Origin of the sequence: Pseudomonas sp. FP2338 (assembly GCF_030687515.1) — a bacterium.
Classification (GTDB): Bacteria; Pseudomonadota; Gammaproteobacteria; order Pseudomonadales; family Pseudomonadaceae; genus Aquipseudomonas; species Aquipseudomonas salomonii.
In genome coordinates this window covers 5165737-6079039 of record NZ_CP117436.1, presented here as the reverse complement: position 1 = coordinate 6079039, position 913303 = coordinate 5165737, and the positions used below count along the sequence as shown (strand labels likewise).

At 59.5% G+C, this 913303-nt stretch carries 826 protein-coding genes, 12 tRNA genes, 9 rRNA genes, 1 other RNA gene, 7 pseudogenes and 1 riboswitch (2 of these 856 running past the window's edge); of the genes and pseudogenes, 499 read left to right on the top strand and 356 right to left on the bottom strand.

All coding sequences use genetic code 11. The features are described from left to right. The 3 genes from PSH96_RS27635 to PSH96_RS27625 all read right to left on the bottom strand — a co-directional run. Positions 1-1491 carry the 5' portion of a GMC family oxidoreductase gene (locus PSH96_RS27635; RefSeq protein WP_305456408.1) on the bottom strand. Its footprint begins 105 nt before the window's first position, so 1491 of the gene's 1596 nt are visible here — the first part of the coding sequence; the start codon lies at positions 1489-1491; its stop codon lies beyond the left edge, outside the window. A gap of 87 nt (positions 1492-1578) precedes the next feature. Then, positions 1579-2124 (bottom strand): twin-arginine translocation pathway signal protein, encoded by a 546-nt coding sequence (locus PSH96_RS27630; RefSeq protein ID WP_305456407.1) that lies wholly within the window; start codon positions 2122-2124, stop codon positions 1579-1581. Positions 2125-2152: 28 nt separating this feature from the next. Next, a complete protein-coding gene (locus PSH96_RS27625; RefSeq protein WP_305456405.1) occupies positions 2153-3580 on the bottom strand; it encodes a coniferyl aldehyde dehydrogenase in 1428 nt (475 codons plus the stop codon). Between the two features lie 146 nt (positions 3581-3726). On the opposite strand from PSH96_RS27625, the gene PSH96_RS27620 reads away from it, so the two are divergent. Further along, entirely contained in the window at positions 3727-4398 is a 672-nt protein-coding gene (locus tag PSH96_RS27620) for a TetR/AcrR family transcriptional regulator (RefSeq protein WP_106575697.1), read from the top strand. A gap of 33 nt (positions 4399-4431) precedes the next feature. Then, positions 4432-5286, top strand: a complete 855-nt coding sequence (locus PSH96_RS27615; RefSeq protein ID WP_305456403.1) for a sulfurtransferase — start codon at positions 4432-4434, stop codon at positions 5284-5286. A gap of 118 nt (positions 5287-5404) precedes the next feature. Here the strand turns inward: PSH96_RS27615 and PSH96_RS27610 are convergent, their stop codons facing one another. The 4 genes from PSH96_RS27610 to PSH96_RS27595 all read right to left on the bottom strand — a co-directional run bounded on the left by PSH96_RS27610 (position 5405) and on the right by PSH96_RS27595 (position 10026). Further along, positions 5405-6400, bottom strand: a complete 996-nt coding sequence (locus tag PSH96_RS27610) for a hydrolase (protein ID WP_305456401.1) — start codon at positions 6398-6400, stop codon at positions 5405-5407. A gap of 170 nt (positions 6401-6570) precedes the next feature. Beyond that, complete coding sequence (gene rsmD / locus PSH96_RS27605; protein ID WP_138813451.1) at positions 6571-7188, bottom strand: 16S rRNA (guanine(966)-N(2))-methyltransferase RsmD; 618 nt, start codon at positions 7186-7188, stop codon at positions 6571-6573. Continuing rightward, the gene (locus PSH96_RS27600) at positions 7188-8678 is read right to left on the bottom strand and encodes a pitrilysin family protein (protein ID WP_305456399.1); all 1491 of its coding nucleotides are present in this window, start codon (positions 8676-8678) and stop codon (positions 7188-7190) included. Before PSH96_RS27600 ends, rsmD begins: the two co-directional genes overlap by 1 nt. Continuing rightward, the gene (locus PSH96_RS27595; protein ID WP_065912227.1) at positions 8671-10026 is read right to left on the bottom strand and encodes a pitrilysin family protein; all 1356 of its coding nucleotides are present in this window, start codon (positions 10024-10026) and stop codon (positions 8671-8673) included. The genes PSH96_RS27600 and PSH96_RS27595 overlap by 8 nt, the downstream gene beginning before the upstream one ends. 338 nt (positions 10027-10364) lie before the next feature. Here PSH96_RS27595 and ftsY point away from each other — a divergent pair, with 338 nt between their 5' ends. The 4 genes from ftsY to rpoH all read left to right on the top strand — a co-directional run bounded on the left by ftsY (position 10365) and on the right by rpoH (position 14436). Continuing rightward, positions 10365-11765: a signal recognition particle-docking protein FtsY gene (gene ftsY / locus PSH96_RS27590; RefSeq protein ID WP_305456398.1), complete on the top strand. Its 1401-nt coding sequence runs from the start codon at positions 10365-10367 to the stop codon at positions 11763-11765. Next, positions 11762-12433, top strand: coding sequence for a cell division ATP-binding protein FtsE (ftsE, locus tag PSH96_RS27585; RefSeq protein ID WP_003213784.1), 672 nt, complete (start codon positions 11762-11764; stop codon positions 12431-12433). Before ftsY ends, ftsE begins: the two co-directional genes overlap by 4 nt. Continuing rightward, a complete protein-coding gene (ftsX, locus tag PSH96_RS27580) occupies positions 12430-13452 on the top strand; it encodes a permease-like cell division protein FtsX (protein ID WP_305456396.1) in 1023 nt (340 codons plus the stop codon). Before ftsE ends, ftsX begins: the two co-directional genes overlap by 4 nt. 129 nt (positions 13453-13581) lie before the next feature. Further along, a complete protein-coding gene (gene rpoH / locus PSH96_RS27575; protein WP_017139465.1) occupies positions 13582-14436 on the top strand; it encodes an RNA polymerase sigma factor RpoH in 855 nt (284 codons plus the stop codon). A 195-nt stretch (positions 14437-14631) separates the two neighbouring features. On the opposite strand, the gene mtgA is transcribed toward rpoH, so the two are convergent. Further along, positions 14632-15354 (bottom strand): monofunctional biosynthetic peptidoglycan transglycosylase, encoded by a 723-nt coding sequence (mtgA, locus tag PSH96_RS27570; protein ID WP_305456394.1) that lies wholly within the window; start codon positions 15352-15354, stop codon positions 14632-14634. 74 nt (positions 15355-15428) lie between these two features. On the opposite strand from mtgA, the gene PSH96_RS27565 reads away from it, so the two are divergent. The 4 genes from PSH96_RS27565 to trmB all read left to right on the top strand — a co-directional run bounded on the left by PSH96_RS27565 (position 15429) and on the right by trmB (position 17673). Next, positions 15429-15806: a DUF423 domain-containing protein gene (locus PSH96_RS27565; protein WP_305456392.1), complete on the top strand. Its 378-nt coding sequence runs from the start codon at positions 15429-15431 to the stop codon at positions 15804-15806. 71 nt (positions 15807-15877) lie between these two features. Then, positions 15878-16078, top strand: a complete 201-nt coding sequence (gene thiS / locus PSH96_RS27560; protein ID WP_305456390.1) for a sulfur carrier protein ThiS — start codon at positions 15878-15880, stop codon at positions 16076-16078. Positions 16079-16143: 65 nt separating this feature from the next. Then, a complete protein-coding gene (locus PSH96_RS27555; protein WP_105521099.1) occupies positions 16144-16938 on the top strand; it encodes a thiazole synthase in 795 nt (264 codons plus the stop codon). Between the two features lie 9 nt (positions 16939-16947). After that, positions 16948-17673: a tRNA (guanosine(46)-N7)-methyltransferase TrmB gene (gene trmB / locus PSH96_RS27550; protein WP_305456386.1), complete on the top strand. Its 726-nt coding sequence runs from the start codon at positions 16948-16950 to the stop codon at positions 17671-17673. A gap of 138 nt (positions 17674-17811) precedes the next feature. On the opposite strand, the gene PSH96_RS27545 is transcribed toward trmB, so the two are convergent. The 9 genes from PSH96_RS27545 to PSH96_RS27505 form a co-directional block, all read right to left on the bottom strand. Continuing rightward, complete coding sequence (locus tag PSH96_RS27545; RefSeq protein WP_056857690.1) at positions 17812-18135, bottom strand: DUF3392 domain-containing protein; 324 nt, start codon at positions 18133-18135, stop codon at positions 17812-17814. A gap of 18 nt (positions 18136-18153) precedes the next feature. Continuing rightward, on the bottom strand, positions 18154-19356 hold the full coding sequence (hemW, locus tag PSH96_RS27540) for a radical SAM family heme chaperone HemW (protein WP_305456383.1): 1203 nt from the start codon (positions 19354-19356) through the stop codon (positions 18154-18156). Next, entirely contained in the window at positions 19353-19946 is a 594-nt protein-coding gene (gene rdgB, locus PSH96_RS27535) for an RdgB/HAM1 family non-canonical purine NTP pyrophosphatase (protein WP_305456381.1), read from the bottom strand. Before rdgB ends, hemW begins: the two co-directional genes overlap by 4 nt. After that, positions 19943-20380 carry a DUF4426 domain-containing protein gene (locus tag PSH96_RS27530; RefSeq protein WP_017139456.1) on the bottom strand — a complete coding sequence of 146 codons (438 nt, stop codon included), beginning with the start codon at positions 20378-20380 and terminating at the stop codon, positions 19943-19945. The genes rdgB and PSH96_RS27530 overlap by 4 nt, the downstream gene beginning before the upstream one ends. Before the next feature lie 21 nt (positions 20381-20401). Next, entirely contained in the window at positions 20402-21022 is a 621-nt protein-coding gene (metW, locus tag PSH96_RS27525) for a methionine biosynthesis protein MetW (protein ID WP_016972957.1), read from the bottom strand. 7 nt (positions 21023-21029) lie between these two features. Continuing rightward, positions 21030-22169, bottom strand: coding sequence for a homoserine O-acetyltransferase (locus PSH96_RS27520; protein WP_305456379.1), 1140 nt, complete (start codon positions 22167-22169; stop codon positions 21030-21032). A gap of 194 nt (positions 22170-22363) precedes the next feature. Beyond that, complete coding sequence (locus PSH96_RS27515) at positions 22364-22951, bottom strand: YggT family protein (protein WP_305456377.1); 588 nt, start codon at positions 22949-22951, stop codon at positions 22364-22366. 25 nt (positions 22952-22976) lie between these two features. Next, positions 22977-23795: a pyrroline-5-carboxylate reductase gene (proC, locus tag PSH96_RS27510; RefSeq protein ID WP_305456375.1), complete on the bottom strand. Its 819-nt coding sequence runs from the start codon at positions 23793-23795 to the stop codon at positions 22977-22979. Positions 23796-23828: 33 nt separating this feature from the next. Further along, positions 23829-24515, bottom strand: a complete 687-nt coding sequence (locus PSH96_RS27505) for a YggS family pyridoxal phosphate-dependent enzyme (protein WP_305456373.1) — start codon at positions 24513-24515, stop codon at positions 23829-23831. A 57-nt stretch (positions 24516-24572) separates the two neighbouring features. Between PSH96_RS27505 and PSH96_RS27500 the strand changes: the two genes are divergently transcribed. Beyond that, a complete protein-coding gene (locus PSH96_RS27500) occupies positions 24573-25607 on the top strand; it encodes a type IV pilus twitching motility protein PilT (RefSeq protein WP_305456371.1) in 1035 nt (344 codons plus the stop codon). 146 nt (positions 25608-25753) lie between these two features. Here the strand turns inward: PSH96_RS27500 and PSH96_RS27495 are convergent, their stop codons facing one another. After that, positions 25754-26392: a C40 family peptidase gene (locus tag PSH96_RS27495; protein WP_305456369.1), complete on the bottom strand. Its 639-nt coding sequence runs from the start codon at positions 26390-26392 to the stop codon at positions 25754-25756. Between the two features lie 249 nt (positions 26393-26641). Here PSH96_RS27495 and PSH96_RS27490 point away from each other — a divergent pair, with 249 nt between their 5' ends. Then, positions 26642-27070, top strand: coding sequence for a TM2 domain-containing protein (locus PSH96_RS27490; RefSeq protein WP_138813465.1), 429 nt, complete (start codon positions 26642-26644; stop codon positions 27068-27070). A gap of 155 nt (positions 27071-27225) precedes the next feature. Here PSH96_RS27490 and PSH96_RS27485 read toward each other — a convergent pair whose 3' ends face one another. The 7 genes from PSH96_RS27485 to gshB all read right to left on the bottom strand — a co-directional run bounded on the left by PSH96_RS27485 (position 27226) and on the right by gshB (position 33265). Next, the gene (locus tag PSH96_RS27485; RefSeq protein WP_138813466.1) at positions 27226-28497 is read right to left on the bottom strand and encodes a dihydroorotase; all 1272 of its coding nucleotides are present in this window, start codon (positions 28495-28497) and stop codon (positions 27226-27228) included. Further along, positions 28494-29498 (bottom strand): aspartate carbamoyltransferase catalytic subunit, encoded by a 1005-nt coding sequence (locus PSH96_RS27480; protein ID WP_056857699.1) that lies wholly within the window; start codon positions 29496-29498, stop codon positions 28494-28496. The genes PSH96_RS27485 and PSH96_RS27480 overlap by 4 nt, the downstream gene beginning before the upstream one ends. 24 nt (positions 29499-29522) lie before the next feature. Continuing rightward, the gene (gene pyrR, locus PSH96_RS27475) at positions 29523-30029 is read right to left on the bottom strand and encodes a bifunctional pyr operon transcriptional regulator/uracil phosphoribosyltransferase PyrR (protein ID WP_056857700.1); all 507 of its coding nucleotides are present in this window, start codon (positions 30027-30029) and stop codon (positions 29523-29525) included. An 82-nt stretch (positions 30030-30111) separates the two neighbouring features. Continuing rightward, on the bottom strand, positions 30112-30549 hold the full coding sequence (gene ruvX / locus PSH96_RS27470) for a Holliday junction resolvase RuvX (protein WP_003213744.1): 438 nt from the start codon (positions 30547-30549) through the stop codon (positions 30112-30114). Then, the gene (locus tag PSH96_RS27465; RefSeq protein WP_017139445.1) at positions 30549-31118 is read right to left on the bottom strand and encodes a YqgE/AlgH family protein; all 570 of its coding nucleotides are present in this window, start codon (positions 31116-31118) and stop codon (positions 30549-30551) included. The genes ruvX and PSH96_RS27465 overlap by 1 nt, the downstream gene beginning before the upstream one ends. A gap of 210 nt (positions 31119-31328) precedes the next feature. Then, a complete protein-coding gene (locus tag PSH96_RS27460) occupies positions 31329-32234 on the bottom strand; it encodes an energy transducer TonB (protein ID WP_305456364.1) in 906 nt (301 codons plus the stop codon). A gap of 77 nt (positions 32235-32311) precedes the next feature. Next, positions 32312-33265: a glutathione synthase gene (gshB, locus tag PSH96_RS27455; RefSeq protein WP_056857702.1), complete on the bottom strand. Its 954-nt coding sequence runs from the start codon at positions 33263-33265 to the stop codon at positions 32312-32314. Between the two features lie 239 nt (positions 33266-33504). Between gshB and pilG the strand changes: the two genes are divergently transcribed. The 6 genes from pilG to PSH96_RS27425 all read left to right on the top strand — a co-directional run bounded on the left by pilG (position 33505) and on the right by PSH96_RS27425 (position 43352). Then, on the top strand, positions 33505-33912 hold the full coding sequence (gene pilG, locus PSH96_RS27450; RefSeq protein WP_010564379.1) for a twitching motility response regulator PilG: 408 nt from the start codon (positions 33505-33507) through the stop codon (positions 33910-33912). Between the two features lie 46 nt (positions 33913-33958). After that, on the top strand, positions 33959-34324 hold the full coding sequence (gene pilH / locus PSH96_RS27445; RefSeq protein ID WP_017139442.1) for a twitching motility response regulator PilH: 366 nt from the start codon (positions 33959-33961) through the stop codon (positions 34322-34324). A 12-nt stretch (positions 34325-34336) separates the two neighbouring features. Then, entirely contained in the window at positions 34337-34861 is a 525-nt protein-coding gene (locus tag PSH96_RS27440; RefSeq protein ID WP_305456361.1) for a chemotaxis protein CheW, read from the top strand. Then, the gene (locus tag PSH96_RS27435) at positions 34858-36909 is read left to right on the top strand and encodes a methyl-accepting chemotaxis protein (RefSeq protein WP_305456359.1); all 2052 of its coding nucleotides are present in this window, start codon (positions 34858-34860) and stop codon (positions 36907-36909) included. Before PSH96_RS27440 ends, PSH96_RS27435 begins: the two co-directional genes overlap by 4 nt. A gap of 160 nt (positions 36910-37069) precedes the next feature. After that, positions 37070-42904, top strand: coding sequence for an Hpt domain-containing protein (locus PSH96_RS27430; protein WP_305456357.1), 5835 nt, complete (start codon positions 37070-37072; stop codon positions 42902-42904). Beyond that, positions 42897-43352: a chemotaxis protein CheW gene (locus tag PSH96_RS27425; protein WP_065912199.1), complete on the top strand. Its 456-nt coding sequence runs from the start codon at positions 42897-42899 to the stop codon at positions 43350-43352. Before PSH96_RS27430 ends, PSH96_RS27425 begins: the two co-directional genes overlap by 8 nt. Before the next feature lie 135 nt (positions 43353-43487). Here the strand turns inward: PSH96_RS27425 and PSH96_RS27420 are convergent, their stop codons facing one another. Both PSH96_RS27420 and PSH96_RS27415 read right to left on the bottom strand, forming a co-directional pair. Continuing rightward, positions 43488-43775, bottom strand: coding sequence for a HigA family addiction module antitoxin (locus PSH96_RS27420; protein WP_020301914.1), 288 nt, complete (start codon positions 43773-43775; stop codon positions 43488-43490). A 14-nt stretch (positions 43776-43789) separates the two neighbouring features. Next, entirely contained in the window at positions 43790-44068 is a 279-nt protein-coding gene (locus tag PSH96_RS27415; protein WP_305456354.1) for a type II toxin-antitoxin system RelE/ParE family toxin, read from the bottom strand. Positions 44069-44444: 376 nt separating this feature from the next. On the opposite strand from PSH96_RS27415, the gene PSH96_RS27410 reads away from it, so the two are divergent. From PSH96_RS27410 to madM, 12 genes are all read left to right on the top strand, one after another. Next, positions 44445-44672, top strand: coding sequence for a DUF6124 family protein (locus tag PSH96_RS27410; RefSeq protein WP_305456352.1), 228 nt, complete (start codon positions 44445-44447; stop codon positions 44670-44672). 154 nt (positions 44673-44826) lie between these two features. Continuing rightward, positions 44827-45456 carry a nucleotidyltransferase domain-containing protein gene (locus PSH96_RS27405; RefSeq protein WP_305456350.1) on the top strand — a complete coding sequence of 210 codons (630 nt, stop codon included), beginning with the start codon at positions 44827-44829 and terminating at the stop codon, positions 45454-45456. Continuing rightward, entirely contained in the window at positions 45419-45853 is a 435-nt protein-coding gene (locus PSH96_RS27400; protein WP_305456349.1) for a hypothetical protein, read from the top strand. Before PSH96_RS27405 ends, PSH96_RS27400 begins: the two co-directional genes overlap by 38 nt. Positions 45854-46113: 260 nt before the next feature. Further along, on the top strand, positions 46114-47784 hold the full coding sequence (gene mdcA / locus PSH96_RS27395; protein WP_305456347.1) for a malonate decarboxylase subunit alpha: 1671 nt from the start codon (positions 46114-46116) through the stop codon (positions 47782-47784). Continuing rightward, entirely contained in the window at positions 47785-48618 is an 834-nt protein-coding gene (locus tag PSH96_RS27390) for a triphosphoribosyl-dephospho-CoA synthase (protein ID WP_305456346.1), read from the top strand. It begins immediately after the preceding gene. Then, a complete protein-coding gene (locus tag PSH96_RS27385; RefSeq protein ID WP_056857713.1) occupies positions 48618-48917 on the top strand; it encodes a malonate decarboxylase subunit delta in 300 nt (99 codons plus the stop codon). Before PSH96_RS27390 ends, PSH96_RS27385 begins: the two co-directional genes overlap by 1 nt. Then, positions 48910-49752 carry a biotin-independent malonate decarboxylase subunit beta gene (locus PSH96_RS27380; RefSeq protein WP_305456345.1) on the top strand — a complete coding sequence of 281 codons (843 nt, stop codon included), beginning with the start codon at positions 48910-48912 and terminating at the stop codon, positions 49750-49752. Before PSH96_RS27385 ends, PSH96_RS27380 begins: the two co-directional genes overlap by 8 nt. Next, a complete protein-coding gene (gene mdcE / locus PSH96_RS27375; protein WP_305456343.1) occupies positions 49749-50519 on the top strand; it encodes a biotin-independent malonate decarboxylase subunit gamma in 771 nt (256 codons plus the stop codon). The genes PSH96_RS27380 and mdcE overlap by 4 nt, the downstream gene beginning before the upstream one ends. Then, on the top strand, positions 50513-51109 hold the full coding sequence (locus PSH96_RS27370; RefSeq protein ID WP_305456342.1) for a malonate decarboxylase holo-ACP synthase: 597 nt from the start codon (positions 50513-50515) through the stop codon (positions 51107-51109). The genes mdcE and PSH96_RS27370 overlap by 7 nt, the downstream gene beginning before the upstream one ends. Continuing rightward, positions 51106-52005: a malonate decarboxylase subunit epsilon gene (mdcH, locus tag PSH96_RS27365; protein ID WP_305456341.1), complete on the top strand. Its 900-nt coding sequence runs from the start codon at positions 51106-51108 to the stop codon at positions 52003-52005. The genes PSH96_RS27370 and mdcH overlap by 4 nt, the downstream gene beginning before the upstream one ends. A gap of 67 nt (positions 52006-52072) precedes the next feature. After that, the gene (gene madL / locus PSH96_RS27360; RefSeq protein ID WP_099488469.1) at positions 52073-52465 is read left to right on the top strand and encodes a malonate transporter subunit MadL; all 393 of its coding nucleotides are present in this window, start codon (positions 52073-52075) and stop codon (positions 52463-52465) included. Between the two features lie 5 nt (positions 52466-52470). Next, complete coding sequence (gene madM / locus PSH96_RS27355; RefSeq protein ID WP_056857769.1) at positions 52471-53235, top strand: malonate transporter subunit MadM; 765 nt, start codon at positions 52471-52473, stop codon at positions 53233-53235. Positions 53236-53341: 106 nt separating this feature from the next. Here madM and PSH96_RS27350 read toward each other — a convergent pair whose 3' ends face one another. Together PSH96_RS27350 and PSH96_RS27345 are read right to left on the bottom strand one after the other, a co-directional pair. Continuing rightward, positions 53342-54262: a LysR substrate-binding domain-containing protein gene (locus tag PSH96_RS27350; protein WP_305456338.1), complete on the bottom strand. Its 921-nt coding sequence runs from the start codon at positions 54260-54262 to the stop codon at positions 53342-53344. 37 nt (positions 54263-54299) lie between these two features. Continuing rightward, positions 54300-54452 carry a hypothetical protein gene (locus tag PSH96_RS27345; RefSeq protein WP_305456336.1) on the bottom strand — a complete coding sequence of 51 codons (153 nt, stop codon included), beginning with the start codon at positions 54450-54452 and terminating at the stop codon, positions 54300-54302. A 338-nt stretch (positions 54453-54790) separates the two neighbouring features. Here PSH96_RS27345 and PSH96_RS27340 point away from each other — a divergent pair, with 338 nt between their 5' ends. Then, the gene (locus PSH96_RS27340; protein WP_017139425.1) at positions 54791-55408 is read left to right on the top strand and encodes a hemolysin III family protein; all 618 of its coding nucleotides are present in this window, start codon (positions 54791-54793) and stop codon (positions 55406-55408) included. 123 nt (positions 55409-55531) lie between these two features. Here the strand turns inward: PSH96_RS27340 and PSH96_RS27335 are convergent, their stop codons facing one another. Then, positions 55532-56434 (bottom strand): LysR family transcriptional regulator, encoded by a 903-nt coding sequence (locus tag PSH96_RS27335; protein ID WP_305456333.1) that lies wholly within the window; start codon positions 56432-56434, stop codon positions 55532-55534. Positions 56435-56542: 108 nt separating this feature from the next. On the opposite strand from PSH96_RS27335, the gene PSH96_RS27330 reads away from it, so the two are divergent. The 3 genes from PSH96_RS27330 to PSH96_RS27320 are packed head-to-tail and all read left to right on the top strand — an operon-like array spanning position 56543 to position 59072. Next, positions 56543-57784 carry a D-amino acid dehydrogenase gene (locus tag PSH96_RS27330; RefSeq protein WP_305456331.1) on the top strand — a complete coding sequence of 414 codons (1242 nt, stop codon included), beginning with the start codon at positions 56543-56545 and terminating at the stop codon, positions 57782-57784. 10 nt (positions 57785-57794) lie between these two features. Further along, a complete protein-coding gene (locus PSH96_RS27325) occupies positions 57795-58145 on the top strand; it encodes a RidA family protein (RefSeq protein ID WP_017139422.1) in 351 nt (116 codons plus the stop codon). 24 nt (positions 58146-58169) lie between these two features. Then, a complete protein-coding gene (locus PSH96_RS27320) occupies positions 58170-59072 on the top strand; it encodes a transporter substrate-binding domain-containing protein (protein WP_305456329.1) in 903 nt (300 codons plus the stop codon). Positions 59073-59202: 130 nt separating this feature from the next. Here PSH96_RS27320 and PSH96_RS27315 read toward each other — a convergent pair whose 3' ends face one another. Further along, positions 59203-59922 carry a 16S rRNA (uracil(1498)-N(3))-methyltransferase gene (locus tag PSH96_RS27315; RefSeq protein ID WP_305456327.1) on the bottom strand — a complete coding sequence of 240 codons (720 nt, stop codon included), beginning with the start codon at positions 59920-59922 and terminating at the stop codon, positions 59203-59205. 129 nt (positions 59923-60051) lie between these two features. Continuing rightward, positions 60052-61458 carry an adenosylmethionine--8-amino-7-oxononanoate transaminase gene (locus tag PSH96_RS27310; protein ID WP_305456326.1) on the bottom strand — a complete coding sequence of 469 codons (1407 nt, stop codon included), beginning with the start codon at positions 61456-61458 and terminating at the stop codon, positions 60052-60054. A gap of 273 nt (positions 61459-61731) precedes the next feature. Here PSH96_RS27310 and PSH96_RS27305 point away from each other — a divergent pair, with 273 nt between their 5' ends. Beyond that, positions 61732-62283 (top strand): cytochrome b, encoded by a 552-nt coding sequence (locus tag PSH96_RS27305; RefSeq protein ID WP_305456324.1) that lies wholly within the window; start codon positions 61732-61734, stop codon positions 62281-62283. Between the two features lie 32 nt (positions 62284-62315). Continuing rightward, positions 62316-62894 carry a YceI family protein gene (locus PSH96_RS27300; RefSeq protein WP_305456322.1) on the top strand — a complete coding sequence of 193 codons (579 nt, stop codon included), beginning with the start codon at positions 62316-62318 and terminating at the stop codon, positions 62892-62894. 61 nt (positions 62895-62955) lie between these two features. On the opposite strand, the gene PSH96_RS27295 is transcribed toward PSH96_RS27300, so the two are convergent. Then, a complete protein-coding gene (locus tag PSH96_RS27295; protein ID WP_305456320.1) occupies positions 62956-63840 on the bottom strand; it encodes a LysR substrate-binding domain-containing protein in 885 nt (294 codons plus the stop codon). 127 nt (positions 63841-63967) lie between these two features. Here PSH96_RS27295 and PSH96_RS27290 point away from each other — a divergent pair, with 127 nt between their 5' ends. Continuing rightward, positions 63968-64342 (top strand): nuclear transport factor 2 family protein, encoded by a 375-nt coding sequence (locus tag PSH96_RS27290; RefSeq protein ID WP_305456318.1) that lies wholly within the window; start codon positions 63968-63970, stop codon positions 64340-64342. Positions 64343-64403: 61 nt separating this feature from the next. Here the strand turns inward: PSH96_RS27290 and PSH96_RS27285 are convergent, their stop codons facing one another. From PSH96_RS27285 to ahcY, 4 genes are all read right to left on the bottom strand, one after another. Beyond that, positions 64404-66296 carry a DEAD/DEAH box helicase gene (locus tag PSH96_RS27285; protein ID WP_305456316.1) on the bottom strand — a complete coding sequence of 631 codons (1893 nt, stop codon included), beginning with the start codon at positions 66294-66296 and terminating at the stop codon, positions 64404-64406. Positions 66297-66518: 222 nt separating this feature from the next. Next, positions 66519-67310 carry an ABC transporter substrate-binding protein gene (locus tag PSH96_RS27280; protein WP_305456315.1) on the bottom strand — a complete coding sequence of 264 codons (792 nt, stop codon included), beginning with the start codon at positions 67308-67310 and terminating at the stop codon, positions 66519-66521. Between the two features lie 129 nt (positions 67311-67439). Beyond that, positions 67440-68285, bottom strand: coding sequence for a methylenetetrahydrofolate reductase [NAD(P)H] (gene metF, locus PSH96_RS27275; RefSeq protein WP_058420740.1), 846 nt, complete (start codon positions 68283-68285; stop codon positions 67440-67442). A 206-nt stretch (positions 68286-68491) separates the two neighbouring features. Beyond that, positions 68492-69901, bottom strand: a complete 1410-nt coding sequence (gene ahcY, locus PSH96_RS27270; RefSeq protein WP_064454507.1) for an adenosylhomocysteinase — start codon at positions 69899-69901, stop codon at positions 68492-68494. 21 nt (positions 69902-69922) lie between these two features. After that, positions 69923-70028: riboswitch (S-adenosyl-L-homocysteine riboswitch) on the bottom strand. A gap of 198 nt (positions 70029-70226) precedes the next feature. Between ahcY and PSH96_RS27265 the strand changes: the two genes are divergently transcribed. The 4 genes from PSH96_RS27265 to PSH96_RS27250 all read left to right on the top strand — a co-directional run bounded on the left by PSH96_RS27265 (position 70227) and on the right by PSH96_RS27250 (position 75511). Continuing rightward, the gene (locus tag PSH96_RS27265) at positions 70227-70619 is read left to right on the top strand and encodes an acyl-CoA thioesterase (protein WP_016977737.1); all 393 of its coding nucleotides are present in this window, start codon (positions 70227-70229) and stop codon (positions 70617-70619) included. Between the two features lie 99 nt (positions 70620-70718). After that, positions 70719-72626: a patatin-like phospholipase family protein gene (locus PSH96_RS27260; RefSeq protein ID WP_305456314.1), complete on the top strand. Its 1908-nt coding sequence runs from the start codon at positions 70719-70721 to the stop codon at positions 72624-72626. A gap of 71 nt (positions 72627-72697) precedes the next feature. After that, complete coding sequence (locus tag PSH96_RS27255) at positions 72698-73582, top strand: formate/nitrite transporter family protein (protein WP_305456313.1); 885 nt, start codon at positions 72698-72700, stop codon at positions 73580-73582. A gap of 66 nt (positions 73583-73648) precedes the next feature. Next, positions 73649-75511, top strand: a complete 1863-nt coding sequence (locus PSH96_RS27250) for a DUF3857 domain-containing transglutaminase family protein (RefSeq protein WP_305456312.1) — start codon at positions 73649-73651, stop codon at positions 75509-75511. 42 nt (positions 75512-75553) lie between these two features. Here PSH96_RS27250 and PSH96_RS27245 read toward each other — a convergent pair whose 3' ends face one another. Beyond that, positions 75554-76813, bottom strand: a complete 1260-nt coding sequence (locus PSH96_RS27245; protein WP_305456311.1) for a sodium:proton antiporter — start codon at positions 76811-76813, stop codon at positions 75554-75556. A 192-nt stretch (positions 76814-77005) separates the two neighbouring features. Here PSH96_RS27245 and PSH96_RS27240 point away from each other — a divergent pair, with 192 nt between their 5' ends. Continuing rightward, positions 77006-77392 carry an MAPEG family protein gene (locus PSH96_RS27240; RefSeq protein WP_305456310.1) on the top strand — a complete coding sequence of 129 codons (387 nt, stop codon included), beginning with the start codon at positions 77006-77008 and terminating at the stop codon, positions 77390-77392. Between the two features lie 72 nt (positions 77393-77464). On the opposite strand, the gene PSH96_RS27235 is transcribed toward PSH96_RS27240, so the two are convergent. Next, positions 77465-78652 carry a murein transglycosylase A gene (locus tag PSH96_RS27235; RefSeq protein WP_305456309.1) on the bottom strand — a complete coding sequence of 396 codons (1188 nt, stop codon included), beginning with the start codon at positions 78650-78652 and terminating at the stop codon, positions 77465-77467. 129 nt (positions 78653-78781) lie between these two features. On the opposite strand from PSH96_RS27235, the gene PSH96_RS27230 reads away from it, so the two are divergent. Beyond that, positions 78782-79231, top strand: a complete 450-nt coding sequence (locus tag PSH96_RS27230) for a cytochrome c (protein ID WP_056857735.1) — start codon at positions 78782-78784, stop codon at positions 79229-79231. 6 nt (positions 79232-79237) lie between these two features. Here the strand turns inward: PSH96_RS27230 and PSH96_RS27225 are convergent, their stop codons facing one another. The 4 genes from PSH96_RS27225 to PSH96_RS27210 form a co-directional block, all read right to left on the bottom strand. Next, positions 79238-79633, bottom strand: coding sequence for a DUF1090 domain-containing protein (locus PSH96_RS27225; RefSeq protein WP_305456308.1), 396 nt, complete (start codon positions 79631-79633; stop codon positions 79238-79240). 68 nt (positions 79634-79701) lie between these two features. Then, on the bottom strand, positions 79702-81363 hold the full coding sequence (gene ligB / locus PSH96_RS27220; protein ID WP_305456307.1) for an NAD-dependent DNA ligase LigB: 1662 nt from the start codon (positions 81361-81363) through the stop codon (positions 79702-79704). A 340-nt stretch (positions 81364-81703) separates the two neighbouring features. After that, on the bottom strand, positions 81704-82894 hold the full coding sequence (metK, locus tag PSH96_RS27215; RefSeq protein WP_099550362.1) for a methionine adenosyltransferase: 1191 nt from the start codon (positions 82892-82894) through the stop codon (positions 81704-81706). 19 nt (positions 82895-82913) lie between these two features. Further along, a complete protein-coding gene (locus PSH96_RS27210) occupies positions 82914-83909 on the bottom strand; it encodes a metalloregulator ArsR/SmtB family transcription factor (protein WP_065929477.1) in 996 nt (331 codons plus the stop codon). A gap of 260 nt (positions 83910-84169) precedes the next feature. Between PSH96_RS27210 and tkt the strand changes: the two genes are divergently transcribed. The 8 genes from tkt to PSH96_RS27170 all read left to right on the top strand — a co-directional run bounded on the left by tkt (position 84170) and on the right by PSH96_RS27170 (position 92217). After that, the gene (gene tkt, locus PSH96_RS27205) at positions 84170-86167 is read left to right on the top strand and encodes a transketolase (RefSeq protein WP_305456306.1); all 1998 of its coding nucleotides are present in this window, start codon (positions 84170-84172) and stop codon (positions 86165-86167) included. Between the two features lie 210 nt (positions 86168-86377). Then, the gene (gene epd / locus PSH96_RS27200; RefSeq protein WP_305456305.1) at positions 86378-87433 is read left to right on the top strand and encodes an erythrose-4-phosphate dehydrogenase; all 1056 of its coding nucleotides are present in this window, start codon (positions 86378-86380) and stop codon (positions 87431-87433) included. Between the two features lie 17 nt (positions 87434-87450). After that, on the top strand, positions 87451-88614 hold the full coding sequence (locus PSH96_RS27195) for a phosphoglycerate kinase (protein WP_305456304.1): 1164 nt from the start codon (positions 87451-87453) through the stop codon (positions 88612-88614). 29 nt (positions 88615-88643) lie between these two features. Further along, entirely contained in the window at positions 88644-88871 is a 228-nt protein-coding gene (locus tag PSH96_RS27190; RefSeq protein WP_305456303.1) for a hypothetical protein, read from the top strand. A 62-nt stretch (positions 88872-88933) separates the two neighbouring features. Continuing rightward, complete coding sequence (locus PSH96_RS27185) at positions 88934-89269, top strand: MliC family protein (RefSeq protein ID WP_305456302.1); 336 nt, start codon at positions 88934-88936, stop codon at positions 89267-89269. Between the two features lie 228 nt (positions 89270-89497). After that, the gene (gene fba / locus PSH96_RS27180; protein WP_003177554.1) at positions 89498-90562 is read left to right on the top strand and encodes a class II fructose-bisphosphate aldolase; all 1065 of its coding nucleotides are present in this window, start codon (positions 89498-89500) and stop codon (positions 90560-90562) included. Between the two features lie 127 nt (positions 90563-90689). Continuing rightward, positions 90690-90953 carry a helix-turn-helix transcriptional regulator gene (locus PSH96_RS27175; protein WP_244657743.1) on the top strand — a complete coding sequence of 88 codons (264 nt, stop codon included), beginning with the start codon at positions 90690-90692 and terminating at the stop codon, positions 90951-90953. Then, positions 90946-92217 carry a type II toxin-antitoxin system HipA family toxin gene (locus tag PSH96_RS27170; protein ID WP_305456300.1) on the top strand — a complete coding sequence of 424 codons (1272 nt, stop codon included), beginning with the start codon at positions 90946-90948 and terminating at the stop codon, positions 92215-92217. The genes PSH96_RS27175 and PSH96_RS27170 overlap by 8 nt, the downstream gene beginning before the upstream one ends. Before the next feature lie 53 nt (positions 92218-92270). Here the strand turns inward: PSH96_RS27170 and PSH96_RS27165 are convergent, their stop codons facing one another. Continuing rightward, the gene (locus tag PSH96_RS27165; RefSeq protein ID WP_017139393.1) at positions 92271-92558 is read right to left on the bottom strand and encodes a hypothetical protein; all 288 of its coding nucleotides are present in this window, start codon (positions 92556-92558) and stop codon (positions 92271-92273) included. A gap of 835 nt (positions 92559-93393) precedes the next feature. Here PSH96_RS27165 and PSH96_RS27160 point away from each other — a divergent pair. Next, positions 93394-93789, top strand: a complete 396-nt coding sequence (locus tag PSH96_RS27160) for a hypothetical protein (protein WP_305456299.1) — start codon at positions 93394-93396, stop codon at positions 93787-93789. Between the two features lie 43 nt (positions 93790-93832). On the opposite strand, the gene PSH96_RS27155 is transcribed toward PSH96_RS27160, so the two are convergent. Then, positions 93833-94498 carry a polysaccharide lyase family 7 protein gene (locus PSH96_RS27155; protein ID WP_056857748.1) on the bottom strand — a complete coding sequence of 222 codons (666 nt, stop codon included), beginning with the start codon at positions 94496-94498 and terminating at the stop codon, positions 93833-93835. 310 nt (positions 94499-94808) lie between these two features. On the opposite strand from PSH96_RS27155, the gene PSH96_RS27150 reads away from it, so the two are divergent. From PSH96_RS27150 to PSH96_RS27140, 3 genes are read left to right on the top strand one after another with little or no spacing between them, the layout of a single operon-like run. Continuing rightward, a complete protein-coding gene (locus tag PSH96_RS27150; RefSeq protein WP_305456298.1) occupies positions 94809-96914 on the top strand; it encodes a bifunctional diguanylate cyclase/phosphodiesterase in 2106 nt (701 codons plus the stop codon). Positions 96915-96957: 43 nt separating this feature from the next. Next, positions 96958-97458 carry a M48 family metallopeptidase gene (locus PSH96_RS27145; RefSeq protein ID WP_017139389.1) on the top strand — a complete coding sequence of 167 codons (501 nt, stop codon included), beginning with the start codon at positions 96958-96960 and terminating at the stop codon, positions 97456-97458. Between the two features lie 19 nt (positions 97459-97477). Further along, the gene (locus PSH96_RS27140) at positions 97478-97774 is read left to right on the top strand and encodes a helix-turn-helix domain-containing protein (protein ID WP_236370270.1); all 297 of its coding nucleotides are present in this window, start codon (positions 97478-97480) and stop codon (positions 97772-97774) included. Between the two features lie 104 nt (positions 97775-97878). Here PSH96_RS27140 and PSH96_RS27135 read toward each other — a convergent pair whose 3' ends face one another. Continuing rightward, a complete protein-coding gene (locus PSH96_RS27135) occupies positions 97879-98331 on the bottom strand; it encodes a GNAT family N-acetyltransferase (protein ID WP_305456296.1) in 453 nt (150 codons plus the stop codon). A 202-nt stretch (positions 98332-98533) separates the two neighbouring features. Here PSH96_RS27135 and PSH96_RS27130 point away from each other — a divergent pair, with 202 nt between their 5' ends. Then, positions 98534-99271: an ABC transporter substrate-binding protein gene (locus PSH96_RS27130; RefSeq protein ID WP_305456295.1), complete on the top strand. Its 738-nt coding sequence runs from the start codon at positions 98534-98536 to the stop codon at positions 99269-99271. A gap of 94 nt (positions 99272-99365) precedes the next feature. On the opposite strand, the gene yccS is transcribed toward PSH96_RS27130, so the two are convergent. From yccS to betI, 10 genes are all read right to left on the bottom strand, one after another. After that, on the bottom strand, positions 99366-101549 hold the full coding sequence (gene yccS / locus PSH96_RS27125) for a YccS family putative transporter (RefSeq protein WP_305456293.1): 2184 nt from the start codon (positions 101547-101549) through the stop codon (positions 99366-99368). A 217-nt stretch (positions 101550-101766) separates the two neighbouring features. Further along, positions 101767-102945 carry an NAD(P)/FAD-dependent oxidoreductase gene (locus tag PSH96_RS27120; protein ID WP_099550370.1) on the bottom strand — a complete coding sequence of 393 codons (1179 nt, stop codon included), beginning with the start codon at positions 102943-102945 and terminating at the stop codon, positions 101767-101769. Positions 102946-103157: 212 nt separating this feature from the next. Continuing rightward, positions 103158-104495 (bottom strand): ATP-dependent RNA helicase DbpA, encoded by a 1338-nt coding sequence (gene dbpA, locus PSH96_RS27115; RefSeq protein WP_232626477.1) that lies wholly within the window; start codon positions 104493-104495, stop codon positions 103158-103160. Positions 104496-104625: 130 nt separating this feature from the next. After that, a complete protein-coding gene (gene mdtD, locus PSH96_RS27110; RefSeq protein WP_305456290.1) occupies positions 104626-106053 on the bottom strand; it encodes a multidrug transporter subunit MdtD in 1428 nt (475 codons plus the stop codon). A 36-nt stretch (positions 106054-106089) separates the two neighbouring features. Continuing rightward, entirely contained in the window at positions 106090-106980 is an 891-nt protein-coding gene (locus PSH96_RS27105; protein WP_305456289.1) for an alpha/beta fold hydrolase, read from the bottom strand. Between the two features lie 349 nt (positions 106981-107329). Further along, the gene (locus PSH96_RS27100; RefSeq protein ID WP_305456286.1) at positions 107330-108646 is read right to left on the bottom strand and encodes a TldD/PmbA family protein; all 1317 of its coding nucleotides are present in this window, start codon (positions 108644-108646) and stop codon (positions 107330-107332) included. After that, positions 108646-110088 carry a TldD/PmbA family protein gene (locus tag PSH96_RS27095; RefSeq protein WP_305456283.1) on the bottom strand — a complete coding sequence of 481 codons (1443 nt, stop codon included), beginning with the start codon at positions 110086-110088 and terminating at the stop codon, positions 108646-108648. Before PSH96_RS27095 ends, PSH96_RS27100 begins: the two co-directional genes overlap by 1 nt. Before the next feature lie 752 nt (positions 110089-110840). Continuing rightward, positions 110841-112544, bottom strand: a complete 1704-nt coding sequence (betA, locus tag PSH96_RS27090; protein ID WP_305456281.1) for a choline dehydrogenase — start codon at positions 112542-112544, stop codon at positions 110841-110843. A 192-nt stretch (positions 112545-112736) separates the two neighbouring features. Further along, complete coding sequence (betB, locus tag PSH96_RS27085) at positions 112737-114209, bottom strand: betaine-aldehyde dehydrogenase (protein WP_017139377.1); 1473 nt, start codon at positions 114207-114209, stop codon at positions 112737-112739. 109 nt (positions 114210-114318) lie between these two features. Beyond that, positions 114319-114912, bottom strand: coding sequence for a transcriptional regulator BetI (betI, locus tag PSH96_RS27080; protein ID WP_010207128.1), 594 nt, complete (start codon positions 114910-114912; stop codon positions 114319-114321). Between the two features lie 391 nt (positions 114913-115303). On the opposite strand from betI, the gene PSH96_RS27075 reads away from it, so the two are divergent. After that, positions 115304-117238, top strand: a complete 1935-nt coding sequence (locus PSH96_RS27075; RefSeq protein WP_305460181.1) for a BCCT family transporter — start codon at positions 115304-115306, stop codon at positions 117236-117238. 168 nt (positions 117239-117406) lie between these two features. Here the strand turns inward: PSH96_RS27075 and choV are convergent, their stop codons facing one another. The 3 genes from choV to PSH96_RS27060 all read right to left on the bottom strand — a co-directional run bounded on the left by choV (position 117407) and on the right by PSH96_RS27060 (position 120455). Beyond that, positions 117407-118585, bottom strand: coding sequence for a choline ABC transporter ATP-binding protein (gene choV, locus PSH96_RS27070; RefSeq protein ID WP_017139375.1), 1179 nt, complete (start codon positions 118583-118585; stop codon positions 117407-117409). Beyond that, positions 118582-119427: a choline ABC transporter permease subunit gene (gene choW / locus PSH96_RS27065; protein ID WP_016972877.1), complete on the bottom strand. Its 846-nt coding sequence runs from the start codon at positions 119425-119427 to the stop codon at positions 118582-118584. Before choW ends, choV begins: the two co-directional genes overlap by 4 nt. 80 nt (positions 119428-119507) lie before the next feature. Next, positions 119508-120455, bottom strand: coding sequence for a choline ABC transporter substrate-binding protein (locus tag PSH96_RS27060; RefSeq protein ID WP_068931290.1), 948 nt, complete (start codon positions 120453-120455; stop codon positions 119508-119510). Positions 120456-120861: 406 nt separating this feature from the next. Here PSH96_RS27060 and PSH96_RS27055 point away from each other — a divergent pair, with 406 nt between their 5' ends. Then, on the top strand, positions 120862-122238 hold the full coding sequence (locus PSH96_RS27055; protein WP_305456277.1) for an L-serine ammonia-lyase: 1377 nt from the start codon (positions 120862-120864) through the stop codon (positions 122236-122238). Between the two features lie 536 nt (positions 122239-122774). Then, positions 122775-123878: a GlxA family transcriptional regulator gene (locus PSH96_RS27050; RefSeq protein WP_065929456.1), complete on the top strand. Its 1104-nt coding sequence runs from the start codon at positions 122775-122777 to the stop codon at positions 123876-123878. A 110-nt stretch (positions 123879-123988) separates the two neighbouring features. Here the strand turns inward: PSH96_RS27050 and PSH96_RS27045 are convergent, their stop codons facing one another. The 6 genes from PSH96_RS27045 to PSH96_RS27020 form a co-directional block, all read right to left on the bottom strand. Further along, positions 123989-124252: a hypothetical protein gene (locus PSH96_RS27045; protein WP_017139371.1), complete on the bottom strand. Its 264-nt coding sequence runs from the start codon at positions 124250-124252 to the stop codon at positions 123989-123991. Positions 124253-124633: 381 nt separating this feature from the next. After that, a complete protein-coding gene (locus PSH96_RS27040) occupies positions 124634-125794 on the bottom strand; it encodes a gamma-butyrobetaine dioxygenase (protein WP_305456274.1) in 1161 nt (386 codons plus the stop codon). A 9-nt stretch (positions 125795-125803) separates the two neighbouring features. Further along, positions 125804-126283, bottom strand: a complete 480-nt coding sequence (locus PSH96_RS27035; RefSeq protein WP_305456272.1) for a thioesterase family protein — start codon at positions 126281-126283, stop codon at positions 125804-125806. 117 nt (positions 126284-126400) lie between these two features. Continuing rightward, the gene (locus PSH96_RS27030) at positions 126401-127366 is read right to left on the bottom strand and encodes an L-carnitine dehydrogenase (RefSeq protein ID WP_170036872.1); all 966 of its coding nucleotides are present in this window, start codon (positions 127364-127366) and stop codon (positions 126401-126403) included. A 130-nt stretch (positions 127367-127496) separates the two neighbouring features. Next, positions 127497-128384, bottom strand: coding sequence for a 3-keto-5-aminohexanoate cleavage protein (locus PSH96_RS27025; RefSeq protein ID WP_017139368.1), 888 nt, complete (start codon positions 128382-128384; stop codon positions 127497-127499). 77 nt (positions 128385-128461) lie between these two features. Then, complete coding sequence (locus PSH96_RS27020) at positions 128462-129406, bottom strand: choline ABC transporter substrate-binding protein (RefSeq protein ID WP_305456268.1); 945 nt, start codon at positions 129404-129406, stop codon at positions 128462-128464. A 194-nt stretch (positions 129407-129600) separates the two neighbouring features. Here PSH96_RS27020 and PSH96_RS27015 point away from each other — a divergent pair, with 194 nt between their 5' ends. Both PSH96_RS27015 and PSH96_RS27010 read left to right on the top strand, forming a co-directional pair. Beyond that, positions 129601-130545 (top strand): GlxA family transcriptional regulator, encoded by a 945-nt coding sequence (locus PSH96_RS27015; protein ID WP_065929451.1) that lies wholly within the window; start codon positions 129601-129603, stop codon positions 130543-130545. Between the two features lie 68 nt (positions 130546-130613). Continuing rightward, positions 130614-131804 carry an AAA family ATPase gene (locus PSH96_RS27010; protein ID WP_305456266.1) on the top strand — a complete coding sequence of 397 codons (1191 nt, stop codon included), beginning with the start codon at positions 130614-130616 and terminating at the stop codon, positions 131802-131804. A 113-nt stretch (positions 131805-131917) separates the two neighbouring features. Here PSH96_RS27010 and PSH96_RS27005 read toward each other — a convergent pair whose 3' ends face one another. The 3 genes from PSH96_RS27005 to PSH96_RS26995 all read right to left on the bottom strand — a co-directional run bounded on the left by PSH96_RS27005 (position 131918) and on the right by PSH96_RS26995 (position 133321). Then, on the bottom strand, positions 131918-132334 hold the full coding sequence (locus tag PSH96_RS27005) for a DUF3010 family protein (protein ID WP_305460179.1): 417 nt from the start codon (positions 132332-132334) through the stop codon (positions 131918-131920). Positions 132335-132397: 63 nt separating this feature from the next. Beyond that, complete coding sequence (locus tag PSH96_RS27000; protein ID WP_305456264.1) at positions 132398-132880, bottom strand: hypothetical protein; 483 nt, start codon at positions 132878-132880, stop codon at positions 132398-132400. Between the two features lie 39 nt (positions 132881-132919). Continuing rightward, a complete protein-coding gene (locus PSH96_RS26995) occupies positions 132920-133321 on the bottom strand; it encodes a lysozyme inhibitor LprI family protein (protein WP_056857778.1) in 402 nt (133 codons plus the stop codon). A 219-nt stretch (positions 133322-133540) separates the two neighbouring features. Between PSH96_RS26995 and PSH96_RS26990 the strand changes: the two genes are divergently transcribed. From PSH96_RS26990 to PSH96_RS26965, 6 genes are all read left to right on the top strand, one after another. Next, on the top strand, positions 133541-134518 hold the full coding sequence (locus PSH96_RS26990; protein WP_014720245.1) for a dipeptidase: 978 nt from the start codon (positions 133541-133543) through the stop codon (positions 134516-134518). 213 nt (positions 134519-134731) lie between these two features. Then, positions 134732-135262, top strand: coding sequence for a DUF5943 domain-containing protein (locus PSH96_RS26985; RefSeq protein WP_008033249.1), 531 nt, complete (start codon positions 134732-134734; stop codon positions 135260-135262). 16 nt (positions 135263-135278) lie between these two features. Beyond that, a complete protein-coding gene (dgcA, locus tag PSH96_RS26980; protein ID WP_305456261.1) occupies positions 135279-137339 on the top strand; it encodes a dimethylglycine demethylation protein DgcA in 2061 nt (686 codons plus the stop codon). Positions 137340-137524: 185 nt separating this feature from the next. Beyond that, entirely contained in the window at positions 137525-139471 is a 1947-nt protein-coding gene (gene dgcB / locus PSH96_RS26975) for a dimethylglycine demethylation protein DgcB (RefSeq protein WP_305456259.1), read from the top strand. Continuing rightward, positions 139468-140688 carry an electron transfer flavoprotein subunit alpha/FixB family protein gene (locus PSH96_RS26970; protein ID WP_305456256.1) on the top strand — a complete coding sequence of 407 codons (1221 nt, stop codon included), beginning with the start codon at positions 139468-139470 and terminating at the stop codon, positions 140686-140688. The genes dgcB and PSH96_RS26970 overlap by 4 nt, the downstream gene beginning before the upstream one ends. A 10-nt stretch (positions 140689-140698) precedes the next feature. Next, positions 140699-141469 (top strand): electron transfer flavoprotein subunit beta, encoded by a 771-nt coding sequence (locus PSH96_RS26965; RefSeq protein WP_305456255.1) that lies wholly within the window; start codon positions 140699-140701, stop codon positions 141467-141469. Positions 141470-142304: 835 nt separating this feature from the next. Here the strand turns inward: PSH96_RS26965 and gbcA are convergent. Then, the gene (gene gbcA / locus PSH96_RS26960; RefSeq protein ID WP_017139360.1) at positions 142305-143600 is read right to left on the bottom strand and encodes a glycine-betaine demethylase subunit GbcA; all 1296 of its coding nucleotides are present in this window, start codon (positions 143598-143600) and stop codon (positions 142305-142307) included. A gap of 283 nt (positions 143601-143883) precedes the next feature. Here gbcA and gbcB point away from each other — a divergent pair, with 283 nt between their 5' ends. After that, complete coding sequence (gene gbcB / locus PSH96_RS26955) at positions 143884-144984, top strand: glycine-betaine demethylase subunit GbcB (RefSeq protein WP_017139359.1); 1101 nt, start codon at positions 143884-143886, stop codon at positions 144982-144984. 178 nt (positions 144985-145162) lie between these two features. Here the strand turns inward: gbcB and PSH96_RS26950 are convergent, their stop codons facing one another. Then, positions 145163-145363: a hypothetical protein gene (locus PSH96_RS26950; protein WP_305456252.1), complete on the bottom strand. Its 201-nt coding sequence runs from the start codon at positions 145361-145363 to the stop codon at positions 145163-145165. 183 nt (positions 145364-145546) lie between these two features. Beyond that, the gene (locus tag PSH96_RS26945) at positions 145547-146587 is read right to left on the bottom strand and encodes a low specificity L-threonine aldolase (RefSeq protein WP_305456249.1); all 1041 of its coding nucleotides are present in this window, start codon (positions 146585-146587) and stop codon (positions 145547-145549) included. A gap of 90 nt (positions 146588-146677) precedes the next feature. Here PSH96_RS26945 and PSH96_RS26940 point away from each other — a divergent pair, with 90 nt between their 5' ends. After that, positions 146678-147406, top strand: a complete 729-nt coding sequence (locus PSH96_RS26940; RefSeq protein ID WP_305456248.1) for a TraX family protein — start codon at positions 146678-146680, stop codon at positions 147404-147406. On the opposite strand, the gene PSH96_RS26935 is transcribed toward PSH96_RS26940, so the two are convergent. Both PSH96_RS26935 and PSH96_RS26930 read right to left on the bottom strand, forming a co-directional pair. After that, on the bottom strand, positions 147371-148444 hold the full coding sequence (locus PSH96_RS26935; RefSeq protein WP_305456246.1) for an NAD(P)/FAD-dependent oxidoreductase: 1074 nt from the start codon (positions 148442-148444) through the stop codon (positions 147371-147373). The genes PSH96_RS26940 and PSH96_RS26935 overlap by 36 nt on opposite strands. An 8-nt stretch (positions 148445-148452) precedes the next feature. Continuing rightward, positions 148453-150651, bottom strand: a complete 2199-nt coding sequence (locus PSH96_RS26930; RefSeq protein ID WP_305456244.1) for a hypothetical protein — start codon at positions 150649-150651, stop codon at positions 148453-148455. Positions 150652-150969: 318 nt separating this feature from the next. On the opposite strand from PSH96_RS26930, the gene glyA (PSH96_RS26925) reads away from it, so the two are divergent. From glyA (PSH96_RS26925) to fdhA, 7 genes are all read left to right on the top strand, one after another. Then, entirely contained in the window at positions 150970-152223 is a 1254-nt protein-coding gene (gene glyA, locus PSH96_RS26925) for a serine hydroxymethyltransferase (protein ID WP_305456242.1), read from the top strand. 22 nt (positions 152224-152245) lie between these two features. Further along, entirely contained in the window at positions 152246-153496 is a 1251-nt protein-coding gene (locus tag PSH96_RS26920) for a sarcosine oxidase subunit beta (protein WP_010207084.1), read from the top strand. A gap of 15 nt (positions 153497-153511) precedes the next feature. Further along, positions 153512-153814, top strand: coding sequence for a sarcosine oxidase subunit delta (locus PSH96_RS26915; RefSeq protein ID WP_056857790.1), 303 nt, complete (start codon positions 153512-153514; stop codon positions 153812-153814). Beyond that, the gene (locus tag PSH96_RS26910) at positions 153811-156828 is read left to right on the top strand and encodes a sarcosine oxidase subunit alpha (RefSeq protein ID WP_305456241.1); all 3018 of its coding nucleotides are present in this window, start codon (positions 153811-153813) and stop codon (positions 156826-156828) included. The genes PSH96_RS26915 and PSH96_RS26910 overlap by 4 nt, the downstream gene beginning before the upstream one ends. A 123-nt stretch (positions 156829-156951) precedes the next feature. Then, positions 156952-157584 (top strand): sarcosine oxidase subunit gamma, encoded by a 633-nt coding sequence (locus PSH96_RS26905; RefSeq protein ID WP_305456240.1) that lies wholly within the window; start codon positions 156952-156954, stop codon positions 157582-157584. Positions 157585-157761: 177 nt separating this feature from the next. Continuing rightward, a complete protein-coding gene (gene purU / locus PSH96_RS26900; protein ID WP_056857793.1) occupies positions 157762-158619 on the top strand; it encodes a formyltetrahydrofolate deformylase in 858 nt (285 codons plus the stop codon). Between the two features lie 186 nt (positions 158620-158805). Further along, complete coding sequence (gene fdhA, locus PSH96_RS26895; RefSeq protein WP_017137993.1) at positions 158806-160005, top strand: formaldehyde dehydrogenase, glutathione-independent; 1200 nt, start codon at positions 158806-158808, stop codon at positions 160003-160005. Between the two features lie 54 nt (positions 160006-160059). Here fdhA and PSH96_RS26890 read toward each other — a convergent pair whose 3' ends face one another. The 3 genes from PSH96_RS26890 to PSH96_RS26880 all read right to left on the bottom strand — a co-directional run bounded on the left by PSH96_RS26890 (position 160060) and on the right by PSH96_RS26880 (position 162015). After that, the gene (locus tag PSH96_RS26890; RefSeq protein WP_017137997.1) at positions 160060-160320 is read right to left on the bottom strand and encodes a hypothetical protein; all 261 of its coding nucleotides are present in this window, start codon (positions 160318-160320) and stop codon (positions 160060-160062) included. Positions 160321-160714: 394 nt separating this feature from the next. Beyond that, positions 160715-161392: an anti-sigma factor domain-containing protein gene (locus tag PSH96_RS26885; protein WP_305456238.1), complete on the bottom strand. Its 678-nt coding sequence runs from the start codon at positions 161390-161392 to the stop codon at positions 160715-160717. Next, positions 161389-162015, bottom strand: coding sequence for a sigma-70 family RNA polymerase sigma factor (locus tag PSH96_RS26880; protein ID WP_236460401.1), 627 nt, complete (start codon positions 162013-162015; stop codon positions 161389-161391). The genes PSH96_RS26885 and PSH96_RS26880 overlap by 4 nt, the downstream gene beginning before the upstream one ends. A gap of 151 nt (positions 162016-162166) precedes the next feature. On the opposite strand from PSH96_RS26880, the gene PSH96_RS26875 reads away from it, so the two are divergent. Further along, positions 162167-162739, top strand: coding sequence for a DUF2780 domain-containing protein (locus PSH96_RS26875; RefSeq protein WP_017138000.1), 573 nt, complete (start codon positions 162167-162169; stop codon positions 162737-162739). On the opposite strand, the gene PSH96_RS26870 is transcribed toward PSH96_RS26875, so the two are convergent. After that, on the bottom strand, positions 162736-163635 hold the full coding sequence (locus PSH96_RS26870) for an acyltransferase (RefSeq protein WP_305456232.1): 900 nt from the start codon (positions 163633-163635) through the stop codon (positions 162736-162738). The genes PSH96_RS26875 and PSH96_RS26870 overlap by 4 nt on opposite strands. A gap of 196 nt (positions 163636-163831) precedes the next feature. On the opposite strand from PSH96_RS26870, the gene PSH96_RS26865 reads away from it, so the two are divergent. From PSH96_RS26865 to creD, 4 genes are read left to right on the top strand one after another with little or no spacing between them, the layout of a single operon-like run. Next, positions 163832-164332, top strand: a complete 501-nt coding sequence (locus PSH96_RS26865) for an ATP-dependent zinc protease (protein WP_138813559.1) — start codon at positions 163832-163834, stop codon at positions 164330-164332. Between the two features lie 8 nt (positions 164333-164340). After that, positions 164341-165009 (top strand): two-component system response regulator CreB, encoded by a 669-nt coding sequence (gene creB / locus PSH96_RS26860; RefSeq protein ID WP_305456230.1) that lies wholly within the window; start codon positions 164341-164343, stop codon positions 165007-165009. Next, positions 165009-166448 (top strand): two-component system sensor histidine kinase CreC, encoded by a 1440-nt coding sequence (gene creC / locus PSH96_RS26855; protein WP_305456228.1) that lies wholly within the window; start codon positions 165009-165011, stop codon positions 166446-166448. The genes creB and creC overlap by 1 nt, the downstream gene beginning before the upstream one ends. 51 nt (positions 166449-166499) lie before the next feature. Next, the gene (creD, locus tag PSH96_RS26850) at positions 166500-167852 is read left to right on the top strand and encodes a cell envelope integrity protein CreD (protein ID WP_305456225.1); all 1353 of its coding nucleotides are present in this window, start codon (positions 166500-166502) and stop codon (positions 167850-167852) included. Positions 167853-168041: 189 nt separating this feature from the next. Here the strand turns inward: creD and PSH96_RS26845 are convergent, their stop codons facing one another. The 8 genes from PSH96_RS26845 to PSH96_RS26810 form a co-directional block, all read right to left on the bottom strand. Further along, entirely contained in the window at positions 168042-168671 is a 630-nt protein-coding gene (locus tag PSH96_RS26845; RefSeq protein ID WP_305456223.1) for a glutathione S-transferase, read from the bottom strand. Positions 168672-168827: 156 nt separating this feature from the next. Continuing rightward, positions 168828-169010 (bottom strand): hypothetical protein, encoded by a 183-nt coding sequence (locus PSH96_RS26840; RefSeq protein ID WP_305456221.1) that lies wholly within the window; start codon positions 169008-169010, stop codon positions 168828-168830. Further along, entirely contained in the window at positions 169007-170110 is a 1104-nt protein-coding gene (locus PSH96_RS26835) for a PepSY domain-containing protein (RefSeq protein WP_058420528.1), read from the bottom strand. The genes PSH96_RS26840 and PSH96_RS26835 overlap by 4 nt, the downstream gene beginning before the upstream one ends. 62 nt (positions 170111-170172) lie before the next feature. Continuing rightward, positions 170173-172602: a TonB-dependent siderophore receptor gene (locus tag PSH96_RS26830; protein WP_305456219.1), complete on the bottom strand. Its 2430-nt coding sequence runs from the start codon at positions 172600-172602 to the stop codon at positions 170173-170175. Positions 172603-172808: 206 nt separating this feature from the next. Then, positions 172809-173771: a FecR domain-containing protein gene (locus PSH96_RS26825; protein ID WP_305456217.1), complete on the bottom strand. Its 963-nt coding sequence runs from the start codon at positions 173769-173771 to the stop codon at positions 172809-172811. Then, entirely contained in the window at positions 173768-174286 is a 519-nt protein-coding gene (locus tag PSH96_RS26820) for an RNA polymerase sigma factor (RefSeq protein ID WP_305456215.1), read from the bottom strand. The genes PSH96_RS26825 and PSH96_RS26820 overlap by 4 nt, the downstream gene beginning before the upstream one ends. Positions 174287-174418: 132 nt before the next feature. Next, a complete protein-coding gene (locus PSH96_RS26815; RefSeq protein WP_305456214.1) occupies positions 174419-175126 on the bottom strand; it encodes a PolC-type DNA polymerase III in 708 nt (235 codons plus the stop codon). Then, a complete protein-coding gene (locus PSH96_RS26810; protein WP_305456212.1) occupies positions 175123-177045 on the bottom strand; it encodes a putative nucleotidyltransferase substrate binding domain-containing protein in 1923 nt (640 codons plus the stop codon). Before PSH96_RS26810 ends, PSH96_RS26815 begins: the two co-directional genes overlap by 4 nt. Before the next feature lie 247 nt (positions 177046-177292). Between PSH96_RS26810 and PSH96_RS26805 the strand changes: the two genes are divergently transcribed. After that, the gene (locus tag PSH96_RS26805) at positions 177293-177739 is read left to right on the top strand and encodes a response regulator (protein ID WP_025857000.1); all 447 of its coding nucleotides are present in this window, start codon (positions 177293-177295) and stop codon (positions 177737-177739) included. A gap of 610 nt (positions 177740-178349) precedes the next feature. Here PSH96_RS26805 and PSH96_RS29695 read toward each other — a convergent pair. Further along, positions 178350-178418, bottom strand: a pseudogene (locus tag PSH96_RS29695) (hypothetical protein); the annotation flags it as partial. A gap of 187 nt (positions 178419-178605) precedes the next feature. Here PSH96_RS29695 and PSH96_RS26800 point away from each other — a divergent pair. Further along, the gene (locus PSH96_RS26800) at positions 178606-178977 is read left to right on the top strand and encodes a hypothetical protein (RefSeq protein ID WP_305456210.1); all 372 of its coding nucleotides are present in this window, start codon (positions 178606-178608) and stop codon (positions 178975-178977) included. 55 nt (positions 178978-179032) lie between these two features. Here the strand turns inward: PSH96_RS26800 and PSH96_RS26795 are convergent, their stop codons facing one another. Continuing rightward, positions 179033-181210 (bottom strand): malate synthase G, encoded by a 2178-nt coding sequence (locus PSH96_RS26795; RefSeq protein ID WP_305456208.1) that lies wholly within the window; start codon positions 181208-181210, stop codon positions 179033-179035. Between the two features lie 446 nt (positions 181211-181656). On the opposite strand from PSH96_RS26795, the gene PSH96_RS26790 reads away from it, so the two are divergent. Further along, a complete protein-coding gene (locus tag PSH96_RS26790; RefSeq protein WP_305456206.1) occupies positions 181657-182169 on the top strand; it encodes a glycine cleavage system protein R in 513 nt (170 codons plus the stop codon). 223 nt (positions 182170-182392) lie between these two features. On the opposite strand, the gene rarD is transcribed toward PSH96_RS26790, so the two are convergent. From rarD to PSH96_RS26765, 5 genes are all read right to left on the bottom strand, one after another. Then, a complete protein-coding gene (gene rarD, locus PSH96_RS26785; RefSeq protein WP_017138019.1) occupies positions 182393-183277 on the bottom strand; it encodes an EamA family transporter RarD in 885 nt (294 codons plus the stop codon). A 178-nt stretch (positions 183278-183455) separates the two neighbouring features. Further along, complete coding sequence (locus tag PSH96_RS26780; RefSeq protein WP_305456202.1) at positions 183456-184430, bottom strand: serine/threonine protein kinase; 975 nt, start codon at positions 184428-184430, stop codon at positions 183456-183458. 167 nt (positions 184431-184597) lie between these two features. Continuing rightward, entirely contained in the window at positions 184598-186496 is a 1899-nt protein-coding gene (locus PSH96_RS26775; protein WP_305456201.1) for a PhoX family phosphatase, read from the bottom strand. A gap of 79 nt (positions 186497-186575) precedes the next feature. Then, entirely contained in the window at positions 186576-187340 is a 765-nt protein-coding gene (locus PSH96_RS26770; RefSeq protein ID WP_305456199.1) for a TOBE domain-containing protein, read from the bottom strand. A 57-nt stretch (positions 187341-187397) separates the two neighbouring features. Beyond that, entirely contained in the window at positions 187398-188135 is a 738-nt protein-coding gene (locus PSH96_RS26765; protein WP_305456197.1) for a ComF family protein, read from the bottom strand. A gap of 114 nt (positions 188136-188249) precedes the next feature. Here PSH96_RS26765 and bioB point away from each other — a divergent pair, with 114 nt between their 5' ends. The 6 genes from bioB (at position 188250) to PSH96_RS26735 (ending at position 193237) form a co-directional block, all read left to right on the top strand. After that, on the top strand, positions 188250-189305 hold the full coding sequence (gene bioB, locus PSH96_RS26760; protein WP_305456195.1) for a biotin synthase BioB: 1056 nt from the start codon (positions 188250-188252) through the stop codon (positions 189303-189305). A gap of 156 nt (positions 189306-189461) precedes the next feature. Beyond that, entirely contained in the window at positions 189462-190643 is a 1182-nt protein-coding gene (gene bioF / locus PSH96_RS26755; protein ID WP_305456193.1) for an 8-amino-7-oxononanoate synthase, read from the top strand. Further along, positions 190636-191367 (top strand): alpha/beta fold hydrolase, encoded by a 732-nt coding sequence (locus PSH96_RS26750; protein WP_305456191.1) that lies wholly within the window; start codon positions 190636-190638, stop codon positions 191365-191367. Before bioF ends, PSH96_RS26750 begins: the two co-directional genes overlap by 8 nt. Then, positions 191360-192172 carry a malonyl-ACP O-methyltransferase BioC gene (gene bioC, locus PSH96_RS26745; protein ID WP_305456188.1) on the top strand — a complete coding sequence of 271 codons (813 nt, stop codon included), beginning with the start codon at positions 191360-191362 and terminating at the stop codon, positions 192170-192172. Before PSH96_RS26750 ends, bioC begins: the two co-directional genes overlap by 8 nt. Then, complete coding sequence (gene bioD, locus PSH96_RS26740) at positions 192169-192849, top strand: dethiobiotin synthase (protein WP_305456186.1); 681 nt, start codon at positions 192169-192171, stop codon at positions 192847-192849. Before bioC ends, bioD begins: the two co-directional genes overlap by 4 nt. A 106-nt stretch (positions 192850-192955) precedes the next feature. After that, a complete protein-coding gene (locus tag PSH96_RS26735; RefSeq protein ID WP_017138029.1) occupies positions 192956-193237 on the top strand; it encodes a hypothetical protein in 282 nt (93 codons plus the stop codon). Positions 193238-193393: 156 nt separating this feature from the next. On the opposite strand, the gene PSH96_RS26730 is transcribed toward PSH96_RS26735, so the two are convergent. Next, a complete protein-coding gene (locus PSH96_RS26730) occupies positions 193394-193534 on the bottom strand; it encodes a hypothetical protein (protein WP_305456183.1) in 141 nt (46 codons plus the stop codon). Between the two features lie 52 nt (positions 193535-193586). On the opposite strand from PSH96_RS26730, the gene PSH96_RS26725 reads away from it, so the two are divergent. The 4 genes from PSH96_RS26725 to PSH96_RS26710 all read left to right on the top strand — a co-directional run bounded on the left by PSH96_RS26725 (position 193587) and on the right by PSH96_RS26710 (position 200774). Further along, the gene (locus tag PSH96_RS26725; protein WP_056857826.1) at positions 193587-195392 is read left to right on the top strand and encodes a phenylacyl-CoA dehydrogenase; all 1806 of its coding nucleotides are present in this window, start codon (positions 193587-193589) and stop codon (positions 195390-195392) included. A gap of 205 nt (positions 195393-195597) precedes the next feature. Continuing rightward, the gene (locus PSH96_RS26720; protein ID WP_305456181.1) at positions 195598-196887 is read left to right on the top strand and encodes a diguanylate cyclase; all 1290 of its coding nucleotides are present in this window, start codon (positions 195598-195600) and stop codon (positions 196885-196887) included. A gap of 90 nt (positions 196888-196977) precedes the next feature. Next, positions 196978-198747 (top strand): acyl-CoA dehydrogenase C-terminal domain-containing protein, encoded by a 1770-nt coding sequence (locus PSH96_RS26715; RefSeq protein WP_305456179.1) that lies wholly within the window; start codon positions 196978-196980, stop codon positions 198745-198747. Between the two features lie 248 nt (positions 198748-198995). Continuing rightward, a complete protein-coding gene (locus PSH96_RS26710) occupies positions 198996-200774 on the top strand; it encodes an acyl-CoA dehydrogenase C-terminal domain-containing protein (protein WP_305456177.1) in 1779 nt (592 codons plus the stop codon). A gap of 226 nt (positions 200775-201000) precedes the next feature. On the opposite strand, the gene PSH96_RS26705 is transcribed toward PSH96_RS26710, so the two are convergent. Next, positions 201001-201900 carry a LysR family transcriptional regulator gene (locus PSH96_RS26705; protein WP_065929400.1) on the bottom strand — a complete coding sequence of 300 codons (900 nt, stop codon included), beginning with the start codon at positions 201898-201900 and terminating at the stop codon, positions 201001-201003. Positions 201901-202109: 209 nt separating this feature from the next. Here PSH96_RS26705 and PSH96_RS26700 point away from each other — a divergent pair, with 209 nt between their 5' ends. After that, positions 202110-203369 (top strand): aspartate aminotransferase family protein, encoded by a 1260-nt coding sequence (locus PSH96_RS26700; protein ID WP_305456175.1) that lies wholly within the window; start codon positions 202110-202112, stop codon positions 203367-203369. A 182-nt stretch (positions 203370-203551) separates the two neighbouring features. Beyond that, the gene (locus PSH96_RS26695; RefSeq protein ID WP_003194776.1) at positions 203552-203710 is read left to right on the top strand and encodes a YqaE/Pmp3 family membrane protein; all 159 of its coding nucleotides are present in this window, start codon (positions 203552-203554) and stop codon (positions 203708-203710) included. A 5-nt stretch (positions 203711-203715) separates the two neighbouring features. Here PSH96_RS26695 and pqqE read toward each other — a convergent pair whose 3' ends face one another. The 9 genes from pqqE to PSH96_RS26650 all read right to left on the bottom strand — a co-directional run bounded on the left by pqqE (position 203716) and on the right by PSH96_RS26650 (position 212598). Continuing rightward, positions 203716-204846 carry a pyrroloquinoline quinone biosynthesis protein PqqE gene (gene pqqE / locus PSH96_RS26690; protein ID WP_370694318.1) on the bottom strand — a complete coding sequence of 377 codons (1131 nt, stop codon included), beginning with the start codon at positions 204844-204846 and terminating at the stop codon, positions 203716-203718. Further along, positions 204839-205114, bottom strand: coding sequence for a pyrroloquinoline quinone biosynthesis peptide chaperone PqqD (gene pqqD, locus PSH96_RS26685; RefSeq protein ID WP_069787025.1), 276 nt, complete (start codon positions 205112-205114; stop codon positions 204839-204841). The genes pqqE and pqqD overlap by 8 nt, the downstream gene beginning before the upstream one ends. Continuing rightward, positions 205111-205863, bottom strand: coding sequence for a pyrroloquinoline-quinone synthase PqqC (pqqC, locus tag PSH96_RS26680; RefSeq protein WP_305456170.1), 753 nt, complete (start codon positions 205861-205863; stop codon positions 205111-205113). The genes pqqD and pqqC overlap by 4 nt, the downstream gene beginning before the upstream one ends. A gap of 11 nt (positions 205864-205874) precedes the next feature. After that, positions 205875-206786: a pyrroloquinoline quinone biosynthesis protein PqqB gene (gene pqqB / locus PSH96_RS26675; RefSeq protein WP_305456168.1), complete on the bottom strand. Its 912-nt coding sequence runs from the start codon at positions 206784-206786 to the stop codon at positions 205875-205877. 71 nt (positions 206787-206857) lie between these two features. After that, positions 206858-206932: a pyrroloquinoline quinone precursor peptide PqqA gene (pqqA, locus tag PSH96_RS26670; protein WP_003194766.1), complete on the bottom strand. Its 75-nt coding sequence runs from the start codon at positions 206930-206932 to the stop codon at positions 206858-206860. 158 nt (positions 206933-207090) lie between these two features. Continuing rightward, a complete protein-coding gene (gene pqqF, locus PSH96_RS26665) occupies positions 207091-209448 on the bottom strand; it encodes a pyrroloquinoline quinone biosynthesis protein PqqF (protein ID WP_305456166.1) in 2358 nt (785 codons plus the stop codon). A 48-nt stretch (positions 209449-209496) separates the two neighbouring features. Beyond that, positions 209497-210291 carry a carbon-nitrogen hydrolase family protein gene (locus tag PSH96_RS26660; protein ID WP_305456164.1) on the bottom strand — a complete coding sequence of 265 codons (795 nt, stop codon included), beginning with the start codon at positions 210289-210291 and terminating at the stop codon, positions 209497-209499. A 10-nt stretch (positions 210292-210301) separates the two neighbouring features. Continuing rightward, on the bottom strand, positions 210302-211984 hold the full coding sequence (locus PSH96_RS26655) for an NAD(P)/FAD-dependent oxidoreductase (protein ID WP_065929487.1): 1683 nt from the start codon (positions 211982-211984) through the stop codon (positions 210302-210304). Positions 211985-212151: 167 nt separating this feature from the next. After that, positions 212152-212598, bottom strand: coding sequence for an Lrp/AsnC family transcriptional regulator (locus PSH96_RS26650; protein ID WP_305456162.1), 447 nt, complete (start codon positions 212596-212598; stop codon positions 212152-212154). Between the two features lie 265 nt (positions 212599-212863). Between PSH96_RS26650 and PSH96_RS26645 the strand changes: the two genes are divergently transcribed. The 13 genes and pseudogenes from PSH96_RS26645 to PSH96_RS26585 all read left to right on the top strand — a co-directional run bounded on the left by PSH96_RS26645 (position 212864) and on the right by PSH96_RS26585 (position 225248). Then, complete coding sequence (locus tag PSH96_RS26645; protein WP_219269550.1) at positions 212864-213046, top strand: type II toxin-antitoxin system HicA family toxin; 183 nt, start codon at positions 212864-212866, stop codon at positions 213044-213046. Between the two features lie 55 nt (positions 213047-213101). Next, the gene (locus PSH96_RS26640) at positions 213102-213503 is read left to right on the top strand and encodes a type II toxin-antitoxin system HicB family antitoxin (RefSeq protein WP_305456157.1); all 402 of its coding nucleotides are present in this window, start codon (positions 213102-213104) and stop codon (positions 213501-213503) included. 913 nt (positions 213504-214416) lie between these two features. Beyond that, positions 214417-214728: a hypothetical protein gene (locus PSH96_RS26635; protein ID WP_305456155.1), complete on the top strand. Its 312-nt coding sequence runs from the start codon at positions 214417-214419 to the stop codon at positions 214726-214728. A 384-nt stretch (positions 214729-215112) separates the two neighbouring features. After that, positions 215113-216393, top strand: coding sequence for a metallophosphoesterase (locus PSH96_RS26630; protein WP_305456153.1), 1281 nt, complete (start codon positions 215113-215115; stop codon positions 216391-216393). Between the two features lie 2 nt (positions 216394-216395). Beyond that, positions 216396-217472 (top strand): GTPase-associated system all-helical protein GASH, encoded by a 1077-nt coding sequence (locus tag PSH96_RS26625; RefSeq protein WP_305456151.1) that lies wholly within the window; start codon positions 216396-216398, stop codon positions 217470-217472. Next, the gene (locus PSH96_RS26620) at positions 217469-218425 is read left to right on the top strand and encodes a hypothetical protein (RefSeq protein ID WP_305456150.1); all 957 of its coding nucleotides are present in this window, start codon (positions 217469-217471) and stop codon (positions 218423-218425) included. Before PSH96_RS26625 ends, PSH96_RS26620 begins: the two co-directional genes overlap by 4 nt. Then, on the top strand, positions 218422-219309 hold the full coding sequence (locus PSH96_RS26615; protein WP_305456147.1) for a hypothetical protein: 888 nt from the start codon (positions 218422-218424) through the stop codon (positions 219307-219309). The genes PSH96_RS26620 and PSH96_RS26615 overlap by 4 nt, the downstream gene beginning before the upstream one ends. Continuing rightward, positions 219306-221240: a hypothetical protein gene (locus PSH96_RS26610; RefSeq protein ID WP_305456145.1), complete on the top strand. Its 1935-nt coding sequence runs from the start codon at positions 219306-219308 to the stop codon at positions 221238-221240. The genes PSH96_RS26615 and PSH96_RS26610 overlap by 4 nt, the downstream gene beginning before the upstream one ends. A gap of 311 nt (positions 221241-221551) precedes the next feature. Next, complete coding sequence (locus tag PSH96_RS26605; RefSeq protein WP_305456144.1) at positions 221552-221941, top strand: hypothetical protein; 390 nt, start codon at positions 221552-221554, stop codon at positions 221939-221941. Further along, a pseudogene (locus tag PSH96_RS26600) lies at positions 221938-222201 on the top strand (hypothetical protein); the annotation flags it as partial. The gene PSH96_RS26605 and the pseudogene PSH96_RS26600, both read left to right, overlap by 4 nt. Before the next feature lie 65 nt (positions 222202-222266). Then, positions 222267-223417 (top strand): IS3 family transposase gene (locus tag PSH96_RS26595; RefSeq protein ID WP_305456143.1). Its coding sequence is split into 2 segments (ribosomal slippage): positions 222267-222501 and positions 222501-223417, totalling 1152 coding nucleotides; the frame shifts between segments, so codons are not numbered across the junction. Further along, complete coding sequence (locus PSH96_RS26590; RefSeq protein ID WP_305456142.1) at positions 223410-223928, top strand: tyrosine-type recombinase/integrase; 519 nt, start codon at positions 223410-223412, stop codon at positions 223926-223928. Before PSH96_RS26595 ends, PSH96_RS26590 begins: the two co-directional genes overlap by 8 nt. A 12-nt stretch (positions 223929-223940) precedes the next feature. Beyond that, positions 223941-225248: a hypothetical protein gene (locus tag PSH96_RS26585; protein WP_305456140.1), complete on the top strand. Its 1308-nt coding sequence runs from the start codon at positions 223941-223943 to the stop codon at positions 225246-225248. Between the two features lie 112 nt (positions 225249-225360). Here PSH96_RS26585 and PSH96_RS26580 read toward each other — a convergent pair. The 5 genes from PSH96_RS26580 to rpsU all read right to left on the bottom strand — a co-directional run bounded on the left by PSH96_RS26580 (position 225361) and on the right by rpsU (position 233872). Beyond that, positions 225361-225437 (bottom strand) — tRNA-Ile (locus tag PSH96_RS26580). A gap of 15 nt (positions 225438-225452) precedes the next feature. Beyond that, positions 225453-229196, bottom strand: coding sequence for an EAL domain-containing protein (locus PSH96_RS26575; RefSeq protein ID WP_305456138.1), 3744 nt, complete (start codon positions 229194-229196; stop codon positions 225453-225455). 136 nt (positions 229197-229332) lie between these two features. Then, on the bottom strand, positions 229333-231183 hold the full coding sequence (gene rpoD / locus PSH96_RS26570; RefSeq protein WP_017138049.1) for an RNA polymerase sigma factor RpoD: 1851 nt from the start codon (positions 231181-231183) through the stop codon (positions 229333-229335). Positions 231184-231250: 67 nt separating this feature from the next. Next, a complete protein-coding gene (gene dnaG, locus PSH96_RS26565; protein ID WP_069786299.1) occupies positions 231251-233221 on the bottom strand; it encodes a DNA primase in 1971 nt (656 codons plus the stop codon). A 435-nt stretch (positions 233222-233656) separates the two neighbouring features. After that, on the bottom strand, positions 233657-233872 hold the full coding sequence (rpsU, locus tag PSH96_RS26560; protein WP_002551877.1) for a 30S ribosomal protein S21: 216 nt from the start codon (positions 233870-233872) through the stop codon (positions 233657-233659). 203 nt (positions 233873-234075) lie between these two features. Between rpsU and tsaD the strand changes: the two genes are divergently transcribed. Beyond that, complete coding sequence (tsaD, locus tag PSH96_RS26555; RefSeq protein ID WP_056857844.1) at positions 234076-235101, top strand: tRNA (adenosine(37)-N6)-threonylcarbamoyltransferase complex transferase subunit TsaD; 1026 nt, start codon at positions 234076-234078, stop codon at positions 235099-235101. 34 nt (positions 235102-235135) lie between these two features. On the opposite strand, the gene plsY is transcribed toward tsaD, so the two are convergent. Beyond that, on the bottom strand, positions 235136-235705 hold the full coding sequence (plsY, locus tag PSH96_RS26550) for a glycerol-3-phosphate 1-O-acyltransferase PlsY (RefSeq protein ID WP_305456133.1): 570 nt from the start codon (positions 235703-235705) through the stop codon (positions 235136-235138). A 72-nt stretch (positions 235706-235777) separates the two neighbouring features. Between plsY and folB the strand changes: the two genes are divergently transcribed. After that, positions 235778-236131: a dihydroneopterin aldolase gene (folB, locus tag PSH96_RS26545; protein WP_305456131.1), complete on the top strand. Its 354-nt coding sequence runs from the start codon at positions 235778-235780 to the stop codon at positions 236129-236131. Further along, positions 236122-236640 carry a 2-amino-4-hydroxy-6-hydroxymethyldihydropteridine diphosphokinase gene (gene folK / locus PSH96_RS26540; protein ID WP_056857846.1) on the top strand — a complete coding sequence of 173 codons (519 nt, stop codon included), beginning with the start codon at positions 236122-236124 and terminating at the stop codon, positions 236638-236640. Before folB ends, folK (PSH96_RS26540) begins: the two co-directional genes overlap by 10 nt. 178 nt (positions 236641-236818) lie before the next feature. Here the strand turns inward: folK (PSH96_RS26540) and PSH96_RS26535 are convergent, their stop codons facing one another. The 11 genes from PSH96_RS26535 to PSH96_RS26485 all read right to left on the bottom strand — a co-directional run bounded on the left by PSH96_RS26535 (position 236819) and on the right by PSH96_RS26485 (position 251001). Beyond that, the gene (locus PSH96_RS26535) at positions 236819-238048 is read right to left on the bottom strand and encodes a multifunctional CCA addition/repair protein (protein WP_305456128.1); all 1230 of its coding nucleotides are present in this window, start codon (positions 238046-238048) and stop codon (positions 236819-236821) included. A 63-nt stretch (positions 238049-238111) separates the two neighbouring features. After that, on the bottom strand, positions 238112-239677 hold the full coding sequence (locus PSH96_RS26530; RefSeq protein WP_017138056.1) for a SpoVR family protein: 1566 nt from the start codon (positions 239675-239677) through the stop codon (positions 238112-238114). Then, positions 239674-240945 (bottom strand): YeaH/YhbH family protein, encoded by a 1272-nt coding sequence (locus PSH96_RS26525; protein WP_017138057.1) that lies wholly within the window; start codon positions 240943-240945, stop codon positions 239674-239676. Before PSH96_RS26525 ends, PSH96_RS26530 begins: the two co-directional genes overlap by 4 nt. 113 nt (positions 240946-241058) lie before the next feature. Then, positions 241059-242981 carry a PrkA family serine protein kinase gene (locus PSH96_RS26520; RefSeq protein ID WP_026013778.1) on the bottom strand — a complete coding sequence of 641 codons (1923 nt, stop codon included), beginning with the start codon at positions 242979-242981 and terminating at the stop codon, positions 241059-241061. Positions 242982-243266: 285 nt separating this feature from the next. Then, positions 243267-243596, bottom strand: coding sequence for a thiosulfate sulfurtransferase GlpE (gene glpE, locus PSH96_RS26515; protein ID WP_069786297.1), 330 nt, complete (start codon positions 243594-243596; stop codon positions 243267-243269). A gap of 9 nt (positions 243597-243605) precedes the next feature. Then, positions 243606-244454: a symmetrical bis(5'-nucleosyl)-tetraphosphatase gene (locus tag PSH96_RS26510; protein WP_305456125.1), complete on the bottom strand. Its 849-nt coding sequence runs from the start codon at positions 244452-244454 to the stop codon at positions 243606-243608. Further along, positions 244454-244834, bottom strand: coding sequence for a Co2+/Mg2+ efflux protein ApaG (gene apaG / locus PSH96_RS26505; protein WP_065929387.1), 381 nt, complete (start codon positions 244832-244834; stop codon positions 244454-244456). The genes PSH96_RS26510 and apaG overlap by 1 nt, the downstream gene beginning before the upstream one ends. A gap of 231 nt (positions 244835-245065) precedes the next feature. Then, positions 245066-245878, bottom strand: a complete 813-nt coding sequence (gene rsmA / locus PSH96_RS26500; protein WP_056857851.1) for a 16S rRNA (adenine(1518)-N(6)/adenine(1519)-N(6))-dimethyltransferase RsmA — start codon at positions 245876-245878, stop codon at positions 245066-245068. Beyond that, positions 245875-246864 carry a 4-hydroxythreonine-4-phosphate dehydrogenase PdxA gene (gene pdxA, locus PSH96_RS26495; protein WP_305456121.1) on the bottom strand — a complete coding sequence of 330 codons (990 nt, stop codon included), beginning with the start codon at positions 246862-246864 and terminating at the stop codon, positions 245875-245877. The genes rsmA and pdxA overlap by 4 nt, the downstream gene beginning before the upstream one ends. Beyond that, positions 246861-248201, bottom strand: a complete 1341-nt coding sequence (locus tag PSH96_RS26490) for a peptidylprolyl isomerase (protein ID WP_017138064.1) — start codon at positions 248199-248201, stop codon at positions 246861-246863. Before PSH96_RS26490 ends, pdxA begins: the two co-directional genes overlap by 4 nt. Further along, on the bottom strand, positions 248176-251001 hold the full coding sequence (locus tag PSH96_RS26485; RefSeq protein WP_305456119.1) for an LPS-assembly protein LptD: 2826 nt from the start codon (positions 250999-251001) through the stop codon (positions 248176-248178). Before PSH96_RS26485 ends, PSH96_RS26490 begins: the two co-directional genes overlap by 26 nt. A gap of 130 nt (positions 251002-251131) precedes the next feature. Here PSH96_RS26485 and PSH96_RS26480 point away from each other — a divergent pair, with 130 nt between their 5' ends. From PSH96_RS26480 to PSH96_RS26470, 3 genes are read left to right on the top strand one after another with little or no spacing between them, the layout of a single operon-like run. Next, positions 251132-252157, top strand: a complete 1026-nt coding sequence (locus tag PSH96_RS26480) for an aminoglycoside phosphotransferase family protein (RefSeq protein ID WP_305456117.1) — start codon at positions 251132-251134, stop codon at positions 252155-252157. Next, complete coding sequence (murU, locus tag PSH96_RS26475; RefSeq protein ID WP_305456115.1) at positions 252154-252831, top strand: N-acetylmuramate alpha-1-phosphate uridylyltransferase MurU; 678 nt, start codon at positions 252154-252156, stop codon at positions 252829-252831. The genes PSH96_RS26480 and murU overlap by 4 nt, the downstream gene beginning before the upstream one ends. 1 nt (position 252832) lies before the next feature. Continuing rightward, positions 252833-253600 (top strand): TerB family tellurite resistance protein, encoded by a 768-nt coding sequence (locus tag PSH96_RS26470; RefSeq protein ID WP_305456112.1) that lies wholly within the window; start codon positions 252833-252835, stop codon positions 253598-253600. Between the two features lie 52 nt (positions 253601-253652). Here the strand turns inward: PSH96_RS26470 and PSH96_RS26465 are convergent, their stop codons facing one another. Next, a complete protein-coding gene (locus PSH96_RS26465) occupies positions 253653-254627 on the bottom strand; it encodes an alpha/beta hydrolase family protein (protein ID WP_305456111.1) in 975 nt (324 codons plus the stop codon). Positions 254628-254704: 77 nt separating this feature from the next. Here PSH96_RS26465 and PSH96_RS26460 point away from each other — a divergent pair, with 77 nt between their 5' ends. The 10 genes from PSH96_RS26460 to trpE all read left to right on the top strand — a co-directional run bounded on the left by PSH96_RS26460 (position 254705) and on the right by trpE (position 266462). Next, positions 254705-256699 (top strand): transporter substrate-binding domain-containing protein, encoded by a 1995-nt coding sequence (locus tag PSH96_RS26460; RefSeq protein ID WP_305456109.1) that lies wholly within the window; start codon positions 254705-254707, stop codon positions 256697-256699. Between the two features lie 18 nt (positions 256700-256717). Beyond that, entirely contained in the window at positions 256718-257347 is a 630-nt protein-coding gene (locus tag PSH96_RS26455; RefSeq protein WP_017138071.1) for a response regulator transcription factor, read from the top strand. A 214-nt stretch (positions 257348-257561) separates the two neighbouring features. Further along, complete coding sequence (locus tag PSH96_RS26450; protein WP_065929377.1) at positions 257562-258674, top strand: ABC transporter ATP-binding protein; 1113 nt, start codon at positions 257562-257564, stop codon at positions 258672-258674. A 43-nt stretch (positions 258675-258717) separates the two neighbouring features. Further along, positions 258718-259758, top strand: coding sequence for an ABC transporter substrate-binding protein (locus tag PSH96_RS26445; protein WP_305456107.1), 1041 nt, complete (start codon positions 258718-258720; stop codon positions 259756-259758). A 166-nt stretch (positions 259759-259924) separates the two neighbouring features. Beyond that, entirely contained in the window at positions 259925-261157 is a 1233-nt protein-coding gene (locus PSH96_RS26440; RefSeq protein WP_305456105.1) for an ABC transporter permease, read from the top strand. Positions 261158-261169: 12 nt separating this feature from the next. After that, positions 261170-261994, top strand: a complete 825-nt coding sequence (locus PSH96_RS26435) for an ABC transporter permease (protein WP_236370364.1) — start codon at positions 261170-261172, stop codon at positions 261992-261994. A 196-nt stretch (positions 261995-262190) separates the two neighbouring features. Then, positions 262191-263339, top strand: coding sequence for an iron-containing alcohol dehydrogenase (locus PSH96_RS26430; RefSeq protein WP_305456102.1), 1149 nt, complete (start codon positions 262191-262193; stop codon positions 263337-263339). A gap of 83 nt (positions 263340-263422) precedes the next feature. Next, a complete protein-coding gene (gene rpe, locus PSH96_RS26425; RefSeq protein WP_017138077.1) occupies positions 263423-264097 on the top strand; it encodes a ribulose-phosphate 3-epimerase in 675 nt (224 codons plus the stop codon). Then, positions 264094-264912 (top strand): phosphoglycolate phosphatase, encoded by an 819-nt coding sequence (locus PSH96_RS26420; protein WP_068931558.1) that lies wholly within the window; start codon positions 264094-264096, stop codon positions 264910-264912. The genes rpe and PSH96_RS26420 overlap by 4 nt, the downstream gene beginning before the upstream one ends. Positions 264913-264980: 68 nt before the next feature. Continuing rightward, positions 264981-266462 (top strand): anthranilate synthase component I, encoded by a 1482-nt coding sequence (gene trpE, locus PSH96_RS26415; RefSeq protein WP_305456100.1) that lies wholly within the window; start codon positions 264981-264983, stop codon positions 266460-266462. 136 nt (positions 266463-266598) lie between these two features. Here the strand turns inward: trpE and estP are convergent, their stop codons facing one another. Then, positions 266599-268521: an esterase EstP gene (estP, locus tag PSH96_RS26410; protein ID WP_305456097.1), complete on the bottom strand. Its 1923-nt coding sequence runs from the start codon at positions 268519-268521 to the stop codon at positions 266599-266601. A gap of 421 nt (positions 268522-268942) precedes the next feature. Between estP and PSH96_RS26405 the strand changes: the two genes are divergently transcribed. From PSH96_RS26405 to PSH96_RS26390, 4 genes are all read left to right on the top strand, one after another. Then, a complete protein-coding gene (locus PSH96_RS26405) occupies positions 268943-269536 on the top strand; it encodes an aminodeoxychorismate/anthranilate synthase component II (RefSeq protein WP_053258301.1) in 594 nt (197 codons plus the stop codon). Between the two features lie 9 nt (positions 269537-269545). After that, on the top strand, positions 269546-270595 hold the full coding sequence (trpD, locus tag PSH96_RS26400) for an anthranilate phosphoribosyltransferase (RefSeq protein WP_010206948.1): 1050 nt from the start codon (positions 269546-269548) through the stop codon (positions 270593-270595). Further along, positions 270592-271428, top strand: a complete 837-nt coding sequence (gene trpC / locus PSH96_RS26395) for an indole-3-glycerol phosphate synthase TrpC (protein ID WP_065929370.1) — start codon at positions 270592-270594, stop codon at positions 271426-271428. Before trpD ends, trpC begins: the two co-directional genes overlap by 4 nt. Positions 271429-271497: 69 nt before the next feature. Beyond that, positions 271498-272193 (top strand): lipoate--protein ligase family protein, encoded by a 696-nt coding sequence (locus PSH96_RS26390; RefSeq protein WP_305456094.1) that lies wholly within the window; start codon positions 271498-271500, stop codon positions 272191-272193. Here the strand turns inward: PSH96_RS26390 and crp are convergent. Next, positions 272190-272834, bottom strand: coding sequence for a cAMP-activated global transcriptional regulator CRP (crp, locus tag PSH96_RS26385; protein WP_056857865.1), 645 nt, complete (start codon positions 272832-272834; stop codon positions 272190-272192). The two genes, PSH96_RS26390 and crp, sit on opposite strands and share 4 nt — an antisense overlap. Before the next feature lie 247 nt (positions 272835-273081). Here crp and PSH96_RS26380 point away from each other — a divergent pair, with 247 nt between their 5' ends. Next, positions 273082-273504, top strand: a complete 423-nt coding sequence (locus tag PSH96_RS26380; RefSeq protein ID WP_134828285.1) for an OsmC family protein — start codon at positions 273082-273084, stop codon at positions 273502-273504. 58 nt (positions 273505-273562) lie between these two features. Here PSH96_RS26380 and coq7 read toward each other — a convergent pair whose 3' ends face one another. The 6 genes from coq7 to hemJ form a co-directional block, all read right to left on the bottom strand. Next, entirely contained in the window at positions 273563-274210 is a 648-nt protein-coding gene (coq7, locus tag PSH96_RS26375) for a 2-polyprenyl-3-methyl-6-methoxy-1,4-benzoquinone monooxygenase (protein ID WP_017138087.1), read from the bottom strand. A 137-nt stretch (positions 274211-274347) separates the two neighbouring features. Further along, a complete protein-coding gene (locus PSH96_RS26370) occupies positions 274348-274686 on the bottom strand; it encodes a histidine triad nucleotide-binding protein (protein WP_305456088.1) in 339 nt (112 codons plus the stop codon). A gap of 46 nt (positions 274687-274732) precedes the next feature. Beyond that, positions 274733-275521 carry an SDR family oxidoreductase gene (locus PSH96_RS26365; protein WP_305456087.1) on the bottom strand — a complete coding sequence of 263 codons (789 nt, stop codon included), beginning with the start codon at positions 275519-275521 and terminating at the stop codon, positions 274733-274735. A 64-nt stretch (positions 275522-275585) separates the two neighbouring features. Beyond that, positions 275586-276551 (bottom strand): DUF805 domain-containing protein, encoded by a 966-nt coding sequence (locus tag PSH96_RS26360; protein ID WP_305456084.1) that lies wholly within the window; start codon positions 276549-276551, stop codon positions 275586-275588. A gap of 71 nt (positions 276552-276622) precedes the next feature. Next, a complete protein-coding gene (locus PSH96_RS26355; RefSeq protein ID WP_305456083.1) occupies positions 276623-277585 on the bottom strand; it encodes a nitronate monooxygenase family protein in 963 nt (320 codons plus the stop codon). A gap of 24 nt (positions 277586-277609) precedes the next feature. Beyond that, positions 277610-278038: a protoporphyrinogen oxidase HemJ gene (gene hemJ / locus PSH96_RS26350; protein ID WP_017138091.1), complete on the bottom strand. Its 429-nt coding sequence runs from the start codon at positions 278036-278038 to the stop codon at positions 277610-277612. A gap of 136 nt (positions 278039-278174) precedes the next feature. Between hemJ and argC the strand changes: the two genes are divergently transcribed. Then, a complete protein-coding gene (gene argC / locus PSH96_RS26345; protein ID WP_010206935.1) occupies positions 278175-279209 on the top strand; it encodes an N-acetyl-gamma-glutamyl-phosphate reductase in 1035 nt (344 codons plus the stop codon). Between the two features lie 165 nt (positions 279210-279374). Then, positions 279375-279725: an iron-sulfur cluster insertion protein ErpA gene (gene erpA, locus PSH96_RS26340; RefSeq protein WP_003176443.1), complete on the top strand. Its 351-nt coding sequence runs from the start codon at positions 279375-279377 to the stop codon at positions 279723-279725. Positions 279726-279802: 77 nt separating this feature from the next. Here erpA and PSH96_RS26335 read toward each other — a convergent pair whose 3' ends face one another. Next, complete coding sequence (locus tag PSH96_RS26335) at positions 279803-280894, bottom strand: anhydro-N-acetylmuramic acid kinase (protein WP_305456081.1); 1092 nt, start codon at positions 280892-280894, stop codon at positions 279803-279805. A 3-nt stretch (positions 280895-280897) separates the two neighbouring features. Next, positions 280898-282310: a peptidoglycan DD-metalloendopeptidase family protein gene (locus PSH96_RS26330; RefSeq protein WP_305456080.1), complete on the bottom strand. Its 1413-nt coding sequence runs from the start codon at positions 282308-282310 to the stop codon at positions 280898-280900. A 209-nt stretch (positions 282311-282519) separates the two neighbouring features. Between PSH96_RS26330 and tyrS the strand changes: the two genes are divergently transcribed. The 55 genes from tyrS to bfr all read left to right on the top strand — a co-directional run bounded on the left by tyrS (position 282520) and on the right by bfr (position 325065). After that, complete coding sequence (gene tyrS / locus PSH96_RS26325) at positions 282520-283719, top strand: tyrosine--tRNA ligase (protein ID WP_305460175.1); 1200 nt, start codon at positions 282520-282522, stop codon at positions 283717-283719. Between the two features lie 496 nt (positions 283720-284215). Then, a 16S ribosomal RNA gene (locus tag PSH96_RS26320) occupies positions 284216-285752 on the top strand. A gap of 82 nt (positions 285753-285834) precedes the next feature. Next, positions 285835-285911 (top strand) — tRNA-Ile (locus tag PSH96_RS26315). 30 nt (positions 285912-285941) lie between these two features. Beyond that, positions 285942-286017, top strand: a tRNA-Ala gene (locus PSH96_RS26310). 247 nt (positions 286018-286264) lie between these two features. After that, a 23S ribosomal RNA gene (locus PSH96_RS26305) occupies positions 286265-289156 on the top strand. Between the two features lie 151 nt (positions 289157-289307). Beyond that, positions 289308-289423, top strand: a 5S ribosomal RNA gene (gene rrf, locus PSH96_RS26300). Together the 16S, 23S and 5S rRNA genes with 2 tRNA genes alongside form the textbook arrangement of a ribosomal RNA operon. A gap of 219 nt (positions 289424-289642) precedes the next feature. Next, entirely contained in the window at positions 289643-290602 is a 960-nt protein-coding gene (birA, locus tag PSH96_RS26295; RefSeq protein ID WP_305456078.1) for a bifunctional biotin--[acetyl-CoA-carboxylase] ligase/biotin operon repressor BirA, read from the top strand. Further along, the gene (locus PSH96_RS26290) at positions 290592-291341 is read left to right on the top strand and encodes a pantothenate kinase (RefSeq protein ID WP_058421345.1); all 750 of its coding nucleotides are present in this window, start codon (positions 290592-290594) and stop codon (positions 291339-291341) included. The genes birA and PSH96_RS26290 overlap by 11 nt, the downstream gene beginning before the upstream one ends. 7 nt (positions 291342-291348) lie before the next feature. Then, positions 291349-291795 carry a hypothetical protein gene (locus PSH96_RS26285; RefSeq protein ID WP_305456074.1) on the top strand — a complete coding sequence of 149 codons (447 nt, stop codon included), beginning with the start codon at positions 291349-291351 and terminating at the stop codon, positions 291793-291795. Between the two features lie 142 nt (positions 291796-291937). Then, a tRNA-Tyr gene (locus tag PSH96_RS26280) sits at positions 291938-292022 on the top strand. A 24-nt stretch (positions 292023-292046) separates the two neighbouring features. After that, positions 292047-292120: transfer RNA gene (locus PSH96_RS26275), tRNA-Gly, on the top strand. A gap of 26 nt (positions 292121-292146) precedes the next feature. Further along, positions 292147-292222, top strand: a tRNA-Thr gene (locus PSH96_RS26270). Positions 292223-292383: 161 nt separating this feature from the next. After that, positions 292384-292459, top strand: a tRNA-Trp gene (locus PSH96_RS26265). A 45-nt stretch (positions 292460-292504) separates the two neighbouring features. Next, positions 292505-292873: a preprotein translocase subunit SecE gene (gene secE, locus PSH96_RS26260; protein ID WP_003232399.1), complete on the top strand. Its 369-nt coding sequence runs from the start codon at positions 292505-292507 to the stop codon at positions 292871-292873. A gap of 9 nt (positions 292874-292882) precedes the next feature. Beyond that, positions 292883-293416, top strand: a complete 534-nt coding sequence (gene nusG, locus PSH96_RS26255) for a transcription termination/antitermination protein NusG (RefSeq protein WP_003176436.1) — start codon at positions 292883-292885, stop codon at positions 293414-293416. 117 nt (positions 293417-293533) lie between these two features. Further along, on the top strand, positions 293534-293965 hold the full coding sequence (gene rplK, locus PSH96_RS26250; RefSeq protein WP_003176435.1) for a 50S ribosomal protein L11: 432 nt from the start codon (positions 293534-293536) through the stop codon (positions 293963-293965). Next, positions 293965-294660, top strand: a complete 696-nt coding sequence (rplA, locus tag PSH96_RS26245; protein ID WP_003232403.1) for a 50S ribosomal protein L1 — start codon at positions 293965-293967, stop codon at positions 294658-294660. Before rplK ends, rplA begins: the two co-directional genes overlap by 1 nt. A 199-nt stretch (positions 294661-294859) precedes the next feature. Then, entirely contained in the window at positions 294860-295360 is a 501-nt protein-coding gene (gene rplJ / locus PSH96_RS26240) for a 50S ribosomal protein L10 (RefSeq protein ID WP_056861893.1), read from the top strand. A gap of 78 nt (positions 295361-295438) precedes the next feature. After that, the gene (gene rplL / locus PSH96_RS26235) at positions 295439-295804 is read left to right on the top strand and encodes a 50S ribosomal protein L7/L12 (RefSeq protein WP_010566858.1); all 366 of its coding nucleotides are present in this window, start codon (positions 295439-295441) and stop codon (positions 295802-295804) included. 219 nt (positions 295805-296023) lie between these two features. Then, the gene (gene rpoB, locus PSH96_RS26230; RefSeq protein WP_017135961.1) at positions 296024-300097 is read left to right on the top strand and encodes a DNA-directed RNA polymerase subunit beta; all 4074 of its coding nucleotides are present in this window, start codon (positions 296024-296026) and stop codon (positions 300095-300097) included. A 64-nt stretch (positions 300098-300161) separates the two neighbouring features. After that, positions 300162-304361, top strand: a complete 4200-nt coding sequence (gene rpoC / locus PSH96_RS26225) for a DNA-directed RNA polymerase subunit beta' (protein ID WP_017135962.1) — start codon at positions 300162-300164, stop codon at positions 304359-304361. 217 nt (positions 304362-304578) lie between these two features. Further along, positions 304579-304950: a 30S ribosomal protein S12 gene (rpsL, locus tag PSH96_RS26220; RefSeq protein WP_002555494.1), complete on the top strand. Its 372-nt coding sequence runs from the start codon at positions 304579-304581 to the stop codon at positions 304948-304950. 118 nt (positions 304951-305068) lie between these two features. Next, positions 305069-305539, top strand: coding sequence for a 30S ribosomal protein S7 (gene rpsG, locus PSH96_RS26215; RefSeq protein ID WP_002555493.1), 471 nt, complete (start codon positions 305069-305071; stop codon positions 305537-305539). A gap of 30 nt (positions 305540-305569) precedes the next feature. Then, on the top strand, positions 305570-307675 hold the full coding sequence (gene fusA / locus PSH96_RS26210) for an elongation factor G (protein WP_305456069.1): 2106 nt from the start codon (positions 305570-305572) through the stop codon (positions 307673-307675). 30 nt (positions 307676-307705) lie between these two features. Then, entirely contained in the window at positions 307706-308899 is a 1194-nt protein-coding gene (gene tuf, locus PSH96_RS26205) for an elongation factor Tu (RefSeq protein ID WP_003176426.1), read from the top strand. A 159-nt stretch (positions 308900-309058) separates the two neighbouring features. After that, complete coding sequence (gene rpsJ, locus PSH96_RS26200) at positions 309059-309370, top strand: 30S ribosomal protein S10 (RefSeq protein ID WP_003186070.1); 312 nt, start codon at positions 309059-309061, stop codon at positions 309368-309370. An 81-nt stretch (positions 309371-309451) separates the two neighbouring features. Further along, on the top strand, positions 309452-310087 hold the full coding sequence (gene rplC, locus PSH96_RS26195) for a 50S ribosomal protein L3 (RefSeq protein WP_003194649.1): 636 nt from the start codon (positions 309452-309454) through the stop codon (positions 310085-310087). A 12-nt stretch (positions 310088-310099) separates the two neighbouring features. Further along, a complete protein-coding gene (gene rplD / locus PSH96_RS26190) occupies positions 310100-310702 on the top strand; it encodes a 50S ribosomal protein L4 (protein ID WP_017135963.1) in 603 nt (200 codons plus the stop codon). Further along, complete coding sequence (rplW, locus tag PSH96_RS26185) at positions 310699-310998, top strand: 50S ribosomal protein L23 (protein WP_002555488.1); 300 nt, start codon at positions 310699-310701, stop codon at positions 310996-310998. Before rplD ends, rplW begins: the two co-directional genes overlap by 4 nt. Before the next feature lie 14 nt (positions 310999-311012). Next, positions 311013-311837 carry a 50S ribosomal protein L2 gene (gene rplB / locus PSH96_RS26180; RefSeq protein ID WP_003176423.1) on the top strand — a complete coding sequence of 275 codons (825 nt, stop codon included), beginning with the start codon at positions 311013-311015 and terminating at the stop codon, positions 311835-311837. Positions 311838-311853: 16 nt separating this feature from the next. Continuing rightward, positions 311854-312129 carry a 30S ribosomal protein S19 gene (gene rpsS / locus PSH96_RS26175; RefSeq protein ID WP_002555486.1) on the top strand — a complete coding sequence of 92 codons (276 nt, stop codon included), beginning with the start codon at positions 311854-311856 and terminating at the stop codon, positions 312127-312129. Positions 312130-312140: 11 nt separating this feature from the next. Then, positions 312141-312473, top strand: coding sequence for a 50S ribosomal protein L22 (rplV, locus tag PSH96_RS26170; RefSeq protein ID WP_003103908.1), 333 nt, complete (start codon positions 312141-312143; stop codon positions 312471-312473). Between the two features lie 13 nt (positions 312474-312486). Beyond that, complete coding sequence (gene rpsC, locus PSH96_RS26165) at positions 312487-313173, top strand: 30S ribosomal protein S3 (protein ID WP_003176422.1); 687 nt, start codon at positions 312487-312489, stop codon at positions 313171-313173. A 12-nt stretch (positions 313174-313185) separates the two neighbouring features. Next, positions 313186-313599, top strand: coding sequence for a 50S ribosomal protein L16 (rplP, locus tag PSH96_RS26160; protein WP_003232424.1), 414 nt, complete (start codon positions 313186-313188; stop codon positions 313597-313599). After that, positions 313599-313790 carry a 50S ribosomal protein L29 gene (gene rpmC / locus PSH96_RS26155; protein ID WP_002555481.1) on the top strand — a complete coding sequence of 64 codons (192 nt, stop codon included), beginning with the start codon at positions 313599-313601 and terminating at the stop codon, positions 313788-313790. Before rplP ends, rpmC begins: the two co-directional genes overlap by 1 nt. Positions 313791-313792: 2 nt before the next feature. Further along, complete coding sequence (rpsQ, locus tag PSH96_RS26150) at positions 313793-314059, top strand: 30S ribosomal protein S17 (protein ID WP_003176419.1); 267 nt, start codon at positions 313793-313795, stop codon at positions 314057-314059. A gap of 23 nt (positions 314060-314082) precedes the next feature. Then, positions 314083-314451 (top strand): 50S ribosomal protein L14, encoded by a 369-nt coding sequence (rplN, locus tag PSH96_RS26145; protein ID WP_002555479.1) that lies wholly within the window; start codon positions 314083-314085, stop codon positions 314449-314451. An 11-nt stretch (positions 314452-314462) separates the two neighbouring features. Then, complete coding sequence (gene rplX, locus PSH96_RS26140; protein WP_003176416.1) at positions 314463-314777, top strand: 50S ribosomal protein L24; 315 nt, start codon at positions 314463-314465, stop codon at positions 314775-314777. Between the two features lie 20 nt (positions 314778-314797). After that, on the top strand, positions 314798-315337 hold the full coding sequence (rplE, locus tag PSH96_RS26135) for a 50S ribosomal protein L5 (RefSeq protein ID WP_003176415.1): 540 nt from the start codon (positions 314798-314800) through the stop codon (positions 315335-315337). Between the two features lie 13 nt (positions 315338-315350). Then, entirely contained in the window at positions 315351-315656 is a 306-nt protein-coding gene (gene rpsN, locus PSH96_RS26130; protein WP_003176414.1) for a 30S ribosomal protein S14, read from the top strand. A 208-nt stretch (positions 315657-315864) separates the two neighbouring features. Next, positions 315865-316257 (top strand): 30S ribosomal protein S8, encoded by a 393-nt coding sequence (gene rpsH, locus PSH96_RS26125; RefSeq protein ID WP_010566853.1) that lies wholly within the window; start codon positions 315865-315867, stop codon positions 316255-316257. Between the two features lie 12 nt (positions 316258-316269). Then, positions 316270-316803 (top strand): 50S ribosomal protein L6, encoded by a 534-nt coding sequence (gene rplF, locus PSH96_RS26120; protein WP_003176412.1) that lies wholly within the window; start codon positions 316270-316272, stop codon positions 316801-316803. A gap of 10 nt (positions 316804-316813) precedes the next feature. After that, on the top strand, positions 316814-317164 hold the full coding sequence (gene rplR, locus PSH96_RS26115) for a 50S ribosomal protein L18 (protein ID WP_017135964.1): 351 nt from the start codon (positions 316814-316816) through the stop codon (positions 317162-317164). A gap of 3 nt (positions 317165-317167) precedes the next feature. Next, on the top strand, positions 317168-317668 hold the full coding sequence (gene rpsE / locus PSH96_RS26110) for a 30S ribosomal protein S5 (protein WP_003176409.1): 501 nt from the start codon (positions 317168-317170) through the stop codon (positions 317666-317668). Positions 317669-317670: 2 nt separating this feature from the next. Next, on the top strand, positions 317671-317847 hold the full coding sequence (rpmD, locus tag PSH96_RS26105) for a 50S ribosomal protein L30 (protein ID WP_003176408.1): 177 nt from the start codon (positions 317671-317673) through the stop codon (positions 317845-317847). A 3-nt stretch (positions 317848-317850) separates the two neighbouring features. Continuing rightward, the gene (rplO, locus tag PSH96_RS26100) at positions 317851-318288 is read left to right on the top strand and encodes a 50S ribosomal protein L15 (protein WP_305456066.1); all 438 of its coding nucleotides are present in this window, start codon (positions 317851-317853) and stop codon (positions 318286-318288) included. Continuing rightward, complete coding sequence (gene secY / locus PSH96_RS26095) at positions 318289-319617, top strand: preprotein translocase subunit SecY (protein ID WP_016969470.1); 1329 nt, start codon at positions 318289-318291, stop codon at positions 319615-319617. Between the two features lie 28 nt (positions 319618-319645). Beyond that, positions 319646-319762 carry a 50S ribosomal protein L36 gene (gene rpmJ / locus PSH96_RS26090; protein ID WP_002555468.1) on the top strand — a complete coding sequence of 39 codons (117 nt, stop codon included), beginning with the start codon at positions 319646-319648 and terminating at the stop codon, positions 319760-319762. A gap of 129 nt (positions 319763-319891) precedes the next feature. Next, positions 319892-320248 (top strand): 30S ribosomal protein S13, encoded by a 357-nt coding sequence (rpsM, locus tag PSH96_RS26085; protein WP_003210063.1) that lies wholly within the window; start codon positions 319892-319894, stop codon positions 320246-320248. A 30-nt stretch (positions 320249-320278) separates the two neighbouring features. Further along, complete coding sequence (rpsK, locus tag PSH96_RS26080; RefSeq protein WP_002555466.1) at positions 320279-320668, top strand: 30S ribosomal protein S11; 390 nt, start codon at positions 320279-320281, stop codon at positions 320666-320668. A gap of 18 nt (positions 320669-320686) precedes the next feature. Next, positions 320687-321307 (top strand): 30S ribosomal protein S4, encoded by a 621-nt coding sequence (rpsD, locus tag PSH96_RS26075; protein ID WP_003210056.1) that lies wholly within the window; start codon positions 320687-320689, stop codon positions 321305-321307. Positions 321308-321329: 22 nt separating this feature from the next. Further along, positions 321330-322331 (top strand): DNA-directed RNA polymerase subunit alpha, encoded by a 1002-nt coding sequence (gene rpoA / locus PSH96_RS26070; protein ID WP_003176403.1) that lies wholly within the window; start codon positions 321330-321332, stop codon positions 322329-322331. 41 nt (positions 322332-322372) lie between these two features. Beyond that, positions 322373-322759: a 50S ribosomal protein L17 gene (gene rplQ, locus PSH96_RS26065; protein WP_007918448.1), complete on the top strand. Its 387-nt coding sequence runs from the start codon at positions 322373-322375 to the stop codon at positions 322757-322759. Between the two features lie 246 nt (positions 322760-323005). Then, a complete protein-coding gene (locus PSH96_RS26060) occupies positions 323006-324445 on the top strand; it encodes a catalase (RefSeq protein ID WP_370694317.1) in 1440 nt (479 codons plus the stop codon). 155 nt (positions 324446-324600) lie between these two features. Then, the gene (gene bfr, locus PSH96_RS26055) at positions 324601-325065 is read left to right on the top strand and encodes a bacterioferritin (protein WP_015886133.1); all 465 of its coding nucleotides are present in this window, start codon (positions 324601-324603) and stop codon (positions 325063-325065) included. A gap of 67 nt (positions 325066-325132) precedes the next feature. Here the strand turns inward: bfr and uvrA are convergent, their stop codons facing one another. Beyond that, complete coding sequence (uvrA, locus tag PSH96_RS26050; RefSeq protein ID WP_065930321.1) at positions 325133-327967, bottom strand: excinuclease ABC subunit UvrA; 2835 nt, start codon at positions 327965-327967, stop codon at positions 325133-325135. A 178-nt stretch (positions 327968-328145) separates the two neighbouring features. Between uvrA and PSH96_RS26045 the strand changes: the two genes are divergently transcribed. Continuing rightward, positions 328146-329540 carry an MFS transporter gene (locus PSH96_RS26045; protein WP_305456061.1) on the top strand — a complete coding sequence of 465 codons (1395 nt, stop codon included), beginning with the start codon at positions 328146-328148 and terminating at the stop codon, positions 329538-329540. Positions 329541-329549: 9 nt separating this feature from the next. Then, entirely contained in the window at positions 329550-330077 is a 528-nt protein-coding gene (locus PSH96_RS26040) for a single-stranded DNA-binding protein (protein WP_010467282.1), read from the top strand. 67 nt (positions 330078-330144) lie between these two features. On the opposite strand, the gene PSH96_RS26035 is transcribed toward PSH96_RS26040, so the two are convergent. Beyond that, positions 330145-331053: a LysR family transcriptional regulator gene (locus PSH96_RS26035; RefSeq protein WP_305456059.1), complete on the bottom strand. Its 909-nt coding sequence runs from the start codon at positions 331051-331053 to the stop codon at positions 330145-330147. A gap of 102 nt (positions 331054-331155) precedes the next feature. Here PSH96_RS26035 and tam point away from each other — a divergent pair, with 102 nt between their 5' ends. Then, entirely contained in the window at positions 331156-331917 is a 762-nt protein-coding gene (tam, locus tag PSH96_RS26030; protein ID WP_305456057.1) for a trans-aconitate 2-methyltransferase, read from the top strand. Between the two features lie 17 nt (positions 331918-331934). On the opposite strand, the gene PSH96_RS26025 is transcribed toward tam, so the two are convergent. Beyond that, positions 331935-332498 carry a cysteine hydrolase family protein gene (locus PSH96_RS26025; protein ID WP_305456055.1) on the bottom strand — a complete coding sequence of 188 codons (564 nt, stop codon included), beginning with the start codon at positions 332496-332498 and terminating at the stop codon, positions 331935-331937. A gap of 249 nt (positions 332499-332747) precedes the next feature. On the opposite strand from PSH96_RS26025, the gene PSH96_RS26020 reads away from it, so the two are divergent. Beyond that, positions 332748-333857, top strand: coding sequence for a DUF3182 family protein (locus PSH96_RS26020; protein WP_305456053.1), 1110 nt, complete (start codon positions 332748-332750; stop codon positions 333855-333857). Further along, positions 333847-334602 (top strand): S9 family peptidase, encoded by a 756-nt coding sequence (locus PSH96_RS26015; RefSeq protein ID WP_065930336.1) that lies wholly within the window; start codon positions 333847-333849, stop codon positions 334600-334602. The genes PSH96_RS26020 and PSH96_RS26015 overlap by 11 nt, the downstream gene beginning before the upstream one ends. A 112-nt stretch (positions 334603-334714) precedes the next feature. Here PSH96_RS26015 and PSH96_RS26010 read toward each other — a convergent pair whose 3' ends face one another. The 3 genes from PSH96_RS26010 to PSH96_RS26000 are packed head-to-tail and all read right to left on the bottom strand — an operon-like array spanning position 334715 to position 337699. Beyond that, a complete protein-coding gene (locus PSH96_RS26010) occupies positions 334715-335671 on the bottom strand; it encodes a lysylphosphatidylglycerol synthase domain-containing protein (protein WP_305456050.1) in 957 nt (318 codons plus the stop codon). Beyond that, the gene (clsB, locus tag PSH96_RS26005; RefSeq protein WP_305456048.1) at positions 335661-336923 is read right to left on the bottom strand and encodes a cardiolipin synthase ClsB; all 1263 of its coding nucleotides are present in this window, start codon (positions 336921-336923) and stop codon (positions 335661-335663) included. The genes PSH96_RS26010 and clsB overlap by 11 nt, the downstream gene beginning before the upstream one ends. After that, a complete protein-coding gene (locus PSH96_RS26000; protein ID WP_305456046.1) occupies positions 336920-337699 on the bottom strand; it encodes an endonuclease/exonuclease/phosphatase family protein in 780 nt (259 codons plus the stop codon). Before PSH96_RS26000 ends, clsB begins: the two co-directional genes overlap by 4 nt. Before the next feature lie 169 nt (positions 337700-337868). Here PSH96_RS26000 and PSH96_RS25995 point away from each other — a divergent pair, with 169 nt between their 5' ends. After that, positions 337869-339977 (top strand): mechanosensitive ion channel family protein, encoded by a 2109-nt coding sequence (locus tag PSH96_RS25995; protein WP_305456045.1) that lies wholly within the window; start codon positions 337869-337871, stop codon positions 339975-339977. A gap of 112 nt (positions 339978-340089) precedes the next feature. Here the strand turns inward: PSH96_RS25995 and PSH96_RS25990 are convergent, their stop codons facing one another. Further along, on the bottom strand, positions 340090-344337 hold the full coding sequence (locus PSH96_RS25990; RefSeq protein ID WP_305456043.1) for a DEAD/DEAH box helicase: 4248 nt from the start codon (positions 344335-344337) through the stop codon (positions 340090-340092). Between the two features lie 167 nt (positions 344338-344504). Between PSH96_RS25990 and PSH96_RS25985 the strand changes: the two genes are divergently transcribed. Further along, the gene (locus PSH96_RS25985) at positions 344505-345389 is read left to right on the top strand and encodes a sugar nucleotide-binding protein (protein ID WP_017135982.1); all 885 of its coding nucleotides are present in this window, start codon (positions 344505-344507) and stop codon (positions 345387-345389) included. A gap of 156 nt (positions 345390-345545) precedes the next feature. On the opposite strand, the gene PSH96_RS25980 is transcribed toward PSH96_RS25985, so the two are convergent. The 5 genes from PSH96_RS25980 to PSH96_RS25960 all read right to left on the bottom strand — a co-directional run bounded on the left by PSH96_RS25980 (position 345546) and on the right by PSH96_RS25960 (position 349808). Beyond that, positions 345546-346244, bottom strand: coding sequence for an OmpW family protein (locus PSH96_RS25980; protein WP_017135983.1), 699 nt, complete (start codon positions 346242-346244; stop codon positions 345546-345548). Positions 346245-346477: 233 nt separating this feature from the next. Further along, positions 346478-346999, bottom strand: a complete 522-nt coding sequence (locus PSH96_RS25975; RefSeq protein WP_056861907.1) for a DUF3299 domain-containing protein — start codon at positions 346997-346999, stop codon at positions 346478-346480. 11 nt (positions 347000-347010) lie between these two features. Further along, positions 347011-348276, bottom strand: coding sequence for an ABC transporter permease (locus tag PSH96_RS25970; RefSeq protein ID WP_305456040.1), 1266 nt, complete (start codon positions 348274-348276; stop codon positions 347011-347013). A 1-nt stretch (position 348277) separates the two neighbouring features. After that, positions 348278-348988 (bottom strand): ABC transporter ATP-binding protein, encoded by a 711-nt coding sequence (locus PSH96_RS25965; RefSeq protein ID WP_058421322.1) that lies wholly within the window; start codon positions 348986-348988, stop codon positions 348278-348280. 208 nt (positions 348989-349196) lie between these two features. Further along, a complete protein-coding gene (locus tag PSH96_RS25960) occupies positions 349197-349808 on the bottom strand; it encodes a DUF2796 domain-containing protein (protein WP_305456039.1) in 612 nt (203 codons plus the stop codon). Positions 349809-349939: 131 nt separating this feature from the next. Here PSH96_RS25960 and PSH96_RS25955 point away from each other — a divergent pair, with 131 nt between their 5' ends. Continuing rightward, positions 349940-350281 carry a hypothetical protein gene (locus PSH96_RS25955; protein WP_236371102.1) on the top strand — a complete coding sequence of 114 codons (342 nt, stop codon included), beginning with the start codon at positions 349940-349942 and terminating at the stop codon, positions 350279-350281. On the opposite strand, the gene trxA is transcribed toward PSH96_RS25955, so the two are convergent. The 3 genes from trxA to PSH96_RS25940 form a co-directional block, all read right to left on the bottom strand. Then, positions 350278-351150 (bottom strand): thioredoxin, encoded by an 873-nt coding sequence (trxA, locus tag PSH96_RS25950; RefSeq protein ID WP_056861912.1) that lies wholly within the window; start codon positions 351148-351150, stop codon positions 350278-350280. The genes PSH96_RS25955 and trxA overlap by 4 nt on opposite strands. A 132-nt stretch (positions 351151-351282) precedes the next feature. Beyond that, entirely contained in the window at positions 351283-351939 is a 657-nt protein-coding gene (locus PSH96_RS25945; protein ID WP_305456036.1) for a methyltransferase, read from the bottom strand. Continuing rightward, positions 351936-352391, bottom strand: coding sequence for a YbaY family lipoprotein (locus PSH96_RS25940; RefSeq protein WP_056861914.1), 456 nt, complete (start codon positions 352389-352391; stop codon positions 351936-351938). The genes PSH96_RS25945 and PSH96_RS25940 overlap by 4 nt, the downstream gene beginning before the upstream one ends. A gap of 140 nt (positions 352392-352531) precedes the next feature. On the opposite strand from PSH96_RS25940, the gene nrdR reads away from it, so the two are divergent. From nrdR to PSH96_RS25880, 12 genes are all read left to right on the top strand, one after another. Further along, positions 352532-353002, top strand: coding sequence for a transcriptional regulator NrdR (nrdR, locus tag PSH96_RS25935; protein WP_015886108.1), 471 nt, complete (start codon positions 352532-352534; stop codon positions 353000-353002). Then, positions 352999-354135 carry a bifunctional diaminohydroxyphosphoribosylaminopyrimidine deaminase/5-amino-6-(5-phosphoribosylamino)uracil reductase RibD gene (gene ribD / locus PSH96_RS25930; RefSeq protein ID WP_065911300.1) on the top strand — a complete coding sequence of 379 codons (1137 nt, stop codon included), beginning with the start codon at positions 352999-353001 and terminating at the stop codon, positions 354133-354135. Before nrdR ends, ribD begins: the two co-directional genes overlap by 4 nt. Before the next feature lie 47 nt (positions 354136-354182). Then, the gene (locus PSH96_RS25925) at positions 354183-354845 is read left to right on the top strand and encodes a riboflavin synthase (RefSeq protein WP_017135994.1); all 663 of its coding nucleotides are present in this window, start codon (positions 354183-354185) and stop codon (positions 354843-354845) included. A gap of 15 nt (positions 354846-354860) precedes the next feature. After that, positions 354861-355952, top strand: coding sequence for a bifunctional 3,4-dihydroxy-2-butanone-4-phosphate synthase/GTP cyclohydrolase II (gene ribBA / locus PSH96_RS25920; RefSeq protein WP_200432067.1), 1092 nt, complete (start codon positions 354861-354863; stop codon positions 355950-355952). Positions 355953-356040: 88 nt separating this feature from the next. Further along, positions 356041-356517 carry a 6,7-dimethyl-8-ribityllumazine synthase gene (gene ribE, locus PSH96_RS25915; RefSeq protein WP_003176356.1) on the top strand — a complete coding sequence of 159 codons (477 nt, stop codon included), beginning with the start codon at positions 356041-356043 and terminating at the stop codon, positions 356515-356517. Next, entirely contained in the window at positions 356514-357014 is a 501-nt protein-coding gene (gene nusB, locus PSH96_RS25910) for a transcription antitermination factor NusB (protein ID WP_056861918.1), read from the top strand. Before ribE ends, nusB begins: the two co-directional genes overlap by 4 nt. Before the next feature lie 16 nt (positions 357015-357030). Further along, the gene (thiL, locus tag PSH96_RS25905) at positions 357031-357996 is read left to right on the top strand and encodes a thiamine-phosphate kinase (RefSeq protein ID WP_305456032.1); all 966 of its coding nucleotides are present in this window, start codon (positions 357031-357033) and stop codon (positions 357994-357996) included. Between the two features lie 55 nt (positions 357997-358051). Continuing rightward, positions 358052-358777 (top strand): ABC transporter substrate-binding protein, encoded by a 726-nt coding sequence (locus tag PSH96_RS25900; protein ID WP_305456031.1) that lies wholly within the window; start codon positions 358052-358054, stop codon positions 358775-358777. Positions 358778-358906: 129 nt separating this feature from the next. Next, a complete protein-coding gene (gene ribA / locus PSH96_RS25895) occupies positions 358907-359524 on the top strand; it encodes a GTP cyclohydrolase II (RefSeq protein ID WP_056861921.1) in 618 nt (205 codons plus the stop codon). Next, complete coding sequence (locus PSH96_RS25890; protein WP_305456029.1) at positions 359521-359940, top strand: MFS transporter; 420 nt, start codon at positions 359521-359523, stop codon at positions 359938-359940. The genes ribA and PSH96_RS25890 overlap by 4 nt, the downstream gene beginning before the upstream one ends. Beyond that, the gene (locus PSH96_RS25885) at positions 359937-360737 is read left to right on the top strand and encodes a cobalamin-binding protein (RefSeq protein ID WP_305456027.1); all 801 of its coding nucleotides are present in this window, start codon (positions 359937-359939) and stop codon (positions 360735-360737) included. The genes PSH96_RS25890 and PSH96_RS25885 overlap by 4 nt, the downstream gene beginning before the upstream one ends. 120 nt (positions 360738-360857) lie before the next feature. Then, positions 360858-361205, top strand: coding sequence for a hypothetical protein (locus PSH96_RS25880; protein WP_305456026.1), 348 nt, complete (start codon positions 360858-360860; stop codon positions 361203-361205). Positions 361206-361224: 19 nt separating this feature from the next. On the opposite strand, the gene PSH96_RS25875 is transcribed toward PSH96_RS25880, so the two are convergent. The 7 genes from PSH96_RS25875 to PSH96_RS25845 form a co-directional block, all read right to left on the bottom strand. Continuing rightward, positions 361225-363120: a TonB-dependent receptor domain-containing protein gene (locus PSH96_RS25875; protein WP_305456024.1), complete on the bottom strand. Its 1896-nt coding sequence runs from the start codon at positions 363118-363120 to the stop codon at positions 361225-361227. Between the two features lie 156 nt (positions 363121-363276). Continuing rightward, positions 363277-365175 (bottom strand): 1-deoxy-D-xylulose-5-phosphate synthase, encoded by a 1899-nt coding sequence (gene dxs, locus PSH96_RS25870; RefSeq protein ID WP_305456022.1) that lies wholly within the window; start codon positions 365173-365175, stop codon positions 363277-363279. Between the two features lie 110 nt (positions 365176-365285). Then, positions 365286-366173 carry a polyprenyl synthetase family protein gene (locus PSH96_RS25865; RefSeq protein ID WP_305456020.1) on the bottom strand — a complete coding sequence of 296 codons (888 nt, stop codon included), beginning with the start codon at positions 366171-366173 and terminating at the stop codon, positions 365286-365288. Next, positions 366170-366412, bottom strand: coding sequence for an exodeoxyribonuclease VII small subunit (locus PSH96_RS25860; protein WP_003176346.1), 243 nt, complete (start codon positions 366410-366412; stop codon positions 366170-366172). The genes PSH96_RS25865 and PSH96_RS25860 overlap by 4 nt, the downstream gene beginning before the upstream one ends. Before the next feature lie 76 nt (positions 366413-366488). Beyond that, positions 366489-367628, bottom strand: coding sequence for a Fic family protein (locus tag PSH96_RS25855; protein WP_305456019.1), 1140 nt, complete (start codon positions 367626-367628; stop codon positions 366489-366491). A 137-nt stretch (positions 367629-367765) separates the two neighbouring features. Beyond that, positions 367766-368137: a MerR family transcriptional regulator gene (locus PSH96_RS25850; RefSeq protein ID WP_305456017.1), complete on the bottom strand. Its 372-nt coding sequence runs from the start codon at positions 368135-368137 to the stop codon at positions 367766-367768. Then, positions 368076-368720 (bottom strand): NAD(P)H-dependent oxidoreductase, encoded by a 645-nt coding sequence (locus PSH96_RS25845; RefSeq protein WP_305456016.1) that lies wholly within the window; start codon positions 368718-368720, stop codon positions 368076-368078. The genes PSH96_RS25850 and PSH96_RS25845 overlap by 62 nt, the downstream gene beginning before the upstream one ends. 207 nt (positions 368721-368927) lie before the next feature. Here PSH96_RS25845 and PSH96_RS25840 point away from each other — a divergent pair, with 207 nt between their 5' ends. The 9 genes from PSH96_RS25840 (at position 368928) to PSH96_RS25800 (ending at position 376412) form a co-directional block, all read left to right on the top strand. Beyond that, the gene (locus PSH96_RS25840) at positions 368928-369971 is read left to right on the top strand and encodes a YhcG family protein (RefSeq protein ID WP_305456014.1); all 1044 of its coding nucleotides are present in this window, start codon (positions 368928-368930) and stop codon (positions 369969-369971) included. Positions 369972-370258: 287 nt separating this feature from the next. Then, positions 370259-370840: a YjfI family protein gene (locus PSH96_RS25835; protein WP_032865490.1), complete on the top strand. Its 582-nt coding sequence runs from the start codon at positions 370259-370261 to the stop codon at positions 370838-370840. 17 nt (positions 370841-370857) lie between these two features. Next, the gene (locus PSH96_RS25830; protein ID WP_056861932.1) at positions 370858-371556 is read left to right on the top strand and encodes a PspA/IM30 family protein; all 699 of its coding nucleotides are present in this window, start codon (positions 370858-370860) and stop codon (positions 371554-371556) included. Positions 371557-371736: 180 nt separating this feature from the next. Continuing rightward, complete coding sequence (locus tag PSH96_RS25825) at positions 371737-372297, top strand: rhomboid family intramembrane serine protease (protein ID WP_305456013.1); 561 nt, start codon at positions 371737-371739, stop codon at positions 372295-372297. Positions 372298-372369: 72 nt separating this feature from the next. Then, positions 372370-373404, top strand: a complete 1035-nt coding sequence (locus PSH96_RS25820; RefSeq protein ID WP_305456012.1) for an ion channel — start codon at positions 372370-372372, stop codon at positions 373402-373404. Further along, entirely contained in the window at positions 373391-374065 is a 675-nt protein-coding gene (locus PSH96_RS25815; protein ID WP_305456011.1) for a DUF2491 family protein, read from the top strand. The genes PSH96_RS25820 and PSH96_RS25815 overlap by 14 nt, the downstream gene beginning before the upstream one ends. A gap of 16 nt (positions 374066-374081) precedes the next feature. After that, positions 374082-374510: a DUF350 domain-containing protein gene (locus PSH96_RS25810; protein ID WP_056861936.1), complete on the top strand. Its 429-nt coding sequence runs from the start codon at positions 374082-374084 to the stop codon at positions 374508-374510. A gap of 18 nt (positions 374511-374528) precedes the next feature. Next, on the top strand, positions 374529-375242 hold the full coding sequence (locus tag PSH96_RS25805; RefSeq protein ID WP_056861937.1) for a DUF1190 domain-containing protein: 714 nt from the start codon (positions 374529-374531) through the stop codon (positions 375240-375242). 12 nt (positions 375243-375254) lie between these two features. After that, a complete protein-coding gene (locus tag PSH96_RS25800; protein WP_305456009.1) occupies positions 375255-376412 on the top strand; it encodes a glutathionylspermidine synthase family protein in 1158 nt (385 codons plus the stop codon). Between the two features lie 149 nt (positions 376413-376561). Here PSH96_RS25800 and ycaC read toward each other — a convergent pair whose 3' ends face one another. After that, entirely contained in the window at positions 376562-377194 is a 633-nt protein-coding gene (gene ycaC, locus PSH96_RS25795) for an isochorismate family cysteine hydrolase YcaC (protein WP_065911274.1), read from the bottom strand. A 451-nt stretch (positions 377195-377645) separates the two neighbouring features. Between ycaC and PSH96_RS25790 the strand changes: the two genes are divergently transcribed. After that, complete coding sequence (locus PSH96_RS25790) at positions 377646-377882, top strand: hypothetical protein (RefSeq protein ID WP_305456007.1); 237 nt, start codon at positions 377646-377648, stop codon at positions 377880-377882. A 516-nt stretch (positions 377883-378398) separates the two neighbouring features. On the opposite strand, the pseudogene PSH96_RS25785 reads toward PSH96_RS25790, so the two are convergent. The 5 genes and pseudogenes from PSH96_RS25785 to PSH96_RS25765 form a co-directional block, all read right to left on the bottom strand. Continuing rightward, a pseudogene (locus PSH96_RS25785) lies at positions 378399-378840 on the bottom strand (carbonic anhydrase); the annotation flags it as partial. A gap of 193 nt (positions 378841-379033) precedes the next feature. Continuing rightward, entirely contained in the window at positions 379034-379255 is a 222-nt protein-coding gene (locus PSH96_RS25780; protein WP_216311974.1) for a helix-turn-helix transcriptional regulator, read from the bottom strand. Positions 379256-379265: 10 nt separating this feature from the next. Further along, a complete protein-coding gene (locus tag PSH96_RS25775; RefSeq protein ID WP_305383084.1) occupies positions 379266-379790 on the bottom strand; it encodes a DUF2975 domain-containing protein in 525 nt (174 codons plus the stop codon). A 139-nt stretch (positions 379791-379929) separates the two neighbouring features. Then, positions 379930-381213: a hypothetical protein gene (locus PSH96_RS25770; protein WP_305383082.1), complete on the bottom strand. Its 1284-nt coding sequence runs from the start codon at positions 381211-381213 to the stop codon at positions 379930-379932. A gap of 47 nt (positions 381214-381260) precedes the next feature. Then, positions 381261-384512, bottom strand: coding sequence for a transporter substrate-binding domain-containing protein (locus PSH96_RS25765; protein ID WP_305383080.1), 3252 nt, complete (start codon positions 384510-384512; stop codon positions 381261-381263). Between the two features lie 304 nt (positions 384513-384816). Here PSH96_RS25765 and PSH96_RS25760 point away from each other — a divergent pair, with 304 nt between their 5' ends. Continuing rightward, positions 384817-385512: a response regulator transcription factor gene (locus PSH96_RS25760; RefSeq protein WP_305383078.1), complete on the top strand. Its 696-nt coding sequence runs from the start codon at positions 384817-384819 to the stop codon at positions 385510-385512. Positions 385513-385528: 16 nt separating this feature from the next. Here PSH96_RS25760 and PSH96_RS25755 read toward each other — a convergent pair whose 3' ends face one another. Beyond that, complete coding sequence (locus PSH96_RS25755) at positions 385529-386131, bottom strand: response regulator transcription factor (RefSeq protein ID WP_305383075.1); 603 nt, start codon at positions 386129-386131, stop codon at positions 385529-385531. Between the two features lie 329 nt (positions 386132-386460). On the opposite strand from PSH96_RS25755, the gene PSH96_RS25750 reads away from it, so the two are divergent. After that, the gene (locus PSH96_RS25750) at positions 386461-386973 is read left to right on the top strand and encodes a C40 family peptidase (RefSeq protein WP_370694316.1); all 513 of its coding nucleotides are present in this window, start codon (positions 386461-386463) and stop codon (positions 386971-386973) included. Here the strand turns inward: PSH96_RS25750 and PSH96_RS25745 are convergent. Further along, a complete protein-coding gene (locus tag PSH96_RS25745; protein WP_305383073.1) occupies positions 386946-387401 on the bottom strand; it encodes a hypothetical protein in 456 nt (151 codons plus the stop codon). The two genes, PSH96_RS25750 and PSH96_RS25745, sit on opposite strands and share 28 nt — an antisense overlap. Positions 387402-387469: 68 nt before the next feature. Beyond that, positions 387470-388921, bottom strand: a pseudogene (locus PSH96_RS25740) (catalase); the annotation flags it as partial. A gap of 310 nt (positions 388922-389231) precedes the next feature. Between PSH96_RS25740 and PSH96_RS25735 the strand changes: the two are divergent. Beyond that, positions 389232-389891: a response regulator transcription factor gene (locus tag PSH96_RS25735; RefSeq protein ID WP_305383069.1), complete on the top strand. Its 660-nt coding sequence runs from the start codon at positions 389232-389234 to the stop codon at positions 389889-389891. A 6-nt stretch (positions 389892-389897) separates the two neighbouring features. Here the strand turns inward: PSH96_RS25735 and PSH96_RS25730 are convergent, their stop codons facing one another. Then, the gene (locus PSH96_RS25730; protein WP_305383067.1) at positions 389898-390272 is read right to left on the bottom strand and encodes a cell wall hydrolase; all 375 of its coding nucleotides are present in this window, start codon (positions 390270-390272) and stop codon (positions 389898-389900) included. 554 nt (positions 390273-390826) lie between these two features. On the opposite strand from PSH96_RS25730, the gene PSH96_RS25725 reads away from it, so the two are divergent. The 8 genes from PSH96_RS25725 to PSH96_RS25690 all read left to right on the top strand — a co-directional run bounded on the left by PSH96_RS25725 (position 390827) and on the right by PSH96_RS25690 (position 406612). Continuing rightward, complete coding sequence (locus PSH96_RS25725; RefSeq protein ID WP_305383065.1) at positions 390827-397339, top strand: Ig-like domain-containing protein; 6513 nt, start codon at positions 390827-390829, stop codon at positions 397337-397339. Between the two features lie 126 nt (positions 397340-397465). After that, the gene (locus PSH96_RS25720) at positions 397466-398398 is read left to right on the top strand and encodes an OmpA family protein (protein ID WP_305383063.1); all 933 of its coding nucleotides are present in this window, start codon (positions 397466-397468) and stop codon (positions 398396-398398) included. 254 nt (positions 398399-398652) lie between these two features. Then, positions 398653-399582: an OmpA family protein gene (locus PSH96_RS25715; RefSeq protein ID WP_305383061.1), complete on the top strand. Its 930-nt coding sequence runs from the start codon at positions 398653-398655 to the stop codon at positions 399580-399582. A 210-nt stretch (positions 399583-399792) separates the two neighbouring features. Further along, positions 399793-402156 carry a type I secretion system permease/ATPase gene (locus tag PSH96_RS25710; protein WP_305383059.1) on the top strand — a complete coding sequence of 788 codons (2364 nt, stop codon included), beginning with the start codon at positions 399793-399795 and terminating at the stop codon, positions 402154-402156. After that, positions 402153-403394, top strand: coding sequence for an HlyD family type I secretion periplasmic adaptor subunit (locus PSH96_RS25705; protein ID WP_122299851.1), 1242 nt, complete (start codon positions 402153-402155; stop codon positions 403392-403394). Before PSH96_RS25710 ends, PSH96_RS25705 begins: the two co-directional genes overlap by 4 nt. Positions 403395-403831: 437 nt before the next feature. Next, the gene (locus PSH96_RS25700; RefSeq protein WP_305383057.1) at positions 403832-405130 is read left to right on the top strand and encodes a TolC family protein; all 1299 of its coding nucleotides are present in this window, start codon (positions 403832-403834) and stop codon (positions 405128-405130) included. Between the two features lie 147 nt (positions 405131-405277). Continuing rightward, positions 405278-405976, top strand: coding sequence for an aquaporin Z (gene aqpZ, locus PSH96_RS25695; protein ID WP_305383055.1), 699 nt, complete (start codon positions 405278-405280; stop codon positions 405974-405976). A 408-nt stretch (positions 405977-406384) separates the two neighbouring features. After that, positions 406385-406612: a hypothetical protein gene (locus tag PSH96_RS25690; protein ID WP_305383053.1), complete on the top strand. Its 228-nt coding sequence runs from the start codon at positions 406385-406387 to the stop codon at positions 406610-406612. 110 nt (positions 406613-406722) lie between these two features. Here PSH96_RS25690 and PSH96_RS25685 read toward each other — a convergent pair whose 3' ends face one another. From PSH96_RS25685 to PSH96_RS25675, 3 genes are all read right to left on the bottom strand, one after another. Further along, a complete protein-coding gene (locus PSH96_RS25685) occupies positions 406723-407205 on the bottom strand; it encodes a hypothetical protein (protein ID WP_305383050.1) in 483 nt (160 codons plus the stop codon). 632 nt (positions 407206-407837) lie between these two features. Further along, positions 407838-408215 (bottom strand): hypothetical protein, encoded by a 378-nt coding sequence (locus PSH96_RS25680; protein WP_216311958.1) that lies wholly within the window; start codon positions 408213-408215, stop codon positions 407838-407840. A gap of 33 nt (positions 408216-408248) precedes the next feature. After that, positions 408249-408701, bottom strand: coding sequence for a hypothetical protein (locus PSH96_RS25675; protein ID WP_305383046.1), 453 nt, complete (start codon positions 408699-408701; stop codon positions 408249-408251). A 138-nt stretch (positions 408702-408839) separates the two neighbouring features. Between PSH96_RS25675 and PSH96_RS25670 the strand changes: the two genes are divergently transcribed. Further along, complete coding sequence (locus PSH96_RS25670) at positions 408840-409184, top strand: helix-turn-helix domain-containing protein (RefSeq protein WP_216311956.1); 345 nt, start codon at positions 408840-408842, stop codon at positions 409182-409184. A gap of 17 nt (positions 409185-409201) precedes the next feature. Here the strand turns inward: PSH96_RS25670 and PSH96_RS25665 are convergent, their stop codons facing one another. From PSH96_RS25665 to PSH96_RS25655, 3 genes are all read right to left on the bottom strand, one after another. Further along, positions 409202-409924, bottom strand: a complete 723-nt coding sequence (locus PSH96_RS25665; RefSeq protein WP_305383040.1) for an ABC transporter substrate-binding protein — start codon at positions 409922-409924, stop codon at positions 409202-409204. 170 nt (positions 409925-410094) lie between these two features. Further along, positions 410095-410283, bottom strand: coding sequence for a hypothetical protein (locus tag PSH96_RS25660; RefSeq protein ID WP_305383038.1), 189 nt, complete (start codon positions 410281-410283; stop codon positions 410095-410097). 93 nt (positions 410284-410376) lie between these two features. After that, positions 410377-411021, bottom strand: a complete 645-nt coding sequence (locus PSH96_RS25655; RefSeq protein ID WP_305383036.1) for a DapH/DapD/GlmU-related protein — start codon at positions 411019-411021, stop codon at positions 410377-410379. 167 nt (positions 411022-411188) lie between these two features. On the opposite strand from PSH96_RS25655, the gene PSH96_RS25650 reads away from it, so the two are divergent. Further along, positions 411189-411434 (top strand): helix-turn-helix transcriptional regulator, encoded by a 246-nt coding sequence (locus tag PSH96_RS25650; protein ID WP_038454171.1) that lies wholly within the window; start codon positions 411189-411191, stop codon positions 411432-411434. Positions 411435-411501: 67 nt separating this feature from the next. On the opposite strand, the gene PSH96_RS25645 is transcribed toward PSH96_RS25650, so the two are convergent. Both PSH96_RS25645 and PSH96_RS25640 read right to left on the bottom strand, forming a co-directional pair. Further along, the gene (locus tag PSH96_RS25645) at positions 411502-412470 is read right to left on the bottom strand and encodes a DUF932 domain-containing protein (protein WP_305383033.1); all 969 of its coding nucleotides are present in this window, start codon (positions 412468-412470) and stop codon (positions 411502-411504) included. Positions 412471-412563: 93 nt separating this feature from the next. Continuing rightward, entirely contained in the window at positions 412564-412836 is a 273-nt protein-coding gene (locus tag PSH96_RS25640) for a hypothetical protein (RefSeq protein ID WP_305385609.1), read from the bottom strand. A gap of 644 nt (positions 412837-413480) precedes the next feature. Here PSH96_RS25640 and PSH96_RS25635 point away from each other — a divergent pair. Both PSH96_RS25635 and PSH96_RS25630 read left to right on the top strand, forming a co-directional pair. Continuing rightward, complete coding sequence (locus PSH96_RS25635) at positions 413481-413711, top strand: AlpA family transcriptional regulator (protein ID WP_305383031.1); 231 nt, start codon at positions 413481-413483, stop codon at positions 413709-413711. Between the two features lie 413 nt (positions 413712-414124). Next, the gene (locus tag PSH96_RS25630; RefSeq protein ID WP_305383029.1) at positions 414125-415141 is read left to right on the top strand and encodes an inovirus-type Gp2 protein; all 1017 of its coding nucleotides are present in this window, start codon (positions 414125-414127) and stop codon (positions 415139-415141) included. Positions 415142-415222: 81 nt separating this feature from the next. Here PSH96_RS25630 and PSH96_RS25625 read toward each other — a convergent pair whose 3' ends face one another. The 11 genes from PSH96_RS25625 to PSH96_RS25575 all read right to left on the bottom strand — a co-directional run bounded on the left by PSH96_RS25625 (position 415223) and on the right by PSH96_RS25575 (position 427062). Next, on the bottom strand, positions 415223-415942 hold the full coding sequence (locus PSH96_RS25625; RefSeq protein ID WP_305383027.1) for a hypothetical protein: 720 nt from the start codon (positions 415940-415942) through the stop codon (positions 415223-415225). Between the two features lie 112 nt (positions 415943-416054). Then, on the bottom strand, positions 416055-417269 hold the full coding sequence (locus PSH96_RS25620; protein ID WP_305383025.1) for an integrase arm-type DNA-binding domain-containing protein: 1215 nt from the start codon (positions 417267-417269) through the stop codon (positions 416055-416057). Positions 417270-417639: 370 nt separating this feature from the next. Then, a complete protein-coding gene (locus PSH96_RS25615; protein ID WP_305456005.1) occupies positions 417640-418410 on the bottom strand; it encodes a S24 family peptidase in 771 nt (256 codons plus the stop codon). Positions 418411-418624: 214 nt separating this feature from the next. After that, positions 418625-419152 carry an inorganic diphosphatase gene (ppa, locus tag PSH96_RS25610; RefSeq protein WP_003176323.1) on the bottom strand — a complete coding sequence of 176 codons (528 nt, stop codon included), beginning with the start codon at positions 419150-419152 and terminating at the stop codon, positions 418625-418627. 93 nt (positions 419153-419245) lie between these two features. Then, positions 419246-420076, bottom strand: a complete 831-nt coding sequence (locus tag PSH96_RS25605) for a zinc-dependent peptidase (protein WP_305456004.1) — start codon at positions 420074-420076, stop codon at positions 419246-419248. Positions 420077-420082: 6 nt separating this feature from the next. After that, positions 420083-420736, bottom strand: a complete 654-nt coding sequence (locus tag PSH96_RS25600) for a DedA family protein (protein WP_056861943.1) — start codon at positions 420734-420736, stop codon at positions 420083-420085. A 323-nt stretch (positions 420737-421059) separates the two neighbouring features. Next, positions 421060-421518, bottom strand: a complete 459-nt coding sequence (locus tag PSH96_RS25595; RefSeq protein WP_056861944.1) for an N-acetyltransferase — start codon at positions 421516-421518, stop codon at positions 421060-421062. A 92-nt stretch (positions 421519-421610) separates the two neighbouring features. Further along, entirely contained in the window at positions 421611-422444 is an 834-nt protein-coding gene (eutC, locus tag PSH96_RS25590) for an ethanolamine ammonia-lyase subunit EutC (RefSeq protein WP_305456001.1), read from the bottom strand. Continuing rightward, positions 422441-423835, bottom strand: a complete 1395-nt coding sequence (locus tag PSH96_RS25585) for an ethanolamine ammonia-lyase subunit EutB (protein ID WP_305456000.1) — start codon at positions 423833-423835, stop codon at positions 422441-422443. The genes eutC and PSH96_RS25585 overlap by 4 nt, the downstream gene beginning before the upstream one ends. A 64-nt stretch (positions 423836-423899) precedes the next feature. Next, positions 423900-425333 carry an ethanolamine permease gene (gene eat / locus PSH96_RS25580; RefSeq protein ID WP_058420204.1) on the bottom strand — a complete coding sequence of 478 codons (1434 nt, stop codon included), beginning with the start codon at positions 425331-425333 and terminating at the stop codon, positions 423900-423902. A gap of 208 nt (positions 425334-425541) precedes the next feature. Beyond that, positions 425542-427062 (bottom strand): aldehyde dehydrogenase family protein, encoded by a 1521-nt coding sequence (locus PSH96_RS25575; RefSeq protein ID WP_058420203.1) that lies wholly within the window; start codon positions 427060-427062, stop codon positions 425542-425544. Positions 427063-427333: 271 nt separating this feature from the next. Between PSH96_RS25575 and PSH96_RS25570 the strand changes: the two genes are divergently transcribed. The 8 genes from PSH96_RS25570 (at position 427334) to PSH96_RS25535 (ending at position 434506) form a co-directional block, all read left to right on the top strand. Next, on the top strand, positions 427334-429229 hold the full coding sequence (locus tag PSH96_RS25570) for a sigma-54-dependent Fis family transcriptional regulator (RefSeq protein WP_305455998.1): 1896 nt from the start codon (positions 427334-427336) through the stop codon (positions 429227-429229). A gap of 205 nt (positions 429230-429434) precedes the next feature. Beyond that, the gene (locus PSH96_RS25565) at positions 429435-429593 is read left to right on the top strand and encodes a hypothetical protein (RefSeq protein ID WP_305455997.1); all 159 of its coding nucleotides are present in this window, start codon (positions 429435-429437) and stop codon (positions 429591-429593) included. After that, on the top strand, positions 429583-430350 hold the full coding sequence (locus tag PSH96_RS25560; protein WP_305455996.1) for a hypothetical protein: 768 nt from the start codon (positions 429583-429585) through the stop codon (positions 430348-430350). The genes PSH96_RS25565 and PSH96_RS25560 overlap by 11 nt, the downstream gene beginning before the upstream one ends. Positions 430351-430496: 146 nt before the next feature. Next, entirely contained in the window at positions 430497-430814 is a 318-nt protein-coding gene (locus PSH96_RS25555; protein ID WP_305455995.1) for a hypothetical protein, read from the top strand. Positions 430815-431057: 243 nt separating this feature from the next. Further along, positions 431058-432140, top strand: a complete 1083-nt coding sequence (locus PSH96_RS25550) for a hypothetical protein (protein WP_305455994.1) — start codon at positions 431058-431060, stop codon at positions 432138-432140. Positions 432141-432253: 113 nt separating this feature from the next. Beyond that, positions 432254-433603 carry a UDP-N-acetylmuramate:L-alanyl-gamma-D-glutamyl-meso-diaminopimelate ligase gene (gene mpl, locus PSH96_RS25545; RefSeq protein WP_305455993.1) on the top strand — a complete coding sequence of 450 codons (1350 nt, stop codon included), beginning with the start codon at positions 432254-432256 and terminating at the stop codon, positions 433601-433603. Next, entirely contained in the window at positions 433600-434229 is a 630-nt protein-coding gene (gene ubiX, locus PSH96_RS25540; protein ID WP_017136038.1) for a flavin prenyltransferase UbiX, read from the top strand. The genes mpl and ubiX overlap by 4 nt, the downstream gene beginning before the upstream one ends. After that, a complete protein-coding gene (locus tag PSH96_RS25535) occupies positions 434222-434506 on the top strand; it encodes a YceK/YidQ family lipoprotein (protein ID WP_305455992.1) in 285 nt (94 codons plus the stop codon). Before ubiX ends, PSH96_RS25535 begins: the two co-directional genes overlap by 8 nt. A 114-nt stretch (positions 434507-434620) precedes the next feature. Here PSH96_RS25535 and PSH96_RS25530 read toward each other — a convergent pair whose 3' ends face one another. The 3 genes from PSH96_RS25530 to PSH96_RS25520 all read right to left on the bottom strand — a co-directional run bounded on the left by PSH96_RS25530 (position 434621) and on the right by PSH96_RS25520 (position 437571). Continuing rightward, the gene (locus PSH96_RS25530; protein ID WP_017136040.1) at positions 434621-435262 is read right to left on the bottom strand and encodes an oxidoreductase; all 642 of its coding nucleotides are present in this window, start codon (positions 435260-435262) and stop codon (positions 434621-434623) included. Between the two features lie 29 nt (positions 435263-435291). Then, positions 435292-437010, bottom strand: coding sequence for a C13 family peptidase (locus PSH96_RS25525; protein ID WP_056861957.1), 1719 nt, complete (start codon positions 437008-437010; stop codon positions 435292-435294). Between the two features lie 105 nt (positions 437011-437115). Beyond that, positions 437116-437571: a MaoC family dehydratase gene (locus tag PSH96_RS25520; RefSeq protein WP_065911248.1), complete on the bottom strand. Its 456-nt coding sequence runs from the start codon at positions 437569-437571 to the stop codon at positions 437116-437118. 163 nt (positions 437572-437734) lie between these two features. Here PSH96_RS25520 and PSH96_RS25515 point away from each other — a divergent pair, with 163 nt between their 5' ends. The 3 genes from PSH96_RS25515 to PSH96_RS25505 are packed head-to-tail and all read left to right on the top strand — an operon-like array spanning position 437735 to position 439416. Beyond that, positions 437735-438088, top strand: a complete 354-nt coding sequence (locus PSH96_RS25515) for a CidA/LrgA family protein (protein WP_305455991.1) — start codon at positions 437735-437737, stop codon at positions 438086-438088. Next, positions 438085-438801 carry an LrgB family protein gene (locus PSH96_RS25510; protein ID WP_305455990.1) on the top strand — a complete coding sequence of 239 codons (717 nt, stop codon included), beginning with the start codon at positions 438085-438087 and terminating at the stop codon, positions 438799-438801. The genes PSH96_RS25515 and PSH96_RS25510 overlap by 4 nt, the downstream gene beginning before the upstream one ends. Before the next feature lie 21 nt (positions 438802-438822). After that, on the top strand, positions 438823-439416 hold the full coding sequence (locus PSH96_RS25505; RefSeq protein WP_305455989.1) for an LON peptidase substrate-binding domain-containing protein: 594 nt from the start codon (positions 438823-438825) through the stop codon (positions 439414-439416). Here PSH96_RS25505 and PSH96_RS25500 read toward each other — a convergent pair. Together PSH96_RS25500 and PSH96_RS25495 are read right to left on the bottom strand one after the other, a co-directional pair. Beyond that, positions 439410-440726, bottom strand: coding sequence for a bifunctional DedA family/phosphatase PAP2 family protein (locus PSH96_RS25500; protein WP_305455987.1), 1317 nt, complete (start codon positions 440724-440726; stop codon positions 439410-439412). The genes PSH96_RS25505 and PSH96_RS25500 overlap by 7 nt on opposite strands. Before the next feature lie 155 nt (positions 440727-440881). Further along, positions 440882-441565, bottom strand: coding sequence for a DNA-3-methyladenine glycosylase (locus PSH96_RS25495; protein ID WP_305455985.1), 684 nt, complete (start codon positions 441563-441565; stop codon positions 440882-440884). Between the two features lie 174 nt (positions 441566-441739). Here PSH96_RS25495 and PSH96_RS25490 point away from each other — a divergent pair, with 174 nt between their 5' ends. The 13 genes from PSH96_RS25490 (at position 441740) to PSH96_RS25430 (ending at position 454192) form a co-directional block, all read left to right on the top strand. Continuing rightward, entirely contained in the window at positions 441740-443005 is a 1266-nt protein-coding gene (locus PSH96_RS25490; RefSeq protein WP_058420197.1) for a glutamate-5-semialdehyde dehydrogenase, read from the top strand. Further along, positions 443005-443649 carry a nicotinate-nucleotide adenylyltransferase gene (nadD, locus tag PSH96_RS25485; RefSeq protein WP_056861963.1) on the top strand — a complete coding sequence of 215 codons (645 nt, stop codon included), beginning with the start codon at positions 443005-443007 and terminating at the stop codon, positions 443647-443649. The genes PSH96_RS25490 and nadD overlap by 1 nt, the downstream gene beginning before the upstream one ends. A gap of 69 nt (positions 443650-443718) precedes the next feature. Next, positions 443719-444213 (top strand): ribosome silencing factor, encoded by a 495-nt coding sequence (rsfS, locus tag PSH96_RS25480; RefSeq protein ID WP_010206793.1) that lies wholly within the window; start codon positions 443719-443721, stop codon positions 444211-444213. Positions 444214-444222: 9 nt separating this feature from the next. Next, a complete protein-coding gene (gene rlmH, locus PSH96_RS25475) occupies positions 444223-444690 on the top strand; it encodes a 23S rRNA (pseudouridine(1915)-N(3))-methyltransferase RlmH (RefSeq protein ID WP_058412894.1) in 468 nt (155 codons plus the stop codon). 15 nt (positions 444691-444705) lie between these two features. Further along, positions 444706-446604 carry a penicillin-binding protein 2 gene (gene mrdA, locus PSH96_RS25470; protein ID WP_056861964.1) on the top strand — a complete coding sequence of 633 codons (1899 nt, stop codon included), beginning with the start codon at positions 444706-444708 and terminating at the stop codon, positions 446602-446604. Positions 446605-446635: 31 nt separating this feature from the next. After that, positions 446636-447739, top strand: coding sequence for a rod shape-determining protein RodA (gene rodA, locus PSH96_RS25465; protein ID WP_178076257.1), 1104 nt, complete (start codon positions 446636-446638; stop codon positions 447737-447739). A gap of 17 nt (positions 447740-447756) precedes the next feature. After that, positions 447757-448767, top strand: coding sequence for a lytic murein transglycosylase B (gene mltB, locus PSH96_RS25460; protein ID WP_017136051.1), 1011 nt, complete (start codon positions 447757-447759; stop codon positions 448765-448767). Continuing rightward, positions 448767-449768: a septal ring lytic transglycosylase RlpA family protein gene (locus PSH96_RS25455; RefSeq protein WP_305455981.1), complete on the top strand. Its 1002-nt coding sequence runs from the start codon at positions 448767-448769 to the stop codon at positions 449766-449768. Before mltB ends, PSH96_RS25455 begins: the two co-directional genes overlap by 1 nt. A 172-nt stretch (positions 449769-449940) precedes the next feature. After that, positions 449941-451098 carry a D-alanyl-D-alanine carboxypeptidase family protein gene (locus tag PSH96_RS25450; protein WP_017136053.1) on the top strand — a complete coding sequence of 386 codons (1158 nt, stop codon included), beginning with the start codon at positions 449941-449943 and terminating at the stop codon, positions 451096-451098. An 85-nt stretch (positions 451099-451183) separates the two neighbouring features. Then, positions 451184-451465: a DUF493 domain-containing protein gene (locus PSH96_RS25445; RefSeq protein WP_017136054.1), complete on the top strand. Its 282-nt coding sequence runs from the start codon at positions 451184-451186 to the stop codon at positions 451463-451465. Next, a complete protein-coding gene (lipB, locus tag PSH96_RS25440) occupies positions 451465-452112 on the top strand; it encodes a lipoyl(octanoyl) transferase LipB (RefSeq protein WP_305455978.1) in 648 nt (215 codons plus the stop codon). The genes PSH96_RS25445 and lipB overlap by 1 nt, the downstream gene beginning before the upstream one ends. A gap of 26 nt (positions 452113-452138) precedes the next feature. Beyond that, a complete protein-coding gene (gene lipA / locus PSH96_RS25435) occupies positions 452139-453140 on the top strand; it encodes a lipoyl synthase (RefSeq protein ID WP_057444888.1) in 1002 nt (333 codons plus the stop codon). Positions 453141-453259: 119 nt separating this feature from the next. Further along, entirely contained in the window at positions 453260-454192 is a 933-nt protein-coding gene (locus tag PSH96_RS25430; RefSeq protein WP_305455977.1) for an LD-carboxypeptidase, read from the top strand. A 95-nt stretch (positions 454193-454287) separates the two neighbouring features. On the opposite strand, the gene PSH96_RS25425 is transcribed toward PSH96_RS25430, so the two are convergent. The 5 genes from PSH96_RS25425 to leuS all read right to left on the bottom strand — a co-directional run bounded on the left by PSH96_RS25425 (position 454288) and on the right by leuS (position 460445). Then, complete coding sequence (locus tag PSH96_RS25425; protein WP_305455975.1) at positions 454288-455613, bottom strand: lytic murein transglycosylase; 1326 nt, start codon at positions 455611-455613, stop codon at positions 454288-454290. A gap of 61 nt (positions 455614-455674) precedes the next feature. Further along, entirely contained in the window at positions 455675-455839 is a 165-nt protein-coding gene (arfA, locus tag PSH96_RS25420) for an alternative ribosome rescue factor ArfA (RefSeq protein ID WP_003176285.1), read from the bottom strand. Between the two features lie 228 nt (positions 455840-456067). Further along, a complete protein-coding gene (gene holA / locus PSH96_RS25415) occupies positions 456068-457105 on the bottom strand; it encodes a DNA polymerase III subunit delta (RefSeq protein ID WP_017136058.1) in 1038 nt (345 codons plus the stop codon). A gap of 39 nt (positions 457106-457144) precedes the next feature. Continuing rightward, positions 457145-457750, bottom strand: coding sequence for an LPS assembly lipoprotein LptE (lptE, locus tag PSH96_RS25410; RefSeq protein WP_305455972.1), 606 nt, complete (start codon positions 457748-457750; stop codon positions 457145-457147). An 88-nt stretch (positions 457751-457838) separates the two neighbouring features. Continuing rightward, entirely contained in the window at positions 457839-460445 is a 2607-nt protein-coding gene (gene leuS / locus PSH96_RS25405) for a leucine--tRNA ligase (RefSeq protein ID WP_305455971.1), read from the bottom strand. Between the two features lie 262 nt (positions 460446-460707). Here leuS and PSH96_RS25400 point away from each other — a divergent pair, with 262 nt between their 5' ends. Together PSH96_RS25400 and PSH96_RS25395 are read left to right on the top strand one after the other, a co-directional pair. Further along, entirely contained in the window at positions 460708-461019 is a 312-nt protein-coding gene (locus tag PSH96_RS25400) for a hypothetical protein (protein WP_305455969.1), read from the top strand. Between the two features lie 104 nt (positions 461020-461123). Continuing rightward, on the top strand, positions 461124-461885 hold the full coding sequence (locus PSH96_RS25395) for a YdcF family protein (protein WP_305455967.1): 762 nt from the start codon (positions 461124-461126) through the stop codon (positions 461883-461885). A gap of 161 nt (positions 461886-462046) precedes the next feature. Here the strand turns inward: PSH96_RS25395 and lnt are convergent, their stop codons facing one another. The 5 genes from lnt to miaB all read right to left on the bottom strand — a co-directional run bounded on the left by lnt (position 462047) and on the right by miaB (position 467474). Then, a complete protein-coding gene (gene lnt, locus PSH96_RS25390; protein WP_305455964.1) occupies positions 462047-463570 on the bottom strand; it encodes an apolipoprotein N-acyltransferase in 1524 nt (507 codons plus the stop codon). An 8-nt stretch (positions 463571-463578) separates the two neighbouring features. Continuing rightward, positions 463579-464418, bottom strand: a complete 840-nt coding sequence (locus PSH96_RS25385) for an HlyC/CorC family transporter (RefSeq protein WP_305455962.1) — start codon at positions 464416-464418, stop codon at positions 463579-463581. A 43-nt stretch (positions 464419-464461) separates the two neighbouring features. Then, positions 464462-464920 (bottom strand): rRNA maturation RNase YbeY, encoded by a 459-nt coding sequence (gene ybeY, locus PSH96_RS25380; protein ID WP_305455960.1) that lies wholly within the window; start codon positions 464918-464920, stop codon positions 464462-464464. After that, entirely contained in the window at positions 464913-465917 is a 1005-nt protein-coding gene (locus PSH96_RS25375) for a PhoH family protein (RefSeq protein WP_058420190.1), read from the bottom strand. Before PSH96_RS25375 ends, ybeY begins: the two co-directional genes overlap by 8 nt. Positions 465918-466145: 228 nt before the next feature. After that, entirely contained in the window at positions 466146-467474 is a 1329-nt protein-coding gene (miaB, locus tag PSH96_RS25370; RefSeq protein WP_305455958.1) for a tRNA (N6-isopentenyl adenosine(37)-C2)-methylthiotransferase MiaB, read from the bottom strand. 131 nt (positions 467475-467605) lie between these two features. Here miaB and PSH96_RS25365 point away from each other — a divergent pair, with 131 nt between their 5' ends. The 7 genes from PSH96_RS25365 (at position 467606) to PSH96_RS25335 (ending at position 474408) form a co-directional block, all read left to right on the top strand. After that, positions 467606-467932 carry a DUF1820 family protein gene (locus PSH96_RS25365; RefSeq protein ID WP_003194436.1) on the top strand — a complete coding sequence of 109 codons (327 nt, stop codon included), beginning with the start codon at positions 467606-467608 and terminating at the stop codon, positions 467930-467932. A 105-nt stretch (positions 467933-468037) separates the two neighbouring features. Further along, positions 468038-468892 carry a MurR/RpiR family transcriptional regulator gene (locus tag PSH96_RS25360; protein ID WP_305455956.1) on the top strand — a complete coding sequence of 285 codons (855 nt, stop codon included), beginning with the start codon at positions 468038-468040 and terminating at the stop codon, positions 468890-468892. A 74-nt stretch (positions 468893-468966) separates the two neighbouring features. After that, positions 468967-471024 carry an FAD-dependent oxidoreductase gene (locus tag PSH96_RS25355; protein ID WP_305455954.1) on the top strand — a complete coding sequence of 686 codons (2058 nt, stop codon included), beginning with the start codon at positions 468967-468969 and terminating at the stop codon, positions 471022-471024. Positions 471025-471060: 36 nt separating this feature from the next. Then, on the top strand, positions 471061-471831 hold the full coding sequence (locus PSH96_RS25350) for a transporter substrate-binding domain-containing protein (RefSeq protein WP_305455951.1): 771 nt from the start codon (positions 471061-471063) through the stop codon (positions 471829-471831). 31 nt (positions 471832-471862) lie between these two features. Further along, positions 471863-472579 (top strand): ABC transporter permease, encoded by a 717-nt coding sequence (locus tag PSH96_RS25345; RefSeq protein ID WP_305455949.1) that lies wholly within the window; start codon positions 471863-471865, stop codon positions 472577-472579. Further along, positions 472576-473286 (top strand): ABC transporter permease, encoded by a 711-nt coding sequence (locus PSH96_RS25340; protein WP_305455948.1) that lies wholly within the window; start codon positions 472576-472578, stop codon positions 473284-473286. The genes PSH96_RS25345 and PSH96_RS25340 overlap by 4 nt, the downstream gene beginning before the upstream one ends. A 9-nt stretch (positions 473287-473295) precedes the next feature. After that, entirely contained in the window at positions 473296-474408 is a 1113-nt protein-coding gene (locus PSH96_RS25335; protein ID WP_305455946.1) for a succinylglutamate desuccinylase/aspartoacylase family protein, read from the top strand. On the opposite strand, the gene PSH96_RS25330 is transcribed toward PSH96_RS25335, so the two are convergent. The 4 genes from PSH96_RS25330 to PSH96_RS25315 form a co-directional block, all read right to left on the bottom strand. Further along, positions 474390-474974, bottom strand: a complete 585-nt coding sequence (locus PSH96_RS25330) for a tetratricopeptide repeat protein (RefSeq protein WP_056861983.1) — start codon at positions 474972-474974, stop codon at positions 474390-474392. The two genes, PSH96_RS25335 and PSH96_RS25330, sit on opposite strands and share 19 nt — an antisense overlap. A 226-nt stretch (positions 474975-475200) precedes the next feature. Further along, positions 475201-476496 (bottom strand): glutamate-1-semialdehyde 2,1-aminomutase, encoded by a 1296-nt coding sequence (hemL, locus tag PSH96_RS25325; RefSeq protein ID WP_058420184.1) that lies wholly within the window; start codon positions 476494-476496, stop codon positions 475201-475203. Positions 476497-476513: 17 nt separating this feature from the next. Beyond that, positions 476514-477137: a thiamine phosphate synthase gene (thiE, locus tag PSH96_RS25320; RefSeq protein WP_305455943.1), complete on the bottom strand. Its 624-nt coding sequence runs from the start codon at positions 477135-477137 to the stop codon at positions 476514-476516. A gap of 20 nt (positions 477138-477157) precedes the next feature. Then, complete coding sequence (locus PSH96_RS25315) at positions 477158-477955, bottom strand: hydroxymethylpyrimidine/phosphomethylpyrimidine kinase (protein WP_305455942.1); 798 nt, start codon at positions 477953-477955, stop codon at positions 477158-477160. 274 nt (positions 477956-478229) lie between these two features. Here PSH96_RS25315 and PSH96_RS25310 point away from each other — a divergent pair, with 274 nt between their 5' ends. The 6 genes from PSH96_RS25310 to PSH96_RS25285 all read left to right on the top strand — a co-directional run bounded on the left by PSH96_RS25310 (position 478230) and on the right by PSH96_RS25285 (position 486911). Beyond that, on the top strand, positions 478230-480608 hold the full coding sequence (locus PSH96_RS25310; protein ID WP_305455941.1) for a hybrid sensor histidine kinase/response regulator: 2379 nt from the start codon (positions 478230-478232) through the stop codon (positions 480606-480608). A 90-nt stretch (positions 480609-480698) separates the two neighbouring features. Continuing rightward, the gene (locus PSH96_RS25305) at positions 480699-482348 is read left to right on the top strand and encodes an acyl-CoA dehydrogenase family protein (RefSeq protein WP_305455940.1); all 1650 of its coding nucleotides are present in this window, start codon (positions 480699-480701) and stop codon (positions 482346-482348) included. A gap of 199 nt (positions 482349-482547) precedes the next feature. Continuing rightward, complete coding sequence (locus tag PSH96_RS25300) at positions 482548-482841, top strand: transposase (protein WP_305453582.1); 294 nt, start codon at positions 482548-482550, stop codon at positions 482839-482841. Continuing rightward, positions 482838-483695: an IS3 family transposase gene (locus PSH96_RS25295; RefSeq protein WP_305460074.1), complete on the top strand. Its 858-nt coding sequence runs from the start codon at positions 482838-482840 to the stop codon at positions 483693-483695. The genes PSH96_RS25300 and PSH96_RS25295 overlap by 4 nt, the downstream gene beginning before the upstream one ends. A gap of 1036 nt (positions 483696-484731) precedes the next feature. Continuing rightward, positions 484732-486204 (top strand): AMP nucleosidase, encoded by a 1473-nt coding sequence (amn, locus tag PSH96_RS25290; protein WP_162232034.1) that lies wholly within the window; start codon positions 484732-484734, stop codon positions 486202-486204. 71 nt (positions 486205-486275) lie between these two features. Continuing rightward, positions 486276-486911, top strand: a complete 636-nt coding sequence (locus PSH96_RS25285; protein WP_305455938.1) for a pseudouridine synthase — start codon at positions 486276-486278, stop codon at positions 486909-486911. On the opposite strand, the gene PSH96_RS25280 is transcribed toward PSH96_RS25285, so the two are convergent. Both PSH96_RS25280 and PSH96_RS25275 read right to left on the bottom strand, forming a co-directional pair. Next, a complete protein-coding gene (locus PSH96_RS25280) occupies positions 486906-487115 on the bottom strand; it encodes a DUF2788 domain-containing protein (RefSeq protein WP_025999909.1) in 210 nt (69 codons plus the stop codon). The two genes, PSH96_RS25285 and PSH96_RS25280, sit on opposite strands and share 6 nt — an antisense overlap. Before the next feature lie 202 nt (positions 487116-487317). After that, positions 487318-487797 (bottom strand): Lrp/AsnC family transcriptional regulator, encoded by a 480-nt coding sequence (locus tag PSH96_RS25275; RefSeq protein ID WP_003194418.1) that lies wholly within the window; start codon positions 487795-487797, stop codon positions 487318-487320. A gap of 443 nt (positions 487798-488240) precedes the next feature. On the opposite strand from PSH96_RS25275, the gene PSH96_RS25270 reads away from it, so the two are divergent. After that, positions 488241-489299 (top strand): DUF6515 family protein, encoded by a 1059-nt coding sequence (locus tag PSH96_RS25270; protein ID WP_305455936.1) that lies wholly within the window; start codon positions 488241-488243, stop codon positions 489297-489299. On the opposite strand, the gene PSH96_RS25265 is transcribed toward PSH96_RS25270, so the two are convergent. Continuing rightward, the gene (locus PSH96_RS25265) at positions 489296-490189 is read right to left on the bottom strand and encodes a cation diffusion facilitator family transporter (protein WP_305455935.1); all 894 of its coding nucleotides are present in this window, start codon (positions 490187-490189) and stop codon (positions 489296-489298) included. The two genes, PSH96_RS25270 and PSH96_RS25265, sit on opposite strands and share 4 nt — an antisense overlap. Before the next feature lie 15 nt (positions 490190-490204). After that, on the bottom strand, positions 490205-490624 hold the full coding sequence (locus tag PSH96_RS25260; protein WP_305455933.1) for a polyribonucleotide nucleotidyltransferase: 420 nt from the start codon (positions 490622-490624) through the stop codon (positions 490205-490207). A gap of 220 nt (positions 490625-490844) precedes the next feature. Here PSH96_RS25260 and hrpB point away from each other — a divergent pair, with 220 nt between their 5' ends. Continuing rightward, positions 490845-493352, top strand: coding sequence for an ATP-dependent helicase HrpB (hrpB, locus tag PSH96_RS25255; RefSeq protein ID WP_305455931.1), 2508 nt, complete (start codon positions 490845-490847; stop codon positions 493350-493352). A gap of 139 nt (positions 493353-493491) precedes the next feature. Here the strand turns inward: hrpB and PSH96_RS25250 are convergent, their stop codons facing one another. Beyond that, positions 493492-494580: an endonuclease/exonuclease/phosphatase family protein gene (locus PSH96_RS25250; protein ID WP_305455928.1), complete on the bottom strand. Its 1089-nt coding sequence runs from the start codon at positions 494578-494580 to the stop codon at positions 493492-493494. A 41-nt stretch (positions 494581-494621) separates the two neighbouring features. Next, positions 494622-495281, bottom strand: coding sequence for a YciC family protein (locus PSH96_RS25245; protein ID WP_069786530.1), 660 nt, complete (start codon positions 495279-495281; stop codon positions 494622-494624). A gap of 180 nt (positions 495282-495461) precedes the next feature. On the opposite strand from PSH96_RS25245, the gene PSH96_RS25240 reads away from it, so the two are divergent. The 3 genes from PSH96_RS25240 to PSH96_RS25230 all read left to right on the top strand — a co-directional run bounded on the left by PSH96_RS25240 (position 495462) and on the right by PSH96_RS25230 (position 497481). Further along, a complete protein-coding gene (locus PSH96_RS25240) occupies positions 495462-496232 on the top strand; it encodes a DUF2076 domain-containing protein (protein ID WP_305455925.1) in 771 nt (256 codons plus the stop codon). A gap of 117 nt (positions 496233-496349) precedes the next feature. Next, positions 496350-496826 carry an NYN domain-containing protein gene (locus PSH96_RS25235; protein ID WP_017139349.1) on the top strand — a complete coding sequence of 159 codons (477 nt, stop codon included), beginning with the start codon at positions 496350-496352 and terminating at the stop codon, positions 496824-496826. A gap of 43 nt (positions 496827-496869) precedes the next feature. Further along, on the top strand, positions 496870-497481 hold the full coding sequence (locus tag PSH96_RS25230) for a PolC-type DNA polymerase III (protein WP_305455923.1): 612 nt from the start codon (positions 496870-496872) through the stop codon (positions 497479-497481). A 141-nt stretch (positions 497482-497622) separates the two neighbouring features. Here PSH96_RS25230 and PSH96_RS25225 read toward each other — a convergent pair whose 3' ends face one another. Further along, positions 497623-497919, bottom strand: coding sequence for a DUF3077 domain-containing protein (locus PSH96_RS25225; protein WP_305455921.1), 297 nt, complete (start codon positions 497917-497919; stop codon positions 497623-497625). 493 nt (positions 497920-498412) lie between these two features. Here PSH96_RS25225 and PSH96_RS25220 point away from each other — a divergent pair, with 493 nt between their 5' ends. After that, entirely contained in the window at positions 498413-498979 is a 567-nt protein-coding gene (locus PSH96_RS25220) for a hypothetical protein (protein WP_305455919.1), read from the top strand. After that, the gene (locus tag PSH96_RS25215) at positions 498969-499232 is read left to right on the top strand and encodes an acyl carrier protein (RefSeq protein ID WP_305455918.1); all 264 of its coding nucleotides are present in this window, start codon (positions 498969-498971) and stop codon (positions 499230-499232) included. The genes PSH96_RS25220 and PSH96_RS25215 overlap by 11 nt, the downstream gene beginning before the upstream one ends. 36 nt (positions 499233-499268) lie before the next feature. Here PSH96_RS25215 and PSH96_RS25210 read toward each other — a convergent pair whose 3' ends face one another. Together PSH96_RS25210 and PSH96_RS25205 are read right to left on the bottom strand one after the other, a co-directional pair. Then, positions 499269-499967, bottom strand: coding sequence for a cyclase family protein (locus PSH96_RS25210; RefSeq protein ID WP_305455917.1), 699 nt, complete (start codon positions 499965-499967; stop codon positions 499269-499271). After that, complete coding sequence (locus tag PSH96_RS25205) at positions 499957-500412, bottom strand: Lrp/AsnC family transcriptional regulator (protein ID WP_305455915.1); 456 nt, start codon at positions 500410-500412, stop codon at positions 499957-499959. The genes PSH96_RS25210 and PSH96_RS25205 overlap by 11 nt, the downstream gene beginning before the upstream one ends. Before the next feature lie 160 nt (positions 500413-500572). Here PSH96_RS25205 and yedA point away from each other — a divergent pair, with 160 nt between their 5' ends. After that, positions 500573-501469 (top strand): drug/metabolite exporter YedA, encoded by an 897-nt coding sequence (gene yedA / locus PSH96_RS25200; protein WP_305455913.1) that lies wholly within the window; start codon positions 500573-500575, stop codon positions 501467-501469. A gap of 62 nt (positions 501470-501531) precedes the next feature. Beyond that, the gene (locus PSH96_RS25195; RefSeq protein ID WP_056862011.1) at positions 501532-502869 is read left to right on the top strand and encodes a DEAD/DEAH box helicase; all 1338 of its coding nucleotides are present in this window, start codon (positions 501532-501534) and stop codon (positions 502867-502869) included. A 100-nt stretch (positions 502870-502969) separates the two neighbouring features. Here the strand turns inward: PSH96_RS25195 and PSH96_RS25190 are convergent, their stop codons facing one another. Continuing rightward, positions 502970-504196 carry a TIGR03862 family flavoprotein gene (locus PSH96_RS25190; RefSeq protein WP_305455912.1) on the bottom strand — a complete coding sequence of 409 codons (1227 nt, stop codon included), beginning with the start codon at positions 504194-504196 and terminating at the stop codon, positions 502970-502972. 171 nt (positions 504197-504367) lie between these two features. Further along, positions 504368-505288, bottom strand: coding sequence for a histone deacetylase (locus PSH96_RS25185; protein WP_058421550.1), 921 nt, complete (start codon positions 505286-505288; stop codon positions 504368-504370). A 76-nt stretch (positions 505289-505364) separates the two neighbouring features. Between PSH96_RS25185 and PSH96_RS25180 the strand changes: the two genes are divergently transcribed. Genes PSH96_RS25180 through PSH96_RS25170 form a run of 3 tightly spaced genes read left to right on the top strand, consistent with a single transcriptional unit; the run spans position 505365 to position 507426 of the window. Further along, positions 505365-505934 carry a GNAT family N-acetyltransferase gene (locus tag PSH96_RS25180; protein ID WP_099487120.1) on the top strand — a complete coding sequence of 190 codons (570 nt, stop codon included), beginning with the start codon at positions 505365-505367 and terminating at the stop codon, positions 505932-505934. 38 nt (positions 505935-505972) lie between these two features. Beyond that, complete coding sequence (gene tesB, locus PSH96_RS25175; protein ID WP_017139338.1) at positions 505973-506842, top strand: acyl-CoA thioesterase II; 870 nt, start codon at positions 505973-505975, stop codon at positions 506840-506842. Continuing rightward, positions 506839-507426 carry an HAD family hydrolase gene (locus PSH96_RS25170; protein ID WP_305455909.1) on the top strand — a complete coding sequence of 196 codons (588 nt, stop codon included), beginning with the start codon at positions 506839-506841 and terminating at the stop codon, positions 507424-507426. Before tesB ends, PSH96_RS25170 begins: the two co-directional genes overlap by 4 nt. 260 nt (positions 507427-507686) lie before the next feature. On the opposite strand, the gene PSH96_RS25165 is transcribed toward PSH96_RS25170, so the two are convergent. The 3 genes from PSH96_RS25165 to PSH96_RS25155 form a co-directional block, all read right to left on the bottom strand. Further along, positions 507687-508673 carry an alpha/beta hydrolase gene (locus tag PSH96_RS25165; protein WP_305455907.1) on the bottom strand — a complete coding sequence of 329 codons (987 nt, stop codon included), beginning with the start codon at positions 508671-508673 and terminating at the stop codon, positions 507687-507689. Next, on the bottom strand, positions 508674-509561 hold the full coding sequence (locus PSH96_RS25160; protein ID WP_305455906.1) for a neutral zinc metallopeptidase: 888 nt from the start codon (positions 509559-509561) through the stop codon (positions 508674-508676). It lies immediately after the preceding gene. Between the two features lie 171 nt (positions 509562-509732). After that, complete coding sequence (locus tag PSH96_RS25155) at positions 509733-510149, bottom strand: membrane lipoprotein lipid attachment site-containing protein (protein ID WP_056862006.1); 417 nt, start codon at positions 510147-510149, stop codon at positions 509733-509735. A 199-nt stretch (positions 510150-510348) separates the two neighbouring features. On the opposite strand from PSH96_RS25155, the gene PSH96_RS25150 reads away from it, so the two are divergent. After that, the gene (locus PSH96_RS25150) at positions 510349-511227 is read left to right on the top strand and encodes a DMT family transporter (protein WP_017139333.1); all 879 of its coding nucleotides are present in this window, start codon (positions 510349-510351) and stop codon (positions 511225-511227) included. Between the two features lies 1 nt (position 511228). On the opposite strand, the gene PSH96_RS25145 is transcribed toward PSH96_RS25150, so the two are convergent. Further along, positions 511229-512563, bottom strand: coding sequence for an MFS transporter (locus PSH96_RS25145; RefSeq protein ID WP_305455903.1), 1335 nt, complete (start codon positions 512561-512563; stop codon positions 511229-511231). A 210-nt stretch (positions 512564-512773) separates the two neighbouring features. Here PSH96_RS25145 and quiC point away from each other — a divergent pair, with 210 nt between their 5' ends. After that, a complete protein-coding gene (gene quiC, locus PSH96_RS25140) occupies positions 512774-514675 on the top strand; it encodes a 3-dehydroshikimate dehydratase QuiC (RefSeq protein WP_305455901.1) in 1902 nt (633 codons plus the stop codon). An 80-nt stretch (positions 514676-514755) separates the two neighbouring features. Next, complete coding sequence (locus PSH96_RS25135; RefSeq protein ID WP_056862012.1) at positions 514756-515421, top strand: TetR/AcrR family transcriptional regulator; 666 nt, start codon at positions 514756-514758, stop codon at positions 515419-515421. A gap of 184 nt (positions 515422-515605) precedes the next feature. Here the strand turns inward: PSH96_RS25135 and PSH96_RS25130 are convergent, their stop codons facing one another. Together PSH96_RS25130 and aroQ are read right to left on the bottom strand one after the other, a co-directional pair. Next, positions 515606-516454, bottom strand: coding sequence for a shikimate dehydrogenase (locus PSH96_RS25130; RefSeq protein WP_305455897.1), 849 nt, complete (start codon positions 516452-516454; stop codon positions 515606-515608). Continuing rightward, the gene (gene aroQ / locus PSH96_RS25125; RefSeq protein WP_056858207.1) at positions 516451-516900 is read right to left on the bottom strand and encodes a type II 3-dehydroquinate dehydratase; all 450 of its coding nucleotides are present in this window, start codon (positions 516898-516900) and stop codon (positions 516451-516453) included. Before aroQ ends, PSH96_RS25130 begins: the two co-directional genes overlap by 4 nt. Positions 516901-517107: 207 nt before the next feature. Here aroQ and PSH96_RS25120 point away from each other — a divergent pair, with 207 nt between their 5' ends. The 9 genes from PSH96_RS25120 (at position 517108) to PSH96_RS25080 (ending at position 527884) form a co-directional block, all read left to right on the top strand. Continuing rightward, positions 517108-517629 (top strand): RNA polymerase sigma factor, encoded by a 522-nt coding sequence (locus PSH96_RS25120; RefSeq protein ID WP_305455893.1) that lies wholly within the window; start codon positions 517108-517110, stop codon positions 517627-517629. A 63-nt stretch (positions 517630-517692) separates the two neighbouring features. Next, complete coding sequence (locus PSH96_RS25115) at positions 517693-518691, top strand: FecR family protein (RefSeq protein WP_305455891.1); 999 nt, start codon at positions 517693-517695, stop codon at positions 518689-518691. A 165-nt stretch (positions 518692-518856) separates the two neighbouring features. Beyond that, positions 518857-521607, top strand: a complete 2751-nt coding sequence (locus tag PSH96_RS25110) for a TonB-dependent receptor (protein ID WP_305455889.1) — start codon at positions 518857-518859, stop codon at positions 521605-521607. 103 nt (positions 521608-521710) lie between these two features. Beyond that, positions 521711-522328 carry a heme acquisition protein HasA gene (locus PSH96_RS25105; RefSeq protein ID WP_305455887.1) on the top strand — a complete coding sequence of 206 codons (618 nt, stop codon included), beginning with the start codon at positions 521711-521713 and terminating at the stop codon, positions 522326-522328. A gap of 171 nt (positions 522329-522499) precedes the next feature. Next, positions 522500-524236: a type I secretion system permease/ATPase gene (locus tag PSH96_RS25100; protein WP_305455885.1), complete on the top strand. Its 1737-nt coding sequence runs from the start codon at positions 522500-522502 to the stop codon at positions 524234-524236. Beyond that, complete coding sequence (locus PSH96_RS25095) at positions 524233-525543, top strand: HlyD family type I secretion periplasmic adaptor subunit (protein ID WP_305455884.1); 1311 nt, start codon at positions 524233-524235, stop codon at positions 525541-525543. Before PSH96_RS25100 ends, PSH96_RS25095 begins: the two co-directional genes overlap by 4 nt. Next, positions 525540-526856 (top strand): TolC family outer membrane protein, encoded by a 1317-nt coding sequence (locus tag PSH96_RS25090; protein WP_305455882.1) that lies wholly within the window; start codon positions 525540-525542, stop codon positions 526854-526856. Before PSH96_RS25095 ends, PSH96_RS25090 begins: the two co-directional genes overlap by 4 nt. 135 nt (positions 526857-526991) lie before the next feature. Further along, positions 526992-527420 carry a DUF4160 domain-containing protein gene (locus tag PSH96_RS25085; protein WP_305455880.1) on the top strand — a complete coding sequence of 143 codons (429 nt, stop codon included), beginning with the start codon at positions 526992-526994 and terminating at the stop codon, positions 527418-527420. Then, on the top strand, positions 527417-527884 hold the full coding sequence (locus tag PSH96_RS25080) for a DUF2442 domain-containing protein (RefSeq protein ID WP_305455877.1): 468 nt from the start codon (positions 527417-527419) through the stop codon (positions 527882-527884). The genes PSH96_RS25085 and PSH96_RS25080 overlap by 4 nt, the downstream gene beginning before the upstream one ends. Positions 527885-528006: 122 nt before the next feature. Here PSH96_RS25080 and PSH96_RS25075 read toward each other — a convergent pair. The 3 genes from PSH96_RS25075 to PSH96_RS25065 all read right to left on the bottom strand — a co-directional run bounded on the left by PSH96_RS25075 (position 528007) and on the right by PSH96_RS25065 (position 531601). Continuing rightward, positions 528007-529142 (bottom strand): IS3 family transposase gene (locus PSH96_RS25075; RefSeq protein WP_370694308.1). Its coding sequence is split into 2 segments (ribosomal slippage): positions 528007-528893 and positions 528893-529142, totalling 1137 coding nucleotides; the frame shifts between segments, so codons are not numbered across the junction. 87 nt (positions 529143-529229) lie between these two features. Then, complete coding sequence (gene trmA / locus PSH96_RS25070; RefSeq protein ID WP_305455875.1) at positions 529230-530309, bottom strand: tRNA (uridine(54)-C5)-methyltransferase TrmA; 1080 nt, start codon at positions 530307-530309, stop codon at positions 529230-529232. Then, a complete protein-coding gene (locus PSH96_RS25065; protein ID WP_017139323.1) occupies positions 530306-531601 on the bottom strand; it encodes an NCS2 family permease in 1296 nt (431 codons plus the stop codon). The genes trmA and PSH96_RS25065 overlap by 4 nt, the downstream gene beginning before the upstream one ends. 209 nt (positions 531602-531810) lie before the next feature. Here PSH96_RS25065 and PSH96_RS25060 point away from each other — a divergent pair, with 209 nt between their 5' ends. From PSH96_RS25060 to PSH96_RS25045, 4 genes are all read left to right on the top strand, one after another. Continuing rightward, a complete protein-coding gene (locus PSH96_RS25060) occupies positions 531811-532254 on the top strand; it encodes a DUF4879 domain-containing protein (RefSeq protein WP_305455871.1) in 444 nt (147 codons plus the stop codon). Between the two features lie 96 nt (positions 532255-532350). Beyond that, positions 532351-532860, top strand: coding sequence for a (2Fe-2S)-binding protein (locus PSH96_RS25055; protein ID WP_305455868.1), 510 nt, complete (start codon positions 532351-532353; stop codon positions 532858-532860). Then, positions 532857-533846 (top strand): xanthine dehydrogenase family protein subunit M, encoded by a 990-nt coding sequence (locus PSH96_RS25050; RefSeq protein WP_305455866.1) that lies wholly within the window; start codon positions 532857-532859, stop codon positions 533844-533846. The genes PSH96_RS25055 and PSH96_RS25050 overlap by 4 nt, the downstream gene beginning before the upstream one ends. After that, the gene (locus tag PSH96_RS25045) at positions 533843-536026 is read left to right on the top strand and encodes a xanthine dehydrogenase family protein molybdopterin-binding subunit (protein WP_305455863.1); all 2184 of its coding nucleotides are present in this window, start codon (positions 533843-533845) and stop codon (positions 536024-536026) included. Before PSH96_RS25050 ends, PSH96_RS25045 begins: the two co-directional genes overlap by 4 nt. Positions 536027-536164: 138 nt before the next feature. Here PSH96_RS25045 and PSH96_RS25040 read toward each other — a convergent pair whose 3' ends face one another. Next, positions 536165-537403, bottom strand: coding sequence for an MFS transporter (locus tag PSH96_RS25040; protein WP_305455861.1), 1239 nt, complete (start codon positions 537401-537403; stop codon positions 536165-536167). 317 nt (positions 537404-537720) lie between these two features. Between PSH96_RS25040 and PSH96_RS25035 the strand changes: the two genes are divergently transcribed. Genes PSH96_RS25035 through PSH96_RS25025 form a run of 3 tightly spaced genes read left to right on the top strand, consistent with a single transcriptional unit; the run spans position 537721 to position 540349 of the window. Beyond that, complete coding sequence (locus tag PSH96_RS25035; protein WP_056858217.1) at positions 537721-539160, top strand: cytochrome ubiquinol oxidase subunit I; 1440 nt, start codon at positions 537721-537723, stop codon at positions 539158-539160. 1 nt (position 539161) lies between these two features. Then, the gene (gene cydB / locus PSH96_RS25030; protein WP_056858218.1) at positions 539162-540169 is read left to right on the top strand and encodes a cytochrome d ubiquinol oxidase subunit II; all 1008 of its coding nucleotides are present in this window, start codon (positions 539162-539164) and stop codon (positions 540167-540169) included. Positions 540170-540181: 12 nt separating this feature from the next. Continuing rightward, positions 540182-540349 carry a DUF2474 domain-containing protein gene (locus PSH96_RS25025; protein WP_010206690.1) on the top strand — a complete coding sequence of 56 codons (168 nt, stop codon included), beginning with the start codon at positions 540182-540184 and terminating at the stop codon, positions 540347-540349. Positions 540350-540404: 55 nt separating this feature from the next. Here PSH96_RS25025 and PSH96_RS25020 read toward each other — a convergent pair whose 3' ends face one another. Together PSH96_RS25020 and PSH96_RS25015 are read right to left on the bottom strand one after the other, a co-directional pair. After that, positions 540405-541529, bottom strand: coding sequence for a methyltransferase (locus PSH96_RS25020; RefSeq protein WP_305455858.1), 1125 nt, complete (start codon positions 541527-541529; stop codon positions 540405-540407). Positions 541530-541696: 167 nt separating this feature from the next. Then, a complete protein-coding gene (locus tag PSH96_RS25015) occupies positions 541697-542407 on the bottom strand; it encodes a LuxR family transcriptional regulator (protein WP_305455856.1) in 711 nt (236 codons plus the stop codon). Positions 542408-542832: 425 nt separating this feature from the next. On the opposite strand from PSH96_RS25015, the gene PSH96_RS25010 reads away from it, so the two are divergent. Then, positions 542833-543609: a ferredoxin--NADP reductase gene (locus tag PSH96_RS25010; protein WP_305455853.1), complete on the top strand. Its 777-nt coding sequence runs from the start codon at positions 542833-542835 to the stop codon at positions 543607-543609. A 45-nt stretch (positions 543610-543654) separates the two neighbouring features. Here the strand turns inward: PSH96_RS25010 and mscL are convergent, their stop codons facing one another. Further along, positions 543655-544071, bottom strand: coding sequence for a large-conductance mechanosensitive channel protein MscL (gene mscL, locus PSH96_RS25005; protein ID WP_056858221.1), 417 nt, complete (start codon positions 544069-544071; stop codon positions 543655-543657). A 287-nt stretch (positions 544072-544358) separates the two neighbouring features. On the opposite strand from mscL, the gene PSH96_RS25000 reads away from it, so the two are divergent. The 3 genes from PSH96_RS25000 to radA are packed head-to-tail and all read left to right on the top strand — an operon-like array spanning position 544359 to position 547898. Beyond that, positions 544359-545900 carry a catalase gene (locus PSH96_RS25000; protein WP_370694315.1) on the top strand — a complete coding sequence of 514 codons (1542 nt, stop codon included), beginning with the start codon at positions 544359-544361 and terminating at the stop codon, positions 545898-545900. A 55-nt stretch (positions 545901-545955) separates the two neighbouring features. Beyond that, positions 545956-546495 carry an ankyrin repeat domain-containing protein gene (locus PSH96_RS24995; RefSeq protein WP_219269353.1) on the top strand — a complete coding sequence of 180 codons (540 nt, stop codon included), beginning with the start codon at positions 545956-545958 and terminating at the stop codon, positions 546493-546495. A gap of 35 nt (positions 546496-546530) precedes the next feature. After that, positions 546531-547898, top strand: a complete 1368-nt coding sequence (radA, locus tag PSH96_RS24990; protein ID WP_305455849.1) for a DNA repair protein RadA — start codon at positions 546531-546533, stop codon at positions 547896-547898. Positions 547899-548024: 126 nt separating this feature from the next. Here the strand turns inward: radA and PSH96_RS24985 are convergent, their stop codons facing one another. After that, on the bottom strand, positions 548025-548393 hold the full coding sequence (locus tag PSH96_RS24985) for a PilZ domain-containing protein (RefSeq protein ID WP_305455847.1): 369 nt from the start codon (positions 548391-548393) through the stop codon (positions 548025-548027). Positions 548394-548566: 173 nt separating this feature from the next. On the opposite strand from PSH96_RS24985, the gene PSH96_RS24980 reads away from it, so the two are divergent. The 3 genes from PSH96_RS24980 (at position 548567) to yjiA (ending at position 551982) form a co-directional block, all read left to right on the top strand. Next, on the top strand, positions 548567-550633 hold the full coding sequence (locus PSH96_RS24980) for a carbon starvation CstA family protein (protein WP_200431478.1): 2067 nt from the start codon (positions 548567-548569) through the stop codon (positions 550631-550633). A gap of 15 nt (positions 550634-550648) precedes the next feature. After that, a complete protein-coding gene (locus PSH96_RS24975) occupies positions 550649-550846 on the top strand; it encodes a YbdD/YjiX family protein (protein ID WP_003176208.1) in 198 nt (65 codons plus the stop codon). Between the two features lie 131 nt (positions 550847-550977). After that, positions 550978-551982, top strand: coding sequence for a GTPase (gene yjiA, locus PSH96_RS24970; RefSeq protein WP_305455843.1), 1005 nt, complete (start codon positions 550978-550980; stop codon positions 551980-551982). 190 nt (positions 551983-552172) lie between these two features. Here yjiA and glyA (PSH96_RS24965) read toward each other — a convergent pair whose 3' ends face one another. After that, positions 552173-553426 carry a serine hydroxymethyltransferase gene (glyA, locus tag PSH96_RS24965; protein WP_015885982.1) on the bottom strand — a complete coding sequence of 418 codons (1254 nt, stop codon included), beginning with the start codon at positions 553424-553426 and terminating at the stop codon, positions 552173-552175. Positions 553427-553658: 232 nt separating this feature from the next. After that, positions 553659-557510, bottom strand: coding sequence for a bifunctional diguanylate cyclase/phosphodiesterase (locus PSH96_RS24960; RefSeq protein WP_305455841.1), 3852 nt, complete (start codon positions 557508-557510; stop codon positions 553659-553661). A gap of 285 nt (positions 557511-557795) precedes the next feature. Here PSH96_RS24960 and ettA point away from each other — a divergent pair, with 285 nt between their 5' ends. Both ettA and gdhA read left to right on the top strand, forming a co-directional pair. Then, positions 557796-559460, top strand: coding sequence for an energy-dependent translational throttle protein EttA (gene ettA / locus PSH96_RS24955; RefSeq protein ID WP_056858231.1), 1665 nt, complete (start codon positions 557796-557798; stop codon positions 559458-559460). Positions 559461-559810: 350 nt separating this feature from the next. Then, positions 559811-561148, top strand: a complete 1338-nt coding sequence (gdhA, locus tag PSH96_RS24950) for an NADP-specific glutamate dehydrogenase (protein ID WP_305455839.1) — start codon at positions 559811-559813, stop codon at positions 561146-561148. Here gdhA and PSH96_RS24945 read toward each other — a convergent pair. Together PSH96_RS24945 and PSH96_RS24940 are read right to left on the bottom strand one after the other, a co-directional pair. Next, on the bottom strand, positions 561145-561621 hold the full coding sequence (locus tag PSH96_RS24945) for a GreA/GreB family elongation factor (RefSeq protein ID WP_305455837.1): 477 nt from the start codon (positions 561619-561621) through the stop codon (positions 561145-561147). The two genes, gdhA and PSH96_RS24945, sit on opposite strands and share 4 nt — an antisense overlap. Positions 561622-561730: 109 nt before the next feature. Next, the gene (locus PSH96_RS24940) at positions 561731-562087 is read right to left on the bottom strand and encodes a hypothetical protein (protein WP_017139297.1); all 357 of its coding nucleotides are present in this window, start codon (positions 562085-562087) and stop codon (positions 561731-561733) included. Between the two features lie 429 nt (positions 562088-562516). Between PSH96_RS24940 and PSH96_RS24935 the strand changes: the two genes are divergently transcribed. Continuing rightward, a complete protein-coding gene (locus tag PSH96_RS24935; protein WP_219269347.1) occupies positions 562517-562807 on the top strand; it encodes a DUF3077 domain-containing protein in 291 nt (96 codons plus the stop codon). A 205-nt stretch (positions 562808-563012) separates the two neighbouring features. Here the strand turns inward: PSH96_RS24935 and PSH96_RS24930 are convergent, their stop codons facing one another. The 4 genes from PSH96_RS24930 to PSH96_RS24915 all read right to left on the bottom strand — a co-directional run bounded on the left by PSH96_RS24930 (position 563013) and on the right by PSH96_RS24915 (position 567403). Beyond that, the gene (locus tag PSH96_RS24930; protein ID WP_305455833.1) at positions 563013-564098 is read right to left on the bottom strand and encodes a type I restriction endonuclease; all 1086 of its coding nucleotides are present in this window, start codon (positions 564096-564098) and stop codon (positions 563013-563015) included. Between the two features lie 177 nt (positions 564099-564275). After that, positions 564276-564602 carry a chorismate mutase gene (locus tag PSH96_RS24925; protein WP_305455832.1) on the bottom strand — a complete coding sequence of 109 codons (327 nt, stop codon included), beginning with the start codon at positions 564600-564602 and terminating at the stop codon, positions 564276-564278. A 343-nt stretch (positions 564603-564945) separates the two neighbouring features. Then, positions 564946-566799: a DUF4105 domain-containing protein gene (locus PSH96_RS24920; RefSeq protein ID WP_305455829.1), complete on the bottom strand. Its 1854-nt coding sequence runs from the start codon at positions 566797-566799 to the stop codon at positions 564946-564948. 115 nt (positions 566800-566914) lie between these two features. Then, positions 566915-567403, bottom strand: coding sequence for a DUF3015 domain-containing protein (locus PSH96_RS24915; protein WP_017139294.1), 489 nt, complete (start codon positions 567401-567403; stop codon positions 566915-566917). Between the two features lie 280 nt (positions 567404-567683). On the opposite strand from PSH96_RS24915, the gene PSH96_RS24910 reads away from it, so the two are divergent. Then, positions 567684-570122, top strand: coding sequence for a Lon protease family protein (locus PSH96_RS24910; RefSeq protein ID WP_305455826.1), 2439 nt, complete (start codon positions 567684-567686; stop codon positions 570120-570122). A gap of 319 nt (positions 570123-570441) precedes the next feature. Beyond that, on the top strand, positions 570442-570771 hold the full coding sequence (locus PSH96_RS24905) for a hypothetical protein (protein WP_305455824.1): 330 nt from the start codon (positions 570442-570444) through the stop codon (positions 570769-570771). 3 nt (positions 570772-570774) lie between these two features. On the opposite strand, the gene PSH96_RS24900 is transcribed toward PSH96_RS24905, so the two are convergent. Further along, positions 570775-572598: a hypothetical protein gene (locus PSH96_RS24900; protein ID WP_305455822.1), complete on the bottom strand. Its 1824-nt coding sequence runs from the start codon at positions 572596-572598 to the stop codon at positions 570775-570777. Between the two features lie 162 nt (positions 572599-572760). On the opposite strand from PSH96_RS24900, the gene PSH96_RS24895 reads away from it, so the two are divergent. Beyond that, positions 572761-573249, top strand: coding sequence for a TIGR00645 family protein (locus PSH96_RS24895; protein WP_305455820.1), 489 nt, complete (start codon positions 572761-572763; stop codon positions 573247-573249). A gap of 15 nt (positions 573250-573264) precedes the next feature. On the opposite strand, the gene PSH96_RS24890 is transcribed toward PSH96_RS24895, so the two are convergent. The 10 genes from PSH96_RS24890 to PSH96_RS24845 form a co-directional block, all read right to left on the bottom strand. Then, positions 573265-574701, bottom strand: a complete 1437-nt coding sequence (locus PSH96_RS24890) for a glycosyltransferase family 39 protein (RefSeq protein WP_305455818.1) — start codon at positions 574699-574701, stop codon at positions 573265-573267. Positions 574702-574828: 127 nt separating this feature from the next. After that, positions 574829-575854 carry a hypothetical protein gene (locus tag PSH96_RS24885; RefSeq protein ID WP_305455815.1) on the bottom strand — a complete coding sequence of 342 codons (1026 nt, stop codon included), beginning with the start codon at positions 575852-575854 and terminating at the stop codon, positions 574829-574831. 115 nt (positions 575855-575969) lie between these two features. Further along, complete coding sequence (locus tag PSH96_RS24880; RefSeq protein WP_056858245.1) at positions 575970-576542, bottom strand: TetR/AcrR family transcriptional regulator; 573 nt, start codon at positions 576540-576542, stop codon at positions 575970-575972. A gap of 109 nt (positions 576543-576651) precedes the next feature. Continuing rightward, entirely contained in the window at positions 576652-577362 is a 711-nt protein-coding gene (locus PSH96_RS24875; RefSeq protein WP_305455813.1) for an SDR family oxidoreductase, read from the bottom strand. After that, positions 577349-577669, bottom strand: coding sequence for a Dabb family protein (locus PSH96_RS24870; RefSeq protein WP_305455811.1), 321 nt, complete (start codon positions 577667-577669; stop codon positions 577349-577351). The genes PSH96_RS24875 and PSH96_RS24870 overlap by 14 nt, the downstream gene beginning before the upstream one ends. Next, a complete protein-coding gene (locus PSH96_RS24865) occupies positions 577662-578534 on the bottom strand; it encodes a sugar transporter (protein WP_305455809.1) in 873 nt (290 codons plus the stop codon). Before PSH96_RS24865 ends, PSH96_RS24870 begins: the two co-directional genes overlap by 8 nt. A 10-nt stretch (positions 578535-578544) precedes the next feature. Further along, positions 578545-580266, bottom strand: coding sequence for a thiamine pyrophosphate-binding protein (locus PSH96_RS24860; protein WP_305455807.1), 1722 nt, complete (start codon positions 580264-580266; stop codon positions 578545-578547). Further along, a complete protein-coding gene (locus PSH96_RS24855) occupies positions 580263-581456 on the bottom strand; it encodes an enolase C-terminal domain-like protein (protein ID WP_305455805.1) in 1194 nt (397 codons plus the stop codon). The genes PSH96_RS24860 and PSH96_RS24855 overlap by 4 nt, the downstream gene beginning before the upstream one ends. Further along, on the bottom strand, positions 581443-582321 hold the full coding sequence (locus PSH96_RS24850) for an alpha/beta hydrolase (RefSeq protein WP_305455803.1): 879 nt from the start codon (positions 582319-582321) through the stop codon (positions 581443-581445). Before PSH96_RS24850 ends, PSH96_RS24855 begins: the two co-directional genes overlap by 14 nt. A 15-nt stretch (positions 582322-582336) precedes the next feature. After that, positions 582337-583992 (bottom strand): GH3 auxin-responsive promoter family protein, encoded by a 1656-nt coding sequence (locus PSH96_RS24845; RefSeq protein WP_305455802.1) that lies wholly within the window; start codon positions 583990-583992, stop codon positions 582337-582339. 314 nt (positions 583993-584306) lie between these two features. Here PSH96_RS24845 and PSH96_RS24840 point away from each other — a divergent pair, with 314 nt between their 5' ends. From PSH96_RS24840 to PSH96_RS24805, 8 genes are all read left to right on the top strand, one after another. Beyond that, entirely contained in the window at positions 584307-585293 is a 987-nt protein-coding gene (locus PSH96_RS24840; protein WP_305455800.1) for an aldo/keto reductase, read from the top strand. Positions 585294-585314: 21 nt separating this feature from the next. Then, complete coding sequence (locus PSH96_RS24835; protein ID WP_305455798.1) at positions 585315-586472, top strand: hypothetical protein; 1158 nt, start codon at positions 585315-585317, stop codon at positions 586470-586472. Positions 586473-586482: 10 nt separating this feature from the next. Further along, positions 586483-587862 (top strand): MFS transporter, encoded by a 1380-nt coding sequence (locus tag PSH96_RS24830; RefSeq protein ID WP_305455796.1) that lies wholly within the window; start codon positions 586483-586485, stop codon positions 587860-587862. A gap of 40 nt (positions 587863-587902) precedes the next feature. Next, positions 587903-588733, top strand: coding sequence for a phytanoyl-CoA dioxygenase family protein (locus PSH96_RS24825; protein WP_305455794.1), 831 nt, complete (start codon positions 587903-587905; stop codon positions 588731-588733). Positions 588734-588795: 62 nt separating this feature from the next. Beyond that, positions 588796-589179, top strand: coding sequence for a hypothetical protein (locus tag PSH96_RS24820; protein WP_305455793.1), 384 nt, complete (start codon positions 588796-588798; stop codon positions 589177-589179). 215 nt (positions 589180-589394) lie between these two features. After that, positions 589395-590282, top strand: a complete 888-nt coding sequence (locus PSH96_RS24815; RefSeq protein WP_305455791.1) for a hypothetical protein — start codon at positions 589395-589397, stop codon at positions 590280-590282. Between the two features lies 1 nt (position 590283). After that, positions 590284-591699 (top strand): saccharopine dehydrogenase C-terminal domain-containing protein, encoded by a 1416-nt coding sequence (locus tag PSH96_RS24810; protein WP_305455788.1) that lies wholly within the window; start codon positions 590284-590286, stop codon positions 591697-591699. Between the two features lie 16 nt (positions 591700-591715). Then, complete coding sequence (locus PSH96_RS24805) at positions 591716-592885, top strand: MFS transporter (RefSeq protein ID WP_305455785.1); 1170 nt, start codon at positions 591716-591718, stop codon at positions 592883-592885. Positions 592886-593071: 186 nt separating this feature from the next. Here PSH96_RS24805 and PSH96_RS24800 read toward each other — a convergent pair whose 3' ends face one another. From PSH96_RS24800 to PSH96_RS24760, 9 genes are all read right to left on the bottom strand, one after another. Then, positions 593072-593332, bottom strand: coding sequence for a DUF6124 family protein (locus tag PSH96_RS24800; protein WP_305455783.1), 261 nt, complete (start codon positions 593330-593332; stop codon positions 593072-593074). A 616-nt stretch (positions 593333-593948) separates the two neighbouring features. Next, positions 593949-596966 carry a type I restriction endonuclease subunit R gene (locus tag PSH96_RS24795; RefSeq protein ID WP_305455781.1) on the bottom strand — a complete coding sequence of 1006 codons (3018 nt, stop codon included), beginning with the start codon at positions 596964-596966 and terminating at the stop codon, positions 593949-593951. A gap of 203 nt (positions 596967-597169) precedes the next feature. Next, positions 597170-597301, bottom strand: coding sequence for a hypothetical protein (locus PSH96_RS24790; protein ID WP_305455779.1), 132 nt, complete (start codon positions 597299-597301; stop codon positions 597170-597172). After that, positions 597301-598629 carry a restriction endonuclease subunit S gene (locus tag PSH96_RS24785; protein WP_305455777.1) on the bottom strand — a complete coding sequence of 443 codons (1329 nt, stop codon included), beginning with the start codon at positions 598627-598629 and terminating at the stop codon, positions 597301-597303. Before PSH96_RS24785 ends, PSH96_RS24790 begins: the two co-directional genes overlap by 1 nt. A 4-nt stretch (positions 598630-598633) precedes the next feature. Beyond that, positions 598634-601024, bottom strand: coding sequence for a class I SAM-dependent DNA methyltransferase (locus tag PSH96_RS24780; RefSeq protein ID WP_305455774.1), 2391 nt, complete (start codon positions 601022-601024; stop codon positions 598634-598636). A gap of 249 nt (positions 601025-601273) precedes the next feature. Beyond that, positions 601274-601798 carry an opioid growth factor receptor-related protein gene (locus PSH96_RS24775; RefSeq protein WP_305455772.1) on the bottom strand — a complete coding sequence of 175 codons (525 nt, stop codon included), beginning with the start codon at positions 601796-601798 and terminating at the stop codon, positions 601274-601276. A gap of 12 nt (positions 601799-601810) precedes the next feature. Beyond that, complete coding sequence (locus PSH96_RS24770) at positions 601811-603256, bottom strand: triacylglycerol lipase (protein WP_305455771.1); 1446 nt, start codon at positions 603254-603256, stop codon at positions 601811-601813. A 61-nt stretch (positions 603257-603317) separates the two neighbouring features. Beyond that, the gene (locus tag PSH96_RS24765; protein WP_305455769.1) at positions 603318-604085 is read right to left on the bottom strand and encodes an NAD-dependent deacylase; all 768 of its coding nucleotides are present in this window, start codon (positions 604083-604085) and stop codon (positions 603318-603320) included. Positions 604086-604629: 544 nt separating this feature from the next. Continuing rightward, positions 604630-606447 (bottom strand): hypothetical protein, encoded by a 1818-nt coding sequence (locus PSH96_RS24760; protein WP_305455767.1) that lies wholly within the window; start codon positions 606445-606447, stop codon positions 604630-604632. Between the two features lie 243 nt (positions 606448-606690). Between PSH96_RS24760 and PSH96_RS24755 the strand changes: the two genes are divergently transcribed. The 4 genes from PSH96_RS24755 to PSH96_RS24740 all read left to right on the top strand — a co-directional run bounded on the left by PSH96_RS24755 (position 606691) and on the right by PSH96_RS24740 (position 611484). Next, positions 606691-607494, top strand: coding sequence for a DUF2971 domain-containing protein (locus PSH96_RS24755; RefSeq protein WP_305455765.1), 804 nt, complete (start codon positions 606691-606693; stop codon positions 607492-607494). A gap of 198 nt (positions 607495-607692) precedes the next feature. After that, positions 607693-610140 (top strand): hypothetical protein, encoded by a 2448-nt coding sequence (locus PSH96_RS24750; RefSeq protein ID WP_305455763.1) that lies wholly within the window; start codon positions 607693-607695, stop codon positions 610138-610140. 89 nt (positions 610141-610229) lie between these two features. After that, positions 610230-610577 carry a hypothetical protein gene (locus PSH96_RS24745; RefSeq protein ID WP_305455761.1) on the top strand — a complete coding sequence of 116 codons (348 nt, stop codon included), beginning with the start codon at positions 610230-610232 and terminating at the stop codon, positions 610575-610577. 55 nt (positions 610578-610632) lie between these two features. Then, a complete protein-coding gene (locus PSH96_RS24740; protein WP_305455759.1) occupies positions 610633-611484 on the top strand; it encodes an exonuclease domain-containing protein in 852 nt (283 codons plus the stop codon). On the opposite strand, the gene PSH96_RS24735 is transcribed toward PSH96_RS24740, so the two are convergent. The 6 genes from PSH96_RS24735 to PSH96_RS24710 form a co-directional block, all read right to left on the bottom strand. After that, positions 611481-611849 (bottom strand): hypothetical protein, encoded by a 369-nt coding sequence (locus tag PSH96_RS24735; RefSeq protein ID WP_305460169.1) that lies wholly within the window; start codon positions 611847-611849, stop codon positions 611481-611483. The genes PSH96_RS24740 and PSH96_RS24735 overlap by 4 nt on opposite strands. 1621 nt (positions 611850-613470) lie before the next feature. Then, complete coding sequence (locus PSH96_RS24730) at positions 613471-613818, bottom strand: DUF6538 domain-containing protein (protein WP_305455757.1); 348 nt, start codon at positions 613816-613818, stop codon at positions 613471-613473. Positions 613819-613930: 112 nt separating this feature from the next. Next, positions 613931-614327, bottom strand: a transfer-messenger RNA (tmRNA) gene (gene ssrA, locus PSH96_RS24725). Positions 614328-614431: 104 nt separating this feature from the next. After that, entirely contained in the window at positions 614432-614710 is a 279-nt protein-coding gene (locus tag PSH96_RS24720; protein WP_056858266.1) for a hypothetical protein, read from the bottom strand. Positions 614711-614835: 125 nt separating this feature from the next. Then, positions 614836-617658 (bottom strand): FAD-binding and (Fe-S)-binding domain-containing protein, encoded by a 2823-nt coding sequence (locus PSH96_RS24715; RefSeq protein WP_305455754.1) that lies wholly within the window; start codon positions 617656-617658, stop codon positions 614836-614838. Between the two features lie 72 nt (positions 617659-617730). Further along, positions 617731-619425, bottom strand: a complete 1695-nt coding sequence (locus PSH96_RS24710; protein WP_017139270.1) for a lactate permease LctP family transporter — start codon at positions 619423-619425, stop codon at positions 617731-617733. A 252-nt stretch (positions 619426-619677) separates the two neighbouring features. Here PSH96_RS24710 and PSH96_RS24705 point away from each other — a divergent pair, with 252 nt between their 5' ends. Further along, positions 619678-620445: a GntR family transcriptional regulator gene (locus tag PSH96_RS24705; RefSeq protein WP_056858269.1), complete on the top strand. Its 768-nt coding sequence runs from the start codon at positions 619678-619680 to the stop codon at positions 620443-620445. Between the two features lie 28 nt (positions 620446-620473). Here PSH96_RS24705 and smpB read toward each other — a convergent pair whose 3' ends face one another. Next, positions 620474-620956, bottom strand: coding sequence for an SsrA-binding protein SmpB (gene smpB / locus PSH96_RS24700; RefSeq protein WP_003176160.1), 483 nt, complete (start codon positions 620954-620956; stop codon positions 620474-620476). 167 nt (positions 620957-621123) lie between these two features. On the opposite strand from smpB, the gene PSH96_RS24695 reads away from it, so the two are divergent. Both PSH96_RS24695 and PSH96_RS24690 read left to right on the top strand, forming a co-directional pair. Continuing rightward, the gene (locus tag PSH96_RS24695) at positions 621124-621558 is read left to right on the top strand and encodes a type II toxin-antitoxin system RatA family toxin (protein ID WP_056858270.1); all 435 of its coding nucleotides are present in this window, start codon (positions 621124-621126) and stop codon (positions 621556-621558) included. Beyond that, a complete protein-coding gene (locus PSH96_RS24690; RefSeq protein WP_305455750.1) occupies positions 621551-621853 on the top strand; it encodes an RnfH family protein in 303 nt (100 codons plus the stop codon). The genes PSH96_RS24695 and PSH96_RS24690 overlap by 8 nt, the downstream gene beginning before the upstream one ends. A gap of 63 nt (positions 621854-621916) precedes the next feature. Here PSH96_RS24690 and PSH96_RS24685 read toward each other — a convergent pair whose 3' ends face one another. Then, positions 621917-622444 carry an outer membrane protein assembly factor BamE gene (locus PSH96_RS24685; protein WP_017139267.1) on the bottom strand — a complete coding sequence of 176 codons (528 nt, stop codon included), beginning with the start codon at positions 622442-622444 and terminating at the stop codon, positions 621917-621919. Between the two features lie 98 nt (positions 622445-622542). Here PSH96_RS24685 and fur point away from each other — a divergent pair, with 98 nt between their 5' ends. Next, positions 622543-622947: a ferric iron uptake transcriptional regulator gene (gene fur / locus PSH96_RS24680; protein WP_017139266.1), complete on the top strand. Its 405-nt coding sequence runs from the start codon at positions 622543-622545 to the stop codon at positions 622945-622947. A gap of 98 nt (positions 622948-623045) precedes the next feature. Here fur and recN read toward each other — a convergent pair whose 3' ends face one another. Continuing rightward, on the bottom strand, positions 623046-624719 hold the full coding sequence (recN, locus tag PSH96_RS24675) for a DNA repair protein RecN (RefSeq protein ID WP_017139265.1): 1674 nt from the start codon (positions 624717-624719) through the stop codon (positions 623046-623048). Between the two features lie 254 nt (positions 624720-624973). Here recN and grpE point away from each other — a divergent pair, with 254 nt between their 5' ends. The 8 genes from grpE to PSH96_RS24635 all read left to right on the top strand — a co-directional run bounded on the left by grpE (position 624974) and on the right by PSH96_RS24635 (position 635442). Then, complete coding sequence (grpE, locus tag PSH96_RS24670; protein ID WP_099487057.1) at positions 624974-625534, top strand: nucleotide exchange factor GrpE; 561 nt, start codon at positions 624974-624976, stop codon at positions 625532-625534. Between the two features lie 102 nt (positions 625535-625636). After that, the gene (gene dnaK, locus PSH96_RS24665; protein WP_305455747.1) at positions 625637-627553 is read left to right on the top strand and encodes a molecular chaperone DnaK; all 1917 of its coding nucleotides are present in this window, start codon (positions 625637-625639) and stop codon (positions 627551-627553) included. Between the two features lie 318 nt (positions 627554-627871). Further along, positions 627872-628996, top strand: a complete 1125-nt coding sequence (gene dnaJ / locus PSH96_RS24660; RefSeq protein WP_138813803.1) for a molecular chaperone DnaJ — start codon at positions 627872-627874, stop codon at positions 628994-628996. 10 nt (positions 628997-629006) lie between these two features. Beyond that, positions 629007-629813 (top strand): 4-hydroxy-tetrahydrodipicolinate reductase, encoded by an 807-nt coding sequence (dapB, locus tag PSH96_RS24655; RefSeq protein ID WP_305455740.1) that lies wholly within the window; start codon positions 629007-629009, stop codon positions 629811-629813. Between the two features lie 259 nt (positions 629814-630072). Next, the gene (gene carA, locus PSH96_RS24650; RefSeq protein WP_305455738.1) at positions 630073-631209 is read left to right on the top strand and encodes a glutamine-hydrolyzing carbamoyl-phosphate synthase small subunit; all 1137 of its coding nucleotides are present in this window, start codon (positions 630073-630075) and stop codon (positions 631207-631209) included. Between the two features lie 105 nt (positions 631210-631314). Continuing rightward, positions 631315-634536: a carbamoyl-phosphate synthase large subunit gene (gene carB / locus PSH96_RS24645; RefSeq protein WP_305455736.1), complete on the top strand. Its 3222-nt coding sequence runs from the start codon at positions 631315-631317 to the stop codon at positions 634534-634536. After that, entirely contained in the window at positions 634533-635009 is a 477-nt protein-coding gene (gene greA, locus PSH96_RS24640) for a transcription elongation factor GreA (protein WP_056858277.1), read from the top strand. Before carB ends, greA begins: the two co-directional genes overlap by 4 nt. Before the next feature lie 28 nt (positions 635010-635037). Then, positions 635038-635442, top strand: coding sequence for an MFS transporter (locus PSH96_RS24635; RefSeq protein WP_305455732.1), 405 nt, complete (start codon positions 635038-635040; stop codon positions 635440-635442). 8 nt (positions 635443-635450) lie between these two features. Here the strand turns inward: PSH96_RS24635 and PSH96_RS24630 are convergent, their stop codons facing one another. Then, the gene (locus PSH96_RS24630; RefSeq protein WP_017139256.1) at positions 635451-635759 is read right to left on the bottom strand and encodes a YhbY family RNA-binding protein; all 309 of its coding nucleotides are present in this window, start codon (positions 635757-635759) and stop codon (positions 635451-635453) included. A 105-nt stretch (positions 635760-635864) separates the two neighbouring features. Between PSH96_RS24630 and rlmE the strand changes: the two genes are divergently transcribed. The 16 genes from rlmE (at position 635865) to PSH96_RS24550 (ending at position 652091) form a co-directional block, all read left to right on the top strand. After that, the gene (gene rlmE / locus PSH96_RS24625; RefSeq protein WP_017139255.1) at positions 635865-636515 is read left to right on the top strand and encodes a 23S rRNA (uridine(2552)-2'-O)-methyltransferase RlmE; all 651 of its coding nucleotides are present in this window, start codon (positions 635865-635867) and stop codon (positions 636513-636515) included. Positions 636516-636715: 200 nt separating this feature from the next. Then, positions 636716-638626 carry an ATP-dependent zinc metalloprotease FtsH gene (ftsH, locus tag PSH96_RS24620; RefSeq protein WP_032865933.1) on the top strand — a complete coding sequence of 637 codons (1911 nt, stop codon included), beginning with the start codon at positions 636716-636718 and terminating at the stop codon, positions 638624-638626. A gap of 8 nt (positions 638627-638634) precedes the next feature. After that, positions 638635-639486: a dihydropteroate synthase gene (gene folP, locus PSH96_RS24615; protein WP_305455729.1), complete on the top strand. Its 852-nt coding sequence runs from the start codon at positions 638635-638637 to the stop codon at positions 639484-639486. 16 nt (positions 639487-639502) lie between these two features. Next, positions 639503-640840: a phosphoglucosamine mutase gene (glmM, locus tag PSH96_RS24610; protein WP_305455727.1), complete on the top strand. Its 1338-nt coding sequence runs from the start codon at positions 639503-639505 to the stop codon at positions 640838-640840. Between the two features lie 66 nt (positions 640841-640906). Further along, positions 640907-641662 carry a triose-phosphate isomerase gene (gene tpiA / locus PSH96_RS24605; RefSeq protein ID WP_043051841.1) on the top strand — a complete coding sequence of 252 codons (756 nt, stop codon included), beginning with the start codon at positions 640907-640909 and terminating at the stop codon, positions 641660-641662. Between the two features lie 4 nt (positions 641663-641666). After that, positions 641667-642050 (top strand): preprotein translocase subunit SecG, encoded by a 384-nt coding sequence (gene secG / locus PSH96_RS24600; RefSeq protein WP_010206600.1) that lies wholly within the window; start codon positions 641667-641669, stop codon positions 642048-642050. Between the two features lie 22 nt (positions 642051-642072). Then, positions 642073-642158, top strand: a tRNA-Leu gene (locus PSH96_RS24595). Positions 642159-642254: 96 nt separating this feature from the next. Beyond that, positions 642255-642331: transfer RNA gene (locus tag PSH96_RS24590), tRNA-Met, on the top strand. A gap of 140 nt (positions 642332-642471) precedes the next feature. Further along, on the top strand, positions 642472-642930 hold the full coding sequence (rimP, locus tag PSH96_RS24585) for a ribosome maturation factor RimP (protein ID WP_032865935.1): 459 nt from the start codon (positions 642472-642474) through the stop codon (positions 642928-642930). 47 nt (positions 642931-642977) lie between these two features. Then, complete coding sequence (gene nusA / locus PSH96_RS24580; protein WP_043051766.1) at positions 642978-644459, top strand: transcription termination factor NusA; 1482 nt, start codon at positions 642978-642980, stop codon at positions 644457-644459. A 27-nt stretch (positions 644460-644486) separates the two neighbouring features. Further along, positions 644487-647012, top strand: coding sequence for a translation initiation factor IF-2 (infB, locus tag PSH96_RS24575; RefSeq protein WP_305455725.1), 2526 nt, complete (start codon positions 644487-644489; stop codon positions 647010-647012). A 159-nt stretch (positions 647013-647171) separates the two neighbouring features. Further along, positions 647172-647567 carry a 30S ribosome-binding factor RbfA gene (gene rbfA / locus PSH96_RS24570; RefSeq protein ID WP_003176137.1) on the top strand — a complete coding sequence of 132 codons (396 nt, stop codon included), beginning with the start codon at positions 647172-647174 and terminating at the stop codon, positions 647565-647567. 3 nt (positions 647568-647570) lie between these two features. Continuing rightward, on the top strand, positions 647571-648488 hold the full coding sequence (truB, locus tag PSH96_RS24565; protein ID WP_017139248.1) for a tRNA pseudouridine(55) synthase TruB: 918 nt from the start codon (positions 647571-647573) through the stop codon (positions 648486-648488). Positions 648489-648603: 115 nt separating this feature from the next. Beyond that, entirely contained in the window at positions 648604-648873 is a 270-nt protein-coding gene (rpsO, locus tag PSH96_RS24560) for a 30S ribosomal protein S15 (protein WP_003176135.1), read from the top strand. 195 nt (positions 648874-649068) lie between these two features. Beyond that, positions 649069-651174, top strand: coding sequence for a polyribonucleotide nucleotidyltransferase (gene pnp, locus PSH96_RS24555; RefSeq protein ID WP_056858281.1), 2106 nt, complete (start codon positions 649069-649071; stop codon positions 651172-651174). Between the two features lie 296 nt (positions 651175-651470). After that, complete coding sequence (locus tag PSH96_RS24550; RefSeq protein WP_056858282.1) at positions 651471-652091, top strand: BON domain-containing protein; 621 nt, start codon at positions 651471-651473, stop codon at positions 652089-652091. 307 nt (positions 652092-652398) lie between these two features. Here PSH96_RS24550 and PSH96_RS24545 read toward each other — a convergent pair whose 3' ends face one another. The 14 genes from PSH96_RS24545 to dksA all read right to left on the bottom strand — a co-directional run bounded on the left by PSH96_RS24545 (position 652399) and on the right by dksA (position 671933). Then, entirely contained in the window at positions 652399-655332 is a 2934-nt protein-coding gene (locus PSH96_RS24545; RefSeq protein WP_305455721.1) for a DUF748 domain-containing protein, read from the bottom strand. A gap of 87 nt (positions 655333-655419) precedes the next feature. Further along, positions 655420-656436 (bottom strand): class I SAM-dependent rRNA methyltransferase, encoded by a 1017-nt coding sequence (locus PSH96_RS24540; RefSeq protein WP_305455718.1) that lies wholly within the window; start codon positions 656434-656436, stop codon positions 655420-655422. Positions 656437-656492: 56 nt separating this feature from the next. Continuing rightward, positions 656493-657362, bottom strand: a complete 870-nt coding sequence (locus tag PSH96_RS24535; RefSeq protein ID WP_305455717.1) for an oxygenase MpaB family protein — start codon at positions 657360-657362, stop codon at positions 656493-656495. An 18-nt stretch (positions 657363-657380) separates the two neighbouring features. Continuing rightward, positions 657381-659318, bottom strand: a complete 1938-nt coding sequence (gene acs / locus PSH96_RS24530; protein ID WP_305455715.1) for an acetate--CoA ligase — start codon at positions 659316-659318, stop codon at positions 657381-657383. A gap of 105 nt (positions 659319-659423) precedes the next feature. Then, positions 659424-661088: a glucose-6-phosphate isomerase gene (gene pgi / locus PSH96_RS24525; RefSeq protein WP_305455713.1), complete on the bottom strand. Its 1665-nt coding sequence runs from the start codon at positions 661086-661088 to the stop codon at positions 659424-659426. Between the two features lie 224 nt (positions 661089-661312). Beyond that, positions 661313-662164, bottom strand: a complete 852-nt coding sequence (gene panC, locus PSH96_RS24520; protein ID WP_305455711.1) for a pantoate--beta-alanine ligase — start codon at positions 662162-662164, stop codon at positions 661313-661315. Then, positions 662161-662961: a 3-methyl-2-oxobutanoate hydroxymethyltransferase gene (gene panB / locus PSH96_RS24515; RefSeq protein WP_305455709.1), complete on the bottom strand. Its 801-nt coding sequence runs from the start codon at positions 662959-662961 to the stop codon at positions 662161-662163. Before panB ends, panC begins: the two co-directional genes overlap by 4 nt. A 315-nt stretch (positions 662962-663276) precedes the next feature. Beyond that, positions 663277-663762: a 2-amino-4-hydroxy-6-hydroxymethyldihydropteridine diphosphokinase gene (folK, locus tag PSH96_RS24510; protein WP_305455707.1), complete on the bottom strand. Its 486-nt coding sequence runs from the start codon at positions 663760-663762 to the stop codon at positions 663277-663279. A 2-nt stretch (positions 663763-663764) separates the two neighbouring features. Beyond that, positions 663765-665168, bottom strand: coding sequence for a polynucleotide adenylyltransferase PcnB (locus PSH96_RS24505; RefSeq protein WP_305455705.1), 1404 nt, complete (start codon positions 665166-665168; stop codon positions 663765-663767). Between the two features lie 708 nt (positions 665169-665876). Beyond that, complete coding sequence (locus PSH96_RS24500; protein WP_305455703.1) at positions 665877-667307, bottom strand: sigma-54 dependent transcriptional regulator; 1431 nt, start codon at positions 667305-667307, stop codon at positions 665877-665879. Between the two features lie 22 nt (positions 667308-667329). Further along, the gene (locus PSH96_RS24495; protein ID WP_305455701.1) at positions 667330-670284 is read right to left on the bottom strand and encodes a sensor histidine kinase; all 2955 of its coding nucleotides are present in this window, start codon (positions 670282-670284) and stop codon (positions 667330-667332) included. Next, entirely contained in the window at positions 670268-670444 is a 177-nt protein-coding gene (locus PSH96_RS24490) for a hypothetical protein (protein WP_003176118.1), read from the bottom strand. Before PSH96_RS24490 ends, PSH96_RS24495 begins: the two co-directional genes overlap by 17 nt. A gap of 62 nt (positions 670445-670506) precedes the next feature. Next, positions 670507-671394: a tRNA glutamyl-Q(34) synthetase GluQRS gene (gene gluQRS / locus PSH96_RS24485; RefSeq protein ID WP_305455699.1), complete on the bottom strand. Its 888-nt coding sequence runs from the start codon at positions 671392-671394 to the stop codon at positions 670507-670509. Between the two features lie 95 nt (positions 671395-671489). Then, positions 671490-671933 (bottom strand): RNA polymerase-binding protein DksA, encoded by a 444-nt coding sequence (dksA, locus tag PSH96_RS24480; protein WP_003194150.1) that lies wholly within the window; start codon positions 671931-671933, stop codon positions 671490-671492. Positions 671934-672254: 321 nt separating this feature from the next. Between dksA and PSH96_RS24475 the strand changes: the two genes are divergently transcribed. Both PSH96_RS24475 and sfsA read left to right on the top strand, forming a co-directional pair. Beyond that, complete coding sequence (locus PSH96_RS24475) at positions 672255-673427, top strand: pyridoxal phosphate-dependent aminotransferase (protein WP_305455696.1); 1173 nt, start codon at positions 672255-672257, stop codon at positions 673425-673427. Next, on the top strand, positions 673427-674140 hold the full coding sequence (sfsA, locus tag PSH96_RS24470; protein ID WP_305455693.1) for a DNA/RNA nuclease SfsA: 714 nt from the start codon (positions 673427-673429) through the stop codon (positions 674138-674140). Before PSH96_RS24475 ends, sfsA begins: the two co-directional genes overlap by 1 nt. On the opposite strand, the gene PSH96_RS24465 is transcribed toward sfsA, so the two are convergent. Then, the gene (locus PSH96_RS24465; RefSeq protein ID WP_305455690.1) at positions 674137-674454 is read right to left on the bottom strand and encodes a Rieske (2Fe-2S) protein; all 318 of its coding nucleotides are present in this window, start codon (positions 674452-674454) and stop codon (positions 674137-674139) included. The two genes, sfsA and PSH96_RS24465, sit on opposite strands and share 4 nt — an antisense overlap. Before the next feature lie 156 nt (positions 674455-674610). Here PSH96_RS24465 and PSH96_RS24460 point away from each other — a divergent pair, with 156 nt between their 5' ends. Genes PSH96_RS24460 through PSH96_RS24450 form a run of 3 tightly spaced genes read left to right on the top strand, consistent with a single transcriptional unit; the run spans position 674611 to position 677290 of the window. Beyond that, complete coding sequence (locus PSH96_RS24460; protein WP_305455687.1) at positions 674611-675489, top strand: hemin ABC transporter substrate-binding protein; 879 nt, start codon at positions 674611-674613, stop codon at positions 675487-675489. Further along, positions 675486-676523, top strand: coding sequence for an iron ABC transporter permease (locus tag PSH96_RS24455; protein WP_056859774.1), 1038 nt, complete (start codon positions 675486-675488; stop codon positions 676521-676523). The genes PSH96_RS24460 and PSH96_RS24455 overlap by 4 nt, the downstream gene beginning before the upstream one ends. After that, positions 676523-677290, top strand: coding sequence for a heme ABC transporter ATP-binding protein (locus PSH96_RS24450; protein WP_305455684.1), 768 nt, complete (start codon positions 676523-676525; stop codon positions 677288-677290). Before PSH96_RS24455 ends, PSH96_RS24450 begins: the two co-directional genes overlap by 1 nt. 243 nt (positions 677291-677533) lie before the next feature. Here the strand turns inward: PSH96_RS24450 and PSH96_RS24445 are convergent, their stop codons facing one another. The 3 genes from PSH96_RS24445 to PSH96_RS24435 all read right to left on the bottom strand — a co-directional run bounded on the left by PSH96_RS24445 (position 677534) and on the right by PSH96_RS24435 (position 680003). Continuing rightward, positions 677534-677806 (bottom strand): TfoX/Sxy family protein, encoded by a 273-nt coding sequence (locus PSH96_RS24445; protein ID WP_017139226.1) that lies wholly within the window; start codon positions 677804-677806, stop codon positions 677534-677536. Positions 677807-678008: 202 nt separating this feature from the next. Continuing rightward, positions 678009-678353, bottom strand: coding sequence for a pentapeptide repeat-containing protein (locus PSH96_RS24440; protein ID WP_305455682.1), 345 nt, complete (start codon positions 678351-678353; stop codon positions 678009-678011). Positions 678354-678446: 93 nt separating this feature from the next. Beyond that, the gene (locus PSH96_RS24435; RefSeq protein ID WP_305455680.1) at positions 678447-680003 is read right to left on the bottom strand and encodes a bifunctional aminoglycoside phosphotransferase/ATP-binding protein; all 1557 of its coding nucleotides are present in this window, start codon (positions 680001-680003) and stop codon (positions 678447-678449) included. Between the two features lie 118 nt (positions 680004-680121). On the opposite strand from PSH96_RS24435, the gene mrcB reads away from it, so the two are divergent. From mrcB to PSH96_RS24330, 21 genes are all read left to right on the top strand, one after another. After that, entirely contained in the window at positions 680122-682446 is a 2325-nt protein-coding gene (gene mrcB / locus PSH96_RS24430; RefSeq protein WP_056859778.1) for a penicillin-binding protein 1B, read from the top strand. 16 nt (positions 682447-682462) lie between these two features. Next, a complete protein-coding gene (locus tag PSH96_RS24425; protein WP_065911201.1) occupies positions 682463-683200 on the top strand; it encodes a M48 family metallopeptidase in 738 nt (245 codons plus the stop codon). Further along, on the top strand, positions 683200-683529 hold the full coding sequence (locus PSH96_RS24420; protein WP_065911202.1) for a YqcC family protein: 330 nt from the start codon (positions 683200-683202) through the stop codon (positions 683527-683529). Before PSH96_RS24425 ends, PSH96_RS24420 begins: the two co-directional genes overlap by 1 nt. 431 nt (positions 683530-683960) lie before the next feature. Continuing rightward, a complete protein-coding gene (locus PSH96_RS24415) occupies positions 683961-685685 on the top strand; it encodes an acetolactate synthase 3 large subunit (RefSeq protein ID WP_056859785.1) in 1725 nt (574 codons plus the stop codon). Positions 685686-685687: 2 nt separating this feature from the next. Continuing rightward, complete coding sequence (gene ilvN / locus PSH96_RS24410; RefSeq protein ID WP_003176102.1) at positions 685688-686179, top strand: acetolactate synthase small subunit; 492 nt, start codon at positions 685688-685690, stop codon at positions 686177-686179. Positions 686180-686226: 47 nt separating this feature from the next. Beyond that, the gene (ilvC, locus tag PSH96_RS24405; RefSeq protein WP_003176099.1) at positions 686227-687243 is read left to right on the top strand and encodes a ketol-acid reductoisomerase; all 1017 of its coding nucleotides are present in this window, start codon (positions 686227-686229) and stop codon (positions 687241-687243) included. A gap of 144 nt (positions 687244-687387) precedes the next feature. Beyond that, positions 687388-688245, top strand: a complete 858-nt coding sequence (gene pssA, locus PSH96_RS24400) for a CDP-diacylglycerol--serine O-phosphatidyltransferase (RefSeq protein WP_056859782.1) — start codon at positions 687388-687390, stop codon at positions 688243-688245. Between the two features lie 63 nt (positions 688246-688308). Then, positions 688309-689322, top strand: coding sequence for a protein-methionine-sulfoxide reductase catalytic subunit MsrP (gene msrP, locus PSH96_RS24395; RefSeq protein ID WP_236375197.1), 1014 nt, complete (start codon positions 688309-688311; stop codon positions 689320-689322). Next, positions 689322-689942 carry a protein-methionine-sulfoxide reductase heme-binding subunit MsrQ gene (msrQ, locus tag PSH96_RS24390; protein ID WP_305455672.1) on the top strand — a complete coding sequence of 207 codons (621 nt, stop codon included), beginning with the start codon at positions 689322-689324 and terminating at the stop codon, positions 689940-689942. The genes msrP and msrQ overlap by 1 nt, the downstream gene beginning before the upstream one ends. 488 nt (positions 689943-690430) lie before the next feature. Beyond that, positions 690431-691967: ribosomal RNA gene (locus PSH96_RS24385) — 16S ribosomal RNA — on the top strand. An 82-nt stretch (positions 691968-692049) separates the two neighbouring features. Then, positions 692050-692126: transfer RNA gene (locus tag PSH96_RS24380), tRNA-Ile, on the top strand. A 30-nt stretch (positions 692127-692156) separates the two neighbouring features. After that, positions 692157-692232, top strand: a tRNA-Ala gene (locus PSH96_RS24375). A 247-nt stretch (positions 692233-692479) separates the two neighbouring features. After that, positions 692480-695370: ribosomal RNA gene (locus tag PSH96_RS24370) — 23S ribosomal RNA — on the top strand. 156 nt (positions 695371-695526) lie between these two features. After that, positions 695527-695642: ribosomal RNA gene (gene rrf, locus PSH96_RS24365) — 5S ribosomal RNA — on the top strand. A 162-nt stretch (positions 695643-695804) separates the two neighbouring features. Next, entirely contained in the window at positions 695805-699257 is a 3453-nt protein-coding gene (recC, locus tag PSH96_RS24360; protein WP_305455669.1) for an exodeoxyribonuclease V subunit gamma, read from the top strand. Further along, positions 699254-702928 carry an exodeoxyribonuclease V subunit beta gene (recB, locus tag PSH96_RS24355; RefSeq protein WP_305455668.1) on the top strand — a complete coding sequence of 1225 codons (3675 nt, stop codon included), beginning with the start codon at positions 699254-699256 and terminating at the stop codon, positions 702926-702928. The genes recC and recB overlap by 4 nt, the downstream gene beginning before the upstream one ends. Beyond that, complete coding sequence (recD, locus tag PSH96_RS24350) at positions 702925-704994, top strand: exodeoxyribonuclease V subunit alpha (protein WP_305455667.1); 2070 nt, start codon at positions 702925-702927, stop codon at positions 704992-704994. Before recB ends, recD begins: the two co-directional genes overlap by 4 nt. 142 nt (positions 704995-705136) lie before the next feature. After that, on the top strand, positions 705137-705703 hold the full coding sequence (locus PSH96_RS24345; protein WP_236373791.1) for a YfiR family protein: 567 nt from the start codon (positions 705137-705139) through the stop codon (positions 705701-705703). Further along, complete coding sequence (locus PSH96_RS24340) at positions 705700-706962, top strand: diguanylate cyclase domain-containing protein (protein WP_305455664.1); 1263 nt, start codon at positions 705700-705702, stop codon at positions 706960-706962. Before PSH96_RS24345 ends, PSH96_RS24340 begins: the two co-directional genes overlap by 4 nt. Before the next feature lie 4 nt (positions 706963-706966). Further along, positions 706967-707458, top strand: coding sequence for an OmpA family protein (locus tag PSH96_RS24335; protein ID WP_305455661.1), 492 nt, complete (start codon positions 706967-706969; stop codon positions 707456-707458). A gap of 587 nt (positions 707459-708045) precedes the next feature. Then, positions 708046-709181 (top strand): IS3 family transposase gene (locus PSH96_RS24330; RefSeq protein WP_370694308.1). Its coding sequence is split into 2 segments (ribosomal slippage): positions 708046-708295 and positions 708295-709181, totalling 1137 coding nucleotides; the frame shifts between segments, so codons are not numbered across the junction. 485 nt (positions 709182-709666) lie between these two features. On the opposite strand, the gene PSH96_RS24325 is transcribed toward PSH96_RS24330, so the two are convergent. Both PSH96_RS24325 and PSH96_RS24320 read right to left on the bottom strand, forming a co-directional pair. Then, a complete protein-coding gene (locus tag PSH96_RS24325) occupies positions 709667-709957 on the bottom strand; it encodes a DUF3077 domain-containing protein (RefSeq protein ID WP_219269023.1) in 291 nt (96 codons plus the stop codon). 331 nt (positions 709958-710288) lie between these two features. After that, positions 710289-711236: a LysR family transcriptional regulator gene (locus tag PSH96_RS24320; protein WP_017137973.1), complete on the bottom strand. Its 948-nt coding sequence runs from the start codon at positions 711234-711236 to the stop codon at positions 710289-710291. A 130-nt stretch (positions 711237-711366) separates the two neighbouring features. On the opposite strand from PSH96_RS24320, the gene PSH96_RS24315 reads away from it, so the two are divergent. Together PSH96_RS24315 and mmsB are read left to right on the top strand one after the other, a co-directional pair. Continuing rightward, positions 711367-712884: a CoA-acylating methylmalonate-semialdehyde dehydrogenase gene (locus PSH96_RS24315; RefSeq protein ID WP_099489681.1), complete on the top strand. Its 1518-nt coding sequence runs from the start codon at positions 711367-711369 to the stop codon at positions 712882-712884. Between the two features lie 15 nt (positions 712885-712899). Continuing rightward, the gene (gene mmsB / locus PSH96_RS24310; RefSeq protein WP_305455655.1) at positions 712900-713787 is read left to right on the top strand and encodes a 3-hydroxyisobutyrate dehydrogenase; all 888 of its coding nucleotides are present in this window, start codon (positions 712900-712902) and stop codon (positions 713785-713787) included. Between the two features lie 51 nt (positions 713788-713838). Here mmsB and PSH96_RS24305 read toward each other — a convergent pair whose 3' ends face one another. Further along, positions 713839-715089, bottom strand: a complete 1251-nt coding sequence (locus tag PSH96_RS24305) for an OprD family porin (protein WP_305455654.1) — start codon at positions 715087-715089, stop codon at positions 713839-713841. 105 nt (positions 715090-715194) lie between these two features. Then, positions 715195-715539 (bottom strand): cupin domain-containing protein, encoded by a 345-nt coding sequence (locus PSH96_RS24300; protein ID WP_003194115.1) that lies wholly within the window; start codon positions 715537-715539, stop codon positions 715195-715197. Positions 715540-715924: 385 nt separating this feature from the next. Here PSH96_RS24300 and kynB point away from each other — a divergent pair, with 385 nt between their 5' ends. Together kynB and kynA are read left to right on the top strand one after the other, a co-directional pair. Continuing rightward, on the top strand, positions 715925-716575 hold the full coding sequence (gene kynB / locus PSH96_RS24295) for an arylformamidase (RefSeq protein ID WP_058419996.1): 651 nt from the start codon (positions 715925-715927) through the stop codon (positions 716573-716575). Beyond that, positions 716572-717429 carry a tryptophan 2,3-dioxygenase gene (kynA, locus tag PSH96_RS24290; RefSeq protein WP_305455651.1) on the top strand — a complete coding sequence of 286 codons (858 nt, stop codon included), beginning with the start codon at positions 716572-716574 and terminating at the stop codon, positions 717427-717429. The genes kynB and kynA overlap by 4 nt, the downstream gene beginning before the upstream one ends. Positions 717430-717572: 143 nt before the next feature. Here the strand turns inward: kynA and PSH96_RS24285 are convergent, their stop codons facing one another. The 4 genes from PSH96_RS24285 to antA all read right to left on the bottom strand — a co-directional run bounded on the left by PSH96_RS24285 (position 717573) and on the right by antA (position 722090). Beyond that, positions 717573-718976: an amino acid permease gene (locus tag PSH96_RS24285; protein WP_305455649.1), complete on the bottom strand. Its 1404-nt coding sequence runs from the start codon at positions 718974-718976 to the stop codon at positions 717573-717575. A gap of 72 nt (positions 718977-719048) precedes the next feature. After that, positions 719049-720056, bottom strand: coding sequence for an anthranilate 1,2-dioxygenase electron transfer component AntC (antC, locus tag PSH96_RS24280; RefSeq protein WP_305455647.1), 1008 nt, complete (start codon positions 720054-720056; stop codon positions 719049-719051). Positions 720057-720207: 151 nt separating this feature from the next. Next, positions 720208-720699: an anthranilate 1,2-dioxygenase small subunit gene (gene antB / locus PSH96_RS24275; protein ID WP_305455645.1), complete on the bottom strand. Its 492-nt coding sequence runs from the start codon at positions 720697-720699 to the stop codon at positions 720208-720210. Further along, complete coding sequence (antA, locus tag PSH96_RS24270; RefSeq protein WP_305455643.1) at positions 720699-722090, bottom strand: anthranilate 1,2-dioxygenase large subunit; 1392 nt, start codon at positions 722088-722090, stop codon at positions 720699-720701. Before antA ends, antB begins: the two co-directional genes overlap by 1 nt. Positions 722091-722403: 313 nt before the next feature. Here antA and PSH96_RS24265 point away from each other — a divergent pair, with 313 nt between their 5' ends. Then, positions 722404-723396, top strand: a complete 993-nt coding sequence (locus PSH96_RS24265) for a helix-turn-helix domain-containing protein (protein WP_305455641.1) — start codon at positions 722404-722406, stop codon at positions 723394-723396. A gap of 133 nt (positions 723397-723529) precedes the next feature. Here PSH96_RS24265 and PSH96_RS24260 read toward each other — a convergent pair whose 3' ends face one another. After that, positions 723530-724405, bottom strand: coding sequence for a LysR family transcriptional regulator (locus tag PSH96_RS24260; RefSeq protein WP_305455638.1), 876 nt, complete (start codon positions 724403-724405; stop codon positions 723530-723532). 114 nt (positions 724406-724519) lie between these two features. Between PSH96_RS24260 and PSH96_RS24255 the strand changes: the two genes are divergently transcribed. The 3 genes from PSH96_RS24255 to catA are packed head-to-tail and all read left to right on the top strand — an operon-like array spanning position 724520 to position 726921. Next, complete coding sequence (locus tag PSH96_RS24255) at positions 724520-725647, top strand: muconate cycloisomerase family protein (RefSeq protein WP_305455636.1); 1128 nt, start codon at positions 724520-724522, stop codon at positions 725645-725647. A gap of 12 nt (positions 725648-725659) precedes the next feature. Beyond that, positions 725660-725950, top strand: a complete 291-nt coding sequence (catC, locus tag PSH96_RS24250) for a muconolactone Delta-isomerase (RefSeq protein WP_305455634.1) — start codon at positions 725660-725662, stop codon at positions 725948-725950. Between the two features lie 41 nt (positions 725951-725991). Further along, positions 725992-726921, top strand: a complete 930-nt coding sequence (gene catA / locus PSH96_RS24245) for a catechol 1,2-dioxygenase (RefSeq protein WP_305455632.1) — start codon at positions 725992-725994, stop codon at positions 726919-726921. A 118-nt stretch (positions 726922-727039) separates the two neighbouring features. On the opposite strand, the gene PSH96_RS24240 is transcribed toward catA, so the two are convergent. Then, positions 727040-727513 (bottom strand): Lrp/AsnC family transcriptional regulator, encoded by a 474-nt coding sequence (locus PSH96_RS24240; RefSeq protein WP_016974903.1) that lies wholly within the window; start codon positions 727511-727513, stop codon positions 727040-727042. Between the two features lie 144 nt (positions 727514-727657). Between PSH96_RS24240 and kynU the strand changes: the two genes are divergently transcribed. Both kynU and PSH96_RS24230 read left to right on the top strand, forming a co-directional pair. After that, the gene (gene kynU, locus PSH96_RS24235) at positions 727658-728908 is read left to right on the top strand and encodes a kynureninase (protein ID WP_305455629.1); all 1251 of its coding nucleotides are present in this window, start codon (positions 727658-727660) and stop codon (positions 728906-728908) included. 307 nt (positions 728909-729215) lie between these two features. Continuing rightward, positions 729216-730622, top strand: coding sequence for an amino acid permease (locus PSH96_RS24230; protein WP_305455627.1), 1407 nt, complete (start codon positions 729216-729218; stop codon positions 730620-730622). Here PSH96_RS24230 and PSH96_RS24225 read toward each other — a convergent pair. Further along, positions 730568-731458 carry a LysR substrate-binding domain-containing protein gene (locus PSH96_RS24225; RefSeq protein ID WP_305455625.1) on the bottom strand — a complete coding sequence of 297 codons (891 nt, stop codon included), beginning with the start codon at positions 731456-731458 and terminating at the stop codon, positions 730568-730570. The two genes, PSH96_RS24230 and PSH96_RS24225, sit on opposite strands and share 55 nt — an antisense overlap. 190 nt (positions 731459-731648) lie before the next feature. On the opposite strand from PSH96_RS24225, the gene PSH96_RS24220 reads away from it, so the two are divergent. From PSH96_RS24220 to PSH96_RS24200, 5 genes are all read left to right on the top strand, one after another. Beyond that, positions 731649-732413, top strand: a complete 765-nt coding sequence (locus tag PSH96_RS24220; RefSeq protein WP_305455623.1) for a sulfite exporter TauE/SafE family protein — start codon at positions 731649-731651, stop codon at positions 732411-732413. Between the two features lie 124 nt (positions 732414-732537). Then, on the top strand, positions 732538-733128 hold the full coding sequence (locus PSH96_RS24215; protein ID WP_058420011.1) for an NAD(P)H-dependent oxidoreductase: 591 nt from the start codon (positions 732538-732540) through the stop codon (positions 733126-733128). 30 nt (positions 733129-733158) lie between these two features. After that, positions 733159-734055: a LysR family transcriptional regulator gene (locus tag PSH96_RS24210; RefSeq protein WP_305455622.1), complete on the top strand. Its 897-nt coding sequence runs from the start codon at positions 733159-733161 to the stop codon at positions 734053-734055. 103 nt (positions 734056-734158) lie between these two features. Beyond that, on the top strand, positions 734159-735052 hold the full coding sequence (locus tag PSH96_RS24205; RefSeq protein WP_305455621.1) for an NAD-dependent epimerase/dehydratase family protein: 894 nt from the start codon (positions 734159-734161) through the stop codon (positions 735050-735052). A 197-nt stretch (positions 735053-735249) separates the two neighbouring features. After that, entirely contained in the window at positions 735250-736695 is a 1446-nt protein-coding gene (locus PSH96_RS24200; protein ID WP_305455619.1) for a SulP family inorganic anion transporter, read from the top strand. On the opposite strand, the gene PSH96_RS24195 is transcribed toward PSH96_RS24200, so the two are convergent. Further along, entirely contained in the window at positions 736696-737088 is a 393-nt protein-coding gene (locus tag PSH96_RS24195; RefSeq protein ID WP_305455617.1) for a lysozyme inhibitor LprI family protein, read from the bottom strand. Positions 737089-737281: 193 nt separating this feature from the next. Between PSH96_RS24195 and PSH96_RS24190 the strand changes: the two genes are divergently transcribed. From PSH96_RS24190 to PSH96_RS24175, 4 genes are all read left to right on the top strand, one after another. Then, the gene (locus PSH96_RS24190) at positions 737282-738685 is read left to right on the top strand and encodes a gluconate:H+ symporter (protein WP_305455615.1); all 1404 of its coding nucleotides are present in this window, start codon (positions 737282-737284) and stop codon (positions 738683-738685) included. 68 nt (positions 738686-738753) lie between these two features. Next, positions 738754-739614: a MurR/RpiR family transcriptional regulator gene (locus PSH96_RS24185; RefSeq protein ID WP_017137948.1), complete on the top strand. Its 861-nt coding sequence runs from the start codon at positions 738754-738756 to the stop codon at positions 739612-739614. A 1-nt stretch (position 739615) separates the two neighbouring features. Continuing rightward, on the top strand, positions 739616-741079 hold the full coding sequence (locus PSH96_RS24180) for an amidohydrolase family protein (protein ID WP_305455613.1): 1464 nt from the start codon (positions 739616-739618) through the stop codon (positions 741077-741079). Between the two features lie 29 nt (positions 741080-741108). Continuing rightward, entirely contained in the window at positions 741109-741477 is a 369-nt protein-coding gene (locus tag PSH96_RS24175; protein WP_305455611.1) for a glyoxalase superfamily protein, read from the top strand. 203 nt (positions 741478-741680) lie between these two features. On the opposite strand, the pseudogene PSH96_RS29690 reads toward PSH96_RS24175, so the two are convergent. The 5 genes and pseudogenes from PSH96_RS29690 to PSH96_RS24155 form a co-directional block, all read right to left on the bottom strand. After that, a pseudogene (locus PSH96_RS29690) lies at positions 741681-742274 on the bottom strand (methyl-accepting chemotaxis protein); the annotation flags it as partial. A gap of 309 nt (positions 742275-742583) precedes the next feature. Continuing rightward, positions 742584-743600 (bottom strand): annotated as a pseudogene (locus PSH96_RS29685) (methyl-accepting chemotaxis protein); the annotation flags it as partial. Between the two features lie 175 nt (positions 743601-743775). Beyond that, a complete protein-coding gene (locus PSH96_RS24165) occupies positions 743776-745602 on the bottom strand; it encodes a CocE/NonD family hydrolase (protein ID WP_305460166.1) in 1827 nt (608 codons plus the stop codon). Between the two features lie 19 nt (positions 745603-745621). Next, complete coding sequence (locus PSH96_RS24160) at positions 745622-747049, bottom strand: YfcC family protein (protein ID WP_305455607.1); 1428 nt, start codon at positions 747047-747049, stop codon at positions 745622-745624. 109 nt (positions 747050-747158) lie between these two features. Next, a complete protein-coding gene (locus PSH96_RS24155; RefSeq protein WP_170040502.1) occupies positions 747159-748055 on the bottom strand; it encodes a LysR family transcriptional regulator in 897 nt (298 codons plus the stop codon). A gap of 185 nt (positions 748056-748240) precedes the next feature. Between PSH96_RS24155 and PSH96_RS24150 the strand changes: the two genes are divergently transcribed. Continuing rightward, entirely contained in the window at positions 748241-749464 is a 1224-nt protein-coding gene (locus tag PSH96_RS24150) for an OprD family porin (protein ID WP_370694314.1), read from the top strand. 104 nt (positions 749465-749568) lie between these two features. Continuing rightward, on the top strand, positions 749569-750186 hold the full coding sequence (locus tag PSH96_RS24145) for an FKBP-type peptidyl-prolyl cis-trans isomerase (protein ID WP_099489662.1): 618 nt from the start codon (positions 749569-749571) through the stop codon (positions 750184-750186). A 191-nt stretch (positions 750187-750377) separates the two neighbouring features. Here the strand turns inward: PSH96_RS24145 and PSH96_RS24140 are convergent, their stop codons facing one another. The 3 genes from PSH96_RS24140 to PSH96_RS24130 form a co-directional block, all read right to left on the bottom strand. After that, on the bottom strand, positions 750378-750635 hold the full coding sequence (locus tag PSH96_RS24140) for a hypothetical protein (RefSeq protein WP_305455602.1): 258 nt from the start codon (positions 750633-750635) through the stop codon (positions 750378-750380). Between the two features lie 159 nt (positions 750636-750794). Further along, on the bottom strand, positions 750795-751136 hold the full coding sequence (locus PSH96_RS24135) for a zinc ribbon domain-containing protein YjdM (protein WP_305455600.1): 342 nt from the start codon (positions 751134-751136) through the stop codon (positions 750795-750797). 209 nt (positions 751137-751345) lie between these two features. Further along, positions 751346-752314 (bottom strand): polyprenyl synthetase family protein, encoded by a 969-nt coding sequence (locus tag PSH96_RS24130; protein ID WP_056858342.1) that lies wholly within the window; start codon positions 752312-752314, stop codon positions 751346-751348. Positions 752315-752691: 377 nt separating this feature from the next. On the opposite strand from PSH96_RS24130, the gene rplU reads away from it, so the two are divergent. From rplU to PSH96_RS24095, 7 genes are all read left to right on the top strand, one after another. After that, positions 752692-753006: a 50S ribosomal protein L21 gene (gene rplU, locus PSH96_RS24125; protein WP_007950961.1), complete on the top strand. Its 315-nt coding sequence runs from the start codon at positions 752692-752694 to the stop codon at positions 753004-753006. A 34-nt stretch (positions 753007-753040) separates the two neighbouring features. Then, entirely contained in the window at positions 753041-753298 is a 258-nt protein-coding gene (gene rpmA, locus PSH96_RS24120) for a 50S ribosomal protein L27 (protein WP_003176049.1), read from the top strand. A gap of 193 nt (positions 753299-753491) precedes the next feature. Then, positions 753492-754715, top strand: coding sequence for an Obg family GTPase CgtA (cgtA, locus tag PSH96_RS24115; protein WP_016976186.1), 1224 nt, complete (start codon positions 753492-753494; stop codon positions 754713-754715). Between the two features lie 111 nt (positions 754716-754826). Next, positions 754827-755945, top strand: a complete 1119-nt coding sequence (gene proB / locus PSH96_RS24110) for a glutamate 5-kinase (protein ID WP_026013771.1) — start codon at positions 754827-754829, stop codon at positions 755943-755945. Positions 755946-755961: 16 nt separating this feature from the next. After that, positions 755962-756426, top strand: coding sequence for a CreA family protein (locus PSH96_RS24105; protein ID WP_016971050.1), 465 nt, complete (start codon positions 755962-755964; stop codon positions 756424-756426). A gap of 101 nt (positions 756427-756527) precedes the next feature. Then, entirely contained in the window at positions 756528-757010 is a 483-nt protein-coding gene (locus PSH96_RS24100; protein WP_305455596.1) for a glutathione peroxidase, read from the top strand. A gap of 282 nt (positions 757011-757292) precedes the next feature. Beyond that, complete coding sequence (locus PSH96_RS24095) at positions 757293-758396, top strand: NADH:flavin oxidoreductase (protein ID WP_305455594.1); 1104 nt, start codon at positions 757293-757295, stop codon at positions 758394-758396. A 107-nt stretch (positions 758397-758503) separates the two neighbouring features. On the opposite strand, the gene PSH96_RS24090 is transcribed toward PSH96_RS24095, so the two are convergent. Together PSH96_RS24090 and cysZ are read right to left on the bottom strand one after the other, a co-directional pair. Next, positions 758504-759682: a glycosyltransferase family 1 protein gene (locus tag PSH96_RS24090; RefSeq protein WP_305455592.1), complete on the bottom strand. Its 1179-nt coding sequence runs from the start codon at positions 759680-759682 to the stop codon at positions 758504-758506. A 54-nt stretch (positions 759683-759736) separates the two neighbouring features. Continuing rightward, the gene (gene cysZ / locus PSH96_RS24085) at positions 759737-760501 is read right to left on the bottom strand and encodes a sulfate transporter CysZ (RefSeq protein WP_305455591.1); all 765 of its coding nucleotides are present in this window, start codon (positions 760499-760501) and stop codon (positions 759737-759739) included. Positions 760502-760793: 292 nt separating this feature from the next. On the opposite strand from cysZ, the gene trxB reads away from it, so the two are divergent. Next, positions 760794-761756 (top strand): thioredoxin-disulfide reductase, encoded by a 963-nt coding sequence (gene trxB / locus PSH96_RS24080; RefSeq protein WP_010206474.1) that lies wholly within the window; start codon positions 760794-760796, stop codon positions 761754-761756. A 188-nt stretch (positions 761757-761944) separates the two neighbouring features. Here the strand turns inward: trxB and PSH96_RS24075 are convergent, their stop codons facing one another. The 6 genes from PSH96_RS24075 to PSH96_RS24050 are packed head-to-tail and all read right to left on the bottom strand — an operon-like array spanning position 761945 to position 764869. After that, complete coding sequence (locus tag PSH96_RS24075) at positions 761945-762283, bottom strand: HopJ type III effector protein (RefSeq protein ID WP_305455589.1); 339 nt, start codon at positions 762281-762283, stop codon at positions 761945-761947. After that, positions 762276-762572: a DUF1244 domain-containing protein gene (locus PSH96_RS24070; RefSeq protein ID WP_017135092.1), complete on the bottom strand. Its 297-nt coding sequence runs from the start codon at positions 762570-762572 to the stop codon at positions 762276-762278. Before PSH96_RS24070 ends, PSH96_RS24075 begins: the two co-directional genes overlap by 8 nt. Positions 762573-762588: 16 nt before the next feature. After that, positions 762589-762960, bottom strand: coding sequence for a dihydroneopterin triphosphate 2'-epimerase (folX, locus tag PSH96_RS24065; protein WP_017135091.1), 372 nt, complete (start codon positions 762958-762960; stop codon positions 762589-762591). A 2-nt stretch (positions 762961-762962) separates the two neighbouring features. Next, complete coding sequence (gene folE, locus PSH96_RS24060; RefSeq protein WP_056858336.1) at positions 762963-763523, bottom strand: GTP cyclohydrolase I FolE; 561 nt, start codon at positions 763521-763523, stop codon at positions 762963-762965. A 20-nt stretch (positions 763524-763543) separates the two neighbouring features. Then, complete coding sequence (gene folM / locus PSH96_RS24055; RefSeq protein ID WP_305455586.1) at positions 763544-764254, bottom strand: dihydromonapterin reductase; 711 nt, start codon at positions 764252-764254, stop codon at positions 763544-763546. Between the two features lie 57 nt (positions 764255-764311). Continuing rightward, the gene (locus PSH96_RS24050) at positions 764312-764869 is read right to left on the bottom strand and encodes an antibiotic biosynthesis monooxygenase (RefSeq protein WP_305455584.1); all 558 of its coding nucleotides are present in this window, start codon (positions 764867-764869) and stop codon (positions 764312-764314) included. A gap of 211 nt (positions 764870-765080) precedes the next feature. Here PSH96_RS24050 and PSH96_RS24045 point away from each other — a divergent pair, with 211 nt between their 5' ends. After that, positions 765081-766040, top strand: coding sequence for a MerR family transcriptional regulator (locus tag PSH96_RS24045; RefSeq protein WP_370694313.1), 960 nt, complete (start codon positions 765081-765083; stop codon positions 766038-766040). A 2-nt stretch (positions 766041-766042) separates the two neighbouring features. On the opposite strand, the gene PSH96_RS24040 is transcribed toward PSH96_RS24045, so the two are convergent. After that, positions 766043-766648 carry a hypothetical protein gene (locus PSH96_RS24040; protein ID WP_305455582.1) on the bottom strand — a complete coding sequence of 202 codons (606 nt, stop codon included), beginning with the start codon at positions 766646-766648 and terminating at the stop codon, positions 766043-766045. 58 nt (positions 766649-766706) lie between these two features. Then, on the bottom strand, positions 766707-767174 hold the full coding sequence (locus PSH96_RS24035) for a PAS domain-containing protein (RefSeq protein WP_305455579.1): 468 nt from the start codon (positions 767172-767174) through the stop codon (positions 766707-766709). Positions 767175-767302: 128 nt separating this feature from the next. On the opposite strand from PSH96_RS24035, the gene PSH96_RS24030 reads away from it, so the two are divergent. The 7 genes from PSH96_RS24030 to PSH96_RS24000 all read left to right on the top strand — a co-directional run bounded on the left by PSH96_RS24030 (position 767303) and on the right by PSH96_RS24000 (position 777188). After that, the gene (locus PSH96_RS24030) at positions 767303-767758 is read left to right on the top strand and encodes a flavodoxin (protein ID WP_305455577.1); all 456 of its coding nucleotides are present in this window, start codon (positions 767303-767305) and stop codon (positions 767756-767758) included. Between the two features lie 278 nt (positions 767759-768036). Next, positions 768037-768819: a class II aldolase/adducin family protein gene (locus PSH96_RS24025; protein ID WP_017135082.1), complete on the top strand. Its 783-nt coding sequence runs from the start codon at positions 768037-768039 to the stop codon at positions 768817-768819. Beyond that, on the top strand, positions 768819-769721 hold the full coding sequence (locus tag PSH96_RS24020) for an alpha/beta fold hydrolase (protein WP_305455575.1): 903 nt from the start codon (positions 768819-768821) through the stop codon (positions 769719-769721). Before PSH96_RS24025 ends, PSH96_RS24020 begins: the two co-directional genes overlap by 1 nt. A 173-nt stretch (positions 769722-769894) precedes the next feature. Continuing rightward, complete coding sequence (locus tag PSH96_RS24015) at positions 769895-770806, top strand: SDR family oxidoreductase (protein ID WP_305455573.1); 912 nt, start codon at positions 769895-769897, stop codon at positions 770804-770806. 482 nt (positions 770807-771288) lie between these two features. Then, entirely contained in the window at positions 771289-773079 is a 1791-nt protein-coding gene (locus PSH96_RS24010; RefSeq protein ID WP_056858327.1) for a DUF1302 domain-containing protein, read from the top strand. A 26-nt stretch (positions 773080-773105) separates the two neighbouring features. After that, entirely contained in the window at positions 773106-774464 is a 1359-nt protein-coding gene (locus PSH96_RS24005) for a DUF1329 domain-containing protein (protein ID WP_056858326.1), read from the top strand. Positions 774465-774692: 228 nt separating this feature from the next. Beyond that, the gene (locus PSH96_RS24000; protein ID WP_305455570.1) at positions 774693-777188 is read left to right on the top strand and encodes a LuxR C-terminal-related transcriptional regulator; all 2496 of its coding nucleotides are present in this window, start codon (positions 774693-774695) and stop codon (positions 777186-777188) included. Here PSH96_RS24000 and PSH96_RS23995 read toward each other — a convergent pair. Continuing rightward, a complete protein-coding gene (locus PSH96_RS23995) occupies positions 777185-778060 on the bottom strand; it encodes a helix-turn-helix domain-containing protein (RefSeq protein ID WP_305455568.1) in 876 nt (291 codons plus the stop codon). The genes PSH96_RS24000 and PSH96_RS23995 overlap by 4 nt on opposite strands. 137 nt (positions 778061-778197) lie before the next feature. Here PSH96_RS23995 and PSH96_RS23990 point away from each other — a divergent pair, with 137 nt between their 5' ends. After that, positions 778198-779100 (top strand): DMT family transporter, encoded by a 903-nt coding sequence (locus tag PSH96_RS23990; protein ID WP_305455566.1) that lies wholly within the window; start codon positions 778198-778200, stop codon positions 779098-779100. Positions 779101-779204: 104 nt separating this feature from the next. Here PSH96_RS23990 and norR read toward each other — a convergent pair whose 3' ends face one another. Beyond that, positions 779205-780749, bottom strand: coding sequence for a nitric oxide reductase transcriptional regulator NorR (norR, locus tag PSH96_RS23985; RefSeq protein WP_305455564.1), 1545 nt, complete (start codon positions 780747-780749; stop codon positions 779205-779207). Between the two features lie 147 nt (positions 780750-780896). Here norR and hmpA point away from each other — a divergent pair, with 147 nt between their 5' ends. The 8 genes from hmpA (at position 780897) to queC (ending at position 789313) form a co-directional block, all read left to right on the top strand. Next, complete coding sequence (gene hmpA / locus PSH96_RS23980; protein WP_305455562.1) at positions 780897-782078, top strand: NO-inducible flavohemoprotein; 1182 nt, start codon at positions 780897-780899, stop codon at positions 782076-782078. A gap of 300 nt (positions 782079-782378) precedes the next feature. Beyond that, positions 782379-782885 carry a disulfide bond formation protein B gene (locus PSH96_RS23975; protein WP_305455559.1) on the top strand — a complete coding sequence of 169 codons (507 nt, stop codon included), beginning with the start codon at positions 782379-782381 and terminating at the stop codon, positions 782883-782885. A gap of 792 nt (positions 782886-783677) precedes the next feature. Continuing rightward, positions 783678-784619 carry a ubiquinol oxidase subunit II gene (gene cyoA, locus PSH96_RS23970; RefSeq protein WP_026013527.1) on the top strand — a complete coding sequence of 314 codons (942 nt, stop codon included), beginning with the start codon at positions 783678-783680 and terminating at the stop codon, positions 784617-784619. 3 nt (positions 784620-784622) lie between these two features. Then, positions 784623-786641 carry a cytochrome o ubiquinol oxidase subunit I gene (gene cyoB / locus PSH96_RS23965; protein ID WP_017135070.1) on the top strand — a complete coding sequence of 673 codons (2019 nt, stop codon included), beginning with the start codon at positions 784623-784625 and terminating at the stop codon, positions 786639-786641. A gap of 3 nt (positions 786642-786644) precedes the next feature. Next, positions 786645-787271 carry a cytochrome o ubiquinol oxidase subunit III gene (locus PSH96_RS23960; protein WP_010206435.1) on the top strand — a complete coding sequence of 209 codons (627 nt, stop codon included), beginning with the start codon at positions 786645-786647 and terminating at the stop codon, positions 787269-787271. Next, on the top strand, positions 787271-787612 hold the full coding sequence (gene cyoD, locus PSH96_RS23955; protein WP_010206434.1) for a cytochrome o ubiquinol oxidase subunit IV: 342 nt from the start codon (positions 787271-787273) through the stop codon (positions 787610-787612). The genes PSH96_RS23960 and cyoD overlap by 1 nt, the downstream gene beginning before the upstream one ends. Positions 787613-787623: 11 nt before the next feature. Beyond that, positions 787624-788511 carry a heme o synthase gene (cyoE, locus tag PSH96_RS23950; RefSeq protein WP_017135069.1) on the top strand — a complete coding sequence of 296 codons (888 nt, stop codon included), beginning with the start codon at positions 787624-787626 and terminating at the stop codon, positions 788509-788511. A gap of 103 nt (positions 788512-788614) precedes the next feature. After that, a complete protein-coding gene (gene queC / locus PSH96_RS23945) occupies positions 788615-789313 on the top strand; it encodes a 7-cyano-7-deazaguanine synthase QueC (protein WP_305455553.1) in 699 nt (232 codons plus the stop codon). 127 nt (positions 789314-789440) lie between these two features. On the opposite strand, the gene PSH96_RS23940 is transcribed toward queC, so the two are convergent. Next, the gene (locus PSH96_RS23940; protein WP_305455549.1) at positions 789441-790319 is read right to left on the bottom strand and encodes a queuosine precursor transporter; all 879 of its coding nucleotides are present in this window, start codon (positions 790317-790319) and stop codon (positions 789441-789443) included. Continuing rightward, positions 790306-790911 (bottom strand): helix-turn-helix transcriptional regulator, encoded by a 606-nt coding sequence (locus PSH96_RS23935; protein ID WP_305455547.1) that lies wholly within the window; start codon positions 790909-790911, stop codon positions 790306-790308. The genes PSH96_RS23940 and PSH96_RS23935 overlap by 14 nt, the downstream gene beginning before the upstream one ends. Positions 790912-791185: 274 nt before the next feature. Between PSH96_RS23935 and glyA (PSH96_RS23930) the strand changes: the two genes are divergently transcribed. Together glyA (PSH96_RS23930) and PSH96_RS23925 are read left to right on the top strand one after the other, a co-directional pair. Then, positions 791186-792541, top strand: a complete 1356-nt coding sequence (gene glyA, locus PSH96_RS23930; RefSeq protein WP_305455544.1) for a serine hydroxymethyltransferase — start codon at positions 791186-791188, stop codon at positions 792539-792541. A gap of 96 nt (positions 792542-792637) precedes the next feature. Next, positions 792638-793720, top strand: a complete 1083-nt coding sequence (locus PSH96_RS23925; RefSeq protein WP_305455541.1) for a pyridoxal phosphate-dependent aminotransferase — start codon at positions 792638-792640, stop codon at positions 793718-793720. Positions 793721-793837: 117 nt separating this feature from the next. On the opposite strand, the gene PSH96_RS23920 is transcribed toward PSH96_RS23925, so the two are convergent. Continuing rightward, positions 793838-794554, bottom strand: a complete 717-nt coding sequence (locus PSH96_RS23920; protein ID WP_305455539.1) for a hypothetical protein — start codon at positions 794552-794554, stop codon at positions 793838-793840. Positions 794555-794569: 15 nt separating this feature from the next. Beyond that, entirely contained in the window at positions 794570-794863 is a 294-nt protein-coding gene (locus tag PSH96_RS23915; RefSeq protein WP_305455538.1) for a hypothetical protein, read from the bottom strand. A 199-nt stretch (positions 794864-795062) separates the two neighbouring features. Between PSH96_RS23915 and PSH96_RS23910 the strand changes: the two genes are divergently transcribed. Then, positions 795063-797078: a c-type cytochrome gene (locus PSH96_RS23910; protein WP_305455535.1), complete on the top strand. Its 2016-nt coding sequence runs from the start codon at positions 795063-795065 to the stop codon at positions 797076-797078. On the opposite strand, the gene PSH96_RS23905 is transcribed toward PSH96_RS23910, so the two are convergent. Beyond that, positions 797075-798325, bottom strand: coding sequence for an aspartate aminotransferase family protein (locus PSH96_RS23905; protein WP_305455532.1), 1251 nt, complete (start codon positions 798323-798325; stop codon positions 797075-797077). The genes PSH96_RS23910 and PSH96_RS23905 overlap by 4 nt on opposite strands. A 223-nt stretch (positions 798326-798548) precedes the next feature. Between PSH96_RS23905 and PSH96_RS23900 the strand changes: the two genes are divergently transcribed. Beyond that, complete coding sequence (locus PSH96_RS23900) at positions 798549-799565, top strand: amino acid ABC transporter substrate-binding protein (RefSeq protein ID WP_305455528.1); 1017 nt, start codon at positions 798549-798551, stop codon at positions 799563-799565. A 66-nt stretch (positions 799566-799631) separates the two neighbouring features. On the opposite strand, the gene PSH96_RS23895 is transcribed toward PSH96_RS23900, so the two are convergent. The 8 genes from PSH96_RS23895 to PSH96_RS23860 all read right to left on the bottom strand — a co-directional run bounded on the left by PSH96_RS23895 (position 799632) and on the right by PSH96_RS23860 (position 807449). Next, positions 799632-800645 (bottom strand): sensor domain-containing diguanylate cyclase, encoded by a 1014-nt coding sequence (locus tag PSH96_RS23895; RefSeq protein WP_305455525.1) that lies wholly within the window; start codon positions 800643-800645, stop codon positions 799632-799634. Between the two features lie 190 nt (positions 800646-800835). After that, entirely contained in the window at positions 800836-801144 is a 309-nt protein-coding gene (locus PSH96_RS23890) for a Fis family transcriptional regulator (protein WP_305455522.1), read from the bottom strand. Between the two features lie 10 nt (positions 801145-801154). Beyond that, the gene (locus PSH96_RS23885) at positions 801155-801496 is read right to left on the bottom strand and encodes a type II toxin-antitoxin system RelE/ParE family toxin (protein WP_305455519.1); all 342 of its coding nucleotides are present in this window, start codon (positions 801494-801496) and stop codon (positions 801155-801157) included. A gap of 192 nt (positions 801497-801688) precedes the next feature. After that, entirely contained in the window at positions 801689-803587 is a 1899-nt protein-coding gene (locus PSH96_RS23880) for an alkaline phosphatase D family protein (RefSeq protein ID WP_305455517.1), read from the bottom strand. A 107-nt stretch (positions 803588-803694) separates the two neighbouring features. Then, positions 803695-803892, bottom strand: a complete 198-nt coding sequence (locus PSH96_RS23875; RefSeq protein ID WP_305455515.1) for a hypothetical protein — start codon at positions 803890-803892, stop codon at positions 803695-803697. A gap of 142 nt (positions 803893-804034) precedes the next feature. After that, complete coding sequence (locus PSH96_RS23870; RefSeq protein WP_305455513.1) at positions 804035-806263, bottom strand: ATP-binding protein; 2229 nt, start codon at positions 806261-806263, stop codon at positions 804035-804037. Then, on the bottom strand, positions 806260-806874 hold the full coding sequence (locus PSH96_RS23865) for a biliverdin-producing heme oxygenase (RefSeq protein ID WP_305455511.1): 615 nt from the start codon (positions 806872-806874) through the stop codon (positions 806260-806262). Before PSH96_RS23865 ends, PSH96_RS23870 begins: the two co-directional genes overlap by 4 nt. 194 nt (positions 806875-807068) lie before the next feature. Continuing rightward, positions 807069-807449, bottom strand: a complete 381-nt coding sequence (locus tag PSH96_RS23860; RefSeq protein ID WP_305455509.1) for a response regulator — start codon at positions 807447-807449, stop codon at positions 807069-807071. 181 nt (positions 807450-807630) lie between these two features. On the opposite strand from PSH96_RS23860, the gene PSH96_RS23855 reads away from it, so the two are divergent. Next, positions 807631-808005 carry a cytochrome c family protein gene (locus PSH96_RS23855; RefSeq protein WP_056858301.1) on the top strand — a complete coding sequence of 125 codons (375 nt, stop codon included), beginning with the start codon at positions 807631-807633 and terminating at the stop codon, positions 808003-808005. Here the strand turns inward: PSH96_RS23855 and PSH96_RS23850 are convergent, their stop codons facing one another. The 3 genes from PSH96_RS23850 to PSH96_RS23840 all read right to left on the bottom strand — a co-directional run bounded on the left by PSH96_RS23850 (position 808006) and on the right by PSH96_RS23840 (position 811979). Beyond that, positions 808006-810027 (bottom strand): LTA synthase family protein, encoded by a 2022-nt coding sequence (locus tag PSH96_RS23850; RefSeq protein ID WP_305455505.1) that lies wholly within the window; start codon positions 810025-810027, stop codon positions 808006-808008. A 72-nt stretch (positions 810028-810099) separates the two neighbouring features. Then, positions 810100-810711 carry a hypothetical protein gene (locus PSH96_RS23845; protein WP_305455502.1) on the bottom strand — a complete coding sequence of 204 codons (612 nt, stop codon included), beginning with the start codon at positions 810709-810711 and terminating at the stop codon, positions 810100-810102. Beyond that, positions 810711-811979, bottom strand: a complete 1269-nt coding sequence (locus PSH96_RS23840) for an exo-alpha-sialidase (protein WP_305455499.1) — start codon at positions 811977-811979, stop codon at positions 810711-810713. The genes PSH96_RS23845 and PSH96_RS23840 overlap by 1 nt, the downstream gene beginning before the upstream one ends. Before the next feature lie 219 nt (positions 811980-812198). Between PSH96_RS23840 and PSH96_RS23835 the strand changes: the two genes are divergently transcribed. Both PSH96_RS23835 and PSH96_RS23830 read left to right on the top strand, forming a co-directional pair. Then, entirely contained in the window at positions 812199-812861 is a 663-nt protein-coding gene (locus PSH96_RS23835; protein WP_056858298.1) for a response regulator, read from the top strand. Then, a complete protein-coding gene (locus PSH96_RS23830) occupies positions 812858-814240 on the top strand; it encodes an ATP-binding protein (RefSeq protein WP_305455496.1) in 1383 nt (460 codons plus the stop codon). Before PSH96_RS23835 ends, PSH96_RS23830 begins: the two co-directional genes overlap by 4 nt. A 151-nt stretch (positions 814241-814391) precedes the next feature. On the opposite strand, the gene PSH96_RS23825 is transcribed toward PSH96_RS23830, so the two are convergent. Together PSH96_RS23825 and PSH96_RS23820 are read right to left on the bottom strand one after the other, a co-directional pair. Beyond that, positions 814392-814616, bottom strand: coding sequence for a hypothetical protein (locus PSH96_RS23825; protein WP_068931295.1), 225 nt, complete (start codon positions 814614-814616; stop codon positions 814392-814394). Continuing rightward, positions 814613-815750, bottom strand: a pseudogene (locus tag PSH96_RS23820) (S-type pyocin domain-containing protein). Before PSH96_RS23820 ends, PSH96_RS23825 begins: the two are co-directional and overlap by 4 nt. 193 nt (positions 815751-815943) lie before the next feature. Here PSH96_RS23820 and PSH96_RS23815 point away from each other — a divergent pair. The 5 genes from PSH96_RS23815 (at position 815944) to PSH96_RS23795 (ending at position 819131) form a co-directional block, all read left to right on the top strand. Then, entirely contained in the window at positions 815944-816414 is a 471-nt protein-coding gene (locus tag PSH96_RS23815; protein ID WP_305455492.1) for a helix-turn-helix domain-containing protein, read from the top strand. Continuing rightward, complete coding sequence (locus PSH96_RS23810; protein WP_305455490.1) at positions 816411-816986, top strand: PIN domain-containing protein; 576 nt, start codon at positions 816411-816413, stop codon at positions 816984-816986. The genes PSH96_RS23815 and PSH96_RS23810 overlap by 4 nt, the downstream gene beginning before the upstream one ends. Positions 816987-817460: 474 nt before the next feature. Next, on the top strand, positions 817461-817769 hold the full coding sequence (locus tag PSH96_RS23805) for a DUF3077 domain-containing protein (protein ID WP_305455489.1): 309 nt from the start codon (positions 817461-817463) through the stop codon (positions 817767-817769). 327 nt (positions 817770-818096) lie between these two features. Further along, positions 818097-818732: a LysE family translocator gene (locus PSH96_RS23800; RefSeq protein WP_305455487.1), complete on the top strand. Its 636-nt coding sequence runs from the start codon at positions 818097-818099 to the stop codon at positions 818730-818732. A gap of 39 nt (positions 818733-818771) precedes the next feature. Then, positions 818772-819131 (top strand): LysE/ArgO family amino acid transporter, encoded by a 360-nt coding sequence (locus PSH96_RS23795; RefSeq protein WP_305455486.1) that lies wholly within the window; start codon positions 818772-818774, stop codon positions 819129-819131. Here PSH96_RS23795 and PSH96_RS23790 read toward each other — a convergent pair. Then, positions 819081-819410 (bottom strand): hypothetical protein, encoded by a 330-nt coding sequence (locus PSH96_RS23790; protein ID WP_305455484.1) that lies wholly within the window; start codon positions 819408-819410, stop codon positions 819081-819083. The genes PSH96_RS23795 and PSH96_RS23790 overlap by 51 nt on opposite strands. 651 nt (positions 819411-820061) lie before the next feature. On the opposite strand from PSH96_RS23790, the gene PSH96_RS23785 reads away from it, so the two are divergent. The 3 genes from PSH96_RS23785 (at position 820062) to rrf (PSH96_RS23775) (ending at position 825038) form a co-directional block, all read left to right on the top strand. Continuing rightward, a 16S ribosomal RNA gene (locus PSH96_RS23785) occupies positions 820062-821598 on the top strand. A 278-nt stretch (positions 821599-821876) separates the two neighbouring features. Then, positions 821877-824766: ribosomal RNA gene (locus PSH96_RS23780) — 23S ribosomal RNA — on the top strand. Between the two features lie 156 nt (positions 824767-824922). Next, positions 824923-825038 (top strand): 5S ribosomal RNA (rrf, locus tag PSH96_RS23775). A gap of 102 nt (positions 825039-825140) precedes the next feature. Here the strand turns inward: rrf (PSH96_RS23775) and PSH96_RS23770 are convergent. Both PSH96_RS23770 and PSH96_RS23765 read right to left on the bottom strand, forming a co-directional pair. Then, a complete protein-coding gene (locus tag PSH96_RS23770) occupies positions 825141-825635 on the bottom strand; it encodes a GNAT family N-acetyltransferase (RefSeq protein ID WP_305455483.1) in 495 nt (164 codons plus the stop codon). Between the two features lie 518 nt (positions 825636-826153). Continuing rightward, positions 826154-826238, bottom strand: a tRNA-Leu gene (locus PSH96_RS23765). 108 nt (positions 826239-826346) lie between these two features. Between PSH96_RS23765 and queA the strand changes: the two genes are divergently transcribed. From queA to PSH96_RS23735, 6 genes are all read left to right on the top strand, one after another. Then, positions 826347-827411, top strand: a complete 1065-nt coding sequence (gene queA / locus PSH96_RS23760) for a tRNA preQ1(34) S-adenosylmethionine ribosyltransferase-isomerase QueA (protein WP_176992607.1) — start codon at positions 826347-826349, stop codon at positions 827409-827411. A 5-nt stretch (positions 827412-827416) separates the two neighbouring features. Next, a complete protein-coding gene (tgt, locus tag PSH96_RS23755) occupies positions 827417-828532 on the top strand; it encodes a tRNA guanosine(34) transglycosylase Tgt (protein WP_003175976.1) in 1116 nt (371 codons plus the stop codon). A 43-nt stretch (positions 828533-828575) separates the two neighbouring features. Then, entirely contained in the window at positions 828576-828914 is a 339-nt protein-coding gene (gene yajC / locus PSH96_RS23750; RefSeq protein ID WP_003175975.1) for a preprotein translocase subunit YajC, read from the top strand. Between the two features lie 62 nt (positions 828915-828976). Beyond that, entirely contained in the window at positions 828977-830848 is a 1872-nt protein-coding gene (gene secD, locus PSH96_RS23745) for a protein translocase subunit SecD (RefSeq protein ID WP_305455479.1), read from the top strand. Between the two features lie 9 nt (positions 830849-830857). Beyond that, complete coding sequence (gene secF / locus PSH96_RS23740; RefSeq protein ID WP_056858739.1) at positions 830858-831772, top strand: protein translocase subunit SecF; 915 nt, start codon at positions 830858-830860, stop codon at positions 831770-831772. 123 nt (positions 831773-831895) lie between these two features. Continuing rightward, on the top strand, positions 831896-832438 hold the full coding sequence (locus tag PSH96_RS23735; protein WP_017135941.1) for a glycine zipper 2TM domain-containing protein: 543 nt from the start codon (positions 831896-831898) through the stop codon (positions 832436-832438). A gap of 106 nt (positions 832439-832544) precedes the next feature. Here the strand turns inward: PSH96_RS23735 and suhB are convergent, their stop codons facing one another. Further along, a complete protein-coding gene (suhB, locus tag PSH96_RS23730; protein ID WP_003175971.1) occupies positions 832545-833360 on the bottom strand; it encodes an inositol-phosphate phosphatase in 816 nt (271 codons plus the stop codon). Positions 833361-833505: 145 nt separating this feature from the next. Here suhB and trmJ point away from each other — a divergent pair, with 145 nt between their 5' ends. From trmJ to PSH96_RS23625, 21 genes are all read left to right on the top strand, one after another. After that, positions 833506-834276 (top strand): tRNA (cytosine(32)/uridine(32)-2'-O)-methyltransferase TrmJ, encoded by a 771-nt coding sequence (trmJ, locus tag PSH96_RS23725; RefSeq protein ID WP_003210307.1) that lies wholly within the window; start codon positions 833506-833508, stop codon positions 834274-834276. Between the two features lie 2 nt (positions 834277-834278). Further along, positions 834279-835064 (top strand): serine O-acetyltransferase, encoded by a 786-nt coding sequence (gene cysE, locus PSH96_RS23720; protein ID WP_305455475.1) that lies wholly within the window; start codon positions 834279-834281, stop codon positions 835062-835064. Positions 835065-835363: 299 nt separating this feature from the next. Beyond that, on the top strand, positions 835364-835855 hold the full coding sequence (gene iscR / locus PSH96_RS23715; protein WP_003194020.1) for a Fe-S cluster assembly transcriptional regulator IscR: 492 nt from the start codon (positions 835364-835366) through the stop codon (positions 835853-835855). Positions 835856-835905: 50 nt separating this feature from the next. Then, complete coding sequence (locus PSH96_RS23710; protein ID WP_017135944.1) at positions 835906-837120, top strand: IscS subfamily cysteine desulfurase; 1215 nt, start codon at positions 835906-835908, stop codon at positions 837118-837120. Positions 837121-837219: 99 nt separating this feature from the next. Further along, complete coding sequence (gene iscU / locus PSH96_RS23705) at positions 837220-837606, top strand: Fe-S cluster assembly scaffold IscU (RefSeq protein WP_003175965.1); 387 nt, start codon at positions 837220-837222, stop codon at positions 837604-837606. Positions 837607-837634: 28 nt separating this feature from the next. Beyond that, positions 837635-837958, top strand: coding sequence for an iron-sulfur cluster assembly protein IscA (gene iscA, locus PSH96_RS23700; RefSeq protein WP_003209680.1), 324 nt, complete (start codon positions 837635-837637; stop codon positions 837956-837958). A gap of 8 nt (positions 837959-837966) precedes the next feature. Further along, complete coding sequence (hscB, locus tag PSH96_RS23695) at positions 837967-838488, top strand: co-chaperone HscB (protein WP_017135945.1); 522 nt, start codon at positions 837967-837969, stop codon at positions 838486-838488. A gap of 51 nt (positions 838489-838539) precedes the next feature. Then, complete coding sequence (gene hscA / locus PSH96_RS23690; protein ID WP_305455471.1) at positions 838540-840402, top strand: Fe-S protein assembly chaperone HscA; 1863 nt, start codon at positions 838540-838542, stop codon at positions 840400-840402. Between the two features lie 3 nt (positions 840403-840405). Continuing rightward, the gene (gene fdx / locus PSH96_RS23685) at positions 840406-840747 is read left to right on the top strand and encodes an ISC system 2Fe-2S type ferredoxin (protein ID WP_015885743.1); all 342 of its coding nucleotides are present in this window, start codon (positions 840406-840408) and stop codon (positions 840745-840747) included. A gap of 14 nt (positions 840748-840761) precedes the next feature. Continuing rightward, positions 840762-840962 carry a Fe-S cluster assembly protein IscX gene (iscX, locus tag PSH96_RS23680; protein ID WP_003238461.1) on the top strand — a complete coding sequence of 67 codons (201 nt, stop codon included), beginning with the start codon at positions 840762-840764 and terminating at the stop codon, positions 840960-840962. A gap of 92 nt (positions 840963-841054) precedes the next feature. Beyond that, on the top strand, positions 841055-841480 hold the full coding sequence (gene ndk, locus PSH96_RS23675; RefSeq protein WP_003175956.1) for a nucleoside-diphosphate kinase: 426 nt from the start codon (positions 841055-841057) through the stop codon (positions 841478-841480). A gap of 29 nt (positions 841481-841509) precedes the next feature. Further along, positions 841510-842658: a 23S rRNA (adenine(2503)-C(2))-methyltransferase RlmN gene (gene rlmN / locus PSH96_RS23670; RefSeq protein ID WP_017135948.1), complete on the top strand. Its 1149-nt coding sequence runs from the start codon at positions 841510-841512 to the stop codon at positions 842656-842658. A 12-nt stretch (positions 842659-842670) separates the two neighbouring features. Further along, entirely contained in the window at positions 842671-843429 is a 759-nt protein-coding gene (pilW, locus tag PSH96_RS23665) for a type IV pilus biogenesis/stability protein PilW (RefSeq protein ID WP_305455467.1), read from the top strand. Continuing rightward, a complete protein-coding gene (locus PSH96_RS23660) occupies positions 843429-844421 on the top strand; it encodes a RodZ family helix-turn-helix domain-containing protein (RefSeq protein ID WP_305455465.1) in 993 nt (330 codons plus the stop codon). The genes pilW and PSH96_RS23660 overlap by 1 nt, the downstream gene beginning before the upstream one ends. Before the next feature lie 2 nt (positions 844422-844423). Then, entirely contained in the window at positions 844424-845533 is a 1110-nt protein-coding gene (gene ispG, locus PSH96_RS23655; RefSeq protein WP_056858733.1) for a flavodoxin-dependent (E)-4-hydroxy-3-methylbut-2-enyl-diphosphate synthase, read from the top strand. A 21-nt stretch (positions 845534-845554) separates the two neighbouring features. Continuing rightward, positions 845555-846844, top strand: a complete 1290-nt coding sequence (gene hisS, locus PSH96_RS23650; protein WP_305455461.1) for a histidine--tRNA ligase — start codon at positions 845555-845557, stop codon at positions 846842-846844. Between the two features lie 65 nt (positions 846845-846909). After that, the gene (locus tag PSH96_RS23645; protein WP_305460159.1) at positions 846910-847527 is read left to right on the top strand and encodes a tetratricopeptide repeat protein; all 618 of its coding nucleotides are present in this window, start codon (positions 846910-846912) and stop codon (positions 847525-847527) included. Then, the gene (bamB, locus tag PSH96_RS23640; protein ID WP_056858730.1) at positions 847520-848671 is read left to right on the top strand and encodes an outer membrane protein assembly factor BamB; all 1152 of its coding nucleotides are present in this window, start codon (positions 847520-847522) and stop codon (positions 848669-848671) included. Before PSH96_RS23645 ends, bamB begins: the two co-directional genes overlap by 8 nt. Positions 848672-848806: 135 nt before the next feature. Beyond that, entirely contained in the window at positions 848807-850276 is a 1470-nt protein-coding gene (gene der / locus PSH96_RS23635; RefSeq protein WP_053135513.1) for a ribosome biogenesis GTPase Der, read from the top strand. Between the two features lie 134 nt (positions 850277-850410). Further along, a complete protein-coding gene (locus PSH96_RS23630) occupies positions 850411-851559 on the top strand; it encodes a pyridoxal phosphate-dependent aminotransferase (RefSeq protein ID WP_305455455.1) in 1149 nt (382 codons plus the stop codon). After that, positions 851547-852338, top strand: a complete 792-nt coding sequence (locus PSH96_RS23625) for an amidohydrolase (protein ID WP_305455453.1) — start codon at positions 851547-851549, stop codon at positions 852336-852338. The genes PSH96_RS23630 and PSH96_RS23625 overlap by 13 nt, the downstream gene beginning before the upstream one ends. A gap of 152 nt (positions 852339-852490) precedes the next feature. Here the strand turns inward: PSH96_RS23625 and leuA are convergent, their stop codons facing one another. From leuA to PSH96_RS23605, 4 genes are all read right to left on the bottom strand, one after another. Then, on the bottom strand, positions 852491-854170 hold the full coding sequence (gene leuA / locus PSH96_RS23620; protein WP_236370015.1) for a 2-isopropylmalate synthase: 1680 nt from the start codon (positions 854168-854170) through the stop codon (positions 852491-852493). 427 nt (positions 854171-854597) lie between these two features. Next, entirely contained in the window at positions 854598-855419 is an 822-nt protein-coding gene (locus tag PSH96_RS23615; RefSeq protein ID WP_017134679.1) for a peptidoglycan DD-metalloendopeptidase family protein, read from the bottom strand. Between the two features lie 3 nt (positions 855420-855422). Next, a complete protein-coding gene (gene xseA, locus PSH96_RS23610) occupies positions 855423-856802 on the bottom strand; it encodes an exodeoxyribonuclease VII large subunit (protein WP_058422672.1) in 1380 nt (459 codons plus the stop codon). A 30-nt stretch (positions 856803-856832) separates the two neighbouring features. Then, positions 856833-857723: a LysR family transcriptional regulator gene (locus PSH96_RS23605; protein ID WP_305455451.1), complete on the bottom strand. Its 891-nt coding sequence runs from the start codon at positions 857721-857723 to the stop codon at positions 856833-856835. A gap of 99 nt (positions 857724-857822) precedes the next feature. Between PSH96_RS23605 and PSH96_RS23600 the strand changes: the two genes are divergently transcribed. The 4 genes from PSH96_RS23600 (at position 857823) to guaA (ending at position 862515) form a co-directional block, all read left to right on the top strand. Continuing rightward, a complete protein-coding gene (locus PSH96_RS23600; protein WP_305460155.1) occupies positions 857823-858590 on the top strand; it encodes a sulfite exporter TauE/SafE family protein in 768 nt (255 codons plus the stop codon). A 143-nt stretch (positions 858591-858733) separates the two neighbouring features. Beyond that, complete coding sequence (locus PSH96_RS23595; protein ID WP_305455450.1) at positions 858734-859282, top strand: sugar ABC transporter ATPase; 549 nt, start codon at positions 858734-858736, stop codon at positions 859280-859282. A 104-nt stretch (positions 859283-859386) separates the two neighbouring features. After that, positions 859387-860856, top strand: coding sequence for an IMP dehydrogenase (gene guaB, locus PSH96_RS23590; RefSeq protein ID WP_016977684.1), 1470 nt, complete (start codon positions 859387-859389; stop codon positions 860854-860856). Positions 860857-860937: 81 nt separating this feature from the next. Continuing rightward, positions 860938-862515 carry a glutamine-hydrolyzing GMP synthase gene (gene guaA / locus PSH96_RS23585; protein WP_305455449.1) on the top strand — a complete coding sequence of 526 codons (1578 nt, stop codon included), beginning with the start codon at positions 860938-860940 and terminating at the stop codon, positions 862513-862515. Positions 862516-862577: 62 nt separating this feature from the next. On the opposite strand, the gene PSH96_RS23580 is transcribed toward guaA, so the two are convergent. Both PSH96_RS23580 and treR read right to left on the bottom strand, forming a co-directional pair. Further along, the gene (locus PSH96_RS23580; RefSeq protein WP_370694312.1) at positions 862578-867296 is read right to left on the bottom strand and encodes a membrane-targeted effector domain-containing toxin; all 4719 of its coding nucleotides are present in this window, start codon (positions 867294-867296) and stop codon (positions 862578-862580) included. Positions 867297-867391: 95 nt separating this feature from the next. Next, a complete protein-coding gene (treR, locus tag PSH96_RS23575; RefSeq protein WP_305455447.1) occupies positions 867392-868096 on the bottom strand; it encodes a trehalose operon repressor in 705 nt (234 codons plus the stop codon). A 252-nt stretch (positions 868097-868348) separates the two neighbouring features. Between treR and treP the strand changes: the two genes are divergently transcribed. The 5 genes from treP (at position 868349) to PSH96_RS23550 (ending at position 875883) form a co-directional block, all read left to right on the top strand. Then, entirely contained in the window at positions 868349-869791 is a 1443-nt protein-coding gene (gene treP / locus PSH96_RS23570; protein WP_305455446.1) for a PTS system trehalose-specific EIIBC component, read from the top strand. Positions 869792-869925: 134 nt separating this feature from the next. Further along, complete coding sequence (gene treC, locus PSH96_RS23565) at positions 869926-871572, top strand: alpha,alpha-phosphotrehalase (protein WP_305455445.1); 1647 nt, start codon at positions 869926-869928, stop codon at positions 871570-871572. A gap of 74 nt (positions 871573-871646) precedes the next feature. Beyond that, positions 871647-872867, top strand: a complete 1221-nt coding sequence (locus tag PSH96_RS23560; RefSeq protein ID WP_305455443.1) for a carbohydrate porin — start codon at positions 871647-871649, stop codon at positions 872865-872867. Between the two features lie 203 nt (positions 872868-873070). Beyond that, entirely contained in the window at positions 873071-875602 is a 2532-nt protein-coding gene (gene ptsP, locus PSH96_RS23555) for a phosphoenolpyruvate--protein phosphotransferase (RefSeq protein WP_305455441.1), read from the top strand. Between the two features lie 2 nt (positions 875603-875604). Next, entirely contained in the window at positions 875605-875883 is a 279-nt protein-coding gene (locus PSH96_RS23550; protein WP_065930377.1) for a PTS transporter subunit EIIB, read from the top strand. A 139-nt stretch (positions 875884-876022) separates the two neighbouring features. Here the strand turns inward: PSH96_RS23550 and mltF are convergent, their stop codons facing one another. Continuing rightward, positions 876023-877483 (bottom strand): membrane-bound lytic murein transglycosylase MltF, encoded by a 1461-nt coding sequence (mltF, locus tag PSH96_RS23545; protein WP_058422684.1) that lies wholly within the window; start codon positions 877481-877483, stop codon positions 876023-876025. A 287-nt stretch (positions 877484-877770) separates the two neighbouring features. On the opposite strand from mltF, the gene purL reads away from it, so the two are divergent. From purL to PSH96_RS23525, 4 genes are all read left to right on the top strand, one after another. Continuing rightward, on the top strand, positions 877771-881667 hold the full coding sequence (gene purL / locus PSH96_RS23540; protein ID WP_056858713.1) for a phosphoribosylformylglycinamidine synthase: 3897 nt from the start codon (positions 877771-877773) through the stop codon (positions 881665-881667). 4 nt (positions 881668-881671) lie between these two features. Beyond that, positions 881672-881983, top strand: coding sequence for an NGG1p interacting factor NIF3 (locus tag PSH96_RS23535; protein ID WP_305455435.1), 312 nt, complete (start codon positions 881672-881674; stop codon positions 881981-881983). A 199-nt stretch (positions 881984-882182) separates the two neighbouring features. Further along, a complete protein-coding gene (locus PSH96_RS23530) occupies positions 882183-882650 on the top strand; it encodes a RidA family protein (protein ID WP_305455433.1) in 468 nt (155 codons plus the stop codon). A gap of 236 nt (positions 882651-882886) precedes the next feature. Continuing rightward, the gene (locus PSH96_RS23525; RefSeq protein WP_305455432.1) at positions 882887-883348 is read left to right on the top strand and encodes a RidA family protein; all 462 of its coding nucleotides are present in this window, start codon (positions 882887-882889) and stop codon (positions 883346-883348) included. Positions 883349-883510: 162 nt separating this feature from the next. Here the strand turns inward: PSH96_RS23525 and PSH96_RS23520 are convergent. Beyond that, positions 883511-884646 (bottom strand): IS3 family transposase gene (locus PSH96_RS23520; protein WP_370694308.1). Its coding sequence is split into 2 segments (ribosomal slippage): positions 883511-884397 and positions 884397-884646, totalling 1137 coding nucleotides; the frame shifts between segments, so codons are not numbered across the junction. Positions 884647-885047: 401 nt separating this feature from the next. On the opposite strand from PSH96_RS23520, the gene PSH96_RS23515 reads away from it, so the two are divergent. Beyond that, positions 885048-885311 (top strand): DUF6124 family protein, encoded by a 264-nt coding sequence (locus tag PSH96_RS23515; RefSeq protein WP_305455429.1) that lies wholly within the window; start codon positions 885048-885050, stop codon positions 885309-885311. Between the two features lie 152 nt (positions 885312-885463). On the opposite strand, the gene nagE is transcribed toward PSH96_RS23515, so the two are convergent. The 7 genes from nagE to PSH96_RS23480 form a co-directional block, all read right to left on the bottom strand. After that, a complete protein-coding gene (gene nagE, locus PSH96_RS23510; RefSeq protein WP_305455427.1) occupies positions 885464-887161 on the bottom strand; it encodes an N-acetylglucosamine-specific PTS transporter subunit IIBC in 1698 nt (565 codons plus the stop codon). A gap of 26 nt (positions 887162-887187) precedes the next feature. Next, a complete protein-coding gene (gene ptsP / locus PSH96_RS23505; protein WP_305455425.1) occupies positions 887188-889698 on the bottom strand; it encodes a phosphoenolpyruvate--protein phosphotransferase in 2511 nt (836 codons plus the stop codon). Between the two features lie 29 nt (positions 889699-889727). Continuing rightward, complete coding sequence (locus PSH96_RS23500; protein WP_370694380.1) at positions 889728-890738, bottom strand: SIS domain-containing protein; 1011 nt, start codon at positions 890736-890738, stop codon at positions 889728-889730. Then, positions 890731-891837 (bottom strand): N-acetylglucosamine-6-phosphate deacetylase, encoded by a 1107-nt coding sequence (nagA, locus tag PSH96_RS23495; RefSeq protein ID WP_305455422.1) that lies wholly within the window; start codon positions 891835-891837, stop codon positions 890731-890733. Before nagA ends, PSH96_RS23500 begins: the two co-directional genes overlap by 8 nt. A 10-nt stretch (positions 891838-891847) precedes the next feature. Then, positions 891848-892606: a GntR family transcriptional regulator gene (locus PSH96_RS23490; RefSeq protein ID WP_099549346.1), complete on the bottom strand. Its 759-nt coding sequence runs from the start codon at positions 892604-892606 to the stop codon at positions 891848-891850. A 271-nt stretch (positions 892607-892877) separates the two neighbouring features. Then, a complete protein-coding gene (locus PSH96_RS23485; RefSeq protein ID WP_065930385.1) occupies positions 892878-893381 on the bottom strand; it encodes a murein L,D-transpeptidase family protein in 504 nt (167 codons plus the stop codon). A gap of 36 nt (positions 893382-893417) precedes the next feature. Continuing rightward, positions 893418-893966 carry an NUDIX hydrolase gene (locus tag PSH96_RS23480; protein ID WP_305455420.1) on the bottom strand — a complete coding sequence of 183 codons (549 nt, stop codon included), beginning with the start codon at positions 893964-893966 and terminating at the stop codon, positions 893418-893420. A 146-nt stretch (positions 893967-894112) separates the two neighbouring features. Here PSH96_RS23480 and PSH96_RS23475 point away from each other — a divergent pair, with 146 nt between their 5' ends. The 5 genes from PSH96_RS23475 to purT all read left to right on the top strand — a co-directional run bounded on the left by PSH96_RS23475 (position 894113) and on the right by purT (position 897411). Next, positions 894113-894715: a CoA pyrophosphatase gene (locus PSH96_RS23475; RefSeq protein WP_056858702.1), complete on the top strand. Its 603-nt coding sequence runs from the start codon at positions 894113-894115 to the stop codon at positions 894713-894715. 35 nt (positions 894716-894750) lie between these two features. Further along, the gene (locus PSH96_RS23470; RefSeq protein WP_071485746.1) at positions 894751-895275 is read left to right on the top strand and encodes a gamma carbonic anhydrase family protein; all 525 of its coding nucleotides are present in this window, start codon (positions 894751-894753) and stop codon (positions 895273-895275) included. Further along, entirely contained in the window at positions 895272-895487 is a 216-nt protein-coding gene (locus PSH96_RS23465) for a DUF1289 domain-containing protein (protein ID WP_138449462.1), read from the top strand. Before PSH96_RS23470 ends, PSH96_RS23465 begins: the two co-directional genes overlap by 4 nt. 205 nt (positions 895488-895692) lie before the next feature. Beyond that, positions 895693-896160, top strand: coding sequence for a VUT family protein (locus PSH96_RS23460; RefSeq protein ID WP_056858699.1), 468 nt, complete (start codon positions 895693-895695; stop codon positions 896158-896160). Positions 896161-896229: 69 nt separating this feature from the next. Next, a complete protein-coding gene (gene purT, locus PSH96_RS23455) occupies positions 896230-897411 on the top strand; it encodes a formate-dependent phosphoribosylglycinamide formyltransferase (RefSeq protein ID WP_305455413.1) in 1182 nt (393 codons plus the stop codon). 113 nt (positions 897412-897524) lie between these two features. Here purT and PSH96_RS23450 read toward each other — a convergent pair whose 3' ends face one another. From PSH96_RS23450 to PSH96_RS23440, 3 genes are all read right to left on the bottom strand, one after another. Beyond that, a complete protein-coding gene (locus PSH96_RS23450; RefSeq protein ID WP_056858698.1) occupies positions 897525-898835 on the bottom strand; it encodes an MFS transporter in 1311 nt (436 codons plus the stop codon). Between the two features lie 389 nt (positions 898836-899224). Further along, positions 899225-900463 carry a transporter associated domain-containing protein gene (locus tag PSH96_RS23445; RefSeq protein ID WP_236369991.1) on the bottom strand — a complete coding sequence of 413 codons (1239 nt, stop codon included), beginning with the start codon at positions 900461-900463 and terminating at the stop codon, positions 899225-899227. A 12-nt stretch (positions 900464-900475) separates the two neighbouring features. Next, a complete protein-coding gene (locus PSH96_RS23440; RefSeq protein ID WP_370694311.1) occupies positions 900476-901288 on the bottom strand; it encodes an inner membrane protein YpjD in 813 nt (270 codons plus the stop codon). Between the two features lie 233 nt (positions 901289-901521). Here PSH96_RS23440 and ffh point away from each other — a divergent pair, with 233 nt between their 5' ends. The 11 genes from ffh (at position 901522) to PSH96_RS23385 (ending at position 911090) form a co-directional block, all read left to right on the top strand. Beyond that, entirely contained in the window at positions 901522-902898 is a 1377-nt protein-coding gene (ffh, locus tag PSH96_RS23435) for a signal recognition particle protein (RefSeq protein ID WP_003193965.1), read from the top strand. Between the two features lie 251 nt (positions 902899-903149). Then, positions 903150-903401: a 30S ribosomal protein S16 gene (gene rpsP, locus PSH96_RS23430; protein WP_003175899.1), complete on the top strand. Its 252-nt coding sequence runs from the start codon at positions 903150-903152 to the stop codon at positions 903399-903401. Between the two features lie 5 nt (positions 903402-903406). Then, positions 903407-903943: a ribosome maturation factor RimM gene (gene rimM, locus PSH96_RS23425; RefSeq protein WP_135292032.1), complete on the top strand. Its 537-nt coding sequence runs from the start codon at positions 903407-903409 to the stop codon at positions 903941-903943. Beyond that, positions 903925-904698 (top strand): tRNA (guanosine(37)-N1)-methyltransferase TrmD, encoded by a 774-nt coding sequence (gene trmD, locus PSH96_RS23420; protein ID WP_305455403.1) that lies wholly within the window; start codon positions 903925-903927, stop codon positions 904696-904698. Before rimM ends, trmD begins: the two co-directional genes overlap by 19 nt. A gap of 45 nt (positions 904699-904743) precedes the next feature. Continuing rightward, the gene (rplS, locus tag PSH96_RS23415) at positions 904744-905094 is read left to right on the top strand and encodes a 50S ribosomal protein L19 (protein ID WP_003175895.1); all 351 of its coding nucleotides are present in this window, start codon (positions 904744-904746) and stop codon (positions 905092-905094) included. A gap of 82 nt (positions 905095-905176) precedes the next feature. Beyond that, a complete protein-coding gene (locus PSH96_RS23410) occupies positions 905177-905590 on the top strand; it encodes an acyl-CoA thioesterase (protein WP_305455401.1) in 414 nt (137 codons plus the stop codon). Positions 905591-905748: 158 nt separating this feature from the next. Continuing rightward, positions 905749-906645: a site-specific tyrosine recombinase XerD gene (xerD, locus tag PSH96_RS23405; RefSeq protein ID WP_305455399.1), complete on the top strand. Its 897-nt coding sequence runs from the start codon at positions 905749-905751 to the stop codon at positions 906643-906645. 150 nt (positions 906646-906795) lie between these two features. Further along, the gene (locus PSH96_RS23400; protein WP_058422696.1) at positions 906796-907527 is read left to right on the top strand and encodes a thioredoxin fold domain-containing protein; all 732 of its coding nucleotides are present in this window, start codon (positions 906796-906798) and stop codon (positions 907525-907527) included. A gap of 130 nt (positions 907528-907657) precedes the next feature. Next, complete coding sequence (locus PSH96_RS23395) at positions 907658-908962, top strand: homoserine dehydrogenase (RefSeq protein WP_056858691.1); 1305 nt, start codon at positions 907658-907660, stop codon at positions 908960-908962. Positions 908963-909028: 66 nt separating this feature from the next. Further along, positions 909029-910438 (top strand): threonine synthase, encoded by a 1410-nt coding sequence (gene thrC / locus PSH96_RS23390; protein WP_056858690.1) that lies wholly within the window; start codon positions 909029-909031, stop codon positions 910436-910438. 367 nt (positions 910439-910805) lie between these two features. Continuing rightward, on the top strand, positions 910806-911090 hold the full coding sequence (locus tag PSH96_RS23385; protein WP_305455396.1) for a DUF3509 domain-containing protein: 285 nt from the start codon (positions 910806-910808) through the stop codon (positions 911088-911090). A 182-nt stretch (positions 911091-911272) separates the two neighbouring features. On the opposite strand, the gene PSH96_RS23380 is transcribed toward PSH96_RS23385, so the two are convergent. Both PSH96_RS23380 and PSH96_RS23375 read right to left on the bottom strand, forming a co-directional pair. Then, the gene (locus tag PSH96_RS23380) at positions 911273-912142 is read right to left on the bottom strand and encodes a TIGR02285 family protein (RefSeq protein ID WP_305455395.1); all 870 of its coding nucleotides are present in this window, start codon (positions 912140-912142) and stop codon (positions 911273-911275) included. Next, positions 912142-913303: the 3' portion of a CaiB/BaiF CoA-transferase family protein gene (locus tag PSH96_RS23375; protein ID WP_058422699.1), read on the bottom strand. It continues 38 nt past the right edge of the window; only the last 1162 of its 1200 coding nucleotides appear in the window; its start codon lies beyond the right edge, outside the window — the gene reads right to left on this strand; the stop codon is at positions 912142-912144. The genes PSH96_RS23380 and PSH96_RS23375 overlap by 1 nt, the downstream gene beginning before the upstream one ends.

The window sequence follows — 913303 nt, the reverse complement described above, 5'->3', positions numbered from 1 at the left end:
GTCGTGGATCGACAGGTTACGCAATTGATGATGGCGGCCGAGGCTGTCGGCCACCGCGTTTTTCGGGTCTTCGCCCATGGCGCAACCGCCCATCACATGGGCGCTGCCCAGCGTGGTGCGGTGCAGTTCCAGGCTCAGGCCATCGATCAGGCTGCGTGCCTCGGCCAGGGTATTTACGTAGCGTGCATCGTGATGCAGCGGCTTGACCGACTTGGCGCCCGCCGCGAACTGAATCTCTGCCATGGTATGAAACGCACGGCGCAGGCCGTCCCAAGCGTAATCCGAGACCTGATAGTCGAGCACCGGCGTGCCGTCGCCACGTAATTCCACCGTGCCACCAGGGCTGTCGGGGTGAAAACCGTCGCGCAGCAGGGCGAGCATGGCGTGGGTGTGGGGCAACTGGCTCATGTCCAGCGCATTTCCGGTGCCGTAGCCACCGAACAGGGTGCTGGCCAGGCCAGGATGCAGCGGCGGCGCCTCCAGCTTGTAGGACATTTTGCCGGTGGTGCCGTCCTGCCACTGGAAGTGGTCGGAATAGATCGACTGCGGCGCACCATAGAACGGGTTGATCACCTCGTCGAACTGCCCGGCGGAGAAATTCACCAGGTGCAGGAAGGTACGCTTGCCCAGTCGCGAATGCGGGTCGGGCGCGCTCGAGCGCATCAACAGCGCCGGGCTATTGATGCCGCCGCCCGCCAGCACGTAATGCTTGGCCTTGACCGTGATCTTGCGCCCGGTAGGCGCCACGCAACGCTCATCCATGGCCACGCATTCGAGGCTACTGATGGTGTCGCCGCTGTATTTCAGGTGCTCGGCGCGGGCCAGGTAGAGCAGTTCGCCGCCCTTTTCCAGCGTAGAGGGAATGGTGGTCACCAGCATCGATTGCTTGGCGTTGACCGGGCACCCCATGCCGCAATAACCCAGGTTGAAGCAGCCGCGCACGTTGCGTGGGATCACGTGCCAGCTATAGCCGAGCTTTTCGCAGCCTTTGCGGATCACATCATTGTTGGCATTCGGTGGAATGGCCCAGGGGGCGATGCCCAGGCGTTGTTCCATCTTTTCGAACCATGGCGCCATCTCGGCGCTGCTGTGGCCTTTGACCGCGTATTCACTGGCCCAGTGGGCGAGGGTGGCGTCGGGCGTGCGAAAGCTCGAGGTCCAGTTGATCAGCGTAGTGCCGCCGACGGCACGCCCCTGCAGGATAGTAATCGCGCCGTCCTTGCTCATGCGGCCGATGCCTTCCTGATAGAGGCTGGCATAGGCTTCGTCTTCGAGCAGCTTGAAGTCGCTGCTGGTCTTGAGCGGGCCTTCTTCGATCAGCAGCACTTTGTAGCCCGCAGCACTGAGGATCTCGGCAGTGGTGCCGCCACCCGCGCCACTGCCGATAATGGCCACATCGGCTTCCAGGGTCAGGTCATTACTGAGGGCGGCGCCATTGTGGGTTTTCCAGCCACGGGCCAGGCCATCGCGGAACAGATCGGGTACGGGCATAGAAGTGCACTCTTATTTTTATACGAAGTTGCATTCAGTGTGGGAGCTGGCTTGCCAGCTCCCACATTTTTGATCGGGTTGTCAGGGTTAGATCTTGGGTGGGCCGGGGTAGCCGCAATGCGCCCAGGACGCCGGCCGGAAGTACCAGGCCATGATCACCAGCTTGAGCAGCGAGCCCTGGCCCATGCGCAGCAGGTTCAGGTAGCTGTTTTCCCAGCGGTGCAGGAAGTTGCGGATCTGATCGCTGCTGGCGTTTTCCCAGCTGCCCCAAATGCCGGTCAACGGGCCACGGGTGATGCCCATGCTCAGCACGTCGAACAGCTGCTGGGTGAGCTTGAACATCTCCGGCGACAGGTTTTGCAGGCTGTAGTCGAGTTTTTTCAGGGTGTCGTCGATGCCGGCGACCACGTCCTGTGCGCTGGCCGCGCCTTCGAGCAGCACCGGGATGATTGCGCGCAAAAACGGCAAGTCACTGCTGCGCAGCATGGCAAAGCCACTGGCCGGGGTACTGCTGGAACAGCCGCTGAGGCTGGCCCCCAAGCCGGCGGTGGCCAGGAACGCACTGGCGCACAGGCCGATTTTCAGGACGCCGCGCCGTGACAGCGCAGGTGTTTCAGTCAGGCTAGGGTTCATTCTTATTGTTATCCCGAGGGTGGCGGAATCAGCGGATAAACAGCTTCTGGATCAGTTTCTGGATGGCTTTGCCATAAGGCGGGTAGATCAGTTTCGCCGCGTTCAGGCGCTGTTTGACCAGCACACCCTTGGCCTTGCTGAACGTGAGGAAACCTTCATGGCCGTGGTAATGGCCCATGCCCGACGGGCCGATACCGCCAAAGGGCATGTCGTCCTGGGCCACATGCAGCAGCGTGTCGTTGAGGCAAACACCGCCGGAATGGGTTTCGTGGAGCACGCGGTTCTGTTCGCCCTTGTTGTAGCCAAAGTAATACAGGGCCAGTGGGCGAGGGCGCTGGTTGATGTAGGCAAACGCTTGGTCGAGACCGCGATAAGGCACGATAGGCAGCAGCGGGCCGAATATTTCATCCTGCATCACCGTCATCTCGTCGCTGACATTCAGCAACAGGCTATGGGCCATACGCCGTGCCTGGCCTTGGTCATACAGCGCAATCAGGGTGGCGCCCTTGTCGGTGGCGTCTTTGACGTAGGCATTGAGCCGGGCCTGTTGCCGCTCATTGATGATGGCGGTGTAGTCCGGGTTGTCGGCCAGTGTCGGATAGAACCCGCGAACGGCGTTGCTGTAGGCTTCGACGAAACCGTCAATGCGGTCTTCCGGCACCAGCACGTAGTCGGGTGCCACACAGGTTTGCCCGGCATTCAGGCATTTACCGAAGGCGATGCGCTCAGCGGCGTCCTTGAGTGGCACATCGGCGGAAACAATGGCCGGCGATTTGCCGCCCAGTTCCAGGGTGACCGGTGTCAGGTGCTCGGCGGCCGCGCGCATCACATGCTTGCCGATGCTGGTGGCGCCAGTGAACAGCAGGTGGTCGAAGCGCAGTTTGGAAAATGCCATGCCCACTTCGGCTTCGCCCAGCACCACGCACACCAGGTCCTCGGGGAAAATCTTCGCCAGCAGCGCCTTAAGCAGTTCGCCCGTGGCCGGCGTGGATTCACTGAGTTTGAGCATTACCCGGTTTCCCGCCGCCAACGCGCCGACCAATGGGCCAATGGCCAGGTACAGCGGGTAGTTCCAGGGGACAATCACCCCGACTACACCCAGCGGCTGATAGATGACTTTGGCTGAGGCCGGTTGGAAGGCAATGCCTACTGCGCGCCGGGAAGGTTTCATCCAGCCTTTGAGGTGTTTGCTGGCGTAGTGAATGCCATGCAGGCTGGGCATCAATTCGGCGAACAGCGTTTCGTCTGCGCTGCGGTGGCTGAAGTCCTGGCTGATGGCGGTGATCAGCGCCTGGCGTTCGTCGCTGAGCACATCGCGTAAGGCCTTTAGCCACTGCTGGCGCTGCGCAGCGGGCGGCATCGGGTTGGCCGCGTAGGCGCGACGTTGGGCGTCGAACAGGTCCTGGAGATGATCCAGCGCCTGGGAATCTTGCAGGTAGGCAACGTTGGCAGACATGGCGCAGTTCCCGATTGTTATAGGTCTGCCTGGATTTTTAGAGTCATTGCTCTAAATTGTCAAATGTCATTGCAGCAACATGCGGATTTATCCTGACAAGGATAGGCCGTAAGATGCCCCATCCCGTGTTCAGAAGCTGATCCCCTATGGCACCACGAGTAAAGACCAGCGAGCGCATTGTGCAAACCAGCCTGGAGCTTTTTAACCAGCAGGGTGAGCGCAGCGTCAGTACCAACCATATCGCCGCCCATATGGAAATTTCCCCGGGCAACCTGTACTACCACTTCCCCAACAAGCAGGCGATCATCGCCGTGCTGTTTCGTGAGTACGAAGTGTTGGTGGACAGTTTTCTGCGCCCGCCCCAGGGCCGCGCCGTCACCGTCGAAGACAAGCGCTTTTACCTGCAGGCCGTGCTGGCCGGGATGTGGCGTTATCGCTTCCTGCATCGGGACCTCGAACACCTGCTGGAAAGCGACCCGGAACTGGCCACCGGCTACCGGCGGTTTTCCCAGCGCTGCCTGATCCAGGGCGGGGCCATTTACCAAGGGTTTGTCGACGCCGGCATCCTCAATATGGACCCGGTGCAAACCGAGGCCCTGACCCTCAATGCCTGGATCATCCTCACCTCGTGGGTGCGATTCCTGTGCACCACTAATGAAAACTCCGCGCACTTGAGCGCCGAAGCGATCAAGCGTGGTGTGTATCAGGTGCTGGTGCTGGAGGCGGGGTTTGTCACGCCTCAGGCGAAAGAGGCGGTGGATGCGCTGTTTAAAGAGTTTTACGTGCCGTTGAACCAGGCACTGGAAGAAGTGAAGTAGGACCTATCCCGAATCTGTTCACAGGAGCCCGTCATGCCGCTTGCCCAACTGATCAGCCCCCAGCAATTGGCCGAACGCCAGAAGGCCACAGGGCTGGTGATCCTGGATTGTCGTTTTGCCCTCGAAGACCCGGACTACGGGCTGTGCAGCTATGCCGAAGGGCATATCGAAGGCGCGCAATATGCCGACCTGGAGCGCCACCTCAGTGGGCCGGTGACCAAAGGCGTGACCGGTCGCCACCCGTTACCGGCGGCGGACACTTTGGTTGCGCAACTGCGGGCCTGGGGCATCCATGCCAACACTGACATCGTCCTGTACGACGACGGCCCCGGCGCCTATGCCGCCCGCGCCTGGTGGTTGCTGGCCTGGCTGGGTAAGCGCGACGGTGTGTTTATCCTAGACGGTGGCCTCAAGGCCTGGCACGCCGCCGGTTTCCCGTTGAGCCTCGATGCACCGGTGGTTGAGCCGGGAACGTTTGCCGGTAAGCCGGACAACCGCCTGCTGCTGGATGCCGAGCATTTGCAAAAACGCTTGGGCGAACCGGGCCTGACCTTGATCGACGCCCGCGCCCAGGCGCGTTTTCGCGGCGAAGTGGAGCCGATTGACCCGATTGCCGGGCACATTCCCGGTGCGCAATGTGCGGCGTTCAACGAAAACCTGGGCAGTGACGGCCGCTTCCTGCCGGCCGATCAGCTTAAACAGCGCTTCGCCGCGCAGTTGCAGGGCCGCTCACCGGATGAACTGGTGGCGTATTGCGGTTCGGGCGTGACGGCGTGCCACAACTTGTTTGCCTTGAGTTTGGCGGGTTACCCGTTGGGCAAGTTGTATTCGGGGTCCTGGAGTGAGTGGATTACCGATCCCTCTCGGGAAATAGCAACCGGTGACTGAGCCACTGGCCATGTAAACCCAATCAAACTGTGGGAGCGGGCTTGCTCGCGAATGCGGAGTGTCAGTCGATAGATTTGTGACTGATACACCGCCTTCGCGAGCAAGCCTCCCACATTTTTTAACTGTGTTGTGTCAGTAGCCACTGCGGAATGCGACGTTCCAGGTAGTAGCTCGGGCGTTTCAGCGTCCCGTCCACAAACCCCACATGACCACCTTTTGCCAGCAGCTCAAACTCGGTGCAATCCGACAGTTCACTGGCCTCGGGCAGGCTATGAGCAAACACGAACGGGTCGTCGGCGGCCTGGATAATCAGGGTCGGCGTGCGGATTTCACCCAGGTAGTAACGGCTCGAGGCGCGGCGGTAATAGTCCTCGGCGCTGAGGAACCCGTGCAGCGGCGCGGTAACCCGGCCGTCGAAGTCCCAGAACGTGCGCATTTTCTCCAATGAGCCAAGGGCTTCCAGGGTTTTCAGCCCTTCGGCCCTGCCATCCTGTACAAAGCGGCTTTGCTTGACGCGGATATACGCCAACATCTCGCGCATGAAATGCCTCTGATACACTCGCGAAAAGCCCAGCCCGATGCGATCGGCGCACTGGTCCAGTCGAAACGGCACCGACACTGCCGCTGCGCCTTGCAGCCCGGATGCCTCGCCGGTTTCGCCCAGGTGCTTGAGCAGCACATTGCCGCCCAACGAATAACCCACCGCGTACAGCGGCGCCAAGGGTCGCTTGGCCCGCAGATGGGCAATCGCCGCCGCCAGGTCTTCACTGGCACCGGAGTGATAGCTGCGTGCCAACAGGTTTGGCTCGCCCGAGCACCCACGCCAATTCAAGGCGGCGCTGGCCCAACCTTGGGCGGCGAGGGCTTTTTGCAGTCCGGCCACATAAGGCGAGTTGGACGAGCCGGTCAGCCCGTGCAATACCAGCACCAATGGCGCTTGCGCGTCATGAGGGCCGTGCCAGTCGAGGTCAAGAAAGTCGCCGTCATCCAGCCATAGGCGTTCGCGTTGGCGTTCGATATGGGTGGTGGGGCGCCACAGTGGCCCCCACAGGGTTTGCAAGTGAGGGTTGCCGAGGCCGAAGGCGGGTTTGAACAGCTCAGAGGACGGGATCATGAAACTCTCGGTAGCAGCGAACTCACTGTGGCGAGCGAGCTTGCTCGCGCTGGGCTGCGTAGCAGCCCCATCAGGAACACTGCATTTATTCAGTCAGAACACTATTGCAGGTTTTGGGGCCGCTTCGCAGCCCAGCGGGAGCAAGCTCCCTCGCCACAGATGAAACCGGATCAGGCGGTAGTTTCGACCAACCGATGCCACAACGCGTAATACACCCGACCGGACTTCTGCTCCCGGTGCAGGCGCCAGCTGCCCGGCAGGCCGAGGGTAGACGGGGCGGTCTCGCTTTCAGTGTAGATCCACGCATCGGGTGCCAGCCACTGGCGTTCTTCCAGCAACGCACACACCGTCGGCAACAGGTTCTGGTTGAACGGCGGGTCGAGGAACACCACGTCGTATTCGCTGGCCGCCTGGGTTTCCAGGTAGCGCAGCGCATCGGCGGTCTGCACCTGGCCGGTGGTGCAGCGCAGTGTGCCCAAGTGTTCCTTGAGGCTGGACACTGCCACATTGCTGGCATCCAGTGCCTGGCCCTGGGCCGCGCCACGGGACAGCGCCTCCAGGAACAGCGCGCCACTGCCGGCGAACGGGTCCAGTACCTTGGCGCCGCCGATATACGGCGCGAGCCAGTTGAACAGGGTTTCACGCACGCGGTCCGGCGTTGGGCGCAGGCCCACGACGTCGGGGAAACTCAGCTTGCGGCTGCCCCATTCACCGCCAATGATGCGCAGTTGGCCCACACCGTTATGCACGTTGTGGACAGGTTTTTTCGGGCGAGATGAACTGGCCATTAATGCTCCGGAACCCCGAGCGGCTGCTCGGCGGGTTTATCAGTGGGGGGCGGTAGTGGCTTTTGCGCAATCGTCGGGCCGGCGGTCACGATGACCATCTTGTCGGCGCTCAAGTGTTTATTCATTGCAGCCTTGACCTGCTCTACGGTCAGGGCCTGGGATTGTTTCATGAAATCCTCAAGATAGCTCAGCGGCAGGTTATAGAAACCCATGGCGCCCAGCTGCCCGACGATATCCGCGTTGCTCGCGGTGGACAGCGGGAAGCTGCCGGCCAGCTCACGCTTGGCGTCGTCCAGTTCCTTTTGCGTCGGGCCGGTCTTGAGGTAGTCGGCCAGCACGTCTTCAACCAGGCGCAGAGTGCCGCCGCTCATTTCGGCGCGGGTCTGCAGGTTGATCATGAACGGGCCACGCACCTGCATCGGCGAGAAACCGGAGTAAACACCGTAGGTCAGGCCGCGCTTCTCACGTACTTCGCTCATCAAGCGGGTGCCGAAACCGCCGCCGCCGAGGATCTGGTTGCCCAGGGACAAGGCGGCGTAGTCCGGGTCGGCGCGGTCGATGCCCAGTTGCGCGAACAGCAAATGGGTTTGCTTGGACGGGAATTCGATATGGCTCAGGCCAGCTTTCGGCTCGGTCGGCTGGGCGATCTTGGCCAGGGCCGGGCCTTTGGGCAGCGATGCGGAGACCTTGGCCGTCATGGCTTCAGCCTCGGCGCGAGTCAGATCGCCCACCACGGCAATCACCGCATTGCCCGCCGCATAAGCCTTGGCGTGGAACGCCTGCAACTGCGCCAGGGTAATCGCCGGAATGCTCTCGGGCGTGCCTTCGCTCGGGTGCGCGTAAGGGTGGTCGCCATACAAGCGCTTGAACAGCTCAAGGCTGGCCAGCTTGCCGGGGTTCTGTTTCTGGTACTCAAAACCGGCAAGAATCTGGTTCTTGATGCGCGCCAGGGAGTCGGCCGGGAAAGTCGGCTTGCCGATTACCTGATCAAACAGCGCCAGGGCCGCGTCGCGCTTGTCGCTATCACTCAGGCTGCGCAGGGACACCAACGCCATGTCGCGAAAAGCGCCATTGCCGAAGTCGGCGCCCAGCCCTTCAAAGCCGCTGGCGATCTGGCTGACATCCTTGCCCGGTATGCCTTCGTTGAGCATGGCGTTGGTCAGCAGCGCCACGCCGGGCGTGTTGCCGTCCTGGCTGCTGCCGGCGGCGAACAGGATGCGCATGTCGAACATCGGCAGTTCGTGGGCCTCGACGAACAGCACCTTGGCGCCTTCGGCGGTGGTCCAGGTTTGCACGTCGAGCTTGCGGTTGGTCGGCGCCTTGCCGTCCAGTTCCGCCAAAGATTGCAGTGTGTTGGCCGATTGCGCCTTGTCCAGGGCCTGGCTGGCCACGGATTCACTCGGGCGCAGGAAGTACACGGCGCTGGCGGCGATCAGGGTGACGACGACCAGGCCGGGGAAGATCAGGCGGCTGCTTTTGCGATTACTCATGAGCGGTCTCCTCGGGCAAAACATGGGCGACGCTCAAACGTTCGCGGGTGAAATAAGTACGTGCGGCTTTCTGGATATCTTCCGGGGTCACGCTTTGCAGGTCGGCAAGCTCGGTGTCCATGAGTTTCCAGGACAGGCCAACGGTTTCCAGCGAGCCGATGGCCGTGGCCTGGCTGGTGATGGAATCACGTTGGTAAACCACACCGGCAATCACTTGGGCGCGGATACGTTCCAGTTCTTCGGTGGTCGGCGGCTTGGCTTTCAACTCGTCGAGCAAACGCCACAGGCCGGCTTCGGCCTGGGCAATGGTCTTTTTCTTCTGCTGGTTCGGTGTGGCGCTCAATGTGAAGAGGCTGTCACCACGGGTATAGGCGTCGTAACTGGTGGAGGCACCGGAGACCAGCTCTTCACCGCGCTCCAGTTGTTCCGAGATACGCGCGCTGTAGCCGCCATCGAGCAGGGCCGAGAGCAGGCGCAGGGCTTGCACCGAGCGTTTGTCTTCGGCAGTCGCCAGGCCCGGCACGTTAAAACCGAGGATCACGCTCGGCAGTTGGGTCTGCACGTGCAGGGTCAGCAAGCGCTCGCCAGGCTCGGCCAGCTCCAGCGGGATCTTGGCCGGTGGCACGTCACGCTTGGGGATCGGGCCGAAGTAGCGCTGGGCGAGTTTCTTGACCTCGTCCGGCGTCACATCGCCGACCACCACCAGCGTGGCGTTGTTCGGCACATACCAGGACTGGTACCAGTGGCGCAGTTCTTCGACTTTCATGCGCTCAAGGTCGGCCATCCAGCCGATGGTCGGCGTGTGGTAGCCGCTGGCCGGGTAGGCCATCGCCTTAAAACGTTCATAAGCCTTGGACATCGGGTTGTCGTCGGTACGCAGGCGGCGTTCTTCCTTGATTACCTCGATTTCGCGGCTGAACTCATCAGCCGGCAGACGCAGGCTGGCCATGCGGTCGGCTTCCAGCTCGAAAGCCACGCCCAGGCGGTCACGGGCCAGCACCTGGTAGTACGCGGTGTAGTCGTCGCTGGTGAAGGCGTTTTCTTCGGCGCCGAGGTCGCGCAGGATCAGCGAGGCTTCGCCGGGACCGACCTTGGCGCTGCCCTTGAACATCATGTGTTCCAGGGCGTGGGACAAACCGGTCTGGCCCGGGGTTTCATAGCTCGAGCCGACCTTGTACCAGACCTGGGAAACCACCACTGGCGCACGATGGTCTTCGCGCACGACCACTTTAAGGCCGTTATCGAGGGTGAATTCATGGGTGGGTTGTGGGTCGGCAGCCAAGGCTGAAAGAGGCAGACAAACTGTGCTGAGCAGCAGGCCTGCGGCGCGGCGGGCTAGAGCAATCATTCGTGTTTTAACCTGTTGGGCTACCCGCTTGGTCTTAGCGTCGGCGGGCGAGGAGGTGCTAGGATACTGATCCCGTTTGGACAGGGCCACTGTGGCGGCCATCTTGTCCCGGTTTCAGTCGTAGGAATGTAGGAGTTGGCGCTGGGTTTCCCCGACGATCTTCTACTTTTCGCCGATTTTGTCGCTTCAGTCCTTTATTGAAACGATTTGTTGAGGCCTTTATTTACGCCTTACAAAATGTTGCGCATGAACAAGCGAGCGTTAACGCAGTCTGTTCTGCATCGAATTTATTTACCGAGGCGCCCTGGCGCATCGCTACTTTGAGATAGCCGTCCTCCATGTTTGGTTCCAACGACGACAAGAAGAGCCCAGCTGCGGCTGGCGAGAAAAAAGGCCTGTTCGGATGGCTGCGCAAAAAGCCGCAGGAAACCGTCGTCGAACAGCCACAGGTTCAGCCTGAGCCGATTCCAGAACCCGTCATAGACGCTGAGCCGCCCGCGCCGGTGGTGTTGCCGATGGCCGAGCCGGTGTTGCAACCGATGGTCGAGGAGCAACCTGCGCCTGAGCCCGAGCACACGCCTTGGTTGGAACTGCCGGTGGCTGAAGAGCCTGTGGCACTGGTTGAAGATGTACAGGCCGAGCACGTCACGCCGCCGATTCCTGTGGTCGTTGAGCCGGTTGCAGTGGTAGTCGAAGCGCCTGCGCCCGTCATTGTTGAGCCTGCGCCTGCGCCTGTTGTCGTTGCCGCTCCTGCCATTATTGAGCCGCCGGTTACCCCGGAGCCTGTTGTGGCTCCCGCTGAAACCAGCAAAACCGGGTTCTTCGCCCGCCTCAAGCAAGGCCTGAGCAAAACCAGCGCCAGCATCGGCGAAGGCATGGCCAGCCTGTTCCTGGGCAAGAAGGTCATCGATGACGAACTGCTGGAAGACATCGAAACCCGTCTGCTCACCGCCGACGTGGGCGTTGAAGCCACTGCCGTGATCATCCAGAGCCTGACCCAAAAGGTTGCGCGCAAGCAGCTGACCGACGCCGATGCGCTCTACAAGTCCCTGCAGGCCGAACTGGCTGCGATGCTTAAACCTGTAGAAGCGCCGCTGGTGATCACGCCGAACAAGCCGTTCGTGATTTTGGTCGTCGGTGTCAACGGCGCCGGCAAAACCACCACCATCGGCAAGCTGGCCAAAAAGCTGCAGTCCGAAGGCAAGAAAGTCATGCTCGCCGCCGGCGACACCTTCCGCGCCGCTGCCGTGGAGCAGCTGCAGGTCTGGGGTGAGCGCAACAAGATCCCGGTGATCGCCCAGCACACGGGCGCCGATTCCGCCTCGGTGATCTTCGATGCCGTGCAAGCTGCCAAGGCCCGTAACATCGACGTGTTGATCGCTGATACTGCCGGTCGCCTGCACACCAAAGACAACTTGATGGAAGAGCTGAAGAAAGTGCGCCGCGTGATCGGCAAGCTCGACGCTGACGCCCCGCACGAAGTGCTGCTGGTGCTCGACGCCGGTACCGGCCAGAACGCTATCAGCCAGGCCAAACAATTCAACCAGACGGTGCAACTGACCGGCCTGGCATTGACTAAGCTCGACGGCACGGCCAAAGGCGGCGTGATCTTCGCCCTGGCTAAACAGTTCGGGTTGCCGATTCGTTATATCGGTGTCGGTGAAGGTATCGACGACCTGCGCACCTTTGAAGCCGAACCCTTTGTACAGGCACTTTTCGCCGAGCGGGAGCGTTCATGATTCGATTCGAACAGGTCGGTAAACGCTACGCCAACGGGCATGTGGGCTTGCATGAGCTGAGCTTTCGAGTACGGCGTGGCGAGTTTTTGTTTGTAACCGGCCACTCGGGCGCCGGTAAAAGTACGCTGCTGCGGCTGTTGCTGGCGATGGAGCGCCCGACCACCGGCAAGCTGCTGCTGGCCGGCCAGGACCTGGCGACCATCAGCAATGCGCAGATCCCGTTCCTGCGCCGCCAGATCGGCGTAGTGTTCCAGAACCACCAGTTGCTGTTTGATCGCACGGTGTTCAACAACATTGCCTTGCCGTTGCAGATTCTTGGCCTGTCCAAGGCTGAAATCGTCAAACGCGTGGATTCGGCCCTGGAGCGCGTGGCGCTGTCGGACAAGACCGACCTGTACCCGGGCGACCTGTCCACCGGCCAGCAACAGCGTGTCGGCATCGCCCGCGCCATCGTCCACCGCCCGGCCTTGCTGCTGGCGGACGAACCTACCGGTAACCTTGACCCGCGTCTGGCGGCTGAGATCATGGGCGTGTTCGAAGACATCAACCGCTTGGGTACCAGCGTATTGATCGCCAGTCATGACCTGGCACTGATCGCCCGCATGCGCCACCGCATGCTGACCTTGCAACGCGGCCGCCTGATCGGCGACGGGGAGGCTGGCGTATGAGTGCGACTCGCAGCCCCAAGGTTTCCGAGCGTGTGGCGCCAAAAGCCGCCGACCCGCAACCGCCGAAGAAAAAACGCGACGAAGATGATGGCCCGGATTTCGCCACGCTGCTGCGCGCCTGGATCGAAAGCCATCGCGCCAGCTTGGTCGACAGCCTGCGCCGCCTGGGCAAACAGCCGATCGGCAGCTTTTTCACCTGCCTGGTAATGGCCGTGGCACTGAGCCTGCCGATGGGTTTGTCGCTGCTGCTTAATAATGTGGAGCGCCTGGGCGGTTCCTGGCAGCGCGCGGCGCAGATTTCGCTGTACCTGGAACTCGACACCAGCGCCAAAGAGGGCGAGAGCCTGCGCGACGACATCAAGAACCTGCCGGGTGTGGCGGATGCCGAATACATCAGCCGCGATCAGGCCCTTGAAGAGTTCCAGCAGCAATCCGGTCTGGGTGAGGCGCTTAAAGAGTTGCCGCAGAACCCGCTGCCGGGCGTGGTGCTGGTGACACCGAACGAAGTCGACAAGCCGGCGCTTGAGGCCCTGCGACAAAAACTCGCAGAGATGCCCAAGGTGCAACAGGCACAACTTGATCTAGTCTGGGTAGAGCGCCTGGCGGCGATTCTCAAGCTGGGCGACCGCTTTGTGTTCGGTCTGACGGTGTTGTTGGTGTCTGCATTACTTTTGGTGATAGGTAATACCATTCGTCTTCATATTGAAAACCGCCGCACCGAGATAGAAGTGATTAAACTGGTCGGCGGCACAGACAGCTATGTGCGTAGGCCCTTTCTGTACATGGGCGCGCTTTATGGCTTTGGTGCCGGGATTTTGTCCTGGGGCGTGCTGGCTTTTGGCTTGAACTGGCTGAACGACGCGGTTGTCGGGCTGGCCGGCTTGTACGGCAGCGATTTTGCCCTGGCCGGCGTGCCGGTCGCCGACGGTCTGAGTCTCTTGCTTGGCGCCGTCTTGTTGGGGTATATCGGTGCTTGGATTGCGGTCGCTCGTCATTTACGTGAGCTGGCACCGAAGTAGTTAATGTCAGATTAATGTGGTTTCGTTTGTATTGACCGTATTGGTGGTTTAGGGAACTTGTCCTACGGTTCCCGGTCAATTTTCGCAGTGCTGAACTGCACGAGTTATGTGAGTCGGAGGTTTTTTCGTATGACCACTTCTTTGCAACCTGCTTATGCTCTGGTCCCAGGTGCGAACCTGGAGGCCTATGTGCACACGGTCAACAGCATTCCATTGCTGACGCCCGAGCAGGAGCGTGAACTGGCCGAGAGTCTCTACTATGAGCAGGATTTGGGGGCGGCTCGGCAGATGGTGCTCGCCCACCTGCGTTTTGTCGTACATATCGCCCGTAGCTATAGCGGCTACGGCCTGGCCCAGGCTGACCTGATTCAGGAAGGCAACGTCGGCCTGATGAAGGCTGTAAAGCGCTTCAACCCTGAGATGGGCGTGCGCCTGGTGTCGTTTGCCGTGCACTGGATCAAGGCGGAAATCCACGAGTTCATCCTGCGCAACTGGCGCATCGTGAAAGTCGCGACCACCAAGGCCCAGCGCAAACTGTTTTTTAACCTGCGCAGCCAGAAAAAACGCCTGGCGTGGCTTAACAACGAGGAAGTCCACCGTGTGGCCGAAAGCCTCGGCGTGGAACCGCGTGAAGTGCGCGAGATGGAAAGTCGCCTGACCGGCCATGACATGGCCTTCGACCCGGCCGCTGAAGCGGACGACGACAGCGCCTTCCAATCGCCGGCCAACTACCTGGAAGACCACCGGTACGACCCGGCGCGTCAACTGGAGGACGCCGACTGGAGCGACAACTCCAACCAGAACCTGCACGAAGCGCTGGAAGTGCTGGACGACCGCAGCCGTGACATCCTCTATCAGCGCTGGTTGGCTGAAGAAAAAGCCACGCTGCACGACCTGGCGCAGAAGTACAACGTGTCGGCCGAGCGGATTCGTCAGCTTGAGAAAAGCGCGATGAACAAGCTGAAGTTGTCGATCGCCGCTTAAAACGTTGCGATAAGACAAAAAAATGCCCCGATCGAAAGGTCGGGGCATTTTTGTGTGCGGTCGAAAAACTCAAGCCTGGCTCGGTCTACTGTGGGAGCTGGCTTGCCTGCGATGAGGCAGTCTCAGCTAACACATGGGTAGTTTGACCCACCGCTATCGCAGGCAAGCCAGCTCCCACATGGGTAGTGCAGTGTGTCAATCGGACCACGGGGCTTTGCGGGAGTTATTCAACTCCACCAAGTAACCATCCCCGCCCAGCTGGCTCATCTGCTGCCGAATCCACGCCGCCCGCCGTGCCACATACGCCGTCGGATGGCTGGCACTCCACACCCGTGGATTGGGCAACACCGCCGCCAGATAGCTGGCCTGCTGGCGGGACAGCGCCTTGGCACTCACGCCAAAGTGATGCCGCGCGGCCGCCTCTGCGCCAAATACGCCTTCATCCCACTCCACGCTATTGAGGTACACCTCAAGAATCCGCTGCTTGGGCCACAGCACCTCGGTCAGCGCGGTAAACCAGGCTTCCAGGCCTTTGCGCAGATAACTGCGGCCGGTCCACAAAAACAGGTTTTTCGATACTTGCTGGCTCAAGGTACTGGCGCCGCGAATCGAACCGCCGCGCTCGTTATGCGCCAGCGCCGCCTGGATCGCGCCGAAGTCAAAACCCCAGTGCTGCGGGAAACGCTGGTCTTCACCGGCCATTACCGCCACTTTCAGTTCGTCGGATATCTCATCCCACGGCACCCAGGTGCGCTGCACATCGATCGGCTCGCCGTCGACCCAGGATTCGATTTTGCGCTCCACCATCAACGCGGTGAACGGCGGCGGCACCACACGAAACAGCAGCACCAGCAGCACACTGCCGATGGCAAACCATTTAATGGCATTAAGAAAGCGCTTGAAGAGGAGACGCAGCATAGAGATGGCTTGGCCGAACCCGTTGAGCGGGCCATTATACAGACCCTGCCCCTCGAGTCTGACTGGAGTTCCTCATGCTGCGTAGCTTTCTGATGCTGGCTGCCTTTTTCGGCTTTACCGGCGTCGCCCTGGGCGCCTTTGCCGCCCACGGCCTGAAAAACCGCTTGAGCGCCGAGTACCTGGCGATCTTCCATACGGCCGTCACCTACCAGTTGGTGCACGCCCTGGCGCTGTTCGGCGTGGCGCTGCTGGCCGCGCATATTCCTGGCCGACTGGTCAGTTGGGCGGGCATCTCCTTTACCGTCGGCATCCTGCTGTTCTCGGGCAGTCTGTATGCGCTGACCCTGACGGGCATCAGCAAGCTGGGCATCATCACGCCGTTTGGGGGGCTGGCCTTCCTGCTCGGCTGGTTCTTCCTCGGTTTGACTGCGTGGCGTCTACAGGTCGCCTGACCAAGGGACTTGGGTCAGCTGCGCTGATCGGGCTAGAATGCTGGCCCCTAAAAACGATGGCGGCCCGTGGCATGCGCATTCAGTTGAACGGCGAACCCTTTGAACTGCCCGACGGTGAAACCGTTGCGGCCCTGCTGACCCGTCTGGACCTGACCGGACGCCGTGTCGCAGTAGAGCTCAACCTGGATATCGTCCCGCGTAGCCTGCATACCGAAACCGCGCTCACCGAAGGTGATCAGGTCGAAGTGGTCCATGCCATCGGCGGCGGCTAGCCGCCCGGCGCTCTAGGGCGCCAACCCGCATTCTGCAGAACCTCACCCCAATTCGAGGATTTCCCATGAGCATCGTTCGTAGCGACAAGCCTTTCGTCCTGGCCGGTCGTACCTACCAGTCCCGCCTGCTGGTCGGCACCGGCAAGTACCGCGACATGGAAGAAACGCGCCTGGCCATCGAAGCCTCGGGTGCCGAGATCGTAACGTTTGCCGTGCGCCGCACCAACCTCGGCCAGATCGAGGGCGAGCCGAACCTGCTCGAAGTATTGTCGCCGGATCGCTACACCTTCCTGCCGAACACTGCCGGTTGCTACGACGCCATCGAAGCCGTGCGCACCTGTCGCCTGGCCCGTGAGCTGCTCGACGGCCACAACCTGGTAAAACTGGAAGTGCTGGCCGACCAGAAAACTCTGTTTCCCAACGTGATCGAAACCCTCAAGGCCGCCGAAACCCTGGTCAAGGAAGGCTTCGACGTGATGGTCTACACCAGTGATGACCCAATCATCGCGCGCCAATTGGCCGAAATCGGCTGCATCGCCGTGATGCCGCTGGCCGGCCTTATCGGTTCTGGCCTGGGCATCTGCAACCCGTACAACCTGCAAATCATCCTCGAAGAAGCCAAGATTCCGGTGCTGGTGGATGCGGGCGTGGGCACTGCCTCCGACGCTACCATCGCCATGGAGCTGGGGTGTGACGCGGTACTGATGAACTCGGCCATCGCCCATGCGCAGCAGCCGGTCATGATGGCCCAAGCCATGCAACACGCAATCGTCGCGGGCCGCCTTGCGTACCTCGCCGGTCGCATGCCGAAAAAACTGTACGCCAGCGCCTCCTCGCCGCTGGATGGTCTGATCAAGTAAGAGCCATTGATGACTGAATCAAACGAAACGCCGAACCCCGTGGAAGAAGGCGACGAGTCCAAGCACCGCCGCATCAAGAGTTTTGTGATGCGCGCCGGCCGCATGACCGAAGGCCAGCAAAAGGGCCTGGAGCAAGGTACGCCGCTGTTCGTGTTGCCATTGGCCGACGCGCCGGTGGACTACGACCAGGTGTTCGGCCGCTCGGCCCCACGCTCCCTGGAAATCGGTTTCGGCATGGGTCACTCCCTGCTGGAAATGGCCGCGGCCGCGCCGGACCAGGACTTCATCGGTGTGGAAGTGCACCGCCCAGGTGTCGGCGCGCTGCTTAACGGCGTGCTGACCCAAGGCCTGACCAACCTGCGCGTCTACGACTGCGATGCGATCGAAGTGCTCAACCGCTGCATCGCCGACAACAGCCTCGACCGCCTGATGCTGTTCTTCCCGGACCCTTGGCACAAGAGCCGTCACCACAAGCGTCGTATCGTCCAGGCTTCCTTCGCGGAGCTGGTGCGCAGCAAGCTGAAAGTCGGTGGCATTCTGCACATGGCCACCGACTGGGAGCCGTATGCCGAATACATGCTGGAAGTGATGGACGTAGCGCCTGGCTACCGCAACCTGGCCGAAGACGGTAAATGCGTACCACGCCCGGCCGAGCGCCCGATCACCAAGTTCGAACGCCGTGGCGAGCGACTGGGGCATGGGGTTTGGGATTTGAAGTTCGAGAAGCTGGCTTAATTAGCCAGGAAGCTGAAATGCAATCAACTGTGGGAGCTGGCTTGCCTGCGATAGCATCACCTCAGTATCACAGATACACCGAGGTGCCTGCATCGCAGGCAAGCCAGCTCCCACATTTGTTTTGCAGTGCGCTCTAAATCAGCGACGGTCGGCGACTACGCCAATCAACACCAGCACCACCACCAGCACCGGCGCCAAGCTGTAGTTATTGAACTGGCTCAGCCCCCGCACAATCCATGGCGTGGCATACAGCAGCGCCGCGCCGCTGCCGATCATGCACACCAATGCCATCAAGGGTACGCGCAAGGCCCCGGCGAGGCTGCCCAAGCGGCCTTCGATCCAGCCTTTGATATCCGCGCCAAACAGCACCAGTAGGCAGCCGACAAGGGCCAGGGAGATTTCCGACAGGTTGCTACGGCTCCAGCGGGACACGGTGGCGAGCAGGTCGAGTACCAAATCCATGTGATTTCCTTAGAGCGATCAGCTCAAAAACTTCTGCAACAGGTCATTGAGAAACAGTTGCCCACGGTCGGTGGCCGCCAGGCGTGACGGTTCGACCTGCATTAAGCCACTTTGTTCTGCCTCCCGGCGGCCTTCGTCGAGGCTGGCCAGGTCGAGGCCGGTGCGCTCGGCGTACAGCTTGGATTCAACGCCTTCGGTGAGGCGCAAAGCGTTCATCAGGAACTCGAATGGCAGCTCTTCATTGGTCAGCTCTTTCGCCCCAGCCTGGAAGCTTTTGGCCGGGTTGAGGTAGTCCTTGGGCGCCCGGGTTTTCCAGGTGCGCACGATGCGCCCGTCCGGGTGGCTGAGCTTGCCGTGGGCACCGGCGCCGATGCCGATAAAGTCGCCGAAGCTCCAGTAGTTCAGGTTGTGTCGCGCCGGGTGGCCGGGTTGGGCATAGGCCGAGACTTCATATTGCGCGTAACCGTGTTCGGCCAGCAGCGCCTGGCCAGCTTCCTGAATGTCCCATAGCGTGTCGTCTTCCGGCAGCGCGGGCGGCTGGTTCCAGAACACGGTGTTGGGTTCCAGCGTCAGCTGATACCAGGACAGGTGCGTGGGCTTCAGCGCGATGGCCTGGCGCAAGTCGCTCAGGGCATCGTCCAGTGACTGATCGGGCAAGCCGTGCATCAAGTCCAGGTTGAAGTTATCGAACCCGGCCTGGCGTGCCATGCCGGCGGCGCGCACCGCCTCATCGCCATTATGGATACGGCCCAACGCCTCAAGCTTTTGCTGCTGGAAGCTCTGGATGCCGATGGACAGGCGATTGATCCCCAGCTTGCGGTACGCCACGAACTTCTCTTGTTCGAAGGTGCCGGGGTTGGCTTCCAGGGTGATTTCGATATCGCCGGCAAACGGAATACGGGCTTGCACGCCCTTGAGCAGGCGGCCCAGCGCGGCGGCGCTGAACAGGCTTGGCGTACCGCCGCCGAAGAAGATCGAACTCAGTTCGCGGCCGTAAACCGCGTGCAGGTCTTGATCAAGGTCGGCCAGCAGTGCGTCCACATACTCTTCTTCCGGCAGCACTTTGCTCGCGGTGTGGGAGTTGAAGTCGCAATACGGGCATTTGCGCACGCACCACGGAATGTGGATGTACAGCGCCAGAGGCGGCAGCACCGGCAGGGGCGCCCGAGGTGTTTGCGCGCCGCCGTGGATCAGCGGCTGCGCAGAGGTGTTTTGGGTCATTTCAGGCTCAGGCGTTGGCGCAGCAAATCCATTGCGCGGGCGCGGTGGCTGATCTGGTTCTTGTCGGCCGGGCTCAACTTGGCGCTGGAGACATTGCGCTCCGGCACCCAGAACAGCGGGTCATAGCCAAAGCCATGCTCGCCACTGGCCGCATGCAGGATGCGCCCGTGCCACAGGCCTTCGCACAGAATCGGCAACGGGTCATCAGCGTGGCGAACCAGCGCCAGCACGCAGACGAACTGTGCACCGCGCATCGCGTCCGGCACGTCCTTGAGGGCGTCCAGCAGTTTGGCGTTGTTGGCCGCGTCGCCTTTGCCGTCGGCATACCGCGCCGAGTAGATGCCCGGTGCGCCGCCGAGGAAATCCACGGCCAGGCCCGAGTCATCCGCCAGCGCCGGCAGGCCGGAGATGCGTGCGGCATTGCGGGCCTTGAGGATGGCGTTTTCAACAAACGACAGGCCGGTCTCTTCCGGCTCTACCTGGCTGAACTCGCCGATCGAGCGCAGTTGCACGGAGTCGCCGAGCATGGCCTGGAGTTCTTTGAGTTTGCCGGCGTTATGGCTGGCGAGTACGAGTTGTGTCAGGTTCATTTGGTGCCCGGAAAAAGTTCTTGGACGAAGCTGAAGCCGTGGGCCTTGCCACCGGTTTCAACGTTGATGGTAAACGTCCGGTATTCCTGCTGTGTGACCGAGTAGGGCGCCAGGTACGAGATGCCGCCCTTTTCAGTAATCTGCTTGAACGTCAGCACTTCGCTCTTGCCGCTCAAGTCCTTGATCGTGCCGGTCACCTGCGCGGCCACTGGCGTCACGCCCTTGATTACCGACACATTGATCAGGCCCTTCTCGTTGCTGCGCACGATACCGGCTGCCTGGGCGGTTTCCGGTTGCAGGAAACTCGAGGTGAAGGTGTTGTAGTGCACAGTGATATCGCCAAATTCTTTCTGGCGGTTACCGTCGACGGCGTCTGCTGCCACGGCGCTGGCGCCCAGGAAGGCGGTCAATAAAAAAACAGCCAAACGACTCATGATCGTGCCTCTTGATAATGATTAGACGGCAATCTTGTGGTCGGTCAGGCCAGGGCTGCTGACCCGGTAAATACCAATTTCGCCCAACAGGTTGGGCCATAGTTTACTCGCCCAGCCGTGGCGGTGCTGTTGATCGACGGCAAGGCGGTTGATCACCTTGGCTTCACGCTCGCCACACAGGGCTTCAAAGTCTTCAAAGGTGCAGAAGTGAATGTTCGGCGTGTTGTACCAGGTGTACGGCAGGAAGTCCGAGACTGGCATCCGGCCCTTGGTGGCCAAGTACCAGCGGCAGCGCCAGTGCCCAAAGTTGGGGAAAGTGATGATGCACTGGCGGCCCACGCGCAGCATCTCGTCGAGGATGCGGTCCGGGTAGTGCACCGCTTGCAGGGCTTGGGTCATGACCACGATATCGAAACTGTTGCTGGCAAAGTTGCCCAGGCCCTTGTCCAGGTCCTGCTCGATCACGTTGATGCCCTTGGCCACGCACTGAGCGATGTTGTCCGGGTCGTTTTCCAGGCCATAACCGGTGACTTGCTTGTTGTCGCGCAGCCAGCTCAGCAGTTCGCCATCGCCGCAGCCCAGGTCGAGCACGCGGCTGCCGGCGGGGATCCAGTCTTGGATGATTTCCAGGTCGGCTCTCATGGCGTTCTCACAAAGTAATGCGGTTCATGTAGTTGCTGAAAGCCTGCAGGTAGCGTGGGATCGGAATCAGGAAGGCGTCATGGCCTTGCGGAGCATCGATCTCGAGGTAGCAGACGTCTTTGCGTGCGGCCATCAAGGCGTCCACCAGCTCACGGGAGCGCGCTGGCGAGAAGCGCCAGTCGGTGGTGAACGACATCACGCAGAACTTGGCCGTGGCGTGCTCGAAGGTTTTCGCCAGGTCGTCGTCATGGTTGGCAGCCGGGTCGAAGTAGTCCAGCGCCTTGGTCATCAGCAAGTAGGTGTTGGCGTCAAAACGCCCGGAAAACTCCTCGCCCTGATAACGCAGGTAGCTTTCCACCTGGAACTCGACGCTGTGGAAGTCGTAGTTGAGCTTCTCGCTCTTGAGCCCACGGCCGAATTTCTCGCCCATGGAGTCATCGGACAGGTAGGTGATATGCCCGACCATCCGCGCCAGCATCAAGCCGCGCTTGGGGATCACACCGGCTTCCTGGAACGAACCGCCGTGGAACTCGGGGTCGGTGAGGATGGCCTGGCGTGCCACTTCATTGAAAGCGATGTTCTGCGCCGACAGTTTTGGTGCCGAGGCGATGGCCAGGCAATGGCGCACGCGATCCGGATAGGAGATGGTCCATTGCAGCGCCTGCATGCCGCCCAGGCTGCCGCCGATCACGGCGGCCCATTGGTTGATGCCCAGCAAGTCGGCAAGACGCGCCTGGCTGTGCACCCAGTCTTCCACGGTCAGCACCGGGAAGTCGGCGCCGAACGGCTTGCCGGTTTCCGGGTTGAGGCTGCTGGGGCCGGTGGAACCGTTGCAGCCGCCGAGGTTGTTCAGGCTGACCACAAAGAACTTGTTGGTGTCGATGGGCTTGCCGGGGCCGATGCAGCTGTCCCACCAGCCGGGCTTACGCTCGTCGGCATTATGAAAACCGGCGGCGTGATGATGGCCGGACAGGGCGTGGCAGATCAGCACGGCATTGCTCGCCGTGGCGTTCAGTTGGCCGTAGGTTTCATAGATCAGGTCGTAGGCAGGCAGCGAACGACCGCAGGCCAGGGCCAGCGGTTCGCTGAAGTGCGCCACTTGGGGCACGACCAGTCCAACAGAATCGGGGGGGAAGGCAGCTGGCATCGACCCTGCTCTCGTTTAAATGAGGCGTAAGTCTAAAGAGCGGTGACCCCAGCGGCAAGCAAAGGCCTGCACCAGTACGCCGATACAGATATCAGCACTGGCTTGTGTGGGAGCTGGCTTGCCTGCGATTGCATCACCTTGGTGTGACTGACACACCGAGGTGCCTGCATCGCAGGCAAGCCATCTCCCACCTATCAGATCAGGCCGAACAGTTCTTTAGGCATGAACGCATAGTAGGCCAGGCTCGGAATCACCCAGCTTTGCAGCAGCTGGATCGCGATAAACGCGAAGATCGGCGAAATATCCAGGCCGCCCAGGTTCGGGATCAGGCGACGGAACGGCGCCAGCACCGGCTCGGTAATCTGGGCCACCAACTCGGCGCCCGGGCTGCGGCTGCCAGGTGCGACCCACGACAGAATTACGCTGATGATCATCGACCAGAAAATGATCTTCAAAAACAGCGAGAAGATCCCGATCAAACCCCATGGCAACAGCAGCACCGTGAACGCCTGGTAGCCGTTGAGCATCAGGATCACCACAAACAACAGGATTTGCAGGAGCAGCGCCAGCACCAGCGAGGACATGTCCAGGCCGAACATGCTCGGCACAACCCGGCGCAGTGGCTTGAGCAGCGGCTGGGTGGCCTTGACCACGAACTGGCACAGCGGGTTGTAGAAATTCGCCCGCACCAGTTGCAGGATAAAACGCATCAGCACGATCAGCAGGTACAGGCTGCCCAGGGTCTGGATGATGTAAATGGCAGCGTCATTGATTCCGAGCATGTTTGATTACCTTGGTAAGGGATGACTATTTGCCCAGTTGCTCAGCCATCTCGGCTGAGCGGTGTGCCGCAGCACCCAGTGCTTTTTCCACCAGGGTTTCAAAACCCCCGGCCTGGAACGATTCGATGGCAGCCTGCGTGGTGCCGCCTGGCGAGGTCACGCGACGGCGCAACTCGGCGGCGTCCACATCGCTTTCTACCGCCATGTTCGCGGCGCCCAAAGCAGTTTGCTCGGCCAGTTGCTCGGCGACTTCATGTGACAGGCCCAGTTTCACGCCGGCGGCGGTCATGGCTTCGATCAGCAGGAAGAAGTAAGCCGGGCCGCTACCGGACACGGCGGTGACCGCGTCCAATTGCTGCTCCTGTTCCAGCCACACGGCCAGTCCCACGGCAGACAGCAGTTCCTGAGCCTGGCCGCGCTGCTCGGCAGTCACCTCGGCGGTGGCGTACAAACCGCTCACGCCCTTGCGCAGCAGTGCCGGCGTATTGGGCATGCAACGCACGATCGGCTGGGCACCGAGCCAGGTGTTCATGCTCGCGCAAGTGATACCGGCGGCGATCGACACCACCAGTTGGTGCGGTTGCAGGCTCGGGCGCAGGCTTTCGCACACGGCCTTCATGGCTTGCGGTTTTACCGCCAGCACGATCACGTCGACGCCCTGGATGGCCTCGGCGTTATCGGCAAAGGTCTCGATACCGTGCTCGGCGCTGACGCGGGCGCGGGTCTCGGCGCCGGGGTCGCTGGCGCGGATCTGCGTGGTTTCCAGGCCCTTGGCCCGCAGGCCGCCGATCAGGCTGGCCGCCATGTTGCCGGCGCCGATAAAGGCAATACGCGTGTTGCTCATGACAGGTCCTTACTTAGATGGATGTCAGCCATTTCACGGCTGGCCGTAGTCGCGGGCGCCAAACAGGGCGGTACCGATCCGCACCCACGTGGCCCCTTGGGCGATAGCCGACTCAAGGTCGTGGCTCATGCCCATGGAAAGTGTGTCCAGCGGCAGGTTCAGGCTGGCTTGCAGATCGCTGACCGCTGCGAAGGCTGCATCTTGTGCGGCGCGGTCTTCAGTCGGCTCGGGGATCGCCATCAAGCCACGTAGCTTCAAACGCGGCAGGGCGCTGATTGCAGCGGCCAGGGCCGGCAGGTCGGCGGGTGTACAGCCGGACTTGCTGGCTTCGCCACTCACGTTGACCTGAATGCAGATATTCAGCGGTGGCAGGTCAGCCGGGCGTTGTTCAGACAGGCGTTGCGCGATTTTCAGGCGGTCCACGGAATGCACCCAGGCGAAGTGCTCGGCGATCGCACGAGTCTTGTTCGATTGAATGGGGCCGATGAAGTGCCAACTCAAGGGCAGGTCGGTTAATTCAGCCTGTTTGCCCAGGGCTTCCTGCAGGTAGTTCTCGCCAAAGTCGCGCATGCCGGCGGCATAGGCTTCGCGCACGGCCTGGGCAGGTTTGGTCTTGCTCACGGCCAGCAGGTGGATGCTGCTTTCGTCACGTTGCACGGCGTGGGCCGCGGCGCGGATGCGCTGGCTAACCTGGCCAATGTTGTCTGCTATCGTCGACATTCAAGATGCACCCGTGGATATGGAGTCCGCGGCATTCTACTGGAAATGGAAAGCCCTATGGATATCACTGAACTGCTGACGGCCAGCGTGCGCCGTGGCGCCTCCGACCTGCATTTGTCGGCCGGCCTGGCGCCGATGCTGCGTGTCGATGGCGAAATCTGGCCCTTGGATGGCCCGGCGCTTTCGCCTACGCAAGTTGCGGACTTGTTAAGCCCTTTGCTCAATCAGCACCAACAAAAGGATTTCGAAACATCTCTTGAAACGGATTTTGCCTTCGCGCTGCCGGGCCTGGCGCGGTTCCGCGCGAATGTGTTCCGCCAGGATCGCGGCATGGGCGCGGTGTTTCGCACCATTGCGACCGAAGTGCAGAGCCTGGAAGACCTCGGATTAGGCGAGGTCTTCCGCCGTATCGCGCAGTTGCCGTGCGGCCTGGTGCTGGTGACCGGGGCGACCGGCTCCGGCAAGTCGACGACGCTGGCGGCGATGATCGACCACCTCAACCAGCACCGACGCCAGCACATCCTCACGCTGGAAGACCCGATCGAATTTATCCACAGGCCGAAAATGGCCCTGATCAACCAGCGCCAGGTACACCGCGATACCCATAGCTTTTCGGCGGCGCTGCGGTCGGCCCTGCGTGAGGACCCGGATGTGATTCTGGTGGGCGAGCTGCGTGACCTGGAAACCATCCGCCTGGCGCTGACGGCCGCAGAGACCGGGCACTTGGTATTGGGCACGCTGCACACCACCTCAGCGGCAAAGAGCGTGGATCGGATGGTGGACGTGTTCCCGGCGGGGGAAAAAGCCATGGTGCGCGCCATGTTGTCGGAGTCGTTGCAGGCGGTGGTGTCCCAGGTGCTGGTCAAGAAGCTCGGCGGCGGCCGGGTGGCGGCGCATGAAATCATGCTGGGTACGCCAGCCATCCGTAACCTGATCCGCGAGGACAAGGTGGCGCAGATGGTCTCGGCGATTCAAACCGGCGGGGCGTTGGGGATGAAAACGCTGGATATGAGCTTGAAGGCGTTGGTCGGCGAGGGGGTGATCAGCCGGGAGGTGGCGCGGGGGCAGGCGCGGGTGCCGACAGATATCTGAAAGCTGATGAAATCAGTGTGGGAGCTGGCTTGCCTGCGATGACGGTGTGTCAGCTTGCAGAGAGGCAGCCTGGCAGTCCGCTATCGCAGGCAAGCCAGCTCCCACATTTGATTGCATTTCAAATGGGGAGCGCAGTGTCCTTTGGCTTAGCGCTGAACAACCCGCAGGTTGTTGTTCTGCTCTTTAGGCAGAACACGCTTGGCAATCACGTAGTTCTTGTCCCAGAACGGCTTTTTCAGCGTATCGATGCTCACCGACTTGCCACGGCGCGGTGCGTGGATAAAGCGGTCGTTGCCCAGGTAGATGGCAACGTGGTTGACCTGGCGGCTCTTCAGCTTGAAGAACAGCAGGTCGCCCGGTTTCAAGTCCTTGCGATCAACCTTCAAACCGTGGCCGGCAGCCATGGCGTTGGAGGTGCGGGGCAAATCCACCGCTTTTACATCATTAAACGCATATTTCACCAACCCGCTGCAGTCGAACCCTTTACTTGGGCTGCTGCCGCCCCAACGATAAGGTGTACCGAGCACGTTAACGGCACGGCTGAGGACATTGCTGCTCTGCTTGGTGTTGACGGCCAGTTGGGCGTGGATTGCTTTACCGTGGGCCTTGCTCACTTGAGTCGGGCGGTTGACGGTCAGCTTTACCGACTTGGCAGTGCTGGGTGTGCTGTGAACTTTAGGGGTGAAACCGTTAACGTTAGGAAGACGTTGCTCACGATTGGTGGCGTGGGCGGCCAGTGGCATTAATAGGCAGATGGTTAGCCATGTCTTGAAAAATGGTCGCATTAGGCGTGGCTCTTTTAGGTTTGCGCGCAACTTTATAACAGCTTTTTGTGTCGTTCTCAGGCCGTTTGTCGACTGAACCCTGGGGTCAAATACAGGAAAAACGCGACGAATTGCCGCTATTGTCCTACAGAAGTCAGGTGGCATAAGGCTTTGCGGGAGGGAAGATACCATTTGCCGTGCGTCGGGCGCCCGTAAAAAAGTCACAAAGAAAATGAAAAAATTTATCTATCAAGGCAAAAGAGGTACTCCATGAACACCTATCGACAGGATGTTACGCAGCAAGACACCCACAGCAAGGTGATCGGTTACCTGCTCTGGATTCTCGGTTTTACCGGGGCGCATCGTTTCTATTACGGCAAACCCGTGACCGGCACGATCTGGTTTTTCACCTTCGGCCTGTTCGGCATCGGCTGGCTGATCGACCTGTTCCTGATCCCGGCCATGGACCGTGAAGCGGACCTGCGTTTTACCGCCGGGCCGATCGAATACAACGTGGCCTGGATTCTGTTGGCGTTCCTGGGTGTGTTCGGCTTGCACCGCATGTACCAGGGCAAATGGATCACCGGCCTGATCTACCTGCTGACCGGCGGTTTGTTCCTGATCGGGGTGCTGTATGACTTCTGGACGTTGAATACGCAGATTTCGATCCGCAATGCCGAGCGCAACAGCGGCCGCTAAAGCACTTAGGTCATGTAGAGATGCAAATGTGGGAGCTGGCTTGCCTGCGATACCGGCTCCTCGGTCTTTCAGCCAAACCGAGGTGATGCTATCGCAGCGGTGCGCCGATTCGACAAGCCCGCTCCCACATTTACTGTGGCCACTCCAGACTGGAGTCAGGCCTGATAGGTAATCCGCCCATCCACCAAGGTGTAGCGCACCGTCGCCGGCAGGCTATGGCCGATGAACGGGCAGTTCTCGCCCTTTGACAGCCAGTGCTCCCCGGCAACCGTGGAGCTGGCCGGGTCAAACAACACCAGATCCGCCGCCGAACCCACCGCCAATTTACCCGCCGGCAGGCGCAATGCCTCGGCCGGGCCGGCGCTCAGGCGCGCCAGCAGGGTCGGCAAGTCCAGCAAGCCGTCTTCCACCAGCGTCATCGCCAGTGGCAACAACAGCTCTACGCTGCTGATGCCTGGCTCTGTCGCGCCAAACGGTGCCAGCTTGGCATCCCGTTCGTGGGGCTGGTGATGGCTGGAAATCGCCGAAACCACACCCGACTTCACCGCCGCACGCAAACCTTCACGGTCGGCCAGCGTGCGCAGCGGTGGCTGCACGTGATACAGGCTGGAGAAGTCGATCAACGCCTCATCGGTCAAAATCAACTGATACAACGCGACGTCCGCCGTTACCGGCAGGCCGCGCGCCTGGGCCTGGGCGATCAAGGCCACACCACGTGCGCTGGTGAGTTGGCTGAAGTGCGCGCGTACGCCGCTTTGTTCCACCAACAACAGGTCACGGGCCAGGGCCACGGTCTCGGCAGTCTCCGGAATGCCCGGCAAACCAAGGAAGCTGGCCACGGCGCCTTCATGGGCCAGGCCACCTTCGGCCAGGTCGCGGTCCTGGGAGTGGAAGATCACGGTCAGATCGAACGTAGCCGCATATTCCAGCGCACGGCACAGTGTGCGGGTGCTGCGAAAACTCTCCAGGCCGTTGCCGAACGCCACGCAACCGGCATCGCGCAGGGCGATCAGCTCGGCAAGTTGTTCGCCTTCCAGGCCTTTGCTCAGGGCGCCGATGGGGAACACTTTGCAATTACCGGCTTCACGGGCGCGGTCGAGGATCAGCTCGGTCACCGCCGAAGTGTCCAGGATCGGCTTGGTATGCGGCGGGCAGCACAGGCTGGTGACGCCACCGGCAGCGGCGGCGCGGGTTTCGCTGGCGATGCTGCCTTTGCGGCTGTAACCCGGCTCGCGCAGGGCGACGTTCAGGTCCACCAGGCCAGGCGCGGCTACCAAACCTTTGGCGTCGATGCTCTGGCTGGCGCTGAAGCCTGCGGGCGCGGCGCCAATGGCGATGAGCTTGCCGGCTTCCAGGTGTAGATCGGTGACTTGATCCAGGCCGCTGGCCGGATCGATAACGCGAGCGCCAAGAATGCTGAGCTTCACTGGGCGTTCTCCTGCTCGAATTGACGTTGCGCGGTTTGCCCGCTCATGGCCATGGACAGCACGGCCATGCGGATGGCGATGCCATAAGTCACCTGGTTGAGGATCACTGACTGCGGGCCATCGGCCACCGCCGATTCAATCTCCACGCCACGGTTGATCGGGCCTGGGTGCATCACGATGGCATCCGGCTTGGCACCGGCCAAACGCGCGGTAGTCAGACCGAACAGGCGGTAGAACTCGCCTTCGCTCGGCAACAGGCCTCCGGACATGCGCTCGCGCTGCAGGCGTAGCATGATCACCACGTCCACATCCTTGAGGCCTTCGGTCATGTCGGTGTAGACCTTCACGCCGTATTGCTCGATGCCGATCGGCAGCAGGGTTTTCGGCGCGATCACGCGGATATCCGGGCAACCCAGGGTTTTCAGGGCCAGCATGTTCGAACGCGCCACCCGCGAGTGCAGGATGTCGCCGACGATGGCCACCGAGAGGTTTTCAAAGCTGCCCTTGTGCCGACGAATGGTGAGCATGTCGAGCATGCCCTGGGTCGGGTGGGCGTGGCGGCCGTCGCCGCCGTTGATGATTGCCACCTGCGGGCACACGTGCTCGGCGATGAAATGCGCGGCGCCGGAGTCGCCGTGGCGTACCACGAACATGTCGGCGGCCATGGCTTCCAGGTTGCGCAGGGTGTCGAGCAGGGTTTCGCCCTTGCTCGCCGACGAGGTGGACACGTTCAGTGTGATCACGTCGGCCGACAGCCGTTGGGCCGCCAGTTCAAAGGTGGTGCGGGTGCGCGTTGAGTTCTCGAAGAACACATTGCAGATGGTTTTGCCGCGCAGCAGCGGGACTTTCTTCACCGCCCGACCACCGACTTCGAGGAACGAGTCGGCGGTGTCGAGGATTTCGGTGAGCAGTTCGCGGGGCAAACCGTCGAGGGACAAGAAGTGTTGCAACTGGCCCTGAGCATTGAGCTGCAGCGGGCGCTTGGCATCTAGAGGCGTCATCGCGGGGACTCTGTACAAGGCGGTTTAAAGGGCAAGGTCTTGCAGTTCGAGTTCGAGCGGCGTGGGACCGGACAATTTTACCCGCTGGTGGGCTTCAAGGGACAGTGTGGCGCCGACCACATCCGGGCTGATCGGCAATTCGCCAGCATCCAGGTCCAGCAGGCACACCAGGGTTACGCTGGCGGGGCGGCCGTAGTCGAACAGCTCGTTGAGGGCGGCGCGGATGGTGCGGCCGCTCATCAGCACGTCGTCGATCAGCACCAGATGCTGGCCTTCGACCTCGAATGGCAGCGCCGAGGGCTGTACTTGCGGGTGCAGGCCATTCTGGCTGAAGTCGTCGCGGTAAAAGGACACATCCAGGGTGCCCAGCGGCGAATCGCTGCCCAGTTCTTCCAGCAGCGCCTGGGCCACCCATACACCGCCGGTGCGGATGCCAATAAAACGCGGCTCGCTGATGGCACGGTGTTGCAGATGGGCGCTGAGGCTCGTTGCCATCTGGCTGATCAGTTCGGTGGGATTGGGCAGGCTCATGGTGGCTCCTTCTAGGCCTTGCGCAGCGGGGTGCGCACAAGGTCCGGGCTCAAACGTAAAAAGACGCGGCAAGCCGCGTCAGTCAGGATTCAAATAAAGCGGTGTTTTCATCCAGCCAACCCTGTAACAACAGGGCGGCGGCGATGGCGTCCACCGGGTTGTCGCGGTAGCTGCCTTTTTGCCCGCCACGGTCGCGGCGCTCACCCTTGGCTTCGAAGGTGGTCAGGCGTTCGTCGTGGGTATAGAAGGGCAGGTTGTAGCGGCCATTGAGGCGGCGGGCGAATTTTTCCGCGCGCAGGCACATCTCGCTGGGAGTGCCGTCCATGTTCAACGGCAGGCCGACCACGACCGCATCAGGCTTCCACTCTTTAATCAGGGCTTCAACCTGGTTCCAGTCCGGCACGCCGTTCTGGGCTTTCAAGGTACACAGCTCGCGGGCCTGGCCGGTAATCACCTGGCCGACCGCTACGCCGATCTGTTTGGTGCCGTAGTCAAAACCGAGGATCAAGCGCAAAGCCATCAGGCGTGCCCCGCCTGGCTGGTCAACAGGCTGAGGTTGACCCGCAGCTTGGCGGCAGCCGCTTCCAGGCGCAGCTCACTGGCGGTGTTGAACAGGATGTCGGCGTCAAACGGGCAGGTCAGCCAGGCATTGCTGGCCAGTTCGGCTTCCAGTTGCCCGGCTTCCCAACCGGCGTAGCCGAGGGTGATCACGCTTTGCTCGGGGCCAACGCCGTCGGCGATGGCGAACAACACGTCCTGGGAGGTGGACAGTGACACGCCTTCAAGGTCGACCGTGGCCTGAAACTTCGGCCCGGTGGGGTGCAGCACAAAGCCGCGATCGGTCTGCACCGGCCCGCCAATGTAGATCGGCACGCCCTGGCAACGCGCCGGTGGGTCGATCTCGGGGCGCAATTGCTCAAGGATATCGGCCAGGTTCAGCTCTTGCGGGCGGTTGACCACCAACCCCATGGCACCATTGGCCGTGTGCTCGACGATGTAGGTCAAGGTCTGCGCAAAGTTCGGGTCGGCCATATGGGGCATGGCGATCAGGAATTGGTGCTTGAGGTAGGTCGGGCTGACATTTTTCATGTTAACTAGTGTGGCGTTGGAGGGGCGAACTGACAAGCTGGAGTTATCTGGGGCACCCCTTACCCTTCATTAAAGGATGTACTTCGTACCTGTGGCGAGGGAGCTTGCTCCCGTTGGACTGCGCAGCAGTCCCATGCTTTTAAAGCAAAGAGCAGGGGCCGCTGCGCGGCCCAGCGGGAGCAAGCTCCCTCGCCACAGGGGGAACGATCCTCAGTTGCTGGACAGCCGATCGCCCCTGGCAAACTTCCAGGTGCGGATGATTTCCAGGCGGTCGATGTCGTTCAAATCACCGGTAAACGGCGCGAAAGGCGCAGCCAGGCGCACGATGCGCTGGGCGGCCTGGTCCAGCAGTGGCTGGCCGGACGACTCCAGCACCTGCACTTCATACAACGAACCGTCGCGGTTGATCGACACCAGAAGACGCAAATTGCCGTAAATCTGCTGACGCCGCGCTTCATCCGGGTAGTTGAGGTTGCCGATGCGCTCGACCTTCTTGCGCCACTCGTCCTTATACCAGGCGCCTTTGTCGCGCATGGTCGACGCGGCATTCAGGCGGTAGATGCGCGGGCGCTTGGCGTATAGCTGTTGTTCATTGGCCAGTTCGGCTTCGAGGCTGGAAATCTGGTCGGAAAGCTGTGAGCTGTCGAAGGTCGGCGCCGGTTTGACGGGCTCAGGCGTCGGCTCGGTCTTGGCTTTCTCGCGCTGGGTTGCAGCTTTTTGCGGTTTTGGCGCGACGGTGGTCACGGCAGCCTTGGGCGCGGCCTGTTTGACCTCAGGCTTGGGCGCAGGTGGCGGCGTGACTTTATTGACCTTGTTGTCCTGGAAGGGCGCCACTTCGGTGGTCTTGGGCACGGCCTTCTTGTCGAGGGTGCCACTGCCTTGCTGGTTGTCCTGGGCGAGAAAATCGGCCTTTTCGGGCTTCTTTTCGCTCTTGAACGTAGCGAGGGTGATTTCCAGGGTTTTGCTGATCTGCTTGGGCTCGACGTAGGTGAAGCCCAGGCCGAGGAGTAAGGCGAGGTGGATCAGGGCGGCCAGGAACAGGGTAAATCCGAGCCGATCAGCCGGGCGCACGCCGCTGTGGGAGAGTTCGGGGGGCAGATCGGACGGGAGTGTCATGACAAAAAAACCAACATCGCGCGTTTCACAGGTGGCGCATGATAACGCAATGTTGGTTGATGTCCGGCTGTTCTATGTCACTTGGCTTGTAGCTTGCGCTCAATGGCTGCCATCAGCATTTCGCCGATGTTCGTGCCAAAGGCGTTGTCGATCTCGCGAATACAGGTCGGGCTGGTGACGTTGATTTCGGTGAGGTTCTCACCAATTACGTCTAGTCCTACAAAAAGCAGGCCTTTTTCCCGCAGGGTCGGGCCAACCTGAGAGGCGATCCAACGGTCTTTGTCCGACAATGGGCGTGCCTCACCACGACCACCGGCCGCCAGGTTGCCACGGGTCTCGCCTGCCGCCGGAATACGTGCCAGGCAATAATCCACCGGCTCGCCGTCGATCATCAGGATGCGTTTGTCGCCGTCCTTGATCGCCGGGATATAAGCCTGGCCCATGATCTGCTGGGTGCCCAGCGCGGTCAGGGTTTCCAGGATCACCGACAGGTTCGGGTCGCCGGCGCGATGACGGAAGATCGACGTGCCACCCATGCCGTCCAGCGGTTTGAGGATCACATCACCGTGTTTGGCGGCGAATTCACGCAGCACGTCGGCACGGCGGCTGACCACGGTCGGCGGCGTGCACTGCGGGAACAGCGTGGCGAACAGCTTTTCATTGCAGTCGCGCAAGCTCTGCGGCTTGTTGACGATCAGCACGCCGGCGCGCTCGGCCTGTTCCAGCAGGTAAGTGGAGTAGACGAATTCCATGTCGAACGGCGGGTCTTTGCGCATCAGGATCACGTCCAGATCGCTCAACGGGCTGTCGATTTCGTCCGACAGCTCAAACCACTTCTCCGGGTTGGCAAACACCTGCAGCGGGCGCATGCGTGCGCGGGCTTCGCCGTCGCCCTGGTAAAGATCGCGCTGCTCCATATAGAACAGGGTCCAGCCGCGGGCCTGGGCGGCCAGGAGCATGGCCAGCGAGCTGTCCTTTTTATAGGAAATGCTGGCGATAGGGTCCATGACAATGCCGACGCGAACGCTCATGGGGGATTTCCTCTAGCAAATTAGGGCGCATAAAAGTGGCGTCAGAGTGGCGCTGCGGCTGTTGTGGGTCAAGGAAAAACCACCTGGCCGGTTGCTCGATAGATTGCGCCCGGAGACTGTGCTAAAAAGACTGCCACGGCGCAGCAGCCCTTGAATTCCAAGGCTTGCGGCGCTCATCCTGTGCAACATCAGGCAGTACACACCGAAAACCGATTCGCTGTGGCGATGGTAGAGCAGATATGGAACAGCATTCCAACGCCTTGAGAGTGATGGTGATCGACGATTCAAAAACGATCCGCCGCACGGCCGAGACGCTGTTGAAGAACGTGGGCTGCGATGTGATCACGGCCATCGACGGTTTCGATGCCCTGGCCCGGATTGTTGATCATCACCCGCACATTATCTTTGTCGACATCATGATGCCGCGCCTGGATGGCTACCAGACCTGCGCCCTGGTGAAGAACAACCCGGCGTTCAAGTCGATCCCGGTGATCATGCTGTCGTCCAAAGACGGCCTGTTCGACAAGGCCAAGGGGCGCATCGTCGGTGTCGATCAGTTTTTGACCAAGCCTTTCAGCAAGGAAGAACTGCTGGGTGCAATCAAGGCTTACGTGCCTGGGTTCGCCGCAGTAGAACAAGCACACTGACGCCGCCTCACAAGGGCCGGCGCCGACCAATGTAGTGGGGAAAACCATGGCACGCGTTCTGATCGTCGACGATTCGCCGACTGAAATGTACAAACTCACCGGCATGCTCGAAAAGCATGGCCACGTGGTGCTCAAGGCCGAAAACGGCGCGGACGGCGTGGCCCTGGCCCGTCAGGAAAAACCCGACGCCGTGCTGATGGACATCGTGATGCCGGGCCTCAACGGCTTCCAGGCAACCCGCCAGCTGTCCAAGGAGCCGGAAACCAACGGCATTCCGATCATCATCATCACCACCAAGGATCAGGAAACCGACAAGATCTGGGGCGCGCGCCAGGGTGCCAAGGATTACCTGACCAAGCCGGTGGACGAAGACACCCTGATCGCCACCTTGAACAAGGTACTGGCCGGCTAAAGGCTCGCGATCATGACCGAGTCGCAAACCGCCTTCGAGCTGCTGCTGGACATCGACCGCCGCTGCCGCCTGCTGGCCGCCGACCTGCCGTCCCAGGAAGCCCGCCTGCATCGCTGGAGCGGGATTGGCTTTCGCCTGGGCCCCCACTGGTACGTGGCGCCGATGGGCGAAGTCGCCGAAGTGCTGCATGAGCCGCGTTGTACGCTGATGCCCGGCGTCAAGCCGTGGGTCAAAGGCGTGGCCAACCTGCGCGGGCGTTTGCTGCCGGTGATGGACCTGGGCGGTTTTCTTGGCCTGGAACTGTCCAAGGCACGCAAGCAGCGGCGGGTGCTGGTGGTCGAGTACAACGACCTGTTTGTCGGGCTGCTGGTAGACGAGGTGGTAGGCATGCAGCATTTCGCACAAGACGCATTGTTGGTGAGTACTGCTCCAGCCGCGCCGTTTATCCAGGGCGAGTTCGACAGCGATCAGTTGTGGCAAGTCTTCAGCCCCTTCGCTCTGGCCCAGGCCCCGGGCTTCATGGATGTTGCCGCATGACCACCGTCATCACGCCCAAACCCCAGGCCGCGTCGCGCAGCCGCTCACAGATCATCGTGCTGTTTATCGCACTGATCGTGTTCATCATGCTGCTGTTTGCCAACTTCGCGTACCTCAACACCCAGTCCACCTATGACAAGCAGTACATCGGCCACGCCGGTGAGCTGCGTGTGCTGTCCCAACGCATCGCCAAAAACGCCACCGAGGCCGCTGCCGGCAAGGCCGCCGCGTTTAAATTGCTGGGCGATGCGCGCAACGACTTTGCCCAACGCTGGGGCTACCTGAAAAAAGGTGATACCGACACCGGCCTGCCCGCCGCGCCCAGTGCGGTTCGGGCGGAAATGCGCGCGGTTCAGACCGACTGGGAAGCGCTGCTGAAAAACACCGACGCGATCCTCGCCAGCGAGCAAACCGTGCTGTCCCTGCATCAAGTGGCCGCGACCCTCGCCGAAACCGTGCCGCAATTGCAGATGGAGTCGGAAAAGGTCGTTGATATCCTGCTGCAACGTGGCGCACCGGCCAGCCAGGTAGCGTTGGCGCAACGCCAGTCGCTGTTGGCTGAGCGCATTTTAGGCGCGGTCAACACGGTGCTGGCGGGCGACGAAACCGCCGTGCAGGCCGCTGATGCTTTTGGTCGCGATGCCAGCCGCTTCGGTGTGGTGCTCAACGGCATGCTCAATGGCAACCCGGGCTTGCGCATTACCCAGGTTGAAGACCATGACGCCCGCGCGCGGCTGGCGGAAATTTCGGAGCTGTTCGAGTTTGTCTCCGGCTCCGTGGATGAAATCCTCGAAACCTCGCCGCAGCTGTTCCAGGTACGGGCCTCGGCGAGCAATATCTTCAACCTGTCGCAAACCCTGCTCGATGAAGCCTCGCACTTGGCCACCGGGTTTGAAAACCTCGCCAGCGGGCGCAGTTTCGACACCATTGGCGGGTATGTGCTGGGTTTGCTGGCGCTGGCCTCGATTATTCTGATCGGCCTGGTGATGGTGCGCGAAACCAACCGCCAACTGCATGAAACCGCCGAGAAGAACGAGCGCAATCAGAACGCGATCATGCGCCTGCTCGATGAAATCGAAGACCTGGCCGACGGCGACCTCACCGTGACCGCCTCTGTCACCGAGGACTTCACCGGCACCATCGCCGATTCCATCAACTACTCCGTGGACCAACTGCGCGATCTGGTCGCCACCATCAACCTCACCGCCGGGCAAGTGGCCGGTGCGGTGCAGGACACCCAAGCCACCGCCATGCACCTGGCCCAGGCTTCGGAGCACCAAGCCCAGCAGATCGCCGAAGCCTCTACGGCGATCAACCAGATGGCGCAGTCCATCGATCAAGTGTCGGCCAACGCCGCCGAATCTTCGGCCGTGGCGGAGCGCTCGGTGGAAATCGCCAACAAGGGCAACGAGGTGGTGCACAACACCATCCATGGCATGGACAACATTCGCGAACAGATCCAGGACACCGCCAAACGTATCAAACGCCTGGGCGAATCTTCCCAGGAGATTGGCGACATCGTCAGCCTGATCGACGACATTGCCGACCAGACCAACATCCTCGCCCTCAACGCCGCCATCCAGGCGAGCATGGCCGGTGACGCCGGGCGCGGTTTTGCGGTGGTGGCCGACGAAGTACAGCGGCTGGCCGAGCGCTCATCCGCCGCCACCCGGCAAATCGAAACCCTGGTGCGGGCGATTCAGGCCGACACCAACGAAGCGGTTATCTCCATGGAGCAGACCACCACCGAAGTGGTGCGCGGCGCGCGGCTGGCCCAGGACGCGGGCGTGGCGCTGGAAGAGATCGAAGGCGTGTCGAAGACCCTGGCGGCGTTGATTCAAAGCATCTCGAATGCGGCGCAGCAACAGACCTCATCGGCGGGGCAAATTTCGCTGACGATGAATGTGATTCAGCAGATCACCACGCAGACGTCGTCGGGTTCTACGGCCACGGCGGAAAGCATCGGCAACCTGGCAAAAATGGCCAGCCAGTTGCGCCGGTCGGTATCGGGTTTCACCCTGCCGCCGCCTAAACAGGCCGATGATTGAAATGCTATCTGATGTGGGAGCTGGCTTGCCTGCGATAGCGGTGGGTCAGTTGCATAGGTATCAACTGACAGTCCGCCATCGCAGGCAAGCCAGCTCCCACAGGTGATCTCCATTGTTTTTTGGCAACACCAGCAACTCATAAATTTTAAGCGGAGCAGTTATGGTTGATCGGCACGACTACGTGGCCCTCGAATGGGTCAAGGGCGACATTGCCGAAACCCTGAAACAGGCCCGTTCGGCGCTGGATGCGTTTGTCGAAACCCACGACAGCGACGCCATCGCCGAGTGCCTGGCCGCCATCCACCAAGTGCATGGCGCGCTGCAGATGGTCGAGTTTTACGGCGCAGCCCTGCTCGCCGAAGAGATCGAAGAACTCTCCCTGGCCCTGCAAGCCGAGCGCGTCGGCCAGCGCGATGAAAGCATCCGCCTGCTGCAACAAGCCCTCAGCCAATTGCCGTTGTATCTGGACCGCGTACACAGCGCCCGCCGCGACCTGCCGCTGGTGGTGTTGCCACTGCTCAACGACCTGCGCAGCGCGCGCGGCGAAAGCCTGTTGTCGGAAACCAGCCTGTTCAGCCCGCAACTGCTGTCGATTGCACCGTTGCCCGACGAAGCCCTGGCCCAGCGCGCAGTGCCAGAACTGCACGAACAACTGCGCCAGTGGCACCACCTTTTGCAACAAGCCTTGGCCGGTCTGCTGCGCGAAGACCATGGCCCGAGCAACCTGGAAGACATGGCGCGCGTGTTTGCGCGCCTCGAAGCGCTGTGCCAGGGCGCTCCGCTGTTGCCGTTGTGGCAAGTCACCTCGGCGCTGGTCGAAGGCATGCTCACTGGCGTAATCGCCAACAGCCCGGCGCTGCGCAGCCTGCTCAAGGCCAGTGACAAGCAACTCAAGCGCCTGCTGGCCCAGGGTATTGGCGGTATCAACCAGCCTGCGCCCGACGAATTGCTCAAGAGCCTGCTGTTTTATGTGGCCAAGGTCACCCGGCCGACGCCGCGCATGCAAAGCCTGAAGGAACGTTATGGCCTGGATGAGGCCTTGCCCGACAGTGCCGTGGTCGACGCCGAACGGGCGCGCCTGGCTGGGCCGGATCGCAATGCCATGGGCTCGGTGCTTGGCGCATTGTGTGAGGAACTGGTGCGGGTCAAGGAGCGCCTCGACTTGTTCGTGCGCAGCGACCGCCAACACACCGACGACCTGGATGCGCTGCTGGCGCCATTGCGGCAAATCGCCGATACCTTGGCCGTGCTGGGCTTCGGCCAGCCGCGCAAGGTGATCATCGACCAGCTCGCCGTGGTGTTGAGCCTGGTGCAAGGTCACCGCGAACCCAATGACGCCGTACTGATGGACGTCGCCGGCGCCTTGCTCTACGTCGAGGCCACGCTGGCGGGCATGGTCGGCACCGTTGAACCGGAAAGCCGCGAAGAAAGCCGCCTGCCCACCACCGACCTGACGCAGATTCATCAACTGGTGATCCGCGAGTCGTGCCAATGCCTGCGCCAGGCCAAAGAACTGGTGATCGACTGCATCGAAGCCGACTGGGACCGCCAACGCCTGGAATCGCTGCCGGAGCTGCTCAGCCAGGTGCGCGGCGCCTTGGCGATGATTCCACTGCCACGCGCAGCGAGCCTGATGCGCGGTTGCACCGATTACGTCGACGAACAGTTGATGGTCAACGACGCGCCGCCGACCCAGGCGCAGTTGGCGCATTTTGCCGAGGTGATCAGCAGCCTTGAGTACTACCTGGAACGCATGCTCCAGGACTCTGACGCCGCGGGCGAACGCGTGCTGGAACTGGCCACCCAGGGCTTGGCCGCGCTGGGTTACCTGCCCGCCGAGAAACCCTGGCGTCAGGCGCTGGTTGCGCCAGAGGGTGCATTGTCGGCCGACAGCACGCCGAGCCAGTCCCAGTTCGATGCCTTGGCAAGCCCCATCACGCGCTTGAACCCACCGGCGCTGCATCGCCCCGGCAGTTTGCTGCCGCCGCCGGCCGATGAAGAACCCATCGACGATGAACTGCGTGAAGTCTTCCTCGAAGAGACCGACGAAGTCCTCGACGTGCTGCACCGCCACCTGCCCAATAGCGCCGACAAAACCGCCCAGGGCGAAATGCGCCGGGCCTTCCATACGTTGAAAGGCAGTGGCCGCATGGTCCGCGCGCTGGTGCTGGCCGAGCTGGCCTGGGCCGTGGAAAACCTGCTCAATCGCGTGCTCGAACGCAGCGTGGCCCTCGACCCCGACGTGCAACACGTGCTGGATGAAGCGGTGGCCCTGCTGCCCGAATTGATCGCCGACTTCGCCACCGACGACCAACACCAGCGCGATGAAGTCGACGCCCTGGCTGCCCGTGCCCATGCCCTCGCCAGTGGCAGTGCAACAGAGACCAGTGGCAGTGCTAAGGCCGAGCCTCACGACCCGATGCTGCTGGAGATCTTCCGCAACGAAGCCCAGAGCCACCTGGAGAGCATCAACCACTTCCTGCAACAGGCCGCCGAGCATGTGCCGCTGCAAGTCAGCGATGAGCTGCAACGCGCCCTGCACACCCTCAAAGGCAGTGCCTACATGGCCGGCGTATTGCCGATTGCCGAACTGGCGCGGCCGCTGGATCACCTGACCCGTGAGTACAAGGCCCACCGCCTGCCGCTGGACCTGGACGAAGTGGAACTGCTGCTGGAAGCCGAAGGGTTGTTCCAGCGCGGCCTGCGTCAACTGGACAGCGACCCGCTGGTGCCGATCAAAGGTGCGCCGGACCTGATCAGCCGCACCCAACGCCTGCTCGACCAACAACTGCAAGCCTTGCTCGATGCGCCGAACACGGGCCTGCGCATCAAACGCGACCCGCAGTTGATCGCCAACTTCCTGGCCCAGGGCATGGACATTCTGCTCGACGCCGAAAGCCTGTTGCGCCGCTGGCAACAGCATCCCGGCGAACGTCAGGAACTCACCGCGCTGCTGGACGAGTTGACCACCTTGGGCGAGGGCGCGCATATCGCCGACCTGCACAGCATCGACGAACTCTGCGAAGCCTTGCTTGACCTCTACGGCGCGGTGGAGGAGAGCAGCCTGGCGGTCAGCGAGCGGTTTTTCCACGAGGCTGAACAGGCCCATGACGCGCTGATCAACATGCTCGACCAGTTGGCGGCGGGGCAGGAAATCAGCCCGGCGCCGGCGCGGGTGCAGGCCCTGCGCGAATTGCTCGATGAAGCCCTCGACCCGTCGGCCACCGGCCTGATCAAAAGCAACGGCAGCCGTACACTCAGCATCGCTGAATTGGGCGCGGCCACGGCGCAGTTGAGCCAGGACACGGCGATGGACGATGAGATCGTCGAGATCTTCCTCGAAGAAGCCGTGGACATCCTCGACAGCGCCGGGCAGTCGCTCAAGCGTTGGCTGCTGGAGCCCGACAGCGCCGCGCCGTTGTCTTCATTGCAGCGAGATTTGCACACCCTCAAGGGTGGCGCGCGCATGGCCGAAATCGGCCCGATTGGCGACCTCGCCCATGAGTTGGAAGGCCTCTACGAAGGTTTGGTGGACCGCCGTTACAGTTACTCCACTGAGTTGTCCCAAGTGTTGATGGCCAGTCACGAGCGGCTGGCCTTGCAGCTGGATCAACTGCAAGACCAACAACCCCTCAGCGACTCCAGCGACTTGATCGCGCAACTGCGCGAGTTGCGCCACAGCAGCACGCCCGCGGCCCCGGTCGCAGCCCCCGAAGTGGCGACGGCCGACCCCGAGTTGCTGGAAATTTTCCTTGAAGAAGCCGCCGATATTCTCGACAGCTCCGGCAGCGCGCTGGTGCGTTGGCAGGCCGAGCCGAACAATCGCCAGGAAGTGGAAACCTTGCTGCGCGACCTGCACACCCTCAAGGGCGGCGCGCGCATGGTCGAAATCGGGCCGATTGGCGATCTGGCCCATGAGCTGGAGTTTCTCTACGAAGGGTTGTCGGCCGGTTTGCTGGCGCCGTCGCCGGAACTGTTTTCGCTGCTGCAAGGTTGCCACGACCGCTTGGCGCAGATGATCGATGCCGTGGCGGACGGTTTACCGGTGGGCTCGGTGGACAAGCTGATCGAGCGGATCAAGAGCCTGGTACACCCGAGCGATGAGCCGCTGGCGCCGGTTGCACTGCCCGTCGGTAAGGCCGAAGCGGCGGTCGACCCGGCTGCGGACATGGTGAAAATCTCCGCCGATTTGCTCGATGATCTGGTCAACCTGGCCGGCGAAACCTCGATCTTCCGGGGGCGCATCGAGCAGCAGGTCAATGATGCGCGCACGGCCCTCAACGAGGTCGAAACCACCATCGAGCGCATGCGCGACCAACTGCGCCGCCTCGACAGCGAAACCCAGGGCCGTATCCTCAGCCGTCAGCAGGCGGAGGCCGAGCGCTTGGGTTATGAAGAATTCGACCCGCTGGAAATGGACCGCCACTCGCAGTTGCAGCAACTGTCCCGTGCGCTGTCCGAGTCCGCTTCCGACCTGCTGGACCTCAAGGAAACCCTCGACCGCCGCAACCAGGATGCGTACAACCTGTTGCAGCAACAGGCGCGTATCAACACCGAGCTGCAAGAGGGTTTGATGCGCACCCGCATGGTGCCGTTTGAACGCATGCTGCCGCGCCTCAAGCGCATCGTGCGGCAGGTGGCGCAGGAATTGGGCAAGGACGTGGAGTTCGTGGTCGGCAATGCCGAAGGCGAGATGGACCGCAACGTGCTGGAGCGTATGGCCGCGCCGCTGGAACACATGCTGCGCAACGCCGTCGACCATGGCCTGGAGTCCCGCGAAGCACGTGTGCTGGCGGGCAAACCGGAAAAGGGTCGTATCACCTTGGACCTGACCCACGAAGGCGGCGATATCGTGTTCGACATGCGCGACGACGGCGCCGGCGTGCCGCTGGACGCGGTGCGGCGCAAGGCGATCAAGCGCGGCCTGCTCGGCCCCCATCAAGAGATCAGCGACCGTGACGTGCTGCAGTTCATCCTGCAACCGGGCTTCTCGACGGCGGAGAAAATCACCCAGATTTCCGGGCGCGGCGTGGGCATGGACGTGGTGCACGAAGAAGTGCGCCAGCTTGGCGGCTCGATGGTGATTGACTCCACGCCCGGAGCGGGCGTGCACTTTCGTATTCGCCTGCCGTTTACCGTGTCGGTCAACCGGGCGCTGATGGTGCAGTGCGCGGACGATCAATATGCGATCCCGCTCAACACCATCGAAGGCTTGGTGCGTGTGCTGCCCCACGAACTGGCCGGGCACTATCAGCAAGACCCGCCGCGTTATGAATATGGCGGCCAGCGTTACGAATTGTTCTACCTTGGCGACCTGCTGCATACCGTCAGCCGCCCGAAATTGCTCGGCCAATACCAGCCGGTGCCGATGCTGCTGGTGCACTACAACGAACGGCGCGTGGCGGTGCAGGTGGATGCCATGGTCGGTACGCGGGAGATAGTGGTGAAGGGCCTGGGGCCGCAGTTTGCGGGCGTGCAGGGCTTGTCCGGCGCGACCATCCTGGGTGATGGCCGCGTGGTGCTGATCATTGATCTGCTCGCGCACATCCGTGCACGCCAACCGACCTTGCCGGCCCAGGCGATCGACGCGCCGCTGATCCTCAACGACCCGCTGAAAAAGCGCCCGCTGCTGGTGCTGGTGGTGGACGATTCGGTCACCGTGCGCAAAGTCACCAGCCGCCTGCTGGAACGCAACGGCATGAACGTGCTCACCGCCAAAGACGGCGTCGACGCTATCGCCTTGCTCGAAGAACACACCCCGGACCTGATGCTGCTCGACATCGAAATGCCGCGCATGGACGGCTTCGAAGTGGCGATCCAGGTGCGCAACGACCCGCGCCTGATGCGCCTGCCGATCATCATGATCACCTCGCGCACCGGCCAAAAACACCGCGACCGCGCCATGGCCATCGGCGTCAACGACTACCTCGGCAAGCCGTACCAAGAGTCGGTGCTGCTGGAAAGCATCGCCTACTGGAGCAAGTCCCATGCTTGACCACCGCACCAGCCAACTTACCGGATTGTTGTTACCCCTGGCCGACCGGCATCTGGTGTTGCCCAATGTGGCCGTGGCCGAGCTGATCGACTTCCAGCGCGGCGAACCGGCCAGCGATGCGCCGCCGTGGTACCTGCGGCAAGTGACCTGGCGCGACCGGCAAATACCCCTGATCAGCTTTGAAGCGGTGTGCGGCGAAGCGATCTTGACCGCCGAGCGCTCGCGCATCGTGGTGCTGAATGCGCTGGGCGGGCGGCCGACGTTGAAGTTTATTGCGCTGGTGATCCAGGGCATTCCCCGCTCGTACAAGCTCGACAGCGAGTTGAGCTACGTAGACGTGCCACTGTGCCCCCTGGAACTTGCGGCGGTGCAGGTGGGCGAGCATGTGGCGAAGGTGCCGGATTTGATGGGGTTGGAAGCGTTGTTGGTCGAGTCCGGCCTGGCCTGAACCCAAGCCTTGTGGAGTTCCAATGTGGGAGCTGGCTTGCCTGCGATAGCGGACTGTCAGCCGACAACTTCATAGCTGACCCACCGCCATCGCAGGCAAGCCAGCTCCCACACTGAATGTGTTCGGCTCAAGACCTCAATCAATCCGCGCAAACCGCTCAATCACTGGCTGCTCCCGATGCTCGGCCTGCCACAAATCGTAGGCACTTTGCATCGACAACCATAGCTGCGCGGTACTCACACCAGCCCGCTCCAACCTCACGGCAAGGTCTGGGCTGACAGGCGCATGCCCATGCAAGATCCTTGAAAATGTCTCGCGGGCAAAGCCCAGGCGTCGTGCCATTTCGGTGATGGTAATGCCCAAGGCCGGGATCACATCTTCAAGCAGGATTTCACCTGGGTGAGGTGGGTTGTGCATACCCATATCGATACCTTTACTCAGTGGTAGTCAAGATAATCGACCAGTTCAACTTGGTCGTCGAACATTCGAAAAATGATGCGCCAGTTACCACTTATGCTGACGGACCAATAGTTGATGAGGTCGCCTTTCAATCGATGGAAGCGCCATCCGGGCAGATCCAATGCTTCAGGGTGTTCAGCTTTGTCCAGAATAAACAGAACGCGGCGCAAGCGTTTTGCGTGATTTGCGTTAATGCCTCTGGTTGAACCGGACTCATAGAAGGCCTTGAGCCCCTTATGTTTCCAACTGACGATCATGGCGCGATTGTGATGTGATACATCACACTCTGCAATGGTCTTTTATCGGGTTTAACGGTCGGATTCATGATGTCTGTCCGTGGCACGATTCGGACGGGAAAGGCTAGAGAGGCTGGTTCCGAGCAACAACCTGAAAAGTCTGTCGGAGCATTCCTGGCGGCCTGTCGGAATGATCAAGCTAGGAGGGTGCCTTCGGATTTTTCCTGCAAGATTTCGGGCTGTGCATGAACTTGTTGTGGGTAGTCATGGCGGCTAGTCTTCGTCCCGTCATCGAAAAACGGTGACACGGACGTGCAAGTCCGAGAAATCTGTTTAGGCGCCTAAAACGCCTAGATCCAAAGGCGTTCCTCAATGATTCGTTTAGGAACTGCACATTATGTCGAATTCGACCTCGTCCCATCTCTTCACCGTACACCCTAACCAAAGCGCCGAAACCCTGTTGGCCAATGCCAGTGAAACCCTTGCATCGCTAAATGCCATGACCTGCAGTCTGGCCTTTGAGCTGAATACTTCCCAGCGCGCAATCATGCTCGGAATTCAGCAAATGGCAGAGCTGAGTCAGCTGTTGGTCGATAGAGCACTGGAACAAGTCAGCCCTGCCTAAGCGTTCCCGAAAAGGGACCGCTATCTAACTAGCACCACCGAACACATGTGGGAGCTCTGTGCGGCAGCCTGAAAGTAGCCGCAGGTCGCGGATGACTTGATCGTTCCCAAAAAGGGACCTATCGTTCCCTTTTTGGGACTCTTTGGCCGCAGCCATGCAAACCTTGCCGCTCAGCACCGCACTCTTCACCAACACCCAGCAAAAAGTGCTGGGCCTGCTGTACGGCAAGCCCGGGCAAAGTTTCTACACCAATGAAATCGCACGCTCGGCTCAAGTGGGCAAAGGCAGCCTCACCCGCGAGCTGGAGCGTTTGCAGCTGGCGGGCATCTTGAGCATGACGCGCCAAGGCAATCAGACCCACTACCAAGCCAACCCCCAATGCCCGATTTACTCGGAGTTGTTGGCCATCGTGCGCAAGACCCTGAGCCTGGACGAACCCTTGCGCAATGCATTGGCACCATTCGCCGAGCAGATAACCTGGGCTTTCATCTACGGCTCCATTGCCAAGGGCGAGGCGCACTCATCCAGTGACATAGATCTGATGCTGATCGGCCAAAGCCTCAACTACAGTGAAGTCATGGAGCAGCTCATGCCGCTGGAAGAACAGCTGGGCCGCACCATCAACCCGACGCTTTACACCCCTGACGACTGGACCAGCAAATGGAATGCCGGGAACAGTTTTGTGCAGCGGGTCGTGCAGCAGGACAAGATCAATCTGATGGGGGGCAACCCTCAGGAGTCCATGGATGGACAGCAAGGCAAACCTGGAGAACCTGCAACGTAGCGGTGGCTTGAAGGCTGAGCCACCGGATCGCAAAGAGTGTGATGGGCTGATGCGCTCGGCGCGGGATCGGTTGAGGGATGCAGGTAACCCGCAGTTAGCATTCGCCAGTCGTTTCGACTTGGCGTACAACGCCGCCCACGCTATCGCGCTCACAGCTCTGCGCCTGCGCGGGTATCGCTCGGACAAACGCTATTTGGTTTTTCAATGCCTGATTCATACCGTCGACGCCAATAAGGTGCAGGTGAGGTTATTGGCGCTGTGTCATGAGCGCCGCAACCTGGCGGAATATGAAGGATATATGGATGAGGATGAGGCGTTGCTTGGGCAGTTGATGGAAGGCGCGACGATGCTGCTGGGCAAAGTGGAAGAAGTGTTGGCTATTCATCGGTGGGAATGACGCGAGCCCTCGCAACACCGTCAATCAAATGTGGGAGCTGGCTTGCCTGCGATGGCGGACTGTCAGTTGACCTATCCACAGCTGACCCACCGCCATCGCAGGCAAGCCAGCTCCCACCTTTTAATGTTCATTTGGCTTGAATACAGCAGCCACTGGTATTTCATTACTCCAACCGTAACGATCCACCGCTGGGCTTGATTGATGCCCCCCACATTCACTCCTAAGGTACAGCCCACGACAGCAAACCTCGTGGAGCGACCATGACAACAACCAACACCCCCGATTCGCGCTGGACGCGGCGGCGCGACGAGAAGCAGCGGCGGCTCGGGCTGGTCAAAAAGTACGCAGACGGGGCGGTGTTGCCCAGTGACAAAATCGTCGAGGCGCTGGAAGCGCTGATCCTGCCCGGCGACCGCGTGGTGCTGGAAGGCAACAACCAGAAGCAGGCCGATTTTCTCTCGCGCTCACTGGCCAAGGCCGACCCGGCCAAGCTCCACGATTTGCACATGATCATGCCCAGTGTCGGCCGTTCCGAGCACCTGGACCTGTTTGAAAAGGGTATCGCGCGCAAGCTGGATTTCTCCTTCGCCGGCACCCAATCCCTGCGCATCAGCCAGTTGCTCGAAGACGGCCTGTTGGAAATCGGCGCGATCCACACCTACATCGAACTCTATGCACGGCTGGTGGTGGACTTGATCCCCAACGTGGTGCTGTCCGCCGGTTTCATGGCCGACCGCGCCGGTAACATCTACACCGGCGCCAGCACCGAAGACACGCCGGCGCTGATCGAACCCGCCGCGTTCAGCGACGGCATCGTCATTGTGCAAGTCAACCAGTTGGTGGACGACGTCACTGACTTGCCCCGCGTCGACATCCCGGCGAGCTGGGTGGATTTCGTGGTGGTGGCCGACAAGCCGTTCTACATCGAACCGCTGTTTACCCGCGACCCGCGTCATATCAAGCCGGTGCATGTGCTGATGGCGATGATGGCGATCCGTGGCATCTACGAAAAACATAATGTGCAGTCGCTCAACCACGGCATCGGTTTCAACACTGCCGCCATTGAGTTGATCCTGCCGACCTACGGCGAGTCCCTGGGCCTGAAGGGCAAAATCTGCCGCAACTGGACCCTCAACCCGCACCCCACCCTGATTCCCGCGATTGAAAGCGGCTGGGTGGAAAGCGTGCATTGCTTTGGCACCGAACTGGGCATGGAAAACTACATCGCCGCCCGCCCGGATGTGTTCTTCACCGGCCGCGACGGCTCGATGCGCTCCAACCGGATGTTCTGCCAACTGGCCGGCCAATACGCGGTGGACCTGTTTATCGGCGCCACTTTGCAAGTGGACGGCGACGGCCACTCCAGCACCGTGACCCGTGGCCGTCTTGCCGGTTTTGGTGGCGCGCCGAACATGGGCCACGACCCACGCGGCCGCCGCCACGGCACGCCGGCCTGGCTCGATATGCGCCACGATGACGCGCCTGAGGCTTTACTGGAACGCGGCAAAAAGCTTGTGGTGCAAATGGTCGAGACCTTCCAGGAAGGCGGCAAACCCACCTTCGTCGAAACCCTCGACGCCGTGGAAGTGGCGCGCAAAAGCGGCATGCCGCTGGCGCCGATCATGATCTACGGCGACGACGTTACTCACCTGCTTACCGAAGAAGGCATCGCCTATCTGTATAAGGCGCGCTCGCTGGAAGAGCGCCAGGCGATGATCGCCGCCGTTGCAGGCGTCACCGCCATCGGTATGCGCCACAACCCCAAGGACACCGCGCGCATGCGCCGCGAAGGCTTGATCGCCTTGCCCGAAGACTTGGGGATTCGTCGCACCGACGCCACCCGCGAGCTGCTCGCCGCCAAGAGCGTGGCCGACTTGGTGGACTGGTCCGGTGGCCTGTACAACCCGCCCGCCAAGTTCAGGAGCTGGTAAATGCGCGCCCTCAAACTGCATGAACTGAGCCTCGCCGATCGCCTGGCGGATATGGCCGTGGATGCCTTGATTGATGAGGCTGACCTGTCGCCCAAACCCGCATTGGTAGACCGTCGCGGCAATGGCGCCCATAGCGATTTGCACCTGGGCCTGATGCACGCCTCGGCGCTGTCGTTGTGGCCGATGTTCAAGGAAATGGCCGAAGCCGCGCTTGAGTTTGGTGAAGTCGGCTTGCCCTTGCGCGAAGCCCTCGGGCGTATCGGTCGAGAAGGTGAGCAAGCCATGCTCGCTACCACCCATGGCGTGAACACCCATCGCGGCGCGATCTGGGCACTCGGCTTGCTCACTGCCGCAGCGGCTCTGGCACCACGCGCGATCACACTGACGGCGGCCAAACTGGCCTTGCTCAACGACCGTTACGCCCCACAACCGCTGAGCCACGGCGCGCAAGTCGCGCAGCGCTACGGCGCACGCGGCGCCCGTGAAGAAGCGCAATTGGGCTTCCCTGCCGTGGTGCAACGTGGCCTGCCGCAGTTGCACAAAAGCCGCCGGCAAAACGCCGGTGAACAGAATGCGCGGCTGGATGCCTTGCTCGCGATCATGACCGACCTGGCCGACACCTGCGTGCTCTACCGTGCCGGCACCGAAGGCCTGTACGCCATGCAACGCGGCGCCCAGGCGGTGCTGGATGCAGGCGGCAGCGCGAGCCTCGCCGGGCGCCGCCAACTGCACGAACTCGACCAGCAACTCCTGGCCCTGAATGCCTCGCCAGGCGGCGCCGCCGACCTGTTGGCCGCCTGCCTGTTTATCGACCGCCTCGACGGAGCGTTGTGATGGAAACCTTATCCTTTGAATTCCCCGCCGGGCAGCCGCCCAAAGGCCGTGCGCTGGTGGGTTGCGTCGGCTCCGGCGACCTGGAAGTGCTGCTGGAACCGGGCACGCCCGGCACGCTGACCATCCAAGTGCAGACCTCCGTGAATGGCGCCGAGCAACGTTGGCAGCACCTGTTCGAACGGATCTTTCAGGAACACACGCCGCCGGCCTTGAAGATTGATATCCACGACTTCGGCGCCACCCCCGGCGTGGTGCGCTTGCGCCTGGAACAGGGTTTCGAGGAGATCGGCCATGACTGATTTACTCAACAAGCACAGCTTCGTCGAACTCGGTGCCCGGCAGCGGGCCAAGGCGCTGCTCGACAGCGGCACTTACCGCGAACTGATCGACCCGTTCCAGCGCGTAATGTCGCCGTGGCTCAGCCGTCAAGGCGTGGTGCCGCAAGCGGATGACGGCGTGGTGATCGCCAAGGGCAGCATCGCCGGGTTGCCGGTGGTGATTGCTGCCATTGAAGGCAATTTCCAGGGCGGTAGCCTCGGTGAAGTGGGCGGCGCGAAAATCGCCGGTGCCCTCGAACTGGCGGCTGAAGACAACCGCAACGGTGTTCCGACCCGTGCCGTGCTGCTGCTGGAAACCGGCGGTGTGCGCTTGCAGGAAGCCAACCTTGGGCTGGCGGCGATTGCCGATATCCATGCGGCGATTGTCGACCTGCGCCAGTACCAGCCGGTAGTCGGCGTGGTGGCGGGCAGTGTTGGTTGTTTTGGTGGCATGTCCATCGCCGCCGGTTTGTGCAGTTATCTGGTGGTCACCCGCGAAGCACGCCTGGGCTTGAATGGCCCACAAGTGATCGAGCAGGAAGCGGGCCTGGAAGAGTACGACTCCCGCGACCGGCCGTTTATCTGGAGCCTTACCGGCGGCGAGCAGCGTTTTAACAGCGGCTTGGCCGACCGTTATGTGGCGGACGATGCGGCGCAGATCCAACAGACCGTCAGCGTTTTGCTGCAACAGGGTTTGCCCGAGCAACAGCGCAGCCGTCAGATCGACTTCTACCTGGCGCGCCTTACCGAGCTGGACGCAACGCCGCAAATAGACCCCGCGACGGTGCGCGACCTGTATCAAGGAGATCGCCCATGAGAGGCTTGCAGTGGTTCAACGCATTGAGCGCCGGTGCAACGCCTGTCGAAGGGTTGCCGGACTCTTTGAAGGTTGCAGACGGCGTAGTGGGTGAGCGGGCCGTGCGTTTTATTGCCGTGGTCACCGACGCGCAAAATCGTTTCCCGCGTGCGCGCAACGGCGAAGTCGGTTTACTGGAGGGCTGGGGCCTTGCCAAGGCTGTCGACGACGCCATCGAGAAGGGCGACAAACGCCCCATCATCGCCATCGTCGATGTGCCGAGCCAGGCCTATGGCCGTCGCGAAGAAGCCCTGGGCATCCATCAGGCACTGGCCGCCGCCGCCGACAGCTATGCCCGCGCTCGCTTGGCCGGGCACCCGGTGATTGCGCTGCTGGTGGGCAAAGCCATGTCCGGTGCGTTTCTCGCCCACGGTTATCAGGCCAACCGCATGATCGCCCTGCGTGACCCTGGCGTGATGGTGCACGCCATGGGCAAAGCCTCGGCGGCGCGGGTGACCTTGCGCAGTGTGGAAGAACTCGAAGCCTTGGCCGCCAGCGTGCCGCCCATGGCCTATGACATCGACAGCTACGCCAGCCTCGGTTTGCTCTGGGAAACCCTGTCGGTCAGCCAGATTGAACAGCCCACGGCGGACGACGTGACGCGGGTCAGCGATTGCCTGTTGCACGCCATTCAAGATATCCACAGCGCGGATCTGAAAGGGCGCCTGGGTGCGAGCAATCGTGCTGCCTCAAGCCACGTGCGCCAACTGCTGCGGGAGCAATGGTGAACGCCCACGACTTGCTTTGGGGCATGACCCCGGCGCATCTGCCCGCTGACGCGCCAGCCTGGGTGCGGGACGTGATCAGCGCCGGTCACCCGGTGGTGGTGCGTCGCGCCCTGGGCGAGCCGGGTTACGTGGCTGTCGGTGTGCGCGGGCGCTTGCGTGAGCAGCGGTTTGCGGCGGTGATGCCCATCGTCGCGGTGCAGCAGCGGGTGACGCCGCAAGACTTGCGCAGTGTGATCTCGTTAAGGGATTTGCCGGCACTGCGCGCACTGGATCAACTGCGCCCGGTGTTGGCGCAACAAGACTGGGGCGTCACCGGCAGTGCAGGTTTCGAGCTGGCCAGCGGCATTGAAGCATTGCATGCCAAGAGTGATCTGGATTTGATGCTGTGCACGCCCGAGCCACTTGAGCGCATCGCTGCACGCCATCTGCTGGCGTTGTTGGACGCGGCCGAATGCGCCGTCGACCTGCAACTGCAAACCCCGTTCGGCGCTGTCGCTTTGCGCGAGTGGGCAGGTGAATCACGCCGGGTGCTGCTTAAAACCACCCACGGCGCGCACCTTGTGCTCGACCCCTGGCAGGCCGTGGCATGAGCAGCCTTCTGGTATTTCCAGGGCAGGGCGCCCAGCGCGCGGGCATGCTGCAAGCGTTGCCTGCCCACGTCCTGGAAGAAGCCAGTGATGCACTGGGCGAAGACGCAAGCCTGCTCGATTCGGCCCAAGCCCTGGCCAGCACGCGTGCCGTGCAACTCTGCCTGTTGATCACTGGTGTGGCCCACGCCCGCCAATTGCAACACACGCCCGATTACGTGGCGGGCCTGTCCATCGGCGCTTACCCGGCAGCCGTCATGGCCGGTGCGCTGGAGTTTGCCGATGCGGTAAAGCTGGTGAGCCTGCGCGGCGAACTGATGCAAAACGCTTACCCACAAGGCTTTGGCATGACCGCGATCATCGGCCCGCAGTTATCCACAGTCGAAACGCTGCTGGCCGAAATCCACAGCCCGCAAACCCCGGTGTACCTGGCCAATATCAACGCCGACAACCAGACCGTCATCGCCGGCAGTGACGAAGCCATGCAGCGTGTCGCGCAACGCATCAAAGGCAACGGCGTGGCCAAACGCCTGGCCGTGAGCGTGCCATCCCATTGCGTGCTGCTGAATGAACCCGCCGAGGCATTGGCGCAGGCGTTTGTAACGCTCAAGGCGCCACGCATCACCTACCTGAGCAGCACCCGCGCGCGACCTATCCACAACCCCGAGCAACTGCGCGACGACCTGGCCTTCAACATGTGCCGCATTGTCGACTGGCGCGGCACCGTGCAAAGCGCCTACGAGCGCGGTGTGCGCCTGCAAATCGAGCTGCCGCCTGGCGCGGTACTCACCGGCCTGTCCCGGCGTGTCTTCGAGCAAGGCAGCGCAATCGCCTATGAAGGCGCACGCCTGGACACCTTGCAGGCCCTGCTGCAAGAGGAGGAGCGCCGCCACCGATAAAGCAGCACCCAAGGCTTTCGAAGCACAAAAACAACAATTTCGATGAAGCACTTTGAGGACTACAACAATGATTATTTACGGTGTGGCGTTTCTGGCGCTGTGTACGTTGATCGGTTTGTTTATCGGTGAGTTGCTGGGCAAATGGATGGGTATTCCGGCCAACGTCGGCGGGGTGGGTATCGCCATGTTGCTGTTGATCGGCCTCGGCAGTTACCTCAGTAAACGTGGGCTGTTTACCGGAAAGTCGGAGCAGGGCGTGAGCTTCTGGGCGGCGGTGTATATCCCGATTGTGGTAGCGATGGCGGCCCAACAAAACGTGTACGGCGCGATCAAGGGCGGGCCTATGGCAATACTGGCCGGCACGCTCGCCGTAGTGCTGGGATTTGCCCTGGTACCGGTGTTGGTGCGCATCGGCAACCGTGAGCCAGTTGCGGCTGTTCCCACTAAAGAAGCCGGGTGATCGCCATGTACGAATCCATGATGAAAGTGATCACCGGCTACGGCCTGATCAGTGGTTTTGCGGTGATCGGCCTGACCATGTGGGTGTCCTATTGGATCTCCGACACCTTCACTAAAGGCCGTCTGCACGGTTCGGCCATTGCCATTTTGCTCGGGCTGGTGCTGTCGTATGTGGGCGGCGCGTTTACCGGCGGCGCCAAGGGTGTTGTGGATATTCCGTTGCTGTCGGGCATCGGCTTGCTGGGCGGCGCGATGCTGCGGGACTTTGCCATTGTTGCCACGGCGTTTGGCGTGAGTGTGGATGAACTCAAGCGCGCCGGTTATGTGGGCGTGCTGGCGCTGTTTGTCGGCGTGGGTTCGTCGTTCGTGGCTGGCGTCGGAGTGGCGATGGCGTTTGGTTATACCGATGCAGTGAGCCTCACCACTATTGGTGCGGGTGCGGTGACCTACATCGTTGGCCCGGTGACTGGCGCGGCGATTGGTGCCAGCTCCGAGGTCATGGCATTGTCGATTGCCGCCGGGTTGATCAAGGCCATTCTGGTGATGGTGATGACGCCGTTTGTAGCGCCGTTGATCGGGCTGAATAACCCACGCAGTGCGGTGATCTTCGGCGGGCTGATGGGCACGTCCAGCGGTGTGGCAGGTGGCTTGGCGGCAACTGATCCGAAGCTGGTGCCCTATGGTTGCCTGACGGCAGCGTTTTATACGGCGCTGGGGTGTCTGCTGGGGCCGTCGTTGCTGTTTTTGTTGATGCGCGGGCTGGTGGGTTGACCTGAACCGGCCTCATCGCAGGCAAGCCAGCTCCCACATTTTGACCACATTCTCATGTTAGAGCGCGGTTAAGTGTGGGAGCGGGCTTGCTCGCGAAAGCGGTCTGTCAGACTGAAACCTGGCGATTGGCATACATCCGACACTCCGCCAGCAACGCCAGCAAATTCGGATCACGCTCCTTGGCCTTCAAGAACACCACGCCAATATGCTGCTGCAACCGATACCGGGGTTGCAGCGGTATGAGCTTCACGCGGTTCTCATACACCGCTGCAATGCGCCCTGGCAGCAACGCATAACCCACGCCTGAACTGACCATGCTCAGCAGCGTGAAAATGTCGTTCACCTGCATCGCCACCTTCGGCTCGAACCCCGCCTGCTTGAACACCCGATTGCCGTCCTGATGGGTGGCGAAGCCTTGGGTGAGGGTAATGAAGGTGGCGTCGCGCACATCCGCCAGGTCGATCTGCTGCTCGCGGTCGAAGGGTGAATCGGCCGGTGTGGCGAGAAAGATGTCGTCGGAAAACAGCGCGATCTGTTCGCAGTCGGGGTCGTTGGCATGGTCGTCGAGGGAGATCAGGATCGCGTCCACCTCCATGTTCTTGAGCTTGTACAGCAGGTCGAAGTTGGAGCCCAGAATCAGGTCGATATTGAGTTCGCTGCGCCTGATTTTCAGGCCCATGATCAGTTGCGGCACAGTTTTGACCGTCAGCGAATACAGCGAGCCCAGTTTGAAACGCTCCGCGGAAAACCCGGCGGCTTCGCGGGTCAGGCGCACGCTGTCGACCACGTCGGCCACCAGCTTTTGGGCGCGTTCTTCCAGCACGTAGGCGCTTTCCAGCGGGGTGAGGTTGCGCCCTTCGTGTTTGAACAACGGGCAGCGCAGCGCATTTTCCAGCGAGTGAATAGCACGGTGCACGCTGACGTTGCTGGTTTGCAACTCGGCAGCGGCGCGGGCGAGGTTGCCGGTGCGCATGAACGCCAGGAAGATTTCCAGCTTCTTGAGGGTGAATTCTTCGTCGATCAGCATGGCCGTGGCTCGGGTTCGAATACCATCGATTGTGCCCCTAAAACCCGTTCACTCCCAGCCATGCGCTGCACAGGCCCAGCACCAGGCAGGTGGTGTTGTTTTCCAGGCTGTTGATCAGGATGTAGCTGGCGGCCAGGATAAGGCTGATGTGGCTGCACGACGTCGTGGGGCCACCACTGGGTATAGGCAAAACCGGCCAACACGGCGATCACCGAAGGGAACAGGTACAGCCCGCGCACGGTCACAATCGCACCCGGCAAGCCATGCAGATGGCGATATTGGGGCCGGGCCATGGAGATTGCCGTATGTGGGAGCTGGCTTGCCTGCGATGAGGTCTGTCAATTATTGAATGATGGGCTGACACACCGCTATCGCAGGCAAGCCAGCTCCCACAGGACTCAGTGAGTGATCCATCGGCAGGGGGTCGTTGGGCAAATGAAGAAATGCGTGTTACCTGCAACAGTGCCGGTAGCGTCAGAATGGTCCTGGCACAACCATGTGGTAACGGTTATTCGAGGTGAGTGACACATGTATCACGGGGAACGATTCAACGCCTGGAGCCACTTGGCCGGGGCGGTTGCCGCTTTTGTCGGCGCAGTGTGGATGTTGGTGGTGGCGAGCCTGGACGGCAGCCCCTGGAAGATCGTCAGTGTGGCGATTTATGGTTTTACCCTGCTGGTGCTGTACAGCGCGTCCACCGTGTACCACAGCGTGCAGGGGCGGCGAAAAGAGATCATGCAGAAGGTTGATCACTTTTCGATCTACCTGCTGATTGCCGGCAGTTACACACCCTTTTGCCTGGTGACGCTGCGCGGGCCGTGGGGTTGGACGCTGTTTGGAATCGTGTGGGGGCTGGCGGTGATCGGCATTTTGCAGGAGATCAAGCCAAGGTCTGAGGCGCGGATTCTGTCGATTGTGATCTATGCGGTGATGGGCTGGATTGTGCTGGTGGCGGTCAAGCCATTGATTGCCGCGCTGGGCACGGCGGGGTTTATCTGGCTGGCGTCGGGCGGGGTGTTGTACACCGTCGGCATCATCTTTTTCGCCCTGGAGGATCGCCTGCGCCATTCCCATGGGATCTGGCATTTGTTTGTGATCGGCGGCAGTTTGCTGCACTTTGTGGCGATCATGCACTACGTGCTCTGACCTGTGGGAGCTGGCTTGTGTGGGAGCTGGCTTGTGTGGGAGCTGGCTTGCCTGCGATAGCGTCGGCACATTCAATACCGCTATCGCAGGCAAGCCAGCTCCCACATTGGATAGGTGGTGTTTTTAGAGGCGATCCAGCAATTCGCGGGCGCGCTTGCCGAAGATCTGCAACAGGTTCGCCAACATATGCGGCGGCGGCTCATCAGCGCGGGTCAGGGCGTACAGCGTGATCGGCAATGGCGGCGTCAGCGGGCGAATGCAGGTAGTCGCCGTCGACGCGCCGAGGGCGGTAAACGGGTCGATCACCGTCAACCCGGCGCCTGACTCCACCATCGCCCGGGCCAGGGAATAGGTCTGTACGGCAATGCTCACCCGTGGCGGTGGGTCGACGTTTTCCAGGTAGCTGTCGAGCTTGGCGGCCAACGGGTCGGCACTGGACAGGCCAACCAGTGGCGCACCCGCCAGGTCAGCCAAGGGCAGTGGCTTGCTCAACTGCGCATCCGACCAATAGCCCTTGGACGCCAACGCCACTAACACGCCGTTGGCCAGCACCTGCGTGGTAAGCCCCGGATGGCCGGAGAAGTTCAGCGTCAGCGCCAGGTCAATCTCACGCATCAACAGCTTCTGCACCAGCTCGCGGCTATGGTCGCTGGACAGTTCACAGGCAATGTCCGGGTAGTCGCGCTTCCATTCCAGAATGGCCGGCGGCAGCAACGACAGGGCCAGGGCTGGAATCGCACCAATACGCACACTTTGGCCCGGCTTGCGGCGCAGGCTCTTGGCCAGGCGCCGCACGCCTTGCAGGCTTTCGGTGACTTTCTCGACTTCGCTTTCCAGCGCCAGCGCTTCCGGTGTGGGCTGCAGTTTGCCGCGCACCCGTAGAAACAGCGGAAAGCCCAGCTGCAACTCGGCGTGCTGCAACACCTTGGTCACCGCCGGTTGCGAAACGTGCAACAGCTGCGCGGCGGCGCTGACGGAGCCGGTCTGGCGGATCGCCTGGAAGATTTCGATATGACGCAGGCGCATGGCAAGTCCATAACCTTTGTTTATAGGTGACCCATCTTTATTCATTGTCGGCGGCCTGTCACCTGGCCCTAGGCTTGGGGCCAGTCAATTCAACAGCGGGTGGCAGCAATGGCCAAGCGGGTTTGCATCATCGGTGGTGGCGTTATCGGCTTGGCGAGTGCCTACGCCCTGGTGCGTGCAGGCCATGAAGTGACAGTGATCGACGCGCGGGACAGCCTGGGCAGCGAGACCAGTTTCGCCAACGGCGGGCAGCTCTCCTACCGTTATGTCGCGCCGTTGGCCGACAAAGGTGTGCCGCTGCAAGCCATCGGCTGGTTGTTGCGCGGTGATTCGCCGCTGAAGCTGCGCCCACGCCTCGACCCGCAGCAATGGCGCTGGATGGCGGCCTTTATCGGCGCCTGCCGTGGCTCGGTGAACAAACGCAATGCTGCGCACCTGCTGCGCCTGGCGTCCTTGAGCCAGGCCACGCTGGAGCAATGGCGCGAAGGCGATCGCCTGGAGGGCTTCGATTGGCGCCGCAACGGCAAACTGGTGACGTTTCGTAACGCCGCGTCCTTTGAGCATGCGCGCAGCAAGGTCACCCATAGCGTGCAGCAACAGGTGATGTCCGCCGCCGATTGTGCGCACTTGGAGCCAGCGTTAGTGGGCGCCGACTTTCTCGGTGGCATCTACACGCCGAACGAGGAGGTGGCTGACTGTCACGCCTTCTGCCAACGGCTGGCGGCCCGGCTCGAAGCCTCGGGGCGCTGCAGGTTTTTGCTGGGCCGCAAGGTTACTCGCATACGCCACGCCGACGGCGCGGTGCAGGCCATCGAGTTGGGTGACGAGGTGATGGCGGTGGATCAACTGGTGCTGGCGGCCGGGCATCGCAGCGCGCAATTGGGTTTGCCTGGGTTGTCATTGCCACTGTATCCGCTCAAGGGCTACAGCCTGAACGTGCCGATTGGCGCGCATCACCAGGCGCCGAACGTGAGTGTCACCGACTATGACCGCAAGATCGTGTATGCGCGCATCGGCGAGCAACTGCGGGTCGCGGCCATGGTGGATATCGTCGGCTTTGATGCAGGCCTTGAGCCCAAGCGACTGGCGCTGATGAAACGCCAGGCCATGGAGACATTCCCAACGGCCGGCGATTACACCCACGCCGTCGAGTGGGCCGGCATGCGCCCGGCAACGCCTACCGGCGTGCCGCTGATCGGCGCCAGCGCCTATCGCAACCTGTGGTTGAACCTGGGCCACGGCGCCCTGGGTTTTACCCTGGCCTGCGGCAGCGGCCAATTGCTGGCCGAACTGATCAGCGAACACGCGCCTTCCATCGATATGCAGGGCCTCACGCCCCGCGCCGCTTAAGGATACAGCCATGACCATCACTCGAATCAGCAGCAACGAGCGCCTCTCTGGCGCCGTCACCTTCAAGGACTTGGTGTTCCTCTCGGGCCAGGTGCCGGGCGACGGCCAGGATGTGGCCACGCAAACCCGCGAAGTACTGGCCAGGATCGACGCACTGCTGGCGCAAGCCGGCAGCGACAAGGATCACGTGCTCAACGCCACGATTTACCTCAAAGACATCGGCAGCGGTTTTGCACCCATGAATGAAGTGTGGTCCGCGTGGTTGTCGCCGGGCATGGCGCCGACACGCACCACCTTGCAGGCCGAACTGGCGCGCCCGACGGTGCTGGTGGAAATCAGCGTGATTGCTGTACGTAAATAACCAAAAGACCAACGGAGAATAACAATGAAAAAAATCCTGTTGACCGGCTGCACCCTGGGGCTGTTGTTTGGCGCACAGGTTCAGGCCAATCAAGCCCCGCTGGACGGCACCTTGAGCAAGATCGCGAATGCCAAGTCGATCACCTTGGGTTATCGCGATGCCTCGGTGCCGTTTTCCTACGTGGGCGATGGCAGCGGTACGCCCATGGGCTATTCGGTGGAGTTGGCGAACAAGATCGTTGAGCGCGTCCAGCAGAAAGTCGGGGTGGCCAAGCTGAATGTGAAGTACAACCTGGTGACCTCTCAGACCCGTATTCCGCTGGTGCAGAACGGCACCGTCGACCTGGAATGCGGTTCCACCGGTGTGACCGCCGAGCGGCAGAAGCAGGTGGCGTTTTCCTACGGGTTTATCTATGTGAAGGGCCAACTGCTGACCGCCAAGGACAGCGGCATCCAGGGTTTTGAAGACCTCGCGGGCAAGAACGTGGTGACCACGGCCGGCACCACCAATGAACGCTTTCTCAAGAGCTATAACGCTGACCACAAGGCCAATATGTTTGTGATCAGCGCCAAGGACCATGGCGAAGCGTTCAAAATGCTCGAGACCGGCCGCGCAGTGGCGTTCTACATGGATGATGCGCTGCTCTACGGCGAGCGTGCCAAGGCCCGTGACCCGCACCATTGGGCCGTAGTGGGCAAGGAACAATCGCGGGAAATCTACAGCTGCATGCTGCGCAAGGACGACCCGCAGTTTCTCGCCGTGGTCAACGAAACGCTCGCCGACCTGTACCGCTCCGGGGAGATCAACGGGATTTATCAGCGCTGGTTTGAACAGCCGATTCCGCCCAAGGGCCTGAACCTGGAGTTCCCGATGACCAGCGAGTTGAAGGCGATTATTGCCAAGCCGGTGAGTGATCCGGTGGAGTGATAGACGCAATTCAAATGTGGGAGCGGGCTTGCTCGCGAATACGGTGTATCAGTAGCAGATGTACCGACTGACAGGTTGCATTCGCGAGCAAGCCCGCTCCCACAGTTTTGATTGGGTTTGCACGGTAAGGTTAGAAGTCGCCCCAGAGTTGCTGGGCCACGCTCAATGCGACGACCGGCGCGGTTTCGGTGCGCAGCACCCGCGGGCCGAGGCGGGCGGCGTGGAAGCCGGCGTTTTGGGCAGCGTGTACTTCAGCGTCGGTCAACCCGCCTTCAGGCCCGATCAGGAACGCCAGGCTCGCTGGCTTGGCGTGGCTGACCATCGGCTCGGCCACCGGGTGCAGCACCAGCTTCAAATCCGCCTCGGCTTGCTTCAACCAGTCGGCCAGTAACAGCGGCGGGTGAATCACCGGCACTGTCGAACGCCCGCATTGCTCGCAGGCGCTGATCGCCACCTGGCGCCAGTGCAGCAGGCGTTTGTCGGCGCGTTCATCCTTCAGGCGTACTTCGCAGCGGTCGCTGAAGATCGGCGTGATTGCATTCACACCCAATTCGGTGGCTTTCTGAATCGCCCAATCCATGCGCTCGCCCCGGGAAAGGCCTTGGCCGAGGTGGATGTGCAGCGGTGATTCGGCCTGGCCCGCAAAGCGTTCCGTGAGTTGCACGGTGACGCGTTTTTTACCGACCTCCAGCAAGGTGCCGAGAAACTCCTGGCCTGAGCCGTCGAACAATTGCACGGCATCGCCTTCGCCCATGCGCAATACGCGGCTGATGTAGTGCGCCTGGGCTTCGGGCAATTCATGCTCGCCGATGCTGAGCGGGGTGTCGGTGAAAAAACGGGACAGTCTCATTTCTGTTCTCTGAAAAAATACAAAACCTGTGGGAGCGGGCTTGCCCGCGAAAGCGGTGGGTCAGTCAACATCAATGTTTGCTGGGCCGACGTCTTTGCGGGCAAGCCCGCTCCCACATTTGAGTGATGGTCAGCCGGGATCGCGAAAGCCTGGGTGAAAGTCCTTCGGCACTGCAACGCTGACTTTATCGTTGGTGGCGATATCGATGCCTTCACTGGCGACTTCTGCCAGGAAGTCGATCTGCTCCGGCGTAATCACATACGGCGGCAGGAAATACACCACGCTGCCCAACGGCCGCAGTAGGGCGCCGCGTTCCAGCGCATGCTCGAACACCTTCAAACCACGGCGTTCCTGCCACGGGTAGGCGGTTTTGGTGGCTTTGTCCTGGACCATCTCGATGGCCAGCACCATGCCGGTCTGGCGTACTTCCGACACGTGCGGGTGGTCCACCAGGTGCGCGGTGGCGGTGGCCATGCGCTGGGCCAGGGCCTTGTTATTTTCGATGACGTTGTCTTCTTCGAAAATATCCAGGGTCGCCAAGGCTGCCGCGCACGCCAGCGGGTTGCCGGTGTAGCTGTGGGAATGCAGGAAGGCGCGCAGCGTCGGGTAGTCGTCGTAAAACGCTTCGTACACATCGTCGGTGGTGACAACCGCCGCCAATGGCAAGTAACCACCGGTGAGGGCTTTGGACAGGCACAAAAAGTCCGGGCGGATACCGGCTTGCTCACAGGCGAACATGCTGCCGGTGCGGCCGAAGCCCACGGCGATTTCGTCGTGGATCAGGTGCACGCCATATTTGTCGCAGGCTTCGCGCAGCAGCTTGAGGTACACCGGGTGGTACATGCGCATGCCGCCGGCGCCCTGGATCAGCGGCTCGACGATCACGGCGGCGACGCTGGCGTGGTGCTCGGCCAGGGTCTGTTCCATGGCCAGGAACATCGTGCGCGAATGCTCTTCCCAGCTCATGCCCTCGGGGCGCAGGTAGCAATCCGGGCTCGGCACCTTAATGGTGTCCAACAGCAGGGCTTTATAGGTCTCGGTAAACAACGGCACATCACCCACCGACATCGCGGCAATGGTTTCGCCGTGGTAGCTGTTGGTCAGGGTGACGAAGCGTTTTTTATTCGGCAGGCCACGGTTGAGCCAGTAGTGAAAGCTCATCTTCAGCGCGACTTCGATGCACGACGAGCCATTGTCGGCGTAGAAGCAGCGCGTCAGGCCCTCGGGCGTCATCGCCACCAGGCGCTCCGACAACTCGATCACCGGCTGGTGGCTGAAACCGGCGAGGATCACGTGCTCCAGCTGATCCACCTGGTCCTTGATGCGCTGGTTGATGCGCGGGTTGGCGTGGCCGAACACATTCACCCACCAGGAACTGACGGCATCGAGGTAGCGCTTGCCTTCGAAGTCTTCCAGCCATACGCCTTCGCCGCGCTTGATCGGGATCAGCGGCAGTTGCTGGTGGTCTTTCATCTGGGTGCAGGGATGCCACAGCACCGCGAGGTCGCGTTGCATCCACTGGTTATTCAAGCCCATCGGTTATCTCCTCGAAGCGGTCCTGCGCCCGGCGCAGGCGAAACAATCGCGCAAGCCTATGCAATGCCAGGCGGCGTCACAACCCATTACGGATGAATTGGCAGTAAAGGCAGGACGATCTGTCACGTTTCTTGGGAATAGTCCTTAATCCATTGTTAACGTACTGTGCATACTCTCTTGATCGTATTTCTCGATATTTCAAAGCGAAATTTTCCGCTTTAATTCGATAGGTAAATCGCTAGTCTTGGGCACAGTTCTTACGGGATTTGGGACATGCAGCTACGTAATTCATCGGCCCGTTATGGTTGGGTCAGCATTGTTTTGCACTGGGGCGTTGCCCTGGTGGTGTTCGGTTTGTTCGCGCTGGGCCTGTGGATGGTCGGCCTCGACTACTACAGTGCCTGGCGCAAAGACGCGCCCGACCTGCACAAGAGCATTGGCATTACGCTGTTCGCCATCATGCTGGTGCGTATCGTCTGGCGCATTGTCAGCCCACCGCCACCGCCGTTGGCCAGCTACAGCCGAATGACGCGTATGGGCGCTGCGTTTGGCCACGCGTTCCTGTATCTCGGGCTGTTTGCCGTGATGATCGCCGGTTACCTGATTTCCACCGCAGACGGTGTCGGTATCCCAGTGTTTGGCCTGTTTGAGATTCCTGCCGTGGTTTCCGGGCTACCGGACCAGGCAGATAACGCCGGCTTGGTGCACCTGTACCTGGCCTGGGTATTGGTGGTCTTCGCCGGTTTGCATGGCGTGGCTGCGTTTAAACACCACTTTATCGATCGTGATGCGACCCTGACGCGAATGCTGGGACGCAAAGCCTGATGTTCAACCTCGACTCACAAGGAATAGAAAGCATGTTGAAAAAGACTCTCGCCGCTCTGGCAATCGGTTCTGCTCTGCTGTCCGCTGGTTCGGCGATGGCCGCTGACTACAAGATCGACAAGGAAGGCCAGCACGCCTTCATCGACTGGAAAATCAGCCACCTGGGCTACAGCTACATCCACGGTACCTTCAAGGACTGGGACGGTACCTTCAGCTGGGATGCCGCCAAGCCGGAAGCCAGCAAAATTGCTGTTGACGTGAAAACCGCCAGCCTGTGGTCCAACCACGCAGAGCGTGACAAGCATATCGCCAGCAAGGACTTCCTGGACGTTGGCAAGTTTGCCGACGCCAAGTTCGTCTCCACCGCGGTTAAATCCACCGGCGAAAAAACCGCTGATGTAACCGGCGACCTGACCTTCCACGGCGTGACCAAGCCTGTGACCTTCAAGGCCACGTTCAATGGTGAAGGCAAAGATCCATGGGGCGGCGAACGTGCTGGCTTCAACGCCACCACCACGTTGAACCTGAATGACTTCGGCATCAAAGGCCCAGGCCCGTCTTCCCAGACCGTGGACCTGGACATCTCGCTGGAAGGTGTGAAAGCGAAGTAATTATTTCGCTGCTTCAAACGCCAAGCGCCGACCTCAGGGTCGGCGTTTTGCTGTGCAGTGTTTAAAGGCTTTCTTGATACGTCTTCACTTGGTCCTTGAGCCAGTTATGCAACAACGTCAGTTGCGCCGAAGGCTTGCTGCCGGCGGGCCAGACCAGGTAGTAGCGTGAAGTGTGCGCCGGCTCAATGTCGGTGAGCCGGACCAGTTCCCCGCGTTGAATCAGCGCATGGGCAATGGAGCGGCGGGTCAATGCGACGCCGTGCCCGAGCCGCACAGCTTCGAGCATCAATGTGGAGTCGGTGAACTCCAGCGGCGCTTGCGGACGTTGCTCTTCGATACCTGCGGCGCCCAGCCAGATCGGCCAGCTCTCACTGGCATGCAGCAATGGTTGCTCAAGGACGGCTTGCGCCGTGTCCGGCAGCACGCCGTGGTTGAAGTCGCGCGCGGCGACCACCAGCAATGAGTCGCCCATCAACGTTTCGCAATGCACATCCGGCCACTGGCCATGGCCGAAGCGAATCGCGCAATCGAGCGGGCCTTGCTCGAAGCTGGCGAACTCCATGCTCGACTCCAGCCGCAAGTGCAGCTCGGGGTGAGCCGCCCTGAAATCATGCAGGCGCGGCAACAACCAATGCATGGCGTAGGAAGGCAACACCGAAGCGGTCAGCTGTGGGTGCCGGGTTTTAGCCATCAGTTTTTCGGTGATCCCGGCGATCTCGCCCAGCCCCTGCCTGATCTGGTAGGCATACACGCGGCCTTCGTCTGTCAGCATCAGCGTGCGTTTGTTGCGCATGACCAACGCGAGGCCCAGGTACTCCTCAAGCGCGCGAATCTGGTGGCTGACGGCACTGTGGGTCACGTGCAGTTCGAGGGCAGCCAGGTTCACCTTGCCTAATCGGGCCAAGGCCTCGAAGGCGCGCAGCGCGGCGAGTGGGGGCAGTTTCAATGTGTGAATTCCTTTCACAAAAAAGCCTAATAATAGCCGCTATACGTCAACTGAGCAGGCTACCGATAATGGCGGCACGTTATTTAATCAAATAACACCGTGCTGAAATTGTCGGGAGACGCGAGCCATGATTGATGAAATTCAAGCGTTTTTGAAAGATTACTTTAGTGTGCTGCAAACTCAGGATTTGAATAAATTCGATCAAGTCTTTCATCGTGGCTGCGTGTTATACAGCGCACAGAACTCGACCGTGGTCGTGCGGCCGTTCGATGAATACCGGACCATGGTTCAAGGCCGAAAGTCGCCGCAGGAAGGCGGTTTTCCGCAGCTTGACGAGGTGTTGATGATCGACGTGATGTCGCCGGAAATGGCCATCGTCAAAGTGCGTTTGCGCTTGTTCAATAACGTGATGGTTGATTATTTGAACCTGATGAAAGTTGACGGTCGCTGGATGATCTTCGCCAAACTTTTTCATAAGGCCGGTGAAGTGGCTGATCAATAAGCTTCTGCCTGGATGCAAAAACGCCCCGATTAATCGGGGCGTTTTTGTTAGCGTCGAAAACTCAGCGGTTGCGGGTCAGCAACGCAGGTTTTTCACCACGAGGGCGGCCTGGCAGTTGATCCAGCTGCTCAGGTGTCGGGAAGCGATCCGCTTTCGACTCCTTGTGGATGATTTTCGGCGCCGGGCCACCGCGCGGGTTCTGCACGGCGGGTTCCGACAAGCGTGGCTGGTCGTCACGGGCCGGGCGGCGGTTGTTGCTGCGCGAGTCTTCGCGACGGGCTTGGCCGTCACGTGGCGCGCCATTACGCGGGCCGTTGCGCTTGGCAGGTGGGGTACCGGTGGTACCGCCGCTGCTGTTGCGTGGGCCATTTTGACGACCGCCCTGTGGCTGGCCGCCACGTGGAGCGCCCGTGCCTGCGCCCGCACCTTGTGCCGGGGCACCTGGGCGGCGGCCACGGCCTTGGGCCGGCTTGGCCTGGGGCACGTAGTCAACGCGGTTACCGAAGTTATCCACATCGTCATCGAGGAACTCGTCCGGGGCGCGGTCGGCGGCGGCGCGTGGCGGCTGGCTCGGCTGGCGCTGTTCGCGGGCCGGGGTGCCTTCACGGGGCTTCTGCTCACGGGCTGGGCGTTCGCCACGGCCGTTGGTAGGCGCTTTTTCCTTGCCGCCTTTGTCTTTGCCCTTGTCGCGACGACCACCGCCACCACCGCCGCCGTTCGGGCCATCGCCCTTCGGACCGCGTGGGTTGCGTGGGTTACGCACGTCCGGACGCTCGCGCGCTTCAGGCTTTTCGGCCTCCACGGCGCTGGAGTCGAAGCCCATCAGGTCGCCGTCGGCGATTTTCTGCTTGGTCATGCGCTCGATGCTTTTCAGCAGTTTTTCTTCGTCCGGAGCGACCAGGGAAATGGCCTCGCCCGAACGACCGGCACGGCCGGTACGGCCGATACGGTGCACGTAATCTTCATCGACGTTCGGCAGCTCGAAGTTGACCACGTGTGGCAATTGGTCGATATCCAGGCCGCGTGCGGCGATATCGGTGGCGACCAGGATACGCACACTGCCGGCCTTGAAGTCGGCCAGGGCTTTGGTGCGCGCGTTCTGGCTCTTGTTACCGTGGATGGCGACGGCGGTGAGGCCGTGCTTGTCCAGGTATTCGGCCAGACGGTTGGCGCCGTGCTTGGTGCGGGTAAACACCAGTACCTGTTCCCAAGCGCCGTGGGTGATCAGGTGCGCGAGCAGCGAGCGCTTGTGGCTGGCGGCCAGACGGAACACGCGTTGCTCGATACGCTCGACCGTGGTGTTCGGCGGCGTGACTTCGATGCGTTCCGGGTTGTGCAGCAGCTTGCCGGCCAGGGCGGTGATGTCCTGGGAGAACGTTGCCGAGAACAGCAGGTTCTGACGTTTGGCCGGCAGGCGGGCGAGGACCTTTTTCACGTCATGGACAAAGCCCATGTCGAGCATGCGGTCGGCTTCGTCCAGCACGAGGATTTCCACGTGGGACAAGTCGACGCTGCCTTGGCCGCACAGGTCGAGCAAACGACCCGGGCAGGCGACCAGCACGTCAACACCACGGGACATGGCCTGAACCTGTGGGTTCATGCCGACGCCGCCGAAGATGCAGGCGCTGACGAACTTCAAGTCGCGGGCGTACAGCTTGAAGCTGTCGTGCACCTGAGCGGCGAGTTCGCGGGTTGGGGTCAGGACCAGTACGCGCGGTTGGCGCGGGCCGTGACGCTGGGATTTGTCCGGGTGACCGTTGGGGAACAACCGCTCCAGAATCGGGAGGGCGAAACCACCGGTTTTACCAGTACCTGTCTGCGCCGCAACCATCAGGTCGCGACCTTGCAACACGGCGGGAATGGCCCGCTGTTGCACCGGAGTAGGCTCGGTATAGCCCGCTGCCTCGATGGCGCGGACTAAAGCCTCGGAGAGACCGAGGGAAGCAAAGGACATGAGTAATCCTGTTTTAGTTAGGGCTTGGCCCAAAGGGATAATCTTGCCGGGCGTGAATGGCGCTTAGGGGAGCGCAACCCCGTCCGGTCCTGCTGCGTCTGGCGGGCACTCCACCGGCTCGCGCGGGCTGCAAAGCTGCGCAGTAGCTGGGTTAGGTGCCTTTTTCAAGACCTCAGCGGCCGGGCGTGAGCCTGGCGGAAAGGCCGGAGTATAACAGAGCAATCACGGCGCGCCGCTTTCCTGCTGCTCAACGGTGTGTTCGGAGGCCGTTATTGCTTGGATTCCCCCATATTTGGCGCTTAAGGCCGCGTAGGCAGGTTCTTGCTTGAAGCGCTTGAGCTCGGCGGCAAAGCGCTGCACCAGCAGGTCCATGCCGGCGCCCCGGCGCACGGCCAGAAATTGCGGTTGGCGGCTGACCACCAGCGGCGCCTGGCTGACTTTGCCTTCCAGGCCCATGGCCTTGATCACATGCTGGCCGACGCGACGGTCCGTAATCACCAGGTCAATGCGGCCCAGCGACAGTTTGCCGAAGTTGGCCTCATGACTGGGCGCCGGCTCGCGGTCGAACAGGCTGGATTCGCTGAAGGCCTCGCCATACAGATAGCCCGGCGACGTGCCGACTGTCAGCCCGCGCAGTTCACCCAGGGTCTGGGCCGGATGAGGGCGGTCGTTGGCATAGAACAGCACGAACTCGACAGCCGACAACGGTTCGCTGGGGTAAAGCAGCAAGGCGTCGCGCTCATGGCTGTGGAAAATATCCAGCGCGCCATCGGCGTGGCCCTGATCCAGCATGGCCAGGCAGCGTTTCCAGGGCAGGAATTGCCACTCTACATCCACCCCCAGGCGTTGGAACACGATCATCGTGGTTTCGTAATCCAGGCCGCGCATGCTGCCGTTGTCTTCGTATACATAAGGCGCCCAAGGCTCGGTGACAATGCGCAATTTCTCGCCGTAAGCGGTGAAGCTCAGGCAAGTAAAAAGCACAGTGGTCAACAGCTTGAGAATGACGGGCATACCCTGAGGTTACGATGCCCCAGCATTAAAGAGAAGCTCTGGCACACGCATTCGCGGGCAAGTTGATGTGGCGCATTAAAAGCAAAAGGCCCTCGTATAAACGAGGGCCTTGGCATTACCAAATAAGCCTTAGCGTGGCAGCTTGAGGTTATTCCAGATCGCCAGGCTGGGTTCCGTCTGGTTCAGGGTGTAGAAGTGCAACCCTGGTGCGCCACCCTGCAGCAATTGTTCACACATCTGCGTGATCACCTGCTCGCCGAACGCCTGGATGCTCTTGACGTCATCGCCATAAGCTTCCAGTTGCTTGCGCACCCAGCGTGGGATTTCAGCACCGCAGGCGTCGGAGAAACGCGCCAGCTTGCTGTAGTTGGTGATCGGCATGATGCCCGGCACGATAGGGATATTTACACCCATGGCCCGTACACGCTCGACAAAGTAGAAGTAGCTGTCGGCGTTGAAGAAGTACTGGGTGATCGCACTGTCGGCGCCGGCATTGGCCTTGCGCACGAAATTCTGCAGATCGTCTTCGAAATTACGCGCCTGTGGGTGCATCTCCGGGTAAGCCGCCACTTCGATGTGGAAGTGATCGCCGCTTTCTTCACGGATGAAGCTCACCAGGTCATTGGCGTAGCGCAGCTCACCGCTGGCCATGCCCATGCCGGATGGCAGGTCGCCACGCAGGGCGACAATGCGCTTGATGCCGGCTTGTTTGTATTGGGTCAGCAGGCTGCGCAGGTCGGCCTTGCTGTCGCCCACGCACGACAAGTGCGGAGCGGCGGGAACTTTGACTTCGCTTTCGAGCTGCAGCACGGTGTTGATCGTGCGGTCACGGGTCGAGCCGCCGGCGCCGTAGGTGCAGGAGAAGAAGTCGGGGTTGAAGCTGGCCAACTGCTTGGCAGTGGCCATCAGTTTTTCATGCCCAGCATCGGTCTTGGTCGGGAAGAACTCGAAGCTGTAGCGACGGTCTTGGGACATGGTTAATACCCTTGGAAACTCATAAAACCGAAGAGGCCTCCCCCTGTTGGAGAGAGCTTTATGTGGCGAGGGAGCTTGCTCCCGCTGGGCTGCGTAGCGGCCCCCAAAATCTTGGGAGCGCTTCGCACTGGAGCGCCAGCCCGGTCCAGCGGGAGCAAGCTCCCTCGCCACAACAAGCCCGCCCCCAATGCTGCGGGGGCGGTTACTTAGTAACGGTAAGCGTGCGGCTTGAACGGACCTTCAACGGTCACGCCGATGTAGTCGGCCTGGGTCTTGGTCAGTTGAGTCACCACGCCGCCGAAGCCGCGGACCATTTCCAGGGCCACTTCTTCGTCGAGTTTCTTCGGCAATACTTCCACGGTCAGGCGCTCGGCTTTCTGGGCCGGCGACAGGTCGGCGTACTTCTGGCCGAACAGGAAGATCTGCGCCAGTACCTGGTTGGCGAACGAGCCGTCCATGATGCGGCTTGGGTGGCCGGTGGCGTTACCCAGGTTAACCAGGCGGCCTTCAGCCAGCAGGATCAGGTAGTCGTCGTTCTGCGGGTCGAAATCGCCAGCGCCGGTACGGTGAACCTTGTGTACCTGCGGCTTCACTTCTTCCCATGCCCAGTTCTTGCGCATGAAAGCGGTGTCGATTTCATTGTCGAAGTGACCGATGTTGCAGACCACGGCGCGCTTCTTCAGGGCTTTGAGCATGTTTGCGTCGCAAACATTCACGTTACCGGTGGTGGTCACGATCAGGTCGATCTTGCCCAGCAGGGCTTTGTCGATGCTCGCTTCGGTGCCGTCATTGACGCCATCGATGAACGGCGAAACCACTTCGAAACCGTCCATGCAGGCTTGCATGGCGCAGATAGGGTCAACTTCGGAAACTTTAACGATCATGCCTTCCTGGCGCAGGGACTGGGACGAACCCTTGCCCACGTCGCCGTAGCCGATCACCAGGGCTTGCTTGCCCGACAGCAGGTGGTCGGTGCCGCGCTTGATAGCATCGTTGAGGCTGTGACGGCAGCCGTACTTGTTGTCGTTCTTGCTCTTGGTCACCGAGTCGTTGACGTTGATAGCCGGGATTTTCAGCTCGCCCTTGGCCAGCATGTCCAGCAGGCGGTGCACGCCGGTGGTGGTTTCTTCGGTCACGCCGTGAACACGGTCCAGAATCTGCGGGTATTTCTTGTGCAGCAGCTCGGTCAGGTCGCCGCCGTCGTCGAGGATCATGTTAGCGTCCCATGGCTTGCCATCTTTGAGGATGGTTTGCTCCAGGCACCACTCGTACTCTTCTTCGGTTTCGCCTTTCCAGGCGTAAACCGCGATGCCGGCAGCAGCGATAGCAGCAGCGGCCTGGTCTTGAGTCGAGAAAATGTTGCAGGACGACCAGCGTACTTCGGCACCCAGGGCAACCAGGGTTTCGATCAGCACGGCAGTCTGAATGGTCATGTGGATGCAGCCGAGGATCTTCGCGCCTTTGAGCGGCTGCTCAGCAGCGTACTTGCGGCGCAGACCCATCAGGGCTGGCATTTCGGATTCGGCGATAAAGGTTTCGCGACGGCCCCAGGCGGCGAGGGACATGTCGGCGACTTTGTAGTCGGTAAAACCTGCAGGCGTAATTACAGCGCTCATGAAGAGCCTCCATTCGTAGTGTGCGAATGGGCGCCGTTGTGCGTTTAGTATCCAGCTGGCTAACCAGGCCGGACAACGCCCCATCCGAGCCTGACAGGTTGAACCTGCTGCAGCGCCCCTCGGACAGGTGGCGGGAGAACGGTATCAACCGAAGATGACCGTTTTGAAGCGGTGGCGATTATAGCCGTGTGCGCGGCACTTCCCAAGCCTTTCTGTCGGCCACATGCAGATCGTGCATGGGCGTGATAGGCAATGGCGCATAGAGCTTGGGCGCGGGCTCTGCCATGATGATGCCCATCATTTCGCAAGACGCATTGGAGTGACCATGAACTTCCACACCCGCAAATGGGTAAAACCCGAAGACCTCAACCCCAACGGCACCCTGTTCGGCGGTAGCCTGCTGCGCTGGATCGACGAAGAAGCGGCCATCTACGCGATTGTTCAATTGGGCAACCAGCGCGTGGTGACCAAGTACATCTCCGAAATCAACTTCGTCAGCGCCTCGCGTCAGGGCGACATCATCGAATTGGGCATCACCGCCACCGAGTTCGGCCGCACCTCGATCACCCTGACCTGTGAAGTGCGCAACAAGATCACCCGCAAGAGCATCCTCACTGTGGAGAAAATGGTCTTCGTCAACCTCGGCGAAGACGGTTTGCCCGCGCCGCACGGGCGTACTGAGATCAAATATGTGAAAGACCAGTTTCAGGATGAGTAACTTCACCACCGCTTGATTTGCATTACCAAATAATTCTGCGCGGATCCTTCCGAGGCCCTCTCGTCACTCAGGACTACATCCTGATGAGAGTGCTTTCGTATGAAAATTTCCCCTCCAGCGTCTCCTCAATCCGCGATTGGTGATACACCGACGTTGCGACCCGTCCAGCAAGACGCAACGAAGTCGGTACTGCTGCACGAAGCCGGCGAGCGCAAGGTAACCCTCAGCCGCGATGACCAGGGCCGTGTCGAGATGACGTTGGCTCCCCCTCCTGTGACGCAACTGGTACTCAGCGGTGGCGGTGCCAAGGGTGTCGCCTTCCCAGGTGCCGTCAAGGCGCTGGAAGACAACGGCGCCATGATCGGTGTCCGGACTGTTTCGGGGTCGTCGGCGGGGGCGATTTCCGCCGCGCTTCTGGCCAGTGGCATGACGGCGGACGAATTCACGAAGCTGTCAAACAGCCTTGATTTGTCAGCCCTGATGAACAGTGACAACCCGCTTTTGCGCAAGCTTCAGGAAGCGGGTTCAGCGGTAGGTAAATGGCTAGGCAATTTCAGCGAAAAACTGCAAACAGCCTTTACCGTGCTGCCTCGCCTGGGAACTGCAGCTGAGCGCCTGGAGGAGCTGGTACGGACCCAGTCACGCGCCACGGTATTGGCGCGCATTGCTGAGTCACCCTCCAAGGCGGAGCTGCCGCAGGTGAAGGCCATTGCGGACAAACTCAGTGCAGGTGGAGTGGTCACGTTCTCGGATTTGCACGTACTCAGTCAGCACATCCCAACCATCAAGGCGCTTAACATCACCGGCACCGGCACGTTCGAGGGGCGCTCGCAATTGGTGGTATTCAATGCGAGCCTGACCCCGGACATGGACATTGCACGGGCTGCGCATATTTCCGCAGCCTTGCCGGTGGTGTTCAAGGCGCCGGTAGAGCAGGGTCACGGGTTCCAGGTAGACGGCGAGAAAGCGTCATTCCAGGACGGCGGGTTAATGCTCAATACACCGGTGGACGGTCTTTACCAGCGCCAGTTTCCGAACAGCCCGCTGGATCACACCGAGCAACTGATTCTGACGTTCGAGACAATCCCTCTTCAGTCCCGAGGCACCCACGCCAGCGCCGCCGCAGACAAGGCTCTGGGTTTGAACTTCACGGCGAATGAGCAGCTCAACCAGGCCAGGCTTAATAAGGGCTATGCGGATCAGACCGTGGTGATACCGCTTAAAACAGAGCAGGGTGATTACAGCAGCTTTTTCAGCGGGACCGTCAACTTCGCCGTGCCGGAGGAGGCGAAAAAAAGCCTGCAGGATAATACGCGCACCGCAGTGACCGGCCACCTTGAACGTCGATCCCAGGTTCGCGAGCATCACCATTTTGCATCCATCGAAAGTGCCGTGCTGGCGATGAGCGACGAGATGCTCGCCAATCTCGAGGGCGCGCTGTCGAAGGACGAAGGCTCACGTGATGTGCTGCTTTTCAGGCGGCAAGCCACGGAGGTATTGGCGCAAGTTGACCAGGCCATCGTTGAAGCGAACCTGGCCAGTGAGCGCTTGGTAATCACCCCGCGCCTGGCGTCTGCGCTGCGTAATCTGGATGCGCTCGTGACTCATCCGGCGTATGCAGAGTGGTTGGCCAAGCAACTTCACGCGCCTGACAGCGCCAACTTCCAGCAGCTATTGCAGGTCACTGCAAAGCTGCCGCGTGACTCTGTGTCTCGGGTACTGCTCGGTGCGGTGGATGAAATGCGCAGGCGCGACGTTGCAGTAGTTGCCGGCAATTTCATTCGCGACGTGATTTACCCCGCGCTGTTCCAGCCAGACCAGCCTGATTCAAATGTCGAGCTGCTGCGCCGTGCAGAGCGTGATTTGGGCAAGGCAGCCACACCGGAAGCGGTCAATCGGGTGCTCGATGAGCTTATTGAGCGGTATGCGGTGCGCGGCAAAATCTCGGAAACGTTATCGTCTTCCACGCTGGTGGAAAAGGCCAAGGCCTGGCGCATGCGGGTTTAGTGAACGGGCCACTGAACAGCCATCGTCACGGGGTGTCGTAGCTACAGGCACCCCACGGACTCTGGATCATCATGGCCACTCAAGCAGACGGCAAAACCCCCAACCTGTCGCAGGAAGAGCAGCAGGACGTGGACAAAAACCAGCCGCCTCGCGCGGCTGTACTGCACGAAATCATCCGTACCCAAGGCGACCAGGAACTGGAGCGCAATGTGGCGGCGCTGTGGTGGTCGGCATTGGCGGCCGGCCTGACCATGGGCCTGTCGCTGATGGGCATGGGGTTGCTCAACTCGCGCCTGCCGGACGGCGAAGGGTTCAAGGTGATCGCCAGCTTTGGTTACTGCGCAGGCTTCCTGGCGGTGATCCTTGCGCGCCAGCAATTGTTCACCGAAAACACCCTGACCGCCGTGCTGCCGGTGATGAGCAAGCCGACGCTGGCCAATGCCGGCCGCCTGTTGCGGTTGTGGACGGTGGTGCTGGTGGGCAACCTGTGTGGCACCTTGCTGGTGGCCTACGTGATGCTGCACCTGCCGATCTTCGACACCAAGACCGACATGGCCTTCCTCGAAATCGGCCGCAAGGTCATGGAAAACGACCCCGGCCAGATGTTCGCCAAGGGCATTATTTCCGGCTGGATGATCGCCACCATGGTGTGGATGATCCCGTCCATGGAAAGCGCGAAGATGTTCATCATTATCCTGATCACCTACCTCATGGCGCTGGGCGACTTCACCCACATCGTCGTCGGCTCGGCGGAAGTGTCGTACCTGGTGTTTGCCGGCGAGCTGCCGTGGAAGGATTTCTGGCTGGTGTTCGCCGGGCCGACCCTGGCGGGCAATATCATCGGCGGCAGTTTTATCTTTGCGTTGATCAGCCATGCGCAGATTCGTAGTGAGAGCAGCTTGCCGGGCAAGCCCGCAGACCCGCGCCATCCCCAGCGGGTGAACAAGGACGAGTAAGCTGATTCGTCATAAATGAATGGCAAAGTCGCTGCGCGGTTTTCCATTCATGAAAGAAGGATCTTTATGCGGACTTTCCCTTTTTTGCGGGGGCGCAGTTGGTGCGCGCTGGTGGTGGCGGTGGGCGTTTTCGGCGTGGCGCAGGCTAAGGATGATGCTGCGGATCGCTCCGTGACCATCGAAAAGCATACTCAACGCTACGTGATCAATACCGACGGCAGCTATGTGTTGGATGCCGATAAGGTCGTGCTGATCAACGAGGAGCGGGCCATCCGGTCCAGTGCCCAGCAAGCGGTCAGTTACAACCGCTCATTGGATAGCCTGGAGATTGTCGAGGCGTTCACGCTCAAGCCCGATGGGCGCAGGGTAATGGTCACCGCGCCGCAGATCAGGGAACAACAGGAACAAGCCTCGGCCAATGCCCCGATGTTTCAGGATTCGCGGGTCAAGGTGGTGATTTTTCCTGAGGTGGCAGTGGGTGATCGTCTGAGCTTGCGCTACAAGCGAATACGCCACACGGCGCTGTTTCCTGGCGAGTTTACCGACTTCTCCACGGCGAGCTTGAGCCCCACGCTGGATTACTCCCTGATCTACGACTTGCCTGCCGACAAGCCCTTGTACGCTGAGGCCCGCGGTTTCAAAGCCTCCACTGCGGCCGCAGCGGTTGGGCGTAAGGTGTACCGATGGGACTACGTGCCGGCCGACAAAACCCGGCCCGAACAAGGCGCGGTGGCCTACACCGACTATGGCCAACTCCTCGCTGTTTCGACCTTTGCAACCTACAAAGACCTGGCCAGGGCTTACGAGGCACGTGCCAAGGTTGAGGTCACATCGCAAATCACCGAATTGGCGCAAACGCTCACCGCCGACCAGCCAACGCCTCGGGCCAAGGCCCTGGCGCTCAGTGATTGGGTGCGCAAGAACATCCGTTATGTGGCGGTTTACATCGACGCCGGCGGCGTAGTGCCGCACTCGGCGCAATCGGTGCTGGCTAATCGTTACGGCGACTGCAAGGACCATGTGGCCCTGCTGGAAGCCATGCTCAAGGCCGTCGGCATCGACAGCTCACCGGTGTTGATCAACGCCGGCAATGCCTATGTTTTGCCCAAGGTCGCGGCGTTACGCGTGCTCAACCATGCGATCACCTATGTGCCGAGCCTGGACCTCTATCTGGACTCCACCGCCAGTTTCATCGCTGCCGGTTACTTGCCACTGCAGGACTTGGACAAGCCGGTATTGTTGACGCGTACTGGCGAGATGGCACGTACCCCGGCCACTCAACCGAGCAAGCTGTCGAGTGAATTGGTGTTCAAGGTCGATGACAAGGGCGCGGCAGACTTTACGCAAACGTCCCTCGCCGAGGGTTGGCGTACCGAAGCGACGCGTTTTTGGATCAGGTCTCAGCAGCCGGCGGAGCGTGATCAGATGATCCAGAAAATGCTGCGCAGCTCAGGCCAGACGGGCAAAGCCGCGCTGCAAACAGATGCGCTGGAAGGTGATGCGTCCGGTTTCAACACCACGTTGGCCGGGCGCACGGAAAACCTCGTCAACGTGCCGGGGCCGATCGGTGTACCGGCACTCAGTCGCCTGGGAAGCAATATTGCCCAGGACGTGCAGGCCCTGTCGGTAGAAAAGGAACGGGTGCAGAACTTCACCTGCTTTGCCGGCGAGAGCGTTGAAAAGGCCCGCTTCGAGTTCCCCACCTCGTTGACTATTCTGGCGGTGCCCAAGACCGTTTCGCTCAAGGGCGCGGATGTTACCTACGACGCCAGTTATGAGCGCAGCGGCAATACCGTGCTGGTTTCCCGCACGCTTGCCTTTAACCACCCCGAAGCGGTGTGCAGCCCTGAGTGGTTCAAGAGCATGCAGCCGATGGTCGAGGCGATGTTCAACGACCTCAAAAGCCAGATCATCGTGCAGGCCCATTGATCGCAGGCGCCGGCGGCGAAATGAACTCGCCGCCGGCCTCAATCAGTGAGCCTCGGCAGGTGGTGCCGGCTCATCTTTGGTCACGTGCTTGACCAGCTTGCCGATGCTCAAACCCTGCAACAGGATCGACGACAGCACCACGATGTAGGTGATGCTCAGCAGCAAGTCGCGTTCCGGGCCAAGCGGCAGGGCCAGCGCCAGTGCGACCGAGACGCCACCGCGCAAACCACCCCAGGTGAGAATGCGGATAGTGCCGCGTGGCACCGTGCGCCAGCGCCGCAGCAACAGGATTGCCGGGGCTACGGTGAGCAGGCGTGAAGCCAGGATCGCCACGGCCAGCAAGCTGGCGGCCAGTACGTGCAGCCAGTTGAACGGCAACAGCAGCAGCTCCATGCCGATCAGGGCAAACAGCAAGGCGTTGAGCATGTCATCGAGCAATTCCCAGAAGCCGTCGAGGTAGCGGCGGGTCATGTCGTTCATCGCCAGCTTGCGGCCCAGGTTGCCGATGATCAGCCCGGCCACCACCATCGCAATCGGCGCCGAGACGTGCAGCTCGGTCGCCATTGCCGAACCGCCGATCACCAGCGCCAGGGTCAGCATCACTTCGATCTGGTGCTGCTCGATGCTCTTGATCATCAGGTACACCAGGTAGCCGATAAGCCCGCCGAACACCACGCCACCGATCGCTTCATGGGCGAACAGCATGGCCGTGGCGCCGACGGTCGGTGTTTCGCCCAACTGTGCGATGCCCAGCAGTACGGTAAACACCACCACCGCCGTGCCGTCGTTGAACAGCGATTCGCCGACGATGGTGGTTTTAAGCGGCTTCGATGCGTTGGCGGTTCGCAGTACGCCCAGCACCGCAATCGGATCGGTGGGTGAGATCAGCGCGCCGAACAGCAGGCAGTAGAGGAAGCTGACGTGCCAGCCGAACAGGGCAAAAATGTAATACGCCAGGCTGCCGATGACCACGGTGGCGATCAATACGCCGAAGGTCGCCAGCAGGCCGATGGGCCAGCGATAGCTGCGCAGGTCGTTGAGGTTGACGTGCAAGGCGCCGGCGAACAGCAGGAACGACAGCATCCAGTTCATCAGCAAGTCGCCGAAGTCGATCTGGCCGATCAACTGCTGGATACGCTCTTCCAATCCTGGGTAGCCGATAAGGCTCAAGCCTTGCAGAATCAGGGAAAACAGCAGGGCCGTGACCATCACGCCGATGGTGGGAGGCAGCCCGATAAATCGGTAGTTCACATAGGTGAGCAGCGTGGTGAGGCAAATAAAGGCGGCGACAAGTTCAAGCATCCGAGGTCCTTGGAAGTGAGGGAAGGTCGTTATTGCTGGGATGGACCGCAACAGCGGCGGGATGTTTCAAGGCGCCGGCTAAAAGCGCGATAGAACCTTTCGGCGTGCTTCGGTTCATAGCCGGTGAGTGCGGTTTTGCAGTGATAGTGCTAAAACTCTAATTTCTATTTAAAACAAAAAAAGGAATCCATTATGACGGCCGCTTTCTGGTGTGTGTTGATCGCAATATTCCTGCCTTACCTGTGCACGGGGGTGGCCAAGTTCAGCGGCGGCAAGTTCGGCCCGCGGCATAACCACGACCCGCGCGCGTTCCTGGACACCGTCGAAGGCCTCGCCAGGCGCGCCCACAACGCCCAACTCAACAGCTTTGAAGTGACGCCTGCGTTTGCTGCGGCGGTGATCATCGCGCACCTGGCCGGTACGGCGTCGCTGGTGACCATCAATGTGCTGGCGGTGCTGTTTATCACCAGTCGGCTGCTGTACATCATTTGCTACCTGGCCGACTGGGCGATGCTGCGTTCGCTGGTGTGGGCGGTAGGGATGGCGTTGATTGCGAGTTTCTTTTTTGTCTCGATCTAGAGGTTTGACGTAATCCCCTGTGGGAGCTGGCTTGTGTGGGAGCCAGCTCCCACATGTGATCTTCAACGTTATTCAGGAGCCAGCAGGCGCATCCGGCACGTGGGGCAACGCCGCGCCCTTGGGCCACAGCATCCAGATCTGCCCCTGCTGCTTCATATTCCCCGCCAGCTCACCCGCCGCGTCACCGGTGCCCCAGAACAAGTCTGCACGCACTTCGCCGGTGATCGCGCCGCCGGTGTCTTGGGCTGCCACGGGTCGGGCAATCGGTGAACCGTCAGGCTTAGTGGTCGACAGCCATAACAGGCTGCCCAGCGGAATCACCTTGCGGTCCACCGCCACGCTGTAACCCGCCGTCAGCGGCACATTCAGTGAACCACGCGGACCTTCGTTGCTGTCCGGGCGGGCGCTGAAAAACACGTAGCTGGGGTTGCTCGCCAACAATTGTGGAATACGCTGCGGGTTGGCCTTGGCCCAGGCGCTGATGGCACCCATGGTCACGTCCTCTTTTTTCAGCTCGCCTTGTTCCACCAGCCAGCGGCCGATCGGGCGGTATGGGTAGCCATTCTGGTCACCATAACCGACGCGCAGTTGGCGCCCACCGGCCAGTTGAATACGCCCCGAGCCCTGGATCTGCAGGAACTGCAGGTCCATCGGGTTGGTCAGCCAGGCAATCGGTTTGGCGGTGGAGCCCTGGCCGTTGATGGTGCTGGCATCGTCATACGGCTTGAGCACGCGGCCCTCGAGACGGCCGCGCAGGCGCTTGCCCTTGAGTTCCGGGTAGATGCTTTCCAGGTTGACGATGATCAGGTCATCCGGCACGCCGTACACCGGCACATGGGCAGTGGCGGTTTCGGTCAGGCTGCCGGGGTAGACCGGCTCGTAGTAGCCGGTGATCAGGCCATTGGGTGTGTTGTCGGCCGAGCGCAGGCCGAACACATCCAGGCGCTCCTTGAGAAAACCGCGCACGGCCACGGCATCGCCCGGTACGGTGGCGGCGGCGGCACAGGTCGCGGCCCATACCGGATCAGCCTTGAGGCGCTGACAGGCACTGCGCCAGGATTCAAACCCGGCCAGCAGGTCGCTGTCGGACACCGCCGGCAGCGCTTCCCACGGTGCACTGACATAAGTGGCAACGGCATGGGGCTTGGCCGCTTCATCTTTTTTGTCGGCGTCTTTGCCGCTATCACAACCAGCCAGCAGCGCAACCATCGGCAGAGCCCACACCATTCGGCGGCTCCAGCGTTTCAAGATGACATTCATACACGTAATTCCTGAAGTGGTTGCCTGCGCCGCAGCGCATTTGGGCAACCCTTATTATTAATAGGGCTATTGGTCTTTGCGGGCGGGGCGAGGATACTGGCCGCCGTTTCCCGTGACCCTGAAGCCATCATGACTTTTAAAAAACTGACCGTGGTATTGCTGGCCTGCCTGACCTTGTCCGCCTGCGGCGGTGTCGACCCGAATTCGCCGCTGGGCCAACGCAAGGCCATCTTCAAGCAGATGCTCAAGACCGGCGAAGACCTGGGCGGCATGCTGCGTGGGCGTATCCCTTTCGACGGCGCGAAGTTCGCCGAAGGCGCGGTCAAGCTCGATGCGTTGTCCCACGAGCCGTGGAAGCATTTCCCGAGCGTGCGTGAGGAAGATCACACCAGCGCCAAGGACACTGTGTGGCAACAGCAGGCACGCTTCCAGGAGCTGGCCCGAAACCTTGAAGCGGCCACCGGTGAATTGGTGATCGCAAGCCAGGTGCAGCCCTACAAGGCCAGCAACCTGGGGCCTGCGGTGCAGAAAGTCGAAGATGCCTGCACGGCCTGCCATAAACAGTTTCGCGACCACTGACCGGTTTTACTTGTCGAGTTCGTCGACGGCCTCTTGCAGTTCTTTGCGCGACTGAGCCAGCTTGTCTTTGCGTTTGTTGATCTTGTCGGCATCGCCTTTTTTCATCGCCTTGTCGAGGTCGGCCTGACGGCGGCTGACTTCGTGCTTGGCGTCGAGCACCTTGTTCTCTCGTTCTTTGCGCAGGGACGCATCGGTGCAGTGGGCGGTGACTTCGCTCAGGGCTTTTTCCAAACCGGCCTGTTGCTCGCTGTTGCCATGGGCCTTGGCTTGTTCGATTTGTGCGCTGATGGCCTGGCGCTTGGCGGCGCAGCCGGTGAGTTCCGGCACTTCTTCGGCGGCCAGCAACGGCATGCTCGCCAAGCTTACGGTGGTCAACAAGGCAAGTGGGGCTAGAAATTTCATGTGAGGCTCCAAGGTCGCAATTGGATGGCAGGGTGAATTCTGCCGGGTTAAAAGTGGCTGGGCTGGGCTTAAAACCCGTCAATCCCTGCCACGCGTAATGTTTCAGCTAATGCTTGTACGTGTGGGTCGCGAAAAAAAGCGCTCAGTTGCGCCGCACGGCCCGGGCCAATGCCGTCGGTGGCCAGCCAGGCTTGCGTGTCTTTGGCGGCCAGGGCCTGCCAGCCGCCCTCCAGATCATTGCGCGCCGAAGGCGGTACGCCCAGGGCTTTGAGCCATTGTGCAAAGGGCCGTTGCCGCGCGCTTTGCAGGCTGTCGAGCACCCGGGCACGGCGGCGTTCACCGAAGCCGTCAATGTTAGCAAGCTCTGCCGCATCCAGGGTTAACCAATCGAGAATGCCTGCGATTAGACCGGCCTGAATCAATGCGTTCCAGGTTTCCCGGCCCATATAGGGCAGGGCCAGGCCCTGATTGCTGCTCAGCCAGGTCAGGCGCGCGAGTAATTGCTCCTCGCAACCGGGGTCCAGTTGCCAGCAACTCAACGCGTGGAAGTCGCGCGCATCGGGCACGTGCACCGCCACCCTGGTCTCGTTGCGCAGGATCACCTGCTCCAACCGCGGAATCACTTGGCCGGCAAGGCTGATGGAGACTTGATCGCCGGGGCGGATGTCCAGCGCATGCCAGTGCTTCAAGGAGCCGACGCTGACGCGGCGGATTTGCCGGTCGTCCAGTCGCACCGCCTCCAGTTCCAGAATGGGCGTGATACGCCCCGTGCGGCCAATCTTGAACTGCACCTTGCGCACCAGCGCCAAAGCCCTGGTTATCGGGTACTTCCACGCGACCGCCCAATACGGTGCGCTGACCTGCCAGCGCTTGGCGGGTGCGTGCAGGGCCTGGTGCAACACCACGCCATCGCTGGCAAAGGGCAGCGGATGGTTGTACCAGTAGCTGCGCCAATGCGCGGCCTCAGTGAGGTTTTGCACGGGGTGGCTGTAGCGGCGGCTATCGGTGAAGCCCCAGCGCGCCAGGGTGGCCAGCCGCGTGCTGAAGTCTGCCGGGCCTTCGGGCCAGGCCCAGACGAATAGTCCGATCCTGGAAGCCTCGGCCTCACTTAACTGTCGGCGATTCATCAGCCCGGCCACTTTGCTGCGGGCGCCGAGCCCGCCGTGTTCGGACTGCACATGATCGTCAAGGCGCCAATAGAGTTCGCCTTGCAGCACCAGGTCGATGGGCTCGGGCAGTTGCTGGACAATGCCCTGGATCTTGCGCGCGGCGGCTGTCCAATCCTGACCGAGCAGGCCGTCGCCACGGCTGATGAGCTGGCTCAGGCGGCCTTTGCGATACACCAGCGTCACCGCAACGCCGTCGACCTTGGGTTGCACCCAGACGTCCTGGCGTGTCTTGAGCCACTCACCCACGGCCTCTTCATCCACCAGCTTTTCCAGGCCGGTATGAGCGACTGGATGGGGCTGTGTACCGCGCGCACCTGCCAGCGGGTTGTCCGCCGTCGACTGCGTTGGCGCAAAACACGCCTGCCAGCGCGCCAGGCGCTGGCGGGCCTGGTCGTACAGCTCGTCGCTGACCGGAGACTGACCGAGCCGGTGGTAACTGTCATCCCAGAGCTTGATCTGTTCAGCCAGCGTGCCGACCTGTGAGCGCGCCTCTTCGGGGCAGTCTTCGGCCCAGGCCAGAAACGCCAGGGCGCTGAGTACAAGGGCAATCAGTAAACGCATGATGAGCATCCGTGCTCGGAAGGGACGCCCAGCCTAAGTGATCCTGGCGGCCACAAAAAAGCCCCGGCAGGGCGGGGCTTTTTACCGGGTGTTTCCAGTTACCTGAACAGGCCGCCCAATGCATTCACAGCTGGGTACTTTTCCAGCGTGGCTTCCTGTGTTTGCTGCTTGGCATCGACCTTGGCCTGGGGCTCCGCGAGTTTGTTACAGCCTTTGTTGAGCTGCGCCTGTGCCGCTTTAAGGGCCTGGATGCTCAGCAGGTCAACATGCCAAGGTCATTGCGCAGGCCATAAAAAGCCCCGCCGGGCGAACCCGGCGGGGCATTGGGTGCAACGCGTGCTTACAGGCCGGCGGCCGTGCGCAAGTCGTTGGCGCGGTCGGTTTTTTCCCAGGTGAAGGTGGTGAAGGTGTCGTCGCCGACAGTCTTCTGCGCAGGCGTACGGCCGAAGTGGCCGTAGGCTGCGGTGTCCTGGTACATCGGGTGCAGCAGGTCGAGCATGGTGGTGATGGCGTACGGGCGCAGGTCGAAGATCTCACGCACCAGCTTGACGATCTTGTCATCGCTGATCTTGCCGGTGCCGAAGGTGTTCAGCGAGATCGACGTAGGCTGGGCCACACCGATAGCGTAGGAAACCTGGATCTCGCAGCGCTCGGCCAGTCCGGCCGCGACGATGTTCTTGGCCACGTAACGACCGGCGTAGGCCGCCGAACGGTCAACCTTGGATGGGTCTTTACCCGAGAACGCGCCACCGCCGTGACGGGCCATGCCGCCGTAGCTGTCGACGATGATCTTGCGACCGGTCAGGCCACAGTCGCCCACCGGGCCACCGATGATGAACTGGCCAGTCGGGTTGATGTGGAACTGGGTGTCTTTGGTCAGCAGCTCGGCAGGCAGCACGTGCTTGACGATCAGCTCCATCACGCCTTCACGCAGGTCGGCGTAGGACACGTCCGGGTTGTGCTGGGTCGACAGTACAACGGCGTCGATACCCACCACTTTGCCGCCTTCGTAACGGCAGGTCACCTGGGACTTGGCGTCCGGGCGCAGCCACGGGAGCACGCCGGATTTACGTGCTTGCGCCTGGCGCTGTACCAACTGGTGCGAGAAGGTGATCGGTGCCGGCATCAGCACGTCGGTTTCGTTGCTGGCGTAGCCGAACATCAGGCCCTGGTCGCCGGCGCCCTGATCTTCTGGCTTGGCGCGGTCCACGCCCTGGTTGATGTCGGGGGACTGCTTGCCGATGATGTTCATCACGCCGCAAGTCGCGCCGTCGAAGCCGACGTCGGAGCTGTTGTAGCCAATGTCGGTGATCACGTCACGAACGATCTGCTCCAGGTCGACCCAAGCCGTGGTGGTGACTTCACCGGCGATGATCGCCACGCCCGTTTTCACCAGAGTCTCGCACGCCACACGGGCGAACTTGTCTTCAGCAATGATAGCGTCCAGCACCGCGTCAGAAATCTGGTCGGCGATTTTGTCCGGATGCCCTTCAGACACGGACTCGGAGGTGAAAAGGGAGTATTCGCTCATCTCGATGTTTTCCTGATATTTACCGATGGTGAGTGTCGCCAGTCGGTCGCTGAAAGTGGCGGACCTGGATCTGGAAACCATTACGTAAACCTACATAGAGGCTTTCCCCGGGAACGAGTCCCGCAGCGGTGGCCCAACGGGCCAGATCGTCCTGTTCAAAACCCAACCAGAGATCACCGCAGGCCTCCTTGGCCCAATTCTGGTTGTGGCTGCATAAATCTGTGACCAGCAGGCTGCCGCCCGGTTGCAGCAAATTCGCCATCTGCTTGAGGGCTTCGGCGGGGGCCGCGAAATGGTGCAAGACCATGTTCAGCACCACGCAATCGGCCCGCAGGCTGGTGTCGTTCAACGCGTCGGCCAACTGCAGGCTGACGTTGCCCAGCGCTTCGCGTTCGCACAGCTGGCGCGCCAGTTCAAGCATTGCCGGGCTGTTGTCCAGCGCCGTCACCTGCTTGAAGCGCCGTGCCAGTTCCGGCAAGAAGCCACCGTCGCCGGGGCCAACTTCCAGCGCCGTCGCCTCATCACTGAAGCTCAGCTTGTCCAACAGCGCCAGTACGCTTTCGCGGTATTGGGGCAAACCGGCGATCAGGTCCTGTTGAGCGCGAAACTTCTCGGCTACCCGTGAGAAAAAGTCCTGGCTGGCGGCGGCGCGTTGCCCGTGGACCTGGCTGATGCGCGACTGCACGTCGCTGGGCAGGCCCAAACTGTCTACCTCGTCGAGCAGGGCGGCGTGCAGCTTGCCGCCGAGCAACTCGGTGTGGGGCAGGGCGCGGCGATAAAAAATCGCATTGCCTTCGCGGCGCGTGGCGACCAGCTCGGCCTGGGCCAGCACCTTGAGGTGGTGGCTCATGCCGGATTGGCCGATGGCAAAGATCTGCGCCAGTTCCAGCACGCCAAAAGAGTCGTTGGCCAGTGCACGCAAAACGTTCAGGCGCAACGGATCACCGGCGGCCTTGCATAAGGCAGCCAGCTCATCGCTGTCGTCGGGACGCAAGGACGGCACGGGTAGGTTCATAAGGCCAGCAGTCTAGTGACGGGTGGAAATCCTCGCAAGGCCAATATCAAAAAGTTTTGATATTGGTCGATAATCGGTAGTTATAAGCAGCCGCTATAACCTTTAGACGAAGCGGTGGGCTGTTTCTGCAAGCCAATGCCGGGCAAACCGCAGGAAAAACACCTTCAAGTGACTATCTGTCATTGCCCGCAGGCGGTGGCTGAGGGAAAATGCCGGTCCTTTTTTCCGTTTCTTCTATCTCAAACTCCAGGAGATCAGCGATGCCCAGCCGTCGTGAGCGTGCCAACGCCATTCGTGCCCTCAGCATGGATGCCGTGCAAAAAGCCAACAGCGGCCATCCCGGTGCCCCGATGGGCATGGCGGATATCGCCGAGGTGCTTTGGCGTGACTACCTGAAACACAACCCGAGCAACCCGTCGTTCGCCGACCGTGACCGCTTCGTGCTGTCCAACGGCCACGGCTCGATGCTGATCTATTCGCTGCTGCACCTGACTGGCTACGACGTCACCATCGATGACCTCAAGAGCTTCCGCCAGCTGCACAGCCGCACGCCGGGCCACCCGGAATTCGGTTACACCCCAGGCGTCGAAACCACCACCGGCCCGCTGGGTCAGGGCCTGGCCAACGCCGTGGGTTTCGCGCTGGCTGAAAAAGTATTGGGCGCGCAGTTCAACCGCCCTGGTCACGACATCGTTGATCACCACACCTATGTGTTCCTGGGTGACGGCTGCATGATGGAAGGCATTTCCCACGAAGTCGCTTCCCTGGCCGGCACCCTGGGCCTGGGCAAGCTGATTGCCTTCTACGACGACAACGGCATCTCCATCGACGGCGAAGTCGAAGGCTGGTTCACCGACGACACGCCAAAGCGTTTCGAAGCCTACAACTGGCAAGTGATTCGCAACGTTGACGGCCACGATCCGGAAGAGATCAAGACCGCCATCGACACCGCCCGCAAGAGCGAGCAGCCGACCCTGATCTGCTGCAAGACCATCATCGGTTTCGGCTCGCCGAACAAGCAAGGTAAAGAAGACTGCCACGGCGCCCCATTGGGTGACGCGGAAATCGCCTTGGCTCGCGAAGCGCTGAAGTGGAACCACGGCCCGTTCGAAATCCCGGCTGACATCTACGCCGAGTGGAGCGCCAAGGAAAAAGGCCTGGCCGCCGAAGCCGAGTGGGACCAGCGTTTTGCTGCCTACTCCGCCGAATTCCCGGAATTGGCCAACGAGCTGGTACGCCGCCTGGCCGGTGACCTGCCTGCCGACTTCTCGGAAAAAGCCTCGGCCTACATCGCCGAAGTCGCGGCCAAGGGCGAAACCATCGCCAGCCGTAAAGCCAGCCAGAACACCCTGAACGCCTTTGGCCCATTGCTGCCTGAGATCCTCGGCGGTTCGGCTGACCTGGCCGGTTCCAACCTGACCCTGTGGAAAGGTTGCAAAGGTGTTTCGGCCGAAGACGCCAGCGGCAACTACATGTACTACGGCGTGCGCGAGTTCGGCATGAGCGCCATCATGAACGGCGTGTCCCTGCACGGTGGCCTGGTGCCTTACGGCGCGACCTTCCTGATGTTCATGGAATACGCGCGTAACGCCGTACGTATGGCCGCGCTGATGAAGAAGCGTGTGATCCATGTGTACACCCACGACTCCATCGGCCTGGGCGAAGACGGCCCGACGCACCAGCCGGTCGAGCAACTGACCAGCCTGCGTACCACGCCGAACCTGGATTGCTGGCGCCCAGCCGACGCGGTGGAATCCGCGGTGGCCTGGAAGCACGCGATCGAGCGCAAGGACGGCCCTTCGGCGCTGATCTTCTCGCGTCAGAACCTGCAACACCAAGTGCGTACCGACGTGCAGATCGCCAACATCAGCCGTGGCGGTTATGTGCTCAAAGACTGCATCGGTGAGCCGGAGCTGATCCTGATCTCCACCGGTTCCGAAGTCGGCCTGACTGTTCAAGCCTACGACAAGCTGACCGCCCAGGGCCGCAACGTTCGCGTGGTGTCCATGCCGTGCACCAGCCTGTTCGAAGCCCAGGACGCGGACTACAAGCAATCGGTTCTGCCGTTGCAGGTCAGCGCACGTATCGCCATCGAAGCGGCTCACGCCGACTACTGGTACAAGTACGTGGGCCTGGAAGGCCGCGTGATCGGCATGACCACCTACGGTGAGTCGGCGCCGGCGCCAGCCTTGTTCGAAGAGTTCGGTTTCACCCTGGAAAACATCCTGGGTCAGGCTGAAGAGCTGCTGGAAGACTAAAAGCTCGTCCCCTTGTAGGAGCAAGCTTGTTGTGGCGAGGGAGCTTGCTCCCGCTGGAGCGCGAAGCGCTCCCAAACCGTTCACCGAGATGTCACTGATGTATCTCGGTTGTTCGGTTTGGGGCCGCTTCGCAGCCCAGCGGGAGCAAGCTCCCTCGCCACACAAGCGCGCTCGCGCAATGGTTTGTGTCGCCCACACTGCGAGAACCCCATGCCTCAACCGCGTCCCTACAAAGTTGCACTCAACGGCTACGGCCGCATTGGTCGTTGCGTCTTGCGTGCTCTGTTCGAGCGAGGGGCGGCGGCCGGGTTTGAAATTGTGGCGATCAACGATTTGGCCGACATGGCCAGCATCGAATACCTGACACGCTTTGACTCCACCCACGGCCGCTTCCCCGGCGAAGTGCGGGTTGTGGGCGATTGTCTGCATATTAATGGCACCTGCGTGCAGGTCTTGCGCAGTGCCACCCCCGAAGGCATCGACTGGAAAGCACTGGGCGTTGACCTGGTGCTGGAATGTTCCGGTGTCTATCACACCCGTGCCGACGGCCAGCGTTTTCTCGATGCCGGCGCACCGCGTGTGCTGTTTTCCCAGCCGATGGCCAGCGAGGCGGATGTCGACGCCACCATCGTCTACGGCATCAACCAGGATTGCCTGACCGGCGATGAGCTGCTGGTGTCCAACGCGTCCTGCACCACCAACTGCAGCGTGCCGCTGTTGCGCCTGCTGGATCAGGCGATTGGCCTGGATTACGTGTCGATCACCACCATTCACTCGGCGATGAACGACCAGCCGGTGATCGACGCCTATCATCATGAAGACCTGCGCCGCACGCGCTCGGCGTTCCAGTCAGTGATTCCGGTGTCTACCGGCCTGGCCCGTGGCATCGAGCGACTGTTGCCGGAACTTGCCGGGCGAATCCAGGCCAAAGCCGTACGGGTGCCGACGGTGAACGTGTCTTGCCTGGACATCACCATGCAAACCGTCAGCGACACTGACGCGACGGAGGTCAACCGGATCTTGCGCGACGCCGCCACCAGCGGCCCGCTCAAGGGCTTGTTGGCCTACACGGAGTTGCCGCACGCCAGTTGTGATTTCAACCATGACCCGCATTCTGCGATTGTCGATGCCAGCCAGACCCGCGTTTCCGGCCCCAGGCTGGTGAACATCCTGGCGTGGTTCGACAACGAATGGGGCTTTGCCAACCGCATGCTGGATGTTGCAGGGCACTATCTGCACATCGCTACTAAACAACCTCAACAGTAATTCAGGAACTGCGACCCATGACCGTGTTGAAGATGACCGACCTCGATCTGCAAGGTAAGCGCGTACTGATTCGCGAAGACCTCAACGTCCCAGTCAAGGACGGTGTTGTCACCAGCGATGCGCGAATCCTGGCCTCGCTGCCGACCATCAAGCTGGCCCTGGAAAAAGGCGCGGCCGTGATGGTCTGCTCCCACTTGGGTCGCCCGACCGAAGGTGAGTTCAGCGCCGAAAACAGCCTCAAGCCTGTAGCCGACTACCTGAGCAAGGCCCTGGGCCGTGACGTGCCGCTGGTAGCCGACTACCTGGGCGGCGTTGACCTCAAGCCTGGCGACATCGTGCTGTTCGAAAACGTGCGCTTCAACAAAGGCGAGAAAAAGAACAGCGACGAGCTGGCCCAGCAATACGCGGCCCTGTGCGACGTGTTCGTGATGGACGCTTTCGGCACCGCGCACCGCGCCGAAGGCTCGACCCACGGCGTGGCCAAGTTCGCTAAAGTTGCCGCGGCTGGCCCGTTGCTGGCTGCTGAGCTGGATGCATTGGGCAAGGCGCTGGGTGCTCCGGCACAACCGATGGCTGCCATCGTGGCCGGCTCCAAGGTTTCCACCAAGCTGGACGTGCTCAACAGCCTGAGCACCATCTGCAACCAGCTGATCGTCGGCGGCGGCATCGCCAACACCTTCCTGGCCGCAGCCGGGCACCCGGTGGGCAAATCGCTGTATGAGCCAGACCTGCTCGACACTGCCCGCGCCATCGCCGCCAAAGTCAGCGTACCGCTGCCGGTGGACGTGGTGGTTGCCAAGGAATTCGCTGAAAGCGCCGAAGCCACCGTCAAGCTGATTGCTGACGTGGCGGCTGACGACATGATTCTGGATATCGGCCCACAAACGGCGGCTAACTTCGCGCAACTGCTGAAAGCCTCCCAGACCATTCTGTGGAACGGCCCGGTCGGCGTGTTCGAGTTCGACCAGTTCGGCAACGGCACCAAGGTGCTGGCCAAGGCGATTGCCGAAAGCTCGGCATTCTCCATCGCCGGCGGTGGTGACACCCTGGCCGCCATCGATAAATATGGCGTTGCTGACCAGATCTCCTACATTTCTACCGGTGGCGGCGCATTCCTCGAATTCGTCGAAGGCAAAGTGTTGCCGGCTGTTGAAGTGCTGGAAACCCGAGCCAAAGGTTAAGGTTCGTGATCCGGAAAAGGAGCATTCGCATGATCAAGTCGTTGGCACTGGTGATCGCAGCGGGCCTGTTGGCCGGCTGCGGCAGCACGCCAAGCGCTGCGCTCGAGGCCGAAAAGCCTGGGGCTGCGCCGAAAAAAAGCTGCTACCAGGCCGACTGGCAAGCCGAAACCATGCCGGTGATCAACAAGCGCATCGGCAATGAACGGCTGGAACAATACGACGCCGCGCCCAACGGTCAGGAACAGGGTTGCCCATGACGGGTCTGATCAACTAACCGACAGCAGTGGCGGCCCTTGGGGCCGTCGTTCGAGGAGTGGCAATGAAAGGCGTTATCGCCCTGGCAGCCCTGGCCTTGTTGGCCGGTTGCAGCAGCATGAACATGTTCAACAAGGCGGCTGAGCCGGCAGACAAATGGACCACCTGGACCTGCGACAGCAAGGCCGAGGTCAACTGGCGCTTTGCCAACCCGGCCCGTTCCGAAGTGGATGTACGCCTCGGCGGTGCGGACCAGGTTTATCGCCTTAAACAAGAGGTTGCCGCCTCGGGCGTGTTGTACAGCGACGGCCAACTGGCGTTTCACACAAAAGGTGAGGAAGGCCTGGTTTACTGGGTTGCCACCGATGATTTGATTGGGCGCGGCTGTAAGGCTCAGTAAGAAGATCGAATGGGAGAGCAGATTGTGTGGCGAGGGAGCAAGCTCCCTCGCCACATCAAGCCAGCTCCCACATTGATCCGGTTCCAAAGTCACTTATGTGTAAACCGGACACTGCAATAACGATTCAGCAGCTCAAGCTTAACCCCTTGATCTGCAATAACTTGAATAGCAGCCGCCGCTACGGCAGGCTTGCACGATTAACGACCCTCGACCGGGAGAGACAACACAATGGCACTTATCAGCATGCGTCAAATGCTGGACCACGCAGCCGAGTTCGGCTACGGCGTCCCAGCCTTTAACGTCAACAACCTTGAGCAGATGCGCGCCATCATGGAAGCCGCTGACAAGACCGACTCCCCCGTGATCGTCCAGGCTTCGGCCGGTGCGCGCAAATACGCTGGCGCCCCGTTCCTGCGTCACCTGATCCTCGCGGCGATCGAAGAATTCCCGCACATCCCGGTGTGCATGCACCAGGACCACGGCACCAGCCCTGACGTGTGCCAGCGCTCCATCCAACTGGGCTTCAGCTCGGTAATGATGGACGGCTCCCTGGGCGAAGACGGCAAGACCCCGACCGACTACGAGTACAACGTACGCGTGACCCAACAAACCGTGGCCATGGCTCACGCCTGTGGTGTGTCGGTTGAAGGCGAGCTGGGCTGCCTGGGTTCGCTGGAAACCGGTATGGCCGGCGAAGAAGACGGCATCGGCGCCGAAGGCGTGCTGGATCACAGCCAGATGCTGACCGACCCGGAAGAAGCCGCTGACTTCGTGAAAAAGACCCAAGTTGACGCCCTGGCCATCGCCATCGGCACCAGCCACGGCGCCTACAAGTTCACCAAGCCACCTACCGGCGACGTGCTGGCCATCGACCGCATCAAGGAAATCCACAAGCGCATCCCTAACACCCACCTGGTGATGCACGGTTCTTCCTCGGTCCCGCAAGAGTGGCTGGCGATCATCAACCAGTACGGCGGCGACATCAAAGAAACCTACGGCGTGCCGGTTGAAGAAATCGTCGAAGGCATCAAGTACGGCGTGCGCAAGGTCAACATCGACACCGACTTGCGTTTGGCATCCACTGGTGCGATGCGTCGCCTGATGGCCACCAACCCGAGCGAATTTGACCCACGTAAATTCTTCGGCGCCACCGTGACCGCCATGCGTGATGTGTGTATCGCGCGTTACGAAGCCTTTGGCACTGCCGGTAATGCTTCGAAGATCAAGCCGATCTCGTTGGAAGCCATGTACCAGCGTTACCTCAAAGGTGAGTTGAACGCCAAGGTGAACTGAGCCTTAAGCGTTTAAAAAGAAGCCCGCAGCGATGCGGGCTTTTTTGTGGCCGCATGTTATAGACGGAAGGTGGTTGAAATGTCCGCCATAGTGGACATAATCATGATTAATACTTTAAAAGTCCTATATGGGTGACATTTTGCTTATCACCAATCCTCCCTCATTTGGCGAACGGCTGAGACAGCTGCGGCGGGCAAAGCAGTACAGTCAGCAACAGCTCGCGGAAAAAGCTCGATGCAATCGCAAGACAATCATTGATCTTGAAGCGGGGGAGAATGTGGCTATGTATACCGTATTCAGGGTGATTACCGCATTGGGAATGGCACTGGAGGTGGTTGATCGGCGCATCGACCTCAAATCCCTTGCCGAGTTGGTAGAGCGCGATGAGTAAGATCAAGCTGCTCAACATAACCACGCCCCAAGGCATGGCGGGCGAGCTGTCCAAAGGCTCACAGTTTTCGTTCGCCTATGCCTCGGCGCAGGCTTCGTCTGAAGTGTCATTGGTAATGCCCTATGACCCGACGCCTGCGGTCAGCAACGTCCTGCATCCGATTTTTGATATGAATGTGCCGGAGGGTTTCCTGGCTGATCAGATTAAACGTCGCATGGCCAAGCATAGGCAGGTGGACGAAATGCGTTTGCTGTCGATCATTGGTGGCAATCAGATCGTGCGATTGAGTTACGAGAACCCCGTTGAAGCTTCTGCACCGGTGAAAGCGCAAGTGGGGTTGCAGGAAATCCTTTCTGCGGATGCCTCACAAGGCGTATTCGACTTCCTGGTCGAGACCTACTTTGAGTCAGGTATTTCCGGGGTGCAGCCGAAGGTGCTGGTACCTGATCTGGATAAGCTGACAGGCAGTCGCAAAACCATGCTCAGTTCTGATTTGATCGTGAAGTCCGGCGCTGATGAATATGCACACTTGGCTCAGAACGAATTCCTCTGTTTGGAAGCTGCTCGCCTTGCCGGCATGCAAACTCCGCGTTTCTGGCTGTCGGAACGGGGTGATCTGTTTGTCATGGAGCGCTTTGATCTGACGGAGTCTGGCAGGTTGGGATTCGAGGATATGGCAGTGCTGTTGGGACTGAACAAAGATCCTCACGACAACTACAAGTATTCCCAAAGTTACGAAACGCTTGCTGCGGTGATAAATGAGGTTTGCCGGCAGGGTGATGTGCTGCGTGAACTCGAACGTTTTTATTCATCTGTGTGCTTGTCGGTCATGGTGCGCAATGGCGATGCTCATCTGAAAAATTTCGGTGTGCTCTATACCCATCCCGGTGCGCTGGAAACCGTGCAGTTAGCCCCTGTGTTCGATGTCACAACGACTACCGTGTATGAAAATTACAACCCTAAGTCTGGTCAGTCACTGGTCGACCGTACCTTGGCGATCAAGATGAACAAGGTAAAGGCCTACCCGGATCGCCAGCAATTGATCGAGTTCGGTCGCAAGCACTGTGGTGTTGCAAACCCAGGCGCGATTATTGAGCGAATTAGCGATGCCATGTCTGAGGCGCTAAGCGCACATAAAGTACACATAGACGTTGAGCTGTTTTCAACGATGCAGAAGGAGTGGGACGCCGGCCGCGCAATGGCGCTTCATGATTCGGTGGTATCGGGCATGAGACGAAAGCCAGTGGAAAAACGGGTGCCATAAATACCTGTAAAGAAGCCCGCAGCGATGCGGGCTTTTTTGTGGCCGGGATTTGATCAGGCGGCGGTGTCGAAGCCTCGGTGCTCAATGACGCGGAACACATCGCTCACGTCCTGCACCAGAATACGTGCGGTATTGGCCACGTTATTCAGGTCGCGCTCGGCGAAGTCCGGCAGGCTGGAGCAGGCCATCAGGTTGAGGTGTTCGAGGGCGGCGTTGAGGCGTTCGCGCAGGCAAGCGTGGAGGTCGGGCAGTGGGGCGGCGCTGTCGATCAAGAGCACGGGTGAGTCGGTGGCGGACTCGGTACAGGGGTAGAAGCGGCGGGGTGGTAATGGGTCGGTCATGCAAATATTCCTCGTATCTAGAAGGACTACCGCCGATCGCTGCGAAACGAATGGGTGGTAGCTGTGTGCGGGTTCGCAGACCGAGGATACGAGGAACCCGGCAGACCCGAAGGTCTCCCACACACAGCCACCATAAAGTAAACGTTGGGCGCAGGAGCGCACCTCGTTGCATTCATGATGCTCGGTTACACACGTATCGTTAGGGCTGCGAAACCCTATCGCTGTTCTCAGCGACGGGGCGAACTATAAGCGGCGATCTGTCTGCCCGCAACGGTCGTGTAGGACGAGCACGTCACCTGCAGCCGAAGCATAACCCATGTGGGAGCCGGGCTTGCCCTAATGCCAGTCAGTTAAGCGAACGAAATGCTCAAAGCAGCGAAGATCCCCTGTGGGAGCGGGCTTGCCCGCGAAGACGTCGGCCCAGCAAACATTGATGTTGACTGACCCACCGCTTTCGCGAGCAAGCCCGCTCCCACAGGGGATCTGCGCTTAACTGACTGGCATTAGGGCTGCCCGCGATGGCGGTGTGTCAGGCACTGCTGATGGTGGCTGATACACCGCCATCGCGGGCAAGCCCGGCTTCCACAGGGTTCGGTGGTGAGTTTAAGTGGTTGGATTAATCTGAGAATAGCCTTTGTGTCTGTCGGAGTTTGCCTACGAATATCATCGACTCAAAAGTGCTTTGCAATCGGAAGTTTCCTGAAACCCGTCAGTAGAATTCCCTGTGTCTTTATAGTTTTTCTGTTTTATGTGTGCGCCATTAAAAGTGCGCTTTTATCAGTCTCTGATCATTTAAGGTTGATCTTTAAATGTATTCAATGATGGAGAATTGATAATGAAATTGATTAAATTCGCTGGCGCTATCATCGCGTTGCTCGCAGCAGGATCTATTGCCTACGCCGAGGGTCGAATATTCACCGCATCTGTTAACGAAAAGGGGCAAGTTACTGCACAGTCGCCTAAGTGGCTGAAAGAGATTAAGTTGACCGCGCAGCCTGATTATTTTTCAATCTATAAGGTCAGGTTCATACCGGGCGTATTTAAAGAACCTCCCCGTTTCTGCACGGTCTCGGTCACCGATGTGAGATCCAACGAACATATCTTCTATGGCCATGCCAAGTTGGGCAGTGTTCCGGCGATCAATTACATTAACGTATTGACGCTCAAAGTCGGCGATAACAAACCCGCCGGTGATTCATCGATGGGTTTTATGCTGATGTGCGTTGAATAACCCTACTCAGAAGCCCCGTGATTAACGGGGCTTCTCTCACGCTTTACTCGTGATCAATATCCAGCTTGGCAAACGTTACCCGTGCGCCTTCCTTACTGTCGCCGCTGTTGTCCTGCACATACACGCCTGCCTTGAAGTACAGCGGTTTGGCACCCCACGCGGCGCCAATGCGTTCGTTCCATTCGCCATCTGCGGCGTGCACATTGAGCAACCCGGCTTTATTGAGGTTGATCACGTAGGTAAAACTCTTGTTGAGTGGCACATTGGAGGCAACGGTGACCACACGCCCCTCGCCATCATCCGGGCGCATGCGCACCTTGGCGACGATGTTGCCGGTCTGGGTTTTTTCCTTGAATTGGTACTCCAGCTTGATCAGCGGTTTCTGGCTGTCATACGCGTGGATCTGGCCGATGACCACTTTGCCGCTGGAGGGCACCTGGTTGACGGCCACGGTGGCGCGCAGGAAGTTGTTGGCCTCGTTGTAAGTCCAGTTGCGCAGGCGCCCATCGGCGTAGGTTTCGCGTAACTCGCTGCGTGGGTAGATGGCGTTTTCGGTACGGGTGCCGGTCACGGGTGTCCAGAATTGCACGTTGCTGCCTTCGGCCTGGAAGTACTGGTCTTTGAAGCCGCTCAGCAGCTTGGGGGTGTCGATGGTCGTGGGCGGGGAGCCGACCGGGATGCTCAGGTTCCAGGTGGAAAGGTCGATCATGGTGTTGGCCTTTTACAGAGAATGAAGGCTTTAGCCCGAGGGCTGCGCAGGTTCTTTATAAGCGGTAGTAACCAAATTGTTAATTAATGGCTGGCAAATTATTGGCGTCAGCTAAATGCCAAAAAGCCATGTTTCCCGCAGGCCGTGGGCTGTAGGGCTTGACCGTTAGTCGGCTTCCTGAGCTTTGGCGCAATGATGGCACCCACGTCACTTCTGCTTTTTTTAAAGCGGGGCTAGAGTGAGCCCTCTGTGTTTGTCCGGTTTTTGTAGCAGAAGTGACCGGTGCAGCCCCTCAAGGAAGAGACGTAGCATGGATTGCGCTCCACACCCCGGCGATGGCAGTTCGGTTCTTTTGGTAGTTGATGACTACCCCGAGAACCTCATCAGCATGCGTGCGTTTTTGCAGCGTGAAGACTGGCACGTGATCACGGCCGCCTCCGGGCTGGAAGCCCTGGAATTGCTGCTCGCCCACGAGGTCGACCTAGTGTTGCTGGATGTGCGCATGCCCGGCATGGACGGCTTTGAAGTCGCACGCCTGATGCGCGGCAGCCAGCGTACGCGCATGACGCCCATTATCTTTCTGACAGCCCACGCCCAATCGTCCGATGCCGTGCAGGAAGGCTACGCCAGCGGTGCGATCGACTATCTGTTCAAACCTTTTGACCCCCATATCCTCAAGCCCAAGGTCCAGGCCCTGCTGGAACACCAACGCAACCGCCGGGCCTTGCAGCGGCTGAGCCATGACCTGGAGCTGGCGCGTGCCTTTAACGCCTCGGTGCTCGACAACGCCGCCGAAGGCCTGTTGGTGGTGGGCGAGGGCAGTGTGATCGAGTACGCCAACCCGGCTATTTCACGCTTGTTGAACGCCACCATGGCCGAGTTGCAGGGCGAGAGCTTCTTGAGCTTCCTGCAAAAGCCCCATGTGCCCGCGTGGTTGAGTTTCCCGATGTACGAGGCGTACTGCCGGGGTGAAACCTGGCGCCAGCATGACGCAATCTTGCGCACCGGGCGTGGTCAGCAGGTGCCCGTGGCGTTGTCCTGTGCACCGCTGCCCGCCGAGCAGAAGGCCATGGTGGTGACCGTGCTGGACATGTCCGAGGTACGCCATCTGCATCAGCAGTTGGAGTTCCAGGCCGTGACCGACCCGTTGACGGGGCTGTTGAACCGGCGTGGCTTTCACCAGGCAGTGGAGAACCTCTTGTTGCGCAGCGAGCGTAACGAACAGTCGCTGGTGTTGCTGTACCTGGACCTGGACGGTTTCAAGCGGGTCAATGACTCGTTGGGCCACGACGCGGGCGACCGTGTGCTGCGCTGGGTCTCGGAGCAGATGCAGGCGTGTCTGCGCTCCTACGACATTCTTGGGCGCATGGGCGGGGATGAGTTCACCGCGTTGCTGGAGCTGGAGTTCCCGGAGCAGGCCGCCAAGATTGCGGAAAAACTGATCGAAAGGGTGTCTGTGTGCCAGCAAGTGGACGGTATGGAGGTGATGCTCGGCGTCAGCATTGGCATCGCCACGTTCCCGGACTGCGGCTCCGACCTGAGCGGCCTGTTGCGTGCGGCGGATATCGCCATGTACGAAGCCAAGCGCGCGGGGCGTCAGCAATATCGCTATTACGATCAGGAAATGAACGGCCGCGCCCGTTCGCGGCTGATGCTGGAAGACAGTGTGCGCACCGCGATCCAAAACAAGGATTTCACCCTGGTCTACCAGCCCCAGGTCTCGCTGGAAGACGGGCGCTTGCGCGGTGTCGAGGCGCTGTTGCGCTGGCAGCACCCCAGCGTCGGCGATGTGCCGCCGGGCTTGTTCTTGCCCCTGCTTGAAGAGGCGCGGCTGATCAGCCAGTTGAGCGCCTGGATCTACCAGCAAGTCGCTGCCCAACGCCAGGCCTGGCAAGCCACCTTCGATGAAGAGCTGGTGCTGAGCGTGAGTTTGAGTGCCAGCCAGTTCAACATGCCCAACCTCGCCAGCCAACTGCAGCAGGTCCTTGAGCGACATGGGTTGCAGGGGCGCCAGCTGGAGGTGGAAATCAGCGAAGACAGCCTGATGAGTAACCTTGAAGAGACCCATAAGCAGCTCAAGTTACTGCGCCAGATCGGCGTGCGCATTGCCCTGGATGATTTCGGCCTTGGCCAATGCTCCCTGGCCCACCTGCGGGACCTGGCGTTCGACACGCTCAAGCTCGACCCGCAACTGGTGGCGCGCCTGCCGGGCTCGGTACGGGACGCGGCGATGGCGCGCAGTATCATCCAGTTATGCGCGCATTTTGATGTGTTGGTGATCGCCGAGGGTGTGGAAACCCTCGAGCAGTCAACGTGGCTCAAGGCCAATGGCTGCATGTTTATCCAGGGGCCGTGGGCGGCGCAGCCGTTGGTGGCCGAGGAAATGGCCACGTGGTCCCACCCTCGTCTGCTGTGAATTCGCTACACTGGCGGCCATTCGAACCCTGTTGCAGAGCCCCATGACCGCGCTGAAATACCTCCAGGCCTACCCCGCAGCGCTTCAAGAGCAAGTGCGCCAATTGATCGCCAAGGACCAGTTGGGCGCCTACCTGGAGCAACGCTACCCCGAGCGCCACGGCGTGCAGAGCGACAAGGCGCTATACAGCTATGCCCTGGCGTTGAAGCAGGAACACCTGCGCAACGCGCCGGCCATCGACAAAGTGCTGTTCGACAACCGCCTGGACCTCACCCACCGCGCTCTGGGGCTGCACACCACGATTTCACGGGTGCAGGGCGGCAACCTCAAAGCCAAGAAAGAGATCCGCATTGCCGCGCTGTTCAAGGAAGCCGCGCCGGAGTTTCTGCGCATGATCGTGGTGCACGAGCTGGCGCACTTCAAGGAGTCGGACCATAACAAGGCGTTCTATAAACTCTGTGAGTACATGATGCCGGGCTACCATCAGGTGGAATTCGACCTGCGGGTGTACCTCACGTATCGCGACTTGCAGGGCAAGCCCTAATTTCACAAGGCGTTCGAGCATGGATGTGAGCAAGACCAAAAGCAGTTTCTACCGCCGCCTGTACGTGGCCTACCTGATCGACAGCGGCCAGGCCAGCAGCGTGCCGGCACTGACCGACGCCACCGGCATGCCACGACGCACGGCGCAGGACACGATTGCGGCGTTGGCTGATCTGGATATTGTGTGCGAGTTCGAGCAGGAGGAGGGTGCGCGCAATCATGCCGGGTGTTATCGGATTCGCAGCTGGGGCGCGATTGATCGGCGCTGGATCGAGGCAAACCTGGTGTCGATCAAGCAGGTGTTGGGTTATCCCTGAGCAGGGTGCCAAGCAAGTCTGGCCTCATCGCAGGCAAGCCAGCTCCCACACTTGAAGTATTCGCAATTCAAAGTGTGGGAGCTGGCTTGCCTGTGATGGCGTCCTTACTGGCGCCGCATACCAATATGGGGAATGTCGTCCTCCAGGTATTGCTCACCCGCCACCTCAAACCCATACCGCCCGTAATACCCCTGCAAATGCGCCTGGGCTGACAGATAAATCGGCGTCTGCGGCCAGATGTCTTCAATGCGCTTGAGCGCTTCTTCCATCATCTGGTGCCCCAGCCCGGTACCGCGTGCCACCGGTGCCACGATCACCCGGCCAATCACCACATCACCGCCCTGGGATTGCGGGTCCAGCAGGCGCAGGTAAGCCACCAGCACGTCATCTTGCCAGGCCATCAAGTGGTGGGTATCACTGGCGAGGTCCTGCCCGTCGAGGTCTTGATACAGGCATTTTTGCTCGACGACGAACACCTCATTGCGCAGACGCATAATGGCGTACAGCTGCTCTTTGCCGAGGTCTTCGTGATGTTTGCAGACCCATTCAACCGTCATGGCGTTTTCCCTTATTAATGTTTGTTGCCGATAGTAAGCGCCACCGGCCGCCCTGTCTAAAGCGAGCATTTTTGTGAATGGCGTCAATTTGCCATCATTCAGTTCTATCGCTGCTGGCTTCTTTGTGTAATCTGCAATACGGGCTCATTGATGAGCTACTGTTATCAGGCCACTGCCTGCCTGCCCGCCAAGGACTATGAGCATGCCGCGATTTTCTCGTGCCGTTGCTTTGATTGGAGTGTTGCTGCTGGCCCAGCCCGCGGTGGCGCAGCGCTTGCGCCTGGTAGCGGATGTATGGCCACCGTTTACCGATTCCACCTTGATTAACGGCGGCCTGGCCACTGACATTGTCAGTACGGCGCTGGCCCGCGCAGGGTATGCCAGTGATTTTGAGCAGGTGCCCTGGGCGCGGGCGTTGATGGGCGTGGGCGATGGCCGTTATGACGTGTTGATCAACGCCTGGTACGACGATGCCCGCACCAAGCTGGGCCAGTTTTCCGGCGAATACCTGATGAATCGCGTGCGGTTTATCAAGCGCCGCGACGACCCCATCGATTATCAGAACCTGGAGCAACTGCACGACGATCCCATCGCCGTGGTGCGCGGCTACGCCTACTCGGCGGCGTTCGACCAGGATGCGCAGTTGCAGAAAGTACCGGTGCATAACTTCGCCATGGCGGTGCGTATGCTGGCGGCCAAACGTGTCAAGCTGACGCTGGAAGATGAGTTTGTAGCCCGCTATCACCTGGCGCGGGAGTCGCCCCGGGTGCGCAATGCGGTGGAGTTTTTACCCAAGCCGCTGAGCGAGAACAGCCTGCATATTCTGGTGAGCCTGAAGAACCCGGAGCATGAGCAGATCGTGGCCGGCTTTGATCGGGAGATTGCGCGGATGAAGGCAGATGGCAGTTATGCAAAGTTGATGAAAGAGCATGGGATGTAGTGTTCTGGCGGGCCCCATCGCAGGCAAGCCAGCTCCCACATTTTGAATGGCGAACACCTTCAAAGGTGGGAGCTGGCTTGCCTGCGATGACGATTCAAGCCGCGCTGGTGTCTTTGATCAGATGCGCCGCCAACGTGCGCAACGGCCCCAACTGCCGGCAAATCAACGCCAGTTGCGTCTGCACCAACCGCTGCCCCTCATCAATCTCATCGGGCATCTGCTCCAGGTCCGCCGCCAACGCTTCTTCGGCATCACTCTGAATCGCGATCGGCTGCTTGTTGGCCAGCCCCGTGGCGATTTCGTCGATACTCGCCGCCAGGCTGTTCCCGGCGCCGTCGATCAGATGTTCACGCACGTCGGCCGGTAATTGAGTCTCCCGATGCGCACCCAGCCCGGAAAGGTAGCTGAGCAAGGTGTGCGACAACACCAGAAAGCGGAAGCCCACATCGGCCTCCTTACGGAAATGCCCAGGTTCCATGAGCATATTCGCCAGCGTGGTGGACAGCGCCGCATCGGCGTTGTGTGCATTGCGCCGCGCCAGCCGGTAGGCCAGGTCGTCGCTCTTGCCGGCGGCGTATTGCTGCATGATCTGGCGCAGGTAAATGCTGTTGCAGGTCAGGGTGTTGGCCAGCACCTTGTTCAGGCGCCGGCCTTGCCAGTCCGGCAGGAACAGGAACACCGCCAGGCCGGCAATCAAACTGCCCAGCAAGGTATCGAACAGGCGTGGCAGGAACAACCCGTAACCGTCGCCCACCTGGTTGAAGCAGAACAGCACCATCAGGGTGATCGCCGCCGTGGCCAGGGTGTAGCGGGTGGTGCGGTTGATAAAGAACACCAGGCCTGCGGCGATGGCGAACATCGACTGCACCAGCGGGCTTGGGAACAGGTCGAACAGCGCCCAGGCCACGGTCAGGCCGATGGCGGTGCCGATGATCCGCTGGCCCAGCTTGCGCCGCGTGGCGCCGTAGTTGGGCTGGCACACGAACAGGGTGGTGAGGATGATCCAGTAACCCTGGGAGGGGTGGATGAGGTGCACCATCCAATAGCCGATACTCAGTGCCAGCGGCAGGCGCAGGGCGTGACGGAACAGCAGTGACGTCGGCGTCAGTTGCGTGCGCAGGCGCGTCCACATTTCCTTGAGGTTGCGCGGGGCACGGTCCAGCAGGCTGCTGTCGGTGGCGTCGGCCAGGGAGTCGGGGTTGCTGGCATCGCCGAGCAGGCGATCAAGGGTGGACAGGTTGGCGGCCAACGCCCGCAACGAGCGCAACAGGCCGCGCCAGGCCGGGTTGCTCTGGATGCGCAAGTGCTCCAGGGAGGCGTTCAGGTCGCCAAGGGCTTCAGCAAAGCTGTCGTCATAAATGAACGGCTGGCGCAGCTGGATCGATTCGGCCAGGGCCTGGCAGGCCTTGCCTTGCTGGCGCAACAGGCGCTGGCAGCGGAACAGCACGTCGCTGTGGAAGAAGGCTTCGGCCAGGGCGTTGTAAGGGTAGTGGGACGAGCTGGCGCGTTCGTGGATATCCTGGGCCAGAAAGTACAGTTTCAGGTAACGGCTGACTTTCGAGCCGGGGCGGCCATTGCCTACGCGGTGCAGGATGATTTCTTTGGCGGCATTCAGCGCCGCCACCACCCGGCCGTTTTGCTGGGCCAGTTCCAGGCGGCGCGCTTCCACATCCAGTTGGCGGACAGGCTCGAACAGTGACGATTTGAGCTTGAGGTAACGCCCCAGCTCGCGAAACAACCGTGCCAGGCTTTGCTGCACCGGCTGGTTGGAAAACAGCACCTGCCACAGCACCGACAGCACGCCATACCACGCCGCACCGGCCACCAGCAGCAACGGCTCATGCCAGAAGTCGGTGACGGCGCCACCGCGCTGGTCCACGCCGATCATGGTGTACACCGACAGAATCAACGTCGCTGAAGCAATCGCGCCATAACGTTCGCCCAACGCGCCGAGCATGGTCAGGCAGAAGCTGGCCAGGGCCAGGGCGATGGCGAAGATCCAGGGATAAGGAAACAGCAGCTCAACCGACAGCGCGGCGACGCTGAAACACACCAGCGTCACGGCCAGCGCATTCAGGCGGCCTTGCCAGCTGTCATCGGTCTCGGCCAGGGCACTGGCGATAATCCCCAGGAACAGCGGGATCAGCAAGGTCATTTCGTTCTGATACCAGCACAGCGCCATGCTGCCGGTGAGGGCGATGAATACCCGAACGCTGTAACTGAATTTATCCAGCGCCCACAGGCGCCGCATGGACTGCTTGAACGAGGTCGATGACATGAAGTCTGGAGTCTTCCGGGACGATGCCGCTAAATTGAGCCAGTAATGACGCTACGGCAAGCGTGGCGATCACATGTAACAGCGAAATTTATTCCAGCCAACATCTTAAGAACACCACGAAACTACTGTGGGAGCTGGCTTGCCTGCGATAGCGGCGGTGAATCCAACACCGCTATCGCAGGCGAGCCAGCTCCCACATGTTGACCGCGTACAACCTTCAGGCGTATTGCGCGGCTGCGTAACCGGAAGCCCAGGCCCACTGGAAGTTGAACCCACCGAGGTGACCGGTCACATCCAACACTTCACCAATAAAGTACAGCCCCGGGCTTTTCAGCGATTCCATGGTCTTGGACGACACTTCCCGCGTGTCCACGCCACCCAGCGTCACCTCGGCCGTGCGATAGCCTTCGGTGCCCGCCGGCACCAACTGCCAGCTCGACAGCTTTTGCGCAATGTCGGCCACTTCGGCGTGGGTGTATTGCTTCATCGGCTTGGACACAAACCAGATCTGCGCCAACAGGTTGGCCATTTTCTTGGTGAAGATCTCACCCAGCAGGGTTTTCAGCTCGCTGTTGGGGTGCTCGACCTGTTGCTGTTGCAGCCAGGTGTGCGCGTCGTGATCGGGCAGCAGGTTGATTTCCACCGTGTCGCCGGTTTCCCAGTAGGACGAAATCTGCAGGATCGCCGGGCCACTGAGGCCACGGTGAGTAAACAGGATGTTCTCGCGAAAGCTCTGGTCGTTGCAGCTCACCAGGCAATCCACGGATGTGCCGGACAGCTCGCCGCACAGTTCCTTGAGTTGGTCGGTGATGGTAAACGGCACCAAACCTGCGCGGGTCGGCAGCAGTTCGTGGCCAAACTGCTTGGCCACCTGGTAACCAAAACCGGTGGCGCCCAGGGTCGGGATCGACAGGCCGCCCGTGGCGATCACCAGGGATTCGCAGCGCAGTTCGCCCAAGGTGGTTTGCAACTGATAGCCGCCGTCGACTTTGGCGATTTCCTCGATGGAGGTGTCCAGGTGCAGGCTCACGCCGGTCTGGATGCATTCATCGAGCAGCATGCCGAGGATGTCGCTGGACTTGTTATCGCAAAACAGCTGGCCGAGTTTTTTCTCGTGGTACGGCACGCCGTGCTTGGCCACCAGCCCGATGAAATCCCACTGGGTGTAGCGGGCCAGGGCCGACTTGCAGAAGTGCGCGTTGTGCGAGAGGAAGTTGGCCGGCTCGGTGTACATGTTGGTGAAATTGCAGCGGCCACCGCCGGACATCAGGATCTTTTTGCCGGCCTTGTTGGCGTGGTCGATCAGCATCACCTTGCGCCCACGCCCGGCGGCGGTCAGTGCGCACATCAAGCCTGCGGCGCCGGCGCCAATGATCACAACTTCGGTCGAGCGCAAAACGGTGTCCTCTTACAAATTCTGAAGTGGAATACAGTCAAATGTGGGAGCGGGCTTGTTGTGGCGAGGGAGCTTGCTCCCGCTGGACCGGGCTGGCGCTCCAGTGCGAAGCGCTCCCAAAATCGTGGGGCCGCTCCGCAGCCCAGCGGGAGCAAGCTCCCTCGCCACAACAGCCCGCTCCCACATTTAGATCTCTGTATAGCTTGAAATCTTTACAAGATCCGCACGCGCAACGAGCGGCCTTTGATCTTGCCGTCATTCAAACGCTGCAACGCCTGCTTGGCGATCCCGCGCTCAACAGCCACGAACGCCTGGAAATCAAAGATCGCGATCTTGCCAACCTGGGCCCCCGGAATCCCGGCGTCACCGGTCAGTGCGCCAAGGATGTCGCCTGGGCGAACCTTGTCTTTACGGCCGGCGGCGATGCACAGCGTGCTCATCTGTGGCAGCAACGGGCCGCCGCTTTGCGGCTTGAGGTTGTCCAGTTGGTCCCAGTTCAGCGGCGACTTTTGCAGTTGCTCGATGGCTTGGGCGCGGTGCGCTTCGGAAGGCGCCACCAGGCTGATGGCGATGCCGGTCTCACCGGCGCGACCGGTACGGCCTACGCGGTGGATATGGATTTCCGAGTCGCGGGCCAGTTCGACGTTGATCACCATGTCCAGCGAGTCAATGTCCAAACCGCGCGCTGCGACGTCGGTAGCGACCAGCACCGAAGTACTGCGGTTGGCGAACATCGCCAGTACCTGGTCACGGTCGCGCTGCTCCAGGTCGCCATGCAGGCCGACGGCGGAAATGCCTTTGGCCGTCAGGTGATCCACGGTTTCCTGCACTTGCTGCTTGGTAAAGCAGAACGCCACGCACGACGCCGGGCGGAAGTGCGCCAGTACCTTGGTCACTGCGTCCATGCGCTCTTCCGGAGAGATCTCGTAGAACCGCTGTTCGATCTGGTCGTCGGAGTGGAAGGCTTCGGCCTTAACCTGCTGTGGCGCACGCATGAACTTGGAGGCCAGCTGCTTGATGCTCACCGGGTAGGTGGCCGAGAACAGCAGGGTCTGGCGGCGTGGCGGGGTCTTGCTGATGATGTCTTCGATGGCGTCGTAGAAGCCCATGTCGAGCATGCGGTCGGCTTCGTCGAGGATCAGCGTGTTCAGGCCGTCCAGCACCAGCGAACCTTTGCGCAGGTGTTGCTGGATACGGCCCGGTGTGCCGACGATGACGTGGGCGCCGTGTTCCAGCGAGGCGATCTGCGGGCCGAGGGACACGCCGCCGCACAGGGTCAGTACCTTGATATTGTCTTCGGCACGCGCCAGGCGACGGATTTCCTTGGCGACCTGGTCGGCCAGCTCACGCGTCGGGCACATCACCAGCGCCTGGCAGCCGAAGTAACGCGGGTTGATCGGGTTCAACAGGCCGATGCCGAAGGCGGCAGTCTTGCCGCTGCCGGTCTTGGCTTGGGCGATCAGGTCCAGCCCCTTGAGGATCACCGGCAAGCTTTGCGCCTGGATCTGCGTCATCTCGACGTAACCCAGCGAGTCGAGGTTAGCCAGCATGGCGGCGGACAGGGGCAAAGTATTAAAAGCGGTGGCGATGGTAGTCACGGGACTGGCTCTGCAAAACAAAATGTCGCGCAGTGTACCAGCCCTGTGGGATTTTCCCTGCAAGTTCTAGACGAGAAGCCTGTTAATGCTCAAGGTCGTGCTCGCGGCTGACGGCCCGTTTGCCGTCTTTTGGCGACAGTTGCAGGAAGATCGCCGCTGCCAGCATGGCCATGATGCCGACGGTAAGGAAGGTCAGTTGGAACGCGCCCAGCACGCTTTCCACGCCGTCATTGCCCGCTTCGCCAGTAAAGCCGCCGAGCAAGGCACCGGCACACGCCACGCCCAGGCTCAAGGACAATTGCGCCACCACCGAGAGCAAACTGTTGCCGCTGCTGGCCTGGGCGTCGTCCAGGTCGATCAGGGTGACGGTGTTCATCGCGGTAAATTGCAACGAGTTGATCGCGCCCAGCACCGCCAGCATGCACAGCAGCAGCGGGTAGGGTGTGTGTTCGCTGACCAGGCCCATGCTGGCCAGCATGATGCCCAGCGCGAGGGTGTTGCCGGTGAGCACAATGCGATAGCCCAGCCGCTCGATCAGTGGCCGGGCGATGGACTTGGCAAACATCGCCGCCGCTGCCAGGGGCAGCATGCTCATCCCGGCTTCGGAGGGCGAATAACCCAGTGCCACCTGCAGTAGCAACGGCACCAGAAACGGCAGTGCTCCGCTGCCCAGCCGGGCGAATAGGTTGCCGAGGATGCCCACGGCAAAGGTGCGGGTCTTGAACAGCACCGGCGAGAACAGTGGGTTGTCGATATGCCCGGCACGCAGCCAGTACGCGGCCAGGCAGGCGAGCCCGCCAAACAACAGCAACATCACCCGCAGGTGCGGCAGGTGCAGTTCGCCCAGGCCTTCCATGGCGATGGTGATCAGCACCATCGCCGCGCCAAACAGCACAAACCCCACACTGTCAAAGCGCGTGCGTTCGCTGCCGCGCAAGTCGGGGATAAGTTTCCACACGGCGTAGCAACCGACCATACCCACCGGCAGGTTGATCAGGAAGATCCAGTGCCAGGTCAGGTATTGCACCATCCAGCCGCCCATGGTCGGGCCGAGCAAGGGGCCGAGCAGGCCGGGTATGGTGATGAAGCCCATGATGCGTACGAGTTCGGAGCGCGGATAAGCGCGCAAGACCACCAGCCGCCCGACCGGCAGCATCAGCGCACCGCCCAAGCCCTGGATGACCCGCGCGCCGACCAGCATGGTCAAGCTGCTCGACAAGGTGCACAGCAAGGAGCCGATGCTGAACAGCATGATCGCGCCGAAGAAGATTTTTTTGGTGCCGAAGCGGTCGGCCACCCAACCCGATGCCGGAATCAGCAAGGCGACGGTGAGCATGTAGGCGATCACCACCCCTTGCATGCGCAGCGGGTTTTCCGCCAAGTCCCGCGCCATGGCCGGCAGGGCAGTGTTGAGAATCGTCCCGTCCAGCGACTGCATGAAGAAGGCAATCGCTACCACCCAGGGTAGCCAGCGGGCGGTCTTGGCATCGAGAGGGGCGCGATTCGGCATATGAACCCTTTTTATTAGCAGGCTATGTGTCGGCGATTATGCGCCATCCGTCGCCCCTTTTCCCACTGGCGGTTCGTCTAATTCCGACAGTGTTGCGTGCTCTCCCACCAGGAAATCCAACAGCGCACGGTGCACCGACATGGCCGCTTCGCGCGACTCCAGGTCGAGCAGATGGCCGGTGTGTTCGGCGACCGCAAAGCTGCTGCGGCCGACATAGCGCTTGAACAACTGGGCCTCGGCCGCCGGCGTGTATTCATCCAGTGCGCCGTTGAGGAAGTGCACCGGGGTTTCGATCCGGGTCAGCGCCGGCAGGTAATTGCCATCGCCCAAGGCCAGCACCTGATGGATATGGAAACGCGCCTGGCGGTACTCGGTGGTGGCCATGCTCGACAGGTGTCGATGGTTGTTGCGCTTGAGCCGCGGCGACAGGTATTTGCCGACGGTCTCATTGAGCAAGTGGCCGACGGCGGATTTGTCATCGGCTTCGATCAACACGCGTACACGCTCCACATAGTCGAGCATTGCCTGGTTGAGGTTGGGCGCCAGGGCCATCACTACCGAGCTTTGGATTGAGGGTGGATTGTGGGCCAGGGTCAGCAAGGTGGAGATACCGCCCCAGGAGGCCGACACCAGATGGTTGACCTCGAAGCGCTCTACCAGGGCGCGCAGGATTTGCACCTCGTCGTCCTTGGTCACAAGGTCGAGGTCGGTGTTGTGCTCGCGCGAATAGCCGGAGAAGGGCAGGTCGAACAGCAGCACATTAAAATGCTCCGCCAGGCATTTGCTGGTTCGCGCGAAAGAGCGCGTGGTAGACAGCGCGCCGTTGACCATCAACACGGTGTTTTTTTTCGAATCGTTTCCTAGCTGCTCAACATGAACGTTGTAGTGCTTGAACAGCTTCTCTATGACAAAACTTCCATGATTCATGTCAACGCTCCAGCTTGCCCTTCCCGGGCAAGGTCGTGCTCTCGTGGGATAGGTGGCGGGATGCCACTAACCGTTATAACGAGGTTTTTTGCGGGCGACAACAGGCCGCACGGGGAGAAGTGTTAGATGGGATTTTGCGGTAGGAAGGGATGAGGCGAGGTGTCTGAAATCAATACAAGCCTATGTGGGAACAGGCTTGTCAGGGAGCAGGTTTGTAAGGGAACTGGCCTATGTGGGAGCTGGCTTGCCTGCGATGGCATCACTGCGGTGTGGCTGACACACCGAGGTGACTGCATCGCAGGCAAGCCAGCTCCCACAAAAGCCAGCTGCCACAGGGCGCGGGCGGTGCTTATAAGGTGAGCGTCAGGCGCTTGACCAGCGCCCCCGGCAGCAGGTTGGAGGAGGTATTGCGCTGGCTGTACGTACTCGCCGACAGCAGCAGCTCTCGCTCAGCAGTCAACGCTTCCAGCTGCGAACCGAGCAGGCTGTAGACACTGTCGTCAAACCGCATGGTGGTCACCGGCGCCTTGATTTCACCGTCTTCGACCCAGAACGTGGCGAAGCGCGTCATGCCGGTCAGGCGTGCCGCCGGCAAGTCCGAGTAGTTCAAGTACCACAGGTTGCTGATGTACAAGCCAGTGCCCAATTGCTTGAGGATATCGGCCTGTGCCAGGTCGCCGGCGGCCATTTGCAAGGCGCTGGGCGACTCGTCGCTGCTGGCACCGTTGGTGCTCAGGCCATATTCGGCAGCGCTGCGCGAGTTGATCAGTTGGCCCTTGGCTTTACCGGCGTTGATCAGCGTGACATCGCTGCGCGGGTAGCCTTCGGTGGAAAATGCCTGGCTCAGGGAACCGCTGATCTGCTCATCGACCTTCACCAATGGGCTCAGCGACTGCTCACCCGTGTAGAGCTTTTGCAAACAACTGCCTTTGCTGGCGATGGCCTGGGCGGAAAACCCGCCCCAGGTGACGATGCTGAAGATTTCTTCCAACGCCGCCGGGGCCAGGTAGGCGCGGTACTGGCCGGGAGGCAGCTTATGCAGCGGGCGGCCGAGGAATTCCAGCTGCTCACGCGCCCGCTGGAAACGCTCAGTGAACGCGGCGCTGTCCCAGGTGTGCCCGGCGTAGCTGGCCTTTACCGCTTCGCCATTGGCGTGGAACAGGCTGAAATCGAAGTTGAAGCTATTGGCCTGATGCCAGCCGAACGCGCCGTCGGAGCTGGCAAAGCCACGGCTGATCGGGCCGGCAGCGTAGAAGCCCACCAGGTCCACACCTTCGGCGGCCTGGCTGATATCTGCCAGCACCTGGGCCAGCTCCGGCAGCGGTCGCAGTTGTTCGTTGTGGTTTTGCCAGGCGTTGTGGTTCAGCAGCAAGTACGGATCCTGCGGCAACAATGGCAGGGTTTCGCGCAGTTGTTGCAGGCCATCGGCGAGGCGCTGGCGATCCAGCTCCGGCTCGCCCGCCAAGGTGATGCCGAGGTCGGCGTGGCGGCCATCGTTGATCAGCTTGAGGTTGAGGCTGGCCTGTTGCACTTGGCCGGCTTGGCGCACTTTGGCGTGGTTGAAACGTACAAACTCCGACGATTCGTCAGCGTAGCCCAGGTGAAACTGTTCCTTGTCGGTGACGGCTTGCTTGAGCCAGTCCACCAGTGCCTTGAAGTTGTTCATCAGGCATCTCCCCCGAACACGTCGATATCACTGAACACACAGGCCGGTGAGGCGTGGCCCACGCGGATCACCTGGTTGGGTTCGCCTTTGCCGCAGTTGGGCGTGCCTAAAACCTGGAAGGTGCTGGCGTCGCCGACGGCGCTGAGGTTGCGCCAGAACTGCGCGGAGATGGCACGGTAGTTGGGGTTTTTGACCACACCCTTGAGTTCGCCGTTTTCGATCAACTGGCCCCACTCGCAGCCGAACTGGAATTTATTGCGCGCGTCATCAATGGACCAGGAACGGTTGGTACTCATCAGAATGCCGTGCTCGATGCCGCTGACCAATTCGGCTTGGGTTTTGTCGCCGGCCTCGATGTTGAGGTTGGCCATGCGGTCGATCGGCGGGCGATTCCAGCCACACGCGCGGCTGTTGGCCACGCCTGGCAGGTTCGCGCGAAATTGCGACAGCGCGCCGCCCAAGGGCTTGAGCAGCAGGCCGTTGCGGATCAGGAATTGTTTGCTGGCAGCCGTGCCATCGTCGTCATGCCCATAGCTGGCCAGCTGTTCGGGGATGTCCGGGTCGAAGGTCACGTTGAGCAACGGCGAGCCGTATTGCAGGTGGCCGAAGTCGCTGGCCTTCACAAAGCTGGTGCCAGCGTAGTTACGCTCATCGCCCAAGATGCGGTCCAGCTCCAACGGATGGCCGATAGACTCGTGGATCTGCAGGATCATCTGGTCGGGCATCAGCAGCAGGTCACGCGGGCCGTGGGGCGTGTTCGGCGCCAGCAGCAGTTGCAGGGCTTCGTCGGCGACTGTACGGGCGGCGCCGGCCAGGCCGAAGCGGCGAATCACGTTCGCACTGCCTTGCTGGCCGAAGTTGGTGCCGCCCAGGGTGCGGGTCTGGCTGTCGTTGCCGTCGAACGCGGTGACGCTCAGGCCCGGAAAGACGAAACGCTGGGCCTGGCGCAGCTCGGCACCGGCGCTGTTGAGGTAGATCTGTTCAACCCGCGTGGTGCCCAGGCTGACTTCCCAACTCACCAGACGCTCATCCTTGGGCACGCTGGCGGATTCATCGCCGAGCAGTTGGTAGCAGTCGCTCAGGGATGGGAAGGGCTGGTCGAGGTCGGGCGACAGGTAGTCGGCCACGTCGCTGGAGACGTGTTGTGCGTGCAGGTCGAGCAGGGCGTGGGACGAAATCTGCCGGGCTTGCTGTTCGGCACGCTCAAGGGCGGCTTGCAGGCCGGCGAGGGAAATGTCGTTGGTTGCGGCATAGGCTTCCACGCCGTTGAGACGCACGGTGAGCATCGCGCCCTCGTCGTGGCTCAGCTGCGGCGGCTCGGCGACGTTTTTGCGTACCGACAGGGACTGGCCGGATTCGCGCACATAACGCAGCGAGAAAAATTCGGCGCGGGTGCGCAGGGCACTGAAGTGCTGTTTGAGGATGGGGTGTTTGTCGAACATGGGGCCTTCCTTGTGGGCGGCTCATCGCGGGCAGGCAACAGAGTAGGCCTGGGGCGGGGAGCTGATCAAGGAAAGCTGATCACCTGTGGCGAGGGAGCTTGCTCCCGCTGGGCTGCGTAGCGGCCCCAAAATCTTGGGAGCGCTTCGCACTCCAGCGCGAGCAAGCTCGCTCGCCACGGGGGTATCAGTTACTGCGCAGTAGGGCCGACTAGGTGATCAATCACCTGTGGCGAGGGAGCTTGCTCCCGCTGGGCTGCGTAGCGGCCCCAAAATCCTGGGAGCGCTTCGCACTCCAGCGCGAGCAAGCTCGCTCGCCACGGGGGTATCAGTTACTGCGCAGTAGGGCCGACTAGGTGATCAATCACCTGTAGCGAGGGAGCTTGCTCCCGCTGGGCTGCGTAGCGGCCCCAAAATCTTGGGAGCGCTTCGCACTCCAGCGCGAACAAGCTCGCTCGCCACAGGGGTGTCGGTTACTGCGCGGTAGGGCCGACTGGGTGATCAATCACCTGTGGCGAGGGAGCTTGCTCCCGCTGGGCTGCGTAGCGGCCCCAAAATCCTGGGAGCGCTTCGCACTCCAGCGCGAGCAAGCTCGCTCGCCACGGGGGTATCAGTTACTGCGCAGTAGTGCCGACTAGGTGATCAATCACCTGTGGCGAGGGAGCTTGCTCCCGCTGGGCTGCGTAGCGGCCCCAAAATCTTGGGAGCGCTTCGCACTCCAGCGCGAGCAAGCTCGCTCACCACGGGGGTGTCGGTTACTGCGCGGTAGGGCCCACTTCACGCATCGGCTTGCCACGCACCGGCGCATCGCCTGCTACGTAGTAATCCGCAGTGCTGCGCGGCAATGGCTTGCGGCCACGGATCTTGTCGGCGATTTTCTCGGCGATCATGATCGTCGGCGCGTTGAGGTTGCCGGTGGTGATGATCGGCATGATCGATGCATCGACCACACGCAAGCCCTGCATGCCATGCACGCGGCCTTCGGCATCCACTACGGCCATCTCGTCGGTGCCCATTTTGCACGAGCAGGACGGGTGGAACGCAGTTTCGGCGTGCTCGCGGATGAACTTGTCCAACTGCTCATCGGTTTGCACGTCAATACCCGGGCTGATTTCACGGCCACGGTATGGGTCCAGTGCCGGCTGCTGCATGATTTCGCGGGTCAGGCGGATGCCATCACGGAATTCCTGCCAGTCCTGCTCGGTGGCCATGTAGTTGAAGAGGATGCTCGGGTAGTCCCGAGGGTTCTTCGACTTCAATTGCACGCGGCCACGGCTCGGCGAACGCATGGAGCCCATGTGCGCCTGGAAACCGTGCTCTTTCACACCGTTGCTGCCGTTGTAGTTAATCGCGACCGGCAGGAAGTGGTACTGGATGTTTGGCCAATCGAACTCTTCACGGGTACGGATAAAACCGCCCGCTTCGAACTGGTTGCTGGCGCCGATGCCAGTGCCATTGAACAGCCATTCGGCACCAATGGCCGGCTGGTTGTACCAGAGCAGCGATGGGTACAGCGACACTGGCTGAGTGCAGGCATATTGCAGGTACAGCTCAAGGTGGTCCTGCAGGTTTTCGCCGACGCCGGGCAGGTCGTGGACCACCGGGATGTCGAGGCTTTCCAGCAGTTTGGCCGGGCCCACACCGGAGCGTTGCAGCAGTTGCGGCGAAGCGATGGCACCGCTGCACACCAGTACTTCTTTACGCGCACGGGCTTCAACGCGCTCTTCAGCCGCGCCGATCAGGTAACGCACGCCAACGGCACGCTTGCCTTCAAACAACACTTTGTCGGTGAGGGCGTGGGTGACGATGGTCAGGGTCGAGCGCTTCTTGGCCGTGTCCAGGTAACCGCGTGCGGTGCTGGCGCGACGGCCTTTAGGCGTGACGGTACGGTCCATCGGGCCGAAGCCTTCTTGCTGGTAACCGTTCAGGTCGTCGGTACGCGGGTAGCCGGCCTGTACGCCTGCTTCAACCATCGCATGGAACAGTGGGTTGTTGCCGGCTTTCGGCGTGGTCACGCTGACCGGGCCGTCGCCACCGTGGTAGTCGTTGGGGCCGATGTCGCGGGTTTCGGCTTTACGGAAATAGGGCAGGCAGTCGAGGTAGGTCCAGTTTTCCAGACCTGGCAGTTTTGCCCAGTTGTCGTAGTCCAAGGCGTTGCCACGGATGTAGCACATGCCGTTGATCAGCGAAGAACCGCCCAGGCCTTTGCCGCGACCGCATTCCATCCGGCGGCCGTCCATGTGTGGCTCTGGGTCGGTTTCGTAGGCCCAGTTGTAGCGACGGCCTTGCAGCGGGAACGCCAGCGCGGCGGGCATTTGGGTACGGAAGTCAAAACGGTAGTCCGGGCCGCCGGCTTCCAGCAGCAGGACGGTGACGCCTTCGTCTTCGGTCAGACGGGTCGCCAGGGTGTTACCGGCGGAACCGGCACCCACAATGATGTAATCGTATTCTTGGGACATAAATGCACCCTCATATAAGTGGTTCAAGCTGCTTTTGTGGCGAGGGAGCTTGCTCCCGCTCGACTGCGTAGCAGTCGCAAAACCAGCGAACGAGTTCGGTCTGGAGAACTGCGGGGCCTGGGATGGGGCTGCTGCGCAGCCCAACGGGAGCAAGCTCCCTCGCCACAAAGGCGACTCCCAGGCGCCTGTGGTTTAGAACACCGAGGCGTAGTCGCCCAGCTCAACCTGTACCGATTTGATGCGGGTGAAGTTGTTCAGCGAGCTGATGCCGTTCTCACGGCCCACACCGGATTGCTTGTAGCCACCGACCGGCATCTTGGCGTCGGATTCGCCCCAGGCGTTGATCCAGCAGATACCCGCTTCCAACTGATGAATCACGCGGTGGGCGCGGTTCAGGTCCTTGGTCACCAGACCTGCGGCCAGGCCGAAGTCAGTGTCGTTGGCGCGGCGGATCACTTCTTCTTCGGTCTCGTAAGTGAGGATGCTCATCACTGGGCCGAAGATTTCTTCACGGACGATGGTCATTTCGTCGGTGCAGTCGGTGAACACCGTCGGGGCCACATAAGCGCCTTTGGCGAATTCGCCGTCGGTCAGACGGTCGCCGCCGCACAGGACGCGGGCGCCTTCTTCCTTACCTTTGGCGATGTAGCCGAGCACGCTTTCCATGTGGGCGAAGCTGACCAGCGGGCCGAAGTTGGTGTTTTCGTCTTGTGGGTTGCCGACGCGAATGCGCGCAACACGCTCAACGATCTTGGCTTCGAACGCCGCTTGCAGGTGCTTGGGTACGAACACGCGAGTGCCGTTGGTGCAGACCTGACCGGAGCTGTAGAAGTTGGCCATCATGGCGATGTCGGCGGCGCGATCCAGGTCGGCGTCTTCGAACACGATCAGCGGGGACTTGCCGCCCAGTTCCATGGTCACTTCTTTGAGCGAAGAGCTCGAAGCGCTGGCCATGACTTTCTTGCCGGTGTCGGTGCCGCCGGTGAACGAGACTTTCTCGATGCGCGGGTGCTCGGTCAGCCAGGTGCCAACTTCACGGCCGCTGCCGGTCAATACGTTGAACACGCCAGCCGGTACGCCGGCTTCGGTGTAGATCTCGGCCAGTTTCAGGGTGGTCAGCGAAGTGACTTCGCTTGGCTTGAAGATCATTGCGTTACCGGCAGCCAGGGCCGGTGCGGATTTCCACAGGGCGATCTGGATCGGGTAGTTCCACGCGCCGATACCGGCCACCACGCCCAGCGGCTCGCGGCGGGTGTAGACGAACGAAGTGTCGCGCAACGGGATCTGCTCGCCTTCGATGGCTGGCACCAGGCCTGCGTAGTATTCCAGTACGTCGGCGCCGGTGACGATGTCGACATATTGGGTTTCGGAGAAGGCTTTACCGGTGTCCAGGGTTTCCAGCGCGGCCAGTTCATCGTTGCGCTCGCGCAGGATGTCGACGGCACGACGCAGGATGCGCGAACGCTCCATGGCGGTCATGGCAGCCCAGATTTTCTGGCCTTTTTCGGCGCTGACCACGGCACGTTCCACGTCTTCCTTGGTGGCGCGTTGCACTTGGGCGAGAACTTCACCGTTAGCCGGGTTGATGGCTTCGAAGGTGGCATCGCTGCCAGCGTCGCTGTAGCCGCCGTCAATGTAGAGTTTTTGCAGTTCGAAACGGGCCATAAAGTCCTCGCAAGTGCATAAGTGGTTGGCGTTACCCGCCGCCAGTGGGCCATGGGGTTGTGGCAACACTGGGCGGCAGACGTTCAGGGGTTGAGCGGTTATGTGTGCTCTAACTCACCTGCTTGGCCAATTGGAAATCCATGTATTCGTAAGCGATCCGTTGCGCCTGCTCCGTGTCGAAAGCGTCTCCCGACAGGGCGCCGCGCAACCACAAACCGTCGATCAGGGCCGCCAGGCCTCTGGCTGCTTTGCGTGCGTGCGGCAGCGGTAGCACTCGGCGGAACTGGCAGCACAGGTTGGAATACAGACGTTGATCGTTGATCCGCTGCAACCTGTGCAATGACGGGTGGTGCATGCTGGTGGCCCAGAAGGCCAGCCAGGTTTTCATTGCCGGGCCGTTGACCTGGCTGGCGTCGAAGTTGCCCTCGATGATCACCCGAAGGTGCGCCCGTGGGCTGTCGTCCTTCAGCGCAAGCCTGCGTTCGTGGACGTTCTCGATCAGCACATTCATCAAGTACCGCATCGTTGCGGCGATCAGGCCGTTCTTGTCCTGAAAGTAGTGACTGATGATGCCGTTCGAGACGCCGGCCAAACGGGCGATCAGCGCAATGCTGGCATCTCCCATTCCAACCTGATCGATGGCCGTCAAAGTGGCTTCGATCAACTGCTGGCGGCGTATGGGTTGCATACCGACCTTGGGCATGTAGCACCTCTCCTTAGGCCTGCCGTTGGGCGATAAACGCCCGTCGGCTTGATGGCCAGTCTATTTTGTTTTGATTGAACGTTCAATCAACAAAGAATAAGATCTGCGACAAATGGTCGCTGCCTACAGGTTTTTCCTACCCGTGAGCGACGTCCTCTGACACCTGCAAAAACCCTTGAAACAGGCCGTATCAGGGCCTGGCCACTGCCTCGGCGCGGCTCAAGAATTTTCGGGGTGTCTTTATAACACCCGTCCGTCGACTGCCGAAAAATCGATGTCCCGGGATAACCGTTGCCTTGTGTTTCTCTCTCGCACTGCCCGGAGCATCTGCGCCATGAGTTCTGCCTCTCTTATAAAGACCCCGCCGGAAAAGGTCAGGGTCAACGGTTGGGTGTTCTACACCTCCACCGCGCTCATTCTGTTGTTGACCGCCATTCTGATCATCGCCCCGCAGGAGGCCGGGCGCATGCTCGGCATCGCCCAGGCGTGGCTGTCGAAAAGCTTCGGCTGGTACTACATGGTGGTCATCGCTGCCTACCTGGTGTTTGTGGTCGGCCTGGCGTTTTCGTCCTACGGTAAATTGAAACTGGGCAGCAAGGACGACACCCCGGACTTCAGCTACGGCGCCTGGGCCGGCATGTTGTTCTCGTCCGGCATCGGCATCTCGCTGCTGTATTTCGGGGCTTCCGAGCCGTTGGATCACTACTTCAACCCGCCCGAAGGCGCCGCCGCCAGCAATGGCGCAGCCCGCCAGGCGTTGCAGTTGACGTTCCTGCACTGGGGCCTGCACGGCTGGGCGATTTATGCGCTGGTCGGCCTGGCCGTGGCGTACTTCGCGTACCGTCATAACCAGCCGCTGGCCTTGCGTTCGGCACTGTACCCGCTGGTGGGTGAGCGTTGGGTCAAAGGCGCAGCCGGCCACGCGGTGGACGGCTTCGGTATGTTCGTGACCCTGCTGGGCCTGGTGACGAACCTGGGCATCGGTTCGATGCAAGTGTCGTCGGGCCTTGAAAACCTGTTCGGCATGCAGCACAGCAACACCAATCTGCTGATCGTGATCATCGTGATGAGCACCGTGGCGACCATCGCCGCCGTGTCGGGTGTGGAAAACGGCATTCGCCGCCTGTCCAACCTCAACATCGTGCTGTTCAGCGGCTTGCTGATCTTTGTGCTGTTGTTTGGCCCGACCTTGCACCTGCTCAATGGCCTGGTGCAGAACACCGGTGACTACCTCAACGGCATCATCCTGAAAACTTTCGACCTGTATGTGTACGAAGGCGACGCCGACAAGACCGAGCGCTGGATGGGCCTGTGGACCCTGTTCTACTGGGCCTGGTGGATTTCCTGGGCGCCATTTGTAGGCATGTTCATCGCGCGTATTTCCCGTGGTCGTACAGTGCGTGAGCTGGTAGCCGGCGTGCTGCTGATCCCGCTGGGCTTCACCCTGGCGTGGTTGTCGATCTTCGGTAACTCGGCGTTGGACCTGGTGTTGAACCACGGTGCGGTGGAGTTGGGCAAGACGGCGCTGGAACAACCGTCGATGGCCATCTACCAACTGCTTGAGCATTACCCGGCGTCGAAAATCGTGATCGGGGTGTCGATCTTCGTGGGCTTTGTGCTGTTCCTGACCCCGGCGGATTCCGGCGCGGTGATGATGGCCAACCTGTCCTGCAAAGGCGGCAACGTAGACGAAGATGCGCCACACTGGCTGCGGATCTTCTGGTCGGTGGTGATCACCCTGGTGACCATCGGCCTGCTGTTTGCCGGCAACTTCGAAGCCATGCAAACCATGGTGGTGCTGGCGGGGCTGCCGTTCTCGGTAGTGCTGATTCTGTTTATGTTCGGTTTGCACAAGGCGATGCGCCAGGATGTGGCCATCGAACAGGAGCAGGCGCAATTGGCCGAACGTGGTCGTCGTGGTTTCAGCGAGCGTTTGACCGCCCTGGACCTGCAACCGAGCCAGGGCACCGTGCAACGCTTTATGGACAAGCACGTTACGCCGGCGTTGGAAGAGGCGGCGGCAACCTTGCGTGAGCAAGGGCTGGAAGTACAGACGTTGCTGGGTAAATCCAAGCGTTGCATCGGTGTGCGTATCGAGATGGAAGAGGGCAACCCGTTTGTCTATGAAGTGAGCCTGGATGCTTACTCCTCGGCACCGAGCGACCTGCCCGAAGAAGAGCGCACCCGTTACTACCGGGCCGAGGTCTACCTGCACAACGGACCTCAGGAATATGACCTGATGGGCTTCGCCCAGGAACAGATCACCCGGGACGTGCTCGATCAGTTTGAAAGCCATCGGCAGCTCCTTGGCCGTGTCTATAGCTGATGGTTGAGCCGAGCGGCGCCGTCACTGGCGCCGCTGTTCCAGGCTTGGAATGAGGTCAAATGTGGGAGCTGGCTTGCCTGCGATAGCTGTGGTGAATTCACTAAAGCTATCGCAGGCAAGCCAGCTCCCACATTGACCCAGTTTCTTCAGTTGGTTTTGCGGTACCGACTAACCCAGGTTCTTGCCCAGCAGGGCATGGTACAGCTCGCTATCCCCCAGAATCCCCACCACCTGATTGTTGTTATGCAACACCAGCTTGTTCCCTGTGTGATACCGAATCTGCAACGCATCGCGCATGCCGATATTGGAATCCACCAGCGTCGGTACCCGGCCCAAACCTTCCACCGGTTGCCCCGGCGCCCAGTTCTGCAGGTTCAACGGCGTGCCGTTCTGGCGTGCGCCCTTGATCACATTGCCTTCGGCCAGGTCCAGCCACGAATCGCCGCCCGGGTCCAGGCTGATGGAGCCGTTGACGTGGGTGCAGTTCTCTACGGTGCGCATCAGGCTGCGCCCGCACAGCACGTTCAGCGGGTTGGTATGGGCGACGAAGGTGCGCACATAGTCATCCGCCGGGTTCAGCACGATCTCTTCCGGCACGCTGTACTGGATGATCTTGCCGTCTTTCATGATCGCGATGCGGCTGCCGAGTTTGAGCGCCTCATCGAGGTCGTGGCTCACGAACACGATGGTCTTGCTCAGCTTGCGTTGCAGCTCCAGCAATTCATCTTGCAGGCCTTGGCGGATCAGCGGGTCGAGGGCCGAGAAGGGTTCGTCCATCAGCAGGATATCGGCGTCCATCGCCAGGGCGCGGGCCAGGCCGACGCGCTGCTGCATGCCGCCGGACAGCTCGTCGGGCTTCTTGTTACGCCATTGGGCCAGGCCCACCAGTTCGAGTTTTTCATCCACCAGCGCACGCCGTTCTTTCTCCGGGCGGCCCTGCATCTCCAAGCCAAAGCTGATGTTCTCGCGCACCGTCAGCCACGGCATCAACGCGAACTTCTGGAACACCATGGCGATGCGCTTGGTGCGCATCATTTTCAGCTCGGCCGGTGTGCACGAAGCGATGTCGATCTGGCGACCTTCATGCTCCACAAACAGTTGGCCACGGCTTACGGTGTTGAGGCCGTTGATGCAGCGCAGCAGGCTTGATTTGCCGGAGCCGGACAGGCCCATCAGCACGCAGATCTCGCCTTTTTCAATGTCCAGGCTGGCTTTTTCAACGCCGACAATCTGCCCGGTCTTTTTCAGGATCTCGTTACGGCTCATGCCCTGGTCCAGCAGCTTGAGCGCTTCGCGTGGGTCTTTGGAGAAGATCACGTCGACATTGTCGAATCGGATAATGCTCATGCATCACCCCCTACTTTGGCGTCGGGTTGTTTGCAGATGCGGTCGAGCATGATGGCCAGCAATACGATTGCCAGGCCGGCTTCAAAGCCCAGGGCGATGTCGGCGGTGTTGAGTGCGTTGACCACCGGCTTGCCGAGGCCGTCGGCGCCCACCAGGGCCGCGATCACCACCATCGACAACGACAGCATGATGCATTGGGTAATGCCGGCGGCAATGCTCGGCATGGCGTGGGGCAGTTCAATGCGTGAGAGCAACTGACGGCGCGAGCAGCCAAAGGCCTTGCCGGCGTCCATCAACTCTTGCGGTACATCACGGATACCCAGGTAGGTCAGGCGGATAGGCGCGGCAATCGCGAACACCACCGTGGAGATCAGGCCAGGCACCACACCCAGCCCGAAGAGGGTCAGGGTCGGGATGAGGTAGACGAAGGTCGGCACGGTCTGCATCAGATCGAGCACCGGCCGCATCATGGTGTAGAACAGCGGTTTGTGCGCGGCAACAATGCCCAGCGGCACACCGATGACCACGCAGACCAGGGTGGCGAACAACACCTGGGCGAGGGTTTCCATGGTTTCCTGCCAGTACCCCAGGTTGAGGATCAGCAGGAAGGAGGCGATGACAAAAACGGTCAGGCCCCATTTGCGTTGAATAAAGTGAGCCAGCAGCGCAATCAGACCGATCAATGCCAGCGGATTGAACCAGGTCAGCGCGAACGTCACGCCGTGGATCATCGTTTCCAGAGTCGATGCGATTGCGTCGAAATAGTTGGCACCATGTTGGGTCAACCATTCGACGAAGGCAGCGATGTACTGGCCTAGTGGGATTTTCTGTTCAGTCAGCATGGTAGTGAATGTCCACATGCGAAGGGGAAAACATCCCAGGCCAGCGCACCGGCCTGGGGTCAGCGATGTTGCCGGGTTAATTATTTGGCGAGGTAAGCTTTAACGGCGTCCAGCCCTGGTTTGCCATCAATGGTGGTGACACCGGCAAGCCAGGTGTCGAGTACTTGTGGGTTGGATTTGAGCCAGGCTTTGGCGGCTACATCCGGTTTTTGTTTGTCGTCCAGGACTTTACCCATCAGGGTGCTTTCCATGTTCAGGGTGAACGACAGGTTTTTCAGCAACTGACCGACGTTGCTGCATTCCTGGGTGTAGCCCTTGCGAACGTTGGTGTAGATGGTGGCCTGGCCATAGTTGGGGCCGAACGAATCGTCACCGCCGGTCAGGTACTTCATCTTGAAGCGGGTGTTCATCGGGTGCGGTTCCCAACCGAGGAACACGATGGCCTGGTCGCGTTTGGTGGCGCGTTCCACTTGCGAGAGCATCCCGGCTTCGCTGGACTCCACCACTTTGAAACCTGCGGTTTTCAGGCCGAAGGCGTCTTTGTCGATCAGGGTCTGGATGGTGCGGTTGCCGTCGTTACCCGGCTCGATGCCGTAGATTTTGCCGCCCAGCTCATCCTTGAATTTGGCGATATCGGCGAAGTCTTTCAGGCCCTTGTTATACAGCGCCTCGGGTACGGCCAGGGTGTACTTGGCGTTCTCCAGGTTGGCGCGCACGGTTTCCACGGTGCCGGCATCACGGTACTGCTTGATGTCGTTTTCCATGGTCGGCATCCAGTTGCCGAGGAAGATGTCCATGTTCTTGCCGTCGGCCAGCGACTTGTAGGTCACCGGTACTGAAATCATCGTGGTACGTGGCTTGTAGCCCAAGCCTTTGAGGATTTCACTGGTGGTTGCGGTGGTGACGGTGATGTCGGTCCAGCCGACATCGGAGAAATTGACGGTCTGACATTGTGCCGGTTCTGCAGCGTGCGCCAGGGCTGGCAGACTCAACATGGCGGCCAACAACAACGAGGGTGAACCTTTCATCTGGGTAGACTCCTGTGTCTTTTTTCTGACGGCATTTGCCGCGCTTTATAAGTGTTGCGGTTGGGGCGTGCTTCAAGCTGACGGCACGATGCCTTGCAAACGAGTCGAGACTGATCATGTACCAGTGAAAATCTGACGCCTACAGGGGGCGTCGTATCCAGTACAGGGATGGTCGTATCCAGTGTCGGTGACGTCGCTTACAGATTTTTTCAACGGCAAAACCGCATTTTTTGCCGCTCTGCACCGCTAAAAACGGCCAAAACGCCGGTTCGTGCGAGGGCGGCGCTGCTGAGCATGGTCACGTCGGTGTGAGACGCCGTGAGGGGCAACAAAAGCTTGATGATGCCGCTATTCGGGCGAGTTCAGCGTAGCAGGTCGCCCGTGCCCATCGAGGAGTTTCACGGCAATGGCTATCAGTGTTTTCGACCTGTTCAAGATCGGCATCGGGCCTTCGAGTTCTCACACCGTCGGCCCCATGCGCGCCGCGGCGTTGTTCGTTCAGCACTTGCGTGAACGTGGAATGTTGGAACAAGTACGTCGCATCGAAGTTCAGCTCTACGGCTCGTTGTCGGCCACCGGCATCGGCCACGGCAGCGACACCGCTACCATCATGGGCTTGATGGGCGAATGGCCGGACGCAATTGACCCGTCGCAGATCGGCCTGCGTATCCACACCCTGCGTGAGACCGACACCTTGTTGCTCGACGGGCGTTTGCCGGTGCCCTTTGTATGGGCGCGCGACATGCGCCTGCTCGACGAAAACCTGCCCTTCCACCCCAACGCCATGACCCTGGTGGTGTTTGGTGATGACGGCGAGCTGCACCGCGACACCTACTATTCGGTCGGCGGCGGTTTTGTGGTGGATGAGGCCCAGGCGCAGAGCGGCGTGGCGGACATGGACCGCACCGAGTTGCCCTATGATTTCTCCAGCGCGGTGGAGCTGTTGCAGCTGTGCAAGACCCACAACCTGCGCGTTGCCGAATTGATGCTGGCCAACGAAAAAACCTGGCGCAGCGAAGAAGAAATCCGCAGCGGCCTGATGAAGCTCTGGCGCGCCATGCAGGACTGCGTAGAGCAGGGCCTCAAGCACGAAGGCATCCTGCCCGGCGGCCTGAATGTGCGTCGTCGCGCGGCCAAGCTGCACCGCAGTTTGCAGGAGCTGGGCAAACCGAATGTGATCGGCTCAACCTTGAGCGCCATGGAATGGGTCAACCTGTTCGCCCTGGCGGTCAATGAAGAAAACGCCGCCGGTGGGCGCATGGTCACCGCGCCCACCAATGGCGCGGCGGGGATTATTCCGGCGGTGCTGCACTACTTTATGAAGTTCAGCGAAGAGGTCACCGAAGCCAACGTGGTCGACTATTTGCTGGGCGCTGCGGCGGTCGGGATTCTGTGCAAGAAAAACGCCTCGATCTCCGGCGCCGAAGTCGGCTGCCAGGGCGAGGTCGGTTCAGCCTGTGCCATGGCCGCTGCGGGCCTGGCCGAGATCCTCGGCGCCACGCCGGAGCAACTGTGCAACGCCGCCGAAATTGGCCTGGAACATAACCTCGGCCTGACCTGCGACCCGGTGGGCGGGCTGGTGCAAGTGCCGTGCATTGAGCGCAACGCGATTGCGGCGGTGAAGGCGATCAACGCGGCGCAGATGGCGCTGCGCGGAGATGGCCAGCATTTTATTTCCCTCGACCGGGTGATCCGCACCATGCGCGATACCGGCGCGGATATGCATGACAAGTACAAGGAAACTTCGCGAGGGGGCTTGGCGGTCAGCGCAGTAGAGTGTTGATCTGTTTTTGTGGCGAGGGAGCTTGCTCCCGCTGGACCGGGCTGGCGCTCCAGGGCGAAGCGCTCCCAAGATTTTTGGGGCCGCTACGCAGCCCAGCGGGAGCAAGCTCCCTCGCCACAAAAGTAGCGATCACTGCTCATAAAGTGAACACCCGAACCCAAACGCGCCACCTTTTAGCGCGTCGCAAATAGATAAGTAGCTTGCGAACGATCCCGCGCCTTCCCACCCGTCACCCGTGCGTGCGGTGACAGACCTTTCCCACACCCGCAAAGCGCCTTCCCACAAGTGCTACCGATCTGCTCACACCCCCTTGAGCAGGGCCGCTCTGACGTCCATTTCCGGCCATATCCCGCACTCCCCGCACGGGCTTATATAGACGCGTCATCAGGTCGTTTTTAGGAGTTATTGGACGGCCATTCAATTTTAGGCATGGCATTTGCTCTATCCATTCAAAGCCTCGCTCCTTGCTGGAGACGAACGCAATAACAAGAGCCTCGCCTGAGGCCATCACCCGCTTTGTGTGAGGAGATACCGCGATGACGTCGTTCAACTCCGGGGCCCAACCCCAGAACCGTGCGCCTCAATCCATCGGCTTTTTGCTGCTGGACAATTTCACGCTGATTTCCCTGGCTTCGGCAGTGGAACCGCTGCGCATGGCCAACCAGCTGTCCGGCCGCGAGCTGTATCGCTGGACAACCCTGAGTGTCGATGGCAACCAGGTGTGGGCCAGCGACGGTCTGCAAATCACCCCCGATGCCTCCATGCACAAAGCTGCGGCCCTGGACACTGTGATTGTGTGCGGCGGCGTGGGCATCCAGCGCACCGTGACCCGTGAACATGTGTCGTGGCTGCAAAGCCAGGCGCGCCAATCGCGCCGCCTAGGCGCGGTCTGCACCGGCAGTTGGGCCTTGGCCTGCGCCGGGTTGCTCGACGGCTTTGATTGCAGCGTGCACTGGGAATGCCTGGCCTCGATGCAGGAAGCCTTCCCGCGCGTGGCCATGAGCACGCGTCTGTTCACCCTCGACCGTAACCGCTTCACCAGCTCGGGCGGCACCGCGCCGCTGGACATGATGCTGCACCTGATCAGCCGCGACCACGGCCGTGAATTGTCGGCCGCCATCTCCGAGATGTTTGTGTACGAACGCATCCGCAACGAACAGGATCACCAGCGTGTACCGCTCAAGCACATGCTCGGCACCAACCAGCCGAAACTGCAGGAAATCGTCGCGCTGATGGAAGCCAACCTGGAAGAGCCGATCGACCTGGATGAGCTGGCGGTGTATGTCGCCGTGTCGCGCCGTCAACTGGAGCGGCTGTTCCAGAAATACCTGCACTGCTCACCGTCGCGCTACTACCTCAAATTGCGCCTGATCCGTGCACGGCAGTTGCTCAAGCAAACCCCGATGTCGATCATCGAAGTGGCCTCGGTGTGCGGGTTTGTGTCCACGCCGCATTTCTCCAAGTGCTACCGCGAATACTTTGGCATTCCGCCACGGGATGAGCGCGTAGGTTCCAACACCACCCAGCAAGTGGCGATGATGCCGATTCCGCAGGCGCTGGTGTTGTCACCGTTGTCGGGGCCGATGTCGGCGTTGAGCCAGGCGCGTAATGAGTCGACTTTCGCGAGTGTAAGGCTCTAGACCGAGTCGCCTTCATCGCAGCGATGCGGCGACCCGACAAGCCAGCTCCCACCTTTTGATTTGTGAATACATTAAAATGTGGGAGCTGGCTTGCCTGCGATAGCGATCTATCAGGCGCCCGAGCTTTGCTTGAACTGCACCAAAGCCGGCAACAACTGCTTGTCGATCGCCTGTCGCACCGCCGGTAAGATCGTCGCGCTGCCGGTGTACATCTGCTCCACCATGCCCTTGAGCGCCTTGGCCCGCGCAGCGCTCAAACCGCGTACCGCGCACTCGCAAGCCTGTTCGGCGCTGGCGCCGCTGGATACCTCGAAACCCAGCGAGCGCAGTTGGCTCAGCAGGTCATCCTGGTCAATCAAGTCCGCGTGCATCATGACGTTTATCCTGGTGTAGGGAGCGGGATTGAATGGGATTCTGGTAGGCCCTCGGCCGGTCGGCAAGGGCAGAATCGGCGAATGGCTCAGATGGCTATGAACAGGTCGTTTTCGAGTCATTTACCGATAGCAACAATAGGCACACTGGAGGCCAGGCACGCACCTTGACGGTTTGGTCACCCTCGGGATGTCACGCTCACACCAAGCACTCTGCCCCGATCCAGTCACGGCTGGCCCGGGGCTTTTTTTGGCTGGGGTTTGTGGTGGCTTTACTGGCCTCATCGCAGCGGTGCGACGATTCGACAAGCCAGCTCCCACCTTTTGCATTGTGAATACATTCAAATGTGGGAGCTGGCTTGCCTGCGATAGCCGCACCTCGGTCTACCTCTGCAACACCAATATCCGGGACAACAACTCATCCCGATCAATGTAACAACCCTGAAAATGCCGCGCCCCCGAAGCCGGGTCAAACGCATTGCGCGCATGCAAGGTGCGGCGGTTATCAAAGCACCACAACTCCCCTGGATTCAGGCGTTTGACCAGCCGGAAACGATCCTCGCGCGTCATCGCAATAAAGCGCCGATACGCCCGGTACAACAATGGCATCTGCTCCACGCTTGCCTCAAACGGCCCCCGCAAAAAGTTGGCCATGCGAATCTCTGCCACATCACCCAAGGCGTCCAGCGCAATAATTGGTGCCAGGCGGCGGTAGTCGCTGTGCCGGTCTTTATTGCGAAACTCCACCGGGATTTCACACAGTGCGCGAAACGCCTCGGGGTCTTCGCTGCGCAGCGCCTGGGCGATGGCAAACCCATCGACAAAAATGCTCTCGCCACCGTCGGCGTCATTCACCAGGCAATGCAAAAATTGCAGCCCAGGTTGCAGCTCCCGTGTCGGCAAATCACTGTGCAGCGGCAGGTTGAAAGCGGTGTAGGCGTTACTGTCGGCATCGGCCTTGGATTGCACGTTGAACAGCACGCCGAAGTTGCTCTCGCGAATAAATGAAATGCGCTTGGCGATCAGTGCAAGCGAGCCCGGCTCGGTGGGTACGCCACGGATTTTCGTAAGGCCGTCGTCACGCAAGGCCAGCAGCCATTGCAGCAGGGCTTTGGGGTCTTCCATCACCGTCGCATAGTCGAAGACGGGCAGCTCGAAGCTGCTGTGCCACAGTTGAGACTGTGGTTTGGCCGCACGGCGTTCGGCGCGTGATTGATCGTCATAGGCGTGGGCGCGCAACCAGCCTGGGTCGTACTGGCTATGATGGCCGCCACGCCATTGCACACTTAGAAAGCCCTGATCAATGCTCGCGTTTAGGGCGCGCAGATGCTCGTCCACATCGACAATTTCCAGCACCTGCTCACGGGTGACGCTGTACACGCATTCGCTGCAAGGGCAGTTGTCCCGCAGCCACTGATGATGAAACGGGCTGACCCGCCCATCGGCCCACTGCACGCGAATCTGATCATCCAGCACCTGCACCTCGGCAAGGTCGCAGATCTTCGGGTAAGTACGGAAATCGGCAACAGCGGCGGCGGTTTGCATGGCAGCTCCTTATTGTTTTTTGGGTGGTAATCCAATCACTCGACCCAGCAAGGCAGGGCGGGGCAGGCCGGCTTGTTCGGCGCTGATGCCCGCGAGCTTTTCCAGGGTGGCCTCGGTAAACGGCACCGAATGCGGCCCGGCCAGATCGACGTGCAGCAGCATCTGTTCGTTGCCGGCCAATTCCTTCGCATCGCCCACAAGGTGCAGGCTGTGATAGAGGTGCAGGCGCTTGGCGTCGTGTGCGATCAGTTGGGTGTGCACCTCTACGTCTGCGCCGAGTTTCACTTCGTGCAGGTAGTTGAGGTGCAGTTCCAGGGTGAACAGCGAGTGGCCGCTGGCTTCGCGGTTTTCGCTGTCCAGCCCGAGGGTGTCCATCAGCGCGTCGGTGGCGTAGCTGAAGATCAGCAGGTAGAACGCATCACGCAGGTGGCCGTTGTAATCGACCCAGTCGGGCTGGATTTTGGTGGTGTAGGTGGTCAGTGCAGGCATGGTGTGGATTCCGGAATGTATGCAGTCAAAATGTGGGAGCTGGCTTGCCTGCGATGGCGATGGTGAATTTTGCATCGCTATCGCAGGCAAGCCAGCTCCCACACAGATCAACAGCGGTTATTCAGCGAAGCTCATGCCGTGTTTGGCTTTGGTGGTTTTCACCGCTTCCAATACCGCCAGCAGGCAATCATCACGATAGCGCTCCAGCGCCGAAATGCTGTGTTTACCCAACTGATCGCTGGTGCCGTCGACCACATCATCAATCAACTTGTCGGTCAGCTCCGGCGCCGGCAAATATGTCCACGGCAACTGCAGTGCCGGGCCGAACTGGGCCATGAAGTGGCGCATTCCTGCATCGCCGCCCGCGAGGGTGTAAGTCAGGAAAGTACCCATGAACGACCAGCGCAAACCGGCGCCAAAACGAATCGCATCATCGATCTCGCCCGTGGTTGCCACGCCATCATTGACCAGGTGCAACGCCTCACGCCACAGCGCTTCGAGCAAGCGGTCGGCGATAAACCCCGGCACTTCCTTACGCACGTGCAGCGGGCGCATGCCGAGGGATTCATACACCTTGATCGCCGCTTGAATCGCCTCCGGCGCGGTGTTCTTGCCGCCCACCACTTCCACCAGCGGCAACAGGTAAACCGGGTTGAACGGGTGGCCGACCACGCAGCGTTCCGGGTGGGTCGAGCCCTCGTAGAACTCGCTCGGCAAAAGGCCCGAGGTGCTGGAGCCAATCAGCGCGTTCGGCTTGGCGGCGGCGCTGATTTTGCTGTGCAGTTCAAGTTTCAGCTCCAGCCGTTCCGGGGCGCTTTCCTGGATGAAGTCGGCGTCTTTTACGCATTCTTCAATGGTGGTGACAAAGCGCAGGCGGTCCTGGGAGGCACCCGGCGCCAGGCCTTGTTTCTCCAGCGCACCCCAGGCGTTGGCGACACGTTTGCGCAATGCGGCTTCAGCGCCGGGCGCCGGGTCCCAGGCGACGACATCCAGGCCGTGGGCCAGGGCGCGGGACACCCAGCCGCTGCCGATAACGCCGCTGCCGAGGGCGGCGAAGGTTTTGATTTCGGTGATAAAGCTCATGTCGACAATCCCTGAATAATTCGGTGATCAATGTGGGAGCTGGCTTTTGGGGGGGCGCTTCGCGCCCCAGCGGGAGCAAGCTCCCTCGCCACAGCAAGCCCGGCTCCCACAGGGTTTTGTGAGGGCTGGATTAACCGCGCTTGGTCAGGCCCATCTTGATTCGGCCTTCTGCCGGGGTCATGACCCGAGCACCCAGGCGGCTGAGGATTTCACTCGCGCGCTCCACCAGTTGGCCGTTAGTGGCGAGCACGCCCTTGTCCAGCCACAGGTTGTCTTCCAGGCCGACCCGCACGTTGCCGCCCAGCAGCACCGCTTGCGCCGCCATGGGCATTTGCATGCGGCCGATACCGAAACCGGCCCACACGGCGTCGGCAGGCAGGTTGTCGACCATGGCTTTCATGGTGGTGGTGTCGGCCGGCGCGCCCCATGGGATGCCCAGGCACAGCTGGAACAGCGGGTTATCAAGCAAGCCTTCCTTGATCATCTGCTTGGCGAACCACAGGTGGCCGGTGTCGAAAATTTCCAGCTCGGCCTTAACGCCCAGCTCTTGAATGCGCTTGGCGCCCGCCCGCAGCTGCGCCGGGGTAGAGACGTAAATGGTGTCGCCATCGCCAAAGTTGAGCGTGCCGCAGTCCAGGGTGCAGATCTCCGGCAGCAGCTCCTCGACGTGGGCCAGGCGCGTCAGCGGGCCGACCAGGTCGGTGTTGGGGCCGAACTCCATCGGGTTCTCGCCGCCGCCGATTTCCAGGTCGCCGCCCATGCCGGCGGTGAGGTTGACGATGATGTCGATGTCGGCCTCGCGAATGCGCTCCATCACTTCGCGGTACAGCGCCACGTCGCGGCTGAACTTGCCGGTTTGCGGGTCACGCACATGGCAGTGCACCACGGTGGCGCCGGCTTTGGCGGCTTCCACGGCGGCGGCGGCGATTTGTTTGGGAGTGACCGGCACGTGTGGGCTGCGGCTGGTCGTGTCGCCAGCACCGGTGAGTGCGCAGGTGATGATGACGTCGTGGTTCATGAGGCGGTTCCTTACAGGCGGGCGTAGTGATGCCGTTCGCAGCCAAAAGCGACTGCGATACGGTGATGCGAATCAGGTTATTTGCTGGTCAGTTGCAGGTTGGCCGCGGCCGGTTTGCCGTCGAAGGTGGTCACGCCTTCGAGCCAGCGCTGCTGGTCTTGCGGGTGGTCCTTGAGCCACTGCTTGGCAGACTCGAGGGCGTCTTTGTGATCCAGCAACGGCTGCATCATTCGGCTCTCGTCGGCGGCGGTGAAGGTCAGGTTGGTCAGCAGTTTGTGCACGTTGGGGCACTGCTCGGCGTAGTTCGGTGAAGTCACGCTCCACACCGTGGCCATGCCTTCGTTCGGGCCAAGGGCGTCATCGCTGCCGGTGAGGTAAGTCATCGCGACGTTGACGTTCATCGGGTGCGGCGCCCAGCCAAAGAACACCACGGCCTCTTTGCGGCGCACGGCGCGGTCGACGGCGGCGAGCATCCCGGCTTCGCTGGACTCCACCAACTGGAACTTGCCGAGGCCGAACTGGTTCTTGGCGATCATCGCCTTGATCTGGGTATTGGCGCCCGAACCCGGCTCGATGCCGTAGATCTTGCCGCCCAGTTCTTTCTCGAACCTGGCAATGTCGGCGAAGGTTTTCAGGCCTTTATCCGCCAGGTAAGTCGGCACGGCGAGGGTGGCGCGCGCATCTTCCAGGCTCGGCTTGTCGAGGACTTTGACTTGCTTGGCGTCGACAAACGGCGTGATGGTCTGGGTCATCAGCGGGTTCCAATAGCCCAGGAACATGTCCAGGCGCTGGTCGCGGATACCGGCGAAGATGATTTGCTGGGAGGCGCTGGTTTGTTTGGTCTTGTAGCCGAGGCCGTCGAGCAATACTTGGGTCATGGCGCTGGTGGCGATTACGTCGGTCCAGTTCACCACACCCATGCGCACGTTGCGGCAAGATTCTGCGTCGGCCGCGAGTACGCTGGTGCTCAAGATGGCGCTGGCGCTGAGTGCAAGCACGCAGCGGCTGATCAGTCGGTTCATGGTGGATCCCTCGGCAGGTCGTTATTGTGGGGGCCGGCGTCTTTGTGCGCCGTGGGATCACGTTACGCAGCTTGAGGGGAGGCAAAGCGCACGGCGGCGACCAGCTCTTGCACTGCAGCGACCTGTGCTCTTGAATGGCCGGTTGAACTGGCGTATCACAGTGAGCACGCTGCCCGTCCTACGAGAGCGCCACCATGTCCCAGGATTTCTACTTTCTGCTGATGCCGGGTTTCTCGGCCATCGGCTTTATTTCCGCGCTGGAACCGCTGCGCGTGGCCAACCGCTTTCGCGGCGAGTTGTACCGCTGGCACGTGTTGAGTGCCGATGGCGGCGCGGTGCTGGCGAGCAATGGCATGTCGGTGAACGCCGACGCCGCGCTGGAACCGCTGAAAAAAGGCGCGACGCTGATGGTGGTCGCAGGCTTCGAACCCTTGAAGTTCACTACGCCCGCACTGGAACACTGGCTGCGTCGCCTTGACCACGATGGCGTGACCCTCGGCGCCATCGACACCGGCGCCTGTGTGCTCGCAGAAGCCGGGTTGCTCGACGGCCACCGCCTGACCCTGCACTGGGAAGCCATCGACGCGTTCAAGGAATCCTATCCACAGCTCACGGTGACCCAGGAGCTGTTCGAAATTGACCGCCGGCGCATCACCTGCGCCGGTGGCACCGCCTCCATCGACCTGATGCTCGACCTGATCGCCCAGGCCCACGGCCCCGACCTGGCGATTCAGGTGTCCGAGCAATTCGTGCTCGGGCGCATCCGCCCGCGCAAAGACCACCAGCGCATGCAGATCGCCACGCGTTACGGCATCAACAACAAGAAGCTGGTGCAGGTGATCGGTGAGATGGAACAGCACAGCGAGCCGCCGCTGAGCACGTTGGCGTTGGCCGAGGCGATCAAGGTCACGCGGCGCCAGCTGGAGCGCCTGTTCCGTCTGCACCTGAACGACACGCCGAGCAACTTCTACCTCGGCCTGCGCCTGGAAAAAGCCCGGCAGCTATTGCGCCAAAGCGACATGAGCGTGCTGGAAGTGAGTATTGCGTGCGGGTTTGAGTCACCGTCGTACTTCACCCGCAGCTACAGGGCGCGGTTTGCCAAGTGCCCGAGAGAGGACCGGCGACGGGAGGTGGTTTGACGGGCAATTATAGTCAATTATACTCGTTACTATAATTTATAGTCCTTTCCATAATTGAGTATAAAACCATGTCGAAGAACAGCGGCTTCGTATTCCGCCGCCCCGCCCTGGCAAGCAGCATTGCCGATGGTTTGGTGGGGGCCGGTATTCAGGATTTTACCTCTGGCCTGTTTCTCGCTGCGCCGCGTCGCACCGGCAAAAGTACCTTTTTGCGCGAAGACCTGATCCCGGAGTGTCAACTGCGGGGTTGGCTGGCGGTTTACGTGGATCTCTGGGCTGACAAAGAGAAAGATCCGGCGGAGTTGATCGCCAGCGCTATTGCCGCGGCTCTGGTGCCCTATGAAAAGGGTATTCGCAAGCTGGCCAAGAACATTGGAATCGAGAAGCTAAGCTTCCTGCGTACCCTTTCCTGGGACTTCAGCAAGCCACAATTGCCGGTTGGCGCGACGCTGACTCAAGCGTTGGAGTTGCTCCACAGCGCTGCCGAAAAGCCCGTCGTGCTGGTGATTGATGAAGCGCAGCACGCACTGACCACCGAGTCCGGCATCAACGCGATGTTCGCGTTGAAAGCTGCCCGAGATCAGCTCAACCAAGGCCGTGACGAGGAGGGCAGTGGCTTGCGCCTGGTGTTCACTGGCTCCAATCGCGACAAGCTCGCGCATTTGGTCCTCGGTAAAAGCCAGCCGTTCTTCGGCTCCAGCATCACCCCCTTTCCCTTGCTCGGCAAAGAGTTCACTCAGGCCTACACCGTGCACCTCAACGCGCATTTGGCCAGTACCAATCAGTTCAACGCTGCGGATATCGACGAAGCCTTCGAACTGGTCGGCCGTCGCCCGGAGATGCTGCGTACCATCATCGGCGAAGTGGCGCTGGAGTTGGGCGAGGCGAGCAACCTGGGCCAGCTGCTGCACAGCCGCGCCGAACTGTTGCGTGCCGGCGTGTGGACCGAATTTGAAAGCGCGTGGAACAACCTCACCGTTCCCCAGCGTGCTGTGTTGGCGGTGATGGTGGAGCGCTCGCAGAACAACGAGCCTTTTGCGCCGTTTACCGATAGCACACTCACGGCGGTCAGCAAGGCACTGGAGGACATGGGCAGCGACGTGGTGCCGGGCACCCAGACCATTCAGGCCTGTATCGATGCCTTGCGTGACAAAGAGTTGGTGTGGAAGTCGAGTCGCGGCGGGTATGCCCTTGAGGACAAATCCTTTGGCGATTGGCTGCTGCACAAGCGCCGTACACCGAACTCAAAGACACCATGAATCAACTGTGGGAGCTGGCTTGCCGGCGATAGCGGCAGATCAGGCAGTACAGCGATATCTGGCAGACCGCCATCGCTGGCAAGCCAGCTCCCACAGGGGATTGGTGGTGTGGCTTATTTTTTGACCAGCGCCGAACACGCTGCCTTGAAGGCCTCATGCTGATATTTGTTCAGCGTCGCCGGCAGGGCAAAGTCGTGCTTCTTGTTCTGCGCATTGATGGTCTGCGGCGACAGCAATGTCACCTCAACCCCGTCCAGCAACTGAAACACCCCTTCAATCTTGAACGTGGTCGGGCCACCGGCGAATTCGCCTTTCTTGCTGCGTTTTTTGATCGCGATGCGGGTGATGGCGTTGGCCTGCACAAAGGCCTTCACCTGGGCGGCGAAGGCTTTGACGTTGGCCGCTTCATCGTCATCATCAAGGGCGATTTTCTTGGTGGCCAGGGCCACATGGGTCAGCGCCTGGTTGTCCAGGGAGGCGACAGCGATGATGGCTTCGCTGCCTTTGATTTCGATGCCGCAGATAGTCATGAAATGGCCTTGGTAAGCGTAAAGTGGCGCAGGCATGCCTTTGGATGCACCTGCGAAATCAGATCAGTACTGTCGATCCTCTTCTTTGTGCCGATAGATTCTGAACAACGTCCAGAACATCAGGGCCTGATATAACACTATCAGCGCGGCACTGGCGCTCATTATGTAGAAGTTCCACCTACCACTGTTGAAATTGGCCTTGAGGTTGTGAACGCTTGGAAACCATTTCGAGTACACCACTTGCACCGGGCTACCGACTTCGTACACAGGGCCGCCGGCGTAGCCGCTGGTGGTGGCCATACCGTCTTGATCGTGTTCGTCGTGCTTGAAGCTGTAATACACGTTGGTGATGGTGCCCCAGTTACCAAAGCTTTCCAGTTGAGTCACCTGCCCGGTCGTCTCCACGGGGGACGCCTTGATCAGGGCGTAGGGTGCTCCCCGATCTTTGGAAAGAAACAGCATCAGGGCCAACACCAACGTGGCGACAAACAGCATGACGGCGCGCGTGAACAGAAAGTCCCGCTGCGCTTCGCGTGGGTAGTACATGTGAATTCCTTTTCAAGGGCGCTTTGCGATTGATCCGGCTTATTCCTGCCCGATCGACTCCAAAAACTCCGACCGCTCATCACTCATCCGCGCCAGGCAGTCATTCTGTTGAATCGCGTAGTCCTTGCTGCCATTCACCGCCGGGAAGGTGTCCACCGCGCAATCGGCATCGCGAAGTTTTTCCCACTTCTGCTGGGCATCCTTCAGACGAGCGGTAATGTCGGCCAGTTGCGATTTGTTGCTGCCATAGGTCGAACCCATGCGTTCGAGCAAGCCCTGATAGTTATCCTTGAGCAATTGCTCGGCGGTGGTTTTGTTATAGGTGGCGCATTCCAGGGTTTGTTTGTCGTTTTCGATGCCATCGCAAGGCGTGTTGTCAGTGTCTTCGGCGGCGTGGACGCCGGTTGCGATGAGTGCCAAAGCCAGGAAAATCGATTTCATTGCGCCGTCTCATATCAGGTGATGAGCAAATTCTGGCTCAAGCGTGGGACAAAGAACAGCCACCCGTCAGCGATGTCATGTAGGCCTTTGTCGCTGATTGACGCTTTCGGCAATTCCCCTGTCGTTTTTGCACCCGGCTCAGGTTGCCCCTGGGCATATGCTGGCCCCAAAGCGCCGGCAGACGATTCGGCGCATGAATCGCCAATAAGGGGACGCCTGATGAGCCCAGCCGAGTTGCACGCCGACAGCATCGTTATCGACGGTCTGATTATTGCCAAGTGGAACCGCGACCTGTTCGAAGACATGCGCAAAGGTGGCCTCACCGCCGCCAACTGTACGGTGTCGGTGTGGGAAGGCTTCCAGGCCACGATCAACAACATCGTTGCCAGCCAGACTCTAATCCGTGAAAACAGCGACCTGGTGATCCCGGTGAAAACCACCGCCGACATTCGCCGTGCAAAAGAGCAGGGCAAGACCGGCATCATCTTCGGCTTCCAGAACGCCCATGCGTTTGAGGACCAGCTGGGCTACGTCGAGATCTTCAAGCAGCTCGGCGTGGGTGTGGTGCAGATGTGCTACAACACCCAGAACCTGGTCGGCACCGGTTGCTACGAGCGCGACGGCGGCCTGTCGGGCTTTGGTCGTGAAATCGTCGGCGAGATGAACCGTGTCGGCATCATGTGCGACCTGTCCCACGTCGGTTCCAAGACCAGCGAAGAAGTCATCCTCGAATCGAAAAAGCCGGTGTGCTACTCCCACTGCCTGCCGTCAGGCCTTAAAGAGCACCCGCGCAACAAGTCCGATGAAGAACTCAAGTTCATCGCCGACCATGGCGGTTTTGTCGGCGTGACCATGTTCGCGCCGTTCCTGGCCAAGGGCATCGATTCGACTATCGACGACTACGCCGAAGCCATCGAATACACCATGAACATCGTCGGCGAAGACGCGATCGGCATCGGCACCGACTTCACCCAGGGCCATGGCCAGGATTTCTTCGAGATGCTGACCCATGACAAGGGTTACGCCCGCCGCCTGACCAGCTTCGGCAAGATCATCAACCCGCTGGGCATCCGCACCGTGGGCGAGTTCCCCAACCTCACCGAGACCCTGCTCAAACGCGGCCATAGCGAGCGCGTGGTGCGCAAGATCATGGGCGAGAACTGGGTCAATGTCCTGAAAGACGTCTGGGGCGAATGAATAACTCTGGAGCCTACTCCGCTCGCCGATAGCTGCGTCAGGTCCTCGCGCCAAGCTCGCCGTACGTACCGTACTGTCTCGCTTGTCGCTCCGGTCCTTGCTTGCTCTCGACGTGCTCGCTACGGCTCCAAAGTCATTCACACGGCTTGTTTATAAGAGCAAAGCAAAAGCTTTGCTAAGCACTGAAACCGAATTTTCTGGAGTTAAGTTTCCATGGCCAAAATCGCCCCGCAATTGCCTATCGAAGTCGACAGCGAAACCGGTGTCTGGACCTCCGACGCCCTGCCGATGCTGTATGTGCCACGGCATTTCTTCGTCAACAACCACATGGGCATCGAAGAAGTGCTGGGCGCCGACGCCTACGCCGAGATCCTCTACAAGGCCGGCTACAAATCTGCCTGGCACTGGTGCGAAAAAGAAGCTGAATGCCACGGCCTGGAAGGCGTTGCAGTGTTCGAACACTACATGAAGCGCCTGTCGCAACGCGGCTGGGGCCTGTTCAAGATCCAGGACATCGACCTCGACAAAGGCACCGCCAGCGTCAAGCTCGAACACTCGGCGTTTGTCTACGTGTACGGCAAGGTCGGGCGCAAAGTGGACTACATGTTCACCGGCTGGTTTGCCGGTGCCATGGACCAGATTCTGCAAGCGCGCGGCAGCAAGATTCGCACCGTAGCCGAGCAAGTTTACGGAGGCTCCGAAGAGGGCCATGACGACGGCCTGTTCACCGTCAAGCCGTTGTAAGTCGAGGAACCGTGCCATGGCTTTCGAAGCAATGTTTGCGCCGATCCAGATCGGCAAACTGACTATCCGCAACCGCGTGCTCAGTACCGCCCACGCCGAGGTGTATGCCACCGACGGCGGCATGACCACCGACCGCTATGTGAAGTACTACGAAGAGAAAGCCAAGGGCGGTATCGGCCTGGCGATTTGTGGCGGCTCCTCGGTGGTGGCCATCGACAGCCCGCAGGAGTGGTGGAGCTCGGTGAACCTGTCCACCGACCGCATCATCCCGCACTTCCAGAACCTGGCCGACGCCATGCACAAGCATGGCGCCAAGATCATGATCCAGATTACCCACATGGGCCGTCGCTCGCGCTGGGACGGCTTTAACTGGCCAACCCTGATGTCGCCGTCCGGCGTGCGTGAGCCGGTGCACCGTGCTACCTGCAAGACCATCGAGCCGGAAGAAATCTGGCGCGTGATCGGCAACTACGCCAGCGCCGCCAAGCGCGCCAAGGCCGGTGGCCTGGACGGTGTGGAACTGTCTGCGGTGCACCAGCACATGATCGACCAGTTCTGGAGCCCACGGGTCAACAAGCGTACCGACGAATGGGGCGGCACTTTCGAGGGCCGCATGAAGTTCGGCCTGGAAGTGCTCAAAGCCGTGCGCGCCGAGGTCGGTGACGACTTCTGCGTGGGCATGCGCCTGTGTGGCGACGAGTTCCACCCGGACGGCTTGTCCCACGAGGACATGAAGCAGATCGCCAAGTATTACGACGACACCGGCATGCTCGATTTTATCGGCGTGGTGGGCTCGGGTTGTGACACCCACAACACCCTGGCCAACGTGATCCCCAACATGAGCTACCCGCCGGAGCCGTTCCTGCACCTGGCGGCCGGTATCAAGGAAGTGGTCAAGGTTCCAGTGCTGCACGCACAGAACATCAAGGACCCGAACCAGGCCACGCGCATTCTGGAAGGCGGCTATGTGGACATGGTCGGCATGACCCGTGCGCACATCGCCGACCCGCACTTGATCGCCAAGATCAAGATGGGCCAGATCGACCAGATCAAACAATGCGTCGGCGCCAACTACTGCATCGACCGCCAATACCAGGGCCTGGATGTGTTGTGCATCCAGAACGCCGCGACCTCCCGTGAATACATGGGCGTGCCGCACATCATCGAGAAATCCACCGGGGTCAAACGCAAAGTCGTGGTGGTGGGTGCCGGCCCGGCCGGCATGGAAGCGGCGCGGGTCGCGGCCGAACGTGGCCACGACGTGACCCTGTTCGAGAAGAAAGAGTTTATCGGCGGGCAAATCACCACGGCCTCCAAAGCCCCGCAGCGTGACCAGATCGCCGGCATCACCCGCTGGTTCCAGCTGGAGTTGGCACGCTTGAAGGTCGACCTGCGCCTGGGCGTGGCGGCGGATGCCGAAACCATCCTGGACCTGCGCCCTGACATTGTGGTGCTGGCCGTCGGCGGGCATCCGTTTATCGAGCAGAACGAACACTGGGGCGCCGCTGAAGGTTTGGTGGTGAGCAGTTGGGACGTGCTCGACGGCAAAGTCGCGCCGGGCAAGAACGTGTTGGTGTACGACACCATCTGCGAGTTCACCGGCATGTCGGTGGCCGACTTCCTGGCCGACAAAGGCAGCCAGGTGGAAATCGTCACCGACGACATCAAGCCTGGCGTGGCGATTGGCGGTACGTCGTTCCCGACTTACTACCGCAGCATGTACCCCAAAGAAGTGATCATGACCGGCGACATGATGCTGGAAAAGGTCTACCGCGAGGGCGACAAGCTGGTGGCGGTGCTGGAGAACGAATACACCGGCGCCAAGGAAGAGCGCGTGGTTGACCAGGTGGTGGTCGAGAACGGTGTGCGCCCGGACGAGGCCATTTACTACGGGCTCAAGGACGGTTCGCGCAACAAGGGCCAGATCGACGTCGAAGCCTTGTTCGCGATCAAGCCGCAGCCGTGCTTGAGCGAAGCGGGTGACGGCTACTTGCTGTTCCGCATCGGTGACTGTGTGGCGCAGCGTAATACCCACGCCGCGATCTATGACGCCCTGCGCTTGTGCAAGGATTTCTAAACCAGCACCGAACCAATGTGGAAACCGATCAATGGGGGGGCCAGCTTTTCTGTGGGAGCCGGGCTTGCCCGCGATACAGGCGACGCGGTCTTGAGGAAGACCGCGCTGATGCCATCGCAGGCAAGCCAGCTCCCACATTGATCCGGTTTTCATACAGGACCCGTGTGGTCTTTGGGAGCTTCACCATGTTGAACACCTTGCTTCCTATTCTCTTGTTTGCAGCCGTGGGCCTCGCCGCCCTCGGCGCCCTGCGCCGGGTCAACATGTGGCGCCGTGGCCGCGCGTCCAAGGTCGACCTGCTCGGCGGCCTGCTGGCCATGCCCAAGCGCTACATGGTTGACCTGCACCACGTGGTCGCGCGCGACAAATACATCGCCAACACCCACGTCGCCACCGCCCTGGGCTTTGTGCTGTCGGCGCTGCTGGCTATTTTGGTGCATGGTTTTGGCCTGCATAACCGTATCCTCGGCTATGCCTTGCTGCTGGCCTCGGTGCTGATGTTCGTCGGCGCCACCTTCGTCTACCTGCGTCGGCGTAACCCACCCGCGCGTCTGTCGAAAGGCCCGTGGATGCGCCTGCCGAAAAGCCTGATGGCGTTCTCGGTCAGCTTCTTTCTGGTGACCTTGCCGGTGGCCGGGATTCTGCCCGCCGACTTTGGCGGCTGGCTGCTCGCCGCGTTCTTGAGCCTGGGCGTGCTGTGGGGCGTGAGCGAAATGTTCTTCGGCATGACCTGGGGCGGGCCGATGAAACACGCCTTCGCCGGTGCCCTGCACCTGGCCTGGCACCGCCGCGCCGAGCGTTTTGGCGGCGGCCGCTCCACCGGTTTGAAGCCGCTCGACCTCAGCGATAAAACCGCGCCATTGGGCGTGGAAAAACCCAAGGATTTTACCTGGAACCAACTGCTCGGCTTCGACGCCTGCGTGCAATGCGGCAAGTGCGAAGCCGCGTGCCCGGCGTTCGCTGCCGGCCAGCCGCTGAACCCGAAAAAACTCATTCAGGACATGGTCGTTGGCCTGGCCGGTGGCACCGATGCCAAGTTCGCCGGCAGCCCGTACCCAGGCAAGCCAATCGGCGAACACGGCGGCAACCCGCACCAGCCTATCGTCAATGGCCTGGTCGACGCCGAAACCCTGTGGTCGTGCACCACCTGCCGCGCCTGCGTGGAAGAGTGCCCGATGATGATCGAGCACGTCGACGCCATCGTCGACATGCGCCGCCATCTCACCCTGGAAAAAGGCGCCACGCCGAACAAGGGCGCCGAAGTTCTGGAAAACCTGATTGCCACCGACAACCCCGGCGGTTTCGCACCGGGCGGTCGCCTCAACTGGGCAGCTGACCTGAACCTGCCGTTGCTCAGCGAAAAAGCCAGCTGCGACGTGCTGTTCTGGGTCGGTGACGGCGCGTTCGACATGCGCAACCAACGCACCTTGCGCGCGTTCGTCAAAGTGCTCAAAGCGGCCAAAGTCGACTTTGCCGTGCTCGGCCTCGAAGAACGCGACAGCGGTGATGTGGCGCGGCGTCTGGGCGACGAAGCCACTTTCCAACTGTTGGCCACGCGCAATATCCGCACACTGGAAAAGTACAGCTTCAAGCGTATCGTCACCTGCGACCCGCACAGCTTTCACGTGCTGAAAAACGAATACGGCGCCTTCAACGGTAATTATGTCGTACAGCACCACAGCACCTTCATGGCCGAACTGATCGGCGAGGGCGCGCTGAACCTGGGCCAGCACAAGGGCAACAGCGTGACCTACCACGACCCTTGTTACCTGGGCCGCTACAACGGCGAATACGAGGCGCCGCGCCAAGTGCTGCGGGCGTTGGGTATCGAGGTCAAGGAAATGCAACGCTCGGGCTTCCGATCGCGCTGCTGCGGCGGCGGTGGCGGCGCGCCGATCACCGATATCCCCGGCAAGCAGCGGATCCCGGATATGCGCATGGACGACATCCGCGAAACCGGCGCCGAGCTGGTGGCCGTGGGTTGTCCACAATGCACCGCAATGCTTGAGGGTGTAGTCGAGCCACGGCCACTGATCAAGGACATCGCTGAATTGGTGGCCGACGCATTGCTTGAAGACGCCACACCGGCCAAGGCCCCCATCAAGCGTCAACCTGCGCAGGTGCACTTATGAGCGACATTATCCGCCGCGACCCACGGGCCGAATGGATCGCCCGTAACCGCCTGCACCCGTTGCACGCAGCCATGCAGCCGCTGCAACACAGCTGGATGGGGCCGAACGGCGTCATCCGCAAAAATGTACATGGCGTGGGGTTTATCGGCCCCAACGGCATCAAGCGTATCGACCGCAGCGGCGCCCAGCAGGGCGGCGCGGCCAAGCGCACGGCGGCGGTGGAAGTGCAGTTGCCGCTGCACCAGGTAACAGCGCCGGCGTTCTACATCAACGTGGTGCCGGACATGGTTGGTGGCCGCCTGAGCAGCCATGACCGCGACTTGCTCGGCCTGGCCCGGCAACTTGCCGGCAGCGACGGTGCAGTGCTGGCGGTGGTGTTTGGCGAGCACAAAGAAAGTACTTTTGCCACGGCGGGCGTCGATCGCCTGCTGGTGTTGGAAGGCCAAGCATTCGAGGGTTATTCACCGGAGCAACGCATCCAGGGCTTGCGGGCTGTGGATAACCAGTTCAACCCGCGCCACTGGTTGCTGCCCGACAGCCGCAGTGGCGGCGGCGAATTGGGCCGGCGTTTTGCCGCGAGCCTCAAGGAGCGCCCAGCCACACGCGTGTGGCAGATCAAGGGCGAAGAGTGCATCGGCCGCGCCGGTGCGGGCCAGGAGGATTTGGCCCGTCCACTGCCGCGCCTGATTCTGGCAGCGGTGGAATGCGCCGAGCCAGTCAGCGAAACCCGTCACGAAGCCTTGCCCGTGGAGTTATCCACAGCGCTGGCGCGCAGCCTGCCGCGTATCGAGGATCTCGGTGCAGTGGCGGTGGACCCCGGGGCGATTCCGATGGCCGAGGCGGAGTTTATTTTCTCTGGCGGCAATGGCGTCAAGGATTGGGCATTGTTCCACCAGACCGCCGCCGCCTTGGGCGCTACCGAAGGCGCGTCACGGGTGGCAGTGGACGATGGGTTTATGGCGCGTGATCGCCAGGTCGGCGCCAGCGGCACCTGGGTCACCGCACGGGTGTACGTGGCCGTGGGCATTTCCGGAGCGATCCAGCACCTGCAAGGCATCGGTGCCTGCGACAAGGTGGTAGCAATCAACCTCGACCCTGGCTGCGACATGATCAAGCGTGCCGACCTGTCGGTGATCGGCGAAAGCGCCGCGATTCTGCAAGCCTTGATCGCTGCGGTCGAGGCCTACCGCCACGGCGCCAAGCGCGATGCGGCTTAAGGAAATGACCATGACCACGAATGTAATCAGCCTGGTGTCCATCGGCGCCCACCCGACCTCCGGCCGCCCGCGCCGTGCGGAGCAGGATGCACGCGCCGTCGAGTTGGGCCTGCAGCTGGCTGGGGATAAGTTGCAGGTGCTGCATGCCGGTGACGTTAACGAGCCGACGTTGCGCAGCTACCTGGGCATGGGCCTGCCGCAGTTGCATGTACTGGAACAACCGGCGGGCAGCGACGCCTTGCCGGTGCTCAGTGATTATCTGCGCGAGGCCGGCGCCCACGTGGTACTCACCGGCAGCCAGGCGGAAACCGGCGAAGGCTCGGGCATGTTGCCGTTCCTGTTGGCCGAGCAATTGGGCTGGCCGTTGATTGTCGGGCTGGCGCAGGTCGAGTCTATCGACGGCGGCGTGGCCCATGTGCTGCAAGCCTTGCCGCGTGGCCAGCGGCGCCGCCTGAAGGTGCGCCTGCCGTTTCTGGCGACTGTGGATAACGCCGCGCCCAAGCCACGGCAAAGCGCCTATGGCCCGGCGCAGCGTGGGGAGCTGGCGGCCCATGAGGTCGAAATCGAGGCGGACGAGTTATTCACAGACGCGGTGTTGCAACCGGCCAAGCCCCGGCCCAAGCGCCTCAAGGTGATCAAGGCCAAGAGCGGCGCGGATCGGATGAAGGCGGCGACCGCCAAGGCCAGTGGTGGCGGTGGGCAAGTGCTCAAAGGTCTTAGCCCTGAGGCTGGCGCGGAAGCGATTCTGAAGCTACTCATCGAAGAAGGCGTGGTGCGCTGATTGCCTGCAGAAGCTGGCGTGTTTGGGAGCAGGCAAGCCAGCTCCCACAGAAAAGCCCGCCCTCGTACTGTTATTGCGGTGCATCGTCCGGATTACCCACAATCCCTGTTGATCCGCCTGTGGATAACCTGTTCGCGGTTGTCCACACCCCCGGCTGATCAAGCCCTGTAGCCCTCTGTACGAAAAACAACCAGGCTAACTGACGGTTTTTGCTTGGGTTTTTTCTTGGATAAGTTTAGAACCTGGCACAAACTTGCCCCCAAAGTCTGTTGGCGCTTCTGTGGATAAGATGTTCGCTCTCGGCTAGAAGCCTTATAAATAAAGGCTTTCAGTGGATTGATCAAAATATGATCAATTTGCCTTATTGGCTTGCTGAAACGCCTGAATGCCCCAATTTATGAAGGTTTGAGGTGGTTTTCCACAAGGCTTGCGAAGTTGCCCCCAAAGTCTGTTGGTGCTTCTGTGGATAAGGTGTTCGCGTACTGCTGTAGGCCACGTATTCAGGGGCTTCCAAGGGTTTGATCAATAAGTGATCAGGTGTGGCTAAAACCGCACGACTTGAATAAGTCACGGATTTTCTTCAGTTAATTTCGAGGGTTGAGCACACTTGCCCACAATTGCTGTGGGTGGCTTTGTGGATAAGTTGTTGGGCGAAGGCTGGAGGGTAGATTGGCAAAGGGCTGTAAGGGGGGTGATCAATTTTTAAACAGTCAACTAATCCAACTGTGGGAGCGGGCTTGCTCGCGAAGGCGGTCTATCAGTCAATTCACTCATTGCTGAACCACCGCATTCGCGAGCAAGCCCGCTCCCACAGTTTGATCTGTGGGGGTGTCAGTTATTCGTGCGCCGCTACACCCTTGAGGTAAGGCGCTGGCGCCGCGCCGAGGTTGTTCAACAAACGCTCGCTGTACCAATCGACAAAGTTCACCACACCAAACTCATAGGTCTTGGAGTACGGGCCTGGCTGGTAAGCGGTGGAGTTGATCCCGCGCTGGTTCTCTTCGGCGAGGCGACGGTCCTGGTCATTGGTGGCGTCCCAGACTTGGCGCATACGCTCCACGTCGTAGTCCACACCTTCCACGGCGTCCTTATGCACGATCCATTTGGTGGTGACCATGGTTTCCTGAGCGCTGATCGGCCACACGGTGAACACAATGATGTGGTCGCCCATGCAGTGGTTCCACGAATGCGGCAGGTGCAGGATGCGCATCGAGCCCAGGTCCGGGTTTTTGATGCGACCCATCAGCTTGGCGCAGCCTTGTTTGCCGTCCAGGGTCATCGACACGGTGCCTTTGAGCAGCGGCATGCGCACGATGCGGTTGCGCAGGCCGAAGCTGGCGTGGGCGTAGGGAATCTTTTCGGCGTCCCACGCGGCGGCGGAGGCGGCGACGTGATCTTTAAACGCCTGGTCGGCGCGCGGGTCGGTGACGTCGTCCCATTCCAGCAGGGTTTTCAGCAGTTCCGGGTGCGATGCGTTGCAGTGGTAGCACTCGCGGTTGTTTTCCAGCACCAGCTTCCAGTTGGCCTTTTCGAACAAGGTGGTTTGAATCGCCACCTTGGTGTTCTCCATATCGTAGGGTTCCATGTAGTGGTTCAACGTCGACAGGAAGTCATCGATGGCCGGCGGGTTTTCGGCCAGGCTGATGAAGATGTAGCCACCCGCCGTTTTCACGTTCACCGGCTTCAAGCCGTACTGCTTCATGTCGAAGTCGGCGCCCATCTCGGTGCCGGCGAACAGCAGGCGGCCGTCCAGCTCGTAGGTCCACTGGTGGTAGTGGCAAACGAGTTTGGCGACCTTGCCCTTGTCGCTGGTGCACAGGCGCGAGCCCCGGTGGCGGCACACGTTGTGGAAGGCATGCACCACGCCGTCGGCGCCACGGATCACGATGATCGGGTTCTTGCCGATTTGCAGGGTGATGTAGTTGCCCTTTGTGGGGATCTCGCAGGTCATGCCGGCGATCAGCCACTCTTTCTGGAAGATCTCCTGCATATCGATATCAAACAACCGCTCATCAGAGTAGAACGGCTGCGGCAGCGAAAAAGTGCGTTCGCGCTCTTGCAGCATTTGCGCGGTGGCCTTGCGTGCGGGTTCCAGCGGATCGCCCAAGCTTAAGGTTGCGGTGACGTCCATCGTGTGTGTCCTCATGGCCATTCTGTGTGGCCGGCGAAAGTGGCTGATCAGGTTTTGCAGCAAGGCGTAAAGAAAGCGTCGTTGTTGGAAGCGAGTGTGGGGCCGCCGATGCACCGAACCTTGTCCATTAGCGACATGGCCCACTCTGATCCCGACGCGCAAGCCCCGTGGTATGGGGGCTGGTCGCGATAAGTATGTGAATGTCGCAGATAGGTAAATGGGCGGTTCCGGCGTTACGCAGAATCGCCACCATAAAGCCGAGCATCGGCAGTGGAGAGCAAGCATGTCCAACAATTTCCTGAACCCGGTAACCACCCAGACCTGGGCCAATGGTCGGCACATCGTCCGTTGCGTCAAAGTCATCCAGGAAACCTGGGACGTGCGCACCTTTTGCTTCATGGCCGACCAGCCGATTTTGTTCTTTTTCAAGCCAGGGCAATTCGTCACCCTGGAGCTGGAGATCGAAGGCCAGCCGATCATGCGCTCGTACACAATCTCCAGTTCGCCGTCGGTGCCCTACAGCTTCTCGGTGACCATCAAGCGCGTGCCGGGCGGGCGGGTTTCCAACTGGCTGCACGACACCCTGCATGAAGGCCAGGAGTTGGCGGTGCACGGGCCGGTCGGGCTGTTCAATGCCATCGACTTCCCAAGCCCGAAAGTGCTGTACCTCAGCGGCGGCGTCGGCATCACGCCGGTGATGTCCATGGCGCGCTGGTTCTACGACACCAACGCGAATGTCGACATGACGTTTGTCCACAGCGCCCGCTCGCCCAAAGACATCATTTACCATCGCGAGCTGGAGCACATGGCGTCGCGGATCGATAACTTCAGCCTGCACCTGATCTGTGAAAAACACGGGCTGGGCGAGCCCTGGGCGGGTTATCGCGGTTATCTGAACCACAAGATGCTGGAATTGATGGTGCCGGACTTCCTCGAGCGCGAAGTGTTCTGCTGCGGCCCTACACCCTACATGAGCGCGGTGAAACGGCTGCTGGAGGCCGCCGGCTTCGACATGACGCGCTACCACGAGGAATCCTTTGGCGCCACGCCGCCGGAAGCCCGCGCCGATGCGGTGGAACAGGCCGAGCAAGCAGCGGACGCGCCAGAGATCGACCTGGCGGACCTGCACCAGGTGGAATTTATCGCCTCCGGCAAAAGCATTCGAGTGGCACCTGGCGAAACCGTACACGCGGCCGCGGCCAAGCTTGGCCTGCTGATCCCCAAAGCGTGTGGCATGGGTATTTGTGGGACGTGCAAGGTCATGAAGCTGGGCGGGGAGGTCGAGATGGACCACAACGGTGGGATCACCGAGGAAGACGAAGCCGAAGGCTACATCCTGTCGTGCTGCAGCGTGCCGAAGGGCGACGTGCGTATCGAGTTCTAACCTCTCAAGTGCACACAGTCCAATGTGGGAGCGGGCTTGCTCGCGAAAGCGGAGGGTCAGTCACTGATGATGGTGTCTGATGCATCGCCTTCGCGAGCAAGCCCGCGCCCACAGTTGGGTCGGTGTACATTCAGTTGATCGCGCCCGCGCGAGCGTGGGCACGATCGGGTTGGGTTAGTTAGCGTGCGTAGATCTGTATGGCGAACTGATCACCTGATGCTGTCAGTTCAAAGGTTTTTTCGGTGATGACCAGGGTTTTTGATGGTTCCCTGATGGTATCGCCGACTTTCGCCAGTTTCCTGAACTCATCCCAGCTCACGAACGTGGTGCTAAGACTACCTTCCTGCAACGCTTTAGTGTTGTAGCATTGAACTTCCATGGTCTAACCCTCTGCTGGATTTCCGTTTCCGGCCGATTATTCGGCAGGCAGTTGTTCCCGAAAGGTGGCCGCTGCAGCGGCGTTTTCCTTTCGAGTTCCAAGAGGCTAGACGATGAAAGTGGACTGTGATGCTGTCAGAAACACCAAATAACAGTCTCGGCAATGCGCCAGTATTCGTGAGACTTAAGCGTTCATCACTTCCCTGATGTCTGCGGCTAATTCTCTTACACGCTCCTCTTCTGTATCCCACGCGCACATAAACCGTGCGCCACCTTTGCCAATGAAGGTGTAGAAGCGCCAGCCCTTGGCCGTCAGCGCCGCGATGGCCGGTTCCGAGAGTTGCAGGAACACGCCGTTGGCCTGTACCGGGAACATCAGGTCCACGCCGGGAATGTCCGCCACCAGGCTGCTGAGCAATTGCGCGCAGTGGTTGGCGTGGCGGGCGTGTTTGAGCCAGGCGTCGTTTTCCAGCAGGCCGACCCAGGGGGCGGAGAGGAAGCGCATTTTCGAGGCCAGCTGGCCGGCCTGTTTGCAGCGGTAGTCGAAGTCTTCAGCCAGTTTGCGATTGAAGAACAGGATGGCTTCGCCGACGGCCATGCCGTTTTTGGTGCCGCCGAAACACAGTACGTCCACACCGGCTTTCCAGGTCAGGTCGGCCGGCGAGCAGCCGAGGAACGCGCAGGCGTTGGAGAAGCGCGCGCCGTCCATGTGCAGGTTCAGGCCCAGCTCTTTGCAGGTGACGCTGATGGCGCGGATTTCTTCCGGGGTGTACACGCTGCCCACTTCCGTGGCTTGGGTGAGGGTGACCACGCGCGGCTTGGGGTAGTGAATGTCCTGGCGCTTTAGGGCGATCTCGCGGATCGATTCCGGGGTCAGCTTGCCGTTTTCGGTGCGCGCGGTGAGGAGCTTGGAGCCGTTGGAGAAAAACTCCGGCGCGCCGCATTCGTCGGTTTCGACGTGGGCGGTTTCCGAGCAAATCACGCTATGGTAGCTCTGGCACAGCGAAGACAGCGCCAGGGAGTTGGCTGCGGTACCGTTGAAGGCGAAGAACACTTCGCAGCCGGTTTCGAACAAATTACGGAAACCGTCGGCGGCACGGTGGGTCCATTCATCATCGCCGTAGGCGCGTTGATGGCCCTGGTTGGCTTGTTCCATGGCGGCCCAGGCTTCCGGGCAGATGCCGGAATAGTTGTCGCTGGCGAATTGTTGGCTCTTGTCAGTCATGGCCCATTCCTGTGGTCGATGTTGGTGCGCACTGTAACCAAGATTGTCGCGGGTGCGCACGCACTGTAAATGCAAAGTCACTGGGGAATTATGCACGGTACACACACGTTGGCTGTCGGACGCGTCCGCGATGGCGCACTGGATCTGCTCAAGTGGCTGGCGTTGCTGAGCATGGTGCTGGACCACTTGCGCTATGTCGGTTTGAGCCTGGATGGCCTGTATGTGCCGGGGCGTCTGGCGTTCCCGTGGTTTTGCCTGGCGATTGCGGCGAATCTGCATCGGGTCAGGCACGCGCCCGTCACAGGCCAATGGCGCTACCTGGGCTGGCTGTTGTTGTTCAGCGTGATCAGCGAAGCACCCTACCGGCTGTTTATCGAGGATGCCGATACGTTGAACGTCTTGCCGACGTTGGCGCTGGGGTTGCTGGTTGCCCGAGGATGGCAGCAGAAGGCACTGTTTGATCGAGGATTGGCGCTGATTGCCCTGGCTGCAGCCGCGGTATTTTCCAGTGAGCTGATGTTCGGGTTTTTCGGTGTATTGCTGCCGTTGGCGATGCTGCTGGTGTTTACCCGGCCATGGTATTTCAGCGTGTTGCCGGGTTTGGTCTGCGTGGCCGCCAACCAATGGCAGGTTCTGCTCAATAGCGGCACGCCTGTGGCGCTGATGGGGTTGGTCGCTTGCCTGATTGCGCCCTTGGCGGGTCTGGTCTTGTTGCGATACGGCAAAAACGTCTCGCCACCAGCCATGCGCCGCTGGGCGTACGCGCTGTATCCGTTACATTTTTTACTCTTGTGGGGAGTTCGAAAGGCCATTGGCTGACGCCGACCCGAGCCAACAAGGTGGAAACGGATGAGCTGCGTAGAAGTCGCGCATTTTTTGTACGTCGCGCTCGAACCAATCCCGCAGCCATTGGCGATATTGAAGTGAAATAGCCTGCCTGTGCATTGGGTTGACGCTTTCATCGACAATACATTGCGCAGCCATCATGCCGGACATCAGCGCCTTGAGTACCCCATGAGAGGCGCCCGGGTCCAACCGACTGGCGGCGTCTCCGATGATGAAATAGCCGTTACCCGCCGACTGGTCACAGATTGACCAAGTGACATCGGCACCCCGGATCGTTCCTTCACAGGGTAATTGTTCAAAACAGGCCGGAACAGCCGCTATCTGCGGCGATTTATCGTGCACAAAGCGCAGTCGCGTCCAGTGATAAAGCTGCTGGCCGATGTGAGCCGTCCAATACCAGCCCGATGGGTCTGCGAAGATGCCGAGGGCGCTCTCCTGGACTGTTCCTCGCTTATAGCCATACACGGCTGTCAGCGTGGGTGAGCAGCGATGCGAGGTCAGCCTTAATTGGCGTGCCAGCCAGCCGTGAGCGCCACTGGCATCAATAAGGTGCCTGCAAAACAGTTGCCCGGCCTGCGTCTGGAGGCCTACCACTCGATCTTTTATCTGCAACACGCTCTTTGCCTGGCAGGGTTGCAGGACGTGGACACCTAAGGCGACAGCTTGATCCAACAGCAACCCGTCCAGCGTTGCCCGGGGAACCTGAAACCCCCGCCAAGGCCCGCTTTGGTCTTGCCCGAAAGGCACAAAGTGTCGTTCCTTGTCCCATTTTACCCAAGTGCCCGCAGGCCGGACGAAGGCATCGCCACGGATTTTTTCAGCCACGCCCAGTTGCTGAAGCAGCGGCTCTATGCCGGGGTGCAGGGTTTCGCCCGGGCGGTGGCGCGGAAAAGGCAGGCGCTCAATCAGTGCCACCTTCAAGCCCTGTTGAGCGCAGGAAATGGCCGCCGAGCAACCCGCCGGGCCGGCACCGATTATGATCACGTCATAGTGGCCTGCGCTGTCGGGCATGGCCAAGCCTAAACGCGCTGCCAGGGTCTGACACCCTGTTGGCGCAACATAACGTGCGGCCATACCAAATAAGTAAAGGTTTCCGTCAGCCTGATACGCGCTTGGTCAAACGCGGGTGAATCAACCGGCGTGTAGCGAAACACTTCGATTCGGTAGCCTATGTCCTTGGGGCCAACTTGCAGGTTTGTGTTCAGCGTAACGACGTTGGAGTCACCGGGCGTTGCCAGGCTGAATGTGTCGATAAACCAATTTCCAGATGTGGCGCCCAATGACAGTTTGACTCGCCGGAAAGCATCGATTCGCCGCTGATATTCCTGTGAGTCGATTTTGCCTGTGAGTGCCAATGAGAACTTCCCGTTCAGTGCGTTCTCTGTGTAGTCGGTATAGAAGTAAGTTTCGTACGCTCTGTGGGGTGCGCCATTGGCGACGTATTTTTTGGGAGCGGGTACGCCATCCCACGGGAAACCGCCACTTTTGCCGATCTCCTGATCCAGCATGGGTTTTATGGTCGGTCCCGCCCCGGCGTTTGGTGGATAGGCTTGCGCTGAGTCGGGTGCAACTGCAGGCCAGAATGAGCTCAACGCTGCGCAGAGCTTGGCATCCTCGGGGAATGGGCTGCCCAGCCTGTAGGCTGCCAGGTGCACCACGCTGCCCAATGCGGGGTCAGTCGTCACGAGGCCAACATCCCAGCCTGGCGCGAATACCCCGGCGCCCGCATCGGGAAGGCACCACGCGCACCGTGCAGGCGTAACGATTGGCGTCAGCGGCGTAGCCCGGTTGGGCGAGGAATCGAGCTGGGCCACAATCGCAGTGATGCCGTGGTCCTTGCTGGAAAAAGACTCCGGAAAAGACTGGATATTGGCGGGGTATCGCGAATCGGACAAACATTCCGGCTCTACGCGAAAGACCGTGTATCGAATATCGGGGTCCAGGCTTTCGAGCCATTCGATCAGGTGTCGCTGCTTGCAAAGAGGATAGAAGTCCGGCGCGCAGATCAGTGAATACGCCGGCACCCGTTGTGGGATGGCAGTGTCCAGCGCCGCGCAGTGGGCTTGAATGCGTCCGTCGGCGGTAAAGTCCAGGTAGTGCTGAGCCCTGAAGTTACCCTTCTGCAACTCGGCAAACAGGTCTGATCGGCGATTGAGGTTGGTGATATTGCCCGCTGCATCGACTTTATGGCGAATATGCACGTATTCCGAAGCGCCCTTGTCAATTCGCAAACTGGAGATGAAAATGTCGGGGTCGTCGGGCACATTGAACGTCAAGGGTTTGCCTTGATACTGAGCCGGTTCAATCAGTCGTGCACGGGGCGTAGCGGCCATTAAGCCGGTGCCATAAGTGTGCTCTGGAAGCCAGTCTGCCAGGCCATCGGTGATGATGAAGGGCGGTTGGCTGATATGGGGCTCATCCCAGCCGGCATCTGGCCCCAACTCCAGGTGTATGCGGCGTAATTTCTCGTTTTTGTGCAGCGCTTGAAGGCGAACATCAACGGTGAGGCCCGCAATGCACTCGTTGCCGTTGAACAGTTTATGAACAGGCACCCAAAAATCCATGTCTGCGTCGTCTGAATCAAAACGCATAGGGCCAAAACGGGCACGGTCGCCCTTAAGCTGCACCGCGACGTAGGCGCTGTAGCGCGCCGGCAGAACCCGGATAGCGTGATTTTGACCTTCTACAAACGGCAGGAAACCTCTGCTTGAAGCGTCGTACAACGCCGCGGCAGTGCCCACCCTTGCTATGCCTGTCCGCGAAAAACACAAATCGGCCTGAACCTTGTGCACCGTGTCCGGTGCTGCGCGGTACTCCAGCGCAAACACGACGACTGCCATGGGCCGTCCATTGGCACGCGCCCTCAGTTGCGCAAGGCTGGGCGCCTGTCGGGCGTAAACGTAGTTGAGCACGGTTTCAAGTTCTGCCGGTGTGGGATACGCCTGGAGTGGGCCGCCCTTGGCATCGCTTGTCACGTTGGGGTGGGCCAGCGCGTGGTACAGCAGGCTGTGTGCGGGTTGGCCAGGTTCAATGCCACGTGTTGCGGCCAGGGCAAAGTCTTCAAAGCCCGCCAGTGTGCGGTCTGGTTTCAGTGTTTTACCCAGTTCGGCTTCTAGGTTGGTCGCCAGGATGTCGAGACCGTGCTGAAGCAACAGAGTGTGCCAGCCATGGGGGGCCAGGCGTTTGCAGATAGCCATCACTTGGTTAAGTAGCACCATGCCAGCGTTCCTCGACGGTGTAGGGCGTTCAATCTTCTGGATTGAACAGTGAATGCGTCGAATGCATGAGCTGGCGCTGTTTGATTGGCAAGCGTAGCCAAGTTTTCAGGCTTGTGAGGCTTAAAGTGTCAGGTTTCTGTTTCTAAATCTTCAGGCGGCCCAAGCCATCTCAGTGTTTTATCGCCCACCCGCGAAGCCATGTCGTAAACGCACCTTTGCGTGGCGTGCGTAGGCATTTGACCTCACTGCGCCAGCCCTACCATCGCATCAAAGGGCCCTGCGAGGGCCTCAACAATACGAAAGGCTGGGAGAGACGCGATGTTCAGCAAAAAAGACCAGATCCAAGGGTATGACGACGCATTGCTGGCGGCGATGAATGCCGAGGAGCAGCGTCAGGAAGATCATATCGAGCTGATCGCGTCAGAGAACTACACCAGCAAACGCGTCATGGAAGCCCAGGGCAGTGGCCTGACCAACAAATACGCCGAAGGCTACCCAGGTAAGCGCTACTACGGCGGCTGCGAGCATGTAGACAAGGTTGAAGCCCTGGCCATCGAACGCGCCAAACAGCTGTTCGGCGCCGATTATGCCAACGTGCAGCCGCACTCCGGCTCGTCTGCCAACAGCGCGGTGTACCTGGCGCTGATCAATGCGGGCGACACCCTCCTGGGTATGAGCCTGGCCCATGGCGGCCACTTGACCCACGGCGCCAAAGTGTCGTCTTCAGGCAAGCTGTATAACGCCGTGCAGTACGGCATCAACACCGACACCGGCCTGATCGATTACGACGAAGTCGAGCGCCTGGCCGTTGAGTGCCAGCCGAAAATGATCGTCGCCGGTTTCTCTGCCTACTCAAAAACCCTGGATTTCCCGCGCTTTCGCCAGATCGCCGACAAAGTGGGGGCGCTGCTGTTCGTCGACATGGCCCACGTCGCCGGCCTGGTTGCCGCTGGCCTGTACCCGAACCCGCTGCCGTACGCCGATGTGGTCACTACCACCACCCACAAAACCCTGCGCGGCCCGCGTGGCGGCCTGATCCTGGCCAAGGCCAACGAAGCCATCGAGAAGAAACTCAACGCTGCCGTGTTCCCCGGCGCCCAGGGCGGCCCGCTGATGCACGTTATCGCCGGCAAGGCCGTGTGCTTCAAGGAAGCGCTGGAGCCAGGTTTCAAAGCCTATCAACAGCAGGTCATCGACAACGCCCAAGCCATGGCTGACGTGTTTATCAAGCGCGGCTACGACGTGGTGTCCGGCGGCACCGATAACCACCTGTTCCTGGTCAGCCTGATTCGCCAGGGCCTCACCGGCAAAGAGGCGGACGCCGCCCTCGGCCGCGCCCATATCACCGTCAACAAGAACGCCGTGCCGAATGACCCGCAGTCGCCGTTCGTGACCTCGGGCCTGCGCATCGGCACCCCGGCGGTGACCACGCGGGGTTTCAAGGTGCCGCAATGCGTCGAACTGGCCGGCTGGATCTGCGACATCCTCGACAACCTCGGCGATGCCGATGTTGAGGCCAACGTGGCCAAGCACGTGTCTGCCCTGTGCGCTGATTTCCCGGTTTATCGCTGAGCGCGGTTTTGGAGTAATGACTATGCAACGCTACTCGGGCTTCGGCCTCTTCAAGCACTCACTCAGCCACCACGAAAACTGGCAGAAGATGTGGCGCACGCCCACACCGAAAAAGGTCTACGACGTGGTTATCGTCGGCGGCGGCGGGCATGGTCTGGCGACGGCTTACTATTTGGCCAAAGAACACGGCATCACCAACGTGGCCGTGGTCGAGAAAGGCTGGCTGGGCGGCGGTAACACCGCGCGCAACACCACCATCGTGCGTTCCAACTACCTGTGGGACGAGTCGGCGCACCTGTACGAACACGCGATGAAACTGTGGGAAGGCCTGTCCCAGGACCTGAACTACAACGTGATGTTCTCCCAGCGCGGCGTCTACAACCTGTGCCACACCCTGCAAGACATTCGGGATTCGGAGCGCCGCGTGAGCGCCAACCGCCTCAACGGTGTGGACGGCGAACTGCTCAATGCCAAACAAGTGGCCGACGAGATTCCGTACCTCGACTGCTCAAAAAACACCCGCTACCCGGTACTCGGCGCCACCGTGCAACGGCGCGGCGGCGTGGCCCGTCACGATGCCGTGGCCTGGGGCTTTGCCCGTGCGGCTGACGCACTCGGCGTGGACTTGATCCAGCAGACCGAAGTGATCGGCTTTCGCAAGGAAAACGGCGTGTGCATCGGCGTCGAAACCAACAAGGGTTTTATCGGCGCCAAGCGCGTCGGTGTGGTCACTGCCGGTAACTCCGGGCATATGGCTTCGCTGGCTGGTTTCCGCCTGCCGATCGAATCCCACCCGCTGCAAGCGCTGGTGTCCGAGCCGATCAAGCCGATTATCGACAGCGTGATCATGTCTAACGCCGTGCACGGTTACATCAGCCAGTCCGACAAGGGCGACTTGGTGATCGGCGCCGGTATCGACGGCTACAACGGCTACGGCCAGCGCGGCTCGTACCCGGTGATCGAACACACCATCCAGGCCATCGTCGAGATGTTCCCGGTGCTGTCGCGGGTGCGCATGAACCGTCAGTGGGGCGGCATCGTCGACACCACGCCGGACGCCTGCCCGATCATCTCCAAGACGCCGGTGCCGAACATGTTCTTCAACTGCGGTTGGGGCACCGGTGGTTTCAAGGCCACGCCGGGCTCAGGCAACGTGTTTGCCGCCAGCCTGGCCAAGGGTGAAATGCACCCATTGGCTGCGCCTTTTTCCATCGACCGTTTCCACAACGGTGCGTTGATCGACGAACACGGCGCTGCGGCCGTCGCCCACTAACAGGAGAAATTCCCTATGTTGCATATCTTCTGTCCTCACTGTGGCGAACTGCGCTCCGAAGAGGAATTCCACGCGTCCGGCCAAGCGCACATCCCGCGCCCGCTGGACCCGAATGCCTGCACCGATGAAGAGTGGGGCGACTACATGTTCTTCCGTGACAACCCTCGTGGGCTGCACCACGAACTGTGGATTCACGCCGCCGGTTGCCGTCAGTACTTCAACGCCACCCGCGACACCCTGACCTACGAAATTCTTGAAACCTACAAGATTGGCAGCAAGCCGCAATTCACCGCCAAGGCTTCTGGAGAGAAGGTATGAGCCAGATCAATCGCCTGTCCAACGGTGGTCGCATCGACCGCAACAAAGCCCTGACGTTTACCTTCAACGGCCAGAGCTACAAAGGCTTTGAGGGCGACACCCTGGCCGCAGCATTGCTGGCCAATGGCGTTGACATCATCGGCCGCAGCTTCAAGTATTCGCGCCCACGCGGCATCTTTGCCGCCGGCGCCGAAGAGCCGAACGCAGTGCTGCAGATCGGCGCCACCGAAGCCACCCAGATTCCCAACGTGCGCGCCACGCAACAGGCGCTGTACCAGGGTTTGGTCGCCACCAGCACCAACGGCTGGCCGAACGTCAACAATGACGTGATGGGCATTCTCGGCAAGGTCGGCGGCAAGCTGATGCCGCCGGGCTTCTACTACAAAACCTTCATGTACCCGCAATCGTTCTGGATGACCTACGAGAAGTACATTCGTAAGGCTGCAGGCCTTGGCCGCTCGCCAACCGAGAACGACCCGGACACCTACGACAACTTCAACCGCCACTGCGACGTGCTGATTGTGGGCGCCGGCCCTGCTGGCCTGGCCGCTGCACTGGCCGCTGCGCGCAGCGGTGCCCGCGTGATCATTGCGGACGAACAGGAAGAATTCGGCGGCTCCTTGCTGGACTCGCGTGAAAGCCTCGACGGCAAGCCGGCGGCCGAGTGGGTTGCCAATGTGATCGCAGAACTCAAAGCCCTGCCGGACGTGGTGCTGCTGCCGCGTGCCACCGTCAACGGCTACCACGACCACAATTTCCTGACCATCCACGAACGCCTCACCGACCACCTCGGTGACCGTGCGCCCATCGGCCAGGTGCGCCAGCGCATCCACCGTGTGCGCGCCAAGCGTGTGGTGCTGGCGACCGGTGCGTGCGAGCGTCCGCTGGTGTACGGCAACAACGACGTGCCGGGCAATATGCTCGCCGGTGCGGTCTCCACCTACGTGCGCCGCTATGGCGTGGCACCCGGCAAAAAACTGGTGCTGTCGACCAACAACGACCACGCCTACCGCGTCGCGCTGGACTGGCTCGATGCGGGCCTGCAAGTGGTCGCCGTGGCAGATGTGCGTCACAACCCACGCGGCGCGCTGGTGGAAGAAGCCCGCGCCAAAGGTATTCGCATCCTCACCGGCAGCGCCGTGATCGAAGCCCGTGGCAGCAAACACGTGACCGCTGCGCGTGTGGCGGCGATTGACGTCAAAGCACACAAAGTCACCAGCCCCGGCGAGTGGCTGGACTGCGACCTGGTGGCCAGCTCCGGCGGCTACAGCCCAGTGGTTCACCTGGCTTCGCACCTGGGCGGCAAGCCGACCTGGCGTGAAGACATCCTCGGTTTTGTACCGGGTGAAGCCCCGCAAAAACGTGTGTGCGTCGGCGGTATCAATGGCGTCTACGGCCTCGGCGATTCCCTGGCCGATGGTTTTGAAGGCGGCGTGCGCGCGGCCAGCGAAGCCGGGTTTGCGCCGGTGGAAGGCACGCTGCCAAAAGCCTTGAGCCGTCTGGAAGAGCCGACCCTGGGCATTTACCAGGTGCCCCATGACAAGCCGACCGCACGGGCGCCGAAGCAATTTGTCGACCTGCAAAACGACGTCACCGCTGCTGCGATTGAGCTGGCGACCCGCGAAGGGTTCGAGTCGGTCGAGCACGTCAAACGCTACACCGCGCTGGGCTTCGGCACTGATCAGGGCAAGCTCGGCAACGTCAACGGCCTGGCCATTGCGGCCCGCTCGCTGAACGTGACCATCCCGCAGATGGGCACCACCATGTTCCGCCCCAACTACACGCCGGTGACCTTCGGCGCCGTGGCGGGCCGTCACTGTGGGCACATTTTCGAGCCGGTGCGCTACACCGCGCTGCAAGCCTGGCACGTTAAGAACGGCGCCGAGTTTGAAGATGTCGGCCAATGGAAACGCCCTTGGTACTTCCCGCGTAACGGTGAAGACCTGCACGCCGCCGTGAAGCGCGAATGCCTGGCCGTGCGCGACAGCGTCGGCCTGCTGGATGCATCCACCCTCGGCAAGATCGACATTCAAGGCCCGGATGCCCGCGAGTTTCTCAACCGCATCTACAGCAACGCCTGGACCAAGCTCGACGTGGGCAAGGCGCGCTACGGCCTGATGTGCAAGGAAGACGGCATGGTCTTCGACGACGGCGTGACCGCCTGCCTGGCCGACAACCACTTCCTGATGACCACCACCACCGGCGGCGCGGCACGCGTACTCCAGTGGCTGGAAATCTACCAGCAGACCGAGTGGCCAGACCTCAAGGTGTACTTCACTTCGGTCACCGACCACTGGGCAACCATGACCTTGTCCGGCCCCAACAGCCGCAAGCTGCTGGCGGAAGTTACCGACATCGACCTGGACAAGGACGGCTTCCCGTTCATGACCTGGAAAGAAGGCCTGGTTGGCGGCGTACCGGCGCGGGTGTTCCGTATCTCGTTTACCGGCGAGCTGTCGTATGAAGTCAACGTGCAGGCCGACTATGCCATGGGCGTACTCGAACAGATCGTTGCGGCCGGCAAGAAGTACAACCTGACGCCGTACGGCACCGAGACCATGCACGTACTGCGCGCCGAGAAGGGTTTCATCATCGTCGGGCAAGACACCGACGGCTCGATGACCCCGGACGACCTGAACATGGGCTGGTGCGTAGGCCGCACCAAACCGTTCTCGTGGATCGGCTGGCGCGGGATGAACCGTGAAGACTGCGTGCGTGAAGAGCGTAAGCAGCTGGTGGGCTTGAAGCCGATTGACCCGAATGTATGGCTGCCGGAAGGCGCGCAATTGGTGTTCGACCCTAAACAGTCGATCCCGATGAAGATGGTCGGTCACGTGACCTCAAGCTATGCGCACAACTCGCTGGGTTATTCGTTTGCGATGGCGGTGGTCAAGGGTGGCTTGAAGCGTATGGGTGAGCGAGTGTTCTCACCGCAGGCGGATGGCAGCGTGATCGAGGCAGAGATTGTGTCCTCGGTGTTCTTTGACCCGAAAGGCGAGCGGCAGAACATCTGATAGATCGAGGCGCCTGCATCGCAGGCAAGCCAGCTCCCACATTTGGAATGCGTTCCCCTGTGGGAGCCGGGCTTGCCCGCGATGAGGCCAGAGCAGTCACCACAGAATTCAGACAGGTGCTTTATGACAGCAGCCAATGTTTACCAACAACGCCCTACCGCCGGCGCCAAGGCCGAGTCGTCGCTGCACCATGCCGACCTCGCCAGCCTGGTCGGCAAGGGCCGCAAGAACGCCGGCGTGACCGTGCGTGAAAAGAAACTCCTCGGCCACCTGACGATTCGTGGCGATGGCCATGACGCCGCATTCGCTGCCGGTGTGCACAAAGCCCTCGGCATCGAACTGCCCGGCGCACTCCAGGTCATCGGCAAAGGCGAAACCAGCCTGCAATGGCTTGGCCCGGACGAGTGGCTGTTGATCGTGCCAAGCGGCGAAGAATTTGCCGCCGAACAAAACCTGCGTGCTGCCCTGGGCGAGCTGCATATCCAGATCGTTAACGTCAGCGGCGGCCAGCAGATCCTCGAACTCAGCGGCCCTAATGTGCGCGACGTGCTGATGAAGTCCACCAGCTACGACGTGCACCCCAACAACTTCCCTGTGGGCAAGGCGGTGGGAACTGTGTTCGCCAAGTCGCAGTTGGTGATCCGTCACACGGCTGAAGACACCTGGGAACTGCTGATTCGTCGCAGCTTTTCGGATTACTGGTGGTTGTGGTTGCAGGATGCCTCGGCTGAGTTTGGCCTGAGCGTTCAAGCCTAATCAAAATTTCGTGGCGAGAGGGCTGTTGTGGCGAGGGGGCTTGCCCCCGTTGGAGCGCGCAGCGGTCCCAATGAACGCACTGCATTTTCCTGAGACCACCGAGTTTGCTGGTTTCAGGGCTGCTTCGCAGCCCAACGGGGGCAAGCCCCCTCGCCACAAAGGCCTGAGGATTTCAGTATGAGCCGCGCACCCGATACATGGATTTTGACCGCCGACTGCCCCAGCGTGCTCGGCACGGTGGACGCGGTCACCCGCTACCTGTTCGAGCAGGGCTGCTACGTCACCGAGCACCATTCGTTCGATGACCGCCTTTCGGGCCGGTTTTTTATTCGCGTGGAATTCCGTCAGCCCGAGGGTTTTGACGAGCAGGCTTTCCGCGATGGCCTGGCCACGCGCGGTGAAGCCTTTGGCATGATCTTCGAGCTGACGGCGCCGAACTACCGGCCAAAAGTGGTGATCATGGTGTCCAAGGCCGATCACTGCCTCAACGATTTGTTGTACCGCCAGCGCATCGGCCAACTGTCGATGGACGTGGTCGCGGTGGTGTCCAACCACCCTGATTTGAAACCTTTGGCCGACTGGCACCAGATTCCCTACTACCATTTCCCCCTCGACCCCAACGACAAGCCGTCCCAGGAGCGTCAGGTGTGGCAAGTGATTGAAGAAACCGGCGCCGAACTGGTGATTCTTGCGCGCTATATGCAAGTGCTGTCGCCGGAGCTGTGCCGCAAGCTCGATGGCAAGGCCATCAACATTCACCACTCGTTGCTGCCGGGGTTCAAGGGCGCCAAGCCATATCACCAGGCGTACAACAAGGGCGTGAAACTGGTGGGCGCCACGGCGCATTACATCAACAACGATCTGGATGAAGGCCCGATCATCGCCCAGGGCGTGGAGGTGGTGGACCACAGCCACTATCCCGAGGATTTGATTGCCAAGGGGCGCGATATTGAAGGGCTGACACTGGCCCGGGCGGTGGGGTATCACATTGAGCGGCGGGTGTTTTTGAACGCCAATCGAACGGTGGTGCTCTGACGGCCGCCATCGCAGGCAAGCCAGCTCCCACATTTTGACTTGTGAATACTTTCAAATGTGGGAGCTGGCTTGCCTGCGATGAGGCCATCAGCAACAACACAAGGAAACAGCATCTGTACCCGAGCACTTAAACGCGCCGCCTGCCTGGGCGACGCGGTTCCATAAAAACAACAGCGAGGTGAAAGCATGTCTGGTAATCGTGGTGTCGTGTATCTCGGCAACGGCAAGGTCGAAGTACAGAAAATCGACTATCCCAAAATGCAGGACCCCCGTGGCAGGAAGATTGAGCACGGCGTCATCCTGCGCGTGGTCTCCACCAACATCTGCGGCTCCGACCAACACATGGTGCGCGGCCGCACCACTGCCCAGACCGGCCTGGTACTGGGGCATGAAATCACCGGCGAAGTGATCGAGAAGGGCAGCGACGTCGAGAACCTGAAGATCGGTGATCTGGTGTCGGTGCCATTCAACGTGGCGTGCGGCCGTTGCCGCTCGTGCAAAGAGCAACACACCGGCGTGTGCCTCACCGTCAACCCGGCCCGTGCCGGTGGCGCTTACGGCTACGTCGACATGGGCGACTGGACCGGCGGCCAGGCCGAATACGTGCTGGTGCCGTATGCCGACTTCAACCTGCTCAAACTGCCGGACCGCGACAAGGCCATGGAGAAAATCCGTGACCTGACCTGCCTCTCCGACATCCTGCCGACTGGCTACCACGGCGCCGTCACTGCCGGCGTTGGCCCAGGCAGCACCGTCTACATCGCAGGCGCCGGCCCGGTCGGCCTGGCCGCTGCTGCTTCCGCACGCCTGCTCGGCGCAGCGGTAGTGATCATCGGCGACGTCAACCCAATCCGCCTGGCCCACGCCAAGGCCCAGGGTTTCGAGATTGCCGACCTGTCCAAAGACACCCCGCTGCACGAACAAATCGCTGCATTGCTGGGCGAGCCGGAAGTGGACTGCGCGGTAGACGCCGTAGGCTTCGAAGCCCGTGGCCACGGCCATGAAGGCGCCAAGGCCGAAGCCCCGGCCACCGTGCTCAACTCGCTGATGGGCGTGGTGCGCGTGGCGGGCAAAATCGGTATCCCTGGCCTCTACGTTACCGAAGACCCGGGTGCTGTGGACGCCGCCGCAAAAATGGGCAGCCTGAGCATTCGCTTTGGCCTGGGCTGGGCCAAATCCCACAGCTTCCACACCGGGCAAACCCCGGTGATGAAGTACAACCGCGCACTGATGCAGGCGATCATGTGGGACCGTATCAACATTGCGGAAATCGTCGGTGTGCAGGTGATCAGCCTGGATGACGCGCCACGTGGGTACGGCGAGTTTGATGCGGGTGTGCCGAAGAAGTTTGTGATTGATCCGCATAAGATGTTTAGTGCGGCGTAAGGCTTGGGGCAAATAAAAGGGCGACCTGTGGGTCGCCCTTTTTGTATCTGGTGTTTAGGCCTGTAGGCGCCGGCTGATCACATCCAGCAGATCACAGCCATCGCGCAATGGAATGGCGCAGAGCAGGGCGAAGTCCTGGAGGACAAGGTTGTCGGTGTTCAGGCCTTCGCGAAACGCCAGGTTTTCCATGACTTGGGTGACCGCGCGGATGCGGTAGACGGCGGCGTCGTGGAGCACGTCGAGTGGGACTTGGGTGTCGATGAGCAGGGAGGGCGTGGTGGCGTCGTGGCCGGTGAGCGGCATGTATCGGTTCATGTTTTAAAACCCATTCAAGTAGAAGTGGGCTACACACTTATTCGTCGCCAAACGAATGGGTGGCAGCTGTACGCAGGTTGGCGAACCGGGAATGGAACCGGCAGACCCGAAGGTCTCCCGCGCACAGCCACCATGAAAGCAGCTATTGCGGACGCAAAAGAACCTGCAAAAAAGCAGAAGCTTTTGCACCATTCACCCGAGTCGCCAAACCCGTGTCGCCATATGGACGACCGCCGAACTATAAGCGCCATCCTCCGCCGGGAGCAAGTCGCTCGGCCAATGAAGCTCAAATGTGGGAGCTGGCTTGCCTGCGATGGCGGCGGGCCAGTCAACTTATCCTTGGCTGACCCACCGCCATCGCAGGCAAGCCAGCTCCCACATTGATTGAGTTGTGTCAGCGAGAGGCCAGTGCGCCTTGATACAGCACCGGTCCGGTGGGTTGCCCGGTCGGTGAACCACCTTCTGGCTCCAGGCTGACGGCCAGGGTCGCGGGTGCAGTCAGCAGCGCTTGCTGTTCCTTGCTCAGCTCGATTCGGCCTTTACCCGAGGTGGGCACCAAGCCCAGGGAGACGGGTTTGCCACCGGCCGCAATGACCCACAGTTCCAGGGCACGCGTCGGCTCTACAGCCGCCAACGTCAGCGGCTCCACTTGCAGGTGATCGCCAAACGCCTGCACCTGCAACGCCGGCTGCTGGTTGGCCGCGACCAACGTGGCGTTGTATTCGGCGCCGATGTCCCGCTGATACAGCACGCCCACCAACACCGCCACGACGATCGCGCAGGCAGCGGCCAGCAGTCGGAAACTCATCCAGAATGGTTTCTTCGCCGGCACGTGCAGCACTTGCGGCTCAATGCGTGCCTTGATGCCTGCCCACACATGATCCGGCACCGGCCGCTCGGGCACGGCGCCAGTCAGGCTGGCGAGGGCATCCTGCCAATGGCCGAGTTCGACGCGCAGCGCGGCATCGTCCAGCAGCAGGTTTTCAAAGCGCCGACGGGCAGTGGCGGGCATCAGCCCGATGGCGTAATCGGCAGCGAGGGCGCGGCGCAGGGTGGTGGTTTGGTAGTTCATGATTCAAGGCACCTGCGCAGGCGCTCCATGCCGCGGCGAATCCAGGATTTGACCGAGCCCAGGGGCGCCGCCAAGTGGTCGGCCAGTTCCGAGCACGACAGGCCCTGGAAGTAAGCCACGCTGATTGATTGGCGTTGCATACCGTCGAGGGTGTCGAGGCAGCGGTTGAGGGCGCGGGCTTCGCGCTCACTGTCGAGCTGTTCGTAGGCGCTGGGGCTGTCGTCGAGCATGGCGTCTTGCTGGCCCTCAGCTAATGGCTGTTCGCGGTGTTTGCGCAATTGGTCGATGGCCAAGTTGCGGGTGATGTTGACCATCCAGGTCATCGGCGCGGCCAAATGGGCCTCGTAGCGCGAAGCGTTGTACCAGATACGCACAAAGGCCTCCTGCAGCACTTCTTCGGCCAGGTCTGCGCGCCCCATGAAACGAAACGCGACACCGTGCAGCCGTGGCGAAACACTGCGGTAAAGGGTCTCGAACGCCTGTCGGTTGCCCAGGGCACATTGGGCCAGCAAGGGCTGCAACGGGTCAGCATCATGAATGGAAATAGGGCTTCTCCAGGCTCTCGTTCGAGGGCGACGGGACTGCGCACGGTAGGCAGAGGGTAGTCCAGCTTGAGCATTCATTCCATCCGACTCCGGGCGGCGCTTGTGGGATATACGCACGCGGGGAACAGTTGGATGCAGATTTTTCTGAACTAATCTGCAGGTGGGAACATTCCTTCGGGACTGTCAGTCAAACGCGTGCTTTTAGCTCCTACATTCAGAGGTTGTCTTGATGAAGATTTCACGCGGTTTTGCCCTGTCATGCCTGTTGACCGTGGCCGCCAGCCCGGTGTTTGCCGCAGGTTTCAGCCTCGGTGACGTGGCCAATGCCGTCTCCGGTGCCCAGGGCAGCAACAACAAGGCGGCGGCTGCAGCGCCTAGCTCTGAGACCGCCGGCCTGCTGAGCGCCCTGACCTCGCAACTGAACATCACCCCCGAACAAGCCGTGGGCGGCACCGGCGCGATGCTGGGCCTGGCCAAGAACAAACTGAGCGGCACCGACTATTCGCAACTGGGCAAGAGCGTACCGGGCCTGGATCAACTCTCGGGCAGCAACTCCCTGGGCAGCCTCGGCGCCTTGAGCGGGATGCTCGGCCAGAGTGGCGGCAGCAAAACCAGCGGCCTGGACGGCTTGCTGGGTAACGTGAAGAGCACCAACGACTTGAACACCGCCTTTAGCGCGTTGGGCATGGACAGTGGCATGGTCAGCCAATTTGCCCCGGTGATCCTCAAGTACCTGGGCGGCCAGGGCGCCAGCGAGTCGGTGCTGGGCAAGCTGGCCTCGGCCTGGGGCACAGGCAGCTAACGCGACTCTGCGCGCAGTTGCTCGATGCGCGCATCCTTCTCCATCCAGAGCTGGTTCACCCAGTTCTGGACGGTCTGGCGAAACGCCGGATCATTCTCGTAATCCCCTTGCCACAACGCCGGGTCCAGCTCACGGGTGCGGATATCAATGATCACCTTCGGCACTGTGCCGCAGATCAAGTCCCAGAACCCCGGTGTTTTTTGCTGATGCTGTTGAGATGGATAAACCACGGTCACATCCAGCACCGCGTCCAGTTGCTCACCCATCGCCGCCAGCACAAACGCCACGCCCCCCGCCTTGGGCTTGAGCAGCCGGGTAAAGGGCGATTCCTGCTGTTTGCGTTTGGCCTCGCTGAAGCGCGTGCCTTCGAGGTAATTGACCACCGTCACTGGCTGGCGCTTGAACAGCTCGCAGGCCTCTTTGGTGATCTTCAAATCCTGCCCCGCCAGCTCCGGGTGCCTGGCCAGGAATGCCTTGGTGTAGCGCTTCATGAATGGGTAATCCAGCGCCCACCAGGCCAGGCCCAGGAACGGCACCCAGATCAGCTCTTTTTTCAGGAAGAATTTGAAGAACGGCGTGCGCCGGTTCAGTGCCTGGATCAGTGCGGGAATGTCGACCCAGGACTGGTGGTTGCTGATCACCAGGTAGGAGGTGTCGCCGCGTAGCTCGTCGCCGCCGCGAATGTCCCATTGGGTGGGGATGCACAGCGCGAAAATCAGCTTGTCGATCTCGGCCCAGGTCTCGGCGATCCACATCACGGCCCGGGAGGCATAGTCGCGAAAGCGGCCAGGTGCCACCAGCTTGAGCAGGGCAAACACCATCAACGGGCCGAACAGCACCAGGGTGTTGAGCAATAACAGCAGTGTGACAAAACAGCCGGTGAGCAGGCGGCGCATAAGTAACTCTTGGAGTCGGGTGGACGGGCCATGATAAGCAAGCTGAGTCTAGAGGCCAAATCGCAAATTGCCGCACGAATGTGAGCTGACGCGGAGCGTCCAGAGCTGCATTCCCGCGCAGAGCGTGGGAACGATCTAACTAAACAACGCTTTTGCGGTCTAGAATCCGCCTACTTCTTTTCAAGGAAATCACTTCGTGAAACTGCTCCTTGCCTTGCTCGCCCTGGCTGCCGTGCCCGTCATGGCCGCCGAACCGACCCTCTACGGTCGCTACGAATACATCCAACTGCCGGAGATCGGCCAAACCTTCAAGGCCAAGATGGACACCGGCGCGCTCACCGCCTCGCTGTCGGCCCGCAACATCGAAACCTTCCAGCGCGATGGCGATGACTGGGTGCGCTTCCGCCTCGGCGGCAAGGACGCCAGCGACAAGGTCTACGAGCACAAAGTCTCGCGCATCAGCAAAATCAAAAGCCGCGCCGACGAGGACGACGACAAGGACGAAGCCACTGTGGCCAAGCGCCCGGTGATCGACCTGGAAATGTGCCTGGGCAACGTCAAGCGCACCGTGGAGGTCAACCTCACCGACCGCAGCAGCTTCAACTACCCGCTGCTGATCGGCGCCAAGGCCCTGCGTGAGTTCGGCGCGGCGGTAAACCCGGCCCGTCGCTACACGGCCGACAAACCAGACTGCTGATTGAGCCTATGCCGCACATCCTGATTGTCGAAGACGAAGCGGCGATAGCCGATACGCTGATCTTTGCCCTGCAAGGCGAGGGTTTCACCACCACCTGGCTGAGCCTTGGCCAGGAGGCGCTGGCCCATCAACGCCAGACGCCTGCCGACCTGATCATCCTCGACATCGGCCTGCCGGACATCAGCGGCTTTGAAACCTGCAAGCAACTGCGCCGCTTCAGCGAAGTGCCGGTGATGTTCCTCAGTGCGCGCGATGGCGAGATCGACCGCGTGGTGGGCCTGGAGATCGGCGCCGACGATTATGTGGTCAAGCCGTTCAGCCCACGGGAAGTGGCGGCGCGGGTTCGGGCGATTCTCAAACGCGTCGGTCCCGGCGCCGCGCCCGCCGTGTTCCAGGTCGACCTGGAGCGCATGCAGATCAGTTATCGCGGCCAGGCTTTAAGCCTTACGCGGCATGAATTCCGCCTGCTGCAAAGCCTGCTGGAGCAGCCCGAACGGGTGTTCAGCCGCGAGCAATTGCTCGACGCGGTGGGCGTGCCGGCCGATGCCGGCTATGAGCGCAATATCGACAGCCATATCAAAAGCCTGCGCAGCAAACTGCGCGGTATTGCGGCGGATGCCGAGCCGATCCAGACCCATCGCGGCCTCGGCTACAGCTACAGCCCGAGCCATAGCTGATGCGCCTGGGGCTGCGGATCTTCCTGGTGTATGCGCTGTTTATCGGCCTTACTGGTTATTTTGTGCTCAACACGGTGATGAAGGAAATCCGCCCCGGCGTGCGCCAGTCCACCGAAGAAACCCTGGTGGACACGGCCAACTTGCTGGCCGAGATCCTGAGGTTGGACGTAAAGAACGGCACCCTCGGCCAAAGCCACTGGCCCGAGTTGCTCAAAGCCTATGGCAGTCGCCAGCCTGGCGCGACCATCTGGGGCCTGCCGAAAAATCAGGTTAACCACCGCATTTATGTGACCGACGCCAATGGCATCGTGCTGCTCGACTCCACGGGCGAAGCGGTGGGCCAGGACTATTCCAAGTGGAACGACGTGTATTTGACTCTGCGCGGCGAGTACGGCGCCCGCTCCACCCGCAGTGAACTGGATGACCCCAACACGTCGGTGATGCACGTGGGCGCGCCGATCCGTGACAACGGCAAGATCATCGGTGTAGTGACGGTGGCCAAGCCCAACAGCTCGTTGCAGCCCTATATTGATCGCACCGAGAACCGCCTGCTGTGGTACGGCGCCGGGTTGGTGGTGTTGGGCCTGCTGCTGGGCGCGCTGCTGTCGTGGTGGCTGAGCGTGGCGCTGCATCGGCTGACGGCGTATGCCCAGGCGGTGAGTGAAGGGCGACGTGCCGAGTTGCCGCATTACCGAGGCGGCGAACTCAAGCAGTTGTCTACCGCTGTGGAGCACATGCGCACGCAGCTGGAAGGCAAGGCCTACGTCGAGCATTACGTGCACACCCTGACCCACGAATTGAAAAGCCCGCTGGCGGCTATTCGCGGCGCCGCGGAATTGCTGCAGGGCGATATGAGCCGCGAGCAGCAGCAACGTTTTGTCGGCAATATCGACAGCGAAAGCGCGCGCTTGCAGCAGTTGATCGAGCGACTGCTCAACCTGGCCCAGGTGGAGCAACGCCAGGGTTTGGAAGAACAGACCCGCATGCCGTTGGCGGCCCTGGTCGACGAGGTACTCAAGGCTCAATGTGCGCGAATCGAAGGCGCTGGCTTGCAGGTTGAACAGACGATAGCGGCGGATGTGAAGGTCTTCGGTGAGCCTTTTCTGCTGCGCCAGGCGCTGGGCAACCTGCTGGATAACGCCTTGGATTTCACCCCGCCGGGCGGCACCTTGCGCTTCAGCGCGCAGACGCAACACAACGACGTGCAGGTCAGCCTGTTCAATCAGGCCGCGCCGATTCCCGACTACGCCCTGCCGCGCCTGAGCGAGCGTTTCTACTCGTTGCCACGCCCGGTCAGCGGGCGCAAAAGCACCGGCCTGGGCCTCAACTTTGTCGAAGAAGTGATGAAGCTGCACGGCGGCGCATTGCAGATCGGCAATGTGCAGGGCGGCGTGCAAGTGGTGCTGCATCTCCACACAGTCTCCACAGTGCCCACATAAAGCGCCCACACGCGCGGCTCACGCTCTGCCCATCAAAACAGGGAGAGCCCCATGAACCGAAGCCTGCTGTTCAAACTTGGCGCCATTGCGCTGCTGATCCTGCTGTTGCTGATTCCGCTGCTGATGATCAACGGCATCATCAGCGACCGCCAGCAACTGCGCGACGGCGTGCTGATGGACATCGCCCGCAGCTCCAGCTACAGCCAACGCATTACCGGCCCGGTCATGGTGGTGCCCTATCGCAAGACCGTGCGCGAGTGGAAACTCAATGAAAAGCTCAACAAACGCTACGAGGAAACCCGAGAAGAGCGCGGCCGTCTGTATTTTCTGCCGGACCGTTTTGAACTCGACGGCAAGGTGCAAACCGAGTTGCGTGCGCGCGGCATCTACCAGGCGCGACTGTTCCATGCAGACAACCGCATCAGTGGGCGTTTCGAGTTGCCGGCGCAGTTGGGCATTACCGAAAACTTTGCCGATTACCGTTTCGAGCCGGCGTTTCTGGCGGTGGGTATCAGCGATATTCGTGGCATCGAAAACGCCCTGAAGCTTGAGCTGGGCAGCCAACGCCTGGCGTTCTCGCCAGGCTCGCAAGTGGACTGGTTGGGCGAGGGCGTGCATGTGACGCTGCCCGCGCAGGACAGCAAACAACCGGGCGTGGTGGACTTCGCTTTTGACCTGCGCCTGCAAGGCACCGAGCAGTTGCAAGTGGTGCCGGTGGGCAAGACCAGCCAGGTGTCACTTGCGTCCAACTGGCCGCACCCAAGCTTTATCGGCAACTTCCTGCCGGCGCAGCGAGAGGTCACCGACAAGGGCTTCAGCGCCAACTGGCAGACCTCGTTTTTCTCCACCAACCTCGAACAAGCCCTGCAAACCTGCCTGGACCGCCAGGGCTGTGAAGACTTCACCAACCGCAGCTTTGGCGTGAACTTCATCGACCCGGTGGACCAGTACCTCAAGAGCGACCGCGCGATCAAATATGCGCTGCTGTTTATCGCCCTGACGTTTGCCGGTTTCTTCCTGTTCGAAGTGCTGAAGAACCTCGCAGTGCACCCGATCCAGTACGCATTGGTGGGCGTTGCCTTGGCGTTTTTCTACCTGCTGTTGTTGTCGTTGTCCGAACACCTGGGCTTTGCGTTGGCCTACCTGATCTCGGCGAGTGCCTGTGTGTTGTTGATTGGTTTTTACGTGTGCCACGTGCTGCGCAGTGTTGTGCATGGCCTGGGCTTTTCGGCGGGGTTGGCGGCGTTGTATGGCTTGTTGTACGGGCTGCTCAGCGCTGAGGATTACGCGCTGCTGATGGGCTCGCTGTTGCTGTTTGGTTTGCTGGGTACGGTGATGGTGCTGACGCGCAAGCTGGATTGGTATGGCGTGGGTAAACGCAAGGTTCGGGAGGTGGCGCAATGATTGGGTTGCGTGAAGATCAGCAGGTGCGGGATGGGATGATCAACTTCCTCAACAACACCATCATCCAATGTGGGAGCGGCGGTGCGACGATTCGACTTGCTCGCGAAGGCGGTGGCTCTGTTGGAACTACTGTGACTGACACACCGCTTTCGCGAGCAAGCCCGCTCCCACAGGGAATGTGGATGAAGGTTAGTTGGGTGGCTGAGTTTCCAGCATCGAAGGCCGTTGGCTGACCTCGGCATACCAATCGGCAAGCTTGGGGTTACCGGCGCGCCATTGCAGGTCGGGGTGGCGAAAGTCCAGGTAACCCAAGGCGCAGGCCACGCCGATGGCGGCGATGTCGAAGTGGCTGGCCAGTTCGGCAATTGCATCGGCTTCCAACTCGGCGAGGGCGCGGTGGATCTTGTTGCGCTGCCCCTCCAGCCATTGGTCCCAGTGTTTTTCGACCGGGCGCATGGCGGTTTCGTAACGCACCAGCACGGCGGCGTCCAAGATACCGTCGGCCATCGAGGCGAGGGTGAGGCGGCGCCAGCGGGCCGAGCCGTCACGCGGGATCAGCGGGTTGCCGACGTGCTGGTGGTCGAAGTAATCGAGGATCACCCGGCTGTCGTGCAGCACCGACCCATCGGCCAGGCGCAGGGCCGGGATCTTGCCCACGGGGTTGTCCTGCACCACCTGTGCATCGGGGTTGACCGGCGTCGGCATGCAGCCATGCAAGGCCACGCGGTCCTGCTGGCCAGTCTCGATCAGCAGCACGCGGACTTTGCGAACAAAGGGTGAAGCGGGGTTGTGAAACAAGGTCATGCTGGACGCGGACATGGGCATTCCTCGGAGAAGGCAGAGGCTAGCCTAGAGGGATTGTGGTTGTTTTTGAAGGCCCTATCGCAGCGGTGCGACGACTCGACAAGCCAGCTCCCACCTTTAACGGTGTTCACAATTCAATAGGTGGGAGCTGGCTTGCCTGCGATAGCGCCTTCAGCCGCGCCGCTTAAGCAAGGCCCAAGCCCCAATGGCAGCCGGAACACCCAACCCCACCCAACTCAACGAATCCCACAACCCGTCACCCAACAGCGCCGCAAACAACCCCGCCGCGCTGAGCAGGCCAACCCCCAGCGGAATGCCAAACACCTTCCAAAAACTCGACTGGCGCGGCTTCATGACTTGGCAGCCTTGCGCCGCACAATCCACAGATAAACGCCGCTGCCCAACACGATGATGGTCAGCACATCCAGCACCGCCCAGAGGATCTTCATCGGCATGCCGCCATAGTCGCCAAAGTGCAACGGCTGGGACATGCCCATGGCGTCCATGTACCACGGCCGTTCGGCGATGGCGGTGACGGCCAGGGTGCTGGCGTCGATCAGCACCGGCGTGAGCAGGTGCGAGGTCAGATGCGTGCTGCCCTTCATGAACACCGCGTAGTGGTGCTCGCTGGAAAAGCGCGTGCCGGGGAAGGCGATAAAGTCCGGCTCCATGCCGGGCGCGGCCTTGGCGGCGATGCTCAGCAGTTCGGTGGCCGGTGCGCGTTGGGTCAGCGGCGGCGCGTTTTTGTACGGCTCGATCATGGCGCTGAGGCTGTCCTGGCGCCAGGCGGCGATGATCAGGTCGGCGCAGGCGCTGATCACGCCGGTGACGCCCACCACCAGCGCCCAGGTCAACGTGACCACGCCGATCAGGTTGTGCAGGTCGAGCCAGCGCAGGCGAGTGGACTTGTCTTTACGCACGGTGGCGAACTTCAACCGGCGCATAAACGGCAGGTACAGCACCGTGCCCGAGACAATCGCCACCACAAACAGAATGCCCATGAACGCCAGCAGCAACTTGCCCGGCAGCCCGGCGAACATATCCACGTGCAAACGCAGCAGGAACAGGGTCAGCCCGCCATTGGCCGCCGGGGTTTCCACCGCCTCACCGGTGCGCGCATCCAGCATGAAGGTGTGGGACGAGTTGGGCTCGGTGCCGGCCGTGGCGGCCATGATCGCGATCACGCCGTTCTTGTCGTCTTCGTCCCACGCCAGGTACTGCATGGCCTCGCCGGGGCGATGAGCCTGGGCTTTGGCCACCAACTGTTCAAGGTTCAGTTGCGGCGTATCGGCGGGCATCTGTGCCAGTTCCGGCTCGTTGCCCAGCAGGTGGTCGATCTCGTGGTGAAACACCAATGGCAGGCCGGTAAGGGCGAGCAGCAGCAGGAACACCGTGCAGATCAGGCTGGTCCAGGTGTGGATGAAGGACCAGCGGCGGATGGTTTTGCTTTTCATTTTCTAGCCTTCAAGCACACCGAAGCCGCCCACAGGGGCGGCCCGGTTGTTAACTCAGCCGATTACCACTGATAGGTGGCGCTGGCGACGACGCTGCGTTGGTCGCCGTAGTAGCAATAGAAACCATCGCAGGTTGAAATGTAGTCTTTGTCGAACAGGTTGGTGGCGTTGAGTTTCACCGAGGCACCTTTGAGGCTGTTGTCCAGACGGCCGAGGTCGTAGTGCACGGCCGCATCGAACACGGTGTAGGCGTCGGCCTTGCCCAACCACGTATTGCCTTGGTCGCCATAGGTATTGCCGGTGTAGCGCGCACCCAAGCCAATACCGAAGCCGTCGAGGACTCCCGTGTGCCAGGTGTAATCTGTCCACAGGGTTGCTTGCTGGTTTGGCATCAGTTGCAGACGATTACCTTTGTAGTCGCCTTTTTGCACCTCGGATTTGGCCAGGGTATAGGAAGCGATGACTTTGAGGTTGTCGGTTACATCAGACACGGCTTCCAGTTCCAGGCCTTTGACTTTCACTTCACCGGTCTGGTTGGTGACTGGAATGCTGCCGGCGGTAGTGGTGGTTACCAGCACGTTTTTCTGGGTCAGGTCATACACGGCGGCACTGAGCAAAGTGTTCGAGCCCGGTGGCTGGTACTTGATACCCAGTTCCCACTGTTTGCCTTCGGTGGGTTTGTAGGACTCGGTCGCCGAGACGCTGGCATTGCTCGCCGGTTGGAAGGATTCAGCGTAGGAAATATAGGGTACGAAGCCGGAATCAAATACGTAGCTGAGTGCGGCGTTGCCGCTGAAATGTTTGATTCGGTCGGTATTGGTCGCATCTTTCTGGTTGAAGTAGGTGGTGCCCTGATGCACCCAGTCTTCGCGGCCGCCCAAGGTCAGGCGCCATTGGTCAAGCGCCATCTGGTCTTGAGCGTAGAGGCCGGTCTGCACGGTCTTCTGGTTGTAGTCGTAATAAGCCCCGGAGCGAGCGGGACGAACGATGGGCTGGCCGTAGATCGGATTGTTAACGTTGGTCTTCAGGCCATCGCCGTAAATCGACAGGTAAGAGGTATCGGTGCGCTGGTGATCCAGGCCGAGCAACAGAGTGTGGGAGATGTCGCCGGTGGCGAAGTCGGCCTGGAAGTTGTTGTCCAGGGCCAATTGGCCGATGTTCTCGTCCACGTTTGTCGAGGTGCGGCCGACGTTGCCGTCTGCGTCAACCATCGTGTAGGGATATGCACCTACGGTGAGTGTCTGAAATGACAACTCCGACTTGGTGTAGCGCAGGTTCTGACGGAACTGCCAGGTGTCATTAAAGCGATGCTCGAAGGCATAGCCCAGTGCGTAGTAGGTGCGGTCGTAGAACTCGTAGTTCGGGTCGCCCAGGTTTTTGTGATGGGAAATATCACCCAATGGTGATTTGATCTTGGTGCCCTGAATGGGCAAAAACTGGCTGGTGGCACCGGTATCGTCACGGGTGAACTGCGACAGAAAAGTCAGCTTGGTATCCGGGTCGATATTCCAGGTCAGGCTCGGCGCAATGTTGTAGCGCTTGTTGTCGATGTGATCGATCTGGGTGCCGGCATCGCGCACCACGCCACTGAGGCCATACAGAAACTGCCCTTCATCATCGATCTTGCCGGTGCTGGCGAAGTTGATCTGGCGGTAGTTGTCACTGCCGTATTGCACCTGGATGGCGCTGCTTTGTTCTTCACTGGGACGACGGCTGACCATGTCCAGCAGGCCGCCCGGCGGCGTTTGGCCGTAGACCGACGAGGCCGGGCCACGCAGCAGGGCGAGGCGGTCGAGGTTCCAGGTTTCGGCTTTCGGGTTGGCGTACACGCCGCGTGGCAGTGGCAGGCCGTCGAGGAATTGCGTGGGTTCGAAGCCGCGCACGCGCATCCAGTCGTAGCGGGTGTCGCTGCCGTAGCTGGCCGACACGATGCCGGGCATGTATTTAACCGCGTCATCCAGGTTCTGAACGTTGCGGTCCTGCATCTGCTCGCGGGTGGCGACGGAGATCGAGCGCGGCGCTTCAACCAGCGCGGTGTCGGTCTTGGTGCCGGCCGCGGTGCGTTTGGCCAGGTAGCCGTCGACGGCCCCCCAAGCGCTTTCATCGCTGCCCTGGGCGATGATGCTGGTCTCTGGCAACGCCACTACACCTTCAGGAATGGCCACCAGCGTAAACGTCCCCGCGCTGCTCTGCTCCAACTGCAACCCCGTGCCACGCAACGCCTCACGCAGCGCGCCCTGGGCATCGAACTGGCCTTTGACCGGTGCCGAGATCTTGCCCGCTGCCAGCGAAGGGTTAAGCGTCAGCGCCAAGCCGGCCTGGCTGGCGATCTGGTTCAGGGTGCTGGCCAATGGCGCAGCCGGCAGGTTGTAGGCGCGCACGTTGCTAGCTTGCTCGGCGGCGATCAGCGCGGTGCTCGTCAGCGGGGCGCTGAAGGCAATGGCCACGGCTAACAGGCTGGGGCGCAACAAGGTGTCTAGCGTGCGGGACATGGGGCGGCTCCTGAATGAAAATATTTCTCAATTGCCTAGGTGCCGGACGAGAATCAAAAAGTGATAGGGCTGGGTGAAAATATTTTTCTGAGGTGGCTTTGAGGGCCTCATCGCAGGCAAGCCAGCTCCCACCTTTGGAAGTGTGCACACCGATAAATGAGGGAGCTGGCTTGCCTGCGAAGGCGATCGCCCAGGCGCTGAAAAACCTAAGGCTTACCCTTCACCGTCACCCACCACGGCGTGTGCTGCTCGATCTGCACCGGCAAGGTCGGCAGCAGGGCATTCAGCGCCAGCGTGGTGTCGTGCAGCGGGAAGCTGCCGGTGATGCGCAGGTCGGCCACGTTTTTGTCCACGCCCAGGTAGCCGGTGCGGTAACGACTCAGCTCGGCAACCACATCGCCCAGGCGGGCGTTGTCGACCACCAGCATGCCGCGCGTCCAGGCGTCTGCGGCGGGTGTGACCACCAGCGCAGGGCCGAGGCCGTCGCTGCGCATCAGCACTTGTTGCCCTTCCTTGAAAATCTGTTCCTGATGCAACGCCTCGGGTTGGGCGGCTACTGCAGATTGCAGCACGCTCAGGCGCGTGGCGTCGTCTTCGCGCTTGACGATAAACCGTGTGCCCAGGGCGCGCAGGCTGCCGTCGCGGGTTTGCACATAGAACGGCCGCGCATCGTTGTGGCCGGTTTCGACCAGGATTTCGCCTTCCTGCAACACGATCAATCGGCGTTTTTCATCAAAGCGCACGTCAATGGCGCTGTGGGTGTTGAGGTTGATCAGCGTGCCGTCGGCCAGTTTCAGCGTGCGTTGCTCGCCGGTCGCCGTGCGTTGGTCGGCCAGCCAATAGTGGATGGGCACGTAACGTTCACCGGCAAACAGCGCGAGGCCAATCACCAGTGCGATGCTGGCCAGACCGCTGCCCAGCTTGCGCACGCGCTGGCGAATGCCTTGGCGTGACTGCAACAACGCCGCCCGCGCCGGGCCCGAGGCCATGCTGAAGCGCTGGTCGAGCATGCCCAACTGGCGCCAGGCGCGTGCGTGTTCTTCATCGCTGGCCAGCCATTTGGCGAACTCTTCCTGTGCAACCAGACTGCCGTCGCCTGAGCCCAGCGACAGTTGCCAGGCAATCGCCGCATCCAGCACGCGGGCGGTGACCGGTTTGGCGCCTGTCACAGCGGCTCGCCATACAGCGCGATGTAGCACTGGCGAATGCCCTGGGCCAGGTACTGGCGCACGCGCGGCACCGACACACCCAGGCGCTGGGCGATTTCGGCGTGGCCCAGGCCGTCGAGGCGGTTATAGAGGAAGGCGGAGCGGGCCTTGCTCGACAGCTTGCCGAGCAGGCGGTCGATGGCCTTGAGGTCTTCGAGGATCAGTTGCTGTTGTTCGGGCGAGGGGTGTTCGCTTTCCGGGATCAGCATCAGTTCGGTGAGGTAGGCCTGTTCCAGAGCCGCGCGGCGGAAGTAGTCGAACAGCAACCCTTTGGCGATGGCCACCAGAAACGCGCGCGGCTCGCGGGGTTCGCGCAGTTCGTCGCGGCCCAGCAGGCGTATGAACGTGTCCTGGCTCAGGTCTTCGGCGCGGCTCGGGCAGGCCACATTGCGTCTCAGCCACGCCAACAGCCAGCCACGATGGTCGCGATACAACGCGCCAACAAGCTCACTGTGTGGGGGTTGGACCGACGACAAGGCATCACCGAATAAATAAGGGGTTTAAACTAACGAGAATTATTCGCGATTGTGTCAGAGGCCGGGAGTGGGCGCAATTGGCGTCTGTCGGGTAGTGGCCTGTCGCGATTATCTATTGTGGCGAGCGGGGCGCTAGAAAGAGGGCGCTTGTTTGCGCCGTGTCCATTGGCTCAAGCGCTCTTGCAGTACCCGTGGGCTGTCGATTCCCTGCTGACGTGCGCGACTGAACAGGATGAGCATCAGCTCCGCCGTGGCCAGCGCATCGGCGCTGGCGTGATGGCGTTCGCCCACGTGCAGCTTGAAGTGGCTGATCCAGTCATCGAGCCCGGCTTCACGGATATTCGCGTCGGGGCACACCAGCGGGGCGATGTCGGCTACATCGAGGAACGGATGGGCCAACCGATAACCCAGGCTGTCCTTGAGCGCCCGGCACAGCATGTGTTGGTCGAACGGCGCATGGAACGCCAGCAACGGGCTGTCGCCGACAAAGGCCATAAAATCCAGCAAGGCTTCGGCCGGGTCGCTGCCGGCGGCAATCGCACTGGGGCCGAGGCCGTGGATCAACACGCTGGGGCCAACCTTGGTGTTGGCCCGTAGCAGGGTGCGCTCGAACATCTGCGAAAAATCCACCGCGCCATCCTCGATGACCACTGCGCCGATAGACAGCACCTGGTCGCGGTTGAGGTTCAGGCCGCTGGTCTCCAGGTCGACCACCACCCAGCGTTGCCCGCGTAAAGACCCGTCGCCCAAGGCTGCGGGCTTGGGCAAATGCGCCAGTCGCTGCTGTTGGGTTGCGTCGAGCCCAGGCTTTTTCTTACGCAACCAACCGAACAGGCTCACAGCTGATACCGCAGCGTCAGGCTGCTTTGCAGGCGTTGCGCCTGGCGCAGGGATTCGCGCAGGATGCGCCGGTCCAGGTGGTTGAGGCTGTCGGGGTCGACACGGTTGGAATACGGCAAGTTCTCGCGGGTTTGCAGCTGATGCTGCTGCATGCGGGTTTGCTGGATAAAGTGATACGCCTCCTCATAGGCGGCGCCGTCCAGCGGTTCGATGACCTCCTTGGCCACCAGTTGGCGCAGGCGCTCCAGGGTGTTGTTGGTGTGAATACCATTGGCCAGGGCCAACAGGCGTGCGCCATCCACAAAAGGTGTAAGGCCCTGCACCTTGAGGTCGAGCGTGGCCTTTTCGGTGCCTTTGCGCGTCAGCACAAAGTCGCGGAAACGCCCGACCGGCGGGCGCTGGCGCAAGGCGTTCTCGGCCAGCATACGTTGGAACAACCGGTTATCGGCCACTTGATCCAGAATGCCCTGGCGCAGTTGCTCACAACCGCGCTCGTCGCCCCACACCACACGCAAATCGAAATAGATGCTTGAGCCCAGCAGGTTCTCCGGCGTGGCTTCGCGGATAAAGGCACCAAAGCGCCGCGCCCATTCAGCCCGCGACAGGCACAGCTCGGGGTTGCCGGCCATGATATTGCCCTTGCACAGGCTGAAGCCGCACAGCGCCAGGCTTTGATTGATCTGCTGCGCCAGTGGCAGCAGGCGGCCGCGGACCTCGGCGGCTTCGGCGGCGTCCGTGGCCTCGAACAGGATGCCGTTGTCCTGGTCGGTAAACAGGGTTTGTTCGCGGCGCCCTTCGCTGCCGAAACACAGCCAGCTGAAGGGCACGCCAGGGTCGCCTTTGTCGGCCAGGGTCAGTTCGATCACCCGGCACACGGTGTGGTCATTGAGCAGGGTAATGATGTGGGTGATCTGGGTGGACGAAGCACCATGGGCCAGCATGCGTTCCACCAGTTGGCCGATCTCGCCGCGAATCACCACCAGGTTTTCCACCCGGAGTGCGTTGCGGATGGTGCGGGCCAGGTGCACCAGGTCGACCCGTTGCAGGGAAAACAGGTCGCGCTCGGACACCACGCCACACAGGCGCTGGTCTTTCACCAGGCACACATGGGCGATATGCCGCTCGGTCATGGCGATGGCCGCGTCGAAGGCGCTGTGGTCCGGGCTTAAAAAGAACGGCGCCTGGGTCATATGGCCGGCGATGGCTTGATTGAAATCGCTGGTGCCATCGGCGACCACCTGGCGCAGGTCGCGCAAGGTGAAAATCCCCAGCGGCGCCTTGTGCGCATCGACGATCACGATGCTGCCCACTTGTTGCTCATGCATCAGCGTCACCGCTTCGCGCAGTGGCGTGGTCGGGCTGCAGGTGACCGGATGGCGCATGGCCAATTCACCCAGGCGGGTGTTCAGCGAATACTGGGTGCCCAGGGTCTCCACGGCCTTTTGCTGCACCTGCTGGTTGACCTGATCCAGCAGGCTGCTGACACCGCGCAGGGCAAAATCGCGAAACGGGCTGGAAAGGGAGAACAGCTTGATAAACGCCGGCTTGTTCAGTTGCAGGCAAAAGGTGTCTTCGGCGGCTTTGTGCTCGGTGCGGGTGGCACGCTCACCCAGCAACGCGGCGAGGGGGAAGCACTCGCCGGTGGTGATTTCGAAGGTGGCTTGCGTCGAGTCCGGCCGCTCGCCGACGACGCGGCCCTGCTTGACGATATAGAAGTGCTCCACCGGCCCGCCGGACGGTTTGAGAATGCTGTCGCCGGGGCCGTAGAAACGCAGTTGGCACTGTTCGACCAAAAACGCCAGGTGGGCGTTTTCCATCTGGTTAAACGGAGGGAAGCGTTGCAGGAATTGCAAAGTGCCGTGGATGTTCTGCAACACGGCGGTTTTTCCCGCCTGCGTGAAAGCATCAGCTTTACTCATAACAGTGACCGCAGTTTTTTTGTCGTTATCGTCCTGCATGGTCGACTCCTGCGCGGCGGGTGCCCATTGGACGTAAGTCTAGGTCTCGGTAAAACCCACTACGACTAGGGAAAAACCTTACATGACTATCGTCCAAATCCCGTGGAACGCCCACTAGGCAAACTTTCCGACGAAGTGCACATTGTTCGCCCTTCCGCAGATGTCTGACGAGTGTGCTGGGAGCTTGAATAGAACTGCTGAGAAACGTATGTCCGACCACGATATTTTGAGTGATGCCGAGCGCGAGGCGCTGAGCGCCGTGATGCTGGAGCCCGATCTGCCGCCACAACGGGTGTTGATTGTCGACGACGACAAGGACGCACGTGAATTGCTGGCAGAAATCCTGGGGTTGGACGGTATTCGCTGCATGACCGCCGACAGTGGCGAGGCGGCGTGGGATTTGTTGAAGTCGAGCAGCTCCATCGGTTTGCTGATCACCGACCTGCGCATGGCACCCAGCAATGGCCTGGAACTGATCCGACAAGTGCGTGAATCCACACGCGCGGCGCTGCCGATCATCATCATGTCGGGGGACGCGGAAGCGCCGGATGTGATCGATGCGATGCATTTGAGCGTGGTGGATTTTTTGCTAAAGCCAATCGATAGCGTGAAATTGGCGAAGATGGTCAAGCGGGAGTTGGGGATGGCTCAATAACTGCCGTTTATCGTTTTTTTATTTGAACTGTCAGTTCTCACAGTAGGCGAGCAGGTGACCGGGTTGTTTACTTGGCAGGAGAGTTCTGGTTTTCAGCCAGGGCCTTGTATCCTCTAAAGGAGCTCGTTATGCCTATTAAAAAGTCTAATGATCAAGCCAATAGCGACGACGCAAGTATTCTAATTCTCAGGGATGGAAAGGCACGCCTTGTATAACCTTCTAATCTGAGAGCAAGTTTAAGAGATTTTTCGGTCATCACCGACGGGGCGGGTTCGTTGACAGCTGAGTACGGTGATACGCTGTTTCCACGCGAGGCAGCTTACGAATTCAGCGTCCCGCGAGATATAGATAAGCATCGAGGAAACATCGATTATAGAGACGAGGCGGGTCATTATTTTATTGCGCCTACGTCTGGGAAATTTATTGTTAATTCCAAAGACGCGGGTTCCCCGAATACGTACACAAATTATATTACCTACATCAACTTTACATTTGCGCATGAGGAGATGGAAGTTACGATTAACGGTACAGGTGAAGCCACTTTTGTGTTTGATTGATTACCCGCCACAATGAAAAAGGCCCTGATCTCGTGATCAGGGCCTTTTTTTATTTACAGGCCGTTTTTAGCCTTGAACTCCCGACGCCTGAGGTGCAGCACCGGCTCGGTGTAATCGTTAGGAGGCGTCCGTTGATGTCCGGCACTGTCGAGCAGCCCACGGCGTGGTCGATCCAGCGTCCACTTGTCGGCTTTTTGTGGTTACTGTCAATTCTGACAGTAGTCACCTTGTGGATGCAGCTGTTTACTGGATGAGCGCGCGGCGGTAGTGAGTAGCCGCCCCCATCCATTCATAAAGTAGGAATCAATCATGACCTTAGAAGGCGAAATCAACGTGGTGTTTCTTGACGGCGATGAAGTTAAGCGCACGTCTATTTCTAAATCCGTTGGGGGTGATAAAACTAACTTTCAGAGTCGTGATCTTGTGAGCCGTACCTCAGTCTCCGTGTCGTTTGTTCCTGCAATCGAGGACGGCACAACGACTTACACGTTCAAGGATACCGATCCGGGATTCGGATGCGCCTTCGGCGGCAGCCTTATTCCTATAGCCGGTACGGTTGTAGTGGAGTCCACAAATTCAACTAAAAACTTAAAGCTTACGTTCAGTGGGAAGGTGAGCGATGAGTTTACCCCTTGGGATATTAAGGGGACGGCCAGCTTGAACGTCTCCTATCCGAGATGATTGTGCCGCAGGATCAGTCCCTGGTCTTTTGATCAGGGACGTATCCATTCGTTAGTTACAATCCCATCTTGGCCTTGAACTCCCGACGCCTGCGGTGCAACACCGGCTCGGTATACCCATTCGGCTGCTTGGTCCCTTCAATCACCAACTCCACCGCCGCTTGAAACGCGATGTTACTGTCGAAATCCGGCGCCAGCGGACGGTACAACGCGTCCCCGGCATTCTGACGGTCCACCACCGGCGCCATGCGCTTGAGGCTTTCCATCACCTGGGCTTCGTTGACGATGCCGTGGCGCAACCAGTTGGCGATGTGCTGGCTGGAGATGCGCAGGGTGGCGCGGTCTTCCATCAGGCCCACATCGTTGATGTCCGGCACTTTCGAGCAGCCGACACCCTGGTCGATCCAACGGACGACATAGCCGAGGATGCCCTGGGCGTTGTTGTCCAGCTCGTTGCGGATTTCTTCTTCGGACCAATCGGTGTTGCTGGCCAGAGGGATGGTCAGGATGTCGTCTACCGAAGCACGCTCGCGCTTGGCCAGTTCGGCCTGGCGGGCGAACACATCAACCTTGTGGTAGTGCAGCGCGTGCAGCGCAGCCGCCGTCGGCGATGGCACCCAGGCGGTGTTGGCGCCGGCCAGTGGGTGGGCGATTTTCTGTTCGAGCATCGCCGCCATCAGGTCAGGCATGGCCCACATGCCTTTACCGATCTGCGCACGACCTTGCAGGCCGGTGCTCAGGCCGATGTCAACGTTCCAGTTTTCATAGGCGCCGATCCATTTTTCCGCCTTCATGGCCGCTTTGCGCACCATCGCGCCCGCTTCCATGGAGGTGTGGATTTCATCGCCGGTGCGGTCGAGGAAGCCGGTGTTAATAAACACCACACGCTCGCTCGCCGCTTTGATGCAGGCCTTGAGGTTGACCGTGGTGCGGCGCTCCTCGTCCATGATCCCGACTTTCAGCGTATTGCGTGGCAGGTTCAACACGTCTTCGATGCGGCCGAACAACTCATTGGTAAACGCCGCTTCTTCGGGGCCGTGCATCTTCGGTTTAACGATGTACACGGAGCCGGTGCGGCTGTTCTTGCGGCTGCTGTTGCCGTTGAGGCTGTGGATCGCCGCCAGGCTGGTGAGCAGGCCGTCGAGGATGCCTTCCGGCACTTCGTTGCCATCTTTATCCAGGATCGCGTCGATGGTCATCAAGTGGCCAACGTTGCGCACGAACAGCAGCGAACGGCCGTGCAGGGTCACGTCCTGGCCATCCACGCCGGTGTAGACACGGTCGGCGTTCATGGTGCGGGTGAAGGTCTTGCCGCCCTTGGCCACTTCTTCGGCCAGGTCGCCCTTCATCAGGCCGAGCCAGTTGCGGTAGATCACCACTTTGTCATCGGCATCGACGGCGGCGACGGAGTCTTCGCAGTCCATGATGGTGGTCAGCGCGGCTTCCATCAGCACGTCTTTGACGCCGGCGGCGTCGGTCTGGCCGACCGGGGTGCTGGCGTCGATCTGGATTTCGAAGTGCAGGCCGTTGTGTTTAAGCAGGATCGCAATCGGCTCGGCCGCAGGGCCCTGGAAACCGATCAGCTGTGCATCGTCGCGCAGGCCGCTGTTGCTGCCGCCCTTGAGGCTGACGATGAGCTTGCCATCCACCATTTTGTAACCGGTGGAGTCGACGTGGCTGCCGGCGGTGAGCGGCGCGGCTTCGTCGAGGAAAGCACGGGCGAAGGCAATTACCTTGTCGCCACGCACTTTGTTGTAACCCTTGCCCTTCTCGGCGCCGTCGGCTTCGCTGATGGCATCGGTGCCATACAGCGCGTCGTACAGCGAGCCCCAGCGGGCATTGGAGGCGTTGAGGGCAAAGCGGGCATTCATGACCGGCACGACCAACTGCGGGCCGGCCATACGGGCGATTTCGTCGTCGACGTTTTGGGTCGAGGCCTGGAAGTCTGCGGCTTCTGGCAGCAGGTAGCCGATATCTTGCAGGAAGGCTTTGTAGGCCACCGGGTCGTGGGCCTGACCGGCGTGGGTCTGGTGCCAGGTGTCGATCCGCGCCTGGAAATCATCGCGTTTGGCGAGTAGGGCTTTGTTCTTCGGTGCCAGGTCGTGGATGACCTTGTCGGCGCCGGCCCAGAACTGGTCGGCAGTAATGCCGGTGCCGGGAATGGCTTCGTTGTTCACGAAGTCGAACAGGACTTTGGCGACCTGCAGGCCACCGACTTGAACGTGTTCAGTCATTGCTTGCCTCACTCTGCGGAGCTTATGCGCTGTTTCAGATTTTCATTATGTAGTGCACGGTTGGGCATACTACATGATGACTTGCGGTTGTGAAAATTAGACTAAATACGTCGTTTAGCGACTCATTTTGGTCGTACGGTCACAGCGGAGAATCGGATGTTCTCAAAAAACTATTGGATTGTTCCAGATAAATATAAAAATGGTACACGATTTGTTCCCGGCCACTTCTCCAGGCCTTGGCTGTGTGTGGGAGCGGGCTTGCCCGCGATAGCGATAGCTCAGCCAACCGATGTGTAACTGACAGGCCCCATCGCGGCATAAATATCGACACAACTTTTGAAGGCAGCCAATTTCTCCTGCCCACTTGCGACATATGCCCATCGCGGGCAAATCCGCTCCCACAGGGTGTGCCTATAATCGATGATCAACCCACCGAGGGCTTCGCCATGGACCATCTTGTACTCACTATTATCGCCGCCGACAAACCCGGCCTGGTTGAGCGCATCGCGCAGAACATCGCCGCCCACGGCGGCAACTGGCTGGAAAGCCGCATGGCGCATATGGCCGGGCAGTTTGCCGGGATCTTGCGGGTCAGTGTGCCGACGGAACAGCGTCAGGCCCTGGTGGGCGCGCTGGAGGACTTATCCACACACGGAATCCGTGTGCTCGTGGGCGAGGGCAGCAGCGGGCAGGCTTCGGCGTCCAAATCGATCATGATGACGCTGGTGGGCAATGACCGCGCGGGCATCGTGCGCGAAATCACGGCGCTGCTGAGCAAACAAGGCGTGAACCTGGCCAGCCTGAGCACGGATGTGCGACCTGCGCCCATGAGCGGTGATCCACTGTTCAGTGCCCAAGCGCTGCTGCAAGTGCCGGCCGCGTTGTCCCTGGATACCTTGCAGCTGTCCCTGGAAACCTTGGCCGATGATTTGATGGTGGAACTGCACCACGAGGAATAATCGGCCCACAGGGTTATGCATGGAAATCTTGCATGGGCCTGTGGATAACCTGTAGAGACCCGGCGCCAGGCCACGCTGGCCGGGCTTCTTCTTCGATTGAGCAAAAAACGAGCAGTTTCAAGGGCTTGTGCACAAATGGCGGGGATCAGGCTGTGGATAACCTTGGGGTGAATGCCTGCAAGCCACGTGCACTGTGGCTTGCAGAGGTTTGTACGTTATTTGATCAGCGTTTGCGCACCGTCAGCCAGGCATCCAGGCTGTAAACCACCAGGCCCGCCCAGATAAATGCGAAAGCAATCAGCGTGCTGGTCGCCAAGTGTTCACCGAACAGCAGCACCGCTTCCAGCAGTACCAGCGTCGGCGCCACGTACTGCAGAAAGCCCAGCGCGGTGTAGGGCAGATGCCGTGCGGCGGCGTTGAAGCACACCAGCGGGATCAGCGTCACCGGGCCTGCGGCCACCAGCCACCAGGCTTCGGAAGTGCTCCAAAACTCAAGTTGCGCACTATGGGCCGACGGGTTGAACAACAACCAGGCGACGGCGATCGGCACCAGCATCCAGGTTTCCACCACCAGCCCCGGCAGCGCCTTGACCGGCGCCTGTTTGCGGATCAAACCGTAGAAGCCGAAGGTCAGCGCCAGCACCAGCGACACCCACGGCAAACTGCCGACTTGCCACACTTGCTGCGCCACACCCACCGCCGCCAGCCCGACGGCGATCCATTGCAGGCGGCGCAGGCGCTCGCCCAGGATCAGCATGCCGAGCAGCACATTCACCAACGGGTTGATGTAGTAACCCAGGCTCGCTTCCAGCATGCGCCCGCTGTTCACCGACCACACATAGGTCAGCCAGTTGGCCGCAATCAACGAGCCACTGAGCGCCAGTATCGCCAGACGCTTGGGGTTGTCACGCAGTTCGCGGAACCAGCCGGGGTGCTTCCACACCATCAGCAGCAAACCGCCAAACAGCGCCGACCACAACACGCGGTGCACGATGATTTCGGCGGCGGGAACACTGGCGATGGCTTTGAAATAAAGTGGGAACAGACCCCAGATGACATAGGCACTCAGGCCCAGGATGTACCCCTTGCGGGGGTTGGCGGCGTGCATTGCAGAATCCTTGCTCAGGCAGCTTACAAAGCGCGATTGTAAGGATTTTTGTCAGGCAATGGAGGGGCTTTTCTGTGGGAGCTGGCTTGCCTGCGATGAAATCACCTGGGTGCCACTGAAACACCGAGTTGTCTGAATCGCAGGCAAGCCAGCTCCCACACCGGTGGTGTACTGCGCTTTAGAAGAGTTTCAGGGGTTCTTCATTGAGCGCCGACAGTTGCTCGCGCAACGCCAACACCTGGTCGCCCCAATACCGCTCGCTGCCAAACCACGGGAAGCTGTGGGGGAACGCCGGGTCGTCCCAGCGGCGGGCCAGCCAGGCGCTGTAATGCATCAGGCGCAAGGCGCGCAGGGGTTCGATCAAGGCCAGTTCGCGTGGGTCGAAGTCGTGGAACTCCTGATAGCCGTCCATCAATTCCGACAATTGGCCCAGGCATTCCTGACGATCACCGGCGAGCATCATCCACAGGTCCTGCACGGCCGGGCCCATGCGGCAGTCATCCAGGTCGACGATGTGGAACATCTCGTCGCGGCACATCATGTTGCCGGGGTGGCAGTCGCCGTGCATGCGGATGTTCTTGTGTGGCGTGGCCTTGTACACCTCTTCCACGCGCTTGAGCAGGTCGCGCGCGACGGACTCGTAAGCGGGCAGCAGGCTCTTGGGAATGAAGTTGCCTTCGAGCAAGGTGTTGAGGGAATCGTGACCGAAGTTCTTCACACCCAAGGCTTCGCGGTGCTCGAACGGGCGGGTGGAACCCACGGCGTGCAAGCGCCCGAGCAATTGCCCAAGGCGATACAGCTGGTCGAGGTTACCCGGCTCCGGCGCCCGGCCGCCACGGCGTGGGAACAGGGTGAAGCGAAAACCCGCATGTTCGAACAGGCTTTCGCCGTTGTGGACCATCGGCGCAACCACCGGCACTTCACACTCGGCCAGTTCGAAGGTGAAGCGGTGTTCTTCCAGGATCGCTTCGTTGGTCCAGCGCTGCGGGCGGTAGAACTTGGCGATCAGCGGCTCGGAGTCTTCGATGCCCACCTGATACACACGGTTTTCGTAGCTGTTGAGCGCCAACACGCGCGCATCGCTGAGGAAGCCGATACTTTCGACGGCGTCGAGTACTAAATCAGGGGTGAGTGTTTCAAACGGGTGGGCCATGCGAACTCCTGCGCGCAGCAGGGCGCCGCGTCCGGCCGGGTATGGTAACGCACCAACGCTGAGATAGGTGGCGACTGTGACTTTGCAATCGCAGGCAAGCCAGCTCCCACACTTGACCGTGGAATGCACTCAAATGTGGGAGCTGGCTTGCCTGCGATGAGGCCCTGTCAGGCGCCTACAACTCCACCGTCATCCCGCCGAATCGCCATCACCGACGAGCGCGGCTTGCCATTGGGCAGATGCTCCGGCCAGGTCGAACCGCCGGTTTCCCCCGGATGCTGAATCCCCACAAACAACGTCTTCTGGTCCGGCGAAAAACTGATACCCGTGACCTCGCACGCCACCGGCCCAACCATGAAACGGCGGACTTCCCCGGTGTTGGGGTCGGCGCACAGCATCTGGTTATTGCCCATGCCGGCAAAGTCGCCCTTGTTGCTGTAGTCACCGTCGGTGAGGATCCACAAGCGCCCGGCCTTGTCGAAGCCGAGGCCGTCGGGGCTGTTGAACATGTTTTGCGGGTTGATGTTGGACGAGCCGCCTTTTGGCGTACCCGCATGCACACCGGGGTTGCCGGCCACCACAAACAAGTCCCAGGTGAAGGTGTTGGCGCCGTGGTTATCCGCATCGGCTTTCCAGCGCAGAATTTGCCCGTAGACGTTTTTCTCGCGCGGGTTCGGCCCGCCCACCGGCTGGCCGTCTTCGCCGCGTTTGGCGTTGTTGGTAAGCGTGCAATACACCTGGCCGTCGGTGGGGCTGACCACGATCCATTCCGGGCGGTCCATGCGTGTGGCTTTCACCACACTGGCGGCCAGGCGCGCGTGGATCAGCACTTCGGCCTGGCTCGCGAAGCCTGAGCTGGCGTCGATGCCGTTTTTGCCATGGGTCAACTCGACCCATTCGCCTTTGCCCTTGGGGTGGTCGGCATTGCCGTCGCCGGCATCGAAAATCGCCACGTACAGGGTGCCGTGGTCGAGCAGGTTCTTGTTGGCTTTGGGGTTGTGGTGGTTGATCGGATCGCGGCTGACGAACTTGTAGATGAACTCGCCACGCTCGTCGTCGCCCATGTACACCACGGCGCGGCCATCACGGGTTTCTGCCAGCGCGGCGTTTTCGTGTTTGAAGCGGCCCAGGGCGGTGCGTTTGACCGGCGTGGACTGCGGGTCGAACGGGTCGATTTCCACCACCCAGCCGTGGCGATTGAGTTCGTTAGGGTTCTTGGCCATGTCGAAGCGCGGGTCGTGCAGGTGCCAGTTGATCTCGCGGCTGGCGGCCACCACGCCGTAGCGCTTTTGCCCGGCGTCGAAGTTTTGTTGCGGGTTGCTGCTGCCGAAGCAGTCGGTGAAGTTCTCTTCGCAGGTCAGGTACGTGCCCCATGGCGTCTTGCCGTTGGCGCAGTTCTGGAAGGTGCCGAGCACTTTATTGCCGGTTTTGTCGGCGCTGGTTTTCAGCCAGGCATGGCCAGCAGCGGGGCCGCCCAGGCGGATCGGCGTATTGCCGTGGATGCGGCGGTTGTAGCGCGAGTCCTGCACGAACTGCCAGGTGTCGCCCTTGCGCCGCACCTCAATCACCGACACGCCTTCGCTGGCCTGGGCTTTGCGCACGTCTTCAGCCGATTGCGGTGCGCCGCCGTGGGCATAGAGGTAGCGGTAGTTGGTGTATTCGTTGTTGATGGCCATCAGCGCACGGTTGTTGTCGCCGGGGAAGGCGAACAGGCTCATGCCGTCGTTGTTGTCACCGAACTGTTGTTCCTGGGCCTTGGCGGTGCCGTTGCCGGACGGGTCGAAGGCCGGCACGTTCTTGTGCAGCGGCTGGCCCCAACTGATCAGCACCGAGGCGGAGTAACCCGGCGGCAAGGTGATGGCGTCGCTGGTGGCGGCGGCGATGCTGGTAAAGCCCAGCAAGGGGCTGGCGGTGGCAGCGTTCACGGCCATTGCGCTGCGGGTGAGCAGGTTGCCGCCCAGGAACATCGCGGCACCGCACAGGGCACCGGCGCCGATAAAGCGGCGGCGGGTGAGGCCGACCATCTGTTCAAGGTCGGTGGCTTGGTTTTCTTCTAGTAGGCTCATTTCAGGCTCCCTGCGGTTTTTGCAGACACCTTAAGGAGCGCTCATGACGAATTTGTTGCAGCTTGAAGACGGCGGGCGCCTAGGCCGGTGTGCCGAGCAGCACATTGTTGGGTGAGAACTGCACCTGGACCGCTGCGCCTTCGACCGCATCCAGTGCCTTAAGCACGGCGGGCTGTGCCAGGGCGCATAAAACCTGGCCGCTGGGCAGGGTGATGCGCACTTCGCTGGGGCCGTCATCGGCGTCGAGAATCGTCTCGATCACACCGCTCATGCAATTGTGTCCAAGTGTTGCAGTCTGCCCGATGGTGAGCAATTCCAGCCATCCGGCCTTGATCAAGGCGACCACTTCAACGCCGTTCTCCAGCTCCAGCCGCTGCGTGCTGTCGTGAGTGATCTGCGCACTCAGGCTCAAGCCACCCGACAGTTGCAGGCGAATCAGGTCATTGCGGCCCTGGTGTTCGATGGCGCTGACCTGGCCGTGCAATTGGTTGCGCGCGCTGGTGCGCAGCATTAAGCGGCCGAGCAGGTTGAAGTCGCTCGCGTCTTCATCCGAACCCAGCACCTCGGCTTGCAGCACTTGCAGGCGTTGGTACAGGCGCAGCACCCGTTCACCTTCGGCCGTCAGCTTGGCGCCGCCGCCGCCTTTGCCGCCAACGCTGCGCTCCACCAACGGTTTTTGCGAGAGATTGTTCAGCTCGTCGATCGCATCCCATGCAGCCTTGTAACTCAGGCCGGCGCTCTTGGCCGCGCGGGTGATCGAACCCTGCTCGGCAATATGCGCCAGCAAGGCGATGCGCTGGGGACGGCGGATGATGTGTTGGCTGAGGGAGGTCGGCAGAGACATGTGGATACGCTTCGATAAGGTCAGCGGACGTTGCAGGCGCCGCGCACGCGAGTCAAGTCATGTACCCGGTTTTGGCGTGCGGGCCAGGCAGTACACATCGACCTGACGGGCACCGGCGGCCATCAACAGCCGGGCCAGGCTGTGGGCGGTGGCGCCGGTGGTGAGTACGTCGTCCACCAGCGCGAAGTGGCGGCCCTGCACCTGGGCGCCGGGCGCCAGCGCAAACGCCGTGAGCAGGTTGCGTAGGCGGGTTTTAGCATCGAGGTCTTGTTGCGCGACGGTTTCATGGGGGCGTAACAACAGGTGTTCATCGTGTGGGAGGTCGAGGTCTGCGCTGAGCCAGCGGGCCAACATCAACGATTGGTTGAAGCCGCGCTCACGCAGGCGCTTGCGCGCCATCGGCACCGGCAGCAGGCAGTCGGGACGGGTGAGTTCGGTGTTGTCGAAACGGTGTTGCAGATACTGCCCCAGCAAGCGTGCGAGCAGATGGCCCAGCGGCCAGCGCGACTGGTGTTTGAAGCGGCTGATAAGGGTGTCGACGGGGAAACTGTAGGTCCAGGGTGCGATCACCTGTTTATAGGCAGGCGGTTTTTTTTGGCAGGGGCCGCAGATCAAGCCCTCCATCGGCAGTGGCAGGGCGCACACCTCGCAGTGCTCCAACAGCCAGGGCAGCTCGATCTCGCAAACGTTGCACAGGTTGTGGCTGGAGTTTGTCGCTTCATCGCAGATTAAACAGGCCTGGTTGTTTTCTGACCAGATGTAAACCTGATGTTTGTATCCAAGTTGACAGTGCATGAATCTTCCTTAAATATGCCGAGCATCCGTGTCGTGACCGACTGTGGGTATTGCGGGTATTGCCGGTATTGCCCTTCCCACAGCGTAAGCCCAAGCATAATCAAGGAATCGCCCATGAGCGCCAGCACCTCTGCCACCCTGCGTCACGATTGGTCTTTAGCCGAAGTCAAAGCGCTGTTTGTGCAACCCTTCAATGACCTGTTGTTCCAGGCGCAGACCGTGCACCGCGCGCATTTCGACGCCAACCGCGTGCAGGTGTCGACCTTGCTGTCGATCAAAACCGGCGCCTGCCCGGAAGATTGCAAATATTGTCCGCAGTCGGGCCACTACAACACCGGCCTGGAAAAAGAAAAACTGATGGAAGTGCAGAAGGTCCTCGAAGAGGCGGCCCGCGCCAAGGCCATCGGCTCGACGCGCTTCTGCATGGGCGCCGCCTGGAAGCACCCGTCGGCCAAAGACATGCCCTACGTGCTGCAGATGGTCAAAGGCGTGAAGGCCATGGGCCTGGAAACCTGCATGACCCTCGGCCGTCTCGATCAGGACCAGACCGAAGCCCTGGCCGAGGCCGGCCTGGACTACTACAACCACAACCTCGACACCTCGCCGGAGTTCTACGGCAGCATCATCACCACCCGCACTTACGGCGAGCGCCTGCAAACCCTGGCTTACGTGCGTGATTCGGGGATGAAGATCTGCTCGGGCGGCATCCTCGGCATGGGCGAGTCCCTCGACGACCGCGCCAACCTGCTGATCCAACTGGCCAACCTGCCGGAGCATCCGGAGTCGGTGCCGATCAACATGCTGGTGAAGGTCGCCGGTACGCCGCTGGAAAACGCCGAAGACATCGACCCATTCGACTTTATCCGCATGCTCGCCGTGGCGCGCATCCTGATGCCGCAATCCCATGTGCGCTTATCGGCGGGTCGTGAGGCGATGAACGAGCAGATGCAGGCCCTGGCGTTTTTTGCCGGTGCCAACTCGATCTTCTACGGCGACAAGTTGCTGACCACCGCCAACCCGCAGGCCGACAAGGACATGCAACTGTTCTCGCGCCTGGGGATTTTGCCGGAAGCCCGTGAAGAGCACGCCGATGAAGTGCATCAGGCGGCGATTGAGCAGGCGTTGGTGGAGCAAAAGAGCAGCGAGCAGTTCTATAACGCGGTGGTTTAACGCCTCTCTCCACATTTGGAATGCAATCCAACTGTGGGAGCGGGCTTGCCTGCAATAGCGGTCTTTCAGACACATTGATACTGAATGTGCCGCCGTCATCGCAGGCAAGCCAGCTCCCACATGGAACTGTGTTCATCCACACGTACCGAGGCCTGCATGTCTTTTGATCTCGCCGCGCGCCTCGCTGCCCGCCGTGCCGAACACCTCTATCGCCAACGCCCTTTGCTTGAGAGCCCGCAAAGCCCGCAAGTGGTGGTGGATGGGCAACCGCTTTTGGCGTTCTGCAATAACGACTACCTGGGCCTGGCCAATCACCCGCAAGTGATCGAAGCCTGGCGCGCCGGTGCGTCCCGTTGGGGCGTGGGCGGTGGCGCTTCGCACCTGGTGATCGGCCATGCCACGCCGCACCATGAACTCGAGGAAGCGCTGGCCGACCTCACCGGGCGCCCGCGTGCGCTGCTGTTTACCACCGGCTATATGGCCAACCTGGGTGCGGTCACCGCGTTGGTGGGGCAGGGCGATACGGTGCTGGAGGACCGGCTCAACCACGCCTCGCTGCTGGATGCCGGCCTGCTGTCCGGGGCGCGTTTCAACCGCTATCTGCATAACGACGCCAGCAGCCTGGCCAAGCGCCTGGAGAAGGCTACCGGCAATACGTTGGTGGTCACCGATGGCGTGTTCAGCATGGACGGCAATCTGGCCGACTTGCCTGCGCTGGCCCGTGAGGCCCGCGCCAAAGGCGCCTGGTTGATGGTCGATGACGCCCATGGCTTCGGACCGTTAGGTGCTACGGGCGGCGGAATTGTCGAGCATTTCGGCTTGAGCCAGGAAGACGTGCCGGTATTGGTCGGCACCCTCGGCAAAGCCTTCGGTACCGCCGGAGCGTTTGTGGCGGGCAGTGAAGAGCTGATCGAAAGCCTGATCCAGTTCGCCCGGCCCTACATCTACACCACCAGCCAGCCACCGGCACTGGCCTGCGCCACCTTGAAAAGCCTGGAGCTGCTGCGCACCGAGCATTGGCGACGTGAGCACCTCAATGGCCTGATCCGCCAGTTCCGCCAGGGCGCCGAGCAGCTAGGCTTGCGCTTGATGGACAGCTTCACGCCGATCCAGCCGATCCTGATTGGCGACAGCGCCACCGCCATGCGTCTGTCGCAGATGTTGCGCGAGCGCGGCCTGATGGTGACGGCCATCCGTCCACCGACCGTGCCGGCCGGCAGTGCGCGTTTGCGCGTGACACTGACAGCGGCCCACAGCGCGGCGCAGGTGCAGCTATTGTTAAACGCATTGGAAACGTGTTTCCGGTTGCTAAGTATTACGGAGCCCGACCATGCGTGATCGACTGGTATTGCTGCCCGGCTGGGGGCTTGGCGTTTCACCGCTGGAGCCTTTGGCTGGCGCCTTGCAGGGCTTGGACGAACACCTGCAAGTGCATATCGAACCGTTGCCGGTGCTGGCTTCCAGCGATCTGGATGAGTGGCTCGACGAACTCGACGCCACGTTGCCGGACAATGCCTGGCTGGGCGGCTGGTCCCTGGGCGGCATGCTCGCCTCCGAGCTGGCGGCGCGGCGCGGCGAGCGTTGCTGCGGCCTGCTGACATTGGCGAGCAACCCGTGTTTTGTCGTCCATCAAGGCTGGCCCAGTGCGATGCCTGCCGAGACGTTCGATGCGTTCCTCGCGGGTTGCCACGCCGACTCTCAAGTCACCCTTAAACGTTTCGGTTTGTTATGCGCCAAAGGTGCCGAAGACCCGCGCGGGCTGTCGCGCCTGTTGGTCAGCGGGGCGCCGAATACGTCGTCGAGCGTATTGATGCCTGGCCTGGAACTGCTCGCTCAACTGGATACCCGCGCCGCTTTGCAGGCGTATCGCGGCCCGCAACTGCACCTGTTTGCGGGGCTGGACGGGTTGGTGCCCGCCGAAGCTGCGAGTGACCTGTTGGCCCTGCTGCCTGATGTAGAAATCGGCCTGATTGAACAGGCCGGTCACGCTTTTCTTCTGGAAGACCCTCACGGAGTAGCGGGGGCCATCCAGGCTTTTTTGCATGAGTGTGTTGATGACTGATTTATCCCAGCCGCCACTGCCGGGCGGCTTGCCGGACAAGCGCCAGGTGGCGGCCTCGTTTTCCCGCGCCGCCGCCAGTTACGACAGCGTCGCCGAATTGCAGCGCGCAGTCGGGCATGCGCTGTTGTCGCGCCTGCCCGCTGCCATCGCGCCCCGACGCTGGCTGGATGTGGGGTGCGGCACGGGTTATTTCAGCCGTGCGCTGGGCCAATTGCTGCCGGCAAGCCAAGGGGTGGCGCTGGATATCGCCGAAGGCATGCTCAGCCATGCGCGGCCTTTGGGTGGCGCGCAGCACTTTATCGCGGGTGATGCAGAACGCTTGCCGCTGGCAACTCAGAGCTTCGAGCTGCTGTTCTCCAGCCTCGCGGTGCAGTGGTGCGCAAATTTCGACGCGGTGCTCAGCGAGGCTTATCGCGTGCTGCAACCCGGTGGCGTGCTGGCATTTGCGAGCTTGTGCGTGGGCACCCTGGATGAGTTGCGCCAAAGCTGGCGTGCGGCGGATGGGCTGGTTCACGTCAACCGCTTTCGCACCTTCGAGGCTTACCAACAGCTGTGTGCCGCCAGCGGTTTACGGGTGCTGAGCCTGGAGCGCGAGCCTCACGTGCTGCATTACCCGGATGTGCGCAGCCTGACCCATGAGCTCAAGGCGTTGGGCGCACGTAACCTCAACCCCGGTCGGCCGGGAGGGTTGACGGGCCGCGCGCGGATTGTTGCACTGGTGCACGCTTACGAGCAGTTTCGTCAGGCCCAGGGCCTGCCCGCCACGTACCAAGTGGTGTACGCCGTACTGGAGAAACCTTTATGAGCGCCGCTTATTTCATCACCGGCACCGACACTGATGTCGGCAAAACCACCGTCGCCGCCGGGCTGCTGCATGCCGCGCGGCTGGCGGGTAAAAGCACCGCCGCCGGAAAGCCGGTGGCCTCAGGCTGCCAGGTCACCCCAAAAGGCTTGCGCAATGCCGACGCCTTGGCACTGCTGGCCGAATGTTCGCTGCCGCTGACCTATGCCGAGGTCAACCCGGTGGCCTTCGAGCCCGCGATTGCGCCGCACCTGGCCGCTCGGGAGGCCGGTGTGGCGCTCACAGTGCAATCATTGTTGAAACCGATGCAGCACATACTCGCGCAGCGCGCGGATTTCACCTTGATCGAAGGCGCGGGCGGCTGGCGAGTGCCGTTGGCCGATCAGGACAACCTGTCGGACCTGGCCATTGCGCTCAAGCTGCCGGTGATTCTGGTGGTGGGCGTGCGTCTGGGTTGTATCAGCCATGCGCTGCTGACCGCCGAAGCCATCGCGCGAGACGGTTTGCCGTTGGCGGGTTGGGTGGCGAATATCATCGATCCCAAGACCTCTCGTCTGGAAGAGAACCTCGCCACCCTGGCTGAGCGGTTGCCCGCGCCGTGCCTTGGACGCGTGCCAAAGCTCAAGCAGGCCAGCAGCAAAGCGGTGGCCGAATACCTGGAATTGGACCTGCTTGACTGATTTTGGCTATCGCTAAGGCATTATGCCATTAGTGTTTTTGACGGGCGTTTTGCCAGGATGTCTGCTTCAATTCAAGTTCACGATTCTCTAAAGGCAGGCTTACGCCATGGAAATCTCTGGAAGCAGCGCGTTTTATTCGGGGCTGAGCACCATTCAGGCCGGGCAGAACCGCGTCGACCAGGCCGCCGGCAAAATCGCCGGCGCCGCGACGACCCAGCCCTCGGATGCACAAAGTGATCGTCTGCAGGCCAACGATCGCGCCCAGCCGTCCAACTCGGCGAGCAACATGGTCGAAATGGCCCAAGGCAAATTCCAAGTGGAACTGGGCGCGAAAGTCGCCAAGGCTTCGGATGAAATGCTTGGCACCTTGATCGATACCTACGCTTAACTTTCTATCGGCACACGCCGGCTCTTCTGTGGGAGCTGGCTTGCCTGCGATAGCATCGACTCAATCCTCCTGATACACCGCGGCGCCTGTATCGCAGGCAAGCCAGCTCCCACACAAGCCCGCTCCCACATTGTCCTGATTCGCCCTCGCGAACTCCTACACTTTCAAATCACGTGGCATCCCGCCGCAGGCCTTGCCGTGCGTGGCATTGATGCGCGTCATGACAAACGGCGTCGGCGCGATGCTTGACAACCCCAGGTCGTAAACGTATGTTTCAAACACCTGTTTGACCGCCATAACAAATCCACGCGGTTGTTCATCCCAGATACATCAGCAGAGGTTTATCGCTATGCCTGACTACAAGGCCCCCTTGCGTGATATTCGCTTCGTTCGTGACGAACTGCTTGGTTATGAAGCGCACTATCAGAGCCTGCCGGCTTGCCAGGACGCTACCCCGGACATGGTTGACGCCATTCTTGAGGAAGGCGCCAAGTTCTGTGAGCAAGTGCTGGCACCGTTGAACCGCGTGGGTGACATCGAAGGGTGCACCTGGAGCGAGTCAGGCGTAAAAACCCCTACTGGTTTCAAAGAAGCCTACAAACAGTTCGTTGAAGGCGGCTGGCCAAGCCTGGCCCACGACGTGGAGCACGGTGGCCAAGGCCTGCCGGAATCCCTGGGCCTGGCTGTAAGCGAAATGGTCGGCGCCGCCAACTGGTCGTGGGGCATGTACCCTGGCCTGTCCCACGGTGCGATGAACACCATCTCCGAGCACGGCACCCCGGAACAGCAAGACGCTTACCTGACCAAGCTGGTTTCGGGTGAGTGGACCGGCACCATGTGCCTGACCGAGCCGCACTGCGGCACCGACCTGGGCATGCTGCGCACCAAGGCCGAGCCTCAGGCCGACGGTTCCTACAAAGTCTCCGGCACCAAGATCTTCATCTCGGCCGGTGAACACGACATGGCCGACAACATCGTCCACATCGTACTGGCCCGCCTGCCGGACGCACCGGCCGGCACCAAAGGTATTTCGCTGTTTATCGTGCCTAAATTCCTGCCGAACGCAGACGGTTCGATCGGCGAGCGCAACGCGGTGACCTGTGGCTCCCTGGAACACAAAATGGGCATCCACGGTAACGCCACCTGCGTGATGAATTTCGACGCGGCCACCGGTTTCCTGATCGGCCCGGCGAACAAAGGCCTGAACTGCATGTTCACCTTTATGAACACCGCTCGCCTGGGCACCGCGCTGCAAGGCTTGTCCCACGCTGAAATCGGCTTCCAGGGCGGCCTGAAATACGCTCGCGACCGCCTGCAAATGCGCTCCCTGACCGGCCCGAAAGCGCCAGACAAGGCCGCTGACCCGATCATCGTGCACCCTGACGTGCGCCGTATGTTGCTGACCATGAAAGCCTTCGCTGAAGGCAACCGTGCGATGGTGTACTTCACCGCCAAGCAAGTGGACATCGTCAAGTACGGCACCGACGACGAAGCCAAGAAGCAAGCTGACGGCCTGCTGGCGTTCATGACCCCAATCGCCAAGGCGTTCATGACCGAAGTCGGTTTTGAATCGGCCAACCACGGCGTGCAGATCTACGGCGGCCACGGTTTTATCGCCGAGTGGGGCATGGAGCAGAACGTGCGCGACAGCCGCATTTCGATGCTGTACGAAGGCACCACCGGCATCCAGGCACTCGACCTGCTGGGCCGTAAAGTGCTGATGACTCAAGGCGAAGCGCTCAAGGGCTTCACCAAGATCGTGCACAAGTTCTGCCAGGCCAACGAAGGCAACGAAGCCGTTAAGGAATTCGTTGCACCGCTGGCAGCACTGAACAAAGAGTGGGGCGAGTTGACCATGAAGGTCGGCATGGCCGCGATGAAGGACCGTGAAGAAGTCGGTGCCGCCTCGGTGGACTACCTGATGTACTCCGGCTACGCGTGCCTGGCTTACTTCTGGGCCGACATGGCACGCCTGGCTGCCGAAAAACTGGCTGCCGGCACCACCGAAGAGGCGTTCTACACCGCCAAGCTGCAGACTGCGCGCTTCTACTTCCAGCGCATCCTGCCGCGTACCCAGACCCATAAGGTCACCATGCTGTCGGGCGCCAACAACCTGATGGACATGAAAGAAGAAGACTTCGGCCTGGCTTACTGAGCCCAGCCGGTTCTCTTGAAAACCGCCGCTTCTTTTGGAAGCGGCGGTTTTTTTATGCGGCGATAAAAAACACAGCACAGCACTCAGGGATTGCGCCTGGCTGCCGTTACAGTGATGGCAATGTGATACAGGTCACATTGAATGTGCTTAACTGGTCTCAGTGAAGGCACTGTGCCATCTTTCTGGGCGGGTCGGAGCTTTACCCTTGTCACGCGTGTCCGCTGTACGTTTCAGTCATTTTCTTCCTTCGTTACTGCTATTGATGGCCGGGCTCTCGGCTGCGTATGTCAAAGACCTCAGCGTGTTCTTCACCTCGTTGTTCAATGTGCTGCCGACCTTGGTGCTGTTGCTCGGCGGCGCGTACTGCGCGGTGTATCGGCGCCAGCGTGAGCTGTTCTTGATGATCACGGTGTACGTCGTTTACTTTCTGCTCGACACCCAGACCGACTACTACCGCGACAACGGCCGCGTGCGCGAAGACGCCGCCGTGGTGTTCCATCTGTGTTGCTTGCTGTTGCCCCTGCTGTTCAGCATCTACGCGCTGTGGCAGGAGAAAACCCATCTGTTCCGCGACTTCGTGGCGCGCTGTGCCGTGCTCTTTGCGTTTGTCAGCGTGGCCCTGGCACTTGAACAGAGCTTTCCCCAAGCCTTGCTGAGCTGGCTGGCGGAGATTCGCTGGCCGGCGCTGCATGGCAGTTGGATGAGCCTGATCCAGCTGTCGTACCCGATGTTCCTGATGGGTTTTGTCACCCTGGCGGCGCAGTACTGGTATCAGCCGCGGCCCTTGCACGCGGCGCAACTGGTGGGTTTGCTGGGGCTGTTCTGGATGTTGCCGCAAACGTTCATCCTGCCGTTCACCCTGAACATCATGTGCAGCCAGGTAATGCTGATGATTGCCGCTGGCGTGGCGCACGAGGCTTATCAGATGGCCTTCCGGGATGAGCTCACCGGCTTGCCGGGGCGGCGCGCGCTCAATGAACGCATGCAGCGGCTGGGGCGCAATTACGTGTTGGCGATGAGTGACGTCGATCACTTCAAGCGCTTTAACGACACCCACGGCCACGATGTCGGTGACCAGGTGCTGCGGCTGGTGGCCAGCAAATTGTCGAAGGTCAATGGCGGCGGGCGCGCCTATCGTTATGGCGGGGAAGAGTTTGCCGTGGTGTTCGCCGGCAAGACGTTGGACGAGTGCATGCCGCACCTGGAAGAGATCCGCGAGATTATCGCCAACTACGACATCAAACTGCGCAACCCGGACCGCCCCCACGATGACCAACAGGGCCGCCAACGCCGGGCGGGCAGTGGCGCCTCGAGTGTGTCGGTGACGGTCAGCATCGGCGTGGCCGAGCGCCAGGCCGAACAGCGCACGCCCGAAGAAGTGCTCAAGTGCGCCGACCAGGCGCTCTACGCCGCCAAGGGCGCCGGGCGTAACTGCGTGGTCGCTTCCGGCCAGAACCGCCGTGGCGCGGTGCGCATGGAGAGCGCTGCCGGTTGAGTGATGGCGGTGTATTCAGCGGTTCTACAGTGATTGTTCGGGGCGGTGGCCGGCAGTAGGTTGAAGGTATCTGCTGCCGGAGACATTGCCATGCCTGAGTACAAAGCTCCCCTGCGCGACATGCGCTTTCTGATCGACAACGTGTTTGATTTTCACGGCCACTACGCCGCGTTAGGCGCGACCGACGCAAGCCCCGATATGGTCAGCGCGATCCTCGAAGAAGGCGCCAAATTTTGCGAAAACGTGCTGTCGCCGCTCAACCGCAGTGGCGATGAAGAAGGCTGCCACTTCGACAACGGTGTGGTCACCACGCCCAAGGGCTTCAAGGAAGCCTTTGCCCAATACGTGGAAGGCGGCTGGCATGGCGTGGCGGCGGACCCGGCCTACGGTGGCCAAGGCCTGCCGCTGTCACTGGGGCTGGTGCTCAGCGAGATGATCGGCTCCAGCAACACCTCCTGGGGCATGTACCCAGGTCTCACCCACGGCGCCATGTCGGCGATCCACGCCCACGGCACCGAGGAGCAGAAAGCCACGTTCCTCAGCAAACTCACCGCCGGCGAATGGACCGGCACCATGTGCCTCACCGAAGCCCATTGCGGCACTGACTTGGGCCTGATCAAGACCCGCGCCGTGCCCCAGGCGGATGGCAGTTACGCGGTCACCGGCAGCAAGATCTTCATCTCGGCCGGCGAGCACGACCTGAGCGCCAATATCATTCACTTGGTGCTGGCCAAACTGCCGGACGCACCGGCGGGCACCAAGGGCATCTCGTTGTTTATCGTGCCCAAGTTCCACGCTGATTCAGGCGAGCGCAACGCGGTGCACTGCGGTTCCATCGAGCACAAGATGGGCATCAAGGCCTCGGCCACCTGCGTGCTGAACTTCGACGGCGCCAAGGGCTTTTTGATTGGCGAGGCGAACAAGGGCCTCAATTGCATGTTCACCATGATGAACCACGTGCGCCTGGGCACTGGCATGCAGGGTTTGTGCAATGGTGAGGCGAGTTTCCAGGGCGCGATCAAATACGCCAATGACCGCCTGCAAATGCGCTCGTTGACCGGCGCCAAGGCCCCGGATAAAGCCGCCGACCCGATTATCGTGCACGCCGACGTGCGGCGCATGTTGCTGACCATGAAGGCCTTCAACGAAGGCAATCGGGCGCTGACCTACTTCACTGCCCAACTGCTCGACACCGCGCACTTGAACAGCGATGCCGCCCAACGCCAGGAGGCCGAAGACCTGTTGGCGTTCCTTACGCCTATCTGCAAAGCCTTTATGACCGAAACCGGGCTGGAGGTGACCAACCACGGTATGCAGGTGTTCGGCGGCCACGGCTACATTCGCGAATGGGGCATGGAGCAACTGGCGCGTGATGCGCGGATTGCGCCGATCTATGAAGGCACCAATGGCATTCAGGCCCTCGACTTGCTGGGCCGTAAAGTGCTGGGCAGCCAGGGCAAGCTGCTGCGCGGGTTTACCAAGCTTGTGCATAAGTTCTGCGTGGCGAATGCCGAGCACCCGCAGCTCAAGGCCCATGTTGAGCAGCTCAACCAACTGAACCAGCAATGGGGCGAGCTGACGATGAAGGTCGGCATGGCCGCCATGAAAAACCCGGATGAGGTGGGCGCGGCGGCGGTGGATTACTTGATGTACAGCGGTTACATCATTCTGGCGTACCTGTGGTTGCGCATGGCCATTGCGGCGCAGTCGCATGACGACGCCGAGTTTGCCCAGGCCAAATTGGCCACCTGCGATTTTTACTTCAAGCGCCTGTTGCCGCGTACTGCAACGCACCGCGCCGCCGTGGAGGCGGGCAGTGAGTGCCTGATGAGTTTGCCGGCGCAGTTGTTTGCCCTGTAAAGGCGATTGATTCACCGCAGTCAAAATGTGGGAGCTGGCTTGCCTGCGATGGCATCAACTCGGTGTAACTGATGTACCGAGGTGTCTGCATCGCAGGCAAGCCAGCTCCCACATTAGCTCTTTGTGTGACCCGAAAATACCTGCTGGTCACTAACAGACCCTATGTGTCTCAAATGTTGTTCGGGTACACTCGGAGCCTGTAAAACCGATCCTATCGAATCACTTTTCCTGTTCTCACGAGGTTTGCCATGGCTGATTACAAAGCGCCGCTGCGTGATATGCGCTTCGTCCTCAACGAAGTTTTTGAGGTCGCCAGCACCTGGGCCCAATTGCCGGCATTGGCAGACACCGTAGATGCCGAAACCGTTGAGGCGATCCTTGAGGAAGCCGGCAAGGTCACGGCCAAATCCATCGCGCCGCTCAGCCGTAATGGCGACGAGCAAGGTTGCCGTTGGGCGGACACTGCCGTCAGCACGCCAGATGGTTTCCCACAGGCTTATAAGACCTACGCCGAAGGTGGCTGGGTGGGCGTAGGCGGCGACCCGATCTTCGGCGGCATGGGCATGCCCAAGGCAGTCTCGGCCCAGGTTGAAGAGATGATCAACTCGTCGAGCCTGGCGTTTGGCCTGTACCCGATGCTGACCTCCGGGGCCTGTGTTTCCATCAACACCCACGCCAGCGAAGAACTCAAGGCCACCTACCTGCCGAAAATGTATTCGGGTGAGTGGGCAGGTTCCATGTGCCTGACGGAAGCGCACGCCGGGACCGACCTGGGCATTATCCGCACCAAGGCTGAGCCTCAAGCGGACGGGTCCTACACCATCAGTGGCACCAAGATCTTTATCACCGGCGGCGAGCATGACCTCACCGACAACATCATCCACCTGGTGCTGGCCAAGCTGCCGGATGCGCCGGCCGGGCCAAAGGGCATCTCGCTGTTTCTGGTGCCGAAGTTCATGGTCAATGCCGACGGCAGCCTGGGCGCGCGTAACCCGGTGAGCTGTGGCTCGATTGAACACAAAATGGGTATCCAGGCGTCTGCGACCTGCGTGATGAACTTCGATGAAGCCGTGGGTTACCTGGTGGGCGAGCCGAACCGTGGCTTGGCGGCGATGTTCACCATGATGAACTACGAGCGTTTGGGCGTGGGTATCCAGGGCCTGGCGTCGGGCGAGCGCTCCTACCAGAACGCGATTGAATACGCGCGTGACCGTCTGCAAAGCCGTTCGCCGACCGGCGCCCAGTCCAAGGACAAAGTGGCCGACCCGATCATCGTGCACCCGGATGTGCGCCGCATGTTGCTGACCATGAAAGCGTCGAACGAAGGCGGTCGCGCGTTCTCCACCTACGTGGCCACCCAATTGGACATCGCCAAGTTCAGTGACGACGCTGCCGCCCGCGAACGTGCGGACAACCTGGTGGCGTTGCTGACACCTGTTGCCAAAGCCTTCCTCAGCGACCTAGGCCTGGAAACCACCGTGCTCGGCCAGCAGATCTTTGGCGGCCACGGCTACATCCGCGAGTGGGGCCAGGAGCAGTTGGTGCGTGATGTGCGCATCACCCAGATCTACGAAGGCACCAACGGCATTCAGGCGCTGGACTTGATGGGGCGCAAGATCGTCGGCAGCGGCGGGGCGTTCTACACCTTGTTTGCTGACGAGATCCGCCAGTTCATCGCGGCTTCAGGCGCCGAACTGGGTGAGTTCACCCGACCGCTCAGCGCTGCGGTGGATAACCTGGATGAGTTGACCGCCTGGGTACTGGACCGCGCCAAAACCAACCCGAATGAAATCGGCGCGGCTTCGGTTGAGTACCTGCACGCCTTTGGCTACATGGCCTATGCCTATATGTGGGCACGCATGGCCAAGGCCGCGTTGGGCAAAGAGGCGCAAGAAGACTTCTACGCCAGCAAGCTGGGCACCGCGCGCTTCTACTTTGCCCGCCTGCTGCCGCGTATTCATTCGCTGAGTGCGTCGGTAAAAGCCGGTAGCGAATCATTGTTTTTGCTGGATGAAGCACTGTTCTAAGGGCTTGGAGGGCGTGTAAGCATTCTCTTACATGACGTGCTGCTATTCGTCCTCTATCGCCAAATTGGATCCACGGATAATCTACTTCACATGGACGTCGCGCAGGAAGCGCAAAGCAACAACACGGACACGTAGGATTCTGCCAGGACGGCGGAGTGAAATGGATGTCAGGGAAACAGTCTGCAAAGCCCCGCTTCGGCGGGGTTTTCTTTTGCCCGCGAAAAAGTCAGGCACTTGCCTGCGGGGCATTCATCACGTCTTCCAGCAAGGTGCGCAACAACGCCACCGTCGCTTGCTGGCGCTGGACGTCGCGGCACACCAGGCCCACTTTCAGCGGCACTCTTGGTTCACTCAAAGGCTTCCACAGCAGCGCCTTGCTGTTGTGCTCATCCTGGGAGCGCCCCGGCAATACAGTGGCGAGCTGGGTATGGGGCAGGCTGTCGAGAATCCCGACCATCGTATTCAACTCCGCCTGCACCTGAGGCCGTCGTCCTAAATTGGATAACTGGCCTTGCCAGATCTGCCGCACCTGAAACTCTTCCCCCAACAGCAGCATTGGCAACTCAGCCGCCTGTTTCAGCGAGACTTTCTTGAACTCCCGCAGAGGATGGTCTTCGGGGATGACCACCTTCAGTTCATCTTCGTACAGCAACACACCGGTTAACCCCGGCTGACGGGGTGGTAAGTAGCTGATGCCGATATCCAACGAGCCGTTAAGCAAACGCCGCTCGATTTCAAGCCCGGTCAATTCATAGATCTGCACCACCAGGTGCGGCTGGGCTTTGCGCACGCGCTCGAGCATCTGCGGAACCAGGCTGGTGTGCACGGTTTGCAGCACGCCAATGGCCAAGGTGCGCATCGCCTGGCCCTTGAAGTTGCGCAACGCCTCGACGGCTTGCTGCATACCATCGATGAGCGGCAACGCATGGTTGTACAAGGTGTGTGCTGCCAGTGTCGGCAACAGGCGCTTGCTGCTGCGCTCGAACAGGCTCACATCCAGGTTCTGTTCCAACTGGCGAATCTGTTGTGACAAGGCTGGTTGCGAGATCGACAGGCGCTCCGCAGCACGGCCCACGTGGCCTTCCTCATACACCGCGACGAAATAACGCAGTTGCTTGAAATCCATAAGACTTACTTATCGAAAAAGCTGGAAAATCGAAATGGCCGATGGCCCCTCGGGGGCCTAGTCTAGCGCCTATTCGCAGGGCTTACAGGGCCGGATCGGGCAATGAATAGCGTTTATGTTGATGGCGTTTACATAGGCAAGGCAAAAAACCTCAAGGGTGTGTTTGTACGGGGCATCGACCAAGGTCCGGTTGCTATTGGGGGTGAGCTGTGAATCTGTTTCGTCGCCCTGCGCCGAGCCTGGACGATTTGATCGTGGATGCGCGCCATGACGGCTCGAGTACATCCCTGATGCCGACTGTGGCAAGACCCGCTCAGGTGTTTGTGCGTGGCCAGGGCTCCTGGCTGTGGGACAGCGACGAGCGCGCCTACCTGGATTTCAGCCAGGGCAGCGCCGCCAACAGCCTTGGCCATAGCCCGCAGGTATTGATCAAAGCCCTGGCCGATCAGACTCATATGCTGATCAACCCTGGCAACGGCCTGCACAACCGCGCCCAACTGAACCTCGTCGACCGGCTGTGCGACCACACCGGCAGCGGCCAGGGTTACTTGCTCAACAGCGGCTCGGAAGCCTGTGAAGCCGCGATTAAACTGGCGCGCAAATGGGGCCAGCTGTATCGCGGTGGTGCCTATCGCATTATCAGCGCCAGCGGCGGTAGTCATGGGCGAAGCTTTGCGGCAATGGCAGCCTCGGCGAGTGCCGGCGGCAACCGTTTTGAGCCGCACCTGCCGGGTTTCAGCCATGTCCCCTTCAACGACTTGCCGGCGTTGCACGCGGCCGTCGATGCCCAAACGGTTGCCATCATGTTGGAGCCGATCCAGAGTGAAGCTGGCGTTATTCCTGCTACCGAGCACTATTTGAAGGGGGTCGAGCGGCTGTGCCGGGAACTGGGGATCCTGCTGATCCTCGATGAAGTGCAAACCGGCATGGGTCGTTGCGGCAGCCTGCTGGCCGAACAACAGTACGGCGTGCGTGCCGACATCATCACCCTCGGCAAAGGCCTGGGTGGCGGTGTGCCGCTGGCGGCGTTGCTGGCGCGCGGCAAGGCCTGTTGTTTCAAAGTGGGGGACTTGGCGGGGACGCATCACGGCAATGCCCTGATGGCGTCTGCTGGTGTTGCCGTACTCGACACCGTGCTGGAAAGCGGTTTTATTGAACAGGTACGCGAATCCGGCCTGTACCTGGGACAAGGCCTTGCCCGGTTGGCCTATCGATACGGCCATGGGCAACTACGCGGCAACGGACTGCTGTGGGGCCTGACACTGTCAGATGATTCTGCGGATGCTGTGGTAAAGGCCGCATTGCACGAAGACCTGATCCTTATTGCCCCGCAACCCGACTGTTTGCGTTTTACTCCAGCCTTGAACGTGAGCAAAAGCCACATCGACGAAATGCTCCTGCGCCTGGCGCGCGCATTCTCCCGCGTGCGTACCGCCCAACTGCAATGTCGCAAAGGCATCGCCGTTTAACCTCTTATTCCTGAACCGTCTCGCGGCATACGCGGCGCCTCCAGCCTGATTCTTTTGGCTGGGGGCGTTTTTTTGTCTGCTCACTTCAGGATGGCCCAACGCCAGATCCCACTGAACCCTCACGAACGCCCAAGGTCGATTAGCTACACGGCTTACACGAGCCGATTTTTTGGAGCTTACCCATGGACATCATTCGTATCATCATCGCCATTCTGCTGCCGCCATTGGGTGTGTTCCTGCAAGTGGGTTTCGGCGGGGCGTTCTGGCTGAACATCCTGCTGACCCTGTGCGGTTACTTCCCCGGCATCATCCACGCGGTGTACATCATCGCCAAGCGCTGAGGCCGTCAGCCTTTTGCGATGAACCGTGAATTGCGCTCGTTGCGAAAGGCCAACTGCTCGATGGTCTGTGTGGCATGCTCGGCTTCTTCCCGCGCCTTGAGGATGATGCCGTGCTGCTCAGACTTGCTGCACACCGGGTCGGCATTGCTCGCATCGCCCGTGAGCATGAACGCCTGGCAACGGCAGCCGCCAAAGTCCTTTTCCTTTTCATCGCATGAACGGCACGGCTCGGGCATCCAGTCGTAGCCGCGAAAGCGGTTGAAGCCAAACGAGTCGTACCAGATGTGCTGCATGCTGTGGTCGCGCACATTGGGAAATTGCACTGGCATCTGTCGGGCGCCGTGGCAAGGCAGGGCGGTGCCGTCCGGTGTGACTGTCAGAAAAATACTGCCCCAGCCGTTCATGCAGGCTTTTGGGCGTTCTTCGTAGTAATCGGGTGTCACGAAGATCAGCTTGCACGGGTGGCCTTCGGCTTCGAGTTTGGCGCGGTACTCGTTGGTGATGCGTTCGGCGTGTACCAGTTGTTCCCGGGTCGGCAGCAAGCCCACACGATTGAGCTGCGCCCAGCCGTAGAACTGGCAAGTGGCGAGTTCGACGAAGTCTGCCTCCAGGGCAATGCACAATTCGATAATGCGATCGATCTTGTCGATATTGTGCCGATGGGTAACGAAATTCAGCACCATCGGGTAGCCGTGGGCCTTTACCGCGCGGGCCATTTCCAGCTTTTGCGCGAAGGCTTTTTTCGAGCCGGCCAGCAGGTTGTTCACCTGCTCATCGCTGGCCTGGAAACTGATCTGGATATGGTCGAGGCCCGCCTTCTTGAAGTCGCTGATCTTCTGCTCGGTAAGGCCGATGCCAGAAGTGATGAGGTTGGTATAGAAACCCAGCTTGCGCGCCTCGGCGATCAGTTCGGCAAGGTCCTGGCGCACCAGCGGTTCACCGCCGGAAAACCCCAGCTGCGCAGCGCCCATTTCCCGCGCTTCGCGAAACACCTTCATCCACTGCTCGGTGCTCAGCTCTTTACCCTGCTCGGCAAAATCCAGCGGGTTGGAGCAATACGGGCACTGCAACGGGCAGCGGTAAGTCAGCTCGGCAAGCAACCACAGTGGCAGGCCAATCGGTGGCTTTTCAGGCAAGTTCGATCCAGTGCTCAGCACGGGCGACCTCCATGAAATCCTCAATGTCTTTACCGAGTTCAGGCACGCCGGGGAATTGTTTATCCAGCTCGGCGATGATGGCGGCCACGTCGCGCTCGCCGTCGATCAGCCCGCCGATCAAGGCGGCGCTGTCGTTGAGCTTGATCATGCCTTCGGGGTAGAGCAGCACATGGCCTTTTTGCGCCGGTTCGTACTGGTAGCGATAGCCCTGGCGCCAGCTCGGAGTTTTGCTGCGATCAAAGCTCATAGGGTGATCCCTTTATGCCAGACCCGCTGCTCAGTCACGCTGTGATACGGCGGGCGTTTAAGTTCGTAGGCCATGCTCATGGCATCCAGCATGCTCCATAGAATGTCGAGTTTGAACTGCAGAATTTCCAGCATGCGTGCCTGGCCTTCGCGGGTGGTGTAGTGCTGCAGCGTGATCGCCAAACCATGTTCCACATCACGACGCGCCTGGCCTAAACGCGTACGGAAATACTCATAACCGGCCGGGTCGATCCACGGGTAGTGCTGCGGCCAGCTGTCGAGGCGCGACTGGTGGATCTGCGGTGCGAACAGTTCGGTCAGCGAGCTGCTGGCGGCTTCCTGCCAGCTGGCGCGGCGGGCAAAGTTGACATAGGCATCCACCGCAAACCGTACGCCGGGCAGCACCAGCTCCTGGGAGCGCAACTGGTCGGGGTCGAGGCCGACGGCCTGGCCCAAGCGCAACCAGGCTTCAATACCGCCGTCTTCACCGGGCGCGCCGTCGTGGTCGAGCAGGCGCTGGATCCACTCGCGGCGGACCTCGCGGTCGGGGCAGTTGGCCAGGATCGCGGCGTCTTTGAGCGGGATGTTCACCTGATAGTAGAAACGGTTGGCGACCCAGCCCTGGATCTGCTCGCGGGTGGCGCGGCCTTCGTACATCGCCACGTGATACGGGTGATGGATATGGTAGAACGCGCCCTTTGCCCGCAGGGCGGCTTCGAACTCGGCGGTGGTCAACGGTGTGTCAGTCACTTCGTCTGCTCCTACAATTCAATGCTCATGCCGTCGTAAGCCACTTCGACATTGCGCCGCACCAGCTCGGCGCGCTCGGGGGAGTCTTCGTCGAGGATCGGGTTGGTGTTGTTGATGTGGATAAGCACCTTGCGCTGCTTGGGTAGCTGCTCCAGTACTTCGAGCATGCCACCGGGGCCGTTCTGCGCCAGGTGGCCCATCTCGCGGCCGGTGCGGGTGCCGACGCCACGGCGCTGCATTTCATCGTCGTCCCACATCGTGCCGTCCACCAGCAGGCAGTCGCTGCCTGCCATGATTTCCAGCAGCGGCGCATCGACTTTGCCCAGGCCCGGCGCATAGAACAGCTTGCCGCCGGTGCGCAGGTCTTCGACGATCAGGCCGATGTTGTCGCCTGGGTGCGGGTCGAAGCGGTGCGGCGAGTAGGGCGGTGCGGCGCTGCGCAAGGGCAGCGGGGTGAAGCGCAGGTTCGGGCAGGCCGGGATCGTGAAGCTGGCGTCCAGCTCGATACGGTTCCAGGCCAGGCCGCCGTTCCAGTGGGTCAACATGGTGAACAGCGGGAAACCGGTGCTGAGGTCATCATGGACCATGTCGGTGCACCACACCTGATGCGGGCAACCTTCGCGCAAGCTCAAGAGACCGGTGGTGTGATCGATCTGGCTGTCCATCAGGATGATTGCGCTGATGCCGGTATCGCGCAGGGCACGACCGGGTTGCATTGGCGCAAAGCCTTGCAGTTGCGCACGGATATCCGGCGAAGCATTGCACAGCACCCAGTTCACGCCATCGTCGGAGATCGCGATGGACGACTGGGTACGCGCCTGGGCGCGCAGGCTGCCGTCGCGAAAGCCTGCGCAGTTCACGCAGTTGCAGTTCCACTGCGGGAAGCCACCGCCGGCGGCGGAACCTAGAATCTGGACAAACATGATTGCTCCATCACGCAAAGCTCAAAACAAAAACGCCCCGGGCGAACCGAGGCGTTGTATTACTCAGCCAATCAACGGCTGGCGAAGTACATGGTGACTTCGAAACCGATACGCAGATCAGTGTAAGCGGGTTTGGACCAGGTCATATTCATACTCCTACCAAGGGATGGGACGTTCACTACCAAGTAATACATATAGTCCACCTCCTATCGGAGATGTTCAGATATTGCGTATGAATATTACGCAATTCTTTTCAAGTTAGCGCTGTCTTGACGGAAAAAGCCTGTTGCAGGGTTGGCAACGATCAGCCTGCCGGTTGCCAGGAATCGTTGATTCGCGGGCCGTTGGCCACACAGCGCCAGCCGCCTGAGGCATCGTTGAGCTGCTGGGCGGCGCGCTGCAGATCCTCGCGTGTGCGGTTTTGTATCAACTGTTGTAGTTGGTCAAGATAACCCGTCGGGTGGCCCGCCAACTGCGCCTGCCACAGCAGCTCGGCGGCTTGGCTGAGCGGCAGTTGCTGGGCACTGAATTGCTGCGCCAGGGCCTGGTTGCCCAGGTCTGGGCTGTGGTCGATTAACGTCGGTAGCTGCTTCAGAAAGGTCTGCAGGTGATCGACGATCCCGCTCAGTGAAACGCTGGGGGACTGCACGCCAAACAGCAGCCCGGTGTGCCCGTTGATCTGTCGGATACCGCTGAATACGGCGTAACCAATTTGCAGCTCGACCCGCAGACGCTGGTAAAACGGCCCGTGCAGCAGATGACCAAGCAGTCGCCACGCGGCTTCGTCGGCCAAGGTTGGCGTCGGCGCTGGGCAAAACAGCAGCAAAGCGGCTTCGTTGGCGTCTGTTTTCACCCTGTGCCAGAGCTTCTGGCCGTCGAGGGTTGGCGGTGTGTGCTCGATACTTGCCGCCTGCCCAGGCAGCCGCGCTGCGGAGGTTTTGATCGCGGCTTCACAAGCGGCCGGTAGCCCAAAGCCGAGCCCATGCCATCGAGCAGTCGCCCATGACACTGGCCCGGAGTGAGTGCCGCTGCAGCAAGTCGGCAGCGCCTTGAGCAACTCTCGGATGGCGATCATGGGAGTCGCGGCGGGTGCGGCTTCCGTCGGTTGGCTTAAGCGCTGCGCCAAGGCTTCCAGCACTGCCGGCATCGGTTCGTGAAGACCTATCATCTTCACCAACCATTCATTGCCGATCGTTTCGAAAGACAACTCAACACCCGCCTGACGAGCGTTCTCGCGCAGCGTCTGCAACCCGTGCTCCAGTCCTGCGGGCGCTGCGTTATCAAACCGCCATTGCAGATACAGCGCGCCTTCATCGGTGTCATCCGCCAATGCCTGGCTGAAGGTCAGCCCCGACACTTCCTGACGGCCTCGGGAGCGGTCCTGGGCGAAGGTGCGCAAACCGCGGTGGGCGCTGGTCTGGCCACGGATCAGCCCAGCGCGTTGTTCTTTGGCAGCTGGACGCAGGAACGGGTTGCTGGGCGGCAACTGCCAAGGGTGTTCGGACGGTTTAAGGTGCAGCGAATCAAGCAGCTCTTTCAGTGCGGCAGCGCCTTGTTCCGACAGGTCTTCACGTTCATTTCGCACCACTGCCAGTGCGCTTTGGATCTGTTGCTGGCGTACGTTCAGCAAAGCGAACTCTTCGCGTAAAGGCGTCCAATCGCTGTGTGCGAAAAAGCCCAGCCAGTCGTGCAGCAACGCTTCGATTTGCGTAGCCGAATCGCCTTGAGTATCGAGGGTAAAGTCGATATCCAATACGGCTTGCCGGGCAAACGCATAAAGCACGGTCGCCTGCATGGCATTGGCCAGTTTTCGTGCTTTCAGCTCGGCCAGCAAACCACCCGGCGCCGCAGCGTTGAGCCAGGTGCAGAGAAACTCCAGTGCTTGGCGAGGCGCGTCACAGGTAATGACGTGGTGCAGGTGATTATTGGCGACGTGTTGATAGCCCCGCGCGTGGCCTGGCATCAATGCTGGCGGTGCGGTTTGGGGGCGCAGAAGGCCAGGGGTCAATTCATCGCTGAAACGCTGGGCCAACGCTCGCAGTTCTTCCAGCGACTGCGGGCCGGCAATACTCAACGTCATCTGCCCGCTCTGATAGAACGCGTTGTGAAACTCCCGCAGTGCCTGCTGAAATGCCTCACGTTCCACATGCAGGCTATCCCGATTACCGGCGTGAAAACCGCGCAGCGGATGGTCCGCCGCCAAGCCTTCCAGCAGCGCAACCTGCTGCTGCGCCTGGGCATCCTGCGACCAGGCTACAAACTCCGCCTGTAGCACTTCGCGCTCACGCAGTTGGTCTTCAATCGTCAGGCGCGGATGGGTCAACATATCCGCCAGCCGCTCGAGCCCACCGGCAAAGGTCGGCACCGGCAATTCAAAGAAGAAGTCCGTGGTGCGCTCGCGGGTGCTGGCGTTGACCTGCCCACCCTGGCGCTGTACGTAATCCATCAAGCCTTCGCTTGTGGGAAAACGCGCGGTGCCGAGAAACAGCAAATGCTCAAGAAAATGCGCCAAGCCCGGCCACGCCAATGGCACGTCATGGCTGCCGGCGGCTACGCGCAACATGGCAGCGCAACGCTTCAGGCGCGGCGCGTGACGCAAGGAAACCCGCAGGCCGTTGGCCAGGGTCAAGTCAAGGTGATGAGGGTGGGCCGGCGCAGGCATGGGCACTTCCGAAACATAGAATGTGCCTATGCTAACAAACCGGCTGGTTCAGGGCTTGTGCAGCGCGCCGTACAACTCTGGGCGACGGTCTTGCAGGTAATGATTGGCCGCGCGGGCATCCAGGATCGATTGGCGATCCAGTGTACCGACGATCAACGCTTCATCCAGCCCCGCCAGGGCAATTCGCTGGCCATTGGGCGCAGCAATACTGCTTTGCCCGCAGTACTGAATCTCGCCTTCGTGCCCGCAGTAGTTGGCGTAGGCCACATAGCACTGGTTTTCAAAGGCCCGCGCCCGTACGGTCACGTCGGCAACAAAGTCGAACGGCACCATATTGGCCGTCGGCACCAGGATCACCTCGGCGCCGGCCAGGGCCAGGCGGCGGGTGTTTTCCGGGAACTCCAGGTCGTAGCAAATCAGAAACCCGAGCTTCCAGCCGTTAAGCTCCACCAGCGGGAAATCATCTTCCCCGGCGCTGAACATCGAGTGGTCCAGGTCGCCAAACAGATGAGTCTTGCGGTAGTTGCACAGGCGCTGGCCCCGGGCATCGATCAACTGCACAGCGTTGTAGATCTGCCCGTCCTCAGCCCGCTCCGGGTAACCGTAGAGGATTGCCAAACCAGCGCTTTTGGCCAGTTCGGCAATCGCCTGTGCCGACGGCCCATCCTGTGCTTCGGCGAGTGCACCCACCGCTTCCGCGCCAATGTTGTAGCCGCTGAGGAACATCTCCGGCAGCACCAGCACGTCGGCACCGGTGGCCTCATGCGCCAATTGATGCAGGCGCTTGAGGTTGCCGGCCACATCCAGCGGCAGCGGTGGGCATTGGTACAGGGCGACACGCATGCTTAACTCCTTAATCGGCCAGGGCGATCGGGCCGATTTCGTCAAAGACATCACCTGGGCCCGGGTTTTCGGGGTGAGTGCTGCCGCCGAAGTGGGTCATGATGCCCCACACCGCATTCAGCGAGGTTTGCACCGCGCCCTCGACCCACGCAGGCGTCCAGGATACGTCGTCACCGGCGATAAAAATCCCACGCTGTTCGGCGGGCATGTCCTTCTGCATAAAGTGCGCATACATGCGCTGGTTGTAGCGATAGTGGCCGGGCAACGCGCCTTTGAAGGCACCGAGGAAATGCGGGTCGGCTTCCCAGGACACGGTGATCGGGTCGCCGATGATGCGTGCCTTGATATCGACTTTCGGGTAGATCTTTTTTAGCGCGTCGAGGGCCAGTTTCACCCGCTTGTCGATGGGCTGCGGGAGCATTTTCAGCGCGTCGCTCATCCACGAGTACGACAGGCAAATCACGCCTGGCTTGTCGTCACCGTTGTCGAACAGATAGGTACCACGGGTGAGGCGATCGGTGAGGGTCATGCTCATCAGGTCGCGGCCGGTCTCCGGGTCCTTGTCTTTCCAGAACGGGCGGTCGACCATCACGAAGGTCTTGGACGATTGCATGTAGCGCGTGCGGTCGAGGGCCATCCACATTTTTTGTGAAAACAGGGTTTCGTCGCATTCGATCTGGGTGGTCAGCAGCCAGCTTTGGCAGGTAGTCAGCACGGCGGCGTATTCGCGGGTGTCACCGTAGTTGTCGGTTACCGCAAAGCGGCCATCGGCAGCGTGGGCGATGCGCTTTACCCCCGCCCGTGGCGCACCGCGATGCAAGGAGCTGAGGCTGGTGCCGGCGGGCCAGTGGGCGCAACGCTCCGGCACATGGCGCCAGATGCCCATGGGCACTTGCGCTACGCCGCCAACCACCAGGTGCTGGTGATCGTCGCAGTTGGTCATCACCACGCGGAAGATTTCCAGCATCGAGTTGGGGAAGTCCGAGTCCCAACCGCCCGTGCCGAAACCCACCTGGCCAAACACTTCGCGGTGCGCGAACGACAGTTTGGCGAACGCCTTGGACGTGGCGACGAAGTCATAGAAGGTGCGGTCGTCCCACAGCGGTACCAGCTTGTTCCACAGCGCTTTGAGGCGCGGCACGTCGCGATCGCGAATGGCTTGCTGGATATCACCGAACTGCGAGCCGGCCTCCAGCGCATCCGCCCAGGCATCGGCAACTTCCTGGAATAGCACCGGCAGGTCCGAGAGTTTCTGCGCGTAGTGAGTCTGGCCTTCGAGGTCGACCACGGTGCTGCCGGAAGCCGGTGTCAGCGGGTTGGGAAAGGGTTTGGTCTCCAGGCCCAGCTTGTCCACATAGTGGTAGAACGCGGTGGACGACACCGGAAAACGCATGCCGCCCAGCTCGGCGATGATGCCTTCGGCGCCTTCAAAGGCCTGGGAGCGCAAACGCCCGCCCATCTTCGAGGCCTCATACACCACCGGCTTGAGCCCCAGCTTCATCAGCTCGTAGGCCGCCACCAGACCTGCGATCCCTGCACCCACAATCGCCACTTCCGCGCCATGGTTGGCCGCAGGAATACTGCCCAGGCCGGCCGGGTGTTCGATCCAGTCATCAAAGGCAAACGGAAAATCCGGGCCAAAGATGGTAATAGGTTTTTTACCGTCGGCGGGATGGCGATTGGTCTTGCTGATGGTGCTGGACGGAATGCTCATGGCTGACCTTACTGACGACTCGGCGGGATTCGACCCGTTGAGTATAGGAAAAGATGGCAGCCAGTTTAGGGAGCGTAGCGTTCGTTATTAAGACGCAATGTGTCGTCGGAATGGATTGTTTTTAGTCAGAATGACGAAGTGACTGGTCAAACTGGCTGGCCACGGTCCAATTTGTTACTGAGGATGATCGACGTGGTGGTTTTCTCTACGCCCTCGACACTGCCGATCTGGTCCAGCAACTGGTCCAGCTGTTCCGGCGAATCAGTGCGCAGCCAAGCCACGTAATCAAACTCGCCACTCACCGCACACAACTGCTGCACCTGCGCCATGGCGCTCAGCCTGCGCAGCACTTCCTTGCCCGAACGCGCATGAACGGTAATGCCGACATACGCCTGCAACCCCCCATCGACCACACGCTGCCCGAGGCGCACGCCATAACCGGTGATCACCTGGGTTTTCTCCAGACGCGCCAGGCGCGACGTCACCGTGGTGCGCGCAATGCCCAGCTGCCGAGCGAGCATGGCTACGCTTTCGCGGGCGTTGATCTGCAAGGCGGCGATCAGTTGGCGATCGATTTCGTCGAGGGCGGGCAAGGGTGGGGCTCCGGTGCGAGGTGCAGTGGGCGGATATGTTACAGGCTTGTGTTGGCAAGGAGGTGAGCGGGGCTGCGATGAATGTGATTGGGTGTAGGCACAAAAACTGACAGTTGTTCGCTGGCGAAAAGGGGTTATACGTCTCCATCATCTCATCACACAGGTCTGCTTGAAGGGTGAGAAGACTTTTTATAGGCGTGTCGTGTGTGTACAAAAAACGCGCTGCTGCTCGGTAGTGTGTAATATACACACTGAAGGGTGGGCGATGAGAAGCAGAGAGGTGATTGAGCTTTTGGTTGAGGATGGATGGTTTGAGGTGGCGGTAAAGGGAAGTCATCACCAGTTCAAACACCCTGAGAAGCGAGGTCGTGTGACCGTGCCTCACCCCAAGTCAGAGATTGCCAAGGGCACCCTGCACAGTATTTTCAAATCAGCAGGCCTCAACTGAAGCGCTTGACTGAGGAATTGGATGGGCTCGGTGGAGTTCGTTCAGAGGATGACCAATGAAATTCCCAGTGGTAGTACACAAAGACGTCGACTCGGACTACAGCGTGACCGTTCCGGACGTGCCAGGCTGCTTCTCGGCAGGCGCTTCGTTTTCCGAGGCGTTGGATAACGTCCGGGAAGCGCTGGCGCTACATCTCGAAGGGTTGGTCGCCGACGAAGAAAAGCTTCCTCAGGCCCAAGAGGTGGATGCTCATCTGGACAATCCGGATTACGCCGGTGGCGTATGGGCGATTGTCGACTTTGATCTGACTCCGTACTTGGGTAAGTCGGTGCGGTTCAACGCTTCTTTGCCGGAGCAGTTGTTGCACCGCATTGATGAGCGAGTGCAGAAGGATCATCGCTATGCATCGCGCTCAGGTTTTTTGGCGACGGCAGCGCTGCGTGAGTTGGCCGTGTGAGTCGAATGCCAGACACGAAAAAGCCGCGCAATGCGCGGCTTTCTTGTTTGGTGGGCCCAGTAGGACTCGAACCTACGACCAAGGGATTATGAGTCACCGAATGACACTCCGAGGCCTTATAAGTCTAGGCGAGGGTAGGCAAAGGTACAACAGGGCTAACCAACTGTTAACCCTGAGTTTTTGCTAGTTTTGCAAAAACGGTTACGACTGGGGACTGTACCGCCAATGTACTTCGAGGACGCCTCCGCTGCCGCGTTGGCTTTGTTCGCCGATTAGGAGTCCTTTGCTGATTAAGCTAATAACTTGAATCAAGCGGCGCATCTGAGGGAGACGATAGAGTTTCTTGTGCGGCTTCTGACCTCAAATTCGCTTTTTCGCTGTTTTGGACCAAAACGGTGGGCTGAGCCCCTTTTTAGTCCCCCAAACGCACCGCTAATGCCTCGTAGGTTCCCTTGAATGCCCCGAAGATACCCGTTAAGCACCCATTACTCATCCTCGTCCTGCTCTCCGAAAAAGCAACCATCCGTGTCTTGATGCCCATTAAGCACCGGTGATGTCCCCCCACTGCCCCGGCTTTTCCCTTCAGCACACCTCAAACGCACCTCTGATACATGGCTTAGCTAAAACGACGTTTTATTGCACAAAAAATGGCTCAAATGCAGCAATAAAACAGGTTCAAACGGATGACGTTAGAGTTTCTATGCGCGTTATGCAGAATGGATCAGCACTTCATGAAGCGCAATGCGATTTGCTAACTAGTGATTAAGCTAGAAAAAGCTTACTCAATGACCGCTTGTGACGAAATCGTAGAGGCCACCCTAATGTTGTCTTGGTTCATTGGGGCGGTATCTAGCGCTTTTTTGGCACGGTCGTGACTTGAAAGCTGGGAAGGGCGCGAATCGAGGTGTTGGCAATGAAAATTATCGGACGAGTCGAAGTCGAGACAGTCATTGATGTCAGATGCGATGTGTGCAACGCATCCACTCGCGTGGATACCGGCGGGCTGCAGTTCGGCTCCCTCCAGGCGAAATGGGGCTTCGGCGCTAATCACGACGGCGAACGCTACGAAATACATCTCTGTGAGGGGGGCTTTTTCCAAGCATTGGCATATCTTCGTCAAGAGCGGCGAATTCAGAATATGTTCGGTGCAGACGGCGGTTCTGATCCATCGGAGGATCTAGGTCTCGTAGCGAACGATGATTACTTTGGTGATTCTGGCGGATGAGGTCGAAATGAAAGGACGTCGAAAGGTCAGAACGGACAAGTGGCAGATTAAGGAGCAGGTCATCAAGGAGGCGAGGGCAATCCTTGCCGCCCGGACGATTACAAACGGACGCTTTTTAAATATTGCAGCCCAGAGCACGCTTGAGGAACCTGTCGGGTTGTTGGCAGGAAGCTGCGGGGCATAGGCGGGCTCGCCATCGGGTTCGTATAAGTGCATCGGAACCAAGTCCGAAGAAAGCTAGGCTACCTTGCCTTACGGTCCTATTCGAGGGAGAGGCACCCTAGATGGAGGTGAGTGCGTGAGAAGAATTCAGATCTGCCTCATAGCTCGGTTTCAACACCTCTCGACATCGCATAGGATACGCAAAACCAAGGGAGTGGCATTTTGCTCATTTTACATTTGTCGGATATTCACTTTCGGAAACAGGAAATTGGTACGAACCAAGATCCTAACTTTCATCTGCGACATGAGCTGGTCAAGGATGTTATTCAGCAATGTGAACGCCTAGGTCCTCCCGGGGCTATCGTCATCTCGGGTGATATTGCGTTCGCGGGCGATCCTGACGAATACACTTTTGCCTCAAACTGGCTTCGAGATCTATGTACTGCGTGCGGTTGCGAGATGTCCGCGGTTTTCGTGGTCCCTGGCAATCATGATGTGGTACGCGCCTCTGCTGATCACAACCTTGTTCAAATGGTGCACGATCGGATCAAAGCTTCAGCAAACCCTAGTGCGGAGATTGCTAAACAGCTAAGAGACCCTGAGGCTTGCGTGCTGTTGTACAGAAGCCTTGCAAACTACAATCAGTTTGCACTTCAGTTTTTTTGTGATCTTCTGCCACCTGAGCGGACTCGTATCTCACGAGACCTCAAGTTAAACGACGGCTCTATTTTGCGTCTTTGGGGCCTGAATACGTCGTTTGTATCTAGCAGCAGGGACCGAGAGGGTACTCTGTTCGTCGATCCGGCAACGCTTCAGATAACTCGAGATACAGGTACCGTTAACATGGTGGTGGCTCATCACCACCTGTCCTGGTTGGCTGAGGCGCGGGCTGTAGAGGATCATTTGAACGATGTAGCGCCTCTTCAACTGTTCGGCCACGTGCACACCAATCGTGTCGACCTCAACCGAGATTACGTGCGTTTGACAGCCAGTGCTGCGAACCCTGATCGTTATGAGCATGATTGGGAGCCTGGCTACAATTTGATTGAGGTATCAGTGGAGGGAACCGCGGACAGCCGTACCTTATCTATTCGTACGCATGTGAGAGTCTGGCAAAGAGCGCCCGGTGGATTTCAGGCAAAACGGGATAGGAGGCAATTGGATGTCTTTACACATACTATTGATCTTGATCCTTGGCGTCCGAGCCGTAACCTCGCATCTTTCGCAAGAACTTTGGCAGACCCTATGGTTGAGTCCTCGTCGATGCCCATTGAGGAGGGAGCTGCAATGGATGCCCTTCGAGATATAGGTTTACGTTTCTACCGACTTTCCTTTAGCAAAAAATCCGAAATCGCAGGGCGGCTCAACCTGCTTGAAGATGAAGACATGAGTTTGCCGGACCATGAGCGGTTCCGGCGCGTGTTTATACGTGCGCATGACCGGGGCATGCTTGCTGCGCTGGGTGATGCTGTGACCTCTGCAGAACAAGGACGAAAGAGCTGATTATGGCCAAACCAACATTTGCGGACCGATATGCCGAGGCAGGGCTTAACCCTACCTCTCAGACGATCATTGATCGTAGCGAATCCATGAAGCGAATTGTATCCACTGCAACGTCCACGAAAGCACGCGTCTGGGATTTGGCGGGGATCTACTTTGAGGTACCCGACGTAGAAAGTGAGTGGTTCCGTGACGAGCTAATCAAAGAGGATGCAAGTTTCAGCCTGGTAAACAATGGTAGAGAGGCTCGTATCCTTGCGGCGATCGCCCTTGAGGAGCTGATCGAGTCCGGGAAACCTCACGCTATTCTCTCAATACTCACCGGCTCATTAGCGGGTACGGTTCGCCCATCGCAGGGAGAGTGGCTGATCGGTGTAGCGCGGAGTGCACAAGCGCGATTTTCCGTAAGCAATCGATCTCTTGGAACGATCGAGACAACTGTCACTGCACCCGGTTTAACCAAGAGCGTGGGAGAGGAAGTCGAGCTTGTAGTAAATGGAGAGATGGATAAGCTCGCCATTACACTGGGGAAAATGAGGACAGAATCTCATTCCCTCACGAAATCTACGGCTGCCCAAGTCAGCACCGCTCTTACGGCGATGAATCGTCAGATGAGGCTCATGCGTGAGGAGTCGCAAATTTTGTGGTGGTTGTTCGGTGAGTACAGCCGCGATCTCGACCGACCGTTTGCAAATTTGGACATTCATCAGGCGGCGATCGCGGGAGCAATAGATCTTGCAACGCTCACCACTGTTTCGACTCTGGGTCCGATTGCTGCACCAACGATGCTGCAGCGAGTGCTTGCTTTGGCTAAAAAACCTAAGGGGCAAGTGTCCCGAGCGCTGTCAGCCACAATCGACAGTTTCTCCGGCGAAGATCTCAACAGTTTGAACATCAACACGGATGTTCCGGTGCAGCTTGTTCCTATTTCTACGGCTATCGATCTAGCCCGTACGCTTGGACCTGGCGCTTGGCATGCGCGGTTTAAACAACTCACTGGTTTAGACGCAGGCACCAGCTTCGAGCCGGTAGTCCTGGCCGAGCAGCTTTATCGTGAACATCTACTGGGGCAACTCTTGTGACGGTAGAAAGAGACGACGTCAATGAAATTGAAGGCGTCGACGAAGATGTCGATGTTTTCGAGCAACCGGTAGACGAAGATTCTCCGATCCTTGACTCGACTTGGGCTGTACTTCCGCTCACTACATTGCTTGAGGTAGAGGATGCGGACGAACTATTGCGCTGGCGCGCTGCATCGGTTGTCGCAGTCGTGGGAGAGCGGAATGGTGGAAAGACTACCTTGGTGGCGGAGATCTACGAACGGTTTCTCCAGGGGCCGTTCGCGGAAAAACTCTTCGCCAGCAGTTGGAGTCTAACTGGGTTTGAAATCAAAAGCTTTCAATCCCGAGCTGAGTCGGGAGCGACTTCACCCGATACGTTGAGGACTTCCGTTCGGGATGGTTTGCGTTTTTTTCACCTAGCCGTCGCTGATGTATCAAGTCCTCAGTCACGCCGTGACTTGCTGATTTCTGAGCGCGCGGGGGAAACCTATCGTGAGATTCGTGATAATCCCAAGCGTAGTTCAGAAATGATTGAGCTACGTCGCGCAGCGGCCATCGCATTTATCGTTGATGGTGAGCGTGTGCGCGATGACCTCAAGCGGGCAGAGGTGTTCGCGTCCGTAAGGAACATCATACGTGCCCTCCATGAAACGCGGACGATTAGCCCGATTTGTCGGGTTCAGGTCGTTACCACCAAATTTGATCTCCTCGATGATGACGAAGCCAATCGCGCAAGAGATGCGCTCACGGAATTCGAGCAACGGATAACCAATCTCTATTCGAGCTTTTACACAGTAGAAGTCTTTCGGACAGCGGCCCGTGATCCCAAGGGCGTAGTCGAGCCCGCCATGGGGGTTGCGCCTCTTTTTAGAAGCTGGCTGGAGCGTTCCCCGCTCTTAAAAGATGCAGATCTGGAAATACCGGTGTTAACAGATGAGTGCGACCGACTTCTACTGAGGAGGAATGAGCGATGATGAATGCACGCTTCGTGGTCATGGGCTTGCCCGAATCGGGTAAGACCACTTTTCTAGCAGCCCTTTGGCATCTTATTGAGTCGGATGAGGCAGAGTGCAGCTTGGTCCTAGATGGTTATGATGGCGATCTGACGTATTTAAATAAGATTGCGGAGGCGTGGCGTACCTTCCAAAAGGTCCCACGCACATCGCAAGTTGGAGACATGACAGTTTCGTTCAATCTGATGAACCGCTACACAGGCGTTCGGGGTACCGCCTTTTTTCCAGATCTCGCGGGAGAGGTTTTTGACCAGCAGGTTGTTGAACGTAGGTGCCGACCTGACTTTGTCGCCGAAGTATCGGAAGATGACGGGATTCTTTTTTTCATAAGCGCAAATGTGACAGAGGACACATTGTCCGTGGTGGAGCTAAACGCTCGCTTAGGTATGCCGCAGAACGAGGCGGGCGATGGTGACGCTCAGAGCAAGGACGCGAAGCAAGAGACCGATCTACGCTTGGAATGGCAGCCGCACATTCTTCCTAAACAAGTAAAGATCGTTCAGATTTTAAGCGATCTTCTGCGGCGTCCATTTGAACAGCGGACTCGACGCATCGCCATTCTAATTTCTGCCTGGGATCTCGCAACAAGCATGAATCTTACCCCCAGGTTGTGGTTAGCCAAGCACATGCCATTAGTTGACCAATTTCTTCGGACCAATGCTCAACTCTTTCAGCATGAGATATTCGGCGTTTCTGCCCAAGGCGTAAGCTTAGAAAACGCCGAGGCCATCATAGAGGTAGCGAAGTTACCTACGCCAAGCAATCGAGTGCAGATTGTAGGACCTAGCGACACAGGGCATGACATCACATCTCCATTGATTTGGCTCATGTCGGCTCATAAATGAAAGTTGACCAATGCGTGTTCGGTTACAACGATGGTCATAAGCTTCTGGCCACCTCTCTCGCTTTAGGCTCCGAGATCTCGGCATTGACTGAGCTCAGTGATATGGCCCCCGGCATAATATTCGGTGAATCAGGCGGCTATTGGACCGGTGTTCCTGCACCATCCATAGGACGATACGTCCTCATGCGAACATGGCCAGCCCCTGAAATGTCTAGACCCGGATGCGTCTGGACCCACGCTCTTCTGATCGATCCCAATGTGCTGGAGTTACTTGACGACTTAGCTGCCCTTAAAAAGTGTATGAGGCGCCCCTCAATCCCTGCTGATATTTCCGAGTATCGAGAGCCGTTGAAGATTGAGCCCTCGGGAGGTTCTGGTGTTGTTGATGGCACCATTGTGAAAAAGCTGCTGATAGCCCTTTATCAGAAGGACCGTGCTGTCGTTGATATCGATTTCGCCGGCGAGATTGATGATCCGCTTTTCGCCGTCTGGTCGCAGCAATGGCCGAGGCTTAGACGAAATCTCCGTTTTCAGACAGCCGCCACTCGTTCGCATCATTCTAGCCCTGGTGTACGTTTTGACCTTTCTACCCAAATAGGTGGGATACGCAGCTCTGATTTGAGTAGTTTCGTTTCGCCCCCTTGGATGTCTGCTGCAATGCTAGACGTGCAGCAAGGTGGGGGTTTGCGGGATTTTCTATGGCGGTACGGCAGTGACGTTAAACGCCAACGAAAATCTTTCAGACCGCTAGCTGAGCTGTATGTGATGGATCGCAACATCTCCATGTCTGATGGCTCTGTTGCCACGCAGATGGTGCTTAACTCATTTCCCACTCAGCAAGACGGTTTGCTGCTGAAACAGGATTTAGTGGACGGTGCCATTATTCCGCGAGCACAGGCGGCAACAATGAGAGCATTCTTTCACGACATGACGGGTTCCGGCTTGCCGCCACCGACACCCGCTGGTATTCAAAGGCTCACTGACCTTTGGGGGGGCCGAAGTGAAGAGCTTTTGGCCATCGCTGATGAGATTGCTGATGCAGCCGAGCCGATCGCACAGCTCGTATTTGGCGCATGTACCTATCGACTTGAGGCCTCTAAGTTTTGGTCGGACACGTCCGATTTACCGCGGCTGCGGGAGCGGATGCTTCGGGAAAATCCTGAGCTGTTGCTTGAGAAGGGCTCGTTGCAGCTTGACGAAGATAAGTTGGTTGAGCTACTTGCCTTGGTTCCTGAGCGCGCTTTGAAGCTGTCTAGTTTTATCTCTTTGTTAATTTCTAGAGATAATAAAAAACTTGCAGATTGTGTATTCGACGCTTTCCCAAGCGTCGCCGCTGAAGAGCTTCTTAAAGCGGAAAATACCAAGGAGTTGACGGTCGGCCAAGCTTGGCGGTCATCGATCTTTTCGCGCCCGAGGTTGTTGCTCACCTCTGAATACCTTGGGTCTATTTCTCGAACAAGCCTTCTCTACGATTATCTCGTAGCGTTCGATGGTTTCACGCCCGAGGTGCTTGCCGCTGGTGTTGGACCATGGTGGAAAGCTCTGGAAGGAGCGTCCAATGACCTCTGGGGCGAGCCCGAGGATACGCTCGAAACATTCATATTGATATTGGCGCTTCGCACCGGAAAGAATGAGGGGGAGAGAGCCGTGGAAGGTTTGTTCGATGCAATCCATGGAAAGGTCCTAAGGGACAGCTTGCATGGAAGGGCGGGAACCCTCCTTCTTGATTGCCTTCCACAGCTAGGCTGGCTTTCCAACTGGGATATCGGGCTTCGGCTTAGGCTGATGGTCACGTCTGCCTACATCCGAAACGATTGGTCACCTCAAAGCTTTGCCCGTCTAACGCATGATCATAAGGTACTGTCGATGCTGGCTGATGCCGCCAAAGATGTTAAGGGTGGAAAAAAGCTCTATAAGGCCATATCTGGCTGAACCAGCTCTGCCCGGGAGGTAGCGAGCTGGTGCCGTCGAAGAAGTGATCACCAGATCATGCCATACGATCCAACACCAATCACCAGAAGCCCAGCATTGGTAATGATTCATGAGGTAATGGCGTGGGGGAGTAATATTTCAGCCTCTGGACCCATCCTATGCTGGCGATAACACATACAACAACTTTGCAGGGGGATCAATCTCAAGAGCACGGATCATAAGCTCATTGATGATTGCTAAACGGGGAACCGATTGGTGTATAGATTTTGGTGATAAAATACGTTATCACCAATTATGAAAAGGACGATTCTATGGCCCCGAAAAAACCTCAACGCACCCCACGCCTCTCCACCGCTTTCGATAAAAGCTACACCTGCACCAATGAAGAGTGTGATTCAGATGCTTTGGTGCTCGGCACTGATATGGATAAGGATAGTTGGACCTGCTACGCCTGCGGCGACCCCGCGCTGATCGAGATGCAAGATAGATCTGGGAGAAACACAGACGTTCGCCGGTGTCAGGCAAAGGATATTGAAATAGGCCGGATGGTGTATCGCGACAATAACTTGGATACCGCCTATCGCGTGGTGGGCTCCAGGCAAGGCACTGGAAAAGAAAACGGAGACAAGTGGATGTTGGGACTCGCGGACCAAGGAAGCGCTTATTTCGTACCTGAACAGTATGTCAATCGAGTTCCATGAAAGAGACTACCGATCTGGAAGCTAGAACCACTGACGTGCAGCTGATCACAGCTGAACGCCGTTTGACCGCCGCCGAGTTCCACCAGCTGGCCGCTGTGCCAGCGGCGGTGGAATGGTTTGCCAATATCGACAACTCGCGAACCCGACGCGCCTATCAAAACGACCTAGAAGACTTCTGCGGCTTTGTCGGGCTCACCGGCGCCGATGAATTCCGCGCCGTCACCCGTGGCCATGTCCTCGCTTGGCGCGCCCAGTTGGAACTGTGAATCGCCCCGGGTTTCGTAGACACCTCTTTGCCTTAAACTGAGGCCAATTAGGAGGTGCCATGAGCAACCCGCGTTACCCCGAAGAATTCAAAATCCAAGCGGTCAATCAAGTGACCGAAAAGAAGCTGCCTGTCGCTGATGTAGCGGCTCGTCTCGGCGTGTCGACGCATAGCCTCTATGCCTGGATAAAGCGCTACAGCAAACCTCAACAAGAACGGCAGCAGGATGATGATCAGCACGCTGAACTGCGTCGTCTGCGAGCCGAACTCAAGCGGGTCACCGAAGAGCGAGACATCTTAAAAAAGGCCGCCGCGTACTTTGCCAAGGAGTGCGGTTGAAGTACGCCTTTATCAAGCAGCGAGCGGGCGACTATTCCATTCGACGGCTTTGCCTGACGCTGAAAGTCCATCCCAGCGCTTATTACGCCCGGCTGTCTGAGCCGCAATCTGTGCGCGCCAAAGACGACCAGCGACTGCTGGGTTTGATCAAGCATTCCTGGCTGGAGAGCGGCGGCGTTTATGGCTATCGCAAAGTCCATGACGATCTGCGCGAAGTCGGTGAGGATTGTGGTCGGCATCGTGTGGCGAGGCTGATGCGTCTTGAAGGTCTGCGCTCTCAGACAGGGTATCGACGCCGCCCTGGCAAATACGGCGGTAAGCCAGCCGTCGCCTCACCCAATTTACTGAAGCGCCAGTTTGATGTCGTAGAACCCAACAAAGTTTGGGTCACCGACATCACTTACATTCGTACGTATGAAGGCTGGCTGTATTTGGCAGTGGTGCTGGATCTGTTTTCTCGTCAGGTCGTTGGCTGGTCAATGAAGTCGCAGATGACCAGTGATTTGGCCATTGATGCTTTATTGATGGCGGTTTGGAGGCGAAAACCGAAACAGGGGGTGATGGTTCACTCCGACCAAGGCAGCCAGTACAGCAGCTCTGATTGGCGCAGTTTTTTGAAAGCGAACAATTTGGTTGCCAGTATGAGTCGCCGAGGCAACTGTCATGACAACGCCGTGGCCGAGAGCTTTTTCCAGCTTCTGAAACGGGAACGGATCAAGCGGAAAATCTACACCTCGCGGCAAGATGCTCGTAGTGATGTGTTTGATTACATCGAGATGTTCTACAACGCAAAACGCCGCCATAGTTTCAACAATCAGCTGTCACCGGTAGAGTTTGAAAAACGTTACACAATGAGCTTGCAAGGTGTCTAGAGAATCCGGGGCGATTCATCTGTCGGATTTGCAGATGGATGTGCTGCTGAGCCATCTGGCAACGCTGGAGGATGACACTCTGCTCATTTCTGAGGTTTGCCTTGCTACTGGAGCGAGGTGGGGCGAATCGGAGGGGCTGCAAGTGCGGCAGGTTCGCGACAGGCTTATTCACTTCTCCAGGACTAAGTCCAGCAAGAATCGGTCTGTTCCGATTGCTGACGACTTGTATAAGCGATTGCGTAAGGCACTTCCGTTTCGACCTGGGTACGAGTCATTTCGCCGTGCTGTGGATGTTGTTGGGCTTGAGTTGCCGGCAGGGCAGTTAACGCACGTATTGCGGCATACTTTTGCGACGCATTACATGATGAATGGTGGAGATATTCTCACGCTGCAAAAAGCGTTGGGGCACGCGACGTTAGCTATGACTCAGAAATATGCGCATTTTAGTCCTAGGCATATGGTTGAAGTCGTGAGGCTCAACCCATTAGCGAAATTGAACAGAGATGAATAAAGGGAGTCATGCATGAGCCTTGCTCAGTGGGAGTTAGACCTGTTTATAAGGGAGAAACTAGAAGTTCATTTTCGTAAAATTGATATTATTCAGAATACGGAAGTCAATCCGAAACGGTATAGTGGTCCGGGAACAGTGTCCGTAAAGGATGGAAGGCTAGAGTATATTCTTCACCATGCGTTGACTGATGAGGCGAATGATAGAACGTTGCAAACCGGCCTTTATGGTGAGGCAGGGCAAGTTATAACCGCCGAACAGTCGTTTAGATTTTCTGGGGTAGATGTACATGGGCGGAAGTGGGACGCTTTAGAGACAGATACTCATCGAGGAGTATTAGGTCGGAATGGGGCGGTTGTGATAGGTGAATTGCAGTGTCTACGCACCGAAAAAAAATCTGCACCTATAGAAGAAAACTACGTTAATTATCTTATTGCAGTCAATGGCTTTTTTCCTCGGCGGGGAGCGATGCCGGAGGGGCGCTTGGATTTTACCGTCCAAGATATAAACGTCTGCGCCAGTATCGATGAGTACGGATGTGAGCTATCAATCTCAGGTTTACATGTAGATGAAGTATCCAGTAGTGCAATACTAAAAGTACTTGAGATGGTTTCGGGTTGCCTGTTCCAAGTCAGGGCAGTTGAGTTTCATTATTCTGGAGCTTGCTGGATGGAATTGCGCTCTATAAATTCAGATCTTTCCAATAGACAGCTGCATCCACCAATAGAACTGTCAGCGCTTTGGCCTGGAAAAAGCTTAGAAGATTTTTTTTCAAACTTTTATGGTTTTTTTCTGATGGAAGGTGAAAAGCTTTATGATTATTGGTATCAGTTGAATAGGGCTTGGCAAGGAGGTTTTCAAGCAGCAAGTTTATCTATATGCATATTTATTGAGGGGGTGCTCAGAGAGTATTTTGGCCCGCAAGGGCAGGATGCTGAGTTTCATAAGTTGGCTGAAGATTCGTTATCTGAGGTTTCCAAGTTAAAGATTGATAGCCGTGTTATTGAGTTGCTCAAGGGGAGTATTCGCAATGCGGGGCAATTCAAGGCTAAGACTGCGTTGCACCTCTTGGAGAAAAATGGCGCGGTTTCCAAGGGGCTTCCAGGTAAATGGACGAGATTACGTAACGATTCTGCGCATGGGGTACGTGCGGGTGAGGGGTACACAGCCCAGCAGCGCCAGTTGGATTTGACTTTCAACAATCTGAAGCTTTTCTACGAAATTATTTTTCACCTAGGTGGCTATGAAGGCTCTCGCATTGATTACGGCACGCATGGATTCCCCAATAAATTAGGCACAACGGTGCAGAGAGTGAGTCCCTAAGAGAACGACGGTGGACACTTTTTGGACACTTTCGGATTATGAGGTTGAGAAAACGCATCAATAGTACAGTGCCAAAAACGACGAAAGCCGCGCATTGCGCGGCTTTCTTGTTTGGTGGGCCCAGTAGGACTCGAACCTACGACCAAGGGATTATGAGTCCCCTGCTCTAACCAACTGAGCTATAGGCCCTCAGTAGGACGCGGATTATAGCGACGGTTTCCGTGCTGTGCCATCCGAAAAGTCTGAAACCCGCATATGAAGAAACGTCTCGGCAAAAAGCTCTGGCGGCAGTGGCAGGCTGACGATGTAGCCTTGCATCTGTTCGCAGCCTTCGGCGGCGAGGAAGGCTTGTTGTGCGGGGTTTTCCACGCCTTCGGCGATGATGGTGAATTGCATGCTGTGGCCCAGGGCGATAATGGCGCGCACGATGGCGGCGTCGTGGGGGTCGTCGGGCAGGCCGCGCACGAAGGACTGGTCGATCTTGAGGAAATCCAGTGGCAGGCGCTTGAGGTAACTGAGGGAAGAATAGCCGGTGCCGAAGTCATCGATGGCCAGTTGCACGCCCAAGTGCTTGAGTTGGTGCAGCACTTCGAGGGCTTCTTCGGCCTGGCTCATGATGAAGTTTTCGGTGATCTCCAGTTGCAGGCAGCCGGGCTCCAGTTGGTAGTCGTGCAGCAGTTGTTCGATGCGCGCGAGCAGGTTGGGGTGACGCAGTTGTGCGCCGGCGAGGTTGACTGACAGGGGGCCGAAATCGTTGAAGGCGCGTTTCCAGGTGTGCATCTGACGGCACGCCTGTTCCAGTACCCAGTCGCCAATCTGCAGGATCGTGCCGTTCTCTTCGGCGATGGCGATGAAGTGTTCCGGCGGCACGTCGCCAAAGGTCGGGTGGTGCCAGCGAATCAATGCTTCGGCGCCGATCAGTTCCCGGGTGACCAGGCTGAGTTTTGGTTGGTAGTACAGAAACAGCTCTTCACGCTCGATGGCGCGACGCAGTTCGTGCTCGAGGGCCACCCGTTCGTTGGCCTGGGCGGTGAGGTCGCGGGTGTAGCTCTCGACACGGTTGCGGCCTTTGGCCTTGGAGCGGTACATCGCGGCATCGGCGTTTTTGACCAGGGTGGCGACGTCGGTACCGTCCTGTGGGTAAAGGCTGGTGCCAATGCTGGCGCTGATAAAGAACTCATGCTCGCCAGCCTGGAACGGCGGGGTAAAGCAGGCGAGCAGTTTATTGGCCAGGTGTTCGGCATCGCTGGCTTGTTGCAGGCCGGGCAGCAGGATGATGAATTCGTCGCCGCCCAGGCGTGCCACGGTGTCGATGTCGCGCAGTTGCTCCTTGAGGCGCACGGCGATGTCCTTGAGCAGCAGGTCGCCGACGGGGTGGCCGAGGCTGTCGTTGATATGCTTGAACCGGTCCAGGTCGAGGAACAGCACGGCGCCCTGGTTACCGGTTTCTTCCTGGCTAATGAGGGCGGCTTGCAGTCGGCTTTCAAACAGGGTGCGGTTGGGCAGGCCGGTCAGGGGATCGTGGTGTGCCTGGTAGTCGAGGCGAGCCTGGGCGTGCTTGAGGCTGGAGATATCGGCAAACACGGCAACAAAGTGCGTGATCAACTGGTCGCGGTTGCGCACGGCGCTGATGGTCAGCCAACTGGGGTACAGCTCGCCGTTTTTGCGACGGTTGGAAATCTCGCCCTGCCAGTGGCCGTGGGCCGTCAATTGATGCCACATCGCCGCATAGAACGCGCTGTCATGCAGGCCGGAGGCGAGCAGGCGCGGGGTGCTGCCAAGGGCTTCGGCTTCGCTGTAGCCGGTGATCTCGCTGAAAGCGCGGTTGACGGCGCTGATGTTCTGCCGGGTGTCGGTGATCAATACCCCTTCGGCCGTACTCTCGAATACGGTGGCGGCCTGTTGCAGTTTTTCCTGCATCACTTGGCGTTCGGTGATGTCGCGGGCGATGGTCAGCATGCAGTCTTCTTCGCCGATGGGCAGCGGGCGGCTGGACACTTCGCACAGACGAATCAAGCCGTCGGCGCGGCGGATACGGCAGACGAAGTCACGCACAAAACCGTCGCGTTGCATCAATTCCAGCATGTGTTTGCGTTCGTTGAGGTCAACCCAGATGCCCAGGTCCAGGGTCGACTGGTCGAGCGAGTTCGCACTGGTAAAGCCCGTCAGGCGGGTGAAGCCTTCGTTCACTTCAATCAAAAGCCCATCGCGTTGGCGGCTGAGCAGTAAACCGTCGGGTGAGGCGTGGAAGGCCTTGGCGAATTTCTCTTCGGAGGTTTGCAGCAGTTGCTGAGTTTCCTTGAGTTGGGTGATGTCACGCACCACCACCACCAAGGCTTCTGTGGTGTTGAGTTGGAACGGCTCGGCGGAGAGCAGTCCGGTAAACGCCTGGCCATTACTGCGCAGAAACGGCATCTCCAGGTTGCGGATGCTGGTGGTCTGCACACGTCGCAACAGGTCAGGGCCGACGCCTTGAACACCCAGGATATTCAGCTCGGTCGCGGTTTTACCCACGACTTGTTCGGCGCTTAGCCCAATCTGGTCCTCGAATGCCTTGTTCACCTCCAGCAGGCAGCCATCAGAGAGGCGGGCGATGACCAGGATGTCCGGACATTGCTGAAACACCGAGGCAAACTTCTCTTCGGAAAGCTGCAGCGCCTCTTCAGTGCGTTTGGCTTCGCTGATATCGATCATCAAACCGCGCAACACCGGCTCATGGCCGTGCTCGATCAGGCTGACGATGTCACGCACCCACAAGCAGCGGCCGTCGGCTGTAATCACTCGATAATCGAGGCTGTGATCGCGGTTGGCGCGGGTTTCCTGGTAGCAGAATGCCTCGGCACGCGTCAGGTCGGCGGGGTGGATGATGTTGCGCCAGAAACCTGGAATCAGCCAATGGGCGCGGGGGTAGCCCAGCAGGTCTTCGGCGTGGGGCGACACGTAGCTGTAGGTGAAGTCGGTGATGCTGGCTTCCCAGGCAATCGCGGAGAGGCTCTCTACCAGGCCGCGATAGTGGTATTCGCTGCTGCGCAATTCTTGCTCAAGGGCTACCCGCCGGGCAATTTCCGAGCTGAGCCGGTGGTTGATGCGTATCACGATGGCCAACACGGTGCTCAACAGCAGCACAGCCGGCAGGCCGTACATCAGCAAATCAGCCCAGAAGGTGCGGTGATCGGTGAAGCTGCCGACCCAGTGTTGCTGGATCGCATCGGTTTCGTCGGAGCTGAGGTCGGCGAGGACTTTGTCCAGGATGCCCGCCAGTATTTTTTGGTCGCGCGGCACGCCCATCGCCAATTGATAGCGGTAGGGCGTTTCGCCGCTGACGTACAAACCATCCAGCTTGAGCTGGCGCAGGCTCCAGACGCTGGAAGCGAGGTCGCCGACAACCGCATCCACTTCATCGGTGGCCAGGGCTTGCAGCGTCGAGCTGACGTTCGGCATGGCCGCCAGGTTGAGGTCGGGGTGGTGAGTGCGCAGTAATTCGTGCGGTGCGTAGTTTTCCACCACGGCGATCTTCAGGCCGTACAGGTCTTTGAGGTTGCGCGGTTTTGCGCCGCCCTCATGGGCAAGGATGACGATCGGGAAGTCCAGGTACGGGCGCGTAAAGGCCACGTAACTCTGGCGCTCGGGCGTCGACATGATGCCGGGCAGTAGATCGAGCTGGTTGTTTTTCGCCTGTTCGAGCACAGCGGTCCAGTTTGCCGGTTCGATCAGCTTGATCCTGACGCCCAGGCGGTCCTGGATCAGGCGTACATAGTCGGCAGCGAGGCCTTGATAACGGCCATTTTCATCACGGTATTCGAAGGGCGGCCAAGAAGCGTCCACCCCCAGGCGCAGCTCCTGATGGTCCGCCAGCCAGCCACGCTCATCATCAGTAAGAGTCAACGCGCCAGCCGTTGCGGTCCAGGCGAGCAGCGACAGCAGTATCACGGTCGGCAGTCTGGGCATAACGGTCTCGTTATGGCACGGGGAATCTGTCGAGTGTAGACGGGCATTTAGGGGGAGGGGTGCTGCGCGGGAAGTTAATCTGTAGAAATTAATCTATAGAAAACAAAACCCCCGGCCTGGGCCGGGGGTTCTGGTATCACTCGTCGAGGAAGGAGCGTAGATGCTCGCTTCGCGTCGGGTGGCGCAACTTGCGCAGCGCCTTGGCTTCGATCTGACGGATCCGCTCGCGGGTCACGTCAAACTGCTTACCGACTTCCTCAAGGGTGTGGTCGGTATTCATGTCGATGCCGAAACGCATGCGCAGTACCTTGGCTTCACGGGCAGTGAGGCCGGACAGTACGTCGCGAGTCGCTTCTTTAAGGCTCTCAACAGTGGCGACATCGATTGGCGACTGCATGGTCGAGTCTTCGATGAAGTCACCCAGATGGGAGTCTTCGTCATCACCAATCGGCGTTTCCATGGAGATCGGCTCTTTAGCGATCTTCAATACCTTGCGGATTTTATCCTCAGGCATTTCCATGCGTTCGCCCAGCTCTTCCGGGGTCGGTTCGCGACCCATTTCCTGCAACATCTGCCGGGAAATACGGTTGAGCTTGTTGATCGTCTCGATCATGTGCACCGGAATACGGATGGTGCGAGCCTGGTCGGCGATCGAGCGAGTGATCGCCTGACGGATCCACCAGGTGGCATAAGTCGAGAACTTGTAGCCGCGACGGTATTCGAACTTGTCCACCGCCTTCATCAAGCCGATGTTGCCTTCCTGGATCAGATCGAGGAATTGCAGGCCACGGTTGGTGTACTTCTTGGCGATCGAGATCACCAGACGCAAGTTCGCTTCAACCATCTCTTTCTTCGCGCGGCGGGCCTTGGCCTCACCGATCGACATGCGACGGTTGATGTCTTTGATTTCAGCAATCGTCAGACCGGTTTCGGTCTCAAGCGCGGTCAGCTTCTGCTGGCAACGGATGATGTCCGGCTGCAGGCGACCAATGGCTTCGGCGTATTTCGCCTTGCCTTTGGCCAGTGCGTCGGTCCAGCTTTCGTCGACTTCGTTGCCCGGGAACTGGCGCAGGAAGTCAGCACGCGGCATGCGTGCATCACGTACACACAGCTGCATGATTGCGCGCTCTTGCGCACGCAGACGTTCAAGGGCACTGCGAACACGCTCAACCAGGCCTTCGAATTGCTTCGGTACCAGCTTGATCGGCATGAACAGCTCAGCCAGGGCCACCAGCTCGGCAATCGCCAGCTTGTTGGAGCGACCGTGCTTTTTCAGGGCCTTGCGGGTGATTTCCATTTGATCGGAAACCGCACCGAAACGCTGGGCTGCGATGATCGGGTCCGGGCCGCTTTCAACTTCATCTTCGTCGTCGCTGCTGGCTTCAGCATCGTCGTCTTCGGTGTCGTCGTCGGCTTTTGCGGCTTTCGCATCGACAGGCGGCGGCACTTCGGCGGCAGGCGGCGCAATGCCGTCGTCCGGGTCGATGTAACCGCTCAGAACGTCAGACAGGCGGCCACCTTCGGTGGTGACGCGAGTGTACTCGGAGAGAATGTGGTCAACCGTGCCAGGGAAGTGCGCGATTGCGCCCATCACTTCACGGATACCCTCTTCAATACGTTTGGCGATTTCGATTTCGCCTTCACGTGTCAGCAGCTCGACGGTACCCATTTCACGCATATACATGCGCACAGGGTCAGTCGTGCGACCGATGTCGGTCTCCACCGCTGCCAGCGCGGCCGCCGCTTCTTCAGCAGCTGCCTCGTCGGTATCGGAGTCGGCCAACATAAGGGCGTCCGCATCCGGAGCACTCTCGTGTACGGGGATCCCCATGTCATTAATCATGCGGATGATGTCTTCCACCTGCTCTGGATCTGAAATATCCTCAGGCAGGTGATCGTTGACCTCTGCGTAAGTCAGATACTTCTGCTCACGACCAAGGGTGATCAACTCTTTGATACGAGACTGTTGTTGCGCTTTTCCGGACATAACACCCTATCCACTGAAGGTCTTGGCGGGCAAAAAACAAGCCGAGGATTATACCCGAGCTATGACCTCACACGCCAGCTGAGGTCGGGTTAGATGTACAAACATTCTGTTTTAAGAGGTCGCGCATCTGTTTTGCTATCTGAATTTGCTCTTCAGCCGATAAACCCGGCTGCCTTGCACGCTTGATCAGCTCATCCAGGGTCTGCGTGTGCTGACCTGCGGATAACCTAGTAATGGTGTCTAAAAACTGTTGTTCAAGGTTGTCGCCGTCAATTAGCCACTCCTTTTCCGCCAGTGCTTTAAGCAAGCGTCCTTGTTCGGTGCCATGCCAACGAGCCATCAATTGAATTGAGTTTAGCTTAGGATTTTTCTGTACCGCCTCGATCAAGGCGATCAGTACCTGAGCATACGTATTGCTCTCGTTGGCAAAGTGATCGGCGCTCTCAACTTTTTTTGCCAATTGCGGGTGGTGAATAAGTGTTCTCAGCGCAATGAGCGTTGGAGCTTCGACGGCGACAGGCGTTCGCGGCGCGTATGCCTCGTCGCGGTCACCGCGCTTGCCGTTCTTGTTCCAGGGTTTCTTGTCCCATTTTTTACCGCCGGCGCCGGGTTTCTTCGGTGTCCACTCCTGCTGGGGCGCGTAGGCCTCCTGCGGTTGGTGGAAGTCGGAATAGTCCGGCATGGCGTCGTAATCCATGCCTGGGTCGTAGGCCGGTGGCGCTTCCTGCGGCGCGCTGTGCACCAGCTGGCTGACGGCCTCGCCACTCAGGCCGGTGATTTCCAGCAGGCGCATGCGCATCAGTGACTTCAGGTTGGCGCCCGGCACTTTGTCGATCAGCGGCGCTGCGAGGGTGGCCATGTGGGCCTTGCCTTCGAGGGAGCGCGGGTCGGCTTCTTCGGTCAACTGTTGGAAGAAATAGTCCGCCAGCGGCTGCGCGTGTTGATTGATGCGGGCGCGGAAGGCGTCGGTGCCTTCGGAGCGCACCAGGGTGTCCGGGTCTTCGCCTTCGGGCAGAAACAGAAAGCGCGCGCGGCGCCCGTCCTGCAGGCTCGACAACGTAGCTTCGAGCGCACGCCAGGCGGCGTTACGGCCGGCCTGGTCGCCGTCGAAACAGAACAGCACGCTGGGCACCACGCGAAACAGGCGCTTCATGTGTTCTTCGCTGGTGGCGGTGCCCAGGGTGGCGACGGCATTGCGCAGGCCTTGCTGGGCCAGCGCGATCACGTCCATATAGCCTTCCACCACGATGATTTCATCGAGGTTGCGATTGTTTTTGCGCGCTTCAAACAGGCCGTAGAGTTCCTGGCCCTTGTGAAATACCGGGGTTTCCGGGGAGTTCAGGTATTTAGGCTTGTCATCCCCGAGTACCCGTCCACCAAAAGCGATGATGCGGCCACGGCTGTCGCGGATCGGAAACATCACGCGATCGCGGAAGCGGTCATAGCGCTTGCCGGTCTCGGCGTTTTCCACCAGCAGGCCGGCATCGATCATGGCCTTTTGCTGCAGCGTATCGCTGCTCAGATGCTTGTACAGGTTGTCCCAGCCCGGCGGGGCGAAACCCAGGCCAAAATCCCGCGCGATCTCGCCGGTAAGGCCGCGGCCCTTGAGGTACTCGACGGCGGCCTTACGCTGCGGATGGCTTTTAAGCGCCTGGCGATAGAAGTCGGCAGCGGCGGTCAGCAGCGGGTACAGCGGCGAATCAGTGGGTTGTCGCGGTTTGTGCGCGCGGCCACTTTCTTCGCGGGGGATTTCCATGCCGGCGGCTTTGGCCAGTTCCTCGACAGCCTGGGGGAAGTCCAGGTTGTCGTGGTCCATGATAAAGCCGAGGGCATTGCCGCCTGCGCCGCAACCGAAGCAGTAGTAGAACTGCTTGTCTGGGCTGACGCTGAATGACGGGGTTTTTTCTTTGTGGAACGGGCAGCAGGCAGTGTAGTTCTTGCCGGCCTTCTTCATTTGCACGCGCGAGCTGACAACATCGACGATGTCGGTGCGGTTAAGAAGGTCGTCAATAAAACTCTGGGGAATCAGCCCGGCCATGGCGTTCTCGTCATCACTGCGTGTAAATGAGGGCCCGTGAAGCGTTCAAGCGCACGTATCGAGTGCTTGAACATCTGTCGTCTGCATGGGGAGTGTATCTGCCGAGCATTCACTGACGTTAGCTTCTATCAGTCTTCGGCTTGGAAATGTTGCCCTGGCGTCCGGTGTTGGCCAGTAGTGGCCTCGGAAACGCCTTGATGGGCACAGCCGACACAGTTGATCGTCTGTTTGTAAAATTAAGTGTGCTCGTCAGTAGCCTTGTTAGGCTCGTCAGAAGAGACGCGCACCGCTGGCAGAAGAGCCAGTCCTGACGTGTGAAGCAGTGTCTCGGTCGCATGTGCGGCGTCGACGTTGAAGCATCAAGCGATATCCGCAAATGCCAACAGCCCGGCTGAGGGCCGGGCTTGGCAGAAGCTTGCTACGTAAGTCTGTGTATTAGTACAGACGAACGGCGCGGCGCTGTTCGCGCTGAACTTTCTTGGCGTGACGCTTAACAGCGGCTGCTGCTTTACGCTTACGCTCAGAAGTTGGCTTCTCATAAAATTCGCGGCTACGAACTTCAGCCAGAACACCGGCTTTTTCGCAGGAGCGCTTGAAACGACGCAGAGCTACGTCGAAGGGTTCGTTCTCTTTTACTTTGACGGCTGGCATCCAGAGCTACCTTCTTTCATTACCGGGAATCAACGTTCTCGTCGCAAAAAATTCGCGGCTGAGGTCGTCGGTTTTTAAGGGTTGCGGATGTTAACCCCTCATTGACCGGAATGCAAAGCCTCTGATCGAAAACCGCTAGTCGGGAGGGGGAGTGGCGACTATTATGCGCGCCTTCGAATTCAGCCTCTACAAGGCGCAAACCCATGCTAGTACTGGGACTTGAAACCTCCTGCGACGAAACCGGTGTCGCACTTTACGACAGTGAACGCGGGCTTTTGGCCGATGCACTGTTCAGTCAGATCGACTTGCACCGCGCCTATGGCGGTGTGGTGCCGGAGCTGGCCAGCCGCGATCACGTCAAGCGCATGCTGCCCTTGATTCGCCAGGTGTTGGACGAGGCCGGCTGCGTGCCGACCGAGATCGACGCAATTGCCTACACCGCAGGCCCCGGATTGGTTGGAGCCCTTCTGGTTGGGGCCTCTTGCGCCCAGGCGCTGGCCTTTGCCTGGGGCATTCCAGCCCTCGGTGTGCACCATATGGAAGGCCATTTACTGGCACCGATGCTGGAAAAAACACCGCCGCAGTTCCCGTTCGTCGCTTTGTTGGTTTCCGGTGGCCATACGCAGTTGGTTCAAGTGGATGGAATCGGCCAATACACGCTTTTGGGGGAGTCGCTGGATGACGCCGCCGGCGAAGCTTTCGACAAAACCGCGAAGATGATGGGCCTCAATTATCCCGGTGGCCCGGAAATCGCGCGGCTGGCCGAAAAAGGCGTGCCGGGCCGCTACACCTTCCCGCGCCCGATGTGCGACCGCCCAGGCCTGATGTTCAGCTTCAGTGGCTTGAAAACCTCCGCGCTGAACACCTGGCAGCAAAGCGTCAGCGCCGGGGACGACAGTGAACAAGCCCGTTGCGACATCGCGCTGGCGTTCCAGCAGGCCGTGGTGGAGACTTTGACCATCAAGTGCAAGCGCGCCCTGAAACAGGCAGGCATGCAGCGCCTGGTGATCGCAGGCGGTGTCAGTGCCAACAAGGCGTTGCGCGCCTCGCTGGAAAAAATGCTCGGCGACATGAAGGGCGATGTGTTCTATGCGCGCCCTGAGTTCTGCACCGACAATGGCGCGATGATTGCCTACGCCGGTTGCCAGCGCCTGCAGGCCGGGCAGCACGAAAGCCTGGCGATCAGCGTGCAGGCACGCTGGCCGATGGAGCAGCTTTCACCGCTTTAGGCGGTTTGATCTGAGCCGGGCTCATCAACGGTATTTAAAAATGCCGTTCGCGCCCGGCAAACAGGTCGCGTAAATTGCCGCGGTGGCGCCACACGATCAGCAGTGTCAGTACGCTCATCGGCAGCAACGCCGCCTGTGCCTGCCAGGCCAGCAACGGCAGGGTGAGTGGTGTGGCGATCAGGGCGGCCAGCGAGCTGGTGCGGGTCAGGTAGAAGGTCAGCAGCCAGGCCAGCACGGCCAGCAGCGCTGCCGGAGGGTAAACCCCCAGCAGCATACCGGCCGCGGTCGCGACGCCTTTGCCGCCGCGAAAACGGAAGTACAGCGGAAACAGATGGCCCAGGACGGCGCACACGCCCACCCAGGCCTGCTGTTGCAAGGTAAGACCGGCGAAGCTGGCGATCAGTACGGGCAACAAACCCTTGCAGAGGTCGCCCAGCAGCGTCAGTACGGCGAGTTTCTTGCCCGCCAGGCGCAACATATTGGTGGCGCCGGCATTGCCTGAGCCACTCATTCGCGGGTCGGGATTTCCCGTCAGGCGGCTGAGCAAAATGGCGAAGGACAGCGAGCCGAGCAGGTAGGCGAGAATCGCCAGTAACCAAAACATGCTAACTATTCCGGGCGAGGACGCCCTGATTCTAACGGGGCAATGCGCCCTTGTCGTGCTGCGGAGAAGAGCTTGGACAGAGTGTTTATCGAAGGCCTGGAAGTCGACACCGTGATCGGGGCCTACGACTGGGAGCGCGGCATCAAGCAATGCCTGCGCCTGGACCTTAGCTTCGCCTGGGACAATCGCCCGGCGGCTGCCGGTGACGACCTGACCCTGGCGCTGGATTACGCCAGTGTGTCCACGCGTATCGAGGCCTTTGCCGAGCAATCCCAGTACCAGTTGGTGGAAACCTTTGCCGAGCGGTTGGCCGAAGTGCTGATGAACGAATTCCAGATTCCCTGGCTGCACCTCAAATTGACCAAGCCCGGCGCCGTACCGGCTGCCAAAGGCGTGGGCGTGGAGATCGAGCGCGGATGTCGCTAACTCAGGTTTACCTTGGCCTTGGCAGCAATATCGAGCGCGAGCCGCACCTGCGTGCCGGCCTGGACGCGTTGGCGGGCTTCTTGACCGATGTACGCTGCTCCGCGGTATTTGAAAGCCAGCCGGTGGGCATCAAGAGCGGGCCATTCTTCAACCTTGTCGTGTCGGCGTATACCGACCTGCCGTTGATGGAGCTCGATCGCCGGTTGAAATTCATCGAGGCCGACAATGGTCGTTATGCCCCGGACCGCAAAGGGCTGCCGTTGGATATCGATGTGCTGCTGTACGGTGACCTGGTGGGGAATTTCGACGGTTTGATCCTGCCGCGCGCAGAGATCCTGAAGAATGCTTTTGTGCTGTGGCCGTTGTCGTTGATGGCGCCGGATCGTGTACACCCTGAAGTCGATAAGACCATGGCCGAGTTATGGCGCGATGCCCAGATCGACCAGGTGCTGGCGCCTGTCGGGTTTGAATGGCAGGGCCAGCAGTTGACCCCGGCTGATCTGCTGTAGCTGCCGATGCACTTGGCTTGACCGGATTCAAATGTGGGAGCGGGCTTGCCCGCGAATGCGGTGGGTCAGTCGACATAAATGTTTACTGTGCTGACGTCTTCGCGGGCAAGCCCGCTCCCACACGTTTTGCGCTTAACTGAACGGCATTGATGCAGCCCGTCTGCCACAAAGGTATCGACTACAGAGGGTGGTGTTCTTTGTAGGCCTTGAGCACTTTAAGTCGCTCACGCTTGAGCGCCTCCCCCAGCTCCGGGCCTTTGAAACCTTTCTCCAGCAAGGGCGCCACTGGTACTTCGCGAGCCGCCTTGGCTGCGCCGCGTAAATAATCCGCCTGTGGATAACTTCTCTGCTCCAGGCCCTTGCGGCCCCGGGCGTCCATTTCACAACTCACCACAAACTCTTCAAAGCGCTGCGGCCGGCGATACACGTCAAAACTCTGCAGCAACTCCAGCAATGTCGAGGCTTTGAGCTCCAGCGCGCGGTGGCCATGGGTGTGATATTGGCCGACCAGCAGCGCCAGTTCCTGGCAATCCTTCGGCACCTTGAAGCGTTCGTTGACCGCCTTGATCAGCTTCAAACCCGTGTGTTCGTGGGCAATATGCTGCGGCAACTTATCCACAGGCGTCAGGCCTTTACCCAAGTCGTGCAGCAGGCAGGCCCAGCGCACGGTCAGGGGCTGCTGATGCAAGGCGGCCTGTTCGAGCACGCTCAAGGTATGAATGCCGGTGTCGATTTCCGGGTGATGGGCCTCGGGTTGTGGCACGCCAAATAGCGCATTCACTTCGGGCATCAGGGTTTTCAGCGCGTCGCAGTCGCGCAGTACCTGAATGAACACCTGCGGCTGATCCTCCATCAGCGCCCTGGAAATCTCTTTCCAGCTGCGCTCCGGGGTCAAGGCTTGCAGTTCGCCGGACTCGCTGAGTTGGCGCATCAGTTCCAGGGTTGGCGGGGCGACGGTAAAACCCAGGTGGGCATAACGCGCAGCGAAGCGCGCAACACGCAGCACTCGTAAGGGATCTTCGGCGAACGCGGGGGAAACGTGACGTAGAATCCGTGCTTCAAGGTCGCTCTGGCCGCCATAAGGATCGGTCAGGTTGCCGTCATCATCCTCGGCCATGGCGTTGATGGTCAGGTCGCGGCGAATCAGGTCTTCTTCCAGCGTCACCTCGGGGCTGGCGTGAAACACAAAGCCGCCATAACCTCGACCGCTCTTGCGTTCGGTGCGGGCCAGGGCGTATTCGTCGCCGTTCTTGGGGTCCAGAAATACCGGGAAGTCAGCGCCGACCGGCTTGTAGCCTTTGGCGAGCATTTCTTCAGTGGTCGCCCCCACCACAACGCGGTCAATATCGGTGACGTTGAGGCCGAGCAGGCGATCACGCACCGCACCGCCGACTGTGTAGATTTTCATGAAAAAGCCTCCATTAGCGCCACAGGATACCGCCTGTGCCGGACCAATGGAGGCTTTGCTGTTTCAGAGATGTACGACGGCCAGGTCCAGGCGGCCGTAGTCGTTATCGTTGTGGTCGGTGCGTGGTGGCACATGGTGGGTTTTCATCACCTGATCGCCCTGCAGGGTTTCCAGGTGAATGTCGAAGCCCCACAGCCGGTGCAGGTGTTTGAGCACTTCTTCGGTGGATTCGCCCAAGGGTTTGCGGTCGTGCTGCTGGTGACGCAAGGTCAGCGAGCGATCGCCGCGTACGTCGATGCTGTAGATCTGCACGTTGGGCTCACGGTTGCCCAGGTTGTATTGCGCCGCCAGGGTTTCACGGATGGTGCGGTAGCCCGGCTCGTCGTGGATGGCAGGCACCACCAGATCATCCTTGAGGTCGTCATCGAGAATGCTGAACAGCTTGAGGTCGCGAATCACCTGGGGTGACAGGTACTGCAGGATGAAGCTCTCATCCTTGAAGCTGCTCATGGCGAACTTGATGGTCGACAACCAGTCGCTGCCGGCGATTTCGGGGAACCAGCGGCGGTCTTCTTCGGTGGGGTGTTCACACATGCGCCGGATGTCGCGGTACATGGCAAAGCCCAGCGCATACGGGTTGATGCCGCTGTAATACGGGCTGTCAAAGCCCGGCTGGAACACCACGCTGGTATGGGAGGTGAGGAACTCCATCATGAAGCCGTCGGTGACCAGGCCTTCGTCGTACAGGTCGTTCATCAAGGTGTAGTGCCAAAACGTCGCCCAGCCTTCGTTCATCACCTGGGTCTGGCGCTGTGGGTAAAAGTACTGGGCGATCTTGCGCACAATGCGCACGATTTCCCGTTGCCATGGCTCCAACAGCGGTGCGTGTTTTTCCAGGAAATACAGGATGTTTTCCTGAGGTTCGGCGGGGAAGCGTGCATTGTCCTTGTCACTGTTTTTGCCGGCTTTTTTAGGAATCGTGCGCCACAGGTCGTTGATCTGCTTTTGCAGGTGCTCCTCACGCTCCTTCTGGCGCAGGCGTTCTTCCTCGGCAGAAATCGGATACGGGCGTTTGTAGCGGTCGACGCCGTAATTCATCAGCGCGTGGCAGGAGTCGAGCAAGTCCTCTACCGCGTCGATGCCATGGCGCTCCTCGCATTGCATGATGTACTGCTTGGCGAACACCAGGTAATCGATGATCGAACTGGCATCGGTCCAGGTGCGGAACAGGTAGTTGCCCTTGAAGAAGCTGTTATGCCCGTAGCACGCGTGGGCCACCACCAGCGCCTGCATACAGATGGTGTTTTCTTCCATCAGGTAGGCGATGCACGGGTCGGAGTTGATCACGATCTCGTAGGCCAGGCCCATCTGGCCGCGGGTGTAGGACTTCTCGGTACTGAGGAAGTGTTTGCCGTAGGACCAATGGTGGTAGCCCAAGGGCATGCCGACCGAGGCGTAGGCGTCCATCATCTGTTCGGCGGTGATCACTTCGATCTGGTTGGGATAGGTGTCCAGGGCATAACCCGCCGCGATGCGGCTGATTTCCCGGTCATAGGCCTGGATCAGTTCAAAGGTCCACTCGGAGCCGGTGGAAATGGGTTGGCGCTTATGCTCTTTTTTGGCGGTCATGTCACTAACCTGCGCTGGAAGAGTTCACGGAAGACCGGGTAGATATCGCCGGCCGAGACCAGTTGCTGCTGGGCAAACGTATCGGCAAAGGCTTCACCGATGCGCTCGTATTCGAACCACAGTGCCTGGTGCTCACGAGGGGTGATTTCGACGTAGGTGTAGTACTGCACGAACGGCATGATCTGGTTGATCAGGATGTCGCGGCAGATCGGCGAGTCATCGTTCCAGTTGTCGCCGTCGGAAGCTTGCGCGGCGTAGATGTTCCACTCATTGGCAGGGTAGCGCTCGGCCATGATCTCCTGCATCAGCTTTAACGCGCTGGACACGATGGTGCCGCCGGTTTCCCGCGAGTAGAAGAATTCTTCTTCGTCCACTTCCCGGGCGCTGGTGTGATGGCGGATGAACACCACGTCGATCTTGTCGTAGTTCCGCTTAAGGAACAGGTACAGCAGGATGAAGAAGCGCTTGGCAATGTCCTTGGTGGCCTGGGTCATGGAGCCGGACACGTCCATCAGGCAGAACATCACCGCCTTGGAGCTGGGGTTGGGTTGCTTGACCAGCAAGTTGTATTTCAGGTCGAAGGTGTCGAGGAACGGCACGCGGTGAATGCGCGCGCTGAGTTTCTCGATTTCCGCCTCGATTTGCTGGATATCGCCGAAGTTATCCGGCTCTTCGCGCTTTAAGCGCGCCAGTTCTTCCTTGGCTTCCTTCAGTTTGGCGCGGCTGCTACCGGACAATGCGATACGCCGTGCATGGGCCGAGCGCAGCGTGCGAATGATATTGATGCGGGACGGGTTGCCCTCGTTACTGATCCCCGCGCGCACGGTCTTGAAAGTGTCAGTGCCGGTCAGGTTGCGTTTGACCAGATTCGGCAGTTCCAGGTCTTCAAACATGAACTCCAGGAATTCTTCCTGGGTGATCTGGAACACGAACTCGTCCATGCCTTCGCCGGAATTACCCGCTTTGCCTGGGCCTTTACCGCCGCCACCACCTTGGGGACGCTGGATGTGCTCGCCGGTGGTGAACTCCTTGTTACCGGGGTGCACAACGGTCTGTTTGCCGCCTCGACCGTGGTGCAGCACCGGTTCGTCGATGTCGCGTCCGGGAATGCTGATTTGCTCGCCATGCTCCATGTCGGTAATGGAGCGGCGGCTGACGGCCTCTTCGACGGCCTTTTTGATGTGGTCACGGTAACGCCGCAGGAAACGCTGACGGTTTACCGTGCTCTTGTTCTTGCCATTGAGGCGTCGGTCGATCACATAGCTCATGGGGAGCCCTCCGGGCAGCTTCACGTTACAAGCTTCAAGCCGCGAGCTGGAAGCTTAGAGACAAGCGGTCGGCCGCCAAGCCATAAGCCTGGCAGCACGCGCCTGTCGCTGCCTTACTGCGATTTGCGCACCCGCAGATACCACTCGGAGAGCAGCCGTACCTGCTTGTCGGTGTAGCCGCGTTCGACCATGCGTGTAACAAAGTCGTTGTGTTTTTGCTGGTCCTCCTTGCTGGCCTTGGCGTTGAAGCTGATAACCGGCAGCAGGTCCTCGGTGTTGGAGAACATTTTCTTCTCGATGACCACCCGCAGCTTCTCGTAGCTGAGCCAGGTAGGGTTCTTGCCGTTGTTGTTGGCGCGGGCGCGCAGCACGAAGTTGACGATTTCGTTGCGGAAATCCTTCGGATTGCTGATGCCGGCGGGTTTTTCGATCTTCTCCAGCTCCTCGTTGAGGGCCACGCGGTTGAGGATCTCGCCGGTCTCCGGGTCGCGGTATTCCTGGTCCTGGATCCAGAAGTCGGCGTACAGCACGTAGCGGTCGAAGATGTTCTGGCCGTACTCGCTGTAGGACTCCAGGTACGCAGTCTGGATTTCCTTGCCGATGAACTCGATGTAGCGCGGCGCCAGGTATTCCTTGAGGAAGCGCAGGTAGCGTTCGCGGGTTTCGGCCTGGAATTGCTCCTGTTCGATCTGCTGTTCCAGCACATAGAGCAGGTGCACCGGGTTGGCGGCGATCTCGTGTGGGTCGAAGTTGAAGACTTTGGACAGGATCTTGAATGCAAAGCGTGTCGACAGACCGTTCATGCCCTCGTCCACACCCGCGGTATCGCGGTATTCCTGGATCGACTTGGCTTTCGGATCGGTGTCCTTGAGGTTTTCGCCGTCATACACGCGCATTTTGGAGTAGATGTTGGAGTTTTCAGGCTCCTTGAGGCGCGAGAGCACGGTGAACTGGGCGAGCATCTTCAGGGTATCCGGCGCGCAATGCGCTTTGGCCAGGGAGCTGTTGAAGAGCAGTTTGTCGTAGATCTTGATCTCATCGCTGACCCGCAGGCAGTACGGCACCTTGACGATGTAGATCCGGTCGATGAAGGCTTCGTTGTTCTTGTTGTTGCGGAAGGTGTGCCATTCCGATTCGTTGGAGTGGGCCAGCAGGATCCCGGTAAACGGAATCGCGCCCAAGCCTTCGGTACTGTTGTAGTTACCCTCTTGGGTGGCGGTGAGCAGTGGGTGCAGCACCTTGATCGGCGCCTTGAACATCTCTACGAATTCCATCAGGCCCTGGTTGGCCCGGCACAGTGCGCCCGAGTAGCTGTAGGCGTCGGCGTCGTTCTGTGGGAATTCTTCCAGTTTGCGGATATCGACCTTGCCCACCAGCGCCGAGATGTCCTGGTTGTTCTCGTCGCCAGGCTCGGTCTTGGCCACGCCGATCTGGTTGAGGATCGACGGGTAGAGTTTCACCACGCGGAACTGGCTGATGTCGCCGCCAAACTCCGACAGGCGCTTGGTGGCCCATGGCGACATGATGGTGTTGAGGTAGCGGCGTGGGATGCCGAAGTCTTCTTCGAGAATTGCGCCATCTTCCGTGGCGTTGAACAGCCCCAGAGGCGACTCGAACACCGGCGAGCCCTTGATCGCGTAGAAGGGTACCTTCTCGATCAGTTGTTTGAGCTTTTCGGCCAGGGACGACTTGCCGCCGCCGACCGGGCCGAGCAGGTAGAGGATCTGTTTCTTCTCTTCCAGGCCTTGGGCGGCATGCCGGAAGTAGGAGACGATCTGGTCGATGCATTCTTCCATGCCGTGGAAGTCTTCAAAGGCCGGGTAGCGGCGGATCACCTTGTTGGAGAATATTCGCGACAGGCGCGAATTGTTCGAGGTGTCTACCAGCTCCGGCTCACCAATCGCCAACAGCAGGCGTTCGGCGGCAGATGCGTAGGTGCTGCGGTCCTTTTTGCACAGCTCGAGATACTCCTGCAGGGTAAGTTCTTCCTGCTGGGTGGACTCGAAGCGTTGTTGGAAGTGGCTAAAGATACTCATGACGTCGTCACCTCGCTCGATACGTGGAGCCGACGCCGGATCAATCAGTCGATGCTGGCAGCCCTTGGCATTCGCCACTGGCTGTTTTCCCCCCAGAACACCCTGAAACGCTACCGATGACCCGCACGCCGGTGTACCGGCTCTCCCCTGATTCGGATGGCCTGCGCTTAAGGATAGTTCGGAATCCGGGAGGTCAAGGCGCGATGCGCAATTAGTTTGGCTGCGCCGTTCGTCAGAAACGGCGCAAGCCCAAGCGTCACGCGGGGTAGCGGGGTGTGAAAAAAATTATTGCGAATCGCCAGAGGCAATTTCTGCAGGATAGGTCGTGCGCCACAGCTCAAAGCCGCCGTCCAGGCTATAGACGTCGGAGAAGCCCTGGCTGATCAGATAGGCCGCTGCACTCTGGCTGGAATTGCCGTGGTAGCAGGCGACGATCACTGGCGCGTCGAGGTCGGCCGCACGGATGAAGTCTTGGATGTTGTGGTTATCCAGATGCTGCGCGCCGCTGATGTGGCCTGCTGCATAGGTCGGCTGGTCGCGAATGTCGACCACCACGGCGCCTTGCTCGCGCAGGGCCTGGGCTTGTTCGGGAGGGATACGTTTGAATTCGCTCATGGCGGGCTCCTAGGGCTTGGCGCCCGGCAGTGTGACAGAAGGGGGAGGTTCGCACTGGCAGCTCAGGCGCTCGCCGGTGTCGATGTTCATCAGGGTCATGGCGCCGCCCCACACGCAACCGGTGTCGAGGGCGAACACGCCGGGTTCTTCGCATTTGCCTTCCAGGGCCGCCCAGTGACCGAAGATGATCTTCGTGTCACGGGTTTTGCGTTCCTTGTGGGCAAACCATGGCTTATAACCGGGCAGCGCAGTGTCGGCGCCTTCCTTGCTCTTGAGGTCCAGCTTGCCTTCGGCGGTGCAGAAGCGCATGCGTGTGAAGTAGTTGGTGATCACGCGCAGGCGGGCCACGCCGGTGAGGTCATTGTCCCACTTGACCGGCTCGTTGCCGTACATGCCGTCGAGGTAGGCGGTGTACAGGTTGTCATCGGCCAGGGCGCTTTCGACTTCGGCGGCGCACTTGAGGGCTTTCTTCAGCGTCCATTGGGGCGGGATGCCAGCATGCACCAAGGCCATGTTGCGGCCTTCGTCGTAATGCATGAGCTTTTGGCGGCGCAGCCAGTCCAGTAATTCCGTCCTGTCCGGCGCTTCCAGGATCTCGCGCAGGGTGTCGCCTTTTTTCAGGCGTTCGATGTTATTGCCGGCCGCCAGCAGGTGCAGGTCATGGTTGCCCAGCACGCACACCAACGAGTCGCGCATCTTATAAAGAAAGCGCAGGGTCTCGAGGGACTCGGGGCCGCGATTGACCAGGTCGCCGACCAGCCACAAGCGGTCGCTCGCCGGGTTGAAGGCTACCCGCTCCAGCAGGCATTTGAGGGGTTCCAGGCAGCCTTGCAGGTCACCGACCGCGTACGTCGTCATCAGTGCAGGGCTCCGGGCACTGCGAGGCGAAACGGCGCGATGATGGCGTCGAACAGTTTTCCGTCGGTGGCTTTCATTTGATACGAGCCCTGCATAGTGCCGACCTTGGAGGTCATCACTGTGCCGCTGCTGTAGGTATGGCTGGCGCCGATGTCGATCAACGGCTGCTGACCAACCACGCCGGCACCACGCACTTCCTCGACCTGGCCGTCGCCATCGGTAATTACCCAATGGCGCGACAGCAGTTTGGCCGGCACCTGCCCGTTGTTCTTCACCGTGATGGTGTAGGCAAAGGCATAACGGTTGTCTTCGGGGTGTGATTGGTCCGCCAGGAAGCGGGTGACGACGCTGACGTCGATCTGGTAGCGAGGATCGGACATGCAAGAGGCCTTAAGAGCAAAAGCGGAGGACAGCAGATGCGGATCAGTCTAGGCCATGAGCGGGGCACTAGGCCAGACATGTGTCGGGCAGGCGGCAAGCGCTATCGGTATAACGCAGCGCAAATGTGGGAGCGGGCTTGCGCGCGAATGCAGGGTGTCAGTCACTGAGTGTGTAACTGATGCACCGCCATCGCGGGCAAGCCCGCTCCCACAGGGGTATCGAGTTGCAGCTTATTCCACGGTTGGCGCGGGCTGGATCGCAAGCTGATCGGCCAGGCGCACAAATGCGGCCAGGTCCAGCTGCTCGGGGCGCAGGCCGCCGTCGACGCCGGCGGCTTCGATCTCGGCATTGCTCAACAGCGCCTTGAGGGTGTTGCGCAGAGTCTTGCGGCGTTGGTTGAACGCTTCGCGTACCACGCGCTCCAGCAGCTTGTGGTCTTTGGCCGGGTGCGGCAGCACCGCGTGCGGCACCAGGCGCACGATGGCCGAGTCGACCTTCGGCGGCGGGTTGAAGGCGCCAGGGCCGACGTTGAACAGGTGCTCTACGCGGCAATGGTACTGAACCATGATCGACAGACGGCCCCAATCACCACCACCTGGGCCTGCGGCCAAACGCTCAACCACTTCCTTTTGCAGCATGAAGTGCATGTCGCGGATGATCCCGGCGTTGTTCAGCAGGTGAAAAATCAACGGCGTTGAGATGTTGTACGGCAGGTTGCCGACCACGCGCAGGCTGTTGGGTGCAGCGTTGAGGCTGTTGAAGTCAAACTTCAGCGCGTCGCCCTGGTGCAGGTTGAAGTTGGGCATGCCGGCAAATTGCTGGTTGAGGATAGGGATCAGGTCCTTGTCCAGCTCCACCACGTCCAACTGGCCGCCACTGTTGAGCAGGCCTTGGGTCAAGGCGCCCTGGCCCGGGCCGATTTCCAGCAAGCGGTCTTCTGGCTTGGCATGGATGGAGCGCAGGATACGGTCGATCACGCCAGCGTCGTGCAGGAAGTTTTGCCCGAAGCGCTTGCGCGCCCGGTGTTGGTAATGCTCAGTCATATACGGGTCTCGGCCATCTGATAGGCGGTTTCCAGGGCCACGTGCAGGCTGCCGGTATCGATCTTGCCGCTGCCCGCCAGGTCCAGGGCGGTGCCATGGTCGACGGAGGTGCGGATGATCGGCAGGCCCAGTGTCACGTTGACTGCGGCGCCGAAGCCTTTGTACTTCAGCACGGGCAGCCCCTGGTCATGGTACATCGCCAGCACTGCGTCGCAGTGCTCCAGATATTTGGGGGTAAACAGAGTGTCTGCAGGCAATGGGCCACGCAGGTCCATGCCTTCTTGGCGCAGGCGCTCTAATGTCGGTTCAATGATGTCGATTTCTTCATGGCCCAAATGGCCGCCTTCACCGGCATGCGGGTTGAGCCCACAAACCAGGATGCGCGGTTGAACAATGCCGAATTTCTGTTGCAGGTCGGCGTGCAGGATGCGTGTGACGCGCTCTACACGCTCGGCAGTGATGGCATCGGCGATATCGCGCAACGGCAGGTGCGTGGTTACCAGCGCAACCCGTAGGCCGCGCGTGGCCAGCATCATCACGACTTGTTCGGTATGGGTCAGCTCGGCGAGGAATTCGGTATGGCCGGAAAAGGCAATGCCGGATTCGTTGATCACGCCTTTATGCACCGGGGCGGTGATCATGCCGGCGAAGTCGCCGTCGATGCAGCCTTGGCCGGCACGCGTCAGGGTCTCCAGCACAAACGCCGCGTTGGCCTTGTCCAGTTGCCCGGCTACCACCTTGGCTGCCAGCGGCGTGTTCCACACATACAGGCTGCCGGCCGGGGCGGGCAGGTCGGGCCAGTTGCCCGGCGCCACGTCCAGCAACGTGACAGCCACACCCAACTGCGCGGCCCGCTCAAGGAGCAGGTCGCGGCTGGTAATGGCAATCAGGGGGTGTGGCTGAAGGTGCGAGGCGAGCAGCAGGCACAGGTCTGGACCAATGCCGGCCGGCTCGCCGGGTGTTACCGCGAAACGCTGGGGTTTCACTGTGCTGCCTGGTCGGTGCCTGTTTGCTCGGCGCCTGGCAGCTTGTTCTCTACGTAGGCTTCGTCACGGATCTGACGCAACCAGGTTTGCAGCTCTTCGTCGTACTTGCGGTTACGCAGCACGGTCAGGGCTTGTTGCTCGCGGGCCTGGGTGGTGTTGTCGGTGGCGCGACGGCCAAGGACTTCCAGGACGTGCCAGCCATATTGGGTCTTGAACGGCTTGGACAGAACGCCTTGCGGGGTCTTGGCCATGACGTCCTGGAACTCCGGCACCAGCGCTTTCGGGTCGATCCAGTTCAGGTCGCCACCGTTGAGGGCCGAACCTGGGTCTTCCGAGAAGCTCTTGGCCAGGGTGGCGAAGTCTTCACCGCCTTCGATGCGGTCATAGATCTTCTGGGCCAGCTCCTTGGTTTGCGCCTCGGTGCGGATTTCGCTTGGTTTGACCAGGATATGACGAACATGCACTTCGTCTTTCAGCGAGGTCTCGCCGCCGCGTTTGCCGAGCAACTTGAGGATGATGAAACCGCCTGGCGTACGCGCTGGCTGGGTGATTTCACCCACATTCATGGCGCTCAGCTCACGGTCGAACGGAGGTGGCAGTTGCGCGGCTTTACGCCAGCCCATGTCACCGCCGTCCAGGGCGTTGTCGCTGCCGGACATGGCGATGGCCGTCTGGGCAAAGTCAGCACCGGCTTTCAGGCGATCATAAATAGCCTGGGTTTTCGCCGCAGCGGCGTTGAGCTGCTCGGAGCTGGCGCTGTCCGGGGTTGGAACCAGGATATTGGCCAGGTGCAGTTCTTCGGAGAGCTGCATCTTGCCCAAGTCCGAGGCGAGGAAGTTCTTCACTTCCTGCTCAGACACCTGAACCCGCTCCGCTACACGGCGCTGACGCACACGGCTGATGATCATTTCACGCTTGATCTGGTCACGGGCGTCTTCATAAGACAAACCATCGTGGGCCAGGGCAGCCTTGAACTGGTCAATGCTCATGTTATTGCGCTGAGCGATGGTGCCGACGGCCTGGTTCAGTTCTTCGTCCGAAATACGGATGCCGGAGCGCTCGCCGATCTGCAGTTGCAGGTTTTCGACGATCAAGCGCTCAAGTACCTGTGGGTCCAGCACGCTGGTAGGCGGTACGCCGCCGCCACGTTTGGCGATGGTTTGCTGAACTTCCTTGACCCGTTGGTCGAGTTGGCTCTGCATGATCACGTCGTTATCGACGATGGCCACTACCTTGTCCAGCTGTTGAACCGCAGCGTGCGCCGATGCGGCCCCCAGGAACAGCGCGCCCAGCACTAGCGGGCGCAAGCAATCAGAAAGCTTGGTCTTCACGTTCACGATAACCTTCAATGCCTTTGTCGAGGAAGCTCTCTACCTTAGCGCCGGTCAGGCCGCCGAGTCCTTTGAGGACGATCTGGAAGAAGAGCCCGTGGTCACCCTTTTCGTTCTGTGGGGCGATCTGAGTGTATTCGTCGTTGGAAACCCAGTAACGGTTGATCACGCGCAGTTTCCAGCAGCAGTTGTCGTACTCGAAACCACCGAAGGCTTCCAGAGTGCGGTTGCGGGCATAGTCATACTGCCAGCGGGTGATCAGGTTCCACTGCGGAATGATCGGCCACATCATCGAGAAGTCGTGTTGCTGGATTTTGTAGTAATCCTTCACGAACCCAGGCTGGCCTTCGGTGCCGAAGTCGCCACCGAACTGCCATTTGCCGGTCAGTTGGTTGTAGACCACCTGGTCGTTGCGATAGCGATAGCCGAGGTTGATAACCTTGTTCGGGTTGTCTTCCGGCTGGTAGTGGAACATCGCGCTGCCGGAGCGAGGGCTGCGGCTTTCGGTGTCCCAGTTATAGTCGGCAGTGGCGCGCCAGTCGCGGTTGAAGCGGAACTCGTATTCCAGGGCGATCGGCGAGACGTTCGAATGAGCGTCATCACGTGTCGCGGCATCAATGCCCGGCAATTGAACTTCACGATCCTTGAAGTAGACCGCCTGGCCGATGGATGCGCGTTGACGCTCAAAGCCGTTTTCTTGAATCCAGCGGCTGGTCAAGCCAAACGACAGTTTGTTCTCGTCGCCGATACGGTCCGAACCGGAGAAACGGTTATCCCGGAACAGCGAGGAGTAGCTGAACACGTTTTCGCTGGTATCGAACACCGGAATGTTCTTCTGATCTTTCTCTGGGACGTAGAGATAGAACATGCGCGGTTCAAGGGTCTGGCGATAGTTTTCGCCGAACCATTGGGTATTGCGGTCGAAATACAGGCCGCTGTCGATGCTGGCGATTGGAACTGCGCGATCCTGTGAGCTGTTGAAGCTCTCACCCAGCGCCGAGGCGCCGAGGCGGTTGGTCACCAGGTCATTTTTGCCGGTGCCGTCCAGGTCAAGATCGTACTTGGTGTAGACGTACTTGAGCTTCGGCGTGATGTAGCCGTAGGTCGCGGTCATCGGCAGGGAAATGCTTGGCGCCAGGTTCAGGCGCGTACCGTTCGCACGGTTCAAGCCCAATACGTAGGTGTCCAGGCGAGGCGTGCCATTTTCCTGTGGGAACGGGTTGAATGGACCGCCGTCTTTTTCCGTGTAGTTGCCGGTTTCGAGATCCCGATCAAACCTTACAGCCTCGGTTTCATAAGCGAGATCTACGCCACCAGGATGGTAAGGCAACATACCGTTGAAGGTCAGCTGCGGCAGACGGTCATACGGGGTGATCTGCGAAACGGTCGCCAGCTGATAAGCCTGAACGTTCAAACGCGCCTGGTAGGAATCGCCGCGATAGGTCAAGGCGCCCTGTTGGTTCACGAAGTCCTGAGCTTGAACGCCTTCCTGGTTGGTTTTGAGATCCTGATAAAAGTACGGATCGCTGATCTTGGTGTAGTCAACCAGTGTCGTCAGTCGCGAATCAAGCCCGCCTTTATGCTGCCAATTGAGCATGTAACGGGTTTTTTCGTAATCGGTCTGTTTCTTGCGCTCGTCGCTGTCGTCGTTCAGATACGCGCCGCCGAACTGCCCTTCGCTGGACTTGGTGAGGTAGCGGAATTCGCCTTCCATCATCAAGCCGCGTTTGGTCATGTATTGCGGGTACAACGTGGCGTCGTAGTTTGGCGCCAGGTTGAAGTAATACGGCGTAATCAGGGTAAAGCCGGTTTCGCTGCCGGTGCTGAAGCTTGGCGGCAGGAAGCCGGACTGACGACGGTCGTCGATCGGGAAGTAGATGTACGGGGTGTAGAGGATCGGGATGTTCTTGATCCGCAACGTCGCGTTGGTGGCCGTACCGAAACCGGTGGCCGGGTTCAACGTGATGTTGTTGCCCTTGAGCTGCCAGGCGTTGCTGTCCGGCTCGCAGGTGGTGTACGTACCGTCCTTGAGACGGATGATCGCGTTTTCGGCACGTTTGGCGTACAGCGCGTTACCGCGAACACGCGACTTGTGCAGCACGTATTCGGCGTTGTCGATCTGGGCCGCACCGGTATCGAGCTGCACCTCGGCGTGGTCGCCGACGATCAGCGCACCGTTGTCGCGCAGACGCACATCGCCGTTCAGCTCGCCACGGTTCTCGGCCTGGTACAGGTTGGCTTCCTGAGCCTCCAGCTGCATGCTGCCCTGGCGCATGACGACGTCACCGGCCAGGGTCGCAACCTGCTGTTCCTGCTCGTAGCGAGACACCTTGGCACCGATGAAGGTCGGCGAATCGCTTTTGTCCGTCTTGTCGTTCATGCCAGGACGGGTCGGCTCGATGTACGCGCCGGAGCAATACGGGCCGGTCTCAGCCAGTTGGGCTGCGGTCAGCTTGTCGCGAGGCACCCAGTCCAGGTGGCTGTAGTCGGCACTGCGCGAACGCAGGCCACGGCCCTTGGATTCGGTGACCAGGGTGGTCTTCGGCTCGGCCGCAGCGCTGCCGCCAGCATCGGCTTGCGCCGTGCTGCCAGCGGCGCTGACGGCTGCACCGTCGTGCACCGGGCGCGGTGGTAATGGGGCTGCGGCGGTTTTTGGCGCGCAATCCCAGGCACCCGAAGCAGAGACTGAGCAGTCATACTGTTCCGCGGCGACCACGAATGAGGTGGCGAAAGGTTGCATGGCCAGCAGACTGCCGGTTACCAGCAACGGAAATTTTCTACGAAACGCGGGGGATTTCAATGCCATCTTATTAGTCCGGGCTTCCTGCGTGCCATCTGCCCGCGGTTTGGGCCGCACGCCTCTCGATGGTCTGAAAAAGATGCGTGATAATAAAGCATGACCCGCTTGACGGCTAGCGCCGTCGGAGACCCTTGTAATGCCCGAGCAAGATCTACGTTTACAACAGCTGAAAGTTTGGCTGGATGAGCAGTTGCCGATCCTTTTCAACGCTCAGGACTGGGGTGTCGTACCTCCGGCCACATTGACCGCGGCCAGCAGCGACGCGAGTTTCAGGCGTTATTTCCGCTGGGAGGGCGGCGGTCGCACGTTCGTCGTCATGGACGCTCCACCGCCCCAGGAAAACTGCAAACCTTTCGTCGATATCGCTGATTTACTCGCGAAATCGGGAATAAATGTGCCAAAAATTTATGCAGAAGATTTGCCGCGCGGCTTTCTTTTGCTTAATGACCTGGGCAGAAAAACCTATCTGGACGTGATTGACGAACAAAACGCCGACGAATTGTTCGCCGATGCCATCGACGCATTGCTGGCTTTTCAGCAATTGCCGATGGACGCACCGCTGCCCAGCTATGACGTCGCCTTGCTGCGTCGTGAGCTGGAATTGTTTCCGGAGTGGTACGTGCGCCGGCATTTGGGTATCGAATTCGACACCCGGCAGCAGGCCTTATGGCAGCGCGTCAGCGATCACCTGATCGACAGTGCCCTGGCCCAGCCTAAAGTGCTGGTGCATCGCGACTATATGCCGCGCAATCTGATGATCAGCGAGCCGAACCCCGGCGTGCTGGATTTCCAGGACGCGGTCTATGGCCCGGTTACCTATGACATCACGTGTCTGTTCAAGGATGCGTTTCTCAGCTGGCCCAAGGCCCGCGTGCGTGAGTGGCAGCGCGGCTACTGGGCGCGTGCCGGCGCGTTGGGCATCCCGGTGCAGACCGATTTCGAGGCGTTCCTGCGGGCCAGCGACCTGATGGGCGTGCAGCGCCACCTCAAGGTCATCGGTATTTTTGCGCGCATCTGCCATCGCGACGGCAAGCCACGCTACCTGGCCGATGTGCCGCGTTTCTTTGCTTATATAGAAGCCGTACTGGCCGACCGGCCTGAGCTGGACGAGTTGGGTGAGTTGCTCGCCAGCCTGCGTGAGCCGGCCGAGGTGCGCGTATGAAGGCCATGATTCTGGCAGCGGGCAAAGGTGAGCGGATGCGTCCGCTCACGTTGCACACGCCCAAACCACTGGTGGAGGCGGGCGGCAAGCGTTTGATCGAGTATCACCTGGAGGCGCTGGCCAAGGCCGGCTTCACCGATATCGTGATCAACCATGCCTGGCTCGGCCAGCAGATTGAGAGCTATCTGGGTGATGGTGCGCAGTTTGGCTTGCGCATTCAGTATTCAGCCGAGGGCGAGCCACTGGAAACCGGTGGCGGGATTTTCAAGGCATTGCCGCTGCTGGGCGACGAGCCTTTCCTGTTGGTCAACGGTGATATCTGGACGGACTTCGATTTCGCCAGTCTGCACAACAAGGCGCTGGAAGGGCTTGCCCACTTGGTCATGGTCGACATGCCTGCCCATGCGCCAACGGGAGGCGACTTTTATTTGGACAACGGTCTGCTTCATGATGCCGCGCCCGGTGCCGATAACCTGACCTTCAGTGGCATTTCAGTGCTCGACCCACAGTTGTTCGCGGGCTGCAGCGCTGGCGCCTTCAAACTGGCGCCGCTATTGCGGGAGGCCATGGCCAAAGGTCTGGTAACGGGAGAGCACATGACAGGACGCTGGATTGATGTCGGCACGCTGGAGCGTCTGGCGCAGGTTGAAACCTTGCTGACTGCGGAGCAATAAGATGTTGTGGCCAGGGACACTGATCGGTGCCGGGGCTGGCTTTGCCATTGCCAGTATTCCGGGGGCCTTGTTGGGCGCGTTACTGGGGCAGGCACTGGATCGCCGCCTGCAGTTGCACAGTTGGGCGCAATTGCGCGAGCGCCTGGGCGGGCGCCCGGCATTGCGCAACGACGAATTGCTGTTTGTGTTGTTGGGCCGCCTGGCCAAGAGTAATGGCCGGGTGGTGGCTGGGCACATCCAGCAGGTGCGTCAGGAAATGCGCTCACTGGACATGAGCGAACCGGCCCAGCGTCGGGCGATTACTGCGTTCAATCGTGGCAAGTCGGGATCCGACCGGGTGCGCAATTACCTGCGCGTACTCAAAGCCCAACCCCATGCGGCAGAAGGTGTGTTGCGTGCATGCTGGCGCATGGCCTGGGCGGACGGCAGGGCCGATGACGCCGAGCGCGAACTGATTGACCTGTGGGGCAAGTGGCTCGGGTGGACGCCGCAACAGCTGCAGGCGCTGGCGTCTGATTACGCCCCCGAACGCAAGCCATTGGCCAATCGTGGCGGGGCGTATCAGGAGGCGCTGCGGGTTCTGGGGGTGACCTCCACCAGTGAACCGGCGGCGATCAAGCGCGCCTATCGCCGCCTGCTCAGCCGCCATCACCCGGACAAGATCGCCGGCACGGGAGCAACCCTGGCGCAAGTGCGTGAGGCTACCGAACGTACCCGCGAGCTGCACAATGCTTATGCGTTGATTCGTGAGCGGCGGGATTTCAGGTAGCCACCTCAATTTTTGGAAGTGACAACCCAATCAGTGTGGGAGCTGGCCAGGATCAGTTGGAGGCCGGCTCCGGGCTCAACCACCCACGAACTCGCCGATACAGCTGCTCTTGCTCAGCCGCACTGTTGCCCGGCAGAGTCTTGAGCGACACCTGTTTATAGCCGTCATTCTTCCCCCGCTTGGCGGCCTGCATACGTTCCAGGGCGTTTTTGCGCTCTTGAGCGTCGTCCTGGTAATACACATCCGCCGTCGGCACTTTCAGCGCCGGCGCCAGTTTTTGCAGGTCCGGCTGCCTGGCCGCTGGCGTCTTGCCGGCCACCATCACCAACTTCTGCACTTGGGACGGCTGTTTCTCGCTCAGGTAGCGCGCGGCCCACCAGGCGCCGGTGCCGTGGCCGAGCAGCACCACACTGCGCGCGCTTTGAGTTTGGGCAAAAGCAACGGCGGCGTCGATGCGATCAAAGATGCGCTTGGCGTCGGTCTTGTCCTGTTCATCAGCACCCGGCACCACCGCCGGGTCAGTGCCTTCGGCTTCGGCGCTGGCGGCTTGTTCGATCGGTTTGGCGGCCGTGCTGCCGTCTTTGCTGCTGGTGTCGACCGCTGTTTTGGGCGACTCCATGACCCGAGGCGGCAAGGTGTCGAGGTTCACATCCGGCAACGACAGGCTCAGAGTGCCCCAGTCGGCATCGGGTAACTTGCGGCGCAGCGGCGCGATTGCTTGTGGCCAATCGGCACTTTCCCCGGCGCCCGGCACAATAATCACCACACCTTCAGGTTCGGCGCTGTTGGCCGGTTTCCACAGGGCCAGGAATGAATCGCTGCCGGCCTGCAATTGTTGCTGTTCCTGTGCCGGCAGTTGACGTTCCAGGGCGCTGGCTTCTTCCTGGCTGCGCTCGGGCAGCGGTTGGCGTTCAGCCGGTTTTTCGGCGGTGGGCGCAGGCGTGTCGGCGGCTTGAACAGAAAAGGCGCTGGTAAATAGCAGCGATAGGCACAATGCTGGCAGTGCCGAACGGTGGGTAAAGGGCATCGTTAATTCCCGGCCAGAAGTGATTCCAGCAGCCTAATGGGTTGGTCAGTGTTTGTCAGTGATGTGAGACGTGGATCATGGGTTTTCGCTGTCTGCTGGTTATCGGCTGTGTGTGCTTTGCCTTGATGGCGAATGCCGCGCCTGCGTCTGTCGCGCCGCAGGCGCAGCTCAATGCTCAGCAACGTGAATGGCTGGCGCAGCACCCGCAGTTGCGCGTGGGCGTGGTATTGCAAGCACCGTACGCCCAATACGACCGGCGCCTGCAGCGCTTGTCCGGGGCGAATGTCGAGTTGATGCAATGGCTGGCCAAAGCGCTGAATATCGAGCTGACCTGGCGCAATTTCCCCAGCCAGGAGCAACTGGAAGCCGCGGTGCGCGATGGCGAGGTGGATATCGCCCCGGGCCTGCAGCAAACCCCGGCCGGCTTGCGTCTGTGGTTATTCAGCGACCCTTATATGCGCGTGCCTCAGCATATCGTCGGCATTCGCGAGGGCGGCGGCGCGGTGGAGCTGGAAAAGCTTGACGAGCTGTCCCGCGTCGCCGTGCGCATGCCCAGCGCTGTCGCCGATTACCTGCGCAGCAATTACCCCAACCTCAACCTGCAAGGCGTGCCCCTGGAGCGCCAGGCCCTGCAATTGTTGGTGAGCCAGCAGGCGCGTTATGCCGTGGTGGATGAGGCGCAATTGAGCCGATTGTCCGGCGAGGCGGAGTTTGCCGGGCTGGCGGTGGTCGGCGATATCGGCCTGCCGCAATTGCTGCGTGTGGCCACCCGCCGTGAGTGGCCGGAACTGGCGAGCATCATGCAAAGTGCCTTGCGCGCGATACCCGCCCGCGACCTCGACCAATTGCACAGCCGCTGGCTGCAACCCCAATACCCACGGCTGACGGAATCGCCGGGCCTGTGGCAAAACCTCAGCCTGCTCTTGACGATGTTCCTGCTCGCCAGCCTCGCCGTGGTGGTTTGGCAGCGCCGTCACCAGCGAGTGCTGGAACACAGCTTACTGGCCGCCCGGGAAGAAAGCGCCGCGCGTGCGGCCGGTGCCGAAGCGTTGCGGCTGACGCAGTTCTCCATCGATCAAAGTACGGTCGGCATTCTTTGGGTCAATTGGGACAGCCATGTGCGTTACGCCAACCGCGCCGCCGAGACCATGCTGGGCTACGCCGCCGGCGCGCTGATCGAGCGACCGCTGATCGATTTTGACCCGACCTTGAATATGGACCGCTGGCTCGACGTATGGAAGCGTGCGCGTGCCAGCGAAGAGGGCCCGCAGACCTTCGCCGCCGATTGCGTGCGCGCTGACGGCAGCATCCTGCCGGCGGATGTGTCGTTGAGCTTCCTGCGCTTTGCCGAGGGCGAATACCTGGTGGTTTATCTCAACGACGTCACCGAGCGCCGTCGTTACGTGGCCGCCTTGCAGCAAAGCGAAACACAGCTGCGCGAGCTCTCTGCCCACCTCGAAACCGTGCGCGAAGAGGAAAAGGCGCGTATCGCCCGTGAAGTGCATGACGAGTTGGGTCAGATGCTCACGGTGCTCAAGCTGGAGACGTCGATGTGCGAATTGGCCTATGCGCAATTGGACCCGGGCTTGACCGAGCGCCTGAACAGCATGAAACGCCTGATCGCCCAGCTGTTCCAGCTTGTCCGGGATGTGGCGACCGCGCTACGCCCGCCGATTCTCGACGCCGGCATCGCCTCGGCGATTGAATGGCAAGCCCGCCGCTTCGAAGCGCGCACGCACATTCCCTGCCTGGTACAAGTCCCGGATAACCTGCCGGCCCTCAGCGATGCCAAGGCTATTGGCCTGTTCCGTATCCTGCAGGAGGCGCTGACCAATGTGATGCGTCATGCCCAGGCGCATACTGTCGAACTGACGCTGACGGTGGAAAGCGCCGACTTGCGGCTGACCATCAGTGATGACGGCGTCGGTTTCGTCGAGAACCCAGGCCGCCCGGTGTCCTTTGGCGTAGTCGGCATGCGTGAGCGGGTGCTGATGATGGGCGGGCAATTGAGCCTGCACAGCGAGCTGGGGGAGGGCACCACGTTGAGTGTCACGGTGCCGTTGGATGCATAATGATAGGAGCAAGCCCCTGTGATTCGCGTATTGGTAGCCGAAGACCACACCATTGTTCGTGAAGGCATCAAGCAATTGATTGGTCTGGCCAAAGACCTGCTGGTGGTCGGCGAGGCCAGCAATGGCGAGCAGTTGCTGGAGACCTTGCGCCATATCGCCTGTGAGGTGGTATTGCTGGATATCTCGATGCCGGGCGTCAATGGCCTGGAAGCGATTGCGCGCATCCGTGCATTGAGTAACCCGCCCGCGATTCTGGTTCTGTCGATGCACGATGAAGCGCAAATGGCTGCCCGCGCCCTGAAAGTCGGGGCGGCGGGGTATGCCACCAAGGACAGTGACCCGGCGCTGTTACTGACGGCGATTCGCAAGGTGGCGGCGGGCGGGCGTTACATCGACCCGGACCTGGCGGACCGCATGGTTTTTGAGGTCGGCCTCACCGATACGCGGCCGTTGCATTCATTACTGTCGGAGCGCGAGTTCTCGGTGTTCGAGCGCCTGGCCCAGGGCGCCAACGTCAATGACATCGCCCAGCAACTGGCGCTGAGCAGCAAGACCATCAGCACCCACAAGGCGCGGTTGATGCAAAAGCTCCATATCACGTCACTGGCTGAGTTGGTGAAGTACGCCATGGAACACAAGCTGTTGTGACGACATGCCTGTTTACGACGGCCTTTGAACCCTGCCGAAGCCATTCCAGGCACGTGTCGCGCTGACAGTGTTCCATCCCCGCCATCGGTGTAGGGCGATCCCTACCCCAAACCCTCCATCCGGCTGATGTGATTCTCTCCTGGCCCCCGATTTCCGGGGGCTCGCGCCTGGACTACGCTTTGTGCCACAGCAGTCCAAAACAAAAGGTGCGGGTATGAGCGAGGTGGATTCAAATGATGTGCTGGTCAGCTTTCGTGGCGTGCAGAAGAGCTACGACGGCGAGAACCTGATCGTCAAAGACCTCAACCTGGAGATTCGCAAGGGCGAGTTCCTCACCCTGCTCGGGCCATCCGGTTCGGGCAAGACCACCAGCCTGATGATGCTCGCCGGTTTCGAGACGCCGACCGCCGGGGAAATTTTGCTCGCCGGGCGCGCTATCAACAATGTACCGCCGCACAAGCGCGACATCGGCATGGTGTTCCAGAACTACGCGCTGTTCCCGCACATGACGGTGGCAGAGAACCTGGCCTTCCCCTTGTCGGTGCGCGGCTTGAGCAAGACCGATATCAGCGAGCGGGTCAAACGCGTATTGAGCATGGTCCAGCTGGATGCCTTCGCCCAGCGTTACCCGGCGCAACTCTCCGGCGGTCAGCAACAGCGCGTGGCCTTGGCCCGGGCGCTGGTGTTCGAACCGCAGCTGGTGTTGATGGACGAACCCCTCGGCGCCCTCGATAAACAACTGCGCGAACACATGCAGATGGAGATCAAGCACCTGCACCAGCGCCTCGGCGTGACTGTGGTGTACGTGACCCACGACCAGGGCGAAGCCTTGACCATGTCCGACCGCGTGGCGGTGTTCCACCAGGGCGAGATCCAGCAGATCGCCGCGCCACGCACCCTGTACGAAGAGCCAAAAAATACCTTCGTCGCCAACTTCATCGGCGAGAACAACCGACTCAATGGCCGCCTGCACAGCCACACCGGCGAACGCTGTGTGGTGGAGTTGGCGCGCGGTGAAAAGGTTGAGGCGCTGGCAGTGAATGTCGGCCAGCTCGGCGGCCCGGTCACCCTGTCAGTACGCCCTGAGCGCGTCAGCCTCAATGGCTCCAGTGAGTCCTGCGTCAACCGCTTCTCTGGGCGGGTGGCGGAATTTATCTACCTGGGCGACCACGTGCGTGTGCGCCTGGAAGTCTGCGGCAAGGCCGATTTTTTTGTGAAACAACCGATCGCTGAGCTGGACACAGCGCTTGCGGTCGGCGACGTGGTACCGATTGGCTGGCAAGTCGAGCACGTTCGCGCACTCGACCCACTTCTAGAGGCGAATTAATCGCCCCATGGCTTCACCAACCCTGCACGTGGAGAGAACAACAATGTTGAGATCCCTTAAATATTCCGCCCTGGCCATCGGCTTGATGGGCGCGACACAGGTCATGGCTGGCCCGGACCTGACGGTCGTATCCTTCGGCGGCGCGAACAAGGCGGCTCAGGTCAAAGCCTTTTACGCACCGTGGGAAAGCGCGGGCAATGGCAAGATCGTCGCCGGTGAGTACAACGGCGAAATGGCCAAGGTCAAAGCCATGGTCGATACCAAGAGCGTGTCGTGGGACTTGGTGGAAGTGGAGTCGCCGGAACTGTCCCGTGGCTGTGACGAAGACATGTTCGAACCGCTCGACCCGAAACTGTTCGGCAATAGCGCCGATTATGTCAAAGGCGCGATTCAGCCCTGCGGCGTGGGCTTCTTTGTGTGGTCCACCGTGCTTGCGTACAACGCCGACAAGCTGACCACTGCACCGACCAGTTGGGCGGATTTCTGGGATACCAAGAAATTCCCAGGCAAGCGCGGCCTGCGCAAAGGCGCCAAGTACACCCTGGAATTCGCCTTGATGGCGGACGGCGTGGCCCCCAAAGACGTGTACAAAGTGCTGGCTGGCAAAGATGGCCAGGATCGCGCGTTCAAGAAACTCGACGAACTCAAACCGTCGATCCAGTGGTGGGAAGCCGGCGCACAACCGCCGCAGTACCTGGCCTCGGGTGATGTGGTCATGAGCTCGGCCTACAACGGCCGCATTGCTGCCGTGCAAAAAGAAAGCAACCTGAAAGTGGTGTGGAACGGCGGCATCTACGACTTTGACGCCTGGGCCATCCCTAAAGGCCTGGCCAAGGATCGCGCCGAGGCAGCGAAGAAGTTCATCGCCTTCTCGGTGCAGCCGCAACAGCAGAAGACCTATTCGGAAAACATCGCCTACGGCCCGGCCAATACCCAGGCCGTACCATTGTTGGCCAAGGATGTGCTGAAAGACATGCCGACCACGCCGGAAAACATCGCCAACCAGGTGCAGATCGATGTGAGCTTCTGGGCGGATAACGGCGAGCAGCTCGAGCAGCGCTTCAATTCCTGGGCGGCCAAGTAACACCGCATATTCCTCTGTGAAAGCAGGCTGGTGTGGGAGCTGGCTTGCCTGCGATGGGATTGACTCGGTCTTTGAGTGACACCGAGGCGATGCCATCGCAGGCAAGCCAGCTCCCACAAAAAAGCACCGCTCACAGGGAACTCTTAGAAGATTTCCGGAGTTTGCCATGGTTATCGCCATTCCCAGCCCCACCCTCAAGCAGCGCCTGGCGCGTGCCGAGCGGCTCAATCGCTGGAAGGCCCAGGCCTTGATTGCGCCGCTGGTGCTGTTTTTGCTGCTGGTGTTCCTGGTGCCGATTGTTGCGCTGCTCTACAAAAGCGTCGGCAACCCGGAAGTGGTGGGCGGTTTGCCGCGTACCGTGGTGGCGGTCAAGACCTGGGATGGTCGCGGCCTGCCGGGTGAACCGGTGTACCAGGCGCTGAGCGAAGACTTGGGCGAAGCGCGTAAAAACCAGACCCTGGGCGACTTGTCCAAACGCTTGAACATGGAGCTGGCCGGCTACCGCAGCCTGTTGACCAAAACCGCGCGGGCGCTGCCGTTTACCGAAGCGCCCGGCTCTTATAAGGAAGCGTTGGAAAACCTCGATGAACGCTGGGGCGATCCGGCGTACTGGCAGGCGATCCGGCGTAATACCAGCAGCCTCACGCCGTACTACCTGCTGGCGGCCGTCGATCACCGTATCAATGACCTTGGCGAAGTGGCCCCGGCCACACCTGACCAGGCCATCTACCTCGACATCTTTGCCCGCACGTTCTGGATGGGCTTGGTAATTACCTTCATCTGCCTGCTGCTGGCCTATCCGTTGGCCTACTTGCTGGCCAACCTGCCGGCCCGCAAAAGTAACCTGCTGATGATTCTGGTATTGCTGCCGTTCTGGACCTCAATCCTGGTAAGGGTGGCGGCATGGATTGTATTGCTGCAGTCCGGTGGGCTGATCAACAGCGCATTGATGGGCATGGGGCTGATCGATACACCCATGGAGCTGGTGTTTAACCGCACCGGGGTTTACATCTCGATGGTGCACATCCTGTTGCCGTTCATGATTTTGCCGATCTACAGCGTGATGAAAGGCATCTCGCCCACGTATATGCGTGCAGCGATTTCCCTGGGGTGCCACCCGTTTGCCAGTTTTTGGCGCGTGTACTTCCCGCAGACCTATGCCGGTGTCGGCGCCGGTTGCCTGCTGGTGTTTATCCTGGCGATTGGTTACTACATCACCCCGGCGCTGCTCGGCAGCCCGAACGACCAGATGGTCAGCTACTTCGTCGCGTTCTACACCAACACCAGCATCAATTGGGGTATGGCCACGGCATTGGGCGGCTTGCTGCTGCTGGCGACCGTCGTGCTGTACCTGATCTACAACCGTCTGGTCGGCGCCAGTCGCCTGCGCCTGAGCTGAGGAGAGTTGGCGATGCTGAGCCCTTATATGTCACCCGTGGAGCGCGTGTGGTTCTACAGCTTGCGGATCCTGTGTGGCTTGATCCTGCTGTTCCTGATCTTGCCGGTGCTGGTGATTATCCCGCTGTCGTTCAACAGCGGCAGTTTCCTGGTGTACCCGCTGCAAGGCTTCTCGTTGCACTGGTATCAAGACTTCTTCGCCTCCGCCGAGTGGATGCGTGCATTGAAGAACAGTGTCATTGTGGCCCCGGCGGCCACGGTGCTGGCGATGGTGTTCGGTACGCTGGCGGCGATTGGCCTGACGCGCGGCAACTTCCCCGGCAAGGCGTTAGTCATGGCCTTGGTGATTTCGCCGATGGTGGTGCCGGTGGTGATTATTGGCGTGGCCAGCTACCTGTTCTTTGCGCCGCTGGGGTTGGGCAACAGCTTCCTCTCGCTGATTGTGGTGCATGCCGTGCTGGGTGTGCCGTTTGTGATCATCACCGTGTCGGCGACGTTGCAAGGGTTCAACCATAACCTGGTGCGCGCGGCGGCCAGCCTGGGTGCGTCGCCGCTGACCGCGTTTCGCCGTGTAACCTTGCCGCTGATCGCGCCGGGGGTGATCTCCGGGGCACTGTTTGCCTTCTCGACGTCTTTCGATGAAGTGGTAGTGACGCTGTTTCTCGCCGGCCCCGAGCAAGCCACTTTGCCGCGCCAGATGTTCAGCGGCATCCGCGAAAATTTAAGCCCGACGATTGCTGCGGCGGCAACCTTGCTGATTGCGTTCTCGGTGCTGCTGTTACTGACCCTTGAGTGGCTGCGAGGCCGCAGCGAGAAACTGCGCACCGCGCAAGTGTAACGATCGAAACCGGATCAAATGTGGGAGCTGGCTTGCCTGCGATAGCATCAACTCGGTATGTCAGGAAAACCGAGGCGGTCGCATCGCAGGCAAGCCAGCTCCCACATCGACCGAGCCATTCAATGCGTGAATGCTGGGCAACCTGAAATACCCAGCTATTCTTGTGCCAGCCCATCATTAATAAGAGGCCGCGCACATGAGTACTTCCTCATTCAAGATCGCCCACAAACTGCTGACCGGCGCTGGCGCCATCGAACAACTGGGCGCCGAGCTCACGCGTCTGGATGTGGATAACCCGCTGATCGTCACCGATGCCGCGCTGGTCAAGTCCGGCACCGTGGCGCTGGCGCTTGAGCACCTGGGCGAACGCACCTATGAGATTTTTGACCGTGTGCTGCCCGACCCGGAAATCGCCATCGTCGAGGACTGCATGCGCGTGTACCGTGAAGGCGGGCATGACGGCTTGATCGGCGTGGGCGGCGGCAGTGCCATCGACATTGCCAAGAGTGTTGCGGCCTACGCCGGTTACCACGGCGCGCTGGCGGACTTGTTCGGCGTCGACCAAGTACCGCGCAAAGGCCCGCCGCTGATCGCGATCCCGACCACCGCTGGCACCGGCTCAGAGGTGACCAATGTGGCGATCCTCTCCGACAAGGCCGCACAGCTGAAAAAGGGCATTGTCAGTGATTACCTGCTGCCGGACGTCGCGCTGATCAGCCCGCAAATGACCCTCACATGCCCGCGCAGTGTCACTGCCGCCAGTGGCGTGGATGCGCTGGTGCATGCCATCGAGTCCTACCTGTCGTTGAATGCCTCGCCGATCACCGACGCTCTGGCCATCGGCGCGATCAAGCTGATCGCCAACGCGCTGCCCAAGGCCTATGCCAACCCGGCCAACCTGCAGGCCCGTGATGATATGGCCACCGCCAGCCTGATGGCCGGCATGGCCTTCGGCAATGCTGGCGTCGGCGCAGTGCATGCCTTGGCGTACCCGTTGGGCGGGCGATTCAATATTGCTCACGGCGTGAGCAATGCGCTGTTGCTGCCTTACGTGATGCACTGGAACAAACTGGCCTGCGTGGAGCGCATGCAGGACATTGCCCAAGCCATGGGCGTGAATACCGCCGGGCTCAGCGTCAACGCGGCGGCCGATGAGGCGGTCGAGGCGATGACGCGGCTGTGTGCCGCCGTGGAAATCCCGGCAGGGCTGCGCAGCTTTGGTGTGCCGGAAGACGCGATCCCCGCCATGGCGACGGAAGCGGCGGGTATCGAGCGCCTGATGCGCAACAACCCGCGCAAGCTCAGCGCGGCGGATATCGAGAAAATCTACCGGGCGGCTTACTGACCATTGAGTTAGGTCACGGTGTGCTGGGTAAAGCATGAGGTATACAATGCGCGCCATCGTGATTTAGCTCAAAAAGGTGCGTCATGCAGCCCTTCGTTATCGCTCCATCGATTCTCTCCGCCGACTTCGCCCGCCTGGGTGAGGAAGTGGACAAGGTATTGGCCGCCGGTGCCGACTTCGTGCACTTCGATGTCATGGACAACCACTATGTGCCCAACCTGACCATCGGCCCGATGGTCTGCGCGGCACTGCGCAAGTACGGCATCACTGCGCCGATCGATGCGCACTTGATGGTCAGCCCGGTGGATCGCATCGTCGGTGACTTCATCGAGGCCGGCGCCACCTACATCACCTTCCACCCGGAAGCCACGCTGCACGTCGACCGCACCCTGCAGCTGATCCGCGAAGGCGGTTGCAAGGCCGGCCTGGTGTTCAACCCGGCCACGCCGTTGAGCGTGCTGGAGTACGTGATGGACAAGGTCGACATGGTCTTGCTGATGAGCGTCAACCCAGGCTTTGGCGGGCAGAAGTTCATTCCCGGTACGCTGAACAAGCTGCGCGAAGCCCGCGCGCTGATCGATGCGTCGGGCCGTGATATCCGCCTGGAAATCGACGGTGGGGTCAACGTTAACAATATCCGCGAAATCGCCGCTGCTGGCGCTGACACCTTTGTGGCTGGCTCGGCGATCTTCAACGCCCCCAACTACCAGGAAGTCATCGACAAGATGCGGGCCGAACTGGCGCTGGCGCGTCCATGAGCGGTTTTGAGCAGCTGTTCCCCGGCAAACTGCCACGGCTGGTGATGTTCGATCTGGACGGTACGTTGATCGATTCGGTGCCAGACCTGGCGGCGGCGGTGGACGAGATGCTGCTCAAGCTAGGGCGTAAGCCTGCGGGCATTGAATCGGTGCGTGAGTGGGTCGGCAATGGCGCGCAGATGCTGGTGCGCCGGGCCTTGGCCAACCACATTGATGCCGAAGGTGTGGATGAGGTCGAGGCCGAGCACGCCCTGGAACTCTTCAATGTCGCCTATGAAAGCAGTCATGAACTGACCGTGGTTTACCCCGGCGTGCGCGACACGCTCAAGTGGCTGCACAAGCAAGGCGTGGAGATGGCGCTGATCACCAACAAGCCGGAGCGCTTTGTCGCGCCGCTGTTGGACCAGATGAAAATCGGCCGGTATTTCCGCTGGATCATCGGCGGCGATACCTTGCCGCAGAAAAAGCCTGACCCGGCGGCGCTGTTCTTTGTGATGAAAATGGCCAATATTCCGGCCTCGCAATCGTTGTTTGTCGGCGATTCGCGCAGTGATGTGCTGGCCGCCAAAGCCGCTGGCGTGCAGTGTGTGGCGCTGAGCTACGGCTACAACCACGGCCGACCGATCGCCGAGGAGTCGCCGGCGCTGGTGATTGATGATCTGCGACTGCTAATCCCCGGTTGCTTGGGAGCGGGCGCTGAGATAACGTTGCCCGACATCGAATCAACCCCTTCTGGAAATTCCATCGTGGTGGTCACTCGCAAACTCTGGATGAAAGTCATCAAGGCCCTGGCCCGCTGGCGTTGGCGCGCCTGACCGATCCTGGCCGCGCTGCGGCACGTTTGCACACCTGACCGTTTGACCCTCAAGCCACGAGGCACCTCATGATCCGCGAAGAATTCCTGCGTTTGGCCGCTGCCGGCTATAACCGTATCCCCTTGGCCTGCGAAACCCTGGCCGACTTCGATACGCCGCTGTCGATCTACCTCAAACTGGCCGACAAGCCCAATTCCTACCTGCTCGAATCGGTGCAGGGCGGCGAAAAGTGGGGCCGTTACTCGATCATTGGCTTGCCGTGCCGCACCGTGCTGCGTGTGCATGACCATCATGTGAGCATTACCCATGATGGCGTCGAGATCGAAAGCCATGACGTGGAAGACCCGCTGGCGTTCGTCGAAACCTTCAAGGCGCGCTACAACGTGCCGACCATTCCCGGCCTGCCGCGTTTCAACGGTGGCCTGGTGGGGTATTTCGGCTACGACTGCGTGCGCTACGTGGAACAACGCCTGGGCAAATGCCCGAACCCGGACCCGCTGGGCGTGCCGGACATTCTGCTGATGGTCTCCGACGCGGTGGTGGTGTTCGACAACCTCGCCGGCAAGATGCACGCGATAGTCCTCGCCGACCCGGCCCAGGCGGATGCCTTCGAGCAAGGCCAGGCCAGCCTCGAGGCATTGCTGGAAAAACTGCGCCAACCGATCACCCCACGTCGTGGCCTGGACCTCAGCCGTCCACCGGCCGCCGACCCGATCTTTCGTTCAAGCTTTACCCAGGATGACTACGAGCGCGCAGTCGATACCATCAAGGAATACATCCTTGCCGGTGACTGCATGCAGGTGGTGCCGTCGCAACGCATGTCCATCGACTTCAAGGCCGCGCCGATCGATCTGTACCGTGCGCTGCGGTGCTTCAACCCGACGCCGTACATGTACTTCTTCAACTTCGGGGACTTCCACGTGGTGGGCAGTTCGCCGGAAGTGCTGGTGCGGGTCGAAGACAACCTGATCACCGTGCGCCCGATCGCCGGTACACGCCCGCGTGGCGCAACCGAAGAAGCCGACCTGGCGCTGGAAGAAGACCTGCTGAGCGACGACAAGGAAATTGCCGAACACTTGATGCTGATCGACCTGGGCCGCAACGACACCGGGCGCGTGTCGGAAATCGGTTCGGTGAAGCTCACCGAGAAAATGGTCATCGAGCGGTATTCCAACGTGATGCACATTGTGTCCAACGTCACCGGCGAGCTGAAAGCCGGGTTGACCGCGATGGACGCACTGCGGGCGATTCTGCCGGCGGGCACCTTGTCGGGTGCGCCGAAGATTCGTGCGATGGAGATCATCGACGAACTGGAGCCGGTTAAACGCGGTGTGTATGGCGGCGCCGTGGGGTATTTCGCCTGGAACGGCAATATGGACACTGCGATTGCGATCCGCACCGCCGTGATCAAGGACGGCGAGCTGCATGTGCAGGCGGGCGGCGGGATTGTGGCTGACTCGGTGCCGGCCCTGGAATGGGAAGAAACCCTGAACAAACGCCGCGCGATGTTCCGGGCTGTAGCGTTGGCGGAGCAAACGCCGCAAATTTGAGATTAGATGTAGATCAAAATGTGGGAGCGGGCTTGCTCGCGAATGCGCAGTGTCAGTCACTGAATGTGTAACTGATAGACCGCATTCGCGAGCAAGCCCGCTCCCACAGTTGTTTTGTGGGGCGTTTAAGATCCGCTTAGAAATCCAGACTCACCCCCACACTGACGCCTTGCTGGGTAAAGCTGTCATCCTTCCTCACGTTATACGCCGCCCTTAGCGCCAGCTCCTGAGTCAGCTTGTGGCTGACGCCCAGACTCAATCGGTCCGAATTGCTGCGCGGCGTGTAGCCGTCCAGCTTGAAGTCGATGCCTGGCACGCTGTTGAGCGACATCTTTACCTTCTGGGTGTCGTTTTCGAACTCATGCTCGTGGGCCACTTCGCCAAACACTTGGGTTTGCGGCGTAATCCGGTAGCTGCCCTGCAGGCCGACGCCCAGGCGTTTGGAGTCGCGTTGCTGGTCATCGAAGGTCAGCGCGGTGGAGCGGTTGTCCTTTTCCGAATAGCCATCGACTTCGACCCGTGAATAGTCGGCGCTGATGAACGGTGACAGGTGCCAATCGCTGCCGGCGCCGGCAATGTCATAGCCCAAACGGCCGCTCAAGGCCCAGAGCCAGCCATCGGTGTCGCCTTTTTCGGAGCCTTCGCTGACGCCCAGGGCGAACTTGCGCTTGAGGCTGTCGAAGTCCAGCTTGCCGCCGGTCAACGCCGCATCGGCCCACCAGTGGTTTTGCTGATATTGCGCAAAGGCCGTGCCCATGTAGCTGTTGAGCTTGTAGTCCGAATCGCGGGCGCCGGCTTCGAGTGTCTGGCGATACAAGCCGGCGGCCACGCCGACGCGCCAGTTTTCGTCGAGGCGATAGCTGCCGCCGACGTTCACGTTGTAGCCGCTGCCGTCGCCGCTGGCCGAACTGCGTTGATCATCAAAGTCCAAATGCTGGCCACCACCGGCGACAATCGCGCGCCATTGGCCGACGGCCTGCCAGTTGCCATTGTCGGCTTGCCACTGGTTGCGCAGCTCATCCTGATGGGCGCGCAAGGTGCCTTGGGCCATTTCCGGCAGCAAGGTCACTTCCCACGGCGCGGCGAGCAGCGAGTAGGCGTAGTCGGCGATCAACTGTTGCCCGGCGATGGTGGGGTGCACCGAGTCGTTGTAGATCAGCTTGGTCGGGTCCGGGTGGGTGCCGCCAATGCCATAAACCGGGTTGGCGGTGCAGCCGTTGCCGCTGAAGCAGGTGCCGGTGAGGTTTTGCCCGGAGGCCAGGCCAAAGCGCGCAGGGTTGGCGAAGGTTTCATTGAGCAGTAACGGGATGTTCAGCGGGATGACCTGGGCGTCGATCTGCGACAGGCGCTGCACCAGCGCCTGGTTGAAAATACTGCTCAGGGCCGAGCTGGCGCCTTGCGCGGGCGTGCCGTTGATGGCGGGCGTCAGGCCCAGGTCGGGCAACATCCACACCATGATGTAGCGCGCGCCGGCCTGTTGCAGGGCTTGGGCGCTGTCCGCCAGGCGCCCGCCGGCGGCCACGGCCTGGCCTGGGCTGAGGACGCGCCCTTGCAGGAAGTCATTGCCGCCGCCAGACAGAAAATACAACGCGTTCGGGTCGGCCCGCCCGCCGTTTGCCGGCAGATAACCCTGACGGCTGCGCAGTACCGTGCCACCCCCGGCGTTGCCGGGCGGGATCGCTGCATTGGAGACCGAAGTGATGGAGTCCAGGATGTTGTCGGTACGGTAGCCGCCGACCGCCCAGTTATTGCCATCCGGCAAACCTTGGGCGGCACGTACCGGCGAGGTGGAGGCATTCAGGTCGTTGGGTGCCACGCCCAGCTTGCCCCCCAAAAGCGTAGATGACACCAGGCCATAATCGCCCTGGAATGTCGGCCCGGTGCGGTTGGTAAAGCGCAAGGTGGCGCCGGCCGAGCCATCGGGGAACTGGCCGGCGTCGGCCAGGCTGTCGCCGAACACGACCATGGTTGAGTAAGGTGAAGGTGCTGCAAACGCCTGCGCGCAGGCCAGTGACAGGAGGCAGCCGGCAAGGGGCGCAAAAAACGGTGGTCTGAGCATGCGAAATTCCATTTAGTTGTTTTTGTGTCGGAAGCGAAACACTAGCAATGTAATGAGGGTTTTCTTCGAAGAAAACAGTTTTTTCTTACAAATACTCGGTGGTGACCCCCGGAATCGCTGCTCCATATTGCACCGCTGGCGAGGCTACGTTACTGTGCCTGAACGTATGAATGAGACCCTCCCCGTGTTGATCATCAGCAAACTCTTGATGCGAGTAGTCAAGGCACACGCCCGTTGGCGTTGGCGCGCCTGACATTTTTCTCTGCCGGCCCGGCCGGACCTGTACCGATTTGCCTTCTTCACCCTTTGTTTGACGCCCCTTGCCGGCTCACCCTGGCAACCGGAACGTGCGTCTGGCAGCGGGACACTCTCTTGGAAGGCGGTCATTCGAAATCAGTGAATTCAAGAGGTCTGAACCCACATGTTGCTGATGATTGATAACTACGATTCCTTTACCTACAACGTTGTGCAGTACCTGGGCGAGCTGGGTGCCGAGGTCAAGGTGGTGCGCAACGACGAACTGACGGTCGCCGAAATCGCCGCTCTGAACCCGGAGCGCATCGTGGTTTCGCCTGGCCCCTGCACGCCGACCGAAGCGGGCATCTCCCTCGAAGCGATCCAATATTTCGCCGGTAAATTGCCGATCCTGGGCGTCTGCCTGGGTCACCAGTCCATCGGCCAGGCTTTTGGTGGTGACGTGGTGCGTGCACGCCAGGTGATGCACGGCAAGACCAGCCCGGTGTTCCATAAAGACCTCGGCGTTTTCCACGGCCTTAACCTGCCGGTGACGGTCACCCGCTACCACTCGTTGGTGGTCAAGCGTGAAACCCTGCCCGAGTGCCTGGAGCTGACCGCCTGGACTCAGCTGGAAGACGGCTCGGTCGACGAGATCATGGGCCTGCGCCACAAGACACTGAATATCGAAGGGGTGCAATTTCATCCCGAATCTATCCTGACCGAGCAGGGCTACGAGCTGTTCGCCAACTTTCTCAAGCAGAGCGGCGGCACGCGCTAAGGACTTTCCATGGATATCAAGACTGCCCTGAGCCGTATCGTCGGCCATCTGGACCTGAGCACCGCTGAAATGAGCGATGTGATGCGCGAGATCATGACCGGCCAATGCACTGACGCACAGATCGGCGCGTTCATGATGGCGATGCGCATGAAGAGCGAAAGCATCGACGAAATCGTCGGCGCGGTGTCGGTGATGCGTGAGCTGGCCGACAAGGTTGAGCTCAAGACCCTCGACGGCGTGGTCGATGTGGTCGGTACCGGCGGCGACGGTGCGAATATTTTCAACGTGTCGACGGCTTCCTCCTTTGTGGTGGCGGCAGCCGGTTGCACGGTGGCCAAGCACGGTAACCGTGCGGTGTCGGGCAAAAGCGGCAGCGCCGACTTGCTGGAGGCGGCCGGGATTTATCTGAACCTGACGCCGGTGCAAGTGGCGCGCTGCATCGACAGCGTGGGCATTGGCTTCATGTTTGCCCAGTCCCACCATGGCGCCATGAAACACGCCGCCGGCCCGCGTAAGGATCTTGGCCTGCGCACCCTGTTCAACATGCTCGGCCCGCTTACGAATCCGGCCGGCGTGAAACATCAGGTGGTCGGTGTGTTCAGCCAGGCGCTGTGCCGGCCGTTGGCTGAAGTGTTGCAGCGTCTGGGCAGTAAGCACGTGCTGGTGGTGCATTCCAAAGATGGCCTGGACGAATTCAGCCTGGCAGCGCCGACCTTCGTGGCGGAGCTGAAGAATGACCAGGTCACCGAATATTGGGTCGAGCCCGAAGACCTCGGCATGAAAAGCCAAAGCTTGCATGGCTTGGCGGTGGAAAGCCCGGCGGCCTCGCTGGAGTTGATCCGTGATGCCTTGGGGCGCCGCAAGACGGAAAACGGCCAAAAAGCTGCAGAAATGATTGTTCTGAATGCTGGCGCGGCACTTTACGCGGCGGACCACGCCTATAGTCTTAAGGAAGGTGTCGCCTTGGCCCACGATGCGCTGCATACCGGTCTGGCTCGCGAAAAGCTCGAAGAACTGGGAGCCTTTACCGCTGTGTTCAAAATGGAGAATGAAGGATGAGTGTCCCGACCGTTCTGGAAAAAATCCTCGCGCGCAAGGCTGAAGAAGTCGCCGAGCGCCGCGCTCGTGTGAGCCTGGCTGAACTTGAGGCTCAGGCGAAAATTGCCGACGCGCCGCGCGGCTTTGCCAATGCGCTGATCAAGCAGGCTAAGGAAAAGCAGCCTGCCGTGATTGCCGAGATCAAAAAAGCTTCGCCCAGCAAGGGCGTGATTCGCGAAGTTTTCATTCCTGAAGACATTGCCAAGAGCTATGAGAAGGGCGGCGCAACTTGCCTGTCCGTATTGACCGATATCGACTTCTTCCAGGGTTCCGACCTGTTCCTGCAACAGGCCCGCGCTGCGTGCAAGTTGCCGGTGATCCGCAAGGACTTCATGGTTGACCCGTACCAGATCGTCGAGGCCCGCGCCTTGGGCGCCGATTGCGTGCTGCTGATCGTCTCCGCGCTGGATGACGTGAAGATGGCCGAGCTGGCGGCCGTGGCCAAAAGCGTCGGCCTGGATGTGCTGGTCGAAGTGCACGACGGCGATGAGCTGGAGCGTGCGCTGAAAACCCTCGACACACCGTTGGTGGGGGTTAACAACCGTAACCTGCACACCTTTGAAGTCAGCCTGGAAAATACCCTGGACCTGCTGCCGCGTATTCCACGCGACCGCTTGGTGATTACCGAGAGCGGCATCGTCAACCGCGCCGACGTAGAGCTGATGGAAATCAGCGGTGTGTTTTCGTTCCTGGTGGGGGAGACGTTTATGCGCGCCGAGAACCCAGGGGCGGAATTGCAGCGCCTGTTCTTCCCGGAGCGTGGCGTGGCGGTGAGCGGTTCGACCCTCGACTGACTTGAAATACGGTCAACATGTGGGAGCTCCCACATTTGGTTTTGTGTTTGTTCAGATGATAGGTGTTCGATGATTGAGCCGGTGTCGATGACAGTTGAAGCAGGGCTTGCCGCCGAGCAAGACTTGCTGGCGGCCGTTTGCGCCGGTGATCAGGCATTCGGGCTACTGTTCTGGCAGCCAAATGACCAGGCTTTGGTCATGCCGCGCCGTTTGAGCCGCTTGCCGGCTTTTGACGCTGCCAGCCAGGTTTCGGCTGCTGCCGGTTGGCCGGTGTTGTTGCGCGAAACCGGCGGAGAGCCGGTGCCGCAGTCGGCCGCCACGGTCAATATCGCGCTGGTTTACGCGCCGCCGCGCAGCGAGGGCGATCAGGGCCGCATAGAAACCGGTTATCAGCGTTTGTGCCAGCCGATCTGTGATTTGCTGATTGAGTTGGGCGGTGACGCTTCTGTTGGCGAAATCGACGGCGCCTTCTGCGACGGTCGCTACAACGTCAACCTTAACGGCCGCAAGATGGTTGGCACCGCCCAGCGTTGGCGGCAAAGCGGCGGCCGCCCGGTGGGTTTGGTGCACGGTGCATTGTTGCTGGATAACGACCGTGAGGAATTGATTGCGGCGGTCAATCGCTTCAATGAGGCCTGCGGCCTCGACCAGCGGGTGCGTGCCGACAGCCATATCGCGCTACACGAAGCCTTTCCCGCACCGGATGCCATCACCCGATTGGACGCGTTGTACCGTCAGATGCTGGCCGGATTCCTGCCTGCTTAACGCGTACCGAACACCACCATCGTCTTGCCTTTGACGTGTACCAGGTTGCGTTCTTCCAGGTCCTTGAGCACACGACCGACCATTTCCCGCGAGCACCCGACGATGCGTCCGATCTCCTGGCGCGTGACCTTTATCTGCATGCCGTCGGGGTGAGTCATGGCATCGGGCTGCTTGCACAGTTCCAGCAAGCAGCGGGCCACGCGGCCGGTGACATCAAAGAACGCCAGGTCACCCACTTTGCGCGTGGTGTCGCGCAGGCGTTGGGCAATCTGCCCGCTCAAGGCGTAGAGGATGTCGGGATCATGCTGGGCCAGTTCGCGAAACTTGGCATAGCTGATCTCGGCAACTTCGCACTCGACCTTGGCCCGCACCCAGGCACTGCGCTCCTGCTCTTTGCCCGCTTGTTCAAACAGCCCCAGCTCACCGAAGAAATCCCCGGTATTGAGGTACGCGATGATCATTTCGCGGCCGTCTTCATCTTCGATCAGGATGGTGACCGAACCCTTGATAATGAAGAACAGTGTTTCGGAGCGTTCGCCCGCGCAAATGATGTTGTGCTTAACCGGGTAACGCCGGCGCTGGCAGTGCATCAACAATTTGTCGAGGTTCTTGATCTTGGGTGTGGGAGCAAGAGCAACCATGGTTGTATCCCGAAAAGACTGCACGGTGTGGTTGGAATTATTTTTATCCAGCGGTAACGGCATTGATACACGCTGTAAAAAGGATGGCAATACGCCATTGAATTGGCGCCAGCTTAACAGACACATTCTGCCTCGATTAGGGAATTTAGCGGGCAAACGTTGTCATTGATCGTTTTCATGCTGGGCGCTGCGGTTTCAAGACCCTGTGCTAAGCTGGCGACCCTTTTTTAGCAGTGGAGTCTGGGCGATGAAGGCACGCATCCAATGGGCGGGCGAGGCCATGTTCCTCGGTGAGTCGGGCAGTGGCCATGTAGTGGTTATGGATGGCCCGCCGGACGCCGGTGGCCGTAACCTGGGTGTACGCCCGATGGAAATGCTCCTGCTCGGTGTTGGCGGTTGCAGCAATTTCGATGTGGTCAGCATCTTGAAGAAGTCCCGCCAGGCCGTCGAAAGCTGCGAAGCCTTCCTGGAAGCCGAGCGCGCCACTGAAGACCCCAAGGTGTTTACCAAGATCCACATGCACTTTGTGGTCAAAGGCCGGGCGTTGAAGGAAGCTCAGGTCAAGCGTGCCATCGAGCTGTCGGCCGAGAAGTATTGCTCGGCATCGATCATGCTGGGCGCCGCCGGTGTGGCCATCACCCATGATTACGAGATTGTCGAGCTGGGTTGATTGCGAGTCGGCAATAGAAAAGGGCGCCTCGATGGCGCCCTTTTTCGTGTTGCGTTGCTCAGATTCGGTAGGTGCTTTTGGTCATGACCTTGGCCAATACGCTCATGCCGAACCTCACCGGCGCCGGGAAGCGGAAGCCGCCTGCATCCAGTGCGCTTTCTGCGTGGTGTTCTTCATCAATGCGCATTTGCTCAAGAATCGCCCGCGACTTTTCATCTTCGGCCGGCAGTTGCTCCAGGTGTTCATCCAGGTGTTTGCACACCTGATGTTCGGTTGCGGCGACAAAACCGAGGCTGACCTTGTCGCTGATCAGGCCGGCAGCGGCGCCGATACCGAACGACAAACCGTAAAACAGCGGGTTGAGCACGCTGGGATGGCTGCCGAGTTGGCGAATGCGCTGCTCGCACCAGGCCAGGTGGTCGATTTCTTCTTCTGCCGCATGTTCCATCGCTGCGCGTACCTGCGGCAGCTTGGCGGTCAGCGCCTGGCCCTGGTACAGCGCCTGGGCACAGACTTCACCGGTGTGGTTGATGCGCATCAGGCCGGCGACGTGGCGGGTGTCGGTCTCGCTCATCTGCGCATCGGGCTGCACGATGGCGGGCGAAGGCCGGTACGGCTGGCCGCTGAAGGGCAGCAGGGTGCGCATGGCCATGTCGGCTTGCAGCAACAGACGGTCAATCGGCGAGTAGTGACGTTGGGTAGTCATGCTGACCTCCGGGAAGAATCTCGGCGGCCAGTTTACCGCAAGAGAAGGCGATGCGTTTGCGCTGTGTCAATTTGCCCCTGTGGCGAGGGAGCTTGCTCGCGACCGACGGCGTAGCCGTCGCAAACTCCCCGCAACAATCAGCCCGGCGGCCAGTTCATCTGGCGCTGACCCAGCACGTGCATATGGATGTGATAAACAGTCTGCCCGCCTTTTGGATTGCAGTTCATCACTACGCGGAAGCCTTCCTCACAGCCTTGTTCCACGGCCAGGCGCTGGGCGGTGAACAGAATATGGCCGGCCAGAGCTTTGTCTTCTTCGGTCAGGTCATTGAGGGTGGGAATGTGTTTCTTCGGGATGACCAGAAAATGCACGGGCGCCACTGGGTAGATGTCCTTAAAGGCCAGAACTTGATCATCTTCGTAGATGATATCGGCAGGTATTTCTCTATTAATGATCTTGGTGAACAGAGTATCCACAGCTGTTTCTCCATTATGTAAGTGCAGAACGAGTGTACCGAGGCCGTCAGCGCGGGCAATAGGCCTTGTTGATGGCGCCGGCAATCTTGCGGGTCAGCCAGCGTGGGCTCAAGCGCGGGCTGAAGGCCAGCCAGCGGTTGCGTCGCCCGGGAATAATGATGGCTTTGTTCTTTTCCAGCGCCCGCACGGTGTAGAGCGCCACTTCTTCCGGGCTCATCAGTTGGCCGCTGCGGTCGAGCTTGGCGGTGTCCATTTGCGCGGTACCGAAGAATGCCGTGCGCGTGGGGCCGGGGCACAGCACCGAGACCTTGATACCGCAGGTCTTCAACTCTTCGCGCAGGCCTTCGGAGAAGTGCAGTACATACGCCTTGCTGGCGTAATAGCTGCTCATCCAGGGGCCGGGTTGGAAGGCTGCGACCGAGGCTACGTTGAGAATCTGCCCACCGCCATGCAGCGCCATGGCGTTGCCAAGGGCGTGGCACATGCGGGTGAGGGCCAGGATGTTGACTTCGATCAGGTCTTGCTCGGTCATCCAGTCCTGGGCGAGGAACGGCCCGCTGGTGCCCATGCCGGCGCAGTTGACCAACAGGTCGATCTGCCGCTCGCCTTCTTCAAGTTCCAGCAGGAACCCGGACAAACGCAGGGGTTCGCCCAGGTCGCAGGCACGAAACAGCACCTCGACGCCGAAACGCTGAGTCAATTCAATAGCAATGCATTCCAACTGATCACGCTGGCGGGCCACCAGAATCAAGCTGCGGCCGCGACGGGCCAGTGCTTCGGCCAAAGCCAGGCCGATGCCGCTGGAGGCGCCGGTGATCAGAGCGTAACGGGTCATGCCTTTCTCCATCGCAACGCCGCCGAGCCTGTGACAGAGGCATCACAGGCGGCGGGGCGTTTCTTCACTGTTCTGGAGAGTCTACAGGTTCGGCTGCGTCCTCAGCACTTTGCACGCTTTCTTCTTCATCTACGGTGACGCTTTGATCGGTGGCGTCATCGGCGGTGATGGAGCTGCTTTCGTAGCTGCTGTCCATATTCGCTTCGAGTTGGTTCAGGTAGCCGTTCATGCCCAGCGTCACCACAATGGCGAGCATCACCGGGATAAACGCCAGCCACAGGGTCGCCAACACCTTGACTGCTGTGGAGTTGCGCGGCGGCGGCGGGCCATATTGGTTGGCGCCTGCGTTGCCCGGCAGCACCAGCAGCAGGATCGGGAAGACGCTGTTGACCAATGGCACAAGGTTGAGGAGGTACAGCCAGCCGGACCAGCCCAGATCGTGCAGGCGTTGCACACCGATTTGCACGCTCACCCACACCAGTGCAACAAACAAGGCCAAGCCCAGCAGCACCCCGAGGATTGTGCCGGCAGTCGGCGAGGCGGTTGCCACGGCGAAGCTCGCGGTACTGATGATGCCACCGGCCACTAACAGCGCCAGGGTCAATACCAGCGTCCAGGCCAGATAACGCAAGCGGCCGATGCGCCCGTGTATGGTGAACACTTTAAGGGTTGAGAATTCCTCGGTGTACTCACCCACGGCAGCACGCGGTGGTGCATAGGGCGAAGCCGCAGGGCGCGAGAAGTCTGCAGCGCTGGCGTCGGTTTCGTGAGCTTCGGCCAGGTTGAAGGTTACCGGCTGCTCGGGTTCGATACGGGCATCGACGCCGGCGTTTTTCAGCGCAGTAAGGTAGGTTTCGGCATCGGCGCGGGAAAGGTCGCGCTTGAGCGCGACCGGGCGGCCGGTGAAAAGCTTTTCGATGGCTGCCACATCGCTTTTGAACAGCTCGGCGAGGTTCAGCTTGGCGGTGGTGCTTTCGACACCCGGGAGCAGGGCTCCGTCAAACACAATCTTGAAACGGCTGTCGCTCATGCGGGCATCCTTGTCACTTGTTCAGGGAAGGGTTTGCAGGCCTGCACACGTGGGCAGGCCTGCTGTTCAGTTCAACGTGGCCAGCGTAGTTGCGCTGCCTGCTCGCGTGCCTTGCGGTATTCGGCATCCAGGCGGGCAATCAGTTCATCGACGCTGGGTAAATCACCAATCTGGCCTACACCTTGGCCGGCTGACCATACGGTTTTCCAGGCCTTGGCCTCATCGCTCAACGGCTTGAGCTTGGAACCGAAGTTGATTTCGCCTTTGCCCTGCAGGGCGGCGAGATCGAAACCGGCGTTTTCCAGGCTCTGGCGCATGAAGCTTGCGGGTACGCCGGACACCGCAGCAGTGTGCACGATGTCGGCGGCGCGCGATGTGAGCAGCATCTCTTTATAGGGTTGCGGGGCGTGGCTTTCGGTGGTGCCGATAAAGCGCGTGCCGAAATACGCCAGGTCTGCGCCCAGCAGTTGGGCGGCGAGTATCTCATGCCCATGGTTGAGGCAGCCGGCCAGCAGCAGGGTTTTATCAAAGAATTGGCGAATCTCGGCGATCAGCGCGAACGGGCTCCAGGTGCCGGCGTGGCCTCCGGCGCCCGCTGCCACGGCGATCAGGCCGTCAACACCGGCCTCTGCGGCTTTCTCGGCATGCCGGCGGGTGGTGACGTCGTGAAACACCAGGCCACCGTAGCTGTGGACCGCATCCACCAGCTCCTTGACCGCGCCCAGGCTGGTAATGACGATCGGCACCTTGTGCTCGACGCAGATCGCCAGGTCGGCCTCAAGCCTTGGGTTGCTGTTATGCACGATCAGGTTGACGGCATAAGGCGCGGGGTTGTCCAGCTGCGCCAGGCCCGCTTCGATTTCCTCCAGCCAGGCCTTGAAACCACTGCTTTCGCGCTGGTTGAGTGCCGGGAAACTCCCCACCACGCCATTGCGACAACACGCCAGGACCAACTGCGGGTTGGAAATCAGAAACATCGGCGCAGCTACCACGGGTAGTCGCAGACGTTGTTCGAGCGAAGCGGGCAGTGACATTGGAGGTTCCCCGAGTAATTGAAATTAGAACGGTTTGACCACGACCAAAATTACGATAGCCAGCAATATCAGAACCGGCACTTCATTGAACCAGCGATAAAAGACATGGCTGCGGGTGTTTTCGCCACGGGCGAAGCGTTTTACCTGGGCGCCGCACATATGGTGGTAGCCGATCAGCAGCACCACCAGGGTGAGTTTGGCGTGGATCCAGGCACCGGATTGAAAAATGGCCGGGTTGAGGTAGATCAGCCAGCCGCCGAATATCAGGGTAGCGATCATTGCTGGCCCCATGATGCCGCGGTACAGCTTGCGCTCCATGACGCTGAAGCGTTCTTTGCTGACGGTGTCCTCACTTTGCGCGTGGTAGACGAACAGGCGTGGCAGGTAAAACAGCCCGGCAAACCAGCAGACGATACTGACGATATGGAAGGCTTTGATCCATAGATAGAGCATTTCTAGTTATTCCCAGGTTCACGGTAACTGAAGATAGTAGTGGCTCATGCGCCTGTACGTCACGTTGACGGTTGTCGCAGGACGATACGGCCCCTATTATCGACGGCTTTCCAGTGGGTTCGTTGAGGGCAGGTTTATGGTCAAGGTCGGTATCGTCGGCGGCACGGGTTACACCGGTGTCGAATTGCTGCGTCTGTTGGCTCAGCATCCGCAAGCTGAGGTGGTGGTTATCACTTCTCGATCCGAGGCTGGGCTGGCCGTGGCCGACATGTACCCGAACCTGCGAGGGCACTATGACGGCCTGGCGTTCAGCGTGCCGGACATCAAGACCCTGGGTGCGTGCGATGTGGTGTTCTTCGCCACGCCTCACGGGGTTGCGCATGCGCTGGCTGGCGAATTGCTGGCGGCGGGTACCAAGGTCATCGACCTGTCGGCCGACTTCCGCTTGCAGGACGCCGATGAGTGGGCCAAGTGGTACGGCCAGCCACACGGCGCGCCTGAGTTGCTGGAAGAGGCGGTGTACGGTCTGCCGGAAGTCAATCGTGAGCAGATCAAGCAGGCACGTCTGATTGCTGTGCCAGGTTGCTATCCGACCGCAACGCAGCTGGGTTTCCTGCCACTGCTGGAAGCAGGTCTGGCCGACGCTTCGCGCTTGATCGCCGACTGCAAGTCGGGCGTGAGTGGCGCTGGCCGTGGTGCAGCTGTAGGTTCGCTGTACTCCGAGACGTCGGAAAGCATGAAGGCCTACGCGGTTAAAGGGCATCGTCACTTGCCGGAAATTCGCCAGGGGCTGCGTCGTGCCGCCGGTAAAGACGTAGGCCTGACCTTCGTGCCGCACCTGACACCGATGATTCGTGGCATTCACTCCACGCTCTACGCCACTGTTGTCGACCGTTCGGTAGACCTGCAGGCGCTGTTCGAAAAACGTTATGCCAATGAACCGTTCGTCGACGTGATGCCGGCCGGCAGCCACCCGGAAACCCGTAGCGTGCGCGGTGCCAACGTATGCCGCATTGCCGTGCACCGCCCACAGGATGGTGATTTGGTGGTGGTGTTGTCGGTGATCGATAACCTGGTCAAGGGCGCGTCGGGCCAGGCCGTGCAGAACATGAACATTCTGTTTGGCCTGGATGAGAAGCTGGGCCTGTCCCATGCGGGCATGCTGCCTTAAGGCTGTTTGGCGGTTAAGCAAAAGGCCCGTTGATCGGGCCTTTTGTGTTTTTAATGGCGCCAGCGCAGATTGATATACCGTAACAATAGTTGACCGCTTTTCTAGGAGAAGCGGATAATGCCCGCCATTACGCATATGGCGGCGCTACGCCGGGAGATTATCAGCATGAGCGTTGAATCCTTCACCCCCACGGCTTTGCAATTCACCCACGGTGCTGCGCACAAGGTGAAGAGCCTGGTCGATGAAGAGGGTAATGATCGCTTGAAGCTGCGCGTATTCGTTACGGGCGGCGGTTGTTCAGGGTTTCAGTACGGTTTTACCTTCGATGAAGATGTGGCCGACGATGACACCATCGTTGAACGCGAGGGCGTCAGCCTGGTCGTGGACCCGATGAGCTTCCAATACCTGGCAGGGGCCGAGGTGGATTACCAGGAAGGTCTGGAAGGCTCGCGTTTCGTGATCAAGAACCCGAATGCCACCACGACCTGTGGTTGCGGGTCTTCGTTCTCGATCTGATCAGCAGCCTGATCTTCAGCAAATAAAAAACGCCGCTTGGCTTTGATAGGCCAAGCGGCGTTTTGCTGTCTGCAGGTTTACGCTGGGTAGATTGCGCCTAATACCCGAAGCCCGCGTGCGCCAGTGACACTTGGGCGGTTGGCGGTGATGCCCGCCAGGCAGCAATGGGCCAGCCAGGCGAAGGCCATGGCTTCAACCCAATCGGGGTCCACGCCGTAAGTGGCGGTGCTGCTGACCTGGGTGGACGGCAACAACGCTGCCAGGCGCTTCATCAACGTGGCGTTATGCGCGCCGCCGCCACAGACCAGCAGGGTTTCGGTGTCGGTTTGTGCCGCTTGCAGGGACTCGACGATGGTCTGTGCGGTCAGTTCAAGCAGAGTCGCTTGCACGTCCTCTGGCTGGAACGCTGGCAATCTGGCCAGGTGGTGTTGCAGCCATCCCAGGTTGAAGACTTCGCGGCCAGTGCTTTTCGGGCCTTTGGTCAGGAAGAACGGGTCGCTGAGCAGAGCGTTGAGTAGTGCAGGCTCGACCTGGCCAGCGGCCGCCCATTGGCCATCGCGATCAAAGTGCTCGCCGCGCTGATTGTGTATCCACGCATCCAGCAACACGTTGCCCGGGCCGCAGTCGAAGCCGGCTACGGGCTTGTTGGTCTCGATCAAGCTGAGGTTGCTGAAGCCGCCGACATTCAGCACGGCGCGGTTGCCGGTACGTTCGCCGAACAAGGCTTCGTGAAAGGCAGGCACCAAGGGCGCGCCTTGACCGCCGGCGGCCACATCGCGGCTGCGGAAATCACTGACGACGGTAATGCCCGTCAGCTCGGTGAGCAGGGCAGGGTTGCCGATTTGTACGGTAAAGCCTCGAGCAGGTTCATGGCGGATCGTCTGGCCGTGGCTGCCGATCGCACGTATGTCCTGGGGCTTGAGGGCTTGTTGTTCCAGTAAGGCATGGATGCCTTTGGCCGCCAGTGTCACCCAGTGTTGCTGGGCGAGCGCCGAACGGGCGATCTCATCCGGGCCGCTGGCGCACAGGCTTAGCAGCTCGGTGCGCAGATCGTCCGGCATGGGAATGTAGTGCGTGGCGATCAATTTGATCGCCGGGTCTTGTTCGATCAGGGCGATATCCAGGCCATCGAGGCTGGTCCCGGACATCACACCAATATAGAGCGCCATACCTTAGCGCTTCGCCGAGGCCAGCAGGGTGGAGCGCTCCTGGTCCATGCGTGCCATCAATGGCTGGCTCTGTTGCAGGAAGCGCGCGCGCTCGGCCTTGGCGATTGGGTCGGCCATCGGCAGCTTCTGACCCAGAGGGTCGACGTGGACGCCGTTCACCTGGAACTCATAGTGCAAATGCGGGCCGGTAGACAGGCCTGTGGTGCCGATATAGCCGATGACCTGGCCCTGCTTCACGTTGCTGCCGGTCGACACGCCTTTGGCGAACCCTTGCATGTGGCCGTACAGGGTGCGGTAGGTATTGCCGTGCTGGATGATCACGGTATTGCCGTAACCGCCGCGGCGGCCTGCCAGCAACACCTTGCCGTCACCGGCAGCCTTGATGGGCGTACCACGTGGGGCAGCATAGTCGACGCCTTTGTGGGCGCGGATCTTGTTGAGGATCGGATGCTTTCGGCCCATGGAGAAGCGCGAACTGATGCGGGCAAAGTCCACCGGCGTACGGATGAAGGCTTTGCGCATGCTGTTGCCATCGGCGGTGTAGTAGCTGGTGTTGCCTTGTTTGTTGGTGTAGCGCACTGCGGTGTAGGTTTTGCCGCGGTTGGTAAACCGCGCCGATAGAATCGCGCCGGTGCCGACGACTTTGCCGTTGGCCACTCTCTGCTCATAGATCACGTCGAATTCGTCACCCTGACGGATGTCCTGGGCGAAGTCGATGTCGTAGCCAAACACGCTGGCCATGTCCATGGTCATGCTGTGGGACAAGCCGGCGCGGGCGGCCGACTGTGACAGCGAGCTGTTGATGACGCCATGTACGTAGGCGGAGCGCGTCACCGGTTTGGTAGTGATGCGGTTGAACGCAAAGCCTTTGGCGCCTTTGCTCAGGCTAATGCTTTCGAGGTCGTTGACATTGCTGTGCAGGTTTTTCAGCTGGCCGTCGGCAGCCAATTCGAACTCAAGCTTCTGGCCGTGCTTGAGCTGAGTGAATTGCTTGGCTTGTTTATCGCTGGCCAGCAGCTCATTAACGGTAGCAGCGGGCAGGCCGACCTTTTCGAACAGCGTTGAAAGCGTATCGCCCTTGGCGACGATCACTTCGCGGTGCAGCGCGTTCTTGGTTGCAACTGGTGCAGGCGGTTCTTGAGTGGCCTGTTGGGTGTCTTCCGGGGTGCTTTCTATCTGTGCGAATGGAGATTCTGTCGGTGCGTTTGTGGCTTGTTGCGCGTCGGAAGCGTCTTGATCTTGTGTCAGTTGTTCAACTGGACTTTCCAGGTCAAGGCTCAGGGATGTTCGTTTGGCTTCTACGTCACTGGAAGGGAATACCAGGAGTGCCAGGCTGAGAAGGGCGGCGATACCACTTGCGGCGAGCAGGTGGGTCTTCGGGTAAAGCGGCGGCGCTTTAGACGGTTCTGTGGTCATAAGTAATTTTGACTTTGAAGATGAAATGGAAAAGATGAATGACATGATGAAGATGAAATAACTGTATAAAATATAACCAAATCATCTGTGGCGCAAGCTCGCGAACGCTGGGCTTGCTGAACGGTGTCCGTGCGCGGGACAAAACTTGTAATTAGTCCCTGATCTTGTATGGTTGGTTCCCTTTTGAATCTGAGCCTTGCGGGTCTGTTATGAAGTCGGTTGAAGAGCAGCTAGCGCTGATAAAACGTGGTGCGGAAGAACTGTTGGTCGAGGCTGAGCTGGTCGAAAAGCTCAAGCGTGGCCAACCCCTGCGTATTAAGGCTGGCTTCGATCCAACCGCGCCGGATCTTCACCTGGGTCATACCGTGCTTATTAATAAGCTGCGTCAGTTCCAGGAGCTGGGGCATCAGGTCATCTTCCTTATAGGTGACTTCACCGGGATGATCGGTGATCCGAGCGGCAAGAGCGCAACGCGCCCGCCGCTGACCCGTGAGCAGGTGCTCGATAATGCCGAGACCTACAAGACCCAGGTGTTCAAGATTCTCGATCCGGCCAAGACCGAGGTGGCGTTCAACTCCACCTGGATGGATCAGATGGGGCCGGCCGACTTTATTCGCCTGACTTCCCAGTACACCGTGGCGCGCATGCTTGAGCGTGATGACTTCGACAAGCGCTACTCCACCAATCAGCCAATCGCGATTCATGAGTTCCTCTACCCGCTGGTGCAGGGCTATGACTCGGTGGCATTGCGCGCGGACGTTGAGCTGGGCGGCACTGACCAGAAGTTCAACCTGCTGATGGGGCGTGAGCTCCAGCGTGCGTATGGGCAAGAAGCTCAGTGCATTTTGACCATGCCGTTGCTGGAAGGGTTGGATGGCGTCAAGAAGATGTCCAAGTCCCTGGGTAACTACGTTGGTATCCAGGAAGCGCCGGGTGTGATGTACGGCAAGCTGGTATCGATTCCAGATGCGTTGATGTGGCGTTATTTCGAGCTGTTGAGCTTCCGCTCGATGGATGAGATCAACGCACTGCGCGCTGAAGTCGAGGCGGGTGCGAATCCTCGTGATGTGAAGATCAAGTTGGCGGAAGAGATCGTTGCGCGCTTCCATGGTGAAGAGGCTGCGGCCAGTGCTCACCGTGCGGCCGGTAACCGCATGAAGGGTGGCGAGCTGCCGGATGATCTGCCAGAGATCGAATTGACCGCGGCTGAAGCGATGCCGATTGCCGCTGTACTTAATAAGGCGGGCCTGGTTAAGAACTCCGCGGTCGCGCGCGACCTGTTGGGTTCTGGTGGCGTGCGTATAGATGGTGAGGTTGTCGATCGCACCTTTATATATGAGCTGGGCGCTACCCACGTTTGCCAGGCTGGGAAGAAGGCATTTGCGCGTATTACGCTCAAAGCCGAATAAAACTGAAATGAGGTGTTGACGGCGTTTTATATCTGTCTATAATTCGCCCCACTTCCGGCGCAGTCGAAACGGAAAACTCCTTGATAAACAAAGAGTTATGAAGTTTTCGGCAGTAGGTTGCTTCAGTTCATCGAAGCCAAAAGGAAGTTGAAAAAGAGGTGTTGACAGCAGCGTGTAACGCTGTAGAATTCGCCTCCCGCTAACGAGAGATCGTAAGCGCAAGTGGTTGAAGTTGTTGAAGAATTCTTCGAAAACTTCTGAAAATAACCACTTGACAGCAAATGAGGCTGCTGTAGAATGCGCGCCTCGGTTGAGACGAAAGATCTTAACCAACCGCTCTTTAACAACTGAATCAAGCAATTCGTGTGGGTGCTTGTGGAGTCAGACTGATAGTCAACAAGATTATCAGCATCACAAGTTACTCCGCGAGAAATCAAAGATGTAACCAACGATTGCTGAGCCAAGTTTAGGGTTTCTTAAAAACCCAAAGATGTTTGAACTGAAGAGTTTGATCATGGCTCAGATTGAACGCTGGCGGCAGGCCTAACACATGCAAGTCGAGCGGTAGAGAGAAGCTTGCTTCTCTTGAGAGCGGCGGACGGGTGAGTAAAGCCTAGGAATCTGCCTGGTAGTGGGGGATAACGTTCGGAAACGGACGCTAATACCGCATACGTCCTACGGGAGAAAGCAGGGGACCTTCGGGCCTTGCGCTATCAGATGAGCCTAGGTCGGATTAGCTAGTTGGTGAGGTAATGGCTCACCAAGGCGACGATCCGTAACTGGTCTGAGAGGATGATCAGTCACACTGGAACTGAGACACGGTCCAGACTCCTACGGGAGGCAGCAGTGGGGAATATTGGACAATGGGCGAAAGCCTGATCCAGCCATGCCGCGTGTGTGAAGAAGGTCTTCGGATTGTAAAGCACTTTAAGTTGGGAGGAAGGGCATTAACCTAATACGTTAGTGTTTTGACGTTACCGACAGAATAAGCACCGGCTAACTCTGTGCCAGCAGCCGCGGTAATACAGAGGGTGCAAGCGTTAATCGGAATTACTGGGCGTAAAGCGCGCGTAGGTGGTTTGTTAAGTTGGATGTGAAATCCCCGGGCTCAACCTGGGAACTGCATTCAAAACTGACTGACTAGAGTATGGTAGAGGGTGGTGGAATTTCCTGTGTAGCGGTGAAATGCGTAGATATAGGAAGGAACACCAGTGGCGAAGGCGACCACCTGGACTAATACTGACACTGAGGTGCGAAAGCGTGGGGAGCAAACAGGATTAGATACCCTGGTAGTCCACGCCGTAAACGATGTCAACTAGCCGTTGGAAGCCTTGAGCTTTTAGTGGCGCAGCTAACGCATTAAGTTGACCGCCTGGGGAGTACGGCCGCAAGGTTAAAACTCAAATGAATTGACGGGGGCCCGCACAAGCGGTGGAGCATGTGGTTTAATTCGAAGCAACGCGAAGAACCTTACCAGGCCTTGACATCCAATGAACTTTCTAGAGATAGATTGGTGCCTTCGGGAGCATTGAGACAGGTGCTGCATGGCTGTCGTCAGCTCGTGTCGTGAGATGTTGGGTTAAGTCCCGTAACGAGCGCAACCCTTGTCCTTAGTTACCAGCACATAATGGTGGGCACTCTAAGGAGACTGCCGGTGACAAACCGGAGGAAGGTGGGGATGACGTCAAGTCATCATGGCCCTTACGGCCTGGGCTACACACGTGCTACAATGGTCGGTACAGAGGGTTGCCAAGCCGCGAGGTGGAGCTAATCCCACAAAACCGATCGTAGTCCGGATCGCAGTCTGCAACTCGACTGCGTGAAGTCGGAATCGCTAGTAATCGCGAATCAGAATGTCGCGGTGAATACGTTCCCGGGCCTTGTACACACCGCCCGTCACACCATGGGAGTGGGTTGCACCAGAAGTAGCTAGTCTAACCTTCGGGAGGACGGTTACCACGGTGTGATTCATGACTGGGGTGAAGTCGTAACAAGGTAGCCGTAGGGGAACCTGCGGCTGGATCACCTCCTTAATCGACGACATCAGCTGCTCCATAAGTTCCCACACGAATTGCTTGATTCATTGAAGAAGACGATAAGAAGCAGCCCGAAATTGGGTCTGTAGCTCAGTTGGTTAGAGCGCACCCCTGATAAGGGTGAGGTCGGCAGTTCGAATCTGCCCAGACCCACCAATTTTGTGTGGGAAACGCCTGTAGAAATACGGGGCCATAGCTCAGCTGGGAGAGCGCCTGCCTTGCACGCAGGAGGTCAACGGTTCGATCCCGTTTGGCTCCACCACTACTGCTTCTACGTTATGAAAGCTTAGAAATGAGCATTCCATCAGGTTGATGATGAATGTTGATTTCTAGTCTTTGATTAGATCGTTCTTTAAAAATTTGGGTATGTGATAGAAAGATAGACTGAACGTTACTTTCACTGGTAACGGATCAGGCTAAGGTAAAATTTGTGAGTTCTCTTAATTGAGAAATTCGAATTTTCGGCGAATGTTGTCTTCACAGTATAACCAGATTGCTTGGGGTTATATGGTCAAGTGAAGAAGCGCATACGGTGGATGCCTTGGCAGTCAGAGGCGATGAAAGACGTGGTAGCCTGCGAAAAGCTTCGGGGAGTCGGCAAACAGACTTTGATCCGGAGATGTCTGAATGGGGGAACCCAGCCATCATAAGATGGTTATCTTACGCTGAATACATAGGCGTAAGAGGCGAACCAGGGGAACTGAAACATCTAAGTACCCTGAGGAAAAGAAATCAACCGAGATTCCCTTAGTAGTGGCGAGCGAACGGGGACTAGCCCTTAAGTGGCTTTGAGATTAGCGGAACGCTCTGGAAAGTGCGGCCATAGTGGGTGATAGCCCTGTACGCGAAAATCTCTTAGTCATGAAATCGAGTAGGACGGAGCACGAGAAACTTTGTCTGAATATGGGGGGACCATCCTCCAAGGCTAAATACTACTGACTGACCGATAGTGAACTAGTACCGTGAGGGAAAGGCGAAAAGAACCCCGGAGAGGGGAGTGAAATAGATCCTGAAACCGTATGCGTACAAGCAGTGGGAGCCCACTTTGTTGGGTGACTGCGTACCTTTTGTATAATGGGTCAGCGACTTATTTTCAGTGGCGAGCTTAACCGAATAGGGGAGGCGTAGCGAAAGCGAGTCTTAATAGGGCGTCTAGTCGCTGGGAATAGACCCGAAACCGGGCGATCTATCCATGGGCAGGTTGAAGGTTGGGTAACACTAACTGGAGGACCGAACCGACTACCGTTGAAAAGTTAGCGGATGACCTGTGGATCGGAGTGAAAGGCTAATCAAGCTCGGAGATAGCTGGTTCTCCTCGAAAGCTATTTAGGTAGCGCCTCATGTATCACTGTAGGGGGTAGAGCACTGTTTCGGCTAGGGGGTCATCCCGACTTACCAAACCGATGCAAACTCCGAATACCTACAAGTGCCGAGCATGGGAGACACACGGCGGGTGCTAACGTCCGTCGTGAAAAGGGAAACAACCCAGACCGTCAGCTAAGGTCCCAAAGTTATGGTTAAGTGGGAAACGATGTGGGAAGGCTTAGACAGCTAGGAGGTTGGCTTAGAAGCAGCCACCCTTTAAAGAAAGCGTAATAGCTCACTAGTCGAGTCGGCCTGCGCGGAAGATGTAACGGGGCTCAAACCATACACCGAAGCTACGGGTATCACGTAAGTGATGCGGTAGAGGAGCGTTCTGTAAGCCTGTGAAGGTGAGTTGAGAAGCTTGCTGGAGGTATCAGAAGTGCGAATGCTGACATGAGTAACGACAATGGGTGTGAAAAACACCCACGCCGAAAGACCAAGGTTTCCTGCGCAACGTTAATCGACGCAGGGTTAGTCGGTCCCTAAGGCGAGGCTGAAAAGCGTAGTCGATGGAAAACAGGTTAATATTCCTGTACTTCTGGTTATTGCGATGGAGGGACGGAGAAGGCTAGGCCAGCTTGGCGTTGGTTGTCCAAGTTTAAGGTGGTAGGCTGAGATCTTAGGTAAATCCGGGATCTTAAGGCCGAGAGCTGATGACGAGTTAACTTTTAGTTAACGAAGTGGTTGATGCCATGCTTCCAAGAAAAGCTTCTAAGCTTCAGGTAACCAGGAACCGTACCCCAAACCGACACAGGTGGTTGGGTAGAGAATACCAAGGCGCTTGAGAGAACTCGGGTGAAGGAACTAGGCAAAATGGCACCGTAACTTCGGGAGAAGGTGCGCCGGTGAGGGTGAAGGACTTGCTCCGTAAGCTCATGCCGGTCGAAGATACCAGGCCGCTGCGACTGTTTATTAAAAACACAGCACTCTGCAAACACGAAAGTGGACGTATAGGGTGTGACGCCTGCCCGGTGCCGGAAGGTTAATTGATGGGGTTAGCTAACGCGAAGCTCTTGATCGAAGCCCCGGTAAACGGCGGCCGTAACTATAACGGTCCTAAGGTAGCGAAATTCCTTGTCGGGTAAGTTCCGACCTGCACGAATGGCGTAACGATGGCGGCGCTGTCTCCACCCGAGACTCAGTGAAATTGAAATCGCTGTGAAGATGCAGTGTATCCGCGGCTAGACGGAAAGACCCCGTGAACCTTTACTATAGCTTTGCACTGGACTTTGAATTTGCTTGTGTAGGATAGGTGGGAGGCTTTGAAGCGTGGACGCCAGTCTGCGTGGAGCCAACCTTGAAATACCACCCTGGCAACTTTGAGGTTCTAACTCAGGTCCGTTATCCGGATCGAGGACAGTGTATGGTGGGTAGTTTGACTGGGGCGGTCTCCTCCTAAAGAGTAACGGAGGAGTACGAAGGTGCGCTCAGACCGGTCGGAAATCGGTCGTAGAGTATAAAGGCAAAAGCGCGCTTGACTGCGAGACAGACACGTCGAGCAGGTACGAAAGTAGGTCTTAGTGATCCGGTGGTTCTGTATGGAAGGGCCATCGCTCAACGGATAAAAGGTACTCCGGGGATAACAGGCTGATACCGCCCAAGAGTTCATATCGACGGCGGTGTTTGGCACCTCGATGTCGGCTCATCACATCCTGGGGCTGAAGCCGGTCCCAAGGGTATGGCTGTTCGCCATTTAAAGTGGTACGCGAGCTGGGTTTAGAACGTCGTGAGACAGTTCGGTCCCTATCTGCCGTGGACGTTTGAGATTTGAGAGGGGCTGCTCCTAGTACGAGAGGACCGGAGTGGACGAACCTCTGGTGTTCCGGTTGTCACGCCAGTGGCATTGCCGGGTAGCTATGTTCGGAATAGATAACCGCTGAAAGCATCTAAGCGGGAAACTAGCCTCAAGATGAGATCTCACTGGGACCTTGAGTCCCCTGAAGGGCCGTCGAAGACTACGACGTTGATAGGTTGGGTGTGTAAGCGCTGTGAGGCGTTGAGCTAACCAATACTAATTGCCCGTGAGGCTTGACCATATAACACCCAAGCAATTTGAGTCGAAAGGCCAGATTGCGGTGTGTGAAGACGAGATGAACCGAAAGTTCGACATTCACAAAACACCGAAAGCTGTCACATACCCAATTTGCTGAAGCGAAGCCATCTGGCTACGACTCAGTACCCGAATTTCTTGACGACCATAGAGCATTGGAACCACCTGATCCCATCCCGAACTCAGTAGTGAAACGATGCATCGCCGATGGTAGTGTGGGGTTTCCCCATGTGAGAGTAGGTCATCGTCAAGATTAAATTCCGAAACCCCTGATTGCTAACGCAATCAGGGGTTTTGTTTTGGGCGGTCGTATAGTGGGCAAAGCTTGCTCATGTTTAGCATTAATCGCAACGCGCCCAGCCTGAGCTGCCGCGAACGCTTTCGTGCGACCACCAGTGCTAAATCCCGTCCTTTCTATGCAATGACCTTGCGCATGGCTATCATGCGTGCCTCATTGTGAGGCGATGCTTGCATGTTGACGTTGTTAACACTTCTCAAAGATGGCCGATTCCACTCCGGAGAGGCGCTGGGTGCTGCCCTAGGTGTCAGCCGCAGTGCTGTTTGGAAGCAGCTCCAGCATCTGGAGTCTGAATTGAACCTGCCCATCCATAAAGTTCGTGGCAGGGGGTATCAACTGGCATCTCCATTGGTGTTCTTGAATGCTGAAGAAATTCAAGGGCATGCTCCAGCTTTGACGTGGCCTGTTTACATCTATGATTCCATAGACTCCACCAATGCCGAGGCCTTGCGCCTCGTCGGCGCTGGTTGCGCGGCGCCATTTCTGGTGCTTGCGGAGCAGCAAACAGCGGGAAGGGGTAGGCGGGGTCGTAAGTGGGTCAGTCCGTTCGCTCAAAACCTGTATTACAGCCTCGTATTGCGCATTGATGGCGGGTTAAGGCAATTGGAGGGGCTTAGTCTTGTCGTGGGATTGGCGGTTATGCAGGCCTTGCGTGAGCTGGGTGTCCAGGCTGCTGCATTGAAATGGCCGAACGACGTCCTGGTTGGGCAGAAAAAAATTGCCGGCATCTTGCTGGAATTGGTCGGAGATCCCGCTGATGTTTGCCACGTTGTCCTCGGTGTAGGGATCAACGTAAATATGCAGAAGGCCGCAGAGGTCGATCAGCAGTGGACGTCGGCGCAGTTGGAGACAGGTTCCCCTGTCGACCGTAATCACTTGGTCGCACGGCTTGGGCTGCAACTGCAAAGTCACCTGGAGCGACACAAGGCTTCGGGCTTTGCTGCGCTCCAGGAAGAGTGGGAGCGAAATCATTTGTGGCAGGGTAAGGCCGTATCTCTTATCGCGGGTGTTAACCAGATTGATGGTGTGGTGCTGGGTGTTGATCACCAGGGCGCGCTTCGGCTGAGTGTCGAGGGTGCCGAGAAAATATACAGCGGCGGTGAGCTAAGCCTGAGGTTGCGTGATGATTCTTGAGCTCGACTGTGGGAATAGCTTTATCAAGTGGCGTGTGCTCGATTCGCCTATGGCCAGGGCGTCCGCTGAGGGTGTTGTCGGCTCGGACCTTGAATTGATCGAGGGCCTGAAGGCAATCCCGGGGCTGTCATTGACGCGTTGCCGCCTGGTAAGTGTTCGGGCCGCTGAGGAGACCGGGCAACTGGTTGAGGCTTTGCAGGGGGCATTTGGGGTTGTTGTGTCTTGTGCCGCTTCGGCGAGAGAGATGGCGGGTGTACGTAATGGTTACGAAGAGTTTGAGCGTCTTGGGCTAGATCGTTGGTTGGCAATGCTCGGTGGTTTCAAGCTGGCATCAGGTGCCTGCCTGGTGCTTGATTTCGGTACCGCCGCCACTGCGGACTTTATTGCTGCCGATGGTGAGCACCTTGGCGGTTTCATTTGCCCGGGAATGCCCCTTATGCGCAGCCAGTTGCGAACGCATACGCGCAAGATCCGCTACGACGATATTGCGGCGGAGCAGGCCCTGGCGCGCCTCTCGCCAGGTCGCACGACCGTTGAAGCCGTTGAGCGGGGTTGTACGCTGATGCTCAGGGGGTTTGTTTTGACCCAGCTTGAGTTGGCTCGAAGCTATTGGGGGGATGACTTCACGGTTTTTCTGACTGGCGGGGATGCTGACCTGGTCTCTGATGCCGTGCCTCACGCTCGTTTTGTTCCTGACCTGGTTTTTGTTGGTCTGGCGATGGCGTGTCCTTTGTCCTGAGGTATTTATGCGTTGGCTGTTTTTGCTTTTACTCGTTCTCAATGCCTTCTATTACATCTGGCATCAACAGGAAGCCCCGTTGCGCGCTAAAGATGTAACACCTCTGAGCCTCTATAAGGGCTCTCAGCAGGATATTCGCCTATTGAGTGAATCCTCTGACCCCATGGTTCGGCGCGACCGAGTAAGAGCGCCTGACGCACAAAATACCTGCCTATACATTGGTGGCTTTGCTGATCAGCGTCAGGCTCAGTCGGTCGAGCAGCGCCTCATAAGCCTGGATATAAAGGTCAAAGTGCTTCTCCTCAATACGCCTGACGCCTCCGGTTATTGGCTGCGTGTGGCCCCTGAAAGCAGGAGGCTGGCTGACGATCTGCCGTTTGAAAACCTTGCTAAGGAATTCAATGAGTTAAAACATAAAATAATGTTGTGCGAAGGCGTTGCAACTGTCGAATAGTTTGCATAGAATGGCGCCCGCTTCGCAGTGAAGACCTTTACGGTCTACAAGGTGAAGCGAAGGTCAACGCAGCTAACCTCATATTTTTAATGAGAAAATGCTTGACAGAAGGCCGGCGTGATGTAGAATGCCGGCTCGCTTAGGAGGGGTTCCCGAGCGGCCAAAGGGATCAGACTGTAAATCTGACGTCTACGACTTCGAAGGTTCGAATCCTTCCCCCTCCACCATTTTTAGCGTGAGCTGCAAGCTCCGCGGGTATAGTTTAGTGGTAGAACCTCAGCCTTCCAAGCTGATGATGCGGGTTCGATTCCCGCTACCCGCTCCAAGTTTGCAGGTTGTGCGATGTGTTTTGCTCTTGTAGCTCAGTTGGTAGAGCACACCCTTGGTAAGGGTGAGGTCAGCGGTTCAAATCCGCTCAAGAGCTCCATATAACAAGGCAGATATGAAAATATCTGCCTTTGTTTTAACAGCTGCCTCGGCTTGTTGGTGTCGCATTTGGCTTTATGGCTAAGTGATTTCAGGTCTAGTGGGGTTGGTTGTTGTAAAGTCTTTTTCAGGCCTGCATAATGGTCGGCCTGATTTTGTTTTAGGTCAGTAGCTCAATTGGCAGAGCGACGGTCTCCAAAACCGTAGGTTGGGGGTTCGATTCCCTCCTGACCTGCCAGATTCACGTGGTGTGTCTGGCTTTCTTTTCACAGGATCTTCATAGATGACTCCTAAGGCTGAAGCTCAAAGCTCTCGTTTCGATCTCGTCAAGTGGCTCGTAGTAGTCGCATTGGTGGTCGTAGGCGTTGTTGGCAATCAGTACTACTCTGCTTCGCCGATCCTGTACCGCGTACTCGCTTTGCTCGCTCTTGCTGCTGTAGCTGCCTTTGTAGGTCTGCAGACAGCCAAAGGCAAGTCTTTCGCGGTCCTGGTAAAGGAAGCTCGCACCGAAATTCGTAAAGTCGTTTGGCCGACTCGCCAAGAAACCACGCAGACCACGTTGATTGTTGTGGCTGTTGTTCTGGTTATGGCGTTGCTGTTGTGGGGGCTTGATTCCCTGCTCGGCTGGCTTGTTTCCTTGATTGTTGGCTAAGGGTGTCCCGTGGCTAAGCGTTGGTACGTTGTGCATGCTTACTCGGGTTACGAGAAGCATGTTATGCGCTCTTTGCTAGAGCGCGTAAAGCTCGCAGGCATGGAAGATGGCTTCGGCGAAATTCTGGTTCCCACTGAAGAAGTGGTTGAAATGCGGAATGGCCAGAAGCGCAAAAGCGAACGCAAGTTCTTCCCTGGCTACGTGCTGGTTCAGATGGACATGAATGAAGGTACTTGGCACTTGGTCAAGGACACTCCTCGTGTCATGGGTTTCATCGGCGGTACTGCTGATAAGCCTGCTCCGATCACTGACAAAGAGGCAGAAGCAATTCTGCGTCGTGTTGCTGACGGTAGCGACAAGCCTAAGCCGAAGACGTTGTTCGAGCCGGGTGAGGTTGTTCGTGTCACAGATGGTCCGTTTGCTGATTTCAACGGCACCGTCGAAGAAGTTAACTACGAAAAGAGCCGGATCCAGGTGGCAGTGCTCATTTTCGGTCGCTCTACTCCGGTAGAGTTGGAGTTCAGCCAGGTCGAGAAGGTCTAGCTGAGCAAGCATCCCAACCCCGCAGCCTTAGGCTGTGGGGTTTTGTCGTCACTGGGATAAACGCGCAAGTAACCGGGGAGCCTTTCGAGGCGTTTGAACCCGTAATTGGAGTGCCTCATGGCCAAGAAGATTACCGCTTACATCAAGCTGCAAGTGAAGGCCGCTCAGGCCAACCCAAGTCCACCTGTCGGCCCGGCTCTGGGTCAGCACGGCGTGAACATCATGGAATTCTGCAAGGCCTTCAACGCCCGTACTCAGGGTCTTGAGCCAGGTCTGCCGACTCCAGTGATCATCACTGTATACAGCGACCGTAGCTTCACTTTTGAAACCAAGTCGACCCCGGCTTCGGTTCTGCTGAAGAAAGCTGCCGGTCTGACTAGCGGTTCCGCTCGTCCTAACACCGTTAAGGTTGGCACCGTAACTCGTGCTCAGCTGGAAGAAATCGCGAAAACCAAAAACGCGGATCTGACTGCAGCTGATATGGATGCAGCCGTGCGTACCATCGCCGGTTCTGCTCGTAGCATGGGCCTTAACGTGGAGGGTGTGTAATGGCTAAGCTGACCAAGCGCCAAAAGGCTATCGCCGGCAAAATCGAAGCAGGCAAGGCCTACAACTTTGTAGACGCCGCTGCCCTGCTGACCGAGCTGTCGACTGTCAAGTTCAGCGAGTCCGTTGACGTTGCTGTAAACCTGGGCGTTGACCCACGTAAATCCGACCAGGTCGTTCGTAGCGCTACTGTGCTGCCACACGGTACTGGCAAGACTGTACGTGTTGCTGTCTTCACCCAAGGCCCGGCAGCTGAAGCTGCTCTGGCCGCCGGCGCTGATCGCGTTGGCATGGACGACCTGGCTGCCGAAATGAAAGGCGGCGACCTGAACTACGACGTAGTAATTGCTTCCCCGGATGCAATGCGCGTTGTAGGTCAGTTGGGTCAGATCCTCGGTCCACGTGGTCTGATGCCTAACCCTAAAGTCGGCACCGTAACCCCAGACGTAGCTACCGCGGTTAAAAACGCCAAGGCTGGTCAGGTTCGTTATCGCACCGACAAAAACGGCATCATTCACACCTCCGTTGGCAAAGTCGGCTTCGATGCCGTCAAGCTGAAGGAAAACGTTGAAGCCCTGATCGCTGATCTGAAGCGTATCAAGCCAGCTTCTTCGAAAGGTATCTACGTCAAGCGCGTTACCCTGAGCACCACTATGGGCCCAGGTCTGGTCATCGACCAAGGCTCGCTGGACGTATAAGAAACACATTGGCGCGAGAGATCGCGTCAATTGAAAAAATTGGGGTCCCTGCCTGGCGGGGGCTATCCAAGACCGTAGGCGGCGCAAGCCTTAAACCTCAAGCCTACGCAGATGGTGCTCCCGGTTCCTTACCGAATCAGACACCAAAACGACATCCGGCTTCGGCCAGATGAAACGGTAACAAGCAGGAGTTAAACCCGTGGCAATTAATCTCGAAGACAAGAAGGCCATCGTCGCTGAAGTCAACGAGGCTGCCAAAGCTGCTCTGTCCGCTGTCGTGGCTGATGCCCGTGGTGTGACAGTAAGCGCTATGACCGGACTCCGTAAAGAGGCTCGTGAAGCTGGCGTATACGTACGTGTTGTACGTAACACCCTGCTCAAGCGCGCTGTTGCTGACACTGAATACAGTGTCCTCAACGACGTGTTCACCGGCCCGACTCTGATCGCGTTCTCCAAAGATCACCCGGGTGCTGCTGCCCGTTTGTTCAAGGAATTCGCCAAGAGTCAGGATAAGTTCGAGATCAAGGCAGCTGCGTTCGAGGGCAAGTTCCTCGCAGCTAACCAAATCGACGTACTGGCAACACTGCCGACCCGTAACGAAGCTATTTCTCAGCTGATGAGCGTGATTCAAGGCGCTACCAGCAAGTTGGCTCGTACTCTGGCCGCAGTTCGCGAGCAAAAAGAAGCTGCCGCAGCCTAAGGCTGAGCACCTCCTTTCGCGTATTTTTGTTTATTTCGATGGCCGCGTAGGCCGTCCCCCAATTCAGGAAATACAGTAATGTCTATCTCCCAAGAAGATATCCTCAACGCCGTAGCTGAAATGTCGGTTCTGCAGGTTGTTGAGCTGATCAAAGCTTTCGAAGAAAAATTCGGCGTTTCCGCTGCCGCTGCTTCCGCTGGCCCAGCTGTTGCTGCTGTTGCTGCTGAAGAGCAAACCGAATTCAACGTCATGCTGCTGGAAGCTGGCGAGAAGAAAGTAAACGTGATCAAGGCAGTTCGTGAACTGACCGGTCTGGGCCTGAAAGAAGCCAAGGCTGTAGTTGACGGCGCTCCTGCCCAGGTTCTGGAAGCAGTGTCGAAAGACGCCGCTGACAAAGCTAAAGCAGTGCTGGAAGAAGCAGGCGCTAAAGTCGAGCTGAAGTAAGCATCGACCTTGCGTCTCCAGCCCAAGCGTTAAGCTGAAGGCTGATGGCTGGTGGCTCTTGCCACCGGCCTTTTTCCGTTCTTGGCTGTCGACTCGGTCGCCGCCATTAACGCGCTGTAGCCACCCGAAGCGGTGGTGCAAACCAAGGGGTTTGCAAGATTTTCTGGCTGCTCCCGTCGGAGGGGCCAAACAAGCAGGTGACCAAGCTGGGGAACGCTGATGGCTTACTCATATACTGAGAAAAAACGTATCCGCAAGGACTTTAGCAAGTTGCCGGACGTCATGGATGTCCCGTACCTTCTGGCTATCCAGCTGGATTCGTATCGTGAATTCTTGCAGGCGGGAGCGACCAAAGATCAGTTCCGCGACGTGGGCCTGCATGCGGCCTTCAAATCCGTTTTCCCGATCATCAGCTACTCCGGCAATGCTGCGCTGGAGTACGTCGGTTATCGCCTGGGCGAACCGGCATTTGATGTCAAAGAATGCGTGTTGCGTGGCGTTACGTACGCCGTACCTTTGCGGGTAAAAGTCCGTCTGATCATTTTCGACAAAGAATCGTCGAACAAAGCGATCAAGGACATCAAAGAGCAAGAAGTCTACATGGGCGAAATCCCACTGATGACTGAAAACGGTACCTTCGTAATCAACGGTACCGAGCGTGTTATTGTTTCCCAGCTGCACCGTTCCCCGGGCGTGTTCTTCGACCACGACCGCGGCAAGACGCACAGCTCCGGTAAACTCCTGTACTCCGCGCGGATCATTCCGTACCGCGGTTCGTGGTTGGACTTCGAGTTCGACCCGAAAGACTGCGTGTTCGTGCGTATCGACCGTCGTCGCAAGCTGCCGGCCTCGGTACTGCTGCGCGCGCTCGGTTACACCACTGAGCAGGTGCTGGACGCTTTCTACACCACCAACGTATTCAGCCTGAAGGATGAAACCCTCAGCCTGGAGCTGATTGCTTCGCGTCTGCGTGGTGAAATTGCCGTTCTGGATATTCAGGACGAAAACGGCAAAGTGATCGTTGAAGCGGGTCGTCGTATTACTGCGCGCCACATCAACCAGATCGAAAAAGCCGGCATCAAGTCGCTGGAAGTGCCTCTGGACTACGTCCTGGGTCGCACCACCGCCAAGGTTATCGTTCACCCGGCTACAGGCGAAATCCTGGCTGAGTGCAACACCGAGCTGAACACCGAGATCCTGGCAAAAATCGCCAAGGCCCAGGTTGTTCGCATCGAGACCCTGTACACCAACGACATCGACTGCGGTCCGTTCATCTCCGACACACTGAAGATCGACTCCACCAGCAACCAATTGGAAGCGCTGGTCGAGATCTATCGCATGATGCGTCCTGGTGAGCCACCAACCAAAGACGCTGCCGAGACCCTGTTCAACAACCTGTTCTTCAGCCCTGAGCGTTATGACCTGTCTGCGGTCGGCCGGATGAAGTTCAACCGTCGTATCGGTCGTACCGAGATCGAAGGTTCGGGCGTGCTGTGCAAGGAAGACATCGTCGCGGTACTGAAGACTCTGGTCGACATCCGTAACGGTAAAGGCATCGTCGATGACATCGACCACTTGGGTAACCGTCGTGTTCGCTGCGTAGGCGAAATGGCCGAAAACCAGTTCCGCGTTGGCCTTGTGCGTGTTGAGCGTGCGGTCAAAGAGCGTCTGTCGATGGCTGAAAGCGAAGGCCTGATGCCGCAAGACCTGATCAACGCCAAGCCAGTGGCTGCGGCGGTGAAAGAGTTCTTCGGTTCCAGCCAGCTTTCCCAGTTCATGGACCAGAACAACCCGCTCTCCGAGATCACCCACAAGCGCCGTGTTTCCGCACTGGGCCCGGGCGGTCTGACCCGTGAGCGTGCAGGCTTTGAAGTTCGTGACGTTCACCCGACGCACTACGGTCGTGTTTGCCCGATCGAAACGCCGGAAGGTCCGAACATCGGTCTGATCAACTCCCTGGCCGCTTATGCGCGCACCAACCAGTACGGCTTCCTCGAGAGCCCGTACCGCGTGGTGAAAGACGCTCTGGTCACCGACGAGATCGTATTCCTGTCCGCCATCGAAGAAGCTGATCACGTGATCGCTCAGGCTTCGGCCACGATGAACGACAAGAAAGTCCTGATCGACGAGCTGGTAGCTGTTCGTCACTTGAACGAGTTCACCGTCAAGGCGCCGGAAGACGTCACCTTGATGGACGTTTCGCCGAAGCAGGTAGTTTCGGTTGCAGCGTCGCTGATCCCGTTCCTGGAACACGATGACGCCAACCGTGCGTTGATGGGTTCCAACATGCAGCGTCAAGCTGTACCAACCCTGCGCGCTGACAAGCCGCTGGTAGGTACCGGCATGGAGCGTAACGTAGCCCGTGACTCCGGCGTTTGCGTCGTGGCTCGTCGTGGCGGCGTGATCGACTCCGTTGACGCCAGCCGTATCGTGGTTCGTGTTGCCGATGATGAAGTGGAAACTGGCGAAGCCGGTGTCGACATCTACAACCTGACCAAATACACCCGCTCGAACCAGAACACCTGCATCAACCAGCGTCCGCTGGTGAGCAAGGGTGATCGCGTTCAGCGTAGCGACATCATGGCCGACGGCCCGTCCACCGACATGGGTGAACTGGCACTGGGTCAGAACATGCGCATCGCGTTCATGGCATGGAACGGCTTCAACTTCGAAGACTCCATCTGCCTGTCCGAGCGTGTTGTTCAAGAAGACCGTTTCACCACGATCCACATTCAGGAACTGACCTGTGTGGCACGTGATACCAAGCTTGGGCCAGAGGAAATCACTGCAGACATCCCGAACGTGGGTGAAGCTGCACTGAACAAGCTGGACGAAGCCGGTATCGTTTACGTAGGTGCTGAAGTTGGCGCAGGCGACATCCTGGTAGGTAAGGTCACTCCGAAAGGCGAGACCCAACTGACTCCGGAAGAGAAGCTGCTGCGTGCCATCTTCGGTGAAAAAGCCAGCGACGTTAAAGATACCTCCCTGCGTGTACCTACCGGTACCAAAGGTACTGTCATCGACGTACAGGTCTTCACCCGTGACGGCGTTGAGCGTGATGCTCGTGCACTGTCCATCGAGAAGACTCAACTCGACGAGATCCGCAAGGACCTGAACGAAGAGTTCCGTATCGTTGAAGGCGCGACCTTCGAACGTCTGCGTTCCGCTCTGGTAGGCCACAAGGCTGAAGGCGGCGCAGGTCTGAAGAAAGGTCAGGACATCACCGACGAAGTACTCGACGGTCTTGAGCATGGCCAGTGGTTCAAACTGCGCATGGCTGAAGATGCTCTGAACGAGCAGCTCGAGAAGGCTCAGGCCTATATCGTTGATCGCCGCCGTCTGCTGGACGACAAGTTCGAAGACAAGAAGCGCAAACTGCAGCAGGGCGATGACCTGGCTCCAGGCGTGCTGAAAATCGTCAAGGTTTACCTGGCAATCCGTCGCCGCATCCAGCCGGGCGACAAGATGGCCGGTCGTCACGGTAACAAAGGTGTGGTCTCCGTGATCATGCCGGTTGAAGACATGCCGCACGATGCCAATGGCACCCCGGTCGACGTCGTCCTCAACCCGTTGGGCGTACCTTCGCGTATGAACGTTGGTCAGATCCTTGAAACCCACCTGGGCCTCGCGGCCAAAGGTCTGGGCGAGAAGATCAACCGTATGATCGAAGAGCAGCGCAAGGTTGCTGACCTGCGCAAGTTCCTGCACGAGATCTACAACGAGATCGGCGGTCGCAACGAAGAGCTGGACACTTTCTCCGACCAGGAAATCCTGGATCTGGCGAAGAACCTGCGCGGCGGCGTTCCAATGGCTACCCCGGTATTCGACGGTGCCAAGGAAAGCGAAATCAAGGCCATGCTGAAACTGGCAGACCTGCCGGAAAGCGGCCAGATGCAGCTGTTCGACGGCCGTACCGGCAACAAGTTTGAGCGCCCGGTTACTGTTGGCTACATGTACATGCTGAAGCTGAACCACTTGGTAGACGACAAGATGCACGCTCGTTCTACCGGTTCGTACAGCCTGGTTACCCAGCAGCCGCTGGGTGGTAAGGCTCAGTTCGGTGGTCAGCGTTTCGGGGAGATGGAGGTCTGGGCACTGGAAGCATACGGTGCTGCATACACTCTGCAAGAAATGCTCACAGTGAAGTCGGACGATGTGAACGGTCGGACCAAGATGTACAAAAACATCGTGGACGGCGATCACCGTATGGAGCCGGGCATGCCCGAGTCTTTCAACGTGTTGATCAAAGAAATTCGTTCCCTCGGCATCGATATCGATCTGGAAACCGAATAACACGTGACGCGAATCGAGAGCGGGGCTGTTTAGCCCGCTCTCTGCTCCGCCAGGAGGAAAGGCCTTGAAAGACCTACTGAATTTGCTGAAAAACCAGGGTCAAGTCGAAGAGTTCGACGCCATCCGTATTGGGTTGGCATCGCCTGAGATGATCCGTTCGTGGTCGTTCGGTGAAGTTAAAAAGCCGGAAACCATTAACTACCGTACGTTCAAACCTGAGCGTGACGGCCTGTTCTGCGCCAAGATCTTTGGCCCGGTAAAGGATTACGAGTGCCTGTGCGGTAAGTACAAGCGCTTGAAGCACCGTGGTGTAATCTGCGAGAAGTGCGGCGTTGAAGTTGCGCTGGCTAAAGTTCGTCGTGAGCGCATGGCGCACATCGAACTGGCTTCGCCGGTTGCCCACATCTGGTTCCTGAAATCGCTGCCGTCCCGTATCGGCTTGCTGATGGACATGACCCTGCGTGATATCGAACGCGTTCTCTACTTCGAGAGCTATGTCGTTATCGACCCAGGCATGACCACCCTTGAAAAAGGTCAGCTGCTGAACGACGAGCAGTACTTCGAAGCGCTTGAAGAGTTCGGCGACGACTTTGATGCCCGTATGGGTGCCGAAGCTGTCCGCGAGCTGCTGCACGCTATCGACCTGGAGCACGAGATTGGCCGTCTGCGCGAAGAAATTCCGCAAACCAACTCGGAAACCAAGATCAAGAAGCTGTCCAAGCGTCTGAAGTTGATGGAAGCCTTCCAGGGTTCCGGCAACTTGCCAGAGTGGATGGTGCTGACCGTTCTGCCGGTTCTGCCGCCAGACCTGCGTCCGCTGGTACCGTTGGACGGTGGTCGTTTCGCGACGTCCGACCTCAACGACCTGTACCGCCGCGTGATCAACCGTAACAACCGCTTGAAGCGCCTGCTCGATCTGTCCGCTCCGGACATCATCGTGCGCAACGAAAAGCGTATGTTGCAAGAAGCTGTCGATGCCTTGCTCGACAACGGCCGTCGTGGCCGCGCTATCACCGGTTCCAACAAGCGTCCTCTGAAGTCCTTGGCTGACATGATCAAGGGTAAGCAAGGTCGTTTCCGTCAGAACTTGCTCGGTAAGCGTGTTGACTACTCCGGTCGTTCGGTAATTACCGTAGGCCCGACCCTGCGTCTGCACCAGTGCGGTCTGCCCAAGAAGATGGCACTTGAGCTGTTCAAGCCATTCATCTTCGGCAAGCTGGAAATGCGCGGTCTCGCGACCACCATCAAAGCGGCCAAGAAAATGGTCGAGCGCGAACTGCCAGAGGTTTGGGACGTTCTCGCTGAAGTGATTCGCGAACACCCGGTTCTCCTCAACCGTGCACCGACCCTTCACCGTCTGGGTATCCAGGCGTTTGAACCGGTACTGATTGAAGGTAAGGCTATCCAGCTGCACCCTCTGGTCTGTGCTGCGTACAACGCCGACTTCGACGGCGACCAAATGGCCGTGCACGTACCGCTGACACTGGAAGCCCAGTTGGAAGCGCGTGCGTTGATGATGTCGACCAACAACATTCTGTCGCCAGCCAACGGTGAGCCAATCATCGTTCCGTCGCAGGACGTTGTATTGGGTCTGTACTACATGACTCGTGAAGCGATCAACGCCAAAGGCGAAGGTCGTGTGTTCGCTGACCTGCAAGAAGTTGACCGTGTGTTCCGTGCCGGCGAAGCCGCACTGCACGCCAAGGTCAAAGTGCGGATCAACGAAACCGTCAACGACCGTGATGGCGGCAGCGTGAGCGGCACCCGTATTGTCGACACCACTGTCGGCCGTGCGCTGCTGTATCAAGTTGTGCCAAAAGGCCTGTCGTACGACGTCGTCAACTTGCCGATGAAGAAAAAGGCGATCTCCAAGCTGATCAACCAGTGCTACCGCGTGGTTGGTTTGAAAGAGACCGTGATCTTCGCTGACCAGTTGATGTACACCGGCTTTGCTTATTCGACCATTTCCGGCGTTTCCATCGGTGTTAACGACTTCGTTATCCCGGATGAAAAAGCCCAGATCATCAATGCTGCAACTGATGAAGTGAAAGAAATCGAAAGCCAGTACGCCTCCGGCCTGGTAACCCAGGGCGAGAAGTACAACAAAGTGATCGACCTTTGGTCCAAGGCCAACGACGAAGTGTCGAAGGCGATGATGGCGAACCTCTCGAAAGAGAAGGTTATCGACCGTCATGGCGTAGAAGTCGATCAAGAGTCGTTCAACTCGATGTACATGATGGCCGACTCGGGCGCACGGGGTTCTGCTGCGCAGATCCGTCAGCTCGCCGGTATGCGTGGCCTGATGGCCAAGCCGGACGGTTCCATCATCGAAACGCCGATTACTGCGAACTTCCGTGAAGGTTTGAGCGTACTTCAGTACTTCATCTCCACTCACGGTGCTCGTAAGGGTCTTGCGGATACCGCGTTGAAAACGGCTAACTCCGGTTACCTGACTCGTCGTCTGGTAGACGTTGCACAAGACTTGGTTGTGACAGAAGTCGATTGCGGCACCGAACACGGTCTGCTGATGACTCCGCACATCGAAGGCGGCGACGTTGTAGAGCCGTTGGGTGAGCGCGTACTGGGTCGAGTAATCGCCCGTGACGTATTCAAGCCAGGTACCGAGGAAGTTATCGTTCCTGCCGGCACCCTGGTAGATGAAAAGTGGGTTGAGTTCATCGAACTCAACAGCATCGACGAAGTGATTGTTCGCTCTCCGATCAGCTGCGAAACCCGCTACGGCATTTGTGCCAAGTGCTACGGCCGTGACTTGGCTCGTGGTCACCAGGTGAACATCGGTGAAGCGGTTGGCGTAATCGCTGCCCAGTCCATCGGTGAGCCGGGTACCCAGCTGACCATGCGTACGTTCCACATCGGTGGTGCGGCAAGCCGGACCTCCGCAGCCGACAGCGTTCAGGTGAAGAACGGCGGTACTGTCCGTCTGCACAACCTGAAACACGTTGAGCGAGTGGATGGTTGCCTGGTTGCTGTGTCCCGTTCCGGTGAGCTGGCAATCGCTGATGACTACGGTCGTGAGCGTGAGCGTTACAAGCTGCCGTACGGTGCTGTGATCTCGGTTAAAGAAGGTGACAAGGTCGACGCTGGCGCAATCGTGGCCAAGTGGGATCCGCACACTCACCCAATCGTTACCGAAATGAAAGGTACCGTGACCTACGTGGGCATGGAAGAAGGCATCACGATCAAGCGTCAGACTGACGAATTGACCGGTATGACCAACATTGAAGTACTCGACGCGAAAGATCGTCCAGCTGCCGGTAAAGACATCCGTCCTGCCGTTAAGATGGTCGACGACAACGGCAAGGACTTGTTGCTGCCAGGCACTGACGTAATCGCTCAGTACTTCCTGCCAGCCAACGCCCTGGTCGGTGTAGCGGATGGTGCGAAGATCGCGATCGGTGATGTTATCGCGCGTATCCCGCAAGAAACTTCGAAGACCCGCGACATCACCGGTGGTCTGCCGCGTGTTGCCGACTTGTTCGAAGCTCGTCGTCCGAAAGAAGCGTCGATTCTGGCTGAAGTCAGCGGCACCATCGCGTTCGGTAAAGAGACCAAAGGCAAGCGCCGTCTGGTCATTACCCCGAACGATGGTACTGATCCGTACGAAGAGCTGATTCCGAAGTGGCGTCACCTGAACGTCTTCGAAGGCGAACAGGTAAACCGCGGCGAAGTTATCTCCGACGGCCCGAGCGATCCACACGACATCCTGCGTCTGCTGGGTGTGAGTGCGCTGGCCAAGTACATCGTTAACGAGATCCAGGACGTTTACCGTCTGCAAGGCGTGAAGATCAACGATAAGCACATCGAGACCATCCTGCGTCAGATGCTGCGTAAAGTTGAAATCGCTGAATCCGGCGATTCCAGTTTCATCAAGGGCGACCAGATGGAACTGACTCACGTACTGGTAGAAAACGAACGTCTGGGCGCGGAAGACAAATTTGTCTCCAAGTTCACTCGTGTGTTGCTGGGTATCACCAAGGCGTCGTTGTCCACTGAGTCGTTCATCTCGGCGGCCTCCTTCCAGGAGACCACTCGCGTACTGACCGAAGCAGCGGTAACCGGCAAGCGCGATTACCTGCGCGGCCTGAAAGAAAACGTAGTCGTGGGTCGTCTGATCCCGGCAGGTACCGGTTTGGCTTACCACAGCGAGCGCAAGCGCCGCCGTGATGCTGACAAGCCGCTGCGCGTAAGCGCCAGTGAAGTGGAAGCTGCACTGACCGAAGCGCTGAACTCAAGCGGTAACTGAGTTCTGCGATAAATAAGTCTGGGCCCTGGCAGCCCCCATTCGTCGGATCGAGGCATTTTTGTCCCGGTTCGATGAGAGGGGAGGTCGGGGCCTTGCCTTGACTGGGGGCAAGATCCTCTTTAGACTCTTGTACCCCTAAATTTGGCGGGAATTCGTTCCTGCCATTTTGCTTTTCTTGCAAGACAATAGCGTCGCAAGACAACAGTGGAGCTAGTAGATGGCAACTATCAACCAGCTGGTACGTCAGCCGCGTAAGCGTATCGTCGAGAAATCCGACGTACCTGCGCTGCAGAACTGCCCGCAACGTCGTGGCGTATGCACTCGTGTGTATACCACCACGCCGAAAAAACCTAACTCGGCACTGCGTAAAGTATGCCGTGTGCGTCTGACCAACGGTTTCGAGGTTTCCTCGTACATCGGCGGTGAAGGCCACAACCTGCAAGAGCACAGCGTGGTACTGATCCGCGGCGGTCGTGTAAAAGACTTGCCAGGTGTTCGTTACCACACCGTACGCGGCTCCTTGGATACTTCCGGCGTTAAAGGTCGTAACCAGGGTCGTTCGAAGTACGGTACCAAGAAGCCTAAGTAGTAGCGGCTTTTTGTAAAACTGAATCATCTTATTTTCTGAGTCGATAAGAGTAAGGTCGGAGGCGTCCCGAAAGGGCACCGATTCCGAACGAACCTGAAGACCGTTTGAGGGCTTATCCATGCCAAGAAGACGCGTAGCAGCCAAGCGCGAAGTGCTTGACGATCCAAAATACGGAAGCCAAATTCTGGCCAAGTTCATGAACCACGTGATGGAAAGCGGCAAGAAAGCCGTTGCCGAGCGTATCGTTTATGGCGCGCTGGAAAAGGTTAAAGAACGCAAGAACAGCGACCCCCTGGAAATCTTCGAGAAAGCTCTCGACGCCATCGCTCCGCTGGTCGAAGTGAAGTCGCGCCGTGTAGGCGGTGCTACTTACCAGGTTCCGGTCGAAGTTCGTCCGTCCCGTCGTAACGCTCTGGCAATGCGCTGGTTGGTAGACTTCGCCCGTAAGCGCGGCGAGAAGTCTATGGCTCTGCGTTTGGCCGGCGAGCTGTTGGACGCTGCTGAAGGTAAAGGTGCTGCTGTTAAGAAGCGTGAAGACGTGCACCGTATGGCTGAAGCTAACAAAGCTTTCTCGCACTACCGCTTCTAATCTTAGCTTCACTAATTTTGCGAGGGCTTTATGGCTCGTACTACTCCGATTAGCCGCTACCGTAACATCGGTATCGTTGCTCACGTGGATGCTGGTAAAACCACCACCACCGAGCGCGTACTGTTTTACACCGGCAAAAGTCACAAGATGGGCGAGGTGCATGACGGCGCCGCGACCACAGACTGGATGGTTCAGGAGCAGGAGCGTGGTATTACCATTACTTCTGCTGCTATTACCGCCTTCTGGAAAGGTTCCGAGAAGCAGTACAAAGATGAGCACCGCTTCAACGTAATCGATACCCCGGGTCACGTGGACTTCACCATTGAAGTTGAGCGTTCCCTGCGCGTACTCGACGGCGCTGTCGTTGTGTTCTGCGGTACCTCGGGTGTTGAGCCGCAGTCGGAAACCGTATGGCGTCAAGCCAACAAATACGGTGTTCCACGTCTTGTTTACGTAAACAAGATGGACCGTGCTGGTGCCAACTTCCTGCGCGTGATCGGTCAGATCAAGCAGCGCCTGGGTCACACCCCGGTGCCAATCCAGTTGGCTATCGGTTCCGAAGACAACTTCCAAGGCCAGATCGATCTGCTGACCATGGAAGCTGTTTACTGGAACGATGCTGACAAAGGTATGGTTCCTGTTCGCAAGCCTATCCCTGCTGAAATGCAGGAACTGGCTGACGAATGGCGCAACAACATGGTTGAAGCTGCGGCCGAAGCCAACGAAGAGCTGATGAACAAGTACCTCGAAGGTGAAGAACTCACCAACGTGGAAATCAAGGCTGCTCTGCGTCAGCGTACTATCGCTGGTGAGATCGTCTTGGCTGTTTGCGGTTCCTCGTTCAAGAACAAGGGCGTTCCCCTGGTTCTCGATGCTGTGATCGACTACCTGCCGGCACCAGTGGATATTCCTGCCATCAAGGGTACTGACCCGGATGACGAGACTATCGAGCTGGAGCGTCATGCAGACGACGCAGAACCGTTCTCCGCTCTGGCATTTAAAATTGCCACTGACCCATTCGTGGGTACCTTGACCTTCGTCCGCGTTTACTCGGGCGTGTTGAACTCCGGCGACGGCGTGATCAACTCGGTTAAAGGCAAGAAAGAGCGCGTGGGTCGTATGGTGCAAATGCACGCAAACGCCCGCGAAGAGATCAAGGAAGTACGCGCTGGTGACATCGCGGCCTTGATCGGCATGAAGGACGTCACCACTGGTGAAACCTTGTGCAACGCTGACAAGCCAATCATCCTGGTTCGTATGGACTTCCCGGAGCCGGTTATTTCGGTTGCCGTAGAGCCTAAGACCAAGGATGACCAGGAAAAAATGGGTATTGCTCTGGGCAAACTTGCTCAGGAAGATCCATCTTTCCGCGTCAAGACTGATGAAGAGACTGGTCAAACGATCATCTCCGGCATGGGCGAGCTGCACCTGGACATCCTGGTTGACCGGATGCGCCGTGAGTTCAACGTCGAAGCCAACATCGGTAAGCCTCAGGTTTCCTATCGTGAGCGCATCACGAAGAACTGTGAAATCGAAGGCAAGTTCGTTCGTCAGTCCGGCGGTCGTGGTCAGTTCGGTCACTGCTGGATCCGTTTTGCTCCTGCTGACGAAGGTCAGGAAGGTCTGCAATTCGTGAACGAAGTAGTTGGTGGTGTTGTTCCTAAGGAATACATCCCGGCTATCCAGAAGGGTATCGAAGAGCAGATGAAGAACGGTGTTGTTGCCGGCTATCCGCTGATCGGCCTGAAAGCAACCGTTTTTGACGGTTCTTACCACGACGTCGACTCCAACGAGATGGCGTTTAAGGTGGCTGCTTCCATGGCAACCAAGCAACTGGCCCAGAAGGGCGGTGGTGAGTTGCTTGAGCCAATCATGGCGGTAGAAGTTGTTACACCTGAAGACTATATGGGTGATGTCATGGGCGACCTTAACCGTCGTCGCGGCATGATCTTGGGTATGGAAGACACGGTTTCCGGCAAAGTGATTCGCGCCGAGGTTCCGTTGGGTGAGATGTTCGGTTATGCGACCGACGTTCGCTCCATGTCCCAGGGTCGCGCAAGCTACTCTATGGAATTCAAAAAATACAACACAGCTCCGGCGCACATCGCTGAAACTGTATCCAAAAAACAAGGCTGATTCAGTCCTTTAGGCAAGGAGTTAATTGTCGTGGCTAAAGAAAAATTTGATCGTTCCCTACCGCACGTCAACGTTGGCACCATCGGTCACGTTGACCACGGTAAAACCACTCTGACTGCTGCTCTGACTCGCGTTTGCTCCGAAGTATTCGGTTCCGCAATCGTTGATTTCGATAAAATCGACAGCGCGCCAGAAGAAAAAGCTCGTGGTATCACCATCAACACCGCGCACGTTGAATACAACTCGCTGATCCGTCACTACGCTCACGTTGACTGCCCAGGTCACGCTGACTATGTGAAGAACATGATCACCGGTGCTGCCCAGATGGACGGCGCGATCCTGGTTTGCTCGGCCGCTGATGGTCCGATGCCACAAACCCGTGAGCACATCCTGCTGTCCCGCCAGGTTGGCGTTCCGTACATCGTGGTTTACCTGAACAAGGCTGACCTGGTAGACGACGCTGAGCTGCTGGAACTGGTTGAGATGGAAGTGCGCGATCTGCTGAGCACTTACGACTTCCCAGGCGACGACACTCCGATCATCATCGGTTCTGCTCGTATGGCTCTGGAAGGCAAAGACGATAACGAAATGGGCACCACGTCCGTTCGTAAACTGGTTGAGACTCTGGACAGCTACATCCCAGATCCAGTTCGTGTTATCGACAAGCCGTTCCTGATGCCAATCGAAGACGTATTCTCGATCTCCGGTCGCGGTACTGTTGTAACTGGTCGTATCGAGCGCGGTATCGTCAAGGTTCAAGATCCACTGGAAATCGTTGGTCTGCGTGACACTACCGTCACCACCTGCACCGGTGTTGAAATGTTCCGTAAACTGCTCGACGAAGGTCGTGCTGGCGAGAACTGCGGCGTTCTGCTGCGTGGTACCAAGCGTGACGACGTTGAGCGTGGCCAGGTTCTGGTTAAGCCAGGTTCGGTTAAGCCGCACACCAAGTTCGAAGCTGAAGTGTACGTGCTGAGCAAAGAGGAAGGCGGTCGTCACACTCCGTTCTTCAAAGGCTACCGTCCACAGTTCTACTTCCGTACTACCGACGTAACCGGTAACTGCGAACTGCCGGAAGGCGTAGAAATGGTAATGCCAGGCGACAACATCAAAATGGTTGTCACCCTGATCAAAACCATCGCTATGGAAGACGGTCTGCGTTTCGCAATCCGTGAAGGCGGCCGTACCGTTGGTGCTGGCGTTGTAGCTAAAATCATCGAGTAATTATCTCTTCTGAGATAGCTTTGATGTTTTGAAAAGGCCCCCGCTCAGCGGGGGCCTTTTTTATTGGGTTGACACCTATCAGGGCCGTCTATAGAATTGCGCCTCCTTTTAACGGGCGTATTGCGCTCGCTGGGAATAGCAGCCGGAGTCTGAAATCCAATGCAAAATCAGCAAATCCGTATCAGGTTGAAGGCTTTTGACCATCGCCTGATCGACCAATCCACCCAGGAAATCGTGGAAACCGCGAAACGTACTGGTGCTCAAGTGCGTGGTCCAATTCCACTGCCTACCCGTAAAGAGCGGTTCACCGTTCTGGTCTCCCCGCACGTCAACAAAGACGCGCGTGACCAGTACGAGATCCGTACTCATAAGCGCGTACTGGACATCGTCCAGCCAACGGATAAAACCGTTGATGCACTTATGAAGCTTGATCTGGCGGCCGGTGTGGAAGTACAGATCAGCCTCGGCTAAGACTTGGGTCTTAGTCGTGTAACGCTCTGAAATGGGCGGCCATAGCGGGTGAAAGCCCCGTACACTCATGAGGTTTACAACATGACTATTGGTGTAGTCGGTCGTAAATGCGGTATGACCCGTATTTTCACCGAAGAAGGTGTCTCCATTCCGGTCACGGTCATTGAGATCGAGCCGAATCGCGTCACCCAGTTCAAAACTGAAGAAACCGATGGCTATCGTGCAGTGCAAGTCACTGTCGGCGAGCGTCGTGCTTCGCGCGTGACTGCTGCTCAAGCAGGTCACTTCGCTAAAGCAAACGTTGCAGCTGGTCGCACTGTTATGGAGTTCCGTCTCGAAGACGGCGACTACCAGGCTGGCGATCTGATCAACGCTGAAATCTTCGCCGCTGGTCAACTGGTTGATGTAACCGGTCAGTCCAAGGGTAAAGGCTTCCAGGGTACGATCAAGCGTTGGAATTTCCGTGGCCAAGACAACACTCACGGTAACTCCGTTTCCCACCGCGTCCCGGGCTCTATTGGCCAGTGCCAGACTCCTGGTCGTGTATTCAAGGGCAAAAAAATGTCCGGTCATATGGGCGCTGAGCGCGTGACCGTGCAGTCCCTCGAAGTAGTGCGCGTCGACGCTGAACGCAATCTGTTGTTGGTCAAGGGTGCTGTTCCTGGCGCTACTGGCGGCAACCTGGTTGTACGTCCAGCGGCCAAGGCTCGCGGTTAAGGGGAAGCTGACATGCAATTAAATGTAAATGACGCTCAAGCGATCGAAGTTTCCGAACTGACATTTGGCGGCGAATTCAACGAGACGCTGGTTCACCAAGCAGTCGTGGCCTACATGGCCGGCGGCCGTCAAGGTAGCAAGCAGCAAAAGACCCGTTCCGACGTACGTGGTGGCGGTAAGCGCCCTTGGCGTCAGAAAGGTACTGGCCGTGCTCGTGCCGGTACTATCCGTAGCCCAATCTGGCGTGGCGGCGGTACCACTTTCGCAGCTCGTCCACAGGATCACACTCAGAAGCTCAACAAGAAGATGTATCGCGCAGCACTGCGCTCCATCCTTGCTGAACTCGTGCGTACTGATCGTCTGGTCGTGGTTCAAGACTTCGCTGTTGAAAGTCCAAAAACCAAAGATCTGCTGGGCAAACTGAACAACATGAGCCTGACCGACGTTTTGATCGTGTCGGAAGCTGTTGATCAGAACCTGTACCTGGCTGCTCGCAACCTGCCACACGTTGATGTACGTGACGTGCAAGGTTCCGATCCAGTTAGTCTGATCGCATACGACAAGGTGTTGATCACCGTGTCGGCCGTGAAGAAATTCGAGGAGCTGCTGGGATGAACCAGGAACGCGTATTTAAAGTTCTGCTTGGCCCGCACGTTTCCGAAAAGGCTACGGTTCTGGCTGACAAGAAAGGCCAGTTCGTTTTCAAGGTTGCAACTGACGCAACCAAGCTGGAAATCAAGAAGGCCGTCGAAAGCCTGTTCAGCGTGAAAGTAGAGCGTGTTACTACCCTGAATGTTCTGGGTAAGAGCAAGCGCACTGCTCGCGGTCTGGGCAAGCGTAATGACTGGAAGAAGGCAGTTATCTCCCTTCAGCCAGGCCAAGATCTCGATTTCAGCAGCAGTGCTGAGTAAGGAAGGGGTGCATCATGGCAATCGTTAAATGCAAACCGACTTCCCCTGGCCGCCGTTTTGTGGTCAAGGTGGTCAACCAGGAGCTGCATAAAGGCGCTCCTCACGCACCGCTGCTCGAGAAAAAATCGAAGACTGGTGGTCGTAACAACAATGGTCGTATTACCACTCGTCACATCGGTGGTGGCCATAAGCAGCATTATCGTCTGGTCGATTTCCGTCGCAACGACAAAGATGGCATCTCTGCCACTGTCGAGCGTATCGAATACGATCCAAACCGTACTGCTCACATCGCTCTGCTGCTGTACGCAGATGGCGAGCGTCGCTACATCATCGCCCCTAAAGGCGTGAGTGCTGGTGACCAGCTGATCGCAGGTGCTTTGGCACCGATCAAGCCGGGCAACGCTCTGCAACTGCGTAACATTCCAGTTGGTAGCACCGTACACGGCATCGAATTGAAGCCAGGTAAAGGCGCGCAAATCGCTCGTTCCGCTGGTGCTTCGGCTCAGCTGATCGCTCGTGAAGGTGTCTACGTGACCCTGCGTCTGCGTTCTGGTGAGATGCGTAAAGTGCTGGCTGAATGCCGCGCGACCCTGGGTGAAGTCTCGAACTCCGAGCACAGCCTGCGTTCGCTGGGTAAAGCTGGTGCCAAACGCTGGCGTGGCGTTCGCCCAACCGTTCGTGGTGTTGCCATGAACCCGGTTGACCACCCACACGGTGGTGGTGAAGGTCGTACCTCTGGTGGTCGTCATCCGGTATCGCCATGGGGCTTCCCGACTAAGGGCGCGAAGACTCGTGGTAATAAGCGTACCGACAAAATGATCGTCCGTCGTCGCAAGTAAATAGAGGGATACGACAGTGCCACGTTCTCTGAAAAAAGGTCCTTTTATTGATCTTCACCTACTGAAGAAGATCGAAGTGGCGGCGGAAAAGAACGATCGCAAACCAGTTAAAACCTGGTCGCGTCGTTCGATGATCCTGCCACAAATGGTCGGTCTGACCATCGCAGTACACAACGGTCGTCAACACGTCCCAGTTCTCGTTAACGAAGACATGGTCGGCCACAAACTGGGCGAGTTTGCCGGTACCCGCACTTATCGTGGGCACGTGGCAGACAAGAAAGCCAAGCGTTAAGGGGTTAGGAAATGGAAGTAGCCGCTAAGTTGTCGGGCGCTCGAATCTCCGCCCAGAAAGCCCGCTTGGTCGCCGACCAGATCCGCGGGAAGAAGGTGGGCGAAGCGCTCAACCTGTTGGCTTTCAGCAGTAAGAAAGCCGCCGAGATCATGAAGAAAGTGCTGGAGTCGGCCGTAGCCAACGCCGAGCATAACGAAGGCGCAGACGTTGATGACCTGAAGGTCAGCACCGTTTTCGTCAACGAAGGGCGTTCGCTGAAGCGCATCATGCCACGTGCCAAAGGCCGTGCTGATCGCATCGTCAAGCGGTCTTGCCATATCACTGTCAAGGTTGCTGACAAGTAACGGAGTCGAAGAGATGGGTCAGAAAGTACATCCCATTGGCATTCGCCTGGGAATCGTCAAGGAGCACACCTCCGTCTGGTACGCAGACGGTCGGACTTATGCGGACTATTTGTTCGCTGATCTGAAGGTGCGTGAGTATCTCCAAGACAAACTAAAAAGCGCGTCCGTAAGCCGTATCGATATCCATCGTCCGGCACAAACTGCACGTATCACCATCCACACTGCTCGTCCAGGTATCGTTATCGGGAAGAAAGGTGAAGATGTTGAGAAACTGCGTCAGGACCTGACCAAGCAAATGGGTGTGCCTGTGCACATCAATATCGAAGAGATCCGTAAGCCGGAGCTCGACGGTATGCTGGTTGCGCAGAGCGTAGCTCAGCAGCTGGAGCGTCGTGTAATGTTCCGTCGCGCTATGAAGCGCGCTGTACAGAACGCCATGCGCATTGGTGCCAAAGGCATCAAAATCCAAGTGAGCGGTCGTCTCGGCGGTGCTGAAATCGCACGTACTGAATGGTATCGCGAAGGTCGTGTGCCACTGCACACCCTGCGTGCCGACATCGACTATGCCAACTACGAAGCTCACACCACTTACGGTGTGATCGGTGTAAAGGTTTGGATCTTCAAGGGCGAAGTAATTGGTGGTCGCCAAGAAGAACTGAAACCACAAGCACCAGCGCCTCGTAAAAAAGCTGCTAAGTAAGGGGTACGCCAAATGTTGCAACCTAAGCGTACGAAGTTCCGCAAGCAGATGACAGGCCACAACCGTGGTCTGGCTCAGCGCGGTAGCAAAGTCAGCTTCGGCGAGTTCGCGCTGAAGTCTGTAGCTCGTGGTCGTCTCACCGCTCGTCAGATCGAGTCAGCGCGTCGTGCTCTGACCCGTCACGTTAAACGTGGCGGCAAGATCTGGATCCGTGTATTCCCGGACAAGCCGATCTCCAAAAAACCTCTCGAGGTTCGGATGGGTAAAGGTAAGGGTAACGTGGAATACTGGGTAGCCCAGATTCAGCCAGGCAAAGTCCTGTATGAAATCGAGGGTGTAACTGAAGAGCTGGCGCGTGAGGCTTTTGCCCTGGCTGCTGCAAAGCTGCCGCTCGCCACCGCCTTTGTTAAACGGACGGTGATGTGATGAAAGCGAATGAACTTCGTGAAAAATCCGCACAGCAGCTGAACGAGCAACTGCTCGGCCTGCTGCGCGACCAGTTCAATCTGCGTATGCAGAAAGCAACTGGCCAGTTGGGGCAGTCTCATCTGCTCTCGCAAGTTAAGCGTGACATCGCTCGCGTGAAGACTGTGCTCAACCAGCAGGCAGGTAAGTGATCATGGCTGAAGCCGAAAAGACTGTCCGTACGCTGACTGGCCGTGTTGTCAGCGACAAGATGGACAAAACCATCACCGTACTGATCGAGCGTCGCGTTAAGCACCCGATCTACGGTAAATATGTTAAGCGTTCGACTAAGCTGCACGCGCACGACGAAACCAACCAGTGCCACATCGGCGACAAAGTCACTATTCGTGAAACTCGTCCGCTGGCCAAGACCAAGTCTTGGGCACTGGTTGATGTTCTCGAACGCGCTGTGGAAGTCTAAGGACTAGGGGTCGGAGAAATTATATGATTCAGACTCAATCCATGCTCGATGTGGCCGATAACAGCGGCGCTCGCCGTGTTATGTGCATCAAGGTGCTGGGTGGCTCCCATCGTCGTTACGCTGGTATCGGTGACATCATCAAAGTTACCGTGAAGGAAGCAATTCCTCGCGGTAAAGTGAAAAAAGGCCAAGTGATGACTGCTGTTGTAGTCCGCACTCGTCACGGCGTACGCCGTGCTGATGGCTCTATTATCCGCTTTGATGGCAACGCTGCTGTTCTTCTGAACAACAAGCAAGAGCCGATCGGCACCCGTATCTTTGGGCCAGTGACCCGTGAACTTCGTACTGAGAAGTTCATGAAGATCGTCTCGCTCGCCCCAGAAGTGCTGTAAGGAGATCCGACATGCAAAAGATTCGTCGTGACGACGAGATCATCGTGATCGCCGGCAAAGACAAAGGTAAGCGCGGTAAGGTGCTTAAGGTTCTCGCCAATAACCGTCTGGTTATCGGCGGTCTGAACCTGGTTAAGCGTCATACCAAGCCTAACCCGATGTCGGGCGTACAAGGCGGTATCGTCGAAAAAGAAGCTCCACTGGACGCTTCTAACGTCGCCATTTTCAACGGCGAAACCAACAAGGCTGACCGCGTTGGTTTCAAAGTAGAAGACGGCAAGAAAATTCGTGTCTTCAAGTCGACCCAAAAAGCGGTTGATGCTTGAACACTGCTAGGTAGAAGACCATGGCACGACTAAAAGAGATTTACTGGAAAGAAATCGCACCGAAGCTTAAGGAAGAACTTAAGCTTTCGAACGTGATGGAAGTTCCACGCGTTACCAAAATCACCCTGAACATGGGTCTGGGCGAAGCGGTCGGTGACAAAAAAGTCATCGAGCACGCTGTTGCTGACCTGGAAAAGATCACCGGTCAAAAAGTTGTTGTGACTTACGCTCGGAAATCCATCGCTGGCTTTAAAGTCCGTGAAGGTTGGCCGATCGGCGTCAAAGTGACTCTGCGCCGTGAGCGTATGTATGAATTCCTGGATCGTCTGCTGTCGATCTCCCTGCCTCGGGTTCGCGACTTCCGCGGCCTGAATGCCAAGTCCTTTGATGGTCGTGGTAACTACAGCATGGGCGTGAAAGAGCAGATCATCTTCCCGGAAATCGACTACGACAAGATCGATGCTCTCCGCGGTCTGGACATCACCCTGACCACCACTGCCAAGAACGATGATGAAGGTCGCGCCCTGTTGCGTGCTTTCAAATTCCCGTTCCGCAACTGATTGGAGTAGGACCATGGCCAAGATGAGCATGAAAAACCGCGAGCTGAAGCGTCAGCTCACGGTTGCCAAGTACGCCAAGAAGCGTGCAGCACTGAAAGCAATCATCGTTGATCTGAACGCAAGTCCAGAAGCACGTTGGGAAGCGACAGTTGCTCTGCAGAAGCAGCCACGTGACGCAAGCGCTTCGCGCATGCGTAACCGCTGCCGCCTGACCGGTCGTCCACACGGCGTTTACCGCAAGTTCGGCCTCGGCCGTAACAAACTGCGTGAAGCGGCAATGCGTGGTGACGTACCAGGTCTGGTTAAAGCCAGCTGGTAAGTACTTTCAACGTCCAGGCGGGCAGAATCGCAAGATACTGACCGCCGGTGACCTTGAATCTGGATCAAGCCCCTTTTGGGGCTTGTTTCATTTCCGGAGTGTGTCTAAAATACGCGGCTCGCCTGAGCCCGTGTTTTTTATGGCCGGAGATTCTCGGCGACATATGTAGCCGCAAGGCTAATTTTTTTGTATTAGGAGCGTCTAGCCCATGAGTATGCAGGACCCGTTAGCGGACATGCTAACTCGTATCCGTAATGCCCAGATGGCTGAAAAGTCCGTCGTAAGCATGCCATCTTCCAAGTTGAAGGTAGCTGTTGCCAAAGTCCTGAAAGACGAAGGCTACATTGCGGGTTATCAGATCAGCAGCGAAACCAAGCCACTGCTGTCCATCGAGCTGAAGTACTTCGAAGGCCGTTCGGTCATTGAAGAAGTGAAGCGCGTTAGCCGTCCAGGCCTGCGTCAGTACAAGTCCGCTGAAGATCTGCCGAAAGTTCGTGGCGGTCTGGGCGTGTCTATCGTCTCCACCAACAAAGGTGTGATGACGGATCGTGCTGCGCGCGCTGCCGGTGTCGGCGGCGAAGTTCTTTGCACTGTGTTCTAAGGGGGGATAAGCATGTCTCGCGTCGCTAAGAACCCCGTTAAGCTGCCAGCCGGTGTCGAAGTAAAATTCGCAGGCCAACAGCTTTCGGTGAAGGGTGCCAAGGGCACTCTTGAACTGAACATCCATTCGTCCGTTGAGATCGTTGAAGAAGCTGGTGAGCTGCGTTTCGCTGCTCGCAATGGCGATCAACAAACTCGCGCAATGGCCGGTACCACGCGTGCGTTGGTAAACAACATGGTCCAAGGCGTAAGCCAAGGCTTCGAGCGTAAGCTCCAGCTGGTCGGTGTTGGTTACAAAGCGCAAGCAAAAGGCACGGTTTTGAACCTGGCCCTTGGCTTCTCGCACCCAGTGGATTACGAACTGCCGGAAGGCATCACCGCTGAGACCCCTAGCCAAACCGATATCCTGATCAAGGGTATTGATAAGCAGCTGGTAGGTCAGGTGGCCGCTGAGATCCGCGACTTCCGTCCACCAGAGCCGTACAAAGGCAAAGGTGTGCGCTACGCGGACGAAGTCGTCCGTCGTAAAGAAGCCAAGAAGAAGTAGGGCATAGCAAATGACCGACAAAAAAGTTACTCGACTGCGTCGCGCTCGCAAAGCACGCCTGAAAATGCACGAACTCGAAGTCGTGCGTCTCTGCGTGTACCGCTCGTCGCAGCACATCTACGCCCAGGTCATCTCGGCCGACGGCAACAAAGTCCTGGCCAGCGCCTCGACTTTGGATAAAGAACTGCGTGATGGTGCCACCGGCAACATCGACGCGGCCACAAAGGTTGGCCAGCTGGTCGCTACACGTGCTAAGGCCGTGGGCGTCTCGCAAGTGGCTTTCGACCGCTCTGGCTTCAAGTACCACGGTCGCGTGAAAGCGCTGGCTGATGCTGCTCGTGAAGCTGGGCTGGAGTTCTAAGTTATGTCAAATAACGACCAAAAGCGCGACGAAGGCTACATTGAGAAGCTGGTTCAAGTTAACCGCGTAGCCAAAACCGTTAAAGGCGGCCGTATCTTCACTTTCACCGCGTTGACCGTGGTGGGTGATGGTAAAGGGCGTGTTGGCTTCGGCCGTGGCAAGTCACGTGAAGTGCCTGCTGCGATCCAGAAGGCAATGGAAGCTGCTCGTCGCAACATGATCCAAGTTGATCTGAACGGCACCACGCTGCAGTACGCAATGAAGTCCGCACACGGCGCTTCGAAGGTGTACATGCAGCCTGCTTCTGAAGGTACCGGTATCATCGCTGGCGGCGCTATGCGTGCTGTCCTCGAAGTTGCTGGCGTCCAGAACGTTCTGGCCAAGTGCTACGGCTCGACTAACCCGGTAAACGTGGTTCACGCCACTTTCAAAGGTTTGAAAGCTATGCAATCTCCTGAGTCCATCGCTGCCAAGCGTGGTCTGACTGTCAAGGAGATCTTCTGATCATGGCTACCGTTAAAGTAACGCTGATCAAAAGCATGACCGGCCGCATTCCTAACCACAAACTGTGCGTTAAAGGTTTGGGTCTGCGTCGCATCGGTCACACTGTAGAAGTCCAGGATACTCCCGAGAATCGCGGGATGATCAACAAGGCTTACTACATGCTGCGTGTAGAGGGTTAATCGATGAAACTCAATGATCTGAGTCCAGCGCCGGGTTCCCGTCGCGAAAAGCATCGTCCGGGCCGTGGTATCGGTAGCGGTTTGGGTAAGACTGGTGGCCGTGGCCACAAAGGTCAAACCTCCCGCTCCGGTGGCACCATTGCTCCTGGCTTTGAAGGCGGTCAACAGCCGCTGCATCGTCGCCTGCCTAAGTTCGGTTTCGTATCCCTGAAAGCCATGGATCGCGCAGAAGTGCGTCTGTCCGAGCTGGCTAAAGTGGAAGGCGATATCGTTACTGTGCAGACCCTGAAAGATGCCAACGTGATCAACGTCAACGTACAGCGTGTGAAAATCATGCTGTCCGGTGAAGTGACTTGCGCTGTCACTATCGGCAAGGGAATCGGCGCCACCAAAGGTGCGCGTTCGGCTATCGAAGCAGCTGGCGGCAAGTTCGAGGAATAAATGGCTAAGCAAGGTGCTCTCTCAGCGCTCGGCAAAGGCGGTATGTCTGAACTTTGGGCTCGTCTGCGTTTTCTGTTCCTGGCGATTATCGTCTACCGAATAGGCGCACACATCCCGGTTCCAGGTATCAACCCGGACCGACTCGCAGACCTGTTTCGACAGAATGAGGGGACCATTCTTAGCTTGTTCAACATGTTTTCCGGCGGCGCGCTGGAACGGATGAGCATCTTTGCACTGGGGATCATGCCGTACATTTCGGCATCGATCATCATGCAGTTGATGACCGCCGTGAGCCCGCAGCTGGAACAGTTGAAGAAGGAAGGTGAAGCTGGCCGTCGCAAGATTAGCCAGTACACCCGCTACGGCACTGTCGTTCTCGCCCTGGTTCAAGCTATCGGCATGTCCGTTGGTCTGGCGGGGCAGGGCGTTGCGTTCACTGGTGACTTTGGCTTCTATTTCGTCGCGGTATCCACGTTTGTGGCTGGTGCGATGTTCATGATGTGGCTGGGTGAGCAGATTACTGAGCGTGGTGTTGGTAACGGTATCTCGATGTTGATTTTCGCAGGTATCGTCGCCGGTCTTCCGAGAGCAATTGGGCAGTCTTTCGAGTCTGCACGTCAGGGTGATATCAATATCTTCGCCTTGGTTGCCATCGGTTTGCTGGCAGTAGCGATTATCGGTTTTGTGGTGTTCATTGAGCGTGGCCAGCGTCGTATTGCTGTTCACTACGCCAAGCGTCAGCAGGGCCGTAAGGTCTTTGCTGCGCAGACCAGCCACTTGCCGCTGAAAGTGAATATGGCCGGTGTTATTCCGGCAATTTTCGCGAGCAGCATTTTGCTGTTTCCGGCTTCGTTGGGTACCTGGTTTGGTCAGTCTGAAAATATGGGCTGGCTGCAGGACCTCTCTCAGTCGATCGCTCCTGGTCAGCCGTTGAATATTCTGCTGTTTAGTGCAGGGATTATTTTCTTCTGCTTCTTCTATACGGCGTTGATGTTCAATCCGAAAGACGTAGCGGAAAACCTGAAGAAGTCCGGTGCCTTTATTCCGGGTATCCGTCCAGGTGAGCAGTCGGCACGCTACATTGATGGCGTTCTGACTCGTTTGACCTTGTTCGGTGCTCTATATATGACGGCCGTGTGCTTGCTTCCCCAGTTCCTGGTGGTTGCAGCAAACGTTCCGTTCTACCTTGGCGGGACCTCGTTGCTGATCGTGGTCGTGGTTGTGATGGACTTCATGTCCCAAGTACAATCGCACCTCGTTTCGCACCAGTACGAATCCCTGATGAAGAAAGCCAACCTGAAGGGCTACGGCAGCGGCATGTTGCGCTGAGTACCCCATAAGGTTCGAGGAGTTGGTGATGAAAGTTCGTGCATCGGTGAAAAAGCTGTGCCGTAACTGCAAGATTATTCGCCGCGAAGGTGTTGTTCGAGTAATTTGCAGCGCGGAACCGCGTCACAAACAGCGCCAAGGCTGAGTGTGATCCGCTTGAAGCCCGGCAGCTAGTGCGCTGCCGGGTTGATTATTTGTTATTACAGCGATATTATCTCGCGCCCTATTTCTTGGCTTCCGGGGCGTAGGTAGCTGTCAATTGGAGTCCCACTGAATGGCCCGTATTGCAGGCGTTAACATTCCAGATAACAAGCACACTGTTATCTCGCTGACCTACATCTATGGTGTTGGTCGCACTACTGCGCAGAAAATTTGCGCAGACACTGGGGTAAACCCAGCCGCAAAGATCAAGGATCTGAGCGACGAGCAGATTGAGCTGTTGCGTGGCGAAGTGGCGAAGTTCACCACTGAAGGTGACCTGCGTCGCGAAATCAACATGAAAATCAAGCGTTTGATGGACCTCGGTTGCTACCGTGGTCTGCGTCATCGTCGTGGTCTTCCAGTACGCGGTCAGCGTACCAAGACTAACGCGCGTACCCGTAAAGGTCCGCGTAAGCCGATCCGCAAGTAATCGCCCACGCGAATCGACAGGAAAATTATCATGGCAAAACCTGCTGCTCGTCCTCGTAAAAAAGTTAAAAAGACAGTGGTTGATGGCATCGCCCACATCCATGCTTCTTTTAACAACACCATCGTGACCATCACCGACCGTCAAGGTAACGCGCTGTCTTGGGCTACCTCTGGTGGTTCGGGTTTCCGCGGTTCCCGCAAGTCCACCCCGTTTGCTGCTCAAGTAGCTGCTGAACGTGCTGGTCAAGCTGCGCTGGAATACGGCCTGAAAAACCTCGACGTTAACGTCAAAGGTCCAGGTCCAGGTCGTGAGTCTGCTGTCCGTGCTTTGAACGGCTGTGGCTATAAGATCGCCAGCATCACCGACGTGACGCCAATCCCGCACAACGGGTGCCGTCCGCCGAAGAAGCGCCGCGTGTAATCCAGGAGATTGTAAAGAATGGCTCGTTACATTGGTCCAAAATGCAAACTCGCTCGTCGCGAAGGCACCGATCTCTTCTTGAAGAGCGGCGTGCGCGCGATCGAATCGAAGTGCAACATTGAAGCAGCACCTGGTATCCACGGCCAACGCCGCGGTCGCCAGTCCGATTACGGCACCCAACTGCGTGAAAAGCAGAAGGTCCGTCGTATCTACGGCGTTCTCGAGCGTCAGTTCAGCGGCTACTACAAAGAAGCTGCTGGCAAGAAAGGTGCAACCGGTGAAAACCTGCTGCAACTGCTCGAATGCCGTCTGGACAACGTTGTATACCGTATGGGCTTTGGTTCGACTCGTGCCGAATCCCGTCAGCTGGTATCGCACAAATCCGTCAGCGTAAACGGCCAAACCGTTAACGTTCCGTCTTACCAGGTTCGTGCTGGTGACGTAGTCGCGATTCGCGAGAAAGCAAAAAACCAACTTCGCATTGTCCAAGCTCTCGATCTGTGTGCCCAACGTGGCCGCGTAGAATGGGTAGAAGTAGACACTGAGAAGAAGTCGGGCGTTTTCAAGAACGTTCCTGCTCGCAGTGATCTGTCCGCCGACATCAACGAAAGCCTGATTGTCGAGCTCTACTCCAAGTAAGGGCTAGAAAATAGGTGCATCCATGCAGATTTCGGTAAATGAGTTCCTGACACCCCGCCACATTGATGTGCAGGTTGTCAGTCCAACCCGCGCCAAGATCACTCTCGAGCCTCTCGAGCGTGGTTTTGGCCACACCCTGGGCAACGCGCTGCGCCGCATCCTGTTGTCCTCAATGCCCGGCTGTGCAGTAGTCGAGGCCGAGATTGACGGTGTGCTCCACGAGTACAGCGCCATCGAAGGTGTACAGGAAGACGTAATTGAAATCCTGTTGAACCTTAAAGGTCTGGCTATCAAGCTGCACGGCCGTGACGAAGTTACGCTGACCTTGTCGAAGAAGGGTTCGGGGGTGGTTACCGCTGCCGATATTCAGCTGGATCATGATGTCGAGATCGTTAATCCCGATCACGTAATCGCTAACCTGGCGTCTAACGGCGCCCTGAACATGAAGCTCACCGTAGCTCGTGGTCGTGGTTATGAACCGGCCGACTCGCGTCAGAGCGATGAAGACGAAAGCCGCAGCATTGGTCGCTTGCAGCTTGACTCTTCGTTCAGCCCGGTTCGCCGTATCGCATACGTGGTGGAAAACGCCCGTGTCGAGCAGCGTACTAACCTGGACAAGCTGGTTATTGATCTGGAAACCAACGGTACTCTGGATCCTGAAGAGGCTATCCGCCGCGCTGCAACCATTCTGCAACAGCAGTTGGCTGCGTTCGTCGACCTCAAAGGTGACAGCGAACCAGTGGTAATCGAGCAGGAAGACGAGATCGATCCGATCCTGCTTCGCCCGGTTGACGATCTGGAACTGACTGTACGTTCGGCTAACTGCCTTAAGGCGGAAAACATTTACTACATCGGCGACCTGATTCAGCGTACCGAAGTAGAACTGTTGAAGACTCCGAACCTGGGCAAGAAATCCTTGACTGAAATCAAGGACGTTCTGGCCTCCCGCGGTCTGTCCCTCGGCATGCGCCTCGACAACTGGCCGCCTGCAAGTCTTAAGAAGGACGACAAGGCGACTGCCTGATCGTCGTAATCACCGAACGTGAGTTTGGTAAGGAATGAACCATGCGTCATCGTAAAAGTGGTCGTCACCTGAGCCGTACCAGCTCGCACCGCAAGGCCATGTTTCAAAACATGGCGGTGTCGCTGTTCGAGCACGAGCTGATCAAAACTACACTGCCGAAAGCTAAAGAACTGCGTCGCGTTGCTGAGCCGCTGATCACTTTGGCCAAGACAGACAGCCTGGCTAACCGCCGTTTGGCTTTCGACCGTACCCGTTCGAAAGCTATCGTTGGTAAGCTCTTCAACGACCTGGGCAAGCGTTACGCTACCCGTGAGGGTGGCTACCTGCGCATCCTCAAGTGCGGCTTCCGCACTGGCGACAACGCGCCAATGGCGTACGTCGAGTTGGTTGATCGTGCTACTGCAGGCGAAGCTGTAAGCGCCGAGTAAGACGTCTAGCTGTAACGAAAAACCGGGCCTAGTGCCCGGTTTTTTGTGGGCGATAGAAAAGCCGTCTATATTTCCCAAGTCGCTGTCGGTTCTCTTTTTAAACAAACTCTATTCGCCCTGATGGGTGTTAGTTATTTTCTATCAAAGTCCATGATTTAATGCATTTGATGGTGTCATCTTGATGGTCAATACTCCCTCCAAGCCGATTAGCCGGCAGTTCTAAGCCTGACCTGAGGAAGATTGAGCATGAGTACAATTTTGACTACCGCCAGCGGCGCTCCCGTCGCTGATAACCAGAACTCCCGCACGGCGGGCCCGCGTGGCCCATTGCTGCTCGATGACTTTCACCTCATCGAAAAACTGGCGCACTTCAACCGTGAGAACATTCCCGAGCGTCGTGTGCACGCCAAGGGTTCAGGCGCCTACGGCACTTTTACAGTCACCCGCGATATCACTCAGTACACACGCGCGAAACTGTTTGAAGCCGTCGGAAAGCAGACGCCTACTTTCCTGCGGTTCTCAACCGTTGGGGGCGAGCGTGGTTCGGCGGATACAGCCCGCGATCCGCGTGGTTTTGCTCTGAAGCACTATACCGAAGAGGGTAACTGGGACATTGTTGGCAATAACACGCCGGTATTTTTCATTCGTGACCCGCTGAAGTTCCCTGACTTCATCCATACCCAAAAGCGTTTGCCGCAAACGAACTTGAAGAGCGGGCAGATGGTCTGGGACTTTTGGTCATGGTCCCCAGAGGCATTGCACCAGGTCACAATTTTGTTCTCGGACCGTGGCACCCCGGATGGGTACCGCCATATGCATGGCTTCGGTAGTCATACCTACAGCTTGGTCAATGCCAAAGGCGAGCGCCATTGGGTCAAGTGGCACTACAAAACCCAGCAAGGTATCAAGAACCTGACACCTGAGGAGGCAACGCGCATTGCCGGTACGGATCCTGATTACGCTCAGCGCGACCTGTTTAGTGCAATTGAACGGCGTGACTTCCCTAAATGGGACGTGTGCATCCAGATCATGACAGAGGCTCAGGCCGCTGCTCACTACGAAAACCCTTTCGATGTGACTAAAACCTGGTCGCAGCAGGAGTTTCCGTTGATCAAGGTGGCTGAGTTGGAGCTGAACCGTAATCCAGAGAATTACTTTGCTGAAGTCGAGCAGGCATGCTTCGGTCCAAGCAATATGGTTCCGGGTGTCGGTCTGTCGCCAGATCGCATGCTTCAAGGCCGGGTGTTTGCCTACGCCGATGCTCATCGCTATCGTGTTGGCACCAACCACCAGCAGTTGCCGGTCAATGCGCCAGTCATTCCAGTCAATAACAATCAGCGCGACGGTTCCATGTCCGTTGGTTTTGGTGGTGCGTCTCCAAACTATGAGCCAAACAGCTATGCCGATTCACCAAAACAAGCACCGCAATACGCCGAGCCGCGATTGGCGCTGAGCGGCGCCGCCGGTCAGTATGACCACCGTGAAGACACTGACTACACCAGCCACGCCGGTGCGTTGTTCCGTCTGATGAGCGACGCTCAGAAGGCCCTGCTGATCAACAACATTGCCGGTTCAATGGCAGGTGTTAGCAGCGACGTGATTCGGCGCGTACTTCCGTACTTTTTCGAAGCGGACCCTGCTTATGGCCAGGGCATTTCAACCGCAGTGGGCGTAACGCTTAGCTGACTCTAAACGAGAAGCAGAACCGCCCTCATTTGGGCGGTTTTTGCGTTTTTTCAGCTACTTTTCCCCGAAAAAAATCACTTTTCTGCCGTTTGTCCCGTGACCTTCGAGTCAGCATGGTTCAAACTACAGACTTTCAAGCAGGGAGATGTAGGGCGATGCAAGGTCACCCCGACGTAATCGATTACCTCAACACGTTGCTGACGGGCGAACTGGCAGCTCGTGACCAATATTTCATTCATTCGCGTATGTACGAAGACTGGGGCTTTACCGAGCTCTACGAGCGTATCAACCACGAAATGGAGGAAGAGGCACAGCACGCCGACGCGCTGATGCGCCGTATCCTGATGCTCGAAGGCACGCCGCGCATGCGTCCCGACGACCTGGACGTGGGCACCACGGTGCCTGACATGCTCGCTGCCGACCTTCGTCTCGAGTACAAGGTGCGCGCTGCGCTCTGCAAGGGCATCGAGCTCTGCGAGCAGCACAACGACTATGTCACTCGCGAGATCCTGCGCGTGCAGTTGAATGACACCGAAGAAGATCACACTTACTGGCTTGAAAAGCAGTTGGGGCTGATCAAGTTGGTCGGTCTGGAGAATTACCTGCAATCGCAGTTCTGATTTCCGTGGCTACAAAAAAGCCCCTGTCACCGCAAAGTGACAGGGGCTTTTTCATGCGCCCGATAAATCAGGCTTTGTCGCGTGCCAACAGTGGCTTCAAGTAGTAACCCGTATGCGACTGTGGCATCTCGGAGACCTGCTCCGGCGTGCCCACCGCAATGATCTGGCCACCCTTGGAGCCGCCTTCCGGCCCAAGGTCTACCAGCCAGTCGGCGGTCTTGATCACGTCGAGGTTGTGCTCGATCACCACGACCGTGTTGCCGTGGTCGCGCAAGCGGTGCAATACGTCGAGCAATTGCTGAATATCCGCAAAGTGCAGGCCCGTAGTCGGCTCATCAAGGATATACAGGGTCTTGCCCGTATCGCGCTTGGACAACTCACGGGACAACTTCACCCGCTGCGCCTCACCGCCTGACAACGTAGTCGCCGACTGCCCCAGCTTGATGTACGACAGGCCCACATCCATCAACGTCTGCAGCTTGCGCGCCAATGCCGGAACCGCGTCGAAGAACTCCCGCGCTTCCTCGATGGTCATCTCCAGGGTTTCGTGGATGTTCTTGCCCTTGTACTTGATCTCCAGGGTCTCGCGGTTGTAGCGCTTGCTCTTGCACACATCGCACGGCACGTAGATGTCCGGCAGGAAGTGCATCTCCACCTTGATCAGGCCATCGCCCTGGCAAGCTTCGCAGCGGCCACCCTTGACGTTGAACGAGAACCGGCCAGGCCCATAGCCCCGTGAGCGAGACTCTGGCACGCCGGCAAACAGTTCGCGTATCGGCGTGAACAACCCGGTATAGGTCGCAGGGTTCGAGCGGGGTGTGCGGCCAATCGGGCTTTGGTCGATATCGACCACCTTGTCCAAGTGCTCCAAGCCCTTGATGCTGTCGTGTGCGGCCGCTTCCAGGGTGGTCGCGCCGTTCAGGGCGGTGGCACTCAGGGGGAACAGCGTGTTGTTGATCAGCGTCGATTTGCCCGAGCCGGAAACACCGGTCACGCAGGTCAGCAGGCCCAGCGGAATCTCCAGGTCTACATTGCGCAGGTTGTTGCCGCGCGCGCCCTTGAGGTGCAACGCCATTTTTTTGTTACGCGGCGTACGTTTGGCTGGCACTGCGATTTTCACGCGACCGGACAGGTACTTGCCAGTCAACGAGTCCGGGTGAGCCATCACTTCGGCAGGCGTGCCCTCGGCGACAATATGCCCGCCATGCACACCCGCACCTGGGCCGATGTCGACCACATAATCGGCCAGGCGAATCGCGTCTTCATCGTGCTCAACCACGATCACCGTGTTGCCGATATCGCGCAGGTGTTTGAGCGTACCCAGCAGGCGATCATTGTCACGTTGGTGCAGGCCGATCGACGGCTCGTCGAGGATGTACAGAACGCCCACCAGGCCGGCACCAATCTGGCTGGCCAGGCGAATCCGCTGGGCCTCACCACCGGACAAGGTATCCGCGCTGCGATCCAGCGACAGGTAGTCCAGGCCGACGTTGACCAGGAACTGCAAGCGCTCACGAATTTCCTTGAGAATCTTGTCGGCAATTTCCCCACGGCGACCGGTCAGCTTGAGCACACCGAAGTATTCACAGGCATCGCCGATCGGCAGGTTGGTGACCGCCGGCAAGGTTTTTTCACCGACCCATACGTGTCGCGCCTCACGACGCAGACGCGTGCCGCGGCAGTCGGGGCAAGGTTGGGTGCTGAGAAATTTCGCCAGCTCTTCGCGCACGCTGGCCGATTCGGTCTCGCGGTAGCGACGCTCGAGGTTCGGCACAATGCCTTCGAACGGGTGCGAGCGTTTGACGATATCGCCACGGTCGTTCAGGTACTTGAAGTCGACGTTCTGCGAACCACTGCCGTGCAGGATGACTTTCTGCTGCTCGGCCGGCAGTTGATTGAACGGCACTTCCAGGCTGAATTTATAGTGCGACGCCAACGACCCCAGCATCTGGAAGTAATAGACGTTGCGCCTGTCCCAGCCGCGTATGGCACCCTCCGCCAGCGTCAGGTCACCATTGACCAGGCGCTTGATGTCGAAGAACTGCTTCACCCCCAGGCCGTCGCATGTGGGGCAGGCACCGGCCGGGTTGTTGAAGGAAAACAGCTTGGGTTCCAGCTCGCTGATCGCATGGCCGCAGATCGGGCAGGCAAAACGTGCGGAGAAGATGATCTCTTCGCCCGGCTCGTCATCCATCGGTGCGACCAAGGCAATGCCATCGGCCAGCTTCAGCGCGGTCTCGAACGATTCCGCCAAACGCTGCTGCAAATCGGCACGTACTTTGAAGCGGTCGACCACCACATCAATCGAATGCTTCTTCTGCTTGTCGAGTTTCGGCGCTTCATCCAGCTCATACAGCTTGCCGTTGATGCGCGCCCGCACAAAGCCCTGGGCACGCAACTCTTCGAAGACCGACAGGTGCTCACCCTTGCGCTCACGGATCACCGGCGCCAGCAGCATCAGCTTGGCGCCTTCCGGCTGGGCCAGTACCAGGTCGACCATCTGGCTGACGGTCTGGGCTTCCAGCGGGATGTCGTGGTCCGGGCAACGGGGAATACCTACGCGCGCATACAGCAGACGCAGGTAGTCGTAGATCTCGGTGATGGTGCCCACGGTGGAACGCGGGTTATGGGAGGTCGACTTCTGTTCGATGGAAATCGCCGGCGACAGGCCTTCGATGGTGTCGACGTCGGGTTTTTCCATCATCGACAGGAACTGCCGGGCATAGGCCGACAGCGATTCAACGTAGCGGCGCTGGCCCTCGGCATACAGCGTGTCGAACGCCAGGGACGATTTGCCCGAGCCGGACAAGCCGGTGATGACGATCAGTTTGTCCCGGGGCAGGGTCAGGTCGATGTTCTTCAGGTTGTGGGTTCTAGCCCCACGAATCAGGATCTTGTCCAAGATGGCCTCGCACGGCGGGCGTAAATAATGCCGGAGTATACGGCTAAAGACTGGATGAATATACACTGTCAAAGTGCCGGGTGCAGCCTTACATGAAAGCTGCGCGGCAAAGCGCCGCATATACCCTCTCAATCGATGGGACTGGTAGAATCGCCGCCGGTTCACACGAGGTTTTTCCATGCACGATCCCCACAGCGAACGCATGAGTAGCGGCGAGACCCGAGCAGCAAGCGGTCTGGCCCTGGTGTTCGCGTTCCGTATGCTAGGCATGTTTATGGTGTTGCCGGTGCTGGCGACCTATGGAATGGATCTCGCAGGAGCGACCCCCGCACTGATCGGCCTGGCGATTGGCGCCTATGGCCTGACCCAGGCGCTTTTTCAGATTCCGTTCGGGATCATTTCCGACCGTATCGGCCGTCGTCCCGTCATCTACCTGGGGCTGATCGTGTTCGCCCTCGGCAGTGTGCTCGCGGCGCAATCCGATTCGATCTGGGGTGTGATTGCCGGGCGCGTCCTACAGGGCGCCGGGGCGATTTCCGCTGCAGTGATGGCGCTGCTCTCGGACCTGACCCGCGAACAACACCGCACCAAGGCCATGGCCATGATCGGCATGACCATCGGCCTGTCCTTCGCCGTTGCGATGGTGGTTGGCCCCTTGCTGACCCGCGCCTTCGGTTTGCATGGGCTGTTCCTCGCCACCGGCGGCATGGCGTTGTTCGGCATCGTGATCGTGGCCTTTATGGTGCCGCGCTCTACCGGCACGCTGGCGCACCGTGAGTCGGGCGTTGCACGCAAGGCGTTACTGCCGACGCTCAAGCACCCGGACCTGCTGCGCCTGGATTTAGGTATCTTCGTGTTGCACGCAATGCTGATGTGCAGCTTCGTTGCGTTGCCCCTGGCACTGGTCGAAAAAGCCGGTTTGCCCAAGGAACAGCACTGGTGGGTGTACCTCACCGCCTTGCTGATTTCGTTCTTCGCCATGATCCCGTTCATCATCTACGGCGAGAAGAAACGCAAAATGAAACGAGTTTTGCTCGGCGCCGTCGCGACGCTGATGCTCACTGAGCTATTCTTCTGGCAGTTCGGCGACAGCCTGCGGGCACTGGTAATGGGTACGGTGGTGTTTTTCACCGCGTTCAACCTGCTGGAGGCATCACTGCCTTCGCTGATCAGTAAAGTTTCACCGGCCGGCGGCAAGGGCACGGCGATGGGGGTGTATTCCACCAGCCAGTTCCTGGGTTCTGCGCTTGGCGGCATCATGGGCGGCTGGATGTTCCAGCATGGCGGTTTGTCGGTTGTGTTCCTCGGATGCGCCGGGCTGGCTGCACTTTGGCTGGCCTTTGCTGTTACCATGCGCGAACCTCCGTACGTCACAAGCCTGCGCCTGCCGCTGTCGCCCGAAGCAATTCGTGAAGCTGGCCTGGTAGAGCGCCTGAAGGCCGTCGTTGGGGTAACAGATGCAGTGGTGGTCGCTGAAGAGGCGGCCATTTACATCAAATTGGACACCGAATTATTGGATCGCGCGACGCTTGAGCAACTGGTCAATCCAGTGCCGACAGCGCGCCCAGCCTAGGAGAACGTTATGGCCCGTGGGGTTAACAAAGTCATATTGGTCGGTACTTGCGGCCAGGATCCCGAAGTTCGCTACTTGCCTAACGGTAACGCCGTGACCAACCTGAGTCTGGCAACCAGCGAACAGTGGACCGACAAGCAGACCGGCCAGAAGGTCGAGAAAACCGAATGGCACCGCGTGTCTATGTTCGGCAAGGTTGCAGAGATCGCTGGTGAGTACCTGCGCAAAGGTTCGCAGGTCTACATCGAAGGCAAGCTGCAAACCCGCGAGTGGGAAAAAGACGGCATCAAGCGTTACACCACTGAAATCGTAGTCGACATGCAAGGCACCATGCAGCTGTTGGGCGGCCGTCCACAGCAGGGCGACCAACAAGGCGGGGGCAATAACTACCAGCAGTCCGCTCCGGCCCCACGCCAGCAGGCTCCGCGCCCACAGCAGTCGGCCCCGCAACAGTCGCGCCAGGCACCGCCTCCACAGCAGGCCGCTCCACAGCCGGCTCCGGATTTCGACAGCTTTGATGACGATATCCCGTTCTAAGGTCCCAGGCCCGGAACGAGCAAAACCCCCGCAGGCGAAAGCCTCGGGGGTTTTTTAATGCCTGCAATCAGGCGTCCGTCGCGGCCGCTGTGACCACCATCTCCTTGAACCTGCGCAAGACGGCCGAGCCGTTACCAATACGCGTGGCCAAATGCAACGGCGCCACCAGGCTCTGGCACTCGATCAGCTCGCGATAAACAATGCCATCGCCGCGCAGCCGCTGCATGGAGGCGGGCACGATAGAAACCCCAAGCCCCGCAGCCACAAGACTCAAGGTCGCCGTCATGCGCGGCGCTTCCTGCACCACCTGCGGGCTGAACCCGGCTTCACGGCAGGCGACCAGGATGGCGTCATACAAACCCAACCCCACGCGCCGGCGATAGAGCACAAAAGCCTCATCAGCCAATGCTGCCAAGGGTAACGGCGGCCCCGCATCGAGTGCCAAGGGATGATCGGTCGGCAGGGCCAGCAGCATGGGCTCCACCAGGATAGGTTCGTCCTGCAACTGTTGCGCGCCACTGAGCGGGGAGCGGATAAACGCGGCATCCAGCTTTTCCTGCACCAGCGCGTCCAGCAGCTCGCCGGTTCCAGCTTCCTCCAGTATCACCGAGACACCCACAAACGCCTCGCGAAACTGCCGCAGCACGCTGGGTACAAACGGGTGCAATGCCGCCGAGCTGGTAAAGCCGATGGCGAGTCGGCCTCGCTCACCCCGGGCGGCACGGCGTACCACGTCGGTAACACCTTCGGCTCGGGCCAAAATATCTCGGGCCTCATCCAACAACGCCAGGCCTGCCGTGGTTGGGCGCACACCTCGGGGCAGGCGCTCCATCAAGACCACGCCCAATTGCGTTTCAAGACTTTGCAGCAAGCGCGTCAAGGGTGGTTGCTGCATGCCCAGGCGTTCCGCGGCGCGGGTGATGTAGCCTTCCTCGGCAATGGCCACGAAGGCTCTTAGCTGGCGAAGCTCCAACATAAAGATACTTTCAAGGTATGGGAGGTTGCCAATCCTGGCATTTGTTCTCATGGTTCACAAGATTTAGGCTGTGGCCACCTCTAACAAAGAAGGAAAGCCGCGATGACCTGGTCTGCCAAGCAATACACGATGTTTGAACAGCAACGCACCCGTCCGGTCCGTGACTTGGTTGCGGCTATTGCGAATGGCGATGTTCGTAGCGCCGTCGACCTGGGATGCGGCCCCGGCAATTCAACCGAAGTGCTGGCCGAGCGTTTCCCACAGGCGCACATTACGGGCATGGACAGCTCTGACGATATGCTGGTCGACGCCCGCAAGCGCCTGCCGCAACTGAATTTCGAGCTGGCAGACATCGGCGCCTGGAGCCCGTCGCAAAAATACGATGTGATCCTCGCCAACGCTTCCCTGCAATGGCTGCCGAACCACGCCACGCTCTACCCGCATCTGGTCGACCAGCTGACACCTGGCGGCACCCTCGCCGTACAAACCCCGGACAACCTTGACGAACCGGCCCACCGGCTGGCCCGCGAAGTGGCGGCAGATGGCCCGTGGGCGGCGAAGATCGGTGCGGTCAAACATAACGAGCGACACACCGCGAGTTACTACTACGAGTTGCTGAGCAAACATTGCAGCACTGTCGACGTATGGCGCACCACCTATCAACACCCGCTGGCCGATCACGCGGCGGTGGTGGAGTGGTTCAAGGCGTCGGCATTGCGGCCGTTTCTTGCGCCGTTAAACGACAGCGAAAAAGCCGCATTCCTACAGCAATACCAGGCACGTATCACCCAGGCTTACCCAGCCCTGGCTGATGGCACTGTGTTGCTGCCTTTTCCACGCCTGTTCATCATCGCAACGCGCTGAAGGCCAGCAAGCGGAGGTCATTGTGCCGCCGCTTGCGCCTTCAAGTATTCATCCGTCGACACCACGCTGGCATACCCGAAAGCCAGCGAGGCCATATAAGCGCCATGCACCTGCGCGGCCGCAATCACCTGGCCATTGAATGTCTGGTCGCGGGTTGCGCAGGCGTCGTGAATCAGCGTGACCTTGTAGCCCAGGTCCGCCGCAGCCCGCACCACTGCGTCAATGCACATATGGCTCATGTTGCCGACCACCACCACGTCAGTGATGGCGCGTTGTTCCAGCACGCTGCGCAGGTTTGTGCCGCGAAACGCGTTCACAAAGTGTTTAAGCACCACCGGCTCGTTGCCCTGGTTCAGCACCTTGGCGTGCAGGTGCGCGCCCTCGGAGCCTGGCGTGAAGAAGGGCGCGTCTTCGCTGGTGAATTCATGGCGCACATGGATAACGGCGTCGCCCGCCTGGCGAAACGCCTGCAGCACCTGCGCAGCCTTGTCCGCCGCGGCTTCCACGCCATCGAGCGGCCACTTGCCTTTGGGGAAATAATCGTTCTGGATATCGATGAGGATGAGCGCTTGCTTGGCCATGGGTGTCCTTATGATGGTTGGCAGTGCCTTGCATCTTAGCTGGCCCGTCGCCATCCAGGCAGCTGCTTTGATGGAGGCGTCGTGCAGAACACCGTCCGTTTAAACCCCTGTCGTGCAGAATAAAACAGGCCTAGTGCCATCGCTGTGTCGGTAACTGTCTGATTTACCTGTCATCCTCCCCAGCCGTGCCTTGGCGTGATCCATGCAACCTTTCTCACACACACATGGCAGGATCGCCAAGGGGGACGCATGACCCCGATTCAACGCAAAAAACGCGTAGTCGCCCACTCCACACGACAAGGGGCGCCGCAGCATGAAGTCGAAACCAATCGCGCCCTCGCGCGCTGGCTGGCGCAGATCCTTGGGCTAAAATTCGGCGGCAGCTATGACCCGCAGCTACATGATGGCCTCGACTTATATGTCTTGCCCACCCAAACCCTGGTCGGCCCCGCGCAAGCGCGGCCGCTCAATATCAAAGGGCCGGAAGATCTGTGGGGCGGTTATGTCGATCACGCGTTCATCTGTACCAAAGCGATCACCCACGGCCTGCTAAGTCCTGACGCCACGGCGCCTGAAGGCTGGTCGCCAGCGTTCTGTGAGCGTGTGCGCACGGTTGTTCTCGACGGGCTCAGCGTGTTTGCCCTTGAAGACGCATTGCCTGCCGCCACGCGCTTGCTCTACAGCGGGCCGATTCGCATAAAACCGGTGCATGCCTGTGCCGGACGCGGCCAGGAAGTTATCCACAGCCTCGACGCATTCGAGGCTTTGCTGGGGCGGCCCGAAGCGGCGCAGTTGTTCAACGACGGCGTAGTGCTGGAGCAGGATCTGCACGATGTCACCACCCACAGTGTGGGCCAGAGCTTTATCGGCGATCACGTGATCAGCTACTGCGGCGAGCAATTCCTCACCCAGGACGGGCACGGCGAAGAGGTGTACGGCGGCTCGACCTTGCTGGTGGTGCCCGGTGGTTATGACGACCTGCTTGAGCTTGATTTGCCCGACGATGTGCGCGAAGCCATCCAGCAAGCCCAGGTTTTCGACAGCGCCGCCGATGAGGCCTACCCTGGTTTCTATGCCTCGCGGCGCAATTACGACATTGCTCAAGGCCTGGACAGTGACGGCCAACGCCGTAGTGGCGTACTCGAACAATCCTGGCGCATGGGCGGGGCCAGCAGCGCGGAGGTCGCGGCGCTGCAAAGCTTCATCAATAACCCCGGCCTGCGGGCTATTAATGTGTCCTCGGTGGAGACCTATGTGGACCAACCGCTGCCTGCGCACGCCATTGAGGTATATCGCGGCCCGGCCGAAAACAGCGACTTTCTTCTCAAGTATGTGACGGTTAAATCTTATGACGGCTAGAAGCGAAAGCATTGCGATCGATATCGACGACGAACAGATGAGCGGCACCTTCCTGAGTCCAAAATCCAAAGTCCCCGGCGTGTTGTTTGTGCACGGCTGGGGCGGCAGCCAGGAGCGCGACCTTGAGCGCGCCAAAGGCATCGCGGGCTTAGGCTGCGTGTGCCTGACCTTCGACCTGCGCGGCCATGCCGGCACCGGCATTCCCTTGTCCCGCGTCACCCGTGAAGACAACCTGCGCGACTTGCTGGCGGCCTACGATCGCCTGCTCTCACACCCCGCCATCGACACCTCGGCCGTGGCCGTGGTGGGCACCAGTTATGGTGGCTACCTGGCGGCGATTCTCACTTCATTGCGCCCGGTACGCTGGTTGGCGCTGCGCGTGCCGGCGCTGTACCGCGACCAGGAGTGGCTCAAGCCCAAGCGCGACCTGGATAAGGCCGACCTGATGGATTATCGCAGCACCCTGGTGCACGCCGAAACCAACCGTGCCTTGCACGCCTGCGCCAAGTTCAGCGGTGATGTACTGATCGTCGAGTCGGAAACCGACGACCACGTGCCCCATGCCACCATCATGAGCTACCGGGCTGCGTGCCAGCACACCCATTCGCTGACCCACCGGATCATCGATGGCGCCGACCACTCGCTGAGCGACCCGGTGTCGCAGCAGGCCTACACCTCGATCCTGGTGGACTGGATTACCGAGATGGTGGTGGGGGAGCGGTTGAGCATTATTCAATCACGATAGTGTGGTGCCCTTTAGGGCCTCATCGCGGGCAAGCCCGGCTCCCACACTTGGAATGTATTGCAACCTGTGGGAGCGGGCTTGCCCGCGATGGCGATCGAACTGCCGACACCGTTCAAGCCGGTGTCTTCTTGACCCGCAACGCCTTGGCCTTGGCCTCCACCACCAGGTACATCACCAACGCCACCAGCAGCGGCAAAATAAAGTAGATCGCCCGGTAGGCAATCAGCCCTGCGAGCAAACTGCCCCGCGATGCCTCATGCTGCATCAGCGCGATAAACACGGCCTCCAGCACTCCGAGCCCGGCGGGGATATGGGTGATCACCCCGGCAATCGCGCTGATCAGCAGCACGCCCAATACCAGCGGGTAGTCCAGCTTGGCCGGCAGCAAAGTGAAGATCACCGCCGCCATCAACGACCAGTTCAACGCACCCAGCGCCAGCTGCAAACAGGCCATGCGCAACGACGGCAAGTTGATCTCGATACCTTTGACCGACCACGCGCGTTTCTTTGCAAACTGGCACGCAGCCAAGTAGCCCAGGCTGGCAAGCACCAACAGCACGCCAATGCCTTGCAACGCGCCGCTGCTGACCTTCCAACCCGGCGGCATGGTCACCAACCCACTGCTGAACACCACACCGGCCACGGCCATATAGCCAAACCAGTTGGTGGCCAGGCTCAGCCCAAGGATTTTGGCGATATTGCTGGTGCTCACCCCGAGCCGCGAATACAGCCGATAGCGCATGGCAATGCCACCGACCCACGCGCTCAGGTTGAGGTTGAAGGCATAGCTGATGATCCCCACCGGCAGGATCTGCTTCCAGCGCAAATCCTGGCGAATATAAGTGCGGCCGATCAGGTCGAAGCTGGCGTAGACAAGAAAACTGCAGAGCGTCAGCCCACCGGCGATCAACAGCGTGCGCAGTTTGAAGTCCGCCAGCGTCTGCAGCACTTCGCTCCAGTCGATGCGCCGCGCGAGCAGGGTGAACAGCACAATCAGCAGCAGAAAAAACGCGATCGTTAGCGGTTTCTTCCAGCGCTTGAACCGCGAGCCGCCGCTTTCAGTGGTCATGGGCCTGGCTCTCGAATGGCTTGAGGCGCGGTTTGTGTGCCGGCAGCCAACCCGTCAGGGCGGGGAAGTGCCGCATGACATGGAACACCAAAAAGCCCACGGTCAATCGCCATAACCACAGGCGCGGCTTGCGCTTTTCCGGCATGGTCTGGCAATGATTGCGCGCCAGTGTTTCCAGGCTTTCGTACAGCTGTTGATTGAACGCGTGGTCACGAATCAACACGTTGGCTTCCAGGTTCAGCGACAGGCTCAAGGGGTCCAGGTTGCTTGAACCCACGGTGCTCCAGTCGTCATCCACCAAGGCCACTTTGCCGTGCAGCGGGCGCTGGCAATACTCGTGAATCACCACGCCATCCTTGAGCAGATAGTCATACAGCATGCGCGCCGCGAGTTTGGCCAGCAGCACATCGGGCTGGCCCTGCATGATCAATTGCACCTGCACGCCACGCCGCGCGGCATTGCGGATTTCACGCAGCAGGCGGTAGCCGGGGAAGAAGTAGGCGTTGGCAATCACCACGCGTTTTTGCGCCTTGCTCAAGGCGTGGATGTAGGCCTCTTCGATGTCATCGCGGTGTTGCAGGTTATCGCGGTAAATCAGGCGCACCAGGCCGTCGTCGGTGTGCGTCGGCCACAGCGATGGCCGTTGCTGGCGGCGTCGCCAGCCGCGTCGCGTGCGCACCTGGCGGCCACTTTGGGCGAGGGCGAAATGATGCAGGTCCGCCACGGCCGGGCCGCTCACCTGCACGGCATAATCCTGCTTGGCTTCGGGGCCGAAATCACCCAGGTGGTCGGCAGAAAAATTGATCCCGCCGATAAACGCCACGGCGGCGTCCACCACCACGATCTTGCGGTGCAGGCGACGGAACCAGTTGGTGCGAATACCCACTAGCTTCGCTGCCGGGTCAAACATTTGCACCGCCACCCCGGCCTCGGCCAGCTCACCGAGAAAGGCAGGGCTCAGCTCGCCGCAGCCAAACCCATCGAGGCTGACGATCACCTTTACGCCGCGCTGCGCCGCCTCGATCAGGATGCCTTGCAGTTCATGGCCAACCTTGTCTTCGAACAGAATAAAGGTTTCCAGCAGGATCTCCCGCTGCGCCTGGCGCATGGCCTCGAAGACGGCGGGAAAGTACGCCTCGCCGTTCTCCAGCAGCTCAATGCGATTGCCCGGTTGCCAGCCGTAATCCAGGTCGCGAACCTTGGCATCATCCGGCGGCTGGTCGGTGGCGATGTGTTCCACGGCGACATTCATAGCTCAATCTCCACCGACAACGGCACGTGGTCTGACAGGTGAGACCACGGCCGCGTCGTCAGCGCCCTAGGGTTATGAACCTTGAGGTTACGCACATAGATGCGATCCAAAGGCAGCAAGGGCAGGCGCGCCGGAAAGGTGCGCGCCGGTTTGCCATGGGCTTCGATAAACACCTCCCTGAGCCCGCTTTGGCTCAAGTCGGCCTTCTGGCGCCAGTCATTGAAATCACCGGCGACGATCAGCGCCGCGTCAGCCGGAATCTCGGCGATGCGTTGCTCCAGCAAACGCAATTGCTGCTGGCGATGCACCTCGCGCAGGCCCAGGTGCATGCAGATCGCATGCACCTCTTGGCTGCTGCCCGGCAAGCGCAGCACGCAATGCAGCAGGCCCCGGCTTTCATGGCCGCTCTGGGAAATGTCGAGGTTGTCGTAGCGGATGATCTGGAATTTGGACAGCAGCGCGTTGCCGTGGTCGCCATGCGGGTAGACCGCGTTGCGGCCGTAGGCGAACTGCGGCCAGATGCTGTCGGCAAGGAACTCATACTGCGGCATCTTCGGCCAGTCGCTGTAGCGCTGTGGGTGACGCTCATGGGTGCCGTGGATTTCCTGCAGGAACACCATGTCGGCGCCCACGCTGCGCACCGCCTCACGCAACTCGGGCAGGATGAAGCGTCGGTTCAACGCGGTGAAACCCTTATGGATATTGACCGTCAGCACGGTGAAGCGGGTGATGGCGGTGCTGGGCGTAACGGGCACCCAGTCGGCAATCGCAGCCATGATCGCTCCTGTGGATAAGTAAAGGGTGAGGCCTGTGTTATTGGCTGACTGCGGCTGTTGGGGGAAAGTTTCGAGTGACCTACAGGCGGTATACCTGTCACGCAAAGCGAACTTTGCCGGTGCCAAGGCACTCAGTTCCTTACAGACCCTGCCGAAGGAGCCCGGTGTTTTGCTGAATCTAAAGACTGCATTACTGCTCGTCGCGCTGTTGGTGTGTGGCAATGGCGCGCTGCAAGCCGCAGCCCCGGCGCCTGCGGCAGCTGAGGCTCCCGCCAAGCCGGAGTTGCTGGTCGAAGGTGGCTTGCTCGGCGCCATCAGCTCCAGCATTGATGATGTGCAAGATAAGCTCGACCTTAACCAGAACCTCATCGACGCCTGGCGCCTGCGCGCCGACCGTGCGGCGGATGAGGTCGGGCGGCTGGTCGATCAGACCGCGCAACGTTCGCCGTGGAGCGTGGCCGGGGACTTCCTGCTGCTGTCCGGGGTGTGGGTCGGCGCCTTTGCGGCACTCACACTGCTCGGGCGCTTTAGCGTGCAGCGCCTAGGTCGGCGGCGTTTCGTTGCACGGCGCGAGCGTCTGCAAGGCGTATTGGGCTACGTGGTGCCCTACACGATCCCGGCCCTGGTCTGCCTGCCGCTGACGCTTTACGTCAGCCACTTTTTACCCAGCTCCGTAGGCCGTGCGCTGGCGCTGTGTTTTGCCTATGCCACCAGCAGCGGCATCTTCTCCACGTCGATGCTGTTGTGCGTCATCGTCATGTTCAACGTCGGCCACAAGCGCCCGGCCGTGCAGATTATTCGCCACTATTGCCCCAAGCCGCTGTTCCTGATCGGCTTTCTCGCCGCCCTCAGCGATGCCCTGACCAGCCCGCAAATCGCCCGCCAGTTGGGCGGCAATATCACCAGCAGCATCGCGGTGTTTACCGGCCTGTTCGCAGCGGTGATTTTCGGCGTGCTGGTGGTGCGCCTGCGCCGTCCGGTCGCGCATCTGATCCGCAACCGGCCGTTGGCCCAGCGCCTCAAGCACCCGGCGCTGCAGCAATCGCTGCGGGTATTTTCCGGGCTGTGGTATTGGCCGATTCTGTTGATGGTGCTGGTCTCGGCGATCAACCTGATCGGCGCCGGCGACGATAATCAGAAGGCCCTGCGTTGCGCGCTGTTCACCACGATTCTGTTGATCGGCACGGTGTTTCTCAGCACGGTGTTGCAACACCTGTTCAAGTCCCGCAGCCAGGTGGCGATCCAGCGCAGCAGCGCCTACAAGGAGCGCTTTCTGAGCCTGCTGCACGCAATATTGCGCATCGCCATGGCCATCGCGTTTATCGAAGTCCTCGGGCGTATCTGGGGTGTGTCGCTGTTCGAATTTGCCCAGCGTAACTCGGTGGGTCGGGCGATCAGCGATTCTCTCAGCAGCATCGGCCTGATCCTGCTGGTGACCTGGCTGTTCTGGGTGGTACTCGACACGGCAATCCAGGAGGCGTTGAAACCGCCGGTGAATAAACGCTCCAGCCGCCAGCCCAGCACACGGGTCAAAACCATCCTGCCGTTGCTGCGCAATGCGGTGAAAATCGTGCTGGTGGTGATCTGCGCGATCACTACCATGGCTAACCTGGGCATCAATGTCGCGCCGCTGCTGGCGGGTGCCGGTGTGGTCGGCCTGGCCATCGGTTTTGGCTCTCAGCAATTGGTGCAGGACGTGATCACCGGCCTGTTCATTATCATTGAAGACACGCTGTCGATCGGCGATTGGGTGGTGCTCGATTCCGGCCATGCCGGCACAGTGGAAGGCTTGACCATCCGCACCCTGCGCCTGCGTGACGGCAAGGGTTTTGTGCACTCGGTGCCATTCGGGCAGATCAAGGCGGTCACCAACCAGTCGCGGCAGTTTGCCTATGCGTTCTTCTCGGTGCAGTTCACTTACGACACCGATGTGGACAAGGCGGTGGAACTGATTCGTGAGGCCGGGCAGTCGATCCGCGACGACGTGTTCCTCAAGTACAACCTGCAAGGTCCGCTGGAAGTGTTTGGGGTCGACAAGATGGACCTCAACGGCGTGGTGCTGACGGCGCAGTTCCGAACCGTGTCGGGCGGGCAATATGCTGTGAGCCGCGCGTTTAACCAGCGCCTGAAAAAACTTGTGGATAACTGTGATGAGGTGCACTTCGCGCAGACTTATCCACAGCAGGTTTGGTTGCCCAAGCGCGCGGCGCATGTGGATGAGGCGGGTGAAGAGGTGCCGGGGCCGGTGGTGTTGACCGAGCAGCACAGGCCCCAATGATGTGTTGACTCTTCTGGCCTCATCGCAGGCAAGCCAGCTCCCACCTTTGGATTGTGTTCACCTGTGGGAGCCGGGCTTGCCCGCGATGAGGCCGGCAAGGTCCATACAGGGTTCAGCGCTTGATCAACTTCTCCTGCACCGCCTGCAAATCCTCCTCCAGCAACACCTGCTGTTTACCCGCGACCATCACCGCCGCCGGCAAGCCATCGCGATACACAATCCGATTGCCGCTCACCGCCGGCACTTTATTGCCGGGCAGCAAGGTGCCCACCAGGTTCAACGGGTCCGCCCCGCACACTGAAATCAAACTGCCGTCATGCGGCCGGCGTCTGACCTCACGTAGCAACGGAATCGCTTCCGGCAGCGCAAACTGTTCCCCCGCCAAACCACTCACAAACCGCCCGCCGCGAATCTCGCCCCGCGCCTCCAGGCGATGGAAGGTGCGCAGCAATTCGCGCCAGCTTGGCAGCCAGTCGGCTTCCCGCTCCAGCAACCGCCAGAACACCACGCCATAACGGCGCAGCAGGGTCATCGCCACATGCTCCAGGGTCTCGGCCGAATGCGGTCCGGCGGCGGTGGGGGAGCGGCGCACCAGGGCCCAGCGCCCGGCGTCGTCCATGCCGCCGATAAACGCCCCGCGCCCACGCCGGCTACTGCGTGCCTGGCGTTTGCTGGCGGGCGTGGTCAAGGCCCGCAGCCCGGCGAAACTGTCGGCATTCACCAGCCCCGCGCCCACCAGTTCCTGCAAGGCGGTTTCCAGTTCGCTGCGCAGCAGATGGGCTTCGTGCACCAGTTCGTCGAAAAACAGCGCGCCGTGTTCACGCAGCGCCAGGTGGACCTTTTGCGCCTTGGGCGACAATGTGGTGCTGTCGGTCGGTTCGGTCAGCCCGCTCCACAACGGCACTTGGCTGCGTGGTAACAACACCACCGGCGTACTGCGCAGTGCCAGGGCGCCGGCCTTGTTGCTCAGGCGCGTCCACACCAGTTTGCCGCTGCGGCACAGCTCGTCGAGCCAGGTGGAGGAATAGTCCCTGAGCCGCGCGCTGAGCAAGTCGCTGTCCCAGGCCGAGGTGGCGGCGGCGTAGCCTTCGAACTGCCCGACAATCTGCGGCAACATTGCGCTGCCCTGGCCACGGGTGCCGTCGGACAGGTGCTGCCAATCGAACAGAAAGCGCATGAAATCCTGCAGCGCCACCGGCTCGATTTCCCGGCGCAGGCGCTTGACTGTGTAGCGATGGATACGCGCGAGCAAATGCCGCTCGCACCATTGTTCCTGGCTGGCGCCGGGGCTGAAATGGCCGCGCAGCACGTAGCCTTCCTGCTCCAGACGAGCGAGTGCCTGGCTGATATCCGCGACCGGCAGCGCCAACGGCGTGGCGATCTCGGCCAGGCTCAACGGGCCGAAACCGCCGAGGCGCGCGCGCAACACTTCAGCCAGCGCATCATCAAAGGCCCACAGCTCATCGAAGCCCGGCAACAACGGCAAGTCATTCGGATAGATCGCTTGCAGGCAACTCAGGCGCTCCACCGCCACCCACAGGCCATTTTCCAGTTGATAGGCGCGCCCACCTTTGGCCAAGGCGTGCAACCACTCGGCCCATTGCGGCGTGACTTCGTTGCCGGCGATACAGGCCAGGCTCATCAGCGCTTCATGCATTTCATCCAGGCCATTGGGCGCGGGCCAGGCTTCTTCACGCACGCCGGCAATGGCCTCGGCGTCCAGCGCGCCGAGGTCGTCGGTGCTGTGCGGGTCGCTCCAGCGACGGTTGAGCACGGCCTGGGTACGGCGCTCTTCCAATGGCGCGTCGTCGAGAAAGGTGTAGGGCCGCGCGCTGAGAATTTCGGCGGCCATGGGCGAGGGCGCGGGCAGGTCGCGGCTGATCAGGCGCACTTCGCCACTCTCCATGCGTCGCAACAGCGTCAGCCAACCCTCGCTGTCCATGGCTTCGTGCAGGCAGTCGTCAAGGGTTTGCTCCACCAGCGGGTGTTCAGGCACTTCGCGCTCGCCGGCAAGGTTTTCCAGGCAGGCAATCTGGTCGGGAAACACGCTGGCGATCAGGTCTTCGCTTTTCATGCGCTGAATCTGCGGCGCCACCTTGCGCCCGCCGGTGTAGCGCGGCAACGCCAGGGCCACACCGGCATTCCAGCGCCAGCGCACGCCAAACAGCGGCGCATCCAGCACGGCCTGGATCAGCAGGTGCTCGGCACTGTTGCTGTTCACATAGCGCCACACTTCATCCAGCTCAAAACTGTGGCTGGTGGACAGCGACAGCACGATTGCATTCTCGCTGGCGGCCGCCTGCAATTCAAAGTTGAACGTGCGGCAAAAACGCTTGCGCAGTGCCAGGCCCCACGCGCGGTTGATGCGGCTGCCGAACGGCGTGTGGATGATCAGTTGAGTGCCGCCGGACTCGTCGAAAAACCGCTCCATGATCAACGTGTCCTGGGACGGTAAAGCGCTCAGCGCCAGGCGTGCACGGGCCAGGTAATCGAGGATCTGTTCGGCGCTGGCGCGGTTCAGGCCAAGGCTGGCGGTGAGCCAGTCTTGCGCGGGTTGCAGGTCACCGGGTGTGGTGGCGAGCAGCGCGTCCAACTGCCCCTGAAAACGCGCGACTGCCGCCGACAACTCGTTGCTGCGCCCCGGCGCTTCACCCAGCCAGAACGGGATGGTCGGCGGCTGGCCGTGGGCATCTTCGACGCGCACTTTGCCGCTTTCTACCCGCAGGATTCTGTAGGACGTATTACCGAGCTGGAAAATATCCCCGGCGATGCTTTCCACCGCGAAGTCTTCGTTGACACTGCCAATGTTCAGGCTCTGAGGCTCCAGCAATACGCTGTAGTCGGCGTTGTCAGGGATGGTGCCGCCGCTGGTCACGGCGGTCAGTTTGGCGCCACGGCGGGCGCGCAGGGTGTGGGTCACGGCGTCACGGTGCAGGTAGGCGCTGCGGATGCCTTGGCGGCCGTTGTAGCCGTCGGCGAGCATGTGCAGCAGTGCCTGGTAGTGGCGCTCATCGAGTGCGGCGTAGGGTGAGGCGCGGCGGATGAGGTCCAGCAACGCCTGTTCCGGCCATTCGCGGGCGCTGACTTCGGCGATGATCTGCTGGGCCAGCACGTCCAGCGGGGCGATGGGGATGAGCAAGGTGTCCAGTTCGCCGCGCCGCACGCAGTCGAGCAGGGCGGCGCATTCGATCAAGTCATCGCGGGTGGTGGCGAACAGCCGTCCCTTGGGCGTGCCGCCGACCTGGTGGCCGGAACGCCCAACCCTTTGCAGAAAACCGTTGATGGAACCGGGTGAGCCGATCTGGCAGACCAGGTCGACCTCACCGATATCAATCCCCAATTCCAGCGACGCGGTGGCGATCAGCACTTGCAGCTCACCGGCCTTGAGCCGTTGCTCGGCGTCCAGGCGCAGCTCTTTGGCCAGGCTGCCGTGGTGCGCGGCCACGGCGGTCTTGCCCAAACGCTCGCTCAAGTGCCGGGCCAGGCGTTCGGCCAGGCGCCGAGTGTTGACGAACACCAGCGTAGTGCGGTGTTCGCGGGCCAGTGTGGCAAGGCGGTCGTAGACCAATTCCCACACATCGTTGGCCATCACCGCCGAGAGCGGCACCGGCGGTACTTCGATATCCAGGTCGCGGGGGCGCGCGTGGCCGATATCGACGATGGCGCACTCACGCCCGCTGCCGACCAAAAAGCGTGACACCGCCTCGATAGGCTTTTGCGTGGCCGACAAGCCGACACGGGTCAACGGCTCGCTGCATAAACCTTGCAGGCGCTCCAGGCTCAGGGCCAGGTGGCTGCCGCGTTTGCCGGCGGCGATGGCGTGGATTTCGTCGACGATCACCGTGCGCGTGCTGGAAAGCATTTGCCGACCGGAGTCCGAGCCCAGCAGTACGTAGAGTGATTCCGGCGTGGTGACGAGGATATGCGGCGGCCGTTTGCGCATGTGCGCGCGGTCTTTTTGCGGGGTGTCGCCGGTGCGCACGGCAGTGCGGATAGTCAGCGGCGGCAAGCCCTGCGCCTGTAATTGCGCGGTGATGCCGGCCAGTGGGTTTTGCAGGTTGATCTGGATATCGTTGGACAGCGCCTTGAGCGGCGACACGTACACCACCAGCGTTTCGTCCGGCAGTTGCCCACCGTTGGCCAAACCTTGGTGCACCAGGTCATCGAGCACCGCCAGGAACGCGGTGAGGGTTTTGCCGGAGCCTGTGGGCGCGGCGATCAAGGTTGAGCGGCGTTGGCGGATCAGCGGCCACGCCTGGGCCTGGGCGCCGGTCACCGAGGGAAAGGTATTGCCAAACCAGGCACTGACGGCGGGGTGGAAGCCGTCCAATACCGTGTCGGTTGATTCGGGAAGGTTCATCTATTGATTGATACTGCCCATTCCAACAAGTTGCAATCAGGTACTTTGTCCGTGACGGTTGCGCTACAAACCCGCAAAATGCAACGATTCTGGCAACAACCTACGGCAAGGCGCACACGCCTGCCGATAATAACCATCGTTCCAAACAGACCGGGCCTGCTCAATCTATGCGAATGCGCCTTATGTTACTGGGCGGCGGGAATGCCCTCGGGCAGGCGCTGATTCGCCTCGGTGCAGAGGAAGACATCGGTTTCCTCGCACCTAAACCGCCCCAAGACGGCTGGGATGCCGCGAGCCTCACCCAATTGCTCGACGACACCCGTCCCGATGCGCTGATCAACCTCGCCTACTATTTCGACTGGTTCCAGGCCGAAGCGGTCAGCGAAACACGTTTGGCCGCCCAGGAGTTCGCCATCGAACGCCTGGCCGAACTGTGCCAGCACCACAACATCACCTTGCTGCAACCGTCCAGCTACCGCGTGTTCGATGGCTCCCGCGCCACCGCCTACAGCGAAAAAGACGAGCCGGTACCCCTGGGCCTGCGCGGCCAGGCGTTATGGCGGATCGAGCAGAGCGTGCGCGCCACCTGCCCGCAACATGTGCTGCTGCGCTTTGGCTGGCTGCTGGATGACAGTGTGGATGGCACCCTCGGGCGCTTCCTGGCCCGTGCCGAGAAACCCGATGAATTGCTGATGGCCGATGACCGGCGCGGCAACCCTACGCCGGTGGACGATGCGGCGCGGGTGATCATTTCGGTGCTCAAGCAACTCGATTGCGCGGCGCCGCTGTGGGGCACCTATCACTACGCCGGCCACGAAGCGACCACGCCGTTGGCGCTGGGCCAGGCGATCCTTACTGAAGCGCGCAATTTCCATCCGCTGGCGATCGAATCACCCACCGCCCAGGCCCATGCGGCCCGGCCGGATGCGGCGGACGAGCCGCAGCACGCGGTGCTGGCCTGCAAGAAAATCCTTCACACCTTTGGCATCAAGCCACGGGCGTGGCGGGCGGGGTTGCCGGCGTTGCTGGATCGGTTCTACCGGCATAGCTGAAGGCAACACAAAAAAATGTGGGAGCAGGTTTATGTGGGAGCTGGCTTGCCTGCGATAGCATCACCCCGGTATCACTGATACACCGAGGTGCCTGCATCGCGGGCAAGCCCGACTCCCACACAAACCCAGCTCCCACATTGGGTTCTGCGGTGTTGTTTAGAACTTGTAACCAATACCCACCATGTAAACCATCGGGTCAACATCCACATTGACCTTGGCACGTGTGCCTTGGCCCAGCGCATTGTTATCCACAGTCGCCTTGGTGCTGATGTCGATGTAACGCGCCTGGGCGTTGATCATCCACTTGTCGTTGATCATGTAGTCGGCACCGATCTGCGCGGCCCAGCCCCAGGAGTTCTCGGCCTTGAAGTTGCTGAAACCGGCTTGTTCGGCGCGGCTGCCGACGTGCTCGTCGTAGATCCAGGTGTAGTTGATACCGGCGCCTACATACGGCTGGAACGCGGACTTGTTGTCCAGCGGGTAGTACACGACGCTCAAGGTCGGCGGCAGGTGCTTGAGCGTACCGAGCTTGCCGTTGGCGGCGCCCAGGGCGGTGTTCTTGATCTTCACGTCATGCTCGAACGGCGTGGCGGCCAGCAGTTCGATACCGATGTGGTTGGTAATCATGTAGGCGAAGTTGAGGCCCAGTTGGGTGTCGCTGCTCATGGTGGCCTTGCCGCCCAGGTTGGTGCCGGCCAATGGCCCCTGGTCAACCTTCACGTGGCCACTGTCTGCTTTCGGGTTCACGGTAATTGCACCGGCACGAATCAGAATGTCACCCGCTTCGTGAGCGTGTGCGACAGGGGCGGCGAGGGCGAGCGCGAAGAGGGACGCGCCGAGCAGAGACTTGTTCATGGGAGCTCCAAAAGGACGTTAAAAGTTGTACGTCCAATGGTAAAGATCGTTCCGTTCGATCTTTTGATTCAGCTCAATGAAAGCTCGATCAATCACTTGCACCACTGATCAAAAATGTGGGAGCGGGCTTGCTCGCGAAAGCGGTCAGTCAGTCGATAAATCGGTTGACTGACACAGCGCATTCGCGAGCAAGCCCGCTCCCACATTTGATCCTGGGTGTTCCTGGGAAGGTGTTATTCCTGCAGTTCGTAGACGTAAATCTTCTCGGCATCCATCTGGTAACCGGCGTCGGCCAGCTCACTGGACGACGGCTTGACCTGCATCGCCCCTTCGATCCAATACGGCTGATACAGCTCATCAAGCTTCACGCCGACTTCGCTTTTCACATGCACGATCTGGTTCGACGGCGGCGGCGGTACGTGGATGCACGCACCGAAATACGGCACCAGCAGAAACTCGGTGGTGCGGCCTTCTTCGCTGACTTCCAGCGGCACGATATAGCCCGGCAAACGGATGTGCTTGCCGTTAAGGCTCTGCACCACCGGCGCGTTGGGCAGTTCCTGTTTGGCCGCAGGCGCGGCCTCGACCGACAGCGCATCAGCCATGTTCGACAGGTCGTGCAGCGGTTTCATATTGGGGATTTCCGGCGGCGCGTCCGGTGGAATCATTTCCTGCCAAGACAGGTCCTTGGGCTGCTCGTCGGCCCAGGCGGGCACCACCACCAGCAGCAACAGCGCAAACAGGGCACGACGCATCGACAGCTTCCTCATAAACGTATGGACAGGCCATCGGCCAAAGATTGCCGATAGGCGCGCCACGCGGGCACGCTGCCCATCAACAGCGCGGCGGCCAGGATACCGACGAGCAAGGTCCATTCATATTCGCTCGGCCACGACATCGGCAGGTCCAGGCCGTAGTTGGCCTGCAAATACCCGCGCGACGCGGCGATGCACACGTACAGCAGACCCACGCCCGCCACGACGCCCGACAAAGCCAGCGCGAAGGCTTCGAAGATCAGCAGTGTCGCAATGTGCCACGGCCGTGCGCCCACCGAACGCAAAATCGCCATCTCGCGGCGGCGTTCATTGAGGCTGGTGAGGATTGCGGTGAGCATGCCGATCAAGCCAGTCAGCACCACGAACAGCGAGATCACGAACAGCGCTTTTTCGGCGGTGCCCATCATGCTCCACAGCTCTTGCAGCGCCACGCCCGGCAGGATTGCCAGCATCGGCTCGCCACGGAATTCATTGATCTCGCGTTGCAGCGCAAAGGTGGAAATCTTGTTGTTCAGGCCCAGCATGAACGCGGTGATCGCTTGCGGCGTGAGGTCCATATTGCGTGCCTGGTCAGCACTGATACGGCCTTTGCCCTGGGCCGGCACGCCGTTGTGCCAGTCGATATGGATCGCCTCCATGCCGCCGAGGCTGATGTGCAGCGTGCGGTCTACCGGCGTGCCGGTGCGCTTGAGAATGCCGACCACGGTGAAGGGTTTGTCATCGTGCTTGACCAGGCTCACCACCGCTACGCCGTGGGCCAGCACCAGCTTGTCGCCGAGCTTGTAGTGCAGCGCATCCGCCACTTCGGCGCCCAGCACCACCTCAAACGGGTCAGTGGCGAAGGCGCGGCCGCTGGCCAGTTCGAGGTTTTGCTTGCGGCCGTATTGGTAATGCTCGAAGTAGGACTCGTTGGTGCCCATCACGCGATAGCCACGGTGCGAGTCGCCGAGTGAAATCGGGATCGCCCATTTCACCTGCGGGCTGGCGGCGAAGTGCTCGAAGCTGTCCCAGCGGATGTTGTTGGTGGCGTTGCCGATGCGGAATACCGAGTACAGCAGCAAGTTGACCGAGCCGGAGCGGGCGCCGACGATCAGGTCAGTGCCGCTGATGGTGCTGGCGAAACTGTTGCGCGCCTCAACACGCACGCGTTCCACGGCGAGTAACAGGCACACCGAAAGGGCGATGGCGAAGGCGGTGAGGATCGCGGTAAAGCGGCGGTTAGCCAGGCTGGCCATGGCTAGACGAAACAGATACATCTCAAACCTCTGCGGGCGTGGCGGCGCGATTGAGTTCGGCCAGCGACAGGTGGCGGTCGAACAGCGGCGCGAGGCTCTGGTCATGGCTGACAAACAACAGGCTGGCGCCGGCTTCGCGGCATTCGGCAAACAACAGCCGGATAAACGCTTCGCGGGCGTCGTAATCCAGGGCCGAGGTGGGTTCGTCGGCGATCACCAGTTCCGGTTGGCCGATCAACGCGCGGGCGGCGGCCACGCGCTGTTGCTGGCCGATGGACAGCGAGTCGGCGCGGCGTTCCAGCAGGTCTTTGTCCTTCAAGCCCAAATGCGCCAGCAAGGTCGCGGCGGCCTGGTCGACACTGCCGTGACGCTGAGTTGCCCGCTGCGCACGCAGCCTGGAAAAGTGACACGGCAGCTCGACGTTCTCGCGCACGGAGAGAAACGGCAGCAGGTTGAATTGCTGAAATATGTAGCCCGTGTGATCAACGCGGAAGCGGTCGCGGGCACCGGCCGAGAGTTCGGTCAGCTCCTGGCCGAGCAGGCGGATGCTGCCCTGGCTGGGTTTCTGCACGCCGCCCAGCAGCCCGAGCAAAGTGGTTTTGCCACTGCCACTCGGGCCCTTTAGAAACAGGGTTTCTCCCGCTTCCAGGCGGAACGCGGGGATGTCCAGCAACTGCGGGTGGCCGGGCCAGTTGAAGCCCAGGTCAGACAGTTCGATCAGTGCTTGGGTCATAGGGAATCAGTGGTCTGGTTTGATTTGGATGATGGCACCGATCCCATGTGGGAGCTGGCTTTTGTGGCGAGGGAGCTTGCTCCCGCTGGGCTGCGTAGCAGCCCCAGAAAAAAGCAGGGACCGCTTCGCACTGGAGCGCCAGCCCGGTCCAGCGGGAGCAAGCTCCCTCGTCACAGCAAGCCAGCTCCCACATTGACCGTGTTTCAAATCAGAATTTCAGGGTGGCTGCGCTGGCCGTCGCTTCAACACCTTGCTGGCCGCTTGGGCCGATCAGTTGTACCTGAATCTTCTGAGTGGCAGGGAAGGTCTTGAACACTTGGGTCAGGTCAAGGTTGCTCAGGGCCGTCGGCGTAGCGCAGGTGAACTGGTAGTGGGCGTGGATTTCGCTGTGGTCGTGATGATGTTCGTGGGCGGCAGCGCCTTTGCCGTCGGTGGCGTGGTCGTCATCGTCCTCATCATGGTCGGCTTCAGGTTTGTCGCCGAACAACGGGCTGTTGAGTTCCTGGGTGCTGATCACGCAGCCGGCTGCTTTGGGCAGGTTGAACAGCGCCAGCGGATTTTCCAATTGTTTGCGCGCGGCGGTGACCTTGGCCTTGTCGGCAGGCGTGGTGGCCTTGTGTTCAAAGCCCACAAGGTTCATGGCCGGGCTGTCGAATTCCAGCTCAAGCGCCTGGCCGTCGAGTACCGCATTGAGCCGGCCGACACCGTGCTCGTGGGCACCGAGGCTGCCGTGTTCATGCTCATGATCGTGTTCATCGGCGGCATGGGCGATGGCCAGGGGCAACAGGGCAAACGGCAAGGCAAGCAGCAGGCGGCGCATGAGAAGGCTCCATAAGATGAAAGTTTTGTTATGTGATCTTATAACAATATTCGCGCCAGTTTGAACGCCCGCTTGGCGTTGTGCAAGTCGCGTGGGAGCATGCGGGTCGGAAAACTACGGGAGTAAGCGCGATGTTGCGAATTCGTGGAACCGTCGGTGACATGCCGGTGGATTTGACCCTGGAACTCGATGACGGCGATTGGGCACGCCTGGGCGCCCACTTGCAGGCAACACCGGCGCCGAGTGCGCCCGCTGTTGCGCCGGTCAAACACAACGATGATTTGTGGCAGAACGCCCAGGATCTGTTGCGCAAGGCCGGGCAACTCAATGGGCTTGAGTTGCTTGATCAGCTTGAGGGCTTGGCCGGTGATGCGGCCTCAGGCAAACGCCTGCTTGTGCGGCTGCGCCACAGCGCCAGTGTGAAAGTGGCCAGCGGCGGGGATACGCCGCTGTACAGCTGGATCGGCGATTAATACAGCGCGGCGAACAGCTTGCGACGGTACACCGTGACCAGCGGATGGTCATTGCCGAGCAGTTCAAACACCTGCAGCAACGTCTTGTGCGGCAAGCCTTCGCTGTAGCTGCGGTTGCGGATAAACAGCTTGAGCAGGCCTTCCAGCGCGGCGTCGTATTGCTGGCGCGCCAGTTGCTGAATCGCCAACTGATAGGCTGCTTCATCATCCTGCGGGTCTTGCGCCAGGCGGCTTTTCAAGTCGGCGGCGTCCGGCAGGTCGGCGGCCTGGCGCAGGAAGGTGATTTGCGCCTTGGCGCCGGCGAGGGCGGCTTTGTGATCGTCGCTTTTCACCGCGTCGAGTACAGCCTGAGCTTCGCCCAATTCACCGCGCTCAGCCAGGCAGCGTGCATACAGAATCAGCGCGCCAGCGTTGGTGTTGTCCTCGCCCAACAGCGCCACCAGCACGGCCTCTGCATCGCTGATACGGCCTTCTGCAAACAACGCCTGGGCCTGTTCCAACGGGTCAGCCGCTTTCGGTGGCGGCATCTTTACGTGGGGTTCCAGCATCGCTCGCACGGCCGACTCCGGTTGTGCCCCGGCGAACCCGTCCACCGGCTGGCCGTCCTTGAACAGCACCACCGTGGGCAGGCTTTGAATGCCAAAACGCGCGACGATGTCCTGCTCGGCTTCGCAATCGACCTTGGCCAGCAGCAACTCGCCCTGATAACTCTCGGCGATTTTCGCCAGCATCGGCATCAATGCCTTGCACGGCGCACACCACTCGGCCCAGAAATCCACCAGCACGGGTTTTTCGAATGAGTTCTGAATCACTGCCTGGTCGAACGTAGCAGTGGTGGCGTCGAAGATGTACGGCGTGGGCTCACTCATGGGGCGTCTCGAATAAAGCGGGAATGGGGCAACTATAAGGGCTGGCGAGGTTGGCTGAAAGCATGATGAGTGCAAGCCAGCCCTTACTGGAGAATGCGCTCAACTGTGGGAGCGGGCTTGCCCGCGATGGCCTCAAGTGCGCCGCGAATGGTACAGGCTCACCTTGCGAAACTCCCAAGGCTCGGCCAGGTCCGGCAGCGTCAGCGCATCGAGGATGTCCAGGCGCTGATAAGCCGGGTGCTGGAAGTCACGCACCCTTGAGTCAGCCACCAGCGCTTCACGGCCGCGTGTCAGGAAGTGGTCGAGCAGCGGCAGGTTGGCGCGGTCGTAGAGTACGTCGGCCACCAGGATCAGGTCGAAGCGGTCGGCCTCGGCAAAAAAGTCGGCTGAATAACTCAGCGCTACACCATTGAGTTCGGCGTTTGCCCGGCAAGCGGCCAAGGCCAGCGGGTCGAGGTCGCAGGCCACCACTTCCAGCGCGCCGGCTTTAACCGCCGCTATGCCGGCCACGCCGGAACCGGCGCCAAAATCCAGCACGCGTTTGCCCGCCACCCACTCGGGATTCGCCGCCAGGTAGCGCGCCAGTGCCAAACCGCTGGCCCAGCAAAAACTCCAGTACGGCGGTTCATGCAGGATGCGCCGGGTCTCTTCCTGGCTGAAGGCACGGTCCATGTTGTCTGCATCCAGCAGCCACAACGACAGCGCGGTGCCTGGCAGCGGGCAGGGCACCAGGTGCGCGTCCCCGATCAGTTCGCTCAGGGCGCGTTGCAGGCCCAGCGGTGGCGTCATGGTGCCCGGACGAGTTGCAGCGGGCCGGTGGTCTGGGTGATCGCCTGGGTGATGCGCACCGCGGGCAGGTGCAGGATCAACTGGCCGGACTGGCTGGCGCGACCGCGCAGTTCAACCCGTGCACCGGCCGGGAAAGCTTCTGGATTAAAACGCAAGCGGAAGGCCAGGGGCTTGCCGTTGCCGGTGAGTACGCTGCTGGCGAGCAATTGTTGCGGGCGGTTACGTTCATCGATCACCAACAGGGCCAGTTCGACTTCGGCGTTGGCCGGCACGCCATTGAGGGTGCCGTTGATTTCACGCTGGTAAGCCGGCAGTGGGCCCAAGTCTTCGATGCCGGGGACTTTTTTCTCTTGGGCAGGCGCCGGTTGAGGCGTCGACGGTTTTGGGGCTTCGCTGCTGCAGGCGACCAGAAAACTGAACAGGGCGAGTAAAACAAGTGGTCGTAACTGCATGTACGGCTCCAGAAAGGGCAAAATCCGTGGCTTAAAAAATATGAAACATAATAGTCAGCCTATATACCGTAAAGGCTATGGCTTGTCTTGCCACGGGGATGCGCTACCATGGCCCTCCCATTTTTTGTTGCCTGCCAACCATGCACTGTCCCTTCTGCGGTGCCAACGACACCAAGGTCATTGACTCGCGTCTGGTCGCCGAGGGCGATCAAGTACGCCGCCGGCGCGAATGCCTGGCCTCTGGCTGCGGTGAACGTTTCACCACCTTCGAAACCGCCGAACTGGTATTGCCACGTCTGATCAAGTCCGACGGCAGCCGCCAGCCTTTCGACGAAGAAAAACTGCGCGCCGGTATGCAGCGTGCCCTGGAAAAACGCCCGGTGAGTGTCGAGCGGCTGGAGGCGGCGCTGGTGCATATCAAGCACAAGCTGCGCGCCACCGGCGAGCGCGAGGTCAAATCCCTGGTGGTTGGAGAGCTGGTGATGGGCGAGCTGCAAAAGCTCGACGAAGTCGCCTATATCCGTTTCGCCTCGGTGTATCGACGCTTCCAGGACCTCAATGAGTTCCGCGAAGAAATCGACCGCCTGGCCCGTGAGCCTGCCAAAGAATGAACCCTCCGTCTGCCGAACAAGCGGTCCTCGACGCCCATTACATGGCCCGCGCCCTCGAACTGGCGCGCAAAGGCCTGTACACCACCCACCCCAACCCACGGGTGGGCTGTGTGATAGTGCGGGATGGGCAGATTGTCGGCGAAGGCTGGCATGAACGCACCGGCGAGCCCCATGCCGAGCCGAACGCCCTGCGCGCCGCCGGCGACAAGGCCCGTGGCGCCACGGTGTACGTGACCCTCGAACCGTGCAGCCACCACGGGCGCACGCCGCCCTGCGCCGATGCGCTGGTGACCGCCGGTGTGGCACGCGTGGTGGCCGGGATGCAGGACCCGAACCCGGAGGTCGCCGGGCGCGGCCTGCAGCGTTTGGCTCAAGCCGGTATCGAAACCCACAGCGGCGTGCTGGAACAACAAGCGCGCGCGCTGAACCCCGGCTTCCTCAAGCGTATGGAACACGGCCTGCCGTTTGTGCGGGTCAAGCTGGCGATGAGCCTGGACGGCCGTACCGCGATGGCGAGCGGCGAAAGCCAATGGATCACCGGGCCTGCTGCCCGCGCCGCCGTGCAGCGCCTGCGTGCCGAGGCCAGTGTGGTGCTGACCGGCGCCGACACGGTGCTGGCTGACGGTGCGCGCCTGACCGTACGCGCCGCCGAATTGGGCCTGGACGCAGAAACCACCGCCCTGGCCATGTCGCGCCCGCCATTGCGCGTGCTCATCGACGGTCGCCTGCGGGTGCCGCTCAACGCACCGTTCTTCAAGGCGGGCCCGGCGCTGGTCATCACCTGCGTCACTCCGGAAAACCAGTTCCCCCGTGGCCCGGAATGCCTGGTGGTGCCGGGCGTCGAAGGGCAGGTTGACCTGCGCTCGGCGCTGGTGGCGCTGGCTGCCCGTGGCGTAAATGACGTGCTGGTAGAAGCCGGCCCAAGCCTGGCGGGCGCGTTTGCCCAGCAGGGCCTGGTCGACGAATACGTGATTTTCGTCGCCGGCAAGTTCCTGGGCTCCGCCGCCCGGCCTTTGCTGGACTGGCCGCTTGAGAAACTGGCCGATGCCCCCCAACTCAAGATCACTGAAATGCGCGCTGTAGGCGACGACTGGCGAGTCACTGCCATCCCGCTACCACCAGCGAGCGTATAATTCTGACCGGGCGCTCAAGCGCCCGCACCGTTTTCCAGGAGAAGGCCATGTTCACCGGCATTATCGAATCCATCGGCAGCATCCGCGCCATGACCCCAAAGGGCGGCGACGTGCGCCTGCTGGTTGAAACCGGCAAGCTCGACCTCGGCGACGTCAAACTGGGCGACAGCATCGCCGTCAGCGGCGTGTGCCTGACCGTCATCGAGTTGCCGGGTAACGGCTTTGCCGCCGACGTCAGCCGGGAAACCCTGGACTGCACCGCGATGAATGACCTCAAAGCCGGCAGCCCGGTCAACCTGGAAAAAGCCCTGACCCCGACCACCCGTTTGGGCGGCCACCTGGTCAGCGGCCACGTTGACGGCGTCGGCGAAGTGGTTGCACGCAGCGAAAACGCGCGCGCCGTGGAATTCCGTATCCGCGCGCCGAAAGAGCTGGCCAAGTACATCGCCCACAAAGGCTCGATCACCGTCGACGGCACCAGCCTGACCGTGAACGCCGTGAATGGCGCTGAATTCGAACTGACCATCATCCCGCACACCCTGAGCGAAACCATCATGGCGTCGTACCAGCCAGGTCGCCGGGTGAACCTGGAAGTCGACTTGCTTGCCCGTTACCTGGAGCGCCTGCTGATGGGCGATAAGGCCGCAGAGCCAGCATCCGGGAACATCACTGAAAGTTTTCTGGCCGCTAACGGCTACCTGAAATCCTGACCAAGGGGGTGCCGCGTGGCGCTCAATAGTATCGAAGAACTGGTTGAAGACATCCGCCAAGGCAAGATGGTCATCCTGATGGATGACGAAGATCGCGAGAACGAAGGCGACATCATCATGGCCGCCGAGGCCTGCAAGCCCGAGCACATCAACTTTATGGCCAAGCACGCCCGTGGGTTGATCTGCATGCCCATGAGCCGCGAGCGCTGCGAATTGCTCAAGCTGCCGTTGATGGCGCCGCGCAATGGTTCGGGTTTCGGCACCAAGTTCACCGTATCGATTGAAGCGACCACCGGCGTCACCACCGGCATTTCCGCCGCCGACCGTGCGCGCACCGTGCAGGCCGCTGCAGCCAAAGACGCCAAGGCCGAAGACATTGTGAGCCCCGGCCACATTTTCCCGCTGATGGCCCAACCGGGCGGCACCCTTGCTCGCGCCGGCCACACCGAAGCCGCCTGCGACCTGGCGCGCATGGCCGGTTTTGAACCGAGCGGCGTGATCTGCGAAGTAATGAACGACGACGGCACCATGGCCCGTCGCGCCGAACTCGAGGCGTTTGCGGCCGAACACGGCATCAAGATCGGCACCATTGCCGACCTGATTCACTACCGCATGATCCACGAACGTACCGTTCAGCGGATTGCCGAGCAGCCGCTGGACAGCGAACTGGGCCAGTTCAACCTGGTGACCTACCGTGATTCAGTCGAAGGCGACGTGCACATGGCCCTCACCTTGGGGAATATTTGCGCCGAAGAGCCGACCCTGGTGCGCGTGCACAACATGGACCCGCTGCGCGACCTGCTGATGGTCAAGCAGCCGGGCCGTTGGAGCCTGCGCGCCGCCATGGCCGCGGTTTCCGAGGCTGGCAGTGGTGTGGTGCTGTTGCTCGGCAACCCGGTGGATGGCGACGTATTGCTCGCGCATATTCGTGAAACCGCCGAGCACACCCAGGTCAAAACACCGACCACCTACAGCATCGTCGGTGCCGGTTCACAGATCCTGCGTGACCTCGGTGTGCGCAAAATGCGCCTGATGAGCGCACCGATGAAATTTAATGCGATATCCGGATTCGACCTGGAAGTTGTAGAATATGTGCCCTCCGAATAAAGGCCGGCGTTTTCTGCCCCTTGTTCGCGGTTAAATCATCACTGAGGGACGCACTTTTCGCGTCCCGGCTCTTTAAGAGATTTGTCGAATGACCCTGAAGACCATCGAAGGTACCTTCATCGCCCCCAAAGGCCGCTATGCCCTGGTGGTTGGCCGCTTCAACAGCTTCGTGGTTGAAAGCCTGGTAAGCGGTGCCGTGGATGCCCTGGTTCGCCACGGTGTGAGCGAGAGCGACATCACTATCATCCGCGCCCCTGGCGCCTTCGAAATTCCACTGGTTGCGCAAAAAGTTGCGCAGCAGGGTGAATACGCGGCGATCATCGCCCTGGGCGCGGTCATTCGTGGCGGTACTCCGCACTTCGAATACGTGGCTGGCGAATGCACCAAGGGCCTGGCCCAGGTGTCCATGGAGTTCGGCGTGCCAGTCGCTTTCGGCGTACTGACCGTAGACTCCATCGAGCAAGCCATCGAGCGTTCCGGCACCAAGGCCGGTAACAAGGGCGCTGAAGCTGCCTTGTCCGCCCTGGAAATGGTCAGCCTGCTGTCGCAGTTGGAGGCCAAGTGATTTCCGACGAGAGCGATCGTTTTAACCCACGCGACGAACGTCCAGCCGACGCCGGCAAGCCTTCGAAAAGCGAAAAACGCCGTGCTGCCCGTCAGCTCGCCACCCAGGCGCTGTACCAGCGCCACATGGCTGGTACTTCGCTGAACGAAATCGAAGCGCAATTTCGCGTCGATAACGACTTCACGTTTGCCGACCAGAGCTACTTCCACGACATCCTGCACGGTGTTCCGGCCAACCTGACCGAGATCGACACCGCGCTGGCCCCGTGCCTTGACCTGACCATCGAAGAACTCGACCCGGTTGAACTGGCTGTGCTGCGCCTGTCCACCTGGGAACTGCTCAAGCGCGTCGACGTACCCTACCGCGTGGTGATCAACGAAGGTATCGAGCTGGCGAAAGTCTACGGTTCGACCGACGGCCACAAGTTCGTCAACGGCGTGCTCGACAAGCTGGCCCCGCGCCTGCGTGAAGCTGAAGTGAAGGAACACAAGCGCTAAGTCGCTTGAGTCCCGAATGGGTGAGTTCGAGCTGATCCGCAACTACTTCGCCGCCGCGCCCTGTGCGCAGGGCGGTGAAGGTATTGCCCTGGGGATCGGCGACGACTGCGCCCTGCTGGCACTCCCCGCCGGGGAGCAACTGGCAATCTCCACCGACACGCTGGTGGCCGGCGTGCACTTTGCCGACCCCTGCGACCCGTTCCTGCTCGGCCAGCGCTCGTTGGCCGTGGCAGTCAGCGACTTGGCCGCGATGGGCGCCCACCCTCTGGCCTTCACCCTCGCACTCACCACACCTACCGTCGATGCCGATTGGCTGCAACGCTATGCCCAGGGTTTGAACGCCATGGCGCAGAGCTGCGGTGTGGGGCTGGTGGGCGGCGATACCACCCGCGGGCCGCTGAGCCTGACCCTGACCGTGTTTGGCCGTGTGCCGGCCGGGCAGGCGTTGGTTCGCAGTGGTGCGCAGCCGGGTGACTTACTGTGTGTGGGCGGGGAGTTGGGTAACGCTGCCGGTGCTTTGCCGCTGGTATTGGGGCAACGCACGGCGGACGCGGCTATCGCTGATCCGCTGCTCGCCCATTACTGGTCACCGCAACCGCAGTTGGCGCTGGGCCTCGCGCTTCGGGGTAAGGCCACGTCTGCGATGGACATCTCCGACGGCCTGCTGGCCGATTGTGGGCATATCGCCAAGGCATCGGCTGTCAGTCTGGTCATTGAGCGTGAGACGCTGCCGTTATCCCAGGCGTTGCTGGCGTTTGTCGGCGATGACGAGGCTCGCGTCGCGGCACTGAGCGGGGGCGACGACTATGTGTTGGCGTTCACCCTGCCACCGGCCGAGCTGGCGCCGTTATTGGCGGGCGGCTGGCCCGTCCACGTAATCGGCCGGGTCGAGGCCGGGCAGGGCGTGACGCTGCTCGACGCCGCCGGGCAAGACATCACGCCAGCCGTGCGCGGCTATCAGCATTTTCGCGACACGCCGTAAGCGGCAGACCTGCGCTACCCTCTATACGGTTCCCCCCGTGCAGGAGGTTGTCACCATGGGTGTGCGCCGTTGGCTGCTGATAGTGTTGTGCGTTCTTGCACCCCAGGTTCTGGCGGGTGAAGCACCTGTACCTGGCAAGATCATGCTGGCCAGTGAGCAATGGAACGACTTCACCAACAAAGATGGCAGCGGCCTGGCTTGGGATGTGTTGCGGCTGGTCTTCGAGCCGGTGGGCATTACCGTGCAAACCCGCAGCGTGCCCTATACCCGTTCGGTCGGCCTGGCCCAGCGTGGCGAGGTGGATGGCTGGGTCGGTTCCTATCGCGATGAGGCCAGCGGCGTGCTGTACCCGCACTGGAGTTTCGATTCCGACCACATCTACGCCCTCGGGCTGGCCGCCACACCAGCACCGAGCATCGCCACGCTGGGCAATTATCGCTTGGCCTGGGTGCGCGGCTACAAGTACGAGGAATACCTGCCGAATGTGCGCCGCTTCAACCAGATAGAACGTCGCAGTGGCATCCTGCCGATGCTGCAACACCGCCGCGCCGACTTCTATATTGATGCCCTCACTGAAGCCAAATACGTGCTCAGCCAGTCGGATGACCCGGCGCAATTCAAGCTCACTCATATAGCCGAACTGCCGCTCTACATCGGCTTTGCCGACACCGACCGGGGCCGGGCGCTGATGGGCGTGTATGACCAACGTATGGCTGTACTGGTAAAGAGCGGCGAGCTGAAACCGATTTTCGCACACTGGAAGCAGCCGTACCCGTTCTGACCTGCATAGAACCAGGACGAAGGCCAATCGAACCGATTGATCTTTATCAGCGATAATTCAGCTTAAGCGTCTGTAGGAACCTGCTGTTACAATGACGCCCTCTGTGAAATCTGAAATCAGGAGCACACGGTGCCCGTCGTTTTCGTCGCCGCTTCCAAGCTGCCTACCCCCTTTGCCACGTTCACCATGAACGGCTTTCTCGAAGAAGCCACCGGCCGCGAGCACGTTGTGCTCAGCCTGGGGGCTATCGACGACGGCGCGCCGGTGCTGGGCCGCGTACATTCCGAGTGCCTGACCGGCGATGCCTTGTTCAGCCAGCGTTGCGACTGTGGTTCGCAACTGGAAGCGGCCATGCGCGCCATCGCCCGTGAAGGCCGCGGTGTGCTGCTGTACTTGCGTCAGGAAGGCCGCGGCATTGGCCTGATGAACAAGATCCGCGCCTACGAGCTGCAAGACGGCGGCGCCGACACCGTCGAAGCCAACGAGCGCCTGGGCTTTGCCGCCGACCAGCGTGACTACGCAATCTGCCTGCCGATGCTCGAGCATTTGGGCGTCAAATCCCTGCGTTTGATGACCAATAACCCGCGCAAGGTCAAAGCCTTGACCGAGATGGGCATCACCGTGGCCGAGCGCGTGCCGCTGCACACCGGGCAAAACCCGCACAACAAACTCTACCTGGCGACCAAAGCCAGCAAGCTCGACCACATGATGGGCAACGAGCATCAGGGCGAGGTCGACCGCGCGTGACCCGCGGCCAGGTAAAACGGCGACTGTCCTTCAACTGGTGGCAGTACCTGGCCATGGCCTTGGTCCCGCTGTTCGTGCTCAACCTGGTGTTTGGCCAGGCCCAATCCCTGCTTCCCGTGTTGGCCATGCCGTTCTTTATTGCCGGCGTGGCCTCGATGTTTCTGAGCCTGCGTTATTTTCATGGCTATAAACACGCATTGATCGCCACTTCCAAAGCGCTCGATACACCCGAAGAACCGGCCGCCTGGATTACCCTCGCGGCTCGTCGGCGTGCCGCTTTGTTGGTAGCCGCGCTGCCGGCCTGGATCGGCGCATTGGCCGTATTTGTCGGCCTGGAAGCAGTGCCACTGTGCCTCCTGGCGTTATCGACGCTGGTGTTGTTCTATCTCTACCGCATTCCGCGTCAGTTGGGATGATGCGTTTTTGGCTGTCGCTTCTGGTGCTGGCATTCAGTGCCCAGGCGATTGCGGTCGAGCGTGTCGTCAGCCTGGCGCCGTCCCTGTCTGAAATCGTGGTCGAACTGGGCGCCGCCGACTTGCTGGTGGGCGTGCTCGACGGTGGCGAACGCCCGGCGGCATTGGCGCAAGTGCCATCGGTTGGGCAATACGGCCAACTCAATATGGAGCGCCTGCTCAGCCTCAAGCCCGACCTTATTCTGCTCTGGCCCGGCAGTGTCGGCCCGGCCCAGCGCCAACAGTTGCAACGCCTGAACATCCCCGTCTATGTAGCTGAACCCCATAGCCTTGAGCAACTGACGGCCCAGGTACAAGCCATCGCTCAACAATTGGGCCGCGAAGCGGCGGGGCGCGCGCTGGCCGCGCAGTTACGCCAACGCCTGGCCGAACTGCGCCAGCGCTATCAGCGCGCCGAGCCGTTGCGCGTGTTTTACCAGGTGTGGAACCAGCCGCTGTACACCATTGGCGGCGGGCAGATCATCAGTGATGCCTTGCAGGTTTGCGGCGCACGCAACGTGTTTGCCGACCTCAAGCTGCCCGCGCCGCAGGTCAGCGTCGAGTCAGTGTTGCAGCGCAACCCCCAACTGATCCTGGCGGGTGATCAGGCCCAGGCCGATGCCTGGAAAGCGTGGCCGCAAATAGCCGCCGTGGCGCAGGGGCGTTTGTTGGTGGTTCCCGATAAAGGCTTGGAGCGCCCAAGCGGGCAGATGGTCGAGGCGGTGGCGAAACTGTGCGAGTTGATTGCGCCGAAACGTTAACGGTACGGGTTCTCCTACTGGTTATTCGGATTTGTCGGTCGGGTGATTTCGGCGCCATGGCGGTACGCTGCGGCTCGCGATGCTTGCTGCATGGCGATTGTTCACATACAGGAGGTGACCGTGCGCCGTTTGATCATTGGTATCTCAACCGCCATTCTGTTGGCGGGTTGCAACACATTCGAAGGTATCTCGACGTTGATGAATTTCAGCGATCACCCCATTGCTGCCAAGGCACACGAAGGTGGGGCCACGAAGCAGGATATGCTTGCGATCCAGGCGCCCAAGCGTGTCATTCCCGCACGTGATGGCCGCACAGAGTGCCTTGACTATGAGCTGGAAAACAAAGGCAAGAAAAAGGAATTTTACGTGGGTGTTACCGATACAGGCCGTGTTGGCGCGTTTGGGTTCATAACCTGTGACAAGGCGATCAAGGCCGGTTACCTCGACGCCAAAACGGCTCTGCGTTAGCGTTTATGGAGTGACTTAGCTATAGCTGCGGCGTCCAGGTCACTCCAAACAACAGCGCTCGGCCTTCTTCCCGGTAGCCATATTGCTGGCCTTGATACTGATACAGCGCCCGGCTGTAGTCTTTGTTCAGCAGGTTATCGACCTTCATATTCAGCGTCACTTCACGGTTCACGGCCCAGCTTGCGCGAAGGCCCAGCAACCCGTAGCCGCCCAATCGTTGCTGGTTGTTCGGGTCATCGTAGCTGCTGCTCACCGCTTGCCAGCTGGCGCCGACGCCGAACTGATCGAACTGGCGATCCAGGTCCAGGCTCACCGTGCGTCTGGCGCGGCGCGCCAATGTGCGGCCGGAGTCGCGGTCGCGTGGGTCAATCATCGCCAGCCCAAGGCTGCCCTGCCAGCCGAACAATTCTTGCTTGAACGCGGCTTCAAAACCATTGATGCGTGCTGAGCTGACGTTCTGCGGACCGTCGCTGCCGAACACGATCGCATCTTGAATATCGGTGCGGTACAGCGACGCCTCCAGGCGGCTGGTGTCGCTGAGCTGGCTGCGCCATTGCAGTTCATAGCTTTTGGAGGTTTCGGGTTTCAGATTCGGGTTGGCGTTTTTAAAGCCGTATTCGTCCGGGTAGTAAAGGTCGTTGAAGGTCGGTGCGCGGAAGCCTTCGCTGTAGCTCAGCAACAGGTCGTTATCCGGGTTCACCGGCAGGGTCAGGGTGCCGCTCCAGCTGGTGTGACCGCCGAACTGTTGGTTCTGGTCGCGGCGCAGGCCCAGCTCGGTGGAAAAATACTGCGCTTCAAAGCGGTGCTGGATAAATGCGGCACGGTTCCAGCGGCTGTCTTCGGCGAGCACCGTACTGCTGTTGACCCGGTCTTCGTACCAGTCGCCGCCCAGGATCAGGCTGTTCTGGTCATTGAGGGTCAAGTCGTTCTGCCAGGTCAGCGAGTCGCGGTAAGTGTTGAATACGCTGCGGTCGTCGCTGAGCTTATCCAGGGTTTTTTCGCGGTTTTCACTGTGGCCCAGCTCCAGACGAGACTTCCACGCATCGTTGAGGTGCGCGTCGACATAACTGCTGACGCTGCTGACGGTGAAGTCTGTATAGGGTTTTTGCTGGAAGCTCTGGTAGGTGAGCGAGTCATAGCGGCCAAAAGGGTTGTCGAATTCGCTTTTGCCACGGTTATCCAGCACGTTCACGCCTGCGTCGATGTCATCGGTAAAGGCATGGCTCAGGCTGAAGCTGATGGCTTGGTTGCGATAGGTATCGTGGTCGCCATCGCTCGGGTAGGACGTGTGTGTGCGGTTGATCCCGGCGGTGTCATCCAGGCTGGCGCCGAGGCTGAAGCGGGTTTGCTGGTCGCCGCCGGACAGTCCCAGGCTGCGCTCCCACGTCTGGTTGCTGCCAAAACCCACATGCAGGCGCGGTTGCAGGCCCGCGTCGGTGTTGCGCCGGGTGAAGATCTGAATCACCCCGCCAATCGCATCGCTGCCGTAGATCGCCGAGCGCGAACCGCGCAGCACCTCTACGCGCTCGATCTGGTCAATGTTGAGGTATTGCAGGTTGCTGGTGCCGGTGGTGGAGCTGCTGATGCGCTGGCCATCCACCAACACCAGGCTCTGGGCGGTGGAAGTGCCACGCACATACACGTTGGTCACGCTGCCACGGCCGCCACTTTGTGCCACCTGCACGCCAGGCACACGGCTGAGCAAGTCGCTTACGCTGGTGGGCTGCAAGCGGTCGATGTCGTCGCGGGTAAACACGCTGTTGGCGGCGCTGCTGTCGTTACGCGCCTGCACCTGGCGGTTGGCGCTGATCACCACGTCGGAGAGTTTGAGGGCGTCGTCGCGCTCGAAGCTGTCGGCCAGCACTTCAGTGGCGTGGAGCAGCAGCAGGGGCAGGGCAAAGCGAAGGCAATTCATGGGCTGTCCATAGCATTTGAAAATGGCATAAACCCAATGTGGGAGCGGGCTTGCTCGCGAAAGCGGTGGCACATTCAACATCTTGGTTGACTGACACTCTGCATTCGCGAGCAAGCCCGCTCCCACATTTAGTCCAGGTTTCTACCGGGAGAGGGGTTACAGGCCGAGCAGCGCCATGCGCGTGCGCACCGAAGCCTCGATCCCGGCCTCGTCCAAGCCACACTCGGCCAGCATCTGCGCCGGCTTGGCGTGTTCCACATATACATCCGGCAGGCCCAGGTGCAGCACCGACTTGAGGATGTTCTCCCGCGCCAGGAACTCACTGACTGCCGCACCGGCACCACCCATGATGGCGTTTTCTTCGACGGTCACCAGCAGTTCATGGCTGGCGGCGATTTCACGCACCAAGGCCTCATCCAGCGGTTTGACGAAGCGCATGTCGACCACGGTGGCGTCGATTTTCTCGGCGACCTTCAGGGCTTCGGCCAACTGCACGCCAAATACCAGAAACGCGGTCTTGCTGCCGTGGCGGCGCACGATACCTTTGCCAATCTCGATCGGCTCCAGGTCTTTTTCGATCACTGCATTCGGGCCGTTGCCGCGCGGATAACGCACGGCGGCCGGGCCGTTATACAGGTGGCCGGTGCTGAGCATCTTGCGCAGCTCGTTTTCATCGCTCGGGGTCATCACCAGCATGCCGGGGATGCAACGCAGGTAAGACAAGTCGAAGCTGCCTGCGTGAGTCGGGCCGTCTTCGCCGACCAAACCGGCGCGGTCGATGGCGAACAGCACGTCAAGGTTCTGCACCGCCACATCGTGAACAAGCTGGTCATAGCCGCGTTGCAGGAAGGTGGAGTAGATCGCCACCACCGGCTTGGCGCCTTCACAGGCCATGCCGGCGGCGAAGGTCACCGCGTGTTGTTCGGCAATGGCTACGTCGAAGTAGCGCAGCGGGAAACGCTCGCTGAATGCCACCAGGTCCGAACCTTCCTTCATCGCCGGGGTAATACCCACCAGGCGCGGGTCGGCGGCGGCCATGTCGCACAGCCATTCGCCAAACACGCCGGAATACTTCGGCCCGCTGGCCTTTTTTGGCGCAGCGGCGGGCGCATCTACGGGTTCGAGCTTGGTGATGGCGTGGTAACCAATCGGGTCGACTTCTGCCGGAGCGAAGCCTTTGCCTTTTTTGGTGACGATATGCAGGAACTGCGGGCCCTTGAGGTCACGCATGTTGCGCAGCGTGGCGATCAGGGTCGGCAGGTCATGGCCGTCGATCGGGCCGATGTAGTTCCAGCCCAGCTCTTCAAACAGGGTGCCGGGTACCAGCATGCCCTTGGCATATTCTTCGGTACGCCGGGCAATTTCCCACGCGCCGGGCAGACGCGAGAGCACCTTCTTGCTGCCTTCGCGCATGCTGGCGTAGGTGCGGCTCGAAAGGATTTTTGCCAGGTAATTGGACAGGCCACCCACATTGCGGGAAATCGACATGTCGTTGTCGTTGAGGATCACCAACATGTTGGCGTCCACTTCCGGCGCGTGGTTCAGTGCTTCAAAGGCCATGCCGGCGGTCAGCGCGCCATCACCGATCACCGCGATCGCCTTGCGGTCGCTGCCTTGCAGGCGGGCGGCAATGGCCATGCCCAGCGCGGCGCTGATGGAGGTGCTGGAGTGGCCGACGCCAAAGGTGTCGTACTCGCTCTCGGACCGGCGCGGGAAGGCGGCCAGGCCGTCCTTCTGGCGCAGGCTGCCCATGCGCTCGCGGCGGCCCGTGAGGATTTTATGCGGATACGCCTGATGGCCCACGTCCCACACCAGCCGGTCGTCCGGGGTGTCGAACACGTAGTGCAAGGCGATGGTCAGCTCGATGACGCCCAGCCCGGCACCGAAATGCCCACCGGTCTGGCCGACCGTGTAGAGCAATTCCAGGCGCAATTCATCGGCCAGGGTTTCCAGCTCGGCTTCACCCAGTCGACGCAGGCCGACCGGCGTGACAGCACGGTCGAGCAGGGGCGTGGACGGGCGCTTGCGGGGAATCTCTTGAAACGTCGTGGGCATCAGGCGAATCGTTATAGGTATAGAAGAGGCGGCAGTTTACCTCAAGCGGTGCAAACTGCCCACGCAGGGCGCCGAACTTGGCCGATATGCGGCGCGAAAGGCCGCGGTTATCAGTGGCGGCGTTCGACGATATACCGCGCCAGGTCGCGCAGTGGCTCGGCCGCCGCGTCGAAAGGTCGCAGGGCATCCAGGGCCTGGTCGCGCAGTTCCAGGGCGTAAGCCTTGGCAGCATCAAGGCCCAGCAACGCCGGATAAGTCGGTTTGTCCCGGGCGATATCCGCGCCTTGGCGTTTGCCCAGGGTGGCGGTGTCACTTTCCACGTCGAGAATGTCGTCCTGCACCTGAAACGCCAGGCCGATGGCCCGGGAATAGGTCTGCAGGGCCGCCAATTGCGCAGCTTCGGCGCGGCCACTGGCCAGGGCGCCCAAGTGCACGGCGGCTTCGATCAGCGCGCCGGTCTTGTGGCGATGCATATGTTCCAGGGCTTTTTGGTCGAGCTTGAGGCTGACCGAGCCCATGTCGATGGCCTGCCCGCCGACCATACCGGCCGGGCCAGCGGCCAGGGCCAGGGCCGTGACCATGCGCAGGCTGATCTCGGCATTCACGCTGTTCAGGCGTGGGTCCAGCAAGGCGCTGAACGCCAGGCTCTGCAGGCCGTCACCGGCGAGGATCGCGTAGGCTTCGTCAAAGGCTTTATGGGTGGTGGGCTGGCCGCGACGCAGATCGTCATCGTCCATGGCCGGCAAATCGTCATGCACCAGCGAATAGGCATGAATCAGCTCAACCGCACACGCCGCGCCATTGGCCTGCTCGGCCGGCGCGCCCAGGGCTTCACAGGCCGCATACGCCAGCAACGGGCGCACACGCTTGCCGCCATTCATCACGCTGTAGCGCATGGCTTCATACAAGCGCTGCATTTGCGGGCCTGGCGCCACGAACAAGGGTTCGAGTGCCGCGTTGACCCGGGCTTGGCTGCTGGCCTGATACGCGTCGATCATTCGGGTTGTTCCGCATCGAAAGGTTCTTCGGCCAACTCCCCGTCACGCTCCAGCAACACTTGCACCTTCTGCTCTGCCTGCGCCAACGCGCTCTGGCAGTCGCGCGTCAGGCCGATGCCTTGCTCAAACGCCGTCAACGAGTCTTCCAGCGACAACTCGCCGTTCTCCAGACGCTCAACCAGGGTTTGCAGGTCGGCGAGGGATTGTTCGAAATCGAGTGCAACTTTTTTGCGGGCCATGGCGGCTAATCCGGTAGACGGTAAACCGGCGCGACACTAGCAGACATGGGGATTCTGGGCAAATGAGCGGGGTGGTTCAGTTGCCCGTTTCAGGGATTTGATAGCGCGTACTGCGGCCTGCGCCGGGCAAACGTGCCAGGCAGCCTTTTTCCAGCAGATAAGCCAGATGCCGTGTCGCCGTTGCCTTGGACACCTTCGCTACGGCCTGGTATTGCGCGGCACTGATGCCCTGCTCAAAACCGTTCTCACCACCATCGAGCAAGCGGTTGAGTACTTTGATCTGTTCAACGGAAAAAGAAAGGTCATGGTGCTGTTGCCAGAACCGGGTCTTGTCCAGCACCCGATCAATCCGCGCCATGGCTTGCTGCAGGCTGCGCAGCAGGGTCTTGAGGAACCATTGCAACCAGTCGGTGATGTCCAGCGTGGCCTTTTGGCTGGTCTCTAACGCGTGGTAGTACCCAGCGCGGTCCTCAAGAATGCTGGCTGACAGGGCATAAAAGCGAATGGACTGATGCTCACCCTGGGCCAGCGCCAAGTCAGTAATTGCGCGGGTCAGGCGGCCATTACCGTCATCAAACGGGTGCAGCGTCACAAACCAGAAGTGCGCAACGCCTGCGCGTACCAGCGGGTCCAGTTCAGGCTGATCGCGGCTGGATTCAAACCATTCGAGGAAATCATCCACTGCCTGCTCCAGGCCCAGGCGTGGTGGGGCTTCGAAGTGCACGGTCGGCCGATCCAGTCGCCCTGATACCACCTGCATGGGCTCATCGCCCCTCAAACCCCCGATATTGAGCATGCGTGTAGTAATGCCGGCATCCGGCTCAGGGAAAAGCCATTGATGCCAATTCAATAAGCGAGCGAGGGTGAACGGCTGGGCGAATTGCGCGGTGGCATCCATCATCAATTCGGCAAGCCCTTCGCTGCGGCGGCTGACTTGGACATCTTCCTTCGCCTCCAGGCCCAGGCGGCGCGCCAATGAAGAGCGCACAGAGCCAACATTCAGGTGCTCGCCCTCGATGGCCGAGGACGTCAGGATGTTTTGCAGCAGTGCATCCAGTTCATTCTGCGCGCTCGTCGCCTGGCTGACGGAGCCGAGCATGCCCAGCAACTTGCCCTGGGCCTGCCCGCACTCACGCAGCAGGGCCGCAAGGTGCCCAGGCTGCCAGTGGAAGTGCGGCCAGTCAGTGTGTTGCCAGATCCAGTTCGGTTGGTACATGGAAGTGTGCCTGGGTGTGTGAGCCGAATAAGGAGATTATTCGGCTCATGGAGTGAGCCGATTGTGCATTCTATTCGGCTCATCGTCCACTTGCGCTGACTACCTATGTCCGGTTGGCGACGAGCCTGGTTGGCTGTTCATCGCAATGCTTTGCCTAGCAGGGATTCGGTGCATTGAGTCATTGCCTCCAGTTCAAGCAACCCCGATTGCATCTTTTGCAGCTCCGCGATTTGCGCAGTGAGTTCCTGCTGTTTGATGGCGATGGCCTGGGCCGCCCGCTCCCAAAGCCGAGCATCGCCTTGGCTGCCGTGCAAAATCCCCTGCAACTCCTTGAGCTTGAACCCCAACTGCTGGGCGCATTTGATCAGCGACAGCAGCTCGACACTCTGCGCCGAGTACACCCGATAACGCCCTACACGCTGCGGCGCTGGCAACAGGCCAATCGCTTCATAATGGCGAATCGCCTTGATGGTCGTGCCCGACAACTGCGCGGCTTTGCCGATGTACATGAAAACTCCCTTTTTCAAAGAGTGCGCCGACCTGTTTCAGCCACGTGTCGCGCTGCGTCGCTGTGGATCCCAGTACCGGTCCGAACATCAAGGTCTTGGTCGGCTTGATGCCGCAAAAGGCCAGAGTCGTGTTGCGCATCTGATGAATGCCCGGCATATGATAGAACCAGCGGTAATACCACGGTGGCGTGTCCAGGGTCACCAACAAATGGGCGGTGCGGCCCTGCAGCAGCTTATCCGGGAATGCCTTGCCCTTGCGGTACTTAAAGGCAAAGCCGGGTAGGAAAATGCGGTCGATGAAGCCTTTCATCAATGCCGGGATACCGCCCCACCAGATAGGAAAAACCCACGCCAGATGAGTCGCCCAGAGGATATCGGCTTGGGCGCTGAGCAAATCCGGTTCCAAGGCTTGGGGCAGGGTGTAGCCGTTATGCAGGACCGGGTCGAAAGCCAGTTCGCCCAGGCGCAGGGCGCGGACCTCGTGGCCGGCGTTTGTAGCGGCGTGAATGTAGGTGTCAGCCACGGCTGAGCAGAAACTGGTACTGGAGGGGTGGCCGAGAATGAGCAGGATGCGCTGAGTCATGGTGCCTGAGCCTGAAAGTGGGGCTTTCAGGGTAGGGTGTGCCGTATAGGGGAGAGTCAAGGCTTGACCCAGCAATGCGTTGATTTGCAAGGGCCAGCAGGACGTTTCTGTGATCTGCGCAAGGCCCTTCCTGAACGGTTCGCGGCCCCTTGTGAGCGTAAAAACCACTGACTAGCCTGTACCCTTCCAGTCAAGAGTGAAACGGGCATGAGCGAAACCTCTATCGGCTTGATCACGCCTCCTGTGGGCTACAGCGACTGGCTGAGCGACCTTAAACTGCGTATCCACACGGCCCAGCAGCGAGCGACGCTGGCGGTGAACTGCGAGCTGGTGCTGCTTTACTGGCAGATCGGCCACGATATTCTGACCCGCCAGGCTGCGCAGGGTTGGGGCAGCAAGGTGGTTGATCGCCTTGCACAAGACTTGCGCGCGGCCTTTCCGAAAATGAAGGGTTTTTCGCCGCGCAACCTCAAATATATGCGCGCTTTTGCCGAGGCGTGGCCAGACGCAGAGTTTGTGCAAGGGGTGCTTGCACAATTGCCTTGGTATCACCAACTGGCCCTACTGGACAAACTGCCCGGGCCCGAAACGCGCCGTTGGTATGTCGCCCAGGCAATCGAACACAACTGGTCACGTAACACCCTCGTGATGCACATCGAGCATCGCCTGCTGGAGCGCAGCGGCAAGGCCGTCAGCAACTTTGAACACCATTTGCCCAAACCCCAATCCGACCTGGCGCGCGAATCGCTCAAGGATCCTTATCGTTTCGACTTCCTCAGCCTGGCTTTGGATGCCCAAGAACGCGATATAGAAAACGCGTTAATCAAGCACGTCACCGACTTCCTGCTTGAACTGGGCGCCGGTTTCGCCTTTGTCGGGCAGCAGGTGTTGCTGGATGTTGGCGGTGATGAGTTTTTCGTCGACCTGATGTTCTATCACCTGAAGCTGCGCTGCTACGTGGTGATCGAACTCAAGGCCGGCAAATTCAAGCCTGAACACCTCGGCAAGCTGAGTTTTTACCTGTCGGCAGTGGATGCCCAGCTTAAACACCCGCAGGACGGGCCAACCATCGGCCTGTTGTTGTGCAAGAGCAGAAATGAAGTGGTGGCTGAATACGCATTGCGCGACAACAACCGACCGATCGGCGTGGCGCACTATCAGTTGGTGGAATCTTTACCGGCAGAGCTACGAACAAGTTTGCCAAGCATTGAACAGATTGAGCGGGAGCTGGCGGGGTGCATTCAACCGTGACAGCTTGCCGTTCAGGGCAGGCTGCAATGGTTGGCTGGATAAAGCAGGCGCGTTTCTTCTTTCCCGTATCCATGTCCGCGCCAGTGAGACAAAAAAATCTCACGCGTGAGCTATTGAGCATTGCAAAAATTGCCTGTAGATTTTCTCACGCGTGAGATTTTCACAACGAGGCCAGTACCATGAAAAGCAGCTCTCCATCGAGCCCGCCAGCAGAGCCCGATACCGATTCAGCAAGCCGCAAGGGAGAGCGCTTGAAACCGCCGGTTAAAAAGCCGTCGAGCTTTTACATGAAGCAGATGCGCGCGGGGCTGGCGGCCGCCGGTTATGTGAAACACGAGACTTGGGTGCTTCCCGAAAACCGAAGCCTGCTCAAGCAAATGGAGAAACAGCTTCGCCAACCGATTCTGGCTGGCTCATTCATGTCGGAGAATTTCATGAGCGCAGGTACCAACTGGAACATCGACCGCCTCTTCAGCGCGCTGCAAGCCCTGGACGAAGTGGTTGCCAAAGACATTACGCTTTCTCTGGTTCAAGGCTCCGAGTCCAGCATCAAGCTGGAAATGAACGACTTCGGGGGCTTGCCGATTTACATCGCGGTGGTGGGCGAGCAGATCATCGTCGATACCGTGCTGGTCGACGTCGAGTCGATCAACGACGTAACGGCCTTCAATGACGCCGTGCTGCGCAGTCGGGAAATGTTCCCGTTGTCGTCGATCGGCATCGAGTCCATGCCGAACGGCCAGGTTGTTTACAACATGTTTGGTGCGCTGAGTTCCGACTCCAGCCTGACCAACATCGTGACCGAGGTGAAAACCCTGGTCGATAACGTGCAGCGCGCCAGCGAAGCCTTCGAACGTTTCTTCAATTAAGTATTCGGGAGTATCCAATGACTCAGTCCATCTGGAGCAAATTGTTCACCGCGCTGCGTGGCGGTGCCAGCGAAGTCGGCGAATCGATCGTCGACCAACAGGCCCTGCGCATCCTTGATCAAGAAATTCGCGACGCCGACACCGCCTTGGCCAACGCCAAGCGTGAGCTGGTGAGCATCATGGCCAAACACAAACTGGCGGCCGATCGCGTCGGCGAATACGACGCCAAGATCAAAGACCTTGAGTCCAAAGCGATGGCCGCTATCCAGGCCAACCGTGAAGACCTGGCCCTGGAAGTGGCCGAAGCCATTTCGACCCTGACCAACGAGCGTGACGCCGAGCAAAAGCAGACCGCCGAGTTCGGTGGCTACGCCGACAGCATGCGCAAGGACATCACCAAGGCCGAAAGCCGGATCAAAAGCCTGCGCCAGCAAGTGGACATGGCCAAGGCCCGCGAAAGCGTGCAAAAGGCCCAGGTCAGCGCTTCCATCGCCAGCGGCGGCGCCAACGGCAAGCTGGAAACTGCGGTGGGTACGCTTAACCGCCTGCAAGCCAAACAGCAACAACGTGCCGCTGAACTGCAAGCCCAGGATGAACTGGCCGAGGCATCGACCGGCACCGACCTGGAACGCAAACTGCGCGACGCCGGCATCACGCCAGACACTGGCAGCGCTAATGCGATTCTGGAACGTCTGAAGCAAAAGTCGGCCGAGTAGGGCTTGCACTGCCCGACCGGATAACCCGTGGCCAGGGAGCTTGCTCCCGTTGGGCTGCGCAGCGGCCCTAAAAATGGGACTGCTACGCAGTCCAACGGGAGCAAGCTCCCTCGCCACAGTGACCGTGTTCTTTCTTAGCGGGCGGGGATTGATCGGTGCCCTTTTTACCTCGAGGTCTGGATGGACGCCCTGAAGGGTTTCAAGACAATCGCAGGCCTGGCCGTGTTCATGGTCGCGCTGCAACTGCTCAATGTCGCCACCGGTTACAGCCTCATGGCGTTCGGGCTGGTTCCGAGGACCGTGCAGGGCCTGTTCGGCATCCTCACCTCGCCATTTCTGCACGCCTCCTTTGCCCACCTGAGCGCAAACCTGATTGCCTTTGTGGTGCTGGGCACCCTGGTCATGGTCGAAGGGCTCAACCGTTTCATAACCGTCAGCGCGATTATTATCCTGCTGGGCGGTTCGTTGGTCTGGCTGTTCGGGTTTAGCGGCGTACACGTCGGTGCCAGCGGTTGGGTCTTTGGGCTATGGGCCTACCTCTTGTCGCGCGCCTGGTTCCACAGGAGCTGGAGCAACCTGATAGTCGCCGCTGTCGTGGCGGTGTTTTATGGCGGATTGATCATGGGGTTTGTGCCGCGCCAGGGTATTTCCTTCGAAGGGCATCTGTTTGGTGCGCTCGCCGGATTTATTGCTGCCAAGGTACTTCTCTCAACACCGCGCAGCAGGTTTAATGCCGGGTGAACGCACTTGAGCATCCAGACGCCGAGGCGATGACGTCATCAGGATTCAAGTACCCAGGGAGCCAGGGGCGAAATGTCGATTTTCCTTTTGTTGCGCATGTACGCTTCCTCCCTCTTTCACCGCTTCGGCTGGGCAGGCTTGATCATTGCCCTGGGCGTACACCTGAGCACGGCTTACCTGGGCCTGGTGCTTCTGGGCGAACAACACCTCACCGCCCTCGCCACGTTTATCTACTTCTATCTCACCACCACGCTCACTGTCGGCTACGGCGACCTCGCCCCGCAGACCTCGGCAGGGCGCATTTTCGTGGCGACCTGGGTGATGCTCAGGGGCATTGCGCTGCTAACGGCGGCCATCGGCAAAACCACCAGCAGTGTTATCGATGCATGGAGAAAAGGCATGAAGGGCAAAGGTGATTTCACCGGCAAGGTCGGTCATACGGTACTCATCGGCTGGGAAGGTGCGTCCAGTGAGCGGGTCATCGAGTTGTTGCTGCAAGATGAAACCTCGAACGACAACCTGATCGTGATTTGCGATTGCACCCTCGAAGAAAACCCGATGCCGGGCAAAGCCGCGTTCATCCGTGGTGAAAGCCTGTCCTCCACCGCGTTGTTGCTGCGCGCCGGTGTGCCCGGTGCCGAGCGTGTGCTGGTGCGAACCCCGTCTGACGACCTGACGCTGGCCACGGTGCTGGCGGTGAATCAACTGAACCCCGTCGGGCATGTGGTCGCCCACTTCAATGAAAGTGAAATTGCCGCACTGGCCAGCTCCTATGCCCCGCGCCTGGAATGCACCTCCAGCATGGCCATCGAAATGCTGGTGCGCGCCTCCCAGGATCCGGGCTCGTCAGTGGTCATCAATGAGCTGCTGTGCGTGGGGCAGGGCGCCACTCAATACCTGATGCGATTGCCCGAGGCCTTTGAAGCCACCTTCGGCGATCTGTACACGCGGATGAAAGAACACCACAACGCCACCCTTATCGGCTATCGCGCCAAAGGTGCGCAGCAACCGTCGATCAACCCGCCCAGTGCCACGCGCGTTGAAGGCGGCGAGCTCTTCTACATTGCCTCCACCCGCCTCAAGGAAATCTCCAATGGGATGGTTTAAACAGTTGATGGGGCTCGAGGCCCCTAACGCGAATCCACAATCGAACCGGCCCGCCGCCGAACCCGTGCCGACCACCGGGCCGCTGGGCCTGGCGCCTGGCAAAGGCGTGATGTTCGACACCACCCTGAAATTGTTGCTCGATGGGAAAACCTCGGTGGTGATCCCCGGCTCCCAGGAAATCTGGAGTAACGGCACCGTCGACCTCGGGCAGTCGACCTGGCTGTCACGCTATTACATGAACGACGAAGATTACTGGCTGCAGGTGCACACCACCGGCGACATCGCCGGGCAGGTCGAGTCGGTGATCCTGTTCAACTACTTGAGCTACGTCACCATCAGCAGCGAAGCGGAACTGCGTCGGCTGGCAGGCCCACAAAGCTTGATCGGGTTGCCGACCTACACTCACAACGGCGTCGAGTACACCCGTGTGTGGGGCAGCGAAGCCGGGCAGACCGAATTGGTGGCGATGAGCGAGCGCGTGATAAACCCGGAAGACGCCTACAACGTTGAGCACCGTTCGATGCTGTACGCCCGCGACACCGGCCTGACCGATCGCCGCGAGTTCCTGCTGTTTTCCGTCGAAGAGGATGCCGAGGGTGGCATCAGCCTGAGCACGTCGCTGGGCATTTCGCTGTACACAACCGACCTGAATACGCTCTAAAAAAAGGAAGCCGTCCATGCTAGAAGCTCTCTCCATCTCCCTGAACAAAGCCGCTGTGCTCGGCTTTGTCATCTACATCCTGGGGGCTGCGGTGTTGTTCGCGCTGTTCCAGTTCATCTACACCCGCATCACCCCGCACAAGGAGTTCGAACTGATTCGCGCCGGCAACGTTTCGGCGGCGGTGGCCCTGGGTGGCGCGATCATTGGCTTCGCTATTCCGGCCAGCAACGTGATCGCCTACTCCATCAGCCTGCTGGATTTTGTCGTCTGGTCGGTGATCGCGGCGGTCGTCCAGTTGCTGGCGTTTCTGCTGACCAGCCTGGTGCTCAAAGGTACGTCCGAGCGCATCAAGAACGGCGAAGTCGCGGCCGGCATCTACGTGGCCGCCGTCGCCATCAGCGTCGGCATGCTGAACGCCGCGTGCATGACGCCCACCCAGTACTGATTGCGCACGGAGCTCTCGATGAAACGAAGCAAGTACGTCCAGCTTTCGCTGGCAGCGTCGGTCGCCATGGCGATATCCGGCTGCGGGCCGACGGAAAAAACCTACGATCTGCAGAAGAAGTACAACTTCCAGTCGGTCCAGCAATGCGCCGATGAAAAGCTGCCGGTAGACGTCTGCTCGGACGCCTACATGACCGCCATGGCCGAGCACCGCCGCATCGCGCCGGTGTACGACAGCCAGACCGATTGCGACGCCGACTTTGTCGCCGACTGGTGCCAGCAAGACTCCACCGGCAAGTTCATCCCAAGGCTGGGCGGTTTCGAACTGACCGCCGAAGGCCAGGTAACCCAATCCCAGGTCGACGCGGCCAATGCCCAGGTGGCCGGTTCGCAAGCCAACAGCGGTGGCTCAGGTTTCTCTACCAGCAGCCTGCTCACCGGCCTGTTGATCGGCAACATGCTCAGCAACAATCGCAACAGCTACCGCTCCGAGCCGGTGTACCGCTACCGCGACGATCGCGGCAATTACGGCAACTCGACGCTCAACCAGCGCGTCTCCAACGGGGCGACCTTTGGCCGTTCCAACCAGGCCCGATACGGCAGCAGCAACTATTCCAACACGCTGCGCTCCTCCAGCAAGCCGGTGAACGTCGCGTCGTCCACCTCCCGTGGCGGCTTCGGCAGCAAAGCCAGCGCCCGTAGCGGCTGGGGCGGCGGCGGGTCGAGCAGTTAAGGAAGCCAGTTCATGAAGAAGATCCACTGCGCAGAACGTCATGACTGGAAACAGACCGCCGACAGCCTCGGTTTCCTGTTCCACACCATCGACGGCGAACCCTACTGGGACGAAAGCGCGTACTACCAGTTCACGCTCGAACAAATCGAGCGCGACCTCGAGGACCCGACCACCGAAATCCATGACATGTGCATGGACCTCGTGGCCCGCGTGGTGCAAAACGAGGAACTGCTGGAACGCCTGAGCATTCCCGCGCCGTTCTTCGACATGATCCGCACCTCATGGCTCGAAGGCCACCCGCACCTGTACGGGCGCATGGATTTCTCCTACAACGGCAACGGGCCAGCCAAACTGCTCGAGCTCAACTACGACACACCCACCAGCCTCTACGAAGCGGCCGCGTTTCAATGGGGCTGGCTGGAGCAATGCATCGAACGCGGCCTACTGCCCAAGCACGCCGACCAGTTCAACAGCATCGACACCAAGCTGCATCAAGCCTTCGCCCAATTGCAGCTTACCCAGCCGTTCTACTTCGCCTCGATGAAAGACTCGATCGAAGACAAAGGCACCACCGACTACCTGCGCCTGGTCGCCGAAAAAGTCGGCATCGAATCCCGCCACATCGACATCGAAGACATCGGCCTCACCAGCGAAGGCCGCTTCGTCGACCTTGAGGATCGCTGGATTCCCCACCTGTTCAAACTGCACGCCTGGGAATTCATCTTCCATGAACCCTTCGGCGCCGCGATTGCCCAGAGCGACACCCAGTTTTTCGAGCCCGCGTGGAAAGCCATCCTCTCCAACAAAGGCATCCTGCCGCTGCTGTGGGAATTCAATAAGGGCCACCCGAACCTGCTCGCCTCCCACCTGGACACCGACCCCGGCAAAGCCGTGCCCAAAGGCTGGGTGCGCAAACCGTTCTTCTCCCGCGAAGGCGCCAACATCGAACTGCAAACCGCCGATGGCCTGATCGTAAAAGAAGACGGCCCCTACACGGACGCGCCGTTTATCCTTCAGGAATTCGCGCCGCTGCCACGCTTTGGCGACAGCTACACACTGATCGGCTCCTGGGTCATCGCTGACCAAGCCGCAGGCATCGGCGTGCGCGAAGACAACAGCCTGATCACCAAGGATTCAAGCCGGTTTCTACCGCACCTGATCCTCGACTGAGCCAGCTCAATTGCAACGCAGCAAAGACAAAATGTGGGAGCGGGCTTGCCCGCGAAGACGGTAGGCCAGCCACCGAATGTAGTGACTGATTCACCGCCATCGCGGGCAAGCCCGCTCCCACAATTTTTAGGGGGTAGAAACGCTCAATCTCAACCCTGACGCGCCGCCAGCACCGAATAGCTGTTCATCAAATTGCGATAGTTAGGAATCCGCTGCGACAACAAATTCCCCAGCCCCTCGATATCGTTGCGCCAGTCACCCTGCAACTCACACGCCACCGAAAACCAATTCATCATCTGCGCCCCCGCTTGCACCATCCGGCTCCACGCCGCCTGCTGCACCGTCGTATTAAACGTGCCCGACGCATCGGTCACCACAAACACCTCAAACCCTTCCGCCAGCGCCGACAACGTCGGGAACGTCACACACACATCCGTCACCACACCCGCAATGACAATCTGCTTGCGCCCAGTCGCCTTGACCGCCTTGACGAAATCCTCGTTGTCCCACGCATTGATCTGACCAGGGCGAGCGATGTACGGCGCATCCGGGAACATCTCCTTCAACTCCGGCACCAACGGGCCGTTGGGGCCCTGCTCGAAACTGGTGGTGAGAATGGTCGGCAAGTTGAAGAACTTGGCCACGTCCGCCAGGGCCAGCACATTGTTCTTGAACTCGTTGGGGGAAAAGTCCTGCACCAGCGAGATCAGGCCGGTCTGGTGGTCGATCAGCAGAACAATGGCGTCGTCTTTGTTCAAGCGGCTGAGGGTTGGAGTGCTCATGGTTGAAATCCTTTTTTGTTTAGGTTGGTTTGGCGTTGCGTTCAACATGGGCACAGATTAATGGGTGGGTGGCGGGGGATAAATCGGGTGTGCAAGGTAATACTGTCAACTAAAAGTTGACAATGGTTGGCTGGCCAGCAGTACGGATCCCTTTCATTTGCAGGACGTTTCCTAGAGAATCCCAGCCGCTTGCGTCAGCAAACTCTCGCGACTAGGCTGCGTTCCGTCACTGCTTTTTCAGTGATCGGGTTTAGTCGCCCGGACTTCGCTAGGCGCACGCGCCATCCCAAAGCCAGGTGTTTTCTCACCTGCACTTTATGGTGGCTGTGCGCAGGGCACCTTCGGGTGCGCCGGTGCCTAGCGGCCGGTCGACTAACCTGCGTACAGCCGCCACCTCTGCTCGTTTAGTCGCGAAAGGACGGTGGTATTCACTTACCGCTAGAGGTTTTCTATGGATAACGTTGTTTCGGATTTGCCCTCATCGGCTACGACCAAGCCATTTACCGTTAATGAAGAACTGAGCTTTGAAGATGCCTGGGTGCGCGTAGCCGAGCTGCTGCAGTGTGCGGTGGCTACGTCGCAGGCGCTTGGTGAACCGCTGGGCGCGCCGCACAGGGCGGTGATGCATTTGGTGGAGATGGCGAAGATGGTGGCGGATCGGGCTGTGGAGTGTATGCAGCCTGGATAACGCGCCAGAGAGGCGGGTGAGGCAATAAGCGGCTCCAGTAGTCCAATAACTGTTGGACTACTGGATTGTGATTCTTACAGGCATTAAAAAGCCGGCTTGTGGGCGGCGTTATTTTTTGATTTTTGCTTTGTTTTATTGGGTTGGTTAAATTTAATGTTTTTTGTCCCCCCATTTGTCCCCCCACTCTGACCATGAGTGATGTGTTTAGACAGTGTCTGATTTGGCTTTGCGCAAAAAATCACGGGCCTTGAGGCAGAGATCATGCAGGTCGTCGGCCATGCGTCTGCATCCCAACAAAGTCGCTGGCAGGGTAGCCGCCGTCATAACCCTCGGCCTTGATCTGCTCGCAAAGTGCTTTGGCGCCTCTGCGGTTCTACTTTGCCCAGAACGAGTCGGCTTTCAGAGCCTACTCCAGTGTGCCGTGGAATGGGCTGAGTTTGTTGAAAACTGCTCAAACTGATCGGACACATTCACCCTTACCGGCCGAACAAGGGATATCCCCCGGTTCTGCCTTTCAGCAATGAGCTCGACCTTTCCACTGCCGAGTCTGTATATCCCACCCACGACGTTCAGCTTCCCCTTTATCAGCGCCTCAGTCAGTAAGTTGGGCTCGCTTTGAGGAGGGTTATTGTGTCTTTGACGTTTTGCGCAATGGCATTGTTCAGCAGATCGCCCGGTTGATTCAGTACCTTCACCACCGATGGCTTGATGGTATCGGCCAGACCCTGGATCTGCCTGGGAAGTTAGTATTTTCTTTTAGGGGCTCGATGCTGGCCGTGACGGCTCCACAACTGTCGTGACCGAGAACCATAATCAAAGATGTGCCGAGCATAGCCACCGCATATTCGAGGCTAGCAAGACCATCAGCATCTACAAAATTACCTGCAACCCTTACGGCGAAAAGTTCACCTATGGCGGTGTCAAAGGTGTACTCCGGAGCAATTCTGGAGTCAGCACCGTTCATCAGTAGATCGAAAATGTTCCCTCGGGGGGCGAAATTACACGCCACGTGACCACCCGTTTGCATTCGACCTGACCACTGATTGCATCGGACTTGTTCGTTTGATACCGCAAGTGCTGGCCTGTGCGATACCCTTTACTGAATCACTCTGAGTGTTCTAGGTGTTCTCCTGCGGATCAGCCAATGAACGCTAAATAGGTACATATGGCTGCGGCTGGTACACCAATAGGTCCCCAGGTTGGCAGTTCAGATAACTGCAAATTGCCTCAAGCGTACCTAAGCGTACCCCTTTCACCTTCCCTTGCTTCAACAGCGACAGATTTTGCTCGGTGATGCCAATCGCCGCTGCAAGGTCTTTCGACTTCACCTTACGTTTGGCCAGCATCACATCCAATTCAATAATGATCGGCATGGTCGCGGCCTTACACAAACGTTTTGATTTCAGAGTCGATCTCACTCGCACGAGCCAGGATCCGAGCGATCACAGCGATGCAACCGGCAAGAAAGAGTGCGACGAAGTCTGCCGAGGTGAAGCTGATGGTGAAAAGGCGCTGACCGGGCGGCGCATGCAATGTCGCCAAAACACTCAATATTGGCATGCATACAAAACTTGAAATCACCCAAAGGACGACGCCGCGTCCGACTTTACCTAAGTGAACCGCAGTATGACTGGAGAAATACTCCTCTCGAGCATACGCCTGGAAAAGCCGGCGTAAGTGATTCAGCCCGCTGGTCAACGCGATCAAAGGCACGCTTGAAACCACAATGGCGCCCAGCGTTTGCCACCAGGCGAGCATTTCGATTTTTATCGACAGCTGCGTAAGCATCACCCCACTCAGGGAAAATCCAGCTCCTAGCCCATCGCTAGACCCCAGCACAGGAAAAATCCATAAGGCAGCATTGAAGACAAGCATCCCTGCGATGAGTATCAGTGTCAAAGCAGCCATCCGTTGGCTGAATCGTACAAGGTGAGAGAGGGGCATGGTTTGAGCCTCTGGGTGGGTGAGGCTCGAAATTACATAACAAATTATCGTAAAACAATAATAATTGGCTGTAATTTATCGCGAGGTTGCCTGCAGGGTGCGGTCAGCCCATCAACTCAACCCGCCATTGCCCGCTGGCAATCGGCTCTACAATAAAAAACGGCAGGTCAGCCACCCATCTTCCATCCTTCACTAGCGCACTGTAAGCGCATCTCTCCTCCCCATGCTGATCCACCACTCGCCAACCCTGACGCTCTCCGTCGTCTTTTGCACTGCTGCCCCGTATGCCCTGAAAGCTGGCATTACTGCCGACATGAAAACTCTGCGTGCGCCAGCGGATCGCTTCATGCGCGGGGAAGGGGATCGCGCCGTGGAAATCAAACCAATCGTCATGGCTCATTACGCTGCGATGCAGCGTCGGCCAGACGATCTCGCGCAGGAAAATCTGGTCGGCAAAACGCGTAACGCCGGTCTGCCGGGCCAGCCAGGTTTGCATGAGCGGCTTCAATGTCATCAAGCCGCCCCGGCAGCCTCCCCACAAACCCGCCAGGATGAGTTCGGTGTGGGTGAAATAATCGCGCATATGATGAAACCAATATTTGCTGGCGACCCACTGCGCGACTGCCGCTTGTTCGCGCTCTGACAGCAGCGAGTCGGCATCCCGAATCAAATAACGATCAACGTCCGGATCGTCCACCACCAGGAACCGCCACATCAGCGGATGTATCCCGTCTTGGGCTGCGCCGCTCATGTCGATGAGCTGTGCGCCGGCTTCATGCAGGCGCTGATGGATGGGGCGCGGGACGGAATCATCGAGGTAAATGCGGCAGCGCCAGTGGGGAAACAACTCCTTGGCGACGAGGACATTGGCAACTGCTGATTCACAATAACGTGGGCTGTCACCGAACAGGGTGAATGCAATGATATTGCGCTGCGGTTGATCAGGTTGGAACGCGGGTGGGCTACTCGCCAGTGGGTGACTGGTGCCTAGGCTATGACGAACGCTGGAGCGCTCCAGGGACAGCTTGCCATAACGTTGCGTATCCTCGCGCAGGCCCAGCCACCCGCAGACTTCTGCAAGGCCGTCGAGCCATGTCTGGCCGGCCTGGGCCTGGAGCGCTGCCGGGGCATCGTAAATGCGCATATACAGCGCATGGGCCTGGGAGTAGTGCTGCAGGCGCATCAGGCACAAGGCATAGTCGGCTATCACGCCCATATGCTGCGGCATGATGCTCAGCGCACCTTGCGCGGCGGTACACGCAGTACTGTAGTCACGTTGGGCCATGGCGGTTTTAAAGGTCCGCGCCAGTTGTTCGAACTGCTTGGCCTGCGAGGGCTGATGCTTATTGGGGCGAGTTCGTGCGCCGCCGGATTTTCGATTGCTCATGACGTACCTGAGGAATGGCCTGTCCGTAGGCGGATGGGCATGGATGTTCAAGGGGTTGCCTGCAGTTGTTGTTCCAGCGACTGCATGATCTGGATAACCGTTTTGACCTGCTCTTCGCAGGCCTCGGTATCGTTCATATGCACCAGCGACTCCAGCTGCGCGCACGCCTCGATCAGCTCGCGCGCGTCGGCCAGTTGTGCACCGCCCTTGATCTTATGGGCGAGGCCGCTGATTTTTTTCAGTTCCTTATCGAGCATCAGTTGTTCCAGGCGACTAGCGTCCTGGCGGTTGGTATTGATCAACTCTTCTACCAGTGGCCCATAAGCCTCTGGGCACAGGATGCGCAGTTTTTCCAGTTCGCCACCGGTGGTACGGGCGGCTTTGACCTGGCGTTCAATCTGGGCGGTGACCGCGTGAATCTGCTCGGTGAGGATTTCAATGCCTATGGGTTTGAACAGGCACTGAGTCATACCGGCATCCAGGCAATCCTGGACAATGTGTGACTGGGCATTGGCAGTAAGGCCAAAGATCGGGTGCATGCCCAGGCCGCGCGATTGCTCAAGGGTGCGGATACGGCGGGTCAGTTCATAGCCGTCCATGCGTGGCATGTTGCAGTCGGTGATGGTCAAGTCGAATGGCGGGTCTGCTGCTTCCCATTGCGCGAACGCGGTTTCGCCGTCATCACAAGGCACCGCACGGTGGCCCAGGTATTCAAGCTGTTGACACAGCAGCAAACGGTTGGCCGCATGATCTTCCGCCACCAGGATGTTGAGGCGAAGACCTTCTGGGGCCACGGGGTGAACAGAGGCCGGTTCGTCCACCATGAGCGTGCGTTCTGCCTCGAACTCCAATCGGAAACATGAGCCGTTGCCGGGCTCGCTGGTCACGCTCAACTGCGCGCCGAGCAACGTCGTAAGGCGCGTGCAGATGCTTAAGCCCAGGCCGGTTCCGCGCACCGTCGTCGGGGCGGATGCGACCTGGACAAACGGTTCAAAGATGGCTTTTTTCTGCTGCTCATCCAAACCCGTGCCGGAGTCACGCACCTCGATGACATAGCGGGCCAGGTTTGACTCGAGGCTATCGGGTAATTGCTGAAGCGACAGCTGCACGAAGCCCTGTTCGGTAAACTTGATCGCATTGCTGATGAGGTTGGCAATGATCTGGTTGAGCATCAGTGCGTCAATGATCACGTGCGGGTCGCGGATGTCGATCATCACGCTGAACGTGAGTTGCTTGTTCTTGGCATTGATTTCGAACAGCTTATGAACCGAATGAAGCAATTCGCCGAGCCGGGTAGGGCGGGGCGCCAACACCATGGCCCCGGCCTCGATTTTCGACAGGTCGAGGATGTCGCCGATCAAGGACAACAATGACTGTGCTGATTCATGAGCCACTGCCAGGTTGTCATTGATCTGTTGCGGCGTGCCGCCCCGTACACGTAGCATTTCGATCAACCCGATCAGGGCGCTGATCGGCGTGCGGATCTCATGGCTCATGCTCGCCAGGAAGGTCGATTTGGATTCGTTGGCCTCATCGGCGGCTTGCTTGGCGACGCGCAGTTGTTCTACCAACTGCTCGCGTTCACTTTCGGCTTTCTTGCGCTGCTTGATTTGCGCCTGCAAGTAGTAGTTCCAAATCAAAAACGCCAACACGAACAGCAACGCCACGCCGATGACTTTATAAACGCTGCTCTTGTAAGTGCTCCATGAACTGGCCACGGCTGGGGCTGCATGGTTGCGCCAGCGGTCACTCAGGGTCTTGAACTCTTCGGGAGGAATCTCCAGCAGCACCTTGTTGATGATGCTTTTGAGCGGCATGTCTTCATGGGCAACGACCATGCCGATGCGTGCGGGGTTGGGCCCTACCATGCCGGAGATAACCAGGTCGTTTCGAAAATGGTGCTTGATAAAATAATTGGCGCCCAGCTGGGTATGGATGCTGGCGCTGACATCACCATTGGAAACCAGCTCGACGCCGCGTGCTGCCGTTTCAACCGGCACTAGCGTAACCGCGGGGTACTGCTGTTGGAGCCATTTGGAGAGAGGGTTGCCAATGGGGATAGCCAGGCGTTTACCCTTGAGTTCGTTGATGTCTCGAACAGGGGACTGACGCTTGGTGACCACCACGAAAGGGCTGACCGTATACGGGCGTGTGTACTGCGTGGGATCAAGCCGCAGATCACCGATACTCAAGGCGGCAATCAAGTCTGCTTGATTGTTCTGCAGCCGCTTGATCATGTCCGAAACACTATCACTGCGCAGGATCTCAATTTCCAGCCCGGTGCGTTGCGCAATGATGGTCAGCAAGTCCGCCGTCAGCCCTTGCAGCTTGTTGTTTTGGTCGTAGAACGAGAGCGGTGCGTAAGAGGCGGCCAGCACCACTTTGATTTTTTTGTGCTGCTCAATCCAGGTCAGCTCCTCCTGGTTCAGTTCAAGCGGTGTTCTATCCGCGACGAAATGGTCACCCAATCCCCAGCGACTGGTCATTCGCTTCATATCGTTCTGAGGCAGCGCATTGAGGGTGTCGTTGATGGCCGCCAGAAGCTGCGGTCTTCGATCGCTGACGGCAAAGTTGATGTCGGCCGAGTTCGATGACGCATCGCCGGCAATATAAATATCGTTGTTGTAGAGCATCCGAATCAGGTATTCGGCAACGATGGCGTCGGTCCAGAATGCGTCGGACTGGTCATAAATCAATGACGTCAGGCCGTTCAAATGGTTGGGGTACTGAATGAGGGTGGCGTGCGGGTATTGCTGTTTCAGCAGTGCGCCGGTGGCGTCGTCACCGACATAGGCCAGGCGTTGACCGGCGAGGTCGGAAGAGGGCTGACGGGTTTCGCCGATACGCCTTGCAATCACCTTGTTGTTGAGCAAGTAGGGCCTGGACTGGGTGATCGCACCTTCCTGACCTTCGCTCACATCGTGCAGCGCTAGCATATCGACGCGACCTTGCAGCAACGCCTGCCGAGCTTCGGCGCGGGTGGCAAAACGCAACACTTTAAGGCGGATACCGGTGGCCGCCTGGATAACACCCAGGTAATCCGCTGCCACGCCTTCAAACTGGCTCTGCTCGAAGCCCATGTGCAAGGGAGGCCATGCACCCCTCCAGATCGCCGCGGTCACCTCGGGGCGGGTATTGAGCCAGGCGCGGGTCTGGGGAGCGAACATGACCTTGGGCGTGGTAACCGGTGCATGGATCTGCAGCTCTGTCAGCTCCGGCTCCTGCGCATACAGCGTGGTTGCCAGCAGGCAACCGAGCAATCCGAGCGACGTGAAGCACAACAAACGAAGGGTTTTCAAGGCGTTTCATTTCCATTGAGAGCGCGAATGACCAGGCAGTTCCTGGGTAGGGCGAAAGGGGTATAAGTAAACGATTCTGACAAGCCTATACCCTCGCGTCCTACACTGCTGGGTTAGGACAATTCTTACAAACAGTGCATGGCCAGTTGAACGAGATTTGTCTCAAAGACAGCTTGCTGTGTTGGAGCATGTAAGCAGCATGCGCTGATGTTTATTTCCCACCACGATTGAGCTATGGTGCAGCTGCGACGCCATCTGTAGGAATAGTTCGCTACCATAGTAAGAGTAATGGAGTTCTGAAAAAATGCAGTGGTCGGTCGTATCACCTCTTCGGATTATGTTGCTCGATGACCATGCGTTGATTCGTGAGGCGCTCAAAGTTCGACTGAGCAATGAGGCGGACTTCAGGGTGATCGGCGTCTACTCCGGCAGCCCGGATTTGCTCGCGGCGTTGCGCACTGAAGAAGCAGATTTGCTGGTACTCGATTATCAATTGGCAGACGGAGAGCTGGACGGGCTGCGGTTGATTCAATTATTGCGCAGCCATCATCCCGATCTGCGTATCTTGATTTTCTCCTCCGTAGAGCGGCCGGCCACGGTCAACATGGCCATTCGTGCAGGCGCTAACGGTTTTTTCGGCAAGTCCCAGGCCACAGAGGAACTGGTAAAAGCGATCCGCATGGTGGCGTTGGATCGTTTATACCTGTCGCCGGCCATGTCGGCAGAGTTGGACTCAACACCGGTCACCTCGGCGGCCACATCAGACGAACAAGCCGGCCCTGATGGCGCCGGAGCGTTGGTCAATTACCCCGCCTTATCGCCCAAGGAGCGTGAAGTGTTGCGCTGTTGCCTGGAGGGTATGTCGGTGTCGCAGATTGCCGATAAATTCCTGCGTAGCCGCAAAACCATCAGCGGTCAGAAGCAGGCAGCGATGCGTAAATTGAACGTACGGACCGACTCCGAACTGTTCAAACTGCATTTGGATCTGGGCGATATTTAACGCCGTGGCCTGCCACCTAGAGCAGGTCCGGTAACAGGCTGGCATTGAGTTTGATCAATAGCCGTGCCTTACAGGCCCTGATGGTCCTGCTGCTCAACCCCATGCGTTCGGCGATCTGTTCGTTGGACAGGCCTTGCGAGAGTTGTTGCAGCACATCCAGTTCGCGAATGGACAGCGTTTTGAACAGCGCCTCCTGCTCCTGTTGCAAAAGGTCGATACAGGCCAGGGGCAAGGCGCGCTGAGCGAAGTAGCCGAGCCCGTCGTTGACGGCGTGAATGGCATTGACCAGTTCACACAGATCCTGGTGTTTATTCACAAACCCATGAGCGCCGGCACGCATGCAACGGATGGCTATGTGATTGGATTCTCTCGCCGTCAGTACAACAATCTTGACGGGGGAATGCAGGGCGATCAGTTGATCAATGATGGTCAGGCCATCAACGTCCGGCAAACCGATGTCCAGCACCACGGTGTCCGGGTGCAACTCGTGAGTAAGTCGCAGGGCGTCTGTGCCATTGTCGGTTTCTGCGACAATCGTGCACCCCTCGTTTTCGAAGAGATGTCGGACCGTCATGCGTACTGCCGGGTGATCATCGACAATTAATATTTGATTGTTCATGTGGCTGAGCCGCTGGAAAAGTTGAATGAGTGGATTTTGACGTATATTCAGGGGTTAGCAACGTTTGAAACTGTTTTTGAGACAAGTCTTGGAAGGGTGCATAATTGGGTGAATTGCCAGAATACTTGATGGGCTGATGTGTCTCTTCCTAACTGCTTGAAAGGCATCGCGAAATGAAAAATTTAGTTGTTAAATGTGGTCCAGTGGGCGTCTGCTCGTCGGCTGTTTTCAGTATTAGCCTATGAATTGAGACGATTCCTATTCGTCAGGCTCCGCGCGCTAAATAGTATGCATTGATTCTAATGCAAGTTATTTAGCGGATATCTATCGTGTCGAACTTAAAAGTGGCGGTGGCCTTGTGCTGCTTGTTCTCCAGTGCTGTGCTCGCGTCTCCAAAGCCAAGCAGTTCCATAAATACAACGTATCGCACGCTCGAATCGCGCGGTGCGATGAGCACGTCCCGGCATGCCAGCAAGGTTGTCAGTCGTGCTCACGAGCTTATCGGAACCCCCTATCGCTGGGGGGGCATGTCTGTCAGCCAAGGCTTTGACTGCAGTGGTTTACTGGTTTATCTGTTCCGCAGCGAGGCAGGCATCCATATCCCTCGCACCACTTCGTTGATGCTTGGTTCAGCGTCTAAAGACGTTGATCGAGCGAACTTGAAGTCCGGTGATGTAGTGTTCTTCAAACACAACGGTCGCCAGCGCCTGAAACATGCAGGTGTATATATCGGGAATAATAAATTCATTCACGCGCCGCGAACCGGCAAGCACGTGCGTATCGACTCCCTGAGCAATAAATACTGGAATAAGAGTTACTTTGCGGCCAAGCGATTCCATTGATAGGTCGCTCTATCTTCAGCGTTCAACGCCTCATGCGAGAGGCCGGGCATGGCGTCATCTCTGAATTTGATCCACGTTAACGCTTTCAAACACTCCCAGGGTGAGGCGGGGTCTATCTTTGCCATTAGCCTGCGGACGCTGTCCTCCCCAAGCACTGTTTTTTCAGTGTCATACAGCAATACATAGTCGATCTTCTGGGTTGCTCGCTGGAACAACTTCACGTTGGTTTCGGTCTCGTACACTAATGTTTGGTTGGCAATCATGACGTCAAACGGCTCTACCAAATAGTGGTCCAGTGCCCGCAAGTCATCGATGTGCTCTACTGGCAGTATCCGGAAATAGCCGAGGCTGTTAAGCGACTTTTCAGTTTGAATTAGCCTGGGTTGATGGCTGTCGACAAGAATTATCCTGAGTTTTTTATTGGGCATAATCAAGGGCCTGAGTAAGTGGAGAAGGGGGGGGCGGGGGCGTTATCCTCGCGCGTAGAGCAATGCGCTCAGTCAGTCAAGGCTGAAGCCAGTGACTGAACTCGAACCAAATCGCCTTTAGCGGCCTGGGTGACACCGGTTCCGTATTCAGGGTCTGCCTTGTAAAGAAACGACAGAATATGGTGCTTGCTCACCTCATCGGAACTGCTCAGCGAACGGCCAAAACTCTCGATCAGGTCCTGCCGCTCTTTACGGCTAAACGAGCGATACAAGTCGCCTGCCTGCTTAAAGTTCTGTTCACGCGGGATGCTCGCTTGCTGGGTACTGCCCGACAGGGCCAGTGGGCTGTAGCGAGCGCTGGGCCACTCTTGGCGCGCAAGCATTCGGCTTGGCTGGTAATTGATACCGGTTGTGGTGCTACCGGCGTTCATCGCGCCATCTTGGTTGCCATTATTGACAAGGTTTTTCGGCGCATTGATCGGCAACTGCAGGGCATTGGCGCCCAAGCGATACATCTGCGTATCGGCATAGGCAAACAGGCGTCCTTGCAAGAGACGATCTTCCGAAGGCTCGATGCCAGGGATTAGGTTGGAGGGGGCCATGGCGACCTGCTCGGTTTCCTGAAATACGTTCGCGGGGTTGCGGTTCAGCACCAGTTGCCCGGCTTTGCGAAAAGGTACATCCGGCCAGACCTTGGTGGCGTCCAGTGGGTCAAAGTCGTAATGCTTCAGTGCCTCGGGCGTAAGCACCTGCACATACAAATCCCACTTTGGGAAACTGCCCTTGTCGATATGCGTCACAAGGTCCTGGGTCATGTGGTTGTAATCGACCCCTTGCAGCTTGAGTGCCTCGCTTGGTGACAGGTTTCGAACACCCTGCAGGCTTTTCCAGTGAAACTTCACGTAGTGGATCTGGTGTTGAGCGTTCACGAATTTGTAGGCATGCACGCTATTGCCGTTCATTTCCCGATAACTGGCGGGAATCCCTGCATTTGAGTACAACTCGGTCAGGGTGCGGGTGGCTTCGGGTGCATGGGAGAAGAAGTCGAACCGCCGGGCATCGTTGGCAAGGTTGGTTCGCGGGTCGGGTTTGAACGCATGGACCATGTCCGGAAACTTTATGGCATCGCGGATGAAAAAGGTCGGGAAGCTGTTGCCCACCAGGTCCCAGTTGCCTTCAGGGGTGTAGAACTTGGTCGCGAAGCCGCGCGGATCCCGTAAGGTTTCCGGCGAATGGCTACCATGGGTCACCGATGAGAAGCGTACGAACACCGGAGTAACGGCGCCAGCAGTGAATACCGTGGCCTTGGTCAGGTCGCGGAGGCTGTGGGTGGCGGTAAATACGCCATGGGCACCGGTGCCACGTGCATGTACCACGCGCTCTGGAATGCGTTCACGGTCAAAGCGCTGAAGCTTCTGAATCAACTGCACGTCTTGCAGCAAGACCGGGCCGGCGTCGCCGGCAGTTTGTGAGTGTTGGTTATCGCCCACCGCTGCGCCGTTGTCACGGGTCAACCCGATGGACTGACCGGCAAAGGCTGGGGTGCTGATGCCAATCAGGCACACGAGTCTTAAAGGGATAGATAAACCAGGGCGAGAAATAGCCGGCATCTGAAGGGTTCGCTATAGAGTAAATAGAATGGGTTTTATAAGGTTCGCGCGAAGTGCCTTGGCATAAATGTAAGACTTGTCTCATAAAAAAACCGAGCAAAGGCATTTGCAGGAAATAGGACAATTCTCAAAGCCTACCCAAGTTGTTATGCCTACACTCGGGCGAGTGAAGTTGCTTGAATAAGCTGGCAGTTTTTTCTATGGGACGGAGAGATGCCCAATGTCGAACCTGATCAGAGTGGGTGTGCTAGATGAGCAGGAAGTTGTTCATTTTGGTGTGCGTGCCTGTTTTTCTGAACAGCCTGATATGCATGTCACTGGCGTCTACTTTCGGCGCTCCAGTGCGTTGCAGGCCATCGAGCGGGGCAGTGTCGATCTTTTGCTGATGGATCCGATGTTTAACTATCAAGGCAATCTGGACTTTATCCGGGGCTTGCACAGCCACTATTCCACACTTCGAATATTGGTGTTTTTGGCTGATCCCTGTGCCACGGTTGTCGGTCTGTTGAAAGGTGCTGGGGTACACGGAGTAATTGGCAAACGCCAACCGCTGAGTGACTGTGTACAGGCTGTTCGAGCGCTTGCGGCAGGGCAGTTTTATTACTGCCCTGAGATGGGCAGCGCTGCAGCGTCCATCCTATCACCCATAACAGCGGGTACTCACGACGCCGAAGCACTGCTTCTTTCTTTACCCACCTTGAGCCTGCGGGAAAGGGAAGTACTGCGGTTATGCATCGGCGGGCTGACCGTCACCTGTATTGCAGAGCGGTTTGGTCGAAGCTCGAAGACAGTGAGTACCCAGAAGCAAGCCGCTTACCGCAAGCTGGGACTGAAAAGTGACATGGACCTGTTTCGAAGGCTGGCCCGTTACGAGGTCTAAGCCACGTCAGCGTTGCACATAAAACACATGAGCCCCAATCGTCTTCACTTTCTTCAATGAGTGACGCCAGGCAGGCCGTACCGCACGAGTATGAAAATGCGTGGCGCCATCGGTAATGTCATCGTGATGCCCTTCGATGACTCGCTGCGCCACACGCCTGGCCTTTGCCCAGGCGGCGGGTTCCTTCGGTGTGAAATCATCGAGGCGATGGGTCCAGGAAAACTGTTTCTCCTCATAGACCACCTCGCACACGCTGGACGTGTCCCAGCTGGCGCGGTTCATCGTCACCATCGCTATGGCGATCTGACCTTCCAGTGGTTCGCCACGTCCTTCGTGGTAGATATTGAGGGCTAGGCACATTAATGCGTTTTGAATCATCATAAATAAGCGCTCGAGTTCGTCGAAAGAATCCTCTGGATTCAAAGGTGTGTTAAACGGGGTGCACCCCTATCCACCAGTGTGTTCACCGCGCAAGTGCGCCAATATGGGATCTGTCTCAAAACTCGGGCGTGATTGAAAAATGCGCAGGCTGAAAGTTTTGAGACAAATCTCAAGGACCTGATACTTTCAGCGGTGCATAGTGCGTTTGCCCTCATGGATGAGGAACCTACTGTGTTATTGCAATTACTTATCGGGGAGTTCCGCTTGTTAAAGGTGGCATTCCCTTTTTTATGGCGTCAGGGTTGTCTTGCAGGCAGCGTTGCCGCTCTATCTTATGCCCGCGCTGAGCGGGCTTTTTTATGTAGCGGTCATACAAGAGTCGTCAGCGCCGGCAATAAAACTGCTTTGAGACAGTTCTTATATTTACCCACCCCCAATCCTTCGACAATGACTCCATCCCTAGGCCTCCTCAACTATGAGTAGCTGGGTTGATTGACCTGCACGCCGGCCCGGCCGGTGCGAAGACCATCCTGACTAATTAAAGGCAGAAGAACTTGAACGCTAACGTAGTCAACGTTGCCGTAGTAGACGGCAAGACCATTACCCAGACGGTGGAACTTTCCTCCGTTAAAAACGGCCAGCCTGTGCGCATCAAAGCAGTACAGGGCGGCAAGTACATCCTCGCCGAAGGTGCTAACGGCATTGCGCCGGAAAACATCACCATCAAGCGCGTGGGCAAAGACTTGCACATCGCCTTGGAAGGCAGCGATCCGGACCAGCCTCAGCTGATCATCGAAGACTTCGAAGGCACTGGTGGCCAACTGGTCGGCGTGGCTGAAGACGGTTCGTACCATGAATACATCTCTTCCGATGCTGAACAGGACCGCTCCGCGGCATTCCTGATTGAAGGCGTTGAAGCGCCACAAGTACTGGGCGCGCAACCGCTGTCAGGTTTCGGCGATGGTTTGGCGGCGGCTGCCGGTATTGGCTGGTTCTGGCCTGCTTTGCTGGGCCTGGCGGCTTTGGGTGTGCTGGGTGGCATTTATGCCGCCACCCGCGATAATGATGGCGGTAATGACGATGCACCGGGTGCCGGCGGTGGCAATGCTGACAAGGGCTCTATCGGTGGCGTTGACGACAATGTCGGCGACAAGCAAGGCCTGATCGAAAACGGTGGCTCCACCGATGACCGTACGCCTACGTTCACAGGTGAAGGTAAGCCAGGCACCAGCGTTGAAATCGTCGACAACGGCGAAACTATTGGTACCGCCATCGTTGGCGAAGACGGCAAGTGGGAATACACCCCGCCTGAGCCGGGCCTGGATGATGGCAAGCACGACATCGTCATCGTACCGGTTGATGAAAACGGTAAAAAAGGCGAGCCCTCGCCAGAGTATGAAATTATCGTCGATACCGTCGCACCTTCGCGCCCATTGATTGACGGTATCTACGATGACGTAGCACCGCAGGAAGGCCAGATCGGCAGCGGCGGGCGCACCAATGACACCACGCCTACCCTGAGCGGTACCGGCGAAGCCGAATCGATTATTCATATCTATGACAACGGCGTAGATATCGGCAGCGTACAGGCCGATAACGAAGGCAAGTGGAGCTTCACGCCTGATCCTGAGCTTGTTGAAGGTCCACACGAATTCACCGTGGTGGCCGAAGATGCCGCCGGTAACACCAGCACACCTTCATTGCCTTTCCCAATCATCGTAGACCTCACCCCGCCGGGCAAACCGGGCGCGGGTACCGGTGGTATCGACGATGCACTCGACAATGTGGGTGCTGACCAGGGCAGCATTGGTAATGGCGACTCCACCGACGACACCACCCCGACCCTGATTGGCAGTGGCGGTGAGCCTGGCGACATCGTCACCATCATCGACAACGGCCTCGAAATCGGCACCGCTATTGTCGATGAAGATGGCAAGTGGGAATTTACCCCGGACCCAGAACTGACCGAAGGCCCTCATGAAATTGTGGTGGTGATCACCGACCCGGCTGGTAACGAAAGTGAGCCTTCGGATCCGCACCTCATCATTGTGGACACCACCGCTCCTAGCAAACCTGGTCCGGGCACTGGCGGCATTGATGATGTACAAGACAATGTGGGGCCAAATCAGGGCAGCATCGGCGATGGCGACATCACTGATGACAACACCCCGAGCATTATCGGCAGCGGCGGCGAGCCGGGCGACATCGTCACCATCATCGACAACGGCCTCGAAATCGGCACCGCTATTGTCGATGAAGATGGCAAGTGGGAATTTACCCCGGACCCAGAACTGACCGAAGGCCCTCATGAAATTGTGGTGGTGATCACCGACCCGGCCGGCAACGAGAGCGAGCCGTCGGACCCGTACACCATCATTGTTGACACGGCAGCTCCCGTTGCGCCGACCCTCACTTCGGTCGTCGATGATCAGGGTGCTGTGACTGGCAACCTGACCTCCGGTGATACCACCGACGACGCACGCCCGGATCTCTCCGGCACTGCTGAAGACGGTAGCCTCGTTATGATCTATGACAATGGCAGACCGATTGGCAGCGTCATCGCCACCGGCGGTACCTGGACGTTCACGCCTACCGTTCCACTGAGCAACGGCCCGCACACCATTACCGCCACTTCGACTGACGCGGCAGGTAATGTCAGCCCTCCTACACCAGGTTTTGACCTGGATGTCGCTGCGGGTGGCGTTCCACCTGCGCCCGCCATCATCACTGTTGTGGACGACCAGGGGGCATTCCAAGGCCCACTGGCACAAAACGACTTTACCGATGATGCTCAGCCGACCATCAATGGTACCGGTGTGGATGGCACTATCATTACGGTATTCGCAAACGGCGTACCGTTGGGCACAACTACTGTCGTGGGTGGTCAATGGAGCTTCACGCCACCCGGCCCGCTGGATGAAGGCCTGAACAACCTGGTCGCCCAGGCGACCGATGCGGCCGGAAATTTGAGCCCGTCCACGGGTGACTATCCAATTAATGTTGATACTTCGGCTCCATCGGCTCCCACTGGCCAAAGCCTGACCGACGATGTGGGCGCAATCACTGGTCCAATTGTCGCCGGCGACACCACCGACGACGCAAATCCGACCTTCAGCGGTATGGCTGAAGCCGGTGCCTTGGTGGTGATCTATGACAACGGCTTAGCGATCGGCAGCACCAGCGCCGACCCAATCACCGGCGCTTGGAGTTTCACTCCGGCGGCACCGCTGGTAAACGGTCCGCACTCGTTTGCCGCCCAGGCAGTAGACAGTGCTGGCAATACCGGCCCGATGGGCCCAGCAATTCCGTTTAATGTCGACACCTCAGGCGTGGTTATTTCCATCACCTCGGTGGTGGACAATGAAGGCACCCTCACCGGTAACCTGACCAGTGGCCAGACCACTGACGACACCACCCCCACTTTGAACGGGCAAGCAACTCCAGGCGGCATCGTTAGTATCTATGACGGCACAACTTTGCTTGGCACCGTGATGGCTGATGCAACTACAGGTCAATGGAGCTTCACCACACCGGCATTGTTCGCGGGCCCTCACGACCTGACGGCCACAGTCACCACGCTAGCCGGTGGCGAAAGTGCACCGACACCAGTATTTGATGTCATCATCGACACCGTCGCTCCGCTTGCCCCTTTGATTGGCGATGTGGCAGACGACGTGGGTGCAATCCAAGGCACGGTGGCTGACGGTGGTTCTACCGATGACACCACGCCGACCCTCTCCGGTAGCGGTCTGCAGCCAGGCGATGTGGTCATGGTTTATGACGACGGCCTGTTGCTCGGCAGTACCTCGGTGATCGGGGATGGGTCCTGGAGCTACACACCGACTACACCTCTCAACCCGGGCCCTCACCCGTTCACGGTTGTGGCGGTCGATCCGGCAGGCAATGCAAGCGTCCCTTCTACCCCTTGGACGATTGAAATTGACACCTCTGCGCCGATCGTCCCGACCCTCACCTCTGTAGTCGATGACCAAGGCGCCGTGACCGGCAACTTGACCTCCGGCGATACCACCGACGACGCACGCCCGGATCTCTCCGGTACTGCTGAAGACGGTAGCCTCGTTACGATCTATGACAATGGCAGACCGATCGGCAGCGTCATCGCCACCGGCGGTACCTGGACGTTCACGCCTACCGTTCCACTGAGCAACGGCCCGCACACCATTACCGCCACTTCGACTGACGCGGCAGGTAATGTCAGCCCTCCTACACTAGGTTTTGACCTGGATGTCGCTGCGGGTGGCGTCCCACCTGCGCCCGCCATCATCACTGTTGTGGATGACCAGGGGGCGTTCCAAGGCCCACTGGCACAAAACGACTTTACCGATGATGCTCAGCCGACCATCAATGGCACCGGTGCGGATGGCACTATCATTACGGTATTCGCAAACGGCGTACCGTTGGGCACAACTACTGTCGTGGGCGGTCAATGGAGCTTCACGCCACCCGGCCCGCTGGATGAAGGCCTGAACAACCTGAGCGCCCAGGCGACCGATGCGGCCGGAAATCCGAGCCCGTCCACGGGTGACTATCCAATTAATGTTGATACTTCGGCTCCATCGGCTCCCACTGGCCAAAGCCTGACCGACGATGTGGGCGCAATCACTGGTCCGATTGTCGCCGGCGACACCACCGACGACGCAAATCCGACCTTCAGCGGTATGGCTGAAGCCGGTGCCTTGGTGGTGATCTATGACAACGGTTTAGCGATCGGCAGCACCAGCGCCGACCCAATCACCGGCGCTTGGAGTTTCACTCCGGCGGCACCGCTGGTAAACGGTCCGCACTCGTTTGCCGCCCAGGCAGTAGACAGTGCTGGCAATACCGGCCCGATGGGCCCAGCAATTCCGTTTAATGTCGACACCTCAGGCGTAGTTATTTCCATCACTTCGGTGGTGGACAACGAAGGCACCATCACCGGTAACCTGACCAGTGGCCAGACCACTGACGACACCACCCCCACGTTGAACGGGCAAGCAACTCCAGGCGGCATCGTTAGTATCTATGACGGCGCAACCTTGCTTGGCACCGTGATGGCTGATGCAACTACAGGTCAATGGAGCTTCACCACACCGGTATTGTTCGCGGGCCCTCACGGCCTGACGGCCACAGTCACCACGCTAGCCGGTGGCGAAAGTGCACCGACACCAGTATTTGATGTCATCATCGACACCGTCGCTCCGCTTGCCCCTTTGATTGGCGATGTGGCAGACGACGTGGGTGTAATCCAAGGCACGGTGGCTGACGGTGGTTCTACCGATGACACCACGCCGACCCTCTCCGGTAGCGGTCTGCAGCCAGGCGATGTGGTCATGGTTTATGACGACGGCCTGTTGCTCGGCAGTACCTCGGTGATCGGGGATGGGTCCTGGAGCTACACGGCGACCCCGCCTCTTAATGATGGTCCGCATCCGTTCACGGTTGTGGCGGTTGATCCTGCGGGTAATGCAAGTGCTCCGTCTGCACCGTGGACCGTTGTCATTGATACCGCTGTGCCGTTTGCTTCTGCGGTGGTCGATAGCATGGGCAAAGACAGCGGTGCGGACAGTGGCGACTTTGTGACCAATGACGGTAGTGCTGGGCGTTTGATTCAAGGATCTTTGACTGCTGCTTTGGCTGTTGGCGAGAAGGTGCAGGTTTCCACGGATGGTGGTGCAACTTGGCTTGACGCGTTGATGAATGCCAATGGTACTTGGAGCTTTATTGATCAGAACAGTCATTCCAGTGATTGGACTATCCAGACCCGTGTAGTGGATGCGGCGGGCAACGCGAACTTGGCAAGCCAATCAATCAGCCTAGACGGCTCGGCGCCAGATGCTCCAGATGGTTTTGCGATTAACGGAACTACGGTTACCGTGGCATTCGACGGTAGCAGCCTGGCCGCGGGAGACACCATTCTGCTGGTGGTAGGCAGTGAGCGCTTTGAGCAAACGTTGACTCAGGCTCAGATTGATGCGGGTTTGATTGATGTGACGACTACCCCCGGCGTGTCCATGACGAATACCTCTGCATCGTTTATCGATCAGGCGGGCAATTCTTCCCAAGTTTTAACCTTCCGCGTTTCGTCCGTCAATTTTGAAAGCGTAACGCCGGTCCGCGTCGCCGAAATGGCTTCAATGGATTTTGGTGCTTTCACCTTTAGGTGGGACGATGGTTCAGCAGACTCTGCCGCTTGGCCTAGAGGTGTAATTCCTGCCGGGACGCTTACAGGGGAAGGGTTTTTGACTCCGTCTATAGGTCTTGGTGCTTGGGGCGGGACTTCACAAGATGCTCGTGCCACTTTGAACAATGGGCAAACGGCAACCGGTGTTACATTCCGGATAGGTGAATTAACTGCCGCTATGGTGTTGCGCTTCTACGATGCCCAAGGAAACGAAGTTCATAATCAGCCTATAGCTGTGACAGGTGGCTCAGGTTCCGCAACGATCAGTTCAACATTGCCAGCGGGAATTGAATTTAATTATTTCGAATTCGACACGGCCGATGGGCAGTACTTCTGGCTGGATGATTTCGTGTTGCAAGGGGTCTCCGGTGGTTATGAATACAACGATCCTGCTGTGAATCAGACAATCAACGATGCAGGTGCTTACTACGGTGATGATGCCGAGAATATTTTCTCATTGGGGAATGTCGCGGATCTGAACAACGTTGATAGTTTCGTCCACGGAGGCGGAGGTTTAGATACCTTAAGCATGACGGGCACGAGCCAGGTTCTGGACTTGTCCGCCATCGCCGGAAAACTCGAATCTATAGAAGTTATCGACATCACCGGCACCGGTAACAACACCCTCAACCTATCCCTGGGCGACGTACTGGAACAAGGCGAAACCTCGCTCTTCACCGCCGATGAAACCACCCAAATGATGGTCAAGGGCAATGCGGGCGACGTCGTCAATCTTGACGACCTACTACCAGACGGTACCGATCCAGGCGACTGGGCTGCTTCGGGCACCGCCACCGTGGCCGGCGTCACCTATAACGTGTTCCAACACTCAACCCTCGACGCACAGTTGCTGGTTCAGGACGGAGTCACCACCAACCTGGTGTAAACGCGCGCACCGTGCGCAGGCCTAGGCCTGTGCACGGTGCGCAGCGCCAACAGGTTGGTTCGCTCCAGCCTCCATTTCATTCAATAGCTGCGTGCACCTCGAGGTGTGCGCGGTGGAGTCATCATCATGTTCAAACACCTTACGGTCTTTAACGTCGCCGTCCTGAGTGTGGCCATGGCCGCCGCTCAGTTCGCCATCGCCGAAGAATACACACCCGGCACGGTCGCCAACCAAGTCTTTGGTAACGCCTACAGCGCTGTGGCCCCGGTTTCCGATGGCCAGGCCCAAGTGGTCTATTACCGCACCAGCGGCATGGGCCAGCAGCAGGGCGCCGCGCACGTCTACGTGGACAGCGAGTTTCACACCGGCCTGTTGCCAGGCGGTTTCAGCACGTTCTGCGTGGTACCGGGCAGCCGCACCCTGGGGGCTTACCTCAATGATGCGCCGGCCTACAAAGGCAAAAATATCGACCTGTACTCCGCCAACCTGGAAGGCGGCAAAACCTACTTCCTGCGCGTACAGGAAAACGGCAACGGCGCACCCCAAGCCGTGAGCCGTGAAGAAGCCGAGCGCGAGCTGGTCGGCAGCCGTTCCCAGATGCAGGCGCTGTCCCGCGCCTCCAAAGTGCAGGCCTGCAACAACCTGCCGCAGCCTGCGCCGCAAGCGGTGCAGTTCAAGGATTACGCTTTGTCCGGCGACGTGTTGTTCGCGTTCGGCAAGTCGGGCTATCAGGACATCAGCCACAAAGGCCGTACCGCGATTCGTGAACTGATCACTCAGTTGCACCGCGAGCACGCAAAGCTGGAGCGCATTGAAGTGGTCGGCCACACCGACCCGATCGGCGCCTACGCGGCCAACCAGGGGCTGGGCCTCAAGCGTGCGCAGACCGTGCGTCGTATGTTGATCGATGGCGGCCTGTCGGCTTCCGCGGTCAGCGCCAGCAGCGCTGGCAGCAGCGAGCCGGTGACCGACGAATGCTACGGCAGCAAGGCTGAGCAAGTGGCGTGCAACGCGCCGAACCGTCGCGTCGTGGTGCGTGTGGACGTCAGCGGCCAGTAAGCCTTCTGTTCAACCTCGCTGAAGGCCTGATACCGGCCACTGTAGGAGCGAGCTTGCTCGCGAAAAACGTCAGCCTGATGCGTACGTTCAGATGCAACGTGGCGCTCAGGTTCTTCGCGAGCAAGCTCGCTCCTACAGACGGTTTCATAGGTCTTCGGGCTTGTTTGTTAGCCGCAGCCGTCAAACCGCTGCGGTTTCTCTTTGAATCAAATCATCGGCATCGCTGTTGTGATGCTCACGGCGGAGTCACGCCCATGTTTTTGCAATGCAGGATAAAAACCGCCGTGCTGTTGAGCGCGACAGTGTTCGCCAGCCCCTTGGTAGCCGAGCCGGTCGCCAGTGTGGCGGGCAAAGTTTTCGATCACACTTACGTCAGCGTCCCGCCGATTGGCGAAGACCAGACGCAAGTGGTGTATTACCGAATGGAAGAGGGCGTGCAGCGCAAAGGCGCCGCCCATGTCTACGTCGACCGCGAGTTCCATTCCGGCCTGTTGCCGGGGGGCTATTCGGTGTTCTGCCTGGCGCCCGGTTCGCACACCTTGGGCGCGTACCTGGACGATACGCCCGAGTACAAAGGCAAACGCAGCGACTTGTACCAAGCCACCTTGCAGGGCGGCAAAACTTACTACCTGCGTGTGCGCGAGGATGGCAATACCTTCCCGCAACCGGTTGCCCGTGAAGAGGCGGAGCGTGAACTGGTGGCTTCGCGCAACCAGGTGCATGCGATATCGCGGGCGTCTGGCGTGGAGGCCTGCCGGCATTACGAGTACCTGGTGGATGAGTCGCGTTTCAAGCGTTACGAGCTGTCCAGCGATGTGCTGTTTGCCTCTGGCGCATCTGCTCGCCAGGACATTCCCGAAGCAGGGCTCAAGGCCGTGCGCAATCTGATTGACGAGCTGCGTGAAGATCACGCACAGGTGCGCCATGTCCAGGTGGTGGGGCATACCGACCCGATGGGCGATGAGGCCAAAAACCAACTGCTGGGGCAGGCTCGGGCTGACACGTTGAGGGAGTTGCTGATTGCTGGCGGGATTTCCGATTCGCTCATCAGCGCGGTCAGCGCCGGCAATCGTGAACCGGTGGTGTTCACCTGTTATGGCAACCCCGCACAGCAGACGGCCTGCTACGCGCCCAACCGGCGCGTGGTGATCAAGGTGGAGCTAGGTAAACCCGTGGAACTGTAAGCCGAGCAAGCCAGGCGCTCACCGTAGTATTCCAGCGCCGAGCCGCCGCGTATGCGCTTTTTGGGACAGGTCTCATTCAGTTGAGTGCCGCCTCTAGTCAGAATTGTCCTACTGGTTTCCAAGGCCCCCTCCGCACTCATTGGGCGGCCTATGAAGCCCCCCATTCCATCGTGATCGCCCCCTTGGCGTTCCGACTTCAGGACACTTGTGATGACGACTGACGCGCCTGCTGGCTCAAGCGTGGAGGCTGCCGTTTTGCCTGCACCCCAGACGACCATCCAGGACACGCTGCTGCAAAGCGTGTCCTGGATGTGCGACCACTATGCGGTGGGAAAATCCGCCGAAGCGCTGACGGCCGGCTTGCCCAAGGGCGGCCTGCTCGCGCCTTCACTGGCCCTCAAGGCGCTGGCCGCCGCCAACCTGTCGGCTGGCCTGGTCAAGCGCAGTGCACAGGCCTTGCCCAAGCAACTGGTGCCGATGGTGCTGCTGCGCAAGGAGCAGGGCGGTTGCATCTTGCTCGGGCGGGCGGTGGTCAAGGATGACGAGGGCAAGAAGGCCTTTCGCTATCAAGTGATTTTGCCGGAAATCGGCGACGAGCCGGTCGAACTGGACCAGGCCAGCATGGACGCGATGTACGCCGGCCACGCGATCCTGGTCAAGCCCCGGGCCAAGGTCGACCTGCGCGCCGGTGACGAATCTCCGCAGCCGGCCGGACATTGGCTGCTCAGCACGCTGTGGCGTTATCGCAGCTACTACCGCAGCGCGGCCATTGCGGCGGTACTGATCAACGTATTGGGCCTGGCGAGCATTTTCTTCACCATGAACGTGTACGACCGCGTGGTACCGAACCAGGCGTTTGTCACCTTGTGGTCGTTGGGCATTGGCGTTGCGTTGGCCATGGTGTTCGAAGCGGTGTCGCGCTATGTGCGGGCTCATCTGTTGGACCTGGCGGGCAAGAAGGCTGACCTGGTCTTGGGCACGTTGCTGTTTCGCCAGGCGCTGTCGATCCAGATGGAGCACAAGCCGGCTTCGTCTGGCTCGTTTGCCAACCAGTTGCGCGAGTTCGAATCGGTACGTGACTTTGCCACCTCGGCCACCCTGGCCACGCTGTCTGACCTGCCGTTCGTGTTGATGTTCGTCGGGGTGATCTTCGTGATCGGCGGCCCGCTGGGCTGGGTGCCGATGCTGTTGATCCCGCTGATCCTGATCATAAGCATCATCATCCAGTGGCCGCTAGCGCGAACCATGCAAGAAAACATGCGCGAGGCGTCGCTCAAGCAAGGGGTGCTGGTGGAGTCGGTCGAGGGCCTGGAGACCTTGAAGGCGGTGGGTGGCGAATCCTACATGCAACGCCGTTGGGAAAACTTCAGTGCCTTGTCGGCGGCGACGTCGATGAAGTCGCGGTCACTGTCCAGCGTGGCCACGGGGGTGGTGGCGTTTCTTCAGCAGTTGCAAACCGTGGTGTTGATCATCATCGGCGTGTACCTGATTGATGCCGGCGACCTGACCATGGGCGCCCTGATCGCCACGGTCATGCTGGCTGGCCGCGCTACCGCGCCACTAGGGCAAGTGATCGGCCTGGCCGTGCGCTTCCAGCAGGCCAAGGCTGCGCTGAATTCCTTGAATGGCTTGATGGCCATGCCGGTGGACCGTGACGCAACCCGCGAGTACCTGCCCAAGCCGTCGTTGTCAGGGCAGATCACTGTCAAGAACGTGGGTTTTTCTTACCCGGCACCGCCCATGCAACCTAACCCTGTGGTGCTGCAAGGCATCAACCTGACGGTGGCGACGGGGGAGCGCGTGGCGATCCTGGGCCGTATCGGCAGCGGCAAATCCACCTTGTTGCGAGTGATGGCCAGGCTGTATTCGCCGACCCAAGGGCAGATGTTCACCGATGGGCTAGATGTAAACCAGATCGACCCGGCCGATTGGCGCAAAGCCGTGGGTTATGTGGGCCAAGACGCTCGACTGTTCTACGGCTCGCTGCGTGAGAACGTGATGATCGGTCGCCCGGAATCCACCGCTGACGAGTTTCTGCGCGTGCTGCGCCTGACCGGCCTGGACCACGTGGCCGCCAAACATCCCAAGGGCATCAACCTGCCGATTGGTGAGTCCGGCGAAGGCTTGTCGGGTGGGCAGCGCCAGTTGGTATCCCTGGCTCGCAGCTTGTTGGCGCGACCAAAACTCTTGCTGCTGGATGAACCGACCAGTGCCATGGACACGCAAACCGAAGCGCTGTTCCTGGAGCATCTCAAGCGCGCTACCGAAGGCCAAGCCTTAGTGGTGGTGACTCACCGCCCATCGCTGTTGGCCTTGGTGGACCGCATCGTGGTGGTGGACGACGGCAAAGTCGTGGCCGATGGCCCGAAGGCCGACATTCTCGCGAAGCTGTCCGGTGCGCCCGAAGCGCCCGCCGCCCAACCGGTTCGTCGTCGCGCAGCACCCGCTGCTTCCCAGGGAGCGGCTGCAACATCGAAACCAGCACCAACCTTCGAGGTGGGTAAAAGCCCCCAGGTTGGTAACAAGCCTTTAGCAACGCCTGCACCAGCAGCCGTGCAGGAGATAGCATCGTGATCGGTAAATTTTGGGGCACCAGTGCCCAGGCGCGTCTGGAACCCGGCGACGCGGCGTTCATGAATGATGTGCAAGAATCGCTGCTGTCACAAACCACGCCAGGTTCCAAGCTGGTGATCTACCTGATCGCAGTGGTGTTGATCATTGGCGTGGTATGGGCCAGTTTTGCACGGGTCGAAGAGATTACCCTGGGCGAAGCCAAGATCATTTCGTTGAGCCGTGAACAGGTGATTCAAAGCCTGGAAGGCGGGATTCTCTCCGAAATGAACGTGCGTGAAGGCGCGATCGTGGAGAAGGGCGAAGTGCTGTTGAAGATCGACGCCACTCGCGCCGAATCCAGCTACCGCGAGGCGCTGTCAAAGGTGATCGGCCTGAAAGCCGCCATTACTCGACTGCGCTCCGAGGCCTACCAGCAACCGCTGGAGTTCGAGGAAATGGTCAAGCAGGACCCGGTGGTCATGGCCCAAGAAGTGCGGGCCTATGAGTCGCGCAAGCGCTCGCTCAACGACAGCGTCAGCGCGCTGGAACGCAGTTATGCACTGTCCTCGCGCGAGATCCGCCTGGCAGAACCTTTGGCAGCCAAAGGGCTGATGTCGGAAGTCGAACTGCTGCGCATCAAACGTTCGGCCAATGATATCAAGTCGCAGATTGTTGAGCGCATCAACAAGTTCAAGGCTGATGCCAGCTCTGAACTGGCCAAGCTGGAGATGGAGCTTTCGCAGGTCAGTGAAAACTTGGTGGGTCGTGCCGACATTCGTGACCGCACCACCATTACCGCCCCGGTGCGCGGCACGGTGAAAAACGTGCGGGTCAGCACCATCGGTGGTGTTATTCAGCCGGGGGAGCACATCCTTGAGATCGTACCTCTGGAGGAACAACTGCTGGTGGAGGGCAAGATTCGCCCCTCTGACGTAGCGTTTTTGCGCCCCGGCCTGCCGGCAACTGTGAAAATCACCGCTTATGACTACGCCATTTACGGTGGCCTCAAAGGCACGGTCGAACACATCAGCCCGGACACCTTGAAGGATGATCAAAAAGCGGCGGCGGGGCGCCCTGATGACACCTATTACCGTGTACTGGTGCTGACCGACAGCAGTGAGCTGACGGCGGGTGGGAAGTCGCTGCCGATTATTCCAGGGATGGTTGCGTCCGTTGAAATCCGTACCGGTGAAAAGACCATCCTGGATTACCTGCTCAAGCCCGTGCTCAAGGCGCGCGAAGCGTTCCGGGAGCGTTGATCATGACGATTAAAACTCACCTGCAGTGTGAATTGCGGGCTCAGGAATTGTTTACCCCGCGTAACCGCATGCCTGTCTTTTGGGCGCTGTTCTTGTGCCTGTCGATGTGTGCTTCGTCGAATGTGATGGCTGACGAATTAGCGGTTTTCGTTGCGCTTTCAAAACCTCAGCCACAGCAGCCAGTGCGAACCCCCGTGGTCAAGACGGTTACACCGCCCCAGCCTTTGACTCCGGCGCCGGCCAAAGCGCAGCCGCTACCGGTGGTGACCTATTCCAGGGCGCCGAAGCCAGTGAGCAACACGCTGGAATTTACCAAAGTGGCTGAACCGGCCACCGTGCGTTTCGCGCCTGTACGTTCCAGACCTGCAGCGGCAGTGGCTCGCCCTGTGCCGAGCAGCGTGGTGGTTGAGTCCAGGCCTGTCAAACCGTCGGTTCCCGTGGCTCGTTCAACAGCAGTGCCCGGTGTCTCGGCGCTGGAATTCAATGGTCGACTGGCCAGCCGCCAAGTCACCGCTTCCGGTCCTTCGGAACGCGAACTGAAGGAGATATTCCACCGCGCCGTCCAAGCGGCCGCCGAGCGCAGCCCCAAGGTGCAGCGTGCCCACGCGGAGTTGGCGGCTGCCGATGCCGATATCGACGAAGCCAAGGGCCAGCGCTACCCGCAGGTCGACCTGGGCACCACGGCCGGCTCGAAGAAGTTTGGTTCCGGCTCAGAAAACAGTGAAGGCACCAGCACCGGTATCAACCTCAACGTGGTTACGCCGGTCTACGACTGGGGGCGTATCCGCAACACCATCGAGAGCCGAGGTCACCTCTCCAAGGCGGCCACGGCGGCCATCGATGCCGAGCTGGAAAACTCGGCCTTCGAAGTGACCAACACATTGGTGGAGTTGGGCAAGCAACGCATCATTGTCGACATCAGCCAGCAGTACGTAGACCGCATGGACGAACTGGTGAAAATGCTCGCGGGGATCGTGGCCGTGGACAAGGGGCGTTCCAGTGAATTGACCCAGGCCAAAGCGCGCCTGCTGCAAGCTCAGGCCGCGCGCGATTCCGCGGGCACCCGTGCCAGGGACGCAGAGATCAACCTGCGCAAACTGGTGGGTGAGCGGCCCATCATGATCCCGCGCACCAAGGAGTGGAACATCCGCCTGGCCAACCTCGACCATCTGTTATCGATGACCGAAGACCACCCGGTGATCAACCAGGCCAAAGCGCAGACCGAGTCTGCCGAATCCCAGGCCAAAGTAGTGCGCTCATCCTCATTGCCGCAGTTGAATTGGGTGATCAGCAAGTCGACTGCCGAAGATTCGCTGGGGCGCGAACAGCCCTGGGAAACCCACTTGGCCGTGACCTGGGGCGCCTTCCGAGGCGGCTCTACACGGGCATCGGAACGCGCCGCGCTACAGCGCGCCGAAGCAAGCCGACAGGAAGTGGAGCAGCAGCGCCTGGACCTGGAATACCGGATCCGCACTGCCAACCACGAAGCCAAAACCTTTCTTGAGCGCGCTGAGTTGTATCGCGACCTTACCGGGGAGTCCGACGGTATTCGCGTGGCGTTTTATGAGCAGTGGTACCACCTGGGCAAGCGAACGTTGCTCGATGTGCTGTCTGCCGAGAGTGACCACTACGGCAACCGGGTGAGTGAAATCACCAATCGCTTTGATGGTTACCAGGCGGTCTTGCGGCAGTACGCCGGAGCAGGGGCTTTGGCAGCGTGGTTGCGCGGAGCATAAAAGCGCGGTCTTGAAGGGGGGATGTTGCCGCTGACATCCATCACCGATGTGTCTGAGTGCGCTTTTCTGGACGGTAAGTGAACAGGCACACCACTTACCTAAGTCTCAAAAAATAACTGTGCCCACTATTCAAATGGATACTTACTTATGTCGCTATTCAAACGATCAACTGCTGAACTGATAGGCACATTCTGGTTGGTGTTCGGTGGCTGCGGTAGTGCAGTGCTGGCGGCATCCTTCCCGGCATTGGGGATCGGCTTCCTGGGGGTTGCCCTGGCATTTGGCTTGACAGTGCTGACCATGGCATTTGCCATTGGCCACCTTTCAGGCTGCCATCTCAACCCCGCAGTATCGGTCGGCCTTGTGGTGGGTGGACGATTCCCGGCCAGAGAGTTACCCGCCTACATCGTTGCCCAGGTGTTGGGAGGTTTGATTGCCGCGGCCTTGTTGTATTTCGTGGCCAGTGGCAAACCGGGTTTCGAATTGGCGAACGGCCTCGCGGCCAATGGATACGGTGAACACTCACCAGGCGGCTACTCAATGGCGTCAGGGTTTGTCACTGAGTTGATGATGACGGCAATGTTCGTTCTGATCATTCTTGGCGCTACCGATAAGCGCGCCCCGGCTAACCTGGCGCCTATTGCCATTGGCCTGACGCTGACCCTGATCCACCTGATCTCAATCCCCATCACCAACACCTCGGTCAACCCGGCTCGCAGCACCGGCCCGGCGCTGATCGTGGGTGGCTGGGCGGTTGAACAATTGTGGTTGTTCTGGCTGGCACCGTTGCTAGGGGCCGTTGTCGGTGGCGTAACCTATCGTTGGTTGGGTAAGGCCGATACCTGACAGGAGGGAACCGGGCATTGCTTCCAAAAAGATCGAACTGTCGGCGTTCGCCTTTCGTTCATTTTATTGAAGGCAAGGCGATGTCACACAGCGGTTCCCTGAGGAGAGCAATGGATCGGCAGCATACAGGTCTAGTGGTGACGCAGGCGTAGGGCGGGTCACGGCGCATTGTTTCGCCGCCGTTGCGGCTGGCAATCGACCGATTGTCAGCAATGACATTCTATCTGGGCGAGTGATCAACCGGCGGATAGACATTCACCCGGTGCCGTAAGCGAGTGTTTGTGACGAATCCCGCGTGCAAGTGGGGGATGATTCGATGAGGGGCTAGAGATGAATCCCCTGTGAGTATATAAATATCGAAGAATCATCAGATCTACTCGTTGCCGCCGACTCCAAGGAGGAACAAGCATGTGTGACAAAGATTGTCGTTGCTACTTTGAAACGGATGACTATAAAGCTTACCAAGACATAGAAGACCTGATCGGCCAAAGTACTCCTGAACAAGCTTGGGCGTTGTATTTTGTGTCCACGGGAGTGGTGCGTGAGAACATCGCCTCGGCGGTGATGACACACATCGCGAGAGGCAACAAAGCGCTTAAAGCTACGTTCCTCGAATTTTCTCCAGCAGAAAAATAAGTGCTAGGTAATGCTCTGTTGTTAGGAAACTTCCGATCAACTTTCCGCAACCGAACGGAAAGTTGATCGGAAGTTCCTTAGGGCGTAATGCGCGCCCTAAAGTTGAATCTCTATCGGGCTTGACGAGCCACGAGCTGCGACAGTCGCGTCTTGACTCGAAAGCAGAACTCACGGATTTGAAATTGATAACCCGGCATAACCATATCGTTTATATCAGGACTAATCGAATCTTTAACCTGCATGTACTTATTGGTCTTGCTGGCAATGACCTGGAATTCTGCCTCGTACTTATCGTAAGACGCTTTATTGTAAAGCTTTAGAGTGTCTAGCTCTCTACGGCATTGCTGGACACGCAGCTGGTCTGTAGTTGTCGCTGATTCTGCTTGATTAGCCGCAGCTGAAACAGCTGGGGTGTCAGCACTGGCAGCCGCTTGTCGTACTGGCGGGCCTGCTGGCGTGGTAGGAGCGAGGGCACGCGGAGCTGGTTGAACGACAACAGGCGTTGGTGTCACGCTAGATTTTTCTGGCGTTTTCGTAGCACATCCTGAGAGAGTAAGCGCTACTGTTATAGCTATACAGAAAATTTTATTCATCGATTTCACCAAAGAGTTATTATGGTTGCCTGAGTTGTTACGTTCTGGATAAAGGTAATAGCTCATTCAAGGTGGAAAAGCTTCTAGCCTCAAGACGCTCAGTCTCTCATTGTGTGTGCATAGGCGAGGGATACTAGTAAAAAAGCAACGAGATGGCGAATAAAAGCTGTCATAAATGCTATCCATTTCATAGATATCACGGTTTAGGCACCAATGAGGGGCACCACACCTGCCTCGCTCCACGTTGACGCTGATGGAGATGGGCCGATTTCGATGTCAGCAAAATAAGGATTTGTTCATCCTGCTGGGCTTCAGGAAGGGAGTCATGGGCGGATAAGCCGATCAATGTGCACCGCCTTTGTTGATGTGCATCGGGTTGGACCTGAGTAGGGTATATCTGAAAATCGTACGGGGATTTCAGTCTCGGTTAGCGAACGAGGTCCTCACGTACTTCTTTCATCAGGGGCCGAGCCATGAGCTCAATATGATTGTTTGTAAAAATCATTTAATGAATCAAAAAAAAGCCTGAAGGCCCCCCAGTTATTGGGGCAGCTCTTCGGGCTTTTTGCGTTTTGAATGGACCGGTTCGTCTGTTGTTCTGATTGTTATGTCTGGTGTTTAGGCTTCGTGCATCAGCGTAGTACCATGGCACCGCCGAAGAATACGCCCACACACAAGCCAAGTACTTGTGGGCCGACGGCCCAAAATACCTTGATCCAAATTAGGCTCAGGATGCCACCGTTGGTGAGAACTGCATCTGGGTGAGCGAATTTACGGATGGCATCACCAGCCAGGGCGCCCAACCAGCCCAGAAACGCACCAACCATAACGGCCAGGCATTTAGAAAACCAGCCTGCACCCAATGCCATGGGCGACGAGTTGAAGGTCACACTCACGATTGCCAACACCGCCGCTGCCACACCCCAACCAACCATCGCTGGACTGATGCCGCCTGTGTTGTTGCCTTTTTTGTTGACGCCGCTCTGTGGGTTTTTGTCTTGTAGAGACATGTGATTCTCCTTTTGTGATGATTGGTATCTGAGTTACCAAGCGGCCTGGCAGCTGTTGTTTTTGTCGTTCAGTGCCGGCAATACCGCCCTGAGGTTCTGAGTGGGCAAGTTGAAGACCTTGCCTTGAGCGCTGAACTGCAACCGGTTGGCTTTGCGCAAGGCCCCCCAGAACTCATGGGTGAAGATGCTGCTGCAGGCGCGGCAGTCGGTGTAGAAGGGGTTATGGAAGGTTTTGCCATCCACGATGAGGTCAAAGCCTTGTCCGTCTTCTGAGCTATACCCTTGGCCATTCACAGAGGCACTGGCTGAGACATAGCGGTCGTCATCATTCGGACATGCAATCACCAATTCGTTGCCATTGCCGTCGTCAACGGCATATTCGTTGGTGCCCATCGCCCAGCCCGCTGTCCAGGTATTTGTTCCGGCAGAGGCGGTATTCGCGGCCAGGAAGCTAAGCGCCACGATCAATAAGTTTTTCGTATTCATGGATGTTCCTTATCGAGTGATGTTGACATGTGACTTTAAGATGAATGGCAACCTTTAAGGATGATTTTCAACTTTTGATGTTCTTCATGTCAATGAGGTGATGCCCAACCATTAAGGTGGATTTTTAGAGGCGTTACGATGAAAACCGATCAGAAAGGCTTGGCTGAAGCGATAGGGCGGGCTATCGCCAGGCAGCGTATGCGCGCTGGACTAACCCAGGAGGAAGTGGCGGAGAGGCTGGGAGTGGGAAATGAGGCGGTTTCCCGTATTGAACGGGGCATCGTCATTCCTAACATTATCCGTCTGTTCGACTTTGCATCGATCTTTGGTTGTGAAGCGACCGAGTTACTGAGTGAGTCCAGTCCACTGCCAGATGACCAGGCCAGTCGACTCAGCCAATTACTGGTTGCGTTGAATCAGTCAGACCGCCAATTGCTGGTGGAGGTGATCGACCGGTTGAGCGAGCGCTTGGCTCGGGGATAGGTTGAGCGTGAGGCTGTTCAGGTTTCCGGTGTGCTTAGTGGAAGACCTTCTAGAGGGGCAGCATCGGGATCGAAGATCAAGAAGCGGACATCGGCTTGAGCGGCCAGGTGCAGGAGCTCTATCACTTCGGTTGGCAGTCCTCGATTGAGCTGTTCTTGGCGGAGTCTGGTGCTCGTTATGCCGTGGCTCTGCAAGTTCTGATCCGTCCAGGGCGTACTGATCAGCTTGCAACAGACACCCTGATAGCGTGGTAGATGAAAAAACTCTACCAGCAGCCCCGACAATCTCCGGGAAGTGTCCAGGCTGGCCAGCCAGTGGATCTCGTCCAGTGCTTTCTCAGATAGGTGGGCACTGGTGATCTCCCAGCAGCGGCTGTAATGCCCTGTCAAAAAGGACAGGCGGCGCATGATGTGCTGGGCTGCTGCAAGTGAGTACTGGTCGCCGATAAGGTGGGATTGTCCGTATTCATCCGAGTAGATCGAGTAAAGGACATTATTCACGAGACCGGCACTGGGGTACTGATCTAGCAATGTGTCATCGGTGGTCTGATTTTGTGTGATGAGGGCAAACTCGTCGTCAAATACGCAGGAAAAGCCGCGTAGGGTTTCGTCAGGTAAATGAGTCTGTGAGGGATGCAGCGCGCGATGACAGGACTGGCAATCACCCTCGTGGGTGATCTGGAGCACCCGCTCGATCGATAGCGTGCTGTATCCACGAATAAAGGGGTTGGTTTGTGACATAGCGTTCTCCTGTGGCAGGGGCTCCAACGATTTAGAAACATGCGCGAGGTTCGTCAGGATTAGGCATTCTTATTCCTGACTGTCGAGGCTGTCAGCCGAAGTGAGTTCGTCGTAGTTAGTCGTGAAAGCAGAAGTGAGCGGGAGTCCAAATTGAGTCCTGTTTATGCGGTTCAGGCTCGGCAAGTGATCTGAATGCCGGTTTGCTTGAAAAAAGCGCCCAGCAGAAGTATTGCCAGGATTACGACCAGGAGTACTGGCCAAAAGCGCACCAGGGTAACTATCGCCGTGACGGCCATGACACTGCTGGCTAGTATTCCGAAGAACAAAAAAAGTAAGCCGATAAAGCGTAGAACATTCATTATGTTTTCCTTTGCGTGCGGTCAAGTGCAGGCAGTATCAAGAAGACTCGGCCGAGTCATTGAGCAAGCTGTTAATGGAAGATGAAGTTGTGCTTATAAAGATAGGAAGTTGTTTTTTATTACTTTTGCGCAATTGCTTAATACGAGAGAGTCATCAGGGATATCCCCACTGACGACGGCTCCCGCACCGATGGTGACTCCATTGCCGATATTGGCGTAGGGCAGAATCGTTGCATTAATGCCGATGAAGCACTCGTCACCAATCTTACAGTGCTTCGAAACGGTTGCTCCGTGTGCAATAATGACCGAATCGCCAATGTGAGAGCCATGTCCGACAAACGCTCGGGCATGAATGCAACTATTGTTACCTATGGATACTTCCATCTGCAGAAACACAGCCGCTTGGATATAATTGCCTATACCCATCTTGACCGAGGTCAGGTCCACGTCAGGGTGTATGAGATTACCTAAGGTCGCGCCTGTTTTAATGACCTTTTTCGTAACTTCATGGCGAACATATGGGGAGTCGCTCATCAAATTAACGAATTTGGTATCCGGTCCTTTGAGTTGAGCAACCAGATCAAGAGCCCCTACAATCGGGGTCCCATAAAACGAGGTGTGGTGTTTGGCTAGGTCATCATCTAGAAACGCAAACTCTACGTGAGGTGTTTTGAGATGCACTGCATGTAGGGTACGAATGCTTTCTGGATTTTTTGCGTCTAATAGATAAATTTTCATCGCGCTTCCTTTTCTAGAATATCCCTGTCAATCCCCTTCAGCCAGGGGCTGAGTTCTGCTCTCGATCAGCGCTACATATCCCAGGTACTCCATCAGGAGGAATCAATTTCCGAAAAGGGTCGTAAATACCGTGGTCGATTAAGCATCATAGCGTAACGATTTGCGGCATGGGAAGAATATCTGCACATCTAGACAAAGACCTTGATCTCCAGCGTTTGGGGGCCTCCGTACGAGCACGGCGCTTGTCGCTGGGTTTGTCGCAGGAAGCCTTGGCTGACTCCGCTGGGGTGGATCGATCACATATGGGGAAAATTGAGCGTGGGGAGCGAAATGTCACGTTTTTAAACATTCTGCGTATCGCGAAAGCCATCGGCTGCAGACCTTCCGATTTGTTTCTCGATGCGGGGTTATGAACAAGACGCACGCGTTGAGCGCTTGGTCGGTCTCCAAACCAGGCGCTCATGAGAAGGTTGATGTCTTTTAGGCAACGAGTTGCAGGGCTGTCCTGAGAGCCTTCTGTTTGATCACCGCGCCTTGGCCAAACCAAGCTGAATCCAATCGATACTCCGAACTTCGGGCGCGTCGCTCGTGATCCACGTACTCGGTTACCGCGTTCAGCAAACCCCAGGCGGTGCCGCGAGCGGACGCCATTTCAGATCCTCGGCCTTTACCTTCGTACAGGCTTTGGACTTTCTCCATCGCTCGCTTGTTGGGTAGCGCATCGGGAATGGGGGCATGGGCACTGGTATCACATAGCACGTCCATAAAAAAGCCAAGGGCCTCTTTCGTTTGAACCTTACGCTCGGCGAGGGTGCGCATCCGGTACATGAACTCGTCCCATTGCGAGACGGCGATGCCCAGTTGCTTTTTGACAGTTCGAGGATCAAAGCGCGTGCTGTGCGGCACCTTGATGGCATGGGTGGCACCGTTGAGCGAAATGCTCAAGGTGTTGTTGCAGACTACGCGAACAGTGGTAGGGGTGGCTGTGGTCGCCAGTGTGCCGTCGCAGGAGGTTGCCAGCAGCAGATAGCCATTGACCTGATCATTGCCCTTCAGTGTGGTCGCTTGACCCGTTCTGGCAAGAGCCCAGAACTTGCGTCCACCTTTCAACACACCTGCGGTTTCCAGTTCGTAGCCTGAGAACTCCGTCAGGTCTCGGTAGAACTCCAAGACGTCACGAGGCTGCACGATCTGATAGCGATGCGAGACCACTGACAATGGGGCTTTGGTGTCTGATCGATAAAGCACTTTTTGTTCCGGGAAGGTGTGAATGCTGCCCAAGGGGCCGACAGCCTCGGCTTTGAAATGAACCGGACTGTCTTGAATCTGCCAATTCATCCCTGCTTCGCGCTGCCAGACTTCCAGCGGTTGTTTTTCGGTAAGGCGACTACCTAAGCCGTGCCAAGGGGTAGCGCCAACGTAAGCCATTTGTTCGATGAGATGGGCCATGGGAGAGATTCCTTTGGGTGCAGGTCGGCATAAGCACTGCGCAGAACGCAGCACAGACCTGGATTAATATGGGGGAGTTGAAAGGCGCGACGATTAAGTGAGCAGGTTGAAGCGATGTCCGCAGACCAGGCAAAGGTTGTTCGCCAGAACGTGGCGATCCAGTTTTTCGCCGAGTTGAGCGCCAAGCGCGCAGCCACCGATACCACCAACCAATCCACCGAACATGGCGCCAGAGACTGTACCGATGGTGATGCCAAGTGGTCCGGCAAGGGCGCCGACAGATGCGCCTATTTGGCTGCCGGCGAGTGCAGAGCTAACACCTCGTGCAGCACCGCCAACGGCACCGACAGTGGCACCTACCGTCATGGCTGTTCTGAGGGAGGCAATTTCTTTGGACTTACAACAAGGACACTGAAATGACATGGTTTTGGATTCCATGGTGGATGTTCAGTGTTGTGATATAGGTGTGAAATTCCTTTCAATGTGGGGCCAGGAGCCAGGGAAGTACCTTGTGGCACCACTAACAGCCGGCGTTCGCCCGCCAAAGCTGTACGGAGTTAGTTCCTGTTGTACAGAGTTAGTTCTTTTCGTGTCATTGCTGCCCCTTGAGGAGCTGTTTGACCCGGATCGCTTCGCTGGAGGAAAACTACTTGAATACCTTATGACATGCGCAACGAGCCGCCATCAAATCCTACTCCTGCTGGATCAGTGTCGACCCTCCAAAAGCTGCGGGTTGTTGAAGCTTGGTCGAGTACTGGCCCCTGGACGTTCCCGCCGAAGCTAGTGAGTCCACGGCATTTCGCAACCGAGAAGCGGACGGCAATATCGATGTGTTGCTGCCGACAGGTGGCACAAAAGCATACGACTGCTGATGGCAGCAGCACTCGCTCAGCTTGAGTCAGACCGCCTTCTCGAACCTCGGGAAAAAAATACTTGTCGCTGGCGGCCTTTTTATTAGGGTGAGAGAAACTTAAAGTTCGATCACTCCCAAGCAAATAACGAGAAGGCAAGTGACAAATACACAACCTGTTCTCTACCCGAGAATTTTACGTCTTAAGCAACTGAGCGAGCGTATTGGGCTCGGACGGTCGACGATCTATGACCGCATGGATTCCCAGTCGCCGAGGTACGACGCTACGTTTCCAAAACCGATCAAATTGGGGGCTGCAGCCATAGGCTGGATTGACTCCGAAATCACGACCTGGATTGAGCAGCGCATGCCTGCCAAGGAGGTGCGCTGATTATTGAGCTAGATCCCCATCAGTGAGGGGGTTGAAAAGACGTGGTTGTTTTGTGCTGGAACCGAACACTAACTCCGTATAACCGTTTGACTCATATTTCTATTGCGAGGTGCGCTACCGGCAGTACTTTGATTGGGATTGGCTTGCTCTGGTTTTTTTGGTTTATATGTTATTGGTATTGGTCGGTAGTTGGTAGTTGGTATTAAGAGCTATTGGCATAGCGCTAGTTAATGACATTTGTTCTTATTCGTCTGGTAGTGAGGTGTGTCGAAGAGAAGGTCAATGATGGATTGACTTGATTAAAGGCAAGTCAATTAGTGAGCAGCATAAACTATTGAGTGCTTTATTGTATGAAGGGCTATGTAAGCGTATCTGATCATGAGCGCTCTAATGCGCTCATGAGTACATGTCGTATGCCGCTAGAAAACGGTGATGTACAGGGCGATTTAGAGATGGAAGTAGTCTGTGAGCTGAAGCGAGCATCGTTTTGGACTCAGCAGCTAATCAAGTCGGAGGGAGACGCATTTGAGTTGTATGTCGACGCGAATGGTAGCAGTGCTCTGAAGTTTAATGGTCCGGGTAAAATTCTGCGAAAGCTGGTAAGGATGCATGTACTCAGTGATAAGCGATTCGGTGAGTTGTATAGGTTTGAGCCATATATTGACTTGATCGTTAGGCATATCGCAGATGCAGGCTTGCAATACACGTATCTATCGTACACTCGAGCGGTGCTGAGTGGGGATGCGAAGTTGCTTATGGAGCTATTTAACGGTTGTGTCGATAAAATTCGCCAAGAGGCCAAGTGTAAGCAGTTCCAATCCAAGCTCAATAGTTATCAGCGTTCAGGCAATAAAAATTACAAGGAATTGACAGAATACGTAGATACATTGTTTGAGCGCTATTCCAGATTATTGGTGCTGAGGGTTGACCTAGGCTACCGCAAAGAGCTTTCCAAGACGACACAGGCTGAGGCTAAGAAAGATCGAGAGCATCTGTTCCAGAACACTAGATCGAACAAGCTGTTTGGCGATATGGTGGGCTACATTTGGAAGCTGGAGCATGGGTCGGACAAAGGATTCCATTATCACATGATGTTTTTCTTTGACGGCTCCAAGGTTCGGGAGGATGGAACGTTAGCTAAGCTGATCGGCGAATACTGGAAGACTACGATCACGAAAGGGCGAGGTGTGTATTACAACTGTAACGCGGACAAATCGCGCTACAAGAGCTGTGGGATCGGTATGGTAGATCACTGGAATAATCCGATGCGGGATTCATTAGGCAAGGCAGTGCTCTACTTGACCAAGATTGATCTTTACATGAAATTGCAAACTGAAGGCCGGGGTATGGGGAAAATGTTAAGCCCCGACCCCAAAGGCGCCCGTGGTAGGCCAAGGGCTGTTTCGCCGCCAAGGGAGTGCATGGCTTAGGGGCATCACAGCAGAGCGCCCTAAGAGGCGCTGAGGGTCGTATGGCCGATGACAAAAATTTAATGATGGAGAACCTAAATCTCACCCTATTTTAACACGCTTACTATTTTCCCAAGCTCGATTAACGTGTTCGTCTTCACGCAGCCATTCTGTAAGCCAGTTTTCTATGTTTGAGATCTGTAGAATAGGAATATTATTTTTTTCAATAAATTCACCCAAGGGTTTTGTAAGTTTGGTAACGGCTGTTGTCTTATGTGGCCAGCCTGTTTTTGGTTTAAGCTCATATAGCAATCTTGCAGCTTCTTCTTTGACTGGTAAGATGGAATTGTTTCTTCCTTGAGCATTTTTACTATTTTGCTTGGCGCGGCTGTCAATATCTCTCGCATTGAGGATGGCTGCGGATTGTTCTATGATTTCACCAATCATCACACTTGCATAATTAGTGAAGGCCCATGCCCGATCACGGTTTTTTTGTGCCTCAGCGTCGCTCCCCAGTTCGAGGTACAGGCAGGCATATCTCACGTGATGTAGCAGTGTTTTGATTGCTTCATCCCGTTGTATGTCTTCGTTTTCCCATCGGGTTTCTAGTTCGGATTGTAGTGCTGGATTGCCTGTGACTTCGCGGATGCTTTCAAGCAGTTGCGTATATTCATCGAGATTAAGTAGCGAATCAAAAAAGTGATCTCGAAGCATGCTGTGGTTTCTAGCAATGGCTTCAAAAACTGTAGTGTTGCCTATGCTTTTATTCATGCTCGCTGTGATTTGATGTGGTGGAAATAGTGGCTGAGTTGTTTTGGTCATTGTGCAGTCCTTGGCAATGCTCATTGATACAGTGTCGCGCAATTCGTTAGTTTGTGTGGTTTTGGAGAGCAATATACTACTTTTGCAGGTAATAGTGGGGGGCGAATCATGCTCAGGGTTTGGAGGCTTTTATGGCATTGTTTAAAAAGTTACTCCAGTCGTTCATCAGGGCGCGACGCTTATCCAGAAAATCCGAGCGAGAGTAGGCTCCTTCGGTTTGGTCACGTTCATCATGCGCAAGCGCCATCTCACATACCTCGCGTGGGTAATGGGTGCATTCCCCGGCCCAGTCTCGAAATGAGGACCGAAAGCCGTGTCTTGTGATGTGCTTGTACCCCATGTCATGTAAGAGCGTTCGTACTGCGTTTGCGTGCATGACACCTGTCTTGCCTTGACCAGGAAATAGAAAGGCGCTTCCTTCATTTCTCGGAATGCTCCTCACCAGCTTTACGACCTCTTTGGAAAGCGGAATCACGAAAGCTACTCGCATCTTCATTCGCTCATCTGGGAGTGACCAAGTTCCGGCTGCTAGATCAAACTCATCCCAACGAGCAAACCTGACCATGTGGGCGCGTGCGCTCGTCATGATCAGGAGTTGAGCCGCCTGAGACGGGGGTGTTGAGTTTGCCCTGAGTTTTGTCATCAAATCGGGCACTTCCTGCCAGCGCAAGGCTTCAAAGTGCTCACGCTTCCGAGCCTTCCTCTTTTCAGAACGGCTCAGCAGGTTGTCTAAGTGCCCGCGCCAGCGAGCAGGGTTCTCACCCTGTCGCAGGTTGCGTGCCTTGGCTGCATCCAGAACTTGCTCAATCTGGCCGCGTACCTCGTCAGCGGTTCTGGTCTTGGTGGCCCAGATAGGTTGTAAAACCTTGAGCACTTCGGGAGTGCCGATGTCTTCGGCTGACAGCTTGCCTATTTGATTAAACGCATACAGCTCCAGCTTTCGCAGCCAGCCTTTACGCCATTTCTCTGACCACGCGGCACCGTGAGCATCACGGTATTCCATTGCAAGCGTCTCGAACCTCAGTTGCTTGGCTTCACTTGCGCGCTGGGCTTCCCGTTGGGCCGCTCGCTCTACGTCTCTGGCAGCCAAGGGATCGATGCCATTACTCAGTTGGCTGCGTTTAGCACTGGCATCTTGTCTGGCCTTCTTGAGACTGACCTCAGGGAATGAGCCCAGACCCATCTCCCTGCGACGGCCCGCCAGTTGAAAGCGGAGTAGCCATGATTTACGCCCGGTAGGTTTGACGACCAACCGTAGCCCATCCCCATCTTCATAGGTACCAGGTTCGGTCAGGTTTTCGACTTGTTTCGGATTCAGCTTACCCATTGATTTCCCCTTGCTGTCCCTTTTGTCCCCCCATCTGTCCCCCCACCTCATCGTCGGATGGGGTCAAATGGCGTTGAACACCATTGGACAAGGGAATACCTTAAACCCCCGTAATAGCTAAGCTAACAGGTGAACTCTCGGATGGGATAGGATTATTTCGGACAATTAAAAAGCCGGCTTGTGGCCGGCTTCTCGGGGACTGCCTCAGCTTGTTTTTGACAAACCTCACCAGCCTTCAAATCGCTCAGCCCACATCACGTCGGGCTGAATAGTAGGGGCATCTGCGGGAACTCCTCCGCATCGCCAGGCAGGATAGGTAGCGCAAAGCCACCCCCTGCCAAATGTGGGCGGCATTCTAACCACATTCACCTCATATGCCTACCTCCGGGTCCGATTTAGAGCCTTCCCAGCCCAGCAGGTGTTCGTCCAGCGGCACCGGTCTGCGGTTGTTCAGGGTGGACCACCAGAACACCCAGCCGACGATCTCGAAGTTCTGTTCAAAGCGTTGTTCGTGGGTGAGGTATTCGTCCGGGTGTTCGCCGGCGTTGTGGCTGCGCATGCGCAGGCCGCCGCCGGGGCGGTTGTAGAGGTATTTGATGCGTAGCATGCCGTCGTGTTCGACGGCGTAGATTTCGCCGTCGGTGATTTGGCTGCGGCCTCGGTCGATGGCGAGGGTGGCGCCTTGCTGGATGATGTCGATCATGCTGTTGTCGACCATGTAGGCGCCTACCGCGCGGTCGGGGTTTACGTTGAGGGTTTCGAGGGTGTGCAGGGAGACGCGGATGCGCTCGGTCGAGGTGAACGTGGGGTGGAGGGGAATCTCCACGTCGACTTTTTCCGGGAGACGGGCGGGGCCCGTGATGTACTTGCCGCTTTCTTCGCGGGTGGCGATGCCTTTCCTTGGGTCCGGGCCTTCCAGCAGGAAGTTGGCCGGAGGGTGTTTGAGGCCTTCGCCGGTGCGCAGCCAACGGCTGGAGACGCAGAGCAGTTCTGCGATCTCGTTGAGTCGGCCCATGGGCACGCCGCGCTTGAACCAGTTGTTCACGTGTTGAGGCGTGACACCACGGTTCTTGGCGAAGTCGGAGGCGGAAAGATGAACTTCCCGCAGTAACGCTTTTAGTCGATCACCTGATGTATTCATAAACGCAGAGTTTACTGGCCGGAAAAATACATCAAATAAACTATGCGTTGAGTTTCGTGTGTAGGGATTTGCTTAGTTGTAGTCTGATATGTCAGTTATCTAATCTTATTAAACGTTCCGAATTAAACATTGAACTTGGTGTTTAATTTTTCCCACAAAAAAAGCCCCGAATCGTCGGGGCTTTTTTGATTGCCGGGGCAATGAGGAGCGGGTATCAGCCTTTGTAGGCAGCGACCGACTTCATGATCTCGGCGCGGGCGGCGTCTGCGTTGCCCCAACCATCGATCTTCACCCATTTGCCTTTTTCGAGGTCTTTGTAGTTCTCGAAGAAGTGCTTGATCTGTTCCAGCAGCAGTGGCGGCAGGTCGGTGTATTCCTTCACGTCCACGTACAGCTGGGACAGCTTGTCGTGTGGCACAGCGATAACTTTGGCATCGCCGCCGCCGTCGTCGGTCATGTTCAGGATGCCGACTGGGCGCGCGCGGATAACCGAGCCTGGGGTAACCGGGTAAGGGGTTACTACCAGCACGTCGAGGGGGTCACCGTCGTCAGCCAGGGTATTAGGGATGAAACCGTAGTTGGCCGGGTAGAACATTGGGGTGGCCATGAAACGGTCAACGAACAGGCAGTCGCTGTCTTTGTCGATTTCGTATTTGATCGGCGCGTGGTTGGCCGGAATTTCGATGGCGACGTAGATGTCGTTCGGCAGGTCTTTGCCAGCCGGAATCTTGCTGTAGCTCATTGGGCGGTGCCCCCGTAGTTGGCCATTAAACATGGCCGGATTGGCCTAAAAGTGGCGGCGATTATAGGCATATTCTGACGCCGATGCCATGCGTCAGACGTCGTGTGGCGCCAGCGGTTCAGTCTGGTAGCGGGCATCGCCGGTTTGCAGTTGGTGCAGGCGGGCCAGCGGGTCCTGGCGATAAAAGCGGCTCAGTTGCGCGTACACCTGGGGATAAGTGCCGACCAGTAAATCCGGGGCACTGAAGAAATACTCACTGGTGACGGCAAAGAACTCCGCCGGGTTTTCGGCGGCGTAGGGGTCGATGTCGGTTTCGGCGTCCGGGTTGGCATCCAGCTGGCGGTTGAGGTCGTCAAAGGCGCTTTGCATCACGCTGGCCCATTCCTGCACGCGCATGTCGTGGTGCAGCGGCGGCAGGCCGTTGGCGTCGCCGTTGAGCATGTCCAACTTGTGCGCCAGCTCGTGGATCACCAGGTTGTAGCCTTCCCATTGGCCGCTGGCCAGAACGCCGGGCCAGGCGAGGATCACCGGGCCCTGTTGCCAGGCTTCGCCGCTGTGCTCACCGTCCCACTCGTGCTCGACGCCGCTGGCATCGCGATGGCGCTGGGGGCTGAGGAAGTCGTCAGGGTACAGCACGATTTCGTGAAAGCCCTGATACCAGTCGAGGTCGCCCAGGTTCATCAGCGGCAATTGCGCCTGGGCAGCGAGCAACAGACGCTGCTCCTGATGCAGCTCGACACCGGGCAGGGCGGTGAGGTGCTTTTCACTCAGGAACACCACGCAGGCTTCGCGCAGCCACTGGTCCTGCTCGGCGCTGATGCCGTCGAGGAAGGTCAGGTGATGGCGCACCCGCTGCCAGGTGTCATCGGCAATCGGGTGCTTGGCCAGCAGGCGCCGGCGACGCCAGGCGCTGAGGGACCACATCGCGGGTTACTGCGGCTTGGCTTCGGAACTGCGGCCAAACCGGCTGCGGAACACGCCGATGATCATCGGCACCAGTGACAGCAGGATGATGAACACCACCAGCAGCGAGAGGTTCTTCTTGATAAACGGTACGTTGCCGAAGAAGTAACCCAGGGTGACCAGGCCACCGACCCACAGGATGGTGCCGAACACGCTGAAGCCGAAGAAGCGCGGGTAAGGCATTTTGGCGATACCGGCCACGAACGGCGCAAAAGTGCGCAGAATCGGCAGGAAGCGCGCCAGGGTCACGGTTTTGCCGCCGTGTTTATCGTAGAAGTCGTGGGTTTTTTGCAGGTAGTCGCGGCGGAAGATTTTCGAATTCGGGTTGCTGAACAAGCGTTCCCCGGCCGTTCGTCCGATCACGTAGTTGGTACTGTCGCCGAGGATGGCTGCCAGCATTAACAGGCCGCCCAGCAGGACCGGATCCATGCCGCCGCCTGCGGCAATGGCGCCGGCGATAAACAGCAAGGAATCACCGGGCAGGAAAGGCATAACCACCAAACCGGTTTCGCAAAAGATAACCAGGAACAGAATGGCGTAGATCCACACTCCGTAGTTTCTTACCAGCATGTCGAGGTACACGTCGAGATGCAGGATAAGGTCGAGCGGGTTGAAATCCATGAATGGCACCTGTGTGAATGGCCCGGCTCAGCGGGCCTGTGCGGAAGCTACGGGTAAGTTAGGCTACAAGCCTATGTCGCGATTCTTACAACTCTGAGAGGTCCGCATTATACGGATTGAGAGGTGAAAAGCGTGTTGGTTTTGTAGCGGGGAGTGTCGCTGGTAGCAAGGCTTTACACTGATCTAAATGTTGCTTAGATGTAAATGTGGGAGCGGGCTTGCTCGCGAAAGCGGTGGGTCAGTCGAGTCTTTATTAACTGATACACCGCTTTCGCGAGCAAGCCCGCTCCCACAGGGGATCTATGGTGGTTGGGCTAACAGCGTCAGTCTTCACTGATCGGCAGCACGTAGTTCTTGAACTCCGTATCCTCTCGAAAGCCGATCGACTCATAGGTCTTCTGCGCCACGTCATTGTCACTGCTGGTCGACACCCGCAGCCGCACCGCGTGCGTTTCCTTGGCCATCTTCTTCGCAGTGCGCATCAGGTTGTCGGCCACCAACTGCCGGCGGGCATCTTCGGCGACGTAGATGTCGTTGAGAATCCACACGCGTTTAAGCGACAGCGACGAAAAACTCGGGTACAGCTGGCAGAACCCCAGCAACCTCTTGTCGTCATCATCCGCCAGGGCCAGGTAGATCACCGACTCCTTGCGGCGCAGGCGCTTTTCCAGAAAGGCCCGCGACGAGTCCGGAAAGGGCAGCGCGCCATAAAATTCACGGTACTTGACGAACAACGGGGTCAGCAGGTCCAGGTGTTCCAGGGTCGCTTGAGTAATCCGCATGCCAGGCCTCAACTTCCAAATGGTGTATGACCACACAAGCGGCCGTGACTCGATGCTGCCTAATGACGCCAAAAAGCGCAATCGTGCAGCTATCAGTCATTGGGTGGGCTGAGCAGGAAATTGCCTTTGATCAGGTCAGGATCATCCGATTCGAGGGTCTGAACCTGCGCCTCGTCCTTGAGGTTGACCCCCGACAGTTGCCGACGACACGCCTCTTTCATCAAATAAAGCAGGCGATGGGCGGCCATGCCGTAGCTCAGGCCCTCCAGGCGTACATTGGAGATGCAGTTGCGGTAGGCATCGGTGAGGCCGACCTTGGGGTTGTAAGTGAAATACAGCCCCAGGCTGTCCGGCGAGCTGAGCCCAGGCCGTTCGCCGATCAGAATCACCACCATCTTGGCCCCCAGCAACTGGCCGATTTCATCGGCCACGGCCACGCGGCCCTGTTCCACCAGGATCACCGGCGACAAGGACCAGCCTTCAGCCTGGGTCTGCTCCTCCATGCGTGTAAGAAACGGCAATGTATGTTTATGCACCGCCAGCGCCGACAGGCCATCGGCCACCACCACGGCCAAATCCACGCCGCCTGGGTGGGCGGCGGCGTAGTCACGCAGGCTCTGGGCTGACTCATCACTTAAACGTCGACCCAAATCCGGGCGCTGCAGGTACATGTGCCGGTCCACTGCAGCGCTGTGCAGCAACAGGCTGTCACGCCCGCGCTCGGCCATTTGGCTGCTCAGGCCCGCGTGGTCGAAGGGCAAGTGCACCGCGTCGCGCGCCTGGGCGTGGGCGAACTGGAAATCCAACTGCGCGTTGGTGGGGATGCTGGTGCCGGTGCGGCCCAGGGCAATGCGCGCAGGCGTGAGGCGGCGCAGTTCCAGCCACGGGTTGTCAGGCAGGTCGAGTTGCACTGGCGGCTCCTTCATCCTAATTGCTTCAAGGCGTGGCGAAACGCCGGTGGCAGGCTGTTGCCAAAGTGCACCTTGCCGTCGGCCTGGGTGAAGATGCCCATTTTCGCCAGCCACTGTTCAAACTCCGGCGCCGGTTTTAAACCCAATGTTTGCCGGGCATACAAGGCGTCGTGGAACGAGGTGGTCTGGTAGTTGAGCATGATGTCGTCGGAGCCGGGGATGCCCATGATGAAGTTGATCCCGGCCACGCCCAGCAGGGTCAGCAGCGTGTCCATGTCATCCTGGTCGGCCTCGGCGTGGTTGGTGTAGCAGATATCACAGCCCATCGGCACGCCGAGCAGCTTGCCGCAGAAGTGGTCCTCAAGGCCGGCGCGGATGATCTGCTTGCCGTTGTACAGGTACTCCGGGCCGATAAAACCTACGACCGTATTGACCAAAAACGGCTTGAAATGCCGCGCCACGGCGTAGGCGCGGGTTTCACAGGTTTGCTGGTCGACGCCAAAGTGCGCGTTGGCCGACAAGGCACTGCCCTGGCCGGTTTCGAAATACATCAGGTTCTGGCCCAAGGTGCCGCGATTCAGGCTCAAACCCGCTTCGTAGCCTTCCTGCAGCACGCTCAGGCTGATGCCGAAACTGGCATTGGCCGCTTCGGTGCCGGCAATCGACTGGAACACCAGGTCCAGCGGCACGCCACGGTTGATGGCCTCGATGGAGGTGGTCACGTGGGTCAGCACGCAGGCTTGGGTGGGGATTTCGTAGCGCTGGATGATCGCGTCGAGCATCTCCAGCATGGCGCAGATCGAGGCAATGCTGTCGGTGGCCGGGTTGATGCCGATCATGGCGTCGCCGTTGCCGTAGAGCAGGCCGTCGAGAATGCTGGCGGCGATGCCCGCCGGTTCATCCGTCGGGTGGTTGGGTTGCAGCCGGGTCGACAGCCGCCCGCGCAGGCCCATGGTGCCGCGAAACTGGGTGACCACGCGGATCTTCTGCGCCACCAGCACCAAATCCTGCACGCGCATGATCTTCGACACGGCGGCGGCCATTTCCGGCGTAAGTCCGGGCGCCAGGGCGCGTAGGCTGTGTTCATCGGCCGCATCACTGAGCAGCCAGTCGCGCAGGCCGCCGACGGTCAGGTGGCTGACCACGCTAAACGCCTGTTTATCGTGAGTGTCGATGATCAGCCGGGTGACTTCGTCGCTTTCGTAAGGGATTAGTACTTCTTCGAGGAAGTGTTTCAACGGGATATTCGCCAGCGCCATTTGCGCCGCGACGCGCTCGCCGTCGTTTTGCGCGGCCACGCCTGCGAGGAAGTCGCCGGAGCGCGCCGGGCTGGCCTTGGCCATCACGTCCTTGAGGCTGTCGAAACGGTAAGTCTGTGTACCTACCGCGTGGGAAAAGCTTGCCATACAGTGTCTCCTTGGCGACGCGGGCTGCCCGTGAGTAAGGCGCCCGCATCGAGGTTTACGGCTATCAGTGCAAGGCGGCCTCTGCGGCCTGGATCGCCGCGAATTCCTCTTCGGGCGTGCCCGCTACCAAGTGATGCCGGCTGTAGAAAGCAAAGTAAGCAATTAATACTCCATAGATGATCGCCGCGCCAATCACCACCCGTGGATCCACCAGAAAGCCCGCCACCACGGCCACGCAGGCCAGTACCAAGGCGATACCGGAAGTGAAAATACCACCCGGCGTGCGGTACGGACGCTCCATCTTGGGGCGACGGATACGCAAGGTGATGTGCGCGGCCATCATCAGCACGTAGGAAATGGTTGCGCCGAACACCGCCACCAGAATCAGCAGGTCACCTTGGCCGGTCAGCGACAGGCCAAAGCCGATGATGCCGGGAATGACCAAGGCCAGCACCGGCGCCTTGCTTTTGTTGGTCTGCGACAGCTTGCGCGGAAGGTAGCCGGCGCGGGACAGAGCAAAGATCTGCCGCGAATAGGCATAGATAATCGAGAAAAAGCTCGCGATCAGCCCGGCCAGGCCGACCAGGTTGACGAAACTGCCCATCCAGGTCGAGCCGCCGTAAGACAATGCCAGCGCCTCAACCAGCGGGTTGCCCGACTTGATCAGTGCATAAGTGCCGGCTCCGCCTGGCGCAATCACCAGAATCAACAGGGCAAAACTGGTCAGCACCACAATGGCGCCAATCAGGCCACGCGGCAGGTCACGCTTGGGGTTCTTGGTTTCTTCGGCGGCCAGGGGCACGCCTTCGACGGCGAGGAAAAACCAGATCGCGTAGGGAATCGCCGCCCACACGCCGACGTAGCCAAACGGCAGGAAGGTGCTGGCGCCCTTGGCCTCGGTCACCGGGATATCGAGCAAGTTGGCGACGTTGAAGTGCGGCACCATCGACACCAGGAACACGCCCAAGGCAATCGCTGCGATGGCGGTGATCACAAACATCAGCTTCAGGGCTTCACCCACGCCGAAGATGTGGATGCCGATAAAGATGATGTAGAACGCCAGGTAAATCATCCAGCCGCCGATGCCGAACAACGACTCGCAATAGGCACCGATAAACACTGCGATGGCGGCGGGCGCTATCGCATATTCAATGAGGATGGCGGTGCCCGTGAGGAACCCGCCCCAAGGGCCGAAGGCGCTGCGGGCAAAGCCGTAGCCGCCGCCGGCGGTAGGAATCATGGAAGACAGCTCGGCCAGGGAGAAACACATGCACAGGTACATGGTGGCCATCAGCAAGGTGGCGAGGAACATACCGCCCCAGCCGCCCTGGGCCAGGCCGAAGTTCCAACCGGCGTAGTCGCCGGAGATCACGTAGGCAACGCCAAGGCCGACCAGCAGCACCCAACCGGCAGCGCCTTTTTTCAGTTCGCGTTGTTGGAAATAGTCGGTGCCGACTTTTTCGAAGTCGACGGAAGAGCCAGTGGGTTCGCTAGGCATGGGAAAGTACCGTCCGTTGTTATTGTTTTAGCTCGACCTCTTTGTGTCGAACGCGAGTTGCGAGTACTTACGAAGATCAAAATGTGGGAGCTGGCTTGCCTGCGATGACGGTAGGGCAGTCACCCACTTTTGCTGGTTGAACCACCGCTATCGCAGGCAAGCCAGCTCCCACACTTGATTGCATTTCAAATGGGGGAGCAGGTGTTAGTTAGAAAAAGCCCAACGGGTTAATGTCGTAGCTCACCAGCAAGTTCTTGGTCTGCTGGTAGTGGTCCAACATCATCTTGTGGGTCTCACGGCCCACACCGGACTTCTTGTAGCCCCCAAATGCGGCATGCGCCGGATACAGGTGGTAGCAGTTGGTCCACACGCGGCCCGCCTTGATCGCGCGGCCCATGCGGTAGGCACGGTTGATGTCGCGGGTCCATACGCCGGCGCCGAGGCCGAACTCGGTGTCGTTGGCAATCGCCAGGGCTTCGGCTTCGTCCTTGAAGGTGGTGATGCTCACCACCGGGCCGAAGATTTCTTCCTGGAACACGCGCATCTCATTGGTGCCCTTGAGTAGCGTCGGCTGGATGTAATAACCACCGGCCATGTCGCCGGTCAGTTGCTCGACCTTGCCACCGGTGAGCAGTTGCGCGCCTTCGCCCTTGGCGATTTCCAGGTAGGACAGGATCTTGTCGAACTGCTGCTCGGACGCCTGGGCGCCGACCATGGTGTCGGTGTCCAGCGGGTCGCCGCGTTTGATCTGCTCGACCTTCTTCATCACCACTTTCATGAAGTCGTCGTAGATCGACTCTTCCACCAGTGCGCGGGATGGGCAGGTGCACACTTCGCCTTGGTTGAAGAACGCCAGCACCAGGCCTTCAGCGGCTTTTTCGATAAACGAAGGTTCGGCTTTCATGATGTCGGCAAAGAAGATGTTCGGCGACTTGCCGCCCAGCTCAACGGTCGACGGAATAATGTTCTCGGCCGCCGCGTGCATGATGTGCGAGCCCACCGGTGTGGAGCCGGTGAAGGCGATCTTGGCGATGCGCTTGCTGGTGGCCAGGGCTTCACCGGCTTCTTTACCGAAGCCGTGCACCACGTTCAGCACGCCAGGCGGCAGCAGGTCGCCGATCAGCTCCATCAGCACGTTGATGCCCAGCGGGGTTTGCTCGGCGGGTTTAAGCACCACGCAGTTACCGGCGGCCAGGGCCGGTGCGAGTTTCCACGCGGCCATCAGCAGCGGGAAGTTCCACGGGATGATCTGGCCGACCACGCCCAGTGGCTCGTGGAAGTGGTAGGAGGCGGTGAGTTCGTTGATCTCGGCGCTGGTGCCTTCCTGGGCGCGGATGCAACCGGCGAAGTAGCGGAAGTGGTCGGCGGCCAGCGGGATGTCGGCGTTGAGGGTTTCACGCACGGCCTTGCCGTTGTCCCAGGTTTCGGTGATGGCCAGCAGTTCGAGGTTTTGTTCGATGCGGTCGGCGATTTTTAGCAGCACCAGCGAACGGTCCTGGGCCGAGGTCTTGCCCCAGGCGTCAGCGGCGGCGTGGGCGGCATCCAGGGCCTTGTCGATGTCTTTGGCGGTGGAGCGCGGGAATTCGGCGATGGGCTTGCCGTTGACCGGCGAGGTGTTGGTGAAATAGTTGCCGTCCACCGGCGCAACGAATTCGCCGCCGATGAAGTTGCCGTACTTGGCCTTGAAGGACACGATCGAGCCTTCGGTGCCGGGATGTGCGTAACGCATGGTGGGTATCTCCTGCTTTTATGTTTATTGGAGTACAGCGGTGTTGCGCGTGATAAAGCGTAGAGCAAAGGTCGGGCCACCGCCGTGCACGCCAGATAAATCAAGGGTTTTGGCTTTGTTGCAACGCGTTGCTGTGACACTTGCGGTACAGGTGGGGTGACAGTTTGTGCCATAAGCGGTACAGCCTGTGACCAGTGGGTCGGCCCGGGATTGCAATGCCCGGATGGCTGGGGGATGCTGGCCGTTCTCACGCAGGGAGAATAATAAGAACATGCATAACGATCATTTCAGTCGCCATGCCCAGCAAGTCCTCACCGTCACCCGTGGGCAAGACCTCGGCCACGGCCCCGGCAGCGACCCGTCCATCGCCCGCTCCTGGCTGCGCTGCCTGGAGGACTACCACCTCGACCCCGCACTGACCATGGCCCCCACCGTGCTTGAACACGGGCGCCTGCTGGAAAGTCGCGAGCGCTTGCAGCAAGTGCTGCACATCGCCGGCAGCGAGATGAACAGCCTGCATCAACAACTCTCCGGCGCCGGCCATGCCGTGCTGCTCACCGATGCCCGCGGGGTGATCCTCAACTGCGTGACTGCGCCGGCCGAACGCAAGGTGTTCGAGCGCGCCGGCCTGTGGCTGGGCGCCGATTGGAGCGAGGCGTGTGAAGGCACCAACGGTATCGGCACCTGCCTGGTGGAGCGCCAGTCCCTGACCATTCACCGCGATGAGCATTTTCGCGGCCGACACACCGGCCTGACCTGCTCGGCAAGCCCGGTGTTCGACCCCCATGGCGAACTGTTGGCGGTGCTGGACGTGTCATCGGCGCGTGAGGCCGTGTCGCGTCAAAGCCAGTTCCACACCATGGCGCTGGTGAACTTGTCGGCCAAGATGATCGAAAGTTGTTACTTCCTGCGCCATTTTGAACAGCACTGGCTGCTGCGCTTTCACCTGCAGGCGGAGTCCGTGGGGTTGTTCAGCGAAGGGTTGCTGGCATTCGACGGTGAAGGGCGAATCTGTGCGGTCAACCAGAGTGCGCTGAACCTGCTGGGGCAGGCGCGCGGCGGTTTGCTGGGGCAACCGGTAGAGGCGTTTTTCGAGTGCTCGCTGGACCAGTTGCTCGGCCGCGCCAGCGCCAATGCTACTGCCAGTTGGCCGTTGCGTACCCGCGATGGTCGGCATTTGTTCGCCGCGTTGCGTGGCCAGGCACGCAACGCGCCTGCGCCGATAGCCAAGCCTGAGGCGCCACGCCTTTCGGGTATTTGCCTGGGCGATGCCGCGTTGCAGCATGATTTTCGCAAGGCCCTCCGAGTATTTGAGCGCGACGTACCGCTGTTGATCAACGGCGAGACCGGCTGTGGCAAGGAAGCATTCGCCAAGGCCGTGCATCAGGCCAGCCTGCGTGCCGATAAGGCCTTCGTTGCCCTCAACTGCGCCGCTATCCCGGAAAGCCTGATCGAGAGCGAGCTGTTCGGTTATCGCGGCGGCAGCTTTACCGGCGCGCGTAAAGAGGGGATGCAGGGCAAGTTACAGCAGTCCGATGGCGGCACTTTGTTTCTCGATGAAATCGGTGACATGCCCTTGGCCTTGCAGACTCGCTTGTTGAGAGTCCTGGAGGATCGTCTGGTGGTGCCCATCGGCGGCGAGCCTCAGCCGATAGATGTGCGCATCATCAGTGCCACTCACAGAGATTTGTTGGCGCGTGTGCAGGACGGCAGCTTCCGTGAAGATTTGTATTACCGGCTCAACGGTCTGGAAGTTTCATTGCCGGCGCTGCGTGATCGAAGTGACAAATCGCAGTTGCTGGACTTTTTACTGAAAGACGAAGCGGGTACGCAAAACGTCCTGCTTGATCTCGACGCGCGTGAACGACTATTAGCGTTTGCCTGGCCGGGGAATGTGCGGCAGATGCGCACTGTGTTACGCACATTGGTTGCGTTGACCGAGAGTGGCCTGATTGGGCTTGAGGATCTGCCGGCGCACATTCGTCCACTCCCGCCCCATGCACTCAATGAGAAGCCTGACCTGCCTCTGGAACATGCCGAGCGCTTGACCTTGCTTGAGGCGCTGGAGCAGCAGCGATGGCATATGACCCATGCAGCCGAACACCTTGGGATCAGTCGCAATACCCTGTATCGCAAATTGCGCAAGCACGGTATTCCCCTTCGTTGACCTCTATTTCACTCGGCATCACTGAGAGGTGACTGCTGTCTGATGTTTAGACTTTTCAGTCACCGTACGAGAGCTCGAGCCGGGCGATGGCAGTCGTTCGTAATACAGCGATAATATTCTTTTTGCCGCGCCTTGGGTCTTTGTAAGTTGCATAACCACTCAACGTAGGAATTGCGCATAGCGACGTCGCGTTCAGGAGGGTTAAATGACGAATGTTTCAAGTTTTCCTACACCTTATGGTGTCTTTTCCTCCGCAGGCCCAGTGGAAAATGCACCTGCTGCGGCTGCCGAAAAAGAGATTCCAGGCATCGGCGGCGAGTCGACGCCTGCCGATGCGGGCAAGGCGCATAACGATGGGGCCTGAGCGTCACACCTTTTCCCTCTCGGATGTGTCCGGATGGGCTGATGTTTCGCGAACACTGCTGGCGATCGCCAAGGCATTGGCTACAGAGCCCGGTCAAACCCTGACGGTGCCTTGGCCAGAAGGCGAGGTAGCGTGGGATGTTGTAGGCAAGTTCTACGGGCAGCGGACTGACTTGACTCCGGCGCAGGCGATCGAGCAGCGCGACAAGCTTCGAAAAAATACCAACGTTCAATTCCCGCCCCTTCCTCACACGTCGCTGAGATCCAGGCAGGCACTGGCTGAGCACCAGGAGGCGCTGGGAGACGAGGCTAATACGCAGGCACTCATCGCAGCACTGAACAATCTGGTGGATGACCCCAGTGCAAAGGTCGACCTCAGCAAGGTGATGGTTCCTATCGACCCTCGTTCCGCGTATTCCAACGACGGTGGTCAATTGATTACCGAGGTCAGCGCCGAGCAACTGATTGAAGACTACCAGCTGAATGTGCCGCAGAACGTTGAGCAGGCACGCAACCTGGCCAATACGCTGGACTTCGACCTCGCCGTCCGTGCGCCGAAGGCAGAACAGGGTGGCGCGCAGCCTCTGACTCGAGGGGCGGAGCCCACGACGCTGGACAATGCAAAACGCGACCAACTGCAACAAACTGTAGCGCAATGGAAAGCGCAGAATCCTGTCGGTCCATCAGGGGGGCAGTCCGGAGCAGAGTCGGATAGCTTGTTAGGACGGTTGCTAGGTTATCTTCCCGTACCTGGGTGACCTACTCCATCGAAGCCTGGCGTATTGAAAAGCAAGTGCCGGGGAGCGTGGCCAATATGACGTACAGTCAAGTCATGCTCTTTGGGAAAACATCACCGATTTCAACGCAGACTGAAAACTAACTTAAAGAAGTACGGCGCAATCCAATGCTTGATTGGGGGCGGGCAAATGAAGTGATCGGTGCGGAGCCGAAAGGCGAGTACTCGGCTATAGATTACAACCTGTCAGTGACGGCGATGCTCAAACAGCAAAAAGAGTTTGAATGGGCGTCTGGGGTGTTGAAAAGTAAGCCTGCCACCCGGGAAGAGTTGGCGCTGACGGAATTGGAGAGGGTGTTTGGTAAGCATATAGATTTCAAAAGTAACGATGACACGAGTCTTGAAGGTCGTGCGAAAGCCATTGAGGCAAGGTTGGCTGTTATCACTGCGCTGAGTAAAGAGTTGGCAGGAAAAATCAAGCCTTGAGGTGCATGCGTCACAGAGTTTTTTGTAAAGTCTTGAGCCGTTCTTAGGTTCTATTTGAAGGCGAGCAGTCGTCGGTATTGGCACTTTACGCTTGTAGGCTTACTGCCGCCTTCAGCGTTAAAGTGCCCATGTCGTACAGCCTGTGTGGATAATTGGCTGGAACCTCGATGAAGCGGTTGCCCACTTAACTAGGGCAACAGCTTAGAGTGTTTTCATACAATAACAATCACGCGGGTTAACACTATGAACATTACCCCTTCGATGCTTCCTTTAATTCCTCTGCGACCTGTATACGACGGCAAGCCTGCTGCGCAGTCCGAGTCGTATAAGGTCGACCCCGCCGACGAGCCTTTGGCGCCGGACAAGTGGGAGGTCAAAAGCAAAAACCTCAGCTTCAAGTGGTGGGGCGGGAGAGGCGGGCCGAGGCCACCATCGCCATCATCGTCACTGCCATTGCCACCACCGCCGCGCCCGCCTGTGCCGCCTAGGCCCAAGCCGGATCCAAAGCCTGCTCCACCGATCAAACCAGGGCATGCACCCAAGCCCTCGGGTGGCGGCTTCAAGGACGTGGGCAAGGCCGTTATTCACGCCAATAAAATCAAGGCCCATGACGAGCTGATGATGGCCAATCTGCGCAAACAGGCCCCCATCAGTGTTGCCGAGGCGGCCAAGCGCGTTATCGATGCGGACAGCCTGGTCAAGTCCGGTGTGATTTCGACTGGACCAAACGCCCTGCGGGTGGCTCGTGATGCGGCGATCAGCGCCGGTATTACCGGGCTTGTCAGTGCGCCGATCAATGTCGGCGCCTACGCAGGCTCCGTTGCCGCCGGTGAGAAGATCAAGTCCTCCTACGCTCCCGGTGTATTGCCGCCGCCGTTTTTGCCGAGCGCCACCCCCTCTCCCAAGCCAGATGTGCCTGTCGGACCCGTCGACTCGCCCCCCGCCCCGGCGGACACACTCGGTGCGCGCCTGGATGATGTCGAAATGAAATTGTTGGGCATGGCCTCAACCGTCATGCTTCTGGCGGGCGAGAAAGACCGCGTCTATACCAAGGATGAACGTTGGCCAACCGATGACACCGGACGCTTGAGTCATCTTGAAAAGTTACTGGGCCTTACTGAGCAACAGTTTAAAAAAGCCGCCCGGCAGAACGGCATTGTTTTTAAACCTTATAAACCCGGAGAACAAATTCCAGCCGACGCAAAAGGGCGTCTTGACCTGATTGAAAAGAAGCTTGAGCGCATGATCGGGTCTTATGAAAACCTGCGCCTGCTCGCTGCGGTTAAAGCCAGCCAGCGCGAATCCGAGGCCACTGCCACCGCGTGAACATCGCACCACCGAGCGAAGTGCCTGGCGCATTTCGCTCACGCTGCAACCGTTTAAAAGGTGCGATTTCCTACTCCCTGCGCTAACCTGCCTCGATGTTTACGAGGTCAACTATGCACATTCATATTCTGGGTATCTGCGGCACATTCATGGGTTCGATGGCGGTTTTGGCCAAAGAGCTGGGCCATCACGTTACTGGCTCCGACGCCAACGTTTATCCGCCCATGAGCACGCAGCTTCAGGCCCAGGGTATTGAGCTGACTCAAGGTTACGACCCCTCACAGTTCGACCCGGTGCCGGATCTGGTGGTGATCGGTAACGCCATGTCCCGTGGCAACCCGGCGGTCGAATACGTACTCAACAAAGGGCTGCCCTATGTCTCTGGCCCGCAGTGGCTGGCCGACCATGTGCTGCAAGGCCGTTGGGTGCTTGCTGTGGCGGGGACCCACGGCAAGACCACCACCAGCAGCATGCTGGCCTGGGTGTTGGAACACGCGGGCATGAGCCCGGGCTTTTTGATTGGTGGGGTGCCGCAAAACTTCTCGGTGTCGGCGCGCCTGGGCGATACGCCGTTTTTTGTGATTGAGGCCGATGAGTACGACAGCGCCTTCTTCGACAAGCGCTCCAAGTTCGTCCACTACCGCCCGCGCACGGCGATCCTGAACAATCTTGAGTTCGATCACGCGGACATCTTTCCTGATCTAGCCGCCATCGAGCGCCAGTTCCACCATTTGGTGCGCACCATCCCCAGCGAAGGCCTGGTGATTCATCCGACTACCGAGCCGGCCTTGCAGCGCGTGATCGACATGGGCTGCTGGACGCCGGTGCAAACCACCGGTGCGGGCGGGCAGTGGCAGGTTAACTTGCTCAGTGAAGACGGCTCGCGCTTTGAAGTGCTGTTCGAAGGCGAGGCCCAAGGCGTCGTCGAATGGGACATGACCGGTCAACATAACGTCGCCAATGCCTTGGTCACCCTGGCGGCCGCACGGCATGTGGGCGTGGTGCCTTCCATGGGCATCGCCGCCTTGAGCGCGTTCAAGAGCGTGAAACGCCGCATGGAAAAAGTCGCTGATGTGAACGGGATTACCATCTATGACGACTTTGCCCACCACCCGACGGCCATCGCGACCACGCTGGATGGCCTGCGCAAGCGTGTCGGTGCGGCCAACATCATTGCCATTATCGAGCCGCGCTCCAATTCCATGAAACTCGGCGCGCACCGCGATGGCTTGCCGGAAAGCGTCAACGACGCCGACCAAGTGGTCTGGTACGCCCCGACCAACCTCGGCTGGGACCTGCCGGCGATTGCGGCGCTGTGCACAGTGCCTTCGATCGTGTGCGACTCCATCGAGGGCATCATTGAGCACGTCAAACATCAAGCCAAGCCCGGCACCCACGTGGTGGTCATGAGCAACGGCGGCTTTGGTGGCTTGCACGGTAAATTGGCCGAGGCGCTCAAATGAGCGGCCCGGAACGCATTACCCTGGCGATGACCGGCGCATCCGGTGCGCCTTACGGCCTGCGCCTGCTGGACTGTCTGGTACGTGAAGACCGCGAGGTGCACTTTCTGATTTCCAAGGCCGCGCAACTGGTACTGGCCACCGAGACGGATGTGCAACTGCCGGCCAAGGTGCAGATGATGCAAGCCTTCCTCACCGAGTACACCGGGGCGGCGGCGGGGCAGATCAAGGTTTACGGTAAAGAAGACTGGATGTCGCCGGTGGCCTCTGGCTCGGGCGCGCCGGCGGCGATGGTGGTGGTGCCGTGCTCCACCGGCACCTTGTCGGCCATCGCCACGGGCGCCTGCAACAACCTGATCGAGCGGGCGGCGGACGTGACCCTGAAGGAGCGCCGCCAGTTGATCCTGGTGCCGCGCGAGGCGCCGTATTCGAGCATTCACCTGGAGCACATGCTCAAGCTGTCGAACATGGGCGTGACCATCTTGCCGGCCTCGCCAGGGTTTTATCACCAGCCGCAAACCATCGATGACCTGGTGGACTTTGTGGTGGCGCGCATCCTTAACCTGCTGAACATTCCCCAGGACATGCTGCCGCGTTGGGGCGAGCACCATTTGAGCAGCGATGAATAAGGCGCTGCTGGTGGTGTTGGCGCTGCACCTGACGGGCTGCGCCACGGCGCGCACGCTGGACGCTGCGCAACCTGGGGCGCCAGTGGTGTATGCCGGCACGCGGCTGGATTTGTATGCGATCAATGGCGGCTGTTGCGCCAAGGACCGCTTTGGCGCTGAGGCGCCGAGCTATCCGCATATCGACCTGCCGGCCAGTGCGGTGCTCGATACCTTGTTGTTGCCGTTGTCGTTACTGACTGTGTTGGGCGTGGGGTTCAACGCAACAGGCGGGCTCTAGTGTTGCGTTGAGTGTGCCGGCCCCATCGCGGGCAAGCCCGGCTCCCACAGGGGAATGCCTTCCAAAGGTGGGAGCTGGCTTGCCTGCGGTGGGGCCGGCACAGGCGCTGCAGTATTACTTGCCGAGCTTGCGCAACTCATCCGACTCCACCACCCGCACGCCATCTTGCTCTTCCAGCGCCAGGCGCCACATGGCGCGGGCCAGTTCGCAAACTTCGATGCCGTGGTATTTGCCCGGAATCAACCGCGACAACGGCCCGGCGATTTTCTCGGCCAGGCGCGATTCCAGACGTTCCCCCAGCAGCAAAGAAGGCCGCACGATGGTCAGTTGCGGCCAGTCCTGGGCCTTGAGCGCCTGTTCCATTTCGCCTTTGACGCGGTTGTAGAAAATCGAGGATTTCGGGTCGGCGCCAATTGCGCTGATCACGATCAAGTGCCGAGCGCCCATCTCCCGTGCGCGCTTGGCGAAGGCCACCACCATATCCAGGTCGACCGCGCGGAAGGCTTCTTCTGAGCCGGCTTTTTTAATCGTGGTGCCCAGGCAGCAGAAGGCGATATCGACCTGGCCGCTCAGTTGCGGCAGGAACACCGCCGGGTCGCCCACCGGGTTTTCCAGGTGCGGGTGTTCGGCCAGCGGCTTGCGGCTAGGTGCCAGTACGCGGGTCACCGTGGGCTCATTGAGCAGGCGGTCGAGCAGGTGTTCGCCGGTGAGGCCGGAGGCGCCGGCGAGCAGGATATGCTGAGGTGTCAGGTACATGGTGTTTCCCCCTTGTTACACGTTACAGCTTAGTTGCCTTTGGCTTCCTTGCTATTCATTGAGACGCTTTCGAGCGCCTTTCGTGCCTGCTGTTTACGTAACAATTGCCAGTGTGCGATCACGCCTTTGGGCGCCCAGATTTGCGGTTCAGAGGCTTCGAAGTTGTCCGCCTGTTCACGCTCGGCCACATGCAACTGCGCCAGTTTGAAGGCTTGTTGCAAATCGTCGGTCTGGTTGAACGCCTGGGCGAACAGGGCGTCGCCGAAGTAGGTGAAATCCGCTTCCTCGGAGCAGCCGAAGGACACGCGATCAGCGCGCGAGGCGGTCATGATCAGCGTGTGCTCGTCTTTCAGCGCCGGGATAAAGCCGCCGGAATAACAGGCGGAAATCACGATGATCTTGTCGCGGTCCTTGAGCGGCGCAAGCACGGCGGCCAGCTCATCGGCGGGCAGGTCGGCCAGTTCCATGCGCGGCTGGTCGAGCACCAGTTCATGTTCGTGGGTGCCGTGGCTGGTCATGTAGATAAACACCAGGTCTTGCGGCCCGGTGCGCTCGGCCAGGGTTTGCACGGCGCGGCGCAGGCTTTCGCGGGTGGCCAACGGGCGGTCGGCGATGTGGTCGCGATGGTTGACCAGGCGGATCTGCCCGCGCGCGCCGAAGCGGGTGGCGAGCATGTTGCTGACGTAATCGGCTTCGCGCAGGAACACGCTTTGTTTGCCATCGCCGGCCAACACCAGGGTGTACAGCTCGACGGCAGGCGTGGAAGGTGGCACGGCGGCGAGGGCAGCATCGAGCAAGCGGCCTTGGGCCAGTACGCCGACCTCCAGTGGGTCGGGCAGCAACTTGCCGTCGGCGTCGCGCACGCGCATGCCGTTGACCCAGGTGCCGGCCTGCACGGTGCCGTCGGTGAGCACCAGGGTGCCTTTGCCTTGATAGCTGTCGCTGTCGAAACCGCCGACATAGAAACTGCCGTCGGTGAGGTTCAGGCGGCCTTCGCCACTGAAGCGCCATTCGCTGAACTGGCCCACGTAGTGGCTGCCGTCCACACCGATCAACTCGCCTTTGCCGCTGAGCGCGCCTTCCTTGAACTGGCCGATCCACACGTCGCCGTCGGCGTTTTCATAACGGCCCTTGCCGTTGAGCTGGTTCTGTTTGAACTGGCCGACATAGATATCGCCGTCGGCACTGTTGAAGGTGCCGTTGCCTTCAAGCTGGCCATCGACAAAACGGCCGCTGAACTGGTTGCCGCTGTCGTCGTTGCGCTGGCCTTCGCCATTGGGTTTGCCGTGCACGAACTGGCCCTGGTACTGGCTGCCGTCGGCCAGCTCCAGGCGGCCGAGGCCGGAGTATTGATCGTTTTTGAATTCGCCGCGATAGGTCATCTGCCCCTCTTTGAGGGTGCCTTCGCCGTTGCGTCGTCCGTTCTTGAAACCGCCGACGTAGCTGCTGCCCGCCGTGGTCAGGCTGCCCTGGCCGTCGAACAGGCCTTGCTGGAACTGGCCTTTGTAGACCTCGCCGTTGCTGCCATGCCATTCGCCCTGGCCGTGCCACTGGCCTTTGTCGAACTGGCCGGCGTACCAACTGCCGTTGGGGTAGTCCACGCGGCCCTGGCCTTGCAGCAAACCGTTGACCACATCACCCCGGTAACGGCCGCCGTCGGGCAGGCGCGCATCGGGCGGCAACAGCGATTCGCCGTCTCCGCAAGCGGTGAGCAACAGGGCAAGGGCAAGGGGAGCGAGTGGGCGCATAGCGGGATCCGGATAATTAAGCGCCGAGTATGCCGCAGCTGCGAGTTTCATACATAAATTTACATACACTGTGGCAAGGTTTATTGCCTCGCCACAGGCACGGCCTTACACGAAGCAGAGTGACAACGACTCGGCGATGTAAGCGGGTTTTTCCTGGCCTTCGATTTCCAGGGTGGCGGTGGCCTTAAATAGCCATTGGCCAGGTTTTTTCTCGGTCACGTCAGTGAGAGTAACGTTCAGGCGGACCTTGGAATCGACCTTCACCGGCTGGATAAAACGCACGCTGTCCAGGCCATAGTTGACAGCCATCTTCAGGCCTTCGGGCATGATCAGGATGTCTTCCATCAGCTTGGGCATCAACGACAGCGACAGGAAGCCGTGGGCGATGGTGCTGCCGAACGGGGTCTTGGCGGCCTTGACCGGGTCGACATGGATGAACTGATGATCGCCAGTGGCTTCTGCGAACAGGTTGATACGCGCCTGGTCGATAGTGAGCCAATCGGAACGTCCCAGTTCCTTGCCGACATAATCTTTGAGCTGCGCTACAGGTACATAGGGCATTGCGACTCTCCTTGGTTCATCGATTCTGTTTTTATGGGTGACAGAGAACCAATGTAGATCATCATGGGCAACCCACCCGGTCAACCCACCATGCTTTTGGCGAATGCCGAAGCATACGGCGGGCGTGCTTATAATGCGTCCCAGCTATAGAGGGGAGAGAGCGATGCTGTTACGGGGCCTGACCTGGCTGGTGCTGTTTCAATTGATCGGCACCGCGATCAACCATTTGCTGTTGCCGGTGCTGCCGGGGCCGATTATCGGCTTGCTGCTGATGCTCGGTTTTTTGATCTGGCGCGGTGAAGTCGGCGAGCCCCTGAGCCTGGCCGCCAGCAGCCTGTTACGTTATTTGCCGTTGCTGCTGGTGCCGCCGGCGGTGGGTGTGATGGTCTACGCCAAGGACATTGCCGCCGATTTCTGGGCCATCATCGGCGCGCTCGTTTTGTCGCTGGTGATCGCCATGGGCTTTGTCGGCGTGCTGATGCAGCAGATGGTCAAGCGCAAGGAGAAGGACCAATGAGCGTCGACTGGCAGGGCGCGTGGTCGGCGGTCATTCATCACCCCTTGTTCGGCATCGGCATCACGCTCGGTGCCTACCAACTGGTGCTGGCGGCATTCGAGAAAACCCGCTGGGTCTTCCTGCAACCGGTGCTGGTGTCGATGCTGCTGGTGATCGGCGTGTTGCTCAGCTGCGGCCTGACCTACGTCGAATACCGCAAGAGCACCGAGATCATGGGCATCCTGCTCGGCCCGGCGACGGTGGCCCTGGCGGTGCCGCTGTTCTTGAACCTGCGACGGATTCGTCAATTGTTCTGGCCGATTTTTACTACGCTGGTGATAGGCGGCGTGGTGGCCACCGGCTTGTGTGTGTTGCTGGGCTGGTGGTTCGGCGCCGAACATATGATGCTGATGACCATGGCGCCCAAGTCGGTGACCTCGCCGATTGCCATGCTGGTGGCCGAGCAGATCGGTGGCGTGGCCGCGCTGGCGGCGGTGTTTGTGCTGATCACCGGGGTGATCGGCGCCATGATCGGCCCGGCGTACCTGTCACGCCTCGGTGTGCACAGCCCCGAGGCGCGCGGCATGGCGCTGGGCATGACCGCCCACGCCGTCGGCACCTCGGTGGCCTTGCAGGAAAGTGAAGAGTGCGGCGCCTTCGCGGCGCTGGCCATGAGTCTGATGGGCGTGGGCACGGCGGTTTTCCTGCCGTTGGCCGTGTCGTTGATCGTTTAAACCAGGGTTAAGGAAACCTTTATGAGTCTGGCGCTGTTCCCGCTCAATACCGTGTTGTTCCCTGGCTGCACCCTCGACTTGCAACTGTTCGAGGCGCGCTACCTGGACATGATCAGCCGCTGCATGAAAAAGGGCGAAAGCTTTGGTGTGGTGTGCATCCTCGACGGCAAGGAAGTCGGCATGGCACCGGACGGCTACGCGCTGATCGGTTGTGAAGCGCTGATCCGCGATTTCAAGCAGCAGGACAACGGCCTGCTGGGGATTCGTGTCGAAGGTGGACGCCGCTTCCGTGTACGCGACGCCGGCGTGCAGAAGGACCAGTTACTGGTAGCCGAGGTGCAATGGCTCGAAGAACAGCCCGACCAGCCTTTGGAAGAAGAGGACGCTGACCTGCTGGCGCTGCTCCAGGCCCTGGCCGAGCACCCAATGGTGGCCTCGCTGGACATGGACGCCTATGCCGAGGGCCAGCAAGCCTTGGGCAATCAGCTGGCGTATTTGCTGCCGTTCACCGAGGCCGACAAGATCGACCTGCTGCAACTCGATGACCCGCAGCAACGCCTGGATGCGATCCAGATGTTGCTCGACGAGTTGCAGGGCGAACTCTTCACTCAGTAGGCGTAGCGCAGCAACGCGTGGGGGGTGCCGGTGAAGGCGATAAAACCGAGCACCGCGACCACCACCGGCAACATCCACCACCAGAACTTTTGCGGCATCGCCGGCAGTGGGCTGCGGTACTGGCTGGCGCCCAGGCTGAAGGCGCACACCGTCATCGCCAGCAAGGTGCCGGCCAGGATGTCCGTGGGCCAATGCGCGCCCAGGTACACCCGCGACAAGGCAATGAAGGCGGCGGGAATACAGCCCAGCAGCATCCAGGTCAGGCGCAGGCGTGTGGGCTGCCCGCGCCCGGCCAGCACCGCAAGCGCGAGAAAGAATGCAAAGGCGCCGGAGGCGTGGCCGCTGGGCATGCTGAAACTGGTCAGTGGCTCTGTGAGGATTTCCGGGCGGCCACGGGCGAAGAACAGCTTGGTGCCGGTGTTGATCACCGCCGCCCCCGCCAACGTGGCGCCGACGAATACGGCATGCCGCCATTGCCGCGCCACCAGCAGCAGGCCGGTGAAAATCGCGCTGGCGATAAACATTTTCCTGAATTCACCCAATTGGGTAATCCGCACCATCACTTCGTCCAGCCACGGGCTGCGGTGCTCCTGCACCAGCGCACTGAGGCCCTGGTCGAAGTGATTGAGGTGGGGATAGCCGATAAACAGGGCGATCAACAAAGTCAGGCTGGCGCAACCGACCCACAAGGTGGCACGACGATGGCCGCGCAGGCTGCTGTTCAAGCTCAGCCCCAGCAACACCGCGATACACCCGGCGACTATCCCGGCTTCCAGCCAGAAACCTTCCGGCAGCGGCAGGCGAAAGGCGGCGCCGGTGGCCCAGCCCGGCAGCAGGTAGGCCACCGACCAGCCGGCGGCGGCCACGATGCTCACGGCGGCAAAGCGTGGGAACGGCATGTCGCACATGCCTGCCACCATCGGCAACATAGGGCGCAGCGGGCCGATGAACCGCCCGACCAGCAGGCTGGCGATGCCGTATTTATGGAAGTAGGTTTCGGCGCCGTTCATCCATTCGGGGTGGTGGCGTAAACCGGGCAGGCGGCGGATGTTCTGGTGGAAGTGTCGGCCCAGGTAGTAGGAAACCCCGTCGCCCAGCAAGCCGCCGAGAAAGCCCAGCAGCAAGGTTTCACTCAACGACAGCGCACCGCTGCCGGCGAGGGCCGCAATGGCAAACAGCAATACCGTGCCTGGCACGATCAGACCGGCGATGGCCAGGCACTCAACGCACGCGACGATAAATACCGCCACCGCCAGCCATTCGGGGTTCAGTGTGAGCCAGCCGGTAATGCTATCGAGCCATTGGCCCATAAAACTTCACTCCATTTATGTCGGCAGTGGCGATCAACTGTGGGAGCTGGCTTGCCTGCGATGGCGGTGTGTCAGTCACCTCAAGAGTGAATGTTCAACCGCTATCGCAGGCAAGCCAGCTCCCACATTCGATCTGCTGGGCTGCTTCTGTCTGTTCAAATCAAAAAATAATCACGGCCTTCGACCTGGCCCCGGCGCAGCGGGTTCCGCGTGCAATAAGGCGCATAACCCGCGTCCACAAAGCGGTACATCAGGTGCTCATCACGCCCGCTGGGGATGCCCAGGCGGGTGGTCTGGATGATCTGCGTCAGGGTTTGGCCCACGTCTTCAACAAACAGCAGTTCCTGGTCGAAGCGCTTGGCGTCCCACATCGGCACCTTCAGGCCCAGGGCTTTGCACAGCAGCGTTTGGCCGGCGCAGAGCTTTTGCGAGGGGCGTGGGTGGCCATTGGCGTCCGGGTTGTTGAGCAGCATCTGCGCCAGGCTCGCCGGGCCGGACAGCGCATCGACCCACGGGTAAGCCGATTTGATCAGCACCGCATTGCCCGGGCCGTGGGCGCTGAAGTTCAGCGAATCGCCGCCACGGGCGTAGTACATGTAGATGTGCCCACCATCCAGAAACAAAGCCTTACGCTTTTCTGTGTAGCCGAGTGAGGCATGGCTGCCTTTTTCGGCCACGTAATAGGCTTCGGTTTCGATAATTCGCGCCGAAAGCCAGGTTTCACCGACGCGGTGGCGGATGACTTTGCCGAGCAATTCGCGCGCAAGTATTTGCGCGTCACGGTCGAAGAAGCTGTCGGGCAGGGCGCTGGCGGGGAGCTGGGGGGCAAAACTGGACATGGCGGCACGGGTTAATACGGCTAAATGTGACCGAATAATAACAACTCCCACCTTAATTACCGCTGAACCCCAAGTTTTTACAGTTCATTTCGACCATCCGCCCCTCACCGCTGTCAGTCGGGCGGCGTCACAGCTATAATCTGCCGCTTTCCTCTTTGCCAAGACTCCCTGACCATGACTGAGTCCGTTCTTGACTACATGACCCGCCTGGGTCGCGCTGCCCGGCAGGCCTCGCGGTTGATCGCCCGTGCGAGCACTGCGCAGAAGAACCGTGCCTTGCTGGCTGCCGCCGATGCTCTGGATGCTTCGCGCTCCGAGTTGGCCGCCGCCAACGAACTGGACCTGGCCAACGGCCGCGCCAATGGCCTGGAGCCGGCCCTGCTGGACCGCCTGGCGCTGACCCCGGCACGTATCGACGACATGATCGAAGGCCTGCGTCAGGTGGCCAAGCTGCCTGACCCCATCGGTGAAATCCGCGATATGCGCTACCTGCCTTCCGGCATTCAGGTCGGCAAGATGCGCGTGCCGCTGGGCGTGATCGGTATCATCTATGAGTCGCGCCCGAACGTGACCATCGACGCCGCGAGCCTGTGCCTCAAGTCGGGCAACGCCACCATCCTGCGTGGCGGTTCCGAGGCCATTCATTCCAATCGCGCCATTGCTGTGTGCATTCAGCAGGGCCTGGCCGTGGCCGAGCTGCCGGCTGAAGTGGTGCAGGTGGTGGAAACCACCGACCGCGCTGCCGTAGGCGCGTTGATCACCATGCCGGAATTCGTTGACGTGATCGTGCCGCGTGGTGGCAAGAGCCTGATCGAGCGTGTCAGCCGTGATGCCAAGGTGCCAGTGATCAAGCACCTGGACGGCGTGTGCCATGTGTACATCGACATCGCGGCCGATATCGACAAGGCGATCCGCATCGCCGACAACGCCAAGACCCACCGCTACGCGCCGTGCAACACCATGGAAACCCTGCTGGTGCACGTCGGCATTGCCGAGCGCGTGCTGCCGCCGCTGGCTGCCATTTACCGTGACAAGGGCGTGGAACTGCGCGGCTGCGAACGCACCCGTGCATTGCTGGGCGCGGACGTGATCGAAGCGACTGAAGACGACTGGTACACCGAGTACACAGCGCCGATCTTGTCGATCCGTATCGTCGACGACCTGGACCAGGCCATCGAACACATCAACAAATACGGCTCCAAGCACACCGACGCTATTGTTTCCGAGCATTTCAGCGATGCCCGGCGTTTCCTCACCGAAGTGGATTCCGCCTCGGTGATGATCAACGCCTCGACGCGTTTTGCCGACGGCTTCGAGTATGGCCTGGGGGCGGAGATCGGCATTTCCACCGACAAGCTCCACGCACGCGGCCCGGTTGGCCTGGAAGGCCTGACCAGCGAGAAGTACGTGGTGTTCGGCGACGGTCATGTGCGCACTTGATGGGTAAACGCATCGGGCTGCTCGGCGGCACCTTCGACCCCGTGCACATCGGCCATTTGCGCAGTGCCCTGGAAGTCGCGGATGCCCTCGCGCTGGATGAGTTGCGCGTGATGCCCAATGCGCGCCCGCCTCATCGCGATATGCCGCAGGTGTCTGCGCAGCAACGCCTGGAGATGGTGCGCCTGGCTGTAGACGGTATACCGCCGCTGGTGGTGGACGACCGCGAACTCAAACGCGATAAACCGTCCTACACTGTTGACACCCTGGAACTGATGCGCGCCGAGTTGGCCGCAGATGACCAGTTGTTTCTGCTTTTGGGCTGGGACGCATTTTGCGGTCTGCCCTCTTGGCATCGCTGGGAGGAACTCCTCCAGCATTGCCACATCCTGGTTTTGCAACGCCCGGATGCCGACAGCGAATCGCCGGATGCCTTGCGCAACCTGCTGGCCGCGCGATCGGTAAGTGACCCCTTGGCCCTGACCGGGCCGAACGGGAATATTGCATTCGTCTGGCAGACCCCGCTTGCGGTGTCCGCCACCCAGATCCGTCAACTGCTGGCCAGCGGGAAGTCGGTACGTTTCCTGGTGCCTGACGCGGTCCTGGCCTACATCGATGCGCACGGGCTTTACCGTGCGTCGAACTGAAAAGGCGCGCTTGATCGCACGAACATTCGTGCAGCGAGCGCCCGAACATACGAGCAAAACGAGTTTTATATGACGAACAAAGACGTAAGCAAAGTTAAGCGCAAAGGCACTTTCAAAAGCGCCCCGCTGCCAGTAGAAGCGCACACCGGCCCTGAGCTGGCTGGCGAAGAACTGGTAAAAGTCGCCGTGGCGGCCCTGGAAGACGTTAAAGCCCAGGACATCCAGGTGCTGGACGTGCGCGACAAGCAAAGCATCACCGACTACATGATCATCGCCACCGGTACCTCCAACCGCCAGATCGGCGCGATGCTCGACAAGGTTCGCGAAGCCGTCAAAGCCCAGGGCGTCAAGCCACTGGGTGAAGAAGGCAAGGGCGACAGCGACTGGGTACTGCTGGACATGGACGACGTGATCGTTCACATGATGACCAGCAACGCCCGTCAGTTCTACGACCTGGAGCGTCTGTGGAAAGGCGCCGAGCAGAGCCGTGCGGCTGATGGCAAGCACCACAGCCCGGAAGTGGGCCACGCGCACTTCGACAAGCTCAACAAAGACCAGGAATAAGGAACGGCTGTGCGCCTGCGTCTGATCGCTGTCGGTTCACGCATGCCCAAGTGGGTGGAAGAAGGCTGGCACGAGTATGCCAAGCGTCTGCCCGCTGAGCTGTTGCTGGAGCTGGTGGAAATACCGCTCAACACCCGGGGCAAGAATGCCGACGTGGCGCGCTTTATCCGTCAGGAAGGCGAAGCCATGTTGGCCAAGGTCGGCCCCAACGAGCGCATCGTCACCCTTGAGGTGCACGGCAAGCCCTGGAGCACCGAGCAGTTGGCGGTGGAACTGGACCGCTGGCGCCTGGACTCGCGCACCGTCAACTTCATGGTCGGCGGCCCCGAAGGGCTGGCGCCGGAAGTGTGTGCGCGGGCGGACCAGCGCTGGTCGCTGTCGGCACTCACGTTGCCGCACCCGTTGGTAAGGATTCTGATCGGTGAACAGCTGTATCGCGCCTGGACAGTTCTGTCCGGGCACCCTTACCACAAATAATCTGCGCCATTGCCGATGACCCAGCCGATCCGCATCAAGGACCACGAGAAAGACGCACGTCTGGTACGCGCGCGCGTGGTGTTTGGCGCTTTTTTGGTGGTGGGTTTGATTGCGGTGCTGATTGCGCGCCTGTATTACCTGCAGGTGATCCAGTACGACTATCACTCCACGTTGTCGGAAAACAACCGGGTGCATGTGCAGCCGATCCCGCCGACCCGCGGGCTGATTTTCGACCGCAATGGCGTAGTGGTGGCGGACAACCGGCCCAGTTTCAGCCTGAGCATGACCCGCGAGCGTTCCGGCGACTGGCAGCAGGTCCTCGACGTTATCGTGGAGGTGCTGCAACTGACGCCGGAAGACCGCGTGATCTTCGAAAAACGCATGAAGCAGGGGCGTCGGCCGTTCGAGCCGGTGCCGATCCTGTTCGAGCTCAATGAAGAACAGATCGCGCGCATTGCGGTGAACCAGTTCCGTTTGCCGGGTGTGGAAGTGGTGGCGCAGCTGGTGCGGCATTACCCGCAAGGGGCACACTTTGCGCACTCGGTCGGCTACATGGGGCGCATCAACGAGAAAGAGCTGAAAAGCCTCGATCCGGTGAATTACAGCGGCACCCACCATATTGGCAAAACCGGCATCGAGCGTTTCTACGAGCCGGAGTTGCACGGCCAGGTGGGTTACGAAGAAGTGGAGACCAACGCCCGTGGCCGCGTGCTGCGTGTGCTCAAGCGCACCGACCCGATCCCCGGCAAAGACATTGTGCTGAGCCTGGATATCAAGTTGCAGGAAGCCGCGGAGATGGCTCTGGGCGGTCGTCGGGGCGCCGTGGTGGCGCTTGACCCGGCCACTGGCGAAGTGCTGGCGATGGTCAGCCAGCCGAGTTTCGACCCGAACCTGTTTGTGACCGGAATCAGCTTCAAGGCCTATGCCGAGTTACGCGATTCCATCGACCGGCCGCTGTTTAACCGCGTATTGCGCGGGCTGTACCCGCCGGGTTCGACCATCAAGCCGGCGGTGGCGATTGCCGGCCTGGATTCGGGTGTGGTCACGGCCTCGAGCCGCGTGTACGACCCCGGCTACTACATGCTGCCCAACTACGATCACAAATACCGTAACTGGAACCGCACCGGTGACGGCTATGTCGACCTGGACACCGCGATCATGCGTTCCAACGACACCTATTTTTATGACCTGGCCCACAAGCTGGGGATTGATCGGCTGTCTGCCTATATGGGCAAGTTCGGCCTTGGTCAGAAAGTCTCCCTGGATATGTTCGAAGAATCCCCTGGCTTGATGCCGTCGCGGGAGTGGAAGCGCGCGACCCGTCGCCAGGCATGGTTCCCGGGCGAAACCCTGATCCTCGGCATCGGCCAGGGCTACATGCAGGCCACACCGTTGCAACTGGCCCAGGCCACTGCGCTGGTGGCCAACAAAGGCGTGTGGAACCGCCCGCACTTGGCCAAGACCATCGAAGGCGAAAAGCCTGTGGATGAAAACCCGATTCCGGACATTGTGCTGCGCGACCCGTCCGACTGGACCAAGGTCAACCACGGCATGCAGCAAGTGATGCACGGCGCCCGTGGCACGGCGCGCAAGGCCGCGGTCGGTGCGCAATACCGCATTGCCGGCAAAAGCGGTACGGCCCAGGTGGTCGCGATCAAGCAGGGCGAGAAATATGACCGCTCCAAGGTTCAGGAGCGTCACCGCGACCACGCCTTGTTTGTCGGCTTTGCGCCGGCCGACGCCCCGAAAATCGTGGTGGCGGTGATGGTCGAGAACGGCGAGTCCGGCTCCGGCGTCGCGGCGCCTGTGGTGCGCCAGATCATGGACGCCTGGCTGTTGGCCGACGACGGCAGGCTTAAACCCGAATATGGCGGCCCCCCTTCAAGTACCGAGGTTACGGCCCGTGAAGAGTAATTTTGACCGCATCCTCTCCAGTGAGGATGTGATGCGTCGCCGTGCGACGTTGCTGCAGCGCATGCACATTGATGGCCCGTTGTTGATTTTGCTGCTGACCTTGGCGGCCGGCAGCCTGTTCGTGCTGTATTCGGCCAGCGGCAAAAACTGGGACCTGCTGATTAAACAGGCGTCGTCGTTCGGCCTGGGCCTGTTGTCGATGGTGGTTATCGCCCAGCTGGAGCCGCGTTTCATGGCGCGCTGGGTGCCGCTGGGGTATGTCGTTGGTGTTTTGCTGCTGGTGGTGGTGGACGTAATGGGTCACAACGCCATGGGCGCGACGCGCTGGATCAACATTCCGGGGGTGATTCGCTTCCAGCCGTCGGAATTCATGAAGATCCTGATGCCGGCGACCATCGCCTGGTATTTGTCCAAGCGCACCTTGCCGCCGCAGCTCAAGCACGTGGGCATCAGCCTGATATTGATCGGCGTGCCGTTCATCTTGATTGTACGCCAGCCCGACCTCGGCACCTCGCTGCTGATCCTCGCGGGCGGGGCGTTCGTGCTGTTTATGGGTGGCTTGCGTTGGCGCTGGATCCTCAGCGTGCTGGCCGCAGCGATCCCGGTGGCCGTGGCCATGTGGTTCTTCTTTATGCACGACTACCAGAAGCAGCGGATCCTGACTTTCCTTGATCCGGAGAGCGACCCGCTGGGCACCGGCTGGAATATCATCCAGTCCAAGGCGGCGATTGGTTCCGGGGGCGTGTTTGGCAAAGGTTGGTTATTGGGTACCCAGTCACACCTGGACTTTTTGCCCGAAAGCCATACCGACTTCATCATTGCGGTAATGGGTGAAGAGTTCGGCCTGGTGGGCATTTGCGCGCTGTTGCTGATCTATTTGCTGCTGATTGGTCGCGGCCTGGTGATTACCGCCCAGGCGCAGACGCTGTTTGGCAAATTGCTCGCCGGCAGCCTGACCATGACTTTTTTTGTTTACGTTTTCGTCAACATCGGTATGGTCAGTGGCCTGTTGCCGGTGGTTGGGGTGCCGTTGCCGTTCATTAGCTACGGCGGAACTTCGCTGGTGACATTGATGTCAGCGTTTGGGGTTTTGATGTCGATTCACACGCATCGCAAGTGGATCGCGCAGGTTTGAATAAGGTGAAGATGTCAATGCAAGTAATGCGCGGCTGGGCGACTCGGCACGCGTCCTGGATGGGCCTGATTGGGCTCCTGGGCGCGACGCAAGAGGTGCAGGCCGGTGACTACGATGGTTCACCCCAGGTCGCCGAATTTGTCGGTGAAATGACCCGCGACTACGGTTTCGCCGGTGAACAGCTGATGGGCGTGTTCCGTGAAGCCCAGCGCAAGCAGGCGATCCTTGATGCGATCTCGCGTCCCGCCGAGCGCGTCAAACAGTGGAAAGACTACCGCCCGATGTTCCTCACCGACGCCCGCGTGGCGCGTGGCGTGGACTTCTGGCGCCAGCACGAAGCGGTACTGGCGCGCGCCGAGCAGGAATACGGCGTGCCAGCCCAGGTTATCGTCGCCATCATCGGTATCGAAACCTTCTACGGGCGCAACACCGGCAGTTACCGGGTGATCGACGCCTTGTCGACCCTGGGCTTCGATTACCCGCCGCGCGCCGAGTTTTTCCGCAAGGAGCTGCGTGAATTCCTGCTGCTGGCCCGCGAAGAACAGGTCGACCCGTTGACTCTCAAGGGCTCCTACGCCGGTGCGATGGGCCTGCCGCAGTTCATGCCGAGCAGTTTCCGGGCGTATGCGGTGGATTTCGACGGCGACGGCCACATTAATATCTGGAGCAACCCGGACGACGCCATTGGCAGCGTGGCCAGCTACTTCAAGCGCCACGGCTGGGTGGCCGGTGAACCGGTGGTGATCCGCGCCGATGTCACCGGCGAGCGCGCCGACGAAGGTTTGACCCAAGGTATTGAGCCGGTCAAGACCGTCGGGGAGTTGCGAGCGCTGGGCTGGTCGAGTCAGAATGCGCCACGCGATGATATGCCGGTGACGGCGTTCCGCCTCGAAGGCGCAAACGGCCCGGAATACTGGATGGGCCTGAAGAATTTTTACGCAATCACGCGTTATAACCGCAGTGTGATGTACGCCATGGCCGTGCATCAGCTGTCAGACATGCTGGTCCAAGCACGGGGCAACAAGTAATGCGGGTATCGCCGTTCCAAAAACCGCTCAAGCTGGTGGCGTTCGCCGCGTTGTCCTTGCTGGTTGTCAGTTGTTCCTCCACCACCAGCCGTGCTCCGGCGCCGAAGGGCGGTGCTATCGTGCGCGCCCAGCCGGGCCTGGACATCAACCGCGCGCACAAAGACGGCGCGCCATGGTGGGATGTCGACGTATCGAAGATCCCGGATGCCACGCCGACCCTGCACACCGGGCCTTACAAAGCCAACCCGTATACCGTGCTGGGCAAGAATTACTTCCCGCTGCAGGAATCCAAGACCTACTCGCAAACGGGCACGGCGTCCTGGTACGGCACCAAATTCCATGGCCAGAACACCGCCAACGGCGAAGTGTATGACCTGTACGGCATGAGCGCGGCCCACAAGACCTTGCCGCTGCCCAGCTATGTACGCGTGACCAACCTGGACAACCACCGTACGGTGATCCTGCGGGTCAACGACCGTGGGCCGTTCTATTCGGACCGGATCATCGACTTGTCCTACGCCGCCGCGAAGAAACTCGGTTATGCCGAAACCGGCACCGCGCGCGTGAAAGTCGAAGGTATCGACCCGGCGCAGTATTGGGCTCAGCGCGGCAAACCGGCGCCATTGATGCTCAACGAGCCGCAAACCCCGCAACCGCAAGTGACCGCCTCGGCGGGCAAGATCGAGCAGTGGACACCGCCACCGGCGCAGCACGCACCGGACACGGTCGTGGTGCCGCATGCAGCGCCAGGCGCATCTACAGTGGGTGGCCAGTACCTGCAGGTCGGCGCTTTCGCCAACCCGGATGCGGCAGAACTGTTAAGGTCCAAGCTCAGCGGCATGGTCAGCGCGCCAGTATTTATCAGCTCCATCGTGCGTAACCAGCAAACCCTGCACCGTGTACGCATGGGCCCGATTGGTTCGCCAAGCGAAGTGGCGCAAGTACAGAACAGCGTGCGCCTGGCCAACCTGGGGCAACCCAGCGTCGTCACGGCTGAATAAGTAAAAGGATTGATGGTTCAGGTTCGCCTGAACCGAGGTTGTTGGCTCGTGAACAATAAAAACCCAGGGGCAAGGGGTGAGCGGGCAACCGAACACGCGACAGTCTGGCAGCGGGCTGTCTGAATAGTTTTGCCCGCGAGGGCAAGTTTCCATAAGCAATTTCGAGAGACGGATGAACATCACCACCTTAGCCAAACGCACGTGCCTGCTACTTTCGCTGATCATTACCCCGGCCGCCTGGGCGGTGGAAATGGTGCCAGCTTCCCCGCAACTGGCCGCCAAGGCCTGGGTCCTCATGGATGCCGCCAGCGGCAACGTGCTGGTCGAGAACAACGGTGACCAGCGCCTGCCTCCGGCCAGCCTGACCAAACTGATGACGGCCTACATCGCGACCCTGGAAATCCGTCGCGGCCAGATCGGCGAGAATGATCCGGTTACCGTCAGCGAAAACGCTTGGCGCACCGGCGGTTCGCGGATGTTCATCAAGGTCGGTTCGCAGGTTACCGTGAGCGACCTGCTGCACGGCATCATCATCCAGTCCGGTAACGACGCCAGCGTGGCCCTGTCCGAGCACATCGCCGGCAGCGAAGACGCGTTCGCCGACTTGATGAACAAGACTGCCGGCGACTTGGGCATGACCAACAGTCACTTCATGAACCCGACCGGCCTGCCGAACCCGGAGCACTACTCGTCGGCTCACGACATGGCAGTACTGGCTCGCGCGATCATCCGTGTCGACCCGGTGCACTACGCGATCTACTCCCAGAAGGAGTTCTTCTGGAACAACATCAAGCAGCCTAACCGTAACCTGCTGCTGTGGCGTGACAAGACCGTCGACGGTCTGAAAACCGGCCACACCGACGAAGCCGGCTACTGCATGGTGTCGTCCGCCGTACGTGATGGCCAGCGCCTGATCGCCGTGGTATTCGGCACCAACAGCGAGCAGGCCCGTGCGGCCGAAACGCAAAAACTGCTGACTTACGGCTTCCGCTTCTTCGAAACCCAGACCTTCTACCAGAAGGGCGCCGAGCTGGCTCAAGCCCCGGTATGGAAAGGCGCGACCCATCAAGTCAAGGCCGGCCTGGCTGATGACCTGACCCTGACCATGCCTAAAGGCCAGCTGAAAAAGCTCGCTGCCAGCATGACCATGAACCCGCAGTTGGTTGCTCCAATCGCCAAGGGTGACGTGATCGGTAAAGTCGAAGTGAAGCTGGACGACAAGGTGGTGCACAGCGCCGACCTGATCGCACTGGACGCCGTTGACGAAGGTGGTATCTTCCGCCGCGTGTGGGATAGCATCCGTCTATTCTTCTACGGCTTGTTCAACTGATTGTGCGCACCTGCAAAGCCCCGCGTTGATCCAGCGCGGGGCTTTGCCCGTCGCCACGGCTTAGCGCTTACGAGGCTGTTCTGCCATGACCGATAAAGAAGTAGAAGTAAAGGCGCCAAAGATCGAATTCCCCAACGTGGACTATCCCGTCAAGGTGATCAGCGATACCGGTGTAGGCAACAAAGACAAGATTCTCGAGATCGTGCGTAAACACGCGACGATCAACGACAACCGGGTGGACGAGCGTTTGAGCTCCAACGGTAAGTACACCACGATCCAGTTGCACATCGTGGCAACCGGTCAAGACCAGCTCTACGACATCAACAGTGAACTGCGGGCCACCGGCTTCGTGCACATGGTGTTGTGATGTCACAGGTCCTGGGCTTTCGCGAGCTCGGCCAGATGGCCTACGAGCCGGTCTGGCATGCCATGCAGCGCTTCACCAACGAGCGCGGCACCTCGGCCCCGGATGAAGTCTGGCTGGTGGAACACCCGCCGGTCTTCACCCAGGGCCAGGCCGGCAAGGCTGAGCATCTGCTGCTGCCGGGTGATATTCCGGTGGTGCAGGTCGACCGAGGTGGCCAAGTGACTTACCATGGCCCTGGTCAGCTTGTCGCTTATCTATTGCTGGACGTACGCAAGCTGGGCTATGGCGTACGTGACCTGGTAAGCCGCATGGAGGCTTGCCTGATCGAGCTGTTGGCCAGTTACGGCGTCACTGCCGCGGCCAAGCCCGATGCACCCGGTGTATACGTGGACGGCGCGAAAATCGCCTCCCTCGGTTTGCGCATTCGCCATGGTTGCTCCTTTCATGGCCTGGCCCTGAATGTGGACATGGACCTGGCGCCGTTTCGGCGCATCAACCCGTGCGGTTATGCCGGGCTGGCGATGACTCAACTGAGCGACCACGCCACACCGATTAAATTTGCCGAGGTAAGTGCCCGGCTGCGTGCGCAGCTCGTCAAACACCTCGACTATGCTGAGCAGACGACCCTTACGGGCGGAATCGACTGATTATGACTACTGATGCAGTGCAAACCATGATCCCGACGCTGGACATCACCGAGCGTCCGGCCCCGGCCCCGCGTGCCAAGGTCGAAGCCGGCGTCAAGCTGCGCGGCGCCGAGAAGGTTGCACGCATCCCGGTGAAAATCATCCCGACCACCGAACTGCCGAAGAAGCCCGACTGGATCCGCGTGCGCATCCCGGTTTCGCCGGAAGTCGACCGTATCAAGGCCCTGCTGCGCAAACACAAGCTGCACAGTGTGTGCGAAGAAGCCTCCTGCCCGAACCTGGGCGAGTGCTTCTCCGGCGGCACCGCCACGTTCATGATCATGGGTGACATCTGCACCCGTCGTTGCCCGTTCTGCGACGTTGGCCACGGCCGGCCGAAGCCGCTGGACGTCAATGAGCCGGAAAGCCTGGCGATTGCCATTGCCGACCTGAAACTCAAATACGTGGTGATCACTTCCGTAGACCGCGACGACCTGCGTGACGGCGGTGCCCAGCACTTTGCCGACTGCATCCGCGAGATCCGCAAGCTATCGCCGAACGTGATGCTCGAAACCCTGGTGCCGGACTACCGTGGTCGCATGGACGTCGCGCTGGAAATCACCGCGGCCGAGCCACCGGATGTGTTCAACCACAACCTGGAAACCGTGCCACGCCTGTACAAGGCCGCGCGCCCGGGTTCGGACTACCAGTGGTCGCTGACCCTGCTGCAAAAATTCAAGCAGATGATGCCGCACATCCCGACCAAATCCGGCCTGATGCTGGGCTTGGGCGAGACCGACGAAGAAGTCATCGAAGTCATGAAGCGCATGCGCGAACACGACATCGACATGCTGACCCTGGGCCAGTACCTGCAACCGTCGCGCAGCCACTTGCCGGTGCAGCGTTTCGTGCACCCGGACACCTTCGCCTGGTTCGCCGAGGAAGGTTACAAGATGGGCTTCAAGAACGTGGCTTCGGGCCCGCTGGTACGTTCCTCGTACCACGCCGATGAGCAAGCCAAGCTGGTCAAGGCGAGCCTGGTTTCGTAAGCGCTTCCCCTCTGTAGGAGCAGCCGAACTGCTCCTACAGCGTTTCCCTCCTTTTCTCCCTTCTGTTTGCACCCATCTCTGGCTAGAGTGCCTGGGTATCCAACCACGGAGAACCATGGATGACGACTCAACTCTCGGCTGCCGTGCCTGCCCTGCGCCCCGAAGGCGTGATTGGCCTGATCGCCCCCGCCGGCCCTGCCGCACTGGATGTTGAAAAAGCCGGCCAGTGGATGCGCGCCCGTGGCCATGAGCTGCGCATATTCCCCGGTGTGTATGAGCGCGATGGCTACCTGGCCGGCAGCGACGAGGTGCGCCTGCGCGATTTGCATGCGGCGTTTGCCGATCCCGAAATCGATGCCATCTTCTGCCTGCGGGGCGGCTACGGCACACCACGTCTGCTGGACCAGCTCGATTTCGACCTGATTGGTGCCAACCCCAAGCCGTTCGTGGGCTACAGCGACATCACCGCATTGCACCTGGCCATCAACCGCTACGCGGGTTTTGTGACCTTTCATGGGCCAATGCTCAACGCTGACCTGCTCGGTGACAAGCAGCAGCCCACCGAGTCATCGTTGTTCAGCATGCTGCGCGGGCAACTGAGCGAGTGCAGCGTGCTGGCACACCCGGTTGCTTACCCGCTGACTACGATCGAGCCGGGTATCGCCTGCGGGCGTTTGCTCGGTGGCAACCTGTCGATGATTGCCGCGGTGATGGGCACGGCGTTTGAGATCGACGCTGAAGGCATCATTCTGTTTATCGAAGACGTCAACGAGCCGCTCTACCGAATTGACCGACTGCTGACCCATTTGCGCCTGGCGGGCAAGCTGTGCCAGGTCGCCGGTGTGCTGGTCGGGGATGTATCGGGGGTGGACAAGGCGGCATTGGAGCGCCTGCTCAAGCAGACGTTCGAGCCGCTGTGCATTCCGGTGCTGTCCGGCTGGCGCAGCGGGCACTGCGATCCGAACCTGACGCTGCCGATGGGCGCGCTGGTGCGCCTGGATGCGGGGGAGCAGCAGTTGGTGTTGGAGCAGGATGTAGTGTTCAAGCCCTGAGAGTGCTATCGCAGGCAAGCCAGCTCCCACAGGAAAATGCATTCCAAAGGTGGGAGCTGGCTTGCCTGCGATGACGGCAGTCGCCATAGGCCGATCTAACGGCTCTGCAACGACTCCAGCAGCTTCACTGTCGGAAACCCATCCGCCGGCCAACCCAACGACTGCTGCGCCGCCCGGATCGCCTTGCGCGTGTTGGCGCCGATAATCCCGTCCGGGTTGCCCGCGTCATAGCCCTTGGCACTCAGCACCGTCTGCAAATCAATACGCTGTGAACGACTCAGCGGCAGCTCATCCTTGGGCCAGTCGCCGCGAATCACGCCGCCGCCAGCAAACCGCTCCGAGAGCAGGCCCACGGCCAGCGCGTACGACGACGAGTTGTTGTACTTGAGGATCGCGCGGAAGTTATCCAGCACCAGGAACGCCGGGCCACGGTAACCGGCCGGCAGCAGCAGGGCGGCGGACAGGTGCTCGACGTTCGGCGGCATGCTCGCGCCAGGTGGCAGCTGGATGCCGAGTCTCATCCACTCGCCAACGGTCTTGCGTATGCCGCCGTCGGCCAGGGCGTAATCGAAGTTCGCCGGCAGTTGTTTCACCTCAAAGCCCCACGGCTGGCCACGCTGCCAGCCGGAGCTTTGCAGGTAGTGCGCAGTGGAGGCGAGGGCGTCGCCCGGGCTGTTCCAGATATCGCGGCGACCGTCGCCATCGAAATCCACGGCATGGGTGTTGTAGGTGGTCGGGATGAACTGGGTCTGACCCATGGCCCCGGCCCACGAACCTTTCATCTGGTCGGCAGAGATATCGCCATGCTGGATGATCTGCAGCGCCGCCAGCAGTTGCGCCTGGGCGAACGCCGGGCGGCGGCCTTCATAGGCCAGGGTCGCGAGCGATCGGATCACCGAGTTATTGCCCTGGAACTGGCCAAAGTTGCTTTCCATGCCCCACACCGAAACCAGTGCCTGGCGGTCAACGCCATAACGCTCTTCGATGCGTTGCAGGATATCGGCGTACTTGATCAGCAACGCTTGGCCATTACGCACGCGTACCGGCGACAGGGCACCGTCGAGGTATTCCCATACTGGGCGGGAAAATTCCGGTTGGCTGCGATCGGCGCGAATCACCGCCATGTCGGGCGTCACGCCAGCAAAGGCGTTATCGAAGACGGCGGGTGTGATCCCCGCGCTCAGGGCTTGCGCACGAAAGCCAGCCTGCCATTCGGCAAAGGTCTGGGTCGGCTGGATATCAAGATTGTCCACGGCCAAAGGGGGGACCACGGCAGGCGCGACGGCAGGCACGGTCTTGAGCGTTGGCAGGGGTTGCGCGTCCGCGGCGGTGGGTTTCTCGGCGCAGGCGACAAGCAGAATGAGGCTGGAGGCAGCGATCAGTTGGCGAAGGTGCCAACGACGGGAAAGGCTAGAGGGCATGCACAGGTCCAGGGATTACAAATCAAGTACCGACCTTATCATGCCGGAGGGGCACTTGCCTTCAGGCAGCCAGAAAGTAAGAAGCCTCCCAGCTATTAGACTGGAAGGCTTCGCGGCGGTAGCTGCCTTTGCCCTTGCCGGCGCGTTCCTGACGGCTGCGGAACAGTGGCTGGGCGATGATGGATTTGGCCTTGTTGGGGCCATGCTTGGATGGCTTTTTGCTCATGTTCGGTACTCTCTTGAGGTGGGGGCTTGAGGTGGGATGAAGCGGTGCAAATCATCTGCCGAAGTGGCGCGGCTGTAAAGCCCGGCGATGTGTAGGTGGTTTCACATTATCAAGTGGGCACGGTCAATGTGGGAGCTGGCTTGCCTGCGATAGCGGTCCATCAGCAAAAATGTAGTGGCTGACACACCGCTATCGCAGGCAAGCCAGCTCCCACAAGGGACAGTGGGGTTATTCGGCGGGGAGTGTCAGGCGTTGGCCAGACATCAACAGTGACAAACGGCTCAGGCTCATCCACGGCGAGCCCGCCGCCTGGCCTTTGATCTGCGCATCGATGCGCTGCGCTTCCAGCAACAGCTGCGCCCAGCGTTGCGCCGAATGGCGTTGCAGGGCTTTGCTCATCAGGGGTTTGCGCTTGTCCCACACCGGCGGCCTGGCCTGGCTGAAGCATTTGTCCAGCGGCGTGCCTTGGCTGTATTGCAGGGCAATATTGGCCAGCACTCGCAACTCTCGAGCCAGCGCCCACAGGATCACCGGTGGTTCCACGCCTTCGCCGCGCAAGCCTTCGAGCATGCGCAGGGCGTGGGCGGGTTCGCCATTGAGAATCGCGTCCACCAACCCGAACACATCAAAGCGCGCGCTATCAGCGACTGCGCCCTGGACGGTTTCGACGGTGATCTGCCCGTCTTCGGCCATCAGCTTGAGCTTTTCGATCTCCTGGGCGGCGGCAAGCAGGTTGCCCTCGACCCTGGCGGCGATCAGCTCGACGGCATCTTGCGTTGCCGACAGCCCTGATTGCGACAGGCGCTGACGTATCCACTGCGGCAGTTGGTTGCTGTCCACTGGCCAGATCTGGATGAACTGGGTTTGCGGGCCTTCTACCAGCGCCTTGCCCCACTTGGTTTTCTGCGCGCTGCCATCGAGCTTGGGCAAGCTGATCAGCAGCACCGTGTCCTCAGCGGGGCGTGAGCAGTATTCCATCAACGCCGCCGCGCCTTTGTCACCGGGCTTGCCCGAAGGCAGGCGCAGTTCCAGCAGGCGTTTCTCGGCGAACAACGACATGCTCGCACCGGCTTGCAGCAGCGTGCCCCAGTCGAAACTGGCGTCGGCGCTGAACACCTGGCGTTCATCGAAGCCTTGCTGGCGTGCGGCGGTGCGAATCGCGTCGGCCGCCTCCTGGCACAGCAACGGGTCATCACCGCTGACGATATAGACAGGCGCAAGGCCACCTTGCAGGTGCTTGGCGAGTTGGGCGGGGGCAAGTTTCATAGGCAGGGCGAACGGGGCGCCAGGGGCGCCCCGTCTGGCTTACTCGACAGGGACTTCGGCAGGCGATTGTTTCGGCGTGTTGTCTTCGTATTCCTGCGCAGCTTTCAGGGCGTCGGCGTCAGCCTTGGCCTTGTTGTCGGCGGTCAGCTGCAAGGCGGCGAGTTTTTCCGGCGTCAGCTGTTGCAGGCGAATCATCAGGCGCTGGATCAGCTCGCGACGCATTTCCTTGCGAACCTGGATGATCTCCGAGTCCGAGCCCACCAGGTTGTTACCGTCATGGCTGACAACTTTCTGCACTTCAACCTTGTCACCCATCAATGGCAGGTGGTCGCGGCCTTGCAGTTCATAGACGACCAGGGTGTTCAGCTCAATGTCCGACGCACGGCCGGCACTGGCGTAGCTGAGGTTACGCTGGGTTTCTTTCTCGTCCACCAGGTTCAGTTTGTAAGTCGCGCCGGAGGCCACACGTACACCGCTGCTTTCCAGGGTCTGGCGCAGTTGGGTCAAGGTATCGCCGTAGGCGTTGCGCGCGCTGACGTCGAGTTCCTTGATGCTCAGTTCATTGGTGGCGGTGCCACGCAGCTGGAAGCCGCAAGCGCTCAGCAGCACAGCGAGGCCCATCACCAGCAAATTGCGTTTGATCATTTTGTTGCTCCCCTTGAAACCATGTTGGCCTTATCGAGGCCTTAAAGGTTTAGTTCGGCGCAGGGCTCAAGCCCTGCGCCCGATCCGATTAGCTGGCGACGATGTTGACCAGTTTGCCCGGCACTACGATCACTTTGCGGATCGTCAGGCCTTCGGTAAAGCGCAGCACGTTTTCGTTGATGCGCGCTGCGGCTTCCACGTCTTCACGGCTGGCGCTGGCAGGCATGTCGATCTGGCCGCGCAGTTTACCGTTAACCTGGATAACCAGTTGCAATGTGTCCTGCACCAGCGCGCTGTCATCCTGCACCGGCCAGCGCGCATCGATGACCGCATCGGTATGGCCCAGGCGGCTCCACAGCTCATGGCTGATGTGCGGCGTGATTGGCGCCAGCAGCAACACCACAGCTTCCAGGCCTTCCTGTACTAGCGCGCGGTCCTGTTCGGTGGCTTGCGGGGCTTTTTCCAGCACGTTCATCAGCGTCATCACCTGGGCGATGGCGGTGTTGAACTTGTGGTTCTGGCCCACGTCCTGGCTGGCCTGGCGGATGGCCAGGTGGGTGCTGCGACGGATGGCTTTTTGCTCATCGCTCAACGACGGCACGTCCAGTTTGCCCGGCAAACCCTGGCTGACATGGGCGTGCGCCAGGCGCCAGACGCGCTTGAGGAAGCGGTGCGAACCTTCAACCCCGGAGTCGGACCATTCGGCGCTCATGTCGGGCGGCGAGGCGAACATCATGAACAGGCGGCAGGTGTCGGCGCCGAACTGATCGATCATCGACTGTGGGTCAACGCCGTTGTTCTTGGACTTGGCCATCTTCTCGGTGCCACCGATTTCCACCGGCAGGCCGTCGGATTTCAGCTTGGCGCTGATTACCTTGGCTTTGCTGTCACGCTCAAGCTCGACGTCCGCCGGGTTGAACCAGGTGTAGGCGCCATTGGCTTCGCGGCGATAGTAAGTCTCGGCGATTACCATGCCTTGGGTCAGCAGGTTCTTGAACGGCTCATCGGAACTCACCAAGCCTTCGTCGCGCATCAGCTTGTGGAAGAAGCGCGCGTAGAGCAGGTGAAGAATCGCGTGTTCGATGCCGCCGATGTATTGATCCACCGGCAACCAGTGGTCGGCTGCGGATTTTTCTACCAGGCCGCCTTCATAGTGTGGCGAGGCGTAGCGGGCGTAATACCACGAGGACTCGACGAAGGTGTCCATGGTGTCGGTTTCACGCTTGGCAGGTGCGCCGCATTTAGGGCACGTGCACTCGTAGAACTCGGGCATGCGCGCCAATGGCGAACCGGCGCCATCCGGCACCACGTCTTCAGGCAAGACCACCGGCAACTGGTCTTCCGGCACCGGCACGTCACCGCAGGTTTCGCAGTGGATGATCGGGATCGGGCAGCCCCAGTAGCGCTGGCGGCTGATGCCCCAGTCGCGCAGGCGGAACTGGGTGCGCGAGGCGCCGAGGTTTTTCTTGATCAAGGCAACTTCGATGGCGTCGAAGGCACCCTGGAAGTCCAGGCCGTCGAACTCACCGGAGTTGATCAGCGTGCCGTGCTCGCCGTAGGCGTCTTGCCACGGGGCCGGGTTGGTCTCGCCGGAACTGGTACGCACCACGGATTTGATCGGCAGGCTGTACTTGGTGGCGAACTCGAAATCGCGCTCGTCGTGGGCCGGCACCGCCATGACTGCGCCATCGCCGTAGTGCATCAACACGTAGTTGGCGACCCACACCGGGAGTTTTTCGCCCGTCAGTGGGTGCTCGACGAACAGGCCGGTTGGCAGGCCTTTTTTCTCTTGGGTGGCAACGTCGGCTTCGGCCACGCTGCCGCCTTTGCATTCGGCGATGAACGCTTGCAGCTCAGGATTGTTCTGTGCAGCCTGGGTGGCCAGCGGGTGCTCGGCGGCCACGGCGACGTAAGTCGCGCCCATCAGGGTATCGGGGCGGGTGGTGAAGACTTTGAGTGCGCCGGCTTCGCCGATCGAATCGACGTTGTACGGGAACTGCACTTCCATGCCCTTGGATTTGCCGATCCAGTTGCGCTGCATGGTCTTGACCTGTTCAGGCCAGCCCGGCAAGTCATCGAGGCTCGACAGCAGTTCATCGGCGTAGGCCGTGATCTTGAAGTAGTACATCGGGATCTGGCGCTTTTCGATCACCGCGCCGGAACGCCAGCCGCGACCGTCGATGACTTGCTCGTTGGCCAGTACGGTCTGGTCGATCGGGTCCCAGTTCACGGTACCGTTTTTACGGTAGATCACGCCTTTTTCGAACAGGCGCGTGAACAGCCACTGTTCCCAGCGGTAGTAATCGGGCTTGCAGGTGGTCACTTCGCGGGACCAGTCCACCGCCAGGCCCAGGCTGCGCAGCTGGGTTTTCATGTAGGCGATGTTTTCGTAGGTCCACTTGGCGGGCGCCACGTTGTTTTTCATCGCGGCGTTTTCCGCCGGCATGCCGAAGGCGTCCCAACCCATAGGTTGCAGGACGTTTTTGCCGAGCATGCGCTGGTAGCGGGAAATTACGTCGCCGATGGTGTAGTTACGCACGTGCCCCATGTGTAGCTTGCCGCTGGGGTAAGGGAACATCGATAGGCAGTAGTAAGTCTCCTTGCCTGGCTGTTCACTGACTTCAAAGGACTTTTGCTCGTCCCAGAAGGTTTGGGCGGCATTTTCTATTTCACGGGGCTGATATTGTTCGTGCATGGCTACTTTTGAACTGAATAGGGGTGGCCTAATCCTCTTCGGTACAACATTCAGGTTGATCGACACCAAAAAGCGGCGCGTCCGTGCCCAAACCCTGCGGGAAGTGGAGTTACAGGAAGCGCCGTAGCATACATGACCCCACTCTATCGAGGGAAACCCTGATTGCGCGGCGAGGGCCGTCTGTCGCGGCGCGAGGCAGGCGCAGCCACGGGGACTACGCTGTTTATTGGGGAGTGAGTCTTATCTTCAATGAGGTGAGGGGATGGTTGAATCGCAGCGAACTTTAATGAAACCGCAATTGTATGAAGGACTGATCGACCGTTTGGGTCGTGCATTGGATGCCGCAAGAACCGCAGGCCGATTGCTTGATGAGCGGCCTCTGGAGCTGGAGTTGCGAGGCTTGAGCCAGGCTGAACTTGAATTGATCAAGGGCTACCTGGAATTGAATCACCACCGTGCCTGCGAGGAACGGGCTGCCCCGCCCGCCCAAGAGCCTATGTGTTCGGCCAAGGTGATCTGGCTGAAAGATGTGTCTGCGGGTCGCGGTCCCGACAAACGTCGGGCCGCACGGTAAACGTGGAGCACCACGTTAACCTTTGAGTCGTCTCGAAACAGGTTAGTAAAGATTGTCGCTAAACCCCGTTGCATCTAGGCTTCGGGCATCTTTGGAGATGCCCGATGCCTTTTCGTTATTTCATTAAACAATTGCTCTTGCCGCCCGGCCTTTTTTTGCTGCTGCTGGCGCTTGCCTGGTGGTTGCGTAAAAGTCGCCCGCGCCTGGCCGGAGGCTGCTTTGCCGTGGGGTTCGGGGGGCTGTGGTTGATCAGCCTGCCGGTGATGGTGCAATGGGGCGCGCATGCCTTGGAGACCGAGCCACCGTTGGCCCGTGAAGCATGGGCGACGCTGGCCCAGCGCGCTGATGCGATTGTGGTGCTGGGCTCTGGGCGTGAGCGCGGCGACCCTGCGTGGGGCACCGATCAGCCCACCGGTACAGGGCTTGAGCGCCAGCGTTATGCCGCGCGTCTGGCCAAGGCATCCGGGTTGCCGGTGTTGACCAGTGGTGGCTTGCACTACGGCACGCCGCCCAGCGAGGCGGAGTTGATGGCCGTGTCGATGCAGGATGACTTCGGCGTGACAGTGCGCTGGAAGGAAGAGCGCAGCCGTACCACCTGGGAAAACGCGCAGATGAGTGCCGAGATTCTGTTGCCCCAAGGCATCAAGCGTGTGGTGGTGGTAACCCAAGCCTGGCACATGCCGCGTGCGGTGTGGAGTTTCGAGAAGGCCGGCTTTACCGTGGTGCCGGGGCCGGTAGGCTTTTTGGGTGTGGACAATGCCCGGCCGCTGGGCGGCTGGATGCCCGAGGTCAAGTCGGTGTGGCAGAGCGGACAGTTGATCAACGAGGCGGTGGGGCAGGTGGGGTATCGGGTGTTTTACCGATAACGCCGCAATTTTAAATGTGGAAAGCGGTTCATGTGGGAGCGGGCTTGCTCGCGAAAGCGGTGTGTCAGTCAGCTTATTCGTTAACTGATACACCGTATTCGCGAGCAAGCCCGCTCCCACACAAGCCAGCTCCCACATTGATTTTGTAGTGTCGCTCAGAGTCAGACCGTTTTGGACATCCGCCCCGCCAGCAGCGCCCAGCCGAACAAGCCCAGACACACAATGATCAACGGCCACGAGCGCCATTGCAGGTACGGCGTCAGGTTGTGCATCGGCACCACTTCGCCGTAGAGAATCCCGCGTTCAAACTGCGGGATCTGCGCGGTGATCTGCCCAAACGGGTTGATCAGGCCGGTCACGCCATTGTTGGTGGCGCGGATCATCCAGCGGCCAGCTTCCAACGCACGCATCTGCGCCATTTGCAGGTGTTGCAGCGGGCCAATGGAGCGGCCGAACCAGGTGTCGTTGCTGATGGTCAGCAGCAAATCGCTCTGGGCCGACAGGCCTGCGGCAAATTCCGGGTACACCACTTCGTAGCAAATGAACGGCGCAATCTGATAGCCCTTGGCTTGCAGCATCGCCTGATCGGACGGGCCGCGGGCGAAGTCCGACATCGGCAGGTCAAAGAAAGCGATCAGCCCGCGCAGCATGTCTTGCAGCGGCACGTACTCACCAAAAGGCACCAGTTTTTGCTTGAGGTAAGTGCCTTCGCCTTCGCCCACCACGGTGATGCCGTTGAAGTAGCGCTTCTGGTGGTGCACTTCCTGGCGGATCGGTACGCCGGTGATCAGCGCAGAGTGCCGGTCGGCGGCAAACTTGCCCATCATGCCCAGGTAGCCTTCGACTGACTCTTTGAGCACCGGCACCGCGGTTTCCGGCCATACCAGCAGGTCCACCGGCTTGGAGCTGAAACTCATGTCGCGGTACAGCGCCAACTGCGCGTCGATCTGCGCGGGGTCCCATTTCATGCTCTGTTCGACATTGCCCTGAATCGCCGCCACGGTCAGCGGTGCGCCGGAGGGCGAGGTCCAGGCATGATGCTTGAGCGCCAGGCCGATGGCCCAGGGTGCAACCAACAACACCAAGCCTGCGCCGATGAAGCCGTTGCGCTTGCTTGCCAGCAGGCGCGGCAGGTTGCACAGCACGGCAGCCGTCAGCGCCAGGGCAAAGGAGATCAGCCACATGCCGCCCAGTGGCGCAAGGCCGGTGAGCGGGCCATCGAGTTGGCTGTAACCGGAGTACAGCCAAGGGAACCCCGTCAGGAACCAACCACGAAACGCTTCCTGGCCAACCCACAGCGCCGCAAAGGTCAGCGCATCGGCCAGCGGCGCCTCATTACGACGCAGCCAGCGTGCCCACAGCCAGGCGGGCAGGGCGAAGAACCAGGCAATCGCGGCGGTAAACAGCAGCATCAAAAAGCCAGCCAGCAACACCGAAGCGCCGCCGAAGTGGTGGATGCTGTAGTAGATCCAGCTGGTGCCGGCGCCAAACAGGCCAAAACCGAAGCACCAACCACGGCCCAAGGCCTGACGTGGCGTCAGCTCGCGCAGGCCGATATAGAACAGCCCGACGGCCAGTAGCGCAAATGGCCACAGATCGAAGGGCGCCAGCGCCAAGGTGGTAATGGCGCCGGCCACCACGGCCAGCAAGTTACCGGGCCAGCCGGGTGCGATGAAACGGCGCATATCAGTCCTTAGCGGGCAATCGGGGTCAGGCGAATCAGATGAATTCGGCGGCTATCGGCATTCAGAATGCGGAAGCGATAAGCGCCAATCTCAGTGGTTTCGTTACGTTTTGGCAGGTGCCCAAACGCACTCATCACCAAACCGCCCACCGTGTCGAACTCATCATCCGAGAACTCGCTGTCGAAGAACTCGTTGAAGTTCTCGATCGGCGTCAGCGCCTTGATCAGGAAATCACCGCTGGGCAGCGGTTTGATGTAGCTGTCTTCTTCGACGTCGTGCTCGTCTTCGATATCGCCGACGATTTGCTCAAGCACGTCTTCGATGGTCACAAGACCGGCCACGCCGCCGTATTCGTCGATCACAATGGCCATGTGGTTGTGGTTGGCGCGGAACTCGCGCAGCAGCACATTCAGGCGCTTGGATTCAGGCACGAAGGTGGCCGGGCGCAGCAAGTCCTTGATGTTGAAGCTGTCGCCGTTCTCTTGGAGGATCAGCGGCAGCAGGTCCTTGGCCAGCAGGACGCCCATGACGTCGTCATGGCTTTCACCGATCACCGGGTAGCGCGAGTGCGCCGAGTCGATCACGGCCGGGAGGAATTCCCGTGGGGTCTGGGTCGCCTTGATGCTGATCATCTGCGAGCGCGGGACCATGATGTCCCGAACCTGCAGGTCAGCCACCTGGATGGCGCCCTCGACGATGGCCAGCGCTTCGCTGTCCAGCAACTTGTTCTGATGGGCCTCGCGCAGCAGCTCCAGCAGCTCCTGGCGGTTTTTCGGCTCGTGGGCAAAAGCCTGGGTCAGTTTACCCAGCCATGACTTCTGCCCGTTGCTCGATCGGTCTTCGCTCATAGCGATTACTCTAAATCCTTTGTTGTGTCAGTTATGTGTAGTTTCAGTTTTCGTCGTCTGCATACGGATCAGGGTGACCCAGTTCAGCAAGCAACGTTTGTTCCAGTGTTTCCATTTCGCAGGCTTCGTCATCGTCTATATGGTCGTAACCCAAGAGATGCAAGCAGCCGTGGATGACTAGATGGGCCCAGTGGGCCTCAAGTTCCTTGCCTTGTTCCTTCGCCTCGCGCTCGACCACTTCGACGCAGATCACCAGGTCGCCCAGTAACGGGATATCCAGTAACTCATCCGGCACGTCGGCGGGAAAGGACAGTACGTTGGTCGCGTAGTCCTTTTGGCGCCAGGTGTGATTCAGTTCACGGCCTTCGGGCTCGTCCACCAGGCGGATGGTCAGTTCCGAGTCGGCGGTGCGCTGGCGCAGGGCCAGGGCGCACCATTTACGGAACTGCGCTTCGCTGGGGGCGGGCGCTTCGGTGGCCAGCTGCAGGTCTAGCTCAAGCATCGCGGCGCACGTCTTTGGCGGGTGCGTCATCGCGGTGCTCAAAGCGCTCGTAGGCTTCGACAATGCGCTGCACCAACGGGTGGCGAACCACGTCTTTGGGCATGAAATGCGTGAAGCTGATGCCTGGCACGTCCTTGAGCACGTCGATCACCTGGGCCAGTCCGGACTTGGTGCCCTTGGGCAGGTCGACCTGGGTGACGTCGCCGGTGATCACGGCGGTGGAGCCGAAACCGATACGGGTGAGGAACATTTTCATCTGTTCGACGGTGGTGTTCTGGCTTTCGTCGAGGATGATGAAACTGTTGTTCAAGGTGCGACCACGCATGTAGGCCAGCGGGGCGATCTCGATCACTTGGCGCTCGATCAACTTGGCCACGTATTCAAAGCCGAGCATCTCGTACAGCGCGTCGTAGAGCGGGCGCAGGTACGGGTCGATCTTCTGGGCCAGGTCGCCGGGCAGGAAGCCAAGCTTCTCGCCAGCCTCGACTGCCGGGCGTACCAGCAGGATGCGTCGCACCTGCTCGCGCTCCAGGGCGTCGACCGCGCAGGCCACGGCCAGGTAGGTCTTGCCGGTACCGGCGGGGCCGATGCCGAAGTTAATATCGTTACCGAGGATTTCCTTGACGTAGCGCTGCTGATTCAAGCCGCGTGGGCGAATCATGCCTTTTTTGGTGCGCAGGGCCACGCTGGCTTCGGCCACCGGGTTGTTGGCCAAGTCTTCCACGGCGGATTCCTGCAGGTACAGGTGCACGGTCTCCGGCGACAGCTCACTACCCTTGGTTTCGCGGTAGAGGCGGCGCAGCAGGTTTTCTGCAGACGTGGTGTGCTGGGGTTCACCAATAAGCTCGAACTGATTGCCGCGGTTGCGGATCTCGATGCTCAGGCGTTGTTCGATCAGGCGCAGGTGCTCGTCGAACTGTCCGCACAGGTTGGCGAAACGGCGAGCCTCAAACGGCTCGAGGATAAAACGATGGGGTTCTGCTATGGGTGCGTTCAAGGTTGCTTTTAGCCGCCCTTTGGCTGTTTAGGTGAAGGAGAGGATAACGCCAGTGCTCGGCGTGCGAAAGCACTTATATAGTGCTGGCTCAATCTCAAGAACCATGAAAATCCACTGTGGGAGCTGGCTTGCCTGCGATGGCGGTGTGTCAGTGCCAGATGTGTCGGCTGACCCACCGCTATCGCAGGCAAGCCAGCTCCCACATTTTGATCTTCATCCGGTCAGCGCTCAGTCCACCAGCGACCCACGCAGCGAGTGCGGTTGCGCCGCATCGATGTGCACATCGGCAAACTGGCCGATCAGGGTGGGAGTGTCGCAGCGGAAGTTGACGATCCGGTTGTTCTCGGTACGCCCTTGCAGCTCGCCCGGGTCTTTTTTCGAGTAGTCGGTGACCAGGATGCGCTGGATCGAACCGACCATTTGTCGGCTGATCTCGAAACCTTGCTGGTTCAGGCGATGCTGCAGTGCGTTCAAGCGCTCTTTTTTCAGCGCTTCCGGGGTGTCATCTGCCAGATCGGCAGCCGGGGTGCCCGGACGCTGGCTGTAGACGAACGAATACGAGAAGTCGAAACCGACGTCTTCGATCAGCTTCATGGTCTGCTCGAAATCCTTCTCGGTCTCGCCGGGGAACCCGACGATAAAGTCCGAGCTGATGCAGATACCCGGCACCGCGGCGCGCAATTTTCGCAGCTTGGATTTGTATTCCAGGGCCGTGTGGTTGCGTTTCATGGCCGCCAGAATGCGGTCCGAACCCGACTGCACCGGCAAATGCAGGTGCTTGACCAGCTCCGGCACTTCGGCGTGCGCCTGGATCAGGCTGTCGGAGAACTCCAGCGGGTGCGAGGTGGTGTAGCGAATACGCTCGATGCCATCCACCGCCGCCACCACGCGGATCAACTCCGCGAGGTCGGCCAGGCGCCCGTCGTCGGTCTGGCCGCGATAGCCGTTTACGTTCTGGCCCAGCAAGGTCACTTCGCGCACGCCGTTTTCGGCCAGGTGGATGATTTCGGCCAGTACGTCGTCAAACGGCCGGCTGACTTCTTCGCCGCGGGTGTAGGGCACCACGCAGAAGGTGCAGTACTTGCTGCAGCCTTCCATCACCGACACATAGGCACTCGGCCCGTCGATGCGCGGTTCGGGCAAATGGTCGAATTTTTCGATTTCCGGGAATGACACGTCCACCTGCGGCAGCTTGGTGATGCGTGCGGCGTCGATCATTTCCGGCAGGCGGTGCAGGGTTTGCGGACCGAAAACCACGTCGACATAGGGAGCGCGGTCGCGGATCGCGGCGCCTTCCTGGCTGGCCACGCAGCCGCCGACGGCGATCACCATGTCCGGGTTGGCCAGTTTCAATTCACGCCAGCGGCCCAGCTGCGAGTACACACGGTCCTGGGCACGCTCGCGGATCGAGCAGGTATTGAGCAGGATGACGTCGGCATCTTCGGCGCGGGCGGTGACTTCCAGGGCCTGGTGTTCGCCCAGCAGATCGACCATGCGCGAGCTGTCGTACTCGTTCATCTGGCAACCGTGGGTTTCGATGTAAAGCTTCTTGGCCATGGGAATCGTCAACTGGTGGTAAAGAACCGCGCATTATAGGGGGCATGCCCATTGGTTCCTAGCGCTGTGCATCGGGTGCCATGCTATAGTTCGCGCCCTCTTTTATATCCCCGATGTGTTGTTCGCCCACCATGACCAAACGTGAAGCTCCAATCTACAAGGTGATTTTCCTCAACCAGGGCCAGGTGTTCGAAATGTACGCCAAGCAGATCTATCAAAGTGATCTGTGGGGCTTCCTGGAAGTGGAAGAGTTCGTCTTTGGCGAGCGCACCCAATTGGTCGTCGACCCGGGCGAAGAAAAACTCAAGGCGCAATTTGAAGGCGTGGTGCGCAGCTTTGTGCCGATGCATTCGATTGTGCGCATTGATGAAGTCGAGCGCCTGGGCACGCCGAAGATCAGCGAAGCGCGCGGCACCAGCAATGTGATGCCGTTTCCGATGCCCATGCCGGAAAAGTAACACTGCGCTTGTGATGTGATTTTGTAAGACGCTTCTGAAACTTTTCAGTCTCGGTTGACGACTTGACAGAAAAATAGCAGTTTGTGCCCATGCAGAGAGGACGCCATGAGCACATCCATAAAAAAATCCCTCGAACAACAGTTGTCATCCAGGTCCCAGGCTTATCGAACGCTGGCGGCCTATATCCTGGCGAACCTCAAAGACCTGCCGTTCGAGAATTCGGCGCAGGTGGCGCACAAGCTCCAGATCAGCGAGTCCACCGTCGGCCGATTCTGCCGGGCGTTGGGCTACAAGCATTTCAAAGACCTTAAACACGAACTCAAAGACGACCTGGGTGACAGCCCATGGCTGATCGGCGACCGGCTGCGCGCGTTCCAGGCAGAAGGCGATGCAAACCCGCTGGCCAACAGCCTGCAACTGGAGATCGCGGCGTTGGTGCGGGTTTATGAGTACACCCGCACCGAGCCTTGGCGCGTGGTGACAGCAAGGCTGGCGCAAAGCCCGCAGGTTTTTGTCGCCGGTTTCGGCACCGAGCGGGGCATCGCCTGCTCCATTGTCCACATGTTGCAATACCTGCGTACAGGCGTGCATCTGGTGGATGGTGCGTCAGGGCATTTCGGCGAGGTGTTGCTGGCGCCGTCTGCCGATTCAATGCTGATCGTCTATGAAGCGCGACGCCATTCCCGCCAGTCTTTACTGCTATGCCAAGCGGCACGCAAACGCGGCATTGCGGTCACGCTGATAACCGACAACTTTTGTGAGTGGGCTGAGCAAAACGCCAACGAAGTGTTTAGGGTGTCCACCGAGTTTGATTTGTTATGGGACTCGACGGCCACCATGTTATCGATGACTCACTTGTTGATTAACGATATGTCGAAACAACTTGGGCCAGAAATGGAAGAGCACTTGAATGCGATCGCCCAGTTGCATCAGGCGTTTGTGGGATACACCCAGAGTTGACCGCTTACGTGTTATTTAAATAACACTTTTTATTTAACTGTCATTAGCGAACTTGTTGGTTCGGGAGTAGCCCTGTGCGCGATCCTCGGTATGACATTCTTTTTGAACCGGTACACATTGGGCCGGTTCGCACCCGTAATCGCTTTTACCAAGTGCCGCACTGTAATGGCATGGGCCATGTGCACCCCTCGGCCATGGCCGCCATGCGCGGGGTTAAAGCCGAGGGGGGTTGGGGGGTGGTGTGTACGGAAGAGTGCGAGATCAGCCCGCTGAGCGAGTTTTCGCCCTACATAGAGGCGCGCTTATGGGATGAGCGCGACATCCCGGCGCTGGCGAAAATGTGTGAGGCCGTCCATCTGCATGGGTCATTGGCCGGCGTCGAACTCGCGTTCAACGGCTATTCGGCGCCCAACCGCTATAGCCGCGAAATCCCCTGGGCGCCGTCCAATACGCCGGTGCGTGGTTATGACCCGGTGCAAGCCCGGGCCATGAGCCGTGCCGATATCAAGCAACTGCGCCAGATGCATCGCGCTGCTGCGTTACGGGCACGCCAGGCGGGTTTCGACATTATCTACGTGTATGCCGGCCACGACCTTGGCCTGCCGTTCCACTTTCTGACCCCACGCAATAACCGGCGCACCGATGAGTACGGTGGGGTGTTGGAGAATCGTGTACGGCTGTTGCGTGAGTTGATTGAAGATACCCGCGATGCGGTGGGTGATCGTTGCGCAGTCGCCGTGCGGCTGGCAGTGGATGAACAGGTCGCTGGCGGGCTGGCCTGCGAGGGCGAAGGCCGCGAGATTTTTTCGCTGTTGGCGGAGCTGCCGGACCTGTGGGATGTCAACGTTGCCGACTGGTCCAACGACAGCGTGACCTCGCGGTTTGCCCCTGAAGGTTTTCAAGAGGCGTTCCTGCTCGGGCTCAAAGCGCTGACCACCAAGCCGGTGGTGGGCGTGGGCCGGTTTACCTCACCGGACACCATGGTCTCATTGGTGCGTCGAGGCGTGTTGGACCTGATCGGCGCTGCCCGTCCCTCAATTGCCGATCCCTTCTTGCCAAAGAAGATAGAGGAAGGGCGTCTGGAGCAGATTCGCGAATGTATCGGCTGCAACGTCTGTGTCAGTGGTGACCACACCAGCACCCCGCTGCGCTGCACGCAAAACCCCACCCTGGGTGAAGAATGGCGGCGCGGCTGGCACCCCGAGTCGACGCCCCGTGCGCATAACCCCGCGCGCGCCCTGGTGGTCGGGGCAGGGCCTGCCGGCCTTGAATGCGCGCGGATACTGGGCGCGCGGGGCATGGAGGTGGCGCTGGTCGAAGGCACTCGCACGCTGGGCGGGCGTGTGTCTCTTGAAGCCAGGCTGCCTGGGTTGGCGAGTTGGGCACGGGTGCTCGACTACCGGCTGGACGCCCTCGGCCGATTGCCTTCAGTAGAGATATATCGAGAAAGTCAGCTACAAGCCCAGGACGTGTTGGACTTCGCTGCCGCCCACGTTTTTATCGCTACCGGTTCGCGCTGGCGCACCGATGGTCTGGGGCGTGCATTGCGCCAGGCCTTGCCGGGTTTGGAACATCTGCCGGTATTGACCCCGGATGATCTGCTGGCCGGAACAGTCCCTGCTTCACCGGTGCTGCTGTTCGATGATGACCACTACTACATGGGCAGTGTGTTGGCAGAGCAGTTGGTAGCGCAGGGCGTGGAGGTGATCTTTGTCACCCCGGCGCCGGATGTAGCGACCTGGACCCATAACACGCTTGAACAACACCGCATCCAGCGTCGCCTGCTGGAACTCAATGTCACGATCATCGCCTCCCACTCGCTAGCGGCGGTGACGCCTGAAGGTGCGGTTGCCAGGTGTATGTACACCGGCCGGCCAAGGTTCATTCCCGTGGCGTCCTTGTTGCTGGTGACCTCCCGTGAGCCTGAGCAAGGCCTGTACCAGGCACTCAACGAGGCAACTGAGCAACGCGTTGAGGCGGGTATTGAATCGGTCGCATTGGTGGGGGACTGCCTGGCGCCTGGAACCATTGCGGCCGCCGTGTATTCAGGGCATCGGCTGGCGCGTGAGTTTGATGCGCCCGCCGGCTCGTTGGTCATGCGGCGCGAAATTGCGCATTTAGAGGTGTTGTAACGTCCTGCTGTGCAAACAATAACAAGGAATAAAATAATGAAAAAATTAGTGCTCATGTTATCGGTGTTGGCCTTCGTAGTAGTGAGCAACTCGGTGTCCGCTAACAACTATGGCGTCATACGCTTTGGTGCCGACCCTAACTACGCCCCTTTTGCCTATAAAGACAATACCGGTACTTTAGTCGGTTTCGAGATTGATATCGGCAACGCCATCTGCGCGCATTTGAAGGTGCGCTGCCAATGGGTAGAAAGCGACTTTGATGGCCTGGTTCCCAGCCTCAGGGCCGGCAAGATCGACGCCATACTGGCGTCGGTAACCGTGACCGAAGCGCGGCGCAAGATCATCGACTTCTCTTCGGAAGTTTTCTCCAGCCCCTCCGCCATGGTGTTCAAGGCCGGCACCGACCTTGGCGACGCCAAGGGCAAGTCCGTGGGGTATTTGCAGGGCAGTACTCAGGAAGCCTACGCCAAGCGCGTGTTGGCCCCTAAGGGCATGAAAGTGGTGGCCTACGCCGATCAGGAACAGGTTTACGCCGACCTCGTGGCGGGTCGGCTTAACGCTTCGTTGCAGGACGCCCAACAGGCGCAAAGTGGCTTTTTGCGTTCGCCCCAAGGTGCAGGTTTCGAATTGGGCAAGGTCATAGAAAGCGAGCTGATGCCTTCCATGAGCGCCATTGGCATCGCCAAGGGCAATCAAGTGCTGAAGACCCTGCTGGATCAGGGCCTGGCAGCGCTGCATGCCGATGGCACCTATGCTCGCCTGCAAGAACAGTATTTCCCAGGCGTCGACATGTTCAGCGGCAACTGACCGCCCGCCATCATCGTTGGAGGGCCTCGTCATGCTGGAGAACGTTGCGCGCTTTGTCGCGACCCTGGAGGGTTTTGCGCCGTTACTGTTGCAAGGCGTATGGGTGACCCTGAAGCTGGCACTGTTATCGCTGTTGCTGGGGCTGATCTTCGGCCTGCTCGGGGCGGGTGCCAAGCTGTCACGCGTCAGGGCTTGGCGTGTTTCAGCACAGGTCTACACCACCTTGATCCGTGGGGTGCCGGACCTTGTGTTGATGCTGCTGATCTTTTACGGCGTGCAAACCGCTGTGAGCCGTCTGACGGCCGTGATGGGCTGGGCCTACCTCGAAATTGACCCTTTGACTGCGGGCGTACTGACGCTGGGGTTTATCTACGGTGCTTATTTTACCGAGACCTTTCGTGGCGCATTGTTGGCGGTGCCACGTGGGCAGGCACAGGCGGCCAAAGCGCTGGGTATGAAGCCCAGCCAAAGCTTCATCTACATAACCTTTGCGCAGATGATGCGCTTCGCCTTGCCGGGGCTTGGCAATAACTGGATGGTCTTGCTCAAGGCTACCGCGTTGGTGTCGATTATTGGTTTGGCAGACTTGGTCAAGGTGGCTCAGGTGGCTGGCAAAAGCAGCCAGCAGCTATTGAGCTTTCTATTACTGGCGGGCTTTATTTATCTGCTCCTCAGCAGCGCCTCCAATGCGGTGCTGCGCTGGCTTGAGCGCCGTTATGGCGGTGCAGGGCAGGAGGCGCAGCGATGATTGAACTGATACAGGAATATTGGCGGCCGTTTCTCTATTCCGACGGTCAGCAAATCACCGGCCTGGCCATGACGCTGTGGCTCACCAGTGCTTCGTTATGCCTTGGGCTGCTAGCGGCGTTGCCGTTGTCCATTGCCCGGGTTTCAACCCGCTCGTGGGTACGTTGGCCGGTGCAGGGCTTTACTTATCTGTTTCGGGGAACGCCGCTCTATGTCCAGTTACTGGTCTTTTACACCGGTATATACAGCCTGGCGGCTGTACGCGAACAGCCGCTTCTGGACGCTTTTTTCCGTGATGCGCTTAACTGCACACTGCTGGCCTTTGCCCTTAACACGGGCGCCTACACCACAGAAATCCTCGCCGGTGCTATCCGCTCCATGCCGCGCGGTGAAGTAGAGGCTGCAAGGGCGTTAGGGTTCGACGGCTGGAAGCTCTACACCTATCTGATCATGCCGTCGGCCCTGCGCCGCTCATTGCCGTACTACAGCAATGAGGTGATTTTCATGCTGCACTCCACCACGTTGGCGTTCACCGCCACGGTCCCCGATGTGCTGAAAGTGGCCAGGGATGCCAATGCCGCGACCTTTCTGACGTTCGAGTCCTTCGGTATCGCCGCGGCTATTTATCTATGCATCACCTTCGCTCTGGTCGGCCTTTTTCACTTGGCCGAGAAGCGTTGGCTGAGATTTCTTGACCCAAGCCGATAGGAGGTCGCCATGTATGAATCTGTGCATCAATTGCCAGCAACCGTGCCGGGTACGACGCGGCAGATCCATAGTTTTCACTACGGCCCGGCCAATGGCGTGGGCAAAGTCTATATCCAGTCTTCCCTGCATGCAGATGAACTGCCGGGGATGTTGGTGGTGTGGCATCTCAAGCTAAGGTTGTTGCGATTGGAGGCTGCGGGTCTATTGCGCGGTCAGGTGGTGTTGGTGCCGGTGGCCAACCCCATGGGGCTGGAGCAAGTGTTGATGGATGTGCCTCAAGGCCGTTTCGATTACGACAGCCGGGAGAACTTCAATCGGCACTTCCTTGATGTCAGCCGGCAGGTGGGTGATGCCGTCGAGGCACGGCTGACCGATGACCCCGAGGAAAACTTGCGGTTGATTCGTTCGGTGCTGGTTCGCGTGCTCGCCAGCCAAGTGCCCGCCAACCAGGTTCAGGCCATGCGCCTGACGCTTCAGCGCCTGGCCTGCGATGCCGATATCGTGCTCGACTTGCATTGTGATTTCGAGGCCGTGCAGCATCTGTATTTGTCGCCGGTTTGCTGGCCACAAGTGGAACCCCTGGCCCGTTACCTGGGGGCACAAGCGTGCTTTATGGCGACAGACGCCGGTGGGCAGTCCTTCGATGAGTGCTTCAGCTTGTTTTGGCAGCAGATAGAGGCGCGCTTCCCGCAACGTGTGGCGCCGCCCGGTTTTGCCGTGACGCTGGAGCTGCGAGGTGTGGCCGACGTGAGTTATGAGCTGGCCGAACAGGATTGCCAGGGTTTGATTGACTACCTTACGCACGCGGGCGTCATCGAGGGCCAGGCACCTGAGCTGCCGCCATTATTAAACCCGCCCACGCCGCTGGCCGGCGTTGAGCCCGTTGTCAGCCCAGTGGGCGGGTTGATCGTGTTTTGTGCACAGGTCGGGGATTACTTAAGCGCGGGTCAAGTCGTGGCACACATCATTGACCCGATCAGCGACAGCGTGACGGCCATTGCCTGTACTCGGGGAGGTTTGCTGTATGTGCGATCACTAAGGCGCATGGCCACTAGCGGCATGACGATTGCGCATGTCGCCGGTGCAGAGGCTTTCCGGCAGGGCTACCTGTTGTCGCCCTGAGGCGCGATTGGGTCGGGCAGGGGCGAGAAGGGCGAACGCCCATCGGCACTCTGTAATTCCTGCAGGTAATTGCGGAAGATCTGGCCCAGTACCTGGGTGGCCACTTCCAGTTCATCGCGCTGCATGTGCTCGGCGACTTCGTCGGCCGTGTCCAGTGCGTCTTCGGCGCCGTTGACCGCCGCCATTTTCAGCACGATGTAAGCCTGAACGTTATTGGCCGGCACGCCTTCGCCTTTGAAGAACATGTTGCCCAGCTGGAATTGCGCCTGGGCATGGCCCTGCAACGAAGCCTTTTCGAAGTAGCTCAGGGCTTTGTTGAGGTCGCGGGCCGGGTTTTTGTCGTCGTGGAAGTACTCGCCCAACTCGTATTGCGCCTGCGCATCCCCACCGTCGGCCTGTTTCTGGCACGCGCTCAGCGCTTCGGCCTGGCTGTCTGGCTGGGTATTGAGGGTGCAACGACCCATCGCTGGGATTAACAACGAGTTGCCGCCTGCCTGGGCATGTGCCAGCAGCGGCTGAAGGAGCAACAGGCAGCCCAGAACCAGGGTGCGGCCGGTGCGTTTCATGGGAATCGACTTACCTCTGACGGGGCACGCGGACCCTCGGGGGAGTCCAATAAGCGCGCATTATGAAATAAGCAGGCCCCTGCTTACAAAGTCTTTACTCGTTTTTCTGCTGCGTAGGCAAGTTATCTGCCGGATTGCAGGTGATTTCTCGAAAAAAGCAGGAAATCTCTGTAGGCAAAGTAGCAAATCTGACGCTGCGAGGGGCAACGTCAGATGTGTGTGTCCCTTACTTCGGGGCTTGCTTCAGCGCGGCAAAAGCGCGCTCGGCAGCATCCAGGGTCAACTTCAACTCGGCTTCGCCATGGGCGATCGAGGTGAAACCCGCTTCAAAAGCGCTCGGTGCCAGGTAAACGCCGCCTTCGAGCATCAAGTGGAAGAAGCGCTTGAACAGGTCGGCATCGCTGCCCATCACGTCATCAAAGGTAACGATATCGTCAGCGCCGCTGAAATACAGGCCGAACATGCCACCCGCTTGCGTGGTCACGAACGGGATGCCAGCGGCATCGGCGCGCTGTTGCAGGCCATCGAGCAGGCGGGTGGTGTAGTCGGTCAGCTCGGCGTGGAAACCCGGACGGCTGATCAGGCGCAGGGTGGTCAGGCCGGCAGCCATGGCCAACGGGTTACCCGACAAGGTGCCCGCCTGGTACACCGGGCCCAGCGGCGCGATGTGCTGCATGATTTCGCGTTTGCCACCGAAGCAGCCCACGGGCATACCGCCGCCGATGATCTTGCCGAAGGTGCTCAGGTCCGGCGTGACGCCGTAGTAAGCCTGGGCGCCGCCGAGGGCCACGCGGAAACCGGTCATCACTTCGTCGAAAATCAGCACCACGCCGTGCTTGTCGCACTGTTCGCGCAAACCTTCCAGGAAACCCGGTGCCGGTGGCACGCAGTTCATGTTGCCGGCTACCGGCTCGACGATGATGCACGCCACGTCCTGGCCCACTTCGCTGAGCATCTGCTCAACGGCCGCAATGTCGTTGAACGGCAGGGTCAGGGTGTGTTTGGCAAACGCGGCCGGCACACCGGCCGAGCTTGGCACGCCTTGGGTCAGCAGGCCGGAACCGGCTTTTACCAGCAGGCTGTCGGAGTGGCCGTGGTAGCAGCCTTCAAATTTGATGATGCTGTCGCGACCGGTGAAACCACGGGCCAGGCGGATTGCACTCATGGTGGCTTCGGTGCCGGAGCTGACCATGCGCACCATTTCCATCGACGGCACGATTGAGCACACCAGGTCCGCCATCTCGGTTTCCATGGCGGTTGGCGCACCATAGGAGAGGCCGTGTTGCAGCTGCTGGCGCACGGCGTCGAGCACGTCAGGGTGGCTGTGGCCGAGGATCATCGGCCCCCAGGAACCTACGTAGTCAACATAGCGCTTGTCATCTTCGTCGGTGACGTAGGCGCCTTCGGCATGCTTGAAGAACAACGGTGTGCCGCCGACGCTCTTGAACGCACGCACGGGGGAGTTCACACCGCCGGGGATGTGTTTCTGGGCATTGGCAAACAGGGTTTCGGAACGGGACATGATCGGGCTCTCTACACTTAAACTTTAAGAAGGTCGTTGAAGGCGCGGGCGCGGCGCGTGACTTCCTGGGTGCTGTCGGCACCGAAGAGGCCGTGTACCACGGCGAGCAGGTCGGCACCGTGGGCCACCAAGGGTTCGGCGTTCTCCAGGGTGACGCCGCCGATCACGCAGATCGGCAACTGCAGGCGCGTGCGGGCCTGGGCCAGCATGTCGAGCGTGGCGGCCGGCGCGCCGGGCTTGGTGTTGGAATTGAAAAAGCGACCGAAGGCGACGTAGCTCGCGCCCTCCTTGGCGGCCTGCTCGGCCAGTTCGATCTGGCTGTGGCAGGTGGCGCCGATGATGGCTTTGGAACCGAGCAATGCACGGGCCGGGGTCAGTGGGCCGTCGGTCTGGCCCAGGTGCACGCCGACGCCGAGGCGCGCGGCCAACTCGGCGTCATCATTGATAATCAGCTGGGTCTTGTAGCGTGAGCACAGCTCGCGCAGCTTCTCGGCCTCACGCAGGCGCCGGGCTTCGTCGCTGCTTTTGTCGCGGTACTGCAACAGGGTCACGCCACCGTCCAGCGCCGCTTCGACGTAGGCAAGGAATTTGCCGGCCAACAGTTGGCTGTCGGTAATGGCGTAAAGGCCACGTAGTTTCATCGAGCAGGCCTCTTGTGCGGTTAAGAGCAGAAATCCAGCGGCAAACGGCGCGGCACGAACTGGCCCTGGCCGAGTTGTTCGGCATCACGCAAGGTGCGCCAAGTGTAGTTGAGCGCCGATTGCACCGCGCTGGCCAAGCTTTCTCCCTGGGCGATCCTGCCGGCCAAGGCGCTGGCCAGCGTGCAACCCGAACCGTGATAGCTGCCGGGCAGGCGCTGGCAGGTAAAGGTATGGCGCGTGCCGTCGCGGTTGTACAGGCGGTTGTGCACTTCATGCTCGTCGCCGTGGCCACCGGTGATCAGCAGATGCTTTACAAACGGCAGCAGCTTCTCGGCGCATTCGTCCGCCGTACCCTCGGGCAATTCGGCGAGGATGCGCGCTTCCGGCAGGTTCGGCGTGGCGATCAGCGACAGCGGCAACAGCCGCTCACGCATGGCATAGCCGACTTCGTCCTTGCCCAGGCTGCCGCCACCACCGGCACGCAGCACCGGGTCGCAGACCACTGGCAGGTGCGGGTGCGCCTGCAGCAGTTCGACCACGGTGTCGACCATCGCGGTGGAACCGAGCATGCCCAACTTCACCGCCGCGACTTCGGAGTCGCTGAGCACGGCATTGGCCTGGGCCAGCACCCACTCGCGGTCGAGCACGCGGAAATCGCTGACATTGACGGTGTTCTGCACGGTCAAGGCGGTGACGGCCGGAGCCGCATGACAGCCTTGCGCAAGCAGGGCTTCGATATCTGCCTGCAAGCCGGCGCCACCACTGGGGTCGTGGCCGGAGAGACAGAGGACAACAGGGCGAGAGCTGTAGATATTCATGGTGCGCGAGCTTACCACCAATCGCTTTTTGCGTGGCTGTTGGGCGAGCGGGGAATTTCACCCTGTGTTTATGGCTGTTGGTTCACCATTTTTATTCGTTTATATGCCTGAAAGTGCTGTTCTAGAGCCTTTCAAAAAATTATTTCAATGGTGTCCAATGGCCTCTAGCGGCTATGCTAAAGTGGATCCAAACAACTTAATGTATCGCCGGTATACGTCTACTCAAAAGGAATGGGGGCTTTTGACATAACCGGACAGGCCACGCTGGGGCTCTATGCGCTATTTGCTGATCTTTTTATTGTGCGGGCTGCCGATGCTCGCCAGCGCCATCGAGTTCAACCCGGACACTCGAAGCCTGCCGCTGGGCCGCGTCATGCAAGTACTCGAAGACCCAACCGACGCCCTCACCATCTCCGATGTCAGTGCTCCCGCCTACGCCGCTCAATTCAAAACCCATGACAAAGCCACCCTCAACGCCGGCTATTCGCGCTCGGTGTTCTGGCTCAAGGTCGACCTGCATTACACCGCCACTGACCCCCGAGCCCCGCGCACCTGGTTTCTGGAGTTGGCGTACCCGCCGCTGAACGAACTCGACCTTTACCAGCGCGACAGCACCGGCATTTATCGCCTGACTAGCCGCACGGGCAGCAGCCTGGCGTTTTCCAGCCGTGAAGTGCGCCAGGCCAACTACCTGTTCAAGCTCAACTTCGTGCCCGACCAGCAGCAAACCGTGTACCTGCGCCTGCAAAGCCAAGGCTCGATCCAGGCACCGCTGACGCTCTGGTCCGCCACCGCGTACATGGAGCAGCAGCCACTGCGCCTGTATGTGTTGGGGGCGATCTATGGTGTGTTGCTCGGGATGCTGGTCTACAACTTGTTCATCTATTTGAGCGTGCGCGACACCAGCTACCTGTATTACATCCTTTATATCGCCTCGTTTGGCCTGTACCAACTGTCGGTCAACGGCGTAGCGGTGGAGTATTTCTGGCCGAACAACCCATGGTGGGCGAACGCGGCGGTGCCGTTCCTGATTGGTTCGGCGGCGTTGTTCGGCAGCTTGTTCGCGCGCAGTTTCCTGCACACCGCGCAGCACAGCCGCTGGCTCGATCGGGTTTTACTGGCGCTGGCAGCGGCCGGCGCGTTGGTCATGGTGCTGGCGCTGCTGACCAGCTACGCCGTGGCCCTGCGTCTGGCCACGGGGTTGGCGCTGGTGTTTACCGTGACCATCTTTGTGGCCGCCATCAAGGCCTGGTATTGCGGCCAGCGCATGGCGCGTTACTTCATCATCGCCTGGTCGGCATTCCTGCTGGGCGGGGTAGTCAACACTCTGATGGTGTTGGGCTACCTGCCGAATATGTTCCTCACCATGTACGCCAGCCAGCTCGGCTCGGCCATCGAAGTGGCGCTGTTGTCCCTGGCCCTGGCGGACCGCATCAACGGCATGCGCGAGCAACAGGCGCAGATCCTGTTTGACGCCAGCCAGAAGCTTGAAGTGCTCAATCAGCAATTGGCACGCAGTAACCGCCTTAAAGATGAGTTCCTCGCCACGCTGACCCACGAGTTGCGCACCCCAATGAACGGTGTGATCGGCTCGTTGGAGCTGATGCAAACCGTGCCGCTGGACGACGACCTTGCCCAATACCAGCAAACCGCCGCCGGTTCTGCGCGGGACATGATGCGCATGGTCAACGGCATTCTCACCCTGACCGAATTGCAAGCCGGGCGCCTCACCGCCCAGCCCCAGGTCTTCAGCCTGCGCGGCACCCTCGACACCTTGCGCCAGCAATTCACCGCCAGCGCCCAGAACAAAGGCCTGGAGTTTTCCATTGACGTGGCCGATGAACTGCCGGACCGGGTGATTGGCGATGCCGACAAACTCACTCAGTGCCTGGACTGCCTGCTCGACAATGCCTTCAAGTTCACCCACGAAGGCGCGGTGCGCGTGCGTGTGGTAGGTGTGCCCCACAGTGACGGCGAGCTGCGCCTGAGCTTTATTGTGACCGACAGCGGCATCGGCTTCGCTTTTCTCGATGAGGCCACGCTGTATCAGCGCTTCTTCCAGGTCGACGGTTCGATGACCCGCGAATACGGCGGCCTGGGCATCGGCCTGGCGATTTGCCGGCAGCTGATAGAACTGCTCGGTGGGCGTTTGACCCATCATTCCGAACTCAGTAAGGGCAGCCGCTTCCAGTTGGACATGAGCGTCAACGCGGTGCCGCCCGAGCCCAAGCCCGCAACGCACAAGCCCCATGCGCAACGAGCGCCCCAGCAGTGCACGGTGCTGTTGGTGGACGACAACAGCGTCGGCCAATTGGCGGTACGCGGCATGCTGCTTAAACTGGGTTACCGGGTGAAAACCGTGGATAACGGCCCGGCCGCCTTGGCGCTCTTGCAGGACGATACGTTTGAAGCGGTGCTGCTGGATGTGTCTGAAGGCGGCTTCTCGTTGTGCTGTCAGATTCGTGCACTACCCGGCTGCGGCGAACTGCCGGTGATTGCCCTGAGCACCTCGCTGCACGCCCCGGATCGCGAACGCTGCCATGGGGTCGGCATCACTGATCGCCTCAGTAAACCCGTGCGTTTCGAGGCGCTGCAAACGGTGCTGGAGCGGCGCCTGTTGTGCCCGTTAGAGGGCGAAAGCGCCGAACAATAGGCGGGTATGCCACTTTTTTAAGCCCGATGACGGTGCTTAACTGAAATTCAGGCCTCAACTGCACGTGGCCTATTTTCCAGGAGGCCCGTCATGAACCTGCACCAGTTTGCCGAAACCCACGACGTCACCAACCAGCCGCCGTCCCTGGACGGTACCAACCTCTATCGCATCGACCTGCCCTTGCAAGAATGGTCGCGCCGCTTTGGCGCCGGCTGGGCGCAGGCTCGAGTCGATGCGTATGGTGCGCTGGCGGGCGGGCCACTGATGGAGGCCGGGTTTTTGGCGAATCAGAACAAGCCGGTGTTCAACAGCCATGACCGCTACGGCCATCGCATCGACCTGGTGGAGTTTCATCCGGCCTATCACGAGTTGATGCGCACCGCCGTCGAGCATGGCCTGCCATCGCTACCGTGGGCGCATCCGCAGCCCGGCGCCCATGTGGCCCGCGCCGCCATGACCTACCTGCACAGCCAGGCCGAAGCCGGCAGCGGTTGCCCGTTGACCATGACCTTCGCCTGCGTCCCGGCCCTGCACCTGCAACCGGACTTGGCGCAGACCTGGCTGCCGAAAATCCTCAACCCCGAATACGACCCGCGCAACGTCGGCATCGCCCACAAAGCCGGCGCCACCATCGGCATGGCCATGACCGAGAAACAGGGCGGCACCGACGTGCGCGCCAACACCACCCGCGCCTACCCGGTGGGCGCCGGCGGCCCTGGCCAGGCCTATGAGATGGTCGGGCACAAGTGGTTCTGCTCGGCGCCGATGTGCGATGCGTTCCTCACCCTGGCGCAGACCGACAAAGGCCTGACATGTTTCCTGCTGCCAAGGCATCGCCCGGATGACACCCGCAACCAGTTCTACATCCAGCGCCTGAAAAACAAACTCGGCAACTGCTCCAACGCCTCCAGCGAAGTGGAGTTCCGTGGCGCCCTGGCGTGGATGGTTGGCGAAGAAGGCCGTGGCGTGCCGACCATTATCGAGATGGTCGCCATGACCCGTTTCGACTGCATGGTCGGCTCCAGCGCCTTGATGCGTCAGGCGTTGACCCAGGCCAGCCATCATTGCGCCCATCGCTCAGTCGGCGGCCGCGTGCTCAGTGAACAACCATTGATGCAAAACGTGCTGGCCGACCTGGCGCTGGAGAGCGAAGCCTCCCTGGCCTTGAGCATGCGCATGGGCCGGGCGCTGGACCATCTGGATAACGAACAGGAAGCCAAATTCGCCCGGCTGGTGACGGCGGTGGGCAAGTATTGGATCTGCAAGCGCGCTCCGGCCATGATCAATGAGGCGGCCGAGTGCATGGGCGGCGCCGGGTACGTGGAGGACAGCATCCTGCCGCGTCTGTACCGTGAGGCACCGGTGAATTCGACGTGGGAAGGTTCCGGCAATGTGCAGTGCCTGGATGTGCTGCGCGCATTGTCCAAAGAACCGGGCGTGCTGGAGGCGTTGTTTGTCGAACTGGGCGATGGGCATGGCGACAAGCAACTGGTGCGGCATATCGAGCAATTGAAGTCGGCGTTTATGGATACCCAGGATATCCAGTACCGCGCCCGGCAGTTGACCGAGGACATTGCCGTGGCGTTGCAGGCCAAGCTGTTGCTGGAGGCCGGGAATGCGGTGGTCAGTGATGGGTTTATCGCCAGCCGACTGGGGGCGTCGTCCGGCCGGGTGTATGGCACCTTGCCGCGGGGTGTGGAGGTGGCGGCTATCGTTACCCGATCAACGCCAGCCTTCTGACGACACTCGGTCAAACTGTGGGAGCTGGCTTTTGGTGTACATATCCATTTCTGCGGTAACGGCCACTTAGGGTTCCGCCCTTACGGCGGGTCACTTTTGCAAGGACCGGAATGCCGGCCCAGTCAAAAGTAACCATGGACTTGTTCCCTCGCAGCGGACGCCAAGAAGCGATATTTTAATCGCAATCTTGGAGGCACTTATGGCACAGCAAACTCGCCGCCGTTACACCGATGACTTCAAAGCTCAGGCAGTGACACTCGCTGAAAGCATTGGTCGAGGAGAAGCTGCCCGACAGTTGGATATCTCGGTCAAAACCTTAGGTAATTGGCTGGACGCCGCACGCAACGGGCGTCCTCTCAGTTCTCCTGCCCGGCATCCGGTCTCTGACCTGGAAAGTGAGCTGGCTCGGCTTCGAGCTGAAAATGCCACGCTCAAAATGGAGCGAGAAATCCTAAAAAAAGCGACGGCGTTCTTTGCCAGAGAGTCCAACTGAGATACGCCTTCGTCGCCCGTGAACGGACTCACTTTCCAGTCAGGCTGTTATGTCGAGTGATGGAGGTCTCGGTGTCGGGCTTTCACGGCTATTTGAAGCGTCAGAAACGTCCTGATCCAGATGCGGCGATTCGCTTGGAAATTCGTGCGATTCATCGGGCAAGCCGAGGCACTTATGGGCGCCCACGCATGGTTAAGGCGCTTCATAACCGTTCGTACGCGATAGGGCACAAGCGAGTAGCTCGTCTGATGAGAGAGGAGATGCTGCGAGGAAAAATCAAAGCCCGGTTCAAACACTCGATGGATAACCGGTATATCCAACCCATTTCTGACAACGTGTTGAAACGACGTTTTTCCGTGACAAGCCCGGCACCCGCCTGGGTGGGGGATATCACATATATTTCGACTCGCCAGGGTTGGTTGTACTTGGCTGTGGTGTTGAGTATCCAGACCCGGCAGGTGCTGGGTTACAGCCTGTCGGATCGTATGCCCGAGGGTTTGGTACAACAGGCGTTCATGAACGCCTGGACCAGAGCGCCAGTTGATCACGGTGTAATTTTTCACTCTGATCGAGGCCGACAATACACCGGTAGCGGTTTTCGTAGCATGATCGCGGAAAGAGGCTTCGTGCAAAGCATGAGCCGTAAGGGGAATTGCTGGGATAACGCCGTGGCAGAGAGCTTTTTTGCCACACTCAAGAAGGAGGAAGCCATCGGTGTGTATCCCAGCAAAGCACAGGCCCATGCATCAATCGCAAGCTACATCCATGGGTTTTACAACGCGGCACGGCTGCACTCGGCGCTGGGATACAGCTCACCTAATGACTACGCAAAGCAACTGAAGCAAACTGCTTAACACTCGCTTCATGGCGTACGTTTTGAGGGAACAAGTCCACCAAAAGGTCCTCGCCCCAACACTCGGTGCCTCGCTGTGGCTCGGCATGCCCGCAATCCGACACTGATTTGGGGGGCCGCCGCCACGCGCCATCCATGGCGCGGGGCGGCTAAACCGGCATCCCTGCCGGTTTACCCCCCAAATCACTGTCAGATTCCGGCCATCGTGTTTGACGGGGCGATTTCAGATCAAGATCAAAATCACAAGCGCAGATCAAAAGACCGCTGACTTCGTCATCGAAAAGGATGTAAGGGCCAGAGCAACAGCAACAGCAACAGCGCAGCCAAACTCGGTCAAAGGTGGGAGCTGGCTTGTCGAATCGTCGCACCGCTGCGATGGCATCAACCCGGTGTACCTGATGTACCGAGGTGTCTGCATCGCAGGCAAGCCAGCTCCCACAGAAAAGCACATGTTCAGTGCCTGCAAATCCGCAGCCGACCTCATAGTCAAAACTGCATGCGGTCAACAGTGGGAGCGCGTTGTATCAGGTAGACAGGCTTTTGCTTTGTACTTGATCTGGCTTTTGATTCAACCACTCAGGTCGGCTTTCAGGCCGCCGTGCTGTAGATCTTGATCTTGATCTGCTTTTGATCTGAGGCGCCCCGTTAACCACGATGGCCGGAGTGAGGGCACACCGAGCCTAGGCGAGGTGCCGAGTGGTGGGGCACAGACCTTTTGGTTACTTTTGGCTGGGCCGGCATTCCGGGCGTTTGCCAAAAGTGACCCGCTGTAAGAGCGGAACCCTAAGTAGCCGTTACCGCAGCAACGGATATGTACTCCTCCACCCACCGCGACGATAAACCAGCCCAACACCACAAACGCCAATATTTGTGCAGATGCCCATGCTGCAATAGCGGCGAATCATTGGCATACCCTTAGCTGACACACCGCCATCGCAGGCAAGCCAGCTCCCACCTTTAAAAGCAGCATTCCAATTCCGGTGTTTCAGTGAGCTTGGGATACAGGCAAGATAAAGGCCTGCAAGTCAGAACACAGGATGCTTACCGTGACCGAAGCTTTTGTTGTCGTTCAAACCGCCGAAGAAGCCGTGGACCGGCTGGCCGCTCTGCATGAGCGCGCTACCGGTGCGCTTAACCAAGCCCTCAAGCAATACCTCAAGGACCGCGTCGAGCCGGACGCCGAACAACGCGCGCTGTTTCGCTACCCGGAATTGCGCCTGACCTACCACTGCCACGGCGAAGTCCCACAGACCACCCGCGCATACGCCAAGGTGCAATTGCCGGGAACCTACAGTGTCACCGTCACCCATCCTGCGGCGTTCCGTAAGTACCTGCTGGAGCAACTGGTGCCGTTGATGCATGACTTCACCGTGACGGTGGAAGTCGGCGTGAGCCAGCAGAATATTCCGTACCCGTATGTGGTGGAGCAGGGTGATGAACTGGCTGGCTCCGGCGTTACCGCTGCGACCCTCGCCCGTGTATTCCCCAGCACCGACTTGTCCGCCGCCACCGACGGCATTGCCGATGGCCTCTACGACTGGGAAAACACCGACCCGCTGCCACTGGCGCTGTTCGATGCGGCGCGCGTGGACTTTTCCCTGCGCCGCCTGGTGCACTACACCGGCAGCGACTGGCGCCATGTGCAGCCATGGATCCTGCTGACCAACTACCACCGCTATGTTGACCAGTTCATCCTGCATGGCCTCGAGCAACTGCGCAGCGACCCACGGTTTATCCGCATGGTGCTGCCGGGCAACGTGATCATCGACAAGAGCATGGACCACGGCGAAGCCTCGGCCATTGCCGCAGGCGTGGTGTGGCACCGTTACCAGATGCCGGCCTACCACCTGCAGGCCACTGATGGCCACGGCGTGACCCTGGTGAACATCGGCGTCGGCCCGTCCAACGCCAAGAACATCACCGACCACTTGGCCGTGCTGCGCCCGCATTGCTGGCTGATGATCGGCCACTGCGGCGGCCTGCGCCAATCCCAGACCATCGGCGACTACGTATTGGCTCACGCCTATATGCGTCGCGACGGGATTCTCGACCGCGTCGTGCCGCCGAACATCCCTATCCCGGCGCTGGCCGAAGTGCAGATGGCCTTGCAGCAAGCCGCTGCCAATGTCACCGGCGAGAAAGGCGAAGAGCTTAAAAAGCGCCTGCGCACCGGCACCGTGCTGACCTACGACGACCGCAACTGGGAACTGCGCTGGGCGCAAGAGCGGCCACTGATCAACCTGTCTCGCGCTGTGGCCGTGGACATGGAAAGCGGCACGATCGCCGCCCAAGGCTACCGTTTGCGGGTTCCGTACGGCACCTTGCTGTGCGTGTCGGACAAGCCGCTGCACAGCGAGATCAAGCTGCCGGGTTCGGCCAACGCGTTTTATGAGCGTGCGGTCAGCCAGCACTTGAAAATCGGCATCGAGGCGGTGGATTTGTTGCGCACCGAACTCAACTCGCTGCACTCGCGCAAACTGCGCAGCTTCGACGAGCCGCCGTTCCGCTAAGCGGTTGGGATGGTCATTTAGCGGTCAGGCCACTAGCATTGTCGGTCCTGACCGTTAGATGTTCCTTTGCCATGTCCCGTCCTACCCGCCCCGATTCGCGCCGCCCTGGCGTGAAACCCCCATATTCTGCAGCACGGCGTGTTGCCAAGGCGCCACCGGCCGAGCCGAAGTTGATCCTGTTCAATAAACCCTTCGACGTGCTGACCCAATTCAGCGACGAAGGCGGGCGCGCGACCCTCAAGGACTTTATCGATATTCCCGGCATCTACCCGGCCGGGCGCCTGGACCGTGACAGCGAAGGCCTGCTGCTGCTGACCAACGATGGCCAGTTACAGGCGCGCATTGCCGACCCCAAGCACAAGCTGGCGAAAACCTACTGGGTGCAAGTTGAAGGCGAGCCCACCGAAGAACAGCTGCAACGCCTGCGTGACGGCGTAGAGCTGAATGACGGCATGACCTTGCCTGCTCAAGCGCGGCAGTTGGACGAACCCGAACTGTGGCCGCGCAACCCGCCGGTGCGCTTTCGCAAAAGCGTGCCGACGTACTGGCTGGAGTTGGTCATCCGTGAGGGGCGTAACCGCCAGGTGCGGCGCATGACTGCGGCGGTGGGCTTGCCGACCTTGCGCCTGGTGCGTGTGCGTATTGGTGACTGGTCGATTGATGGCCTGGACCAAGGCCAATGGAAGGCAGTGCCGGCGCGTTTATAAAGCGCCGGACTCGATCAGTCCGATCACCACGCTTTTGATGATGAACGCGGCTACGCCCAGGCCCAGCACGAAAAACAGGATGAACGACCCAAAGCGCCCAGCCTTGGATTTCTTCGCCAGGTCCCAGACGATAAAGCCCATGAAGATGATCAGGATCGTGACCAGGCCGGTCATCATCCATTCTTCAAAGAGGGCGGGGTCGATGTTGTTCATGGGGATTTTTTCCGACAGGGCAGGCGGGAAGTATAAGGCAGGGCTTCAAGCACAACATTGACCTGCGTCGTAACGCGGTCAATGTGGGAGCTGGCTTGCCTGCGATAGCGGTGTGTTAGCTAAGGATAAGCCTCTGATTCACCGCTATCGCAGGCAAGCCAGCTCCCACAAGCGATCACCAGTGTGCTTGAGATCAGGTACGCAGGTGCGTCAGCGGCAACTCGGTGCTGTTGAGCACCTGGTTCAGCACAAAGCTCGACCTTACGCTGGTCACGCCTTCAATCCGGGTCAAATGCCCCAGCAGCAATTTCTGGTAGTGGTCCATGTCCGGCACCACCACTTTCAGCTGATAGTCCGCATCCATCCCGGTGACCAAACTGCACTCCAGCACCTGCGGCAGGGTGCGGATCGCCGCTTCGAAATTCTCGAATCGCTCAGGTGTGTGACGGTCCATGCCGATCAGTACATAGGCCGTAAGGCTCAGGCCGAGCATCTTGCGGTCGAGCAGGGCGACCTGGCGTGCAATATAACCGTCGTCTTCCAACTGCTTGACCCGGCGTGAGCACGGCGACGGCGACAGGCCGATGCGTTCGGCCAACTCCTGGTTGGAGATCCTCGCGTCGCGCTGCAATTCCGCCAAAATACTCAGGTCGTATCGGTCAAGCTTGCTCATTGGGTTGGCCTTTGTCGTAACTATTGCGGTGAATTATCTATGAAGGGTTAAAAATTGCGCAAGCACTGTTTATTGACGCAATCTTCGCAATCATCTGTCGGACGTGTGCCTGTATCTTTATCAACAGAATCACCGCCTGGACAACAGTCCACTGCAGCGGGCCCAATCAGGCCTGCTGCGGCCGCCGCCCCAGCAGGGTTGAGCCGGCCTCCAGGCTGCACACTGTCCACAAGACGGCGTGAGGTGAGCCAACGTCAAAAGCGTTGAGCCAGGACGAAATTCTCAAGGGGTGGCCGACGGGTCGCCCCTTTTTCTTTGTCTGCGCGTTTACCTCAAAAAATACTTCTCGTGACTGATAACCTGTCTCAGAACCGGGTGAGGCTTTTCCAGTCTCATGCAGTAAGGCCGGACACTCCAGGCCCTAATCCGCAGTGAGGAATAGCATGAAGCGCATCTGGCGTATGGCAGGTGTAGGTTTGCTGATGGTAAGCGTCGGCACCCAAGTGATGGCCGACGACCCGCGCTATGAAGGCGGTGGTCAGCATGAAAGAGGCCCGGAAGTCGGGCGTGGCAATGAACAGGCGCGCCCGCAAAATAACCCACCGCGCCCACAGAACACTCAACCGCGTCCGGAAAACAACCAACCGCGCCCACAGAACCCGCATTTTGATCGCGCCGAGCAACAGCAGCACGGCGGTGGGCAGTGGCAAGGCCGCCCGCAAAATGCCGAGCAACCGCGGCCGGCGCCGCAGCCAGCGAACAACCTGCCGATCCAGGGCCGCCCGGACACGGTGCGGCAAACCCAGGAACCGCGCCAGGGTTACTATCAGGACATTCCGCGCCGTAACGATGGCAACCAGCACTGGCAGGTCGGCAATGGCCCAGGCCCACGTCCGGGCGGCGGCTTTAATAACGGGCACCCCAATGACAACCGCTGGCCGGGTCGGCCCAATGGTCACGGCAACGGCTGGGGGCCAGGCCCGCAATATCGTCCCGGCTACACCGTTGACCGTTTCCCCGATCGCAATTATCGCGTGCCCTACCGTGGCCAGGATTACTTCTTCTCCGGCGGCTACTGGTATCGCCCGCAAGGCCCGCGCTATGTGGTGGTGACGCCGCCCTATGGCATCCGCGTGCAATACCTGCCGGACTACGCACGGGAAGTGTGGGTGGGCAGTGCGTTGTTCTTCCTCGCGGCGGGTTCCTACTACACCTATGAAAACGCCACCCAGCAATACGTCGTGGTGCAACCGCCGACCGAAGTGCCGGCGCCACAACCCGCGCCGCAGGGCAACGGCTATGACGTGGTGGCCTACCCGGCCAACGGCCAGTCACCGGCCCAGGTGCAGCAGGACGGCTACGACTGTTATCGCTGGGCGGTGCAGCAAAGCGGTTTCGACCCACGCACCGTCACCTACGCCCCGGACCCGGCGGTGGTGCAAACCTACCGCCAGGCCCAGGGTAACTGCCTGACCAGTCGTGGTTATCAGGTGCAGTACTAGGCCTTGTTACCCGTCACCACTTCCCGCGGGTCGGCGTGCACCAGCACTTCGGCACGCGGGTAAGCCCTGTGAATGGCATCGGCGGCCTGGTCGCTGATGCCGTGGGCCACTGACAGGGTCAGTTCCCCCGGCAATTCCAAATGCAACTGCACAAACCAGTGGCTGCCGGAAATGCGCGTGCGCAAATCATGCGCACCCAGCACGCCCGGCACACCGCGCGCCAATTCCAGCATGTGCTGGCTGACATCCGACGGTAGTTCCTCATCCATCAGCACGGCAAAGCTCTCGCGGGCGATCTGGATCGCGCTCCACAGGATATAAGCGGCAATACCGAGGCCGAACCACGCATCCACCTGATGAAAGCCAAACCCTGCCAACACCAGTGCCACCAGAATGCTGCCGTTGAGCATCAGGTCGGAGCGGTAGTGCAGTGAGTCGGCGCGCACGGCGTTGGAGCCGGTTTCGCGGATTACCCGGTGTTGCAGCATCAGCAGCGCCACGGTCATCAGCAGCGAAAACACGATGACGCCAATGCTCAGCCACGGCGCGCCGACCGGTTCCGGGTGCTGCAAACGCTGGTACGCCTGGAAGGCGATCAACACGGCACTGCCGGCGATAAACAACGCCTGGGCCATGCCCGACAGCGATTCGGCCTTGCCATGCCCATAACGATGATCGTCATCGGCTGGGCGCAGCGCGTAATGCACCGCGAGCAAGTTCAGCAGCGAGGTCACGCCATCGAGCAGCGAGTCGGTCAACCCGGCGAGCATGCTCACCGAGCCACTGAACCACCAGGCGATGGCCTTGGTGATAATCAGCGCACAGGCCACGCCCACCGAGGCGCGGGTGGCCAGGCGCAGGAGCCTGGCGTGTTCGGGACTGCTGGTCATAAGCGGATACAGTCCTTAAGCGGCGGGTTGCAGGCCCAGGGACGCGAGTTGTTGCACGCTGCCCTTGAACTGGAGCATGCGCGGGTCATCCAGCGGCAGGCGGCGGCCGGTTTCCTTTTCAATGATGGTTTGCAGCTTGGCGTTGTCGACCTTGCCGTCGGCGCCAATGGCTTCGTGCAGTTTTTCCGGCGCGACTTGGGCGGTCTTGCCCGGCTCGAAGTAGATGGCGCCGGTGGCGAAGTCCACGCCAAAGGCGATCAGGCCCGGGATCACATAAAACAGCAGGCCCACGGCGTCGAGCACGGCAATGGCCGGGTCGATCTTGCCGTCGATCTGGCCACGACGGTCCGGGTAGAAAATCGAGCCGCAGGCCGTCAGTTGGCTCAGCAGGGTGACGGCGAGGACACCGCCGATAACACGGGAAGCGATACGCATAAAATGCTCCTGAACACGGTTGATACGAAACTATATGACAATTGTATTGAGCCACGCCGCTCTAATGTGGGAGCTGGCTTGCCTGCGATAGCGGTGTATCAGTGCCACATGGGCGGGCTGACCCACCGCTATCGCAGGCAAGCCAGCTCCCACATTTGCCTGCATTCCAATTAAGGACGAACGTTCGCCGTTATACTCGCCGCTCTGCTTTGGAGCCAGTATGAATTCGTTGCCGATTGATGATGTTTTACCCGCCCTGCGTGACGCCTTGGCGAATCGCCATGAGGCCGTGCTGGAAGCGCCGCCCGGTGCCGGTAAAACCACCCGCGTGCCGTTGGCTTTATTGAATGAGCCTTGGCTGGCCGGGCAAACCATCCTGATGCTCGAACCTCGGCGCCTTGCCGCGCGAGCGGCTGCCGAACGCCTGGCCAGTGAGCTGGGTGAAAAGGTCGGTGAAACCGTCGGCTACCGCATCCGCCTGGACAGCAAAGTCGGCCCCAACACCCGCATCGAAGTGGTCACCGAAGGCATTCTCACGCGCCGGCTGCAAGACGACCCGGCACTGGACGGCGTGGGTTTGCTGATTTTTGACGAGTTCCACGAACGCAGCCTCGACGCCGACCTGGCACTGGCCCTGAGCCTCAACGGCCGCGAGCTGTTTCGCGACGAGCAACCGCTGAAAATCCTGCTGATGTCCGCCACCCTCGAAGGCGAGCGCCTGGCGGGTCTGCTGGACGACGCGCCGATTCTACGCAGCGAAGGGCGCATGTTCCCGGTGCAGATGCGCTGGGGGCGGCCTTACCAGGCCGGTGAATTTATCGAGCCGCGTGTGGTGCAGACCGTCCTCGACGCGGTGCAGGACCAAACGGGCAGCATTCTGGTGTTTCTGCCGGGGCAGGCCGAGATTCGCCGGGTCAATCAACAACTGGCCGAAGCCTTGGGTGATTGCCCTGATGTGCTGCTGTGCCCGCTGCATGGTGAACTCGACCTCAACGCCCAGCGCGCCGCCATCGACCCGGCGCCCGCCGGCAAGCGCAAAGTGGTGCTGGCCACCAACATTGCCGAGACCAGCCTGACCATCAATGGCGTTCGCGTGGTGATCGACGCCGGGCTGGCGCGGGTGCCGCGTTTCGACCCCGGCAGCGGCATGACCCGCCTCGACACCCAACGCATTTCCCGCGCCAGTGCCACTCAGCGAGCCGGCCGGGCAGGGCGGCTGGAGCCGGGTGTGTGTTATCGCCTGTGGTCCGAAGACCAGCACGAAGGTTTGGCCGCCTACGGCAGTGCGGAAATCCTCGCCGCCGACCTGGCGGGCATGGCCTTGCAACTGGCGCGCTGGGGCGTGACGCCCACGCAACTGGTGTGGCTGGACGTGCCGCCGACCGCCGCGTACGCCCAGGCCCAGGATTTGCTGGTGCGCCTCGGCGCGTTAAACGACGACACACTCACTGCCCATGGCCAGAAAATGGCGGAGTTGCCCGCGCACCCGCGCATCGCCCACTTGTTGCTGCGCGGCCAGGACCTGGGGCTGGCCGCGACCGCCTGTGAGGTGGCGGCCTTATTGGGTGAGCGCGATATCTTGCGCGGCGGCGGTGCGGATTTGCACACTCGCCTGGCATTGATGTCGGGCGAAGAACGTGCGCGTGGCACCCAGGGCGGCGTGCAGCGGGCCAAGCAACTGGCCCGTCAGTACCGGGGCTACTTGCGAGGCCAGCCGACTCAAGCGGTGGCCGACCCCGATCACCCGCGTTGGCTCGGCGCCTTGCTGGCGCTGGCCTACCCCGACCGCGTCGCCCAGCAACGCCGCCCCGGTGGCGCCGAATATCGCCTGGCCAACGGCCGCGCCGCGCTGTTCGCCGAGGCCGACAGCCTGATGAAGCAACCGTGGCTAGTGATTGCCGACCTTGGCAGCCGCCAGGGCCAGCGCGAAGAGCGTATTTACCTGGCGGCGGACTTTGACCCGGCGCTGTTCGACAGCGTGCTGGCCGAGCAAGTGCGCACGGTTGACCAGCTTGATTGGGATGAACGCGAAGGCGTGCTGCGCGCCGAACGCCAGCGCAAAGTCGGTGAGCTGGTGCTCAGCCGTGAGCCGCTGACCGGCCTGGATGAGTCCGCGCGCAGCCAGGCACTGGTCAACCTGGTGCGTCGCAAAGGCCTGGAGCTGCTGCCGTGGACGCCCGAACTGCGCCAATGGCAGGCCCGCGTCATGCTGCTGCGCCAGCTGGACGCGGGTAAAACCAGCGAATGGCCGGATATCAGCGACAAAGCCTTGCTGGCCGATTTGGAGCATTGGCTGATGCCCTACCTGGGCAAAGTCTCGCGCCTCAGCCACTTTTCTAATTTGGATATTTCCAGCTTCCTGCACAACCTGCTGCCCTGGCCGCTGCCCCAACGCCTGGACGAGCTGGCGCCACAGCATGTGAAGGTGCCCTCGGGCTCATCAGTGCGTTTGGACTACAGCGAACAGCCGCCGATTCTGGCTGTGCGCTTGCAGGAATTGTTCGGGCTGGCGGACACACCGCGCATTGCCGGCGGGCGCCAGGTGGTCAAGCTGCACCTGCTGTCCCCGGCGCGCCGGCCGGTGCAGGTGACGCAGGACCTGGCGAACTTCTGGCGCAGTACCTACGCCGAAGTGAAGAAAGATTTGAAAGGAAGATACCCCAAGCATTACTGGCCGGATGATCCGTTGGTGGCCGAACCCACCGCCCGGATCAAACCCCGAAAGTAGGTGATGTGAAGATCCAATGTGGGAGCTGGCTTGCCTGCGATACAGACGACTCGGTCTATCCGTTTCACCGAGGCGATGCTATCGCAGGCAAGCCAGCTCCCACAAAAGCCCGCTCCCACATGGGGTGTTGTGGTGTGGGTTATTGCGCTGCCGGCAGCAGGAACCGGGCGATCACTGGCAGGTGGTTGGAGATGCGCAGTGTGTCCTCCTGGCGCACCTTGGCTTCCACCCGCTTGATCCTTGGGCTGTAGAACAAATAATCCAAGGTCCGATCCGGCCCATCCACGCTCGGGTCATTGGGGAAGTGTGTCAGCCACTTCGCCCGGTCAATCCCACTGGATTCACTGTTACTCGGAATCATCGGGTATTTATCCCACAGCAAATGCAGCTCGCTGTCCGGCGAATATTGCCCGCGCTTGCCCGCGTCCAGGCGCAGGAACTGCCCCAGCGGCAGCAGGTTGAAATCCCCACCAATCAGCCAAGGCGTGCCACGGCCTTCGAACTTATCCAACAGTTTTAGCGTGGCTTTGGCCTGCTCCTGCACCGCCGAACGCCCAGGCTTATCGCCGTCCAGGCGGGTGTTGAGCACAGCCAGTTGGCCGCCATCGCTCAACGGCAGGTAGGTCAGCAACAACGCAGGTTTAGGCTGGAACTGGCGGCTGATGAAGTTGGCCGGCGACACCGGTAATTGCAGGCGTTCGGCGTGTTCGATCTGGTAGCGGCTCAGCGTGACGAGCTTGCGGCCGACGCTGCCGAAGATATGCAGGTTGGGCACAAAGTCGGCTTTCCAGTCGAAAGCCTGGGCGCTGCACGGGTAAAGGTCGACCAGGCGTTCCTGGAGCAACGCCACCTGGTCCTGATAGTGAGAGGACTTGGCGCCTTCATCGAGTTCCTGCAACAGCAGGATGTCGGGCTGTTCGTCGCGAATCACCCGCGCCACTTCGTCCAGGCTGAAGGCCATGTCTTCCACAGTGGGGCGATCGTCCGGGCCTTTGCCGTCGGGGCTGTCGTACCAGAACACATAGTTCTTGCCGGCCAGGTATTGCACGTTCCAGGTCATGACCTTGAGCGCCTGCCCCGGCAGCAAGGTCGGCGCACGTGGTGCTACGCAGCTGACGGGCAGGGTCTGCTTGTCGACGGGGCGCCAGGTCAGGCTGTAGATCAGGGCCGCGAGCAGGCCCGCGATGATCAACAGGCTCAGCAGGGTGATGCGCAATAAACGGGTCATTGGCTCGGCTTATAGCGTTATCAGAGGTGGCACGGAGCATATCACCGTGCGTCGGCATCGCCACCGATCAGCATAAACAAACGGAAAAGTACCACGCTGGTAAACAGTTGCAGGAAGCTGTGGGCACTGTCGATCAGCAAACCCAGCAGCGGCGCGGGGTTGGGGTACACCGCCACGCTCGCGCCTTTGAGCAGCCACAATGGCGTCATTACGCACAGCAGGCACACCAGGATTCGCCAGAAATGCCCACGGGTCAGGCGCAAACTTTCCTTCATCGCCTCCAGCGCTGACATGCCGCGCAACACCAGCAGGTACTCGGCAAACGCCAGCACCACCATCAGCCACAGGCCCGGCAGGAAGTACAACGACAGCCCCAGCAAAATCAGCAAGGTGCTGACCGCCGTCAGCAGGGCGAAACGCGGCCACATCGCCAGGGCCATGGCCCACACATCTTTAGTGCTGGGCGACTCACCACGGGTGCGCGCATCCAGAAACAGGATCAAGGCGCCGGTGTACAGCGGGTACACCAACAACCCGACGACCACGCTGTAACCGGGGAACGCATCCGGGCCCAGTGTGTGGTCGAGCACCTGTTGCAGCAGGGCTTCGAGGATCACCAACGGCAGGCACAGCTGGACGATGGCGCCCAGGTTGCGTTGGGTGAAACGGAGGGAGTCGCGCAATACGTCTAACGGATTCATCAGGTTCATCACAGCCCTAAAAGCAAGGCCAACACTTTAACCGATCATGACGAGAGGTAAGCAAACGTAAACCTTACGTAAAGACCATTGAAACGTCTGGTAACACCCCCATAACTACGCTGTAGCTCACCTGATTACAGGCGGGCCCATGATTTCTACCGGCAATCTAACGAGGTCGCCATGAACAGCGAAGAGCAAACCCTGATCGATGGACTGTTTTCACGGTTGCAACAAGCCGAAACGGACTCAGCCCCCCGCGACGCCCTGGCCGAAGCGCGGATCAAGGAGCACATGACTCGCCAACCGGCCGCCGGGTACTACATGACCCAGTCGATCCTGGTGCAAGAACACGCGATCAAGAGCCTCGACGCGCAGAACAAGCAACAGGCGCAGCAGATCCAGCAATTGCAGGATGAGCTGCAACAGGCCCGCTCACAGGCCGCGCAACCGGCGCCGAGCAGTGGTGGCTTCCTGTCGAGCATCTTTGGTGGCAGCAGTTCCCGCGATTCGCAACCGCCACAAAGTGCTCCGCCTACTTCCGGCGGCGGCTGGCGTGAGCCGGCGCGGCCTTCGTTTGGCCAGCCTGCACCGCAGCAGAACTACGCTGCGCCACAGCAGAATTATCAACAGCCGCAGCAAGCCCCCGCCGCGCCTATCGGCAGTGGCTTCCTTGGTGGCGCGCTGAAAACCGCCGCCGGTGTGGCCGGTGGTGTGATGCTGGCCGAAGGCATCAGCAGCCTGTTCAGCCACAACTCGCAGCAGCCGCAGGTGGTGGAAGAAATCATCCGCGAAGAGCCGGCACCGGCCAGTGACAACGGCAACTGGGGCAATGACGACCAGAAGTTTGCCGGCAACGACAGCTGGGGCAATGACAACTCATCCGACAGCTTCGCAGACAGCGACTATTCCGACGATTCCTCCTCCTTTGGCGACGACGACTCCTTCGTCTGACCTACTTCAACCGGGGCGCTTCGTCGCCCCGGGCTGATTTTTCGCTGAAACTTTCCCATGGCTGGCATACTGGCAACCTTTCCGGGCCTTGGCGCCTGGCTGTCATGAGGAACTGCGGTGAAAAAAATAGCGGTGTTCGCCGATGTACAAAACCTCTACTACACCGTGCGCCAGGCGTATGGCTGCCACTTCAACTATGCGGCGCTGTGGGCTGATATCAGTTCACGCGGGCAGATCGTCGAGGCCTATGCCTATGCCATCGACCGTGGCGACAGCAAGCAGCAGCAATTCCAGCAGATCCTGCGCAACCTGGGCTTTACGGTAAAACTCAAACCCTACATCCAGCGCGCCGACGGCTCGGCCAAAGGCGACTGGGACGTGGGCATCACCCTGGACATCATGGACGCCGCCGACCACGTCGACGAAGTGGTGCTGGCCTCCGGCGATGGTGATTTCGACATGCTGCTCGAACGCATCATCCAAAAGCACGGCGTTGAAGCCGTGGCCTACGGCGTGCCGGGGCTGACGGCCAACTCGCTGATTCGCGCCGCCAGCCGCTACGTGCCCATCGAAGGCGCGCTGCTGCTTAAATAAGCGCCTCAGGCTCAATAAATAGTTAGACGGAGTTGGAACAGGTTTGGAACGTATAGCGGTCATCGACTTTGAAACCACCGGCATTACCCCGAGCAGCCACTGCCGGGCCACGGAAATCGCGGTGGTTATCCTCGAACGCGGCCAAATCGTGGACCGCTACCAGAGCCTGATGAATGCCGGCGTGCGCGTGCCTGGGTTTATCGAACAACTCACCGGCATCAGCAACGCCATGCTGCGCAGCGCGCCACCGGCTGAGCGGGTGATGAATGAAGTGAATGAATTTGTCGGCACCACGCCACTGCTGGCGCACAACGCCGCGTTCGACCAGAGGTTCTGGGACTTTGAACTGGGCCTGATCCGCCGCACCCGCCTGCAAAAATTCGCCTGCTCGCTGCTGCTGGCCCGCCGCCTGATGCCGTCGGCACCCAACCACAAGCTCGGCACGCTGAACGCGCTCGCCCAACTGCCCCACACCGGCAAGGCTCACCGGGCGATGGCGGATGCGGAAATGGCGGCCAACCTCACCACGCACCTGGCCCAGCAACTGCGCGGCACCCACGGCTTGCGCGAACTGTCCCACGATTTGCTGTGTACCTTGCAGAAAGTGCCCGCGGCGAAGATCAACGAACACCTGAAAAAGCACCGCGGGTTCTAAACCAACCCCAATTCCAAGAACACTGAAGCTCAAAATGTGGGAGCGGGCTTGCTCGCGAATGCAGTGTGTCAGTCGCCGAATATATTGACTGACCCACCGCCTTCGCGAGCAAGCCCGCTCCCACATTGGGTTATGCGGTGCTCATCGAGGCTTCACACACTCCAACGCCCGATCCACCACACCTTTGGCCATCCCCACCAAATGCATCACCGCCCGCTGCTGGGTGCTGAGCGTCTCCCCCGACACATTCACCGTCTCCACCGCGCAATGCAGCAAGTCGGCCGCATGGGCGAGGGCGTCTTCGAAACTCAGGTTGTCATTGAGCACAAAATTGGGCGCGTCCGGGGCGGATGCTTTGAGGTAATAGTCGATGGCTCGGCGGTTGAGGAGGGCGTCTTCGCTGAGGAAGTTGGGTGGATCGGGGGTAACTTTGGCCATGGTTGAACTCCTTGCTGGAAGAAGTTGGCACCGTCCGCTTGCACGCGAAGAGGGTGGCAACTGTACGTAGGTGTGCAAGACCGGGGCAAGAAGTCAAACCCAGCAGACCCGAAGGTCTCCCACGTACAGCCGCCATAAGGGCAAACGCCAACATGGAAGCTGGCATTTAGCTGTAGGTTGTTTATGGATCTTACTTGCCGTCGGACTTGCACGTCCGGCCACCAAACATTCGATGACGGAGCGAGACTAGCTACCTGATCCGACGGAAACAAGGCCGTGGAATTCTCTAGGAAACGTCCCGCAAATGAAAGGGATCGGTCCTGCTGGCCACCAAAACATCAGCTGTTTTTAGGGGCTTTTTCATTCTTTCCGAATGGTAAGTAGGGGAAGCCCTATTGCGTCGTCGGACCATTCTGGTTTTTCCCTTCACCCGCCTATCGCGCCTTTTTGCGACTTAACATCTCGCCTGCTATTTACGTAAAGGGACTACGTCATGCAGGAAAGCGATCTCCACACAGCAATTATGCGAAGCCAATTTGAACTCCAGCGCAATGGCGTCGATTTCGGCTCGACGTCCAGCATGACTTTTCATTTGGGAAACACGATGACAAGCTGCCCGGCAGTCATGGTTTTGCCTAATTCGCCAGGATGGACTCATGGGGCCAGTTACACGTTACTCAAGCCCGTTCAGGCGGACACCACGGCGCCTGACACCACCGTTGACGACCTCTGGAAATGCACGCAGCAACACTACGGCCTGACGGCAGCAACGGTTCTTACTGGCGCGGCGGGCATACCGATCAGCAAAATCGCCGTGGGGACTTGGGTCCACGTCGGCTCAAGCAAAACGACGAATTTGGCTAGCCTCATTGGAATGCGCTTTTTCCCTCGAACACTGATCCGGCAACCGACAGCGGCCAAGATGGCAAAAGCAACGTTCGGCACCGTTCGAGTATTTGGCATTATTGGGCGGGGCATCCCCTTCGTTGCTGCGGGGTTGGCTATTTTTGACCTGATCAGTATTGGTAAGTGTGCCTATGAGGCGAGAAATGGAAGGTAGTCTGACCCGAACCGAGATCAGCGAAAAAGTGATTCAGCTGTTCGTCGATATCATCGGCTTCATCGACCGAAGCCAGGTGACCGAGCAGACGGATTTCATCCATGACTTCAAGATCATTGATGAGGATTTGACCTGCTTCGTCATGCAGATCAAGTGGCAATTCAACCTGCAAGCGACTCAGGAAGACTGGGATCACATCACGACTTTCCAGCAGATTGTCGATCTGATTGTTCAGCGTTCAAATATGCAGTGATGCAACTGAACCCATCGCACCGCGACGATGGCGTTGTCAGGGAATAAACGCCATCACCGAGACCGGCGATCCCGAGCCGCCTTCCAGTCCCAGTACTCCAATCACAAGGGTCGCGCCCTTGGCCGGCAGCCGCTCCAGATGGGTCAGGCACTCCAATACGATGCCATTGCCGGCCAGTACGGCATGGTTGGTGGCAAAGGCAGTGCTTTGCCCCGGATCAACCCCGTGGGTATCAATGCCCACGCCGGCGATCTGTCGGTGTTCCAGCAGCCAGCGTATCGCCGGCTCGCCAATGCCTGGGAAGTGCAGGCCTTGGGCATCTTCGCCAAAAAAGCCGATGGGGTCGTTCCAGAGGTGCTGCCAGCCGGTGTACATCAGCACGACCGAGCCCGGCTCGATGCGCCCGTGTTGGTGTTCCCAGGCTTGAAGGTCATGCAGGCCGATCTGGTAGTCGCGGTTACCTTGGGTTTGCGCGCGCACGTCAATCACCACGGCAGGCCGAACCAGGTCTTGGGGTTGATAGCCGTCAATCCCGATGCCATCGGCATAGAAGCTGTTCGGTGCATTCATGTGGGTGGCGCTGTGTTCGCCCATACTGAAGCGGCGCAGGAAATAGCCATCTTTTCCCAGGCACGCGACGTCTTCAAATACCACCGGCGGATCCCCCGGCCACAATGGAATGCGCGCAGTGATCGGGTGGCTGAGGCTGACGATTTTGCTGTGCTTACCCAGCATTTTTTACCTCCAAATGGCCCAACGGCACCCGCCGTTCTATCGCGCTGGACAAAATAATCGAGGTCTTGCTGAACCCGAATTTCGCCACGCGGTTAATCAGGTTCTCAAGCTCCGGCATCGAACCCACCGCCGCCTGCATGATCACGCACGGGTCGCCCGTGACCCGGTGGCATTCGGTCAGCTCGGGAATTTCAGCCAGCGCGTCGTAGACCTTCTGGCTGCCGTTATTGGTCAAGCGCAGTTCGATCGTGCATTGGATAGGCAAGCCGATTTTGGATAGATCCACCTTGGCCTGATACCCGGTGATCACGCCGCTGGCCTCCAGCTTGGCCACGCGCTCAGCCACGGCGGGCGCAGAAAGGTTTACCGTGCGGGCCAATTGCGCGTAGGACGCGCGGCCGTCTTCGAGCAGGGCGCTGAGGAGCATGCGGTCGTATTTGTCCATGATAAGGCTCCAGTAACGTGTGGCTTTCGAAAGCACGGTTTATAGCCCTCACAACCATGCTTTGAAAAGTGTATCGGCGCTTTAAACAGGTTTTGTAACTTATGTTTAGCGTGCTGCCTTTTTAGAATAAGCCTCCCATCTCCTGCCATCGAGCCGCCCAATGCCTGGCCCACGTCGCTTTCCATTACCGTTGATCGCCGCTTTTTTTGCGCTGTATGTGATTTGGGGTTCCACCTACTTAGTGATTCGAATCGGCGTTGAATACTGGCCGCCGCTGATGCTCGGCGGGATTCGATTCCTGGTGGCGGGTTTGCTGATGTATGGCTTTTTGCGCTGGCGCGGGGCACCTGCGCCGACGTGGGTGCAGTGGAAGGCTGCGGGCAAGATCGGCATTTTGCTGCTCACCTTTGGCAATGGCGCGGTGTCGGTGGCTGAGCACACGGGGGTAACGTCGGGTGTTGCGGCATTGGCGGTAGCGACGGTGCCATTGTTCACGTTGCTGTTCGGCTATTTCTGGGGCGCGCGTAATACCCGCCTGGAATGGGCCGGGGTGGTGCTGGGGATTATCGGCATTGCCATGCTCAATATGGGTTCCAACCTGCAATCGAGCCCAGCCGGGGCGATGTTGTTGCTGTTCGCCGCTGCCTCCTGGGCTTTTGGCTCGGTGTGGAGCAGGCACTTGCCATTACCTGCCGGTGCGATGGCCAGTGCGGCGGAAATGATCGTCGCCGGTGCTTTGCTGTTGGTGGGCAGTGCGCTCTGCGGCGAACGCCTGCAGGCTGTGCCGCCGATTGAAGGCTGGCTGGCTCTGGCGTACTTGGCCGTGTTCGGTTCGATCATCGCCTTCAATGCCTATATGTACCTGCTCAAGCACGTACGCCCGGCGGCGGCGACCAGCTATGCCTATGTAAACCCGGCCGTCGCGGTGTTGTTGGGGATTGTGTTCGTCGGTGAGACCATCGGCATGGAAGAAGCCTTGGCGATGCTGGTGATCATCAGCGCGGTGCTATTGATCAGCCTGCCACAGTGGCGTAAGCCAAAACCGGAAATAAGGTAAACTGCGGCGCATTGCGGCTTTTTTTACCCGCCTAAGCGCTGAATTTTTCCTACGGTAAACACATGACTTTCGCCACACTTGGCCTGATCGAACCCTTGCTGCGCGCCCTTGAGACGCTTGGCTACCAGACCCCGACGCCGGTGCAGGCGCAAGCCATTCCGGCGGTGTTGGCCGGTCGCGACCTGATGGCCGCGGCCCAGACCGGCACCGGCAAAACTGCTGGTTTCGCCCTGCCGCTCCTGCAGTTGCTGACCATGGAAGGGCCGAAAGTCGCCGCCAACTCGGCGCGTGCGCTGATCCTGTGCCCGACCCGCGAGCTGGCCGAGCAGGTTCACGCCAGCGTCGCCGAGTACGCGCAACACCTGCCGCTGACCACTTACGCGGTGTACGGCGGCGTGAGCATCAACCCGCAGATGATGAAGCTGCGCAAGGGCGTCGACATTCTGGTCGCCACGCCGGGCCGCCTGATCGACCTGTTCCGCCAGAACGCGCTGAAACTCAACCAGTTGCAAACGCTGGTATTGGATGAAGCCGACCGCATGCTCGACCTGGGCTTCTCCGAAGAGCTGGCGAACATCTACCGCATGCTGCCGAAAAAGCGCCAGACGCTGCTGTTCTCCGCGACCTTCTCCGATGAAATCCGCCAATTGGCCGGGCAGATGCTCAACGACCCGCTGAGCATTGAAGTGAGCCCGCGTAACGTCGCCGCCAGCACCGTGAAGCAGTGGGTGGTGCCGGTGGACAAGAAGCGCAAGCCGGAGCTGTTTGTGCACTTGATGCGCAAAGGCCGTTGGAAGCAGGTGCTGGTGTTCGCCAAGACCCGTAACGGTGTGGATGCGCTGGTGGACAAGTTGCAGGGCCTGGGCATCAATGCCGACGGCATCCATGGCGACAAACCCCAAGCCACCCGCCAACGCGCGCTGGACCGTTTCAAATCCAGCGATGTGCAGATTCTGGTAGCCACCGACGTGGCGGCCCGTGGCCTGGATATTGAAGACTTGCCGCTGGTGGTCAACTTTGACCTGCCGATCGTGGCTGAAGACTACATCCACCGTATCGGCCGTACTGGCCGGGCGGGCAACACCGGTGAGGCGATTTCGCTGGTGTGTGCCGATGAAGTGAACATGCTGTCGGCCATCGAGATGCTCACGCGTCAGACGCTGACCCGCCAGATGGAGCCGGATTTTGAACCTGAGCACCGCGTGCCGGACACCGATGCCAGCGGGCAAGTGGTGAAGAAGCCGAAAAAGCCGAAGAAGCCTAAAGCGTCGGGCGGCGGTGGCGGCAAGCGCAATTTGGGTAAGTGGGTGGACAGTGGTGATGTGGCGCCGGCTGAGCCGTCGATTAAACCGGTGCGTAAAGTGCCGGTGTTTAATACCGGGCCGCGTAAGAAGAAGTAAGTCTGTCAGGGCCTCATCGCAGGTAAGCCAGCTCCCACATTTGACGGTGTTCACAGTTCAAAATGTGGGAGCTGGCTTGCCTGCGATAGCGTACTTGAACTCAGCGCTGAAGCCACTCCAACACACCACGCCCAGCCGCTCGTCCACTGGCAAAACACCCCGTCAGCAAATACCCGCCGGTCGGCGCTTCCCAATCCAGCATCTCCCCCGCACAGAACACGCCTGGCAATTGCTTGAGCATCAGCCGCTCATCCAACGCCTCAAACGGTACGCCACCCGCCGTGCTGATTGCCTCATCCAGCGGCCGCGCCTTCACCAGCGTCAGCGGCAGCGCCTTGATATCTACCGCCAATTGCGCCGGATCATGGAAGTGCTCAGCGGGCGCCAGTTCACGCAACAGCGCCGCCTTCACGCCATCGAGCCCCAACTGACTGTGCAAATGCTTGCTCATCGAGCGCGAACCACGCGGCTTGCCCAAGGCAGTCATCACTTTGTCCAGCGGCTTGCTCGGCAACAAATCAATATGCACCGTGGCTGAGCCGTCACGGTTGATCGCTTCGCGAATCGGTGCCGACAGCGCATAGATCAAACTGCCTTCGATACCCAGGGCAGTGATCACGCATTCCCCCAACCGTGGCTTGTCATCTGCCAAACCGATGGCGACGTTCTTCAACGGCGCACCCGCGAATTTGCTGACCATCAACTCGCTCCAGCCCGACACTTCGAAGCCGCAATTGCTCGGTTGCAGTGCGGCGTAGGGCACGCCTTTATCTTCCAGCAACTTGAGCCAGGCACCGTTGGAGCCCAGGCGCGACCAGCTGCCGCCGCCCAAGGCCAGCAACACCGCATCGCTGTGCACAGTTTTATCGCCGTCCGGGCTGTGGATAAGTAAACCGCCGTCGTCGGTCCAACCCAGCCAGCGATGCCGGGTGTGGATAACCACGCCCTGGTCGCGAAGGCGCTTGAGCCAGGCGCGCAGCAGTGGGGCGGCTTTCATGTCGGTGGGGAATACGCGGCCGGAGGTGCCGACAAAGGTTTCAATGCCCAGGCCATGAATCCATTCGCATAAGGCGTCGCTACCGAACGCGCGCAACAACGGCGCCATGTGCGGCGCGCGTTCGGCGTAACGCGACAGGAACGCCGGGTACGCCTCGGAGTGGGTGATGTTCATGCCGCCCACGCCCGCCAGCAGGAACTTGCGCCCCACCGAAGGCATGCCGTCGTACACGTCCACCCGCACGCCCGCCTGGCTCAAGACTTCAGCGGCCATCAGCCCGGCAGGGCCGCCGCCGATAATAGTGACGTGTTGAGAAGGGGTCTGGGGCATGGGCAGGGCTACGGTCGCTTGAATAGGCCGAGCATTCTACCCGACGACGGCGTAGCTGCCTGATCAAAAAACGTACACTTTCCTACACGCCATACGGCTGCTGGCTTTCGGGCCCTTACGCTCAAGTTATCCACAGGCCGTTCCACAGGCATTGTGGGTAACGCGCACAACTCAATGACAACCTGATGACGCCCACACCCGTTGCGCGCTGTGGTGCAGGATGCCGTGGCGGCGGGCCAGGGCCGGGCGGTCTTTGCTGTAGCCACCGCCGATCACGCCCATCACCGGGATGTCGCGGCCCAGGCAGTGGCGCATCACGCTTTCATCGCGGGCGGCGACGCCTGCGTCTGTCAGCTTGAGGTAACCGAGGGCGTCGTCCTTGTGCACATCCACCCCGGCGTCGTACAGCACCAGGTCGGGCTGGTACAGCGGCAACAGGTAGTTAAGCGCGTCGTCGACCACCTTGAGGTAGTCGGCATCGCCCATGCCCATGGGCAGCGGGATGTCCCAGTCGCTCTGGGCCTTGCGCGCCGGGAAGTTCTTTTCGCAGTGCAGCGACACGGTGATGGCATCCGGCGTGTCGTGCAGGATGCGCGCGGTGCCGTCGCCCTGGTGTACGTCGCAATCGAAGATCAGCACGCGGTTGACCCGCCCGCTGGCCAGCAGGTAATGGCTGATCACCGCCAGGTCATTGAAGATGCAAAAGCCCGCGGGGTAGTCGTAATGGGCATGGTGCGTGCCGCCCGCCAGGTGGCAGGCCAGGCCGTGTTCCAGGGCCTTTTGCGCTGCGAGTATCGAGCCGCCGACTGCACGCACGGTACGCCGGGCCAGGGCTTCGTTCCAGGGCAGACCGAGGCGGCGTTGGTCTTCGCGGGATAACTCGCCGCTCATGTAGCGCTCGATATACCCAGGTTCATGGGCCAGGGCCAGAATCTCGGCGGGGCAGACCTCGGGTCGCAGCAGGTGGCTGTCCTGGGTCAGGCCGCTGTCCACCAGGTGGTCACGCAACAGGCGGAATTTGTCCATGGGGAACCGGTGGTCCGCCGGGAACTCAGGGCTGTAGTCATCGTGGTAGATCAATGGCAGAGGCATGGGATTTTCTGACGGGAACCTGCGACGGATCTTACCAGCGCTGTACACTCACGCACATGGCAAGGGAGGGGGACCCATGGAGCCGATACTGGAATTGGAAAGCGCACGGCTGGTGCTGCGCCAATGGCGCGACAGCGACCTGACGGAATTTGCACGCATGTGCGCCGACCCGCAGGTGATGCGTTATTTCCCGGCCAAGTTGAGCCACCTGGAAAGCGCCGCGTTGATCGGCCGGATTCGCGGGCACTTCGCCGAATATGGCTTTGGCTTTTGGGCCTTGCAGCGCAAGGACACCGGCGAATTTATCGGCCTGACCGGGCTGCAAAACGTCAACTTCGAGGCCGACTTTACCCCGGCGGTAGAAATTGGCTGGCGCCTGGCTCGCGAGCATTGGGGCCTGGGTTACGCCAGCGAGGCGGCGTGGACCGCGCTGCGCTGTGGTTTTGACCGGCTGCAGCTGGATGAAATCCTCGCCTTCACCACCGAATCCAATCTGCCATCACAAAAAGTCATGCAGGCCATCGGTATGCATTACGATCCGCAGGCAGATTTTGAACACCCCAAGGTCGCAGCCGATGACCCGCTGCGCCATCATGTGTTGTACCGCATCACCCGCGCCCAATGGTTGGACACGCTGCACGGATAAGCAGCCCGGAATGCTCTATTGATTGTAGGAGTTGCTCTATGAGCCAAGTATTGGAAGATCTGGTGGACTTGCTGACCCTGGAGCCGATCGAGGAAAACCTCTTTCGCGGCCGCAGCCAGGACCTGGGTTTTCGCCAACTGTTCGGCGGCCAAGTGCTGGGCCAGTCGCTGTCGGCCGCCAGCCAGACCGTAGAAGAAGCGCGCCACGTGCATTCCCTGCATGGCTATTTCCTGCGCCCTGGCGATGCAGCGCTGCCCGTGGTGTATTCGGTGGACCGCGTGCGCGATGGCGGCAGTTTCAGCACACGCCGCGTCACGGCGATCCAGAAGGGCAACCCGATCTTCACCTGTACCACCTCGTTCCAGTATGACGAAGAAGGCTTCGAGCACCAGACCACCATGCCCGTGGTCGTCGGCCCGGAAAACCTGCCGTCGGAGCTGGAACTGACCAAGCAACGCGCGCACCTGATCCCCGAGCACATGCGCGACAAGCTGCTGTGCCCCAAGCCGATCGAAGTGCGCCCGGTGACCGAAAAAGACCCGTTCAACCCGCAGCCGTCCGACCCGGTCAAGTACGTGTGGTTTCGTGCTGACGGCGCACTGGCCGATTCGCCGGCGCTGCATAAATACCTGCTGGCTTACGCTTCGGACTTCGGCCTGTTGACCACTTCGCTGCTGCCCCACGGCAAGACGGTTTGGCAGAAAGACATGCAGGTCGCCAGCCTTGATCACGCGCTGTGGTTCCACGCCGACCTGCGTGCCGATGACTGGCTGCTCTACGCCATGGACAGCCCGTGGGCCGGTAATTCACGGGGTTTCTCCCGTGGCAGCGTGTACAACCGCGCCGGGCAACTGGTGGCTTCGGTGACCCAGGAAGGGCTGATTCGCCATCGCAAGGATTGGGCATGAGCCTGTCGGACGTTAAGCATTGGGTTTTTGACATGGACGGCACCCTCACGGTGGCCGTGCATGATTTTGCGGCGATTCGCGCGGCCCTCGATATTCCACCTGAAGACGACATTCTCACGCACCTGGCGGCATTGCCTACGGATGTGGCGGCGGCCAAGCATGCCTGGTTGCTTGAGCACGAGCGCGAGCTGGCCGTGGGTTCGGTTGCTGCTGTTGGCGCGGTGGAGCTGGTGCGCGAGCTGGCCGGGCGGGGTTATCGCCTGGGCATCCTGACGCGCAATGCGCAGGAGTTGGCGCATATCACCCTTGAAGCGATTGGCCTGGCGGACTGCTTTGCCGTCGAGGATGTGCTGGGGCGTGATGATGCGCCGCCAAAACCCGATCCGGGTGGGTTGCTGAAGTTGGCGACTGCCTGGCAGGTCGCGCCGAGCGCGATGGTGATGGTTGGGGATTACCGCTTTGACCTGGTTTGTGGCCGGGCGGCGGGGACGCGCACGGTGCTGGTGAACTTGCCGGAGAACCCGTGGCCGGAACTGGCGGATTGGCATGCGCAGGATTGCGCGGCGTTGCGCCGGATGCTCTAACCCAGACACCTCGGTCGGGCTTGTGTGGGAGCTGAGCTTGCCAGGCAGTTAAGGCATAGCCGGTAATTGTGGCGAGGGAGCTTGCTCCCGTTGGACTGCGTAGCAGTCCCATGCTTTTAAAGCAAAGAGCAGGGGCCGCTTCGCGCTGGAGCGCCAGCCCGGCCCAACGGGAGCAAGCTCCCTCGCCACAGGTTACTGGTTGTCAGTTCTAGCTCTTAACTGGCTGGCATTAGGGCAAGCCAGCTCCCACATTTTTGATCCTATTTCCCGAACAGCACCTTCTCACCCTCAGGCGACGTAAACATCTTATCGCCGTCGTGCCCAACCCCAGGCACTTCCACCAGCTTCTGTGTCAGCTGCGGATGGCGCTGCTTGAGGGAGTCAAAATAGTTATGCCCACGAATCAGGCGATACGCGCCCTGGGTTTCGGCTTCGCAGCTTTTATCCAGCGCCGGGTGGTTGGGGTCGGTGTCTTGCTGGCCCAGCAGGTAGGTGATGTTGCGTGACACGTAAACCTGCTCTAACTGCTGCGCGCTCTGGCCCTTGGCGTAATCCGGCAGGTTTTGCATGCCGTACTTCCAGTCGTTGAAGCCTGGGCAACTGGCCACATCAAACTTCACCGGCCGTTGCGGGGTGAAGTAGGCGTAGGACGACGGGTTGGCCACCACGTAACGCAGGCTGATGCCCTCGGTTTGCAACATCGGGTGGTCGTGGCCAGTGAGGGCGAAGCGCTGCACCACCTGGCCGCCGCCGGAATGGCCGGCTACCACGATTTCTTTCAACGCCGGGAACAGCTTGCGGTTGCCCAAGTGCTTGATGATCTGGTCGAGGGCGCCGTAGGAGCTGACCTGGCCTGGGCCGGTCGACGGGTCGCCGGCCATCCAGTCGTTGTGGTTCCAGCGCAGCACCTGGCTATCGAGATGGTTGCGCTGGGTATCCAGCTCATTCAAAAACTGCGGTGCGATCACCAGGGTATTGGCGGCAACGCCTGCGTGCTGGGCGGCATCTTCGCCGCTTTGCAGGTAGGTCTGCGCATTGCGCAGGCGACCATGCACGATGATCAACGCGCGGGTGACGTTGGGCAACGGCTGGCTCCAGTCCTGGCTCAAGCCCAGGCTCAAGGCGCCGGCATCCAGTTGGAAACGATCGGGGCTGACCACCTTGACGCCATGTTCTTTCTCGGCGGCCCAGTTGGCGGTGGAACACATCGCTAATGCGCTAAGCAGCAATCCCAATCGTTTATTCATTTAAAGACTCTTGGCTGTAAAGGTGTCGCATTGAGAGATCTGGCCCTCTGCGAAGCCGGTCTTGAACCAGCGAACCCGCTGTGCCGAGGTGCCGTGGGTAAACGAGTCCGGCACTACGCGCCCTTGACCCTGTTGCTGCAAACGGTCATCGCCGATGGCGTTGGCCGCATTCAGTGCGGCTTCAATATCGCCGGGCTCCAGCCAGTTCAGGCGTTTTTGCGCGCGGTTGGCCCACACGCCGGCGAAACAGTCGGCTTGCAGTTCCTGGCGTACCAGTAAACCGCCGTCACCTTCCATCTGCCGACCTTGCTGGCGTGCGGCCTGGATCTTGGCCGAGATGCCCAGCAGCGTTTGCACGTGGTGCCCGACTTCGTGGGCGATCACATACGCCTGGGCGAACTCGCCTGAAGCCTTGAAGCGTTGCGACATCTCCCGGAAGAAATCCAGGTCCAGATACACTTGCTGGTCAGCCGGGCAATAGAACGGGCCGCTGGCCGAGGTGGCACCACCGCAGGCGGAATTGACCCGGCCACGGAACAGAATCAGTTTCGGGTTCTTGTAGACCAACCCGTTTTCCTTGAACACCTGGCCCCAGGTGTCTTCCGTGTCGCCCAGCACGGCGCGCACGAAATCGGCCTGCTGGTCGTTGGCCGGCGGCGCCTGGCGCGCCTGCGTACTCGCCGGGGGCGCTTGCTCCATTTGGCCGCTTAGCTGGCCGAGGATCTGCATCGGGTCCTGGCCGGTCAGCCAGCCAATGCCGACGATCAGCACGATCGCCGTGAGGCTCAGGCCTTTGCCGCCACCAAAGCGCATACCGCCACCGCCGCCGCCACTGTCATCACGGGCGTCCACCACGTTGTCGCTGCGTCGGCCTTTTTTCCATAGCATTGGTGCAGTCCTCTCGTTAAGCCTGTGCTCTATATTTTAAGAGCAGTGTTGTCGGTGCAGGGGCATGGCGCCAGCCCGGCTGTCTGACAAGCAACGAGAGCTGCCTAGTATCGCTGCTGTCAGGCCGTGTCGGCAGGGGCGCCAGATGAAAGTTATGTCAGGTTTGCCGCCTCAGTCGCGGCAGTAGCCTTCGCCGGTGTCGACGATCAGGCAGTCTTTTTTATCTGCCAGCCATTTAAGGCCCGTGGCTTCACCGTCGCCGGCGCTCAACTGTTGCGGGCCGTCCGGGCGGGTGAAACTGATGCCGTCTTCATTGGCTTCGCCTTTGAAGGTGCCGGAGTCGTCGGCATCAAGGCCGTATTTCATGGTAAGCAGGTAGTGGCCACGGCCGATGCTGTCGTCCTTGGCGATGGTCAGGTTCAGGCCTTCGACGCCGATCCATTTGCCGACCCATTTATCGGTCGGTGGGGTTGCCGGCACCAGCGTGGCTTGCACGGAAGCGGGGGCGGGCTTTGGGGCCTCCTTGGGTTCCTTGTTACACGCGGTGAGCAGGGCAAGGGCAGAAAGAACAAAGAGTGTTTTTTTCATAGCGACATGGCCTTGGTTAAAAAGGGTGCAACGCGACGGTGAACGTGCAGCGTTGGACTCGAAACCCGTGATTTAGTGCGCTGTTCGCACGGTGTTTGGTTATGCTCTTGGGGCAGACTTCGGCCCGGCTGCTAGATTACCGGGTTGAGTGCTACCGCGTTCAGTGCTCAGCGTTCAGCCCACCATGCAAGAGAATTCAATGACTGTCAGCACACCCCTTTCCGGCGTCAACCATCCTTTCAAAGGCATCCTGCTGATTGTGCTGGCGACGTTTCTGTTCTCCAGCCACGACGCCCTGTCCAAATACCTGGCCGGGTTTTACCCGATTGTAATGGTGGTGTGGGCGCGTTACCTGGTGCACACCTTGCTGATGGCCGGGATTTTCCTGCCGCAATCCGGCTTGCGGGTGCTGCGCAGCAAGCGGCCGGGTATGCAGGTGGTGCGGGCGTTGTGCCTGTTGGGCACGAGTCTGTTTTTTACCGCCGCGCTGCATTACATCCCGTTGGCGGAAGCCACGGCGGTGAACTTCCTGGCACCGATCCTGGTGACGGCGCTGTCGGTGCCTTTGCTCGGCGAGCACGTCACGCGTGGCCAATGGCTGGCGGTGATCTGCGGGTTTGTCGGTGTGTTGATCATCATCCACCCCGGCGGCGAGTTGTTCACGCCTGCGGTGTTGCTGCCGCTGTGTTCGGCGATGTTCTTCTGTTTCTACCAATTGCTCACGCGCATCCTCAGCCAATACGACACACCGACCACCAGCAACTTCTTCGCCGGGCTGTGCAATACCTTGGTGATGAGTGCGCTGGTGCCGTTCTTCTGGCAGGTCCCGACGCTATGGCATGCCTGCCTGATGCTGGCGCTGGGCACCTGCGGCATGACGGCGCACTTGATGTTGACCCAGGCGTTCCGCTTCGCGGCGCCAGCCTTGCTGGCACCGTTCGGCTATTGCCAGATCGTGTTTGCGGGGTTATTGGGTTGGCTGGTGTTCAGCCATACCCCCGACGTGACCACGGTGGTCGGCATCGGGGTGATCTGCATGAGCGGGCTGGCCGCTGCCTGGCAGCAGCGGCGGCGGTGAGTTACACGTCGACTTTGGGAATCTTGCGCGGCGCCATGAAGTACATCCAGGTCAGCGCAATGAAATACATCGCCGGGATCAGAGTGAACAACACGGTGTAGTTGTTGTTGGTCACGGTAAGGATGTGCCCGACGATCTGGGTCATGAACATGCCGCCGATGGCCGCGCACATGCCGCCGAAACCGAACACCGTGCTCATCATGTGCTTGGGCGTGTAGTCCATCACCAGGCTCCAGATGTTGGCGGTCCAGGCTTGGTGCGCGCCGATCGCCAGGGAGATGGCGAACACGGCAACCCACAATTGGCTGGAACCGGCGGCCATGATCACGCCAACGATGCAGCAGGCAAACAGCAGCATCGACAACAGCCGCGCCTTGATCGCATTCATCCCGCGGCCGATCAGGAATGACGACAGAATCCCGCCACCCACGCTGCCGAAGTCGGCGGTGAGGTAAATGATGATCAGCGGAATGCCCATCTGGGTCACGTTGATGCCCAGGTTGTATTGCTGGTTCAGGAACGGCGGCAGCCAATACAGGTAGAACCAGAACACCGGCGCGGTCATGGCGTAGGCGAGGGCGAAGGCCCAGGTGCCGCGCATGCGCAGGATGCGGCTGAACGGCACGCTCGGTTGCTCGGGTTCGGCTTCCTGTTGCACGTAGTCCAATTCGGATTGTTTGGCCGTCGGGTGGTCTTCCGGGTTGTAGTACTTCAACCCCCAGAACACCAGCCAGATTGCGCCGAGTGCCGACATGCACAGGAATGCCGCCTGCCAGCCCCACACGTGCAGGATCAACGGCAGCAGCATTGGGGTCATCATCGCGCCGACGTTGGTGCCGGCGTTGAAGATGCCGGTGGCCACTGCGCGCTCACCGGCCGGGAACCACAAGCGCGTGGTCTTGACGCAGGCCGGGTAGTTGGCGGCTTCCGTCAGCCCGAGAATAAAGCGGCAGACCATAAAGCCCACCGCCGAGGTGGCCAGGCCGTGGGCACCGGTGGCCAGGCTCCACAGCAGCACGGCGCAGAAGAACACGCGCTTGACGCCCACGCGGTCAATCAGCCGGCCTTGCAACACAAAACCGATGGCATAACCCACCTGGAACCAGAAGTTGATGTTGGCGTAGTCCATCGCCGTCCAGCTCATCTCTTTGGCCAGGATCGGTTGCATCACGCCCAGGGCGGCGCGGTCGATGTAGTTAAGGGTGGTGGCGAAGAACACCAGGGCCAGCATGCCCCAGCGCGTTTTACCCACGGCCATGGCGCCACGGATCTTGTCGCCGATGCCGGCGTGCGGGTTGCCCGGGCGCGCGGCCAGAGCGGAGTTTTGCGAAGGCATGAGGTCGTACCCGTTTTTGAAATTTTTATGGTGTGTTCTGGGTCTTGGTGCAGGTTCGATGGTGCGCAGCGGTTAAAAAGTCGTCAATTCGCCAACAGGGCATAGTGTTCGGTAATCGCACAAAAAACTAACCGGTTCGTACATTTTAATTGCTGCGTGTAGGCTAGGGGCCAATAATTTGCTGCAAATAACAACTCCGGGAGTCGCCCCATGCAACGTTCCATTGCCACCGTTTCCTTGAGCGGCACCCTGCCGGAAAAGCTCGAAGCCATCGCCGCTGCCGGGTTTGACGGGGTGGAGATCTTCGAGAACGACCTGTTGTATTACGACGGCAGCCCGCGGGAAGTTAGGCAGATGTGCGCCGACCTGGGCATTGCCATCACCTTGTTCCAGCCGTTCCGCGACTTTGAAGGATGCCGCCGCGACCGCCTGGCGCGCAACCTGGAACGCGCCGAACGCAAATTCGATTTGATGCAGGAGCTGGGCACCGACCTGGTGCTGGTGTGCAGCAATGCCTCGGCAGATTGCGTGGGCGATGAACGCATTTTGCTCGATGACCTCAGCTTGCTGGCCGAGCACGCTGGCCGCCGTGGTTTGCGCATTGGTTATGAAGCACTGGCCTGGGGCAAGCATGTGAACACCTGGCAGCAGGTGTGGAACCTGGTGCGCCAGGTCGATCACCCAAGCCTGGGCGTGTTGCTCGACAGCTTCCATACCTTGTCGCTCAAGGGCGACCCGAGCGGCATTGCTGGCATTCCCGGCGACAAAATCTTCTTTGTGCAAATGGCCGACGCGCCGGTCCTGGCCATGGATGTGCTTGAGTGGAGTCGGCATTTCCGCTGTTTCCCAGGGCAGGGCGAATTTGACCTGGCAGGCTTTCTCGCGCCGATCATCAAAAGTGGCTACACCGGGCCCTTGTCCCTGGAGATCTTCAACGACGGTTTCCGCGCCGCGCCGACCCGCGCGAATGCGGCGGATGGCTTGCGTTCGCTGCTGTACCTGGAAGAGAAAACCCGTGAACGCCTCAAGCAGGAGGCGCCGGCCCAGCCCGTCGAGATTCTGTTTGATACCCCGGCGGCCAGCGAATACAACGGCATCGAATTCCTCGAGTTTGCCGTGGACGAAAGCCTCGGCGCCAAGCTGACCCACTGGCTGGAGCGCCTGGGGTTCGTCAAGGCTGGGCAGCACCGTTCCAAGAGCGTGAGCCTGCTGCGCCAGGGGGATATCAACCTGATACTCAACTGTGAACCCTATTCCTTTGCCCACAACTTTTTCGAAGCCCACGGCCCGTCGTTGTGCGCCACGGCGATTCGGGTCAAGGACAGCGCCAAAGCGCTGGAGCGGGCCGTGGCCTACAAAGGCCAGCCGTATCGCGGGCTGGTCGGGCCTAACGAGCTGGAACTGGCGGCCGTACGTGCGCCAGATGGCAGCCTGATTTATCTGGTGGACCCTGCCGAGGGTGCGCTGTACGACACCGACTTCAACTTGCAAGCGGCAACGGCGTCCAGCGGCGGTTTGCTGCGCATCGACCATATGGCCATGGCCTTGCCGGCCGACAGCCTCGACAGTTGGGTGTTGTTCTACAAGAGCCTGCTGGATTTCGAAGCCGATGACGAAGTGGTGCTGCCGGACCCGTATGGCCTGGTGAAAAGCCGAGCGTTGCGCAGCCGTTGCAGCTCGATCCGCTTGCCGCTGAATATTTCCGAGAACCGCAACACGGCGATTTCCCACGCGCTGTCGAGCTATCGTGGTTCGGGTGTGCACCACATTGCTTTTGACTGCGCGGATATTTTCGCGGAGGTCAGCCGGGCCAAAGCGGCCGGCGTGCCGTTACTGGATATCCCGCTCAACTACTACGACGACCTGGCCGCACGGTTTGATTTCGACGATGAGTTCCTCAGCGAACTGGCGTACTACAACGTGCTGTACGACCGTGATGCCCAGGGCGGTGAGTTGTTTCATGTGTACACCGAGGCGTTCGAAGGGCGGTTTTTCTTCGAGATCATCCAGCGCAAGAACGGTTACGCCGGGTATGGCGCGGCCAACGTGGCGGTGCGCCTGGCGGCGATGGCCAAATCGCGCAGCGGCGCGGCACGTCAGGCGCGTTTATAACGGCCGGCCAGGTGCTTCCTTCGGGAAGCGCCTCGGCCCATAATCGCCGCTTGCACAACAAAAATGGCCGTGAGCGCACCATGACCCTGACCCCCGACCTCTCCGCTGTGTCAGACACACCGCGCAAGAGTCGCAAGAACAACCCGGAAAAGACCCGCGAAAACATCCTGCAGGAAGCCATCGTCGAGTTTGTTCAGCAGGGCCTGTCCGGCGCGCGCGTGGATGCGATCGCCGAGCGTATCCACACCTCCAAACGCATGATCTATTACTACTTCGGCAGCAAGGAGCAGTTGTACGTCGAGGTGCTGGAAAAACTCTACGGCGACATCCGCAACACCGAAACCCGCATGAACCTCACCGCCCTGGAACCGCGTGAAGCGATCCGTCGGCTGGTGGAGTTCACCTTTGATCACCACGACCAGAACGTGGATTTCGTGCGCATCGTCAGCATCGAAAATATCCACAACGCGGAATACGTGAAGCGCTCGGATTCGATCAAGGCGATGAACAGCAACATCCTCGAAGCGCTGGGCGCCACATTGCGGCGGGGTGCCGAGATGGGGGTGTTTCGCGAGGGGCTGGAGCCGCTGGATGTGCACCTGCTGATCAACTCATTCAGCTTTTACCGGGTGTCCAACCGCCATACGTTCAGTGAGATTTTTCAGATCGAGCTGTCGGACGAAGCGATTAAACAGCGGCATCGGGAGATGATTTGTGAGTCGGTGATGCGGTACTTGCAGGCTTGAACCCACCCGACTCCCAATCTGGAACGCAATCAGTGTGGGGCCTGGCTTGTTGTGGCGAGCAAGCTTGCTTGCGCTGGGGTGCGAAGCGCCCCCAAAAAAGCGGGAGACTGCTGCGCAGTCAGCGGGAGCAAGCTCCCTCGCCACAACAAGCCAGCTCCCACATTTTTTGATTCGGTTTCGGCAGTCAGCTATTCATGCTCTGAAAGTGCGCCAGCATTCGCTGCGCATCCGGCGTTTGGCCACTGAACAACTCAAACGCCTTCACTGCCTGAAACACCGCCATATTGCCGCCGTCCAGCGTGCGACAACCCAGGGCGCGGGCGTCGCGCAGCAGTTCGGTTTCCAGCGGGAAATACACGATTTCCGCAACCCATAGTTCGGCTCGCAACAGCGCCGGCGGCACCGGCGTGCCGGGCAGCTTGGCCATGCCCATGGGCGTGGTGTTCACTAGGCCATCCGCCTCGGCCATCGCGTTTTCCAGGTGGTTGCCAACCTGGGCGCGACCGGCACCAAAGCGCTGCGCAAGGTTATCCACCAGGTCGCAGGCGCGGGCCATGTCCACGTCAAAAATACTCAAGTGCTGCACGCCTTCGGCCAGCAATGCATGGGCCACTGCTGCGCCTGCACCGCCGGCGCCCATCTGTACCACCCGTGCTCGGGCGGCATCATGCAAGTTGCGCCGGAAACCTTCGGCAAACCCCAGGCAATCCGTGTTGTGGCCAATGCGCTTGCCATCCTTGAACACCACGGTGTTGACGGCGCCAATGCCTCGCGCCTCGTCAGACAACTCATCGAGCAGCGCCAGCACTGCCTGCTTGCACGGGTAGGTGATGTTCAAGCCGGTAAAGTGCATCAACTCGGCCGCGTCCAGCAGGTCGGGCAGGGCGTTGATGTTCAGTTGCAGGGCTTCCAGGTCGATCAACTGGTACAGGTAGCGCAGGCCTTGGGCGTCGCCTTCCTGTTCATGCAGGGCGGGCGTGCGGGAGGCTTGGATGCCGGCGCCGATCAGGCCGGCGAGGATGCGCGGTTTCATCGGGCGGATCCTTTGAGGCTGTGGCTGAAGTGTTCCAGCGCCAGGTGATAACCGTGGCTGCCGAAGCCTGCAAGCACCGCCTTGGCAATGGGCGATACAAACGAGTGGTGCCTGAACGCCTCGCGCGCATGCACATTGGATAAATGCACTTCAATCACCGGCACTTCACTGGCCACCAGTGCGTCGCGAATCGCTACGGAGGTGTGGGTCCAGGCCGCCGGATTGATCACGATACCGGCGCAACGGGCACGGGCACCGTGGATCCAGTCGAGCAGTTCACCTTCGTGGTTGGTCTGGCGAAATTCGATTTTCAACCCGAGGTTTTCCGCGCTGCGACCGCACAGTGCGGCGATGTCGGCCAGGGTTTCATGCCCGTAGGTAGCAGGCTCACGGGTGCCGAGCAGGTTGAGGTTGGGGCCGTTGAGCACCAGCACGATGGGCGGCATAAAGGGTATCTCCACACTTCTTATTGGTTGTGCGGATAAAATGTACTGGATGGTTAATTTGGTCAATTGAAGGCGGCTGATGTGTTCGATTATCGAACGCTTATTCAGACACACCCGAACACCGAATCAGATTAGATATCAATTGAAAATCATTCTCGACAACGCTTAAGATGCCCGCCTGTTTCCTTAACATTCCAGGGAGTCGGTTTGTCGGACGTGGATCTCAAGGGCCTGTTTCTCAAGCACGCCGATACCCTGCGCGGTTATCTGGCGCGCAAGGTACGGGACCCGCAGTTGGCCGCGGACCTGGTGCAGGAGAGCTTCCTGCGCCTGGCGGAAAAACCGGCCGGCGAGCGCATCGACAATTCCCAGGGCTATCTCTATCGAACGGCAAGCAATCTGCTGATCGACCATATTCGCCAGGAAGCGCGGCGCAAGACAGATTCCGTGCCCCACGAGGCGTTGGCCGAGATTGAAGATGACGTGGCCGGGTTGGAGGCGCAGGCAATGGCGCAGCAACAGCGACAGGCTTTGAAGCAGGCACTGGCGGAGTTGCCGGAACGCACCCAGCAGGTTTTCCGTCTGAACCGCATCGAAGGCATGACCCACGCCCAGGTTGCCCGGCACCTGGACATCTGCGACAGCTCCGTGCAAAAGCACCTGGCCAAGGCCTTGGCCTATGTGATGCAGCGCTTGCAGGACGGTGAGGTGAAGCCATCCGACGAATGAATTACCGAAACGGCCCGCGTCAGACGTCACAGCGTTTACATAACGAAAATTCGAGATTCACACGTGAATAGCCAGGGTCCGCAACAGCACAGCATTACCGAGGCGGCTGCCGAATGGGCGGTGCGCCTGCACGCGGGTGCCCTGACCGAACAGGAGCAGGCCGAGCTGCGCCATTGGATCGCCTGCGACAGCCGCCATGAAGCGGCGCTGCGGTTCGCCGAGCAGACGTGGGCAGCCTTGGGCGAAGTGCATAAGGATGAACCCGTGCACCGTCAGCGCCCGCCTTCGGCAGCGTTGCCGTTGCGTCGGCCCACGCGGCGCAGGCCGTGGCAGCGTGTGGCCGCCGTCGCACTGGTGGTGGTGGCGGCAGGCGTGGGGTGGCTGCGCGGGCCGGATACGTTGCTGCGTTTGCAGGCTGACTATGTGACCCAGAAGGGCGAAATCCGCACTGTGCACCTGGCCGATGGCAGCACGGTGGAGCTGGATTCCGCCAGTGCGATCCGCCTGGACTATGACGGCGTGCAGCGGCGCATCAGCCTGATCCAGGGTTCAGCGATTTTCGACGTGGCACCGATGAAAGGCGAAGAAACCCGACCGTTCGTGGTGCAAAGCGCCGGGGCGCAGACCCGTGCATTGGGCACGCGGTTTGTGGTCGAGCGCGAGGATGAGCGTCAGGCCTGGGTGGGCGTGTTGCAGCACAGCGTCGAAGTCGCGCTGCAAACCGTACCGAAACAAGGTGCGAGCGAGCGCGTGCTCAAGGAAGGCCAGGCGGCGCGTTACAGCGCGCAGGACGGCGTGGTGCCCTTGGATCAATTCGATGTGGAGCGCGCCACCAGTTGGCGACGCGGCGTGCTGATCTTCGACCGGCTGCCCTTGGCCAAAGTCATCGAGCAACTGAACCGCTATCGCCCTGGCCGCGTGGTGTTGACCAACGCCGCCCTGGGTGATCGCGAAGTCAGTGGCGTGTTCCGCCTCGACATGCTCGACACCGCCCTGGCGACCTTGACCCAGGAACTTCAAGTGCAACGCTTGGACCTGGCAGGCCTCAGCCTGATCTATTGATGCCCCGGCGGGAGGCACCTCCCGCTGCTCGCCAAAGCCCCTCTAAAAAAGCCCCTGTCTGAAAAACTTTCAAAAAAGTCTTACTGACTTCCAGCGCCTCGCTCGTCTTGCTAGGTGAGAAGCATTCGCATAAACAAAAATACGCTTAGCGCAGGGAAATCAAACATGTCAGCACTCACCAAGGGGCGCATCACCGGTAGCCGGTTAGCCCTGGCCATCCACTTGGGCCTGTTCGCTGCAGTGGCGCCCGTGTACGCCGCGCAGCCTCAAGCCGGCGCGGCCCAGCCTGTGGTGTTGATGTTTGATATCCCTGCGCAATCCCTGGGCAGTGCGGTGCTGGCGTTCGCCGATCAGGCAGGTTTGCAGGTGCTGTTCGACAGCCAACGCCTGCAAGGCTTGAGCAGCACGGCGCTTAAGGGCAGCTTCAGTGTGCAGGAAGGCCTTGGCCGTTTGCTCGGCGGCGCGCCGGTGGAATACCGCTTTACCGGCGAGCGCCAGGTCACCCTCAACCGCGTGGCGGCCGAACATGACGGCGCCATGACGGTCGGCACCACCACCATCACCGGCAACACCAACGGCCAGCCCGGCGACTGGGTATACCAGAGCCCAAAGTCCGTGGCCGTCATCAGCCGTGACATGATCGACAAGCGCCCGCCCCGTCACGCCGCCGACATGCTCGAAGAAACCGCTGGCGTGTACACCGCCGTCAACCAGCGTGACCCCGGCCTGTCGGTGAACATTCGCGGCGTGCAGGACTACGGCCGCGTGAACATGAACATCGACGGCATGCGCCAGAACTTCAACGTCAACGGCCACCAGCAGCGCAACGGCACCATGCTGATCGACCCGGAATTCATCTCCAGCATCCAGATCGACAAGGGCAGCCAATCGGGGCAGGGCGGTGCGGCGGTGTTGGGCGGGATCGCCTCGTTCAAGACGCTGGAGGCCAGTGAGTTTCTCAAGGACGGCAAAGAGATCGGCGGACGTTTTCGCGCCGGCAGCGGCATGGGTGAATTGGGCAATGGCACCTACTTCAATGGCAGCGGCGTGTTTGCCTTTGGTGACGAGCGCGGTGATGTGTTGCTGGGCTACAGCGAGCGGCATTTCGGCAACTACCGTGCCGGTACCCATAACGACCACAAGCTGGGCACCAACCTGCGCGCGCGCAAATACGCACCGGCAGCCTTTGATGATTGGTTGAACAGCGAAGTCGGGGACATGGGCAGCGTCACCCGCTCGCAGATCGCCAAGTTCGGTCTCAACTTGCCCAACGATCAGCGCGTGCAATTGAGCTACCTGGAAAGCGACAGCGACAGCAACGATGCCTGGGCCTACATCACCGATGACCTGCAGAGCGTCGACTACCGCCGCGTCAGCAAAAACAACCTGAATGCCAAGAACTTTGCGCTGGACTACAGCTACACGCCGGATAACCCGCTGATCGATCTGAAGGCCAAGGTCTATTACGTCACGACCCAGCTGGATCGTGACAATTCGCCCAACCTGTCGACGCCGGGCACGGGTAACTACGTCGGTGCCTACAGCGATCATTTCCAGACGGATACCTGGGGGCTGCAGGGCGACAACACCTCGCGTTTTGACTTCGGCGAGCGTGGGCATCTGAGCTGGAACTACGGCGTGGAGATGTATCAGGACGAGTTCAAGCCACGCACCAACAAGGTTGAAGCCGTCAACAACCTCGGCCTGCTGCCCTATGCCGAAGGCAGTACGCCGAGTGGCAAACGCACCATCGCCAGCCTGTTCAACAACCTGCAATACGAATATGGCGACTGGCTGACCCTGGATGCGGGCTTGCGCTACGACCGTTATCGGCTGGAAGGCCAGACCGGCTTGACCCTGTATCGGCGTGATCGCTTCTTCAGCAGCCTGGTGGGCGCCAAGCGTGTGTCGCAAGTGTTCGATGTGGACCGTGAAGAAGGGCAGTTCTCGCCGACCTTCGGCATCGCGGTCAAGCCGGGAGTGGACTGGCTGCAACTCTATACCCGCTGGGGCAAAGGCTGGCGCCCGCCGGCCGTCACCGAAACCTTCATGACGGGCCGCCCGCATGGTGGCGGTTCCGGGGAGCGCGTGTTTCCCAACCCGTACCTCAAGCCTGAAGAGTCGCGGGATTGGGAAGTGGGCATGAACGTCTTCAAAGAGGGGCTGCTGTTCAGTGATGACCGCCTGGGCATGAAGGTGGCGTACTTCGATACCCGCATTGAAAACTTTTCCTTCCTCAACACCAGCGTCAGCCTGCCGGAAACTCAGTCCGGCGGGTTTCTGGGGACCATGGCCTACGTCAACAACACCAACCCGACGCGCTTCCGCGGGGTGGAATACCAGCTCAATTACGACATGGGCCGGGCGTACGCCAACCTCAGTTACACCCACATGATTGGCAGCAATGAGTTCTGCTCCAAGAACTATTACATGGGCGGCGCCAAGACCACCGGGCCGCGCACCACACGCCTGGAGCGTTTCACGCTGCCGAACGGGCGCATCGGCATTCGCCCGGTCACCACCTATGAAGTGCTGGACGACAACGTCGCCAACAACAAGGAAAGCTGCGGGCGAATCATGGGCAACGCCACGTATATGCCCGCCGATCGCGGCTCGCTGACGCTGGGTGCGCGTTTCCTCGACAAGCGCCTGGATACCGGTGTGCGCGTGCGCTACAGCGCGGGCAATGGCGAAAACCTCAATCAGCAGGGCTACGAGCTGATGGACCAGGCGATGTGGCCTCAATACACGCTCTACGACCTGTACGCCAGTTACTGGATGACCGATCACCTGAACATTGCGCTGGCCTTGGAAAACGCCACCGATGAAGCCTATTTCGTCGCCATGGGCGACGCCAACAACCTCAGCCTGGCGCGGGGGCGAACCCTGAGCGGGATGTTGGAATACAAATTCTGATCGGTGTGCTGATGCACCTGATCAATGGTTTTGCCCAAGCGTGGGCAAAAAAGTGCGCCGCACCGGCGTGCTCATCTAAAACGTTGTTTAACGAGGTTTAGCGATGACTATTTCTGTTAGCTACGATTCGGGCCTGGGTTCACTGTCGGTCTCCGACTACTTGAGTTCTTGGGCTGTGGGCTTTAATACGGCCGGTCATGGCACCGGCAACACCGGTGGCTTCAGCAACGGCTCCCTCAGTGGTGACCAGTATTCGACCCACGGCGCCAGCAACTCCGAATACGCCTTTATCGCCGACAGCAACACCAGCAACGGCCTGCACTATGTGTTCAACCCGTCGCTGCCTGCTGGCAACAACCTGAACCACTACCTGTGGGGCAACCTCGATAACGTGCAACTGGGCACCGGCCTGGGCGGCGGCAGTGGCAGCGACTTCACCCTTAATGATTTCAAAGTTGCGTTCAACGGCCTCGACCTGAGCGCTGCCGAAGGCGCCGGTCGCGTGGGCAACGAAGTTCAGAGCGTGATCTACGGCCTGATGCAGGGCAACACCGCCGCGCTGGAAAGCGTGCTCAACAACCTGCTGGACGACTTCGGCCTGTCCACGGCCTCGACCTTCGACCAACTGGCCGCTGCCGGGCTGGGTCACGCCGCACCGTCGGCCGATGTCGCCCTGGTCGGCGTGCAAGACGTGGCGCAGGACTGGGCACTCGCTGCCTGACGTTGCTGCATAAAAAAAGCGAAGGGGAGATCACTCTGCCCTTCGCCGCATGACACACCGCCGTCGCCAAGCCTTCTAACTCTTCAGCGACAGCGGTGCCAAATTCTGCGCAGCGCCGTATCGCCTGTCAACGCGGCGGCACTGCCCGCTTAACCCCACGAGAATCCCCAGATGCGCCACGCCGGCAACGAAACCCTGGCTGCTCTCACGGCCTATAAAAGTGGCTTCTTCAACATCGGCCTGTTCTCGGCGGTGATCAACCTGCTGATGCTGGCCCCGGCGCTCTACATGCTGCAGGTGTACGACCGGGTGCTGGCCTCGGGTAACCTGATGACCCTGTTGATGCTGACGCTGATGATCCTCGGCCTGTTCGGCCTGATGGGCGCGTTGGAATGGGTGCGCAGCCAGGTGGTGATCCGCCTCGGCACGCAAATGGACATGCGCTTGAACCAGCGCGTATACGATGCCGCGTTCGAAGCACAACTCAAGGGCGGCACCCAGGCGGCGGGCCAGGCGCTGAACGACCTGACCACGCTGCGCCAATTCGCCACTGGCCAGGCGTTGTTCGCGTTTTTTGATGCGCCGTGGTTTCCGGTGTACCTGCTGGTGATCTTCCTTTTTCACCCCTGGCTTGGCCTGCTGGCGCTGGGCGGTGCGCTGATTCTGATCGCGCTGGCGTGGGTCAACCACCATGTCAGCCATGCACCGATGGCCCAGGCCAGCCAACTGTCCATCAGCGCCAGCCAGCAGGCCACGGCCAATTTGCGCAATGCGCAAACCATCGAAGCCATGGGCATGCTCGCCACCTTGCGCGACCGTTGGTTCACCCAGCACCAGGCGTTTCTGGCGCAGCAGAACCTGGCCAGTGAAAAGACCGCTGCTGTCACCGCCTGGTCCAAGGGCGTGCGTCTGGCTTTGCAGTCGCTGGTGTTGGGGTTGGGCGCCTTGCTGGCGGTGCAGGGTGATATCACGCCGGGAATGATGATCGCCGGCTCCATCTTGATGGGCCGCGTGCTCAGCCCCATCGACCAGTTGATTGGCGTGTGGAAACAATGGGGTTCGGCGCGCCTGGCATTCGAACGCTTGTCGCAGATGCTGGCGGACAACCCGGCCCGGCCAGCCCGCATGAACTTGCCGGTGCCCAAGGGCCAGCTGAGCGTCGAGCAGGTCAGCGCCTGCGCGCCGGGCAACCGTCGTCCGGCCGTCAGCAACCTGGGCTTCAGCCTGCCGGCGGGTGAAGTGTTGGGCGTGATTGGCCCGTCGGGTTGCGGCAAATCCACTCTGGCCCGCGTGCTGGTCGGTGCCTGGGCACCGTTGGCCGGTAAAGTGCGCCTGGACGGCGCCGACCTGGCCCAGTGGGACAAGCAGCAACTTGGCCCGCACATGGGTTACTTACCCCAGGATATCCAGCTGTTTGCCGGCAGCATCGCGCAAAATATCGCGCGTTTTGCCGACGTGGACGCCGACAAGGTAATCGCCGCCGCGCAAATGGCCGGCGTGCATGACTTGATCCTGCAACTGCCCCAGGGCTACGACACGCAACTGGGGGAGGGCGGTGCCGGTTTGTCCGGCGGCCAGCAGCAGCGCGTGGCCCTGGCGCGCGCGTTGTACGGCCTGCCCGCGCTGATCGTGCTGGATGAACCCAACGCCAACCTTGATGAAGCCGGTGAACAGGCCTTGCTCCAGGCTATCGCCCAACTCAAGCAGCAGCGCCGCACGGTCATTCTGATTACCCACAAAGCCAACGTGCTGTCCCTGACCGACCAGTTGCTGATTCTCAAGGACGGCCAGTTGCAAGCGTTCGGCCCCACAGCGCGCGTGTTGGACGCCCGCCAGAAACCCGCGCCGGCCAAGCCGGTGTCGACATTGAGCATGAGTTACCGCCTCGGTGAAGGAAAACAGGCATGAGCCAAGTCAAACCCGTACCGAATAATGTGCTGGCGCTGGATGACAAGAAGTACTCACGCCTGGGTTGGCTGCTGGTACTCGGTGGTTTTGCCGGGTTTCTTGGCTGGGCGGCATTGGCGCCGTTGGACAAGGGCGTAGCGGTGTCGGGCAAAGTGATGGTCTCGGGCCATCGCAAGACTGTGCAGCACCCTAGCGGCGGTATCGTCGAGCGCATCGAGGTGCGCGATGGCGATGTGGTCAAGGCCGGCCAGGTGCTGTTGCGCTTGAAAGAAACGCCACTGCGCGGGCAGATGCAATCGTTGCGCAGCCAGTATTGGGCGTCGCTGGCCAGTGAGGCGCGCTTGAGTGCCGAAAGCGAGGGGCTGCCAACCATCGACTTCGGCGCCGAATTGCTCAGCGAGCCTGACGCGGCCAGCCTGCTGGATTTACAGCGGCAGTTGTTCAGCAGCCGCGCTCAGGCGCTGGCCACCGAGCAGCAAGGCTTGCGCGAAACCATCGCCGGGGCCGAGGCGCAGTTGCGCGGCACCCGCGATTCCCAGGCCAGCAAAGTCCAGCAACGCGCGGCGCTCAACGAGCAATTGCAAGGCCTGCGCGAATTGGCGCGCGATGGCTATATCGCGCGTAATCGCCTGCTCGACAGCGAGCGCCTGTACGCGCAGATCGATGGCACCATTGCCGAGGATTTCGGCCGCATTGGGCAACTGCAACGCCAGGTGCTCGAATTGCGTTTGCGCATTCGCCAACTGGGCGAAGATTTCCAGAAAGACCTGCGCGGCCAGTTGGCCGACACCCGCACCCGCAGTGATGACTTGCGCAACCGCCTGGCGTCGGCTGAGTTCGAGCTGGCCAACAGCCGGGTGCGCGCGCCCGCTGCCGGTGTGGTGGTGGGGCTCGATGTGTATACCGAAGGCGGCGTGATCAAGCCCGGCCAGGTGCTGATGGACATCGTGCCTCAAGGCGAGCCGTTGCTGGTGGAGGCGCGCGTGCCGGTGCAGATGGTCGACAAGGTACACCCAGGCTTGCCGGTGGAATTGTTGTTCTCGGCGTTCAACCAGGCCACCACGCCGCGGGTGGCCGGTGAAGTGACGCTGGTGTCGGCCGACCGCCAGGTGGATGAACGTACCGATGAGCCGTACTACACGCTGCGCGCTCAGGTCAGCGCGGCCGGTATGCAGCAACTCGATGGCGTGCAGATCCGGCCGGGCATGCCGGTGGAAACCTTCGTCAAAACCGGTGAGCGTTCGATGCTCAACTACCTGTTCAAGCCGCTGCTCGACCGCACGCACATGGCGCTGGTGGAAGAATGAAGGCGCTGCTGTTTACCCTGTGTTTGAGTTGTGCGCCGGCCGCGCAGGCCTTGGGTTTGCTGGAGGCTTACGATTTGGCCCTGCGTAATGATCCGACCTTTCAGGCCGCGATCCAGGAGCGTGAGGCCGGTGAGGAGAACCGCGTGATCGGCCGGGCGGCGTTGCTGCCGAACCTGTCCTGGAGTTACAACAATTCGCGCAATGAATCCGAAGTCACCCAGAACCGCACCACCAGCGACCGCGACTATCGCAGCTACGCTTCGACCTTGACCCTGCAACAACCGCTGCTCGATTACGAAGCCTACGCACGGTTCCGCCAGGGCACCGCCCAGGCGCTGATGGCCGATGAGCGCTTTCGCAGCAAAAGCCAGGAATTGGCTGTGCGGGTACTGGGCGCCTATAGCCAGGCGCTGCTGGCCCAGGAGCGCATCGAGTTGAGCCGCGCGCAGAAGCGCGCGTTTGCCGAACGCCTGCAACTCAATGAACGCCTGCTTAAAGGCGGCGAGGGCACGCGTACCGATGTGCTGGAAACCCAGGCGCGGCTGAGCCTGGCCCAGGCTGAAGAGCTTGAATCGCAGGATGCCCAGGACAGCGCCTTGCGTGAATTGGAAGCCATCGTGGGTCAGCCGTTGCAGATCGAAGCGCTGGCACCGCTGGCTCGCCAGTTCGAGATTGCGCCCCTGGAACCGAACCGTTTTGAGACATGGCGTGAAATGGCCATGGCCAACAATCCTGAGCTGAAGTCTGCGCATCACGCGCTGGACGTGGCTTCCTATGAAGTCGAGCGTAAGCGCGCCGGGCACTTGCCCAAGGTCAGCCTGTACGCCAGCAGCCGCAAGACCAGCTCCGATTCGGAAAGCAGCTACAACCAGAAGTACGATACCAACAGTGTCGGCATCCAAGTCAGCCTGCCGTTGTTTGCCGGTGGCTCGGTCTCGGCCTCCACACGCCAGGCGGCTAGCCAATTGTCCCAGGCTCAATATGAACTGGACGCGCAAACCGCCAATACCCTGGTGGAGCTGCGCAAGCAGTTCAACCTCAACACCAGCGGCGCGGCGAAAGTACGTGCTTACGGGATGGCCGTCAGCTCGGCTACAGCCTTGGTCAGCGCGACCCAAAGGAGTGTGGCTGGCGGTGAGCGGGTCAACCTCGACGTGCTCGACGCCGAACAACAACTGTTCACCGCCCGCCGCGACCTGGCAAACGCACGGCATGCGTATTTGCTGGCGCGGATTCAGTTGAAGTATTACGCGGGGTTGCTGAGCGAGCAGGACTTGCGGGCGTTGGCAGGGTATTTCCAGCCATCGGCATGAGTGGTTACAACGCCGCATTCGCGGGGTTGTTCGTCGTTACTAATCTGTGAAACAGCTTCGCAAGGATGGAGCCGGTTGTCGGGTGCCACGGAAAAATTGTTACCTGGCGGAAAATAACCTAACAGATGGGTTACGATGAAAGTAGGTGCTTACAAGGGATATGTGATTTCAGTGTTTCTGCGGGATGAACACTGCCCGCCCCACGTTCATGTCAGAGGCATGGCATGGGATGCGCGTTTTCGTTTCAGCTTTCTGGATGGAGACGTGGAGTTGTGGGATGTAGAGCCGGATCGCAGGCGGCCATCCACTGCGCTCCTGAAGGAAATACGTGAGGCGATCATGCAGCCGCACTACCTGGCGCGGGCACGCAGGATCTGGTGGGAGAAACTGCAAACGGTTTGCCTGGAGAATCATTCCTGGGATTGGGAAGCCGATGAGGTATTGCCGGGGTTGATCATTCAGCGTGGTGTTTATGTGATTGCACGTGCCCGGCACGATGTTGTGGGGCAGAAGACAATTTTGAATCTGGTCAGGGCACCAGGTTTTGTGGAGATTGATTTATGAAAAAAATCGTAAAGGCCAAAGTCGTGCCCTATAAGCCGCTCACTGACGCCGATGTCGACAAGGCAATCGCCCGTGGGCGCAAGCTCAAACGTCTGTACGCCAATGCCAGCAACGTGCGCTATGAACACGAGTGCATTTCCATCGGCTTCAGCGACGGCAGCCGCGTCATGTTGCCTGTGGCCGGGTTACCGGAATTCGAAGGGTTTTCCCTGGAGGACTTTCAGCAACTGGAGGTCGGCTTTGGCGGCAAGGCGCTGTGCTGTGAGGCGCAGGATCTGGACGTGTCGATCACCGGCCTCATCGCCACCAGCCAGCCCTTGATGGACCTGGCGACGAGCCTGGTAGCGTCGCGCAACGGTCGCAAGAGCAGCGCCGCCAAAACCGCCGCCGCCCGAGCCAATGGCAAGAAGGGCGGTCGGCCACGCAAGGAGCCGTTGGATAACGGTGATTCAACAGATGCATGAAAACCCAGTGTGGGAGCTGGCTTGCCTGCGATAGCGGTGTATCAGTTGACCGATGCAGGGCAGGCCTACCGCCATCGCAGGCAAGCTGAACTGGTCAAGTAATCTTGGACACCATTTAAGGTTCACGCCGCCAGTCTCTCCCTGACGACCGGCGACCGGTAATCGTTGTAACTGTGAGGCCTGGAGATGTTGTAGCGAGAGACATAGCGCTGCACATCTGCCCGGGCCTCATGCTCTGATTCATAGCCCGTCTCAGGCACCCATTCTGATTTCAAACTTCCGAAGAAGCGCTCCATCGGAGCGTTATCCCAGCATTCGCCTTTACGACTCATGCTTTGCCGTAGCTCATGTTCCAGCAGCTCATTCCTGAACTTATGGCTCGTGTACTGACAACCTTGGTCTGAGTGAAACAGCACGTCTTTAGGGCGGCCTCTAAGCTCAACTGCCATCCGCAAAGCCTCGCAGGTCAGCGTGGCATCGGAAATCATAGAAAACGACCAACCCACGACCCGACGAGCAAACAAATCCAGAACTGCGGCGAAATACAGCCACCGCTTCCCGACTTTGATGTACGTCACGTCTCCACACCACACCTGGTTAACCGCCGTCACATCAAACTTGCGCTTGAGCACATGCGGGGCCACTAACGCTTCCACGCCGGGCGATTTGTACTTGTGACGTCGGCGCTGACGGCTGGCGATCCCCGCTTCGCGCATCAAACTGCGAGCCAAGTACCGCCCGATGCGATGCCCTTTCTCTTGCAGCTCCTTCGCCAAAGTTCTCGCTCCCGCAGAAGCCCGCGATGCCTTGTGATGCCTGACCAGCGCGGCCTTGAGCTTCTCCCGCTCAGGATTTGCTCTGCCTTGGCGCTGACGCCAAGCGTAAAAGCTACTTCTGTTGACGCCGAACGCCCGGCAACACCTGTTGACGCCGTACTGCTCGTCCAGCTCATCGATCAGCGTGAATGATCTTTGGCGTCCAAAAGCAGGAGAGCACTGGCCTTTTTTAGGATTTCGATGTCCAGGTCTTTCTCCCGAAGCAACGCTTTGAGCCTCTGAATCTCTCGTTGATCGGCAGTAATCGCCTTGGCGCCTACCGGCGTCGAGCCTAATCGCTCTTTACGCACCTGATCCACCCAGCGGCGCAAGGCTGTAGGGCCAATATCCAAACTGGCGCACACCTCGGGAACCTGCAGCCCTTCATCCAGCACCATGCTGGCAGCTTTGAGCTTGAACTCACTCGAATAAGATTTGCGCATATCCAAACACCTCAGATTTGGGCGCCATCATAGCGCCCGATTGAAGTGTCCAAAATCATTAGGCCAGTTCAAGCCAGCTCCCACAGTTTACCGCCGGGTCAATAACACCCCGGATTCCATATGGTGCGTCCATGGGAACTGGTCGAACATCGCACACTGGGTAATCCGGTGCGTGTCATGCAGTTGCGCAATGTTCGCCGCCAGCGTCTCCGGGTTGCAGGAGATGTACAGGATGTTGTCAAAACGTCGGGTCAGTTCGCAGGTGTCCGGGTCCATGCCGGCGCGCGGTGGGTCGACGAAGACGCTACCGAATTCGTAGCTCTTCAGGTCGATGCCGTGCAGACGGCGGAACGGTCGAACTTCGTTGAGTGCCTCGGTGAGCTCTTCGGCAGACAGGCGCACCAGGGTGACGTTAGCCACTGCGTTTTCATCAAGGTTGCTTAAGGCCGCATTCACCGAGGTCTTGCTGATTTCGGTGGCCAGCACCTTACGTACACGGGTTGCCAGTGGCAGGGTGAAATTGCCGTTGCCGCAATACAACTCCAGCAAATCATCCGGGCGATCGCCCAAGGCTTCATAGGCCCAGTTGAGCATCTTCTGGTTCACGGTGCCGTTGGGCTGGGTGAACGCGCCCTCGGGTTGGCGGTAGCTGAAGGTGCGCCCGCCGACCTCGAGTTTTTCCACCACGTAGTCGTGGCCGATCACATCACGCTTGCCCTTGGAGCGGCCGATGATGCTGACATTCAAATCCGCCGCCAGCTTGTTCGCAGCAGTGTGCCAATGCTCGTCCAGCGGGCGGTGATAGCACAGGGTAATCATCGCGTCGCCGGCCAGTGTGGTCAGGAACTCCACTTGGAACAGCTTGTGGCTCAAGGCTGCGCTGGCTTGCCAGGCGGCTTTGAGTTGCGGCATCAACTGGTTGATGCGCTGGCTGGCGATCGGGAATTCTTCGATCAGGATCGGCGTGCGTTTGTCGTCCTGGGAGAACATCGCGTAGTGGCGCTCACCGCCTTCGCGCCACAGGCGGAACTCCGCGCGCAGGCGGAAGTTCTGCAGCGGCGAATCGAAGACCTGCGGTTCGGGGGCGTCGAACGGTGCCAACAGGTCACGCAAGCGCGTGACCTTGTCTTGCAGTTGAGCGGTGTAGCTTGCGGCGTCAAAAGTCATGCGTTGAACCAGCCCAGCTTGATCACAAACAGAATCGACAGGATCACCAGTGCCGGGTTCAGCTCACGGTAGCGGCCCGAAAGCAGCTTGATGGCGGTCCAGGCGATGAAACCGAAGGCGATGCCGTTGGCGATGGAGTAAGTGAAAGGCATCGCCAGGGCGGTGACCACCACCGGCGCTGCAACAGTAATGTCATCCCAGTCGATTTCGGCCAGGCCCTGGGTCATCAGCACGGCCACGAACAGCAGCGCCGGCGCGGTGGCAAATGCTGGAACACTGGCGGCCAGTGGCGAGAAGAACAGCGCGAGCAGGAACAGGATGGCGACCACGATGGCGGTCAAACCCGTACGGCCACCGGCACTCACGCCCGCAGCCGACTCGATGTAGCTGGTGGTGGTCGACGTACCCAGCAGCGAACCGGCCATGGCGGCGGTACTGTCGGCGATCAGTGCACGGCCCATTTTCGGCATGTGGCCGTCCTTGCCCATCAGGCCGGCGCGTTTGGCCACGCCGATCAGGGTGCCGGAGTTGTCGAACAGGTCAACGAACAGGAAGGCGAAGATCACGCTGACCAGGCCGATATCCAGCGCGCCTTTGATATCCAGTTGCAGGAAGGTCGGGGCCAGGGACGGTGGCATCGAGGTCACACCGCCGAACGGAGTGAAGCCCATCGCGATAGACACGATGGTCACCGCCAGGATGCCGATCAGTACTGCACCGCGCACCGCCAGGGCTTCCAGCGCCACGATCAGCGCGAAACCCAAGGTAGCGAGGATCGGCGCCGGTTGTTTCAGGTCGCCGAGGCCGACCATGGTGGCCGGGTTGCTGACCACGATACCGGCGTTGTGCAGGGCGATCAGCGCCAGGAACAGGCCGATACCGGCGGCAATCGCCGAGCGCAGCGGCAGCGGGATGCTGTTGATGATCCACTCACGGATGCGGAAGATCGACAGCAGGAAGAACAACACCGCCGAAATGAATACCGCGCCCAACGCGACTTGCCAGGTATGGCCCATGTGCAGGACCACGGTGTAGGTGAAGAAGGCGTTGAGGCCCATGCCCGGTGCCAGCGCGATCGGGTAGTTGGCGATCAGGCCCATCACGGTCGAACCGATGGCGGCGGCCAGGCAGGTGGCGACAAACACCGCGCCCTTGTCCATGCCGGTCTCGCCGAGGATGCTCGGGTTCACGAACAGAATGTAGGCCATGGCCAGAAAGGTCGTGATACCCGCGAGAATCTCGGTGCGCACGTTGGTGTTGTGTGCTTTGAGTTGAAACAGCTTTTCCAGCATGCCGGCTCCCTGTGACGCTATTTTGCGTCGTTATTTGTTGACCTCTAAGTCAAAGCACAAACTGCGCCAAGCGCCTGTGGTTTCAGAGAGGATCGGAAAAAGCGGCGCATGATACCAGCAGCCGACGCGATGTGGCGGATAGGCTGCGTATTCTCCAATCTGGCCTTGAGGCATACTGCGCCGACGTTAAACACAGGGTCGTTATCAGCATGAAAAAAGCCAACGCCAGCAGTCTAGCTCTGTTCGCCGTAATCGGCCTGGGGCTCGTGGCACCGGCGTGGGGCGCGGCTGCACCGCCCTTGAGCGAGGTGCGGGTATTCAAGGTCGAATCGGCACGTTGCACGGAAACCATCCCCACGGGCGTGACGACCACCCAGATGTGCACCCATCGTGGGCAGACCAAGGTTTCGGTGATGGAAGTCGGCCTGGGCAAAAGCCCGATGGGGCGCTTCAATGGCGCCGAATTGAATGGGCAACGCACGCCGGTGTGTCAGGTGGGCAACATCAGCGAAGTCTGTAACGGCGCAGGCACTGTGATGGGCTACATCTATGTGTTTGACCTGAATGTCCAGGCCCAAGGCTGGTTCGAATACAGCAATATCTCGATCAATGGCGCGCAGAACACCTTGAAACTCGAGTTCAACATCCTCTGATCAATCCCCTTGAACGCTCACTACCTCGGGAAGTCGTAGCCCTAAGACGGCGACTTTCCTGAACGCCGCGGATGTGCACCAACCCGTGAGGTGTTTATGAGCGCGAACCCTAATGGCACGACGACCAAACCGTTCGTCAGCCACCCGATACGCCTGACCCTGAATGGCCAAGACCGCCAGCTGCAGGTGTTGCCCTGGACCACCTTGCTGGACCTGCTGCGCGAACAGCTGGATCTGGTGGGTAGCAAAAAAGGCTGTGACCACGGCCAGTGCGGCGCCTGCACGGTGTTGCGCGATGGCAAACGTATCAACGCCTGCCTGACCCTGGCGGTGATGTGTGACGGTGCCGAATTGACCACCATTGAGGGCCTGGCCGACGGCGACCAGTTGCACCCGATGCAGCAGGCCTTTATCCAGCATGACGCGTTCCAGTGCGGCTACTGCACGCCGGGGCAGATTTGCTCGGCCGTCGGCCTGGCCAATGAAGGCCGCGCCCACAACACCGGGCAAATCCAGGAACTGATGAGCGGCAACCTGTGCCGCTGCGGGGCCTACAGCAATATTCGCGATGCCATTGAAGACGTTGTGCTGGGAGGTGACCAATGAACCCCTTCCAGTACAGCAAGCCGGCCGATGTGCAGGAAGCCGTGCACCTGAGCAGCGCAACGTCGCGGTTTATCGCCGGTGGCACCAACCTGCTGGACTTGATGAAAGAGAACATCAGCCGCCCCGAACACCTGATCGACATCACCGGTTTGGCGCTCAACGGCGTAGAGGCGACCGCCGGCGGCGGGGTGATGATCGGCGCGTTGGTCAGCAATGCCGACCTGGCCTGGCACCCGCTGATCGAAGCGCGTTACCCATTGCTGTCCCAGGCCATCCTGGCGGGCGCCTCGCCGCAACTGCGCAATATGGCAAGTACCGGCGGTAACCTGTTGCAACGTACCCGTTGCTACTATTTTTATGATGCCAGCGTGCCGTGCAACAAGCGTGAACCTGGCAGCGGCTGCCCGGCGCGCGCGGGGTTGAACCGCATCCATGCGATCCTCGGTGCCAGCGAACACTGCGTGGCCACCCATCCCTCGGACATGTGCGTCGCCCTGGCAGCGCTGCAGGCGCGGGTGCATGTAGAAGGGCGTGGCGGCGCACGGGTGATCGAATTTGCCGACTTTCATCGCTTGCCCGGCGACACGCCTGAGCGCGACAACCTGCTGGCCGACGATGAGCTGATCACCGCCATCGAACTGCCGCCTGATCATCTCGCCAACCATAGCCACTACCTGAAGATTCGTGACCGTGCGTCCTACGCCTTCGCGCTGGTCTCCGTTGCCGCCGCGCTGGAACTGGAAGGCGACACCATCGTCGATGCGCGCCTGGCCCTTGGCGGTGTGGCCCACAAACCTTGGCGCGATCGCGCCGTGGAAGCCGCGCTGATCGGGCAAGCGGTCAGCCGCGAAACCTTCAGCCAGGCCGCTGACGCCTTGCTGCAGGACGCCGAACCCTTGGAGCACAACCGCTTCAAAATCAAGCTGGCACGCCGCGCAATTATCCGTGCCCTGAGCGACGCCGCTGTCGCAGGAGAACGCTCATGACCGCCGTCGGCAAACCCCTGGACCGTGTTGACGGTCTGCTCAAGGTCACCGGCCAGGCGCGTTATGCCGGTGAGTTTCCAGGCAACGACTTGCTGCATGGCAGTGTTGTTTCAAGCACGATTGCCAAGGGCCGGGTAATCCGGATCGACGCGTCCAAAGCCCTGGCGCTGCCGGGCGTGGTCAGGGTGCTTGACCATCTGAACCGCCCCCAACTTGCCAGCTACGATGAGGCCTTCGCCGACGCCGATGCGGCCGACGGCTCGCCGTTTCGCCCGCTGTATAACGACCGCGTGCTTTATAACGGGCAACCTCTGGCCCTGGTGATCGCCGACAACCTTGAACTGGCGCGGCACGCTGCCTCGCTGGTCGAGATCGAATACGCGAGCGAGGCGTTTGCCACTGACCTTGTGGCCCTGCAGGAGCAGGCGTACCCCTCGCCGCAAACGCCGCCCAAGCCACGGGGCAACTTCCAGGCCGAATGGGCTGCCGCCGCCGTCAGCCTGGATATGCACTACAGCACGCCCATCGAGCACCACAACCCGATGGAGCCCCACGCCAGCACCGTGCTGTATCAGCCGGACGGCACCCTGCATATCCACGACAAGACCCAGGGCCCGCAGAACTGCCAGGCCTATGTGCAAAAAGTCTTCGGCCTGGATAAAAGCCAAGTACGGATTTTTGCCGCATTCGTCGGCGGTGCCTTTGGCTCGGGCCTGCGCCCGCAGTATCAATTGCCGCTGGCGGTGATGGCAGCGCTGGCGCTCAAGCGATCGGTGCGCGTCACCTTGACCCGTCAACAGATGTTCACGTTCGGCTACCGCCCGCGCACCCTGCAGCGTTTGCAATTGGGCGCTGCTGCCAATGGTCGCCTGTTGGCGTTGGGCCACACTGCGATTGGCCAGACCTCGCGCTTCGAAGATTTCAGCGAACATGTGGTGGAATGGAGCGGGATGCTCTACCACTGCGACAACGTGCAACTGACCTACCAACTGGTGCCCTTGGACGTTTCTACGCCGATGGACATGCGCGCGCCGGGCGCCGCGTTGGGCGTGATTGGCCTGGAGTGTGCGATGGATGAACTGGCCTGCGCCCTGGGGATGGACCCTGTGCAACTGCGCCTGATCAACTACGCCGAGCGCAACCAGAACGAAGACAAACCCTGGTCAAGCAAAGCCCTGCGCGAGTGTTACCGCGAAGGCGCCGAGCGCTTCGGCTGGAGCCAGCGCAACCCAGAGCCGCGCAGCATGCGTGACGGCAACCAGTTGATCGGTTGGGGCATGGCCGGTGGTGTGTGGGAAGCGCTGCAGATGAAGGCCAGCGCCAAGGCGCAGCTGGATGCCCAAGGCCAATTGACCGTCAGCAGCGCCACCACCGATATCGGCACGGGCACCTACACGGTGATGACCCAGATTGCCGCGCAAACCAGCGGTGTGGCGATGGCCGATGTGCGTTTTCTGCTGGGAGACTCATCGTTACCCACGGCGCCGTTACAGGGCGGCTCGTTTACCGTCTCGTCCGTCGGCACAGCCGTGCAGCAGGCCTGCGAAGCGCTGAACGCCAAGCTGCTGGCGATTGCCCGGCAGACTTACCCGGTGTTCAAAGAGGCTGAATCGGTGCGCTTTGAAGACGGCCAGTTGCACACAGGGGATGTGAGTGTGTCCCTGGCGCAACTGGTCAAGGACAGTGGCGAAGAGGTATTAGCCGTCCAGGTTGACAGCCAGCCAGACAAAAAGCGTGAAGGCTATGCGACGGCGACCCATTCGGCGGTGTTTGTCGAGGTTCAGGTCGACGAAGACTTGGGCACGATCAAGGTGCGTCGGGTGGTCAGCGCCATTGCTGCCGGGCGAGTGGTCAACCCGAAAATGGCCCGCAGCCAGATCCTCGGCGGCGTGGTCTGGGGCATCGGCATGGCACTGCATGAAGAGACCCAGGTCGACCATCAACTGGGGCGCTACATGAACCACAGCCTGGCCGAGTACCACATCCCGGTAAATGCCGACATCGGCGACATTGAAGTGATTTTTGTCGACGAGCACGACGAAATCGTCAACGCACTTGGCTCCAAGGGCGTGGGTGAAATTGGCATTGTCGGGGTGGCGGCAGCGGTGGCGAATGCGATTTACCATGCCACCGGCAAGCGGGTGCGGGAGTTTCCTATCACCCTGGATAAGGTGTTGTAGCGCAGGTCTTCAAACCGCCGTAGATCCAATTGTGGGAGCTGGCTTGCCTGCGATTGCGGTATGTCAGCTAAAAATCAGTGACTGACACTCCGCCATCGCAGGCAAGCCAGCTCCCACATTGACGGTTTTTCAACCGGCTTATAGCTTGGTTTCCTCCACCGGCACATGCATCCGATCGCGGTTGGCCAGGGTCGGAAACAGTTTTATCCACACCCCCGTCACCAACAGCGTACCAATCCCGCCCATGACCACGGCGGGCACGGTGCCGAACCAGTGGGCGGTAATCCCCGATTCAAACTCGCCCAGTTGGTTGGATGCGCCGATAAACAGGCCGTTGACCGCACTGACCCGCCCGCGCATTTCATCCGGTGTTTCCAGTTGCACGAACGATGCGCGGATCACCATGCTGATCATGTCCGCCGCGCCCAGCACCACCAATACCGCCAGGGAGAACCAGAACGACGTCGACAGGCCGAACGCAATGGTTGCCACGCCAAACACACCGACGGCGGTAAACATCACGCGCCCGACATGCCGGTCTACCGAGAACCTCGCCAGCCACAGCGACATCAACAACGCGCCCACCGCCGGTGCCGAACGCAACAGGCCCAGCCCCCAGGCGCCGGTCAGCAGAATGTCCTTGGCGAACACCGGCAGCAACGCCGTGGCGCCGCCCAGCAACACGGCGAACAGGTCCAGCGAGATGGCACCGAGAATGTCCGGGCGGCTGCGAATGAAGCGGATCCCGGCCAGCAGCGAATCCATGGTTGCCTTGGCTTTATTGAGCGGCGTCTGGCGCGCGGGCAGGTTGAGGGTCAGCACGCAGGCGATCAGGTACAGCACCACGGTTGGGCCATACACCCACACGCTGCCAAACGCATAGAGCAAGCCGCCCAACGCCGGCGCGACGATGGTGGCCAGTTGCTGCGCCGATTGCGACGAGGCCACGGCACGCGGGAACAGCGCGCTGGGCACGATGCTCGGCAGCAGCGCTTGGGTGGTGGGCATCTCAAACGAGCGTGCGGCGCCGAGCAGGAAGGCGAGGATAAAGATCATCTCGCGGGTCACGTTGCCCGTCAGGCCGCCGATGGCCAGGGACAGGGCAATCAACGCCTGCACGGTCTGGCAGATGGCGGCGACCTTGCGCCGCTCATAACGATCGGCCACGTGGCCTGTGTGCAACATGAACAGCACGCGTGGAATAAACTCCACCAGGCCGACCAGGCCCAGGTCCAGCACATTGCCGGTCAGTTGGTAGAGGTTCCAACCGATGGCCACGGTAAGCATCTGGAAACCGCTGGCGGTGAAGATGCGCGCGAGCCAGAACGCGATGAAAGGGCGGTGGTGACGCAACAGCAACGCAGGTTCACTAGGCATCGGGAAGTCAGGTCAGGAGCAGAGGGAGCAGGCAGATTAGCATCAAGCTGTAACAAATAGTTGCAAGAACTGAGCTGAGGCAACCTGTCACGCGTCAATGAACCACACGGCTTTCGTTCGAAAATGGGACTACTCTTTCAGCAATGCTTGATCCAGATCAAAACCGGCCCCGGGATTGGTCTGGCGGCCGCAAGGCCAGAATCCCTACGTGATGGGTAAAAAAAGAAACGAATTGAAATTCGCCACACTCCATATCCGTGGGGGCAGTGGGTGCAGGCTCCCGCCAGCAGCCGGTATTACCTGACAGAGGAAGACTTATGTTCGGTTTGGAGGCGCTAGATCTCGCCCGAATTCAATTCGCGTTCACCATCTCGTTTCACATCCTGTTCCCGGCGATCACCATCGGCCTGGCCAGTTACCTTGCGGTGCTGGAAGGCTTGTGGCTCAAGACCCATAACGATACCTACCGTGACCTCTACCATTTCTGGTCGAAGATCTTTGCCGTCAACTTCGGCATGGGGGTGGTTTCGGGCTTGGTCATGGCCTATCAGTTTGGCACCAACTGGAGTCGCTTTTCGGACTTCGCCGGCGCCGTCACCGGGCCGCTACTTACGTACGAAGTGCTCACGGCCTTCTTCCTTGAGGCGGGTTTTCTCGGGGTGATGCTGTTCGGCTGGAACAAGGTGGGGCGCAAGCTGCACTTCTTTGCCACGGTAATGGTGGCCGTCGGTACGCTGATCTCGACCTTCTGGATTCTGGCCTCCAACAGCTGGATGCAGACCCCACAAGGCTTTGAAATTATCGACGGCCGCGTGATTCCCACCGACTGGCTGGCAGTGATCTTCAACCCATCGTTCCCCTACCGCCTGATGCACATGGCCACGGCCGCCTTTGTGGCGACCGCATTCTTCGTCGGTTCTTCGGCAGCCTGGCATTTGCTGCGCGGCAAGGACAACCCGGCGATCCGCACCATGCTGTCGATGGCGATGTGGATGGCCCTGATCGTGGCGCCTATTCAGGCGGTGATCGGTGACTTCCATGGCCTCAACACCTTAAAGCACCAACCGGCGAAAATCGCCGCGATTGAGGGCCACTGGGAAAATATCGGCAATGAGCCGACGCCGCTGATCCTGTTCGGCTGGCCGGACATGAAAGCCGAGAAAACCAAATACGCGGTGGAGATTCCGTATCTCGGCAGCCTGATCCTGACCCACTCCCTGGACAAACAGGTGCCGGCGCTCAAGGAGTTCCCGCCTGAAGACCGTCCTAATTCGACCATCGTGTTCTGGTCGTTCCGGGTCATGGTCGGCCTGGGCTTCCTGATGATTTTCACCGGTTTGTTCAGCCTGTGGCTGCGCCGGGGCGACAAGATGTACACGTCCAGGCCGTTCCTGTACCTGGCACTGTGGATGGGCCCGTCCGGCTTGATCGCGATTCTTGCTGGTTGGTTTACCACCGAAATCGGCCGCCAGCCGTGGGTGGTGTATGGGCTGATGCGCACGGCGGACGCGTCCTCCGGGCATAGCCTGGCGCAGATGACCATTACGCTGGTGCTGTTTGTGGTGGTGTACTTCGCGCTGTTCGGCGCCGGGTTGGGCTACATGATGCGCCTGGTGCGCAAAGGTCCGCAGACTCACGAAGGCAGCGAGCCAACCCATGGTGGCCCTGGCCAGAAACGTACTCCGGCCCGTCCGTTGTCCGCCGCCGATGACGGCAGCGACGACGACCACGCCCACATCCAGCACAAGGGGAATTGAGATGGGTATTGATCTTCCGCTGATCTGGGCCGTGATCATCATCTTCGGCATCATGATGTACGTGGTGATGGACGGTTTCGATTTGGGCATCGGCATCCTCTTTCCGTTTATCCCCGGCAAAGTCGACCGTGATGTGATGATGAACACCGTCGCACCGGTATGGGACGGCAACGAAACCTGGCTGGTACTCGGTGGCGCGGCATTGTTTGGCGCGTTCCCGCTGGCCTATTCGGTGGTGCTGTCGGCGCTGTACCTGCCGCTGATCCTGATGCTGATCGGGCTGATCTTCCGGGGCGTGGCCTTTGAGTTCCGCTTCAAGGCCAAGGACGACAAGCGTCACCTGTGGGACAAGGCGTTTATCGGCGGCTCCATCGCCGCGACGTTTTTCCAGGGCGTGGCGCTGGGGGCGTTTATCGATGGCATTCCGGTGGTGAATCGCCAGTTTGCCGGCGGTTCGCTGGATTGGCTCACGCCATTCACCCTGTTCTGTGGCGTTGCACTGGTGGTCGCCTATGCCTTGCTCGGCTGCACCTGGCTGATCATGAAAACCGAAGGCAAGTTGCAGGAGCAGATGCACAACCTGGCGCGGCCCTTGGCTTTTGTGGTGCTGGCAGTGATCGGCATCGTCAGTCTGTGGACGCCGCTGGCGCACCCGGAAATCGCCTCACGCTGGTTCACCCTGCCGAACCTGTTCTGGTTCCTGCCGGTGCCGATCCTGGTGCTGGTGACCATGTATGGCTTGATCCGCGCGGTGGCACGTAATGCGCACTACACACCGTTCCTGCTGACGCTGGTGCTGATCTTCCTCGGCTACAGTGGCCTGGGCATCAGTTTGTGGCCGAACATCATTCCGCCTTCCGTGTCGATCTGGGACGCTGCCGCACCACCGCAGAGCCAGGGCTTCATGCTGGTGGGCACGTTGTTCATCATCCCGTTTATCCTGGGCTACACCTTCTGGAGCTATTACGTGTTCCGCGGCAAGGTCACCCACGAAGACGGCTACCACTAGGAGGGTCGTTGTATGTCCGGCAAACCTTCGTTACACGAGATTGAACAGGCCGAGAAACAACCGCTGTGGCGGCGCCTGGGGTGGCTGGCGATGATCTGGACCGGCAGCGTGCTGGCCCTGTTCGTCGTGGCCAGCCTGATGCGCATGTTCATGAATGCGGCCGGCCTGACCACTCACTGATATCCCGATCCGGGCTTTGCGGCCCGGTTTTCCAGCCCTCGCTACGAGGGCTTTTTTATTTGCGGGCTTTGAGAATGACGAACTTCGGTGTGGCGGCTACTTGTTCAACGCCACGGAACAAACGCGCCAATTTGCTGTGATAACCCAGGTGGCGGTTGCCGACGATATAAAGCGCGCCGCCCACTACCAGGGCTTCGCGCGCCTGCTGGAACATGCGCCAGGCCAGGAAGTCGCCGACCACCTGTTGCTGGTGGAACGGCGGGTTGCACAGCACCACGTCCAAAGATTGCGGTTCCTGGCCGGCGAGGCCATCGGCAGCGCGTACGCTAACCTCGCGCGCACCGAAGGCGGCCTGCCAGTTTTCGGCCGCTGACTGCACAGCCATGTAGGACTCATCCACCAGGGTGTACTGTGCGTCGGGGTTTTGCAGGGCGCTGGCGATCGCCAACACGCCGTTGCCGCAGCCCAGGTCCGCGACGCGCGCGCTGCCGAGATTGTTTGGCAGGTGCGGGAGGAAGGCGCGGGTGCCGATGTCCAGGCCTTCGCGGCAGAACACGTTGGCGTGGTTCAACAGCTCGATGGCCGGTGTGTCTAGTGTGTAGCGAGTAGGGTAGGGCGAGACGGCGGCCGGGCGGTCTTCAGCCGTGGCGATCAGCAACCGGGCTTTTTTCATGGCAAGGGAGGCGTGCATCGGGCCGATATAGCGCTCCAGCAACTCGCCCGCCGCCCGTGGCAGGTGCTTGATCATCGCCCCGGCAATGACTTGAGCGCCTGGCGCCAACTGCCCTTGCAGGCGGATCAACTGTTCTTCCAGCAGGGCCAGGGTCTTTGGCACGCGGATCAGCACGCGGTCGAACGGCCCGGCCGGCAGCTGGCTGGCGGGCACGAATGGCACGGCATCAAAGGTCTTGCCGTTGCGTATCAGGTTTTTTTCCAGACCCTGGGCCGCCAAAAACGAGTCGCCGCTGGACGTGACCTGCACCTGGCCTTCAAGGCTGGCCGCCAAGGCGCCGAAGCTGTCGTTGAGCACCAGTACACGGGTTGCCGCGCCTGGCTGCTGCTCGGCCAGGTGGCTGAGCAGGTACTCGTCGGCGGCATCGAAGGCCTGCAACGGGTCATTGTGTTGCTCTGGCTGGCGAATCAGGTCGAGCTGGGCGAAGGGGCTGTCAAGCAGGGGCATGGCGCGGGGAGCTCTGGGTCATCGATGGGGCGGCAGCGGGCACTGGCGGCCGGCGCAACCATCTGAGTGAACAACGAAGTGGCACCAATGCGCCGTATCAACACTCAGAATTGGCCGTAAATGTTACTTTTTTTTCGGCGGGATTACATGCGGTGTTTCTTCAGCGGTTAAAACAACCCGGCTTTGGAGGCGCAAAGCACGGCCGCAATCTTGTTATTGACCCCAAGTTTTCTCAAGCAACTGCTGATATGGAAGCCCACGGTGCGCTCCGACAGGCACAGGATCATGGCAATTTCGCACGCCGTCTTGCCCAAGGCTGAATACCTGAGGATTTCTGTTTCTCGTGGCGTCAACTTGCAAGGCGCCGTGACGCTGGTTTTTTCGGCATATTCTTGTGCCACCGCCGCGTGCATCACGTGGCAAAGCCAGAGGACCTGGCCGGCTTTCTCGTAAAGCTCTTCCGGGCTGACTTCGCCGTTACTGCGGCCCAGGGTGAGCATGCTGAACACGCCTTGAAAGTCGTGCACGGCCTGGGTCCACCCCAAATGCACACCAAAGGATTGGGCCAACGACCACAAGTGCGGCGTGGTGTTGAATGTTTTTTCATCCCACACGATGGGCATCACACTACTTTTGCAGTGGGCGACGACCGGATCAATATCAAAGAAATGCGCTTGTTTGTACACGTTGTTCCATTCGTTTGGGTAGTTGTTGAAGTGAATGGGTTTTGTTTGAGTGCCTGATTGTTGTGAACTCATCGTGAATGAGCAGTATTGGAACCCGAGCTCATAGGTGTGATTGATCACCATCTCATAAATAGTGTTAATCCTGTTCTCACCTTCCAATTTTGGGAGTCGTGTATTGCGCCAGTTGACCATCGGTAACTCTCCATAGGTGTTGTTGCCTGGGCACGTCCTATCTCCCAGCGGGTACGGAAATCAGTGTAGGACAAAGCCTACAAATCGTAGCGTGAAAAAAATTTACTGATTGTTCGTATTTTCTTTGTTTAATACTTATACGCCGAGTCATCTTTTGTACATGTATCGCGGTTGCGCTGAGAAAACTAATGATATTAATGTGTTGGCAGTGATATTAAATTGATAGTGGTTTAAATACACAGTGACAGGTAATGGCCTGTTGGAAGGTGAGAAATAGCTAAATGTTTAGTTGGACTGGATAGATTCGATTTCAGCGCTTGCACGCGAACGGCTACCCGGTGCGCGTCGCAATGCCAGTACAAACCACCGGTGTTTCCCTGCGCGACTTTGAGGGACACTAGGGCACCTGTTCAACGGAGCCCCTCATGACGTCCAGTGCTGAGAAATTTACCCGCCAGACCTTGCTCGAGGTGCAATCGCTGACGCCCAGCCTGTTTACCCTGCGCACCACCCGTGATCCGGGCTTTCGGTTTACCGCCGGCCAGTTTGTGCGCTTGGGTGTGACCAAGGCGGACGGCAGCACGGTGTGGCGCGCCTATTCCATTGTGTCCTCGCCATTTGATGAACACTTGGACTTCTTCTCAATTGTCGTTCCGGGAGGCGAGTTCACCAGTGAGTTAAGCCGCCTCAAGGTGGGCGATACCTTGATGGTGGAGCGCCAAGCCACTGGCTATCTGACTTTGAACCGCTTTGTGGACGGGCGTGATCTGTGGCTGCTCGGAACCGGCACCGGGGTGGCACCGTTTTTGTCGATTCTGCAGGACTTCGAGGTCTGGGAAAAATTCGAGCGCATCGTGCTGGTGTACAGCGCCCGAGAGGCCAAGGAGCTGGCGTATCAGTCGCTGATTGACACGCTGGGCGAGCGTGAGTACCTGGCCGAGTACGCGCATAAACTCACCTACATTCCCATCGTCACCCGTGAGCAGCACCCTGGGGCGCTGAACGGGCGCATCACCACGCTGATCGAGAATGGCGAGCTGGAGCGCGCTGCCGGCGTAGCACTGGCGCCGGAGCACTCTCGCGTGCTGATCTGCGGCAACCCGCAGATGGTCGATGACACCCGCCAATTGCTCAAGCAGCGCGACCTGCAACTAAGCCTTAGCCGGCGCCCTGGGCAGGTGGCGGTGGAAAACTACTGGTAATAAAAAAGGCGCCTGAAACAGGCGCCTTTTCCAAGCAAACACGGGTTAAAGCGGCTTGTCGTTCTGTGCTTTGAGCAGATCACGGATCTCACCCAGCAGCAGCTCTTCCTTGGTCGGCGTCGGCGGCAGGCTTGGGGCTACAGCTTCTTCGCGCTTCAGGCGGTTGATGGCTTTCACGCCCATGAAAATGGCGAAGGCGACGATCACGAAGTCGATGACGCTCTGGATAAACTTGCCATAAGCCAGGACCACGGCGGGCACATCACCCTGCGCGGCCTTGAGGGTTATCGCCAGGTCCCCGAAGTCCACACCACCGATCAGCAGACCAATGGGTGGCATCACCACGTCGCCTACAAACGAAGAAACGATTTTGCCGAACGCGGCGCCGATGATGATACCGACGGCCATATCGACCACATTACCTTTGACCGCGAAGGCCTTGAACTCACTGATCACGCCCATAGGTTATTCCTTGTTACAGATGAGAAGGGTGGAGGTCAGTGTAAGTCAGTCGTAGCCCGCTCGCTCGACACAACCGTTAACACTGTCAATTTTTATCGACCCATTAAATCGCAAATAGTTTGCAAAGTGCCACCAATCGCGCGCGGAATACGCTTCAATTCAGGGGCTTACCACATTTTTTTCTTAATCAACCCGGTGGTGTTTTTCTATTTATCTTCTGACTCGCAGGTCACTAGCCTCTGGCAAGCACAACTGAATGTGCACTAAAAAAGCCAGAGGAAACCTCGATGAACACGTCAATGAGCCGCGGGCCCGTTTCAGCGCGCTATGCGCTGGCGCTGGTCACTGCCAGCCTGCTGTCCCTTTCCGTACACGCCGCCAACCTGACCCGCGATAATGGCGCCGCCGTGGGCGACAATCAGAATTCACAAACCGCCGGGGCCAACGGCCCGGTGCTGTTGCAAGACGTGCAACTTATTCAAAAGCTGCAGCGCTTTGACCGTGAACGCATCCCGGAGCGCGTGGTTCACGCCCGTGGCACCGGCGCCCACGGCACTTTTACCGTTACCGACAACCTCAGCGACCTGACCAAAGCCAAAGTCTTCGCAGCCGGTGAAGCCACCCCTGTATTCGTGCGTTTCTCGGCGGTGGTGCACGGCAACCATTCCCCGGAAACCCTGCGTGACCCGCGCGGTTTCGCCACCAAGTTCTACACCAGCGAAGGTAACTGGGACCTGGTAGGCAATAACTTCCCGACGTTCTTTATCCGCGACGCCATCAAGTTCCCGGATATGGTCCATGCGTTCAAACCGGACCCGCGCACTAACCTCGACGATGACTCCCGTCGTTTCGACTTCTTCTCCCATGTTCCAGAATCCACCCGCACACTCACCGAGTTGTATTCCGACTCCGGCACGCCAGCCAGTTATCGCGAAATGGACGGCAACGGTGTACATGCCTACAAGTTGATAAACGCCAAGGGCGAAGTGCACTACGTCAAGTTCCACTGGAAGAGCCTGCAGGGCATCAAGAATCTGGACCCCAAGCAAGTAACCGACGTGCAGGGGCGTGACTACAGCCATATGACCAACGACCTGGTCACTCACATCAACAAGGGCGACTTCCCCAAGTGGGACCTGTACGTGCAAGTGCTCAAGCCTGAGGATTTGGCCAAGTTTGATTTCGACCCACTGGACGCCACCAAGATCTGGCCTGATGTACCGGAACGCAAAGTCGGGCAGATGGTGCTGAACCGCAACCCGGCCAACGTCTTCCAGGAAACCGAGCAAGTGGCCATGGCCCCGGCCAACCTGGTGCCGGGCATTGAGCCGTCGGAAGACCGCCTGCTGCAAGGTCGGGTGTTCTCCTACGCCGACACGCAGATGTACCGCCTGGGGCCGAACGCCCTGCAACTACCGATCAACGCACCTCGCGTTACCGTCAATAACGGTAACCAGGATGGCGCAATGAACACCGGCAAGACCACCACGGGCGTGAACTACCAGCCAAGCCGCCTGCTGCCGCGTGAAGAGCCGCAAGCCGCGCGTTACAGCCAGTCGGCGCTGTCGGGCAGCACCCAGCAGGCAAAGATCCAGCGCGAGCAAAACTTCAAACAGGCCGGTGACTTGTACCGCTCCTATAGCAAGAAAGAGCGTCAGGACTTGATCGAAAACTTCGGCGGCTCCCTGGCCACCACCGATGACGAAAGCAAGCACATCATCCTGTCGTTCCTCTACAAGGCTGACCCTGAGTACGGCACTGGCGTGACCAAGGTGGCAAAAGGCGACCTGGCGCGCGTCAAGGGGCTGGCAGAAAAACTGACTGACTGACGTTGGTGACGGTCGGCGCCCGCTGATGGGCGTCGACCCCGCGCTGGAGAAAACCATGCGAATTTCTATCGGTTTACTGATGGCCATGCTGGCCTTTGTCGCCCATGCCGAGTCGCCCGACCCGGTCGCGCTCAAGGCCCAGTTGCAGGACTACTATTTCGACGCCGCCCGCCGTGGCGATATCGACATGCTCAACACCTTTATCGAATCCGGCTACAGCCTCAACACCCAGGACGATAAGGGTTACACCGCGTTGATTCTTGCCGCCTACCACGGCCAGGCTCCGTTCGTGGAACGCCTGCTCAACGCCGGCGCCGACGCCTGCGTGCAAGACAAACGCGGTAACACCGCCCTCATGGGCGCGATCTTCAAAGGCGAGCTGAAAATCGCCCAGCGCCTGCTCGCCACCGACTGCAACCCCGACCAGCGCAACGGCGCCGGGCAGACCGCCGCCATGTACGCCGGGCTGTTCAAGCGTGTTGAATTGCTGGATGAGTTAAAGGCCAAAGGCGCCGACCTTAACGCCGAAGACCCGATCGGCAACAGCGCTTCACGTTTGGCCAGTGGCGAAATCCGGACCCCGGCGCCGCGCTGAGCTATCATCGCGGTTTTTCGGTTGGAGGTTTTCAAATGGCAAAGGCCAAGCGCATGTACGGCTGCACCGAGTGCGGCGCGACCTTTCCCAAGTGGGCCGGCCAGTGCACCGAGTGCGGTGCATGGAACACCCTGACGGAAACCATGATCGAAAGCGGCGGCGCTGCAGCCCCCACCGGCCGTGCCGGTTGGACCGGGCAGCAGGCGCAGATCAAGACGTTGGCCGAAGTCAGCGTCGAAGAAATCCCGCGTTTCTCCACCGCGTCCGGCGAGCTGGACCGCGTACTGGGCGGCGGGCTGGTGGACGGCTCGGTGGTGCTGATCGGCGGCGACCCCGGCATCGGCAAATCGACCATCCTGCTGCAAACCCTGTGCAGCATCGCCAGCCGCATGCCGGCACTCTACGTCACCGGTGAAGAATCCCAGCAGCAAGTGGCCATGCGCGCCCGCCGCCTGGGCTTGCCCCAGGATCAACTGCGGGTCATGACCGAAACCTGCATCGAAAGCATCATCGCCACGGCGCGCGTCGAAAAGCCCAAGGTCATGGTGATCGACTCGATCCAGACGATTTTCACCGAGCAGCTGCAATCGGCACCTGGCGGCGTGTCCCAGGTGCGTGAAAGCGCGGCGCTGCTAGTGCGCTATGCCAAGCAGAGCGGCACGGCGATCTTCCTGGTCGGCCACGTAACCAAAGAAGGCGCGCTGGCCGGGCCGCGGGTGCTTGAGCATATGGTCGACACCGTGCTGTATTTTGAAGGCGAATCCGATGGCCGCCTGCGTTTGCTGCGGGCGGTGAAGAACCGCTTTGGAGCGGTCAACGAGTTGGGCGTGTTCGCCATGACTGACCGCGGCTTGAAAGAAGTCTCCAACCCGTCAGCCATTTTTCTCACACGTGCCCAGGAAGAAGTGCCGGGAAGTGTGGTGATGGCGACGTGGGAAGGCACCCGCCCGATGTTGGTGGAAGTGCAGGCGCTGGTGGATGACAGCCACTTGGCCAACCCACGGCGTGTCACGCTCGGCCTGGATCAGAACCGCTTGGCGATGCTGTTGGCGGTGCTGCACCGTCACGGCGGCATTCCCACCCATGACCAGGACGTGTTCCTCAACGTGGTCGGCGGGGTCAAGGTGCTGGAAACCGCTTCCGACCTGGCGCTGATGGCGGCGGTGATGTCCAGTCTGCGTAACAAGCCGTTGCCCCATGACTTGCTGGTGTTTGGTGAGGTCGGCCTGTCGGGCGAGGTGCGCCCGGTGCCGAGCGGCCAGGAGCGTTTGAAGGAAGCGGCCAAGCACGGCTTCAAACGCGCGATCGTGCCCAAGGGTAATGCGCCGAAGGAAATGCCGGCGGGGTTGAAGGTGATTGGCGTCACGCGGCTGGAACAGGCGCTGGATGCACTGTTCGAGTAATCAGTAACACTGCAAAACCAATGTGGGAGCTGGCTTGCCTGCGATAGCTTCACCTCGGTCTTCCTGAAAGACTGCGGTGAAGCTATCGCAGGCAAGCCAGCTCCCACATTTAGTCAGTGTTGGCTGTTAGGTTTCCAACAGGGCCGCTAACTCGCGGTGCAGCTCTTCCTCATCCCCGAGGTTCAATTCGATCAACCGCCGCAAATGGCTGATCGACTCCAGGTCTATGTGCTCACACACAAACCCCAACTGGCCATGGTCATCGTGGGCCAGTCTGACCTGCATCTTTATATGCGCCTGCGGATCCAGACGGATATCCACATCAAACGGTTGAGCGCGATTGCCCTGCCAATCTTCAGGGCGCTGCACCAATAAACCTTTGAGCGACAGATCCACCAATTGCACCGGCCAATTCCAGCGGTCTTGCGCAATGGTCGTTCGCGCATCAAAGGCAATACGCCGGAAACGGCGCCGATCTGACGGTTGTTCACTCATGGTCAAACCCTCTGTGGATAAGGGAATTGTAGCCCTACGCCATCATCGGGCCTTTATTTCTGCTTTTTTTACCGTTGCAAGGCTCTAGACCAACGTAGGGGGGTGGCCTTTAGGGCCAACAGCGCTAAACTCGGGCTGGCTGTCTTTCTGTCCACCCTGGCTGGAATATAAAAATGAAAAATAATAATAGCCTGCTACGCCACCTACCCTGGCTGGTGCTGGCAATCGTAGGAGCATGCGCCCTGGGCGTAGTGGCCTTGCGCCGCGGCGAGGCGATCAACGCCTTGTGGATTGTGGTTGCTGCTGTCGCCATCTACCTGGTTGCGTACCGTTACTACAGTCTGTTCATCGCTAACCATGTGATGCAGCTCGACCCACGGCGGGCCACCCCCGCAGTGCTCAACAATGACGGTCTGGACTATGTGCCGACCAACAAACACATTCTTTTTGGTCACCACTTTGCGGCGATTGCCGGTGCAGGTCCGCTGGTCGGCCCGGTACTGGCGGCGCAGATGGGCTACCTGCCCGGCACGCTTTGGCTGATTGCCGGCGTGGTGCTGGCCGGTGCGGTGCAGGACTTCATGGTGCTGTTCCTGTCCACTCGTCGCAATGGCCGCTCCCTGGGGGACATGGTTCGCGAAGAGATGGGCCGCATTCCGGGGACCATCGCGCTGTTTGGCTGCTTCCTGATCATGATCATCATCCTTGCGGTGCTGGCGCTGATCGTGGTCAAGGCTTTGGCCGAGAGCCCGTGGGGCATCTTCACGGTGATGGCGACCATCCCGATTGCGATGTTCATGGGCGTGTACATGCGCTACATCCGTCCTGGCCGCATTGGGGAAATCTCGGTCATCGGCGTGCTGTTGCTGCTGGGTTCGATCTGGCTGGGCGGGCAAATCGCCGCTGACCCGGTGTGGGCCAAGGCCTTCTCGTTTACCGGGATCCAGATCACCTGGATGCTGGTGGGCTATGGTTTCGTCGCTGCGGTACTGCCGGTGTGGCTGATCCTCGCTCCGCGTGACTACCTCTCCACGTTCTTGAAAATCGGCACCATCATTGCCCTGGCGATCGGCATTCTGGTCACCATGCCAGAGCTGAAAATGCCGGCCCTCACCCAATTCATCGACGGCACCGGCCCGGTATGGAAGGGCGGCCTGTTCCCGTTCCTGTTCATCACCATTGCCTGTGGCGCGGTTTCGGGTTTCCACGCACTGATTTCCTCGGGCACCACGCCCAAGCTGCTGGATAACGAAGTCAACTCGCGCTACATCGGTTACGGCGCGATGCTGATGGAATCGTTCGTGGCCATCATGGCCATGGTTGCCGCTTCGGTCATCGAGCCTGGCGTGTACTTCGCCATGAACAGCCCGGCTGCGGTAGTCGGCGCTGACGTGGTGACGGTGGCGCAAACCGTCAGCAGCTGGGGTTTTGCAATTACCCCGGAAGCCTTGACGGCAGTGGCCCATGACATCGGTGAAACCACCATCCTGGCGCGTGCCGGCGGTGCGCCGACCCTGGCGGTGGGTATCGCGCAGATCCTGCACAGTGTGCTGCCGGGTGAAAACACCATGGCGTTCTGGTACCACTTTGCGATTCTGTTCGAGGCTCTGTTCATCCTGACCGCCGTCGACGCCGGTACCCGTGCCGGACGCTTCATGCTCCAGGATCTGCTCGGCTCCTTCGTGCCGTCGCTCAAGCGTACCGAGTCCTGGACCGCCAACCTGATTGCTACGGCAGGTTGCGTGGCAATGTGGGGCTACCTGCTGTACCAGGGCGTGATCGACCCGCTGGGTGGGATCAACACCTTGTGGCCGCTGTTCGGTATCTCCAACCAGATGCTCGCCGGTATCGCGCTGATGCTCGCCACCGTTGTGCTGATCAAAATGAAGCGCCAACGCTACATTTGGGTGACCATGCTGCCGGCTGTCTGGCTGCTGATCTGCACCGTGACCGCAGGCTTCATCAAGCTGTTCGACGCTAACCCGGCGATCGGCTTCCTGTCGCTGGCCAAGAAGTACAGCGATGCCCTGGCCAACGGCCAGATCCTCGCGCCGGCCAAGAACATCGACCAGATGCAACATGTGATCTGGAACGCCTACACCAACGCAACGCTGACGGCGCTGTTCCTGTTCGTGGTCTTCAGCATCCTGTTCTATGCGCTCAAGGTCGGCGTCGCCGCCTGGGGCAACAAAGAGCGTACGGACAAAGAAGCCCCGTTCCAGGCTGTACCGGACGCGTAAACGAGGATTGCAACCATGTTCAATGACATCAGTCGCCTCGGTAAATACCTCGGTCAGGCCGCGCGCCTGATGGTCGGCATGCCCGACTACGACACCTACGTCGAGCATATGCAAACCAAGCACCCGGACAAACCGATGATGGACTACAAGGCGTTCTTCCGCGAACGCCAGGAAGCCCGTTACGGTGGCAAGGGTGGGCCCAAGTGCTGCTGACCCGGTATTCGGGCTGGCGGTGATCCCATGTGGGAGCGGGCTTGTGTGGGAGCTGGCTTGCCTGCGATAGCGTCACTGCGGTGTAGCTGATACACCGCGGTGCCTGCATCGCGGGCAAGCCCGGCTCCCACATGGGTCTGCTCCCACATTTGTTTCTGTGTTTCTTCAAGGAGAATTTTTTGTCCTCTCCCATCCCCGTCACCATCCTCAGCGGCTTCCTCGGCGCCGGCAAAACCACCTTGCTGCGCCACCTGCTCAAAGCCGAGCACGGCCTTAAAATCGCCGTGATCGAAAACGAATTCAGTGATGCGGGCATCGACACCCAACTGTTGGGCGCCGAGCCTGTACAAGTCATGACCCTGTCCAATGGTTGCGTGTGCTGCACCATCCACACCGACCTGACCAAAGCCCTGTACCTGCTGCTCGAACGCCTGGACAGCGGCGAGATCGCCTTCGACCGCCTGGTGATCGAGTGCACCGGCCTGGCCGACCCTGCGCCCGTGGCCCAGACCTTTTTCATCGACGAGGAGCTGCGCGAGCGCTACATCCTCGACGGCATCATCACCCTGGTGGACGCGGCCCACGCCGAACACCACCTGACCCAGACCATCGCCCAGGCCCAGATCGGTTTTGCCGACCGCCTGCTGGTGAGCAAGCGCGACCTGGTGGACGAAGCCACCTTCGACGCCCTCAGCCAGCGCCTGACCCGCATCAACCGACGCGCGCCGATTCGGGTGGTCGACCACGGCAAAATCGACCTGGCCGAACTGCTCGACGTGCGCGGCTTCAACCTCAACGCAGGCATGACCCTGCGCCCGGTCAGTGCCGCGCCATCCATCGACCGTATTTCCAGCCTGGTGCTGCGCACCGACCAGCCGCTGGATATCGACCGGCTCAGCGAGTTCATGAATGAGTTGCTGGAAGATCACGGCAAACAGCTGCTGCGCTACAAAGGCGTGCTGAACATTGCCGGGGAAGACCGGCGCATGGTGTTTCAGGGCGTGCTCAAGCTTTACGGTTTCGATTGGGACACCGAATGGGCCGAGGGCGAGGCGCGTGAAAGTGTGATTGTGTTTATTGCCGACGAGTTGCCGGAAGACAAAATCCGCGAAGGCTTTGCCCGGGTCTACCAATAATCCTGACTTGAATTGCAATCCTGTGTGGGAGCTGGCTTGCCTGCGATAACGGTGGGGCAGCTAATGATGTGCCAACTGACAGGCCGCTATCGCAGGCAAGCCAGCTCCCACATTGAACCGTATTTCAATTTGAGATCGGGCATAAAAAAGCCCGGCTCAAGAGCCGGGCTTTTCAGTCACGCAACTGCAATCAAGCGCCGTACACCGGCAGCTTTTTGCAGATGGCCTTGACCTTCTCACGGACCGCGTCAATCACGGCTTCGTTGTTCAGGTCTGCCAGGATGTCGCAGATCCAGCCGGCCAGCTCTTTGCACTCTGCTTCTTTAAAGCCACGAGTGGTCACAGCCGGGGTGCCGAAGCGCAGGCCGGAGGTGACGAACGGCGAACGTGGGTCGTTCGGCACGGAGTTTTTGTTCACGGTGATGAAGGCTTTGCCCAGGGCAGCGTCAGCATCTTTACCGGAAATGTCCTGCTTGATCAGCGACAGCAGGAACAGGTGGTTTTCAGTACCGCCGGACACCACGTCAAAGCCGCGCTCGATAAACACGCTGGCCATGGTCTGGGCGTTCTTCACCACTTGTTGCTGGTAAGTCTTGAACTCAGGCTGCAGGGCTTCTTTGAAGCAAATCGCTTTGGCAGCGATGACGTGCTCCAGTGGGCCGCCCTGGGCGCCTGGGAATACCGCGGAGTTGAGCTTCTTCTCGATCTCGGCGTTGGCGCGCGCCAGGATCAGGCCGCCACGTGGACCACGCAGGGTCTTGTGGGTAGTGGTGGTGACCACGTCAGCGTAAGGCACCGGGTTCGGGTAGACGCCAGCGGCGACCAGACCGGCTACGTGAGCCATGTCCACGAACAGGTAGGCGCCAACCTTGTCGGCGATAGCGCGAAAGCGCGGGAAGTCGAGGATCTGCGAGTAGGCAGAGAAACCGGCCACGATCATTTTTGGCTTGTGTTCAACCGCCAGGCGCTCGACTTCGTCGTAGTCGATCAGGCCGTTGGCGTCGATACCGTATTGAACGGCGTTGTACAGCTTGCCGGAGGAGGAAACGCTGGCGCCGTGGGTCAGGTGACCGCCGTGGGCCAGGCTCATGCCCAGGATGGTGTCGCCGCCTTGCAGCAGGGCCAGGTACACGGCGCTGTTGGCTTGGGAACCGGCGTGCGGCTGAACGTTGGCGTAATCGGCGCCGAACAGTTCCTTGGCGCGGTCGATAGCCAGTTGCTCAACTACGTCGACGTACTCGCAACCGCCGTAGTAGCGCTTGCCAGGGTAGCCTTCGGCGTACTTGTTGGTCAGAACCGAACCTTGAGCCTCCATCACCGCAGGGCTGGTGTAGTTTTCCGAAGCGATCAGCTCAATGTGCTCTTCCTGGCGCACGGCTTCTTGCTCCATGGCGGCGAAGAGATCGGCGTCGTACTTGGCAATAGTCAAATCACGGCTGAACATGGCGGTCCTCAAGGATCGGGGGCAGAAAAAGAGGGCATTCTAACTCAATGGGTTTTAGATGGCATATGAAAGGACATCATGTCGCGGACAAGTGGGATTCACTTGGGGATCAGCGGTGCCTTGACGGGCCCCATCGCAGGCAAGCCAGCTCCCACACTTGAATGGGGTTCACACATCAAAATGTGGGAGCCGGGCTTGCCCGCGATGCGGCCATCAGCCCCAGAGCAACCTCTCAGTCGAACATGAAGAGGGCATCATTGCTGAACTGCGCCTCAAACCGGTTCGCCGGCATCGGCCGCCCAAACAGATACCCCTGCACCTCGTCGCAACCATGCTCACGCAGGAAATCCAGCTGCTCATGGGTTTCCACGCCCTCGGCGATCACCGCCAGGTTGAGGCTGTGGGCCATGGCGATAATTGCGCGGGCAATTTGCGCGTCCTGCTCGCCGGACGGCAGGCCGTCGACAAAGGTGCGGTCGATCTTCAACACATCAATGGGGAATTGCTTGAGGTAGTTGAGCGACGAGTAACCGGTGCCGAAGTCGTCCACCGCAATGCTCAGGCCCAGGTTTTTCAGGCTGGCGAGGATCTGCATGGCCTCGTTGACTTCGCGCATCAGAATGCTTTCGGTCAGCTCCAGCTCCAGGCACGCCGGCGGCAGGCCGGTGTCCTTGAGAATAGTGGCGATACGCTCGCCCAACTGCCCATCGGAGAACTGCCGCGCCGAGATGTTCACCGAGACTTTCGGCACGCGCACCTTGTTCTGGTGCCAGGTCTTGAGCTGGCGGCAAGCCTCAGAGATCACCCAGTCGCCCACGTCCACCACCAGCCCCAACTCTTCCAGCACCGGAATGAAATCCCCCGGCGGCACCAGCCCACGGCGCGGGTGACGCCAGCGCAGCAGGGCTTCGGCGCCGGTCAGGCGCTTGCCGTCGCCGCTGAACTGCGGTTGGTAATACAGCACGAATTCGTTCTGTTCCAAGGCATGGCGCAGGTCGCTTTCCAGCTCCAGACGCTCCAGGGCGCTGGCGTTCATGTCGGCCTGATAGAACTGGAAGTTGTTCTTGCCGCGCTCCTTGGCGTGGTACATCGCCGTGTCGGCGTTTTTCATCAACTGGCTCAACTCGTTGCCGTCCTGCGGGCTTAAGGCGATGCCGATACTGGCGGTCACAAAGAACTCGCGGCCCTCCAGCACAAACGGCTTCACCAGGCTCGCCAGAATCTGTTCGGCCACGCTGATTGCGCGGTTCAACGCCATCTCGCGGCTCACCCGTGGTTGCAGCAGCAGGGTGAACTCGTCACCGCCCATGCGCGCCACGGTGTCGTCTTCGGCCACGCAGCCCAGCAGGCGCGTGGCCATTTCCTTGAGCATGCGGTCGCCGGCGGCGTGGCCCAAGGAGTCGTTGATCGGTTTGAAACGGTCGAGGTCGAGGAACATCAGCACCACCCACGACTTTTGCCGTTCGGCCGACTGCAACGCGGTGTGCAGGCGGTCCTGGAACAGCGTGCGGTTGGGCAGGTGGGTCAGGGCGTCGTAATACGCCAGGCGATGAATGCGCTGTTCGCTGGCCTTGCGCTCGCTGATATCGCTGAAAAAACACACGTAGCTGGCCAGGTCGCCTTCATCGTCGAACACGGCGGTAATGCCGACCCAGGCCGGGTAATGCTCGCCATTGCGACGTTTGAGCCACACTTCACCTTCCCAGGTGCTGTGCTGATGCAGCTGCTTGAGCACGTAACGCAGGTGGGCTTCCTGCTGTTCGTCGACGGTGAGCATGTTCGGCAACTGGTCGAGCACATCCGCCACGGCATAGCCGCTGACTCGGCTGAACGCCTCGTTGGCCTGCACGATATAACCGGCCGGGTCGGTGATCAGGATCGCCGAGGTTGAGTGCTCGAATACCGTGGCCGCCATGCGCAGGTCTTTTTCGGCGCGGCGTTGCTGGCTGATGTCACGGCCCACGCCAAGAATGCCTTCGAACGCGCCGTGCTCATCCCACACCAGCACCAGGCGCAGCTCAATCGGCACCTTGCGGCCATCGGCGCGCAGGCAGTCGAACAGGAACAGCTGGGTATGCACTTGATCACGCAGCGTATTCAGCGCGGCGGGGTCGCCCAGGGCACGGCTGACCTGTTCCATCAGGCTGTAAATGCCGGCCAGTTGCTGCGGGTTGGCGATGATCGACTGCCAGCCGTTCTTGAACACCCAGTCCACGTCATAACCCAGCACGGCGTTGACCGACGGGCTGACGTAGTTGAGGGCCAACTGGCTGTCGGTGGAGCAGATCACGTCGCTGATGCTTTCGGCCAGCATGCGGTAGCGCTGCTCGCTGTCGCGCAGGGATTCGCTGGCTTCGATCTGGTCGGTGATGTCCTTGGCCACGCCGATGATGCGCGTGACCACCGCGGTTTTGTCGCGGGCCAGGGCCTGCTCGCGGATATCAAAGCGCCGCCACTGGTTATTGCGATGACGAAAGCGCAACTGGCACTGCAACTGCGTGGTGTAACCGACCTCACGTTGGCGTTGGCGCAAGTCGTGGTAGTACTCGGCATCTTCGGGGTGCAGCAGGATTTCCCAGAAGTACTCGCCCATTTGCTGCAGTTCGGCCTTGTTGTAGCCGAGGGTGTGGCCCAAATGGTGGTTGCTGAAAATCATGCGCTGGCTGATCACGTCCTGCACATACAGGTGATCCGGCACGGTGCGCACCACGTCCGACCAGAAACTCTCACGCTCCACCAGCGACAGCTCGATCAGCTTGCGGCTGGTGATATCGTTGATGCTGAGGATCACGGCTTTGAAGTCGTCCTGCTGCTCCGGCAGGCGCATCACCAGCCACAAGTACTGATCGTTGCCGGCGACGTCATTGAGCTGGATTTCCAGCTCCAACTGCTTTTGCTGGGTCAGCACCGCCTCAAGCACTTGATAGCCGATGGCGGTGGCATTGCGTGGGCAATCATCGATCAGGCGTTCCCAGGCTTCCTCGCATGAGCCAACATTCAACAGGCGCACGGCCACCTGGTTGACTTCGGTAATGCGCAATTCCCTGAGCAATTGCTGACGTTCTGCGGCGTTATTGTGCAGCCAGGCCTGCAATTGCTCGCGAGTCTGCTCCCGGGTTTTGTCAAAAAACGCCTTGAGCCCTGACAGGTCCAGCACGCACAGGGCCACGCCGGTGCCTTCGAAAATATCCTGGTAACGCCGGCGGCCCTCATGCACCTGGCGCTGGCGGCGGCGCATGTTCAGCAGCACGATCAGCGGGATCAGCGAGAACGCCAGGCCCAGCAGGCATTTACCGATAAACGCCGGCAGCAGTTGTTGCAGCACCGCACTGCGGTCGAACAGGCCGCGCAATTGCCAGTCGCTTTTGCTCAGGGGCGTGACCAGTACGCTTTTGCTCAACTCATCCGGCGTCAATGCCGTGGCCCACTGTGCGGGCATGCCATTGTCACGGCTGACCACGCGGTGGTTCAGGCGGTTCTCGATGGCCCACATCGGGCGCTGGCCCTGGCCGTCCTGGCGGGTGAGGTTGCTCAGGTAGTTGGGCGCCAGGCGCAAGGCCCAGTACATTTTCGAGCCGCCACTGGGCTGCTGCAGCAACAGATAGATCAGGGTGCCGTCGGCGTTGTTGCTCAGGTAATAAGGTTGCGAGTGGCTGCGCTGCACCAGTTCTTCGAGCCAGGCGCGGTCCTGGCTGTCTTTGGCGCTGTCACTGATCAGCGCGCCGCTGGGGGCGAGCAGGGCGACACTGCGCAGCTCCGGCAGAGTACGTTGCAAGGTACGCATCAAGGCTTGTTGCTGTTCGTCGTTGCGCGGCGGCTCGACCATCGGTAGCAGGTTCAGGGCGATTTTCGCACTCAGGGCCATGCTCAGGCTGATTTGTTCAGCCAGGTCGGCGCTGTAGTCGATGGTGTATTGCTGCTGGTTTTTCTGGTTTTGCTGCAGCTGGTCCAGCAGTTGCCAGAACAATAAGGCCAGCAGCATCAGCACCAGCATCGCCAATGCGCCTTTAAAAGTGCCGTGCAGGGGCGCGCCCGGCGCTATATGAGCGGCGCGCAAGGGCGTAGGCGGCGTGACTTTGGACAAGCTGTGATCCTGCGGTTTGGCTGGACTGGCGCGCGACGTGCACTATAAGCCGGACGCCCGGAGGGCGGCTAGCATGCCTTGCCTTGTGGCAAAGTGCCAGCCCCGCCTGGCTGGACTGCCCAAGCGCATTCAGGTAGCTTTGCCGGTTACGCGGGGGCGTTCCAGCCCCAGACATTCAGGCTTTTTTCCGCTCGCAGGCATTGATGATAGTCAACGGCCCGCGCGGCGCATGGCCTGCACGGGCTTCGCCCGCTTAATTCATCAGTCACTGACGCTAGGTTCACCATGGCTCAATACGTCTTCACCATGCATCGGCTGGGAAAAGTTGTTCCGCCGAAGCGGGAAATCCTGAAAAACATTTCGCTGTCCTTCTTCCCCGGCGCCAAGATCGGCGTGCTCGGCCTCAACGGTTCGGGTAAGTCCACGCTGCTGAAAATCATGGCCGGCGTCGACACCGAGTTCGAAGGCGAAGCCCGCCCGATGCCCGAACTGAACATCGGCTACCTGCCGCAAGAGCCGATCCTGGACCCGACCAAGACCGTGCGTGAAGTGGTCGAAGAAGCGGTGGCCGTGATCAAGAACGCCCAGGCCCGCCTGGACGAGGTGTACGCCGCCTACGCCGAAGAAGATGCCGACTTCGACAAACTGGCCGCCGAACAGGCCAAGCTCGAAGCCATCCTGCAGGCTGGCGACGGCCACAACCTGGAGCGCCAGCTGGAAGTCGCTGCCGACGCGCTGCGTTTGCCGGCGTGGGATGCCAAGGTCGAATTTCTCTCCGGCGGTGAGAAACGCCGTGTGGCCCTGTGCCGCCTGCTGCTGTCGGCTCCCGACATGCTGCTGCTCGACGAACCGACCAACCACTTGGACGCCGATTCCGTCGCCTGGCTGGAGCACTTCCTGCACGACTTCCCGGGCACCGTGGTAGCGATCACGCACGACCGTTACTTCCTCGACAACGTCGCCGGCTGGATCCTCGAGCTCGACCGTGGCGCCGGTATCCCTTACGAGGGCAACTACTCCGGTTGGCTGGAAGCCAAGTCCGACCGTCTGGCAGCCGAATCCAAGCAACAATCGGCCCACGAAAAAGCCATGAAGGAAGAACTGGAGTGGGTGCGCAAAGGCGCCAAGGCCCGCCAGTCCAAATCCAAGGCACGTCTGCAACGCTTTGAAGAAATGCAGTCGCAGGAATTCCAGAAGCGCAGTGAAACCAACGAGATCTACATCCCGGCCGGCCCGCGCCTGGGTGACAAGGTCATCGAATTCAAGAACGTCTGCAAAGGCTATGGCGACCGCGTGCTGATCGACAACCTGTCGTTCTCCATGCCAAAAGGCGCGATCGTCGGCGTTATCGGGGGTAACGGTGCGGGTAAATCCACACTGTTCCGCATGCTGATGGGCAAGGAAACCCCGGATTCGGGCAGCATCGAAATCGGTGAAACCGTGCAGCTGGCCTGTGTGGACCAGAGCCGCGAAGACCTCGACGGCAGCAAAACGGTATTCCAGCAAGTCTCCGAGGGTTCGGACCAGATCCGCATCGGCAACTATGAGATCCCGTCGCGCACCTACGTCGGCCGTTTCAACTTCAAGGGCGGTGACCAGCAGAAGTTCGTCAAGGACCTGTCCGGTGGTGAGCGCGGTCGCTTGCACCTGGCCCTCACCTTGAAAGAAGGCGGCAACGTGTTGCTGCTCGACGAACCGTCCAACGACCTCGACGTTGAAACCCTGCGTTCCCTGGAAGAAGCCCTGCTGGACTTCCCGGGCGCCGCCATTGTGATCTCTCACGATCGGTGGTTCCTGGACCGCGTCGCGACGCACATCCTGGCCTACGAAGATGACTCCCAAGCGGTGTTCTTCGAAGGTAACTACACCGAGTACGAAGCGGACCGTAAAAAGCGTTTGGGCGATGCTGCTGCCCAGCCGCACCGTGTACGGCACAAAAAACTGGCCTGATTCGGGTGGGTGGTTTGAAAAAGCGGAGCCTTCGGGCTCCGTTTTTTTTGCGCGTGATTCAGGAGTACCGAGGTGGATTCATCGCAGGCAAGCCAGCTCCCACCTTTGACCATTTTTCAAATTGGGAAACCGATCAAATGTGGGAGCTGGCTTGCCTGCGATAACGGTTTGCCTGTTGGTGCATTCGCTGATTTGAAATCCCCTTAATGGTGCAAAAAATCACAGTAATTTATATATAAAGCACCATTTAAATTCACAAAGGCGACATTTTGCGCTTTTCAGGTGCAACATGAATTGCTAAGGTCCGGCTCAATCTCATTTAAAAACAATCAATTTGCCGAGACTTCTCCATGATCGAATCTGTCGAATCCTTCCTTTCGCGTCTCAAGAAACGCGACCCCGACCAGCCGGAGTTCCACCAGGCCGTAGAAGAAGTCCTGCGCAGCCTGTGGCCGTTTCTCGAGGCCAACGCTCACTACCTGACGTCGGGTATTCTGGAGCGCATCTGCGAGCCGGAACGCGCGATCACGTTTCGGGTGTCGTGGGTGGATGATCACGGCAAGGTTCAGGTCAATCGCGGGTTTCGCATCCAGATGAACAGCGCCATCGGCCCCTACAAAGGCGGCCTGCGTTTTCACCCGTCGGTGAACCTGGGCGTGCTCAAATTCCTCGCCTTCGAACAGACCTTCAAAAACTCCCTGACCTCGCTGCCCATGGGCGGCGGCAAAGGCGGCTCGGACTTCGACCCCAAGGGCAAGAGCGACGCCGAAGTGATGCGCTTCTGCCAGGCATTCATGAGCGAGCTGTACCGCCACATCGGAGCCGACGTAGACGTGCCGGCCGGCGATATCGGCGTGGGCGCGCGTGAAATCGGCTTCCTGTTTGGCCAGTACAAACGCCTGAGCAACCAGTTCACCTCAGTACTGACCGGCAAAGGCATGGCCTACGGCGGCAGCCTGATCCGCCCTGAAGCCACCGGTTTCGGCTGTGTGTACTTCGCCGAAGAAATGCTCAAGCGCAACGGTCAGCGGGTGGAAGGCAAGCGCGTAGCCGTTTCGGGTTCCGGCAACGTCGCGCAATATGCTGCGCGCAAAGTCATGGACCTGGGCGGCAAGGTGGTTTCTCTGTCCGACTCCGAAGGCACCTTGTACGCCGAAAGCGGTTTGACCGAGGAGCAATGGTCGGCGCTGTTGGAGCTCAAAAACGTACAGCGCGGGCGCATCAGTGAACTGGCCGAGCGTTTTGGCCTGGAGTTCCGCAAAGGCAAAACCCCGTGGGAGTTGGCCTGCGACATCGCGCTGCCCTGCGCCACCCAGAACGAACTCGACGCCGAAGCCGCCCGCACGCTGCTGCGCAACGGCTGTATCTGCGTGGCCGAAGGCGCCAACATGCCAACCACGTTGGAGGCTGTGGATATCTTTATCGAGGCAGGCATTCTGTTCGCGCCGGGCAAAGCCTCCAACGCCGGTGGTGTGGCCGTGAGTGGCCTGGAAATGTCGCAGAACGCCATGCGCCTGCTGTGGACCGCAGGCGAAGTCGACAGCAAGCTGCACAACATCATGCAGTCGATCCACCACGCCTGCGTGCACTACGGCGAAGAAAATGGCCGGGTCAACTATGTGAAGGGCGCGAACATCGCAGGCTTTGTGAAAGTCGCCGATGCGATGCTGGCACAAGGCATCGTCTAAACCTCGGGCTCGACGCGCAGCACCTCGATCAACTGATCGCCGACGGGGCGCTTCCACAGCACCTCGTCGCCGACTTGCGCACCCAGCAATGCGCGGCCCAGCGGTGAGCCCCAGTTGATCAGGTGGGCATGGGCGTCGGCCTGGTCTTCGCCGACCAGTTGAATGCGCTGTTGTTCGTCCTGCTCGTTGGCAAAAGTCACCCAGCTGCCGATCTGTACCTTGTCGGTGGAAGTGGCCGGTGCTACCACTTGGGCGCTTTGCACACAGCGCAAATCGCGCTCAAGGTCTGCCAGGCGCTGCTTATTGTCCTGGGCGGATTCGAGGCTGTATTCCTCCTGCAACTGTGCAACCTTGGCCTGCAACTGCACCAACCCTTGCGCGGTGAGACGATTGGGCTGCTCACTCACCAGGCGCTCCACCGGCTGGTCGGCCTGGGCGGCGGCGTTGTCTTCATTTACAAAAGCTCGGCTCATGACGTTCTCCTTCTATGAAGGTTGGGCCATGGTCGCCGCGTGATCGTTCCCACGCTCTGCGTGGGCATGCAGCCCTGGACGCTCTGCGTCAGCTTTTCAGGAAAGCGACCTATTGCGTGCGATAGGCGCGGGCAGCGTCACGATCCTTCTCCTGCTGCCAGGCGCGTTCACGGTCATCCCAGTGATTGTCCTTGTAGTCGCGCAACTCCTCGTTCTCGCGCATGGCCTTGCACTGGCGAAAGCCGTCTTCCCAGCCTTCGGCGTATTCACGGTCTTTCAGATAGCGCGGCACGTTCTTGCGAAACTCCCCACTGATCACGCCAGCCGCCTGGCGACCACTGCTGCAACCGTCGTCAAAGCCATCGGCAAAGGCCGGAGGATAACCCTTGGCGATTAAATCCTGATGGGTGGACTGGCAACCCGACAACCACACTAGCGCACACAGCATTACCGCAGACCGCCACATGGCGTACTCCCTGGCCGCTTTACGGCTGATAGGGGAAGTCTAGTCAGGGATTTGTCGGGGAGGCGTGAAAGGGCGGTGAGAAAAGTGTTGAGTTAAAGCGCCATCAACGACGATTCCCTTTAACTTGCAGGACGTTTCCTAGAGAATCGCTGGCCTATTGTGCCTTAGGGTTTGGGGCACTAGTCTCCTGGCTCCGCTGTGAAAACAGCGGCCGGGTTTAGCGACCCGAACCATCGAGACTCATCCTCTTTACACACTTGGCAGGCGGTTTTTATACCTGTCGATATCGTGTTATGGCGGCTGTGCGCGGGAGATCTTCGGATCTGCCGGGTGTCTAGGTGACCGGTTCGCTAACCTGCGTACAGCTGCCACCCTTTCATGTTTAGCGACGTGCTTTGGTGGTCCTTTATCTCACTTGGAAGGTACACCATGTCTAAAGTCGTCCCCGATCCACCCCTGTCCTCAATCACCACCCTCGGCGTCGTCACCTTTGGCGACTACGGCGAAAACCAAAAGCCGCTGTTCCGCATCAATGCCGGCATGCCGATCGACGAAGCGCTGGAACACGCCTCCACCCTGCTGTTTTATTCCAAAAAACTCGCCATGGAAGCCGCCATGGACGTGCGCGGCGAGCAATACGCCTGGGCCGCGCATTACCTGTGTGAAATGGGCAAAGCCGTCGTCGACGACCTCACCCAAGCGATGACGCCCGCAACTTAAAGCCTGACACTATCGTTGTGGCGATCACGCTTGTTGTGGCGAGCGGGCTTGCCCTGCGTTGGGCTGCGAAGCGGCCCCAATAAGGAGGAGTGCGGTGTATCTGGCACTCCTCGGTTAACTATTTTGGGGCTGCTACGCAGCCCAACGCAGGGCAAGCCTGCTCGCCACAGGGTTGTCGATAGTTTCAGTTAAAGCTGTGCGGCCTTCAATCGTAATAGCCCACTGTTTTTTTTAGTTGATCTGCGTACTCGTAAATCTCGTCTATTGACGAAATCGCGTGTCGGGTCTCATTTTTATCTTCGTCAAATATCCCGATGTACTTCTGGCTGCGATTAAAGTGAAGGCGGCAAATAGGTTTGCGATTGTTGTCGTCCAGCAGTATCCCAAAATAGCTTTGGGTATCTCGTTGAACAATGCGCTTTGCATCGACTACGGATCGGACCAGGGCGCGAACGATGTGATAGCCCTCCAGCTCTTCAAGCGTTGTCAGAATCTTGTCTTCTGACTCGTCCCTATCCTGCGTATCTGCATTCGCGCTGTTTGCGACGGGGAGTGATGCCATTGTCGGTTGGATCGCGCCACTCATTGCAGACTTCAGCCGATCGTTGATCTGGTCATTCAAAAATTGGGCTAACGCTTTTCGTGTCAGTTCGAAAAATTGTTCGCGCACTTTCTGTGTGATTACACCTTCGTAGACACGGGATGCGAAGAATTTCACGAAATCATCTTCTGGCTTGCTAACTTGAGCGCCGATGAGTTTTTTGAGTTGGCTGACGTATTTCAGCTCTCCGGCTGCATTGATGATCGAGTCAACATCGAAAGCCGACTTGGTGAGCTTGATCAACTCAGGTACGGCGTACTCATCAATGTCCAGTAGGTCGAGCTCTAGAAATGGCTTTTCGTCCATTTTATTAGGGGCGTCTAAGTCAGTAAAAAACCTGTAGACCTGGCCGTTGGTGAGAATTGAAATTCTTGCGCTCGTAACGTGAAAATACCGAAAAAGCTGTGAGGCATGGTTGATGCTCAATGACTCACCGATTTTTTTGCATTCGATGAGTATTTGGACTTCACCTTCTTTCATGATTGCGTAGTCGATTTTTTCACCTTTCTTCGTCCCTACATCACAGACAAATTCTGGCGTCACTTCCTGTGGATCAAATACGTCGTAGCCCAATACGGTGTTGATGAAAGGCATTACGAAAGCATTTTTTGTCGCTTCTTCTGTTTGAATGGCAGGGCCTTGTAACCGAACTTTTGCTGCCAAACTGGTTAGCTTTTCAAAGAAATCCATGGTGAGCCTCTTACCTATTCAGATCCGTGTATAGATGGGATGGCAATTTGATTGCCATCCGATACTAGTCACAAAACCCCACAAAGAGAATAAAGTAAGAGCCTGTTTTGCTCGACTGAAAAAAGCTAAAAAACTGTCTGAAATTTCCTGTCTATTTATCAATAGGTTAGAAGCAGGCTACGAGTTTGTGTGTGTTGATGATGGTTTTTCTAGACTAGTTAGAACGGCATGTTCAGCCAATTCCTGCTGGATAAACGCCGCAATCATGGCGCGATACACCTGCTCAGTGACCTCAGGGTTGGCGCCCGCCGCTTCGGATAAGCCCCTCACCTTGGCAATCACCTGTTCGACCCGTTGCGGCGCCTTGACGCCATCGGCGTCTTTTTTAAAGCGCGCCGCCTGGGAAACGTAGTGGCCGCGCTCGGCCAGCAGGGTGACGATTTGTTGGTCGAGGCGGTCGATGTTTTCGCGGACTTGTTCAAGGGAGGTGCAGTTAACAGCCATGTTGAGGGAGCTCCAGATTGCGATGTATTGGGATATGCACGGGCCAAATGTGGGAGCGGGCTTGCTCGCGAAAGCGGTGGGTCAGTCAATACATCGTTGCCTGAACGAGCGCTATCGCGGGCAAGCCCGGCTCCCACATTTGAGCTGCGGCGGGCGCAGAACTCAAGCCAGGTGCACAAAAAGGTGGGAGCTGGCTTGCCTGCGATGGTGGTGGGTCAGTCAATACATCATTGCCTGAACGAGCGCTATCGCGGGCAAGCCCGGCTCCCACATTTGAGCTGCGGCAGGCGCAGAACTCAAGCCAGGTGCACAAAAAGGTGGGAGCTTCGCCGGGTCTCAAAGATCAGTAGTGATACCACTTCACTTCAAGCATCACTTCATTCACCGGCGTCGACAAATGGCTGTACTCACGCTGGGCACTCAAGCGCAGGCCCAGGTTGCGCGACAATTCCCACTGTTGGTTCAGGCTGATGCTGCGCCGTACTTCGCCATTGGTGAAGAAATCACCCTTGGCTTCCAGGCTCAGATTCCCCAGCGGGTTCTTCCACAGCACACCCGTGTTGAACCCGGCAGCCGGTGAGATGGCTTCGCTGAAGTCGTTGTTATGCTCCACACGCACGGTGCCGAGGGCAAAACCCAGCATGTCGTCGGTGAGTTGCCAGGTGCCGCCGGCGCCGCCGTTGACGTGGGCAACCAGGGTTTCGTCGTCGTGTTTGCCCGGCACGCGTTCCAGGCCGCCGGTCACTTGCCAGGACCACGGTTGCAACAGCGCGTTGCGCGGGGTCAGGGAGCGGATGGTGGCCAGGTCGAGTTGCTGCAGTTGCCAGTGGTTGCCCTCGTACTGGCGCAGTTTCATTTGCAGGATTTCGATCTGCGCGCCCAGCGGGAAGCCTTCGGCGTTGTCGTTGAGGTCATGGTAGGCCATGCGCAGGCCGTATTCGCCGAAGGTTTTGCTGCCTCGGGTGCCGATGCCGGCTTGCCAGGTGCGCGATTCGTGGCCGTCTTCCGGCAGGCCGGGGCGTTCGATTTTAAGGTCGGGCGCCGGGTTCTGGTTGATCGCGCGCAGCAGTTCGAAGCTGCGTTGCGAGCGTTCGGTGTCACGCTCCAGGCCATTGGCGCGGTAGCGGCCGAGGCGATAGGCGGCGTCGATAATCAGCGCCTGACGTTCGCGGGGCAGGGCTTTGAAGGCCGGTTCCTGCAACTGCTTCTGGTCATCGCTGATTTTCAGCACCCATTGCTGCTCGTCGCCATCCAGTGGCTTCGCGCGTTCCAGCAACTCGCGTTCACGGGACGGACGGTAGTCGATCTTCTCCACCAGCCCAGCTTCTTTTACGGCTTTGACGGTGTCGGTGGGAATCGCCGTGAGCGGGAATTGCTCGGTCAGGCGCAGGCTCGGGCGCGCTACTTGCAGCAGCTCCAGCAGGCGATAGGAGCAGTTTTCATCGAAGAAGAAGTAGTCGAACTGGATCTGCTTGAGCTCCCACACGTGCTCGACCATGCGCTTGGTCTCGACTTCGGTAAGGTTCAGGCGGTATTCCCACAGGTCGCGGTTCTCGAGGCTGCGGTATTCCGAGAGTTTTTCCTGGTACGGCACCAGCGCGAACAGGCCGGGGTAGCCGCCCATCAGGCCTTTCCAGGCGTAGAGGATGCTGTTGTCGGAGCCTTCGATATAGGCGCCGAAGTTGATCGCGTAGCTGAGCAGGGCGGTGTTGTTGCTCTGCACGTCAGCCTGGTCGATACGCAGCAGCGTGTGGCCGAACATCGACGACGGGCTGTTGAGGTAGGCCGCCGGGAAGATCATCACCGCGCTGTGGGGCGCGACGTCCTTGAACCATTGGGTGAATTCTTTGCACTCCAGCGCGGGCAAATCGGTCAGGTTCAACTGACTCTTGAGCCAGCGGGTACGTGCGGGGTAAACGCATTGGGCGTGCTTTTCGCCGAGGCTTGCCGGGGCGTACAAAGCCTGCACGGTGGCCTGCAGTTCCTGGTCCGGGTGGTGGGCGCCATCGGGGGCGAGGAAGAACTTTTTGTCGCTGACATAGCTGCGCCAGCCCTTGAGCTTACCGGCCTCGTAATGGCCCAAAGACAGCCAGAACGGATCATTAGCCAGTTGCTGCAAACGTTGATCATCAATATGCGGCGCCGCGTACAGCGGGGCGCAGGCGAAGAGTGCCAGCCAGGCAAAGCGTTTGAGCATAAGGGCAACTTAAGTCGGAAGTAGTGAGACCCAAAGGGGAAGCGGGCCCAAAAATAGAATCAAAAATAAAACCAGAAATAAAACCCGCGCCTCGAAAGGCGCGGGCCAGTCGAGCTTAAGCCTGGGTGGCGTATTTGGCCAGGCGGGTATCGCTTTTCAGTACAGCCAGGGTGTTGTTGTGAACGTCATCGGCGGTCACGTCAGCTTTGCTGAAGATCTGCTGGAAGTGCTCGTGGGTCACGGCCGCGAAGTGCTCGCGATCTTCCGGTGCAACGCCCAGTACCACCGCGTAGGTGGTCAGCGCTTCGCCGTTGCCTTTGGCCATGTCTTCGGACAGCTCGTTCATCATGCCATTCATGGCAATCCAGGACTTGCCGCCGTAGGTCAGGGCGCTGTTGGTGCTGCAACCGTTGGTGCCCGAGGTCATGCCGAAGGTGGCGTTACCCGAGGTGCCGTTGGTGGTGGAAGCGAGGAAGTGAGCCGGAGTACCGCGCTGGCCTTCGAACAGCATGTTGCCCCAACCGCAGTTCGGGCCACCTGGCGATTCAGCCATTGCATTGAGGGAGACAACGGTGAAGAGAGTACCAAGAAGGATCCGTTTCATAGCTTTGTTCTCTTTGTGTGCAAACCAATGGACAAGGGTTCAGGCGCGTCGCAGCGCCCTAGGGGCCAGTTATTAGTCCAACCCGCGCAATTTGGAGTTTAGGCACGATCCCAGGGTTCCGTGATTTTTTATAAAACAATCGGTGTGGTTGTCGAGCGTGGCAGCGATTTTTTTGTAAGACGCATGCCCTGTCTATGCTTTCCCACAGCCTCGCCTTGCCAGAGCGCGTCAGCGAGAGCCAGAATGCCGACATCTGCCCCGCCTGATGTAAGGAAGCCCGATGCCTGATCCTGTTGCTGCCAGCTTGCGTCTAGCGCCCGAAGCGCTGACTCGCCCTTTCTCCGCTGAACAGTTCAGCTTCTCGACCACCAATGATTTGGAGCCCTTTCGCGGTGTGCTTGGCCAGGAACGCGCAGTAGAAGCGTTGCAGTTCGGTGTGGCGATGCCACGCCCCGGTTACAACGTGTTTGTCATGGGCGAGCCCGGTACCGGCCGCTTTTCGTTCGTCAAACGCTACCTGAAAGCCGAAGGCAAACGCCTGCAGACCCCGGCGGACTGGGTCTACGTCAACAACTTTGATGAGCCGCGCGAACCGCGTGCCCTGGAATTGCCGGGCGGCGCTGCGGCGGCGTTCATTGCCGATATCAACGGCTTGGTCGACAACCTTGTCGCCACGTTCCCGGCGGTGTTCGAACACCCGACCTATCAACAGCGCAAAAGCGCCATCGACCGCGCCTTCAACCAGCGTTACGACAAGGCCTTGGACGTGATCGAGCGCCTGGCGCTGGAAAAAGACGTGGCGCTGTACCGCGACAGCTCCAACATCGCTTTCACGCCGATGCTCGACGGCAAGGCGCTGGACGAGGCCGAGTTCTCGCAACTGCCGGAAGTCGATCGCGAGCGTTTCCACACGGATATTTCCGAGCTGGAAGAACGCCTCAACGAAGAGCTGGCCAGCCTGCCGCAGTGGAAACGTGAGTCCAACAACCAACTGCGCCAATTCAACGAAGAAACCATCACCCTGGCCCTGCAACCTTTGCTGGCGCCCTTGTCGGAAAAATACGCAGAAAACGCAGGCGTTTGCGGTTACCTGCAAGCCATGCAGGTCTACCTGCTGAAAACCGTGGTCGAGCAATTGGTCGACGATGCCAAGACCGACGCCCAGGCGCGCAAGCTGCTCGAAGAGCAATATTGCCCAAGCCTGGTGGTGGGCCATTCGGTCAACGGCGGCGCGCCGGTGGTGTTTGAGCCGCACCCGACCTACGACAACCTGTTCGGCCGTATCGAATACAGCACCGACCAGGGCGCTCTCTACACCACCTATCGCCAGTTGCGCCCAGGTGCGTTGCACCGTGCCAATGGCGGTTTCCTGATCCTGGAAGCCGAAAAAATGCTCAGCGAGCCGTTTGTGTGGGACGCGCTCAAGCGTTCCTTGCAGTCGCGCAAGCTGAAGATGGAATCACCGCTGGGTGAGCTGGGCCGCTTGGCCACCGTGACCCTCAACCCGCAGATGATCCCATTGCAGGTCAAGGTCATCATCATTGGCTCGCGCCAGCTGTACTACGCGTTGCAGGACGCCGACCCGGACTTCCAGGAGATGTTCCGCGTGCTGGTGGACTTCGACGAAGACATCCCGATGGTCGACGAAAGCCTGGAACAGTTCGCCCAGTTGCTCAAAACCCGCACCTCGGAAGAAGGCATGGCGCCGCTGACCTCGGACGCGGTGGCGCGGTTGGCCACTTACAGCGCTCGGTTGGCAGAGCATCAGGGCCGTTTGTCGGCGCGCATTGGCGACTTGTTCCAACTGGTCAGCGAGGCGGACTTTATCCGCCACCTGGCGGGCGACGAGATGACCGATGCCGGCCATATCGAACGTGCGCTCAAGGCCAAGGCCACGCGCACCGGGCGTGTATCGGCGCGGATTCTCGACGACATGCTCGCCGGGGTTATCCTGATCGACACCGCCGGTGCGGCAGTGGGCAAGTGCAACGGGCTGACGGTGCTGGAAGTCGGTGATTCGGCGTTCGGCGTACCGGCGCGGATTTCCGCCACGGTGTACCCCGGCGGCAGCGGCATTGTCGACATCGAGCGCGAAGTTAACCTCGGCCAGCCGATCCACTCCAAGGGCGTGATGATCCTCACCGGTTACCTGGGCAGTCGTTATGCCCAGGAATTCCCGCTGGCGATCTCGGCGAGTATCGCGCTGGAGCAGTCCTACGGTTACGTGGACGGCGACAGTGCGTCTCTGGGCGAGGCGTGCACCTTGATTTCGGCCTTGTCGAAAACCCCGCTCAAACAGTGTTTTGCCATCACCGGCTCCATCAACCAGTTCGGTGAAGTGCAGGCCGTGGGCGGGGTGAACGAGAAGATCGAAGGCTTCTTCCGCCTCTGTGAAGCACGCGGCTTGACCGGCGAGCAGGGCGCAATCATCCCGCAGGCCAACGTGGCCACGCTGATGCTCGATGAGAAGGTGCTGCAAGCCGTGCGCGACGGGCAGTTCCATATCTATGCCGTGCGCCAGGCCGACGAGGCGCTGAGCCTGTTGGTGGGCGAGCCTGCCGGTGAACCGGACGAAGAAGGGCAATTCCCCGAAGGCACGGTGAATGCGCGCGTGGTTGAGCGGTTGCGTGCGATTGCCGAGATGATCAGCGAGGATGATTTGAAGGAGGCCGAGAGGGAGCTGGCGCAGCAGGCGCTGGCCGAAGCCAAGCCAACCTGATCTTTCGTCGCAGTGCAGTCAATGTGGGAGCGGGCTTGCTCGCGAAGGCGGTGTATCAGTCGACTTGTAAGTGGCTGATACACCGCCTTCGCGAGCAAGCCCGCTCCCACATTGGTTCAGTGGTGTGTTTGGGAATGGCGGGTAGCTCGTCACAAATTTGACTCCCATTTCAGGGACCAACGCCCGTTGGTCCCTACAACCTTGGTTTGCACCGGTTTTCTTCTATTCTCACTTCAAGGGATATCCACAGGAGTCGCAGGACAGAGACAGCCTCGCCGCGTGATTGGGGCTGAACACCGATCTACCGAGGGTCGCCGCCATGCCGCGCAGCCTTTGCCTTACCCGCCAATGCCTGGGCCTGGTCACCCGTATCGAATGTTCCATTCGCCCTCTCGCGGGGGAAAATGGAATGTGGACCTTGTTGTTTGCTGCCGGTATGACCGGCGAGCAGCCGTCCACCGTCAAGTCCCAAGGCCCGTTCCATGGGCCTTTTGTGGCAGAAACCATTCTGGAGTCGATTGTGCAAAGCCTGACCCTGCACGGCTATGCGCTGGCCGATGACCCGCAGATCTGGTGCCTGCACCTGCAGGCTCATCTGCGACAACTCAACGGCGGGCGCTCGCATCCGGCCAGCGATACTCACCATTGAGGGTTACTTGCCCTCGGGCTTATCCAGCTTGACCTCAAAACCGTATTGCACGGTATCGAGGTCAGTGCGCTGGTAGCTTTCCAGGCTGGTCGGCTGGCCGTAGAAGTAATGCACATCAAACAGCGCCGTGCCGTACTCCTCGGCGCGGTGGCTTACGCCGAGGATCTCCTTGAGGTACTTGCCCGTCGCGTCCTTGGCGTAGAAACGCCAGCTGTCGGCGGGGAATTCCTTTTGGTCGACGATCAGTGCGTTGTCCTTGAGCGACAGGCCTTTAGGCAGCTTGGTCGCATCCAGGGTATTTTTTTCGATGGTGGCCAAAAACAGCGGCACCGAGCCCACCACAAAGGCCGGGTTTTCCGGGAACAGGTTGAGGTCGTATGTGAGTGTGCCGCTGCCGGCGTTCAGCTCGAAAGCTTCGGTGGGCAGTTCAATCGGCTCGCCGCGCTCGCCTTTGTCGTCCGCCGTGAAGAAGGTGATAGGTGCATCGCTGTTGTTGCGATCAGCGCCGACCAGGTCGTCATTGAACGTAAACGGGTGGTCAAACACGATTTTTGCGGCGCTTGCGTCTTCGGTCGACTGGGTGATGGTCACGCTTTTTTTCAGCTGGTCCTCGGTCATGGCGGCGTCTTTAAGCCAACTGGCGGCGCTGTCGTCGTACACGGTGACCGGCATCGGCAGCGCTTGCACGCTGCTTTGCAGGCTGTTCTTGTCGAAACGCTGCACCGGCAGGTCGAGGTCTTTGCGGGTGAGGGTGGCTGTGGAGAAGTCCAGGACATCGACCTGCAGCGTGTCGATCAGGCCATTGAAATACACCTTGGCGTAATGGCTGTTCTGTTTGTGCTCGAAGGCTTTTTGCTCGTCGGTAAGTTGCTTTTCGAAGTCATCCGACCAGGCCTTCTGCTTTTGCATCTCGGCCAGTTGTTTCTCGTAGAACGCCACTTGCGCGGCATTTTCGTTGATCGAACCCGAGCGGGTCAGGTACTGCCCGGTGCTGTCGCGTGCCTGCACCAGCAAAGGGTTGGGCGATTCGTCACCGACTTCCGGCGCCAGCGGTGCGCTGTTGGTCAGTTCAATCTCGGCGTAGTTCTTCTCCAGCAACAGCAGGTTGAGGGTGACAGTGCCCTCGGTGCGTTTGTGGCCCACGTCTTTTTTCGACAGGTCGAAGGTCAGCACCTTGCCCGGCGCGACCACTTCAACCGAGCCTTTGAGGCTGACGGGTTGCGGCTGGCTCTTGTTGTCGGTCTCGATGCCTTCGATAAACGGGTAGGTGACGGTCAGGTCATCGGGGTTGGTCAGGTTGGAGCTGCTGGGGCTCAACTGGATACCCGGGTCGGTTTCCGACCATTCCGGCTGGAAGGGGATGACCTTGTTGTTGCTCAAGGTCACCGACTGCCATTCCAGGCCGTGGGGGAAGGGGAACTGGTCGGGGCTGTTGAAACTGAACGGGAATACTGGCTGCAAATCGGTCAGGTAGTCGGAGTGCGAGGCTTTGTGCAGCACGAACAGGCCATTGATGTAAGTGTCGACCAGCGCCTGGGGCGTGGGGTAGTGCGTGAGCAGGGCCAGGGTGTCTTCGCCGTATTCGGCTTCGACAGGCTTGTTGGCGAGCTTGACGCGCGCCCGTTCCAGCAACAGCAGGGAGCCGCCGAGGTCGGCGATGGCGTCTCTGAGTTTGGGGTCTTGAATGCTGTCCAGCGACTGTTCGAACTTCGCGGTTTTCTCTTCGAGGGTGGCCTGCTTCTGCTCTTCTTTCGGGGAGCAGCCGCCAGCCATCAGCAACACCGCACACAGGCCAAGGGTGGCCAAAGGGGATCGCACATCCGTCATCTGAATCTTCCTGTCCGACATCATCAAGCCGAGTGAGAGGACTCGACACTAGCAGAAAAATTCTCTTACAGATGCCGTACAGATCAGTTTTCTCGTGGTTCCAGCTGTTTGGAAGTGGCTGGTATACTCGCGGCCATTTTTAGCCTGGCTGTGTGAGATCTGATGGAACGCTTTATCGAAAATACGATGTACGCCTCGCGCTGGCTGTTGGCGCCGATTTACCTGGGGCTTTCGTTGGGTCTGCTGATCCTGGCGCTGAAGTTCTTCCAGGAAATCATCCACGTCCTGCCTGACATCTTCACCATGCTCGAATCGGAAGTGATCCTGTTGCTGTTGTCGTTGATCGACATGGCCCTGGTCGGCGGTTTGCTGGTGATGGTGATGATTTCCGGCTACGAGAACTTCGTCTCGCAGCTGGATATCGATGAGAACAAAGAGAAGCTCAATTGGCTGGGCACCATGGATTCTTCGTCGCTGAAGATGAAAGTGGCGGCTTCCATCGTGGCGATTTCGTCCATCCACCTGCTGCGGATCTTCATGGACGCCAAGAACGTCGATCCGCAGCATTTGATGTGGTACGTGATCATCCACATGACCTTCGTGGTCTCGGCGTTTGCCATGGGTTACCTGGACAAGCTCACCAAGCACTGATGTGCAGCGCCGGCCTTACTGCTCGACGAAGTAGTAAGGCTGGCGGTTGATCGCTATTTCCTTGATCACCGTCACTTTCTCGCTCAGTTGCTCAGTACGGTCCAGCAGTGCCACGTTGCCGGGTTTTGCTGTGAGGTAACTGCGCAGCTCGGCTTCGGTTTGCAGGATCGGCAAGTAGGCCTGCAGGTAGAACACACTGGCCCCGGCGATGCGTTCGTTGGGCTGGAACAGCACCACGTCTTTGCCTTGTGCCTGGTAGGCCTGTACCTGGCTGATCACCGGCACAAACGACTGGCGCACGTCGGCCTTGGGGGCAAACCAGAAGGCCGCCGCCAGGTAGCAGGCAATCGCCAGGGTGAAAACCCCGCCGATCACCCTGCGGTGGTAGCGATAAATCGACGGTTTATTGGCTTTAAGCCACTCCAGTAACACCCCGGCATATTCGGCTGCCAGTACGGCGGCAGCGGGCGTGAGTGCCATCAGGTACACCACACGTTTGCTCGACGCCAGGGTCAGCAGGGTGAACTGCGCCACCAGCCATACGCTGAAAAACAGACGGTAACGGTTACGCACCAGGCTTTTGCGAAAGTGCCACAGGCCCAGGTACACCAGGATGTTCCACGGCAGGAAAGCCTCGGGCAGCTTGGCGATGTAGTAATAGAACGGTTCGTAATGCCCGGCCTCGACGAAGGAGCCGTTGAAGCGCCCGACGCTGTTGGTCCACAGCACTTCCGCCACCGATTGCATACCGCCGCGCTGGAACAGGAAGCCCAGCCAGATCAATAGCGGCACCAGCGCCAGCAAGGTGAACAGCGCCGGCTTGAGCCAGTCGCCCAGGCGCAGGCGTTTATCCATCAGGCTGGTGCTGAGCAAATACACAAAAATCACAATGCCTGGCATCGCCAGGCCCAGCACGCCTTTGCTCAAGGTGGCGATGACCATGCCGACGGTAAACATCGCCCAGGCCCAACCGCTTGAGCCTTCGCGATCAGTGCGCACGGCCTGGTAGAACCCCAGCAGCGCGGTGGTCACGCCAAGGCTGAGCAACGAGTCCTCGCCCACGCCGCGCACATTGCCCCAGTAACTGGCCATGGTCGCCAGGATCAGCGCGGCGCAGAACGCCAGGGTTTGCGGCCGCCCGAACTTGCGCAGCATCGCGTAAAACAGCATCACACTGAACAACCCGGCAAACGCCGACGCCAGGCGCACGGCCCAGGTGGTGCCGCCAAACAGGCGAATCGCGCCAGCATCCAGCCACAGGCTCAGGGGTGGTTTTTCCAGAAAGGGCTCGCGGAACAGGCGCGGGATCACCCAGTCATTGTCCAAGTGCATGGCCATGGCGATCCCGGCGACGCGGGCTTCAGTGGAGCCTTGCAGCTCATGGCCGCCGAGGGCGAAGAAGAACAACAGACCAGCGAGAAGAAAGAGCAGCAGAGGAGCGGGACGCGTCATGGTTCTGGCTACCGAAGCAGGGGACCGCTCGGGGGAGCGGCCATGTTAATCGGTCAGTATAGGTAGCCGTTTCTTAACATTTCGTGAACGAATGTGGGGTTTTTGTAAGGCTCGCTCAGCCCCGTATTCAGGGCAGTTTCAAGCTGGGCAATGCCGCTTTGCCTGACTCGGTGAGTACCGGCTCCAATTGCGCCCAGGTGAAGCTCAATTCATTGTCGCAACCGTCGCCCGTGGCGCGTGTGGCGAGTTGCAAGCCTTGGGTGTTGAAGCTCAGGTCGAAGCTGTCGTAGCGGGTGATTGCCGGGCAGCCCTCGTCGGTGGTGGTTTGTTTGGCCAGCCAGGCGCTGAACTTGGCAGGCAACTTCACGTGCCCGGAGTAGACGTCATACCCTTGTTGTTGGCCACCGAGCCAGGTCCACGGGTCAACACGTTCGCCGGTTTGCAGGTTCCAGGAGTGCAGGCCCCAACTGATGCCCCGCGCGCCAGTGCCCGCCGCCCAGCGATAAAACTTTACCGTGATGAATTGCGACGACCAATACACAGGCTCGACGTCGATTTCGCTGGTGTAGCCCGAGCCGTTGCGCCCGAGGTACTCGCGGCGCTCCTGGAAGTAGTCCGCCTGCGCTTCATTGCTGACGGCCAGGGCGGCGAGTTGCTGGTTGATCTTCCGGATCGCCGGGCTGTCGCCCTCGAGCTTGATCGTGACCTGTGCGCCTTGGGCCTTGAGCAAATACGCGTGGTTTTCGAAGCTTTTTTTCTCGGTCTTCACCGGCAGCGGTGCGGCTTCCATGGGCGCGTTGTAGGCATCGCTGCCGCAGCCGTCGGTGCTGATGCGTTTCAAGGCCAGTGGCAGCGATTTGGCGCCTTTGGTTTTGCTCCAGCCGCCCGCGAGCGTATCGCCCTGGGGTTTGTCCAACTGCCAGAACCCGGTAGTGCCAGCCTCCACCCACGGCGCGTTGTCGCTGGCCTGGGTCAGTTGGATCGGCGTGAGAATGCGCTGGTAGTAGTAACTGCCCTGCTCGCCGTCGGCGCCATTGAAACAGGCGGTGATGGCGGATTTGCCCAGCGTGCCCTGCCACACGCCCGCAAGGTCGGCGGCGTTGGCGAGCAAGGGCGTGAAGGCGAGGGCGATGACGGCGAGGGGCTTGAGCACGGGTATCTGACTTCCGGTTGTCTGATAAAGGCCGTCAGGGTAATGGGAAGTGTGGGGGGATTCCATAGGGCGAGGCGTTGTGAGGCGACTCGCCCGTTTCCAAACGCTCAAGCCCTTATCGAATCTGCTTGCCCACATTAAACCGAAGCAACATCAGCGCCGCATCGCAGGCATCGCCGGCATAGTGGCTTTTGCTGAACGCCTGGGCATTCACCGTGGCCCCATCGAGCAGCATCATGATGTAGGTCGCGAGGGTTCTCGCGGTCTCGGGCGTGTGGTGGCGGGCTATCTCGTGTTCTACCAGCGCATGCAGTTTGTGCTTGTAGTCCAGGGCGATCTCGCGGATGTCGGAGTGCTCCGGGTATTCGGCCACCGCGCGGCCGAACAGGCAGCCGGCGAAGCTGGTGGAGCAGAACCACTGGCCACGCCAATCGAAGATCGAAATGATCTTTTCTTCCAGGCTGGGCTTTTCATCCATGCGCGTCTTCAATTGCTCGATCAGATGCGCCGAGCGTTGCGTCAAGACGGTTTTGACCAGGTCTTCCTTGCCGTTGAAATTACGGTACATCGTCATTCTGGCGACGCCCGATGCTTCGATGATCCAGTCGACGCCTACGGGGTGGAAACCGTGCTGGGAAAACAGGCCGGTAGCAGTGTCGACGACATGCTGCTTCTTCGATACGGACAACTCGGAACTCCAGGTTCAAGTAGTTGGGATGGGCGAAAACCGTAACATTATGATATAGACCAGTCTATCTCAGTCTCGATTCGGTGTTTCGCCCATATGTCGCAAAAACTCAGGTAAAGCTCACGGTATCCCCGCCGTCGACGGCCAGTACAGTGCCGCTGATCATCGGGTTGGTGGCCAGCAGCAGGGCCGCCGAGGCGATGTCTTCCGGCCGGGCGATGCGTTTGACAGGCAGTGATTGGCTGCGTTGGCGCATTTTCTGTACCAGTGCTTCGGGGTGCATGCCGGTGTCGACAAAACCCGGGGACAGCACGTTGACGCGCACCGGCGAGAGTTCGCTGGCCAGCCCACGGGCAAACCCTTCGATACCGGCGTTGACCGCGCTGATCAGTGCCGTCTGCGGCCCGGCGCGCTGGGCAAAACGCCCCGAGACCAGGGTCAGTGAGCCATCCTCGTCAAAAGGTGCGAGCCGGGCAATGTGGTACGCCGCCCAGAACTTGCTGTCGAAGATGCGCTGCGCATCCTCCAGCGCAACGCTGCGCACCGGCCCGAACGTCAGCGAGGCGGCGGTGACAATGATGTGCTTCCAGCGCGTGGGCCGGGCAAAAAAGCGCTCCAGTTCGGCCGGCTGCGTGACGTCCAGTGGCACGGTCGCAACCTCGGCGCCGATGTCGTGCGCTGCCTGGCTTAGCCGCGCGGCACTGCGCCCGGCCAGGGTGACCATGGCACCTTGCTGGTGGAACAGTTTGGCGATGGCAAAGCCGATACCGGCGGAGCCGCCGATGACCAGCACCTGGGTATTGCGCTCAAGCGTAGGCATGGCGGTCTTCCTCCTGTGGCAAAGGGTGTGTGAGCGGGTAATCGAAAATCAACATCTCGCACAACGCACGCAAGCGGGGGCGAAAGCCTGCGTGCAACGGGTGTTCTCGCCAGCTGGGGAGCACGGATTCGTCGGTAAAGGTGAGGATAAAACCCTGGTCGTAACCCAGCGAACGGTCGCCGCTGTCGGCAATCACCTCCACTGCGACCAGGCCGGGCACGCGGCCGGGAAAGCCGTGCAGTTCCTGCAGCAGCGTCGAGACCGCCGGGGCGTCGGGGCTTTTGAGTAAAACGATGCGCTTATACATGGACGTTCTCCCATTCGATCAAATTGCTCAGGCGCGGGCCGCTGTCGAACTCGCACACCACGGTATCGCCGTGGCTGAGGTGGATACCGGCGTCGGCACTGTTGCGATCGGCGCCCATATAGAGGTAGATCAGCGTGCCGGGCAGGCGCAGTGACGGGTGCTGCCACAGGGTGTCGAACAGGTCATCGGCGTCATAACACAGGCAGGAAAGGCCGGTGCTGAAACGCTGTTCCCAGTGCAGGTCGCCCGCGCGGTAGATGGAGGTGGTGCCCCTGATCAGGTCGGGCAGGGGCTGCCAATACAGCAGGTGGGAAATGGCGCTGGGCTGCAACTTGGCGTAGGCCAGGTAGTTGCGCTTGGATTTGGCCAGGGCGATATCGGTAAGGTCGTTGCCGAAGGTGTAGCCGATGTAGTCCGGGCGGCCGTTGTCGGCCACCAGAAACAGCGCCACCACTTCCGCCTCTTCACACGCCGACAGCGCGCCGCGACTCATGCGCAGCACATCGCCGCTGCGCTTGAGCGTGTCGGCAAAGCCCTTGATAAAAAAGGCCGGGCGCTCGTCGCTTTCCGGTGGCTGCGCGACTTTGCTCTGGTGGGTCAGGCCAAAGCCGCACACCACGCCCTGGCGCGGGTCGGGCGGCAGCAGGCATGGCAGCAGCTCGAAGCCCGCGAGGTCGGTAACCGTCAATGGCGCTGGCGAGTGTTCGCGCAGATACGCCAGTGGCCCACCGGGGAATTCGCGCGCCGGTGTGTCGCGCAACAACGCATACAGGTCGGTGACCGGGTAGAGGCTGTACTGCCCGGCGGCGCCGGGGCTGGTGACATAGCGCTGGCCGTCCCGCACGCATTCAAAAATGATCGACATGGGCAAGCTCCTAGAGGGTCTTGATTTCAAGCAGGGCGGGTTTGCCGTGGGTTTCCATATAGGCCAGGCAGTCGGCGATCTTTTCTTGAATCGCCGCCGGGGTGTCGGCGCTGCCGGGGCTATAGAGGTCGAAGGTTTTCGCCAGGGCGACAAAATCCACTTCGTTTTCAAGGAAGCTGGTGCCCAGGTTGGACAAGTCGCTGGGCCGCTGGCGCAGGTCGGCAATGCGTTCGGCGTGTTGCTTGGAATTGAGGTAGAGGCGGTTATTGATCACCAGCACCAGCAACGGAATGTCGTAGGCCGACAAGGTCCACAGGGCGCTCGGCGTATAGAGCAAATCGCCATCGGATTGCAGGTTCACGCTCAGCCGGCCCGTGCCCTTGTGGGCAACGGCCGCGCCGATGGCTGCACCCAGGCCATAACCCAGCCCGGCACCGCCGCTCATGCCGATGTACGCCTCGCTGCGATCGATCGGCCAGAGCTGGCGCACCAGCGTGTCGATGGTCACGCTGCCGGTGTTGGTGAGTACCCAACGCTGGTGCCCGATGGCTTCGTGGATAGCGATCAGCGCCTGGGCGATGGTCAGGCCATCGGCAGGTTGAGTGACCTGTGCAAGCAACGCTTGGCGGCGCACCTGCTTGTGCGCCGTAATACGCGCGATGCGCTCATTGACCAAGGCCTGTGCCGTGCTGTCGCGGCGTTCGGCGGATGCCTGCACCGCCTCGGCAATACGGGCGATGGAGGCGACCACGTTGGCGTGCAGGGCCAGGTCGGCGCACACCAGTTTCTGGCTGTCGGCCACCCAACTGCTGATGAGCAGGGAATGGGTGCCCAGGGTGGCGATGTACAAACCTGGGTGGGGTTTTTGCCCGGAGTTGGCCAGCAGGCCGTACAGGTCCTGGACTTCCAGGGCCAACAGAAAGTCGCATTCGCCCAGCAGGTGCGCATCATGGTCCTGGAACACCAGAGCGTGGGTGTTGGGCACGTTATAGCGGCCATTGCGTGAAATCACCGCAGCACCGGTGAGGCTGGCGATGCCCAGCAGCTGCTCGGCCTGCTGATCGTCGAGTGCGGCGTAGTCGATGGCGATGACGGGGTGCTGCGCGCTCATCAACTGGGTGACCAGTTCAGCCAGTTGCTGATCGTCCAGCGCCGGCAAGCGTTCCGGGCGCACCGGCCCGGCGGGCAGCGAGAGCCCGTCGGCCAGTGACTCTTCCTGAACCGCACTGTCGATGGCCACATAACACGGGGCATGGGGCTCGGCGGCACAGAGTTTGAGCGCGCGTTGCACCGACTCCAGGGTGGCGGCCTGGGACACTGGCATGTCGGTCCATTTGGTGTAGCCCGAGAGAATTTTATCGATGCTCTGGGACGTGTGGATCCAGTCGATCCACGGGCGACGCAGCGCCGCATCGATCGGGCCATTGCCGCCCAATACCAGCAAGGGCACGCGGTCGCACCAGGCGTTGAAGATGGCCATGCTCGCGTGCTGCAAGCCGATATTGGCATGCACCAATACCGCCATGTGCTTGCCGCTGGCCTTGTAATAACCGTGGGCCATGGCCACCGAGATTTCTTCATGGCAGCACATCAGGATGGCCGGCACGGCAGGGTCGGGGTGATGCACCAGTGAGTCATGAATGCCGCGAAATGACGCGCCGGGGTTGAAGCAGACGTACTCGATGCCCTGGTTGATCAACAGATCCACAAGCAAATCGGAAAAATACTTCATCGCGCACGCTCCATGTGGTGGGGCAAATAAGTGTGTTGGTCTGCGCCGAGGGCGCAACGGTAGGGCAGTACGTGGGCGGTCAGCCGCCCGCCAAGGCCCGGTTGCAGGTGGGCTGGCAAGTGAATGGCGTTGTGTTGCCGGTCTATCGCCGGCATGGGGTCGAGCAGGTGGTCGTCGAAGAAGCGGTCGTGCTGGCCGGCCTCCACGCCGATAAAACCGTCAAAGGCCGCCAGCAGTGCGCGGTGGGCGGCAATCAGCGGGCCGACTTCAGCGACCTGCACGCCCAGGTAAACCGGCAGGCCCCAGCGGCGGCATTGCTCGATCATTTTTGCGCTGCTGAGCAAGCCACCGCACTTGGCAATGCGCAGGTTCACCGCATCCAGCGCCTGGTGTTGCCAGGCGCGTTCCAGGCTCAAGGCCGAGGTGACCGACTCGTCGAGCATGATCGGCACGCCATGCTTGAGGCGCGCCTGGCGGTAATCCTCCAGGCTGCCACGCGGCAAGGGCTCCTCGAACAAGGCCACGCCGAGCTCGCGAAACTGCGCGGCGCTGCTGTGCAGTTGCGCGGGTGACCAGCTCATGTTCGGGTCGACATACAACACCAGGCTCGGCGCCAGCGCCTTGATGCTGCTCAGGCGCTGTTGATTGGCTTGGGCATCGCCGGCCAGTTTGAGCTTGAGCGAGCGCAACGGTTTGCGCTGTTCGAGGAACGCTTGCACCGGTTGCGACAGGTCGAGCACCTGGGTGATGTTGACCTGGGCGGGCAGGCTGCGGCGTGCCGTCGGCGCCGCCTCGGTGATGCGCAGCAGGTAGGCGGACAAGGGCAGGCCGGCCTGTTGCGCCAGGGTGTCGAGCAGCGCCATTTCCACCAGGCAGCGGGTATTGTTGCCCAGGCTTGCATCGGCTTCGCCGGGCAGGCCGTGCTCATAGAGCGCACGGCCTCGGTCGACCGGGTCGCCGCTGGCCAATGCTTTTGCCAGATGCGCGAAGTCAAGGCTGCGCAGTTGGGTCAGCACCGACTCGCAGTCTTCGCCGGTCACGTAGCGGCGCGGCGCGCATTCACCGATCCCGGTAAAGGCGCCGAGCGTCCAACTGAGCACCACACTGTCTGAGGTGAGGCGTCGGTGGGCGCCATGCACGAAAGGGTTGGCCATGGGCTGGCGCACGAGGTAGACCTCAGGCGGCGTCATAGGCGTAGCGTCCGTTGGCTTTGACGAAGTCGGCGGTGAACTGCACGACCTGCCCCATGGCTGGGGTAAAAAACAGGTAGTGCTTGTCCTGGTTCACCAGCAGGGTCGAGCCGTTGCGGCACAGGCGCTGGAAGTGGCCCACCGTGGCATTCACATCCACCAGCGGGTCTTTATTGGCGCAGATAAACAGGCTGGGCGCGTCGATAGGGCGGGCGTCGGCCGCCAGGTAAACCTTCTCCAGGGCCAGCAACTTCTTGCGTTCGCGATGCTCCAGGTGAGTGGTCGCCAGCGCGTCGTTACGGATAAATTCGACCAGGTGCGGGTTGGCGGTGAAGTCTTCGGCGTCGAGGCCCGAATCCCACAGGCTTTGCCGGTCGTCCAAGTCGATACTGGCGCGCTCCTGCTCACTCAAGCGGTCGTGCATCTTGCCCAGCCACGCCGAGCAGATCACCAGATTGTCATAGGGCAATTGCGCATAGGCGCTGCTTGCGATGGCGGCCAGCACCGACCCGCCCAGGCAGTGGCCGAACAGGCACAGGGGAATGTCGTCGGGTACTTCACGGCGGATGTGTTCGATGGCTGCCGCCGCATCTGCGTGCAGCGTGCGCACATCCGGGAAACCATGTTTCTGGCCGCTGCTGATGCCGCACCCTTCGCGGTCGAGGGCGTAAAACGCGATGCCCAGGTTGGCAAAGGCATTGCCCACCGCCCATAGCCAGCCGGCGTGGCTTTGCAGGCCATGAAAATACAGAATGGCCCCTTGCGGCCGCTGCGGGCGCCAGGCGTGCAGGGCCATGCGCCGATCTGCCTGAGCCAAGTGGTGAACTTCACGCGCAATGCTGTGTGCAAACAAGTGCATATTCATGAGTGCCTCTCAAGATCAGAATTGCTGGATGCCCAGCAGGGACAGGTCCGGTTGGAAGGGCTTGTATTTGATCTGCAGGGTTTTCCTCGCGGCCTTCTCGCGCTCGATGGCCATGGAGATCGCGTTGCCGGGCACCGTGATGACCTTGATTTGCCCCAGGCGCTTGCTGGAGCGCTTGGACTCGTACTCGATATTGATCGCCTGCAAGTGCCCGTCGAGCAGTTGGCTGAGGGACTGCGACTCGCCGCACGACGCGCCGCCGGCCTCGATGGCGACGGCGTAGTAAGGCGTTTCGTGCCAGACCGGGGCGCACAGGTACAGCCCGGCATTGGGAATGCCGCACATCTGCACGGCTTCGTGCAGTTGGGTCTCGGTGATTTTTTCGCCGGTAAAGGAGTGCATGACGCCGTTGCGGCGGCTGAAACTGATGCGCGGCACGCCACGGTAGTAGCCGTGCACACGGTAAATATCACCGGTGTACATGCGGACCATGCCGTTGCCCTGCCACATGACCAAGTGGTATTCGTCGCCTTCTTTGAGTTGGTCCAGGGCAACGGTTTCCGGTTGTGCCTGGTCGCGCACCAGTGCATCCATGTCCACCGACACAGGGATGAACTCGAAGAACGCCTGGTCCACCGCCAGTGGTTGGCTGTCCTGGTCAGCGTCCACCGGTAAGGTCACCACGCCTTCGGTACCGCACGACATGAAGGGCAGCACCTTGGCCTGCCCCATGATCCGCTCCAGCTGTGGCTTGTAGAGTTTGGCCGACGCCGCCGTCCAGCAACTGAAGCGCTCAAGCCCCGGCCATACATCGGTCAGCGACACCCCGTCAGCCGCGAGCACCGTCTCCAGCCGTCGCGCGGCGGCCGGGTCGGCCGCGCGCAAAAGGCTGCCGGTGTGGGCGCCGTCATGCAGGTCACGCAGCAGACGCTCGCGGTTTTCCAGCAGGCTGTGGTGCAAGGAAAGCAGGGTGCTGGGGTTGATCGCGGTAAGTAGCCTTACGTCTTCGCCCAAGGTCCACAACAGCCGGGCGTACATCTTTTGTTCATGGCTGGCATCTTGGGTCGGCGTGAACCAGGGGGCTTCATACCAGGGCGGGTTCCAGTCGCCGCTGCCGATTTGCGGGTGGCGATTGCTGATGGCCTGGTAGGGCAGGCCTTCCACGTATTCGTTACTCGGGTCACGCACGGTCTGGGTGTCCAGCGTGGCCCAGGGGTTGGCATGCAGCGCCGGGTAGTCATGGCCAAAAAAGCCCCACATGGCCTGGATGGCGGGCACCCGGTACTGGCGGATCCAGTGCAACGTGTAAGGAATGCGCTTGGACTGGCCGGTGGTGCCGCTGGTCTTGAGCCAGCGCACCACCGGGCTGCAGCTGAGTATCCCGCCTTTTTGCTGGCCTTCACGCACCAGGATTTCGCGGAACCCTTCGTAGGTCATGACCGGGATGTTGGTGCGGGTGATGCGGCCGTTGCAGTGGCTGACCTGAAAGCCGTTTTCCTTCCAGAACAGCGATTTCTGGCACACCGAAATGATGTCCTCAAGCACGTGTTCCTGTGCCCGGAGGGGTTTGTCGAGCCTTTCCAAATAGTTCGCTTGCGCTTGGGCGCATTCAGCTTTGAAGGTCGGCACCCTGCGTTCCCAATGGCCGATCCAAGAGTCCATCTTGCCCATGCGTTCGTCCTCGATCACGTGAAAGGAAAGAGAGACTGGTATGTCTCTGTTGTGAGTGTTTAGTCCCTCGAAATTTATGTGTCAATATGTTTCTTGTTATTGGATCCAATCATTTGGTTTGTATGACGAGATTAATAAAGTGCCGTTTTTCTTGACCAAATATTTGTTATTTAAAGGTTTTTAGTGCCGTTTCGGGATTGTTCTTTCAGCGTTGAGGCGAAAATTAAATTTTATTTATTGAAGTTTTGTGTTGACGGAGTAGCGATTTTTTGAAAATTATGTAGAACGATCAGTATCACAGGGAGGGCGATTCCATGGTTTCCAGGATCACATTGGGTACTCAAGGGCTGCGTGTCGGCCGCATCGGCCTTGGCTGCATGGGCATGAGCCAGTGGTATGGCGCGACGGATGACAACGAATCGGTGCGTACCCTGCACCGTGCGCTGGAGCTGGGCGTGGACTTCTTCGATTCGGCCGAGGCGTACGGGCCGTTTACCAACGAGCGGCTGTTGCAGCGCGCGTTTGCCGGTCGGCGTGAAGAGGTGGTGATCGCCACCAAGTTTGGTTTCCGCATCGTCGACGGCCAGATCGTTGGCGTCGACAGCTCGCAGAGCAATCTGCAAAAGGTCGTCGAGGCCTCCCTCAAACGGCTGGGCACGGACCACATCGATGTGCTGTATCAACACCGGCTCGACCCCACCATTCCCATCGAAGAGGTGGTAGGCGCGATGGGGCGCCTGGTTGATCAGGGCAAGGTCAAATACCTGGGCCTCTGTGAGGTGGGGACAAGCACGATCGAGCGCGCCCATAACACCCACCCGATATCCGTGGTCCAGGGCGAGTACTCGTTGTGGGAGCGCAATGTCGAGCAAGAGATCTTGCCGCTGCTGCACAACCTGGGGATCGGCTACGTCGCGTTCTGCCCCTTGGGCCGAGGGTTTTTGACCGGCAAGGCCGTCAGCGCCGCGAACTACGACGCCAATGATTTCCGCCAGCAGGACCCGCGCTTTCGCGAAGAAAACTTCGCGGCCAATACCTTTCTGACCGAGTCGATTCTGGCGTTGGCCGCCTCCTGGTCGATGACGCCTGCGCAACTGGCGCTGGCCTGGCTGCTGACGCGCAGCCCGCACCTGGCGGTGATCCCCGGCACCAAGCGTGTGGCCTACCTGGAAGAAAACGTCGCCGCCGACGACTGCGTGCTCAGCGCTGAACAGCTTCAGGCGATCGAGGCCTTGCTGGGGCAGTGGGCGGTTGCCGGTGAGCGCTACGAGCAGCGAATGATGCAGTTCATCGACCGATAGGCACTGCCAGGGAGGCCAGCCATGCAACCGCACCGCTTGCTCGACGAAACGGAACAGCGCTTTCACCAGAACTTTTTGCAACGTAACGGCAACACGCAGGTGACCTCGTTGCTGACGGTGCCTGGGTGTGTGGGCCCTGTGCAGGCCCGCAAAGCGTTCGCGCAATTGGTGGCGGAGTATCCGTTTCTGCACCAGAAGATTGTGCCTGTCGGTGATGACCGGTACGGGTTTGTGCCGGTCGATAATCACGTGCAGTCGTCGGTCAGCACGACGCCACCGTCGCGGCGTACCGACGTGTTGCTCAAGCTTGAATTGAACCGCTTGCTGGGGGATCAAGAGGGCTGGCGCGCGTTAGTGGTTGCCGATGCCGAGATCAACCAGACCCATATTCTGCTGACACGTAACCATGCGATCTCCGACGGTTACAGCACCGCCAGGCTGGTCAACAGCCTGGCCGGTTACCTCGGCGCGACGCCCGCGAGCCTCGATAGCCGGGTGTCGCAGGCGTTCCATATCCGCCTGAAGCATTGGCGCGGGTCACCCCTTGAGACGGGTAAAGCCAGCTACGCCGATTTTGTCCAGCTGCAGGTCAGCTGCCAGGCCGCAGAACGCCTGGATCAACTGCGCGCGGCGTCTGGTTTCACCACCAATGCGATTTGGGGCGGGGTGCTGGCGCACAGTTATCTGAGCTACGCGGATGTGCCGGCGTTCGACTTGTTCACCGCGTATTCACTGCGTGAACCCGCCAGCCATGGCCATCCGTTGACCAAGGCCTGCCTGATCGATGTGCGCAAAACCACCTTTGCTCGGCAAAACCCAGGCGTGCTCGGCTGTATTGAGCGCTATGCGCAGGCGGTCGCCGAGGGCCGGGCGCAACTGGGCGCACCCCCGACCAGTGCGGCCAACGACAGCCCGCGGCCCGCGCTGGCCTTTACCAATACCGGGCCGCTGGACCGCTTCTTGACTCACCCCGCGCCGGCTGTGCTCGGTTTCTCAACCCTGGTTAACCGCTCCGGCGGCAACTACGACTTCGTCCTGCACCTGGGCAGATTCAATGGCAACTGGCATGCGGCGCTGGCGTTCAGTTCGCTGAAAGTCGAGCGCGCTACGGCACTGGCGTTCAAGGCGCAGATCGAGGCGACCCTGGCGTCGCTGCCGGCTGCGCTCCACACCTCCTGAGGAATTGATAATGGATACTTCCAGTCATAAGAAGTTGACCCTGTTCGCCACCTGCCTTGGCTTTGTGGTGGTGCTGCTCGATGTGAGCGTGGTCAACGTGGCCCTTGAAAGCTTCAAGGCCGAGTTCGCCACCGACGTGCTGCAACTGCAATGGATCGTCAACGCCTACACGCTGTTGTTTGCCTCATTCCTGCTCACCGGTGGCGCGTTGGGTGACCGGTTTGGCCACAAGAAAATCTTCCTGTGGGGGTATGCGGTCTTTACCTTGGCCTCGCTCGGCTGCGGCCTGGCGGACACCTTGCCCGCGCTGATCGGCTTTCGCGCGCTGCAAGGCATCGGCGCGGCACTGTTGGTGCCCACTTCCCTGGCGCTGGTGCGAATTACCTTTGAGGTGCCCGCCGAACGCAGCAAGGCCATTGCCTTGTGGGCGGGCGTCGCCGGCATCGCGCTGGCGGCCGGCCCGGTGGTGGGCGGCTTGCTGATTGGGGTGTTCGGCTGGCGCAGCATCTTTTTCATCAACTTGCCCATTGGCCTGATCGGCATCGTGCTGTGCCTGATCAATGCGCCACGTATCCCGGCCAACCACAAAGGCGGTTTCGATGTGTGGGGGCAGTTGCTGGCGTTGTTTACCTTGGCCAACTTGACCTACGCGGTGATCGAGTTGGGCCGCCAGAACGGCGTCGACCTGCGCGTTGCGGTGCATGCCGTGTGCTTTGTCGGCGGCTTGCTCGGGTTTTTGTGGGTCGAGTCGCGCACGGCCCGGCCGATGGTGCCGCTCACGGTGTTCAACAACGCGGCGTTCAGCCTGGCCTCTATCCTGGGCGTGATCGTGAACTTCGTGTTCTACGGGCTGATTTTCGTGTTCAGCATCTTTTTACAGCAGGTCAATCACTACTCGGTGATCAATACCGGGCTGGCCTTTATCCCCATGACCGGGGTGCTGTTCTTCGGCAATCAGCTGGCTGCCCGCTGGCTGCCCAAGTTGGGTGAGCGGCGCCTGCTGGCGCTGGGCCTGGCCATCGCGTTGCTCGGCGTGGTGGCACTGACACCCTTCGTGGGGGGCGCGCCTTACGCCAACATCGCCGTGCAAATGTTTGTGATCGGCTTTGGTATTTCACTCACGGTGCCCACCCTGACCGCCACTGCCGTCAACCACGTCAGCAGCGATAAGTCCGGCGTGGCCTCGGCCATCGTCAATGCCTCGCGCCAAGTGGGTGGCCTGATCGGAGTGGCCATCTTCAGCCTGTTGATCAACGTGACCGATGCAGCCCAGTTCGGCCACGGGTTCGCCCAAGTTATCGCCTTGTCCTCGCTGCTGTTGGCCGCGGGCTGGGCGTTGACGCTCGTGTTGTTGCGCAAGCAACCCCTGGCCGCGCAATCGGCCGCCTGAAGCAGTGCTCAATAAACCCTGGAAGCAATGGAGATTGAACATGCAAGCAGTCATGAAGACCGAGGCAAATTCCGGCTACGCACCGCGCCAACTGGATTCCCAGCAAATCCTGGATTTTCGGGCCAATGGGTGGATGAAACTGGAAAATGTGATCAACGCCGAGACGGTGCAGATGTTGCTCCAGGAGGCCAAGACCCGCATGGGCGAGGTGGCGCGCACGGTCGATCGCAACGACCCGGGCAAGCAGATCGAGAATGCCTACCGCTGGTATGCGCGCTGGGATGAAGTCTCCAGCACCTGCCCGCAGATCAAGGCGCTCAGCCATTCGCCGCAGTTGGCCAGCATTGCTTCGCAGCTGGTGGGCGAGGAAGTGCGGTTCTATTCCGACCACGTGTTCGCCAAGAACCCCGAGTCCGAGGCGGGTGGCGACACCCCTTGGCACCAGGATTTTCCTCACCATCCGCTGGATCGGCAGGGCGCGTTGAATATCTGGATCGCCTTGGTCGACCTAACGCCGGAAATGGGCACCATGCAGTTTCTCAGCCGCAGCCATCGGGCGGGCATGCTGGGGCGTTACTTCAACCGCCGCGACAACGTGACCTTGCTCGACGAGCACCCTTGGGTGCTGGACGAGTTCGAGATGTCGCCGCCCATTGCGCTCAAGGCCGGCGATGCCACCGTGCACGACATGAACGTGATCCATGCGGCGCCCGCCAATAGCTCCAATGTGCCGCGCTGGGTGTATTCCACCCTGTGGCTGCCGGTGTCGGCGCGCTACACCGGCGCCTCGAACCATCGCACCGACCCGCTTGGGCTGACGCTCGACATGCCCATGGAGCACCCCAAGTTTCCCGTTATCCCGACCCGCTGACAGCCGTGTACTCCGGCCGGCACTTGCCGGTCGGCGTTCTATTACGAGAGGGGGAACCGAACATGCCACATGTCTATCTTGAGTACACCGCCGGGGTGGCTGACGAGGTTGATTTCAAACGTGCCTGCCAGCGTCTGCATCGAACACTGGTTGAGGTGTCGGGGTTGCGACTGGACCTGGTCAAAACCCGCCTGGTCAGCTACGACCACGCGTTCGTTGGCGATTGTGACGAGCGCCAGCATTTCATCCACCTCAACGTCTCCACGGTGACCGGCAAGGCCGGCGACGATGAGCAGCGACGCGCGATCAGCACAGCGCTGCTTGAGGTGATGGCCGATATCTTCGCGCCTGCGCTGCTGCGGCATAAGGTGGATCTTTCTGTGCAAGTCACCGAGGTTCCGGCCAGCGGCTATGTGCGCAAGCGATCGGCGACTTTGCTGCCGTGAGTGCTAAGTAAATAACCAATGCCGTTATTCACAAGATTGTTTTGTTGCAGTCAATTCGACGAAACGTTTTTTATAACCTTATGACGTAACAGTATTGGTCTTTGAGATTTTTGCGATGTACTAATCGCTGCGTAATCACGCCGGGATCCAAAGAGATCAAGCCGTTCTCATGCCAGGCTGTCACACCACTAGGAACGTAACCAGGACGGTGGCTCATGGATGATCAACAGATAACCGAAGAAATAAAAGAGTGGTTTACCAGCTGCCTGGGCTGTGCAGCCGGGCGACGCGAGTTCAGTAAAAATCGTTATATGTTGGCGATTGCGCGGACCACGCAAGAGGCCAGGGATAGTTTTGAGGCGTATGTACGCGCCCTTGAAGCTCGAGAAGTAGTGGCCTGCCTGATCATCTGCCCGACCACCCACCCCGAGCAGAGCCAATACAGCGTGGCCCAGGAAGTACGGCGCTTGTCGGCGCTGTTCAGCCCGCTCAGTGAGTTCTCTGCCGAAGCATTGGCGACCGGCCATGCGCTGAATAAGAAGCTCTACCTGACGTGCCCGGTGACCAATGCCAAGGTGTTATTCGAAGACTTTGATGCGGTAGCGTTTTGCCCACAATCCGATGATCTGAACGACGAACTTTATGACCCTTTGATGTCAGCACCGATTCCGGCGGTGAACTTCAACTCGGATGTTTATGCCTTTTCAATGTTCTGTCGCGACATGAGCGTGCAGAAGTTCAAACGCGAAGTCTATGAGTTGACCCCCGCAGAGCGCGGCCAACTCTACGAAGTAGTGTTACATGGTTGGCAACGTATTGCCGAAAAAACCTTGGGTAACTACATCGCCATGACCGATGTTCAAAAGTGCCCGGTGTACTTGCATGACAATAATCGGTACTGGTTCGCCAACCATCAGGACCCGGCGTTTGCCGAATCGGTAAAGGTCTTGTATCGGCACGACATGCCGTTGATCTACGTGCCGAAGATATTTTGTGAATGGGAACAATATTTCGCCAGCGGGCGTATCCCGGACTTCAGCGAAACAGCCACGCCTGGCAGCCAGCACCTGGATACAGCTGAAACGACTCTTGAGGCCATTTGAAATGAGCAAGGACGCGATTGTTTCCGGCAAAAAGTGGGTGTTCATCGGGTTCGGCTCGATCACCAAGGCGACCCTCGGGCTGCTGGTGAGCGCGCGTACATTCGAGCTTTCATCGGTGGTGGTGATCGCGCCGCAGATCGAGCAGCACCAGCCCTTTGTTGACCTCGGCGTGAGCTTTATCGACGTGGCGCTCACGCCCGAAAACCTTGGTGGCGTGTTACGCGATGTGGTGCGTCAGGGGGATTTCATCGTCAACCTGTCGGTGAATGTCAGCAGCGCCGACCTGATCCGCTTTGCCCATGCCCACGGCGCGTTGTACCTCGATACCTGCATTGAGCCCTGGGCCGGTACCTACAACGAACCGAGCCTGAGCACTTCGCAGCGTTCCAACTACGCGTTACGCGACCAATTGCTGTCGCTAAGAAGTGAGCTGGGCCCAGGCCCGACAGCGGTGGTGACCCATGGCGCGAACCCGGGCCTGGTGTCGCACTTCGTCAAATCTGCATTGTTGCAGCTCGCGGCGAAACTCGATGTGAGCGTCCCCGAAGGCCAAGAGGGCGTGGCCTGGGGCGAGCTGGCGATGGCACTGAACGTCAAGGTGATCCACATTGCCGAGCGCGACACTCAGCGCTCATCACGCATCAAAACCGACGACGAGTTCGTCAACACCTGGTCCGTCGACGGCTTCGTCAGCGAAGCCGGGCAGCCTGCCGAACTGGGCTGGGGCTCCCACGAGAAAACCTGGCCGCCGTTCGCCCATCATCATCTGTTCGGCTCCAATAACGCCATTTACCTGGAGCGCCCCGGCGCCTCGGTGTCGGTGAAAACCTGGACACCCAATGGCGGCCCCTGCACCGGCCTGCTGATTACCCACAATGAAGCCATCTCGCTGCCCGACTTTCTGACCGTCAAAGTGGGCGATACGCTGCTGTACCGGCCCACCGTGCATTACGCCTATCACCCTTGCGACGATGCGCTGTTGTCGGTGCATGAATATGTCGGCCGAGGCTGGAAGCTCCAGGACACCAAGCGAATCATGAACGACGAGATTGCCCCCGGTGGCGTCGATGCCCTGGGCGTTTTGCTCATGGGCCACGCCCTGAATGCCTACTGGTACGGCTCGATCCTGAGCATCGACGAGGCGCGCCAGATTGCCCCGTTCAACACCGCTACCAGCCTGCAAGTGGCCGCCGGTGTGTACTCGGGTATTCTCTGGGCCATCGAAAACCCCGACCGTGGCATCGTCGAGCCGGAACAGATGGACCACCAACGCGTGCTGGAAATTGCTCTACCCTTCCTTGGCAGCCTCCAAGGCATCCAGACCGACTGGACGCCGCTGGACACCATCAATGCCCTGTTCCACAAGCCCGAAGGTGAATTGTGCCCGTGGCAGTTCGAACACTTTACGGCGGTTTAACCCAGGCCTGTCACCCATGGAAAGTTCGAGCATCGAATACACCGACAAACAACGCTGGTTTGCCCTGACCAAGATCAACACCCTCTCGGCACTCTCGCAGATCGTGCAGATCGGCACCGTCACGCCGCTGCTTTCGCTGTCGCTGGAACAGCAAGGCGTGGAGCCGGCCAAGATCGGCGTGATCGTCAGCGCCTCGTGGCTGGCGATCCTGCTGCTGTACAAATGGGTGCCGCGTTTGCTCGCCCACCTGGGGTTGGTCAAGACCAACATCCTCAGTGCGGTGCTCACCGTGGGCGCATTGATCGGCATGACCTTGACCCACCACCTGGGGCTGATTTTTGCGCTGAATTTTGTCCTAGGTATCGGCCTGATCCTGCGCTGGATCGCCTGCGACACCTGGATCGTCGCCGTCGCCTCCAAAGACGAACGCGGCCGCGCGATCGGCGTACACGAAACCCTCATGGGCCTGGGCATCGCCGTCGGCCCGTTGCTGCTGGTGGTCTTCGGCGTCGGCAGCGCCGCGCCATACTACGCCTGCGCCGTCATCGTCCTGCTTTCCGGCCTACTGGCACTCACCCTCAAACCCTACGACACCCAACCACAAACCCCGGCAGAAAAACGCCACGGCAAATTATTCAGCATCATCCCCACCGCACTCTGCGGCGCATTTATCGCCGGCTTCGCCGAAACCTCATCCGTATCATTTCTGGCCGGCTACAGCCTCTCGGCCGGCTACCTCCTCACCGCCGCGACCCTGCTGATCTCAGTTTTCGGCATCGGCGGCACCCTCCTGCAACTGCCCATCGGCTGGATGGCCGACCGCAGCTCCTACAAAATCGGCCAATTGGTTTGCGGGTTAGTCTTGCTGCTGGGCACATTCGCCATCCCGTTCAGCCAACCGCTTCCCTGGTTGGCGACGCTCATCGTATTCCTGTGGGGCGGCGCGATTGGCGGCATGAACACCCTGGCCGTGATCGAAGCGGGGGATCGGGTGGGGGAGCATCAGGTGTCTACGGCGATGACGGCGATTGCGATGTTTTATACGTTGGGGAGTGTATTGGGGCCGATTGCGACGGGGGCGATGGTTTCTTATGTGAGTGGGCATGGGTTGATGATATCGGTGGGGGTGGTGGGGGTGTTTTTTGTGGGGGTGTTGGTGCTGCGTAGAGATCCGGTGCGAGGGTGATTGGCGGCGAATTTCAGGTACAAAAAAAGACGTCTGTGGACGTCTTTTTATGTTGAGGTGGTGGGGCGGGGTAACCTGTGGATGTTGGCTTCAGACCGGGTTTATTTCGAGTGAACGGAGGTATGCCGAGGATTGAAGATTCTTAAGGCCGAGTTGCTGCGGAGCGACTCGGCCTTTTGATTTTTGCTACTGCGGGGACGGTGACGTGTCGGTTGTGGGGTGCAGTACGGACAACACCCGCTCGATCAGTAACTCACCCGGCACGATTAATTGTTGGCTGCCCAAAAGCTTTTGACGGTTTTCGCCTTCGAGTTCGAAAGCCAGGTCAGTGGTGATAGCGTTCAGCGAGGCCAGGGTTTCACTGGCTTGAATCAGTAGGGTTTCGGGGTCGATGTTTTGAGCGACCGTGAAAAGGCTCGCTGGAGGATTGGGGGTGATTTTTTTCATAATGAAGCTCCCACACTGTTTAGGGAGCTGCCGCCCCCTGCTGTCAAACAGGATTGGGTGGCAGCTGTACGCGGGTTGACAGACCGGAAGTGTAGGAACCCGGCGCACCCGAAGATGCCCCACGCACAGCCGCCATGAACGAGGCGGGATGCGTGAAGCATGCCGTTAAATCATGGGGTGTGAAAGGTTACACTTTTCGGCCTGTCAAAGCCGGTCGCTGATGAGCAGCGACGGGGGAAAGTTAGCGTTGTAGTGGGGGTTGCGCCAGTTCACCAACGGCGCGACATCTTGAAGGAAAAATCCGAGGGCCCGCTGGCTGGGCTTTTCAGACCTCAGAAACAACAAAACCCGCACTAGGCGGGTTTTGTCGATGCTTCGAATTGGGCCGGGGTGATCTGAAAAAGCTCTGTAGCCATCTGTTTTTATTGGCTAATAGTTAATCAGATAAACTCCTTGGAATACCAGCTGGAATGCTGCGTGGTCTGGCTTCCGATGGATGGTCATTTTTGAGTTCGGCCCCCTCCAGAGCTTCGACGTTAAAGCTCCAAGCAAATGGGCGTGACGGCGTTAGCTGTATGGACCGGACATGCTGAGACACATCGAGCTTGCACACATCTCAGCCCAGCATGCTCCTCATGCTCTGCTGCAACGAAGACTTGAGCGCTTCATCACTGGCTACCAGCCGGTAAAGCTCTAGGTCCTGCCGGCGGCGTATCAGCATGACTTCCTCGAAAATCTTCTCGAACGCCAGTGCACGATGGTCTTCGTCCTGGCTCTTTTGGTACTTTGGCTCAAAGTCCGGATGTTCCTGAATGCCCTTTAGAATACTCAGGAACTTCACGCGCTTCTCTTCTGTGGTTACACCCCAGCCCTGGAACCAACGCTCGTTGAAGCTCAGGATGATTTGGTCCAGCAGGTCTTTTTCCTGCTCACCACCATGTACCCCACGCGGATTTGGGTTGGCTGGGTCCAGCTCGGTTTCCACGTCATCCAACGCAATGCTGTGGTTCAACTTGACCCGTTCCAGCCCATAGGACGCGAGGTCAACCGAGTTAAGCAGAGCGTCGATTTCGTCGGCGTCTTTGTCCTGCACTTTGAGTTTCGGGATCAGGAACTTGAGGAACCAGAACAGCTTTTCCCAGGCCACAATCTCGTACGGCATGATCGAGGCCATCTGGCCGTAGATCTTCACGAACTGCTTGGCCTTGATCTTGAAATCGACCTTGGCCTCATCCTCTAGCTCTAGTTCCACGTCGAAACGCTCAGCGGCGATATCGATCAGCACAGCCAGCTTTTCAGCATCGACGTTGTCGAAATACTGCGTGGCAAATGCCTCTACTTCCGGCCACTCGTAGACGCCGACCTCGTCCAACTGGTCCTTGAGTTCGTGCAGCACATTGATATCCGTTGCTCCGGACAGGCTGGTGGCCGTGTAGAAAGGGTCGAAGGAGGCTTTTATGTCCTCCACCTGGTTGAAGAAATCCAGAACGAACAGGTCTTCGGTCTTCTTGCCCCACCTCGGTGCGGCACGATTAAGACGCGACAGCGCTTGCACCGCGAGTACGTACTGCAGCTTCTTGTCCACGTACATGGCACACAGCTTAGGCTGATCGAAGCCAGTCAGGTACTTGTTGGCCACTACCAGCAATCGGTATTCGTCGGTGTCGAACTTGTCTCGCGTATCCGCTTCGGCGAAGCCGTTGATGCCGGCTTCGGTATACTCGATACCATCAACCAATTTTTCGCCGGAGAAGGCAATTAGCGCCTTGAACGGGTTGCCGCGTGCTGCCAGCAAGCGGCTGATGGCCTTGTGATAGCGGATTGTGGCTTCGATGTTTTGGGTTATGACCATGCACTTGGCCTGGCCTTTAAGCTTTTTCGGCTTGACCACCTGATCAATAAAATGCTCCAGCATCACCTCGGCTTTAATGTCGATGGTCTGCTGGTCGCGTTCGACATAGGCGCGTAGCTTCTTCTGTGCTTTCAGCGTGTCAAACAGCGGATTGTCCTCGATGGACTTCTGAATTTCGTAGTAGCTGCGGTAAGTGGTGTAGTTCGCCAGCACATCGAGGATAAAGCCCTCTTCAATGGCCTGTTTCATCGAATACAGATGGAAGGGCGCGAAGCGGCCATCGGCCTGCTGCTCGCCGAACTTCTCCAGCGTGCTGTTCTTCGGCGTAGCGGTGAAGGCGAAGTACGAGGCATTGCCGCGCATCCTGCTGTTCTTGATGGCGCTGAGGATTTTCTCTTGGGTGTCGTCTTGCTCGTCGCCGCCCATCACCTTGTTCATCGTGCCGTGGCTGCTACCGTCCTGCGAGCTGTGTGCCTCATCGATGATCACGGCAAAGCGTTTGCCAGCCATGTCGTCGATGCCATCCACGATCACCGGGAATTTTTGGATAGTGGTAATGATGATTTTTTTGCCCTGCTCCAGCGCCTGCTGGAGGTCAGAGGACTTTAGCGCCGGAGCAATGATGTTTTTCACCTCGGAGAACTCGCGCAGATTCTCGCGCAGTTGCTTGTCCAGCAGGCGGCGGTCAGTCACCACAATCACCGAGTCGAATAGAGGCACATCCAGGGCGCGCGCACCGGCAACCTCCAGCGAAGCTGGATAGGTTTCTATCAACTGATAGGCTGCCCAGGTGATGGAGTTCGATTTACCCGAGCCGGCTGAGTGCTGGATCAGGTAACGCTGTCCCACACCATGCTGGCTGGCATGCGTTACCAGGCGGCGTACTACATCCCGTTGATGGTAACGCGGGAAGAACAGCGTACGCTTGGCCAGAGGCATCTTACTGCTGCCGTCCAGGCGCACAAAGTGCTGGATGATATTGGCCACACTTTCGCGGCTGAAAACTTCCTGCCACAGGTAGGCGCTCTTGTGCCCGGCAGGGTTGGGCGGGTTACCAGCGCCGTGGTTATGGCCCTTGTTGAATGGCAGGAAGAAGGTCGCGACACCGGCCAACTTGGTGGTCATGTAGACCTCGTCGGTGTCTACCGTCATGTGCACTAGGCAGCGGCCGAATTGCAGCAACGGCTGGCCCGTATCGCGGTCGTGCTTGTACTGCTTTTGTCCGTGATAACGGGCGTTCTGGCCCGTCCAGGGGTTCTTCAGCTCCAGCGTGGCGAAGGGCAATCCATTGATAAACAGCACCAGGTCGATCTCTTCCAGCGGATTACTCCGCGAGTAACGCACCTGGCGGGTACTGCTAAAGATATTCGCTGCAAACTGCTTCTTGACTCGCTCCGAACTGCTGGCAAGTGGCGCGGGGTACATCAGGTTGAAGTGCACATCGTCGATGGCCAGGCCGCGTTTGAGCAGGTGCAGCGCGCCGTACTTCTTCGCGAGCCGATCGAAGCGTTCGAGTATGCGCAAATCCCAATCATCGTAGCGCTGCTTGAGGCGTTCCAAATCATCACCCTGGCTGGCCTCAAGAAATTGCCACAAGCAACGGCTATCCACAGCATAGCGGGCATTAAAATCCGAGGCGCGGCCCAGTTGATAGCTGTGGTTCGGGCCTGCAGGCATCTGCTCTGCGCTGTCGCGGATCGCCGCCTGCTCCTCCAGACAGGTGCCGGTCAGGTATTTCTCGATGCTCGCTTCTAACGCCTGTTCGTTGGTCTTGCTTACCATGCCGGCTTCCTTGTGCCTGTTCTTTCTTATCTCTGCCAGGCGAGCCCGGCGCGGGATGCAAATGTCTAAATCTATCCTGCCAACGGGTACAGACATTCGCCGCTACCCACCTGACTTACCACTAACCCATTGATTCAGCTGACAGCACAGACATTAACAGAGCTGGCTGACAGCCTGCTAAATGTCTAGCGGCTCAGCTTGGCCTAGTTTCTCAAGCCGGAGAAGTATTTACCGAGCTTGGCGAAGTTATAGCCGTTCTTGGCCTCCTTAAACTCCGCCACCTCGCTCCCGCCGCTGCCGGCCAGCAAACGCTGCAGGTGCCGCTGGGCATACATCAGGCTACCTCCATATCCTGCACTTGCGGTTCCACTACCCCCGTCACCTTGATCTTGCCGGTAACGGCGCTATTGATCAGGGTGGCCTTGTATTCTTTGAGTGCAGAAATTTGACGCTCTTGGATTGCAAGAGCTTCACTGAGGCTTGAGCACTCACCGCGTAAATACGATGAAATTTTTTCTTGCTCGGCTTTAGAAGGGAGAATGATTTTTAGTGACCTGACCCTACCAACGCTTAACTGCGGCAACGCAGCACCCCTCAAAGTCGAGCCATATTGTGCTTCCAAATAGTTAGCTGAAAGAGCCCAGAAGAGAAAGTTAGGTAGAGCGTTTCCCTTAGGGTTTATTACGCAAAGCGAGTCTAGAATTCCAAGCCTAACTCCCTCTGGAAGAACCCGAACCGCACCAATAGTGCCCTTTCGAGAAAAGACCAAAGACCCTCGTTGAAATCGACATCTTGCTTCCTGTTCCACGACAGTTCTTTCCGAAACACGTCGCGGTGTATTAATCTCAATTTCATCAAATCCGTAGAATTCCTGAGTCGATATGAAGGGAAATCCTTCTTCAACATACTCAGGATTCCTGTGGCTTGGATTGGGGTCGATGACATCAGAAACAGCCATAATTGGCTTGACCTCCCAATGCGCTGGGATTTGGTCGATCCAATCGACACCGCTATCTTTCATCTGGACGCTCGTATCAAGTCCACGAGTTACGGCATGCTGGATCAGTACTTGCTTACGCTCTTTAAGTCGTGCCATCAGGCACTCCTTGGTCTTAATTGCCTTATCGATCTGAGCACATTTATGATCAAGAAATTTCGAAATCGACAACTGTTCTTCGAGCGGTGGATAGATCAGAAGACTATTTGAGATATGATTAAAACTAATGGTTTGTCTGACGCCAGACCCCAGTAGCTTCATAAATGCCACGTCATATCTGTGCAGCAAGTACTTGAAATACTCTTTATTTATATTTGCCACTTCTTTTAAAACAATATAGCCCGCACTTACAACTACATCAAATTTTGACAAGGCAATTCGAAGACTAATCAAATCATAATTTAGGTTTAGTGGATTTATTAAAAATTCACCTGACAAAACCTCTTGATATGAACGCTTTGTGGAGTCAGCAACCATTTCATCATTCTTATGGACAACCTCGCCAAAACTAATTGCGCCACAAGAAAGTTCCATGTTGCTTGTATGCTTTTTTTCGCGAAATAAAGATTTCAGTCGTAGAACAGTCCAGTGGTCTGGGATTTCGCCAATCCAGCCCTCACCAGAGTCCATATATTTTTCGTATTTAGGCGCGAGTAATAATTCCATCGGATTAGTTTACCTGCATTGTAGCTATATCTATGCCCAATACTGCGGCAATCAACCCCTCAGCCTGCTGCTCCAACGCCACAATCTCCCTAGCCACTTCCTCCATGCTGCGCAGCGGCTGATGCTTGTAGAAGTATTTGTTAAAGCTGATCTCGTAGCCGATTTTTACCGACTCCAGATTTATCCAGGCTTCCGCCACATGGGGCTGCACTTCGGCCTTAAAAAAGCGATGGATGGAGTCGGCCAGAGGAATGCTTTCGCTGTCGCGCAGGTCGCTGTTGGATTCGTAGGTAATAAATTCGCAGGCCTTGCCGCTGGGGTAGTAGCCAAAATCAGGCAGCTCGGCCTCGCTGCAGTCCAGCCGTTGCAGCAGCGCGGCCAACTCAGCACGGTCGAACTTCTCCACCTTGCGGATGACCTTGACGGCGTTTTCGTCGTACCAGCTGACGGCGTTAAGCACCTGATTACGCTCGCTGGCACCGAGCTTGATGCCAGCCTCTTTGCTCAGTTTTTTAAGCGCCTTGTCCACTAATTTGGCGAACAGGTTGAAGTCGTCGAACGTCTCGCTGCCGATGGCCTGCATCAGATACTTGGCCACAGTTACCAGCAGCGACTGCTTGGCCCAGGTTTCCAGGCTCAGAATCTTTTTACGCTGCTTGGCGTTGAGCTCCAGGCCTTGTTCTTCACACCAGGTGAGGATGGCTTTTTCATGGGAGGCTAAGGTGGCGTCCTGGTACAACGCCTCGCCCCACTCTTGGTAAATCCACTGCATGGGTTCGCGCAGGGCCTTGTCGAAACGCAGGGTTTCGATGCGCTCGGCGCTGAACTGCGCCTTGCGCCGGTCCGGCCGCTCTATGCTGACCTTGTGGTAGCCGAAGTCGCGGTTATCGAACACCTGCGCGGCAATGCCGTCGCCACCGGCCGGGCGGTCGATGCTGGCGAGGTCGAGGTAGGTTTGGGTGATGCGCTCGATATGCTCGGAGGCAAATTCACAGTTTTTGTTACCGAGGTTTTTGCGCAGTTTGCGGTGCAGCAGGCTGGCATCGATTAACTGCACTTTGCCTCGGCGCTGCGCCGGTTTGTTGCTGGAGAGCAGCCAGATATAGGTGGTGATGCCGGTGTTGTAGAACAGGTTGTTGGGCAGCTGAATGATGGCGTCGAGCAGGTCGTTCTCGATCACGTGGCGGCGGATATTGCTCTCGCCGCCGCCTGCGTCGCCGGTGAACAGGCTGGAGCCGTTGTGCACTGAGGCGATGCGCGAACCGAGACTGCTTTCGCCCGGCGTCTTCATCTTGTTGACCATTTCCATCAGAAACAGCAGTTGGCCGTCGCTTGAGCGCGGGGTGGCGTCCTGCATTTCGGCGTTGCCCCAATAGTCCGCGAGGCTGACCTTGAAGCGCGGGTCGATAACATCGCCGCCGTCTTTGATGAACTTCTGCTCACTGGCCCAGCTTTTACCGTAGGGCGGGTTGGACAGCATAAAGTCGAAGCGGCTGCCGGCGAACTCGTCCACCGAGAGGGTGGAGCCGGGGCGGATGTGGGCAGGGTTGTTACCCTTGATCATCATGTCCGACTTGCAGATGGCATAGGTCTCGTCGTTGATCTCCTTGCCGTAGAGGTGGATGTCGCGCTGGATGGTCGAGTCCGGGTATTTTTCTTCGATAAAATTCTGCGACTCGGTGAGCATGCCGCCACTGCCGCAGGCCGGGTCGTAGATGGTCATCACAGAGGGCAGGCGATTTTTGATCGGGTCGAAGACCAGGTGGGTCATCAGCTCGATCACTTCGCGCGGGGTGAAGTGTTCGCCGGCTTCCTCGTTGTTCTCTTCGTTGAACTTGCGGATCAGCTCTTCGAATACATAACCCATGCCCAGGTTGCTCAGGGCTGGCAGGCGGTTGCCTTGTGGGTCTTCGCTGTCCTGTGGGGTGAGGTTGATGGTGGGCGAGGTAAATTTTTCCAGTACGTCGAGCAGCACATCTTTGCTGGCCATGTGGCGCATCTGCGACTTGAGATTGAAGCGCCGGATGATGTCTTTGACGTTGTCGCTAAAGCCGTCGAGGTATTCCTCAACGTTGCTCAGGAGGATCTGCTGGTTGTTGGTGGCGGTCTTCTGCAGTTGGCTTAGCGTCCACTTGCTGGTGTTGTAGAACACATAACCGGAAGCGGCACGCAGGGCGCTGTCGTCCAGTTCGGTCTGGCTCATTTCATGTTGCTGAAAGGCCAGCTCTTCCATCACCTTGACCTTGCTCGCCTCCAGCAGGGCATCGAGCCGGCGCAGCACCACCATGGGCAGGATGACGTCACGGTATTTTCCGCGCACATACACGTCGCGCAGGCAGTCGTCGGCAATCGACCAGATAAATGAAACCAGTTTGTTGTGGACCGCGTGGTTCAACTGCAGATACTCCAAATCAAAGCGCCGAATAGCAGCGCTGCTAGGGCGGCTGTACCGCACCCATGTGCAAGCTAAGGAGCGCATCATAACCAATACAGCTGCGCTTTTGGCGGAGGTGAGGTAAGCGGATGGCGAACACACCTTCCGAACCCAGCATTAAGGTCGACGATGGTTGAACTCTTTAAGAAGGCGCCATGATGCTTGCTGAACGAGTCTAGGCTCCGCAGGTGGTGGCCTGCGGCGCGTATTTTATGAGGGGAGAGATAGCGCTTCGCGCCAGAATCGTAACGGCACTTGATCGCATGGCTCACGCGTTTGCTGGATAACCTCTTCCAGGATGACGAACAGCCTCTGCGCCTGTGCCCGGTGGCCCAGTAAGCACAACGATTTCAGGATGCGCGTCATTCGCAGGTCGTTGTGATTCTGCCTGAATGCCCAGTTCTGACTCCGGCTATCCCAGTCGCCTGATTTCTCGATCAGCCCTGACGCTTGCTGGCGTAAACCATAAAAACTCAGCATGCGACGCAGAGCGCGTCCTACCCCGCCTCTGACGCGCTCGTCGTTCGCTAGCTCGTCGAACTCAGCAATGCTCGCCACTGGCGAGTGGCTGTTGAAAGCACTGGGCTCATCCAGCGGAAACCACCATTGTATGAAGTCATGTATGCTTTCCAGAGTTTCATCATCCCAGGCCAATGCCTGGCCTAATGTACGCTGGCGATGGTCCATGCCATCGTAACCCAGATAGTTGCGAATCAATTCTTTCGCACTCGCCATACATTGCCCTCGTTACGCTTTATTGGCCACCAGTTCCAGCGCTTTACGGATGACATCAGGCGCTACTTCTGGTTGGTCTTGTGTTGTCCGCTGGAAGACAACGATAGTGATCTTTTTGCGACGCTGCCTATCAGCACCGTAACGAGCGGCCTCCGTCAACGCCAATACCAAGCCGGCAATCGCCAACGATGGATCAATTCCACCGTGCCCGGCGCCTAGCACTGGCATGACCACTTCGTTGATCCGCTTGTCAGCAAGCAGCTCGAACAGTTCCTGCATACCATCGAATACGTAGGACATCCTGGCGGCAAGCCCTTGCCCGGCGCGCTGCGTGGTGGTGGAAACTAAGGCTATTGCGGCCGCGTTTTTCGAGGGGTCCGAAACAAGGATGGCTCGGCCGGGACCATAGCTTTCGCTAGACTCATCCATAGTCTTTTGTTGCTGCGTACCGACGCCAAAGCGCATCTGGCATTGCTGTCTGACAAGATCCGAGAATTCCGGCGCCGTATCGGGGCAATGCCGGTTGATATAAACGCCCAACGCACTCCGGGTATCGCGGGTGCAATGGTCTTCGAAATACTCATTGCAAGGTAACGCCACCACGGTTGTTTTCGCGTCCACCGGATGGTTTTCGATACGCCCAGTGACGATGCTGATCTCACTCTCTCCGACGCTGGTACAGAAGCCGCCGGGGCATTCCCAGACATTGGTGGTATTGCCCTTTTGCTGCACGATACCTTCGATGAAATCACACAACACGCGGTGCTGAATGGCCTGTGCATCCGCCGGCTTGGCGATGGAAAAATGATCTGACAACGGGACCTTTAGAGCATCGCCGAAATAGATGGCCCCACTGACCGGGGGCACGACCTGTGCCAACCACAAAAAGCGCTTGAGCACCACGAACTGGTCTTCCACCAATTCCCGACCATAGATCACCAGCTTGCGGCTCATCAACGCATTGCGAAAATCGCTATTCAGATCGTTGAGCCAGACATTGTTCTGACAAAACGCCAACGCCTGACCTTGAACATGCCCCATGAACTTTGCGATCGGCCCAAGCCAATTAGCATAGGAGGAACCCAGTGAGGGAGAGGCGATCAGGAAAAGCCCAACTTCAGCACCACGCTCCACAAGGTCATCCAAGCGCTGCACGATATAGCGTCGGGCCACGATGCCACCCATGCTATGAGCAACGAAGACAATTTTCCGCGCCCTGTTGACACCATCGAGGTGCAGGCTTTCCTTCAATGCATCGACAACATCGCCTAGGCTGTAGGACCCGCTGAAGAACTCCGTGCGATAGGTGAACTCATAAATGCCCACGCTCCCTATAGCCGCATGCTGGGAAAGCAGGTCCGGCCAGTAGGTTTTATTTTGATGACGCCAGCACGTTTCACCGTCGGACAGCACCCCATGCAGAAACACTACGGCCATCGGCGATGCCGTATCGTCCATTGCTCTGATCCAGCGCCCCTTCATAGCGTTTCTCTCACGTCCATTTCCGTACATTCACGAATCATAAAAAGGCGCAGTTAACCAGTGCCGGTAAGGCGACTCCAGCCTTCCCCCGAACATTCCAGGTACAGACGCTGTCGAGCGCGGTTTTCTCTGGATTGATCTGGATAACTTTGCAGCCCGCCCGGCTCGCCTCTTTTGGAAGCCGAGCGGCAGGGTGAACATTGCCCGAGGTGCCCACCACGATGAGCAGATCGGATGAACTGGTTGATTTAAATGCCCTATCTAGCATGCCCTCAGGCAACAGCTCGTTGAACCATACGACGCCTGGCCTGACCTTACCTGCGCATGTCTGGCACTGGGGTGGCGACAAACGCCCGTCCCCCCCAGGCACCTCAGACAGGCTGTCCACCAACGAGAACGGGCTCGCGCACTCGAAGCACCGCGGATGGTGAAGACTGCCGTGAAGATGCTGCACATCGGTGCTTCCGGCACGCTCATGCAGATCGTCGACGTTCTGGGTAAACAATGTAAGTTGCGGGACACGGCGAGCAAGCTCGGAGATGGCCACATGAGCGGCATTAGGCCGCGCCGCAAGAACCTGCGCGCGCCGCCACTCGTACCAGCCCCACACCAAGGCAGGATCGCGCCGGAACGCTTCGGGCGTGGCAAGCTTCTCGGCGTCGAAATTCGCCCAAAGCCCGGTCAGTGCATCGCGGAACGTCGGAATACCGCTTTCAGCGGATACACCCGCACCTGTCAACACGGTGATCTTTTGCGCACCTTGCAGTGCGGTGATCAATATGGGATCAAAATTGGTGAAGTCCATGGCACCTTTCTGACGGCCTACTCAACGTGACCAGCACGTGGTGCTAACCGAATCAGTCCTTAGGATGAGCGGGGCTCGAGACCTGACAATCCGAAACCAGAACGATCCCGGCTCCCAAAATTCCAGAGCAGAATGTTACGTGCAATCACTAAATAAAAAAGCCCCTTAGGTTGTGTACGAAAGGTTCTTAAACGCAGGTTCGGCAAGGCGAAAACCGGCGAGGAAGCGGACTGGGCCCGCTCTCGGGTTGACTGGTTGCCAGTGAGCTTTCCGACCGGGTCGCGTCCGACCTGGCGCGCGATCGAGCCTGTTTTCAACGGGGCATGGGTGAACTCGGATGCATTTCGTACTGAGCCTAGAGCTTACAGCGACGAGTTGGATCATTGGGCACATTCCCGCCCGCGACTGTTCAGCCCTGCGGTCGACCTGAAACGCCAGCCAACTGTGCCCATGAGGCTCAAGCAAGTATCGAAGCGGCGAAATGAAATAAAGCCAGCGATTGGGAGCAGATGACGCAACAGATTCGTGCTTTGAGCGCACGCCATCATTCCTGACATATCACGCATCCGAAGGCTCCGACCTCCGTACAGGCAGCAAAGAAAGACGACAGTAACCAATAGAGCTGGACGAAGTAGGGGCTGGCGGTGTGACCCGCTTTGATGTCCTCAAAAGCTTGCTCAACTGCGGCCTTGCTCAGGGATGAGGTAACGATGGCCACCCGTTTGAAGGTGTGAGGGGCATTCCTGCAGAACTCCACTGCAGTTCGAGAATCTGCGGTTGTGCCTCGGCATGTGCGATGAATGCCTGTTTTTACCCTGTTGTTGGTATAAAGCCGATTCCATCGCGCGAATTTCTTGGTCATGGCCGGTACGGGCAAATTGAGGTTGCCCAGGTTTTTGATAGCCTGGCTGACAGAAACGTGGAACGCGCTCGCGCCGAGAGTCAACTCCCCGTGCTTGGCATGGTAGAAGGTGATTCTTGGAGAGGCTGGATCCGTTCGGAAGCCAATGAAATCAGCCCATTCGTCACCAAGATCATCGCAGACCATAACATCGTCTTCGGGCGCGACCGTCGATAGTACTGCGCCGAACGTGGAGTCAAGATCGAACGTATGATGGACAGCGGTAAAGGCACCTTTCTCGTCCGTGACAGTAGCCAGCTCTGCATTGCCGAAGAGGTAGCCCAGGAACTGATTGCCACCGTTCACCAAGGAGTCGTCCTGGTAAAGGTTGCCGTCCAGATAGGCAAAGCGAGGCTGGTCGAATAGGACAATGTACGTGTCTTCCTTGTCGATGAACTGCTTAAGCAGAACGCGACCTTCGTCCGCTCCTAGAGCGAACTGTGTGTCCTCGACATAGACATTGGCGAGCAGAGGTAGCGTGAGGCGTTTCAAGGCGATTCGCGTTTTGTTGATCGCGAGTTCGCCCACTTCGGCGCCTGTTGCAAGCTGGGACACGAGCAGTTTGCCGGCGGCGTTTTTGGCAACTCCCAAGACGTCTGTCAGCTCTGCGAGTATCGGATCGACTTCAACTTTTGGCAGCTCTCGATAGCCACCTCCGTCCCGCTTGACCAAACGAATAACTTTGTCGTCAAAGATGGCCTGTCCGAGGATGGCGGTATCAACCGCAAATTGGGTAGGGCTAGCCGTCAGATCCGATAGCTCCAGCGGTCGCGCGAAAGCTGCCAGAAAAGGGGAGGACGATGGCCTTCCAGGTCGAGGGTGCAGGCGGTCAATGATACTGCAGGCATAGTCCACCAGTTCCAGGTAGCCAGCACGATCCGCTCGAAGTGAAATCCGGCCGGTTCGCGGTGTTGTTGAGAAGTGCTCGTCCGCCTCTGTGAAGCTGTAACCCAGCGGGGCAAATCGAGCCGAGGAGGCCATGCCCACGTTATTCTGGAGGTTCTCGCCCTCAAGTGTCTTGCTGCGCAATGCAAAGCGGGACAACGTCATATGGCGCAGCCGAACCCGGGCAAATACTGAATCCTTGCTAGTGAGTCCACGGTCAACATCTTGGGAGCTGATGCGCTGCAGGTGCCGCTTGGTGAAATCTGCGGGGACGTCGATCTGGGATTTGAAAATGGCGACGTAATCACGGTGCTCGACGATCAGCAAATATCCGGTTACTCGGTCGATCACGTCGTCAGCGTCAGGTAGGAAAGCTGGTGTCTTGTCGAATTGAAAGCATAGTGCAGACCAGATTGATGCCCCGTGGGCCTGCCGTATGAAAGAGAATAGGTTGTTCGAGGGAGATGTGTGAGCACATCTGATCGCCCGGAACAACGCCGTGATTGCGCCCATTGTGATCGGAGCTTTTCGGCGATAGAAGTAGCAGGATTTGCTGGCTTGAAGCTCATCGATCATGTCCGTTTCCCTACGGCAAGGGGTAAAACGTGGAGTCCATCAACTCGATGAGGGTAGCCCAATGCCACTAAGGCTGTATAGATGGATACGCTTTAACAGGGAATGGCTGCTTGCGAGCAATCATAGGCTGACATGAAGGACTGCTAATGGTCGTTTGATGGTGCGTTGATGTATGGCTGCTAGCTAAAGGCGCTGCCTTCTGTTAGCTATGCAGCCACCGCCCCCATGCGCAACGGAAATCCCATGGCTTTCAATCCAACAAAAGCATTCGAAAGGCTCAATAGGTTCAAGTACCTGCCGTTTACGGAGGGGAGCCTAAAAATGATCACCGAGGGGACTCTGAAATTCACATGCCCGTTGGAGTTTAACGACCCGTTCGACTGCATGCCTGCGTACAACACGACGAGCATTGAGAATATCCACATTACTAGGCCCGATCTCATTCAAGCAGTGGCACGGTTTCATGGGGTTTCATTAGAAAGCGCTCGCGAGCTAGGAATTGCAAATGCTCGAAAGGGTGTGGATTCCGGTGAATTTGTTAAAGGGCTGATCTCCAACTTGGGGGTGGTTTCGCTCAGTAGGGCCGCTACAAATTTGCTCATGTGGTCGCACTATGCTGAACATCACAAGGGATTCGTCGTTGAGTTAGAAATTCCTATGGGTGCCCCTTCGCATCTATTGGAGCAGGTTATGCCTTTCCCTGTTGTGTACAAACAAGCTAGACCTGTCGTGGACTGGGCTACCGGTTGTGATATAGACCAATATTTTCTGACGAAGAGCGAGGACTGGGCCTATGAGCAGGAGGAGCGAATCCTCACGACTTGGCAAGGCCCAGGCATCCACCCTTACTCGCGGCAGCATTTTTTAAAATCTGTGATAGCCGGGGGCAAAATGCACCCTGAGTATTTTCAGCTCCTTGAGACCGCTGTAAACCAAGCTAGCCAGGAAATCGGAAGGGACATTCCGCTCTACAAGGCCGAGCTCGCGAAGGATAAGTACAAGGTCTACGTACCCGGCCATCCAAGCCCGGATATCTGCCAGTCGTAGTGCATCCATGACCGCATGCTTAGTTTGCGGGTCATCTCGTAAGCAGGGTGTCATACCGTATGGTTTCGCCGCTCGATGCTTGCTATCGTCACGGCCAGCGGAGGTAGCGTCTTAGCGTGGTATTCACATGTTCTGCTGTGGATAGCTAGACCAGATGTAGAAACCTCGGATCATCTTTGAAAGTTCATGAAGGGATGTATGAAGAAGATTTTGATGGACAACGTTGAGGGCCTCGGCCAGATAGCGAATGCTGGCGATTGCAGGCTGGCGGTTCTTGGTCTCTACAGGATAGCCATGCAGCATGCGTGCGTATCTTTAGCTGAGTGGTTGGTAAACGAAGGCACTAAAAATTCCCATAAAGTTCTTTCTCAGAGTGATCTGGAATTTTCTGATTTCGCCACCGCTGCCGATGGAAGCTTCATCAACATATTATCCGAGCTGTTGTTGATGGCTGAAAATATCGGCTGGACTTCTATCGGGAGAAAATATTGGGAGCTAGTTGATACTCCGGCAAATCTGCTTCCGTTAATTGGGGCCAAAAAAACACGTATTGATACCATTCTCTCGAAGTTTGTCCGGGAACGGAACGATGGAGGTGAGGGGCATGGGCTCGCTGGTAACTATGATAAAGCCGCCGATATCGAGCTTCTTAGGCTCCTGATTGACAAGCTATCACCTTTTTTACCGCGAGCTGATGTAACCACTGACAAACTTTATATCCCTTCAGCCGCTTCCGCTAAGCCGGTTGAAATGGGCACGCTTCGTCTACGTAACGGGCGACCCTTGGTATATAGAAAAATTCTAAAAGTCGAGGGTGGGCGATTACTGGTTGATGCTCAGGTTCTTAAGTCGCCTACAGAAAAAGAAGTTTTCAAGTATGAAACGGCGAGTCGATTGCTGGAGCTCGCAGGTAAGAAAGATGCTGAATATGAGATATGTGAAACCAGTTGGTGTGATGATTGGTCTCCACTAACTTATATTCCAAGCAGGCTAAGCTCTAAAGATGATTTTACCGGCAGAAGAACCGAGCTCCAATTGCTTGCTGATTGGGCGGATAATGATGATTATCGTATGTGCCAAGTATGGGGCGATGGAGGAATTGGTAAAACTACCCTAGTGGTAGAGTTTTTACATCGTATGCTCGAAAAAGATTTGGTGCGTTGGAAGCCGCAACTGATTACGTTCTATACCGCTAAAAAAACTCGATGGGGGCTCGGTGGGTTGGAGCATATTACAACTCAAGAGCTGGGTGTCGCGGATGCGGCGGTGACTATCGCTAGAATGTTGAGCACGGATAGTTTAGATAGAGGCTGGTACGAAAAAGACGCCAAAGGAACTATCGATAAGTTGGCGACCCTGCAAGGTACATGGGGTGTGGATAGAAACTCGCATCTAATAATTTTAGATAACACTGAAACAATGGCGGAGAACGAGGAAGATCTACAGGCGCTTAATGAGCAAATAAAATATTTGGCCCGGAAAGTTGGGCGTGTCGTAATTACAAGCCGCCGCCGAGAGTCAATTCCTGCTGAGTTAGTACGGGCTGGTTTTTGGTCTGACGACGAGGGGGGGGAATATTTGAATAAGCGTGGAGTGAAACTGGGCTGTCAGCCTATTATTAGTGCTGGTGATTCCACGCTGCGTAGGTTCAGTCGGGACCTGGGAAATAAACCGATTGTTCTTGAGGTGTTTGCTCAGGCGGCAACTGTGCAGGTGGGGGGGCTAGATAGTGCATACGAAACAGTTCAGCGCATGCAGCGTCAGGACCTTGGGCAGTTTTTGTTTGAAGACGCATGGGCGCGTATATCCCCCAATATGCGTTATGTCCTTCTTCTGATGACCAGAATTAGCCAGACTCATGACGAGTACTCTATGCAGCTTTGTTGTCAGCGCGCTAATGTGACTTTGATGGCTGCTACCGAGGCGTTAGAGGAAAGTAAGGGTATTGCCACCATTGCAAGGTTTGGTATGGGATTGCAGCTAACCTTCAATCCTGAGTTCTTTCAGTTTTGTAAGCAACGACTCGAACCTATCGGGGAGCAGATGGTTCCTACTGATGAGGACGTTACCACCGTCAAGAAAAGGTACGGCGATTTCATCAAGAGTTCGACCTCTCATATCAAGGATAAGCATATGCTTGCTTATCGTACCCCTTATGCTAAGGCTGCTTGGGCATTTTTTCATGAGGGTAACAAGGAGGAGTGTATTCGATTTTATGACCTTGCAATAAAAGTCGACAGCGAAAATGGTTGGTTATATGACCGCTATGCCTACTCGCTTTTTTCTTTTAGATCTTATCCTGAAGCACTCAGCATATCACGCAAAGCGACGTCGTTGATTCCGGAGGACCCAACTGCATGGTTCACCAGGGGGCTTATTGAATCTCGAAGTGGGGACTGTCCCGCTGCGCTAGTTTCTTACCAAAACGCTGCTCTAAAAGGTCAGCCTGAGCACTTATGCCATTTGCAGAGTGCTGCGGCGTGGCTTTCAAATACTACGCCAGATTTGGGTAGTGCTAGAAGGAGTTTGGAGCGGGCAAGAAAAACAGTTCCGCAGGACAAGTTTTTCATAAAATTTATGTCGGAGTTTAAGCGAGTTGAATTCAAGCTTCAGGACGCTTTGGATAAAGCTGAAAGGCCTAGCTAGGGTTTTTTGAAGACTCGTAGTTAGGTCGAGACGAGATTTTTTCTGCACCACCTCTGACGTGGGGTGGTTTTTTGGTATGCGGGGAATCCATGGGAGTGCTGCCAATTTATGTTTTCAAGAATAGTTTTAGTGCTCTTTTGGGAGCAATTAGTGAGGGTGAGCTTCACTATCAAATTCGTGAAACTCGATCAGCTGCACCCCTTGCTTCATCAGGAGTCATTGAACTTCTGCTCTCGCCAGGAGTTTGGGCTGCGGTGGCGGCAGTCTTGGTCGCCTTCATGCACCGCCGACGCGGGTGCAAGGTGATTATTACAACAAAAGAAAAAACGATTATTCATGCGGAGGGGCTTACACAAGCTGAGCTAGAGAAGGTTTTATCTCTCGCCCAAAGAATCACTATCGCTGAAGCCCGGTCAACTGATGTGCCCGATTTTTGAAGCTGGCGATTAGATAAATTTCCAGAAAGTCAGACTTTGCCTATTAGGGGTGGAAATGGATTTTACAGTAATCGATGTGGAAACAGCGAACCCCAATCTTGCAAGCATATGTCAGGTGGGAGTGGCGGTATTTCGGAGTGGAAAGCTTCATGAATCATGGAGTTCGCTAGTTAACCCGAATGACTATTTTCATCATATAAATGTTTCAGTGCACGGAATTGATGAAAGTATGGTTCTCTCTGCCCCGTCCTGGGCAGAGGTTTATCATCAGATTCTACCCTTCGTTACTGGTCAAATCGTAGCAAGCCATATGCCGTTCGATAGAACTGCCACTCTACGCGCCTGTCATAGTGCAGGCTTGGAGCATTTCGACTGTACATGGTTGGATACTGCGAGAGTGGCCAGGCGCGCTTGGAGCGAGTTTTCAAGGTTTGGCTACGGCCTGAAGAACTTAGCCGCAAATTTTGGTATTTCTTTTGAGCACCATGATGCTGCGGAGGATGCACGTGCAGCGGGGGAAATATTGCTTCGAGCAGTTGCCGATACAGGGTCTACTCCTGCGGAGTGGTGCTCGCTTGTGCAGCTACCACTCTCGCCCTTGGCTAAGCTCACTGAAACCGCAATCGATCAGGATGGGGTCTTGGGTGGTAACTTTGTAGTATTCACCGGAGCGCTGTCTATACCTCGTCGTGAGGCCTCTCAGATGGCTGCTGCTGGCGGCTGCGAGGTGGGCAATACTGTGACGAAGCAAACCACGTTATTGGTGGTGGGTGACCAGGACATCAGCCGACTAGCTGGAAAGGATAAGAGCTCAAAGCATGTGAAGGCTGAAGAGCTGATTGCCAAAGGGCAGAAAATCCGGATCTTGGGAGAGAGCGACTTTCAGGCTCTTCTCCAGTCGGTTTAGATCAGGGAAACGTACTTGGCTTGATCAGGGGTAAAGGTCACGGTCATTTTGGTTTTCGTGCAAGTTAGGACTCGCTCAGTTGCGAGATCGACATCCAGGTCTTCGCCCCGGAGACCTTGCCACTGCGCCAGATACTTGAGCGATCCGAATTTTTCCACCTTGAGCAGTTTACGACTTACACCACCTTTCCAGCCGAGTACTGGAAGCTCGCCATTGATGCATTGTGTGGCGAGCTCAGGGACTTCTTCAGCGCGCTTCCGGCCAACCTCCCAACACTTGATCAAACCTTGATCTACGCTGCTCCAAATTTCCTGATGTTGTAGCGCGGCCCTAAGCGGCTCAGTGATCTTCCGTTTAATGATCATGTTATTTTGCTCCTTGATCCTAAGTGGCCTGGCCCGCTCGTTCGAGCTGCGCGCATGTAATTTAGCTAGGGGTGCTATCTGAAGGGCCGGGGCCAATCGAGCGGCAAGTTTATGCTGGGAACGGTCAAACGGGCATTGCTGTTCAAACTCTCTAGCTGTCTCTGATAGGCAGGGGTATTTCTTTCTGTGAGCAGCGATGCTTTTGGAGAGGATGTCCCCAAATCGATCAACGAAATTCACCTGATAGCTGATGAGCCTTTCGATTGCTAGCGACGTGGGTAGATATCCAAGGGCGTGGAGTTTTTGTTCCAGCGTGGCACCAGCATCATAGTGTTTTCCGGATATTGTTTGGGGTGCATGGCCGGTAATCGCGTCGACGGTATCCTCATGAATGTACCCATCGCGCTTGCTGTTACCCAGGTTTGTTTCAAGGGTATGCCTGAACGAGTAAAGGCTTTTACCATCATGAGGCACGTGAACGCCAATAGAGACTAAATAGCCTTTTGGTTTCTCATTGAAGAACTTGCCCGCAGTCTTGGCCCAACCCTCCTTGTTGTGATCCGTGCCATCGTCCCGTGAGCGTAGGTAGGTAAGCCCATCTCCGAAAAGTTTCTTCTGCTGGGCACGGCGCTGGCTCTCGACGTACTCGAGAAAACCCAACTCAATCAAGCGTGGGTGAATCGGAACCTGTCTAGCTTCGTCGGTCTTAATCCGTTTTGCTTCCGGTGCCTTCGGATCGTCAGCGCAGAAGTCGAAGCATGAATAGCCGTCGATAAACTTGATGTCGGCGGTATCGAGCCGCGCGATTTCATTTGTACATGCACCTGTGAAGTAGCCAACCAATGGCATCCAGAACCAGAATGGGTAAGCCTTAGTCCGATCTGATGGAACTGTGCCTTGGTAAATGAAACCAGAAAAAATAGCGTCTACATCAGACGATGAGAATGGAACGCCATCACGACTACGATCATTTTGCCTCTTCTGTACAGGCTTGATGATCAGGTCGTCTACTCTGGTTGAGGTCAAATCTAGGTGCCTGGCATGGTTCTGTATCTGCTTCATCGATGCGAGGAGGGAGCTCACTCGCTCGTGCCCAGTCATTTGCTCAGGGTCGTCTGTTAGGAATTCGTCGAGTGGCGTTGGTGACGGCCGCTATGGAGGCATCAGCAACGCTTCGCATCTTCCGTGCAGCGTCGTAGGCTGCTTGCCAATCGCGTTTACTCAGTTGAGTTACAGGCTTGTGTTCTGTCAGGACAGTCATCACTCGGGCGCGTCGTTCTCGCTCTTCTTGCGTGCCGCCATGATTAGCCTGGCCGCCTTTCGATGACTTGTCCGCTTTATCACGCTTTAGTTGGTGCTGCCAAACTTCATACAAAGTCCATTCCGCCATAGCAGAATCATGCTTTAGCGGTGACTCGACCGCTTCAAGGACTCTCTGATTGCATTGAGCGGCGTTTAGCTTGCGTAGTACCACCTCATTTCGAAGCTTCGGCAGAACAGCTCTCAGCTCGGTTGGCATGTACGGACGAGAAAGTTCTAGCAACTGCTGCGCCAGCGATTCTTGCTCGCTTGGGATTGGTCGCCCATACGCTCCCGTCAGCAGGCGCTCGACCTCCCGTCTTCATTGCCTAGCCTCAATTTCGTCGTTCGAAAGGATCGGTTCAACGGGTTTGTCTGCGCTCGTCGGGTTGGAAAAATCCGGCATCAGATCCAGCAGTTCGGTGTAGTCGTCCTCTGAAAAACCCAGTTCGTCCCGCTCTATCACGTTCGTCACTCTGTCAAAGGCTGCTTGGTAGCGAGCAGCATACTGCCGCGCCCGTCGGCGGGCCAACGTTAGGCTATCTGTTTTGAGGGTCCGTCTGATTTCACGTCGTCCGCGCAGGAGAGAGCGCAGGTGCTGAGGGATAACGATAAGGAAGTAGAAGGTTCCGTGGCGGTTGAGGGTCAGATAAGAAGGATTGCGCTGCATGGTAGGCACCGGAAATGCCTCACCTGAATGTCACACCTCAGTGGCGCACTAGCCGAAAACGCTAGCTCCAGACAGCACAACGCCCCACGAATGGGGCGCTGTGTAAGGATTTTGGTGGAGCCGGGGGGATTTGAACCCCCGTCCGCCAGTACTCCGCTGTCGGTACTACATGCGTAGCCGTTTCTATTAAGTTAACCCTCAGCGACCCGAAGGGCAGGGTGCTTTGGGCGAGTTGTGTAAGTTTTAGCCGCTTCGTCCACAACGTACTGCACGGCGATTCTGTTCTATATGACAATCACTTTGGGTTTACAGACATCCCCTGGTGATTGCTGGACCCGAAGGTACCAGAAGCTCAGGGCTAAGGCTGCTTACGCAGCGAGAGCGAATTCCTGGCCGTAGTTTTCGTCATTGGCAACTATAAGAAGTTGCAACAGTGGATTTACGAGTTCTGTTACCAACTCGGCATGCACCTAAAGTTTCGCGACCGGCGTCGAATCCTAAACGGCCCCTTGCTTGTAACTCGTTGTTTCTTAGTGAGTGACAAGCCTGTGCAGTGTACGCCAAACCGTCACGGAAGGCCAACCCGAAGGTTGGCCCTCAGCGAGTGAACCGCTTATTGGCCGCCTTTGTCGCCGTTCTGCAGATCTTGCAGGGCCTTGGAGGTGATCTCGATGCATTTTTTGTCATCGCCAGCGGCGTGCGCGGCTTTGGCCTGGGACACGGCGGTGTCGATTTCGCCCTTTTTGCCACTGGTGTCGGTGGCGAGCAGGGCTTGGCCGTTGTTGATTTTATCCAGGTTGATTTTGCACAGGTCCGTCTCGCCGGCAGCAAAAACAGGCGAGGCCAACATTGCGGCGGTGATGAACAAGCCAGCAAGAGCAGTACGCTTCATGGGGTATCTCCTTGAGCAAATAAGGCTCGATGCTGCGCCGAGGCGGGGCAGCCAGCGAGGTCACGGGTGAGCCTCGTTCGCCGAGGCCTATTCAAATGACTGCGCCGGCACGCAGGGGTTCTGTTTTATTTGCAGGTTTCATGGGCGCGGGCCTGGGTGACGCGGTCCACGAGGTACACCAGGCCGTGGTAATCAATGCCGCCATGCTGGCTCAGGCCGATCTCGCAGGTGCGGCTGGTGGAAATGCCTTCGCTGCACTGTTGTACCGCGTCCTTGAGCGAGCGCAGTGAGTGGGCGTTGAGTTCCGGGGTGGTGAAGCCTTTGTCGCCGGCGAAGCCACAGCAGTGAATGCCTTCCGGGATCACCACGGTGGTGGCGCAGCGCCGCGCAAGGTCGATCAAGGCCTGGCTTTCGCCCAGATGCTGGGTGCTGCAGGTGACATGCACGGCGATGGGGGCTTGCTGTGGCGTGAAGTCGAGGCGGTCCATCAGGTGGGTGCGGATAAAACGCACCGGGTCGTAGAGGTCCAAGCGGGTTTCGCCGAGGTCTTGCACCAGCCGCAGGGTGCAGGGGCTGGTGTCGCAGTAGATCGGGTCGAGGCCGCCACGGCTGGCGTGGAGCAGGGCGCCGATCAGTTCCTGGCGCTTGTGCTCGGCTTGTTCGGCGTAGCCTTTGGAGGCGAACGGCTGACCGCAGCACAGGCTGTCCTGGTTGTCGGGGAACACGACTTGGTAACCGGCTTTTTCCAGCAGGCCGCGGGTTTTGTCGTACAGCGACATTTGTTCTTTATCGTCGGCTGATGGGCCCATGGCGCGTGAGACGCAGGCGGCCAGGTAAACCACGCGCGGGCGCTCGTCAGTTACTGCCGGGCTGAAGCGGATGGCTTTTTCCGGCTGCGGCATGGCGTTGGTCCACTGCGGGATCTGCCCTTTGGACAGCTGTGTGATTTTGGCCGAGAGCTTCGCCAGGCGGGGCGCGCCCAGCAGCATGCGCGCGCCATTGGCAACATGCAGGGTAAAGCGTGCACCTTGCATGGCCGTGGCGAAATGGCTGGCCAGCCAGTCGGCGGTTTTCGTACGGTCGGCGTCGCGGGCACGCAGCTTTTTCACCAGGTCGCCGGTATTGATTCCCACCGGGCAGCGTTGCGCGCACAAGCCGGTGGCGGCGCAGGTGTCGATGCCTTGGTAGTGGTAGGCGGCTTCCAGTTCGGTGGTGTCGACGCCTGCGCGTCTCTTCGCCTGGATATCGCGCCAGATCACGATGCGCTGGCGCGGGCTGAGCGTCAGGCCTTTGGAAGGGCACACTGGCTCACAGAAGCCACACTCGATGCACTTATCCACAAGCTCGTCGGCGGCGGGTAGCGGTTTAAGGTGCTTGAGGTGGATTTGCGGGTCTTCGCTCAGCACCACGTCGGGGTTGAGAATGCCATTGGGGTCGAGCAGGCGTTTAAGTTGCCACATCAACTGGTAGGCATCGCTGCCCCATTCCAGTTCGACGAAGGGCGCCATATTACGGCCGGTACCGTGTTCGGCTTTCAGCGAACCGCCGAACTCCACCGCCACAAGCTGTGCGACGTCGTCCATGAACGCCTGGTAGCGTGCGACTTCTTCCGCGCTGTTGAAGCCTTGGGTGAAGACAAAGTGCAGATTGCCTTCCAGGGCGTGTCCGAAAAGGATGGCTTCGTCGTAGTGATGTTTGTCGAACAGCTCGATCAAGCGGTTTACGCCGATAGCCAGTTGCTCGACCGGGAAGGTCACGTCTTCGATGATCACCGTGGTGCCGGTTTTACGCACGGCGCCGACGGCTGGGAAAGTGTCTTTGCGGATGGCCCACAGGCGAGCGTTTTCCAGCGGGTCTTGGGTGAAGTCGACCTGTTTTTCCACGGGGAAGGCGGCCAGGGACGCCATGATCAGCGCCAGTTGTTCCTGGAGTAATGAAGGTGATGCGGCCCGTGATTCGATCAATAGCGCGCAGGCGTTTTCCGATAACTGCTGTACGAAAGTCGGCATGCCCGGTTTGTCCTGCACCGAGCGCATGCTGCGTCGGTCCAGCAGTTCAACGGCGGAGACGGGTTGGGTTTTGAGCACCGTCACGGCATTGCAGCAGGTTTCCACGTCCGGGAACACAATCAGCGCTGAGGCCTTGTTCGGGTGGTCGATCACCGTGTCGTAGGTTACTGCGCTGATAAAACCCAGGGTGCCTTCGGAGCCCACCAGCAGATGGCTGAGGATATCCAGGGGCTCATCGAAATCCACCAAGGCGTTGAGTGACAGGCCGGTGGTGTTTTTCAGACGGTATTTGTGGCGGATTTTTGCAGCCAGTTCGGCGTTTGCCCGCGTTTCCCGGCCCAACGTGGCCAAGTGCTCCAGCAACTCGCCATGCTGTCGGCGAAAGGCGCTGACACTGGCTGCGTCTTCGGTATCCAGGCGGCTGCCGTCAGCCAGTACCAGGCGGATGCCGGCCAGGGTGTGATAGGTGTTTTGCGCGGTGCCGCAGCACATGCCGCTGGCATTGTTGGCGACGATGCCGCCGATCTTGCAGGCGTTGATCGAGGCCGGGTCCGGGCCGATCTTGCGCCCAAACGGCGCCAGCCACGCATTGGCCTGGGCGCCGATTACGCCAGGCTGCAGGCGAATTTGCGTGCCTTGGCCGCGAATCTCGCGGCCATTCCAATTGTCCCCCAACACGATCAGCACCGAGTCGCTGATGGCCTGGCCGGACAGGCTGGTGCCCGCTGCGCGGAAGGTCACGGGGACGCGGTCGCGCTGGGCCAAGTGCAGCAGCGCCACGACTTCATCTTCCGACTCCACGCGAACCACCAGCTGTGGGATCAGTCGGTAAAAGCTGGCGTCAGTGCCGAAGGCGAGGGTGGAAAGAGGGTCGTCGAAGCGACGATCTTTCGGGATCAGTTGTGCGACGTCGCTCAGGAAAGCAGCAGGCAGGCTCATCGGTCCTCCAGAAATAGCTGACGCCGGAACCGTTGTCCGGCGTCGATTCTTACCCTACTTACGTGCAGGCTTTTAGTGCACCAGCATACCGGTGAACCAGTAGGCCTGCGCCAGCGTGATCAGCCCGACGATGGTGGCAAAAAACAGGCTGTGCTTGAGGGTAAAGCGGAACAGGTCGGACTCTTTGCCCACCAGGCCGGTGGCGGCGCAGGCCACGGCGATCGACTGTGGCGAGATCATCTTGCCGGTCACGCCGCCGCTGGTGTTCGCTGCCACCAGCAAGGTGTCGTTGACGCCGATCTGATGCGCCGTGGTGGCTTGCAGCGAGCTGAACAGGGCGTTGGACGAGGTGTCGGAGCCTGTCAGGAATACCCCCAGCCAGCCGAGGAACGGCGAGAAGAACGGGAACGCAGCGCCGGTGCCGGCCAATACCAAAGCCATGGTCGAGGACATGCCGGAGTAGTTGGTGACGAAGGCGAACGCCAACACCATGCCAATCGACAGGATCGGCCAGCGCAGTTCGTAGAAGGTCTCTTTTAAAGTGGTAAGACCAGTCTTGAGGTTGATTTTCAGCACCAGCATCGAAATCAGTGCCGAGAAGAAAATCGCGGTGCCAGTGGCTGAAATCGGGTCCAGCTTGAACACGGCCGGAATCGCTGTGGGGTTGGTGACGATCGGGGCGACCTTGATCACCAATTGATCCAGGTGCGGGATCGCGAAGTTGAACACCCAGCTGTACATCGAGCCGCCGGCGGCGAACATCGCCTTGAACGGCTTGAGCGTCCAGATAGTGACCAGCACGGTGAGGATCAGGAACGGCGACCAGGCTTTGAAAATCTGCCCCAGGCTGTAAGGCGAGGCGACGGTTTGGCGTGGTTGACCGAAGCCGCCTGCGCTGGCGGTGACCGCTGCGGCGGAGGTGGCGCCGGCAATTTGTGCGCCGGCGCTGCGTTTGGGCTGCCAGACTTTCAGGAACAGGGTCAGCGCTACCAGGCTGGCCAGGGCTGAGGTGATGTCCGGCAGCTCCGGGCCGATGAAGTTGGAGGTGAAGTATTGGGTGACGGCAAAACTCAGGCCCGCGACCAGTGCGGCTGGCCAGGTTTCGCGAACGCCGCGCAGGCCGTCCATCATGAACACCAGCCAGAACGGCACAAACAGCGACAGCAGCGGCAACTGGCGGCCGGCCATGGCGCCGATCTTGAACGAGTCAATACCGGTGACTTGCCCGGCGACGATAATCGGAATACCCAGCGCACCGAATGCTACGGGCGCGGTGTTGGCGATCAGGCACAGGCCGGCGGCGTACAGCGGGTTGAACCCCAGGCCGACCAGCAGCGCGGCGGTAATCGCCACGGGGGCGCCGAAACCGGCCGCACCTTCGAGGAAGGCACCGAAGCAGAAACCAATCAACAGCACCTGCAAGCGCTGGTCATCGGTAATCGACAGGACCGAGCTGCGGATGATTTCAAACTGCCCGCTCTTGACCGTCAGTTTGTAGAGGAATACGGCGGCGACGATGATCCAGGCGATGGGCCACAGGCCGTAGGCAAACCCATAACCGGCGGCGGCCAAGGCCATGTCTACCGGCATCTGGAACGCAAAAATGGCCACCAGGATCGACAACGCCAGGGTGATGCTGCCTGCCACGTGGCCTTTGAGGCGGAACACCGCCAGTGCCAGGAAGAAAAATACGATCGGGATAACGGCGGCCAGTGCGGACAGGCCGAGGCTGCCGAGTGGGCTGTAGAGCTGTTGCCAGGTTTGCATAATGGGGTGGCCCCTGATTGTTGTTGTTTGGTCAGATTGGCTAATTGGTAATACCAATTTACAGTCGCTGTTGGCTAGAGTAAAAGCCTTGGCAGGGGTGTGTCAATTTGCCGCCCACGAAACTTTGGTCGTAGCGGTGTGGGTGAGGTGTTCTGGTTGGGTGAATCGAAGGCGTTCTGATAGGTGCCGCAAGCGCGGCGATAGGCGAGAATAGAGGGCCTGGCGAGTGGTCGGGTTTGTGGAGAGTGAGTTATGGGGTTTGATCAGGTGCGTCAGCGCCGTTTGTCTGACGATATTGTCGAGCAGCTTGAGGGCATGATCCTCGAGGGCACGCTCAAGTCGGGCGAACGCTTGCCAGCCGAGCGCGCTTTGGCTGAACAGTTTGGCGTGTCGCGGCCTTCGCTGCGGGAGGCGATCCAGAAGCTCGCGGCCAAGGGGTTGTTGGTCAGCCGTCAGGGCGGCGGTAACTATGTGGCGGATTCTCTGGGTTCGACCTTCAGTGATCCGCTGCTGCACCTGCTGGAAAATAACCCGGAGGCTCAGCGGGATTTGCTGGAGTTTCGTCAGACCCTGGAAGCGTCCTGCGCTTACTACGCCGCATTGCGTGCTACTGAGGTCGACCGCGAGCGGCTGACTGCAGCGTTTGAGGCGCTACAGGATTGCTACACCCGCGCCGATGAAGTCAGCCGGCTGGAAGAGGGTGCGGCGGATGCACGGTTTCACTTGGCCATCGCTGAAGCCAGCCATAACGCTGTGTTGCTGCACACCATTCGTGGCCTGTTCGATTTGCTCAAGCGCAACGTGGTGACCAATATCGGTGGCATGTACCAGCAGCGCACAGAAACCCGTGACATGTTGATCAGCCAGCATCGGGATTTGTATTTGGCGATTATCGAAGGGCGCGCCGAGCAGGCGCGGGACGTCTCAACACGTCACCTGCTGTATGTACAGGAAGTGTTGGAGGAGGTGCGTCAGGAGGTCCAGCGCGTGGCTCGGGCGGAGCGACGTAAAGGGATGTAGCCCGCGTGGGGCTACACCGTTACAAGGATTACTCTTCCTTGCCCTTGTTGCGCACGGCGCGATGCAACTCACGGTTGGAGTCGCGCTCACGCTCGGTATCGCGCTTGTCGTATTCCTTCTTGCCCTTGCCCAGCGCGATCTCGCACTTGACCAGGTGCTTGCTCCAGTACCAGGACAGGCAGATGCAGGCATAGCCTTTCTGCTGTACGGCAGCCGCGAGCTTTTCCAGTTCGCGGGCGTTGAGCAACAGCTTGCGCGTGCGCACCGGGTCGGCAATCACGTGGGTGCTCGCGGTGGTCAGCGGGGTGATATGACTGCCCAGCAGCCATGCCTCGCCATCTTTGAGCAATACGTAGCTGTCGACCAGTTGCAGCTTGCTGGCGCGCAGACTTTTTACTTCCCAGCCGGCCAGGACCAGACCAGCCTCGAACCGATGTTCGATGAAGTAATCGTGTCGCGCCTTTTTATTTTGCGCGATGGTCCCTGTGGGGTGTTTCTTTTGTTTAGCCATAGGGGCGGCATTATAGGGAGTTGCGAGCGTGTCGGCTACGGTCAACCTGCGTGCTTGAGCGTGTTGGACGAATCCCGGACAATACCGGCAGTTCTCTGGTTTTTTTCTCTCGCGGATCGGGCTGTTCTTTCGCGATGTTTGCCTCAAGCAGTGGAAGTAACGCTCACATGACGACGCATATTCAACGTTCGGCTTTATTGCCTTATCCGGCGCAGGCGCTCTATGACCTGGTCAATGACGTAGCGCGTTACCCGGAATTCCTGCCTTGGTGCTCAACCGCCGACGTGCTGGAAAGCAGTGATGAGCATATGGTTGCCAGTGTCGGGGTGGCAAAGGGCGGGCTTAGCCAGCATTTTGTAACGCGTAATGTGTTGGTGCCGGGCAAATCCATTGAGATGAACCTGCAGGAAGGGCCGTTCACCCAGCTGCATGGGGTATGGGTATTCAAGGCGCTGACCGACAAGGCCTGCAAGATCAGCCTGGACCTGTCCTTTGATTACGCCGGCCCGATTGTGCGGGCGACCTTGGGGCCTTTGTTTAACCAGGCGGCCAACACCCTGGTGGATGCGTTTTGCCAGCGGGCCAAACAACTGCATGGTTGAGATTGAAGTGGTGTACGCCGCTGAGGCTCGCCAGGTCTTGCTGGCGGTGACGGTGCCTGCGGGTACTAGTCTGAGGGCTGCAGTGCTGGCGTCGGGGATTGCTGAGCAATTTCCAGGCTTGGTATTGGCGGATTGCCCGCTGGGCATATTTGGCAAAGTGGTCGCCGATGCGCACGTGCGTGTTGTGCAGCCAGGTGATCGAATCGAGATTTACCGGCCCTTGCTGGCAGACCCCAAGGAAGTGCGCAGGCTGCGTGCGGCCAAGGCGACCTTGGCGCGGCAACAGAATCCATAAGGCTGCCAATCGGCAGGCAATAAAAAGCCCGGCATGCCGGGCTTTTTATCGAGCGCCGCAAAATTACTGCGGGCTGGTGTCCAGAGGCTGTGGCGTCGGGACAGGAACGGTCTGCACGCCGTCGACGTCCTTCTGGATCTGATCCAACAAGGAGCCAGGCTTGGCCGGCACTTCGGACTTAGGCTTCTCTGCTTCCTGCGCTGGCGCAGTCACATTGGTGCCGTTGTCCTTGCCGAGCAAGGCTTCATCACGGCTTACGCCGGGCATGAAGTCACCGGACAGGCTCACAAGCTGGTCATTGCCATTAAAGATGACACTGACGCGTTCCTGCTGGCGCTCACCGCCACCTGGCTGGATGCTATAGAGATAATCCCAGCGATCGGCATGAAAAGTGTCGGTCAGCAGGGGGTTGCCCATAATAAACCGTACTTGCCGTCGGGTCATTCCCGGGCGTAACTGGTCTATCATGTCCTGCGTGACGACATTGCCCTGCTGGATGTCGATTTTGTAAACCCCGGGGAATGAACAACCGGCGAGTGCGAGCAGTCCCACAAGGGTGAAACTGGTTAGCAAGAGCTTGGTGTTTTGCATCGGTGGGCGACTTCCACTATCTTGGCTGGGACAACGTAAACGCCGATCATACCCGTATTAAGAGAAGCTGCGAAGCAGCATCCGCGAGAAAGCTAACCATGGTTGAAAATAGCGAACTACGCAAAGCCGGTCTTAAAGTGACTCTGCCACGAGTCAAGATTCTACAAATGCTCGATTCTGCTGAGCAGCGCCACATGAGTGCCGAGGATGTTTACAAGGCGCTGATGGAGTCTAACGAGGACGTTGGCCTGGCCACGGTTTACCGTGTGCTGACCCAGTTTGAAGCCGCAGGGCTGGTGGTTCGTCATAATTTCGACGGCGGTCATGCAGTGTTCGAATTGGCTGACGGTGGTCATCACGATCACATGGTTGACCTGGATACCAATGAGGTTATCGAGTTCACCAGCCCGGAAATCGAGAAGCTCCAGCACCAGATCGCTGAGCAGCATGGATTCGATTTGGTGGACCATAATCTGGTCCTGTACATCCGTAAGAAAAAGTAAAAATCGACACAGATTTGCTCTGTGAAACGATAGAAGGCGACCCCAGGGTCGCCTTCGTGCTTTCTATAAGAGAGAAAATAGAGCGAAAAAAGCTCGAGTCAGGCCTTGGCAGCCACCACCATCTTCTTCGCGTGGGCCAGGGACTCTTTCGTCAGGTCGATACCGCCCAACATCCTCGCGACTTCTTCTACCCGCTCCGATTTGTTCAGTTTGGACACGGCCGTATGTGTTGCATCACTGCCGCGCACTTTGTGCACAAATAGATGCTGATGCCCTTGGGCGGCCACTTGCGGCAAGTGAGTCACGGTGAGTACCTGGCCACGCTCGCCGAGGCGGCGCAGCAGTTGGCCGACAATCTCCGCCGTCGGCCCGCCAATACCCACGTCCACTTCATCGAATACCAAGGTGGGTACGCGTGAGGTCTGGGCGGTAATCACCTGGATTGCCAGGCTGATCCGCGACAGCTCACCGCCGGACGCCACTTTCGCCAGTGCCTTGAGCGGTTGGCCAGGGTTGGCGCTGACCAGCAGCTCCACCTGTTCCAGGCCATGGGGTTGCAGCTCGTTGCTGGTGTTGGCGTGCAGCTCAATGGTGAAGCGCCCGCCGGGCATGCCCAGTCGCTGAATTTCCTGCTCCACGGCACTGGCCAGGCTGGTAGCGGCTTGCTGGCGCAGGTCGCTGAGTTCGCGAGCCTTTTCCTGGTAGTGGCGGGCGAAGGAGGCGAGTTCATCGCCCAGCCGTTCAATCGACTCGTCGTTGGCGTTGAGGGTTTCGATCTCATCCAGCAACTTTTGCTGCATCGTCGCCACTTCGGTCGGCTGAATACGGTGTTTGCGCGCCAGGGTATAGATAGTGTCCAGGCGCTCTTCGATTTCTTGCAGGCGCGCCGGGTCGGCGTCGAAGTGATCGAGGAAGCGATTCAGTTCGCCAACGGCTTCTTCTACCTGGATCTGCGCACTGGTCAGCAGGGTGGTGGCCTCGCTCAAGGAGCCCGACCCGCTGTTCACGCTCGATAGGCGATTGAGGCTGGCGGTCAGTGCATTCAGTACATTGCCCGAATCACTTTCGCTGCATTGCTCTACCACCTGCCGGCAGATACCCAGCAGGGTTTCGGCGTTGGTCAGGTTCTTGTGTTCCTGCTCCAGTTGCTCCAGCTCGGTTTCGCCAAGGCCCAGGCTTTCCAGCTCTTCAAGCTGATAGCTGAGCAGTTGATGGCGAGCACGTTGTTCGTCGCCGGAATTGGAGAGTCGCTCCAGCTCCTGGCGGGTTTGCCTCCAGCGCTGGGCGGCAAGCTGCACCTGGCGCGCCAGGTCGGTGGCGCCGGCGTATTCGTCGAGCAGGCGGCGATGAGTGTCGGTTTTCAGCAGGGACTGGTGTTCGTGCTGGCTGTGGATATCGATCAGCAACTCGCCCAGTGCCTTTAAATCGCCAAGCGGGCAGGGTGTGCCATTGATGTAGCCGCGTGAACGACCTTCTGCGGTGATAACTCGGCGCAGGATGCACGGGCCTTCATTATTAAGGTCGCGCTCGGCCAGCCAGGCCTCGGCTTCGGGAATATCGGCCAGGTCGAATGTGGCGAGAATGTCGGCCTTGTCTGCGCCGGGGCGTACCACGCCACTGTCGGCGCGGTCGCCCAGGGTCAGGCCCAGGGCGTCGAGCATGATCGATTTGCCGGCGCCGGTTTCGCCTGTGATTACGCTCATCCCGCGATCCAGTTCGAGGTCCAGGTGTTCAACGATGGCGTAGTTATGTACGGACAGGTGCACCAGCATGACGGCCGCTCCCAAGCTTTAGGTCTGGTTATTTATACAGTGTTTTATTCAGGGCTGACAATCCTGATGCTTAGCTCAATTTGCTTGAGTGGACGTATTTTTTAGCGCAAAGCGCAATGACGCTGCCGGAATTGATCCAGGGCAACTGAAAGACTTTTGGTAACGCCTGCGCCCTTGAACCTGAAAATTGTGGCCCCATATACCGGAACAGAAGCGCGAGTTGAGTTCGCGCATGATTTTGAAAGGAGAAATCTATGGCTGACGAACAGACGCAGGATACGCAAACTCCAGACGCCAATTCGGCTGCCGGGGATGAACTGGCGACTCGTGTGCAAGTGCTAGAAGAGCAATTGGCCGCTGCGCAGGATCAATCTTTGCGTGTTGCCGCCGATCTGCAGAACGTCCGCCGCCGTGCCGAGCAGGATGTCGAAAAGGCTCACAAATTCGCGCTGGAAAAATTCGCCAACGACCTGCTGCCGATTATCGACAGCCTGGAGCGTGGCCTTGAGTTGTCCAACCCGGACGACGAAAACATCCGTCCGATGCGCGAAGGGATCGAGCTGACCCTGAAAATGTTCCAGGACACCCTGAAGCGTTATCAGTTGGAAGCCATCGATCCACAAGGCGGTGAGCCGTTCAATGCTGAGCATCACCAAGCCATGGCCATGCAGGAAAGCCATGACCTGGAGCCCAACAGCGTATTGAAAGTGTTCCAGAAAGGTTATGTGCTGAACGGTCGTTTGCTGCGCCCGGCGATGGTGGTGGTGAGCAAGGCTCCTGCACCCGTTGCACCTTCTATTGATGAGCAGGCTTGAAATCAGTCGTAACGGCCCCATCTATAAGTCAAGCGTTTAAGTGCTACCGCAGTTAGCCACCACTGCTGCGGCAACCAAATTAAAGTTTCGGGAGAGTAAATCATGGGCAAAATTATCGGTATCGACCTGGGGACTACCAACTCCTGCGTCTCCGTGCTGGAAAACGGCGTTGCTAAAGTTATCGAAAACGCCGAAGGCGCGCGTACCACGCCGTCGATCATTGCTTACGCCAACGACGGTGAAATCCTCGTCGGTCAATCGGCCAAGCGCCAGGCTGTGACCAACCCGCACAACACTCTGTACGCGGTTAAGCGTCTGATCGGTCGTAAGTTCGACGAAGAAGTCGTACAGAAAGACATCAAGATGGTCCCTTACAAAATCGCCAAGGCTGACAACGGTGACGCCTGGGTTGAAGTAAACGGCCAGAAAATGTCGCCGCCGCAAATCTCGGCTGAAATCTTGAAAAAGATGAAGAAAACCGCCGAAGACTACCTCGGTGAGACCGTGACTGAAGCGGTGATCACCGTTCCGGCCTACTTCAACGACAGCCAGCGTCAGGCGACCAAAGACGCCGGCCGCATCGCTGGCCTGGACGTAAAACGTATCATCAACGAACCAACCGCAGCCGCTCTGGCCTACGGTATGGACAAGGCCAAGGGCGACCACACCGTGATCGTTTATGACCTGGGCGGTGGTACTTTCGACGTCTCCGTTATCGAGATCGCTGAAGTTGACGGCGAGCACCAGTTCGAAGTGTTGGCCACCAACGGCGACACCTTCCTGGGTGGTGAAGACTTTGACATTCGTCTGATCGACTACCTCGTTGACGAATTCAAGAAAGAAAGCGGCATGAACCTTAAGGGTGACCCGCTGGCAATGCAGCGCCTGAAAGAAGCCGCTGAAAAAGCCAAGATCGAGCTGTCTTCCGCTCAGTCGACCGATGTGAACCTGCCGTACATCACTGCAGACGCCACTGGTCCTAAGCACTTGAACGTGAAGATCTCGCGTTCCAAGCTGGAAGCGCTGGTTGAAGACCTGGTTCAACGCACCATCGAGCCTTGCCGCATCGCGCTGAAAGACTCCGGTATCGACGTTGGCTCGATCAACGACGTGATCCTGGTTGGCGGTCAGACCCGTATGCCACTGGTTCAGAAGCTGGTCACCGAGTTCTTCGGTAAAGAAGCACGTAAAGACGTGAACCCGGACGAAGCGGTTGCCATGGGTGCTGCGATCCAAGGTGCGGTACTGGCCGGCGACGTGAAAGACGTGCTGCTGCTGGACGTCAGCCCGCTGACCCTGGGTATCGAAACCATGGGTGGCGTGATGACCGCGCTGATCGAGAAAAACACCACGATTCCTACCAAGAAATCGCAAGTGTTCTCGACGGCCGACGACAATCAGGGCGCTGTGACCATTCACGTGCTGCAAGGTGAGCGTAAGCAAGCCGCTCAGAACAAGTCCCTGGGCAAGTTCGACCTGGCCGAGATTCCACCAGCACCACGTGGCGTGCCGCAAATTGAAGTGACCTTCGACATCGATGCCAACGGTATCCTGCACGTAGGTGCCAAAGACAAGGCGACCGGTAAAGAGCAGAAGATCACCATCAAGGCCAACTCCGGTCTGTCTGATGAAGAAATTCAACAGATGATTCGTGATGCTGAAACCAATGCCGAGGCTGACAAGAAGTTTGAAGAGCTGGCCGCTGCCCGTAACCAGGGTGATGCACTGGTTCACTCGACACGCAAAATGATCTCCGAAGCGGGCGACAAAGTGACCGCCGAAGAGAAAACAGCGATCGAGGCTGCTCTGGTTGCCCTGGAAGCCGCCGTTAAAGGCGACGACAAGGCTGCCATCGAAGCCAAGGTTGAGGAGCTGTCGAAAGTCTCCGCACCGGTTGCCCAGAAAATGTACGCCGAGCAAGGCCAGCCGGCAGAAGGCGCTGCACAGCACGCAGAGCCTGAAGCCAAGCACGACGATGTTGTCGATGCCGAGTTCGAAGAAGTCAAAGACCAGAAGTAAGTTGGTCGCCCGGTTGACCGCTATCAAGCGGTGACTGGTAGGATGTCGCCGCGCGGGAGCTTGCTCCCGCGTTGGCGTGTCTGGGGTATGCGAATTTTTACAGCATGCGACAAGGTTCGGATGCTGGCGGTGTGATCGGGAATGCTCCTGCTTTCCGAGCAGTAAATACCGCATCTTTGGCCGGGTCCCTGGCTAAAAAGTAGTTATGACCAGGATCGTTGAATTGACGTGAGTTGGGTCCGGGCCTGTATTGGGGCTCAACGAGTTTGGCAAGGCTCAGGAGGGCCGGGCTGGACGTCCTTAAGAGTGCAAAGACTTATGGCAAAGCGTGACTATTACGAAGTGTTGGGTGTGGAGCGCAGCTCCAGCGAGGCGGACCTGAAAAAGGCTTACCGTCGCCTGGCGATGAAGCACCACCCGGACCGTAATCCGGATAGCAAAGAATCCGAAGAGATGTTCAAAGAGGCCAATGAGGCCTACGAATGCTTGTCTGATCCCAATAAGCGCGCGGCCTACGACCAGTATGGCCATGCCGGTGTCGACCCGAGCATGGGCGGCGGCGGTGCCGGTTTTGGTGGTCAGAACTTCTCCGATATTTTCGGCGATGTGTTCAGTGACTTCTTTGGCGGCGGCCGTGGCGGTCAGCGCGGCGGTGCCCAGCGCGGCAGCGATTTGCGCTACACGCTGGAGCTGAACCTGGAAGAGGCTGTGCGCGGCACCACGGTCAATATCCGTGTGCCGACGCTGGTCAATTGCAAGCCGTGCGACGGTTCGGGGGCCAAGAAGGGTTCCTCGCCGATCACCTGCCCAACCTGTGGCGGTATTGGCCAGGTACGCATGCAACAGGGCTTCTTCTCGGTGCAGCAGACCTGCCCGCGCTGCCATGGCCAGGGCAAGATCATTTCCGACCCGTGCGACTCCTGCCATGGCGAAGGCCGTGTCGAAGAGTACAAGACCCTTTCGGTGAAAGTGCCGGCGGGTGTTGATACCGGTGACCGTATTCGCCTGTCGGGCGAAGGCGAGGCGGGCACTCAAGGTGGCCCGACGGGCGACCTGTACGTGGTGATCAATGTGCGTGAGCACTCGATCTTCCAGCGTGATGGCAAGCACCTGTTCTGTGAAGTGCCGATCAGCTTTGTCGATGCGGCATTGGGTGGCGAGCTGGAAATTCCGACCCTTGATGGTCGGGTCAAGCTCAAGATCCCGGAAGGCACTCAGACCGGCAAGCAGTTCCGCATTCGTGGCAAAGGTGTTGCGCCGGTGCGCGGTGGCGGTGCTGGCGACTTGATGTGCCGTGTGGCGGTAGAGACGCCCGTCAACCTCGGCCGTCGTCAGCGTGAACTGCTTGAGGAGTTCCGCAGCTCGTTGGAAGGCGATGACTCCCATTCGCCGAAAACCACCGGCTTCTTCGATGGCGTGAAGCGCTTCTTCGGCGACTTGTAAGGACGTGAATATGCGACGTATAGCCGTAATGGGCGCTGCCGGGCGCATGGGCAAGACGCTGGTCGAGGCGGTGCAGCAGCGCTCGCCGGCCTCCGGGCTGACGGCGGCGATTGTTCGCCCCGGCAGCACGCTGATCGGTGCGGACGCCGGTGAGCTGGCCTCGTTGGGTCGCATCGGCGTTTCGTTGTCGGGCAACCTGGAGCAGGTGGCTGACGAGTTTGATGTGCTGATCGACTTCACCTTGCCGGAAGTGATGCTGAAAAACCTGGCGTTCTGCCGCAAGGCGGGCAAGGCCATGGTCATCGGCACCACAGGCTTGAATGCCGAGCAGAAGCAGTTGCTGGTGGAGGCGGGCAAGGATATTCCGATCGTCTTCGCCGCCAACTTCAGCGTCGGCGTGAACCTGTCGCTCAAGTTGCTGGACCTGGCCGCGCGCGTGTTGGGTGATGAGGCGGATATCGAGATCATCGAGACCCACCATCGCCACAAGATCGATGCGCCGTCGGGTACTGCGTTGCGCATGGGCGAGGCGATTGCCGATGCCCTGGGGCGCGACCTGTCCAAAGTCGCTGTTTACGGGCGTGAAGGCCATACCGGTGCGCGTGCCCGTGACACCATAGGCTTTGCCACTGTGCGCGGTGGTGATGTGGTCGGTGATCACACCGTGCTGTTTGCCAGCGAAGGCGAACGCCTGGAGATCACGCACAAGGCCTCCAGCCGCATGACATTTGCCAAGGGTGCGGTGCGTGCGGCGCTCTGGCTGGAAGGTCGTGAGCCTGCTCTGTACGACATGCGCGACGTGCTGGATCTGCACTAATCAGTAGCTAAAACCGGGCCTCAAGCTTATGCTGAGGCCCCGTTTTTACCCGCTAAGCGACGTCCTGTCGCATTCCCCTGCCTTTAAGGCTCATTAGCGGTGGACCAAAAAAGCCTTTTTCTGTAAGCTACAGCTTTAGTGTGTCCACTAAAAGCGCGCAGAATAATTCAGTGAAGAAGCGGGGTGACGTGTCCATACGTCACTCCGCTTTTTTACAACCTGCGATCGCCCTTTCAGGCTTTATTTACGGGAGGTCTTCTTGACTAAGCCAGCCATACTCGCCCTTGCTGATGGCAGCATTTTTCGCGGCGAAGCCATTGGAGCCGACGGTCAAACCGTTGGAGAGGTAGTGTTTAACACTGCCATGACCGGCTATCAGGAAATCCTTACCGATCCTTCCTACGCCCAGCAGATCGTTACCCTGACCTATCCGCACATCGGCAACACCGGTACTACACCGGAAGACGTCGAGTCTGATCGTGTCTGGTCGGCCGGTCTGGTGATTCGTGACCTGCCCCTGGTTGCGAGCAACTGGCGTAACACGATGTCGCTGTCCGATTACCTGAAAGCCAACAACGTTGTGGCGATCGCCGGTATCGATACGCGCCGCCTTACACGCATCCTGCGTGAAAAAGGCTCGCAGAACGGCTGCATCATGGTCGGTGACACTATCTCCGAAGAGGCGGCGATCGCCGCTGCGCAAGGTTTCCCAGGCCTGAAAGGCATGGACCTGGCAAAAGTTGTCAGCGTCAAAGAGAAGTACGAGTGGCGCTCCACTGTCTGGGACTTGAAGACCGACAGTCACGCGACCATCGACGCCAGCGAGCTGCCCTACCATGTTGTGGCCTACGACTATGGCGTGAAGTACAACATCCTGCGCATGCTGGTTGAGCGCGGCTGCCGCGTGACCGTGGTGCCGGCGCAAACCCCTGCGAGCGACGTGCTGGCCCTGCAACCGGACGGCGTGTTCCTGTCCAACGGCCCGGGCGACCCTGAGCCATGCGACTACGCCATCCAAGCCATCAAGGACGTGCTGGAAACCGAGATTCCGGTATTCGGCATCTGCCTCGGTCACCAACTGCTGGCCCTGGCCTCCGGCGCCAAGACCCTGAAAATGGGCCACGGCCATCACGGTGCCAACCACCCGGTACAAGACCTTGACACCGGCGTTGTGATGATCACCAGCCAGAACCACGGTTTTGCGGTGGATGAAGCCACCCTGCCGAGCAACGTTCGCGCGATTCACAAGTCGCTGTTCGACGGCTCCTTGCAAGGCATCGAGCGCACCGACAAGAGCGCGTTCAGCTTCCAGGGCCACCCTGAAGCCAGCCCTGGCCCGAACGACGTGGCGCCGCTGTTCGACCGTTTCATCAATGAGATGGCCAAGCGACGCTGACTGAGTGGCCTGCGGGCGGCCCCGAACCTCGGTGGCCCCCGCAGGCTCTTCAACGATTGTTCAAGACGGCTTGCCGACTGACCTGCGGATTTGAGTGACAAACCCATGCCAAAACGTACAGACATAAAAAGCATCCTGATTCTCGGCGCTGGCCCGATCGTGATCGGCCAGGCCTGCGAATTCGACTACTCCGGCGCCCAGGCCTGTAAAGCCCTGCGCGAAGAGGGTTACCGCGTCATCCTGGTGAACTCCAACCCGGCCACCATCATGACCGACCCGGACATGGCCGACGCCACCTACATCGAACCGATCAAGTGGCAGACCGTTGCCAAGATCATTGAAAAGGAGCGTCCGGACGCGTTGCTGCCGACCATGGGTGGCCAGACCGCACTGAACTGCGCCCTGGACCTGGAGCGCGAAGGCGTTCTGGAGAAGTTCGGCGTAGAGATGATCGGCGCCAATGCCGACACCATCGACAAGGCTGAAGACCGTTCGCGTTTCGACAAGGCCATGAAGTCCATCGGCCTTGACTGCCCGCGCTCCGGCATTGCCCACAGCATGGAAGAGGCCAATGCGGTACTCGAAAAGCTGGGCTTCCCGTGCATTATCCGTCCGTCCTTCACCATGGGCGGCACCGGTGGCGGCATCGCTTACAACCGTGAAGAGTTCGAAGAAATCTGCGCCCGTGGCCTGGACCTGTCGCCGACCAAAGAGCTGTTGATCGACGAATCCCTGATCGGCTGGAAAGAGTACGAGATGGAGGTTGTCCGCGACAAAAAGGACAACTGCATCATCGTCTGCTCCATCGAAAACTTCGACCCGATGGGCGTGCACACCGGTGACTCGATCACCGTTGCTCCGGCGCAGACCCTGACGGACAAGGAATACCAGATCATGCGTAACGCCTCCTTGGCGGTACTGCGTGAGATCGGCGTTGAAACCGGTGGTTCCAACGTTCAGTTCGGCATCTGCCCGGACACTGGCCGTATGGTCGTCATCGAGATGAACCCGCGTGTATCGCGTTCCTCGGCCCTGGCATCGAAAGCGACCGGTTTCCCGATTGCGCGCATCGCTGCCAAGCTGGCGATCGGTTACACCTTGGACGAGCTGCAAAACGAAATCACGGGCGGCGCCACGCCGGCGTCTTTCGAGCCGTCCATCGACTACGTTGTGACCAAGCTGCCGCGCTTTGCCTTCGAGAAATTCGCCAAGGCCGATGCACGCCTGACCACTCAGATGAAGTCGGTTGGCGAAGTCATGGCCATCGGCCGGACCTTCCAGGAATCCCTGCAGAAAGCTCTGCGCGGCCTGGAAGTAGGTGTTTGCGGCCTGGACGAGAAGCTCGACCTGAGCAACCCGGAAAGCATGAGCGTGCTCAAGCGCGAGCTGACCGTGCCGGGCGCCGAGCGTATCTGGTACGTGGCTGACGCGTTCCGCGCCGGCATGACCGTTGAAGATATCTTCGGCATGAACATGATCGATCCGTGGTTCCTGGTGCAGATCGAAGATCTGATCAAGGAAGAAGAGAAGGTCAAGACCCTGGGCTTGTCCGCTATCGACCGCGACCTGATGTTCCGCCTCAAGCGCAAAGGTTTCTCTGACCAGCGCCTGGCCAAGCTGCTGGGTGTGACCGAGAAGAACCTGCGCACCCATCGCCACAAGCTGGATATCTTCCCGGTCTACAAGCGCGTTGACACCTGCGCCGCCGAGTTCGCCACCGACACCGCCTACCTGTACTCCACCTACGAGGAAGAGTGCGAAGCTGCGCCGTCGGGCCGCGACAAGATCATCATCCTGGGCGGCGGTCCGAACCGTATCGGCCAGGGCATCGAGTTCGACTACTGCTGCGTACACGCCGCCCTCGCGCTGCGCGAAGACGGGTACGAGACCATCATGGTCAACTGCAACCCGGAAACTGTTTCCACTGACTACGACACGTCCGACCGCCTGTACTTCGAGCCGGTAACCCTGGAAGACGTGCTGGAAATCTGCCGCGTCGAGAAGCCAAAAGGCGTAATCGTGCAGTACGGCGGCCAAACCCCGCTGAAACTGGCGCGTGCCCTGGAAGCGGCCGGCGTGCCGATCATCGGCACCAGCCCTGACGCCATCGACCGTGCTGAAGACCGTGAGCGTTTCCAGCAAATGGTTGAACGCCTGAACCTGCGTCAGCCGCCAAACGCCACCGTACGCAGCGAAGACGAAGCCATCCGCGCAGCCAGCAAGATCGGCTACCCGCTGGTGGTGCGTCCGTCCTACGTATTGGGCGGCCGGGCGATGGAAATCGTCTACGAAGAAGAAGAACTCAAGCGCTACCTGCGTGATGCGGTGAAAGTGTCGAACGACAGCCCGGTGCTGCTGGACCACTTCCTCAACTGCGCCATCGAAATGGACGTGGATGCGGTGTGCGACGGCACTGACGTCGTCATCGGCGCGATCATGCAGCACATCGAACAGGCTGGCGTTCACTCCGGTGACTCCGCTTGCTCGCTGCCGCCGTACTCGCTGCCGGCGCACATCCAGGACGAGATGCGTGAGCAGGTCAAGAAAATGGCCTTGGAACTGGGCGTGGTGGGCCTGATGAACGTTCAGTTGGCGCTGCAAGGCGAAGACATCTACGTCATCGAAGTGAACCCACGTGCTTCGCGTACCGTGCCATTTGTTTCCAAGTGCATCGGTGTGTCCCTGGCCATGATCGCTGCCCGCGTGATGGCGGGTAAGACCCTGAAGGAAATCGGCTTCACCAAAGAAATCATTCCGAACTTCTACAGCGTGAAAGAGGCGGTGTTCCCCTTCGCCAAATTCCCTGGCGTGGACCCGATCCTGGGCCCGGAGATGAAGTCCACTGGTGAAGTGATGGGCGTGGGCGATACCTTCGGTGAAGCGTTCGCCAAGGCCCAGATGGGCGCCAGCGAAGTGCTGCCGACCGGCGGTACTGCGTTTATCAGCGTGCGTGATGATGACAAACCACTGGTTGCAGGCGTGGCCCGTGATCTGATCAACTTGGGCTTTGAAGTCGTGGCGACTGCCGGGACGGCCAAGCTGATCGAGGCTGCCGGCCTGAAAGTACGTCGCGTGAACAAGGTGACGGAAGGCCGTCCGCACGTGGTCGACATGATCAAGAATGACGAAGTCACCCTGATCATCAACACCACCGAAGGTCGCCAGTCGATCGCGGACTCCTATTCCATTCGTCGTAATGCCTTGCAGCACAAGATCTACTGCACCACCACCATTGCTGCTGGCGAAGCCATCTGCGAAGCGCTCAAGTTCGGTCCGGAAAAGACCGTGCGTCGCTTGCAGGATCTACACGCAGGATTGAAGGCATGACCAAATACCCAATGACCGTCCAGGGCGCCAAAGCCCTGGAAGAAGAACACGCCCATTTGACCAAGGTCGTCCGTCCGAAGCTGAGCCAGGACATCGGTACGGCCCGCGAGCTGGGTGACTTGAAGGAAAACGCCGAATACCACGCTGCTCGTGAGCAGCAAGGTATGGTCGAGGCGCGGATCCGTGATATCGAGGGTCGCATGCAGAATGCGGTCATCATCGATGTCACGACCATCCCAAAGACTGGCAAAGTGATTTTCGGCACTACCGTGGAAATCGCCAACGTCGAGACCGACGAGCGCGTGGTTTACCACATCGTCGGTGAAGACGAAGCCGACTTCAAACTCGGCAAAATCTCCGTCGGTTCGCCACTGGCCCGCGCCTTGATTGCCAAGGAAGAGGGTGACGTGGTGGCTGTGAAAACGCCCGGTGGTGTAATCGAGTACGAGATAGTTGAAGTTCGTCACATCTGAAAGACGGCGCCCGCTTCGTGCGGGCGCCATGCTTTGGCAGCTTGCCCAGATGCTGTGGGTGGGCGGCCTGTGGTTGTTGCACATCGGTGTGCTGCCGGTGTTGGGCCTGATTGGCCTGGCGCCGCTGCTGATTGATGAGCTCAACGGAATGCTGAGTGCGCTGCTGGTGGGTTTTGCAGCGGCGTGCGTGACGCTCCAGGCATTGGTGCTGGTCAAGGCCGAGGGTTTGGGGAGTTTGTGGCGGGATATTCGCGGCCAACTGCTGTTGATGGCGCTGTATGCGTGCGCAATGTTCTGCGTGGTGCATGTGTGGCTGCCGGAAGCGTTGCGCTGGCAGCTATTCAGCTATCTTGTGCTAGGGTTCTCCGGCCTGGTGCTGGTTATACAGCCGGCACCGGGATGGAGCGGCAGGGCGCGCGAAGCACGCCCGTGACCCTTGTATTACTTGAAGCGGTGTACGTTCGACAGCTGCTTGTTGACGCTGAAGTTCTTGCGATACAGCAGTGCCATCTTGCCGATGACCTGTACCAGGTCCGCTTTGCCGACCTTGCACAGTTCTGCAATGGCGGCCAAACGCGCTTCGCGGTCAAGGATGTTGACCTTGATCTTGATCAGTTCGTGATCGCCCAATGCGCGTTCCAGTTCGGCTAACACACCTTCAGTCAAACCGTTGTCTGCCACAATCAGAACTGGTTTCAGATGGTGGCCAATGGATTTGTACTGTTTCTTCTGCTCTTGAGTGAGCGGCATAATCTGACCCCTGCGTCTGATCTTGTAAAAAGCGGCGGCCAGTTTACCCGAGCGAGTCCGGGACCGCCCAGTTAATCACGACCCGTTTTATTTTCGAGGTGGCCCGTGGCCCGTTCCAAAACCAGCCTTAAGTGGCTACAAGAACATTTCAACGATCCTTACGTCAAAAAGGCGCAAAAGGACGGCTACCGTTCCCGGGCCAGCTACAAGCTGCTGGAGATCCAGGACAAGGACAAATTGATTCGTCCAGGCATGAGCGTTATTGACCTTGGCGCAGCCCCTGGTGGCTGGTCCCAAGTGACCAGTCGTCTGATTGGTGGGCAAGGTCGATTGATCGCATCCGACATCCTTGAGATGGACAGCATCCCGGATGTGACCTTTGTACACGGCGACTTCACCCAGGACACGGTGTTGGCCGAGATCCTCGAGGCTGTGGGAAATTCGCAGGTAGACCTTGTGATTTCCGACATGGCCCCCAATATGAGTGGATTACCGGCCGTTGATATGCCGCGAGCCATGTTCCTGTGCGAGTTGGCACTGGATCTGGCGGGTCGGGTTTTGCGTCCGGGCGGTGATTTCCTGGTGAAAGTCTTCCAGGGCGAAGGTTTTGACGAGTACCACAAGAACATCCGCAAGCTGTTCGACAAGGTACAGACGCGCAAACCTGACTCTTCGCGAGACCGGTCACGCGAGCAATACCTGCTGTGCCGCGGCTTCCGTGGTGTTGAAGGGGCTGAGAGCGAAGAGCGTTTTTGAGGAATTCGAGGAGGGCGATAGGTTTTTTTATATCGCTTTCGTCACGAAGCTTTACGAATATTGTGTAGTCAAAGTTTCACAAAGGGTTACAGACGGCGCCTGCCAGAGTTGTAGGTAATGTAGTAAGTTAGGCCGGTGAATATCATGCGAAGCGCGCGCCACTAGCGGAGCTTGCTTCAGAGGGTAGTTAATTGAACGATATGGCAAAGAATCTGATCCTGTGGTTGATCATCGCGGCTGTCCTGGTGACGGTGATGAACAACTTCTCCAGCCCTAACGAGCCGCAGACCCTCAACTATTCCGACTTCATCCAGCAAGTTAAGGATGGCAAGGTCGAGCGCGTAGCGGTTGATGGCTACGTGATCACCGGCAAGCGCAACGATGGCGACAGCTTCAAGACCATTCGTCCGGCAATCCAGGACAACGGTCTGATCGGCGACTTGGTGGATAACCACGTAGTGGTTGAAGGCAAACAGCCTGAGCAGCAGAGCATCTGGACTCAGCTGTTGGTAGCGAGCTTCCCGATCCTGGTGATTATCGCCGTGTTCATGTTCTTCATGCGCCAGATGCAAGGTGGTGCGGGAGGCAAGGGCGGGCCGATGAGTTTCGGCAAGAGCAAGGCGCGTCTGCTTTCCGAAGATCAGGTGAAAACCACCCTGGCTGACGTCGCAGGTTGTGATGAAGCCAAGGAAGAAGTCGGCGAACTGGTTGAGTTCCTGCGTGATCCGGGCAAGTTCCAGCGCCTGGGCGGCCGCATTCCTCGCGGCGTGCTGATGGTCGGTCCTCCGGGTACCGGTAAAACCCTGCTGGCCAAGGCAATTGCCGGTGAAGCCAAGGTGCCGTTCTTCACCATTTCCGGTTCTGACTTCGTCGAAATGTTCGTCGGTGTCGGTGCCAGCCGTGTTCGCGATATGTTCGAGCAGGCCAAGAAGCACGCACCGTGCATCATCTTCATCGACGAAATCGATGCTGTGGGTCGTCATCGTGGCGCCGGCATGGGTGGCGGTCATGATGAGCGCGAGCAGACCCTCAACCAATTGCTGGTTGAGATGGACGGCTTCGAAATGAATGACGGCATCATCGTCATCGCCGCGACTAACCGTCCGGACGTACTCGACCCAGCGTTGCTGCGTCCAGGCCGTTTCGACCGTCAGGTCGTGGTCGGTCTGCCGGATATTCGCGGTCGCGAACAGATCCTGAAAGTACACATGCGCAAAGTGCCAATGGGCGACGACGTGGCTCCGGCCGTGATTGCCCGTGGTACGCCAGGCTTCTCCGGTGCCGACCTGGCCAACCTGGTCAACGAGGCTTCGTTGTTCGCTGCCCGTACCGGCAAGCGCATTGTTGAAATGAAAGAGTTCGAACTGGCCAAAGACAAGATCATGATGGGCGCCGAGCGCAAATCCATGGTCATGTCCGAGAAAGAGAAGCAAAACACCGCTTATCACGAAGCCGGTCACGCCATTGTTGGTCGCGTTGTGCCTGAGCATGACCCGGTCTACAAAGTGTCGATCATTCCTCGTGGGCGTGCGCTGGGTGTGACCATGTTCCTGCCGGAAGAGGATCGTTACAGCCTCTCCAAGCGGGCGCTGATCAGCCAGATCTGTTCTCTGTATGGCGGCCGGATTGCTGAAGAGATGACGCTTGGCTTCGATGGTGTGACCACCGGTGCTTCCAACGACATCATGCGTGCCAGCCAGATCGCACGGAACATGGTGACCAAGTGGGGCTTGTCGGAAAAACTCGGTCCTTTGATGTATGCCGAGGAAGAAGGCGAAGTGTTCCTGGGTCGTGGTGGTGGCGGTCAAGCTGCCAGCTTCTCGGGTGAGACGGCCAAGCTGATCGACTCCGAGGTGCGCAGCATCATTGACCAGTGCTACGGCACGGCCAAGCAGATCCTGACGGATAACCGCGACAAGCTGGATGCAATGGCTGATGCGTTGATGAAGTACGAAACCATTGATGCCGATCAGATCGACGACATCATGGCGGGTCGCGCACCGCGTGAGCCTCGTGATTGGGAAGGTGGTTCGGGCACTTCGGGCACCCCGCCTGTGGTGCAGAACGAGCGCCCTGAAGCCCCGATCGGCGGCCCCGCAGCTGACCACTAAGGTTTGAAATGACTTCTGTGCTGTCCTCCACCCGGTTGCCTTGCGGCAACCGGGTTCTTGATTTGGCCCATACGCATGTCATGGGCATTCTTAATGTAACCCCCGATTCTTTTTCTGACGGCGGCCGCTTCAGCCAGCAGGATGCCGCGTTGCGTCATGCCGAAGCGATGGTGGCGGCCGGCGCGACATTGATTGATGTCGGTGGTGAGTCAACTCGGCCGGGCGCTCGCGTGGTTTCCCCCTTGGAGGAGCTTGAGCGGGTTGCGCCAATTGTCGAGCGAATTGCCCGTGAGCTGGACGTGATCATTTCGGTGGACACCTCGACTCCCGCCGTAATGCGCGAGACGGCGCGCCTCGGTGCGGGGCTGATCAATGATGTGCGCTCCCTTCAGCGTGATGGCGCCCTGGATGCGGCGGCGGCTACCGGGCTGCCGGTGTGCCTTATGCATATGCTGGGCGAGCCCGGCAATATGCAGGACAACCCGCATTACAATGATCTCGTGGGTGAGGTGAGTGGGTTTCTTGCGCAAAGAATGGCTGAGTGCACCAAGGTGGGTATCGCCGCCGAAAAGATTATCCTGGATCCCGGGTTTGGCTTCGCCAAGACCTTGCAACACAACTTGAGCCTGTTCAAGCATATGGAGGCCTTGCACGCACTTGGTCGACCCCTGTTGGTCGGCGTGTCGCGCAAGAGCATGATAGGGCTGGCCCTGAATCGCCCGGTGGGTGAGCGGTTGTACGGTGGCCTGGCGTTGGCGGCACTTGCCGTGACCAAGGGCGCGCGTATTTTGCGGGTGCATGACGTCGCCGAGACGGTTGATGTGGTGCGCATGCTGGCCGCGGTAGAATCAGCCGAATAAGAATGATGGAGCACTTATGACTAAAAAATATTTTGGCACCGACGGTATTCGTGGCCGGGTCGGCGAATTCCCGATTACTCCTGATTTCATGCTCAAGCTGGGTTGGGCGGCCGGTATGGCGTTCCGCAGCATGGGCGCTTGCCGCATCCTGGTGGGCAAAGACACCCGCATCTCGGGTTACATGTTCGAATCTGCGCTGGAGGCGGGGCTGTCTGCCGCAGGTGCCGATGTCATGCTGCTGGGGCCCATGCCGACACCGGCAATCGCTTACCTGACGCGTACCTTCCACGCTGAAGCCGGTATCGTGATCAGTGCCTCGCACAATCCCCATGATGACAACGGCATCAAGTTCTTCTCGGGCCAGGGCACCAAGCTGCCGGACGAGATCGAACTGATGATCGAAGAGTTGCTGGATGCGCCGATGACCGTGGTTGAGTCCAGCAAGCTGGGCAAGGTCTCGCGTATCAATGACGCCTCGGGCCGTTACATCGAGTTCTGCAAGAGCAGTGTGCCGACCAGCACCAATTTTGCCGGCCTCAAAATTGTTGTCGACTGTGCTCACGGTGCAACCTACAAAGTGGCTCCCAGCGTATTCAAGGAGCTGGGCGCCGATGTGATGGTGCTGTCGGCCCAGCCAAATGGTTTGAACATCAACGATAACTGCGGCTCCACGCATATGGAGCAGCTGCAGGCTGCTGTTCTGGCTGAGCACGCTGACCTCGGTATTGCCTTCGATGGCGACGGTGACCGCGTATTGATGGTGGATCACACCGGCGCAGTGGTGGATGGCGATGAGCTGTTGTTCATCATTGCCCGCGACCTGCATGAGCGTGACAAGCTGCAAGGCGGTGTGGTTGGCACGCTGATGAGCAACCTCGGGCTTGAGTTGGCCTTGGCCGAGCTGGGGGTTCCGTTTGTACGCGCCAACGTCGGTGACCGCTATGTCATCGCCGAGCTGCTGGAGCGTAACTGGCTGGTGGGCGGAGAGAACTCGGGGCATGTGGTTTGCTTCCAGCACACCACCACGGGCGATGCCATTATTGCTGCGCTGCAGGTACTGCTGTCGTTGCGTCGTCGCAAAGAGAGTCTGGCTCAAGCGCGCCAAGCGCTGCGCAAATGCCCGCAGGTTCTGCTGAATGTGCGCTTTGCCGGTGGCGAAAACCCTATCGAGCACCCTGCTGTCAAAGACGCCTGTGAGCGTGTGACCCTCGCAATGGCGGGGCGTGGCCGCGTGTTGTTGCGCAAGTCCGGCACAGAGCCGTTGGTGCGTGTCATGGTCGAAGGCGAGGACGAAACGCAGGTTCGCGGCCACGCCGAAGACCTGGCAAAACTGGTAACTGAAATTTGCGCCTGAATTCGGCTTGCCAGTGATGATGTGGTTGGGTAACATCTGCGCCCACTTTGACCGACGAGGTACAGCATGCGTCGCACTATGGTAGCTGGTAACTGGAAGATGCACGGTACCCGCGCCAGTGTCGCTGAGCTGATCAATGGCCTTCGTCACTTGGCCTTGCCTGGCGGTGTTGATGTTGCGGTTTTCCCGCCTTGCTTGCATATCAACCAAGTGGTTGATGGCTTGAAAGGTAAGTCGATTCAGGTCGGCGCGCAGAACTCTGCGGTGGAACCCATGCAAGGTGCGTTGACCGGTGAGATTTCACCGAGTCAGCTGGTTGATGCGGGTTGTTCCTATGTGCTTGTCGGGCACTCCGAGCGCCGTCAGATGATGGGCGAGCGTGATGGGACACTCAATCGCAAGTTCGCAGCGGCACAGGCTTGTGGCTTGATTCCAGTGTTGTGCATAGGGGAGACCCTGGAGCAGCGTGAATCGGGCAAGACTCTTGAAGTTGTCTCGCGTCAGCTGGGCAGCATCATCGAGGAGCTGGGTGTTGGTGCGTTTGCAAAAGCAGTAATCGCTTACGAGCCGGTCTGGGCCATCGGCACCGGGCTGACTGCAACGCCGCAACAGGCGCAGGATGTGCATGCAGCCATTCGCGCGCAGTTAGCGGCAGAGAATTCTGAAGTCGCACAAGGTGTGCGGCTTCTATACGGCGGCAGCGTGAAGGCGGCCAATGCGGTCGAACTGTTCGGCATGCCGGATATCGATGGGGGGCTCATTGGTGGAGCTTCCCTGAATGCAGATGAGTTCGGTGCGATTTGTCGCGCCGCGGGAAACTGAAAAAATGCTGGAAACAGTCGTAGTCGTTTTTCATCTGTTGGCTGCCCTGGGCGTAGTTGCCTTGGTTTTGTTGCAACAGGGTAAAGGTGCGGATGCTGGTGCGTCTTTCGGTGCAGGTGCTTCAAATACTGTGTTCGGAAGCCAAGGTTCCTCTACCTTTCTTAGTAAGTTTACTGCTATACTTGCCGCCGGTTTCTTCATAACCAGCTTGGGGTTAGGTTACTTTGCTAAAGAGAAAGCTCATGTGCTGACTCAAGTAGGTCTCCCAAACCCAGCAGTGTTGGAAGTACCAAAAGCAAAACCGGCTTCTGATGATGTCCCGGTGCTTCAAGAGCAAAAGTCGGCTACTCCAGCGACTGACGTACCTCCAGCTCAAGAGCAAAAGTAAGAAGGGTTGTAAACGCTGTATTGCCGAGGTGGTGGAATTGGTAGACACGCAACCTTGAGGTGGTTGTGCCCATAGGGTGTAGGGGTTCGAGTCCCCTTCTCGGTACCAATTATCAGGAGAGCCCGCTGTTGCGGGCTTTCTTGTAGGTGGAAGGTTACATTGACCCTGTAAGGGATCGGTCGTATACTTCCGCCCCAGCTTTGTCGCGGGGTGGAGCAGTCTGGTAGCTCGTCGGGCTCATAACCCGAAGGTCGTCGGTTCAAATCCGGCCCCCGCAACCAGTTTTAGCGGAGCCCCTTTTAAGGGGCTTTTTGTTAGCTGGACACTTTCAACGCCGCTGTTCGACGGCGTTTCAAGGATGGGCGTTTCGCCCATTTTTTTATTTTGCACAGCATGCACATACATGCACGAGGGGGTTCAGGTGTCGAGCAAGCTAGAAGAGTTGCAGGCCTTGCTGGCCCCGGTGGTCGTGGCCCTAGGCTATGAATGCTGGGGTATTGAGTTTTCGGCTCAAGGTCGCCACTCAATGTTGCGCGTTTATATCGATAAAGAGGGCGGCGTGCTGGTGGACGATTGTGCCATTGTCAGCCGTCAGATCAGCGGTGTCCTGGATGTTGAAGATCCAATCGCCGTTGAATACACCCTCGAAGTTTCCTCGCCAGGCATGGAACGCCCACTGTTCACTATTGATCAGTTTGCAAAATTTGCCGGTGAACAAGTGAAGATCAAGCTGCGCTCTCCCTTTGAAGGGCGACGCAACTTTCAGGGCCTTCTGCGCGGTGTAGAAGAACAGGATGTCGTGGTGCAGGTAGAAGACCATGAATTCCTGTTGCCGATCGATATGATCGACAAGGCCAACATTATTCCCAGTTTTGACTGAGACGCGGATCCCGCGGATCCAATGGCTTGCGAAAGGCGAGGCGTACGATGAGCAAAGAAGTACTGCTGGTTGTTGAGTCGGTATCCAATGAAAAGGGCGTACCGGCAAACGTGATTTTTGAAGCGCTGGAGCTGGCCCTGGCCACTGCTACCAAAAAGCGTTTTGAAGACGAAGTTGATCTGCGTGTGGAAATCAACCGCCACACCGGTGCCTATGAGACTTTCCGTCGCTGGACGGTCGTCGAAGAAGCCGATCTTGATGATCCGGCCATCGAAACCTGGCCGAGCAAGGTTGCGCAAACGCATCCGGGCGCCCAGGTCGGTGATGTCGTCGAAGAAAAGATCGAGTCGATCGAGTTCGGCCGTATTGCTGCACAGACCGCCAAGCAGGTCATCGTGCAGAAGGTTCGCGAAGCTGAGCGCGCTCAAGTCGTTGACGCTTATCGCGAACGCCTGGGTGAGATCATCTCCGGCACCGTGAAAAAAGTGACCCGCGACAACGTGATCGTCGACCTGGGCAACAACGCCGAAGCGTTGCTGGCCCGCGAAGACATCATCTCTCGCGAAACCTTCCGTGTCGGCGTGCGTCTGCGTGCGCTGCTCAAGGAAATCCGCACCGAGAACCGCGGCCCTCAGTTGATCCTGTCGCGTACCGCGCCGGAAATGCTGATCGAGCTGTTCCGCATCGAAGTGCCGGAAATTGCCGAAGGTCTGATCGAAGTCATGGCTGCGTCCCGCGATCCGGGTTCGCGCGCCAAGATCGCGGTCCGCTCCAAGGACAAGCGCATCGACCCGCAAGGTGCTTGCATTGGTATGCGCGGTTCGCGCGTCCAGGCAGTGTCGGGCGAGTTGGGCGGTGAGCGTGTGGACATCGTCCTGTGGGACGATAACCCGGCGCAGTTCGTGATCAACGCCATGTCGCCGGCTGAAGTGGCGGCAATTATCGTTGACGAAGATGCCCATGCAATGGACATCGCCGTTGGCGCAGACAATCTGGCTCAGGCCATTGGTCGTGGTGGTCAGAACGTGCGTCTGGCCAGCCAACTGACCGGCTGGACCCTGAACGTGATGACCGAATCGGACATCCAGGCTAAGCAGCAAGCTGAAACCGGTGACATCCTGCGCAACTTCATCGAAGAGTTGGAAGTCGATGAAGACCTGGCACAGGTACTGGTTGATGAAGGCTTCACCAGCCTGGAAGAGATTGCCTACGTACCGTTGGAAGAAATGCTCAACATCGACGGCTTTGACGAAGACACCGTCAACGAGCTTCGCGCTCGGGCCAAGGATCGCTTGTTGACTAAAGCCATCGCTACTGAGGAAAAGCTGGCAGACGCCCATCCGGCCGAAGACCTGCTCTCGCTTGAGGGTATGGACAAGGATTTGGCGATGGAACTGGCGGTGCGCGGCGTAATTACCCGCGAAGACCTGGCCGAGCAGTCTATTGACGATCTGCTCGACATCGACGGCATTGACGATGATCGTGCCGGCAAGTTGATCATGGCCGCCCGAGCCCATTGGTTCGAGTAACTAGGCGCGGCCTGAGGAGAGAAGTGCATGACGCAAGTCACGGTGAAACAACTGGCCGATGAGGTCAAAACACCGGTAGAGCGCCTGTTGCAGCAGATGCGTGAGGCAGGTCTGCCGCACACCGCCGCCGACGAAGGTGTGAGCGATAGTGAGAAGCAGTCTTTGCTGACTCACTTGAAGAGCAGCCACAAGGCGAAAGTGGAAGAACCGCGCAAGATTACATTGCAGCGCAAAACCACCAGCACCCTGCGTGTTGCTGGTAGCAAGAGCATCAGCGTTGAAGTACGCAAGAAGAAAGTCTTCGTACAGCGCAGCCCGGAAGAAATCGAAGCCGAGCGCAAACGCGAGCTGGAAGAGCGTCGCGCAGTAGAAAATGCTGCTCGTCAGAAGGCTGAAGAAGAAGCCAAGCGTCGCGCCGAAGAAGAAGCGCGTCGCCAGCCTGCAGCTGCGCAAACTGCTACTACTGAAGCAGTCGCCGCGCCTAGTGCGCCTGTTGAAGCTGTGCGTGAGGCCGCTCCGGTTGCCGCCGCACCTGCTCCTGCAGCTGACGCTCGCAAGCGCGACGAACCTCGTCGTCCGGACAAGCCACGTGCCGACGATAACAATCGTCGCGGTGGTGGTGGCGACGGCGAGCGTAAAAACGCTCCGCATCGCGCCTCGGTCAAAGAGAAAGCGCCTGCACCACGCGTTGCCCCACGTACTACCGACGAAGAAAGCGATGGCTTCCGTCGTGGTGGTCGCGGCAAGGCCAAGCTGAAAAAACGCAACGCCCACGGTTTCCAGAGCCCAACCGGCCCTGTCGTGCGTGAAGTGAAGATCGGCGAGACCATCACTGTTGGCGATCTCGCCCAGCAGATGTCGGTCAAGGCAGCTGAAATCATCAAGTTCATGTTCAAGCTGGGCACTCCAGCCACCATCAACCAGGTACTGGACCAGGAAACTGCCCAGTTGGTTGCTGAAGAGCTGGGCCACAAAGTGACCCTGGTCAGCGACACCGCCCTGGAAGATTCCCTGGCCGAGTCCCTGAAGTTTGAAGGTGAGGCTGTTTCCCGTGCACCGGTTGTGACCGTAATGGGCCACGTTGACCACGGTAAAACTTCCCTGCTCGACTACATCCGTCGTGCCAAGGTTGCTGCAGGCGAAGCCGGCGGCATTACCCAGCACATCGGCGCGTACCACGTTGAAACCGAGCGTGGCATGGTGACTTTCCTCGACACCCCTGGTCACGCTGCGTTTACCGCAATGCGTGCCCGTGGTGCCAAGGCCACCGACATCGTGATCCTGGTCGTTGCAGCTGACGACGGCGTGATGCCGCAAACCATCGAAGCTGTTCAGCACGCGAAAGCGGCTGGCGTACCGCTGGTGGTTGCAGTGAACAAAATCGACAAGCCGGGCGCCGATCTCGATCGCATCCGTAGCGAACTGTCGGTTCACGGCGTGACTTCTGAAGAGTGGGGTGGCGAGACGCCATTCGTGTCGGTATCCGCGAAAATGGGTACTGGCGTTGACGAACTGCTCGAAGCCGTTCTGTTGCAAGCCGAAGTACTCGAGTTGACCGCTACCCCATCGGCTCCTGGCCGTGGTGTTGTGGTTGAATCGCGCCTCGACAAGGGCCGTGGCCCGGTTGCGACCGTTCTGGTTCAAGACGGTACCCTGCGCCAAGGCGACATGGTGCTGGTCGGTTCGAACTACGGCCGTGTACGTGCCATGCTCGACGAGAACGGCAAGCCAATCAAGGAAGCCGGCCCGGCTATCCCGGTCGAGATCCTCGGCCTGGACGGTACCCCGGACGCTGGCGACGAGATGAGCGTAGTGGCCGACGAGAAGAAAGCCCGTGAAGTGGCTCTGTTCCGTCAAGGCAAGTTCCGCGAAGTCAAGCTGGCCCGTGCTCACGCCGGCAAGCTGGAAAACATCTTCGAGAACATGGGCCAGGAAGAGAAGAAGACGCTTAACATCGTCCTCAAATCTGACGTTCGTGGTTCCCTCGAAGCGTTGAACGGCGCCTTGAATGGCCTGGGTAACGACGAAGTGCAAGTGCGCGTTGTCGGTGGCGGTGTCGGTGGTATCACCGAATCCGACGCCAACCTGGCACTGGCTTCCAACGCTGTACTGTTCGGCTTCAACGTGCGTGCCGATGCTGGCGCTCGCAAGATCGTCGAGCAGGAAGGCCTGGACATGCGTTACTACAACGTCATCTACGACATCATCGAAGACGTCAAGAAAGCCCTTACCGGCATGCTTGGCAGCGATGTCCGGGAGAACATCCTGGGTGTTGCCGAGGTGCGTGACGTGTTCCGCTCGCCGAAATTCGGTGCGATCGCCGGTTGCATGGTTATCGAAGGTACTGTGTACCGTAACCGTCCGATCCGTGTACTGCGTGAAGACATCGTTATCTTCGAAGGCGAGCTGGAATCCCTGCGCCGCTTCAAGGATGACGCTTCCGAAGTACGTGCCGGCATGGAATGCGGTATCGGCGTCAAGAGCTACAACGACGTCAAGGCTGGCGACAAGATCGAAGTCTACGAGAAGGTCCAGGTTGCTCGCAGCCTCTAACTCGCGCACTTCCGGAGCCACGTCGCGTGTGGGCATGCAAATGCCCCGCGCAGCGTACGGACTCTAAACGCAACGCCCGGTCTGGCTTTTGTCAGGCCGGGCGTTTGCCGCTTTCAGACCCCACGGGTTTCACCGTGTGGCAGTAACAGGTAACAAGACATGGCAAAAGAATACAGCCGTACCCAACGTATCGGCGATCAGATGCAGCGTGAGCTGGCCCAACTGATCCGTCGTGAAGTCAAAGACCCGCGCGTTGGCCTGGTCACCATCACCGCCGTTGAAGTGAGCCGTGACGTGGGTCACGCCAAGATCTTCATCACCGTGATGGGGCAGGACAACAGCGAAGAAATCGCGCAAAGCATCAAGGTGCTCAATTCGGCTGCTGGCTTCCTGCGCATGCAGTTGGCCCGTGAAATGAAGCTGCGCAGTGTTCCCCAGTTGCACTTCCACTACGACGAAAGCGTCGTGCGTGGTGCGCACCTGTCGGCATTGATCGAGCGCGCAGTGGCTGAAGACAGCCAGCACCCGTCCACACCTGAAGACGCCAAGGAGTAAGCGGTGGCTCAGGTCAAACGTATCCGTCGCAACGTCAGCGGCATCATTCTGCTCGACAAGCCCATTGGCTTTACCTCCAATGCCGCGCTGCAGAAGGTTCGCTGGCTGCTCAATGCCGAGAAGGCCGGGCACACCGGCAGCCTCGACCCATTGGCCACCGGCGTACTGCCGTTGTGCTTTGGCGAGGCCACCAAGTTCTCGCAATACCTGCTCGATTCCGACAAGGGTTATGAAACCCTCATGCAACTGGGCAAGACCACTACCACGGCCGATGCCGAAGGTGATGTTCTGCAGGTTCGCGACGTGACCGTTGGTCGTGCTGATATCGAGGCCGTTTTACCCGCTTTTCGTGGGCAAATCAGTCAGATACCGCCGATGTACTCGGCGCTCAAGCGTGATGGCCAGCCTCTTTACAAGCTGGCACGTGCGGGCGAAGTAGTGGAGCGTGAACCGCGTTCTGTTACTATTGCGCGGCTTGAATTGCTCGCCAGTGAAGGCGACACCGCACGACTGTCGGTGGACTGCAGCAAAGGCACCTATATTCGTACCCTGGTGGAAGATATCGGTGAGCAACTGGGCTGTGGTGCATACGTTGCAGAGTTGCGACGTACTCAAGCCGGACCTTTCACCCTGGCCCAGACGGTCACGCTGGAAGAGTTGGAAGCGGTACATGCCGAAGGCGGCAATGAAGCGGTTGATCGCTTCCTGATGCCATCGGACAGCGGTTTGCTGGATTGGCCATTGCTGCATTTCTCGGAGCACAGCGCGTTCTACTGGCTAAACGGCCAACCGGTACGTGCCCCGGATGCTCCGAAGTTCGGTATGGTGCGGGTACAGGATCATAACGGTCGCTTTATCGGTATCGGTGAAGTGAGCGAAGACGGGCGTATAGCGCCGCGTCGACTGATTCGGTCAGAATGACCGGACGAGTGTGGCTGTTAACAGGCACGGTCAACACTCATTTTTAGATACAGGGATTTGTCCCTGGCCTGTTGAAACTGCCCTTTGGGTGGTTTCCTGAAAAAAGGATTGCCTCATGGCTCTCGACGTTCAAGAAAAAGCACAAATCGTTGCTGACTATCAGCAAGCTGTTGGTGACACTGGTTCGCCAGAAGTGCAAGTTGCACTGCTGACCCACAACATCAACAAGCTGCAAGGTCACTTCAAGGCCAACGGTAAAGATCACCACTCCCGTCGTGGTCTGATCCGCATGGTAAACCAGCGCCGTAAGCTGCTGGACTACCTGAAAGGCAAGGATCTGGGTCGTTATCAGGCTCTGATCGGTCGCCTGGGTCTGCGTCGCTAATAAGCGATTGCGCTAGAGGTTGGTTGTCTGCCGTGTGTCAGTGGGATTCCCGCTGGCCCATGGCAGGCTCCCAGCCTCAAGTTTTATCTGGATACACGTTTTACCCTGGACGAGCGTCGGGCCGATTCCCGGCATTGCCCAAGAATTTCGCAAGAAGACAAGTTCCCCCAAGAGCCACAAAGAAGGTAGGACACCGTGAACCCGGTTATCAAAAAATTCCAGTTCGGTCAGTCGACCGTTACCCTCGAGACAGGCCGTATCGCCCGTCAAGCCTCCGGCGCAGTGCTGGTTACCGTTGACGACGACGTGACCGTATTGGTGACCGTTGTTGGCGCCAAGACCGCTGACCCGAGCAAAGGCTTCTTCCCTCTTTCCGTTCACTACCAGGAAAAGACTTACGCTGCCGGTAAGATCCCTGGCGGTTTCTTCAAGCGTGAAGGCCGTCCTTCCGAGAAAGAAACCCTGACTTCCCGACTGATCGACCGTCCGATCCGTCCGCTGTTCCCAGAAGGCTTCATGAACGAAGTGCAGGTTGTCTGCACCGTCGTTTCCACCAGCAAGAAGACCGATCCGGACATCGCTGCGATGATCGGTACCTCGGCTGCCCTGGCCATCTCCGGCATTCCTTTCGATGGCCCGATTGGCGCGGCGCGCGTTGCTTTCCACGAAAGCACCGGCTACCTGCTGAACCCGACTTACGAGCAACAGAAAGCGTCGAGCCTGGACATGGTCGTTGCCGGTACCTCTGAAGCCGTATTGATGGTTGAATCGGAAGCCAAAGAGCTGACCGAAGACCAGATGCTGGGCGCTGTACTGTTTGCTCACGACGAGTTCCAGTCCGTGATCAAAGCCGTTAAAGAACTGGCTGCCGAAGCTGCCAAGCCGACATGGGCCTGGGCTCCACAAGCTGAAGCGACTGAACTGCTGGGCGCTATCCGCTCCGAGTTCGGTGCTGCCATCTCCGACGCCTACACCATTACCGTCAAGGCCGACCGTTACGCGCGCCTGGGCGAGCTGAAGGATCAGGTTGTAGCCAAGCTGTCCGGTGAAGAAGGCCAGCCTTCTTCCAGCGAAGTCAAAGCTGCCTTCGGCGAAATCGAATACCGCACCGTTCGCGAAAACATCGTTAACGGCAAGCCACGTATCGACGGTCGCGACACTCGCACCGTGCGCCCACTGAACATCGAAGTCGGCGTTCTGCCGAAGACTCACGGTTCGGCGCTGTTCACCCGTGGCGAAACCCAGGCTCTGGTCGTTGCAACACTGGGTACTGCCCGTGACGCACAGCTGCTGGACACCCTGGAAGGCGAGAAAAAAGACCCGTTCATGCTGCACTACAACTTCCCTCCGTTCTCGGTAGGTGAGTGTGGTCGCATGGGTGGCGCTGGTCGTCGCGAAATCGGTCACGGCCGCCTGGCTCGTCGTTCGATCGCTGCGATGCTGCCTGCTGCCGACGTGTTCCCGTACACCATCCGTGTTGTGTCGGAAATCACTGAGTCCAACGGTTCCAGCTCCATGGCTTCCGTTTGCGGTGCTTCCCTGGCACTGATGGACGCTGGTGTACCGATGAAGGCACCGGTTGCCGGTATCGCCATGGGCCTGGTTAAAGAAGGCGAGAAGTTCGCCATCCTGACCGACATCCTGGGCGACGAAGACCACCTGGGCGACATGGACTTCAAAGTAGCCGGTACCGCTAAAGGTGTTACCGCGCTGCAGATGGACATCAAGATCAAGGGCATCACCGAAGAAATCATGGAAATCGCTCTGGGCCAAGCCCTGGAAGCGCGCCTGAACATCCTCGGTCAGATGAACCAGATCATTGGTCAGTCCCGCACCGAACTGTCGGAAAATGCTCCGACCATGATCGCGATGAAAATCGACACCGACAAAATCCGTGATGTTATCGGTAAAGGCGGCGCGACCATCCGTGCGATCTGTGAAGAAACCAAGGCTTCGATCGACATCGAAGACGACGGCTCGATCAAGATCTTCGGCGAAACCAAGGAAGCTGCTGAAGCTGCACGTCAGCGCGTTCTGGGCATCACCGCTGAAGCCGAGATCGGCAAGATCTACGTGGGTAAGGTTGAGCGCATCGTCGACTTCGGCGCATTCGTCAACATCCTGCCGGGCAAAGACGGTCTGGTACACATCTCCATGCTGAGCGACGCTCGTGTTGAGAAAGTGACCGACATTCTGAAAGAAGGCCAGGAAGTGGAAGTGCTGGTACTGGACGTGGACAACCGCGGCCGTATCAAGCTGTCCATCAAGGACGTAGCAGCAGCCAAGGCTTCGGGCGTTTAATTACCCGCTGGCTTTACGCTGAAAAAGAGGACTCTTCGGAGTCCTTTTTTTATGCCCGTAGGAAAGTACCGGGAAATCAGTTGCTTAGTAAATTCTAAAAGCCGCAACTTGCATGCAGGCACGGTCGACTTCATGCAAGATGCACGATTTCGAAAATTAGCTGTTTTTATAAGTCGTTGTTTATAAAGGAATTAATCTGATTCCGTGACTTGGCACACTGCCTGCAATAACCCTGTTAACGCTGCAGCATCAAGGTTTACACGCTGCAGACTTTTCATAAAACAGGAGTTACTCGTATGAAGAAGTTCGCTCTCGCTACCGCTACCGCTCTGACTCTGGCCATGGGTGCTAACGTAGCCTTTGCTCAGACTTCCCAAGCCCCTATGACGTTGGCGGCTGGTGAAGCCACCAAGGCTAAGGAAAGCGTTTCGGATACTTGGATCACCACCAAAGTTAAATCCGACCTGCTGACCGAGAAAGGCATTCCTGGTTCGGACATCAAGGTTGAAACCAACAAAGGCGTGGTTTCCCTGTCCTCCACAGTCGCTATCTCTGACTCCCAGAAAGCCACGGCTGTAGCGATCACCAAGAAAATCAAAGGTGTTACCGCTGTTTCCGCTGACGGCCTGATGGCTGGCGGTGCCACTAAGGCAGATAACATCGACAAAACCAAAGGCGCAGCAGCAGGTGCCAAAGAGTCCACTTCGGACACTTGGATCACCACCAAAGTAAAAGCTGACCTGGTTACCGAAAAAGGCATTCCTGGTACCGACATCAAAGTCGAAACCAACAAAGGTGTAGTGTCGCTGTCGTCGACTGCTGCCGTTACCCAGGCTCAGAAAGACACCGCAGTTGCGATCACCAAGAAAATCAAAGGCGTTAAAGCTGTATCGGCCGATGGCCTGAAAGCTGAGTAACGCTAAAAGAATCGTCTGAGCTAGACGGCGGCGGCTTAGGGTGAGTTAGATATCCACCCGATGCACCTCTAAAGTTCATGCGACCGACCACACGGATGTGGTCATTACAGGCCCCGGCACTTGTGTCGGGGCCTGTTCTATTCAGGGGGCGGAAAGATTCGCAGGACAAATGAAGATCAACTGTGGGAGCTGGCTTGCCTGCGATGCAAACACCTCGGTTGTTCAGTTAAACCTGGGTGATGCTATCGCAGGCAAGCCAGCTCCCACACAAGCCCGCTCCCACATTTAGATCTGTTTTAGCTGAATGTTACTCAGCATCCAGATGCATCGGCGTTACCACTCGACCATCCTTTTCCGCCTGCCCAAGGCTGGCATCAATGAAGTACACCCGGTCATCTTCCAGCTGGCCTTTGTCCACCAGGTAGTCCTTGATAGTGCTGGCACGGTCCTGCCCCAGTTGGCGCAGCAACACATCACTGGCGCCCCAGAACTTGATCAAGCCATCACGCAGCTTCGCAGTGCGATCATCGCTGCTCAGGTCTTTCCATTCGGCCGGTGGTTGTTGCTTGAGACGGGTGCGGTAAATGCCTTCGAGCAATGGCGGTTTTTCCTTCTCCGGCACGACCAGCAATGACGCCTGAGCTGGCACCTTGTCGCCGCGACGCTGGAGGATTTTGTAGTAGTTGTATTGGTATTCACGCTCCAGGCGATCCGCGGCGATGAACGGGCCATCGCTGCTGGCGGCTGCCGTGCCTTCGATTTCAAGGCGCAGGGTAGGGCGCTCTTTCAGTGCTTTGGCCAAGGTGTTCAGGGCACCCTCGGCATCTTTGTTCAGCTCGCTGGAGCCTGCGGCAAACGACACGTTACCCAGGTCTTCCGAGCCGCCACCGCTGACCAGCCCGCCGATAAACTTGAACGGCGCCGTGGCTGCGCGCACCACCAGGTTGCGCAGGGTCTGCCACACAATCGGCATGACGCTGAACTGCGGGTTATTCAAGTCGCCGGTTACTGGCAGTTCGATGGAAATCTTGCCGTCAGTGTCCTTTAGCAGCGCAATGGCCAGGCGAATCGGCAAATCGACGGCATCGGCACTGTCGACCTTCTCACCCAGCTGCAATTGCTCAACCACCACTTTGTTTTCAGCCTTCAACTGGCCTTTGGTGATCACGTAGTGCAAATCGAGGTTAAGCCGGCCCTTGCGAATGCGGAAGCCCGCGAACTTGCCGGAATACGGGGTCAACGTGGTCAGTTCGACGCGCTTGAAGCTGGTGGCGATATCCAGCGCCGCCATCGGGTCAAACGGGTTCACGCTGCCCTTGATCGTCACCGGCGCGTAGCGATCCACCTTGCCCTTGATGTCGACGCTGGCCGGTTTGGCCTGGCGACTGTCGATAGTGCCAATCTGCCCGTTGAGTTGCTGGATAGCCGTGGCGAAGTTGGGCGTGAGGCTGAAGTCGGCGAAGTTGGCCGAACCATCGTTGATCGCAATCTGCCCGATATGAATACCCAACGGTTTGTCTTTGCTCGCCGCCGGCTTGGCTGCCGACTTGGCGCCATTGTCGGCCGGTTGCGGGATCAGCAAGTCATCGATGTTGGTGGTGCGGTCATCGTTGATCATAAAGCGCGCATACGGCTGCAGCAGGTTGACCTTGTCGATCGACAGGCTGTCGCCGTGCTGGTAGTTCACGCCTTCGAGTACCAGGCGCTGCCACTTGAGAAAGTCGCGGGTCTTGAGGGTGTCCAGGGTGTGCAACTGGTCGACCTGAGCACGGCCGGTGACCTGCAGCGCCAATGGCTCGGTGCTTTTAAGGTTCACATCAAGGTTGCTGCCCAACATACCGCTGCGCAGTTCCAGGCGGATAAACGGGCTGATATAGGATTGCGCGACCCGCAGGTCGATGTCCTGGGTGCTCACTTTCAACCTGGCGCTGACCGGGTTGAGGTTGACCTCGCCGGTTGCGCTGATCTTGCCTTGCTTGCCCAGGCCGGAGTCGACCTTCAGGGTAAAGGGGCTGCGGTTGAGGCTGTCGAAGTTCTGCATATCGACATTCAGCGGGCCTAGCTCCAATGCAACTTCCGGTTTGGCAGCACGGTCCGCCAGGTGCACTTGATAGTTGCGCAGTTGCACGTCCTTGAGCAGCACTTGCCAGGGTTTGCTCGGTGCGGCAGCTGGGGCGTTTGGCGTATCGGCGGTTGCAGGCGCGCTGGCAGGCTTGAGTTCCTTGGCCGGTTTGCTCGGTTGGCTGGCAAACAGTTTCTGCCAGTCCAGTTGCCCATCGGCTTCGCGGGCGGCCCAGGTTTCCAGTTTGTTGCTGCGGATCTTGCCGACTACCACTTGCTGCTTGGCCAGGTCCACCGTGGTGTCGCTGACGTCCAGGCGCTCCAGGCGCACCAGTGGCCGGCCATCCGGCGCCTTGATCGCAAAGGGCGCGATGCTGGCGGCGGTGCTGGTCAGGTTCAGTTCGGTTTCTTTGGCCAGGCTGAATTTATAGTCGGTGCTGAAGTTCAGCACGCCGTCTTCAAGCACCAGCGGCAGGGCATCCCGCACGTACGGCCACCAGGCTTTCATCTTGCCATCGGTGACTTTCAAGGTGCCTTCTGAAGTGATCGGCACCAGGCTGAAATTGCCTTTCCAGTCGATCTGCCCGCCCTCAGGGCCGGCGGCCACCAGGGTCATGTCGGCGTTGTCTTCGGGCAAGGTGCTGAGGTTTTTCAGCTCGAAGTCGAGTTTGTCGTAGAGGAATTCGATCGGCTCGCTGGGGCGCAGGTCGCGAAAGTACACATAGCCGCCGGCCAGCTTGATGCTGTCGATGCGCAGCGGGAACGGCTTGGCATTCGGGTCGGCCGGGGTCGGCTCACTCGGCGGCAGTTTGAACAGCTGCGCCAGGTTCAACTGACCGGATTTGTCGAACAGCACTTCGGTCTTCGGTTGGTCCAGCTGCACATCTGCCAGGTGCAGAGCGCGCGTCCACAGGCTGTCGATCTGCAAGTTGGCGTACAGGCGCTCGAAACCGACTTGTTCCTTGCCCGGCTCGCCGAGTTTGAGGCCCCACAGCGTCAGTTCCAGGCTGAACGGGTTGAGCTCGATACGCTCGATGCGGGCCGGCACCGTGGCGTAATTGGCCAGTTGTTGGTTGGCAATGCGTAGGGCAATGCCCGGCAGAATCAGAAAACCCAGCAAGCTGTACAGAGCCAGGGCGGTCAACAAGGCGCCAGCGGCGCGGATCAATCCTTTGGGCATGAGTGACGCCATCTATGTAGAACGAGAGTGCCTTGGAGTATGGCACGGGTTTTCGGTTCCGAAGTACCGGGCTCCTTGGGAAAAGTACTACAACTGCAGGATCAGGGTCTTCAACGGTGGCTGTTGATCTTGCGAAGGGAAGTCAGCCCCCGGCGTCATGATTTGCCACTCGCGTACCGGTCGGCCGGCTTTTTCGGCGCAACGCAGCACCTGTTCGCGCCAGTCATCCATGCTGACTTTTGCCAGGTTGTTGCAGCAGATCAGCACGCCATTGTCGGCGGTGGTCAGCAGTGCGGGTTTGAGCAGGCTCTGGTAGTCACGCAACAGGTCGACGGTGCCGAAAGCGCTCTTGGCCCACGCAGGTGGGTCGAGCAGCACCAGGTCGAACTGGCGCTGCTCAAGGCGTGGATAACTTGGCAGCTTCTGCCCACGGCGCTGGGTGATCGGCAAACCGGCCAGTTGGCGAATCGCCGGGAAGTAGTCGGACTGCACGAACTCCATGGTCGGCAAGTGCGGGTTGAGCAGGCCGTTTTCGCGCCCGACCGCCAGGTTGCCTTCGGCGAAGTCCAGGTTGCACACCTCGCTTGCGCCCCCGGCCGCGGCGCTCAGGCCTACGCCACAGGTGTAGGCGAACAGGTTCAGCACGCTTTTGCCGGCACTGTGGTCCTTGACCCAGCCACGGGTGTTGCGCAGGTCCAGGAACAGCAGCGGGTCTTGCCCGGCATGGCGCCCGCGTACACGGTAGTTGAGACCCCACTCGTGGCCGACCTGATCTGCCAATGCCGCAGGCTCGGCGCGGTACACCGTGTCTTCACGGTCGATGCGCGAGTTGCCACGGGAGCGGTCGTTGTACACCAGCTGCAATTCCAGGCCCATGAACTGATTGACCTGTTGATGCAGGTCCAGCAGTTCTTCGGTTTGCAGCGACTGGTGGAAGCTTTGCACCAGCAATTGCGGGCCGTAACGGTCGATGGTCAAGCCGCCGGCGCCTTCCTGGCTGCCATGGAACAGCCGGTAGCAGTCGGTGCCTTGGGCGTGCAACTCGCTGATCAGGTCTTGGCGATGGTCGAGAGCGGCGCGCAGCGCCTGATTCAAGGGAGTCATGGAGCGCGCCTTGCGGGTAAAAGAGGGCGCGAAGTTTAACAGCTATGGGCCGTCGTCTACATCAACCCCATCCGCCGCTGGGCGCGTTGCACCGAACCATTGCGCATCGCCCAGCGCAGCACGGGCGCACTGCGCTTCACACCCGCGCGGATCACCAAGCGTTGCATCGAGCTTTGGTGTTGCCCGAGCATAGCGCTGGCCCAGTCCGGCAGCAGGTCGATGCCGGCCTGCATCATCAAGCTGCCAAAGGGTTTGGCCAAGGTGCTGGGCGCGGGTGCATTGACCAGCAGGCGCAGCACTTCGCGGCTGCGATCGTCACACAGCAGTTGCGGACGAATACGCGCCAGATATTCGGAAATTTCCTGCCGCGAACGCGGAACGTGGCGGGCGCCCAGTCGCTCGGCCACCAAGGCAATTTCACTGTAGTAGCGGTCCTGGTCGCGCCCCGACAGGTGCGGGTTGCGATAACGCAGGTGCGCCGCCAGGAAATTGCTGACCTCCGCCACGTGTACCCACGTCAGCAGCTCCGGGTCGCTGGCCGCATAGGCTCGACCATCCGGCGCATGCCCGACCACTTGCAGGTGGATGGTGCGCACCTTCTCAATCAGCCATTCGGCGTCCTGGCGCGAGCCGAACGTGGTGCCGGAAATAAACTGCGAGGTGCGGCGCAAGCGCCCGAGCATGTCCTGGCGAAAGTTGGAGTGGTCCCACACGCCAGCCAGGGCCAGCGGGTGCAAGGCTTGCAGCATCAGCGCACTGATGCCGCCGATCAGCATGCTGCTGAAGTCGCCATGCACCTGCCAGCTGATAGAGTCCGGCCCAAACAGCCCAGGGTCGCCCTTGGGGTTTTCCAGGTCCAACTGACCCAGTGACAAGCCGGTGAGGCTCATCAGCTGGGTTTCGATACGGCTGCGGATAAATTCCATGGCGACTCTGGGTGGCTCCTATCGGTTCAGGCGTTTATCGATCAGGCCGTCCACCACGCTCGGGTCGGCCAGGGTTGAGGTGTCGCCGAGGCTGTCGAGTTCGTTGCAGGCGATCTTGCGCAAAATGCGCCGCATGATCTTGCCCGAGCGGGTTTTCGGCAAGGCGGGCGCCCATTGGATCAGTTCCGGCTTGGCAAAGCTGCCGATTTCCTTGCTGACCAGCTCCAGCAGGTGTTTTTTCAGCTCATCGCTGGGCTCGACGCCGTTCATTGGGGTAACAAAGGCGTAGATGCCCTGGCCTTTGACATCGTGGGGGTAACCGACCACAGCGGCTTCGGCCACTTGGTCATGCAGCACCAGCGCGCTCTCCACTTCGGCGGTGCCGATGCGGTGGCCGGACACGTTGATCACGTCGTCAATGCGGCCGGTGATCCAGTAGTCGCCATCCTCATCGCGGCGTGCACCGTCGCCGGTAAAGTAGTAACCGGGGTAGGGTTTGAAATAGGTGTCGAGCATGCGCTGCGGATCGCCGTAGACGCTGCGAATCTGCCCCGGCCAGCTGGCCTTGATGGCGAGCACGCCACTGCCGGCGCCGCTGAGCTCCTTGCCGTGTTCATCCAGCAGCACTGGCTGCACACCAAACATCGGTTGGGTCGCGCAGCCAGGTTTGATCCGTTGCGCGCTGACCAGCGGGCTGAGCATGATGCCGCCGGTTTCGGTCTGCCACCAGGTATCGACAATCGGGCAACGCTGCTCGCCGACGGCGTTGAAGTACCAATCCCAGGCCTCGGGGTTGATCGGCTCACCGACGCTGCCCAGCAGGCGCAGGCTGGCGCGCGAGGTGTTCTCCAGTGGCCCGTGGCCCTCACGCATCAGCGCACGCAGTGCGGTGGGCGCGGTGTAGAAGATATTCACCTGGTGTTTATCGATGACCTGCCAGAAGCGCGAGCTGTCCGGGTAGCTCGGCACGCCTTCGAACATCAGCGAAGTGGCACCATTGGCCAGCGGGCCGTACACGATATAGCTGTGGCCCGTGACCCAACCCACGTCGGCGGTGCACCAGAACACTTCGCCGTCACGGTAGTCGAGCACGTACTTGAAGGTCATCGCCGCTTGCAGCAGGTAGCCGCCGGTGGTGTGCAGCACGCCTTTGGGTTTGCCGGTGCTGCCGGAGGTGTAGAGGATAAACAGCGGGTCCTCGGCGTCCATTGGCTCGGGCGGGCAATCAGCGCTGGCAGCGTCCAGGGCGGCTTGATACTTGAGGTCGCGGCCTTCTACCCAGTCGAGTTCCGCGCCCGTGCGCTCCACCACCAGTACCGTGCTGACGTTCGGGCAGCTGGCCAGGGCTTTGTCGACGTTCTTTTTCAAGGCCACCGGCTTGCCGCCGCGCACGCCTTCATCGGCGGTGATCACGGTGCGACAGTCGGCATCGAGGATGCGGTCGCGCAGAGCATCCGGAGAGAAGCCGCCGAACACCACCGAGTGCACCGCGCCAATCCGTGTGCAGGCCAGCATGGCGTAGGCGGCTTCCGGGATCATCGGCATGTAGATACACACCCGGTCGCCTTTTTTCACCCCACGGCTTTTCAGCACATTGGCCAGGCGGCTGACGTTTTGATGAAGTTGGCGGTAGGAAATTTTGGAGGACTTTGCAGGATCGTCGCCTTCCCAGATAAAGGCCGGCTGGTCGGCGCGTTGCGCCAGGTGACGGTCGATGCAGTTGTAGCTGACGTTCAGTTGGCCGCCGGCAAACCACTGGGCGGCGCCGGTGGTGATGTCTGAGTGCTGCACGGTGTGCCAGGGTTTGATCCAGTCGAGAAAGCCCTTGGCCTGTTCGGCCCAGAAGGTATCGGGTTGCTCAATGGATTGGCGATAGAGGCGCTGGTACTCGTCTTGACTGAGCTGCGCGGCCTGGCGGACGGCATCGGCGCGGGGGAATGTGCGGATATCGAACATGAGCGGTCCTTATTCTTGTTTTAGCGACAAGGCATAAAGATGCACGCTGTGGGGAGAGGGTTCAAGACCAACGTCCAAACGGACGTTGGCCTTGGTGTACCGGCCTCAGCCGCGGTGACGACCGCGGAAGTAGTTGATCAGGCCTTGGGTCGATGCATCGTCAGCCAGGGTTTCTTCGGCGCCGGTCAGGCGGTTGTAGACGCCTTTGCCCAGCTCCTTGCCCAGCTCCACGCCCCATTGGTCGAAGGCGTTGATGCCCCAGACCACGCTTTGTACAAACACTTTGTGTTCATACATGGCGACCAGTGCGCCCAAGCGACGTGGGCTGATGCGCTCGACCACAATGGTGTTGCTCGGACGATTGCCCGGGATCACCTTGTGGGGCGCCAGCTTCTGCACTTCGGCTTCCGGCAGGCCTTTTTCGCGCAGTTCGGCTTCGGCTTCGCTGCGGGTCTTGCCGAGCATCAGTGCCTGGCTCTGGGACAGGCAGTTGGCGTACAGCCACTGGTGATGGTCGGACACCGGGTTGAAGCTGACGATCGGCACAATGAAGTCGGCCGGGATCAGTTGGGTCCCCTGGTGCAGCAGCTGGTGGTAAGCATGCTGACCGTTGCAGCCGACGCCGCCCCAGATCACCGGGCCCGTATCGGTCGACACCGGCGTGCCGTCCTGGCGCACGCTTTTACCGTTGGACTCCATGTCCAGCTGTTGCAAGTGTTTGGTGATGTTACGCAGGTAGTGGTCATACGGCAGGATCGCATGGCTCTGCGCACCCCAGAAGTTGCCGTACCACACGCCCAGCAGGCCCAGCAGCACCGGCATGTTTTGCTCGAACGACGCGTTCTGGAAGTGCTGGTCCATGGTGTAGGCACCGGACAACAGCTCTTTGAAGTTGGACATGCCGATGGCCAGGGCGATTGGCAAGCCAATGGCTGACCACAGCGAGTAACGGCCGCCGACCCAGTCCCACATCGGGAAGATGTTCTCTTCACGGATACCGAACGCCACGGCTGCCGCGTTGTTGCTCGATACGGCGATAAAGTGGCGATACAGCTCGGCTTCCGAGCCACCCTGGGCCAGGTACCAGGCGCGGGCGGCCTGGGCGTTTTTCAGGGTTTCGAGGGTGTTGAAGGATTTGGACGAAACGATAAACAGCGTGGTCTCGGCGCGCAGCTTCTGGGTCAGCTCGTGGAACTCGCTGCCGTCGATGTTCGCCAGGTAGTGGCAGCGCACGCCTTTGTGGGCGTAGGACAGCAAGGCCTCGGAGACCAGCTCCGGGCCGAGGAACGAACCACCGATGCCGATATTCACCACGTCAGTGATCGGCTTCTCGGTGTAACCCCGCCACAGGCCGTCGTGGATGCGGCCGACCAGGTCGGTGATCTGGTTCAGCACCTTGTGCACGTCCGGCATGATGTTCACGCCGTTGACCGACAGCTTGTCGCCCACTGGGCGGCGCAGCGCGGTGTGCAGGGCGGGGCGGCCTTCGGAAGAGTTGACCGGTTCGCCTGCGTACAGCGCGTTGATCGCGTCTTTCAGGCCGACTTCATTGGCCAGGTTCACGAGCAAGGTGCGGGTTTGGGCAGTGATCAGGTTTTTCGAGTAATCGAGGAAAAGCCCGCAGCTGCTCAAGGTGAACTGGGAAAAGCGCTGGGGATCGGCATTGAACGCGTCGCGCATGCTGAAATCCTGCATGGCTTGGCGATGTTGATTGAGCGCTTGCCAAGCGGGCAGAGCGGTAACGTCATGAGGAGTGCGGTAGTACGCCATCGCTGCGGGTTTCCTTTTATTACGGGGACTTGCCTTTAGGACACTTCTAAATCCGGAACGTTGAGTCTTTCATCAGGCGTTTGAGTCCGGTCAGCGCCAACAATGGCGCAGGGCGATTACATTAAACCTAGCGTGTCGATATGTCTTGGCTTTGTCTGCGCTGTTGCCGGTACTTTTTTATACCGGCACAGCGATCAGGGCAACAGGCGAAGTGCCTGGCGGGGTCAGTTGAGGGTCAAATGCAGGTTGTCGATCAGGCGTGTCGCACCCAGATAGGCAGCCACGAGGATGACAATATCCCGATCCTCAGGCGTGGCCACACGCAGGTGCACGCCCTGGCGCACCTCCAGGTAATCCATGCGCAACCCGGCGGCTTCAATCTGCGCGATCTGCTCGGCACGCAGCTTGGCGAAATCCTGCTCACCGCCTTTTATAGCTGCTGCAATCTGGCTGAGGCTGCGGTAGAGCACCGGCGCAATCGCGCGCTGTTCTTCGTTGAGGTAACCGTTGCGCGACGACAGCGCCAGGCCGTCGGCGGCACGCACGGTAGGCTCGCCGATGATCTGGATGGGCATGTTCAGGTCATGCACCATGGCGCGGATGACCGCCAGTTGCTGGTAGTCCTTCTGGCCAAACACGGCCATGTCCGGCTGGACCATGTTGAACAGCTTGCTCACCACCGTCGCCACACCTTCGAAGTGCCCAGGCCGGCTGGCGCCGCACAGGCCTTCGGACAGTTGCGGGACACTGACGCGGGTCTGGCCGGTCATGCCGCCGGGGTACATTTCGTCGACGCTGGGCGCGAACAACAGGTTGCAACCGGCTTGCAGCAGCTTTTCCTGGTCGGCCGCCAGCGTGCGCGGGTACTTGTCCAGGTCTTCGCCGGCGCCGAACTGCAGCGGGTTGACGAAGATGCTCGCCACCACAAAGTCCGATTGCTGTGCGGCCTTGGTCACCAGGGTGGCGTGGCCGCTGTGCAGGTTGCCCATGGTGGGCACAAAGCCAATGCGTTTGCCGGCACTGCGTGCGTGGGCGACGGCGGCGCGCAGTTCTCTTACGGTTTTAACGGTGTTCATGCAGTGAACCCGTGTTCGTCGGCTGGGAAGGTCACGGCTTTGACTTCACGCACGTAAGCGGCCAGGGCTGCCTGGATGCTGTCTTGGCCGGCCATGAAGTTTTTCACGAATTTGGGCGCTCGGCCGGTCAGCGACAGGCCGAGCATGTCATGTACCACCAGCACTTGGCCGTCGGTGGCCGAGCCTGCGCCAATGCCGATCACCGGTACTTTGACGGCCTGGGTGATTTCTGCCGCCAGTTCGCTGGGCACGCATTCGAGCAGGATCATCGCGGCGCCGGCTTGCTCCAGGGCGATGGCATCCGCACGCATCTGTCGCGCCTGGGCTTCATTGCGGCCTTGCACCTTGTAGCCGCCGAAGATGTTTACCGACTGCGGTGTCAGGCCCATGTGCACGCACACCGGAACGCCACGCTCAGCCAGCAGCCGGATCGACTCCGCCAGCCACACCGCGCCTTCGACTTTGATCATGTGGGCACCGGCTTGCATGAGCTTGCCGGCGTTCTGGAAGGTTTGTTCAAGGGTGGCGTAACCCATGAACGGCAGGTCAGCGATGATGAAGGCGCCGTTGTTACCGCGTTTGACGCTGGCCGTGTGGTACGCGAGTTCGTCAGTGGTGACCGGCAGGGTGCTGTCATTCCCTTGAAGAACCATGCCCAGTGAATCGCCAATCAACAGCACTTCAACCCCGGCTTCGCAGCTGGCGTGGGCGAAGGTGGCGTCATAGCAGGTCAGCATGGTGATTTTTTCACCTTTTAGCTTGAGGCTCTGCAAGGTGGTCAGGGTAATGTCTGGCATGGAAAGGGTCCTCGTTCAGGCGCTTGGAAACAGCGAGTAACGCGCGTGAGTCTTCGTTTATACAGGCGCACTGTCTTGAGAGCAGTGCTTATAAGGCCTGGATTGCGCCCTTCAGCGCCGGGTTGGCGGCAGCGGGACGCCTATAGTCGTGATGAGGACACGGGAAGTCAATTGGATGTGTTACCGCATTGTTACGAGTGGGGTGTTACCGCTGTTACGGGTGGGCGCTGGCTTGCCTGCGATGGCATCGCCGCGTAATAGCGGGTGAACCGAGTTGCCCGCATCGCAGGCAAGCCAGCTCCCACATTGACCGGGTCAATCTTGGGGCAGGCGCTCCAGGCCAGCAAACGGGCAGGCTGCCAGCAGCTCGCTGAGTGTTTGGCCATTGGGCAGTTGCAGGTCGGCGGGCGCCAGTTCTGCCAGCGGGTACAGCACGAACGCGCGTAGATGCATCTGATAGTGCGGCACCTTGAGGCGCGGCTCGTCGATCAGGCGCTCGCCAAACAGCAGGATATCCAGGTCCAGGGTGCGTGGGCCCCAGCGTTCAAGGCGCTCGCGGCCCTGGTCGTTCTCGACGGCTTGCAATGCATCGAGCAGATCCAGTGGCGCAAGATCGCTGTTCAGCGCGGCGACCGCATTGGTGTAGCGCGGTTGGCCCGGGAGCAGGGAGTCACTTTGATAGAACGCCGACACGCCAACGAGGTTGGTGTCTGGCAATTGCGCCAGGGCTTCGACAGCACTGCGCAATTGCTGGTCCGGGGCAGCGAGATTGCTGCCCATGCCAATGTAGATACGTTCCACGTTTATTCGCCCGCAGCGCCCGAGGTATCGGCCGCGCTGCGTTTGCGCTTGGTGCCGCTGCGCCGACGTTTTTTCGGGCCGGCGCCTTCACCATCGCCTTTGCTGCCGAGGTCGCGAATCATGTCGCGGCGCTGGCTGTCATTGGCGTCCTGGTAATCGGTCCACCATTCGCCCAGGCCGTCGGTCTGCTCGCCGGCGCTTTCGCGCAGCAGCAGGAAGTCGTAGCCGGCACGGAAGCGCGGGTTGTCCAGCAACAGGTCGGCGCGTTTGCCACTGCGACGCGGCAGGCGCTCCTGCATGTCCCAGATCTCGCGGATCGGCATGGTGAAGCGTTTGGGAATGGCGATGCGCTGGCATTGCTCGGCGATCAGCTCGTGGGCGGCTTCCTGCATGGCCGGGATCGGCGGCATGCCACGGTCTTGCAGGCGCAATACGCGCTTGGGCAGGGCGGGCCACAGCAGGGCGGCAAACAGGAACGCCGGCGTTACCGGTTTGTTCTGCTTGATGCGCAGGTCGGTGTTGACCAACGCTTCGCTGATCAGCGTGTGGGTGTACGTCGGGTTGTATTCCAGTGCCTCGGCGCTGGCCGGGAACAGTGGATCGAACAGTTGCAGGTCGACCAGCATTTCGAACGTGTCGGCGGCATAACCCGAGAGGAACAACTTCAGCACTTCTTCGAACAGGCGCGCCGAAGGGATTTCCCGCAGCATCGGCGCCAGCTCGCGAATCGGCGCAGCGGTGTGTTTCTCGATGCCGAAGTTCAGCTTCGCGGCAAAGCGCACGGCGCGCAGCATGCGTACCGGGTCTTCCTGGTAACGCTGGGTCGGGTCGCCGATCAGACGGATCAGGTTGTTGCGAATGTCGTGTACGCCATTGGCGTAATCGAGGATGCGCTCGCTGACCGGGTCGTAATACAGGGCGTTGATGGTGAAGTCGCGGCGCTGCGCGTCTTCTTCCAGGGTGCCGTACACGTTGTCACGCAGGATACGGCCGCTCTCGTTGCGGGAAGACTGATTGGTGTCTTCCTCATCATCGTTTTGCGGGTGGCCTGCGCGGAACGTCGCGACCTCGATGATTTCGCGACCAAAGTGGATGTGCACCAACTTGAAGCGGCGGCCGATGATTCGCGCATTGCGAAACTCGGCACGCACCTGCTCCGGCGTGGCGCTGGTGGCGACGTCGAAATCCTTGGGCGTGATATTGAGCAGCATGTCACGTACGCAGCCGCCCACCAGATAAGCCTGGTAGCCGGCGTTCTGCAAACGTTCGACGATGTTCACTGCATAACGGCTGAATTGAGCGCGCTGCAATGAATGCTGATTGCTGTTAAGCACTTCAGGCGTGCTGCGAATGTGTTGCGTACGACGCAAGGGGGAACGGAATGACTGGAACAACTTCTTCAGCATGGGATGCACTGTTTGAAGGAATGTTCGGCCATAACGAAGAATGACCGCATGATGGGCGGGGATTCTAGCATTTAGTCGAGGGATGGTGTAGGAACAAGCTGCAAGGCTTGAGCCAGAAGCTTAAAGAAAGGTGTGTGCGGGTCAAATGCCGGAAACTACAAGGGGAGCCGAAGCTCCCCCAGAAGTAGTTGCGTGCTCTATTTTTATTATGGTTGCGGGCTTTTTGTTTTTGTTGATCGCCCTCGCCATGAAGCTTCACCTTCATGACACTCCCAATCGGGAGCCAAGAGCAAACGGATTGCTTTGGTCGCTGTGTTGCTGATCTACGATCCAACCAGTTCAGGCTCTGCCTTAGGGCAGTTTTTGTTGTTCTCGGCCTGGTTGCGGGGCAAGCCCCAAATGCAACGCCTCTCCAAAAGAATCAGTTAGCTGCGCCTCCGCCGTGTTGTTTTTGTTATGCGTGAGTCGATTCGTCTTATTTTTATTGTCTTGTACAAAGCTTGTTATTGTTTTTGTACTAAGCATATAGCAGGGTGCGTGCCAACTTTTGTGCCGCCCAGCAAAACCGGGGGTTTGAGCTGGTTTTGGCTTTTAGAGGGGCTAAAAAAAGCCGGGGCTTCGTTACCGTAAGCCCCGGCTTCTGTTACGTGAAAAAGCTGCGGTAACAGTTTTTTCACATCTGAGGGTGTTACCTGCGGGGGCGCGCCCTCAGCTTTCGCTGGCCACCCCGGTCTTGCGCCGTGGAATGCCCAGGCGCTGGCGGCGTTCCCACAGGCACTTGCGGCTTACGCCCAGCTTGCGCGCCAGTTCGGTCTCGGTCATATGGTCCTGATGCTCAAGCACGAAGTGCTGGAAGTAGTCTTCCAGTGACAGATCCTCGGTCGGCTCATGGCTGGTATTGCTGCCACCGCCCTGTTGCGGGGCCAGGCCGATGAAGTCGTCGTCTTCCAGGTCGCTCAGCTCGATATCGATACCCAGCAGCTCGGCGGAAATTTCCGGGCTCTCCGACAGAATCACCGCACGCTCGACCGCGTTCTCCAGTTCACGCACGTTACCCGGCCACGAGTAATGCCGAATCGCCTGCTCGGCGTCGGCGGCAAACTTGAGGTCGGTACGGTTGATGCGCGCGCTCTGGCGCAGCAGAAACGCGTTGGCGATCTCGTTGACGTCGGCACCGCGCTCGCGCAGGGCCGGCAGCTTGAGGGCGATGACGTGCAGGCGGTAATACAAGTCTTCACGGAACTGGCCGATCTTGGCCAAGCTCTTGAGGTCACGGTGGGTCGCGGCGATCAGGCGCACATCGACCTTCTGTGATTGCACCGAGCCGACGCGGCGAATCTCGCCTTCCTGCAACACGCGCAGCAGGCGCGCCTGCGCTTCCAGAGGCAGTTCGCCAATTTCGTCGAGGAACAAGGTGCCGCCGTCCGCCGCTTCGACCAACCCTGCGCGCCCGGCGCTGGCGCCGGTAAAGGCACCTTTCTCGTGGCCGAACAGTTCGGACTCGATCAGCGATTCGGGGATCGCCGCGCAGTTCACCGAAATCATCGGTGCCTTGGCGCGCTTGGACAGGTTGTGCAGGGCGCGGGCCACCAGCTCTTTACCGGTGCCCGACTCGCCCTGGATCAATACATTGGAATCGGTGGGCGCCACTTTGCGGATCTTGCTGTACAGGTCCTGCATCGGTGGGCAGGAGCCGATGATGCCGATCTCGCCGTTGCTGTTGTCGACGCCCGGCTTCTCGGCAGCCTTGCCGGCAGGACGCTGCTCGGCCGGCGCACTGCCAGCCGACTGACGGTCACGCAGGATGCGCGCCACGGCCTGGAGCATTTCGTCGTGATCGAAAGGCTTGGCGATGTAGTCCACCGCGCCCATCTTCATCGAGTCCACCGCCGAGCGCAGGCTGGCATAGCTGGTCATGATCAGCACAGGCGTGCCCTGGCCAAGCTTGATCAGCTCGGTGCCCGGTGCGCCCGGCAGGCGCAGGTCGCTGACAATCAGGTCGAACGTGGGAATGCTGAAACGCTCTTGGGCTTCCTGCACCGAGCCGGCTTCGCTGACCTGATACTGATTACGTTCAAGCAGGCGACGCAAGGCAGAGCGGATAATGGTTTCGTCTTCGACGATCAAAATGTGCGGCATTGATTCAATTCTCTCGACGGTCTCAGTTCACAGCGGACGTCGCTTCGACATGACGCGGCAAGGTCACCCGAATACGGGTGCCGCGTTGGCTTTCGGTGTCAGCCGGGCTGTCGATGGTGATTTGTCCATAATGCTCTTCAACGATGGAATAGACCAGTGCAAGGCCCAGACCGGTACCTTCACCCGGGTCCTTGGTGGTGAAGAAAGGTTCGAACAATCGGTCCATGATGTTCTGTGGAATACCGCTGCCTTCATCCTCCACGATCAGGTCGACCGTGTGCTCGAAAGCCTCGCTCTTGACGCGTACCGCACTGCCGGCAGGGGTTGCGTCACGGGCGTTTGAAAGCAGGTTGATCAGCACCTGCGCCAAGCGTTGGGAGTCGCCGTCGACCCAGTGGTCCGGGTCGCACAGGTTAAAAAACTGTACTTCGAAATTGCGCCGGTTCAAGGCCAGCAGCCCAATGGCATCCTGCGCCACTTCTGCCAGGCACACCGCTTCGTCCAGGTTCTGATGCGCGCCGGCGTGGGCGAAGCTCATCAGCGACTGCACGATGCGTGAAACACGCTTGGTCTGTTCGAGGATCTGCCCGCTGATTTCGGTGATTTCGGCGTCTTCTTCGCGCTCTTCGCGCAGGTTTTGCGCCAGGCACGCGATACCGGTGATCGGGTTGCCGATTTCATGGGCCACGCCCGCGGCCAGGCGACCAATGCTGGCCAGGCGCTCGGAGTGCACCAGCTTGTCTTCGAGCATCTGGGTTTCGGTCAGGTCTTCCACCAGCAGCACCAGGCCACTGTTACCGGGTGCCAGCGGCTCGTCGATCGCAGCTTTGTGCAGGTTGAGCCAGCGGGTCTGGCCGTCCAGCGCCAGGTGCTGTTTGTGCAAGTGCTCGTCGGGCAGGTTGATAAAGCCTTGCAGCAGTTCTTTCCAGGGCTCGCCCAAGGTGTTCAGACGCGAACCCACAACACGTTGTGCGGCGATGCCGGTGAGTTCTTCCATAGCCTTGTTCCACATCAGGATCTCTTGATCCTTGGCCAGGGAACACACGCCCATCGGCAGTTCCTGCAGGGTCTGGCGATGGTAACGGCGCAGGGCGTCGAGTTCGGCGGCAAGGCCGGTGAGGCGTGAGTGGTAGTCCTCCAGCCGGCTCTCGATGAAATGGATGTCTTCGGTGACGTAGTTTTCGCCGCCGGCCTTGTAGGGCAAGAAGGTTTCCACCATGTCCTGGGACACGCTCGGGCCCATCAGGCCGGACAGGTTGGCCTCAATGCGGTCGCGCAAACGGCGCAGGGCATACGGGCGGCGCTCGTCAAACGGCAGGTAAAGGTCGCGCAGCGCCTGCTCGACTTCCTTTTGCGCCGCCTTGGCGCCCAGCGGCTTGGCCAGTTGGGTGGCGAACTCTTGCGGTGAGGCCGCGTGCAGCTCGCGGCGTTGCGGGCGGCGCACGTTGTCCACGGCGCAGGCCTCGGCGGCGCTGGTCTCTTCGGGGCTGGCGTTGGTGAACAGCGAGATCAGGGTAAACATCAGCACGTTGGCGGCCAAGGAGGCGATCGCCGCCATGTGCCAGCTGGTGTCGTCCAGCACGTAGATCATGTTCAGCAGCGGAATATAGAAGCCCTGCAAGTTGCCGACCAGCGGCAGCAGCATGGTCACCATCCACACCAGAATGCCTGCCAGCAGCCCGGCGATAAAGCCGCGACGGTTGGCGGTTGGCCAGTACAGCACAGACAACACGCCTGGCAAGAACTGCAAGGTCGCGACAAACGCGACGATGCCGAGGTTGGCCAGGTCTTGCCCAGCGCCCAGCAGCAGGTAGAAGCCATAGCCGGCCATGATGATGGCGACGATCAGCGCGCGGCGCGTCCATTTCAGCCAGCGGTAGATATTACCTTCGGCTGGCGGCTGATACAGCGGCAGCACCAGGTGATTGAGCGCCATGCCGGAGAGTGCCAGCGTGGTGACGATGATCAAGCCACTGGCTGCCGACAAACCGCCGACGTAAGCCAGCAATGCCAGGGATTTGCTGTTGGCGGCAATACCGACGCCAAGGGTGAAGTATTCGGGGTTGGTAGTAGCGCCGAGCTTGAGGCCGGCCCACAGGATCAGCGGTACCGCCAGGCTCATCAACAGCAGGAACAACGGCAAACCCCAGCTGGCGCTGACCAATGAGCGCGGGTTGAGGTTCTCGGTGAACGTCATGTGGTACATGTGCGGCATCACAATCGCCGAAGCGAAAAACACCAGCAGCAATGTGCGCCATGGGCCTTCCTGCAACGGGGTGTGCAGGGCGGCGAGCGCGGTCTGGTTTTGCAGCAACCACAGCTCCAGCTGCTGCGGGCCATCAAACACGCCATACAGCGCATAAAGCCCGACACCGCCGATGGCGATCAGCTTTATCACCGACTCAAAAGCAATCGCAAACACCAGGCCTTCGTGCTTCTCGCGCGTGGCGATATGGCGTGAACCGAAGAAAATCGTGAACAGCGTGATCAGCGCGCAAAAAGCCAGGGCGACGCGGTGCTGTACCGGTTCGCGGGTGAGGATGCTGATGGAGTCGGCCACGGCCTGGATCTGCAGGGCCAGCAACGGCAGCACGCCCAACAGCATGAAGATCGTGGTCAGCGCGCCGGCCCAGGTGCTGCGAAAGCGGAAGGCAAACAGGTCCGCCAGGGACGACAGCTGATAGGTGCGGGTGATTTTCAGGATCGGGTACAGCAACACCGGCGCCAGCAAAAACGCGCCGGACACGCCCAGGTAGCTGGACAGAAAGCCGTAGCCATACTGATAGGCCAGCCCCACGGTGCCATAAAATGCCCAGGCGCTGGCGTAGACGCCCAAGGACAAGGTGTAGGTCAACGGATGGCGAATGATCGCCCGCGGAATCATTCCGCGCTCACTGATCCAGGCAACCCCGAACAACGCGGCCAGGTAGGCGGCGCTGATCAGCAGCATCTGGGTGAGGCTAAAGCTCATCGGCATCTTTTTGGCTCTGCAGGATGAAGGTCACGACGATCAGGATCAGCCACAGCAGATAAGGGCGATACCAGGCGCCCGTGGCGTCGATCCACCAATCCATGATGGCGGGGGAAAACAGGTAGATCCCGACGACCAGCAGCAGGACCAATCGATAGATGTACATGTTGGCCTCTGATTAAAAAACTGCCGCGATGGTAACGGATGCTTGGCAAGCTGCAAGCGCCTTCAACTCAATTGCGCTTCGGCCAGCGTCAGTGTGCGCGGGATCAGGCTGGCGTCCCAGTGTGCAATGCCCCAATCCAGCAGTTCCCGTGGGCTGGCGTGCAGCAGTTCGTTGCCGGGTTGCTGGCCGAGGGCGCGCAGCGCTCTTAATAGCAAAGGGGTGGCCTGGCCTTGTGTCAACGGCGGCGAGCGGTAGGATTTGCCCAGCTTGTTGCCGTCCGGCTGAGTGATCAGCGGCACGTGCAGGTAACGCGGCTGGCGCAGGCCCAGCAGTTCCTGCAGGTACAACTGGCGCGGCGTGGACTCGAGCAGGTCGGCGCCGCGCACGATGTCGGTGACACCCTGCCAGGCATCGTCAAGCACCACCGCCAGTTGATAGGCATACAGACCATCGCGACGGCGGATGATGAAATCGCCCACATCACGCCCCAGGTGCTGTCGGAATTCGCCTTGCACGCGGTCGGTGAAGTGATACTCCAGCTCCGGTACGCGCAAGCGGATCGCCGCGTCTTGCTGCTCATGCCCGAGGTTGCGGCACAGGCCTGGATAGATCCCCTGGTAGGGCTCCAACTGTTTGCGCGAGCAGGTACAGGCGTAAGCCAGGCCGTGGTTGAACATGTCGTTCAAGACTTTGGCGTAGGCCTCATGCCGCTCGCTCTGTCGGACCAGTTCCCCATCCCACTCGAAGCCATAGCTTTCCAGGGCGTGCAGGATCGCGGCCTGTGCGCCGGGTTCTTCACGGGGTGGGTCGAGGTCTTCCATGCGCATCAGCCAGCGGCCTTTATTGGCGCGGGCATCGAGGTAGGAGGCGAGGGCGGCAACCAGCGAACCGAAGTGCAAGTGGCCGCTGGGCGTAGGGGCGAAACGCCCGATATAGGTAGAGGCTGTCATGGGCCGGATACTACTGGAAAACCACTGAACGCCAGAAACAAAAATGGAGCGTTTGCACGCCCCATTTTTTGTTTCTCGCATTCAGACCGGCAGGATTACTTGCCGACCTGTTTTTCCTTGATTTCAGCCAAGGTCTTGCAGTCTACGCACAGGTCCGCAGTTGGGCGGGCTTCCAGGCGACGAATACCAATCTCGACGCCGCAGGATTCGCACCAGCCGTATTCCTCGTCCTTGATCAGTTGCAGGGTCTTGTCGATCTTCTTGATCAGCTTGCGCTCTCGATCACGCGCTCGCAGTTCAAGGGCGAACTCTTCTTCCTGGCTCGCACGGTCGGCCGGATCAGGAAAGTTGGCTGCTTCGTCCTTCATGTGGTCAACGGTACGATCAACCTCCTGCATCAAGTCCTGTTTCCACTTGTTCAGGATCTTGGTGAAGTGCTCGCGCATGGGCTCGCCCATGTACTCCTCGCCCTTTTTTTCCACATAGGGTTCGAAGCCGCCGAGGCCTTGAGTCTGCTGTTGCTTTGCTTGGGTGGACATGAATAGACCGCCTCTCACTCTTCTAATCCATTGCGCAGGATTGCAACGTCACCGACACCTGCCGGCCCTGCGGCTGCAAGCGGGCGAACTTACCAGATAGATTCGGGGTGCGCCACTCCCGGTTGTCGAGGCCCAACGTGGCAGGCTTGCAAACTGTCACAGCCCGCCATGGCTGGGTATAGCGTGTCTCGAAGGTTGATTTTAGTCGTTTTGCCGGCGCTTGCTCGGTTCATCACGGATGACCGAGCAGGCAATAGAGCATGTTTTACCGCGCGGGTTCGGTAGAATCCGAATTTTGTCCTCACCGTCTAAGGAAGGCTAATGGCTCAGCCCTACAGTGCGCGCAGTCGCGCCATCGAACCTTTTCACGTTATGGCGTTGCTGGCGCGAGCCAATGAGCTGCAGGCGGCCGGCCATGATGTTATCCACCTGGAGATCGGCGAGCCGGATTTCACCACGGCCGAGCCGATTATCCAGGCCGGCCAGGCCGCGCTGGCTAACGGCAAGACGCGTTATACCGCGGCCCGTGGGCTGCCCGAGTTGCGCCACGCCATCAGTGGTTTTTACCAGCAGCGCTACGGCCTGAGCGTCGACCCTGAGCGCATTCTGATCACGCCCGGTGGCTCTGGCGCGTTGCTGCTGGCCAGCAGCCTGCTGGTCGATCCGGGCAAGCACTGGCTGTTGGCCGACCCAGGCTACCCGTGCAACCGACATTTCCTGCGGCTGGTGGAAGGCGCTGCGCAGCTGGTGCCGGTTGGCCCGGACGTGCGCTACCAATTGACCGCCGAGCTGGTGGCCAAACACTGGAATGCAGACAGCGTTGGCGCGCTGGTTGCTTCGCCGGCCAACCCGACCGGCACGATTCTCAGCCGCGACGAACTGGCTGGGTTGTCGAGTGCAATCAAGGTGCGTAACGGTCATTTGGTGGTGGACGAGATCTATCACGGCCTCACCTACGGCACCGATGCCGCCAGCGTGCTGGAAGTCGACGACGAGGCATTCGTCTTAAATAGTTTTTCGAAGTATTTCGGCATGACCGGCTGGCGCCTCGGCTGGCTGGTGGCGCCACCGGCGGCGGTGGGCGAATTGGAGAAGTTGGCGCAAAACCTCTACATCAGCGCGCCGAGCATGGCCCAGTACGCGGCGCTGGCGTGTTTCACCGAGCAAACCCTGAGCATTCTGGAAGAGCGCCGCGCCGAGTTCGGGCGCCGCCGGGATTTCCTGCTGCCAGCCTTGCGCGAGTTGGGTTTCGGCATCGCCGTAGAGCCCGAAGGCGCGTTCTACTTGTACGCCGATATCAGCGCGTTCGGCGGTGATGCCTTCGCGTTTTGCCGTCATTTCCTCGAAATCGAGCATGTGGCGTTTACGCCAGGCCTGGATTTCGGTCGTTATCAGGCCGGCTACCATGTGCGTTTTGCCTACACGCAAAACCTCGATCGGCTACAGGAAGCGGTGGAACGCATCGCCCGTGGCTTGCGGAGCTGGCAAGGCTGATGCGCTTTAATCCTCCCCTCGAAGAAGGGCGGCTGATCCGCCGCTACAAGCGCTTTCTCACCGACATCGAAACGCTGACCGGCGAGTTGCTGACCATTCACTGCCCCAACACCGGCTCGATGCTCAATTGCATGGTGGAGGGCGGCCAGGTCTGGTTCAGTCGCTCCACAGACCCCAAGCGCAAGTTGCCGGGCACCTGGGAAATTGCCGAAACCCCCCAAGGCCGGCTGGCGTGCGTCAACACAGCACGTGCCAACCCACTGGTGGAAGAAGCGTTGCGCGCCGGGGTGATCACTGAACTCAACGGTTTTACTGCCCTGAAGCGCGAAGTGCCTTATGGCCAGGAAAAAAGCCGTATCGATTTTCGCCTGGATTACCCACACGGCGCGGCCTATGTGGAAGTCAAAAGCGTCACCCTGGGCTTTGACGGCTCGCCGGTGGCGGCCTTTCCCGACGCGGTGACCCAACGTGGCGCCAAGCATTTGCGCGAGTTGGCGCACCTGGCGCGTGAGGGTGTGCGTGCGGTGCAGTTGTATTGCGTGAACCTGTCGGGGATCGACGCTGTACGCCCTGCGGTGGAAATCGATGCGGGCTACGCCGCTGCGCTGCGCGAGGCCAAGGCGGCCGGCGTGGAAGTGTTGGCCTACGGTGCGCGGGTCACGCCGCAGGAAATTATCATCGACCGGCGTCTGGACGTGATGATCGGCGACTAGAGTTCAACCCACAGGCCTTGCGCGTCTTCACGGCCGGGCAGGGCTTTAAGGCTTTGGCCCGCGCATGGCCCGGCAATGCACTCGCCGCTTTCGATCAGGAACAAGGCGCCGTGGGTGGCGCACTGGATCAGGCTGGCGCTGCTGTCCAGGAACTGGTCGGGCTGCCATTCCAGCGGGATGCCGCGATGGGGGCAGCGGTTGAGGTACAAGTAGGCAACGCCGTCACGGCGCACGGCCATTACTTTGCAACCGTCTATTTCAAAACCGCGGCTGCTGTTGGGCGCCAGTGCATCCGAGGGGCAGAGAAACTTCATAACGATCCTTAAGTGCCTTGACGTTCAAATGCAAACAATTATCAAATGCCGGCTTCGCCCGTTAGCTGATTGGGTGCTCTGTACGATGCCAGACAGGGTTTAACTGTCACATCCATGAGTGCTTGAGTGGCCCTGCCCTTGGAAGGAAACCCTGTTATGCGCCTGAGTACCAGCGCTATTGCGCTTGTTGCCTCACTGCTGGTCTACCACGGGGCATACGCCTCTGAACTGCCGCAACGCTGGGTCAGTGCCGGTGGGGCGCTATCGGAATGGGTCACGGCGCTGGGCGGGGAGTCAAAGCTGGTGGGCGTGGATACCACCAGTCAGCACCCTGAATCGCTCAAGGCATTGCCGAGCATTGGTTACCAGCGCCAATTGTCCGCGGAAGGGATTTTAAGCCTGCGCCCGCAGGTGTTGGTGGGCACTGAAGAAATGGGGCCGCCGCCGGTGCTGGCGCAGATTCGCGGTGCGGGCGTGCAGGTGGAGATGTTCTCGGCCGAGCCGGATTTGCCGACCTTGAAAGGCAACCTTCAGCACCTGGGCAAGCTGTTGGGTGATGAAACCAAGGCCAACGAATTGTTTACCGGATATGAACAAAAGCTGGATCAGCAGAAAGCCTGGGTCGCCAAGGCCCAGGCCACGCAGAAGGCGCCGGGTGTGCTGCTGTTGCTCGGGCATGCAGGCGGCAAGCCGCTGATCGCGGGCAAGGACACGGCCGCAGATTGGCTGTTGCAGCAGGCGGGCGGGCATAACCTCGCGACCCACACCGGCTATAAGCCGTTTTCGGTGGAGTCGCTGGCCGGTCTGAGCCCCGATGTGCTGGTGTTTGCTGATCGTGCCCTCACCGGCGATGCGGCGCGGGCGGCCTTGTTCAAGGAAAACCCGATTCTGGCGTCAACGCCGGCGGCTAAAAATGGCCGCGTGTTTGAGCTGGACCCGACCCTGCTGGTCGGTGGGCTTGGGCCGCGTTTGCCGCAAAGCCTGGTGCAACTGTCTGCCGGGTTTTATCCGTCCCAGGCTAAACCTGCCCAATGACGACTCTGGTTAAACCGAAAACGCTGTTTATCGGGCTGGCGCTGTTATGCCTTCTGGCAACCTGGCTTTCATTGGCATTGGGGCCGGTCAGCCTGCCGTTGCTGGATACGCTCAAGGCCGCCTTGCGCCTGATGGGCGTACCGATTGAAGCCCAAGGCCTGGAGCAGGCCGAATTGATCCTTGGGCAGATTCGTTTGCCGCGAACCTTGCTGGGGCTGGCGGTGGGCGGTGTGCTGGCATTGTCGGGCGTGGCGATGCAGGGCTTGTTTCGCAACCCGTTGGCCGACCCGGGGTTGGTCGGTGTGTCCAGCGGTGCGGCGCTCGGGGCGGCTATTGCGATCGTCGGCGGTTCTTTTTTTGGTGGCCTGCCGGATGCGTTCGGGCCTTATCTGTTGTCGTTGTGCGCGTTTCTCGGCGGCTTGGGCGTTACGGCTCTGGTTTATCGCCTGGGGCGCCGCAACGGTCAGACCAATGTCGCCACAATGCTGCTGGCCGGTATTGCGCTTACCGCCTTGGCCAGTTCAGCGGTGGGGTTGTTTACCTATCTGGCCGATGACGCCACCTTGCGCACCCTGACCTTCTGGAACCTGGGCAGCCTCAATGGCGCCAGCTATTCGCGGTTGTGGCCATTGCTGTTGGTGAGCGCCGGTGTGGCGTTGTGGTTGCCGCGTCGGGCAAAAGCCTTGAATGCATTGCTGCTGGGTGAGTCCGAGGCCAATCACCTTGGGATCGATGTTGAAGGGCTCAAGCGTGAACTGGTGTTCTGCACAGCCCTGGGTGTGGGCGCAGCGGTAGCGGCGGCGGGCATGATCGGGTTTGTCGGGCTGGTGGTGCCGCATCTGGTGCGCTTGTTGGCCGGGCCGGATCATCGGGTGTTGTTGCCGGCGTCTGTACTCGCGGGTGCGAGCCTGTTGCTGTTTGCTGACCTGGTGGCACGCCTGGCGCTGGCGCCGGCTGAACTGCCGATCGGCATCGTAACGGCCTTTATCGGCGCGCCGTTTTTTCTTTATTTGTTGTTGCGAGGGCGCGCCTGATGCTGCGAGTAGAAGCGTTGCAGGTCCGGCGTGGCGATAAAACCGTGCTGGCGGATGTCACCCTGGACTTGCTGCCGGGTGAAGTGCTCGGTGTACTCGGCCCTAACGGAGCAGGCAAGAGCACGCTGCTCGGTGCGTTGTGCGGCGAGCTGAAGCCGGATCAGGGCAAGGTGTGGCTGGATCAGCAAGCCTTGACGGACTGGAGCGGGCCGCAACGTGCCCAACGTTTGGCAGTGTTGCCGCAGACTTCCACGCTGGATTTCGCATTCCGTGTCGAGGAGGTTGTAGGCATGGGCCGCTTGCCCCATCAAACCGGACGCGTGCGTGATGACGAAATCATCCAGGCGGCGCTGCACGCGGCCGACGTGGGCCATTTGAGCGGGCGCAGCTACCTGGCGTTGTCGGGTGGCGAACGCCAGCGTGTGCATCTTGCGCGAGTGTTGGCGCAGTTATGGCCGGGGGAAGCCGGGCAGACGCTGCTGTTGGATGAGCCGACCTCGATGCTTGACCCCTTGCACCAACACACGACCTTGCAGGCTATACGTACTTTCGCTGATCGCGGCGCTGCGGTGCTGGTGATTCTCCATGACCTGAACCTAGCGGCGCGTTATTGCGACCGGATTCTGTTGCTGGAGCAAGGGCGCCCACACGCGCTGGACACGCCGGTGCAGGTGATGCGGCCTGAGCCACTTAAAGCGGTGTTTGGTTTGGAGGTGTTGGTACAGCCGCACCCGGAGCGCGGTCATCCATTGATTATTGCGCGCTGAATCGGCTTTTTTACAGGTAAAAAAAGACCCGGCAAGAGCCGGGTCAAATAACCGTGATTAGCCTGATGAGGAGATAATCTGAGAGTCCGAACCAATGGTCTTTCAGTTATCGGCTGATCTCGCGACCAGTTGTGATAATCATAACGATTCTCATTTGAGAGTCAACCTCTGTTTTTCAACGCTCTGCGGTTTTTCTCAAACACACGTTCGAACTGGCCGTAAACATTGGGGATTCTTGCAGACCTAAATCTTCTGGCGCGCTGAAATCGCCTCCAGCTGACGGTTCAATGCCTCCTTGCGCTCCGTCGGGATGTCGTTCCAGTGCACGTCCATCAAGGCTCCTTCGATTGCATACAGCAGCACTTTCGAGGCCCGAAACCCGCGAGTGCGCACAGCTCGATAGGCATCTACAGCTCCCAGGCGGCGTAAGTCGGACGCACTGTGGATGCCCACCGCATGCAGCCACTGCGCCGACGTCTTGCCCAGGTTTTTCAGGTGTTGCAGCTCATCGTTCATCAAGCCTCCTTGCGACGGCCGAATGGTGCGGTGGGTATCGTGACCAGGCAAGCCTGAAAAGGAGTGTAGCGCTCAGTAGGAAAAGCGTGGTTCTTTGGTCAGGAACGGCTGAAAAGCTTATAAGAATTTTTGAGGGTATTGCCGACAAGCAGGCAGGAGGCGCCGCTACGCGTGAGGCGTAGCTGGGGCCCGAAAGATGAGGTTACTTGGTGCGGTAGCGCAAACGAGTGCCGAAATTGACCGACATCAGGATCTCGTCAGCCGTCAGTTCGGGGGAGAAGTAGGTGCCGGAAATCTGCGCATGGGCCAGGCTGGCGCCTTCCAATGAGCACTCGCGCAGGTCCAGACCGCGCAGGTCGGCAGAGCGGAAGTAGGCGTCGGTGAAATCCACGCCCGTGGCGTTCAGGTCACGCAGGTCCAGGCCGCGAAAGTCGCCACCGCGCACGTCGATGGTGCCGTCTTTGGGGCGCTCCTGGTTGAAGCCGCGAATGTCGTCTTTATGCAGGAGTGCGTAGAGCGGGGTATCAAGAAGCTTGGGCTGACTCATGACGGCGACTCCTGTTGGAATTATGACGCCATTATAGTGCCACTATTGCTCGGTCGTGCACCGAAGATCGGCGACACGACCAAGAAATATTTCTTACAGGCCTGGCAGGCGCTGGCGAATGTGCGCTACCAGAGCGTCGAGTGTGCCGCTCTCGTTGGTTTCCACACGTTTGCTCAGCAGCAGTTCTTCGGCGGTCAGCGGGTCACGGTTGGCCTGCTGCTCTTCGATAATGGTGAGTGTCGCGTCGGAAGGATCGTTTTTATCCGCCTGACGTTGCGCCAGCCAGCTAGCAATAACAGCTTGCGGTGCGTTGCAATCGAGTATCAGGAAAGGCGCGCCGGTGGCCTCGGCAATCCTGGCAGCGGCGTTGCGTTGTGCGCTTTTCAGGAAGGTCGCGTCCAGCACTACCGGGTAGCCCGCACGCAAGACGGTATCGGCGATGTCATTCAAGCGAGCGTAGGTGGCAGCGCTGGCTTCGGCGGCGTAGATACCGGCTTGCGGGGTGTTCTCGACCTTCTGTTCACCAAACAGGCGCTTGCGTTCCACATCCGAACGCAGGCGCACGGCACCCAAGGCTTCCACCAGGCGCATGGCCACGTGGCTTTTACCGACGGCCGAAACACCGTGGGTTATCGCCAGGAAGCGCGACGGAATGGTGCTGTAGCTTTCCGCCAGGTTCGCGTAGTTGCGGTATTGGCGCAGGGTGGTGGCGCGTTGCACCGGGCTGGCCTCGCTTGGCATGCTGAACAACGACACCTTGGCGCGCACCAGTGCACGGTAGGCTTTATAGAAGTTCAGCACTTCAAGGCCCTGATAGTCGCCGGTCAGCTCCAGGTACTGGCTGATAAAACGGCGCGCCAGGGATTTGAGGCCGCGGTCTTCCAGGTCCATCGCCAGGAAGGCCGTGTCGGCATACACATCGGTGAAGCGGAACGGCTCGTTGAACTCGATGCAGTCGAAGATCACCACCTGGCCATCGATCAAGGTGGCGTTGCCCAAGTGGATATCACCGTGACATTCGCGAGTGAAGCCTTCGAGCTTGCGCTGGGCCAGCAGTGGCTTGAGGCGTTCGAAGCTGGCTTCAGCCCAGGCTTGCAGGGCTTCGAGTTGGGCCAGGTCGGCCTTGTCGCTGAGGAACGGGCGGATCTGGTCGAAGTTCTGGCGAACCGGTGCCATCACTTCATCCGGCGTGCCGGCGGGGTGGTCTTGCGGCACTTTCGGTGCGCTGAGGTGGAAGTGCGCAATCTGCTTGGCCATGTCGTCAATGTGCGCGCTGGTGACCTCGCCATTGGCTTGCAGGGTGCTGAGCAGTTGGCTTTGCGGGAATTGGCGCATTTTCAGCGCGTATTCGATGACCGGGCCATCGCCGCCCAATTGCGGGGCTTCGGCGCTGCCGGTGATTGGCAACACGTCAAGATACAAATCTTCAGTCAGGCGCTGGTTAAGGCGCAGCTCTTCGCGGCAGAAGTGGCCACGGTCGTCCAGTTGGGTGAAATCCAGAAAGCCGAAGTTCATCGGCTTCTTCAGCTTATAAGCATACGGGCCGGTCAATATGACCCAGGAAATATGGGTCTCAATGACTTGGAACGCTTCAACCGGATGGGGATACAAAGCCGGGTTTTGCAGGGCTGCGATCAGGGACTGGCTCACGGGCGATCCTTCAAAGTCTGGGGGAAATCATGGCCGGCATTATGGCGGTTACAGTCGGTCGTGCAAACCGCTGTCCGGCTCATGTTGATCGTCAATAAAGTGCGTATAATCCGCCGCCATGACTCGAACCCGATCTCCCCGTTCCCGTAAAAAACCTCCTTCACGCGGCCTGCGCCCGTGGCTGGGCTGGGCCATCAAGCTAAGCCTGGTAGGCCTTGTGGTGCTCGCAGGCTTCGCGGTGTACCTCGACGCCGTGGTCCAGGAGAAATTCTCCGGCAAGCGCTGGACCATCCCGGCCAAGGTGTATGCACGCCCGCTGGAATTGTTCACCGGCCAAAAGCTGAGCAAGGAAGACTTCCTTACCGAACTCGACGCCTTGGGCTATCGCCGCGAACCCGTGAGCAACGGCCCTGGCGCCGCTGCGGTCAGCGGCAATACCGTCGACCTGAATACCCGTGGCTTCCAGTTCTATGAAGGCCTGGAGAAAGCCCAGCCGGTACGCGTGCGCTTCTCCGGCGATTACGTTGCCGAGCTGTCGTCGCTCAATGGCTCCAAGTTACCTGTGGTGCGCCTGGAACCGCTGATGATCGGCGGTATTTACCCCAAGAACCTCGAAGATCGCATCCTGATCAAGCTCGATCAGGTGCCACCGTACCTGCTCGATACGCTGATCGCCGTTGAAGACCGCGATTTCTACAGCCACTGGGGTGTGTCGCCCAAGTCGATTGCCCGCGCCATCTGGGTCAACACTTCCGGCGGCAAGATGACCCAGGGCGGCAGTACGCTCACGCAACAATTGGTCAAGAACTTTTACCTGACCAACGAGCGCAGCCTGACCCGTAAACTCACCGAAGCCATGATGGCCATGCTGCTGGAGCTGCATTACAGCAAACAGGAGATTCTCGAGGCGTACCTCAACGAGGTCTTCGTCGGCCAGGATGGGCAGCGCGCCGTGCATGGTTTCGGCTTGGCCAGCCAGTTCTTCTTTGGCCAGCCTTTGTCCGAATTGAAATTGCATCAAGTCGCGTTGCTGGTGGGGATGGTCAAGGGCCCGTCCTATTACAACCCCCGCCGCAACCCGGAACGTGCGCTTGAGCGCCGTAACCTGGTGCTGGATGTACTCGAACAGCAGGGCGTGGCCACCGCTGAACAAGTCGCGGCGGCGAAAAAAATGCCACTGGGTGTTACCACTCGCGGCAAGCTGGCCGACAGTTCATTCCCGGGCTTTATCGATCTGGTCAAACGCCAGCTACGTGAAGACTACCGCGACGAAGACTTGACCGAAGAGGGCCTGCGGATCTTCACCAGTTTTGACCCGATCCTGCAGATGAAAGCCGAAGCGTCGGTCAACGACACCTTCAAGCGCCTGACCGGCCGTAAAGGCTCGGATGAAGTCGAAGCGGCGATGGTGGTAACCAACCCGGAAACCGGTGAAGTGCAGGCCATGATTGGCAGCCGCCAGGCCAGTTTTGCCGGTTTCAACCGTGCGCTGGATGCGGTGCGGCCGATCGGCTCGCTGGTCAAGCCGGCGGTCTACCTCACGGCCCTGGAAAAACCAAGCAAATACACCCTGACCAGTTGGCTGTCGGATGACCCGCTGTCGGTAAAGGGGGCGGATGGCCAGGTGTGGACGCCGCAGAACTTTGATCGTCGCTCCCACGGCACTGTGTTCCTGTACCAGGGCCTGGCGCATTCCTACAACATCTCTACCTCGCGCCTTGGGCTTGAAGTGGGCGTGCCGAATGTGCTGAAAACCCTGGGGCGACTGGGCATCACCCGTGAGTTCCCGGCGTTCCCATCGATGCTGCTGGGCGCTGGCGCCATGACCCCGATGGAAGTGGCGACGATGTACCAGACCCTCGCCAACGGTGGCTTCAATACCCCGATGCGCGGCATTCGCAGTGTGCTGACCGCCGAGGGCGAGCCGCTCAAGCGTTACCCGTTCCAGATCCAGCAGCGCTTTGACGCGGGCTCCATCTACCTGATCCAGAACGCCATGCAGCGCGTGATGCGTGAAGGTACCGGGCGTTCGGTCTACAGCGTGCTGCCGTCGAACCTGACGCTGGCGGGCAAGACCGGCACCAGTAACGATTCGCGTGACAGCTGGTTCGCAGGCTTCGGCCAGGATGTGCTGGCCGTGGTGTGGCTGGGCCGCGACGATAACGGCAAAACCCCGTTCACCGGTGCGACCGGTGCGCTGCAGGTGTGGACCAGTTTCATGCGCAAGGCCGATCCGTTGCCGCTTAACATGCCGCAGCCGGACAACATCGTGCAGGCGTGGATTGATCCGCATACCGGGCAAGGCTCCGACGCCAACTGTCCGGGCGCGGTACAGATGCCGTATATTCGCGGCAGCGAGCCACCTGCTGGTGCTGCGTGCGGTGGCAGTGCCCCCGCTGACGCGGATTCGGTGATGGATTGGGTCAAGGGCTGGATGCATTAAGCAAAGAGGGTTTCAAGTGAACAAGTTGTGGATTCCAGCTATTACCGCCCTGGTTATGCTCGGCGGTTGCTCCAGCGTGCAGCGCGGTTCCATTCCCGTGGTGGACTCAAGCACGAACGTTTCCAATAACGACCGTATCTCGGCCACTGGCGGTTTCCGTCAGACCGTGGTCAAGCGTCCTGCCCAAGCTACGCCTCAGTCCATACCGCAGGATTCGGGTGTGGTGGTGATGGTGCCGGGCGGCGGTGCTGCGACGTCGGCGCCGATCAGTGCCGAGCCTTGGACGCCAGGGCCAAGCACATCGGGTCCGGCTGGCTCCGCGCCGATCCAGACGGCGCCGATCAACCAGGGCACTTACAACATGCCGCCGTCGACGCCGAGCGGTATTCCGTCTTCGTCTAACGCGGGCGGCCTGTCGGCTGACGAGCAACTGGACGGGCCGGTACTGGCTCTATTGACCACCGCCCAGCAGCAACAATCGGGTGGTGATCTGAACGGGGCATCGTCGAGCCTTGAGCGTGCCCAGCGTGTGGCGCCGCGTGAGCCGCAAGTGCTGTATCGTCTGGCCCAGGTGCGCCTGGCCCAGGGCGACGCGCCGCAAGCCGAGCAGTTCGCCCGTCGCGGCCTGACTTTGGCCAACGGTCGCCCCGACCTGCAAGCCAACCTGTGGGCTTTGATTGGTGACGCGCGTGCCGCACAAGGCGACGCCGCCGGTGCTGCCCAGGCGCGGCAAAAAGCCAAGGTCAGCCTCTGATGGATGCACGGTTTCCGGCAATTGCCGAACAGCTGTTGCTGATTGAACGTGAGTTACGCGTGCAGGGTTGGTGGGACGAAGTATCCCCCAGCGCTGAAGCGCTTGGCAGTGTCGAACCGTTTTCGGTGGATACGCTGGACTTTCACCAGTGGTTGCAATGGATCTTCCTGGTGCGCATGAAGCAGATCCTCGAGCAGGACCTGCCGTTGCCCAATGCATCAGGGATTCTTGAGATGGCGGAGATGGTTTACGCCGATCGCCCGCTTGAGAGCCTTGGCCTACGCAATGCGCTGAAAAAGTTCGACCAATTGATCGTCGACGCTCGTTAATTGCCTGACTGCCGGGTTTTTCGGCAGTCTTGCGCACATTTCTACCGCTTGACGACATTCAGGCGAGTTTTATCCCTCCTCAAACCCCTTTAATCTTCGTTCTCATGCGCTTAGTTGGAAAAAAGCGCAATTATTGCTTGACTTGAAGGGGCTGAAACAGAAGAATCCAAAGTCCGCTGTATCGGGACTGCCAGAAGCAGGCCCGCTCAGCAGATCATGAGGCGCATATCCGCGCCGACCTGTAACACCCGCAACGCGTTACCTCGCGCTGGGTGGGAAAAGCCCGCAACACTTGGGACGATCCCAATACTTGCTCAGTCAGTGCTGACGTAGTCGGCGACCACCGTCGCTCATGCTCTGTTGAGAAGTAAACCTATTAAGACCCGTCGGTTTTTAACGGACGGTATTCTGGCGTTTTAGAGGTGAACAACGTGGAGCTTTTATCTGGCGGTGAGATGCTCGTCCGCTTTTTGCGTGACGAAGGCGTCGACTATATCTACGGGTACCCAGGTGGTGCTCTGCTGCATGTTTACGACGCACTGTTCAAGGAACCGGCTGTTACCCACATCCTGGTTCGCCACGAACAGGCCGCGACCCATATGGCTGACGGCTACGCCCGTGCCACCGGTAAAGCCGGTGTGGTACTGGTAACCTCCGGCCCAGGCGCAACCAATGCCATTACTGGCATCGCGACTGCCTATATGGACTCCATCCCGATGGTGATCATTTCTGGCCAGGTGCCCAGCACCATGGTCGGTACCGATGCATTCCAGGAAACCGACATGATCGGTATCTCCCGGCCGATCGTGAAACACAGCTTCATGATCAAACATGCGTCGGAAATCCCGGAAGTCATGAAAAAGGCCTTCTACCTCGCACAGTCCGGTCGCCCGGGCCCTGTAGTGGTTGATATCCCGAAAGACATGACCAACCCGGCCGAGAAATTTGAATACGTCTTTCCCAAGAAAGCCAAGCTGCGTTCCTACAGCCCGGCCGTGCGTGGGCACTCGGGGCAAATCCGCAAGGCGGCAGAAATGCTCTTGGCGGCCAAGCGTCCAGTGCTGTACTCCGGTGGCGGCGTGATTCTGGGCGGCGGTTCTGCACCTCTGACCGAGCTGGCCAAGCTGCTCAACCTGCCGGTGACCAACACCTTGATGGGCCTCGGCGCATTCCCGGGCACGGACCGTCAGTTCGTCGGCATGCTTGGCATGCACGGCAGCTACACCGCCAACCTGGCCATGCACCACGCCGACGTCATCCTGGCGGTGGGCGCGCGGTTTGATGACCGAGTGATCAACGGTCCGAGCAAGTTTTGCCCGAATGCCAAGATCATCCACATCGACATTGACCCGGCGTCCATCTCCAAGACCATCAAGGCCGACGTGCCGATTGTAGGTCCGGTAGAAAGCGTGCTGACCGAAATGGTTGCGGCGCTCAAGGACATCGGCGAAACGCCGAACAAGGAATCGGTTGCCAGCTGGTGGAAGCAGATCGACGAATGGCGCGGTGACCGCGGCCTGTTCCCTTACGACAAGGGCGACGGCAGCATCATCAAGCCACAAACCGTGATCGAAACCCTGTGTGAAGTGACCAAGGGCGATGCTTTTGTGACCTCCGACGTAGGCCAGCACCAGATGTTCGCTGCGCAGTACTACAAGTTCGACAAGCCTAACCGTTGGATCAACTCCGGTGGCCTGGGCACGATGGGCTTTGGTTTCCCTGCGGCCATGGGGATCAAACTGAGCTTCCCGGACACCGACGTCGCCTGCGTGACGGGTGAGGGCAGCATCCAGATGAACATCCAGGAACTGTCGACGTGCCTGCAGTACGGTCTTCCGGTGAAGATCGTGTGCTTGAACAACGGCGTGCTGGGCATGGTTCGTCAGTGGCAGGACATGAGCTACAACAGCCGTCACTCCCATTCCTACATGGAATCGCTGCCGGATTTCATCAAGTTGGTTGAAGCCTACGGCCACGTCGGCATGCGCATCACCGATTTGAAAGATCTGAAGCCGAAGATGGAAGAGGCGTTCGCCATGAAGGACCGCCTGGTGTTCCTCGATATTCAAGTGGATACCAGCGAGCACGTCTACCCGATGCAGATCAAAGACGGCTCTATGCGCGACATGTGGCTGAACAAGACGGAGCGTACCTAATCATGCGGCACATTATCTCCCTGCTTCTGGAGAACGAACCCGGCGCTCTGTCTCGTGTTGTCGGCCTGTTTTCGCAACGCAACTACAACATCGAAAGCCTGACCGTGGCGCCGACCGAAGACCCGACCCTGTCGCGCCTGACGTTGACTACTGTTGGCCACGATGAGGTGATCGAGCAGATCACCAAGAACCTCAACAAGCTGATCGAAGTGGTCAAGCTGGTCGACCTGTCGGAAAGTGCCCACATCGAGCGCGAGCTGATGCTGGTCAAGGTCAAGGCCACGGGTGCCCAACGTGCCGAGATCAAACGCACCACCGATATTTATCGCGGGCAGATCGTCGATGTGAGCGCCAGCGTTTATACCGTTCAACTGACCGGTACAAGCGACAAGCTGGACAGCTTCATCCAGTCGATCGGGACGGCCTCGATTCTGGAAACGGTACGCAGTGGTGTCACCGGGATTGCCCGTGGCGACAAAGTACTCAGCATCTAACCCAAATTAGCGAATGGCCTTACGGCCTGGATATATAGAGGAACCTCATGAAAGTTTATTACGATAAAGATTGTGACCTGTCGATCATCCAGGGCAAGAAAGTCGCCATCATCGGCTACGGTTCCCAGGGCCACGCCCAAGCGTGCAACCTGAAAGATTCCGGCGTTGACGTGACTGTCGGCCTGCGCAAAGGCTCGGCCACTGTTGCCAAGGCTGAAGCCCACGGCCTGAAAGTGACTGACGTTGCTTCCGCCGTTGCCGCTGCCGACCTGGTCATGATCCTGACTCCGGACGAGTTCCAGTCCGCGCTGTACAAGAACGAAATCGAGCCGAACATCAAGAAGGGCGCCACCCTGGCCTTCTCCCACGGCTTCGCGATTCACTACAACCAGGTTGTGCCACGCGCTGACCTCGACGTGATCATGATCGCGCCGAAAGCACCGGGCCACACCGTGCGTTCCGAGTTCGTCAAAGGCGGCGGCATCCCTGACCTGATCGCGATCTACCAGGACGCTTCGGGCAACGCCAAAAACGTTGCACTGTCCTACGCCGCTGGCGTTGGTGGCGGTCGTACCGGCATCATCGAAACCACCTTCAAGGACGAGACCGAAACCGACCTGTTCGGCGAACAAGCCGTTCTGTGCGGCGGTACCGTTGAACTGGTAAAAGCCGGTTTCGAAACCCTGGTTGAAGCTGGCTACGCGCCGGAAATGGCCTACTTTGAATGCCTGCACGAACTGAAGCTGATCGTTGACCTCATGTACGAAGGCGGTATCGCCAACATGAACTACTCGATCTCCAACAACGCCGAATACGGCGAGTACGTGACCGGCCCGGAAGTGATCAACGCCGAATCCCGTCAGGCCATGCGCAACGCCCTGAAACGTATTCAGGACGGCGAATACGCCAAAATGTTCATCAGCGAAGGCGCTACCGGCTACCCTTCGATGACCGCCAAGCGTCGTAACAACGCCGCTCACGGTATCGAAGTGATCGGCGAGCAACTGCGCTCCATGATGCCGTGGATCGGTGCCAACAAGATCGTCGACAAAGCCAAAAACTAAGTCGTACGCATCAAGGGAAAACGCGGCTTAGGCCGCGTTTTTTCGTTTGGGGGCGGGTTCTGGTATAAAGCTGCATCGTTTGCGGGCGAACACGCCCTGCAAGTATTTGTCGAATTCTTTTCACACCGTTGCAAGGTAAAGTCCATGACCGAACGTCCCGAAGAGCCAAACCAGGCCTCTGACGCCGAAAGCCTGCTACCGATCGATGAGCATGTCGAAGAAGGGCATGATGCGGAAGGTCGCAAGGTCCGGCATCGTGGTATCTATCTTCTGCCCAATCTGTTCACCACGGCGAACCTGTTTGCCGGGTTCTACTCCATCATCAACTCCATGAGTGCGCAAAGCGCATTGGCGGCGGGTGATGCGGCGAGTGCCAGCAAGTATTTCGGCTTTGCCGCTATCGCCATCTTCGTGGCCATGGTGCTAGACGGCCTGGATGGCCGGGTGGCGCGTATGACCAATACCCAAAGCGCTTTCGGTGCCGAGTACGACTCGCTGTCGGACATGGTGGCCTTCGGCGTTGCCCCGGCACTGCTGGCGTTTGCCTGGGCGCTGGGGGATATGGGCAAGGTCGGCTGGATGGTCGCCTTCATCTATGTCGCCGGCGCCGCGTTGCGTCTGGCGCGCTTCAACACCCAAGTGGGGACTGCCGACAAGCGTTACTTCATCGGCCTGGCCAGCCCGGCGGCGGCAGGTGTGGTGGCCGGTATCGTCTGGGCGTTCAGTGACTACGGCATCCAGGGTTCGAAGATGTCGTTCCTGGTGGCCTTGATGGTTGCAGCCGCCGGCATGCTGATGGTCAGCAACATCAAGTACAACAGCTTCAAGGAGTTCGACCTCAAGGGGCGTGTGCCTTTCGTGGCGATCCTGGTGGTTGTGCTGGTGTTTGCGGTCGTCTTCAGTGATCCGCCGCGTATTCTGCTGCTGGCGTTCCTGGTGTATGCCGCTTCGGGGCCGATTCAATACCTGTTGCATCTGCGCCGCGACAAAACATTGCCTTAATGTAATTTCCCCCATACTCCGCAGTCTATTGGTGCATCAGTTCTCCAATGCTGCGGAGTTGCCATGTTAATCAAGATCCCTAAAGCGTCCGATTGTCACGAGTCGGATGTCACGCCTGAATCCTTCTATCTTTCTCGTCGCAGCTTGCTCGGCGGTGCGCTGGCGGGCGTTGCTGCCACTGCGCTGCCGCGCTGGGCCAGTGCCGACGATGCGGCGCGTTATGCCGATGTCGAGCCGGGCAATGCCCCAGGCTGGTTTGCCGAGAAACTGCCCAATACCCAATGGCAGGCGGTTACGGTAAAAGACGAAGCCATCACCCCGTTCAAGGACGCCACCCACTACAACAACTTCTATGAGTTCGGTACGGACAAGGGCGATCCGGCAAAGAACGCCGGTTCACTCAAGACTGAACCCTGGAGTGTGGTGATTGATGGAGAAGTCGGCAAACCTGGGCGCTATGCCCTGGAAGACTTCATGAAGCCTTATCAATTGGAAGAGCGTATCTACCGTCTGCGTTGTGTCGAGGCGTGGTCGATGGTGATCCCGTGGATGGGCTTTCCTATTTCAGCCTTGCTCAAGCAGGTTGAGCCGACCGCTAAAGCCAAGTACATCCGCTTTGAAACGCTGCAGGATCCCAAAAGCATGCCGGGGCAGCGCTCCAGCTTCGGCTTGATCGACTGGCCTTATGTAGAAGGGCTGCGTCTGGATGAAGCAATGAATCCGTTGGCGATCCTGGCCGTGGGGATGTATGGACGGGAATTGCCGAACCAGAACGGCGCGCCATTGCGTCTTGTAGTGCCGTGGAAGTACGGCTTCAAGAGCGTGAAGTCGATTGTGCGGATCAGCCTGGTCAGCGAGCAGCCGAAGACGACTTGGCAAAGTATTGCGGCCAATGAGTATGGGTTCTACGCAAATGTGAATCCGACCGTCGACCACCCTCGCTGGACTCAGGCGCGTGAGCGCCGTTTGCCGAGCGGTCTGTTCAGCCCGAATGTGCGCGAGACGCAAATGTTCAACGGCTATTCGGATGAGGTCGCTTCTCTCTATACGGGCCTGGATCTGCGGAAGAACTACTGATGCGTTATCCGATCTGGCGCATTGGCGTCTTTATAGCAGTTGCGATATGGCCATTTTTCTGGCTGTACGAGGCGTGGAGTTCTGTGCTCGGGCCTGATCCAGGCAAAGTGTTGATGGATCGGTTGGGGCTTGGCACCTTGATCCTGTTGCTGATCACGTTGGGCATGACGCCGTTGCAGAAGCTCAGCGGGTGGGCAGGGTGGATTGCGGTGCGCCGACAACTGGGGCTGTGGTGTTTTGCGTATGTGGCGCTGCATCTGGCCGCGTACTGCGTCTTTATCCTGGGGCTGGATTGGTCGCAGTTCGGCGTGGAGCTGCGTAAACGGCCCTACATTATTGTCGGTGCGTTGGGTTTCCTTGGCCTGTTGGTACTGGCAGTGACGTCCAATCGCTATAGCCAGCGTCGGTTGGGCAGCCGTTGGAAGAAGCTGCACCGCCTGGTGTACGTAATTCTTGGGCTCGGTTTGTTGCATATGTTGTGGATTGCGCGGGCCGACCTGAAGGAGTGGGCTATCTATGCATCTATAGGAGCGCTGCTGCTGGTGCTGCGGATCCCGCCAGTGATGCGCCGGATTCCCCGCCTTATTGCGAAAAAACCACTTTCTGCGACAAAAGCGTAATTAAGGATTGACGGCGTTTTATATCTGTCTATAATTCGCCCCACTTCCGGCGCAGTCGAAACGGAAAACTCCTTGATAAACAAAGAGTTATGAAGTTTTCGGCATCAGGTTGCTTCAGTTCATCGAAGCCAAAAGGAAGTTGAAAAAGAGGTGTTGACAGCAGCGTGTAACGCTGTAGAATTCGCCTCCCGCTAACGAGAGATCGTAAGCGCAAGTGGTTGAAGTTGTTGAAGAATTCTTCGAAAACTTCTGAAAATAACCACTTGACAGCTAATGAGGCTGCTGTAGAATGCGCGCCTCGGTTGAGACGAAAGATCTTAACCAATCGCTCTTTAACAACTGAATCAAGCAATTCGTGTGGGTGCTTGTGGAGTCAGACTGATAGTCAACAAGATTATCAGCATCACAAGTTACTCCGCGAGAAATCAAAGATGTAACCAACGATTGCTGAGCCAAGTTTAGGGTTTCTTAAAAACCCAAAGATGTTTGAACTGAAGAGTTTGATCATGGCTCAGATTGAACGCTGGCGGCAGGCCTAACACATGCAAGTCGAGCGGTAGAGAGGAGCTTGCTTCTCTTGAGAGCGGCGGACGGGTGAGTAAAGCCTAGGAATCTGCCTGGTAGTGGGGGATAACGTTCGGAAACGGACGCTAATACCGCATACGTCCTACGGGAGAAAGCAGGGGACCTTCGGGCCTTGCGCTATCAGATGAGCCTAGGTCGGATTAGCTAGTTGGTGAGGTAATGGCTCACCAAGGCGACGATCCGTAACTGGTCTGAGAGGATGATCAGTCACACTGGAACTGAGACACGGTCCAGACTCCTACGGGAGGCAGCAGTGGGGAATATTGGACAATGGGCGAAAGCCTGATCCAGCCATGCCGCGTGTGTGAAGAAGGTCTTCGGATTGTAAAGCACTTTAAGTTGGGAGGAAGGGCATTAACCTAATACGTTAGTGTTTTGACGTTACCGACAGAATAAGCACCGGCTAACTCTGTGCCAGCAGCCGCGGTAATACAGAGGGTGCAAGCGTTAATCGGAATTACTGGGCGTAAAGCGCGCGTAGGTGGTTTGTTAAGTTGGATGTGAAATCCCCGGGCTCAACCTGGGAACTGCATTCAAAACTGACTGACTAGAGTATGGTAGAGGGTGGTGGAATTTCCTGTGTAGCGGTGAAATGCGTAGATATAGGAAGGAACACCAGTGGCGAAGGCGACCACCTGGACTAATACTGACACTGAGGTGCGAAAGCGTGGGGAGCAAACAGGATTAGATACCCTGGTAGTCCACGCCGTAAACGATGTCAACTAGCCGTTGGAAGCCTTGAGCTTTTAGTGGCGCAGCTAACGCATTAAGTTGACCGCCTGGGGAGTACGGCCGCAAGGTTAAAACTCAAATGAATTGACGGGGGCCCGCACAAGCGGTGGAGCATGTGGTTTAATTCGAAGCAACGCGAAGAACCTTACCAGGCCTTGACATCCAATGAACTTTCTAGAGATAGATTGGTGCCTTCGGGAGCATTGAGACAGGTGCTGCATGGCTGTCGTCAGCTCGTGTCGTGAGATGTTGGGTTAAGTCCCGTAACGAGCGCAACCCTTGTCCTTAGTTACCAGCACATAATGGTGGGCACTCTAAGGAGACTGCCGGTGACAAACCGGAGGAAGGTGGGGATGACGTCAAGTCATCATGGCCCTTACGGCCTGGGCTACACACGTGCTACAATGGTCGGTACAGAGGGTTGCCAAGCCGCGAGGTGGAGCTAATCCCACAAAACCGATCGTAGTCCGGATCGCAGTCTGCAACTCGACTGCGTGAAGTCGGAATCGCTAGTAATCGCGAATCAGAATGTCGCGGTGAATACGTTCCCGGGCCTTGTACACACCGCCCGTCACACCATGGGAGTGGGTTGCACCAGAAGTAGCTAGTCTAACCTTCGGGAGGACGGTTACCACGGTGTGATTCATGACTGGGGTGAAGTCGTAACAAGGTAGCCGTAGGGGAACCTGCGGCTGGATCACCTCCTTAATCGACGACATCAGCTGCTCCATAAGTTCCCACACGAATTGCTTGATTCATTGAAGAAGACGATAAGAAGCAGCCCGAAATTGGGTCTGTAGCTCAGTTGGTTAGAGCGCACCCCTGATAAGGGTGAGGTCGGCAGTTCGAATCTGCCCAGACCCACCAATTTTGTGTGGGAAACGCCTGTAGAAATACGGGGCCATAGCTCAGCTGGGAGAGCGCCTGCCTTGCACGCAGGAGGTCAACGGTTCGATCCCGTTTGGCTCCACCACTACTGCTTCTACGTTATGAAAGCTTAGAAATGAGCATTCCATCAGGTTGATGATGAATGTTGATTTCTAGTCTTTGATTAGATCGTTCTTTAAAAATTTGGGTATGTGATAGAAAGATAGACTGAACGTTACTTTCACTGGTAACGGATCAGGCTAAGGTAAAATTTGTGAGTTCTCTTAATTGAGAAATTCGAATTTTCGGCGAATGTTGTCTTCACAGTATAACCAGATTGCTTGGGGTTATATGGTCAAGTGAAGAAGCGCATACGGTGGATGCCTTGGCAGTCAGAGGCGATGAAAGACGTGGTAGCCTGCGAAAAGCTTCGGGGAGTCGGCAAACAGACTTTGATCCGGAGATGTCTGAATGGGGGAACCCAGCCATCATAAGATGGTTATCTTACGCTGAATACATAGGCGTAAGAGGCGAACCAGGGGAACTGAAACATCTAAGTACCCTGAGGAAAAGAAATCAACCGAGATTCCCTTAGTAGTGGCGAGCGAACGGGGACTAGCCCTTAAGTGGCTTTGAGATTAGCGGAACGCTCTGGAAAGTGCGGCCATAGTGGGTGATAGCCCTGTACGCGAAAATCTCTTAGTCATGAAATCGAGTAGGACGGAGCACGAGAAACTTTGTCTGAATATGGGGGGACCATCCTCCAAGGCTAAATACTACTGACTGACCGATAGTGAACTAGTACCGTGAGGGAAAGGCGAAAAGAACCCCGGAGAGGGGAGTGAAATAGATCCTGAAACCGTATGCGTACAAGCAGTGGGAGCCCACTTTGTTGGGTGACTGCGTACCTTTTGTATAATGGGTCAGCGACTTATTTTCAGTGGCGAGCTTAACCGAATAGGGGAGGCGTAGCGAAAGCGAGTCTTAATAGGGCGTCTAGTCGCTGGGAATAGACCCGAAACCGGGCGATCTATCCATGGGCAGGTTGAAGGTTGGGTAACACTAACTGGAGGACCGAACCGACTACCGTTGAAAAGTTAGCGGATGACCTGTGGATCGGAGTGAAAGGCTAATCAAGCTCGGAGATAGCTGGTTCTCCTCGAAAGCTATTTAGGTAGCGCCTCATGTATCACTGTAGGGGGTAGAGCACTGTTTCGGCTAGGGGGTCATCCCGACTTACCAAACCGATGCAAACTCCGAATACCTACAAGTGCCGAGCATGGGAGACACACGGCGGGTGCTAACGTCCGTCGTGAAAAGGGAAACAACCCAGACCGTCAGCTAAGGTCCCAAAGTTATGGTTAAGTGGGAAACGATGTGGGAAGGCTTAGACAGCTAGGAGGTTGGCTTAGAAGCAGCCACCCTTTAAAGAAAGCGTAATAGCTCACTAGTCGAGTCGGCCTGCGCGGAAGATGTAACGGGGCTCAAACCATACACCGAAGCTACGGGTATCACGTAAGTGATGCGGTAGAGGAGCGTTCTGTAAGCCTGTGAAGGTGAGTTGAGAAGCTTGCTGGAGGTATCAGAAGTGCGAATGCTGACATGAGTAACGACAATGGGTGTGAAAAACACCCACGCCGAAAGACCAAGGTTTCCTGCGCAACGTTAATCGACGCAGGGTTAGTCGGTCCCTAAGGCGAGGCTGAAAAGCGTAGTCGATGGAAAACAGGTTAATATTCCTGTACTTCTGGTTATTGCGATGGAGGGACGGAGAAGGCTAGGCCAGCTTGGCGTTGGTTGTCCAAGTTTAAGGTGGTAGGCTGAGATCTTAGGTAAATCCGGGATCTTAAGGCCGAGAGCTGATGACGAGTTAACTTTTAGTTACGAAGTGGTTGATGCCATGCTTCCAAGAAAAGCTTCTAAGCTTCAGGTAACCAGGAACCGTACCCCAAACCGACACAGGTGGTTGGGTAGAGAATACCAAGGCGCTTGAGAGAACTCGGGTGAAGGAACTAGGCAAAATGGCACCGTAACTTCGGGAGAAGGTGCGCCGGTGAGGGTGAAGGACTTGCTCCGTAAGCTCATGCCGGTCGAAGATACCAGGCCGCTGCGACTGTTTATTAAAAACACAGCACTCTGCAAACACGAAAGTGGACGTATAGGGTGTGACGCCTGCCCGGTGCCGGAAGGTTAATTGATGGGGTTAGCTAACGCGAAGCTCTTGATCGAAGCCCCGGTAAACGGCGGCCGTAACTATAACGGTCCTAAGGTAGCGAAATTCCTTGTCGGGTAAGTTCCGACCTGCACGAATGGCGTAACGATGGCGGCGCTGTCTCCACCCGAGACTCAGTGAAATTGAAATCGCTGTGAAGATGCAGTGTATCCGCGGCTAGACGGAAAGACCCCGTGAACCTTTACTATAGCTTTGCACTGGACTTTGAATTTGCTTGTGTAGGATAGGTGGGAGGCTTTGAAGCGTGGACGCCAGTCTGCGTGGAGCCAACCTTGAAATACCACCCTGGCAACTTTGAGGTTCTAACTCAGGTCCGTTATCCGGATCGAGGACAGTGTATGGTGGGTAGTTTGACTGGGGCGGTCTCCTCCTAAAGAGTAACGGAGGAGTACGAAGGTGCGCTCAGACCGGTCGGAAATCGGTCGTAGAGTATAAAGGCAAAAGCGCGCTTGACTGCGAGACAGACACGTCGAGCAGGTACGAAAGTAGGTCTTAGTGATCCGGTGGTTCTGTATGGAAGGGCCATCGCTCAACGGATAAAAGGTACTCCGGGGATAACAGGCTGATACCGCCCAAGAGTTCATATCGACGGCGGTGTTTGGCACCTCGATGTCGGCTCATCACATCCTGGGGCTGAAGCCGGTCCCAAGGGTATGGCTGTTCGCCATTTAAAGTGGTACGCGAGCTGGGTTTAGAACGTCGTGAGACAGTTCGGTCCCTATCTGCCGTGGACGTTTGAGATTTGAGAGGGGCTGCTCCTAGTACGAGAGGACCGGAGTGGACGAACCTCTGGTGTTCCGGTTGTCACGCCAGTGGCATTGCCGGGTAGCTATGTTCGGAATAGATAACCGCTGAAAGCATCTAAGCGGGAAACTAGCCTCAAGATGAGATCTCACTGGGACCTTGAGTCCCCTGAAGGGCCGTCGAAGACTACGACGTTGATAGGTTGGGTGTGTAAGCGCTGTGAGGCGTTGAGCTAACCAATACTAATTGCCCGTGAGGCTTGACCATATAACACCCAAGCAATTTGTTTCTCGGAAGAGCATCAGATTGCGGTGTGTGAAGACGAGATGAACCGAAAGTTCGACGTTCACAAAACACCGACAGCTGTCACATACCCAATTTGCTGAAGCGAAGCCAGCTGGCTACGACTCAGTACCCGAATTTCTTGACGACCATAGAGCATTGGAACCACCTGATCCCATCCCGAACTCAGTAGTGAAACGATGCATCGCCGATGGTAGTGTGGGGTTTCCCCATGTGAGAGTAGGTCATCGTCAAGATTAAATTCCGAAACCCCTGATTGCTAACGCAATCAGGGGTTTTGTTTTGGGCGGTCGAAAAGTGTTGCCACGCAACGTATCAAGCGTTTCTCACTTGCAGTCTGTGACCGCCTTCAATGCTAAAGTCCATGCCTCGATTTTGCTTTTCCCAAGGAAGCCGTTATGCCGGATGCGACGTCCCTCAGCGCTGGATTCATGGTGGTTCACGGCAACCGCCTCGACGAACTGCGCAGTCTGGTAGTCAGTTGGATGCGCCGTTATCCCCTGGCTCCTCTGGAAAACGAAATCGCCCTGGTCCAAAGCAATGGCATTGCTCAATGGCTCAAGCTGGCCTTGGCCGAAGATCCCGAAGAAGATGATATGGGCGGCTGCGGCATCGCTGCGGCTATCGACGTGCAGCTCCCCGGCAGCTTCATGTGGCAGCTCTATCGCATGGTTTTGGGCAAAGACGAAATCCCGCCCAAATCCCTGCTCGATAAAGCCCCGCTGACTTGGCGCCTGATGCGCCTGCTCCCGGAGCTCATTGACCAACCGCACTTCGAGCCCCTGCAGCGATTTCTCACCGACGACACCGACCTGCGCAAACGCTATCAACTGGCGGAACGCCTGGCCGACTTGTTCGACCAATACCAGGTCTACCGCGCCGACTGGCTGGAAGATTGGGCGGCCGGTCGCCACCAACTGCGCAACGGCCGAGGCGAAACAAAGCCCCTGAACCCGGCGAATTGCTGGCAGGCAGAACTCTGGCGTGCACTGCTACTGGATGTAGGTGAAGAGGGCATGGCTGAAAGCCGCGCCGGTGTTCACCAGCGTTTTATCGAGCGGATCAACGCCCTCGAAAAAGCCCCCCAAGGCCTGCCGTCCCGAGTCATCGTTTTCGGCATCTCGTCCTTGCCCGCCCAAGCGCTGGAAGCACTCGCCGGCCTGGCACGCTTCAGCCAAGTCTTGCTGTGCGTACACAACCCTTGCCGCCACCACTGGTCCGACATCGTTGCCGACAAAGACCTGCTGCGTAACGAGTACAAACGCCAGGCGCGCAAAGCCGGTATGCCCGTCACCATCGACCCGCAAACCCTGCACCAGCATGCGCACCCCTTGTTGGCCGCCTGGGGCAAACAGGGCCGTGACTACATCAGCCTGCTGGACAGCTACGACGACCCCAACAGCTACCGCGCCGCCTTCCGTGATGGCCGCATCGACCTGTTCAGCGACAGCCAACCCACCACGCTGCTCAATCAGTTGCAGGACGACATCCTCGAACTGCGCCCACTCAATGAAACCCGCGAACTGTGGCCGGGCGTCGATCTGAATCACGACAGCTCCATCCGTTTCCACATCGCCCACAGCGCCCAACGCGAAGTGGAAATCCTCCATGATCAATTGCTCCAACGCTTCAGCGCCGACCCCACACTGCGCCCGCGTGACATCATCGTCATGGTCCCCGACGTCGACAGCTACGCACCGCACATCCGCGCGGTCTTCGGCCAGCTTGAGCGGAACGACCCGCGTTTCATCCCGTTCACCCTCACCGACCAAGGCCAGCGTGGCCGCGATCCACTGCTGATCGCCGTCGAGCACCTGCTAAAGCTCCCCGACAGCCGCTTTCCCGTCAGCGAAATCCTCGACCTGCTCGACGTCCCCGCCTTGCGCGAACGTTTTTCCATCAAGGAACGCGACCTGCCCACGCTGCACCGCTGGATCGAAGGCGCCGGCATCCGCTGGGGCCTCAACGCCGAACAGCGCGCCGGCCTCGGGCTGCCCCAGGAGCTTGAGCAAAACAGCTGGCGATTCGGCCTGCGTCGCATGCTCCTGGGTTATGCCGTAGGCACCGGAATCGCCTGTGATGGCATTGAGCCCTACGATGAAATCGGCGGCCTCGACGCCGCGTTGATCGGCCCACTGGTCGCCTTGCTCGATGCGCTAAACCAGGCCCATCAAGCCTTGTCGCAACCGGCAAAACCTCAAGAATGGGGCGAGCGCCTGCAACGCCTGATGCAGCTGTTCTTCCTGCCTAGCAGCGAGCACGACGACTATCTGCTTGGCCAACTTGAGCAGCTGCGGGAAGACTGGCTGGAAACCTGCGAGTCCGTCGGCCTGCAGGACGAGTTACCCCTTACCGTCGTCCGCGAAGCCTGGCTGGCTGGCCTCGACCAGGGCCGCCTGTCCCAGCGCTTCCTCGCTGGGGCTGTCAATTTCTGCACCCTGATGCCCATGCGCGCCATCCCGTTCAAGCTGGTCTGCCTGCTCGGAATGAACGATGGCGATTACCCGCGCGCGCAACCGCCGCTGGACTTCGACCTGATGGGCAGTGACTACCGCCCCGGCGACCGTTCACGCCGCGAAGACGACCGCTACCTGCTGCTCGAAGCGCTGCTGTCGGCCCGCGATCAGCTCTATATCAGCTGGGTAGGCCGCAGCATCCGCGACAACAGCGACCGCCCGGCCTCGGTATTGATCGGCCAACTGCGTGACCACCTCGCCAGCGGCTGGCAAAACGCAGACACACAAGAGCCCCTGTTGGAAGCCATGACTCAGGAGCACCCACTCCAACCCTTCAGCGCCCGCTACTTCCACGAAGGTGATGCGCTGTTCAGCTACGCCCGCGAATGGCAGCTGCTCCACGAAGCACCCGTAGCCTCAGCCAATCAAGACGAACTGGTAGAGCACCACCAGGAAGAACCTCTGAGCCTCGGTCAGTTGCAAGACTTTGTGCGCAACCCCGTCAAACACTTCTTCAGCCAGCGTCTGAAAGTGTTCTTCGAGGCCGCCGAAGTCCCGCTGGCCGATGAAGAACCTTTCGTTCTCGATGCATTGCAACGCTACAGCCTCAGCGACAGCCTGCTCAATGCAGCCTTGGCCCAGCCCGATCACATAGACCAGGCCCTGAACGCCCAAGCCCTGCGCCTGCAAGGCAGTGGCCTGCTGCCCATGGTCGGTTTCGGCGAATGCCTGCGTAATGAATTGGTCGAGCCATTGCCCGATCTATTGCAGCGTTATCAACACTTACTGGCGCTCTGGCCCACGCCACAAACCGCCGCCGAACCGATCAGTTTTGAGCATCAAGGCATCGAGCTGGAAGGCTGGATCAGTGGTCTGCATCGGCGCAGTGATGGCGGATTGTTAAGCGTCACCACCATTCCCAACAGCATCGGCTCGATCAAGACCCGCAAGTGGCATCGCCTGATCCGCCCGTGGGTCAATCATGTGGTGGCCTGCGCCTGCGGCTTGCCACTGAGTACCGGGCTGGTTGCCAGTGACGACACCTTGCTGCTGGCCCCGCTGGAAAAAACCGTCGCCCAGGAAATACTCGGCAACCTGTTACTGGCCTGGCACACCGGCATGCGCAAACCACTGCCCGTCGCCGTGAAAACCGCCTTCGCCTGGCTCAGCCAAACCGATCCGGACAAGGCGCAGGCAGCCGCCAGCAAAGCCTACGAAGGCGACGGCCTGACCACCGACGGCGAACGCCGCGAAACCCCGGCGCTCACCCGCCAATTCCCGGATTACGCCACGCTCATCGCCAGCGAAGAGTTCGAAGGTTGGGCCGAAACCCTGTATCGCCCCTTGATCAACGCCCCATGGCGATCACTCAGCAGCGAGGAGGCCAGCGCATGATCAGTAAACCTTTGGCCCTGGCCTTCCCACTCAAAGGCAGCCAGCTGATTGAAGCCAGCGCCGGCACAGGCAAGACCTTCACCATATCCGCGCTGTACCTGCGCCTGGTGCTTGGCCACGGTGGTGACGACTCCGGCTTTGGCCGCGAACTGCTGCCACCGCAAATCCTGGTGGTGACTTTTACCGACGCCGCCACCAAAGAGCTGCGCGAACGCATCCGCATCCGCCTGGCCGAAGCCGCGCGGTTCTTCCGCGACGAAATCGAGCAACCGGATGCCCTGATCGCCGACCTGCGTGACCAATATCTGCCCGAGCAATGGCCGGCCTGTGCCAACCGCCTGGACATCGCCGCCCAATGGATGGACGAAGCTGCAGTGTCGACCATCCACAGTTGGTGCCAGCGCATGCTGCGCGAACACGCGTTCGACAGCGGCAGCCTGTTCACCCAGACCCTGGAAACCGACCACAGCGACCTGCTCGGCGAAGTACTGCGCGATTACTGGCGGCTGTTCTGCTACCCGATGCACGACGACGCGCTCAACTGGGTGCGCAAAAACTGGAGTGGCCCTGCCGCGCTGATGCCACGCGTGCGCGCGCTGTTCGGCAGCGAACGGCCCACCGATGAAACCCGTGAGCCGGCCGAGTTGATCAACGCTTGCTTGCAAGAGCGCCGCCAAGCGCTGGTCGCGCTCAAGGCACCCTGGCAACAATGGGCCATCGAGCTGCGCGATATCTGCCTGCAGGCCGTCGCCGCCAAAGCTGTCGACGGCCGCAAGATGCAAGCGCGTTACTTCGAACCCTGGTTCGAAAAGATCAGTGCCTGGGCCGCTGATGAAACCCTCGAACAACTCGACATCGGCACCGGCTTCACCCGCCTCACGCCCGATGGCATGGCCGAAGCCTGGAAAGGCGAGCCGCCGCGTCACCCCGGCATCGACGCCATGGCCAGCCTCAAGGCCAGCCTCGACGCACTGCCAACCCCCGACGCCGCCGTGTTGCAACACGCCGCCGGTTGGGTCGGTAAACGCTTCGAAGAAGAAAAACGCCGCCGCGCCGAAATGGGCTTCGACGACATGCTCATCCGCCTCAACGCCGCCCTGCAAGCCGACGGCGGCGAGCGCTTGGCCAGTGTGATCCGTGAGCAGTTCCCGGTCGCCCTGATCGACGAATTCCAGGACACCGACCCGGTGCAATACAGCATCTTCGACAGCATCTACCGCATCGAAGAAAACCACCTCGACAGTGGCCTGTTCCTGATCGGCGACCCCAAGCAGGCGATCTACGCGTTCCGTGGCGCCGACATCTACACCTACCTGCGCGCCCGCCAGTCCACCACCGGCCGCCATCACACCCTGGGCACCAACTTCCGTTCCAGCCACGCGATGGTCGAGGCGGTCAACCATGTGTTCCAGCGTGCCGAGACCGGACGTGGCGCGTTCCTGTTCCGTGAACCGAATGGCGACAACCCGGTGCCGTTCCACTCGGTGCTGTCCCAAGGCCGCAAAGAGCAGTTGCAGGTCGATGGTCAAACCCTGCCGGCGATGAACCTCTGGCACCTGCCCACCGACCAGCCGATTTCCAACGCGGTCTATCGCCAACAACTGGCGGCCGCCTGTGCCACACAAATTGTTGAATTGCTCAATGGCGGGCAGCAGAGCAGCGCAGGTTTCCTACAACCGGATGGCAGCTTAAAAGGCGTACTCCCGTCAGACATCGCCATTCTGGTGCGCGACGGCAAGGAAGCCCAAGCCGTGCGCGCCGAGCTGGCCGCCCGGGGTGTACGTAGCGTTTATCTGTCTGACAAAGACTCGGTGTTCGCCGCCCAGGAAGCCCACGACCTGCTGGCCTGGCTCAAGGCCTGCGCCGAGCCGGACGTCGAGCGCCCGTTGCGCGCCGCTCTGGCCTGCGTCACTTTGAACCTTTCACTGGCAGAACTGGAGCGTCTGAACCAGGACGAACTGGCGTGGGAAACCCGCGTGATGCAGTTCCGTGGTTATCGCGCGATCTGGCGTACCCAAGGCGTGCTGCCGATGCTGCGACGCCTGCTGCATGATTTCAAGCTGCCGCAAACCCTGATTGCCCGCAGTGACGGCGAACGCGTACTGACCAACCTGTTGCACCTGAGTGAATTGCTGCAACAGGCCGCGTCAGAGCTGGACGGCGAACAAGCGCTGATCCGCCACCTGGCCGAACACCTGGCACTGTCGGGCCAGGCCGGTGAAGAACAGATTCTGCGCCTGGAAAGCGACGAACAATTGGTCAAGGTGGTAACCATCCACAAGTCCAAGGGCCTGGAATATGACTTGGTCTTCCTGCCGTTTATCTGCTCGGCCAAGCCGGTGGATGGCAGTCGCTTACCGCTGCATTACCACGACGAACAGGGCAAATCCCAGGTCAGCCTGCGGCCGACCGCCGAGCTGATTGCCCAAGCTGACGACGAGCGCCTGGCCGAAGACCTGCGGTTGTTCTACGTCGCCCTCACGCGCGCCAAACACGCGTGCTGGTTGGGCATTGCCGACCTCAAACGTGGCAATAACAGCAGCTCGGTCTTGCACCTGTCCGCGCTGGGTTATCTGCTCGGTGGCGGTGCATCGTTGGGCGAATCCGCCGGTCTCGCGCGCTGGCTGCTGGACTTGCAGGAGGGCTGCGCTGCCATCCACTACACCCACGTGCCCGACGCGCAAGACAGCCTGTTCCACCCGCCGCGCAACGAGGCAACCTTGCTGGCACCGCTACTGCCCCAGCGCAAGGCCGCTGAAAACTGGTGGATCGCTTCCTACAGCGCTTTAAGAATCGGCGACAGCTTGAGCGCCGCAACCCTTGAAGCACCAGAAAGCCCACAAGCCCAGAAGCTGTTCGACGACGAACGCCTCGACCCCGACGCACCGCGTGAAGTGGCAGCGTCTGGCGGTGATATTCACCGTTTCCCACGAGGCCCTAACCCCGGCACCTTTCTACATGGCCTGTTGGAATGGGCGGGTGAGGAAGGTTTCAACGTGACGCCCGAGGCCATCGAAAAAGCCGTGGGCGCGCGCTGTAACCGACGCAATTGGGAAGGCTGGATCGTCACCCTCAGCGGCTGGCTCGGCCATTTGCTGCAAACGCCGCTGCCGGTAGATAACGATCTAGTCGCCCTCAGCAGCCTGCAGCACTACCAGATCGAAATGGAGTTCTGGTTCGCCAGCCACAAAGTCGACGTACTCGCCCTCGACAAGCTGGTGTGCCAATACACCCATAAAGGCGTGTCCCGAGTGGCTGCCGAACCGGTGCTGCTCAACGGCATGTTCAAGGGTTTTATCGACCTTACGTTCGAACACGACGGGCGCTATTACGTGGCCGACTACAAATCCAACTGGCTTGGGCCTGACGATTCGGCCTACACGCAGGACGCCATGGAACAGTCGATCCTCGAGCATCGGTACGACCTGCAATACGTACTTTACCTGCTGGCCCTGCACCGCCAGTTGAAGGCACGCCTGCCGGATTACGATTACGACCGCCATGTCGGCGGTGCGCTGTACCTGTTCCTGCGTGGCACCCAGGCCACCAGCCAAGGCGCGTATTTCACCCGGCCGCCACGGGAGCTGATCGAAGGCTTGGACCTGTTGTTCCAGGGCAAACCCATACCGCCCAAGGTTGAGCCCGCCTGGGAACAAGGAGTGCTGCTATGAGCCTGTCGCCATTACCGCTTGAGGACCTGCTGCCCCTCAGTCGCGCCGCCGACCTGGTGCAGTTGTTGGAACGCTGGGTCGACCGTGGCTGGCTGCGCGCACTGGACAAAGCCTTCGTCGGCTTCCTTTACGAACTCGACCCGCAGGCCGACCCGCTGGTATTGCTGGCCGCGGCATTGACCAGCCACCAACTGGGCCATGGCCACGTCTGCCTGGACCTGTTCGAAACGCTTAAAGCGCCAGACTTTGCCCTGTCATTGCCACCCGAAGGCGACCTGCAAACCGGCGCCATGTTGCTGCCCTCGCAATTGCTCGACGGCCTTGATGGCGCCCACTGGTGCCATGCGCTGGCCGCCAGCCACTTGGTCGCGCTGGCTGTGGATGGCAGTGAATCGGCCCAAAGCCGCCCGCTGGTGCTGTCCGGCAAACGCCTGTATTTGCGCCGCTACTGGACCTACGAACGGCGCATCGACACAGCGTTGCGCCTGCGCCTGGCCACCCAGGAAACCGTCGCCACTGATTTGCCGCAACGCCTGAACACCTTGTTCGATCAAGCGCCACCGGACGGCGTGATCGACTGGCAAAAACTCGCCTGCGCCCTGGCCACACGCGGGGCCTTCAGCATTGTCACCGGCGGCCCCGGCACCGGCAAGACCACCACGGTGGTGCGCTTGCTCGCGCTGCTGCAGGCCCCGGCCGTAGAGGCCAGCAGCCCATTGCGCATTCGCCTCGCCGCGCCCACCGGCAAAGCCGCCGCACGCCTCACCGAATCCATCAGCCAGCAAGTGTTGTCGCTGAATGTGCCGGACAGCGTGCGGGAAAAAATCCCCACCCAGGTCACCACGGTTCACCGCCTGCTCGGCAGCCGCCCCGGCACGCGACATTTTCGCCATCACATCGGCAACCCGTTGCCATTGGACGTGCTGGTGGTGGACGAAGCCTCGATGATCGACCTGGAAATGATGGCCAACCTGCTCGACGCTTTGCCGGCCCACGCACGCCTGGTATTGCTCGGGGACAAAGACCAACTCGCCTCGGTAGAAGCCGGCGCCGTGCTCGGCGACTTGTGCCGTGATGCCGAAGCCGGCTGGTACAGCCCCGACACGCGCCAGTGGCTGCAAGCGGTCAGCGGCGAAGACCTCAGCGCCAGCGGCCTGCAGGAAGACCTCGAGGGCAGTCATCCGCTCGCCCAGCAAGTGGTCATGCTGCGCTACTCGCGACGCTTCGGCGAAGGTAGCGGCATCGGCCAATTGGCGCGCTGGGTTAACCAGCAAAATGCCGAAGAGGCGCGCAAACTGCTTGCCGCGCGCAGCCACAGCGACCTGTTCTGCTTAAGCCTCAAGGGCGAGCACGATCACGCCCTTGAGCGCCTGGTGCTGGACGGGCAGGGCGACGATGCCCAGGGTTATCGCTATTACCTGAATCTGCTGCACAGCGCGCGTCCTGCACTCGACACCCCACGTGAAGACGTCGCCTGGACCCACTGGGCGCAACAGCTGCTGCAAGCCTTCGATGCGTTCCAGCTGCTGTGTGCCGTGCGTAAGGGCCCGTGGGGCGTGGAAGGTTTAAACCTGCGCATCACCGCCGCCTTGCGTAAAGTGCGGCTGATCGAAGGCGATGACCAATGGTACGAAGGCCGCCCGGTGCTGATGACCCGCAACGACTACGGCCTGGGCTTGATGAACGGCGACATCGGCATCGCCCTCAAACTGCCTGAAAGTGACGGCGGCCCACAGGTGCTGCGTGTGGCTTTCCCACGCAACGATGGCCAGGGCGGCGTGCGTTTTGTACTGCCCAGCCGTCTGAATGATGTGGAAACCGTGTACGCCATGACCGTGCACAAATCCCAGGGCTCGGAATTCACCCACACGGCGCTGATTCTGCCGGATGCGCTGAACCCGGTGCTGACCAAAGAGCTGATCTACACCGGCATCACCCGCGCCAAACGCTGGTTCAGTTTGATCGAACCGCGAGGCGGGGTGTTTGAGGAAGCGGTGCGGCGCAAGGTCAAACGTCTGAGCGGGTTGATGCTGGAATTAGATGCAGCGTCTGATAAAACTGACTGATGGGTCATGAAATACTTCTGGTTTAGTTGCCTGATTTTTCTGAAAAAATAGCGGGCATTGATAAACCCCCAAGTCGTGGGGTTTTCCGCCGCTGTGCTATCGTTGCGGCATCACCCTGTAAAATAGCTGAGAGAATCGCTGCATGAACGTGGCTGTCTCGCCCACAGAGCGCAGTTTGAGCTGGAGACGCATGTTACTGGTGGCGGTGCTATGCCTGCTCGCCCCGCGTGTATTTGCGCAGACGCCCAGCCTGGCGGATCACCGCGCCCAGGCGGTCACCCAAGTGGTACTCGGCATCCTCAGTTATGCCCGTTGGCCGGTGGAGCCTGCGCAACTGCGCTTGTGCATCGTCGGCCCCACCCAATACACCGACGACCTGATCAAAGGCACCACCCAGGCCACTGGCCGCCCGGTGGTGGTGCAGCGTCTGCTGGCCGATAATCCCAATATCGTCAGCGCCTGCGACGCCATTTACATCGGCAAACTCTCCGCCGATGAACGCAGCCGTCTGTTCACCTCATTGATCGGCCACCCGGTGCTCAGCATCAGCGAAGGCGGCGACCAATGCACCGTGGGCAGCCTGTTCTGCCTGCGCGTGAGCGATGAGCAAGTGTCGTTCGAGGTCAACCTGGACTCCGTCGCCCGCAGTGGCGTGCGTATTCACCCCAGCGTGTTGCAACTGTCCCGACGTCGAGCGCCAGCGCCATGAGTACCGCTAAAGTGCGGCCGACCTTGCGTTCGGTCATTGGCCGTGGGCATTTGATCCTGGCACTGGTGGCCGTGACCCTGGCCAGTGTGTCGCTGACCCTGCTCGGCGTGCTGGCGCTGCGCGTGTATGCCGAGCACAACCTGCACCTGATTGCGCGCTCCATCAACTACACCGTTGAGGCGGCAGTGGTGTTCGACGACAGTGCCGCCGCCACCGAGGCCTTGAGCCTGATTGCCTCCACCGAAGAAGTGGCCCAGGCCGAAGTCTTCGATGCCAACGGCAAGCTGCTGGCGCAATGGATACGGCCCGATAACGGCATGCTCTCCAGGGTTGAACTGGCGGTGGCGCACACCCTGCTCGAACAGCCCATCAGCCAGCCGATCCTGCACCAGGGCCAACCCGTCGGCAGCATTCACTTGATCGGCCATGGCGGCAGCCTGCTGCGCTTTTTGCTCAGTGGCCTGGCCGGGATTCTGATTTGTACCGCGCTCAGCGCCTGGGTCGCGTTGTACCTGGCGCGGCGCCTGTTGCAAGGCATCACTGAACCGCTGCAAAGCCTCGCCGCCGTGGCCCACGCCGCCCGCAGCGAGCGCGATTTCGACAGCCGCGTGCCACCGGCGCAGATCGCCGAACTCGACAGCCTCGGCAGCGACTTCAACGCCCTGCTCGGCGAGATGGAAGCCTGGCAAAGCCACCTGCAAAGTGAAAATGAAACCCTCGCGCACCAGGCCAGTCATGACAGCCTCACCGGCTTGCCCAATCGCGCTTTTTTCGAGGGCCGCATGATCCGCGCCCTGCGCAGCGCCGCCAAGGTCAATGAGAAGGTGGCGGTGCTGTTCCTCGACAGCGACCGTTTCAAAGACATCAACGACAACTTCGGCCACGCCGCCGGCGATGCCGTGCTGGTCGCCGTCGCCGAGCGCGTACGTGCGCAACTGCGTGAGGATGACCTGGTGGCGCGGCTGGGCGGTGATGAATTTGCGATCCTGCTGGCGCCGCTGCACAAGGCCGAGGATGCCCAGCGCATCGCCGACAAGATCATTGCCAGTATGGACAAACCAATCCCGTTGCCCGGCAATACCCAGGTGTTGACCTCCCTCAGTATCGGCATCGCCATCTACCCCGATCATGGCGCCACTCCCGGCACCCTGCTCAATGCCGCCGACGCGGCCATGTACCAAGCCAAGCGGCTGTCCCAGGGCGGCCAGCAAACGGCGGAGGCGGAGCCTACCGCTGCCAATGTTCAACACAGGAGTTGATCCCTTGTTCTCGAAAACGCGTGTTCTGTTTATCACTTTGTTGGTGGCCTTTTTAGCCCTCGGCGGCTGCCAGACGCCACCACCCAAGGGCCTGAGCCCGGCACAAATCGCCGTGCTTAAACAACAAGGCTTTGAACTGACCGACGAAGGTTGGGCGTTCGGCCTGTCCGGCAAAGTGCTGTTTGGCAGCGACGTCGAAAGCCTCAACAAAGCCAGCACCGACATCGTCGAACGCATCGGCAAAGCCCTGACGGGCGCTGGCATCGAACGCGTGCGCGTCGACGGCCACACCGACGCCTCCGGCAAAGAAACCTACAACCAGCAACTGTCCCTGCGCCGCGCAAAAAGCGTGGCCAAGGTGCTGACCGGCGTGGGCATGAAAGAAGAAAACATCCAACTGCGCGGCCTGGGCAGCAGCGAACCGGTGGCGTCGAACACCACCGTGGCAGGCCGCACCGAGAACCGGCGCGTGTCGATCGTCGTGATTGCCGACTAAGCACCACACTCAGTTCCAACGTGCCAATGCGGTCAACTGTGGGAGCTGGCTTGCCTGCGATAGCGGTGTATCAGCAGTAGATAAGCTGCCTGACCCACCGCCATCGCAGGCAAGCCAGCTCCCACACTCATTTGTGCCAGACCTAAATCTTGTGCCCACTACAGTGCAAATGTGGGAGCCGGGCTTGCTCGCGAATGCGGTGTATCAGCAGCAGATAAACTGCCTGACCCACCGCCATCGCAGGCAAGCCAGCTCCCACACTTATTTGTGCCAGACCTGAATCCTGTACCCACCACAGTCCAAATGTGGGAGCGGGCTTGCTCGCGAATGCTGTACATCAGTAACAACCAAGCTGCCTGACCCACCGCCATCGCAGGCAAGCCAGCTCCCACACTTATTTGTGCCAGACCTGAATCCTGTACCCACTACAGTCCAAATGTGGGAGCGGGCTTGCCCGCGAATGCGGTGTATCAGTAACAACCAAGCTACCTGACCCACCGCCATTCGCAGGCAAGCTGAACTGGCCTAATGATTTTGGACACTTCAATCGGGCGCTATGATGGCGCCCAAATCTGAGGTGTTTGGATATGCGCAAATCTTATTCGAGTGAGTTCAAGCTCAAAGCTGCCAGCATGGTGCTGGATGAAGGGCTGCAGGTTCCCGAGGTGTGCGCCAGTTTGGATATTGGCCCTACAGCCTTGCGCCGCTGGGTGGATCAGGTGCGTAAAGAGCGATTAGGCTCGACGCCGGTAGGCGCCAAGGCGATTACTGCCGATCAACGAGAGATTCAGAGGCTCAAAGCGTTGCTTCGGGAGAAAGACCTGGACATCGAAATCCTAAAAAAGGCCAGTGCTCTCCTGCTTTTGGACGCCAAAGATCATTCACGCTGATCGATGAGCTGGACGAGCAGTACGGCGTCAACAGGTGTTGCCGGGCGTTCGGCGTCAACAGAAGTAGCTTTTACGCTTGGCGTCAGCGCCAAGGCAGAGCAAATCCTGAGCGGGAGAAGCTCAAGGCCGCGCTGGTCAGGCATCACAAGGCATCGCGGGCTTCTGCGGGAGCGAGAACTTTGGCGAAGGAGCTGCAAGAGAAAGGGCATCGCATCGGGCGGTACTTGGCTCGCAGTTTGATGCGCGAAGCGGGGATCGCCAGCCGTCAGCGCCGACGTCACAAGTACAAATCGCCCGGCGTGGAAGCGTTAGTGGCCCCGCATGTGCTCAAGCGCAAGTTTGATGTGACGGCGGTTAACCAGGTGTGGTGTGGAGACGTGACGTACATCAAAGTCGGGAAGCGGTGGCTGTATTTCGCCGCAGTTCTGGATTTGTTTGCTCGTCGGGTCGTGGGTTGGTCGTTTTCTATGATTTCCGATGCCACGCTGACCTGCGAGGCTTTGCGGATGGCAGTTGAGCTTAGAGGCCGCCCTAAAGACGTGCTGTTTCACTCAGACCAAGGTTGTCAGTACACGAGCCATAAGTTCAGGAATGAGCTGCTGGAACATGAGCTACGGCAAAGCATGAGTCGTAAAGGCGAATGCTGGGATAACGCTCCGATGGAGCGCTTCTTCGGAAGTTTGAAATCAGAATGGGTGCCTGAGACGGGCTATGAATCAGAGCATGAGGCCCGGGCAGATGTGCAGCGCTATGTCTCTCGCTACAACATCTCCAGGCCTCACAGTTACAACGATTACCGGTCGCCGGTCGTCAGGGAGAGACTGGCGGCGTGAACCTTAAATGGTGTCCAAGATTACTTGACCAGTTCAAGCCAGCTCCCACACTTATTTGTGCCAGACCTGAATCCTGTGCCCACCACCCTTCAGCTGTGGGAGCCGGGCTTGCCCGCGAAGGCGGTACATCAGTAACAACCAAGCTGCCTGACCCACCGCCATCGCAGGCAAGCCAGCTCCCACAGTTATTTGTGGTAGACCTGAATCCTGTGCTCGCCGCAGTTCAACTGTGGGAGCGGGCTTGCTCGCGAATGCGGTACATCAGTAACAACCAAGCTGCCTGACCCACCGCCATCGCAGGCAAGCCAGCTCCCACACTTATTTGTGCCAGGTCTGAATCTTGTGCCCACCACCCTTCAACTGTGGGAGCCGGGCTTGCCCGCGATGGCGGTGGGTCAGCTGAGGATTTACTCACTGACCCACCGCTTTCGCGAGCAAGCCCGCTCCCACATTTTGTTTTGCAGTGTGCTTGCTGGCGTGTTCGCTTAGCTGCTCGGCGTCATTGCTTGCGTCAGGTCATCCACCACGGCTTTGCCCATCTCACACAGGTAGTGCGCGGCCCAGGCGTATTGCTCGCCGCGTACATCCATGGCGGCTTCCATGGCGAGTTTCTTGGAGTAGAACAGCAGGGTGGAGGCGTGTTCCAGGGCTTGCTCGATGGGCATGCCGGCATTGACGCGGAACAGCGGTTTTTGGTTTTCGCCGTAATCGCCGAAGGTGACGACGCCGAGGGTGGTGATGGAGGAAAGGGGTGGATCGGGGACGATTTTGCTCATGATGATTGCTCTCTGCTGAAGTAGAGCCGCCACATCACATCGCTAAACATGAAGAGGGTGGCAGCTGTGTGCAGGTTAGCGATCCGGGCCAGAGCGCATCCCGGGTAGACTCGAAAGTCTCCCGCACACAGCCGCCATAAAACGCTAAAAGCTGACGAGAGCCAGCTGATACTGTTGGGGGCAATGTCACGCCTGAAACCCGGATCGCTAAACCCGATCGCTGATGAGCAGCGAAGTCAGGAGGCTAGTGACCCAAACGGTAAGGCGCAATAGGGTAGAGAGTCTCTAGGAAACGTCCTGCAAATTAAAGCGAATCGTCGCTGATGGCCCTTTAATCTGCGAACCTCATCTCCCGCGTTTCCCCCATCAATAACCCCGCGTTCTGCTCCGTCACTTCCCTGATGTAATCCCACAACAGCGTAATCCGCTTCAGCTTCCTCAAATCCTCCCGGCAATACATCCAGAACTGCCGCGTAATCGCAATCTGCTCGCCCAGCACCGGCAACAACCGTGGGTCTTGCGCTGCCAAAAAGCACGGCAATATCGCCATCGACCGGCCCTGCTGCGCCGCCACGTACTGCGCGATCACGCTGGTACTGCGCAAACTTGCGCTGGCGCCGGGCACCACGTTGGCCAGGTACAACAGCTCCGAGCTGAACGCCAGATCATCCACATAGCTGATAAACGGATGCTCGGCCAAATCCGCCGGTTTGCGGATCGGCGGGTGTTGGTCGAGGTAGTCCTGGGTCGCGTACAGCTGCAGCTTGTAGTCGCACAGTTTGCAGCACACATACGGCCCGTGTTCCGGGCGCTCCAGGGCGATCACTATGTCGGCTTCGCGCTTGGACAGGCTGATGAAGTGGGGCAGGGGCAAAATATCCACCGAGATTGCCGGGTAAGTGTCGACAAAATGACTGAGCTGCGGCGTTACGAAGAAGCTGCCGAAACCTTCGGTGCAGCCCATGCGCACATGCCCGGACAGCGCCACGCCAGAGCCGGACACCTGCTCGCAGGCCATGTGCAGCGTGCTTTCGATGGACTCCGCATAACCCAGCAAACGCTGGCCTTCGGTGGTGAGCACGAAGCCGTTGGTCCGGGATTTTTCGAACAGCAATGTGCCCAGCGACACTTCCAACGAGCTGATACGCCGCGACACGGTGGTGTAGTCCACCGCCAGGCGCTTGGCGGCGACGCTGGCCTTGCGGGTGCGGGCCACTTCGAGGAAAAACTTCAGGTCATCCCAGTTCAGGGAGCCTAGCGACGTGATGTTTTTTTGCATATTGGACCGGCTTTTATGTGCGTTCTTATTAGAGATTTGCACATCTATACTCCAAAAACAGTCCGAACGCCTCATTTCCCAAGGCGGTTTACGCGCCTTGTCTCTGCATAAATATAAGATTGGAGACCACATGAACGCTTCTGCCGATATTTCCGTGCAACAGGTCAAGTTGCTGATCAAGGGTGAATGGGTCGAGTCCAAGACCACCCACTGGCAAGACATCGTTAACCCGGCCACTCAAGAGGTGCTGGCCAAGGTCCCTTTCGCCACCGCCGATGAAGTCAACGCCGCCATCGACGCCGCGCATCAAGCTTTTCAAACCTGGAAGCTCACGCCGATCGGCGCACGCATGCGCATCATGCTCAAGCTGCAAGCCTTGATCCGCGAACATTCCAAGCGCATCGCCGTAGTCCTCAGCGCCGAGCAGGGCAAGACCATTGCCGACGCCGAAGGCGATATTTTCCGTGGTCTGGAAGTGGTCGAACACGCGTGCTCCATTGGCACCTTGCAGATGGGCGAGTTCGCTGAAAACGTCGCCGGTGGCGTCGACACCTACACCCTGCGCCAGCCCATCGGCGTGTGCGCCGGCATCACGCCGTTCAACTTCCCGGCGATGATTCCGCTGTGGATGTTCCCGATGGCAATTGCCTGCGGTAACACCTTCGTACTCAAACCGTCCGAGCAGGACCCGCTGTCGACTATGTTGCTGGTAGAGCTGGCGCTGGAAGCCGGTGTGCCGGCTGGCGTGCTCAACGTGGTGCACGGCGGCAAGGATGTGGTGGATGCGCTGTGCACCCATAAAGATATCAAGGCAGTTTCCTTCGTCGGTTCGACCGCCGTGGGCACCCACGTTTATGACCTGGCCGGCAAACACGGCAAGCGCGTGCAGTCGATGATGGGCGCCAAGAACCACGCCGTGGTGCTGCCGGACGCCAACCGCGAACACACCTTGAATGCCCTGGTCGGTGCCGGTTTCGGCGCGGCGGGCCAGCGGTGCATGGCCACCTCGGTGGTGGTGCTGGTGGGCGCGGCCAAGCAATGGCTGCCTGACCTGAAAGCGCTGGCGCAAAAACTCAAGGTCAATGCCGGCAGCGAAGCGGGCACGGATGTCGGCCCGGTGATCTCCAAACGCGCCAAGGCACGCATCCTGGAACTGATCGAAAGCGGCGTGAAAGAAGGCGCCAAGCTGGAGCTCGATGGCCGCGACATCAAGGTACCGGGCTTCGAGCAAGGCAACTTCGTCGGCCCGACCCTGTTCTCGGGTGTGACCACCGATATGCAGATCTATACTCAGGAAATCTTCGGCCCGGTGCTGGTGGTGCTGGAAGTCGCCACGCTGGATGAGGCCATCGCGCTGGTCAACGCCAACCCGTTCGGCAACGGCACCGGCCTGTTCACCCAAAGCGGTGCGGCGGCGCGTAAGTTCCAGAGCGAAATCGATGTAGGCCAGGTCGGCATCAACATCCCGATTCCGGTGCCGGTGCCGTTCTTCAGCTTCACCGGTTCCCGTGGCTCCAAGCTCGGCGACCTCGGCCCGTATGGCAAGCAAGTGGTGCAGTTCTACACCCAGACCAAAACCGTCACCAGCCGCTGGTTCGACGACGACACGGTCAACGATGGCGTCAACACCACCATCAACCTGCGCTGATTTGGGGAGAAGACCATGAAGATTGCATTTATCGGCCTGGGCAATATGGGCGCGCCCATGGCCCGCAACCTGATCAAGGCTGGCCATGCGCTTAACCTGTTTGATTTGAACCAGACAGTGCTCAAGGAGTTGGCCGAACTGGGCGGCGCCATCAGCGACTCGCCGCGTGATGCGGCCAGTGGCGCGGAGCTGGTGATTACCATGCTGCCGGCCGCTGCCCATGTGCGCAGCGTGTGGCTGAATGAAGATGGCGTGCTTGCTGGCATCGGCAAAGGCGTGCCGGCGGTGGATTGCAGCACCATCGACCCGCAAACCATTCGCGATGTGTCCGCGGCGGCGGCAAAACAAGGCGTGGTGGTGGCCGACGCACCTGTCTCCGGCGGCACCGGTGGCGCACAAGCCGGGACGCTGACCTTCATGGTCGGCGCCACCCCGCAGCTGTTCGCCACCCTGCAACCGGTGCTGGCGCAGATGGGCCGCAATATCGTGCATTGCGGCGACGTCGGCACCGGCCAGATCGCCAAGATCTGCAACAACCTGTTGCTCGGCATCAGCATGGTCGGCGTCAGCGAGGCCATGGCCCTGGGCGATGCGCTGGGCATCGACACGCAAGTGCTGGCCGGCATCATCAACAGCTCCACCGGGCGCTGCTGGAGTTCCGACACCTACAACCCATGGCCGGGCGTGATTGAAACTGCGCCGTCGTCCCGTGGCTATACCGGTGGTTTCGGCGCCGACCTGATGCTCAAAGACCTGGGCCTGGCCACCGAAGCCGCGCGCCAGGCCAAGCAACCGGTAATCCTCGGCGCCGTGGCCCAGCAGTTGTATCAATCGATGAGTCAGCGTGGGGACGGTGGCAAAGACTTCTCGGCCATCATCAACAGCTATCGCAAACCCCAGTAGGGGCGTTTCCGGGAGCCCGCGTCGGGCGGGCTCCCGGGTTTTTGCCGGTGGTTACCACAGAGGCCGTTCGTAGCTCACGATCAAGCGGTTTTCATCGACATTGCGCTCAAAGTTGGAACGCACCACCGCATTGCGCAGGCGGACCTTGACGTTTTTCAGGGTCGGGTTCTGGAATGCATAGGTCACGTCGATATCCCGCTCCCACTCGCGGCCATCCGAGCGCCCCGGGCCTCGGTCGACGTTGCTGCCTGAGCCATAGCGCGTAAACATCGACAGGCCGGGAACGCCCAGTGCGGTGAAATCGTAGTCGTAGCGAGCCTGCCAGGATTTTTCATCTTTATTGGCGAAGTCGCTGTATTGGAAAAAATTCAACACCGAAGAGAAGCTGCCTCTGAGTGACGCATACCCGGTTTTGCCGGCCATGGTCTGATAGGCGCCGGTCCACTTATGTGAGCCCAGTGAGTAGCTCAGTGCGGCGCCCCACATGGTGTTGTCAATGTTGGTATTACCGTTGTCGGCGGAGCGCGAGTAGCGCAGTTCGCTTTTCAGGCTTTGGTTCTCTGCCACGGGGTAGGTGTGTTGAACGGTGGCCGCGTGTTGGGTGTAGAGGTCATCCAGCGCGCTGCGGTAGTAACTGGCGGTGAGGTGTTTGCTGAAGGCGTAACTGCCGCCGGCAAAGTCGAATGCATTTGATTGGTTCTTGCCCCGCACAACAATGTTTTTGCGTGAACCCGTGCCGACACCCAAGGCTTCAAAGTTGGTGGAGTTGCCTTGGTTGACGTGGGTAATTCTGCCCACATCCAGGGTCAGGTCTTGCAACTCTTGCGAACGCAGGTACATGCCCTTGAAGTATTGCGGTTGCAGCGTACCCAGGTTCTTTTCCAGAATCGGCAGTGGCGGCGGGGCCAGCGTGCCGATTTTCAGCGTGCTTTGCGAAGCCCTCAATTTGGCCGTTAGGCCTATCTCGCCGTAGCTGTCTTCGGCTTTACCGGATTCACGCACGGGCAGCAGGCCGGTGCGGGTGCGGCTGGCGCTCGAGTCGAGCTTGAACCCCGCCATTGCCAGTACGTCGACCCCCACGCCCACGGTGCCTTCGGTAAACCCCGACTCAAGCTGCAAGGCAAAACCTTGTGCCCACTCCTCGCGCTTGGACTGCGTGGCTTCGGGGTCGCGATAGTCGCGGTTGTAGTAGACGTTTTTCAGTTCCAGCTTGCCGGTGCTGTCGTTGATGAAGTCAGCAAAGGCAGAGGGTGCGAGAAAAATGCAGATATTCAGCGTGCATATTTTGGTCAGAACGTTCACTTAGGCAGCCTGCGTGAGAGAGAGGACTCATCGCAGGGTGCTTTAAGGAATTGTGACTCACGCTAGGACTAAGCTGAAGTTAGCCAGGGATTTGTCTGGTGTGATTTACGCGAAAACAAAATACTTACGCACCGTCTCGACCACTTCCCACGTGCCCTTCATGCCGGGTTCCACCACAAAGATATCCCCGGCGCGCAGGTGAATCGGCGCCATGCCTTCCGGGGTGATCACGCAGTAGCCTTCCTGGAAGTGGCAGTATTCCCATTTCACGTATTCCACGTACCACTTGCCCGGTGTGCAGATCCAGGTGCCCATGATTTTGCTGCCGTCTTCGCTGGTGTAGGCGTTGAGGTTGACGGTGTGCGGGTCGCCCTCGAGCTTTTCCCACTTGCAGGCATCCAGGACAGGTAGCGGGTGGGTGTCGCGCAGTACGGTGATGGGCTTGGACATGATGGCTCCGAGGCAGGGAATGGAAGGGTTCACCCTAAAGCCTTGGGCGTTGGGCCAGTGGTCTGAACTCGACATCGGGATGCCCAGAAGCGCAGCCGAACTCGATCTCTCAGACACTGTGCAGTCCCTGTGGGAGCGGGCTTGCTCGCGAAGGCGGTGGGTCAGCCAGCACATCCGGTGACTGAACCAGCGCCTTCGCGAGCAAGCCCGCTCCCACATTGGATCTCTAGAGATTGGAATACTTTTTTAAGACGACATTTATGAGCGTCAATAAGCGATTTCCTCGCAGTAACTGCGAAAAATTTCCCGCCCTGCGCAGGAATTAGCAAGAAAATGCACGGCTGGCCCTCGTATCATTCACCCAAGAACGAGTGAGAGCCTTGCAATGAACCCAATAAAAACGTGGTGGGATATCAGCCCGCCCTTGAGTACGGCGACGCCGACCTGGCCGGGCGATACGCCGTTCCAGGAAGCGCGCGTATGGCAGTTCGGCCCCGAGTGCCCGGTGAATGTGGGGCGCGTGACCTTTTCGCCGCACACCGGCGCCCATGTGGATGCGCCGCTGCATTACAGCGCCGACGGCGCGCCGATCGGTGAGGTGTCGCTGGATGTGTACATGGGCCCGTGCCGGGTGCTGCATTGCCTGGGCAGCGGCGCGCTGGTGCAGCCGCATCAATTGCAAGGGCGTGTGGATAACTTGCCTGAGCGCGTGCTGCTGCGCACTTATCCACAAGCACCGCTGACCGAATGGGATTCGAATTTCACCGCCATCGCCCCGCAAACCATTGAGCTGCTGGCCAGCCTGGGCGTGCGCCTGATCGGTATCGACACACCGTCGCTGGACCCGCAACAGTCCAAGACCATGGATTCGCACAACGCCGTGGCCCGCCATGGCATGGCGATTCTCGAAGGCATCGTGCTCGATGACGTGCCGGAGGGTGATTATGAGTTGATCGCGCTGCCGCTGCGTTTTGCCAACCTGGACGCCAGCCCCGTCCGTGCCATTTTGCGCCCGCTCAAGGAGCCCACGCGATGAGCCAGTGTCCCTTCTCATCTGATTACCAGCCGCCGGAAGAATGGCATAACGCCGAACTGAATTTTTCCGAGTCCATGAGCTACGGCGATTACCTGGACCTGGGCAAAGTCCTCAGTGCCCAGCACCCGCTGTCGCCGGACCACAACGAAATGCTCTTTATCATCCAGCACCAGACCTCGGAGCTGTGGATGAAACTGATGCTCCACGAACTCAAGGCCGCTCGCGAACACGTGCGCCTGGGCGAGTTGCCGCCGGCCTTCAAGATGCTGGCGCGGGTGTCGCGGATCTTCGACCAACTGGTGCACGCCTGGGCCGTGCTGGCGACCATGACGCCGTCGGAATACAAGGCGATTCGCCCGTTCTTGGGGCAGTCGTCAGGGTTCCAGTCGTTTCAGTACCGCGAGATCGAATTTATCCTCGGCAATAAAAGTGCAGCGCTGTTGCGGCCACATGCGCATCGCCCAGAGTTGCTGAACGAGTTGAAAGTGGCGATTGCCACGCCGTCGTTGTATGACGAAGCGATCAACCTGATGGTTAAAGCGGGTCTGGCGATTGACCCCAAACGCGCCGAACGCGACCCGACGGCGGCCACGGTTCACGATGAGTCGGTGGAGGCGGCGTGGCGCGAGGTGTACCGCGACCCGAGCCGGTATTGGGATTTGTATCAGTTGGCCGAGAAGTTTATCGACCTGGAAGACTCTTTCCGCCAGTGGCGCTTTCGGCATGTGACCACGGTGGAGCGCATCATTGGCTTCCAGCCCGGCACTGGCGGCACGGAAGGCGTGGGTTATCTGCGCAAGATGCTCGACACGGTGTTGTTCCCCGAACTGTGGCGAGTGCGTTCCACTCTATAAAAAAAGCCCCGGAATCCCGGGGCTTTCTACATCTGGAATGCAATCAAATGTGGGAGATGGCTTGCCTGCGATAGCGGTGTGTCAGCCAGCCGATCCACTGACTGACCCACCGCCATCGCGGGCAAGCCCGGCTCCCACAGGTATCACCGTGCGTTCACTACCGCGTTGCTTTTTCTAATCCGCAACCGGTAGGCAATGTAGATAATTCCCACCCACACCGGCATCGCATACACCGACTCGCGAATGCCTGGAATCGCCAGCATCACGCTGATGATCATCACCATGAACGCCAGGCACAGGTAGTTGCTGAACGGGAACCAGAAGGTCTTGAACGACGGCGTCACGCCTTGCTCGCCCATGGCCTTGCGGAACTTGATGTGGGTGAGGCTGATCAGTGCCCAGTTGATCATCAGCGAGGCAACCACCAGCGCGAACAGCAGTTCCAGCGCACTGTGCGGCGCGACGTAGTTGACCACCACGCACAGCATCGTCACCAAGGCCGAAATGGCCAGGGCGCGAATCGGCACGCCTTGCTTGTTGAGCTTCATCAGCGCCTTGGGCGCGTCGCCTTGCTCGGCCAGGCCGAACAGCATGCGGCTGTTGCAGTACACGCCGCTGTTGTACACCGACAGCGCCGCGGTCAGCACCACGAAGTTGAGGATGTGCGCGGCGGTGTCGTTACCGATCAGCGAGAAGATCTGCACAAACGGGCTGCCGCTGTAGGCATCGCCCGACGCGCCGAGGGTTTGCAGCAGTTGGTCCCATGGGTACAGCGACAGCAGCACGGTCAGCGCGCCGACGTAGAAAATCAGGATGCGGTAGACCACCTGGTTGATGGCTTTGGGGATCACTTTACGCGGCTCGCTGGCCTCGGCGGCGGTAATGCCCACCAGCTCCAGGCCACCGAACGAGAACATGATGAAGGCCATCGACATCAACAGCCCCATGCCGCCATTAGGGAAGAACCCGCCGTGGCTCCACAGGTTGCTCACCGAAGCTTGCGGGCCGCCGGTGCCGCTGAACAGCAGGTAGCAGCCGAGCACGATCATGCCGACAATCGCCACCACCTTGATGATCGCAAACCAGAACTCGGCTTCACCGAAGAACTTCACGTTGAGGGTGTTGATCAGGTTGACCGCGACAAAAAACACCAGCGCACTGACCCAGGTCGGAATCTCCGGCCACCAGAACTGGATGTATTTGCCCACGGCCGTCAGTTCGGCCATGCCCACCAGCACGTAGAGCACCCAGTAGTTCCAGCCCGCCAGGAAGCCGGCGTAGCCGCCCCAGTATTTGTGGGCGAAGTGGCTGAAGGAGCCGGCCACCGGCTCTTCGACGATCATCTCGCCAAGCTGGCGCATGATCAGGAACGCGATGAAACCGGCAATCGCGTAGCCCAGGATCATCGACGGCCCCGCCGACTTGAGTACCCCGGCCGAACCGAGGAACAACCCTGTGCCAATCGCCCCTCCCAAGGCAATCAGCTGAATGTGCCGGTTCTTCAGGCCACGCTTGAGGCCCACCGGGTTAACCATGTCATCCGCCATTAACATTCCCTTCTACTTGTTTTTCTTGAGGGTGAGTGCACGCCGCATCAGCCCCTCAGAACCGCTGAGGGGTCAGATATTACTCTGCGTAAACTTTTCGTAATACAGTTGAACGCCATCAAGTGCCTGATCCGCCAGCCATTGTTGAATGGATTCGACCATTGGAGGGGGCCCGCACACGTACATATCCGCCGAACCGTCCCGCAATTCGGCCAGGTCGAAATGTTCGGTGAGGTAGCCGCGTTTGCCCGGCCACTCGGGCGACGGGTCGCTGAGCACTTCGGTGTAGCGAAAGCCGGGGATTGTCGAGGTGTAGGCCTGGATGCGTTGGGCTTCGCACAAGTCCTCGGCCCCGCGCACGCCGTAATACAAGTGGACCGGCTGGTTGCAGCCGCTGGCAGCCAGCTCATCAAGCATGCCCAGCAAGGCGGACAAGCCGGTGCCGCCGGCCACCAGGATCAGCGGCCGGGTGACATGCCTGAGGTAGAAAGCACCCAATGGCGCCTCCATCAGCACTTCATCACCCACCTGGCAGCGTTCGCGCAGGTAGTTGCTCATGACACCATCGGGCAACAGGCGCACCAGAAATTGCAATTGATTGCCCGACCGGTTGGCAAAAGAATACGAACGCCAACGGTCGGTGCCTGGAATCGACAGACGGGCATATTGACCGGGCAGGAAGTCCAGTGAGTCGTCCAGGGTCAGCTGCAAAATCGCAGTGCTGGCCGACACCAACTGCACTTCGCTGACCTTGCCGCGCACGTGCACCGGCCCCGGCGCATTGCACAGGCTCGATTCAAAATCGAAGTAGAACGTAGCGTCGGACTGCACCCGCGTCTGGCAACTGAGCATCTTGCGTTGCTTGAGGTCGAGGCTGGAGAGGGCTTCGTCGTCGACATAATCCTGGGTGTAATCGCCGGACTCGCAACGGCCCTGGCAGGTGCCGCACACGCCCTCACGGCAATCGAGCGGGATCTTGATGCCGTTGCGCAATGCCGCGTCCAGCAGGATTTCATTCGCGCCTACCGGGAAAAACAGGGTTTTGCCGTCGGCAAAACTGAAGGCCACTTTGTGATTCATATGTTGTTCTCCGCGCGCATAACCTGTGGCGAGGGAGCTTGCTCCCGCTGGGCTGCGCAGCGGCCCCAAAAGCTTGGGAGCGCTGCGCACTGGAGCGCCAGCCCGGTCCACCGGGAGCAAGCTCCCTCGCCACAGGGTGTGATGTGCCTGATCAAAGGTGATAAAAATCCAGCACCGAATTGATGGTGTCGTTGAGTAACAGTGCATGCTTGCGGGTGATCAGCCAGCTGTCCCCGTCCGGCTTGAGGTGGTAAGTGGCAGTCCCGTAAAACTGCTCCGACGTGGCCAAGCGATAGAACAGCGTGTGCCAGTTCAGTTTCACCTCCAGCGTGCCGTCTGCCTGCTCGGCGATCCGCACGTTACTGATCAAGTGCAAGGTGCGCGGCATCGGCGTCGCTGACGCCGCCTTGCCGGTGCGCAAACGGAACACGCGGTCTTCCAGGCCCGAACGGTTGGCGTAGTAGATCAGCGACATCTCGCGTTTGGGGTCGCGGGTGTACACGTGCTCCGAGTCCCATTGCGGCAGGTGAAACTCGCTCTGCGGGTCGAACAGCTGCACGTAGGCGTCCCAGTCCTGGGCGTCGCACAGCTCGGATTTGCGGTAAAAGAATTGCTCTATCCGGTACTGCAATTGGGCATCCATCACTTCACCTCCCGCAGTGTCAGCGCTTGCTGGTCCAGGCCTTTGAGCAGAAATTGCTGCCAGTTACGGTGCTGGTTCACATACAAGCCTTCGTGGGTGAATTCGGTGCCGGTCATGGCCGGTTGAATGCCGATGGCTTCGCTGTTCGGCGTGGGGCCGGTTTCCCAGCGATGGCTGCCCCGTGAGATATCGCTCCAGCGTTCCAGGCGGCCCTGGAAACCGCGCTGGGCTTCGCGAAATTCCACCAGATCATCCGGCGTGCCCATGCCCGACACGTTGAAGAAATCCTCGAACTGGCGAATGCGGTTTTCGCGGTCGGCCGCCGACTCGTTTTTCACGCCCAGGCACTGGCTGATGATCTCGGTCTTGTTCCACGCCACCGGGCGGATGATGCGCAGCTGCGAGCTGATCTGGTCGAGAAAGAACAGGCTCGGGTAGATGTTCAGGTTGCGCAGGCGGTGCATCATCCACTCGGCTTTCTGCTGGCCGTGTTCATCCACCAGGCGCGGCATGATGGTGGCGTAGCCCGAGCGCACGCTGGGGTTGGGCATGTCGCTGAACAGCACGCTGTGGCCGTTGTTGAAGGCGAACCAGCCGTCATCGGTATTCGCGTCGCCGGCGCCGAGTTTGCTGTAGTCCAGGGTGCTGGCGGACGCGCTGCCATTTTCGGTATTCACCTGCTGGCGATGCTGCACCGTGGCCACGTAGTTGTAGTGCACGGTGCTGACGTGATAACCGTCCAGGCCGTTTTCGTTTTGCAGCTTCCAGTTGCCGTCGTAGGTGTAGGCGGATTTGCCCGGCAGCACTTCCAGTTCACCGGTGGCGGACTGCGCGACCATCATGTCGAAAAACACTTTGGCGTCACCGAGGAAGTCTTCCAGGCTGTCGCTGCCTTGCACGTTGAGGCTGATGAACACAAAGCCCTTGTAGCTTTCGATACGGGCTTTTTTCAGGCCGCGTGTGGCTTTGTCGAAACCTTCCGGGTACTCGCCCGGCGCCTTGACCTTCACCAGCCGGCCGTCGCTCTTGTAGCACCAGGCGTGGAACGGGCAGGTAAAGGTCGACTGGTTGCCCTTGCCGACGCGGGTCAGCGTGGTGCCGCGATGCTGGCAGGCGTTGATCAGCGCATTGAGTTGGCCCTCGCCGTCGCGGGTGATGATCATCGGCTGGCGCCCGGCGCGCATCGTCACGAAGTCGTGGTTATTGGCCAGTTCGCTTTCGTGGCAGGCGTAGATCCAGTTTTTTTCGAAGATCAGTTCCATCTCCAGATCGAACAGTTCGGGCTCGGTGAACATATCGCGGGCAATGCGGAACACTTCGTCCACCGGCCGAAAGTCCAGGCAACCTTCGATAAACGTTTTCCACTGCTCGACGCTTCTTGCACCACTCATGGGAGGCACCTTTTTTGATAGGGGCTAATCGGTGGGTTATTAGAGGCAGTGGGGCAGGGCGCGGGCTATCCGCTTAATGGGGGAAGGCAGGCCGCAAAATTGGGCAGCAAATACCCAGTTCAGTGCGCCCAGGTGACGGCATGCGCTACTGTCACACCAAGGGAAGGTCGCAAATGCCTGCGGCTTATCCACATAGTCGACGGTTGCTATCCACCCCGTTGCATTCAGGCGGGCGTGGCGTAGAACTTGCTGTCGATTGCTAACGACGCGCCGCCAGAGCGCGCAACCGCCTAACCGCCGTGGGTGCACCCTGATGAGTAGCCATACACGCGAAATCCATATTCAACGCTTCGACCTGGAAGGCGCCTGCAGCTGGATGTCCGGGATCTGCGGGCCGCACCGCCTGGCGACAAGTACGCCCGAGCGCCTGCGTTTTCACCATAGCGCCAACGTGTTCAAGTCCCGCGCCACCACCTTGGGTGTGATCGAGTACGGCACCGACGTGACCATTGATATCGAAGACGCCGAGCACTTCAGCAGCTACAGCCTGAGCCTGCCGTTGGTGGGCGAGCAGCAATTGAGCAAGAACGGTCTGCAGCTCAGTTCCAACCGTGACCAGGGCGTGATTTTGTCGCCCAACGAGCATCAGGTGCTGGCGATATCCGGCGATTGCCGCAAATTGCAGGTGGTGATAACGCGGGCGGCGATGAGTGAATCCCTGGAAGGGTTGCTGCAACGGCCGATTGAAGCGCCACTGCGGTTTGAGTCGGTGATGGATGCGGTGGACGGTGCTTCGGCATCGTGGTGGCGCATGGCGCGCTACTTTATTGCGGAGCTTGAGTGCAGCAGCGAGTTGTATGAGCAGGCGGCGTTTACGCGGGATCTGGAAAGCTCGTTGATCAAGGGGTTGATCCTGGCCCAGCCGAACAACTATTCAGAAGAATTGCGCGACGTGCTCGGCGTGAAGCTGCCGCATTACCTGATTCGGGCGCGGCAATACATCCACGACAACGCCCGCGAGGCGATCCATTTGGAAGACCTGGAAGCGGCTGCGGGTGTGTCGCGGTTCAAGCTGTTCGATGCGTTTCGTAAATACTTTGCGCTGTCGCCGATGGCGTATTTGAAGAAGTACCGACTGGGTGCCGTGCGCCAGGAAATCCTCGAGCATGGTTCAATTCGCACTATCTCCGAGATCGCGCTGGGCTGGGGCTTTACCCACTTGGGTCGGTTTTCGGCGGAGTACCGCAAACTGTTCGATGAATCCCCCAGCCAAACCCTGCAGCGCAAGCGCCTGCGCAGTCTCTGAAAACAATGAAGATCAAACTGTGGGAGCTGGCTTGCCTGCGATAGCGTTGGGCCAGATGGCATCCTGGTTAACTGACCCACCGCTATCGCAGGCAAGCCAGCTCCCACAGGGGAATTGCGCTGTTTGGAGGGTTTCAGATCAACTCCTCAACCAACTGCAAACAATGACTCAGCCCCGGCGACTGATCATTCACGCGCCGGCTCAGGATAATCGGCGAGGTCGCAGTGGCTTCCACAATCGGCGTGTAGCCAATGTCCGCCCGGTGCAACACCTGCACCGAGGCCGGCACCAGCGTCACGCCCATCCCCGCGCCCACCAGCCCGATCGCCGTCTGCAACTCGTTGGTCCACTGCGCCACTTTGAGGCTCAAGCCATGGGCGTCGAACAGCGCGATCACATGGTCGGCATAGCTGGGGCGCGGGTTGCCGGGGTAGAGCACAAACGGCTCTGCGGCCAATTGCGCGAGGGTGGCGGGCGCGCCGAGCAGCGGGTGGCCGGCGGGCAATACGGCTACCAGACGATCCTCCACCAGCACGCGCTGGACGATGGCCGGGTCGTCGATGCGAATGCGCCCGAAGCCCACATCAATACGCCCGGCCTTGAGCGCCTCGACTTGCTGCAAGGTGGTCATCTCCGACAAGCCCAATTCCAGCTCCAGCGCCTCATGGTTGCGCAGCCGCCGAATCAACTCTGGCAGCACGCCGTACAGAGTCGAGGGCGCGAAGCCGATGCCCAGCCAGGTCTTTTCGCCCTGGCCAATACGCCGCGTGGTGTCGCAGACCTTGGCCAGTTGTTCCAGCAGCACATTGGCGTGCTCATAGAAAAACCGCCCGGCCTCGGTCAGCCGCAACGGTCGCCCTCGTTCCAGCAACATCACGCCCAATTCATCCTCCAGTTGCTGGATCTGCCGGCTCAATGGCGGCTGGGCGATGTGCAGGCGAACGGCAGCGCGGGTGAAGTTGAGGGTTTCACCCAGCACCTGGAAATAGCGCAGATGACGCAGTTCCATGACGGCTCCTTTCATACCTTGAGGGTATCGTGCGAGACCCATTCTATATTGGAAGCCTTTAAAAATACGGCACAGAATCGGCTAAAACCTATAAAGAACCCAACGGGTATAGCCATGCCGATTTGCGCCATCGAGTCGATCGAGACCATCATCGTCGACCTCCCCACCATTCGCCCGCACAAGCTGGCGATGCACACCCTGCAAAACCAGACGCTGGTGATCATCCGCCTGCGTTGCGCCGACGGCATCGAAGGCATCGGCGAGTCCACCACCATCGGCGGTTTGAGCTACGGCAACGAAAGCCCGGACAGCATCAAGGTCAACATTGACCGTCACTTCGCGCCGCTGCTGATCGGTCAGGACGCAAGCAATATCAACGCGGCCATGTTGCGCCTGGAGCGCAGCATTCGCGGCAACACCTTTGCCAAATCCGGCATCGAAAGCGCCTTGCTCGATGCGCTGGGCAAACGCCTTAACCTGCCGGTGAGCGAACTGCTCGGCGGGCGCGTGCGCGATGCCTTGCCAGTGGCCTGGACCTTGGCCAGCGGCAACACCGAACAGGACATCGCCGAAGCCGAAAAGATGCTCGACCTGCGCCGCCATCGTATCTTCAAGTTGAAGATCGGCGCCGGTGAGGTCAGCCGCGACCTGGCCCATGTGATCGCGATCAAAAAAGCCTTGGGCGAACGCGCCAGTGTGCGTGTCGACGTCAACCAGGCCTGGGACGAAGCCGTGGCCCTGCGCGCCTGCAAGGTGCTGGGCGACAACGGCATCGACCTGATCGAGCAGCCGATTTCGCGCAACAACCGTGGCGGCATGGCCCGGCTCAACCTGTCGAGCCCGGCGCCGATCATGGCGGATGAATCCATTGAATGTGTGGAGGACGCCTTCAACCTGGCTCGCGAAGGCGCGGCTTCAGTGTTCGCGCTCAAGATCGCCAAAAACGGCGGCCCGCGTGCGGTGTTGCGCACCGCCGCAATTGCCGAGGCGGCGGGCATTGGCCTGTACGGCGGCACCATGCTCGAAGGCGGCATCGGCACGTTGGCGTCGGCGCATGCCTTTCTTACGCTGAACACGCTGGCGTGGGGCACCGAACTGTTCGGCCCGCTGCTGCTCACCGAAGACATCCTCACCGAGCCGCCGGTGTATCGCGATTTTGAGCTGCATGTTTCCACCGCACCGGGCCTGGGCCTGGCCATTGATGAAGAGCGCCTGGCGTTCTTGCGTCGTGATACACACTAAGAGGCGCCTGCCATGTTGTTCCACGTAAAAATGACCGTGAACCTGCCGCTGGACATGAACCCCGAGCGCGCCGCCAGCCTCAAGGCCGAGGAGAAAACCCTGGCGCAGCGCCTGCAACAAGAAGGCAAATGGCGCCACCTGTGGCGCATCGCCGGGCACTACGCCAACTACAGCGTGTTCGACGTCGACAGCGTGCAAGACCTGCACGACCTGCTGATGCAACTGCCGCTTTTTCCCTACATGGCCATCGAAGTGAACGCCCTGTGCCGCCACCCTTCGTCGATCCATGAGGACGACCGTTAAGCCCGTTTGCACCCAATAATTACAAGATGAGGATTTGCACCATGTCCATCCGACTGTCCCAGACTGCCCACGCCCAGGCGTTTCTCGAAGAAGCTAGCGGCAACCATAACGACGGCGGCAACCCGCGCGCCAAGGCGCTGATCTACCGGATCCTGCGCGATACGGTAAACATCATCGAAGACCTGGAAGTGACCCCGGAAGAGTTCTGGAAGGCGGTCAATTACCTCAACGAATTGGGCAAGCATCAGGAAGCGGGTTTGCTCGCCGCCGGCTTGGGCCTGGAGCATTACCTGGACCTGCTGATGGACGCTGCGGACCAAGAGGCCGGCAAATCCGGCGGTACGCCACGCACCATCGAAGGCCCGCTGTACGTGGCCGGCGCGCCGCTGAGCCACTACGAAGCGCGGCTGGACGATGGCAAGGACGATGCAGTGCCGTTGTTTATGCGCGGGCAAGTGCGGGGCACCGATGGCAAGCCGTTGGCGGGCGCGATTGTGGATGTGTGGCAGGCCAATACCGGCGGCACTTATTCGTGGTTTGACCCGACGCAATCAGCATTTAACCTGCGTCGGCGCATCGAGACCGATGCCCAGGGCAACTACCGGTTTCGCAGCATCGTGCCGTCGGGCTATGGTTGCCCGCCGACCGGGCCGACTCAGCAACTGCTCGACCAACTGGGGCGCCATGGGCAGCGGCCGGCGCATATCCACTTCTTCATCTCGGCGCCGGGGCATCGGCACCTCACCACGCAGATCAACCTGTCGGACGATCCGTACCTGCATGATGATTTTGCCTACGCGACGCGCGATGAGTTGATCGCCGAGATTCGGTTTAGTGAGGATCAGCAATTGGCGCGGGAGTTTGGGGTGCAAGGGCGGTTTGCGCAGATTGATTTTGACTTTGAGTTGCAACTGGCAGACGCGCCGGTAGAGCAAAAGCGCATGCAGCGAGTTCGTGCCCTTGAAGACTGATTAAGCGCGGTCAAAAAAATGTGGGAGCTGGCTTGTTGTGGCGAGCAAGCTTGCTTGCGCTGGGGTGCGAAGCGCCCCCAAAAAGCCGGCTCCCACAGGGTTTTTGTGGTGTGGCTGGCTATTTGCGGATGACCAGATCCAACACCTCATCCCGATCCTTGATCTTCTGCAACACAATCTCCGAACGAATATCCATCACCCCGGCCGTGCGGTTCAGGTGGTTCACGATAAAGTCGGAAAAGTGCTTGAGGTTGCGCGCCTGCACACGCAACACATAGTTGCTGGCGCCGGTGATCACATAGGCGCTGGCCACCTCCGGCCAACCTTGCACCTTCTTGATAAAGGTCTCGTGCCAGTCCTCCACATCCTGGCGCAACGACAGGTGCACGATGGCCTCCAGCTCGATCCCCAACTGCTCGGCATTCAACACGGCGCGGTAGCCGCTGATAATTCCTTCGCTCTCCAGCAGGCGCAAACGGCGCAGGCAGGCGGAGGGCGACAGGGCGACTTTTTCCGCCAATTCCTGGTTGCTGATGCGCCCATCCTGTTGCAAAAAATGCAGGAGGCGCAGGTCGGTGGCGTCGAGAATCATGGTTAGAATAAATCCGCGTGTTTGGGGGTTAAATTCGAATTTCCTACAGCTTAATTAGCCTGTTACCCACCACTTTGCACGAAAATTCTCTAAAACTTCGTTCATTATTTGGTCCATCCTTACTTACAAAAATCAGGACGACCCATGACCACTCGAAGCCACTGCCTAGCCCTCGACGCCCAGGACCCGCTGGCGCCACTGCGTCAGCAGTTTGCCTTGCCTGCGGGCGTGATCTATCTCGATGGCAACTCTCTGGGCGCACGCCCGGTAGCGGCGTTGGAGCGAGCGCAGCAGGTGATCGCCGAAGAGTGGGGCAATGGCTTGATTCGCAGCTGGAACAGCGCCGGTTGGGCCGACTTGTCCCAACGCCTGGGCAACCGTTTGGCGCCGCTGATTGGCGCGCGTGACGGTGAAGTGGTGATTACCGATACCACCTCGATCAACCTGTTCAAGGTGCTCAGCGCTGCCTTGAGCGTGCAGCGCCAGCGCGAGCCTGCGCGCAAAGTGATCGTCAGCGAAGCGAGTAACTTTCCCACCGACCTGTACATCGCCGAGGGCCTGACCGAGCTGTTGCAACAGGGCTATTCCCTGCGCTTGGTCAACAGCCCGGACGAACTGCCCCAAGCCATCGACCAGGACGTGGCGGTGGTGATGCTCACCCACGTCAATTACAAGACCGGCTACATGTACGACATGCAGGCGCTCACCGCCCTGAGCCATGAATGTGGCGCGCTGAGTATCTGGGACCTGGCGCATTCGGCGGGCGCGGTGCCCATCGACCTGAACAAGGCCGGTGCCGATTATGCGATTGGCTGCACCTACAAATACCTGAATGGCGGGCCGGGCTCGCAGGCGTTTGTGTGGGTCAACCCGGCGCTGGTGGATGTGGTGCGCCAGCCATTGTCGGGCTGGTTCGGGCACACGCGCCAGTTCGCCATGGAAGCTCAATACGCGCCAAGCGCCGGCATCGCGCGCTACCTGTGCGGCACACAACCGATCACGTCGTTGGCGATGGTCGAATGCGGCCTGGAGATTTTTGCCCAGACCGACATGGCCAGCCTGCGCAGCAAATCCCTGGCCTTGACCGACCTGTTTATCGCGTTGGTCGAAGCCCGTTGCGCCGCCCACGGGCTGGAGCTGATTACGCCGCGTGAGCACGCCAAACGCGGCAGCCATGTGAGTTTCGAACACCCTGAAGGTTATGCGGTGATCCAGGCCTTGATTGCCCGAGGGGTGATCGGTGATTACCGTGAGCCGCGCATCATGCGCTTTGGGTTTACGCCGTTGTATACGAGCTTTACCGAGGTATTTGACGCCGTGGAGATCCTTGGCGAAATCCTCGACAACCACACCTGGGACCAGCCGCAATTCAAAGTGCGCAACAGCGTCACTTAAGAGCAACACGAATCAAAATGTGGGAGCGGGCAAGCCCTAATGCCAGTCAGTTAAAAGCTAGAACTGACAACCAGCGACCTGTGGCGAGGGAGCTTGCTCCCGCTGGGCCGGGCTGGCGCTCCAGCGCGAAGCGGCCCTGCTCTTTGCTTTAAAAGCATGGGACTGCTACGCAGTCCAACGGGAGCAAGCTCCCTCGCCACAGTTACCGGCGATGTCTTAACTGACTGGCATTAGGGCTTGCCCGCTCCCACAGGGATCTGCGTCAATATCCAAACAGTGCAATCACAATAATAAAGGGGCACACCACGTGACCACGCCAGACAAAGGCTTTGCAGAGATCACCCACCGCGAACTGGGCCTGAGGCGCCAGCTCACTTGCGGCCAGATGAGTATGATCGCCATCGGTGGCGCCATCGGCACCGGGCTGTTCATGGGCAGCGCCTATGCCATCGGTTATGCCGGGCCGAGTGTGCTGGTGAGTTACGCCATCGGCGCGTTGATCACCTTATTGCTGATGGGCTGCCTGGCGGAGATGACCGTGGCGCACTCCACCTCGGGCTCGTTCGGCGCCTATGCCGAGTTTTACATCAGCCCGCTGGCCGGCTTTCTGGTGCGCTATGCCTATTGGGCAGCGATTGTGCTGGCAGTGGGCGCCGAGGTCACGGCGGTGGCGATGTACATGAAGTACTGGTTCGCCAACGTGCCAGAGTGGGTGTGGATCGTGTCGTTTTCCAGTGTGCTGATTCTGCTCAATGCCATCAGCGTAAAGACCTTCGGCAACTTCGAATACTGGTTCTCGACCATCAAGATCACCGCGATCGTCGGCTTCATCATCCTCGCCGTGTACGTGGTGTTCGGTTCCGGTAACCCGGACTACGGCCTACAGAATTACACGGCCCATGATGGGTTTTTCCCTCATGGGTTGAGCGGCATGTGGATTGCGGTGATCGTGTCGATCTTCAGCTATCTGAGCGTAGAAATGATCGCCGTGGCCGCCGGTGAAGCCGCCGACCCGGAGCAGGCGGTGAAGAAAGCCTTTCGCGCCACCATCGTGCGGTTGGTGGTGTTTTACCTGCTGACGCTCGCGTTGATGCTCGCCATTGTGCCGTGGAACCAGGCCGGCCAGACCCAGAGCCCGTTTGTCACGGTGATGCAGACCATCGGCATTCCCGGTGCCACCGGGGTGATGAACTTCGTGATCCTGATCGCCGCGTTGTCGGCGATGAACAGCCAGCTCTACATCACCACACGCATGATGTTCAGCCTGTCGCGTGCAGGCTTTGCGCCCAAGTCCATGGGCGCCTTGAGCAAGAGCGGCATTCCGTTGAACGCGTTGCTGCTGTCCAGCTCCGGCATTGCCCTGGCGACCTTGCTGAATGTGGTGTACCCGGAAAGCTCGTTCACCTTGATGATGGCGATTTCGATGTTTGGCGCGATCTTCACCTGGTTCATGATCTTCCTCACGCACCTGTTTTTCCGCCGTTATCGCAAGCGCCATGGCGGGCCGAAACTGTCGTTCCAGCTGCGCCTGTTTCCCTACAGCACGCTGCTGGGGCTGGTGCTGATGGGCGCGGTGATGATCACCACGTACTTCACCGAGGCCTTCAAGATGACGCTGGTGTTTGGGGTGCCATTCCTGCTGATTCTATCGGCGGTGTATTACGGGTTTTTCCGCAAGGGCAGGGCCAGGGCGTCGAACAAGGCCTTGGCGTAACCCGGCAATTGCTCGAAGGATCGGGCACACAGCAGCAGCGTGCGACAGGCCCAGTCTTCAGTTAATGGCTGGGCCTTGATGCGCTTTTCTGTCGGCCAACGTTCCAATGCGGCCTGGGGCACGATGCCCAGGCCGGCGCCGCCGGCGACCATGCGGATCAACCCATCAAAACCCTCGGCGCGAATGCGGGTTTGCAGGCGAAAGCCTGCGTGCAAGGCCTGTTCTTCCAGGTAAACCGAAAGTGCGCTGCTGGCGGTCAGGCCTACATAATCGTATTGCAGGCTGTCGATGAAGTTCGCCGTCGCCAACGGATGATCGAGGGGCATGATCAGCACCAGTGGGTCATCGCGAAACGGCAGGGTCTGCAGGCCGTGGGTGTCCACCGCATCGGAGATAATCCCCAGGTCTGCTGTGCCTTGGCGCAAGGCTTGGGTAATGCGCAGGCTCGGCAGCTCCTGCAAGTCGATATCGAGGTTGGGGTGTTGGCGCAAAAAATCCGCCAGCAGTTCCGGCAGGTATTCGCTCAGGGCAGTGGTGTTGCACAGCAGGCGCACTTGGCCTTTGATGCCCTTGGCGTATTCGGCCAGGTCCTGTTGCAGGTGCTCGGCCTGTTGCAACAACAGGCGGGCGTGACGGGCCAGGGCTTTGCCGGCGGGTGTTGGGGTGACGCCACGGCGGTTACGTTCGAGTAGCTCAATGCCCAGTGATGCTTCCATCGCGCGGATGCGCGCGCTGGCGGCGGCCAGGGATAAATGGCTGCGCGCCGCGCCGGCAGTGATGTTGCCGGTGTCGAGGGTGTACAGGTAGAGGCGCAGGTCGATCAGGTCAAAGTGCATGGCTGGGGGTTCTCGAGTGACTTCACTGGCCCTATCGCAGGCAAGCCAGCTCCCACCTTTTGCTTTGTGAACACAGTGAAATGTGGGAGCTGGCTTGCCTGCGATAGCTATTTCAGCCTCACGCAAAACAAGAGGCTACCTCAGTATATGGCGAATTTTCGACCTCAACGAAATCCTGCAAAATCGCCCCATGACTACCTTCCTCGCGTTCTACCAAAACCTCGGCCCCGCCTTGACCCTGCTGGTGATCGCCACCTTCCTGCTGGCCGGCACCGTCAAGGGCGTGATCGGCCTGGGCCTGCCCACCGTGGCCATGGGCATGCTCGGCCTGGCTATGCTCCCGGCGCAGGCTGCGGCCTTGCTGATCATTCCATCCACAGTCACCAACCTCTGGCAACTGGCGTTCGGTGGCCACTTGAGCGCCTTGCTCAAACGCCTATGGCCAATGCTGCTGCTGATTTTCCTCGGCACCGGGCTCGGCACCTTGTGGCTGGGCATGGACGGCGGCCACTGGGTGGTTCGCGCGCTAGGTGGTGCCTTGCTGCTGTATGCGTTAAGTGGCTTGTTCCTGCCGACCTTCAAGGTGAAGCCTCAAACGGAGCGCTGGCTGGGCCCGTTGTGCGGTCTGGTCACCGGCCTTATCACTTCGGCAACGGGTGTGTTCGTGATTCCGGCTGTGCCCTATCTGCAAGCCCTGGGTTTGCACCGCGATCAATTGGTGCAGGCGCTGGGGCTGGCGTTCACCGCTTCCACGCTGGCGTTGGCCGCTGCGCTGACCTGGCGTGGCACCTTGGGCGGTGGCGAAGTCAGCGCCTCGCTGTTGGCGCTGATACCCGCGTTGCTGGGGATGTGGCTGGGCCAGGTGCTGCGCCAGCGCATCAGCGCGGTGCTGTTCAAGCGGGTGTTTTTCGTCGGCATGGCGTTGCTGGGCGGTCACTTGCTCATAGGCGGTTAAATCAAGAGTCCGCTGCGTATTCGTGCGTTTTGATCAAATGTATTTTGCCGCGCCGCCGCTTATTCCAAGGGTTGAATGTCGATAGCCTGCCGGCAGATATGTTCAACCCTTTGGAATAACGCCCATGAAAAAAGTCCTCCTGCTTAACGGTGGCAAGAAGTTCGCCCACTCCGACGGACGCTATAACACCACCTTGCACGACGCCGCCGTGGCCGTGCTCGACCGTGGCGGCATCGACGTCAAAGTCACCCATATCGATGAAGGCTATGACGTGGCTGAAGAAGTCGCCAAGTTTCTCTGGGCCGATGTGATCATCTACCAAATGCCCGGCTGGTGGATGGGCGCGCCGTGGATCGTCAAGAAGTACATCGACGAAGTCTTCACCGAAGGCCACGGCAGCCTGTACGCCAGCGACGGCCGTACGCGCTCCGACGCGTCGCAGAAATACGGCAGCGGCGGCCTGATCCAGGGCAAGCAGTACATGCTCTCGCTGACCTGGAACGCGCCGCAGCAGGCCTTTGACGACCCAACCGACTTCTTCGAAGCCAAGGGCGTGGACGCCGTGTACTTTCCGTTCCACAAGGCCAACGAGTTTCTTGGCATGACCAGCCTGCCGACCTTCCTGTGTGTGGACGTGATGAAACGCCCGGCGATCGAGGTCGACGTGGCGCGCTACGAGCAGCATCTGGCGCAGGTGTTCAATTTCTCGGTGTAAGCTGCCAGCAACCGATAAAGAGGACAGCCTGTGAAAGCCCGATCCGATGAGCTACAGATCTTCGTCAGCGTGATTGAGTGCGGCTCGATTTCGGCGGCTGCGGAGCAAGTCGGGCAGACGCCTTCGGCCGTCAGCCGCACCTTGTCGCGCCTGGAAGCCAAGCTCGACACCACGCTGATCAACCGCACCACGCGGCGCATGGACCTGACCGAAGAGGGCAAGTATTTTTTCGAACAGGCCAAGGTGATACTGGCGCAGATGGACGAGCTGGAAGAGCGCCTGTCGTCGCGCCAGAAGAACCCTTCCGGGCGCCTGCGCATCAATGCAGCCGTGCCGTTCATGCTGCATGGGATCGTGCCGTACATTGCCGAGTTTCGCAGCCTCTACCCGGATATCCAGCTGGAACTGAACAGCGACGACCTGATCATCGACCTGCTGGAGCAAAGCACCGACATTGCCATTCGTATCGGCGCCCTGGCTGACTCGACCCTGCATGCACGCTCACTGGGCTGCACGCCGCTGCACATCCTCGCCAGCCCCGATTACCTCAAGCAGTTCGGCACGCCGAAGACAGTGGCCGAGTTGGCCGACCATACGCTGCTGGGCTTTACCCAGACCGAAACCCTCAACCACTGGCCGCTGCGTCACGTGGAAGGCGACCGCTGGCCGATCCAGCCGAGCATTGCCGCCTCCAGTGGCGAAACCGTGCGTCAGTTGGCGCTGGAAGGGCAGGGCATTTGCTGCCTGTCGAACTTCATGACCATCGCCGACATCGATGCGGGCCGCCTGGTGCCGGTGCTGGAAGCCTTCAACAGCGGCTATCGCCAGCCGATCCACGCAGTGTTCTACCGTAACTCGCAATTGGCGCTGCGCATCCAGTGCTTCCTGGACTTCATTCAGGCCAAGTTGGCGCGATATGCCTGCTGATTCGTGACCTGCGCGCAAGATTGAATTGGGCAACATGGGCTTATTCGGCAGGAATGAGTGCTTGATACTGGGCCCATCACTTACCCCGTCAGGAGCAACCTCCATGAATGTATTCGTAACCGGCGCAGCAGGGTTTATCGGCGGCTCCATCGCCACCGGCCTGGTCAAGGCCGGCCATACTGTCACCGGCCTGGTGCGCAGCGCCGAGCAAGCGGCTGAAATGACCGCCCTGGGCATCACGCCCGTGATCGGCACGCTGGATGACGCCGCCGTGTTGACCGCGCAGGCGCAACAGGCTGACGCGGTAATCAACGCCGCCAGCAGCGACCATCGCGCTGCCGTCGAAACCTTGCTGGCCGCCTTGAAAGGTTCGAACAAGCCGTTCCTGCACACCAGCGGTTCGAGCATTGTCGGTGATGCGTCGGGCGGTAAAGGCAGCGATGTCATCTACGTTGAAGACAACCTGCCGGAGCCGACCGTCGACAAGGCCGCGCGTGTGGCCATCGACAACCTGATCCTGGCGGCAGCCAAAGACGGCGTGAACTCGGCGGTAATCTGCAACACCCTGATCTACGGTCACAGCCTGGGCGTGAAGCGTGACAGCGTGCAATTGCCACGACTGCTCAAACAGGCGCGTAAGAGCGGCGTGGTGCGCCATGTGGGCACCGGCCAGAACATCTGGTCCAACGTGCACATTGAAGACGTGGTGGCCCTGTATCTGCTGGCGTTGACCAAAAACGTCCCAGGTACGTTCTACTTTGTGGAAAGCAGCGAAGCGGCATTTGTCGACATGACCACCGCGATTGCCCAAGCGCTGAACCTGGGCGAGCCGCAGGACTGGCCATTGGCCGAGGCTGAAGCAGAGTGGGGCTATGAAATGGCCAACTATGGCCTGGGTTCCAACAGCCGGGTGCGTGGCAAGCATGCGCGTGAAGTGTTGGGCTGGGCGCCGAAGCGCACGTCGGTGGTGGAGTGGATTCGTCACGAGATGGTGTGATGTTCGCTTAGCATCTTGGCGCTGCCATCGCAGGCAAGCCAGCTCCCACACTTGAATGGATTCGCAATTCAAAATGTGGGAGCTGGCTTGCCTGCGATGAAGGCGACTCGGTTCATGTGTTGTTACACATTACTGGCCCCACCCGCCGCAATTCCGTACCATCCCCCGCCATATCCCTCGCTATTCCCTGGTATCTCATGAACCTCACCCGTCTGCGCGCCGATGCCCTGGCCGGCCTCACCACGTCTTTCGCGCTGCTGCCCGAATGCATCGCCTTTGCCCTGGTGGCTCACCTTAACCCACTGATGGGCCTCTACGGCGCCTTTATCATCTGCACGCTCACGGCCTTGTTCGGCGGCCGGCCGGGCATGGTCTCGGGCGCGGCGGGTTCGATGGCGGTGGTGATCGTGGCGCTGGTGGTGCAACACGGCGTGGAGTATCTGCTCGCGACGGTGCTGTTGGGCGGGCTGATCATGGTCGCGTTCGGCCTGCTGCGGCTGGGCAAACTGGTGCGCATGGTGCCGCACTCGGTGATGCTGGGGTTCGTCAACGGCCTGGCGATCATCATTGCGCTGGCACAGCTGGAGCATTTCAAAAGCGGTGAAACCTGGCTGAGCGGCACGCCGTTGTACGTGATGGCCGGGCTGGTGGCGGCCACCATGGCGATTGTCTACCTGCTGCCACGCCTGACCCGCGCCGTGCCGCCGGCGCTGGTGGCGATTTTGGGCGTCGGCCTGGCTGTTTACCTGCTTGGCCTGCCAACCCGCACGTTGGGCGACATGGCCCACATCGCCGGCGGCCTGCCAACCTTCGCGTTGCCGCAGATTCCCTGGACCCTGGAAACCCTCGGCATCATCGCGCCCTACGCGTTCCTGATGGTGATGGTCGGCCTGCTGGAAACTCTGCTGACCCTGAACCTCACCGATGAAATCACCGAAACCCGTGGCTACCCCGACCGCGAGAGCGTGGCCCTGGGCGCGGCGAACATGGTCTCGGGCCTGTTTGGCGGCATGGGCGGTTGCGCGATGATCGGGCAAACCGTGATCAACTTAAGCTCCGGCGGGCGCGGGCGTTTCTCCGGGGTGTTTGCCGGGGTGATGATCCTGTTGTTCATTTTGTTTCTGTCGCCGCTGATTGAGCGCATCCCGCTGGCGGCGCTGGTGGGGGTGATGTTCGTGGTGTCCCAGCAGACCTTCGCCTGGGCGTCGCTGCGGGTGATCAACAAGGTGCCGGTCAACGACGTGCTGGTGATTATTGCGGTAACGGTGATTACCGTGTTCACCGACCTGGCCACCGCCGTGCTGTGCGGCATCGTGATTGCGGCGCTGAACTTCGCCTGGCAACAGGCCCGTGAGTTGTATGCCGATGAGCATCTGGAAGCTGACGGCAGCAAGCTGTATCGCCTGCACGGCACGCTGTTCTTTGCCTCGACCACGCCATTTTTGAACCAGTTCGACCCGGCCAACGACCCGGCCCAGGTGACGCTCGATTGTCGTCACCTGAGCTTTGTCGACTACTCGGCGATTGCTGCGTTGATGACCCTGCGCGAGCGCTATACCAAGGCCGGCAAACATGTGCGCGTGCTGCATTTGTCGGAGCGCTGCAAGAAGCTGCTCAAGCGCGCCCGCGTGCATCACGACTGATTACAGCGGCAGCATATTTTCCAGTTCCTGGGCGCGGGTCTGGGTCATGTCCAGCATGCAGCCGATGCCATTGACTTGATCGATGGTGCCGCCGGTCGCTGAGCCGATGAAGCCGCAGTTGGCGTCCCGGTACTTGATCCACAGGCGCTGCACGTCCTGCAGTTGCTGCTTTTGTTTGCCTTCCTGAAGTGCAAGGACGGCTTTGTAGGCCTTGTTCAGGCGCGCATCCTGGATCTTGGCTTCGGTGGCGTTGCAGGCAACCATATCCGCCGTGGTGTTGGCGCCATCCAGGCATTTTTTCAGCGCCGGGCTGTCATCGGCCGAGGCGCTGCCGCAAAAGGCCAGCAGCAGTGCGCTGGCGGCGAAAGGAACAAGCAGGGTCTTGGGATTCATTCTCGGTTTTCCTGGTTGTGAGTAGGGCTGCCATCTGAGACTCGGCCCTGGTAGCTGAGTTTCCACGCGCAAAAAACTTCGTGTAAGAACACCCCCCGAATTTTCATCCGCTGGCGTTGGGCATATCCCAAAACGACAGCGCTTATCCGTGGGCGAAAATTACTTTCATAAAAATTGAAAACCTAGCCCGGTAATGATTTATGAGTTTCACAACCAATTCGACGTGACCCTTTCCAAGGAGTACCGCATGGCCGCACCACTGGGCTTTGGGCTATTGGCATACGCTGCCATCGCCATCATTGCATTGATCGTGCTGATTGCACGTTACCGACTCAACCCATTTATCGTCATCACGTTGGTGTCCATCGGCCTGGCCTTGATGGCCGGCATGCCGGCGGACACCATCATGGGCTCGTATGAGGCGGGCGTCGGCAAGACCCTTGGGCATATCGCCCTGGTGGTGGCGCTGGGCACCATGCTTGGCAAGATGATGGCCGAATCCGGCGGTGCCGAGCAGGTGGCGCGTACGCTGATCAACCGTTTCGGCGAGCGCAACGCCCATTGGGCGATGGTGTGTATCGCGTTCCTGGTGGGACTGCCGCTGTTTTTCGAGGTCGGTTTTGTGTTGCTGGTGCCGATCGCCTTTACCGTGGCGCGGCGCGTGGGCGTGTCGATCCTGATGGTCGGCTTGCCGATGGTCGCCGGTCTGTCGGTGGTGCACGCGCTGGTGCCGCCACACCCGGCGGCGATGATGGCGGTGCTGGCCTATAACGCCTCGGTGGGGCAGACCGTGCTGTACGCGATTCTGATCGGGATTCCCACGGCGATCATCGCCGGTCCCGTGTATGCCAAGTTCATCGTGCCGCGCATCCACCTGCCGGCGGAAAACCCGCTGGAACGCCAGTTTATCGAGCGCGAGCCGCGTACGCGCTTGCCAAGTTTCGCCCTGACCATGGGCACCATCCTGTTGCCGGTGGTGCTGATGATGATCGGTGGTTGGGCCAACGTGATTTCCACGCCTGGCACTGGCTTCAACCAATTCCTGCTGTTTATCGGCAATTCGGTGATCGCGCTGCTGGTCGCCACGCTGGTGAGTTTCTGGACGTTGGGCCTGGCCCAGGGCTTCAACCGCGAAGCGATCCTCAAGTTCACCAATGAGTGCCTGGCGCCGACCGCCAGCATCACCTTGCTGGTGGGCGCGGGCGGCGGCTTGAACCGCATCCTGGTGGACGCGGGCGTGACCCATGAGATTCTTGGCCTGGCGCATGCCTTCCAGCTATCGCCGTTGGTAATGGGCTGGTTGTTTGCCGCGTTGATGCGCATCGCCACCGGCTCGGCCACCGTGGCCATGACCACGGCCTCGGGTGTGGTCGCGCCCGTTGCCTTGGGCCTGGGTTATCCACACCCTGAATTGCTGGTGCTGGCGACCGGTGCGGGTTCGGTAATCTTTTCCCACGTCAACGACGGCGGCTTCTGGCTGATCAAGGAATACTTCAATATGACGGTGATCCAGACCTTCAAGACCTGGACCGTGTTGGAGACTTTGATTTCGGTGGTCGCGTTTGGTCTGACTTACGGCCTTTCTCTTGTTTTATAAGCCTTGTTTTATAAGCCTTGTTTTATAAGCCTCGTTTTGTAAGCCTCATTTTGTAAGCCGGAGCCGCCATGGACATCCTCTACCAGATCCGCGCCCGCCAGGATTCGTTCAGCGCCGGCGAAGGCCGCATCGCCAAGCTGATGCTCGATGACGTGGGCTTTGCCGCGTCGGCCAGCCTGGAAGCGTTGTCGCAACGGGCCGAGGTCAGCACGGCAACCTTGTCGCGGTTTGCCCGCAGTGTCGGTTGCCGCGATTTACGCGATTTGCGCCTGCAATTGGCCCAGGCCAGTGGCGTGGGCAGTCGCTTCCTCGACCCGGCAGGTTTGCCGGAACAGTCGGCGTTTCACCGGCAGATTCTGGGGGATATCGAAGCGACATTGCGTCAGCACCTGTCGGGGTTTAACCAGGCCAGTTTTGTTGATGCGGTCAGCCTGTTGGGCAAGGCGCGGATGATTCACGCGTTCGGCATGGGCGGCCCATCGAGCCTGTGCAGCGACGAATTGCAGGTGCGCCTGGTACGCCTGGGCTACCCGATTGCCGCCAGCCATGACCCGGTGATGATGCGGGTCACGGCGGCCACTTTAGGCCCGGAGCAGGCGTTGATCGTGTGCTCGCTCACCGGGCTGACGCCAGAACTGTTGGACGTCGTGAAACTGGCGCGTAGCTACGATGCGCCCATCATCGCCATCACCCTGGCCGACTCCCCTCTGGCCGAATTGGCGGACGTCTTACTGCCGCTGCAACCGGCCGAAACCAGTTTTATCTACAAGCCCACTGCGGCGCGCTACGGCATGCTGTTGGCCATCGACCTGCTCGCCACCGAGCTGGCGCTGGCCCTGCCGGACGACAACCAGGAACGCCTGCGCCGGATCAAGCTGGCCCTCGACGATTATCGCGGCGGCCCCGACAGCCTGCCGCTTGGAGACTGATATGAAGTACGACACGCTGATCCGCCAGGCGCTGATCATTGATGGCAGCAACACGCCAGGCTATGTCGCCGATGTGGGGCTGCGTGCCGGGCGCATCGAGCGCATTGGCGATTTGTCGAGCGCAACCGGTGAGCAGGAAATCGCCGCCGGTGGCCGCGTGTTGGCGCCGGGTTTTATCGACGTGCACACCCACGATGACACAGTGGTGATCCGCCATCCGCAGATGCTGCCCAAGCTCAGCCAGGGCGTGACGACGGTGATTGTCGGCAACTGCGGCATCAGTGCATCGCCGGTGAGTTTGCGCAATGATCCGCCCGACCCGATGAACCTGCTGGGGTCGCGTGAAGCATTCGCCTATCCACGTTTTGCCGACTATCGCACGGCGGTGGAGCGTGCCCATCCGGCAGTCAACGTTGCCGCATTGATCGGCCACACCGCCTTGCGCAGCAATCATATGGACGACCTGCATCGCACCGCCACGCCCGGCGAAATTGCCGCCATGCGCGTGCAGTTGCAGGAGAGTCTGCAGGCGGGTGCCCTAGGGTTATCCACAGGCCTGGCCTACGCCAGCGCGTTCAATGCCGAGACCGATGAAGTGCTGCAGCTCAGTGAGGAACTCACGGCGTTTGGTGCGGTGTACACCACGCATTTGCGCAGCGAATTCGAACCGGTGCTGGAGGCGATGGATGAGGCGTTTCTGATTGGCCGACATGCGCAGGCACCGGTGATCATTTCCCACCTCAAGTGTGCCGGTGCGGGCAATTGGGGGCGCAGTCCGCAACTGTTGGCATCATTGGAATTGGCCGCGCAAACCCATCCGGTCGGGTGTGATTGCTATCCCTATGCTGCCAGCTCGTCGACGCTGGATTTGAAGCAGGTCACCGACGCGTTTCGTATCACTATTACCTGGTCAACACCGCACCCGGAGGTCGGCGGGCGCGACTTGCAGGACATCGCGGCTGAGTGGGATGTTTCGCTGATGGATGCGGCACGTCGCCTGCAACCGGCAGGGGCGGTGTATTACGGAATGGATGAGGCGGATGTACGGCGTATTCTTGCGCACCCGTTGTCGATGGTGGGGTCGGATGGGCTACCGGAAGACCCATTTCCCCATCCGCGTTTGTGGGGCGCGTTTCCACGGGTGCTGGGGCACTTCAGCCGCGATGTGGGGTTGTTTCCACTGCACACGGCGGTGCACAAGATGACCGGGTTGTCGGCGGCGCGTTTTGGCCTGGCCGAGCGTGGAGAAGTTCGTGAAGGGCACTGGGCCGACCTGGTGTTGTTCGACCCGTTGCGGGTGCGTGATGTGGCGGATTTCAAAGAGCCGCAACGCGCTGCCGAGGGGATTGATGGCGTGTGGGTCAATGGCGTGCTGAGTTATAGCGATGGGCAGGCCAATGGTCAGCGACCGGGGCTGTTCCTGGCGCGCAATGGGGATTTGCGTGGCGGGTTTTCGTCTCTATAGTGGGCGCATTCATACACGGAGCGGTTGCCATGCACTTAGGAAAAGTTACCCCGATTTTGCGGATCTTCGACGAGGCTAAGGCGTTGGAGTTCTACGTCGACTTCCTCGGGTTCAAGGTTGACTGGCAACACCGTTTCGAGGCGAATTTCCCGTTGTATCTACAGGTGTCGTTGGGCGCATGCGTGCTGCATTTATCCGAACACCATGGCGATGCTTCGCCGGGCTCGGCGGTGCGGATTCAGGCGCAAGGCGTGGATGGCTACCAGCAGCAGTTGCTGGCCAAGGAGTACCGGTATGCCAAGCCTGGGGTTGAAGAAACGCCTTGGGGCTCGCGGGAGATGAGCATCAAGGACCCGTTTGGGAACCGGCTGGTGTTTGTTGAGGAAGGCGAGGGCTGAGGGCCAAAGGACTCAAGCCAGGCCGAGTATGTCTCAGTTTGCCTGTGGCGAGGGAGCTTGCTCCCGTTGGGCTGCGCAGCAGCCCCAAGGCATTCACTGCGCTCCCGATGTCAAATCTCGATCAACTTCAGTAGGGGCCGCTGCGCGACCCAACGGGAGCAAGCTCCCTCGCCACAGAGATTGTGCGTAGTCAGAGTTGGGTTTTACACCCGGAAATGACTGACCATCTGCTGCAACTGGCTGCCCAAACGCGCCAGTTCCACGCTCGATTTAGCCGTCTCATCGCTCGCAGTAGCGGTCTGCTCCGACACATCGCGCACGTTCACAATGCTGCGGCTGATCTCTTCAGCCACGGCGCTCTGTTGCTCGGCGGCCGCTGCAATCTGCTGGTTCATCGACTGAATATTCGACACGGTACGGGTGATGTTCTCCAGCGATACACCGGCCTTGCGCGTCAGCTCGACACTGCTGTCGGTAAGGCTGCGGCTGTTGTTCATCACCGTGGCCACTTGCTGGGTGCCGTTCTGCAAACCGGCGACCAGGCCTTCGATTTCTTCGGTGGATTTTTGTGTGCGCTGGGCCAGGCCGCGCACTTCGTCGGCCACCACGGCAAAGCCACGACCGGCTTCACCGGCACGCGCCGCTTCAATCGCCGCGTTGAGCGCCAACAGGTTGGTCTGTTCGGCCACGGCCTTGATCACGTCCATCACGCTGCCGATCTTGTTGCTCTCTTGTTGCAGGTGCGTCATGGCGTCGGTGGAGCGCGCCACTTCGGCGGCCAGGCGTTCGATCTGGGCGATGGCCTCGGCCACCACTTTGTCGCCGGCGCGGGCTTGACCATCGGCGTCGGCGGCGGCCAGCGAGGCTTGCTCGGCGTTGCGCGCGACTTCCTGCACGGTGGCAGTCATTTCATGCATCGCGGTGGCGACTTGATCGGTCTCGATCTTCTGGCTGTTCACGCCAGCACTGGTCTGCTCGGTCACGGCCGAGAGTTCTTCGGCGGCGCTGGCGATCTGGGTTACGCCGTCGCGAATACCGCTGATCAGCTCGCGCAGGGTGGTGCCCATGCGCTGGATACCTTGCTGCAATACGCCGAGTTCATCGCGGCGGGTCACCTGGATGTTGTGGCTCAGGTCACCGGAAGCGATACGCTCCACCACGGCCAGGGTGTCCTGGATCGGGCGAGTGATCTGGCGGGTGATGACCAGGGCCGCGATGATGCCGACCAGCAACGCCAGCAAGGTGCTGATCAATTGCAGGCTGCGGGCCTGGGTGCTTTCGGCGTCACGGCGATTGAGCTGAATGTCGTACAGCTTGTCGCTGATGGTGACGATATCGGCGCCCTGGGTGGTCATTTCGGCGCGGGCGCTGACGATGTTGGCGTTGGCGGCCTTGTAGCTCTGTACGGCGCTGCGATAGGCGCCGAGTGCGGTTTCCAGCGACGTCAGTGCGCTTTGTTGGCTTGAACCAAATACGCTGCTGAGGCCTTTCAAACCACTGATGGCTTTCTCGATTTGAGCCGCAGCGCGGGCTTCGGTTTCTGCGCTGGGGGAGTTGGTGTAGCCACGCACTTCATAGCGCGCCAGGTGGAATTCTTCCTTGGCGTGCGTCACAGCCTGGTACTGAGCGAAGCGCTCCGGGCTGTCGGGCGCTTGCTGCACGCCGGTCTCCAGTGCATCGATCTGCCCGTTGGCGATGTCGGCCTTGTCGCCCATCACTTGGCGCGCGGCATTGCCGTTACGGTAGGCCTCACGCATTTTGTTCAGCGATTGCTGGTAAGCCGTGATGACGGCTTTCTGCTCGGTGAGCAGCTTGAGGTTTTCCGGGCTCTTGAAGCTGTCCAGCAGTTTCTGTTGCTGGGCGGCGAAGGCGTCAAGGCTGGTCTGGACGTTCTGTGCCACGGCTTCGTCGCCATTGGCCAGCATGTATTGCAGGCGCACGATGCGCAGCTTGGTCAGGGACGCGTTGAGCTGGGTGATGTCGCTCATCCAGTTACTACGGTCGATCAAGCCGCCCAGGCTGGTCCAGCCGGTCAGGGCCAGGATCGAGGTGAGGACCAGCACCAGGCCAAAGCCCAGGCCGAGTTTGAGGTTGACGCTGATGTTGCCGAACCAGCTATTCATCGAATGCTCCGCAAGAATGATGTGTGTCTGCTGGACGGTGTTGTTGTTTGAGCCAGCCAAAGTTTGTAGCGCTGTATCGGCGGCTGGGGATGATTCTGAAATACATTTCTTACGGGTGCGACGAAGGGTCGCCATTGCCTGGCAGCAACGGCGGCCTTGCAGGTTCCCAGCAGGCTTATAGTGCGGTAGCGGGCACCACGGTCAGTCTGAGGCAGGACGCAGCACCCGCGCTCAGGTGCACAGTGTTGCGTGCCACCCGTGGCTGGCTGGCCTGGCCAGAAGGTTCACCACTGTTGGGGTTTACGTCAAACCTCGGGAAGTTGCTGCTGGCAATATCCAGGCGCAGTCGATGGCCGCGCTTGAACAGGTTGCAGGTGGCGAAGGGCTCGATCGTGACCTTTACCCGTTTGCCTGGTGTCAGCGCAGTCGGCTGCTCCCAGGAGTCTCGATAGCGACAACGGCGGATGCCGTCGGTGATGTTCATCGCAAAACCATCGGGGTAGTCGACACTGGGCGGGTACAGGTCAATCAGCTTGGCGGTGAAGTCGGTGTCGGGTGCATCGCTGTCTATCCATAACTCGATCTGTACATCACCTGCGACAATCAAGTCTTCAATGAGCGGCTCGGTATGAAAGCTCAGCACATCGTTGCGCTCGCTCAGCGGGCGGTTGTCGCCACGGGTGCCGAAGAAGTCGGCACGCTCACGTTGGTCGAAAGCGCCGCCGACGAAAATGGGGGCGCCGGAGGTCAGCGCGCCGCCGAGAGTCGGGACCGGACAGGCCGGGTCGGTGAGGTAGCTCAAGCACGCGTCGTTAGCGTCTGGTGCAGTGCCGCTCAGTTGCCCTTGAGCCGTCAAGTAGAGCGTCTGCACTTGGCTGCCTGGCAGCGGCCATTGCGTCGATTGCAACCAGCGTCCGCCATGTTGCAGTCGGCCGTCAGGGTCACGTTGGCCGCTGCCGCCACCCATCAGAAATACCTGCACGCTAGGCTTTGGCGGGTGAGGCGAGGGCTTGAGTGATTGTTCGAACCACGCCAGGCGACAGCTCAGCCAGTTCTGATCGACCTGGCCATCGAATACAGCCTGCGACCCGAACTCGACGTCGCCGCTGTGGCTGATATTGCGGTCGCCGTGCAGCCATGGGCCCATCACCAGCCGCTGGTGGGCCGAGGTGTTTTGCCTGAAGGCGCTGTAGTTGGCCAGGGTGGAGCTGACATAGGCGTCATACCAGCTGGACATGAACAGCACCGGGATATCGGGCAGTTGCCGGTAGTAGCCCTCGGCATAGATGCCGGACGTGCGCCAATACTCACTGAACGTGCCCTGGGCCCACTGTTCCAGCACGTAGGTCTCGTATTCCGGCACATGGCGCAAAGGTGACTGGCCAGGTTGCCAGGGCATGCGCGTAAACCAATGATGGATATCTTCCTGCTCCAGTGCTTGGCGAACCTGTGGATCGGCCAGGGCTGTTGGGCTTTCCTTGGCCTGGCGAAAGGCCCAGGTGGCCTGCTTGAGTTCGAACGCGCCACCCTGGCGGATCCCGCACTGGTAGGCGTTGGCGAAGCCGCCGCTGTCGAGCACCATGCTGCTCAAACCCGGTGGATGCAGGCAGGCCATCGCCAACTGGGTATGGGCTGCGTAAGACAGGCCCATGCTGCCGATCTTGCCGTTGCACCACGGCTGGCGGACGATCCAGGCAAGCGTGTCGAAACCGTCTTCGCCCTCGGCGGTGTATTTGGTAAACACGCCTTCAGACGCATAGCGGCCCCGGCAGTCCTGAAAGATTGCGACAAAGCCTTGGTCGGTAAAGCGTGCCGCCATCTGTTCTCGGGAGATGTGCTGGCCGTCGCGTTGTTTCTCCGAGCGAGAGGGTTTGCACTTGTCGTAGGGCGTGCGTTCAATGACCACCGGGAAAGGACCGCAGCTGCCTGTCGGCAAATAGATATCGGTGGCCAGGTGGATGCCGTCGCGCATCGGGATCATATGGTTGTGCAGGGTTTGCATGGGGAAAACACTCATCGACTCAGTACCCGCTCGTGACCGCAATGGCCAGCAACGCCATCGCCAGTACGGCGTAGATCAGAAACAGCGGCAGGATGTAGCGTGCCCATTGGCCCCAACCGACATTGGCGGTGGCCAGCAACACCAGCAGGCCACTGGAGGTTGGGGTGATCATGTTGGTCAGGCCATTGCCCATCAGAAACGCGAATACAGTGGTCTGCGGGCTGACGCCGGAGAGTTGGCCCAGCGGGCCGAAGATCGGCATCGTCACCGCCGCCTGGCCCGAGGTGGAGGGGATCAACACGTCCAGCCCCAGTTGTGCGAAGAACATGCCGTAGGCCGACACAATCGGGCCGTGGTCGCCGACCAGGTTGGCCAGGGTGTGGACGATGGTGTCGAGCACTTGGCCGGTACTGAGGATGATCTCCACGGCGGTGGCCAGGCCGATCAGCACGCCGGCAATCAGCACCTTCTTCATGCCATCGACAAAGGCACTGGCGGCGACACTCGCACCTAGCCCGGCTATCACACTGAATGCCACCGTCAACAGCAGGTAGAACGCCGACAGCTCATGGTATTTCCAGCCCCAGCGGTTGGAGGCGTAGACCAGAAAACCGATGCCGCTCAGCAGCACAATAAGGTTGATTAAATGGCGCGTGGGCAAGGGTTTATGTTCGAACGTAATCTGCGCTGTCGCATCGAAACCGTGCTTGCGGATACTCCACAGTACGAAGGCGATCCCCACCAGCAGGAAGCTGCAGTAAGCCAGTACGCGCATGCTCAGCCCGCTGAATATAGGCAGCCCGACCATCGGCTGAGCGACGGACAGCGCCACGGGATTGGAGATTGAGGCGAGGTAGCCGATCTTCACCGAGATCGTGACGATAGCCAGCCCGATCAGGTTCGACAGCCCCAGCCGGTTGGCCATGGCGACCATCAGCGGCACGATCAGAATAAATTCCTTGGCCAGGCCCATGAACGTGCTGCCCGCCGAGAACACCAGCATCAGGCTCGGCACCAGCACATAGATGTTGCCGCGGGTCAGGCCCAGTAAACGCTCCAGTCCGGCGTCGATTACCCCGGCCTTGTTCAGTACGCCAAACATGCCGCCGATGAACAGCACCATGAAAATCAGCGCTGCACGTTTCTCGATGCCTTGGGGGATGGCCATGAAACCTTCGACCAGCGACACCGGGCGGGCTACGGTATCGCCGGCCTTGCGTGGCTCCAGCGCGAACAATTGGCCCAGGCTGTCGTGTTTCTCCAGCACCTGATAAGAGCCGGGTACGACCAGCCCGTTCTGACGCTCGAACCTGCCCGAGTTCACCGCATAGGTGAAGGCCACGGCGAGCAAGACGATGCTCAGCAGGATGATGGCCGGGTTGATCTGTTTGCGTTGCGTGGGTTTTTCCACCGCCGCCGCTGTGGAGAAATGCTGTGATTCGCTCATGCTGGCTGCCCCGGCGTTTGCCGTTGTTGTTATGGGGGAGTGACGCGTGTGGAGCGGACACTAGGGCAAAGTTTTGGCGGCGACAACGTTATGCGCAGGGTGGGTCGGGCTATGCGTTTTGTGCGTTCAAGCGCTGCTTGAGATGCTCGGCAAACGCTGTGACCACCTGTGGGCGTGGCTCATTGGCGCGATAGGCCAGGCCGAAAGTGTAAGGCAGTGCAGGGCGAAAAGGCCGAGTCACGATCGGCAGGTGCAGGAAGTGGCTGGCGAGCAAACCGTTGACGATCGACACCCCCAGGCCTTCGGCGACAAAGCTGCACGCCGCGCCTACCGAATGCACCTCGACCCGCACTTGCGGCGTGAGATTGGCTGCGCGAAACACCTGGTTCAACTCAGCCCGTAAAGCCCGTTGTCGGCCGAGCATCACCAACGGCACATTGCGCAAGTGCTGCACCTCGATGCAGGCGTGGCGTGTCAGCGGGTGGTCGGCGGGCATCACGCACACGCCTTCGGTTTGCAGCACGGGCTCGATGTCGAAGTCGGGAATTTCCGTCGGCAGGCGCACAAAACCCAGGTCGGCGGACCGGTCGAGTACGGCGCGCTCGATCATGTCGTAAGAGCCGGTCAGCAACTCGACCACGATGTCGTCATGGCTCTTGAGAAACTCCGCGACGATCCGTGGCAAAAGCTCTTGGGTCATGCTGGTGGGCACTCCGACCTTGAGCAGGCTTTTGCGCGAGCGGCCCACACGCATTTCGTCGGCCAGGCGTTGGATACGCTGCATGCCGTCTACCAGGCCGGCGACCTCGGTCAGTAACTCTTCGGCTTCTGCGGTGGCCATCAGGCGACCTTTTTTGCGCAGAAACAACACGAAACCCAACGCCTCTTCCAGCTGACTCAACAGACGGCTGACGGCCGATTGCGACAAGCCCATGCGGGTTGCTGCGCCGATGGTCGAACCGGTGGACATGATCGCCTTGAAGGCTTCGAGCTGCTTGAGATTCACCGTGATTTTCCTGTCGGTTGCGAGGGGCGAACTGTGCTTTGCGCATAGCCTGATGCGCATCTCGCATAACGTTGTGGGGCTTTCGACGAGCCGTTAGTGTCCGCTCCAGCGCGAGGTGCCGTCCAGTGTGTCGCGCGGTGGAACTGCCCATAAAAAAACGACAATAAGGCATAGAGGAAGCAGCGATGCATAAACTTTTCAATCGGGGGAAAATGGCTTCGGCGTGCCTGTTGGCAAGTGTGTCGCCCATACTCCTGGCCCAGGGTTTCTGGGAGGATTCAAAGGGTCGCCTGACCTTGCGTAATTTCTACTTCAATGACGATTACCGCGACGGCGGCGAGGATCGCAAAGAGTGGGCGCAAGGTTTTTTACTCAACCTGCAGTCTGGCTATACCGAAGGCACGCTAGGGTTTGGCCTGGACGCGCTGGGGCTGGCGGGGCTGCGGCTCGACTCCAGCCCCACTCACGCGGGCACGGGTTTATTGCCGGTGCATGACGATGGCCATGCAGCCAGTGAATTCTCCAGCCTGGGCGTCACCGCAAAGATGCGCTGGGGCGATACCGTGGTGAAAACCGGCACCTTACTGCCGAAGATTCCAGTGCTGGTGCACAACGATGGACGCCTGCTGCCACAGACTTTTCAAGGCACTCAAGTGGAGTACAGCGGTATTCGCGACCTCTACCTGCACGCCGGGCACCTGGATAAATTCAAGCAGCGAAATTCCACCGACAGCGTGGCTATTTATCCCCAGGGCTACAGCGGCAAACAGGGCAGTGATTTCGATTTTGCCGGTGCCTCTTATGCCTTCACGCCGCAGCTGCGCGGCACTTGGTATTACGGCGAAATGCGTGAGTTCTATCGTCAGCAGTTTTTTGGCCTTGTGCATAAACAGCCGGTGGGTAACGGCACGCTGACCAGTGATTTGCGTTATTTCATCAGCAGCGATGCGGGTGAGGCACGCAACGGCAAAGTGGACAGCGACATGTTCAGCGGGTTGTTCACCTATCGCCTGGGCGCACAGGCGCTGGGCGTCGGTTATCAGAAGGTCAACGGCGACACTGCGCTGCCTTATGCCAGTGTCTCGACGGTGTATTCCTTCACTAACGCCGGTGTGGGCAAGTTCATCCAGGCCGATGAGCAAACCTGGATGCTGCGCTACGACTATGATTTTGAAGCCGTGCTGCCGGGCCTGAGCTTCATGACCCGCTATTACAAAGGGCAGAACGGTGATTACAGAGGGCGTGAGGCGCGGGAGTGGGAGTCGGACACTAACCTGCGCTATGTCATCCAGAGCAGTACCTTCAAAGGCTTGGGCGTGGAGTTGCGCAAAGCGACCTATCGTTCGACCTACGCCAGCGACCGCGATAACTATCGGCTTTATCTGACCTACGACCTGGCCCTTTGGTAGTGGGGCAGGGGGCTGATCAGAGGCGGCTCTTGTGTGCTAGTCTGCGGGCCCTTTTAGTTCTGGATGGCACGGGAAATCGTGCTGCCCTATAGCGGAGCCTCTTCATGTCCGAAGTTAATCTGTCCACCGACGAAACCCGCGTCAGCTACGGTATCGGCCGTCAGTTGGGCGACCAACTGCGCGACAACCCGCCACCGGGCGTGAGCATCGACGCCATCCTGGCTGGCCTGACCGACGCCTTCGCAGGCAAGCCAAGCCGTGTTGACCAAGAGCAAATGGCGGCCAGCTTCAAAGTGATCCGTGAAATCATGCAAGCCGAAGCGGCAGCCAAGGCCGAAGCGGCTGCTGGCGCCGGCCTGGAGTTCCTGGCTGAAAACGCCAAGCGTGATGGCATCACCACCCTGGCTTCCGGCCTGCAATTTGAAGTGCTGACTGCCGGTAGCGGCGCCAAGCCGACCCGTGAAGACCAAGTGCGTACTCACTACCACGGCACCCTGATCGACGGCACTGTGTTCGACAGCTCCTACGAGCGCGGCCAGCCTGCAGAATTCCCGGTGGGCGGCGTGATCGCCGGCTGGACCGAAGCCCTGCAACTGATGAATGCCGGCAGCAAATGGCGCCTGTACGTGCCGAGCGAACTGGCTTACGGCGCCCAAGGCGTTGGCAGCATTCCGCCGCACAGCGTTCTGGTGTTCGACGTTGAGCTGCTCGACGTTCTGTAAGACCTGTTGATGGTTGCGCCGGGTCCTATGTGGGAGCCGGGCTTGATGTGGCGAGCAAGCTTGCTTGCGCTGGGGTGCGAAGCGCCCCTAAAGGTCTGCGACTGCTGCGCAGCCGAGCGGGAGCAAGCTCCCTCGCCACAACAAATCCAACTCCCACATAGAGCCGGTGCATTCAGGTTTTGCGCGGTGGTTCATGGCTGGAACTTGCCATTGAGCTCCGTCGCCGGGCGCAACGCTCGGGCATAGCAGAACAGAAACAGATTACGCACCACCTCCTTCAGCACCCCAGGCTCACTTGAGCTCAGGCCGTTGACGTCCAGGTCACCCTGGTCCTGCAGTTCGCTCAAGGCTTCTTCTTCCAGCACCGCACAGACTTCGCCGGTTTCCCGATGCAGGATCCGCAGGTAAGGATGTGGGCGATCCAGCCAGGCATCTATCAAATAAGTCATGGTCGTTCTCCTTGATGGGTTTCAATGAGAATAATTCTTATTCGTAGAATAGCAAGTGCCTATTGGCGGTTTCCTGGTTTTTCTGTGTGGATATTGAGACAGGTCAGCGCGGAGGGCAAAACGCCATCCCGCGGCGGGCGCGGGATGGATGCAGCAGGTTCAGACTTTGCGCACAAACTCGGATTTGAGTTTCATCGGGCCGATACCGTCGATCTTGCAATCGATATCGTGGTCGCCGTCGCACAGGCGGATGTTCTTGACCTTGGTGCCGACCTTGACCACCAGTGACGTGCCCTTGACCTTGAGGTCCTTGATCACGGTAATGGTGTCGCCGTCTTGCAGGACATTGCCCACAGAGTCTTTCTTCACGGTTTCGTCGCCCGCCACTTCGGCCTCGCCATTGGCGGACCACTCGTAGGCGCATTCCGGGCAGATCAGCTGGGCGCCGTCTTCGTAGGTGTACTCGGAATTGCATTTTGGGCAGGGTGGCAACGTGCTCACTAAAGCTCCTTGAGAGTCAGGGTGGCTAAAAGTCGCACATTATATAGGGTTTATTACAGGTTGGGGGGGGCGCTTCGGAACCTTGTGGGAGCCGGGCTTGCCCGCGATGCAGGCACCGCGGTGTGTCAGCTATACCGAGGTGATGCTATCGCAGCGGTGCGACGACTCGACAAGCCAGCTCCCACACAAGCCAGCTCTGCAAAGAGTCTTTAGTGCGTACGGGCTACCGCAAACTCACTCAGCTCAACCAGGGCGTCCCGGTATTCGCTGGCTGGCAGGGCGTCCAGGCACTGGATGGCACGTGCCACATAGTCACGCGCCAACTGTGCGGTGTATTCCAGCGAGCCCGAGGCTTCTACCGCTGCACGGATAGCTTCGAGGTCTTCAATCCCGCCTTTCTGGATCGCCTTGCGCACCAGGGCGGCCTGTTCCGGCGTGCCTTCGCGCATGGTGTAGATCAGCGGCAAGGTCGGCTTGCCCTCGGCCAGGTCGTCACCGACGTTCTTGCCCAGCGTTTCGGCGTCGCCCTTGTAGTCGAGCAGATCGTCGACCAGTTGGAATGCCACGCCCAGATGATCACCAAAGGTGCGCAGGGCTTCGGCCTGCTCGGCCGTTGCGCCACACAGGGCGGCGGCACTGTGGGTCGAGGCTTCGAAGAGCATCGCGGTTTTGCCGCGAATCACTTCCATGTAGGTTTCTTCGGTGGTGCTGGCGTCGCGGACCTTGGACAGCTGCAACACTTCGCCTTCGGCGATGATGCGCGTGGCTTGTGAAAGAATCTTCATCACCGGCATCGAGCCCAGCTCGACCATCATTTCGAATGAGCGCGAGTACAGGAAGTCGCCTACCAGTACGCTGGGGGCATTGCCCCACATCGCATTGGCCGTCTCGCGGCCACGGCGCATGCCGGACATGTCGACCACGTCGTCATGCAGCAGAGTGGCGGTGTGCAGGAATTCGATGGTGGCGGCCAGCAGGCGCAGGTCATCGCCTTCGCGGCCCAGTGCCTTGCCACACAGCAACACTAATAAAGGACGCAGGCGTTTACCGCCCGCCGACGTAATGTAGTCGCCAATTTTGGAGACCAGCGGCACTTTAGACGTCAGCTGCTGCTTGATGATGCCGTCGACGGCGCTAAAATCGTCCGCGACCGCGCGGTAGAAAGCTTGGGGTTGCATCAGCGACAGTCGCTCCAGAAGGGTTGCGCGGCATGCTAGGACCCTGACCCCGCAGTGTCAAGGCGCGCCCAGTCACCATGAAAGCTACTGCGCTCTGGAATCCTGCGTCAAAAACAGGCTCGGAATGCTCATTTACAACCCGTAAACTCCGCTTCCTCGCCTGTTTTTTCCTTGTCTTCCCTTCGCTCGCTACGCTTTCAAGGCGACTGGCGGCCACTTGCAAGGCATCTATAGCTTGCGTACAATCGCGCACCCTGAACTTCCTGGGCAGCACCTGCCTTACGCAATTGCATTCGGGACGTCCATCCCATGCAGCCATGCCAGCCAATACCTTTTCTTATAAAGCGCTGGGTGAGCAGGATTATCGGAGAAATACCATGTCGTACGCAGTAATTGTTACTGGTGGCAAGCAATACAAGGTCGCCCCAGGTGAATACCTGAAGATCGAAAAACTGGAAGTCGCTACTGGCGAATCCGTTACCTTTGATCGCGTTCTGTTGGTCGCTAATGGCGATGACGTGAACATCGGCGCTCCAGTTGTTGCTGGCGCTACCGTTGTGGCTGAAGTGATCTCCCAAGGTCGTCACGATAAAGTCCGCATCATCAAGTTCCGTCGTCGTAAGCACCACATGAAGCGTATGGGCCACCGCCAGTGGTACACCGAGATCAAAATCACCGGTATTCAGGCTTAATTTCAGCCTAATTCCTCACTAGGAGAATTGACTCATGGCACACAAAAAAGCTGGTGGTAGTACCCGTAACGGTCGCGACTCAGAAGCCAAACGCCTTGGCGTTAAGATGTATGGCGGCCAGAAAATCATTCCGGGCAACATCATCGTGCGTCAGCGCGGCACCCAATTCCACGCCGGTTACGGTGTTGGCATGGGTAAAGATCACACCCTCTTCGCTAAAATCGAAGGCGTGATCAAGTTTGAAGTAAAAGGCGCGTTCAACCGCCGTTACGTGAGCGTTGTCGCCGCTTAATTGCGCGATCGCTGGAAAAGCCCTGTCTCGCGACGGGGCTTTTTCGTTTGTGGAGTGAGTCTCTTGCAAAGCTGTTTGTGATGGGCTCAGGCGCTGGATGTGCGGTCGTTTTCTGAGGTCGCTGCGCTCATTTTTGCAAGAGTCTTATGTCTTGGTTTCTTAAGCTCGTCCATGCGACGAGAGGCGTTTTGTTATGAAGTTCGTTGATGAAGTTTCCATCCGAGTAAAAGCAGGCGACGGCGGTAACGGTTGCATGAGTTTCCGTCGCGAAAAGTTCATCGAAAACGGTGGCCCAAACGGCGGTGACGGCGGTGACGGCGGTTCCATCTACATGATGGCCGACGAAAACCTCAACACCCTGGTCGACTACCGTTACACCCGGCACTTCGATGCCGAGCGTGGCTCCAACGGCGGCAGCACCGACTGCACCGGCAAAAAAGGCGAAGACCTGGTACTGCGCGTACCGGTCGGCACCACGATCATTGACTCCGCGACCCAGGAAGTGATTGGCGACCTGACCAAGGCCGGCCAGAAACTGATGGTTGTGCAGGGCGGCTGGCACGGTCTGGGTAACACCCGATTCAAGTCCAGTACCAACCGTGCGCCACGCCAGACCACGCCGGGCAAGCCGGGCGAGCAGCGTGACCTCAAGCTGGAGATGAAAGTACTGGCAGACGTGGGCCTGTTGGGCTTGCCGAACGCCGGTAAAAGTACCTTCATCCGTTCGGTCTCGGCCGCCAAGCCGAAAGTCGCCGACTACCCGTTCACCACCCTGGTGCCAAACCTGGGCGTGGTCAGCGTAGACCGCTGGAAAAGCTTCGTGATCGCCGACATTCCTGGCTTGATCGAAGGCGCTTCCGACGGTGCCGGCCTGGGGATTCGCTTCCTCAAGCACTTGTCGCGTACCCGTTTGCTGCTGCACCTCGTCGACATGGCGCCGCTGGATGACACCAGCGCACCGGACGCCGCCGAAGTGATCGTCAGCGAGCTGACCAAGTTCAGCCCGGCCCTGGCCGAGCGTGACCGCTGGCTGGTGCTGAACAAGTGCGACCAGATCCTCGAAGAAGAGCACGAAGAACGCGTCAAGGAAATCGTTGACCGCCTGGAGTGGGAAGGTCCGGTCTATGTGATCTCGGCCATCGCCAAAGAAGGCACCGAGCGCCTGACCCGCGACATCATGCGCTACCTCGAAGACCGCGCCGACCGCCTGGCGGCCGACCCGGTATTCAAGGCCGAACTCGCCGAACTCGACCAGCAGATCGAAGACGAAGCCCGCGCCCAGCTGCAGGCTTTGGACGACCAGCGTGCCCTGCGCCGCAGCGGCGTGAAGTCGGTTCATGACATCGGCGACGACGATTGGGACGAAGAAGACGTGGATGATGAAGACGGTCCGGAAATCATTTACGTGCGCGACTGATTCGTTGCAGTAAACTTGAACGCCGCTCCTTACAGAGCGGCGTTTTAGTATCCGGATATAACGTTATGGCCAGCGCTGGGTCGCGCGGCCCTCTATCTAAGGTTGAAGATGATGCGGAGCAAAGTGACAGGTGCGCAGCGCTGGGTCGTAAAGATCGGAAGTGCGCTGCTGACGGCGGATGGCAAAGGTCTGGATCGCGCAGCCATGAGCGTCTGGGTCGAGCAGATGGTGGCCTTGCATGAGGCCGGTGTCGAGTTGGTGCTGGTGTCGTCCGGGGCGGTTGCCGCCGGGATGAGCCGCCTCGGCTGGACCGCGCGACCCAGCGCGATGCACGAACTGCAAGCCGCCGCCGCCATCGGCCAGATGGGCCTGGTGCAAGCCTGGGAATCCAGCTTTGCCGAGCACGGCCGCCACACGGCGCAGATCCTGCTGACCCACGACGACCTGTCCGACCGCAAGCGTTACCTCAATGCTCGCAGCACCCTGCGCGCACTGGTTGAGCTCAAGGTCATTCCGGTGATCAATGAGAACGACACGGTGGTCACCGACGAAATCCGCTTCGGTGATAACGACACCCTGGCCGCGCTGGTCGCCAACCTGGTAGAAGCCGACCTGCTGGTGATCCTCACCGACCGCGACGGCATGTTTGACGCTGACCCGCGTAACAACCCCGACGCCCAGCTTATCTACGAAGCCCGCGCCGATGACCCGGCGCTCGACGCCGTGGCCGGCAGTGTCGGCGGTGCGTTGGGCCGAGGCGGCATGCAGACCAAGCTGCGTGCGGCGCGTCTGGCCGCCCGTTCCGGCGCGCACACCATCATCGTCGGTGGGCGCCTGGAGCGTGTGCTGGACCGCCTCAAGGCCGGTGAGCGCATCGGTACGCTGCTGTCGCCGGAACGCGGCATGCTCGCGGCGCGCAAACAGTGGCTGGCCGGTCATCTGCAAACCCGTGGCACGCTGGTTCTGGACGACGGCGCTGTGTCAGCCTTGTCCCAAGGCAACAAGAGCCTGCTGCCGGTCGGTGTCAAGCTGGTGCAGGGCAGCTTCCGCCGTGGCGAGATGGTGGTGTGTGTGGCGCCCGATGGTCGCGAGATCGCCCGTGGCCTGGCCAACTACAGCGCACTGGAAGCCCAGAAGATTATTGGACAATCGTCCGACGCGATTGTCGGACTCTTGGGTTACATGGCCGAACCGGAACTGGTTCACCGCGATAACCTGATCCTGGTCTGAATAAAGGAACTACACGATGCGTGTCATGAAAGGATTGCTCGGCCTGCTGCTGGCCCTGCCGTTGCTGGCCTCGGCCGAAGAAATCGGCCAGGTGTCGACGGTGTTCAAGTTTGTCGGCCCCAACGACCGCATAGTGGTCGAGGCGTTTGATGACCCCAAGGTCGACGGCGTGACCTGCTACCTGTCGCGTGCCAAGACCGGCGGCGTCAAAGGCGGCCTGGGCCTGGCCGAAGACCGCGCTGAAGCGTCGATAGCCTGCCGTCAGGTTGGCCCGATTCACTTCAAGGGCGAACTCAAGGATGGCGACGAAGTGTTCAAGGAGCGTACCTCGCTGGTGTTCAAGACCATGCAGGTGGTGCGCTTCCTCGACAAGAAGCGCAATACCTTGGTGTACCTGGTCTACAGCGACCGTCTGATCGAAGGCAGCCCGCAGAATGCGGTCACCGCGATTCCGATTTTGCCCTGGCCGACCGCGCAGTAACCGGCGGGCGAGTTTTTCAATCGGCGTCTATGATTGCAGGCTTGTGGTCTGTAATCTCGAACAGCCGCAACACGAAGAACATGGGATATCTGGAGTTCGTCATGAGTGCTTTCCACGACCTGAAACTCAAAGCTTTGGACGGACAAGAGCTGGCGCTGGCGCCCTTCAAGGGGCAAGTGGTGCTGGTGGTCAACGTGGCCTCCAAATGTGGCTTGACCCCGCAATACGCGGCGCTGGAAAACCTCTACCAGCAGTATAAGGACCAGGGGTTTACCGTACTCGGCCTGCCGTGCAACCAGTTTGCAGGCCAGGAGCCGGGCACCGAAGAGGAAATTCAGGCGTTCTGCAGCCTGAACTACGGCGTGACCTTCCCGTTGGGCAGCAAGCTTGACGTCAACGGCCACGATCGCCATCAGCTGTATCGCTTGCTGGCGGGCGAGGGCGCTGAGTTTCCCGGGGATATCACCTGGAATTTCGAGAAATTCCTGCTCGGCAAAGACGGCCGCGTACTGGCGCGATTCTCGCCGCGCACGGCGCCGGATGATCCGACGATCGTACAGGCGATCGAAAAAGCCCTGAGCTGAGTGCGGGCGACGAGCGTTGATAGGGCTTCTTGTGGCGAGCGGGCTGGCCCCGCGTTGGGCTGCGAAGCGGCCCCGATAAGATCCCTGCATTCCTCCAACCGAAAATGCACTGCCTGGAACACGGGCTGCTAGCCCAACGCGGGGCAAGCCCGCTCGCCACAGGTTGGCGGCGATTCACTTCTCTCACTTTTACCCCTTAATCACCCAGATCAATAGTGCTACCCAGCACGTTGCGCGGCTCATATTATCCACATCATAAACACCTCTTATGTGGAGTGCCCCATGCCTGTCCAAGCTTTGTTCAAACCCTTCCAGCTCGGTGCACTGCAACTGTCCACCCGTGTGGTCATGGCGCCCATGACCCGTTCGTTCTCGCCGGGTGGCGTACCCAATTCCAGCGTCATCGAGTACTACCGTCGCCGCGCCGCTGCCGGTGTGGGTCTGATCATCACCGAAGGCACCGTGGTCGGCCATCAGGCTTCCAACGGCTACCCGAACGTCCCGCATTTTTACGGTGAGGCCGCGCTGGCCGGCTGGAAGAAAGTGGTCGACGCCGTACACGCCGAAGGCGGCAAGATTGTCCCGCAGCTGTGGCACGTGGGCAGCGTGCGCCGTATCGGCACCGAGCCTGACGCCAGCGTGCCGGCCTACGGCCCGATGGAGAAACTCAAAGACGGCAATGTCGTCGTCCACGGCATGACCCAGCAAGACATCAAGGACGTGATCAACGCCTTCGCCCAAGCTGCCAAGGATGCCCAGCGCATCGGCATGGATGGCGTGGAGATCCACGGCGCACATGGCTATCTGGTCGATCAGTTCTTCTGGGAAGGCAGCAACCAACGCACTGACGAATACGGCGGCAGTCTGGCCAACCGTTCGCGGTTTGCCATCGAGTTGATCCAGGCCACCCGCGCCGCCGTCGGCCCGGACTTCCCGATCATCTTGCGCTTCTCTCAATGGAAGCAGCAGGACTACACCGCTCGCCTGGTGCAGACCCCCGAGGCGCTAGGTGAGTTTCTTAAGCCGTTATCGGACGCCGGTGTGGATATTTTCCACTGCTCCACGCGTCGGTTCTGGGAACCGGAATTCGAAGGCTCCGACCTCAACCTGGCCGGCTGGACCCGCCAGCTCACCGGCAAGCCGACCATCACCGTCGGCAGTGTGGGCCTGGATGGCGAGTTCCTGCAGTTCATGGTCAACACCGACATGGTCGCTCAACCAGCCAGCCTGGAAAAACTACTGGAGCGCCTGAACAACGATGAGTTCGACCTGGTTGCCGTGGGCCGTGCCCTGCTGGTGGACCCGGATTGGGCCGTGAAAGTGCGCGAAGGCCGTGAGGGCGACATTCTGCCGTTCAGTCGTGAGGCGTTAACGAGCCTGGTGTAGCGTCTGCTCCGACGCCATCGCGGGCAAGCCCGGCTCCCACAGGAAAATGCGTTCCAATGTGGGAGCCGGGCTTGCCCGCGATAGCGATCTAACGGCCAACACTGGCCTCAGATCAAACGCGACTCCCCCGCAATTACCGCCCGCTCGCCGCACACCCCGCGCAATTGACGCTCAAACTGCTCGATAATCGCCGGCCAACCCTGACGGCTTGCATGTTGGCGAGCATTCAAACGCATGCGGCGCAAACTCTCCGCATCTTCCAGCAGCCAGTTGGCGGCGTCACAAAACGCATCCTCATCCCCTGGCATCGCCAGCACGCCGTTGTAACCATGGCGAATATGCTGAGTCGCGGCTGCCTGGTCGTACGCCACCACACCCAGTCCCGAGGCCATGGCTTCCAGCACCACGTTGCCGAAGGTTTCGGTCAGGCTGGGGAACAGGAACACATCGCCGGACGCGTAGTGCCGCGCCAGTTCTTCACCGCGCAAGGTCCCACAGAACACCGCTTCGGGCAGTTCCTTTTCCAGCGTCGCCCGTTGTGGGCCGTCGCCGACGATGATCAGTTTCATCTGGCGCAGCGGGTAGGTGTCCTGCAAGGTTTCGAAGCAGCGCTTGAGCAGCCCCAGGTTTTTTTCCTGTGCCAGGCGGCCTACATGCAGCACGGCGATCTGGTCGTTGTTGAGCGCCCAGCTTTCACGCAACGCGTTATCGCGTTTGGCGGGGTGGAACAACTGGCTGTCGACGCCGCGTGACAACATGCCCAGGCGCTCGAAGTGGCGACGCTCCAGCTCCAGGCGCTGGCTGGCGCTCGGCACCAGGGTCAGGGTCGAGCGGTTGTGAAACCAGCGCAAGTAGTGGGTGACCATGCGGCTGAGCAGGCTCAAGCCATATTGATTGGAGTACTGCTGGAAGTTGGTGTGAAACCCGCTGACCACGCTGATCCCCAGGCGCCGCGCCGCACGTAGCGCCGACAGCCCCAGCGGCCCCTCAGTGGCGATGTACAGCACGTCCGGGCGCTGGCGTGTCCAGCGCCGCAGCAACTTGTGCATCGACGACTGGCCCCATTGCAGCCCCGGGTAACCCGGCAGTGGCCAGCCGCGACACAACAGTAATCCATCGTCGCTGGGCCGGCTTTGGTCGACACCCTGGCGTGGGCGTACCAATTCGACTTGATGGCCACGCGCGCGCAAGCCCTCACACAAGCGGCCAAGGGTATTGGCCACCCCGTTGATCTCCGGCGGGAAGGTTTCGGTAATCAGGGTGATGTGGAGCGAGGCTGTCGTCATGACCCACAGTGTCACCGTGGGCCATGTCGTCATTGTGACGCTAGGATGATGGATTTATGACTTGGCTATCGCCTGTCGTGCCATCGCCTCGGCGCCTTGCTCACGTACCCAGAACAACGTGGCTCCCGCGACGGCAGCCGGCATCATCAGCAGGTTGACCACCGGCACCAGCAACACCAGATAAACAATGCCGCCAAAGCTCATGCTCTGCCAGCGCTTCTGGCGCAGCCAGGCAAGCATTTCATTCCAGCCCAGCTTGTGGTTATCCGCCGGGTAGTCGATGTACTGGATCGCCATCATCCACACGCCGAACAGCAACCACAGCGGCGCGGCGATCAGGTTGACCACCGGAATGAACGACAGGATAAACAGGCCGATGGCGCGTGGCAGGAAGTAACCCAGTTTGCGCATTTCCCGCGCCAGGGTGCGCGGGACCATGGCAATCAACTCGCCCCAGCTGAAGGCGGGGAAGTCGTCTGTGCCGCGCACCACCACCTCGACTTTCTCCGAGAGAAAACCGTTAAACGGCGCGGCAATGATATTGGCCAGCATGGTGAAGGTGAAAAACACCATCAACACCACCAGCACCACAAACAAGGGCCACAGGATGTAGCTGAGGAAACTCAGCCAACTGGGTAGCGTCGGCATCAAGGTGTCGACCCACATACTGAACTGATGGCCGGCGAAATAGATCAAACCGACGAACAGCACCAGGTTGATCGCCAACGGCAGCAGCACAAACAGGCGCAGGCCAGGGCTCAACACCAGTTTTAGGCCTTCACGCAGGTATTGCGGGCCAGAAAGAGCAGGGGCGGGCATGGAGAACTCCGAGCAGGAAGACGAACGCGCCGACCTTACCGGCTTTGCTTGTTCGGCGAAAGCGGCGACATCAGCGGTAACAACTAGGCAAGCAGGGTGTCGATTAACCGCGTCGACTGCATAGAGACCACCTATGAGCTGGATTGTTATTCCGTATTTCCTTAATCTTGCCCCCCTCTATACGCTGCACCCATTATTTTCAGGGCCTGCGAGTTCAAGCCTTCCCCAAGTGCTTCGCGGTCCTTTTTTATTCCAGCTGCCTTGTAGTCCGGGCGGTCGATAGGAGTGAGTCATGTCTGATACCCGTCATTCGCGAGTGATTATTCTCGGTTCCGGCCCTGCCGGTTACAGCGCTGCCGTCTACGCTGCCCGGGCCAACCTCAAGCCGCTGCTGATTACCGGCATGCAGGCGGGCGGTCAGTTGACCACCACCACTGAAGTCGACAACTGGCCGGGCGATGTGCACGGCCTGACCGGGCCGGTGCTGATGGAACGTATGAAAGAGCACGCCGAGCGCTTTGAAACCGAGATCGTTTTCGACCACATCAACCAGGTCGACTTCTCGAAAAAGCCTTACAGCCTGACCGGCGACAGCGGTGTCTACACCTGTGACGCGCTGATCATCGCTACCGGCGCCAGCGCCCGTTACCTGGGCCTGCCATCGGAAGAAGCGTTCATGGGCAAAGGCGTCTCCGCCTGCGCGACCTGCGACGGTTTCTTCTACCGCAACAAGCCGGTCGCTGTGGTCGGTGGCGGCAACACCGCCGTGGAAGAAGCGCTGTACCTGGCCAACATCGCCAGCACTGTGACCCTGGTTCACCGCCGTGAGACTTTCCGCGCCGAGAAGATCCTGATCGACAAGCTGCACGCCCGTGTGGCTGAAGGCAAGATCATCCTCAAGCTCAACGCCACCCTGGACGAAGTCCTGGGCGACAATATGGGCGTGACCGGTGCTCGCCTGAAAAACAACGACGGCAGCTTCGACGAGCTGAAAGTCGACGGCGTGTTCATCGCCATCGGCCACACCCCGAACACTTCGCTGTTCGAAGGCGTGCTCGAAGCCAAAGACGGCTACCTGGTTGTGCAAGGCGGCCGTGAAGGCAACGCCACTGCGACCAACATCGAAGGTATCTTCGCCGCCGGTGACGTGGCTGACCACGTGTACCGCCAGGCCATCACCTCGGCCGGCGCCGGTTGCATGGCGGCGTTGGACGCCGAGCGTTACCTCGACGGTTTGAAGGACGCTTCGTTCTAAACCCGTTGAAATGAAAAAACCGGCCGAGAGGCCGGTTTTTTTATGCGCACGATTCAAGCCGCACCGCAGTGCTGATGTGCCAACCCGATTCAATGTGGGAGCTGGCTTGCCTGCGATAGCGGTGGTGGCTGACACACCGCTATCGCAGGCAAGCCAGCTCCCACCTTAAACCGGGTTATCAGATTGAATCAGCGGCGGGTCAGGGGTTGTGCGGTGAACTTCACACCGGCCAAACCCTGCGCAATCAACGCCCGAATATTGCCGTGATCACTGCCCTGCGGCGTCGCCACCACCGAACGGTAATGCTCACCAAACGCCAGCAACGCTTCCTGATCGCTCAAGCCTTCCAGCAGCGCCAAGCCCAAGGTCTTGCACGAACCTTCGTTCTGACCAGCAGCATTTTCTACGCCACCATTGGTAAAAGCCTGCGGCTGGTAATCATAACCGGCAGCTACAAAAGCCAAGGTGTCGGCAAAAACATGTTCGCCGCTGTTGAGGCTGGCGCGCAGGGTGTTCAGATCAGTCATGGGGTTTTCCTTTGGCGAACGCCGCCTGTTGGTCGGCGCTGGCTTCTTGCTGGTATTGGGCTTTCCACTCGGCGTACGGCATGCCGTACACCACTTCGCGGGCGTCATCGAGGCTCAGCTCGATGTGGCGCTCGTCGGCCTCGGCCTTGTACCACTTGGATAAGCAGTTGCGGCAAAAGCCTGAGAGGTTCATCAGGTCGATGTTCTGCACATCCTTGCGGCTGTCCAGGTGGGCCACCAACCGGCGAAAGGCGGCGGCTTCAAGTTCGAGGCGTTGTTGATCGTTCATAAGGCTCACTTAACTATCAGCGGCTGGCCGCCAGGGTAATCGACACCGACTCGGCAAAGCGCAGCGCATGGGGCTTGTCCACTTCGACTTCGGCATACAGCACTGACTCATTGCTCATCACCAGGTCCAGCAACTCTTGCGTCAGACGTTCGAGCAGTGCAAAGCGATTGCCTTCGACGTGGGCAATGATCGCCTTGGTGATGGTGCGGTAATTCAGCGCGTGGTCGATGTCATTGTCGCGCACAGCTTCCTGTGCGGCATACAGGATGGTCAGGTTGATCAGCACATCCTGCTTGTTGTTGATCTCATCTTCATTGATGCCAATAAAGGTGCGCAGGCACAGGTCCTTGACCCGGATGCGCGCCATGCCTGGTTGAAGTTGTGGCATTGCTACTTGCTCCGTCCGATCAGTTGCAGGAACTCCATGCGCGTGGTGTTCGACTCGCGGAACGCGCCGAGCATCACCGAGGTGTTCATGGTTGAATTCTGTTTTTCCACGCCGCGCATCATCATGCACATGTGCTTGGCTTCGATCACCACCGCCACGCCTGCGGCCTGGGTGACCTGCTGGATCGCGTCGGCGATCTGCCGAGTGAGGTTTTCCTGGATCTGCAGGCGCCGCGCGTACATGTCGACAATGCGCGCCAGCTTCGACAGGCCCAGCACCTTGCCGGTCGGTATATAGGCCACGTGGGCCTTGCCGATAAAGGGCAGCAAATGGTGTTCGCACAGCGAATACAGCTCGATGTCCTTGAGGATCACCATCTCGTCGTTATCGGAGGCGAACAAGGCGCCGTTGACGATGGTTTCCAGGTTTTGCTCATAGCCATGACACAGGTACTGCATGGCCTTGGCGGCGCGCTTGGGGGTGTCGAGCAAGCCTTCGCGCTCCGGGTCTTCGCCCAGGCCTTTGAGGATCTCGCGGTAGTGTTGGGGCAGGGACAAGGTCATACAACATCCTCACAAACGGCTTACTTGATATGCCGCCCGCCGTTGACGGTCAGGGTGGTTCCGGTGACATACGGGTTGTCCAGCAGGTAACGCACACTCTGGTAGATCACATCAGGCCCAGGCTCGATGCCCAGCGCCGACTTGGCCAGCACCTTGGTTCGGTACGCCGCATCGTCGCCCGCGTTGAACATCACCATCGCCGGCGCGATGCCGTTAACCTTTATCAGCGGCGCGAACTGCGCGGCAAACGACAGTGTAAGGCTGTCGAGGCCGGCCTTGGTGGCGCAGTAGGCGATGTGCTGGCGGCTGCCCTTGCGCACCACGTCATCGCTGATATGCACGATATCGGCCGGTGTCGAGCGTTGCAGCAAAGGTGAACAATGCAGGTTGATCAGGTACGGCGCAAGCATGTGCACGCTGAACATATCGGTGAAGGCGCGGGTTTCGTCGCCGGGCGTTTCCGCAACCCACGCCGACGCGTTGTGAATGATCGCACGCAGGCTGTCGGTATGGGTTTTCAGCTCGGCGATAAAGGCCAGAATCCCGGCCTCAGTGGAGAAGTCGGCAAACACGCCGAGCGCACCACGCTCACGCAAGGCCTCAACGCCCGGGCGTTGGCTGCGGTAGCTGAAAATCACCGCGTGGCCTTCGTCCAGCAGGCGCTCGGCGCAATACAAGCCGACACGCTGGCCGGCACCGGTGATCAGGATCGGGGCGTTGGTTACCGTCATGGGAGGCTCGAGTCGCTGGCAGGCTGAAACTATACCAGCGACCGGCCGCCCCTGTACTCACGCAGCGGCTTCGGTAGCCTTGGGCGTGGGCGTTGGATGCAACCAACTTGCGAGCAGATGGGTCGAGAGCGGAATAAAGAAGTAAACCATCAACGGCGTGAGTGCCAGGGTACTGACCAGCACACGCGGGAACATGTCCAGCTCGCTGAGCAGCGGCCCCAGGCCTGCGTTGAACAACAGCGACACCGGGAAAAATGCCAGCCAGATCGCCACCGCCTGTTTCCAGCGCGGTGGTCGTGCGCCCACGGCACCGAACCAGCCGTCGATGCCACTGACGCGATGCTCGGACGGGTCGGCAAACAGTTCGCTGCCACGGCTTAGCCAGGCACTGCGCGAGGCGGAGAACTCCCAGGCATGCAGGGTTTTTTCATCGGCGAAGCGGAAGATGATCTGAAACTCATCATCATTGGGCGGTGGCGCAAGCACGCCGGAACCCAGGTAGCCGGGGAAGTCAGTGGCCAATTGCTCGCCTTCGCGCAGCCAGGCCATCAATTCTTCATAGCGCCCTTTGGCCACGCGGCGCGCAACCATCAAGGTGACGGGAGAGGTAGACATTGTGTATCTCCAAGTAATCAAGTGCGCTGAGCCGGGTAGGCGGCGCACACAGGTGGCGACCGGGTAAGGTCATCACCAAAAAACAAGCAAGGATTATTCCTGTTTTCAAGAAATACACCAGTGGCATTGGTCTGACAGGCCAGCCCTTGAAAAGGACAAGTTTAAAAGCGTTAAATGGGATCCACATTTAGATGGATGTTTCCGACCTCTGATGCCTGAAATAACTGCTCAAACTCGCGAAATGGCCCAGGCTCACATCGCTGACCCGGACGAGCTGTACCCGATTCGTGATGTCTCGAGAATGACAGGTGTCAACCCGGTCACCCTGCGTGCCTGGGAGCGTCGTTATGGCCTGATCCAGCCAACACGCACCGAAAGCGGGCATCGGCTCTATTCCAGTGCCGATATTGTGACCGTCAATCGCATTCTCGATTGGATTGAGCGTGGCGTGGCCGTCAGCAAGGTCGGCAAGATCCTCGCACGCGACGATCTACAGGCTGTGGCGCTTCATGCCGAGGGCAATGGTGTCGACGAACATGAGTGGTCGCAGTGGCGGGCGCGGTTGCTGCACGCGGTCAGCGCCTTTGACGAGCGTCAGTTGGAGAGCCTTTACGGCCAGGTTTTTGCGACCTACCCACTGAGCGTGGCATTCCAGGGCATCTTTATGCCGCTGTGGGGTGACCTGCTGCGCCACCAGGGCCGTTTCGGCCAGGCCAGTGAATGGCTTTTTTACGACACCTTCCTGCGCATGCATACCTTTGAGCGCTTAAGACTTGCGAGCAGCTCTCTGGCGCCGCGGGTGTTGCTGGCGGCCATGCCGGGCGAGTGCCGTAAATTGGAACTGCTGGTGGCGGCGCTGATGCTCAGCCACGAGAACACGCCGGTGAAAGTGCTGGGCATGGGCCAGCCGTTTGATGAACTGACACTGGTGTGTGAAAAGATCCGTCCCCAGGCGCTGGTGATTTTCTCCAACCATGCGCACAACCATGAACTGGCAGCGCGCCTGAGTCGCCTGGCGCTGACCCTGGATTGCCCGCTGTTGCTGGCCGGGGCCGCTGCGGACCTGGCCGAGCAGGACCTGGCCGGCTCGCCCATCGGCTGCCTGGGCAGTGAAGGACGCCAGATGCAGAGCCGCTTGCAGCAGTTTCTCGCAGGTAGCCTGGATACCTGATTTCAGGCGTGTACGTGCGGATGGACCAACCGGTGCTGATGCAGAATGAACTGGCGTAGCCGTTCGATCTCATCCGCGTCACTCTGGCTCAAGCGATAAGCGAACAGGCCGCGCGCGGTTTCCCGTTCCAGCGTGCCGCGCAAGGCAATACGCTCGTAGCCGGACGGGCTGAACCACAGGGAAAAAGTTTTCGGCGGTTTGACCCGCCCGCGAATCTCCACCAGCACACCCTTGAATGACACTTCATGCACCCATAGCGCGGCAGGGTTGCCCCGGACGTTTTCCAACGCCACGGGTGCTTCAAGGGCCAGGCGCCATGGGCGGATCATCGGCCCGTCTTCAAAAATGCTCGGCACGCCCAGGCGCAGATGCACCGCATGAAACTCGTCTTCCACCAGGTGCAGCGGGAAGGTCAGTTGCTGGTTATCGAACTGCGCCTGGATGGTGACATTGTCGTGCGCGGCCAGCCGCGTGAGCAAATCGCGAATCTGCGCACCGCCATTTACTGTCAGGCTCGACCAGGCATCCCGCAGGTTGAGCTGCGGGTTGTGCTGCATGTCCTGGATAAAATCCAGCTCGTCCTGCGTCAATAGAGCGTCGCGGTGCATTGATGTAGCTCAAGGAGGAGGCATTAAAAAGCCATTATCGCCCTAACGGCCGCATTTTTTACACTTTGTTATTTCCGCTCGTCGTCTTCAGCGCTGCCAGCTCATCTTTAAGCTCGGCCACTTGCGCTTCCAGCTGGGCGACGCGTTGCTGCGCTTGCACCTGAGCCGTGACGTCTTTTTGCACACCGACAAAATACGTTTGCTTGTCGGCCTCGTTGTAAACCGTGGAAAGCGACAGCTCGTTCCAGAAGTGCGTACCGTCCTTGCGGTAGTTGCGCAGTATTTCCCGGCAGGCACCCCCGCTGTCGAGGGCTTCACGAATGGCCATCAGAGCAGGTTGGTCACGGTCACCCGCCTGCAGGAATCGGCAGTCCTGATACAGGATCTCGTCCAGGGTGTAACCGGTCATGCGCTCGAACGCCGGGTTCACGTAGATCAGCGGCTTTTCCTGGCCCTCACGTTCGGCGACGACGATCCCGTCGTTAGAAGCGTTGATCACCAGTTGCATCAGTTTGGCGTTGATCATTGAGTGGTCCATGGCGCGTTTTAGAGTCTGAATTTTATGGCAACTTTTGAATGTTGCACGGTGTGCGCTGAAATAGTTGCGTCAGCTGCTAATATCCCACGCTTTCGCTCAACCACAGGATCAGATTGATGAAAGTCGCCATCCTTTCCGGCTCGGTCTACGGCACGGCTGAAGAAGTCGCCCGCCACGCCGCCGGTATCCTCAATGCGGCCGGTTTTGAAGCCTGGCACAACCCACGCTCCACCTTGGCCGACGTGCAGGCCTTTGCCCCCGAGGCGTTCCTGGCGGTCACATCGACCACCGGCATGGGCGAACTGCCGGATAACCTGCAACCGCTGTACTCGACCATTCGCGACCAACTGCCAGCCGCCTGGCGCGGCCTGCCCGGTGCGGTGATCGGCCTGGGCGACGCCAGCTATGGCGACACGTTCTGCGGTGGCGGCGAGCAAATGCGCGAACTGTTCGGTGAGCTGGGCGTGCGCGAAGTGCTGCCGATGCTGCGCCTGGACGCCAGCGAAAGCGTGACCCCCGAAGCCGACGCCGAGCCTTGGCTGGCCGAATTGGTCACTGCGCTGCGCGCTTGACCGGGAATTCACGCAGCCAGGCGCCGTCATGCCAGATAAAGGCAATGCCCCCAGGGCAAGCGGATGCCGGTGTCCAAGCTCGTGCTCACGGGCTTGCTCAACCTGTTTGCCGTGCCTTTATTGGCGGCACTTCTCTGACACCACTTGTACTATTCTCATGACTGACTCGCTCAGTCATCAAGCTGGCTGCCAAGGCAACTCCTTGCGTCACGGCGTCTGACTAGACTGGCCCCTCATCCAGAAAAATAATAAGAACGCGAACCAAGGAGGTTGTTGCCGTGAGCCTAGCCCCTGTTCTATCGCCGCAGAATGTCAAAGACCAGGTCAGCGCTGCCGAATGGCAGACCCGCGTCGACCTGGCGGCTTGCTATCGCCTGGTGGCGCTGCATGGCTGGGATGACCTGATCTTCACGCATATTTCCGCCAAGGTGCCGGGCACCGATGACTTCCTGATCAACCCTTATGGCTTGATGTTCCATGAGATAACGGCGTCGAGCCTGGTCAAGGTCGATCAGGCCGGCAACAAGCTGATGGACAGCCCCTACGAGATCAACCCCGCCGGCTACACCATCCACAGTGCCATCCATGAAGTGCGCCACGACGTGGTCTGTGTGCTGCATACCCACACCGCCGCGGGCGTTGCGGTGTCGGCGCAGAAGCAGGGCGTGCTGCCGATCAGCCAGCAATCCACCTTTGTCTTGTCCAGCCTGGCCTATCACGCCTATGAAGGCGTGGCGCTCAACCCTGAAGAAAAAGCCCGCTTGCAGGCAGACCTGGGCGACAACAATTTCCTCATGCTGCACAACCACGGCCTGTTGACCTGCGCCGGCTCGATCGCCGACACGTTTTTAATGATGTTCACCTTCCAGCGCGCGTGCGACATCCAGGTGCTGGCGCAAAACGGCGGCGCCGAATTGATTGCCATCGAGCCGCAGATTCTGGCGGGGGCCAAGGCGATGGTGGCAGTTGTCACAAAGAGCGCCCAAGGTATGGGCGGTGCACTGGCGTGGCCGGCGCTGTTGCGTAAATTGGACCTGCAAGATCCCGGGTATAAAAGCTGATGCCACTCGCCGAGATACCGCTCAGAGCCTGGCGCAAACGTAGTCAGGAATTTCTCTTTCGCGGCCACGTGATCCGTTACTGGGTGGCGGGGCAGGGCGAGCCGTTGCTGTTGATTCATGGCTTTCCCACCGCCAGTTGGGACTGGCATTACCTGTGGCAGCCCCTGGCCCAGCGCAACTTGGTGATCGCCTGCGACATGCTCGGGTTTGGCGATTCGGCCAAGCCGCTGAACCACGATTACTGCCTGCTGGAGCAGGCGGACCTGCAACAGGCGCTGCTTGAACACCTGCGCGTCGAGCGGCCGGTGCATGTGTTGGCCCACGACTATGGCGACAGCGTGGCCCAGGAATTACTGGCGCGCCACTACGACGGCCGCTTTCGGATGGCCAGCTGCGTGTTTCTCAATGGCGGGCTGTTTCCCGAGACCCATCGCCCGGCGCTGGTGCAGAAACTCTTGCTCAGCCCACTCGGCTGGATGATCGGCCGCGCTTTTGGGCGCAATGCCTTGTCGAACAGTTTCAGCCAGATTTTCGGCCCGAACACGCGGCCCAGTGAAAGTGCACTGGATGACTTCTGGAGCCTGATCGACTGCAATGATGGCCCGCGCATCCTGCATAAGCTGATTGCTTACATTCCCCAGCGCCGGCGTCTGCGTGAACGTTGGGTGGCGGCGATGCAACGCGATGAGGTGCCGCTGCGGGTGATCGACGGCGAGGTCGATCCCATTTCCGGCGCGCATATGGTGGAGCGTTATCACCAGTTGGTGCCCAATGCCGACGCGGTGTCGCTGGCCAATATCGGCCATTACCCGCAGATCGAAGCGCCGGTGCTGGTGCTCAAGCATTATTTGGCGTTTCGTGAACGCATCGGGCAGCCGGCACCGCGATTGGCTTACTCCTGAGGCCAATCCGGGGCTGCTGCGCAGCCCAGCGGGAGCAAGCTCCCTCACCACAACAGCGATTTAATCATCCCCCTGCCTTATTGAGCACCATTCAGCCTCGGCCGTATTTATTGTGACCAAAGGCTGCCTGCGTGACACTCAGCCCATTGCCATTGTCGCCAACGGAGTTCGGTATGAGTGAGTCAGTGCAGTTTCAGGATAAGGTCGTGATCGTCACCGGTGCCGGCGGCGGGTTGGGCCGTGCCCATGCGCTGCTGTTTGCCAGGCACGGGGCCAAAGTGCTGGTCAACGACCTCGGCGGTTCGGCCCAGGGCGAAGGCGCGAATGCCTCGGCCGCCGACCGTGTAGTGGCTGAGATCCGTGAGGCCGGCGGTATTGCCGAGGCCAACCATGATTCCGTAACCGATGGCGACAGGATCGTCCAGCACGCCCTTGACGTGTTCGGCCGTGTCGATGTGGTGGTCAACAACGCCGGCATTTTGCGCGACAAGACCTTCCACAAAATGGACGACAGTGACTGGGACCTGGTGTACCGCGTGCATGTCGAAGGCGCCTATAAAGTGACCCGCGCCGCCTGGCCGCACATGCGCGAGCAGGGTTATGGCCGCGTGATCTTTACCGCGTCCACTTCGGGCATCTATGGCAACTTCGGCCAGTCCAACTACGGCATGGCCAAGCTGGGTCTCTATGGTTTGACCCGCACCCTGGCGCTGGAAGGGCGCAAGAACAACATCCTGGTCAACGCCATCGCCCCCACCGGCGCCACGCGCATGACCGAAGGCCTGATCCCGCCGCAGGTGTTCGAGCGCCTCAAGCCGGAGCTGGTCAGCCCGTTGGTGGTGTACCTGGGCAGCGAGGCGTGCCAGGACACCTCGGGCTTGTTTGAAGTCGGCGGCGGCTGGATCGGCAAGACCCGCTGGGAACGCAGCCTGGGCGTGGGGTTTGATCCTGAGGCCGGCTTCTCACCCGAAGATGTGGCCGCGCACTGGGCGCAGATCTGCGACTTCGAAGGCGCCGCGCACCCCAAGGACAACATCGAAGCGTTGAAAGAGATGATGGCCAATTTACAGAAGTTCAGCCTCTGATCGTTGCTTGAACACCGTTGAATGCCAGGGGGCGCTAAAAGCGCCCCATTTTATTTTTGGCATAAAAAAGGCCGCTGCAAACGCAGCGGCCGAAGTAAGACGTTGGATCAAGGAGCGACAAATCAACGTCAGTGAACAGCGGTAATAGATTGAAACATTAGGCCAATCTATTGGAATCAGACTTTTCCTGGATTTACCCAAGCGGGCCATTTGCCCTGACAGTGCGTTAAGAATAGTCGGTTGTAACAAGATGAGTAATAGCAGTTCAGGACAAGGACTGTTGCAATTTCAGTAATGATCGCCTGCTCGCTATCCATCCTCCTGATAATCCCCCATCTGCCTGATCCATGGTGGCGCGCAAACCCCGGCCAGAGCGCCTGTTCATCCTTTCGAGCGACACCACGAATACCCCTTTGGTGCGCTTATCGCTCCCGATGGGCGGCAGTAGGGTGGGGCCTTCTGTCACTCACCGGGGAAGACGCATGACAAAAACAACAATGCGCGCCATCTTCACGCCACAGGCGCTGGCCACGGCGGTTGCGCTGGGCTGTTGCGCCCAGGCACAGGCTGTTTCATTCAACATCGGCGAGATCGAAGGGCAATTCGATTCCTCGCTGTCGGTCGGCGCCAGTTGGGGCATGCGCGATGCCGACAAGAAGCTGGTGGGCATTCCCAACGGCGGCACGGGGCAGGCGTCCACCGGTGATGACGGGCGGCTGAACTTCAAGAAAGGCGAGACCTTCTCCAAGATCTTCAAGGGCATTCACGACCTGGAGCTCAAGTACGGCGACAGCGGCATCTTTGTGCGCGGCAAGTACTGGTACGACTTCGAACTGCAGGACGAAAACCGCGAGTTCAAGCAAATCAGCAACAACCACCGCGACGAAGGCGCGCGCTCGTCCGGCTACGAGCTGCTGGATGCCTTCGTGTACCACAACTATTCCATCGGCGATTTGCCGGGCGCCGTACGGGTCGGCAAACAGGTGGTGAGCTGGGGCGAAAGTACGTTTATCGGTAACTCGATCAACAGCATCAACCCCATCGACGTCTCGGCGTTTCGCCGTCCTGGCGCCGAGATCAAGGAAGGCCTGATTCCGGTCAACATGCTGTTCGCGTCCCAAAGCCTCACCAACCAGCTGTCGGTAGAAGGTTTCTACCAGCTCAACTGGGAAAACACCGTGGTGGATAACTGCGGCACCTTCTTCGGTAACGACGTGGTGGCCCACGGCTGCAACGGCAACTACACGGTCGGCAGCCCGGCGATTGCGCCGTTGCAACCGGTGGCCGCAGCGTTCGGCCAGGGCTTCCAGGTGACCCGCGAAGGCGTGGTGGTTCAGCGCGCCAACGACCGCGAAGCGCGCGATGGCGGCCAATTCGGCGCGGCCTTGCGCTGGCTCGGCGATGACACTGAGTACGGCCTCTACTTCATGAACTACCACAGCCGCACGCCCACCGTGGGCACGATCACCGCCAACACCAACCTGGCCACCATCGGCCGCATCGTCAGCACTGCCAACGCCATCGCGCCCGGCAGTGGCTCGGGCCTGGCCCAGAGCACCATGCTCGGGCGTGGCCAGTATTACCTCGATTACCCGGAAGACATCCGCCTGTACGGCGCCAGCTTTTCCACCACCTTGCCCACCGGCACGGCCTGGACCGGCGAAATCAGCTACCGGCCGAATGCGCCGGTGCAACTCAACACTACCGACCTGACCCTGGCGCTGGTCAACCCGATTGCCGGCCAAACCGCCTCGCCGATCCGCAGTTCGTTCGGCTCGGACAACTCAGGCTACCGCCGCAAGGAAATCACCCAGATCCAGAGCACCATGACCCAATTCTTCGACCAGGTGCTGGGTGCCGAACGCCTGACGCTGGTGGGCGAGGCGGCCTTTGTGCACGTCGGCGGGCTGGAAGCCAAGACCAAACTGCGTTATGGCCGCGATTCGGTGTATGGCGCCTATGGTTTCGGCGGCGACACCGACGGCTTCGTCACCGCCAACTCCTGGGGCTACCGCGCCCGCGCGATCCTCGACTACAACAACGTGTTCGCCGGGGTGAACCTCAAGCCCAACCTGTCCTGGTCCCATGACGTCAGCGGCTACGGCCCCAACGGCATTTTCAACGAAGGCGCCAAGGCGATCAGCGTCGGCGTGGATGCGGACTACCGCAACACCTACACCGCGAGCCTGAGCTACACCGACTTTTTTGGCGGTGACTACAACACCCTCACCGACCGCGACTTTATCGCCCTCAGCTTCGGCGTGAACTTCTGACTTGGTTTAAGGAAGGACAACAACCTATGCGTAAGCTATTTGCAGTGATGGCCCTGAGTGTACTGGCCGCCCACGTCATGGCCGCCGTCTCGCCCGAAGAGGCCGCCAAGCTCGGCACGACCCTGACGCCGGTCGGCGCCGAAAAAGCCGGCAACGCCGACGGCTCGATCCCGGCCTGGACCGGCGGCATCCCGAAAAATGCCGGCGCGGTGGACAGCAAAGGCTTTCTGGCCGACCCGTTCGCCAATGAAAAACCGCTGTTCGTGATCACCGCCGCCACGGTCGACAAGTACAAAGACAAGCTTTCCGACGGCCAGGTGGCGATGTTCAAGCGTTACCCCGAGACCTACAAGATCCCGGTGTACCCGAGCCATCGCACGGTCAACCTGCCGCCGGATATCTACGAGTCGATCAAGCGCAGCGCGCTGAACGTGCACGCGATCAACGACGGTAACGGCCTGGAAAACTTCACCGGCAACCGCTACTACGCGTTCCCGATCCCGAAAAATGGCGTGGAAGTGCTGTGGAACCACATCACCCGTTACCACGGCGGCAACCTCAAGCGCATCATCACCCAGGCTACTCCGCAAACGAATGGCAGCTACACGCCGATCCGATTCGAAGAAGAAGTGGCGGTGCCGCAAGCCATCCCGGACATCGACGCGGCCAAGGCGGCCAACGTGCTGAGCTTCTTCAAGCAATCGGTGACGGCGCCCGCACGCCTGGCGGGCAACGTGCTGTTGGTGCACGAAACCCTCGACCAAGTGAAGGAGCCACGCCTGGCCTGGATCTACAACGCCGGCCAACGCCGCGTGCGCCGCGCACCGCAAGTCTCGTATGACGGCCCGGGCACCGCCTCCGACGGCCTGCGCACCACCGACAACTTCGACATGTTCTCCGGCGCGCCCGACCGCTACGACTGGAAACTGGTCGGCAAAAAAGAGATGTACATCCCCTACAACAGCTACAAGCTTGATTCGCCGACCCTCAAGTACGACGACATCATCAAGGCCGGGCACATCAACCAGGACCTCACCCGCTACGAGCTGCACCGCGTGTGGGAAGTGGTCGGCACCGTCAAGCCAAGCGAGCGGCACATCTACGCCAAGCGCCACATGTACATTGACGAAGACAGCTGGCAGGTCGCACTGGTGGATCACTACGACGGGCGTGGCCAACTGTGGCGCGTTGCTGAAGGCCATGCGCAGTTCTACTACGACCACCAGGTGCCGGCCTACACCGTGGAAACCCTGTACGACATCATTGCCGGGCGCTACATCGCGCTCGGCATGAAGAATGAGGAAAAGCACAGTTTCGTGTTCGGCTTCGCGGCCAAGGCGGCGGATTACACGCCAGCGGCGTTGCGGTCCGAGGGCGTTCGCTGACTCAGATTAAAATATGGGAGCGAGCTTGTGTGGGAGCTGGCTTGCCTGCGATAGCATCACCTCGGTATGTCTATGAGACCGAGGTGTCTGCATCGCAGGCAAGCCAGCTCCCACATTTAGTTTTACGCATGGCTTTCAATCACCCCGCTGAATACTTCTTCAACAACCGCCAGCCACAGGACTAGGGTGGCGTCAGGTTGCATAACAATAAAAACGCAGGATGCAGCAATGACTGCCATGACCCGCTGCCTGGACCGTCCCGGATTCATGCCACGGCTGTCCGCCCATCACCTGTTACGCCCGCAATTGACCGAGCCGTTGCTCGCAGCAACCGTGAGGGTGAAGTTGCTGTGCGCGCCGGGCGGCAGTGGCAAAAGCGCGCTATTGGCCGAGTGTGCCTTGCAGGCGCCCAAGGGTTGCCAGGTTTATTGGCTGCCACTCAATGGCGCGGCCTTGAGCCCCGATGAGTTGTGCCGACGCTTGGCGCACAACCTGGGCCTGACATTTGTCGATGAAGCCACCTTGTTGCTCGACCTCAGCCGCTGGCAGGCCACGGCGTGGTTGTTCCTGGATGATTACTGCCGCCTGCCCGCGCCCGAGCTGGATGCTTTGCTCGACCGCCTGCTCAGTGTCGCCAGCCCGGCGCTGACCTGGTGGCTGGGGGCGCGGCGGCGGCCCGCGTGCAACTGGCCGCGGCTGTTGCTCGACGATGAACTGTTGACGTGCAGTGAGCTGAACTTCAGCCCGGCGCAGGTCCAGCAATTGCTCGGCCCCGAGCAAAGCCTCGACAGCGTGATGCAGTTCAGCGGCGGCTGGTGCGCCGGGGTGCGTATCGCCTTGTTGGGTGATGGTCACCCGGACAAGACCTTGCTCGACTACCTGCAACACGAACTGCTGCGCACCTTGCCGGTGGAGTTGGCTGAGGCCTGGCGGGTATTGGCGCACCTGCCGCGTTTCAACTCGAGCCTGTGCGAGCACCTGTTCGGCGCTGGCGACGGTGACCACTACCTGCGCGAATTGCAGGCATTGGGCGCCTTCATCCAGCCTTGGGAAGACACTGCCGATTGGTTGCAGGTGTTTGCGCCGCTCGCACGCTTGCTGCGCGATGAACCCTGGCCGGCCAAGCGCGCCTGGCATCGACGCGCTTGCCAATGGTTTACCACCGAGTGCGATTGGCAAGCTGCGTTTGAACAGGCCTTGCTGGCCGAAGCGTTTGAGGTGGCGGTGAGCCTGTTGCAACACTTCAGTTTTGAAGACCTGTTCCGTCAGCAGAATGCGCAACTGCTGCTGCGTTTGCATGAGCAGCATGGCGATGAATTGATGCTTGGCTCGGCGCAACTGGTGGGGCTGGTGACGGCCGCACTACTGTTCGCCGGGCGCTTTGAGCAAGCGGGTGTGTGCATCGACCAGTTGGCCCGGTTTGCACCGCAGCCGACGGCGGCGAAACAGCGGCACTTATTGGCGCGCTGGCAGGCGCAATGGGGCTGGTTGTTGCACCTCAATGGCGATGCCGAGCGCTCCCGCGAACATTTTCTGGAGGCTTTGCAAGCGTTGCCCGACAGCGCCTGGACTTCCCGGCTGATGTGCCTGTCGGGCCTGACCCAGCAAGCCTTGCTGCGCGGTGAGCTGGACGTCAGCCAAGCCTTGAACCGCGAAGCGCTGTGCCTGGCGCGTGCCCATGGTTCATTGGTGCTGGAGGCATTGCTGGAGCTGGATCACGCCCAGTTGTTGGAGCAGCGCGGCGCACCGTATCGGGCGCAAAGCCTGCTGGAAAATGTGCAGGCGATGCTGGCGTGCCAGCGCCTCAAGGCCGGGCCACTGGTAGGACGCATCGCCCTGCGGCGCGGGCATCTGGCGCTGCGCCAAGGCCAGGACACGCTCGCCGGTGAATGTTTCGAGACCGGTTTGAGCCTGTGCCTGCACAGCCAGGACAAGCGCGTGCTCTACGGGTTTCTCGGCCTGGCGTTGCTGGCGGCCAACCATGGCGATTATGCCCAGGCGTTTGCCCAACTGCGCGAAGCGGAGCGCTTGATGCAACAGCGCCATGTGCCGGACTCGGTATACCGCGCGGTGCTGCTGTTGGTCAGTGGGCACTTCTGGTTGCAGCAGGGCCGTGCGGAACTGACTGTGGAGGCAGTACGCCGGGTGCTGCGCCACTTCCGTGGGCCACAGGCCCGGCAGGCACCGCCGGCTACGCTTGAGCTGATTCCACGGCTGGAGTACCTGCTGGTGTTGGCCGAAGTGAAGCTGGGTGTGGCCGTTCAGCCCATCGTGCGTCTGTATGCCTTACTCGACACCACCCAGCAACGCGGCATGCTCTGCCTGGAAACCGAACTGCACTTGGTGTTGGGCGAAGTGGCCTGGCAGTTGGGCGACTCGGCCGTGGCCCGGCGCGCCTTGCAAACCGGGTTGGAACTGGCGCAGCGCTGCCAGGTGCAGCAGGCGATTCGCGAGCTGCGTTTGCGTGCGCCGGGGCTATTGAGTGAGCTGGGCCTGGAAACCCCTGCGGCGCCCAGCGGTGTGGTGGAAAACCCGCTGAGCCAACGCGAACTGGAAGTGCTGCAGTTGATCGCCCAAGGCAACTCCAACCTGGAAATCGCCGACCGGCTGTTTATCTCGCTGCACACCGTCAAGACCCACGCTCGGCGCATCCACAGCAAGCTTGGCGTTGAGCGCCGCACCCAAGCGGTGGCCAAGGCCAAGACATTGGGCTTGATGGTCTAGGCGCAGAACGCCTGGCGGTATTCCCCGGGCGTGGCGCCCATGGCCTGGCGAAAACGGTGGGTAAAGTGGCTGGCGCTGGAGAAGCCACACCGCCAGGCAATTTCGCCAAGGGGCAGGGCGCCGCCACGCAACAGGGCTTGCGCACGCGCCAGACGACGCGCCAGCAGGTACTGGTGGGGCGGCAGGCCGAAGCTTTGGCGGAACATCCGCGCAAAGTGGTATTCCGACAGCGCGCACATGCCGGCCAGTTGCCCGAGGCTGATCGGATCTTCCAAGTGGTGGTCGATAAATTCCACCAACAGCCGCCGCTGATGCGCCGCCAACCCACCTTTCAAACGCAGGCCATTGCGTGCGCCGACTTGGCTGAGCAAGGTGTGGCTGAGCATCTCGTGGGCCAGGCTGCTGGTCAGCAGGCGCTCGGCGGGCTCCTGCCAGTTGAGGGCGATCAACTGGTGAAAGCGCTGGGCCTGGCTGGCGTCTTCGAGGAAGGTGCTTTCGCGCAATTGCAATTCACGCGGCTCGCGGTCAAGCAGCGTGACGCAGCCGAGGGCAAATTGCTCCGGGCTGAAATACACATGGGCCAGGCGAATCTCGCCGTTGATCACCCAGGCCGACTGGTGCTCGGCGGGCAGGATGCAGAGTTTATCCGGGCCGCCCTTGGTACCTGGCTGGTCGCGCCGAAACGTGCCGGTGCCACCGCCGATGTAGCAGGACAAGGTGTGATGGGTCGGCGCCTGGTAATCCTGCGAATCGTGATGGTTGCTCCACAAGGCCGCAGACAAGCCGTCACCGAGCTCGGCGCAGGCTTCCAGGCGTGCGTTGGGCGAGCGGTTAAGGGCTTGAAAGACTTGCAGGGATTCCAGATCTGGCATGGTTGTGCTCTCCGACGCTTTGCATCCTACTCCCGCCGGCGATGGCTGTGATCCCTGCGCCCGACAAAAGCGCAAGAATGTGCAAGAGCGCCGGCTGGCCGGCAAGGGACACTGTGGCTCAACCGACGGAGCCCGCTATGAACCTTTTCCTGTATTTACTCACCGTGCTGATCTGGGGCACCACCTGGATCGCCCTCAAGTGGCAATTGGGTGTGGTGGCGATTCCCGTGTCGATCGTCTACCGCTTTGGTTTGGCGGCGCTGGTGCTGTTTGCGCTGTTGCTGCTCAGCCGCAAGTTGCAGGTAATGAACCGGCGCGGGCATTTGATCTGCCTGGCACAGGGGCTGTGCCTGTTCTGCGTCAACTTCATGTGCTTCCTGACCGCCAGCCAATGGATCCCGAGCGGTCTGGTGGCAGTCGTGTTTTCCACCGCCACGTTGTGGAACGCCCTCAATGCCCGGGTGTTTTTTGGCCAACGCGTAGCGCGCAACGTGTTGATGGGCGGCGCGCTGGGGTTGCTGGGGCTGGGCTTTCTGTTCTGGCCGGAACTGGCAGGGCATACCGCCAGCCCGCAGACCTTGCTCGGCCTGGGCTTGGCGTTGCTGGGGACCCTGTGTTTCTCGGCGGGCAATCTGTTGTCGAGCCTGCAACAGAAGGCCGGGCTCAAGCCGCTGACCACCAATGCGTGGGGCATGGCCTATGGCGCCGCGATGCTGGCGACTTACTGTGCGGTACGCGGCATTCCCTTCGACATGGACTGGAGTGCGCGGTATATCGGCGCTTTGTGGTACCTGGTGATTCCGGGGTCGGTGATCGGCTTTACCGCCTACCTCACCCTGGTTGGGCGCATGGGGCCGGAACGGGCGGCGTATTGCACGGTGCTGTTTCCCGTGGTGGCGTTGAACGTGTCGGCGTTTGCCGAGGGTTACCAGTGGACCGCCCCGGCGCTGATGGGGTTGGTGCTGGTGATGTTGGGGAATGTGTTGGTGTTCAGAAAGCCTCGGCCGGTTCAGCCAGTCTTAAAGGCGAAGGCAATCTGAAGGCTATCTGATGTGGGAGCTGGCTTGCCTGCGATGGCGGTGGATCAGTCAAAGTTGAGTTAGCTGACCCACCGCCATCGCAGGCAAGCCAGCTCCCACATGTCCTATTTCATTCCAAGGCGCTTGGCCATGCGGCCAAGGTTGGCGCGGTCCAGGCCGAGTTCGCGGGCGGCGCTGGCCCAGTTGTGCTGGTGGCGCTCCAGGCAGGCGCTGATGATTTGGCGCTGGTATTGCTCGGTGGCCTGGCGCAGGTCGCCGTTTACGGCCAGCGGCGCTTGCAGCGGTGCTTCGATAGCCGGCGCACTGACGTCCGGAAGGTCCAGGTCCTGGGCGCTCAGGCTCAGAATCTTCGGCCGCTCGCGGCAGTTACCCAGAGCTTTGAGTGCACTGCGCCCGATCAAATGTTCCAGCTCCCGCACATTGCCCGGCCAGTTGTAGGCCAGCAGCGCAGCCTGGGCGTCGCTGGTCAGGCGCAGGCTGCCCAGGCCCATACGTGAGCGGTTCTGCTCCAGAAAGTAGCCCGCCAGCAGCAACACATCCCGCCCGCGCTCGCGCAGCGCCGGCACCTGCAGCGGGTACACGCTCAGGCGGTGGTAGAAGTCGGCGCGGTAGCGGCCATTGCGCACTTCTTCGGCGAGGTCGCGGTTGGTGGCGGCGATCAGGCGCACATCCACCTGGTGTTCCTTGTCCGAGCCGAGGCGTTGCAACTGGCCGCTTTGCAGCACGCGCAGTAATTTGGCCTGCACGGTCAGCGACAACTCGCCCACTTCATCCAGGAATAGGGTGCCGCCATTGGCCAGTTCGAACTTGCCACGGCGTTCATTCAGCGCGCCGGTAAAGGCGCCGCGCACATGGCCGAACAGTTCGCTTTCCACCAGCGTTTCCGGCAGCGCGGCGCAGTTGAGGCTGATCAGCGGCTTGTCCGCACGCGGGGAGGCGGCGTGGATAGCTTGGGCGACCAGCTCCTTGCCGACCCCGGTTTCGCCGGTAATCAGCACGGTCAGGTCGCTGCCGCCCACCAGCTTGATCTCCTCGACCAGACGCTTGTGCGCCTTGCTCTGGCCGATCATTTCCTTGTGCTGCTGGCCGCTGGCCTGGCGGTAGATCTCGGCGCGCTGATGTTCGTCTTCGGCGCGCAATGCCAGGCGCTCGATGCGTTCGGCGACATTGACGGTGGCCGCCGCCAGGCTGGCAAAGGCTTGCAAGGCATCCAGCTCGACGCGTTCGAAACGTTCGGTGTCCAGCGCATCGAGGGTCAGCAGGCCCCAGGGCTGGTCGTCGATAAACAGCGGGCAGCCCATGCAGTCGTGGACTTCCAGGTGCCCGTGCAGGCCATCGACCAAACCGTCGTAGGGGTCGGGCAGTTCGCTGTCGCTGTCAAAGCGGGTAGGGCCGGCGCTGCTCAGCAACACTGCAAAACGCGGGTGTTCGCTGACCTTGAAGCGCCGGCCAAGGGTGTCGGTGCTCAAACCATCCACTGCCAGCGGCACCAGCCACTCACCGTCCAGGCGTAACAACGCGGCGGCATCGCACGGCAACAGCGCGCGCATGGCTTGCAGCAGGCGTCGATAGCGCTCGCCCTCGGGCAGCTCGCGGGACAGGTCGGCGACCAGGGGCAGCAGGGTGGTGAGCAGCGATTGTGCAGTCATAATGACTCCTTGTAGTCCTTATGACTATAAGGCGTAGGCAGTCATATTGACTACGCTATATTTAAGTCATTGAAAAATAACGATTAATAAGTTGGCACGAATACTGAGTAGGTCTGGGTAATCAGTAAAGAGACCCAGGAGTCTGCCATGCTTAGTGCCCAAGACCGTGCCATCATCAAATCCACTGTGCCTCTGCTGGAAAGCGGCGGCGAAGCGCTGATCACGCATTTTTACCGCATGATGCTCAGCGAATACCCAGAAGTTCGCCCGCTGTTTAATCAAGCCCACCAGGCCAGCGGCGATCAGCCCCGCGCCCTGGCCAATGGCGTGCTGATGTATGCGCGGCATATTGATCAACTCGACCAACTGGGTGATCTGGTCGCCAAGATCATCAACAAGCATGTGGCCTTGCAGATTCTGCCGGAACACTACCCGATTGTGGGCGCGTGCCTGCTGCGGGCCATCTCTGAAGTGCTCGGCAGCGAGATCGCCACGCCTGAGGTGATGAGTGCCTGGGGCGCGGCCTACGGCCAATTGGCCGACATCCTGATCGGCGCTGAAGCCGCGATCTACGATGAAAAAGCCCAGGCGCCGGGGGGCTGGCGCGGTGCGCGGCCATTCCTGTTGGTCAAGCGTGTGGAGGAGAGCGACGAAATCATCTCCTTCTACTTTGCGCCCGTGGATAACGGCCCGATCCTGCAAGCCGCGCCGGGCCAGTACATCGGCATGAAGCTGCTGCTGGACGGCGAAGAAGTGCGCCGCAACTATTCTCTGTCGGCCTTGAGCGATGCCGGCCTGTACCGCATCAGCGTCAAACGCGAGGCCGGTGGGCGGGTGTCCAACTACCTGCATGACCAGATGCACGTCGGTGCAACCATCGACCTGTTCCCGCCGTCGGGTGAGTTCACCCTCGCGGACAGCGATAAACCGCTGGTGCTGATCAGTGGCGGGGTAGGCATTACCCCGACATTGCCCATGCTTGAAGCGGCCCTGGCAACCGAGCGCCCGGTGCACTTTATCCACTGTGCCCGCAACGGCGGCGTGCATGCGTTCCGTGATTGGGTCGATGCCCTGGCGGCCAGGCACCCGCAGCTCAAGCGTTTTTATTGCTATGCCGAGGACGATGGCGTGAGCCCGGCGGCGGACAAGGTGGGGCTGTTGAACCAGGAGCAATTGGCGGCGTGGCTGCCCGAGGAGCGTGACCTGGATGCCTACTTCCTGGGGCCTAAAGGCTTTATGGCGGCGATCAAACGTCATCTGAAGGCGCTGGGTGTACCGGAGCAGCAGGCGCGGTACGAGTTCTTTGGCCCGGCGGCGGCGCTGGAATAAGTATATCTACCCTGTGGCGAGGGAGCTTGCTCCCGCTGGACCGGGCTGGAGCTCCAGAGCGCAGCGCTCCCAAGAATTTTGGGGCCGCTTCGCAGCCCAGCGGGAACAAGCTCCCTCGCCACAACAAGCCCGGCTCCCACATTGGAATGCGATTCCCTGTGGGAGCCGGGCTTGCCCGCGATGGCGTCCACTCAGCCACAACATTTATCCCGATTAATCCGCAGTTAACCCCTCTCTGTTTTAACCATGCTCTGTGTGTAAACTTGCCGGCATTGGCACAACGACAAAGGGAAAATGGGGATGAGTGACGAATTGCGTTTAGGCAGGGAGCGGCGTTTTCTGGTGTTGCTGGGCATCATCTGCCTGGCGCTGATCGGCGGTGCGCTGTACATGCAAGTGGTGTTGGGCGAGGCGCCGTGCCCGCTGTGTATCCTGCAGCGCTACGCTTTGCTGTTGATTGCGATCTTTGCCTTCATCGGCGCCGCCATACGCCGCAAAGGTGCGGTCACTTTGTTTGAAGGGCTGGTAGTACTCAGTGCCCTGGGCGGCGTCGCAGTCGCAGGCCACCACGTCTACACCCAGCTCTTCCCGGAGGTCAGTTGCGGCGTCGATGTGTTGCAGCCGATTGTCGATGAACTGCCACTGGCCAAGGTGTTCCCACTGGGCTTCCAGGTCGACGGCTTCTGCAGCACGCCGTATCCGCCCATCCTTGGCTTGTCGCTGGCGCAATGGGCGCTGGTGGCGTTCGTGCTGACGGTGATCCTGGTGCCGCTGGGCATCTATCGCAATCGCCAACGCCAGGCTTGAGCCCGTTTCCCAAAACGCCCCGGTCTTCCTTGAAGGAAGTCCGGGGCGTTTTTGGTTGTAGGGATTTGTGAAAGGGCCGTGACGAGGGGCAACAATAGGTGCGCGCAGCGTGCGACATGTTGTCACACGGACGTTTTCGCAGGACGTTTCTGACCCATCAAACCGCCGCCTGAATTTGCACCCGAAGGCTAAATTGTGCTGTCAGTTCATCGTTTGGGCGATGCCGCGAATGTCATGCGGTCCGAGCCGTGGGTGATGTCCGAATGCCTTGGTTTATGGGGGCTTGGATCAGTTTTGCAAGCCCTTACAGGGTGTAAGGGAAGTGGCGTTATGCCCAATAACACGGCAATTTTTGTGGTTTTTGTTGAGAATCGAACACGATAAGATCGCGAACCTTTGCAGGTTTAGTGAAGGATTGTTGCTGTAATCGATAAAAATTATTTCTTTATAAGACATGGTTTATACATCGCTAGCTAACTACAATCGCCCGCACTGAATGTCCGGTGCTGTTCAATATTTGAGCACCGGAGCGGTCGAGGGGCAGATGGACGGCTCTGTGCGACCCCAAGGTTCCGGCAGCCTTTCAACTATCCGCACCAAATGGAATTGGTCTGTAACAAGGCCTTTAACCACGAAATCGAATAAGAACTCACCGCAGGTCCGTGAAACGTACAGTTATGGCGTGACGGGCAGGCTCTTATTCAATCGAAGAGAAATGCCAACCCTTGGCAGGGTGAAGTGTTGGCGATCAAAACCCAACTGCATTGCGCAAGCTGCTTTAGAGGTCGTGAGATGAGTAAAAACAGGTACCCCCGATTACTAGGCTTTTTGCCGCTGATTGGCATGCTGTTAATGCTGGGAGGCTGCAAGTGGACCTTGATGGACCCAAAAGGACAGATCGGTCTGGATCAACGAAACCTGATCATCACCGCTACCCTGCTGATGCTGCTGGTCGTGGTCCCTGTGATCATCATGACCTTCGCCTTCGCCTGGAAATACCGCGCGTCGAACACCAGCGCTACCTACGCGCCCAAGTGGTCGCACTCCACCAAGATCGAAATCGCGGTGTGGCTGGTGCCGGTCCTCATCATCATCGCCCTGGGTTACATCACCTATAAGTCGACCCACGAGCTGGACCCTTACCGTCCGCTGGAATCCAACGTCAAGCCGATCAACATCGAAGTGGTCGCGCTGGACTGGAAGTGGCTGTTCATCTACCCGGACCTGGGTATCGCCACGGTCAACGAGATCCAGTTCCCTGAGAACACTCCGCTTAATTTCCGGATCACCTCCGATGCCGTGATGAACTCGTTCTTCATCCCTGCGCTGGGCGGCCAGATTTACGCGATGGCGGGCATGCAGACTCGCCTGCACCTGATCGCCAACGAAAAAGCTGAAATGGAAGGCATCTCCGCGAACTACAGCGGCGCTGGCTTCACCGGCATGAAATTCAAAGCGATCTCGACGAGCCAGGAAGACTTCAACGCCTGGGTAGCCGCAGTCAAGGCCGCACCTAAACAGCTTGATCAAGCTGAATACGACGCCCTGACCAAACCAAGCCAGAACAACCCAGTCGCTCTGTACTCCGCGTTTGAGCCGGACCTGTTTCAGAAAATCGTCGACAAGTACGAAGGTATGAAGCCAGGCAAGCCGGTCAAGCACGAGAAGAAAGAAGTGGCCGTGGTTGAAGGTTCTGACACGGGCTCGCATTCAACTGCTGGGGCAGAGGAGTAAACGATGTTTGGTAAATTAAGTTGGGATGCGGTCCCGTTCCACGAGCCGATCGTAATGGTGACCATCGCCATGATCGCGCTGGGTGGTCTGGCACTGTTTGCTGCAATCACGTATTTCAAGAAATGGACCTACCTGTGGACCGAGTGGCTGACGTCTGTCGACCACAAGAAAATCGGTGTCATGTACGTCATCGTTGCCATGGTCATGCTGCTGCGTGGTTTTGCCGACGCCATCATGATGCGTACCCAGTTGGCCATGGCCACCGAGGGTTCGCCGGGCTATCTGCCGCCTGAACACTATGACCAGATCTTCACCGCTCACGGTGTGATCATGATCATCTTCATGGCGATGCCATTCTTCACCGGCTTGATGAACCTTGCCTTGCCGCTGCAGATCGGTGCGCGTGACGTTGCCTACCCGTTCCTGAACTCCCTGAGCTTCTGGCTGCTGGTTTCCGGCGTGGTGTTGATCAACCTGTCCCTGGGCGTCGGCGAATTCGCCAAGACCGGTTGGGTTGCGTATCCGCCATTGTCGGGCATTCAGTACAGTCCGGGCGTGGGTGTGGACTACTACATCTGGGCGCTACAGTTATCAGGACTCGGGACGACGCTGACGGGGGTCAACTTCTTGGCCACCGTCCTGAAAATGCGCGCCCCTGGCATGAAACTGATGGACATGCCGATCTTCACCTGGACCTGCACCTGGGCAAACGTCCTGATCGTGGCTTCGTTCCCGATCCTGGCCGCTACCATGGCGCTGCTGTCGCTTGACCGTTACCTGGATTTCCACATTTTCACCAATGAACTTGGTGGCAATCCAATGATGTACGTGAACCTGTTCTGGGCATGGGGTCACCCTGAGGTGTACATCCTGATCCTGCCAGCGTTCGGTATCTTCTCTGAAGTGATCTCGACCTTTACCGGCAAGCGCCTGTTCGGTCACCATTCGATGGTTTACGCATCGGGCGCAATTTCCGTACTGGGCTTCATGGTGTGGCTGCACCACTTCTTCACCATGGGCTCGGGGGCCAGCGTCAACGCCTTCTTCGGCCTGGCGACGATGCTGATTTCGATCCCGACGGGGGTGAAGCTATTTAACTGGCTATTCACCATCTACCACGGCCGTCTGCGTATCACCAGCCAGGTTCTGTGGACCCTGGGCTTCATGGTGACCTTCGCCATCGGCGGCATGACCGGCGTACTGCTGGCCATCCCGGGTGCTGACTTCGTACTGCACAACAGCCTGTTCGTGATCGCGCACTTCCACAACGTGATTATCGGTGGTGCTGTATTCGGGTACATCGCTGGTTTCAGCTTCTACTTCCCGAAAGCGTTCGGCTTCAAGCTGCACGAAGGTTGGGGCAAGGCTGCATTCTGGTTCTGGATTTCGGGCTTCTTCGTCGCGTTCATGCCGCTCTACGCGCTGGGCTTCATGGGCATGACCCGTCGTCTGAACGCCACTACCAACCCTGAGTGGGTGCCGTACCTGTACGTCGCCATGTTCGGTGCGTTGATGATTGCTGCCGGTATCGCCTGCCAGCTGATTCAACTGTACGTGAGCATCCGTGACCGTAAGCAGAACGCTTGCGACTCCGGTGACCCATGGAATGGCCACACCCTGGAATGGTCGACTTCGTCGCCACCACCGTTCTACAACTTCGCCGTGATTCCTACTGCGAACACCATTGATGCGTTCACCGAAGCCAAGGAAGACGGTACTGCGTACCAGCGTCCTAAGCACTACGAGCCGATCCACATGCCGAACAACACCGCCACTGGCGTGGTGATGGGCGCGCTGTTGACCGTGTTCGGTTTCGCGATGATCTGGCACATCTGGTGGCTGGCAATCGTGGGCCTGGTAGGCACTATCGGTTACTTCATCATTCACGCTGCCCGTGATGATCAAGGCTACATGGTGCCGGTCGAGACGATCGAACGCATCGAAGCCGAGCAACACGCTCGCCTGGTAGCCGAGAAGAAAATCCCGGCCAACCGTGTAGAAACCTCGTTGGAACAGGCTTAAACCATGTCGAACTTAGTGACCAATGCTGGACACGCCCATGTCGATGACCATGGGCACGATGACCATCACCACGACTCGGGGCCAATGACCGTATTCGGTTTCTGGCTCTACCTGATGACCGACTGCATCTTGTTTGCGTCGATCTTCGCGGTGTACGCGGTACTGGTAAACAACGTAGCGGGTGGCCCGTCGGGCCACGACATCTTCGAACTGCCTTACGTGCTCGGCGAAACCGCCTTGCTGTTGTTCAGTTCGATCACCTACGGCTTCGCCATGTTGGCCTTCTACAAGGGCAACAAGAAAGGCGTACTGAGCTGGTTGGCACTGACCTTCCTGTTCGGTCTGGGCTTCATCGGCATGGAGATCAACGAGTTCCACCTGCTGATCTCCGAAGGCTACGGCCCGCACCGTTCCGGCTTCCTGTCCGCGTTCTTCACGCTGGTAGGCACCCACGGTCTGCACGTAACTGCCGGCCTGCTGTGGATGGCGGTGATGATGTATCAGGTCAATAAGCACGGCCTGACCAACACCAACAAGACTCGCCTGAGCTGCCTGAGCCTGTTCTGGCACTTCCTGGACGTGGTCTGGATCTGCGTATTCACCGTCGTTTACTTGATGGGGACTCTGTAATGGCTAATGCACACTCCCATGACCATGACAGCCATGATGCGAGCCACGGCAGCGTAAAGTCTTACGCTATCGGCTTCATCCTGTCGGTCATCCTGACCCTGATCCCGTTCGGCCTGGTGATGTACCCAACCTTGCCGAAGTCGATCACCTTGATGATCGTCCTGGCGTTCGCGGTGATTCAGGTTCTGGTTCACCTGGTGTACTTCCTGCACCTGGATCGCTCGAAAGAGCAGCGCGATAACGTGATTGCGTTCGTGTTCGCAGGTCTTGTGATCCTGCTGCTGGTTGGCCTGTCGATATGGATCATGTTCAGCATCCATACGTTCATGATGGCGAAGTGAGGTAAGACCCGATGTCGCTTAAGCACTTTATCCAAATCACCAAACCGGGGATCATTTTCGGTAACGTGCTTTCTGTGGCAGGCGGTTTCTTCCTGGCCTCCAAGGGGCATGTCGATCTGGCCATCTTCTTGGCTGCGATGATCGGCACGTCCCTGGTGGTAGCTTCCGGTTGTGTGTTCAACAACTGCATCGACCGTGACATCGACTTGAAGATGGAACGCACCAAGAATCGTGTGCTGGTGCAGGGCCTTATCTCCCTGAAACTGGCACTGATCTATGCGACCGTCCTGGGTGTTGCCGGTGTGGCCCTGTTGTACAAGGTGGCCAACCCGTTGGCGGCGCTGTTTGCCGTGATCGGTTTTGTCATCTACGTCGGCCTTTACAGCCTGTACCTCAAGCGCAAGTCGGTTCACGGCACGCTGGTGGGCAGTCTGTCGGGGGCGATGCCGCCGGTGATTGGTTATGTGGCTGTGACCAATAGCTTCGACATGGCTGCGCTGGTGCTGCTGGTGATGTTCAGCCTGTGGCAGATGCCGCACTCCTATGCCATCGCGATCTTCCGCTTCAATGACTACCTGGCTGCGTCGATTCCGGTTCTGCCGGTTAAGCGTGGCATTCAGGTGGCCAAGAAACACATTTTGCTCTACATCCTGGCCTTCCTCGTGGCGACCTTGATGTTGACCTTCAGTGGCTACGCCGGCATGAGCTACCTCGCCGTCGCCGCCGCCATGGGCATGTACTGGTTGTACATGGCCTGGACCGGCTACAAGGCGGTGGATGACACCGTCTGGGCGCGCAAGCTGTTCGTGTTCTCGATCTTCACCATCACCGCGCTGAGCGTGATGATGTCCCTGGATTTCCAAGTGCCGAAAGAGCTGTTGCTGACCTACGCACACTGAGTCATCGAGCAACAAAAAGCCCCGCCTTCGCAAGAAGCGCGGGGTTTTTTATGGCGTGGCCTTTAAACTATTCCCACATTCTACAAATGCAGGAAGCAACGTGATGACGAAAAAAGCCGTGATGGTATTCAGTGGCGGGCAGGACTCGACCACCTGCCTGATCCAGGCGCTGGGGCAGTATGACGAAGTGCACTGCATTACCTTCGATTATGGCCAGCGCCATGTCGCCGAAGTTGAAGTCGCGCAGAAGCTGGCCAAGCAGTTGGGCGCTACCGTTCACAAAGTGATGGACGTGTCCCTGCTCAACGAACTGGCGATCAGCAGCCTGACCCGCGACAACATTCCCGTGCCGACCGTGAACAGCTCGGGCGAAAGCCTGCCGAGTACTTTTGTACCGGGGCGCAATATCCTGTTTCTGACCCTGGCGGCGATCTACGCCTATCAGGTCAAAGCTGAAAGCGTGATTACCGGTGTGTGCGAAACCGACTTCTCGGGTTACCCCGATTGCCGCGATGACTTTGTCAAAGCGCTGAACACGGCGCTCCAACTGGGCATGGACTATAAGCTGCGCCTGGACACGCCGTTGATGTGGCTGAACAAGGCTGAAACCTGGGCGCTGGCTGATTACCACCAGCAACTGGAGCTGGTTCAGCACCAGACCCTGACCTGCTACAACGGCATCATCGGCACCGGCTGCGGTAATTGTGATGCGTGCAACCTGCGGGCGCGTGGCTTGAATGAGTATTTGCAGGACAAGGCGGGTGTGATGAGCAGCCTGAAGCAGAAGTTGCAGTTGAGCTAGTTGTAGGAGTCATACTCGGTCAACTGTGGGAGCTGGCTTGCCTGCGATAGCATCAACTGAATGTCACTGACATACCGAGTTGTCTGCATCGCAGGCAAGCCAGCTCCCACATTTAGAGCGCATTACATCAGGCAGCGCCACCGGTAATCCAGCGTTTGAACAACGCCCGCGCGCCATAGGCCGGCAGGATATTGAAAAACGCAAAGCCGACTTTGATCGCGATCTGCACGTAGATCATGCTCAAGATGTCGCTGGTCTGCATCGCGCCATAGAACGCAATAAAGCAGAACAGGAAACTGTCGATAATCACCGCAAAGAACGTACTGAGGAAAATCCGCAGGTACAGGTATTTGGAGTTGGTCAGTTCCTTGATCTTGCACAGCAAGTAGGAATTTATATTCTCTGACACCAGGAACGACACCGAGGACGCGACCAGTACCGAGGACACTTGAATGATCACATCGTTGTAAGGGCCATCGAGTTTCCAGCCGGGCAGCCCGGGCAGAAACGTCGAGCCATACAGCAGGATAATGATCATCGCATTACTGGCGAACGCAAACAAAATGGCGCGTCTGGCCAACCGCAGGCCGAATTGCTCGTTGAGCAGATCCACGATCAAAAACGTCAGCGGGTACAGAAACGTGCCTGGCGTAACGATGATGCCCATCGACTCCAGGTAAATAGGCTTGGTCGCGGCAATGCTGGTGAAGATATAAAACGTGAACAGCAACAGGTTCAGGATGATGTAGATCATCCAGGAGTTTTCGTTGCGGTCGTTGATATCGTAGGCCGTCAGCGTCCCTCCCTGTGAATAAAACTTCTTGTACATGTTCTTAACTTCCATTTTATTGAGGTTATCCATGATTTCGCTGTTGATGACTTCACTCAGCTTCATCTTGATGACCTTGCCGGTGGCGATCACCATGATCACCGCCAGGCTCTTGTCATTCTCAAAGCCCAGCAGTTTGTATTTGCTGTTTTCGATGCCCGCTTCATAGGTTGTCATTGAAGCGCTCCTCGATGATGTCGCCGATCACGCACAAGCGCTCTGAACCGGCGCAGGCCTCAAGGGTGATAAACATCTTTTGGGTGGCCCGGTCGTACACCAGCTTTTCTTTGCCCAGCGTGGACGCGCCTTTTTGCACGATGAGCAAATCGCCCGGCTCGTTGATGCCGGGGATGCCACGTTCCAGGCGCACGCCGATCAGGTTGTAGGAAGGGCCAAAGTAGTAGGTCAGCGGATACAGTGTGGCCAGTTCGCCAATGCGCTTGTCCAGGTTCTGGATAACCAGGCTTTCCTTGAGTACCGGCACCGCGGCCGGGTTCATGTTGCCCTGTAGGGAAACACTGCTCTCGATGATTTCCTTGGCTTCAAAATCGAGGGTCTCGATTTCATCGTAGGAGACGCCGAAGAAGTCCGAAATCTTGCGGACGGTGGACTGCTGCACGTTGACGACCTTGCCTTCCAGGATGTTGTAGATGGTGGTCCTGGTCAGGCCGGCGGCATTGGATAGCGACAGCTGCGTCTCGCCGCGGCTTTTGATCAAGTACTTGATGTTGCTCTTCAAGTGCTCGGTTTTTTCGCGTCTGTGTATCACGTGCTCACCACTTCCTTTTAGTCGTTAACGTCCATTGTTTGCGCAACCACAACAGGGAGCGCCCGTTCCGGGGGCGCTTGTGGTTTTGCGGCGGCGGGAGTGTTGCATGCGTCGGGCCTAACAATAAAGTCCGGATGCGCTGCGGGCGTGCTTTTGATGAGGTTGGCGTCTTGAAAATGAACATTTGATTTGGAAAATGTTTAATTTCCTGTTTAATTGATCCTCTCGGTTCAGGACGGACCGGCACGCAACGCCCAGGAAGGGACCCGCACTGATGGCATTCAATACCGTACCTCTGAAAGACCAGGCCGACCTGCTGCGTCGTGGCCTGGCGGATCTGCGTGCAGAAGACTTCGAGCTCGCCAGCCTGCTGGATGCTGAAGTCAATCGCCAGCATCGCACCCTCTCACTGGTGGCTTCCTCCTGTGCGGTCAAGCCGCGCACTCTGGTGGCCTGCGCCTCGGCCTTGGTCAATGTGAGCGCCGAAGGCACACCCGGCAAACGCTATCGCACCGGCTGCGAAAATGTCGATTTGGTGGAGTCCCTGGCTATCCGCAGAGCGCGGGAGTTGTTCGACGCGCATTACGCCGGCGTGCAGCCTCATTCGGCGTCCAATGCCATATCCCAAGTGCTGTCGGCGCTGCTTGAGCCGGGCGATACGCTACTGGGCATGGCCCACGACCATGGCGGCGAACTCACCCTTGGCAGCCCGGCGGTGTTCACCGGGGCCTATTACAAGGCTATCCGCTACGGCACCACCGACGAAGGCCTTATCGATTATGAGCAAGTGCGCAGCCTGGCCCTGGCCCATCGCCCACGCATCATTATTTGCGGTGCGGGTGCTTACTCCAGGGTGGTGGATTTTGAGCGGTTTCGCGCGATTGCCGACGAGGCGGGCGCCATCCTGCTGGCGGATATTTCCGCTATCGCCGGGTTGGTGGTGACGGGGCGCCACCCGAGCCCGATCAACGCCGCACACGTCACCATCACCTGCACGCACAAGCAATTGGGTGGCCCACGGGGTGGGTTGATTCTGTGCGGTCGCGACGCCGAGACCAAGGTGCCTGGCCTGCGGTCGACGTTCAGCCGTGTGCTGGATCAAGCCGTGTTCCCGCGCATGCAAGGGGCGCCGGCGGTCAATATGATCGCGGCAAAAGCGGCCGCCTTCGGGTATGCAAAGTCAGCGCAATTTGACGCCTGCATGGGGCGTGGTCGTGCGCTTGCCGATGAAGTGGCCAGTGCGTTTGCAGCCCAGGGTTACGACGTGGTGGGCGGGCGCAGTGACAACCATACGGTACTGATCCGGTTGCAGGGTGCCATGACCGGCGCCATCGCCGAGGCGGCCCTGGAGTCTTGCGCCATTGTGGTGAGCAAGCACCGCGTACCGAGCGAGACACGCTCGAAGTTGGTCACCAGCGGTTTGTGTCTCGGCACCGGCTCAATGGCGCAACGCGAAATCGACAGCAACGGCTGTCGGCAGGTGATTGAGCTGATTTGTCGGGTGTTGGAAAACGTCACCCCGCTGGGCGAACAGGACTATCGGCTTGAGCCTGAGGTGCGCGAGCAGGTGCGCATAGCGGTAGAAGCCCTGTGCATGAATTACCCGATCGCCGACTACCTGGAGGGCTGATCGCGGCGCAGGTGGCTAAATCAGCTGGGCGCCTTCTCGTCATACTTCTTTGTACGAACCGTGAGAAACCATCACCCGTCTACAAGGAGTCGCGCCATGTTCAGCGTAAGTCGTCGGTCTCTTCTCGCCTTTGGCGCGGCCCTGCCGGTGCTGGGCCGCCTGGACTGGGCGGTCGCCAGCCCGCCATCGGCCCCGGCGGACACGGTGCGGCTCAATTACAACGAAAGCCCCTACGGCCCATCAGCCTCCGCCCGCGAGGCGATGCAGCGCGGCATCGCCCTCTCCGGGCTGTACCCCTATGGTTACATGTACGGCTTGGCCGAACAGTTCGCCAAGGCGCACGGGCTTGTCGAAGAACAGGTCGCTGTATTTGCCGGCTCCATGGCCGCCCTGCGCTACGCGGTGCTGGCGTTTACCAGCCAGACTCGTGGTCTGGTGATGGCCACGCCGTCCTATGAAGTGCCGCGTCAGGCCGCCGAAGCCTGGCAGGCACCGGTGCACGAAGTGAGCCTTAATGCCAACCACGCCCATGACGTGCCGGCCATGCTTGCCGCGGCCCCTCAGGCGGGCATGCTGTACCTGTGCAATCCCAACAACCCGACCGGCACCCTGACGCCCACCGAAGCGATCCGCCAGGCGCTGGCGAACAAACCCAAAGGCTGCGTGCTGGTGGTGGACGAGGCCTACATCGACTTCTGTGATGCCCCAAGCTGCGTGAGTTGGGTCAAGGACCACGACGATTTGCTGGTGCTGCGCACTTTCTCGAAAATCTACGGCATGGCCGGCGCGCGCCTGGGCCTGGCGATCGGCCACCCAGCGTTGCTGGAACACCTGGCAGTGTTTGGTGGCGACAATGTGCCGGCCGCGTCCACATTACTTGGTGCCCGGGCAAGCCTGGACGACCTCAAGCTGGTGCCGCAACGCAAGGCGCTCAATGCCCAACTGCGTGACGAAACCGTGGCTTGGCTCAAGGCGCGGGGTTTCACCTGCACCACGTCGCAAAGCAATTGCTTCATGATTAACGTGAAGCAACCGGCAGAACAGGTCATCGAGAAGCTGGCGGCACAGGGCGTATTGGTCGGGCGGGTGTGGAAGGATTGGCCGCAGTGGGTGCGGGTGACGGTGGGCGACAAGCAGGAGATGGCGCGGTTTCGCGAAGTGTTTGCCGCAGTTGTTTGAACCGACGCAAATCAAGTGTGGGAGCTGGCTTGCCTGCGATAGCATCACCTCGGTCCATCAGGCATACCGAGGTGCTGCTATCGCAGGCAAGCCAGCTCCCACCTTTTGAGTACTGAATTACTGCTGCGCGATGCTGTACCCATCAAACGCCGTCTGCTGCTGCAGCGCAGTAATCACACTCTTGCGGCTCAACGGCTGCTCGGCGCCGGCGTTATCCACAAAGCTATCGGTTTCAAGCTCAGCCTCGTCACCTTCACCCACAAAGCGCAAGCCCAAAAACTCGAATGCCTCGCGGTCAACGTTGAGCTTGGAGCGCGGCGTGCGCAGCGGCAGGGTGACGCTGATGCCATCCTTGCTGATCACAAACACTTCGGCTTCTTTCTTGGCCCGTGCAGCCTTGCCCTTGCCGGCGCTTGGGTTGCTGATGGCCTGGTGAGACTGGTTCAGCACCTTGAGGGCCAGGCCGTAGACCAGCTCCTGAAACTCGGGGTCGTCCTTGAAACTGGAGAGGATGCGGCTGATCGAGAACTTACTGCTCAAGTCTTCCAGGGCGATATTGTCGGCCGCCTCGGCATCCTTGAGTTGCTTGAGCTGGCCCATCAGGTCGTAGGCCTTGTCGTCGTCGAAAGCGTCATGGGCCTGGCGAATGGCCACGCGCAGTTCGCGGATCTGGTCGCTTTCCTTGGAGGTGTGGAACGCGTCCAGCACCATCTCGCTGATGATCTTGGCCGCAGGCACATGCTGTGAAAGATTGATGGCGTTTTCGTACTCGGCCTTCGATTGCAGGGCGACTACGGATTCTTCGGCGGCGTGTTCGGTGTAAGAATCAGACATTGAAATTTCACTACTTCAGTAAGCGGGAACAAAAAAGCGTCGCGCATTTTCGGCGGCCACGCAGGTCAGGTCAAGGCAGCACCCGTGTTTCGCCATTGGCATCGAGCCGGGCGCCGTCGGCGTTGAACAGCAACAACCCCAGCAGGCTGCCCGCCAGCGCACCCGCGACCACACCACCAGCACCACCGGCAAAATCATCAGTGAGCGGCGATTCTCACGCTCGCCCAGGCAGGCCTTGATGCCGTAATAACAAATCCACAGGTAGATGGCGTACATCCACAGGGGCGTGCCTTGGAGGATATCGAGCATGGGTGCTGCCTTGCAGGGGCAGGAAGCGCTGATAGTCGTTGAGCCTTCATCGCTTTGTCCATCGATTTGGCGCTGACCCACATCAACACCCTCCAGCGCAAAACCCGTTACAACACAGCGGCCTGATGAACCCATAAAAACAACCGCTGGCCTGCGCCGAGGGGACTACTCCACGCCAGGTTATTAAAGGATTAATGCGATGGCCTTTTCATTGTCCCGCCTGGCCTTGCTGGGGGCGACGCTGTGTCTTGCGCTACCTCTGCACGCCGCCCCAACCCAAATCGAGCAGGGTCGATACGTGGCCCAACTGGGTGACTGCATCGCCTGCCATACCGCCAAGCAAGGCCAGGTGATGGCCGGCGGGCTGGAGCTGAGCACGCCGATGGGCACGATTTATTCGAGCAACATCACACCGGATCGCGACACCGGTATCGGCAACTACAGTTTCGAGCAGTTCGACAAGGTGATGCGCGAAGGCGTGACGCCGACCGGCATGAATCTTTACCCGGCGATGCCGTATCCGTCCTATGCGAAGATGAGTGAAGGGGACATGCGCGCCCTTTACGCCTACCTGATGCAAGGCGTCGAGCCAGTGCGACAGGCCAACCTTGAGGCGGACATGGGCTTCCCGTTCAATCAGCGCTGGGGCCTGGCGCTGTGGAATTTTGCCTTTCTCGACAAGCAGCCGTTCCAACCTGACCCGCAGCGTAGCGCGGTGCTCAACCGTGGCGCCTATCTGGTCCAGGGCCTGGGGCATTGCGGCTCGTGCCACACGCCACGGGGCATCGCTTTCCAGGAAAAGGCCATGAGCGATGCGGGCCGCAGTGGCCGGCATTACCTGGCGGGTGAAACCGTCGAACACTGGCGGGCCCTGAGCCTGCGCAACCTGTGGACGGTCGAAGACACTGTGCAACTGCTCAAGACCGGGCAGAACCGCTTTGCCACGGTCGCCGGCAACATGGCCGATGTGATCCACCACAGCACCCAGCATTTCAGCGATGACGACCTTTCGGCTATCGCCAGTTACCTCAAGTCCCTGCCGCCGGGCAAAGACGACCTGCCAATGCCATCGGTCGCCCATGCACCTGCCGCACCGCCAGCCGACCTGTTCGCCAGCCGTGGGGGCCTGGGCTATATGCAGTTTTGCAGTGATTGCCACCGCAGTGACGGCGCTGGCGTAAAAGGCCTGTTTCCTCCCTTGGCGGGTAACCCGAGCATTGCCTCAAGTAACCCGACCTCGTTACTGCACATCACGTTGACCGGCTGGGAAACCGCGCAAACCGCTGCCCACCCACGGATCTATACCATGCCCGGTTTCAGCCGACTGGCTGATCAGGAAATCGCCGAAATTCTCACTTTCGTGCGCACCCGTTGGGGCAACGAAGGCACGCCAATCAATGCGGGCCAAGTGAAGAAACTGCGTGACCAACTCAACCCTGACACCACCGATTCGTCAGCCTTCGAAACCCCAAGGCTGGCGAATTTGCTCGCCGCACCCAACGCCGACCAGGTTGTTCGCGGCATGCGCCTGCACCTGCAAACCAAGGCGCTGCTGCCGGATAACGTCGGCAATTCGCTCAACTGCACCAGTTGCCATCTCAACGCCGGCACCGTGGCGGACGGTTCGCCCTTTGTAGGCGTGTCGGCGTTCTTCCCCAGTTACGCGCCGCGTGCAGGCAAAGTGGTCACGCTGGAGGAGCGCATCAACGGGTGTTTCCGCCGCTCGATGAACGGCAAGCCGCTGGCGCCGCAGTCAGCGGATATGCAGGCGATGGTCGCGTATTTTGACTGGATGAAAAACAACACCCGCACTGAAGATAAAGTCGCCGGGCGCGGCGTTGGCAAGATCGACCCGGCGATCAAGCCGGACCTGGACAACGGCAAGCAGGTGTATGCCAAGCAATGTGCGGTGTGCCATGGCGATAACGGCCAGGGCCTGGCGCGTGCCGACGGCGAGCTGGTGTACCCGCCACTGTGGGGCGAGCAGTCGTTCAACATCGGCGCCGGTATGGCACGGCCTTACACCGCGGCGGCGTTTGTGAAACGCAACATGCCGATCGGCTTCCACGAGAAATTCCCGTTGGGGCAGGGCGGTCTGTCGGACCAGGAAGCGGTGGACGTGGCGGCGTATTTTTCTGGCCAACCGCGCCCGGATTTCCCGGACAAGGTCAAAGACTGGCCCAACGGCGGCAAACCGGTGGATGCGCGCTATTAAGCCAGCTGCTTAAGGCAGGCCTCGAAAATATCCAGGCCTTGCTCCAGCACTGCAGGCTCCGTGGTCAGCGGTGCCAGCAGGCGGATGATGTGCCGCGATTTGCCGCTGGGCATCAACAGCAAGCCGGCCTCGCGTGCCAAGCTGAGCAACTGGGTCAGTTGCTGGGGCGCAGGCGTGCCGTCGGCATGGGCCAGCTCGATGCCGCGCATGGCACCCACGCCGGTCAGGCGGCCCAGATAGGGCGACAGCGGCTGCTCGCGCCAGGCGGTATAACGGCTGACGATGGCGGCTTCCTGCTGTGAGCCCCAGGTTTTCAGCTGTTCATCGGTCATCGCGTCCAACGTCGCCAACGCCGCTGCGCAGGCAATCGGGTTACCGGAATACGTTCCACCGAGGCCGCCTTTGGGCAAGTTGTCGAGCAGCGCCTTGCGCCCGACCACCGCACCCAATGGCACGCCACCGGCGATGCTTTTGCCGAGCAGGATCAGATCCGGCTTGATGCCCAGGCGCGAGAAGGCAAAACGCTGGCCGGTACGCCCGAAGCCGGACTGGATTTCATCGGCAATCAACAGGATGTTTTTATCATCACAGAAGCGGTGCAGGGCCTGGGCGAACTCGATGTCCAGGGCCAGAAAGCCGCCTTCGCCCTGCACTGGCTCGATGATGAAACAGGCCACATCGTTTACGTCGATTTCCACGCTGAACAGACGGTCCATGGCCTTCAGGGCTTCGGCGCAGGTCACACCGTTATCGGCGCTGGGGTAGGGCAGGTGATACACCGGGCCGGGCAGCACGCCGACTTTTTGCTTGTACGGCGCTACCTTGCCATTGAGGTTTAGGGTGGCCAGGGTGCGGCCGTGGAAGGCGCCGTCAAAGGCGATCACCGCCGTGCGGCCGGTGGCGCCGCGCACGATTTTCAAGGCGTTTTCCGCCGCTTCCGCGCCGCTGTTGGTGAGCATGCCGCTCACCGCGTAATCCACCGGGATAAACGCACAAAGGCGATCCATCAGCTCGATGTAGGGCGCGTGCGGCGCGGCGTTGAACGCATAGTGGGTAAGCCGCGTGGCTTGCTCGCGAATCGCTTCCACCACGCCTGGGTGACAGTGCCCGAGGTTGAGCACCCCAATGCCGCCGACAAAATCGATGTAGCGCTTGCCCGTGGTGTCCCAGACCTCGGCATTTTTACCGTGGCTGAGGCTGATGGGGTGAACGATGGAAATCGATTGGCTGATGGTTTCGCGGCTCATGAATCGGGGACTCGGCAATGGCGGGCGTGTATTTATCTAAGCCGCGCAGCCGGCCTTGCCGCAAACGAAATAAAATCGCCGGGTCATTCCAAATCGGAAGGAGCTGTTGCCTAAAGGTCGTTTGTGGCCGCGCTGCAAATCTGACAATACTGCCGGGCAACCTCAGAAACCGGCGCGGGCAGTGCGGCGTCGAATAATAAAAGATTCACAGGGAGTGCCTCGCATGAACCACCTCAAAACCCTCATCGTGGCCACGGCCGTGGCGCTTGCCGGCAGTGCCCACGCGGGCGTGACCCTGGACGCGATCCAGAAAAAAGGCTTTATCCAGTGTGGCGTCAGCGACGGCTTGCCGGGTTTCGGTGTGCCGGACAGCCAGGGCAAGATGACCGGCCTCGATGTAGACGTGTGCCACGCCGTTGCCGCCGCCGTGTTCGGCGATGCCTCAAAAGTGAAGTTCACCCAGTTGACCGCCAAGGAGCGATTCACCGCGCTGCAATCGGGCGAAATCGACCTGATTTCACGTAACACCACCTGGACCAGCTCCCGCGATTCCGGCATGGGCCTGGTGTTTACCGGCGTGACCTATTACGACGGCATCGGCTTTCTGGTCAACAACAAGCTGGGCGTGACCGGCGCCAGGCAACTCGATGGCGCCACCGTCTGCATCCAGGCCGGCACCACCACTGAACTCAACGTTTCGGATTACTTTCGCACCCACGGCATGAAGTACACGCCGATCACCTTCGACACCGCCGACGAGAGCGCCAAGGGCCTGGAAGCCGGGCGTTGCGACGTGCTCACTACCGACCAGTCGGGCCTGTATGCCCAGCGCATCAAGATGGCCCACCCGGACGAGTTTGTGGTGCTGCCGGAGGTGATCTCCAAAGAGCCCTTGGGGCCGCTGGTACGCAAGGGCGACGACGAGTGGTTCAGCATCGTCAAGTGGACCTTGTTTGCCATGCTCAATGCCGAAGAAATGGGTATCACCTCGCAGAATGTCGAGGAGCAGGCCAAGTCCACCCAGAACCCGGACGTTGCACGTTTGCTCGGTGCAGACGGCGATTACGGCAAAGACCTTAAGCTGCGCAAGGATTGGGTGGTGCAAATCGTCAAGCAAGTGGGCAACTACGATGAGGTATTCGAACGCAATATCGGCCAGGGCAGCGTGCTGAAGATCAAACGCGGGCTCAATGCGTTGTGGAGCAATGGCGGCATCCAGTACGCACCACCGGTGCGCTGACTGAACACTACCTGTGAGTGCATCGGTTACTGACACACGGCTAGCGCAGGCACGCCAGCTCCCACATCACTCCGAGACCGCATCCTTGCCCGCCGTCTTGGACCGGTACAGTGCTTGATCGGCACGTGCCATCAGGGCGGCGGGCGTTTCGCCCATCCGCCGCTCCACGACGCCCAGGCTCAGGGTGACTTTAAAGTCGCCCACGGCGGGCATCTCGGCGATGGCCTGACGGATGCGTTCAGCCAATTGCCTGGCGGTATCCACCGTGCTTTTGGGCAGGACCACCATAAACTCATCGCCTCCCCAACGCGCGAGCAAGTCACCCTGGCGCACACAGGTTTCCAGCCTTTCTACCACGCTCACCAAGGTCTGATCGCCGACGCCATGACCCTGTTTGTCGTTGATCGGCTTGAAGTCATCGATATCCATGGCCACCAAGGCCAGCGGTACGCGGAAGCGCTCGGCACGGTCGCACTCCTCCAGCAGCACCTTCTCCAGGCGATAACGGTTGGCGATGCGCGTCAAGGCGTCCTGTTCGGCCAGGGAGCGGTTCTCGTCCAACTGCAATTGCAGTTGCTGATTGACCCGTGACAATTCACGGGTGCGTTCGGCCACCAGCGCTTCCAGCGACTGGTTGCGCTGTTGCAGCTGTTCGATGGAAATTTTGCGTGTATGAATATCGCGGTGCGCGCCGACCATGCGCGCTACTGAGTTGTCGGGGTTACGTGCAATGACGTAGCCACGGTCTTCGATCCACAAGTAAGTGCCGTCAGCCTTGCGGCAACGATACTCGGCTTGGTAATGGGGCGCGCGTTGGCTGATGTAGTCATCAAATACGGCCATGACGCGTGGATAATCTTCGGGGTGGATCACGTTCTCCCAGGTGAACACGCTGTTCTCCAGGGAGTGGCGGGGGTAGCCAAGCATCATGTACCAGCCGGGGCTGCGGTACACGAACCCGGTGTTGGCATTCCAGTCCCAGATGCCGTCGCTGACCAGTTCCATCACCGCATGCAACATGTCGGCGTTGAGTTCGGAAAAGTTATTGCGCAGCGGTTTATTGCCGGATGTCTCGTTCATCTGTGCGCTTCCCTGCCGATGCTGGCTCCTACGGCCAGTCTTCATTGACGCCGGTACACCGTGGCTGACGTTACTCTACATCGCGGCTTGCGCACTTTGAATAGGATGAGTGTGCTGCTTTAGTGGTGTGGCGTTAGGCCATTATTCGGCAGGCGAAGAGACATACGTTGTGCTCACCTGGCACGAGCTTTCACGCCCTGACGGGCCTTGCTTGCGTGTTCGATACGAGGCGGATTTCCACCTGTTGACCTAAAGCCCTTGCTGCACTGGCCAGGGTGGACAGGGTCATGCCCGCGTCATTTTGGTCCAGTGCTCGATCTACGGCGGTACGGCTGGTGTGCATACGTTCGGCCAGCGCTTTCTTGCTGACCTTTTGCACCTTCATCGCCTCTGCCAACTGCCAGGCAATCACACGCTTCAATGCCCCGGCAGAGACTTCTTCTATGAGCCCGTCATCGTTGAGAAAATCATCAAAGTTGGAGCCGATATGCTTATTCATGGGATGTTCCTCAAAGCTTGTTTTTGCGATGTCTGGCGGTGTTCAGGTCGACTAAAGGTGTTTTTTGACTTTTTTTGATAAAGCCATGTAGCAAAACCATTTGGCTGGCAACCAAGGTAAAAATGACTCGTGCAGCCTTTTCACCAAGATCGGTTCGGACCTCCCAAAGGCGATGCTCCAGCTTCCTAACCAACGGCATCCCTTGCGGCCATCCGAGTTGGACCGATTTTATGTCAGTGCCTATAAGCTTTTTTGATTCCCTGGGCAGTTCCATCAGCCATTCACGCACGGGCTCGTGGCCAGCCTCGGTTCGGTAAAATGCGACGTTCAACACGAGAGGTAGGTCGTTCACAGAGAGTGCACCAAAATAGGTTCATAAGGCAATCAGCGATTGAAGGATCTTTTCGCGAAGATTGCTCAGAGCCTGGCACTTATTTTGTGAGTTGCTGAGGTTGAAGCGTTTCAAAAAAAAATCAGTAAAAATAAAGACTTGTGAGTTTTCTGAAAGGTATGTGCGAGATTGATTTGCCATGCGTAAGAAAACTCACTCCGGCGCCACCATCCGTGTTCGCGGCTTGCCATCCGCGTTGTGCTGGTAAATCACCTCCGGCTGACCCTGCTTATTGAAAAACACTTGGCCGATGCCCGCCGAATTCCACAGCCGTTCACCCGCCTCGGCATGCTCCGGGATATGCGGCACCACCTGCATGGTGCGCCGGCGTGTGAAACCGTTGAGGGGCGAGCGCGGTGAGTAGAGCCAGCGGTTGAGGCGGTCGAACCATTCCAGCAAGCGCGCCGGGAACTGGTTCTTGATGCCGCTGCTGGTGATCTGCCAGATTTTGGGGCCGGCGCTGCGGTGGCGGATCAGCACTTCATAGACGAACGAATAATGCACATCGCCTGACAGGATCACGTAGTTACCCGGCGTGCGCGAGTGGCGGAAGATATTCAGGATCACCTGGGCGGCACCGCGATGAGCCATCCAGTTTTCGGCGTCTACCAACAGCGGGTAGCCGCACCAACTGAAGACCTTCTGCACGGTCTCGATCAGCTTGACGCCGAAGATTGGCGCGGGCGAGACGATGATGGCCGACGGGTGGTCCAGCAGGGCCTGCTGCAGTTCGCTCAAGGCTTCCCAGTCCAGCAGGCCGGAGGGTTGCTTGAGCACAAACTCACTGCGCCAGCGCCTTGTGCGCGTGTCGAGCACCACCAGTGCGGGCGTGGTGGGCAACACGTAATGCCAGTGCTGAAATTTCAGCAGGCGTTGCAGCAGTTCGTCCTGCGCAGCGGCGTGCAGGTGGTTGTCTTGAGCCCCGGCGGCCAGCGCCTGGGTGTGTTCCAGCAGTTCGCCAAACACATCCGGTTGGTTGCCCCAGCCCTGGCACAGCATATAAGCGAGCAGGGCATTGCCGATGATGCGGTTGGAGAATGGATGGCCGTAGGCGGTGGCTTCCCATTGGGCGCTGAGGTTCCAGTCGTCGGTGATGTCGTGATCGTCAAAGATCATCAGCGTCGACAGGTGTGCGAAAACCCGCGCAACACCAGGCAGGCCGTCACGGAACCGATCGACCTGCACCTGCTCACGGTCATAGCGCAGTTGTTCCGGCGCACTTAATGACGGCGGCTGTGGCGTGATCAGAGTCCAGGGTGTGGGCGACCACACCAACAGGTACATCGCCAGCACTTCGGCAAACGTCACCAAGTGGTTGTCGGCGGTGCTGCTGGTAAAGATCGGTTTTTTCACACCGCCGAAAAAGCGTTCGCGCAGGGTCTCGTTGCTGTCCAGTGCGGGCAGCAGAGCCGCGCGGTGGTAATAGCTGGCGCGATGCCCGTAGAGGCTGGCGCTGTCATCCACCACGGCGCCTTCCAGGTATTCGTCGAACAATTCCAGCCGTGCGATCAGCGCATGAATCGCCCGCAGCATCGGCCCGGCCACATCGTCGGCGTAGACCTGGTCGCCGCTCATCATCAACAGCGCCGGGCGTTCGGCCGGTGTGTGGGCGTCAGCCAGCAAGCGGTCGATGCACAGTAAGCCGTCATTGGCGGGGTGGTGAGGTTTGCGGCAGGAACCGTGCACCAACTGGTGGATGCGGCTGTGCAGCACGAAATTCGCCGACGATGCGTTGGCATACAGCAGGTGCGGTGCCCATTCGGCAATGCCGCTGCCGTCGACCAGCAAGTCGTAGTCGATCATCACGTCCAGCGGCAGGGCTTCGCTCAGGGACACGTTGATCAGGTGGATAAAGGCGTGGCGCCCAGCGGGCACGACTTGGCACTGTGTGGTGTCCAGGTCGATCGTCAGCGTTTGGCCTTGAGGCGCTTGCAACTTTAAGCTCAATGGCAGGACACGGCTGCCCACCAGCCAGATCACCAGGCGCTGGGGTTCCAGGCGTCTGAGCAGTGGGCCGGCAATGACGGCGGGCAGTGTGTCGGATGGCGGCATGAAGCAAGCGGCTCATACAAGGTAGGACTGAAAGGGTAACGCAGAGGATGTCAGCGTTTTGTTAACAGCTTGCAGCAGACACCTGGCAGCCGATTGCCCTGGTTGCGTTAAAGCAACCGGCCTTGCCCCAGGGATTCCAGGGACGTTCGATAAGGCTTGGGCTTGGGCGGTGTGTTTTGCATCATGGGGTTGCTGTCGGGATGTGAAGGCTTTTCAGCGGACTGGGTGGCGATTTCAGACAATTGGCTGGCCAGTTGGAAAGCTATGTTGAACTGAAAGCCGGAGAGCATGTGGACGATATTCATGGGGAAAACCTCTTGCCAAATTGGAGGGATGTTGTCGCATCAATACTCCTTTTGATTGCGCGCTGACTCAGTGGCACTGGCCGGGTTAACGTTCCCGGCCATAGGTTTCTGCATGTTTAATATTTGTAGGACTGAAGGTGTTTCAGGCAGGCTTTGGCACCGTAAACCTGAACTCACTGCCACGCCCCAACTCACTCTCAGCCTCGATCCGCCCGCCATGGGCCTGCACGATACCTTGGGTGATATACAGCCCCAAACCACTGCCGGTGGGGTTGTTTTCGGTCTGGGTCCAGTAGCGATCAAACACATGGGGCAACTGCTCAGGCGCAATACCTTCACCGGAGTCGCGCACCGAAAACACGATATCTTCGCCATTGCTCATGGCGCTGATGCCGATATTGCCCTGGCGCGGGGTGAACTTGATGGCATTGCCGATCAGGTTCGACAGCACCTGGAACAGGCGCTCCGGGTCGGCATGGATCTGCAGGCCGGGTTCGGCGTTGAACGACAGGTCGATGCCTTTTTCCATCGCTAACGGCGCGAGCAGCGAATAGGCCTCTTCGAACATCTGGCTGACGTCCAGCGACACGGGCTTGACCACATAACGCCCGGCCTCGATTTTCGAGGTGTCGAGCAGATCTTCCAGCAGCACATTCATACGCCCGGCGGCCTGTTGCATAGTGTCGATGGCCGAGGAGATTCGCCGTGAGGTATGTGGGCCATCGGAGCTGAAGGCCTTTTGCATCATGCCGCAGAGCATCGAGATGACCGTCATCGGGTTGCGCAGGTCGTGGGACACCACCGCCACCAGCTCATCACGCGCACGCACGGCTTGCTGTTCGCGCAACACTTGGCGGGCCAGGTCATTTTCCAGGGCGGAGCGGCGCAGGTCGTTGGCGGCAAACCGGTCGCCGTGGCTCCACTTGGTGGAGATACCGGCCATTTCGACTTTCCAGATTTCAAACGAGGTGCGTGGGCGCAGGCGCAAACCGGCGTCGGAGCTTTCCAGGTTCAGCGGCTTGTTCGGGTCGCCGCTCCAGTTGATGTTCTCTTTGACCTCTGGGCGAAACCACAACACGCCGTTATCCACAGGCTTGGGCAGACTCATGGCCAGAACGCCACTGGCCACTTGCTGGAACTCGGCAGCCGGCGGGTACACCGATGCCAGATTGTGGCTGGAAAACACCGGCTCGCCGCTTTCCTGCAGCCACCTGTGCAGCGCACGAATCTGCGCAGGCTCGGGGCAATTACCGTAACGGTGCAATTGCTTGTCTTCAATGATCGCCACGCCGCCCGACTGGGTCAGGTCCATCAGCACCTGCGGCTGCTGGGCCAGGCCATCGAAAACGTTTTGCTCCGAGGCTTTCATCGCGCGGTCCAGCAATGCCAGGGCTTCTACTTTTTCTTCGCGCTGGCGGATCAGGTCCAGGGCTTCCATGGCGCTGATCTGCAGCGACAGCACCTGGCCGATGGTCTGGCAGGCAACACGCAGGTCGTTGGGTACCAGCAAGGGCTCGCGATTGCCGCAGCTGATCAGGCCCCACAACTTGTCGCCGGCCATCAACGAGATGCTCATGGACGACAGCACGCCCATGTTCTGCATGTATTGGCAGTGAATCGGCGACACACTGCGCAGGGTGGCGAAGCTCAGGTCCAGCGGCTGGTCAGTGCCCGGCCGCAGCTTGGGCAGCAGCGGCACCGGCTCATAGGCAGCGTTCGGGATGATGCGCAGCCAGTTGATGCGGTACAGCTCGCGGGCCTGTTCGGGAATGTCGGACGCGGGGAAGAACAACCCGTTGAACAGCTCCATGGACGGCGCCGACGCTTCGGCAATCACCTGGCCGTGGCCTTCTTCTTCGAAGCGATAGATCAGCACCCGGTCGTAACCGGTCATGGCCTGGATTTCAGTCACGCTGATTTCGTACAGCGCTTGCAGGGTTTTCGCCGACTGCAAGCGTTGCAGCATCTTGCCCAGGTCACTGGTGCGGCCATTCAGGGCGCGGGGTTTGAAGTTTTCAAGGCGCGGTTCGAACTCGAGTACCAGCACGTTCTGATGGCGATGCAGCAAGCCTTCAAATTGCGCACCATTAAGCGTGACATGCAGCGCCGGAGCATCAAGAAACCCGTTGTTTTCGGCGATCGATTGCACGGCTTGGGCAGGTTCAACGCCAATTAACTGGTGCAGCGGTTGGCCCAGCAGCGCCTCGGGCGCGTAGCCGAACAGGCTGCCCACGTTGGCGCTGACCTGAGTGATGTGCAGCTCAGGCTCCGACAACGTCAACAGCACGCCGTGGGGCTGGATCGCACCCGGGAAGCGAATCGGTTCGTCGGCACAGTTGGCAAGCAGCTCTTCAAAATCGTCGGGTTTCATAGCAGTACCTCCTGGCGGGCGAGCCATTGCTCAAAGCCACTGAATGTAGAACAGGCGGCATCGACCGCGCGCTGTTTGGCTTCAGCATCCAACGGCAGGCGGCCCAAATAATCGAGAAAGTTTTTCCAGAGCCGACCGGTTTCGGTGCCGTACACATCAAGGAACGCTCCGCCGGTATCGGCGTGTATGTCCAGGCGCCGGGCCATTTCCCGGCGCAGCACTTGGCCGCCAAGAGTCGCGCCTTCCAGTACGTACAGGGCACCGAGGCAGGCGGCGGGGGTGTCGAAGGTCGGGTGTTGGGTGCAGCGAGGCAGGGCGTTGATGGCGTTATTATTCAAACCAAGTGCGCGCAAGTCGCCCAGCAGTGTGGGCGTTTTCACACGCAGTACAGCGTCGTATCCGTCGGGGATCAAGCCACTGGCGTACAGCGCTGCTTCCATCGGCCCATAAAACCCGTAGTACGCCTGGAGCAAGCGCCGATACCAGCCAGCATCCAATTCTTCGGAGAAAAAAGGCAGGCGCTTTTCCAACGCCACATGCAGCAAACCCGTGCCTGTGCGCAACGCTTCCAGCAATGAGGGCGCACTGACGTCATGGGCCTGTGAATGCATTCAATAAGCTCGAACTGTGGGCCTGAAGGCCATGAATGACGCGTGAAATGGGCGACGATTCTACACAAGTCATTGCCGTCAACTGTACGCACAAGGCGAAAAGCCTGACGGGTAGATCAGAAAAGTCGCTCCTTGCGTAATAAATGACCACAGCGCATTGCAGCAAGTTCGGTTTAAGTGATGTCGCGACGCTATTAGTGCATGGATGCGCCTTGCTGGGTCAGTGCCGTTTGAACGCACTTAACCAAATGTTCCGCACTCCAGGGCTTGGGTAAAAACCGCACCGAGCCACCCAGTTGCGCCGCCAGCTTGGTATTGCCCGAGGTCAGCACCACCGGCACCGACGGCCAACGATGCGCGACCACCTTGCTCAAGTCATAGCCATTGAGTAACCCCGGCATCTGGATATCGCTGACGATCAGGTCTACCGGGTCATCGCCGCGTTCCAGGTAAATCATGCCTTCATCCGCCGAAGGAAACGACGTCACATGCGCGCCGAAGTCCTCCAATACATCCACCATCAACGCACGAATGATTTCGTCGTCTTCCAATACCAAAATCGATGGCTGAGCCATGATTTTTACTCCTCCATCAGGGTTCAGTAGGGTGGAGTGGGCGCTGATTGATTAGGTTCGATTGGATGTTTTTTAAACGATGGGTGGTCGTTTTAGAGCGGTCGCGCGGGGTTACCCGCAGCGGCACGCCGAATCGGATACAGGCATAATTGCCGCATCGTTGCCCGCTGTGGAGCCCTGCATGAAGTACGCCTTACTGACACTCGCCTTGATCCTCAACACCGCCCCGGCCTTGGCGGCCGGTGATGCCGAGGCAGGCGGCAAACTGTTCAGCAAGACCTGCGGCGGCTGCCACAGCATCGGTGAAGGCGCACGCGGCGGCTTCGGGCCTGAGCTGAACGGCATCATCGGTCGACCTGCCGGCACCACCACGGACTATCAGTATTCCGACGCGATGAAAAACTCCGGCGTGGTCTGGACCCGCGACAAACTCGCCGCCTATATCGAGGCGCCGAAGAAGGTGGTGAGCGGTACACGCATGATCTTCTGGGGTATCAGCGACCCGGAAAAAATCGAAAACATCCTGGCCTACCTGGAGACCTTCCAGCCCAAGTAATCACTCGCGCACGTTCCTGAACAGCATCAACCGTGCACTTTCATGCAGCCCACGGGTCAGCCCCTGCAGGCGCTGAAACTCTTCGGGATGCTGCCCGGCCACATCTTCGCGCGGTGTTTGCGAAGCCAGGTCATGCAAGGTCGGTGAGCCGCCGTCGTGCTGCATCTGCAACAGGAAGTGCTGGGTCACGCCGCCGATAATCGGGAAGGTGCCCTCGTGCAATACCAGTGGCACCACACGTTCGCCTTCCGGCGCCGGTTGTTGGATATCGCGACCCATCGCGCCATTGCGAAACGGCACGCCCGCCATACCGGCCACGGTCGGCAGCAAGTCCGCCAACCCCACAGCTTCGTCAATAACGCGCGGCTTAAGCCCCGGCGCGTGGATCAGCAGTGGTACGTTGTTGCTTTCCAGGCCCAGTTGCTCGAAGGCTGGCGCCATGTGCGGAATCTGGCTGATGCGCGTGTTGTGGTCGCCAAACAACACAAAAATGCTGTTGTCGTACCAGCCACCAGCCTTGGCGATGTCCATCAGGCGGCCGATGTTGTAATCCAGCAGGCGCACCGCGTTGTATTGCTCGACGCTGCGCGAACCGGCAGCCTGGACTTGTTCCAGAGTTACGTTGTTAAGTTGGAAACCATCGTTTTGCTTGGGGATGGTGAACGGCCGATGGTTGCCGGAAGTTTGCAGGTAGGCAAAGAACGGCTGGCCGTTGGGTACGGCGCGCAATAACAGGTCGCCTTCCTTGAACAGGTCCAGGTCAGAGATGCCCCACACGTCCACCCGGGGCGAGCGCCAGTGGCTTTCGTCAAACAGCTGCACGCCGTCGATGCTCTGGCGGATCAGTGCGTTGATATTCGCCCAACCGGCGTTGCCGCCGATCATGTAGAACTTCTGGTAACCCTCGAAGGCGTTGATCAACGTGTGTTGCCGCGTGATCAGCGGGTTGCGCGTGGCGGTCTCCTGGCGGGTCACGTCGGGCACGCCGGTGATGCTCGCCCACACGGTTTTGGCGGTACCGGTGACCGGCACATAGAAGTGTTTGAAGAACCAGCTTTGGGTTGCCAGCTTGTCCAGGTTCGGCGTGGGGTTCAGCGGGTTGCCATAGGCGCCGACCGCACTGGTGCCCAGGGACTCGAGCATGACGAAAACCACGTTGGGCGGGCGCTCGCCAGCCAGCTTGTAGGGCTGCACACCTTGTTCACGGCTGAAGCTCAGCTGTTGCGCGTCAGGCTGGTCAACACCCAGGTACTTGGCCACTTGCGGGTAATGCGTGCGCACCTGGGCTTCATCGAATTGCGACTGGCCAACCTTGAGCGTGTCGTACAAAAACAGCACCGGGTTCAGGCCCACGGCGGCGACCTGGCTGTTGCCGGAGAAGAACGCATCACTCCAGCGCAGCGGCACCGGGTTTTCCAGGTTGAGATTGGCCACGCGGCCAAGCAGGGCCAGTAGCACAATGACCACACCGATCACGGACACTGACGCCACTGTGAGTTTGCCGATGGTTTTTGGCGCACGATCCAGCGTCAATCGCTCCAGGCACACCAGTGCCCACACCCACACGGCCACCGCCGCCAACCAGCAGGCAGTTATCCACAGCACCGGGTAGGTCTCCCACACCATCTGTTGAGAAATCTGCGCGTCTTGCAGATAGCGCAGCACCGTCGCGTTGATGCGCACGCCGAGGTAGGCAAAGTGGCCGAAGTCGATGATGTAGATGAGGCCAACCACGGCCAGTGCAGTCAGCAAATAGCCGCGTGCCAGCCAGCGCAGGGCGGGCAGGGTGATAAGGTTCCAGCGCGGCAACCAGGCGAGCGCGGCCAGTGGCAGCAAAAGCAACACCGCCAGGCGCAGGTCGAAACGCAGGCCGATGCCGAAGGTTTCCAGCAAGCCCTCGGCGTTTAAACCCAGGCCGGAAAAGCTGATTAGAAACACCAGCCGCAACGCCGCCAGCAACACAAACACCAACCCGATCGCGCCCACGCCGTAGCGCAGGCGGCGTGATTGCAACGCAGTCATCATTAACCTTCCCAATTTCAAAAAACGACGCAGACCCACTGTGGGAGCTGGCTTGCCTGCGATAGCGGTGTGTCAGTGCCCGATGTGCTGCCTGAGGCAGCGCATTCGCAGGCAAGCCAGCTCCCACAGTTTGAGTTGCATTAATCCAGCTACCAGGCAGTAACCCATCAACAGCGGGTCGACCAGGTAATCCCAATAGTTCTCCGACGCCTTGAGCCGCAGCGCAAATGCCAGCGTGCCCACCGCCAGCATCCACACCGCCAGCCTGTTGCGCAGCGCCAGCATCAACAGCGTCAATGCGCCTATCAACACAATCATCGGCCGAGGGTTAAACCCCCATCGGTATGGATCGAAATACGTCAGCCCCATCGCCGCCGGGTACAGCACCAGGCACAGCCCGCCAAACAGCACCACCAGTTGCACTTGATGTGGCCGGCCAAGCGGCTGCACCAGCCCCAACCGGCACACCGCCACCCACGCCAACAACACCAAGGTGCTGATCGCCAGGTCATCGGTAAAACTGCGCACATACGCGGCCAACGGCAGTTCATTCACCGGGATAAAGCTCAGCACCACCAACACCGGCAACAACCATGGCCGCCACGGCGCGGTAAACCGCAACGTGCTGAGCAGCACAAACCCCAGCAATACAAAACTCAAATGGGCTTGCCACAACGCCATCATCACAAGCGCTCCGCCAGCCAGGCTTCGTTGAAGCTGACATGTTTGATAAAGGTGTTATTCCACGAGTACACCAGGTGGTACATGCCGTCCGGGCTGCGGCTGAAGTACGGGTATTCGTATTCGAAATCGCAGCCACGGGGTTTGCACACGCGGTAATCCAGGTTGCTCAGAAAGCGCTGTTCCAGCGGCAGGCGCTTGGCGCCGCTGGAGGCACGGAAGCCTTCGCCGATGATTTCTCTATAAGCCTGGGGAGAGAACGGTTGGCCGAGCGGGTCCGGCGACTGGTCCAATTGCACCACCGTGCGCCATTGCGTCATCTGCGCGTCGGTGCCGTAGAGGCTGAGCTTGAAGCGGCCGTCTTGCAGGTCGTTGAGGGCGACGAGTAAACCGTCGTCTTCAGTACCTACGGCCGCCAGCGATGAATTGGGGTTGGCCGGTTCCAGCGGGAACGGCTCGCTCCAGGTTTGCCCGGCATCCTCGGTGCGGCTGGCGAGCACGCGGTGATGGGTTTCACCGGCGTAGCGCAGCATCGCCACGGCTCGCTGGCCGTCCTGCGCCACGATGGTTGGCTGCAGCGAATGTTTGCCGCGGCTGATGCGGAATTTGTCGATCACCGCGCCGTCGGCACTCAAGTACAGGTACTCGGCAAACTTGCCCATGAACTCGTGATACACCGGCAACCCGATGGAGCCATCGGCATGGAACACCGGCGCGGCGCGCACCAAGGTGCTGATATTGAAAAACGGCGACGTTACCAATTGCCGAGGCGCCGACCAGTTCGCGCCGAGGTCATCGGAGACCATCACGTTGATTGCACTGGTGGCCCAGCCGCCGACCGACACTGACACATAAAACATCCACAGGCGTTTATCCGGCCCCAGGGCAATGACCGGGTTGCCCAGTTTGCGAATGTAACGCTGGGTGCCGTCGCGGGTGCTTTCCCGCGTGGCCAGCACCTGCTCGCCGCCCCATTCGCCACTGCGTGCATCAAACCGTGCCGTGCGCACCTGCACATCGGCGGCGCCTTCGCGGGAGCCGGCAAACCACACGGCCATCAAGTCGCCGCCGGGCAGGGCGGTCACGGAGGAGGAGTGCACAAAGTCGGTGAGCTGTGACGACACAAAACGGCTGGTGTATTGCGGGGCTGCCGCCACCTTCGCCGGGCTCGGGTTCGCCTGGGCGAACGGCGCCAGCACGTGGGGCGGATGGCTCAGCCAGGCGGCGGTAAAGACGCCTAGCAGGCTGAAGATCAGTAGGGCGCAGCGCATAGGGAACCTGTGAGAAGAAAGGATGACTGCGCACGTTCACCCGGCAGGCGCTTCCTGCGGCCGGTGAGCATGCATAACGACAGGTGGTCCCGTACCTGCCGGCACAGTGCAAAACCAACCTTAGTGCAACCTTAGTTGGCAACGCGCCGTAACATCTTTCCCCGGTTAACCCGTACTGGAACCCGGCATGATTCCGCCGTTTCCTACAGAGATTTCGCTATGCGCTTGCTCCTCGTCGAAGATGACCGCGCCCTCGGCCAGGGCATTCGCGTGGCGTTGGGCGCCGAAGGCTACACCCTGGATTGGCTGCAAGATGGCCTCAGCGCCTTGCACGCCCTGCGCACCGAAAGCTTCGACCTGCTGCTGCTCGACCTCGGCCTGCCGCGCCTCGATGGTCTCGACCTGTTGCAGCAACTGCGCGCCGGGCAACACGACCTGCCGGTGCTGGTCCTCACCGCCCGCGATGGCACCGCCGAACGCATCGCCGGCCTGGATGCCGGCGCCGATGACTACCTGATCAAACCCTTTGACGTCGAAGAACTCAAAGCCCGGGTGCGCGCGCTGCTGCGCCGCAGCCAGGGCCGTGCCCAGCCGATGCTCGAACACGCCGGCATAAGCCTCGACCCGGCCACCCAGCAAGTGCGCTATCAGGGCGATGAAATCATCGTCACCCCGATGGAATACCAACTGCTGCACCAGTTGATGGTGCGCCCTGGCAAAGTGGTGACCCGCGAGCGGCTGTCCCGTGCTTTGTATGGTTGGCAGGACCGGGTTGAGAGCAATACGCTGGAAGTGTTGATCCATAACCTGCGCAAGAAGTTATCCACAGAGCTGATCCGCACCGTGCGTGGCGTCGGCTATGTGCTGGCGCTCAAACCATGAATTCGGTACGCGCACGTATTCTTATTCCGGTGCTGGTATTGATCCTGCTCGGCGACGGCCTGATCAACTGGCTGGTGCTGCGCGACAGCCACCACGAAATCGAAGAAGTCTACGACGCCCAACTCGCCCAAAGTGCCCGCCTGCTGCAAGGCGTACTGCGCCAGCGCGATCCTGGCGACGCAGACTGGGGCCGCCTGTATGAGGCGTTCGACCAGGCCATGAGCCGCGTGGGCGAGGAGGGCGTGGCCCATCCTTACGAGACCCGGCTGACCTTCCAGGTCTGGCGCAGCGACGGGCAACTGCTCATGCGGTCTGCCGAAGCACCGATCCTCACAGCACCGCCCACCACACTCGGCGCCCATGACCTGATGGACAGCGGCAACGAGTGGTGCGCCTTCCTCCTCGCAGACGCGCAACAAGGCCTGCTGATTTGGGTAGGCGAGCGCGACGACATTCGCCAGAGCGTGATCGAGCGCATCGTGCGCCACACGCTCTGGCCCAGCGTGATTGGCGTGCCGCTGCTGACCGTGCTGATCTGGCTGGCCATCGGCTGGGGGCTGACGCCGTTGCGCACCATGGCGCGCAAGCTGCGTGGGCGTAACACCAACGCCCTGCAACCGCTGAACGTGAACCCACTGCCGAGCGAATTGGAGCCGATGCAAACCGCGCTCAACCGGCTGCTGGTGCAGATGGACGACCTGCTGGAGCGTGAACGCCGCTTCATCGCCGACGCCGCCCATGAACTGCGCACGCCGTTGGCGATCCTGCGCATTCATGCGCAAAACGCCCAGAACGCTGCGACTGAAGAACAACGGCGCGAGGCCCTGGACTTTTTGGTCAACGGCGTAGACCGCGCCACGCGTATTGGCAGCCAACTGCTGACCATGGCCCGCATCGAGCCACAACTGAGCAACCCCGTGCGCAAGCCCGTGCAACTGACGGAACTGGTGCGCGAAGAACTCGCCGAACTCACCCCGCTGGCCATGGAGAAAGGCGTGGAGCTGGTGCTGGAAGGCGATGAGGAATGCTGGGTGCAGACCGAGCCGGTGGCGTTGGCGATTGCACTGCAAAATCTGGTCACCAATGCACTTAACTTTTCGCCGGTGGGTGGCGAGGTGCGGGTGGTGATCGGCGCGCAGGGTTTGAGCGTGGAAGACCAAGGGCCGGGGATTGATGAGGCGGAGATGGGGCGCTTGTTTGAGCGGTTTTACAGCCGGGATAACGCCAATGGCGCGGGGTTGGGGTTGGCAATTGTGGAGATGATTGTTGGGAAGATTGGCAGTACGTTGAGCCTGCGAAATTTGGAGCAGGGCGGCTTGTGCGCGCAACTGAACTTCACGGCTTGCATGCAAGCGCCTGCGGGAATACCACACCGTTGAACGTGTGGGTGCAGCAGTCACAACTGGGCTTCATCTGTTCGGGCGTCAATTGGGGGTTAACCTTTTGCAGGAGGCCTGCCTCGTCGACCCACAAGCCGCTGTAATAGCTGGACTCACCTATTCGCACGTATTCGTCTTTGCAGAATGGCCATTACGCGTCGCATGCTAAATATAGCGACGCATTTTTTGGAAAGACCAATGAGGTAAGTTTTTCGATGCCTTCGATTTGCAGAGGAGTAAGCAGGTAGTCATAGACACATTCGTGTTCATTTTCCCAACCCATGATGGTTAACAAATCGGCAGCGTTCAGGCTGAGTGGAATTTCAGTCGAAATAGTGTCGCTTCCCGTCGGAACTACGTAGATAAGGTGTTTCATGGGTCTATCCTTCTCTTGTCATTTGCGTCTTTAGTTCGTTCACCTGTTATAGGGTCGAATTCTCCCAGGTGTTTACCTCGCTTGTTGTACATCTCTACCTTGCCCCGTTCGAAGTCCCATTCGTAGATGTAGCCATGTGGCTCTTTCCACCGAGGCCTAAGCTTGCCTCCTCCCTGGACTCCGGATTTGGAGGGAGCACGTACAGCATCTGGAAAGGCGGTTAAAAACGTTGGACTCGGGTGATACTTGTGATCCCCAGCCCGAACACTCACCACCACATACAGCGGCCGAACCCCCGACTCCACCGGGAACACCAGAATAAAATCCCGGTACTCTGGCGGATAAATCGGGTTTACCAGAATCTGCGCCGCCTTCTCCGTCGGCGGGTAAATCCAGATCGCCGGCACTTGCGGCGCAGCCTCCAACGCCGGGATCCCCAGCGTGTCGCGCGGATCAACCGCAGGCGTCCAGATCAGCTCCACGTCCTCACCCAAATCCGCCACAAACTGATCGCCACGGCTTTGGAACTGCACCACATCGATCATCTGCCAATCGGGGTTGTTGCCCGTGTAAAACCCATACCCCCTTTAAAGTGCCATCCTCACGCTGCTCGACGTGCAAACGCATCTGCGACCGCGCCCGTTGCAGCGAGCGTAATTGCTCCTCGCTGTAGAGCGCGCTATCGCCCAGCGCCGATGGCCATAACAACGCGACCAACCCAGTCAGCAGCCCACCGGCGACAGCGCCAACAGCAGTCGCTGCCGACTCCATTGCCGCCGAACGTAACGCCAACTGCCCCAAACCGACGGGCAGGGCACTGCCGCTGATCTTGCGCAAGGCAACCGCGCCACGGCTGTCTACCTCATGGCCACCCAACAGGCTGAAGTGGCCGTAGTCCTTGATCAACTCCAGCGGTACGTAACCGGTGGGGTCGTTGTAGCGAATGATGCCGTTGGGCAGTTGGCAGGGCTTTGTGAAGACGCAGCCGGGCGGTTTGGCGGGTGTTGGCGCTGGGGTGGGAGGCGGCTCAAATACATCAATCGGCGGTGAATAAGGCGCGCGCTTCGGCTGCGGTGTCAGGATCCGCCGTTTGAGTTGTTCTTCTTCGGTAATGGGGTACGAGCGTTCTGACATGACTGGCTCACTTCCTTGTGCGAGGGAGTGAGCCTATGAGCTGGGATCAGATGCTTATGTCGGCTTCGTTCGATGGTTGGTGTGGGAAAAGGAGACTGGCCTTTGGTTAGCCAGGACTGTTTCGATTATTGCGATTTTCGTTTGTTTCGTTTAGCTTTGGCTCAACCGAATTGCGTAACACCGGAGCTGCATCATGAACACCAATCAACTCCCCAAAACGATCCTGCCGCTGGAAAAGGAAGTCGAAGCCGCCGTGCAAGGTCAGCGAGAGCTGGCGTCTTTGCTTTCGACCAAATTTGAAACACAGCGCATCGACATCTTCGACAAAGAAGACAAACCCCACACACTTGTACTCCCGACCTCAGCCCTGCGCCTGTTGGTCGATATCCTGGGCGAATTGGCTATCGGTAATGCCGTCAAGGTCGTGCCGGTTCATGCGGAGTTGACCTCTCAGGAGGCCGCCGACCTGCTCAACGTTTCGCGCCCGCACCTGGTCAAGATGCTGGAGGAGGGCGCCATTCCTTTTACAAAAACGGGCCGGCATCGGCGAATCCGGTTTTCGGATCTGATGGCGTTCAAGCAGCGCCGTGACGAAGAAAGCCAAGAGGCAATGGAAGCGCTGGCGCAACAAGCTCAAGCGTTGGGAATGGGGTATGACGGATGAGGTGTTCGCCGTTTACCGCGGTATACGATGCGTGTGTTCTCTACCCGGCGGCACTCCGGGATTTGCTGATGTGGCTTGGTTTGTCGGGACTGTATCGAGCTCGATGGACGAGCCAGATTCATGACGAGTGGAAGCGCAACGTGCTCAAGAACCGACCCGATCTTACGGCTGAGCAAGTCAATTGCACGTCGGCGCTGATGGATAAGGCGATACCCGATGCATTGGTGACGGGGTACGAGGATCTATGTTCGAGTTTGGATTTGCCTGATCCTGATGACCGTCATGTGCTGGCGGCGGCGATTCGAAGCAAGGCTGAAGTTATCGTGACCTTCAATTTGAAAGATTTCCCGGCGCATATCCTGGCAGCTTATGACATTGAGCCTATGCATCCGGATGACTTTATTTCGGATCTGTGGGATTTGGATCAGGCGGCGGTGTTGGGGGCGGCGCAGAAGCAAAGGCGGACGTTGAAGCGGCCGCCGATGGAGGCAGGGAGTTATCTTGAGATGTTGATGCGCCAGGGGTTGGTGCAGACGAGTAAGGTGCTTGGGCCATATGCGGTGATGTTGTAGTTTCGAATGCTCGGGCCAATTTGCTGGGGATCACTCTGGTTGGTTTGCTTATCTTTGGCCTCCTCGAAAGAACAGGCATTTACCCCCGTACCAGCCTCATGACATTTTTCGTCACAAGGGCCGGCTTTGATCATCTGGTTTTTAACGCTAAGTTCTCGCTCGTCGCTGCGAATCAGCGACCGGGCCTGGAAACCCGTGGGTATAGGCGCATAGGCGCCACCATTTATCACGACCGCTGGTGCCATTTTTGTGCCAGCATATGCGTGTTATGGCGGCTGTGCGTGGGAGACTTTCGAGTCTGCCGGGTTTGCCTATTCCCCCGGTTTCCAGCCTGCGCACAGCTGCCACCCATTCGCCTGGAAACGAATGGGGCAGCTCTCTATAAAGAATGGGAGCTATACCAATGATCATTTCTAAAAGGTTTTGTCCTCGTAATACTGCAACCCACACCACCGCCCAACCCGGAGGTGCCCAATGATCAACCCACCTCTCAACAAAACCCTCGGCATCATCACCTTCTCCACCTGCGGCAAACAGCCCAACCTGCACCGTCTATTCCGTGTCAATGCTGGCGTGCCCATTCGTGATGCCCTGGAGCACGCTTCCGAGTTGCTGCACTGTTCCAAAATGCTCGCGTTGGATGCGGCCATGGACAAGAACGCGGACCGTTATGCCTGGGCGGCGCATTATTTGGGGGAGATGGCGAAGGCGGTGGTGGATGATTTGGCGAATGGGATGTTGCCCAATGGGGTGATGGAGGAGGGGGACGCTGTTTCGGTGTAAACGGGTGGTTTGAGGGTGTGGTGGCTGGTGTCATTGCAGGCAAGCCAGCTCCCACATTGGTCGGTGTACATCTGTTGAAGCAGCGCTGGCAGTAAAAAAGACCTTGGGACGCCAGGGTCTTTTTTTTGCCTGCAGAGTTCAGATTCCGGATCAAGCGTGCAGGATATTTCCACCGAGTACGCGACGATATTTTTGTACGGCAGCAGGCGAAGTCGATCATGTGTCTCTACGTGTGGTGTATGACGTTTTGCTCGCGGATCTGTATCTAACGCCCTGCTTTTCAACGCCCTACCATGGCACCCAGCACATTAATGCAGGAGCGACACCATGCCCGAACTGTCCAGCTGGCTTGCTTATGGCCTGATCTCCCTCGGTATGGTGCTGACGCCCGGGCCGAACATGATTTATCTCATTTCCCGCTCGATCTGCCAGGGGCGTACGGCCGGGTTGATTTCCCTCGGTGGCGTTGCCTTGGGTTTCCTTGTTTATATGTTCTGCGCGGCGCTGGGGATTACCGCCTTGGTGATGGCGGTGCCTTTTGCCTACGACGCGCTGCGGCTCGGTGGCGCGTTGTACCTGGTGTACTTGGCCTGGCAGGCGGTGAAGCCGGGTGGTCGGTCGCCGTTTCAAGTCCGGGAGTTGCCCCAGGACAGCCCGCGCAAGTTGTTCATGATGGGCTTGGTGACCAACCTGCTGAACCCCAAAGTGGCGGTGATGTATTTGTCGTTGTTGCCGCAGTTTATTGACCCGAATGGGCATGGCAGTGTGCTGATGCAATCACTGATCCTGGGCTTTACGCAGATTGCCATCAGCGTGAGCGTCAACGCGCTGATTGCAATGATGGCGGGCTCCATCGCCGTGTTCTTCGTCACCCGGCCAAGCTGGCAGGTGGTTCAGCGTTGGGTGATGGGCTCGGTGCTGATGGGCTTGGCCGTGCGGATGGCGGTTGAAGGGCGGCGGTGAGGTCTTCAGCGCTTACGAGCGTGCATCCGCAATCAATCCATGCCGGATACGCAAGGTGGCAATTCGCAGCGCGGACTTTTACGCACGGCGATAGTCCTTGGTTTTGCCAACCCCTACGCCTGGCTCGACACAGTGGTGCTGATCGGTTCTATCGGCGCAGCCAAACCCGCAGGCCAACAAGCACTGTTCGCGACAGGCGCGATGACGGCGTCGTTAATCTGGTTTGTGCTGTTGGCGCTGGGATGCCAGCGATTGACCTGGCTGTTTCGCTCGCCCGTGGTCTGGCGATGCCTGGACGCTGGCGTAGCTGTATTGATGGTGTACCTGGCCGGTATGTTGATCACCGACTCACTGGATATCTTTCAGATAGTCCTTGAGGGTAATCAGCGGGGTACTTAGCTCATCAAGGCTGCTGGCCTGCTGCACATCCTTGGACAGTTTGAGTAGCTCACGGCCCAGTACGGTGTCGGCGCCGCCTAGCGCATTCAAGGCCTGGGCAATGCACTCATTAAGCTTGCGTTGAATCGTCGCTAAATCCCCCTGGCGCACCAACAATCCAAACACTTCGCGCTCATACCCATCCATCACCAGGTCATCGCGCAGCAACGGGCTCGCACCGTCCGTCTCATGCACCAGCTTGAGAGCAAAAAGCGCAACAGCTTCCAGCGTCAATTCCATGGTTCCGATTCCTCGATTTCTGCGTTCGCCTGCCTATACTCACTTTTCTGCAGGCGAAAAAAAAGGCCTTGTATTTCAAGGGCTTTCTTTCGAGCCTGTGTGAAAGCGGGTTAGAGCCGGTTTGTTAGTCAGGGCCTGAAGGGGCATTGCGCGCCTACGCAAATGGAAGGTCTGCTGATTCGCCGGCCTTCCCTCGCCGCCGACTGCAAACCGGAACGCATGGGCTAGGTCGCGCGTTTGGCATGGGCCGCGTTGTCAGGCGATCGAGCACTCTATATAGCTGCAACCGTGGCACTGTGGATTAATCGAAAAGAATTTCAGGAAGGGGGTTGACCACATATTTGAATACTGTACTATTCGCCTCCCGCTGACGAGCAACTTGAAGCCGGTTCTGGTTCAAGTAGTTGATTTTGTTAAAGAAATCGCTTGACAGCAAATGAGGCTGCTGTAGAATGCGCGCCTCGGTTGAGGCGAAAGATCTTAACCAACCGCTCTTTAACAACTGAATCAAGCAATTCGTGTGGGTGCTTGTGGAGTCAGACTGATAGTCAACAAGATTATCAGCATCACAAGTTACTCCGCGAGAAATCAAAGATGTAACCAACGATTGCTGAGCCAAGTTTAGGGTTTCTTAAAAACCCAAAGATGTTTGAACTGAAGAGTTTGATCATGGCTCAGATTGAACGCTGGCGGCAGGCCTAACACATGCAAGTCGAGCGGTAGAGAGAAGCTTGCTTCTCTTGAGAGCGGCGGACGGGTGAGTAAAGCCTAGGAATCTGCCTGGTAGTGGGGGATAACGTTCGGAAACGGACGCTAATACCGCATACGTCCTACGGGAGAAAGCAGGGGACCTTCGGGCCTTGCGCTATCAGATGAGCCTAGGTCGGATTAGCTAGTTGGTGGGGTAATGGCTCACCAAGGCGACGATCCGTAACTGGTCTGAGAGGATGATCAGTCACACTGGAACTGAGACACGGTCCAGACTCCTACGGGAGGCAGCAGTGGGGAATATTGGACAATGGGCGAAAGCCTGATCCAGCCATGCCGCGTGTGTGAAGAAGGTCTTCGGATTGTAAAGCACTTTAAGTTGGGAGGAAGGGCATTAACCTAATACGTTAGTGTTTTGACGTTACCGACAGAATAAGCACCGGCTAACTCTGTGCCAGCAGCCGCGGTAATACAGAGGGTGCAAGCGTTAATCGGAATTACTGGGCGTAAAGCGCGCGTAGGTGGTTTGTTAAGTTGGATGTGAAATCCCCGGGCTCAACCTGGGAACTGCATTCAAAACTGACTGACTAGAGTATGGTAGAGGGTGGTGGAATTTCCTGTGTAGCGGTGAAATGCGTAGATATAGGAAGGAACACCAGTGGCGAAGGCGACCACCTGGACTAATACTGACACTGAGGTGCGAAAGCGTGGGGAGCAAACAGGATTAGATACCCTGGTAGTCCACGCCGTAAACGATGTCAACTAGCCGTTGGAAGCCTTGAGCTTTTAGTGGCGCAGCTAACGCATTAAGTTGACCGCCTGGGGAGTACGGCCGCAAGGTTAAAACTCAAATGAATTGACGGGGGCCCGCACAAGCGGTGGAGCATGTGGTTTAATTCGAAGCAACGCGAAGAACCTTACCAGGCCTTGACATCCAATGAACTTTCTAGAGATAGATTGGTGCCTTCGGGAACATTGAGACAGGTGCTGCATGGCTGTCGTCAGCTCGTGTCGTGAGATGTTGGGTTAAGTCCCGTAACGAGCGCAACCCTTGTCCTTAGTTACCAGCACGTAATGGTGGGCACTCTAAGGAGACTGCCGGTGACAAACCGGAGGAAGGTGGGGATGACGTCAAGTCATCATGGCCCTTACGGCCTGGGCTACACACGTGCTACAATGGTCGGTACAGAGGGTTGCCAAGCCGCGAGGTGGAGCTAATCCCACAAAACCGATCGTAGTCCGGATCGCAGTCTGCAACTCGACTGCGTGAAGTCGGAATCGCTAGTAATCGCGAATCAGAATGTCGCGGTGAATACGTTCCCGGGCCTTGTACACACCGCCCGTCACACCATGGGAGTGGGTTGCACCAGAAGTAGCTAGTCTAACCTTCGGGAGGACGGTTACCACGGTGTGATTCATGACTGGGGTGAAGTCGTAACAAGGTAGCCGTAGGGGAACCTGCGGCTGGATCACCTCCTTAATCGACGACATCAGCTGCTCCATAAGTTCCCACACGAATTGCTTGATTCATGCGTTTGTCAAAGTACAGAGCTAACTATTCGACTCGAATAATTAGCTCTGGTCTTTTTCAGAACCGTTCTTTAAAAATTTGGGTATGTGATAGAAAGATAGACTGAACGTTACTTTCACTGGTAACGGATCAGGCTAAGGTAAAATTTGTGAGTTCTCTTAGTTGAGAAATTCGAATTTTCGGCGAATGTTGTCTTCACAGTATAACCAGATTGCTTGGGGTTATATGGTCAAGTGAAGAAGCGCATACGGTGGATGCCTTGGCAGTCAGAGGCGATGAAAGACGTGGTAGCCTGCGAAAAGCTTCGGGGAGTCGGCAAACAGACTTTGATCCGGAGATGTCTGAATGGGGGAACCCAGCCATCATAAGATGGTTATCTTACGCTGAATACATAGGCGTAAGAGGCGAACCAGGGGAACTGAAACATCTAAGTACCCTGAGGAAAAGAAATCAACCGAGATTCCCTTAGTAGTGGCGAGCGAACGGGGACTAGCCCTTAAGTGGCTTTGAGATTAGCGGAACGCTCTGGAAAGTGCGGCCATAGTGGGTGATAGCCCTGTACGCGAAAATCTCTTAGTCATGAAATCGAGTAGGACGGAGCACGAGAAACTTTGTCTGAATATGGGGGGACCATCCTCCAAGGCTAAATACTACTGACTGACCGATAGTGAACTAGTACCGTGAGGGAAAGGCGAAAAGAACCCCGGAGAGGGGAGTGAAATAGATCCTGAAACCGTATGCGTACAAGCAGTGGGAGCAGACTTTGTTCTGTGACTGCGTACCTTTTGTATAATGGGTCAGCGACTTATTTTCAGTGGCGAGCTTAACCGAATAGGGGAGGCGTAGCGAAAGCGAGTCTTAATAGGGCGTCTAGTCGCTGGGAATAGACCCGAAACCGGGCGATCTATCCATGGGCAGGTTGAAGGTTGGGTAACACTAACTGGAGGACCGAACCGACTACCGTTGAAAAGTTAGCGGATGACCTGTGGATCGGAGTGAAAGGCTAATCAAGCTCGGAGATAGCTGGTTCTCCTCGAAAGCTATTTAGGTAGCGCCTCATGTATCACTGTAGGGGGTAGAGCACTGTTTCGGCTAGGGGGTCATCCCGACTTACCAAACCGATGCAAACTCCGAATACCTACAAGTGCCGAGCATGGGAGACACACGGCGGGTGCTAACGTCCGTCGTGAAAAGGGAAACAACCCAGACCGTCAGCTAAGGTCCCAAAGTTATGGTTAAGTGGGAAACGATGTGGGAAGGCTTAGACAGCTAGGAGGTTGGCTTAGAAGCAGCCACCCTTTAAAGAAAGCGTAATAGCTCACTAGTCGAGTCGGCCTGCGCGGAAGATGTAACGGGGCTCAAACCATACACCGAAGCTACGGGTATCACGTAAGTGATGCGGTAGAGGAGCGTTCTGTAAGCCTGTGAAGGTGAGTTGAGAAGCTTGCTGGAGGTATCAGAAGTGCGAATGCTGACATGAGTAACGACAATGGGTGTGAAAAACACCCACGCCGAAAGACCAAGGTTTCCTGCGCAACGTTAATCGACGCAGGGTTAGTCGGTCCCTAAGGCGAGGCTGAAAAGCGTAGTCGATGGAAAACAGGTTAATATTCCTGTACTTCTGGTTATTGCGATGGAGGGACGGAGAAGGCTAGGCCAGCTTGGCGTTGGTTGTCCAAGTTTAAGGTGGTAGGCTGGATCTTAGGTAAATCCGGGATCTAAGGCCGAGAGCTGATGACGAGTTAACTTTTAGTTAACGAAGTGGTTGATGCCATGCTTCCAAGAAAAGCTTCTAAGCTTCAGGTAACCAGGAACCGTACCCCAAACCGACACAGGTGGTTGGGTAGAGAATACCAAGGCGCTTGAGAGAACTCGGGTGAAGGAACTAGGCAAAATGGCACCGTAACTTCGGGAGAAGGTGCGCCGGTGAGGGTGAAGGACTTGCTCCGTAAGCTCATGCCGGTCGAAGATACCAGGCCGCTGCGACTGTTTATTAAAAACACAGCACTCTGCAAACACGAAAGTGGACGTATAGGGTGTGACGCCTGCCCGGTGCCGGAAGGTTAATTGATGGGGTTAGCTAACGCGAAGCTCTTGATCGAAGCCCCGGTAAACGGCGGCCGTAACTATAACGGTCCTAAGGTAGCGAAATTCCTTGTCGGGTAAGTTCCGACCTGCACGAATGGCGTAACGATGGCGGCGCTGTCTCCACCCGAGACTCAGTGAAATTGAAATCGCTGTGAAGATGCAGTGTATCCGCGGCTAGACGGAAAGACCCCGTGAACCTTTACTATAGCTTTGCACTGGACTTTGAATTTGCTTGTGTAGGATAGGTGGGAGGCTTTGAAGCGTGGACGCCAGTCTGCGTGGAGCCAACCTTGAAATACCACCCTGGCAACTTTGAGGTTCTAACTCAGGTCCGTTATCCGGATCGAGGACAGTGTATGGTGGGTAGTTTGACTGGGGCGGTCTCCTCCTAAAGAGTAACGGAGGAGTACGAAGGTGCGCTCAGACCGGTCGGAAATCGGTCGTAGAGTATAAAGGCAAAAGCGCGCTTGACTGCGAGACAGACACGTCGAGCAGGTACGAAAGTAGGTCTTAGTGATCCGGTGGTTCTGTATGGAAGGGCCATCGCTCAACGGATAAAAGGTACTCCGGGGATAACAGGCTGATACCGCCCAAGAGTTCATATCGACGGCGGTGTTTGGCACCTCGATGTCGGCTCATCACATCCTGGGGCTGAAGCCGGTCCCAAGGGTATGGCTGTTCGCCATTTAAAGTGGTACGCGAGCTGGGTTTAGAACGTCGTGAGACAGTTCGGTCCCTATCTGCCGTGGACGTTTGAGATTTGAGAGGGGCTGCTCCTAGTACGAGAGGACCGGAGTGGACGAACCTCTGGTGTTCCGGTTGTCACGCCAGTGGCATTGCCGGGTAGCTATGTTCGGAATAGATAACCGCTGAAAGCATCTAAGCGGGAAACTAGCCTCAAGATGAGATCTCACTGGGACCTTGAGTCCCCTGAAGGGCCGTCGAAGACTACGACGTTGATAGGTTGGGTGTGTAAGCGCTGTGAGGCGTTGAGCTAACCAATACTAATTGCCCGTGAGGCTTGACCATATAACACCCAAGCAATTTGTTTCTCGAAGGAGCATCAGATTGCGGTGTGTGAAGACGAGATGAACCGAAAGTTCGACGCTCATAAAACACCGAAAGCTATCACATACCCAATTTGCTGAAGCGAAGCCATCTGGCTACGACTCAGTACCCGAATTTCTTGACGACCATAGAGCATTGGAACCACCTGATCCCATCCCGAACTCAGTAGTGAAACGATGCATCGCCGATGGTAGTGTGGGGTTTCCCCATGTGAGAGTAGGTCATCGTCAAGATTAAATTCCGAAACCCCTGATTGCTAACGCAATCAGGGGTTTTGTTTTGGGCGGTCGAAAACAACAACTCACTTCGCGTGCAGCCTCTGACGGGGCGCCGTATCAAGAACCGTCTGGTTGCTCCAAATCAACAGCGTTGCGGTTAATCCGGACATAGTAATTATCGAATTCACCGCTTTCGACGAGCACAAAACCGTGGCGAGTGTAAAAACGATTTGAAGCGCTTTCCTTCAAGGCGCCAACTCTGATCGGGCGCCCGATCTCGTCAGCCTCTCTGAAAATCCGAGTAAGAACCTCGGAGCCGATTCCTGCTCCTTGAGCGCTGGGGATCACATACAAGTGGTCAAGCAGAAGTTCGTCCTGATGGTCTTTGATAACGACGAAACCGACCAGGTCGCCTGCTACTTCTATGCGCCGTGTGCTGCTGGCGTCAAACCCGCCAAGAAATCGTTCGCGCGCACGATCGGGGTTAAATCGCCCAAGCCGTTCAAGGCTTTCGCGCATGGCCTCAATTCTGATGGATACCAGATCTTCCAGGTCGTTATTGGAAGCTGCGCATAAAACGACAGCGCAGTTATGTTCGGTGGAGGCTGGCATAACAAGCACCCTAGGCATGGCTGGTTAGCCATCATAAAGAAAAGAGTTCGTATAACCACTACGCCTCGGCTTGCTGGACGCGATCGCCCCATATCGGCTCAGAGGCTGCCTATGGGCGTCTATCACGTTGAAGGGTTCATGGTGTGCAGAGTGTCTGCAACGCGCCTTATGGCTCGCCTGGTGCTTATCCTGCGTCCTCCATCAACCTGTAAAGCCAATCACGCGCACATCAACGTTGCCGTCGGGCAGGGCTTGTTCGGCTTGCCTGAGCGCTTCGCGAATAAACTCACCCGGCAGGTGCGAATTCCGGCAGCTCGCTTCACGCGAATGTGCAAGGCGCTCAGGGGGAGGAGGCAAGCATGACGGTATGAAGTGCCAGGCGCTGGATTGTATTCGCGCCACAGGAATACAACGAATAAGGGGATACAAAGGTAGATAGCCAGGCACAAAAAAACCGGCTCAAGTGGCCGGTTTCTCTGCTGCTGAAAGCCCGGTAGAGACTTTCAGATACTGCTATATGGTGCCCCGAGGGAGACTCGAACTCCCACTCCTTTCGAAAACGGATTTTGAATCCGCCGCGTCTACCAATTCCGCCATCAGGGCTCAATGGCGGCGAAGTATAGAGATGAGATTACCGTTGGTCAATCACGTTTCATGGTCTATTTTCACTATTTCCGCTAGACTTCCCGGCCCTGCTAGACGAACCCCATCATGCGCGTTGCTGACTTTACTTTTGAGCTCCCTGATTCGCTGATCGCTCGCCACCCTTTGGCCGAGCGTCGCGCCAGTCGACTGCTGACCCTGGACGGGGTGAGCGGTGCCCTTGCACACCGTCAATTCACTGATTTGCTTGAGCATTTACGCCCAGGCGATTTGATGGTGTTTAACAATACCCGGGTGATTCCGGCACGGCTGTTTGGCCAGAAAGCGTCCGGCGGCAAGCTGGAAATTCTGGTGGAGCGGGTGCTGGACAGCCATCGCGTGCTGGCCCATGTGCGCTCCAGCAAGTCGCCAAAACCCGGCTCGAGCATCCTCATCGATGGCGGTGGCGAAGCCGAGATGGTTGCGCGCCATGATGCGTTGTTCGAGCTCAAGTTTGCCGAAGAAGTGTTGCCGCTCTTGGAGCGTGTCGGCCATATGCCGCTGCCTCCTTATATCGACCGCCCCGACGAAGACTCGGACCGCGAGCGCTACCAGACGGTGTACTCCCAGCGCCTCGGCGCCGTGGCCGCGCCAACGGCCGGCCTGCACTTCGACCAGCCGCTGCTGGATGCCATTGCCGCCAAGGGTGTCGAAAGCGCTTATGTGACCCTGCACGTGGGGGCCGGCACGTTTCAGCCGGTGCGTGTGGATAACATCGAAGACCACCATATGCACAGTGAATGGCTGGAAGTCAGCCAGGAAGTCGTGGATGCGGTGGCTGCGTGCAAGGCGCGTGGCGGTCGTGTTGTGGCGGTGGGCACCACCAGCGTGCGCTCGTTGGAGAGTGCCGCGCGCGATGGTGTGCTCAAGCCGTTCAGTGGCGATACCGATATCTTTATTTTTCCGGGCCGGCCGTTCCATGTGGTCGATTGCCTGGTGACCAATTTTCATTTGCCGGAATCCACGCTGTTGATGCTGGTGTCGGCCTTCGCGGGTTATCCCGAAACAATGGCGGCGTATAAAGCCGCCATCGATAATGGATACCGTTTTTTCAGCTACGGTGATGCGATGTTTATCACCCGTAACCCTGCGCCGACTGCTCCTAAAGAAGCGGGCCATGAGGAGCAACTATGAGTCGTATGTCGTTTGAATTGTTGGCCACGGATGGCAAGGCTCGTCGTGGTCGCCTCACGTTCCCGCGTGGCACCGTCGAAACCCCGGCCTTCATGCCGGTGGGCACTTACGGCACGGTAAAAGGCATGCTGCCGCGTGACATCGTCGCCACTGGCGCCGAGATCATTCTGGGCAACACCTTCCACCTGTGGCTGCGCCCGGGCACGGAAGTGATCAAGAAGCATGGCGACCTGCATGACTTCATGAAGTGGCAAGGCCCGATCCTCACCGACTCCGGTGGTTTCCAGGTATTCAGCCTGGGCGCCATGCGCAAGATCAAGGAAGAGGGCGTGACGTTCGCCTCGCCGGTGGACGGTTCCAAAGTGTTCATGGGCCCTGAAGAGTCGATGCAGGTGCAGCGCGATCTTGGCTCCGACATCGTGATGATTTTTGACGAGTGCACGCCTTATCCAGCGGATGAAGACGTGGCACGCATCTCCATGGAGTTGTCGTTGCGTTGGGCTCAGCGCTCGAAAAACGCCCACGGCGATAACACCGCTGCGCTGTTCGGTATCGTCCAGGGTGGCATGCACGAAAGCCTGCGCAAGCGCTCGCTGGAAGGCCTCGACAAAATCGGCTTTGACGGCCTGGCCATCGGCGGTTTGTCGGTGGGTGAGCCCAAGCACGAGATGATCAAGGTGCTGGATTACCTGCCGGGCCTGATGCCCGCTGACAAACCTCGTTACCTTATGGGCGTTGGCAAACCGGAAGATCTCGTAGAGGGTGTGCGCCGCGGTGTGGACATGTTCGATTGCGTGATGCCAACCCGTAATGCCCGCAATGGGCATCTGTTCATCGATACAGGCGTGCTGAAGATCCGTAACGCGTTCCATCGCCATGATGATTCGCCGCTCGATCCCACCTGCGACTGCTACACCTGCCAGAACTTCTCGCGTGCTTATCTGCACCATCTGGACAAGTGCGGGGAAATGCTGGGTAGCATGTTGAATACCATCCACAATTTGCGTCACTACCAAGTCCTGATGGCTGGTTTGCGCGAGGCTATTCAACAGGGTACATTGGCCGCCTTCGTCGATGCCTTCTATGCCAAGCGCGGGCTCCCTGTGCCGCCCTTGGACTGAGTTTTCCGACCCTAAGATTCACTATTTGCAACTGGAGTGCTAAATGAGCTTTTTTATCTCTAATGCCATGGCTGACGCCGCTGCGCCTGCCGCTGCCGGCCCTATGGGCGGTGGTTTCGAGTGGATTTTCCTGGTCGGCTTCCTGGTCATCTTCTACCTGATGATCTGGCGTCCACAGGCCAAGCGCGCCAAAGAGCAGAAAAACCTGCTGGGCAGCCTGCAGAAAGGCGACGAAGTGGTGACCACTGGCGGTATCGCCGGCAAGATCACCAAGGTTTCCGATGCTTTCGTGGTTCTGGAAGTCTCCGACACCGTAGAAATGAAGTTCCAGAAGGGCGCCATCGCCGCCACGCTGCCAAAAGGCACGCTCAAAGCGATCTAAGTAACAACCTTTACCAATCGACGGGGCGCGCAAGGCGCCCCGCGTTATAAGCGGGCGGCGTGATGCTGAACAAATACCCTCTGTGGAAATACGTACTGATCCTGGCGGTGCTGGCGATCGGTTTTATTTATTCCGCTCCCAATCTTTATCCTGATGACCCTGCGATCCAGATCACTGGCGCCAGCACTACGCTGCAGGTCAATCAGGCTGACTTGGACCGTGCGAGCAAAGCGCTCACTGACGCCGGTATCCAGGTAAAAGCGGCAACCCTGGCGTCTGATGCGAAAGGCGGTTTGTTGCGCCTGACCAAGGCCGAAGACCAATTGCCGGCCAAAGACGTCGTGCGCAAGGCCATGGGTGACGACTACGTAGTCGCGCTCAACCTGGCACAGACCACGCCGAAATGGCTGCGCAGCATTGGCGCGCACCCGATGAAGCTGGGTCTGGACTTGTCCGGTGGTGTGCACTTCCTGCTGGAAGTCGACATGGACAAAGCCCTCGACGCACGCCTGAAAGTCTACGAAGGCGACGTGAAGAGCCTGCTGCGCAAAGAGAAGGTGCGTTATCGCAGCCTGCCGCAGCTCAACGGTGCCATCCAGCTGGGCTTCTCTGATGAAGCGACCCGCGAACAGGCCCGTGCCCTGGTGCGCAAGAACTTCAATGATTTCGACATTGTGCCGGCTGACCTGAATGGTCAGGCTGTACTGCGTCTGGCGATGAGCCCGGCCAAGATCGCGGAAATCCGCGAATACTCCATCAAGCAGAACTTGACCACGGTCCGTAACCGCGTCAACGAGCTGGGTGTGGCTGAGCCGATCGTGCAGCGTCAAGGTGCCAACCGCATTGTGGTTGAACTGCCAGGCGTACAAGATACCGCTGAAGCCAAGCGTATCCTGGGTAAAACCGCCAACCTGGAGTTCCGTCTGGCGGCTGAGCCGGGTGCGACTCGCGCGACTGCCGAAGAATTCGAATTCCGCGAAGGCAACCGTCCTCCAGCGCTGATCGAGCGTGGCTTGATCATCACCGGTGATCAGGTGACTGACGCCAAGGCGGGTTTCGATTCGCAGCACGGTACTCCGGAAGTGAACATCCGTCTGGATGGCCATGGCGGTGACCTGATGAGCCGCGCCACGCGCAGCAACGTCGGTCGCAGCATGGCGGTGATCTTCATCGAGCAACGCCCGGTCACCACCTACACCAAACAAATGGTCGACGGTGTCGAGAAAGACGTGCCGGTGCAGACCTTCAAGGAAGAGAAGAAGATCATCAGCCTGGCGACCATCCAGTCGCCGCTGGGTGCTCAATTCCGCATCACTGGTCTGAATGGCCAGGGCGAGTCGTCCGAGCTGGCACTGCTGCTGCGTGCGGGTGGCCTGGCGGCGCCGATGTACTTCGCTGAAGAACGCACCATCGGCCCGAGCCTGGGTGCCGACAACATCACCAAGGGTGTCGACGCAGCCTTGTGGGGCATGCTGTTCGTATCCCTGTTCATCATCGCCATCTACCGCTTCTTCGGTATCATCGCCACCGTGGCCCTGGCGGGCAACATGGTGATGCTGCTGGCACTGATGTCGCTGCTGGGCGCAACGCTGACCCTGCCAGGTATCGCCGGTATCGTCCTCACCATGGGTATGGCGGTAGACGCCAACGTACTGATCTTCTCGCGGATTCGTGAAGAGATCGCGGCGGGCATGACCGTACAGCGTGCAATCAACGAAGGCTTCGGCCGGGCATTTACCGCGATTCTCGACTCCAACCTGACCACTCTGCTGGTCGGCGGGATTCTCTTTGCCATGGGCACCGGCCCGGTCAAAGGTTTTGCGGTGACCATGTCCCTCGGTATCTTTACCTCGATGTTCACGGCCATCATGGTGACCCGCGCAATGGTCAACCTGATCTTTGGCGGACGTGACTTCAAGAAGTTGTGGATTTAAGGGGCTGCCATGTTACGTACAATCAACTTCATGGGCGTTCGCAACATTGCGTTCGGCGCCACAGTGCTCCTTACCGTTCTGGCGTTGTTCAGCTGGTTCCATAAGGGCCTGAACTACGGTCTGGACTTCACCGGCGGTACGCTCATCGAGCTGACCTACGAGAAGCCGGCCGACGTTACCCTGGTGCGCAGCGAGCTGGTCAAGGCCGGCTATCACGAAGCCATCGTGCAGAGCTTTGGTGCTACCACCGACCTGCTGGTGCGTATGCCGGGCGAAGACCCGCAGTTGGGTCATCAGGTAGCCGAAGCCTTGCAGAAGGTCGGCGGTGACAACCCGGCGTCGGTCAAGCGTGTCGAGTTCGTAGGCCCGCAGGTGGGTGAAGAGCTGCGCGATCAGGGCGGCCTCGGCATGCTGATGGCGTTGGCCGGCATCATGGTCTACCTGGCGTTCCGCTTTCAGTGGAAGTTCGGCGTCGGCGCGATTGTGTCGCTGATCCACGACGTTATCGTCACCGTGGGTATCCTGGCGTACTTCCAGATCACCTTCGACCTGACGGTGTTGGCGGCGGTGTTGGCGATCATTGGTTACTCGCTCAACGACACCATCGTGGTATTCGACCGGGTTCGTGAGAACTTCCGCGTACTGCGCAAGGCCACGCTGATCGAGAACATCAACATTTCCACCACCCAGACCCTGCTGCGGACCATGGCGACGTCGATCTCCACCTTGCTGGCGATTGCTGCGCTGATGATCTTCGGTGGCGATAACCTGTGGGGCTTCTCCCTGGCGCTGTTCATCGGCGTTCTGGCGGGTACCTACTCGTCGATCTACATCGCCAACGTGGTGCTGATCTGGCTGAACCTCAACAGCGAAGACTTGATCCCGCCTGCCGCTACCGGCAAGGAGGTCGACGACCGTCCTTGATGGGCGATCGTTGATACGCTGTTACAAATAAGGCACGAGTATTGAACTCGTGCCTTTTTTTTTGCTCCAAGACTGGGTATAGCGCGGACGTTTCGGTCCGCTTGTGATGGTCAGGAGGTTCACGTGAACAAGTCGTTACTGGTTGGTGCGGTATTGGGTGCTGTCGGTGTGACTGCCGGGGGTGCTGTTGCCACCTACAGCCTGGTAAAAAGCGGCCCTGAGTATGCGCAAGTGCTGGCAGTGCAGCCGGTGAAAACCCAGATCAAAACCCCTCGTGAGGTCTGCAAGGACGTCACAGTGACCCGGCAGAAGCCGGTGCAGGATCAACATCAAATCGTCGGCACCGTGGTCGGTGCGCTGGCCGGTGGTCTGTTGGGCAACCAGGTCGGTGGCGGTAATGGCAAGAAGCTGGCTACTGTAGCCGGTGCGGTTGGTGGCGGTTACGCCGGTAACAAGGTGCAGGAAGGTATGCAGAACCGCGATACCTATACCACCACGCAGCAGCGTTGCAGCACGGTCAACGATATCAGTGACAAGGTTGTGGGTTATGACGTGCGCTACAACCTGGATGGCAAAGAAGGTTCCGTGCGTATGGACCGTGATCCGGGCGGCCAGATTCCAGTGGATAAGGAAGGTCGTCTGATCCTGGGCCAAAACCAGCAGTAAGGCTGACATCAAGCCAGCTCCCACATTGGATTGTGTTGGCTGCTGGGATACCAAATCCCAGGCATAAAAAAAGCACCCCTAGGGGTGCTTTTTTGTGCTCGCTCGCTTAACGCTTCAGCGAAGCCGGCAGGTGCGGCTGGATCGCCGTCAGTACTGCCTTGAAGCATTTGGTGTTGCCGGCAACTACGTGGCCTTTCTCCAGGAAATCGTGACCGCCGGTGAAGTCGCTCACCAGGCCGCCAGCTTCCTGGATCAGCAGGGCGCCTGCAGCCATGTCCCATTCGGACAGGCCCGACTCCCAGAACGCATCAAAACGACCGGCGGCAACATACGCCAGGTCCAGGCTGGCAGCACCGGCGCGGCGGATGCCGGCGGTCTGGCCAACCAGGGCGCGGAACATGCCCAGGTAATTTTCCAGGTTGTCCATCTGGTCGTCACGGAACGGGAAGCCAGTGCCCAGCAGGGCGCCGTCCAGGCTGGTACGGCCACTGACACGCAGGCGACGACCGTTCAGCTGGGCGCCACGGCCACGGCTGGCGGTGAATTCTTCCTGGCGAACCGGGTCGAGTACGACGGCGTGTTCCAGGCGGCCACGGTATTTGCAGGCGATGCTGACTGCAAAGTGTGGGATGCCGCGCAGGAAGTTGGTGGTGCCGTCCAGTGGGTCGATGATCCACAGGTAGTCTTCGCCTTCGCCGCTGCCTTTGTGCAAGCCGGTTTCTTCACCGAGGATGCCGTGGGTAGGGTAGGCCTTGCGCAGCGCGTCGATGATTTTTTGCTCAGCGGCGCGATCCACCTCGGATACATAATCCTTGGCGTCTTTTTCGTCGACCTTGATGGTATCCAGGCGCTCGATGGAGCGGAAGATCAATTCACTGGCGCTGCGGGCGGCGCGCAGCGCGATATTCAGCATGGGCTGCATGGATGTGTCACCTAAGGTTGTTAAAGAAAGCCGGGCATTCTAGCAGAAACTTTCTTCAGGTGAAGGACGACGTTAGCTTTCATGGCATAACCTTAGGCTGTTCTGTAAGATTTGCTCCCCTTTCCTGTGTCCGAGAGCGCCTCCCTTGCTGCAAAACATCCGTGTCGTCCTCGTCAATACCAGTCATCCCGGCAACATCGGCGGGGTGGCGCGAGCCATGAAAAACATGGGGCTGACGCGCCTGGTGCTGGTCGAGCCGCGTGTGTTCCCGCACCACGAGGCCGATGCCCGCGCATCCGGCGCCAATGACATCCTTGAAAAAGCCCAGGTCGTCGCCACCTTGGAAGACGCCTTGGTCGGCTGCAACCTGGTGCTCGGCACCAGCGCCCGCGACCGTCGAATCCCCTGGCCATTGCTGGATCCGCGTGAGTGCGGCACCAAAGTGGTGGAGGAGGCTGCGGGTGGTGCAGAAATCGCCTTGGTATTTGGTCGTGAAGATTCCGGCCTTACCAACGAAGAGCTGCAGCGATGTCATTACCACGTGCACATTCCATCAGACCCTGAGTTCAGCTCGCTGAACCTCGGGGCAGCGGTGCAGGTGTTGAGTTACGAAGTGCGCATGGCCTGGCTGGCTGCTGAAGGCCAGCCGAGCAAGGTCGAGAAGGATGAAGTGGCCTCGACCAAAAGTGGCGAGCTGGCCACCATGGACGAGCTGGAGCGATTCTATGAGCACCTGGAGCAAACCCTGGTAGCCATCGAATTCCTCGACCCGGAAAAGCCACGGCACTTGATGGCACGCCTGCGTCGCTTGTACGGTCGTAGCTCGGTCAGCCGGGCAGAAATGAACATATTGCGTGGCATCCTCACGGAAACCCAGAAAGCGGCCCGTGGTGAGCTTCTTAAGCGGAAGGATTAAAAATGTTCGAGCGTTTGCGAGAAGATATCCAGAGTGTTTTCCACCGTGACCCGGCGGCGCGCAACGCCTTTGAAGTGCTGACCTGCTACCCGGGCATGCACGCGATCTGGATTCACCGCCTGTCCGGAGTCCTGTGGAGCATGGGCTGGAAATGGCTGGCGCGGCTGGTGTCGAACTTTGGACGCTGGTTGACCGGAATCGAGATTCACCCGGGCGCCAAGGTCGGTCGTCGTTTCTTTATCGACCATGGCATGGGCATCGTGATTGGCGAAACCGCCGAAATCGGTGATGACGTGACGCTGTATCAGGGCGTGACCCTGGGTGGCACGACCTGGAATAAAGGCAAGCGTCACCCGACACTGGGCGATGGCGTCGTGGTAGGGGCGGGCGCCAAGGTGCTTGGCCCGTTCACTGTCGGCGCCGGTGCCAAGGTGGGCTCCAATGCGGTGGTGACCAAGGCCGTGCCGCCTGGCGCGACGGTGGTGGGCATTCCTGGGCGCATCATCGTCAAGCCGGAAATCGGCGACGAGCAGGAGGCCAAGCGCAAAGCCATGGCCGAGAAGATCGGTTTTGATGCCTACGGTGTCAGCGAAGACATGCCCGACCCGGTAGCGCGTGCCATTGGCCAGTTGCTCGACCACCTGCAGGCCGTGGATGGCAAGCTGGACGGTATGTGCGGCGCATTGAAGGAGCTGGGCAGCAGCTACTGCGCAAAAGACCTGCCTGAGCTGCGCGAAGAAGACTTCGCCGAGATCAAGGTTGAAGCTGCCACCACCAAGGCTGGCTAAATCTTAAGCTCGATAAAACCTTCTGTGGGAGCTGGCTTGCCTGCGATAGCGGTCTGCCAGCTCATTTAGGGGGTGCTGACCCACCGCTATCGCAGGCAAGCCAGCTCCCACATTTGGCTTCCATTGGTCTTGAGATTGAGTCGTGGCCCGGTTCCCGCTGTTCGTCCCCACCCCACCCTGCTATTATTCGCGCGCCCTTTTTACGGGTAATCCTGACTAAAGTACTAGGTCTTATAGTTGACTTAAATACTCGGGAATCGCATACTTGCCCCCATTCTGAAACACCTTGGTACTTGTCCATGAGACTGACTACAAAAGGCCGATACGCGGTGACCGCCATGCTTGACCTGGCCTTGCACGCGCAAACTGGGCCGGTGTCCCTGGCCGATATCTCCGAGCGCCAAGGCATTTCCCTGTCCTATCTCGAGCAGCTGTTCGCCAAATTGCGCCGCAGCAACTTGGTTTCCAGCGTGCGTGGGCCGGGTGGCGGCTATCAATTGTCCCGCGATATGCAGGGCATCCAGGTAGCTCAGGTGATCGACGCGGTGAACGAATCCGTCGATGCCACCAAATGCCAGGGTTTGGGTGACTGCCACGCCGGCGACACTTGCCTGACGCACCACTTGTGGTGTGACTTGAGCCTGCAGATCCATGAGTTTTTGAGTGGTATCAGCTTGGCTGATCTTGTGACTCGCCGTGAGGTACAAGAAGTAGCCCAGCGTCAGGACCAGCGCCGTTGCAACACCAAGGCGCCGCGTCTGGACAAGATTGAAGCGTCCGCCGTCGAGTGACAGCCGAAGAGCTAACGGCACGCCAGCCAGCCTGATTTAGGAGAAAGTCCATGAAATTGCCGATTTACCTTGATTACTCAGCGACCACCCCGGTTGATCCGCGTGTCGCGCAAAAGATGAGCGAGTGCCTGCTGGTTGACGGAAACTTCGGCAACCCAGCCTCCCGTTCCCACGTATTCGGCTGGAAAGCCGAGGAAGCGGTTGAGAACGCTCGTCGTCAAGTCGCCGACCTGGTGGGCGCCGACCCACGGGAAATCGTCTGGACCTCCGGTGCTACCGAGTCCGACAACCTGGCAATCAAGGGCGCGGCGCATTTCTACGCGACCAAAGGCAAGCACCTGATTACCACCAAGATTGAGCACAAGGCTGTCCTCGACACCATGCGCCAACTGGAGCGTGAAGGTTTCGAGGTTACCTACCTTGAGCCAACCACCGACGGTATCGTCACCCCGGCCATGATCGAAGCGGCCCTGCGTGAAGACACCATCCTGGTGTCCGTGATCCACGTGAACAACGAAATCGGCACCATCAACGACATCGCAGCCATTGGCGAGCTGACGCGCTCCAAAGGCATTCTGCTGCACGTCGACGCTGCTCAGTCCACCGGCAAGGTCGACATCGACCTGTCCAAGCTGAAAGTCGACCTGATGTCGTTCTCTGCCCACAAAACCTACGGCCCTAAAGGCATCGGCGCGCTGTACGTGAGCCGCAAGCCTCGCGTGCGCATCGAAGCGACCATGCACGGCGGCGGTCACGAGCGCGGCATGCGTTCGGGCACCCTGGCCACTCACCAGATCGTCGGCATGGGCGAAGCTTTCCGTGTAGCCAAAGAAGACATGGCTGCCGAAAACATCCGTATCAAGGCCCTGAGCGATCGCTTCTACAAGCAGGTCGAGAACCTTGAAGAGCTGTACATCAATGGCAGCATGACCGCCCGTGTACCGCACAACCTGAATTTGAGCTTCAACTACGTCGAAGGCGAGTCGCTGATCATGGCGCTCAAGGACCTGGCGGTTTCGTCCGGTTCGGCCTGCACCTCGGCGTCCCTTGAGCCTTCGTACGTTCTGCGCGCCCTGGGCCGCAACGACGAATTGGCACACAGCTCGATCCGCTTTACCTTCGGCCGCTTCACCACCGAAGAGCAAGTCGACTACGCCGCGCAGAAAGTCTGCGAAGCCGTCAACAAGCTGCGCGTTCTGTCGCCGCTGTGGGACATGTACAAAGACGGTGTCGATATCTCCAAGATCGAGTGGGCGGCACACTAAATATAGAAGCCGCCACCCAAGCTCTGTAAGAACGTGGCGGAAAACGCAGGCGTTTTTACAGGGTTCCAGAGCGGCCCTGATGAGTGAGGATTCAGTACCATGGCTTACAGCGAAAAGGTCATCGACCACTACGAAAACCCGCGCAACGTCGGCAAGATGAACGCGGAAGACCCTGATGTCGGCACCGGCATGGTCGGCGCTCCGGCGTGCGGCGATGTGATGCGCCTGCAGATCAAGGTCAACGACGCTGGCGTTATCGAAGACGCCAAGTTCAAGACTTACGGCTGCGGTTCCGCCATTGCCTCCAGCTCCCTCGCTACCGAGTGGATGAAAGGCAAGACCCTGGATGAGGCTGTCACCATCAGCAACACCCAGCTGGCCGAAGAACTGGCCCTGCCGCCAGTGAAAATTCACTGCTCCGTACTCGCAGAAGACGCCATCAAGGCGGCCGTTCGCGACTACAAGCAGAAGAAAGGCTTGATCTAAGCATTTGGCGACGAGTAAGGAGTCAACGATGGCTATCAGCATGACAGAAGCGGCTGCGCAGCACATTCGCCGCTCCCTGAATGGGCGCGGTAAAGGTGAGGGGATTCGTCTGGGTGTTCGCACCACGGGCTGTTCCGGCCTTGCCTACGTGCTGGAGTTTGTCGACGAGGTGGTTGAGGAAGACCAGGTGTTCGAAAGTCACGGCGAGAAAGTGATCATCGACCCTAAAAGCCTGACTTACCTGGACGGCACCGAACTCGATTTCGTCAAGGAAGGGTTGAACGAAGGCTTCAAGTTCAACAACCCCAACGTGCGCGGTGAATGTGGCTGCGGCGAAAGCTTCAACATCTGAGGCTATTCGTGGGTACTCCTTGTCATTTCGCTTTATTCGAGCTGCAGCCGAGCTTTCGGCTGGACCTTGAGCAGCTTGCCACGCGCTACCGAGAGTTGGCGCGTGGGGTGCATCCGGACCGCTTTGCTGACGCTTCCGAGCGTGAGCAGCGCCTGGCGCTGGAGCAATCGGCCAGCCTCAACGAAGCCTATCAGACGCTGAAAAACCCGCCCAAACGCGCGCGCTACCTGCTCGCGTTGAACGGTGGTGAGTTGCCGATCGAAGTCACGGTGCACGACCCGGACTTCCTGATGCAGCAGATGCAGTGGCGCGAAGAACTCGAAGACTTGCAGGACGAGGCTGATATAGCCGGTGTCGCGGTCTTCAAGCGTCGTCTGAAAACGGCCCAGGATGAGCTCAACGAAAGCTTCGCAGCCTGTTGGGATGATGCAGCGCAACGTGAACAGGCCGAACGCCTGATGCGGCGCATGCAGTTCCTCGACAAGCTCACCTACGAAGTGCGCCAGCTAGAAGAGCGCCTCGACGATTAACCCAGTGCTGCCCGTGATGCACGCCTGATAGACAGATAAGACCTGATTACCATGGCCCTACTGCAAATCGCCGAACCCGGCCAAAGCCCTCAACCGCACCAGCGTCGCCTGGCGGTCGGGATTGACCTGGGCACCACCAATTCCCTGGTTGCTGCCTTGCGCAGCGGCCTGTCCGAGCCGTTGCCCGACGCTAATGGCCAGGTGATCCTGCCCTCCGCTGTGCGTTATCACGCTGATCGCACTGAAGTCGGTGAGTCGGCCAAGTTGGCGGCGTCCAGTGACCCATTGAATACCGTGCTGTCGGTTAAACGCTTGATGGGGCGCGGTCTGTCCGACGTCAAGCAATTGGGCGAGCAGCTGCCGTACCGCTTTGTTGGCGGCGAATCCCATATGCCGTTCATCGACACCGTCCAAGGCCCGAAAAGCCCGGTGGAAGTGTCGGCCGATATCCTCAAGGTGCTGCGTCAGCGCGCAGAAAATACCCTGGGTGGCGAACTGGTCGGCGCAGTGATCACCGTTCCTGCCTATTTCGACGACGCACAGCGTCAAGCCACTAAAGACGCGGCGAAGCTCGCCGGTCTGAACGTGTTGCGCTTGCTCAACGAGCCGACCGCAGCCGCGGTGGCCTATGGTCTGGACCAGCACGCTGAAGGCCTGGTGGCAATTTATGACCTGGGCGGCGGCACCTTCGATATTTCGATCCTGCGTCTGACCGGCGGTGTGTTTGAAGTGCTGGCTACCGGTGGCGACAGCGCCCTGGGTGGCGATGACTTTGACCATGCCATTGCCGGCTGGATCATTACCAGCGCCGGTTTGTCGGCTGACCTGGACCCGGGCGCGCAGCGCAATCTGCTGCAAACCGCCTGTGCGGCCAAGGAAGCACTGACTGATGCTGATTCTGTTGAAGTCTCCTACGGCAGCTGGTCGGCCCAACTGACTCGCGAAGCCTTTGATGCGTTGATCGAGCCGATGGTCGCTCGCAGCCTCAAGGCGTGCCGTCGGGCTGTGCGTGATTCAGGTATCGAGCTGGAAGACGTGGCTGCGGTGGTTATGGTCGGCGGTTCGACGCGCGTCCCACGCGTTCGCGAAGCGGTTGCCGAAGCGTTTGGCCGCCAGCCATTGACCCAAATCGACCCGGATCAAGTAGTCGCCATCGGCGCCGCTATCCAGGCCGACACGCTTGCCGGTAACAAACGCGATGGTGGCGAACTGCTGCTGCTCGACGTGATCCCGCTGTCCCTGGGGCTGGAGACCATGGGCGGCCTGATGGAGAAGGTGATTCCACGCAACACCACCATCCCCGTCGCCCGCGCCCAAGACTTCACTACGTACAAAGACGGCCAGACGGCCATGATGATCCATGTGCTGCAAGGTGAGCGCGAGCTGATCAGCGATTGCCGCTCCCTGGCGCGTTTTGAATTGCGCGGTATTCCGGCAATGGTCGCCGGTGCGGCGAAGATTCGCGTGACATACCAGGTAGATGCCGACGGCCTACTCAGTGTGGCCGCCCGTGAATTGGCGTCCGGTGTTGAAGCCAGCATCCAGGTCAAACCGTCCTACGGGCTGACCGACGGCGAAATCGCCAAGATGCTCAAGGACTCGTTCCAATATGCCGGTGACGACAAGGTCGCCCGTGTGTTGCGTGAGCAGCAAGTGGATGCCCAGCGCCTGCTCGAAGCGGTGCAGGGCGCCTTGGATGCTGACGGCGAGCGCCTGCTGGACGCCGAAGAGCGCATGGTCATCGACCTGCAGATGCAGGAGCTGGCCGAACTGATGAAAGGCACCGATGGTTACGCCATCGAGCAGCAGACCAAGCGTCTGTCGCAAGTGACCGATGCCTTTGCCGCCCGCCGCATGGACCAGTCGGTAAAAGCCGCCCTGGCGGGACGCAACCTGAATGAAATTGAGGAATAATTAATGCCGCAGGTCATTTTTCTGCCACACGCCGAGCATTGCCCGGACGGTATGGTCGTGGAGGCTGAGACCGGCAAGTCCATCCTCGAAGTTGCCCATGACAATCACATCGAGATCGAAAGTGCCTGCGGCGGTGTTTGCGCCTGCACGACCTGCCACTGCGTGATTCGCGAGGGTTTCAACTCTCTCGAAGAAGCGGACGAGCTGGAGGAGGACTTTCTGGATCGCGCCTGGGGCCTGGAGGCAACTTCTCGCCTAAGCTGTCAGGCAAAGGTCGGGACCGAAGACATCACCGTCGAAATTCCGAAATATTCCCTCAACCATGCGGCCGAAGCGCCGCATTGATTCAAGGAAATGTCATGAGCCTGAAATGGGTTGATGTACAAGAAATCGCTATACAGCTTGCTGAAGCCCACCCGGAGGTCAATCCTCTGACGGTCAACTTCGTCAAGCTGCGCAACCTGGTGATGGAGCTGCCGGACTTCGACGACATCCCTGACCGGGGTGGCGAAAAGGTTCTGGAGGCGATTCAAGGCCTGTGGATCGAAGAAGCAGACTGAGCCGCCTTTTTACGCAGTTAGGCAATACCCAATAACCCGCGTATAATTCGCGGGTTTAATTTTTCGTAAATTACCGTTTCTGGAGTTACACCATGGCTGTTCAACGTACTTTCTCCATCATCAAGCCTGACGCTGTTGCAAAAAACGTCATCGGCGAGATCACCACTCGTTTCGAAAAAGCCGGCCTGAAGGTTGTAGCTTCGAAACTCAAGCAACTGTCCAAAGCTGAAGCTGAAGGCTTCTACGCTGAGCACAGCGCTCGTGGCTTCTTCGGCGACCTGGTTGCCTTCATGATCTCCGGCCCTGTTGTTGTTCAGGTTCTGGAAGGCGAAAACGCTATCGCTCTGAACCGCGAGCTGATGGGCGCTACCAACCCTAAAGAAGCAGCTGCCGGCACTATCCGTGCTGACTTCGCTGAGTCCATCGACGCCAACGCTGTTCACGGTTCGGACTCCGAAGCCGCTGCTGCTCGCGAAATCTCGTACTTTTTCGCTGCTACTGAAGTAACCGCTCGCTAAGCATCGGCTTAAAGAGTGAGGGTGAATCCATGACTACATCGACTGTTAAAACCAACCTGCTGGGTCTGACTCAACAGGAAATGGAAAAATTCTTCGACTCAATCGGGGAGAAGCGTTTCCGTGCCGGTCAGGTAATGAAGTGGATTCACCACTTTGGTGTCGACGATTTCGACGCCATGACGAACGTCAGCAAGGCCCTGCGCGACAAGCTCAAGGCCATTGCCGAGGTCCGTGGTCCCGAGGTTGTCAGCGAGGACATCTCCACCGACGGCACCCGTAAGTGGGTGGTGCGCGTGGCGTCCGGCAGCTGCGTCGAGACCGTCTACATTCCCCAGGGCAAGCGCGGCACTTTGTGCGTTTCGTCCCAGGCAGGCTGTGCCCTGGACTGCAGTTTCTGCTCCACCGGCAAGCAAGGCTTCAATAGCAACCTCACTGCCGCCGAAGTGATCGGCCAGGTGTGGATTGCCAACAAATCCTTTGGCAGCGTCCCGGCAACCGTCGACCGTGCCATCACCAACGTGGTGATGATGGGCATGGGTGAGCCGCTGCTGAACTTCGACAACGTCGTTGCCGCCATGCATTTGATGATGGACGACCTGGGTTACGGCATCTCCAAGCGCCGTGTGACCTTGTCGACCTCCGGCGTGGTGCCGATGATCGATGAGCTGGCCAAGCACATCGACGTCTCCCTGGCGTTGTCGTTGCACGCACCGAATGACGCATTGCGTAACCAATTGGTGCCAATCAACAAGAAGTATCCGCTTAAGATGCTGCTCGAATCTTGCCAGCGCTACATGGCGACCTTGGGCGAAAAGCGTGTGTTGACCATTGAGTACACCATGCTCAAAGACATCAACGACAAAGTTGAGCATGCGGTCGAGATGATCGAGCTGCTCAAGAACACCCCGTGCAAGATCAACCTGATTCCGTTTAACCCGTTTCCCCATTCTGGCTACGAGCGGCCGAGCAACAACGCCATCCGCCGTTTCCAGGATCAACTGCACCAGGCCGGCTACAACGTTACTGTGCGCACCACCCGTGGTGAAGACATCGACGCCGCCTGTGGCCAACTGGTCGGGCAAGTGATGGATCGCACCCGCCGCAGTGAGCGTTATATCGCCGTGCGCGAACTTAACGCCGCCGAAGATTTGCCGCAAATTGCTGTGAATCGAATCTGAGAGAGGACCTCTATGCCCTTGCGCCTCGCGCTGCTGTTGCTTTTCACCGGTCTGATGGCCGGTTGTGTTTCATCGGGCCATGACAGCCCCATGCAAACCGGCAAAGGCCGTGACGAGGCGCGAATTGCCTATGTGCAATTGGGCTTGGGTTATCTGCGCCAGGGCATGAGCGAGCAGGCCAAGGTGCCGTTGAAAAAGGCGCTGGAACTGGACGGCGATGATGCCGATGCCAATGCCGCACTGGCCCTGGTGTTCCAGGCTCAGGCTGAGCCTGAATTGGCCGAGGCGTATTTTCACAAGGCCCTGGCCGCACGTCCTGCCGACCCTCGGCTGCTGAACAACTACGGCAGCTTTCTGTTTGCGCAGCAACGTTATGAGCAGGCGTCCCGTTATTTCCAGCAAGCCAGCGCTGATAGCCTTTATCCTGAGCGTTCGCGCGTGTTCGAGAACCTTGGGGTGACCTCGATACGCATGGGCCAGCGCGACAGCGCCCGCCAGCAACTGGAAAAAGCCCTGCACCTGAACAGTCGCCAGCCACGGGCGTTGCTCGAAATGGCTGAGTTGTCTTACGAAGACAGGCATTATGTGCCGGCACGTGACTTTTACGAGCGTTTTAGCCTGCTCAGCGGGCAAAATGCACGTAGTCTATTGCTCGGTGTGCGCCTGGCGACGGTTCATGAAGAACGCGACACGGCTGCACAGTTTGGCCAGCAACTCGAACGACTCTATCCCGGTACGCCGGAATATCAGCAATACCTGTCGGAGCAATGATGAAAGCGGCGCACCCGGAAGTTGTAGCAGCTAATCGCGTAAACCCAGGCGAGACCTTGCGTCAGGCCCGCGAAAGCAATGGTTGGTCGCTGGCAGAAGTGGCCCTCAAGCTCAATTTGACCGCCACGTCCCTGGGCAACCTGGAAGCCGGCGCATTCGACAAGCTGCCTGGGCATACCTTCGCCCGCGGCTATATCCGCGCCTACGCCAAATTGCTGGGCATCGACCAGACTGTATTGGTCCAGGAGTTCGACCAGTTCACCGGCACCGACTCCCAGGGCAGTAACGTGCATGGCCTGGGCCGCATCGAAGAGCCGGTACGGGTTTCCCACACGATTTTGCGGATTGTCAGCCTGTTGCTGCTGATTGCCGTGGTCGGTGGCGGTTTCGTCTGGTGGCAAGACCAGGCCTCCCAACGTACCAAGGACCTGACCAGCAACGCCATGGAGCACGTCGAAGTCGAAAGCGCCGACGGCACCACCCAGATTCACCCACTCGATGAGCCGGAAGACCAGGCGGTTGCCCAAGGGCAGGCCGCCTCGGAAGTGCCGGCTGCCACCGAGCAACCGGGTCCGGAAGCGGGCACTGCACCTGCTGCCACCGCTGCTGTGCCGGCTCCAACCGTACCGGCTGCCCCGGTTGCCCAGGCGCATACTCCGGCTGCTCCGGCGCAGCCTCCAGCGACCAACGCACCAGTGGCCCCGGCCCCAGCTGCGATTTCGCCTCCCACCACCCCGGCATTGATCGCCGGCGACGGGCATATCCAGATTACCTTCATCGCTGACTGCTGGACGCAAGTTACCGATGGCAATGGCAAAGTGCTGTTTAGCGGTCTGAAGCGTAAGGGAGATACACTTGACCAAGGCGGCAAGCCTCCTTTGACGCTGCGTCTGGGCTTTGCCCGTGGCGCGCAAGTGGCCTACAACGGCCAGCCTGTGGACGTGGCGCCGTTCACCAGTGGCGAGACCGCTCGCCTCAAGTTGGGACAATAGTCATGCACGGCGAATCTCCAATCAAACGTCGCGTATCGCGCAAGATCTGGGTCGGCTCGGTGCCGGTAGGTGGCGATGCCCCTATCGCAGTGCAGAGCATGACCAACAGCGACACCAATGATGTGGCCGCAACTGTCGCCCAGATCAACCGTCTGGAAGCCGCCGGCGTAGACATCGTGCGTGTTTCCGTGCCGGACATGGACGCTGCCGAAGCCTTTGGCCGCATCAAGCAACTGGTCAAGGTACCGCTGGTCGCCGACATTCACTTCGACTACAAAATCGCGCTGCGTGTGGCCGAGCTGGGTGTGGACTGCCTGCGCATCAACCCGGGCAATATCGGTCGCGAAGACCGTGTGCGCGCGGTGGTTGATGCAGCGCGTGATCGTGGCATTCCCATCCGCATCGGCGTCAACGCCGGTTCCCTGGAAAAAGACCTGCAGAAAAAGTACGGAGAACCGACCCCAGCCGCGCTGGTTGAGTCGGCATTGCGCCACGTCGAGCATCTTGAGCGCCTGAATTTCCAGGACTTCAAGGTCAGCGTAAAGGCCTCCGACGTGTTCATGGCGGTAGAAGCCTACCGCCTGTTGGCCAAGGAAATCGTGCAGCCGTTGCACCTGGGTATCACTGAAGCGGGCGGTTTACGCTCAGGCACAGTGAAATCTGCGGTGGGTCTCGGTATGCTGCTCGCCGAAGGGATTGGCGATACTATCCGCATCTCCCTGGCGGCAGACCCCGTAGAGGAAGTGAAAGTCGGCTACGACATTCTCAAATCCCTGCGTTTGCGTTCCCGTGGCATCAACTTCATTGCCTGCCCGAGCTGCTCGCGGCAGAACTTCGACGTGGTGAAAACCATGAACGACCTGGAGTTGCGCCTTGAAGACCTGCTGGTGCCGCTGGATGTGGCGGTGATCGGGTGTGTGGTCAATGGGCCGGGTGAAGCCAAGGAAGCCCATGTGGGCCTGACTGGCGGTACACCAAACCTGATTTACATCGACGGCAAGCCGTCGCAGAAACTGACGAATGAGAATCTCGTGGATCATCTGGAAAAGCTGATCCGCGAGAAAGCAGCTGAAAAGGTTGCGGCTGACGCAGCGCTGATCGCGCGCGGCTAAGAACGAATTTAAGGATTAGATGTGAGCAAGTCTCTGCAAGCCATTCGTGGCATGAACGACATCCTGCCGGAGCAGACGCCACTGTGGCGCTACTTCGAGAGCACGGTCGCGCGCCTGCTGGATAACTACGGTTACAAGCAGATCCGCATGCCGATCGTCGAGTTCACCGAGCTGTTCAAGCGCTCCATCGGTGAAGTAACCGACATCGTCGAAAAAGAGATGTACACCTTTGAAGATCGCAACGGCGACTCCCTGACCCTGCGTCCGGAAGGCACCGCTGCGTGCGTGCGCGCGGTACTGGAGCATGGCATCACCGGTGGTGGCCAGACCCAGAAGCTGTGGTACATCGGCCCGATGTTCCGCCACGAGCGCCCCCAGAAAGGCCGCTATCGCCAGTTCCACCAGATCGGTTGCGAAGTCTTCAACCTGGACGGTCCGGACATCGATGCCGAGCTGATCGTATTGACCTGGCGCCTGTGGGGCCAACTGGGCATCCGCGATGCAGTCAAACTTGAACTCAACAGCCTGGGCACCAGTGAATCCCGGGGCCGCTATCGCGAAGCCCTGGTCGAGTACCTGTCCGCCCACCTGGACAAGCTGGACGAAGACAGCCAGCGCCGTCTGAAAACCAACCCGCTGCGTGTTCTGGATACCAAGAACGCCGACACCCAGGCCGTACTGGTCGACGCGCCGAAGATGGCCGACTACCTGGACGACGAATCCCGCACGCACTTCGAGGGCCTCAAGGCTCGCCTGGATGCGGCCGGTATTCCTTACGTGCTCAACCCCAAGCTGGTGCGTGGTCTCGACTACTACAGCAAGACCGTGTTCGAGTGGGTCACCGACAAACTCGGCGCCCAGGGCACCGTGTGTGCCGGTGGTCGCTACGACGGCCTGGTTGAGCAAATGGGCGGCAAGCCGACCACGGGCGTAGGTTTCGCCATGGGCATCGAGCGGCTGATCCTGCTGCTGGAAACCCTGGAGCAAATCCCGGAAGAAATCTCCCGTCAGGTGGACGTGTACCTTTGCGCCTTTGGCGAGGCCGCCGAACTGACAGCCTTGGCCCTGAGCGAAAAAGTGCGCGACCAACTGCCGAACCTGCGCCTGCAGATCAATGCCGGCGCCGGCAGCTTCAAGAGCCAGTTCAAGAAGGCCGACAAGAGCGGCGCGCTGTATGCGCTGATCCTCGGCGATGACGAGCTGGCGCAGCAAGTGATAGGTTTCAAACCCCTGCGTGGCCAGGGCGAGCAACAGAACATTGCCTTTGATGCGCTCGCCGCGCACTTGGCCACCTGCGTCGTGCAGGGTTGAAGCTGTCGAACAGCCGAATTTAGCGATTAAGGAGTATTGGGGTGTCGAGTACTGATGATGAGCAAATGGCCGAGTTCAAGGACTGGTGGCAGCGTAACGGCAAGCCCCTGGTTACTGGCGGTCTGCTGGCTTTAGTGGTGGTGTTCGGCTGGCAAGCCTGGCACAAATATCAGGCCAACCAGTCTCAAGGCGCCTCGATCCTCTATCAGCAATTGCTGGAAACCACACTGACGCCGGACGGCAAGCCTGATCCAGCCCAAGTGGCGGACCTTGCCGGCAAGCTGAAAAACGAATTTGGCGGTAGCACCTACGCCCAGTACGGTAGCCTGTTCGTCGCGAAAGTGGCGGTCGACACCGGCAAGCTGGATGACGCAGCCACTGAGCTGAAGGCTATCGCCGACAAGCCGAGCAACCCGACCCTGGGTGAAATCGCACGTCAGCGCCTGGCTCAGGTATTGGCGGCACAGAACAAGGCTGACGAAGCACTCAAACTGCTCGACGGCGATGCTGACAAGGCATTTGTGGCCACTCGTGAAGAGCTCAAGGGCGACCTGTTGGTCCAATTGGGTCGTACCGACGAAGCCCATGCTGCGTACCAAAAAGCCAAGGCGGCGCTGTCTGATGAAGCGGCGGTCGGTGGCTTACAAATCAAGCTGGACGACTTGGCCAAAGGGGATGCGTGACGTGATCCGTTGGAAACATGCAGCATTGCTGGCTCTGGCCGTTCTGGCCGCGGGTTGCAGCAGCAACAGTAAAAAAGAACTGCCTCCTGCCGAGCTGACCAGCTTCAAGGAAGAAGTGGTCCTGCAAAAGCAGTGGAGCCGCTCCGTCGGTGATGGCCAGGGCGACCTGTACAACCTGTTGCAGCCGTCGATCGACGGCGACAACATTGTGGCCACTGACTCCACTGGCGTTGTCATGGCCATGGATCGCATGAATGGCGACGTGAAGTGGAAGAAAGACCTCGAACTGCCGGTTTCCGGTGGTGTAGGTGTCGGCTACGGCATGGTGCTGATCGGTACGCTCAAAGGCGACGTGGTGGCTCTGGACTCGGCAACGGGTGAAGAGAAATGGCGCGCTCGCGTGACCAGTGAAGTGCTCGCAGCGCCGGCTACCAATGGCGACGTGGTCGTAGTGCAGACCCAGGATGACCGTGTAATCGGTCTGGATGCCGCCACCGGCAACCAGCGCTGGTTGTACGACAGCACCCCGGCGGTGTTGACCCTGCGCGGTACCAGTGGTCCGATTGTGACCAACAACCTGGCCGTTGCTGGCCTGTCGACCGGTAAAGTGGTCGCCCTGGACACCCAGAACGGCGTGCCGGCCTGGGAAACCCGTGTGGCTATCCCGCAAGGTCGCTCCGAACTGGACCGCGTAGTGGACATCGACGGTGGCCTGCTGCTGTCGGGCGAAACCATTTACGTGGCCACCTACCAGGGCCGCGTTGCGGCGCTGGACCTGCAAAGCGGCCGCATCAACTGGCAGCGTGATGCTTCCAGCTACGCCGGTGTCGCTCAAGGGTTTGGCAGCGTCTACGTAAGCCTCGCTTCCGGCACCGTTGAAAGTGTCGACGAGCGTTCCACTACTGCACTGTGGAGCAACGACTCCCTGGCTCGCCGTCAGTTGTCGGCACCGGAAGTGTTCTCCAGCTACGTAGCGGTAGGTGACTTCGAAGGTTACCTGCACCTGCTGAGCCAGGTAGACGGTCGTTTTGTCGGCCGCGAGCGTATCGACAGCGATGGTCTGCGTGCGCGTCCGCTGGTTGTGGGTAACATGCTTTACGTGTTTGGCAACAGCGGCAAGCTGGAAGCCCTGACCATCAAGTAAGCAACTATGCTTGGGGTAAAACCCAGGCGGCCCCGCTTCGGCGGGGCATGCGGCATTTGACTATGCTGCCCCGAGCACCAGCCGCTGCCTTGCAGCGGCTTTTGTATTTTCTGAAATAACGAAGTGGAGAGCCGCATGGTTCCCGTAATCGCCCTGGTGGGCCGACCTAACGTCGGCAAGTCCACCTTGTTCAACCGCCTGACCAGGACTCGTGACGCCATCGTTGGCGACTTGTCCGGTCTGACCCGTGATCGCCAATACGGTGAGGCAAAGTGGCAAGGGCGCTCCTACATTATTGTCGACACCGGTGGTATCTCCGGTGACGAGCATGGCATGGACGAAAAGATGGCCGAGCAGTCGCTGCTCGCAATCGAAGAAGCCGATGTCGTGTTGTTCCTGGTGGATGCCCGTGCGGGCTACACCGCTGCCGACCAGATGATTGGCGAGCACCTGCGCAAGCGCAACAAGCGTTCCTATCTGGTCGCCAACAAGATCGACAACATCGATCCTGAAGCGGCCCGTGCCGAATTCAGCCCGATGGGCCTGGGCGATGCGATCCCGGTCGCTGGTGCCCACGGCCGCGGCATCACCCAGATGCTGGAAATCGCCCTGCGCGACTTCCCCAAGGATGACGCTGAGGAAGAAGAGGGCGAGGAAGAGATCGTTGCCGAAGGCGAGGAAGCCAAGCGCATTCCTGGCCCAAGCGAAAAAGACGGTATCAAGATCGCCATCATCGGCCGTCCGAACGTCGGCAAGTCGACCCTGGTTAACCGCATGCTCGGTGAAGACCGGGTCATCGTGTATGACCAGCCGGGTACTACCCGCGACAGTATCTACATCCCGTTCGAACGTAACGACGAGAAGTACACGCTGATCGACACCGCCGGTGTGCGCAAGCGCGGCAAGATCCACGAGGAAGTTGAAAAGTTTTCGGTGGTCAAAACCCTGCAGGCGATCAAAGACGCCAACGTAGTGATCTTCGTGATGGACGCCCGTGAAGGCGTGGTGGACCACGACCTCAACTTGCTGGGCTTTGCCCTGGAAGCCGGTCGTGCCTTGGTCATCGCGATCAACAAGTGGGACGGCATGACGCCGAGCGAGCGCGATTTCGTCAAGATCGAGCTGCAACGTCGGCTGTTCTTCGTTGAGTTCGCCGATATCCACTTTATCTCGGCACTGCACGGCACCGGCGTGGGCAACCTCTACGCGTCCGTACAGAACTCGTTCAAGTCCGCGGTTACCCGCTGGCCGACCAACCGCCTGACCCAGATCCTCGAAGATGCGGTTGGCGAACATGCGCCACCGATGGTCAACAACCGCCGGATCAAACTGCGTTACGCCCACTTGGGTGGTGCCAACCCGCCGATTATCGTGATCCACGGTAACCAGATCGAGAAGGTGCCCAAGTCCTATGTGCGTTACCTGGAAAACACCTACCGCCGTGTCTTGAAACTGGTCGGTACGCCGATCCGTATCGAGTTCAAGGGTGGCGAGAACCCATACGAAGGCAACAAGAACACACTGACTGACCGTCAGGTGAACAAGAAGCGTCGTTTGATGACTCACCACAAGAAAGCCGACAAGAAGCGCCGCGACAAGAAATAAGCGCCGCTTCGAGTTGTGAGCGACACGCTGCAAGAGAGGGCTCCTTTGGAGCCCTTTTTTGTGCGCGGTGGTTTGTGCCTTGACCCGATGCTTGGGGCAGCTTAAAACTTGGGCCTCACCTGCAGGGGCCTCCGATGATCACCAGCAAGCTGCCGAATGTCGGCACCACTATTTTCACCACCATGTCGCAACTCGCTGCCGAAACCGGCGCGCTCAACCTGTCTCAGGGCTTTCCCGATTTTAATGGCCCTCAAGGGTTGCTCGATGCCGTAGGCAAGCATATCGCCCTCGGCCACAACCAATACGCCCCGATGACCGGCCTGCCGGTACTGCGTCAGCAAGTGGTGGCCAAGATCGCCCGCAGTTATGGCGCCGCGGTGAATGTGGACAGCGAGGTGACCATCACCCCAGGCGCCACCGAGGCGATCTTCTGCGCGATCCAGGCGGTCATCCGCAACGGCGATGAAGTCATCGTGTTCGACCCCAGCTACGACAGCTACGAGCCGTCGGTCGAGCTGGCGGGTGGTCGCTGCGTGCATGTGCAATTGAGCCTGCAAGGCTTCGCGCTCGACTTTGACAAGATCAAGGCCGCGCTCTCACCGCGCACGCGCATGATCATCCTCAACTCGCCACACAACCCCACCGGCGCCCTGATCAGCCGGGCCGAGCTGGACCAGTTGGCCGAGCTGATCCGCGACCGAGATATCTACCTGGTCAGCGATGAGGTCTACGAACACTTGGTGTTCGATGGCGTGCCCCATGTCAGCGTGCTGGCCCATGAAGAGTTGTATCAGCGTGCGTTTGTGGTCAGCTCCTTCGGCAAGACCTACCACGTCACCGGCTGGAAAACCGGCTACGTGGTCGCACCGCCGGCCCTGACCGCCGAGCTGCGCAAGGTGCATCAATATGTCAACTTTTGCGGCGTGACCCCTTTGCAGTACGCTTTGGCTGACTTCATGGCCGAACACCCGGAACACGTCGAGCAATTGCCGGCCTTTTATCAGGCCAAGCGCGACCTGTTCTGCGACCTGCTGGCGCCGTCGCGTTTCAGCTTTACGCGGGTGGCCGGCACTTACTTCCAACTGGTGGATTACTCACAGATTCGCCCGGACCTGGATGACGTCGCCATGTCACTGTGGATGACCCGCGAACACGGCGTGGCGACCATCCCCGTCTCGGTGTTCTATCAGAGCCCGCCGCAAGGCCAGCGCCTGGTGCGCCTGTGCTTTGCCAAACGCGAGGAGACGCTGCAACACGCAGCGGAGAAACTATGCGTGATTTGACTGCATTACCCGACCTGAATATTGCCTTGGTCCAGACCAGCCTGGTATGGCATGACCGTCAGGCCAACCTCGAACATTTCGAACTGTTGCTAGAGCAGGCCAAAGGCGCCGACCTGATTGTGCTGCCGGAGATGTTCACCACCGGTTTCTCGATGGAATCACACACCCTCGCCGAGCCGGAACATGGCCCGACTCATCTCTGGCTGCAAACCCAGGCGGCCAAGTACAACGCGGTGATCACCGGTAGCGTGATCATCCAGGCGGCCGACGGCAGCCACCGGAACCGCCTGCTGTGGGCGCGCCCGGACGGGGAAGTGCTGCACTACGACAAGCGTCACCTGTTCCGTATGGCGGGCGAGCACGACCATTACACGCCCGGCGAGCGCCAGGTGCAGTTCGAGTTGAAGGGGTGGCGCATACGCCCATTGATTTGCTACGACCTGCGTTTCCCGGTGTGGAGCCGTGATGCCCAAGACACCGACCTGCTGCTGTACACCGCGAACTGGCCGGGTGCGCGGCGTCAGCACTGGAACCGCCTGCTACCAGCGCGGGCTATCGAGAACCTGTGTTACGTGGCGGCAGTGAATCGGGTGGGTACCGATGGCAAGGGCTTTGCCTACACCGGAGACAGCCAGGTGCTGGATTTTCAGGGTGAGACCTTGCTGAGTGCGGGGGAGGCGGACGGGGTGTTTCAGGTGTGCCTGAATGCGGCAGAGTTGGCGGCTTATCGCACCAAGTTTCCGGCAAATCTGGATGCCGATGACTTTCAGTTTGTTTGACAGACCGCTATCGCGGGCAAGCCCGCTCCCACAGGTGAATGCATTCCAAATGTGGGAGCCGGGCTTGCCCGCGATGGGGCCCTCGCAGACAGCACAAATAAAAAGGCCCCTGGATTCTCACCCAGGAGCCTTTTGCATTACCGCGACAGCGCTTACGCCGCCTTCGCTTCCAACTGGCTCAACGAACGGTTCAGCGCACTGAACACCGCCTTAAAGCTCGCTGTGGTGATGTTTTCATCGATCCCCACGCCATGCACCGGACGCTCGCCGTTCACGCGCAGCTCGATGTAGGCCGCCGCCTTGGCATTGGTGCCGGCGCCGATCGCGTGTTCGTTGTAGTCCATGATCTCAACTTTGATTGGCAGCGCCGCAACCAGCGCTTCCAGGGTGCCGTAGCCCTTGCCGTTCCAGCGCAGGTTGGTTTCGCCCTGGCCTTTGCCCGAGACTTCCACTTCCACGGTGCTGTTGCCGTTTTCTTCCTGCAGGCGATGGCTGACCAGCGCGTACGGGGTGTTGGCTTGCAGGTATTCACGCTGCAACAAGGCGTAGATCTGCGGTGCAGTCATTTCCAGGCCCACACGGTCGGTTTCGGCCTGTACCACTTGGCTGAACTCGATCTGCATGCGGCGTGGCAAGCTGATGTCGTATTCCTGTTCCAGCAGGTAGGCGATGCCGCCTTTGCCCGACTGGCTGTTTACGCGGATCACCGCCTCGTAGCTGCGGCCAATGTCCGCCGGGTCGATCGGCAAGTACGGCACTTCCCACAGCGCGTCGTCTTTCTGCTGGGTAAAGCCCTTGCGGATTGCGTCCTGGTGGGAACCGGAGAACGCGGTGTGCACCAGGTCGCCGACGTACGGGTGACGTGGGTGTACCTGGATCTGGTTGCACTCCTCGACGACTTTGCGCACACCGTCGATGTCGGAGAAGTCCAGCTGCGGGTCGAGGCCTTGGGTGTACATGTTCAAGGCTACGGTCACGAGGTCGACGTTACCGGTACGCTCGCCGTTGCCGAACAGGCAACCTTCGACACGGTCGGCGCCGGCCATCAGGCCCAGCTCGGTGGCGGCCACGCCAGTGCCGCGGTCGTTGTGGGTGTGCAGGCTGATGATCACGCTGTCACGGCGGTTGATATGGCGGCCAAACCACTCGATCTGGTCGGCATAGATGTTGGGTGTCGCGCACTCAACGGTGGCCGGCAGGTTGAGGATCATCTTGTGCTCTGGCGTCGGGTTCCACACCTCGATCACCGCGTCACAGACTTCCTTGGCGAACTCCAGCTCCGTGGCGCTGAAGGTCTCCGGGGAGTACTCGAAAGTCCACTGGGTTTCCGGCTGCTGGGCGGCGTACTTGACGAACAGCTTGGCCGCGTTGACCGCGATGGCCTTGATGCCGTCCTTGTCCTGGTTGAACACGATGCGGCGGAATGACGGCGACGTGGCGTTGTACAAGTGCACGATGGCCTTTTTGGCGCCGCGCAGGGATTCGAACGTACGTGCGATCAAGTCTTCACGGCCCTGGGTCAGCACCTGGATGGTGGTGTCCTCGGGGATGTGGTTGTCTTCGATCAGGGTGCGCACGAAGTCGAAGTCGGTTTGCGACGCGGCCGGGAACGAGGCTTCGATTTCCTTCACGCCGACAGACACCAGGGTCTTCCAGAAACGCAGTTTTTTCGCCGCGTCCATTGGCTCGATCAGCGACTGGTTGCCATCACGCAGGTCGGAGCTGCACCAAATCGGCGCTTCGGTGATGGTCTTCGACGGCCAGGTGCGGTCGGGGATGTCGATGGTCGGGAACGCGCGGTACTTCGAAGACGGGTCTTTGAGCATGCTCATCGGGAAATCCTTTGTAGTAGGGGCCGAGAAAAGGCGGCCTGCCGTAAAACTGTTATTGGGGACGAAGCTTGGGACGAGGCAGATCGATTCAGCCTGGCAGTCGTGCGCTGACGAGACACAGGCTGCGGTGCTGGCGGAGCTGAATGAGGGTGTGAGAGGTTTTCATAAGACCAACCCTAACCGCCGGGGTGAAAGATGGCAAGCAGTCGGAAAAAATTGAGATAAGTTCTGCTATTTGGCTGGTGTTCGATATTTTGTGGCGGTTATTGAGGTGGGAGTTTGGTTTTATTGCGCAGTAGTTATTGGGTGCGCAATTGCACTGGCAGGCCTGGCGCTATCGCGGGCAAGCCCGGCTCCCACAGGGATTCGCGTTCACCTGTGGGAGCCGGGCTTGCCCGCGATGGGGCCGGTAGGTTGACTATTTTTATCAGGGCTGGAACGCGCCAATAAAGATCGCCGGGTCAACCCGCGCATCGTTAAGGCTGATGTTCCAATGCATGTGCGGCCCGGTCGCACGGCCTGTGGAACCGACCTTGCCCACCACCGCGCCGCGTGCCAGTTGGTCGCCGACTTTGACGTCGATCTTCGACATATGGCAGAACATGCTGATAAAGCCCTGGCCATGGTCGACGAACACGGTGTTGCCGTTGAAGAAGTAATTGCCGGTGAGGATCACCTTGCCCGCCGCCGGCGTCTTGATCGGCGTGCCCGCGCCCACGGCAAAGTCCAGGCCCGAATGCGGGTTGCGCTCCTCGCCATTAAAGAAGCGGCGCACGCCGAACTTGCTCGACAGTGGCCCGTTGACCGGTTTGTCCAGCAGCAGGTTGCTCGGTGTGTTCGGACTGAAGCTGCGGTAAGCCTTGAGCTGCACGGCCAGTTCGCCCTCGATGCGCTTGAGTTGCGCCGGGGCCGGGTTCACCTGGCTTTTGTTCTTCAAGGTGATGTGCTGTTCGGGGTATTTCTTGAAGCCCACCACAAACGGCAAGTTCTGCCCGCCGCTGGTGATGCGCTCGGTGCCGGGTTTGACGGTCAGCGGGATCCCGACAATCGCCAGCCAGTTGTTCTGTTCCTTGACCACCAGCACCGGCCGGTTCAGGTAGGTGGCTTTGGGCGCGCTGGCCGAAGTGCCGAGGTCGACCACCGCCACGCCACCCGGCACCGGCTTGTTCAGCAACCGCGTGATGTAGCTGTCGGCGTGGGCGTTAAAGGTCAGGCATAACAGCATCAGCAGGCTAAATAAACGTGGCATCAATCAATCCAGTAACGAAAGGGTGACGGGCGTCAGGTGGTTATCTTCCACCCGCACCTGCAATTGGCCTTCACCGAGCCGCGCAGTGAGGCGCTGGCCGGTGTGGGTTTGCGCGGCGTTGCGGATCGCCTGGCCGCGCTCGTCCAGCAGGATGCTGTAGCCACGGCCCAGGGTGGCCAGCGGGCTGACCACCTGCAGGGTCTGCACCTGGCTTTGCAGTTGCAGGCGGCGTGCCTTGAGGCCTTCGCGCATGGCGCGGGGCAGGCGTTCTGCGAGGCTATCGAGGCGCTGGCGCAGCAACGCCAGTTGACGGCCGGGGTGTTGGCCGGCGAGGCGGGTTTCCAGGCGGATCAGGCGTTCGCGGCGGGTATTGAGGCTGCGCTCGAAAGCGCGACGCAGGCGCATGTCCAGGTCGTCCAAACGCTGGGCTTGCTGGCGCAGACGTTCGCCAGGGTGGCGCAGGCGGCGGGCCATGCCTTCCAGACGCAGGCGATCGTGGCTCAGCCGGTTGCGCATCAGCATCACCAGACGGCGATGCAGGTTTTCGACCTGGCGCACCAGATGGCTGGCGTCTGGCGCGAGCAATTCAGCGGCGGCGGAGGGCGTGGGGGCGCGTACGTCGGCCACAAAGTCGCAGATCGACACATCGGTTTCATGGCCAACCGCACTGACGATGGGCGTTACGCAGGCATCTACCGCACGGGCCACGGCTTCTTCGTTGAAGCACCAGAGGTCTTCCAGCGAACCGCCGCCACGGGCCAGGATCAACGCATCGAAGCCACGGGCGTCAGCCAGTTTCAGCGCACGCACAATCTGCGGGATGGCTTCGCGGCCCTGCACGGCGGTGGGAATCAGTGTCAGTTCAACGTTCGGCGCACGACGGCGGAACACGCTGATGATGTCGCGAATCACCGCGCCGGTTGGCGAACTGATAATGCCAATGCGCCGAGGGTGCGCCGGCAGCGGCACTTTCCGTTCGGCACTGAACAGGCCTTCGGCGCTGAGCTTTTCCTTCAGCGCATCAAAGGCCAAACGCAGCGCGCCATCGCCGGCAGGTTCCACGGTGTCGAGGATCAACTGGTAGTCGCCACGGCCCTCAAACAGCGAGACCTTGCCGCGCACTTTCACCGCCAAACCGTCCTTCAGCGCCTGGCGTACTCGCGCGGCATTGTTGCGAAACAGCGCGCAACGCACTTGGGCGCCGCTGTCCTTGAGGGTGAAATACACATGGCCGGAAGCCGGGCGGGCGAGGTTGGAGATCTCGCCTTCGACCCAGATATTGGTGAACACGTCTTCCAGCAACACCCGCGCGCGGCCGTTGAGCTGGCTGACAGTCAGGACTTCGCGGTCCAGGCCCAAGCGGGCAAACGGATCTTTAATCATGAGGAGCGATCTTTAATCATGGGCGGCAGTTTATAGGCATTCGCGCAAGGTTTGGCAGAATTGCTCCACCAGCGCACTCGGCGTCTGCGCGCATGCCAAGGCCACGGTGCTGAGGCAGTTCGGGTCGGCCAGGGGCAAAAAGTGCAGGTTGGCGGGGGCAATGCCTTGCATGGATTTTGGTAACAAGGCAATTCCGAAGCCGGCCTGGATCAGCTGCAATTGCGTGGTCTTGCGCGACATCACCCTTGCGGCCTTGGGGAAAAATCCTGCGCGCATGCACAGTTCGGCTGACAGATAACTCAAGCCGCCACGTTGAGGGTGTGGAACTGAAATAAACGCCTCGTCCTTGAGTTGTGCCAGTTCGACAGGTGTATCACTGCCTGCCAGCGGGTGATTGGGCGGCACAGCCAGCAACAGTTGTTCGCTATATAAAGGCACCACGCGCACGCCTTCGCGCTGGCGCAGCACCGGTAAACGTAAAAGGCCGACTTCCAGGCGCCCGTCGGCAATTTCTTCAAGTTGCGCCTCGGAAGACAGTTTGACGATATCCATCGATACGCCGGGGCAACGCTGCAGCCAGGTGCTGATGCCGTGCAGCAATGGCCCGCTCATCGGCACGGTGCTCGAATGGCTCAGGCGCAGGGTGCCAAGCTGACCATTGCCAACCTGGGTGGCCATCTCGCTGGCCTTGAGCAGCTCGCTCAGCAGGTTGCGCGCCCTCGGGTAAAAGGCTTCGCCCGCCGCCGTCAGCCGAGGCTGGCGCGCGGTGCGTTCGAACAGTGGGGTTTGCAGCTGGGTTTCCAGCTCCTTGATCTGGCGGCTCAGCGCTGATTGCGCCACGAACAAACGCTCGGCGGCGGCGCTGAAGCTGCCGCTGTCGGCGATTTCGACGAAGTAGCGCAGTTGGCGAGTGGATATCACGCGTCATGCCTTTTCGAGATGAGTGGAGGGCTTTGAAGATATTAGTCGCAACGCTCGGCGATGGCTAAAGTGATGGCTGTCTCTTTCAAGGAATACGTCATGAGCCCGGTTGAGCTGATGAGCCAGTGGTCGTTCAGTGGTGTCGATTGGCTGGTCATCGGCCTGGGTGTGGTGCTGGCCTACATCGTGTTCGGCATTGCCGGTTTTGGCACAGCGTTGGTGGCGGGGCCGATCCTGATTGTGTTTATGCCGCTGTCGAAGATTATCCCGCTGCTGGTGCTGCTGGATTTTGTCGCGGCCTTCGGCAATCTGCTGCAATCGCGGCGAGACGTGAACAAGCCCGAGCTGCTGCGGTTGCTGCCGTGCATGGCCATCGGTTGCACGCTGGGTGTGATCTTTCTGCTCAACCTGCATTCGGATTTGTTGTTGCTGCTGATGGGGCTGTTTATCAGCGCCTATGCGATCTACAGCTTGTCGGTGAAGGCGCGACCCACTCGGCTTTCCAAAGGTTGGTCGATTCCCATGGGCACCGTCGGCGGCCTGTTTGGTGCGTTGTTCGGCAGCGGCGGCTTTTTGTATGCGATCTACCTCAACAGCCGTTTGCCCAAGGACGCGGCGCGGGCCACGCAAAGTGCGTTGATCAGTTGCAGCACGGTGGTGCGCCTGAGCTTGTTTCTGGTCGCCGGGGTGTATGCGGACTTGCCGTTGCTGTTGTTGGCGCTGTGCCTGTTGCCGGCGATGGCTCTGGGGCTGTGGTGTGGGCGCAGGTTGACGATGCGCATGTCGCGCGAAGCCTTTGTGCGCTTGGTGACGTGGCTGGTGCTGGCCAGTGGGATTGCATTGATTGGCCGGTATTTGAGTACTTGACCTGTGTGGGGCAGGGATTAAGCTGCCAGGCTTCAGGGCCTCATCGCAGGCAGGCCAGCTCCCACATTGACGGTGTTCACACATCAACATGTGGGAGCCGGGCTTGCCCGCGATGGCGGCAGTCGCCACACCGCAGGACTCCCATGAACTCCCAAAGCATCCTTGTCCCCAAAATCTCCACCCTGCCCGTCCACGAACCCCGCGCCCGGGCCATCGTGCGTTGGCTGGTGCGCAAGAACATCATCAAGGAAGAGCTGACCACCTGCGGACGCACCGGCAACCGCATGGCCTACGCCTTGGCCGACGGCGCCCGCGCCGTGGTGCTGCACCCCGAAGCGCTGCCGTTCAACGAGCCGATCAATGGTCTGGAGATCATCTACAAGCGCTGCATCTATACGCCGGCCAAGGGCTTTCTCGAAGAAGCCGGCTGCCCGGAGTGCCTTAAAGAAGTCGGCGAGGCGCTGTTCGATAGCCTCGAAGACTGGATGCCCGGCCACACCGACAATTTCACCTGCCCGCTGTGTGGGCATGAAGACGATATCAACGGTTTTTTGTTCCTGCAGGAATGCGGGTTTTCCAACCTGGGGTTTATCTTCAATAACTGGGCGGAGGCGGGGTTCAAGCAGAGCTTTATCGACGAATTTGCCGATTGGCTGGACCAGAAGATGAGTTGGGTCAAAGTCGAGCTTTAATCCATCTATCAGTATTACCAAGTTTGTCAGAGTTTTACATTGAGCCCGACAGGGTGCATGTATATAATGGCGCGCTTCCATTTTCCCGCTCGGGAGCCCCCGCGATGCTGCGTATCAGCCAAGAAGCTCTGACATTCGACGACATTCTCCTAGTGCCCGGTTATTCCGAGGTGCTTCCTAACGAAGTCAGTCTCAAGACCCGCCTAACCCGTGGCATCGAGCTGAATATTCCTCTGGTTTCCGCTGCCATGGACACCGTCACTGAAGCCCGTTTGGCAATCGCCATGGCTCAGGAAGGCGGCATTGGCATCATCCACAAGAACATGACCATCGAGCAGCAAGCTGCCGAAGTGCGCAAGGTCAAGCGTTACGAAGCCGGCGTGGTGAAAGATCCCATCACCATCGAAGCCGACGCCACCGTGCGTGACCTGTTCGACCTGACCCGCCTGCACAACATCTCCGGCGTTCCGGTACTGCACGATGGCGACCTGGTTGGCATCGTCACTTCCCGTGACGTGCGTTTCGAGAACCGTCTTGAAGTCACCGTCCGCGAAGTGATGACGCCTAAAGAGCGCCTCGTCACGGTCAAGGAAGGCGCCGACAAGAACGATGTGCGCGAACTGCTGCACAAGCACCGCATCGAGCGCGTTCTGATCGTCGACGACAAATTCGCCCTCAAAGGCATGATGACCGTCAACGACATCGAAAAAGCCAAGGCTTACCCGCTGGCCAGCAAGGACGATCAAGGTCGTCTGCGCGTCGGCGCTGCGGTCGGCACCGGTAAAGACACCGGTGATCGCGTTTCGGCCCTGGTGGCTGCCGGTGTTGACGTGGTGGTGGTCGACACGGCCCATGGTCACTCCAAAGGCGTGATCGACCGCGTGCGCTGGGTCAAACAGAATTTCCCTGACGTACAAGTGATCGGCGGCAACATCGCCACCGGCGCGGCCGCCAAGGCCCTGGCCGAAGCGGGCGCCGATGCGGTCAAGGTCGGTATCGGCCCAGGTTCCATCTGCACCACGCGCATCGTCGCCGGTGTAGGCGTGCCGCAAATCAGCGCCATCGCCAACGTCGCCGCTGCCCTTGAAGGCACTGGCGTACCGTTGATCGCCGACGGCGGCATCCGTTTCTCCGGTGACCTGTCCAAAGCCATCGTCGCCGGTGCTTCCTGCGTGATGATGGGCTCGATGTTCGCCGGTACCGAAGAAGCCCCGGGCGAGATCGAACTGTTCCAGGGCCGTTCGTACAAGGCTTACCGCGGCATGGGTTCGCTGGGCGCCATGTCCCAGGCGCAAGGCTCTTCCGACCGCTACTTCCAGGACTCTTCGGCAGGCGCCGAGAAGCTCGTACCGGAAGGCATCGAAGGCCGTGTGCCGTACAAAGGCACCCTGAGCGCGATCATCCATCAACTGATGGGCGGCCTGCGTTCCTCGATGGGCTACACCGGCAGCGCCGACATCGAAGAAATGCGCACCAAGCCAGAGTTCGTACGGATCACCGGCGCCGGCATGGCTGAATCCCATGTCCACGACGTGCAGATCACCAAGGAAGCGCCGAACTACCGCGTAGGTTGAGGCTTCCAGCAAAACGTTAAGTAACCGGGGCTGTTCTTTCAGCCCCGAGTTGTTTCTGATTCATTAGACGAGACTGACTTCATGGCCCTCGACATTCACGCCCACCGCATCCTGATCCTCGACTTCGGTTCCCAGTACACCCAACTGATCGCCCGCCGCGTGCGTGAAATCGGCGTGTACTGCGAACTGCACCCGTTCGACATGGATGACGACGCGATCCGCGAATTCGCCCCTAAAGGCGTCATCCTTGCCGGTGGCCCCGAGTCCGTGCACGAAGCCAACAGCCCGCGTTGCCCGCAAGCTGTATTCGACCTGGGCGTGCCCGTCTTCGGTATCTGCTATGGCATGCAGACCATGGCCGAGCAACTGGGCGGCAAGGTTGAAGGTTCCGAACTGCGTGAATTCGGTTATGCCCGTGTCGACGTGGTCGGCAAGAGCCGCCTGCTGGACGGCATCGAAGACCACATCGACGCCGACGGCCTGTTCGGCCTCGACGTGTGGATGAGCCACGGTGACAAGGTCACCAAGATGCCGGAAGACTTCCACATCCTGGCCAGCACCCCGAGCTGCCCGATCGCCGGCATGTTCAACGACGAGCGCGGCTACTACGGCGTGCAGTTCCACCCGGAAGTGACCCACACCAAGCAAGGCGGTCGCATCCTGTCGCGTTTCATCCTCGACATCTGCCAGTGCGAAGCTCTGTGGACCCCGTCGAAAATCGCTGAAGACGCCATCGCTAACGTGCGTGCCCAGGTGGGTACCGACAACGTGCTGCTCGGCCTGTCTGGCGGCGTTGACTCTTCCGTGGTTGCCGCGTTGCTGCACAAAGCCATCGGCGACCAGCTGACTTGCGTGTTCGTCGACAACGGCCTGCTGCGCCTGCACGAAGGCGAGCAAGTGATGGCCATGTTCGCCGAGAACATGGGCGTCAAAGTGATCCGCGCCAACGCCGAGGACCAGTTCCTCAACAACCTGGCCGGCGAAAGCGACCCGGAGAAGAAGCGCAAGATTATCGGCCGCACCTTCATCGACGTGTTTGATGCCCAGTCCAACAAACTGGACAACATCAAGTACCTCGCCCAGGGCACCATCTACCCTGACGTGATCGAATCGGCCGGCGCCAAAAGCGGCAAGGCCCACGTGATCAAGTCCCACCACAACGTGGGTGGCCTGCCGGAGGAGATGAACCTCAAGCTGGTAGAACCACTGCGCGAACTGTTCAAGGACGAAGTCCGTCGCCTGGGCCTGGAACTCGGCCTGCCGTACGACATGGTCTACCGCCACCCATTCCCAGGCCCGGGCCTGGGTGTGCGCATCCTGGGTGAAGTGAAGAAGGAATACGCCGACCTGCTGCGTCGCGCCGACCACATCTTCATCGAAGAACTGCGCAAGGCTGACTGGTATCACAAAGTCAGCCAGGCGTTCGTGGTGTTCCAGCCGGTTAAGTCGGTGGGCGTTGTAGGCGATGGCCGTCGTTACGCTTGGGTTGTCGCCCTGCGTGCCGTAGAAACCATCGACTTCATGACCGCTCGTTGGGCACACCTGCCGTATGAGCTGCTGGAGACTGTCAGCGGCCGTATCATCAATGAGATCGAAGGCATTTCGCGCGTGACGTATGACGTGTCGAGCAAGCCGCCGGCGACGATTGAGTGGGAATGATCCTGCCCTAGCAGCTAACCACTGAATAACAAAACCCCGGCCATGTGCCGGGGTTTTGTTGTTTATAGCGCAGCTGGCTTGCCAACCATTGTCATGCCCATGTCCTCAAGTGCGGCAAACAACTCTTTGAGGCTGTTGTATCGCTTGCCATCTACGCTCGGCCAAGTAGGGCGCTCGATGAAAAAGCGCGCGTCCTGAAGCCGGATTGGTGTCGAGACCAACCCGCCCGTATTGCTGCGGTGTTTCAGGGTTGGCGACATTGCGGTGGAGTCCGCGGTAAACATGCCTGGGCGCGTCAGCAACGCTTCGAAGTCCTGTGGGGTGACCGGCTTGCGGGGCATTTCAAGCTGTAGCAGCAGGTCACTTTTCACCGCGCCTTCTTTGCCGGCGGCGGCGATGCCAGGGTCTGCGATGACGCCTTGCGATTGCCCAGGTGCAACGTCCTCCACCCGAAGGCCGTTGACCTCTTCCAGTGCGTTGAGGCCGGGAATGCCCTTGTAGGTGCTGGCGTGGGTATTGCCCACCAGGGCCAGCCATTTATGTGCACCTTGAGCTGCTTGGTCGGCACGTATGACGGTGCTTGCGTAATAGTTCATCAGCGCTTGGCGCTCTGCACCGGTGGCGACGTTGCTGTCGCTCACGGCTGCGGTGAAGCCTTGGGTTCGATAACTGGCCAGGCAATCGATGGCCTGGATACGAATGTTATGCGCTCGGGCGGCCTTGACCAATTCCATGAAGTTGTACTGCCCCAGCGGGTCTGTCCCCTGGCCGATATCCAGTGACTGGAGGTAGCGCTTGAGTTTCTCGGACATCTCGCCGGTTTCGGCAAACGTATCGAGGGCCGACTGGTGAAAGTCCCGGAGCAGGTGTTCGCAATACAGGGTTCTGACGTTCTCCTCGGCCAATAACTCCATGTGGTCGATCAGCAGCTGTTTGCTGCCCACGCCACTGTGGGACTCACCGATCACAATGCCGCGCACCTCCTTGAGCAGCGCCCTGAGCCATGTCGCGGTGGGCGCCTTGGCGGGCAGTTGGGGCAGGGGCGGGTGGTTTTTCGCGGCAAATTTGCTGAAGAATGCCGCGGCATCCTTGAACAAACGCTGCCTTCTGGTCTTGAACGGTGTGTAAGGGTCGTGTTCGTCCCGCAAGAACGTCACGCCTTCGTCGCTCAAGGTGTATCTATCATAGAGCGGGCCAGCGGCAGCGCTCTCCAGCGGCGAGCGCAAGTCGGGCGGTATTTCATAGGCAACAGACGGGCTTTGCGCCTCTATGACGGGCGTACGGCCAAGGATTCTGTCGATCAATTGCCCACCACCTCCACTCAGGCCGGGCTTGGGGGTCACTTCCCATTGCGCTTGGGCGTTGAAGCGCACCGGGATGTTCTCTGTGAGTGCATAAGGGTTTTGCGGGTTGATGATCGCCCATTGACCGCCGCCATTAACGTCATCGATATAGCGCACGTAATACGGGGTGTCTTGATACAGGATGGCCGCCGATGGGTTGGAATCGAGTCGATAGATGCCTTGATCCCTGCCAGGCTCGCTGACCGGGTCCATGCCCTCGAGGATTTCGTTGGCTTCCCAGGCGGGTGGGACAGTGGTGTGTGCAGCCGCCTCTACCACCGTCGTCGAGTTTGCCAGCGGGGCGATTGCCGCACCTGACTCGACATAGGCCTGCGCGGATTGAACCTCGATTTCCGGTGCCGGCACCCACCGCTTCACGAGGGGCAAGCCTTTGGATTTCAGCCCTTGTGCGTCAAGGGCCGCGCACAGGTCAGTCAATGTGGGGTAGACGTTACCCTTGAGCCGAGGGAAGTTGACCGGGTCCAGGAAGTAACCATTGTCGGCCGTGCGCTGGACCGTATTGCGTACCAGTGCATTGAGCCGATTGCGGTGGGTCAGCGTCAGTTCGGTTTGTGTTTGCTCCAGGAGGTAGTCGCCGGGAGCTTTGAGCATCTCATCGACCTTGTTCGCGTCAAAAATGAACGGGTGTGCGAATTCCTGCTCGCGCATTGGCACTCGCAGGGAGAAGTCGGTGTCCAGCAGCGTTGCTTGTGGGCGTGTGCGGTTGCCGACGCTGACATTGTTTACCTTGGGGCCGTAATCAATGTTGATCTGTGCGGGTTCGCCATTGAGCACCTCGCCGACCCGTACGCTGGTGCCGCCGTTTATCTCGCTGATACCCGCCACCCCTCGGAACGTGTTGGTGTTTTGCGCATCGGTCAGTGCCACCCACTTGCCAGGCCCGTTCTTGAGTTGGTCGAGGCGGATGATTTCGCTGGTTAAAAAGTTCTTGGCCATTTGGTCATCCACGGCAACCGGGTAGGGCCGATAATTGGCCAGGCCGCCTGTGGCCTGTACGCGTATGTTGTTAGTGCGGGCGGCGTTGAGCAGTTCCACTGTGTTGAAACGCGTCGGCAGGTTGTGGTCCAGCTCATGCAGGTAGGTTTTGAGGTTTACGGGTAACTCCCCGGTCTTGGCAAAAGCATCAAGGTCGAGCTGATGGAGGTCATTGCACAGGCGGTTCAGGTAGAGCGTCCTGACGCCTTGGCGGGCCAGTGCGGGCATGTTTTTTATCAGGACGTACAGGCTGGCGACGCGTTTCGGGCTTTCGGCGACGACCAGATTTGCCCCGTTTTTCACGACGTTTTCGAGAAGTCCGGTTGCTGATGTTTCAGGCGTGATCGTAGGCAGTGCAGGGCGTTCGGGGAGGTTGCGGATGAAAAATGGGCGCGAGAAAAAGTTACGCGCACTGGTCAGGATGTTGGCGCGCGCAGGGTTGATAAAATAATCTGACGTTAAGAAATGGGTGACACTTCCGTCAGGCTGGGGGATCAGCTTGCTGAAATCCGGCCCGCCAGACATTGCAAGCTTGATATTGAAGTGGTCCAAATTGTTTAGGTCGTACGGCGTGGTCAGGCTGGAAGGTGGGTTCTCGTAGCCGGGCGGCCCGTAGGAAGTGGGTGGGCGTTGTTCAGGTTCGGGTGCTGCTGAGCCTTGGGACGCTTGGCTCGTCGTGGCCGGCTCCACCGGGCTTCCTCCCCTGACTGCATCCGATGGCTGCAAGGCGTATTCCCATTCGCCTTCGGCATTTAGGCGCACCGTACGCGAGCTATAGAAGTCGTGAGGGTTGGCTGGGTCGATGATGGCCCAGGCCCCGTCGCCATTGGCGTCCGCTTCGTAGCGAACATAACAGACGGCGTCTTTGAACTTGATGACGGTCGAAGGGTTTGAGTTGACGGTGTAGATGCCCTGGTAACGGCCGCCTTCGTTCATTGCGGTGGCGCCTTCAAGGCCATTTTGGCGCTTCCAGGCCTCCGGTATTTCCGGATAGGCGGGGGGCTGTAGTTCGACGGTCAGTGCGGGCGATTCGCTGGGCGGTGCTATCACCACCGGTTCTTCAACCGGCGCTGTGGCTGCTTTGAACTTGGCCATCTCGGCTGCTTCTGCGGCCTCCACTTCCGGGCCCAGTTCCACGATTGGGCCGGGGCCGCGCAGTGCCACCAGATTGAACAGTGTATCGATGCCGCTGAGCACCGCACCAATCACGCCGGCCTTGCGTTCCTCGCTGGTACGGCCATTGACCGCCTGATCGATATTCAGCGCCAGGTTGGCGACACTGGCGCCCAACACCGGCAGAGCCACAGGCCAGCCGACCACCGCCAGCGGGCCAAACATTTTCAGGAATGCGTTCAGATAACCGTTCCAGAGTTTCTTTCTCAATTCTTCTTGAGTGGTCAGTAGCTGTTGGGCTTCGTCGTACATCGACCAGCGGGTCCGGTCCCGCAGCCAAGAGAAGGCATCGGTGGTGATGGCCTGGTTTTTCCGGTTGATCAAGCGATGGTCCGATTTGCCCCAGGTGGCGACCAGGCGGTTCATGAGGTCGGTGATATTATCGGTCATGGCCTGGCGGTCGGACAGAGGGAAGTGGCAAAGGAAGGTGTCGCGGCTTTTTTCCTCGTTCATCCTGTCCAGCACCCACCAGTGCATGTCCGCAGGCGTTTCAATGACCTGGAACGTTTGTGTTTCGCCTGGTGTATAGAGAATTTGCCGACCCTTTGCATCAACGATGCGCAGCAGGTTGATCGCGACATGGTTGTCCACGTCCAGCGCGTACACCTTTACGCCGTCGGCGGGGGACGCTTCGGTTTGCAGCATCTGGCGGGTAACGGGCCAACTTAGGTTGGCGGCAACCGCGTTGACGCACACCTGGAAATCATCAGCACTCAGTTGTCTGTTCTCAAGGGCCTTGACGGCCTGGCTGAGGAAGTTGCACTTGGCCAGGGTGCGAAAGTCATCGGCATAGGTGTGCCAGAAGTCATCCAGTTTTTGCGTGTAGAAACGGTCGAACGCCAGTCGCCAAAAGTATCTCAGCACGTCGTCGCCATGCAGGCGCACTTCGTTGGTTTCATTGAAGTCGCCAAACTTCGGGCCTGCGGTATAGAAGCCTCCATACAGGTCGAGCAGGTCAGCATTGTCGTAGTCGGTGACACGAAATCGATGGATCACCAGTTGCGTCAGGGTCGTCGACTCGTAGGGTTTTTCCAGGATGTGCTCCCAGCCGGTGAAGGTCTTGGCGCTGCTCTGGGCGGACTTGAATCGATGGTAGTAAACCTGGTCCGGGTCCAGGCCTTCCACACCGTACTTTTTTAGAATGTCGCAGGCGGTCTGGTGGGCGCTGTCGTGCAGGCTTGGGCAGGCCTGGATCAGGCGAGAGGCCAGCGTCTTCAGGGCAGCCTTGTCGGCCGCATTGGGTAGGGCAGGGGGAGTGCTCAAGCTCATGGGGTTGCTCATCCTTCAAAATGAACAATGAGGTTCCCTCGGAGCAAGCCGTTTGGTGCAGTAGTTAATTATCGGGTGATCGCGCTGCTGAAAGGTTAACGCCGCGCGATATCCGAAAAGTAAAACTTATCCAGCGTATGCCGCGATTCGGTGTATTCGAACTGCCGCCCATCCTGCAAAAACGTCTGGTTGCTCACCACGATCACATGGCTCTGACCTTCGAGGTCCAGATGGGTCTGATCGTCCTTGCTGCGCGGCAGTGCCTCGATGGTGCGTTGCGCGTAGCTGATCTGCAGTTGCAACGTCTGTTCGATAAACGCGTAGATCGACTGTTCGGCGATGTCGTGGTCCAGGCCTGGGATCAGGTCGGCGACGAAGTGGTTGATGTCCAGGATCACCCGTTTGCCGCCGATGCGCCGTACCCGTTTGATCCGCGTGATCAGGGTGCCGGGTTCGGCTTCGATGTGTTGCAGCAGTGAACCTTCCAGTGGGAATTGGCTGAAGTCGACGACTTCGGTGCGTACGTCATCGCCCAGGTCGGCGTGGGTTTCGTGGAAGCTGACGATGCCGCCCAGTTGGAACTCGATGGGGTTAGGCGACAACACAAAGGTGCCCTTGCCGTGGATTTTTTGCGCAAACCCACGCTCCTGCAACTGCTCGATGGCGCGGCGCACCGTGCCACGGCTGGCCTGATAGGCGTCCATCAGTTCGGTTTCGGAGGGAAGGCGCGTGCCGCGTTGCAGGCGTTCAGTGGTGATGCTGGCAAGCAGATCCGTATAGATCTGGTTGTATTTGCTCATGGTTTGGCTCTATGCCCGACGTGATGAAGGTGAACGGCGCGTTCAAGGCAGGAACCTTAGTGGCAGAGGTGAGGTTTGTCCATTCGACCCCAGTGGAAGAAAAGGAAATGCCTGACTCAAAATTCAGAAATATAAACAATTTGTAACTCGTACAGACGAGTTGTTGATTTAACTCGTACAGACGAGTACTTTTGGCCACGGCGTGCTGCCAATGACTGCCCTCAAATAAAAAAACCAAAGTGGAAACCAAGCATGAGCCACGACTATTCGACTATTGCCCGCGAGATTCTCGAGAACCTCGGAGGCAGCGACAACGTTGAGCAAGCCGCCCACTGCGTGACCCGCCTGCGCCTGGCGCTCAAGGACCCGAGCCTGGTCAACAGCAGCGCGTTGAACCAGGTCGATCTGGTCAAGGGCTCGTTCTTCACCGGTGGCCTGTTCCAGGTGGTGATCGGCCCCGGCGAGGTGGAAAAGGTCTACGCCGCCCTGCGCGAACAGACTGGCCTTGCTGCCGCCACCATTGCCGACGTGAAGAAGAAGGGCGCCGACAAGACCAACGCCATGCAGCGTCTGGTGCGGGTGTTCTCCGACGTGTTCATGCCGATCCTGCCCGCGCTGATCATCGCCGGCCTGTTGATGGGCGTGAACAACCTGATGGGCGCCAAGGGCATGTTCATCGAGGGCCAGACGCTGCTGGAGGCGTATCCGAACCTGGATGGCCTGTGGAGCCTGATCAACCTGATGGCCAATACCTCATTCGTGTTCCTGCCGGCGCTGGTGGGCTGGTCGGCGGCCAAGCGTTTTGGCGGCAGTGAAATCCTCGGCATCGTGCTCGGCCTGATGCTGGTGCACCCGGACCTGCTCAACGCCTGGAACTACGGCAAGGCCGTGGCCGGGCTCGATGGCCAGAGCCTGCCGTACTTCGATATTTTCGGTTGGTTCAAGATTGAGAAGGTGGGTTATCAGGGGCAGATCCTGCCGATCCTGATGGCGGCCTATGTGATGAGCGTGATCGAGAAATGGCTGCGGGCTCGCGTGCCTAATGCCATCCAACTGCTCGTGGTGCCGATCACCACCATTGTTGTCACTGGCGTGCTGGCGCTGGCCATCATCGGCCCGGTGACCCGTCACCTCGGCATCCTCATCACCGAGGGCGTGGTCACCCTGTTTGACCTGGCGCCGATGGTTGGCGGGGCGATTTTCGGCCTGTTGTACGCGCCGCTGGTGATCACCGGCATGCACCACATGTTCCTCGCCGTGGACCTGCAACTTATCTCCACCCAGGGTGGCACCTTTATCTGGCCGATGATCGTGATGTCCAACCTGGCCCAGGGCAGCGCCGCACTGGGTGTGTTCTACATGACCCGCAACGCGCGGGACAAAAGCATGGCCTCGACCTCGGCGATTTCCGCTTACTTCGGCATTACGGAACCGGCGATGTTTGGCGTGAACCTGCGCTTCAAGTTTCCGTTCTATGCCGCGCTGCTCGGCTCGGCGCTGGGCAGCATTTTCCTGTCGCTGAACAAAGTGATCGCCTCGGCCATCGGCGTAGGCGGCTTGCCTGGGTTTATCTCGATCATTCCGCAGTTCATCCCAAGTTTTGTGATCGGGATGGTGATTGCGATGGTCGTGCCATTCGTACTGACCTGTGCGTTGAGCATGAAAATTGTTCGGCCCGGTTATCGGGTCGCCTGATCGATCGCTATCGCAGCGGTTCGACGGTTCGACAAGCCAGCTCCCACACTTGAAATGCGTTCCCCTGTGGGAGCCGGGCTTGCCCGCGATGATGCCCTCAACGCCAGCCCACAACTCAATTGAAGGAACCCACCATGCAAAACTGGCAACACTCGGTGATCTACCAGATCTACCCCAAAAGCTTCCACAGCCACGCGGGTAACGCCACCGGTGACCTGCTGGGCATCGTGGACAAACTCGACTACCTCAAGTGGCTGGGCGTGGATTGCCTGTGGATTACCCCGTTCCTGCGCTCGCCGCAACGCGACAACGGCTACGACATCAGCGACTACTACGCCATCGACCCCAGCTACGGGACCATGGCCGACTGCGACCTGCTGATCAGCGAAGCGGCCAAACGCGGCATCAAGTTGATGCTCGACATTGTGGTCAACCACACCTCCATCGAGCATGAGTGGTTCCAGCAGGCGCGCAGCAGCCTCGACAATCCGTACCGTGACTTCTATATCTGGCGCGACCAGCCGAACAACTGGGAATCCAAGTTCGGCGGCTCGGCCTGGGAGTACGAAGCGCAAACCGGCCAGTACTTCCTGCACCTGTTCGACCACACCCAGGCCGACCTCAATTGGGACAACCCCAAGGTGCGCGCCGAGGTGTTCAAGTTGATGCGCTTCTGGCGCGACAAAGGCGTGGGCGGTTTCCGCCTGGACGTGATCAACCTGATCTCCAAACCCGCTGATTTCCCCGAAGACCACAGCGATGGCCGGCGCTTCTACACCGACGGCCCGAACGTGCATGAATACCTGCAGGAAATGCACCGCGAAGTCTTCGAAGGGCACGACCTGATCAATGTCGGCGAGATGTCCTCCACCAGCCTTGAGCACTGCATTCGTTATTCGAATCCGGCGTCCAAAGAGCTGTCGATGACCTTCAATTTTCATCACCTGAAAGTCGATTACCCGAACCTGCAAAAGTGGGTGAAGGCCGATTTCGACTTCCTGCAACTCAAGCGGATTTTCTCTGACTGGCAACTGGGCATGCAGGCCGGTGGCGGCTGGAACGCACTGTTCTGGTGTAACCACGACCAGCCGCGGGTGGTCTCGCGTTTTGGCCACGACGGCGAGTACCGCGTGGTCTCCGCCAAGATGCTTGCTACCGCGTTGCACTTCCTCCAGGGCACGCCGTATGTGTACCAGGGTGAAGAGCTGGGCATGACCAACCCGGGCTTCAACAAGATTGAGCAGTACCGCGATGTCGAGACCCTGAACATCTTCCGCCTCAAGCGTGATGCCGGTGAGTCGCAGGCGTCGAGCATGGCGGCGATCATGCAGAAGTCACGCGACAACAGCCGCACGCCGATGCAGTGGAACACCCAGGCCAATGCCGGTTTCACCCGTGGCGAACCGTGGATCGGCATCCCGGCCAACGCGGCGCAGATCAACGTCGAAAGCCAGCTGGATGACCCCGATTCGGTGCTGCATCACTACCGTGCACTGATCGCCCTGCGTCGTCACGAACCGCTGATCCAGAGCGGCGTTTATCGCCAACTGCTGCAGGACCACCTGCAAGTCTGGGCGTACCTGCGCGAAGGCCAGGGCGAGCGCTTGCTGGTGCTGAACAACTTTTATGGCAAACCCTGCGAAATCCAACTGCCCGAAGGCGTCATCAGCACGGCGAGCGAGCAACGCCTGCTGATCAGCAACTACCCCGACTGCCCTGTGCGTGCGAGCACGGTGCTGTTGCGCCCGTATGAATCGTTTGTGCTGCACCTCAAGGACTGAGACCCGCTGCAACCCCCGTATGGGAGTGCGGGGGCGCTTCACCCAAAAACATAATAAAAATACCGGAGTGCTTCATGAAAACAACAATAAAGCTGGGCCTCATTGCGTCATGTTTCACTGCTCCTTTTGCCGCTCAGGCTCTGGAGTTTGCCGGCTACTTGCGCAGCGGCGCGGGGACTTCAACGGGCAGTGGCAAACAGCAATGTTTCCAACTGCCAGGGGCGCAATCCAAATACCGTCTGGGCAACGAATGCGAGCAGTACGCCGAATTCGAATTGCGCCAGGACCTGCTGACCCTCGACGACGGCTCGGTGCTGAGCGTCGATGCCATGGCCTCGTTGTACAACAAATACGACCGAGCCTTGAAGTTTCAGGGTGAAGACAACGGCTCGGCACGCATGCCGCAGATGTATGCGCAGTGGTCCAACCTGCCCAGCCTCAATGGCGGCTCGGTATGGGCGGGGCGCCGTTACTACAAGCGTAATGACATCCATATCTCCGACTTCTACTACTGGAACCAGAGCGCCACGGGCGGCGGTGTCGAGGACGTGAAAATCGGCGACCTCAAATACAGCTACGCGCTGTCGCGCAAGGACAACCTGTACCAGAAGGAATACGCCACCCGTCACGACTTCAACGTGGCAGGCTTCAAGACCAACCCTGGCGGTGAGCTGGAATTTGGCTTGAGCTACATCGAAAAAGCCGGCGGTCGTGAGGCCAACAGCGGTTGGGCGATCACCGCGCAACATGTGCAAAAACCGTTTCTTGGCGGCAAGAACAAATTCGCCTTGCAGTACGGTGAAGGCCCCGGCACGGGCTTGGGCTATACCGGCGATACCGCCTTGGACAAGAGCAGCAAAAGCTACCGCGCCGTGGAGTTTTTCGACTGGCAGGTAACGCCGCGTTTCGGTGGGCAGGTCGAGGCGGTGTATCAGAAGGACATTCGCCCCGGCAGCCAGGACCAGACCTGGATGTCCATCGGTGTGCGCCCGGCGTATGCCATCAGCGAACAGTTCAAACTGGTCACCGAGCTTGGGCATGATCAAGTCGAGGCCGCCGGCGGCACGCGCAAGCTGAGCAAATTCACCTTCGCCCCGACCTGGTCACCCAACGGCCCGGATTTCTGGGCGCGGCCGGAAGTGCGGTTGTACTACACCTATGCAACCTGGAACGAGGCGGCCAAGCGTGCGGCAAATGAACTGGCGGCGGGCTCGGCGTTGTCCGACACCGGCGCCTATGGCACGGCGCGGCATGGTTCGAATGTGGGTGTGCAAGTCGAATACTGGTGGAAATAAACCTTTGGGTGTACACGACCCAAATGTGGGAGCGGGCTTTTGTGGCGAGCAAGCTTGCTTGCGCTGGGGGGCGAAGCGCCCCCAAGAGCCGGAGACTGCTGCGCAGGCAACGGGAGCAAGCTCCCTCGCCACAGCAAGCCAGCTCCCACAGTGGATCGTCGTTCGCCCTATGATTTTTACAGAACAAAACAGCAGGTGAAGTCATGACCACAACTCAACCCCTGGAACTGCTGGCGCCCTTGTCCGGGGTACTGCTGGCGCTGGACCAGGTGCCTGACCCGGTGTTTGCCAGCCGCATGATCGGCGATGGCCTGTGCATCGATCCCACCTCCCAGACCCTGTGCGCGCCGTTGGCCGGGGTGATCAGCAATATCCAGGACACCGGGCATGCGGTCAGCGTCACCGGCGACAATGGCGTACAGGTGCTGATGCATATCGGCCTGGACACGGTGCACCTGGCCGGCAAGGGTTTCACCCGTCTGGTCGGGGAAGGACAGCGGGTCGAGGTCGGGCAGCCGTTGATCGAGTTCGATGCCGACTACGTGGCGCTCAATGCGCGCAGTTTGCTGACCTTGATGCTGGTGGTCAGCGGCGAACCCTTTGTGTGGCTGACGCCGGGCAGTGGCGCGGTGGACGTGGGCCAGCCGCTGTTGCACGTCTCACCCGGCCAGGCCTGTGAAACCGTGGGCGAGGAGGCGGGCGATGCACTGTTCTCCAAACCGCTGACACTGCCCAATGCCAACGGTTTACACGCACGCCCGGCCGCTGTGCTGGCGCAAACGGCCAAAGGTTTCAACGCCAGCATTTACCTGCACAAGCAAACCCAGAGCGCCAACGCCAAGTCATTGGTGGCGATCATGGCGCTGCAAACCGTGCAGGGCGATACCTTGCAAGTGAGTGCGGCGGGAGAGGACGCCGACGCCGCTATCAAGGCGTTGGTAACCCTGCTGGCGCAAGGTTGCGGTGAGACGGTCGACGAGTCTGTTGCGCCGGTTGAAACACAGCCGCCCGAGTCATCGGCGACCTTGTTGCGCGGCGTATGTGCCTCGCCCGGTTCCGCGTTTGGTCAGGTGTTTCAAGTGGCGGAGCCCGAGCTGCACATCGAGGAACAGGGCGCGGGTGAATCGGTTGAACACGCCGCACTGACCCGCGCCTTACTCGCAGCCACCGAAGCGCTGCAAGTGTTGCAAGACAAAGCGGTTGGCGGCGCACAGGCGGAGATCTTCCGTGCCCATCAGGAACTGCTTGAAGACCCGACCCTGTTGGAGCAAGCCCATCGCCTGCTCACCGAAGGCAAGAGCGCCGCCTTTGCCTGGAACAGCGCCACGGCCGCGACCGCCAAGCTGTTTCTCGGCCTGGGCAGTGCGTTGCTGGCTGAGCGCGCAGCGGATTTGGCCGATGTTGGCCAGCGTGTACTGAAGTTGATCCTCGGTATCGAAGACAGCGCCTGGGAATTGCCGGATCGTGCGATCGTGATTGCCGAGCAACTGACCCCCTCGCAAACCGCCGGCCTCGATACGCGCAAAGTGTTGGGGTTCGTCACCGTCGGCGGCGGCGCCACCAGCCATGTGGCGATCCTGGCGCGAGCCCTTGGTTTGCCGTCGCTGTGTGGCGTCCCGGCACAGGCGCTGGCGCTGATCAACGGCAAGCAGGTGCTGCTCGATGCCGACAAAGGCGAGCTGCACCTGGAGCCTGACCTGGCCGCTGTCGAGCAACTGGCGGCTACGCGCAAGCAACACATACTGCGACGTGAGCGTGAAGTGGAGCAGGCCGCCTTGCCCGGCATCACACGCGATGGTCATCACGTTGAGGTCACCGCCAACGTCGCCTCGTTGCAGGAGGTGGAACAAGCCCTGGCCCTGGGCGGTGAAGGCGTCGGCCTGTTGCGCTCGGAGTTCCTCTATCTGGACCGCAACCGCGCGCCCAGCCCCGAGGAGCAGGCCGGCACCTACAGCGCCATCGCCCGAGCCCTGGGCACCCAGCGCAATCTGGTGGTGCGTACCCTGGATGTGGGCGGCGACAAACCCTTGGCCTATGTGCCGATGGAGCGCGAGACCAACCCGTTCCTCGGCTTGCGCGGTATTCGCCTGTGCCTTGAGCGCCCTCAATTGCTGCGTGAGCAGTTCCGCGCGATCCTGGCGAGTGCCGGCTTTGCACGGCTGCATATCATGCTGCCGATGGTCAGCCTGCTGTCGGAGCTGCACCTGGCGCGCAAGATCCTTGAAGAGGAAGCCACGGCGCTGGGCCTTACCGAGCTGCCAAAGCTGGGCATCATGATCGAAGTACCGTCTGCGGCGCTGATGGCGGATGTGTTTGCGCCGCATGTGGATTTCTTCTCCATCGGCACCAATGACCTTACCCAATACACCCTGGCCATGGACCGCGACCACCCGCGTCTGGCCAGCCAGGCCGACAGCTTTCACCCGTCGGTGCTGCGCCTGATTGCCACCACGGTCAAGGCCGCCCATGCCCATGGCAAGTGGGTCGGCGTGTGCGGCGCGTTGGCGTCTGAAGCACTGGCGGTGCCGGTGTTGATCGGGCTGGGAGTGGATGAGCTGTCGGTCAGCGTGCCGCTGATCCCGACCATCAAGGCCACCGTGCGCGAGCTGGACTTGGCCGACTGCCAGATCATCGCCCGCCAGGTGCTCGGCCTCGAAGAAGCCGCCCAAGTCCGCGAGGCCCTGCGCCTGTACCACGCGGCCACCGTTGAAACCTCACCTGTCGTGGAGCACTGAGCATGTTCGAGAAATTGCAAAGGGCGTTCTGGAAGGCCCTGACCCCGGATCTGATTGCCGAAGCGGTGGTGCCGCCGGCGCAGGGCCTGTTGTCGACCGAGGTGCTGAACGCATTGGGCGGTGTGGATAACCTCAAGTCGCAACAGCGCGTGGCACTGACACGGGTGCGGGTGCAGTTGCAGGATGCGGGGCGGCTGGATGCGCAGGCGCTGAAGGCGGCGGGTGTTGCGGGGGTGATGGTGTTGGGCGGCGGCGTGGTGCATCTGCTCACCGGCCTCTGAAGCCAGGCGCAGATCAAAAATGTGGGAGCGGGCTTGCCCGCGATAGCGGTGTGTCAGACAACGATTTTTTTGACTGGCCGGCCGCCATCGCGGGCAAGCCCGGCTCCCACAGGGTTATGGGGTGTTTGGGAGATTGGGTTTACAACTGCGGGTTATCTTCCGGCGGCTTGGTCTTGTCGATACCCGGCACGTGCAGGTTGCCTTCCACCACCTGGTTGCCTTCCAGCTGCGGCTGGGTCACCCAGGTGAGAATGTCGTAATACCGCCGGATGTTCGCGACAAAATGCACCGGCTCACCACCGCGCGCATAACCGTAGCGGGTCTTGCTGTACCACTGCTTCTGCGACAGGCGCGGCAGCATCTTCTTCACGTCCAGCCACTTGTTCGGGTTCAGGCCGTCTTTCTTGGCCAGCGTGCGCGCGTCTTCCAGGTGGCCGGTGCCGACGTTATAAGCGGCGAGGGCGAACCAGGTGCGGTCCGGCTCGGCAATGCTGTCGTCCAGCTCATCCTTGATCTTGGCCAGGTACTTGGCGCCGCCCATGATGCTTTGCTTGGCATCCAGGCGGTTGGACACGCCCATCGCCTGGGCCGTGTTCTGGGTCAACATCATCAGGCCGCGCACGCCGGTCTTGGAGGTGACGGCCGGTTGCCACAGCGATTCCTGATAGCCGATGGCCGCCAATAGGCGCCAGTCGACCTTCTCTTCCTTGGCGTAGGTGCGAAAGTGTTTCTCGTACTTGGGCAGGCGTTGCTGCAAATGCTGGGCGAAGGTGTAGGCGCCCACATAGCCGAGTACATCGACATGCCCGTAGTAACGGTCTTTAAGCCGCTGCAACGTGCCGTTTTTCTCGACCTTGTCCAAGTAGCTGTTGATCTCGTTGAGCAGGCTGTTGTCTTCCCCCGGTGCCACGGCCCAGCTCTGGTTGCTGGCATTGCCGAGGTCGAAGGCCACGCGCACGTTGGGGAAATACACCTGGTTCATGGCCACTTCGTTGGAGTCCACCAGGGTCAGGTCGATCTGGCCCTCGTCCACCATGCGCAGCAGGTCCACGACCTCAACGGCGTCGGACTCTTCGTATTCAATCGCAGGGTTCTGCTTTTTAAGCGCCGCCAATTGCTCGGCGTGGGTGCTGCCCTTGAGCACCATGATCTTCTTGCCCACCAGATCTGCCGGGCCGGTCGGGCGCGACTGGCCATTGCGGTAGATGATCTGCGGGGTGACTTCCAGGTACGGATGGGAGAAACGCACCTGTTGGGCGCGCTGCTCGCTGCTGACTAAACCTGCGGCCGCCAGAACCGGGCCGTTGGGTTTGCCCAGCTGGCCGAACAGGTCATCAAGGTTGTCGGCGGTCTCGATTTCCAGCTTCACGCCCAGGTCATCGGCAAAGCGCTTGACCAGTTCGTACTCGAAACCGGTTTCACCGTTGCGGTCCTGGAAATACGTGGCCGGGCTGTTCCGGGTAATCACCCGCAATACGCCATCCTCCTTGATTCGCTCGAGCGTGCTGGGCTTGTCAACACAGGCGCTGAGCATCAGGAAGAGTCCGGTTGCGATCAGCCATTTGGCGCATCGCGGGCGTAAAGCAGTAGGGGAGAACATCTGCGCAGTATACGCAAACGGCCCTCGGCGCCATATCTCGACAGCAGCTGACTTGTCTGCTAGCGCCCGCAAAACCGGGCTGCAGCCCGCAGAAACGTGGGTTCGCGAGGGTTTGTGACGGTTAAAATAACTGCGCGCCAACCCCAGGATTTCGCCCCGAAAGCGTGCAATCCCTGCCAACTGACGTTCGGCAGCGGCCAGCCGTGCCGTTTCGGGTGCCGTTGGCGCAGGTTTACGCTAGAATGCACGGCCTCAAAGCACACCCCCTTCCCGAGGCTGTCCCGAAGATGTTGATCCTGCGCGGCGCTCCTGCCCTTTCTGCCTTTCGCCACAGCAAACTCCTTGAGCAACTGAGCCAAAAGGTTCCAGCGGTTACAGGCTTGTATGCTGAATTTGCTCACTTCGCCGACGTTACCGGCGTCTTGACCGCCGACGAACAGCAAGTGCTCGCACGCCTTCTGAAGTACGGCCCCAGCGTTCCCGTTCAAGAGCCAACCGGCCGCTTGTTCCTGGTTCTGCCGCGGTTCGGCACCATCTCGCCCTGGTCGAGCAAGGCCAGCGACATCGCCCGTAACTGCGGCCTGTCGAGCATCCAGCGCCTTGAGCGTGGCATCGCCTTCTACGTGGCTGGCCAGTTCAGCGACGCTGAAGCCGAGCTGATCGCCAGCAGCCTGCACGACCGCATGACCCAGATCATCGTCAGCCAGCTGGAACAGGCTGCCGGCCTGTTCAGCCACGCCGAGCCCAAGCCGCTCACCGCGATTGACGTGCTCGGCGGTGGCCGCGCCGCCCTCGAGAAGGCCAACACCGAACTGGGCCTGGCGCTGGCCGAAGACGAGATCGACTACCTGGTCGACGCCTTCAATGGCTTGAAGCGCAACCCGCACGACATCGAACTGATGATGTTTGCGCAGGCCAACTCCGAGCATTGCCGTCACAAGATCTTCAACGCCAGTTGGGACATCGACGGCGAAAGCCAGGAAAAAAGCCTGTTCGGCATGATCAAGAACACCTACGTGATGCACAGCGAAGGCGTTCTGTCGGCTTATAAGGACAACGCCTCGGTAATCGTCGGCTCCGTTGCCGGCCGTTTCTTCCCGGACCCTGAAACCCGCCAGTACGGCGCGGTGCAGGAGCCGGTGCACATCCTCATGAAGGTTGAGACCCACAACCACCCGACCGCGATTGCCCCGTTCCCGGGCGCAGCCACAGGTTCGGGCGGCGAAATCCGTGACGAAGGCGCCACCGGCCGTGGCGCCAAGCCAAAGGCTGGCCTCACCGGTTTCACTGTGTCCAACCTGCAGATCCCAGGCTTCGAACAGCCGTGGGAAGTGCCGTACGGCAAGCCTGAGCGCATCGTTACCGCACTCGACATCATGATCGAAGGCCCGCTGGGCGGCGCCGCGTTCAACAACGAATTCGGGCGACCGGCACTTACCGGCTACTTCCGTACGTTTGAACAATCCATCACCACCCCGCGTGGCGATGAAGTGCGCGGCTACCACAAGCCAATCATGTTGGCCGGCGGCATGGGCAACATCCGTGAAGAACACGTCAAGAAAGGCGAGATCCTGGTCGGCTCCAAGCTGATCGTCCTCGGCGGCCCGGCGATGTTGATCGGCCTGGGCGGCGGTGCAGCATCCTCCATGGCCACCGGCACCAGCTCGGCAGACCTGGATTTTGCTTCGGTACAGCGCGAAAACCCGGAAATGGAACGCCGCTGCCAGGAAGTCATCGACCGTTGCTGGCAGTTGGGTGACAAAAACCCGATCAGCTTCATCCACGACGTCGGCGCCGGCGGTTTGTCCAACGCCTTCCCCGAGCTGGTCAACGATGGCGACCGTGGTGGCCGTTTCGAACTGCGCAACATTCCAAACGACGAGCCGGGCATGGCCCCGCACGAAATCTGGAGTAACGAATCCCAGGAACGCTACGTACTGGCCGTTGGCCCTGAAGACTTCGCACGCTTCCAGGCCATCTGCGAACGTGAGCGTTGCCCGTTTGCCGTGGTCGGCGAAGCCACTGCCGAACCACAGCTGACGGTCACCGACAGCCACTTCGGCAACAGCCCGGTCGACATGCCACTGGAAGTGCTGCTGGGCAAAGCCCCGCGTATGCACCGTTCGGCGGTGCGTGAAACCGAGCTGGGCGATGACTTCGACCCAAGCACGCTGGAACTGGCCGACAGCATCGAACGCGTGCTGCACCACCCGGCCGTGGCGAGCAAAAGCTTCCTGATCACCATTGGCGACCGCACCATCACCGGCCTGGTGGCCCGTGACCAAATGGTCGGCCCATGGCAAGTGCCGGTGGCCGACGTTGCCGTCACCGCCACCAGCTTCGATGTGTACACCGGTGAAGCCATGGCCATGGGCGAGCGTACGCCGCTGGCCCTGCTGGACGCCCCGGCGTCGGGCCGTATGGCCATTGGTGAAACCCTCACCAACATCGCCGCTTCGCGCATCGGCAAGCTGTCTGACATCAAACTGTCGGCCAACTGGATGTCCGCTGCCGGTCACCCAGGTGAAGATGCGCGCCTGTACGACACCGTCAAGGCTGTCGGCATGGAGCTGTGCCCGGAACTGGGCATCACCATTCCAGTGGGCAAGGACTCCATGTCCATGGCCACCCGTTGGAACGAAGACGGCACCGACAAGAGCGTCACCTCGCCGCTGTCGCTGATCGTTACCGGTTTTGCACCGGTCACCGACATCCGCCAGACCCTGACCCCGCAACTGCGCATGGACAAGGGCACCACCGATCTGATCCTGATCGACCTGGGCCGTGGCCAGAACCGCATGGGCGCCTCGATCCTCGCGCAAACTCACGGCAAACTCGGCAAGCACGCGCCGGACGTGGATGACGCCGAAGACCTCAAAGCCTTCTTCGCCGTGATCCAGGGCCTGAACGCCGACGGCCACCTGCTGGCTTACCACGACCGTTCCGACGGCGGTTTGCTGACCAGCGTTGTCGAAATGGCGTTTGCCGGTCACTGCGGCCTGAACATCGTGCTCGACAGCGTTGCCGAGGATGCTGCCGAAATCAACGGCATCCTGTTCAACGAAGAGTTGGGCGCCGTGATCCAGGTTCGCCAGGACGCGACTCCAGACGTACTCGCTCAATTCAGCGCCGCTGGCCTGGACGACTGCGTGGCGGTGATCGGCCAGCCGATCAACAACGGCGAGATCAACATCTCGTTCAACGGCGACACCGTGTTTGCCGGCCAGCGTCGCTTGCTGCAACGCCAGTGGGCCGAGACCAGCTACCAGATCCAACGCCTGCGTGATAACGCCGACTGCGCCGAGCAGGAATTCGACGTGATCCTGGAAGAAGACAACCCGGGCCTGAGCACCAAGCTCAGCTTCGACGTCAACCAGGACATCGCCGCGCCTTACATCAAGAAAGGCATCCGCCCACAAGTTGCCGTACTGCGTGAGCAGGGCGTCAATGGCCAGGTGGAAATGGCGGCCGCGTTCGACCGCGCCGGCTTTAATGCGATCGACGTGCACATGAGCGATATCCTCGCCGGTCGCGTTGACCTCAACGAGTTCAAAGGCCTCGTCGCCTGCGGCGGTTTCTCCTACGGCGACGTGCTGGGTGCCGGTGAAGGCTGGGCCAAATCGGCCTTGTTCAACAGCCGTGCCCGTGATGCGTTCCAGGGCTTCTTCGAGCGCAACGACAGCTTCACCCTGGGTGTGTGCAACGGTTGCCAGATGATGTCCAACCTCAGCGAACTGATCCCGGGCAGCGAGTTCTGGCCGCACTTTGTGCGCAACCGTTCCGAGCAGTTCGAAGCCCGTGTTGCCATGGTGCAGGTGCAGGAATCCAACTCGATCTTCCTGCAAGGCATGGCCGGTTCGCGCATGCCAATCGCCATCGCCCACGGTGAAGGCCACGCTGAATTCTCCAGCGAAGAAGCCTTGCTGGAAGCCGACCTGTCCGGTTGCGTGGCCATGCGTTTCGTCGACAACCACGGCAAGGTCACCGAAAGCTACCCGGCCAACCCGAACGGCTCGCCGCGCGGGATCACCGGCCTTACCAGCCGCGACGGTCGTGTGACCATCATGATGCCGCACCCGGAGCGTGTGTTCCGCGCCGTGCAGAACTCGTGGCGCCCGGAAGAGTGGAACGAAGACGGCGCCTGGATGCGCATGTTCCGCAACGCTCGCGTTTGGGTGAACTAAGGCGGTGTACAAGCTCGCCTTCTTTGTGCCCGACAGCCATGTGGAAACGGTGAAAACCGCCGTCTTCGCAGCCGGTGGCGGGCGCATCGGCGACTACGACAGCTGCGCCTGGCAAGTGCTGGGCCAGGGCCAATTCCGCGCGTTGGACGGCAGCCAGCCGTTTCTCGGGCAAGTCGGCCAGGTTGAAGTGGTTGAAGAATGGAAGGTTGAGCTGGTGGTGGCGGATGAGTTGATCGTGGCTGTTGTGGCTGCGCTCAAACTCAGTCATCCGTATGAGACGCCTGCCTATGAGGTGTGGCAGTTGGCGGATTTTTGATTCGCTGGCTGTGAAAACAAGAAACCCGCTGGGCCATCAAGGACAGCGGGTTTTTTTGTGGCTTGAAAACAGAGAACCCCTACAGAGGCTTTGTCGCCAGCGACGGTAGTGTGCCGCGCAGGTGCTACGAGACAACGCATCCGCATCGGCGGGCGCGTGGATGTCTCGGGCTTAGACCCAGTCGAGAAGGTGTTCCTAGATGAAGAAAAACCAGTGGATCGCAGGCAGTGCTCTGGCAGCTATGTTGATTGGCGCCGGAGGCGCGTGGGCCGGCAAGCCCGAAGTCAAGGCCATGAGCAATGTCCAATTCTATGATTCGGGGCGTTTCAACCTGCCATTCTCCGATGGTGTACGAGTGGGCAAAGTGTTCTACACCTCGGGCGAAATCGGTGACGCAGCCGGCTCCAACAAGCTGGTGCCAGGCGGCATCGTGCCGGAGTCCCGCCAGGCCCTGGACAACATCAAAGCGACGCTCAAGGCTAACGGCTACGAGCTCAAGGATGTGGTCAAGTGCACGGTGATGCTGGCCGATATCAAAGAGTGGCCAGCCTTCAATGATGTGTACAAGGAGTACTTCAAAAAACCTTACCCGGCGCGCAGCGCGTTCGGCGGTAACCAGTTGGCCTATGATGCCCGCATGGAAATCGAGTGCATTGCGGCGAAGTGATGGGTGAGTTGTGAATACAAGAAACCCGCTGGGTCATAACGGACAGCGGGTTTTTTGTGCCCGGAATAAAACATTGTGAGTAGGGCGATTTGACCAGAGAAACCGGAAAGCCCCTACAGAGGCGTTATCACCCGGGAAGATAGTGTGCTGCTGGGCTGGAGAGCCAGAGACAGCACGCCCACATACGTGTGCGTGTGGATGTCCAGGGCCTAGACCCAGCAGCAAGGTGTCCTATCATGAAGATATTGCAGTGGGTTTCAGTCGGTGTTCTGTCGGCCATGTTGGTTGGCATCGGCGGCGCGTGGGCCGGTAAGCCCGAGGCTAAGGGCAACGTCCAGTTCTATGATTCGGGGCGTTTTAACCTGCCGTTTTCCGACGGTGTACGTGTAGGCAACGTGTTCTACACCTCTGGCGCACTCGGCGACGCTGCCGGCACCCACAAGGTGGTGCCTGGCGGTATCGTGCCGGAATCGCGCCGGGCCATCGAGAACATCAAAACCACGCTTGCAGCCAACGGCTACGAGCTCAAGGATGTGGTCAAGTGCACGGTGATGCTGGCTGATATCAAAGAGTGGCCAGCCTTCAACGACGTGTACAAAGAGTATTTCAAAAAGCCGTACCCGGCTCGCAGCGCCTTCGGCGGTAACCAACTCGCCTGGGATGCTCGCATGGAAATGGAGTGCATTGCGGCGAAGTGATGGTTGGATTGTGAATACTAGAAACCCGCTGGGCCGGTTTGGTCAGCGGGTTTTTTGTTGCCTGTAAGGACCAATCGCAGGCAAGCCAGCTCCCACAGTTGGTCGAGCAGTCTGTGGGAGCTGGCTTGAACTGGTCAAGTAATCTTGGACACCATTTAAGGTTCACGCCGCCAGTCTCTCCCTGACGACCGGCGACCGGTAATCGTTGTAACTGTGAGGCCTGGAGATGTTGTAGCGAGAGACATAGCGCTGCACATCTGCCCGGGCCTCATGCTCTGATTCATAGCCCGTCTCAGGCACCCATTCTGATTTCAAACTTCCGAAGAAGCGCTCCATCGGAGCGTTATCCCAGCATTCGCCTTTACGACTCATGCTTTGCCGTAGCTCATGTTCCAGCAGCTCATTCCTGAACTTATGGCTCGTGTACTGACAACCTTGGTCTGAGTGAAACAGCACGTCTTTAGGGCGGCCTCTAAGCTCAACTGCCATCCGCAAAGCCTCGCAGGTCAGCGTGGCATCGGAAATCATAGAAAACGACCAACCCACGACCCGACGAGCAAACAAATCCAGAACTGCGGCGAAATACAGCCACCGCTTCCCGACTTTGATGTACGTCACGTCTCCACACCACACCTGGTTAACCGCCGTCACATCAAACTTGCGCTTGAGCACATGCGGGGCCACTAACGCTTCCACGCCGGGCGATTTGTACTTGTGACGTCGGCGCTGACGGCTGGCGATCCCCGCTTCGCGCATCAAACTGCGAGCCAAGTACCGCCCGATGCGATGCCCTTTCTCTTGCAGCTCCTTCGCCAAAGTTCTCGCTCCCGCAGAAGCCCGCGATGCCTTGTGATGCCTGACCAGCGCGGCCTTGAGCTTCTCCCGCTCAGGATTTGCTCTGCCTTGGCGCTGACGCCAAGCGTAAAAGCTACTTCTGTTGACGCCGAACGCCCGGCAACACCTGTTGACGCCGTACTGCTCGTCCAGCTCATCGATCAGCGTGAATGATCTTTGGCGTCCAAAAGCAGGAGAGCACTGGCCTTTTTTAGGATTTCGATGTCCAGGTCTTTCTCCCGAAGCAACGCTTTGAGCCTCTGAATCTCTCGTTGATCGGCAGTAATCGCCTTGGCGCCTACCGGCGTCGAGCCTAATCGCTCTTTACGCACCTGATCCACCCAGCGGCGCAAGGCTGTAGGGCCAATATCCAAACTGGCGCACACCTCGGGAACCTGCAGCCCTTCATCCAGCACCATGCTGGCAGCTTTGAGCTTGAACTCACTCGAATAAGATTTGCGCATATCCAAACACCTCAGATTTGGGCGCCATCATAGCGCCCGATTGAAGTGTCCAAAATCATTAGGCCAGTTCAGCTTGCCTGCGATGGCGCCGGGGCAGGCGGCTCAGATCTTTCCCACAGGCTTTTCAGGTTGTCCCTAGGAACTCACCTTATTAACCTTTGCCAGTCGCTGCCAATTCAGCGATCGGGACTGCAAGCCCGCCGAAACCTCACCAGTTACTCCTAAGCGCCTTTATAATTGCGGCGCTTTTTCATGGTCGTCATTTATGGCTGCTGTGTGCGGGAGACCTTCGGGTCTACCGAGGTGCTGGTGGGACTCGGTCTTGCAGGCCCGCGCACAGCTGCCACCCATCATCTGCAAGTGATGCTGGTAGTTCCTAAACTCTCACTAGGAAACACACCATGATCAAAGACAGTCCAAATCCCCCATCTGATTCTCAGCCCACCGATCAAATCTTCTCCGTACTCCCCAACCTGAACAGCGAAACCCTGCTCGCCAATGCCTCCCAAGACCTGGCATCACTTCAAGCACTGGCAGGCAACTTGGCCTTTGACATCGACGGCCCGCAGCGCGATGCGGTGCTGGGGATTCATCGGATGCTGGAAGGTATTCAGTTGATGGTGGACCGAGTGTTGGATCTACAAGAAATCCCCATCAGCAACTGAAGACACCCACTCTGTGGCGAGGGAGCTTGCTCCCGCTGGGGTGCGAAGCGCCCCCAAAACCTGCCACAGAGTTCTTTCTGAAAGAATGTGTAGGCTGGGCAAGGGGCTGCTGCGCAGCCCAGCGGGAGCAATCTCCCTCGCCACAGTGGTGGTCAGGCGTTGATTGGGCGGGTAACCAGTCGCTCCAGCGCCTCGCCCAATCCAGTGGCCTTGTCACCAATCAACAAGTGCCAAACCCCGCTGTCCAGCTGGCTCACACCCTGGCAACCCAGCGCAGTCAGGTCCGCTTCAGACAGCACTGAATCATCCCCCAGTTCCACCCGCAACCGGGTCATCGCCACCGCTTCCAGCTGGCGCACATTCGCGCGACCACCCAAGGCACTCAGCCACTTCTCGGCTTCCTGCACATTCACTGCAACCGGCTTATCCACAGGTGTAACCGCCACTGGCGCACTGGCAACAAACGATGGCATCGCCAGGCGAATCTCATCGGCAATGCTGTCGGCCATCGGCCCCACCACCACCTGCAAACTTCCGCCGTTACCCGGCCGAACCACGGCCATGGCGCCGAGTGCTTTCAACTGTGCATCCACTGCTTTGTTGCGATCCACCATGTCCAGGCGCAGACGTGTAGTGCATGCACCCACGCTCAGCAGATTCTCCGCACCGCCCAGCGCACGAATGTAGGCGCTGGCCCGCTGGTTATCCGTCATCACCTCAGCCTGCACCACCTGGATGTCTTCACGGCCCGGTGTCTTCAGGTTGAACCGGCGAATGCAGTAGTTGAACACGCTGTAGTAAATCACCGCGTAAGCCAACCCCACCGGGAACACCAGCCAGCCATTGGTGGACTTGCCCCAACCGAGCACCATGTCGATAAAACCACCAGAGAAGGTAAAGCCCAGGTGGATATTCAACATATTGGTTACGGCCATCGACAGGCCGGTGAGCACCGCGTGGATCAGGTACAAAAATGGCGCAAGGAACATGAACGCGAATTCGATCGGCTCAGTCACGCCGGTGAGGAACGAAGTCAGCGCCATCGACAGAAAAATCCCGCCCATGACCTTGCGGCGTTCCGGCAGTGCATTGCGGTACATCGCCAAACACGCGGCGGGCAGGCCGAACAGCATGACCGGGAACATGCCTGTCATGAACTGGCCGCCTTTCGGGTCGCCGGCAAAATAACGGGTCAGGTCGCCGGTGACGATGGCGCCGGTGGTCGGGTCGGTAAAGCTGCCGAACACAAACCACGCCATGTTGTTGAGGATATGGTGCAGGCCGGTGACGATCAGCAGGCGGTTGAACACACCAAACACGAACGCGCCAAAGCTGCCGCTTTCCATCAGCAACACGCCGAAGCTATTGATGCCGTGCTGGATCGGCGGCCAGATCAGGCCGAAGATCACGCCCAGAGCGACCGCCGAAAACCCGGTGACAATCGGCACAAACCGTCGCCCACCAAAGAAGGCCAGGTACTCCGGCAGCTTGATGTCCTTGAAGCGGTTATACAGCCCACCGGCCATTAAGCCGCTGGCGATACCGGCGAGCATGCCCATGTTGATGGTGGTATCCATCACCTTGAGCGTGGAGATCATCACCAGGTAACCAATCGCCCCGGCCAAACCCGCCGTGCCGTTATTGTCGCGGGCAAAACCCACGGCAATACCGATGGCGAAGATCAGCGCGAGGTTGGCGAAAATGGCTTGCCCGGCATCGTGCATCACCGCGATGTTCAAAAGGTCGGTGTCGCCCAGGCGCAGCAAGAGCCCGGCGATCGGCAGAATCGCGATCGGCAGCATCAGCGCGCGGCCGAGGCGTTGCAGGCCTTCGATGAAATGTTGGTACATGGCGTGTCTCCCTATTCTTGTTGTTTTCAGCTCAGCGGCCAGTGGTGTTGACAGGCTTGGCGAACGGCCTTGGCGCTGCTCAGGTCGAGCAGGCCTTGGCTCAATTGCCGGCATTGCGCCGCGTCCAGGTGGCGGACGCGGTCCTTGATTTCTCCGATTTGCGGCGGGCTTACCGACAGTTCACTCACACCCAGGCCAACCAGCACCGGCGTGGCCAGCGGGTCGGACGCCAGGGCGCCGCATACACCCACCCAACGCCCATGTTTGGCGGCGCCGGCGCAGGTTTGCGCGATCAAGCGCAGCAGCGCCGGGTGCAAGGCATCCACCCGTGCGGCCAGGCCCGCGTGGTCGCGGTCCATGGCCAGGGTGTACTGGGACAGGTCATTGGTGCCGATGGATAAAAAGTCCGCGTGTTTGGCGAGTTGCTCGGCCATCAGCGCGGCGGCGGGCACTTCGATCATCACGCCCAGTTCCGGGCGCTGGGTCAGCTCCAGCTCCGCGCACAGTTCATCCAGACGCTGGCGGATATGAAGCAATTCATCCACCTCGCTGACCATCGGCAGCAGGATGCGGCAGCGCTCTAATGGGGCCACTTGCAGCAGCGCACGCAGTTGTTGGTCGAGCACGTCCGGGCGCACCTGCGCCAGGCGAATGCCGCGCAGGCCCAGCACCGGGTTGGCCTCAACCGGCAACGGCAGGTAGTCGAGCTGTTTGTCGCCGCCCACGTCGATGGTGCGGATGATCACCGACTTGTCGCCCATGGCATCCAGCACGGCCTGGTAGGCCTGGCGTTGCTCTTGCTCATCCGGCGCGGTGCGGCGGTCGACAAACAGGAATTCGGTGCGCAGCAGGCCCACACCATCGGCGCCGTTTTCAAACGCCACTTGGGCCTCGGCACTGGAGGCGACATTGGCCGCCACTTCAATGCTCACGCCATCGCGGGTTTGTGCCGCTTGCCGGGCTTGGGCCTGTTGTTGCTGACGGCGCAGTTTCTGCGCATCGCGAATCTGGTGCACTTCGGCATGGCGCGCGTCGCTGGGTGCCAGCTCCAGGCGACCGTTGGCCGCGTCCAGCACCACGCGTTGGCCTTGGGGCACGTCGAGCACTTCGGCGCCCAGCGCGACCACACAGGGCAAGCCTTTGCCTCGGGCCAAAATCGCGACGTGGGACGTTGCGCCACCTTCGGCCATGCAAATACCCACGGCGTTTTGTGCGCTCAGTTGCAGCAGGTCGGAGGGGGTCAGTTCATGGGCGCTGACAATCGCGCCGGCCGGCAATTCGAAGTGCCAGGTTTCGCCCAACAGCGCGCGCAGCACCCGTTGTTGCAGGTCGCGCAGGTCGTTGGCGCGCTCGGCAAACAGCGGTTTGCCCAACGCCAGCAACACCGCGCATTGCGCCTGGATCGCATCGCGCCAGGCGTGGGTGGCGGCGCTGCCTTGCTCGATAGCACCGGTGGCGGCGTCCAGCAGGGTAGGGTCTTCCAACAGTGCAAGGTGGGCGGCGAAGATGTCTTCTTCTTCGACGTTCTTGCGTTGGCGTGCCTGCGCCAGGGTGCTGCGGATTTCGCCGCGCACTTGCTCCAGGGCGGTGTCCAGGCGCTGCAGTTGTTCGTCGGCGACATGCTTGCCGGTGTCTTGCGGCAGTTCGATACCGGTGAGGCGAAACAGCGGCCCACAGACCAGACCGGGCGCGGCGCACACGCCTTGCAATACACCGGCTTCGGTGTTCGCCCGACGCGGAGCCACGGCTACCGGCGCGTGGTGTTCTTCACTCACGGCAACCGAGAGTGCGGCCACCAATGCCCGCAGCGCCGCCTCGCAATCGGTGCCGCGACAGGTGATGCGCACTTCATCACCTTCACCAATGCCCAACCCCATCAAGCCAATCAGGCTGTCGCACGGCGCCGACTTGCCGGCGAAGTGCAGCTCTGCATGGCAATTGAACCCTTGCGCGGCCTTGCGCACCAGCGCGGCGGGGCGTGCATGCAAGCCGCCACGGTGGGTAATGCGCACGCTGGCGCGCACTTCGGTGACTGAGTTATCCACAGCCGCCTGCAACGGCGCTGCCGAACGCGCGGCAATGTGCAGCAATGGCTCACCCACCTTGACGATTGTTCCTGCCACCGGCCGTAGCTCAAAACCCTCGCCATTGGTCAGGATGATCAGGCTGACCAGGCTTTTGCACTGGCGCGCAATGCGGTCCAGATCAAACTGCACCAGCGCCTGGCCCTGGCTCACCCGTGCGCCTTCCTTGACCAGCAGGGCAAAGCCTTCGCCGTTCAATTCCACGGTGTCGATGCCCACGTGCATCAACACTTCGGCACCGTTGTCGGCGCGAATGGTCAGCGCGTGCCCGGTGCGGGCGACGTGGCTGATCACGCCGTCACAGGGCGCGTGCAGGCAGTCGTTCAGCGGGTCGATGGCAATACCGTCGCCCATGGCGCCACTGGCGAACACTTCATCGGGAACGTTGCCCAGGCTCAGCACCGGGCCACTGAGTGGGGCGCTTAGGGTCAATTCATTATTGTTGTAGGACATGGGCACGGTACTCATCAGGAAAACGCGACTCAGTGAGTGCGGGTAACTTTGCTCAGGTGGCGCGGCTGGTCCGGGTCCATGCCCCGGGCCTCCGCCAGGCCGGCGGCCATCACGTAGAAGCTTTGGATCGCCAGGATCGGGTCCAGGCTTGGGTGTTCGGCGCGGCTCAGGGTCAGGTCGCGTTCCACGATATCGTCGGGCGCGGCCAGCAAGACGCGGGCGCCGCGTTGACGCATATCGGCAGCCAGGCTCAACAAACCGGCTTGCTCGGCGCCACGTGGGGCGAACACCAGCAGTGGGTAGTTTTCATCGATCAAGGCCATCGGCCCGTGGCGCACCTCGGCGCTGCTGAAGGCCTCGGCCTGGATCGCCGAGGTTTCCTTGAGCTTGAGCGCGGCTTCCTGGGCGATGGCAAAACCGGCGCCACGGCCGATTACAATCAGGCGTTGGCTGCTGCGCAGGGCTTCGATGGCGGGCGTCCAATCCTGGGTGGCGGCTTCGCGCAAACCGTCGGGCAAGGCCTGGCAGGCTTGCAGCAGCAACAAGTCCTGGTTCCAGTGGCCGATCAACTGCGCGCTGGCGCTTAACGTGGCGATAAAGCTTTTGGTCGCGGCGACACTCTGCTCCGGTCCGGCGCACAGCGGCACATGGAATTCACACGCGGCTTCCAGTGGTGAGTCTTCGGCGTTGACCATCGAAATGCTCAAAACCCCGCGTTTGCGCAGCAGGCGCAGGCTGTTGACCAGGTCCGGGCTTTGCCCCGACTGGGAGAAGCCGAACGCCACCTGGCCGCTGACCTTTAACGGCGCTTGCAGCAGGGTCACCACCGACATTGGCAACGACGCCACTGGAATGCCCACATGCTGCATGGCCAGATAGGCAAAGTAGCTGGCGGCGTGGTCCGAACTGCCACGGGCGATGGTCATCGCCACTTGCGGCGGCTGACGGCGCAGGCGCCCGGCCACTTCCTCCAGCATCGGGTTGAGGCGCTGCAGTTGTGCCTCAACGGCGTGACAGGAGGCCAGGGCCTCTTCAAGCATTTTTGAAGTCAATGGTTTCTCCTTCGACCATTACGTCGGTGAGTGTCAGGGAGCGGTCCAAACGCACGCAGTCGGCAAAGCTGCCGGGTTGCAGGCGCCCGCGTTCTTCCAGGCCCAAATAGTCCGCAGGAAATTGCGACAGGCGTTGTGAGGCTTCGCTGATCGGCAGGCCGATTTTCACCAGGTTGCGCAGCGCCTGGTCCATGGTCAGGGTGCTGCCGGCCAGGGTGCCGTCGGCCAGGCGCACGCCGCCCAGGCATTTGGTCACGGTGTGGCTGCCCAGCTTGTATTCGCCGTCGGGCATGCCGGCGGCGGCGGTGGAATCGGTGACGCAGTACAGGCACGGGATCGAGCGCAGGGCCACGCGTATGGCGCCGGGATGCACGTGCAGCAAATCCGGGATCAATTCTGCGTACTTGGCGTGGGCCAACGCGGCGCCGACGATGCCCGGTTCGCGGTGATGCAGCGGGCTCATGGCGTTATACAAATGCGTGAAGCTGGTGGCGCCGGCGGCAAGGGCCGCGACGCCTTCTTCATAGCTGCCCAGGGTGTGGCCGATTTGCATGCGCACGCCGCGTTCGCTGAGGGCGCGGATCAAGGCATCGTGGCCGGCGATTTCCGGAGCAATGGTGATCACCCGGATCGGCGCCAGGCGCAGGTAGGCTTCCACTTCGGCCATCAACGCGGTGTGGGCAAAGTTGGGCTGCGCGCCGAGTTTTCCCGGATTGATGTAAGGGCCTTCCAGGTGCACGCCGAGGACGCGGGCGCTGCCTCTAGGACGCTGCTCGCAGAACGTGCCGAGTTCGCCGAGCACGCGGGAGATTTCATCCACCGGTGCGGTCATGGTGGTGGCCAGCAGCGACGTCGTACCAAAACGCACGTGGGTGCGGGTGATGGTCTCGAAGGCGTCGGTGCCTTCCATGATGTCTTTGCCGCCACCGCCGTGAACGTGCAGGTCGATAAAGCCTGGCAGCAAGTAGGGCAGGTCATTGTCGTTCGGGTCGCACGGCGTGCCGTCGATGGCGACTACCTTGCCGTGTTCGTTCACCAGGCGGCCGCGAATCCAGCCGCCGGGCGTGAGGATGTTGTCTTCGGACATGGGCAGTTCTCTAAACTCGCAGTTCAGCGGAGTAGTCATTGCGGCGCAGCTCTGCGACGAAGTCGTAGTAGTCGTTGCGGCAGTAGGTGTCGGTGATTTCAATCGGCGTGTTGTCGGCGGTGTAGCCGACCCGGGTCATCAGCAGCATGGCGGTGCCGGGGGCGATGCCGACCAGTTTGGCGAACTCATCGGAGGCATTGATCGCCTGGATATGTTGCAGTGCGCGCACCACCGGTTTGCCGATGCTTTCCAGGTATTCGTACAGCGAATTGCCGATGGCTTGCGGGTTTGGCAGCACGGAGGCGGGCATGGCGGTCATTTCAATTGCCATTACGGTGTCGTCAGCCTTACGCAGGCGTTTGAGCCGCGCCACTTTGTCGGTCGGCGACAGGCCCAGGCGGATCAGTTCTTCGTGGGTCGGCGGGGTGATGTCGCGCTCCAGCCACTGGGACGTGGGCACAAAGCCCTTGAGCCGCAACATCTCGCTGAACCCCGACAGGCGCGACAGCGGTTGCTCCAGACGCGGGGTGATAAAGGTCCCGGAACCCTGGCTGCGACGAATCAAGCCTTGGGCAAACAGCACTTCCAGGGCTTTGCGCGCGGTGACGCGGGAAATACTCAGTTGCTCACTAAGGACCCGTTCCGACGGCAAGGCCTGCTCGGATTTCCACTCGCCGGCATGGATCGCCGCTTCGAGCTTGCGGGCCAATTGCAGGTACAGCGGCGTGGACTGTTTGTCGTCAGGGCGCAGCGCCAGTATGGGATTCATCTGTCAGGTTTCCGATGCGTTATTGGAGTGTTGTCGCCCGGTATTGGCCGGAAATTAATACCACTTAAATACCATGTCAATGCAGCGAAAACAGTGCGGCAGCCTGTTTCAGCGCACATTAAGGGTGCCTGGTATCAAGTGGTATTAGAGAGGTCTTGAGTGCGCGCAGAATTGCGCAGCCCGCGGGGTGAACTGGTATTCACCGGCAGGCGCTGTCCTGGGCAGGATTTTTTTTGATTTATTTTTGACTTATTTTACGAGCGGTAGGCGATTACGGCCGAATCTCGATCAGGGTGCCGTCTTTGACCAGGTTCCACACTTCGCGCATGTCCACGTTGCGCATGCCGATGCAACCGTCGGTCCAGTCCAGGGTGTGAAACCACTGTTCCGGGTATTCCTCGGTGTCGGGGGTGCCGTGGATCATGATCATGCTGCCCGGTTTCACGCCCTCGCGGCGCGCGCGGGCCGAGTCGCTGATATTGGGGTAGGAGATGTGCATGGCCAGGTTGAAGCGGTCGCTGGTCTTGCGCCAGTCGATCCAGTAGAAGCCCTCTGGCGTGCGGCGGTCGCCTTCCATCAGTTTGGTGCCCTTGGGGTTTTTGCCGAGCGAGATGCGGTAGGTCTTGAGCGGTTTGCCGTCATTGATCAGTTGCAACTGATGGGCGGACTTGAGCACCAGGATTTTCTCGACCGGTTTGCCGCCGAGGGTTTCCACCGTGGAGGCCCAAGACAGGCTGGCGAACGACAGGCAGATCAGAGCGAGCAACCAACGCATTAAAACGGTTTCCCTTGTAGAAGGTGCTGCCTGGAGTTATTTGGCTGGCCGCGTCATCGGCGGCACTGACTCGCTGCGCACCGGGAACAGCTGTTGCCTGCGGTCAGCGAAGAAGCATTCTAAGGTACGCCCGACCGTGCGGAAAGCCAGCTCGGACCAAGGGATGTCGGCTTCATTGAACAGCTTCACTTCAAGGCTCTCGGGGCCTGCGGCGAAGTCCAGGTCAACCAGCTCGGCGCGGTAGAAGATATGCACCTGGCTGATGTGCGGCACATCGATCAGGGTATAGAGGCTCAGGTTGCGCACGCGGGCGCAGGCTTCTTCCAGGGTTTCGCGGGCGGCGGCCTGCTCCACGGTTTCGCCGTTTTCCATAAAGCCTGCGGGCAGGGTCCAGTAACCCAGGCGCGGTTCGATGGCGCGACGGCACAGCAGCACTTTGTCGCCCCACACCGGCACGGTGCCGGCGACGATATTGGGGTTCTGGTAGTGAATGGTCGAGCAGTGATCACACACGTAGCGCAGGCGGCCGTCGCCTTCGGGAATGCGTTGGGTAACCGGTTTACCGCACTGGCTGCAGAAATTCATGCTGGGGTTCCTGGAAAGTGCGTCTATCTTGGCTCGGTGGGCAGGGCCCTGCAAGTTGTCGTTTAGCGACACGCCAGTGGTTTTGGGGTTGGGCGCCCGCCTGCTTTGGTGCATGATGCATGGTAGCCAACAGATCGAGATGACTCATGCTGGACGAGCTACTTCGCCGGGTAAGCAATCACACCCCCCACACGTTGGAAACCGATGGGCGTTTCCCCGAGGCCGCGGTGTTGGTGCCGATTACCCGCAGCGACGAACCCGAACTGATCCTGACCCTGCGCGCCAGCGGCCTGTCGACCCACGGTGGCGAAGTGGCGTTTCCCGGCGGGCGGCGTGACCCCGAAGACCCGGACCTGATTTTTACCGCACTGCGCGAAGCCGAAGAAGAAATCGGCCTGCCGCCCGGTCTGGTGGAAGTGATCGGCCCGTTAAGCCCGTTGATTTCCCTGCACGGTATTCGGGTTACGCCCTACGTCGGTGTGATCCCCGATTACGTCGAATACCTGGCCAACGATGCCGAGATCGCCGCCGTGTTCAGCGTGCCGCTGGAGTTTTTCCGTCAGGACCCGCGCGAACACACCCACCGCATCGACTATCAGGGCCGCAGTTGGTATGTGCCCAGTTATCGATTTGGTGAATACAAGATCTGGGGGCTGACGGCGATCATGATCGTGGAGCTGATCAACCTGCTCTATGACGACGCCCAGATCAGCCTGCACCAGCCGCCTAAAAGCTTTATCAATATCTAAGCCATCGCTTGAATGGCCAGCCGTGAGGACACACCATGAAATACCGCCTGGGCGACGCCCGCGTCGAGACGCACCCGCACAGCTGGGTGGCGCCGAATGCCACGCTGGTCGGCAAGGTCAAGCTGGAAGAGGGCGCCAACGTCTGGTTCAACGCAGTATTGCGTGGCGATAACGAACTGATCCTGATCGGCAAGAACAGCAATGTGCAAGACGGCAGCGTGATGCACACCGACATGGGCTACCCGCTGACCCTGGGCACCGGCGTGACCATCGGCCATAACGCCATGCTGCACGGCTGCACCGTCGACGACTACAGCCTGATCGGCATCAACGCGGTGATCCTTAACGGCGCCAAGATCGGCAAACATTGCATCATCGGCGCCAATTCGCTGATTGGCGAGGGCAAGGAAATCCCCGATGGCTCGCTGGTGATGGGCTCGCCGGGCAAGGTGGTACGTGAGCTGACCGAGGCGCAGAAGCGCATGCTCGAAGCCAGCGCCGCGCACTATGTGCATAACGCGCAGCGCTATGCGCGTGACCTGGTTGAGCAGGAAGAATGAACCCGGTTGAACGCCCCGTCGCCTCGCCGTGCGTGAGCATTTGTGCGCTGGACGATGATGATATTTGTACCGGCTGCCAGCGTACGGTGGATGAGATTACGCGCTGGAGCCGCATGGACAATGCCGAGCGCCGGGTGGTGCTGGGGTTGTGCCATGAGCGGGCGATGGCGAGTGGGTTGGTGTGGATGATGCCGGGGAAGTCCGGCGCCTGAACTGTTGGAATGCTTCTTTTTGTGGCGAGGGAGCTTGCTCCCGCTGGGCTGCGAAGCAGCCCCACATCAGGCGACTGCATTTATTCAGCTATGCCGCAATCACCTGTATAAGGGCCGCTTCGTGCCCCAGCGGGAGCAAGCTCCCTCGCCACAGTGATTGTTTGTGCATTAACCTGTGCGGCATTACCCATAGGTCCCTCGCCCCATGCTCTTCCTGATCGCCTACATCAGCAGCGTCGTGCTGATCAACTTCGCTTTCTCCACCGCCCCGCACCTGGATGTCATCTGGTCCGCCTGGGGCGGCCTGGTGTTTATCCTGCGCGACATGGTGCAAACCCGTTTCGGCCATGGCGCGATCATCGCCATGCTGGCGGCACTGGTGTTGTCGTACATCACCTCCGACCCGTCCATCGCCCTGGCCAGCGCCACGGCGTTTGCGGTGTCCGAGTGCATCGACTGGCTGGTGTTCAGCATCACCAAGCGCCCGCTGCACGACCGCCTGTGGATAAGTTCGGCGCTGAGTATTCCCCTCGATACCTTTATCTTCTTCGGCCTGATCGGCGCGCTCACACCGGCAGTGGCCGGCACCGCGCTGGTGTCGAAATTTGCCGGGGTCACGGTGGTGTGGCTGATCATGGCTTGGCGCATGCGCAAACGGGCTGTCGCCAACTGAGGCCAATTTTTACAGTTCATGTAAAATGCCGGCCTTTCTCCCCATGATCCGCTCCCCTGAGGACCTGAGATGACCCGAATCGGAACTCCATTGTCGCCAACCGCGACCCGCGTTTTGCTGTGTGGCTGCGGTGAGCTGGGCAAGGAAGTGGTAATCGAACTGCAACGCCTGGGCGTTGAAGTGATTGCCGTGGATCGCTACGCCAACGCACCGGCCATGCAGGTGGCGCACCGCAGCCACGTGATCAACATGCTCGACGGCGCCGCCCTGCGTGCGGTGATCGAGGCCGAAAAGCCGCACTTCATCGTGCCGGAAATCGAAGCCATCGCCACTGCAACGCTGGTGGAACTGGAAGCCGAAGGCTTCACCGTGATCCCGACCGCGCGCGCCACCTCGCTGACCATGAACCGCGAAGGCATCCGTCGCCTGGCCGCCGAAGAGCTGGACCTGCCAACCTCGCCGTACCACTTCGCCGACACCTTCGAAGACTACAGCAAGGCCGTGCAAGACCTGGGCTTCCCGTGTGTGGTCAAGCCGGTGATGAGTTCGTCGGGCAAGGGCCAGAGCCTGCTGCGCAGCACCGACGATGTGCAAAAAGCCTGGGATTACGCCCAGGAAGGCGGGCGTGCCGGCAAAGGCCGCGTGATCATCGAAGGTTTTATCGACTTCGACTACGAAATCACCCTGCTGACCGTGCGTCACATCGGTGGCACCACGTTCTGTGCGCCAGTGGGGCACCGTCAGGAGAAGGGCGACTATCAGGAATCCTGGCAGCCGCAAGCCATGAGCCCGATTGCCCTGGCTGAATCCGAGCGCGTTGCCAAAGCCGTGACTGAGGCGTTGGGTGGCCGTGGCCTGTTTGGCGTGGAGTTGTTCATCAAGGGCGATCAGGTGTGGTTCAGCGAAGTGTCGCCGCGCCCCCATGACACCGGTTTGGTGACCCTGATTTCTCAGGACCTGTCGCAGTTTGCGCTGCACGCGCGCGCCATCCTGGGCCTGCCGATTCCGTTGATCCGCCAGTTCGGGCCTTCGGCTTCGGCGGTGATCCTGGTGGAAGGGCAGTCGACTCAGACGGCATTCGCCAACCTCGGTGCGGCCTTGAGCGAGCCGGACACGGCCTTGCGTCTGTTTGGTAAGCCAGAAGTGAAGGGGCAGCGCCGCATGGGTGTGGCGTTGGCGCGGGATGAGTCGATCGAGGCGGCCCGTGCGAAGGCTACCCGTGCTTCCAAAGCTGTTGTTGTAGAGCTGTAACCGAGGCGCGCCTTTCGCAGGCAAGCCAGCTCCCACATTTGAAATGTATTCACACATCAAACTATGTGAACCAGATCAAATGTGGGAGCTGGCTTGCCTGCGAAGGCGGTCTATCAGGTTACCTTGTTCAAATCATTATCCCGCGTCTCTTTCAGGCACAGCACAGCGATTAAGCTGAGCAACGCTGCCGCCGACACATACCCGCCGACATAACTCAGCCCACCCATCGCCACCAGCTTGGTTGCGAAAAACGGTGCGGCCGACGCGCCGACAATCCCGCCGAGGTTATACGCCGCCGAAGCGCCGGTATAACGCACGCGGGTCGGAAACAGCTCCGGCAGCATTGCGCCCATCGGGGCAAACGTGATGCCCATCAGGAACAGTTCCAGCGCCAGGAACAACGCCACCGCCCAGGTTGAACCGTGGGTCAGCAGCGGCTCCATGGTGAAACCCGACAAAATCGCCAGCACCGCGCCGACGATCAGCACCGGCTTGCGCCCGTAGCGGTCGCTGGCCAAGGCTGCCAGTGGCGTGGCCAGCCCCATGAACAGCACCGCAAAGCACAGCAAACCGAGGAACATCTCACGGCTGTAGCCCAGGGTCGAAACCCCGTAGCTCAGGGAAAACGCGGTGGTGATGTAAAACAGCGCATAGCACACCACCATCGACGCGGCGCCCAGCAGTACCGGCAGCCAATGCTGGCTGAACAGCTCCACCAGCGGCACTTTCACCGGCGCCTCTTTGGCCACGGCATTGGCGAACACCGGAGTTTCATGCAGCTTGAGCCGCGCATACAGGCCGACCATCACCAGCGCTGCGCTGAGGATAAACGGGATGCGCCAGCCCCAACTGCGGAACTGTTCGTCGTTGAGGCTCATGGCCAGGATCAGGAACAGGCCGTTGGCCGCCAAAAAGCCAATCGATGGGCCCAGTTGCGGGAACATGCCAAACCAGGCGCGCTTGCCTTTGGGCGCGTTCTCGGTGGCCAGCAACGCCGCGCCGCCCCATTCGCCGCCCAGGCCCAAGCCCTGGCCGAAGCGCAGCACACACAGCAGGATCGGCGCCCAGGCCCCGATGCTGTCATAACCCGGCAGCAAACCGATCAGCGTGGTGCACACGCCCATCAACAGCAGCGAGGCCACCAGCGTTGATTTGCGCCCGATGCGGTCGCCAAAGTGGCCGAACAGCGCCGAACCCAGCGGGCGGGCGATAAAGGCGATACCGAAGGTCAGGAACGACGCCAGCATCTGTGCGGTGCCGGAGGTCTGCGGGAAGAACACCGGGCCAATCACCAGTGCGGCAGCGGTGGCGTAGATATAGAAGTCGTAGAACTCGATGGCGGTGCCGACGATGCTCGCCGTGGCGACCCGTGCGGTCGAGTTGAGTGGGGCGGCGGTGGCGGCCTCGTTATAGGTGGTGCTCATTGAGGTATCCCTGACGGTCATTGCGCGTTTTTACGCGGATTTTTATTGGTCGAACACCCATGGATCAGGGTTGTAAGCGGGGCGGCTCGGGATGGGAGCAAACACCGGTCAGACACGGTAAGGCGGTGCCTGGACGCGCTGAGTGCGGGTAGCACGCGGTCGGGCGGGGCTTGGGTAAGCCGAGCCGATTATAGGAAGGGGTTTGCGGATCCAACAAGGGGGCGTTGGCAGGCAAATAATCTAAATGTGGGAGCTGGCTTGGGTGTGGGCAGGCTTGTGTGGGAGCTGGCTTGCCTGCGATGCAGGCGCCTCGGTCATTCAGTTGAACCGAGGTGATGCCATCGCAGGCAAGCCAGCTCCCACATTGGGCCGAGTAGTGTCAGGGGAAGTTATGCAGCCACCGGCACGCGGCTGGTATGCCAGATCAGCACCTTGCTCACGCGGTTGTCTTCGGTTTCGAGGATTTCCAGGCGATAGCGGCCGATTTTCAGGCACACCGCGCAGTCCGGAATAGTCTCCAGCGCCTCGGTGACCAGGCCGTTGAGGGTCTTGGGGCCGTCGCTGGGCAAGTGCCAGCCCAGGCTTTTGTTCAGTTCGCGGATCGAGGCGGCGCCGTCGATGATGTAGCGGCCATCAGGTTGGGCTTCGATGTGCGGGTTATCCACAGCCTGATCGCTTTCAAATTCGCCCACGATTTCTTCGAGGATATCTTCCAGGGTAACGATGCCCAGCACTTCGCCGTATTCGTCCACCACCATGCCCAGGCGACGTTGCTGTTTATGGAAGTTCAGCAACTGCAATTGCAGCGGCGTGCTCTCCGGCACGAAGTAGGGTTCGTGGCAGGCGGCGAGCAAGGCTTCTTTGGTCAGGCTGGCGTCGGGCAGCAGGTGCTGGATCTGGCGAGTGTTGAGCACCGCTTGCACCTGGTTGATGTCGCTGTGAAACACCGGCAGGCGCGTGCGCTGGGACGTGCGCAGTTGCTCGATGATCTCGTCGACCGAGTCATCCAGGTTGATGCCATCCACTTCACTGCGCGGCACCAGGATGTCGTTGACCGTGATGTTGTCCAGGGCGTGGATGCCGGGCAGGCCGGGCATGCGATTGTCGTTGGCCTCGGGCTCCGGTTCGTCGTCATGCTCGGGCAACGGTTCGTCGCTCTTTTTCACCACGCCGGATTTGCGCGCGAAGGGGCGCAACAGCAGCAGGCTGATGCCATTGAGCAGCCAGGCCAGTGGATAAAGGATTTTCAGCGGGACGCCCAGCAGCGTGTTACCGAAACCCAGCACGGCTTGGGGGTGACGAACGGCCAGCGCACGGGGCAGGTAGTCGGCGAGTATCAGCAGGATGGCGCAGGAAATCAGCCAGCCGAGCCACGGGCCGTTTTGCGCCCAGGCATAAATAGCCAGCAGCGTGCACAGAATCACCACGGCCGCGCGGCACAGGCTGTTGCACAGGATCAGGCTGTTACGTGGGAAGTTCAGGCGGGCGGCGGCCTTGTCCCCTTGGCGTGTGCCAGGGCGTATGGCCAGCAAGTGTTGTTGTGCCGCTTCGATGGCGGTAAACAGCGCCGCCCATAAGATCAGCAGGGCGATTACCGCGAGCATCGGCCCAAGGGGCAAGTTGTCCATTATTACTGCCCGTCAGATATGCAGGATGTATTCGCGAACCAGCTTGCTGCCGAAGTAGGCCAGCATCAGCAGGCAGAAACCGGCCAGGGTCCAGCGGATCGCCTTGTGCCCGCGCCAGCCGAGACGGTTACGCCCCCACAACAGCACGCTGAACACCACCCACGCCAGGCACGCCAGCAGGGTTTTGTGCACCAGGTGCTGGGCGAACAGGTTCTCGACGAACAGCCAGCCGGAGATCAGCGACAGCGACAGCAGCGTCCAGCCGGCCCAGAGGAAACCAAACAGCAGGCTTTCCATGGTTTGCAGCGGCGGGAAGTTCTTGATCAGCCCGGACGGGTGCTTGTTTTTAAGCTGGTGATCCTGCAGCAGTACGAGCAAGGCCTGGAACACCGCGATGGTGAACATGCCGTAGGCCAGGATCGACAACAGAATGTGCGCAAGGATGCCTGGTTCTTCGTCGATGACCTGCACGGTGCCGGTGGGCGCGAATTGCGCCAGCAGCACGGTGAGCATTCCCAGCGGGAATAACAGCACCAACAGGTTTTCGACCGGGATGCGGTAGCAGGCCAGCAGCGTCAGCGCGATGACGGCTGCGGCGATCAGGCTGGCGGCGCTGAAAAAGTCCAGGCCCAGGCCGACCGGCGTCATCAGGTGGGTGAACAGGCTCGCGGCGTGGGCCAGCAGGGCGACGACGCCCAGGCCTGCCAGCAGACGTTTGTCCGCTTTAGCGCCTTGGGCCAGACGAGTGCCCTGATAGAGAGTCGCAGCGGCATATAGAAGGGCGGCGGCGAGGCTGGGTAGCAAACTGGGTGACAAGGGGACCATAAATCCTGATAGACAAGCCCGAAAGGCGCTGAGTTTGGCACACACCTGCGCTGCACGAAAGACTCCCGGGCCAGACAGCGCGTGTGCAGCGGCGCAGTCTTCGCTATAATCCGCGACCTGCCCACGCCACAGGCGTGCTGAACGCTGTTTTTAACAGCGGTTTACCACAGCCTGGGCCGCCATTACCTCGGTCACCAATGCATTTCGATGAATAGGGCCTGAAAGGATCGCGCATGTTTGAAAACTTGACTGACCGTCTCTCGCAGACGCTGCGCCATGTCACCGGCAAGGCCAAGCTGACCGAGGACAATATTAAAGACACCCTGCGTGAAGTGCGCATGGCGTTGCTGGAAGCCGACGTGGCCTTGCCTGTGGTCAAGGACTTCGTCAACTCGGTCAAAGAGCGCGCTGTGGGCACCGAAGTGTCCCGCAGCCTGACGCCGGGCCAGGCTTTTGTGAAGATCGTCCAGGCCGAACTCGAAAGCCTGATGGGCGCAGCCAACGAAGACTTGAACCTCAGCGCCGTGCCACCGGCCGTTGTGCTGATGGCCGGTCTGCAGGGCGCGGGTAAAACCACCACCGCCGGCAAGCTGGCGCGCTTCCTTAAAGAGCGCAAGAAGAAGTCGGTGATGGTGGTATCGGCTGACGTGTATCGTCCGGCCGCGATCAAACAGCTGGAAATGCTCGCAGGCGAAGTGGGGGTGACCTTCTTCCCGTCCGACCTGAGCCAGAAGCCGGTCGACATTGCCAACGCGGCTATTAAAGAAGCCAAGCTGAAGTTCATCGACGTGGTTATCGTCGATACCGCCGGTCGCCTGCACATCGACGAAGAGATGATGGGCGAGATCAAGGCGTTGCATGCCGCGATCAACCCGGTCGAGACGCTGTTCGTGGTTGACGCCATGACCGGCCAGGATGCGGCCAACACCGCCAAGGCTTTCGGCGACGCACTGCCGTTGACCGGCGTGATCCTGACCAAGGTCGACGGTGACGCCCGTGGCGGTGCCGCGCTGTCGGTACGCGCCATCACCGGCAAGCCGATCAAGTTCATCGGTATGGGCGAGAAGAGCGAAGCGCTCGAACCGTTCCACCCGGAGCGTATCGCCTCACGCATTCTCGGCATGGGCGATGTGCTCAGCCTGATCGAGCAGGCCGAAGCCACGCTCGACAAAGACAAGGCCGACAAGCTGGCCAAGAAGCTGAAGAAGGGCAAGGGCTTCGACCTCGAAGACTTCCGTGACCAGCTGCAACAGATGAAGAACATGGGCGGTCTCGGCGGCCTGATGGACAAACTGCCGAACATCGGCGGTGTGAACCTGGCGCAAATGGGCAACGCCCAGGGCGCGGCAGAGAAGCAGTTCAAGCAGATGGAAGCCATCATCAACTCCATGACCCCGGCCGAGCGCCGCGACCCTGAGCTGATCAGCGGTTCGCGCAAACGCCGGATCGCCATGGGCTCCGGCACCCAGGTGCAGGATATCGGTCGCTTGATCAAGCAGCACAAGCAGATGCAGAAGATGATGAAGAAATTCTCCGCCAAAGGCGGAATGGCCAAGATGATGCGCGGCATGGGCGGTATGTTGCCCGGCGGCGGCATGCCAAAGATGTAAATAATTCGAGCGGGAGCCCAGCTCCTGCTCCGACCCACAAGGACGTGGGATCTCCAGCAAACCCGCGGTTAGCGGGAGCTGACTCGCCGTTTTAACCGACGGCTCTATAGCAGATCTGAGTGGCACGCTGATAGGCGCCAGAAAAAGACATTTGCAAAAGTCCGGATATTCCTTAGAATATGCGGCCTTTCGGGCACCTACGCCCGCTGTGCATTTAGATTTGCAGCACCGACTACAGGAACGATGTTCACATGCTAACAATCCGTCTTGCCCTTGGCGGCTCCAAAAAGCGCCCGTTTTACCACTTGACCGTAACCGACAGCCGCAACCCGCGCGACGGTTCGCACAAGGAACAGGTTGGTTTCTTCAACCCTGTTGCTCGTGGTCAAGAAGTTCGTCTGTCCGTGAACCAAGAGCGCGTAGCCTACTGGCTGAGCGTTGGCGCACAGCCATCCGAGCGCGTTGCAAAACTGTTGAAGGACTCGGCTAAGGCCGCAGCCTGAGCAATATGAACGCGACGCCAGCTGTTGCTGATGATTTGATCGTTATCGGCAAGATTTACTCTGTTCATGGCGTTCGCGGCGAAGTGAAGGTGTATTCCTTTACTGATCCGACTGAAAACCTGTTGCAGTACAAAACCTGGACGCTCAAGCGCGAAGGTAGTGTGAAACAGGTCGAGCTGGTCAGTGGGCGCGGGAGCGATAAGTTCCTGGTCGCAAAGCTCAAGGGTCTTGATGATCGTGAAGAAGCTCGTCTTCTGGCCGGTTATGAGATCTGCGTGCCGCGCAACCTGTTCCCTGAATTGACCGACGGCGAGTACTACTGGTACCAGCTGGAAGGTCTGAAGGTTATTGATCAACTGGGGCAACTGCTCGGGAAAATCGATCATCTTCTGGAAACCGGCGCCAATGATGTAATGGTGGTCAAGCCTTGCGCTGGCAGCCTGGATGATCGTGAACGCCTGTTGCCGTATACCGGGCAATGCGTGTTGGCCGTCGACCTGGTCGCGGGCGAGATGAAGGTGGAATGGGACGCGGACTTCTAAGCGTGGCTAATTTGCGCATTGAAGTGATCAGTTTGTTTCCCGAGATGTTTTCCGCCGTCAGCGAGTACGGCATCACCAGTCGGGCGGTGAAACAGGGGCTGTTGCAGCTTACCTGTTGGAACCCGCGAGACTACACGACGGATCGACATCACACTGTGGACGATCGCCCATTTGGCGGTGGCCCGGGCATGGTGATGAAGATCAAGCCCCTGGAAGATGCGTTGGTCGAGGCCAAGGCAGCAGCCGGGGAGAAGGCGAAGGTAATTTACCTGTCCCCTCAAGGCCGTCAGCTGAAACAGGCTGGCGTGCGCGAACTGGCGAATGAGGAGGCCTTAATCCTGATTGCCGGTCGCTATGAAGGCATTGACGAGCGTTTTATTGAAGCGCATGTCGATGAAGAGTGGTCGATTGGGGACTATGTCCTGTCTGGCGGCGAGCTGCCGGCGATGGTCCTGATAGATGCGGTTACACGACTGCTGCCTGGAGCTTTAGGGCATGCGGACTCCGCGGAGGAAGATTCCTTCACGGATGGTTTGCTGGATTGCCCGCACTACACCCGACCGGAGGTGTATGCGGATCAGCGTGTTCCCGACGTATTGCTAAGTGGCAATCACGCACACATCCGGCGTTGGCGTTTACAGCAGTCCCTTGGTCGGACCTATGAACGACGCGCCGATCTTCTGGAAAGCCGCTCGCTTTCTGGAGAAGAGAAGAAGCTGCTCGAGGAATACATCCTCGCGCGGGACGATAGTTAACAACGTATCGATGGTAGGTCCATTGACTTACCTTAGGAGCACAGCATGACTAACAAAATCATCCTTGCACTCGAAGCAGAGCAGATGACCAAAGAGATCCCTACCTTTGCCCCGGGCGACACTATTGTCGTTCAGGTGAAAGTGAAGGAAGGCGACCGTTCGCGTCTGCAAGCGTTCGAAGGCGTGGTAATCGCCAAGCGTAACCGTGGTGTGAACAGTGCTTTCACTGTTCGTAAAATCTCCAACGGTGTTGGCGTAGAGCGTACTTTCCAGACCTACAGCCCGCAAATCGACAGCATGGCCGTTAAGCGTCGCGGTGACGTACGTAAAGCCAAGCTGTACTACCTGCGTGACCTGTCCGGTAAAGCAGCTCGCATCAAGGAAAAACTGGCTTAAGTCCAGCTTCCCGATGCAGAAAAAAGCAGCCTACGGGCTGCTTTTTTGTGCCTGAAATTTGTCTATTTGCCGGTATTTGCCCATGACCACCCGCCTCGAAGAAATCCAGCGCCGCACCGACCTGTCCATGACCCACGTGACCAAAGCCGTGTTCCCGCCGACCACCAATCACCACAACACCTTGTTCGGCGGTACTGCGCTGGCGTGGATGGATGAAGTGTCGTTCATCACCGCCACGCGCTTTTGCCGCTTGCCACTGGTGACCGTGTCCACCGACCGTATCGACTTCAACCACGCGATCCCCGCCGGCTCCATCGTCGAGCTGATCGGCCGCGTCATCAAAGTGGGCAATACCAGCCTTAAGGTCGAGGTTGAAGTGTTCGTCGAGAGCATGAGTGCCGATGGCCGTGAAAAGGCGATCCAGGGCGTGTTCAGTTTTGTCGCGATTGATGCGGACAAGCGGCCAGTGCCGGTGCTGCCCGGGTTTGTGGACTGATCCGAGACCGCTATCGCAGCGATGCGGCGGCCCCACAAGCCAGCTCTCACATTTGATCGGTGTTGATCAGGCTATCGGGCAGCACACAAAACCCATGTGGGGGCTGGCTTGCCTGCGATAGGATCTAACAAACACTCCAGTAATTAGTTTGAGCCTCTATGCCCGCCATCGACCACCCTCTGATCGACCGCTTCCTCGACGCCCTGTGGCTGGAAAAAGGCCTGTCGGACAACACCCGGCAGGCCTACCGCAGCGACCTGGCCCTGTTCAATGGCTGGTTGCAGGAAAAACACCTCGAGCTGATCAATGCCGGCCGTGAGTTGATCCTCGATCACCTGGCCTGGCGTTTGGAACAGAACTACAAGCCGCGTTCCACGGCGCGATTTCTTTCGGGCGTGCGTGGGTTTTATCGCTATTTGCTGCGCGAAAAGCTGATTTCCGTCGACCCGACCCTGCAAATCGATATGCCCCAGCTCGGTAGGCCATTGCCTAAATCCTTGTCGGAAGCTGACGTGGATGCCTTGCTCGCCGCGCCCGATCTGAGCGAAGCCATCGGCCAGCGCGACCGCGCCATGCTGGAAGTCTTGTATGCCTGCGGCCTGCGCGTGACCGAGCTGATCAGCCTGACCCTGGAGCAAGTCAACCTGCGCCAGGGCGTGCTGCGCGTGATGGGTAAGGGCAGCAAGGAACGACTGGTGCCGATGGGCGAGGAGGCGATTGTGTGGGTCGAGCGCTATATGCGCGATGCGCGCCACGAGTTGCTCGGTGGCCGCCCCAGCGATGTGCTGTTCCCCAGTCTGCGCGGTGAGCAAATGACCCGCCAGACCTTCTGGCACCGCATCAAGCACCAGGCCAAAGTGGCCGGAATCGGTAAGGCGCTGTCACCGCATACCTTGCGTCATGCATTCGCCACCCATTTGCTCAACCACGGCGCGGATTTGCGCGTGGTGCAAATGCTGCTCGGCCACAGCGACTTATCCACAACCCAGATCTACACCCATGTGGCACGTGCACGTTTGCAGGACATGCACGCCAAGCATCACCCTCGCGGATAAAAACTGTCAGAAACGGCCCAATTTACCTGCCACAGTCTGCCCCCCGGCCCAACTGTGGTAGGCTTTGCCGGTTAGCAAAGGGGACGGCCACTGCCCGCGTTTCCAAGCGGAGTTCCACAGCCGTCCCTGCATCTGCCTTCAGGAGTTCCCATGCGCTTGACCCAGATTATTGCCGCCGCAGCGATTGCGTTGGTTTCCACCTTTGTTGTCGCCGATGACGCCGCCGAGCAAACCATTCGCAAGAGCCTGGCCAACCTGCAGCTCGACACCCCGATCGAAAGCATCAGCGCCAGCCCCATGGCCGGCCTGTATGAAGTCAAGCTCAAGGGCAGCCGTGTGCTGTACGCCAGCGCCGATGGCCAGTACATCGTCCAGGGTTACCTGTTCCAGCTTAAAGACGGCAAGCCGGTCAACCTGACCGAGAAAGCCGAGCGCCTGGGCGTGTCCAAGCTGATCAACGGCATTCCGGTGGCTGAAACCGTGGTTTACCCGGCCATTGGCGAGACCAAGACCCACATTACCGTGTTCACCGACACCACGTGCCCGTACTGCCACAAGCTGCACGCCGAAGTGCCTGCGCTGAACAAGGCCGGTATCGAAGTGCGCTACGTCGCATTCCCGCGCCAGGGCCTGGGTTCGCCGGGTGACGAGCAACTGCAAGCCGTATGGTGTTCGGCCGACAAGAAATCGGCCATGGACAAAATGGTCGATGGCAAGGAAATCAAGGCAGCCAAATGTGCCAACCCGGTTTCCAAGCAGTTCGCCCTCGGCCAGTCGATCGGCGTGAACGGTACACCGGCCATCGTTTTGGCTGACGGCCAAGTGATTCCGGGCTACCAGCCGGCGCCACAAGTTGCCAAACTGGCGCTCAGTGCCAAGTAAACCAGCATCGTCGAACCTTTGACGATCATGGCCCGCCGACCGTTCGACGGGCCATCAAATTGAAAGCCGCAGTTGTGCGGCTGTTTTCCACGGCCGACCTAGCGTCGGCCGTTTCATGGGGAGTTCTTCAGTGAAACCGGTCAAAGTAGGCATCTGTGGGTTAGGGACCGTCGGTGGCGGCACCTTCAACGTACTTCAGCGTAATGCTGAAGAAATTTCCCGCCGTGCAGGGCGTGGGATTGAAGTGGCGCAAATTGCCACGCGTACGCCAAAGCCTCAGTTCCAAACGACCGGTATTGCGATTACCAACGATGTCTTCGCCGTGGCCACCAACCCTGAAATCGATATCGTCATCGAGCTGGTCGGCGGCTATACCGTGGCCCGCGACCTGGTACTGCTGGCCATCGAGAATGGCAAGCACGTGGTCACCGCCAACAAGGCGTTGATCGCCGTGCACGGCAACGAGATTTTTGCCAAGGCGCGCGAGAAGGGCGTGATCGTTGCGTTCGAAGCCGCGGTGGCCGGTGGCATCCCGGTGATCAAGGCGATCCGTGAAGGCCTGTCCGCCAACCGTATCAACTGGGTGGCCGGCATCATCAACGGCACCGGCAACTTCATCCTCACCGAAATGCGCGAGAAGGGCCGCACCTTCGAAGACGTGCTGGCCGAAGCCCAAGCCTTGGGTTACGCCGAAGCCGACCCGACCTTCGACGTGGAAGGTATCGACGCAGCGCACAAGCTGACCATTTTGGCATCCATCGCCTTTGGTATCCCGCTGCAGTTCGACAAGGCCTACACCGAAGGCATCACCAAGCTGACCACCGCCGACGTGAACTACGCCGAAGCCTTGGGCTACCGCATCAAGCACCTCGGTGTGGCGCGCAGCACCCCGGCCGGTATCGAGTTGCGTGTGCACCCGACGCTGATCCCGGCCGACCGCCTGATCGCCAACGTCAATGGCGTGATGAACGCCGTGATGGTTAACGGTGACGCCGCAGGTTCCACCTTGTTCTACGGCGCCGGCGCCGGCATGGAGCCGACCGCTTCGTCGGTGATCGCCGACCTGGTGGACGTGGTTCGCGCCATGACCAGCGACCCGGAAAACCGCGTGCCGCACCTGGCCTTCCAGCCGGATTCGCTGTCGGCCCACCCGATCCTGCCGATCGAAGCCTGCGAGAGTGCCTACTACCTGCGCATCCAGGCCAAGGATCACCCAGGCGTGTTGGCCCAGGTGGCGAGCATTCTCTCGGAGCGCGGCATCAACATCGAGTCGATCATGCAGAAGGAAGTCGAGGAACAAGACGGCCTGGTGCCGATGATCCTGCTGACCCACCGCGTGCTCGAGCAGCACATCAACGATGCCATTGCCGCGCTTGAAGCGTTGCAGGGCGTGGTTGGGCCGGTGGTGCGCATCCGTGTTGAACACCTGAACTAATCGTTTAGCGGCAAGGGCCCCACAGGTTCGGCGGCCCTTGTTCAGAATGCTCTAGAGGAGCCAGTCATGCGTTATATCAGCACCCGCGGCCAGGCACCGGCCCTGAACTTCGAAGACGTTTTGCTCGCCGGCCTTGCCACTGACGGCGGCCTGTACGTGCCGGAAAACCTGCCTCGTTTCACTCAGGAAGAAATCGCTTCGTGGGCCGGCCTGCCGTACCACGAACTGGCGTTCCGGGTGATGCGCCCATTCGTCACCGGCAGCATTCCGGATGCCGATTTCAAAAAGATTCTGGAAGAGACCTATGGCGTGTTTTCCCACAACGCCATCGCGCCACTGCGCCAACTGAATGGCAACGAATGGGTATTGGAGCTGTTCCACGGCCCGACCCTGGCCTTCAAGGACTTCGCCCTGCAACTGCTCGGTCGCCTGCTCGACTACGTGCTGGAAAAGCGCGGCGAGCGCGTGGTGATCATCGGTGCCACCTCCGGTGATACCGGCTCGGCGGCCATCGAAGGTTGCAAGCACTGCGAAAACGTCGACATCTTCATCCTGCACCCGCACAAGCGTGTATCGGAAGTGCAGCGTCGGCAGATGACCACCATCTTTGGTGAGAACATCCACAACATCGCCATCGAAGGCAACTTCGATGACTGCCAGGAAATGGTCAAGAACAGCTTCGCTGACCAGAGCTTCCTCAAAGGTACGCGACTGGTTGCGGTGAACTCGATCAACTGGGCGCGGATCATGGCCCAGATCGTCTACTACTTCCACGCCTCCCTGCAGTTGGGCGGCCCGGCGCGTTCGGTGTCGTTCTCGGTGCCGACCGGCAACTTTGGCGACATCTTCGCCGGTTACCTGGCGCGCAACATGGGCCTGCCGATCAACCAGTTGATCGTCGCCACCAACCGCAACGACATCCTGCACCGCTTCATGAGCGGCAACCAGTACGTCAAGGAAACCCTGCACGCCACGCTGTCGCCGTCGATGGACATCATGGTTTCGTCGAACTTCGAACGCCTGCTGTTCGACATGCACGGTCGCAACGGTTCGGCGATTGCCGGCTTGATGGACACCTTCAAAAGCGGTGGCGGTTTCAGCGTTGACGAAGAGCGCTGGACCGAAACGCGCAAGCTGTTCGACTCCCTGGCCGTGGACGATGCGCAAACCTGCGAAACCATCGCCGAGGTCTACGCGCAGACCGGCGAGCTGCTCGACCCGCACACTGCCATCGGTGTGAAGGCCGCACGCGAATGCCGTCGCAGCCTGGACATCCCGATGGTGATTCTGGGCACCGCCCACCCGGTCAAATTCCCGGAAGCGGTGGAGAAGGCCGGTGTTGGCAAGGCGCTGGAACTGCCTCAGCACCTGGCTGACCTGTTCGAGCGCGAAGAGCGCTGCACCGTGCTGGCCAATGACCTGAAAGCCGTGCAGGCGTTCGTCAGCCAGCATGGCAATCGCGGCAAGCCACTCTGACCCGCCGGTTGTTGCGCAGCAGATCAAGCCCGTCTTCGTGACGGGCTTTTTCATTCTCGCAATAGAGGGTGTGCCCGCTCGTCACGCGCCAGCCCATCAGGAAAATCGGGCGGTCCTCGGCAAGGACGGTGCGCAGTGGCGCTCCAGACGCGGCTTTCAAGGCAGGCGCCGAGGGTCATCCTGGGGTTCCAGCCTGTGGGTGGTTGTTTTCTCTCTGTCATCTTTGCCGTGCATGCTCGATTGACTCGGGCAGGTGACGACACAAAAGGTCGAACTTTCTGCTGCGGGCACGGGTCACTTGAATGTCAGCATCTTAGTGACATTTTTGTTTTTCGAACTTTATTCGAATGATTGAGTGGTGATCGAGATGGAAAGTATCAGCCTATTGCTCGAAGAAGCACTGAGCCCTTATCAGGTTACGTTGACCACCTCGGGTGTGCAGGACGAGTGCCTGGTGACCGTGAAGAATCCGGCTGGCGCCATTGTCGTGGAGCGGGAAGTCGATCGGGCGCAATTGACGGATAAGCGCGTGCTGGTGGATGTGGTCGATTGCCTGCTGCGCGACCTTAAAATCGCCGAAGGGCGCCTGGAACCCTCGGTGATTGCCGCCTTGCGCAACGCCGCACAGACTCGCGGCAGCGCGATCGCATGAAGAATTGTTTAATTGGCGAAACTTCCTACGCCATGCCCGGTCAGATTTTTTAACAACAAGAGCAAACATTGTGCTCCGGTGTTTGTGGCTTGTTGTACTGGTCTTTGTAGGCCACGTTTAACCCCGAAGTGTCTCCCCACTCTTCGGGGTTTCTTTTTGCCTGGGATTTACCCCGCAAAGGCTCAAGGCTCGGGAGCGTCGAGGAAGAAACTCGGGTTATCCGACAAATACTGGTCACGCATTGCAGGGTCCAACCACGAAGCGTAGGACTGTTGCACCTGTTCCTGTGGGATCTCACCCAATGCCCGATCGATTCGTTGCATGGCCTGGCGACCTTGCGGCGTGTTGGAGCAACCGATATGCGTGTGCTGGTAAGGCGCTGAATCCTTGATGGGAAAGAACAGCAGGTCCTCGGCCGCGATCCCCTGTTGCCGGGCGTGATAGCTTATTTCCGGCGGGTAGCCCAGCACTGCCTCCAGCCGCCCCAGACGCTGCATCTGCAACAGGCTGCCCAGGGCGTCATTGCCATAATGCAGGGCCAGGGTGTGCGGGTCAGCGTGCTTTAGCTGTTCATCGACGGCGGGGCCATAGCTGCGTTCGGCAGTCGCGCCGATACGCGCCTTGTGGGCGTTGAGAAAGGCTTGCAGGTCAAACTGACCCTCGACGATATAGGGCGCCATGGCCGCCTGTTGGCTGCGCTGGATCGTCACGCCATTGCTGACCACCACGAATGCCTGGGCGGAAAACACCACGTACTGGGCGCGCTCCGGCGTCCACAGCAGTGATGGGTCACAGGTCAGGGACTGAGCCCGCAGCATTTGAATGCCGCGCGCGCGATTGACGTGCATCACTTGATGACGGTACTCAGGCAAGTGTTCCCTGAGCATTGGCAACAGCTGGTCGAGTGCGCCCTGGTTTTTTTGCGGGCCTTCGAAGATGGTCAATGGCGGCAAGTCGCGCAGCAGCCAGGTCAGCGTGTCCTCGGCCTGCGCCGAGAGCGGGCAGCCGAGCAACGTGCTTACAAGCAGCAAGCGGATGTACGGGCGAACCATCAGATCGCGCCATCCTCACGCAAACGGGTGATGGCGGCGGCGTCGTAACCCAGCTCATTGAGCACCGTGCTGTTGTGCTCACCCAACTGCGGCCCAACCCATTCGCAACTGCCTGGCGTCTCGGAGAGCTTGGGCACGATGCCGGGCATTTTGAAGTCCTTGCCACCTGGCAATTGCGCCTTGAGGAACATCTCCCGGGCCAGAAACTGCGGGTCGCCGAGCATGTCTTCGGCACTGTAGATACGGCTGGCGGGCACTTCGGCTTTGTTCAACTGCTCGATCACTTGCTCCAGCGGCAGCGAGTTGACCCAGCGATCAATCACCCCGTAAAGCTCGTCACGGCGGCTGTCCCGCCCGTCATTGCTGGCCAGTGCCGGGTCATTGGCCAGGTCGTCGCGGCCGATGGCGCTCATGAAGCGCTTGAAGATCGCATCGCCATTGGCGCCGATCTGCACATGCTTGCCGTCGGCACTGGTATGAATTGAAGAAGGCGTGATGCCGGGCATGATGTTGCCGGTGCGCTCGCGGATAAACCCGAACACATCGAACTCCGGGATCATGCTTTCCATCATCGCGAAGATAGCTTCGTACAGCGCCACATCCACCACTTGGCCGAGCCCGCCGTTGACCTCGCGGTGCCGCAGCGCCATCAGCGCGCCGATCACTGCCCACAGGGCGGCGATGGAGTCGCCGATGGAAATTCCGGTGCGCACTGGCGGGCGGTCTTCGAACCCGGTGATATAACGCAAACCGCCCATGGACTCGCCCACCGCGCCAAAGCCCGGCTGGTCTTTCATCGGCCCGGTCTGGCCAAAACCGGAGAGGCGCACCATCACCAGCTTGGGGTTCAGCGCGTGCAGGGTTTCCCAGCTCAAACCGAGTTTTTCCAGTACACCGGGGCGGAAGTTTTCGATCAGGATGTCGGCGTCCGCCAGCAGCTGCTTAAGAATCGCCAGGCCATCCGGGTGTTTGAGGTTCAGGGTCAGCGACTTTTTATTGCGCGCCTGCACAAACCACCACAGCGACGTGCCTTCGTACAGCTTGCGCCACTTGCGCAGCGGGTCGCCGCCATCGGGGGATTCGACCTTGACCACTTCGGCACCGAACTCGGCGCAAATGCGTGAGGCAAACGGGCCGGCGATCAGGGTGCCCAGTTCGATG

Excerpts from the sequence above, each read along its gene's own strand:
- epd (WP_305456305.1), top strand. The coding sequence starts at position 86,378 with ATGCCTCAACCGCGTCCCTACAAAGTTGCACTCAACGGCTACGGCCGC.
- PSH96_RS24540 (WP_305455718.1), bottom strand. The coding sequence starts at position 656,436 with ATGACTCCCTTGAATCAGGCGCTGCGCGCCGCTCTCGACCATCGCCAA.
- PSH96_RS25720 (WP_305383063.1), top strand. The coding sequence starts at position 397,466 with ATGTTCAAACACCTTACGGTCTTTAACGTCGCCGTCCTGAGTGTGGCC.
- rpsN (WP_003176414.1), top strand. The coding sequence starts at position 315,351 with ATGGCCAAGATGAGCATGAAAAACCGCGAGCTGAAGCGTCAGCTCACG.
- PSH96_RS27240 (WP_305456310.1), top strand. The coding sequence starts at position 77,006 with ATGACGGCCGCTTTCTGGTGTGTGTTGATCGCAATATTCCTGCCTTAC.
- PSH96_RS23385 (WP_305455396.1), top strand. The coding sequence starts at position 910,806 with ATGGAAAGTATCAGCCTATTGCTCGAAGAAGCACTGAGCCCTTATCAG.
- PSH96_RS24285 (WP_305455649.1), bottom strand. The coding sequence starts at position 718,976 with ATGGCGGATGACATGGTTAACCCGGTGGGCCTCAAGCGTGGCCTGAAG.
- rpmD (WP_003176408.1), top strand. The coding sequence starts at position 317,671 with ATGGCTACCGTTAAAGTAACGCTGATCAAAAGCATGACCGGCCGCATT.
- PSH96_RS26445 (WP_305456107.1), top strand. The coding sequence starts at position 258,718 with ATGTTGAGATCCCTTAAATATTCCGCCCTGGCCATCGGCTTGATGGGC.
- PSH96_RS26935 (WP_305456246.1), bottom strand. The coding sequence starts at position 148,444 with ATGCCCGACAGCGCAGGCCACTATGACGTGATCATAATCGGTGCCGGC.
- PSH96_RS27620 (WP_106575697.1), top strand. The coding sequence starts at position 3,727 with ATGGCACCACGAGTAAAGACCAGCGAGCGCATTGTGCAAACCAGCCTG.
- PSH96_RS26830 (WP_305456219.1), bottom strand. The coding sequence starts at position 172,602 with ATGTCCCGCACGCTAGACACCTTGTTGCGCCCCAGCCTGTTAGCCGTG.
- recC (WP_305455669.1), top strand. The coding sequence starts at position 695,805 with ATGCCGGATGCGACGTCCCTCAGCGCTGGATTCATGGTGGTTCACGGC.
- PSH96_RS23910 (WP_305455535.1), top strand. The coding sequence starts at position 795,063 with ATGGCCTTTTCATTGTCCCGCCTGGCCTTGCTGGGGGCGACGCTGTGT.
- PSH96_RS25630 (WP_305383029.1), top strand. The coding sequence starts at position 414,125 with ATGCCGCTAGAAAACGGTGATGTACAGGGCGATTTAGAGATGGAAGTA.
- folX (WP_017135091.1), bottom strand. The coding sequence starts at position 762,960 with ATGCCACAACTTCAACCAGGCATGGCGCGCATCCGGGTCAAGGACCTG.
- lptE (WP_305455972.1), bottom strand. The coding sequence starts at position 457,750 with ATGATCAAACGCAATTTGCTGGTGATGGGCCTCGCTGTGCTGCTGAGC.
- nadD (WP_056861963.1), top strand. The coding sequence starts at position 443,005 with ATGGGTAAACGCATCGGGCTGCTCGGCGGCACCTTCGACCCCGTGCAC.
- mltF (WP_058422684.1), bottom strand. The coding sequence starts at position 877,483 with ATGTTCTCCCCTACTGCTTTACGCCCGCGATGCGCCAAATGGCTGATC.
- PSH96_RS23615 (WP_017134679.1), bottom strand. The coding sequence starts at position 855,419 with ATGCCACGTTTATTTAGCCTGCTGATGCTGTTATGCCTGACCTTTAAC.
- PSH96_RS25275 (WP_003194418.1), bottom strand. The coding sequence starts at position 487,797 with ATGAGCAAGCTTGACCGATACGACCTGAGTATTTTGGCGGAATTGCAG.
- PSH96_RS24845 (WP_305455802.1), bottom strand. The coding sequence starts at position 583,992 with ATGGGCAAGATGGACTCTTGGATCGGCCATTGGGAACGCAGGGTGCCG.
- PSH96_RS24160 (WP_305455607.1), bottom strand. The coding sequence starts at position 747,049 with ATGAGCGAATCACAGCATTTCTCCACAGCGGCGGCGGTGGAAAAACCC.
- carB (WP_305455736.1), top strand. The coding sequence starts at position 631,315 with ATGCCAAAACGTACAGACATAAAAAGCATCCTGATTCTCGGCGCTGGC.
- PSH96_RS25970 (WP_305456040.1), bottom strand. The coding sequence starts at position 348,276 with ATGTATCTGTTTCGTCTAGCCATGGCCAGCCTGGCTAACCGCCGCTTT.
- PSH96_RS26800 (WP_305456210.1), top strand. The coding sequence starts at position 178,606 with ATGACCTTAGAAGGCGAAATCAACGTGGTGTTTCTTGACGGCGATGAA.
- bioD (WP_305456186.1), top strand. The coding sequence starts at position 192,169 with ATGAGCGCCGCTTATTTCATCACCGGCACCGACACTGATGTCGGCAAA.
- PSH96_RS25145 (WP_305455903.1), bottom strand. The coding sequence starts at position 512,563 with ATGCCTTCGCAAAACTCCGCTCTGGCCGCGCGCCCGGGCAACCCGCAC.
- PSH96_RS25100 (WP_305455885.1), top strand. The coding sequence starts at position 522,500 with ATGCGCCACGCCGGCAACGAAACCCTGGCTGCTCTCACGGCCTATAAA.
- PSH96_RS25715 (WP_305383061.1), top strand. The coding sequence starts at position 398,653 with ATGTTTTTGCAATGCAGGATAAAAACCGCCGTGCTGTTGAGCGCGACA.
- PSH96_RS26390 (WP_305456094.1), top strand. The coding sequence starts at position 271,498 with ATGATTGAGCCGGTGTCGATGACAGTTGAAGCAGGGCTTGCCGCCGAG.
- PSH96_RS24535 (WP_305455717.1), bottom strand. The coding sequence starts at position 657,362 with ATGGAATTTATCCGCAGCCGTATCGAAACCCAGCTGATGAGCCTCACC.
- PSH96_RS27385 (WP_056857713.1), top strand. The coding sequence starts at position 48,618 with ATGGAAACCTTATCCTTTGAATTCCCCGCCGGGCAGCCGCCCAAAGGC.
- PSH96_RS25110 (WP_305455889.1), top strand. The coding sequence starts at position 518,857 with ATGTCAGCACTCACCAAGGGGCGCATCACCGGTAGCCGGTTAGCCCTG.
- PSH96_RS24225 (WP_305455625.1), bottom strand. The coding sequence starts at position 731,458 with ATGCACTTTGACCTGATCGACCTGCGCCTCTACCTGTACACCCTCGAC.
- PSH96_RS25615 (WP_305456005.1), bottom strand. The coding sequence starts at position 418,410 with ATGAATACATCAGGTGATCGACTAAAAGCGTTACTGCGGGAAGTTCAT.
- rpmJ (WP_002555468.1), top strand. The coding sequence starts at position 319,646 with ATGAAAGTTCGTGCATCGGTGAAAAAGCTGTGCCGTAACTGCAAGATT.
- PSH96_RS26035 (WP_305456059.1), bottom strand. The coding sequence starts at position 331,053 with ATGTTGGAGCTTCGCCAGCTAAGAGCCTTCGTGGCCATTGCCGAGGAA.
- rlmN (WP_017135948.1), top strand. The coding sequence starts at position 841,510 with ATGACTACATCGACTGTTAAAACCAACCTGCTGGGTCTGACTCAACAG.
- PSH96_RS27190 (WP_305456303.1), top strand. The coding sequence starts at position 88,644 with ATGATCAAGTCGTTGGCACTGGTGATCGCAGCGGGCCTGTTGGCCGGC.
- PSH96_RS27520 (WP_305456379.1), bottom strand. The coding sequence starts at position 22,169 with ATGCCAGCTGCCTTCCCCCCCGATTCTGTTGGACTGGTCGTGCCCCAA.
- rpsM (WP_003210063.1), top strand. The coding sequence starts at position 319,892 with ATGGCCCGTATTGCAGGCGTTAACATTCCAGATAACAAGCACACTGTT.
- PSH96_RS25170 (WP_305455909.1), top strand. The coding sequence starts at position 506,839 with ATGAGCCTGTCGGACGTTAAGCATTGGGTTTTTGACATGGACGGCACC.
- PSH96_RS25585 (WP_305456000.1), bottom strand. The coding sequence starts at position 423,835 with ATGGCAAGCTTTTCCCACGCGGTAGGTACACAGACTTACCGTTTCGAC.
- PSH96_RS26430 (WP_305456102.1), top strand. The coding sequence starts at position 262,191 with ATGAGTACTTCCTCATTCAAGATCGCCCACAAACTGCTGACCGGCGCT.
- PSH96_RS26585 (WP_305456140.1), top strand. The coding sequence starts at position 223,941 with ATGAGCCTTGCTCAGTGGGAGTTAGACCTGTTTATAAGGGAGAAACTA.
- PSH96_RS24840 (WP_305455800.1), top strand. The coding sequence starts at position 584,307 with ATGGTTTCCAGGATCACATTGGGTACTCAAGGGCTGCGTGTCGGCCGC.
- PSH96_RS23400 (WP_058422696.1), top strand. The coding sequence starts at position 906,796 with ATGCGCTTGACCCAGATTATTGCCGCCGCAGCGATTGCGTTGGTTTCC.
- PSH96_RS26480 (WP_305456117.1), top strand. The coding sequence starts at position 251,132 with ATGCCCGAGCAAGATCTACGTTTACAACAGCTGAAAGTTTGGCTGGAT.
- catC (WP_305455634.1), top strand. The coding sequence starts at position 725,660 with ATGTTGTTCCACGTAAAAATGACCGTGAACCTGCCGCTGGACATGAAC.
- PSH96_RS26520 (WP_026013778.1), bottom strand. The coding sequence starts at position 242,981 with ATGAGTATCTTTAGCCACTTCCAACAACGCTTCGAGTCCACCCAGCAG.
- PSH96_RS23450 (WP_056858698.1), bottom strand. The coding sequence starts at position 898,835 with ATGAGCACCACCTATAACGAGGCCGCCACCGCCGCCCCACTCAACTCG.
- PSH96_RS26060 (WP_370694317.1), top strand. The coding sequence starts at position 323,006 with ATGAGTACAATTTTGACTACCGCCAGCGGCGCTCCCGTCGCTGATAAC.
- greA (WP_056858277.1), top strand. The coding sequence starts at position 634,533 with ATGACCAAATACCCAATGACCGTCCAGGGCGCCAAAGCCCTGGAAGAA.
- PSH96_RS26790 (WP_305456206.1), top strand. The coding sequence starts at position 181,657 with ATGGACCATCTTGTACTCACTATTATCGCCGCCGACAAACCCGGCCTG.
- PSH96_RS25735 (WP_305383069.1), top strand. The coding sequence starts at position 389,232 with ATGTCGAACCTGATCAGAGTGGGTGTGCTAGATGAGCAGGAAGTTGTT.
- PSH96_RS23445 (WP_236369991.1), bottom strand. The coding sequence starts at position 900,463 with ATGGACAACTTGCCCCTTGGGCCGATGCTCGCGGTAATCGCCCTGCTG.
- rplX (WP_003176416.1), top strand. The coding sequence starts at position 314,463 with ATGCAAAAGATTCGTCGTGACGACGAGATCATCGTGATCGCCGGCAAA.
- PSH96_RS24920 (WP_305455829.1), bottom strand. The coding sequence starts at position 566,799 with ATGCTCAAACGCTTTGCCTGGCTGGCACTCTTCGCCTGCGCCCCGCTG.
- PSH96_RS26765 (WP_305456197.1), bottom strand. The coding sequence starts at position 188,135 with ATGCACTGTCAACTTGGATACAAACATCAGGTTTACATCTGGTCAGAA.
- PSH96_RS25550 (WP_305455994.1), top strand. The coding sequence starts at position 431,058 with ATGAACATTACCCCTTCGATGCTTCCTTTAATTCCTCTGCGACCTGTA.
- PSH96_RS27020 (WP_305456268.1), bottom strand. The coding sequence starts at position 129,406 with ATGAACCGACTGATCAGCCGCTGCGTGCTTGCACTCAGCGCCAGCGCC.
- trpE (WP_305456100.1), top strand. The coding sequence starts at position 264,981 with ATGATCCGCGAAGAATTCCTGCGTTTGGCCGCTGCCGGCTATAACCGT.
- PSH96_RS23560 (WP_305455443.1), top strand. The coding sequence starts at position 871,647 with ATGAAAACAACAATAAAGCTGGGCCTCATTGCGTCATGTTTCACTGCT.
- PSH96_RS23810 (WP_305455490.1), top strand. The coding sequence starts at position 816,411 with ATGAGGTGTTCGCCGTTTACCGCGGTATACGATGCGTGTGTTCTCTAC.
- rplP (WP_003232424.1), top strand. The coding sequence starts at position 313,186 with ATGTTGCAACCTAAGCGTACGAAGTTCCGCAAGCAGATGACAGGCCAC.
- PSH96_RS23475 (WP_056858702.1), top strand. The coding sequence starts at position 894,113 with ATGCTGGACGAGCTACTTCGCCGGGTAAGCAATCACACCCCCCACACG.
- pgi (WP_305455713.1), bottom strand. The coding sequence starts at position 661,088 with ATGGCGTACTACCGCACTCCTCATGACGTTACCGCTCTGCCCGCTTGG.
- bioB (WP_305456195.1), top strand. The coding sequence starts at position 188,250 with ATGAGCGCCAGCACCTCTGCCACCCTGCGTCACGATTGGTCTTTAGCC.
- dbpA (WP_232626477.1), bottom strand. The coding sequence starts at position 104,495 with ATGCTGGCTAACCTCGACTCGCTGGGTTACGTCGAGATGACGCAGATC.
- hemW (WP_305456383.1), bottom strand. The coding sequence starts at position 19,356 with ATGACCCAAAACACCTCTGCGCAGCCGCTGATCCACGGCGGCGCGCAA.
- ftsY (WP_305456398.1), top strand. The coding sequence starts at position 10,365 with ATGTTTGGTTCCAACGACGACAAGAAGAGCCCAGCTGCGGCTGGCGAG.
- PSH96_RS23530 (WP_305455433.1), top strand. The coding sequence starts at position 882,183 with ATGAAGAAAAACCAGTGGATCGCAGGCAGTGCTCTGGCAGCTATGTTG.
- PSH96_RS24870 (WP_305455811.1), bottom strand. The coding sequence starts at position 577,669 with ATGTATAAGCGCATCGTTTTACTCAAAAGCCCCGACGCCCCGGCGGTC.
- PSH96_RS25150 (WP_017139333.1), top strand. The coding sequence starts at position 510,349 with ATGACTGTCAGCACACCCCTTTCCGGCGTCAACCATCCTTTCAAAGGC.
- PSH96_RS27030 (WP_170036872.1), bottom strand. The coding sequence starts at position 127,366 with ATGAGCTTTATCACCGAAATCAAAACCTTCGCCGCCCTCGGCAGCGGC.
- ybeY (WP_305455960.1), bottom strand. The coding sequence starts at position 464,920 with ATGCTTGAGCTAGACCTGCAGCTGGCCACCGAAGCGCCCGCCCCCAGC.
- rplN (WP_002555479.1), top strand. The coding sequence starts at position 314,083 with ATGATTCAGACTCAATCCATGCTCGATGTGGCCGATAACAGCGGCGCT.
- PSH96_RS26330 (WP_305456080.1), bottom strand. The coding sequence starts at position 282,310 with ATGACCACAGAACCGTCTAAAGCGCCGCCGCTTTACCCGAAGACCCAC.
- nagA (WP_305455422.1), bottom strand. The coding sequence starts at position 891,837 with ATGTCCGAAGACAACATCCTCACGCCCGGCGGCTGGATTCGCGGCCGC.
- PSH96_RS25960 (WP_305456039.1), bottom strand. The coding sequence starts at position 349,808 with ATGCGCCGCCTGCTGCTTGCCTTGCCGTTTGCCCTGTTGCCCCTGGCC.
- PSH96_RS24695 (WP_056858270.1), top strand. The coding sequence starts at position 621,124 with ATGACGACGCATATTCAACGTTCGGCTTTATTGCCTTATCCGGCGCAG.
- rplW (WP_002555488.1), top strand. The coding sequence starts at position 310,699 with ATGAACCAGGAACGCGTATTTAAAGTTCTGCTTGGCCCGCACGTTTCC.
- PSH96_RS27325 (WP_017139422.1), top strand. The coding sequence starts at position 57,795 with ATGACCATCACTCGAATCAGCAGCAACGAGCGCCTCTCTGGCGCCGTC.
- PSH96_RS27035 (WP_305456272.1), bottom strand. The coding sequence starts at position 126,283 with ATGCCTGCACTGACCACCTACACCACCAAAATCCAGCCCGACTGGGTC.
- lipA (WP_057444888.1), top strand. The coding sequence starts at position 452,139 with ATGATCCCGACGCTGGACATCACCGAGCGTCCGGCCCCGGCCCCGCGT.
- PSH96_RS23830 (WP_305455496.1), top strand. The coding sequence starts at position 812,858 with ATGAATTCGGTACGCGCACGTATTCTTATTCCGGTGCTGGTATTGATC.
- PSH96_RS25165 (WP_305455907.1), bottom strand. The coding sequence starts at position 508,673 with ATGAATAAACGATTGGGATTGCTGCTTAGCGCATTAGCGATGTGTTCC.
- PSH96_RS26795 (WP_305456208.1), bottom strand. The coding sequence starts at position 181,210 with ATGACTGAACACGTTCAAGTCGGTGGCCTGCAGGTCGCCAAAGTCCTG.
- PSH96_RS23710 (WP_017135944.1), top strand. The coding sequence starts at position 835,906 with ATGAAATTGCCGATTTACCTTGATTACTCAGCGACCACCCCGGTTGAT.
- PSH96_RS25990 (WP_305456043.1), bottom strand. The coding sequence starts at position 344,337 with ATGAACCTTCCCGAATCAACCGACACGGTATTGGACGGCTTCCACCCC.
- ruvX (WP_003213744.1), bottom strand. The coding sequence starts at position 30,549 with ATGGCTTTGCGCTTGATCCTCGGTTTTGACTACGGCACCAAACAGATC.
- PSH96_RS25330 (WP_056861983.1), bottom strand. The coding sequence starts at position 474,974 with ATGAAACGCACCGGCCGCACCCTGGTTCTGGGCTGCCTGTTGCTCCTT.
- hmpA (WP_305455562.1), top strand. The coding sequence starts at position 780,897 with ATGCTTAGTGCCCAAGACCGTGCCATCATCAAATCCACTGTGCCTCTG.
- rpsE (WP_003176409.1), top strand. The coding sequence starts at position 317,168 with ATGTCAAATAACGACCAAAAGCGCGACGAAGGCTACATTGAGAAGCTG.
- PSH96_RS25865 (WP_305456020.1), bottom strand. The coding sequence starts at position 366,173 with ATGATCGACGCGTATCAGGCCAGCAGCCAAGCCCGGGTCAACGCGGCA.
- tpiA (WP_043051841.1), top strand. The coding sequence starts at position 640,907 with ATGCGTCGCACTATGGTAGCTGGTAACTGGAAGATGCACGGTACCCGC.
- PSH96_RS26890 (WP_017137997.1), bottom strand. The coding sequence starts at position 160,320 with ATGAACCGATACATGCCGCTCACCGGCCACGACGCCACCACGCCCTCC.
- PSH96_RS25205 (WP_305455915.1), bottom strand. The coding sequence starts at position 500,412 with ATGGACAAATACGACCGCATGCTCCTCAGCGCCCTGCTCGAAGACGGC.
- mmsB (WP_305455655.1), top strand. The coding sequence starts at position 712,900 with ATGAAGATTGCATTTATCGGCCTGGGCAATATGGGCGCGCCCATGGCC.
- apaG (WP_065929387.1), bottom strand. The coding sequence starts at position 244,834 with ATGTCCGATCCTCGCTACCAGATCGACGTCAGCGTCGTCACCCGCTTC.
- PSH96_RS26525 (WP_017138057.1), bottom strand. The coding sequence starts at position 240,945 with ATGAGCTATGTGATCGACCGACGCCTCAATGGCAAGAACAAGAGCACG.
- PSH96_RS25360 (WP_305455956.1), top strand. The coding sequence starts at position 468,038 with ATGAGCACATCCATAAAAAAATCCCTCGAACAACAGTTGTCATCCAGG.
- PSH96_RS27370 (WP_305456342.1), top strand. The coding sequence starts at position 50,513 with ATGGTGAACGCCCACGACTTGCTTTGGGGCATGACCCCGGCGCATCTG.
- PSH96_RS26405 (WP_053258301.1), top strand. The coding sequence starts at position 268,943 with ATGTTGCTGATGATTGATAACTACGATTCCTTTACCTACAACGTTGTG.
- nusA (WP_043051766.1), top strand. The coding sequence starts at position 642,978 with ATGAGCAAAGAAGTACTGCTGGTTGTTGAGTCGGTATCCAATGAAAAG.
- betA (WP_305456281.1), bottom strand. The coding sequence starts at position 112,544 with ATGTCCCAAGAATACGATTACATCATTGTGGGTGCCGGTTCCGCCGGT.
- ilvN (WP_003176102.1), top strand. The coding sequence starts at position 685,688 with ATGCGGCACATTATCTCCCTGCTTCTGGAGAACGAACCCGGCGCTCTG.
- PSH96_RS27480 (WP_056857699.1), bottom strand. The coding sequence starts at position 29,498 with ATGACGCCTCTAGATGCCAAGCGCCCGCTGCAGCTCAATGCTCAGGGC.
- PSH96_RS26610 (WP_305456145.1), top strand. The coding sequence starts at position 219,306 with ATGAAAGTTGACCAATGCGTGTTCGGTTACAACGATGGTCATAAGCTT.
- PSH96_RS27555 (WP_105521099.1), top strand. The coding sequence starts at position 16,144 with ATGAGCATCGTTCGTAGCGACAAGCCTTTCGTCCTGGCCGGTCGTACC.
- proC (WP_305456375.1), bottom strand. The coding sequence starts at position 23,795 with ATGAGCAACACGCGTATTGCCTTTATCGGCGCCGGCAACATGGCGGCC.
- PSH96_RS24045 (WP_370694313.1), top strand. The coding sequence starts at position 765,081 with ATGCCTGAAATAACTGCTCAAACTCGCGAAATGGCCCAGGCTCACATC.
- PSH96_RS25645 (WP_305383033.1), bottom strand. The coding sequence starts at position 412,470 with ATGGCCCATCTCATCGAACAAATGGCTTACGTTGGCGCTACCCCTTGG.
- PSH96_RS24755 (WP_305455765.1), top strand. The coding sequence starts at position 606,691 with ATGGCTTTCAATCCAACAAAAGCATTCGAAAGGCTCAATAGGTTCAAG.
- PSH96_RS23580 (WP_370694312.1), bottom strand. The coding sequence starts at position 867,296 with ATGAGCTTGAGCACTCCCCCTGCCCTACCCAATGCGGCCGACAAGGCT.
- PSH96_RS26380 (WP_134828285.1), top strand. The coding sequence starts at position 273,082 with ATGAAGGCACGCATCCAATGGGCGGGCGAGGCCATGTTCCTCGGTGAG.
- purL (WP_056858713.1), top strand. The coding sequence starts at position 877,771 with ATGTTGATCCTGCGCGGCGCTCCTGCCCTTTCTGCCTTTCGCCACAGC.
- infB (WP_305455725.1), top strand. The coding sequence starts at position 644,487 with ATGACGCAAGTCACGGTGAAACAACTGGCCGATGAGGTCAAAACACCG.
- PSH96_RS26640 (WP_305456157.1), top strand. The coding sequence starts at position 213,102 with ATGAAATTCCCAGTGGTAGTACACAAAGACGTCGACTCGGACTACAGC.
- PSH96_RS26535 (WP_305456128.1), bottom strand. The coding sequence starts at position 238,048 with ATGAAAATCTACACAGTCGGCGGTGCGGTGCGTGATCGCCTGCTCGGC.
- norR (WP_305455564.1), bottom strand. The coding sequence starts at position 780,749 with ATGACTGCACAATCGCTGCTCACCACCCTGCTGCCCCTGGTCGCCGAC.
- PSH96_RS26635 (WP_305456155.1), top strand. The coding sequence starts at position 214,417 with ATGAAAATTATCGGACGAGTCGAAGTCGAGACAGTCATTGATGTCAGA.
- rpsJ (WP_003186070.1), top strand. The coding sequence starts at position 309,059 with ATGCAAAATCAGCAAATCCGTATCAGGTTGAAGGCTTTTGACCATCGC.
- PSH96_RS25395 (WP_305455967.1), top strand. The coding sequence starts at position 461,124 with ATGCCTTTTCGTTATTTCATTAAACAATTGCTCTTGCCGCCCGGCCTT.
- murU (WP_305456115.1), top strand. The coding sequence starts at position 252,154 with ATGAAGGCCATGATTCTGGCAGCGGGCAAAGGTGAGCGGATGCGTCCG.
- PSH96_RS25810 (WP_056861936.1), top strand. The coding sequence starts at position 374,082 with ATGCTAGAAGCTCTCTCCATCTCCCTGAACAAAGCCGCTGTGCTCGGC.
- PSH96_RS25900 (WP_305456031.1), top strand. The coding sequence starts at position 358,052 with ATGGGTGTGCGCCGTTGGCTGCTGATAGTGTTGTGCGTTCTTGCACCC.
- treC (WP_305455445.1), top strand. The coding sequence starts at position 869,926 with ATGCAAAACTGGCAACACTCGGTGATCTACCAGATCTACCCCAAAAGC.
- fba (WP_003177554.1), top strand. The coding sequence starts at position 89,498 with ATGGCACTTATCAGCATGCGTCAAATGCTGGACCACGCAGCCGAGTTC.
- antC (WP_305455647.1), bottom strand. The coding sequence starts at position 720,056 with ATGAATCACAAAGTGGCCTTCAGTTTTGCCGACGGCAAAACCCTGTTT.
- argC (WP_010206935.1), top strand. The coding sequence starts at position 278,175 with ATGGTCAAGGTCGGTATCGTCGGCGGCACGGGTTACACCGGTGTCGAA.
- rpsD (WP_003210056.1), top strand. The coding sequence starts at position 320,687 with ATGGCTCGTTACATTGGTCCAAAATGCAAACTCGCTCGTCGCGAAGGC.
- PSH96_RS24900 (WP_305455822.1), bottom strand. The coding sequence starts at position 572,598 with ATGACGGATGTGCGATCCCCTTTGGCCACCCTTGGCCTGTGTGCGGTG.
- PSH96_RS27300 (WP_305456322.1), top strand. The coding sequence starts at position 62,316 with ATGTTGAAAAAGACTCTCGCCGCTCTGGCAATCGGTTCTGCTCTGCTG.
- PSH96_RS23975 (WP_305455559.1), top strand. The coding sequence starts at position 782,379 with ATGAGTGACGAATTGCGTTTAGGCAGGGAGCGGCGTTTTCTGGTGTTG.
- PSH96_RS23845 (WP_305455502.1), bottom strand. The coding sequence starts at position 810,711 with ATGATGGCGTTGTGGCAAGCCCATTTGAGTTTTGTATTGCTGGGGTTT.
- PSH96_RS25575 (WP_058420203.1), bottom strand. The coding sequence starts at position 427,062 with ATGCGTTACGCACATCCCGGCACCGAAGGCTCGATCGTGTCCTTCAAG.
- PSH96_RS24895 (WP_305455820.1), top strand. The coding sequence starts at position 572,761 with ATGGAACGCTTTATCGAAAATACGATGTACGCCTCGCGCTGGCTGTTG.
- PSH96_RS23920 (WP_305455539.1), bottom strand. The coding sequence starts at position 794,554 with ATGTCTGATTCTTACACCGAACACGCCGCCGAAGAATCCGTAGTCGCC.
- ribD (WP_065911300.1), top strand. The coding sequence starts at position 352,999 with ATGAACCCTCCGTCTGCCGAACAAGCGGTCCTCGACGCCCATTACATG.
- PSH96_RS23500 (WP_370694380.1), bottom strand. The coding sequence starts at position 890,738 with ATGCTTGAAGAGGCCCTGGCCTCCTGTCACGCCGTTGAGGCACAACTG.
- PSH96_RS27055 (WP_305456277.1), top strand. The coding sequence starts at position 120,862 with ATGGCTATCAGTGTTTTCGACCTGTTCAAGATCGGCATCGGGCCTTCG.
- PSH96_RS25045 (WP_305455863.1), top strand. The coding sequence starts at position 533,843 with ATGACCGCCGTCGGCAAACCCCTGGACCGTGTTGACGGTCTGCTCAAG.
- PSH96_RS26970 (WP_305456256.1), top strand. The coding sequence starts at position 139,468 with ATGAGCGACATTATCCGCCGCGACCCACGGGCCGAATGGATCGCCCGT.
- rpe (WP_017138077.1), top strand. The coding sequence starts at position 263,423 with ATGCAGCCCTTCGTTATCGCTCCATCGATTCTCTCCGCCGACTTCGCC.
- antA (WP_305455643.1), bottom strand. The coding sequence starts at position 722,090 with ATGAGTGGTGCAAGAAGCGTCGAGCAGTGGAAAACGTTTATCGAAGGT.
- PSH96_RS25945 (WP_305456036.1), bottom strand. The coding sequence starts at position 351,939 with ATGACGCCACCGCTGGGCCTGCAACGCGCCCTGAGCGAACTGATCGGG.
- PSH96_RS27175 (WP_244657743.1), top strand. The coding sequence starts at position 90,690 with ATGGGTGACATTTTGCTTATCACCAATCCTCCCTCATTTGGCGAACGG.
- PSH96_RS25505 (WP_305455989.1), top strand. The coding sequence starts at position 438,823 with ATGAGTCTGGCGCTGTTCCCGCTCAATACCGTGTTGTTCCCTGGCTGC.
- PSH96_RS27380 (WP_305456345.1), top strand. The coding sequence starts at position 48,910 with ATGACTGATTTACTCAACAAGCACAGCTTCGTCGAACTCGGTGCCCGG.
- rplL (WP_010566858.1), top strand. The coding sequence starts at position 295,439 with ATGTCTATCTCCCAAGAAGATATCCTCAACGCCGTAGCTGAAATGTCG.
- PSH96_RS25240 (WP_305455925.1), top strand. The coding sequence starts at position 495,462 with ATGAACAGCGAAGAGCAAACCCTGATCGATGGACTGTTTTCACGGTTG.
- PSH96_RS26725 (WP_056857826.1), top strand. The coding sequence starts at position 193,587 with ATGCCTGACTACAAGGCCCCCTTGCGTGATATTCGCTTCGTTCGTGAC.
- PSH96_RS24935 (WP_219269347.1), top strand. The coding sequence starts at position 562,517 with ATGTCTAAAGTCGTCCCCGATCCACCCCTGTCCTCAATCACCACCCTC.
- PSH96_RS25510 (WP_305455990.1), top strand. The coding sequence starts at position 438,085 with ATGAGCGTCGACTGGCAGGGCGCGTGGTCGGCGGTCATTCATCACCCC.
- PSH96_RS25335 (WP_305455946.1), top strand. The coding sequence starts at position 473,296 with ATGTATGAATCTGTGCATCAATTGCCAGCAACCGTGCCGGGTACGACG.
- PSH96_RS27495 (WP_305456369.1), bottom strand. The coding sequence starts at position 26,392 with ATGCGACCATTTTTCAAGACATGGCTAACCATCTGCCTATTAATGCCA.
- PSH96_RS25015 (WP_305455856.1), bottom strand. The coding sequence starts at position 542,407 with ATGGTCAACTGGCGCAATACACGACTCCCAAAATTGGAAGGTGAGAAC.
- PSH96_RS26770 (WP_305456199.1), bottom strand. The coding sequence starts at position 187,340 with ATGTCTCTGCCGACCTCCCTCAGCCAACACATCATCCGCCGTCCCCAG.
- fusA (WP_305456069.1), top strand. The coding sequence starts at position 305,570 with ATGGCTCGTACTACTCCGATTAGCCGCTACCGTAACATCGGTATCGTT.
- mdcE (WP_305456343.1), top strand. The coding sequence starts at position 49,749 with ATGAGAGGCTTGCAGTGGTTCAACGCATTGAGCGCCGGTGCAACGCCT.
- trxB (WP_010206474.1), top strand. The coding sequence starts at position 760,794 with ATGTCTGATACCCGTCATTCGCGAGTGATTATTCTCGGTTCCGGCCCT.
- PSH96_RS25400 (WP_305455969.1), top strand. The coding sequence starts at position 460,708 with ATGGTTGAATCGCAGCGAACTTTAATGAAACCGCAATTGTATGAAGGA.
- PSH96_RS24945 (WP_305455837.1), bottom strand. The coding sequence starts at position 561,621 with ATGAGCCGAGCTTTTGTAAATGAAGACAACGCCGCCGCCCAGGCCGAC.
- PSH96_RS23600 (WP_305460155.1), top strand. The coding sequence starts at position 857,823 with ATGAGCCCGGTTGAGCTGATGAGCCAGTGGTCGTTCAGTGGTGTCGAT.
- PSH96_RS23485 (WP_065930385.1), bottom strand. The coding sequence starts at position 893,381 with ATGCGTTGGTTGCTCGCTCTGATCTGCCTGTCGTTCGCCAGCCTGTCT.
- folM (WP_305455586.1), bottom strand. The coding sequence starts at position 764,254 with ATGACGGTAACCAACGCCCCGATCCTGATCACCGGTGCCGGCCAGCGT.
- PSH96_RS24320 (WP_017137973.1), bottom strand. The coding sequence starts at position 711,236 with ATGCAAAAAAACATCACGTCGCTAGGCTCCCTGAACTGGGATGACCTG.
- PSH96_RS24730 (WP_305455757.1), bottom strand. The coding sequence starts at position 613,818 with ATGCAGCGCAATCCTTCTTATCTGACCCTCAACCGCCACGGAACCTTC.
- pssA (WP_056859782.1), top strand. The coding sequence starts at position 687,388 with ATGACCGAACGTCCCGAAGAGCCAAACCAGGCCTCTGACGCCGAAAGC.
- arfA (WP_003176285.1), bottom strand. The coding sequence starts at position 455,839 with ATGAGCAAAAAGCCATCCAAGCATGGCCCCAACAAGGCCAAATCCATC.
- rpsU (WP_002551877.1), bottom strand. The coding sequence starts at position 233,872 with ATGCCAGCCGTCAAAGTAAAAGAGAACGAACCCTTCGACGTAGCTCTG.
- iscR (WP_003194020.1), top strand. The coding sequence starts at position 835,364 with ATGAGACTGACTACAAAAGGCCGATACGCGGTGACCGCCATGCTTGAC.
- PSH96_RS26730 (WP_305456183.1), bottom strand. The coding sequence starts at position 193,534 with ATGGCGGTCAAACAGGTGTTTGAAACATACGTTTACGACCTGGGGTTG.
- PSH96_RS24820 (WP_305455793.1), top strand. The coding sequence starts at position 588,796 with ATGCCACATGTCTATCTTGAGTACACCGCCGGGGTGGCTGACGAGGTT.
- dgcB (WP_305456259.1), top strand. The coding sequence starts at position 137,525 with ATGTTGAACACCTTGCTTCCTATTCTCTTGTTTGCAGCCGTGGGCCTC.
- PSH96_RS27150 (WP_305456298.1), top strand. The coding sequence starts at position 94,809 with ATGGATTGCGCTCCACACCCCGGCGATGGCAGTTCGGTTCTTTTGGTA.
- PSH96_RS25650 (WP_038454171.1), top strand. The coding sequence starts at position 411,189 with ATGGGAAGAATATCTGCACATCTAGACAAAGACCTTGATCTCCAGCGT.
- recD (WP_305455667.1), top strand. The coding sequence starts at position 702,925 with ATGAGCCTGTCGCCATTACCGCTTGAGGACCTGCTGCCCCTCAGTCGC.
- PSH96_RS23380 (WP_305455395.1), bottom strand. The coding sequence starts at position 912,142 with ATGGTTCGCCCGTACATCCGCTTGCTGCTTGTAAGCACGTTGCTCGGC.
- eutC (WP_305456001.1), bottom strand. The coding sequence starts at position 422,444 with ATGAAGGAGCCGCCAGTGCAACTCGACCTGCCTGACAACCCGTGGCTG.
- PSH96_RS26805 (WP_025857000.1), top strand. The coding sequence starts at position 177,293 with ATGTCCGACCACGATATTTTGAGTGATGCCGAGCGCGAGGCGCTGAGC.
- PSH96_RS24000 (WP_305455570.1), top strand. The coding sequence starts at position 774,693 with ATGACTGCCATGACCCGCTGCCTGGACCGTCCCGGATTCATGCCACGG.
- PSH96_RS26705 (WP_065929400.1), bottom strand. The coding sequence starts at position 201,900 with ATGGATTTCAAGCAACTGCGTTATTTCGTCGCGGTGTATGAGGAAGGC.
- PSH96_RS24995 (WP_219269353.1), top strand. The coding sequence starts at position 545,956 with ATGCGAATTTCTATCGGTTTACTGATGGCCATGCTGGCCTTTGTCGCC.
- PSH96_RS24455 (WP_056859774.1), top strand. The coding sequence starts at position 675,486 with ATGACGACTCTGGTTAAACCGAAAACGCTGTTTATCGGGCTGGCGCTG.
- PSH96_RS23790 (WP_305455484.1), bottom strand. The coding sequence starts at position 819,410 with ATGGAATTGACGCTGGAAGCTGTTGCGCTTTTTGCTCTCAAGCTGGTG.
- PSH96_RS25815 (WP_305456011.1), top strand. The coding sequence starts at position 373,391 with ATGGGATGGTTTAAACAGTTGATGGGGCTCGAGGCCCCTAACGCGAAT.
- PSH96_RS24200 (WP_305455619.1), top strand. The coding sequence starts at position 735,250 with ATGAACCTCACCCGTCTGCGCGCCGATGCCCTGGCCGGCCTCACCACG.
- PSH96_RS24785 (WP_305455777.1), bottom strand. The coding sequence starts at position 598,629 with ATGGAATTATTACTCGCGCCTAAATACGAAAAATATATGGACTCTGGT.
- PSH96_RS25310 (WP_305455941.1), top strand. The coding sequence starts at position 478,230 with ATGCGCTATTTGCTGATCTTTTTATTGTGCGGGCTGCCGATGCTCGCC.
- PSH96_RS25790 (WP_305456007.1), top strand. The coding sequence starts at position 377,646 with ATGGATAACGTTGTTTCGGATTTGCCCTCATCGGCTACGACCAAGCCA.
- PSH96_RS24720 (WP_056858266.1), bottom strand. The coding sequence starts at position 614,710 with ATGAAGCGTACTGCTCTTGCTGGCTTGTTCATCACCGCCGCAATGTTG.
- PSH96_RS27515 (WP_305456377.1), bottom strand. The coding sequence starts at position 22,951 with ATGCTCGGAATCAATGACGCTGCCATTTACATCATCCAGACCCTGGGC.
- PSH96_RS23805 (WP_305455489.1), top strand. The coding sequence starts at position 817,461 with ATGATCAACCCACCTCTCAACAAAACCCTCGGCATCATCACCTTCTCC.
- PSH96_RS24495 (WP_305455701.1), bottom strand. The coding sequence starts at position 670,284 with ATGCCGATGAGCTTTAGCCTCACCCAGATGCTGCTGATCAGCGCCGCC.
- PSH96_RS27135 (WP_305456296.1), bottom strand. The coding sequence starts at position 98,331 with ATGACGGTTGAATGGGTCTGCAAACATCACGAAGACCTCGGCAAAGAG.
- mpl (WP_305455993.1), top strand. The coding sequence starts at position 432,254 with ATGCACATTCATATTCTGGGTATCTGCGGCACATTCATGGGTTCGATG.
- PSH96_RS26885 (WP_305456238.1), bottom strand. The coding sequence starts at position 161,392 with ATGAACTACCAAACCACCACCCTGCGCCGCGCCCTCGCTGCCGATTAC.
- PSH96_RS25775 (WP_305383084.1), bottom strand. The coding sequence starts at position 379,790 with ATGGCTGCTTTGACACTGATACTCATCGCAGGGATGCTTGTCTTCAAT.
- glyA (WP_305455544.1), top strand. The coding sequence starts at position 791,186 with ATGGCATTCAATACCGTACCTCTGAAAGACCAGGCCGACCTGCTGCGT.
- PSH96_RS24860 (WP_305455807.1), bottom strand. The coding sequence starts at position 580,266 with ATGAAGTATTTTTCCGATTTGCTTGTGGATCTGTTGATCAACCAGGGC.
- thiL (WP_305456032.1), top strand. The coding sequence starts at position 357,031 with ATGGGTGAGTTCGAGCTGATCCGCAACTACTTCGCCGCCGCGCCCTGT.
- dapB (WP_305455740.1), top strand. The coding sequence starts at position 629,007 with ATGCGACGTATAGCCGTAATGGGCGCTGCCGGGCGCATGGGCAAGACG.
- PSH96_RS23940 (WP_305455549.1), bottom strand. The coding sequence starts at position 790,319 with ATGACAACCTATGAAGCGGGCATCGAAAACAGCAAATACAAACTGCTG.
- PSH96_RS26465 (WP_305456111.1), bottom strand. The coding sequence starts at position 254,627 with ATGCCCTTTACCCACCGTTCGGCACTGCCAGCATTGTGCCTATCGCTG.
- mltB (WP_017136051.1), top strand. The coding sequence starts at position 447,757 with ATGCAAGTAATGCGCGGCTGGGCGACTCGGCACGCGTCCTGGATGGGC.
- PSH96_RS24545 (WP_305455721.1), bottom strand. The coding sequence starts at position 655,332 with ATGCCCAAAGGATTGATCCGCGCCGCTGGCGCCTTGTTGACCGCCCTG.
- PSH96_RS26965 (WP_305456255.1), top strand. The coding sequence starts at position 140,699 with ATGACCACGAATGTAATCAGCCTGGTGTCCATCGGCGCCCACCCGACC.
- PSH96_RS24865 (WP_305455809.1), bottom strand. The coding sequence starts at position 578,534 with ATGTCGATCATTTTTGAATGCGTGCGGGACGGCCAGCGCTATGTCACC.
- PSH96_RS24095 (WP_305455594.1), top strand. The coding sequence starts at position 757,293 with ATGCCTGTCCAAGCTTTGTTCAAACCCTTCCAGCTCGGTGCACTGCAA.
- rdgB (WP_305456381.1), bottom strand. The coding sequence starts at position 19,946 with ATGAACCTGACACAACTCGTACTCGCCAGCCATAACGCCGGCAAACTC.
- rplO (WP_305456066.1), top strand. The coding sequence starts at position 317,851 with ATGAAACTCAATGATCTGAGTCCAGCGCCGGGTTCCCGTCGCGAAAAG.
- tam (WP_305456057.1), top strand. The coding sequence starts at position 331,156 with ATGACCTGGTCTGCCAAGCAATACACGATGTTTGAACAGCAACGCACC.
- PSH96_RS24240 (WP_016974903.1), bottom strand. The coding sequence starts at position 727,513 with ATGATTCTCGACGCCACCGACCTGCGCCTCCTGCATTTTTTGCAACAG.
- PSH96_RS27250 (WP_305456312.1), top strand. The coding sequence starts at position 73,649 with ATGCGGACTTTCCCTTTTTTGCGGGGGCGCAGTTGGTGCGCGCTGGTG.
- PSH96_RS26365 (WP_305456087.1), bottom strand. The coding sequence starts at position 275,521 with ATGACCCGTTACGCTCTGATCACCGGCGCCTCCAGCGGCATCGGCCTG.
- PSH96_RS24070 (WP_017135092.1), bottom strand. The coding sequence starts at position 762,572 with ATGAACGATCAACAACGCCTCGAACTTGAAGCCGCCGCCTTTCGCCGG.
- PSH96_RS27100 (WP_305456286.1), bottom strand. The coding sequence starts at position 108,646 with ATGAACAACTTCAAGGCACTGGTGGACTGGCTCAAGCAAGCCGTCACC.
- PSH96_RS25730 (WP_305383067.1), bottom strand. The coding sequence starts at position 390,272 with ATGATGATTCAAAACGCATTAATGTGCCTAGCCCTCAATATCTACCAC.
- ptsP (WP_305455425.1), bottom strand. The coding sequence starts at position 889,698 with ATGTCCTACAACAATAATGAATTGACCCTAAGCGCCCCACTCAGTGGC.
- nagE (WP_305455427.1), bottom strand. The coding sequence starts at position 887,161 with ATGTACCAACATTTCATCGAAGGCCTGCAACGCCTCGGCCGCGCGCTG.
- ftsX (WP_305456396.1), top strand. The coding sequence starts at position 12,430 with ATGAGTGCGACTCGCAGCCCCAAGGTTTCCGAGCGTGTGGCGCCAAAA.
- PSH96_RS23860 (WP_305455509.1), bottom strand. The coding sequence starts at position 807,449 with ATGGCTCAGCCATCGATTTTGGTATTGGAAGACGACGAAATCATTCGT.
- PSH96_RS25385 (WP_305455962.1), bottom strand. The coding sequence starts at position 464,418 with ATGAGCGAAGACCGATCGAGCAACGGGCAGAAGTCATGGCTGGGTAAA.
- PSH96_RS24195 (WP_305455617.1), bottom strand. The coding sequence starts at position 737,088 with ATGAATCCCAAGACCCTGCTTGTTCCTTTCGCCGCCAGCGCACTGCTG.
- PSH96_RS26605 (WP_305456144.1), top strand. The coding sequence starts at position 221,552 with ATGGCCCCGAAAAAACCTCAACGCACCCCACGCCTCTCCACCGCTTTC.
- PSH96_RS25345 (WP_305455949.1), top strand. The coding sequence starts at position 471,863 with ATGCTGGAGAACGTTGCGCGCTTTGTCGCGACCCTGGAGGGTTTTGCG.
- PSH96_RS24765 (WP_305455769.1), bottom strand. The coding sequence starts at position 604,085 with ATGGACTTCACCAATTTTGATCCCATATTGATCACCGCACTGCAAGGT.
- rimM (WP_135292032.1), top strand. The coding sequence starts at position 903,407 with ATGAACGCGACGCCAGCTGTTGCTGATGATTTGATCGTTATCGGCAAG.
- metF (WP_058420740.1), bottom strand. The coding sequence starts at position 68,285 with ATGTCCCAAGACCGTCGCTACAGCTTCGAGTTCTTCCCGACCAAGACC.
- bfr (WP_015886133.1), top strand. The coding sequence starts at position 324,601 with ATGCAAGGTCACCCCGACGTAATCGATTACCTCAACACGTTGCTGACG.
- erpA (WP_003176443.1), top strand. The coding sequence starts at position 279,375 with ATGAGCGTTGAATCCTTCACCCCCACGGCTTTGCAATTCACCCACGGT.
- PSH96_RS27010 (WP_305456266.1), top strand. The coding sequence starts at position 130,614 with ATGTCGAAGAACAGCGGCTTCGTATTCCGCCGCCCCGCCCTGGCAAGC.
- queC (WP_305455553.1), top strand. The coding sequence starts at position 788,615 with ATGACGAAAAAAGCCGTGATGGTATTCAGTGGCGGGCAGGACTCGACC.
- PSH96_RS27245 (WP_305456311.1), bottom strand. The coding sequence starts at position 76,813 with ATGCTTGAACTTGTCGCCGCCTTTATTTGCCTCACCACGCTGCTCACC.
- PSH96_RS24775 (WP_305455772.1), bottom strand. The coding sequence starts at position 601,798 with ATGGCGAGTGCGAAAGAATTGATTCGCAACTATCTGGGTTACGATGGC.
- PSH96_RS24750 (WP_305455763.1), top strand. The coding sequence starts at position 607,693 with ATGAAGAAGATTTTGATGGACAACGTTGAGGGCCTCGGCCAGATAGCG.
- mtgA (WP_305456394.1), bottom strand. The coding sequence starts at position 15,354 with ATGCTGCGTCTCCTCTTCAAGCGCTTTCTTAATGCCATTAAATGGTTT.
- PSH96_RS25780 (WP_216311974.1), bottom strand. The coding sequence starts at position 379,255 with ATGCCGATCATTATTGAATTGGATGTGATGCTGGCCAAACGTAAGGTG.
- PSH96_RS23900 (WP_305455528.1), top strand. The coding sequence starts at position 798,549 with ATGAACCACCTCAAAACCCTCATCGTGGCCACGGCCGTGGCGCTTGCC.
- PSH96_RS25225 (WP_305455921.1), bottom strand. The coding sequence starts at position 497,919 with ATGGCCAAAGTTACCCCCGATCCACCCAACTTCCTCAGCGAAGACGCC.
- PSH96_RS27045 (WP_017139371.1), bottom strand. The coding sequence starts at position 124,252 with ATGATGCACGCGGACTTGATTGACCAGGATGACCTGCTGAGCCAACTG.
- PSH96_RS26870 (WP_305456232.1), bottom strand. The coding sequence starts at position 163,635 with ATGCGCCGCCTGCTCACCGGCTGTTTTGTCACACTGCTGTTATTGCTC.
- mscL (WP_056858221.1), bottom strand. The coding sequence starts at position 544,071 with ATGGGCGTGATCAGTGAGTTCAAGGCCTTCGCGGTCAAAGGTAATGTG.
- PSH96_RS25135 (WP_056862012.1), top strand. The coding sequence starts at position 514,756 with ATGACCCTGACCCCCGACCTCTCCGCTGTGTCAGACACACCGCGCAAG.
- PSH96_RS25535 (WP_305455992.1), top strand. The coding sequence starts at position 434,222 with ATGAATAAGGCGCTGCTGGTGGTGTTGGCGCTGCACCTGACGGGCTGC.
- PSH96_RS24810 (WP_305455788.1), top strand. The coding sequence starts at position 590,284 with ATGAGCAAGGACGCGATTGTTTCCGGCAAAAAGTGGGTGTTCATCGGG.
- PSH96_RS27410 (WP_305456352.1), top strand. The coding sequence starts at position 44,445 with ATGTCGAATTCGACCTCGTCCCATCTCTTCACCGTACACCCTAACCAA.
- PSH96_RS27235 (WP_305456309.1), bottom strand. The coding sequence starts at position 78,652 with ATGAATGTCATCTTGAAACGCTGGAGCCGCCGAATGGTGTGGGCTCTG.
- PSH96_RS26010 (WP_305456050.1), bottom strand. The coding sequence starts at position 335,671 with ATGACCACTGAAAGCGGCGGCTCGCGGTTCAAGCGCTGGAAGAAACCG.
- glyA (WP_015885982.1), bottom strand. The coding sequence starts at position 553,426 with ATGTTCAGCCGTGATTTGACTATTGCCAAGTACGACGCCGATCTCTTC.
- PSH96_RS23840 (WP_305455499.1), bottom strand. The coding sequence starts at position 811,979 with ATGCGCTGCGCCCTACTGATCTTCAGCCTGCTAGGCGTCTTTACCGCC.
- PSH96_RS25850 (WP_305456017.1), bottom strand. The coding sequence starts at position 368,137 with ATGTACATCGGCAAAGCCGCGCAGTTGTCGGGCACGACCATCAAGGCG.
- PSH96_RS27350 (WP_305456338.1), bottom strand. The coding sequence starts at position 54,262 with ATGCTGATCGACGAAGAATTCACCCTCAAGAAGCTGGAAATCTTCCTG.
- PSH96_RS24505 (WP_305455705.1), bottom strand. The coding sequence starts at position 665,168 with ATGCTGAAGAAGTTGTTCCAGTCATTCCGTTCCCCCTTGCGTCGTACG.
- PSH96_RS23915 (WP_305455538.1), bottom strand. The coding sequence starts at position 794,863 with ATGCTCGATATCCTCCAAGGCACGCCCCTGTGGATGTACGCCATCTAC.
- PSH96_RS25600 (WP_056861943.1), bottom strand. The coding sequence starts at position 420,736 with ATGGATTTCAACCCGCTCGACCTTATCCTGCATCTCGACGTGTACCTC.
- rpoA (WP_003176403.1), top strand. The coding sequence starts at position 321,330 with ATGCAGATTTCGGTAAATGAGTTCCTGACACCCCGCCACATTGATGTG.
- PSH96_RS27165 (WP_017139393.1), bottom strand. The coding sequence starts at position 92,558 with ATGACCGACCCATTACCACCCCGCCGCTTCTACCCCTGTACCGAGTCC.
- PSH96_RS27630 (WP_305456407.1), bottom strand. The coding sequence starts at position 2,124 with ATGAACCCTAGCCTGACTGAAACACCTGCGCTGTCACGGCGCGGCGTC.
- PSH96_RS23870 (WP_305455513.1), bottom strand. The coding sequence starts at position 806,263 with ATGAAACCCGACGATTTTGAAGAGCTGCTTGCCAACTGTGCCGACGAA.
- PSH96_RS24005 (WP_056858326.1), top strand. The coding sequence starts at position 773,106 with ATGCGTAAGCTATTTGCAGTGATGGCCCTGAGTGTACTGGCCGCCCAC.
- PSH96_RS24465 (WP_305455690.1), bottom strand. The coding sequence starts at position 674,454 with ATGAAGTTTCTCTGCCCCTCGGATGCACTGGCGCCCAACAGCAGCCGC.
- PSH96_RS25595 (WP_056861944.1), bottom strand. The coding sequence starts at position 421,518 with ATGCGGATTACTCAAGCGACCCTGGAACACCTGGACCTGCTGACCCCG.
- gluQRS (WP_305455699.1), bottom strand. The coding sequence starts at position 671,394 with ATGACAGCCTCTACCTATATCGGGCGTTTCGCCCCTACGCCCAGCGGC.
- PSH96_RS27340 (WP_017139425.1), top strand. The coding sequence starts at position 54,791 with ATGTATCACGGGGAACGATTCAACGCCTGGAGCCACTTGGCCGGGGCG.
- folE (WP_056858336.1), bottom strand. The coding sequence starts at position 763,523 with ATGACCTTGTCCCTGCCCCAACACTACCGCGAGATCCTCAAAGGCCTG.
- PSH96_RS24050 (WP_305455584.1), bottom strand. The coding sequence starts at position 764,869 with ATGTCTACCTCTCCCGTCACCTTGATGGTTGCGCGCCGCGTGGCCAAA.
- PSH96_RS24835 (WP_305455798.1), top strand. The coding sequence starts at position 585,315 with ATGCAACCGCACCGCTTGCTCGACGAAACGGAACAGCGCTTTCACCAG.
- queA (WP_176992607.1), top strand. The coding sequence starts at position 826,347 with ATGCGCGTTGCTGACTTTACTTTTGAGCTCCCTGATTCGCTGATCGCT.
- PSH96_RS25260 (WP_305455933.1), bottom strand. The coding sequence starts at position 490,624 with ATGCGTATCGCTTCCCGTGTTATCGGCGGTGTCCTCGCCGTCACCCTG.
- thrC (WP_056858690.1), top strand. The coding sequence starts at position 909,029 with ATGCGTTATATCAGCACCCGCGGCCAGGCACCGGCCCTGAACTTCGAA.
- PSH96_RS23440 (WP_370694311.1), bottom strand. The coding sequence starts at position 901,288 with ATGGTCCCCTTGTCACCCAGTTTGCTACCCAGCCTCGCCGCCGCCCTT.
- tyrS (WP_305460175.1), top strand. The coding sequence starts at position 282,520 with ATGAAGTCGGTTGAAGAGCAGCTAGCGCTGATAAAACGTGGTGCGGAA.
- PSH96_RS25055 (WP_305455868.1), top strand. The coding sequence starts at position 532,351 with ATGAGCGCGAACCCTAATGGCACGACGACCAAACCGTTCGTCAGCCAC.
- PSH96_RS24905 (WP_305455824.1), top strand. The coding sequence starts at position 570,442 with ATGCCGCGCAGCCTTTGCCTTACCCGCCAATGCCTGGGCCTGGTCACC.
- plsY (WP_305456133.1), bottom strand. The coding sequence starts at position 235,705 with ATGTTTTGGTTACTGGCGATTCTCGCCTACCTGCTCGGCTCGCTGTCC.
- PSH96_RS25980 (WP_017135983.1), bottom strand. The coding sequence starts at position 346,244 with ATGAACAAGTCTCTGCTCGGCGCGTCCCTCTTCGCGCTCGCCCTCGCC.
- catA (WP_305455632.1), top strand. The coding sequence starts at position 725,992 with ATGTCCATCCGACTGTCCCAGACTGCCCACGCCCAGGCGTTTCTCGAA.
- clsB (WP_305456048.1), bottom strand. The coding sequence starts at position 336,923 with ATGAATGTCGCCGTGGAACACATCGCCACCGACCAGCCGCCGGATGAT.
- PSH96_RS27095 (WP_305456283.1), bottom strand. The coding sequence starts at position 110,088 with ATGTTCGACAAACACCCCATCCTCAAACAGCACTTCAGTGCCCTGCGC.
- PSH96_RS25875 (WP_305456024.1), bottom strand. The coding sequence starts at position 363,120 with ATGAATTGCCTTCGCTTTGCCCTGCCCCTGCTGCTGCTCCACGCCACT.
- rpsC (WP_003176422.1), top strand. The coding sequence starts at position 312,487 with ATGGGTCAGAAAGTACATCCCATTGGCATTCGCCTGGGAATCGTCAAG.
- PSH96_RS24635 (WP_305455732.1), top strand. The coding sequence starts at position 635,038 with ATGCTTTGGCAGCTTGCCCAGATGCTGTGGGTGGGCGGCCTGTGGTTG.
- thiE (WP_305455943.1), bottom strand. The coding sequence starts at position 477,137 with ATGAAACTACGTGGCCTTTACGCCATTACCGACAGCCAACTGTTGGCC.
- PSH96_RS23925 (WP_305455541.1), top strand. The coding sequence starts at position 792,638 with ATGTTCAGCGTAAGTCGTCGGTCTCTTCTCGCCTTTGGCGCGGCCCTG.
- rpsP (WP_003175899.1), top strand. The coding sequence starts at position 903,150 with ATGCTAACAATCCGTCTTGCCCTTGGCGGCTCCAAAAAGCGCCCGTTT.
- choV (WP_017139375.1), bottom strand. The coding sequence starts at position 118,585 with ATGAGCATTATCCGATTCGACAATGTCGACGTGATCTTCTCCAAAGAC.
- bioF (WP_305456193.1), top strand. The coding sequence starts at position 189,462 with ATGTCTTTTGATCTCGCCGCGCGCCTCGCTGCCCGCCGTGCCGAACAC.
- PSH96_RS26530 (WP_017138056.1), bottom strand. The coding sequence starts at position 239,677 with ATGACCGCCAAAAAAGAGCATAAGCGCCAACCCATTTCCACCGGCTCC.
- PSH96_RS24815 (WP_305455791.1), top strand. The coding sequence starts at position 589,395 with ATGGATGATCAACAGATAACCGAAGAAATAAAAGAGTGGTTTACCAGC.
- PSH96_RS25105 (WP_305455887.1), top strand. The coding sequence starts at position 521,711 with ATGACTATTTCTGTTAGCTACGATTCGGGCCTGGGTTCACTGTCGGTC.
- tsaD (WP_056857844.1), top strand. The coding sequence starts at position 234,076 with ATGCTAGTACTGGGACTTGAAACCTCCTGCGACGAAACCGGTGTCGCA.
- PSH96_RS26945 (WP_305456249.1), bottom strand. The coding sequence starts at position 146,587 with ATGACTGACAAGAGCCAACAATTCGCCAGCGACAACTATTCCGGCATC.
- PSH96_RS23850 (WP_305455505.1), bottom strand. The coding sequence starts at position 810,027 with ATGACTGCGTTGCAATCACGCCGCCTGCGCTACGGCGTGGGCGCGATC.
- ilvC (WP_003176099.1), top strand. The coding sequence starts at position 686,227 with ATGAAAGTTTATTACGATAAAGATTGTGACCTGTCGATCATCCAGGGC.
- dksA (WP_003194150.1), bottom strand. The coding sequence starts at position 671,933 with ATGTCCACCCAAGCAAAGCAACAGCAGACTCAAGGCCTCGGCGGCTTC.
- PSH96_RS25010 (WP_305455853.1), top strand. The coding sequence starts at position 542,833 with ATGACGTCCAGTGCTGAGAAATTTACCCGCCAGACCTTGCTCGAGGTG.
- PSH96_RS23470 (WP_071485746.1), top strand. The coding sequence starts at position 894,751 with ATGAAATACCGCCTGGGCGACGCCCGCGTCGAGACGCACCCGCACAGC.
- PSH96_RS27040 (WP_305456274.1), bottom strand. The coding sequence starts at position 125,794 with ATGCAAACCGCCGCCGCTGTTGCCGATTTCCGTACTTACCCGAAGATC.
- fdx (WP_015885743.1), top strand. The coding sequence starts at position 840,406 with ATGCCGCAGGTCATTTTTCTGCCACACGCCGAGCATTGCCCGGACGGT.
- PSH96_RS25820 (WP_305456012.1), top strand. The coding sequence starts at position 372,370 with ATGTCGATTTTCCTTTTGTTGCGCATGTACGCTTCCTCCCTCTTTCAC.
- PSH96_RS25680 (WP_216311958.1), bottom strand. The coding sequence starts at position 408,215 with ATGTCTCTACAAGACAAAAACCCACAGAGCGGCGTCAACAAAAAAGGC.
- holA (WP_017136058.1), bottom strand. The coding sequence starts at position 457,105 with ATGAAACTTGCCCCCGCCCAACTCGCCAAGCACCTGCAAGGTGGCCTT.
- PSH96_RS26840 (WP_305456221.1), bottom strand. The coding sequence starts at position 169,010 with ATGAAGCCGCGCCAGTCGAGTTTTTGGAAGGTGTTTGGCATTCCGCTG.
- lnt (WP_305455964.1), bottom strand. The coding sequence starts at position 463,570 with ATGCGCCGTTTCATCGCACCCGGCTGGCCCGGTAACTTGCTGGCCGTG.
- trmD (WP_305455403.1), top strand. The coding sequence starts at position 903,925 with ATGGGACGCGGACTTCTAAGCGTGGCTAATTTGCGCATTGAAGTGATC.
- PSH96_RS25500 (WP_305455987.1), bottom strand. The coding sequence starts at position 440,726 with ATGGGCCAATGGCTCGATAGCATTACCGGCTGGCTCACACTGAACCCC.
- PSH96_RS23550 (WP_065930377.1), top strand. The coding sequence starts at position 875,605 with ATGTTCGAGAAATTGCAAAGGGCGTTCTGGAAGGCCCTGACCCCGGAT.
- PSH96_RS26460 (WP_305456109.1), top strand. The coding sequence starts at position 254,705 with ATGGGTTTTCGCTGTCTGCTGGTTATCGGCTGTGTGTGCTTTGCCTTG.
- PSH96_RS26775 (WP_305456201.1), bottom strand. The coding sequence starts at position 186,496 with ATGAGCCTACTAGAAGAAAACCAAGCCACCGACCTTGAACAGATGGTC.
- msrP (WP_236375197.1), top strand. The coding sequence starts at position 688,309 with ATGTTAATCAAGATCCCTAAAGCGTCCGATTGTCACGAGTCGGATGTC.
- rplU (WP_007950961.1), top strand. The coding sequence starts at position 752,692 with ATGTCGTACGCAGTAATTGTTACTGGTGGCAAGCAATACAAGGTCGCC.
- PSH96_RS26355 (WP_305456083.1), bottom strand. The coding sequence starts at position 277,585 with ATGTCACTGCCCGCTTCGCTCGAACAACGTCTGCGACTACCCGTGGTA.
- PSH96_RS25085 (WP_305455880.1), top strand. The coding sequence starts at position 526,992 with ATGAAAGTAGGTGCTTACAAGGGATATGTGATTTCAGTGTTTCTGCGG.
- yjiA (WP_305455843.1), top strand. The coding sequence starts at position 550,978 with ATGGGTCTGCTCCCACATTTGTTTCTGTGTTTCTTCAAGGAGAATTTT.
- PSH96_RS27145 (WP_017139389.1), top strand. The coding sequence starts at position 96,958 with ATGACCGCGCTGAAATACCTCCAGGCCTACCCCGCAGCGCTTCAAGAG.
- cysE (WP_305455475.1), top strand. The coding sequence starts at position 834,279 with ATGTTCGAGCGTTTGCGAGAAGATATCCAGAGTGTTTTCCACCGTGAC.
- PSH96_RS25095 (WP_305455884.1), top strand. The coding sequence starts at position 524,233 with ATGAGCCAAGTCAAACCCGTACCGAATAATGTGCTGGCGCTGGATGAC.
- PSH96_RS26985 (WP_008033249.1), top strand. The coding sequence starts at position 134,732 with ATGGCCAAAATCGCCCCGCAATTGCCTATCGAAGTCGACAGCGAAACC.
- PSH96_RS27155 (WP_056857748.1), bottom strand. The coding sequence starts at position 94,498 with ATGATCGACCTTTCCACCTGGAACCTGAGCATCCCGGTCGGCTCCCCG.
- rbfA (WP_003176137.1), top strand. The coding sequence starts at position 647,172 with ATGGCAAAAGAATACAGCCGTACCCAACGTATCGGCGATCAGATGCAG.
- PSH96_RS27185 (WP_305456302.1), top strand. The coding sequence starts at position 88,934 with ATGAAAGGCGTTATCGCCCTGGCAGCCCTGGCCTTGTTGGCCGGTTGC.
- PSH96_RS27460 (WP_305456364.1), bottom strand. The coding sequence starts at position 32,234 with ATGACACTCCCGTCCGATCTGCCCCCCGAACTCTCCCACAGCGGCGTG.
- PSH96_RS25520 (WP_065911248.1), bottom strand. The coding sequence starts at position 437,571 with ATGCCCTATGTACCTGTAGCGCAGCTCAAAGATTATGTCGGCAAGGAA.
- PSH96_RS24770 (WP_305455771.1), bottom strand. The coding sequence starts at position 603,256 with ATGGACGATACGGCATCGCCGATGGCCGTAGTGTTTCTGCATGGGGTG.
- ptsP (WP_305455441.1), top strand. The coding sequence starts at position 873,071 with ATGACCACAACTCAACCCCTGGAACTGCTGGCGCCCTTGTCCGGGGTA.
- PSH96_RS26810 (WP_305456212.1), bottom strand. The coding sequence starts at position 177,045 with ATGAGTAAAGCTGATGCTTTCACGCAGGCGGGAAAAACCGCCGTGTTG.
- rplB (WP_003176423.1), top strand. The coding sequence starts at position 311,013 with ATGGCAATCGTTAAATGCAAACCGACTTCCCCTGGCCGCCGTTTTGTG.
- PSH96_RS26990 (WP_014720245.1), top strand. The coding sequence starts at position 133,541 with ATGAGCCCAGCCGAGTTGCACGCCGACAGCATCGTTATCGACGGTCTG.
- panC (WP_305455711.1), bottom strand. The coding sequence starts at position 662,164 with ATGAACACCGTTAAAACCGTAAGAGAACTGCGCGCCGCCGTCGCCCAC.
- PSH96_RS23960 (WP_010206435.1), top strand. The coding sequence starts at position 786,645 with ATGTCGAACTTAGTGACCAATGCTGGACACGCCCATGTCGATGACCAT.
- PSH96_RS25245 (WP_069786530.1), bottom strand. The coding sequence starts at position 495,281 with ATGAATCCGTTAGACGTATTGCGCGACTCCCTCCGTTTCACCCAACGC.
- rarD (WP_017138019.1), bottom strand. The coding sequence starts at position 183,277 with ATGCACGCCGCCAACCCCCGCAAGGGGTACATCCTGGGCCTGAGTGCC.
- PSH96_RS25090 (WP_305455882.1), top strand. The coding sequence starts at position 525,540 with ATGAAGGCGCTGCTGTTTACCCTGTGTTTGAGTTGTGCGCCGGCCGCG.
- metW (WP_016972957.1), bottom strand. The coding sequence starts at position 21,022 with ATGAGAGCCGACCTGGAAATCATCCAAGACTGGATCCCCGCCGGCAGC.
- rpsL (WP_002555494.1), top strand. The coding sequence starts at position 304,579 with ATGGCAACTATCAACCAGCTGGTACGTCAGCCGCGTAAGCGTATCGTC.
- PSH96_RS25340 (WP_305455948.1), top strand. The coding sequence starts at position 472,576 with ATGATTGAACTGATACAGGAATATTGGCGGCCGTTTCTCTATTCCGAC.
- PSH96_RS23825 (WP_068931295.1), bottom strand. The coding sequence starts at position 814,616 with ATGAAACACCTTATCTACGTAGTTCCGACGGGAAGCGACACTATTTCG.
- trmA (WP_305455875.1), bottom strand. The coding sequence starts at position 530,309 with ATGACTTTTGACGCCGCAAGCTACACCGCTCAACTGCAAGACAAGGTC.
- PSH96_RS27420 (WP_020301914.1), bottom strand. The coding sequence starts at position 43,775 with ATGGGTATGCACAACCCACCTCACCCAGGTGAAATCCTGCTTGAAGAT.
- pqqD (WP_069787025.1), bottom strand. The coding sequence starts at position 205,114 with ATGAGCTTTGATCGCAGCAAAACTCCGAGCTGGCGCCAGGGCTATCGC.
- pilW (WP_305455467.1), top strand. The coding sequence starts at position 842,671 with ATGCCCTTGCGCCTCGCGCTGCTGTTGCTTTTCACCGGTCTGATGGCC.
- PSH96_RS27230 (WP_056857735.1), top strand. The coding sequence starts at position 78,782 with ATGACTTTTAAAAAACTGACCGTGGTATTGCTGGCCTGCCTGACCTTG.
- rpoH (WP_017139465.1), top strand. The coding sequence starts at position 13,582 with ATGACCACTTCTTTGCAACCTGCTTATGCTCTGGTCCCAGGTGCGAAC.
- kynA (WP_305455651.1), top strand. The coding sequence starts at position 716,572 with ATGAGCCAGTGTCCCTTCTCATCTGATTACCAGCCGCCGGAAGAATGG.
- PSH96_RS24440 (WP_305455682.1), bottom strand. The coding sequence starts at position 678,353 with ATGAGTCAGCCCAAGCTTCTTGATACCCCGCTCTACGCACTCCTGCAT.
- PSH96_RS25555 (WP_305455995.1), top strand. The coding sequence starts at position 430,497 with ATGCTTGATTGGGGGCGGGCAAATGAAGTGATCGGTGCGGAGCCGAAA.
- PSH96_RS27170 (WP_305456300.1), top strand. The coding sequence starts at position 90,946 with ATGAGTAAGATCAAGCTGCTCAACATAACCACGCCCCAAGGCATGGCG.
- PSH96_RS25655 (WP_305383036.1), bottom strand. The coding sequence starts at position 411,021 with ATGAAAATTTATCTATTAGACGCAAAAAATCCAGAAAGCATTCGTACC.
- PSH96_RS26940 (WP_305456248.1), top strand. The coding sequence starts at position 146,678 with ATGCACGGTACACACACGTTGGCTGTCGGACGCGTCCGCGATGGCGCA.
- PSH96_RS27500 (WP_305456371.1), top strand. The coding sequence starts at position 24,573 with ATGGATATCACTGAACTGCTGACGGCCAGCGTGCGCCGTGGCGCCTCC.
- PSH96_RS23835 (WP_056858298.1), top strand. The coding sequence starts at position 812,199 with ATGCGCTTGCTCCTCGTCGAAGATGACCGCGCCCTCGGCCAGGGCATT.
- PSH96_RS24460 (WP_305455687.1), top strand. The coding sequence starts at position 674,611 with ATGCGCCTGAGTACCAGCGCTATTGCGCTTGTTGCCTCACTGCTGGTC.
- hrpB (WP_305455931.1), top strand. The coding sequence starts at position 490,845 with ATGAATTCGTTGCCGATTGATGATGTTTTACCCGCCCTGCGTGACGCC.
- choW (WP_016972877.1), bottom strand. The coding sequence starts at position 119,427 with ATGCTGACTGAACAGAAAATCCCACTAGGCCAGTACATCGCTGCCTTC.
- PSH96_RS25450 (WP_017136053.1), top strand. The coding sequence starts at position 449,941 with ATGAACATCACCACCTTAGCCAAACGCACGTGCCTGCTACTTTCGCTG.
- guaA (WP_305455449.1), top strand. The coding sequence starts at position 860,938 with ATGGCCCTCGACATTCACGCCCACCGCATCCTGATCCTCGACTTCGGT.
- PSH96_RS26780 (WP_305456202.1), bottom strand. The coding sequence starts at position 184,430 with ATGGCCCACCCGTTTGAAACACTCACCCCTGATTTAGTACTCGACGCC.
- folP (WP_305455729.1), top strand. The coding sequence starts at position 638,635 with ATGACTTCTGTGCTGTCCTCCACCCGGTTGCCTTGCGGCAACCGGGTT.
- PSH96_RS24185 (WP_017137948.1), top strand. The coding sequence starts at position 738,754 with ATGGACATCCTCTACCAGATCCGCGCCCGCCAGGATTCGTTCAGCGCC.
- PSH96_RS27610 (WP_305456401.1), bottom strand. The coding sequence starts at position 6,400 with ATGATCCCGTCCTCTGAGCTGTTCAAACCCGCCTTCGGCCTCGGCAAC.
- bamB (WP_056858730.1), top strand. The coding sequence starts at position 847,520 with ATGCGTGACGTGATCCGTTGGAAACATGCAGCATTGCTGGCTCTGGCC.
- quiC (WP_305455901.1), top strand. The coding sequence starts at position 512,774 with ATGCAACGTTCCATTGCCACCGTTTCCTTGAGCGGCACCCTGCCGGAA.
- PSH96_RS27530 (WP_017139456.1), bottom strand. The coding sequence starts at position 20,380 with ATGAGTCGTTTGGCTGTTTTTTTATTGACCGCCTTCCTGGGCGCCAGC.
- PSH96_RS23865 (WP_305455511.1), bottom strand. The coding sequence starts at position 806,874 with ATGCATTCACAGGCCCATGACGTCAGTGCGCCCTCATTGCTGGAAGCG.
- PSH96_RS24490 (WP_003176118.1), bottom strand. The coding sequence starts at position 670,444 with ATGTACATCTATCGATTGGTCCTGCTGCTGGTCGTCGGGATCTACCTG.
- PSH96_RS24475 (WP_305455696.1), top strand. The coding sequence starts at position 672,255 with ATGGCTCAGCCCTACAGTGCGCGCAGTCGCGCCATCGAACCTTTTCAC.
- PSH96_RS27225 (WP_305456308.1), bottom strand. The coding sequence starts at position 79,633 with ATGAAATTTCTAGCCCCACTTGCCTTGTTGACCACCGTAAGCTTGGCG.
- PSH96_RS23995 (WP_305455568.1), bottom strand. The coding sequence starts at position 778,060 with ATGCCAGATCTGGAATCCCTGCAAGTCTTTCAAGCCCTTAACCGCTCG.
- PSH96_RS26995 (WP_056857778.1), bottom strand. The coding sequence starts at position 133,321 with ATGAAATCGATTTTCCTGGCTTTGGCACTCATCGCAACCGGCGTCCAC.
- PSH96_RS27545 (WP_056857690.1), bottom strand. The coding sequence starts at position 18,135 with ATGGATTTGGTACTCGACCTGCTCGCCACCGTGTCCCGCTGGAGCCGT.
- cyoA (WP_026013527.1), top strand. The coding sequence starts at position 783,678 with ATGAGTAAAAACAGGTACCCCCGATTACTAGGCTTTTTGCCGCTGATT.
- PSH96_RS27405 (WP_305456350.1), top strand. The coding sequence starts at position 44,827 with ATGCAAACCTTGCCGCTCAGCACCGCACTCTTCACCAACACCCAGCAA.
- secY (WP_016969470.1), top strand. The coding sequence starts at position 318,289 with ATGGCTAAGCAAGGTGCTCTCTCAGCGCTCGGCAAAGGCGGTATGTCT.
- rpoD (WP_017138049.1), bottom strand. The coding sequence starts at position 231,183 with ATGTCCGGAAAAGCGCAACAACAGTCTCGTATCAAAGAGTTGATCACC.
- glyA (WP_305456242.1), top strand. The coding sequence starts at position 150,970 with ATGTTCAGCAAAAAAGACCAGATCCAAGGGTATGACGACGCATTGCTG.
- PSH96_RS25855 (WP_305456019.1), bottom strand. The coding sequence starts at position 367,628 with ATGTACCAACCGAACTGGATCTGGCAACACACTGACTGGCCGCACTTC.
- PSH96_RS25675 (WP_305383046.1), bottom strand. The coding sequence starts at position 408,701 with ATGAATACGAAAAACTTATTGATCGTGGCGCTTAGCTTCCTGGCCGCG.
- PSH96_RS23815 (WP_305455492.1), top strand. The coding sequence starts at position 815,944 with ATGAACACCAATCAACTCCCCAAAACGATCCTGCCGCTGGAAAAGGAA.
- PSH96_RS27435 (WP_305456359.1), top strand. The coding sequence starts at position 34,858 with ATGACCACCGTCATCACGCCCAAACCCCAGGCCGCGTCGCGCAGCCGC.
- suhB (WP_003175971.1), bottom strand. The coding sequence starts at position 833,360 with ATGCAGCCCATGCTGAATATCGCGCTGCGCGCCGCCCGCAGCGCCAGT.
- PSH96_RS27285 (WP_305456316.1), bottom strand. The coding sequence starts at position 66,296 with ATGTCCTTTGCTTCCCTCGGTCTCTCCGAGGCTTTAGTCCGCGCCATC.
- PSH96_RS24075 (WP_305455589.1), bottom strand. The coding sequence starts at position 762,283 with ATGACTGATCTGAACACCCTGCGCGCCAGCCTCAACAGCGGCGAACAT.
- PSH96_RS25365 (WP_003194436.1), top strand. The coding sequence starts at position 467,606 with ATGACCAAACGTGAAGCTCCAATCTACAAGGTGATTTTCCTCAACCAG.
- PSH96_RS23770 (WP_305455483.1), bottom strand. The coding sequence starts at position 825,635 with ATGCCAGCCTCCACCGAACATAACTGCGCTGTCGTTTTATGCGCAGCT.
- PSH96_RS24035 (WP_305455579.1), bottom strand. The coding sequence starts at position 767,174 with ATGATCAACGCCAAACTGATGCAACTGGTGATCAACGCTTCTAACGAC.
- fdhA (WP_017137993.1), top strand. The coding sequence starts at position 158,806 with ATGTCTGGTAATCGTGGTGTCGTGTATCTCGGCAACGGCAAGGTCGAA.
- crp (WP_056857865.1), bottom strand. The coding sequence starts at position 272,834 with ATGGTTGCTCTTGCTCCCACACCCAAGATCAAGAACCTCGACAAATTG.
- PSH96_RS26510 (WP_305456125.1), bottom strand. The coding sequence starts at position 244,454 with ATGACGACGTACGCGGTCGGTGACCTGCAAGGCTGCCTGGAACCCCTC.
- PSH96_RS26910 (WP_305456241.1), top strand. The coding sequence starts at position 153,811 with ATGAGCCAGATCAATCGCCTGTCCAACGGTGGTCGCATCGACCGCAAC.
- betB (WP_017139377.1), bottom strand. The coding sequence starts at position 114,209 with ATGGCCCGTTTCGAACTGCAAAAACTCTACATTGACGGCGGCTACAGC.
- amn (WP_162232034.1), top strand. The coding sequence starts at position 484,732 with ATGCTTACCGTGACCGAAGCTTTTGTTGTCGTTCAAACCGCCGAAGAA.
- trpD (WP_010206948.1), top strand. The coding sequence starts at position 269,546 with ATGGATATCAAGACTGCCCTGAGCCGTATCGTCGGCCATCTGGACCTG.
- PSH96_RS27595 (WP_065912227.1), bottom strand. The coding sequence starts at position 10,026 with ATGATTGCTCTAGCCCGCCGCGCCGCAGGCCTGCTGCTCAGCACAGTT.
- rplS (WP_003175895.1), top strand. The coding sequence starts at position 904,744 with ATGACTAACAAAATCATCCTTGCACTCGAAGCAGAGCAGATGACCAAA.
- PSH96_RS25885 (WP_305456027.1), top strand. The coding sequence starts at position 359,937 with ATGATGCGTTTTTGGCTGTCGCTTCTGGTGCTGGCATTCAGTGCCCAG.
- PSH96_RS24265 (WP_305455641.1), top strand. The coding sequence starts at position 722,404 with ATGAGTAGCCATACACGCGAAATCCATATTCAACGCTTCGACCTGGAA.
- PSH96_RS26290 (WP_058421345.1), top strand. The coding sequence starts at position 290,592 with ATGATTCTTGAGCTCGACTGTGGGAATAGCTTTATCAAGTGGCGTGTG.
- PSH96_RS25285 (WP_305455938.1), top strand. The coding sequence starts at position 486,276 with ATGTCCCGTCCTACCCGCCCCGATTCGCGCCGCCCTGGCGTGAAACCC.
- trmB (WP_305456386.1), top strand. The coding sequence starts at position 16,948 with ATGACTGAATCAAACGAAACGCCGAACCCCGTGGAAGAAGGCGACGAG.
- PSH96_RS25185 (WP_058421550.1), bottom strand. The coding sequence starts at position 505,288 with ATGCCTCTGCCATTGATCTACCACGATGACTACAGCCCTGAGTTCCCG.
- mdcA (WP_305456347.1), top strand. The coding sequence starts at position 46,114 with ATGACAACAACCAACACCCCCGATTCGCGCTGGACGCGGCGGCGCGAC.
- PSH96_RS27505 (WP_305456373.1), bottom strand. The coding sequence starts at position 24,515 with ATGTCGACGATAGCAGACAACATTGGCCAGGTTAGCCAGCGCATCCGC.
- PSH96_RS25755 (WP_305383075.1), bottom strand. The coding sequence starts at position 386,131 with ATGAACAATCAAATATTAATTGTCGATGATCACCCGGCAGTACGCATG.
- PSH96_RS25300 (WP_305453582.1), top strand. The coding sequence starts at position 482,548 with ATGGCACAGCAAACTCGCCGCCGTTACACCGATGACTTCAAAGCTCAG.
- cyoD (WP_010206434.1), top strand. The coding sequence starts at position 787,271 with ATGGCTAATGCACACTCCCATGACCATGACAGCCATGATGCGAGCCAC.
- PSH96_RS25180 (WP_099487120.1), top strand. The coding sequence starts at position 505,365 with ATGGAGCCGATACTGGAATTGGAAAGCGCACGGCTGGTGCTGCGCCAA.
- PSH96_RS24205 (WP_305455621.1), top strand. The coding sequence starts at position 734,159 with ATGAATGTATTCGTAACCGGCGCAGCAGGGTTTATCGGCGGCTCCATC.
- PSH96_RS25955 (WP_236371102.1), top strand. The coding sequence starts at position 349,940 with ATGTTGCGAATTCGTGGAACCGTCGGTGACATGCCGGTGGATTTGACC.
- ligB (WP_305456307.1), bottom strand. The coding sequence starts at position 81,363 with ATGCGTTTACTGATTGCCCTTGTACTCAGCGCCCTGGCGTTTCTGGCC.
- thiS (WP_305456390.1), top strand. The coding sequence starts at position 15,878 with ATGCGCATTCAGTTGAACGGCGAACCCTTTGAACTGCCCGACGGTGAA.
- PSH96_RS23895 (WP_305455525.1), bottom strand. The coding sequence starts at position 800,645 with ATGAACGAGACATCCGGCAATAAACCGCTGCGCAATAACTTTTCCGAA.
- PSH96_RS24215 (WP_058420011.1), top strand. The coding sequence starts at position 732,538 with ATGAAAAAAGTCCTCCTGCTTAACGGTGGCAAGAAGTTCGCCCACTCC.
- treP (WP_305455446.1), top strand. The coding sequence starts at position 868,349 with ATGAGCCACGACTATTCGACTATTGCCCGCGAGATTCTCGAGAACCTC.
- PSH96_RS24090 (WP_305455592.1), bottom strand. The coding sequence starts at position 759,682 with ATGACGACAGCCTCGCTCCACATCACCCTGATTACCGAAACCTTCCCG.
- rpoB (WP_017135961.1), top strand. The coding sequence starts at position 296,024 with ATGGCTTACTCATATACTGAGAAAAAACGTATCCGCAAGGACTTTAGC.
- miaB (WP_305455958.1), bottom strand. The coding sequence starts at position 467,474 with ATGGCCAAGAAGCTTTACATCGAAACCCACGGTTGCCAGATGAACGAG.
- PSH96_RS24340 (WP_305455664.1), top strand. The coding sequence starts at position 705,700 with ATGAGTACCGCTAAAGTGCGGCCGACCTTGCGTTCGGTCATTGGCCGT.
- PSH96_RS26615 (WP_305456147.1), top strand. The coding sequence starts at position 218,422 with ATGATGAATGCACGCTTCGTGGTCATGGGCTTGCCCGAATCGGGTAAG.
- PSH96_RS25940 (WP_056861914.1), bottom strand. The coding sequence starts at position 352,391 with ATGCAGTTACGACCACTTGTTTTACTCGCCCTGTTCAGTTTTCTGGTC.
- PSH96_RS27465 (WP_017139445.1), bottom strand. The coding sequence starts at position 31,118 with ATGAAAAATGTCAGCCCGACCTACCTCAAGCACCAATTCCTGATCGCC.
- PSH96_RS25065 (WP_017139323.1), bottom strand. The coding sequence starts at position 531,601 with ATGCTGGAAAAGCTGTTTCAACTCAAAGCACACAACACCAACGTGCGC.
- cyoE (WP_017135069.1), top strand. The coding sequence starts at position 787,624 with ATGTCGCTTAAGCACTTTATCCAAATCACCAAACCGGGGATCATTTTC.
- rplE (WP_003176415.1), top strand. The coding sequence starts at position 314,798 with ATGGCACGACTAAAAGAGATTTACTGGAAAGAAATCGCACCGAAGCTT.
- ycaC (WP_065911274.1), bottom strand. The coding sequence starts at position 377,194 with ATGAGCACTCCAACCCTCAGCCGCTTGAACAAAGACGACGCCATTGTT.
- creC (WP_305456228.1), top strand. The coding sequence starts at position 165,009 with ATGCGCCTGGGGCTGCGGATCTTCCTGGTGTATGCGCTGTTTATCGGC.
- glpE (WP_069786297.1), bottom strand. The coding sequence starts at position 243,596 with ATGAGCGAATTCAAACGTATCCCTCCCGAACAAGCCCAGGCCCTGCGC.
- ppa (WP_003176323.1), bottom strand. The coding sequence starts at position 419,152 with ATGAGCTACAGCAAGATTCCGGCTGGCAAAGACCTGCCGAACGACATC.
- PSH96_RS27195 (WP_305456304.1), top strand. The coding sequence starts at position 87,451 with ATGACCGTGTTGAAGATGACCGACCTCGATCTGCAAGGTAAGCGCGTA.
- PSH96_RS24345 (WP_236373791.1), top strand. The coding sequence starts at position 705,137 with ATGAACGTGGCTGTCTCGCCCACAGAGCGCAGTTTGAGCTGGAGACGC.
- mrcB (WP_056859778.1), top strand. The coding sequence starts at position 680,122 with ATGACTCGAACCCGATCTCCCCGTTCCCGTAAAAAACCTCCTTCACGC.
- PSH96_RS25805 (WP_056861937.1), top strand. The coding sequence starts at position 374,529 with ATGAAACGAAGCAAGTACGTCCAGCTTTCGCTGGCAGCGTCGGTCGCC.
- pqqB (WP_305456168.1), bottom strand. The coding sequence starts at position 206,786 with ATGTTTGTCCAGATTCTAGGTTCCGCCGCCGGCGGTGGCTTCCCGCAG.
- PSH96_RS24175 (WP_305455611.1), top strand. The coding sequence starts at position 741,109 with ATGCACTTAGGAAAAGTTACCCCGATTTTGCGGATCTTCGACGAGGCT.
- PSH96_RS24685 (WP_017139267.1), bottom strand. The coding sequence starts at position 622,444 with ATGCAAAACACCAAGCTCTTGCTAACCAGTTTCACCCTTGTGGGACTG.
- pyrR (WP_056857700.1), bottom strand. The coding sequence starts at position 30,029 with ATGAGCCTGCCCAATCCCACCGAACTGATCAGCCAGATGGCAACGAGC.
- bioC (WP_305456188.1), top strand. The coding sequence starts at position 191,360 with ATGACTGATTTATCCCAGCCGCCACTGCCGGGCGGCTTGCCGGACAAG.
- PSH96_RS27025 (WP_017139368.1), bottom strand. The coding sequence starts at position 128,384 with ATGAACCACGACGTCATCATCACCTGCGCACTCACCGGTGCTGGCGAC.
- PSH96_RS27425 (WP_065912199.1), top strand. The coding sequence starts at position 42,897 with ATGCTTGACCACCGCACCAGCCAACTTACCGGATTGTTGTTACCCCTG.
- PSH96_RS25430 (WP_305455977.1), top strand. The coding sequence starts at position 453,260 with ATGACGACTCAACTCTCGGCTGCCGTGCCTGCCCTGCGCCCCGAAGGC.
- msrQ (WP_305455672.1), top strand. The coding sequence starts at position 689,322 with ATGCGTTATCCGATCTGGCGCATTGGCGTCTTTATAGCAGTTGCGATA.
- PSH96_RS27335 (WP_305456333.1), bottom strand. The coding sequence starts at position 56,434 with ATGCGCCTGCGTCATATCGAAATCTTCCAGGCGATCCGCCAGACCGGC.
- PSH96_RS26715 (WP_305456179.1), top strand. The coding sequence starts at position 196,978 with ATGCCTGAGTACAAAGCTCCCCTGCGCGACATGCGCTTTCTGATCGAC.
- der (WP_053135513.1), top strand. The coding sequence starts at position 848,807 with ATGGTTCCCGTAATCGCCCTGGTGGGCCGACCTAACGTCGGCAAGTCC.
- PSH96_RS25155 (WP_056862006.1), bottom strand. The coding sequence starts at position 510,149 with ATGAAAAAAACACTCTTTGTTCTTTCTGCCCTTGCCCTGCTCACCGCG.
- leuA (WP_236370015.1), bottom strand. The coding sequence starts at position 854,170 with ATGAGCATGCTCAAAGACCCGTCTTCGAAGTACCGCGCGTTCCCGACC.
- PSH96_RS23525 (WP_305455432.1), top strand. The coding sequence starts at position 882,887 with ATGAAGATATTGCAGTGGGTTTCAGTCGGTGTTCTGTCGGCCATGTTG.
- PSH96_RS25605 (WP_305456004.1), bottom strand. The coding sequence starts at position 420,076 with ATGTGGTCCCTCAGCGCCTGGCGTCGCCGGCGCCTGCTGGCCAAGCAC.
- rsmD (WP_138813451.1), bottom strand. The coding sequence starts at position 7,188 with ATGGCCAGTTCATCTCGCCCGAAAAAACCTGTCCACAACGTGCATAAC.
- PSH96_RS25690 (WP_305383053.1), top strand. The coding sequence starts at position 406,385 with ATGTGTGACAAAGATTGTCGTTGCTACTTTGAAACGGATGACTATAAA.
- ftsE (WP_003213784.1), top strand. The coding sequence starts at position 11,762 with ATGATTCGATTCGAACAGGTCGGTAAACGCTACGCCAACGGGCATGTG.
- lipB (WP_305455978.1), top strand. The coding sequence starts at position 451,465 with ATGTCACAGGTCCTGGGCTTTCGCGAGCTCGGCCAGATGGCCTACGAG.
- PSH96_RS27330 (WP_305456331.1), top strand. The coding sequence starts at position 56,543 with ATGGCCAAGCGGGTTTGCATCATCGGTGGTGGCGTTATCGGCTTGGCG.
- rpsG (WP_002555493.1), top strand. The coding sequence starts at position 305,069 with ATGCCAAGAAGACGCGTAGCAGCCAAGCGCGAAGTGCTTGACGATCCA.
- PSH96_RS27615 (WP_305456403.1), top strand. The coding sequence starts at position 4,432 with ATGCCGCTTGCCCAACTGATCAGCCCCCAGCAATTGGCCGAACGCCAG.
- coq7 (WP_017138087.1), bottom strand. The coding sequence starts at position 274,210 with ATGACTACCCAACGTCACTACTCGCCGATTGACCGTCTGTTGCTGCAA.
- PSH96_RS26695 (WP_003194776.1), top strand. The coding sequence starts at position 203,552 with ATGGACATCATTCGTATCATCATCGCCATTCTGCTGCCGCCATTGGGT.
- yccS (WP_305456293.1), bottom strand. The coding sequence starts at position 101,549 with ATGTCATCGACCTCGTTCAAGCAGTCCATGCGGCGCCTGTGGGCGCTG.
- rpmA (WP_003176049.1), top strand. The coding sequence starts at position 753,041 with ATGGCACACAAAAAAGCTGGTGGTAGTACCCGTAACGGTCGCGACTCA.
- PSH96_RS25830 (WP_056861932.1), top strand. The coding sequence starts at position 370,858 with ATGACTCAGTCCATCTGGAGCAAATTGTTCACCGCGCTGCGTGGCGGT.
- rsmA (WP_056857851.1), bottom strand. The coding sequence starts at position 245,878 with ATGACTGAGCATTACCAACACCGGGCGCGCAAGCGCTTCGGGCAAAAC.
- PSH96_RS27310 (WP_305456326.1), bottom strand. The coding sequence starts at position 61,458 with ATGGGCTTGAATAACCAGTGGATGCAACGCGACCTCGCGGTGCTGTGG.
- xseA (WP_058422672.1), bottom strand. The coding sequence starts at position 856,802 with ATGATTAAAGATCCGTTTGCCCGCTTGGGCCTGGACCGCGAAGTCCTG.
- PSH96_RS25835 (WP_032865490.1), top strand. The coding sequence starts at position 370,259 with ATGAAGCAGATGCGCGCGGGGCTGGCGGCCGCCGGTTATGTGAAACAC.
- PSH96_RS24800 (WP_305455783.1), bottom strand. The coding sequence starts at position 593,332 with ATGAAAAAAATCACCCCCAATCCTCCAGCGAGCCTTTTCACGGTCGCT.
- PSH96_RS26845 (WP_305456223.1), bottom strand. The coding sequence starts at position 168,671 with ATGTCCGCGTCCAGCATGACCTTGTTTCACAACCCCGCTTCACCCTTT.
- PSH96_RS25620 (WP_305383025.1), bottom strand. The coding sequence starts at position 417,269 with ATGGGTAAGCTGAATCCGAAACAAGTCGAAAACCTGACCGAACCTGGT.
- rpsH (WP_010566853.1), top strand. The coding sequence starts at position 315,865 with ATGAGTATGCAGGACCCGTTAGCGGACATGCTAACTCGTATCCGTAAT.
- antB (WP_305455645.1), bottom strand. The coding sequence starts at position 720,699 with ATGGATGCCCAATTGCAGTACCGGATAGAGCAATTCTTTTACCGCAAA.
- PSH96_RS24795 (WP_305455781.1), bottom strand. The coding sequence starts at position 596,966 with ATGGTAAGCAAGACCAACGAACAGGCGTTAGAAGCGAGCATCGAGAAA.
- PSH96_RS23660 (WP_305455465.1), top strand. The coding sequence starts at position 843,429 with ATGAAAGCGGCGCACCCGGAAGTTGTAGCAGCTAATCGCGTAAACCCA.
- PSH96_RS24020 (WP_305455575.1), top strand. The coding sequence starts at position 768,819 with ATGCCACTCGCCGAGATACCGCTCAGAGCCTGGCGCAAACGTAGTCAG.
- PSH96_RS24105 (WP_016971050.1), top strand. The coding sequence starts at position 755,962 with ATGCGTGTCATGAAAGGATTGCTCGGCCTGCTGCTGGCCCTGCCGTTG.
- iscX (WP_003238461.1), top strand. The coding sequence starts at position 840,762 with ATGAGCCTGAAATGGGTTGATGTACAAGAAATCGCTATACAGCTTGCT.
- PSH96_RS25825 (WP_305456013.1), top strand. The coding sequence starts at position 371,737 with ATGGACGCCCTGAAGGGTTTCAAGACAATCGCAGGCCTGGCCGTGTTC.
- PSH96_RS24145 (WP_099489662.1), top strand. The coding sequence starts at position 749,569 with ATGTCCGAAGTTAATCTGTCCACCGACGAAACCCGCGTCAGCTACGGT.
- PSH96_RS25250 (WP_305455928.1), bottom strand. The coding sequence starts at position 494,580 with ATGACCCGTTTATTGCGCATCACCCTGCTGAGCCTGTTGATCATCGCG.
- hemJ (WP_017138091.1), bottom strand. The coding sequence starts at position 278,038 with ATGCTCTATCTATGGATCAAAGCCTTCCATATCGTCAGTATCGTCTGC.
- cysZ (WP_305455591.1), bottom strand. The coding sequence starts at position 760,501 with ATGCCCGCCCCTGCTCTTTCTGGCCCGCAATACCTGCGTGAAGGCCTA.
- PSH96_RS27000 (WP_305456264.1), bottom strand. The coding sequence starts at position 132,880 with ATGTACTACCCACGCGAAGCGCAGCGGGACTTTCTGTTCACGCGCGCC.
- PSH96_RS23410 (WP_305455401.1), top strand. The coding sequence starts at position 905,177 with ATGACCACCCGCCTCGAAGAAATCCAGCGCCGCACCGACCTGTCCATG.
- mrdA (WP_056861964.1), top strand. The coding sequence starts at position 444,706 with ATGACCCAGCCGATCCGCATCAAGGACCACGAGAAAGACGCACGTCTG.
- PSH96_RS25530 (WP_017136040.1), bottom strand. The coding sequence starts at position 435,262 with ATGTACCTGACACCTCAGCATATCCTGCTCGCCGGCGCCTCCGGCCTC.
- PSH96_RS24040 (WP_305455582.1), bottom strand. The coding sequence starts at position 766,648 with ATGCACCGCGACGCTCTATTGACGCAGGACGAGCTGGATTTTATCCAG.
- fur (WP_017139266.1), top strand. The coding sequence starts at position 622,543 with ATGGTTGAAAATAGCGAACTACGCAAAGCCGGTCTTAAAGTGACTCTG.
- PSH96_RS27320 (WP_305456329.1), top strand. The coding sequence starts at position 58,170 with ATGAAAAAAATCCTGTTGACCGGCTGCACCCTGGGGCTGTTGTTTGGC.
- PSH96_RS26045 (WP_305456061.1), top strand. The coding sequence starts at position 328,146 with ATGCACGATCCCCACAGCGAACGCATGAGTAGCGGCGAGACCCGAGCA.
- secD (WP_305455479.1), top strand. The coding sequence starts at position 828,977 with ATGCTGAACAAATACCCTCTGTGGAAATACGTACTGATCCTGGCGGTG.
- creB (WP_305456230.1), top strand. The coding sequence starts at position 164,341 with ATGCCGCACATCCTGATTGTCGAAGACGAAGCGGCGATAGCCGATACG.
- PSH96_RS27255 (WP_305456313.1), top strand. The coding sequence starts at position 72,698 with ATGGCCACTCAAGCAGACGGCAAAACCCCCAACCTGTCGCAGGAAGAG.
- recB (WP_305455668.1), top strand. The coding sequence starts at position 699,254 with ATGATCAGTAAACCTTTGGCCCTGGCCTTCCCACTCAAAGGCAGCCAG.
- PSH96_RS25000 (WP_370694315.1), top strand. The coding sequence starts at position 544,359 with ATGAACACGTCAATGAGCCGCGGGCCCGTTTCAGCGCGCTATGCGCTG.
- ndk (WP_003175956.1), top strand. The coding sequence starts at position 841,055 with ATGGCTGTTCAACGTACTTTCTCCATCATCAAGCCTGACGCTGTTGCA.
- PSH96_RS24735 (WP_305460169.1), bottom strand. The coding sequence starts at position 611,849 with ATGATCATTAAACGGAAGATCACTGAGCCGCTTAGGGCCGCGCTACAA.
- PSH96_RS23905 (WP_305455532.1), bottom strand. The coding sequence starts at position 798,325 with ATGAGCCGCGAAACCATCAGCCAATCGATTTCCATCGTTCACCCCATC.
- PSH96_RS27015 (WP_065929451.1), top strand. The coding sequence starts at position 129,601 with ATGTCCCAGGATTTCTACTTTCTGCTGATGCCGGGTTTCTCGGCCATC.
- PSH96_RS24890 (WP_305455818.1), bottom strand. The coding sequence starts at position 574,701 with ATGACGCGTCCCGCTCCTCTGCTGCTCTTTCTTCTCGCTGGTCTGTTG.
- PSH96_RS26920 (WP_010207084.1), top strand. The coding sequence starts at position 152,246 with ATGCAACGCTACTCGGGCTTCGGCCTCTTCAAGCACTCACTCAGCCAC.
- rpsQ (WP_003176419.1), top strand. The coding sequence starts at position 313,793 with ATGGCTGAAGCCGAAAAGACTGTCCGTACGCTGACTGGCCGTGTTGTC.
- rplD (WP_017135963.1), top strand. The coding sequence starts at position 310,100 with ATGCAATTAAATGTAAATGACGCTCAAGCGATCGAAGTTTCCGAACTG.
- PSH96_RS23515 (WP_305455429.1), top strand. The coding sequence starts at position 885,048 with ATGATCAAAGACAGTCCAAATCCCCCATCTGATTCTCAGCCCACCGAT.
- PSH96_RS24980 (WP_200431478.1), top strand. The coding sequence starts at position 548,567 with ATGAAAAATAATAATAGCCTGCTACGCCACCTACCCTGGCTGGTGCTG.
- PSH96_RS24260 (WP_305455638.1), bottom strand. The coding sequence starts at position 724,405 with ATGGAACTGCGTCATCTGCGCTATTTCCAGGTGCTGGGTGAAACCCTC.
- PSH96_RS26285 (WP_305456074.1), top strand. The coding sequence starts at position 291,349 with ATGCGTTGGCTGTTTTTGCTTTTACTCGTTCTCAATGCCTTCTATTAC.
- PSH96_RS24445 (WP_017139226.1), bottom strand. The coding sequence starts at position 677,806 with ATGAACGATGAGCTGCAACACCTGAAAAACCTGGGCAAGACGTCGGCG.
- trpC (WP_065929370.1), top strand. The coding sequence starts at position 270,592 with ATGAGTGTCCCGACCGTTCTGGAAAAAATCCTCGCGCGCAAGGCTGAA.
- PSH96_RS24450 (WP_305455684.1), top strand. The coding sequence starts at position 676,523 with ATGCTGCGAGTAGAAGCGTTGCAGGTCCGGCGTGGCGATAAAACCGTG.
- tkt (WP_305456306.1), top strand. The coding sequence starts at position 84,170 with ATGCCCAGCCGTCGTGAGCGTGCCAACGCCATTCGTGCCCTCAGCATG.
- PSH96_RS25975 (WP_056861907.1), bottom strand. The coding sequence starts at position 346,999 with ATGCGTCGTGCCCTGTTTGCGCTGTTGCTGCTGGTGGTGGTGCCCGCC.
- PSH96_RS24550 (WP_056858282.1), top strand. The coding sequence starts at position 651,471 with ATGAAGAAGTTCGCTCTCGCTACCGCTACCGCTCTGACTCTGGCCATG.
- PSH96_RS27600 (WP_305456399.1), bottom strand. The coding sequence starts at position 8,678 with ATGAGTAATCGCAAAAGCAGCCGCCTGATCTTCCCCGGCCTGGTCGTC.
- mdcH (WP_305456341.1), top strand. The coding sequence starts at position 51,106 with ATGAGCAGCCTTCTGGTATTTCCAGGGCAGGGCGCCCAGCGCGCGGGC.
- tesB (WP_017139338.1), top strand. The coding sequence starts at position 505,973 with ATGAGCCAAGTATTGGAAGATCTGGTGGACTTGCTGACCCTGGAGCCG.
- PSH96_RS25040 (WP_305455861.1), bottom strand. The coding sequence starts at position 537,403 with ATGCCTAGTGAACCTGCGTTGCTGTTGCGTCACCACCGCCCTTTCATC.
- gbcA (WP_017139360.1), bottom strand. The coding sequence starts at position 143,600 with ATGGACGTCACCGCAACCTTAAGCTTGGGCGATCCGCTGGAACCCGCA.
- PSH96_RS25685 (WP_305383050.1), bottom strand. The coding sequence starts at position 407,205 with ATGAATAAAATTTTCTGTATAGCTATAACAGTAGCGCTTACTCTCTCA.
- PSH96_RS27305 (WP_305456324.1), top strand. The coding sequence starts at position 61,732 with ATGCAGCTACGTAATTCATCGGCCCGTTATGGTTGGGTCAGCATTGTT.
- metK (WP_099550362.1), bottom strand. The coding sequence starts at position 82,894 with ATGAGCGAATACTCCCTTTTCACCTCCGAGTCCGTGTCTGAAGGGCAT.
- tgt (WP_003175976.1), top strand. The coding sequence starts at position 827,417 with ATGTCGTTTGAATTGTTGGCCACGGATGGCAAGGCTCGTCGTGGTCGC.
- dnaK (WP_305455747.1), top strand. The coding sequence starts at position 625,637 with ATGGGCAAAATTATCGGTATCGACCTGGGGACTACCAACTCCTGCGTC.
- dxs (WP_305456022.1), bottom strand. The coding sequence starts at position 365,175 with ATGCCCACGACGTTTCAAGAGATTCCCCGCAAGCGCCCGTCCACGCCC.
- PSH96_RS26450 (WP_065929377.1), top strand. The coding sequence starts at position 257,562 with ATGAGCGAGGTGGATTCAAATGATGTGCTGGTCAGCTTTCGTGGCGTG.
- PSH96_RS26440 (WP_305456105.1), top strand. The coding sequence starts at position 259,925 with ATGGTTATCGCCATTCCCAGCCCCACCCTCAAGCAGCGCCTGGCGCGT.
- PSH96_RS23490 (WP_099549346.1), bottom strand. The coding sequence starts at position 892,606 with ATGAATCCCATACTGGCGCTGCGCCCTGACGACAAACAGTCCACGCCG.
- yajC (WP_003175975.1), top strand. The coding sequence starts at position 828,576 with ATGAGCTTTTTTATCTCTAATGCCATGGCTGACGCCGCTGCGCCTGCC.
- hemL (WP_058420184.1), bottom strand. The coding sequence starts at position 476,496 with ATGTCCCGTTCCGAAACCCTGTTTGCCAATGCCCAGAAACACATCCCC.
- PSH96_RS26710 (WP_305456177.1), top strand. The coding sequence starts at position 198,996 with ATGGCTGATTACAAAGCGCCGCTGCGTGATATGCGCTTCGTCCTCAAC.
- PSH96_RS24030 (WP_305455577.1), top strand. The coding sequence starts at position 767,303 with ATGAAAGTCGCCATCCTTTCCGGCTCGGTCTACGGCACGGCTGAAGAA.
- PSH96_RS25050 (WP_305455866.1), top strand. The coding sequence starts at position 532,857 with ATGAACCCCTTCCAGTACAGCAAGCCGGCCGATGTGCAGGAAGCCGTG.
- PSH96_RS25525 (WP_056861957.1), bottom strand. The coding sequence starts at position 437,010 with ATGCGCCCACTCGCTCCCCTTGCCCTTGCCCTGTTGCTCACCGCTTGC.
- sfsA (WP_305455693.1), top strand. The coding sequence starts at position 673,427 with ATGCGCTTTAATCCTCCCCTCGAAGAAGGGCGGCTGATCCGCCGCTAC.
- PSH96_RS27430 (WP_305456357.1), top strand. The coding sequence starts at position 37,070 with ATGGTTGATCGGCACGACTACGTGGCCCTCGAATGGGTCAAGGGCGAC.
- PSH96_RS27050 (WP_065929456.1), top strand. The coding sequence starts at position 122,775 with ATGACGTCGTTCAACTCCGGGGCCCAACCCCAGAACCGTGCGCCTCAA.
- cydB (WP_056858218.1), top strand. The coding sequence starts at position 539,162 with ATGGGTATTGATCTTCCGCTGATCTGGGCCGTGATCATCATCTTCGGC.
- rplC (WP_003194649.1), top strand. The coding sequence starts at position 309,452 with ATGACTATTGGTGTAGTCGGTCGTAAATGCGGTATGACCCGTATTTTC.
- PSH96_RS24165 (WP_305460166.1), bottom strand. The coding sequence starts at position 745,602 with ATGCAAACCCTGCACAACCATATGATCCCGATGCGCGACGGCATCCAC.
- iscA (WP_003209680.1), top strand. The coding sequence starts at position 837,635 with ATGGCTATCAGCATGACAGAAGCGGCTGCGCAGCACATTCGCCGCTCC.
- glmM (WP_305455727.1), top strand. The coding sequence starts at position 639,503 with ATGACTAAAAAATATTTTGGCACCGACGGTATTCGTGGCCGGGTCGGC.
- PSH96_RS24690 (WP_305455750.1), top strand. The coding sequence starts at position 621,551 with ATGGTTGAGATTGAAGTGGTGTACGCCGCTGAGGCTCGCCAGGTCTTG.
- grpE (WP_099487057.1), top strand. The coding sequence starts at position 624,974 with ATGGCTGACGAACAGACGCAGGATACGCAAACTCCAGACGCCAATTCG.
- treR (WP_305455447.1), bottom strand. The coding sequence starts at position 868,096 with ATGAGCAAATACAACCAGATCTATACGGATCTGCTTGCCAGCATCACC.
- PSH96_RS24805 (WP_305455785.1), top strand. The coding sequence starts at position 591,716 with ATGGAAAGTTCGAGCATCGAATACACCGACAAACAACGCTGGTTTGCC.
- PSH96_RS27390 (WP_305456346.1), top strand. The coding sequence starts at position 47,785 with ATGCGCGCCCTCAAACTGCATGAACTGAGCCTCGCCGATCGCCTGGCG.
- PSH96_RS27490 (WP_138813465.1), top strand. The coding sequence starts at position 26,642 with ATGAACACCTATCGACAGGATGTTACGCAGCAAGACACCCACAGCAAG.
- PSH96_RS24140 (WP_305455602.1), bottom strand. The coding sequence starts at position 750,635 with ATGACTTATTTGATAGATGCCTGGCTGGATCGCCCACATCCTTACCTG.
- mdtD (WP_305456290.1), bottom strand. The coding sequence starts at position 106,053 with ATGCCGAATCGCGCCCCTCTCGATGCCAAGACCGCCCGCTGGCTACCC.
- PSH96_RS25190 (WP_305455912.1), bottom strand. The coding sequence starts at position 504,196 with ATGCCCCAGACCCCTTCTCAACACGTCACTATTATCGGCGGCGGCCCT.
- PSH96_RS25080 (WP_305455877.1), top strand. The coding sequence starts at position 527,417 with ATGAAAAAAATCGTAAAGGCCAAAGTCGTGCCCTATAAGCCGCTCACT.
- PSH96_RS24745 (WP_305455761.1), top strand. The coding sequence starts at position 610,230 with ATGGGAGTGCTGCCAATTTATGTTTTCAAGAATAGTTTTAGTGCTCTT.
- dgcA (WP_305456261.1), top strand. The coding sequence starts at position 135,279 with ATGGCTTTCGAAGCAATGTTTGCGCCGATCCAGATCGGCAAACTGACT.
- smpB (WP_003176160.1), bottom strand. The coding sequence starts at position 620,956 with ATGGCTAAACAAAAGAAACACCCCACAGGGACCATCGCGCAAAATAAA.
- PSH96_RS26880 (WP_236460401.1), bottom strand. The coding sequence starts at position 162,015 with ATGAATGCTCAAGCTGGACTACCCTCTGCCTACCGTGCGCAGTCCCGT.
- PSH96_RS25425 (WP_305455975.1), bottom strand. The coding sequence starts at position 455,613 with ATGCCCTCTAGCCTTTCCCGTCGTTGGCACCTTCGCCAACTGATCGCT.
- PSH96_RS23630 (WP_305455455.1), top strand. The coding sequence starts at position 850,411 with ATGATCACCAGCAAGCTGCCGAATGTCGGCACCACTATTTTCACCACC.
- PSH96_RS23460 (WP_056858699.1), top strand. The coding sequence starts at position 895,693 with ATGCTCTTCCTGATCGCCTACATCAGCAGCGTCGTGCTGATCAACTTC.
- PSH96_RS27265 (WP_016977737.1), top strand. The coding sequence starts at position 70,227 with ATGAACTTCCACACCCGCAAATGGGTAAAACCCGAAGACCTCAACCCC.
- cyoB (WP_017135070.1), top strand. The coding sequence starts at position 784,623 with ATGTTTGGTAAATTAAGTTGGGATGCGGTCCCGTTCCACGAGCCGATC.
- PSH96_RS25625 (WP_305383027.1), bottom strand. The coding sequence starts at position 415,942 with ATGACCAAAACAACTCAGCCACTATTTCCACCACATCAAATCACAGCG.
- rplA (WP_003232403.1), top strand. The coding sequence starts at position 293,965 with ATGGCTAAGCTGACCAAGCGCCAAAAGGCTATCGCCGGCAAAATCGAA.
- PSH96_RS25025 (WP_010206690.1), top strand. The coding sequence starts at position 540,182 with ATGTCCGGCAAACCTTCGTTACACGAGATTGAACAGGCCGAGAAACAA.
- PSH96_RS25660 (WP_305383038.1), bottom strand. The coding sequence starts at position 410,283 with ATGAATGTTCTACGCTTTATCGGCTTACTTTTTTTGTTCTTCGGAATA.
- folK (WP_056857846.1), top strand. The coding sequence starts at position 236,122 with ATGTCGCTAACTCAGGTTTACCTTGGCCTTGGCAGCAATATCGAGCGC.
- rplV (WP_003103908.1), top strand. The coding sequence starts at position 312,141 with ATGGAAGTAGCCGCTAAGTTGTCGGGCGCTCGAATCTCCGCCCAGAAA.
- radA (WP_305455849.1), top strand. The coding sequence starts at position 546,531 with ATGGCAAAGGCCAAGCGCATGTACGGCTGCACCGAGTGCGGCGCGACC.
- PSH96_RS26020 (WP_305456053.1), top strand. The coding sequence starts at position 332,748 with ATGACCCCGATTCAACGCAAAAAACGCGTAGTCGCCCACTCCACACGA.
- PSH96_RS26470 (WP_305456112.1), top strand. The coding sequence starts at position 252,833 with ATGTTGTGGCCAGGGACACTGATCGGTGCCGGGGCTGGCTTTGCCATT.
- PSH96_RS24850 (WP_305455803.1), bottom strand. The coding sequence starts at position 582,321 with ATGAATATGCACTTGTTTGCACACAGCATTGCGCGTGAAGTTCACCAC.
- rpsK (WP_002555466.1), top strand. The coding sequence starts at position 320,279 with ATGGCAAAACCTGCTGCTCGTCCTCGTAAAAAAGTTAAAAAGACAGTG.
- PSH96_RS23795 (WP_305455486.1), top strand. The coding sequence starts at position 818,772 with ATGCCGGATACGCAAGGTGGCAATTCGCAGCGCGGACTTTTACGCACG.
- PSH96_RS24875 (WP_305455813.1), bottom strand. The coding sequence starts at position 577,362 with ATGCCTACGCTTGAGCGCAATACCCAGGTGCTGGTCATCGGCGGCTCC.
- ubiX (WP_017136038.1), top strand. The coding sequence starts at position 433,600 with ATGAGCGGCCCGGAACGCATTACCCTGGCGATGACCGGCGCATCCGGT.
- PSH96_RS24925 (WP_305455832.1), bottom strand. The coding sequence starts at position 564,602 with ATGGCTGTTAACTGCACCTCCCTTGAACAAGTCCGCGAAAACATCGAC.
- purT (WP_305455413.1), top strand. The coding sequence starts at position 896,230 with ATGACCCGAATCGGAACTCCATTGTCGCCAACCGCGACCCGCGTTTTG.
- pilH (WP_017139442.1), top strand. The coding sequence starts at position 33,959 with ATGGCACGCGTTCTGATCGTCGACGATTCGCCGACTGAAATGTACAAA.
- gdhA (WP_305455839.1), top strand. The coding sequence starts at position 559,811 with ATGATCGAATCTGTCGAATCCTTCCTTTCGCGTCTCAAGAAACGCGAC.
- PSH96_RS27415 (WP_305456354.1), bottom strand. The coding sequence starts at position 44,068 with ATGATCGTCAGTTGGAAACATAAGGGGCTCAAGGCCTTCTATGAGTCC.
- PSH96_RS25965 (WP_058421322.1), bottom strand. The coding sequence starts at position 348,988 with ATGACCCAAGCACTGATCGAACTGTCTGACCTGGGCTTCAACTGGCCC.
- PSH96_RS27315 (WP_305456327.1), bottom strand. The coding sequence starts at position 59,922 with ATGAGACTGTCCCGTTTTTTCACCGACACCCCGCTCAGCATCGGCGAG.
- gbcB (WP_017139359.1), top strand. The coding sequence starts at position 143,884 with ATGTCCAACAATTTCCTGAACCCGGTAACCACCCAGACCTGGGCCAAT.
- PSH96_RS24915 (WP_017139294.1), bottom strand. The coding sequence starts at position 567,403 with ATGAAACGGATCCTTCTTGGTACTCTCTTCACCGTTGTCTCCCTCAAT.
- PSH96_RS25760 (WP_305383078.1), top strand. The coding sequence starts at position 384,817 with ATGCAGTGGTCGGTCGTATCACCTCTTCGGATTATGTTGCTCGATGAC.
- betI (WP_010207128.1), bottom strand. The coding sequence starts at position 114,912 with ATGCCCAAGGTCGGTATGCAACCCATACGCCGCCAGCAGTTGATCGAA.
- PSH96_RS25495 (WP_305455985.1), bottom strand. The coding sequence starts at position 441,565 with ATGTCCAGTTTTGCCCCCCAGCTCCCCGCCAGCGCCCTGCCCGACAGC.
- PSH96_RS26435 (WP_236370364.1), top strand. The coding sequence starts at position 261,170 with ATGCTGAGCCCTTATATGTCACCCGTGGAGCGCGTGTGGTTCTACAGC.
- rplF (WP_003176412.1), top strand. The coding sequence starts at position 316,270 with ATGTCTCGCGTCGCTAAGAACCCCGTTAAGCTGCCAGCCGGTGTCGAA.
- rplK (WP_003176435.1), top strand. The coding sequence starts at position 293,534 with ATGGCCAAGAAGATTACCGCTTACATCAAGCTGCAAGTGAAGGCCGCT.
- PSH96_RS24930 (WP_305455833.1), bottom strand. The coding sequence starts at position 564,098 with ATGGATTTCTTTGAAAAGCTAACCAGTTTGGCAGCAAAAGTTCGGTTA.
- PSH96_RS24500 (WP_305455703.1), bottom strand. The coding sequence starts at position 667,307 with ATGCCGCACATTTTGATCGTCGAAGACGAAACCATTATCCGCTCTGCC.
- eat (WP_058420204.1), bottom strand. The coding sequence starts at position 425,333 with ATGCCTAGCGAACCCACTGGCTCTTCCGTCGACTTCGAAAAAGTCGGC.
- ettA (WP_056858231.1), top strand. The coding sequence starts at position 557,796 with ATGGCTCAATACGTCTTCACCATGCATCGGCTGGGAAAAGTTGTTCCG.
- PSH96_RS26915 (WP_056857790.1), top strand. The coding sequence starts at position 153,512 with ATGTTGCATATCTTCTGTCCTCACTGTGGCGAACTGCGCTCCGAAGAG.
- PSH96_RS26835 (WP_058420528.1), bottom strand. The coding sequence starts at position 170,110 with ATGAAAAGCAAAACCATCCGCCGCTGGTCCTTCATCCACACCTGGACC.
- pqqF (WP_305456166.1), bottom strand. The coding sequence starts at position 209,448 with ATGCCTGCGCCGGCCCACCCTCATCACCTTGACTTGACCCTGGCCAAC.
- PSH96_RS25315 (WP_305455942.1), bottom strand. The coding sequence starts at position 477,955 with ATGAATATCTACAGCTCTCGCCCTGTTGTCCTCTGTCTCTCCGGCCAC.
- estP (WP_305456097.1), bottom strand. The coding sequence starts at position 268,521 with ATGCTCAGACCACCGTTTTTTGCGCCCCTTGCCGGCTGCCTCCTGTCA.
- PSH96_RS24985 (WP_305455847.1), bottom strand. The coding sequence starts at position 548,393 with ATGAGTGAACAACCGTCAGATCGGCGCCGTTTCCGGCGTATTGCCTTT.
- PSH96_RS27160 (WP_305456299.1), top strand. The coding sequence starts at position 93,394 with ATGAAATTGATTAAATTCGCTGGCGCTATCATCGCGTTGCTCGCAGCA.
- PSH96_RS26360 (WP_305456084.1), bottom strand. The coding sequence starts at position 276,551 with ATGAGCGACAGCCGTTTCAAGATTGTGTTTGACGGAGCCCTGCTCCCG.
- PSH96_RS23855 (WP_056858301.1), top strand. The coding sequence starts at position 807,631 with ATGAAGTACGCCTTACTGACACTCGCCTTGATCCTCAACACCGCCCCG.
- PSH96_RS27440 (WP_305456361.1), top strand. The coding sequence starts at position 34,337 with ATGACCGAGTCGCAAACCGCCTTCGAGCTGCTGCTGGACATCGACCGC.
- purU (WP_056857793.1), top strand. The coding sequence starts at position 157,762 with ATGAGCCGCGCACCCGATACATGGATTTTGACCGCCGACTGCCCCAGC.
- PSH96_RS24760 (WP_305455767.1), bottom strand. The coding sequence starts at position 606,447 with ATGATCGATGAGCTTCAAGCCAGCAAATCCTGCTACTTCTATCGCCGA.
- rpsO (WP_003176135.1), top strand. The coding sequence starts at position 648,604 with ATGGCTCTCGACGTTCAAGAAAAAGCACAAATCGTTGCTGACTATCAG.
- PSH96_RS27260 (WP_305456314.1), top strand. The coding sequence starts at position 70,719 with ATGAAAATTTCCCCTCCAGCGTCTCCTCAATCCGCGATTGGTGATACA.
- guaB (WP_016977684.1), top strand. The coding sequence starts at position 859,387 with ATGCTGCGTATCAGCCAAGAAGCTCTGACATTCGACGACATTCTCCTA.
- PSH96_RS26000 (WP_305456046.1), bottom strand. The coding sequence starts at position 337,699 with ATGGCTGCGATTGCCGACTGGGTGCCCGTTACGCCCAGCACCGCCATC.
- PSH96_RS25265 (WP_305455935.1), bottom strand. The coding sequence starts at position 490,189 with ATGACCAGCAGTCCCGAACACGCCAGGCTCCTGCGCCTGGCCACCCGC.
- PSH96_RS25565 (WP_305455997.1), top strand. The coding sequence starts at position 429,435 with ATGACGAATGTTTCAAGTTTTCCTACACCTTATGGTGTCTTTTCCTCC.
- PSH96_RS24015 (WP_305455573.1), top strand. The coding sequence starts at position 769,895 with ATGAGTGAGTCAGTGCAGTTTCAGGATAAGGTCGTGATCGTCACCGGT.
- PSH96_RS24825 (WP_305455794.1), top strand. The coding sequence starts at position 587,903 with ATGCAAGCAGTCATGAAGACCGAGGCAAATTCCGGCTACGCACCGCGC.
- PSH96_RS27060 (WP_068931290.1), bottom strand. The coding sequence starts at position 120,455 with ATGAAAGGTTCACCCTCGTTGTTGTTGGCCGCCATGTTGAGTCTGCCA.
- PSH96_RS24710 (WP_017139270.1), bottom strand. The coding sequence starts at position 619,425 with ATGCAAACCTGGCAACAGCTCTACAGCCCACTCGGCAGCCTCGGCCTG.
- xerD (WP_305455399.1), top strand. The coding sequence starts at position 905,749 with ATGCCCGCCATCGACCACCCTCTGATCGACCGCTTCCTCGACGCCCTG.
- PSH96_RS25305 (WP_305455940.1), top strand. The coding sequence starts at position 480,699 with ATGAACCTGCACCAGTTTGCCGAAACCCACGACGTCACCAACCAGCCG.
- rpmC (WP_002555481.1), top strand. The coding sequence starts at position 313,599 with ATGAAAGCGAATGAACTTCGTGAAAAATCCGCACAGCAGCTGAACGAG.
- panB (WP_305455709.1), bottom strand. The coding sequence starts at position 662,961 with ATGCCAGACATTACCCTGACCACCTTGCAGAGCCTCAAGCTAAAAGGT.
- PSH96_RS24100 (WP_305455596.1), top strand. The coding sequence starts at position 756,528 with ATGAGTGCTTTCCACGACCTGAAACTCAAAGCTTTGGACGGACAAGAG.
- PSH96_RS23990 (WP_305455566.1), top strand. The coding sequence starts at position 778,198 with ATGAACCTTTTCCTGTATTTACTCACCGTGCTGATCTGGGGCACCACC.
- PSH96_RS25845 (WP_305456016.1), bottom strand. The coding sequence starts at position 368,720 with ATGACTCAGCGCATCCTGCTCATTCTCGGCCACCCCTCCAGTACCAGT.
- PSH96_RS24255 (WP_305455636.1), top strand. The coding sequence starts at position 724,520 with ATGCCGATTTGCGCCATCGAGTCGATCGAGACCATCATCGTCGACCTC.
- PSH96_RS24790 (WP_305455779.1), bottom strand. The coding sequence starts at position 597,301 with ATGTATGCCCAGCGGCACCTGCAGCGTTTGCTGGCCGGCAGCGGCGGG.
- PSH96_RS23875 (WP_305455515.1), bottom strand. The coding sequence starts at position 803,892 with ATGAATATCGTCCACATGCTCTCCGGCTTTCAGTTCAACATAGCTTTC.
- PSH96_RS25210 (WP_305455917.1), bottom strand. The coding sequence starts at position 499,967 with ATGCTGGGTAAGCACAGCAAAATCGTCAGCCTCAGCCACCCGATCACT.
- trxA (WP_056861912.1), bottom strand. The coding sequence starts at position 351,150 with ATGAGTGAGCCCACGCCGTACATCTTCGACGCCACCACTGCTACGTTC.
- PSH96_RS24150 (WP_370694314.1), top strand. The coding sequence starts at position 748,241 with ATGCATAAACTTTTCAATCGGGGGAAAATGGCTTCGGCGTGCCTGTTG.
- ffh (WP_003193965.1), top strand. The coding sequence starts at position 901,522 with ATGTTTGAAAACTTGACTGACCGTCTCTCGCAGACGCTGCGCCATGTC.
- PSH96_RS26040 (WP_010467282.1), top strand. The coding sequence starts at position 329,550 with ATGGCCCGTGGGGTTAACAAAGTCATATTGGTCGGTACTTGCGGCCAG.
- birA (WP_305456078.1), top strand. The coding sequence starts at position 289,643 with ATGTTGACGTTGTTAACACTTCTCAAAGATGGCCGATTCCACTCCGGA.
- PSH96_RS25490 (WP_058420197.1), top strand. The coding sequence starts at position 441,740 with ATGACTGAGTCCGTTCTTGACTACATGACCCGCCTGGGTCGCGCTGCC.
- PSH96_RS27290 (WP_305456318.1), top strand. The coding sequence starts at position 63,968 with ATGATTGATGAAATTCAAGCGTTTTTGAAAGATTACTTTAGTGTGCTG.
- madL (WP_099488469.1), top strand. The coding sequence starts at position 52,073 with ATGATTATTTACGGTGTGGCGTTTCTGGCGCTGTGTACGTTGATCGGT.
- PSH96_RS26905 (WP_305456240.1), top strand. The coding sequence starts at position 156,952 with ATGACAGCAGCCAATGTTTACCAACAACGCCCTACCGCCGGCGCCAAG.
- PSH96_RS27105 (WP_305456289.1), bottom strand. The coding sequence starts at position 106,980 with ATGAATCATGGAAGTTTTGTCATAGAGAAGCTGTTCAAGCACTACAAC.
- PSH96_RS25860 (WP_003176346.1), bottom strand. The coding sequence starts at position 366,412 with ATGGCCCGCAAAAAAGTTGCACTCGATTTCGAACAATCCCTCGCCGAC.
- ftsH (WP_032865933.1), top strand. The coding sequence starts at position 636,716 with ATGGCAAAGAATCTGATCCTGTGGTTGATCATCGCGGCTGTCCTGGTG.
- acs (WP_305455715.1), bottom strand. The coding sequence starts at position 659,318 with ATGTTCGATATCCGCACATTCCCCCGCGCCGATGCCGTCCGCCAGGCC.
- PSH96_RS25670 (WP_216311956.1), top strand. The coding sequence starts at position 408,840 with ATGAAAACCGATCAGAAAGGCTTGGCTGAAGCGATAGGGCGGGCTATC.
- cgtA (WP_016976186.1), top strand. The coding sequence starts at position 753,492 with ATGAAGTTCGTTGATGAAGTTTCCATCCGAGTAAAAGCAGGCGACGGC.
- yedA (WP_305455913.1), top strand. The coding sequence starts at position 500,573 with ATGCCTGGCCCACGTCGCTTTCCATTACCGTTGATCGCCGCTTTTTTT.
- PSH96_RS27140 (WP_236370270.1), top strand. The coding sequence starts at position 97,478 with ATGGATGTGAGCAAGACCAAAAGCAGTTTCTACCGCCGCCTGTACGTG.
- PSH96_RS23800 (WP_305455487.1), top strand. The coding sequence starts at position 818,097 with ATGCCCGAACTGTCCAGCTGGCTTGCTTATGGCCTGATCTCCCTCGGT.
- PSH96_RS26015 (WP_065930336.1), top strand. The coding sequence starts at position 333,847 with ATGACGGCTAGAAGCGAAAGCATTGCGATCGATATCGACGACGAACAG.
- PSH96_RS23465 (WP_138449462.1), top strand. The coding sequence starts at position 895,272 with ATGAACCCGGTTGAACGCCCCGTCGCCTCGCCGTGCGTGAGCATTTGT.
- nrdR (WP_015886108.1), top strand. The coding sequence starts at position 352,532 with ATGCACTGTCCCTTCTGCGGTGCCAACGACACCAAGGTCATTGACTCG.
- PSH96_RS25215 (WP_305455918.1), top strand. The coding sequence starts at position 498,969 with ATGGAAGGTAGTCTGACCCGAACCGAGATCAGCGAAAAAGTGATTCAG.
- dnaG (WP_069786299.1), bottom strand. The coding sequence starts at position 233,221 with ATGGCCGGGCTGATTCCCCAGAGTTTTATTGACGACCTTCTTAACCGC.
- aroQ (WP_056858207.1), bottom strand. The coding sequence starts at position 516,900 with ATGCCGCCCATCGTGCTGGTGCTCAACGGCCCCAACCTCAACCTGCTC.
- PSH96_RS25710 (WP_305383059.1), top strand. The coding sequence starts at position 399,793 with ATGACGACTGACGCGCCTGCTGGCTCAAGCGTGGAGGCTGCCGTTTTG.
- PSH96_RS25455 (WP_305455981.1), top strand. The coding sequence starts at position 448,767 with ATGCGGGTATCGCCGTTCCAAAAACCGCTCAAGCTGGTGGCGTTCGCC.
- PSH96_RS26420 (WP_068931558.1), top strand. The coding sequence starts at position 264,094 with ATGAGCGGTTTTGAGCAGCTGTTCCCCGGCAAACTGCCACGGCTGGTG.
- hscA (WP_305455471.1), top strand. The coding sequence starts at position 838,540 with ATGGCCCTACTGCAAATCGCCGAACCCGGCCAAAGCCCTCAACCGCAC.
- PSH96_RS25350 (WP_305455951.1), top strand. The coding sequence starts at position 471,061 with ATGAAAAAATTAGTGCTCATGTTATCGGTGTTGGCCTTCGTAGTAGTG.
- PSH96_RS25515 (WP_305455991.1), top strand. The coding sequence starts at position 437,735 with ATGCTGTTACGGGGCCTGACCTGGCTGGTGCTGTTTCAATTGATCGGC.
- PSH96_RS27280 (WP_305456315.1), bottom strand. The coding sequence starts at position 67,310 with ATGCCCGTCATTCTCAAGCTGTTGACCACTGTGCTTTTTACTTGCCTG.
- PSH96_RS26025 (WP_305456055.1), bottom strand. The coding sequence starts at position 332,498 with ATGGCCAAGCAAGCGCTCATCCTCATCGATATCCAGAACGATTATTTC.
- PSH96_RS25770 (WP_305383082.1), bottom strand. The coding sequence starts at position 381,213 with ATGAGCAATCGAAAATCCGGCGGCGCACGAACTCGCCCCAATAAGCAT.
- PSH96_RS26950 (WP_305456252.1), bottom strand. The coding sequence starts at position 145,363 with ATGGAAGTTCAATGCTACAACACTAAAGCGTTGCAGGAAGGTAGTCTT.
- ispG (WP_056858733.1), top strand. The coding sequence starts at position 844,424 with ATGCACGGCGAATCTCCAATCAAACGTCGCGTATCGCGCAAGATCTGG.
- aqpZ (WP_305383055.1), top strand. The coding sequence starts at position 405,278 with ATGTCGCTATTCAAACGATCAACTGCTGAACTGATAGGCACATTCTGG.
- PSH96_RS24300 (WP_003194115.1), bottom strand. The coding sequence starts at position 715,539 with ATGTCCAAGCCCATCACCGTACTGCGCGACACCCACCCGCTACCTGTC.
- PSH96_RS25800 (WP_305456009.1), top strand. The coding sequence starts at position 375,255 with ATGAAGAAGATCCACTGCGCAGAACGTCATGACTGGAAACAGACCGCC.
- rsfS (WP_010206793.1), top strand. The coding sequence starts at position 443,719 with ATGACGAACAAAGACGTAAGCAAAGTTAAGCGCAAAGGCACTTTCAAA.
- PSH96_RS26930 (WP_305456244.1), bottom strand. The coding sequence starts at position 150,651 with ATGGTGCTACTTAACCAAGTGATGGCTATCTGCAAACGCCTGGCCCCC.
- pilG (WP_010564379.1), top strand. The coding sequence starts at position 33,505 with ATGGAACAGCATTCCAACGCCTTGAGAGTGATGGTGATCGACGATTCA.
- PSH96_RS26485 (WP_305456119.1), bottom strand. The coding sequence starts at position 251,001 with ATGGCATTGAAATCCCCCGCGTTTCGTAGAAAATTTCCGTTGCTGGTA.
- PSH96_RS25160 (WP_305455906.1), bottom strand. The coding sequence starts at position 509,561 with ATGCTATGGAAAAAAGGCCGACGCAGCGACAACGTGGTGGACGCCCGT.
- PSH96_RS24325 (WP_219269023.1), bottom strand. The coding sequence starts at position 709,957 with ATGAGCAAAATCGTCCCCGATCCACCCCTTTCCTCCATCACCACCCTC.
- PSH96_RS24420 (WP_065911202.1), top strand. The coding sequence starts at position 683,200 with ATGGATGCACGGTTTCCGGCAATTGCCGAACAGCTGTTGCTGATTGAA.
- kynU (WP_305455629.1), top strand. The coding sequence starts at position 727,658 with ATGACCACTCGAAGCCACTGCCTAGCCCTCGACGCCCAGGACCCGCTG.
- PSH96_RS23880 (WP_305455517.1), bottom strand. The coding sequence starts at position 803,587 with ATGCCGCCATCCGACACACTGCCCGCCGTCATTGCCGGCCCACTGCTC.
- madM (WP_056857769.1), top strand. The coding sequence starts at position 52,471 with ATGTACGAATCCATGATGAAAGTGATCACCGGCTACGGCCTGATCAGT.
- PSH96_RS23595 (WP_305455450.1), top strand. The coding sequence starts at position 858,734 with ATGAACTCCCAAAGCATCCTTGTCCCCAAAATCTCCACCCTGCCCGTC.
- recN (WP_017139265.1), bottom strand. The coding sequence starts at position 624,719 with ATGCTGGTGCACCTGTCCGTACATAACTACGCCATCGTTGAACACCTG.
- PSH96_RS24630 (WP_017139256.1), bottom strand. The coding sequence starts at position 635,759 with ATGCCGCTCACTCAAGAGCAGAAGAAACAGTACAAATCCATTGGCCAC.
- PSH96_RS25840 (WP_305456014.1), top strand. The coding sequence starts at position 368,928 with ATGAGCGAAACCTCTATCGGCTTGATCACGCCTCCTGTGGGCTACAGC.
- PSH96_RS27565 (WP_305456392.1), top strand. The coding sequence starts at position 15,429 with ATGCTGCGTAGCTTTCTGATGCTGGCTGCCTTTTTCGGCTTTACCGGC.
- leuS (WP_305455971.1), bottom strand. The coding sequence starts at position 460,445 with ATGCACGAACAATATCAGCCCCGTGAAATAGAAAATGCCGCCCAAACC.
- PSH96_RS24975 (WP_003176208.1), top strand. The coding sequence starts at position 550,649 with ATGTTCAATGACATCAGTCGCCTCGGTAAATACCTCGGTCAGGCCGCG.
- PSH96_RS27625 (WP_305456405.1), bottom strand. The coding sequence starts at position 3,580 with ATGTCTGCCAACGTTGCCTACCTGCAAGATTCCCAGGCGCTGGATCAT.
- PSH96_RS26735 (WP_017138029.1), top strand. The coding sequence starts at position 192,956 with ATGGAAATCTCTGGAAGCAGCGCGTTTTATTCGGGGCTGAGCACCATT.
- gshB (WP_056857702.1), bottom strand. The coding sequence starts at position 33,265 with ATGAGCGTTCGCGTCGGCATTGTCATGGACCCTATCGCCAGCATTTCC.
- secG (WP_010206600.1), top strand. The coding sequence starts at position 641,667 with ATGCTGGAAACAGTCGTAGTCGTTTTTCATCTGTTGGCTGCCCTGGGC.
- PSH96_RS24830 (WP_305455796.1), top strand. The coding sequence starts at position 586,483 with ATGGATACTTCCAGTCATAAGAAGTTGACCCTGTTCGCCACCTGCCTT.
- PSH96_RS25640 (WP_305385609.1), bottom strand. The coding sequence starts at position 412,836 with ATGACGGTAGGTGCCACTGTCGGTGCCGTTGGCGGTGCTGCACGAGGT.
- PSH96_RS25195 (WP_056862011.1), top strand. The coding sequence starts at position 501,532 with ATGACTTTCGCCACACTTGGCCTGATCGAACCCTTGCTGCGCGCCCTT.
- PSH96_RS25985 (WP_017135982.1), top strand. The coding sequence starts at position 344,505 with ATGCGAATGCGCCTTATGTTACTGGGCGGCGGGAATGCCCTCGGGCAG.
- PSH96_RS25060 (WP_305455871.1), top strand. The coding sequence starts at position 531,811 with ATGAAAAAAGCCAACGCCAGCAGTCTAGCTCTGTTCGCCGTAATCGGC.
- PSH96_RS26645 (WP_219269550.1), top strand. The coding sequence starts at position 212,864 with ATGAGAAGCAGAGAGGTGATTGAGCTTTTGGTTGAGGATGGATGGTTT.
- PSH96_RS24190 (WP_305455615.1), top strand. The coding sequence starts at position 737,282 with ATGATTTATGAGTTTCACAACCAATTCGACGTGACCCTTTCCAAGGAG.
- PSH96_RS25270 (WP_305455936.1), top strand. The coding sequence starts at position 488,241 with ATGAAGCGCATCTGGCGTATGGCAGGTGTAGGTTTGCTGATGGTAAGC.
- PSH96_RS26875 (WP_017138000.1), top strand. The coding sequence starts at position 162,167 with ATGAAGATTTCACGCGGTTTTGCCCTGTCATGCCTGTTGACCGTGGCC.
- PSH96_RS25220 (WP_305455919.1), top strand. The coding sequence starts at position 498,413 with ATGCAGGAAAGCGATCTCCACACAGCAATTATGCGAAGCCAATTTGAA.
- PSH96_RS25445 (WP_017136054.1), top strand. The coding sequence starts at position 451,184 with ATGACCGATAAAGAAGTAGAAGTAAAGGCGCCAAAGATCGAATTCCCC.
- ahcY (WP_064454507.1), bottom strand. The coding sequence starts at position 69,901 with ATGAGCGCTGTAATTACGCCTGCAGGTTTTACCGACTACAAAGTCGCC.
- PSH96_RS25020 (WP_305455858.1), bottom strand. The coding sequence starts at position 541,529 with ATGCCCCTGCTTGACAGCCCCTTCGCCCAGCTCGACCTGATTCGCCAG.
- PSH96_RS26750 (WP_305456191.1), top strand. The coding sequence starts at position 190,636 with ATGCGTGATCGACTGGTATTGCTGCCCGGCTGGGGGCTTGGCGTTTCA.
- dnaJ (WP_138813803.1), top strand. The coding sequence starts at position 627,872 with ATGGCAAAGCGTGACTATTACGAAGTGTTGGGTGTGGAGCGCAGCTCC.
- PSH96_RS24855 (WP_305455805.1), bottom strand. The coding sequence starts at position 581,456 with ATGACGCCGCCTGAGGTCTACCTCGTGCGCCAGCCCATGGCCAACCCT.
- PSH96_RS25665 (WP_305383040.1), bottom strand. The coding sequence starts at position 409,924 with ATGTCACAAACCAACCCCTTTATTCGTGGATACAGCACGCTATCGATC.
- PSH96_RS26335 (WP_305456081.1), bottom strand. The coding sequence starts at position 280,894 with ATGGCGCTCTATATTGGTGTGATGTCCGGGACCAGCCTCGATGGCCTG.
- iscU (WP_003175965.1), top strand. The coding sequence starts at position 837,220 with ATGGCTTACAGCGAAAAGGTCATCGACCACTACGAAAACCCGCGCAAC.
- creD (WP_305456225.1), top strand. The coding sequence starts at position 166,500 with ATGAACCGAAGCCTGCTGTTCAAACTTGGCGCCATTGCGCTGCTGATC.
- secE (WP_003232399.1), top strand. The coding sequence starts at position 292,505 with ATGACTCCTAAGGCTGAAGCTCAAAGCTCTCGTTTCGATCTCGTCAAG.
- secF (WP_056858739.1), top strand. The coding sequence starts at position 830,858 with ATGTTACGTACAATCAACTTCATGGGCGTTCGCAACATTGCGTTCGGC.
- PSH96_RS24940 (WP_017139297.1), bottom strand. The coding sequence starts at position 562,087 with ATGTGGCGGTCTGCGGTAATGCTGTGTGCGCTAGTGTGGTTGTCGGGT.
- PSH96_RS27130 (WP_305456295.1), top strand. The coding sequence starts at position 98,534 with ATGCCGCGATTTTCTCGTGCCGTTGCTTTGATTGGAGTGTTGCTGCTG.
- PSH96_RS24220 (WP_305455623.1), top strand. The coding sequence starts at position 731,649 with ATGACTACCTTCCTCGCGTTCTACCAAAACCTCGGCCCCGCCTTGACC.
- ribE (WP_003176356.1), top strand. The coding sequence starts at position 356,041 with ATGACCCTGAAGACCATCGAAGGTACCTTCATCGCCCCCAAAGGCCGC.
- kynB (WP_058419996.1), top strand. The coding sequence starts at position 715,925 with ATGAACCCAATAAAAACGTGGTGGGATATCAGCCCGCCCTTGAGTACG.
- PSH96_RS27210 (WP_065929477.1), bottom strand. The coding sequence starts at position 83,909 with ATGAACCTACCCGTGCCGTCCTTGCGTCCCGACGACAGCGATGAGCTG.
- PSH96_RS25035 (WP_056858217.1), top strand. The coding sequence starts at position 537,721 with ATGTTCGGTTTGGAGGCGCTAGATCTCGCCCGAATTCAATTCGCGTTC.
- PSH96_RS23890 (WP_305455522.1), bottom strand. The coding sequence starts at position 801,144 with ATGAATAAGCATATCGGCTCCAACTTTGATGATTTTCTCAACGATGAC.
- PSH96_RS25130 (WP_305455897.1), bottom strand. The coding sequence starts at position 516,454 with ATGAAACCGCGCATCCTCGCCGGCCTGATCGGCGCCGGCATCCAAGCC.
- PSH96_RS26625 (WP_305456151.1), top strand. The coding sequence starts at position 216,396 with ATGGCCAAACCAACATTTGCGGACCGATATGCCGAGGCAGGGCTTAAC.
- PSH96_RS24705 (WP_056858269.1), top strand. The coding sequence starts at position 619,678 with ATGGGGTTTGATCAGGTGCGTCAGCGCCGTTTGTCTGACGATATTGTC.
- PSH96_RS25925 (WP_017135994.1), top strand. The coding sequence starts at position 354,183 with ATGTTCACCGGCATTATCGAATCCATCGGCAGCATCCGCGCCATGACC.
- PSH96_RS24910 (WP_305455826.1), top strand. The coding sequence starts at position 567,684 with ATGCCTGATCCTGTTGCTGCCAGCTTGCGTCTAGCGCCCGAAGCGCTG.
- PSH96_RS24010 (WP_056858327.1), top strand. The coding sequence starts at position 771,289 with ATGACAAAAACAACAATGCGCGCCATCTTCACGCCACAGGCGCTGGCC.
- PSH96_RS26575 (WP_305456138.1), bottom strand. The coding sequence starts at position 229,196 with ATGCCCAGACTGCCGACCGTGATACTGCTGTCGCTGCTCGCCTGGACC.
- PSH96_RS25560 (WP_305455996.1), top strand. The coding sequence starts at position 429,583 with ATGGGGCCTGAGCGTCACACCTTTTCCCTCTCGGATGTGTCCGGATGG.
- PSH96_RS24715 (WP_305455754.1), bottom strand. The coding sequence starts at position 617,658 with ATGAGCCTGCCTGCTGCTTTCCTGAGCGACGTCGCACAACTGATCCCG.
- PSH96_RS25570 (WP_305455998.1), top strand. The coding sequence starts at position 427,334 with ATGCATAACGATCATTTCAGTCGCCATGCCCAGCAAGTCCTCACCGTC.
- PSH96_RS23625 (WP_305455453.1), top strand. The coding sequence starts at position 851,547 with ATGCGTGATTTGACTGCATTACCCGACCTGAATATTGCCTTGGTCCAG.
- rplR (WP_017135964.1), top strand. The coding sequence starts at position 316,814 with ATGACCGACAAAAAAGTTACTCGACTGCGTCGCGCTCGCAAAGCACGC.
- proB (WP_026013771.1), top strand. The coding sequence starts at position 754,827 with ATGCGGAGCAAAGTGACAGGTGCGCAGCGCTGGGTCGTAAAGATCGGA.
- rodA (WP_178076257.1), top strand. The coding sequence starts at position 446,636 with ATGCGTCGCCGTGCGACGTTGCTGCAGCGCATGCACATTGATGGCCCG.
- PSH96_RS25745 (WP_305383073.1), bottom strand. The coding sequence starts at position 387,401 with ATGCCCAATAAAAAACTCAGGATAATTCTTGTCGACAGCCATCAACCC.
- PSH96_RS24740 (WP_305455759.1), top strand. The coding sequence starts at position 610,633 with ATGGATTTTACAGTAATCGATGTGGAAACAGCGAACCCCAATCTTGCA.
- PSH96_RS26660 (WP_305456164.1), bottom strand. The coding sequence starts at position 210,291 with ATGCGTGTCGCCCTGTACCAATGCCCACCGCTGCCGCTGGATGTGGCC.
- PSH96_RS24180 (WP_305455613.1), top strand. The coding sequence starts at position 739,616 with ATGAAGTACGACACGCTGATCCGCCAGGCGCTGATCATTGATGGCAGC.
- PSH96_RS23645 (WP_305460159.1), top strand. The coding sequence starts at position 846,910 with ATGGCCGAGTTCAAGGACTGGTGGCAGCGTAACGGCAAGCCCCTGGTT.
- PSH96_RS24130 (WP_056858342.1), bottom strand. The coding sequence starts at position 752,314 with ATGCAACCCCAAGCTTTCTACCGCGCGGTCGCGGACGATTTTAGCGCC.
- PSH96_RS27400 (WP_305456349.1), top strand. The coding sequence starts at position 45,419 with ATGGACAGCAAGGCAAACCTGGAGAACCTGCAACGTAGCGGTGGCTTG.
- PSH96_RS23480 (WP_305455420.1), bottom strand. The coding sequence starts at position 893,966 with ATGAATTTCTGCAGCCAGTGCGGTAAACCGGTTACCCAACGCATTCCC.
- PSH96_RS27005 (WP_305460179.1), bottom strand. The coding sequence starts at position 132,334 with ATGACTATCTGCGGCATCGAAATCAAAGGCAGCGAAGCCATCATCGCT.
- PSH96_RS24315 (WP_099489681.1), top strand. The coding sequence starts at position 711,367 with ATGAACGCTTCTGCCGATATTTCCGTGCAACAGGTCAAGTTGCTGATC.
- rplQ (WP_007918448.1), top strand. The coding sequence starts at position 322,373 with ATGCGTCATCGTAAAAGTGGTCGTCACCTGAGCCGTACCAGCTCGCAC.